The organism is Formosa sp. Hel1_31_208 (genome assembly GCF_900104785.1).
Taxonomy (GTDB): domain Bacteria; phylum Bacteroidota; class Bacteroidia; order Flavobacteriales; family Flavobacteriaceae; genus Psychroserpens.
Window position 1 is genome coordinate 1,185,930 of sequence record NZ_LT629733.1, and the last position, 922,746, is coordinate 2,108,675.

Annotated in this window: 865 protein-coding genes, 14 tRNA genes and 3 other RNA genes (2 of these 882 running past the window's edge); 434 read left to right on the plus strand and 448 right to left on the minus strand. The window is 35.0% G+C overall.

Annotated elements, in window-relative coordinates; all coding sequences use genetic code 11:
- The 11 genes from BLT57_RS05170 to kynU all read right to left on the minus strand — a co-directional run.
- A protein-coding gene (locus BLT57_RS05170) for a hypothetical protein (protein ID WP_157717123.1) crosses the window boundary here: on the minus strand, window positions 1-264 show its 5' end (the start). Its footprint begins 663 nt before the window's first position; the window shows 264 of its 927 coding nt (coding positions 1-264); the start codon lies at window positions 262-264; its stop codon lies beyond the left edge, outside the window.
- 7 nt (window positions 265-271) lie between these two features.
- Window positions 272-1,711 carry an aldehyde dehydrogenase gene (locus BLT57_RS05175; protein ID WP_091423208.1) on the minus strand — a complete coding sequence of 480 codons (1,440 nt, stop codon included), beginning with the start codon at window positions 1,709-1,711 and terminating at the stop codon, window positions 272-274.
- A gap of 116 nt (window positions 1,712-1,827) precedes the next feature.
- Window positions 1,828-2,526: a DUF6090 family protein gene (locus BLT57_RS05180; RefSeq protein WP_091426669.1), complete on the minus strand. Its 699-nt coding sequence runs from the start codon at window positions 2,524-2,526 to the stop codon at window positions 1,828-1,830.
- Between the two features lie 35 nt (window positions 2,527-2,561).
- Entirely contained in the window at window positions 2,562-3,212 is a 651-nt protein-coding gene (locus BLT57_RS05185) for a DUF6090 family protein (RefSeq protein WP_172827413.1), read from the minus strand.
- A 31-nt stretch (window positions 3,213-3,243) separates the two neighbouring features.
- Window positions 3,244-4,002, minus strand: a complete 759-nt coding sequence (locus tag BLT57_RS05190; RefSeq protein WP_172827414.1) for a DUF6090 family protein — start codon at window positions 4,000-4,002, stop codon at window positions 3,244-3,246.
- Window positions 4,003-4,033: 31 nt separating this feature from the next.
- Window positions 4,034-4,765 carry a DUF6090 family protein gene (locus BLT57_RS05195; protein WP_091423215.1) on the minus strand — a complete coding sequence of 244 codons (732 nt, stop codon included), beginning with the start codon at window positions 4,763-4,765 and terminating at the stop codon, window positions 4,034-4,036.
- Window positions 4,766-4,809: 44 nt separating this feature from the next.
- Window positions 4,810-5,541 carry a DUF6090 family protein gene (locus tag BLT57_RS05200; protein ID WP_091423218.1) on the minus strand — a complete coding sequence of 244 codons (732 nt, stop codon included), beginning with the start codon at window positions 5,539-5,541 and terminating at the stop codon, window positions 4,810-4,812.
- Window positions 5,542-5,553: 12 nt separating this feature from the next.
- Window positions 5,554-6,312, minus strand: coding sequence for a DUF6090 family protein (locus BLT57_RS05205; RefSeq protein ID WP_091423221.1), 759 nt, complete (start codon window positions 6,310-6,312; stop codon window positions 5,554-5,556).
- Between the two features lie 119 nt (window positions 6,313-6,431).
- Window positions 6,432-6,836 (minus strand): RidA family protein, encoded by a 405-nt coding sequence (locus BLT57_RS05210; RefSeq protein ID WP_091426672.1) that lies wholly within the window; start codon window positions 6,834-6,836, stop codon window positions 6,432-6,434.
- Between the two features lie 4 nt (window positions 6,837-6,840).
- Entirely contained in the window at window positions 6,841-8,238 is a 1,398-nt protein-coding gene (locus tag BLT57_RS05215; protein WP_091423225.1) for an NAD(P)/FAD-dependent oxidoreductase, read from the minus strand.
- Window positions 8,239-8,301: 63 nt separating this feature from the next.
- Entirely contained in the window at window positions 8,302-9,570 is a 1,269-nt protein-coding gene (gene kynU, locus BLT57_RS05220; RefSeq protein ID WP_091423228.1) for a kynureninase, read from the minus strand.
- A gap of 128 nt (window positions 9,571-9,698) precedes the next feature.
- On the opposite strand from kynU, the gene BLT57_RS05225 reads away from it, so the two are divergent.
- Entirely contained in the window at window positions 9,699-10,118 is a 420-nt protein-coding gene (locus tag BLT57_RS05225; protein ID WP_091423232.1) for a (4Fe-4S)-binding protein, read from the plus strand.
- On the opposite strand, the gene BLT57_RS05230 is transcribed toward BLT57_RS05225, so the two are convergent.
- Complete coding sequence (locus tag BLT57_RS05230; RefSeq protein WP_091423235.1) at window positions 10,115-10,801, minus strand: hypothetical protein; 687 nt, start codon at window positions 10,799-10,801, stop codon at window positions 10,115-10,117. The genes BLT57_RS05225 and BLT57_RS05230 overlap by 4 nt on opposite strands.
- A 76-nt stretch (window positions 10,802-10,877) precedes the next feature.
- Between BLT57_RS05230 and BLT57_RS05235 the strand changes: the two genes are divergently transcribed.
- Complete coding sequence (locus tag BLT57_RS05235; protein WP_091423238.1) at window positions 10,878-11,672, plus strand: class I SAM-dependent methyltransferase; 795 nt, start codon at window positions 10,878-10,880, stop codon at window positions 11,670-11,672.
- On the opposite strand, the gene msrA (BLT57_RS05240) is transcribed toward BLT57_RS05235, so the two are convergent.
- The 3 genes from msrA (BLT57_RS05240) to BLT57_RS05250 form a co-directional block, all read right to left on the minus strand.
- Window positions 11,669-12,325, minus strand: a complete 657-nt coding sequence (gene msrA, locus BLT57_RS05240) for a peptide-methionine (S)-S-oxide reductase MsrA (protein WP_091423241.1) — start codon at window positions 12,323-12,325, stop codon at window positions 11,669-11,671. The two genes, BLT57_RS05235 and msrA (BLT57_RS05240), sit on opposite strands and share 4 nt — an antisense overlap.
- A gap of 136 nt (window positions 12,326-12,461) precedes the next feature.
- On the minus strand, window positions 12,462-13,241 hold the full coding sequence (locus tag BLT57_RS05245) for a zinc ribbon domain-containing protein (protein ID WP_091423243.1): 780 nt from the start codon (window positions 13,239-13,241) through the stop codon (window positions 12,462-12,464).
- 2 nt (window positions 13,242-13,243) lie between these two features.
- On the minus strand, window positions 13,244-14,338 hold the full coding sequence (locus tag BLT57_RS05250; protein ID WP_091423246.1) for a Nif3-like dinuclear metal center hexameric protein: 1,095 nt from the start codon (window positions 14,336-14,338) through the stop codon (window positions 13,244-13,246).
- 74 nt (window positions 14,339-14,412) lie between these two features.
- Between BLT57_RS05250 and lpxK the strand changes: the two genes are divergently transcribed.
- Window positions 14,413-15,423 (plus strand): tetraacyldisaccharide 4'-kinase, encoded by a 1,011-nt coding sequence (gene lpxK / locus BLT57_RS05255; protein ID WP_091426673.1) that lies wholly within the window; start codon window positions 14,413-14,415, stop codon window positions 15,421-15,423.
- Here lpxK and BLT57_RS05260 read toward each other — a convergent pair.
- The 7 genes from BLT57_RS05260 to BLT57_RS05290 form a co-directional block, all read right to left on the minus strand.
- Entirely contained in the window at window positions 15,416-17,608 is a 2,193-nt protein-coding gene (locus tag BLT57_RS05260) for an ATP-binding protein (RefSeq protein WP_231928770.1), read from the minus strand. The genes lpxK and BLT57_RS05260 overlap by 8 nt on opposite strands.
- A 93-nt stretch (window positions 17,609-17,701) precedes the next feature.
- Complete coding sequence (gene gap / locus BLT57_RS05265) at window positions 17,702-18,700, minus strand: type I glyceraldehyde-3-phosphate dehydrogenase (protein ID WP_091423254.1); 999 nt, start codon at window positions 18,698-18,700, stop codon at window positions 17,702-17,704.
- Window positions 18,700-19,578, minus strand: coding sequence for a lipoyl synthase (gene lipA, locus BLT57_RS05270; protein ID WP_091423257.1), 879 nt, complete (start codon window positions 19,576-19,578; stop codon window positions 18,700-18,702). Before lipA ends, gap begins: the two co-directional genes overlap by 1 nt.
- 50 nt (window positions 19,579-19,628) lie before the next feature.
- Window positions 19,629-20,840 (minus strand): Nramp family divalent metal transporter, encoded by a 1,212-nt coding sequence (locus BLT57_RS05275; RefSeq protein WP_091423260.1) that lies wholly within the window; start codon window positions 20,838-20,840, stop codon window positions 19,629-19,631.
- Window positions 20,840-21,388, minus strand: coding sequence for an RNA polymerase sigma factor (locus BLT57_RS05280; protein ID WP_091423263.1), 549 nt, complete (start codon window positions 21,386-21,388; stop codon window positions 20,840-20,842). Before BLT57_RS05280 ends, BLT57_RS05275 begins: the two co-directional genes overlap by 1 nt.
- Window positions 21,379-22,482, minus strand: coding sequence for a glycosyltransferase (locus BLT57_RS05285; RefSeq protein ID WP_369825400.1), 1,104 nt, complete (start codon window positions 22,480-22,482; stop codon window positions 21,379-21,381). Before BLT57_RS05285 ends, BLT57_RS05280 begins: the two co-directional genes overlap by 10 nt.
- Before the next feature lie 15 nt (window positions 22,483-22,497).
- On the minus strand, window positions 22,498-22,701 hold the full coding sequence (locus tag BLT57_RS05290; RefSeq protein ID WP_091423272.1) for a membrane or secreted protein: 204 nt from the start codon (window positions 22,699-22,701) through the stop codon (window positions 22,498-22,500).
- 156 nt (window positions 22,702-22,857) lie between these two features.
- On the opposite strand from BLT57_RS05290, the gene aqpZ reads away from it, so the two are divergent.
- Complete coding sequence (gene aqpZ, locus BLT57_RS05295; protein WP_197675475.1) at window positions 22,858-23,544, plus strand: aquaporin Z; 687 nt, start codon at window positions 22,858-22,860, stop codon at window positions 23,542-23,544.
- 67 nt (window positions 23,545-23,611) lie between these two features.
- On the opposite strand, the gene BLT57_RS05300 is transcribed toward aqpZ, so the two are convergent.
- The 4 genes from BLT57_RS05300 to BLT57_RS05315 form a co-directional block, all read right to left on the minus strand.
- Window positions 23,612-24,409: an anti-sigma factor gene (locus BLT57_RS05300; protein WP_091423279.1), complete on the minus strand. Its 798-nt coding sequence runs from the start codon at window positions 24,407-24,409 to the stop codon at window positions 23,612-23,614.
- 2 nt (window positions 24,410-24,411) lie between these two features.
- Window positions 24,412-24,951, minus strand: a complete 540-nt coding sequence (locus BLT57_RS05305; RefSeq protein ID WP_091426675.1) for an RNA polymerase sigma factor — start codon at window positions 24,949-24,951, stop codon at window positions 24,412-24,414.
- A 234-nt stretch (window positions 24,952-25,185) separates the two neighbouring features.
- A complete protein-coding gene (gene murB, locus BLT57_RS05310; RefSeq protein ID WP_091423282.1) occupies window positions 25,186-26,199 on the minus strand; it encodes a UDP-N-acetylmuramate dehydrogenase in 1,014 nt (337 codons plus the stop codon).
- Window positions 26,199-27,389 (minus strand): pyridoxal phosphate-dependent aminotransferase, encoded by a 1,191-nt coding sequence (locus tag BLT57_RS05315; protein ID WP_091423283.1) that lies wholly within the window; start codon window positions 27,387-27,389, stop codon window positions 26,199-26,201. The genes murB and BLT57_RS05315 overlap by 1 nt, the downstream gene beginning before the upstream one ends.
- Window positions 27,390-27,498: 109 nt before the next feature.
- Here BLT57_RS05315 and BLT57_RS05320 point away from each other — a divergent pair, with 109 nt between their 5' ends.
- A complete protein-coding gene (locus tag BLT57_RS05320) occupies window positions 27,499-28,854 on the plus strand; it encodes an aspartyl protease family protein (RefSeq protein WP_091423286.1) in 1,356 nt (451 codons plus the stop codon).
- Window positions 28,855-28,886: 32 nt separating this feature from the next.
- On the opposite strand, the gene BLT57_RS05325 is transcribed toward BLT57_RS05320, so the two are convergent.
- A complete protein-coding gene (locus BLT57_RS05325) occupies window positions 28,887-29,312 on the minus strand; it encodes a DUF1573 domain-containing protein (protein WP_091426676.1) in 426 nt (141 codons plus the stop codon).
- A gap of 185 nt (window positions 29,313-29,497) precedes the next feature.
- On the opposite strand from BLT57_RS05325, the gene BLT57_RS05330 reads away from it, so the two are divergent.
- Entirely contained in the window at window positions 29,498-32,131 is a 2,634-nt protein-coding gene (locus BLT57_RS05330; RefSeq protein WP_091423292.1) for a valine--tRNA ligase, read from the plus strand.
- A 52-nt stretch (window positions 32,132-32,183) separates the two neighbouring features.
- Here BLT57_RS05330 and rodA read toward each other — a convergent pair whose 3' ends face one another.
- The 6 genes from rodA to purH all read right to left on the minus strand — a co-directional run bounded on the left by rodA (window position 32,184) and on the right by purH (window position 39,398).
- Window positions 32,184-33,467, minus strand: coding sequence for a rod shape-determining protein RodA (gene rodA / locus BLT57_RS05335; RefSeq protein ID WP_091423294.1), 1,284 nt, complete (start codon window positions 33,465-33,467; stop codon window positions 32,184-32,186).
- A 2-nt stretch (window positions 33,468-33,469) separates the two neighbouring features.
- Entirely contained in the window at window positions 33,470-35,431 is a 1,962-nt protein-coding gene (gene mrdA / locus BLT57_RS05340) for a penicillin-binding protein 2 (protein ID WP_091423297.1), read from the minus strand.
- Window positions 35,428-35,934 (minus strand): rod shape-determining protein MreD, encoded by a 507-nt coding sequence (locus BLT57_RS05345; protein ID WP_091423300.1) that lies wholly within the window; start codon window positions 35,932-35,934, stop codon window positions 35,428-35,430. Before BLT57_RS05345 ends, mrdA begins: the two co-directional genes overlap by 4 nt.
- Entirely contained in the window at window positions 35,927-36,751 is an 825-nt protein-coding gene (gene mreC / locus BLT57_RS05350; protein ID WP_091423303.1) for a rod shape-determining protein MreC, read from the minus strand. Before mreC ends, BLT57_RS05345 begins: the two co-directional genes overlap by 8 nt.
- A gap of 19 nt (window positions 36,752-36,770) precedes the next feature.
- Complete coding sequence (locus BLT57_RS05355; RefSeq protein WP_091423306.1) at window positions 36,771-37,799, minus strand: rod shape-determining protein; 1,029 nt, start codon at window positions 37,797-37,799, stop codon at window positions 36,771-36,773.
- A gap of 66 nt (window positions 37,800-37,865) precedes the next feature.
- Entirely contained in the window at window positions 37,866-39,398 is a 1,533-nt protein-coding gene (gene purH / locus BLT57_RS05360) for a bifunctional phosphoribosylaminoimidazolecarboxamide formyltransferase/IMP cyclohydrolase (RefSeq protein ID WP_091423309.1), read from the minus strand.
- Window positions 39,399-39,801: 403 nt separating this feature from the next.
- Between purH and BLT57_RS05365 the strand changes: the two genes are divergently transcribed.
- Window positions 39,802-41,052, plus strand: coding sequence for an ABC transporter permease (locus tag BLT57_RS05365; protein WP_091423313.1), 1,251 nt, complete (start codon window positions 39,802-39,804; stop codon window positions 41,050-41,052).
- Between the two features lie 9 nt (window positions 41,053-41,061).
- Here BLT57_RS05365 and BLT57_RS05370 read toward each other — a convergent pair whose 3' ends face one another.
- Window positions 41,062-41,520 (minus strand): GAF domain-containing protein, encoded by a 459-nt coding sequence (locus BLT57_RS05370; protein ID WP_091423316.1) that lies wholly within the window; start codon window positions 41,518-41,520, stop codon window positions 41,062-41,064.
- A gap of 75 nt (window positions 41,521-41,595) precedes the next feature.
- Between BLT57_RS05370 and xrtF the strand changes: the two genes are divergently transcribed.
- The 6 genes from xrtF (at window position 41,596) to BLT57_RS05400 (ending at window position 46,447) form a co-directional block, all read left to right on the plus strand.
- Window positions 41,596-42,147, plus strand: a complete 552-nt coding sequence (gene xrtF, locus BLT57_RS05375; protein ID WP_091423319.1) for an exosortase family protein XrtF — start codon at window positions 41,596-41,598, stop codon at window positions 42,145-42,147.
- Entirely contained in the window at window positions 42,140-42,568 is a 429-nt protein-coding gene (locus BLT57_RS05380; RefSeq protein ID WP_091423322.1) for an exosortase F system-associated protein, read from the plus strand. The genes xrtF and BLT57_RS05380 overlap by 8 nt, the downstream gene beginning before the upstream one ends.
- A 58-nt stretch (window positions 42,569-42,626) precedes the next feature.
- The gene (locus tag BLT57_RS05385) at window positions 42,627-43,028 is read left to right on the plus strand and encodes a hypothetical protein (protein WP_231928771.1); all 402 of its coding nucleotides are present in this window, start codon (window positions 42,627-42,629) and stop codon (window positions 43,026-43,028) included.
- Between the two features lie 72 nt (window positions 43,029-43,100).
- A complete protein-coding gene (locus BLT57_RS05390) occupies window positions 43,101-43,832 on the plus strand; it encodes a heavy-metal-associated domain-containing protein (protein ID WP_091423324.1) in 732 nt (243 codons plus the stop codon).
- 1 nt (window position 43,833) lies between these two features.
- Window positions 43,834-46,080, plus strand: coding sequence for a TonB-dependent receptor (locus BLT57_RS05395; protein ID WP_091423327.1), 2,247 nt, complete (start codon window positions 43,834-43,836; stop codon window positions 46,078-46,080).
- A gap of 7 nt (window positions 46,081-46,087) precedes the next feature.
- Window positions 46,088-46,447 (plus strand): heavy-metal-associated domain-containing protein, encoded by a 360-nt coding sequence (locus BLT57_RS05400; protein ID WP_091426680.1) that lies wholly within the window; start codon window positions 46,088-46,090, stop codon window positions 46,445-46,447.
- 79 nt (window positions 46,448-46,526) lie between these two features.
- Here BLT57_RS05400 and groL read toward each other — a convergent pair whose 3' ends face one another.
- From groL to miaB, 8 genes are all read right to left on the minus strand, one after another.
- The gene (groL, locus tag BLT57_RS05405; protein ID WP_091423332.1) at window positions 46,527-48,161 is read right to left on the minus strand and encodes a chaperonin GroEL; all 1,635 of its coding nucleotides are present in this window, start codon (window positions 48,159-48,161) and stop codon (window positions 46,527-46,529) included.
- Between the two features lie 96 nt (window positions 48,162-48,257).
- Window positions 48,258-48,533: a co-chaperone GroES gene (gene groES / locus BLT57_RS05410; protein WP_091423334.1), complete on the minus strand. Its 276-nt coding sequence runs from the start codon at window positions 48,531-48,533 to the stop codon at window positions 48,258-48,260.
- A gap of 174 nt (window positions 48,534-48,707) precedes the next feature.
- Window positions 48,708-49,064, minus strand: a complete 357-nt coding sequence (secG, locus tag BLT57_RS05415; protein ID WP_091423336.1) for a preprotein translocase subunit SecG — start codon at window positions 49,062-49,064, stop codon at window positions 48,708-48,710.
- Window positions 49,064-50,020 (minus strand): hypothetical protein, encoded by a 957-nt coding sequence (locus BLT57_RS05420; protein ID WP_091423339.1) that lies wholly within the window; start codon window positions 50,018-50,020, stop codon window positions 49,064-49,066. Before BLT57_RS05420 ends, secG begins: the two co-directional genes overlap by 1 nt.
- Entirely contained in the window at window positions 50,021-50,527 is a 507-nt protein-coding gene (locus BLT57_RS05425) for an LptE family protein (protein ID WP_091423341.1), read from the minus strand. It abuts the gene before it with no gap.
- A 3-nt stretch (window positions 50,528-50,530) separates the two neighbouring features.
- Window positions 50,531-50,722 carry a hypothetical protein gene (locus tag BLT57_RS05430; RefSeq protein ID WP_091423343.1) on the minus strand — a complete coding sequence of 64 codons (192 nt, stop codon included), beginning with the start codon at window positions 50,720-50,722 and terminating at the stop codon, window positions 50,531-50,533.
- A 100-nt stretch (window positions 50,723-50,822) separates the two neighbouring features.
- Window positions 50,823-52,088 (minus strand): sigma-54-dependent Fis family transcriptional regulator, encoded by a 1,266-nt coding sequence (locus BLT57_RS05435; RefSeq protein WP_091423345.1) that lies wholly within the window; start codon window positions 52,086-52,088, stop codon window positions 50,823-50,825.
- A gap of 35 nt (window positions 52,089-52,123) precedes the next feature.
- Window positions 52,124-53,569: a tRNA (N6-isopentenyl adenosine(37)-C2)-methylthiotransferase MiaB gene (gene miaB, locus BLT57_RS05440; RefSeq protein ID WP_091423347.1), complete on the minus strand. Its 1,446-nt coding sequence runs from the start codon at window positions 53,567-53,569 to the stop codon at window positions 52,124-52,126.
- Between the two features lie 143 nt (window positions 53,570-53,712).
- Between miaB and BLT57_RS05445 the strand changes: the two genes are divergently transcribed.
- From BLT57_RS05445 to BLT57_RS05485, 9 genes are all read left to right on the plus strand, one after another.
- Window positions 53,713-54,477: a hypothetical protein gene (locus BLT57_RS05445; protein ID WP_091423350.1), complete on the plus strand. Its 765-nt coding sequence runs from the start codon at window positions 53,713-53,715 to the stop codon at window positions 54,475-54,477.
- A 42-nt stretch (window positions 54,478-54,519) separates the two neighbouring features.
- On the plus strand, window positions 54,520-54,957 hold the full coding sequence (locus tag BLT57_RS05450) for a hypothetical protein (protein WP_157717124.1): 438 nt from the start codon (window positions 54,520-54,522) through the stop codon (window positions 54,955-54,957).
- A gap of 160 nt (window positions 54,958-55,117) precedes the next feature.
- Window positions 55,118-57,622 carry a type I DNA topoisomerase gene (gene topA / locus BLT57_RS05455; RefSeq protein WP_091423355.1) on the plus strand — a complete coding sequence of 835 codons (2,505 nt, stop codon included), beginning with the start codon at window positions 55,118-55,120 and terminating at the stop codon, window positions 57,620-57,622.
- A 5-nt stretch (window positions 57,623-57,627) separates the two neighbouring features.
- Window positions 57,628-58,794: a formimidoylglutamase gene (locus BLT57_RS05460; protein WP_091423356.1), complete on the plus strand. Its 1,167-nt coding sequence runs from the start codon at window positions 57,628-57,630 to the stop codon at window positions 58,792-58,794.
- Window positions 58,795-58,980: 186 nt separating this feature from the next.
- Window positions 58,981-60,351 carry a gliding motility lipoprotein GldK gene (gene gldK / locus BLT57_RS05465; RefSeq protein WP_091423359.1) on the plus strand — a complete coding sequence of 457 codons (1,371 nt, stop codon included), beginning with the start codon at window positions 58,981-58,983 and terminating at the stop codon, window positions 60,349-60,351.
- 75 nt (window positions 60,352-60,426) lie between these two features.
- On the plus strand, window positions 60,427-61,059 hold the full coding sequence (gldL, locus tag BLT57_RS05470; protein WP_091423364.1) for a gliding motility protein GldL: 633 nt from the start codon (window positions 60,427-60,429) through the stop codon (window positions 61,057-61,059).
- 52 nt (window positions 61,060-61,111) lie between these two features.
- On the plus strand, window positions 61,112-62,683 hold the full coding sequence (gene gldM, locus BLT57_RS05475; RefSeq protein WP_091423367.1) for a gliding motility protein GldM: 1,572 nt from the start codon (window positions 61,112-61,114) through the stop codon (window positions 62,681-62,683).
- A 40-nt stretch (window positions 62,684-62,723) separates the two neighbouring features.
- Complete coding sequence (gene gldN, locus BLT57_RS05480) at window positions 62,724-63,623, plus strand: gliding motility protein GldN (protein WP_091423370.1); 900 nt, start codon at window positions 62,724-62,726, stop codon at window positions 63,621-63,623.
- Window positions 63,624-63,699: 76 nt separating this feature from the next.
- Window positions 63,700-64,746, plus strand: a complete 1,047-nt coding sequence (locus BLT57_RS05485; protein WP_091423373.1) for an FAD-binding oxidoreductase — start codon at window positions 63,700-63,702, stop codon at window positions 64,744-64,746.
- On the opposite strand, the gene BLT57_RS05490 is transcribed toward BLT57_RS05485, so the two are convergent.
- On the minus strand, window positions 64,743-65,129 hold the full coding sequence (locus tag BLT57_RS05490; protein WP_091423374.1) for a DUF983 domain-containing protein: 387 nt from the start codon (window positions 65,127-65,129) through the stop codon (window positions 64,743-64,745). The two genes, BLT57_RS05485 and BLT57_RS05490, sit on opposite strands and share 4 nt — an antisense overlap.
- 82 nt (window positions 65,130-65,211) lie before the next feature.
- On the opposite strand from BLT57_RS05490, the gene BLT57_RS05495 reads away from it, so the two are divergent.
- The 7 genes from BLT57_RS05495 (at window position 65,212) to BLT57_RS05525 (ending at window position 74,546) form a co-directional block, all read left to right on the plus strand.
- Window positions 65,212-67,119, plus strand: coding sequence for an ABC-F family ATP-binding cassette domain-containing protein (locus BLT57_RS05495; RefSeq protein WP_091423377.1), 1,908 nt, complete (start codon window positions 65,212-65,214; stop codon window positions 67,117-67,119).
- Between the two features lie 127 nt (window positions 67,120-67,246).
- The gene (locus BLT57_RS05500; RefSeq protein WP_091423380.1) at window positions 67,247-68,437 is read left to right on the plus strand and encodes an efflux RND transporter periplasmic adaptor subunit; all 1,191 of its coding nucleotides are present in this window, start codon (window positions 67,247-67,249) and stop codon (window positions 68,435-68,437) included.
- A 3-nt stretch (window positions 68,438-68,440) separates the two neighbouring features.
- Window positions 68,441-71,716, plus strand: a complete 3,276-nt coding sequence (locus BLT57_RS05505) for an efflux RND transporter permease subunit (RefSeq protein ID WP_091423383.1) — start codon at window positions 68,441-68,443, stop codon at window positions 71,714-71,716.
- A gap of 3 nt (window positions 71,717-71,719) precedes the next feature.
- The gene (locus BLT57_RS05510; protein WP_091423389.1) at window positions 71,720-73,039 is read left to right on the plus strand and encodes a TolC family protein; all 1,320 of its coding nucleotides are present in this window, start codon (window positions 71,720-71,722) and stop codon (window positions 73,037-73,039) included.
- Window positions 73,040-73,059: 20 nt separating this feature from the next.
- Window positions 73,060-73,242: a CPXCG motif-containing cysteine-rich protein gene (locus BLT57_RS05515; RefSeq protein ID WP_091423391.1), complete on the plus strand. Its 183-nt coding sequence runs from the start codon at window positions 73,060-73,062 to the stop codon at window positions 73,240-73,242.
- Window positions 73,243-73,385: 143 nt separating this feature from the next.
- Complete coding sequence (locus BLT57_RS05520) at window positions 73,386-74,300, plus strand: hypothetical protein (RefSeq protein WP_091423394.1); 915 nt, start codon at window positions 73,386-73,388, stop codon at window positions 74,298-74,300.
- A gap of 173 nt (window positions 74,301-74,473) precedes the next feature.
- A tRNA-Met gene (locus tag BLT57_RS05525) sits at window positions 74,474-74,546 on the plus strand.
- Window positions 74,547-74,922: 376 nt separating this feature from the next.
- On the opposite strand, the gene BLT57_RS05530 is transcribed toward BLT57_RS05525, so the two are convergent.
- The 3 genes from BLT57_RS05530 to BLT57_RS05540 all read right to left on the minus strand — a co-directional run bounded on the left by BLT57_RS05530 (window position 74,923) and on the right by BLT57_RS05540 (window position 79,283).
- Window positions 74,923-75,528: a hypothetical protein gene (locus tag BLT57_RS05530; RefSeq protein WP_091423397.1), complete on the minus strand. Its 606-nt coding sequence runs from the start codon at window positions 75,526-75,528 to the stop codon at window positions 74,923-74,925.
- A 302-nt stretch (window positions 75,529-75,830) separates the two neighbouring features.
- Window positions 75,831-77,558: an amidohydrolase gene (locus BLT57_RS05535; protein WP_172827431.1), complete on the minus strand. Its 1,728-nt coding sequence runs from the start codon at window positions 77,556-77,558 to the stop codon at window positions 75,831-75,833.
- A 57-nt stretch (window positions 77,559-77,615) separates the two neighbouring features.
- Window positions 77,616-79,283: a formate--tetrahydrofolate ligase gene (locus BLT57_RS05540; protein ID WP_091423398.1), complete on the minus strand. Its 1,668-nt coding sequence runs from the start codon at window positions 79,281-79,283 to the stop codon at window positions 77,616-77,618.
- Between the two features lie 138 nt (window positions 79,284-79,421).
- Here BLT57_RS05540 and era point away from each other — a divergent pair, with 138 nt between their 5' ends.
- Complete coding sequence (era, locus tag BLT57_RS05545) at window positions 79,422-80,303, plus strand: GTPase Era (protein WP_091423401.1); 882 nt, start codon at window positions 79,422-79,424, stop codon at window positions 80,301-80,303.
- 1 nt (window position 80,304) lies between these two features.
- On the opposite strand, the gene BLT57_RS05550 is transcribed toward era, so the two are convergent.
- Window positions 80,305-80,823: a GTP-binding protein gene (locus BLT57_RS05550; RefSeq protein WP_091423403.1), complete on the minus strand. Its 519-nt coding sequence runs from the start codon at window positions 80,821-80,823 to the stop codon at window positions 80,305-80,307.
- 147 nt (window positions 80,824-80,970) lie between these two features.
- Here BLT57_RS05550 and der point away from each other — a divergent pair, with 147 nt between their 5' ends.
- Entirely contained in the window at window positions 80,971-82,278 is a 1,308-nt protein-coding gene (gene der / locus BLT57_RS05555; RefSeq protein ID WP_091423404.1) for a ribosome biogenesis GTPase Der, read from the plus strand.
- Between the two features lie 74 nt (window positions 82,279-82,352).
- Here the strand turns inward: der and BLT57_RS05560 are convergent, their stop codons facing one another.
- Genes BLT57_RS05560 through BLT57_RS05585 form a run of 6 tightly spaced genes read right to left on the minus strand, consistent with a single transcriptional unit; the run spans window position 82,353 to window position 86,037 of the window.
- Window positions 82,353-82,961 carry a YgcG family protein gene (locus BLT57_RS05560; protein ID WP_091423408.1) on the minus strand — a complete coding sequence of 203 codons (609 nt, stop codon included), beginning with the start codon at window positions 82,959-82,961 and terminating at the stop codon, window positions 82,353-82,355.
- A complete protein-coding gene (locus tag BLT57_RS05565) occupies window positions 82,855-83,667 on the minus strand; it encodes a YgcG family protein (protein WP_091423410.1) in 813 nt (270 codons plus the stop codon). The genes BLT57_RS05560 and BLT57_RS05565 overlap by 107 nt, the downstream gene beginning before the upstream one ends.
- Window positions 83,668-84,105: a TPM domain-containing protein gene (locus BLT57_RS05570; RefSeq protein WP_091423411.1), complete on the minus strand. Its 438-nt coding sequence runs from the start codon at window positions 84,103-84,105 to the stop codon at window positions 83,668-83,670.
- Window positions 84,106-84,107: 2 nt separating this feature from the next.
- Window positions 84,108-84,719: a LemA family protein gene (locus BLT57_RS05575; protein WP_091423412.1), complete on the minus strand. Its 612-nt coding sequence runs from the start codon at window positions 84,717-84,719 to the stop codon at window positions 84,108-84,110.
- A gap of 12 nt (window positions 84,720-84,731) precedes the next feature.
- Window positions 84,732-85,061 carry a MerR family transcriptional regulator gene (locus tag BLT57_RS05580; protein ID WP_091423414.1) on the minus strand — a complete coding sequence of 110 codons (330 nt, stop codon included), beginning with the start codon at window positions 85,059-85,061 and terminating at the stop codon, window positions 84,732-84,734.
- Window positions 85,062-85,065: 4 nt separating this feature from the next.
- A complete protein-coding gene (locus BLT57_RS05585) occupies window positions 85,066-86,037 on the minus strand; it encodes a M23 family metallopeptidase (protein ID WP_091423415.1) in 972 nt (323 codons plus the stop codon).
- Between the two features lie 185 nt (window positions 86,038-86,222).
- On the opposite strand from BLT57_RS05585, the gene alaS reads away from it, so the two are divergent.
- Together alaS and BLT57_RS05595 are read left to right on the plus strand one after the other, a co-directional pair.
- Window positions 86,223-88,838, plus strand: coding sequence for an alanine--tRNA ligase (alaS, locus tag BLT57_RS05590; RefSeq protein WP_091423417.1), 2,616 nt, complete (start codon window positions 86,223-86,225; stop codon window positions 88,836-88,838).
- Window positions 88,839-88,874: 36 nt separating this feature from the next.
- Window positions 88,875-89,825: a GSCFA domain-containing protein gene (locus tag BLT57_RS05595; RefSeq protein WP_091423418.1), complete on the plus strand. Its 951-nt coding sequence runs from the start codon at window positions 88,875-88,877 to the stop codon at window positions 89,823-89,825.
- A 446-nt stretch (window positions 89,826-90,271) separates the two neighbouring features.
- Here the strand turns inward: BLT57_RS05595 and coaD are convergent, their stop codons facing one another.
- Both coaD and BLT57_RS05605 read right to left on the minus strand, forming a co-directional pair.
- Entirely contained in the window at window positions 90,272-90,727 is a 456-nt protein-coding gene (gene coaD / locus BLT57_RS05600; protein ID WP_091423420.1) for a pantetheine-phosphate adenylyltransferase, read from the minus strand.
- Between the two features lie 35 nt (window positions 90,728-90,762).
- A complete protein-coding gene (locus BLT57_RS05605; protein ID WP_091423422.1) occupies window positions 90,763-91,737 on the minus strand; it encodes a D-alanine--D-alanine ligase in 975 nt (324 codons plus the stop codon).
- A 195-nt stretch (window positions 91,738-91,932) separates the two neighbouring features.
- Here BLT57_RS05605 and BLT57_RS05610 point away from each other — a divergent pair, with 195 nt between their 5' ends.
- The 3 genes from BLT57_RS05610 to yaaA all read left to right on the plus strand — a co-directional run bounded on the left by BLT57_RS05610 (window position 91,933) and on the right by yaaA (window position 94,502).
- Entirely contained in the window at window positions 91,933-92,457 is a 525-nt protein-coding gene (locus BLT57_RS05610) for a PASTA domain-containing protein (RefSeq protein ID WP_369825401.1), read from the plus strand.
- Window positions 92,458-92,460: 3 nt separating this feature from the next.
- The gene (locus tag BLT57_RS05615) at window positions 92,461-93,495 is read left to right on the plus strand and encodes an RluA family pseudouridine synthase (protein ID WP_091423425.1); all 1,035 of its coding nucleotides are present in this window, start codon (window positions 92,461-92,463) and stop codon (window positions 93,493-93,495) included.
- Between the two features lie 248 nt (window positions 93,496-93,743).
- Complete coding sequence (yaaA, locus tag BLT57_RS05620; RefSeq protein WP_091423427.1) at window positions 93,744-94,502, plus strand: peroxide stress protein YaaA; 759 nt, start codon at window positions 93,744-93,746, stop codon at window positions 94,500-94,502.
- Here the strand turns inward: yaaA and BLT57_RS05625 are convergent, their stop codons facing one another.
- Window positions 94,503-94,628 (minus strand): 30S ribosomal protein THX, encoded by a 126-nt coding sequence (locus BLT57_RS05625; protein WP_091423428.1) that lies wholly within the window; start codon window positions 94,626-94,628, stop codon window positions 94,503-94,505.
- An 87-nt stretch (window positions 94,629-94,715) separates the two neighbouring features.
- On the opposite strand from BLT57_RS05625, the gene BLT57_RS05630 reads away from it, so the two are divergent.
- Complete coding sequence (locus tag BLT57_RS05630) at window positions 94,716-95,438, plus strand: tetratricopeptide repeat protein (protein ID WP_091423430.1); 723 nt, start codon at window positions 94,716-94,718, stop codon at window positions 95,436-95,438.
- Window positions 95,439-96,092, plus strand: coding sequence for a uracil-DNA glycosylase family protein (locus tag BLT57_RS05635; RefSeq protein ID WP_091423432.1), 654 nt, complete (start codon window positions 95,439-95,441; stop codon window positions 96,090-96,092). It abuts the gene before it with no gap.
- 142 nt (window positions 96,093-96,234) lie between these two features.
- Here BLT57_RS05635 and BLT57_RS05640 read toward each other — a convergent pair whose 3' ends face one another.
- A complete protein-coding gene (locus tag BLT57_RS05640) occupies window positions 96,235-96,708 on the minus strand; it encodes a DUF1572 domain-containing protein (protein ID WP_091423433.1) in 474 nt (157 codons plus the stop codon).
- A gap of 81 nt (window positions 96,709-96,789) precedes the next feature.
- Between BLT57_RS05640 and BLT57_RS05645 the strand changes: the two genes are divergently transcribed.
- From BLT57_RS05645 to BLT57_RS05765, 25 genes are all read left to right on the plus strand, one after another.
- Entirely contained in the window at window positions 96,790-98,061 is a 1,272-nt protein-coding gene (locus BLT57_RS05645) for a DUF2851 family protein (protein ID WP_091423435.1), read from the plus strand.
- Between the two features lie 15 nt (window positions 98,062-98,076).
- Window positions 98,077-98,304, plus strand: a complete 228-nt coding sequence (locus BLT57_RS05650; RefSeq protein ID WP_091423437.1) for a PspC domain-containing protein — start codon at window positions 98,077-98,079, stop codon at window positions 98,302-98,304.
- A 6-nt stretch (window positions 98,305-98,310) separates the two neighbouring features.
- Entirely contained in the window at window positions 98,311-99,330 is a 1,020-nt protein-coding gene (locus BLT57_RS05655) for a TrkA family potassium uptake protein (protein WP_091423439.1), read from the plus strand.
- A gap of 99 nt (window positions 99,331-99,429) precedes the next feature.
- Complete coding sequence (locus BLT57_RS05660; RefSeq protein WP_091423441.1) at window positions 99,430-101,025, plus strand: sodium:alanine symporter family protein; 1,596 nt, start codon at window positions 99,430-99,432, stop codon at window positions 101,023-101,025.
- A 32-nt stretch (window positions 101,026-101,057) separates the two neighbouring features.
- Window positions 101,058-101,909, plus strand: coding sequence for a helix-hairpin-helix domain-containing protein (locus BLT57_RS05665; RefSeq protein ID WP_231928772.1), 852 nt, complete (start codon window positions 101,058-101,060; stop codon window positions 101,907-101,909).
- A 22-nt stretch (window positions 101,910-101,931) separates the two neighbouring features.
- Window positions 101,932-103,098 (plus strand): acyl-CoA dehydrogenase family protein, encoded by a 1,167-nt coding sequence (locus tag BLT57_RS05670; RefSeq protein ID WP_091423444.1) that lies wholly within the window; start codon window positions 101,932-101,934, stop codon window positions 103,096-103,098.
- Between the two features lie 73 nt (window positions 103,099-103,171).
- Window positions 103,172-104,584, plus strand: a complete 1,413-nt coding sequence (locus BLT57_RS05675; protein ID WP_231928773.1) for a carboxypeptidase-like regulatory domain-containing protein — start codon at window positions 103,172-103,174, stop codon at window positions 104,582-104,584.
- Window positions 104,585-104,671: 87 nt separating this feature from the next.
- Entirely contained in the window at window positions 104,672-104,866 is a 195-nt protein-coding gene (gene rpsU, locus BLT57_RS05680) for a 30S ribosomal protein S21 (RefSeq protein WP_091423450.1), read from the plus strand.
- A 121-nt stretch (window positions 104,867-104,987) separates the two neighbouring features.
- On the plus strand, window positions 104,988-105,878 hold the full coding sequence (locus tag BLT57_RS05685; protein WP_091423452.1) for a tyrosine-type recombinase/integrase: 891 nt from the start codon (window positions 104,988-104,990) through the stop codon (window positions 105,876-105,878).
- Window positions 105,879-105,905: 27 nt separating this feature from the next.
- On the plus strand, window positions 105,906-106,208 hold the full coding sequence (gene hpf / locus BLT57_RS05690; protein ID WP_091423454.1) for a ribosome hibernation-promoting factor, HPF/YfiA family: 303 nt from the start codon (window positions 105,906-105,908) through the stop codon (window positions 106,206-106,208).
- A gap of 113 nt (window positions 106,209-106,321) precedes the next feature.
- Window positions 106,322-106,395, plus strand: a tRNA-Thr gene (locus tag BLT57_RS05695).
- A gap of 53 nt (window positions 106,396-106,448) precedes the next feature.
- Window positions 106,449-106,530: transfer RNA gene (locus tag BLT57_RS05700), tRNA-Tyr, on the plus strand.
- Between the two features lie 92 nt (window positions 106,531-106,622).
- Window positions 106,623-106,695: transfer RNA gene (locus BLT57_RS05705), tRNA-Gly, on the plus strand.
- Window positions 106,696-106,762: 67 nt separating this feature from the next.
- Window positions 106,763-106,834: transfer RNA gene (locus BLT57_RS05710), tRNA-Thr, on the plus strand.
- Between the two features lie 61 nt (window positions 106,835-106,895).
- On the plus strand, window positions 106,896-108,083 hold the full coding sequence (gene tuf / locus BLT57_RS05715; protein ID WP_091423457.1) for an elongation factor Tu: 1,188 nt from the start codon (window positions 106,896-106,898) through the stop codon (window positions 108,081-108,083).
- A gap of 63 nt (window positions 108,084-108,146) precedes the next feature.
- Window positions 108,147-108,219 (plus strand) — tRNA-Trp (locus BLT57_RS05720).
- A gap of 15 nt (window positions 108,220-108,234) precedes the next feature.
- On the plus strand, window positions 108,235-108,426 hold the full coding sequence (gene secE / locus BLT57_RS05725) for a preprotein translocase subunit SecE (protein ID WP_091426683.1): 192 nt from the start codon (window positions 108,235-108,237) through the stop codon (window positions 108,424-108,426).
- 19 nt (window positions 108,427-108,445) lie between these two features.
- Entirely contained in the window at window positions 108,446-109,003 is a 558-nt protein-coding gene (gene nusG, locus BLT57_RS05730; protein ID WP_091423459.1) for a transcription termination/antitermination protein NusG, read from the plus strand.
- Window positions 109,004-109,077: 74 nt separating this feature from the next.
- On the plus strand, window positions 109,078-109,518 hold the full coding sequence (gene rplK / locus BLT57_RS05735) for a 50S ribosomal protein L11 (RefSeq protein ID WP_091423460.1): 441 nt from the start codon (window positions 109,078-109,080) through the stop codon (window positions 109,516-109,518).
- 12 nt (window positions 109,519-109,530) lie between these two features.
- On the plus strand, window positions 109,531-110,217 hold the full coding sequence (gene rplA / locus BLT57_RS05740; protein WP_091423462.1) for a 50S ribosomal protein L1: 687 nt from the start codon (window positions 109,531-109,533) through the stop codon (window positions 110,215-110,217).
- Between the two features lie 20 nt (window positions 110,218-110,237).
- Entirely contained in the window at window positions 110,238-110,759 is a 522-nt protein-coding gene (gene rplJ, locus BLT57_RS05745; RefSeq protein WP_091423463.1) for a 50S ribosomal protein L10, read from the plus strand.
- Window positions 110,760-110,818: 59 nt separating this feature from the next.
- Window positions 110,819-111,196 (plus strand): 50S ribosomal protein L7/L12, encoded by a 378-nt coding sequence (gene rplL / locus BLT57_RS05750; protein ID WP_091423465.1) that lies wholly within the window; start codon window positions 110,819-110,821, stop codon window positions 111,194-111,196.
- A 126-nt stretch (window positions 111,197-111,322) separates the two neighbouring features.
- Entirely contained in the window at window positions 111,323-115,135 is a 3,813-nt protein-coding gene (rpoB, locus tag BLT57_RS05755) for a DNA-directed RNA polymerase subunit beta (protein ID WP_091423467.1), read from the plus strand.
- Between the two features lie 76 nt (window positions 115,136-115,211).
- The gene (gene rpoC, locus BLT57_RS05760; RefSeq protein ID WP_091423468.1) at window positions 115,212-119,513 is read left to right on the plus strand and encodes a DNA-directed RNA polymerase subunit beta'; all 4,302 of its coding nucleotides are present in this window, start codon (window positions 115,212-115,214) and stop codon (window positions 119,511-119,513) included.
- Window positions 119,514-119,697: 184 nt separating this feature from the next.
- Window positions 119,698-120,012: a DUF3467 domain-containing protein gene (locus tag BLT57_RS05765; RefSeq protein WP_091423470.1), complete on the plus strand. Its 315-nt coding sequence runs from the start codon at window positions 119,698-119,700 to the stop codon at window positions 120,010-120,012.
- A 404-nt stretch (window positions 120,013-120,416) separates the two neighbouring features.
- Here BLT57_RS05765 and BLT57_RS05770 read toward each other — a convergent pair whose 3' ends face one another.
- Both BLT57_RS05770 and BLT57_RS05775 read right to left on the minus strand, forming a co-directional pair.
- Window positions 120,417-120,644 (minus strand): (4Fe-4S)-binding protein, encoded by a 228-nt coding sequence (locus BLT57_RS05770; RefSeq protein ID WP_091423471.1) that lies wholly within the window; start codon window positions 120,642-120,644, stop codon window positions 120,417-120,419.
- A gap of 141 nt (window positions 120,645-120,785) precedes the next feature.
- Window positions 120,786-122,375: a peptide chain release factor 3 gene (locus BLT57_RS05775; protein ID WP_091423473.1), complete on the minus strand. Its 1,590-nt coding sequence runs from the start codon at window positions 122,373-122,375 to the stop codon at window positions 120,786-120,788.
- Window positions 122,376-122,577: 202 nt separating this feature from the next.
- Here BLT57_RS05775 and idi point away from each other — a divergent pair, with 202 nt between their 5' ends.
- From idi to BLT57_RS05800, 5 genes are all read left to right on the plus strand, one after another.
- A complete protein-coding gene (gene idi, locus BLT57_RS05780; protein WP_091423475.1) occupies window positions 122,578-123,105 on the plus strand; it encodes an isopentenyl-diphosphate Delta-isomerase in 528 nt (175 codons plus the stop codon).
- Window positions 123,102-123,512 carry a 6-carboxytetrahydropterin synthase gene (locus BLT57_RS05785; protein ID WP_091423477.1) on the plus strand — a complete coding sequence of 137 codons (411 nt, stop codon included), beginning with the start codon at window positions 123,102-123,104 and terminating at the stop codon, window positions 123,510-123,512. Before idi ends, BLT57_RS05785 begins: the two co-directional genes overlap by 4 nt.
- A complete protein-coding gene (locus tag BLT57_RS05790) occupies window positions 123,509-124,480 on the plus strand; it encodes a type I phosphomannose isomerase catalytic subunit (RefSeq protein ID WP_091423478.1) in 972 nt (323 codons plus the stop codon). The genes BLT57_RS05785 and BLT57_RS05790 overlap by 4 nt, the downstream gene beginning before the upstream one ends.
- 26 nt (window positions 124,481-124,506) lie before the next feature.
- Window positions 124,507-124,776, plus strand: coding sequence for a hypothetical protein (locus BLT57_RS05795; RefSeq protein WP_091423480.1), 270 nt, complete (start codon window positions 124,507-124,509; stop codon window positions 124,774-124,776).
- Between the two features lie 59 nt (window positions 124,777-124,835).
- Window positions 124,836-124,909: transfer RNA gene (locus BLT57_RS05800), tRNA-Thr, on the plus strand.
- Between the two features lie 60 nt (window positions 124,910-124,969).
- On the opposite strand, the gene BLT57_RS05805 is transcribed toward BLT57_RS05800, so the two are convergent.
- The 9 genes from BLT57_RS05805 to BLT57_RS05840 form a co-directional block, all read right to left on the minus strand.
- A complete protein-coding gene (locus BLT57_RS05805) occupies window positions 124,970-125,659 on the minus strand; it encodes a DUF4369 domain-containing protein (protein ID WP_091423482.1) in 690 nt (229 codons plus the stop codon).
- 48 nt (window positions 125,660-125,707) lie between these two features.
- Entirely contained in the window at window positions 125,708-127,018 is a 1,311-nt protein-coding gene (locus BLT57_RS05810; RefSeq protein WP_091423483.1) for a DUF819 domain-containing protein, read from the minus strand.
- A 63-nt stretch (window positions 127,019-127,081) separates the two neighbouring features.
- Window positions 127,082-127,261, minus strand: a complete 180-nt coding sequence (locus BLT57_RS05815) for an Arc family DNA-binding protein (RefSeq protein WP_091423485.1) — start codon at window positions 127,259-127,261, stop codon at window positions 127,082-127,084.
- Between the two features lie 70 nt (window positions 127,262-127,331).
- Window positions 127,332-127,835 carry a DUF1648 domain-containing protein gene (locus BLT57_RS05820; RefSeq protein ID WP_091423487.1) on the minus strand — a complete coding sequence of 168 codons (504 nt, stop codon included), beginning with the start codon at window positions 127,833-127,835 and terminating at the stop codon, window positions 127,332-127,334.
- A gap of 2 nt (window positions 127,836-127,837) precedes the next feature.
- Window positions 127,838-127,996, minus strand: a complete 159-nt coding sequence (locus tag BLT57_RS14035; protein WP_157717125.1) for a DUF4177 domain-containing protein — start codon at window positions 127,994-127,996, stop codon at window positions 127,838-127,840.
- A gap of 10 nt (window positions 127,997-128,006) precedes the next feature.
- On the minus strand, window positions 128,007-128,168 hold the full coding sequence (locus tag BLT57_RS05825) for a hypothetical protein (protein WP_231928774.1): 162 nt from the start codon (window positions 128,166-128,168) through the stop codon (window positions 128,007-128,009).
- A gap of 19 nt (window positions 128,169-128,187) precedes the next feature.
- The gene (locus BLT57_RS05830) at window positions 128,188-129,048 is read right to left on the minus strand and encodes an SPFH domain-containing protein (protein WP_091423492.1); all 861 of its coding nucleotides are present in this window, start codon (window positions 129,046-129,048) and stop codon (window positions 128,188-128,190) included.
- A 252-nt stretch (window positions 129,049-129,300) separates the two neighbouring features.
- Window positions 129,301-130,227, minus strand: a complete 927-nt coding sequence (locus BLT57_RS05835; RefSeq protein WP_091423494.1) for an alpha/beta hydrolase — start codon at window positions 130,225-130,227, stop codon at window positions 129,301-129,303.
- Between the two features lie 372 nt (window positions 130,228-130,599).
- Window positions 130,600-131,199 (minus strand): alpha-ketoglutarate-dependent dioxygenase AlkB, encoded by a 600-nt coding sequence (locus BLT57_RS05840; RefSeq protein ID WP_091423495.1) that lies wholly within the window; start codon window positions 131,197-131,199, stop codon window positions 130,600-130,602.
- A 30-nt stretch (window positions 131,200-131,229) separates the two neighbouring features.
- Here BLT57_RS05840 and BLT57_RS05845 point away from each other — a divergent pair, with 30 nt between their 5' ends.
- The 5 genes from BLT57_RS05845 to BLT57_RS05865 all read left to right on the plus strand — a co-directional run bounded on the left by BLT57_RS05845 (window position 131,230) and on the right by BLT57_RS05865 (window position 134,542).
- Window positions 131,230-131,913 (plus strand): M15 family metallopeptidase, encoded by a 684-nt coding sequence (locus BLT57_RS05845; protein WP_091423498.1) that lies wholly within the window; start codon window positions 131,230-131,232, stop codon window positions 131,911-131,913.
- 12 nt (window positions 131,914-131,925) lie between these two features.
- A complete protein-coding gene (locus BLT57_RS05850; RefSeq protein ID WP_091423499.1) occupies window positions 131,926-132,723 on the plus strand; it encodes a hypothetical protein in 798 nt (265 codons plus the stop codon).
- 88 nt (window positions 132,724-132,811) lie between these two features.
- On the plus strand, window positions 132,812-134,101 hold the full coding sequence (locus BLT57_RS05855; RefSeq protein WP_091423502.1) for a DEAD/DEAH box helicase: 1,290 nt from the start codon (window positions 132,812-132,814) through the stop codon (window positions 134,099-134,101).
- A gap of 1 nt (window position 134,102) precedes the next feature.
- Window positions 134,103-134,318 carry a DUF6500 family protein gene (locus tag BLT57_RS05860; protein WP_091423503.1) on the plus strand — a complete coding sequence of 72 codons (216 nt, stop codon included), beginning with the start codon at window positions 134,103-134,105 and terminating at the stop codon, window positions 134,316-134,318.
- Window positions 134,318-134,542 carry a VF530 family DNA-binding protein gene (locus BLT57_RS05865; RefSeq protein WP_091423507.1) on the plus strand — a complete coding sequence of 75 codons (225 nt, stop codon included), beginning with the start codon at window positions 134,318-134,320 and terminating at the stop codon, window positions 134,540-134,542. The genes BLT57_RS05860 and BLT57_RS05865 overlap by 1 nt, the downstream gene beginning before the upstream one ends.
- 3 nt (window positions 134,543-134,545) lie before the next feature.
- Here BLT57_RS05865 and BLT57_RS05870 read toward each other — a convergent pair whose 3' ends face one another.
- The 18 genes from BLT57_RS05870 to BLT57_RS05950 all read right to left on the minus strand — a co-directional run bounded on the left by BLT57_RS05870 (window position 134,546) and on the right by BLT57_RS05950 (window position 148,417).
- Entirely contained in the window at window positions 134,546-134,962 is a 417-nt protein-coding gene (locus BLT57_RS05870) for a hypothetical protein (protein WP_091423509.1), read from the minus strand.
- Between the two features lie 81 nt (window positions 134,963-135,043).
- Window positions 135,044-135,712 carry a DNA alkylation repair protein gene (locus BLT57_RS05875; protein WP_091423511.1) on the minus strand — a complete coding sequence of 223 codons (669 nt, stop codon included), beginning with the start codon at window positions 135,710-135,712 and terminating at the stop codon, window positions 135,044-135,046.
- A 6-nt stretch (window positions 135,713-135,718) separates the two neighbouring features.
- Window positions 135,719-136,636 (minus strand): YitT family protein, encoded by a 918-nt coding sequence (locus tag BLT57_RS05880; RefSeq protein ID WP_091423514.1) that lies wholly within the window; start codon window positions 136,634-136,636, stop codon window positions 135,719-135,721.
- A gap of 16 nt (window positions 136,637-136,652) precedes the next feature.
- Window positions 136,653-137,531, minus strand: a complete 879-nt coding sequence (locus BLT57_RS05885) for an esterase family protein (RefSeq protein WP_197675476.1) — start codon at window positions 137,529-137,531, stop codon at window positions 136,653-136,655.
- A gap of 115 nt (window positions 137,532-137,646) precedes the next feature.
- Window positions 137,647-138,099 (minus strand): tRNA (cytidine(34)-2'-O)-methyltransferase, encoded by a 453-nt coding sequence (locus BLT57_RS05890; RefSeq protein ID WP_091423517.1) that lies wholly within the window; start codon window positions 138,097-138,099, stop codon window positions 137,647-137,649.
- On the minus strand, window positions 138,089-138,313 hold the full coding sequence (locus BLT57_RS05895; RefSeq protein WP_091423519.1) for a hypothetical protein: 225 nt from the start codon (window positions 138,311-138,313) through the stop codon (window positions 138,089-138,091). The genes BLT57_RS05890 and BLT57_RS05895 overlap by 11 nt, the downstream gene beginning before the upstream one ends.
- A gap of 56 nt (window positions 138,314-138,369) precedes the next feature.
- On the minus strand, window positions 138,370-138,513 hold the full coding sequence (locus BLT57_RS14115) for a hypothetical protein (RefSeq protein ID WP_172827415.1): 144 nt from the start codon (window positions 138,511-138,513) through the stop codon (window positions 138,370-138,372).
- Window positions 138,514-138,617: 104 nt separating this feature from the next.
- The gene (gene trpA, locus BLT57_RS05900; protein WP_091423522.1) at window positions 138,618-139,379 is read right to left on the minus strand and encodes a tryptophan synthase subunit alpha; all 762 of its coding nucleotides are present in this window, start codon (window positions 139,377-139,379) and stop codon (window positions 138,618-138,620) included.
- Window positions 139,372-140,460, minus strand: coding sequence for a family 10 glycosylhydrolase (locus BLT57_RS05905; protein ID WP_091423525.1), 1,089 nt, complete (start codon window positions 140,458-140,460; stop codon window positions 139,372-139,374). Before BLT57_RS05905 ends, trpA begins: the two co-directional genes overlap by 8 nt.
- Window positions 140,457-141,557 carry a carbohydrate-binding family 9-like protein gene (locus tag BLT57_RS05910; protein ID WP_091423528.1) on the minus strand — a complete coding sequence of 367 codons (1,101 nt, stop codon included), beginning with the start codon at window positions 141,555-141,557 and terminating at the stop codon, window positions 140,457-140,459. Before BLT57_RS05910 ends, BLT57_RS05905 begins: the two co-directional genes overlap by 4 nt.
- Window positions 141,558-142,739: a tryptophan synthase subunit beta gene (gene trpB / locus BLT57_RS05915; protein WP_091423531.1), complete on the minus strand. Its 1,182-nt coding sequence runs from the start codon at window positions 142,737-142,739 to the stop codon at window positions 141,558-141,560.
- On the minus strand, window positions 142,723-143,361 hold the full coding sequence (locus BLT57_RS05920; protein WP_091423534.1) for a phosphoribosylanthranilate isomerase: 639 nt from the start codon (window positions 143,359-143,361) through the stop codon (window positions 142,723-142,725). Before BLT57_RS05920 ends, trpB begins: the two co-directional genes overlap by 17 nt.
- Window positions 143,358-144,143: an indole-3-glycerol phosphate synthase TrpC gene (gene trpC / locus BLT57_RS05925; protein ID WP_091423537.1), complete on the minus strand. Its 786-nt coding sequence runs from the start codon at window positions 144,141-144,143 to the stop codon at window positions 143,358-143,360. The genes BLT57_RS05920 and trpC overlap by 4 nt, the downstream gene beginning before the upstream one ends.
- Complete coding sequence (gene trpD / locus BLT57_RS05930) at window positions 144,143-145,135, minus strand: anthranilate phosphoribosyltransferase (RefSeq protein ID WP_091423540.1); 993 nt, start codon at window positions 145,133-145,135, stop codon at window positions 144,143-144,145. Before trpD ends, trpC begins: the two co-directional genes overlap by 1 nt.
- A gap of 1 nt (window position 145,136) precedes the next feature.
- Window positions 145,137-145,700, minus strand: a complete 564-nt coding sequence (locus tag BLT57_RS05935; protein WP_091423543.1) for an aminodeoxychorismate/anthranilate synthase component II — start codon at window positions 145,698-145,700, stop codon at window positions 145,137-145,139.
- Entirely contained in the window at window positions 145,697-147,097 is a 1,401-nt protein-coding gene (locus tag BLT57_RS05940) for an anthranilate synthase component I family protein (protein WP_091423546.1), read from the minus strand. Before BLT57_RS05940 ends, BLT57_RS05935 begins: the two co-directional genes overlap by 4 nt.
- A 262-nt stretch (window positions 147,098-147,359) precedes the next feature.
- Window positions 147,360-147,932 carry a YceI family protein gene (locus BLT57_RS05945; protein WP_091423550.1) on the minus strand — a complete coding sequence of 191 codons (573 nt, stop codon included), beginning with the start codon at window positions 147,930-147,932 and terminating at the stop codon, window positions 147,360-147,362.
- Window positions 147,933-147,961: 29 nt separating this feature from the next.
- Window positions 147,962-148,417, minus strand: a complete 456-nt coding sequence (locus tag BLT57_RS05950) for a MarR family winged helix-turn-helix transcriptional regulator (RefSeq protein WP_091423555.1) — start codon at window positions 148,415-148,417, stop codon at window positions 147,962-147,964.
- 102 nt (window positions 148,418-148,519) lie between these two features.
- Here BLT57_RS05950 and BLT57_RS05955 point away from each other — a divergent pair, with 102 nt between their 5' ends.
- The 5 genes from BLT57_RS05955 (at window position 148,520) to BLT57_RS05975 (ending at window position 153,104) form a co-directional block, all read left to right on the plus strand.
- The gene (locus tag BLT57_RS05955) at window positions 148,520-149,044 is read left to right on the plus strand and encodes a TlpA disulfide reductase family protein (RefSeq protein ID WP_091423557.1); all 525 of its coding nucleotides are present in this window, start codon (window positions 148,520-148,522) and stop codon (window positions 149,042-149,044) included.
- 6 nt (window positions 149,045-149,050) lie between these two features.
- A complete protein-coding gene (locus BLT57_RS05960; protein ID WP_091423560.1) occupies window positions 149,051-149,659 on the plus strand; it encodes a thioredoxin family protein in 609 nt (202 codons plus the stop codon).
- Window positions 149,660-149,767: 108 nt separating this feature from the next.
- The gene (locus BLT57_RS05965; protein WP_091423564.1) at window positions 149,768-150,082 is read left to right on the plus strand and encodes a rhodanese-like domain-containing protein; all 315 of its coding nucleotides are present in this window, start codon (window positions 149,768-149,770) and stop codon (window positions 150,080-150,082) included.
- 12 nt (window positions 150,083-150,094) lie between these two features.
- Complete coding sequence (locus tag BLT57_RS05970) at window positions 150,095-150,493, plus strand: rhodanese-like domain-containing protein (protein WP_091423611.1); 399 nt, start codon at window positions 150,095-150,097, stop codon at window positions 150,491-150,493.
- A 202-nt stretch (window positions 150,494-150,695) separates the two neighbouring features.
- Window positions 150,696-153,104, plus strand: coding sequence for a protein-disulfide reductase DsbD domain-containing protein (locus BLT57_RS05975; RefSeq protein ID WP_091423613.1), 2,409 nt, complete (start codon window positions 150,696-150,698; stop codon window positions 153,102-153,104).
- Here the strand turns inward: BLT57_RS05975 and BLT57_RS05980 are convergent, their stop codons facing one another.
- The 6 genes from BLT57_RS05980 to BLT57_RS14120 form a co-directional block, all read right to left on the minus strand.
- On the minus strand, window positions 153,105-153,836 hold the full coding sequence (locus BLT57_RS05980) for a nitroreductase family protein (RefSeq protein WP_091423616.1): 732 nt from the start codon (window positions 153,834-153,836) through the stop codon (window positions 153,105-153,107).
- 5 nt (window positions 153,837-153,841) lie between these two features.
- On the minus strand, window positions 153,842-154,120 hold the full coding sequence (locus BLT57_RS05985) for a hypothetical protein (RefSeq protein ID WP_091423617.1): 279 nt from the start codon (window positions 154,118-154,120) through the stop codon (window positions 153,842-153,844).
- Window positions 154,121-154,162: 42 nt separating this feature from the next.
- Window positions 154,163-154,426 carry an NrdH-redoxin gene (locus BLT57_RS05990; RefSeq protein ID WP_091423620.1) on the minus strand — a complete coding sequence of 88 codons (264 nt, stop codon included), beginning with the start codon at window positions 154,424-154,426 and terminating at the stop codon, window positions 154,163-154,165.
- Between the two features lie 18 nt (window positions 154,427-154,444).
- Entirely contained in the window at window positions 154,445-154,996 is a 552-nt protein-coding gene (gene msrA, locus BLT57_RS05995; protein WP_091423622.1) for a peptide-methionine (S)-S-oxide reductase MsrA, read from the minus strand.
- Entirely contained in the window at window positions 154,996-155,457 is a 462-nt protein-coding gene (msrB, locus tag BLT57_RS06000; RefSeq protein WP_091423625.1) for a peptide-methionine (R)-S-oxide reductase MsrB, read from the minus strand. Before msrB (BLT57_RS06000) ends, msrA (BLT57_RS05995) begins: the two co-directional genes overlap by 1 nt.
- 162 nt (window positions 155,458-155,619) lie before the next feature.
- On the minus strand, window positions 155,620-155,769 hold the full coding sequence (locus tag BLT57_RS14120) for a hypothetical protein (protein WP_172827433.1): 150 nt from the start codon (window positions 155,767-155,769) through the stop codon (window positions 155,620-155,622).
- Between the two features lie 222 nt (window positions 155,770-155,991).
- Here BLT57_RS14120 and BLT57_RS06005 point away from each other — a divergent pair, with 222 nt between their 5' ends.
- The 12 genes from BLT57_RS06005 to BLT57_RS06060 all read left to right on the plus strand — a co-directional run bounded on the left by BLT57_RS06005 (window position 155,992) and on the right by BLT57_RS06060 (window position 169,545).
- Entirely contained in the window at window positions 155,992-158,301 is a 2,310-nt protein-coding gene (locus tag BLT57_RS06005; RefSeq protein WP_091423627.1) for a transglycosylase domain-containing protein, read from the plus strand.
- Between the two features lie 166 nt (window positions 158,302-158,467).
- The gene (locus tag BLT57_RS06010; RefSeq protein ID WP_091423630.1) at window positions 158,468-158,953 is read left to right on the plus strand and encodes a hypothetical protein; all 486 of its coding nucleotides are present in this window, start codon (window positions 158,468-158,470) and stop codon (window positions 158,951-158,953) included.
- A 716-nt stretch (window positions 158,954-159,669) separates the two neighbouring features.
- Complete coding sequence (locus tag BLT57_RS06015) at window positions 159,670-160,434, plus strand: hypothetical protein (protein ID WP_091423631.1); 765 nt, start codon at window positions 159,670-159,672, stop codon at window positions 160,432-160,434.
- Window positions 160,435-160,797: 363 nt separating this feature from the next.
- Window positions 160,798-162,018 (plus strand): alpha/beta hydrolase-fold protein, encoded by a 1,221-nt coding sequence (locus BLT57_RS06020; RefSeq protein WP_091423636.1) that lies wholly within the window; start codon window positions 160,798-160,800, stop codon window positions 162,016-162,018.
- A 423-nt stretch (window positions 162,019-162,441) separates the two neighbouring features.
- Complete coding sequence (locus tag BLT57_RS06025) at window positions 162,442-163,125, plus strand: DUF6090 family protein (RefSeq protein WP_091423639.1); 684 nt, start codon at window positions 162,442-162,444, stop codon at window positions 163,123-163,125.
- Window positions 163,126-163,329: 204 nt separating this feature from the next.
- Window positions 163,330-164,169, plus strand: a complete 840-nt coding sequence (locus tag BLT57_RS06030) for an alpha/beta hydrolase (protein WP_091423643.1) — start codon at window positions 163,330-163,332, stop codon at window positions 164,167-164,169.
- 240 nt (window positions 164,170-164,409) lie between these two features.
- A complete protein-coding gene (locus BLT57_RS14155; protein WP_197675477.1) occupies window positions 164,410-165,114 on the plus strand; it encodes a DUF6090 family protein in 705 nt (234 codons plus the stop codon).
- Window positions 165,115-165,149: 35 nt separating this feature from the next.
- Entirely contained in the window at window positions 165,150-165,821 is a 672-nt protein-coding gene (locus tag BLT57_RS06040) for a DUF6090 family protein (RefSeq protein ID WP_157717126.1), read from the plus strand.
- A gap of 148 nt (window positions 165,822-165,969) precedes the next feature.
- On the plus strand, window positions 165,970-166,689 hold the full coding sequence (locus BLT57_RS06045; protein ID WP_157717127.1) for a DUF6090 family protein: 720 nt from the start codon (window positions 165,970-165,972) through the stop codon (window positions 166,687-166,689).
- A gap of 197 nt (window positions 166,690-166,886) precedes the next feature.
- Window positions 166,887-167,618, plus strand: coding sequence for a DUF6090 family protein (locus BLT57_RS06050; RefSeq protein ID WP_091423651.1), 732 nt, complete (start codon window positions 166,887-166,889; stop codon window positions 167,616-167,618).
- Window positions 167,619-167,987: 369 nt separating this feature from the next.
- Window positions 167,988-168,728 carry a DUF6090 family protein gene (locus BLT57_RS14160; protein WP_197675478.1) on the plus strand — a complete coding sequence of 247 codons (741 nt, stop codon included), beginning with the start codon at window positions 167,988-167,990 and terminating at the stop codon, window positions 168,726-168,728.
- Between the two features lie 289 nt (window positions 168,729-169,017).
- Window positions 169,018-169,545, plus strand: coding sequence for a DUF6705 family protein (locus BLT57_RS06060; protein ID WP_157717128.1), 528 nt, complete (start codon window positions 169,018-169,020; stop codon window positions 169,543-169,545).
- A 532-nt stretch (window positions 169,546-170,077) separates the two neighbouring features.
- On the opposite strand, the gene ssrA is transcribed toward BLT57_RS06060, so the two are convergent.
- Window positions 170,078-170,473: a transfer-messenger RNA gene (gene ssrA, locus BLT57_RS06065) on the minus strand.
- 571 nt (window positions 170,474-171,044) lie between these two features.
- Here ssrA and BLT57_RS06070 point away from each other — a divergent pair.
- The 3 genes from BLT57_RS06070 to BLT57_RS06080 all read left to right on the plus strand — a co-directional run bounded on the left by BLT57_RS06070 (window position 171,045) and on the right by BLT57_RS06080 (window position 173,197).
- Window positions 171,045-172,253: an NAD(P)-dependent oxidoreductase gene (locus tag BLT57_RS06070; RefSeq protein WP_091423657.1), complete on the plus strand. Its 1,209-nt coding sequence runs from the start codon at window positions 171,045-171,047 to the stop codon at window positions 172,251-172,253.
- A gap of 218 nt (window positions 172,254-172,471) precedes the next feature.
- Window positions 172,472-172,831, plus strand: coding sequence for a hypothetical protein (locus BLT57_RS06075; protein WP_091423660.1), 360 nt, complete (start codon window positions 172,472-172,474; stop codon window positions 172,829-172,831).
- Window positions 172,832-172,837: 6 nt separating this feature from the next.
- The gene (locus BLT57_RS06080; RefSeq protein WP_091423663.1) at window positions 172,838-173,197 is read left to right on the plus strand and encodes a DUF1801 domain-containing protein; all 360 of its coding nucleotides are present in this window, start codon (window positions 172,838-172,840) and stop codon (window positions 173,195-173,197) included.
- 3 nt (window positions 173,198-173,200) lie between these two features.
- Here the strand turns inward: BLT57_RS06080 and BLT57_RS06085 are convergent, their stop codons facing one another.
- Genes BLT57_RS06085 through BLT57_RS06095 form a run of 3 tightly spaced genes read right to left on the minus strand, consistent with a single transcriptional unit; the run spans window position 173,201 to window position 174,895 of the window.
- The gene (locus BLT57_RS06085) at window positions 173,201-173,674 is read right to left on the minus strand and encodes a GNAT family N-acetyltransferase (protein WP_091423667.1); all 474 of its coding nucleotides are present in this window, start codon (window positions 173,672-173,674) and stop codon (window positions 173,201-173,203) included.
- A gap of 3 nt (window positions 173,675-173,677) precedes the next feature.
- Window positions 173,678-174,496, minus strand: coding sequence for a 3-deoxy-8-phosphooctulonate synthase (gene kdsA, locus BLT57_RS06090; RefSeq protein WP_091423670.1), 819 nt, complete (start codon window positions 174,494-174,496; stop codon window positions 173,678-173,680).
- A 39-nt stretch (window positions 174,497-174,535) separates the two neighbouring features.
- Complete coding sequence (locus BLT57_RS06095; protein WP_091423672.1) at window positions 174,536-174,895, minus strand: hypothetical protein; 360 nt, start codon at window positions 174,893-174,895, stop codon at window positions 174,536-174,538.
- Between the two features lie 321 nt (window positions 174,896-175,216).
- Here BLT57_RS06095 and typA point away from each other — a divergent pair, with 321 nt between their 5' ends.
- From typA to BLT57_RS06140, 9 genes are all read left to right on the plus strand, one after another.
- Entirely contained in the window at window positions 175,217-177,016 is a 1,800-nt protein-coding gene (gene typA / locus BLT57_RS06100; RefSeq protein WP_091423674.1) for a translational GTPase TypA, read from the plus strand.
- 84 nt (window positions 177,017-177,100) lie between these two features.
- Window positions 177,101-177,316: a hypothetical protein gene (locus BLT57_RS06105; RefSeq protein ID WP_231928776.1), complete on the plus strand. Its 216-nt coding sequence runs from the start codon at window positions 177,101-177,103 to the stop codon at window positions 177,314-177,316.
- Window positions 177,300-178,688, plus strand: a complete 1,389-nt coding sequence (locus BLT57_RS06110) for a nodulation protein NoeA (RefSeq protein ID WP_091423677.1) — start codon at window positions 177,300-177,302, stop codon at window positions 178,686-178,688. Before BLT57_RS06105 ends, BLT57_RS06110 begins: the two co-directional genes overlap by 17 nt.
- Window positions 178,678-180,168, plus strand: coding sequence for a hypothetical protein (locus BLT57_RS06115; RefSeq protein WP_091423679.1), 1,491 nt, complete (start codon window positions 178,678-178,680; stop codon window positions 180,166-180,168). Before BLT57_RS06110 ends, BLT57_RS06115 begins: the two co-directional genes overlap by 11 nt.
- A gap of 44 nt (window positions 180,169-180,212) precedes the next feature.
- Complete coding sequence (locus tag BLT57_RS06120) at window positions 180,213-181,676, plus strand: hypothetical protein (protein ID WP_157717129.1); 1,464 nt, start codon at window positions 180,213-180,215, stop codon at window positions 181,674-181,676.
- Between the two features lie 115 nt (window positions 181,677-181,791).
- Window positions 181,792-182,712 (plus strand): GNAT family N-acetyltransferase, encoded by a 921-nt coding sequence (locus tag BLT57_RS06125; RefSeq protein ID WP_157717130.1) that lies wholly within the window; start codon window positions 181,792-181,794, stop codon window positions 182,710-182,712.
- On the plus strand, window positions 182,709-183,812 hold the full coding sequence (locus BLT57_RS06130; RefSeq protein WP_091423685.1) for a DegT/DnrJ/EryC1/StrS aminotransferase family protein: 1,104 nt from the start codon (window positions 182,709-182,711) through the stop codon (window positions 183,810-183,812). The genes BLT57_RS06125 and BLT57_RS06130 overlap by 4 nt, the downstream gene beginning before the upstream one ends.
- On the plus strand, window positions 183,813-185,123 hold the full coding sequence (locus BLT57_RS06135) for an O-antigen translocase (protein WP_091423687.1): 1,311 nt from the start codon (window positions 183,813-183,815) through the stop codon (window positions 185,121-185,123).
- Window positions 185,124-185,214: 91 nt separating this feature from the next.
- Entirely contained in the window at window positions 185,215-186,480 is a 1,266-nt protein-coding gene (locus BLT57_RS06140) for an O-antigen translocase (protein ID WP_091423689.1), read from the plus strand.
- A gap of 18 nt (window positions 186,481-186,498) precedes the next feature.
- Here the strand turns inward: BLT57_RS06140 and BLT57_RS06145 are convergent, their stop codons facing one another.
- Window positions 186,499-187,647: a glycosyltransferase gene (locus tag BLT57_RS06145; RefSeq protein ID WP_091423692.1), complete on the minus strand. Its 1,149-nt coding sequence runs from the start codon at window positions 187,645-187,647 to the stop codon at window positions 186,499-186,501.
- Window positions 187,648-187,683: 36 nt separating this feature from the next.
- On the opposite strand from BLT57_RS06145, the gene BLT57_RS06150 reads away from it, so the two are divergent.
- Window positions 187,684-188,757 carry a glycosyltransferase gene (locus BLT57_RS06150; protein ID WP_091423693.1) on the plus strand — a complete coding sequence of 358 codons (1,074 nt, stop codon included), beginning with the start codon at window positions 187,684-187,686 and terminating at the stop codon, window positions 188,755-188,757.
- Window positions 188,758-188,761: 4 nt separating this feature from the next.
- Window positions 188,762-189,172 carry an FdtA/QdtA family cupin domain-containing protein gene (locus BLT57_RS06155; protein ID WP_369825402.1) on the plus strand — a complete coding sequence of 137 codons (411 nt, stop codon included), beginning with the start codon at window positions 188,762-188,764 and terminating at the stop codon, window positions 189,170-189,172.
- Here BLT57_RS06155 and BLT57_RS06160 read toward each other — a convergent pair.
- Window positions 189,157-190,080: a glycosyltransferase family 2 protein gene (locus BLT57_RS06160; protein ID WP_091423697.1), complete on the minus strand. Its 924-nt coding sequence runs from the start codon at window positions 190,078-190,080 to the stop codon at window positions 189,157-189,159. The genes BLT57_RS06155 and BLT57_RS06160 overlap by 16 nt on opposite strands.
- Window positions 190,077-190,967, minus strand: a complete 891-nt coding sequence (locus BLT57_RS06165; RefSeq protein ID WP_091423699.1) for a glycosyltransferase family 2 protein — start codon at window positions 190,965-190,967, stop codon at window positions 190,077-190,079. Before BLT57_RS06165 ends, BLT57_RS06160 begins: the two co-directional genes overlap by 4 nt.
- Window positions 190,968-191,066: 99 nt before the next feature.
- On the opposite strand from BLT57_RS06165, the gene BLT57_RS06170 reads away from it, so the two are divergent.
- Window positions 191,067-192,692, plus strand: coding sequence for a right-handed parallel beta-helix repeat-containing protein (locus BLT57_RS06170; RefSeq protein ID WP_091423701.1), 1,626 nt, complete (start codon window positions 191,067-191,069; stop codon window positions 192,690-192,692).
- On the opposite strand, the gene BLT57_RS06175 is transcribed toward BLT57_RS06170, so the two are convergent.
- Entirely contained in the window at window positions 192,689-193,372 is a 684-nt protein-coding gene (locus BLT57_RS06175) for a cell division ATP-binding protein FtsE (protein ID WP_091423704.1), read from the minus strand. The two genes, BLT57_RS06170 and BLT57_RS06175, sit on opposite strands and share 4 nt — an antisense overlap.
- A 232-nt stretch (window positions 193,373-193,604) precedes the next feature.
- Between BLT57_RS06175 and BLT57_RS06180 the strand changes: the two genes are divergently transcribed.
- On the plus strand, window positions 193,605-196,628 hold the full coding sequence (locus BLT57_RS06180) for a tetratricopeptide repeat protein (protein ID WP_091423706.1): 3,024 nt from the start codon (window positions 193,605-193,607) through the stop codon (window positions 196,626-196,628).
- 3 nt (window positions 196,629-196,631) lie between these two features.
- Window positions 196,632-198,347 (plus strand): TonB-dependent receptor, encoded by a 1,716-nt coding sequence (locus tag BLT57_RS06185; protein WP_091423711.1) that lies wholly within the window; start codon window positions 196,632-196,634, stop codon window positions 198,345-198,347.
- 47 nt (window positions 198,348-198,394) lie between these two features.
- Here BLT57_RS06185 and BLT57_RS06190 read toward each other — a convergent pair whose 3' ends face one another.
- Window positions 198,395-199,102, minus strand: coding sequence for a bifunctional 2-polyprenyl-6-hydroxyphenol methylase/3-demethylubiquinol 3-O-methyltransferase UbiG (locus BLT57_RS06190; RefSeq protein ID WP_091423713.1), 708 nt, complete (start codon window positions 199,100-199,102; stop codon window positions 198,395-198,397).
- Window positions 199,103-199,122: 20 nt separating this feature from the next.
- Here BLT57_RS06190 and BLT57_RS06195 point away from each other — a divergent pair, with 20 nt between their 5' ends.
- From BLT57_RS06195 to BLT57_RS06220, 6 genes are all read left to right on the plus strand, one after another.
- Entirely contained in the window at window positions 199,123-199,617 is a 495-nt protein-coding gene (locus BLT57_RS06195) for a YkgJ family cysteine cluster protein (RefSeq protein WP_091423717.1), read from the plus strand.
- 5 nt (window positions 199,618-199,622) lie between these two features.
- On the plus strand, window positions 199,623-200,525 hold the full coding sequence (locus BLT57_RS06200) for a hypothetical protein (RefSeq protein ID WP_157717131.1): 903 nt from the start codon (window positions 199,623-199,625) through the stop codon (window positions 200,523-200,525).
- Window positions 200,526-200,567: 42 nt separating this feature from the next.
- Window positions 200,568-201,008, plus strand: coding sequence for a hypothetical protein (locus tag BLT57_RS06205; RefSeq protein WP_091423723.1), 441 nt, complete (start codon window positions 200,568-200,570; stop codon window positions 201,006-201,008).
- Window positions 201,009-201,010: 2 nt separating this feature from the next.
- Entirely contained in the window at window positions 201,011-201,850 is an 840-nt protein-coding gene (locus BLT57_RS06210) for a sterol desaturase family protein (protein WP_091423727.1), read from the plus strand.
- A complete protein-coding gene (locus BLT57_RS06215) occupies window positions 201,850-202,728 on the plus strand; it encodes a glycerophosphodiester phosphodiesterase family protein (RefSeq protein ID WP_091423731.1) in 879 nt (292 codons plus the stop codon). The genes BLT57_RS06210 and BLT57_RS06215 overlap by 1 nt, the downstream gene beginning before the upstream one ends.
- 167 nt (window positions 202,729-202,895) lie before the next feature.
- Window positions 202,896-203,297 carry a hypothetical protein gene (locus tag BLT57_RS06220; protein ID WP_091423734.1) on the plus strand — a complete coding sequence of 134 codons (402 nt, stop codon included), beginning with the start codon at window positions 202,896-202,898 and terminating at the stop codon, window positions 203,295-203,297.
- 1 nt (window position 203,298) lies between these two features.
- On the opposite strand, the gene BLT57_RS06225 is transcribed toward BLT57_RS06220, so the two are convergent.
- Window positions 203,299-204,597: an exo-beta-N-acetylmuramidase NamZ domain-containing protein gene (locus BLT57_RS06225; protein ID WP_091423737.1), complete on the minus strand. Its 1,299-nt coding sequence runs from the start codon at window positions 204,595-204,597 to the stop codon at window positions 203,299-203,301.
- Between the two features lie 9 nt (window positions 204,598-204,606).
- Between BLT57_RS06225 and BLT57_RS06230 the strand changes: the two genes are divergently transcribed.
- The 4 genes from BLT57_RS06230 (at window position 204,607) to BLT57_RS06245 (ending at window position 207,943) form a co-directional block, all read left to right on the plus strand.
- A complete protein-coding gene (locus BLT57_RS06230; protein ID WP_091423740.1) occupies window positions 204,607-205,845 on the plus strand; it encodes an ABC transporter permease in 1,239 nt (412 codons plus the stop codon).
- 179 nt (window positions 205,846-206,024) lie between these two features.
- Window positions 206,025-207,005: a PLP-dependent cysteine synthase family protein gene (locus BLT57_RS06235; protein WP_091423742.1), complete on the plus strand. Its 981-nt coding sequence runs from the start codon at window positions 206,025-206,027 to the stop codon at window positions 207,003-207,005.
- Window positions 207,006-207,079: 74 nt separating this feature from the next.
- Window positions 207,080-207,490 (plus strand): hypothetical protein, encoded by a 411-nt coding sequence (locus BLT57_RS06240; RefSeq protein WP_157717132.1) that lies wholly within the window; start codon window positions 207,080-207,082, stop codon window positions 207,488-207,490.
- A complete protein-coding gene (locus BLT57_RS06245) occupies window positions 207,491-207,943 on the plus strand; it encodes a T9SS type A sorting domain-containing protein (protein ID WP_091423748.1) in 453 nt (150 codons plus the stop codon).
- Between the two features lie 2 nt (window positions 207,944-207,945).
- Here BLT57_RS06245 and BLT57_RS06250 read toward each other — a convergent pair whose 3' ends face one another.
- Entirely contained in the window at window positions 207,946-208,473 is a 528-nt protein-coding gene (locus BLT57_RS06250; RefSeq protein ID WP_231928778.1) for a CIA30 family protein, read from the minus strand.
- A gap of 266 nt (window positions 208,474-208,739) precedes the next feature.
- Between BLT57_RS06250 and BLT57_RS06255 the strand changes: the two genes are divergently transcribed.
- The 3 genes from BLT57_RS06255 to BLT57_RS06265 are packed head-to-tail and all read left to right on the plus strand — an operon-like array spanning window position 208,740 to window position 211,905.
- Window positions 208,740-209,339: a SprT-like domain-containing protein gene (locus tag BLT57_RS06255; protein WP_091423752.1), complete on the plus strand. Its 600-nt coding sequence runs from the start codon at window positions 208,740-208,742 to the stop codon at window positions 209,337-209,339.
- Between the two features lie 17 nt (window positions 209,340-209,356).
- Window positions 209,357-210,439, plus strand: coding sequence for a mannose-1-phosphate guanylyltransferase (locus BLT57_RS06260; protein ID WP_091423755.1), 1,083 nt, complete (start codon window positions 209,357-209,359; stop codon window positions 210,437-210,439).
- 2 nt (window positions 210,440-210,441) lie between these two features.
- On the plus strand, window positions 210,442-211,905 hold the full coding sequence (locus tag BLT57_RS06265) for a DUF389 domain-containing protein (protein WP_091423758.1): 1,464 nt from the start codon (window positions 210,442-210,444) through the stop codon (window positions 211,903-211,905).
- A gap of 4 nt (window positions 211,906-211,909) precedes the next feature.
- On the opposite strand, the gene BLT57_RS06270 is transcribed toward BLT57_RS06265, so the two are convergent.
- Together BLT57_RS06270 and BLT57_RS06275 are read right to left on the minus strand one after the other, a co-directional pair.
- Window positions 211,910-212,677, minus strand: coding sequence for an ABC transporter ATP-binding protein (locus tag BLT57_RS06270; protein ID WP_091423761.1), 768 nt, complete (start codon window positions 212,675-212,677; stop codon window positions 211,910-211,912).
- The gene (locus BLT57_RS06275) at window positions 212,677-213,414 is read right to left on the minus strand and encodes an ABC transporter permease (protein ID WP_091423764.1); all 738 of its coding nucleotides are present in this window, start codon (window positions 213,412-213,414) and stop codon (window positions 212,677-212,679) included. The genes BLT57_RS06270 and BLT57_RS06275 overlap by 1 nt, the downstream gene beginning before the upstream one ends.
- A 108-nt stretch (window positions 213,415-213,522) precedes the next feature.
- On the opposite strand from BLT57_RS06275, the gene pafA reads away from it, so the two are divergent.
- Together pafA and BLT57_RS06285 are read left to right on the plus strand one after the other, a co-directional pair.
- Window positions 213,523-215,214, plus strand: a complete 1,692-nt coding sequence (pafA, locus tag BLT57_RS06280) for an alkaline phosphatase PafA (RefSeq protein WP_091423767.1) — start codon at window positions 213,523-213,525, stop codon at window positions 215,212-215,214.
- Between the two features lies 1 nt (window position 215,215).
- Window positions 215,216-216,025, plus strand: a complete 810-nt coding sequence (locus tag BLT57_RS06285; protein WP_091423769.1) for a DNA/RNA non-specific endonuclease — start codon at window positions 215,216-215,218, stop codon at window positions 216,023-216,025.
- Window positions 216,026-216,027: 2 nt separating this feature from the next.
- Here the strand turns inward: BLT57_RS06285 and BLT57_RS06290 are convergent, their stop codons facing one another.
- The 5 genes from BLT57_RS06290 to gcvP form a co-directional block, all read right to left on the minus strand.
- Window positions 216,028-216,876 carry a glycosyltransferase family 2 protein gene (locus tag BLT57_RS06290; protein WP_091423772.1) on the minus strand — a complete coding sequence of 283 codons (849 nt, stop codon included), beginning with the start codon at window positions 216,874-216,876 and terminating at the stop codon, window positions 216,028-216,030.
- Between the two features lie 58 nt (window positions 216,877-216,934).
- On the minus strand, window positions 216,935-217,462 hold the full coding sequence (locus BLT57_RS06295) for a methyltransferase (protein WP_091423773.1): 528 nt from the start codon (window positions 217,460-217,462) through the stop codon (window positions 216,935-216,937).
- Window positions 217,462-218,250, minus strand: coding sequence for a pyrroline-5-carboxylate reductase (gene proC, locus BLT57_RS06300; RefSeq protein ID WP_091423776.1), 789 nt, complete (start codon window positions 218,248-218,250; stop codon window positions 217,462-217,464). Before proC ends, BLT57_RS06295 begins: the two co-directional genes overlap by 1 nt.
- Window positions 218,251-219,309 carry a 3-oxoacyl-ACP synthase III family protein gene (locus BLT57_RS06305; protein WP_091423778.1) on the minus strand — a complete coding sequence of 353 codons (1,059 nt, stop codon included), beginning with the start codon at window positions 219,307-219,309 and terminating at the stop codon, window positions 218,251-218,253.
- Between the two features lie 178 nt (window positions 219,310-219,487).
- Window positions 219,488-222,337, minus strand: a complete 2,850-nt coding sequence (gene gcvP, locus BLT57_RS06310) for an aminomethyl-transferring glycine dehydrogenase (RefSeq protein WP_091423780.1) — start codon at window positions 222,335-222,337, stop codon at window positions 219,488-219,490.
- A gap of 123 nt (window positions 222,338-222,460) precedes the next feature.
- Between gcvP and BLT57_RS06315 the strand changes: the two genes are divergently transcribed.
- Window positions 222,461-223,294, plus strand: a complete 834-nt coding sequence (locus tag BLT57_RS06315; RefSeq protein WP_091423783.1) for a hypothetical protein — start codon at window positions 222,461-222,463, stop codon at window positions 223,292-223,294.
- Here BLT57_RS06315 and BLT57_RS06320 read toward each other — a convergent pair.
- From BLT57_RS06320 to BLT57_RS06355, 8 genes are all read right to left on the minus strand, one after another.
- Window positions 223,274-223,528 (minus strand): hypothetical protein, encoded by a 255-nt coding sequence (locus BLT57_RS06320; protein ID WP_231928782.1) that lies wholly within the window; start codon window positions 223,526-223,528, stop codon window positions 223,274-223,276. The two genes, BLT57_RS06315 and BLT57_RS06320, sit on opposite strands and share 21 nt — an antisense overlap.
- A gap of 2 nt (window positions 223,529-223,530) precedes the next feature.
- Window positions 223,531-224,082: a sigma-70 family RNA polymerase sigma factor gene (locus tag BLT57_RS06325; RefSeq protein ID WP_091426690.1), complete on the minus strand. Its 552-nt coding sequence runs from the start codon at window positions 224,080-224,082 to the stop codon at window positions 223,531-223,533.
- A gap of 43 nt (window positions 224,083-224,125) precedes the next feature.
- Window positions 224,126-225,028, minus strand: a complete 903-nt coding sequence (locus tag BLT57_RS06330) for a TIGR01777 family oxidoreductase (protein WP_091423791.1) — start codon at window positions 225,026-225,028, stop codon at window positions 224,126-224,128.
- Window positions 225,025-225,852, minus strand: a complete 828-nt coding sequence (locus BLT57_RS06335) for a DCC1-like thiol-disulfide oxidoreductase family protein (protein ID WP_091423794.1) — start codon at window positions 225,850-225,852, stop codon at window positions 225,025-225,027. Before BLT57_RS06335 ends, BLT57_RS06330 begins: the two co-directional genes overlap by 4 nt.
- A gap of 57 nt (window positions 225,853-225,909) precedes the next feature.
- On the minus strand, window positions 225,910-226,413 hold the full coding sequence (locus BLT57_RS06340) for a GbsR/MarR family transcriptional regulator (protein ID WP_091423798.1): 504 nt from the start codon (window positions 226,411-226,413) through the stop codon (window positions 225,910-225,912).
- Window positions 226,414-226,505: 92 nt separating this feature from the next.
- Window positions 226,506-228,542 carry a M3 family metallopeptidase gene (locus tag BLT57_RS06345; RefSeq protein WP_091423801.1) on the minus strand — a complete coding sequence of 679 codons (2,037 nt, stop codon included), beginning with the start codon at window positions 228,540-228,542 and terminating at the stop codon, window positions 226,506-226,508.
- A 265-nt stretch (window positions 228,543-228,807) separates the two neighbouring features.
- On the minus strand, window positions 228,808-229,287 hold the full coding sequence (purE, locus tag BLT57_RS06350) for a 5-(carboxyamino)imidazole ribonucleotide mutase (RefSeq protein WP_091423803.1): 480 nt from the start codon (window positions 229,285-229,287) through the stop codon (window positions 228,808-228,810).
- A gap of 2 nt (window positions 229,288-229,289) precedes the next feature.
- Window positions 229,290-230,450, minus strand: a complete 1,161-nt coding sequence (locus BLT57_RS06355; protein WP_091423807.1) for a 5-(carboxyamino)imidazole ribonucleotide synthase — start codon at window positions 230,448-230,450, stop codon at window positions 229,290-229,292.
- A 137-nt stretch (window positions 230,451-230,587) separates the two neighbouring features.
- Here BLT57_RS06355 and BLT57_RS06360 point away from each other — a divergent pair, with 137 nt between their 5' ends.
- The 4 genes from BLT57_RS06360 (at window position 230,588) to BLT57_RS06370 (ending at window position 233,657) form a co-directional block, all read left to right on the plus strand.
- The gene (locus tag BLT57_RS06360) at window positions 230,588-231,697 is read left to right on the plus strand and encodes an adenylate kinase (protein WP_091423810.1); all 1,110 of its coding nucleotides are present in this window, start codon (window positions 230,588-230,590) and stop codon (window positions 231,695-231,697) included.
- Between the two features lie 83 nt (window positions 231,698-231,780).
- Complete coding sequence (locus tag BLT57_RS14040; protein WP_157717133.1) at window positions 231,781-231,933, plus strand: hypothetical protein; 153 nt, start codon at window positions 231,781-231,783, stop codon at window positions 231,931-231,933.
- 36 nt (window positions 231,934-231,969) lie between these two features.
- Complete coding sequence (gene obgE, locus BLT57_RS06365) at window positions 231,970-232,968, plus strand: GTPase ObgE (RefSeq protein WP_091423813.1); 999 nt, start codon at window positions 231,970-231,972, stop codon at window positions 232,966-232,968.
- A gap of 164 nt (window positions 232,969-233,132) precedes the next feature.
- Window positions 233,133-233,657 carry a DUF4136 domain-containing protein gene (locus tag BLT57_RS06370; protein WP_091423815.1) on the plus strand — a complete coding sequence of 175 codons (525 nt, stop codon included), beginning with the start codon at window positions 233,133-233,135 and terminating at the stop codon, window positions 233,655-233,657.
- Between the two features lie 61 nt (window positions 233,658-233,718).
- Here the strand turns inward: BLT57_RS06370 and BLT57_RS06375 are convergent, their stop codons facing one another.
- Together BLT57_RS06375 and BLT57_RS06380 are read right to left on the minus strand one after the other, a co-directional pair.
- Window positions 233,719-234,093: a DoxX family protein gene (locus tag BLT57_RS06375; protein ID WP_091423818.1), complete on the minus strand. Its 375-nt coding sequence runs from the start codon at window positions 234,091-234,093 to the stop codon at window positions 233,719-233,721.
- A gap of 85 nt (window positions 234,094-234,178) precedes the next feature.
- Window positions 234,179-240,265, minus strand: coding sequence for an alpha-2-macroglobulin (locus BLT57_RS06380; protein WP_091423821.1), 6,087 nt, complete (start codon window positions 240,263-240,265; stop codon window positions 234,179-234,181).
- A 227-nt stretch (window positions 240,266-240,492) separates the two neighbouring features.
- On the opposite strand from BLT57_RS06380, the gene BLT57_RS06385 reads away from it, so the two are divergent.
- Window positions 240,493-241,449: a lipopolysaccharide assembly protein LapB gene (locus BLT57_RS06385; protein ID WP_091423824.1), complete on the plus strand. Its 957-nt coding sequence runs from the start codon at window positions 240,493-240,495 to the stop codon at window positions 241,447-241,449.
- A 67-nt stretch (window positions 241,450-241,516) separates the two neighbouring features.
- Window positions 241,517-242,869 (plus strand): UDP-N-acetylmuramate--L-alanine ligase, encoded by a 1,353-nt coding sequence (gene murC / locus BLT57_RS06390; RefSeq protein ID WP_091423827.1) that lies wholly within the window; start codon window positions 241,517-241,519, stop codon window positions 242,867-242,869.
- A 146-nt stretch (window positions 242,870-243,015) separates the two neighbouring features.
- Here the strand turns inward: murC and BLT57_RS06395 are convergent, their stop codons facing one another.
- From BLT57_RS06395 to BLT57_RS06410, 4 genes are read right to left on the minus strand one after another with little or no spacing between them, the layout of a single operon-like run.
- Window positions 243,016-244,182, minus strand: a complete 1,167-nt coding sequence (locus BLT57_RS06395; protein ID WP_091423830.1) for a nitrate/nitrite transporter — start codon at window positions 244,180-244,182, stop codon at window positions 243,016-243,018.
- Between the two features lie 32 nt (window positions 244,183-244,214).
- Window positions 244,215-245,111, minus strand: coding sequence for a dienelactone hydrolase family protein (locus BLT57_RS06400; RefSeq protein WP_091423833.1), 897 nt, complete (start codon window positions 245,109-245,111; stop codon window positions 244,215-244,217).
- A gap of 41 nt (window positions 245,112-245,152) precedes the next feature.
- Window positions 245,153-245,743 (minus strand): FMN-binding negative transcriptional regulator, encoded by a 591-nt coding sequence (locus BLT57_RS06405; protein WP_091423834.1) that lies wholly within the window; start codon window positions 245,741-245,743, stop codon window positions 245,153-245,155.
- 47 nt (window positions 245,744-245,790) lie between these two features.
- Window positions 245,791-246,234: a DUF1569 domain-containing protein gene (locus BLT57_RS06410; RefSeq protein WP_091423837.1), complete on the minus strand. Its 444-nt coding sequence runs from the start codon at window positions 246,232-246,234 to the stop codon at window positions 245,791-245,793.
- A 72-nt stretch (window positions 246,235-246,306) separates the two neighbouring features.
- On the opposite strand from BLT57_RS06410, the gene radC reads away from it, so the two are divergent.
- From radC to BLT57_RS06430, 4 genes are read left to right on the plus strand one after another with little or no spacing between them, the layout of a single operon-like run.
- Window positions 246,307-247,005: a DNA repair protein RadC gene (radC, locus tag BLT57_RS06415; RefSeq protein ID WP_091423839.1), complete on the plus strand. Its 699-nt coding sequence runs from the start codon at window positions 246,307-246,309 to the stop codon at window positions 247,003-247,005.
- A gap of 19 nt (window positions 247,006-247,024) precedes the next feature.
- On the plus strand, window positions 247,025-248,326 hold the full coding sequence (locus BLT57_RS06420) for a polysaccharide deacetylase family protein (RefSeq protein ID WP_091423840.1): 1,302 nt from the start codon (window positions 247,025-247,027) through the stop codon (window positions 248,324-248,326).
- Window positions 248,316-249,005, plus strand: a complete 690-nt coding sequence (locus BLT57_RS06425; protein ID WP_091423843.1) for a YjjG family noncanonical pyrimidine nucleotidase — start codon at window positions 248,316-248,318, stop codon at window positions 249,003-249,005. The genes BLT57_RS06420 and BLT57_RS06425 overlap by 11 nt, the downstream gene beginning before the upstream one ends.
- A gap of 57 nt (window positions 249,006-249,062) precedes the next feature.
- Window positions 249,063-249,935, plus strand: coding sequence for a hypothetical protein (locus BLT57_RS06430; RefSeq protein WP_157717134.1), 873 nt, complete (start codon window positions 249,063-249,065; stop codon window positions 249,933-249,935).
- On the opposite strand, the gene BLT57_RS06435 is transcribed toward BLT57_RS06430, so the two are convergent.
- Window positions 249,932-251,212 carry a replication-associated recombination protein A gene (locus tag BLT57_RS06435; RefSeq protein WP_091423846.1) on the minus strand — a complete coding sequence of 427 codons (1,281 nt, stop codon included), beginning with the start codon at window positions 251,210-251,212 and terminating at the stop codon, window positions 249,932-249,934. The genes BLT57_RS06430 and BLT57_RS06435 overlap by 4 nt on opposite strands.
- An 88-nt stretch (window positions 251,213-251,300) precedes the next feature.
- Here BLT57_RS06435 and BLT57_RS06440 point away from each other — a divergent pair, with 88 nt between their 5' ends.
- Window positions 251,301-252,050, plus strand: a complete 750-nt coding sequence (locus BLT57_RS06440) for a rhomboid family intramembrane serine protease (protein ID WP_091423849.1) — start codon at window positions 251,301-251,303, stop codon at window positions 252,048-252,050.
- On the opposite strand, the gene rlmB is transcribed toward BLT57_RS06440, so the two are convergent.
- A complete protein-coding gene (rlmB, locus tag BLT57_RS06445; protein ID WP_091423851.1) occupies window positions 252,047-252,781 on the minus strand; it encodes a 23S rRNA (guanosine(2251)-2'-O)-methyltransferase RlmB in 735 nt (244 codons plus the stop codon). The genes BLT57_RS06440 and rlmB overlap by 4 nt on opposite strands.
- 161 nt (window positions 252,782-252,942) lie before the next feature.
- Entirely contained in the window at window positions 252,943-254,574 is a 1,632-nt protein-coding gene (locus BLT57_RS06450) for a POTRA domain-containing protein (RefSeq protein ID WP_091423852.1), read from the minus strand.
- Between the two features lie 229 nt (window positions 254,575-254,803).
- Here BLT57_RS06450 and rpsL point away from each other — a divergent pair, with 229 nt between their 5' ends.
- From rpsL to eno, 34 genes are all read left to right on the plus strand, one after another.
- The gene (rpsL, locus tag BLT57_RS06455; RefSeq protein WP_008269190.1) at window positions 254,804-255,178 is read left to right on the plus strand and encodes a 30S ribosomal protein S12; all 375 of its coding nucleotides are present in this window, start codon (window positions 254,804-254,806) and stop codon (window positions 255,176-255,178) included.
- 22 nt (window positions 255,179-255,200) lie between these two features.
- A complete protein-coding gene (rpsG, locus tag BLT57_RS06460) occupies window positions 255,201-255,677 on the plus strand; it encodes a 30S ribosomal protein S7 (RefSeq protein WP_091423855.1) in 477 nt (158 codons plus the stop codon).
- Window positions 255,678-255,683: 6 nt separating this feature from the next.
- On the plus strand, window positions 255,684-257,810 hold the full coding sequence (fusA, locus tag BLT57_RS06465; protein WP_091423858.1) for an elongation factor G: 2,127 nt from the start codon (window positions 255,684-255,686) through the stop codon (window positions 257,808-257,810).
- 13 nt (window positions 257,811-257,823) lie between these two features.
- Window positions 257,824-258,129: a 30S ribosomal protein S10 gene (gene rpsJ / locus BLT57_RS06470; protein ID WP_007650482.1), complete on the plus strand. Its 306-nt coding sequence runs from the start codon at window positions 257,824-257,826 to the stop codon at window positions 258,127-258,129.
- Window positions 258,130-258,271: 142 nt separating this feature from the next.
- Window positions 258,272-258,889: a 50S ribosomal protein L3 gene (rplC, locus tag BLT57_RS06475; protein WP_091423860.1), complete on the plus strand. Its 618-nt coding sequence runs from the start codon at window positions 258,272-258,274 to the stop codon at window positions 258,887-258,889.
- Entirely contained in the window at window positions 258,889-259,518 is a 630-nt protein-coding gene (gene rplD / locus BLT57_RS06480) for a 50S ribosomal protein L4 (protein ID WP_091423863.1), read from the plus strand. The genes rplC and rplD overlap by 1 nt, the downstream gene beginning before the upstream one ends.
- 7 nt (window positions 259,519-259,525) lie before the next feature.
- A complete protein-coding gene (rplW, locus tag BLT57_RS06485) occupies window positions 259,526-259,813 on the plus strand; it encodes a 50S ribosomal protein L23 (RefSeq protein ID WP_091423866.1) in 288 nt (95 codons plus the stop codon).
- Between the two features lie 10 nt (window positions 259,814-259,823).
- Window positions 259,824-260,651: a 50S ribosomal protein L2 gene (gene rplB, locus BLT57_RS06490; RefSeq protein WP_091423868.1), complete on the plus strand. Its 828-nt coding sequence runs from the start codon at window positions 259,824-259,826 to the stop codon at window positions 260,649-260,651.
- A gap of 10 nt (window positions 260,652-260,661) precedes the next feature.
- Window positions 260,662-260,940, plus strand: coding sequence for a 30S ribosomal protein S19 (gene rpsS, locus BLT57_RS06495; protein WP_091423871.1), 279 nt, complete (start codon window positions 260,662-260,664; stop codon window positions 260,938-260,940).
- 6 nt (window positions 260,941-260,946) lie between these two features.
- A complete protein-coding gene (rplV, locus tag BLT57_RS06500) occupies window positions 260,947-261,354 on the plus strand; it encodes a 50S ribosomal protein L22 (RefSeq protein ID WP_091423874.1) in 408 nt (135 codons plus the stop codon).
- Window positions 261,355-261,362: 8 nt separating this feature from the next.
- Window positions 261,363-262,082: a 30S ribosomal protein S3 gene (gene rpsC, locus BLT57_RS06505; protein WP_091423876.1), complete on the plus strand. Its 720-nt coding sequence runs from the start codon at window positions 261,363-261,365 to the stop codon at window positions 262,080-262,082.
- Window positions 262,083-262,101: 19 nt separating this feature from the next.
- Window positions 262,102-262,521, plus strand: a complete 420-nt coding sequence (gene rplP, locus BLT57_RS06510) for a 50S ribosomal protein L16 (RefSeq protein ID WP_091423878.1) — start codon at window positions 262,102-262,104, stop codon at window positions 262,519-262,521.
- Between the two features lie 13 nt (window positions 262,522-262,534).
- On the plus strand, window positions 262,535-262,726 hold the full coding sequence (rpmC, locus tag BLT57_RS06515; protein WP_091423880.1) for a 50S ribosomal protein L29: 192 nt from the start codon (window positions 262,535-262,537) through the stop codon (window positions 262,724-262,726).
- An 18-nt stretch (window positions 262,727-262,744) separates the two neighbouring features.
- Window positions 262,745-263,002, plus strand: a complete 258-nt coding sequence (gene rpsQ / locus BLT57_RS06520) for a 30S ribosomal protein S17 (RefSeq protein ID WP_028871111.1) — start codon at window positions 262,745-262,747, stop codon at window positions 263,000-263,002.
- 2 nt (window positions 263,003-263,004) lie between these two features.
- Window positions 263,005-263,373, plus strand: a complete 369-nt coding sequence (rplN, locus tag BLT57_RS06525; RefSeq protein WP_028871112.1) for a 50S ribosomal protein L14 — start codon at window positions 263,005-263,007, stop codon at window positions 263,371-263,373.
- 11 nt (window positions 263,374-263,384) lie between these two features.
- Window positions 263,385-263,696 (plus strand): 50S ribosomal protein L24, encoded by a 312-nt coding sequence (rplX, locus tag BLT57_RS06530; protein WP_091426691.1) that lies wholly within the window; start codon window positions 263,385-263,387, stop codon window positions 263,694-263,696.
- A 2-nt stretch (window positions 263,697-263,698) separates the two neighbouring features.
- Window positions 263,699-264,250: a 50S ribosomal protein L5 gene (rplE, locus tag BLT57_RS06535; RefSeq protein WP_091423882.1), complete on the plus strand. Its 552-nt coding sequence runs from the start codon at window positions 263,699-263,701 to the stop codon at window positions 264,248-264,250.
- Window positions 264,251-264,253: 3 nt separating this feature from the next.
- On the plus strand, window positions 264,254-264,523 hold the full coding sequence (gene rpsN, locus BLT57_RS06540) for a 30S ribosomal protein S14 (RefSeq protein ID WP_033960808.1): 270 nt from the start codon (window positions 264,254-264,256) through the stop codon (window positions 264,521-264,523).
- 88 nt (window positions 264,524-264,611) lie between these two features.
- Window positions 264,612-265,010 carry a 30S ribosomal protein S8 gene (gene rpsH / locus BLT57_RS06545; RefSeq protein ID WP_091423885.1) on the plus strand — a complete coding sequence of 133 codons (399 nt, stop codon included), beginning with the start codon at window positions 264,612-264,614 and terminating at the stop codon, window positions 265,008-265,010.
- 17 nt (window positions 265,011-265,027) lie between these two features.
- Window positions 265,028-265,570, plus strand: coding sequence for a 50S ribosomal protein L6 (rplF, locus tag BLT57_RS06550; protein ID WP_091423888.1), 543 nt, complete (start codon window positions 265,028-265,030; stop codon window positions 265,568-265,570).
- Between the two features lie 10 nt (window positions 265,571-265,580).
- Complete coding sequence (gene rplR, locus BLT57_RS06555) at window positions 265,581-265,937, plus strand: 50S ribosomal protein L18 (RefSeq protein ID WP_091423890.1); 357 nt, start codon at window positions 265,581-265,583, stop codon at window positions 265,935-265,937.
- Between the two features lie 6 nt (window positions 265,938-265,943).
- Window positions 265,944-266,468 (plus strand): 30S ribosomal protein S5, encoded by a 525-nt coding sequence (gene rpsE / locus BLT57_RS06560; RefSeq protein WP_091423893.1) that lies wholly within the window; start codon window positions 265,944-265,946, stop codon window positions 266,466-266,468.
- Window positions 266,469-266,479: 11 nt separating this feature from the next.
- Complete coding sequence (gene rpmD, locus BLT57_RS06565) at window positions 266,480-266,662, plus strand: 50S ribosomal protein L30 (protein ID WP_091423896.1); 183 nt, start codon at window positions 266,480-266,482, stop codon at window positions 266,660-266,662.
- A 9-nt stretch (window positions 266,663-266,671) separates the two neighbouring features.
- Window positions 266,672-267,124 (plus strand): 50S ribosomal protein L15, encoded by a 453-nt coding sequence (rplO, locus tag BLT57_RS06570; protein WP_091423899.1) that lies wholly within the window; start codon window positions 266,672-266,674, stop codon window positions 267,122-267,124.
- Between the two features lie 12 nt (window positions 267,125-267,136).
- Entirely contained in the window at window positions 267,137-268,489 is a 1,353-nt protein-coding gene (gene secY, locus BLT57_RS06575; RefSeq protein ID WP_091423901.1) for a preprotein translocase subunit SecY, read from the plus strand.
- A gap of 9 nt (window positions 268,490-268,498) precedes the next feature.
- Complete coding sequence (gene infA / locus BLT57_RS06580) at window positions 268,499-268,714, plus strand: translation initiation factor IF-1 (RefSeq protein WP_026753784.1); 216 nt, start codon at window positions 268,499-268,501, stop codon at window positions 268,712-268,714.
- A gap of 4 nt (window positions 268,715-268,718) precedes the next feature.
- Window positions 268,719-268,835 carry a type B 50S ribosomal protein L36 gene (gene ykgO / locus BLT57_RS06585; RefSeq protein ID WP_091423903.1) on the plus strand — a complete coding sequence of 39 codons (117 nt, stop codon included), beginning with the start codon at window positions 268,719-268,721 and terminating at the stop codon, window positions 268,833-268,835.
- Window positions 268,836-268,837: 2 nt separating this feature from the next.
- Entirely contained in the window at window positions 268,838-269,212 is a 375-nt protein-coding gene (rpsM, locus tag BLT57_RS06590; RefSeq protein WP_091423906.1) for a 30S ribosomal protein S13, read from the plus strand.
- A gap of 105 nt (window positions 269,213-269,317) precedes the next feature.
- The gene (rpsK, locus tag BLT57_RS06595; protein ID WP_091423910.1) at window positions 269,318-269,701 is read left to right on the plus strand and encodes a 30S ribosomal protein S11; all 384 of its coding nucleotides are present in this window, start codon (window positions 269,318-269,320) and stop codon (window positions 269,699-269,701) included.
- A 174-nt stretch (window positions 269,702-269,875) separates the two neighbouring features.
- Window positions 269,876-270,481: a 30S ribosomal protein S4 gene (rpsD, locus tag BLT57_RS06600; RefSeq protein WP_091423914.1), complete on the plus strand. Its 606-nt coding sequence runs from the start codon at window positions 269,876-269,878 to the stop codon at window positions 270,479-270,481.
- A gap of 95 nt (window positions 270,482-270,576) precedes the next feature.
- The gene (locus tag BLT57_RS06605; RefSeq protein WP_091423918.1) at window positions 270,577-271,569 is read left to right on the plus strand and encodes a DNA-directed RNA polymerase subunit alpha; all 993 of its coding nucleotides are present in this window, start codon (window positions 270,577-270,579) and stop codon (window positions 271,567-271,569) included.
- A 61-nt stretch (window positions 271,570-271,630) separates the two neighbouring features.
- Complete coding sequence (rplQ, locus tag BLT57_RS06610; protein WP_091423921.1) at window positions 271,631-272,101, plus strand: 50S ribosomal protein L17; 471 nt, start codon at window positions 271,631-271,633, stop codon at window positions 272,099-272,101.
- A gap of 86 nt (window positions 272,102-272,187) precedes the next feature.
- On the plus strand, window positions 272,188-273,291 hold the full coding sequence (carA, locus tag BLT57_RS06615) for a glutamine-hydrolyzing carbamoyl-phosphate synthase small subunit (RefSeq protein WP_091423923.1): 1,104 nt from the start codon (window positions 272,188-272,190) through the stop codon (window positions 273,289-273,291).
- A gap of 156 nt (window positions 273,292-273,447) precedes the next feature.
- Window positions 273,448-274,740, plus strand: coding sequence for a phosphopyruvate hydratase (eno, locus tag BLT57_RS06620; protein WP_091423926.1), 1,293 nt, complete (start codon window positions 273,448-273,450; stop codon window positions 274,738-274,740).
- Window positions 274,741-274,798: 58 nt separating this feature from the next.
- Here eno and BLT57_RS06625 read toward each other — a convergent pair whose 3' ends face one another.
- A complete protein-coding gene (locus tag BLT57_RS06625; RefSeq protein WP_091423928.1) occupies window positions 274,799-275,551 on the minus strand; it encodes a DUF481 domain-containing protein in 753 nt (250 codons plus the stop codon).
- 217 nt (window positions 275,552-275,768) lie between these two features.
- Here BLT57_RS06625 and BLT57_RS06630 point away from each other — a divergent pair, with 217 nt between their 5' ends.
- Both BLT57_RS06630 and BLT57_RS06635 read left to right on the plus strand, forming a co-directional pair.
- Complete coding sequence (locus tag BLT57_RS06630) at window positions 275,769-277,055, plus strand: citrate synthase (protein ID WP_091423930.1); 1,287 nt, start codon at window positions 275,769-275,771, stop codon at window positions 277,053-277,055.
- Window positions 277,056-277,118: 63 nt separating this feature from the next.
- Window positions 277,119-278,030, plus strand: a complete 912-nt coding sequence (locus BLT57_RS06635; RefSeq protein ID WP_091423933.1) for a dimethylarginine dimethylaminohydrolase family protein — start codon at window positions 277,119-277,121, stop codon at window positions 278,028-278,030.
- A gap of 14 nt (window positions 278,031-278,044) precedes the next feature.
- On the opposite strand, the gene BLT57_RS06640 is transcribed toward BLT57_RS06635, so the two are convergent.
- The 6 genes from BLT57_RS06640 to BLT57_RS06665 form a co-directional block, all read right to left on the minus strand.
- On the minus strand, window positions 278,045-278,920 hold the full coding sequence (locus tag BLT57_RS06640) for a sterol desaturase family protein (protein WP_091423936.1): 876 nt from the start codon (window positions 278,918-278,920) through the stop codon (window positions 278,045-278,047).
- Between the two features lie 7 nt (window positions 278,921-278,927).
- Complete coding sequence (locus tag BLT57_RS06645; RefSeq protein ID WP_091423940.1) at window positions 278,928-279,848, minus strand: sulfurtransferase; 921 nt, start codon at window positions 279,846-279,848, stop codon at window positions 278,928-278,930.
- Window positions 279,832-280,305 (minus strand): monoheme cytochrome C, encoded by a 474-nt coding sequence (locus BLT57_RS06650; RefSeq protein ID WP_172827434.1) that lies wholly within the window; start codon window positions 280,303-280,305, stop codon window positions 279,832-279,834. Before BLT57_RS06650 ends, BLT57_RS06645 begins: the two co-directional genes overlap by 17 nt.
- Window positions 280,305-281,525 (minus strand): sulfite oxidase, encoded by a 1,221-nt coding sequence (locus BLT57_RS06655; RefSeq protein ID WP_091423945.1) that lies wholly within the window; start codon window positions 281,523-281,525, stop codon window positions 280,305-280,307. The genes BLT57_RS06650 and BLT57_RS06655 overlap by 1 nt, the downstream gene beginning before the upstream one ends.
- Before the next feature lie 87 nt (window positions 281,526-281,612).
- On the minus strand, window positions 281,613-282,095 hold the full coding sequence (locus tag BLT57_RS06660; RefSeq protein ID WP_091423948.1) for a nucleoside-triphosphatase: 483 nt from the start codon (window positions 282,093-282,095) through the stop codon (window positions 281,613-281,615).
- Complete coding sequence (locus BLT57_RS06665; RefSeq protein ID WP_091423951.1) at window positions 282,092-283,105, minus strand: hypothetical protein; 1,014 nt, start codon at window positions 283,103-283,105, stop codon at window positions 282,092-282,094. The genes BLT57_RS06660 and BLT57_RS06665 overlap by 4 nt, the downstream gene beginning before the upstream one ends.
- A 145-nt stretch (window positions 283,106-283,250) precedes the next feature.
- Between BLT57_RS06665 and BLT57_RS06670 the strand changes: the two genes are divergently transcribed.
- Window positions 283,251-283,925 carry a hypothetical protein gene (locus BLT57_RS06670; protein WP_091426693.1) on the plus strand — a complete coding sequence of 225 codons (675 nt, stop codon included), beginning with the start codon at window positions 283,251-283,253 and terminating at the stop codon, window positions 283,923-283,925.
- A gap of 154 nt (window positions 283,926-284,079) precedes the next feature.
- Here the strand turns inward: BLT57_RS06670 and BLT57_RS06675 are convergent, their stop codons facing one another.
- The 8 genes from BLT57_RS06675 to rsfS form a co-directional block, all read right to left on the minus strand.
- Window positions 284,080-286,491: an outer membrane beta-barrel family protein gene (locus BLT57_RS06675; protein WP_231928784.1), complete on the minus strand. Its 2,412-nt coding sequence runs from the start codon at window positions 286,489-286,491 to the stop codon at window positions 284,080-284,082.
- 140 nt (window positions 286,492-286,631) lie between these two features.
- A complete protein-coding gene (locus BLT57_RS06680; RefSeq protein ID WP_091423957.1) occupies window positions 286,632-287,714 on the minus strand; it encodes an NADH:flavin oxidoreductase in 1,083 nt (360 codons plus the stop codon).
- A 20-nt stretch (window positions 287,715-287,734) separates the two neighbouring features.
- Window positions 287,735-288,001: an acyl-CoA-binding protein gene (locus tag BLT57_RS06685; protein ID WP_091423959.1), complete on the minus strand. Its 267-nt coding sequence runs from the start codon at window positions 287,999-288,001 to the stop codon at window positions 287,735-287,737.
- Complete coding sequence (locus tag BLT57_RS06690) at window positions 287,998-288,651, minus strand: phosphatidylserine decarboxylase family protein (protein ID WP_091423962.1); 654 nt, start codon at window positions 288,649-288,651, stop codon at window positions 287,998-288,000. The genes BLT57_RS06685 and BLT57_RS06690 overlap by 4 nt, the downstream gene beginning before the upstream one ends.
- Window positions 288,641-289,462 carry a phosphatidate cytidylyltransferase gene (locus BLT57_RS06695; RefSeq protein WP_091423964.1) on the minus strand — a complete coding sequence of 274 codons (822 nt, stop codon included), beginning with the start codon at window positions 289,460-289,462 and terminating at the stop codon, window positions 288,641-288,643. Before BLT57_RS06695 ends, BLT57_RS06690 begins: the two co-directional genes overlap by 11 nt.
- On the minus strand, window positions 289,463-290,068 hold the full coding sequence (locus BLT57_RS06700; RefSeq protein WP_091423967.1) for an LUD domain-containing protein: 606 nt from the start codon (window positions 290,066-290,068) through the stop codon (window positions 289,463-289,465). It abuts the gene before it with no gap.
- Between the two features lie 117 nt (window positions 290,069-290,185).
- Window positions 290,186-292,150, minus strand: coding sequence for an ATP-dependent zinc metalloprotease FtsH (gene ftsH / locus BLT57_RS06705; protein ID WP_091423970.1), 1,965 nt, complete (start codon window positions 292,148-292,150; stop codon window positions 290,186-290,188).
- Between the two features lie 38 nt (window positions 292,151-292,188).
- Window positions 292,189-292,560: a ribosome silencing factor gene (gene rsfS / locus BLT57_RS06710; RefSeq protein WP_091423973.1), complete on the minus strand. Its 372-nt coding sequence runs from the start codon at window positions 292,558-292,560 to the stop codon at window positions 292,189-292,191.
- 96 nt (window positions 292,561-292,656) lie between these two features.
- Between rsfS and BLT57_RS06715 the strand changes: the two genes are divergently transcribed.
- The gene (locus tag BLT57_RS06715; RefSeq protein WP_091423976.1) at window positions 292,657-293,388 is read left to right on the plus strand and encodes a biotin--[acetyl-CoA-carboxylase] ligase; all 732 of its coding nucleotides are present in this window, start codon (window positions 292,657-292,659) and stop codon (window positions 293,386-293,388) included.
- Here the strand turns inward: BLT57_RS06715 and BLT57_RS06720 are convergent.
- On the minus strand, window positions 293,385-293,780 hold the full coding sequence (locus BLT57_RS06720; RefSeq protein WP_091423979.1) for an SRPBCC family protein: 396 nt from the start codon (window positions 293,778-293,780) through the stop codon (window positions 293,385-293,387). The two genes, BLT57_RS06715 and BLT57_RS06720, sit on opposite strands and share 4 nt — an antisense overlap.
- Before the next feature lie 32 nt (window positions 293,781-293,812).
- The gene (gene pyrE / locus BLT57_RS06725) at window positions 293,813-294,457 is read right to left on the minus strand and encodes an orotate phosphoribosyltransferase (protein WP_091423981.1); all 645 of its coding nucleotides are present in this window, start codon (window positions 294,455-294,457) and stop codon (window positions 293,813-293,815) included.
- A gap of 126 nt (window positions 294,458-294,583) precedes the next feature.
- On the opposite strand from pyrE, the gene BLT57_RS06730 reads away from it, so the two are divergent.
- Complete coding sequence (locus tag BLT57_RS06730) at window positions 294,584-295,165, plus strand: NUDIX hydrolase (RefSeq protein WP_091423984.1); 582 nt, start codon at window positions 294,584-294,586, stop codon at window positions 295,163-295,165.
- Window positions 295,166-295,183: 18 nt separating this feature from the next.
- Here BLT57_RS06730 and BLT57_RS06735 read toward each other — a convergent pair whose 3' ends face one another.
- Window positions 295,184-296,917, minus strand: a complete 1,734-nt coding sequence (locus tag BLT57_RS06735; protein ID WP_091423985.1) for a M14 family metallopeptidase — start codon at window positions 296,915-296,917, stop codon at window positions 295,184-295,186.
- 114 nt (window positions 296,918-297,031) lie between these two features.
- Here BLT57_RS06735 and BLT57_RS06740 point away from each other — a divergent pair, with 114 nt between their 5' ends.
- On the plus strand, window positions 297,032-297,421 hold the full coding sequence (locus BLT57_RS06740; protein ID WP_091423988.1) for a hypothetical protein: 390 nt from the start codon (window positions 297,032-297,034) through the stop codon (window positions 297,419-297,421).
- A gap of 48 nt (window positions 297,422-297,469) precedes the next feature.
- Window positions 297,470-298,402: a citrulline utilization hydrolase CtlX gene (gene ctlX / locus BLT57_RS06745; RefSeq protein ID WP_091423990.1), complete on the plus strand. Its 933-nt coding sequence runs from the start codon at window positions 297,470-297,472 to the stop codon at window positions 298,400-298,402.
- Between the two features lie 87 nt (window positions 298,403-298,489).
- On the opposite strand, the gene BLT57_RS06750 is transcribed toward ctlX, so the two are convergent.
- Window positions 298,490-300,544, minus strand: coding sequence for a tetratricopeptide repeat-containing sensor histidine kinase (locus BLT57_RS06750; protein WP_091423993.1), 2,055 nt, complete (start codon window positions 300,542-300,544; stop codon window positions 298,490-298,492).
- Between the two features lie 706 nt (window positions 300,545-301,250).
- On the opposite strand from BLT57_RS06750, the gene argS reads away from it, so the two are divergent.
- Entirely contained in the window at window positions 301,251-303,029 is a 1,779-nt protein-coding gene (gene argS / locus BLT57_RS06755; protein WP_091423996.1) for an arginine--tRNA ligase, read from the plus strand.
- A 1-nt stretch (window position 303,030) separates the two neighbouring features.
- On the opposite strand, the gene BLT57_RS06760 is transcribed toward argS, so the two are convergent.
- Genes BLT57_RS06760 through BLT57_RS06775 form a run of 4 tightly spaced genes read right to left on the minus strand, consistent with a single transcriptional unit; the run spans window position 303,031 to window position 307,354 of the window.
- Window positions 303,031-303,576: a YfiT family bacillithiol transferase gene (locus BLT57_RS06760; RefSeq protein ID WP_091423999.1), complete on the minus strand. Its 546-nt coding sequence runs from the start codon at window positions 303,574-303,576 to the stop codon at window positions 303,031-303,033.
- A gap of 9 nt (window positions 303,577-303,585) precedes the next feature.
- Window positions 303,586-305,901, minus strand: a complete 2,316-nt coding sequence (locus BLT57_RS06765; protein WP_172827436.1) for a TonB-dependent receptor — start codon at window positions 305,899-305,901, stop codon at window positions 303,586-303,588.
- Window positions 305,894-306,790: a FecR family protein gene (locus BLT57_RS06770; RefSeq protein ID WP_091424005.1), complete on the minus strand. Its 897-nt coding sequence runs from the start codon at window positions 306,788-306,790 to the stop codon at window positions 305,894-305,896. Before BLT57_RS06770 ends, BLT57_RS06765 begins: the two co-directional genes overlap by 8 nt.
- Window positions 306,791-306,838: 48 nt before the next feature.
- Complete coding sequence (locus BLT57_RS06775) at window positions 306,839-307,354, minus strand: RNA polymerase sigma factor (RefSeq protein ID WP_091424008.1); 516 nt, start codon at window positions 307,352-307,354, stop codon at window positions 306,839-306,841.
- Between the two features lie 237 nt (window positions 307,355-307,591).
- Between BLT57_RS06775 and ffh the strand changes: the two genes are divergently transcribed.
- From ffh to BLT57_RS06800, 5 genes are all read left to right on the plus strand, one after another.
- On the plus strand, window positions 307,592-308,920 hold the full coding sequence (gene ffh, locus BLT57_RS06780) for a signal recognition particle protein (protein WP_091424011.1): 1,329 nt from the start codon (window positions 307,592-307,594) through the stop codon (window positions 308,918-308,920).
- A gap of 125 nt (window positions 308,921-309,045) precedes the next feature.
- Window positions 309,046-309,921, plus strand: a complete 876-nt coding sequence (locus tag BLT57_RS06785; protein WP_091424014.1) for a bifunctional 5,10-methylenetetrahydrofolate dehydrogenase/5,10-methenyltetrahydrofolate cyclohydrolase — start codon at window positions 309,046-309,048, stop codon at window positions 309,919-309,921.
- A 25-nt stretch (window positions 309,922-309,946) separates the two neighbouring features.
- Window positions 309,947-310,654 carry a TIGR02206 family membrane protein gene (locus BLT57_RS06790; protein ID WP_091424017.1) on the plus strand — a complete coding sequence of 236 codons (708 nt, stop codon included), beginning with the start codon at window positions 309,947-309,949 and terminating at the stop codon, window positions 310,652-310,654.
- A 298-nt stretch (window positions 310,655-310,952) separates the two neighbouring features.
- Window positions 310,953-311,417, plus strand: coding sequence for a hypothetical protein (locus BLT57_RS06795; protein ID WP_157717135.1), 465 nt, complete (start codon window positions 310,953-310,955; stop codon window positions 311,415-311,417).
- Between the two features lie 120 nt (window positions 311,418-311,537).
- A complete protein-coding gene (locus BLT57_RS06800) occupies window positions 311,538-315,251 on the plus strand; it encodes a T9SS type A sorting domain-containing protein (RefSeq protein ID WP_091424022.1) in 3,714 nt (1,237 codons plus the stop codon).
- Between the two features lie 63 nt (window positions 315,252-315,314).
- Here BLT57_RS06800 and BLT57_RS06805 read toward each other — a convergent pair whose 3' ends face one another.
- From BLT57_RS06805 to BLT57_RS06830, 6 genes are read right to left on the minus strand one after another with little or no spacing between them, the layout of a single operon-like run.
- Window positions 315,315-315,737, minus strand: a complete 423-nt coding sequence (locus BLT57_RS06805; RefSeq protein WP_091424025.1) for a VOC family protein — start codon at window positions 315,735-315,737, stop codon at window positions 315,315-315,317.
- Complete coding sequence (locus tag BLT57_RS06810; protein ID WP_091424028.1) at window positions 315,737-316,492, minus strand: pseudouridine synthase; 756 nt, start codon at window positions 316,490-316,492, stop codon at window positions 315,737-315,739. Before BLT57_RS06810 ends, BLT57_RS06805 begins: the two co-directional genes overlap by 1 nt.
- Before the next feature lie 17 nt (window positions 316,493-316,509).
- A complete protein-coding gene (locus tag BLT57_RS06815; RefSeq protein ID WP_091424029.1) occupies window positions 316,510-317,337 on the minus strand; it encodes an alpha/beta hydrolase in 828 nt (275 codons plus the stop codon).
- Complete coding sequence (locus BLT57_RS06820; RefSeq protein ID WP_091424032.1) at window positions 317,338-317,706, minus strand: cupin domain-containing protein; 369 nt, start codon at window positions 317,704-317,706, stop codon at window positions 317,338-317,340.
- An 18-nt stretch (window positions 317,707-317,724) separates the two neighbouring features.
- Window positions 317,725-318,291 carry a hypothetical protein gene (locus BLT57_RS06825; protein ID WP_231928786.1) on the minus strand — a complete coding sequence of 189 codons (567 nt, stop codon included), beginning with the start codon at window positions 318,289-318,291 and terminating at the stop codon, window positions 317,725-317,727.
- Window positions 318,292-318,333: 42 nt separating this feature from the next.
- Window positions 318,334-319,872 (minus strand): helicase HerA-like domain-containing protein, encoded by a 1,539-nt coding sequence (locus BLT57_RS06830; protein WP_091424035.1) that lies wholly within the window; start codon window positions 319,870-319,872, stop codon window positions 318,334-318,336.
- Window positions 319,873-319,928: 56 nt separating this feature from the next.
- On the opposite strand from BLT57_RS06830, the gene BLT57_RS06835 reads away from it, so the two are divergent.
- Entirely contained in the window at window positions 319,929-320,375 is a 447-nt protein-coding gene (locus tag BLT57_RS06835; RefSeq protein WP_091424038.1) for a RidA family protein, read from the plus strand.
- A 40-nt stretch (window positions 320,376-320,415) separates the two neighbouring features.
- Window positions 320,416-321,048, plus strand: a complete 633-nt coding sequence (locus BLT57_RS06840; protein ID WP_091424040.1) for a 7-carboxy-7-deazaguanine synthase QueE — start codon at window positions 320,416-320,418, stop codon at window positions 321,046-321,048.
- A 48-nt stretch (window positions 321,049-321,096) separates the two neighbouring features.
- Here BLT57_RS06840 and BLT57_RS06845 read toward each other — a convergent pair whose 3' ends face one another.
- Window positions 321,097-321,642 carry a DUF2911 domain-containing protein gene (locus BLT57_RS06845; RefSeq protein WP_091424041.1) on the minus strand — a complete coding sequence of 182 codons (546 nt, stop codon included), beginning with the start codon at window positions 321,640-321,642 and terminating at the stop codon, window positions 321,097-321,099.
- Between the two features lie 269 nt (window positions 321,643-321,911).
- On the opposite strand from BLT57_RS06845, the gene asnB reads away from it, so the two are divergent.
- From asnB to secDF, 6 genes are all read left to right on the plus strand, one after another.
- Complete coding sequence (asnB, locus tag BLT57_RS06850) at window positions 321,912-323,585, plus strand: asparagine synthase B (protein ID WP_091424044.1); 1,674 nt, start codon at window positions 321,912-321,914, stop codon at window positions 323,583-323,585.
- A gap of 462 nt (window positions 323,586-324,047) precedes the next feature.
- Window positions 324,048-325,997 (plus strand): DNA topoisomerase (ATP-hydrolyzing) subunit B, encoded by a 1,950-nt coding sequence (gyrB, locus tag BLT57_RS06855; RefSeq protein ID WP_091426695.1) that lies wholly within the window; start codon window positions 324,048-324,050, stop codon window positions 325,995-325,997.
- 219 nt (window positions 325,998-326,216) lie between these two features.
- Window positions 326,217-326,954, plus strand: a complete 738-nt coding sequence (locus BLT57_RS06860; protein WP_091424048.1) for a hypothetical protein — start codon at window positions 326,217-326,219, stop codon at window positions 326,952-326,954.
- Between the two features lie 227 nt (window positions 326,955-327,181).
- Window positions 327,182-328,108 carry a malate dehydrogenase gene (gene mdh, locus BLT57_RS06865; protein WP_091424050.1) on the plus strand — a complete coding sequence of 309 codons (927 nt, stop codon included), beginning with the start codon at window positions 327,182-327,184 and terminating at the stop codon, window positions 328,106-328,108.
- Between the two features lie 243 nt (window positions 328,109-328,351).
- Window positions 328,352-329,011, plus strand: a complete 660-nt coding sequence (locus BLT57_RS06870; protein WP_157717136.1) for a hypothetical protein — start codon at window positions 328,352-328,354, stop codon at window positions 329,009-329,011.
- A 191-nt stretch (window positions 329,012-329,202) separates the two neighbouring features.
- Window positions 329,203-332,181, plus strand: coding sequence for a protein translocase subunit SecDF (secDF, locus tag BLT57_RS06875; protein WP_091424057.1), 2,979 nt, complete (start codon window positions 329,203-329,205; stop codon window positions 332,179-332,181).
- Window positions 332,182-332,393: 212 nt separating this feature from the next.
- On the opposite strand, the gene BLT57_RS06880 is transcribed toward secDF, so the two are convergent.
- The 5 genes from BLT57_RS06880 to folE (BLT57_RS06900) form a co-directional block, all read right to left on the minus strand.
- Complete coding sequence (locus BLT57_RS06880) at window positions 332,394-332,897, minus strand: DUF192 domain-containing protein (protein ID WP_091424060.1); 504 nt, start codon at window positions 332,895-332,897, stop codon at window positions 332,394-332,396.
- Window positions 332,898-333,821 carry a prolipoprotein diacylglyceryl transferase gene (gene lgt, locus BLT57_RS06885; RefSeq protein WP_091424064.1) on the minus strand — a complete coding sequence of 308 codons (924 nt, stop codon included), beginning with the start codon at window positions 333,819-333,821 and terminating at the stop codon, window positions 332,898-332,900. It abuts the gene before it with no gap.
- 307 nt (window positions 333,822-334,128) lie between these two features.
- Window positions 334,129-334,365 carry a membrane protein insertion efficiency factor YidD gene (yidD, locus tag BLT57_RS06890; protein WP_091424066.1) on the minus strand — a complete coding sequence of 79 codons (237 nt, stop codon included), beginning with the start codon at window positions 334,363-334,365 and terminating at the stop codon, window positions 334,129-334,131.
- 2 nt (window positions 334,366-334,367) lie between these two features.
- Window positions 334,368-335,849 carry a cysteine--tRNA ligase gene (cysS, locus tag BLT57_RS06895; protein ID WP_091424069.1) on the minus strand — a complete coding sequence of 494 codons (1,482 nt, stop codon included), beginning with the start codon at window positions 335,847-335,849 and terminating at the stop codon, window positions 334,368-334,370.
- A 91-nt stretch (window positions 335,850-335,940) separates the two neighbouring features.
- Entirely contained in the window at window positions 335,941-336,618 is a 678-nt protein-coding gene (gene folE / locus BLT57_RS06900; protein WP_091424072.1) for a GTP cyclohydrolase I FolE, read from the minus strand.
- Between the two features lie 227 nt (window positions 336,619-336,845).
- Here folE (BLT57_RS06900) and BLT57_RS06905 point away from each other — a divergent pair, with 227 nt between their 5' ends.
- Entirely contained in the window at window positions 336,846-337,319 is a 474-nt protein-coding gene (locus BLT57_RS06905) for a hypothetical protein (protein ID WP_091424075.1), read from the plus strand.
- Between the two features lie 31 nt (window positions 337,320-337,350).
- A complete protein-coding gene (locus BLT57_RS06910) occupies window positions 337,351-344,034 on the plus strand; it encodes a T9SS type B sorting domain-containing protein (RefSeq protein WP_091424078.1) in 6,684 nt (2,227 codons plus the stop codon).
- A gap of 195 nt (window positions 344,035-344,229) precedes the next feature.
- On the opposite strand, the gene BLT57_RS06915 is transcribed toward BLT57_RS06910, so the two are convergent.
- A complete protein-coding gene (locus tag BLT57_RS06915) occupies window positions 344,230-345,747 on the minus strand; it encodes an OmpP1/FadL family transporter (protein WP_091424081.1) in 1,518 nt (505 codons plus the stop codon).
- 36 nt (window positions 345,748-345,783) lie between these two features.
- Window positions 345,784-346,791: a hypothetical protein gene (locus BLT57_RS06920; protein ID WP_157717137.1), complete on the minus strand. Its 1,008-nt coding sequence runs from the start codon at window positions 346,789-346,791 to the stop codon at window positions 345,784-345,786.
- A 100-nt stretch (window positions 346,792-346,891) separates the two neighbouring features.
- On the opposite strand from BLT57_RS06920, the gene proS reads away from it, so the two are divergent.
- The 3 genes from proS (at window position 346,892) to rpsT (ending at window position 348,865) form a co-directional block, all read left to right on the plus strand.
- Window positions 346,892-348,370, plus strand: coding sequence for a proline--tRNA ligase (gene proS, locus BLT57_RS06925; protein ID WP_091424086.1), 1,479 nt, complete (start codon window positions 346,892-346,894; stop codon window positions 348,368-348,370).
- Window positions 348,371-348,514: 144 nt separating this feature from the next.
- Window positions 348,515-348,586, plus strand: a tRNA-Glu gene (locus BLT57_RS06930).
- Window positions 348,587-348,610: 24 nt separating this feature from the next.
- On the plus strand, window positions 348,611-348,865 hold the full coding sequence (gene rpsT / locus BLT57_RS06935; RefSeq protein ID WP_091424089.1) for a 30S ribosomal protein S20: 255 nt from the start codon (window positions 348,611-348,613) through the stop codon (window positions 348,863-348,865).
- A gap of 139 nt (window positions 348,866-349,004) precedes the next feature.
- Here rpsT and rho read toward each other — a convergent pair whose 3' ends face one another.
- Complete coding sequence (rho, locus tag BLT57_RS06940; protein WP_091424093.1) at window positions 349,005-350,696, minus strand: transcription termination factor Rho; 1,692 nt, start codon at window positions 350,694-350,696, stop codon at window positions 349,005-349,007.
- 221 nt (window positions 350,697-350,917) lie between these two features.
- On the opposite strand from rho, the gene BLT57_RS06945 reads away from it, so the two are divergent.
- Entirely contained in the window at window positions 350,918-351,328 is a 411-nt protein-coding gene (locus tag BLT57_RS06945; RefSeq protein ID WP_091424096.1) for a DUF4293 domain-containing protein, read from the plus strand.
- 75 nt (window positions 351,329-351,403) lie between these two features.
- On the opposite strand, the gene BLT57_RS06950 is transcribed toward BLT57_RS06945, so the two are convergent.
- Window positions 351,404-351,901: a metallophosphoesterase gene (locus BLT57_RS06950; protein ID WP_091424099.1), complete on the minus strand. Its 498-nt coding sequence runs from the start codon at window positions 351,899-351,901 to the stop codon at window positions 351,404-351,406.
- Between the two features lie 121 nt (window positions 351,902-352,022).
- Here BLT57_RS06950 and truA point away from each other — a divergent pair, with 121 nt between their 5' ends.
- A complete protein-coding gene (gene truA / locus BLT57_RS06955; RefSeq protein WP_091424102.1) occupies window positions 352,023-352,763 on the plus strand; it encodes a tRNA pseudouridine(38-40) synthase TruA in 741 nt (246 codons plus the stop codon).
- Between the two features lie 7 nt (window positions 352,764-352,770).
- Window positions 352,771-354,537 carry an ABC transporter ATP-binding protein gene (locus tag BLT57_RS06960; RefSeq protein ID WP_091424104.1) on the plus strand — a complete coding sequence of 589 codons (1,767 nt, stop codon included), beginning with the start codon at window positions 352,771-352,773 and terminating at the stop codon, window positions 354,535-354,537.
- Between the two features lies 1 nt (window position 354,538).
- On the opposite strand, the gene BLT57_RS06965 is transcribed toward BLT57_RS06960, so the two are convergent.
- The 4 genes from BLT57_RS06965 to folP are packed head-to-tail and all read right to left on the minus strand — an operon-like array spanning window position 354,539 to window position 357,616.
- The gene (locus tag BLT57_RS06965; protein WP_091424107.1) at window positions 354,539-355,333 is read right to left on the minus strand and encodes a DUF3667 domain-containing protein; all 795 of its coding nucleotides are present in this window, start codon (window positions 355,331-355,333) and stop codon (window positions 354,539-354,541) included.
- On the minus strand, window positions 355,334-356,116 hold the full coding sequence (gene cdaA / locus BLT57_RS06970) for a diadenylate cyclase CdaA (protein ID WP_091424109.1): 783 nt from the start codon (window positions 356,114-356,116) through the stop codon (window positions 355,334-355,336).
- A gap of 37 nt (window positions 356,117-356,153) precedes the next feature.
- The gene (locus BLT57_RS06975) at window positions 356,154-356,843 is read right to left on the minus strand and encodes a hypothetical protein (protein ID WP_157717138.1); all 690 of its coding nucleotides are present in this window, start codon (window positions 356,841-356,843) and stop codon (window positions 356,154-356,156) included.
- Window positions 356,843-357,616 (minus strand): dihydropteroate synthase, encoded by a 774-nt coding sequence (folP, locus tag BLT57_RS06980; protein WP_091424117.1) that lies wholly within the window; start codon window positions 357,614-357,616, stop codon window positions 356,843-356,845. Before folP ends, BLT57_RS06975 begins: the two co-directional genes overlap by 1 nt.
- A gap of 130 nt (window positions 357,617-357,746) precedes the next feature.
- Here folP and BLT57_RS06985 point away from each other — a divergent pair, with 130 nt between their 5' ends.
- The 8 genes from BLT57_RS06985 (at window position 357,747) to BLT57_RS07020 (ending at window position 364,401) form a co-directional block, all read left to right on the plus strand.
- A complete protein-coding gene (locus BLT57_RS06985) occupies window positions 357,747-358,286 on the plus strand; it encodes a DUF1599 domain-containing protein (RefSeq protein ID WP_091424120.1) in 540 nt (179 codons plus the stop codon).
- Window positions 358,287-358,304: 18 nt separating this feature from the next.
- A complete protein-coding gene (locus BLT57_RS06990) occupies window positions 358,305-359,399 on the plus strand; it encodes a BT_3928 family protein (RefSeq protein ID WP_091424122.1) in 1,095 nt (364 codons plus the stop codon).
- Between the two features lie 20 nt (window positions 359,400-359,419).
- Window positions 359,420-360,493, plus strand: a complete 1,074-nt coding sequence (locus tag BLT57_RS06995; RefSeq protein WP_091424125.1) for an ABC transporter permease — start codon at window positions 359,420-359,422, stop codon at window positions 360,491-360,493.
- Window position 360,494: 1 nt separating this feature from the next.
- Window positions 360,495-360,986 carry a TlpA disulfide reductase family protein gene (locus BLT57_RS07000; protein WP_091424127.1) on the plus strand — a complete coding sequence of 164 codons (492 nt, stop codon included), beginning with the start codon at window positions 360,495-360,497 and terminating at the stop codon, window positions 360,984-360,986.
- Window positions 360,987-361,022: 36 nt separating this feature from the next.
- Complete coding sequence (tpiA, locus tag BLT57_RS07005) at window positions 361,023-361,772, plus strand: triose-phosphate isomerase (RefSeq protein WP_091424129.1); 750 nt, start codon at window positions 361,023-361,025, stop codon at window positions 361,770-361,772.
- Between the two features lie 136 nt (window positions 361,773-361,908).
- Window positions 361,909-362,745, plus strand: a complete 837-nt coding sequence (gene prmA, locus BLT57_RS07010; protein WP_091424131.1) for a 50S ribosomal protein L11 methyltransferase — start codon at window positions 361,909-361,911, stop codon at window positions 362,743-362,745.
- A 233-nt stretch (window positions 362,746-362,978) separates the two neighbouring features.
- Window positions 362,979-364,013 (plus strand): M57 family metalloprotease, encoded by a 1,035-nt coding sequence (locus BLT57_RS07015; RefSeq protein ID WP_091424134.1) that lies wholly within the window; start codon window positions 362,979-362,981, stop codon window positions 364,011-364,013.
- A gap of 112 nt (window positions 364,014-364,125) precedes the next feature.
- Window positions 364,126-364,401, plus strand: a complete 276-nt coding sequence (locus BLT57_RS07020) for an ATP-dependent Clp protease adaptor ClpS (protein ID WP_091424136.1) — start codon at window positions 364,126-364,128, stop codon at window positions 364,399-364,401.
- Here BLT57_RS07020 and BLT57_RS07025 read toward each other — a convergent pair.
- The 6 genes from BLT57_RS07025 to BLT57_RS07050 all read right to left on the minus strand — a co-directional run bounded on the left by BLT57_RS07025 (window position 364,398) and on the right by BLT57_RS07050 (window position 367,674).
- A complete protein-coding gene (locus BLT57_RS07025; RefSeq protein WP_091424139.1) occupies window positions 364,398-364,670 on the minus strand; it encodes a heavy-metal-associated domain-containing protein in 273 nt (90 codons plus the stop codon). The two genes, BLT57_RS07020 and BLT57_RS07025, sit on opposite strands and share 4 nt — an antisense overlap.
- Before the next feature lie 3 nt (window positions 364,671-364,673).
- On the minus strand, window positions 364,674-366,080 hold the full coding sequence (locus tag BLT57_RS07030) for a rhodanese-like domain-containing protein (protein ID WP_091424142.1): 1,407 nt from the start codon (window positions 366,078-366,080) through the stop codon (window positions 364,674-364,676).
- Window positions 366,081-366,167: 87 nt separating this feature from the next.
- Window positions 366,168-366,581 (minus strand): DUF6691 family protein, encoded by a 414-nt coding sequence (locus BLT57_RS07035; protein WP_091424144.1) that lies wholly within the window; start codon window positions 366,579-366,581, stop codon window positions 366,168-366,170.
- 1 nt (window position 366,582) lies between these two features.
- The gene (locus tag BLT57_RS07040) at window positions 366,583-367,143 is read right to left on the minus strand and encodes a YeeE/YedE family protein (RefSeq protein ID WP_091424147.1); all 561 of its coding nucleotides are present in this window, start codon (window positions 367,141-367,143) and stop codon (window positions 366,583-366,585) included.
- A 205-nt stretch (window positions 367,144-367,348) separates the two neighbouring features.
- A tRNA-Arg gene (locus BLT57_RS07045) sits at window positions 367,349-367,422 on the minus strand.
- Between the two features lie 99 nt (window positions 367,423-367,521).
- Window positions 367,522-367,674: an SsrA-binding protein gene (locus BLT57_RS07050; RefSeq protein WP_091424151.1), complete on the minus strand. Its 153-nt coding sequence runs from the start codon at window positions 367,672-367,674 to the stop codon at window positions 367,522-367,524.
- Window positions 367,675-368,291: 617 nt separating this feature from the next.
- On the opposite strand from BLT57_RS07050, the gene BLT57_RS07055 reads away from it, so the two are divergent.
- Window positions 368,292-370,286, plus strand: a complete 1,995-nt coding sequence (locus tag BLT57_RS07055) for an endonuclease (protein ID WP_091424154.1) — start codon at window positions 368,292-368,294, stop codon at window positions 370,284-370,286.
- Between the two features lie 58 nt (window positions 370,287-370,344).
- Here BLT57_RS07055 and BLT57_RS07060 read toward each other — a convergent pair whose 3' ends face one another.
- Together BLT57_RS07060 and BLT57_RS07065 are read right to left on the minus strand one after the other, a co-directional pair.
- Window positions 370,345-372,564 carry a M56 family metallopeptidase gene (locus tag BLT57_RS07060; RefSeq protein WP_091424157.1) on the minus strand — a complete coding sequence of 740 codons (2,220 nt, stop codon included), beginning with the start codon at window positions 372,562-372,564 and terminating at the stop codon, window positions 370,345-370,347.
- A 2-nt stretch (window positions 372,565-372,566) separates the two neighbouring features.
- On the minus strand, window positions 372,567-372,926 hold the full coding sequence (locus tag BLT57_RS07065; RefSeq protein ID WP_091424160.1) for a BlaI/MecI/CopY family transcriptional regulator: 360 nt from the start codon (window positions 372,924-372,926) through the stop codon (window positions 372,567-372,569).
- 170 nt (window positions 372,927-373,096) lie between these two features.
- Between BLT57_RS07065 and BLT57_RS07070 the strand changes: the two genes are divergently transcribed.
- The gene (locus tag BLT57_RS07070; protein WP_091426696.1) at window positions 373,097-374,038 is read left to right on the plus strand and encodes a calcium/sodium antiporter; all 942 of its coding nucleotides are present in this window, start codon (window positions 373,097-373,099) and stop codon (window positions 374,036-374,038) included.
- A gap of 63 nt (window positions 374,039-374,101) precedes the next feature.
- Here the strand turns inward: BLT57_RS07070 and BLT57_RS07075 are convergent, their stop codons facing one another.
- The gene (locus tag BLT57_RS07075; RefSeq protein ID WP_091424163.1) at window positions 374,102-375,115 is read right to left on the minus strand and encodes a glutamine synthetase beta-grasp domain-containing protein; all 1,014 of its coding nucleotides are present in this window, start codon (window positions 375,113-375,115) and stop codon (window positions 374,102-374,104) included.
- A gap of 191 nt (window positions 375,116-375,306) precedes the next feature.
- Between BLT57_RS07075 and BLT57_RS07080 the strand changes: the two genes are divergently transcribed.
- The 4 genes from BLT57_RS07080 to BLT57_RS07090 all read left to right on the plus strand — a co-directional run bounded on the left by BLT57_RS07080 (window position 375,307) and on the right by BLT57_RS07090 (window position 379,954).
- Entirely contained in the window at window positions 375,307-377,493 is a 2,187-nt protein-coding gene (locus BLT57_RS07080) for a glutamine synthetase III (RefSeq protein WP_091424167.1), read from the plus strand.
- A gap of 204 nt (window positions 377,494-377,697) precedes the next feature.
- Window positions 377,698-377,838 (plus strand): hypothetical protein, encoded by a 141-nt coding sequence (locus BLT57_RS14045; RefSeq protein ID WP_157717139.1) that lies wholly within the window; start codon window positions 377,698-377,700, stop codon window positions 377,836-377,838.
- A 223-nt stretch (window positions 377,839-378,061) separates the two neighbouring features.
- Entirely contained in the window at window positions 378,062-378,739 is a 678-nt protein-coding gene (locus BLT57_RS07085) for an outer membrane beta-barrel protein (RefSeq protein ID WP_091424170.1), read from the plus strand.
- 36 nt (window positions 378,740-378,775) lie between these two features.
- Window positions 378,776-379,954 carry an AIR synthase related protein gene (locus BLT57_RS07090; RefSeq protein ID WP_091424172.1) on the plus strand — a complete coding sequence of 393 codons (1,179 nt, stop codon included), beginning with the start codon at window positions 378,776-378,778 and terminating at the stop codon, window positions 379,952-379,954.
- Here BLT57_RS07090 and BLT57_RS07095 read toward each other — a convergent pair.
- Window positions 379,951-381,447, minus strand: coding sequence for an amidohydrolase family protein (locus BLT57_RS07095; RefSeq protein ID WP_091424175.1), 1,497 nt, complete (start codon window positions 381,445-381,447; stop codon window positions 379,951-379,953). The two genes, BLT57_RS07090 and BLT57_RS07095, sit on opposite strands and share 4 nt — an antisense overlap.
- Before the next feature lie 151 nt (window positions 381,448-381,598).
- Complete coding sequence (locus BLT57_RS07100; protein ID WP_091424178.1) at window positions 381,599-381,889, minus strand: hypothetical protein; 291 nt, start codon at window positions 381,887-381,889, stop codon at window positions 381,599-381,601.
- A 109-nt stretch (window positions 381,890-381,998) separates the two neighbouring features.
- Here BLT57_RS07100 and prfA point away from each other — a divergent pair, with 109 nt between their 5' ends.
- From prfA to BLT57_RS07115, 3 genes are read left to right on the plus strand one after another with little or no spacing between them, the layout of a single operon-like run.
- Entirely contained in the window at window positions 381,999-383,075 is a 1,077-nt protein-coding gene (gene prfA, locus BLT57_RS07105; RefSeq protein ID WP_091424181.1) for a peptide chain release factor 1, read from the plus strand.
- A gap of 31 nt (window positions 383,076-383,106) precedes the next feature.
- Entirely contained in the window at window positions 383,107-383,973 is an 867-nt protein-coding gene (gene pyrF, locus BLT57_RS07110) for an orotidine-5'-phosphate decarboxylase (protein WP_091424183.1), read from the plus strand.
- Window positions 383,948-384,736 (plus strand): ABC transporter substrate-binding protein, encoded by a 789-nt coding sequence (locus BLT57_RS07115; protein WP_091424186.1) that lies wholly within the window; start codon window positions 383,948-383,950, stop codon window positions 384,734-384,736. Before pyrF ends, BLT57_RS07115 begins: the two co-directional genes overlap by 26 nt.
- Here the strand turns inward: BLT57_RS07115 and BLT57_RS07120 are convergent.
- Window positions 384,733-384,933 (minus strand): Lacal_2735 family protein, encoded by a 201-nt coding sequence (locus tag BLT57_RS07120; RefSeq protein ID WP_091426697.1) that lies wholly within the window; start codon window positions 384,931-384,933, stop codon window positions 384,733-384,735. The two genes, BLT57_RS07115 and BLT57_RS07120, sit on opposite strands and share 4 nt — an antisense overlap.
- 353 nt (window positions 384,934-385,286) lie before the next feature.
- A complete protein-coding gene (locus BLT57_RS07125) occupies window positions 385,287-385,997 on the minus strand; it encodes a DUF4197 domain-containing protein (RefSeq protein ID WP_091424188.1) in 711 nt (236 codons plus the stop codon).
- A 43-nt stretch (window positions 385,998-386,040) separates the two neighbouring features.
- Here BLT57_RS07125 and BLT57_RS07130 point away from each other — a divergent pair, with 43 nt between their 5' ends.
- From BLT57_RS07130 to BLT57_RS07140, 3 genes are all read left to right on the plus strand, one after another.
- A complete protein-coding gene (locus tag BLT57_RS07130) occupies window positions 386,041-386,997 on the plus strand; it encodes an MBL fold metallo-hydrolase (protein ID WP_091424191.1) in 957 nt (318 codons plus the stop codon).
- A gap of 81 nt (window positions 386,998-387,078) precedes the next feature.
- On the plus strand, window positions 387,079-390,489 hold the full coding sequence (locus BLT57_RS07135) for a methylmalonyl-CoA mutase family protein (protein WP_091424194.1): 3,411 nt from the start codon (window positions 387,079-387,081) through the stop codon (window positions 390,487-390,489).
- A gap of 90 nt (window positions 390,490-390,579) precedes the next feature.
- Window positions 390,580-391,047 carry an OsmC family protein gene (locus tag BLT57_RS07140; protein ID WP_091424198.1) on the plus strand — a complete coding sequence of 156 codons (468 nt, stop codon included), beginning with the start codon at window positions 390,580-390,582 and terminating at the stop codon, window positions 391,045-391,047.
- Between the two features lies 1 nt (window position 391,048).
- Here BLT57_RS07140 and BLT57_RS07145 read toward each other — a convergent pair whose 3' ends face one another.
- Window positions 391,049-391,444: a hypothetical protein gene (locus BLT57_RS07145; RefSeq protein WP_091424200.1), complete on the minus strand. Its 396-nt coding sequence runs from the start codon at window positions 391,442-391,444 to the stop codon at window positions 391,049-391,051.
- 116 nt (window positions 391,445-391,560) lie between these two features.
- Here BLT57_RS07145 and BLT57_RS07150 point away from each other — a divergent pair, with 116 nt between their 5' ends.
- Window positions 391,561-392,004 (plus strand): Lrp/AsnC family transcriptional regulator, encoded by a 444-nt coding sequence (locus BLT57_RS07150; RefSeq protein WP_091424201.1) that lies wholly within the window; start codon window positions 391,561-391,563, stop codon window positions 392,002-392,004.
- Here the strand turns inward: BLT57_RS07150 and BLT57_RS07155 are convergent, their stop codons facing one another.
- Genes BLT57_RS07155 through BLT57_RS07165 form a run of 3 tightly spaced genes read right to left on the minus strand, consistent with a single transcriptional unit; the run spans window position 392,005 to window position 394,360 of the window.
- Window positions 392,005-392,766: a DJ-1/PfpI family protein gene (locus BLT57_RS07155; RefSeq protein ID WP_091424204.1), complete on the minus strand. Its 762-nt coding sequence runs from the start codon at window positions 392,764-392,766 to the stop codon at window positions 392,005-392,007.
- 6 nt (window positions 392,767-392,772) lie between these two features.
- Window positions 392,773-393,153 carry a VOC family protein gene (locus tag BLT57_RS07160; protein ID WP_091424206.1) on the minus strand — a complete coding sequence of 127 codons (381 nt, stop codon included), beginning with the start codon at window positions 393,151-393,153 and terminating at the stop codon, window positions 392,773-392,775.
- A 1-nt stretch (window position 393,154) separates the two neighbouring features.
- On the minus strand, window positions 393,155-394,360 hold the full coding sequence (locus BLT57_RS07165; protein WP_091424208.1) for an MFS transporter: 1,206 nt from the start codon (window positions 394,358-394,360) through the stop codon (window positions 393,155-393,157).
- Window positions 394,361-394,613: 253 nt separating this feature from the next.
- Here BLT57_RS07165 and BLT57_RS07170 point away from each other — a divergent pair, with 253 nt between their 5' ends.
- Complete coding sequence (locus BLT57_RS07170) at window positions 394,614-395,216, plus strand: DUF1684 domain-containing protein (protein WP_091424209.1); 603 nt, start codon at window positions 394,614-394,616, stop codon at window positions 395,214-395,216.
- Here BLT57_RS07170 and crcB read toward each other — a convergent pair.
- Both crcB and BLT57_RS07180 read right to left on the minus strand, forming a co-directional pair.
- Window positions 395,213-395,581 carry a fluoride efflux transporter CrcB gene (gene crcB / locus BLT57_RS07175; protein WP_091424212.1) on the minus strand — a complete coding sequence of 123 codons (369 nt, stop codon included), beginning with the start codon at window positions 395,579-395,581 and terminating at the stop codon, window positions 395,213-395,215. The two genes, BLT57_RS07170 and crcB, sit on opposite strands and share 4 nt — an antisense overlap.
- A complete protein-coding gene (locus tag BLT57_RS07180; protein ID WP_091424214.1) occupies window positions 395,581-396,603 on the minus strand; it encodes an SRPBCC family protein in 1,023 nt (340 codons plus the stop codon). The genes crcB and BLT57_RS07180 overlap by 1 nt, the downstream gene beginning before the upstream one ends.
- Window positions 396,604-396,705: 102 nt before the next feature.
- Here BLT57_RS07180 and BLT57_RS07185 point away from each other — a divergent pair, with 102 nt between their 5' ends.
- Window positions 396,706-398,745 carry a dihydrofolate reductase gene (locus BLT57_RS07185; RefSeq protein WP_091424216.1) on the plus strand — a complete coding sequence of 680 codons (2,040 nt, stop codon included), beginning with the start codon at window positions 396,706-396,708 and terminating at the stop codon, window positions 398,743-398,745.
- Between the two features lie 219 nt (window positions 398,746-398,964).
- Here BLT57_RS07185 and BLT57_RS07190 read toward each other — a convergent pair whose 3' ends face one another.
- The 4 genes from BLT57_RS07190 to BLT57_RS07205 all read right to left on the minus strand — a co-directional run bounded on the left by BLT57_RS07190 (window position 398,965) and on the right by BLT57_RS07205 (window position 405,944).
- Window positions 398,965-401,808 (minus strand): T9SS type A sorting domain-containing protein, encoded by a 2,844-nt coding sequence (locus BLT57_RS07190; RefSeq protein ID WP_091424219.1) that lies wholly within the window; start codon window positions 401,806-401,808, stop codon window positions 398,965-398,967.
- 201 nt (window positions 401,809-402,009) lie between these two features.
- Window positions 402,010-403,332 carry a DUF5723 family protein gene (locus BLT57_RS07195; RefSeq protein WP_091424220.1) on the minus strand — a complete coding sequence of 441 codons (1,323 nt, stop codon included), beginning with the start codon at window positions 403,330-403,332 and terminating at the stop codon, window positions 402,010-402,012.
- A 99-nt stretch (window positions 403,333-403,431) separates the two neighbouring features.
- Window positions 403,432-404,055, minus strand: a complete 624-nt coding sequence (locus BLT57_RS07200; protein WP_091424223.1) for a response regulator transcription factor — start codon at window positions 404,053-404,055, stop codon at window positions 403,432-403,434.
- The gene (locus tag BLT57_RS07205) at window positions 404,052-405,944 is read right to left on the minus strand and encodes a sensor histidine kinase (protein WP_091424225.1); all 1,893 of its coding nucleotides are present in this window, start codon (window positions 405,942-405,944) and stop codon (window positions 404,052-404,054) included. The genes BLT57_RS07200 and BLT57_RS07205 overlap by 4 nt, the downstream gene beginning before the upstream one ends.
- A 465-nt stretch (window positions 405,945-406,409) precedes the next feature.
- Between BLT57_RS07205 and BLT57_RS07215 the strand changes: the two genes are divergently transcribed.
- Entirely contained in the window at window positions 406,410-406,796 is a 387-nt protein-coding gene (locus tag BLT57_RS07215) for a nucleoside triphosphate pyrophosphohydrolase family protein (protein ID WP_091424230.1), read from the plus strand.
- A gap of 49 nt (window positions 406,797-406,845) precedes the next feature.
- Here the strand turns inward: BLT57_RS07215 and BLT57_RS07220 are convergent, their stop codons facing one another.
- Window positions 406,846-407,919 (minus strand): branched-chain amino acid aminotransferase, encoded by a 1,074-nt coding sequence (locus tag BLT57_RS07220; RefSeq protein ID WP_091424232.1) that lies wholly within the window; start codon window positions 407,917-407,919, stop codon window positions 406,846-406,848.
- 116 nt (window positions 407,920-408,035) lie between these two features.
- Between BLT57_RS07220 and BLT57_RS07225 the strand changes: the two genes are divergently transcribed.
- The 6 genes from BLT57_RS07225 to BLT57_RS07250 all read left to right on the plus strand — a co-directional run bounded on the left by BLT57_RS07225 (window position 408,036) and on the right by BLT57_RS07250 (window position 411,426).
- Window positions 408,036-408,545: a DUF4920 domain-containing protein gene (locus BLT57_RS07225; RefSeq protein ID WP_091424234.1), complete on the plus strand. Its 510-nt coding sequence runs from the start codon at window positions 408,036-408,038 to the stop codon at window positions 408,543-408,545.
- Complete coding sequence (locus BLT57_RS07230) at window positions 408,545-408,991, plus strand: hypothetical protein (protein ID WP_231928644.1); 447 nt, start codon at window positions 408,545-408,547, stop codon at window positions 408,989-408,991. Before BLT57_RS07225 ends, BLT57_RS07230 begins: the two co-directional genes overlap by 1 nt.
- 5 nt (window positions 408,992-408,996) lie before the next feature.
- Complete coding sequence (gene mnmD / locus BLT57_RS07235) at window positions 408,997-409,674, plus strand: tRNA (5-methylaminomethyl-2-thiouridine)(34)-methyltransferase MnmD (RefSeq protein ID WP_091424238.1); 678 nt, start codon at window positions 408,997-408,999, stop codon at window positions 409,672-409,674.
- Window positions 409,675-409,728: 54 nt separating this feature from the next.
- The gene (locus BLT57_RS07240) at window positions 409,729-410,637 is read left to right on the plus strand and encodes a TIGR01777 family oxidoreductase (protein ID WP_091424239.1); all 909 of its coding nucleotides are present in this window, start codon (window positions 409,729-409,731) and stop codon (window positions 410,635-410,637) included.
- A 139-nt stretch (window positions 410,638-410,776) separates the two neighbouring features.
- A complete protein-coding gene (locus tag BLT57_RS07245; protein WP_091424241.1) occupies window positions 410,777-411,226 on the plus strand; it encodes a hypothetical protein in 450 nt (149 codons plus the stop codon).
- Window positions 411,226-411,426, plus strand: coding sequence for a helix-turn-helix transcriptional regulator (locus BLT57_RS07250; RefSeq protein WP_091424243.1), 201 nt, complete (start codon window positions 411,226-411,228; stop codon window positions 411,424-411,426). Before BLT57_RS07245 ends, BLT57_RS07250 begins: the two co-directional genes overlap by 1 nt.
- 32 nt (window positions 411,427-411,458) lie before the next feature.
- On the opposite strand, the gene BLT57_RS07255 is transcribed toward BLT57_RS07250, so the two are convergent.
- A complete protein-coding gene (locus BLT57_RS07255) occupies window positions 411,459-412,136 on the minus strand; it encodes an NAD-dependent deacylase (protein ID WP_091424246.1) in 678 nt (225 codons plus the stop codon).
- 10 nt (window positions 412,137-412,146) lie between these two features.
- Window positions 412,147-413,352: a M48 family metallopeptidase gene (locus BLT57_RS07260; protein WP_091424249.1), complete on the minus strand. Its 1,206-nt coding sequence runs from the start codon at window positions 413,350-413,352 to the stop codon at window positions 412,147-412,149.
- Window positions 413,353-413,388: 36 nt separating this feature from the next.
- Between BLT57_RS07260 and BLT57_RS07265 the strand changes: the two genes are divergently transcribed.
- Window positions 413,389-414,045, plus strand: a complete 657-nt coding sequence (locus BLT57_RS07265) for an RNA methyltransferase (protein ID WP_091424251.1) — start codon at window positions 413,389-413,391, stop codon at window positions 414,043-414,045.
- Window positions 414,046-414,260: 215 nt separating this feature from the next.
- Complete coding sequence (locus BLT57_RS07270) at window positions 414,261-414,884, plus strand: hypothetical protein (RefSeq protein ID WP_091424254.1); 624 nt, start codon at window positions 414,261-414,263, stop codon at window positions 414,882-414,884.
- Here BLT57_RS07270 and BLT57_RS07275 read toward each other — a convergent pair whose 3' ends face one another.
- A complete protein-coding gene (locus BLT57_RS07275; protein WP_231928646.1) occupies window positions 414,885-415,664 on the minus strand; it encodes a carboxypeptidase-like regulatory domain-containing protein in 780 nt (259 codons plus the stop codon).
- A 137-nt stretch (window positions 415,665-415,801) separates the two neighbouring features.
- A complete protein-coding gene (locus BLT57_RS07280) occupies window positions 415,802-417,721 on the minus strand; it encodes a DEAD/DEAH box helicase (RefSeq protein WP_091424259.1) in 1,920 nt (639 codons plus the stop codon).
- Window positions 417,722-418,091: 370 nt separating this feature from the next.
- Between BLT57_RS07280 and BLT57_RS07285 the strand changes: the two genes are divergently transcribed.
- Entirely contained in the window at window positions 418,092-418,592 is a 501-nt protein-coding gene (locus BLT57_RS07285) for a hypothetical protein (RefSeq protein WP_091424263.1), read from the plus strand.
- 49 nt (window positions 418,593-418,641) lie between these two features.
- Here BLT57_RS07285 and BLT57_RS07290 read toward each other — a convergent pair whose 3' ends face one another.
- A complete protein-coding gene (locus tag BLT57_RS07290; RefSeq protein WP_091424264.1) occupies window positions 418,642-419,217 on the minus strand; it encodes a non-canonical purine NTP diphosphatase in 576 nt (191 codons plus the stop codon).
- Between the two features lie 72 nt (window positions 419,218-419,289).
- Between BLT57_RS07290 and BLT57_RS07295 the strand changes: the two genes are divergently transcribed.
- The 3 genes from BLT57_RS07295 to hpf (BLT57_RS07305) all read left to right on the plus strand — a co-directional run bounded on the left by BLT57_RS07295 (window position 419,290) and on the right by hpf (BLT57_RS07305) (window position 421,597).
- A complete protein-coding gene (locus BLT57_RS07295) occupies window positions 419,290-420,690 on the plus strand; it encodes a short-chain fatty acid transporter (RefSeq protein WP_091426698.1) in 1,401 nt (466 codons plus the stop codon).
- A 43-nt stretch (window positions 420,691-420,733) separates the two neighbouring features.
- Window positions 420,734-421,093 carry a lipocalin family protein gene (locus BLT57_RS07300; protein WP_091424267.1) on the plus strand — a complete coding sequence of 120 codons (360 nt, stop codon included), beginning with the start codon at window positions 420,734-420,736 and terminating at the stop codon, window positions 421,091-421,093.
- A 204-nt stretch (window positions 421,094-421,297) separates the two neighbouring features.
- Window positions 421,298-421,597 (plus strand): ribosome hibernation-promoting factor, HPF/YfiA family, encoded by a 300-nt coding sequence (hpf, locus tag BLT57_RS07305; RefSeq protein WP_091424271.1) that lies wholly within the window; start codon window positions 421,298-421,300, stop codon window positions 421,595-421,597.
- On the opposite strand, the gene rlmH is transcribed toward hpf (BLT57_RS07305), so the two are convergent.
- On the minus strand, window positions 421,594-422,067 hold the full coding sequence (rlmH, locus tag BLT57_RS07310) for a 23S rRNA (pseudouridine(1915)-N(3))-methyltransferase RlmH (protein ID WP_091424275.1): 474 nt from the start codon (window positions 422,065-422,067) through the stop codon (window positions 421,594-421,596). The genes hpf (BLT57_RS07305) and rlmH overlap by 4 nt on opposite strands.
- Before the next feature lie 89 nt (window positions 422,068-422,156).
- On the opposite strand from rlmH, the gene nadC reads away from it, so the two are divergent.
- The 4 genes from nadC to priA are packed head-to-tail and all read left to right on the plus strand — an operon-like array spanning window position 422,157 to window position 426,866.
- A complete protein-coding gene (gene nadC, locus BLT57_RS07315; RefSeq protein WP_091424278.1) occupies window positions 422,157-423,014 on the plus strand; it encodes a carboxylating nicotinate-nucleotide diphosphorylase in 858 nt (285 codons plus the stop codon).
- A 27-nt stretch (window positions 423,015-423,041) separates the two neighbouring features.
- Entirely contained in the window at window positions 423,042-423,995 is a 954-nt protein-coding gene (locus BLT57_RS07320) for a YihY/virulence factor BrkB family protein (protein ID WP_091424280.1), read from the plus strand.
- Window positions 423,988-424,413 (plus strand): DUF2147 domain-containing protein, encoded by a 426-nt coding sequence (locus BLT57_RS07325; protein ID WP_091424283.1) that lies wholly within the window; start codon window positions 423,988-423,990, stop codon window positions 424,411-424,413. The genes BLT57_RS07320 and BLT57_RS07325 overlap by 8 nt, the downstream gene beginning before the upstream one ends.
- Window positions 424,413-426,866 (plus strand): primosomal protein N', encoded by a 2,454-nt coding sequence (gene priA, locus BLT57_RS07330; RefSeq protein WP_091424286.1) that lies wholly within the window; start codon window positions 424,413-424,415, stop codon window positions 426,864-426,866. The genes BLT57_RS07325 and priA overlap by 1 nt, the downstream gene beginning before the upstream one ends.
- 56 nt (window positions 426,867-426,922) lie before the next feature.
- Here priA and BLT57_RS07335 read toward each other — a convergent pair whose 3' ends face one another.
- Window positions 426,923-427,618 (minus strand): LytTR family DNA-binding domain-containing protein, encoded by a 696-nt coding sequence (locus BLT57_RS07335; protein WP_091424288.1) that lies wholly within the window; start codon window positions 427,616-427,618, stop codon window positions 426,923-426,925.
- 201 nt (window positions 427,619-427,819) lie between these two features.
- On the opposite strand from BLT57_RS07335, the gene rpsF reads away from it, so the two are divergent.
- From rpsF to BLT57_RS07355, 4 genes are all read left to right on the plus strand, one after another.
- The gene (gene rpsF / locus BLT57_RS07340; RefSeq protein ID WP_091424291.1) at window positions 427,820-428,158 is read left to right on the plus strand and encodes a 30S ribosomal protein S6; all 339 of its coding nucleotides are present in this window, start codon (window positions 427,820-427,822) and stop codon (window positions 428,156-428,158) included.
- Window positions 428,159-428,160: 2 nt separating this feature from the next.
- Window positions 428,161-428,457: a 30S ribosomal protein S18 gene (gene rpsR / locus BLT57_RS07345; RefSeq protein ID WP_028873640.1), complete on the plus strand. Its 297-nt coding sequence runs from the start codon at window positions 428,161-428,163 to the stop codon at window positions 428,455-428,457.
- 13 nt (window positions 428,458-428,470) lie between these two features.
- Window positions 428,471-428,920 carry a 50S ribosomal protein L9 gene (gene rplI / locus BLT57_RS07350; RefSeq protein WP_091424292.1) on the plus strand — a complete coding sequence of 150 codons (450 nt, stop codon included), beginning with the start codon at window positions 428,471-428,473 and terminating at the stop codon, window positions 428,918-428,920.
- 78 nt (window positions 428,921-428,998) lie between these two features.
- A complete protein-coding gene (locus BLT57_RS07355) occupies window positions 428,999-429,469 on the plus strand; it encodes a DUF6495 family protein (RefSeq protein WP_091424295.1) in 471 nt (156 codons plus the stop codon).
- A gap of 6 nt (window positions 429,470-429,475) precedes the next feature.
- Here BLT57_RS07355 and BLT57_RS07360 read toward each other — a convergent pair whose 3' ends face one another.
- Both BLT57_RS07360 and BLT57_RS07365 read right to left on the minus strand, forming a co-directional pair.
- Window positions 429,476-430,384: a GyrI-like domain-containing protein gene (locus tag BLT57_RS07360; protein ID WP_091424297.1), complete on the minus strand. Its 909-nt coding sequence runs from the start codon at window positions 430,382-430,384 to the stop codon at window positions 429,476-429,478.
- 8 nt (window positions 430,385-430,392) lie between these two features.
- Window positions 430,393-431,631, minus strand: coding sequence for an ABC transporter permease (locus tag BLT57_RS07365; protein WP_091424299.1), 1,239 nt, complete (start codon window positions 431,629-431,631; stop codon window positions 430,393-430,395).
- A 164-nt stretch (window positions 431,632-431,795) separates the two neighbouring features.
- On the opposite strand from BLT57_RS07365, the gene hisS reads away from it, so the two are divergent.
- Entirely contained in the window at window positions 431,796-433,166 is a 1,371-nt protein-coding gene (hisS, locus tag BLT57_RS07370) for a histidine--tRNA ligase (protein WP_091424303.1), read from the plus strand.
- 80 nt (window positions 433,167-433,246) lie between these two features.
- Here the strand turns inward: hisS and BLT57_RS07375 are convergent, their stop codons facing one another.
- From BLT57_RS07375 to BLT57_RS07385, 3 genes are all read right to left on the minus strand, one after another.
- Window positions 433,247-439,540: a choice-of-anchor D domain-containing protein gene (locus tag BLT57_RS07375; RefSeq protein WP_091424305.1), complete on the minus strand. Its 6,294-nt coding sequence runs from the start codon at window positions 439,538-439,540 to the stop codon at window positions 433,247-433,249.
- 250 nt (window positions 439,541-439,790) lie between these two features.
- On the minus strand, window positions 439,791-452,327 hold the full coding sequence (locus tag BLT57_RS07380) for a M14 family zinc carboxypeptidase (protein WP_091424308.1): 12,537 nt from the start codon (window positions 452,325-452,327) through the stop codon (window positions 439,791-439,793).
- 295 nt (window positions 452,328-452,622) lie between these two features.
- A tRNA-Met gene (locus tag BLT57_RS07385) sits at window positions 452,623-452,696 on the minus strand.
- Window positions 452,697-452,825: 129 nt separating this feature from the next.
- Between BLT57_RS07385 and BLT57_RS07390 the strand changes: the two genes are divergently transcribed.
- A complete protein-coding gene (locus BLT57_RS07390) occupies window positions 452,826-453,218 on the plus strand; it encodes an START-like domain-containing protein (RefSeq protein ID WP_091424310.1) in 393 nt (130 codons plus the stop codon).
- Window positions 453,219-453,275: 57 nt separating this feature from the next.
- Window positions 453,276-454,121 carry an aminotransferase class IV gene (locus tag BLT57_RS07395; RefSeq protein WP_091424313.1) on the plus strand — a complete coding sequence of 282 codons (846 nt, stop codon included), beginning with the start codon at window positions 453,276-453,278 and terminating at the stop codon, window positions 454,119-454,121.
- Here the strand turns inward: BLT57_RS07395 and BLT57_RS07400 are convergent.
- The 5 genes from BLT57_RS07400 to BLT57_RS07420 form a co-directional block, all read right to left on the minus strand.
- On the minus strand, window positions 454,118-454,678 hold the full coding sequence (locus tag BLT57_RS07400) for a YqgE/AlgH family protein (RefSeq protein ID WP_091424317.1): 561 nt from the start codon (window positions 454,676-454,678) through the stop codon (window positions 454,118-454,120). The two genes, BLT57_RS07395 and BLT57_RS07400, sit on opposite strands and share 4 nt — an antisense overlap.
- 131 nt (window positions 454,679-454,809) lie before the next feature.
- Window positions 454,810-455,082, minus strand: a complete 273-nt coding sequence (locus tag BLT57_RS07405) for an HU family DNA-binding protein (RefSeq protein WP_091424321.1) — start codon at window positions 455,080-455,082, stop codon at window positions 454,810-454,812.
- A gap of 197 nt (window positions 455,083-455,279) precedes the next feature.
- Window positions 455,280-456,242 (minus strand): methionyl-tRNA formyltransferase, encoded by a 963-nt coding sequence (fmt, locus tag BLT57_RS07410; RefSeq protein WP_091424323.1) that lies wholly within the window; start codon window positions 456,240-456,242, stop codon window positions 455,280-455,282.
- On the minus strand, window positions 456,239-458,137 hold the full coding sequence (locus tag BLT57_RS07415) for an ATP-dependent DNA helicase RecQ (RefSeq protein WP_091424326.1): 1,899 nt from the start codon (window positions 458,135-458,137) through the stop codon (window positions 456,239-456,241). Before BLT57_RS07415 ends, fmt begins: the two co-directional genes overlap by 4 nt.
- The gene (locus BLT57_RS07420; RefSeq protein ID WP_091424329.1) at window positions 458,138-458,677 is read right to left on the minus strand and encodes an AAA family ATPase; all 540 of its coding nucleotides are present in this window, start codon (window positions 458,675-458,677) and stop codon (window positions 458,138-458,140) included.
- Between the two features lie 90 nt (window positions 458,678-458,767).
- Here BLT57_RS07420 and BLT57_RS07425 point away from each other — a divergent pair, with 90 nt between their 5' ends.
- From BLT57_RS07425 to murA, 3 genes are all read left to right on the plus strand, one after another.
- On the plus strand, window positions 458,768-459,061 hold the full coding sequence (locus BLT57_RS07425) for a hypothetical protein (RefSeq protein WP_091424332.1): 294 nt from the start codon (window positions 458,768-458,770) through the stop codon (window positions 459,059-459,061).
- 91 nt (window positions 459,062-459,152) lie between these two features.
- Window positions 459,153-459,800 carry a DUF4290 domain-containing protein gene (locus BLT57_RS07430; RefSeq protein WP_091424335.1) on the plus strand — a complete coding sequence of 216 codons (648 nt, stop codon included), beginning with the start codon at window positions 459,153-459,155 and terminating at the stop codon, window positions 459,798-459,800.
- Window positions 459,801-459,809: 9 nt separating this feature from the next.
- Window positions 459,810-461,126 carry a UDP-N-acetylglucosamine 1-carboxyvinyltransferase gene (gene murA / locus BLT57_RS07435; RefSeq protein ID WP_091424338.1) on the plus strand — a complete coding sequence of 439 codons (1,317 nt, stop codon included), beginning with the start codon at window positions 459,810-459,812 and terminating at the stop codon, window positions 461,124-461,126.
- Between the two features lie 65 nt (window positions 461,127-461,191).
- Here murA and BLT57_RS07440 read toward each other — a convergent pair whose 3' ends face one another.
- The 18 genes from BLT57_RS07440 to BLT57_RS07520 form a co-directional block, all read right to left on the minus strand.
- Window positions 461,192-462,496, minus strand: a complete 1,305-nt coding sequence (locus BLT57_RS07440; RefSeq protein WP_091424341.1) for a deoxyribodipyrimidine photo-lyase — start codon at window positions 462,494-462,496, stop codon at window positions 461,192-461,194.
- 15 nt (window positions 462,497-462,511) lie between these two features.
- A complete protein-coding gene (locus BLT57_RS07445) occupies window positions 462,512-462,979 on the minus strand; it encodes an SRPBCC family protein (RefSeq protein WP_091424344.1) in 468 nt (155 codons plus the stop codon).
- 21 nt (window positions 462,980-463,000) lie between these two features.
- A complete protein-coding gene (locus BLT57_RS07450; protein ID WP_091424346.1) occupies window positions 463,001-463,462 on the minus strand; it encodes a TspO/MBR family protein in 462 nt (153 codons plus the stop codon).
- 6 nt (window positions 463,463-463,468) lie between these two features.
- A complete protein-coding gene (locus BLT57_RS14050) occupies window positions 463,469-463,636 on the minus strand; it encodes a Lacal_2735 family protein (protein WP_157717140.1) in 168 nt (55 codons plus the stop codon).
- Window positions 463,637-463,642: 6 nt separating this feature from the next.
- Window positions 463,643-464,182, minus strand: a complete 540-nt coding sequence (locus tag BLT57_RS07455; RefSeq protein ID WP_091424347.1) for a glutathione peroxidase — start codon at window positions 464,180-464,182, stop codon at window positions 463,643-463,645.
- 2 nt (window positions 464,183-464,184) lie between these two features.
- Window positions 464,185-464,868: an SDR family NAD(P)-dependent oxidoreductase gene (locus BLT57_RS07460; protein ID WP_091424350.1), complete on the minus strand. Its 684-nt coding sequence runs from the start codon at window positions 464,866-464,868 to the stop codon at window positions 464,185-464,187.
- A gap of 85 nt (window positions 464,869-464,953) precedes the next feature.
- Entirely contained in the window at window positions 464,954-465,178 is a 225-nt protein-coding gene (locus BLT57_RS07465) for a hypothetical protein (protein ID WP_091424353.1), read from the minus strand.
- A 4-nt stretch (window positions 465,179-465,182) separates the two neighbouring features.
- Window positions 465,183-465,878: a GTP cyclohydrolase I FolE gene (gene folE / locus BLT57_RS07470; protein ID WP_091424357.1), complete on the minus strand. Its 696-nt coding sequence runs from the start codon at window positions 465,876-465,878 to the stop codon at window positions 465,183-465,185.
- A 54-nt stretch (window positions 465,879-465,932) separates the two neighbouring features.
- Complete coding sequence (locus BLT57_RS07475) at window positions 465,933-466,205, minus strand: TIGR03643 family protein (protein WP_091424359.1); 273 nt, start codon at window positions 466,203-466,205, stop codon at window positions 465,933-465,935.
- Between the two features lie 3 nt (window positions 466,206-466,208).
- On the minus strand, window positions 466,209-466,637 hold the full coding sequence (locus tag BLT57_RS07480; RefSeq protein ID WP_091424361.1) for a hypothetical protein: 429 nt from the start codon (window positions 466,635-466,637) through the stop codon (window positions 466,209-466,211).
- Between the two features lie 132 nt (window positions 466,638-466,769).
- Window positions 466,770-468,248 (minus strand): cryptochrome/deoxyribodipyrimidine photo-lyase family protein, encoded by a 1,479-nt coding sequence (locus tag BLT57_RS07485; protein ID WP_091424364.1) that lies wholly within the window; start codon window positions 468,246-468,248, stop codon window positions 466,770-466,772.
- Window positions 468,238-469,770 (minus strand): cryptochrome/photolyase family protein, encoded by a 1,533-nt coding sequence (locus BLT57_RS07490; protein ID WP_091424368.1) that lies wholly within the window; start codon window positions 469,768-469,770, stop codon window positions 468,238-468,240. Before BLT57_RS07490 ends, BLT57_RS07485 begins: the two co-directional genes overlap by 11 nt.
- Window positions 469,770-471,080, minus strand: a complete 1,311-nt coding sequence (locus BLT57_RS07495; protein WP_091424372.1) for a DASH family cryptochrome — start codon at window positions 471,078-471,080, stop codon at window positions 469,770-469,772. Before BLT57_RS07495 ends, BLT57_RS07490 begins: the two co-directional genes overlap by 1 nt.
- A complete protein-coding gene (locus BLT57_RS07500) occupies window positions 471,056-471,199 on the minus strand; it encodes a DUF2256 domain-containing protein (RefSeq protein ID WP_091424375.1) in 144 nt (47 codons plus the stop codon). The genes BLT57_RS07495 and BLT57_RS07500 overlap by 25 nt, the downstream gene beginning before the upstream one ends.
- Window positions 471,186-472,616, minus strand: a complete 1,431-nt coding sequence (locus BLT57_RS07505; protein WP_091424379.1) for an SDR family oxidoreductase — start codon at window positions 472,614-472,616, stop codon at window positions 471,186-471,188. Before BLT57_RS07505 ends, BLT57_RS07500 begins: the two co-directional genes overlap by 14 nt.
- Before the next feature lie 11 nt (window positions 472,617-472,627).
- A complete protein-coding gene (locus BLT57_RS07510) occupies window positions 472,628-473,242 on the minus strand; it encodes a flavin reductase family protein (RefSeq protein WP_091424381.1) in 615 nt (204 codons plus the stop codon).
- The gene (locus BLT57_RS07515) at window positions 473,242-474,552 is read right to left on the minus strand and encodes an AarF/ABC1/UbiB kinase family protein (protein ID WP_091424385.1); all 1,311 of its coding nucleotides are present in this window, start codon (window positions 474,550-474,552) and stop codon (window positions 473,242-473,244) included. The genes BLT57_RS07510 and BLT57_RS07515 overlap by 1 nt, the downstream gene beginning before the upstream one ends.
- Window positions 474,553-474,562: 10 nt before the next feature.
- Window positions 474,563-475,219: a TetR family transcriptional regulator C-terminal domain-containing protein gene (locus BLT57_RS07520; RefSeq protein WP_091424388.1), complete on the minus strand. Its 657-nt coding sequence runs from the start codon at window positions 475,217-475,219 to the stop codon at window positions 474,563-474,565.
- Window positions 475,220-475,670: 451 nt separating this feature from the next.
- On the opposite strand from BLT57_RS07520, the gene BLT57_RS07525 reads away from it, so the two are divergent.
- Entirely contained in the window at window positions 475,671-476,519 is an 849-nt protein-coding gene (locus BLT57_RS07525; protein ID WP_091424391.1) for a DUF2911 domain-containing protein, read from the plus strand.
- Window positions 476,520-476,598: 79 nt separating this feature from the next.
- Here BLT57_RS07525 and BLT57_RS07530 read toward each other — a convergent pair whose 3' ends face one another.
- From BLT57_RS07530 to BLT57_RS07575, 10 genes are all read right to left on the minus strand, one after another.
- Window positions 476,599-477,585 (minus strand): Gfo/Idh/MocA family protein, encoded by a 987-nt coding sequence (locus BLT57_RS07530; RefSeq protein ID WP_091424393.1) that lies wholly within the window; start codon window positions 477,583-477,585, stop codon window positions 476,599-476,601.
- Complete coding sequence (locus BLT57_RS07535; protein WP_091424396.1) at window positions 477,566-479,269, minus strand: sodium:solute symporter; 1,704 nt, start codon at window positions 479,267-479,269, stop codon at window positions 477,566-477,568. The genes BLT57_RS07530 and BLT57_RS07535 overlap by 20 nt, the downstream gene beginning before the upstream one ends.
- A 96-nt stretch (window positions 479,270-479,365) precedes the next feature.
- Complete coding sequence (locus tag BLT57_RS07540) at window positions 479,366-481,891, minus strand: PIG-L family deacetylase (RefSeq protein ID WP_091424398.1); 2,526 nt, start codon at window positions 481,889-481,891, stop codon at window positions 479,366-479,368.
- Window positions 481,892-481,991: 100 nt separating this feature from the next.
- Window positions 481,992-482,336 carry a VOC family protein gene (locus BLT57_RS07545; protein ID WP_091424401.1) on the minus strand — a complete coding sequence of 115 codons (345 nt, stop codon included), beginning with the start codon at window positions 482,334-482,336 and terminating at the stop codon, window positions 481,992-481,994.
- An 11-nt stretch (window positions 482,337-482,347) separates the two neighbouring features.
- Entirely contained in the window at window positions 482,348-482,893 is a 546-nt protein-coding gene (locus tag BLT57_RS07550; RefSeq protein ID WP_091424403.1) for a mechanosensitive ion channel family protein, read from the minus strand.
- A gap of 49 nt (window positions 482,894-482,942) precedes the next feature.
- Window positions 482,943-483,896, minus strand: a complete 954-nt coding sequence (locus BLT57_RS07555; protein WP_091424406.1) for a septum formation inhibitor Maf — start codon at window positions 483,894-483,896, stop codon at window positions 482,943-482,945.
- A 35-nt stretch (window positions 483,897-483,931) separates the two neighbouring features.
- Complete coding sequence (locus BLT57_RS07560) at window positions 483,932-484,519, minus strand: Maf-like protein (RefSeq protein ID WP_091424408.1); 588 nt, start codon at window positions 484,517-484,519, stop codon at window positions 483,932-483,934.
- A gap of 4 nt (window positions 484,520-484,523) precedes the next feature.
- Entirely contained in the window at window positions 484,524-485,441 is a 918-nt protein-coding gene (locus BLT57_RS07565) for a geranylgeranylglycerol-phosphate geranylgeranyltransferase (RefSeq protein ID WP_091424412.1), read from the minus strand.
- A 25-nt stretch (window positions 485,442-485,466) separates the two neighbouring features.
- Window positions 485,467-485,997, minus strand: coding sequence for an HAD family hydrolase (locus tag BLT57_RS07570; protein ID WP_091424417.1), 531 nt, complete (start codon window positions 485,995-485,997; stop codon window positions 485,467-485,469).
- Window positions 485,987-486,745 (minus strand): Rossmann-like and DUF2520 domain-containing protein, encoded by a 759-nt coding sequence (locus BLT57_RS07575; RefSeq protein ID WP_091424421.1) that lies wholly within the window; start codon window positions 486,743-486,745, stop codon window positions 485,987-485,989. Before BLT57_RS07575 ends, BLT57_RS07570 begins: the two co-directional genes overlap by 11 nt.
- 83 nt (window positions 486,746-486,828) lie before the next feature.
- Here BLT57_RS07575 and BLT57_RS07580 point away from each other — a divergent pair, with 83 nt between their 5' ends.
- The 3 genes from BLT57_RS07580 to mscL all read left to right on the plus strand — a co-directional run bounded on the left by BLT57_RS07580 (window position 486,829) and on the right by mscL (window position 491,245).
- Window positions 486,829-487,230 carry a group III truncated hemoglobin gene (locus tag BLT57_RS07580; RefSeq protein WP_091424423.1) on the plus strand — a complete coding sequence of 134 codons (402 nt, stop codon included), beginning with the start codon at window positions 486,829-486,831 and terminating at the stop codon, window positions 487,228-487,230.
- A 115-nt stretch (window positions 487,231-487,345) separates the two neighbouring features.
- Window positions 487,346-490,606 (plus strand): cytochrome c biogenesis protein CcsA, encoded by a 3,261-nt coding sequence (gene ccsA, locus BLT57_RS07585; RefSeq protein ID WP_091424427.1) that lies wholly within the window; start codon window positions 487,346-487,348, stop codon window positions 490,604-490,606.
- A gap of 198 nt (window positions 490,607-490,804) precedes the next feature.
- On the plus strand, window positions 490,805-491,245 hold the full coding sequence (gene mscL / locus BLT57_RS07590) for a large conductance mechanosensitive channel protein MscL (protein ID WP_091424430.1): 441 nt from the start codon (window positions 490,805-490,807) through the stop codon (window positions 491,243-491,245).
- Between the two features lie 73 nt (window positions 491,246-491,318).
- On the opposite strand, the gene BLT57_RS07595 is transcribed toward mscL, so the two are convergent.
- A complete protein-coding gene (locus tag BLT57_RS07595) occupies window positions 491,319-491,735 on the minus strand; it encodes a hypothetical protein (RefSeq protein ID WP_091424433.1) in 417 nt (138 codons plus the stop codon).
- A gap of 148 nt (window positions 491,736-491,883) precedes the next feature.
- Entirely contained in the window at window positions 491,884-492,291 is a 408-nt protein-coding gene (locus BLT57_RS07600; protein ID WP_091424435.1) for a DUF2452 domain-containing protein, read from the minus strand.
- 417 nt (window positions 492,292-492,708) lie between these two features.
- Between BLT57_RS07600 and BLT57_RS07610 the strand changes: the two genes are divergently transcribed.
- Window positions 492,709-493,200: a Pvc16 family protein gene (locus tag BLT57_RS07610; protein WP_091424439.1), complete on the plus strand. Its 492-nt coding sequence runs from the start codon at window positions 492,709-492,711 to the stop codon at window positions 493,198-493,200.
- Between the two features lie 34 nt (window positions 493,201-493,234).
- On the opposite strand, the gene BLT57_RS14125 is transcribed toward BLT57_RS07610, so the two are convergent.
- The 3 genes from BLT57_RS14125 to BLT57_RS07620 form a co-directional block, all read right to left on the minus strand.
- Entirely contained in the window at window positions 493,235-493,378 is a 144-nt protein-coding gene (locus tag BLT57_RS14125) for a hypothetical protein (RefSeq protein ID WP_172827437.1), read from the minus strand.
- Between the two features lie 162 nt (window positions 493,379-493,540).
- Window positions 493,541-493,831 carry a DUF2188 domain-containing protein gene (locus BLT57_RS07615; protein WP_091424442.1) on the minus strand — a complete coding sequence of 97 codons (291 nt, stop codon included), beginning with the start codon at window positions 493,829-493,831 and terminating at the stop codon, window positions 493,541-493,543.
- A gap of 3 nt (window positions 493,832-493,834) precedes the next feature.
- On the minus strand, window positions 493,835-494,506 hold the full coding sequence (locus BLT57_RS07620) for an HAD family phosphatase (RefSeq protein ID WP_091424443.1): 672 nt from the start codon (window positions 494,504-494,506) through the stop codon (window positions 493,835-493,837).
- Window positions 494,507-494,864: 358 nt separating this feature from the next.
- On the opposite strand from BLT57_RS07620, the gene BLT57_RS07625 reads away from it, so the two are divergent.
- From BLT57_RS07625 to rlmF, 3 genes are read left to right on the plus strand one after another with little or no spacing between them, the layout of a single operon-like run.
- Window positions 494,865-496,271: an MATE family efflux transporter gene (locus BLT57_RS07625; protein ID WP_091424446.1), complete on the plus strand. Its 1,407-nt coding sequence runs from the start codon at window positions 494,865-494,867 to the stop codon at window positions 496,269-496,271.
- 39 nt (window positions 496,272-496,310) lie between these two features.
- On the plus strand, window positions 496,311-497,477 hold the full coding sequence (locus BLT57_RS07630; RefSeq protein WP_091424448.1) for a PLP-dependent aspartate aminotransferase family protein: 1,167 nt from the start codon (window positions 496,311-496,313) through the stop codon (window positions 497,475-497,477).
- Entirely contained in the window at window positions 497,470-498,366 is an 897-nt protein-coding gene (gene rlmF / locus BLT57_RS07635; RefSeq protein WP_231928648.1) for a 23S rRNA (adenine(1618)-N(6))-methyltransferase RlmF, read from the plus strand. The genes BLT57_RS07630 and rlmF overlap by 8 nt, the downstream gene beginning before the upstream one ends.
- 65 nt (window positions 498,367-498,431) lie before the next feature.
- Here rlmF and pckA read toward each other — a convergent pair whose 3' ends face one another.
- Both pckA and BLT57_RS07645 read right to left on the minus strand, forming a co-directional pair.
- Entirely contained in the window at window positions 498,432-500,063 is a 1,632-nt protein-coding gene (pckA, locus tag BLT57_RS07640; protein ID WP_091424453.1) for a phosphoenolpyruvate carboxykinase (ATP), read from the minus strand.
- A gap of 28 nt (window positions 500,064-500,091) precedes the next feature.
- On the minus strand, window positions 500,092-501,921 hold the full coding sequence (locus tag BLT57_RS07645; RefSeq protein ID WP_231928649.1) for an SLC13 family permease: 1,830 nt from the start codon (window positions 501,919-501,921) through the stop codon (window positions 500,092-500,094).
- Window positions 501,922-502,222: 301 nt separating this feature from the next.
- On the opposite strand from BLT57_RS07645, the gene bshB1 reads away from it, so the two are divergent.
- On the plus strand, window positions 502,223-502,939 hold the full coding sequence (gene bshB1, locus BLT57_RS07650) for a bacillithiol biosynthesis deacetylase BshB1 (protein WP_091424458.1): 717 nt from the start codon (window positions 502,223-502,225) through the stop codon (window positions 502,937-502,939).
- 135 nt (window positions 502,940-503,074) lie between these two features.
- A tRNA-His gene (locus tag BLT57_RS07655) sits at window positions 503,075-503,150 on the plus strand.
- 223 nt (window positions 503,151-503,373) lie between these two features.
- Here BLT57_RS07655 and BLT57_RS07660 read toward each other — a convergent pair.
- From BLT57_RS07660 to BLT57_RS14235, 5 genes are all read right to left on the minus strand, one after another.
- Window positions 503,374-504,948 (minus strand): M28 family peptidase, encoded by a 1,575-nt coding sequence (locus tag BLT57_RS07660; protein WP_091426700.1) that lies wholly within the window; start codon window positions 504,946-504,948, stop codon window positions 503,374-503,376.
- Between the two features lie 182 nt (window positions 504,949-505,130).
- Window positions 505,131-506,168 carry a M28 family metallopeptidase gene (locus BLT57_RS07665; protein ID WP_091424459.1) on the minus strand — a complete coding sequence of 346 codons (1,038 nt, stop codon included), beginning with the start codon at window positions 506,166-506,168 and terminating at the stop codon, window positions 505,131-505,133.
- 91 nt (window positions 506,169-506,259) lie between these two features.
- A complete protein-coding gene (locus BLT57_RS07670; protein ID WP_091424462.1) occupies window positions 506,260-506,589 on the minus strand; it encodes an FUSC family protein in 330 nt (109 codons plus the stop codon).
- 6 nt (window positions 506,590-506,595) lie between these two features.
- Window positions 506,596-507,039 carry a DUF3108 domain-containing protein gene (locus tag BLT57_RS14230; RefSeq protein WP_369825404.1) on the minus strand — a complete coding sequence of 148 codons (444 nt, stop codon included), beginning with the start codon at window positions 507,037-507,039 and terminating at the stop codon, window positions 506,596-506,598.
- On the minus strand, window positions 506,975-507,379 hold the full coding sequence (locus tag BLT57_RS14235) for a DUF3108 domain-containing protein (RefSeq protein WP_231928650.1): 405 nt from the start codon (window positions 507,377-507,379) through the stop codon (window positions 506,975-506,977). The genes BLT57_RS14230 and BLT57_RS14235 overlap by 65 nt, the downstream gene beginning before the upstream one ends.
- Window positions 507,380-507,560: 181 nt before the next feature.
- Between BLT57_RS14235 and BLT57_RS07680 the strand changes: the two genes are divergently transcribed.
- Window positions 507,561-508,418 carry a universal stress protein gene (locus BLT57_RS07680; protein WP_091424464.1) on the plus strand — a complete coding sequence of 286 codons (858 nt, stop codon included), beginning with the start codon at window positions 507,561-507,563 and terminating at the stop codon, window positions 508,416-508,418.
- A gap of 7 nt (window positions 508,419-508,425) precedes the next feature.
- Here the strand turns inward: BLT57_RS07680 and BLT57_RS07685 are convergent, their stop codons facing one another.
- The 15 genes from BLT57_RS07685 to BLT57_RS07755 form a co-directional block, all read right to left on the minus strand.
- A complete protein-coding gene (locus BLT57_RS07685; protein WP_091424465.1) occupies window positions 508,426-509,100 on the minus strand; it encodes a hypothetical protein in 675 nt (224 codons plus the stop codon).
- Between the two features lie 15 nt (window positions 509,101-509,115).
- Window positions 509,116-509,565, minus strand: a complete 450-nt coding sequence (locus tag BLT57_RS07690) for a hypothetical protein (protein WP_091426701.1) — start codon at window positions 509,563-509,565, stop codon at window positions 509,116-509,118.
- A 65-nt stretch (window positions 509,566-509,630) separates the two neighbouring features.
- Entirely contained in the window at window positions 509,631-510,083 is a 453-nt protein-coding gene (locus BLT57_RS07695; RefSeq protein WP_091424468.1) for an Hsp20/alpha crystallin family protein, read from the minus strand.
- Between the two features lie 161 nt (window positions 510,084-510,244).
- Complete coding sequence (locus BLT57_RS07700) at window positions 510,245-511,618, minus strand: MBL fold metallo-hydrolase RNA specificity domain-containing protein (protein ID WP_091424469.1); 1,374 nt, start codon at window positions 511,616-511,618, stop codon at window positions 510,245-510,247.
- A 12-nt stretch (window positions 511,619-511,630) separates the two neighbouring features.
- Window positions 511,631-512,470, minus strand: a complete 840-nt coding sequence (locus tag BLT57_RS07705) for an ATP cone domain-containing protein (RefSeq protein ID WP_091424471.1) — start codon at window positions 512,468-512,470, stop codon at window positions 511,631-511,633.
- A gap of 76 nt (window positions 512,471-512,546) precedes the next feature.
- Window positions 512,547-512,954: a hypothetical protein gene (locus tag BLT57_RS07710; RefSeq protein WP_091424474.1), complete on the minus strand. Its 408-nt coding sequence runs from the start codon at window positions 512,952-512,954 to the stop codon at window positions 512,547-512,549.
- A gap of 12 nt (window positions 512,955-512,966) precedes the next feature.
- Window positions 512,967-513,821: a universal stress protein gene (locus BLT57_RS07715; RefSeq protein WP_091424478.1), complete on the minus strand. Its 855-nt coding sequence runs from the start codon at window positions 513,819-513,821 to the stop codon at window positions 512,967-512,969.
- A 73-nt stretch (window positions 513,822-513,894) separates the two neighbouring features.
- Window positions 513,895-514,725, minus strand: coding sequence for a universal stress protein (locus BLT57_RS07720; RefSeq protein WP_091424481.1), 831 nt, complete (start codon window positions 514,723-514,725; stop codon window positions 513,895-513,897).
- Window positions 514,726-514,757: 32 nt separating this feature from the next.
- Complete coding sequence (locus BLT57_RS07725) at window positions 514,758-515,600, minus strand: universal stress protein (protein ID WP_091424483.1); 843 nt, start codon at window positions 515,598-515,600, stop codon at window positions 514,758-514,760.
- Between the two features lie 55 nt (window positions 515,601-515,655).
- Window positions 515,656-516,501, minus strand: a complete 846-nt coding sequence (locus BLT57_RS07730) for a universal stress protein (RefSeq protein WP_091424486.1) — start codon at window positions 516,499-516,501, stop codon at window positions 515,656-515,658.
- A 73-nt stretch (window positions 516,502-516,574) separates the two neighbouring features.
- The gene (locus tag BLT57_RS07735) at window positions 516,575-518,293 is read right to left on the minus strand and encodes an adenosylcobalamin-dependent ribonucleoside-diphosphate reductase (RefSeq protein WP_091424489.1); all 1,719 of its coding nucleotides are present in this window, start codon (window positions 518,291-518,293) and stop codon (window positions 516,575-516,577) included.
- Window positions 518,294-518,518: 225 nt separating this feature from the next.
- Entirely contained in the window at window positions 518,519-518,905 is a 387-nt protein-coding gene (locus tag BLT57_RS07740) for a hypothetical protein (protein ID WP_091424490.1), read from the minus strand.
- A gap of 12 nt (window positions 518,906-518,917) precedes the next feature.
- Window positions 518,918-519,760, minus strand: a complete 843-nt coding sequence (locus BLT57_RS07745) for a universal stress protein (RefSeq protein WP_091424493.1) — start codon at window positions 519,758-519,760, stop codon at window positions 518,918-518,920.
- Between the two features lie 99 nt (window positions 519,761-519,859).
- Complete coding sequence (locus BLT57_RS07750) at window positions 519,860-520,912, minus strand: response regulator (protein ID WP_091424497.1); 1,053 nt, start codon at window positions 520,910-520,912, stop codon at window positions 519,860-519,862.
- Complete coding sequence (locus BLT57_RS07755) at window positions 520,912-522,789, minus strand: PAS domain-containing sensor histidine kinase (RefSeq protein ID WP_091424501.1); 1,878 nt, start codon at window positions 522,787-522,789, stop codon at window positions 520,912-520,914. The genes BLT57_RS07750 and BLT57_RS07755 overlap by 1 nt, the downstream gene beginning before the upstream one ends.
- Window positions 522,790-522,978: 189 nt before the next feature.
- Between BLT57_RS07755 and BLT57_RS07760 the strand changes: the two genes are divergently transcribed.
- The 7 genes from BLT57_RS07760 to BLT57_RS07790 all read left to right on the plus strand — a co-directional run bounded on the left by BLT57_RS07760 (window position 522,979) and on the right by BLT57_RS07790 (window position 528,815).
- Window positions 522,979-523,590 carry a WG repeat-containing protein gene (locus BLT57_RS07760; protein WP_172827438.1) on the plus strand — a complete coding sequence of 204 codons (612 nt, stop codon included), beginning with the start codon at window positions 522,979-522,981 and terminating at the stop codon, window positions 523,588-523,590.
- A 3-nt stretch (window positions 523,591-523,593) separates the two neighbouring features.
- The gene (locus BLT57_RS07765; RefSeq protein ID WP_091424507.1) at window positions 523,594-524,676 is read left to right on the plus strand and encodes an efflux RND transporter periplasmic adaptor subunit; all 1,083 of its coding nucleotides are present in this window, start codon (window positions 523,594-523,596) and stop codon (window positions 524,674-524,676) included.
- Complete coding sequence (locus BLT57_RS07770; protein WP_091424512.1) at window positions 524,676-525,938, plus strand: FtsX-like permease family protein; 1,263 nt, start codon at window positions 524,676-524,678, stop codon at window positions 525,936-525,938. The genes BLT57_RS07765 and BLT57_RS07770 overlap by 1 nt, the downstream gene beginning before the upstream one ends.
- Before the next feature lies 1 nt (window position 525,939).
- Window positions 525,940-526,614, plus strand: coding sequence for an ABC transporter ATP-binding protein (locus BLT57_RS07775; RefSeq protein ID WP_091426702.1), 675 nt, complete (start codon window positions 525,940-525,942; stop codon window positions 526,612-526,614).
- A gap of 78 nt (window positions 526,615-526,692) precedes the next feature.
- Window positions 526,693-527,586, plus strand: coding sequence for a DnaJ C-terminal domain-containing protein (locus tag BLT57_RS07780; RefSeq protein WP_091424515.1), 894 nt, complete (start codon window positions 526,693-526,695; stop codon window positions 527,584-527,586).
- 1 nt (window position 527,587) lies between these two features.
- The gene (locus tag BLT57_RS07785; protein WP_091424518.1) at window positions 527,588-527,884 is read left to right on the plus strand and encodes a chaperone modulator CbpM; all 297 of its coding nucleotides are present in this window, start codon (window positions 527,588-527,590) and stop codon (window positions 527,882-527,884) included.
- 10 nt (window positions 527,885-527,894) lie between these two features.
- Window positions 527,895-528,815: a mechanosensitive ion channel family protein gene (locus BLT57_RS07790; RefSeq protein WP_091426704.1), complete on the plus strand. Its 921-nt coding sequence runs from the start codon at window positions 527,895-527,897 to the stop codon at window positions 528,813-528,815.
- Between the two features lie 2 nt (window positions 528,816-528,817).
- On the opposite strand, the gene BLT57_RS07795 is transcribed toward BLT57_RS07790, so the two are convergent.
- From BLT57_RS07795 to BLT57_RS14055, 3 genes are all read right to left on the minus strand, one after another.
- Window positions 528,818-529,198: a hypothetical protein gene (locus tag BLT57_RS07795; RefSeq protein WP_091424522.1), complete on the minus strand. Its 381-nt coding sequence runs from the start codon at window positions 529,196-529,198 to the stop codon at window positions 528,818-528,820.
- A 3-nt stretch (window positions 529,199-529,201) separates the two neighbouring features.
- Window positions 529,202-529,837 carry a hypothetical protein gene (locus tag BLT57_RS07800; RefSeq protein WP_091424524.1) on the minus strand — a complete coding sequence of 212 codons (636 nt, stop codon included), beginning with the start codon at window positions 529,835-529,837 and terminating at the stop codon, window positions 529,202-529,204.
- A 217-nt stretch (window positions 529,838-530,054) separates the two neighbouring features.
- Window positions 530,055-530,210 (minus strand): hypothetical protein, encoded by a 156-nt coding sequence (locus tag BLT57_RS14055; protein WP_157717142.1) that lies wholly within the window; start codon window positions 530,208-530,210, stop codon window positions 530,055-530,057.
- Window positions 530,211-530,330: 120 nt separating this feature from the next.
- Between BLT57_RS14055 and BLT57_RS07805 the strand changes: the two genes are divergently transcribed.
- From BLT57_RS07805 to BLT57_RS07840, 8 genes are all read left to right on the plus strand, one after another.
- Window positions 530,331-530,696 carry an arsenate reductase family protein gene (locus BLT57_RS07805; protein WP_091424526.1) on the plus strand — a complete coding sequence of 122 codons (366 nt, stop codon included), beginning with the start codon at window positions 530,331-530,333 and terminating at the stop codon, window positions 530,694-530,696.
- Window positions 530,697-530,868: 172 nt separating this feature from the next.
- Window positions 530,869-532,836, plus strand: coding sequence for a heavy metal translocating P-type ATPase (locus BLT57_RS07810; protein WP_091424529.1), 1,968 nt, complete (start codon window positions 530,869-530,871; stop codon window positions 532,834-532,836).
- A gap of 116 nt (window positions 532,837-532,952) precedes the next feature.
- Window positions 532,953-533,546, plus strand: coding sequence for a CDP-alcohol phosphatidyltransferase family protein (locus BLT57_RS07815; RefSeq protein WP_091424532.1), 594 nt, complete (start codon window positions 532,953-532,955; stop codon window positions 533,544-533,546).
- A gap of 116 nt (window positions 533,547-533,662) precedes the next feature.
- The gene (locus tag BLT57_RS07820) at window positions 533,663-534,760 is read left to right on the plus strand and encodes a metallophosphoesterase (protein ID WP_231928651.1); all 1,098 of its coding nucleotides are present in this window, start codon (window positions 533,663-533,665) and stop codon (window positions 534,758-534,760) included.
- Between the two features lie 78 nt (window positions 534,761-534,838).
- The gene (locus tag BLT57_RS07825) at window positions 534,839-535,348 is read left to right on the plus strand and encodes a hypothetical protein (RefSeq protein WP_157717143.1); all 510 of its coding nucleotides are present in this window, start codon (window positions 534,839-534,841) and stop codon (window positions 535,346-535,348) included.
- 19 nt (window positions 535,349-535,367) lie between these two features.
- Window positions 535,368-535,826: a pyridoxamine 5'-phosphate oxidase family protein gene (locus BLT57_RS07830; RefSeq protein WP_091424540.1), complete on the plus strand. Its 459-nt coding sequence runs from the start codon at window positions 535,368-535,370 to the stop codon at window positions 535,824-535,826.
- 17 nt (window positions 535,827-535,843) lie between these two features.
- A complete protein-coding gene (locus BLT57_RS07835; RefSeq protein WP_091424543.1) occupies window positions 535,844-536,113 on the plus strand; it encodes a zinc ribbon domain-containing protein in 270 nt (89 codons plus the stop codon).
- Between the two features lies 1 nt (window position 536,114).
- Window positions 536,115-536,318, plus strand: a complete 204-nt coding sequence (locus BLT57_RS07840; RefSeq protein WP_091424552.1) for a hypothetical protein — start codon at window positions 536,115-536,117, stop codon at window positions 536,316-536,318.
- Window positions 536,319-536,566: 248 nt separating this feature from the next.
- Here BLT57_RS07840 and BLT57_RS07845 read toward each other — a convergent pair whose 3' ends face one another.
- Window positions 536,567-537,220: a hypothetical protein gene (locus tag BLT57_RS07845; protein ID WP_091424553.1), complete on the minus strand. Its 654-nt coding sequence runs from the start codon at window positions 537,218-537,220 to the stop codon at window positions 536,567-536,569.
- A gap of 238 nt (window positions 537,221-537,458) precedes the next feature.
- On the opposite strand from BLT57_RS07845, the gene BLT57_RS07850 reads away from it, so the two are divergent.
- From BLT57_RS07850 to BLT57_RS07860, 3 genes are all read left to right on the plus strand, one after another.
- Complete coding sequence (locus tag BLT57_RS07850) at window positions 537,459-537,983, plus strand: hypothetical protein (protein ID WP_231928652.1); 525 nt, start codon at window positions 537,459-537,461, stop codon at window positions 537,981-537,983.
- A gap of 10 nt (window positions 537,984-537,993) precedes the next feature.
- Window positions 537,994-538,362, plus strand: coding sequence for a GerW family sporulation protein (locus BLT57_RS07855; RefSeq protein WP_091424557.1), 369 nt, complete (start codon window positions 537,994-537,996; stop codon window positions 538,360-538,362).
- Between the two features lie 303 nt (window positions 538,363-538,665).
- Window positions 538,666-539,763 carry a DUF6544 family protein gene (locus tag BLT57_RS07860; RefSeq protein ID WP_091424559.1) on the plus strand — a complete coding sequence of 366 codons (1,098 nt, stop codon included), beginning with the start codon at window positions 538,666-538,668 and terminating at the stop codon, window positions 539,761-539,763.
- On the opposite strand, the gene BLT57_RS07865 is transcribed toward BLT57_RS07860, so the two are convergent.
- Genes BLT57_RS07865 through BLT57_RS07880 form a run of 4 tightly spaced genes read right to left on the minus strand, consistent with a single transcriptional unit; the run spans window position 539,760 to window position 542,777 of the window.
- Window positions 539,760-540,248, minus strand: coding sequence for a hypothetical protein (locus BLT57_RS07865; RefSeq protein ID WP_091424562.1), 489 nt, complete (start codon window positions 540,246-540,248; stop codon window positions 539,760-539,762). The genes BLT57_RS07860 and BLT57_RS07865 overlap by 4 nt on opposite strands.
- Window positions 540,248-541,234: an MlaD family protein gene (locus tag BLT57_RS07870; protein ID WP_091424565.1), complete on the minus strand. Its 987-nt coding sequence runs from the start codon at window positions 541,232-541,234 to the stop codon at window positions 540,248-540,250. The genes BLT57_RS07865 and BLT57_RS07870 overlap by 1 nt, the downstream gene beginning before the upstream one ends.
- A 2-nt stretch (window positions 541,235-541,236) precedes the next feature.
- Window positions 541,237-541,998, minus strand: a complete 762-nt coding sequence (locus BLT57_RS07875; protein ID WP_091424568.1) for an ABC transporter ATP-binding protein — start codon at window positions 541,996-541,998, stop codon at window positions 541,237-541,239.
- A complete protein-coding gene (locus BLT57_RS07880; RefSeq protein ID WP_091424571.1) occupies window positions 541,995-542,777 on the minus strand; it encodes an ABC transporter permease in 783 nt (260 codons plus the stop codon). The genes BLT57_RS07875 and BLT57_RS07880 overlap by 4 nt, the downstream gene beginning before the upstream one ends.
- 226 nt (window positions 542,778-543,003) lie before the next feature.
- Here BLT57_RS07880 and BLT57_RS07885 point away from each other — a divergent pair, with 226 nt between their 5' ends.
- A complete protein-coding gene (locus BLT57_RS07885; RefSeq protein ID WP_091424575.1) occupies window positions 543,004-543,606 on the plus strand; it encodes a hypothetical protein in 603 nt (200 codons plus the stop codon).
- A gap of 75 nt (window positions 543,607-543,681) precedes the next feature.
- Here the strand turns inward: BLT57_RS07885 and BLT57_RS07890 are convergent, their stop codons facing one another.
- Window positions 543,682-545,385, minus strand: a complete 1,704-nt coding sequence (locus BLT57_RS07890) for an AarF/ABC1/UbiB kinase family protein (protein ID WP_091424578.1) — start codon at window positions 545,383-545,385, stop codon at window positions 543,682-543,684.
- Window positions 545,386-545,389: 4 nt separating this feature from the next.
- Entirely contained in the window at window positions 545,390-545,758 is a 369-nt protein-coding gene (locus BLT57_RS07895; protein ID WP_091424582.1) for a hypothetical protein, read from the minus strand.
- Between the two features lie 128 nt (window positions 545,759-545,886).
- On the opposite strand from BLT57_RS07895, the gene BLT57_RS07900 reads away from it, so the two are divergent.
- Both BLT57_RS07900 and BLT57_RS07905 read left to right on the plus strand, forming a co-directional pair.
- Entirely contained in the window at window positions 545,887-546,291 is a 405-nt protein-coding gene (locus tag BLT57_RS07900; RefSeq protein ID WP_157717145.1) for an HPP family protein, read from the plus strand.
- Window positions 546,292-546,388: 97 nt separating this feature from the next.
- Window positions 546,389-547,318, plus strand: coding sequence for a L,D-transpeptidase (locus BLT57_RS07905; RefSeq protein ID WP_091424589.1), 930 nt, complete (start codon window positions 546,389-546,391; stop codon window positions 547,316-547,318).
- 3 nt (window positions 547,319-547,321) lie between these two features.
- Here the strand turns inward: BLT57_RS07905 and BLT57_RS07910 are convergent, their stop codons facing one another.
- The 4 genes from BLT57_RS07910 to BLT57_RS07925 form a co-directional block, all read right to left on the minus strand.
- Window positions 547,322-548,323: a 2-hydroxyacid dehydrogenase gene (locus tag BLT57_RS07910; RefSeq protein WP_091424592.1), complete on the minus strand. Its 1,002-nt coding sequence runs from the start codon at window positions 548,321-548,323 to the stop codon at window positions 547,322-547,324.
- Window positions 548,324-548,542: 219 nt separating this feature from the next.
- Window positions 548,543-551,044: a TonB-dependent receptor gene (locus tag BLT57_RS07915; protein WP_091424595.1), complete on the minus strand. Its 2,502-nt coding sequence runs from the start codon at window positions 551,042-551,044 to the stop codon at window positions 548,543-548,545.
- Window positions 551,031-551,933 (minus strand): FecR family protein, encoded by a 903-nt coding sequence (locus tag BLT57_RS07920; protein WP_091424598.1) that lies wholly within the window; start codon window positions 551,931-551,933, stop codon window positions 551,031-551,033. The genes BLT57_RS07915 and BLT57_RS07920 overlap by 14 nt, the downstream gene beginning before the upstream one ends.
- Window positions 551,934-551,982: 49 nt before the next feature.
- Window positions 551,983-552,507, minus strand: a complete 525-nt coding sequence (locus BLT57_RS07925) for an RNA polymerase sigma factor (RefSeq protein ID WP_091424600.1) — start codon at window positions 552,505-552,507, stop codon at window positions 551,983-551,985.
- A 164-nt stretch (window positions 552,508-552,671) separates the two neighbouring features.
- Here BLT57_RS07925 and BLT57_RS14165 point away from each other — a divergent pair, with 164 nt between their 5' ends.
- The 5 genes from BLT57_RS14165 (at window position 552,672) to BLT57_RS07955 (ending at window position 558,924) form a co-directional block, all read left to right on the plus strand.
- Complete coding sequence (locus tag BLT57_RS14165; protein ID WP_197675466.1) at window positions 552,672-554,456, plus strand: hypothetical protein; 1,785 nt, start codon at window positions 552,672-552,674, stop codon at window positions 554,454-554,456.
- 25 nt (window positions 554,457-554,481) lie between these two features.
- Window positions 554,482-554,964, plus strand: a complete 483-nt coding sequence (locus BLT57_RS07935; RefSeq protein ID WP_231928655.1) for a hypothetical protein — start codon at window positions 554,482-554,484, stop codon at window positions 554,962-554,964.
- 953 nt (window positions 554,965-555,917) lie between these two features.
- Entirely contained in the window at window positions 555,918-556,583 is a 666-nt protein-coding gene (locus tag BLT57_RS07945; protein ID WP_091424603.1) for a DUF6799 domain-containing protein, read from the plus strand.
- A 69-nt stretch (window positions 556,584-556,652) separates the two neighbouring features.
- Window positions 556,653-557,540 (plus strand): TorF family putative porin, encoded by an 888-nt coding sequence (locus BLT57_RS07950; RefSeq protein ID WP_091424606.1) that lies wholly within the window; start codon window positions 556,653-556,655, stop codon window positions 557,538-557,540.
- A 178-nt stretch (window positions 557,541-557,718) separates the two neighbouring features.
- Window positions 557,719-558,924, plus strand: coding sequence for a hypothetical protein (locus BLT57_RS07955; RefSeq protein ID WP_157717146.1), 1,206 nt, complete (start codon window positions 557,719-557,721; stop codon window positions 558,922-558,924).
- Between the two features lie 581 nt (window positions 558,925-559,505).
- Here the strand turns inward: BLT57_RS07955 and BLT57_RS07960 are convergent.
- Window positions 559,506-559,590 (minus strand) — tRNA-Ser (locus BLT57_RS07960).
- Between the two features lie 176 nt (window positions 559,591-559,766).
- Between BLT57_RS07960 and BLT57_RS07965 the strand changes: the two genes are divergently transcribed.
- The 3 genes from BLT57_RS07965 to BLT57_RS07975 all read left to right on the plus strand — a co-directional run bounded on the left by BLT57_RS07965 (window position 559,767) and on the right by BLT57_RS07975 (window position 562,097).
- Window positions 559,767-560,396 carry an NAD(P)H-dependent oxidoreductase gene (locus BLT57_RS07965; RefSeq protein ID WP_091424611.1) on the plus strand — a complete coding sequence of 210 codons (630 nt, stop codon included), beginning with the start codon at window positions 559,767-559,769 and terminating at the stop codon, window positions 560,394-560,396.
- An 83-nt stretch (window positions 560,397-560,479) separates the two neighbouring features.
- Complete coding sequence (locus tag BLT57_RS07970; RefSeq protein ID WP_091424613.1) at window positions 560,480-560,896, plus strand: hypothetical protein; 417 nt, start codon at window positions 560,480-560,482, stop codon at window positions 560,894-560,896.
- A 7-nt stretch (window positions 560,897-560,903) separates the two neighbouring features.
- A complete protein-coding gene (locus tag BLT57_RS07975; protein WP_091424616.1) occupies window positions 560,904-562,097 on the plus strand; it encodes a DegT/DnrJ/EryC1/StrS aminotransferase family protein in 1,194 nt (397 codons plus the stop codon).
- Here BLT57_RS07975 and ribB read toward each other — a convergent pair.
- The 7 genes from ribB to BLT57_RS08010 all read right to left on the minus strand — a co-directional run bounded on the left by ribB (window position 562,094) and on the right by BLT57_RS08010 (window position 570,685).
- Window positions 562,094-563,248 carry a 3,4-dihydroxy-2-butanone-4-phosphate synthase gene (gene ribB / locus BLT57_RS07980; RefSeq protein ID WP_091424618.1) on the minus strand — a complete coding sequence of 385 codons (1,155 nt, stop codon included), beginning with the start codon at window positions 563,246-563,248 and terminating at the stop codon, window positions 562,094-562,096. The two genes, BLT57_RS07975 and ribB, sit on opposite strands and share 4 nt — an antisense overlap.
- 40 nt (window positions 563,249-563,288) lie before the next feature.
- A complete protein-coding gene (locus BLT57_RS07985) occupies window positions 563,289-565,652 on the minus strand; it encodes an LptF/LptG family permease (protein ID WP_091424621.1) in 2,364 nt (787 codons plus the stop codon).
- Window positions 565,653-565,669: 17 nt separating this feature from the next.
- On the minus strand, window positions 565,670-566,311 hold the full coding sequence (locus tag BLT57_RS07990) for an outer membrane lipoprotein carrier protein LolA (protein ID WP_091424623.1): 642 nt from the start codon (window positions 566,309-566,311) through the stop codon (window positions 565,670-565,672).
- A gap of 43 nt (window positions 566,312-566,354) precedes the next feature.
- Window positions 566,355-568,763 (minus strand): DNA translocase FtsK, encoded by a 2,409-nt coding sequence (locus tag BLT57_RS07995; protein ID WP_091424626.1) that lies wholly within the window; start codon window positions 568,761-568,763, stop codon window positions 566,355-566,357.
- A gap of 63 nt (window positions 568,764-568,826) precedes the next feature.
- Window positions 568,827-569,195, minus strand: coding sequence for a diacylglycerol kinase (locus BLT57_RS08000; RefSeq protein ID WP_091424629.1), 369 nt, complete (start codon window positions 569,193-569,195; stop codon window positions 568,827-568,829).
- Between the two features lie 21 nt (window positions 569,196-569,216).
- Window positions 569,217-569,717 carry a thiol peroxidase gene (gene tpx / locus BLT57_RS08005; protein ID WP_091424631.1) on the minus strand — a complete coding sequence of 167 codons (501 nt, stop codon included), beginning with the start codon at window positions 569,715-569,717 and terminating at the stop codon, window positions 569,217-569,219.
- Window positions 569,718-569,833: 116 nt separating this feature from the next.
- The gene (locus tag BLT57_RS08010) at window positions 569,834-570,685 is read right to left on the minus strand and encodes a phosphatase PAP2 family protein (protein ID WP_157717147.1); all 852 of its coding nucleotides are present in this window, start codon (window positions 570,683-570,685) and stop codon (window positions 569,834-569,836) included.
- 241 nt (window positions 570,686-570,926) lie between these two features.
- Here BLT57_RS08010 and BLT57_RS08015 point away from each other — a divergent pair, with 241 nt between their 5' ends.
- The 3 genes from BLT57_RS08015 (at window position 570,927) to BLT57_RS08025 (ending at window position 575,669) form a co-directional block, all read left to right on the plus strand.
- Window positions 570,927-572,210 carry an ammonium transporter gene (locus BLT57_RS08015; protein WP_091424635.1) on the plus strand — a complete coding sequence of 428 codons (1,284 nt, stop codon included), beginning with the start codon at window positions 570,927-570,929 and terminating at the stop codon, window positions 572,208-572,210.
- Between the two features lie 117 nt (window positions 572,211-572,327).
- Window positions 572,328-574,073, plus strand: a complete 1,746-nt coding sequence (locus tag BLT57_RS08020) for a lipocalin family protein (protein WP_091424637.1) — start codon at window positions 572,328-572,330, stop codon at window positions 574,071-574,073.
- 207 nt (window positions 574,074-574,280) lie between these two features.
- Window positions 574,281-575,669, plus strand: coding sequence for a lipocalin family protein (locus BLT57_RS08025; protein WP_091424640.1), 1,389 nt, complete (start codon window positions 574,281-574,283; stop codon window positions 575,667-575,669).
- Between the two features lie 40 nt (window positions 575,670-575,709).
- Here BLT57_RS08025 and pheT read toward each other — a convergent pair whose 3' ends face one another.
- Window positions 575,710-578,136 (minus strand): phenylalanine--tRNA ligase subunit beta, encoded by a 2,427-nt coding sequence (gene pheT, locus BLT57_RS08030; protein WP_091424643.1) that lies wholly within the window; start codon window positions 578,134-578,136, stop codon window positions 575,710-575,712.
- A 200-nt stretch (window positions 578,137-578,336) separates the two neighbouring features.
- Here pheT and BLT57_RS08035 point away from each other — a divergent pair, with 200 nt between their 5' ends.
- A complete protein-coding gene (locus tag BLT57_RS08035; RefSeq protein ID WP_091424646.1) occupies window positions 578,337-579,554 on the plus strand; it encodes a peroxiredoxin in 1,218 nt (405 codons plus the stop codon).
- A gap of 36 nt (window positions 579,555-579,590) precedes the next feature.
- On the opposite strand, the gene BLT57_RS08040 is transcribed toward BLT57_RS08035, so the two are convergent.
- From BLT57_RS08040 to recG, 4 genes are all read right to left on the minus strand, one after another.
- On the minus strand, window positions 579,591-580,643 hold the full coding sequence (locus tag BLT57_RS08040) for a 1,4-beta-xylanase (protein ID WP_231928657.1): 1,053 nt from the start codon (window positions 580,641-580,643) through the stop codon (window positions 579,591-579,593).
- A 3-nt stretch (window positions 580,644-580,646) separates the two neighbouring features.
- A complete protein-coding gene (locus tag BLT57_RS08045; protein WP_091426709.1) occupies window positions 580,647-581,228 on the minus strand; it encodes a tRNA-(ms[2]io[6]A)-hydroxylase in 582 nt (193 codons plus the stop codon).
- 30 nt (window positions 581,229-581,258) lie between these two features.
- Window positions 581,259-582,326 (minus strand): FAD-dependent oxidoreductase, encoded by a 1,068-nt coding sequence (locus BLT57_RS08050; RefSeq protein WP_091424648.1) that lies wholly within the window; start codon window positions 582,324-582,326, stop codon window positions 581,259-581,261.
- Between the two features lie 96 nt (window positions 582,327-582,422).
- Complete coding sequence (recG, locus tag BLT57_RS08055; RefSeq protein WP_091424651.1) at window positions 582,423-584,525, minus strand: ATP-dependent DNA helicase RecG; 2,103 nt, start codon at window positions 584,523-584,525, stop codon at window positions 582,423-582,425.
- Between the two features lie 108 nt (window positions 584,526-584,633).
- On the opposite strand from recG, the gene BLT57_RS08060 reads away from it, so the two are divergent.
- Together BLT57_RS08060 and BLT57_RS08065 are read left to right on the plus strand one after the other, a co-directional pair.
- Window positions 584,634-586,619, plus strand: a complete 1,986-nt coding sequence (locus tag BLT57_RS08060; RefSeq protein WP_091424655.1) for a M1 family metallopeptidase — start codon at window positions 584,634-584,636, stop codon at window positions 586,617-586,619.
- Entirely contained in the window at window positions 586,616-587,533 is a 918-nt protein-coding gene (locus BLT57_RS08065) for a patatin family protein (protein WP_091424659.1), read from the plus strand. The genes BLT57_RS08060 and BLT57_RS08065 overlap by 4 nt, the downstream gene beginning before the upstream one ends.
- Here the strand turns inward: BLT57_RS08065 and BLT57_RS08070 are convergent.
- The 4 genes from BLT57_RS08070 to BLT57_RS08085 all read right to left on the minus strand — a co-directional run bounded on the left by BLT57_RS08070 (window position 587,519) and on the right by BLT57_RS08085 (window position 591,608).
- Window positions 587,519-588,037 carry a hypothetical protein gene (locus tag BLT57_RS08070; protein ID WP_091424661.1) on the minus strand — a complete coding sequence of 173 codons (519 nt, stop codon included), beginning with the start codon at window positions 588,035-588,037 and terminating at the stop codon, window positions 587,519-587,521. The genes BLT57_RS08065 and BLT57_RS08070 overlap by 15 nt on opposite strands.
- 68 nt (window positions 588,038-588,105) lie before the next feature.
- The gene (locus BLT57_RS08075; protein WP_091424663.1) at window positions 588,106-589,659 is read right to left on the minus strand and encodes an FMN-binding glutamate synthase family protein; all 1,554 of its coding nucleotides are present in this window, start codon (window positions 589,657-589,659) and stop codon (window positions 588,106-588,108) included.
- A gap of 24 nt (window positions 589,660-589,683) precedes the next feature.
- A complete protein-coding gene (locus BLT57_RS08080) occupies window positions 589,684-590,952 on the minus strand; it encodes an amidohydrolase (RefSeq protein ID WP_091424666.1) in 1,269 nt (422 codons plus the stop codon).
- 113 nt (window positions 590,953-591,065) lie between these two features.
- Window positions 591,066-591,608, minus strand: a complete 543-nt coding sequence (locus BLT57_RS08085; RefSeq protein WP_157717148.1) for a DsrE family protein — start codon at window positions 591,606-591,608, stop codon at window positions 591,066-591,068.
- A gap of 133 nt (window positions 591,609-591,741) precedes the next feature.
- Here BLT57_RS08085 and BLT57_RS08090 point away from each other — a divergent pair, with 133 nt between their 5' ends.
- Window positions 591,742-594,057, plus strand: coding sequence for an ATP-dependent helicase (locus tag BLT57_RS08090; RefSeq protein WP_091426711.1), 2,316 nt, complete (start codon window positions 591,742-591,744; stop codon window positions 594,055-594,057).
- A gap of 8 nt (window positions 594,058-594,065) precedes the next feature.
- Here the strand turns inward: BLT57_RS08090 and BLT57_RS08095 are convergent, their stop codons facing one another.
- Complete coding sequence (locus BLT57_RS08095) at window positions 594,066-594,947, minus strand: alpha/beta hydrolase (RefSeq protein ID WP_255361782.1); 882 nt, start codon at window positions 594,945-594,947, stop codon at window positions 594,066-594,068.
- A gap of 32 nt (window positions 594,948-594,979) precedes the next feature.
- Between BLT57_RS08095 and BLT57_RS08100 the strand changes: the two genes are divergently transcribed.
- Window positions 594,980-595,600, plus strand: a complete 621-nt coding sequence (locus BLT57_RS08100; protein ID WP_091424674.1) for an L-threonylcarbamoyladenylate synthase — start codon at window positions 594,980-594,982, stop codon at window positions 595,598-595,600.
- 63 nt (window positions 595,601-595,663) lie between these two features.
- On the opposite strand, the gene BLT57_RS08105 is transcribed toward BLT57_RS08100, so the two are convergent.
- From BLT57_RS08105 to BLT57_RS08115, 3 genes are all read right to left on the minus strand, one after another.
- Entirely contained in the window at window positions 595,664-596,521 is an 858-nt protein-coding gene (locus tag BLT57_RS08105; RefSeq protein WP_091424676.1) for an OmpA family protein, read from the minus strand.
- Window positions 596,522-596,623: 102 nt separating this feature from the next.
- The gene (locus BLT57_RS08110) at window positions 596,624-597,604 is read right to left on the minus strand and encodes a glycosyltransferase family 2 protein (RefSeq protein WP_091424680.1); all 981 of its coding nucleotides are present in this window, start codon (window positions 597,602-597,604) and stop codon (window positions 596,624-596,626) included.
- Window positions 597,601-598,044 carry a type I restriction enzyme HsdR N-terminal domain-containing protein gene (locus BLT57_RS08115; RefSeq protein WP_091424683.1) on the minus strand — a complete coding sequence of 148 codons (444 nt, stop codon included), beginning with the start codon at window positions 598,042-598,044 and terminating at the stop codon, window positions 597,601-597,603. Before BLT57_RS08115 ends, BLT57_RS08110 begins: the two co-directional genes overlap by 4 nt.
- Window positions 598,045-598,150: 106 nt before the next feature.
- Between BLT57_RS08115 and holA the strand changes: the two genes are divergently transcribed.
- Window positions 598,151-599,158 (plus strand): DNA polymerase III subunit delta, encoded by a 1,008-nt coding sequence (gene holA / locus BLT57_RS08120; RefSeq protein WP_091424686.1) that lies wholly within the window; start codon window positions 598,151-598,153, stop codon window positions 599,156-599,158.
- A 13-nt stretch (window positions 599,159-599,171) separates the two neighbouring features.
- On the opposite strand, the gene BLT57_RS08125 is transcribed toward holA, so the two are convergent.
- From BLT57_RS08125 to uvrA, 21 genes are all read right to left on the minus strand, one after another.
- Complete coding sequence (locus BLT57_RS08125; RefSeq protein WP_172827439.1) at window positions 599,172-599,567, minus strand: cyclic nucleotide-binding/CBS domain-containing protein; 396 nt, start codon at window positions 599,565-599,567, stop codon at window positions 599,172-599,174.
- A 140-nt stretch (window positions 599,568-599,707) separates the two neighbouring features.
- Window positions 599,708-600,472 (minus strand): SOS response-associated peptidase, encoded by a 765-nt coding sequence (locus BLT57_RS08130; RefSeq protein ID WP_091424691.1) that lies wholly within the window; start codon window positions 600,470-600,472, stop codon window positions 599,708-599,710.
- Between the two features lie 49 nt (window positions 600,473-600,521).
- Window positions 600,522-601,295 carry a hypothetical protein gene (locus tag BLT57_RS08135; protein WP_197675467.1) on the minus strand — a complete coding sequence of 258 codons (774 nt, stop codon included), beginning with the start codon at window positions 601,293-601,295 and terminating at the stop codon, window positions 600,522-600,524.
- 247 nt (window positions 601,296-601,542) lie between these two features.
- Window positions 601,543-602,022, minus strand: coding sequence for a hypothetical protein (locus tag BLT57_RS08140; RefSeq protein WP_091424694.1), 480 nt, complete (start codon window positions 602,020-602,022; stop codon window positions 601,543-601,545).
- 57 nt (window positions 602,023-602,079) lie between these two features.
- Complete coding sequence (locus BLT57_RS08145) at window positions 602,080-602,781, minus strand: LytTR family DNA-binding domain-containing protein (RefSeq protein ID WP_091424697.1); 702 nt, start codon at window positions 602,779-602,781, stop codon at window positions 602,080-602,082.
- Entirely contained in the window at window positions 602,768-603,832 is a 1,065-nt protein-coding gene (locus BLT57_RS08150) for a sensor histidine kinase (RefSeq protein ID WP_091424699.1), read from the minus strand. Before BLT57_RS08150 ends, BLT57_RS08145 begins: the two co-directional genes overlap by 14 nt.
- Entirely contained in the window at window positions 603,819-604,478 is a 660-nt protein-coding gene (locus tag BLT57_RS08155; RefSeq protein WP_091424702.1) for a hypothetical protein, read from the minus strand. The genes BLT57_RS08150 and BLT57_RS08155 overlap by 14 nt, the downstream gene beginning before the upstream one ends.
- A 124-nt stretch (window positions 604,479-604,602) precedes the next feature.
- On the minus strand, window positions 604,603-604,866 hold the full coding sequence (locus BLT57_RS08160) for a DUF202 domain-containing protein (protein ID WP_091424705.1): 264 nt from the start codon (window positions 604,864-604,866) through the stop codon (window positions 604,603-604,605).
- Window positions 604,866-605,243, minus strand: a complete 378-nt coding sequence (locus BLT57_RS08165; protein WP_091424709.1) for a DoxX family protein — start codon at window positions 605,241-605,243, stop codon at window positions 604,866-604,868. Before BLT57_RS08165 ends, BLT57_RS08160 begins: the two co-directional genes overlap by 1 nt.
- Window positions 605,244-605,258: 15 nt before the next feature.
- Window positions 605,259-606,863, minus strand: coding sequence for a class I SAM-dependent methyltransferase (locus BLT57_RS08170; RefSeq protein WP_091424712.1), 1,605 nt, complete (start codon window positions 606,861-606,863; stop codon window positions 605,259-605,261).
- A gap of 225 nt (window positions 606,864-607,088) precedes the next feature.
- Window positions 607,089-607,580: a hypothetical protein gene (locus BLT57_RS08175; protein WP_091424715.1), complete on the minus strand. Its 492-nt coding sequence runs from the start codon at window positions 607,578-607,580 to the stop codon at window positions 607,089-607,091.
- A 7-nt stretch (window positions 607,581-607,587) separates the two neighbouring features.
- On the minus strand, window positions 607,588-608,082 hold the full coding sequence (locus tag BLT57_RS08180) for a DoxX family protein (protein WP_091424718.1): 495 nt from the start codon (window positions 608,080-608,082) through the stop codon (window positions 607,588-607,590).
- Between the two features lie 101 nt (window positions 608,083-608,183).
- Window positions 608,184-609,356, minus strand: a complete 1,173-nt coding sequence (locus BLT57_RS08185) for an AraC family transcriptional regulator (protein ID WP_091424720.1) — start codon at window positions 609,354-609,356, stop codon at window positions 608,184-608,186.
- A 75-nt stretch (window positions 609,357-609,431) separates the two neighbouring features.
- Window positions 609,432-610,613, minus strand: coding sequence for a cytochrome-c peroxidase (locus BLT57_RS08190; RefSeq protein ID WP_091424723.1), 1,182 nt, complete (start codon window positions 610,611-610,613; stop codon window positions 609,432-609,434).
- A gap of 86 nt (window positions 610,614-610,699) precedes the next feature.
- Window positions 610,700-611,512 (minus strand): polyphosphate kinase 2, encoded by an 813-nt coding sequence (gene ppk2 / locus BLT57_RS08195; protein ID WP_091424726.1) that lies wholly within the window; start codon window positions 611,510-611,512, stop codon window positions 610,700-610,702.
- A gap of 14 nt (window positions 611,513-611,526) precedes the next feature.
- Window positions 611,527-612,381, minus strand: a complete 855-nt coding sequence (gene ppk2 / locus BLT57_RS08200) for a polyphosphate kinase 2 (RefSeq protein ID WP_091424727.1) — start codon at window positions 612,379-612,381, stop codon at window positions 611,527-611,529.
- A gap of 140 nt (window positions 612,382-612,521) precedes the next feature.
- Entirely contained in the window at window positions 612,522-614,933 is a 2,412-nt protein-coding gene (locus tag BLT57_RS08205) for a thiamine pyrophosphate-dependent enzyme (RefSeq protein ID WP_091424730.1), read from the minus strand.
- A 152-nt stretch (window positions 614,934-615,085) separates the two neighbouring features.
- On the minus strand, window positions 615,086-617,926 hold the full coding sequence (locus tag BLT57_RS08210) for a metalloprotease (protein ID WP_091424734.1): 2,841 nt from the start codon (window positions 617,924-617,926) through the stop codon (window positions 615,086-615,088).
- On the minus strand, window positions 617,923-619,185 hold the full coding sequence (locus BLT57_RS08215) for a T9SS type A sorting domain-containing protein (protein ID WP_091424738.1): 1,263 nt from the start codon (window positions 619,183-619,185) through the stop codon (window positions 617,923-617,925). Before BLT57_RS08215 ends, BLT57_RS08210 begins: the two co-directional genes overlap by 4 nt.
- 35 nt (window positions 619,186-619,220) lie before the next feature.
- On the minus strand, window positions 619,221-619,910 hold the full coding sequence (locus BLT57_RS08220) for a TIGR00730 family Rossman fold protein (RefSeq protein ID WP_091424742.1): 690 nt from the start codon (window positions 619,908-619,910) through the stop codon (window positions 619,221-619,223).
- A gap of 47 nt (window positions 619,911-619,957) precedes the next feature.
- The gene (gene uvrA / locus BLT57_RS08225; RefSeq protein WP_091424745.1) at window positions 619,958-622,789 is read right to left on the minus strand and encodes an excinuclease ABC subunit UvrA; all 2,832 of its coding nucleotides are present in this window, start codon (window positions 622,787-622,789) and stop codon (window positions 619,958-619,960) included.
- 126 nt (window positions 622,790-622,915) lie between these two features.
- Between uvrA and BLT57_RS08230 the strand changes: the two genes are divergently transcribed.
- The gene (locus BLT57_RS08230; protein ID WP_091424748.1) at window positions 622,916-623,443 is read left to right on the plus strand and encodes a hypothetical protein; all 528 of its coding nucleotides are present in this window, start codon (window positions 622,916-622,918) and stop codon (window positions 623,441-623,443) included.
- A gap of 12 nt (window positions 623,444-623,455) precedes the next feature.
- On the opposite strand, the gene BLT57_RS08235 is transcribed toward BLT57_RS08230, so the two are convergent.
- From BLT57_RS08235 to BLT57_RS08255, 5 genes are all read right to left on the minus strand, one after another.
- Window positions 623,456-624,184, minus strand: a complete 729-nt coding sequence (locus BLT57_RS08235; protein ID WP_231928659.1) for a hypothetical protein — start codon at window positions 624,182-624,184, stop codon at window positions 623,456-623,458.
- Between the two features lie 34 nt (window positions 624,185-624,218).
- Complete coding sequence (locus BLT57_RS08240; protein ID WP_091424752.1) at window positions 624,219-625,121, minus strand: RimK family alpha-L-glutamate ligase; 903 nt, start codon at window positions 625,119-625,121, stop codon at window positions 624,219-624,221.
- 1 nt (window position 625,122) lies between these two features.
- Complete coding sequence (locus BLT57_RS08245; RefSeq protein ID WP_091424755.1) at window positions 625,123-628,377, minus strand: S41 family peptidase; 3,255 nt, start codon at window positions 628,375-628,377, stop codon at window positions 625,123-625,125.
- Window positions 628,378-628,492: 115 nt separating this feature from the next.
- The gene (ggt, locus tag BLT57_RS08250) at window positions 628,493-630,223 is read right to left on the minus strand and encodes a gamma-glutamyltransferase (protein WP_091424758.1); all 1,731 of its coding nucleotides are present in this window, start codon (window positions 630,221-630,223) and stop codon (window positions 628,493-628,495) included.
- Window positions 630,213-630,821, minus strand: a complete 609-nt coding sequence (locus tag BLT57_RS08255) for an ACP phosphodiesterase (protein WP_091424761.1) — start codon at window positions 630,819-630,821, stop codon at window positions 630,213-630,215. Before BLT57_RS08255 ends, ggt begins: the two co-directional genes overlap by 11 nt.
- Before the next feature lie 40 nt (window positions 630,822-630,861).
- Between BLT57_RS08255 and BLT57_RS08260 the strand changes: the two genes are divergently transcribed.
- From BLT57_RS08260 to BLT57_RS08270, 3 genes are read left to right on the plus strand one after another with little or no spacing between them, the layout of a single operon-like run.
- Window positions 630,862-631,929: an acyltransferase gene (locus tag BLT57_RS08260; RefSeq protein ID WP_157717149.1), complete on the plus strand. Its 1,068-nt coding sequence runs from the start codon at window positions 630,862-630,864 to the stop codon at window positions 631,927-631,929.
- Complete coding sequence (gene glmM, locus BLT57_RS08265; RefSeq protein WP_091424765.1) at window positions 631,929-633,317, plus strand: phosphoglucosamine mutase; 1,389 nt, start codon at window positions 631,929-631,931, stop codon at window positions 633,315-633,317. The genes BLT57_RS08260 and glmM overlap by 1 nt, the downstream gene beginning before the upstream one ends.
- A 24-nt stretch (window positions 633,318-633,341) precedes the next feature.
- Window positions 633,342-634,850, plus strand: coding sequence for an aminotransferase class V-fold PLP-dependent enzyme (locus tag BLT57_RS08270; RefSeq protein ID WP_091424768.1), 1,509 nt, complete (start codon window positions 633,342-633,344; stop codon window positions 634,848-634,850).
- Here the strand turns inward: BLT57_RS08270 and BLT57_RS08275 are convergent, their stop codons facing one another.
- Entirely contained in the window at window positions 634,851-635,741 is an 891-nt protein-coding gene (locus BLT57_RS08275) for a lysophospholipid acyltransferase family protein (protein WP_091424771.1), read from the minus strand.
- Window positions 635,742-635,789: 48 nt separating this feature from the next.
- Between BLT57_RS08275 and BLT57_RS08280 the strand changes: the two genes are divergently transcribed.
- A complete protein-coding gene (locus tag BLT57_RS08280) occupies window positions 635,790-636,425 on the plus strand; it encodes a rhomboid family intramembrane serine protease (protein ID WP_091424774.1) in 636 nt (211 codons plus the stop codon).
- A gap of 79 nt (window positions 636,426-636,504) precedes the next feature.
- Here the strand turns inward: BLT57_RS08280 and BLT57_RS08285 are convergent, their stop codons facing one another.
- Complete coding sequence (locus BLT57_RS08285; RefSeq protein ID WP_231928661.1) at window positions 636,505-637,650, minus strand: TlpA disulfide reductase family protein; 1,146 nt, start codon at window positions 637,648-637,650, stop codon at window positions 636,505-636,507.
- Window positions 637,651-637,868: 218 nt separating this feature from the next.
- Here BLT57_RS08285 and mnmE point away from each other — a divergent pair, with 218 nt between their 5' ends.
- From mnmE to BLT57_RS08310, 5 genes are all read left to right on the plus strand, one after another.
- On the plus strand, window positions 637,869-639,260 hold the full coding sequence (mnmE, locus tag BLT57_RS08290) for a tRNA uridine-5-carboxymethylaminomethyl(34) synthesis GTPase MnmE (RefSeq protein WP_091424777.1): 1,392 nt from the start codon (window positions 637,869-637,871) through the stop codon (window positions 639,258-639,260).
- 167 nt (window positions 639,261-639,427) lie between these two features.
- Window positions 639,428-640,546: a site-specific integrase gene (locus BLT57_RS08295; RefSeq protein ID WP_091426715.1), complete on the plus strand. Its 1,119-nt coding sequence runs from the start codon at window positions 639,428-639,430 to the stop codon at window positions 640,544-640,546.
- 3 nt (window positions 640,547-640,549) lie between these two features.
- Entirely contained in the window at window positions 640,550-641,464 is a 915-nt protein-coding gene (locus tag BLT57_RS08300) for a hypothetical protein (protein WP_091424780.1), read from the plus strand.
- 138 nt (window positions 641,465-641,602) lie between these two features.
- Complete coding sequence (locus BLT57_RS08305; protein ID WP_091424782.1) at window positions 641,603-641,944, plus strand: AlpA family transcriptional regulator; 342 nt, start codon at window positions 641,603-641,605, stop codon at window positions 641,942-641,944.
- A gap of 152 nt (window positions 641,945-642,096) precedes the next feature.
- Window positions 642,097-642,468, plus strand: a complete 372-nt coding sequence (locus BLT57_RS08310) for a hypothetical protein (RefSeq protein ID WP_091424784.1) — start codon at window positions 642,097-642,099, stop codon at window positions 642,466-642,468.
- 411 nt (window positions 642,469-642,879) lie between these two features.
- Here the strand turns inward: BLT57_RS08310 and BLT57_RS08320 are convergent, their stop codons facing one another.
- From BLT57_RS08320 to xerA (BLT57_RS08385), 14 genes are all read right to left on the minus strand, one after another.
- Window positions 642,880-644,622: a hypothetical protein gene (locus tag BLT57_RS08320; protein WP_157717150.1), complete on the minus strand. Its 1,743-nt coding sequence runs from the start codon at window positions 644,620-644,622 to the stop codon at window positions 642,880-642,882.
- Window positions 644,623-644,840: 218 nt separating this feature from the next.
- Complete coding sequence (locus tag BLT57_RS08325) at window positions 644,841-645,827, minus strand: PliI family lysozyme inhibitor of I-type lysozyme (protein ID WP_091424791.1); 987 nt, start codon at window positions 645,825-645,827, stop codon at window positions 644,841-644,843.
- A gap of 17 nt (window positions 645,828-645,844) precedes the next feature.
- Window positions 645,845-648,286 carry a mechanosensitive ion channel family protein gene (locus tag BLT57_RS08330; protein ID WP_091424793.1) on the minus strand — a complete coding sequence of 814 codons (2,442 nt, stop codon included), beginning with the start codon at window positions 648,284-648,286 and terminating at the stop codon, window positions 645,845-645,847.
- A gap of 216 nt (window positions 648,287-648,502) precedes the next feature.
- Window positions 648,503-648,976, minus strand: coding sequence for a hypothetical protein (locus BLT57_RS08335; RefSeq protein ID WP_197675468.1), 474 nt, complete (start codon window positions 648,974-648,976; stop codon window positions 648,503-648,505).
- Window positions 648,977-649,353: 377 nt separating this feature from the next.
- Window positions 649,354-650,034, minus strand: a complete 681-nt coding sequence (locus BLT57_RS08340) for a hypothetical protein (protein ID WP_091424796.1) — start codon at window positions 650,032-650,034, stop codon at window positions 649,354-649,356.
- A 197-nt stretch (window positions 650,035-650,231) separates the two neighbouring features.
- Complete coding sequence (locus BLT57_RS08345) at window positions 650,232-650,960, minus strand: DUF6090 family protein (RefSeq protein WP_052107552.1); 729 nt, start codon at window positions 650,958-650,960, stop codon at window positions 650,232-650,234.
- 39 nt (window positions 650,961-650,999) lie between these two features.
- Window positions 651,000-652,250 (minus strand): C45 family peptidase, encoded by a 1,251-nt coding sequence (locus tag BLT57_RS08350; protein WP_036786700.1) that lies wholly within the window; start codon window positions 652,248-652,250, stop codon window positions 651,000-651,002.
- 1 nt (window position 652,251) lies between these two features.
- Window positions 652,252-652,992, minus strand: coding sequence for a DUF6090 family protein (locus tag BLT57_RS08355; protein WP_052107551.1), 741 nt, complete (start codon window positions 652,990-652,992; stop codon window positions 652,252-652,254).
- Between the two features lie 203 nt (window positions 652,993-653,195).
- Window positions 653,196-653,897 (minus strand): DUF6090 family protein, encoded by a 702-nt coding sequence (locus tag BLT57_RS08360; RefSeq protein WP_172827416.1) that lies wholly within the window; start codon window positions 653,895-653,897, stop codon window positions 653,196-653,198.
- Between the two features lie 240 nt (window positions 653,898-654,137).
- On the minus strand, window positions 654,138-654,815 hold the full coding sequence (locus tag BLT57_RS08365) for a DUF6090 family protein (RefSeq protein ID WP_091424805.1): 678 nt from the start codon (window positions 654,813-654,815) through the stop codon (window positions 654,138-654,140).
- A gap of 222 nt (window positions 654,816-655,037) precedes the next feature.
- Window positions 655,038-656,846: a potassium channel family protein gene (locus BLT57_RS08370; protein WP_091424808.1), complete on the minus strand. Its 1,809-nt coding sequence runs from the start codon at window positions 656,844-656,846 to the stop codon at window positions 655,038-655,040.
- A gap of 175 nt (window positions 656,847-657,021) precedes the next feature.
- Window positions 657,022-657,729 carry a DUF6090 family protein gene (locus tag BLT57_RS08375; RefSeq protein WP_172827417.1) on the minus strand — a complete coding sequence of 236 codons (708 nt, stop codon included), beginning with the start codon at window positions 657,727-657,729 and terminating at the stop codon, window positions 657,022-657,024.
- Between the two features lie 325 nt (window positions 657,730-658,054).
- Window positions 658,055-658,774 (minus strand): DUF6090 family protein, encoded by a 720-nt coding sequence (locus BLT57_RS08380; RefSeq protein ID WP_091424814.1) that lies wholly within the window; start codon window positions 658,772-658,774, stop codon window positions 658,055-658,057.
- A 222-nt stretch (window positions 658,775-658,996) separates the two neighbouring features.
- Complete coding sequence (gene xerA / locus BLT57_RS08385) at window positions 658,997-660,124, minus strand: site-specific tyrosine recombinase/integron integrase (RefSeq protein WP_091424817.1); 1,128 nt, start codon at window positions 660,122-660,124, stop codon at window positions 658,997-658,999.
- 91 nt (window positions 660,125-660,215) lie between these two features.
- Here xerA (BLT57_RS08385) and BLT57_RS08390 point away from each other — a divergent pair, with 91 nt between their 5' ends.
- The 39 genes from BLT57_RS08390 to BLT57_RS08575 all read left to right on the plus strand — a co-directional run bounded on the left by BLT57_RS08390 (window position 660,216) and on the right by BLT57_RS08575 (window position 717,076).
- Window positions 660,216-660,596 (plus strand): hypothetical protein, encoded by a 381-nt coding sequence (locus tag BLT57_RS08390; protein WP_091424821.1) that lies wholly within the window; start codon window positions 660,216-660,218, stop codon window positions 660,594-660,596.
- Window positions 660,597-660,744: 148 nt separating this feature from the next.
- The gene (locus BLT57_RS08395) at window positions 660,745-661,599 is read left to right on the plus strand and encodes an AraC family transcriptional regulator (RefSeq protein WP_091424823.1); all 855 of its coding nucleotides are present in this window, start codon (window positions 660,745-660,747) and stop codon (window positions 661,597-661,599) included.
- A gap of 336 nt (window positions 661,600-661,935) precedes the next feature.
- Window positions 661,936-662,820, plus strand: coding sequence for an alpha/beta hydrolase (locus tag BLT57_RS08400; protein WP_157717151.1), 885 nt, complete (start codon window positions 661,936-661,938; stop codon window positions 662,818-662,820).
- 115 nt (window positions 662,821-662,935) lie between these two features.
- Complete coding sequence (locus BLT57_RS08405) at window positions 662,936-665,734, plus strand: triple tyrosine motif-containing protein (protein ID WP_231928664.1); 2,799 nt, start codon at window positions 662,936-662,938, stop codon at window positions 665,732-665,734.
- Between the two features lie 236 nt (window positions 665,735-665,970).
- Complete coding sequence (locus tag BLT57_RS08410; protein ID WP_091424832.1) at window positions 665,971-668,988, plus strand: TonB-dependent receptor; 3,018 nt, start codon at window positions 665,971-665,973, stop codon at window positions 668,986-668,988.
- Between the two features lie 7 nt (window positions 668,989-668,995).
- Window positions 668,996-670,459 (plus strand): RagB/SusD family nutrient uptake outer membrane protein, encoded by a 1,464-nt coding sequence (locus tag BLT57_RS08415; protein WP_091424834.1) that lies wholly within the window; start codon window positions 668,996-668,998, stop codon window positions 670,457-670,459.
- Window positions 670,460-670,472: 13 nt separating this feature from the next.
- The gene (locus BLT57_RS08420; RefSeq protein WP_091424837.1) at window positions 670,473-672,632 is read left to right on the plus strand and encodes a hypothetical protein; all 2,160 of its coding nucleotides are present in this window, start codon (window positions 670,473-670,475) and stop codon (window positions 672,630-672,632) included.
- A 9-nt stretch (window positions 672,633-672,641) separates the two neighbouring features.
- Entirely contained in the window at window positions 672,642-673,634 is a 993-nt protein-coding gene (locus BLT57_RS08425) for a PKD domain-containing protein (protein WP_091424840.1), read from the plus strand.
- A 156-nt stretch (window positions 673,635-673,790) separates the two neighbouring features.
- Entirely contained in the window at window positions 673,791-676,970 is a 3,180-nt protein-coding gene (locus tag BLT57_RS08430; RefSeq protein ID WP_091424844.1) for a glycoside hydrolase family 2 TIM barrel-domain containing protein, read from the plus strand.
- Window positions 676,971-676,982: 12 nt separating this feature from the next.
- Window positions 676,983-678,437 (plus strand): Ig-like domain-containing protein, encoded by a 1,455-nt coding sequence (locus tag BLT57_RS08435; protein ID WP_091424846.1) that lies wholly within the window; start codon window positions 676,983-676,985, stop codon window positions 678,435-678,437.
- A 27-nt stretch (window positions 678,438-678,464) separates the two neighbouring features.
- Window positions 678,465-679,340 (plus strand): family 16 glycosylhydrolase, encoded by an 876-nt coding sequence (locus tag BLT57_RS08440; protein WP_091424848.1) that lies wholly within the window; start codon window positions 678,465-678,467, stop codon window positions 679,338-679,340.
- 16 nt (window positions 679,341-679,356) lie between these two features.
- The gene (locus tag BLT57_RS08445; RefSeq protein WP_157717152.1) at window positions 679,357-680,187 is read left to right on the plus strand and encodes a PKD domain-containing protein; all 831 of its coding nucleotides are present in this window, start codon (window positions 679,357-679,359) and stop codon (window positions 680,185-680,187) included.
- 93 nt (window positions 680,188-680,280) lie between these two features.
- On the plus strand, window positions 680,281-683,724 hold the full coding sequence (locus BLT57_RS08450) for a hypothetical protein (protein WP_091424853.1): 3,444 nt from the start codon (window positions 680,281-680,283) through the stop codon (window positions 683,722-683,724).
- 6 nt (window positions 683,725-683,730) lie between these two features.
- Entirely contained in the window at window positions 683,731-685,014 is a 1,284-nt protein-coding gene (locus tag BLT57_RS08455) for a glycosyl hydrolase family 17 protein (protein ID WP_091424854.1), read from the plus strand.
- Between the two features lie 69 nt (window positions 685,015-685,083).
- Window positions 685,084-686,532, plus strand: coding sequence for a glycoside hydrolase family 30 beta sandwich domain-containing protein (locus tag BLT57_RS08460; RefSeq protein WP_369825405.1), 1,449 nt, complete (start codon window positions 685,084-685,086; stop codon window positions 686,530-686,532).
- A gap of 30 nt (window positions 686,533-686,562) precedes the next feature.
- The gene (locus BLT57_RS08465; RefSeq protein WP_091424859.1) at window positions 686,563-688,203 is read left to right on the plus strand and encodes an MFS transporter; all 1,641 of its coding nucleotides are present in this window, start codon (window positions 686,563-686,565) and stop codon (window positions 688,201-688,203) included.
- A 25-nt stretch (window positions 688,204-688,228) separates the two neighbouring features.
- Window positions 688,229-689,137 carry a glycosyl hydrolase family 17 protein gene (locus tag BLT57_RS08470; RefSeq protein WP_091424862.1) on the plus strand — a complete coding sequence of 303 codons (909 nt, stop codon included), beginning with the start codon at window positions 688,229-688,231 and terminating at the stop codon, window positions 689,135-689,137.
- 84 nt (window positions 689,138-689,221) lie between these two features.
- On the plus strand, window positions 689,222-692,512 hold the full coding sequence (locus BLT57_RS08475; protein ID WP_091424864.1) for a VCBS repeat-containing protein: 3,291 nt from the start codon (window positions 689,222-689,224) through the stop codon (window positions 692,510-692,512).
- Window positions 692,513-692,928: 416 nt separating this feature from the next.
- The gene (locus tag BLT57_RS08480; RefSeq protein ID WP_091424867.1) at window positions 692,929-696,231 is read left to right on the plus strand and encodes a VCBS repeat-containing protein; all 3,303 of its coding nucleotides are present in this window, start codon (window positions 692,929-692,931) and stop codon (window positions 696,229-696,231) included.
- Window positions 696,232-696,444: 213 nt separating this feature from the next.
- Window positions 696,445-698,004: a T9SS type A sorting domain-containing protein gene (locus BLT57_RS08485; protein ID WP_091424870.1), complete on the plus strand. Its 1,560-nt coding sequence runs from the start codon at window positions 696,445-696,447 to the stop codon at window positions 698,002-698,004.
- Between the two features lie 144 nt (window positions 698,005-698,148).
- Window positions 698,149-700,266 carry a thioredoxin domain-containing protein gene (locus BLT57_RS08490; RefSeq protein ID WP_091424872.1) on the plus strand — a complete coding sequence of 706 codons (2,118 nt, stop codon included), beginning with the start codon at window positions 698,149-698,151 and terminating at the stop codon, window positions 700,264-700,266.
- A 67-nt stretch (window positions 700,267-700,333) separates the two neighbouring features.
- Window positions 700,334-701,341, plus strand: a complete 1,008-nt coding sequence (locus BLT57_RS08495) for a LacI family DNA-binding transcriptional regulator (protein WP_091424875.1) — start codon at window positions 700,334-700,336, stop codon at window positions 701,339-701,341.
- 217 nt (window positions 701,342-701,558) lie between these two features.
- The gene (locus BLT57_RS08500; protein ID WP_091424877.1) at window positions 701,559-703,367 is read left to right on the plus strand and encodes a PQQ-dependent sugar dehydrogenase; all 1,809 of its coding nucleotides are present in this window, start codon (window positions 701,559-701,561) and stop codon (window positions 703,365-703,367) included.
- 101 nt (window positions 703,368-703,468) lie between these two features.
- Entirely contained in the window at window positions 703,469-704,101 is a 633-nt protein-coding gene (locus BLT57_RS08505; RefSeq protein WP_091424880.1) for a Crp/Fnr family transcriptional regulator, read from the plus strand.
- A 63-nt stretch (window positions 704,102-704,164) separates the two neighbouring features.
- Window positions 704,165-704,965, plus strand: coding sequence for a sulfite exporter TauE/SafE family protein (locus tag BLT57_RS08510; protein WP_091424881.1), 801 nt, complete (start codon window positions 704,165-704,167; stop codon window positions 704,963-704,965).
- A gap of 89 nt (window positions 704,966-705,054) precedes the next feature.
- The gene (locus tag BLT57_RS08515; protein WP_091424882.1) at window positions 705,055-706,470 is read left to right on the plus strand and encodes a rhodanese-like domain-containing protein; all 1,416 of its coding nucleotides are present in this window, start codon (window positions 705,055-705,057) and stop codon (window positions 706,468-706,470) included.
- 151 nt (window positions 706,471-706,621) lie between these two features.
- A complete protein-coding gene (locus tag BLT57_RS08520; RefSeq protein WP_091424884.1) occupies window positions 706,622-706,960 on the plus strand; it encodes a rhodanese-like domain-containing protein in 339 nt (112 codons plus the stop codon).
- 3 nt (window positions 706,961-706,963) lie between these two features.
- The gene (locus tag BLT57_RS08525; RefSeq protein ID WP_091424886.1) at window positions 706,964-707,971 is read left to right on the plus strand and encodes a DUF3365 domain-containing protein; all 1,008 of its coding nucleotides are present in this window, start codon (window positions 706,964-706,966) and stop codon (window positions 707,969-707,971) included.
- A gap of 12 nt (window positions 707,972-707,983) precedes the next feature.
- Window positions 707,984-708,277, plus strand: a complete 294-nt coding sequence (gene trxA / locus BLT57_RS08530; RefSeq protein WP_091424888.1) for a thioredoxin — start codon at window positions 707,984-707,986, stop codon at window positions 708,275-708,277.
- A gap of 2 nt (window positions 708,278-708,279) precedes the next feature.
- On the plus strand, window positions 708,280-708,867 hold the full coding sequence (locus tag BLT57_RS08535) for a methyltransferase domain-containing protein (protein ID WP_091424890.1): 588 nt from the start codon (window positions 708,280-708,282) through the stop codon (window positions 708,865-708,867).
- A 17-nt stretch (window positions 708,868-708,884) separates the two neighbouring features.
- Window positions 708,885-709,088: a DUF2892 domain-containing protein gene (locus tag BLT57_RS08540; protein ID WP_091424892.1), complete on the plus strand. Its 204-nt coding sequence runs from the start codon at window positions 708,885-708,887 to the stop codon at window positions 709,086-709,088.
- A 102-nt stretch (window positions 709,089-709,190) separates the two neighbouring features.
- Window positions 709,191-709,337 (plus strand): hypothetical protein, encoded by a 147-nt coding sequence (locus tag BLT57_RS14130; protein ID WP_172827441.1) that lies wholly within the window; start codon window positions 709,191-709,193, stop codon window positions 709,335-709,337.
- Between the two features lie 387 nt (window positions 709,338-709,724).
- Window positions 709,725-710,174 carry a DUF4405 domain-containing protein gene (locus tag BLT57_RS08545; RefSeq protein WP_091424895.1) on the plus strand — a complete coding sequence of 150 codons (450 nt, stop codon included), beginning with the start codon at window positions 709,725-709,727 and terminating at the stop codon, window positions 710,172-710,174.
- Window positions 710,175-710,227: 53 nt separating this feature from the next.
- A complete protein-coding gene (locus tag BLT57_RS08550; RefSeq protein ID WP_091424897.1) occupies window positions 710,228-711,538 on the plus strand; it encodes a TolC family protein in 1,311 nt (436 codons plus the stop codon).
- 70 nt (window positions 711,539-711,608) lie between these two features.
- A complete protein-coding gene (locus BLT57_RS08555; protein WP_091424899.1) occupies window positions 711,609-712,688 on the plus strand; it encodes an efflux RND transporter periplasmic adaptor subunit in 1,080 nt (359 codons plus the stop codon).
- A gap of 164 nt (window positions 712,689-712,852) precedes the next feature.
- Window positions 712,853-716,047, plus strand: a complete 3,195-nt coding sequence (locus BLT57_RS08560) for an efflux RND transporter permease subunit (protein ID WP_091424901.1) — start codon at window positions 712,853-712,855, stop codon at window positions 716,045-716,047.
- A gap of 92 nt (window positions 716,048-716,139) precedes the next feature.
- Window positions 716,140-716,445: a hypothetical protein gene (locus BLT57_RS08565; protein WP_091424903.1), complete on the plus strand. Its 306-nt coding sequence runs from the start codon at window positions 716,140-716,142 to the stop codon at window positions 716,443-716,445.
- 17 nt (window positions 716,446-716,462) lie between these two features.
- On the plus strand, window positions 716,463-716,648 hold the full coding sequence (locus BLT57_RS08570) for a DUF2892 domain-containing protein (RefSeq protein ID WP_091426716.1): 186 nt from the start codon (window positions 716,463-716,465) through the stop codon (window positions 716,646-716,648).
- 92 nt (window positions 716,649-716,740) lie between these two features.
- Window positions 716,741-717,076: a DUF4870 domain-containing protein gene (locus BLT57_RS08575; RefSeq protein WP_091426718.1), complete on the plus strand. Its 336-nt coding sequence runs from the start codon at window positions 716,741-716,743 to the stop codon at window positions 717,074-717,076.
- A 79-nt stretch (window positions 717,077-717,155) separates the two neighbouring features.
- On the opposite strand, the gene dnaN is transcribed toward BLT57_RS08575, so the two are convergent.
- Window positions 717,156-718,274 carry a DNA polymerase III subunit beta gene (gene dnaN, locus BLT57_RS08580; protein ID WP_091424905.1) on the minus strand — a complete coding sequence of 373 codons (1,119 nt, stop codon included), beginning with the start codon at window positions 718,272-718,274 and terminating at the stop codon, window positions 717,156-717,158.
- A gap of 203 nt (window positions 718,275-718,477) precedes the next feature.
- Here dnaN and BLT57_RS08585 point away from each other — a divergent pair, with 203 nt between their 5' ends.
- Window positions 718,478-721,414: a S8 family serine peptidase gene (locus BLT57_RS08585; protein ID WP_091424907.1), complete on the plus strand. Its 2,937-nt coding sequence runs from the start codon at window positions 718,478-718,480 to the stop codon at window positions 721,412-721,414.
- A 57-nt stretch (window positions 721,415-721,471) separates the two neighbouring features.
- On the opposite strand, the gene gldG is transcribed toward BLT57_RS08585, so the two are convergent.
- The 5 genes from gldG to BLT57_RS08610 form a co-directional block, all read right to left on the minus strand.
- Complete coding sequence (gldG, locus tag BLT57_RS08590; RefSeq protein ID WP_091424909.1) at window positions 721,472-723,142, minus strand: gliding motility-associated ABC transporter substrate-binding protein GldG; 1,671 nt, start codon at window positions 723,140-723,142, stop codon at window positions 721,472-721,474.
- Window positions 723,129-723,623 carry a hypothetical protein gene (locus BLT57_RS08595; RefSeq protein WP_091424912.1) on the minus strand — a complete coding sequence of 165 codons (495 nt, stop codon included), beginning with the start codon at window positions 723,621-723,623 and terminating at the stop codon, window positions 723,129-723,131. The genes gldG and BLT57_RS08595 overlap by 14 nt, the downstream gene beginning before the upstream one ends.
- Window positions 723,620-724,348 carry a gliding motility-associated ABC transporter permease subunit GldF gene (gene gldF / locus BLT57_RS08600; RefSeq protein ID WP_091424914.1) on the minus strand — a complete coding sequence of 243 codons (729 nt, stop codon included), beginning with the start codon at window positions 724,346-724,348 and terminating at the stop codon, window positions 723,620-723,622. The genes BLT57_RS08595 and gldF overlap by 4 nt, the downstream gene beginning before the upstream one ends.
- A 65-nt stretch (window positions 724,349-724,413) precedes the next feature.
- The gene (locus tag BLT57_RS08605; RefSeq protein WP_091424915.1) at window positions 724,414-724,710 is read right to left on the minus strand and encodes a putative quinol monooxygenase; all 297 of its coding nucleotides are present in this window, start codon (window positions 724,708-724,710) and stop codon (window positions 724,414-724,416) included.
- A gap of 4 nt (window positions 724,711-724,714) precedes the next feature.
- Window positions 724,715-725,551 (minus strand): S-adenosyl-l-methionine hydroxide adenosyltransferase family protein, encoded by an 837-nt coding sequence (locus tag BLT57_RS08610; RefSeq protein ID WP_091424917.1) that lies wholly within the window; start codon window positions 725,549-725,551, stop codon window positions 724,715-724,717.
- Window positions 725,552-725,761: 210 nt separating this feature from the next.
- On the opposite strand from BLT57_RS08610, the gene BLT57_RS08615 reads away from it, so the two are divergent.
- Window positions 725,762-726,715 carry a PhoH family protein gene (locus BLT57_RS08615; RefSeq protein ID WP_091424919.1) on the plus strand — a complete coding sequence of 318 codons (954 nt, stop codon included), beginning with the start codon at window positions 725,762-725,764 and terminating at the stop codon, window positions 726,713-726,715.
- A 109-nt stretch (window positions 726,716-726,824) separates the two neighbouring features.
- A complete protein-coding gene (locus BLT57_RS08620; RefSeq protein WP_091424921.1) occupies window positions 726,825-727,784 on the plus strand; it encodes a phosphoribosylaminoimidazolesuccinocarboxamide synthase in 960 nt (319 codons plus the stop codon).
- Here BLT57_RS08620 and BLT57_RS08625 read toward each other — a convergent pair.
- From BLT57_RS08625 to BLT57_RS08635, 3 genes are all read right to left on the minus strand, one after another.
- Entirely contained in the window at window positions 727,781-729,010 is a 1,230-nt protein-coding gene (locus BLT57_RS08625; RefSeq protein ID WP_091424923.1) for an alpha/beta hydrolase-fold protein, read from the minus strand. The genes BLT57_RS08620 and BLT57_RS08625 overlap by 4 nt on opposite strands.
- A gap of 168 nt (window positions 729,011-729,178) precedes the next feature.
- Entirely contained in the window at window positions 729,179-730,336 is a 1,158-nt protein-coding gene (locus BLT57_RS08630) for a serine hydrolase (protein WP_091424925.1), read from the minus strand.
- A 203-nt stretch (window positions 730,337-730,539) separates the two neighbouring features.
- A complete protein-coding gene (locus tag BLT57_RS08635) occupies window positions 730,540-731,628 on the minus strand; it encodes a heparan-alpha-glucosaminide N-acetyltransferase domain-containing protein (protein WP_091424927.1) in 1,089 nt (362 codons plus the stop codon).
- Between the two features lie 88 nt (window positions 731,629-731,716).
- On the opposite strand from BLT57_RS08635, the gene BLT57_RS08640 reads away from it, so the two are divergent.
- The 4 genes from BLT57_RS08640 (at window position 731,717) to BLT57_RS08655 (ending at window position 739,581) form a co-directional block, all read left to right on the plus strand.
- Window positions 731,717-733,093 carry a sodium:alanine symporter family protein gene (locus tag BLT57_RS08640; protein WP_091424929.1) on the plus strand — a complete coding sequence of 459 codons (1,377 nt, stop codon included), beginning with the start codon at window positions 731,717-731,719 and terminating at the stop codon, window positions 733,091-733,093.
- 50 nt (window positions 733,094-733,143) lie between these two features.
- The gene (gene acs, locus BLT57_RS08645) at window positions 733,144-735,051 is read left to right on the plus strand and encodes an acetate--CoA ligase (RefSeq protein WP_091424930.1); all 1,908 of its coding nucleotides are present in this window, start codon (window positions 733,144-733,146) and stop codon (window positions 735,049-735,051) included.
- A gap of 363 nt (window positions 735,052-735,414) precedes the next feature.
- The gene (locus BLT57_RS08650) at window positions 735,415-737,196 is read left to right on the plus strand and encodes a hypothetical protein (RefSeq protein WP_157717153.1); all 1,782 of its coding nucleotides are present in this window, start codon (window positions 735,415-735,417) and stop codon (window positions 737,194-737,196) included.
- Between the two features lie 18 nt (window positions 737,197-737,214).
- Entirely contained in the window at window positions 737,215-739,581 is a 2,367-nt protein-coding gene (locus BLT57_RS08655; protein WP_157717154.1) for a hypothetical protein, read from the plus strand.
- A gap of 27 nt (window positions 739,582-739,608) precedes the next feature.
- On the opposite strand, the gene BLT57_RS08660 is transcribed toward BLT57_RS08655, so the two are convergent.
- Window positions 739,609-740,820, minus strand: a complete 1,212-nt coding sequence (locus tag BLT57_RS08660) for a multidrug effflux MFS transporter (protein ID WP_091424935.1) — start codon at window positions 740,818-740,820, stop codon at window positions 739,609-739,611.
- A gap of 120 nt (window positions 740,821-740,940) precedes the next feature.
- On the opposite strand from BLT57_RS08660, the gene BLT57_RS08665 reads away from it, so the two are divergent.
- From BLT57_RS08665 to BLT57_RS08680, 4 genes are all read left to right on the plus strand, one after another.
- The gene (locus BLT57_RS08665) at window positions 740,941-742,710 is read left to right on the plus strand and encodes an ABC transporter ATP-binding protein (RefSeq protein WP_091424937.1); all 1,770 of its coding nucleotides are present in this window, start codon (window positions 740,941-740,943) and stop codon (window positions 742,708-742,710) included.
- 40 nt (window positions 742,711-742,750) lie between these two features.
- On the plus strand, window positions 742,751-743,197 hold the full coding sequence (locus BLT57_RS08670) for a DinB family protein (protein WP_091424939.1): 447 nt from the start codon (window positions 742,751-742,753) through the stop codon (window positions 743,195-743,197).
- Between the two features lie 245 nt (window positions 743,198-743,442).
- Complete coding sequence (locus BLT57_RS08675; RefSeq protein WP_157717155.1) at window positions 743,443-743,727, plus strand: GNAT family N-acetyltransferase; 285 nt, start codon at window positions 743,443-743,445, stop codon at window positions 743,725-743,727.
- 77 nt (window positions 743,728-743,804) lie between these two features.
- On the plus strand, window positions 743,805-744,893 hold the full coding sequence (locus tag BLT57_RS08680) for an amidohydrolase family protein (RefSeq protein ID WP_091424943.1): 1,089 nt from the start codon (window positions 743,805-743,807) through the stop codon (window positions 744,891-744,893).
- Here the strand turns inward: BLT57_RS08680 and BLT57_RS08685 are convergent, their stop codons facing one another.
- The 7 genes from BLT57_RS08685 to BLT57_RS08715 form a co-directional block, all read right to left on the minus strand.
- A complete protein-coding gene (locus tag BLT57_RS08685) occupies window positions 744,894-746,435 on the minus strand; it encodes an acyl-CoA carboxylase subunit beta (RefSeq protein ID WP_091424945.1) in 1,542 nt (513 codons plus the stop codon). It abuts the gene before it with no gap.
- 6 nt (window positions 746,436-746,441) lie between these two features.
- Window positions 746,442-747,881: an acetyl-CoA carboxylase biotin carboxylase subunit gene (gene accC / locus BLT57_RS08690; RefSeq protein WP_091424946.1), complete on the minus strand. Its 1,440-nt coding sequence runs from the start codon at window positions 747,879-747,881 to the stop codon at window positions 746,442-746,444.
- Window positions 747,882-747,941: 60 nt separating this feature from the next.
- Window positions 747,942-748,418, minus strand: a complete 477-nt coding sequence (locus BLT57_RS08695; RefSeq protein ID WP_091424948.1) for an acetyl-CoA carboxylase biotin carboxyl carrier protein subunit — start codon at window positions 748,416-748,418, stop codon at window positions 747,942-747,944.
- 86 nt (window positions 748,419-748,504) lie between these two features.
- Window positions 748,505-749,179 carry a PrsW family intramembrane metalloprotease gene (locus tag BLT57_RS08700; protein ID WP_091424949.1) on the minus strand — a complete coding sequence of 225 codons (675 nt, stop codon included), beginning with the start codon at window positions 749,177-749,179 and terminating at the stop codon, window positions 748,505-748,507.
- Between the two features lie 10 nt (window positions 749,180-749,189).
- Entirely contained in the window at window positions 749,190-749,747 is a 558-nt protein-coding gene (locus BLT57_RS08705) for an NUDIX domain-containing protein (protein ID WP_091424951.1), read from the minus strand.
- Between the two features lie 7 nt (window positions 749,748-749,754).
- Window positions 749,755-750,912, minus strand: coding sequence for an aminotransferase class V-fold PLP-dependent enzyme (locus BLT57_RS08710; RefSeq protein ID WP_091424952.1), 1,158 nt, complete (start codon window positions 750,910-750,912; stop codon window positions 749,755-749,757).
- 6 nt (window positions 750,913-750,918) lie between these two features.
- Window positions 750,919-752,007 (minus strand): M42 family metallopeptidase, encoded by a 1,089-nt coding sequence (locus BLT57_RS08715; protein WP_091424954.1) that lies wholly within the window; start codon window positions 752,005-752,007, stop codon window positions 750,919-750,921.
- 134 nt (window positions 752,008-752,141) lie between these two features.
- Between BLT57_RS08715 and BLT57_RS08720 the strand changes: the two genes are divergently transcribed.
- The 4 genes from BLT57_RS08720 to BLT57_RS08735 all read left to right on the plus strand — a co-directional run bounded on the left by BLT57_RS08720 (window position 752,142) and on the right by BLT57_RS08735 (window position 758,194).
- Complete coding sequence (locus tag BLT57_RS08720; RefSeq protein WP_091426720.1) at window positions 752,142-753,029, plus strand: ABC transporter ATP-binding protein; 888 nt, start codon at window positions 752,142-752,144, stop codon at window positions 753,027-753,029.
- 33 nt (window positions 753,030-753,062) lie between these two features.
- Window positions 753,063-756,710 (plus strand): M1 family aminopeptidase, encoded by a 3,648-nt coding sequence (locus tag BLT57_RS08725; RefSeq protein ID WP_091424955.1) that lies wholly within the window; start codon window positions 753,063-753,065, stop codon window positions 756,708-756,710.
- Window positions 756,711-756,878: 168 nt separating this feature from the next.
- Window positions 756,879-757,568 carry a DUF4294 domain-containing protein gene (locus tag BLT57_RS08730; protein ID WP_091424957.1) on the plus strand — a complete coding sequence of 230 codons (690 nt, stop codon included), beginning with the start codon at window positions 756,879-756,881 and terminating at the stop codon, window positions 757,566-757,568.
- Window positions 757,568-758,194 (plus strand): hemolysin III family protein, encoded by a 627-nt coding sequence (locus tag BLT57_RS08735; RefSeq protein WP_091426722.1) that lies wholly within the window; start codon window positions 757,568-757,570, stop codon window positions 758,192-758,194. The genes BLT57_RS08730 and BLT57_RS08735 overlap by 1 nt, the downstream gene beginning before the upstream one ends.
- Here BLT57_RS08735 and BLT57_RS08740 read toward each other — a convergent pair.
- The 4 genes from BLT57_RS08740 to BLT57_RS08755 form a co-directional block, all read right to left on the minus strand.
- Complete coding sequence (locus tag BLT57_RS08740) at window positions 758,191-758,562, minus strand: VOC family protein (RefSeq protein WP_091424958.1); 372 nt, start codon at window positions 758,560-758,562, stop codon at window positions 758,191-758,193. The genes BLT57_RS08735 and BLT57_RS08740 overlap by 4 nt on opposite strands.
- 78 nt (window positions 758,563-758,640) lie before the next feature.
- A complete protein-coding gene (locus BLT57_RS08745; protein WP_091424960.1) occupies window positions 758,641-759,069 on the minus strand; it encodes a DUF4268 domain-containing protein in 429 nt (142 codons plus the stop codon).
- 5 nt (window positions 759,070-759,074) lie between these two features.
- Window positions 759,075-759,749, minus strand: a complete 675-nt coding sequence (locus BLT57_RS08750) for a ZIP family metal transporter (RefSeq protein ID WP_091424962.1) — start codon at window positions 759,747-759,749, stop codon at window positions 759,075-759,077.
- The gene (locus tag BLT57_RS08755) at window positions 759,749-760,480 is read right to left on the minus strand and encodes a bifunctional 2-polyprenyl-6-hydroxyphenol methylase/3-demethylubiquinol 3-O-methyltransferase UbiG (RefSeq protein ID WP_091424963.1); all 732 of its coding nucleotides are present in this window, start codon (window positions 760,478-760,480) and stop codon (window positions 759,749-759,751) included. Before BLT57_RS08755 ends, BLT57_RS08750 begins: the two co-directional genes overlap by 1 nt.
- A gap of 91 nt (window positions 760,481-760,571) precedes the next feature.
- Here BLT57_RS08755 and BLT57_RS08760 point away from each other — a divergent pair, with 91 nt between their 5' ends.
- Complete coding sequence (locus BLT57_RS08760) at window positions 760,572-761,738, plus strand: class I SAM-dependent RNA methyltransferase (RefSeq protein ID WP_091424965.1); 1,167 nt, start codon at window positions 760,572-760,574, stop codon at window positions 761,736-761,738.
- Here BLT57_RS08760 and BLT57_RS08765 read toward each other — a convergent pair.
- Genes BLT57_RS08765 through rlmD form a run of 3 tightly spaced genes read right to left on the minus strand, consistent with a single transcriptional unit; the run spans window position 761,735 to window position 764,430 of the window.
- Window positions 761,735-762,487 carry a DUF6048 family protein gene (locus tag BLT57_RS08765; protein WP_091424967.1) on the minus strand — a complete coding sequence of 251 codons (753 nt, stop codon included), beginning with the start codon at window positions 762,485-762,487 and terminating at the stop codon, window positions 761,735-761,737. The genes BLT57_RS08760 and BLT57_RS08765 overlap by 4 nt on opposite strands.
- Complete coding sequence (locus tag BLT57_RS08770) at window positions 762,453-763,001, minus strand: DUF6452 family protein (protein WP_091424970.1); 549 nt, start codon at window positions 762,999-763,001, stop codon at window positions 762,453-762,455. Before BLT57_RS08770 ends, BLT57_RS08765 begins: the two co-directional genes overlap by 35 nt.
- A 16-nt stretch (window positions 763,002-763,017) precedes the next feature.
- Window positions 763,018-764,430 (minus strand): 23S rRNA (uracil(1939)-C(5))-methyltransferase RlmD, encoded by a 1,413-nt coding sequence (gene rlmD, locus BLT57_RS08775; protein WP_091424972.1) that lies wholly within the window; start codon window positions 764,428-764,430, stop codon window positions 763,018-763,020.
- Between the two features lie 125 nt (window positions 764,431-764,555).
- On the opposite strand from rlmD, the gene BLT57_RS08780 reads away from it, so the two are divergent.
- The 3 genes from BLT57_RS08780 (at window position 764,556) to rocD (ending at window position 767,051) form a co-directional block, all read left to right on the plus strand.
- Complete coding sequence (locus BLT57_RS08780) at window positions 764,556-765,098, plus strand: RNA polymerase sigma factor (RefSeq protein WP_091424974.1); 543 nt, start codon at window positions 764,556-764,558, stop codon at window positions 765,096-765,098.
- Window positions 765,088-765,474, plus strand: coding sequence for a DUF6768 family protein (locus tag BLT57_RS08785; protein ID WP_091424975.1), 387 nt, complete (start codon window positions 765,088-765,090; stop codon window positions 765,472-765,474). The genes BLT57_RS08780 and BLT57_RS08785 overlap by 11 nt, the downstream gene beginning before the upstream one ends.
- Window positions 765,475-765,773: 299 nt before the next feature.
- Window positions 765,774-767,051, plus strand: a complete 1,278-nt coding sequence (gene rocD / locus BLT57_RS08790; RefSeq protein WP_091424976.1) for an ornithine--oxo-acid transaminase — start codon at window positions 765,774-765,776, stop codon at window positions 767,049-767,051.
- 61 nt (window positions 767,052-767,112) lie between these two features.
- Here rocD and BLT57_RS08795 read toward each other — a convergent pair whose 3' ends face one another.
- Together BLT57_RS08795 and BLT57_RS08800 are read right to left on the minus strand one after the other, a co-directional pair.
- A complete protein-coding gene (locus BLT57_RS08795) occupies window positions 767,113-767,448 on the minus strand; it encodes a CCC motif membrane protein (protein WP_091424978.1) in 336 nt (111 codons plus the stop codon).
- Between the two features lie 9 nt (window positions 767,449-767,457).
- Complete coding sequence (locus BLT57_RS08800) at window positions 767,458-767,754, minus strand: DUF2752 domain-containing protein (protein ID WP_231928665.1); 297 nt, start codon at window positions 767,752-767,754, stop codon at window positions 767,458-767,460.
- Window positions 767,755-767,903: 149 nt separating this feature from the next.
- On the opposite strand from BLT57_RS08800, the gene BLT57_RS08805 reads away from it, so the two are divergent.
- Together BLT57_RS08805 and BLT57_RS08810 are read left to right on the plus strand one after the other, a co-directional pair.
- On the plus strand, window positions 767,904-768,098 hold the full coding sequence (locus BLT57_RS08805; RefSeq protein WP_091424982.1) for a hypothetical protein: 195 nt from the start codon (window positions 767,904-767,906) through the stop codon (window positions 768,096-768,098).
- On the plus strand, window positions 768,095-768,646 hold the full coding sequence (locus tag BLT57_RS08810; RefSeq protein ID WP_091424983.1) for a Smr/MutS family protein: 552 nt from the start codon (window positions 768,095-768,097) through the stop codon (window positions 768,644-768,646). The genes BLT57_RS08805 and BLT57_RS08810 overlap by 4 nt, the downstream gene beginning before the upstream one ends.
- Here the strand turns inward: BLT57_RS08810 and BLT57_RS08815 are convergent.
- Window positions 768,639-769,562 (minus strand): hypothetical protein, encoded by a 924-nt coding sequence (locus tag BLT57_RS08815; protein ID WP_091424985.1) that lies wholly within the window; start codon window positions 769,560-769,562, stop codon window positions 768,639-768,641. The two genes, BLT57_RS08810 and BLT57_RS08815, sit on opposite strands and share 8 nt — an antisense overlap.
- A 135-nt stretch (window positions 769,563-769,697) precedes the next feature.
- Here BLT57_RS08815 and BLT57_RS08820 point away from each other — a divergent pair, with 135 nt between their 5' ends.
- The gene (locus BLT57_RS08820) at window positions 769,698-770,840 is read left to right on the plus strand and encodes a cysteine desulfurase family protein (protein WP_091424988.1); all 1,143 of its coding nucleotides are present in this window, start codon (window positions 769,698-769,700) and stop codon (window positions 770,838-770,840) included.
- Between the two features lie 11 nt (window positions 770,841-770,851).
- Here the strand turns inward: BLT57_RS08820 and BLT57_RS08825 are convergent, their stop codons facing one another.
- Together BLT57_RS08825 and BLT57_RS08830 are read right to left on the minus strand one after the other, a co-directional pair.
- Window positions 770,852-773,335, minus strand: coding sequence for a TonB-dependent receptor (locus tag BLT57_RS08825; RefSeq protein WP_091424990.1), 2,484 nt, complete (start codon window positions 773,333-773,335; stop codon window positions 770,852-770,854).
- 12 nt (window positions 773,336-773,347) lie between these two features.
- On the minus strand, window positions 773,348-775,033 hold the full coding sequence (locus BLT57_RS08830; RefSeq protein WP_091424992.1) for a M23 family metallopeptidase: 1,686 nt from the start codon (window positions 775,031-775,033) through the stop codon (window positions 773,348-773,350).
- 279 nt (window positions 775,034-775,312) lie between these two features.
- On the opposite strand from BLT57_RS08830, the gene BLT57_RS08835 reads away from it, so the two are divergent.
- The 4 genes from BLT57_RS08835 to rny all read left to right on the plus strand — a co-directional run bounded on the left by BLT57_RS08835 (window position 775,313) and on the right by rny (window position 777,746).
- Entirely contained in the window at window positions 775,313-775,603 is a 291-nt protein-coding gene (locus BLT57_RS08835; protein WP_091424993.1) for a hypothetical protein, read from the plus strand.
- A gap of 16 nt (window positions 775,604-775,619) precedes the next feature.
- The gene (locus BLT57_RS08840) at window positions 775,620-775,913 is read left to right on the plus strand and encodes a cell division protein ZapA (protein WP_091424995.1); all 294 of its coding nucleotides are present in this window, start codon (window positions 775,620-775,622) and stop codon (window positions 775,911-775,913) included.
- A 55-nt stretch (window positions 775,914-775,968) separates the two neighbouring features.
- A non-coding RNA gene (gene ssrS, locus BLT57_RS08845) (6S RNA) lies at window positions 775,969-776,115 on the plus strand.
- A gap of 53 nt (window positions 776,116-776,168) precedes the next feature.
- Window positions 776,169-777,746, plus strand: a complete 1,578-nt coding sequence (rny, locus tag BLT57_RS08850) for a ribonuclease Y (RefSeq protein ID WP_091424997.1) — start codon at window positions 776,169-776,171, stop codon at window positions 777,744-777,746.
- A 47-nt stretch (window positions 777,747-777,793) separates the two neighbouring features.
- On the opposite strand, the gene xerA (BLT57_RS08855) is transcribed toward rny, so the two are convergent.
- Window positions 777,794-778,702, minus strand: coding sequence for a site-specific tyrosine recombinase/integron integrase (gene xerA / locus BLT57_RS08855; RefSeq protein WP_091424998.1), 909 nt, complete (start codon window positions 778,700-778,702; stop codon window positions 777,794-777,796).
- A 251-nt stretch (window positions 778,703-778,953) separates the two neighbouring features.
- On the opposite strand from xerA (BLT57_RS08855), the gene BLT57_RS08860 reads away from it, so the two are divergent.
- From BLT57_RS08860 to BLT57_RS08880, 5 genes are all read left to right on the plus strand, one after another.
- The gene (locus tag BLT57_RS08860; protein WP_091425000.1) at window positions 778,954-779,457 is read left to right on the plus strand and encodes an outer membrane beta-barrel protein; all 504 of its coding nucleotides are present in this window, start codon (window positions 778,954-778,956) and stop codon (window positions 779,455-779,457) included.
- A gap of 186 nt (window positions 779,458-779,643) precedes the next feature.
- A complete protein-coding gene (locus tag BLT57_RS08865) occupies window positions 779,644-780,240 on the plus strand; it encodes an OmpW family outer membrane protein (RefSeq protein ID WP_091425002.1) in 597 nt (198 codons plus the stop codon).
- A 181-nt stretch (window positions 780,241-780,421) separates the two neighbouring features.
- Window positions 780,422-781,030, plus strand: coding sequence for a porin family protein (locus BLT57_RS08870; protein ID WP_091425003.1), 609 nt, complete (start codon window positions 780,422-780,424; stop codon window positions 781,028-781,030).
- A 77-nt stretch (window positions 781,031-781,107) separates the two neighbouring features.
- The gene (aroQ, locus tag BLT57_RS08875) at window positions 781,108-781,527 is read left to right on the plus strand and encodes a type II 3-dehydroquinate dehydratase (protein ID WP_091425004.1); all 420 of its coding nucleotides are present in this window, start codon (window positions 781,108-781,110) and stop codon (window positions 781,525-781,527) included.
- A gap of 54 nt (window positions 781,528-781,581) precedes the next feature.
- Window positions 781,582-782,064, plus strand: coding sequence for a hypothetical protein (locus tag BLT57_RS08880; RefSeq protein ID WP_157717156.1), 483 nt, complete (start codon window positions 781,582-781,584; stop codon window positions 782,062-782,064).
- A 53-nt stretch (window positions 782,065-782,117) separates the two neighbouring features.
- Here BLT57_RS08880 and lpdA read toward each other — a convergent pair whose 3' ends face one another.
- A complete protein-coding gene (lpdA, locus tag BLT57_RS08885; RefSeq protein WP_091425007.1) occupies window positions 782,118-783,494 on the minus strand; it encodes a dihydrolipoyl dehydrogenase in 1,377 nt (458 codons plus the stop codon).
- Between the two features lie 319 nt (window positions 783,495-783,813).
- On the opposite strand from lpdA, the gene BLT57_RS08890 reads away from it, so the two are divergent.
- Window positions 783,814-784,740, plus strand: coding sequence for a nuclear transport factor 2 family protein (locus tag BLT57_RS08890; protein WP_091425009.1), 927 nt, complete (start codon window positions 783,814-783,816; stop codon window positions 784,738-784,740).
- Between the two features lie 64 nt (window positions 784,741-784,804).
- Here BLT57_RS08890 and msrB (BLT57_RS08895) read toward each other — a convergent pair whose 3' ends face one another.
- Window positions 784,805-785,287: a peptide-methionine (R)-S-oxide reductase MsrB gene (gene msrB / locus BLT57_RS08895; RefSeq protein ID WP_091425011.1), complete on the minus strand. Its 483-nt coding sequence runs from the start codon at window positions 785,285-785,287 to the stop codon at window positions 784,805-784,807.
- A 421-nt stretch (window positions 785,288-785,708) separates the two neighbouring features.
- Between msrB (BLT57_RS08895) and BLT57_RS08900 the strand changes: the two genes are divergently transcribed.
- The 4 genes from BLT57_RS08900 (at window position 785,709) to BLT57_RS08915 (ending at window position 789,423) form a co-directional block, all read left to right on the plus strand.
- Complete coding sequence (locus tag BLT57_RS08900) at window positions 785,709-786,539, plus strand: M48 family metallopeptidase (protein WP_091425013.1); 831 nt, start codon at window positions 785,709-785,711, stop codon at window positions 786,537-786,539.
- Between the two features lie 70 nt (window positions 786,540-786,609).
- Window positions 786,610-787,944, plus strand: a complete 1,335-nt coding sequence (locus BLT57_RS08905) for an MFS transporter (RefSeq protein WP_091425015.1) — start codon at window positions 786,610-786,612, stop codon at window positions 787,942-787,944.
- 36 nt (window positions 787,945-787,980) lie between these two features.
- The gene (locus BLT57_RS08910) at window positions 787,981-788,562 is read left to right on the plus strand and encodes a hypothetical protein (RefSeq protein ID WP_091425017.1); all 582 of its coding nucleotides are present in this window, start codon (window positions 787,981-787,983) and stop codon (window positions 788,560-788,562) included.
- 129 nt (window positions 788,563-788,691) lie between these two features.
- Window positions 788,692-789,423 (plus strand): hypothetical protein, encoded by a 732-nt coding sequence (locus BLT57_RS08915; protein WP_091425018.1) that lies wholly within the window; start codon window positions 788,692-788,694, stop codon window positions 789,421-789,423.
- A gap of 159 nt (window positions 789,424-789,582) precedes the next feature.
- On the opposite strand, the gene BLT57_RS08920 is transcribed toward BLT57_RS08915, so the two are convergent.
- Genes BLT57_RS08920 through BLT57_RS08935 form a run of 4 tightly spaced genes read right to left on the minus strand, consistent with a single transcriptional unit; the run spans window position 789,583 to window position 792,552 of the window.
- Complete coding sequence (locus tag BLT57_RS08920) at window positions 789,583-790,299, minus strand: head GIN domain-containing protein (RefSeq protein ID WP_091425020.1); 717 nt, start codon at window positions 790,297-790,299, stop codon at window positions 789,583-789,585.
- Between the two features lie 25 nt (window positions 790,300-790,324).
- Window positions 790,325-791,413, minus strand: a complete 1,089-nt coding sequence (locus BLT57_RS08925) for a hypothetical protein (protein WP_091425022.1) — start codon at window positions 791,411-791,413, stop codon at window positions 790,325-790,327.
- Window positions 791,397-791,957: a hypothetical protein gene (locus tag BLT57_RS08930; RefSeq protein WP_091425024.1), complete on the minus strand. Its 561-nt coding sequence runs from the start codon at window positions 791,955-791,957 to the stop codon at window positions 791,397-791,399. The genes BLT57_RS08925 and BLT57_RS08930 overlap by 17 nt, the downstream gene beginning before the upstream one ends.
- A gap of 34 nt (window positions 791,958-791,991) precedes the next feature.
- The gene (locus BLT57_RS08935; RefSeq protein ID WP_091425026.1) at window positions 791,992-792,552 is read right to left on the minus strand and encodes an RNA polymerase sigma factor; all 561 of its coding nucleotides are present in this window, start codon (window positions 792,550-792,552) and stop codon (window positions 791,992-791,994) included.
- Between the two features lie 230 nt (window positions 792,553-792,782).
- On the opposite strand from BLT57_RS08935, the gene lon reads away from it, so the two are divergent.
- The 4 genes from lon to cmk all read left to right on the plus strand — a co-directional run bounded on the left by lon (window position 792,783) and on the right by cmk (window position 797,652).
- Window positions 792,783-795,236 carry an endopeptidase La gene (gene lon / locus BLT57_RS08940; protein ID WP_091425029.1) on the plus strand — a complete coding sequence of 818 codons (2,454 nt, stop codon included), beginning with the start codon at window positions 792,783-792,785 and terminating at the stop codon, window positions 795,234-795,236.
- The gene (locus tag BLT57_RS08945) at window positions 795,220-795,864 is read left to right on the plus strand and encodes a LysM peptidoglycan-binding domain-containing protein (RefSeq protein ID WP_091425031.1); all 645 of its coding nucleotides are present in this window, start codon (window positions 795,220-795,222) and stop codon (window positions 795,862-795,864) included. The genes lon and BLT57_RS08945 overlap by 17 nt, the downstream gene beginning before the upstream one ends.
- Before the next feature lie 73 nt (window positions 795,865-795,937).
- The gene (gene porQ, locus BLT57_RS08950) at window positions 795,938-796,957 is read left to right on the plus strand and encodes a type IX secretion system protein PorQ (RefSeq protein ID WP_091425033.1); all 1,020 of its coding nucleotides are present in this window, start codon (window positions 795,938-795,940) and stop codon (window positions 796,955-796,957) included.
- Window positions 796,957-797,652: a (d)CMP kinase gene (cmk, locus tag BLT57_RS08955; protein WP_091425035.1), complete on the plus strand. Its 696-nt coding sequence runs from the start codon at window positions 796,957-796,959 to the stop codon at window positions 797,650-797,652. The genes porQ and cmk overlap by 1 nt, the downstream gene beginning before the upstream one ends.
- A 44-nt stretch (window positions 797,653-797,696) precedes the next feature.
- Here cmk and BLT57_RS08960 read toward each other — a convergent pair whose 3' ends face one another.
- On the minus strand, window positions 797,697-798,074 hold the full coding sequence (locus BLT57_RS08960; RefSeq protein WP_172827442.1) for a LysM peptidoglycan-binding domain-containing protein: 378 nt from the start codon (window positions 798,072-798,074) through the stop codon (window positions 797,697-797,699).
- Between the two features lie 288 nt (window positions 798,075-798,362).
- Here BLT57_RS08960 and rpsA point away from each other — a divergent pair, with 288 nt between their 5' ends.
- From rpsA to BLT57_RS08990, 6 genes are all read left to right on the plus strand, one after another.
- A complete protein-coding gene (gene rpsA, locus BLT57_RS08965) occupies window positions 798,363-800,198 on the plus strand; it encodes a 30S ribosomal protein S1 (protein ID WP_091425037.1) in 1,836 nt (611 codons plus the stop codon).
- A gap of 111 nt (window positions 800,199-800,309) precedes the next feature.
- A complete protein-coding gene (locus BLT57_RS08970; protein WP_157717157.1) occupies window positions 800,310-801,251 on the plus strand; it encodes a T9SS type A sorting domain-containing protein in 942 nt (313 codons plus the stop codon).
- A gap of 217 nt (window positions 801,252-801,468) precedes the next feature.
- Window positions 801,469-802,008, plus strand: a complete 540-nt coding sequence (gene pyrR / locus BLT57_RS08975; RefSeq protein ID WP_091425041.1) for a bifunctional pyr operon transcriptional regulator/uracil phosphoribosyltransferase PyrR — start codon at window positions 801,469-801,471, stop codon at window positions 802,006-802,008.
- 5 nt (window positions 802,009-802,013) lie between these two features.
- Entirely contained in the window at window positions 802,014-802,943 is a 930-nt protein-coding gene (locus tag BLT57_RS08980) for an aspartate carbamoyltransferase catalytic subunit (protein WP_091425043.1), read from the plus strand.
- A 3-nt stretch (window positions 802,944-802,946) separates the two neighbouring features.
- Window positions 802,947-803,279: a ribonuclease Z gene (locus tag BLT57_RS08985; protein WP_091425045.1), complete on the plus strand. Its 333-nt coding sequence runs from the start codon at window positions 802,947-802,949 to the stop codon at window positions 803,277-803,279.
- A 5-nt stretch (window positions 803,280-803,284) separates the two neighbouring features.
- The gene (locus BLT57_RS08990; RefSeq protein ID WP_091425047.1) at window positions 803,285-804,193 is read left to right on the plus strand and encodes a ribonuclease Z; all 909 of its coding nucleotides are present in this window, start codon (window positions 803,285-803,287) and stop codon (window positions 804,191-804,193) included.
- Here BLT57_RS08990 and BLT57_RS08995 read toward each other — a convergent pair.
- Entirely contained in the window at window positions 804,190-804,612 is a 423-nt protein-coding gene (locus BLT57_RS08995; protein WP_091425049.1) for a hypothetical protein, read from the minus strand. The genes BLT57_RS08990 and BLT57_RS08995 overlap by 4 nt on opposite strands.
- 82 nt (window positions 804,613-804,694) lie before the next feature.
- On the opposite strand from BLT57_RS08995, the gene pdxH reads away from it, so the two are divergent.
- Window positions 804,695-805,342: a pyridoxamine 5'-phosphate oxidase gene (gene pdxH / locus BLT57_RS09000; protein WP_091425050.1), complete on the plus strand. Its 648-nt coding sequence runs from the start codon at window positions 804,695-804,697 to the stop codon at window positions 805,340-805,342.
- A 198-nt stretch (window positions 805,343-805,540) separates the two neighbouring features.
- Window positions 805,541-806,035: a CAP domain-containing protein gene (locus BLT57_RS09005; protein ID WP_091425052.1), complete on the plus strand. Its 495-nt coding sequence runs from the start codon at window positions 805,541-805,543 to the stop codon at window positions 806,033-806,035.
- A 475-nt stretch (window positions 806,036-806,510) separates the two neighbouring features.
- Here the strand turns inward: BLT57_RS09005 and BLT57_RS09010 are convergent, their stop codons facing one another.
- From BLT57_RS09010 to BLT57_RS09025, 4 genes are read right to left on the minus strand one after another with little or no spacing between them, the layout of a single operon-like run.
- Complete coding sequence (locus tag BLT57_RS09010; protein WP_231928666.1) at window positions 806,511-808,445, minus strand: OmpA family protein; 1,935 nt, start codon at window positions 808,443-808,445, stop codon at window positions 806,511-806,513.
- 10 nt (window positions 808,446-808,455) lie between these two features.
- Entirely contained in the window at window positions 808,456-809,373 is a 918-nt protein-coding gene (locus BLT57_RS09015) for a type IX secretion system membrane protein PorP/SprF (RefSeq protein WP_091425054.1), read from the minus strand.
- A gap of 12 nt (window positions 809,374-809,385) precedes the next feature.
- The gene (locus BLT57_RS09020; RefSeq protein ID WP_091425056.1) at window positions 809,386-819,882 is read right to left on the minus strand and encodes a gliding motility-associated C-terminal domain-containing protein; all 10,497 of its coding nucleotides are present in this window, start codon (window positions 819,880-819,882) and stop codon (window positions 809,386-809,388) included.
- 34 nt (window positions 819,883-819,916) lie between these two features.
- Window positions 819,917-820,366 carry a hypothetical protein gene (locus tag BLT57_RS09025; protein ID WP_091425058.1) on the minus strand — a complete coding sequence of 150 codons (450 nt, stop codon included), beginning with the start codon at window positions 820,364-820,366 and terminating at the stop codon, window positions 819,917-819,919.
- A 306-nt stretch (window positions 820,367-820,672) separates the two neighbouring features.
- Here BLT57_RS09025 and BLT57_RS09030 point away from each other — a divergent pair, with 306 nt between their 5' ends.
- The 4 genes from BLT57_RS09030 to BLT57_RS09045 all read left to right on the plus strand — a co-directional run bounded on the left by BLT57_RS09030 (window position 820,673) and on the right by BLT57_RS09045 (window position 824,812).
- Window positions 820,673-821,164 carry a histidine phosphatase family protein gene (locus tag BLT57_RS09030; RefSeq protein ID WP_091425060.1) on the plus strand — a complete coding sequence of 164 codons (492 nt, stop codon included), beginning with the start codon at window positions 820,673-820,675 and terminating at the stop codon, window positions 821,162-821,164.
- Window positions 821,157-823,211 (plus strand): polyphosphate kinase 1, encoded by a 2,055-nt coding sequence (gene ppk1 / locus BLT57_RS09035; protein WP_091425062.1) that lies wholly within the window; start codon window positions 821,157-821,159, stop codon window positions 823,209-823,211. Before BLT57_RS09030 ends, ppk1 begins: the two co-directional genes overlap by 8 nt.
- 1 nt (window position 823,212) lies before the next feature.
- Window positions 823,213-824,118, plus strand: a complete 906-nt coding sequence (locus BLT57_RS09040; protein WP_091425064.1) for a Ppx/GppA phosphatase family protein — start codon at window positions 823,213-823,215, stop codon at window positions 824,116-824,118.
- A 160-nt stretch (window positions 824,119-824,278) separates the two neighbouring features.
- A complete protein-coding gene (locus BLT57_RS09045) occupies window positions 824,279-824,812 on the plus strand; it encodes a porin family protein (protein WP_091425066.1) in 534 nt (177 codons plus the stop codon).
- Between the two features lie 53 nt (window positions 824,813-824,865).
- On the opposite strand, the gene BLT57_RS09050 is transcribed toward BLT57_RS09045, so the two are convergent.
- From BLT57_RS09050 to BLT57_RS09065, 4 genes are all read right to left on the minus strand, one after another.
- Window positions 824,866-825,447 (minus strand): tRNA-(ms[2]io[6]A)-hydroxylase, encoded by a 582-nt coding sequence (locus BLT57_RS09050; protein ID WP_091425067.1) that lies wholly within the window; start codon window positions 825,445-825,447, stop codon window positions 824,866-824,868.
- Window position 825,448: 1 nt separating this feature from the next.
- Window positions 825,449-826,012 (minus strand): hypothetical protein, encoded by a 564-nt coding sequence (locus tag BLT57_RS09055; protein WP_091425068.1) that lies wholly within the window; start codon window positions 826,010-826,012, stop codon window positions 825,449-825,451.
- 9 nt (window positions 826,013-826,021) lie between these two features.
- Window positions 826,022-827,737 carry a DNA polymerase III subunit gamma/tau gene (dnaX, locus tag BLT57_RS09060; protein ID WP_091425070.1) on the minus strand — a complete coding sequence of 572 codons (1,716 nt, stop codon included), beginning with the start codon at window positions 827,735-827,737 and terminating at the stop codon, window positions 826,022-826,024.
- A gap of 94 nt (window positions 827,738-827,831) precedes the next feature.
- The gene (locus BLT57_RS09065; protein WP_091425071.1) at window positions 827,832-828,689 is read right to left on the minus strand and encodes a hypothetical protein; all 858 of its coding nucleotides are present in this window, start codon (window positions 828,687-828,689) and stop codon (window positions 827,832-827,834) included.
- Window positions 828,690-828,752: 63 nt separating this feature from the next.
- Between BLT57_RS09065 and rnpB the strand changes: the two genes are divergently transcribed.
- An RNA gene (gene rnpB, locus BLT57_RS09070) (RNase P RNA component class A) lies at window positions 828,753-829,089 on the plus strand.
- Window positions 829,090-829,139: 50 nt separating this feature from the next.
- On the opposite strand, the gene BLT57_RS09075 is transcribed toward rnpB, so the two are convergent.
- The 6 genes from BLT57_RS09075 to BLT57_RS09100 form a co-directional block, all read right to left on the minus strand.
- Entirely contained in the window at window positions 829,140-829,673 is a 534-nt protein-coding gene (locus tag BLT57_RS09075; RefSeq protein WP_091425073.1) for a nuclear transport factor 2 family protein, read from the minus strand.
- A 78-nt stretch (window positions 829,674-829,751) separates the two neighbouring features.
- A complete protein-coding gene (locus BLT57_RS09080) occupies window positions 829,752-830,669 on the minus strand; it encodes an ester cyclase (protein ID WP_091425075.1) in 918 nt (305 codons plus the stop codon).
- 15 nt (window positions 830,670-830,684) lie between these two features.
- On the minus strand, window positions 830,685-831,449 hold the full coding sequence (locus tag BLT57_RS09085; protein ID WP_157717158.1) for a hypothetical protein: 765 nt from the start codon (window positions 831,447-831,449) through the stop codon (window positions 830,685-830,687).
- A 228-nt stretch (window positions 831,450-831,677) separates the two neighbouring features.
- Complete coding sequence (locus tag BLT57_RS09090) at window positions 831,678-832,211, minus strand: RsmD family RNA methyltransferase (protein ID WP_091425078.1); 534 nt, start codon at window positions 832,209-832,211, stop codon at window positions 831,678-831,680.
- A complete protein-coding gene (locus BLT57_RS09095; protein WP_231928667.1) occupies window positions 832,211-833,020 on the minus strand; it encodes a DUF3822 family protein in 810 nt (269 codons plus the stop codon). Before BLT57_RS09095 ends, BLT57_RS09090 begins: the two co-directional genes overlap by 1 nt.
- Before the next feature lie 4 nt (window positions 833,021-833,024).
- The gene (locus BLT57_RS09100; RefSeq protein ID WP_091425082.1) at window positions 833,025-833,756 is read right to left on the minus strand and encodes a hypothetical protein; all 732 of its coding nucleotides are present in this window, start codon (window positions 833,754-833,756) and stop codon (window positions 833,025-833,027) included.
- Window positions 833,757-833,960: 204 nt separating this feature from the next.
- Here BLT57_RS09100 and BLT57_RS09105 point away from each other — a divergent pair, with 204 nt between their 5' ends.
- The 5 genes from BLT57_RS09105 (at window position 833,961) to BLT57_RS09125 (ending at window position 838,657) form a co-directional block, all read left to right on the plus strand.
- Complete coding sequence (locus tag BLT57_RS09105) at window positions 833,961-835,388, plus strand: ATP-dependent RecD-like DNA helicase (RefSeq protein WP_091425084.1); 1,428 nt, start codon at window positions 833,961-833,963, stop codon at window positions 835,386-835,388.
- Window positions 835,389-835,486: 98 nt separating this feature from the next.
- A complete protein-coding gene (kdsB, locus tag BLT57_RS09110; RefSeq protein WP_091425086.1) occupies window positions 835,487-836,215 on the plus strand; it encodes a 3-deoxy-manno-octulosonate cytidylyltransferase in 729 nt (242 codons plus the stop codon).
- A gap of 1 nt (window position 836,216) precedes the next feature.
- Window positions 836,217-836,921 carry an HAD family hydrolase gene (locus tag BLT57_RS09115; protein WP_091425088.1) on the plus strand — a complete coding sequence of 235 codons (705 nt, stop codon included), beginning with the start codon at window positions 836,217-836,219 and terminating at the stop codon, window positions 836,919-836,921.
- 103 nt (window positions 836,922-837,024) lie between these two features.
- Entirely contained in the window at window positions 837,025-838,107 is a 1,083-nt protein-coding gene (locus BLT57_RS09120) for an iron-containing alcohol dehydrogenase family protein (protein ID WP_172827443.1), read from the plus strand.
- 1 nt (window position 838,108) lies between these two features.
- Window positions 838,109-838,657 carry a 1-acyl-sn-glycerol-3-phosphate acyltransferase gene (locus BLT57_RS09125; protein ID WP_091425091.1) on the plus strand — a complete coding sequence of 183 codons (549 nt, stop codon included), beginning with the start codon at window positions 838,109-838,111 and terminating at the stop codon, window positions 838,655-838,657.
- Window positions 838,658-838,837: 180 nt separating this feature from the next.
- On the opposite strand, the gene BLT57_RS09130 is transcribed toward BLT57_RS09125, so the two are convergent.
- The 13 genes from BLT57_RS09130 to BLT57_RS09190 form a co-directional block, all read right to left on the minus strand.
- Complete coding sequence (locus BLT57_RS09130; protein WP_091425093.1) at window positions 838,838-839,302, minus strand: nuclear transport factor 2 family protein; 465 nt, start codon at window positions 839,300-839,302, stop codon at window positions 838,838-838,840.
- Window positions 839,303-839,436: 134 nt separating this feature from the next.
- Entirely contained in the window at window positions 839,437-841,599 is a 2,163-nt protein-coding gene (locus BLT57_RS09135) for a DUF349 domain-containing protein (protein ID WP_091425095.1), read from the minus strand.
- 78 nt (window positions 841,600-841,677) lie between these two features.
- Window positions 841,678-842,418 (minus strand): shikimate dehydrogenase, encoded by a 741-nt coding sequence (locus BLT57_RS09140; RefSeq protein WP_091425096.1) that lies wholly within the window; start codon window positions 842,416-842,418, stop codon window positions 841,678-841,680.
- Entirely contained in the window at window positions 842,415-843,431 is a 1,017-nt protein-coding gene (locus tag BLT57_RS09145) for a DUF368 domain-containing protein (RefSeq protein WP_091425098.1), read from the minus strand. The genes BLT57_RS09140 and BLT57_RS09145 overlap by 4 nt, the downstream gene beginning before the upstream one ends.
- Window positions 843,431-844,399 carry a DUF368 domain-containing protein gene (locus tag BLT57_RS09150; protein ID WP_091425100.1) on the minus strand — a complete coding sequence of 323 codons (969 nt, stop codon included), beginning with the start codon at window positions 844,397-844,399 and terminating at the stop codon, window positions 843,431-843,433. Before BLT57_RS09150 ends, BLT57_RS09145 begins: the two co-directional genes overlap by 1 nt.
- Before the next feature lie 70 nt (window positions 844,400-844,469).
- Complete coding sequence (locus BLT57_RS09155) at window positions 844,470-845,816, minus strand: tetratricopeptide repeat protein (RefSeq protein WP_231928668.1); 1,347 nt, start codon at window positions 845,814-845,816, stop codon at window positions 844,470-844,472.
- 226 nt (window positions 845,817-846,042) lie between these two features.
- Window positions 846,043-847,224 carry an aspartate aminotransferase family protein gene (locus tag BLT57_RS09160; RefSeq protein WP_091425104.1) on the minus strand — a complete coding sequence of 394 codons (1,182 nt, stop codon included), beginning with the start codon at window positions 847,222-847,224 and terminating at the stop codon, window positions 846,043-846,045.
- A complete protein-coding gene (locus tag BLT57_RS09165; protein WP_091425106.1) occupies window positions 847,224-849,023 on the minus strand; it encodes an OstA-like protein in 1,800 nt (599 codons plus the stop codon). The genes BLT57_RS09160 and BLT57_RS09165 overlap by 1 nt, the downstream gene beginning before the upstream one ends.
- 77 nt (window positions 849,024-849,100) lie before the next feature.
- Complete coding sequence (locus BLT57_RS09170) at window positions 849,101-850,375, minus strand: adenylosuccinate synthase (protein WP_091425108.1); 1,275 nt, start codon at window positions 850,373-850,375, stop codon at window positions 849,101-849,103.
- Between the two features lie 7 nt (window positions 850,376-850,382).
- Window positions 850,383-850,838, minus strand: a complete 456-nt coding sequence (locus BLT57_RS09175; protein ID WP_091425110.1) for a Fur family transcriptional regulator — start codon at window positions 850,836-850,838, stop codon at window positions 850,383-850,385.
- Between the two features lie 26 nt (window positions 850,839-850,864).
- Entirely contained in the window at window positions 850,865-853,069 is a 2,205-nt protein-coding gene (locus tag BLT57_RS09180; RefSeq protein WP_091425112.1) for a bifunctional (p)ppGpp synthetase/guanosine-3',5'-bis(diphosphate) 3'-pyrophosphohydrolase, read from the minus strand.
- Window positions 853,070-853,182: 113 nt separating this feature from the next.
- Entirely contained in the window at window positions 853,183-854,415 is a 1,233-nt protein-coding gene (locus tag BLT57_RS09185; protein ID WP_091425114.1) for a M48 family metallopeptidase, read from the minus strand.
- 3 nt (window positions 854,416-854,418) lie between these two features.
- Window positions 854,419-855,219, minus strand: coding sequence for an RNA methyltransferase (locus BLT57_RS09190; protein WP_091425116.1), 801 nt, complete (start codon window positions 855,217-855,219; stop codon window positions 854,419-854,421).
- Window positions 855,220-855,392: 173 nt separating this feature from the next.
- On the opposite strand from BLT57_RS09190, the gene BLT57_RS09195 reads away from it, so the two are divergent.
- Complete coding sequence (locus BLT57_RS09195) at window positions 855,393-856,208, plus strand: DUF6503 family protein (protein ID WP_231928669.1); 816 nt, start codon at window positions 855,393-855,395, stop codon at window positions 856,206-856,208.
- Window positions 856,209-856,258: 50 nt separating this feature from the next.
- Here BLT57_RS09195 and BLT57_RS09200 read toward each other — a convergent pair whose 3' ends face one another.
- From BLT57_RS09200 to BLT57_RS09215, 4 genes are all read right to left on the minus strand, one after another.
- Window positions 856,259-857,275: a metallophosphoesterase gene (locus BLT57_RS09200; protein WP_157717159.1), complete on the minus strand. Its 1,017-nt coding sequence runs from the start codon at window positions 857,273-857,275 to the stop codon at window positions 856,259-856,261.
- 12 nt (window positions 857,276-857,287) lie between these two features.
- On the minus strand, window positions 857,288-858,598 hold the full coding sequence (locus tag BLT57_RS09205; protein ID WP_091426728.1) for an amidohydrolase family protein: 1,311 nt from the start codon (window positions 858,596-858,598) through the stop codon (window positions 857,288-857,290).
- 10 nt (window positions 858,599-858,608) lie between these two features.
- On the minus strand, window positions 858,609-861,584 hold the full coding sequence (locus tag BLT57_RS09210; RefSeq protein WP_091425121.1) for an amidohydrolase family protein: 2,976 nt from the start codon (window positions 861,582-861,584) through the stop codon (window positions 858,609-858,611).
- A gap of 79 nt (window positions 861,585-861,663) precedes the next feature.
- The gene (locus tag BLT57_RS09215) at window positions 861,664-862,734 is read right to left on the minus strand and encodes a DUF3810 domain-containing protein (RefSeq protein ID WP_091425122.1); all 1,071 of its coding nucleotides are present in this window, start codon (window positions 862,732-862,734) and stop codon (window positions 861,664-861,666) included.
- 53 nt (window positions 862,735-862,787) lie between these two features.
- Between BLT57_RS09215 and BLT57_RS09220 the strand changes: the two genes are divergently transcribed.
- Window positions 862,788-864,254 carry an aminoacyl-histidine dipeptidase gene (locus BLT57_RS09220; RefSeq protein ID WP_091425124.1) on the plus strand — a complete coding sequence of 489 codons (1,467 nt, stop codon included), beginning with the start codon at window positions 862,788-862,790 and terminating at the stop codon, window positions 864,252-864,254.
- 63 nt (window positions 864,255-864,317) lie between these two features.
- Here BLT57_RS09220 and BLT57_RS09225 read toward each other — a convergent pair whose 3' ends face one another.
- The 3 genes from BLT57_RS09225 to BLT57_RS09235 are packed head-to-tail and all read right to left on the minus strand — an operon-like array spanning window position 864,318 to window position 867,102.
- The gene (locus BLT57_RS09225; protein WP_091425125.1) at window positions 864,318-865,517 is read right to left on the minus strand and encodes a peptidylprolyl isomerase; all 1,200 of its coding nucleotides are present in this window, start codon (window positions 865,515-865,517) and stop codon (window positions 864,318-864,320) included.
- Between the two features lie 26 nt (window positions 865,518-865,543).
- Window positions 865,544-866,083: a gliding motility-associated peptidyl-prolyl isomerase GldI gene (gene gldI / locus BLT57_RS09230; RefSeq protein WP_091425126.1), complete on the minus strand. Its 540-nt coding sequence runs from the start codon at window positions 866,081-866,083 to the stop codon at window positions 865,544-865,546.
- Window positions 866,084-866,085: 2 nt separating this feature from the next.
- Entirely contained in the window at window positions 866,086-867,102 is a 1,017-nt protein-coding gene (locus BLT57_RS09235) for a bifunctional oligoribonuclease/PAP phosphatase NrnA (protein WP_091425127.1), read from the minus strand.
- Between the two features lie 175 nt (window positions 867,103-867,277).
- On the opposite strand from BLT57_RS09235, the gene BLT57_RS09240 reads away from it, so the two are divergent.
- Entirely contained in the window at window positions 867,278-867,697 is a 420-nt protein-coding gene (locus BLT57_RS09240; protein WP_091426729.1) for a nucleoside-diphosphate kinase, read from the plus strand.
- 63 nt (window positions 867,698-867,760) lie between these two features.
- On the opposite strand, the gene BLT57_RS09245 is transcribed toward BLT57_RS09240, so the two are convergent.
- On the minus strand, window positions 867,761-868,447 hold the full coding sequence (locus BLT57_RS09245) for a DJ-1/PfpI family protein (RefSeq protein WP_091425129.1): 687 nt from the start codon (window positions 868,445-868,447) through the stop codon (window positions 867,761-867,763).
- A 268-nt stretch (window positions 868,448-868,715) separates the two neighbouring features.
- Here BLT57_RS09245 and BLT57_RS09250 point away from each other — a divergent pair, with 268 nt between their 5' ends.
- On the plus strand, window positions 868,716-869,111 hold the full coding sequence (locus BLT57_RS09250) for a hypothetical protein (protein WP_157717160.1): 396 nt from the start codon (window positions 868,716-868,718) through the stop codon (window positions 869,109-869,111).
- Window positions 869,112-869,236: 125 nt separating this feature from the next.
- Here the strand turns inward: BLT57_RS09250 and BLT57_RS09255 are convergent, their stop codons facing one another.
- Window positions 869,237-869,968, minus strand: a complete 732-nt coding sequence (locus BLT57_RS09255; RefSeq protein ID WP_091425134.1) for a T9SS type A sorting domain-containing protein — start codon at window positions 869,966-869,968, stop codon at window positions 869,237-869,239.
- A gap of 182 nt (window positions 869,969-870,150) precedes the next feature.
- Window positions 870,151-870,696, minus strand: a complete 546-nt coding sequence (locus BLT57_RS09260) for a PsbP-related protein (protein WP_157717161.1) — start codon at window positions 870,694-870,696, stop codon at window positions 870,151-870,153.
- 271 nt (window positions 870,697-870,967) lie between these two features.
- On the opposite strand from BLT57_RS09260, the gene BLT57_RS09265 reads away from it, so the two are divergent.
- Window positions 870,968-871,630, plus strand: a complete 663-nt coding sequence (locus tag BLT57_RS09265; RefSeq protein ID WP_091425138.1) for a class I SAM-dependent methyltransferase — start codon at window positions 870,968-870,970, stop codon at window positions 871,628-871,630.
- 82 nt (window positions 871,631-871,712) lie between these two features.
- Here the strand turns inward: BLT57_RS09265 and BLT57_RS09270 are convergent, their stop codons facing one another.
- The 6 genes from BLT57_RS09270 to BLT57_RS09295 form a co-directional block, all read right to left on the minus strand.
- Entirely contained in the window at window positions 871,713-872,084 is a 372-nt protein-coding gene (locus BLT57_RS09270) for a DUF2200 domain-containing protein (RefSeq protein WP_091425139.1), read from the minus strand.
- 62 nt (window positions 872,085-872,146) lie between these two features.
- On the minus strand, window positions 872,147-872,509 hold the full coding sequence (locus tag BLT57_RS09275) for a hypothetical protein (RefSeq protein WP_091425141.1): 363 nt from the start codon (window positions 872,507-872,509) through the stop codon (window positions 872,147-872,149).
- A gap of 1 nt (window position 872,510) precedes the next feature.
- Window positions 872,511-874,925 carry a penicillin acylase family protein gene (locus tag BLT57_RS09280; RefSeq protein WP_091425144.1) on the minus strand — a complete coding sequence of 805 codons (2,415 nt, stop codon included), beginning with the start codon at window positions 874,923-874,925 and terminating at the stop codon, window positions 872,511-872,513.
- 47 nt (window positions 874,926-874,972) lie between these two features.
- Window positions 874,973-875,269: a DUF721 domain-containing protein gene (locus BLT57_RS09285; protein ID WP_091425145.1), complete on the minus strand. Its 297-nt coding sequence runs from the start codon at window positions 875,267-875,269 to the stop codon at window positions 874,973-874,975.
- A 30-nt stretch (window positions 875,270-875,299) separates the two neighbouring features.
- Window positions 875,300-875,716 carry a hypothetical protein gene (locus tag BLT57_RS09290; protein ID WP_091425147.1) on the minus strand — a complete coding sequence of 139 codons (417 nt, stop codon included), beginning with the start codon at window positions 875,714-875,716 and terminating at the stop codon, window positions 875,300-875,302.
- Window positions 875,713-876,792 carry a DNA replication/repair protein RecF gene (locus BLT57_RS09295; protein WP_091425149.1) on the minus strand — a complete coding sequence of 360 codons (1,080 nt, stop codon included), beginning with the start codon at window positions 876,790-876,792 and terminating at the stop codon, window positions 875,713-875,715. Before BLT57_RS09295 ends, BLT57_RS09290 begins: the two co-directional genes overlap by 4 nt.
- 121 nt (window positions 876,793-876,913) lie before the next feature.
- Here BLT57_RS09295 and BLT57_RS09300 point away from each other — a divergent pair, with 121 nt between their 5' ends.
- The 8 genes from BLT57_RS09300 (at window position 876,914) to BLT57_RS09330 (ending at window position 883,318) form a co-directional block, all read left to right on the plus strand.
- Window positions 876,914-877,678 carry a tetratricopeptide repeat protein gene (locus BLT57_RS09300; RefSeq protein ID WP_091425151.1) on the plus strand — a complete coding sequence of 255 codons (765 nt, stop codon included), beginning with the start codon at window positions 876,914-876,916 and terminating at the stop codon, window positions 877,676-877,678.
- Between the two features lies 1 nt (window position 877,679).
- The gene (gene ribH / locus BLT57_RS09305) at window positions 877,680-878,165 is read left to right on the plus strand and encodes a 6,7-dimethyl-8-ribityllumazine synthase (protein WP_091425153.1); all 486 of its coding nucleotides are present in this window, start codon (window positions 877,680-877,682) and stop codon (window positions 878,163-878,165) included.
- A gap of 125 nt (window positions 878,166-878,290) precedes the next feature.
- Window positions 878,291-878,509, plus strand: a complete 219-nt coding sequence (locus tag BLT57_RS14060; protein ID WP_157717162.1) for a hypothetical protein — start codon at window positions 878,291-878,293, stop codon at window positions 878,507-878,509.
- A gap of 4 nt (window positions 878,510-878,513) precedes the next feature.
- Entirely contained in the window at window positions 878,514-878,801 is a 288-nt protein-coding gene (locus tag BLT57_RS09310) for a riboflavin synthase subunit beta (protein WP_091425154.1), read from the plus strand.
- A complete protein-coding gene (gene mutL / locus BLT57_RS09315) occupies window positions 878,801-880,660 on the plus strand; it encodes a DNA mismatch repair endonuclease MutL (RefSeq protein ID WP_091425156.1) in 1,860 nt (619 codons plus the stop codon). The genes BLT57_RS09310 and mutL overlap by 1 nt, the downstream gene beginning before the upstream one ends.
- Window positions 880,661-880,668: 8 nt before the next feature.
- Window positions 880,669-881,418 carry a rhomboid family intramembrane serine protease gene (locus BLT57_RS09320; protein WP_091426731.1) on the plus strand — a complete coding sequence of 250 codons (750 nt, stop codon included), beginning with the start codon at window positions 880,669-880,671 and terminating at the stop codon, window positions 881,416-881,418.
- The gene (locus tag BLT57_RS09325) at window positions 881,415-882,293 is read left to right on the plus strand and encodes a rhomboid family intramembrane serine protease (RefSeq protein ID WP_091425157.1); all 879 of its coding nucleotides are present in this window, start codon (window positions 881,415-881,417) and stop codon (window positions 882,291-882,293) included. Before BLT57_RS09320 ends, BLT57_RS09325 begins: the two co-directional genes overlap by 4 nt.
- Window positions 882,294-882,298: 5 nt before the next feature.
- Window positions 882,299-883,318 carry an endonuclease/exonuclease/phosphatase family protein gene (locus tag BLT57_RS09330; RefSeq protein ID WP_091425159.1) on the plus strand — a complete coding sequence of 340 codons (1,020 nt, stop codon included), beginning with the start codon at window positions 882,299-882,301 and terminating at the stop codon, window positions 883,316-883,318.
- Between the two features lies 1 nt (window position 883,319).
- Here BLT57_RS09330 and BLT57_RS14240 read toward each other — a convergent pair whose 3' ends face one another.
- The 15 genes from BLT57_RS14240 to BLT57_RS09405 all read right to left on the minus strand — a co-directional run bounded on the left by BLT57_RS14240 (window position 883,320) and on the right by BLT57_RS09405 (window position 898,858).
- A complete protein-coding gene (locus BLT57_RS14240) occupies window positions 883,320-883,628 on the minus strand; it encodes a DUF6122 family protein (protein WP_091425160.1) in 309 nt (102 codons plus the stop codon).
- Window positions 883,628-884,248, minus strand: coding sequence for a WbqC family protein (locus tag BLT57_RS09340; RefSeq protein ID WP_091425162.1), 621 nt, complete (start codon window positions 884,246-884,248; stop codon window positions 883,628-883,630). Before BLT57_RS09340 ends, BLT57_RS14240 begins: the two co-directional genes overlap by 1 nt.
- A gap of 15 nt (window positions 884,249-884,263) precedes the next feature.
- Window positions 884,264-885,841 carry a signal peptidase I gene (gene lepB / locus BLT57_RS09345; protein ID WP_091425164.1) on the minus strand — a complete coding sequence of 526 codons (1,578 nt, stop codon included), beginning with the start codon at window positions 885,839-885,841 and terminating at the stop codon, window positions 884,264-884,266.
- Window positions 885,842-885,904: 63 nt separating this feature from the next.
- Window positions 885,905-886,606 (minus strand): 4-hydroxy-tetrahydrodipicolinate reductase, encoded by a 702-nt coding sequence (gene dapB / locus BLT57_RS09350; RefSeq protein ID WP_091425166.1) that lies wholly within the window; start codon window positions 886,604-886,606, stop codon window positions 885,905-885,907.
- Window positions 886,607-886,609: 3 nt separating this feature from the next.
- Entirely contained in the window at window positions 886,610-887,206 is a 597-nt protein-coding gene (locus tag BLT57_RS09355) for a DUF5683 domain-containing protein (protein WP_231928670.1), read from the minus strand.
- Complete coding sequence (locus BLT57_RS09360) at window positions 887,196-888,095, minus strand: ParB/RepB/Spo0J family partition protein (protein WP_091425172.1); 900 nt, start codon at window positions 888,093-888,095, stop codon at window positions 887,196-887,198. The genes BLT57_RS09355 and BLT57_RS09360 overlap by 11 nt, the downstream gene beginning before the upstream one ends.
- The gene (locus BLT57_RS09365) at window positions 888,095-888,859 is read right to left on the minus strand and encodes a ParA family protein (RefSeq protein ID WP_091425176.1); all 765 of its coding nucleotides are present in this window, start codon (window positions 888,857-888,859) and stop codon (window positions 888,095-888,097) included. Before BLT57_RS09365 ends, BLT57_RS09360 begins: the two co-directional genes overlap by 1 nt.
- Window positions 888,860-888,985: 126 nt before the next feature.
- On the minus strand, window positions 888,986-891,817 hold the full coding sequence (locus BLT57_RS09370; RefSeq protein WP_091426732.1) for a pitrilysin family protein: 2,832 nt from the start codon (window positions 891,815-891,817) through the stop codon (window positions 888,986-888,988).
- Window positions 891,818-892,190: 373 nt separating this feature from the next.
- Window positions 892,191-894,311 (minus strand): methylmalonyl-CoA mutase, encoded by a 2,121-nt coding sequence (gene scpA, locus BLT57_RS09375; RefSeq protein WP_091425178.1) that lies wholly within the window; start codon window positions 894,309-894,311, stop codon window positions 892,191-892,193.
- Window positions 894,312-894,316: 5 nt separating this feature from the next.
- A complete protein-coding gene (locus BLT57_RS09380) occupies window positions 894,317-894,967 on the minus strand; it encodes a hypothetical protein (protein WP_091425180.1) in 651 nt (216 codons plus the stop codon).
- Between the two features lie 11 nt (window positions 894,968-894,978).
- A complete protein-coding gene (locus tag BLT57_RS09385) occupies window positions 894,979-896,340 on the minus strand; it encodes a methylmalonyl-CoA mutase subunit beta (protein WP_091425182.1) in 1,362 nt (453 codons plus the stop codon).
- Window positions 896,333-896,638 carry a septum formation initiator family protein gene (locus BLT57_RS09390; protein ID WP_091425184.1) on the minus strand — a complete coding sequence of 102 codons (306 nt, stop codon included), beginning with the start codon at window positions 896,636-896,638 and terminating at the stop codon, window positions 896,333-896,335. Before BLT57_RS09390 ends, BLT57_RS09385 begins: the two co-directional genes overlap by 8 nt.
- Window positions 896,638-897,249, minus strand: coding sequence for a uridine kinase (gene udk, locus BLT57_RS09395; RefSeq protein ID WP_091425186.1), 612 nt, complete (start codon window positions 897,247-897,249; stop codon window positions 896,638-896,640). The genes BLT57_RS09390 and udk overlap by 1 nt, the downstream gene beginning before the upstream one ends.
- 50 nt (window positions 897,250-897,299) lie before the next feature.
- Complete coding sequence (locus BLT57_RS09400) at window positions 897,300-897,599, minus strand: cytochrome c (protein ID WP_091425188.1); 300 nt, start codon at window positions 897,597-897,599, stop codon at window positions 897,300-897,302.
- A gap of 155 nt (window positions 897,600-897,754) precedes the next feature.
- Complete coding sequence (locus tag BLT57_RS09405; RefSeq protein WP_091425190.1) at window positions 897,755-898,858, minus strand: PQQ-dependent sugar dehydrogenase; 1,104 nt, start codon at window positions 898,856-898,858, stop codon at window positions 897,755-897,757.
- Window positions 898,859-898,983: 125 nt separating this feature from the next.
- Between BLT57_RS09405 and BLT57_RS09410 the strand changes: the two genes are divergently transcribed.
- The 4 genes from BLT57_RS09410 (at window position 898,984) to BLT57_RS09425 (ending at window position 899,979) form a co-directional block, all read left to right on the plus strand.
- Window positions 898,984-899,058: transfer RNA gene (locus tag BLT57_RS09410), tRNA-Pro, on the plus strand.
- A 9-nt stretch (window positions 899,059-899,067) separates the two neighbouring features.
- Window positions 899,068-899,141 (plus strand) — tRNA-Arg (locus BLT57_RS09415).
- A gap of 53 nt (window positions 899,142-899,194) precedes the next feature.
- A complete protein-coding gene (locus tag BLT57_RS09420) occupies window positions 899,195-899,434 on the plus strand; it encodes a GIY-YIG nuclease family protein (protein ID WP_091425192.1) in 240 nt (79 codons plus the stop codon).
- 110 nt (window positions 899,435-899,544) lie between these two features.
- Window positions 899,545-899,979: a hypothetical protein gene (locus tag BLT57_RS09425; protein WP_091425194.1), complete on the plus strand. Its 435-nt coding sequence runs from the start codon at window positions 899,545-899,547 to the stop codon at window positions 899,977-899,979.
- Here the strand turns inward: BLT57_RS09425 and BLT57_RS09430 are convergent.
- The 8 genes from BLT57_RS09430 to BLT57_RS09465 form a co-directional block, all read right to left on the minus strand.
- Window positions 899,976-901,157, minus strand: a complete 1,182-nt coding sequence (locus BLT57_RS09430; protein WP_091425197.1) for an SAM-dependent methyltransferase — start codon at window positions 901,155-901,157, stop codon at window positions 899,976-899,978. The two genes, BLT57_RS09425 and BLT57_RS09430, sit on opposite strands and share 4 nt — an antisense overlap.
- A gap of 7 nt (window positions 901,158-901,164) precedes the next feature.
- Window positions 901,165-902,253: an AI-2E family transporter gene (locus tag BLT57_RS09435; protein WP_091425199.1), complete on the minus strand. Its 1,089-nt coding sequence runs from the start codon at window positions 902,251-902,253 to the stop codon at window positions 901,165-901,167.
- Between the two features lie 33 nt (window positions 902,254-902,286).
- Window positions 902,287-902,787: a TrmH family RNA methyltransferase gene (locus tag BLT57_RS09440; protein ID WP_091425201.1), complete on the minus strand. Its 501-nt coding sequence runs from the start codon at window positions 902,785-902,787 to the stop codon at window positions 902,287-902,289.
- Window positions 902,788-902,793: 6 nt separating this feature from the next.
- Window positions 902,794-903,411, minus strand: coding sequence for a DUF4159 domain-containing protein (locus tag BLT57_RS09445; RefSeq protein ID WP_091426734.1), 618 nt, complete (start codon window positions 903,409-903,411; stop codon window positions 902,794-902,796).
- A 126-nt stretch (window positions 903,412-903,537) separates the two neighbouring features.
- Window positions 903,538-904,245 carry a 16S rRNA (uracil(1498)-N(3))-methyltransferase gene (locus BLT57_RS09450; protein WP_091425204.1) on the minus strand — a complete coding sequence of 236 codons (708 nt, stop codon included), beginning with the start codon at window positions 904,243-904,245 and terminating at the stop codon, window positions 903,538-903,540.
- On the minus strand, window positions 904,245-904,952 hold the full coding sequence (locus tag BLT57_RS09455) for a peptidylprolyl isomerase (protein ID WP_091426736.1): 708 nt from the start codon (window positions 904,950-904,952) through the stop codon (window positions 904,245-904,247). Before BLT57_RS09455 ends, BLT57_RS09450 begins: the two co-directional genes overlap by 1 nt.
- A 31-nt stretch (window positions 904,953-904,983) precedes the next feature.
- On the minus strand, window positions 904,984-905,364 hold the full coding sequence (locus tag BLT57_RS09460) for a Rid family detoxifying hydrolase (RefSeq protein WP_091425208.1): 381 nt from the start codon (window positions 905,362-905,364) through the stop codon (window positions 904,984-904,986).
- A 14-nt stretch (window positions 905,365-905,378) separates the two neighbouring features.
- Window positions 905,379-908,156, minus strand: coding sequence for a putative LPS assembly protein LptD (locus BLT57_RS09465; RefSeq protein ID WP_091425210.1), 2,778 nt, complete (start codon window positions 908,154-908,156; stop codon window positions 905,379-905,381).
- A 123-nt stretch (window positions 908,157-908,279) separates the two neighbouring features.
- Here BLT57_RS09465 and BLT57_RS09470 point away from each other — a divergent pair, with 123 nt between their 5' ends.
- The 13 genes from BLT57_RS09470 (at window position 908,280) to bshA (ending at window position 921,566) form a co-directional block, all read left to right on the plus strand.
- Window positions 908,280-909,392, plus strand: coding sequence for an N-acetylmuramoyl-L-alanine amidase (locus tag BLT57_RS09470; protein WP_091425212.1), 1,113 nt, complete (start codon window positions 908,280-908,282; stop codon window positions 909,390-909,392).
- Between the two features lie 54 nt (window positions 909,393-909,446).
- Window positions 909,447-910,391, plus strand: a complete 945-nt coding sequence (locus tag BLT57_RS09475; protein ID WP_091425213.1) for an MlaD family protein — start codon at window positions 909,447-909,449, stop codon at window positions 910,389-910,391.
- A gap of 8 nt (window positions 910,392-910,399) precedes the next feature.
- Entirely contained in the window at window positions 910,400-911,728 is a 1,329-nt protein-coding gene (locus tag BLT57_RS09480) for a 4Fe-4S dicluster domain-containing protein (RefSeq protein WP_091425215.1), read from the plus strand.
- Between the two features lie 2 nt (window positions 911,729-911,730).
- Window positions 911,731-912,069, plus strand: coding sequence for a hypothetical protein (locus BLT57_RS09485; RefSeq protein WP_231928674.1), 339 nt, complete (start codon window positions 911,731-911,733; stop codon window positions 912,067-912,069).
- 39 nt (window positions 912,070-912,108) lie between these two features.
- A complete protein-coding gene (locus BLT57_RS09490; protein WP_091425216.1) occupies window positions 912,109-912,900 on the plus strand; it encodes a (Fe-S)-binding protein in 792 nt (263 codons plus the stop codon).
- 226 nt (window positions 912,901-913,126) lie between these two features.
- Window positions 913,127-913,339, plus strand: a complete 213-nt coding sequence (locus BLT57_RS09495) for a hypothetical protein (protein WP_091425218.1) — start codon at window positions 913,127-913,129, stop codon at window positions 913,337-913,339.
- Between the two features lie 11 nt (window positions 913,340-913,350).
- On the plus strand, window positions 913,351-913,545 hold the full coding sequence (locus BLT57_RS09500; RefSeq protein ID WP_091425219.1) for a hypothetical protein: 195 nt from the start codon (window positions 913,351-913,353) through the stop codon (window positions 913,543-913,545).
- Window positions 913,546-914,061, plus strand: coding sequence for a PH domain-containing protein (locus tag BLT57_RS09505; protein WP_091425221.1), 516 nt, complete (start codon window positions 913,546-913,548; stop codon window positions 914,059-914,061).
- On the plus strand, window positions 914,048-915,544 hold the full coding sequence (locus BLT57_RS09510; protein WP_091425223.1) for a PH domain-containing protein: 1,497 nt from the start codon (window positions 914,048-914,050) through the stop codon (window positions 915,542-915,544). The genes BLT57_RS09505 and BLT57_RS09510 overlap by 14 nt, the downstream gene beginning before the upstream one ends.
- A gap of 33 nt (window positions 915,545-915,577) precedes the next feature.
- A complete protein-coding gene (locus BLT57_RS09515; protein WP_091425224.1) occupies window positions 915,578-916,063 on the plus strand; it encodes an ABC transporter ATPase in 486 nt (161 codons plus the stop codon).
- A gap of 19 nt (window positions 916,064-916,082) precedes the next feature.
- Window positions 916,083-917,306 (plus strand): phosphoserine phosphatase SerB, encoded by a 1,224-nt coding sequence (serB, locus tag BLT57_RS09520; protein ID WP_091425226.1) that lies wholly within the window; start codon window positions 916,083-916,085, stop codon window positions 917,304-917,306.
- A 203-nt stretch (window positions 917,307-917,509) separates the two neighbouring features.
- Window positions 917,510-920,428, plus strand: coding sequence for a glycoside hydrolase family 3 N-terminal domain-containing protein (locus tag BLT57_RS09525; protein ID WP_091425227.1), 2,919 nt, complete (start codon window positions 917,510-917,512; stop codon window positions 920,426-920,428).
- Between the two features lies 1 nt (window position 920,429).
- Window positions 920,430-921,566 (plus strand): N-acetyl-alpha-D-glucosaminyl L-malate synthase BshA, encoded by a 1,137-nt coding sequence (gene bshA / locus BLT57_RS09530; protein WP_091425229.1) that lies wholly within the window; start codon window positions 920,430-920,432, stop codon window positions 921,564-921,566.
- Between the two features lie 20 nt (window positions 921,567-921,586).
- Here the strand turns inward: bshA and BLT57_RS09535 are convergent, their stop codons facing one another.
- Window positions 921,587-922,399, minus strand: a complete 813-nt coding sequence (locus tag BLT57_RS09535; protein WP_091425231.1) for a DUF1853 family protein — start codon at window positions 922,397-922,399, stop codon at window positions 921,587-921,589.
- Window positions 922,400-922,454: 55 nt separating this feature from the next.
- Here BLT57_RS09535 and BLT57_RS09540 point away from each other — a divergent pair, with 55 nt between their 5' ends.
- On the plus strand, window positions 922,455-922,746 hold the 5' portion of the coding sequence (locus BLT57_RS09540; RefSeq protein ID WP_091425232.1) for a DEAD/DEAH box helicase. The gene runs 830 nt beyond the window's last position; 292 of the gene's 1,122 nt are visible here — the first part of the coding sequence; its start codon is at window positions 922,455-922,457; its stop codon lies beyond the right edge, outside the window.

Consider the following 922,746-nt stretch of genomic DNA (forward strand, 5'->3'; position numbering starts at 1 on the left):
CCAGTTTTTATTATCTACAAAGAGTACTGCGAAATTTAAATTTTCATTAAAAATTTTATCATAATAAGCTTTTGCAAATTCAAGGTTTTCAATTGTTGCTTTAATATTTTCTGGGTTAGATTGCGTTGCGTAAATTTCAAAGTTTTGAGAATAATTTAAGTTTATTAAACCTTCATGTTTAGATCTATCAATCCAGTCGTATTCATCATTACCGCATGAATACATAAAAAAAGATAATAGCAATACTATAATAAACTGTTTCATGTGAGTTTTAATATTTTATACAGACGTTCTTAGCTTCCGTGAAAAAGCGTAAGGCTTCAAAGCCACCTTCACGGCCAACACCAGAATCTTTTACGCCACCAAAGGGTGTCCGTAAATCGCGCATCATCCAGGTGTTTACCCAAACAATTCCGGCTTGTAATTGATTGCTCATGCGCATGGTGCGTTTTAAATTGTTAGTCCAAAGCGTAGCTGAAAGTCCGTATTTGACTTTATTCGCCATTTGTAACACCTCGTCTTCAGTATTAAACGGCATGATGGTGACCACAGGGCCAAAAATTTCTTCTTGATTCACACGACAGTCATCCGTTGGAACTTCAATAACTGTTGGTTCTAAATAATACCCATTTTCATAACCTTCAATGGTTACCTCATTTCCGCCACATAAAACGATTCCGTTTTCATCTTTAGCAATTTGGATGTAGGCTTTAACTTTGTCCAAATGAGGTTTAGACACCAGAGCACCGATATTAGTATCGACTTTAGAAGGGTGTCCAACTTTTAGAGCTTTTACTTTAGCGACGAAATCAGCTTTGAATTTGTCATAGATAGATGCTTCCACAAAAATCCGACTTCCGCAGAGGCATATCTGACCTTGATTGGCAAATGACGAGCGGACAGTTGTATTGAGCATATCGTCATAATCGCAATCGGCGAAAATGATATTTGGATTTTTTCCACCTAGCTCCAGAGATAATTTTTTAAACATAGGAGCGGCCACTTTAGCAATATGCGCTCCTGTAGCTGTGCCGCCTGTAAAGGATATGGCTTTAATGTCTGAATGTTCAACAATGGCCTGTCCAGTAGTAGTGCCTAGACCGTGAACGATATTTAAAACCCCTTTAGGTAAGCCTGCTTCGTTACAAATTTCTCCGAGCAAATAGGCTGTCATGGGCGTAACTTCACTAGGTTTTGCAACCACACAATTTCCTGCTGCAATGGCTGGAGCGATTTTCCAGGTAAAGAGGTAGAGTGGAAGGTTCCAGGGTGAAATGCATCCCACAACGCCAATAGGTTGTCGTAAGGTGTAATTAATAGCTTGTTGCCCAATGCTTTCATGACTTTCACTCGCAAATTGCGTAATGGCATTTCCGAAGAAACGAAAGTTGCTCGCTGCCCTTGGGATATCAATGGTTTTAGCTAAGGACACGGGTTTTCCATTGTCTTTGCTTTCGGCTTCTGCAAAACGCTGAAGATTGGTCTCTAAGAGTTCAGAAATTTTAATAAGAATACGACTGCGTTCATCTAAGGGTGTTTGTGACCAAGTTGGAAAAGCAGATTTTGCAGCTATATATGCGTTTTCAACGTCTTCTTTTGATGCGTTTGGAATTTGTCCGTAGACCTCACCATTGGATGGGTTGTAATTGTCTATCCACTCGTTTTGAATCGGATCATGAAAGTTGCCGTTGATGTAGTTTTTAATGGTCATTAGAACACGATTTGATCATTGATTTTCTATTTCTGATTCGATGATTAAAATTAACTCTTTTATTTTGTTTTTCATCAGTTAGTTTTTTCTAATACAACAGACACATTATGTTGTGGCTATATCCTCGAATTGAGTTCAATCGCAATGTCTTCAATTAAATTCTTGATGAATATCATGGTCATTCTGTAAAATTCGAGCCCTTTTAGTCTTTGCCGCACTAGCATGCTTAAGATATTGAGGAATTCATTATTTGTCTTTAATGCTTCAAAATCATTTGGTCTGGCTGTATTTAGAGATATCTCATTAAATTTTCGAATATGTTTTGCAACGAAAGGATTAACTACGTTTGTATTTAATGCCCACTCGGCTTTATCTATGTCTACTGTTAAAGAAGTCATTTTGACATCATACAGGTCTACAATATTATTTTTAAGTGTCTTGTTCTTTATAATGTCCAGACCTTTAGTTTGAATGGTTTTATAGGCTATTGAGGTGGCAAATGGGCTACTCCATAGTGTTAAAGCAGCAAATGCGCTATCAAGCTTTGCGTTATATGGTAAATCTGCTTCGATATGCTTATTTATAGACTTATAAAGTAAAATTGTATTGTAATTATATAATGAATCTAGTTTAAAATTTTCTAATGTCGTTTCAAGATTTGATTTTACTTCTGCTAATAAATTTAACTCTTCATTTTGGAGTTTTCTCTGTTCATTCCATGTATTAATCTGCAAGGCAACCAATATTCCTATCACTACAAGTATAATTTCTCCTATGGCGTATTTGAGATATTTGCCGGATTTGTTTTGTTCCATGAGGTTGTAGCGTATTTTTCGGAAGAGTTTTATCATTATAATTTTTTCAATAATTCATTAACTTCTATTTCTGTTTCATCTAAAATCTTTTGGTACCAATTTAATTGAATATAATGAAAGTGGAAGTCGTCTAACATTTTAGCATATGACGTATTATTTATATCATAAAATGAATTTGTTCTTCTATTATGAATGTATTTTTCACTCAAACTACACCATCTTTCGTCTACAATTTTGCCATTATCAATAAGTCTATCATAATTAGAACCATATAGTTTTATAATATTTTGAATAATTTTTTTTTGACTATAGGTGTTAATTTCATTTCCTGCTACTGCAGATTTAAAAGCACCTGAAACAGGATAAAAGGTCCGTTGTCCAGAGAAAAGATAAATGGACATTAAAGAATCTATTTGTGATTTATTGTTGTCATAATCTTTTGAATACATGCCATTTAAAAGGTTATAAGCTTCAATTTTAGGTTTTGTATAATCTTGCACATATTTTATGAATTCTAGGTCTTGTTTGAAATCATCTTTTATGCTCTTAAAAAATTCTTTTTCTGCTATAGCATGTTTTCTATTTTCATTCCAATTGTTTATCTGAAGCGCTATCAAAATACCGATGACTACCAGAATAATTTCGCCAATAGCATATTTAAAGTATTTACCTGTTTTGTTTTCCATGAGTAAGTTTTGGCGGATGTGTCGAAAGAATTTAATCATTGGTTGAGTTACTTAGTTCTACTAATAATTTTGTAGTATTCTTTTTGCTTTGCTGCATGGATTCCAAATGTGCTAAGCCAATGAGGTGGCGCAAATTAATCACGTTCATGAGCCTTAGTTGGTTGTTGGGTTCTGATAACAAATTTTCTGAAGTTTCAGCCAATTCTTTAACATACAGTTTTCTTAATGCTACAAATTCCATCTTGTCTGAATTCAGTTTATTTAGTTCAGGATCTGGATGAAAATAACCTAGGTTAAAAAAAACGGGACCATATTGCTGGTCGGTTAGTAGCGAATTATTATTCTGAATAACTTTTTCAACACGTTCCAATTCCTGGTAATATTGAATGAGGTGATCCTTAAGATTTTGTGTTTTAATAAGGTTTATGCTTCCTGATGATAATAAATCGGTATAGGTTGGGTCGGTTATGACAAATGTTTTTCTAGAATGAAGGTTTGATAGTTTTGTGAAGAAAATACTATCTAAATTTTTTAACCCATTTTCACTATAATAGGTAATTAGGTAACTGGCGTCTTCAACAAACCGAGTCTCGTAAAGTATTTGTTGGTCTATGGATGCTATTTGGTCGTTTAAATCTCTTTGGAGATTATTAAGATAAACAGATTCCTTCTGTTGTTCTTTAGCAGATTCATTCCAATTATTGATTTGTAATGCGATTAAAATACCGATGACTACCAGAATAATTTCGCCAATAGCATATTTAAGGTATTTTCCTGTTTTGTTTTTCATGAGTAAGTTTTGGCGGATATGTCTGAAAAATTTAATCATCTTGTATGTTAGCTTCTATTAATACAATTGTTTTTTCTAAAAAGTCTAATATGTTTTCTTCGTTTATTGTGACAAATGATTGATTTAAGTAATAATCGAATAAAGCACCATCAGTTTCTAAATTTGTTAGGAACTCAATGTAATTTGATTTAGGAACTTGCCTGGTATTAACTCTAAAGTTTCTCGTATAATCCGTACGATCAATAAATATGTCTGTATTGCGTAAAGGAATATACTTGTTAACTAATGGTGAATAATTATTAATCCAGTACTCTCTCCGTATAATAATGTCTTCTTGGTAATCGCTTAATTCTCCTGTCCATTGATTTAAAGCATAGCGTAATTTCGTATCTCGTATTAATTCTAAATTTCCTGAAGAATTTAAGTCGTTGATAACACCAAGTCTTGGATCGAATGTTGCAAAATTATAGGCTTGCCCTATGAGACTATCTAATGTTCTTGTTTCGAAATCAGATGACGTTTCGAAATTTAGAAGGATTTTTAAAGCGTTAATGCATGCTAGATTTATTTTATGGTCAAATTCAAGTTCATTAATATTTTGTTTGAACTCTTCTCTTAGGCTATTTAATATTTGTTGTTCTCGTGCTTTTTCCTTTTGGATTTCATTCCAATTATTAATCTGTAGGGCAATGAGAATACCAATAACCACAAGAACAATCTCGCCTATGGCGTATTTAAAGTATTTGGACGTTTTATTTTCCATGAGTAGTGATTTTCGAATATGTCTAAAGAATTTAATCATAAGCACTAGTTGCTTTGTGGTGTAGTAAGTTCTATAATTTTTTCTAAAGTCTTTTGTACTTTTTGTAATTCTCCACTAGTATTTAGTATCTGATCTGTAAAATCATATCTACTTTTCACCAAAAATTCGAACTCTAACGTTTGTAGTGCCTTAAACTTATTTCTTTCGTCTTTAAAATTAAAATTCCAATCAAAATGTTTAGACATATAGGGGTCGTATTGGTCCCATGTATGATTACTAGAACGCAATTCCTCTTCTTGGTAATCTGTTATCAAATCATTCCAAGAAATCAACAAATCACGTAAGGTTTCATTTTGAATAATATCAAATGAAGATGTGCTTGCCAGTGCACTAATACTTGTTTGTGACGGATTAAAAGTCACACCTCCATAAGACCACCATAAATGGCCAGCTAATGAGTCTAAAACTGCTGGCTCTGGTTTAGATTTTATGGGGAATAAGCTTATGATTTTGGCACAACTGCTGTGTGCTAATTGATGTTGTCCTATTACCGAATCTAACTGTTTTTTGTTTTGTTTAAACTCTTTATGAATATTGCTCAAAATGGCAGTTTCCTTGTTAGAATTTATTCTATTTTCATTCCAGTTATTAATCTGTAACGCTATCAAAATCCCAATCACCACAAGAATAATTTCACCAATAGCGTATTTAAAATATTTGCCTGTTTTGTTTTCTTCCATGAGATTGTAGCGGATTTTTCGAAAGAATTTAATCATTAACAGTTTGGTTTAATGTATGAGTTCTCGTTCATTATGAATTGTTTTTAAAAGTTGAATGCTGACACTTTTAAGTGCTATTAAGTTATCTGACAAAGACGTATTAATCCAATAATGTCCGGCCGCATTACGTTCTATTAATTCATGATTATCTTGAATGTTTTTTAGAGCCTCTGGTTTGCTTTTATGAGAAAACAACTGTCTTGTATTTGGATCTAATTCAAAGGCTGAGGTTAATTTAGCAACCGCTATGTCTAGAGGTGTAATCCAAGTTTTATTTGTGATATTTGATTTTTCTATATCTGAGATATAACCATAATATTCAATAATATCCTCGGTTAATTCTGGATTCCATAAAATCTTCATGTTACCAGTTTGAGACAAATCAGTGTAGGTAATGGTGCTTGGTGTAAACTCTGAAATTATCCACCCTCTTCTAAAAAAGTTCGTAATTATTGAATCTAATGCGGTATGATCAGATTCTGAGTTTAAGGTTTTAATTAAAGTGTTAATAGAGATTTGGTTTTTCTCTATTTCAGAAACCACATAATTTATGGTCGTCGTATCATTTTTAACATCATTAATTAGCCGCTCCAAATAATTGTCTTTTAAACTAATGAGCTTTCTCGACTCATTCCAATTATTAACTTGAAGTGCTAATAGTATGCCAATCATGACCAAGGCGATTTCACCTATAGCATAAAGTAAGTAATTACTAATCTTATTTTTTGAGAGTAATTTTTCGCGTATGTGTCCAAAGAATTTGATCATCTTAATAGCAATGCTAAAGTGATCAAGTTGAGGTTGGTTTGAGGTTAGTTATGCTAAATATAAGTAATACTAATTAAAGATTCGTTACAACAGATTCTGTGTCTAATACAGATTATGGATTACTTCTTTTTATAGGCTATCACTTTAATCTCAACGACTAAATCGGGATGGGGTAATTGATGCACAGCTACGGTTGTTCTTGTTGGTCCAGTGGCTTTGTCAAAGAATTCTCCATAGGCTTTATTATAACCTGCAAAGTCATTCATATTTACTAAAAATGAAGTAACATCCACCACATCTTTAAGTGAGGCTCCAACTTTGGCAAGATTGCTTTCAATATTTTTTAAGACTTCTCGGGTTTGGGTTTCTATATTAAGGCGTTTGGTTCCCATCTCGTCAATAATATCTACACCAGCAATGGTATTGTTTGGGCGTCTAGAGCTTGTGCCTGAGACGAAAATAAAATCGCCAACTTGTTTGACATGCGGATAGGCTCCTCTTGGTGTTACTGTGTTTTCACTCATAGTTTTAATGTAATCCAGCGACTCTATCATCTTCTAAAATCGCTTCAGTTTCAGTTTTTACTTTTTCTAATATAGCTTTTAAATTATCTGAAGGCGTAATTCTACCTTCGTCTAACATAGTAATTATGGCTTTGTCTTGGGCACGACCTCTTAACATGGCCGCTCTATAGCCTATGTGCTCATTAAAGGTTACTAAACTATATTTTGACGAGTATTCTTTAGGAAATTCCTTTTCTAAAGCCATTTCAATTTTACGTTTTTCTTGAAATATTGGGTTCGCCACATGAGCTTTCATTTCATGGAAATTATCGATGGCTAAATCGGCTATAGCATCGGTGTCTTTTTTTCGTGTTTTTTCATATTCTGAAAAGATACGTTCCCAATTACCTTCGTACTGATCTAAAACCGCATCAAACTCTACGACATCTTCAAAAGACGCGTTCATCCCTTGTCCGTAAAAGGGGACAATGGCATGGGCCGAATCTCCCATAAGCAAGGTGTTGCCCTTATAATGCCATGGTGAACATTTTACCGTGCCTAGAGGTGCGGTTGGGTTTTCGAAGAAATCATCTACTAAATTTGGCATTAACTCTAAAGCATCTGGAAATTCTTTCCGGAAGAATTCTGTGACAATTTCGGGTGTCGTTAAATTATTAAAGTTGTATTCGCCTTCATCATAACTTAAAAATAGTGTTACCGTAAAGCTACCATCTAAGTTAGGTAAAGCAATCACCATAAAGTCTCCTCTTGGCCAAATGTGTAATGCATTTTTATAGGTTTTATAATCGCCTGTGGCCGTTGGAAGAATCGTTAGTTCTTTGTAACCATGAGTGAGGTAATTTTGAGAAAAGCTAAACAAAAATTTACGCTCTAAAAAATAACTTTTTCGTAACGCAGACCCAGCGCCATCAGTTGCAATAATAGCGTCGGCATCTTCAATAAATTCTTTTTTAGTATCGAAATCTTCAAATGTGGCAGTCGTATGTTCAAAGTCTACCGATACACATTTTTTATTAAAATGCAGGGTGACATTGTCATGAGTTTCGGCTTCATCTAAAAGTAATGCATTGAGTCCGCCACGAGAAATGGAATTGATATATTCATGCTCCCGACCACTATAATTTGATAAAAAGGTATTGCGCTCTCTGTCGTGCAGCATCCGGCCATTCATAGGAACGCATAGTTCTTTGACTTTTTCCTCAATACCCACCAGTTTCATAGCTTTATTTCCGCGATTTGAAAACGCTAGGTTGATAGAGCGACCCGCAGAAATATCCGTTTTGCGTAAATCTGGACGCATTTCATATACCGTAACATTATATCCGCGCTGACCTAAGCGAAGTGCTAAAAGACTACCACAGAGTCCTGCGCCAATAATCAGTATGTTTTGTTGTTTTTTCATAATTATTCTTTCTCTGGACGAGACCCAATCGAGACCTCTCTAATGCGCTCGAGGAGACATTTATTAATTCAAAATTTTCTTTAATCGTTCTACTAATTTATACACATCCTCAAATGAATTATATAAGGGAACAGGAGCACAACGTATCACATCTGGTTCTCTCCAATCACTAATCACACCTGCTTCTGTTAGTTTATGATGCAAACTTTTATCTGCATTTTTTACTTGTATAGAGAGTTGACAACCGCGTTCTTCAGGATGATGTGGTGTTATTATTTTGATATCAGAATTATTAAGAGTATTTATTAGGAACTCAAAATAGCTAGTTAGTCGTCGCGATTTTTCACAGAGTTTCTGAAATCCAGCTTGTTTAAACACATCTAGTGATGCCCGAATAGCGGCCATAGATAATATTGGTGGATTACTCAATTGCCAGCCTTCGGCACCGGGAAGTTGATCAAATTCATCCCGCATTTTAAACCGCGTATCTTTATTATGGGACCACCAACCAGTAAATCGGTTTAGATCTTTTCTATGTGCATGACGCTCATGAACAAAAGCACCAGATAAACTCCCAGGTCCAGAATTTAAATATTTATAACTACACCAAACAGCAAAATCGGCACCTGAGTCATGGAGGTTGAGTTGAACATTTCCTGCGCCATGGGCACAATCAAAGCCGACCACACAACCATGGGAATGCCCTAAATTTGTAATGCGTTTTAAATCAAAAAACTGTCCTGTATAATAATTCACACCACCAATCATTATAAGTGCTATCTCGTTTCCATGTACTTTCAAGAGGTTTTCTAAGTCGTCGTAGTTTGCTAATTCTTCACCTTCTCTTGATTTCCATAGTATTAATCCATCGTTATCATCATAACCATGATGACGCAATTGCGATTCTACGGCATATTTATCGCTTGGAAACGCATCTGCTTCTATTAAAATTTTATAGCGTTTAGATGTCGGCTTATAAAAACTTACCATCATCAAATGAAGATTGGTAGTAAGCGAATTCATAACAACAACCTCTATCGGTTTTGCTCCTACGATTTCCGCCATAGTATCGGTTAAATATTCATGATAATTTAACCATGGGTGGCGCCCATCAGTATGTCCTTCAACGCCTAGTTTTGCCCAATCTTCAAGTTCTTGATTGATGTAGTCTTTAGTTAGTTTTGGTTGCAATCCCAAAGAATTCCCAGTCATGTAGATAAGTTCATTACCGTTCTTGTCCTTCGGCATATGAAATTGAGTTCTAAATAATGAAAGTTCGTCATTGCGGTCTTGTTCTTTAGCAAATTCAAGACCTAATTGATAGTTAGACAAGGCACTTTGGTTTTAAGGTGTCTAACAAAAATAAGAATAATTCCCTTAGGAAAGAACAGATGAAAGGGCCAATTTGAGTGAGAGAAAGAATTACTTTTTTTAGTATCTTTAATAGAAATTATAGACCTATGGGAAAGACAAAAGAATACTCTAACGGTGAAGTAACTATTGTTTGGAAGCCTGATGCTTGCATACATTCAGCAATATGTGTGAATGGTTTGGGTGCGGTGTTTCAGCCTAAACAAAAACCATGGATTAAAATTGATGCAGCTTCCACAGATGCGTTGGTAAAACAGGTTAAAGCCTGCCCCTCTGGGGCATTGAGCTACTATATGAATGATGAGGATAACAAAGCGTCAGAAGTTTTAGAAACTAAAGTAGAAGTGTTAGAAGATGGTCCGTTATTAGTATATGGGACCTTGAAAGTCACCCATAAGGATGGTAGCGAAGAAACTAAAAATAGAACGACAGCCTTTTGCAGGTGCGGCGTATCACTTAATAAACCTTATTGTGATGGTTCTCATGTCAATAAGGGATTTAAAGGTTAATGCACCGAAATGTTTGAAAAATAAAGATTAAAATTACCTTCAGTCATTTTATGCTCTTTAGCAATTTTTAAACCATTAAAGTCTTCATAATTTTCAAAGGTGGTGGTCATGGAAGGTGATTCAGAATTGCCTTTCCTGTATACCCATTCTTGAATTATATAATCATCATTAAAGTAGAAATCATAGGCATCACCCGGTGTATAGCCACCTTCATTTCCGTATGTGATAGTGATTTTATTCAATTCAATTTTAGACATAGGAGCCACTTCTTTGATTGCTTCTGAAATGGTAGTCCCATCATCCCATACCAATTGAAAGGGTGCTAAAAACCAAAATTTGTCATTAATGAAGCTTTTATCCGTTTGCACAAAAGCACTATCAACAACCGTTCTGTTGTATTTGATGATATCATTATCCAAAGTAAGTGTTACATCGTCAGTCTTTGGATACCACTCCCATGACCGTTCAAAATGGCTGTCTCCTCTGTCTACATTAAATGTGAATTGGATGTCATTTACGTTTTTCCAGTTATCGAACCCATGAGCTTGAGCTATTTTTTCAGCTATTGTTAGCTCTTTTTTTTCTTCGGAAATGATTTCTGATGTTGATTCTTGGTCTTTTGATTCTGTTCTACAGGCTGCACATAAGGTTAGAATACAAATAAGTGTTATAAATTGTTTCATCTCTTTTTTTTGCAAAGGTATGAAACACTTTACATTTCCGAAGTTATTATTACTTTAGACTTTTAAATTAGAAATTATGAATGATGACCATTTTGAAATCAATAGACAAACCTGGAATGAAAAAGTTAAAATTCATTCTGAAAGTAAGATGTATGATTTAGAGGCGTTCAAAAACGGGAAGTCATCTCTTATGTCATATGAATTAAAGGCACTTGGTGATGTTAAGGGTAAGTCATTATTGCATTTGCAGTGTCATTTTGGCCAGGATACACTAAGCTGGAGTAGACTAGGAGCAAAATGTACTGGTGTCGATTTGAGTGATGAAGGAATTGCATTAGCCAAATCATTGAACAACCAGCTTGGCTTGGAAGCAGAGTTTGTGCGTTGTAATGTGTTAGATACCTCAAAATATATAAAGGACACGTTCGATGTTGTATTCACCTCATATGGTGTGATAGGGTGGTTGCCAGACCTTAAACCCTGGGGGCAAATGATTGCAGAGCGTTTAAAAAGAGGTGGTACGTTTTATATGGTTGAGTTTCATCCTATTGTTTGGATGTTTGATTATTTAGATGGAAATACCGTAATGCGCTATGGCTACATGCAAGACGAGGTTATTTATGAGGAGTATGAAGGCACTTATGCTGACGAGTCTTCAAAAATAACGAGCAAAGAATATGGTTGGAACCATGGTTTGAGTGAAGTCATTAATGCACTTGTTCAAGCCGGACTTCAAATTGATTTCTTAAACGAATATGACGAAAGTCCGTATAATGTATTCCCAGATCTTGTTGAGACTAAATCTGGGAATTATGTCACTAAAGATAAATTATATCCGTTGATTTTTGAATTAAAAGCAACAAAGCTTTAGTGGTTTTTCTTTAAAACTTCAGGCATTTTTTCTTGAAATCTCCTAAGCCTTGGAATCGATACATTTTTGATATATCCATTGTTGGGGTGCAAGCGTTCATAGTTTTGGTGGTAATCTTCTCCCATCCAGAATTTTTGGAAAGGGTATACTTCGGCTGCAATGGCGGTATTTAATTGTTTCGCTAAGGCAGCTTTTTTATCCTCAATGATTTGTTTTTGTTTGTCATTTTGGTAAAAAATAATTGAACGGTATTGTGGTCCTCGATCTGGACCTTGTCCGTTTACTTGTGTCGGATTTTGAGAGGCAAAATAGACATCCACCAAGGTTTCAAAACTTACAATCTTTGGGTCGTAGATCACTTCTACAGCTTCGGCATGACCTGTTTTACGTGTATTACTTAATTCATAGGTTGGGTTTTTTGTGAAACCGCCTGAATAACCGTTATAGACTTCTTCAACACCTTTTACACTTTCATAAACAGCTTCAACGCACCAAAAACAACCGCTTGCGAAGTAGGCGCTTGCTTTTCCATTTTTAAGCGGTACTTCAATGGGATTGGCATTAATTACTGCTTTTTGTTTTTCGCTAATTTGCGCATTGTTTTGACAGCTAAATAAAAGCGCGATGGATAAAGTGAATAGTAATTTCTTCATAGTTTTTTAATAAAATAATTCTTTTTCAATAGTCGAATAAAGATAAGAAACCTTAATTTTAAGAATGTGAAACTTTTATTAAAAGAAAAAGCCTTTATCGAATAAATAAAGGCTTTAGTAATTGGTGTGTTTCGGATTAAAGTTTCGCAAACATTTTCTCCATTTTTTCTTTTTCTTCTTTAGCTAACTCAGCGTCAACTAATATTCTTCCACTATGCTCATCTGTAATTACTTTTTTACGAGAGGCAATTTCCACTTGAATTTGTGGTGGAATGGTGAAGAATGAACCTCCAGAGGCACCTCTTTCGATGGCAACAACTGCTAGGCCGTTCTTTACATTATTTCTAATACGTAAGTAAGCATTGACTAAACGTTCATCTAATTTCTTTTGAAAATCTTCAGACTTTTTAAGTAGCGCTTCTTCTTCTTTTTGTGTTTCAGCTAGGATGGCGTCTAATTCACTACGCTTGTGCTTTAAGTGAGTTTTACGATCTTTAAGACGACCTTTGGTCTCATCGATAACTTCTTTTTTCTGATCTATTTGAACTTTAAATTCTTTAATATGCTTTTCAGCTAATTGAATTTCTAATTCTTGAAATTCAACCTCTTTAGTTAAAGAGTTGTATTCTCTGTTATTTCTAACATTCTTTTGCTGTTCTGTGTACTTTTTGATCAAAGATTTAGCTTCCTCAATTAAGTTCTTTTTAGACTTAATTTGATCGTCGATTAAATCAAGATTAGTTGCCAACTTCTCAATTCTAGTATTTAAACCTTCAACTTCATCTTCTAAATCTTGAACCTCAAGAGGTAACTCGCCTCTAACATTTCTAATTTCATCTACTCTTGAATCGATTAATTGTAAATCATACAGTGCTCTTAATCTTACTTCAACAGATGCTTCAGCTTTTTTTGCCATAATTATAAATACTTTACCGGATTTGTATGCGTCGTTGATAAAACGACTGCAAAATTAGTAATTTTTTTCGAGAGATAGTCTACTAAAAAGGTTTTTGTGAACTGTTCGCTTTCATAATGTCCAATATCTGCTAAAATGATCTCTTGTTCTGCGGAAAAGAAATCGTGGTATTTTAAGTCGGCTGTGAGTAACACATCAGCTCCAGCTTGCTTTGCAGCACTAATAGCAAAGCTTCCTGAGCCTCCTAAAACTGCTACCTTCTTAATTGTGTCGGATATAATTTCTGAATGTCTAATGCAGGTAACATTCATTGTGTTTTTTACAAAATCAAAAAATTCGAGTGAAGATTGAGCTTTATTGAGTTCGCCAATCATTCCAATACCTATATGTTGATCGAAATTATCAAGTGTTGCCACTTCAAAAGCCACCTCCTCATAGGGATGATGTTCAAATAGTACATTTAATAATCTAGACTCGCTATGTTTATTAAAGGTTACTGAGATTTGGATTTCTTGCTCTTCGTGCAAATGACCTTTTTCTCCGAGAGTAGGATTTGATTCTTCATTTCCTCTATAGGTTCCAGTGCCTTCAGCATTGAAACTACAATTGTCATAGTTTCCTATATTTCCTGCGCCTGCTTTAAAAAGCTGAGCTCTTAATGCATTCGCATTTCCAACTGGAACATAGGTTGTGAGTTTTTTTATCGTTCCCTTTTGAGGTATTAAAATACGTTTGTTTTCTAAACCTAATTTATTACAAATAATGTCGTTTACACCTTTATGGGCATTATCTAAAGCTGTATGAATCGCATAAATCGCAATATCGTTTTTTATAGCTTTTTGTACCGTTCGTTCAACATATGTTTTGCCGGTAATAGATTTTAAACCTTTAAATAGGATTGGATGAAAGCTCACAATAAGATTGCAGTTTTTGGTTATGGCTTCCTCAACTACGGACTCTATAGTGTCCAAAGTTACTAAGATACCAGTAACTTTGGTATTTTTATCGCCTACAAGTAATCCGACGTTGTCAAAATCTTCGGCATATGCTAGAGGTGCTAAAGTCTCTAAATGTGAAATGACGTCTTGTATAATCATAATGGCTAATTTGTTTCAAATATAAAATTTTATAGTCATTCGATATGTTTATCTTAGCATTTGATTTCTATATTATGACATTTATCAGAAAATTATTAATTCCATTTGTTCCGATTTATTATGTCGTGACTTGGATGCGCAATAAATGCTACGATCTGGGATGGAAATCTTCAAAGTCGTTCGATTTACCTATCATATGTGTTGGGAATTTGAGTACTGGCGGAACAGGGAAAACACCAACTATTGAGTACTTAATCAGGCTGCTCAAAGCCGATTATAAAGTCGCTACATTAAGTCGTGGCTACAAGAGAGAAACACAAGGGTTTATTTTAGCCGATGATAATGCAAGTGCACGAACCATTGGAGATGAACCGTATCAGTTTTATCGAAAATTTAAGGATATTGTTGTAGGAGTTGATGCCAATAGACAACATGGGATTTCCGAGTTAATTGCACGGCAAAATCCAGATCTGATTTTATTGGATGATGCATTTCAGCACAGAAAGGTGTCGGCAGGCTTTAATATCTTACTTACGTCATATGCTAATTTGTACTGTGACGATATCGTTTTACCTACTGGTAATTTGCGAGAGCCAAGGTCAGGAGCTCAGCGAGCAAATTTGATTGTAGTGACTAAATGTCCAACTTCATTATTAGATAAAGATAAAGAAAGGATCATTAAAAAGTTAAAACCGTTAGCACATCAAACGGTGTTTTTTAGTGTTATTTCATATGCTAGAGAGGTGCGAAATAGTAATAGTTCATTGCAGTTAGGCGCACTTAAGGGAAAGACAATTACTGTAGTTACCGGTATAGCAAATCCTAAGCCTTTTGTGGATTATTTAGATGGTAGCGGATTAACTTTCGAACATATAAATTTTCAGGATCATCACGATTTTTCTAATTCTGAAATTGAAATGCTTAAGAAGAAATCTATTATTTTAACTACGGAAAAAGATTATGTGCGATTAAAAGATAAATTCAAATCAAATTCTTCACAATTATATTATTTGCCAATTACGTTTCAAATAGGGCAACATGAAGTTTTTAATAAGCAAGTGAAGTCGTTTGTCAAAACTAATTAATTGATGAGGCTTTTGTATTATGGTCGTTAGCTAGTACTTCGTATAGTTTCTTCTCAAAGTCTTCCTGTTTGAAAGGTTTTGAGATGATGTCATTGAATCCAGCTTCATCAAACTCATGCATTTTGTCTTCGAGAGTTACTGCCGTTAAGGCAAAAATAGTCAACTCTTTATCGAAAGTTCTGATGATCTTAGTGGCTTCTAATCCACTAATGCCAGGCATGTGGATATCCATTAAAACGACATTATAATCGTTTTCGCGAACTTTCTCAACAGCGTCTTCTCCATTGTCTACAATATCACACTGTAGATTCATTTTACTTAGAATCTTTTTGGTGATCATCTGGTTAATCTTATTGTCCTCAACAATTAAGATTTTAATGTTACTAATGTCCAAATTACTAATGTTTTTAGAATAATCTTCTTTTTTAATTTTAACAGTTTCTGGAGCGTAGGTTAATGGAATTTCGAAGAAGAATGTTGTGCCTTTTCCGAGTTCACTTTTGAGGTAGATTTTTCCTTTTAGAATTTCAATAAGTCCTTTAACAATAGACAATCCAAGGCCTGTGCCACCGTATTTCCTATTAATTTGAATCGAGCCTTGGGAGAAGCTCTCAAACATATTGTCTTGTTTTTCTTTCGAAATACCGATACCATTATCTTCAATTTCAAAACGTAAAGTATGGTCATCTCCATTATTAGAGATGCTATAAACTCTCACCCAAATATCTCCATCTTTTGTAAACTTAATCGCGTTTCCAATTAAGTTAATGAGGATTTGTGAGATTTTTAAATTATCACCAATAAACGTTTCTGGTAAATCCTTTTGGAATTCATAATGCATCTGCACATTATTGTCTAATGCTGAATTATTAAGGGCAGAACAGACATTCTCAACCTTAGTTTTAAGATTAAATAATACAGGATCTAATTCTACTTTATTGGCTTCTATCTTATTAATTTGAAGGATATCATTGATAAAGGTTAACAAGTAGTCCCCCGAAAATTTTAAAGATTTTAAATGTGGTATTTGGTCTGGGTTTGGCTTTTCTTCTAAAAGCATGTTAGTCAATCCTGTAACCGCATAAAGAGGTGTTCTTAACTCATGCGTTACTGTGGATAGGAAGTTGGCTTTGGTTTTAGACGCTAATTCTGCTTTTTTCATGGCTTCAATCAGATCGTCATTTTTTTCTTGAAGCATGTTATTAGACTTTAATCTAATATTATTATTCTTGTAAAGAGAGAGCGTTAGCAAAGATAAAATCGTTATTAAAGCAATACTCAAGATTGTTGTAATTTTTGCGAGGTTGCTATCAGATTCCTGATCTTCAACTTTCTTTTGAAGCTTTTGAAATTCAGCGGCATTATAAGACTCAATAAACTCAGCTCTTTTTTCTGGGGATAAGCTAGCGCGCTCAATATTTAAGATAGAATCTGAAAGTTTAACATGTTTTTGAAGATAGCTGTAGGCTTCCTCAAAGTTGCCATCATTTTGATAGATATCACTCAGTGTGACATAGCCTTTGTTTATGTTCTCTGTTAATTGGTTGGCCAGAGCAATCTCTAGACCTTCATTTGCTAGTGTGATACCTTGCTTATTATTGCCGAGTTTATCTAATGCTTTTCCACTATAAATAAGTGCGTCAGAAAGGATGTTATTTTGATTATTTTTTTTGGCTAATACTATGGTTTTTTCAAGCAGTGATTTGGCAGTTTTATAATCTTTAAGTTGAAGGTGTATTTTTGCTTGGTTTAGTGTAATTTCTGGAATATTAACTTCTAAATTTTGTTCTTCAAAAAGGGTTTTAGCAGAATTTAAATATTCTAAAGCATTTTTGTATTCTTCTTTACCAGCATGCAGAATACCTTTAATACTATAAGTAACGGCTAAGTTTTGTGAATCATTGATATCGCGTTGAATTTCTGCTGCTTTTGTTAACGATACAAGTGCTTTATCAAATTCATTAACTAAAAACTGAAGTTTACCAATTTTAGCGTAGATGATACCTTGATTTTGCTTGTCTTCAGTTTTAATGGCCAGGCTTAATGCTGTTTCCAGATTGGTTTTTGCACTGAAATAATCACCACGTTGCGTGTCAAATTCGGATTGCGTGATGGTATTTTCTATACGTAGTTTCTGTACTTCAATATCTTCAATACCATTGTTTTGGGCGGATACTGAGCACATAAAGACTAATAAAAAAGCAACTATGTAGTGTTTGGTTTGGGACATATTTGACCATCTCTTATTGGACAAATATAAATATTTATTCGATAAAAGTCATGATTTCATCGATAAATTGCAAATTAAATCAATAATTCTACTAGAATATCCAGTCTCATTATCGTACCAGCCAATAATTTTTATCATATTTCCTATTACTGAAGTCATTTGAGAATCGAAGATACAAGAATGTGTATTTCCAACAATATCAATGGATACAATTGGGTCTTCAGTATATTCTAATATATGTTTTAGTGTGGTTTCAGAGGCCTTTTTAAAGGCTTGGTTAATATCTTCAATGGTGACTGTCTTTTTTACATTGAAGGTAATATCAGTTAAAGAGCCATTGGCAACTGGTACTCGAATGCCACAACCACCAATAACATCAGATAAATCTGGAAAAATTTTAGTCAAGGCTTTTGCTGCTCCTGTAGTTGTAGGCACTATAGATTGTCCAGCCGCTCTAGCACGACGTAAATCTTTATGAGGTTGATCATGTAAACTCTGATCTGTAGTATAGGAATGTACCGTTGTAATATAGGCTTGTTTCACGCCACAAAGCTTGTCAATAACTGAAATCATCGGAGCAGCATTGTTGGTCGTACAAGATGCATTAGAAATAATTAACTCGTCACCTGAAATGTCGTTATCATTAACACCTACTACTACGGTTTTGATGTCATCTTCTATGGGAGGTACTGATAAAATAACACGCTTGGCACCATTAATAATGTGGTGATTTAGATCTTTAGTTGTTTTAAACTTGCCTGTTGCTTCAATGACGAAATCAATATCAAATGAAGACCAATCAATTTGTTTAGGATGGTTAAAATTAAGAAGCGGAATGTGTCTTCCATTAATTGAAATAATATTATCCGATGAGGAGATATCATGATTTGAAACGCCATGAATACTGTCATATTTTAGTAAATGACTTAAGGTTTTTGCGTCTGCAAGGTCATTGATGGTAACAACTTGCATGTCATCTCTCTCTTGTATCAGTCGGAAAACACGACGCCCAATACGACCAAAGCCGTTAATTGCAACGCGAATCATTAATTGATATGTTTTTGTGCTTTATAGGAGGATCTTACTAAAGCACTACTTTCTACATGACGGAATCCGAGATCTAGCCCTATTTGTTTGTATTCATCAAATTGATCGGGTTGAATAAATTGTTTTACAGGTAAATGTTTTTTACTAGGTTGTAAATATTGTCCAATAGTAACCACATCAACTTCATTTTCTCTAAGGTCATGAAGCGTTTCAATAACTTCTTCACGTGTTTCACCTAAACCTAACATGATGCCTGATTTTGTTCGACGCTGCCCTTGTTCTTTTAAATATTTCAAAACATGCATACTACGATCATATTTCGCTTGAATACGAACTTCACGTGTTAATCGTCTTACCGTTTCAATATTATGTGATACAACTTCAGGTGCTACATCAATAATTCTATCAATATGAGTTTCAATGCCTTGAAAATCTGGTATTAAAGTTTCAAGGGTTGTCTCTGGATTCATGCGTCTTACGGCTTTTACTGTCTCGCTCCACATGATACTGCCCATATCTTTTAAATCATCCCGATCTACACTTGTCAAAACAGCATGTTTGATACCCATTATCTTTATAGAGCGCCCTACTTTTTCTGGTTCATCCCAATCAACCGTTTCTGGTCGTCCAGTCTTTACGCCACAAAATCCGCATGAACGGGTACATACATTTCCTAAGATCATAAAAGTTGCAGTTCCTTCGCCCCAGCATTCACCCATATTTGGACAGCTTCCAGAGGTGCAAATGGTATTTAATTTGTATTTGTCTACAAGCCCCCTTAATTCCGTGTATTTTTTTCCAGTTGGAAGTTTGACACGAAGCCATTTAGGTTTTGGTTGACGAGCAACTACAGGTTTCGATACGATATCAGTATTCATCTTCACAATTTATAGAATGCAAAGATACAAAGTAAATTCTTAATCATATGTTATAATGTTGTGAGATACCAGATACTAAACCCTATTAAAAACAGGATGCCTAACCAGCTCAAAACATGCATTATTAGACTTGGTCGCCAATCTTTTGGAGTGTGATTACTGCTTATTAAGCGGTAGTTGATTATCGCATAAAATGGAGCTGTTAAAAAGGAAAGAATTGTCGCTATTTGTATGAGTAGTCCCATTTCAGATTTTAAGAAAAAGAAAATTAAAATGGTACCAGAAATGAGAACTAAAATCCAATAGAAATAAGATATTTTTAGACGTTTACCAAAAATTAGTTCTGTAGTTTTTGTCATAGCTCTAGGAGAGGCATCAAGAGTTGTTAGTGTTGTGCTAAACATGGTTGTAAATGCAGCGATACCAATAATGACATAGGACCATTCGCCTAAATTTTTGGTATACATCGCTATGAGTTGATTTGCAAATGAACCAGCCTTCCCACTGAAATTTTCACCACTCTGAAACATGACTAATGCTCCAAGTGCCAGAAAACCAAGTCCCAAGACTATTGTAGCGCCATAACCAACATTAAAATCAAATAATGAAGATTTTATACCAAATGATGCCGTGTCTTTTTGTTTTTCAAGGGCCCAAAGGGAGTGCCAAATAGAAATGTCTAATGGTGCAGGCATCCACCCCATAAATGCGATGAGGAATCCAAATTCCATAGCATTTGGAAATATTTGGGTGATAGCTATAGGCTCAGTTGACTTCTGAAACGCGAAATATACCGCAACAATAGTGCTTAAAGTTAAGGTGATGATGATAAACTTCATCAGTTTGTCCAAAAAGCTATACTTACCAATAATTAAAATGAAAAAGCATATACTTAATATAACTACCGTCCACATTTCTGTAGAAATAAAATCACCAAAAAGTGATGTTGCTAATCCAGCTGTTACAATAGTAACAGCGGTTTGGATAGTAAACATGGTAGCGAATGTCAAGAAGAAATAAGTAATTAAAACACCTTTCCCTAGCTTTTTATAACCATCTAATAAGGATTCACCCGTAGCCAAAGCATATCTCGGGCCGAATTGAAAAAATGGATATTTGAAAATATGTACAAGAAGTAAAGCCCATATCAAACCAAATCCAAAATCGGCTCCTGCTCTGGTAGACTGTACCAAATGTGAAACACCTATTGCAGCACCTGCAAACAGTAATCCTGGACCAATTTTTTTAAGACTAAAAGTCATTATTTTCTTGTGATGATTTCAGCAAGTAGTTTTTTTGCTCTTAAAAGCTTCACTTTCACATTATTAATAGGTTCATTTAAAGATTCGGAAATATCTTTATAACTTAATTCTTGAAAATATCTCAGATTAATAATTTCCTGATAATGTGGTTTTAGTTTTTTGATATCTCTTAGAAGTTTTGCAAGATTTTGTTCTGTAATAAGTTTATCCTCTGCCGAAGGTGATTCGTCTGCGATTGCTAAGTAATCCTTATTGACATGGTTATTAGATTGGCTGGTAATTCTTGATTTTTGCTTCCGTATTAAATCAATATGTATGTTTTTAGAGATAGAAATAAGCCATGTTTTAAATTCATATTTTTCATTATAGGTATGAATTTTATCAAATGCTTTTGAAAATGTCTGTATGGTAATATCCTCAGCATCATTTTCATTTTCAGTGCGTTTTAATTGAAAGCCATAAACACTATTCCAGTATGTATCTAAAAGAAAATTAAAAGCAATTTGATTGTTTTGCTTTGCCAATTCTATCGCGTCCTTTACTTCCAATGCTGTGGTTTTGATGAGATATTTTTTATAAATATAAAGAATTGAAAAGTAATTAGTAAAAACTCTAGAATTGGGAGAAAGGTAATTACACTGGTTTCTTCTAACTTTTTTGAAGATAAATACAAGCTAGTATATTGGACTCCAAACCTTAATATGATTAAAGCAACTACCATTTCCCATTGAAACATTAAAATTAAAAGAGTGATGCCTAATATCCAAAAGCCTATTTGTGATACATAAAAAAGGGCAAGCATTATTTGATGAATTGGCTTGTAATGTTTGGCTGTACTAATGTGACGTCTTTTTTGAAGAATCCACGCTTTAAGAGTTGTTTTGGGAAGAGACGTTGTAAAACTATCTTTTGAAATACACAGAGCCGTATTTTTTTTGGTCGCTACTTGATTGACAAAAAGATCGTCATCACCAGATCGAATATCCATGTGGTTCATAAAACCACGAGCTTCGTAAAAGAGATCTTTCTTGTAGGCTAAATTTCTTCCAACAGCCATGTATGTATGTCCTATACGAGCATATGATAAGTATTGAACTGCTGTCATAAAGGTTTCAAATCGAATGAGTATATTGAGCAAAGATCCTTTTGTTTTTTTGTACGGACTGTAGCCTATAATCAAGTCTTTTTCATTAGTGAATTGGTTGCTCATTCTAGAAATCCAACGATTTGAAGTAGGTTTGCAGTCTGCATCCGTAAATAACAAAAAATCATAAGTTGCAGCTTTTATTCCGAGAGTTAGAGCGTATTTTTTATTGCCCCAAAATTTCTCTATCGGTTTAACATCAACTATTTTAATTCTATGATTGTCATTTTTGAAGGACTTCATCAGTTCTAAGGTCTCATCTGAAGAATGATCATTAATGAGTATTAATTCAAAAGTCGGATAGTCTTGTGCTAAAATATACGGGAGGTTTACTTTTAAATTTTCAGCTTCATTTTTGGCGCAAATAATAACTGAAACTCCAATTTTTTTTGGACTTGCCTCCCGTGGTTCATATGCCGCAAGACTTCCGAAGATAATTCCGTAATAAACGAGCTGAATTACAACGAAAATCACAAAAACGTAGAAGAGTACTTCCAAAAGCAAAATTAATGGTTAGGAGTGTTGCGGGTCATCACAATTTTCGAATTGATCTGGAGTTTTCCCACAGAAACCACAAGCATCGCCATTTTGATTCAGCATAGGGTTTTGACTCGCACATGTTCCAGCAAATTTACCGTCTTTTTTTGCCCAAATTTTAATAGCAATACCAGCGACACCTGCGCCTAGAAGTACTAAAGTGATAAGAAAGAGTTTCATGAGTCAATATTTTGTGCAAAGATATAGAATCTTCCTGTTTTTTGGTAAAAAAAGGATTGTATTATGTGCTATTTCATGCCATTTGTGACTTTAATTGTATATTAAGTGTCTTAAAATAAAGATTTTAAATTTATTACTAACTAATTATTAATCATTATGAAAAAATTATTGGCAGAGTTCTTTGGAACATTTTGGCTAGTCTTTGGTGGTTGTGGTAGCGCTGTGTTTGCTGCTGCTTTTCCGGAACTAGGAATTGGTTTTTCGGGTGTTGCATTAGCTTTTGGTTTAACAGTATTGACTATGGCGTTTGCTGTTGGTCATATTTCAGGAGCACATTTTAATCCAGCAGTATCAATAGGTCTTTGGGCAGGAGGGAAGTTTCCAGCTAAGGAATTATTGGGTTATATCATAGCGCAACTTATTGGAGCATGTGTTGCTGCCGCCGCTTTGTATTTTATTGTAACTGGAAAATCTGATTTTGTTGATATTGGTGGTTTTGCCTCTAATGGCTATGATGACCTTTCACCAGGAGGCTATAGTATGGTGGCAGTGCTTGTTACAGAGTTTTTACTAACGATGTTCTTTTTGCTAATTATTTTAGGCAGTACAAATGCTAGAGCACCCAAAGGATTTGCTCCTATAGCTATTGGTCTTGGATTGACACTAATACATTTAATTAGTATCCCTATTTCTAATACATCTGTAAACCCTGCGCGCTCAACGAGTCAAGCACTTTTTGCGGGTGGAGATTATCCCGCTCAATTGTGGCTGTTTTGGTTGGCACCAATAGCAGGAGCTATTGTAGCTGGATTCATTCATAAAGCCTTTTTCGATAAAGAATAAAAATAGATTTTAAAAAAAGAAGCCACTGAGGATTACTCCTCAGTGGCTTCTTTTTGTTTTAATTTTTCTAGTTATTCTTACTTTTTAAAGAAATCTCTGCAACAGCATTGTCAGATGCAATAGCATTATTGCCCTTAGGTTCAATGGTAATACTCAAGCCTAGTGCATCTTCAATATACGGTAATGACTGAAATTCTCGTTCTGAAGGATCCAAGATACCTAGATTCACCATTCTATCTTGCATTTCTGCCCAGATTTGGTAGGTTTGATTACCTGGTAATTGTGGTAATGACACTACATCAATCATAGATGTTTTATCCACGGCATTAATATATGCGACAGTTTTAAGGTCTTTAGCACGTTCATTTCCTCTCAAGACATACTTTTCTGTTTCAGGATTGTTAAGTCGCATGAAGCGACGCATTAAATCATCAAGTATACTATTATTCTCAGCGATATCACTTCGTAAGTCAAAAATTTCGTCAACAACAACTTGGTTTTCTTGCAGTAGCTTACGATTCTGTTGATACATCATCAGTGTTGATCCTGCAAATACTAAAGCTATAATGCTAGCCGCAATACTATACCAAGGTGTTTTGCGATGGGCACTTACTAATGCCATCACAGGAGCCGTCTCTTTACCTGCCTCTTTTTTGATGTTATCTAGAATAAAATGAGGTGCTTCAATAGCACTAGCTTTGGCTAAAATCTCTAGATTATCTTGTAATCTGAGATATTCGCTTTCCACTTCAGGGTAGGTTTCAATATAATGCTCGACTTGCAGGTTTTCTGAAGCAGAGGTTTCATCTAGGATATACTTCTCAAGTATACCTGATTGAAAAAAGTTATGTAATTTTTTTTCCATATTTAATTAATTTCTGGATCATAGACCTTCTTTAGCTCTCGTAATCCAATTTTTAATCTAGACTTTATGGTACCTAATGGAATATTTAATTCTTCGCTAGCCTCTTGTTGTGTCATGCCTTCAAAAAATAAGGCTTGTAAGACTATTTGATACTTTTTGTCTAATCGCGCCACATGCTCTTTTAAATCTATAACGTCCTGATTCAAACTTGCTGTTGGTAAGATATATACGTTAGATTTGTCAATTTGGACTTCTTTCTCGAATCTATTGCTAAAACTTCTTAGTTTATCAATAGCCGTATTTTTAGCAATACGGTAAAGCCATGTAAATAGTTTTGCTTTTTTTGAATCGTATTTATGTGCGTTTTTCCAGACCTTCACGAAGGTTTCTTGAAGGGCATCTTGTGCCAATTCTTCATTAATTGTAACTTTTAAAATCACACCATAGAGACTATCTGCATAGTTTTCATAGAGCAGATCGAGAGCTTTGTTGTCCCCTTCCGCCAATAATTTAACAATATGTGTTTCAAGAGGTGTGCTCAAAAAAATCAATGTTTTAAAATGAATTCAGAAATATGAACAAAAAAACGTCCAAAGAAGGATTCTGATCGTAAATAAGGTTAAGATGGTAAAATTACTAAAATAAAAATAACGGAATTTAATCCAGTATCATATAATTTCTGTAGAATAGATTTTTTCTTAAAAGAAAATTGATTAATAGCATACTCAAAACTATTCTGTAGTGAACTGAGCCTCATTTATTTGAGGCTTTTTTATTTAGATGATATTAACTTCGGCCTCTAAGTGAATGTTAAAAATCCTAGATACTGTTTCTTGAATGAGTTGTGATAGTTTCAAAATATCATCTCCTTTAGCTCCACCATAATTAACAAGAACTAAAGCTTGTTTTTTGTGAACACCATAATTACCAAATGTTTTACCTTTAAAACCCGCCTGTTCAATAAGCCAACCAGCAGGAACCTTTATCTCTTCATTAGAAATGACGTAATGTGGGATATCTGGAAAATTCACTTGGAGCTCTTCGAGTTGAGCTCTTTTAATGATTGGGTTCTTGAAAAAACTACCAGAGTTTCCAATCTCTTTTGGATTAGGTAATTTACGTTCTCTAATTGCAATAACAGCTTTTGATATATCATGAATGCTTGGTTGACGCACACTCATTTTTTCTAACTCAGTCTTAATGGCACCATAATTAGTGTTTAAATTGTGATTATTTGTAGTTAATTTAAAGACAACACTCACAATGATATATTTTCCTTTAGCATGCTGCTTGAAAATAGAATTACGATAATCAAAGGCACATTCTTTGTTGCTGAAGGTTTCGAGTTCTAAGGTTTCTAAATTTAATGCAGTACAGCTGTGGAAGCTATCCTTTAACTCCACACCATAGGCTCCAATGTTTTGAATTGGACTCGTACCAACATTACCAGGTATTAAGGACAAATTTTCTAATCCGCCAAAGTCTTGATCTAAAGTCCAAAGCACAAATTCATGCCAGTTTTCGCCTGCGAGACATTCAACTAAAACCTGATTATTTAGAAGTGATTTTACCGAAATCCCTTTTAGGTTTAAATGAATGACTAAAGCTTCAATGTCTTTGGTAAGTAGCATATTGCTCCCGCCTCCTAAAATAAATTTATCAGGATAAGTGTCTAATTTATAAATGGATATTAAATCATCTATACTATGAACAGATACAAAGTGTTTGGCTTTAACATCTATTGCAAAAGTGTTAAAGGACTTTAAAGATATGTTTTGTAGAAAATGCACTAATCTTTATATACTTTTAGAGCTTCTTTTAAAATATGAACTGATTTTATAAGACTTTCAGAGTTCAGTACGTATGCAATTCTAATTTGATTTAATCCAACACCTGGTGAACTGTAAAATCCAGCAGCTGGTGCAACCATAACAGTTTCACCGTTTACATCAAAAGATTCGAGTAGCCAACGCGCAAAATTATCAGAATTTTTTATTGGTAATTCAGCAATACAATAAAAAGCTCCTTTGGGGTTAGCCACCTTCACGCCTTCTATTTTGCTCAGTTCTTTCACAAGAATATTGCGACGTTCTACATATTCTTCAATAACATCATCAAAGTAACTCTGAGGGGTTTCTAAAGCGGCTTCACTTGCAATCTGACCCAATGTTGGAGGACTCAATCTTGCCTGAGCAAATTTTAGTGCCGTTTGAATAACCTGTTTGTTTTTTGTCACTAGACACCCAATGCGGGCTCCACACATACTATAACGTTTAGACACAGAATCTATAACGATTGCATGGTCTTCTAGGCTTGGCTCTTGCAATACAGAATAATGCTTAATTCCATCATATGCAAATTCGCGATATACTTCATCCGCAATTAGAAATAAATCGTGCTTTTTAACTATACTTGCTAGTTTTTTAATTTCTTCAGGTGAATACAAATAGCCAGTAGGGTTTCCAGGATTACATATGAGTATGGCTTTAGTTTTTGGAGTGATTAATTTTTCAAACTCTTCTATTGGAGGTAAAGCAAAATTATCTTCAATCTTAGAAATAACAGGTACTACTTTAACCCCTGAAGCTACAGAAAATCCATTATAATTTGCATAAAAAGGTTCTGGTATAATAACTTCATCCCCAATATCAGTAATGCTCCCGAAAGCAAAAAGCAAAGCTTCACTTCCTCCTGTAGTAACGATGATGTCTTCCTGCTTGACATGAATATTATTGTTCTTATAATAATTTGCCAATTTTTCACGAAACGCTTCAGAGCCTTCAGAACGCGTGTATGCTAAAATATCTAAAGAATGTATTTTTACAGCATCCAAGGCTATTTGGGGCGTTTTTATGTCAGGCTGACCAATATTTAAGTGATAAACTGTTTTGCCTTTTTTATAGGCTTCTTCCGCGTATGGAACGAGTTTACGAATTGGTGATTCTGGCATGGAAAGGCCTTTCTTAGAAATTGTTGGCATGTTTGAGAATTTAGATGGTAAAGTTCTGAAAATAATCTTAAATTTTCTTTAAAAAATAACGTTAAAAAAATATAATGAAATAAACATTTGTAACTTCGTGGGTATTCATATGAATTACAGTAGATCCCGTCAAATATCATTTCTATTTATTGTTGCTTGTTTTAGTTTTTCTTTTGGACAAGGAAAGTTTAACTTGCCCAGACAAGATACTGATAAGATTCGATTTCAATTAATAAACAATTTAATTGTAATACCGGTCGAAGTTAATGGTGTCGAGCTATCTTTCATACTCGATACAGGTGTTAGTAAACCTATACTTTTTAATATTACCAATACAGATTCATTGCAAATGAATAATGTAGAATCTATATTCTTAAGAGGTCTTGGTGATGGCCAACCAGTTAAAGCATTGCGATCGAAGAATAACTTTTTTAAAATCGGAAATGCAATTAATATCAACCAAGATATTTATGTAGTTTTTGATCAGAGTATAAATTTTACCCCGAGATTGGGTATTCCTGTTCATGGAATTATCGGTTATAGTTTGTTTAAAGATTTTATAGTTGAGATAAATTATAAATCCAAGCTTATTAAATTACATAAAAGAGATAAGTATAAATATAAATCTTGTAAAAAATGTGAATCATTTGATTTAAGGTTTTATAAGAACAAACCTTATATAGATGCTCAAATCACTATAGGAAATAATAATTTACCTGTATCCTTACTAATAGACACTGGAAGCAGCGATGCTTTGTGGTTATTTGAAGATGAAACATTAGGAATTACATCATCTTACAGTAATTATTTTAATGATTTTTTAGGACGGGGTCTCAGTGGTACTGTCCATGGTAAACGTTCAAAAGTTGCGTCTTTCAAGTTGAAAAAATTTGAACTTAAAGATGTGAATACGGCTTTTCCAGATTCGGCCTCTATTCGTTTTGTAAGACGGAATGAAAATAGAAATGGTAGTTTGTCGTCTGAGATTTTAAAACGGTTTAATATTATTTTTGATTATGAAGGGTCAAAAATAACGCTAAAGAAAAATGCAAACTTTAAATCAGACTTTAATTATAATAGAAGTGGCATTGTTCTAGAACAGCGCGGCTTTAGATTGGTTCAAGAACGTTTTACCAAACGCACATTGGATAACTATGGGCGCTCTAATGATAATAATACAGTGATTAGTACTACACAATCCTATCGAATGGACGTGAAACCTGCCTATACAATCGTTGAAATTAGGGATAATTCTCCGGCCCAGCGGGCAGGTTTATTGGTAGGGGATGTCATACTTTCTATTAATGGTAAAGAAGCCCATCAATTAAAACTTCAGGAGGTTATTGAGTATTTTAGGGAGCGTGTTGGTAGGACCATAAAGTTGAAGATTGAGCGGAACAATCAGAGACTATACTTTATGTTTCAGTTAGAAGATGTGTTTAAAAAAAAAGAACTCCCTAAATAGAGAGTTCTTATCACTTGTATATTTGAAACGTTTTATTGCTCCATTACACTTTTGTTCTTCTTTTCAAGTACACTTGTCTTGCTTGGGTCAATTACCAAGCCTTTGATTTTAAGTGCCACTGTAGGGCGATCGGCATTAGATGTAACAGTAATGGTCTTTCTAATTGGGTTCACTCTATTTGTGTCGTACTTTACCTCAATTTCTCCGGTTTCACCTGGCATAATTGGGCCTTCTGGTTTTTTTGGAACCGTACAACCACAAGTTGATTTTACATTAGTTATAATAAGTGGTGCATTTCCAGTATTGGTAAACTCGAAAACTCTAACACCATTCGCACCTTTTTCAATGGTGCCATAATCAACTACTTCCGACTTAAATTCAATTTTTGCTACTTTTTCTTGAGCAAATGCTCCGAAGCTTAAAAACGCTACACATAAAATTACTACTAAATTTTTCATCATTTTAATTTTAAATTGATACTATCAAAACTACTTACTTTTTAGGTTTCTGCAAAATAAATTAGTTGTATGACCTATAATTAACACTATTATCAATTAAGTTGGTCATTATTTTGACTATTCATTTCGCGAAAAAAGAAATATAAGTACTTTTGTCAGTTATAAAGCAAAAACAATACCAAAGCATGGAAATCCCATCAAAATATTCAGCACAAGACGTAGAAAACAAGTGGTACGACTACTGGATGGTAAATAAGTATTTTCATTCAACACCCGATGAGAGAGAGCCTTATACCATTGTTATTCCACCTCCAAATGTAACTGGAGTCCTTCATATGGGGCATATGCTGAACAATACAATTCAAGATGTATTAATTCGTCGAGCGCGATTAAAAGGGAAAAACGCCTGCTGGGTACCTGGAACAGATCATGCATCTATTGCAACAGAAGCCAAGGTCGTAGCGAAATTGAAAGCTCAAGGTATTGACAAAAATGATTTAACTCGAGAGGAATTCTTAGAGCATGCATGGGAATGGACAGAAGAATATGGAGGGGTTATACTAGAACAGCTTAAAAAATTGGGTTGCTCTTGTGATTGGGATCGCACTAAATTTACCATGGATGATGACATGAGCGAAGCCGTTATAAAGGTATTTGTCGATTTACATAACAAAGGCTTGATTTATAGAGGATATCGCATGGTCAATTGGGATCCGGAGGCTAAGACAACTTTGTCTGATGAAGAAGTAGAATATGTTGAAAAGCAGGGCTTACTTTATTACTTAAAGTATCAAATCGAAGGAAGTGACGAGTTGCTTACCATAGCGACCACACGCCCTGAAACTATTTTTGGGGATACCGCCATATGTATCAATCCAAACGATGAGCGTTTTAATCACCTAAAAGGCAAAAAAGCCATTGTTCCTATCTGCGGAAGGGTAGTGCCAATTATTGAAGATGAATATGTAGATATCGAATTTGGTACGGGTTGTTTAAAAGTGACACCAGCTCATGATGAAAATGATAAAATGTTAGGAGATAAGCACCATCTTGAGGTCGTTGATATTTTTAATGATGATGCCACATTTAATAGCAATGGTATGCATTACAAAGGTCAAGATCGTTTTGTTGTAAGAAAAGCGATTGTCAAAGAATTGGAAGCCTCTGGAATGCTAGAAAAGACAGAGAATTACGTAAATAAAGTTGGAATTTCAGAACGCACAAAAGCAGTGATAGAACCTCGTTTGAGTGATCAATGGTTTCTAAAAATGAAAGACTTAGCTCAGCCTGCAATAGACGCTGTTTTGACTAATGGAGATATTAAACTATTTCCAAAGAAATTTGAAAACACTTACAGGCATTGGATGGAAAACATTCGCGATTGGAACATTTCGCGTCAATTACTTTGGGGACAGCAAATACCTGCTTATTTCTATGGTGATGGTAAAGAGGATTTCGTGGTAGCTGAAAATAGTAACGAGGCTTTAAAGCTAGCACAAGAAAAAACAAAGAATTCATCTTTAACGGCTGATGATATTACTCAAGATTCTGATGCTCTAGACACCTGGTTTAGTTCTTGGCTGTGGCCTATGAGTGTATTTGATGGGATTCGAAATCCCGAAAATGAAGAGATTAAGTACTATTATCCAACAAATGATTTGGTAACAGGTCCAGATATATTGTTTTTCTGGGTAGCACGTATGATTATCGCAGGTTATGAATACAAAGGAGAAAAGCCATTTGAAAATGTTTACCTCACGGGATTAGTGAGAGATAAGCAACGACGTAAGATGTCTAAATCTTTGGGGAATTCTCCTGATGCATTGAAACTTATTGGGGATTATGGCGCCGATGGTGTTCGTGTAGGCTTATTGTTGAGTTCTGCAGCTGGAAATGACTTAATGTTTGATGAAGATTTATGTCAGCAAGGAAAACAGTTCGCTAATAAGATTTGGAATGCCTTTAGATTAATTAATGGCTGGGAGGTTGACCCAAGTATTAGTCAGCCAAATTCTAGTAAAATAGCCTCGGAATGGTTTGAATCTAAGTTTCAAAAAACGATAGTAGAAATAGAAGATCACTTTAGTAAATATCGTTTAAGTGATGCGCTTATGGCGACTTATAAGTTAATTTGGGATGACTTTGCATCTTGGTTATTAGAGATTGTTAAACCTGCTTATCAACAGCCTGTAGATGAACAGACCTTAAAGAGTGTTATTGCACATCTTGAAAACATATTAAAGATTTTACATCCGTTTATGCCTTTCTTAACGGAAGAGATATGGCAATGTATTGCTGAACGTTCACCTGATGAAGCACTAATCATCGCGAAGTGGCCAGAAACTGCAGAAATTAATGAAGAATTGATTGCTGAATTTGATTTTGCCTCTGAAGTTATTTCCGGAATTAGAAATATTAGAAAACAAAAGAATATTGCCTTTAAAGATGCGATTGGCTTTTCAGTAATAAACAGTGAAAATGTTGGAGCAACTTTTGATGAGGTAATTATTAAGTTAGGCCATCTCGATAGCTTCAACTATGTGAGCGACTCGGTAGAAGGTGCATTGACGTTCCGGGTGAAATCAAATGAATATTTTATTCCAATGGAAGGGAGTATTGATGTTGAATCTGAAATAAAGAAATTAACGGATGAACTCAGCTACACTGAAGGGTTTTTGAAATCGGTTCAAAAGAAATTATCTAACGAGCGCTTTGTAGCAGGAGCGCCTGAGCAAGTTGTTGCTTCAGAAAAGAAAAAGGAAGCAGATGCTATGGCTAAAATTGAAACCTTAAAAACAAGTTTAGCTAGTTTAAAGTAAATACTAAAAGTAACTATCTTAATAGAAGGAGTCATAATTGGCTCCTTTTTTATTACCACTCATTAATCTTATTACTATCAAGCTTTACAAAAATAAATAGTAAAATGGTGAAGCCCCAGAGTCCGGAACCACCATAGCTAAAAAAGGGCAGGGGAATCCCGACGGTTGGGATTAAGCCCATTACCATACCTGTGTTAATGGTGAAATGAATAAATAAAATGGAAGCTACACCATAACCATATACCCGACTAAATTGTGATTTCTGTGATTCGGCGAGATAGAGGACTCTAATTATTAGGGCCATAAATAAGAGTACAACTAGAGAACTTCCAATAAATCCCCATTCCTCACCAACCGTACTAAATATATAATCGGTATGTTGTTCAGGCACAAATTTACCTGTTGTTCTAGTGCCCTGTAAGAAGCCTTTTCCTGTGAGTCCTCCAGAACTAATTGCCTGTTCTGATTGAATCAAATTATAAGCCTCTTCTTTTTTCATTTGCTCTAGCTTGATGGGATCTTTTTCCAATCGTAACCATAAACTAATGCGATTTTGTTGATGCGGCTTTAATACATGTTGATAAAAGAGTTTAATGCCAGAGGAAAATACGACACAAATCACAAGAATAACGATAGATTGAATGATGGATAATCGTTTCTTTTTTCTTCGGAAGAAATAGACTCCAAAAATAAAAGCACCTGCAATGATAGCAGTAATTAAAACGCCAAACTTTAAACCTAAGACAGCCAGAATAATTATGGATAAGGCAATTGCCAAATAAATTTGTTGTAAACCTTCTCGGTAAAACACAAAAAAGAAAGACGCATATACGAGCGTACTTCCAGCATCATTTTGTAATAGAATTAAAATTGCCGGCACAATTATAATGGCTACAGCTTTAAGCTGGTCCTTTAGGGTATTCATATTTGTTTGAAGATCACTCATGTATTTTGCGACTGCAAGGGCAGTAGCAAACTTGGCGAACTCGCTAGGTTGTATGGTCATGCTCCCAATACCATACCATGATCTTGCGCCATTAACATCTTTCCCGAAGATAAATAATCCTACCAGAGAAAGCATTGCAATGATATATATGACACTCGCAAATCGTTCATAAAATTTAGCTTCAATAGAGAGTATCAATACAATCAACACGAAAGTTAAACCAAGAAACACGGCATGTTTTCCATAAAGTTGGCTCATGTCAAAATAGCTTTCAATTTCTCCAATATGAGAAGCAGACATAATATTCAACCAACCAAAACCCACGAGTAATAAGAACAGAATGATGATGATCCAATCAAATCTAAAACTTTTATGGCTTTCTCTATTCATTCTTATTGATTGTTCTGATTAGAATTGATGCGAATAGAATTATTTAAGTCGTTATCTATTGGTGCTTGAACTTTATCTACCACTTGCAAGGTCGTTTCGCCATTGATTTTAAAAGGTTTGCCAGAATAAGGTTTAGCATATTCATTTTCGAGGCTATGAGTTAAAATCCAATTCTCCATATCGGTTCTGGTGATCTCGCCATTAATGTATTTTTCAATCATTAAACTTGCCATACGACCAGCAAACCGACTTCCCCAATACCCATTCTCAACAAAAACGGCAATAGCAATTTGTGGATTATCTTTTGGAGCAAATGCCACAAAGATAGAATGGTCAGTCAATTGTGTTTTAACACCGTCGATTTTCATAAAGTTCTCAGCCGTTCCTGTTTTTCCGCAGATATCAATTCCGGGAATTCGCAGTGTAGCTGCGGTTCCTTTATTATACACATCAAACATGCCCTCTATTACTGGCTCAAAATGACGTTTATCTATAGTTGTATAATTTGGTACTAAATATTTACTAGGAATCGTGTCACCTTCAATTGATTTAATAATATGTGGTGTATAATAATACCCGCGATTTCCAATAGCTGCGGCCATATTTGCTAATTGAATTGGCGTTGCTTCAACTTCACCTTGACCAATTGCGTTAGACACATTATAGGTAGATCCCCAACGATTCTTGCCGTAGGCTCTGTCGTAATAATCACCATCTGGAATTCGACCTCGTTGGCCAACAGGCAAGTCATAGCCTAGATAATCCCCAAGACCAAAACTTTTAGCATGTGCCGCCCATGTATTCATTGTTTCACCTGCATCGTCATATTTATCTATGATCCTTCTGTATATATTAACAAAATAGGCATTACAAGATTGTGAGATTCCATTGTTCATGTCAACCGGACTTTTATGATGGTGACAGCCAGTGAGTTTTCTACTTCCGTAATAATAGCCCATTCTACAGGTTACTTTATCGGTAGTTTCAACAACCCCTTCTTGCAATCCAATTAATGCGTTAATGACTTTAAACGGAGACCCTGGAGGATACTGAGCTTGTAAGCCTCTATCCCAAGTAGGACGTGCAATAGTATCTAAAAATAATCTGGAAAAATTTTTGTTTCGTTCTCTACCAACGAGTAAATTGGGATTATAACTAGGACCCGTGACTAAGGCAAGAATCTCACCATTCTTTGGATCAATCGCAACGATGCCTCCTCGTTTATTCGTCATGAGCAACTCACCGTATTGTTGTAATTCCGAATCTATAGTAATTGTAATATCTTTACCAGGTTGCGGTAATGTATCATGGCGTCCTTCATTGAACGGACCAATATTTTTATTAAAGCGATCTTTTTGAATAAACTTAATCCCCTTTACGCCTCGTAATTCTTTTTCATAGGATAGCTCAACACCTTGCTTACCAATAAGGTCTCCCATTTTGTAATAAGGCTCTTTATCTATAATGCGTCTATTAACTTCACCAATATCTCCTAAAACGTTAGCTCCAATGGACGTTTGGTAATCTCTGAGTGACCGTTTTTGAATGTAAAACCCTTCAAATTTTCGCATCTTTTCTTGAAGGACAGCATAGTCTTTTTTTGACAATTGAGGTACAAAAACTGAAGGTAGTCGTGGTGAATAGTTCGTAGCTCGATTAAATTTCTTATGATAATCCTCAATAGAAATTTTCAGTAATGAACAAAATTCTGTTAATGCAGTGTCATCTAAAGGTTTCACTTCTCGTGGGATTACCATGACATCATATGATGGTTGATTCGCTACAAGAAGTTTTCCGTTTCGGTCATAAACATAGCCACGTTTTGGGTAATCATAAACCTTTCTAATTGCATTGTCATCAAATAGACTGTAAGTTTGTTTTTTATAGACCTGCAAATAAAATAAACGGGCAATAAATAAAAGTCCTACGGTAACTACGGTTAATAAAAGTAGTAGTTTTCTCATCGTTGTTTGCTACTGAAAAGAATAGAGATTAGAATACAAAGTATAAGTGTGAAAACACTTGAAAATAACGTTTTCTGAGCTATTAAAATTATATTGGAAATGTTAAATATCTCTAACATAAACATCAAGAGATGATGAATGACAATTAGAATTGAAAAATAAATGACACGGTTACCAAATTCAGTATTATTAAACTTGATGTTTTGATGCTCATAGATCATTCCAAAGGCAAATTTTAAAATGGCAGGTCTAATAAAAGCAATAGTAACACATGAGGCGGCATGAACACCTCCTGAATCTGAAAATATATCAACAAATAATCCCAGCATGAAACTGATAAAAATAAAAAGTGTTCGGTTGTTGTTCGCGGGAAATAATAAAATAAATAGAATGTATGGATATGGATTGATACACCCCATGAAATTGATATTATTAAATATCAATACCTGTGCTAAAATCAACACAAAAAACCTGATGATGTTATTAAAGTTCAGACTATTCATCCCTCGGATTTTCTAATAGTTTGATTTCTTCAGTATCTAAATTTTCAATGATATAGACATGAGATAAATTGGTCATATCATTAAATAGTTTCACATCAATAGTATAGGTGTCACCGCTAATATCTAAAACAAAAGCATCAATTATTCCAATAGGTAATCCTTTTGGAAAAATAGAAGATTCTCCACCAGTAACTATCGTGTCGCCTTGTTTTATTGGAGCAAATTTAGAAATATCTGTAAGCTGCGCTAAAGATGAAGACTTCGCATTCCATTTAAGTGATCCAATATGATTGCTAGCCTTAAGTTGCGCATTTATTCTGCTTTTTGTGTTTAATATTGAAAGCACTCTCGAATAGCTATTGGAGGTGTTATCAATAATACCAACGATTCCTTTTGATGTAATTACAGCCAAATCTTCTTTTACATCATTTTTTTCCCCCTTATTAAGAGTGATATAATTTTTAGAAGCGGCATAGTTATTATTGATGACATTTGCTATTTGAACCTTATATCGTCCACTATATGAAGTGGTATCAATGGATGTTGTGTTAGTCGTAGAATCTATTCCATTTAACAACTGAGAGCGTAATCTATTGTTTTCCTCAATAAGGATATTGTTTTGTTCTTTGAGATCGAAATAGTTAGAGATGCCACTGGCGCTTTCATAGATACGGCCAGTCAAAACATTAGCAGAGTTAATGAATTTACTTTTATGATAAGAATGTGATTGAATTGTAAGCGCTAATGAAATACCAAACAACAGCAGAAACAAAAGGGAAGTCTTGTTTCTAATAACAAAATTTATAATCTGTTGCATGTTAAGTAGGTATTCTCAGTTATTTTATCAATACACTTTTAAATTTTGCTAAGTTTTTAAGTGTGATTCCTGTACCGCGTACAACAGCTCTTAACGGATCTTCAGCAATGTATACTGGAAGATCAGTTTTTTGCGACAAACGCTTGTCTAAACCTCTTAACATCGATCCGCCACCTGCTAAATAGATACCTGTATTATAAATATCTGCTGCCAATTCAGGAGGAGTTTGTGATAAGGTTTCCATCACTGAATCTTCAATTCTTAGAATGGATTTGTCGAGTGCTTTTGCTATTTCGCGATAAGAAATTTGAACTTGCTTTGGCTTTCCTGTTAAAAGATCACGACCTTGAACACTCATTTCTTCTGGCGGAAGATCTAGGTCTTCAGTCGCTGCTCCAATTTGAATTTTTATCTTTTCCGCAGTGCGATCACCTACATAAAGGTTGTGCTGAGTACGCATGTAATAAATAATATCGTTGGTGAATACATCACCAGCGACCTTGACTGATTTGTCACACACAATACCGCCAAGAGCAATAACAGCAATTTCTGTGGTACCGCCTCCAATATCGACAATCATATTTCCTTTTGGTTGCATGATGTCAATACCAATCCCAATAGCAGCTGCCATTGGTTCATGAATTAAATATACTTCTTTACCATTAACGCGTTCACAAGACTCTTTTACTGCGCGCATTTCTACTTCAGTAATACCAGAGGGAATACAAACGACCATACGAAGTGCAGGTGTAAATAATTTCTTCTTAAGTGCTGGAATATTTTTAATAAACATGCTTATCATTTGCTCAGACGCATCAAAGTCGGCAATTACGCCATCTTTTAAAGGTCTAATGGTTTTGATATTTTCATGTGTTTTTCCTTGCATCATGTTGGCTTCTTTACCAACGGCAATTATTTTACCTGAAATTCTATCACGTGCAACAATTGAGGGACTATCAACAACAACTTTGTCATTGTGGATAATAAGTGTGTTTGCCGTTCCTAAATCTATGGCTATTTCTTCGGTTAAGAAATCAAAAAATCCCATGTGCTATTTTAATATTTTGAGGTCGTTATTTTATTCAGTTCTTGATGTGTTGTAAATGTAATAAAATTAATGCTTAAAATGACGTGTTCCTGTCATTACCATTGCTAAATTATTTTCATTACAATAATCGATAGTTAATTGATCTTTAATGGAGCCTCCGGGTTGAATCACAGCAGTGATACCTGCGTTGTCAGCGATTTCTACACAATCAGGGAACGGGAAGAATGCATCACTTGCCATGACAGCACCTTTGAGATCAAAATTAAATGACTGTGCTTTATGTATGGCTTGATTAAGCGCATCTACACGACTTGTTTGTCCTGTTCCGCTGGCACACAATTGTTTGTTTTTAGCTAAAACAATCGTATTAGACTTGGTATGCTTACAGATTTTTGAGGCGAATATTAAATCTTCTAACTCATTTTGAGTTGGTGTATTATTCGTGGCATGCGTTACATCTTTCACGCTGTCGGTTTTGTTATCTTTATCTTGAACTAATACCCCATTAAGACAGGTTCTAACTGTTGTTTGAGAAAATGCCACATCCTTTAGAATTAATAAAATTCTATTCTTTTTACCTTTTAAAATGGTTAAGGCGTCTTCAGAAAATGATGGTGCAATAACGACTTCGCAGAATAAAGTGTGAATGTCTTCAGCGGTAGCTTTATCAATTTCTGTATTGGCAATTAAAACACCTCCAAAGGCTGAAACAGGGTCTCCAGCGAGTGCGTCAACATAAGCTTGATGAATGGTGTCGCGTTGTGAAAAGCCACAGGCATTGTTGTGTTTTAAAATCGCAAAGGTAGGGGCCTCGCCTTTAAACTCGTTCATGAGGTTTACTGCAGCATCCACATCTAACAAATTGTTGTAACTGAGTTCTTTTCCATGGACCTTGGTAAATACATCGTCAAAATTTCCAAAGAAAAATCCACGCTGATGTGGGTTTTCTCCATAGCGTAATACTTTACCATTAGTTTCACTAATCTTGAGCGAGGCGATCTCATGATCGGCATTGAAATAGTTGAATATCGCAGAATCATAATGTGAGGACACGTTAAATGCTTTTGCGGCATATTGTTTTCTGTCGGCTTCGGATGTGTCTCCGTTTTTAGAGTTTAATAATTCTAAAAATTCAGCGTAATCATCTACTGACGATACACAAATAACATCTGCATAATTTTTTGCTGCGGCTCTAATCAACGAAATACCACCAATATCAATTTTTTCAATAATATCTGTATGAGATGCTCCAGATGCAACTGTTTTTTCAAAGGGGTATAAATCTACAATTACTAAATCGATTTGAGGGATATCAAAATCGACCAATTCAGCAACATCACTATCATTATTTTGACGATTTAAAATTCCACCAAATACTTTTGGATGCAATGTTTTTACACGTCCACCAAGAATAGAAGGATATGAAGTAACATCCTCTACTGGTACGACATTAATACCTAAATCTTTGATAAATTTTTCTGTTCCACCTGTTGAATAAATAGTGACATTTTGTTCGTTAAGTTTTTTGACGATAGGTTCTAATCCGTCTTTACTAAATACTGAAATTAATGCCGATGTAATGGTTTTGTTGTTGCTCATTGTTGTGTTGTTGTAATTGCTATTCCGTACCTCGGAATACCGATGAAAAATTAAAGCCCAAAAATACATAATATCAAGGGTTATTGTAAGTTGAAATCGTAGTTTATTTAAGTTTTTTGTAACAAAAAATTGTTGAAAACCTCGTATCTTTCAAATTCAAATAACTAATCTTAGTTTATGCTTGTATATCTGAGGCTGTGTAAAGAAGTTTTTCATTCGCCATTGTCGGTAGAGTAAAAAAACCTTTGTGCCATTTTCATGATTATTGTATCAAGATTAGTAGCTGTTAGAAACCATTTGAATAGAAGTGTAAATGTATTAAGAGGATTTCACTTTCTAATATGTAACAATCTATTGGAGTTTACGTCTTATGTTTAATATCAAAAAAAAATCAATCTAGCTCATGCTCGTTTACCTGAGGTTATTTAAGGAGAGTTTTTCGTTTGCAATCAATGCACTCCGGAATAATAAACTCCGAACATTTTTATCACTGCTGGGAATTACCATTGGTATTTTTTCTATCATAGCTGTTTTAGCGGCCGTCGATTCTTTGGATAGGAGTATAAAAGATCAGTTAAGTGGTTTGGATAAAAACACCATGTATTTAACCAAGTATTCCTTTGGTCCATCGGAAGTGCCAAGATGGCAACGCGATAATTTTCCTCAAGTAGAATACAATGATTTTGAGTTTATAGAAAGAAATATCACAGATATTGATGCTATGGCGTATGTAATTTTTGGAGGTTCTGAAAATTTAAAATATGAAGGAACAACTGTTTCCGGTGTTACCGTAACGCCAGTGTCAAATGGAATCTACGATATAGAAAACTTCAAAGTTGAAAAAGGGCGTTTTTATACTGAAGCTGAATCTAATTCTGGTTCAAATGTGATTGTTTTAGGGAGCGCAACTGCGGTGAATTTATTTGATAACCTTAATCCTGTTGGAAAGACTATACGTGCCTATGGTAGAAAGCTTACAGTGATTGGCGTTTTGAAAAAAGTAGGTAGTGGTCTTGGAGATTCTCCCGATGAACGTGCGTATGTACCAGCAAATTTTGTAAGAAGATTTAAAAATGGAGGCGCAAATGGTTTGCCTGGAGCCGTTATAATTAAGCCTCAAAAAAACATTGATTTTGAAGCTTTTGAATCTGTGTTAAAACAAAAATATCGTGCTTATCGAGGGCTGAAAGCCGACGAGCCTGACAATTTTTTTGTAAATAAACTCTCTGGTTTAACCGATTTTGTTGATGGTATTATTGGGTTTATGAACGGAGCAGGGTGGGTTATTAGTACATTTTCGCTGCTCGTTGGAGGGTTTGGAATTGCCAATATTATGTTTGTGAGTGTGCGTGAACGCACCAATCTCATAGGTATTCAAAAATCCTTAGGTGCTAAAAATAAATTTATCTTATTCCAATTTTTATTTGAAGCTGTCATACTATCGGTTTTAGGTGGGCTCATTGGAATTGTTTTAGTCTGGTTTGTGTCTTTAGCGGCTACAGCTATGGTAGATGATTTTGAGTTTATACTTTCGTTCTATAATATTTTTATCGGATTCTCATTGTCAACCGTTATTGGGTTAATCTCTGGGGTTATTCCTGCGTTTTCGGCATCGCGTTTAGATCCTGTTGAAGCTATTAGAACCGGTATGTAATCTTAAGTATTAGTTTAATATTTCAGCCACTTTTTGGCATACAAATTCTAAAAAGCGCTCATCTTCTGGAGTAAACGGATTAGGTGTATTTGAGTCAATATCGATTTGACCAATATTTTCGTTATTCACAAATATTGGGATTACAATTTCCGCCTTTACGGTAATACTACATGCAATATAATTGTCTTGAGCGGATACATCTGGCACTACAAAATTTTCGTTAGAAACAGCTACTTGTCCGCAAATCCCTTTTCCAAATGGAATAATAATATGATCGGTTGGTTCACCAACATATGGGCCAAGTTTTAACTCGTTTTTGTCTCCATTTTTAAAATAAAATCCAACCCAATTGTAATAATCGATATGCTGTTCAAGTAATTTACAAATAGATAATAAGCGTTCATCTACGGTTGCTGTAGTTTGAGATATAATGGCTTCCACATCTTGTTTAAGGGCTTCGAATGTCATAGGTTTTAAATATTTTGGTAAAAGTATTTAAAAAGTGCCATTTCTAGATTCATTTTATATAATTTTAACTCATCAATGAAAGCACTTCTTATAAAATACAAGTCTGTTATAAAGTTCATCCTGACCTTTCTTTCGGTGTATTTTGCACTCACCTTGGCCTACAAGTATTATTTAGATTATTCAGAAGAATCTAAGTACTACCCAGACTATGTCACCAATTTAGTTGCGAAACAAAGCAAGTTGCTTTTAAACAGTTTAGATTATCGAGTTCAGGTTCTTCCGCATCCTGATGAACCATCTATGAAGCTAATTATCAATGAAAAATATGTAGCGAGAGTAGTAGAAGGTTGTAATTCTGTGAGTGTTATTATTTTGTTTGTCTCTTTTATAATTGCTTTTGCCGGGACCTTTAAATATACCTTTCTGTATGCGTTGGCAGGAAGCATATTAATTTATGCTATTAATCTTTTTCGAATAGCGGTATTGTCTATTGGATTGTATAATTATCCTTGGCGACGTGATATTCTTCATACGGTCATTTTTCCATTAATTATTTACGGTATGGTATTTCTATTGTGGATGTTTTGGGTAAATCGGTTTTCGAAACTAAAGAAGTATCATGCGTAATCCTATTATATATCTCGTCCTGTTGGTATTATTCGGATTTCTTGTTCTAATTCGGGTTTTTGAAAATGAATTGTTCTATGATCCTTATTTGTTGTTTTTTCAGAATGATTACTTGCATATGGATTTTCCACGTCGTGAAATTCTTAAATTGACACTCTATACGAGCTTACGTTACGTCTTAAATACCGTCATTTCATTAGGGATTATTTTCATCTTTTTTAGAGATAAATCCATTATAAAATTTTCTGTATTGGTTTATGTGGTGGCCTTTATTATTTTGTTAGGGTTCTTTCTATATTTCGTGATTCATCCAAGGCAAGAAGATTATTATTTATTCTTTAATTTCAGGAGATTTTTAATTCAACCTTTACTATTATTGTTGTTAGTGCCAGCCTTTTATTACTATAAACTAAGACAGTAATGTGTTAATCAAACGATAATATTTCTGTTGATTGATTCGTTTTTTATAACTTTGACACATGTTTAAACAAGTTTTACATAAATGCTCTTCAATGCTCATGGCAATATTAGTGTTGTTATCGACGGTGTCCTTTGCCGTGGAGAAGCACTATTGTGGTGATGTTTTAATTGATGTAGCGGTGTTTGGCGACGTAAAAAAATGCTCTTCTGAAGCTTTTGAAACGCCAATGAAAAAAGGGTGTTGCAAAGATAAAGTTGAAATTGTCAAAGGTCAAGATGATTTAAAGCAAAACACTTTTGATACGCTCGATACGAATGAGCAGCTTGTTTTAATCTCCTTTGTTTATTCCTATCAAAATCTGTTTGAGGTATTTCCAAAACTAATTATTCCTCATAAAGATTATTCGCCCCCTAACTTGTTTGCAGATATTCAAGTACGCAATCAAGTCTTCATAATTTGATATAATTAATCGCTTAAGATTAGAGCATGCCAACTTTGTTTGGGGTGAATTATTATATCAAAACAAAACATAATGACACATAAATATATAGTTGCAGGTATGACCTGCAGTGGCTGTAAGGCTTCGATTGAAAACCAGCTCAATGCGATGGACGATGTTATTGAGGCATCAGTTAATCTTGAGAAAAGCGAAGCGAGCATAACAACGTCAAAGCATATCTCAATTGAGAGGTTTCAACAGGCTTTACCGGAAAAATATACAATTACTGAACAAAAAGAGAAGACTGTTTTCACATCTTCCCCTTCAGATTTGAAAAAGGTTAGCAGTGATTTAAAACAGCTCTTTCCACTGTTTTTAATTTTTTTATTTATCACAGGAGCTTCTATTTTACTCAATTATAATCCTTCAAACTTTTCAGGATTTATGCTTGACTTTATGGGGTTATTTTACATTGTATTTAGCTTTTTTAAATTCTTAGATTTAAAAGGGTTCCCAAAAAGTTTTAGTATGTATGATCCATTGGCTAAAATAGTTCCTGCCTATGCTTGGATCTATCCGTTTATAGAATTGATTCTAGGGTTAATGTTCTTGATGCGCTATCAAATACCAATAGCCTTAATAGTGACACTTATTGTTTTAGGTATGACAACACTGGGTGTAGTCAAAGCACTTTTAGGGAAGCAAACAATACAATGTGCATGTCTGGGTACGGTTTTAAAACTACCGATGACAAAAGCAACCTTTATTGAAAATAGTATTATGATAATTATGGCAATTATTATGCTTGTAAAAACTAATAATTAAGATGAAACAGTATATTTATTTTATAGTGATAATAGTGTTGCCATTGCTTTCCTTTTCTCAAGGAAAAATTGAAGGAATTATTTTGGAAGCAAACGCAACAAATGAGACCATTCCATTAGCTGGAGCGAATGTATACTGGTTAAATACTTCGGTTGGAGCGGTAACCGATATTGATGGAAAATTTAATTTGACTTATCAATCAAGTTACACCAAGCTTGTGATTAGTTATGTTGGTTATAAAACCGATACTATTACCGTGACCTCACCGAAATATGTGAGACACTACCTTAGTCCAACAGGGGATTTAGATGAAATTACCCTAACGTCTCGAAAACAGGCAACCGCTAAGTCCTATTTAAAAGCTCAAAATATGATTACGGTAAGCAGTGATGAATTGCTCAAAGCAGCCTGCTGTAATTTGTCAGAAAGCTTTGAGACCAACCCGTCCATCGATGTTAATTTCTCTGATGCTGTCACAGGAACGCGACAAATTAAAATGTTAGGTCTGACGAGTCGATATATTCTCATTACCACCGAAAATATTCCATCAATTCGAGGGGCTTCTCAAGCTTACGGTTTAAGTTTTATTCCAGGAACATGGGTTCAAAGTATTCAAATAACGAAAGGTGCAGGAAGTGTTGTCAATGGTTTTGAGAGTATTGCAGGACAAATAAATGCAGAATTACAAAAACCGACAACAGATGACGCTTTGTTTGTCAATCTTTATGCTTCGGCAAACGGCAGACTTGAGCTGAATACCCATGTCAATACTAAAGTTAATGATAAGTGGAGTACTGGTTTATATGTTCATGGAAACATAAGAGATCAAAAATTTGATAAAAATGGGGATTCGTTTTTAGATGTGCCTCTTAAAAAACAAGTCAATGTCATGAACCGATGGCAATATACCAATCTAGAAAAAGGTTTGGTGAGTTTTATAAACGTACGCTATTTAAACGATCAAAACCAAGCAGGACAGATTGATTTCGATCCAGATACAGATAAATTAACGACCAATGCCTGGGGAAGTGAGATTGAAACGGAGCGTTTTGAGCTATCAACCAAATTTGGATATGTTAATCCCGAAATTCCATGGCAAAGTTTAGGGGTTCAATTTGCGTTTAGCTCTCATAATCAAAGCTCGTATTTTGGATTAAATCAATATGATATTAATCATAACAGTGTGTATTCTAATGTTATCTATAATACTATAATAAGTGATTCCAGGCATAAGATTAAAACTGGTTTAGGTTTTACGTATGATCATTATGATGAGATTGCACTTAATACAGATTTTGAACGCAGTGAGCGTTCTGCGGGTGCGTTTTTTGAGTATGCATATGATAATTTAGATAAATTAACGTTAACAGCAGGTCTGCGATTTGATACGCATAATTTGCTTGGTGAATTTATAACACCGCGACTTCATGTGCGTTATACACCTTGGGAGAAATCGGCTCTAAGAGGATCTATTGGCAGGGGAAAGCGAAGTGCTAATATTTTTGCAGAGAATCAAAGCATATTTGCGACATCTCGGGCGATTGGTATTTTGAATACCGACGGAAATATTTATGGTTTAGATCCTGAAATTGCATGGAATTATGGGGTTTCTTTCCTGCAAGGATTTAATCTTTTTGGAAGAAAAGCAGATATTACTTTAGATTTTTATAGAACAGATTTTGAAAACCAGGTGGTTGTCGATTGGGAGAATCCGCAACAAGTCAATTTCTATAATCTAGAAGGGCAAAGTTTTGCAAATAGTTTTCAAATGGAGTTCAATTATAATGTCTTTGAAAATTTCGACTTTAGAACCGCGTATAAGTATTATGACGTGCAAACGGATTACTTGTCAGGAAGACTAACGAAACCGCTAATTCCAAAGCATCGTTTCTTTGCTAATGCATCTTATGAAACGGAACTTTCCGAATCGAAAACCTCGCAGTGGAAATTTGATTTAACCTATAATTGGTTGAGTGAGCAGCGGTTTGCGTCAACAACATCTAACCCAATAGAATTTAGATTAGGAGAAGAATCTCCAACAGTAGGAACGTTAAATGCTCAGGTTACTAAAGTTTTTTCTCCTAAATTTGAAGTATATTTAGGTGGTGAAAATATCACAAATGTTAGGCAAAGCGATCCTATTTTAGGCGCGAATGATCCATTTGGTTCAAATTTTGATACAACATTTGTGTATGGCCCAATTTTTGGAAGTATGTATTACGCAGGATTGCGATTTAAAATTAAATAAAAGTAAAATGAAAAAATTAATAACTGTATTCGTCGTTTTGGTCACAACAATAACCTTTGCACAAAACAAAAATGCCAAGATGTCTATGGAAGTAGATGGTGTGTGTATGATGTGTAAAGAACGCATTGAAAAGGCTGCCATTAGAACCAAAGGCGTAAAATCAGCTATATGGAATGTTGAAACCCATGAACTCAAACTGATTTTTGATGAGCGCAAGACTAATTTAAAAACAATCAGTAAAAATATTGTAGCAGTAGGTCATGATACGAAAGAATTAAAAGCTACAGATGAAGCGTATAACTCGGTCCATCCTTGTTGTAAATATCGAGATGAGGACGTTAAAAAAGACCATGAAGATGGTAATTAAAAAATAAAAAAGCCTGAAGGTTAATTCAGGCTTTTTTTATATGCTCTTGTCAAAGTTTTTTGTTTTAAAGGTTATGCCATTACATCATACCTGGCATGCCGCCACCCATTGGAGGCATTCCGCCAGCTGGTGCGTCTTCTTTAATATCTACTAATGCGCATTCTGTCGTTAAGATCATTCCCGCAACTGATGCCGCATTTTCTAAAGCGATACGCGTTACTTTCTTAGGATCTATAATTCCAGCCTTAAGCATGTCTACATAAGTTTCAGATTTAGCATCAAACCCGAAGTCTTTTTTACCTTCAAGAACTTTATTGATAACTACAGATCCTTCACCGCCAGCATTTTCAACAATAGTTCTTAAAGGCGCTTCAATAGCTCTTGCTACGATTTGAATTCCAGTGGTTTCATCTAAATTATCAGTAGTGATTTTTTCAAGTACAGATATTGCTCTTACTAAAGCAACTCCTCCACCTGCAACAATACCTTCTTCAACAGCTGCTCTTGTTGCGTGTAAGGCATCATCAACACGATCTTTTTTCTCTTTCATTTCAACTTCAGAAGCAGCTCCAACATATAATACAGCAACACCACCAGCAAGTTTTGCTAAGCGCTCTTGAAGTTTTTCTTTATCGTAATCGCTTGTTGTTGTATCAATTTGAGCTTTGATTTGATTAACTCTTGCTTTGATATCACTCGATTTTCCTGCACCATTTACAATAGTTGTGTTGTCTTTGTCGATCATTATAGATTCGGCAGTTCCTAGCATAGATAAGTCTGCATTTTCAAGAGAGAACCCCCGTTCTTCAGAAATTACAGTTCCACCAGTTAGGATAGCGATATCCTCTAACATTGCTTTTCTTCTGTCACCAAATCCTGGAGCTTTTACAGCGGCTATTTTTAATCCACCACGTAATTTGTTAACTACTAAAGTTGCTAAGGCTTGACCTTCGACATCTTCAGCTACAATTACTAAAGGTCTTCCAGATTGTGCCACTGGCTCTAATATTGGAAGGATCTCTTGTAAGTTAGAAATCTTTTTATCAAATAATAAGATATATGGGTTTTCTAAATCGGCGATCATTTTATCAGAATCGGTAACGAAGTAAGGTGACAAATAACCTCTGTCAAACTGCATACCTTCAACCACATCAACGTATGTCTCCATTCCTTTTGCTTCTTCAACAGTAATGACACCTTCTTTTCCTACTTTATCAAAAGCTTTGGCAATTAACTCACCAATAGTATCATCATTATTTGCTGAAATTGCAGCAACCTGCTTAATCATTTCTGACGAGCTCCCAACTTTTTTTGACTGCTTTTCAAGGTTCTCAGTAATAGCTTTAACAGCTTTGTCAATACCACGTTTTAAATCCATTGGGTTTGCACCAGCAGCAACGTTTTTTAAGCCTTCTTTTACGATGGCTTGCGCTAAAACTGTAGCAGTAGTTGTTCCATCACCAGCTAAGTCGTTAGTTTTTGAAGCCACTTCTTTTACCATTTGAGCACCCATATTTTCAAGAGGGTCATTTAGTTCAATTTCTTTTGCAACAGTAACACCATCTTTGGTAACTTGTGGTGCTCCAAAACTTCTGCTAATAATTACGTTACGCCCTTTAGGTCCTAAAGTTACTTTTACTGCATTTGCCAATGCATCTACACCACGCTTTAATCCGTCACGTGCTTCAATATCAAATTTTATATCTTTTGCCATTTTATTAATTTTTTGTCAATCCTGTCAAAGCAGGAATCTATTTGTTTTAACTGATTTTATTTGGATTCCACATCAAGAGTGGAATGACAAGTTCGTTTATACAATTGCTAATATGTCACTTTCACGCATGATGAGGTAATCTTTACCTTCCAACTTTAACTCTGTTCCTGCATACTTACCGTAAAGCACAGTGTCACCAGATTTAACGGTCATAGGCTCATCTTTTGTGCCTTTACCAACAGCGACAACCTTTCCTTTTTGTGGTTTTTCTTTGGCGTTGTCTGGAATAATAATTCCTGACGCAGTTTTAGTTTCAGCTTCTACAGGTTCTATGAGAACTCTGTCTGCTAATGGTTTAATGTTTAAGCTCATTGTTATGTGTATTTTTTATTTATAAGTTATGTTAACGCTATAGCGTTATGCTAAAAATGTGCCAATAGAAAATAACTGACAAAAAGTCAAGCTCTATTTAGTATTGAAACACGCAGTAACAAAAAATGCCAGCTAATGAGCTGGCATTCTGTAAAGAAATATGGTCTTCGTTTACTAATTCAAAGAATCGGCTGGCGTTGCGATATCATCAGCTGATGTATCGGTTGAAGGTACTGCGGGTGTCGTTGTCGACGTGGCATCACCATCAATTACTTTAGATTCTACTGCACCACCTGCTCCAGGGATTGCGAAATTAGAAGCCAATATTAATGCTAACAATAAAGTTGCTAAAGCCCAAGTACTCTTGTCTAAAAAGTCGGTCGTCTTTTTAACACCACCTAATTGTTGAGTGCCTCCACCACCAAACGAGGATGACAATCCACCGCCTTTTGGGTTTTGAACCATAACAACTACTACTAGTAAAAATGATACTAGTACGATTAAGATTAAAAATATAGTAAACGTATTCATTAGTTCTGTGTATTATTTTCTTGTAATTCTTTTACTGCTTTAATTTGGTCTGCAAAGAAACCACTTTTTTCTGGATATTTCAAACTTAATATTTTATAAGATTGAATTGCCTTTTCGTAGTTGTGTTGTTCGAGATAAATCCGAGCTAAAGTCTCAGTCATAAGACCATCATGGCTCACTTTGTTTGCAGTTTCGATATTGATCTTTGGTGTATCTTTTGAAGGAATAATTTTAGGGTTCGTCTCTAAGAATTTATCAATAAGTTTAAATTTTTCACTTACAGAAGCTAATTTAGATTCTGCCGGGAGTTCCTGCGGTTCTTCAGAAATGGTCTGTTGTTCATTTCTATCTATTGGCTTAAAACTGGTGATTTTTAGCCATTCTGCAAAAGAATGAGTTTCTTCTTTATCGAAATCTAAAGGTTTGCCAATTTGAAGTTTTTCCTCAGGGGTTTCCTCGATATGTTTGGCGTCAATATCTAAAATGACTTGTTCTGGTGTCTGATCAGGAAGTGATAAAAAATTTGCGACCTCTACTGATTTTACTTTTTGTTCAAATAGATTTGGATCTAAAACGCCTTCGGTATTTTTAATGTGTTCTTTTAAAGCATCGTCTATGGTCACACTTTTATTCACCGAAATATCATCAGCCTCATTTACTGTGAGATCTTTTAAATGCTCTGAATTTTGCTTAATAACTTCAGAAATCTCATTCTGATTAAAGGCTTCCGAAGTGATATAATCAAATAGGATACTGCGATCGGTCGTATAAGCTGCAGTGGTTTTTAATTCTTGATTGTACTTAAAACTGCCTTTATTCTTTAATCCTTTAAGATATAAGGCTCGTGCAGATTGAAAGTAAGGATAATGGATGGTTAGATCTTGCAACGCATTAGTTTGCTCATCTGTAATGTGCTGGGGGTTCTGAAGTATATATGTAAAATCCTTAGTATTCATTTACCATTTAGCTAATGTGGCATTAAAAATATCCTGTGTTAAACGTTCAAATATTTCGGCATGAGCAGTTTCTTTTTGGGCGCCTTGCAATAATTCTCCTCCCGGATAATCATAAAAAAACGAGAAACGTTGCTCGAATTCTTCATCGGGTTTGTCATTGTCATAAAATCTTACATTCACGCTTACGGTTAATCTGTTTTGCGCTGCTCTATTATTGGCTTGAGCCGTCATTGGAGAAATGCGATATTCTGTAATTTCTCCTTCATAAACCAAATCGCCATTTGTATTTGTTAAGTTTAAATTGGTCTGGTTGACAATTAAATCTTGAAGGGCTAAAGTAAAGTCTCTATCAAAACCAGGTTCAATTAATTTAGCTGTATTTTGAAAGTAATTCACTTGAAACGTTTCAGCTTTTAGATCTCCAACCCCAGTAAAAGAGTAAGTTACACCGCAATTAAGTGTTATTAATGAGATGAAAAATATGATGACGTATTTAATAGTTTTCATTCTTTAATAAGTATTAGGGCGTTTCATAGTAATAAAAGCATAGATATAGGTGCCTTCTATCGTAAAAGACGTTGTGATTAATCGATAACCTTTGTAATGTTTATCGTTGATTAAATCTTCGGCTTCTTTTCTAATAGCCTCTGAGCTATTGGGAGAAAACGATAGTCGCAATCTGAATATTTCTACAGCTTTCATTTGTAGTTTTTTATTTTATGTATTGTCAAAAGTAATCAACCACAGTTAAAATAGAACAAGAAAGATAATTCTTTAGTATGGTTGGTTTCATAAACTTTTCTTAAAGATCGTATTGCTTAATTTTACGGTACAAGGTGCGTTCACTAATTCCTAGTTCTGCAGCTGCTAATTTACGTTTTCCTTGGTGGCGTTCAAGCGATTTTTTTATCAATTCTAACTCCTTGTCATGTAAAGATAAGGTTTCTTCCTCTTCGATTTCCTCTGCAAAATGATATTTATCTTGATTTTTATCATCAACATCAAAGTTATCTTCGGTTTGTTCAGGAATAGCTAGTATCTCTAGATCTTCATAGGTTTCTTGGCTAGATTTCTTTTGTTCTTCACCGTATATTTTTTGAATTAAGCCTTCATTGTCCTTTTCTACTTCGGAAATGTTGCCGCTTTTCATCAATTCCATTGTAAGTTTCTTGAGGTCATTTAAATCCCCTTTCATGTCAAACAACACCTTGTATAAAATCTCACGTTCATTACTGAAATCGCTTTCCGATTTGGAGGTGTTGACTACCGCTGGAAGATTAGAATTTCCGCTAGGCAAATAACTTTGTAATACTGAAGCACTAATCGTGCGGTTTTGCTCTAATACCGAAATTTGTTCAGCCACATTGCGCAACTGGCGGATATTACCATTCCATCTATGTTTTTGTAAATGCGGAATAGCATCATCAGTTAGTTTGATGGTTGGCATTTTATATTTCAATGCAAAGTCACTAGCAAATTTTCGGAATAACAAATGAATATCTTCTCTGCGTTCGCGGAGTGGAGGAAGGTGAATATCTATAGTACTCAAACGATAGTACAAATCTTCACGAAATTTTTCCTTTTTAATAGCTTCAAACATGTCGACGTTAGTCGCTGCTACAATTCTTACATTAGTTTTTTGAACCTTACTAGAACCCACTTTGATGAATTCACCATTCTCGAGTACACGAAGCAGTCTTACTTGGGTGGTCAATGGAAGTTCGCCAACTTCATCTAAAAATATAGTGCCTCCATCGGCTACTTCAAAATACCCATTACGTGTTTGAGAAGCCCCTGTAAAAGCGCCTTTTTCGTGACCAAACAACTCACTGTCAATAGTGCCTTCTGGAATCGCGCCACAGTTTACTGCAATGTATTTCCCATGTTTGCGATGTGATAACTGATGAATGATCTTTGGAATACTTTCTTTACCAACACCACTTTCTCCTGTAACTAATACTGAAATATCTGTAGGAGCAACCTGTATCGCTTTTTCAATAGCGCGATTGAGTTTTGGGTCGTTGCCTATGATTCCGAAACGTTGTTTTATGGCTTGTATTGATTCCATATCTAAGGACCTAATTGAATAGGAATTTTTTAATTTTAATTATTCTTTGAATACCCAATGGCCTTACCAATTAAGGTAGCACTGGTACAATTTATTACGTTTACATACACGAGATCACCAATCTTAAAATGTTCCTTAGGAAATACCGCAACCGTATTTTGTGAGGTGCGTCCAGACCATTCTTGGTTAGATTTTTTTGATTCGCGTTCAATTAAAACCTCTACCGTTGTATTGAGGTATTCTTTGGTTCTAATTTCACTGTGTTCACGCTGTCGTTGAACAATTTCAGCCAATCGCCGTTTTTTTACTGGTTCGGGAACATCATCTTCCATTTTTCGCTCTGCCATAGTGCCTGGCCGTTCTGAATACGTAAACATGTAACCAAAGTGATATTTTACATAATCCATTAAACTTAAGGTGTCTTCATGGTCTTGTTCTGTTTCTGTTGGGAAACCTGAAATAAGATCCTGACTGATAGAGCATTCTGGAAGTATGCGTCTTATATGATCAATAAGTTTAAAATATTCTTCACGCGTATGTAGGCGATTCATTTCTTTGAGTATGCGGTTGCTGCCGCTTTGAACTGGTAAATGAATATGCTTACATATATTATCGTACGTCGCCATCATCTCAATGACATCAAGCGTTAAATCTTGCGGGTTTGAGGTTGAAAAACGAATGCGCATTTTTGGTTGTGCTTTGGCACATAATGCAAGCAACTGGGCAAAATTTACAGCGGTTACTTTTTGCATATCACTGGCTTTTACAAAGTCTTTTTTAAGTCCGCCTCCATACCATAAATAACTGTCTACATTTTGACCTAACAGTGTAATTTCCTTATAGCCTTTACTCCAAAGATCATTGATTTCTTTAATAATACTTTGCGGATCACGGCTGCGTTCGCGACCTCTAGTAAAAGGTACTACGCAAAAGGTGCACATGTTGTCACAACCTCTTGTGATGGATACAAATGCCGTCACACCATTTGTGTTTAATCTGACAGGTGCAATATCTCCATAGGTTTCTTCTTTAGACAGAATTACATTAATGGCATCACGACCGTCATCGACTTCCGCAAGGAGATTAGGTAAATCTTTATAAGCATCTGGACCTACAACTAAATCTACAATTTTCTCTTCTTCTAAAAATTTGGTTTTCAAACGTTCAGCCATACAGCCTAACACGCCAACTTTCATTTTAGGATTAATACGTTTTACAGCGTTATATTTTTCTAAACGCTTTCTTACCGTTTGTTCGGCTTTGTCGCGTATGGAGCAGGTGTTGACCAAAACTAAATCAGCTTCTTCAAGATGTTGTGTGGTATTGAACCCTTGCTTAGATAAAATTGAGGCTACAATTTCACTGTCACTAAAATTCATAGCGCAGCCGTAACTTTCTATAAAAAGTTTTCGAGTATTTCCCTCTTTATGATCTAAAATTAGATTTTGACCTTGCTTCTTTTCGTCTATTGTTTTCTCCATGTATTTTACAAAGTAATCTGTATTCAATAAGCATGCAAAGATAGTATAATTTTAAGTATTATGACAAAGTGTCATAATGGATGTTGATTTGGATATGCTTAAATTTTAATGTATTTTAAAAATTAATTTAAACTTTCCTAGCAATGACTTTTACCGATATTCAACAAAAAATATTACATGCTCCAATGCTTGATTTTGGGCAGATTTTTAACAACAGCATAGAGCTTTTTAAGAAAGTTTGGCTTCAAGGCCTCATCATGTTGTTGCTTACTATTGCTTTTGCCATACCATTTGTTTTTATCGTTTATATGCCGTTAATCCTAATAGGAATAGCTGATACAGTGACCAATGGTAATTTTGAAACTCTAGCTCCTATTGCTATGCTATTTCTTATTGTAGCCTATCTCTTATTTATTTTTGCAAGTATGGTAGTGACCTTTGGATTGAAAGCAGCACTATATCGCATTATGCGTAAAAAAGATAGTAATGATGAAGGGCCTGATGATTACTTTTATTTTCTTCGGAAGCCTTATCTTGGAAAGACTATTAATTTATCACTAGCGTATTTTGGAATAAGTTTGATTGCAGCGCTTTTGTGTTTTTTTCCACTCATCTATGTGATTGTTCCACTAAACTTATTGATTGTTATCTATGCCTTTAATCCCGATATATCAACTTCTGATTTGATTAAAGCGAGTTTCGAATTAGGCAATAAAAAATGGCTTATTACTTTTGGTTTAGTTATCGTTGCGGCCATCCTTGCACAATTAGTTGGTATGTTGATGTGTGGTATAGGAATATTTTTTACCGCGTGCTTTGCATATATACCGCAGTACTTTATTTATAAGGAAGTTATTGGTTTTGATGATAATGAAATGAGATTTTTAGGAGAAGAGCAAGACGTATAACGCAACCTTTTGGAGTTTTATGCATCTTATAAAAAATGCTTTATGAAAATCCCTAAAATTTTGACACTATGTCTTTGCTTCGTCTTGTTGTTTACAAATACGCAATGTGATGAAGACGATGAAGTGTCATCCCCTTGCAATCAAATAGTCGTGATTGATAATAACTTATATGACACGGCCGAATCTGATGACTTCTCCCTAGTAAGTGCCGAAGTTAATGATAATTGTTTATTCATTAATGTTTCGGCAAGTGGTTGTGATGGAAATACATGGAGTATGGTTTTGGTTGATTCAGGAAGTATAGCAGAGTCTTCGCCTGAACAACGTTTTTTAAAGTTTATATTTTCTAATGATGAATCTTGTCTAGCAGTATTTAGCCAAGAGCGCTCATTTGATCTAACACAATTACAAATCAATGACAGTAATGAAATAGTATTAAACATAGACGGTTTTCCAGAACCACTTTTATATGTTTACTAAGTACACTTAAAATTTTTATCACCTGAATCTTATTCAGGTTTTTTTATGGTTATTTGTCAGATAAAGGACCTTGTTTTTAAGACTAAATACAATCGAAATTGACTTAAATTAGGAAGATAACTTTTTTTTCAACTACATTTGTAGCCTTAAAAAATCATATATGCCGAAGAATTTAGTCATTGTAGAGTCGCCTGCAAAAGCCAAAACCATTGAGAAATTTCTTGGGAAAGATTTCAAAGTAGAATCGAGTTTTGGTCATATTGCAGACTTACCATCGAAGGAATTAGGAGTAGATGTTGATGGAGATTTTAAACCCAAATATCAAGTTTCAAAAGATAAAAAAGACGTTGTAAAGAAACTTAAAGCACTCGCCAAAAAAGCTGAAATGGTTTGGTTAGCAAGTGATGAGGATCGAGAAGGAGAAGCCATTGCTTGGCATTTAGCCGAAACTTTAGAATTAGATAAGGCAAAAACCAAACGAATCGTTTTTCATGAGATTACAAAATCAGCAATCAAAAAAGCAATTGAAAACCCTCGAGGAATCGATTATGATCTCGTTGATGCTCAGCAGGCAAGACGCGTTCTAGATCGTATAGTAGGTTATGAGTTGTCTCCTGTATTATGGAGAAAAGTTAAAGGCGGATTGTCGGCAGGGCGTGTGCAATCGGTTTCTGTGAGACTTATTGTGGAAAGAGAAAGAGAAATTACTAATTTTTCTCCGGTAGCATCATATAGAATAGATGCTGAATTTTCTAATGAGGACGGACAAACATTTAAGGCAAAACTTCCGAAGAATTTTTCGACGAAAGCACAAGCTTTAAAGTTTTTAGAGCTTAATGCTTCTGCAACTTTTAAAGTTGCAGATTTAGAGAAAAAACCAGCTAAGAAATCACCAGCAGCACCATTTACTACCTCTACATTACAGCAAGAAGCATCTAGGAAATTGGGCTTCTCAGTGAGCAGAACCATGAGCAATGCACAACGTTTGTATGAAGCGGGTTTAATTACGTATATGAGAACCGATAGTGTCAATCTTTCCGATGAAGCTAGAAAAGGTGCTCAGGCAGAAATTGAAGATGCTTATGGCTCGAAGTTCAGTAAACCAAGAACCTATAAAGGAAAATCTAAAGGGGCTCAAGAGGCTCACGAGGCCATTAGACCGACAGATTTTAAAAGGCACTCAGTCGATATTGAAAGAGATCAAGCACGATTGTATGATTTAATTTGGAAACGTGCTATAGCCTCCCAAATGAGTGATGCCGAATTAGAACGAACCAATGTTAAAATACAAGCATCGACACATAAAGAGACATTTACGGCAAATGGAGAGGTGATTACATTTGAAGGATTTTTAAAAGTTTACCTTGAAGGAACAGATGATGAAGATATAGAGCAAGAAGGTATGTTGCCCGCAATGCGAATTAATGAAACCCTATTAAATAGCTATATTTCCGCAACCGAACGTTTTTCACGTGCACCATATCGGTACACAGAAGCTTCATTGGTAAAGCAATTGGAAGAGCTTGGTATTGGTCGACCATCTACTTATGCGCCAACTATTTCTACAATTCAAAATAGAAATTATGTAGCAAAAGGTAGTAATGAAGGTGTTGAACGTAACTATTCTCAGTTGCGCCTACAAAATGGACAGATAAGTGATAATCAATTAACTGAAAAAGTCAATAGTGATAAAGGGAAGTTGGTACCAACAGATATTGGAATGATCGTTACCGATTTCTTAGTAACACATTTCGGTAGTATTTTAGATTATAACTTTACCGCGAAAGTAGAGGCAGATTTTGATCAAATTGCAGAAGGTAAAGAGGATTGGACGAAAATGATGAGAGATTTCTACAAGAGTTTTCATCCTACAGTAGAAGATGTTGCTGAAAATGCTGATCGCGAATCTGGTGAGCGTATATTAGGTAAAGATCCGAAAACTGGAAAGCAGGTGAGTGTGCGTCTGGGTAAATTTGGACCGATGGTGCAAATTGGAACTGTTGATGATGAAGAAAAACCGCAGTTTGCAAGTTTGTCTCCAGATCAGCAATTGACCACAATTACTTACGAAGAGGCCATGGAGCTCTTTAAATTACCAAAACAACTAGGGACATACGAAGGAGAAACTCTAGAAGTCAATAATGGTCGTTTTGGGCCTTATGTGAAATTTGGAAAGAAATTTGTGTCGCTTCCAGCTGGAACAAATCCAATGGATGTTGAAATGGAATTAGCTATAGAGCTGATTAAAGAAAAGCAAAAAGCTGACGCTCCTATATACACGTATCAAGATTTACCTGTTCAGAAGGGTAAAGGACGTTTTGGACCATTTATTAAATGGAATAATATGTTTATCAATGTTAACAAAAAATACGATTGGGATAATTTATCGGATAGTGATATTGTTACATTGATTGAAGAAAAGATACAGAAAGAAATAGATAAAGTCATTCACAATTGGGAAGACGAAGGGATACGTGTCGAGAAAGCAAGATGGGGACGACATAATATACTAAAGGGTAAGGTGAAAGTTGAACTACCTAAAACTGTTGATGTTTCTAAAATGACCCTTGAAGAGGCGCAAGCATATATAGAAAAGAAAGCACCAAAGAAAAAGGTTGCTACTAAAAAGAAAACTACCAAAAAGAAAACCACTACTAAAAAGTAAAAGCAATGAATTTTAATTTTTTGTCTCCTGTTTCAGATGCAGTCTTAGCTCATAACGAACTATTATCGCAGCAAGCACTGGGCAAAAAAATAAAAATTCACTCCGAACAACAAGGAATTCCAGATCTGGAAGATGTTCAGCTTGTTATTATAGGTGTAAAGGAGAATCGGAATGATGTCAATTATATGGGAGAGGTATTAAACTTCGATATCATTAGGACATCTCTTTATTCATTATTCCCAGGTAACTGGTATATGAATATAGCCGATTTAGGTGATATTCCTGAAGGCTCATCAATAGAAGACACCTATTATGCCTTGCGCACTATTATATCTATTCTCTTAGAAAAAAAAATCATACCTATTATTATTGGAGGAAGTCAAGATCTGACCTATGCTAATTATCGTGCATATGATACCATGGCACCTATGGTTAATATTGTGAACGTTGATAGTAATTTTGATTTAGGGGATGCATCGGTTGAGATGAAGAATAATAGTTTCCTTGGAAAAATCATATTAGACAAGCCATACAATCTTTTTAATTATTCGGCCATAGGGTATCAAACTTATTTTAATTCTCAAGAAGAAATTGATTTGATGGAGAAACTCTATTTTGAGGCCTATCGATTAGGAGAGGTGACGCATAATATCAATTTGGTTGAACCAGTGATGCGGGATGCTCATATAGTAACTATGGATTTAAAATCTGTTAGAGCGGCAGAAGTAGGTGCTAAGCAAAAATACTCTCCAAACGGATTTAATGGAAAAGAGATATGTGCTATTTCAAGATATGCAGGTATCAGTAATAAGGTATCGTCATTTGGTATTTATGAATATAAAATGACCAAAGAATTGGATGCAACGCCTATGCTAATAGCTCAAATAATATGGTACTTTATTGAAGGTGTCAATTGTAGAGTTAATGATGATGATTTTAGCAATGAATCTAACCATCAAAAGTACAATGTATTAATAGAAGACGATGAACTTATCTTCTATAAAAGTGTGAAATCGGGACGATGGTGGATAGAAATTCCTTTTTTGCCAAATGTTAATAATAAATTAAAAAAGCATACGTTATTACCATGCACGCTTGAAGATTATCAGGAGGCAAGCCATGGTAAAATACCTGAAAGATGGTATAAAGCCTATAAAAAGAACGGGTTTTAGTGTGTTTTGTGAGTGTTTTTTAACAGTTTTTTAATCGATGAAATGTTAACTTTTTGGGATTAAGTGTAAAAAAGATTGAAAAAAAGTTGGTTTTTACAAAATATATAAATATGTTTACTGCCTTGAAAAAATTAAGATAACAATTAAGACATAATTACAACTAAAATAATTTAACCTCGAGTTTCTATGAATATTAAGAAGTTTATTTTGTTAACGGCCGTTTTAGCTCTTATGGTCAGTTGTAACTCTGGGGACAGAGGACAACTTGTAGGAGTTAAAGGAAAGAAATGGCATCCCGAAAAGCCCTACGGTATGACACTTGTTCCTGGTGGAGCATTCATTATGGGTAAATCGGATGACGATTTAGCTGGAGTGCAAGACGCTCCAACTAGAACCGTAACTGTAAGAGCATTTTACATGGACGAAACTGAAATCACCAATAGTGAGTATCGTCAATTTGTAGAATGGGTAAGAGATTCTACGCTTAGAATGCAACTAGCAATTCTAGCTGATGACATTGGTGAAACTCCAGGTAATGGAGGTATTGGTGAATTTGCCTTTAGTGATGCTGATCCAGCTAACATGTCAGTGTATGAAAAGTATATGTACGATAATTATAGCGGTCTCGGACCTACAGGTTATGAAGGACGAAAATTAAACAAAGATGTTGATTTAATTTTTGACACAGCAGATTACCCAGATGAATACTATGCAGAGGTCATGGATACCATGTATTTACCAATTGAGGAATCTTATAATGGACAACGTACATGGGATGTAAAGAAATTTAAATTCCAATATACATACATGGACATTCAAAAAGCGGCTAAAAACAGAAACTTAAGCCGTAAAGATGTCATAATTACGGAAGAAGTAGAAATCTATCCAGACACAACGGCTTGGATTAGAGATTTCTCTTACTCTTATAATGAACCAATGCACAATGATTATTTCTGGCATGATGCTTATGGCGATTATCCAGTTGTTGGAGTGTCTTGGAAACAAGCAAAAGCTTTTTGTCAATGGAGAACTCTGTATCATAATTCATACAGGAAATCTAAAGGAAATCACTATGTGAACTCTTACAGATTACCATCTGAGGCAGAATGGGAATATGCGGCAAGAGGAGGTCTTCAAGGAGCAACCTTCCCTTGGGGTGGGCCATATGCGAAAAATGATAGAGGTTGCTTTATGGCAAACTTTAAACCATTGCGTGGAGATTATGCAGCCGATCAGGCATTATATACAGTTGAAGCTGATGCTTACGAGCCAAATGATTTTAACTTATACAATATGGCCGGTAATGTTTCAGAATGGGTACAAGGATCTTACGATGCTGGTTCCTATGAATACATGGCGTCGTTTAATCCTAGTGTGAATAACCCCGAAAACACCCGTAAAGTAGTTCGAGGTGGCTCTTGGAAAGATGTTGCTTACTTCTTACAAGTGAGTTCTAGAGATTATGAATATGCAGATTCTGCTAGAAGTTATATCGGTTTTAGAACTGTACAAGATTATATGGGTACAGAGGTCACTAAAAACGCAGCTACTAACTAAACTAAATAATTAACTCAACGAAATAAATATTAATCTACTTAAGTACAAATCCACTTAAAACTAAAAAACAAAATTATGGCACAGAACGGAAACATCACAATCACAAATATGGTCTACGGACTAGGAGCAGCAATCGTAATTGTTGGAGCTTTATTTAAAATTCAGCACTGGCCTTATGGGTCATTAATCCTAACTATCGGTATGATTGTAGAGGCCTTAGTATTTACATATTCAGCATTTGAAAGACAGCAGTCAGACTTAGACTGGTCGTTAGTATATCCAGAATTATCGGGTGGAATGGGATCTAAAAAAGCAAAAAAAGAAGAACCTAAAGATGCCGAAGGATTATTGTCTAAAAAATTAGATAATTTATTAAAAGAAGCTAAAATTGATGGTGAATTAATGGCAAGCCTTGGAATGGGTATCAAAAACTTTGAAGATGCTGCTAAAGGAATTAGCCCAACTGTTGATGGTATGAATGCTCAAAAGAAATATAGCGAAGAAATGTCTTTAGCTGCTGCTCAAATGGAATCATTGAACAGTCTTTATAAAGTGCAAATGGAAAGCGCTAACCGCCAAGCGGCAATTAATGAAGAAGCAGTTGAAAATGCAACTAAATTAAAAGAACAAATGCAATCCTTAGCATCTAACTTATCATCATTAAATGGTGTATATGGAGGAATGTTATCTGCAATGAATAAAAACTAATTAGTTTTTTGAACTATAATTAATATTAATTAACTACTAAAAACTAATTAACATGGCAGGAGGAAAATTGTCTGCAAGGCAGAAAATGATTAACTTAATGTACTTAGTCTTCATCGCAATGATGGCTATGAACATGTCGAAAGAAGTATTATCTGCTTTCGGTTTAATGGAAGCTAAGTTCTCAGACGCGAACGTGGTAACCACTGATATGAATGAAAAGTTACTAGCTAACTTAGAAACAAAGGCAGAAGAAAAGCCAGCGGAATTCGCAACGGCTGCTAATAAAGCCAAACAAATAAGTGCTGCTTCTGATGAATTTTATAAGTATATAGAAACTTTAAAGGTTGATCTTCTTAAAAAAGGAGATTACAAAATAGATCCAAAGACTGGAAAATTACCATTTGAAGCTATGGACAAGACTGATATTTTAGATGAGTCATGGTTTACAGGTGATAAATTGACCAAAAAAGGACAGGAAGTTATGGCTAAGATTACTAGCTATAAATCTAAAGTAAAAGGAATTATTGGTGATGATGTCAAGTATTTCAAAGCCATTGAAAACTTTGAAAAAAGATTCAATACAAATCAGGTGAAAAATAAAGATGGAAAGCCTATTGATTGGTTGGATTATCATTTTAAAGGTTTCCCTGCAATTGCTTCATTTACAAAGCTAACTGCAATGCAAAATGATGTAAAAGTGACAGAAGCTAATATGTTCAATGTGTTCTTAGGAAATACATTAGATGAAGCAGTGTCTCTTAAAAACTACACAGCTATTGTAATAGCGGATAAATCAGCCTTTTTTGCCGGCGAGAAATTTCAAGGTAAAGTAGTGTTAGGTAAATACGCCAATGTAACCCCAACAGGTTTAAGTGTTGGAGGATCTGCGATAGATTTAGAAAATGCTATTGATTCGACCGGAGCTGCACGTTTAGATTTTAACGTTGGTAGCGTTGGAGAGCATGCAATTGATGGTAGTTTTACGTTCTTAGAAGATGGTAAGCCATTAGAAATCCCAATTAAAGGAAACTATGTGGTAGTGCCACGTCCAAACTCTGCTACAATTTCTGCAGATAAGATGAATGTAGTCTATCGTGGTGTTGATAACCCAATGACTATATCTTTTGCTGGTGTTCCAGATAATAAGGTTGCAGCTAATGCAGCAGGTTTAAAACCAGTTTCTGGAATGGGCAAATATGTAATGAAGCCTACTTCAGGTAGAGAAGTAACAATTAATGTTACTGCTACATTAGATGACGGTTCAAAAGTAAGTGATAAAGCGGTATTTAGAATTAAAGATATTCCAAAACCAGCTGGACGAATGGCTGGACAAATTGGAACCGGAAAATTACCTAGACAAAATGTTGAGATAGGTCGTGTTGAAGCGGTTTTAGAAGATTTTGATTTTGATTTGCCTCTAACCGTAACTGGTTTTAAGATCAAAGTCGAAGGAAAACCATCGGTAACATGCGCTGGAAATAAATTGAGTGCTGCAGCTAAATCTGCATTGAGAAGTGCAAAGCGAGGATCGCAAGTACAGATTTTTGATATTAAGTCTAAAACAACTACTCAAGGCCCAGTGATTAAGCCAGCGTCAGCATTGATTTTAGAGTTAAAAGATTAATCACATTGTTGATGTGTAACCCAAATTAAAAATAAAAAAGATGAATTATAAATTTTTATTATCAATCATTGCCACTGTAGGTTTAACATCTAGTATGTTTTCTCAGGCAAACATTTTAAATGCCAAGACGCCTCAAGAGGTTGGTGTTAAGACTGAAGCACAGTTAGCATTAGATAATGACAAACCCTTAGAATATGGTTATGTTGATGATAGAGACATACTGTTTTCTAAAATGACTTGGGAAAAAGTGGTTTTAGATGAACGTGCCAACTTTCCATTATACTTTCCAGTAGATACTAATAACATCGGAAAGGAAAGACGCTCTTTATATCACACCTTGATTAAGGCGGTTAAAGATGGAAGAATTGAGAATGTTTATAATGATTCTTATTTTCACGAAAAAAGAACTTTAAAAGAGCTTAAGGATATTACTACAAAAGTTGATACGCTAGATATTGGTTATGACCAATTAAATGCAGATGGCTATGTAGATCCTGAATATATCACAACAACTAATATCGAAGCTTTTCATATTAGCGCTTACTTAATCAAAGGACTATGGTACTTTGATAAGCGTCATGGTGAATTAAAGTATAGAATTTTAGGTATTGCACCTGCAGCACCAGATGTTAACTTTTTAGATTCTGAAAATGAAGCAGATAAGGTGCCAAATGCTCTATTTTGGGTATTTTTTCCTGAAGTAAGAGAAGTCTTGCACGAAGGGAAAGCCTTCAATAATAGTAATAGTGCAAAACCAATTACATTTGACCATTTGTTAAACTCGAGACGTTTTAACGGCTATATGTACAAAGAAGAAAATGTATATGGAGATAGAGAAGTTAAAGAGTATGTTGCTGATAATGCCTTGATGCAACTCTTAGAGTCTGATCGTATTAAAGATAAGATTAGAAACTTTGAACAGGATATGTGGTCTTACTAAGAGAAGACTTAAATCATAAAAAAAAACGCTCACTAATTTTTAGTGAGCGTTTTTTATTTGACTTATTTTTACCGTAATGAAAAATGTAGATTATATAATTGTTGGTTGTGGATTGGCAGGAATCGCATTTTGTGAAGAATTGCGTCAAAACAATAAGTCATTTATTGTATTTGATAACAACTCTCAACATTCTTCAAAGGTTGCAGCTGGCCTTTATAATCCCGTCATATTAAAACGCTTTACAAAAGTTTGGAATGCAAAATCTCAATTAGAATTAGCGCTTCCAAAATATGTCATTTTGGAACGACTTCTAAAAACTAAATTAAATTATCAACTTCCGGTATATAGAAAGTTCGCTTCCATTGAAGAACAAAATGAATGGTTTATCGCATCAGATAAACCCATATTAGGGGACTTCTTATCTACAACACTCATACCCAATAAAAATCCACACATAAATGCGCAGTATGGATTTGGAGAAGTTCTGCATTCAGGCAGAATACATACCACTCATTTAGTAACATCCTATATTGATTATCTGAAGTCTCAGGATCAATTTTATAACATAGGATTTGAATACGAGGCACTAGTTATAAAACCGCATCAAAAGACTTATCGTAATGTAACTGCAAATCATATCGTTTTTGCTGAAGGCTATGGACTGTCTAATAATCCATTTTTTAATTATTTGCCATTAAACGGTACTAAAGGCGAAATGCTCACTATCAAAGCACCAGATTTAAAAATAGATTTTATTTTAAAATCTTCGGTATTTGTTGTGCCATTAGAAAATGATTTGTATTGGATTGGTGCTACATACGAACGAGAGGATAAAACACATTCTATATCAGAAAAAGCAAAAATAGACTTACTTCAGAAAGTCAAACAGATAATAAATTGTGATTTTGAAGTCGTAAGTCAAGTTGCAGGTATTAGACCAACAACGAGAGATAGAAGGCCTTTGGTAGGGGAACATCCAATACATAAAAACATGTATGTCTTAAATGGTTTAGGAACACGAGGTGTAATGATTTCACCTTATGTTGCACAACAATTATTCAATCACATAGAAGAAGGAAATCATTTAGATCCCGAAATAAATATCAGTCGATTTAACACCTAATCTTTCTTTACTAAAGATTTGTCATAACTCATAAATAAGTTAATCCAAATATTTCTAGACAGCCTCATGATAATTGGACCAAAAGCAATTAAACTAATTACTATGGCAATAAAAGCGGTTATTAATGAAGTTTCAAGCATCAAAAAACTTATTATAAATGTGCCAATAGCAAAGGCAATCCCCACACCATAACTCACATACATAGAACCATAAAAGAAAGAGGGCTCCATTCGGTAACGTGTGCCGCAATGCGAACAATGGTCGTTGATCTTTAAAACATCACGCAATATATATGGGTTTTTAGTGTCATACATAGATTCTTGATGACATTTCGGACAAGCTCCTGTGAGAATACTATATAGTTTCGTGCCTTTTAGCATGATTTAAATTTGTTTACTTTTGCGCTTCAGTTATAAAATACAAAGTTAAGACTAATTAATAAATTCACTATAACAAAAGTAGCAAATGCTCAATATTCATAATCTTTCTATTTCCTTTCAGGGCGAATATTTATTCGAGGATATCACGTTTAAATTAAGTCCTGGTGATCGCATAGGATTGATTGGTAAAAATGGTGCAGGAAAATCTACGATGCTCAAAATCTTGTCCAAAGAACTTGAACCAGATTCTGGCCAAATTGCGGCTGATAAAAACTTGAGTTTTGGATTTTTAAAACAAGATATCGATTTTGTTTTTGGACGAACAGTTCTAGAAGAAGCCTACCAGGCATTTGAAGCAATTAAAGCATTAGAAACAAAAATGGAGTACGTCAACACGCAATTAGCGGAACGTACCGATTATGAGAGTGAAACCTATCATCAGTTAATGGTTGATCTCAATGATATTCAGCATCAATATGAAATCATTGGAGGTTATAATTATCAAGGAGAAACTGAAAAAATATTACAAGGATTGGGGTTTCAGCGTGATGATTTTAATAAACTAACCGATACCTTTTCTGGTGGATGGAGAATGAGAATTGAATTAGCAAAGTTACTACTTCAAAATAATGATATCTTACTTCTAGATGAACCTACAAATCATCTAGATATAGAATCAATCATCTGGTTAGAGAGTTTTCTGAAAAATTACTCGGGTGCAGTTGTTATTGTCTCTCACGATAAAATGTTTTTAGATAATGTGACTAATCGTACGATAGAAATTTCTCTCGGCAGAATTTACGATTATCCAAAACCTTATTCTAAGTTTCTTGTTTTAAGAAATGAGATTAAAGCCCAACAATTGGCATCACAAAAAAATCAGCAAAAGCAAATAGAACAAACCGAAAAACTAATTGAAAAATTTAGAGCTAAAGCAAGTAAAGCGACCATGGCACAATCGCTCATTAAAAAATTAGATAAAATTGATCGTATAGAGGTTGATCAAGACGATAACAGTGTCATGACTCTTAATTTTCCTGTTTCAGTAACACCAGGAAAAGTTGTTATCGAAGCCGAAAACATTTCTAAAAGTTATGATGATAATCACGTATTAACCAATGTTAATTTGATGATTGAACGCGATAGTAAAACTGCTTTTGTTGGACAAAATGGACAAGGCAAATCTACCTTAGCAAAAATAATTGTTGGCGAACTTAAGCATCAAGGTAATTTAAAGCTAGGTCATAATGTTCAAATTGGATATTTCGCTCAAAATCAAGCTGAATATTTAGATGGTAGTAAAACCGTATTGGATACGATGATTGATGCTGCTAACGAAACTAATAGAAGTAAGGTTCGTGATATTTTGGGATCATTTTTATTTAGAGGAGATGAAGCCGAAAAGTATGTGCGCGTCCTTTCTGGAGGAGAACGTAACCGTTTAGCTTTGGCGAAGCTTATGCTTCAGCCCATTAATGTTTTAATAATGGATGAGCCTACCAACCACTTAGATATTACGTCTAAAAATGTTTTAAAGGAGGCTCTTAAAAAGTATGAAGGTACTTTAGTCTTAGTATCTCACGATAGAGATTTTCTTCAAGGTTTGACTAATAAAGTGTATGAGTTTAAAGACGAGAAGATAAAAGAATATTTAGGGGATATTGATTTTTATTTAGAGCAGCGTAACGTAGAGAACTTAAGAGAAGTAGAGAAGCGGACTGTTATTAAAGACATACCAAAAACAACAAATAAACAGTCGTACGAAGCACAGAAAAAGCTGAAATCTCTAAATAATAAGCTGAGTAATATCGAATCTAAGATTAGTCAGCTCGAAAAAGACATCAAAGAAGATGATGTAGAATTAGCTACAAACTATGATGCTACGGTTGCCAACGATACTTTTTTTGATCATTATCAGGCTAAAAAGGAAAAATTAAAGCAATTAATGGCAGATTGGGAAAACATTCAATACGAATTGGACGATTTGTCTTAAATGAAGGCATATATTGTTTTATGTTTTTTTTAACTGCAATACACTCAGTATTTAAATACTTTTGCACCGAAATTACTTGAATTTCTAATATGGTGACAAATAGAAATTCACAAACCATCACATCTTTATGCGTAATATTATCCTTTCTATTATTGGGTTATTATTAATTATTGGCTCCTTTCTTATAGGTAGCCAGTTAATCGAAAACAAGAAAAAGCCAAAGACAGTTCCTGAAAAAATCGTAAAGACGGTCTTTACAGATACAGTTCAAAATGGGACAATTAAAATTATTATCCCAGCAAACGGAAGCCTTATGGCAAAGCGTCGTGTTGAAATCTATTCTGAAGTTCAAGGTGTGTTCAGAACGAGCAATAAACTCTTTAAAACAGGTCAGGAATATCGGCAAGGTGAAACCTTAATTAAGATAGATGCTTCTGAATACTATGCGAGTGTGCAATCTTCAAAAAGTGATTTATATAATGCTATAGCGGCTATCATGCCTGACTTGCGTTTAGATTTCCCAGAAGTGTTTCCAAAATGGCGAAACTATCTTAATTCATTCGACTTAAACAAAACCACACCCATATTACCCGAAATGACTGCGGAAAAGGAGAATTATTTTATAACTGGTCGAGGTATTGTATCTAGCTATTACAATGTAAAAAATTTAGAGCAACGACTATCCAAGTACACTATTAGAGCACCTTTTTCGGGGATTTTAACAGAAGCATTAGTGACTGAGGGATCGTTGATACGTAACGGACAAAAACTAGGCGAGTTTATAGATCCGTCCATATACGAAATGGAAGTCGCTCTGAGTAAATCTTATGCGAGTCTTTTAAAAGTTGGTGAAAAAGTTGAACTCAACAACTTAGAAAACACACAAAACTATACTGGAATTATCTCGCGTGTTAACGGAAGTATTGATGCAACCACACAAACCATTACAGCATTTATTGAAGTCAAAGATGACGCCCTCAAAGAAGGTTTGTATCTCGAAGCAAAATTAAATGCAAAAAGTGAAGATAATGCGATTGAAATCAATAGAAATTTGATGCTAGATGGTGACCAGATCTATGTGGTGAGAGACAGTTTATTAGATATTATCGATGTGAAATCGGTTTATTTTTCTGATAAAAAAGTAGTATTGAAAAATGTGCCTGATGGCACCATCATGTTGTCTAAACCTGTTCCAGGTGCCTATGCAGGAATGTTGGTTAAACCATTCGAAGCTAAAAAAGCAGAAAAGATTTCTATCAAAGATGAAGACGACACGCTTTCAGCAATGAAAACCAAATCTAACAAAGTTAAGCAATAGGTCATGAGAAAATTATTAGCCTATTTTATCCGTTACCACGTTGCTGTAAATGTGTTTATTTTTGCATTTTTCGTGTTTGGTATTTTAGGATATATGTCGCTAAAGTCGTCATTTTTTCCGCTTGTAGATTCCAAAATCATCAATGTCAATATCACCTATCCAGGAGCATCTCCGCAAGAGATTGAAGAAGGTATTGTACTTCAAATTGAAGATAACCTTAAAGGTTTAAAAGGGATTGATCGTGTGACCTCTACATCCAGAGAAAATAGCGGGACAATAACTGTAGAGATTGAGAAAGGTGAGAATATTGACTTTATGCTACTTGAAGTTAAAAACGCCGTTGATCGTGTGCCTTCATTTCCTACAGGAATGGAACCTCTTGTAGTTGCCAAACGTGAAGAGGTTAGAGAAACAATTTCATTTGCCTTAAGCGGAACAAATGTGCCTCTAGCAACATTAAAGCAAATTGGGCGTCAGGTCGAAAATGATTTACGTGCAATTGATGGTATTTCACAGGTGGAAGTTACGGGTTATCCCGCAGAAGAAATTGAAATAGCAGTCAACGAAATTGATTTACTCGCTTTTAATTTAACTTTCGAAGAAGTTGCTCAAGCTGTAACAACTTCAAATATTTTAGTTACAGGTGGTAATATTAAAACCGACGTTGAAGAATATCTAATTCGGGCGAATAATCGTTCCTACTATGGTGATGAATTATCAAATCTTATCATTCGTGCAACACCTGACGGAAAAACCATAAGATTGAAAGATATCGCTATCGTGCGAGATCGTTTTTCAGAAACACCTAACGCTACCTTTTTTAATCAAGAGCTTTCTGTTAATATCTCAGTAACAAGCACCAATAATGAAGACCTCATTGCTTCGGCCGATAAAGTAAAAGATTATATTGAAGACTATAATCAGAAGTACGAAAATATTAGATTGGATGTGGTTAGAGACCTTTCTATAACACTAAATCAACGCACGGCATTATTAGCTGAAAACGCATTTTTTGGGATTGTATTAGTGCTTTTGTTTCTATCTGTATTTTTAAATACACGTTTGGCATTCTGGGTAGCATTTGGACTGCCAATTTCTTTTCTTGGGATGTTCATTTTTGCGGCACAATTTGATGTTACGATTAACGTATTGTCACTCTTTGGAATGATTATCGTAATTGGAATATTGGTAGATGATGGTATTGTGATTGCCGAAAACATATACCAGCATTATGAAAAAGGAAAATCACCCATTCAAGCTGCTATAGACGGGACCATGGAAGTGATTCCACCAGTAGTTTCTGCAATTATTACAACTGTATTGGCATTTTCGTTATTCTTGTTTTTGGATAGTAGAATTGGTGAATTTTTTAGTGAAGTCTCTGTTGTAGTGATTCTAACCTTAGCGGTATCTTTGGTAGAAGCTTTAATTATTCTTCCTGCGCATTTAGCCCACTCTAAAGCCTTAAGGAAACAGAAAGTTGAAGTTAACTCATCCAAAATGAGAAGATTCTTTGCTAAAATGCGAGGAATTAACGCTTTTGGTGATCGTATAATGAGCTTCTTAAGAGATCGTGTTTACTCGCCTACATTAGCTTTTGTTCTTGAGTTTAAATTTTTAGCACTCGGAATATTTGTCGCATTACTTGTCTTAACTTTTGGTTCTATTGGAGGTGGTGTGATTGGTGTAACCTTATTCCCCTCTATTGCCAGTGACCGTGTTACTATTGAACTAGATATGCCTAATGGGACCAACGTAAAGATTACGGATTCTATCATTTCAATGATTGAGGAAAAATCCTTTATCGTTAATCAAGAGTTTACTAAAAAATACTTAGCTGATACAGAAAAAGAACTTTTTGAAAATACAATTCTAACCTTGAATAGCAGTTCTAGTGCAAGGTTAGTGATTAATATGTTGCCTGGAGAAGAACGACCAGATGAAATCGTGTCTTCTGCTGTGGCGAATCGATTAAGAGAAATTGTTGGACCAGTAATTGGTACAGAGCGTTTAATTTTTGGGTCTGGAGGGAATTTTGGTGGAAGTCCAGTTTCTGTGGCATTATTAGGGAATAATATCTCAGAACTTAAAGCGGCAAAAAGTGAATTGAAACAAGTCCTACAGGAAAATCCGCTACTCAAAGATGTCGAAGATAACGATCCTGCAGGCATCAAAGAAATTCGATTAAAACTTAAAGAAAGCGCCTACTTATTAGGCTTAGATTTAAGAACTGTTATGACGCAAGTACGCTCTGGATTTTTTGGAGCACAGGCACAACGTTTTCAGAGAGGTCAAGACGAAATTAGAGTCTGGGTACGTTACGATAGAAGCAATAGGGCATCTATAAATGATTTAGATGATATGCGAATTCTAACGCCTACTGGAGACCGAGTGACTTTAAAAGATATAGCAGTGTATACTATTGAAAGAGGTGATGTTGCTATTAATCATTTGGAAGGTCAAAGAGAAATTCGTATTTCGGCAGATTTAAAAAACCCAAGTTCTAGTGCTACTGATATTTTAGAAGATATTAGAACTAATACTATACCTGAATTACAATCTAAGTATCCTACAATTTCAGCATCTTTTGAAGGACAAAACAGAGAAGCATCAAAATTAGGAAGTTCGTTGAAAGCTGCAGGAATTCCTATTTTAATACTTATTTATATCACAATTGCATTTACGTTCCGTAGTTACAGTCAGCCAATTTTATTAATTCTTTTGGTGCCTTTTAGTTTGACAGCGGTTGCTTGGGGGCATTGGCTCTTAGGATTTTCTGTAAATATTTTATCACTTCTAGGTATTATTGCACTTATTGGTATTATGGTGAATGATGGCTTGGTTCTTATTGGGAAGTTCAATAGTAATTTACGGGAAGGGATGACATTTGATTTGGCACTAACGGAAGCTGGTAAATCGCGTTTTAGAGCCATTTTTTTAACCTCATTAACGACTATCGCAGGATTGGCTCCTTTGCTTTTAGAGAAGAGTAGGCAAGCACAATTTTTAAAACCTATGGCTATTTCAATTTCATTTGGTATCGCTTATGCAACTATTTTAACCTTGTTAGTGTTGCCATTATTTTTAGCTTTTAGTAACAATATTAAGAGAAATGTAAAATGGTTATGGACAAATACAGAGGTAAGCAAAGAGGAGGTAGAGCGCGCTATTAAAGAACAAAACGAAGAACATATTTTAGAAGATGAAACTGGGAATATGTTGATTAATGATGAAACGGAAGACGGTAGTGAGCCCCTTGAATTGAATGAAAAAATATAGCAAATGAACTTTAGAAAATACATCGCATTTGGCTTAGTTTTCTTCGGAATATATGCAAGTGCACAACAGGTTTTAACGACTGAAAATGCCGTTAAATTAGCTCTAGAACACAATTATGGGATTAAAATCGCCAATAGTTCTGTTGATGTGGCAGAGAATAATTCAGGTATTTTAAATTCAGGATACTTACCAACTTTAACAGGAAATGCTGGAGCTTCTATAGATCAGCAAAATACTGAAGGTGAACTAGCTAATGGAGATACAAGAATTGCAAATGGTGCAGAAACGCGTCGGTATAATGCGTCAATAAATTTGAATTACACCTTATTTGATGGTTTAGGGCGTTTATATAATTACAAACGATTAAAAGAAGAGTATCAATTATCTGAGTTGGAAGCTCGAGAAACCATTGAGACCACAATACTTCAATTATTTTCTATTTATTATAGTGTGGCACAACTTTCTGAAAATTCTTCGGCATTAGAAGAAACTATTACTATTTCAAAAGATAGACTGACACGAGCTGGCTACCAATTTGACTACGGACAAAGTACAAAGCTTGAAGTGTTAAATGCAGAAGTTGATATCAATAACGATAGTATTAATCTCATTAATGCAAAGCAACAATTAAGAAATACCAAACGCGATTTAAATATGGTGCTAGGAAATCAAATAGCTCAAGATTTTGATGTCAGTACAGAAATCAGTTTTATACTTCAGTTAAATAAAGAGGAGCTATTAGAAAAAACAAAAGCCAATAATATCACCTTACTACAAGCAGAAAAAAATATAGCCATTAGTCAGTTAGACATTAAAACGAATAAAGCGCAATTTTTGCCTACAGTAGGTCTTGTTGGATCATATGGCTGGAACGAATCGTCAAACAATAGTCCGTTGGCATTTTTGTTACAAAATACAAATACAGGTGTATCTGCAGGCTTAAATTTATCATGGAATTTGTTTGATGGTGGTAGTACGCTAACTAGAATAAAAAATGCACAAATTAATTTAGAGATTCAAGAACTTCAAAAGCAGCAATTAGCTACAGATGTTGAGCGTAATTTTAATAATGCTTGGGATGATTATCAAAACCGATTAACGATTTATCAAGTTCAGGAAGAAAATATCAAAACAGCTCAAAATAATTTTGAACGTACCCAAGAGAAATTCAAATTAGGTCAGGTAACAAGTATTGAATTCAGACAAGCCCAACTCAATCTATTAAATGCAGAATTAAGCCGAAATCAAGCGAAGTATGATGCCAAATTGGCTGAGCTCACAGTGCTTCAATTAAGTGGAGAATTATTAAATGTTGAACTGTAATCTCATATTGAACTAAGACTATGGAAGAACATTTTTTTCAATGCCCTTACTGTTGGGAATCCATTTCAATGCTCATTGATACGTCCCAATCACATCAATCCTATATTGAAGATTGCGAAGTGTGTTGTCACCCAATCCAACTACAAATATCTACTGAAAATCAAGAAATTACTGGTTTTCAAGCGCAAAACATTGAACAATAGAAAAAATATAAACACCTGTAAAACAGATATTTAGTAATTTATTCGATGAACGGTTGTGCATTTCATCGAAAAAAATTGTCATATAACCGATATTCTTCTACATTCGTAATAGAAATTGTTGTCCCTTTAACAAATCTATTATTATGAAAACCGCTAAAATTACATTGTTAATGTGTCTTGTTACCTTATTGTCCTTTGGTAACGTATCCACGAAAGAAAAGGAAGCTTTAACGGCTTTATTCCACTCAACAAAAGGAGAGCTCTGGAAAACCTCATGGGATTTGAATGCGCCCGTTCAAGATTGGTATGGAGTTGTTGTGAAAGACGATAAGGTTATCGAACTTAATTTAGAGTTCAATAACCTTAGAGGTGAAATACCAACAGCCATAGGAGACTTAGTTTATTTAAAAAAAATTAATTTCTTTAGAAATCAAATTACTGGAGCTATTCCTTCAAGTATAGAACATTTAACGGCTTTAGAAAGTTTAAACTTAGCATTTAATAGGCTAACTGCACCAATTCCGCAAGAAATAGGCGCGTTAAAGTCATTGAGACAGTTAAAATTATTCATGAATACCATAGGTGGTGAGATTCCATCAACGATAGGACAACTAACAAGTTTAAGAACTTTAGAATTATATAATAATCAATTAGCAGGAGAATTGCCAAATTCAATAGGAAACCTATTGAATTTAAAAGAACTAATGTTAAGTAGTAATAAGCTTTCGGGTAAGTTGCCTTCAAGTTTATCTCAAGCTAAAGATTTAAAAATTCTGAGTGTATTTGATAATAAATTTTTTGGAACCTTGCCAAATTCTATTTGTAGTTTGACAAAGCTAGAAGAGTTAATAATTTCGGATAATGCCTTTTATGGAAATTTACCTTCAGACATAGCAAGTTTAACAAATTTGAAAGTTTTGCTTTTAGGGAATAACGATTTTAAAGGAGAGTTGGTTCAGTTAAAAGAACAACTTCCTAGTCTTGAGCAGTTTGATTTTGCTGAAGTAAAAAGCGAAGGTGTCATTGTTACCTTAGATAAAGAAGAAGACGATAATTAATTAGTATAGAGTTTTAAATTAGATCTAGCTCTCAGCATTTATTTGTTGGGAGTTATTTTTTTATTTAATTGGTATTGTAGAAAAAAGCTGTTATATTTGCAGTCCTAAAATGATGGAGTCGGCATTATGAACCGAAAGTTAAAAGCTAAGATTATCATTTTTCGATTATAAATCGCGGGATAGAGCAGTAGGTAGCTCGTCGGGCTCATAACCCGAAGGTCACTGGTTCGAGTCCAGTTCCCGCTACAACGAAAACCTCTTGAGAAATCAAGAGGTTTTTTTATACTTGGAAAAGTGAAATTTATTTCAGCTTTTAGAAGTATAAAATAGTAATAAGCGCATTGCGCTTAGGGTTTTCATTGTACAGCTTCTCCATTGGCCCATTGCGAAATGAAATGGAGCAATGAATCCAGTTCCCGCTACTACAAACCAGATACGAAAGTGTCTGGTTTTTTTGTGGCTGAAATTTTGAAGTGTAAGTCTTAAATTGAAAGATATAAAAAATAGATTTGAGCATCAAATCTGGTTTGTCGTACAAGCTTCACATTATGGTCCAACGAGCAAGGTGAGTTAATCCAGTTCCCGCTACTAAAAAGCCTCTTGAGAAATCGAAATGTTTTTTTTATATGTTTTTATCTACGTCATTTTTTAATAAACGATTTAGGACCAAAGCCGATAGTAAACCAAGAAATAAGCCTCCAAAAATCGTCATAAATCCTCCTCCACGGGGCACAAATTTTATAAGAGCAGTCCATAGCAGTGTGCTAATTCCCCAAATAAGAGAATTAGCGAATATCCATAATCGAAAAAAAGCAGTGTGCTTTTTAAGATAACGAGATAGTAAAAAACCAGAGATAGCTCCTCCAAAAAAATAAATTAATGTCCAAACTTCCATCCCGTAAGAATCTATTAAATCAATATTCCTATCAATATCCATCATCAATAGAACAACAACACCAATAGTTTCGGCAATTGCAAACCCAATTGCATTTCGCCATATCCATCCCGAAGGAATATTAATCGTCTTTAAAAAATACCACTGCGTATACCCTATTATGCAACCCATTATTCCTCCCCAAAGTATATAACCTAATCCAGACGCAATAATTTCAGGAAGCAGATTGCCAATAAAAGAAAATAAATGAATAGCTATAAAGCCTATTAAAAGAGCTAAAGGGAAAGCAAATGTATGTGCTATAATCCAATTATTCCAGGTCTTTCGTTTCATTATAGTTTGAATTTAACGTAGTATTTTAATCGATATAATTAATAATATTAATAAATCGATGCGAACTAACAATGATATATATCATGCGGCTAGCAATTACGGCAGAATTATTTAAAATTCAGTAATTTTCAAAAAGTCTCTTAGAAACTCTTTTTGGTTTTATAATTTGAAGTTATACGCTACAAAGAAGCTCCTTGATTTCTAAAGGAGCTTTTCTTTTAAAATATCTCAAACCTCTTAATATCCCAAAAGGTCTTTATTGAATACTAAATATGTAGTTATTGGTGTATACGTATATTGGTTTAATCTTTCTTTTCATAAACAATTTCTCCATTAAAAACCGTCATTACAATTTCCGTGTTTAGCAATTTATCTTCGTCAACCGTCATCAAGTCTTGGTCGTAAATTGTGAAATCAGCCAGTTTTCCAGCATGTATAGATCCTTTAATATCTTCTTCAAAGGCGCCATAAGCAGCGTCTAGGGTATATGATTTTAATGCTTGTGCTCTTGTCATTTTTTGATCTGGTTCATAACCTCCTTCAGGAGTGCCTTTTAGGGTTTTGCGACTTACGCTGGCATAGAAGCTAGCTATAGGATTAATAGGTTCAACAGGAACATCAGTTCCATTAACAATAGGAACGCCACTTTGCAATAAATCTTGCCACATGTAAGCACCTTCTTTAATTCGTTTTTCTCCTAAACGGTCAATTGCCCATGGTCTATCGGATGACATATGCACAGCTTGCATTGCTGGAATTACATGTAATTCTGCAAATCGAGGAATATCATCTGGATGTAAATGTTGCGCATGCTCTATACGAAATCTGTGATCTGTACTTAATTCTGGTAATTCTTTTAAGGCAGACTCATAGCGATCTAGAATTTCTCTATTTGCACGGTCACCTATGGCATGTGAGCATACTTGAAAACCATTTTTAAGTCCGCTTAATGCTGTTTTTTTTACAAAATCCATTGGAAGTGTTTCATGTCCAAAATGGTCTGGTCTATCTGAGTATGGTTCTAAGAGCCAAGCACCTCGTGATCCTAAAGCACCGTCACAATTTAACTTTACAGAGCGTATCGTAAATAAATGATCTGGATCTACCATAGGTCCATTTTCATACCATTCATTCAGTAATTCTTCATCCCATCCAGTAAGCATGGCATATATTCTAATGTTCATGTCATCTGACGCCTTCATTTTGTTATATAGGGCTATTGTTTCTCTTGAAATTCCAGCATCATGAAAACTCGTAATTCCGTTTTTATAACAGGCGGCCACAGCAAGTTTAAAAGCTTGAGTATCTGTTTCAGGTGTATTTTCAGGAATATGTTTGTATATCAAAGTTTGAGCACGCTCATTAAAAATTCCAGTTGGTCTGCCAAATTCATCTACAATAACTTCACCACCTTCTATGTCATAGGTTTTTACGCCTTCTTGAGATAGTACTTGTAAACCTGCAATTTCCATAGCTTTAGCATTTGCAAAACCTGCATGTCCACTAGCATGACTTAAATACACAGGATTATCAGGTGATACCTCACTTAGCTTGTGGTGAGTTTGAAACCCTTTAACGAGGTCTACTGGCAAACTATCCCATTTGCTTTGGTGCCATCCTCGGCCTACAATCCAATCACCTGGCTTAGCTGTTTTAACTCGTGCTGCCACAGCATCTATAATATCTTGGTAACTGTTTGTATTCATCAAATCGAGTCTTAATTCATTATAACCCAATCCCATAAAATGACCATGACCTTCAATCAATCCAGGTGTCATTGTCCTGCCTTTTAAATCAATGAGCTGTGTTTGTTCATTTTTATATGCTTCAGCTTCTTCTAGGCTTCCGGCAAAAAGAATCATGTTGTTTTTTGTGGCTACGGCTTCTACAGATGTACGAGTTGAGTCTACGGTATAAATAGTTCCACCATGAATAATCATCGTAGCAACGTCCTTTTTAGGATTTGTACAAGAAGTAAAAATAAGTAGCGTAAGAGCTGTTTTAAATAAGAAAGCGTATTGTGATTTCATAGTGATTGTCTTTAGACCATGAAGTTACAATAATTAAACAAATTCAATAAATGCGAATTAAAATAATCCTGAAATTTCACCACTATCACTAATATCAATGCCTTCTGACGCTGGATGTGCTGGTAGCCCAGGCATTCGCATAATTTCTCCAGTAATTGGAATTAAAAACCCTGCACCTGATGCAATTTCTATTTCTCTCACAGTTATAATAAAATCTTTAGGTCGCCCAAGAAGCTTCGGATTATCAGACAAGGATTTTTGAGTCTTTGCCACACAAATAGGTAAATTAGCTAGCCCTAATTCTTTAATCTGTTTTAATTGGCGCTTAGCATTAGAGTTGTAATCGACATGTTCGGCACCATAAATTTTTTGAGCAATAGTTTCAATTTTTGTTTCAATGTCCATATCCCAATCATATAGCGGTTTGAATGGTGTTTTACAGGCTTCAGCTACCTCAATAACATGCTGCGCTAATTCAATAGCTCCTGCACCACCTTTAGCCCAAACATTTGCAACTGCCACTCTTACATTTTTAATTTTTGCAAGATCTTTGATCAGCTGAATTTCTTCTTTGCTATCTGTTTTAAACTTATTGATAGCAATGATGGGTGTGACGTTAAACTGTTTGATATTTTCTAAATGTTTTTCCAAATTAGGTAAACCTTGTCTCAAGGCTTCTACATTTGGAGTGTCTAAAGATTTTAAATCTACACCACCATGATATTTTAGCGCCCTAATGGTTGTAGTTAGTACTACCGCCTTTGGTGAAATTTTCGCACTCTGACATTTAATATCAAAGAATTTTTCAGCACCAAGATCAAAACCAAATCCAGCTTCTGTAACGGTGTAATCTGAATAACTCATTCCCATGAGTGTTCCAATTACAGAGTTCGTTCCTTGGGCAATATTAGCAAATGGTCCGCCGTGAATGATGGCAGGGTTCCCTTCTATAGTTTGAACCAAATTAGGTTTAATAGCATGCTGTAGGAGTGTTGCCATTGCACCCGCAACTTTTAGGTCTTTGGCATAAACCGGTTTCTTCTTAAAGGTATAGCCAATAAATATATTTCCGAGGCGTTTCTTTAAATCACTTAAATCTTTAGTGATACATAAAATGGCCATAATTTCTGAAGCAGCTGTAATATCGAAACCGGTTTCACGCGGAATTCCAGAAGTGGTTCCTCCTAATCCAACAATGATACGTCGCAAAGCACGGTCATTCATATCAATTACACGTTTCCATGTAATCGTTCTTGGATCAAGTCCTAAAGAATTTGTTTTACTTTGAATATTATTATCAATAATGGCTGCCAATAAATTATGTGCTTTTTCAATCGCTGAAAAGTCCCCAGTAAAATGCAAATTGATATCTTCAAGTGGTAGCACTTGAGAATATCCACCACCCGTAGCTCCACCTTTTATGCCAAATACCGGACCTAAAGAAGGCTCTCTTAACACGACTGTAGTTTTTTTGTTGAGATGGTTTAAGGCTTCAGACAAGCCAATCGAAATTGTGGTTTTGCCTTCACCAGCAGGGGTTGGTGAAATAGCAGATACTAAAATCAAATTACTTTGATTTGCCTTTTTTCTATTGATACATGATAACGGTAATTTGGCTTTATCTTTTCCATACATTTCTATGATATCAGGATCAATTCCAAACTTTGATGCGATATCAGTTATAGGTTTTAGTTTGACGCGTTTTGCTATTTGTAAATCAGTCATATATTGAACGTATTATATCTCTATCAAAAGTATTGCATTATTTTTTTAAAAATGCTGATTTTTATCATGTCACATACCTTAATTGAGGACTATTAGAGTTTAACCATTAAAGATTGTAACTTTGCAAAAAGTATAAATATGCATAGAGCTGGTTTTGTAAATATTATAGGAAATCCTAACGTAGGGAAGTCCACCTTGATGAATGCCTTTATTGGTGAGAAATTATCAATAATCACTTCAAAAGCACAAACGACTAGACATCGAATTTTGGGGATTGTTAATGGTGAAGATTTTCAAGTGATTCTCAGTGATACACCGGGAATTATCAAACCTGCTTATGAGTTGCAAGAATCTATGATGGATTTTGTGAAATCTGCTTTTGATGATGCCGATGTTCTTATTTATATGGTTGAAATCGGAGAACAAGAATTGAAGGACGAGGCGTTCTTCAAAAAGATTACAAATTCAAAAATACCAGTACTACTATTATTAAATAAGATTGATAAATCAGATCAAGAACAATTAGAATCTCAAGTGCAATTGTGGTCTGAAAAAGTGCCTAATGCAGAGATTTTTCCTATTTCAGCATTAGAAGGATTTAATGTTAAAGAAGTCTTTAGTCGAATTATAGAGTTATTACCAGAGTCTCCTGCTTATTATCCTAAAGATCAGTTAACCGATAAACCAGAGCGTTTTTTTTGTAACGAAACCATCCGCGAGAAAATCTTAATGCATTACAAAAAGGAAATTCCCTATGCTGTAGAAATAGATACCGAAGAGTTTTTTGAAGAAGAAAAAATCATTAGAATGCGTTCAGTAATCATGGTAGAACGCGAGACGCAAAAAGGAATTATTATTGGTCATAAAGGAAGCGCATTAAAACGTGTAGGTATGGAGGCTAGAAAGGATCTTGAAAAATTCTTCGGTAAGCAAGTGCATCTCGAATTGTATGTGAAAGTGAACAAGAATTGGAGAAGTGATCAGCGTCAATTAAGACGTTTTGGTTACAATCAGAAGTAATTTATCTTTCAGCGTGAATATCATAATCTCTCAAGGTATCACGCATAAAATGATGTAGTTGATGCATTTCGCTCATTCCAGTTTTCTTTCCTAGACGTCCACCAAAATAGAGTGCAAACCAGATAACAATAGTGAATAAGGTGGCAAATAACTGAATGGCATAATCGGAGCCTAAAGACCAATTCACATAGGTCCAAATGCCAAAACCAATAAACAAACCAGCTGTAACAAAGTGAAAGAACATAAACATCGTCCAAACCGTTGGATTAGGGCCAAATAGGCCATAAATTACGCTGTTATTGTCAGTGTCATCCTTATTGATTTCCAAATGCAATTGCGGTGACCAAAAATGCTGTTTGGCTTTTGGGATTTTTATAAATAAGTGATCGTCAACTCTAGACACAACAAAATCTGATTGTGCGCCATTCTTGTCTTCAAAAAGTTTTAAAAGGTGCTCATTATCATATCTTACTTTAAAATTAAAACGAGGCCTTAATACGATTTCATTTGATAATGACATGGCATATTTATTTAATGCTTTAAATTACTATTTTTTATCCAAACTACGGATACACAGAATCTTTAACTTAAAAAACAGTCTGCATCATAGATATTTAGTATCTTTGCAGCCGCTTACAGGAGATGTAATGCAGATAAAAAAAGAATTATGAGTAATATAGTTGCTATTGTAGGAAGACCAAATGTTGGGAAGTCTACTTTGTTTAATCGTTTAATTCAACGTCGAGAAGCTATCGTGGATGCCGTTAGTGGTGTGACGCGTGATAGGCACTACGGAAAAAGTGATTGGAACGGAAAGGAGTTTTCTCTTATTGATACCGGAGGATATGTTAAAGGAAGTGATGATATTTTTGAAGCGGAAATAGATAAGCAAGTAGAATTAGCTATCGATGAAGCAGATGCCATTATTTTTATGGTAGATGTTGAAACTGGTGTGACAGGAATGGATGAAGATGTTGCGCGATTACTTCGTAAAGTGGATAAACCAGTATTTCTTGCTGTCAATAAAGTCGATAATGGAAAACGTTCTGAAGATGCCGTAGAGTTCTATGCTCTTGGTCTTGGTGAATACTTCACTATTGCAAGTATTAATGGAAGTGGTACAGGAGATTTGTTGGATGCTTTAGTGCAAGCACTTCCAGAAAAAGAGGAGGAGGAAGACGTAGATCAATTGCCAAGATTTGCAGTTGTTGGTCGACCTAATGCAGGTAAGTCATCATTTATAAATGCTCTTATTGGGGAAGAGCGTTATATCGTTACTGATATAGCTGGAACTACAAGAGATTCTATCGATACTAAATATAATCGTTTCGGATTTGAATTCAACCTAGTCGATACTGCTGGAATTAGACGTAAATCTAAGGTGAAAGAAGATTTAGAATTCTATTCTGTAATGCGAAGTGTGAGAGCTATTGAACATTGCGATGTATGTTTAGTCGTTTTAGATGCTACAAGAGGTTTTGATGGACAAGTGCAAAATATATTTTGGTTAGCTCAGCGTAATCGAAAAGGCATCGTGATTCTTGTCAATAAATGGGATTTAGTTGAGAAAAACACCATGTCAACTAAAGAGTTTGAAAAGGTCATTCAAAAAGAAATTGCACCATTTACAGATGTGCCAATTGTATTTATTTCAGTATTAAATAAACAACGTATTTATAAAGCGATTGAAACTGCTGTTGAGGTCTATCAAAATAGAACTAAAAAGATAAAAACAAGTAAGCTGAATGAAGTCTTACTCCCAATTATAGAAAACTATCCACCGCCAGCTTATAAAGGTAAATTTGTGAAAATAAAATACATCATGCAGTTGCCAACTCCGCAGCCTCAGTTTGCATTTTTCTGCAATTTACCTCAGTATGTAAGAGAACCTTATAAGCGATTTCTTGAAAATAATTTAAGAGAACACTTCGATTTTAAAGGTGTGCCAGTGAGCGTCTATATGCGTAAAAAATAAATATTTAATAACTGATAGAAATGACTATTCATAATGCCATGAATTGTCATTTCTATTCGTTAACAGGTTTTTCATTAGTGCCAAGCATTGATAATCGCATCCAATCCTTTATCCAAACCTAAATAGTAATTCCCTTCCTTAAAATATGGAATCATACGTTGGTCAATAATTTTCTGACAAATCGAATCAGTCAGGACTTTTGTGGCGCCATCACCTGTAGATAACCATATACGACGCTGGGTTTTTAAGAAAACGATAACCAAACCATTGTTTTTGTCTTTTTTACCAACGCCCCAATAATTTCCTATGGCACTACTGTAGATGTGAAGATCTTCAAAGGGAGCAATTGAATCCACGGTGAGGATAACAATTTCATTTGTAGATTGATTTTCGTATGCAATAATCTTTGCGGAAAGTGAATCTATTTGAGCATCATAAAAGATATGTGACAAATCAAGAAGAACTTGATTGTTTTCATTTTTTGGGAGTGTACTGTAATCAACAGGTATTCCTGTATCTGATTTACAAGAAAAGCATAGAATTACAAAACCAATTAAGATGAGTTTCTTCATAACATTACCAACTGCCTCCAGCACCTCCACCTGAGAAACCACCGCCACCAAAGCCACCTCCAAAACCACCGCTACTTCCGCCAAAGAGACCTCCACTAGAGCTTCCGCCATAGCTGCCTCGTCCCATGTTACTTAATATGATAGCGTCTAAAATACTAGTTCCATTTGTTCTGTAGCCACCATCTCCATCGTGACCACCACCTTTTCTGTTTTTAGTTATAGCGATGACAATAACAATGAATATAATCACCATAAATATAAGAATTAAGACAGGAAAGATATCACCTGAATTATCAGATTGTCGAGAACTTTGATATTTGCCGGTTAAGATGTTAAAAATGCCATCTGTACCTTTATTGAGGCCTTGATAGTAATCTCCACGTTTAAATTCTGGGATGATTATATTTCGTATTAATTGACCTGTAATTCCTGCAGTGAGTCTGTCTTCCACACCATAACCAGGTGAGATCCAAATTTTTCGATCTTCATGAGCCAGTAAAATGAAAACGCCATTGTCTTCTTTGGCTTGACCAACTCCCCATTCATGAGCCCATTTAGGGGCTAATAATCCAATGTTTTCGCCTTTAGTAGTGGCGATAATGGCGATGACAATTTGTGTAGATGTGGTATCAGAATAGCGAACGAGCTTTTCTTCTAAATTGCTTTTTTCAGTTGCCGATAATAGGTCAATATAGTCGTAAATACTTGTTTGTTCCTCTGGTATAGGCGGAATATCATATTGAGCATTTGCAAGTAGGAAAAAGCTACTTATAAGACTTATAAGAAGAGGTAAATAAATATGTTTTTGTTTTAACATTTACCCTTTAGATATTGTGTTTGTTAATTCATTACGATCGTTATGATTCCACGGGAAATGCGTTTCCAATTGTTCGCCAGCTTTTAAAACACCTTCAATAAGTCCGTCTTTAAATCGATTGGTTTTAAAATGGTTTTGCATGACATCTTTAGTACTGTTCCAAAACTCTTTTGGGACAACATCATTAATTCCTTTGTCACCATAAATGACAAACGTTCTATCATCTATGGCAAGATAAATAAGGACGCCATTTTGGAGTTTTGTATTGTCCATTTTAAGAAAGTGAAAGACTTCCATAGCCCGCTCAAAAGCATCGTGTTCGGAATGATGTTCAATATGAATACGAATTTCTCCTGAAGTGTTCATCTCGGCCTTTCGTATGGCTTCGATAATCTCCTGTTCTTCTTGAGCGGTTAAAAAGTCCTCAACTTTTGACATGTTTAGTTACTAAAGTCAAATTCAACGTCTACTGGTTTCTCGGCACCAGCTTCAGCATCAAAATATGGTTTCGAATCAAAACCAAGCACTCCAGCAAGGAAGTTATTTGGAAATTCCTTAACGTGAATATTATAGGGCTTGATAGCTTCGTTGTACCGCGTTCTAGCCGTTTGAATCGTGTTTTCAGTGCTGGTTAATTCATCTTGTAGTTTTAAGAAATTCTGATTGGCTTTTAGATCAGGATATTTTTCAACCACTAATAATAGTCGCGATAAAGCACTACTTAATCCGCTTTGTGCCTTATTGAATTGTTCTAATTTTTCGGGACTTAAGTCTTCAGCATTGTTAATATTGATTTCTGGTTTTGTAGCTTCAGAACGTGCTTTCACAACAGCTTCTAAGGTGCTTTTTTCGAAATCGGCAGCGCCTTTAACCGTATTTACTAAATTACCAATGAGGTCATTTCTGCGTTGGTAAGAGGTTTGCACATTACCCCAAGCTTCACTTACATTTTCATTTAATTGTACGGCAGTATTGTTAAATCCTTTTCCCCATGAAAATAATCCAACTGCTATGATTGCAATAATTATTATAGGAACGAGCCATTTTTTCATAATGATAGAGTTTTAAAGTTGTGATTTTATTTTGATGAGCTGAGCTTTAATGCCTTCCAATTTATTTATGATTTGGAATTTATCTAGCGATTGTTTTTTGTCTTCTTTAAGATGTGTTTTGGCACCTTCTAAGGTAAATCCACGTTCTTTTACTAAATGGTAAATAAACTTCAGGTTTTTGATGTCTTCAGGAGTGAATTTACGATTTCCTTTAGCGTTTTTCTTAGGTTGTAATACATCAAATTCCTTTTCCCAAAAACGGATCAAAGACGTATTTACATTGAAGGCTTTGGCGACTTCGCCAATACCATAATATCGTTTTTCAGGAAGATTAATATGCATATTGTTAATCTAAGGATTGGTTTTCTAATGATGCTTTTTCTAATAATCTTGCGTATTCTTCCGCAGTTAAATTTCCGTAGTAAAAATTAATAGGGTTAATACGTTCTCCGTCTTTAAATACTTCATAATGCAAATGTGGTGCTTCAGATCGACCTGTACTACCAACATAACCAATAAGATCTCCACGTTTTACCTTCTGATTTGCTTTTACATTATATTTATACAAATGGGCATATAATGAGATATAACCATAGCCATGGTCTATTCTTATGTGTTTACCATAACCCGAGGAGTTACTATCTGCTCGTTTTATTACGCCATCACCTGATGCATAAATGGGAGTTCCGCGTGGTGCTGTAAAATCCATTCCCCAATGAAACTTTCTAACCTTGGTAAACGGATCAGTCCTATAGCCATAGCCTGAAGCCATGTGTTTCAAGTCTTTATTTCTTACAGGTTGTATGGCAGGAATAGAAGATAAAAACTTCTCTTTATCTTCTGCTAATATGGTAATTTCATCAAGTGACTTGGATTGCACTACTATTGCTTTTTGTAACCGATCAATACGTTTGTTACTTTCTATAATGAGCTGTGAGTTATCATAGCCTTCATACTTTTTATATCGATTTACGCCCCCAAAACCAGCACGGCGTTGTTCTTCAGGGATGGGATTGGCTTCAAAATAGAGTCTGTAGATATTATTGTCGCGCTCTTCCACACTCTCTAATGCGGCAAAAGCATCTTCAACTCGCTTGTTCAATAAGTCATACTGTAATTGCATGTTGCTTAATTCATGTTTTAATGCACGTTCTCTGGGAGACTCGATAAATTGACTAGCAATAAAAACGAAGAAAAAGCCAAAAAGAGCCGCTGCTAGTAAAAATATGAATCCGAACTTAATAGTTCTTCCTTTCTTACGCTCGATTTTGCGATAAGAAAGCGTTTCCGGATCGTAATAATATTTTACTTTAGACATATCTTAAAAAGTTCTATTTTTGCATGATTAATAGAACGTATCACAAATATATAAATTGTTTCCTATTTAAAGTAATATAATAGAAACTAGGTTTTAAATAAGTGAGAATGAAACATCAAGAAGTCAATGGAGATTTAAAATCTTGATAGTCAAAACTACCTTAAAAACCAATAATAAAAAATCAGATGAAGTCTCAAGACATTCGACATACATTTTTAAGCTTCTTTGAAGGCAAAAAACACAGTATTGTTCCTTCGGCGCCAATGGTTCTAAAAGACGATCCAACCTTGATGTTTGTGAATTCGGGAATGGCTCCTTTTAAAGAGTTTTTCCTCGGAAATGCCCAACCAAAGAACAATCGTATTGCAGATACTCAGAAATGTCTTCGCGTTTCTGGAAAACACAATGACTTAGAAGAAGTGGGTTATGATACGTATCATCATACCTTATTTGAGATGTTAGGGAATTGGAGTTTTGGCGATTATTTTAAAGCCGAAGCCATAGCATGGGCGTGGGAACTATTGACCGATAAATTTGGTATTGATAAGCGCATGCTCTATGTGACAGTCTTTGAAGGGAGTAATGATGCCGATAACTTGCCAATGGATCAAGAGGCCTACGATATTTGGAAACAGTTTATACCAGAAGATCGCATCCTAATGGGTAATAAGAAAGATAATTTCTGGGAAATGGGAGATCAAGGACCTTGTGGACCTTGCAGTGAAATTCATGTAGATATTCGATCAGCGGAAGAGAAGTCCAAAATAGATGGTAAATCATTGGTGAATATGGATCATCCTCATGTGGTTGAAATTTGGAATCTTGTCTTCATGCAATATAACCGCAAAGCAAATGGCTCATTAGACAATCTTCCTGATAAACATATTGATACTGGCATGGGGTTTGAACGTCTTTGTATGGTATTACAAGGCGTACAATCTAACTATGATACCGATGTATTTACACCAATCATTCGTGAAATTGAAACGATTACAGATAAAGCCTACGGTAAAGACGAAAAAGTTGATGTTGCTATTCGCGTCATCTCAGACCATGTACGTGCCGTAGCATTTTCAATTGCTGACGGACAATTACCGAGTAACAATGGAGCGGGTTATGTCATTAGAAGGATTTTGCGTCGGGCAGTTCGTTATGGATTTACCTTCTTAGATAAAACTGAACCATTTATCTATAGATTGGTTGAAGTATTAGTTAAGAAAATGGGCACAGCTTTTCCAGAATTGAAGGAGCAACGTCAACTCGTTGAAAATGTCATTAAAGAAGAAGAGGCTTCATTTTTAAGAACTCTAGACCAAGGATTGATTTTACTGGATCGATTAATTGAAAATTCATCATCTAAAGAAATTTCAGGTGCTAAGGTTTTTGAATTGAAAGATACTTATGGGTTTCCAGAAGATTTGACCGATTTGATACTTCGCGAAAAAGGATTTGCGTATAATGTTGAGGAGTTTAAGCTGAAACTGAAAGAACAACAGGAGAGAGGTAAGCAAGCTTCGGAATTGAAATCTGATGATTGGACAGTTTTAGTCGAAGATGAAGAGCAAGAGTTTGTTGGTTATGATACCTTAGAAACACAAGTAAAAATTACAAAATATCGTAAAGTTACTTCAAAGAAAGATGGTGAATTATATCAGTTGGTATTCAATATCTCACCGTTTTATGCGGAAGGAGGTGGGCAAGTTGGAGACAAAGGGTATTTAAAAGACGAACATGGGGATACTGTGTATATCATTGATACTAAAAAAGAAAATAATATTAGTGTTCACTTTACAAAAAACTTACCAAAACATATTACCGAGACATTTACTGCCTCAGTAGATGAAAAACAACGTTACCGTACAGAATGTAACCATACGGCAACCCATTTACTGCACCAAGCACTTCGAGAGGTATTAGGGACTCATGTGGAGCAAAAAGGATCGGCTGTTCACTCCAAATATTTACGATTCGATTTCTCTCATTTTGCAAAATTAACGGTTGATGAATTGCGAGATGTTGAGAATTTTGTGAACAGGCGTATCGATGGAAAGTTGCCGCTACAAGAGCAACGTAATATACCAATGGAACAAGCGATTGGTGAAGGCGCAATGGCCTTGTTTGGCGAAAAATATGGTGATGCCGTAAGAACAGTTCGATTTGGTCAATCTATTGAATTGTGTGGAGGTACACATGTTAAGAATACAGGCGATCTGTGGCATTTTAAAATTGTGTCTGAAGGCGCAGTGGCAGCAGGTATTCGTAGAATAGAAGCCATAACGAGCGACGCTGTTAAAGACTTCTATTTTGAAAATAATAGAGCGTTTTATGAAATGAAAGATTTGCTCAATAATGTCAAAGAACCTGTGAAAGCTTTGCGTAATTTACAAGAAGAAAATATTGGTCTAAAAAAACAAATTGAAAATTTATTAAAGGAAAAGTCAAAGTCAATTAAAGGGGAGTTGAAGAATGAATTAACTGAAGTTAATGGCATTCAGTTTCTAGCTAAAAAGTTGGATTTGGATGCAGGAGGTATTAAAGATGTGTGCTTTGATATGGGCAGTCAGTATGATAATTTGTTCCTTTTATTTGGTGCCGATAATGATGGTAAAGCTATTTTGTCTTGCTATATCTCGAAAGAATTAGTAGCTAGTAAGAATTTAAATGCAGGCCAAATTGTTAGAGAACTTGGAAAGTACATCCAAGGGGGAGGAGGCGGACAACCATTTTTCGCTACGGCTGGTGGAAAGAATCCGCAAGGCATTGATGAAGCTTTGGTAGCAGTAAAAACATATTTAACCTAGATTTTTGAATTCGCTAGTCTCTACCATAAATTAGAAATGAACTTTCAAACAAAGATACCGCTCCAACAACAGCCGTTTAATCAAATCGATTATCACTCCAAAACCCTGTTGTTAGGTTCTTGTTTTGCCGAGCATATTGGCGACAAGTTTGAGTACTACAAATTTCAGAAGCAACAAAACCCTTTTGGAATTCTATTTCACCCATTAGCGATTGAGACTTTAGTGACCAATGCGATTAATGAAAAAGAATATACGAAAGATGATCTGTTTTTTCAAAATGAACAATGGCACTGTTTTGACGCACATTCGCGATTGAGCAATACTTCGGCCGAGGTGCTTTTGGAGAATTTAAACAATGCTATTAGATTCACCCATCAGTTTTTAAGCGAAGCTAGCCATGTTATTATAACACTTGGTACAGCCTGGGTGTATCGTTTTATTGAAACAGACTTGCATGTAGCCAATTGTCATAAAGTGCCACAAAAACAGTTTTTAAAAGAGTTGCTATCTGTCGATCAAATAAAAACATCTCTAGAGGCTATTGTAAGTTTGGTTAAAAGTATAAATCCTGAGGTTGTCGCAATATGTACGGTCTCTCCAATTCGACATATCAAAGATGGTTTTGTTGAAAACACTCGCAGTAAGTCGCATTTGATTGCTGCAATCCATCAATTGGTGGATGTTAGACAAGGAAATTATTACTTTCCATCTTATGAACTTATGATGGATGAATTACGCGATTACAGATTCTATTCTGAAGATATGTTACACCCAAATACTACTGCCATCAACCACATTTGGAATCGATTTCAAAATGTATGGATTTCAAAAGATGCTCTAGCAATGATGAATGATGTAGATGAGATTCAAAAAGGATTAGCACATCGTCCTTTTAATTCTAAATCGGATGCACATCACGCCTTCCTCGAGCGATTAAAACAAAAGGAAACGCAAGTTCAATTAAGTTTTCCACATATCGTATTTTAAAATTAAAGTATTTATTGTTTTATTTTTCATCTTGTAAAAAATAAGATAGCAAACAGAAACGGGATGGTGCTTGGTGTTAAATCAATGAAAATCAGAGTCATAATTTTATAATACAGAGTCAAAGACTATTGGGATATACTTTTAATATTCCTTTGTCTGCATAGAGTCATAATAGCAATATAGAATAGTTGAGGATGTAGTTATTAGAAAATATTTTCTCTTTTGCGCTTAATCTTTTTTAATTGCTTCTTATCGAAAAAATCCTACAACAGAATCAATTAGTTATATATTGGTCCTGCTATTAATCAATTTTTATAAAAAAGCGTCAGTTAAAATTGTTGTCCCAAAAAGACCTATTTATTCTGATGCTTTTTTTGTGCTTTATAATGAAGTGGCTACATCAATAAAGTCTATACTTTAAGTTAAAAAAACAAGAAAGAATAATCTTATTTAAGCCTTACACTGTTTGGAACTAACTTGGTGTAGTCTCCATTATTTCTAATCACATCTCTCACTATTGATGAAGAAATGTAAGAGGTGTTTGCAGCAGTAAGCAAAAAGACCGTTTCTATTTTAGAAAGTTTTCTGTTCGTATGTGCGATGGCTTTTTCAAATTCAAAATCTGCAGGATTTCTTAGTCCACGGAGTATAAACTGAGCATTTATTTGTTTGCAGAAATCTATGGTTAAACCTTCGTAGGTTACGACGCTCACTTTTGGTTCATCTTTAAATGCCTCTTCAATGAAATGCTTGCGTTCTTCAAGAGAAAACATATACGATTTCTCAGCATTAATGCCAATAGCAACAACAACGTCATCAAATAATGTGATGCTACGTTTAATAATATCGTAGTGACCTAATGTTATGGGATCAAATGATCCTGGAAAAATTGCACGTTTCATATAATACAAGACTTATTGTTCAAAGATAATTATATTTATTTGAGTGCTAACGCTATGGCGTTCTCAAATAAATCACTCATGCTAATACCTGCTTGTGCTGCTTGTTGAGGCAAGATGCTCGCAGCCGTTAATCCTGGAACCGTGTTCACCTCCAATAAATGTGGTTCTCCATCTTTAAAAATATATTCACTTCTACTAAAGCCTTTAAGACGTAACACGTCATAGACTTTCTTAGCCAATGCGCTTACTTTTTCGGCATCGGTAGCACTAATGCGCGCTGGTGTAATCTCTTGTGATTGCCCCATATATTTAGCCTGATAATCAAAGAAATCGTTATCTGAAACGATTTCAGTTAGTGGTAATACGGTTACTGTGCCTTTATAGTTAATGACACCCACTGAAACTTCAGTTCCATCGAGATATGCCTCAATAATAACTTCGTCATCTTCCTTGAAAGCTACGGCTAATGCATTCTGTAAATCTTCTTTTTCATACACTTTAGTAATCCCAAAACTACTTCCTGCTCTATTCGCTTTCACAAAACATGGTAAGCCTACCTTGTTGATAATAGCCGCTTCATCAATAGGGTCTCCTAAATTAATATAATAAGAAGTAGCAGTTTTAATACCATAAGGTTTTAGAACACTTAAACAATCTCGTTTGTTAAAAGTAAGAGCGGCTTGGTACATGTCGCTACTGGTATGAGGAATACCCAGTAATTCAAAATATCCCTGCATAATACCATCCTCCCCTGGAGACCCGTGAATGGCATTAAAGACGCAATCAAATACTATTTTACGCTGAGCGATCACCATAGAAAAATCATTTTTATCTATTGGGAATTCTTCATTGGAATCATTAACGCATACCCATTTGTTTTTAAGAATATGGATACGATAGGCATTGTAGTTTAACTTTGAAAGTATGTCGTAAACCACTTGTCCGCTTTTAAGAGAGATTTCAAACTCGCTAGAATACCCTCCCATAATGATGGCAATATTTTTTTTCATTGATACTGAATTTATAGATGCTGAATCTTGATCAGAACTTCAGAATTGAATTTAAACAATAAAACTCTTTATTATTGAGTTAAGCTAAAATACCAAATAAACCCATAATAAAAACGCTTTCGTTTTTATATATTTGTTGCTAAGTAAATTTATGACATGAGTCTCATTCAGTTTCTAAAGAGTAAAACGTTTTTTATGCAACTAGCACTCGCTGTGGTTGCTCTTATTGTCATTGTGTTTTTGACATCTCTTTGGCTTAAAAGCACAACCAATCATGACGAGTTCATCACCGTTCCAGATTTAAAAGGAAAAACTTTGGGTACTGTTGAAATTGAACTCAATGATAATGATTTGGTGATGGAGATTCAAGATTCAGCAAATTATAATCCTAAATACCCGAAATTTTCTGTGATTGAGCAATATCCAAGGGCTGGCGCTCAAGTGAAAGAACAACGAAAAATATACTTAACTTTAAATCCGTCAGGATATCGCAAAGTAGCAATTCCAAATATTGTAAGACGTACCTTTAGACAAGCCAAACCAACTTTGGAGACCTTAGGGTTTGAAGTTGGAAATGTGACATACGTTAACGACATAGGTAAGGACGAGGTGATCGCCATCAAGTTTAAAGGTAAAACTTTAGAAGCCGGAGAGCTACTTCCATTAACCTCAAAAATAGATGTTGTTTTAGGAAACGGAAAACGAGGTTCATCGAATTAAATCATGACTACAGATACCACTACCACAGACCAGAATGACGATGAGTTGTTCGAGCATCATTCATTTGTTGTGGATAAAGGTCAAACCCCTTTACGTATTGATAAATACTTAATGAATTTCATTGAAAATGCGACACGTAATAAGATTCAAGCAGCTGCAAAAGATGGAAGTATTTATGTGAATGATATTCCAGTAAAACAAAATTATAAGGTTAAACCTTTTGATAAGATTCGCGTATTATTTGAACACCCTCCTTATGAGTATTTGTTGACACCTGAAGATATCCCTTTAGATATTGTGTATGAAGATGAGGAGTTATTAGTTATCAATAAATCGGCAGGTATGGTTGTGCACCCTGGTCATGGTAATTATTCAGGAACATTGATAAATGCCTTAATTTATCATTTTGAGAACTTACCTAATAACTCTAGTGAACGTCCAGGATTAGTGCATCGTATCGATAAAGATACGAGTGGTTTATTAGTGGTGGCAAAGACCGAACATGCGATGACACATTTATCTAAGCAATTTTTTAATAAAACAAGTGAGCGTGAATACGTTGCTATTGTTTGGGGAAATATGACCGAAGATGAAGGTACTGTTGAAGGGCACATCGGGAGGCATCCTAAAAACAGACTGCAAAACACCGTATTTGAGGGCGATGATGAAGATAAAGGTAAACCTGCAATAACACATTACAAAGTAATAGAACGTTTGGGTTATGTGACCTTGGTATCCTGCAAATTAGAAACAGGTCGTACACATCAAATTCGCGTGCATATGAAGCATATTGGTCACACCTTATTTAATGACGAACGTTATGGAGGTGAGCGCATCTTAAAAGGAACTACTTTCACCAAATACAAGCAGTTTGTTGAGAATTGTTTTAAGATCCTACCAAGACAAGCCCTTCACGCCAAAACGCTAGGCTTTGAGCATCCTAAGACTGGAGAATTTATGAGTTTTGATACGCCAATACCCGAGGATATGCAGCAGTGCATTGAAAAGTGGCGACATTATGCGACTCATACAAAATAGGTATTGATGTTATTATTTGTTATCGTCTTCTAGGTATTACAAAGGTTAAGGTTTACTCCCACATTTCTGACTTCTAATTCATTGGTGAATAGCAATCATTCACTAGTATATTTTTGTAAGGAATTCCAATTTTAGCTAAAACCACGACGCCCCATTACTTTTAGTTATGGCGATATAGAAATATTTGAAATCGTTTATTTGACAAGTCCCTATGAGTGTTGTAAATTTGAAATAAAATATTTCGATAGATGAAACTCGTATTATCACCGGCAAAATCTTTAGACTACGATAGCAAAATTCCAACAACTAAAAACAGTGAAGCTTGTTTTTTAAATGAGGCAGATCGTTTAAATAAATTACTAAAAAAGAAATCGGCTAAAAGCTTATCGAAGCTCATGCATATTTCTAATAATTTAGGTCAATTAAACTATGAGCGCAATCAAGAATGGAGTTTGCCTTTTAATCAAGAAAATGCAAGGCCTGCAGTCTATGCCTTTAGCGGCGATGTATATAGAGGTTTAGATGCCTATTCTATCGATACTAAGAAATTGGAGATACTCCAAAATACCGTTCGTATCATTTCTGGATTATATGGAATATTAAAACCTTTAGATTTGATCCAGCCTTACCGATTAGAAATGGGTACGAAATTTCCGGTAGGTAAAAACAAAAACTTGTACGAGTTCTGGAAAAAGCAAGTGACTCAATCTTTAAATGATGAATTAGAAGATGATGAGCTCTTTCTTAATTTAGCGAGTAATGAATATTTTAAGGCCATCGATACTAAAGCCTTGAAAGTACCTGTGATTAATGTGAAGTTTCAAGAACTTAAAAACGGTCAATACAAAACTATAGGCATCTTCTCTAAACTCGCAAGAGGTTTAATGACAAGATATATCATTGATACCAATGCTAAGACTATTGAAGATATTAAAGGGTTTGATGCTGAAAACTACCGATACACAGAAGCGTTATCAACAGATAAAGAATTAGTGTTTACCAGATAATCACTTCTTTAAATTGGGATTGATCTTGTCTTCAGTTTTAGGTCGTTTTTTGATACGTGGTCGTCTTACGCCATAAGACCCTCGATTTATTTTTCCTCGTTTTGATTTTTTATCGCCTTTTCCCATGTCATTGTCATTTCTTGATTATGCTTAATTTAATGAATAATTGAGACTTTACTTTAGTATTTTTAGCCTTTAATCTTAATTTAACACATGGCCTATTATTTTATTATTGCGTTGCAAGTATATTGTATATACCATTTAATTAAAAACGGAAATACCTATTATTGGATCTTTCTTATTATTTTCTTGCCATTGATAGGTTGTATTGTTTACCTCATTACGCAAGTGTATAATAAGCGTGATGTCGTAAAAATACAGGAGGAGCTCACAACAATTATTAATCCGACGAAAAAAGTTAGAGATCTCGAGCAAACTTTAGAATTTTCTCAAACTTTTCAGAACAGAGTCAATTTGGCTGACGCTTTTTATGATATCAAAGACTTTACCAGTGCTATTATGCATTATGAAGCAGCTATTGCCAAAGATTTTCATGATGATTTACATGTCATATTTCAGTTAATAAAGGCATATTACTTTAATGATGATTATAAAAAGGTTATTTCATACGCGGAAAAGGTAAAAACTCGACCCGATTTTAAAGGTTCGAAAGTGCAGTTTTTTTATGGATTGTCTTTAGTTAAATTAGGCAAAACTGAAGAAGCAGAACCACATTTACAGGCGATAGATCAGCGGTATTCTAACTATGATGAACGCTTAGTGTTGGCTCAATTTTTAATAAGTCAGAATAGATTTGAAGCCGCGAAGGACCTTCTCAATGAAATCTACACCGAATCACAGTACATGACACCTGTCAATAGAAAGAAATACAGAGCTACTATAAGAGAGGTTGAAGAGCTATTAAAAACGATGTGATTGTTTTTACATGAACATCCATATCGGCCATTTATTCAAAGTAATACCACCAAACTCATTGTAGGTACTATGCCACCTCCACGATTTAGTACAGGAGATTTACTTGCGAAAGATGTCGATTTTTGCTATGGTAGTTATTATAACTCGTTATGGCTATACATTGACGAGATTCACCAATTGGGTTTACGCTACGATAATTCCAAAGATGCTATATGCCAACGTAAAGATTTTTTAAAACAGCACAAGATTGGAGTTTGTGATATTGTAGAATCTGCAGTGCGCAAAAAGATAGACGCCTCAGATTTAGGGATGACCAATATAATTTTAAGAGATATTATAGGATATTTAAAACGTTTCCCAAACATTGATACCTTATTATTCACAGGGGGGAATAGTAAAAACGGTCCAGAATATTTCTTTAGAAGACATTTAAAAACGTATAAACTTAGTTTAGAATTGGTCTCTAATGAGGTGCCAAGGGTTCATAAGTTTTCTGTGGAAGATCGAATAATCAAAACTGTTTCCTTAACGTCTAGTTCAGGAGCTGCAAATATATCTATCAGCCGACAGCCACTTTACCAGCAACTCAATGCCAAGAACCCCAGTTTCAACACCTTTGATTTTAGAGTGCTTCAGTATCGGGAGTTTTTATAATAGCCATAAAAAGATTTAATTTTTTGTTTGACGTGCTTTAAACTTTAATTGAATTTATATTTAGTCTTTGAGTCGCTCTAATCTCCTTTTCAAAACCTTCTTCAATATATCTTGTATTTCAGCTATTACATCTTTGACTTTTTTAGCTGTTGTTTGTTCTTAGAAGCTTCTTAATGACTGCGATTTGGCCTAAATGATAATGTGTATGCTCAATAATTCCATTGATATTACTAAAATAATTGCCGTATTTGGCATCTACAAAATCCTCCCAGATTTGAGATTCAGGAATCGCTTCAATATGTTGTGCCAAGGTTTCAGCATTTTTATAAATAGTATCCAACATGTGCCGCCAATCCGCACCAGAAGATATGCTTGGATGGTTGTAACTAAACTTATCTCTTATTTCTAATGGTCTGTTTTGAAATACTTCTAAAACACCAGTCACATAATAACTTACATGGTAAGTAAGTGCCAGTATGGTATTTAAGTTTTGCACTTTAGTAGTGGCCTCCTGCCAAGTGACGTCAAACAAGAGGTCTTTTAAGTTGATGCTGGTCCAATTTCCTCCAAAATGGACAGCTCTAATATGTTTAGCTAAATGGGCAGATACACTCATGGTAATATGTTTTTCCAATACCCAAAAATAATACTTTAATTTGCTTTAGAGCTTTATGTAGAAAATTTACTATATTTGTATATGATAGAAGATTTTCTACATTACATTTGGTTATATAAAAAGTTTGATGTTCTCCATATCACAACCACGCAGCAGGAACCATTGGATATACTATCTGCAGGATATCACAATCTGAATAGCGGTCCAGATTTTTTCAATGGCCTGTTGCGTATTGGAGAACAGGTTTGGGCTGGAAATATCGAAATACATATCAGATCTAGTGACTGGTATCATCATAATCATGAAATGGATGCGGCTTATGATAATGTTATTTTACATGTTGTTTATGATCACGATACTGATATTTTTAGAAAAGATAATTCCGTGATTCCTACCTTAGAACTTAAAAACTATATTTGTAAAGATCTACTCGTTGCTTATTATCGATTATTTTCCAAACACGAGCAATGGATTAATTGTGACTATGGAATTGCTGAGGTTCCTGAATTTGCATTGAAACATTGGTTAGAGCGTTTATATTTTGAACGGTTAGAGCAGAAATCGAATACTATAGATGTATTCCTGATTACAACCAAACAAGATTGGGAGGCTGTGTTATTTCGGTTACTGGCGAAAAATTTCGGACTTAAAGTCAATAGTGAAGCATTCTTAAGTATGGCTCAATCTTTTGAGTTTTCTATAGTAAGAAAAGTGCAATCCGATTCCCAATTATTAGAAGCTTTACTTTTAGGTCAATCTGGAGTGTTGGAAAAAGAAAAGATAAATCCCTATTATAAAAAACTTCAAAAGGACTATAGATTCCTAAAGCAAAAATTTCAGTTAAATAATCAAGGTGTCGAAACATCCCGCTTTTTTAGGTTACGACCACCAAACTTCCCTACTATACGCTTATCACAGCTGGCTAATTTGTATTATAAAGAACCTAATTTGTTTTCAAAAGTCATATTGATAGAGGAGCTTTCAGAGTTTTACGAGCTGTTTAAAGTATCTGCTTCAATGTTTTGGAAGACACATTATTCTTTTGATAAAGAATCAAAAGCGTCTCATAAATATTTGACAACTCCGTTTATTGACCTTTTATTAATAAATACGATTTTACCTTTAAAATTTTATTACGCCAAACAAAAAGGAGACGTCAATCATGAAAATCTCATAAAAATTATTAGTGCAATCCATTCAGAAAAGAATAGTATCATAAAAGGATTTGATCGTTTAGGGGTTTATTCAGATTCTGCAATGCATTCACAAGCTTTAATTCAACTCAAAACAAACTATTGTGATAAAAATAAGTGTTTAAAATGTGTGATAGGTAATACGCTTTTAAATAAATAAATTTTAACTTGCAGTATGAAATGGTTTTATGAAATTCTATTGTACTTTCAAAAACGCGGCTATTATGTCTGCCAGCGTGTAGCTGATCGTTTAGGCATACGAGCAAAAGTGGTACGTACATCTTTTATGTACCTTACTTTTGTGACTTTAGGGTTTGGCTTTGCCCTGTATTTATTCATGGCCTTTTGGATTCGAATTAAAGATATTATGTATACTAAACGCTCTTCTGTTTTTGATCTTTAATCCATTATGAATCCACTAATTAAATTATTTCGCGAAAAAATATATATAGCAGTCATATTGTTGATAGTGCTTTTAATGATAGGAGTCTTTGGTTTTCGATTTATGTCTGACTATTCTTGGGTCGATTCCTTGTACATGACTGTAATTACGGTAACTACAGTTGGTTTTGGAGAAGTACATCCTTTAGATGACAAATCAAAAATATTTACAATATTTTTAATTTTAACTAGTGTTGTAATCTTAGGATACGCTATTAAAGTAATTACTGAATACATTTTGAGCAAGAATGATTTTGAAGAATTAAAACAAAGAAAGATGCAAAAGAAAATAGACAGCCTAAAAAATCACATTATTATATGTGGTTATGGAAGAAATGGAAAGCAAGCTGCGCAGAAACTTTTAGCGTATAAGAAGCCCTTTGTGGTTATTGAAAAAAATAAAGAAACCATTGATAAATTTCAAAGTGAATTAGTGCCATTTATTTTAGGTAATGCTAACGAAGATGAAATCCTGTATCAAGCTGGAATTGAAAGAGCCAGTACTTTAATCTCGGCCTTGCCTAATGATGCTGATAATTTGTTCGTTGTCTTGTCTGCGCGACAAATCAATGCGAATATGAACATAATTAGCAGAGCTTCCCAGGAAACTTCATACAAAAAATTAAAACTTGCTGGCGCTAACAATGTTATTTTACCAGATAGAATTGGAGGTGATCATATGGCGTCATTGGTGGTTGTGCCTGATTTAATTGAGTTCATTGATAACCTATCAATTATTGGTAAAGGCAATGTTAATATTGAAGAAGTAGCTATTGAGAAACTATTTACAACTGAAAAAATTGAAACGCTTAGGCATTTAGATCTGAGAAAAAAAACAGGTTGTAATGTTATTGGATACAAAAATGAAATTGGTGAGTATATCGTTAATCCAGGTGCAGATATGCAATTAAAACCCAATTCGAAAATAATTGTATTAGGACGCCCAGAGCAAATTGAGAAATTAAATTCACTTTACGACATCGTATAGCCTTAAGTTCATTTTAACAAGCTGTGCTTTAAAAAGTGATTTTTTTTTAGCATCTTGTGCGCTAATTAAAAAAAACTAACTAATATAAATAATTCACTTATGAAGAAATATCTTCTTTCAATGTTTACGATTATTTTACCATTAATCACCTTTGCTCAAGAGGCCACTGAAGTCGGTCTCGACGAAAAGATTGATAAGGCTTTTGGAGATGCAACAGGTTGGTTTGTCAACTTTATTTTTTATCAAATAGATTTTGGTGGAGATGTGAAAGTATTCTGGGTATTGTTTCCGTTAATTATCGGAGCAACCTATTTTACATTTTACTTTAAGTTTATCACTTTTAGAGGCTTTTTTACCTCAATAAACATTGTTAGAGGAAAATATGATGAAATTGATCATCATGAATCCATGGTGATGGCTGGTGATTCTACTCCTGGAGGAGATGCTATTGAAACCATTGCTATAGAGGGACATGATGGAGAGGTATCACATTTTCAGGCATTAACAGCAGCTTTATCGGCGACTGTAGGTTTGGGAAATATTGCAGGTGTTGCAATAGCCGTATCTATTGGTGGTGCAGGAGCTACCTTCTGGATGATTATTGCTGGTCTTCTTGGTATGGCTTCTAAATTTGTAGAATGCACCCTTGGTGTAAAATATAGAGATATCAATGAAGATGGAACCGTTTATGGAGGCCCGATGTATTACTTAACTAAAGGTTTAAAGTCAAAAGGTCTTGAAGGTCTAGGTAAAGTTCTAGCGGTGCTTTTTGCCATTTTTGTGATCGGTGGATCTTTTGGTGGTGGGAACATGTTCCAAGTTAATCAAGCCTTTCAATTAGTGGAAAATATTACTGGTGGAACAGAATCCTTTCTTCATGGTTATGGATTGGCCTTCGGTTTAGTCATGGCAATTCTAGTTGGTATTGTGATCATTGGAGGAATTAAATCTATCGCGAAAGTAACCGATAAAATCGTGCCCTTTATGGTCGTGATATATGTGACGGCCTCATTATTTGTGATTTTCGCCAACTATGATATGATAGGTGATGCTTTCGCACAAATATTTAATGGAGCTTTTAGTCCTGAAGGTGTTGCAGGTGGAGCTGTTGGTGTATTAGTTCAAGGATTTAGACGTGCTGCTTTCTCAAATGAAGCTGGTATTGGTTCGGCATCGATAGCACATTCAGCTGTGAAAACAAAATATGCGGCAAGTGAAGGTATGGTAGCCTTATTAGAACCGTTCATTGATACAGTTTTAGTATGTACTATGACTGCTTTGGTATTGATTATAACAGGAAATGTTACTGCGGCTAATGCCTCTTTAAATGATGCAGAAGCGATATTGTTAACCTCTGGTGCCTTTGAATCAGCGATCTCATGGTTCCCATACGTATTAACCGTTGCTGTAGTCTTGTTTGCATTTAGTTCTATGATATCTTGGTCTTATTATGGTTTCCAAGGATGGTCTTACCTATTTGGTCGTTCAAAGAAAATGGAATACACTTATAAGGTGATTTTCTGTTTGTTTGTCATCGTTGGTGCCGCTGCAAGTCTTGGTTCAGTCATCGGCTTTTCCGATGCTATGATTTTTGCTATGATGGTACCAAATATGATTGGTCTAGTGATTCTAGCACCAAAAGTAAAAGCAGAACTGAATAGGTATCTCAAAGCAATAAAGACGAAAAAAGAATAAATTTAGTTATGATAAAATTTAAATCCCACTTTATGTTTACAAAACAACAACGAGGTGGGATTTTTTTATTGATTGTCGTCATTATAGTTCTGCAAAGTGTGTATTATTTTGTAGACTTTTCTTCCGAAAATTATAATGTAAATCAAAAGGCATTGGCACAATTTGAAGCAGAGGTCGATTCTTTAAGCGTTCTGAAACGACTGGATAACCTGCCTAAAATATATCCTTTTAATCCAAATTATATAACCGACTATAAAGGGTATACCTTAGGATTGTCAGCTTCGGAAATAGATAGGTTGCATGACTATAGAAAAACTAACAAGTGGGTGAATTCAGCCAAAGAATTTCAGAGTGTAACTCAAATATCTGATTCACTCTTAGAACAAATAGCACCTTATTTTAAGTTTCCTGAATGGGTAACTAATCCTAAGCCAAATTACAGGTCTCAATATGCAACGGAGTCAATACCTAAAAAATATGAGCAGAAAAATGATCTTAATACAGCTACAGCAACTCAATTACAGCGCGTTAACGGTATTGGTGAGACGTTATCAGAACGTATTGTGAATTATCGAGCGCGTTCTGGCGGGTTTGCAGCAGATGTTCAATTACAGGAGGTTTACGGACTTTCGCCTGAGGTAATAACACGTGTGTTGGCCGAATTTACCGTCAAGTCAGGTAAAACTATCACTAAAATTAATATTAATTCGGCAACGATTGACCAGTTGGTGAGTATTAAATATATTGATTACGAGATTGCTCATAATATCATTGAACAACGCACACTTCGAGAAGGGTTTAAATCATTTGAGGAATTAACAAAAGTTAAAGATTTTCCCGTTAAAAAAAGTGAGATAATTGCGTTATATTTGACCTTCGAATAAAGAACAATAAAAAAAGAAGGTTATGACGAGTATGTACTTCACCGAAGAACATGAATTATTCAGACAAAGTTTAAAAGATTTTTTGCAAAAAGAGGTCGTTCCGCATATTGATAAGTGGGAGGAAACAGGTCATATAGAACGTTTCATATGGGAGAAATTTGGAGAAATGGGATTCTTTGGATTAGCGTATCCAGAAGCTTATGGAGGTATGAATCTCGACTTGTTTTATACAGTCATCCTTCTTGAAGAACTTCAGAAAATTGATTCTGGCGGATTTGCAGCTGCAATATGGGCACATGCTTATTTAGCAATGACACATGTTAATAAAGAAGGTGATCATGATCTGAAAGAAAAATATCTAGCACCAAGTATCACAGGTGAGAAAATAGGTTGTCTTTGTATTACCGAACCTTTTGGGGGAAGTGATGTTGCAGGAATGCGAACTACAGCTGTAAAAAAAGGGGATAGCTATATAATTAACGGGTCAAAAACGTTTATTACCAATGGAGTGTTTAGCGATTATTTAGTTGTCGCAGCGAAAACAAATCCAGAACTTGGAAACAAAGGGATTAGCATTTTTATCATGGATCGTGATATACCTGGTGTATCAGCGACCAAATTAGATAAATTAGGATGGCGCGCCTCTGATACTGGAGAAATAGCATTTGATAATGTGACTATTCCAGCCTCCAATTTAATGGGAGAGGAGAATCAAGGATTTCCATATATTATGCAACATTTTGCATTAGAACGATTAATTATGGGAATTAATGCCCACGCAAGAGCAGAATACGCTTTAGACTATGCAAGAAATTACATGAGTGAAAGACAGGCTTTTGGAAAATCAATCAATAAATTTCAAGCCTTACGTCATACGTTTGCCGATTGCTACGCAGATATGCTCATGTGTAAAGAATTTAATTATGCCATCGCTAATCGTTTAGACAAAGGTGAGTATGTTGTTAAAGAAGCCACAATCTCTAAGCTGCGTTCTACTAAAATGGCTGATGAAGTGATTTATCAATGTTTACAATTTTTAGGAGGCTATGGTTACATGGAAGAATATCCTATGGCAAGATTATTGCGTGATAGTAGATTGGGGCCAATAGGCGGAGGAACCTCTGAAATCTTGCGAGAGATTATCGCAAAAATGGTAATTGATAACAAGGATTATAAACCGGCAACATAATAAACTTCGGAAGACCAGCAAGCCAAACTGTTCCGAATTATTAATAAGAACATTTAGTATGGTGATACACAACATGAAGAAATCCCTTGCTTTAGCACTGCTGCTATCCACAATTATTGGATTTTCACAAACTGAAGTAAAAAATAAAATTGTTGATTTTGGAACATTAATTCCAATAGAAAGCGCAAGTATCTATGTCAAGAATACGACAATTGGTACGGTTAGTAATGCAGATGGACGCTTTTTACTTCAAGTCCCATCAGAGTTTTCAAAAGACACCTTAATCATTTCATCTATTGGTTATAAGACCTTTAAAATACCTGTAAGTGAATTTGATAACACATCAGAAGTTTATCTAGAAGAAGATGTGGCCTCGTTAGATGAAATTTTATTAATCGCAGAAACTCGTCCAAAAACAGGTAATGACATTGTGCTTAAAGCGATTGAAAAATTAAGCGTTAATTTACCAGATTCAGCCTATATACAAAAAGGGTTTTTAAGACATAAAGAGCGTAATAAAGTGGAGTTTAAATGGCTCATTGAAAGCGCTATTACCGTATATGATTCTGGTTATACTACCAAAAGTTCAGAACATTTAAAAATTAATGTCGATGAAATGCGAAAGAGTTATGACTTGAGAGATGTGGATAGTATTTTTTCTTATGTGTCTTATAATAACCAAAATTCAAGACGAAACCGATTGAAGCCAAAAGACGTAGATAGAACTAAACTGAAAACATCGCAATTGGTTAAAGCGATTAAATGGAATGATAATCGCGTTAATGGCTTGCAAAATATTTTTCAAGGAAAATTGAATTTACTCCGAAATTCTAAGGATTCAAAAGCATTATTTGGGGATGATATTTTAGATAAACATCATTTTGAATTAGACACAATACTAGTGGATAATGATCGAAAAATTTACAAGATTAAAATAACAGATAGTACCGATTTTGTTGGCCTCGGAACTAAAGGTATATTTAATGAAGGTTATGTTGCCAATGGCTGGTTGTACATCTATTATGATAATTATGCGATTAAAAAAATAGAGTATGAACTTGTGGCTGCTTCGGATGCGCAAAAAGTACGGAGCAAACGATTATTTGATACACAGGTGAATCATAAACTGGTGATGACTTATATCGAGTATGAAGATAAAATGTATCCAAATTACATCTATTACGAAACGCCTAAATTAGTTAATGTTGGATTTAAAGCAGATGAGAAGGTGAGTGATGAAGACAAAGCACGTTACAATAAGGAAGAACGTTACTATTACACCATCCAAGAAATTTTATTTTCTGAAATCATTTTAGATAAAGAAGTGATAAAAACTGCGCTATTACAAGATTGGAATATGGATATCTTTTCTCAAAAACCGTATAACAAAGAGTTTTGGAAAAATTACAATGTACTTTTAGAAAGTGAGGAAGATGAAAAACTTATTGAAGATTTAAGTACACGAGCGTCCTTATATAAGGACTAAATAAAAACAAAATTTATTGTTGGAGATTTTAATTTAGTTTTTATATTTGCAGCCTGAAAAATTCTAAAAGAGAGGAGGTTAAGAACTATGTTAATAATTCCAGTAAAAGAAGGAGAAAATATAGATAGAGCGCTAAAACGTTTCAAGCGAAAGTTTGTAAAGACAACGATTAAGAATCAGTTGCAAGAACGTAAACAGTATACAAAACCTTCAATTGCACGTAGAGCTCAAGTTCAAAAAGCACAATACGTTCAGGGTCTCCGAGATCAAGAAACTGTATAAAACGTTTTTTTATAAGATATAAATCCTGCTATTCTAGCAGGATTTTTTTTTTGAGCATTACCAAAAAAAATCAATAAAAGATTGTATTTTTAAATCGAGACTTGATGACAATAAAATTCCTATGGCTTTTAAAGCATTTTCTGATTATCTGTTGCTAGAAAAAAATTATTCTAAGCTCACTCTTAAAGCCTACCTTAATGATTTAGAAGAGTTTCAAATATTTGCCATTTCAGAATTTAACTCCGATTCAATAAATGAGGTTCATTATAATCAAATTCGAAACTGGATTGTCGCTCTTGTAGAAAGTGGCATTACCAATAGAACTATAAATCGAAAAATTTCTTCATTAAATACGTATTATAGATTTCTATTAAAAATTAAAGCTATTGAAGTTAACCCCTTGAATAAGCATAAGGCACTCAAAGTTAACAAAAAGATTCAAGTCCCATTTTCTGAAGCTGAAATGAAGGCTGTCATGGATGCTGTGCATTCAGCCAATGATTTTGAAGGATTGCGAAACCGATTAATTATAGAGCTTTTTTATGCCACAGGAATACGGCGTATTGAATTGGTGAACTTAAAATGTTCAGATGTTGATTTTGCTAATAAAAGCTTAAAGGTATTAGGTAAACGAAATAAGGAACGGTATATCCCGTTATTGGATTCAGTAATCGATACCATAAAGTCCTATATGAAAGTACGAAATGAACTCGTAATTGTAAGCGATGATACTTACTTGTTTTTAACCAAAAAAGGGGTTAAAGTTTATGAAACTCTTGTGTACAGAATTATAAATGACTACTTTAGTATGGTATCCTCAAAGGTAAAAAGGAGTCCGCATATATTAAGGCATTCATTTGCAACTCATTTGCTAAATCAAGGAGCAAACCTAAATGCTGTAAAAGAGCTTCTTGGTCATTCAAGTTTAGCAGCGACCCAAGTCTATACACATAATAGTATAGCTGAATTAAAGAAAGTGTATACAGATGCACACCCGAGAAGTAAAAAATAATATTGTCTAACCAATAAAAGAACGATTATGAAGGTAAACACGCAATCGGTAAATTTCAATGCAGACAGAAAATTAATTGATTTCATTCAAAAGCGAATGGATAAGTTAGATTTGTTTTATGATAAGATCATTCAGGCTGATGTCTATTTAAAAGTTGAAAATACTAGCGATAAAGAAAATAAAATTTTTGAAGCAACATTAAAAGTACCAGGAGATAGCTTAATAGTTAAAAAGCAGTGTAAATCTTTTGAAGAAGGCACAGATGCGGCAGTTTCGTCATTAGAAAGGCAACTAAAAAAGCGAAAACAAAAATTAAGAACACATATCTAGTAAAATTTTCCAAAAAATGTTTTGAATAAATAAATAAATCTTTACATTTGCAGTCCGTTAGAAATAGCGGGCTTTTTTGTGGTTGAAATTTGACGAGAAAAAAGTAATAAAAAGCCGATGTAGCTCAGCTGGCTAGAGCAGCTGATTTGTAATCAGCAGGTCGTGGGTTCGAGTCCCTCCATCGGCTCTTTTTAAAGCTAATTTAAAGTGGTTTTAAAAAATTGAAATTATGAAATTATTGGGGAGATACTCAAGCGGCCAACGAGGGCAGACTGTAAATCTGCTGACTACGTCTTCGCAGGTTCGAATCCTGCTCTCCCCACGAAATTTGAAGTTGTTTTCAAATGCTTGAATTAAAAAACAACAACATTTTGACATATTGATAACCTTTAACTGGTAAAGCAGTTATAAAATGCGAGAGTAGCTCAGTTGGTAGAGCGTCAGCCTTCCAAGCTGAATGTCGCCGGTTCGAACCCGGTCTCTCGCTCTAATTAAATCAATAAAAATTGATTTAATTATTGGTAAACGTTTCTATTTAGAAAATAACCTTTAAAGCCGGTGTAGCTCAGGGGTAGAGCGTTTCCTTGGTAAGGAAGAGGTCACGAGTTCAAATCTCGTCATTGGCTCTTTTTTAAATTGAAAATTAAATTGAACACTAAATAATAATTAAGATTAAATAAATTAAACATGGCAAAGGCAACTTTCGATCGTTCAAAACCACACCTTAACATAGGTACTATTGGACACGTAGATCACGGTAAAACAACTTTAACTGCTGCTATTACTAAAGTATTAGCTGATGCAGGTTTATCTGAGGCAAGATCATTTGATCAAATTGATAACGCACCAGAAGAAAAAGAAAGAGGTATCACTATTAACACATCACACGTTGAATATGCAACAGCGAATCGTCATTACGCTCACGTTGACTGTCCAGGTCACGCGGATTACGTAAAGAACATGGTTACTGGTGCTGCTCAAATGGATGGTGCAATTTTAGTTGTAGCTGCTACAGATGGTCCAATGCCACAAACTCGTGAGCATATCCTTTTAGGTCGTCAGGTAGGTATTCCACGTATGGTTGTATTCATGAATAAAGTGGATATGGTTGATGACGAGGAATTATTAGAATTAGTAGAAATGGAAATCAGAGATTTATTATCATTCTATGAGTATGATGGAGATAATGGTCCTGTAATTGCTGGTTCTGCCTTAGGAGCACTTAATGGTGAGCAAAAATGGGTAGATACAGTAATGGAGTTAATGGAAGCTGTTGATACCTGGATCGAAGAACCGGTTCGTGATATGGATAAGCCTTTCTTAATGCCAATTGAAGATGTATTCTCAATTACTGGTCGTGGAACTGTTGCTACAGGTCGTATCGAAACTGGTGTTGCTAATACAGGTGATCCAGTTGAGATCATTGGTATGGGTGCTGAGAAATTGACATCTACGATTACTGGTATTGAAATGTTCCGTCAAATCCTTGATAGAGGAGAGGCTGGAGATAATGCAGGTATCTTATTAAGAGGTATTGAGAAATCTCAAATCTCTAGAGGTATGGTAATTACTAAGCCAGGATCTGTTACACCACACGCTAAATTTAAAGCTGAGGTTTATATCCTTAAAAAAGAAGAAGGTGGACGTCACACTCCATTTCATAATAACTATCGTCCACAGTTCTACGTACGTACAACTGATGTAACTGGAAACATTGCGCTTCCTGATGGAGTTGAAATGGTAATGCCTGGAGATAACCTTACAATCACTGTTGATTTAATTCAAACAATTGCAATGAACGTTGGTTTACGTTTCGCAATCCGTGAAGGTGGTAGAACAGTAGGTGCAGGACAGGTTACTGAAATTTTAGACTAAATATTTATTATATAAATATTAATTAAGGTGTTCCGATTTGTCGGAACGCCTTGATTTATATTTACGGGTTTAGCTCAGTTGGTAGAGCACTGGTCTCCAAAACCAGGTGTCGGGAGTTCGAGTCTCTCAACCCGTGCAAATACAAAATCAAATGGCAGGAATAGTTAATTATATAAAAGAATCTTTTGGTGAGTTAAAAAATAACGTCTCATGGCCTGCTTGGGCGGAGGCGCAAAGTTTAACCATATTAGTAGCTGTATTTTCGATCATTTTTTCATTAGCTGTTTGGGGCGTTGATACTGTTTTTAGTAAAGTAATTAAGGCTTACTTTAACTTAATGTAACTAAAACATATTAAAAAGAATGTCTGAGACTAATGTAAATAAAAAGTGGTACGTTGTTAGAGCTGTAAGTGGCCAAGAAAACAAAATCAAAGCTTATATCGAGAATGAAATTTCAAGATTAGGTTTAGAAGATTTTGTGGATCAGGTGCTCGTTCCTACAGAGAAAGTTATCCAGATTCGTAATGGGAAAAAGATAAACAAAGAAAAAGTTTATTTTCCGGGTTATATTATGATTCAGGCAAATTTAAGTGGTGAGATTCCTCATATTATTAAATCTATTACTAATGTAATTGGTTTTTTAGGAGAAACAAAAGGGGGAGATCCCGTGCCGTTGAGACAATCTGAAGTTAATAGAATGTTAGGTAAAGTTGATGAATTAGCTGTTGATGCAGATTCTAACGTTGCAATTCCTTTCACTATTGGAGAAACTGTAAAAGTTATCGATGGGCCTTTCAATGGATTTGATGGAACTGTCGAAAAAATAAATGAAGAAAAGCGTAAGCTTGAAGTAATGGTTAAAATTTTCGGAAGAAAAACACCATTAGAGTTAAGTTATATGCAAGTTGATAAAGTATAATAATTGTTACACATATAGAAAGTATATCTTTTTTGCTTCCACAATAAAAGATACACAAAACTAAAATTTTCAAAATGGCAAAAGAATTAGGTAAAGTAGTTAAATTACAAGTTCGGGGAGGTGCTGCGAATCCGTCGCCACCGGTTGGACCCGCTTTAGGAGCTGCTGGAGTTAATATTATGGAATTTTGTAAACAATTCAACGCTAGAACTCAGGATAAACCTGGTAAAGTTCTTCCAGTTGTGATTTCAGTTTACAAAGACAAGTCGTTCGACTTTGTTATTAAAACTCCTCCAGCTGCGGTACAATTATTGGAAGCGGCCAAAGTAAAAAAAGGATCTGGTGAACCGAACAGAAAGAAAGTAGCAAAAGTAACTTGGGATCAAGTGAAAGCTATCGCAGAAGACAAAATGCAAGATTTGAATGCATTTAATATCGGCTCTGCAATGAAGATGGTTGCAGGAACTGCAAGATCAATGGGAATCACAGTTAAAGGTGGTGAAGCACCTAACTAAAAATTTTTCGAAATGGCAATTACAAAAAAACAAAAAGAGGCGAAAGCTAAAGTAGAGAAGAATAAATTATATTCTCTTGAAGAGGCTTCGGCATTATTAAAAGAAATTACGTATACAAAATTTGATGCCTCAGTTGATTTAGCTGTAAGACTTGGAGTTGATCCTCGTAAAGCAAATCAAATGGTGAGAGGAGTAGTTTCTCTTCCTCACGGAACGGGTAAAGACATGAAAGTTCTTGCATTAGTGACTCCAGATAAAGAAGAGGAAGCTAAAGCGGCAGGAGCAGATTACGTAGGATTAGATGAGTACCTAGAAAAAATCAAAGGTGGTTGGACAGATGTTGACGTTATTGTCACAATGCCGGCTATTATGGGTAAGTTAGGACCATTAGGTAGAGTGTTAGGGCCAAGAGGTCTTATGCCAAACCCAAAGACTGGAACGGTTACTATGGATGTTGCTAAAGCAGTAGCTGAAGTAAAAGCTGGTAAAATCGATTTTAAAGTAGATAAAACAGGAATAGTACATGCTCCTATAGGTAAAGCATCTTTTAGTGCTGATAAATTACAGGATAATGCACTTGAATTGTTAACTACTTTAAACAAGTTGAAACCAACAGCATCTAAAGGTATTTACATGAAGAGTATCTTTATGTCTAGTACAATGAGTCCTAGTATCGCAATTGATCCTAAATTTAGTTAAGTAGTTAAATCTTTAATATTATGACAAGAGAAGAAAAATCACAAGTAATTGAAGAGTTGACTGCTCAGTTAGCAGATAATGCTAATATATATTTAACAGATATTTCTGGATTAAATGCAGGTAGCACTTCAGATTTACGTCGTGCTTGTTACAAGGCAGACGTTCAATTAAATGTAGTTAAAAACACATTATTAACTAAAGCTATGGAAGCTTCTGATAGAGATTTCGGAGACCTTCCGACAGTTTTAAAAGGGAATACCTCTGTAATGTATTCTGAAACTGGTAATGCTCCAGCTAAAGTAATTAAAGCCTTCCGTAAAAAATCTGAAAAGCCTTTGCTTAAAGGTGCTTTTATTGAAGAAGCTGTTTACCTTGGAGACGACCAATTAGATATGCTCGTTGATATCAAGTCTAAAGAAGAGTTGATTGGAGAAATCATTGGATTGTTACAATCACCAGCTAAGAATGTTATTTCAGCGCTTAAATCAGGTGGTGGGACATTAGCAGGTATTATCAAAACATTATCCGAAAAAGAAGGATAATCAAATAAGTACGCACTTAAACAAATTATATTTTATTAAAATTATTAAAACGATAGAAAATGGCAGATTTAAAAGATTTCGCAGAACAATTAGTTAATTTAACAGTAAAAGAAGTTAATGAATTAGCTACAATATTAAAAGACGAATACGGTATCGAACCAGCAGCAGCTGCAGTAGCAGTAGCAGCAGGTGGTGGAGCAGCAGGCGGAGACGCAGCTGAAGAACAAACAGAATTCGACGTAATCCTTAAAGCAGCAGGTGGTTCTAAACTAGCCGTTGTGAAATTAGTTAAAGAGTTAACTGGTTTAGGATTAAAAGAAGCTAAAGGTTTAGTGGATGAAGCACCAAGTGCTATTAAAGAAGGCGTTGCTAAAGACGAAGCTGAAGCTCTAAAATCTCAATTAGAGGAAGCAGGAGCAGAGGTTGAGCTTAAGTAAGCTTAACAAACCTACAAATTATGGTTTAGGTCTTCCGAGATAGTCGGAATGACCTAAACCCTTTTGTGTATAAAAAAGGTGCACAAATAAACTCGTTATTTTTTTTAATCAAAATCTCGTTCATCGATGTTAGCAAATACAGCTGAAAGATTAAATTTCTCTTCCATAATCAACAGAACTGAGTATCCAGATTTCTTGGATATTCAAATTAAATCCTTCCAGGATTTTTTCCAGTTAGAGACAAAATCAGAACAAAGAGGAAATGAAGGACTGTACAACACCTTCATGGAAAACTTTCCAATTACAGATACTCGTAATCAATTTGTTTTAGAGTTCTTGGATTATTTTATTGATCCACCTCGTTATACAATTGAAGAATGTATCGAAAGAGGACTGACATACAGTGTGCCTTTAAAAGCGCGTTTGAAACTGTATTGTACAGATCCAGAACATGAAGACTTTGAAACGATTGTTCAAGACGTATATTTAGGGACGATTCCTTATATGACTCCTAGTGGAACCTTCTGTATCAATGGAGCAGAGCGTGTAGTTGTATCCCAATTGCATAGATCTCCAGGTGTATTCTTTAGTCAATCATTCCACGCGAACGGTACTAAGTTATATTCAGCAAGAGTTATTCCTTTTAAAGGATCTTGGATTGAATTCGCGACAGATATCAACCAAGTGATGTACGCTTACATTGATAGAAAGAAAAAGTTACCAGTTACAACACTTTTCCGTGCTATCGGATTTGAACGTGATAAAGATATTTTAGAGATATTTGATCTTGCTGAAGAAGTTAAAGTGTCAAAATCTGGACTTAAAAAAGTAATCGATCGTAAACTTGCTGCCCGTGTATTGAACACATGGCATGAAGATTTCGTAGATGAGGATACTGGAGAGGTAGTTTCTATCGAACGTAACGAAATTGTATTAGATCGTGATACCGTTATTGATAAAGATAATATTGAAGAAATCCTAGAGGCCGGAGTAAAAACTATTCTTTTACATAAAGAAACGTCACAACAAGGAGATTACGCAATTATTCATAATACATTACAGAAAGATCCAACAAACTCTGAAAAAGAAGCTGTTGAACACATCTACCGTCAATTACGTAATGCTGAGCCGCCAGATGAGGAAACAGCACGTGGTATTATTGACAAATTATTCTTTTCTGACCAACGTTACTCTTTGGGTGAAGTGGGTCGTTACAGAATGAATAAAAAATTACAGTTAGATATTGGAATGGATAAGCAAGTGCTTACTAAAGAAGATATTATAACTATCATTAAATACTTAATTGAGTTAATCAATTCTAAAGCTGAAATCGATGATATCGATCACTTGTCTAACCGTCGTGTGCGTACTGTAGGTGAACAATTATCATCTCAGTTTGGTGTTGGTTTGGCTCGTATGGCTCGTACGATACGTGAACGAATGAATGTTCGCGATAACGAGGTGTTTACTCCAATTGATTTAATTAACGCGAAGACCTTATCTTCTGTGATTAATTCATTTTTTGGTACGAACCAGTTATCTCAGTTTATGGATCAAACTAATCCACTCGCAGAGATAACACACAAACGTCGTCTATCGGCTTTAGGACCTGGAGGTTTATCTAGAGAAAGAGCAGGTTTCGAGGTTCGTGATGTTCATTATACACACTACGGAAGATTATGTCCTATTGAAACGCCAGAAGGACCAAACATTGGATTAATTTCTTCACTATCAGTTTATGCTAAAGTGAATTCAATGGGATTCATTGAAACACCTTATAGAAAAGCAGATAATGGAGTTGTAGATATTAAGAACACTCCTATATATTTAAGTGCAGAAGAAGAGGAAGATATGTTAATCGCGCAAGCGAATATTCGTGTTGATAATAGCGGAAAAATTCTTGAAGACAAAATTATTGCACGTCAAGAAGGAGATTTCCCAGTGATTGATCCGGCTAACGTTCATTATACAGATGTTGCCCCTAACCAGATTGCATCTATTTCGGCATCTTTGATTCCGTTTTTAGAACATGATGATGCTAACCGTGCATTGATGGGATCTAACATGATGCGTCAAGCAGTGCCATTATTGCGTCCACAAGCACCAATTGTTGGAACAGGTCTAGAACGTCAAGTGGCTTCAGATTCGAGAGTATTAATTAATGCAGAAGGGAATGGAACTGTTGAGTATGTTGATGCAAATGAAATCACAATAAAATACGAGCGTTCTGAAGAAGCCGCTATGGTAAGTTTTGAGAGTGATACTAAAACATATCCGTTAGTGAAATTTAGAAAAACCAATCAAGGGACATCTATTAACTTAAAGCCAATCGTTGAGAAAGGTGATAAGGTTAAAAAAGGTCAAGTGCTTTGTGAAGGCTATGCGACTGAAAATGGCGAATTAGCATTAGGTCGTAACATGAAAGTGGCATTTATGCCATGGAAAGGTTACAACTTTGAGGATGCGATTGTAATTTCAGAAAAAGTAGTTCGTGACGATATATTTACATCGATACATATTGATGAGTATTCATTAGAAGTAAGAGATACTAAATTAGGTAACGAAGAATTAACGAATGATATTCCTAACGTTTCTGAAGAGGCTACAAAAGACCTTGATGAAAACGGTATGATTAGAATTGGTGCTGAGATTAAGCCTGGTGATATTCTTATTGGTAAGATTACACCAAAAGGAGAATCTGATCCAACGCCGGAAGAAAAATTATTACGTGCCATCTTTGGTGATAAAGCTGGAGATGTAAAAGATGCATCTTTAAAAGCATCACCTTCATTGCATGGTGTAGTGATTGAGAAAAAATTATTCTCAAGAGCAATCAAAGACAAACGTAAAAGAGCAAAAGATAAAGAGGATATTGAAACTCTAGAAAATATCTACTACCAGAAGTTTGATGATTTACAAGCAGTATTAGTCGAAAAATTATTTGCTCTCGTAAATGGTAAAACAGCTCAAGGTATTTATAATGACTTAGGTGAAGAAATCATTCCTAAAGGAAAGAAATACACACTTAAAATGTTAAATGCTGTAGATGATTATACACATTTAACTTCAGGAACATGGACAACAGACGACCACTTGAATACATTAGTTGCCGATTTAATTCACAACTATAAGATTAAAGAAAATGACCTTCAGGGATCATTGCGTCGTGAGAAATTTACCATTTCTGTGGGTGATGAGTTACCAGCAGGGATTATCAAATTAGCTAAGGTTTATGTTGCTAAAAAACGTAAACTAAAAGTTGGTGATAAAATGGCAGGACGTCACGGTAACAAAGGTATTGTTGCTCGTATCGTTCGTCAAGAAGATATGCCGTTCTTAGAAGATGGAACACCTGTTGATATTGTATTAAACCCATTAGGGGTACCATCTCGTATGAACATCGGACAAATCTATGAAACCGTTCTTGGTTGGGCTGGACAAAAATTAGGGCGTACATATGCTACACCTATTTTTGATGGAGCCACTCTAGATCAAATTAACGAGTTTACAGACGAAGCAGGTGTGCCAAGATTTGGTCATACATACTTATATGATGGTGGTACAGGAGATCGTTTTGATCAACCAGCTACGGTAGGTGTGATTTATATGATTAAACTAGGTCACATGATTGATGACAAGATGCACGCACGTTCAATAGGGCCATACTCATTAATTACGCAACAACCATTAGGTGGTAAAGCACAGTTTGGTGGTCAGCGTTTTGGTGAAATGGAAGTATGGGCACTTGAGGCTTATGGAGCATCAAGTACTTTACGTGAGATCTTAACAGTAAAATCTGATGATGTTATTGGTAGAGCTAAAACTTACGAAGCAATCGTAAAAGGAGAGCCGATGCCAGAACCAGGACTACCTGAATCTTTCAACGTATTAATGCACGAATTGAAAGGATTAGGATTAGATATTAGATTAGAAGAATAAAAAAATAGTAAGAGGTTGTCAGTATGCGGTAAATGTGGCGTGCTGATGATGAACTACTAAAGACTATAAAGTTATTATGGCAAGAAGACAAGATAAGAATACAATACAGAGATTTAGTAAAATCTCAATTGGTCTAGCATCTCCAGAATCTGTTTTAGCAGCTTCTCGTGGTGAAGTTTTAAAACCAGAAACTATTAATTATCGAACACATAAACCTGAACGTGATGGTTTATTCTGTGAGCGTATTTTTGGTCCTGTTAAGGATTTTGAATGTGCTTGTGGTAAATATAAAAGAATACGCTACAAAGGTATCGTTTGTGATCGCTGTGGTGTTGAAGTAACAGAAAAGAAAGTACGTCGTGATCGTGTAGGACACATCAACCTTGTTGTGCCCGTAGCACATATCTGGTACTTCCGTTCGTTACCAAATAAAATTGGTTACTTACTAGGGTTACCGTCGAAACGTTTAGATATGATTATCTACTACGAAAGATATGTAGTAATCCAACCAGGTGAGGCTAAAAATGCTGAAGGAGAACCATTGCAAAAAATGGATTTCTTAACTGAAGAGGAATACCTTAATATTATGGAGGCCCTTCCTCAGGAAAACAGACATTTAGATGATACAGATCCAAATAAGTTTATTGCTAAAATGGGTGCTGAATGTTTAATCGAGTTATTATCAAGAATCGACTTAAACGAGCTGTCATTTGAATTACGTCACAAAGCAAATACAGAAACCTCTAAACAACGTAAAACAGAAGCGTTAAAACGTTTACAAGTCGTTGAAGCATTTAGAGATTCAAACGCGAATAGAGAGAATAGACCAGAATGGATGATCATGAAGGCTGTTCCAATCATTCCGCCAGAATTAAGACCATTAGTACCTTTAGATGGTGGACGTTTTGCAACATCAGATTTAAATGACCTTTATCGTCGTGTTATTATCCGTAACAACCGTTTAAAGCGCTTAGTTGAAATCAAAGCTCCAGAAGTAATTCTTCGAAATGAGAAGCGTATGTTACAGGAATCTGTAGATTCATTATTTGATAACACTCGTAAAGCTTCAGCTGTAAAAACAGATTCTAACAGACCATTAAAATCGTTATCCGATTCATTAAAAGGTAAGCAAGGACGTTTTCGTCAAAACTTACTTGGTAAACGTGTTGATTATTCGGCGCGTTCGGTAATTGTTGTTGGACCAGAATTAAAATTATTTGAATGTGGATTGCCGAAAAACATGGCAGCAGAATTATACAAACCTTTTATCATTAGAAAACTGATTGAAAGAGGTATTGTAAAAACTGTAAAATCTGCAAAGAAAATTATAGATAGAAAAGAGCCAGTTGTTTGGGATATCTTGGAGAATGTCCTTAAAGGACATCCAGTATTACTGAACCGTGCACCTACTTTACACCGTCTTGGTATTCAGGCTTTCCAGCCAAAATTAATTGAAGGGAAAGCGATTCAGTTACACCCATTAGTGTGTACTGCTTTTAATGCCGATTTTGATGGTGACCAGATGGCGGTTCACCTGCCACTTGGGCCTGAAGCTATTTTAGAGTGCCAATTATTAATGTTAGCATCTCATAATATCTTAAACCCAGCAAATGGTTCGCCAGTAACAGTGCCTTCTCAGGATATGGTGCTTGGTCTATACTATATGACCAAACTTAGAAAATCAACTGATGAAGTTAAAGTTGTTGGTGAAGGCTTAACATTCTATTCTCCAGAAGAAGTAACAATTGCTTACAATGAGAAAAAGGTTGAGCTTAACGCAGGTATTAAAGTAAGAACTCAAGATTTTAATGAAGAGGGTGAGCTAACAACACAAATTATCGAAACTACGGTAGGTCGTGTACTATTTAACGAAAAAGTACCAGCTGCAGCAGGATACATAAACGAGGTATTAACTAAGAAGTCTTTAAGAGATATTATTCATGGTATTCTTAAAAAGACGAGTGTGCCGGAAACAGCAGCGTTCTTAGATGAGATTAAAACTCAAGGATATAAATTCGCATTCCAAGGTGGTTTATCATTTAGTTTAGGGGATATTATTATTCCTGCTGAAAAACAAGGTATGATTGACAAAGCTAATGGATTAGTTGATGGTATTATGGGTAACTATAACATGGGATTGATTACCAATAACGAACGTTATAACCAAGTTATTGATATCTGGACGTCTACAAATGCGGAATTAACTGAGTTGTCTATGAAGCGTATTCGCGAAGACCAACAAGGGTTTAACTCGGTATTTATGATGCTTGATTCTGGAGCTCGTGGATCTAAAGAACAGATTCGTCAGTTAACAGGTATGCGTGGATTAATGGCGAAACCGAAGAAATCGAATGCAGGTGGTGGAGAGATTATTGAAAATCCAATTCTGTCTAACTTTAAGGAAGGGCTCTCAATTTTAGAATACTTTATTTCTACTCACGGTGCGCGTAAAGGTCTTGCCGATACAGCACTTAAAACTGCCGATGCAGGTTACTTAACACGTCGTTTAGTAGATGTATCTCAAGATGTAATTATCTACACTGAAGATTGTGGAACATTAAGAGGTATTGAAGTTAAACCATTAAAGAAAAATGAAGAAATAATCGAAACTCTTGAGGCTCGAATTGTTGGTCGTACATCATTAAATGATGTGTTTGATCCAATTACTGAAGAGTTATTAGTTGAAGCAGGTGGACATATTCATGATGACGTTGCAAAACGCATTCAAGCGTCTCCATTAGATTCTGTTGAAGTACGTTCGGCATTAACTTGTGAAGCCAAGAAAGGTATTTGTTCTAAATGTTACGGTCGTAACTTAGCGACAGGTAAGATGGTACAGCGAGGTGAAGCAGTTGGTGTAGTTGCTGCTCAATCAATTGGAGAACCTGGTACACAGTTGACGCTTCGTACATTCCACGTAGGTGGTATTGCAGGTAACATTTCCGAAGAAAATAAATTAACAGTGAAGTTTGACGGTGTTGCTGAAATTGAAGATCTAAAAACTGTAAAGAGTTCTGATAATGAAGGAAAAGCAGTTGATGTTGTTATTTCTCGTACATCAGAATTAAAATTAGTCGATGCTAAAACGGGTATCACATTAAGTACAAATAATATTCCTTACGGTTCATTCATCTACGTAAAACCAGGTGACAAAGTGAAAACCGGAGATGTTATTTGTGCATGGGATCCATATAACGGTGTAATTATTTCAGAATTCGCTGGTAAAGTGAAGTATGAAAACATCGAACAAGGTGTCACATATCAAGTAGAAATTGATGAGCAAACAGGATTCCAGGAAAAAGTAATTTCCGAATCTAGAAACAAGAAATTAATTCCTACACTTCATATTGAAGATTCTAAAGGAGAAACCATACGTTCATATAATTTACCTGTGGGAGCTCACCTTATGATTGACGACGGAGAGAAAATTAAGGTTGGTAAAATCTTAGTGAAGATTCCGCGTAAATCTGCAAAAGCGGGCGATATTACGGGTGGTTTACCTCGTGTAACTGAGTTATTTGAAGCACGTAACCCTTCTAATCCAGCTGTTGTAAGTGCAATTGATGGTGTTGTCTCTTTCGGAAAAATCAAAAGAGGTAACCGTGAAATTATCATTGAGTCTAAACTTGGTGAGGTTAAGAAATACCTAGTGAAATTATCTAATCAAATTCTTGTACAAGAAAATGATTATGTAAAAGCAGGTATGCCTTTATCTGATGGTTCAATAACACCTAATGATATTTTAAATATTAAAGGCCCTGCAGCAGTGCAGCAATACTTAGTAAATGAAGTACAAGAAGTATATCGTTTACAAGGTGTGAAGATTAATGATAAACATTTTGAGGTTGTGGTAAGACAGATGATGCGTAAAGTTAGAATCATTGATTCTGGTGATACGATTTTCTTAGAAGATCAATTAGTTCATAAATCAGATTTCATTGAAGAAAATGATAAAATTTTCGGATTGAAAGTGGTTGAAGACGCTGGAGATTCTGAAAACCTAAAACCAGGTCAAGTCTTAACATCAAGAGAGTTGAGAGACGAGAATTCTATACTACGTAGAGAGGATAAAGCATTGGTGACGGCTCGAGAAGCTCAGCCAGCAACTGCAACGCCTATCTTACAAGGTATTACAAGAGCATCATTACAAACCAAATCGTTTATTTCTGCGGCATCGTTCCAAGAAACAACGAAAGTTCTTAATGAAGCAGCGGTGAATGCTAAGGTCGATTTCCTTGAAGGATTGAAAGAGAATGTAATCGTTGGTCATAGAATTCCAGCTGGAACAGGTGTTAGAAAATTTGATAACATCATTGTAGGTTCTAAGGAAGAATTTAATGAGATGATGAAAGTAAAAGAAGAAATGAACTACAACTAGAGTTGTCATTCCTGCGAAATCGAAGATTCACGAATTCATTAATTTTGAATGGCAAATCAATGAGTAATGCAGGAATTTATAAAAATAAAAGCCTTCACGCATGTATTTGTATGAGGGCTTTTTTAATAAAATAGTTAAAAATCATCAGTCTTTCACAGTGATGGAAGTCTAAAAAAAGTTTACAATGGCAGAAGAAAATAAAAATAAAAAACCAGGAATTAACATCGAGTTAGATGAGAAAATTGCAGAAGGCACCTATTCAAATCTAGCCATTATCAATCATTCAGTTTCAGAATTTGTAATTGATTTTGTAAGTATTATGCCTGGAACCCCAAAAAGTAAAGTAAAGTCGAGAATAATCTTGACACCACAGCACGCCAAACGTTTGTTAAAAGCTTTAGGGGATAATGTTAAGCGCTTCGAAAAATCTCATGGAGAAATCAAAGATTACGAGCAACCACCGATTCCATTAAATTTTGGACCAACTGGTCAGGCTTAAAATAATCAATACATCTGGAATTTGTTTGAGAATGTAAGGTTGCGCTCGAAATATTTTTTTGAGCAACCACCGATTCCATTTAATTTTGGACCAACTGGTCAGGCTTAAAATAATCAATACATCTGGAATTTGTTTGAGAATGTAAGGTTGCGCTCGAAATGTTTTCTTGAGCAACCACCAATTCCATGATCTCTTAAGTCAACAGATTAAGTTATAAATATATAAAACGCCTTTGAATCAAATCAAAGGCGTTTTATGAGTAATAGGTGTAATCATGTAGGACTTAGATGTAGTTTTATATCCAATACCTATGAAGTTCAATAAGCTACTTTAGCAAGCTCTCGGCTGCGCATATATCTATTTCTTAAGAAATTGTATAGCAGTTTCAACAGAATGAAAATCATTTATGCGACTTCTTGATTGACATGAAATTGTAAAGCTCCAGAAGGACATTTTTTAACTTGCTTAATGATTTGCTCAGATGAAGCACCTTCTAGATCTATCCAAGGAATAACAGATTGACGAAAAACATTAGAGAGCTCTTTTGCACAACGCTCGGCATAAATGCACTGGCACGGATTGTAGGTTACAGTAATATCATTATTACTGAAAACATTGGGATTAGTCTTCATAGTAGATCAATTTTGGGGTTTAATCTAATTTAAATGTATATAACTAAATCGTTATAGTAATTTATATACCGATGAAAAGTATAAAAACATCGACAAAATACCAAATAATTCGCAAATATTAGATAAACGGTATTTATTAGCTTAGGCGAATTCTGACGTAAAATGAAAGATAATATTAGGATATTTTTGCTGTGTCATCTGTAGAGAAAATGCTGAATCAGCCAGAAACACTAGTTGTCCACGCTTATCTTTAGCCAGGTAACGTTGTTTTACTCTTAAAAATTCTTTGAATTCTTCACTTTTAACATTATCGGTTTCAATCCAACAAGCTTTGTGTACATTTAGGTTTTCATAAGTACATTTTGCGCCGTATTCATGTTCTAAGCGATATTGGATAACTTCATACTGCAATGCACCAACTGTTCCTATGACTTTTCTGCCATTAAGTTCTAACGTAAATAACTGTGCAACACCTTCATCCATTAATTGATCAATACCTTTGTTTAGTTGTTTAGATTTTAAAGGATCGGCATTATTAATATATCTAAAGTGCTCAGGTGAGAAACTTGGAACGCCTTTATAATTCAATACTTCACCTTCGGTTAAGGTATCACCAATTTTAAAGTTACCAGTGTCTTGAAGCCCTACAATGTCACCAGGATATGAAATGTCTACAATCTCTTTCTTTTCTGCAAAGAACGCATTCGGGCTAGAAAATTTCAACTTTTTATTATGTCTTACATGGAGATATGGTGTATTACGTTTGAATTCTCCAGAAACTATTTTAATAAACGCCAAACGATTCCGGTGATTTGGGTCCATATTGGCATGAATTTTAAACACGAATCCAGTAAACTTGTCTTCATCAGGTTGAACCAAACGTTCCTCACTGTGTTTTGGTCTAGGTTTAGGTGCAATCTCCACAAAACAATCAAGGAGTTCTCGAACTCCGAAATTATTTAAAGCAGAACCAAAAAAGACAGGTTGTAATTGTCCGTTTAAATAGTCGTCTTTGTCAAATTTCGGATAAATTCCATCTACCAATTCAATTTCCTCTCTTAGTGTTTGTGAGGCTTTATCACCTATAAGTTGATCCAATTCTGAAGATGATAAGTCATTGATTTCAATAGTTTCTTCAATGTCTTTACGACTGTCACCACTAAACAAATTAACGTTTTTCTCCCAAATGTTGTAGATACCTTTAAAATCATAGCCCATTCCTATAGGGAAACTGAGTGGAACTACTTTTAATCCGAGCTTTTGTTCAATTTCATCAAGTAAATCAAATGCATCTTTACCTTCTCTATCCATTTTGTTAATGAACACAATCATTGGGATATTTCGCATTCTACAAACTTCTACAAGTTTTTCAGTCTGTTCTTCCACACCTTTAGCAACATCAATTACTACAATCACACTATCCACAGCTGTAAGTGTTCTAAACGTATCTTCCGCAAAATCTTTGTGACCTGGCGTATCAAGAATGTTAATCTTAATCCCATTATATTCAAATGCCAAAACAGAAGTAGCTACTGATATACCTCTTTGGCGCTCAATTTCCATGAAATCACTCGTAGCACCTTTCTTAATTTTATTGCTTTTTACAGCGCCAGCCTCTTGTATGGCGCCTCCAAATAAAAGTAATTTTTCTGTTAGAGTGGTCTTTCCTGCATCGGGATGTGAAATAATTCCGAAGGTCCGTCTCCTGTTGATTTCTGTTTTAAAACTCATAGTCTGTTTTCGTAGATGCAAATATAATTGTTATTGAAATAATGGGAATTAAAAACTGTGATTATAATTCAGATGTTGAATACTCGAACTTATCGACTAAAACTTTAGAAATCTATTAAATAAAAGTTAAAAGCTGTCTTTTTAAGGGCAGCTTTTTTATTTCTGATACAATTGTGAAATTAAGTTGTTATTTTTGTAAGCTATGACAGAAGAACACGTAATTCTTGTAAACGAGAGTGATGAACAAATTGGTACAATGCCAAAACTAGAGGCTCATGAGAAGGCCGTTTTACATCGCGCATTTTCAGTATTTATTTTTAACGATAATAATGAATTAATGCTGCAGCAACGCGCCAAACATAAATACCATTCTCCTTTGTTATGGACAAATACGTGTTGCAGTCATCAACGCGTTGGTGAAACTAATATTGAAGCTGGAAAACGCCGTCTTCAGGAAGAGATGGGATTTGTAGTGGACTTGAAAGAGACGATTTCATTTATTTACAAGGCACCTTTTGATAATGGGTTAACCGAACATGAGTTTGATCATGTCATGATTGGTCATTATAATGATGAGCCTACAATTAATCCAGAAGAAGTCGAAGCCTGGAAATGGATGCCATTAGAAGCCGTTAAGGTCGATATTGAATTGCATCCAGAACATTATACAGAATGGTTTAAGATCATTTTTGATAAGTTTTATGAACACATAAATATCCTAAAGAAATGAGAGTAACAGTGAGTAGAAGAGCACACTTTAACGCAGCACATAGATTGTATCGTAAGGATTGGAGCTTTGAGAAGAATGATGAAATCTTCGGAAAATGTAATAATCCAAATTTTCATGGACATAATTATGAATTAATTGCCAGCGTTACTGGTGAAATTGATAAGGAAACAGGTTATGTGATTGATGTTAAAATCTTAAAGGATATCATCAAGGCTGAAGTTGAAGATGCCTTCGATCACAAAAATCTAAATGTAGAAGTCCCAGAGTTTAAAGACATGAATCCAACGGCTGAAAATATTGTCGTGGTCATCTATAATAAAATAAAAAACAAATTAAATCCAGATTTTGATTTGGAAGTGACTTTATATGAAACTCCGCGCAACTTTGTAAGCTATTCTGGAGAATGAAAACCGAATTGTACCCTTTAAAATTTCAACCCATTTTAAAAGAAAAAATTTGGGGAGGTGAGAAGCTAAAATCTATTTTAAATAAAGCGTCTAATTCGAGTAATATAGGAGAAAGCTGGGAAATTAGTGATGTAGAAGGCGATACCTCCATAGTTGCCAACGGTCCGTTGAAAGGACAATCACTTAAAGTACTGCTACAGAGTTATAAAGCGGATATATTAGGAAAAAAAAATCATGATATTTTTGGTGCTAAATTTCCTTTATTGATAAAGTTTATTGACGCAAAAGAAGACTTGTCCATACAATTACATCCGAATGACGAATTAGCGGCAAAACGACATAATTCCTTTGGAAAAACGGAAATGTGGTATGTGATGCAAGCAGATAAAGACGCTCATTTAATTGTTGGTTTTAATCAGGAGATGACACCCGAAAAGTATCTCAAGCATCTTGAAGAAAAAAAGTTAACCGAAATATTAAATTTTGATAAGGTTAAAACAGGTGACACTTATTTTATAGAAGTAGGCCGTGTTCATGCTATTGGAGCAGGAGTGCTACTAGCTGAAATACAACAAACTAGCGATATTACGTATAGGGTTTATGATTGGGATAGAGTTGACAGCGAAGGAAATGAGCGAGATTTACATAATGATTTAGCGCTAGAAGCAATTAATTTTAATATGCCTGATAATTTTAGAGTGAGTTATCAAAACACTAAAAATATCACAAATGAAATGGTGATATGCCCTTACTTTACCACAAGTATGCTGTATGTGACTGATTCTATTTTGAAGTTAAACACCAAAGATTCGTTCTTTATTTATTTGTGTGTTGAAGGGCAAGCGATAATTGAAACTGAGCACGCCTCAGAATTTATAAAACAAGGAGAAACAGTATTAATACCTGCTGCAATAAAGACCTATAAAATAACGTCAAGTAATGCAAAACTATTAGAAGTTTATGTTTAATTTTGTAGCAAATAAATTTTATAATTATGGCAAATATTAGAGACCTAAAAAAAGACATCAATTTTGTTTTAGGAGATATTATAGAGGCAGTTTATGTTTGGGAATATAATAACACTGACAAAGACCCAAAAAAAAGTGAAGCTATTATTGATGAGGCAATAGAAACATTTGACGAGTTAATTGCAAAGGTTAACGACAAAAGTGTTGAGAATAAAAAAGCCCATTTTAAAATGATTAATAACGAACTTGAAGAAAAGGGAAGAGCTTTAATCGATAAATTAAATAAATTGAGCTAATTCTTTACAAGTGTATTTGTAAATATGGTGAGCCCTATTACAATTGCAACGCTTAAAAAGCCGATGTAGCTCAGCTGGCTAGAGCAGCTGATTTGTAATCAGCAGGTCGTGGGTTCGAGTCCCTCCATCGGCTCATATAAAAAATCCCAAACAATCAGTTTGGGATTTTTTACATTCTAGCAGTATTTCAAGACTATACTTTTCGTTCAGCAATGAGTTCTTTTAATTTAAGACCGTACCTCGAGGTTTTAATCTCTTCGGTTAAGGCGTTATAGATTTCCTCTAAAAACTTGGTGCTTGTATTGGGTATTTCACTAATAGCCAAATAAGGCGATACTTCACTATCAGGATGATTTACCGCAAAATTTATGGTGTATAAATATTTGCGTTTCATAAGCTTGTTATAATTGTCTTCGAACGATACCGTTGTATCGTTAGCTTTACTTGCTTCTAAACTTTGTTGAATTAATTCTAAGTTTTTATCACTAAACTTTGACATCATTAAGAGGTATTCTTCTAATACCTCTTGTTGCTTGGAGCCTTTAATCTTAGCGTCGTAATTGAAATTCTTAAGAGTAGAATTGATTTCTGTAGTGCCTTTATCAGCAAAAAAGACAACGGTGCCTTCGTCATTATCATTTTTGTCAAGTGTCAGGAATAAAACTTCAGCCTCATCTAATGCACTATGTAATTCAAAATTAGGATTGCCTTGAATTTCTAGAGAATCCAGCGTTACCATAATGGTATCTTGTTGTCGTTGTAGATATACCGTGCCTTTTTTAAGACCTTTGACATATCCTTTTAATGTGAAATCATGTTGTGACTGATCTTTTTCACAGGAGATCATTAAAAGGGCTAATACTACAACTAAAAATGGCTTCATAATCATCAAATTTACAAGCGCAAATATCTTATAAAAATTGTTGAAATACTAGCTTACAGCAGCCAATTCTAATAAAATTGTACAACCTATCGCGGCAATAGTTCCTATTGCGTATCCAAAGACGGCTAACAGGACACCAACAGTTGCTAAAGATGGATGAAACGCAGAGGCAACAATGGGAGCAGAAGCTGCACCTCCTACATTAGCCTGACTACCGACCGCCAAAAAGAAATATGGTGCTTTAATAAGTTTTGCCACACCTATGAGTAATAAGGCGTGAATTGTCATCCAAACAACACCAATTGCAATGAGTCCGAAATTTTCAAATATGAGTGTTAAATCCATTTTCATACCAATACTAGCCACCAAGATGTAAATGAACACACTCCCAAATTTACTGGCACCAGCACCTTCATAATTTTTAGCTTTAGTAAAGGATAAGAGTATCGCAATAAGCGTAGCAATACTAATCATCCAAAAGAACTTCGAACCTAAAAAGGTAAAAATGTTTCTCGTGGTTTGTGATTCTATTCCGGCAACGACAGTATCGAAGAAAGGCGCAAGAAAGTTAGATGAAAAGTGAGCAAGACTTACTGTTCCGAATGCAATAGCAGCAATAATCATCATATCTGCTAGTGATGGATTGCGTTTGACTTTCTCTGAAAACGTCGACATTTTTTCTTTGAGATCTTCAATGGAAGACGTATCTGCTTTTAGCCACTTATTAATTTTATTTCGTTTTCCAATACCAATGAGAATAATGGCCATCCATATATTTGCAACAACGATATCGACAAATACCATTCCGCCATATTTGGCCTGATTATAACCATAGATTTCGAGCATAGCAGTTTGATTAGCACCACCGCCAATCCAGCTTCCAGCTAAAGTAGATAACCCTCTCCAAACAGCGTCTGGTCCCACACCACCAACAGTTTCAGGAGAAAAGGATGCTATTAATAATATAGCAATTGGTCCGCCAATTACGATACCAATGGTTCCGGTAAAGAACATAATCAAGGCTTTCCAACCTAAATTAAAAACCCCTTTAAGATCAATACTTAAGGTCATGAGCACTAAAGCCGCGGGTAATAAATAACGACTAGAGACATAATAAAGGTTTGAACTATGTTCAGTGATTTCACCACCTTCTGATACCGAAGTCCATTCAGGAGAGATTAATCCAACTGTTGTTAATACAGCTGGGATCATATATGCCATAAATAAGCCTGGAACAATTTTATAAAATTTTGGCCAAAAGCCTGTTTTTATGGATTCTGTTAAAAAAACAAAACCTAATGAAAGCATTAGGAGTCCAAAAACAATAGTGTCGTCAGTAAAAAAAGGTGTGTTGTCCATAGTGATGATAAAATTTGCATCTGCAAAATACCAAAATTAAAGCGCATAAAAAAAGCGACTCTACTAGGAGTCGCTTTCATTTGTTTTTTTGGGTTTAGGCTGTCGGCTCTTTTCTTTAAGATATTGCATGAGCATCCATTCAATTTGTCCGTTGGTACTTCTAAACTCATCAGCAGCCCATTTCTCAATGGCCTTGAGCATTTCTTCATTAATTCGCAATGCGAAAGCTTTTTTCTTAGACATTAGGCTGTGAATAGTTTTAAGATGAAACTAACTATAAATAAAATAGACACTAAAAAAAGTTTTTGAATCATCACGTATTGATTTTTCGATAATAAAATAAAATTATAATAGGAGTAATAATGCTCAAACCAATAACTGTATAAAGAAACCAGTGTCCGAAAGTAAACGTATGTCCTTTGGCAGATTCAATCATTGCAAAAACAATAAGCGCAAAGGTGAGCATCATAAAGAGGTTTGTGAAGCGCACGATACGTGTGCTCAAACGATAATTTTTAAGTGCATTGTCTTGAGTAATATTGACCATATAATTATGTATTTGCGGGTACTTGTTTAAAATGAATAAACCTATAAATGTCACAATGCCTAAAACTGGTAATAGCCATAACATCTGTTTTTCACTGTGTCCATCTATTTCACCTTTTGCATTAAAATGAGAAGGGATGATTTCTGGTAGGTCATCATATGATAAGATGGTATAAATAATCATCAATAACAATAAAGTTGCAGAAATACTATCTACAATTATATCTATACCATCTACAGGAACCTCTATTTTAGGTCTATTTGTTTTCACGATTATCTGTTTTTATCCCGTTCAAAAACAATACTTGTCCAACCTTGAGAAATATCAATGACTACCCAGCCCTCTCTCGCATGCTGGTTGAGCACATCTTCAAACTGTCTAAATCTATTTCTAAATCCGAGCTTTGGTGATACCACTTTATATTCTTTCATCTGTATTATGTTATTTATCCTCTTTGTTTTTAAAAAAGGTGAGCGCTAAAACAACTCCTATTAGTAATCCAATTATCGAACCATAGACCACTCCCACTGCAACTTGTCCGGTGACTGCGCCAAAAGTAGTGCCTATACTTGTTCCTAATGCACTGCCAAGCGCTATGCTCATGATTTGGTTTTTGTTCATATTAATGATTTAAAGTGCCAGTGTTTAATACTGGAGACGCATCTTTATCTCCGCAGAGAATGACCATTAAATTACTTACCATAGCCGCTTTGCGGTCGTCATCAAGTTCAACAATATTCTTTTTGCCCAGTTCCTCTAAAGCCATTTCCACCATGCTCACAGCACCCTCAACAATTTTATGACGCGCTGCTACAATAGCCGTAGCTTGTTGACGCTTAAGCATTGCATTGGCAATCTCTTGAGCATAAGCGAGGTAACCAATTCGAGCTTCTAATACTTCTATCCCAGCAATGGAAAGACGTTCGTCAATTTCTTTTTCCAAGGCATTACTCACTTCATTAACACTAGATCGTAAAGTAATATCTTCATCATGACCCTCATCGGCGAAATTGTCATAAGGATACATACTTGCTAGTTTACGCACAGCCGCATCAGTTTGGACACGTACAAAATTTTCATAAATATCGACATCGAAAGCTGCCTTGTAGGTGTTTTGAACGCGCCATACTAATATCGTACTAATCATCACAGGATTTCCAAGTTTATCATTAACTTTTAGACGTTCACTATCAAAATTGCGTGCTCTTAATGAAATTTTCTTTTTTGTATAGAATGGATTGACCCAATAGTAGCCGTTCTTTTTTACTGTGCCTATATATTTACCAAAAAGTAATAGAACTCGAGATCCATTTGGTTGGACCATAATGAAACCTGGAGCTATTAATATGGCAATTGGTAGGAATAACAGAAATTCTGGATTCTGTTTAATGATAGCCGTGGCTATGCTACCAAAGAATAGTATCAGAAATACAAGAAGCATGAGGTATCCATTTGCAGGAACTATTATTTTTTCTTCTTTCATTAGATTAGGTTTTAGTTAAATAATTCAATATGATATTATTTTGATATCAAATATACATCAAAATTTATTATCCTCCAAATTGAGTTTGGCACGTGATTTGCAATTTGGTTAATGTAAATGTTTATGAAGATGTTAGTAGAGGAGTGATTACCTCGCATAACGGAGTAACATTTATCATTTGGTTGGTTAGTTAGTAAAAACGCATCTCAGACTTGAGATGCGTTTTTAATTTAATTAGGATGAAATGGTGTATTATTTCTCAATGAATTGGATAACGGCAGCTACCAAATCTCCACTAATTTTTCGATAGGACTCATTATAAGATTTAGAGTTTTCGAGTTCATCACCTTCAATAATAAAAAGAACGTGGTTCATCTTTTCTATCAGTTGTAACTCGGCTCTATTTGAAGCTTTGGTTAAAAGTTCAGCGTCTTCAACTGGAACTTGTAGATCTTTAGTCCCATTAATAATGAGTACTGGTATTTCTAATGATTTGATAATGTCTTGCGGATTATATTGCATCCAGGTCATAATAAATGGCTGTACGTCGGCTCTAAAAACAGATGCCAAAGCTGGCGGATAATTATTAGTGAGTTTCCCTTTTTTTAAACTTTCAAATGCCGTTTTTGTACCTTCCACGAGTGACGGGTCCATATTTGCAATTTGACTTGTAATCACCTCATCAATGGATTGACCTGCACCAGCTAGTGAAATGAATCCATCGGCTCTACCTTTAGCTGCTAACATGCCGACTAGGCTTCCTTGACCATGACCAATAATATAAATGTCTCGATAGGAGCCAATAGTCTTAAAGTATTCAATCACATTAATGGCATCGGCTATAAAGTCGTCGAAAGTAATATTTGGATCTACTTTATTGTTTCGAATTTGTTTGACGATACGTTTATCATATCTAAAAGTTGCGATACCTTCTTTTGAAAGTGACTCAGCTAATTTTTTTAACACACCATTCTTCGCCAAATTCTGATTGCCATTGCGGTCGGTTGGTCCAGAATCTGCTATTATTATGGCGAGTTTTGGCTGCTCATTCGTAACGGGTGACAATAAAGTACCACCAATATGTTTATTGATTGTGATTTCAGTAGCGGTATAGTTTAAATTTTGACTCGCTACATTTGTCAATAAAAACAGAAAAAAAAAAGTCAGTATAGTTTTCATGATGATTTTTATAGAGCAATATTTATATATAAGGTCAAAGTTAATTAAAATAGAGAACGCTATTTCATCTATTTTATGTTATTCTTTCGGAAATTTCTAATAATTTAACTGTGCATTTTATCGATGAAATGCAATATTTCATCCTAAATTGTTAAAATTATATGTATTTCATCGATTAATTAGGTATTTAAACTTGTAAATTGAAATAGAGTTCTATATTTGAAGTGTACTAAAATTTAGTTTTTAGTTCAATGGATTAATTAATTAATATTTGCATATGTGCAGAATTAGAGACCCTAAATCTACCACATATATAAAAAGCAAATTAGGAGAACCAAGGTTGAGGGACCTTGGTTTTTCCGTTTTATAGGTTTATCTAATCGATCGAAACGTTAAGTTTATCCGTTCGCCTATCCGTTTTTTAGTTTTTGCAATTTGATGAAGCCAAAAGTGTTGCATTTTCCCAGTCATAATTAAAAGACTACCGTGATGCAGCTCTAATTTATAACGTTCTGCTTTTAATTCTCGATGTTTAAAGTGAAACGGTCTAGTCGCCCCAAAACTGACAGAGGCTATAACAGGGTTTTGACCTAATTCTTTTTCATTATCTGCATGCCACCCGTTACTATCATTGCCATCACGGTATAAATTTAATAGAACGGTTGTAAACTCATGATCGATTTCTTTTTCAATATCTGATTTTATGCTTAATAATTCTGGAGTAAATGGATGTGGAAACATTTTAATATTAGAGTAAGCGTATGGTTTGTTATTTTCTGCATAAAGGGCAGTGAGTCTTGGTTGTTTATATGTTTTTCCAAAAATTGTAATATCGTCTTGTTGCCAATTTGTTTTAGATTTTAATTGTGCAAAATACGTGTCAGCAGTTTCTGTATCATAAAAGTTTTTGATATAGATAAGCTCTGCATCAGGTAGTTTTAAATGCGTTTTTTCTTTAGAAAATAAATCCATCCCTTAATTTTTCTCTAAATTAGCTATATCATGAAGATTCACAAAATATTTGTACTGCTGTGCATACTTGTCGCTTTTGCTTTTTCAAATCAAGATAAAGAGGTATTACCCGAAGGTTTTGTATTAGTTAAGGATATCATTCCAGATATTGAAGTTAAACTAAGTTATTATTCAACACATAATTTTGTTGGTGACACTATTGATGGCTATCATGCGAATACTCTTATTTTAACTAAGCAGTCGGCTGAAGCTCTTAAAAAAGTACAAGCAGAGCTGCAGGAACAAAACCTGTGCTTGCTTGTTTACGATGGTTATCGACCGCAACGCGCAGTTAATCATTTTATGCGCTGGGCTAAAGACTTAAATGATACGATAAGAAAACATGAGTTCTATCCAGATGTTGAGAAACGTCATTTGTTTCGCGAAGAATACATTGCGACCCGTTCAGGTCATAGTCGGGGAAGTACGTTAGATCTCACCATTATAAATGGCAACACAAATGAACCTCTAGATATGGGAAGCCCGTATGATTTCTTCGGAAAAGAATCTTGGGTAGATTACCAGGGTTTAACAAATAAACAAAAAGCCAACCGACAATTATTACAAGACGTCATGTTGAAATATAATTTTAGAAATTATCCTAAAGAATGGTGGCACTTTACGCTGCGATGGGAACCATTCCCTAAAACCTATTTCGATTTTGAAATCGAATAACTAAACTATAATATGAAGAATCTGTTACAAGTACTTAACGGAGTAGTATTTATAGCTACTATTTTTATGAATTACCTCTCTAATACTGGTCAAATGAATAATACGACTATTGGGGAAATATCTGGTGGTTTACGTACCTTATTCACACCAGCTGGTTATGCGTTTTCCATATGGGGTCTTATCTACCTGTTACTTTTGGGATTTGCGATTTACCAAGGGAGAAGTCTGTTTGTTAAAGTAAGAGATGATAGTTTTGTATTGAAAGTTGGATGGTGGTTTATTATTTCTTGTTTCGCTAATAGTTTTTGGGTAGTTAGTTGGATTTATGGATTTACAGGTTTGTCATGCGTGTTTATATTCCTATTGTTGTTTTCGTTACTTAAAATCGTTTGGAATAACCGCATGGAATTATGGGATGCACCAATGTCAGTAATTGTTTTTCTGTGGTGGCCATTTGTGATTTACAGTGGATGGGTTACTGTAGCAAGTATTGCTAATGTTTCAGCTTATTTGGTAAAAATTGGATGGGACGGTTTTGGGATATCCTCTGTGGTCTGGACTATTATTATGATTGTTATTGCTACCACACTAAATTTGATTATCACATGGAAACGTAATATGCGGGAGTTCGCTCTTGTAGGAGCATGGGCCTTAATCGCAATTGGTGTCGCAAATCAAAATATTGAATTAATAGTTGCCAATACTGCATTTGTAACGGCAGCTATTTTAATAGTAAGTAGCAGTATTCACGGGTTTAAAAACCTTAAAACAAATCCGTTTTGGAAGAAAATAGGCTTTAAAAATAATTAAATCTATACTAACGAATAAATTAACCTTACATTTGCACGAATTAAAGAGATGATCTAAAATAATAGAGTTTATCTCATAATTATTATATATGTCATTTCAATCTTTAGGCTTATCTGATGCCTTGTTAAAAGCGATTAGCAAAAAAGGATATACTACTCCAAGTCCTATACAATTAAAAGCCATTCCTCCAGTTTTAGAGGGACGCGATGTTTTGGCTTCGGCTCAAACGGGAACTGGGAAAACAGCAGGTTTTACCTTGCCATTATTACAATATTTATCTGAAAATCCTAAGGAAAAGTTTAGACCAATTCGCGCCTTGATTTTGACACCAACTCGTGAGCTTGCGGCTCAGGTGTATGAAAGTGTTAAGGATTACAGTGAGTTTCTAAACATTAAAAGTGCAGTAATTTTTGGAGGTGTAAATCAAAAACCTCAAGTGGCTACATTGAGACGCGGTGTTGATGTATTGGTAGCTACACCCGGGCGCTTATTAGATTTACAAAATCAAAATTTACTATCTATAAAACGTGTTGAGGTATTTATACTCGATGAGGCTGACCGTATGCTAGATATGGGTTTTCTAAGGGATATAGAACGCATTATGAATTTAATGCCTGATAAACGTCAAAACTTGATGTTTTCGGCAACGTTTTCAAAAGATATTAGGAAGCTTGCTAATACGATACTGAATAATCCAGTACAAGTTGAAGCGACACCCGAAAATTCAACGGTAGATGCTATATCTCAAAAGGTGTATCGTGTTGCTAAAGGAAAAAAGACCGATTTAATTATTAAGCTCATTTCCGATGGTAATTGGAAACAAGTGTTGGTTTTTAATAGAACAAAACATGGAGCGAACAAGCTCTGTAAAAAGATGGTTTCTGCAGGGATAAGTGCAGCTGCAATTCATGGAAATAAAAGTCAAGGTGCTCGTACAAAAGCCCTGGCCGGATTTAAAAGTGGAAGTGTGCGTGTTCTGGTTGCTACTGATATTGCTGCAAGAGGATTAGATATTCCTTTGTTACCACATGTTGTAAATTTTGAGTTGCCAAATATCTCTGAGGACTATGTACATCGAATTGGCAGGACAGGTCGAGCAGGAGCCGATGGTCAAGCTGTGTCTCTTGTGAGTGCAGATGAGACAACCTTTTTACGTGATATTGAAAAATTAATTGGACAAAAAATAGAAGTGGAGATTGTGGAAGGTTTTGAACCCGATCCAAATGCATCTACCGAACCAATTAGACCAGGGCAAAATAGGCAACCACGTAATTCTAGATCTAGATCTAGAAATTCTAATAATTCTGGAGGTAATAGATCTGGCGGGAATAACGATAAGAGCAGTAATTCAAGACGCCGTAACGACAGGCGACGCTAAAATGACTGCGAGTTTAAAGCATAAAATAGTAGACGTTTGTAATCAAAAAATTACTCAAAAAGGCAATGGTGTTGCTGTTTCGTTTTATGCCTTTTTTAAAAATAGAAATGACACGCCTGAGTTGTTAATGGAAGCCGCGACGTGGTGGATAAAAACACAGCAATTTGATCATTTTGAAAAAGCTGTTAAAATCAAAAAACTAGTTGAACACCTCTAATGGGACTCCAAAAAAATAATCCACTTCATGGTGTTAAGTTAGAGCAAATCGTCACTGATTTACAAGCGCATTATGGTTGGGAGTATATGGGTTACCAAATAAATATTAGGTGTTTTACACATGATCCATCTGTGAAATCGAGTTTGAAGTTTTTAAGGCGCACACCATGGGCAAGAACCAAAGTCGAGCAGATGTATTTGGAAATGCTAAAAAAAAGAGGTTAAATATTAGTGCTCTCTTTCAAAAATTATAGAATTTTCATCATTAAATTCTGTGGGTCTTTCACTCCCGCCAAAACCAATAGCAAACGTCATCTTATCTTCAGTTATAAAATTTAGAATACCTAAAAGTGTCCTTGTGTCTTCAGTTTCAATAAAAGTGATTTCAAAATCAAGCTCTATAGGATTTGTCTCCGTATTTAAACGATACATCATCTTGGCTTTTTCGCCTTCTAACATAAATTCTCTTCCTCCCATTTTTTCGCCATCAGCCTCAAAAAATGCATAGCCGTCTTTTTCAAAAGTCACAAAACCTATATCGCCTTTATCCTCGCCTTTCCACGTTCCAAAGATGGAGATTTCAGAAATTGAGGGGTTGAATGATAAAAGTGGAAGGATGCACAGTAATATTAGGAACTTTTTCATGATTGACAGTTCAAGGATATATAATTAGTTAGAAATTTATAAATCGTGTGTTGCGTCCAGTATTGAAACTGCCTAACTCATTTATTTTGGTATTAAACGCAAAGCTTCTTTATGACTTAGAGGACTTAAATTTGTTTTTGCAACGAATTCGATAACCCAAGATGGATTTGTTCTACTGTATTCGCGCAAAATCCATCCAATAGCTTTATTGATAAAGAACTCTTTTGAGCCCAAAAGCGAATTGATGATATATGCTAACAACACAGTATCTAAGTCATCTTTATATTTTAATTGAAATAAAATAGCACAACGCTGCAACCAGATGTTATCTGATATAAGCCATTTATCGATGTATACTTGTCGTAATTCTGGATGCAATTTGAAGTAGTGCCCCATAAGATTATTAGCAATAAAATCTACAGTATCCCACCATGATTTGTGGGTAACCATATGTTCATAGAGTTCAATGTCTTTTACAGCTATATGCTTGACATATTTGTTAGCGAATTCCTGAGCAGCATATTGACATTCACGCTGGGGTTGTTGCCATAATTGGTATACAATAGCCTCTAGTTCAGACTTAGGGGGCAATGCTTTAGCGCTTAAAAAGGGCTTTTGAATTTCTTTTCTTAGCGTAGATTTAAGACCGAAAAATTCAAACTGATTACGCATGTATGCTTTTTGTTGTTGAGCAATGTCGGGATTAGTATGGTGTTGAAATTGTTCAATAAGCCGTTCGATAATTTTCATTAGTTATTATGTGGTGGCCTGTTCTGCCATTATATGGTCTAGTTTTTTATCTTTTTTCTTACTTAGATAACGACGTAATACACCACCTTTAACGCTGTTTACATCAAATTCTACAATAAAGGCCTCATCATCAATTTTTGAAATGATGCGATAAATCTTCTTGATATCAATACGATTAATGATGGTATGTATGATGTCAAAATTTTCAATTTCTCCGGTACTTCCGAAGCCACGCCCACCTTTATAGACGGTCATACCAGCTCCCAACTCTTTAATAATTGCAATTTTGATGGCATCATATTCTTTTGAAACGATAGTTACACCAATAAAATCTTCAAAGCCCTCTATGATTAAATCGGTAACTTTGGCCGTTACAATATAGGTAAGAATAGAGTACATAGCGATTTCAGTTGAGATTGTAATTGCTACAACGGCGAATAAAATCACGTTAAACACCAGAATAACCTTACCAATACTAATGCCAAAGCGGTCGTTAATAAAGACACCTAAAATTTCCGACCCATCCAATACAGAGCCATTTCTTATGGCAATTCCAATTCCTGCACCTAAAAAAAGTCCTCCAAAAATGGAAATTAAAAACTTGTCATCGGTTATGGTGTCAAAGTTTTCAAAGTGAATAAATAAGGCCAGTCCAATGATACTCACTATAGATTTTAAAATAATACGTTTAGAAACCGTAAAATACCCTAATACGAGAAATGGAATACTGAACGCTACGAGGAGATATGATATATTAAGATCTACAAATCTATTGACTAATAAAGCAATACCAGTTACACCGCCATCCATAAATCCGTTAGGTAAAAGGAAGGCTTTCAAACCGATACTAGCTGAGACGATACCAATGGCGATTTGAAAATATTCTGAAGCTAATTTGATAAACTGTACTCGTTTTGATTGCATTGTTGTTTAGATTAAATTAATCGCGCATGGTATTGCTAATGAATTGTAAGCCGTCAGGAAGTGAATCACGCCAGAAGTTCCAGGTATGCCCTCCATCACGCATTCGGAATTCATGTGAAATACCTTTTTTTGTGAGGTCAATATGTAATTGTGAATTACCAACGGTTAGAAAATCGTCATCTCCGCAATCAAAATAGAGATGTACTGATTTTAAGAGGTCAACATCTTTTGTATTTACAAGGTGCAAGACATCATAATCTTTCATCGTTTCAGTGAGTCTAGCCGTGCCTGTTTTTCCAACAATTGATGGTGATACACGCCCAAAATAACTATCAAAACTATCTGGAGATTCTCTAACAATTTCTTCTTCAGTTGAAATTCCTGCACTAAATGCCGCGCAGGCACCAAATAGATTATGATATTTTAAAGCCCATCGTAAACTACCAGATCCTCCCATCGATAATCCACTAAGTCCTCTATATTTCTTTTCACTTTTAATGCGGTATTTCCCTTCAATAAAAGACATGAATTCTTGCATAAACATATCTTCATAAGGGTAGGTGCCATCATCTTTATTCATGTAGAGGCGGTCATCTCCATCGGGCATAATAATTACCATAGGTATGATTTTTTGGCCTTTTATGAGTTCATCTGCCACATCTTTCACCAAACCAATTTTTAACCAATCCGTTTCGTTACCTGTAAATCCATTAAGAAGGTAAAGCACAGGGTATGTCTGCTTAGAAGTTGTAAATCCGTCTGGTAGATATACTGAATACTTTACGTCGGTATTGAGTAATTCACTTGTCATGGATAAGCTTGACTCGATTTTACTTTGTGCGTTAATAGGCATACAGCAAGTAAGAATGAATACAATTAAAATATATGTTCTCATTTGAATTTATTCAGTTAAAAATAATAACCAGATATTAAAGTTATCCTTTGGTTATTCTCAAAGATATTAAATAAAAGAGGATGTTATTCAGAATTAAATAACGAATAACACGCACTTATTGCAGCTGTCTTAATCCTTCATAAATAACAATACTAACCGCATTAGCAAGGTTTAAACTTCGTATATGCTCACTATACAGTGGGATTTTATATAGATGACTCTTATAGTCTTCTAGTAATAATTTAGGTAAACCAACCGATTCCTTTCCGAAGACAAGAAACAGGTTGTCACTAAATGGGATATCCCAATGCGATTGATGTCCATGACTTGAAAAGAAAGCGAATTCTTGATTTTTGTGCATAGCAAAAAAATCATCTATGGATTCATAGCTATATACATCTAAATGCTGCCAATAATCTAGGCCTGCACGTTTTAATCTGCTATCACTTAGTTCAAAGCCAAACGGCTTCACCAAATGTAATTTAGAACCCGTTGCCAATGCTAGGCGACCTATGTTTCCCGTGTTATTTGGGATTTCGGGTTCGAATAAAACAATATTAAGCGCCATGTTTTCGAAAAGATTTTATCACTATCACGCGTATTAAAAGTATCCAAGGAAATCCGTGGAACAGTACATCAAACCAATCTTGTAGTTCCATGCCGTTTGCTCCACCTGCTATCCATTTCACTTTTCCCCATATATGAGGCTCAGGAAAAAAAGGCGCCAAACCTATGGTCAAGCACAAAAGTAAAATGATTCTGTAATCGTTAAGTAGTTTCATAAAAAAATGCCTATTCAAAAGTAATGAATAGGCACGACATTAAGGTGTTATTTATACTAGCTATGTGTTTTATTTTGTTGTTTTCTGATTGTTTTTTCGTTAACATCAAAATTGTTTGTTTCCGCTTTAGTATATCCAGTTGGATTTGTTGGATTAGTCTGTCTCACTGTAGTTTTGAACTTCTTTCTGTCTTTAATCATTCCCATAGTTTGTAATTGTATTTTTGATTCATTTTAATCTAGCGTAAACACAATACAATAACTCATAAGAACCCGTTAAAACATGGTCAGAAATAGTTAAACTATCATAAAATGGTAGTTACAAATTCCGAAATTTTAGAAGTGCCGTTATTTGATAGGTGTTTTATGAATGCACTCCCAATAATGGCACCTTTTGCATATCGCGTAGCTTGGGTAAAGGTGTCGTTGTCAGAAATTCCAAAACCAACAATTTGCGGATTATGGAGTTGCATATCTGCGATACGTTTAAAATATGAAGTTTGTTCATCTCCAAATCCAGAACTACTTCCCGTAACACTGGCACTGCTCACCATATAAATAAAACCACTTGAAATAGAATCTATAAAATTAATGCGTTCAACTGAGGTTTGAGGGGTAATTAAAAACACATTGATTAAACCATATTTGTCAAAAGTTGCTTTATACTTTTCGTTGTAGACATCTACGGGCAAATCTGGAATGATGAGACCGTCAATTCCAACCTCTTGGCATTTTTTACAGAATGCATCAACACCATACTGTAGCATTGGGTTAAAATACCCCATAATGATTAATGGAATAGAAACGGTTTCTCGAATATCTTTTAATTGATCAAATAGGACTTCAGTGGTCATGCCATTTTTTAAGGCTTGAGTAGAACTCGCTTGTATGGTTGGGCCATCGGCTAAAGGATCACTAAAAGGCAAGCCTATTTCTATCATATCAACACCGTTTTTCTCTAGATTTTGTAATATGGAAACCGTATCATCTATACTAGGATATCCTGCTGTAAAGTAAATGGATAAAAGCTTTTTATCTTCTTTTAGTTTTTGATTAATTCTATTCATTTTGATATTCTTCTTTCAATTTGATAAATATGTCTTTTTGTGCTTTATTCAGGTTGTCTGCTGTAAATATTGAGAAACCTTGAGCGCCTTTTTCTTTTACAAGGCGAATGGCTTTCTCTAAATCTCTTGGGTCTTGCAAGGCAGGACTGTATAATCCTGAAAATATTGGAAAGTCAACATCGTTAACACTTTGTTCTGTAGCGAAACCAATCCAGTTAACATTTTCACGATAAAAATTATTATAAACCATTGGGTAGGCTGCGTCTAAATTCCAATCATTCCATGCTTGCCTTACCATTTGTCTAGACATTTCCGGAAAAGGAAACACGGCTGCGGTCATTTTGTTATTACTATTATGCGCAATTTCGACGAGTTCATTGACTAAAGTTGTAACGGCATTTAAGCGATATTGTCGCCATTCCGTACTTAATTCTGGGTGCTCTATATCTAGTGGGTCTTTGCCAAAAATACTTTTGAAACCTGCTCTAGCTATAGGATGATAACCATAATCATATTCAGGCATCTCTGTAGTTTGTACCAAATTGTATTTTGGTTGTAAATCCTTTCCTAATATCACATCCACATATCGAACGTAATCTAGGTGAATGGAGGCAAGTCCTTTAATAGTGGTCAGTTTTCTGACGTTATTTTTAACATGTTCTCGAGCTTCTGGATGAAATGGGCTTAACCATTGATAGTAATCTACGTATGCTCTATATTCTAGAGAGTTTTTACCCGCTCTATTAACGGCATACCATTCTGGATGCTTGTTAGCGATAGTATCGCCTGGTCTATTAAGCGTCCACATCCAAGCATGGATTTTTATGTTTTTCTTAGTCGCAAGTGGTACCAGTTGTTTTAAAACTTCTGGGCTACCTCCAACTAAGACTTCAGAAATTCCTAATGAATCATAATAGGTCAATTTAGCTTCCCATTTTAATTTATCAAACGTGCTGCCAGCATTAGCCCAAGTAGCAAAAACAAAAGGGGCTTTAGTTGTTGATAATTCTTTCTTGTTTTCTGTTTTTTCTTGACAAGAAAACATGAGAATTACAGCTATAGATATAAATAAATGTTTCATAACGTTTTTAATAGACCTTGTTCATTAATGATGTAGGTGGTTTTTGAAATAGGACTCTTTATTTGGTATTCAAACCCAAAATTAGTTTTGAAAAATGTCGCAACTAATGAGTCACTTTCTGAATATTTTACATTCATTTCTCTTATCGAACCCGTTTCTGTTTTTAATAATTCTTTTAAATCTTGATGTCTGGTTTTTCTGAAAAGCGCATATGCCACTTGCTTTACAAGCATATCAGGATCTTCCTTAAATATCACTTTGTCTGAAGTTTCTTGTTCTGTAAATTGCAGTATACCCCATTTTTCAGGTTCATGCATGTTGATGACTTTCTGATTACTCCAAACCCAGTTGTATTCTTTTAAATAGGTGTCATTTTCTTTTTTGCGCTGGTATTCACCATCAATAATATCAAAATCCCACTCAACTCTTGAAAAATTAAGTTTCCACTGTTCATTTTCTTTGGGAAAGGTTTTTGGTTTGTTTTTTAATCGAACAAAGGGTAGCAACGGGATAGCTATTTCTAGTGACCAAGAGTTATCAATGTCATTGTATTTATTTATCGAGCCGTTGATGAATACGGCAGATTTTAATTGCTTTAGATCCCATTCAAAATTAGCTTTCCCACCAACACGGTAAGGTTTATCTAAATATAAATCCCAAACTGTATTTAAAGCATTAATTTCAATTTCACCATATCCAAAACCAGTTTGAGATGGATCTAAAAAGACTTCAAAGTCATTGTTTAAATAGATGATCGCATCTCTTTCTGTAATATCTCCCCAAATATGAGGTTCCTTCATTAGCGCATAAACATATAAATAATCATTATCCCAAAGCATTTTCACTTTGGTGCTGAATTTTGGAATTTTAACACCTTCAATATCAATGAAATCATGAGTAAATGAAGCATTGTTCCATTCAATTTCATCGGCTTTACCATCTATAGTTAATTCAGTATTCACCTTGGTGACAATGTAGTGTTGCGGATTTACAATATCTTGAGTTACATTAATGGTGTCGATTGGTATGAGCTCTTTTCCTTTTGTTTTACAAGAGGTAATAATGATTAATAATATGTATAACCCGATTTGTTTCATTTACAATTTAAAATAATCAATATAATTCTGTAAATCTTTATCGCCACGACCCGAAAGGTTGATGACGATGATATCTTCTGGTTTAAATGTCTTTTGATTAAAAATAGCTAAAGAGTGACTAGTTTCAATAGCAGGAATTATACCTTCCAACTGACTTAATTCTAATCCAGCTATCATGGCTTCATCATCGGTAATTGACATGAATTCGGCACGACCAGAGGTGTATAAATGTGCATGCATTGGACCAACACCAGGATAGTCTAAACCTGCGGAAATAGAATAGGGCTCGGTTATTTGTCCGTCATCAGTTTGCATTAATAGCGTCTTACTACCATGGATAATGCCTTCACGACCGAGAACGGAAGTAGCAGCACTCTCACCAGAATGGATTCCCTTTCCGGCAGCTTCCACAGCTATTAATTTCACATCTGTATCTTCTAAATAATGATAAAAGGCACCAGCCGCATTGCTACCACCACCAACACAAGCAACGACATAATCAGGTTTGTCTGTTCCTTCATTTTCTTTAAGTTGCCATTGAATTTCTTCGGAAACAATAGCTTGAAAACGAGCTACCATATCTGGATAGGGATGAGGGCCTACAACACTTCCGACAATATAATGCGTATCGACAGGATTGTTTATCCAATCGCGCATGGCTTCATTTGTAGCATCTTTTAAGGTTTTGCTCCCAGAAGTTGCAGGCACAACTCTTGCTCCTAACATTTTCATTCTGGCTACATTTGGTGCTTGACGCGCAATATCAATTTCTCCCATATACACCACACATTCCATGCCCATGAGTGCACACACAGTTGCTGTGGCTACACCATGTTGACCTGCTCCCGTTTCGGCAATTATTCTGGTTTTGCCTAACCGTTGCGCCAATAAAATTTGTCCAACGGTATTGTTGATTTTGTGTGCACCTGTATGATTTAAATCTTCACGTTTTAGGTAGATTTTGGTATTGTATTTTTCACTGAGACGTTTTGCAAAATAGAGTGGAGAAGGTCGACCAACATAATCTTTTAATAATTGATCAAATTCTTCTTTAAATGAAGGCTCATCTGTGATCTTTAAATAATTTTGACGTAACTCTTCAATATTTGGGTAAAGCATCTCTGGGATGTAAGCCCCTCCAAATTCACCGTAGTAACCTTTGTTGTTAATGTTGTAGCTCATGTTTAAATTTTTCTAATTCAATTGTGTTTTTAAGGCCTGCTTCAATCTCAAATTTGCTATTCACATCAATAGCGTAGCAATATTTTGAAGCTTTAGTGTTTTTAAAAGCCCGAAGGCTTTTAATCTCATTTAATCCAATGCCTCCACTTAAAAAGTAGGGTTTAGTTGATGGGTAATCTTGCAATACGTCCCAATTAAAAGCATAGCCATTTCCGCCAGGTAATTTGCCTTTAGTGTCAAATAAATAGTAATCGCACGCCTTCTCAAATGCTTTTAAAACTGAAAAATCAAAATCAGTTTTGATGCTAAATACTTTTATAATTTCGACTGTTCTCGATGTTGAATGACAAAATTCACGAATGGCTTGACAACACTTTGGGGATTCTTGACCATGCAATTGAACTGCCTGTAAATGGTGAGTTTCAATGTTTTCTATAATTGCGTCTACCGAAGCATCGACAAATACACCAACTTTTTTGATAGATTCTGGTACTTCAGGAAGGTTTCTGTCAAAAAACCGACTTGATTTTTCATAGAATATAAAGCCTAAATAATCGGGTAGCAATTGCGCAACCTCGTTTATATTGTCTCTATATTTCATTCCGCAGACTTTCAGTTTCATTTCTGTAAGTTTTTAATAAATTGAGCAGCACTCTCACCTGCGTTAGTTGTTTTCATGAAATTCTCACCAATTAAAAAGCCTTTATAACCAAAGGGTTGTAAAGTCTTAATGGCTTCAATAGTACTAATGCCGCTTTCTGAAACTTTAACGAAGTCATTAGGGATCAATGCACTTAATTGTTTACTAGTTTCTAATCTGACTTCAAAAGTTTTTAAGTTTCTATTATTTACCCCAAGCATATCCAGACTAGGCATCACAGACTTATTAAGTTCCTCTTCATTGTGAACTTCAAGCAGCACATCCAAATCTAGGTGTTTGGCAAATTCAGAAAACTGCTTAATCTCGGCTCTTGTGAGAATAGCTGCGATTAATAAAATGACATCAGCACCATGTGCTTTGGCTTCTAGGATTTGATACTCATCAATGATGAATTCTTTACGCAATAATGGCAAATTGCAACTTGCACGAGCGGTTAGAAGATCATCTAAACTTCCACCAAAATACTTTCCATCGGTTAGTACCGATATTCCACATACACCAGCATTTTCATAACCTTTAGCAACATCAAAGACGTTTAAATCATGATTAATGACTTGTTTTGAAGGCGAACGGCGTTTATGTTCTGCTATTATTCCAGTGTCACTTGAGCGCAGTTTTTTTGCAAGTGAAATGGTTTCTCGTTTAAATAAAACAGACTGTTCAAGTTGACTCACAGGAATAAGTTGTTTGCGAAGCTTAACTTCAACACGTTTATCGTTTACTATTTTAGTGAGTATATCCATTAGTTACTTAATTCTATTAAGGCCTCCAAGCTTGCTTTTGCTCTTCCGCTTTCAAGACTTTCTTTAGCTAGTTGAAAACCCTCTTGATGTGATATTTTTTGAACTGTTGCTATGGCTAAGCCTGCATTTGCGCAAACTACATTATTTTGTGCTGGAGTACCTTTTCCATTGATAATCTTTTTAAAGATTTCTGCGGCTTCTAAAACGGTAGTACCACCAAAAATTTCAGATTGTTCTATTTTTTCAACACCTAAGTCTGATGGGTCTAACATGGTTTCGGTGGCGTTGGAAATGATCTTTGTTTTACCAGTTAAAGAGATTTCGTCATAACCATCTAAAGCATGAATAACACTATAGTTTTTGTCGGTATTTTGGTAGAGATAACCATAAATACGTTGGAGCTCTAAGTTAAACACGCCTACCATTTGATTCTTAGGAAAAGCTGGATTTACCATTGGTCCGAGCATATTAAAAAATGTTTTCACACCTAATTCTCTGCGAATTGGAGCTACATTTTTCATGGCTGGGTGAAATAATGGTGCGTGCATCACACAGATTCCTGCTTTGTCAATACTGTGTTTTAACTGATCAACATTATTAGTGAACTTGACACCCAGAGCTTCCATGACATTTGAAGACCCTGATGCTGAAGACACACCATAATTACCATGTTTAGCTACTTTAACTCCTGCGCCTGCTGTAACAAAAGAGGATAAGGTGGAAATGTTAAAGGTGTCTTTTCCATCACCTCCAGTGCCACAAAGATCGATAGCATTAAAATCAGAGAGATCAACAGGAATGCATAATTCAAGTAAGGCATCACGAAAGCCTTGTAATTCTTCTAGCGTTATACTGCGCATCATATAGATGGTTAAAAAAGACGCAATTTGACTTTGGTTGTATAGTCCTTCGGAAATATTTACCAATACATTTTTTGCTTCTTCACTAGAGATGCTTTCGTGGTTTATTAGTCGGTTTAGGATATGTTTCATATTAGCTATTGATCCAGTTTTCTAAAATTTGTTTTCCGTTTGGAGTTAATACAGATTCAGGATGGTATTGCACACCTTTGACATCATAGATTTTATGACGAAGCGACATAATTTGACCGTTGTCATCAAAAGAGGTAGCTTCTAATTGTTCTGGTAATTTAGAATGTACAACCCATGAATGGTAGCGTCCCACTTCAATAGTTTTATCCATATGATCAAATAGAGACTCGTCATCAACGGTAATCGTGACTTTAGTTGCGACGCCATGATAAACCTCTTCTAAATTTAAAAGTGACCCTCCAAAAACCTCACCAATAGCTTGTTGACCGAGACATACGCCTAAAATACTTTTGGTTGGCGCATAGGTGCCAATAATAGCTTTTAGTAAACCAGCTTCATCTGGAATTCCGGGTCCAGGTGAAAGGACTATTTTATGAAATTGATCCACTTCTTCAAGTGTCAATTTGTCGTTGCGCTTAACCGTTACTTCACAATTTAAATCTTCTAAATAATGGACTAAATTATAGGTGAAACTGTCGTAGTTATCAATAACTAATACTTTCATATCTCTTCTGCTAGTTCTATGGCTTTTGTTAAAGCACCTAATTTGTTATATACTTCTTGTAATTCATGTTCAGGAGTTGATTTAGAGACTAAACCTGCACCTGCTTGCCAATGGAGTTGGTGATTTTGACTTAAAAACGTCCTAATCATAATAGCGTGATTATAATTGCCTTCAAAATCCATAAAGCCAATGGCACCTCCATAAAATGCTCGGCTTGTTTTTTCATATTGCTCAATAAGCTGCATTGCTCTGTGTTTTGGAGCACCACTTAATGTTCCAGCTGGAAATGTATCTGCAACAACTTGCATGGTTGGTGTTTTATCATGTATTTTTCCAGTGACTTTGCTCACTAAGTGAATCACATGAGAAAAGAATTGAGCTTCTCTATAGGTGTCTACCGAGACTTCACTTCCATGTCTGCTCAAGTCGTTTCTGGCGAGGTCAACTAGCATAACGTGTTCTGCGTTTTCCTTATCGTCTTCGGCGAGTTGTTTCGCTAGTTGTTGATCTTCTTCGTCATTACCTGTTCTTTTAAAGGTGCCTGCTATAGGATGAATTTCAGCTTGGGTGTCTTTCACAACGAGTTGTGCTTCTGGGGAACTTCCGAAGATTTTAAAATTTCCGTAGTCAAAATAGAAGAGGTAAGGTGACGGATTAATACTTCTTAAAGCTCTATAGACATTAAATTCATCGCCTTTAAAAGCCTGAGAGAATTTTTTTGAGAGTACCAATTGAAATACATCACCCCGTGCACAGTGTTTTTTGGCGAGTTCAACTTGACTTTTATACTCATCATCTGTAAGATTTGATGTGATGTTAGAATCTGGTTTAAAGTTATAAGAGGCAAAATTCTTAGAACTTATTAATTGAAGAATTTCATCAATATTATTTTCAGTTTTAAAGCAATGCGCGAAAATATAGGCTTCGTTTTTAAAATGATTAATGGCAATGATGTTTTGATACACCGCATAATAGATATCTGGAATGTCTAATGAATCTGGTTTTTTAGAGATCTCGATATCTTCAAAATATTTGACTGCATCGTACGCGGTATAACCAAAAATGCCATTATTAATAAATTTGAAATCTTCGTCAGAATTTACCTTAAAGCGTTTTGTGAACTTGTGTATTTCCGCAGTAACCGATACATTTAAAGCATTGTTAGTTTTCGAACTGCCATCGGGATAGCTTTGATAAATCACATCTTTGTCCACCTCTATAGACGCTATAGGATTAAAGCAGATATAGGAAAAACTGTTATCATTGGCGTGATAGTCACTACTTTCCAACAAAATACTATTAGGAAATTTATCCCTAATCTTTAAATAGATGCTCACCGGAGTTATGGTGTCTGCTAATATTTTCTTGTAATGTGTATATAAACTGAATGTTTTCATTTTTTGTTATTAAAAAAGGCTTGTCGTGAATGACAAGCCTTTTTGATATGTTTACTTTAAATATACCTATAGGATTAGTTCACGACGTTTGAGTTTCGAGAAGACCACCACCAAGTATGATTTAAATTTGTGTTCATTTGAATTATAAAGTTCAAATATAAACATGAAAATTTAGTTTTCAAACTATATCTTAAAAAAAGAAAGAGATTCCCATAATCATGGGAATCTCTAATCACTTAATGTTGCTATTAATCAAAATTTCTTAAAACTTCAACATGACATTTAGATCAAATTCGTCGTAAATAGCTTTGTCTTTTAAACCGTCAAAGAAGCTAGCCGAACCATAACGGATTCCGTATTTAGTTCTATCGATTTTAACTGTGGCAGTTGCAGTATTATCCTTTACCATCATATCGAAAGTTGTTGGATGTGTTTCACCTTTAACTGTTAAGTCTCCGGTTACTTTAAAGTTTCCGTCTTTACCTTCTACCTTAGTAATGGTTAACATAGCATTAGGGTACTTTGCAATGCCGAAGAAATCATCTGATTTTAAATGACCTTCTAATTTTTCTTTACCGCTTCCAGCTTCTAAATCGGTAACATTAATACTTGTCATATCAATTGAAAAGTTTCCACCTGTTAATTGATCGTCTTCAAATACTAGAGAACCGTCTTTTAAAGAAATAGTTCCTTCGTGTGAGCCAGTGACTTTATAACCTTTCCAAGAGATCGTAGATTCTTGAACTTTCACTTCTCTTTTTAAAAGGCTTGTAAAAGATACAAATGATAATGCTAGTACTAAAATAGCTGCTGTTTTTAAAATGTTTGTTTTCATTGTTTTGTAATTTAAATTCTGTTTTTGGTTTATAATTGTAGTTTAGATAATAAGGCGTTGAGTTGCTCTAATTCATCTGCGTTTAGGTTTTTGGTAATCTTTTCTTCCGTTGAATTTACCAGTTGGTCCAAATCTTTCAGTTTGTCTAATCCAGTTTTGGTGATGTAAAGCTCTATTTTACGACGGTTGTTTTTACACTCTGTTCGTTTCACACAATCTTTTAAAATGAGTTTATCTATCAATCTAGTCGTGTTACTCATTTTATTGATCATACGCTCCTGAATATCTTGAAGATTTAAGGGGTTTCCCTTCTGACCTCTTAAGATGCGCAGTACATTAAATTGTTCTAGAGAAAGGTCATGAGGCTTTAAGACTTCTAAAAGCTGATTTTTTACCACAGTATTGGATAGAAACACGTTAATCACCGTTTGTCTTGACAAGGGTAACTGTGATGCTGTTTTTAATATGGTATTCAACTCTTTCATGTACAACAATTGTATATACAAATGTAGTAGTTAAGTTGATGTATTTTTTTAATATTTTGTTAAATTTTCCGAAAGGCGGTATTTCATGTTTAAATTTAGGTCATGAATCAGATGACAATCCTTGTTTTTATGGTGCTTTTTACCTTCGGAAAAACGTCCGAGGAGCGCAATATTCATGACATCAACCAAGCATATATCGTTTCAGATGCCTTAAAGGTTTTTAATTTTGATGAGCTAGAAGCGTATTTAAGTAAAAAAGATCAGAATAAAACTTATGTGATCAATTTTTGGGCAACATGGTGTGCGCCCTGTGTTAAAGAACTGCCTTATTTTGAACAACTAAATACAGCTTACGCAAATCAAAGCGTTGAAGTTATTTTAGTGAGTCTCGACTTTCCAAAACAAATTGATACCAAGCTAAAACCTTTTTTGAAAAAGCATAAATTAGAAAGTGAGGTTGTCGTGTTAGATGATATTGACTCAAATACATGGATACCCAAGGTAAATGAAAATTGGTCGGGTGCTATACCAGCAACTATCATATACAATAAAACTAAAAAGACGTTTTATGAGCGTTCTTTTACCTATCAAGAATTAGAAACTGAATTAAAACAATTTATAAAATAGACTATTATGAAGAATACGTTAAAAACAGTATTAGCTCTTGTTGTCCTCGTTACAATGTCTGCATTTACAACTGTAGGAACTGGCTATGATATTGGAGACATCGCGACAGATTTTGAACTAAAGAACATCGATGGGAACATGGTATCCATGGAAGATTTTAATGAGGCTAAAGGTTTCATTATAGTGTTTACATGTAACACCTGTCCGTATGCAGTTGCCTATGAAGATCGGGTAGAAGCATTGAATAAGAAATACGCCGATCAAGGATACCCAGTTATTGCGATCATGCCAAATAATACTGACGTTAAGCCGGGAGATAGTATGGAAAACATGAAAGCTAGAGCAAAAGCTAAAGGATTTACATTTCCGTATTTGATGGATGAAGGACAACGTATTTATCCGCAATATGGAGCTACTAAAACACCTCATGTATATGTTTTAGAGCGCACTAAAAAGGGCCCTCAGGTAAAGTATATTGGAGCGATTGATGACAACTATAAGGATGCTAGCGCAGTGACGAAACGCTATGTTGAAGATGCTGTAGATGCTCTATTAGCAGGTAAAGAAGTGCCAGAACAAAAGACCCGAGCAATTGGTTGTTCTATTAAAGTATAACATCAATTTTTAATATTTTTTGAATCCGAAGTGTAACACTTCGGATTTTTTTTCGTCTTTTTCATAAGGAAAAGTTAATTTTGCACGATTATTGATGAAAAGATAACTATGGCTGATTTAACACAACAAGATTGGATATCACAATTAACTGCTGACAAAAATGCAGTAATTTTAGATGTCAGAACACCAGAAGAAGTCGCACTTGGTATTATTCCTAATGCACTTCATATTGATATTTATAAAGGTCAAGGATTTATTGATGAGGTTAAGCAACTCGATACGTCCAAGAACTATTATGTGTATTGTAAGGTTGGTGGTCGTAGCGGACAAGCTTGTAGTGTCATGAATCAGTTAGGATTTAAAAACACCTATAACCTTATTGGAGGATTTACCGCATGGCGAGGTGAAGTCGCTTCAATATAAAAGTCAATCAAAATGAAAAATAAAGTATTAATTTATTGTTTTGCGATATTCGCTCTAGCGTATAGTTGCAAAGAAAAAACAGAAAGTGAAATTAAAATTGTATCTCCTGAGGAAATGCAAACACTTTTAGAATTAGAAGACGTTCAACTTGTAGATGTGAGAACACCTGAAGAATATAAAACAGGCTATATTGAGTATTCACAGAATATCGATTTTTTATCTCCTACCTTCGATGATGATATTTCTCAATTGGATAAAAGAAAACCAGTCATTGTCTATTGCAAGTCTGGAATGCGCAGTGCAAAATGCTCTAAAAAGTTACAAGCCGCTGGCTTTGTAAAGATATACGACCTCGATGGTGGTATTACCCAATGGAAGTATGAGGGTAATGAAATAAAGACCATAGACTAACACAAAAAACCGAACAATCTGTTCGGTTTTTTTTTGTGTCTTAAATTGATATTTGTTAATCAAGGTGAAATGCTCTCGTATAATACCTTCGTTTTTGTTAAATTAGCTTTTTCAATTGCTAATTATTTTATGACCCAGTGTAAGTAATACGTAATACATACGTTCTAATGCCACACCATGTCAATAAACCTAATTCATTCTAATGAAGAATTTCATCCTAACGCTTTGTAGTTTTCTAGTCTTTGGAGTTACCTCCCATGCTCAAATCTTTAAACCTGTTACATGGAAAACGTCTGTCGAAAAGATCTCAGATACCGAATTTGATTTAATTTCTACAGCAACAATTGATAGCGGCTGGCATCTGTATTCACAGAATGTCCCTGAAGATGGACCAATTCCAACCACATTCGTTTATAATGCTAATGCAGACTATGAGCTAAATGGAAACACTTTGGAAGACGAAGGTCATACCGTTGATGATCCAGTTTTTCAAATGGTCATTAAATTCTTTAGTGATAAAGCCGAATTTAGACAGCGTATTACAGTTTTAAATCAGGAACTGTCCATTGTAGAAGGTGAAGTTGAATTTATGGTCTGTGATGACGAAAAGTGTCTGCCTCCCAATTATATCGATCTTAAATTTAATTTAAAAGAGGCTAAAAATGCTGTTGTTACTGAGGACGCTGATGGCAGTGTGTTCCAGTCGAATACCACAGACGACTCTTCTAAAATCTTTGAACCTGTAAAATGGAGCTCTTCTGTAGAAAAAATATCAGACACAGAATATTATTTAGTCTCAATAGCTACGGTCGATAATGGTTGGCATTTGTATTCTCAAAACGTACCAGAAGATGGACCAATTCCAACCACTTTTGAGTATGATTTAAAAGAAGGTGTTGAGCTTATAGGAAAAACAAATGAGGAAGATGGCACCACTGTAGATGATCCTGTTTTTAATATGAAGATCAAATATTTTGAAGGTGTAACAGAATTTAGGCAACGCGTAAAACGTTCAAATACAGACATCATTTCTGTTATTGCTGAGGTTGGTTTTATGGCTTGTGATGATAAGCAATGCACGGCACCAACATATATAGATTTAAATTTTGATCTTACAAAAACCACCAAGGTTAAAGCAGATGTAGCCACAGTATCAGATGATGATAAAGGTGTTACTAGAGGCTTGTGGTCTATTTTCTTTGTAGCATTCTTTTCTGGTTTTGTAGCATTATTAACACCCTGCGTTTTTCCGATGATACCAATGACGGTTAGTTTTTTTATTAAACAAAGCCAGTCAAAAGCCAAAGGGATTCGAAATGCTATCATTTATGGCTTATCTATCATTGTTATTTATGTGTTACTAGGTACTATTATTACGGCGGTATTTGGAGCCGATGCTTTAAACGCACTCGCAACTAACGTTTGGTTTAATGTCATATTCTTCATATTGCTCGTGGTATTTGCCATTTCTTTTTTAGGTGCTTTTGAAATTGTATTACCAAATTCTTGGGCGAATAAAGCCGATAGACAGGCAGATAGAGGTGGACTTATTGGTATATTTTTTATGGCACTAGCATTGGCTATTGTCTCTTTTTCGTGTACAGGACCCATTGTGGGAACTATTTTAGTGGAAGCTGCGTCTAAAGGAGGAATTGCTCCTGTCATTGGTATGCTAGGGTTTTCTACGGCAATTGCTTTACCTTTTGCCTTATTTGCAGCATTTCCAGGTTGGTTAAATTCATTGCCAAAATCTGGAGGATGGTTGAATACGGTAAAGGTAGTTCTTGGTTTTTTAGAGTTGGCATTAGCATTTAAATTTTTATCACAAGCCGATTTAGTCTTGCAATTACATTTCTTAGAGCGTGAAGTCTTTATTGCAATTTGGATTGCCATTTTTGGTACTTTATCGTTATATCTCCTCGGAAAAATTCAACTGCCACACGATTCGCCATTGAAGCATATTTCCGTGGGTAGATTATTACTAGGATTACTTACATTGACATTTACTATTTACATGATTCCCGGACTTTGGGGCGCTCCTTTAAATTTGATTAGTGCGTTTCCACCGCCTTTAGATTACAGTGAGTCTCCTTATGGTGTTGGAAATTCTAAGGGTGGAGGTAGTGTCTCAGCAGACCATTCTGAATTGCCAGATGGTTCACATTTGCTGGCGCCACATGATATCTTAGCCTTTAATGATTATGATAAAGGTTTAGCATATGCTAAAGAAGTTGGAAAACCAGTGATGATAGATTTTACAGGTTGGGCTTGTGTCAATTGTCGTAAAATGGAACAAAACGTATGGGTGAAAGATAAAGTCCTTAATCGACTTAAAAATGATATTATTCTGATATCTCTTTACGTAGATGACAAGCGAAAATTGTCGGAAGATGAGGTCACAGATTCTAAGTTAAGACCTGGAAAAAAACTAAAGTATATTGGCCAGAAATGGAGCGAACTGCAGACTCTAAAATATAAAACCAATACACAGCCGTTTTATGTCCTAATGGGTCATAATGAAGAGAACTTGATTGCTCCTATAAGTTATACTCCAGATGCTGACACCTATTACAATTGGTTGTCTGAAGGGATTAAGAATTTTGATAAGTAATTACTTCTCAAAATAGACATCTTCAAATGGCACTCTAAATCGAGGACCATAGATGCCTTTTTCCGCATTCCGGATGCCACAGCTAATCACCATATTGATTTCGGCGCCTCTAGGCAGTTTCAGTATGCGTTTAACCCGTAAGGTATCACTGCCTTCCATTGGGCACGTGTCATAGCCAATGGCTGACATGCTAATCATGAAGTTTTCGGCTGCAAGACCAGCACTTTTATGAGCGACAATGCGCATGTCACTTAAGCGTGTTTGGCGGTAAATAGGGCGGAATAATCCAACCACTTGAAAAGCTAAATATTTTAGAAAACCTAGGATGCCAAAAAAATCAGTATAGATGGTTGGGATGATTTTAGTATAATAATCAGTTGCCATTTTTTTGCGTTTCAACGAGCGCTCGTCTAAATTGGGTTTGCTGTATGCCTTATCTAAAAAAGCCACATTTGCCTTTGCGCGTTTTCGCCATAAATCCTTTCGTGTGACGACCACCACCAGTTGCTGTGCTGTTTTTGCCGCATTTTGATTAAAACAAGCTGTAGCTAACTTGTCAAGTATGGTTTTGTCGGTGACATGATAAAATTCCCATAGCTGTAAATTGCTACTTGTAGGCGCCAGAGAGGCATTATAAAGGCACTGCTTTACTTTTTCAGTATCAATAGGCTCATCTGTATATACGCGTGTTGATCGACGATAATTAATCGCTTCAGTAACTGTTTTTTCCATAGTTATCAGTGTGTGTGGTCATATGTAATATGACAGGTTTGGCAAGTATACGTATCTTTTGATATGACAATACCTTCAATATTACTCTCTACAATTTTATTAATGAAATTATTATAGGTGTCGTCTCGTTGGTCATTTTTACTGCCTTTATTGAATTTATAAAATTCACCTTCCCATTCTTGTTTTCCCCAACAATTAGGGCAGATGCCTTCTGGAGCAGCTCCAGTCATTTCATTGTTGCGTTTTTTATTGAAGTAGTTTTTAAGATGATCAACTATGGACATAACGTCTGTGAATTTTAGGATGGATATCCAAATTTAAAACAATTAATGGTCAGGTATTAATTTATTTAACCATTTTTCAAGTTCGGCTTTGTTTGGATTACGCAATTTCTTAGAGCCTATCAGTATGGTTGGGAAGTTAAGCTTGTTGTTTGCGTAAAGACCACGCAATTCTGCTGCGTGGTCTTTATGTAGTTCTACATCCAAAAACTCATAAGGTAATCTAGTTGTCTCTAAAACGTCTAGATAGAATTGCGTTTTATGACAATGGCCAGTACCAAATAGTTTTATCTTCGGAATAGTATCCATTCGTGTTGATTTTATACCTTAAATAACACTCGGTTTTAACTTATCTGCATGTAATTTTCTAAGTTTCGCTAACTTAGGATTAATAACAAAACTACAATAGCCTTGACTTTGATTATTAGCATAGTAGTTTTGATGTGCAGCTTCGGCTTCAAAGAATTTACCTAGCGGACTTACTTCTGTCACGATAGGGCTTTCATAATAGGGTGACATTTCTTTAACCACAACTTCTGCAATATCCTTTTGTATCTCGTCATGATAAAAAATTACCGAGCGATACTGTGTACCTACATCGGCCTCTTGACGATTTAAGGTTGTTGGGTCGTGACTCGTCATAAAAATTACGAGCAAATCCTCATAAGAAATAACAGCTGGATCAAAGGTAACTTGCACGACTTCGGCATGACCAGTAAGGCCAGAGCATACTTCTCTATATGTTGGAGTTCCTGGAACGGTTCCACCACTATAACCAGACACCACTTTTTCTATGCCTTTAACTTCGTTAAAAATCGCTTCAATACACCAAAAGCAGCCAGCACCAACGGTGAGTTGATCTAAATTTTTACTTGCCATTAGTTTGTCTCCTTTACTTTAGAATCTAATTGCATAGATTCGGAATTAATACAATAGCGCAAACCACTTGGTTCTGGTCCGTCAGGAAAAACATGTCCTAAATGACCATCGCAAGTATTGCACATCACTTCAACGCGCACCATTCCAAAAGAGGCATCTCTTTTATATGTAATGGCATTGGGTTTAATAGGCTGTGTGAAACTAGGCCAACCCGATCCAGATTCAAATTTGATGGTCGAATCAAACAAAGGCGTATCACAACAAATACAGTTGTATTGACCTTCGTCATAAATACTGCACAATGCACCACTATGGGGACGTTCTGTGCCTTTTTGACGGGTGATTCTAAATTGTTCTGGAGTTAATTGCTGACGCCATTCGGCATCTGTTTTTTCTACTCTACGGTCTGGAGTAGGATTTCCTTTTACGGCAAAGTTGATGATTTCTTTCCAAGTTAACATAGCGGTTTGTCCTTTCTGTTTTTAATTAATATGACTATGTGCGTAAGGTTAGTATTTGTCGGAAAAATAACCTTTAACTAACATATATTGACATAAAAAAACTCAATATGAAATTATTGAGCTTTTCATCATAACAAAGATATGACTTATTTCAGTGATAAATTATTTGCTTAATACGAAATAGGATACGGTTACTGCCATTACTAAGATGGCTAGAACACTAGAAATGAAACGTGCTCCAAACAGTGTTTTCTTGTCTTTTTGTAAAATATAATCTCTTCTCTTTTCATGTTTTTCTTTAATAAACTTCATTGTAATATATTTTTAATTCGTAATTCAATTCCCTTTAATATAGCGTATTTGTTGAGGTTTACATAATATTTACTGGGCTTTAACAAAACTATATAGGTATTTATTAATGAATGTTAAAAAAGGAATTTAGCACCTTGGTGCAGAAAATAAAATCTAATCTACAAACGTCGATTTCTTAATTTTGTTCGTATATACCTTGTTACTAAACTCTAATGACCACCTATGAAAATGAAATTCAAGTCTATTTGGCTCAAACGTTTATTAATAGCCATCTTGACTGGTATGACTTTGGTGTTGCTCTTTTGGGTTTCAGTGTATATTGGACTTTGGGGTAAACTGCCTTCTGAAGACGAATTAAAGGATATCAAACAATCGGAGGCCTCTTTGTTATTGGATGCTAATACTAAATTACTCGGGAAATACTTCATTTTTGACAGACAAGCGATTACTTATGAACAGCTTCCGAAGCATGTAGTTGATGCCTTAGTTGCCACGGAAGATGCGAGATTCTTCGAGCATGATGGTGTCGACTACCGCAGTTTATTACGGGTATTCTTCAAATCAATTTTATTACAAGATGACTCGGCAGGCGGAGGAAGTACTATTAGTCAGCAATTGGTTAAGAATATCTATCCAAGAGAAGATCATGGTTGGTTTTCAATGCCTGTAAATAAGGTGAAGGAAATGATAGGAGCGCATCGTTTTGAAAGTATCTATTCAAAGCAAGAGATTATTGTACTTTACTTAAACACGGTTCCTTTTAGTGAGAATGTCTTCGGTATAGAAAGTGCATCTCAACGTTTTTTTAGTTGCAAAACAAAAGCACTGAGTCTTGATCAAGCAGCAACACTCATAGGAACTTTAAAAGCACCTCATGGCTATAATCCACGATTATTTCCAGAACGCAGTCAGTTAAGACGCGATGTGGTCTTACAGCAAATGCATAAGTATGGGTATATTGATGAGGCGACAAAAACAGAAACCAGTCAAATACCATTAAAGGCAGCATATCAAAAATTTACGCATAACGATGGCGTTGCACCTTACTTTAGGGAGAAGGTACGGTTAGAAGTTAAAACCTTGTTAGATAGTCTCAATAAAACCGCAAGCACGAACTACAATCTCTATAAAGACGGTTTACAAATTCATACCACGCTCGATGTTGATATGCAGCGCTATGCTGAAGCTGCTATGACATCACATATGACGACACTGCAATCACAGTATGAAAACGCTTATGGCGCCAACGCACCTTGGTTAAAAAACAAGGACTTGATTAATAAACGGATCAAAGAATTACAGATATATAAGTCTTTAAAACAAAAGACGTACACCCATCAGCAGATTATGGATAGTCTCAAGGTAAAGCGTAATGTGAGTTTGTTTTCTTGGAACGGAGAGCATATAAAACAAGCTTCGGTTATTGACAGTTTACAGCATATGATGAAGTTCTTAAACACAGGGTTTGTGGCGGTAGATCCTTTGTCTGGAGGGATAAAAGCTTATGTGGGCGGTGTTGATTTTCAGCGTTTTAAATTTGATCATGTAGCCAAATCAAAGCGGCAAGTGGGTTCTACCTTTAAGCCCATCGTTTATACGACTGCTTTAGAACAAGGTATTGCACCTTGTACCTATTATCCGGTAAAAGAAATCACCTATACCAATCAAAAGGATTGGACGCCAACTAATGGTGGACAAGAAGAATTGGATAGGCATCTTAACTATTCCTTTGAGAAAGCCATAAGCGAATCGGTAAATACTATTGCCGTAAAAGTTTTAGAAGATGTTGGTATCAAACGGGTGATTGAGCAAGCACAAAAAATGGGAATCACTTCTCAATTGCCAGAAGTACCGTCTTTAGCTTTAGGAACAGCTGAGTTGTCTATGTTAGAGTTAGTAGGAGCCTATACGAGTTTTGTGAATGACGGTCGTGTGTCTCAGCCCTATTATATTACTAAGATCACGGACAAATCAGGAAGCATAATTTATGAGCGTAAAAATGCTAAAGAAATACCCGCAGCATTTTCAGAAGTCACACGCCAGACCATGATTGAAATGATGACCTCTACTATTAATACAGGAACGGCAAGGCGGATGCGATCTACATATGGGATAACTAATGATTTGGCTGGGAAGACCGGAACAACTCAAAACAATAAGGACGGCTGGTTTGCAGGTATAAGTCCGAAATTAGTCATGCTATCCTGGGTTGGAAATGACGATCATCGCATTGGCTTTAGCAACACTTCCATAGGTCAAGGCGCTAATTCGGCGCTACCAATGGTCGCGCTGTTTTTAAAGCAAATGAATCAAGATAAGCAATTTAATACTATCACTCAGGCAAAATTTGAAGCGCCTTCTGATGCCGTAAAACAAGCTTTAGCCTGTGATGAAGAAAAGCGAGATGGCTTCTTAAAACGATTGTTTAAAAAGGACGCTAAGGCACGTGATTTTCAAGTGGATACTGATGAAGAAGAACGGAAAGAAAAGCGAGGTATTTTTGGGTTTTTGAAAAAGAAAGACAAGAGCTAACTGGTTTTTAAAAGTATTTGATTATTAGCTTGCACTAGAGTAATTCTAGACTATATTTGCGCCTTGTAAAATAATACCTACACATCTAAAATCTTTTTAAAATTAATTTTAACTGTTTGACTCTAAGCGTTAGAGGTATTGCGGTTAATAAACAAATGAAACATTTATGAAAACTTTAAAATTTAATGTAGTCGCACTATTAATGGTTATTGGCTTAAGTATCACATCATGTAGCTCTGATGACGACAATCCAGGGATACAACTTCCAGATACCTTTATAAGCTTTACAATTGATGGAACCGATTACAACTTTATAAATATTGCAACAGCACAATCGTTGGTAATTACTTTAAATGGTAACAATGGTGCCGATTTTTTAGATCCGGGAGATACGCAAATTTCGTTATGGCTTCCTATAGGAGTAGAAAACGGGACTTTTGATGTTGAAGACACATTTGATGCCGAATATCAAGTATCATTTACTTCAGATCCTTTAGGATTCGATTTCGATTTTGCCGATAGTGGTAGTATGACTTTAACTCAAACCACTGGTGAGTATATTGAGGGGACATTTACCGCAACAATAACCAATGGTGATAATGACGTTATTACTCTAGAAAATGGCGCTTTTAAGGCACTTACTATAGACTAATACCGCAGGTGTTCAGTAATTGAACACTATTCGAAAGGGCACTATTTAACACGGTTGAATAGTGCCCTTTTTTTATATCATTAATAGAACGAAAGTGGACGTATTTAACTGATGATTTACCAATCTCATCAGGTTTAGGGTCGCTAAAAAAACAAAAATATCGAAACACTTCGGTCGTATTTCGATATGACTACAGATGGTAATCTGTCTTTGGAGTTTTTTGTCTTAATGTTTCTTTTTAGAGATCGGTTTAAGGATTTACTTTATGTTTCATTAATACCGCTAACTCGGCATTTTTAAGGATGTCGTCTTGCTAATGTTTCTTTTTAGAGATCCACATTTAAGGATTTACTTTATGTTTCATTGGTCAAGGGTAACTTGATGTCCTTTACTAATAAGACACCACTTTTTCTGAAAAGTCACAATTTTCTTCGATTTAAGTCCCTAAAACAATACAATGTGCTCAAAATAAGCGGGATGGATTACTATCAATAGCATTCAAAAACAGGAATTGGATTTGTCATTTCAAAGCATTTTTTTTAACAAAATTAGTTAAATGTCTGATTTTTAGCTATATTTAAACATCTTCAAGTCTGATCTTTATCTTAAATGCGAGTGTAACACTTCATTTATTATAGGCTATTAATCAATTTTTACTTTAACAGTGCTTTGATGATCATCAAGGTGCACAATTAACCAACAAAACCAATTAAATTATGTTGAGAAAAACAATGGCATCGTTCCTGATGCTCGCAATGGTATTTACGTATTCATATACGATAAATGCACAAGAATCTGAAGATTATAACATGTGGCAAAACATTCTGTTTACTCCAGACAATACCCAATTAAAAACCTTGGGTGTCAACATGCGAAAACACAATCAAACGTATCATAGCGAAAGCCCTTATGATGCCACAGTTTACAATATTACAACGGGTCCAAATGCCGGTAAAATGATTTGGCAAATGGGGTCTATGATGTTTAAGCATAATGACGGACGTCCTTCAACCAATGGTCATGACGAAGACTGGCGTGATAATGTGATGCCTTACATTAAAAAGATTCATACCATAGAGTATTGGTCGCAAGATGATGAGAAGTCAAACACGAGTATGTTATCGCCAGATAATATATATCCAATAATGTTTGTCCGTTATTTTGAAGTTTCTGAGGACTATGGGTATTTAATGAACAACCACTTTAAACGGGTGAGTGAAACCATTAAAGCCATGGATGGTGTCAACCCTTGGGGATTATACTATAATGATTTCTTACAAGGGGATTTAGGACGACATGTGGCTACCGTAGGCTTTATGAAAACTTGGGCAGAAATGGATGAAGACCGAAATTTTAAAGCGACGTTTGAAAAGTTATTTGGTGCCGATCAATGGCAGATGCATTTAGATGCGCGGGATGATGCATTCACCAACCGTTGGGATGAAATTTGGGTGTATAATAAAAGCCTTAGTGGCAAATAATACGTTCACATCCTTATAATAATAAAACCACTCATAAAGAGTGGTTTTTTTGTGGCTTAGGCTAGCGTGTAACACTGCCGTCTAATGTGGTTAACATCTGATTGCAACATGCTATCAAAAATACGTAGATCTACTTATAAAATGCTTATAAATTTAGTTTAACTTTAGGGCTTAAGCCATAAGACTAAATATGTGTTTATCCGGAGGTATTCAGGTGATACTATCACGAATGAAACAGATATAAGGTGTTAGAGGCAATTAAAAAAAACGATAAGAGATTTCAAAAAAGAGAAGTCAGTAATTGTTTTTGATGTTGTCATTTTGCCAAAATAAATAATCGCAAACTAAAACCTTACCGAACAAATGAGAAAGTCTAAAATTATAATTTCTATAATCACGTTGTTCCTATCCTTCCAAGGAATAGCACAATTTAATGAAAATGACGAAAAGCAAATAGTAATCGGGAAAGTTGATAGCTTGTATTCAAATATACTGCAAGAGCAAAGAGAAATTTGGGTACACATACCCGAAGATTTTGATAATACGAAGCAATATCCTGTTATTTATGTATTAGATGCATCTCAAAATTTCTATGTTGTTACTGGAATGTTAAAACAACTATTACCTTGGCAAATTCCTAACTCTATTATAGTTGGTATTACAAATACAGATAGAACCAGAGATTTCACACCAACCAACGTTCCTTTTCAACGCGGACAACAATCAGAAACTTCAGGAGGTGCCAGTAATTTTATAAAGTTTATAGACGAAGAATTAAAACCATTTATAAACAACAAATACCCAACCGAAAACAACAACACAATTATTGGTCATTCTACAGGAGGTCTGTTTGTACTTTATTCATTCCTGCATCACGAAAATTCTTTTGATAATTATTTGGCAATAGACCCAAGTCTTTGGTGGGACAAAGAAAATCTAGTCAAAGAAACTCAAGAACTACTAAATAAAGGAAACCGAAAGGAAAAATCATTATATATAGCAGTAGCTAATAGTATTGGTAAAGAAATGGATACAGTTAAAGTTAGAAAAGATAAAACAGTTCCTACTGAACAGATTAGAGCAAATTTAAATTTTCACGACCTGTTAATGAAAAATAATAAAGAGCTTAATTTTAAATGGGAATATTTTAAGAACGAAGACCACGGAAGCATAGTGATACCAGCTCAATATAACGGATTGCGGTCTATTTTTTCTTGGTTTCCATTCCCTGAAATGTGGCGTTTTAACACGCCAAAAGAATATTCTGCCAAAGAATTAACAGAACCATTTCAGTCCCATTATAAAAAATTAAGTATTCGTATGAAACGCGAAGTAAAACCTGATTGGGAATTACTAAATCAAATCGGTTCCTTTATGTTGGATGGGCATAATCTTCCTGAAAAAGCTTTAGCATATCTAGAATTGAATGCCGATTTCTACCCTAATGAATCAAAAAGTTTTGTCGCTTTAGGAAATTATTTTTTATCTCAAAAAAACAAATCAGAAGCAATTAAGTATTACAAAAAAGCAATTGGAATAGATGCAAATCAAGAAGCTCAAGCTAAATTAAAGGAATTAGAATAGTAATAAATAACTGCCTCTAACAACGTGTATAACTAATTGCTAGTTATAGCCTACTCGGAAAATCCTACAGATTTTCCTCTGGTTCGTGATCTTTTTGCTAACTTAGTTCCTAGCCTACGCAACTAGCCATAACACGAACACGTTAGCCTTCATTAGGACCAACCACTAACCAATGATATTATCGAGCCAAGATTTACATAGTAAATTAAATGTCCGGTGGACATTTAGGCGAGATATCCGCTTGCGGACAATCTAAATGCTTAAATTAGATTTATGATAAAGTTTTTTAGATTATCGAAACATAATTTTGCAAAGCAAAATCAAATGCCCAGTGGACATTTGGGTGAGATAGCCGCTTGCGGAGAGCTTAAAAAGACAAATTAAACTATGATTAAGTTTTTTAGAAAAATACGCTATGACCTTATGGAAAAAAATAAAACTGGAAAGTATATTAAATATGCCATTGGAGAAATTGTGTTAGTAATGATTGGTATATTATTGGCTCTACAAGTTAATAATTGGAATGAGAACAGAAAAATTAGCAATATTGAACAGCTATTACTACGTGATTTAAGAACAGAAATACAATCAAACATTGTTGCTCTTGATAAGATTATAAAATCTCACAGTGCATCTCTAGATGCGATTATAACCTTGGATTCGGTAATCACCAACTTAAGACAAGTTAATAGACCTCTTGAATTGGGTAGATTATTAGGAGCACACGATTATAATATGACCTATGATCCAAGAACAGGTATTCTCAATTCTATTATCAATTCAGGGAAATTAGATTACATTTCCAATAGAGAATTACGGTATAAGCTTTCTTCCTTAAACGATATTATCCTTGACACAAATGAATCGGCTGATTTATTTAGTGAAATGAGGTCTCAATTCTATTGGCCATTACTAGGTCAGTTATATGAGCGTCAACCAAATGGAAGGTTCAAATTTAATCGGCTAAAAATTATCAATAGTTCAGAATTTAATTGGTGGACAGTACTTGCGAAGTCTAGCAGAATAGAAGGATTAACCGAGGAGAACGGGCTTATGAAAACACTAAAGGAAATCCTCGAATTAATTGAAAGTGAAACAAAAAAATAACGAAAGGCCAACACCGTCTATAGTTGATTGCTTCGGTTGTCGTGGACGGATTTTCTATTTGGTTTGTAATTACTAACTTAGTGCTAGCCAACGCAACACAAGAGACGCAGAAAGCGTTGAACTGGCGTAGCAAACCATACAGAAGACCGTTGGCAACAATTGAAAGAAACTAACATCAACCAAAAAATATATAAATTAACTAATATGATAAAAGCACTATTTATTTCTGTAACACTATTATTTACAATTCAATTAATTGGGCAAAATGAAACTACATTTAAAGAGGTCCTAGATGTATCATATTATGCTAACTCCATAGACACGGATGAGTATGCCAAATCACGTTGTAAATTAGATATACGTTACCCAGAGAACATTAAAGAATTCAATACAGTTGTTTGGTTTCACGGCGGAGGATTAAAGAATGGGAACAAGTATTTTCCTGAGGCATTAATGAATGCTGATTTATGTATTATAAGTGTTAATTATCGTTTATCACCAAAAGTAAAAGCGCCAACTTACATAGAGGATGCAGCAGCAGCCGTCGCTTGGGTGTTTAATAATATTGAATCATATGGCGGAAATTCTGATAAAATATTTATTTCTGGACATTCCGCAGGAGGTTATCTTGCCTTAATGCTTGGATTGGACAAACAATGGTTAAATAATTTTAATGTAGATGCTGATAACATTGCAGGCATGATTTCCTTAAGCGGTCAAACAGCTACTCATTTCACTGTAAGGGAAGAAAGAGGTTTGCCTAAGTTTAAGACGATAGTTGACGAGTTGGCACCATTGTATCGGGTGAGAGAAAATGCGCCCCCTCTAATTTTAATCACAGGAGATAGGAATATTGATTTGGCCGGTAGATATGAAGAAAATCTATATTTAGAAAGGTTAATGAAAACTACAGGACATACCCAAACACAATTATTCGAAATCCAAGGATTTGGACATGGTGGAATGCATAATCCTGGAATTAAACTTTTAATAAAAGAAGTTGACAAGGTTAGTGAAAAGATAGATAATACTTTAAAGAACTAAACTAACTGTTGCCAATAAAGTGTAAAATGCTTTTTGCGGCTAAACACCACTACGCCATTTAAACGAACCGTTAGCCTTCATTATAACCAACCAATAACCAATGATACTATCGAGCCAAGATTTACATAGTAAATTAAATGTCCGGCGGACATTTAGGCGAGATACCCACTCGTGGACAATCTAAATGTTTAAATTAGATTTATGATAAAATTCTTTCGAAAAATTAGACAAAACTTACTTATGGAAAACAAAACTGGGAAGTACTTTAAATATGCCATAGGAGAAATTGTGTTGGTTATGTTGGGTATATTACTAGCGTTGCAAGTAAATAATTGGAACGAGGCTAGAAAAACAAATAAAATTGAAAAACAAATTTTTGAAAATTTGCTTTCTAGTTTAAAGAAAGACTCAACTGAACTGGTACGAATTGTTGATTTTCAAGTTAAAAGTGCTAGGCAACATAATAGAATAATAAATTCAACTGTATCAGAATTTACGAGTGGAATATCTGAAGATAGCATTAGTAATATTTTACATGAATTATGTAATGGAAGGTATAGCTTTTTCCCTAAGTATGGCATATATAATTCAATAGTGTCTAGTAAAGGCTTAGACATATTGCATTCGGAAACAATTAGATCAAAGTTAATTGATTTATACGATTATGAATATAAAAGATATGAATCTATTGATAAAGTTTTAGATGAACGATTTGATGCTATACTCGTACCTTTTTTAAATAAAGAAATTGGATTTTATATAAACTCAAATTTTGAACACAATAAGATAGACATGAAAAACTTTGAAACTAACTTTCATGAGCTTCAGTTACAATGTAAATACATTACAGGTCAATCTACTTCATCTTTAACGCTATTGCAAAGTATACAGAGTAATATAAATGAACTTATCACTGAAATGGGTGTAGAAAAAAGAAAATTATGATAAAATTCTTTCGAAAAATTAGACAAAACTTACTTATGGAAAACAAAACTGGGAAGTACTTTAAATATGCCATTGGAGAAATTGTACTTGTCATGATTGGAATACTTCTAGCATTACAAGTAAGCAACTGGAATCAAGAACGCAAAGACCGAATTAGCGAGCGTAAACTATTAGACAATATCCATAGAGATTTTATCCAAAATAAAGTGAGTTTTGACTCTATTAAGGCTATTAACTATATCGGACTTAACGCCTTGGAAAACATGATTGATTTATTCCCACTAAAGTTAGATACTCTAAAGCATGCAGCTTTTATGAAATACAATGATCAAATACAAGGCATCTCCTATAATCCATATTCTAGCTCTGTAGAATCCGCAGTCAGTTCAAGTTCACTTCAATTAATCCAAGATGAAGATTTACAAAAATATCTGGTCTCTTGGAAAGATGTATTGCTCGACTATCAAGAAGATGAAAATGCTTACTTTCAGTATTTGAATAACTTCCTTTGGCCTTATTTTAGGGAAAAATTTGATTATACAGGAAAAGACACAAAAAGGAATCTGGCCGCCAGAACTACCATAACATATCAAAATATGGTTATCGGCCGAAGAAATCATTTAAGAGGTGTTATTCAGGCCATAGAAGGAGAACCCATAGAAAACCACATCAATGAGATTATTCGATTAACGCAACCTAAAGACTAATGATAAAATTCTTTAGATTATCGAAATACAATTTTGCAAAGTAAAATCGAATGTCCTGTGGACATTTGGTGGAGATAGCCGCTTGCGGAAATATAAAAACGACGTAAAACCAATGATTAAATTTTTTAGAAATATAAGAAAAGACCTTATGGAAAAAAATAAAACTGGAAAGTATTTCAAGTATGCTTTGGGAGAAATAGTCTTGGTAATGATTGGTATATTGCTCGCATTACAAATAAATAATTGGAATGAAAAACGTAAAGAAAACAGTCAAACGATTGGTTTATTGGAGAATATGATAAAGGATCTAAAAACGGATATTCAGATACTTGATCTAGAGATTAATAATTTCAACCAACATATTAATTCTAGTCGGACGCTTTTAATTTCCGAAGATTACCAATTATTCTCCAGCGATTCCATATATAATTTATTACCAACGAACAGCACTAGATATAAGCTTGTCGATCTTACATATGAAAAATTAAAGAATGTTGGTGTTACTAAAATTCTTGATTCGGACGAATTATTAAACTCAATTACTACTTATTACACGACAATATCCAATTATTTAGAAATGGGAGTTTCATGGGATTTTGAATATGCATTAAAAGCAACTGATTATTGGAGGTTAGGTGAACGCTTTGAAGCACCAATACTTAATGATACGCTTTCAATGCCCTTTTTAGAAAATGAATCTGAAAGGAAAACTACTTTTATAAAAGAATTATCTTCCATTAAAAGCAGAAATCAAATTAGGTATGCGATATCCAGAAAATTAGCAGTGCTAGATATTTTTAAAGTGGTCAAATCTAGGGCTGAAGGACTAGTAGAATCTATAGAACAAGAGTTAGTAAAAACAAAATAAAAATGATTCTATTTAACCTGCTTATAACCTTTTGGTTTATTCAGGCCAACCATTAACCAATGATATTATCGAAACAGAATTTTGTTAGGCAAAATCAAAGTTCTGGTAGACCTTTGGTTGAGATAGCCGCTTGCGGAGAGATTAAAAAGACAAATTAAACTATGATAAAGTTCTTTAGACGAATTAGATTTAACCTTATGAGTGAAAACAAAACAGGAAAGCCTGCCGGCCGGACAGGCAGGTATATCAAATATGCTATTGGTGAAATTATCCTTGTTGTTATTGGAATTTTGATGGCTTTAACAATTAACGAATGGAAAAATGAAAAGCGAATCCAATCAGAAGAAAAAGTAACATTACAAAAACTAACACAAGATTTAAAAAGCGATAATGGACGGTATTTAAAAAACATCAAGTTTTACACTAAACGTAATGACTATTTAGTTGATGCCAAGAATATTATTATTAAAAACTCATTATTATCAGATAATGAAATAAAGGAAGTAATGAATTATGGTGGCGCAGTACATAGAGATTTAAACCCACGAAAAACGACCTATAACGAAATGCTGAATTCTGGTAGAATTTATAATCTATCGAACGACAGCTTAGTTAATAGTATTTTAGAATATTATCAATATTTAGATGAGAGCATATATCAGCATAGAGAAGGCAGAAAAGAATTTAGAGCCTTATTTTATGGACCTGATTTTACTGATTTTTGGTTCTGGAAAACTGAAGATGATAGATTACCTTTTGCCAAAAAATTCTTTAGTGATAAAGATTCGCCTGCTTACAAAAAGCTAAAACAGAGTGCTGGGTGGAGTATAGCGATTAATAACTATCTACTTGTAAACAACAAAAATTTATTAGAAATGAACCAGAATTTAATCGAGCAAATTAATTTGGAATTAGAATATAAAAAATAACGAAAGCACAACACCGTGTATAACTCATTGCGGCTGAATTGCTTCGCCAGTTCGCACTTGGTGCTCGTGTCCTAATCGGAATTCATTGCAATTTGCTATCTTTCAATTACGGCAGAAAAGCATAGCTGATTTGCCTCAACTAATCATTCAAGAACACGTTGTGCTTCATTATTCCTACGCTAAAGCTTCGGAAAAGAAACTATGACCAACCGCTGATAAATGATTAAATTTATTAAATGATCGAAACAGAATTTTGTTAGGCAAAATCAAAAGTCTGGTAGACCTTTAGTTGAGATAGCCGCTTGCGGAAATATAAAAAAGACAAATTAAACTATGATAAAGTTCTTTAGACGAATTAGATTTAACCTTATGAGTGAAAACAAAGCAGGAAAGCCTGCCGGTCGGACAGGCAGGTATATCAAATATGCTATTGGTGAAATTATCCTTGTTGTTATTGGAATATTAATAGCCTTGCAAATTAATAACTGGAATGAAAATCGTAAGTCTGCGAGTAAAGAGAATTTGTATTTGAAACGTTTACTCTCAGAAAACAAAGAGGACATCAACACATTCACAAATAATATTTCGGATTTAGAAAAAGGAATTGAATCAATTGAAAAACTTTCCTTGGCGTTAAATTCTGCTGAAATTAATGACAGCGTGCTTGTTACCGCTACGAATGATTTTTTTGGATACGGCAGTATCTATCCAATTTTTTCTTCATCAACATCGACCTTTGACGACCTTTCAAGTACGGGAAATTTAAAGGATATAAAGAACACAGAACTTAGAGAAAAATTGGTTAAACATTATGCACAGTACAAGCAAGTAGCCGAATGGATTAAAATCGGAACGGAATGGGCACTTCCAAATGATGCACCATTTACATACAATAATAGCGTAATGAGATTTGAACCTGTGTCGGCATTCTTGTTTGGAAAACAATCCATTGAAGAACTAGCAAATCATTTAAGAACTAAAAAGATGGAGTATTTAAACAATGCAGCTGTTCATTTTTGGATTAACAAAGACGCGATAGATAAACTTGAGACACTTAGAACTGATACATCTGAAATCGTTACATTGATTAATGAAGAATTAAAAAAATAGCGAAAGCACAAGAAAGGTGATAAGTCATTGCTGGTTCTGTGAGTGCTAGCAAATCCGTTTTAGACGTTAAAGGCAGCTAGGTCTTGACCAATACCAGGAGTTAATACAAATAGAATCTACCGTTCCCTAATTGAAAAGGCTACTTTACGCATTCTATATTCCTTATCAAAAGAGTTTTATGTTATTTTGATTTTTATGTATTCAACATATAATATGTAATGCAGCAGCTCTTATGAAACACGTCTACGCTGAGAATTTTAAAAATATGCAGCATAAAAGCATAGAAAAAATGAAAAAATTTATTTACATATTAACAATTACATTTTTAAGTTTATTTTCATTACAAATTCAAGCTCAAGACATTTTTATTGGAACTTGGGAACACCAAGTAGGGAATGAAATATTCAGAGTTATTCTTTGGGAGAATGGTGAATCCGACGCAAATGGAAATATACAGATTTCAGGACATTACGAAAAAGTACAAGTTACAAGTAATGGTCTTGGTACTTTAGAGCAATATATATACTGTTCTGATAAAGAAAAATTTGAAGGGAATAATTCTGGGTGGCTTCCATTCGTTATTTGGTTAGGTGGCGATAATCAATCTGTTGGAGGTACAATAAATGACAATACAGTTGATGATTCAATATATTATCATCTAAAAAAAGGAGCTCTAACGATGGAAATCATTACAAATTCAGGAGGTACAGTAACTGCTTCTTGGAAAATAGAACGAAAGAGTTATCAAGGTGTAAAAATGAATGAAGCACCTGAATTTAGTGTTCCAACTGATGTTATACTTACAAAAGTGGAATAAAAAACTAACCACAACATTGTATAAACGCAATAGCGGTTTGGGTTTAAACTCTAACCGTTTTTGCTTTTATTTAAGTATATTGCTAAACCCAATAGCGAGAGCGTATAATCCGCTACTGCGCTTATACGAGACCGTTACCAGTGATTTGAAACCAACATCATGAAAATTAACAATCATATTTTTTTAATAATTAATTTTTTTATCATTGTAGGCTATTCTCAATCGGAAAAAGTTGATTTGATATAATTTCAAAAATTACTTGCATTAATATTGAATTAACAATAAGCAAAAAATTAGATATTTTTAAAATGTTGACTAAAAGTTGACTAATAAAAACCTCAACAAAATGATTAACAATAAGTTGAGGTTGAAAAAAGTGGAGTCGGAGCGATTAGTTTCACTGTTCTCAATCACTCCCATAGTGTAAATGTATCTTAAAGTGTTTTGACTTTACATTTTTAAACAACAAAGCGCAATCAAGTAAAACTTGTTGCGCTTTTTAGGCATAAAACTGTTATTAAGCTACCCTTAATTGTGGAGTCGGAGAGAATCGAACTCTCGTCCAAACAAGCTATTAAAGAGCTTTCTACACGTTTATTCTTTCATTAGATTTTCGATGGTAAACTGGCAAAAGACAGCCCACGTACCACTTAGCTTCTTAATCTCGAAAAGGTATCAAAGCACTACCTCATCTAAGTCAATATTTACGATGCCTCTATTAAGAACGCCATTAACCAAGGCTTTCTGGAGACATTTAGCATTCCTACCTAGTAGGACGAGGCTTAATCTTACTGTGATTCAGATTATGCAGCTAAAGCGTAGTTATTCTCGCCGTTTAAAAAGTTGACCTAGCCTTTTACGTGTTTCAATGTCATTACACGACGTGCTTACCATTTAATGAGTCTCGCTGTCAAAACCAGTCGACCCCTTTTTAGTAATTATTATGTTTACCAACCCAAGCATTTGCAGAGGTTGGGCGTTCCCTCACTTGCTCAACGAAGCGTTTCGCGTAATTGAGGTCAGGCTTTCCGCTATATCTTTTGTAAAAACAAAAGGATGTCGCTGCAATCCTTAACGCATGCTCACCTTCGCATAAAGCTTCGGCGAACTAAAGGCAAAGTTATCAAAAAGTTTGTATAAGCCTACATTTACTCCTATTTTCGTGCAAATTTTGTACCAAATATTAGTTGTCAGTAATCCGTTGTCAGTTTGCAGTGTTTATTCTGTTTTAAAGCTAATGAGGTTATAAATTCAAGATTGTCAAATGTTATAGAAATTAGAACTCAATATCCAGTCTTGTAAGTTCCGTCAAAATTCAGAAATAATGAGCGTAGGAATATAGATGCGAAGCATAGCTTCTAGCACAAAATTCCGAAAGCGAAAGCTGCTTTAGCAATTTCCTAATTTTGATATGATGTTTTGATTCGTCCCGATAACTTTCGGGATGAATAGAACAATAACTATTAATTTTATATTACCAGAATAAAAATAAAAATATTATGAAATTCGCCATCATCAAAGAACGTAAGAACCCACCGGATAGACGCGTTGTGTTCTCTCCTGAAAAATTAGCAGAAACAAGAGCGCAATTTCCTCAAGCTGAATTTGTCGTCGAGTCTTCAGATATCCGCGTGTTTTCAGATGATGCCTATAAAGCACAAGGGTTTACCGTTACCCATGATGTGTCTGATTGTGATGTGATGATTGGTGTTAAAGAAGTCCCAGTAGAACATTTAATACCGAATAAAAAATACTTCTTCTTTTCACATACCATCAAAAAACAACCTTACAATAGAAAGTTACTCGTTGATATGCTCAATAAACATATCGAAATGTATGATCATGAAACCATCGTGAAACAGAGTGGCGCACGACTCATTGGTTTTGGGCGTTATGCTGGTTTGGTTGGTGCCTACAACGGATTCCGAGCATTGGGCATACGAGATGGATTATTTGAATTGCCTAAAGTAGAAACACTAGCCGACTTAGATGAAGTTAAAACCGAATTAGATAAAATTACCTTACCAAATATTAAAATTTTACTTTCGGGAACTGGAAAAGTCGCCATGGGAGCCAAAGAAATTCTCGACCACTTGAAGATCAAACAAGTGAGTGATGCTTTATATTTAACCACTCAGTTTAGTGAGCCAGTTTACGTCATGGCAGATGTCATGGAATATGCGAAAAGAATAGATGGAAAAGTAGGAAATAAATGGGAATTCTATAAAGATCCATCAGGTTATGAAAGTAATTTTATGCCCTATGCTAAAGAAACCGATTACTTTATTGCGGGTCATTTTTATGGAAATAATGCACCGTATTTATTTACAAAAGAAGATGCCAAAGATCCAGGGTTTAGAATCAACCTAGTCGCCGATATTTCTTGCGATATTGACGGTCCAGTAGCCAGTACCATAAGACCTTCCACTATTGCAAATCCGTTTTATGGTTATGACCCGCATACTGAAGGAGAGGTTCCTTTTGATGCACCTGAAGCCATAACCGTTATGGCAGTAGATAACTTGCCTTGTGAATTACCAAAAGATGCCAGCGAAGGCTTTGGAGAGATGTTTTTAGAGCATGTGATTCCAGCCTTTTTTAATGATGACCAACGCGGTATTTTAAAGCGTGCAAAAATTACTACTGATGATGGCAAGCTTACCGAACGTTTTAAATATTTGCAAGATTATGTGGATGGCTTTGAGTAGCTTACTCTCATCATCTAGAAAACGCTTTTAATAACCAATAGGAAACCGCTAAAAAAGACCCAAAAGTTATAGTAAAAACCCAAGCTTCTAGATTGGGTTCAAAGAGGAGTTGACACATCTCTGAAGATGACAAGAAAAACAAAATTATTCGGGTTTTACAAATAATTTTTATTGGATATTGGTTACATTTAGAGTTCAACCTTCAATACTCATATATCATGATTGGATTACTTTTAACGATTGCCAACATTTCGGGTGGTGTATTACTCGGACTAGCAACTTTAGATAAATGGGATGGAGAAAGGAACGTCTTCAATAAAATTGCTGGCGTATTGGCTCCTTTTCAAACAGTTATTGGTGGTGCGCTAGTCGTTATTGGTCTTATTCGAATTTTTGGAGGTCATAGTGTCCTTTTAAATATTGTAAGCGTTATGGGTGGATTTTTATTAGTGACACACTCTGTGGGGAAAGTTCCTGCGCTTGGTGATTCATTGAAAAAACTTTCGGATAAGTTGATGCCATTTAAGGCGATCATTGGTATTGCCATTTTAATTATTGGTATCCTGCGTATTTTTTAAAGTGGTTTGAATCCTGCAGAAGTCTACATATTAAAACAGCCTGAGCCTTATAAATCAATCTTGTTGCATGTACAGATTCTTATTGAGCATGTGTTTCCAGACGCTGAACTAAAATATAAATGGCGTATCCCGTGTTATTATATAGGGACAAGACCTATTTGCTATCTCAATCAAAGTAAAAATTATATAGATGTAGGCTTTTGGCATTCGGCTCATATAACAAAACACACCGAGCATCTGGTGACAGAAAACCGAAAGGTCGTGAAATCGCTCCGTTATAACACTTTAGATGATATTAATGATGAGATTTTGATTCGTATTCTTGAAGAAGTTGAGAAACACAAAAACAAGTCTTTTTTGAAATAAGCGTTATAATTCTTTAGAAAAAATAGAAGAAGCAAAGCCCATTCCTTTGTAAGATTTCTTTTGTTTTTTAATTTGGTCAAAGTAGTGAGAATCAAAAAAATCAACCGCAGTTATACTGGCATCAGCATTTATGATTTCGTAGCCTTCTGCCATGATATGTGATTCTACAATACGCAATAATTTAGAACCAATAGTCCGCCTTTGATAGTTTTTATGAACGTAAAGTCCATCTAAATGGCAGCCTTTTTTGACATGAGCAAATCCAACAATTTCATTTTTGTATTCGGCGACAATAAAATAAAGATTAGTAATTCGGTCCTCCCAAACTTCTGTATCATCTGCACCAGATGACCACGCTTCTATTTGTTTTTCAGAGTAATCTCTGCTATTTACAGCACGAATAGTGTCTCTAAATATAGAAGTGATTTCTGGAAGATCTTCTAAAGTGGCTTCCCTTATTTCTAAGTCGTCTAACATGTTTTAAAGACTATTAACTGTTTTTCTAATCGCAACTAGATTGTTGAGCAGATGCTCAAGATTATCTAAATGCAACATATTAGCACCATCACTTTTTGCATTCGCAGGATCGAAGTGTGTTTCAATAAATAAACCATCCACATTATTAACCACACCAGCTCTGGCAATTGTTTCTATCATATCTGGTCGTCCGCCTGTTACACCAACACTTTGATTTGGTTGTTGTAATGAATGCGTAACATCAAGTACTGTAGGAGCAATAGCTCTCATTGTTGGGATACCTCTAAAATCTACAATCATGTCTTGGTATCCAAACATAGTACCGCGATCAGTAATCCAAGCTTTATTACTTCCAGCATCTTTAACTTTTTGAACAGCGTGTTTCATCGCTTCTGGGCTCATAAACTGTCCTTTTTTGAGATTGACAACCTTGCCAGTTTGAGCAGCAGCAACGACTAAATCGGTCTGGCGTACCAAAAAAGCAGGAATTTGAAGCACATCAACATATTCAGCAGCTCTTTCTGCATCAGAGGACTCATGAATATCAGTAACGGTTGGTATGTCAAAAGTTTGCGAGACTTTCTGAAGAATTTTAAGCGCTTTCTCATCACCAATGCCAGTAAAACTATCAATTCTACTTCGGTTGGCTTTTTTGAAACTGCCTTTAAACACATACGGAATGTGTAATTTATCAGTTATGGTGAGCACCTTTTCTGCAATTCGTAACGCCATATCTTCACCCTCAATGGCGCATGGTCCGCATAGGAGAAAAAAGTTATTGGAATCGGTATGTTTCAGTTTTGGTACCTCTGATAAATGCATCTGCTTAAAAATTTCAAATTTGAGCAGCAAAGATACATATTAAAAGCTTCGGTTAAGACTATTTCTTATCATCCATAAGGCCATGATAAAGTTGGCAACTACAAATAAGCCACCGTAAACCATGAAATGCTTCGTTTGACTCGTGACATGAACAATATTAAAGAGGTCTGAGAGGTAAGCCAATATCATATATGAGGATAGGCATACAAAGGAAATTCCTAAGGTAAAATTGAGTTTTTTGTTTGGTTTTACCAATTGCCATAAAAATGGAATCGCAAACAAAAGAATTGGATATGCTGTAATACCTTCGCTTCTGTTGACGTCTGTAAACCAATATACAATGACCGCCAAAAAGTAGAGGTAAGGTATAAATTTTGAGTATTTGTTTATGTTTTGCATCTGTTAAAATATTCAGATGTAAATGGCCTTAAAATGGCTGGTTAAAGTGGCTATTTACTATTAATCAAATTAATAACGAAAGATACGAACAGAAATTATGTTTTGAAATCAGTATAACATTTAATTAACTAAAGTTTCATAAATACGATCGCGCATGAAAAGAAACTTGAATGGGCTTAAGCATCAGTATTTTAGCTAAATTTCACGCTATTAATGCAGCTTCCAGGGTGTGTAAAAAACCGTCAATTTTATTTCTTGGCAAAGAATCAAATTTTAATGGGAATTTAACGTACATTTGCACGCTTAAAATAAGGCATCATTATGGCTAATATCAAAAACATAGCAATTATTGCTCACGTCGATCACGGTAAAACAACTTTGGTAGACAAAATCATGTATCACTGTCAACTGTTTAGAGAGAATCAGAATACTGGTGATCTCATTCTAGATAATAACGATTTAGAGCGTGAAAGAGGAATTACAATAACTTCAAAAAACGTATCTGTAATCTATAAAGACACAAAAATTAATATCATTGATACACCAGGTCACGCCGATTTTGGAGGTGAAGTAGAGCGTGTGTTAAATATGGCAGATGGTGTGTTGTTATTAGTTGATGCTTTTGAAGGCCCAATGCCTCAAACGCGTTTTGTATTGCAAAAAGCGATTGATTTAGGTTTGAAACCTTGTGTGGTTATTAATAAAGTAGATAAAGAAAACTGTACGCCTGATGAAGTTCATGAAAAGGTGTTTGATCTTATGTTTGAACTCGGTGCAGAAGAGTGGCAATTAGATTTCCCGACGGTTTATGGTTCTGCCAAAAATAACTGGATGAGTGATGATTGGCAAGATGAGACTGAAAATATCGAGCCTCTATTGGATATGGTTATCGAACATATTCCAGCTCCAAAAATAGAAGAAGGAACAACTCAAATGTTAATTACATCTTTAGACTTTTCTTCATTTACAGGTCGTATCGCCATAGGGCGTTTGACACGTGGAGAATTAAAGACTGGACAAAATATCTCCCTAGTAAAGAGAGATGGTAGTATCCAAAAATCTAAAATTAAAGAACTTCATGTTTTTGAAGGTCTAGGCCGTTTAAAAGTTGATAGCGTACAAACAGGAGATATTTGTGCAATTGTTGGTTTGGAAGGTTTTGAAATTGGTGATACCGTTGCCGATTGGGAAACCCCTGAAGGTTTAAAAACAATAGCTATTGATGAGCCTACAATGAGTATGCTATTTACGATTAATGATTCGCCTTTCTTTGGTAAAGATGGAAAGTATGTCACATCTCGTCATATTAAAGATCGTTTAGCTAAAGAACTAGAAAAAAACTTAGCCCTTAAAGTAGAGGCCACTGATAGCGCAGATAAGTTCATGGTTTTTGGTCGTGGTGTATTACACTTATCGGTATTAATTGAAACCATGCGTCGTGAAGGTTACGAAATGCAAATTGGACAACCACAAGTCATCATCAAAGAAATTGATGGTGTAAAATGTGAGCCAATTGAAGAAATGACTATTGATTTACCTGAAACTGTTTCTGGTAAAGCCATTGAAATGGTAACGATGCGTAAAGGTGAAATGTTAAGTATGGTCGCTAAAGGCGAGCGTATGGTATGTGAGTTTATGGTACCTTCAAGAGGTATTATTGGTTTGCGTAACCAGTTATTAACTGCAACCGCTGGCGAGGCGATTATGGCACACCGTTTTAAAGAGTACCAACCATTAAAAGGAGGTATTCCAGAACGTCAAAACGGATCTCTAGTATCAATGGAAAAAGGACAAGCTATTCCATATTCAATTGATAAATTACAAGATAGAGGTAAGTTTTTTGTAGATCCAGGAGAAGATATTTATGAAGGTCAAGTGATTGGAGAGAATTCTCGTGGTGATGATATGGCGGTGAATATTACTAAAACCAAAAAAATGAGTAATGTTCGTTCATCTGGAGCAGATGATAAAGCTAAGATTGTACCTGCTATAAAATTCTCATTAGAAGAAGCATTAGAATACATTCAAAAAGATGAATATGTTGAGGTAACACCTAACTTCTTAAGATTGCGTAAAGTACATCTAACTGAAGTAGAACGTAAACGTAATAAGAGTATTTAATTACATAACAGAACAGACTAAAAAAGGAATCCATACTTGGATTCCTTTTTTATGTTTAGTTTTCTATATTTACAAAAATTTAAAATGATACACTTCTTATATTTTGATCCAGGATTAGGGGCTTTGGTTTTGCAAGTCATTGCCGCAGCTATTGCAGGAGTTGTATTATTTTCTAAGAATTTGATGTATAAAATCAAAACGTTTTTTGGTCTTGTTAAACATGACGATGACGTTTTTGACGATATTGATGTCAAAGATTCTGATGTAGAAAGCAAATCAAATAGTGACGACAAACAATAGACATTCTTCTTCCTTTAGAGATCCATCTGGTTTTATTTTTGTTGACCAAGGGGTGATTAAACGTTCTATTTCTCCGCTCTACTTTAAACAATACGAAGCTCTTAAATCAACAAAGTTCTTCAATACATTACATCAGGCAGGCTTGTTAATTCCGCACAAGGAACTTTCAATAAGTGATACAGAAATCATTATACAGCCAGAGCAAATTCCGTTTATAACCTATCCGTATGAATGGAGTTTTAATCAGTATAAGGAAGCTGCGCTACTCACACTTAAGCTTCAAAAATTTGCACTAGAACATGGGTTTTCTTTAAAGGATGCTTCCGCGTTTAATATAACGTTCTATAAAGGTAAAATGATCTTTATAGATACGCTTTCTTTTGATTTTTATCAGGAAGATGCTCCATGGAGAGCTTATAAACAGTTTATGATGCATTTTTTTGCACCACTATTATTAGCAAAATATAATGGTGCAGAAACCTTGAAATTAATGAATAGTTTTATAGATGGTGTGCCCATTAAAATGGCAGCGTCAATGCTTCCTTTTAAAACGAAGCTCAATCCATTTTTATACACGAATATTCATTTATTGGCTAAATTTGAAGATAAATATAGCGAGGATTATAAAGGGGACTCTAAAGTTAGTAAGCTTTCCAAAAACGCACAACTCAACATCGTTAAAGGTCTCTATGATTATATCAAGGAAATGAACCTGAAGGGAACGAGTGAATGGGGAAATTACTACGACAAAACAAATTATAATACAGCAGCTTTTGATCAAAAAGCGACGATTATAAATACTTGGATAAGGCAACTAAATATTGAAACACTTATTGATGTTGGAGGTAATGACGGCACCTTTGTGAGAAAGATAGATCGTCAATTAAAAGAAGCTTTAGTTTGTGATATTGATTACATCGCAGTAGATGCAAATTTCACGAGTTTGAAACGTCAAAAGGAACAGCACATGTTGCCTTTTGTATTTGATGTATTAAACCCGTCTGCCAATACTGGATTCAATAATAAAGAGCGCGATTCTTTCTTGAAGCGAATAGCAGAGTATGCGCCAGATATGACAATGGCTTTAGCAGTCATTCATCATATGACCTTGAGCGGGAATATACCTTTTGAAATGTCTGCAGCCTTCTTTGCATCGTTTTCAAAGCATCTTATTATCGAATTCCCAAAGCGCAATGATTCATGGGTACAACGTTTGTTAAATACCAAAGGTGAATTTAAAGGGCACTTTGATTTTTATACGATTGCTAATTTTGAATTGGCATATTTAAAATATTTTGATATTTCCGAGAAAATCGGAATTGATAATAGCGAACGTGTCATGTATCTATTAAGCGTTAAAGATGTTCAATAAGTTTCGTCTTAAAGTCATTAACTTCTTAGAAAGTCATAAAGAATTGCCGGTCATTGCAGCATTGGCTGCTGGTTTACATCCACTATTTCACTATTACAATACCAATTTCTCACAAGTAAATTCTTGGGGTCACTTGTTATACTTTCTGAGTATTTATATCATCATACCTGTTGCTGGTTTTGTCGTTCTCAAGCGACTCGTCGATACACTTGAATTATTAAAAACACTAAGACCATTTACACTGTCAGTTTTAAATCTGACTAGTTTTATTGTGTTACTCTTATTAAGCACTACAGGTTTAGATGCATTTCATCTTAGTGTCGGATTAATAGTTGGTGTGCTTCTAGGTTTACTATTACGCAAACACATAAATAAAATAATCGTATTTCAATTATTGCTTGCCGCTTTTGTAGCTGTAAAGTTAATTCCAGATGTCTATAAACATTTTACCCATTCAAATGAATGGATGGTTCCAGTCGATGACATCGCTTCCGTTCAATTTAAAAAGAAACCCAACATATATATCATTCAACCTGATGGTTATGCTAATTTTTCAGAATTAAAAAACAGTATTTATAAGTTCGATAATACGGCATTCGAGGAGTTTTTGTCTGAGCGGAATTTTAAAACCTATGGAGATTTCCGAAGTAATTATAATACCACTTTAAGTTCAAATACTTCCATGTTTGGAATGAAACATCATTACTATCATTCACCGAAACCAGGAGCAAATGAACTATATAATGCAAGAAATTTGATTGTTGGTAACAATCCTGTAGTTTCTGCGCTTAAAGCAAATGATTACAACTCTTTTTTAATTCTTGAAACACCGTATTTATTGCTCAATAGACCGAAAATAGCTTACGATTATTGTAATATAAGTTATGATGAAGTTCCCTTTTTGTCAAGAGGTTTTGATTTGTATAAAGATGTTAATGCAGATCTTAAAGAAGCGATTATGAATAACTCAAAGACTCATAATTTTTATTTTATCGAAAAGATAAGTCCTGGACATGTGGCTAATACAGGGCGATCCTCAGAGGGTATGTTGGTAGAGCGAGCACATTATTTGGAGAATCTGAATACAGCTAATACATGGTTGATGGATTTGGTAACGACGATTGAAACCAATGATAAGAATAGTTTAATTGTTATTGTAGCTGATCATGGTGGTTTTGTGGGTTTAGATCATACATTGCAGGCCAGAGCAAAACAAACAGATCGTGATTTGATATATTCGATATATACGTCGGCTTTAGCCATTAAATGGCCTGAGGATGCTTCAGGATATGATACCGAATTGAAAAGTAATGTGAATCTGTTTAGAGTGTTGTTTTCTTATTTAAGTGAGAATTCAACGTATCTTAATAATTTGGAAGCAGATTACAGCTATGCAATTATTGATAAAGGAGCACCTTTTGGGGTTTACAAAGTCATTGATGACAATGATAAGGTCACCTTTGATGTCCATAAAGATTAAAACCTGATTTACAAGGGAATAAGTCCCTTTTACCATTGAAGATTTTGAAAGAGATACTACATAAGTTTTTAAAAAGCAATAAAGATTATCCGTTAGTTTCTGGCTGTATTTGTGGGATCTATGCCTTTTTGTTTTATTATTCGAATAATTTTTCTGCCATATATTCAGTAGCACACTTCTTTTACTTTTTGATGGTATTTGTCCTGTTACCAATGTTAGTGTTTGGAGTACTTTATTATGCTTTTGGGCGCCACCACATTTTAAAAAATTATCGACGACATCTGTTATTAGTGCTTATAATTACTGGAATAGTAATCTTGTTGTCACAAGCTGTGTTTTTATCCTTGAAGATAAAACTGATACTGGTTGCGTTTATTGTGAGCGTATTGATAGCTATTAAATTCTTTAATCATTACAAAAAGATTCTAGTCATGATTATGGTTGTCACGTTGATCCCTTTGGGTAAATGCTTGATTCATGTTTATGAACATCTAGGTGCATTAGCTTGGAAGACCTTACCCGACGATATAGAATCTATTTCCTTAAAACACAAACCCAATATCTATATCATTCAACCAGATGGTTATGTTTCAAAGCCTACTTTAGAACATAGACCATACAATCATCAAAGTGACTTATACGATTGGTTGTCCCAAAATAATTTCAAGGTTTATGACGATTTCAGAAGTAACTATCCTGCAAGTCTAGCTTCTAATGCATCAATGTTTGCAATGAAGCAGCATTACTTCGGACATATGATTGGTCCAACATTTGAATTACCTAAGGCTAGGTCAGTAATTAGTGGAAACAACCCTGTGCTTTCCATTTTAAAACGAAATGAGTACCATACGTCTTTTATCGTTCAGGATGAGTATTTTCAGCAAAATAGGGATGATTTGGTCTACGATTATTATAATATTTCACATACTGAAATTCCATTTTTCAGTAATGATAACAATGTAAAAAAAGTAGTTTTTGATGACTTAAAAACAGCAATGTCAATACAGACAGAGCAACCGAAATTTTATTTTATCGAAAAACTTTTACCACATCACATTCATTTTAAAAAGACGGTTGAAGCCGATAGAGAATCTTATGTAAAACTCATTGATAGTGTTAATGTGTGGCTAAAAAAGACCATCAGCTATATTGAACAAAAGGATGAGAGCGCGCTAATTGTTGTGCTTGCTGATCATGGTGGCTGGTTGGGTGTGAGTAGCTATAATGACATGTTTAGTACCAAAGATGAGGAGGATATGAACTCTATTTATTCAACCATAGCAGCCATTAAATGGAACGGCTATTTGTATAATGATGTCGATGCTCATTTAAAATCTAATGTGAATCTGTTTAGGGTTTTATTTAGTGCTTTATCAGAAAACAAAGCACTACTAAAACATATGGAGGATGATTCAAGTTACAACTTAAGTAACGCATCTCAATTTTATAATTCTGTAAATCAAGTATACGATACCAATGGAAATCTCGTTTTTAATAAGCGCGAATAATTTATAACGCTTCCATTATTTATAGTTAAATTGGGGCATTAAATGAACTAAAACCATTTCTATTTTTTCAGTCAAAACATATTCGTCAGATCAAAAAAAAGCTTGGGATGATTTCGTGAGGCATTCCAAAAATGCCACATTCTTGTTTTTTAGAGATTTTATGGAGTATCATCAAGACCGTTTTGAGGATTATTCGTTAATGCTCTATAAAGAGGACTTGCTAATAGCGCTATTACCTGCTAATAGAGCAAATGATTTGGTTTTTTCTCACCAAGGGTTGTCATACGGCGGATTGTTATTAACGAGTGATTCTAAGTTCTCCGATGTGCTAGAATGTTTTAAGGTACTGCTAGAGCACCTGAAGTCGCATGATGTGACCGTTCTAAAACTAAAACGATTACCTAGAATTTATGAGCAATCGCTATGCGATGACATCGACTACTTGCTATTTAAAACTAAAGCCCAACTTGATCGACGAGATATAGCGATGGTTATTGATGTTAATAACCGTATCAATGGTTTGTCATCCAATAGAAAACGGAACTTAAAAAAAGCCAAATCTCATCCTATTGAAATTAGAGAAGTGGTTCAATTTGATGCGTTTTTTAATGAGCTATTACTGCCTAATTTACAACAGAGATACAATACCTTGCCAACACATACAGTTGAAGAAATAACAGTATTACAATCGAGGTTTCCGAAGCATATCAAGCAGTTTAACGCATACTTTGAAGAACAACTCATTGCAGGTGTTACCGTGTTCTCTAGCCAAACAGTAGCACATGCTCAATATATTTCTACCATAAATACGCATAGCCATTTAGGGGGTCTCGATGCTATTTTTGATTATTTGATTAATGTAGCATTTAAAGATAAACGCTATGTTAGTTTTGGAATATCTAATGAAAATAATGGAGAACAAATTAACCAAGGCTTATTAAGCTGGAAAGAGAGTTTTGGAGCACATGCTGTTGCTCATGATTTTTATAGTATTTCAACTGAAAATTACAAGATGCTTGAAGAGGTAATGATATGATTAAGTTTATAGATTTAAATAAGATTAACCTGCGTTTCGAAGCTGAATTTACAGCACGGTTTAAAAGCTTTTTAAATTCGGGATACTATATTATGGGCTCCGAAGTGACTCAGTTTGAGGAAAATTTCGCTAAGTATTGTGGGACGAAGTATTGTATCGGTGTAGCCAACGGATTAGATGCATTAACACTTATTTTTAAATCTTATATCGATTTAGGAAAACTTGAAGTAGGAGATGAGGTCATTGTACCCGCTAACACCTATATCGCGAGCATTTTATCGGTAATCAACGCAGGATTACGCCCTGTTTTTGTAGAACCAGAGGTGCAGACCTTTAATATTTCACCTTCGGAAATAGAGAAACATATCACCGCAAAAACAAAAGCAATTTTGGTGGTCCATTTGTATGGTCAGTTGGCCGCTATGACAAAAATAAGTAAGATAGCTAAGCACAAAAATCTATTGGTTATTGAAGATGCTGCTCAAGCTCACGGTGCTGTATCGACTTCAGAAAACAAAAAAGCAGGAAACCTCTCGGATGCTGCAGGATTTAGTTTTTATCCTTCGAAAAATTTGGGTGCCTTGGGCGATGCAGGAGCAGTTACCACTAATGATAAAGATTTAGTAGAGACTATCAAGTTGCTTCATAACTACGGGAGTTCTAAGAAATACGAGAACGAAAAAATAGGAATTAACAGCCGCTTGGATGAGTTACAAGCCAGTTTCTTGAACCTAAAACTAAACTATCTCGATGCCGACAATACTGCGCGACGTGCCATAGCAAAACGTTATTTAAGTGACATCAATAATTCAAAAATACAATTACCTTATTATAATGGTTCAGACAATCACGTTTTTCATGTTTTTGTTGTAAGAGTCGACAATAGAGTTAAATTCACCCAATATTTAGAACGCGAGGGCATTGGCTATTTAATTCATTATCCAATAGCGCCTCATCAACAAAAAGCACTATTGCCATATAAATCTTTATCTTTACCACTTACAGAAGGCATACACAACTCTGTAGTAAGTTTACCTATGAGTCCTGTGTTGACTAATACTGAGATTGAAACAATTATTAATGCCCTAAACCTTTATTAATTGAAGAACTTTATAAAGTACATTAATACTAATGTATTGTTCAAAGTTGCCCATCTAAACTCGGCAACTATTGTGACTAAAATCATTGCAGGTATTTTGACCTCAAAGGCCATAGCTATATTTATTGGTGTTGAAGGGATGGCACTAATTGGAAATCTTAGAAATTTTCTTAGTGCAATTCAATCCGTTTCTGTTTTAGGCTTTTATAATGGTGTGGTTAAAACCATTGCAAAGTACAAAGATGATACTGTCAACCTGAGTAAGACCATATCAACGACCTATTATTTAGGTTTTTTTTCAACCATTTTTGTAGCATTCCTTTGTTATTATAACGCTGCTTTTATAAACGACTTACTATTTCCTAATTACAGATTTACATATGTTATAGAGATCATGGCTTTGGCCTTACCTTTTTATGCGCTAAATATGTTCAGTTTTGCCATAATGAATGGGTTTTCAAACTATAAAATGTTACTCATTATAAACATTATCGGTCAAATATTAGGACTCTTAGTGACCTTGCTTTTAATCTATAAGAATCATATTGACGGTGCTTTAGTAGCCGCAGTTTTGGCACCATCGCTCATATTTTTAATTACGTTAGTTGGAATTATAAATAGAAGGAATTTGATGACCTATATCAAGGTAGATCACATTAGTTTTGATATTCTTAAGTCTTTTGGACCCTACGCTGCTATGGCCTTAGTTTCTGCCATAGCCTTACCACTCATTTCCATTTGTATTCGTAATTATATCATTACTGAAATTGGGATTAAAGAAGCTGGGTATTGGGAAGCTATGAATCGAATTTCTGATTATTATTTAATGTTTATTACTTCTATTATCACCTTATATATCGTGCCAAGATTTAGTGAAATAGATACTAAACAAGAGTTTAGAAAAGAAGTTTTTGGTTTCTATAAATCGGTAATGCCAATTTTTGGTATAGGTTTGGTTCTGCTTTATTTTTTAAAATCTTTTGTAGTGCCACTCATTTTTAATAAAGACTTTCAACCTGTCGAAAACCTATTTTTATGGCAACTTTTAGGCGATTTTATAAAAGTGTTGTCTATTGTAATAGCCTATCAATTTTTGGCTAAAAAAATGTTTACTCACTTTATCATTATTGAGGTCTTTTTAGTTATCATGCTATATTTCTCAAGTGTTTATCTCATTGATATTTTTGGTGTTGAAGGCGCGGTAATTGGGCATTTTATAAGCTATTTGATGCACTATGGGATTGTGTTACTTATTTTTGGCTCATCCCTCTTTGGGATCGTTCCTGGAGAACACTCAGATCGTAGTTCTTAAACTAATAGTATATTTAAGGCAACAACCAAATAAATAAAGTACACCTGTGATAGATTTAAAGGGTATAATAAAAAGAAACCTTCTTTTGAGGATGACTTCCTTAAATGCGGTGGTAATTTTTATTCGACTTTTGATATCCTTGTTTATTCAGCGTTTATTGGCTGTTACCCTAGGTGAAGCTGGAATTGCAAAAATCGGACAACTACGAAATCTAGTGCAGATCTTAACGAGTACAGCATCACTTGGAACATTTAATGGAATTGTCAAATATGTGTCTCAATATGAAACCGATAAAAAGACACTCTCCAAATTATTCTCTACTGCATTTATTTTAGGAGCTATTGGATCTATAGTGTCTTCTGCAGTCCTTTTTTTAAACGCCGAATTTATTGCTCTGAAACTGTTTGGAGATGATGCTCTTATTGATGTGATTAAATGCTTAGCCTTAATTCCACCCGTTGTTGGTTTAAATCGTGTTTTTTACGGACTCATTAATGGGCTTTCCGATTATAAGAAATTCGCAAAGATTGAATTGGGAACTTACATATTATCGGCAATTTTAATGTTGGTGTTTTTGCATTTTTACAGCTTAAAAGGGGTGCTATTTGCGATTATTTTAACGCCTATTATTAGTTTTGGAGTTATTTGTGCCATTTTTGTTAGGAAGATTAAAACACATATCAAGTGGAGTGAGTTGTCTTTAGATATGTCATTCGCTAGGCCTTTGTTGGCCTTCACCTTAATGTCATTCATTTCTACTGTATTATTAAATTATATCGAATTAGATATTAGAACCACTATCACAGACAGAATTAATATTAATGAAGCAGGATATTGGACGGCGATGAATTTTATTTCTAAAAATTATATGGTGTTTTCATCCAGTCTGTTTACGCTATATGTGATACCGAAATTTGCTAAAATTTACACAGGCTCTGAATTTAAATCTGAAGTATTACATATTTATAAAACGCTATTACCACTATTTGGAATTGGTATGATTCTAGTATATCTTCTTAGAGATCTTCTGATCAACATTATTTATCCTGATTTCGACGGTTTGGAAGTGTTGTTTAAATGGCAATTATTAGGCGATTTTATACGATTAGCGACCTTAGTTATTTCGCATCAATTTCTTGCTAAAAAAATGGTAGTGACATTTGTAATTACTGAGCTTATATCTTTAGGACTGTTTTACGGATTGTCAAAATACTTTGTTGATATTCACGGTGCTGAAGGAGTTGTTATGGCACATTTTTATAGATATATCATCTATTTGTTTGTTGTGGTTTTTGCGGTATGGCTCTATTTTAGAAATCCTAATAAGAATACTGCTGAACCAAAAATTAATTCTTAACCAAATCTATAGATGTTGTTAGGATGATTTGGCATTTTTCCAAACCTTCAGACTTTCCTCGGCACATGTTACATAATGATGTTCTTGTTCAACAAAGGCTCTAGCATTCGTTGAGATGTTCTGGAGAACTTCAGGATGAAGAATAAGCCACTCTAATTTTTTAACGATGAGATTGGGGTCTGGTAGCGCATTGATAGCTACTGTATCTTCTTTAAGTTGATAATAGTCTAGCCATTCCTGTTCTGCACCAGTAAAAACTACTTTACCTTTTGCCATGGCTTCTAAAGCATTGTAACCTTGATCATAAGAAAATACTTGATCTAGAAGAATATGCGCCTTCTCAAATGTTTTGATATATGCTTTGTATGGTAGAGATTCTACTGTAATGATGTCTATTTTGTCGGCATAAATTTTATGAATTACAGCCAATGCCTTCTCGAAAACATCATTACCTTTCTTGTAATAATTGTTACGGTTAATACCGTGTAAAATCACAATTTTATCTTCAATTTGCAATGGTTGATATGTGATAACATCAGTATTTATAGGGTGGGGAATTAGTCCCAAATGCTTATCATGATCTTTTAACGGCATATAATAATCTAAGTCGCTAGAAATCACACCAGAAATTCTTTTAAAAATATGTTCATGTAGGGCTTTAAACTCGGGTTTAAGATATTTGAGACCTAGAGAATAATTATGCTCAGGCAAACGACCTTCAAAATACGGTGTAAGAATAGAGTATTTAAACTTCTTTTCGAAGGCATATTTGACACTGGTGTAATCTGTTCCGCACGATAAGAGGAATGCTTTACCATTCCAATCCACTAGAAGATCAAAAATCTCACGTTCTATTTTTGGTCGGCAAATAAATGAAGATTCATTAATAAACTGTACAATGTCATAGCCACTAAGGTGTGATTGCAAGTTTAAAATCTGCTTTTTAACATCTAATGAGTACAAGTCGATTTTAAACACTTTTAAAAGCAGCCAACGCCACTTTTTTGAAATGCCTTGCGTATATCGATTTTTAATTTCGATATCTACATCAATTTTTTTAAAGCCATCAGTGAGACCAACAACCAAAGCTTCGTGGCCTAGTTTAATTAAACCTTCTTTTAGATATTTATGAGACTGGTTATATTCACCAACCAATAATATTTTCATTTAAACTATATTTGGCATAAAGATAAATAATTGTTGATGTCTAGAGCTAAAAAGATATGTATTGTCGTCACTTCTTTAGGGAAAGGAGGTGCTGAGCGTTCATCGTCTTTACTGACTCACATGTTATCAGACTTGGGTCATGACATTCATTTAGTGTCCATAATGGACGATATCGATTATGAATTTAAAGGTCAGCTATTAAATTTAGGAACACTTCAATCTACGGGTCCCAAACTATTTTTGAAGTATAAAAAGTTTAAAGCATTCAAATCGTATTTAAAAAGACATCAATTTGATTATGTTATTGATAATCGCACACGACCATCTGTGTTGAGAGAACTCGTGGTGTCTAGGTGGCTATATAATCCTGATCATACTATCTATTGCGTGCGCAGTTATCATTTGAACACTTATTTTGTGAGTTCTAAGATGCTAGCAAAATACCTGTATAAGGATGCCTATAAAATTGTAGGTGTATCAAAAGAAATTGCTGCAAATATTGAGCAAGAATTCGAGTTTAAGAATGTCACTTCTATATATAATCCTATTGAATCTATAGAAGCTGTGGCTCATAAAAATGAAAGACCCTATATTTTGTTTTACGGAAGGATTGTAGATGATGTTAAAAATATAAGTTTGTTAATTGAAGCCTATCAACAATCAGAATTACCAGAACAGCAGATCGATCTTATCATTTTAGGAAGTGGTGAGGATGTTCAGGTGTTAAAACGTAAAGTGAATGTTTTAAATTTAAGCGATAATATTCAATTTGTGCCTTTTCAAGTGTATCCATATGATTATGTGAAAGGTGCTAAATTTACGGTATTGACAAGTCATTATGAAGGTTTTCCGCGTTCGATAATTGAGTCTTTAGCTCTCGGAATTCCTGTAATTTCAGTAGATTGTAAATCGGGACCAAAAGAGATTATTCAACATGAATCTAATGGTTTATTAGTGAAAAATTATAATGCTAAGGCACTAGCCCAAGCAATGAATCGTTTTATGAATAATCAAGAATTATATAGTATCTGTAAAACTAATGCGAAAAGTAGTGTGGAACGATTTTCGATGTCAGCAATAGCAAGACATTGGGATGCACTTTTAAAATAAAAAGATGATGAATACCATAGCACAAGTCCATTTTGTTACCATTCCTAAAGTCCATGATATTCGTGGTAAATTAGCAGTTGTTGAAAAAGAACATATCCCTTTTAAAATGCAACGCATTTATTATTTGTATGATGTTCCTAGTGATGCGTACAGAGGAGGTCATGCCCATAAAAAGCAAGAGTCTATCGTTATCGCTTTAAGTGGTAGTTTTGAGGTGCTTATTAAAGATGGTCATCATGAAAAGCGCATTATGCTCAATAAACCCGATAAAGGATTATATATTCCAACTGGGATTTGGCGAGAAATAGATAATTTTTCTTCAGGATCAGTTTGCCTAGTAATTGCATCTACAGAATTTGATGAAACCGATTACATGAGAGATTATAACGAATTTAAAACTTATAAAGATTCATAGTATAATTTCTTTCCACCAAAAGATTTTAATTTAAGTAATAGTTTGATGAGCCATTTTGGACTATCAACTATTAATCGTCGTTTTAGCGAGAGGTTTTTTGAAGAGAGTGCTTGCCTATAGCGTATGTATCCGTCGTTGTCATCGTTCAATTTACTCATAACGGCCAACGAAAAACGATTTCTGTCTAAAAACTTTTTAAGGAAGTGGTTAGTCTGTTCTTCATCCTTATAATTATCAAATTTAGGTTTCTCATGTATATTGAAGCTAGTATTTGATAAACTATCTTCATTATAGACATAATAGGCTAAAACTTTACTGATAAAAACAATAGGAAAATGCAGCCCTATACGTATCCATAGGTCTGTATCTTCTCCTGAGGTGATTGTCGTATCAAATCCACTAGTGAGATCTAAAACCTCTTTTTTGAATACAATGCTAGATCCAGATAAGGCAGAGTGCCGCTGGCTTGCTTCAAAATAATCCAGAATTAAAATAGCGCTATCCTGCTTAAAACTATAAGGGACAGGCACAATTCTATCCTTGTATTTATGCGCTATGGCAGTTGTAAATACCGATTTGTCAGGATGTTTTTGAATAGCATTATGGATGCTTTCTAAATAATAAGGATCCCATAAATCATCACCATCTAATAAGGCTATATAAGCCGATTTAGCTAAAGAAATGCCCTGATTTCTAGCTTGAGAAGCGCCTTGATTAGTTTGATCAATAATTTGTAACCTATGGTCATTGAAAGACTTCATGATCTCCAAACTTCCATCGGTAGAACCGTCATTTACGATAATTACTTCAAAATCTGAAAAGCTCTGACAAAGCACTGAATTGATAGTTTGCCCGATATAATCCGCTTTATTATAGACCGAAATAATGATGGAAAAATATGGAATCATGAATTTAAATCTTGATAACAAATGTAACTCAATTTATAACACTGCAACACCCAAACTTTGGGTTGATGACCTAACAAGTTTTGTTTGAATCGATTACCAAAAGTCTTAAAACACCAAGAGCCAATCCTTTCTAGTTTGAGACGTTTAATGGTTCTGAAGGTTTGTAATAAGCTGTTTTCACTGTCCGATAGCGCTCCTAGTTTTTCTAATTGTAGCAAGGTTTGAACTGATTGTTCCACTTTGTTTAAGTAGTTTGAACTAGATTCAAGTCCGAGATGATAGACCTCATTATCAATGTGAACGATTTTATTATTCTGAATTTTTAGTAGTGCTCCAAAATAATTATCATAACCATAGCCTTTCTGAGTAATCTGCCCGTTGATGCTCTTAAAAACAGATGTCTTAATTAAGAAATTTGCTGAAATCACAACTTTATAGGGCTTTTTATTTCGCTTTTCAGCAGCAACTTGTTCTTTAGCTTTGCCATAGGTCCAACGCAATAATAATTCATGCGCTGGCGCGTCACTATTATAGCTAAACCCTCCGTAGACAGCATCGTAATCTAAAGTTAGAAACGGGATATAGTTAGTGATGAAGTCATCAGTTTTTGGAAAAACATCGGCATCTAAAAACAATAGCCAGTCATATTTGGCGTATTCGGCAAGTGCTTGTCTGGTTGCGATTCTTCCCGTATTTGTATCTGAAATTTTATAGCTGGTATGTGATAGTTTTTGAATTTCAGCATTGTTATCAGCGAATATTGGTTTAGAACAATCATCTAAACAAATAATTTCAAACAGAATCTTGTTCAGGGTTAACTGCTCATGTAATGTGTTTACGAGCAATCTAATATCGAAATTATATACTGGAATAAGTACGGATAGCATTCTGAACTCTTAGAACTCAAAAATACACTTTTTCTGCTAGCTATGAATCATCTGTATTTAAGTGTTTATTTTTGGTATAGTAATTGACTCTAGTGACCTATGAAGCAGAAATTACTTTTAATCGTATTCAGTATTGTGAGCTTATATCTACAAGCACAGCAAGAATTTCATGTGTTTCCTAATGACCATAAGTTGACGCCTGGCACTGCTCAAGGTAATGGGTCTGTAGATAAGCCATGGGATTTACAATCGGCATTAACACAAAATATAGCAGCCGTCAATGCTGGTGATACCATCTGGTTACATGAAGGTGTCTATAATGGTCGTTACATGAGTACACTTCAAGGAGATGCAACACAAGGGTTTATAACGGTTGCAGCCTATCCTAAGGACAATGTCACGCTCAATGGAAATATCATATCTAAGCGAACTTCGGTTTTAGAGGTAAAAGGAGGATATGTCATATTTAAAGATTTTGAAATTACATGGCTTGGTGAGTTTTCAAGAGATGAAAGCGATGCTAATTTTCAAGTATGTAGCGGTATTAGGCATCTTACAGGTGTGAATTGCAGATTTTATAATCTTAATATTCATGATAACCCTGGATTAGGGATTGGATCCTGGAAACATGGTGCTGGGACCATTATTGAAAACTGTAGGATATATAACAATGGATTTATGTCTAAAGATGGAAAAGGACGTGGTGAAGGCATTTATGTTCAGAATAAAAGTAAAGAGACACGTCTGCTTAAAAATAATATTATTTATAACAACTACTATAAAGGGATAGAGGTCTGGTCTGCAGGAAAAAAAGCGAATATGGAATTTGTGAAGCATATTACTTTAGAGGGTAATATAGTTTTCAATAGCGGATCACCATCGGGCACACATAGAGATAATGTAATCATCGCTTCAGATGATAGAACGGGAATTAACGTGGCAAAACATATTTTAGTCTCAAATAATATTTTATATCACAATACCAGCAAGCCCAATGGTAATTTGTTAGGAGATGCGCCGTCACTCACGATTGGTTATAATAAAAAGGCGCCTGTAGAACAGGTAATCGTTAAAGATAATATCATAGCAGGAGGTTATAATGCATTACGACTTCTATATGCGAAATCACTGCACTTTACGAATAACAAGGTTTATACCGGCATCGTTCAGGTCAATCCAGAAACAATGTCGTATTATCAAGACTGGAACTTTAGGTCAAACACATTTTTTTCAAAACTTAAAACACCTTTTCGTATTCGTGGAATTGGGATTTATTCTATGGGCACCTTGAATGCAAAATATCAATTGGGAGCGGATAGCGAAGTCATACACATTAATGATTTTGAATTGGAGCCAGTGTTACATTTGTCTCAACATTCACAAAAGGAGACTATTTTTCATCTTGCAGTCTTTGATTCAGAAGGGAAAGATGTCAATGTAGATTTTTCAAAATATAATTTCAAATCGAATCTAAGTTATAAATTATATGATGCTGAACGTCCGAATATTATTCTGAAATCAGGAACCCTTTCTATCGATCAAAAGCTAATAGTACCGATGCAGATTGCAGACTTTCAAAAACCATTACACAATACAAAAGCTAAAAAAACTCTGTCAAGCTTTGGCGTATATATTGTAGAATTTGAATCTGCGTTACCAGTAGAGACTTCGGAAATAAAAAAAGGGAATATATTTAAGCGATTTTTTAAGTGGTTAGGATTTTAACCTTTTCGTTGAACGACCTCGAACACTTTATTTTCATCGCATTTCAGCGTCTTACTCGGATATTTTAAGAGTAGGGCATAATCGTGCGTCGCCATTAAAATTGTATTGCCGTTTTTGTTAATGTCTCGCAGTACCTCCATAACTTCAATACTAGTTTGGGGATCTAAATTCCCTGTTGGTTCATCGGCTAAAATCAATTCAGGATCATTTAATAAAGCTCTAGCAATAGCAATGCGTTGTTGTTCACCTCCTGAGAGTTCATGAGGGAATTTGAAGCCTTTAGTCTTCATTGCAACTTTGTCTAGAACAGCTTCAATTCGTTCTTTAATCTTGGTTTTGTCTTTCCAGCCTGTAGCTTTTAAAACAAACTCCAAATTGCCGTTAATAGTACGATCGGGTAGGAGTTTGAAATCTTGAAATACAATGCCTAATTTTCGTCTTAAAAAGGGAATGTCGTTTTCTTTTAAAGTTCTTAAGTCATAATCAACGATGTGACCTTCACCTTCAGTAAGCTCCAAATCACCATAAAGTGTTTTCATAAAACTACTTTTACCAGAACCCGTTTTACCAATGAGATAGACAAAGTCACCTTTTCGCATTTCAAAATTAACATTAGACAAGACCATGCTATCACCTTGATAGATGGAGACATCCTTGAGTTGTAAAACAATTTCAGACATATAATGATGTAGACTTATTTCGGCTGTAAATGTATTATAAAAACTATGAACTACCAATAACGATGAGGAAAATCAGATATTGTTGCGCCAAATTCTTTATATTATCTTTTAGAGATGTATGAGTAAAAAAGGACCAACTATTTTTTAATAAGTTGGTGTATAATTATAATTCAATTTATTCGTTATAGCTAAGAGATCATATATCTTTGACATCAATTAAAAATCGAACTTAATGACTTTAAGAAACCTCAGTTTTTTACTGTGCTTTGTGCTGTTTACATCATATTTACAGGCACAGCAATCGGCTACATATACTAGTGATTTAGTCGACTATCAAAAAGCACTTACTTTATATAACAATAAGCAATATCAAGCGGCTCAGTCTTTATTTGAAGCCATAAAAAACGATGCACCTAACGAAACTCTCGAATCGGATTGTGCTTATTATATTGCTAATTGCGCTGTAAGATTAAATCAACAAAATGCCGACGACCTTATTCAAGATTTTGTAGAGGATTATCCTACCAGTACCAAACGAAATACGGCATTTTTAGATGTGGCAGATTACTATTTTGCCAATGCAAAATTTGCTTATGCTCGAAAATGGTATGAGAAGGTAGATGAAAATAGTATCGCACGTTCTGAACGGGATAAGTTTAATTTTAATTTTGGCTATAGCCTATATTCAACAGGAAATGAAGTTGGCGCCAATAAATATTTGAATCGAGTCGTTACTTCAAAAGACTACGGTTCGCAGGCAAAATATTATATCGGATTTATGGCCTATGAAGGTGATGATTATGCTAAGGCAAATGAATATTTTGATCAGGTAAGTGACGAGGATAAATACAAAGAAAAACTATCATATTATCAAGCCGATTTAAATTTCAAATTAGGAAAATTTGATAAGGCAATTGAACTGGCAAAAACTCAAATGGATAATAGTAGTTTGCAAGAACAATCTGAATTATCAAAAATCATAGGAGAAAGTTATTTTAATCTTGAACAGTATGCTGAAGCGATACCATATTTAACTAATTATAAAGGCCGTCGTGGTAAATGGAATAATGTTGATTATTATCAATTAGGTTATGCGCATTTCAAACAGGACGATTTTGAGAAGGCCATTTCAGAGTTTAATAAAATTATAGATGGTGATAACGCTGTAGCTCAAAATGCCTATTATCATTTAGGAGAAAGTTATATCAATCTAGAAAAAAAGCAAGAAGCCTTAAATGCCTTTCGGAATGCCTCACAAATGGATTATGATCTTAAAATTCAGGAAGATGCTTGGCTTAATTATGCCAAAATAAGTTATGAAATCGGAAATCCATATCAGTCTGTACCACAAGTATTAACAGGCTATTTAGAAAAATATCCAGAGACAAGCTACAACGAGGAAATAGAAACGTTGTTGATTGATTCTTATATTACTTCAAAGAACTATAAAGAGGCGATAAAACTTCTAGAAGGAAAAAAGAGTTTTGAAAACAGAGTCGCTTACCAGAAGGTTGCTTTTTACAGAGGGCTTGAAGTCTATAATGAAGGTGATTATTCCAAAGCAAAAGATCTCTTTAAGGCCTCTATTGATGAAGCAAAAGATGTTGTGTTTACTTCTAAAGCTACTTTTTGGAAAGCAGAAACCGATTATCACTTGAGCAATTTTGATGAGGCACTTATCGGTTTTAAGCAATTCAAACAACAAAATGAATCTGCAACTGTGAGTGAATTTAGTAATATTGATTATCATATCGCTTATACGTATTTCAAACTTAAAAATTACAACCAAGCAACATCTAGTTTTAGAACCTTTATAGCTCATCATAAAAATGATACACTGCGTTCGAATGATGCGTATTTAAGGCTAGGAGATGGGTATTTTGTATCTAGTAAGTACAATGAAGCTATTGAAGCTTATGATAAAGCTATTGGTATTAATGAAATTGAATCTGATTATGCGTTCTTTCAAAAGACTATGAGTTATGGGTACGTCGGGCAAAGCGTTGTAAAGGATAAAGGACTTAATGATTTTATTCAAGAATTCCCTAGGTCGTCACTACGCGATGATGCGATTTATGAGTTGGCTAATTCTTATATAAAATCAAATGACACAGAAAAAGCTATGGCCATGTATAACAGATTGATTGCTGAATACAGCAATAGTGTATTTGTTTCTAAAGCTCTATTGCGTCAAGGATTATCATATTATAATTCCAATGATAATGAACGTGCATTGACTAAATTGAAAAAGGTGGCTAATGTGTATCCTTCAACACCTGAGGCGAGCCAAGCGGTCGCTACCGCACGGTTGATCTATATAGATTTAGGACGTGTAGATGAATATGCGGCATGGGTAAGAACACTTGATTATGTGAATGTCACAGATGCTGAGTTGGACAATACAGCCTATCTGGCAGCAGAAAAACAATATTTAGATAGTAATACTGACGGCGCAATTCGACAATTTAATAAGTATTTGAATGAATTTCCTAATGGATTACACGCTCTCAATTCACATTTTTATTTGGCTGAATTATATTCAAAAAAGGATTTATCTGAAAATGCACGTCCACATTACGAATATGTTGTGCTTAAACAGAAAAGTGAATTCACAGAACAGGCCATAGTAAAACTTTCTGAATTCTATTTAAATACAAATAATTGGGATGATGCTATTCCATTACTTAAGCGATTAGAAAATGAAGCCGATTATCCGCAAAATATCATCTATGCTCAATCTAATTTAATGAATGCGTATTATCAAAAACAAAACTATAACGAAGCCGTTATTTTTGCAGAAAAAGTACTTCAGAATACAAGAATTGATACTAAAGTGAAGAGTGATGCCCAAATTATCATTGCGCGTTCTGCAATTAAAACTGGTGATGAAGCAAAAGCTAAAGACGCCTATGCAAAAGTTGAAAAAATTGCCAGTGGAGCCTTAGCTGCTGAAGCCTTGTTTTATAATGGGTATTTTAAACATAAAGACCAAAAATACGAAGCTTCAAATACCGTCATTCAAAAGTTAGCGAGTGACTATAGCAGTTATAAATACTACGGCGCCAAAGGCTTGGTAGTAATGGCTAAAAATTATGATGCCCTTGGTGATGCCTTTCAAGCGACTTATATCTTGGAGAGTGTGATTACGAAGTTTTCAGAATTTACAGATGTTGTTACTGAAGCTCAGAGCGAACTAGAAAAAATTAAATCTATAGCTGCTAAAACGAACGCTTCGGTAGAATCTAATCAAAACTAAAACATGCAAACGAAATATAAATATATTGTTGTAACCTTCCTAAGTTTAAATGTACTGTACACGTTCGCCCAAGAACGCGAAAAGGATACCATAGATACTGATGTGGTGAATGTGGTAAAACCTTACACACCAACAATTGCAGATGCATTTAAAATCAAAGAAACGGCACAATTAAACGATTCTACCAACACTAAGAAAAAAGTGATTAGGTATAATATTTTTTCAATTCCTGTAGCATCAACTTTTACACCTGCTAAAGGGAAAGCCGCTTCAGTAGATAAAGAAAAACCGGTAAAACTGTATGATAATTATGCCTCACTAGGAGTTGGAACCTATACAACGATTCTAGGAGAAGTGTATCTCAATCATGCCTTGAGTAGAACAGAACGTGTCGGCGGTTATTTTAGTCACCACTCTTCACAGGGTGATATTGAGGGTATACGATTTGATAATAACTTTTCGGAAACTGGATTAAATGCACATTATAGTCAGAAATTACGAGATTATGCATGGAAGGTTGAAGGTGGTTTGCAACTTCAATCATTTAATTGGTATGGTGTTCCAGACCAGAGTATTGATTTATTTGATGTTGATCATTCATTTTATGCCGCAAATTTCGGTGGAAATATCAGCTTTGAAGATGCCGTCATAAATAAAGGGAGCGTTCTTTACAGGCGTTTTGGCGATAATCAAGACTCTGGAGAAAACAGATTTATTCTAACTACAGAATTTGAAGTTCCAATTAGTGGTGAGGCGATTACAACAGAAGTAAACATAGATTATATTGGCGGATCTTTTGATCGCAGTTATTTCTTCGATCAGGAATTAAAATATGGCAATTTCAATATTGGAATCGCACCAAGTTATGAGTTAAAGCAGGATGATTTGACCATCAATTTAGGTGCTAGGTTGGTTTACTTAAACGATACCGAGGCTAGCGAAAGCAAGTTCTTTATCTACCCAAATATTACAGCGAGTTACCGTGTAGTTGACGAACTTATGATTGCTTATGGAGGTATTCAAGGTGGATTAATACAAAACTCATATTTCGATTTTGCTCAAGAAAATCCGTTTGTGTCACCAACGTTATTTGTGTCACCAACAGACCAAGTCTATAATGCCTCTATTGGTTTGAAAGGTAAACTATCTAATAGCATGAGTTACAATATTAGCGGGCACTATATGGCAGATAATAACAGAGCAATATTTAAAGCTAATAGTTTATTAGGTGCACCAGAAACGAATTATCAATATGGGAACTCTTTCGGCATCGTGTATGACGATATTACCACTTTTTCACTAGCGGGAGAGCTTAATGTAGATGTAAATAGAAATTTTAAGCTTGGATTAAAAGCCGAGTATTTTACTTATAATACCGATATCGAAGCTGAAGCTTGGAATCTGCCGGATATTGAAGCATCATTATTTTTAGATTATCAAATCGATGAGCACTGGTTTGCCGGAGCCAACTTGTTTTATGTTGGAGAACGCAAAGATTTATTTAGAGAAGAAGGGATATTAGTATTACCAATGCCTACTACGATGACCTTGGATAGTTATTTTGATGTGAATGCTCATGTAGGTTATAAGATTACCGATCAGTTATCAGCATTTGCTAAAGCCAATAATATAGCTAATCAAGATTACCAAAGATGGATGAATTATCCGGTTCAAGGGATTCAATTCTTAGCTGGTGCCACGTATCAGTTTGATTTTTAAGGAACACGTTTATGCTGATATAATATCATGCGGATAACAAATCGTTGTTAAAGGGAAGGCACAGTAATTCTTGCTAAATAATCAAAATGTTCGCCATCTATTAACTTATCACAGTGTAATCCCAGCGTTTCACAAGCTAATTTTAAACGTTCAAAGTCGAGATACAACCATTTCATTGGATCTTCGTCTTCCCCTTTATAGCTGAGGTAATAGTCTAATTCACCATAGTAATTGGCATTAGTGTCTATCCAGAGTCCACCATCTTCATCCTCATACATGTATTGAATGTCTGATGAGTCTATCAGGATTTGACCATTGGTTTTTAATAATGTTTTGAGATGTTTAAGGTAGGTTGATACTTTTGCTAATTCTTGAAAAATTCCGGTACCATTCATGAGGAGTAAAATGGTGTCAAAGGTTTCGGTTTCATCAAGAATGTCTAGTAGTTTAGTATGTTGAACACCGCGTTGTTTGGAAACTTTTATGGCCCCTTTCGAAATGTCTATGGCTTTTATATTCAGATCTTTTTTTTGCAAGTATAAGCTATGACTTCCAGCGCCACAGCCAACGTCAAGGATTCTGCCTTTAGCTAATTTAAGAGCTTCTTGTTCGAGTTTAGGCATTTCCGTATAACTCCTAAAAAGATAAGGAAGTGGAAGTTCATCTTTACCCGAAATATTAGTTGAAGTGATAAGATCGTCAGTGTAATTTCCATTTTGATAATCTTGTAAAGCTTTCCCGAAAAGGTCTTTCATAAAAGTAGTATTTTTGTCATATGCAAGACTTTATAAATCATCTTCCAAAGCTCGCCAAAGATAAGCATAAGGAAAATAAAACCTTCTTTGCAAAGCTTAAAAAAAAGCCGCCTAAGCAGCTAGATTATCTCATGCAAGAGCTCCATGTCGACGAATTTGAGCGCACAGATTGCTTAGAATGTGCCAACTGTTGCAAAACGACAGGGCCTTTATTTACGGCAAAAGATATTGAACGCATATCTAAACATTTCAAAATGAAGCAGCAGCAATTTATAGACACCTTCTTGCGTTTAGATGAAGAGAATGACTATGTCTTGCAATCGGTGCCTTGTACCTTCTTAGGAAGTGATAATTATTGTTCCATTTATGAAGTGAGACCAAAGGCTTGTAGGGAGTTTCCGCATACCGATAGAAAGAAATTTCAGCAAATTTCCAACTTAACACTTAAAAATGTAGCTGTGTGTCCGGCCGCTTATAATATCGTAGAAGCAATGAAACAACGTATTAAAATGTAGTTATAATGATGAAACGTCTAGTAGTTTTAATAGTAATCATGGCTATGCCTATTTTGGGATATACTCAAGATTGGATGACCGATTTGAATATTGCCAAACGATTAGCATCTATTCAAAATAAAATGTTGTTCATGATGTGGGAAGAATCCACCTATCAGCCATTACCTGTATTTGTTGAAGATCTTAAGGGCAAGAAAATATTCATTGAGAATATGTTTGAAAATGAAGCTGTCAATCAACTCATTTGGGATCATTTTGTTCCTGTAATAGTTAATGAGTCACAATATGCTGAGCTCTATGATCAAATAGACGGAAAGCGCTCTAAAATGTATATGGATAAGTTTAATGATGATAGCATTAAAATTATGGATGTTAATGGTAATATCTTAAATTCAGACTTGAGGTTTGATGCCATTCTGAATTTATCCAGGTTCATTAGAGAGTATTATTTAGATACCTCTTTTTTAAAAGGTGAACTTTCGAATTATACACAACAGAAAGATTTCAATACAGCGTTTAGACTGGCATCGAAATATATTGATACCGCAATTTTTTTCACTTCCAATTTGAAACTTGAGATGATAGACTTATCTACTATTTATATCGATGAAACAGCACGCCTTTTGGATGAAGAAAATCCTGATAACAAAGTAGAGCTGCAACAAAAGTTAGATTTACTTAAGGTTAAGCAAGATCTTGTGCTTTATAAAAGACGAAAAGTATTGCGACAATTAAAGAAAATAGAACAGAACAATATTTATAAAACTAACGAATATTTAGTGGCCTTTTTGTATTTTTCGGTGTATGTCATGCTTGAAGATGAACAAAATGCAAGTCAGTGGAGATCGCAATTATCACCAGCAGATATAAATAAAACCAATGCCATTAAGAAAGGTATGGATGATTGATAAAATTATAAATTTAGTATCTTTCATTCCAAATCAAATCCTATGAAAAATATCTTATTTTTGCTTCTAACGATCTGTTGTCTTAATTGTTCATCAGACGATGATGCAACGACCTTAGACACCAATTTATTATATGGACAATGGTACAGAGTTGGTCTTTGTCAAGAGCAAAACAGCTTATTGCTGAACCCAAATAAAACTTATGTGATCCTTAGTTCGGGTGCTGTAAATTGCGATGATCCTGAACCAGATACATATCAATTTACCGGTGCTTTTACCATTCAAGGAGATGTTATTAGTTATAATCAGCTCACAGCCGATTTGATTATAGATGGTACAGATCTTACCACGTTAGAGTTTCCAAATCCCGATATTGTAAATGAAGTAAACGAACTTAGTGAGACCACATTAATCATTAGAACTTATATTGATAGAGGAAATAATGTTACTGAAGAATTAGGGTTGGCAACTTTTGAACATTAATTATGGAGCAACTATTGAATTATTTTGAAACCATTCCATCCCTCCATAGAAGTTTAATACTGGTGGGAGGAATTACTTTTTTTTGGTTATTAGAAGGCAACTTGCCTTTATTTAATTTTAAATATAAAAAGTGGAAACATGCAGTACCTAATTTCTTTTTTACCCTAACAACAATCATCATTAATTTCGGTTTAGCATTCTTATTGGTAGCTTCGGCCGACTGGGTGAAGGAGATCAATTTCGGCATCATTAATTGGATTCCAAATTTGCCGCTATGGACTTATGCGTTATTAGGAGTTTTATTACTCGATTTTATTGGAGCCTATCTTGCGCACTATGTTGAGCATAAAGTAAAGCCGCTTTGGATGGTGCATTTAGTGCATCATACCGATCATAATGTAGATACGACAACTGCAAACAGGCACCACCCTCTAGAGAGTGTGATTAGATTTGTATTTACCTTAATTGGTGTGTTTGTCGTTGGAACGCCAATCGCAATCGTTATGCTATACCAATCATTGTCATTAGTTGCAACACAGTTTACACATGCCAATATCAAGTTGCCAAAAACTGTAGATAAAGTTTTAAGTTATGTATTGGTATCTCCAGATATGCACAAGATACACCATCATTACATGTTGCCTTATACAGATTCTAACTACGGAAATATCTTTTCAATTTGGGATAGAATCTTCGGGACCTATATGAGTCTGGATAGAGAAGACATTATTTACGGCGTTGATACATTTCCTGATGAAAAAGAAAATTCTAATATTAAAGATCTATTAAAACAACCGTTTCATAAATACCGGAAACCAACAACCGTTAATACTCAAGACTAATGCGTTATTTGTGGATACTTCTTTGTGTCATTTGTTTTAGTTGTAACTCAGAACAATCACTCGATATTCAAGGACATAGAGGTTGTAGAGGTTTGTATCCTGAAAATTCAATACCTGCATTTAAAAAAGCACTAGACCTAGGGGTGACTACTTTAGAATTAGATGTGGTGATTTCAAAAGATAAAAAGGTTGTCGTGTCCCATGAACCCTTTATGAATCACCATATCGTATTAGATCCCAGAGGAAATGAGATTGCAGCAAATGATGAACGATCTTACAACTTGTTTGAAATGACCTATGACAGTATCAAACAATACGATTGCGGAACAAAAGGCCATCAAGATTTTCCTTTTCAAGAAAAAGAATCCGTTTATAAACCATTGCTAAAAGAGGTTATTGAACTCGCTGAAAACAAATCTAATCATGAGATTTACTACAATATTGAAATTAAAAGTAATTTACGATATGACAATGTTTTTACACCAGTGCCTAATGAGTTTGTTAAATTGGTTTTGAAGGTCATTGCTTCACATGATATCCAAGATCGTAGCATCATTCAATCTTTTGATCTTAGAGCCTTGGAAGCTGTAAAGCAACAAAATGATAAGATCCAAATTGCTCTTTTGGTGGATAACAATGAATCTATAGAAATTAAGCTATTAAAACTTTCCTTTACACCAGAGATTATTAGTCCGCATTTCAAATTACTAGATCAACAAACAATTGCCAAATTTCAAGGTGAAGGGTTCAAAATTATTCCTTGGACGGTTAATGACGTTGGTGATATTAATTTGATGATTGACCTCAAGGTAGATGGTATTATTTCCGATTACCCCAATAAAGTGATACAGTTGAAAAAACTGAAGAAAGAACTTTAAACGAACTTACCACGAGTATTACACAGTGTAAGAAAAGTCCATACTTCGGTTTTATTTACCGTTCATAGATTTTTTTGCTCTAGAACTACGAAAGGTACTACATTCGTCGTCCGGGATTACAAAAATGCTATTAATTCAATAAATGTTGACCTAAACGACATTTATACATGAGAATACTAGTTATTGTAATCTTTTTTAGTTTTATCACTTCAATAAACAGCCGTGCTCAGGCGCAATCTGACTTTGCTAAACTTGAAAAAAACGTTAATATCCGTGCTAAAGGCTTAGTTCAAAAGCTTAATAAAACAAAGGATACTTTAATACTTAAAAGCGAATCGCTCATTAATAAAGTGTATTCGGTGAATAAGATCTATGAACGTGAAGTTGATATGATCATCAATGAAAAACTTATTAAAATTCCATTGAGTAATTTGAGCAAAGGCAAGCATGTGTTTGTCGCTGTGCAGTCTCCAATTCGAATTGTATTTGTCGTTAAGGTTCTAAAAGATAAAGACGTATTATTGGCTGTCGATGATAAGACCTTACTGGCTAAGAATGACAAAGAGTAATTTATTTATAGATTAAATACTTAACTCTCGTTTTTTTAAATTCTTTAAGTCCTTTCTCCCACGTTGTTCTAATGTCTTCTTCAGAAATTCCCGATTCAATCTGCTGTCTCAAGTCTGTAGTTCCTGCTAGTTTGGTAAAGAAATCATTAAAAAATTTCGGTTTATCGATGCTGTTCTTATAAGCACGAATGAGGTAACTTAAGTCTAATTGTTTCATTTTAGATCTAGAACTTAAGTCCTCACCGTAACACAACACATTATCATGCTTTGGGTATTTAGCACCATTATTAGGCATTGGGATATATTTAAAATTATAAACGGTTTTGTCCAGATATGGACTTCCATAAATTTGAAATTGCTTCGACGTGCCTCGACCTGCATTTACATTGGTGCCTTCAAAAAAGCACAAGCTAGGATACAGATTTATCGCTAGATCATTAGGTAGGTTCGGTGACGGCTGTATTGGTAAACTGTAAGATTTATTATGGCTATAGTTTCGCATTTCAATAATGGTAATATCGCACGTCATTCTATCTTTTAACCAAGCTTGACCATTAATCATTTTTGCATATTCACCAATTGTCATTCCATGAACCACTGGTATCGGATGCATTCCAACAAAACTTTGGTGCTCCTGCTCTAAAATAGGACCATCTACATAATGACCATTCGGATTTGGTCTATCTAAAATGAGCATAGGAATGTTCGCCTCAGCACAGGCTTCCATGACATAATGCAAACTAGAGATATAGGTGTAAAAGCGAGCGCCAACGTCTTGAATATCGAATATGACTAGGTCTAAATCAGCTAACTGCTCTGGAGAAGGTTTTTTGTTTTTTCCATAAAGCGATACTATTGGTATTCCTGTTTTAGTGTCTATGCCATCTTTTACTACTTCTCCTGCATCTGCAGTCCCACGAAAACCATGCTCTGGCGCAAATACTTTACTTACAGTAATGGCACTGTAATCATGCAAATAATCTACCAAATGATGGGTGACTTTAGCATTTCCCATGGTTGAAGGGCCTATTGCACGACGCTCTATAACTTCTAGTACCGACGTCTGGTTGGCAACAATTCCGATACGCTTATCTTCTAATAATGGCAAATAAAGGTCGGTTCGATTGGCGCCAACTACAATATTTGTATCAACATCTATGGTATTATCTTCTTTTAATAGTTTCTGGTTCTTAAGATTCTGTTCATTATCTGCTGTAGTTTTATTTCCGCAGGAAATCAGAACTAAAACAAGTACATTAATTATTAGGAAAACCCTATTTTTGAACATCGCTAAACGCATATTATAATTTTGAATTACGAGTTTTTTATAGCAAAACGCATTATTGGCAGTAAATCGTATAAAAGTAGTGTTTCAGCACCAATAATAAAAATTGGTATTGCTGCAATTACTATTGGTATTGTTGTGATGCTCATTGCGATTGCTACAGGTCTCGGACTTCAAAAAAAAGTGCGTGAAAAGGTAGTAGCCTTCAATGGTCATATTACCATTAGTAATTATGACAGCAATGTTTCAAATGAATCAATTGTACCCATATCTTTAGATCAGGACTTCTATCCTAATTTTAATTCGGTTGAGGGTATTAAACATATTCAAGGCGTAGCGACTAAATTTGGAATTATTAGAACTGAAACTGATTTTGAAGGGATTGTTCTAAAAGGTGTTGGAACCGATTATAACTGGTCCTATGTTCAAGAGTTTCTCGAAAGTGGTAGTCTGCCGGTATATGAAGGGAATCTTAGCAATGACGTTGTGATTTCAAAATACCTGGCCAATCGCTTAGGGTTTAATATTGGTGATACTTTTCAAACATTATTCGGAAAAGAGAGTGTGGAACAACTGCCATTTCAACGAACTTTTAAAATTGTAGGCATTTTTAATTCTGGATTCAACGATATCGATAAAAACTTCATGATAGGGGACCTAAGTCATATCCAACGGATGAATAAATGGGAAAAATCACAAGTTGGAAATTTTGAAGTTTATCTAGACGATTTCACACAACTTCTTGAAAAAGAAGCTGAAATACGTAGCAATACACCGTCACTATTGAATACACAAACCATTGAAGAAAGGTATAGAACTACTTTTGAATGGATTAAAATATTTGATAATAACACCTATGGTATTATAGCCATTATGATCATTGTGGCAGGTATCAATATGATTACAGCGCTACTCGTGCTTATTTTAGAGCGTACTCAAATGATTGGCATTCTAAAAGCACTAGGAAGTAGTAATTGGAGCATTAGAAAGGTCTTCTTGTATAATGCGACTTATTTGATTTGCTTAGGCTTATTTTGGGGTAATCTTATCGGTATTGGTTTGTTGTTTATTCAGCAACAATTCGAACTTTTGAAATTTCCTGATCCTGAACAATATTATGTTTCGGTGATTCCAGTACATATTGGTTTAGACTATATCATTTTGCTTAATATTGGAACCTTTATCGCATGCCTGCTCATGTTGCTCATCCCTTCAGTAATTATCAGCAAAATATCACCAGTAAAAGCCATTCGATTCGAATAATTTGGGCGTTACCCTTTATCATTAATAAATGATAAAACGTCAGGCTTTTCGCTATATCTTTTTATTCAGAATTCAACCCCAAATAAAAAGGATGCCGCTACAATCCTTAACGCAAAAAAGCGTTAATATGCATTGTAAACGTCAAGTTTTATCTATTTTTGCAACGCAAAACAATTTGAATGGACTACGCAGAAAATATCTTAGAAACTATAGGAAATACACCTTTAGTAAAACTTAATAAACTCACCGCAGAATTACCTTGTTTAGTGCTGTCTAAATACGAAACCTTTAATCCAGGAAACTCGACTAAAGACCGTATGGCTCTTAAAATGATTGAAGATGCTGAGGCTGACGGGCGTTTACAACCTGGCGGAACCATAATAGAAGGAACTTCAGGAAACACGGGAATGGGACTAGCTTTAGCAGCGATTGTAAAAGGTTATAAATGTATTTTTGTGATTAGCGATAAACAGTCGAAAGAAAAAATGGATGTCCTTAGGGCTGTAGGTGCTGAGGTGATTGTATGCCCTACAGATGTTGAACCAGACGACCCACGAAGTTATTATTCCGTGTCAAAACGTTTAGGAGCAGAAACGCCTAACTCATGGTATGTGAATCAATATGACAATCCAAGTAACGCGAGAGCACACTACGAAAGCACTGGTCCAGAAATATGGAAACAAACCGATGGTAAAGTGACTCATTTTATTGTAGGAGTAGGCACTGGAGGAACCATTTCTGGTGTGGGAAAATATTTGAAAGAACAAAACCCTAATATTAAAATTTGGGGAGTGGATACTTACGGAAGTGTGTTTAAAAAATATCACGAGACAGGAGAATTTGACGAGAAAGAAATTTATCCTTATGTGACCGAAGGTATCGGTGAAGATATCTTACCCGAGAATGTTGATTTTTCAATTATTGACGGCTTTACTAAAGTCACTGATAAGGATGCAGCCGTTTACACACAATTGCTAGCAAAAGAAGAAGGTATGTTCTTAGGTAATAGCGCTGGAGCAGCGATAAAAGGTGTTTTGCAATTGAAAGAACATTTCACAAAAGATGACGTTGTTGTTGTGTTATTTCACGATCACGGAAGCCGCTATGTAGGGAAGATGTTTAATAACGATTGGATGCGGAAAATGGGTTATATTGAGTAAAAAATCCTAATAAAAAGATGATAAGAGTGCTAAATGCACTCTTTTTTTTATCTTTAAAGAACCTATGTTATGATATGATGAGGAATATATACTTGATTTTGTGCTTGTTATCGTTAAATGTATTTGGACAGACCTATAATTTTCAAATCGAATTAGTAGACCCAAATGTTGGTGCTCAGGAATACTGGACATTCGAACCTAATTATCAAGCGACTACCAATGATGATGGTTTAAACCAAATTTTCTTAAATAATAATGTCACTTATTACGAAACGGTTTATGGGTTTTTTAACGATGAACTCATAGGTAAAATGGGACTGCTAAGCTGTGCGGATTGCGATCCGAATAGTTTTGTGCAAGATCTTTTGGCTTATAATGCCGTTGTTCAATTTGCAGTTCAAACTGATAATAATACCCAGTTACCTTACTTTTATAATTCATTAAGATTAAATTTAAATAGCGCAACAAATGGCAGTTTCTCTTGAATGACAAATGGAGTGGTAGTCACTAATAATAGTAGTTTAAGTCAGATTTTCACGAACTATAACGTACGCTATTACACCGAGATATTTCCTAGCACCTATTACGAATTGATTTGTGATTGCGATGCAGAACTCTTAAAACAAGAATTAGATAATTTAACGTCGGTTGTTCAATTTACTGAATTCGTTAGTTATGTATTTCTATTATCAACTGATGACCCACAACTCATAAACGCTGAGGTCTATCCGAACCCCTTTAAGAATGTAATTAATCTAAAAGCTTCAGTGCCTTTATCAGCAATTCTGTTATACGACGTTTTGGGTAAACAGGTAGTATCTGCAAAAAACGTCTCAACATTTGAGGCCGATGCGATAAACTTAAAAACAGGTGTTTATATGTTGCGTTTAATAGATATAAATGGAAAAAGTATCACCAAGAAGTTAGTGAAGCAATAAACTTATTGCAATTCGATTTTATCAATCAATAATTCAAATGATTGGGCTTTTTTATTACCTATTAAAAAACCAATTTCTTCCATGACATCCCCTTGAAAATTGGCTTGTCTCAATCGCCTGCCCCTAAATCCGGGATACATGTCTTTAAAAGGGATTTCAACAGTCATCCAGTCTGCAGTAGTATCGAATTCATAAATATAGGAGACATAATCTCTGGACGATTGTTTTACCCTAAATTGATACGATTTCCCATCACCTTTAATATATAAAACAAATTTTGAGAATTCGGTAGCTTGTTTTGTCTCAAAATTATAACGTAAAGAAGAAAAACCACCATTATTTTCTAAGGAGACATAACCACTAAATTTTCCGTGCCCATCTTCGTTGATTTCAAACGAACCATTAGATCGTCCACCCATAACCACATCATCAACAATGCGCCAATTATAAATATTACTGGTGTTGCTAAAATCAAAAAGAATCGTTGCATTCATAATTAGTAGGGTTGAGATAAATATTAAGGTTCTCATAGCAGTACTTTTTGTAAAGATACAAATGGATTATTTTCATAGATATGACATTAACGAAAGTTTTAGACTTTGCAGAGTCATTTTTCAAATCGTGTTTCATCATGACCCTATAATGCGGACTTGAGAATAGGACTTATCCTTAAAATGACAGGGTTTTATGTTTTAAAAAAACCACTGTTCTATGTGTTTTTTAGTCATAAAATTTGAATGTGATTCATTATCTTTATAAAAAATTGTCAGTGTGACCAAAGCACAAATCACGTCTCATGCAAGATAACCTTAAGGCATATATTCCTGAAAACGCATACGATAATGTTATGAGCCTTTTAGATCATGATCATCTTATCGTGAAAGTTAAAACGGAACGTAAAACGAGACACGGGGATTATAAACGGATGCCTAACGGAAAACATCAAATCTCAGTGAATTCTAATTTGAATAGCTATAGGTTTTTAATAACCCTTATTCATGAAGTTGCACATTTTGAAGCATATAAAAACTACGGAAAATTTATTAAACCACACGGCATAGAATGGAAGCATACCTTTCAACATTTAATGTTACCGTTTTTAAATCCTGATATTTTTCCTTCTGAATTATTGCCGCTACTTGCAAAACATTTTAAAAATCCGAAAGCGTCCAGTGATACAGATGTACCACTCGCCTTTGCTTTAAAGCAATTTGACTTGCCAAACGATAAAACATTTATATTTGAAGTACCTTTACACCAAACTTTTAAGTTGTATAACGGACGTACATTTAGAAAAGGTTTAAAACGCCGAACACGTTACGAATGTGTTGAGGTAAAAACAGGTAAGATTTATTTGTTCAACGCCAACGCAGAGGTAGATATGGTGGTACATTAATTAATTGAATACACGAAATGCAGAATAAAAATTATTACGCTATTTTAATGGCTGGTGGAGTAGGGTCAAGATTTTGGCCAGTGAGCACACAAGATTTTCCAAAACAGTTTCATGACATGTTAGGGACAGGTGATACCTTAATTCAAAAAACGTTTAAGCGCCTTTCTAAATTGATTCCTAAAGAAAATATTTTCATATTAACGAACGAACGCTATAATGATTTGGTATTTGAGCAACTTCCAGAAGTCACTCAGCGCCAAGTAGTATTGGAACCTGCAATGCGAAATACTGCACCTTGTATTTTATATGCGGCATTAAAGATTCAGAAGGAAAATGAAGATGCCGTTATGATTGTAGCTCCGAGTGATCACTGGATCGAAGATGAAACAGCATTTTCAAATAATGTTCAACAAGCCTTTGACTTTTGCGCTGAGAATAATGCATTGATGACCTTAGGTATTCAACCAAGCTTTCCAAATACAGGGTATGGCTATATAGAATACGATAAGTCCTCTCAAGACGCGATTAAAAAAGTAAATCAGTTTAGAGAAAAGCCAGATTATAATACTGCTAAAGAGTTTATTGCTCAAGGTAATTTCTTATGGAACGCCGGGATTTTTATGTGGAGCGTTAGAAGTGTTGTTGAAGCCTTTCAAAATAATCAACCAGAACTTTATCGTCTTTTTGAGGCAGGATGTGATGTGTATAATACCGATTTTGAAGATGACTTTATTCGGGATAATTATGGGAAAGCAGAAAATATTTCTGTGGATTACGCCATTATGGAACATTCTAAAAACGTCTTTGTACTGCCCGCAACATTTGATTGGAATGATCTAGGAACTTGGGGAAGTCTTTATGATAAACTTGATAAAGATGACTCTGAAAATGCTGTTGTTAATGCGCAAACACTTACAGAAGACGCCTCGGGTAATATGATTAGAACCAAAGCTAATAAGGTTGTTGTCGTTGATGGGTTGAACGATTACATCATTGTTGATAAAGACGAAGTTTTACTTATCTTTCCAAAGACAAAAGAACAAGATATTAAAAAAGTTCTTCAAAAAGTGAAAGACCAATTTGGAGAATATTACGGATAATTATGAGTGACGAAAGTAAATTTAATTTCTCTGAAGAAGAAGCTCAAGTCAACAAGGACAAAGCAGTAGAGAAATCTAAAGAAGCCATTAGAAAAGATGCTAAGGGGCTCTGGCAGAATACGAAACAGTTTTTAACTGAACTACTTGATTTTAGAGAAGATACCGATCGAGATGCGACCATACAAGCTATAAAAGTTGATATTCCTTTTAAAGGAGCGACAGCATGGATATTGGTTTGTTCAATTTTTGTGGCATCTGTAGGTCTAAATGCTAATTCTACTGCGGTAGTTATTGGTGCCATGTTAATTTCACCCCTTATGGGGCCAATTCTAGGTGTGGGCTTATCTATTGCTATCAACGATATTGATACGTTGAGACGATCCCTAATTAACTTAGCCATAATGATAGTGCTAAGTTTACTGACGGCATTCTTATTTTTTAAATTCTTCCCATTAAGCGAAGATACGTCTGAACTTTTGGGACGTGTAAAACCAGATATTAGGGACGTATTAATCGCCTTTTTTGGTGGTTTAGCATTGATTATAGCGCGTACAAAAAGAGGAACAATCGCCTCAGTAATATTTGGTGTTGCCATTGCAACCGCCTTAATGCCGCCATTGTGTACGGCTGGTTACGGTTTAGCCAAAGGGAACTGGGTGTATTTCGGACAGGCCATGTACTTGTTTACGATTAATACGATATTCATCGCGCTTGCCACGTTTTTAGTACTTAAAATATTGCGCTTTCCAATGCTTAAGTATGCGAATTCAGCAAAGCGCAAACGAATTGCGAGACTAGCATCATTAGTAGCTGTTATTGTTATGGTTCCTGCAGGCTTTACATTTGTAGATGTTTTAAAAGAAAGTCGATTTGAAATAGATGCTAAAGCATTTATCAATGATGAATTAAAAGTATTACCTAATTCCACCTATATTATCAAAAATGCAACTCCAAATTATGATCCTCTTGGAGAATCGTTTATTGAATTAATTCCTTTTGGAAATGACGAAATATCTGAGGAAACCAGACTTTTGTTAGAATCACGATTTGCTAATTACTCAGCACTTAAAAACGCAAAATTATATGTTAATCAAGTAAAAAATAGAGCTATCAATAATCTGGAGTATATGGAGGAGTTGAGAACTCGAGATTCTATTGATTTGTTAACTCAAGGACAAAAAATTGCTTATTTGGAAAATACAGTGTCGCGATTATCTAGATTAGAACGCAACCAAATTCCATTTGAAGATTTGGTGCGAGAGGCTAAAATTAACTATGAAAATTTAAAATCAGTGTCTTATTCTAATCGCATTACATCCGATTTCTCTAAGATAGATACGATTGCTATTTTTTCTTTTAGATGGGTAGATTCTCTGAGCACTGCCGATCAAAAGCAAAAAGATTTAGGTAAGCTAAAGTTGTGGTTTAAAGAAAAACTGAAATTAGATACACTTGTGGTAGAGTAGCTAATTATTCATTTTCATCTAAGTACATTTTACGCACTTTTTTGAATAATTCTGAAGAGTATACAAAACTGGTAACAGCGTCGTTGTCAGTTTTGAATATCGTCTCTTTTGAGCCTTCCCAAGCCTTAAATCCATCTTTTAGAAATACGATTTTTTCGCCTATTTCCATAACAGAATTCATATCATGAGAGTTAATCACCGTGGTGATATTATATTCATCGGTAATCTCTTGAATTAGATTGTCAATCACAATGGCAGTCTTAGGATCTAATCCAGAATTAGGTTCGTCACAAAAGAGATATTTCGGATTGTTTACAATGGCTCGCGCAATAGCAACACGTTTCTGCATACCACCAGAAGCTTCACTCGGCATTTTATGATGCGCACCATCTAGGTTAACTCGTTTCAGGACAAAGTCGGCACGATCCTCCATTTCACTTTTACTCATTTTGGTAAACATCTGTAAAGGGAACATCACATTTTCTTGAATGGTCATAGAATCAAAAAGCGCACTACCTTGAAATACCATGCCCATATCGCCTCTTAAGTCACGTTTTTGGGCATAGGTTAATTCAGAATATATTTTTCCGTCATAAGAAATTGTGCCTTCTTCAGGCTCGAACAATCCTAAAAGACATTTTAAAAATACAGTTTTACCAGAACCACTCTGACCAATGACTAAACTCGTTTTGCCATTTTCAAAAACCGTCGATATGCCTTTTAAAATATGAGCATCTCCGAAGGACTTATGTACATTTTTCACTTCTATCATTAGCTTAGTAAGAGTTGCGTTAATATATAATTTAAAAGAATGATAACCACACTAGTCCAAACAAATGAAGTGGTACTTGCTTTACCCACTTCTAGGGCACCACCTTTCATATAGTAACCATAATAGGACGGTATTGTGGCTAAAATAAAAGCAAATACAAAAGTTTTTATAAAGGCATATATGATATGAAAAGGAATAAAATCAGTTTGAACTCCAGTGACATAGTCTTCAAGCGTGCCAAAACCACCATAGACGGCTGCGGCCATTCCTCCTAAAATCCCTAAAAACATGGCAATGGAGATTACAAAAGGATAAAGCATCAAGGCAATAAACTTGGGAAATACAAGATAGTTCAGTGAGTTAATACCCATCACTTCCAACGCATCAATTTGCTCTGTGACACGCATGGTTCCGATACTTGATGTAATGAATGACCCTACTTTACCCGCCATAATAATGGAGATAAATGTAGGTGCAAATTCTAAAATAACAGATTGCCGTGTAGCAAACCCGATAAGATATTTTGGAATCAATGGGTTACTAATATTTAAAGCCGTTTGAATCGTTACAACACCTCCAACAAAAAATGATATGAAGGCTACAATACCCAAAGACCCTATGATAAGGTCATCGATGTCCTTTAAAATGAGAGTGCGCATCACCGACCATCGGGTGGGCTTTCGAAACATTTCGGCAATCATTAAAAAGTAAGCACCAATATTATGGAGGTATTTCATAGTCAATTTTGTTATGGTAAAAGTAAAAAAATATGCTGAGTTCTTAACCTTAACTTTAAAAGATGATGAATTAAAATCTGTATTTTTGAAGTCCTAAATGCAAATACCATGTGTAAACAAACTATAACGTTATTCCTTTTTCTCTTTTTTGTGACTTTCTCTTATTCCCAAAAGGAGATTGTGACTACAATAAATGAAGTTTTAAATGATGACTATCAAGAAACCAATCCTAAATTAGTCGTTGGGATTGTTATAGATCAAATGCGTTATGACTATCTCACACGATTTTTTAAGAAATATGGGGAGGGCGGATTTAAGCGCATGATGACTGAAGGTTTTAATTGTAAGAACCATCACTTCAATTATATACCAACAAAAACGGGGCCTGGTCACGCATCTATTTTTACAGGTACTACTCCAAAGTATCATGGAATTATAGCTAATAATTGGTTTGATGAAAAATTAAAAAGAAATGTAAATTGTATTGAAGACAATTCAGTAGAACCCTTAGGGACACTGAGTAAAGACGGTATAAAATCTCCTGCTCAAATGCTGGTCTCTACATTTGCTGACGAAAACCGTTTGTTTACTCAAATGAAAGGGAAAACAATAGGCATATCTGTAAAGCATAGAGGTGCAATTTTACCCTCAGGGCATACAGCCAATGCTGCGTATTGGTGGGATTATGATCACAATGGAACAGGTAATTGGATAACAAGCACGTTTTATATGAAGTCATTGCCGCAGTGGGTGAATGAGTTTAATGCATCTGGAAGAGCTGAGAGTTACTTTAAAACATGGGATACTTTACTTGATATGGCATCTTATGAAGAAAGTGGGACCGACTCAAATACCTATGAACGCATTTTTAAAGGAGAAACCCTATCTGAGTTTCCTCATGAATTAGCACAATTAAAAAACGAAAATGAAGGTTTTAAAATTATAGCAAATTCTCCCTTTGGTAATAGCCTGACTACTGATTTCACTTTAAAGGCGATTGAAGCGGAAAACTTAGGACAAGATGCTATTACTGATGTCTTAACTATAAGTTACTCAAGTACCGATAAGGTTGGTCATGATTTCGGACCAAATTCTAAAGAAATTGAAGACACGTATTTGCGCTTAGATCTTGAGCTAGAGCGGTTATTTAATGGCTTGGACCAAATGGTTGGTCGGGGAGAATACACTGTTTTTTTAACTTCCGATCATGGCGCACCTCATGTACCTTCTTATTTAGAAGATCAAAAAATCCCATCTGGATTGTTTGATTTGGATGCTATGTTAAAGGAAGTGAATACCTTATTATTTGCAAAATATCAAGTAACAGATTTGGCATTAAGCAGCACAAATAATCAGATGTATTTGGATCATGAAAAAATTGAAAAAGAAAATATAGATTTACAAGAATTAAAGACAGTGGTGTCTCGTAAATTATTGTCATATCGCCTTATAAATAATGTTGTGATGACCTCAGAAATTAATCGATTACCTGAAGCATCAGGATATCATGAAGTAATGCTTTATAATGGTCATAATCAAAAACGATCTGGAGACATTGTGTTTACATTTAATCCAGAAGTATTTAAAGATGCACAATGGAATAGAACAGGAACCGACCATCATTCAGGATATAATTATGATACACATGTTCCCCTTTTGTTTTTTGGGAAAGGGATAAAACATGGAGAGACTTTAAAGCGAACACATGTTATAGATATTGCTCCAACCATCTCTGCACTTTTAGGAATTAGTTTCCCAAATGCATCCATAGGACAACCCTTAGAGTTTGTAATTGATTAATATGACTAAAAAAACTCTTTATTCTCTAATAGCAATAGTTATTATTATTGGTGTTTTTGGCTATGAATACATCTTGAAAGCACAAGAATCTGCGAATAGTATTGAAAAAGGGGAGACCGCTAAATCTGAGACCAACGCATATTTTCTTCCAACAAGTACCACAGGACAAATTGTACACCACACAGGGTATTCATTATCCTATAGTGAACCTCACGAACAAGCAGAATGGGTGGCTTATGAATTGAAACAATCGCACTTATCAAAGTCTAATTTTAAACGACCATATTTTGAAATAGATCAAACTGTGAAAACAGGGGCTGCACATTGGCGTAACTATAAAAAATCTGGCTATGATCGTGGGCATTTATGTCCTGCAGCTGATCGTAAGTATAGCCAAGAAGCGCATGATGAAACATTTTTAACCAGTAATATAAGTCCGCAACGCTCTGATTTTAATGCGGGTATTTGGAATACTTTAGAGCAGAAAGTGCGCTATTGGGCTAGAAAATATGATGGTGTTTTTGTGGTCACTGGTGGTGTTTTAGAAGGTCATCTAAAATCTATAGGTGAAGAAGAGGTGAGTATTCCAGAACAATTCTATAAAATCCTTATTGATTCTAATACAGGCAAGACAAAAATGATTGCTTTCTTAATGCCCCATCAAAATTCAAGACAACCTTTGTATGAATTCGTTGTGTCAGTAGATGAGATAGAGCAGCTTACAGGTATTGATTTTTTTGCCACATTAGATGATAGTATCGAAAATAAATTAGAGGCTTCTAGTAGCTATAAAGAATGGAGTTTTAATTAAAATTATTTTAATTTTCCTTTAATCCCTTTCCAACGTAGTTGTCTAATATAATGGCCTTGCTCTTTAGTAACTAGTTGTTCTAAATTTTGACGTTTTCCTCTAAAATATCCAGCCATATAGTCAGCAAATAAATTCAAACTTTTCTTTTTATAAGCTAATTTTAATGCTGAAATCAATGTAATAATTAAGCCGTAACGCATTTTATACATGGCTTCACCTTGCATGTATTTAGATGCTTTGTTGTAGCTGATGCCAGTAGGTTTTAGATGTTTTACTTGAAGTGTTTCATCTGTTTTTAGTTCCCAGCCGTAGTATTTTGCTAAGAGTTCATCAACCGTATCCCAACCCATTGATGGTTTGAGTTTCCCAATATCTAAAAAGCATTGTTTTCTATAAGCTTTTAAAGCGCCACGAATATGATCTTTGCGTGTTAAATTCTCTAAGATCCACTGATTATTATTTTTGATATAGCAGAAACCTGCGGCCATTCCTAATTGTGCATTGGTGTTAAAATGAATTGCTAATTGCTCTAAATAATTCTTAGGAAAAATGAGATCAGCATCGAATTTACAGATAATATCGTAATCGTCGTCGAGTTGCTCAAGTCCTTTATAAAATGCATTGATAATTTTTGATCCGGGTAAATGGGCATCTGAACTAATTGTATTCACAAGAGATACATTAGGGTACTTATCAACGAACGTATTGACAATATGCTTTGTATGATCAGAAGAGTTATCATTCACGACCACAATTTGTTTTGCCGGCAAGGTTTGCGTTATCAAAGACGTTAAGGTCTGTGATATCACATCGGCTTCATTATGTGCTGGAATGATGATGTAGAAATTCAAGTGCCTGTGTTTTGAACAAATTTAAACTATAAAATTCAAATTAGAAGTGACGTATTTATTATTCTGAAATACGCTCGGCATAAACAATATAATATCTTGGAGTAAACCAGCGAAGTAGAGGACGTAGACCAATTTTTCGTGTTGGGTTTGTCCATTTTTCTGAAGCTATAATTCGCCAGCCTGATTTTTCTAGTAGCCAATCAAACTGCCAATCTTCAAATTCATGATAGTGTCGATCTCTCATATCTGTTTTGCTTCTATAAGCAGAAGCAAACCAAAGTTTAAGTGGTATACTAGCCACAAGTTTATCAGCTTTAATTGATTTTAAAACTGTAAATGGTGACAGTAAGTGTTCAAAGATTTCAAATGCTGTTACGACATTAGCGTTAGAATTTTCAATTTCCGAAGTATCAAGATCTAAATCAATACCTGTTGTATTCGTTACATCATAGCCCTCTGATTTTAACATGTCAGATAACGGGTTTTTGATACCTAAATCTAAAATAACAGATGTAGTTTCAATATGAGACTTTAAAAACTGTACGGTATGTTTAAACCGTTTATTCGGAAAGGTCTTTTCGTACATTAATCTGAAATATTATCAAAAGAGGTCTTAATGCCTTTGATTAAGGCAGAACTAAATCCTTGGTGTTCCATTTCATTCAGACCAGCAATTGTACAGCCTTTAGGTGTTGTGACTTTGTCAATTTCTGCTTCAGGATGGTTTCCTTTTTGCAACAGAAGTTCACTAGCGCCTTTTACCGTTTGCGTTGCTATTTGAGTGGCTGTTTGAGCATCGAATCCAATTTCAATACCACCTTGTATCATCCCTCTTATAAATCGTAAGACGTAAGCAATACCGCATGCACCTAGCACAGTAGCTGCGTCCATCAGTTGTTCGTTGATTACAACAGTTTCTCCAAGGGCATTAAAAATATCCTTTACCTTATTGGTGTCTTCTTCTGAAGCATTATGAGACGCAATACAGGTCATGGATTCATTTACCGATGATGCTGTGTTTGGCATTGCACGGAAAACAACTGGATGATGTGTGAGTTCTGAATTAATTTGAGCTATTGAAAAGTCACTAACTACAGAGATTAATAACTTATCGTTAGTTAAAACAGAATTCACTTCTTGCAACACGTCGGCAATACGATACGGTTTTACAGCAATAATGACGATTTGTGCATTTGATACCGCTTCGATATTATTGGAATTAATGTAAACGCCTTGGTCTTGAAATGATTGAAGTAGTCCCGTTTTATGTCGCGTTATCGCGATATCAGAAGGATTGAAATTTTCACTGAGTAAACCTGAGGCAATCGCTTGACCAAGATTTCCTCCTCCTAATATGGCAATAGTTGAATTCATTTAATATTGGTAAACAATGGCGTTAATATGCATTCCTGCGCCAACGCTAGCAAAAAGAATAACATCACCTTTCTCAATGGATTGATTTTCAAATTTATTCTTCACAATTAAATCAAAAAGTGTTGGTACGGTAGCTACTGAGCTATTCCCTAGCTTATGAATGCTCATTGGCATAACACCATCTGGAACTGCAGTTTTATATAAACGGTAAAAGCGTTTGATGATTGCTTCGTCCATTTTTTCATTGGCTTGATGAATCAATACTTTTTTAACGTCTTTAATATCCTTTCCACTCTTTTCTAGACATGATTTCATCGCTAAAGGAACATTGTTAAGCGCAAATTCATAAATTTTACGCCCGTGCATTTTAATGTATCTCGTATCGCGATTTAGTTCTTGGTTGTTCGAACTTCCAAAGTATAAATAATACGCTTCGTCATAAGTAAATGACGCTGTTTCGTGTGCTAAGATACCACCTTCTTCATCAGTTAACTCAATGACTGTTGCGCCTGCACCGTCACTATAAATCATAGAATCTCTATCATGCTTATCTACTACACGCGATAAGGTTTCGCTTCCAATGACTAAACACTTTTTTGCCATTCCTGCTTTTATATAAGCTTGAGCTTGGATCACCCCTTCAAGCCAACCTGGGCATCCAAAAAGAATGTCATAAGCCACACATTTTGGGTTTTTAATTCTCAAGCGATGTTTAACCCGTGACGCAAGACAAGGTAAAATATCCGATTGTACCGTATTGGCTTTTACGTCGCCAAAATTATGAGCACAGATGATATAATCAAGCTTTTCGGGATCGATATTCGCATCTTCAATGGCTTTTTGCGCAGCTAAAAATCCGAGATCAGAAGATGTTAATTGTGGGTCAGCATAACGGCGTTCCACAATACCAGTAATAGCCTTAAATTTATCCACTATCACTTCGTTGGGATAGTCGATAGTACTGCCATCAGCATTTAAAAACTCATGCTGATGAAAATCTTCATTTTTTTCAACTTCACTCGGTATATAACTACCAGTTCCTGTTATCTTAATCGACATAGTACGTTATTTTTAAACATTACGATTCACTAAAATAGTAATTAATCCTGTTTTAGATGGAAGTTATCTAAATAAGTTAGAATTTTTACTAAATTCATAAAATTACTACAGTGTCATTACGTTAAACTAAAAAGCGCATCATTTATTGATGCGCCGTTTAAATATTTGATACTCTCGTTTATGCTTCCATATACATTTCAATTGGCGCACAAGTGCAAATTAAATTTCTGTCACCATAAGCATCGTCTACACGACGTACACTAGGCCAAAATTTATTATCTCTCACATAATCTAATGGAAATGCGGCTTGCTGACGAGTATATGGTAGCAACCATTCATCATCAGTAATCATACTAAGCGTATGTGGTGCATTTTTGAGTATGTTATTATCATCTTCTTTTGAAATTCGTTCAATCTCATGTCTGATAGAAATCATGGCATCACAAAAACGATCCATTTCATCTTTACTTTCACTTTCCGTTGGTTCAATCATCATTGTCCCTGCTACTGGGAAAGATACGGTAGGTGCATGAAACCCATAATCCATTAATCGTTTGGCGATATCTACAACTTCAATACCATGAGCTTTAAATGGACGACAATCAATGATCATCTCATGAGCTGCACGTCCACGTTCTCCTGAGTACAGTGTTTCGAAAGCACCTTCTAAACGTTTTTTAATGTAATTGGCATTCAGAATTGCGACTTCCGTGGCGCGTTTTAATCCTGTAGCACCTAACATTTTGATGTAACCATAAGAGATTAAACACGCTAATGAAGATCCGAAAGGAGCAGCAGAAATAGCGGTTATAGCTTGATCTCCTCCAGTTTTAATCAAGGGGTTGCTCGGTAGGAATGGTACTAATTGTTTAGCGACGCAAATTGGTCCTACCCCTGGTCCGCCTCCTCCATGAGGAATTGCAAAGGTTTTGTGTAAGTTCAGGTGACATACATCAGCACCAATATTTCCTGGATGCGTTAAACCAACTTGAGCATTCATATTGGCACCATCCATATACACTTGTCCGCCATTATCATGAATGATTTGTGTGATTTCTTTAATTGCAGATTCATAGACACCATGAGTTGATGGATACGTCACCATTAAGGCAGATAAATTAGCGGCATGTAATTCTGCTTTCTCGCGTAAATCATCAACATCGATATTGCCTTCCTCGGTAGATTTAGTAACAACGACTTTCATTCCGGCCATAACTGCACTTGCAGGATTTGTTCCGTGTGCCGAAGATGGAATTATACAAATATTTCTGTGGTGATCACCACGAGATTCGTGATAAGCTCTAATGACCATTAATCCAGCAAATTCTCCTTGCGCACCAGAATTTGGTTGCAACGAAGTGCCAGCAAACCCGGTAATTTCTGTCAGTTGATCTTCTAACTCTTTAAGGACGATTTGATAGCCTTGAGCTTGCGCAATTGGTACAAAAGGGTGAATATTGCCCCATTTAAACCAACTTAGCGGTAACATTTCAGAAGCAGCATTTAATTTCATGGTACAAGATCCCAAGGATATCATAGAATGGTTTAAGGCTAAATCTTTACGCTCCAATAACTTAATGTAACGCATTAACTCTGTTTCAGAGTGGTGTGAATTAAAAATGGGCTCTTGTAAGAATGTGCTTTGGCGTTTTAAATTAGGGGTAATCACATTAGCTTCAGAAATAGTCTCAATTTCGGAGGTATTAGTGTTTATGCTTTTGGCAAATATGGAAACAATTGCATTTAAATCATCAACAGTCGTAGTCTCATTAAGTGATAATACCACTTCATTTTCGTTTGGATAAAAGAAGTTTATCTTATGGCTTTCGGCATCAATCTTTATGGCTTTAGCATCAGCTTGGATATGCAAGGTGTCGAAGAATGATGTATTACTTTGTTGGAAACCTAATGTTTTAAGTGTGTTGGATAAGCTAACCGTTTTGTTATGTATGTCATTAGCAATCTGCTCTAATCCTTTTGGACCATGATATACAGCATACATTCCAGCCATAACAGCGAGAAGCACTTGAGCAGTGCAGATATTTGAGGTTGCTTTATCTCTTTTAATATGCTGTTCTCGAGTTTGCAATGCCATACGCAATGCTCTATGGCCATTGGTATCTTTAGTAACACCGATAATACGGCCAGGAAGATCTCGTTTATAGGCCTTCTTTGTTGCAAAATATGCAGCGTGTGGTCCGCCATACCCCATTGGGATACCAAAACGTTGAGTAGTTCCCACCACCACATCAGCACCAAATTTTCCTGGAGCCTCGAGTTTAACTAAGCTCATGATATCTGCAGCAACAGCTACTTTGATGTTAGAGGCATTAGCTTTTTCAATAAAGGACTTGATATCGGTCACCTGACCATATTTTCCTGGATATTGTAGAATGGCAGCAAAATACGATTCAGAGAAATCAAAGTCTTCTTCTTTACCGATAACGAGCTCAATACCTATTGGAGTCGCCCTCGTTTGTAATAATGATAAGGTTTGAGGAAGTATATTTTCAGAGACAAAAAATTTATTAATCCCAGCTTTTTTCTGGTCGCGTTCACGAACAGCAAACAACAAGCTCATGGCTTCAGCTGCCGCAGTGCTTTCATCTAAAAGTGAAGCATTAGCGATTTCCATTCCTGTAAGATCAGTGATCATGGTTTGGAAATTTAGTAATGCTTCTAATCGTCCTTGAGCAATTTCAGCTTGATAAGGCGTGTAAGCTGTATACCACCCTGGGTTTTCTAAAATATTACGCTGAATCACCGCAGGTAAAATGGTTGGGTGATAACCTAAGCCGATATAAGTTTTAAAAACTTTATTCTTTTTAGATAACTCATAAATATGTAGCAAATATTCATGTTCGCTCATTGGTGCCTCCAGATCAAGATCTGAATCTAAACGAATTCCATTCGGGATAGTTTCATGGATCAATTGCTCCATTGAATCTACACCAATTGTATCTAACATTTGCTTTTGATCCGCTGCTCTCGGACCAATATGACGTAGTGAAAAATCTGCTGTATTCATTAAAATATTTGAGTTGAAAATTATTTGTGCAAAATTAAGGAATTATTGACCTTAAAATGTTAACGAAAATGAAACTTTTCAACCATTTGAATTGGTTATTAACAGTTTGCCTATTTTTGTATAATGCGTGCGCTTAAAACAGTTTTGGATTTTTATATCAATAGCAGTATTCACGTGGCTTTAGCAGTCTATGCATTGTCATGGATTACCTTGTTACAATTTGATATAGATTACGATAAAAATGTACTTTATTTCAGTTTCTTTGCCTCTATTACAGGTTATAATTTTGTCAAGTTCTTCGGTCTGGCGAAATTTCACCATCGAAAATTGACAAATATGCTGAAAAGTGTCCAGTTGGTATCTTTTATTTCTTTTATAGCAATGGCTTATTATTTGTTGCAATTACAAATGATTACAATCGTATATATTGCGGTGTTTGCCTTGGCAACTTTTTTATATGCAGTTCCGGTGCTGCCAAAACGACTATTTATAGATCAACAGAAAAACTTACGAAGTATTGGCGGATTAAAAATTTATATAATCGCTTTGGTTTGGACAGGTGTGACGGTAGTATTGCCACTCATTGATAATAATCATGACATCACAAAAGACGTATTTATAACCGGCATACAACGATTTTTTATTGTGATTGTTTTAATGCTGCCTTTTGAAATTAGAGACTTAAATTTTGACAGTTTGAAGTTGTCAACTATACCGCAAAAGATAGGCGTTAAAGGTACAAAAGTAAGTGGTGTTGTACTCTTGCTAGCATCTTATATTCTCGAGTTTTTTAGAGTAGAAACCTATCCTTACGCACTTCTAAGTCATACATTAATACTATTATTTTTGTGTGGATTTTTACTCTTATCGTTTAAACGACAGAGTAAATATTATACCGCATTTTGGGTGGAAAGTATACCTATTTGGTGGTTGATTTTATTGCTGGTGCTTCTCTAGTTCTTTTGCGAAAGTAGTCTTGAGATTTTCTTTAGCAGAGGAATCCATAGCTGCCGCTTTGTTGGTCATCAACTTTGTAAGTTTCGTGTTTTTACTAGAGTACTTCCTACAGGCTTTGCAATAAATGAGATGTAAATTTAATTTTATTTTTTCCCAAAAAGAGGCTTCTTCATATTGTGATTTATCACAAACATGACTTGCTTTTTCACAAGAGATAAAAAGTTTCTTACTCATAATTAAAACCAATTTTTTTCTAGACATCTCGCCATTGCTGTTCTAGCTCTATGGATAATTACCCATAAATTAGACGAAGTAATTCCTAATTCATTACAGATTGCTTCAGTCTCATAATTTAAAATGGTTTTCATTTCAAATACTTGGGCTTGTTTTTTTGGGAGTTTATTCAAACACTTATCTATGGCATATCCAAGTTCGGTGTTTTCTAGATGGTCTTCAGCTGTTTTATCAAACGGATCTGCCACGCGTTCTTCTAGCCAATCACCATCATTTTCATCACCGCTGTAGGTCATTCTTACTTCGGCTTTACCTTTATTAGAGTTGATTTTACGATAATGATCGATAATCTTTCGTTTCAAAATCGAAATGAGCCAAGTGCGTTCGCTTGCTTCACCTTTAAAATTTTTCATAGAGTTTAAACCTGCAACGAAAGTATCTTGTATAAGATCTTTAGCAATGTCACTATCACTCACACGAGTGATGGTATAATTAAAAAGATAATCAGAATACAGGTTAATCCACTGATTTGGATCTATGACGTGCTTTGGCATTACTTTTTCTAAACAATTCATTTCAAAAATAAGTAATTATCCATTAATGTCGCAATAAATCTGTAAGCGCATATTCTATTTTAGTAAATCTAAATGTGAACCCATGATCGAGGAGACGTTTCGGAATTACATTTCGGCTTTTTAATACCAATTCAGCTTCCGTGCCTATTAGTTTTGCGCCAAATTTGATAAGCCAATCAGGATGTGCTAATCCGAATGGGATACGCATGACTTGTCTAAAACTTTTCATTAAAGTTGTGTTGTTTGTTGGTTTCGGAACACTCAAATTGAAATGGCCTTCCAGTTGCTTATTTAGAATTAAAAACTCTACAGCTCTCGCAAAATCTAATTGATGAATCCAGCTTACCTTTTGTTGTCCTGAACCATTTTTTCCACCTAAACCAAATCTCACTAAATGTTTTAAAGGTTGGATTGCACCTCCGTTTTTACCCATAACAATTGATGTTCGAAGCACAATTTTTCTGGTTTTAGGGTTTGTGATCGAGTAGAAAGCCCTTTCCCATGATTTTGCAATATTCATAGAGAAGTCATTGCCTATTTCACCGTGTTCTTCTGTCATTTCATTATGCATTGAATGACGGTAAATGGTTGCAGTGGAAGAGTTGATCCAAAGTTGAGGTGGATGTTCACACAAATTAATCGCTAATCCTAAAACGTGAGTAGCATCTATTCTAGAATCAAGAATGAGCTTTCTATTGCGGTCGTTATAACGGCAATCTACAGATTTACCTGTAAGATTAATGAGTACCTCTGTTTCTTCTAATATTTTGGCCCAATCACCTAAGTTCTTGGCGTCCCAATAGATATCATTATCTCGTTTTGGAACTCTTGTTAAAATATAGACCTTGTCACCTCTTTTTGAGAAGTAGGTTTCAAGAATTTGTCCGAGGAAGCCACTGCCTCCTGCTATGGTAATTGTTTTCATAAGTTAATGATTAAAAGGATGGCTAAAATTAATAGTCGGTATAGTACCCAAGTATAAGATAAATAGGTTGGGAGTGCTAGAAGTTTCACTCTTCTAAAATGTTCTAAAAACAGGATCAGAACGGTAATGCCAAACCAACAAAGGTTTAGGGTTTCTGAGATATTAAAAATTTGATTCAAGGCGAGTAATGGCATAAGCAATAAGCTACCTATAAGAGATACAGTCATCAAATTGCCAAGATAATTCAATATGATTTTCGTGTTCAATTGAATCATAATAATACTTTGAAAAAGCAGCTGCCCTATAGCAATAGAACCTTCTCTAATTAATGACGAATGTGATACTGCTGATAAGTTTTTAGAAAATGCGTCTAACGTAAACATTGTAGTTAAGACAGTGATAATAATATATGCGATTCGATAAGGCGTATTAAAGCTCGGGACACACTGAGAATCAGGATTTAGTGAAGATGCGCTTGGCATAATGACTTTTCTATTAAAAGAGATGAAACTGTAAAGCTTTTTTAATAGAAATTTTATAGGTTTTAATTGGCCTATATATTGCACCAATGGAAAGCGGTAACCGATAATTTTGAGCAGGCTATCGATGCCGTAGATGACCGTGTTATTTTGAGTATCTATAAGTGCTATTTCATTTGAAGCGCGGTTTAAATCAATGAATTTATGCGCATCAGTTGAGGTGTGGTTAAAAGTTTTACGACCATTATTATCGAGCATTCCTATTTTGATGAAAGCTGAAGTGTAGACTTGACATAACGGACAGTCTTCATCATATAATAGCGTTTGGTGTTCTAAAGTTTTCATAATTTATTAGTTTTAAACTTTCAGAAATTATTGAAAGTTTTAGATAAAAAAATAAGTCTAGGTAATTAATTTTAATAGTGATTTTGTGATCCAGTTCTGTCTTTGATTCACGAGTTTATTAATCATGGCATCTGCCGTTTCGGTTAAATCATGCAAGGCCTTAGTCTGTTTGATCAATTCTTTCGTTTTTTCAGTACCGTCATCTTTGATAGAAGAGACGTCATTAAGTACTTTAATAACCGGCTGAATCTCTCTACGACTGCGTTCTTTAGCTATGATTCTCGCCAATTCTTGCACCTCTTTTTCAGTAGTGAAGAATTCTCGCCTTTCACCAGGAATAAGTTCTTTGGTAACAATTCCCCAATCTATTAACTGACGCAGGTTCATACTTGTATTACCTCGTGAAATTTGAAGCTCCTTCATAATGGTATCCATTGATAAGGGTTCGGTAGAGATAAATAACAGGGCTTGAATTTGCGCCATAGCCTTATTAATTCCCCAAAGGGTTCCTAGACTTCCCCATGTACTGATAAATTTTATTTTGGCATCTTCGTAATTCATACCATAAATATATAAAATATTTTAAACTTTCAATAATTATTGAAAGTTTAATTATCAAAAAAACCAAAGATGATTCTTTGGTTCTTTTTATTTTAAGTTTTTTCGATCAATCCAGCGCGCCGCAAAAGTGCCTCAGGTTGCGGTTCTTTTCCTCTGAAACGCTTATATAAGGTCATTGGGTCTTCAATACCACCTTGCGACAGTACATGATCTTTAAATTTCTTGGCAACATCTTTATTGAAAACACCTTCCTCTAAGAAGTATTCAAAGGCATCGGCATCTAAAACTTCAGCCCATTTATAGCTATAATATCCAGAACTATAGCCTCCTTGAAATATATGAGAAAAGGATGTGCTCATACAGTTTTCTGCGACATCCGGATATAATCTTGTGTCCTCAAACGCCTTTAATTCGTGTGTTTTTACATTGGTTATTCCGGTTGGATTTTGTCCGTGCCATGACATATCTAGTAAGCCAAAACTAATCTGTCTTAAGGTTTGCATCCCTTCATGAAAGGTCGCAGAGGCTTTAATTTTTTCAATCAAATCCATAGGAATCACTTCTTCCGTCTCATAGTGGGTTGCAAATAATTCTAAAGCTTCTTTTTCGTAACACCAATTCTCTAATACCTGACTTGGCAACTCTACAAAATCCCAGAAAACACTAGTTCCAGACATGCTTGGATAAGTAGTATTGGCTAACATGCCATGCAAGGCATGACCAAATTCATGAAACAAAGTGGTTACTTCATTAAAGGTAAGGAGTGAGGGCTTACTCTTCGTTGGTTTTGTGAAATTACAAACTATAGAAATGTGCGGACGATCATTCACATCATCTTTAATAAATTGAGGTTTGTAAACAGTCATCCACGCACCATTACGCTTGCCTGGTCTTGGAAAGAAGTCGGCATAAAAAATAGATACCAAATTCCCTTTTAGATCTGTGACTTTATAAGTAAGTACATCTTCGTGATATTTGTCGATGTTGTCAATCTCTTCAAACTTTAGGTCGTATAATCTGCCTGCAATAGTGAAAACCCCATCAATCACATTTTCTAATTTAAAATATGGCTTTAGTTGTTCATCATCGAGACTGAATAATTTTTGTTTTAGCTTTTCAGCATAATAGGCACCATCCCATTTTTGAAGGGCATCAATCCCATCCAATTCTTTTGCAAAGTCCTCAAGATTAGAAAATTCTTGTAATGCAGCAGATTTAGCTTTTTCTAAAAGATCATTTAAAAAGGTCTGGACGGTTTCAGGTGTTTTTGCCATACGCTCCTCTAATACGAAATGTGCATGAGTCTTATAACCTAATAAAATGGCACGTTCATGGCGTAACTTTGCAATTTGAAGGACATTTTCTTGGTTGTCAAGATCATCATCTTTAAAGGCCTTAGCACCAGCTGCTATAGCGAGTTTTTGTCGCAATTTACGGTTGTCGGCATAGGTCATAAAAGGAATATAACTTGGGTAATCTAATGTGATTAACCATCCTTTTTTGTCCTTGGATTCAGCTAATTGCTGAGCCGCTTCTTTAGCACCTTCAGGTAAACCAGCAAGGTCGTCTTCATTGGTGAGATGCATTTCAAAATTATTGGTCTCTGCTAAAATATTCTCTCCAAATTTAAGTTTCAACTGACTTAACTGTTTATCAATTGCTCTCAACCTAATTTTTTTAGTTTCAGACAGATTTGCCCCATTTCTTGAGAAACTTTTATATTTTTTATCTAAAAGTGTTTCCTGTTCTGTTGTGAGGTCTATACTTTTTTTGGAATTATAAACTGCTTTTACCCGTTTGAATAGGTCTTCATTTAAGGTAATATCATTGCTAAATTCGGAAAGTAGCGGAGAGACCTCTTGCGCAATCTTTTGAATTTGATCGTTGGTTTCAGCACTATTGAGATTAAAAAATATGCTTGATAGTCGATCCAGTTCTTCACCAGAGAAATCTAAGGTCTCTATTGTATTTTGAAACGTTGGCGCTTCTGGATTAGCAGTTATCATATCAATTTCTGCTCTTGCTTTTTCTATAGCTTTTAAAAATGCTGGAAGATAATCGTCATTTTTAATCTTCGAAAAAGGCGCAGTATGATATGGGGTATTGAATTTTGAATTTAAAATCGTCATCGTCATAAAATCTTAGTTGTAGGTGTTATATGCAATTAAAGCCAAATATTAGCTGGGCAATTATGTTATTCATGTGAAGGTTATTTAGAGTTATCATCACTATTTGTTAATATTTAATGTATGATTAACTAAATGTTAAGAACTAAATGTCATTTTAATTAGTATTTTTGCCACATTATTAAAACTTAAGTTATTAAGTGTTTAGTAAGAATTGATTAATAGCTCTAAAACCTCGTGATTTCACGAGGTTTTTTTATGTCTTGATTTATAGGTCTTTAGAAGATTCGATTACCTTGGCTTTTAAGCCTTCTTTATAGGCAATAATGGTATTTAAGACCTCTTGATTTGACGAGCCTATAATTTGAGCTGCCAATATACCTGCATTTTTTGCACCATTTAATGCTACTGTAGCTACAGGAACACCTCCTGGCATTTGGAGTATAGATAACACTGAATCCCAGCCATCAATTGAATTGCTGCTTTTTACAGGCACACCAATTACAGGTAATGGCGATAATGATGCGACCATTCCCGGTAAATGAGCTGCGCCACCTGCACCAGCAATAATGACACTAATGCCTCTGCCATGAGCGTTTTTACTAAAATCAAAAAGTTTATCTGGAGTTCTATGTGCAGAAACAATATCTACTTCCACATCAATATGAAACTCTTTTAAGATGTCTATTGCATCTTGCATTACAGGAAGATCACTTTTGCTTCCCATAATTACGGCTACTTTACTCATAATTATTTACTGATTACTTTTATTGTCTTTTTTACATTTTCGGCAATACGACGTGCTTCATTGATATCTTCATTCACGATAGTCACGTGACCCATTTTACGAAATGGTCGCGTTTGCTTCTTTCCATAGATATGTGGAGTCACGCCTTCTAATTGCATAATTTCTTCAATATGTTCATATACAACATCTCCTGTATGACCTTCAGCTCCAACAAGATTCACCATAATGCCTCCAACTTTGTTATCGGCTCTTCCAAGAGGTAAATTTAAAATGGCTCTTATATGTTGTTCAAATTGAGAAGTGTAACTAGCTTCAATCGTTTGATGGCCAGAATTGTGTGGTCTTGGAGCTACTTCATTTACCAATATATCATCGTCTTCGGTTTGAAACATTTCAACCGCTAACAAGCCTACATGTTCGAAGGCTTTTGATGTTTTTAAGGCAATATCTTGTGCTTTTTTTGCAACAGCCTCATCAATACGCGCTGGACATATCACATACTCAACTTGATTTGCTTCCGGATGAAATTCCATTTCAACGACAGGATAAGTTTTGATATCACCGTTTTTTGTTCTTGCAACAATGACTGCCAACTCATTTTTAAAAGGAATTAAAGCTTCTGCGATACATTCGCCTTTTGGTAAATCGAAAAGATCAGATAGCTGTCTCACAATCTTTACACCATTACCATCATAGCCAAACTGAGCAGCCTTCCATACAAAAGGAAACTCTAGTGCTTCATTTTCAAGAGCATCTTCAACTTCAGATAGATAAGCAAATCTTGAAAAATCAGAAGTTGGAATCTCATGGTCCCGATAAAAAAGCTTTTGAGTTGCTTTATTTTGAATGGTACGTAAGGTTTTTGATGATGGATAAACAGTAATACCTTCTTTTTCTAGTGCTTCAAGAGCATCCACATTGACATTTTCAATTTCAAAAGTCAAAACGTCTACCTGCTTTCCGAAGTTATAAACCGCATTATAATCCATTAAGTCACCTAAAGTGAAATCATCACTTGCAATTCTACAAGGCGCTTCAGGACTTGCATCCATAACATGGGTTGTAATATCAAACTTTCGTGTTGTATAAAGCATCATCTTGCCTAATTGACCTCCACCGAGAATTCCGAGTTTAAAATCTGAAGAGAAATAGTTCTGAGCCATGAAGAAAATCCAATTTTTAGGTTTACTTTATTACACAAAAATACATTATAATATAGAAAGGGTTGACAAAAATGGAATTCAAAAATCGGTATTCGACAATCTATTGATTATCTTTGCCTTTTTAAAAGCAATATCAAGTGATTAAACTACACGACCTATACTTCAAAACTTTTATTTCTGAACAGGAATTAGATGCCACAGTGCAACGTATGGTTGATGAGATTGCAAATGATCTTCAAGATGAAATCCCTGTATTTGTAGGGATCTTGAACGGATCATTTATGTTTGTGAGTGACTTCGTAAAAAAATACCCAAAACCTTGTGAAGTAACCTTTATTAAACTTGCATCTTATGAAGGTTTGAAATCTACCGAAGATATTCAACGCCTTATTGGTTTAACACAAGATTTGTCTGGAAGGAAAGTAATCATTCTAGAAGATATTATCGATTCTGGGAATACCTTAGAAGAAGTACACCGCATTTTTAAAAATGAACATGTTGATGAACTAAAGATTGCAACATTATTTGCGAAGCCAGAATCGTATAAAAAAGACTTTAAACTTCATTATGTTGGTAAAGAAATCCCGAATAAATTTATCGTTGGATACGGATTGGATTACAACGGATTAGGACGTGACTTACCAGCAGTATATCAATTAAAAACAACTCAACACATGACAAACATTGTGCTATTTGGCCCTCCAGGTGCAGGCAAAGGAACTCAAGCAGAATTTTTAAAAGACAAATACAACCTTGTACATATATCTACAGGAGATGTCTTTAGATATAATATAAAAAACGAAACCGCATTAGGCATGCTAGCAAAGTCTTTCATGGATAAAGGAGAATTGGTGCCTGATCAAGTGACCATAGATATGCTTAATGCTGAAGTTGAAAAGAACGCAGGTGCCAAAGGATTTATCTTTGACGGTTTTCCAAGAACAAATGCACAGGCCAAAGCTTTAGATAATTTAATGGATGCTAAAGACTCTCAAATCGATGCCATGATTGCATTAGAAGTCGATGATGAAGTATTGGTAGGTCGTTTATTAGAACGCGGAAAAACGAGTGGCAGAAAAGATGATGCAGATGAGTCAATTATTCGAAATAGAATTATTGAATACTATAATAAAACCGCAATTTTAAAAGACTATTATGCAGCTCAATATAAATATTATGGTGTGGATGGTGTAGGTAGTATAGATGATATCACTGAACGTTTAAATGCAGTCATAGATAAACTTTAAGCCCAATATTATCTTTTTATGGCATAGTCCTTATTGGAATATTCCTTTTTCTTTTGCCTGTAGCAGTTTTAATTAGAGTGCTCATGAAACGCACAGTTGGTAATAATAAACTTATTTGGATTGCACTCATCAAATGTATGCCCTTTAAAGATGGCCTTGTGTGTTTTCTTAATAGAAGACCTGAATTAGAGGCACATGAAATTAGAAATTCAAATCAAAACGACGTTAAGTATTAACGAGTTTAAAAGAAACCGCTTTTGCGGACGATTAATATGACTGAAGGTAATTTTGTTGACTACGTAAAAATCCACGTTTCTTCTGGAAAAGGAGGACAAGGATCTGCACATTTACATCGCGAGAAGTTCATTGAAAAAGGTGGACCCGATGGCGGTGATGGTGGTCGTGGAGGTCATGTGATTCTGCGAGGTAATACTAACCTTTGGACCTTGTTGCATTTAAAATTTAAACGCCACGCTAAGGCAGGCCACGGTGGGCATGGTAGTAAGAGTAGAAGTACAGGTGCCGATGGTGAAGATATCTATGTAGATGTGCCTTTAGGGACTGTCGTCAAAGATTCTGAAACGGATGAAGTCCTATTCGAAATTACTGAAGACGGCGAAGAAAGGATTGTGGCTCAAGGAGGTCGTGGCGGATTAGGGAATTGGCATTTTAAAAATTCGAGAAACCAAACACCGCGTTATGCACAACCTGGAGAACCCCTCGAAGAAAAAAGTATCACGATTGAATTAAAAATATTAGCAGATGTGGGACTGGTCGGATTTCCAAATGCTGGAAAATCTACCCTACTCTCAGTGATTACCGCAGCAAAACCTAAAATTGCAGATTACGAGTTTACAACTCTAAAACCTAATCTGGGAATTGTTGAATATCGTGATTTTAAGACCTTCGTTATGGCAGATATTCCTGGAATTATTGAAGGCGCTGCCGAAGGTAAAGGACTTGGGCACTACTTTTTACGTCATATCGAACGTAACTCGGTTTTACTATTCTTAATTCCTGCTGATGCCGAAGATATTCGTAAACAGTATGATATTTTATTGGACGAGCTTAGACGCTACAATCCTGAAATGTTAGATAAAGAACGCATTATCGCGATTTCAAAAAGTGACATGCTTGATGAGGAACTTAAAACAGAACTCAAAAGTGAATTGGATGAGACATTACCCATAGACTATATGTTTATTTCTTCCGTGGCACAACAAGGGATTACAGAACTTAAAGATAAACTCTGGAAAATTCTTAACGATTAATTTTTGGGCGTTACCTTACCATGCTAAGGCATTGTAAGGTCAGGCTTTATGTTGCAATCTTTTTTTGGCAAAAAAAGGATTTTCACTGCAATCCTTAGCGCAGGGTCTTACGTTAAAGTTCACGCATGTGATTGATTTTTTCGCTATATTTAAAATAAAAAGCAATGAAACGATTAGCACTCCTTTTAAGTCTTATAATGTTAGCCTCTTGTGCATCTATACGAGTGACTTACGATTATGAAAAGACCACTGATTTTGACACCTATAAGACTTATAATTATTATTCCGATATGAACACAGGGATGAGCGAGTTGGATACCAAACGCTTGTTGGATGCCTTAGATAAGGCCATGGCGGCGGAAGGCTATACCTTATCAGAAACTCCAGATTTCTTTGTAGATATCAAAAGTTCAGAATATCAACAACAACGTGGTAATAATGTTGGCGTAGGTCTTGGCGGTACTGGGCGAAATGTTGGTGGTGGTATTTCGGTGGGCTTACCTATCGGACAAACACAAATGGGACGCCAAATTATATTTGATTTTGTAGATGAGAATAAAAACGGACTCTTTTGGCAAGCGATTTCAGAGTCTAATTACAACCCAAAAGCCTCTCCAGAAAAACGCGAAGCTCAGTTCATGGCGATTGTAGCCAAAGTATTGGAAGGTTTTCCTCCAGAACCTAAATAGGGGTTTTTATTACGTTAATAAAAAAGAGGCTTTAAAAGCCTCTTTTTTTAAAAGTGATTCTTTATTTTAATAGATCCTTGTACTGGTTTTTATAGCCAAACAATACCACAATATTTAATACCAATAAGACTGCAGCTCCAGCGATATTTCCTGGATCTAAAACAGCATGGAATAAAACAGCATTTACCGATACGCTCATTAAAATAAGGGCGAATAATGCTCCGAATTTGTTAAAGATTAACGCTAAACCAGCAACGATTTCTACAATGGCAACTAATACCATAGTTTTAGAATTCACTAGAGCTCCAAAATAGACTCCGGCATCTTCAGACATGCCTTCTGGTGCTGGTAAAAATTCCATGAATTTATTTAGCCCGAAGACTAAAACGAAAAGGCCGAGTAATATTCTCAAGACCATAAATACTTTTGAATTCATAATAGATGGTTTTAGTTAGTATCATAAATATAATCAATTATACTTTATGCTACATTTTTTTGAAACTCTTAGGGATTCCTTACAATTAGTCTTTAACTGATATCCTAACACCTTCACTATGACTGCTAAACTCTGGAGCATACATACTTTGAATAGTGGTTATGCCATTACTCATCTCACCAGTATTAGTAACCCTTAAATCATATTCAAAAACATAAACACCTTTTGGCAAGTAGTCAAAAAAGAAATTAGTAGAGGCGTCTTTAGTGCTTTCATAATAGCCTAAACCATCTTGCCATTTGTATTGTGATAAGACATTGACAGGTTCTAATCCTGCAGCTCGCATATCTTTCATATGAAGAAATTCCATGGCAAGATCGCTTCGTAATTCTATTCGTACTCTCACCAAATCACCTACTTCTAATTTGCTTTCAGATGTGAGCTCTGTAATTTCTTCACCTGTATCTGTATTGGTTTTCTTAAAGAGTGATTTCTGAAGTTTTAAAGGTGTTTCTGCAGCGGTAATCTTATCCAAATCCTCAAAGTATTGCCAGTATAAACTTCCCCATGCAATACCGTCACCTTTCTTAGCCAAACTTACAGTTGCCATTTCTGGTTGGATTTCAGAGCCAGACCAAGAGGTTTTGTAATATCCTGTTCCTGCTTCTACTTTAACATCTTCTAATTGTGATGGCCTGATTGCTTGTCGGCCAATTATCACATCTACCATATCAGTTATACTTAACCAATCACTACCTTGAAGCAATAACGCGTACACCGCCTCGGTGGTGGCTTTGGTGGTTTTCCAACGATTGGTTTGTTTGTTTTTCAATAACCAAATTTTCATATTATCAACCGTTACTGTATCATTTTCTATTTCTGAAAAAGCCTCTATCAGTAGCGCCTGTGTTTCAATAGGCGCTTGGTACCAGTACCACGAATTGGTATTGGCTTTCCAATACATGCCTAATTCTTCTGAAGTAATACTGTTCTCACGAAGCGATTTTAATATCTTTTCAGAAGTGATGTTGTCACCATTTCGATGAACAACTAAGGCCATCAAACCTTTGGCATATAATGATCGACTTAACCAGTAGTTTTGAATCTGTGTGTTATAGTAATGGATGATGTCTTGCACTTGTTTTGAGGCTGCGTTTTCTGGGAAGAAACTACGCATGTACAAATAATGTAATTGTGTATAGCTCAAATGGTCTTTCGATAAATCGGCTTTAGGATTGTGTTTTTTGATGTCTTCATATTCTTGAACAAATTCGGTATCTAAATAGGCAAGTGCTTTACTAATCATGTAAGTCTCAACGTCGCTGGATCTAACATTAAGTTGTTTTAAATGCCCAAACCCAGTGATTATATGTTGTGTGATATATCGGTTTGCACGTCCGCCATTAAACCATGACCAAGCGCCATTATTCATTTGACTATTTTCAAGCTTTCGTTTTGCTGATGACAATTCGTTAGTCATCTTATTAAGATCAAAGAGTAGTGCGATACGCTTTTTCTGTTCGGTTTCACTTTGTGTATCCCGTAACCAAGGAGTTTCCTGAATTAAAATCGATTTTAACTCTTGGTTCTGTTCCAAATTACTGATTAAAGCATCTGTTTGTCGCCACTGATTAAACACCTCTTGAATTCTTGGGTTGCTATTCACTAAATGACTCGCTAAGGCATTCGCATAATAGCGACTAAAGGTCTGCTCGTTACAGTCGTAAGGATACTCCATCAAGTAGGGTAATGCTTGTACGGCATACCAAGCCGGATTAGAGGTCATTTCTAAAGTTAATTTGTGGTTCTTGAGTGTCGTAGAGGTATTGGTTTTTAGTTTATCAAGAGTAAATGTTCGTGTTTCATTGCTCTTAATCCACATTGGTAAGGTTTCAGTAACCAACATACGATTAGACAATACCGGTAAGGCATTTTGTTCCCCATCACTAAAATCGCCAGCTTTTGCTAGAATTTTATACTGCACGGCATCAACGTCAAAAGGAACGCTTAACGACCATGATGCTTGAGTGTTTCCTTTAGCATCAACCGTAAACGGTACGGTTTCTCCCGTAGGTAAAATACCAAGATGCGCTGTAATATCTTTCCCTGAAACCGCATCGGTTAAAATTAGTTTTGCGCCACCTGATAAGGCTTTATCGGTTAAATTCGCAATTTTAGTACTTATAGTAATCTGATCGCCATGACGTAAAAATCGTGGTGCATTAGGCAAAACCATCAACTCTTTTTGGGTGACGGTTTCTAAAGTACTTACAGCACTTTCTAAAGATTTTGTATGGGCTAATAGTTGTAACTTCCATTTGGTTAAGGCTTCTGGAGTAGTGAAGCTAAAACTCACGTTGCCCTCTTTATCCGTTTCTAACTGCGGAAAGAAAAAGGCCATTTCCTGAAGGTTTTTGCGAATTTTTATATCGTCGAAATTTTGTCTGTCAATTTCTTTAGCTGTTCGCATAAGAAAATAATACTCAGGGTCATCAAGATTATCAGAATCTCTAAACTTACCACTTGCAACAAAGTCAGCAACATTCATTACTTCTTTTGAATCGTCTTCCATAACCATTATAGCTTCATCCATTACGGCTTCTGCTTCAATCTCAACTAAAGCAGAGTCACTGCGCATCAAATAGCGATTACCATATCCAAAATCTAATCCGAAGTAATTCAATTGATCATAATTTTGGAGTCTATAGTTTCCATTCCCATAGCGTAGATTTTGGACTGTAAAGCGTTTGCGGCTAAAGCTAGCTCCCGTTTGTAATCTATATTTTGAATAGTAGATTGGTTGTTGAATTGGGTTAAAATCCCAGCCGTGAGGTTTGAACTGGTCCAAAGAGGTATCATACATGCTGGCTAAAAGTTCAGCTGCGACTTTATCACCTTTAGGACCTTTTATTTTAAACGACCAGATTTCATCGGTTCCAGGTTGTAACTTGTCTCTGAAGGTTAACGTTTCTATTTCGAGATCAGTTTTAGGGTAGGGCACAACAACAAAGTTCATACCATGTTTGTAACTATTATGAAATGCGTAACTATAATGCACAATAAAACCACCTTGATCTTCAGAGGTCACAGGAATTTTTATGGTCGTTTTATTAGTACTCAGCTTTATGATTTGTTTGCTTACAATTTGACCAGCCTTTTCTATACTCACAGTAACAAATAGAGTAGAGGTAGCAGAACTAAAAGTAATTTCAGCGGTATCACCTGGAGCATACTCGGATTTGTCCATGTTGATACTAAAGAGTTGATGGTCAGCTAAAATTTCATCGGCATCACTATATATCATTGTTTGTACTTCATCTTTAACCGCTTGTCCAAATCGGTCTTCACTGTCTAACACAATGACATATTTACCAGATCTCCAACGCTTCATATTTCCGAGGTTCACCGTCTTTGATATATCAGTGTTGAATTCTTTTGACACTACCAATTCGCCTTTTTCCCATTGGTTGCTATTATGCTCATTGGTATAGGCGTCATGCGGAAATAAGGCTTTAAAGTCCTCTTTTGAAAATTCTTGATAATCGGGAGCGTTCCATGGTCGCGGTCGCAACACTGTATTCGGAGCTTTCAGTTTATAAACTTTTACACTGCCTTTAGCAGATACAAATTCACCATTCAGGTTTTTAGTCGAAATACTAATGCTATGGTTTATGTTGGTTTTGTCTAATTGATCTGGGACAGCAAGAGTTGCTATTAAGGCGTGATAGCCCACATTCACAATACTTGTGGCACTTCGTGTTTCACCGTTAATATCGGTGATGTCGGCAGTGACTTCATAATTAAAAATTGGAAGTGATGATCTATCTACGGTATTGTCAGGTAGGGCTTTAAAATCAATTTTAAAATTTCCGTCAGCATCTGTGGTAGTTTCTCCATGAGTGATTTCCTGAGGCTCTGTATTAAAAGCTGGTCTGTACCAGTAATACCATCTTGGATATTGCACTTTTCGATGCACACGATAGACAACTTTAGCATCTGTAATGGAACTTCCAGCATAAGCCATTGCATTTCCATTAATTCTTATCGTGTCATTCACTTTAAAAGTTTCGGTAATGGGTTGAAATATCGCTTCAAATTTCGGTCGCTTGTATTCTTCTACTGAAATGCTATGGTAGACATTTAAGTTATTATTTCCTGTGAGTCGTAATGAAAAATTTCCCGTCAATCCGTTATTAGGAATAATAAATTCACCGGCAATTGAACCGTAATCATTGGTTTTGAACTGAAGTCTTTTGATTTGTTCACCGTTTGTGTTATACATTGTAACGGCTACCGATTGGTTTGCTGCAACTTCCGATTTTTCAGGAATGGTAGTCATAACAATACCTTTGAAATAGAGCGTTTGACCAGGTCTGTAGATACTGCGATCAGAAAACATGAAGCCTTGGTGATTAGGTTTGTTTGATTTACTGCTTCGAGAATTATAGTATCGACTGACATTTAAATTTTCAAAACGTGCCGTGTCACCTTTCGTTTCAATCTCTAATTTTAAACGGGAACGGGAGTACGTTTTTTTGGCCACCTGAATGTCTCCATTTAGATTTGTCGTATAAGATTCACTGAAGTAATTGCCATTGTAGTTTTTGTAATACGATAAGGTGACTTTGGCACCAGAAACGGGCTTACCATTATTTCTATCAATGATTTGATAGATGACATTGCTGGAATTATCATTCTGAAAATAGGCAAGATTAGTAACTTGAATGTCTTTGAAGGCGAAGGTGTTCGTCTCATTTTGTACTTGTCCGAAAACCACATAGCGTCCATTTTCAAGTTTAGGTATGGCGATTTCTGTACTGTGCTGTTGATAATCTTTTTCATCACGAAGATGCGTTGACCAACTTTTAATGGCTTTCATTTTTGAAAGAATTTTTAGTTGTTCTGAAGGTTGATTATAGCGATTCAATAGGTCTAGATCACTATTAGAAACGGTGCCTATTTTGAAGTTGATATCACCTATATTTTTATAGCTAATTAGTCCAAGAGCATTGGAGTTGATTGATTGTAGCTCTTCAACTGTGATTTGAAGGGATTGCGATAGAATTTGCGATTTTAAAACTCGGCACTTTTCGGCACCAGTACTTTTTGGATAAGCTGCAATGACAGCATTACAGATGTCTAACGCTTCTTTGTATTTCCAACGATGTGTTTCATTAGTGCGAGGCTGGTAGGTAGCACCTTGTTGCTGATAGAGCTTTGCGATTTCAAAATCATATAAAGCAGCAACATTACTTTTAGCTGTATTCCATCGTGCACTGGCTATTTTTAAAGTTTTGAGTAAGCGCTTGTCTTTATTATTAAAGGTTCCATGTTGATACACATAATTTAGGCGCTCAATATCGGCATGGGCAATAGCATAAGGTGAGTCATCAAACATATGAGTCTTGATGAGGTCTTGATAAATTTTTAAAGCGTGTAACTGTAATGAGGTAGAATCTTTAGATAGAAATCGCATCATACCAAAACGGTCTGTTGGTTCTATGAATTTAGGATCGTTAATTTCAAATTTAAAAGCAGGTTTGGTAATATTATTTTCATCAGTTTTATAGAATTCTAATGCGTTATAGGCCAATAAGTCATAGAGTGATGGTCTGAAGCGTTTGGATTTAGGTTGCTTAATTAAAACAGCTTCAAAATCTTTTAGGTTTGTTTGGCTTAAGATTAAACCGTTCGCCATAGAAGCTTGATAGTTGAGGTGTACTTCGTTGAATAAGGTATTAAGATCCCAAGTTCTAAAATCGATATCATCACCTTTATCACTGGTTTTAGTGCGGTTATAGAACTTCCAACGGTTCTGATTAAAGTATTGCCAATAGAGTGTAGCTAATATGTTTTGTAAGACGTTTTTGGTTGGTGCCTCGCTCTGAGTAATAGCAGCTTTAAAGTCATTCACCACTTTTAATTGCGCGTCCTCTTCTAGAATAAGCGCGTATTTACTTCGGAATAATAAGGTCTTGATCTCTTGTGGAGAATTATGACTTGCTTTCGCATTAATCGCAATGCGCTCAACGATTTCTAATGCCGATTTCGGTAAACCTTCGCTCTCAAAATTAGCAACCTGTTGCCATAATTTTGAAAAATCCTCTGGGGTTTGGGCGTTTGTAAAATTCGCTAAGCATATAATCATTAATAGACTTATAAATGGTTTCATAAAATGGTGTTTTATTAAGGCAATCTAAACCCTTATCCATTTAGATAACACAACAAATGAGTTAATGTTCCGTTTGGTTGAGGGAAGTTAACAATTTAATAAGTAAACTCCTTATCTTTGCTATTTGAAAATCAAAAACAATACCAAGACTAAATCTATTGAAATATATTTTGTATTAGTAAGAACAGCGCACGTTATGATGCTTAAAAATATATGTATTTGAACTTATGAAACATCTACTTTTCCTACTATTGATCCCATTTTTAGGCTTTAGCCAATTGCAGACATTAGAAGATGCTAAGCAACTTATTGAAGATAAACAATTTGTAAAAGCAGAACAGTTACTGACTCAATATGTTAAGTCGAATGAGAATGACACAGAAGGCATAGAGCTTTTAGGTGATGCTTGCGGTAATCAGAAGAAATGGGATGATGCCATTACTTATTATGAGAAATTGACAGAACTCCAACCTAAAAACGCAGATTTTCATTATAAATATGGAGGCGCTTTAGGGATGAAAGCGCTAAGCGTTAGCAAGTTAAGAGCTGTAGGAATTATAGGAGACGTCAAAGAGGCTTTTTTGACAGCGGCCGAATTAGATCCAAGTCACATAGATACACGTTGGGCTTTGGTGGAGTTGTATATGCAGTTGCCTGGAATTATTGGTGGAAGTAAGTCTAAGTCTTTAAAATATGCCAATGAACTTGAAGCTTTGTCTAAAGTAGACGGCTACTTAGCCAAAGGGTACATTTATGAATATGATGACGAGCCAGAATTGGCTGAAACGTATTATAAAAAGGCAATTAATATTGGAGGTTCTTTGACCTGTTATGATAAACTTACCAATTTATATGAAAAAGAAAAGCAACCTAAAAAAGCAATTGCTAATATAGAAGCTTCAGGTAAAACCCATCAGCGTAATGCGATGCATTATCAAATAGGAAAGGTTTGTGCTGAGTATAACCTTGAGTTAGAAAAAGGTGAGAAATGCTTAATGACATATATTGAAAATTACTCGGCTAGAGATGGTGTCCCTAAAGCTTGGGCTTATTATCGATTAGCACAAATAAAAAAGAATAAAAGGCAAAAAACAGAAGCTTTAAATTGGATTAATAAAGCCATTACCAGTTTGCCTGATATTAAAGTCTTCAAGCAAGAAAAGCAGCAGATTGAGAATCTGTAATTAGTTTACTAAAACTTCGTTCTTAGTACTTCAATTAGTATATTTGAAGTACTACAAAATTCAACACATGAATGTACATTTTATTGCTATAGGAGGCAGTGCCATGCACAATCTCGCTCTAGCATTACACAATAAAGGATATCAAGTTACTGGAAGTGATGATACCATTTTTGAACCCTCAAAATCAAGATTAGCACAGAAAGGTTTGTTACCAGAAGCATTTGGGTGGTTTCCTGAAAAAATCTCAGAAAATTTAGATGCCATTGTTTTAGGAATGCATGCCAAAGCAGATAATCCTGAGCTGCTCAAAGCACAAGAGCTAAAATTAACAATTTACAGCTACCCTGAGTTTCTTTATGAACAATCCAAACATAAAACACGAGTTGTAATTGGAGGTAGTCATGGTAAAACTACAATTACTTCAATGATTCTTCACGTGATGCATTATCATGATCGCGATGTAGATTATATGGTAGGTGCCCAGTTGGAGGGTTTTGATGTCATGGTAAAACTAACTGAAGATAATGATTTTATAGTGTTAGAAGGGGACGAGTACTTGAGTTCACCAATTGATAGACGACCAAAGTTTCATTTATATAAACCTAATATTGCCTTGCTGAGCGGCATTGCTTGGGATCATATTAATGTCTTCCCAACCTATGAGAATTATGTCGAGCAGTTCTCTATTTTTGTTGATAGTATTGTTCAAGGCGGAAGTATCAATTACAACGAAGAAGATGCTGAGGTGAAGCGTGTTGTTGAGGCTAGTGAGAATCCTATTCGTAAATTAGCATATCATACTCCAGAATATCGTGTTGAAAACGGACTAACACTTTTGGCCACACCAGAGGGTGATTTACCTATAGAAGTCTTCGGAAAACATAATCTCAATAACCTCGCTGGTGCAAAGTGGATTTGTCAGCATATGGGTATTGATGAAGACGATTTTTATGAAGCTATATCTACATTTAAAGGGGCAAGTAAACGACTAGAGAAAATTGCCGAAAGTTCTAATAGTGTGGCTTACAAAGATTTTGCGCACTCACCAAGTAAAGTAGAAGCGACAACAAAAGCAGTGAAAGAACAATATAGCGATAGAACCTTGGTAGCCTGTTTAGAATTACATACTTACAGTAGTTTAAATGCCGAATTTTTAAAAGAATATAAAGGGGCCTTAGATGCTGCCGATGTTGCAGTGGTGTTTTATTCACCGCATGCTGTAGAGATTAAAAAACTTGAGGAAGTCACTCAAGAACAAATTGCTACTGCCTTTGAGCGTCATGATTTAATTATTTATACCAATCCTGAAGACTTTAAACAGTTTTTATTCTCTCAAAATTTTAACAATAAAGCTCTGTTACTCATGAGCTCTGGAAATTATGGTGGTTTGGATTTTGATGAGGTAACGAAATTGTTTTAGTGGTTTTGATTTATCCCAATTGGTTCGTCCTCTGGTAAGTTCGAAACCATGATATAGAAGATGTCTTTTTACCACCTTTAATTATAAGAAGACTAGATTCATATAATATACAGTGATGCTATAACTAGCGTTATAAACATGCTGTTTTATTTTTTATTGCGTAAAGCTAATAGACCAAAAACAGGTCCGAGAGCAAGCAACATATACATGTAATTAGACCCTGTCATTTCACGTATCGTGGTTAATAAAAGTATACTTACAATAGTTATAGAGAAACCTATACAATTCACTATTGTTAGTGCTGTACCTTTAATCTCAGGTTGTGCATTTTGAGCGACTAATGTTGAAAATAACGGTGAGTCGGCAATAACGACAATACCCCAAAACACAAGGAATCCAATAAAGACGATTTCAGAATTAATCATAAATAAGAACGGACAAATGATACAGCAGATACAAGACAATAATAACGCTGTAAATGCGGTTTGTTTTGTGCCTAGGCGCTGTGAAAGATAACCTCCAACCACACATCCTAATCCGCCAATTCCTATAATGAAAAATGACAGGAGCGGTGTGTTGAAATCTATATCTCCATGCAAATCACTGTATGTATGTAGCATGACAGGAACAAATGCCCAAAAGGCATACAGCTCCCACATATGTCCGAAATATCCAAATGCAGCTGCACGAAAGGCTGAGCGTTTAAATACTTTGGAGAAAGCCGATAAGTCTAAACCTTGAGAGGCGTGTCTGTATGGTCCATTTGGGACTAGGGTTAACATAAGGGTGCCACCTAATATAGCAATGCCTGAGGTGATAAGAATAACCAGTTTCCAAATTGAAATATCCACCAAGCTTTTTAATAAATGAGGAAAAGCCGTACCGATGACTAAGGCACCAACCAAAAACCCTAGCGATTTGCCAAGTCCTTGTTGATAATAATCAGCAGCAATTTTCATGCCTACAGGATAGATGCCAGCAAGACAAAACCCAGTTAGAAATCTAAGCGATAGAAGACTTGATAAGGTGTGACCATCCCAAATAATTGTTACGTTAAATAGGGCGCCAAGTAGCGCGGAAACAAAGAACACTTTTGAAGGTGAAAATCGATCCGCTATGGTTAATATGGCAAAAACTAATGTGCCAATGATAAAACCAAATTGAATAACTGATGTTAAATGACCAATAGCACTATCACTAAGATTAAATGTAGTCACAAGGTTGTTCATAACACCGTTACTAGCAAACCAAAGAGATGTGCAGCAAAATTGAGAGATCACAATTATTGGAAGAATACTACGTTTTTGAATCATATCTTAGTGTTACTAATCAAGTTGATTAATACCTAATTTTGAGATTTTAAATGTGTATTAAAAAAAGCAATGGTTCGTTCCCAAGATAAATCCGCAGCTTCTTTGTCATAACGTGGTGTAGTATTATTGTGAAACCCATGATTTACACCGGGATAAATATGAGCTTCATAAGCGATGCCATTGGCTTTTAATACCGCTTCAAACGCAGGCCATCCTGCGTTAACTCTCGTGTCTAATTCACCATATTGTAATAATAACGGACACTTAATTTTAGCCGCATCCTCGTCTGAGGGTTGTCTGCCATAGTACGGTACCGCCGCACCCAAGTCGGGCAAACGAACTGCCATCATATTAGAAATCCAACCACCAAAACAAAAGCCTACAACACCAACATTACCATTACACTTGTTATGAGATTTTAGATGGTTATAGGCAGCAATAAAATCTTCTAGCATTTCATTTCTGTCTCTTTTTCTTTGAAGAGCGCGACCATCATCATCATTTCCGGGATAGCCTCCTAATGGTGTTAAGGCATCTGGTGCCAAACTGATAAAACCAGATTTGGCTGTGCGACGTCCTACATCTTCTATATAAGGGTTTAGACCTCGATTTTCATGGACAACAATCACTCCAGGTAATTTGGTTTTAGCATCTTTTGGAGTGGATAAAAGACCTTTAATAGAACCACCGCCATTAGGAGAATCATAGGTAATATAATTAGAATCTATGGTAGGGTCATTCGGTTTAACCAATAAGCTATCTACATAATTCGGAGACATAAAACTGAGTAGTGATCCTACAGTGATACCACCAACAGCATATATGGATAATTTTTCGACAAATTGACGGCGATTGAGCTTGTTATGTGCATAATCGTCGTATAAATCAAATACGTCTTGACTGATGTCTTCTTTTTTTAGTTTTTTCATCGTAGCATGTTTAGTGTATTAAAGGAATAAGTTACAATTTTTTAAAATACCTTATCTAAAAACAGTTTGACACTCTCTTGATTTGCTCTAATCAATTCTAATCTTGCATTTTGTATATCCTTAGGTTTTTTATCTTGTGATAACTTGAATTTTCCTTCCCAGTTAGTAATAGTAATCTCAAACATTTCGATATAGTTAAGATTACGATCTAATCTGGGATTATCAGAGTCAAGAACATATTTGTGATCTGGTGCTTCTAAGAACTCAGTCATAGCTATCAGAGACTGCTTTAGAGCAGCTTTGCTTTCTATGGCTTTTACAGTGCCTTTGAGGTGTACTTTGATGTAATTCCAAGTAGGTAACTGTGTTGTTGAATAGATGCTGGGTGAAATATAGCATTCCGGACCAGAAAATAGAATGGTAACATCTTTATTGTCTTTTAGTTGTTTTGCTTGTGGATTATAAATGTCAATATGGCCTATGAGTTTACCATTCTCATAAATTAGCGGTAAATGAGTGATAAGGGGTTCATGGTTGGCTACAGATATAACTGTAGCTAGTGGATACGTCTTAATCACCTCGATCATATGATCTTGATGATTATCCTGATGATGTTTTGGCGGATAGTTCAAACTTAAATAATGCGTTTAGAATTGATAATTTATAATTGGAGATTGATTCAGACACCGAATTGCTTTAAATGGTGGTCTAAATGTTTGAATTGCATTTTACCCCATTGGTCCTTCGTTAAGTCACCAAATGAGGGATGAGGTTGCCAGTTGGTTCGGTCTTTATGTGTATGTAACTCTTTTAATAGGCTTACTAGTTTTGGCTTTTCTTCAACCCATGATTTGGGTGCAGCAGCTTTAAAACGCGGAACTGTTGGTAGGTTTTTTCTCCAAGGTTTGTCGCTATACATCGACTTTTTAAAGAATAAATTGATGAGCCAATTCGGTCTGAGATTATAATCTTCTTTATCGAGAATAATGTGGAGCGGATATTGACAATGATGTGCCATTTGACCAATAGTCATTTTTCCCCATTGAGGTTGCGTATTATCGTCAAGTTGTTCAATTCTGCTCATGATTTCATTATGAGCATCTGGTGTAAATATGGATTTCATATTGATATAGTATTTTTTCTATATAATGCCTTATATTTATAGCAGGAGAAAGTTACAATATATCTTCTTACGATGACAGAAAAACCGATTTCATTTTCTATAAAAAACTGGTCTCAAAATGACCAACCTAGAGAAAAACTTCGCGATAAAGGGAAATCCGCGCTAAGTGATGCTGAATTGGTAGCTATTCTTATTGGATCCGGAAATAGATCTGAAAGTGCTGTAGATTTGAGTAAACGCATTTTATCAAGTGTGGATCATAACCTAAATGCCCTCGGAAAATTGACAATACCTCAATTAATGCAGTTTAAGGGGATAGGTGAGGCGAAAGCTATTTCAATTGTGGCTGCTATGGAATTAGGACGACGCAGACGAGTGGAGGCAGCGCTTGAAAACTATAAAATTAATTCGAGTACCTCTGTTTTTGAAATGATGCAACCAATTATTGGTGAGTTGCCACATGAAGAGTTTTGGATTATTTATTTGAACAACTCAAATAAGGTCATTCAAAAACAGCAACTTAGTAAAGGAGGGATTACAGGAACTTTGGTAGATGTGCGATTAGTGCTCAAAAATGCTTTAGAGGTTGGAGCAGTAGGTTTAATATTGGCACATAATCATCCATCAGGAGCTATTAAACCCAGTGAAGCCGACAAGAATATAACTCAAAAATTAAAAATAGCAGGACAAAATTTAGATATTAAGGTCCTAGATCATCTAATTATCACTGAAAAAGCATATTTTAGTTTCGCAGATGAAAACCTGCTCTAATTAAAATGCATCGTATCTATTGTTACTCGTATATACACACCAAATAACGCCTAGACTTCGATATGCTTTCAAGCATATATGCACTAGAATTCTTGGTGTTCCAGTGTCATTTACTACAATTATTGAAGAGTTTATCGCGCACGACAGCATGAAAATGTCGTACACTAGACAACCCTTAAGTAACGAGGTTTTTATAAGAAATCATGAGTTACTTTTTGAACAAGGTCTGTCAGATGTCGATATCCATGTTCAAAATTGGGAACAGACAAAATGCTTTTTTGCCACAGGTGAAAAAAGCGCCTTACCTTTTGATATTTTTGCTGCATCCTTTTATTTGTTGAGTCGTTATGAAGAATACCTCCCACACGTTAAAGATGATTATGGTCGTTTTACAGCTACCGAGAGTCTTGCTTATAAACATGAGTTTCTTAATCAACCAGTGATAGATATATGGGCTTATAAATTAAAGGTCATACTAGAGCAGAAGTTTGAAGATTTTGTATTTCCTAGACGGTCCTTTAATATTCAACCTGTAATTGATGTTCCTATGGCCTATTACTTCAAGCAAAAAGGTCTTATGAGAACGGCGGGTGGATTAATTACTGATTTGTTTAGTTTTAAATTTCGACGTTTTTATCAAAGATTAATGGTCTTGTCTGGATTCACAAGAGATCCCTATGATTCGTTTAAATGGATCATTAATAAACAAAAACAATACAAATTTAAATTCGTTGTATTTTTTCTTATTGGTGATTATTCTACTTATGATAAGAATATCAGCATCTATAAAAAGAAGTTTGTGTCCTTAATAAAATCGGTGGCCGATTATTGTAAAGTTGGATTAAAAGTCTCTTACTTCGCATTAGATGATATTTCAATTCTTAAAAAAGAAAAAAAGAAAATCGAATCAGTTACAAATTATGAGTTACAGGCATCGCGAAATTCATTTTCTAAATTAAATCTTCCAATATCATATCGAAACTTAATTGAATTAGAGATTAAGGAAGATTTTACCATGGGCTATTTGAACCATATCGGATTTAGAGCAGGAACCTGTACACCATTTTTATTTTATGATTTAGACTATGAAACAGTAACCCCTTTGTTAGTTAATTCCTTTCATTGTATGGATTTCGCCTTCTTAAAGCGTCAATCGCAATTAGATAAAGAACAAGAATTACAACGATTAATAAATAGCGTAAAAGATGTAAATGGTACCTTTACACCTATATTTCACAATTATACCTTCGGAAGCGAGGAGCGCTGGAATGGCTTTAGACAATTATTTACACAAGTATTAGAATCAGTACATGAAAATTAACGGGATTAAACACATATTTTTTGATTTAGATCACACGCTTTGGGATTTTGATAAAAATTCGGCATTAACTTTTGAAAAGATTTTTGAACTGCATAATGTGTGTGTAAATACATCAGATTTTTTAAGAATATATGAACCTATTAATTTGAGCTATTGGAAATTATATCGAGAAGAAAAAATAGATAAAGCAAACTTGAGGTATCGCCGTTTAAAAGATACATTTGAAGCTGTAGATTTCGAAGTTTCAGATGATATGATAGATAAGTTATCTGAAGATTATATAAACTTTTTAGCCACATTTAATCATTTGTTTGAAGGGACGATTGAAATCTTAGAACATCTGCGCACCGATTATCACTTGCATATTATTACCAACGGATTTGAAGAAGCGCAGCAACGAAAGATGGATAACGCTAAAATTTCACAGTATTTTAAAACCGTTACCAACTCTGAAGCTGCAGGTGTAAAGAAACCCAATCCTATTATTTTTAATCATGCACTTGAATTAGCCGAAGCTCAACCGGCGGAAAGTTTAATGATTGGAGATAATTATGAAGCTGATATATTGGGAGCTTTAGACGTGGGATTGGATGCCATATTGTTTAATTATCATAACTACAATGACGTAGACCATATCAAACAGGTGAAAGAGCTTAAAGACTTGAAGCGCTATTTGTAAGGTTTCTATAGCAAAAGAGTATCTTTACCTTTAGTGTTGAATTCAAATTTAAATCACATGAATAAAATATTTTATATACTTATCGTATGTCTATTGACGCAAACCACATTGAGTGCCCAAACCACTGTGAATGATTATAAGTATATCATTATTCCGAAGCAATTCGATTTCCAAAGTTCAGAAGATCAATATCAGATCAATTCGTTGACCAAGTTCTTGTTTAATAAATACGGATTCACCGCTTTTTTCGAAGATGAAAATTTACCTCTTGATGTTAGTCAGAATAGATGCCTAAGTCTTAAAACGAATATTAATAAAGTAAAAGGGTTTTTGATAACCAGACTTCAAATTGAACTTATCGATTGTAATGGTAAGGTGGTATCAATATCTCAAGTTGGAGAAACCAAAGTAAAAGAATATGCCAAGGCTTATAATTTAGCATTAAGAGAAGCGTTTCAAACTTATCAATATATGGGTTATAAATATCAGCCTAAAGCCGGTGTGATTGAAACTAAGCCTTTAGAATCTTTGCCAGTTTCAGAAGCAAATAAAGACGACGCTCAAAAAGAGATAGAACGCCTAAAAAAGCAGGTTGAAGTTTTAAAGGAAGAAAAAGAAGCAACACAAGCAATAAAAGAGGACCTTGTCTCAACTCCAACCGAATCTATTGCGCCTAAAAAGGTAGTTCAAACGGAACTGAAAGAAGTTAAAAAAGCAGACGATGGGTGGTATGCCAATCCAATTGATAATGGCTTTCAGGTAGTAGACGCTCAGGCTAAAAAGATTATGGTTTTATTATATTCTGGTGCTCCAGATGTATATATTGTAAAAGGAAAGGATGCCATAGTATTTAAAAACGATGAAGCCTGGGTTTATGGGATTAATGATGGTTCAAGCTTGAAAGTGAACCGCATTACCCTTAAATTCTAGTAACCGTATTTGTTTTTCCAACGCAACTTTAAAAATTCACGCTGAGCATTTTCACGAGCATTGTTACCAGGTTCATAAAGTGTGGTGTTTTTGACCTCGTCTGGCATAAATTCTTGAGCTACAAAATTATTATCATAGTCATGAGCATATTGGTACTTGTCTCCGTAACCTAGCTCTTTCATGAGTTTTGTTGGAGCATTTCTTATTGGTAATGGTACAGATAAATCACCGGTTTCTTTCACCAATTGTTGTGCCTTTCCAATGGCGATGTATGCAGAATTACTTTTGGCTGACGCAGCAAGATAAGTGACACATTGACTTAAAATAATTCTAGACTCGGGATGACCTATAACTGAAACTGCTTGAAACGTGTTATTAGCTATAACTAAGGCTGTTGGATTAGCATTTCCAATATCTTCACTCGCCAAAATGAGTAATCGACGTGCGATAAATTTAACATCTTCTCCGCCTTCAAGCATTCTTGCCAACCAATACACCGCAGCATTAGGGTCACTACCACGTATCGATTTAATAAAAGCGGAAATGATATCATAATGCTGCTCTCCAGTTTTGTCATATCTAACGGTATTGCTTTGAACACGTTTGGTAACCACTTCATTAGTAATAATGATCTTTTTAGTGTCATCAAAAGAGGTAACAATAAGTTCAAAAATATTCAATAGTTTTCGGGCATCACCTCCTGATAAACGGAGTAATGCATCTGTTTCTTTTAGTGTAATTTGTCGTTTTGATATAATGCTGTCTTCTTTAATAGCACGATGTAACAGGGCTTCTAAATCTTTCTTTTCAAACGAATTCAATGTATAGACCTGACACCTCGATAAAAGTGCAGGAATTACCTCAAAACTTGGGTTTTCTGTCGTTGCACCAATGAGCGTGACCCAACCTTTTTCTACCGCTTGTAATAACGAGTCTTGTTGCGATTTACTAAATCTATGGATTTCATCAATGAATAAAATTGGATTTTTTGTAGTGAATAAACCTCCGCTTTGTTTGGCTTTTTCGATAACCTCCCTAATATCTTTCACGCCAGAATTAATAGCACTTAAGGTATAAAACGGTCGTTTAGATTCATTTGCGATGATATTGGCTAAGGTCGTTTTACCAGTTCCTGGTGGACCCCAAAAAATCATCGATGCAATCACACCTTGTTGCAATTGCAGCGTTAAGACACCAGTTTTACCAACCAAATGTGACTGACTTAAATAATCACTCAAAGATTGCGGACGTAATCGTTCTGCTAAAGGTTCGTTCATATTGTAAAATTACAAAAAACCTATGTGACAATATTTCAGAGTTATCATAAATGGAGAGTAATTTGATACAAATACCATAAATTTGAATATGAGTAAGCATCAACAACAGTTTAGATATTCGACAGGTGTCATAGCATATCCTGTATTTTTTGTCCTGTCTATCTGGATTGTGTTTTGGTTGCAAGTGCGCTTTTTTCCATGGATTAAACGTTTAGGGGTCTATCCGCAAGAGCCTGAAGGCTTGCTAGGAATTTTTACAAGTCCCTTTATTCATGCAGATATTGAACATCTCTATCACAATTCGATACCCTTATTTATTTTATCGGTAGCCTTGTTTTATTTTTATCGGAAAATCTCGTGGCAAGTGATAATCTATGGGATTATTCTTTCTGGCCTGTTTACATGGATTATTGGTAGACCAGCCAATCATATAGGTGCAAGTGGTTTAGTATATGTCTTGGTGAGCTTTATTTTTTTTAAAGGAATTTTCGCAAAGCATTATCGATTAGTCGCGTTATCTTTAATCATTGTTTTTCTCTACGGAAGTATGATATGGTATGCCTTTCCAGTAAAAGAAGGAATGTCATGGGAAGGTCATTTGGGCGGACTGATCTCAGGATTTATTTTTGCTTTAATCTTCAGAAGAGCAATTGCTAAACCTGAACGATATGTGTGGCAAGCACCCGATTATAATGAAGAGGATGATCCTTTTTTGAAACACTTTGATGAAAACGGAAATTTTATTGAAAACCTAGAACCCGAAGTAGAGGTTGAGGAGCCCATTTCTGAAAACATAAAACCAACAATTACCTATACGTTCAAAAAACGTGATGATTAATGACGTTGCCTTACCGCTTCATATAAAAAAACACCACAAGCTACCGAAACATTTAAAGATTCAATTTCTCCTAATAAAGGTATTTTTGCTTTAGCATCTGCAACTTTCAATACAGATGGGTTTATTCCTTTACCCTCAGATCCCATAATTATGGCGCAAGGTTCTTTAAAAGAGACGTCGTAGATCGTATCGTCTGTTTTTTCAGTGGCTGCAATTACTTTAATGCCGCTTGCTTGCATATAAAACACAGCATCTTTAATATGATCTACTTTGCAAATAGGCACTTTAAACAAAGCACCTGCACTAGTTTTGATAGCATCACCATTTACTGGAGCTCCACCTTTCTTTTGAATAATTATACCAGAGACTCCAGTACATTCTGCAGTTCTAACTATGGCTCCAAAATTTCGTACATCACTAAGTTGATCAAGTAATAGAAACAAAGGAGTTTTTCCAGACTCAATCACATTCATAACTAATTCTTCTATGTCATGAAATACGATTGGTGCAATTTGAGCGATAACACCTTGATGGTTCTTTTTTGACAATCGGTTGAGTTTCTCAACAGGTACATAAGAGCTATTTAAACGTTCTTTTTTTAAGAGTTGCTCTAATTCTGTAAATAGTTCACCGCGTAGTCCTTTCTGTAAAAAAATTTTATCAATATTCTCTCCAGATTTAATGGCTTCAATAACCGCGCGTATTCCAAAGATGGTGGTTTCTTTTTCCATGGGTCAAAGGTAAAAAAAAACTACACTAACAAAAGCATGATTTGTTGAAGTATTAGATCATTACATAATAGTTTCTATGTAAAAGATATTAATGTTGATTGCAATTCTCGGTTTTGCAGTGTTTTATGCATTACGGGGAAGTCATCAATACAAACTTAAGTCTAAAACCTTGTTGTTAAACTTAAGTGAATCTTAGAGTCTGAAAGTCTAAATTTTTGATTTTCCGTTTTGCCGCTGGTATAATTAAAACGAAATAGTCCAGCTTTAGTCAATAACCCAAATCCGAAACCAAATCCAAAGAGTTTGCCTTTTTGATCGGCGACCTGATTTTCAAAATAAGCGGCATCAATCACGGTATGCACATAAATGCTATTATTGAGCTTATAGCGATACTCTGTATTCAATACGCCATATAAATTAGCAATTAGACTGTTTTCTTCAAATCCTCGAATTGAGTTTATACCACCAAAACGAGGCAATTCATTTTCTAAATAGGTATCAGAGACCAGGTAGTTAGCGTTTATTCTTCCATAGATACTATTTTTCTCATTGAGATTAAAAATTTTAAAGGTAGTAATGAAAAAGTTCGATTGGTTTTCATCAATAGCTGCGTAAGACCTATTTCCAAAGCCAGAGGTGATATCGAATAAAAAATTGACAGGAAATAGAAAGTCGTAATTCTGGCGCTTAGTGTACGTATAATTTAAAAAGAATTGATTGGACTCATAATCGTTAATAGACGTTGTTGGGATATCCAATAAATCTGTAGAATTTACTGTATTTGCTCCAGCAGAAATGACATGTCTACTGGTTATTTGATAATTGATTTTAGCAGCTTGAGTAACGGTCACAAAAGAAGAGTCTCTTTTAAAAATATTTAGATTGAAATCGACGCCCACAGGAGACTTAAATAAATAAGGAGCATTTAGTTTCAAATCAAAAGTCTGCTGATCATTCTCATCACTTTTGTACAACAGTTTTAAGGATTCACCGTAGTTTAAATTATTGGTTAGGTTAAGATCGAGATAGCCATCAAATTCAATTTTATTTGTGGCTTCATTTGTGCCAAAACCAAGAAAGCCGTCAAAGGTATTGCTTCGAGCTTTTTCTATATACATATATAGTATGGTAGAATCTTGCGTAAACAACACTTCAGGGTCTTTAATTTGATTGGCGAAAATCAAATCATTGAGGTCGGCAGTTTTGGCTTTAATTTTATCTAGACTGAATGCTTGGCCAGTTTTTATTTTAAGATAACGTTTGATAAATGACTTTGGAAATTTCTCGTAGCCTTTTATGATCAGCTTATCAATGGTGCGTGGTTTTAATTTTGAAATCGACAAAGACCCTGATAATTTTTTTCCATTAATCTTTTTAATATTTGTAAGTACCAAAGTATTAAAAGGGTTGCCTCGATTGGCAATTTCTGAATTGATTCCTTGTAACGTATTTTCTACATGAGCCATGGGGATAATTAATTGATTGTCTTTTTCTAAGAACCCAGTCAGTTTTAATATAGATAAATCAACCAGTCCATGGGCATCAATAGTAATGGTCTCATAGCGTGTTTTTAAACTAAAATCTGCTTGGTATAAGGAATCGTTTTTTTTTCTGAGAGCGATGAGCTGGTTTTCAATATACCCTAATTTTGATAGGGCCTTTTTAAAGTTATTGACTTCCGTTTCTAAAGCTGTGTAATTATCGAAGGCAGTTGTGTAGCCTAAAGAGTCAATTGTTTTAGTTTCTTTCTCAGTTACCCCACTAATGGAGAGGTAGAGATTTTGTGCATTCATAAACGGAGCGCACAAAGACAAAAAGCAGAGAAGAAAAAAACTATTTTTTGTTGTCATTAACTAAATTATTGTTCAAATCTAACGCAAATAATGCAGTAAAAATATCTCCTCTTTAAAATAAATTGAGAAACTTTCTAAAATTAATCCAATTACATTTGAAAAATTGATATTTATTTCTACCTTTGCAGCCCTCTAATGAGAGGGTTTAATAAAAATTATATAGTAATATATGCCAACAATTTCACAATTAGTACGAAAAGGAAGAGCCAAAATAACTAAGAAGAGCAAATCGGCTGCTTTAGATTCGTGTCCACAAAGACGTGGTGTATGTACTCGTGTTTACACGACGACACCTAAGAAACCAAACTCAGCAATGCGTAAGGTAGCAAGGGTTCGTTTAACAAACGGAAACGAGGTTAATGCATACATCGGTGGTGAAGGACACAATTTACAGGAGCACTCGATAGTATTAGTTAGAGGTGGAAGGGTAAAAGATTTACCAGGAGTTAGATATCACATCGTTCGTGGTGCTTTAGACACAGCAGGTGTCGCAGGTAGAACACAACGTAGATCTAAGTATGGTGCAAAACGCCCTAAGAAGTAATTTAAAACTTTAAGAAGAAGACATGAGAAAAAGACAAGCGAAAAAGAGACCTCTTTTGCCAGACCCAAGATTTAATGATCAGTTAGTGACACGTTTCGTTAACATGATGATGTGGGATGGTAAGAAGTCTGTGGCGTTTAAAGTATTCTACGATGCAATTGATATTGTAGATTCAAAGAATACTGACGAAGAGAAAACAGCTTTAGAAATTTGGAAAGATGCACTATCTAATGTTATGCCTCACGTAGAAGTACGTAGCCGTAGAGTAGGTGGAGCGACATTCCAAATTCCAATGCAAATTCGTCCAGACCGTAAAGTGTCAACTGCAATGAAGTGGTTGATAAGTTACGCAAGAAAAAGAAATGAAAAATCTATGCCTCAAAAGTTAGCTGCTGAAATCTTAGCCGCAGCCAAAGAAGAAGGTGCAGCTGTTAAAAAGAGAGTAGATACTCACAAAATGGCAGAAGCAAACAAGGCATTCTCTCACTTTAGATTTTAATAAGAAATGGCAAGAGATTTAAAATATACAAGAAATATAGGTATTGCTGCTCACATTGATGCAGGAAAAACCACTACAACAGAACGTGTTCTTTATTATACAGGTGTTTCTCATAAAATTGGTGAAGTACATGATGGTGCTGCAACAATGGACTGGATGGAGCAAGAGCAGGAAAGAGGTATTACAATTACGTCTGCTGCAACAACTTGTACTTGGGTTTTTCCTAAGGAAAATGCTGAGCCTACTCCAGATGCAAAAGATTACCACTTCAATATTATTGACACACCGGGTCACGTTGATTTTACAGTAGAAGTAAATCGGTCATTACGTGTACTTGATGGTTTAGTGTTCTTATTTAGTGCAGTAGATGGTGTTGAGCCACAATCTGAAACTAACTGGAGATTAGCAGATAACTATAAAGTGCCTCGTATTGGTTTCGTTAATAAAATGGACCGTCAAGGATCTGACTTTTTAGGTGTTTGTCAACAAGTAAAAGATATGTTAAAATCTAATGCGGTGCCAATCGTTTTAAATATTGGTGACGAAGAAGATTTTAAAGGGATTATTGATTTAGTAAAGAATAGAGCTATCGTTTGGCATGATGAAACACAAGGGGCGACTTTTGATGTGATTGAAATTCCAGAAGAGCTTAAAGCTGAAGCAAAAAAATACAGAGCATTACTTATTGAAGAAGTAGCTGGTTACGATGAGAACTTACTAGAGAAGTTCATGGAAGATGAAGATTCAATAACAGAAGATGAAGTGCATGCTGCGCTTAGAGCTGCTGTTATGGATATGGCTATTATTCCTATGATTTGTGGTTCTGCATTTAAGAATAAAGGTGTGCAGTTCTTGTTAGATGCTGTATGTCGTTACTTGCCTTCTCCAATGGATAAGGAAGGTATCGTAGGTATGAATCCAGATACAGAGAAAGAAGAATTGCGTAAGCCTGATGTAAAGGAACCTTTTGCTGCATTAGCGTTTAAGATTGCTACAGACCCTTTTGTTGGTCGTTTGGCATTTTTCCGTGCTTATTCTGGTCGTTTAGATGCAGGTTCTTATGTGTTAAACAATCGTTCCGGTAAAAAAGAACGTATTTCACGTATCTATCAAATGCACGCTAATAAGCAAAATGCAATCGATTTTATAGAAGCTGGAGATATTGGAGCTGCTGTTGGATTTAAATCTATCAAAACAGGAGATACACTTTCAGATGAAAAACATCCGATCGTTTTAGAATCGATGGACTTCCCTGATCCAGTTATTGGTATTGCGGTTGAGCCTAAGACTAAGGCAGATGTTGATAAATTGGGTATTGGTTTAGCTAAATTAGCTGAAGAAGATCCAACATTTACAGTGCGTTCAGACGAGGCTTCAGGACAGACTATTATTTCTGGAATGGGTGAGTTGCACTTAGATGTAATTGTAGATCGTTTAAAACGTGAATTCAAAGTTGAGGTTAATCAAGGTCAACCTCAGGTTGAATACAAGGAAGCTATTACAGCTGCGGCAGATCACAGAGAAGTTTATAAGAAACAATCTGGTGGTCGTGGTAAATTTGCTGATATTGTATTTACTGTAGAACCGGCAGATGAAGGAGTTGTAGGATTACAATTCGAGTCTGTAATAAAAGGTGGTAACGTTCCTAAAGAATTTATTCCTTCAATAGAAAAAGGATTCAAAATGGCAATGGTTAATGGACCATTAGCTGGTTATGAAATTGATTCGATGAAGGTGACATTGAAAGATGGGTCTTACCATGATGTGGATTCTGATCAATTGTCTTTCGAGTTAGCAGCTAAGTTAGGATTTAAGAATTCTGCCAAAGCAGCTAAAGCAGTGATCATGGAGCCAATCATGAAACTTGAAGTTATTACTCCAGAAGAAAACATGGGTGATATTGTTGGTGACTTAAACCGTCGTCGTGGTCAAGTAAGTGATATGGGGGATAGAGCTGGTGCAAAAACTGTAAAAGCAACTGTGCCATTATCTGAGATGTTCGGTTATGTAACCACGTTAAGAACATTATCTTCAGGTCGTGCAACATCAACAATGGAATTTTCACATTATGCTGAAACTCCTAAAAATATTTCAGAGGAAGTTATAGCAGCAGCAAAAGGCGTAGAAGCTTAAAACTAAAAAGAAAATGAGTCAGAAAATTAGAATAAAATTAAAGTCTTACGATCACAATTTAGTTGATAAGTCTGCTGATAAGATTGTAAAAACAGTAAAAAGTACGGGTGCTGTAGTAACTGGTCCAATTCCATTACCAACACACAAAAAGATTTTCACTGTATTGCGTTCACCGCACGTAAACAAGAAGTCTAGAGAACAATTTCAATTAAGCTCTTACAAGCGTTTATTAGATATTTACTCTTCATCTTCTAAAACTATTGATGCATTAATGAAACTTGAATTGCCAAGTGGAGTTGAAGTAGAAATTAAAGTGTAAGTGAATCTTATCGCTTAAAAGATAAAAGCGAAACATGTCCAGAGCTGCGTGCGAAGGAAAAACGGTAAAAGTACAATTCAAGGTCGAATGTATTTTCGGCCTTGAATTTTAATGAATAGTAATAATAAATAAATTAATAATTATGTCTGGGTTAATAGGAAGAAAAATCGGTATGACCAGCATTTTCGATGAAAATGGAAAGAACATTCCATGTACAGTAATCGAAGCTGGGCCATGTATCGTTACCCAAGTCAGAACCGAAGAGGTCGACGGGTACAGTGCCCTTCAACTTGGTTTCGATGACAAGACAGAGAAAAGTGCTACAAAAGCTGAAATGGGTCACGCCAAAAAAGCTGGTACTTCTGTTAAATCAAAAGTCGCGGAATTTCAAGGATTTGAAGGAGATTACAAATTAGGAGATGCAATAACAGTGGAGCACTTTATCGAAGGTGAGTACGTTGATGTAGCTGGAACTTCTAAAGGAAAAGGATTCCAGGGTGTTGTAAAACGTCATGGATTTGCTGGTGTTGGTCAAGCAACACATGGACAGCATAACCGTTTAAGAGCTCCAGGTTCTATCGGTGCTGCGTCATATCCTGCGAGAGTTTTCAAAGGAATGAAAATGGCAGGTCGAATGGGTGGCGAGAGAGTATATGTTGAAAATTTAAGAGTCTACAAAGTAGTTGCTGAAAAGAACTTACTTGTGGTTAAAGGATGTGTTCCAGGACACAAAAACTCTTATGTAATTATTCAAAAATAATGAAAGTAGCAGTTTTAGATATAAACGGAAAAGACACAGGTAGAAAGGTAGACCTTTCTAAAGATGTGTTTGCTATTGAGCCTAATAATCATGCTGTTTACTTAGACGTGAAGCAATATCTTGCTAACCAACGTCAAGGAACGCACAAGGCAAAAGAAAGAGCAGAAATTTCAGGAAGTACACGTAAGATTAAAAAACAAAAGGGTACTGGTACAGCGAGAGCAGGTAGTATCAAATCTGGTGTTTTTAGAGGTGGTGGACGTATGTTCGGACCAAGACCAAGAAATTACAGTATTAAACTGAATAAAAACCTGAAACGTTTAGCGCGTAAATCAGCGTTAACTATGAAGGCTAATGATAAAGATATCGTTGTTTTGGAAGATTTCAATTTTGATGCGCCAAAGACGAAAAACTTTACAGCAGTATTGAAAGCACTAGATATACAAGACAAAAAATCTTTGTTTGTGTTGGGTGCGTCAAATAATAATGTATATTTGTCATCACGAAATTTTAAAGGCTCTGATGTGGTAATTAACTCAGAATTAAGTACTTATAAAATTTTAAACGCAAATAAATTAATTCTTTTAGAGAGTTCTTTAGAAGGAATTGAATCGAATTTAAGTAAATAAGAAGACAATGATCTTAATTAAACCTATCATCACTGAAAAAGCAACAACCAATAGTGAGTTGAATAACTGCTTTACATTTCAAGTGAACACCAAGGCGAACAAGGTAGAAATCAAAAAAGCAGTAGAAGCTGCTTATGGAGTCTCTGTTGAAAAAGTTCGTACTATAAATGTCCGTCCAGATCGTAGTACTAAGTTCACAAAAACTGGTATTCAACATGGTAAAACAAATGCTGTTAAAAAAGCAATTGTACAACTGGCGGAAGGTGAAGTAATTGATTTATACACTAACATGTAATTAGACAATAATGTCAGTAAGAAAATTAAAACCAATCACATCAGCTCAGCGATTTAGAGTAGTAAATGGATTCGATGCCATAACTACTGATAAGCCGGAAAAGAGTTTACTCGTTCCGAACAAAAGATCTGGTGGTAGAAACAATCGAGGAAAAATGACCATGCGCCAAATCGGTGGAGGTCATAAGAGAAAGTATCGTATTATTGATTTCAAACGTAATAAAACAGGAGTACCTGGTGAAGTTGCTTCAATCCAATACGATCCAAACAGAACAGCTTTTATCGCATTATTGAATTATCAAGATGGAGAAAAGCGTTACATTATTGCTCAGAATGGTTTACAAGTTGGGCAAAATGTAGTATCTGGAAAAGAAGGAATAGCGCCAGAAATTGGTAACGCTATGCCATTAAGTCAAATTCCATTAGGAACAATCATTTCATGTATTGAATTACGTCCTGGACAAGGAGCAGTAATGGCAAGAAGTGCTGGAGCATTTGCTCAGTTAATGGCAAGAGACGGTAAGTTCGCAACTGTGAAGTTGCCATCTGGAGAGACAAGACTGATACTTTCAGAATGTATGGCTACTATTGGAGTAATTTCTAACTCTGATCATCAATTAACGGTTTCTGGTAAAGCAGGTAGATCAAGGTGGTTAGGTAGAAGACCAAGAGTAAGACCAGTAGTAATGAATCCAGTTGATCACCCAATGGGAGGTGGTGAAGGTAAATCTTCAGGAGGTCACCCAAGATCAAGAAATGGTATTCCAGCGAAAGGTTATAGAACGCGTTCTAAGACTAAAGCGAGTAATAAATATATTGTAGAACGTAGAAAGAAATAATTGAGATAATATGGCACGTTCATTAAAAAAAGGACCTTACATCCATTATAAATTGAGTAAAAAAGTTGCTGAAAATGTAGCATCTAACAAAAAATCGGTAATCAAAACGTGGTCTAGAGCCTCTATGATTTCTCCAGATTTTGTTGGACAAACGATTGCAGTTCACAACGGACGTCAATTTGTACCAGTTTACGTAACAGAAAACATGGTAGGTCATAAGTTAGGAGAATTTTCACCAACACGATCCTTTAGAGGTCATGCAGGTGCGAAAAATAAAGGAAAAAAATAGTAAGCTATGGGAAGTCGTAAAAAACAAATGGCAGACGCTATTAAGGAAGGCAGAAAGAATATTGCATTTGCAAAATTGAATAACTGTCCTACTTCACCAAGAAAAATGCGATTAGTTGCAGACTTGGTAAGAGGTAAAGAGGCTGAAAAAGCATTACAAATCTTAAGATTTAGTTCTAAAGAAGCATCTCGTCGATTAGAGAAATTATTATTATCGGCGATTGCTAATTGGCAAGCTAAAAATGAAGATGCAGCTATTGAAGATGCAGATTTATTTGTTCAAGAGATTAGAGTTGATGGAGGATCGATGTTAAAAAGATTGCGTCCAGCACCTCAAGGTCGTGCTCACAGAATAAGAAAAAGATCTAATCACGTAACAGTTGTGATTGGAGCTAAAAATAACACACAAGCTTAAATAGAGATATGGGACAAAAGACAAATCCAATCGGAAATCGTTTAGGAATTATCAGAGGATGGGAATCTAACTGGTATGGTGGAAATGATTATGGTGATAAACTTGCTGAAGACGATAAAATCAGAAAGTATATCCATGCTCGTTTATCAAAAGCTAGTGTATCTAGGGTTATTATTGAGCGTACACTTAAACTTGTAACCGTTACTATCACTACTGCTAGACCTGGTATTATTATCGGAAAAGGTGGTCAAGAGGTAGACAAGTTAAAAGAAGAGCTTAAGAAAATTACTGGAAAAGAAGTTCAGTTAAATATCTTTGAAATTAAGAGACCTGAACTCGATGCGTTTTTAGTAGGATCAAGTGTTGCTCGTCAAATTGAGAATCGTATCTCTTATAGACGTGCAATCAAAATGGCAATTGCTGCTGCTATGCGTATGAATGCTGAAGGAATAAAAATTCAGATTAGTGGTCGTTTAAATGGTGCTGAAATGGCACGTAGCGAGCATTATAAAGAAGGACGTATTCCTCTGTCTACTTTTAGAGCCGATATTGACTATGCTTTAGTTGAAGCACATACTACTTATGGTAGATTAGGTGTTAAAGTATGGATTATGAAAGGTGAAGTTTACGGAAAAAGAGAACTTTCTCCATTAGTTGGCTTGTCTAAGAAACAAGGTGGTAAGTCTGGAGGACGCGGTCGGGACAACAAATCTCGTCGTAGAAAGTAATTTTTAAAGAAAAGTAATAATGTTACAACCGAAAAGAACAAAATTTCGTAAAGTCCAAAAAGGACGTATGAAAGGAAATACCGGAAGAGGTCACCTACTTTCTAATGGTATGTTTGGAATAAAATCTTTAGATTCTAATTTCTTGACATCTCGTCAAATCGAAGCTGCGCGTATTGCTGCAACTCGTTACATGAAGAGAGAAGGTCAATTGTGGATTAAAGTTTTCCCAGACAAACCAATTACTAAAAAGCCATTAGAAGTACGTATGGGTAAAGGTAAAGGTGCTGTAGAGTATTGGGTAGCCGTAGTAAAACCAGGTAGAATTTTATTTGAAGTTGGTGGAGTGCCAATGGATGTTGCAAAAGAAGCCTTGCGTTTAGCTGCACAGAAACTACCAGTAAAAACTAAGTTTTTAATTGCTCGAGATTACGAAGCATAATTGATTTGATATTATGAAACAATCAGAAATTAAAGAATTATCAGTAACTGAGTTACAGGAGAAACTTGGTGAAACTAAAAAGAGTTATGCAGACCTAAAAATGGCTCATGCAATCTCTCCATTAGATAACCCAATTCAGTTACGAAACGTGAGACGTTCAGTAGCAAGAATTGCAACAGAATTAACTAAAAGAGAAATACAATAATTGTATTCTGGCTGAAAGATGGAAAAAAGACACTTAAGAAAAGAGCGTATAGGAGTTGTTACTAGTAACAAAATGCAGAAATCAATTGTGGTTGCTGAAGTTAAAAAAGTAAAACATCCTATGTACGGAAAATTCGTTTTGAAAACAAAGAAATATGTTGCTCACGACGAAACAAATGACTGTAACATTGGTGATACGGTAAAGATCATGGAAACTAGACCTTTAAGTAAATCTAAATGTTGGAGATTAGTAGAAATAATTGAAAGAGCGAAGTAATTATGGTACAACAAGAATCAAGATTAAAAGTAGCTGATAACACTGGAGCTAAGGAAGTTTTAACTATCCGAGTTCTAGGTGGTACAAAAAGAAGATACGCTTCTATTGGAGATAAAATTGTTGTCTCAGTAAAAGATGCGACTCCTAATGGAAACATTAAAAAGGGAGCAGTATCAACAGCAGTAGTAGTTCGTACTAAAAAAGAAGTGAGACGTCCAGATGGATCTTATATAAGATTTGATGATAACGCTTGTGTGCTTTTAAATCCAACAGGAGAAATGAGAGGAACACGTGTATTTGGACCAGTAGCTAGAGAACTTCGTGATAGACAATTCATGAAAATTGTTTCATTAGCACCAGAAGTGCTTTAATGACTAATAAAATGACAAAGTTTAAAATTAAATCAGGAGATACAGTAAGAGTGATAGCTGGAGACCACAAAGGTACAGAAGGAAACGTTCTTAAGGTATTAAAGGATAAAAACAAAGCCATCGTAGAAGGCGTGAACATGGTTAAGAAACATACGAAACCAAGTGCACAAAGTCCTCAAGGTGGAATTGTAGAAAAAGAAGCACCAATCCATATGTCTAATTTATCATTGTTAACATCGAAAGGTGAAGCAACAAGAATAGGTTACAAAATGGAAGGTGACAAGAAAGTTAGGTTTTCAACAAAATCAAATGAAGTAATATAGTTATGGCTTATATTCCAAGATTAAAACAAGAGTACAAGGACAAAGTTGTTACTGCTCTTACAGAAGAATTCGGATATAAAAACGTAATGCAAGTTCCTAAACTTAAAAAGATAGTTATATCTAAAGGAGTTGGAGCTGCTGTTGCCGATAAGAAATTAATTGATCATGCAATTGATGAATTAACTATGATATCTGGTCAGAAAGCTGTGTCTACATTATCTAAAAAGGATGTTGCATCGTTCAAATTACGTAAAGGAATGCCTATTGGCGTTAGAGTAACGTTGAGAGGAGAGCATATGTATGAGTTTTTAGATCGTTTAGTAACTTCGGCATTACCAAGGGTTAGAGATTTTGGTGGTATCAAGGCGACAGGTTTTGATGGTAGAGGAAATTATAACCTAGGTGTTGTAGAACAAATTATCTTTCCGGAAATCAATATTGACAAGATCAACAAAATTTCTGGTATGGATATTACTTTCGTAACATCTGCTGATACAGATAAAGAAGCAAAATCGTTATTAACTGAATTAGGATTACCTTTTCAAAAGAACTAAGATATGGCTAAAGAATCAATGAAAGCCCGTGAGGTGAAAAGAGCAAAAACAGTAGCAAAGTATGCTGAAAAACGTAAGGCTTTAAAAGAAGCTGGAGATTATGAGGCATTACAAAAGTTACCAAAAAATGCTTCACCTGTTAGAATGCACAACAGATGTAAGTTAACAGGAAGACCAAAGGGATATATGAGAACTTTTGGTGTTTCGCGTGTTACATTTCGTGAAATGGCGAATCAGGGTTTAATCCCGGGTGTTAGAAAGGCATCTTGGTAATATACCTGCGCCTTGCGCGATTAACAAGAATTATAAATTGGTCTCAGGTTCGAGAGTCATCGAAAACCGTTACCGCAAATTAATATAAATGAATACAGATCCAATTGCTGATTACTTAACAAGAATCAGAAATGCAGTAAAAGCCAACCATAGAGTTGTTGAGATTCCTGCATCAAATTTAAAAAAGGAGATAACTAAAATTTTATTCGATCAAGGATATATTTTAAGTTACAAATTCGACGATTCTAGTGTACAAGGAACAATCAAGATTGCTTTGAAGTATAACAAAGAAACTAAAGAATCGGTCATCAAAAAGATACAAAGAATAAGTACACCAGGTTTACGAAAGTATGCCAGCTCTACTGAAATGCCAAGAATTCTTAACGGATTAGGTATTGCGATTGTTTCTACATCTCATGGTGTTATAACAGGAAAGCAAGCGCAAAGAGAAAATGTAGGTGGTGAATTATTGTGTTACGTTTACTAATTTAAAGCAGAAAGAACATGTCAAGAATAGGAAATAACCCAGTAGCCATTCCAGAAGGAGTGACGGTTGATGTTAAAGACAACGTAGTTACTGTAAAAGGTAAATTAGGAGAATTAACACAAAACTATGATACTGTTGAGATTAAAGTTGAAGACGGAAACGTACTTGTAACACGCTCATCAGACAACAAAGATCAAAAAGCTAAACACGGTTTATACAGATCCTTAATGCACAATATGATTGAAGGTGTATCTAAAGGATGGTCTAAAGAATTAGAGCTTGTTGGTGTAGGTTATAGAGCATCAAACCAAGGACAAAAATTAGATTTGGCCTTAGGATTCTCTCATAATATCGTGTTAAACGTAGCACCAGAAGTGAAAATTGAAACCATTTCAGAAAAAGGTAAAAACCCAATAATAAAATTGACGTCTCACGATAAACAATTAGTAGGACAAGTTGCTGCGAAAATTCGCGGTTTCAGAAGACCAGAACCGTACAAAGGAAAAGGTGTGAAGTTTGTTGGTGAAGAATTAAGAAGAAAAGCAGGTAAATCAGCTTAAAAAATTAGTTATGATATTAACAAAAAACGAAAAAAGACTAAGAATAAAAAGCAGAATACGTAAAGTTGTTTCTGGTACAGAAGCAAGACCACGTTTGGCTGTTTTTAGAAGTAATAAAGAAATCTATGCTCAAGTAGTAGATGATGTAACAGGGAAAACCTTGGCAGCAGCGTCTTCAAGAGATAAAGATGTTGCTTCAACTAAAGGATCTAAAACAGAAATAGCAGCCTTAGTTGGCAAAGCTGTAGCTGAGAGAGCAATCAAAGCAGGTATCAATACGATTTCTTTTGATAGAGGAGGATACCAATATCACGGAAGAGTAAAATCATTAGCTGAAGGCGCAAGAGAAGGCGGACTTAAATTCTAAGACACTATGTATCAAAAATATAAAAACGCAGAATTAGTAAAACCAAGTGGAATTGATCTTAAAGATCGTTTGGTTGGTGTGCAAAGAGTTACCAAAGTAACAAAAGGTGGTAGAGCTTTTGGTTTTTCAGCGATCGTAGTGGTTGGTGATGAAGCAGGAGTAGTAGGTCACGGTTTAGGAAAATCTAAAGACGTTGCTACTGCAATTTCAAAAGCAGTTGAAGACGCTAAGAAAAATTTAGTAAGGATTCCTATTATTAAAGGAACGTTACCTCACGAACAAAAAGGCAAATTTGGTGGTGCAAGAGTAAATATTATTCCTGCAGCTCCTGGTACTGGTGTAATTGCTGGTGGAGCTGTGAGAACAGTTTTGGAAGCAGTTGGTGTACATGACGTATTATCAAAATCTCAAGGGTCTTCTAATCCTCACAATGTTGTAAAAGCTACGTTTGATGCTTTACTTCAATTAAGAGATGCAAATGCAATTGCAAAGGATAGAGGGATTTCTCTTGGAAAAGTTTTTAACGGTTAATCAATAGGACGATGGCAAAGATTAAAGTAACAAAAGTAAAAAGCGCAATAAATCGTACGCAAACTCAAAAGAGAACATTAGAGGCTCTTGGGTTAAATAGAATTGGTCAAACCAAAGTGCATGATGCGTCTCCAAGTATACTTGGAATGGTAAGTAAAGTTTCACATTTAGTTTCTGTAGAAGAAACAAAATAATAAGATACAATGAACTTAAGTAATTTAAAACCAGCAAAAGGTTCTGTAAAGAGTCAAGGTAAAAGAGTAGGTCGAGGACAGGGTTCCGGAAAAGGTGGTACTGCAACACGTGGTCACAAAGGAGCAAAATCTCGGTCTGGTTACTCTAAGAAATTAGGTTTCGAAGGTGGTCAAATGCCACTTCAAAGACGAGTTCCTAAATTTGGATTTAAAAATATTAACCGCGTAGAATATCAAGGTGTAAACTTAGATAAGTTACAAGAGTTAGTAGATAACAAGAAAATAAAAGATGCAGTTGATTTTCAAACTTTAGTAGATCTAGGTTTGGCTGGAAAGAATGAATTAGTAAAAATTCTTGGTCGAGGCGAATTAAAATCAAAATTAACAGTAACTGCTCATAAATTTACTGCTTCAGCAAAAGCTGCAATTGAAGCTGCAGGTGGAGAAGCTGTAACTTTATAAGAACACTTTAGTATGAAATTTATAGAGACATTAAAAAATGTTTGGAAAATAACTGAGCTCAAAGACAGAATCATTTTAACACTTGGTCTGCTTTTGGTGTACCGTTTTGGTGCTCAAGTTGTTTTACCGGGTATTGATGCAAGTCAGTTAGGTGGTTTAGCCGATGGTACAAATGAAGGTATATTAGGAATTCTTAATATGTTTACAGGTGGGGCTTTCGCTAATGCGTCGGTATTTGCATTAGGTATTATGCCTTACATTTCAGCTTCAATTGTGGTGCAGTTGATGGGAATTGCGATTCCTTATCTGCAAAAACTACAAAAAGAAGGTGCTAGTGGACAAAAGAAGATTACTCAAATTACACGTTGGCTAACGATAATCATTTGTTTATTCCAAGCACCTGGGTATTTAGCAAGTTTACAACCAGCATTTGGTATTCCTTCTACGGCATTCTTATTAGGTACAGGTCCAACATTTTATATATCTTCAGTGATCATCTTGGTGACTGGGTGTATATTCGCAATGTGGTTAGGTGAAAAGATTACAGATAAAGGTATTGGTAATGGTATTTCATTATTAATTATGGTTGGTATTATTGCAACTTTACCACAGTCATTCATTCAAAATGCTGCATCTCGTTTAGACGGTGGTGGAAATGGTGGATTAATGATGATCTTAATCGAACTCGTTGTTTGGTTTGTAATCATTCTAGCATCAGTCATGTTGGTAATGGCAGTTAGAAAAATAGCCGTTCAATACGCAAGAAGGACAGCGTCAGGTGGTTATGAAAAAAACGTGTTTGGATCGAGACAATTTTTACCTCTAAAGCTAAATGCATCAGGAGTAATGCCAATTATCTTCGCACAAGCAATTATGTTCGTGCCTAGTTTAATTGGGAAGTCTTTTGGTTCATCAAGTGAAGTGGGACAGTGGATGCAAACACAGTTTAATGATCCTTTCGGATTATGGTACAACGTAGTGTTCGCATTATTAATTATCATCTTTACGTATTTCTATACGGCGATTACGGTTCCTACGAACAAAATGGCTGATGATTTAAAACGAAGTGGTGGTTTTATTCCAGGGATTCGTCCAGGAACTGAGACTTCAGAATATTTAGATAAAATAATGTCACAAATAACCTTACCAGGTTCTATTTTTTTAGCATTAATAGCTGTGTTCCCAGCAATTATTGTAAAGCTTATGGACGTGCAAGGTGGATGGGCATTATTCTTTGGTGGCACATCGCTACTAATTATGGTTGGAGTTGCAATAGACACCATGCAACAAGTGAATTCATATCTGTTGAATAAACATTATGATGGCTTGATGAAAACTGGTAAAAATAGAAAAGCGGTAGCTTAATTCAATACTATGGCAAAACAAGCAGCAATAGAACAAGACGGATCAATCATAGAAGCATTATCAAATGCGATGTTCCGAGTTGAACTAGAAAATGGTCATATCGTGACTGCACATATTTCGGGTAAAATGCGTATGCATTACATTAAATTGTTACCTGGAGATAAAGTTAAATTAGAAATGAGTCCTTACGATTTAACGAAGGCTCGCATAACTTATAGATACTAATACGATGAAGGTAAGAGCATCAATTAAAAAGAGAAGTGTTGACTGTAAATTAGTCCGCAGAAAAGGTAGACTTTACGTCATTAACAAAAAGAATCCTAGATTCAAACAAAGACAAGGGTAATTATGGCAAGAATTGCAGGTGTAGACATACCAAAACAGAAAAGAGGTGTAATCTCTTTAACTTATATCTACGGATTAGGTAGAAGTAGAGCACAAGAAATTTTAGCAACAGCTAAAGTAGACGAGAGCATCAAAGTAGAAGATTGGACTGATGAGCAAATTGGAGCAATCCGTGACGCTGTTGGAACTTATACTATTGAAGGTGAATTACGTTCTGAAACACAATTAAACATTAAGCGATTAATGGATATTGGATGTTACAGAGGAATTCGTCATAGAGCTGGACTTCCATTAAGAGGTCAAAGAACTAAAAACAACTCTAGAACGAGAAAAGGTAGAAGAAAAACGGTTGCTAACAAGAAAAAGGCAACTAAATAATAACATAGACATTAGTCATTAGTTTTAAACGTTAGAGGAATCTGTTCGAAATAGAAATGTTTAGGATTCTAACAACTGAAAACTGACAACTAGAAACTTAATAATATGGCAAAGTCAAGTACTAAAAAACGTAAGGTAATAGTAGATGCTGTTGGAGAAGCGCATATTGCAGCCTCTTTTAATAACATCATAATCTCTTTAACAAACAAAAAAGGAGACGTTATTTCATGGTCATCAGCTGGTAAAATGGGATTTAGAGGTTCTAAGAAGAACACACCCTACGCTGCTCAATTAGCTGCAGAAGATGCATCTGGAGTTGCAAAAGAAGCTGGTCTCAAAAAAGTGAAAGTATACGTAAAAGGTCCTGGTAACGGTAGAGAATCTGCAATTAGATCAATTCATAATGCAGGTATCGAAGTAACTGAAATTATCGATGTTACGCCATTACCACATAATGGATGTAGACCTCCAAAAAGAAGAAGAGTTTAATTTATACATAAAATTGAATTAATGTCAACTATATTATATAGTTGATATTGGTTTTTTATGTGTAAATTTGCAAACTGAAAAATAATTATTAACAAGTATCAACGAGAGATCAACGTTTATCGAAGGATAAGATTAAGACCTTAATTCATAAACACTCTCAAAACAAATTTAAAAATGGCAAGATATACTGGTCCTAAAACTAAAATAGCCCGAAAATTCGGTGAAGCTATTTTTGGAGATGATAAGGCTTTTGAAAAAAGAAATTATCCTCCAGGTCAACACGGTGGAAATAAGCGTCGTGGAAAAAAATCTGAATATGCTATCCAGTTAATGGAAAAGCAAAAAGCAAAATATACGTATGGTATATTAGAAAAGCAATTCAGAAACATGTTCAAAAAAGCAACTGCTGCTCAAGGTATTACAGGTGAAGTATTACTTCAACTTTGTGAGTCTCGTTTAGATAATGTCGTTTTTAGAATGGGATTGTCTCCATCTCGTAGTGGAGCAAGACAATTAGTGTCTCACAGACATATCACTGTTAATGGTGGTATTGCTAACATTCCTTCTTACCAATTAAAAGCTGGTGATGTTGTAGCTGTAAGAGAAAAATCAAAATCATTAGAGTCTATCGAAAATTCATTAGCTAATTCTAGCAATGTATACGAATGGATCACTTGGAATAATGACACAAAACAAGGAACTTATGTTTCTGTTCCAGAAAGAATCCAGATTCCAGAAAATATCAACGAACAATATATCGTTGAATTATACTCTAAATAATTAATTAATCATATTGCTATTTGGCCAAAGGATTTATTAGTGTTCTTCAAACTTATAAATCGCGCAACTAAGTAACAATTAAAACGAAGAAAAATATGGCAATATTAAATTTTCAGAAGCCCGACAAAGTAATCATGATTGATTCTACTGAGTTTGAAGGCAAATTTGAATTTAGACCTTTAGAACCAGGTTATGGATTAACGGTAGGTAATGCTTTACGAAGAGTATTATTATCGTCTTTAGAAGGTTTCGCAATTACATCAATTAGAATTGAAGGTGTAGACCACGAATTTTCTACAATTGCTGGTGTAGTTGAGGATGTAACAGAAATGATTTTAAACTTAAAGCAAGTTAACTTTAAGCGCCAAATTGATGAAGTGGACAACGAATCTGTTTCAATTTCTATCTCTGGACAAAATCAAATTACAGCTGGTGACTTCCAAAAGTTTATTTCTGGGTTTCAAGTTTTAAACAAAGACTTAGTGATTTGTAACTTAGATCCTAAAGTAAACATCAATATGGAGATTACTATTGAAAAAGGTAGAGGTTATGTTCCTGCTGAAGAAAATAAAAAGGCTTCTGCACCAATTGGAACTATCTTTACAGATTCAATTTACACGCCAATAAAAAATGTGAAGTATAGCATTGAAAACTTCCGTGTTGAACAAAAAACCGATTTTGAAAAATTAGTTTTTGAAATTATCACAGATGGCTCAATCGCACCTAAAGATGCCTTAACTGAAGCAGCCAAAATATTAATTCACCACTTTATGTTATTCTCTGATGAGCGTATCACTCTAGAGGCTGATGAAATTGCACAAACAGAAACTTATGATGAAGAATCACTTCACATGAGACAACTATTAAAAACTAAGTTAGTAGATATGGATCTTTCTGTACGTGCATTAAACTGTTTAAAAGCTGCGGAAGTAGACACTCTAGGAGACTTAGTATCTTTCAATAAGAATGACTTAATGAAGTTCCGTAACTTTGGTAAGAAGTCTCTAACAGAGCTTGAAGAGCTTGTAAACGTTAAAGGTCTTAACTTCGGAATGGACTTAGCAAAATATAAATTAGATAAAGATTAATACGTCATATTTTGCTCCTCAATAGTGAGTTGTAGCAAGATGATGATTAAAACAAAATGTCATGAGACACGGAAAGAAATTTAACCATTTAGGAAGACAAACTGCTCATAGAAAAGCGATGTTAGCTAATATGGCATGTTCGTTAATCGAGCACAAACGTATCAACACAACGGTTGCTAAAGCAAAAGCTTTAAAACAATTTGTAGAACCAATGCTTACCAAATCAAAGGTAGATACAACACACAATAGACGTATCGTTATGTCAAGATTAAGACAAAAAGATGCGGTTACTGAATTGTTTAGAGATGTTGCAGTGAAAATTGCTGATCGTCCTGGTGGTTATACAAGAATCATCAAATTAGGAAACAGACTTGGTGATAATGCAGATATGGCAATGATAGAGTTAGTAGATTACAATGAAATCTACAATGCTGGTAAGAAAGAGAAGAAAACAACACGTAGAAGCAGAAGAGGTGGTTCTAAAGCTACTACTCCTCCTGTAGAGACAACAGCAACTAACGAAGAAGAATAAATGTTAATAAGCATTTAATATATAAAGGATAATCTATTTTAGATTATCCTTTTTTTTATGCAATTTTGTAAAACTTTTTTTAGCAAATGAAATATAACAAACGTAATAAAGCCTTGATCCTCTTAGCCGATGGTACAATTTTTCATGGAAAATCAATCGGAAAAGAAGGGTCTGCATTTGGTGAAGTTTGTTTCAATACAGGAACAACAGGATACCAAGAAATCTTTACTGATCCTTCGTATTATGGGCAACTCATGGTGGCCACCAATGCACACATTGGAAACTATGGTACGAAATCTGACGAAGTTGAATCTGATTCAATTAAAATCTCAGGATTAATCTGTAAAAACTTTAGCTTTAATTATTCACGTCCAGCAGGTGATAAGTCTTTAGAAGAGTTCTTTGAAGACTATAATCTTTTAGCCATATCAGATGTCGATACTAGAGCACTAGTAAGTCATATTAGAGATCATGGTGCCATGAATGCAGTAATTTCAACCGATGTAGATAATATTGAAGGTCTTAAGAAACAACTCGCTGAAGTGCCAAGTATGGAAGGTCTTGAATTAGCATCTCAGGTGTCTACAAAAGAACCCTACTATTACGGTGATGAAAATGCAAAGTATAAAATCGCAGCTTTAGATATCGGTATCAAAAAGAACATTCTTCGCAATTTTGCGCAACGCGACGCTTATATTAAAGTGTTTCCATACAACTCAACTTTCGAAGATTTAGAAGCATTCAAACCAGATGGTTATTTCTTGTCTAATGGACCAGGAGATCCAGAGCCTTTAGTTGAGGCACAAGCTGTGGCTAAAGAGATTATCAAACGAGATTTACCATTATTCGGAATTTGTTTAGGTCATCAAGTTATTGCATTGGCAAACGGAATTTCAACCTATAAAATGCATAATGGACACCGAGGAATTAACCATCCTGTAAAAAATCTATTGACGACTAAAGGTGAGATTACCTCCCAAAATCATGGTTTTGCTATCAACAGAGAAGAAACGGAAGCACATCCAGATATAGATATTACACACGTGCATTTAAATGACCATACAGTAGCAGGAATCAAAATGAAAAACAAGAATTGCTTTTCGGTACAATATCATCCTGAAGCGAGTCCTGGACCTCATGACTCTGCCTATTTATTTGATGAATTTATCAAGAACATTCAAAAAAACTAATAACAAAAAAGCAATGATTTTTAATTTTCATTGCTTTTTTCCTTTTACGAAAACATTATCGTTGAGATATTATGCAATTCTACTTTGTTGACATAGAAATCGATTAACAATTTCGTAAATTTGAAATGTAAACAACAATAACTTAAACCAAACATAATGAGCATTATAATTAATATTCATGCAAGACAAATTTTAGATTCTAGAGGAAATCCAACCGTAGAGGTAGATGTCATGACTGAAAACGGCATTTTAGGAAGAGCAGCTGTACCTTCAGGAGCATCTACTGGAGAACATGAAGCTGTCGAACTGAGAGACGGTGGAAACGAGTATATGGGAAAAGGTGTTTCTAAAGCGGTGAATAACGTAAATGCAATAATTGCTCAAGAACTTTTAGGGGTTTCTGTATTTGAACAGAATATGATAGATCGATTAATGATCGAGATTGATGGCACTCCAAATAAATCTAGATTAGGTGCTAATGCCATTCTTGGTGTGTCTTTAGCAGTGGCAAAAGCAGCGGCTCATGAATTAAATATGCCATTATATCGATATGTAGGTGGTGTATCTGCAAACACCTTGCCTGTTCCTATGATGAACATCATTAATGGTGGATCGCATAGTGATGCGCCAATCGCATTTCAAGAGTTTATGGTGATGCCCGTAAAGGCCAAAAACTTTTCCCATGCTATGCAAATGGGAACTGAGATTTTCCATAATTTAAAAAAAGTATTGCACGATAGAGGTTTAAGCACTGCTGTAGGTGATGAAGGTGGGTTTGCACCTAATCTTGAGGGAGGAACTGAAGATGCCCTTGATACAATTGCTAAAGCAGTTTCTAATGCAGGTTATACTTTAGGAGATGACGTGATGATTGCTTTAGATTGTGCGGCTGCCGAATTCTATGTTGATGGTAAATATGACTACACCAAATTTGAAGGCGATTCTGGAGTCATTAGAACGAGTACAGAACAAGCAGATTATATTGCTGATTTAGCAAAAAAATACCCTATTATTTCTATTGAAGATGCGATGGATGAAAACGATTGGGAAGGATGGAAATACCTAACTGAGTTAATTGGTGATAAAGTACAATTAGTTGGTGACGATTTATTTGTAACCAATGTAGAGCGTTTATCTCGAGGAATTGAAAATGGGATCGCCAATTCTATTTTAATCAAAGTGAATCAGATAGGAACCTTAACCGAAACGATTTCCGCAGTAAATATGGCACATAATGCTGGATATACTTCTGTAATGTCACACCGTTCGGGCGAAACAGAAGATAATACCATAGCTGATTTAGCGGTGGCCTTAAATACTGGTCAGATTAAAACAGGGTCAGCATCACGTAGTGATCGTATGGCGAAATACAACCAGTTATTGCGTATCGAAGAAGAATTAGGAGATGTAGCTTACTTTCCGCAAATGAAAGCGTTTAAAGTAAAATAAATACTACGCCAAATGATAATACAAAACCTATCCGTTCATATCGGGTAGGTTTTTTTATTTAAAACGAATACAACAAGCCATTTGTCAATTCGAACTGTGTCTTTGGAATTGCAGAACTCACAGGAAAAGCATCATAGAAATAATTGAAGTTCGTTTTGAAAGCCAGATCTTTGTAGATGGTAAAAAGAATTGAAGTATTACTAGATAATCGATAATCACTAAAGGCTTCCAACTTAGGTTGATAATAGCTGGTGCTAATGATACTAATGGTTTCTGTTGGATAGAGACTAAACGATAGATAAGCGCTGGCTCGAACATCTTTTTGTGTTCTTTCCACAACTGCATTAGAGGCACGTTCATATTCGTACATCACCAAAGTGCCTAAATAAAATCTATAATTATCATTCTCACTAAGTTTAAATCGTGGACCAGTACCCAATAAGCCTCTAAAATCAATTTGTGATATGGCGTCATACTGTGCTTGAACAAAGGCTTCCCATTTAATTCGTTTTGAAACTTTCCTGTTGTATCTCAAGTGTTGTGTGCCTCTATTAACTAAGGAGCTGCCATCTATTTTCTGAAAGTTTAAATCATTTACAAAAAGCCACAAATTGGTAGAATCTTTATATTGTACGTGGGCTTTATTGGTTATTCTAAAAATATCATTCGTATTTTTAATTAGTGAGGCATCTAGACTCGCAGAACCTGTCCACTTTGATGAGTCTGATGCTTTACGCAATGATTCGACATTTATAACCTGTGAGAAAGCATTGCAACTCACTAAAATTAAAAGTAATTGGATGTATTTCATTTCTGTTAAAATTTCTACAGTAAAAATACAAGTTAATATCAAAAAGCCATAACATCCGCCTCGAATATATAATTATGATATTCTCGATTTAATTCTGTCTAGAGGAATCGATTTTATGAATATCGTAATTGTTAAAACCATTATAAATTGACTTCATAAATCCTTAGATATTTCGTAAATTTACCAGACTTAAAATAACGCAAAAAACTCAATATATATGTCAGATAAAGCTACACTAGAAATAAACGGGAAGAAGTACGAATTTCCATTAGTAGTAGGTTCAGAAAATGAAGTTGCTATTGATATTAAAACACTTCGTGGCGCTACCGGAGGTGTTACAACTATTGATCCAGGATATAAAAATACAGGATCTTGTGAAAGTGCTATTACCTTTTTAGATGGAGAAAAAGGTATTTTAAGATACCGAGGGTATTCTATTGAAGAACTGGCAGAAAAAGCAGACTTCTTAGAAGTGGCATATTTATTAATTTTTGGTGAATTACCTACGCAAGAAGAACTTGATCAATTCCATGCTGATATTAAATCGCATTCTGTGGTTGATGACGATATAAAGAAAATAATTGACGCCTTTCCAAAATCAGCACATCCAATGGGTGTCCTCTCGTCCCTAACAAGTGCTTTGACTGCTTTTAATCCGTCATCGGTTGATGTAGATTCTGAAGCGGAAATGTATAATGCTATTGTACGTATCTTAGGTAAGTTTCCTGTGCTCGTAGCTTGGACCATGCGTAAGAAACACGGATTGCCTCTAGATTATGGTGATGATAGTCTAGGTTATGTGGAGAATGTTCTAAAAATGATGTTTAAAAGCCCTAATAAGGAATACGAACAGAATCCAATCTTAATTAATGCCTTAGATAAATTACTTATCTTACATGCCGATCATGAGCAAAACTGTTCAACCTCTACAGTAAGAATTACAGGATCATCACACGCTGGGTTATTTGTGTCTTTATCTGCTGGAATTTCTGCACTTTGGGGACCATTGCATGGAGGCGCTAACCAAGCCGTTTTAGAAATGTTGGAAGCTATCAAGGAAGATGGTGGAGACACAAAGAAATACATGGCGAAAGCTAAAGATAAAAATGATCCGTTCCGTTTAATGGGATTTGGGCATCGCGTGTATAAGAATTTTGATCCAAGAGCAAAAATTATTAAAGTAGCTGCAGATGAGGTATTAGCAGATTTAGGGATTGAAGATCCTATTTTAGATATCGCTAAAGGTTTAGAAAAAGAAGCCTTGGAAGATCCGTACTTTGTAGATAGAAAATTATATCCAAATGTAGATTTCTACTCTGGTATTATTTACCGAGCCATGGGGATTCCCGTAGAAATGTTTACTGTAATGTTTGCATTAGGGCGTTTGCCAGGATGGATTGCACAATGGAAAGAAATGCGCATTAATAAAGAACCAATAGGTCGTCCGCGACAATTATATGTTGGTGAAACTTACAGAGCATTTAAACCTGTTGAAAAAAGATAGGCTAGTTTGCTAGTCAGAAAAAGCTTCATAGCGTCCTATGGAGCTTTTTTATATTAAAAACCTATGAAACTAAACATTCAAAACGAAACAGCTCGCCTTCGTGCCGTCATTTTAGGAACAGCCGAAAGTAATGGTCCGACACCTGCATTGGAAGAAGCCTATGATCCAAAATCTATGGAACATATCAAAGCAGGTACTTACCCTAAAGAAGCCGATATGATCGAAGAGATGAAAGCTGTTGCTAATGTTTTGAAAAAATATGATGTTAAGGTTTATCGTCCAGAAGTCATCGAAGACTACAACCAGATTTTTGCTCGTGATATTTCCTTTGTGATTGAAGACAAGATTATTATTGCTAATATATTACCAGATCGAAAGCGAGAAGTAGAAGCAACAGAGTATGTATGGAAAAACGTGGCTAAAGAAAACCGTATCATTTTACCAGACGAGTGTCATGTAGAAGGCGGAGACGTTATGCTATGGAATGACTACATTTTTATAGGTACTTATTCAGGAGAGGACTATTCAGATTATATTACAGCACGAACCAATATGGATGCGGTGATTGCTATTCAAGAATTGTTTCCACACAAAATCGTTAAGGCTTTTGAATTACGTAAATCCAATACAGATCCACGCGAGAATGCCTTGCATTTAGATTGTTGTTTTCAACCCATTGGTAAAGATAAAGCCATTCTTCACAAAAATGGATTTTTAGTAGAAAGCGAATATCAGTGGCTGTTAGATTTCTTTGGAAAGGAAAACGTCTTTGAAATCACTAAAGATGAAATGTATCAAATGTATAGCAACGTGTTTTCAATTTCCGAAGAGGTCATCATTTCTGAGCGCAATTTTAAACGTCTAAACAATTGGTTACGCGAGCAAGGATTCACCGTAGAAGAGGTGCCATATGCCGAAATAGCGAAGCAAGAAGGTTTGCTGCGTTGCTCAACAATGCCACTAATTAGAGACTAAAACATTCTAGAGCATCAACGCTGTCCTTTTTTAAAGCCATAGGTGTTTTGACCTATAAAATCTTTAGGAAACTTATCATCTCCTTTAAATCCAATCTCTATGGTTCCACTGTCTTCAGGAATGTAATTCGTTTTAAAGATATAATCCCAAAGGCTTAAACTTATCCCATAATTCACCCCATGTTTTCCTTCAGGCAATACATAAGCATGGTGGTATAAATGCATTACCGGATTATTGAAAATATACTTTAATGGTCCCCAAGTAATTTTAATATTAGCATGGTTCAAATGACCAATAGCAATGGTTATAAAGTGAACGATAAAGGCTTGTCCTGGCTCAAAACCACCAATTATCATAACGCCAAAAGTCTTAAGAGGTTTATAAAATATGTTCTCCATCCAGTGGTATCTTAAATGCGCAGCAAATCCCATTTCCTTGACACTATGGTGTACTTTATGAAACTTCCAAAGAAAACCATATCTATGCAATAAGACATGCGTAAACCACTGTACAAAATCAAGTATAATAAAGAATACGAACAACTGTAAAGCAGGTGCCCATTGTGAGATGTCAAAAAGTGCTAGACTTTTAGCAGTAACATTAATTTCGCCAAAAAGCAATCCTATAATCTCGTAAACACCACTAATTACGATGGAGAACATGAAGAAATTAAAGAACATATAAAAGGCGTCTAGCCAAAAGTCACGTCTAAATATCGATTGATCCTTTCGCCACGGAAAGGCGATTTCTAAAAGCCATACAAAAAGTGAAATGGCTATAAGTCCCCAAAAATAATTGGTGTACCATGGCACTTCAAAAATGATAGATTTCCATGTCCAATCTAATGTGCCTTGAAAGGCATTAATAAATGCGTCTAAATACTTTTCCATCTTAATTTTAATTTAGTGTTATAGGATCACTCTCAAAAGGTAAATCATTGAAATAACTCCATTCTGTCCATGACCCATCGTAATTCCTTACATTTTTATATCCTAATAACTGAGTAAGTACGAAAGTAGTATGTGCTGATCGCACACCACTATGACAATACAAAATTATAGAATCATTTTTATCTATATTTAATTTACTATAGATTTTTTCTATATCGCTTAAGGACCTCATACGCTTGTCTCCATTATGGTGTATTGCCTCGGCCCAATCCATATGAATACTATTAGGAAGTCGCCCTCCTTTTGTAGCACCTTTTTTTTGGAGATAACCTGAAAACTCATCAATGGTTCTTGTATCTAAAAGAACAACATTAGTGTTCAAAGCTTCATTTACCTGCTCTTTTGAAACATAATATTCCATTTTAGGAGTTTCAGTGAGTCTAAACACACTAGGACTTACCTTGGGTACTTCGGCGGTTACCTGCCCATTAATTGACTTCCATTCTGAAATTCCACCGTGTAATAGTTTTATGTTTTTAAAATCATAATTCTGCAATATCCACCATAATCTTGAGGCTTCGCACAATCCGTTATCATCATAAACTATAATTGTATCACTAGTTTTAATACCAAGTCTCCCAAATAATGTTTCTATTTGTGATGTACTTGCCATCATGCCACTGTAGGGATAGGATGTATCTTCAATATCTGTACGCCACATGTGTAAAGCTCCTGCAATATGCTCTTTATTATAACTATCAATTTTTCTAAAATCTAACACCTTGATATGTTTCTGATTAATTATAGATTTTAATTCTTCTGCTTCGATTAAATAATTGTAATCAACAATATCAAGGGCAATTGCCTTGTCTTTTTGACAAGCCACGGACATTAACACTAAAAATAAAACGTTAATCCTCCAATTCATACCAATCTATATCTGTTAAACTCATGCGCCTACCTTTAGCTATTGGAGGGTAATTTGCAACCAAATAATTAACGATAATCTCTTGATTTCCACCTAAGTCCCAAAGATTTTGAGTCTCTTGCATCCATTTTATTGTGGCATTCCAACGCTCGGCTGTCATTCTGTTTTGCGTTACTAATTTAGCCGAATGACAATTGGTGCAATTATTTACAACAGTCATCAATCCTTCCGCATCTAATAAGCCAGTTCTTAAATGAATCCCATTTTCAATACGATCATAATCATCTTCAATAGGTGCAGTAACTACCATTTCTGATTTCCGACTAAAGTCAAAAGCACTTGGATTATTCGCATAATATATTAATCCCCCTCCAGCCACAAGAAACAATAGAAATAAGACCATCAATAATTGATAGATTTTATTTACTTGTGCTCTGAATGTTGATTCTTTGGTCATTATTTTACTTTTACCGCTATTCTATGGCAGGCATTATTTAGATAGCCTTTTGGATTCCATCCTGGCAAAATCATAGGTTGTGCCGTTCCATTGCTATCTGTCGCTTTTGCCCAAACCTCATAGTAACCCGTTTTTGGAAAATCAACAGTAGCTGAAAAATGTTGCCAAGCCAATCGGTTTGCTGGTTTTTCAATATTACAGTTGCTCCAAGTCGAACCAAAATCTATAGAATATTCCATTTTGGAAACCTCTAATTCGCCGGCCCAAGCATGACCTCTAATTTTTAAAGTTTTTCCTTTTTTAATCATTGCTCCAGATTTAGGATAGGTAATCAATGATTTTACAGGCATAGATTCTATGATGCACATATCTTCATCTTTTACTTTTTCTCCAGGTGCAACGGGCTCGCAAGGAACTCGGTAAGCGGTGCCTGTCATTTTTGTGCCATCGTGCACTTTATTGCGAATACTAATTCTATTCACCCACTTGCCAGAGACTGAAGCTGGCCAACCTCCTGCAACCAAGCGCAGCGGATATCCATGGATTAGTGGAATATCTTCACCATTCATTTGAAAAGCTAATAGTGTTTCATCTTGTAGGGCTTTTGACATTGGACAACCTCTAGAAATTGGTTCTTTTTTAGGATCCATACTGAGATGTTTATCCACAGCGTGATATCCAATATAAACCGCACTACTTTTAATACCTGCATCTTCTAATACATCCCGTAAACGCACACCTGTCCAAGAGGCACAGTGTATAGCACCAATAGTCCATTGATTTCCTTTTGCTGGCGGATCAAATTCAGCACGTCCGTTACCACCACACTCTATGGCTAATTGATAGGTGTGCCGTTCGAACTTTGATTTCAATTCGGCCAGAGTATATGTTTTTTGAGTCTTAACAGACTCACCATCAATGGTGAGGGTCCAAGTTTTAGCATCAATATCTTCTGGTACCAATCCGTTATTTCTAATGAACATACATGAATTTGGAGTGATTTTATCATCCAACAAATGTGCCTGTGCTTCGATATTCCATGGTTTATCATTTAAGATAACCATGTCTTTATGCTTATTAAATAGTTTAAACGGATCAGGATCCTGCAATGCCAAAGGGATATAACCGTCTAGCATTTGAGAACCAAATACAAGCTCGGTGCCAATAAGTACTGCAAATGAACTTAATGTTGCTTTTTTTACGAAATCTCTTCTTTTCAAAATATTTAATTTATTGGTTAAAAAAAACCACTATACAAGTTATTGTTTCTGACTAACTTTTTGTGTAACCAATGTTACATATGTTGTTTAAACGCTCGACAGTTCCTCAATAAGAAGACGTTGACTATTAGTGATATTATAGTGTTTTAAAATGGTCTCAATTAATGGTGTTCGCACCACTAAAATAGTATGCAGTTGAGCTTCATACTTCGTTCTATTAATGGCTGACACTGCTGATTTATGTAAACCCTCTGTTTTCAACTCTAATTTACCCAATTCATCAATAATAATAAAACCTGAGGTTTGCTGTTTTGCAGCTTCCTCAATAATGCTATTGGCTTTTTTAAAGGCCGTTTTCAAAAAATGATAAGGGCCAACAATAATACTATCCTCATCTTTGGAAGTTGTCTCCATTGCAAATGCCTCATGGGTTTTAACATTCAAAAAATAGCGATGGTTCTTGTCATCTCTTGGGCTTAATACGCCAAAGACATCTGGTCTGCCTTTTATCCATTTCATCAACGCTGTACTTTTTCCTGTATTTATGTCGCCTGTTAAGATATAGATCATCGTTTAGAAGGATTAAAGTGAATACTATATACGATGCTTTTTGCTAAAAAGTGCTGCATTCTATTTAGTCCCTTTAATGACTTACTATCTTGCCAAGCATACTTAATAATAAACTTTAAATGGGGTAATAAATCTAAGGTGCTTTGAATTTCGCTTTGATAAGTATTCTGTCGTTTTGAAAGTATTTTGTTTAAACCTTTGAGTAACAAGGGTCCTAAAACAATATACCACAAGCCTATAATTAATAAACTGCGTGCCACGAGATATAGGGCCGTTTCCCAACCACCATATTCAGTTTTAAAAAATAATAAGGGCAGCATAATGACCAATAGAGTTATGGACCAAAACAGCAACACTTTTTTTGAACCTCGTTTTGATGTCTTATGTTTTGAGGTGCTATCGATTGCTATAGGGATGTCATTTATTTGGGAGCTTTCAACGGTTTGCATTAGTCCGATGATTCTTATAATTAAAAATCCGACTAGGATTCCCGCAAACGCATAAAACGTTACAAATGCAATACTTAAAGCTTTAGCAGATAAGTTGAGCTCTAAGATGCTTAATTGATTGCTTATCCAAGTGGTATATACCTCTATCGCATCCCAAAGCGATTCTCCATATATAATAGTTAAAGTTAACAGTTTTTGTAATGCCGATTCTAAAAAGGTAATCATCCCTAAGAGTACAATGGTAAAACGATTCACAGAGAACATGTGATATAAGACCATACCTAAAAATGCTTGGAATGACACTGCAAAATAAGCCGTTACAGGAGAATGTGGACTTACGCTCAACTTTACCAACAACACAATAGTTAAGGCTTTAAGCAAGGTAGATCGTAGGTTTTTAGAATGTTGTGCAATTAAGGTAATTAACAAAATAGAAATACCACCAACCACAATACCTGTAAATGGTGAACTAAAAGCGTGCATGAAACCACCAAGACCACATTCATTAAGAGCCCATAAGGCAGTTAAGCGTTCTATAATTAATTTATTTTCGTTCTTCATTTGCGTATGTAACAACGTCTCTTATAGATAAGGTGTTGTAAGTTAATCAAACCAATTCATTGTGTTGTGTAACAAATGTTACATTGAAAAATTAGAGATAATGCTAAATTGTGCAATTACTTAAAAATACAAAATGTTAAAGATCATGCAAAAAGATTTCGAAACTAAGGTTACGGGTTGGGCATTTATTGTGGCCGCATTATTATTATGGTTAGGTTGGGCCTTATCGCCTCATCATATTGGTGAATACATTGTTGCTTCAGATTTTGAAGCCATTGGTGAAAGTGTTTGGACGTGGATATGGATGTATCGCATTCATATTTTTGGATGGGTGACGATGGGCATTGCTTTATTTGCTTTGGTGTCAGTAACGGCAAGAAAACCGTATCGTGTAATTATCTTGCCAGGAGCAGGTATGGTAATTATAGGGACGTTTACCTTAGCCATTGCTAACGCCTATTTTTACAATTTTGGTGCTTGGGGTGTTGGTGAAACAGCAGGAATGTCTGCAGCAGAAATCCAAGCTTTTATGCACGATATTTTATTTACCAATCAATATGTTACCTGCTTTATACGCTTTGGTCGTGTCTTTTCAGGAGTTGGTTTAGTCTTGCTAGGCTATGGATTTATTAAATGGCAGATCGTTCCCAAATGGTTAGGCTGGTTTACCGCACTTTTAGGTTTGGCAGCAATGGGCATTGTTATGGGTATTCCTGATAATTATGAAATTTACAAACCATTGTTTCATGTGAAGGTACTTTGGTTAGTAGCTATGGGTGCTATTATACTGGGAAAAGGCGTGCATTTGCCTAAAACCTAATATTTAACTATATACGATGTTTACAAGACTACTTAACCATTAAAACAATAAATAGCGATAAGACATTATCGCTATTTTTTGTAAGTATAATAAGCCTTATGAGTACTGAGAAAATTTATCAATAACTCAATACGCAGATCTCGGAATTTTTCGTTTAGTTCTGAATACGGTCGAGCTCTTCGTCGAGACCACTTTTAATGTTTTTACTTTCGGCTTTTGGACCACCAAAGTTGTACGTGAGTCCTAGTCCAAAACGACGGTTATCAGCAATATAGATACCATCGAGGTCAATGCCGCCATAATCGGAGGTATAAGGGTATTCACTCTCGGTGCGAAGAATATCACTTCCTGTGATTCGCAATTGGAGTTTCTTATCAAAGAAGTCTTTTCGAATTCCAAAACTGAGGCCTTGGGTTCCTTGAATAAACACAGAACCTCTCCATATCCATCGACTACGTTGAGTTAACGTCACATCTAATAACAAATCTGAGTTTATTTTTATGTTGTTCTGTATGCGGTAATTCCATAGTGTATTATCAATATCAATAACAGTGCTTTCTACATCACCTTTAAAGGTTTCTCTTGATATGTTTCCTAAGACTTGCAGATCCCAGTACTTGGTTAGGGTCACGGGGAAACTTAATGAAAGCCCTAGAGTAGTGGCTTTTTCCATGTTTCTTGGGATAATCTGTGTCGATTCGTTACCTGTAATCTCAACAATCCTTGAAAAGAAATCGGTGATTTCACTATATGATGCTGTTAAAATGTATTTCTGCTGAAACGCATACGAGACTTGGTAATTCATGATGTAATTTGGGTTTAGAAAGGGGTTTCCTTTCCAAACAACCAACTGGCTCGTAGGACTTTCAAACGGATTTAAATCTTGGTAATTAGGTCGTGTAATACGTCGTCCAATTCCCAAACTAAAACTATGCTTATCTTGATCATCATATGACAGACTAACATTAGGGAAATAATCGGTATAGTTTCGAGAGACATCGTTATTGTCAGTTTCTACTTCAGAAAATAATTGTCCGCGAGAATCGGTGTTTTCTATTCGAAGCCCCGTGTTTAAAGACCATTTTTCGCTTAATTTAAAATTAAGATTGGTGTAAAAGGCGGTAACATTTTCAGTGTAATCGAAGTCATTACTTTTTGTCGGATCAAACACAGGGATTTGATTACTGACATTAAAAAATTTAAAACTATTTTGAGTTTTTACCTGTGCATATTTAAAACCAGTAGTAAGACTCAGGTTATCCCAGTTTTTTTCGTAGTCAACTTTTGCAGACCATAAATTGATTTGCGTATCCGAATCAAATTGCGTATCGTCTATTTCAATAACCGTAGAACCATCAGCTTCAAAATAGGTGTTAGGTTGCATGGTGATTTGCTCACTATCATAAACACCTAAACTTAAATTAGTAGTGATAGAACTATCATCGTTTAAGGTCCACAAATGAAATCCATTAACCAAGTAATTGGTTGATGTCCCATCAACAAGGGATTGTGAGAATAAGATTTCAGACAGTTCTGGAGGTTGCACTGTAAATATATCCGTGAAACTATTTAACCGGTTATCAATAGTATTAAAAATAGCACGTCCATTAAGTCCCACATAATGCTTGTCGTTTAATTGAGATTCTAGTGCTAACCCAACATTATATCCATCTCTAATCTGGTTGTCTCTGGAGTCCAGCAGCAGGGCCACATTGTTTTGTTGTTTGCGATCGTCAAAAAGGACCAGATTGTTATTATGCGATTGGGTAATATCAAAGCTCGTTTGTAGCTTTTCGAGACCGAGGTTTAACGATATGTTATTGCTATAGCGGTATTCTTCTCCTTTAGTAAAACTTGAAGCGGCTGTTCCATTGAATCCAGTAGCTACGGCTTTTTTAAGTCGGATATTAATGATGCCTCCTGTACCCTCAGCTTCATATTGCGTACCAGGATTGGAAATGATTTCAATAGATTCAATGGTATCAGATGTAAGACTCTGTAAGAAGGTGGTTAAATCATTTCCAGATAAGCGTGATTGTACGCCATTAAGATAGACTTGAACATTGCTTTTTCCTAATAGTGAAATGGAATTATCTAAATCTAAAGTAACGCCTGGAGCTGCTTTTAAAAGATCCAAACCATTGGTTCCTGAGGCACTCGGACTGCTAGCTACATTAAAAATGATTTTATCGGCTTTCACTTCAATCATCTGTTTTTTCTTAGTGATGACGACTTCATCCAAAGCGTTATTTTCTTCCTTCAACAGAATAGGAGGTAAATTGACCGTTTGAGATGCTGAAATATTAAAGGCTTCGGAAATGTATGTAGCATAACCCATATGGTCTATTCTAATGGTATAGCTACCTGGCTCTATATTTTTAATACTAAACCGACCTCTAGCATCAGTGATAGCACTTTTTACAAAACTTGTATTATCTTGAAATAACGCCACCGAAGCAAATTCTATAGCAGTAGCTTCGTCGAGTTTTACAACGCCATTGATGGTGTTGGATGTATTTTGTGCGATGAGTGAAAAAGGGAACATTGAGCACCATAATAGTACCATAAGGGAATTCTTAATAAAACGCATATTGGGTTGGTAGTTGTTGGTTATTATTAGTCTTAAAATACGTGCTATTCCGACAATTCATAGCTAAATATAATTAATTAAATGATTGCGTGACCTGTGTTTTCTATTGACTTAGGCTATTCATTGGCCACAAACCCATCCCAGCGTTTCATATAGGTGATAAAGTTATCACCTAAACCTTCATTTCTAAGATACGTTTCTGAAACGGGTAATGTTGTAGGTTCAAAGTTTGCATTTGCCAATACTTGCTTTGGGAAATCATGATGTAAAATAGCCGAACGACCAATAGATACAACATCGACACCAGCGTCCAAGACTTTGTGCACATCTTGTCCGGAATTAATCTTTCCAGCAACGGTCCATTTTACATGTTTAAAGTCTAAATCTGAAAAATGCTGCAATAAGCTTTTATCTTGGAATTCGAGTTCTTCAGGTTGTTTAAACACATCCCATAGTGAAATATCTAAAAAATCAATGTGATAGTTATTGATTAATTGTTGACAAATGGTTTTCGACTCATGTAATTTCATACCAAAACGTTCAGGCGATAATCGCACACCTAACAAGAATTCTGGTCCGCAAGCTTCACGAATCCCATCTACAATTTGAAAAAGAAGACGTGAGCGATTCTCTAAACTGCCACCATAACTATCCGTACGTTTGTTAATATCTGCACTTAAAAACTGGGTAAGTATGTAGCCATGAGCGCCATGAACTTCCACACCATCATAGCCTGCTTTTTGCGAACGTACTGCAGCTGCTATAAAGTCGTCACGAAGTTGTTCAACTTCCTTTAAACTTAAGGCTCGTGCATTGTGTTTTTCTACTGCTGAAGAAGAAACGGGCTGTTCACCAATTAAGTCTTCGGGAGTGCGCATTCCAGCGTGATGTAGTTGAATTACCGCTAAACTATTATGAGCTTTAATGCCAGCGGCTAGACGTTGGTGACCTTCAATATGCATATCGTTATATATACCCAGTTGCCCTGGAAATCCTTTCCCAATAAATTGAACATGAGAGGCACAGGTCATTGTAAGTCCGAAACCACCTTTTGCACGCATCGTTAACCAGTGGTATTCATCAGTAGAGAGTGTGCCATCCTCATGACTTTGGCTATTGGTCATTGGTGCAAGCATGAATCGGTTTGGCATTACAGCGCCACATTGAAATGTTAGAATAGAATTTGGTCTTGTATTCATATAAAAATAGATATTAGGCGCTATTTTCGGTATAAAAAATAATTATCAACGAGATCGATATAAATACGTTTGGCTTCGTCTTCAGTTACATCCTGAACTTGAAATAAGGCATTGGTTTTAAAGGCATTGATAATGGGTTTGCTACTACTTGGTCGTTCGTAATTATTAGTTGCTTTCTTGTAATACGCATAAAGACGCAGTAGGAAATCGGCAGGAAAAGGCTCAGTATGCGCATTGATGCGTGCTACACTTTTTTTAAATTCTATGTCCAATTCTTCAGAAGTCATACACGCTCGGCAATAATACTTTCGCCACCTTTAACTTTTTGGTTCAACTGTACTTTAATATCGGCATCTAAGGGTAAAAAGACATCCACACGAGAGCCAAATTTTATAAATCCGGAATCGCTTCCTTGAGCTGCTTGAGCATCAACCTTTGCGTAATTGACAATACGTTTAGCTAAAGCCCCTGCAATTTGTCGGTAGAGTACTCTTCCGAAGTTTTTATTTTCAACCACTACTGTAGTGCGTTCATTCTCTTCACTTGCTTTTGGATGCCATGCCACAAGGTATTTGCCTGAATGGTATTTACTATAGCTTATGTTTCCGCTAATAGGATAACGTGTTACATGGACATTGAGAGGTGACATAAATACAGATACTTGAATGCGTTTGTCATTAAAAATTTCCTTTTCAAAGACCTCTTCAATTACGACCACTTTACCATCAACGGGAGATACGCATGTATGGTCTTGTAATACGGTATGACGTTTCGGATTTCTGAAGAATTGCAGTATTAGTACTAAAAGTACGAGCATAAATAACATTAAGCTCATACGTAACCATGGGATGCTAACAAACCAATCGATAAGTAAAACCGATGTGATTACTACTGTGAGTGTAATGAATATGATTTTATAGCCTTCTTTATGAAACATAGGTAACGATTCTTAAAAATATAAATATAAAGGGTGCTGCAAAGATAATACTATCTAGACGATCTAAAAGTCCACCATGACCAGGCATAATAATACCGCTGTCTTTGACTTGTGCCATACGCTTAAACTTAGATTCGATGAGGTCGCCAAGTGTTCCAAAAACACTCACAATGATACCTAGAATCAACCAGTTGGTAAAGGTTAAGGTCTCTGTGAAGTGTGCGATAAAAATACTGGCAATACATGAGAAAAAGAGTCCGCCTAGGAAGCCTTCTACCGTTTTTTTAGGAGAAATACTTGGAAACAGTTTCTGCTTTCCGAAGTTTTTACCCACGAGATAGGCAAAGGTATCATTGACCCAAACTAAGATAAATGATCCGAGAAGAAGCAAAGGTGTAAAGGTTTGATTAAAATTAGCAATACATATTAAAAACACAAAGCTACTAGATAAGTAAAAAGTGGTAATTATAAATCGCTTAGATTCAAAGAGCGGAATGGTTTTTTCTGAAAAGAGATCTTTTATAAGTAGAAGTTCTACAAATATGGTAATCACTAAAAGAATTTGTGAGGCTTCATCTATTCCTTTAACAGAATCGGCAATAATTTTCCAATATGCGAAACCTAGGTAGAGCACGGTAAATACGATATATGGAAAAAAGCCTTTTAGCTGAATTAGTTTTTTGAATTCGGCCATACATATAAGTCCGAACAAAAAAAATAGCGCAATAAGTGCATTTTGCCAGTATAGAGATGCTATAAGAAGGGACACGTATAAAAGTCCGGAGAGTGCTCTTGTACCAATTTCTTTCATTTATAAATCTTCTAGGAGCATCAAATATAAGTTTTTTGAGCTGCTTCCGTACGTCAAAAAGTCTTTATCTTCGACGGTTTTAAAATGTTTTATGGTCGTAATATTTGTTGGGATCTTATCTCGGTTTTTACCTTTAATACCTCTCAAGCCTTCTCCAATATTTTGAACAAATTGGCTTGTGGTGGCATAAATGATAAAGTTATCTGGCAATTCTTTAAGTTTCTTTTCTGCGATTTGATTCGATGAAATAAGTAAGGAGCCATCATCTGAAATTAAATACTCACAGGTTGAGAAGAAGAATGTACTTTCTGAAATACGCTTGGTTATATCGAAATTAAAATCCTTAAAAAGTTCGTTCAAGCCATCGTCAAACAATAGAACTTTAGAACCTTTCCAATCATTTTCTTTTAGAATAGCATCAAGACTATCATAAACTTCCTGAATATTTTCGCAGTATAAGAACTTACCGCCATTAGCCTTGAAATTTATTGTGAACTGTTCATCTACGGGCAGCTTTATTTCTGGCATATATTTGCCTCTCTCTTCGTTTTTTATGTTATCCTCAGGCGTGTTTTTTAAACCAAAGATTTTCCGAAATAAACTCATGTATAGGGACTGCTATTAACCTAATTGCATTAATGGATTTCTCAAATATAAAAAAACTTAAACTAATCGTGGATTAATTTAAGTTTTTTATGTGATAATATGCGTTGAAAAAAATGTTTATTCTTCTTCCTCAATTTGACTTTTTGATTTTGTCGCTTGCTCTGGTTTTTTAAATGGTCTTACACCAAAGATTTTCTCTAAATTATCTTTAAATATAACTTCCTTATCTAGAAGTACTTCCGCTAATTGAGTTAGCTTATCTTTATTCTCTTCTAGGAGCGCAATGGCACGTTGGTATTGCTTTTCTATAATATCTGAAATCTCTTTATCTATCAACTCGGCAGTCTGTTCACTGTAGGGTTTAGTAAAGCCGTATTCCGATTGACCTGAAGAATCATAATAGGTTAAATTTCCAACTTTATCACTTAAGCCGTAGATCGTAACCATGGCTCTAGCTTGTTTTGTTACCTTTTCAAGATCACTTAAAGCTCCTGTCGAAATCTGATTAAAAATCACTTTTTCTGCAGCCCTACCGCCTAAGGCAGCACACATTTCGTCTAGCATTTGTTCTGGACGCACAATTAATCGCTCTTCAGGTAAATACCAAGCTGCTCCTAAAGACTGACCTCTAGGTACAATAGTAACTTTTACAAGTGGGGCAGCATGCTCTAACATCCAACTTACAGTGGCATGTCCAGCTTCGTGGTAAGCAATGGCTTTTTTCTCGTCTTTAGTAATGATTTTATTCTTTTTCTCTAATCCACCAACAATACGATCAACAGCATCTAAGAAATCCTGTTTTTCAACAGCTTTCTTACCTCCACGAGCCGCAATAAGTGCTGCTTCATTACACACATTGGCAATATCTGCTCCAGAAAATCCGGGGGTTTGTTTTGCTAAGAAATCAATATCTAATTTTTCGGCTTGTTTGATAGGTCTAAGATGTACTTCAAAAATTTCTTTTCGCTCTCTAACATCTGGAAGATCCACATAGATCTGTCTGTCAAATCGACCAGCACGCATTAGAGCTTTGTCGAGGACATCGGCTCTGTTGGTTGCTGCTAAAACAATCACATTGGTATTGGTTCCAAAACCATCCATTTCAGTCAACAATTGGTTCAGGGTGTTTTCACGTTCATCATTAGAGCCTGAGAAGTTATTTTTTCCACGTGCTCTACCAATGGCGTCAATTTCATCAATGAATATAATTGCAGGTGATTTTTCTTTTGCTTGTTTAAACAAGTCGCGCACACGAGAGGCACCAACTCCAACGAACATTTCTACGAAATCTGAGCCAGAAAGTGAGAAGAATGGTACTTGAGCTTCACCTGCAACTGCTTTGGCTAATAAGGTTTTACCAGTACCAGGTTGTCCAACTAATAAGGCGCCTTTAGGAATTTTACCACCAAGTGAGGTGTATTTTTCAGGGTTTTTTAAGAAGTCTACAATTTCTTGAACTTCTTCTTTAGCCCCTTCTAATCCCGCAACATCTTTGAAAGACGTTTTAACATCGGTTTTCTCATCGAAGAGTTTGGCTTTAGATTTTCCAATATTGAAAATTTGTCCACCAGCACCGCCACCTGATCCACCAGACATACGTCTCATAATGAAGATCCATACACCGATAATAAGAATAAAAGGAAGTAAGGATAATAGTAAGTTGCCAAAGACATTTTCTTCAGTTGTGAAATTCACGTCTACATCCAAGGTAGGATCATTCGCCAAAGCAGATTCTACTTTGTTTTGGAATAATTCTAATTCACCAAACTCAAATTTATAATTTGCAGGAGGCTCTGTAGAAGGAAGTATGTTAGTGTTTCTTGCTTTTTTATGAATCTCTTTTTGAGCCGCCTCTTTAGTAAGATAAACACGAGCTTCGCGTCGATTTACTACATCAAGTTTTTCTACATCACCTTGATTCATGTAATTCAAAAACTCGGAAACTGTAAGTTTTTGAGCATTTGATCCACCAAAACCACCGGAGAACATTTGAATCGCTAAGAATGCAGCGATTACAAAGCCGTAGATCCAGTAGGGACTAAACTTTGGTTTTTTATTTAAATTTTTATTCTCTTTTGCCATCTATAATTACCACTGAGGTGGTTTTTTATTTAATATGTTTAATAACTTGATTCTATTTGAGTCGTTTTTGCATCACCCCAAAGACTTTCAATATCATAATAATCTCTAATATGTTTTTGAAAGACATGAACAACGACATTTACATAATCCATTAATACCCACTCAGCATTATCACTTCCTTCAATATGCCACGGATTGTCTTTATGCTCTTTACTAACCTTTTTTTGTATGGAAGAAACAATGGCGTTTACTTGTGTATTGGAGGTTCCTTCACAAATAACGAAGTAATCGCAAACTGTATTTTCAATCTCTCTTAAATCTAAAATCGTAATTTCTTTTCCTTTTACATCTTCAATACCAGCTATAACCGTCGTTATTAGTTGATCTGCACTCATATTTTTTTTCGCCATTAAATTGATTTAATTTTGTGCAAAGTTATTATTTTTTTGCTTCTTTTGAACGGATATTTATCATAAGAAATTTATAATTTTTTCAAGACCATTCCTATGCGTATAATCAAACTTAGTGCCATCGACTCAACCAACACTTTTTTAAGACAGTTGAGTGCTGCCGAAGTACTTAGTGATTTTACCGTTGTTGTTGCTGAATCACAGCTAAAGGGTCGAGGTCAAATGGGGACTACATGGACTTCTCAACCTTCAAAAAACCTGATTTGCAGTGTCTTCGTTGATGTTTCTTATTTAAATATAGAGCACAGTTTTTATATTAGTATGGCCGTATCATTAGCAATTTCAAGTGCCTTAAAAAGCTTTCAAATAAAAAAGGTAAAAGTGAAATGGCCTAACGACATTTTGGCAGACCAAAAGAAGATTTCGGGTATATTGATTGAAAATGTCATAAAAAACAATCAACTACAAGGTAGCATTATTGGTTTTGGACTCAATGTCAATCAAACTCAATTTAATGACTTGGCTTTGGCAAGTTCAATGCAAATTGTTTCTGGAAAGTCTTTTGATTTAGATGAAGTGCTACAACGTATTTTAAAATATCTCAAAGTAAATATGAGCCTTCTTAGAGATAGAGAACTAGTCGAATTGAAAAAACGCTATGAGCAAGAATTATTTAGAAAAAATAAACCTTCAACATTTAAAAATGCTGAGAGAGGTTTGTTTTCTGGTTTTATAAAAGGAGTTACAGACTCTGGTCACCTTCAGATTTTAGTAGAAGACAACAGAATTATGGTGTTTCAATTGAAAGAGGTGCAGTTGCTCTATTAAACCTTAGCGGGCATATTTCCAACTAGTGTTTCAATAAACTTATTAATTGGTCCTTTAATCATCATAGCCATCATTGCGTTGAATTCACCTTCAAAAACTAAGGCAACTTCACTTTTAGATGTTTCTATTTCAGTAATATTGGCGGTTAGGGAGAAATCAAGTTTTCCACCAGCAGCGCCCAAAACAATTTTATTTGGAGGTATACTGTCCATTTTTTTTAACACGATTTCTGGCATACCTTTTAGAGCAAATAAAAATTTATCCTCTTCTAAGATCTCAAATTTACTAATGTTTTCAGGCATTAGTTTCTCAAAATTTTTAACATCTGATAAGAAGTCGTAGGCCTCTTGAGCTGATTTATTTATAGTTGTTTTTGGTGATTCTAATTTCATTCTTAAGTATTTATCAATTTAGATAACTATGCTCAAATAGCATTCCATTCACTCGGATTAGTATTCCATTGTGCCAAAACTTCTTGTTCTTTAGCATTTATATATTTGGTATCAAGCGCTTGCTCCAGAAGATTTTCATAATTACTTAAGGTGTGTAGGTTGACCTTTGCTTTGTCAAAATTCGTCTTCGCCACTTCAAAACCATAAGTAAATATCGCCACCATGCCCTTTACATTTACATTGGCCGCTTCTAAGGCCTTCACCGCATTTAGACTGCTTTTACCAGTACTAATGAGGTCTTCTACAACGACTACATTTTGACCAGCTTCAACAAAACCTTCAATTTGATTTTGGCGTCCATGAGATTTTGCTTCAGGTCTCACATAAATAAATGGTAAACCTAAATACTCAGCGACTAAAATGCCAATCCCAATAGCTCCAGTAGCAACACCAGCGATTACATCTACTTTTCCATAGTGCGACTCAATATGCTTTGCCATGGTTTCTCTAATGTAATTTCGAATGGGCGGAAATGACAATACAATTCGGTTATCGCAATATATTGGAGAGTTCCAGCCTGAAGCCCAAATAAAGGGGTCGTTTGGCTGAAGTTTTATTGCATTTATCTTTAGTAAAACTTCGGCAGTTTGTTTGGCGGTGTCTTTATCAAAAATCATGTTGCAAAACTACGGATTTTTAATAAAATGTAATTTTAAAACCTTAAAATAAATAATTTCAAAATTGAAGAACATTATTATAAAAATGATATTTTTACTTTTTAAAGATTCCAAGATAAATATTGCATGTATTATATCTATGTAAATAATAAGCCAATCGTTTTAACTACTCAAGTTGAAAAGGAGGAAGGGTTTAAAAATTATCTATTGTCAACAGTTCATATTGGTAAGGTAATTAAAGAATTAAATACAACCTCTTTAAAAGAAGTACGATTAATTGGAGATCATGAGGATAAACTCTTGAAAAAATTCTTAAAATTATTACCTAATGTAATAGCCGGTGGTGGAAAAGTTTATAATGAGCAAGATAAAATATTGTTTATCTATAGAAACAACAAATGGGATTTACCCAAAGGTAAAATAGAAGGTAAAGAAACGATTGAACGCACTGCAATTCGTGAAGTAGAAGAGGAAACTGGTGTGACGGGATTGTCAATAACAAAACCTCTTGCCACAACCTATCATATTTTTAAACGCAACGGTAACCATAGGATAAAAATCACCTATTGGTTTCAAATGAAAACCGCATATGATGGTCAGTTGTATCCACAAGAAAAAGAGGGTATTACAAAAGTAGCATGGTTAGATGAATTGTATAGCCAAAAGGCCTTAGCAAATAGCTATGCTAATATTAAGCTTTTAGTTTAAGCTATTGGCTCTATCATATTATTCTATTCGATACACAGGATATTGCAAATGCGCTTTTTCATAATGCGCACTGTGTTTGTGTAGCCAATCTAATTGCGCATACCAGTTATTAGCAAATTCTATATCTGAAGTTTTTTTGAGATTAAAATCTATTTGCAGTTTTGGGTTTTGAGAGAGGATAGCTTTGGCTTTATCTTCCCAGACATAAGGGGAAAAGCCTTCTTTTTGTTGAAGAATGGTATCAAAAAAATTCCAACTAAAAAACGAATCTGGAGCTTGAGGTTCGAGCGTTTCGAGCAAATATCTCAGTGCTGTTTGGTTGGTTTCTATTAAGAGGTCACCTTTTGAGAAAGTGACTTGATCTTCAAAACGATCTAGGTCCACATTGTAATGCGGATAATGACCTTCATAAGCTTGTTGTCGTGTTTGATAGTTTTTTATTTTGAAAGATGTCACCAATATGGTTGTATCCTTTTCAATTGGGGTCATTTCAACTTTGTTCAGCTCTAATAATTCAATGACGTTCCACCAACCATGAGGAATGATATAGGCTTTTGGAATCTCAACACTTAAGGTGGATGCCATGTAATTACTATAAATGATATCCTTTGTAAAGGGTTTTGTACGATCATATTTTAAACGCTTCGCACCTGTGAGATCACTTTCAATCATTTGGCCTTCATAACCTTTAAATTGTAGTGTTGAAGTTCTTGTGGTATCAACTGTCCATCGGATTGGATAGCTCTTTTGTTTGAGTAATTCAGTCGTAGCATTTTTTCGTAATTCTGAAATTTGCTCACCTTGAGTTTCTGTGATTTCAATCATACTTTTCATGAGTTCATATGTGCCTTCAACACGTTGTTTATAGGGTTTAAGCATATGAGTTTCTACCATTATCCCCAAAGTATTCCAAAGGGTTGTATAACCGGTTGAGTAGCGCGGTGAATCCATAAACTGACTAAAACCTTGCTCAGGAGTTCTGTTAAAAACGTTGACATAAGGTGTAATGTCCCAATCCTGAACCGCTAATTTTTCTTCTAGCTGAGGCATCATCGTCGTATGAAGGAAGTCGCCTAATTTACCTCCTAGTTTGTTGTGCTGGGTAAATAAATGAGTCAATGTATATTGATAATCGGCACCATTACTTACATGATTATCTATGAACACATCAGGTTGAACGCGATGAAAGATACTCGCAAAGGTTCTTGCGTTTTTAGTGTCTGATTTTATGAAATCTCTATTAAGGTCAAAGTTTCTTGCATTTCCTCTAAAACCATAATCTTCAGGGCCATTTTGATTGGTTCTTGTTGTCGCGTTTCGATTTAAACTCCCACCAACATTATAAACAGGAATAGTCACAAGAACTGTTGATTTGGGCATTGTTATTTTGCCTTGAACAATATCGCGATATAAAAGCATAGTCGCATCAATACCATCAGATTCTCCAGGATGAATACCATTATTAATCAAGAGGATACGTTTCGATTTCCTAACTTCTGAAAAATCAAAATTCATATCTGGATTAAGCGTTATAATATGTAGTGGCTTTCCAGAATCTGTTTCTCCAATAGCTTCGATTTGAATAGCATCATAAGCTGCTGCAAGTTGTTTGTAATAGGTAATAGTTCCCTCATAAGTAGCCGTTTGTGTGCCATTTGAGATTTCAAATTGGGTCTTAAAATCGGTGATTATGGGTTTGTTTTCCGAAGTGCAAGAGCATAAGATAAGACAGAAAAGCGCTAGTTTTTTCATATTCAAAAAGTAATGTGCAATTGTTAATATTGTTGTTTATTTCTTTCGTCAACTTTAATTTAAATGATCCAAAGTTAATCTAAATTTGAATTATCCCTTTAAACTAATAGCGAAATGAATGTTTTTATTTTACCCTTTGGAAAAGTTAATATACTTAAATCTAATATTGCCGAAATTATAATTAATGATGGTGTTGTCATAGACGCGTCAATGGTCTCGGCCTATCGCAACTTGTTGCGATCTCATTTAAACCCCCCGTTTTCTTTATTAATTAATAAACAACACGGATACTCTTATACATTTGAAGCTCAAACTGCTATGGGCGATCTCAATGAAGATGTTGATTATCGAGCTGTTATTGTGCGCAGTCAGAGTGGTGAAATGGCCACAGAGATTGTTATGGATATTAATAAACAGAACAATTGGAAAATCAAAATATTTAAGGAACGCGAAGAAGGATTAAACTGGCTTTTATTGCAACAAAATAATAAAAGTGCGATATAGAATCGTATGGCAAATTTGACTAATTTTACTGCACTTTAATTTTATACAATGTTGCAAACTACAAATACCATTTTGATGATTCGTCCGGTCAATTTTCGGATGAACGAGGAAACAGCTGTTAATAATTATTTTCAAGAAGATTTAAGCATCAAAAATGCGGAGATTAACGCTAAAGCGCAACAAGAATTTGATGCTTTTGTTTTGAAGTTAAAAGCAGTTGGAGTTAATGTGATTGTCGAAAATGATGACGAATTAATGGATACGCCAGATTCTGTCTTTCCAAATAATTGGGTGAGTTTTCATGAAAATGGAAATGTAGGTTTATATCCGATGTTTGCTGAAAACAGAAGAAAAGAACGTCGAGATGAAGTGTTTATACGTCTAGAAAATGAGGGTTTCAGAATAGAAAATATTATCGATTATACCAGTGCTGAGGACGAAGGTCTGTTTTTAGAAGGTACAGGTAGTTTGGTCTTAGATCGTATTAATGGCAAAGCTTATTGTGCTTTATCCGCAAGAGCTGATGAAGACTTATTTATTGAGTTTTGTGAAGATTTTGAATATACACCCGTTGTGTTTACTGCAAATCAATCCGTGAATGGAGAACGATTACCAATATATCACACGAATGTGATGATGTGTCTTGCCGAACAGTTTTCAGTCATATGTTTGGATGCTATAGATGATAAAAAGGAGCGTAAGAATGTAATTAAACATCTCAAAACTGATGGAAAAACAATCATAGAAATTTCGGAAAAACAGATGCATCAATTTGCAGGTAATATGTTGCAGGTAAGAGGAGAAAATGATCAACGTTATCTCGTGATGAGTAAAGCCGCTCATGATAGCTTGTCGCCTCAACAAATAGCATCTATTGAGAAGTTCTGCCCGATACTTTCAAGCTCATTAGAAACCATAGAAACCTGTGGTGGTGGCAGCGCACGATGTATGATGGCAGAAGTGTTTTTGCCTAAGATTTAATCTCGTTTTGTAAAGGTGGAATAATCATTTTGTGCACGCTAAATATATTTGGTATTAGTACAAAAGGTTATAATACTATAATAAAAATTATTGAACAGGCTTTATTTTAGGAAGTTCTACGTAAAATTTGGTTCCAACGTTTAATGTGCTTTCAGCCCAAATTCTACCCTTATTAAGTTCTACTAACTCTTTACAAATGGTCAGCCCTAAGCCAGTACCTTTTTCGTTCTCGGTACCTCGAGTTGAAAATGTACCGCTTTGGAAAAGTTTATCAAGATTCTCTCTTGAAATACCAACACCAGTATCTTCAATACAAATGAGGCACTTACCGTCATGATCGCTATTAGATACTGTAATCACATCACCTACGCGCGTGAATTTTACGGCATTAGTAATTAAATTTTGAATCACAATTTCTATCATGCTTTTGTCAGCATATACAAAATCTCGGTGTGATTCATCAATCAATACAATGCGTTTTTGCTCGACCTTTTGTTCGACGAGGCTTATTTTATCTTTAAATACATCTTGGATATTAAATAAATCTGGTTTAGGTTCTAAATTTTGCATTTGCGACTTAGACCAGTTCAATAAATTAAATAATAATTGTGAGGCACTATCTGCATTTTCACTGAGTTCAGGAACGAGTTCATAAAACTCTTCTCGCGATAAACCATCTTCTTTAAGTAAATCGATAAATCCTTTAATAGAAGAAATCGAATCTTTTAGATCATGGGAAACAATTGAAAATAGACGATCTTTCACGTGATTGACTTCCTCCAAATGTGATGCTTGTTTGGCAAGCTCTTTATTTTGATACTCGATTTTTAGATTCTTTTCTCGTAGTTCTTTATTGAATTTCAGTGTATTTTTTCGTTTTAAATAAATCAATAATAGAATCGTAGAAACAATTAAAAAAGCAGCACCTAGAATATATGATATGGCCTTAAGTCGTTTAAACGTGATTTCATTTTCCTTATTTTTTTCTTTAATAGCAATAGAGTTGAAATCATTATTGGTATTTAATGGCTCTACCTTAATGGGTTCTGTAATGACTGGAACAATAGGCTGATTCTCTTTATCAAGTTCCCGTTTCAGATTAAAATATTTTCCTTGCCAAAAGAATGCATTTCGAAACTTACCGTTGATGGAATCAATTTCTTTATGTAGTCTGTAATTTTTTAATAATTCAGGTTTATTGTCAATTTTTAATGCAATCGCATAGGCTTCATTAACTTGTAGTTCGGCTAATTTTGTTTTTTTCTGTTGAAGGTTGAGTTCTCCAATAGCGTTTAGAGCACGTAACACACCATCTTCATTTTTGATGTTTCGGTTGAATTTTAAACCTTCTACTAGATATTCAGCAGCTTTATCGTAATCTTTAAAACGCAAATATTCTGCACCAATGCGTGGCAAAATTTCACCTTTTAATGTTTGATCCGTATTTGGATTGAGAAGTTTTAAGACTTTCTCATAGTATTCAATAGCCTTACGGTGTTCTTTGCGTTCCGAATATAACAAGGCAATGTTGCGAGTAGATCTTTTTATTCCAATACTATCTCTTAACTGTTCTCTAACTTTAAGAGCCTTGATGTTAAATTCAAGTGCTTTATCCACCTGATATGTTTTGTAATAGGCCTCGGCTAGATTATTGTAAGCTGAACTTAATTCGGCTTTTAAATTGCGGGATTCGAAGGTTTTTATAGCCGATAAGGAATTTTCTAAACCAACGCTGTAATTACCGCGTTTGATTTCTATTAAACCAATGCTATTGTTTACTTTAGCAATACCCAGTGTATCGCCTAGTTGACTGTAGTATTTTCGGGATCTATTATAACCATCAATGGCATTGTAATAGTCATCCTTTTGCGCATAGATTAATGCCTTGTAATAGTTTACATCTGCAATGCCCTTGGTGTGGTTTAAAAATTTTGAAAGTCGTTCGGTTTGGTCAATGTACAATAAAGCTTTCTTGTAGTTCTTACTCGTGTACAGAGCTTTAACAAGAAGCAATGATGTATCTACCTTTGCAGAATCTTGTTTTTGATAAGCTAATTGTATAGTAAGACTGTCGATCTCATTTGTTTGTGCAAAACATAAGAGCGAAGAACAGAAAACAGCTAATGTAATTAACCGCTTCATACCTTAATGAGAGTATTAGAAATTGCAGAATTATTTTTACACCAAACAACCTTTTGGTTCAGATAGTTAGAGTGCTGAAATAATAAAGTCAATCTTAATAAGGATTGGTTATTAAGTGTCATCAACGTTTGGGACTTTGATTAATAGCTTACCAAAAATCACTAAAAAGGTTCTTAAACCCTAATTTTTAGGTTTTAATACCTATAAATTAGTTAAAGTGAATCTCGAAAAAGAGAAAAATATCGACGAATAGATAAACGGCAAAAAACATAGAGAAATTACACTTTTGTCGACGAAATGCACATTAGTAGTAATTTGCTCTATAAATAACTGTTAATTAGTTTTTTATGACTGTAAGTGTTAAAAGTTAATGAGTATCAGATACCACATTCGAATAGGTATTAACGCTCCCAGAACTTCAAATAGATGATGTATATTTATGCCTAGCACGAGCTATCTAATTTATGGGTAATTAGCAAAACCCCATACACTGATTTTAAGGGCTATTTTTAAGCCTAGCGACCATCCAATATAAATGGACTTTTAGTACTTCATTTGCAGATGAAAATTAGGATGGCTTTTGATTAATATTACCCATACAATAGGTTGTGGGATCATTCCAGTTTATAATAATCAATTAATAAAAGGCATGAGCGTAAAAAATTAATAAAAAAACTATCTTTGCTGACCTAAAATTACAAGACTAATGAATCTTCAGGATACCCTATCACACAATGTAAAACAGGCCGTAAAATCTGTTTTTAAGGCGGATTTAGAATCGGTAGAATTTCAAGCAACTCGTAAAGAGTTTGCAGGCGATATCACGGTTGTTGTTTTTCCTATGTTGAGAGTTGTGAAAGGAAATCCTGTTCAAATTGGTGAACAAATTGGAAATTATTTGTTAGCTGAAATGGATGAAGTAAAAGCCTTTAATGTCGTTAAAGGATTTTTAAATATTGAAATTCATGATAAAGTTTACATTCAATTTTTTAATGGCATAAAAGATCAAGACAAGTTCGGATTTGTAACCACCAAACCTAGTGATAAAGCGGTAATGGTTGAGTATTCTTCGCCAAACACGAACAAGCCTTTGCACTTAGGACATGTTAGAAATAATTTGTTGGGATATAGTGTTGCTGAAATCTTAAAAGCATCTGGCAAGAAAGTTTATAAAACTCAAATTATCAATGACAGAGGGATTCATATTTGTAAAAGTATGTTGGCTTGGAAACGCTTCGGAAATGGAGAAACACCAGATTCAACAGGTCTGAAAGGAGATAAACTTGTTGGAAATTATTACGTGAAATTTGATCAGGAATATAAAAAGGAAATTCAACAGCTCGTTTCCGAAGGACAAACGGAAGAAGAGGCCAAGAAGCATGCTCCAATTTTATTAGAAGCACAGGAAATGCTCCAAAAATGGGAGGCAGGTGATCAGGAGGTTGTGACACTTTGGAAGACAATGAACACATGGGTATATGATGGTTTTGATATCACTTATAAAAACTTAGGTGTTGATTTTGATACCTTGTATTATGAAAGTGAAACATATTTGCTTGGTAAAGAATTTGTCGCTGAAGGCCTCAAAACAGGTGTGTTTTTAAAAAAAGAAGATGGTTCAGTTTGGTGTGATCTTACCGATGATGGTCTAGATGAAAAGATTGTGTTACGAAGTGATGGTACTGCCGTATATATGACACAAGATATTGGAACAGCTATTCAACGTGTAAAAGATTTTCCAGATGTAGGTGGCATGGTTTATACAGTTGGAAATGAACAGGAGTATCACTTTCAAGTCCTCTTTTTAATCATTAAAAAATTAGGATTTGAATGGGCAGATAACTTGTATCATTTGAGTTACGGTATGGTCGATCTTCCTTCGGGAAAAATGAAGAGTAGAGAGGGGACGGTTGTAGATGCAGATGATTTAATTGTAGAGATGGCGCATACGGCTGAAGAGATTTCTAAAGACCTAGGTAAGCTAGACGGTTATACTGAGGATGAAAAGAAAATACTGTATAAAACCATTGGTTTAGGTGCCTTAAAATATTTCATTTTAAAAGTAGATCCTAGAAAACGCATCTTGTTTGATCCAAAAGAATCTATTGACTTCCAAGGGAATACAGGTCCGTTTATACAATATACTTATGCTAGAATACAATCCATTCTTAGAAAGTCGGAAACGGATAATTCTGAAGACATCCATTCTTTTGCCCTACATATCAAAGAAAAAGAGTTGCTAAAGCAATTAGAATTATTTCCTGAAGTTGTTCAAAATGCAGCCGCACATTACAGTCCAGCATTAATTGCTAACTACACCTATGACCTGGTAAAGGAGTTTAATTCTTTCTACCAAAATGTATCTATTTTAGGAGCTGATAATGCACAAGAAAAAGTCTTTAGAGTGAAGTTATCTGAAACGGTTGCTAAAGTAATTAAAAATGCTTTTGGGTTGTTAGGTATAGACGTTCCAGAACGTATGTAATTTAGAATTGTCCTTTAAATTTCAAGGCTTGTTTCACATGAGCCAAATGGTGATTACTATGCCATGCATAAACGCCTATAGTTTCATCTATTCGAAAGCGTTTCCCATGTTCTGGATGAATAAATTCTCTCGAAAGCTGGACCTTTGAAATATGCCTAAGCAACTTACCTAATTTTGAATGTAATCCTTTAAGCAATATTAAAGTATCCTTTAAATCATCGTCGTTTCCGTCGATGAGTAATGCCCATCGGTCTTCGTAATAGGGTCTTATTGTTGGGGATACTTCAGTGAGCGCCAATTTAAATCGGATGATACTATTCATATGACTGTCAGCACAGTGATGCACCACTTGTTTAATAGTCCAGCCTTCAGGACGATACGTCCAGTTGAGTTGCTCAGTTGTTAGGTCGTGCGTGAGGTTTTTAATAGCCTCTGGAAAGGCTTCAATGTCATCAATCCAAGAATTGATTAACGCCGATGATATCATGGTCGGAGTTTTAAATTCTCCTATTGGGAAACGCAGTTTATAAAGTGCTTCTGTAGTCATATTAGTATTTTAAAATTGAACTCTAAAACTTACGTTGGGCGTAATCCCTAAAGACAAGTTTTCGATGGTAAGGATATCACCATTATTATCTTCAATATAATACGTATTGATGATGTTTTTTCTATCGAAAAGATTCCAAATGGAAACACCAATTGATGCATTTACTTTAGACGTGAATTTCAAGTTATAAGTCGTTGAGATATCCGTTCTAAAGTAGTCACTAATACGTAAGCTATTAGGGGATTCATATTCAACTACGCCATTGCCTGTATTTTGTAATTCAAGCGGTAAGGTTTGTGGTCGGCCTGAATGCCAATTCATACCGAATGCTATTTTTAAATTATTGATAGAGTAAGTGCTTGCGAAGGTTGCGGCATGTCGAATATCAAGATTATTAGGAAAACTGTTCCCTTCATTAAGTTCCTCAAAAGTGTAATCGTTTTTACTGTAAGTGTAACTCAACCATGTACTGAACGAATCAAATTGTTTATTGATTAAGAAATCAATTCCTCGTACTTGGTATTTTCCAATAGCACCAGCAAACTGAAATTGATTTTGAAACCCCTGACTTCTTGAAGTAATACCTTCAACATCTTTAATGTAGGCCTCTGCACTAATTAGAAGTTTGTTTTTGTTATAATGAATGCCCAATGCGCCTTGAACACTTTTAATAATTGGGACATCATCATTGTTCGACAATATCCATCGTCGTTTTTCAATGCCTAAGAAGTCATTTTGAAGATCAATAACCTGTGATGAGGTTTGACTTTTTAATTCGGCTAAAAACTCCAATCTAAAATCATTATTTAGTTTATGACTTACTGAAAGTCGCGGTTCTGTAAAAAACTCAGAAAATTTTTCGATGTAATTCGTCCGTAAACCAATTCTTGCATAGGTATTTTTATTTGCTGAGGTAAATTCGGCCTCACCATATATGGAGTGTGTTCTCACCACTTCTTTAACAAAACTTTCGAAATTCGGATTGTCAAAATCTTCAGAATTACTAATAATCACCTCGCTAAATTGATACCCTCCATGCAGCTTTAAGTTATCATCAATGTGATTAGTGGCATTAATTTTTATACCAAAATCATCTACCTGATTATCTTGATTCAAGCGTTGGTTATTAATGATATCATAGTTAGTAGCATTTAAATCGTAGCTGGTATAATATACCTGTGCCGTTGTAGTGAGTTTGCTATTCCAATATTTTAAATATTCTAAGCCTGTAGCAAAGTTAGATTGTACTAGGGAGTTTTGCAGCGGGCTTTCACTAGCATCATTTGACAGTTGGTCGTAGGTGAGATTATTATTAATGGTTGAAAAATTAAATCGAAATTGATCTTGATTAGTGACATCATAAAGAAATTTAGTCGCAATGTCATAGAAATAAAAGCGTTCATTATTTGAGATGACATCTGGATTGATTTGAGACGCATTTGAAAAATCACTATCCTGAAATACACGCTGTAAATATTGATCATAGGTTGGCGTAAAAATAAAGTCGGTAACAGACCGTCTAGCGCTTAGTTGAATTTCGACTTTTTCATTTAAAGGCACTTTTGCGAACGCATCGGCATGTATCAAATTAAATCCAGCACCAGCTTTAAATTCCTGATCGAGACTATTAGACTGTTGCATGTCGATGACACTGGAAACACCATCACCAAATTTAACACTAGTACCATTTTTAGATACATTTACCTCTTTTGTGAGGTACGGATTAAATGCAGATACCAGTCCGAAGAAATGTCCAGATTGATACATTTTAATACCATCCCACAGAATTAAATTTTGATCATGAGTCCCACCGCGTACATTGATGTTAGAGACACGCTCATCAACACTCAATATGCCAGGTAATGCTTGAATACTTTGCAGTATATCGGGTTCTATCAAACCTGGCAAAATACCAAAATCTTGTGTTTTTAAATTGATTTTTCCATCACTCTTTTTAGATATCCCTTTGGTAAGGTAATTAGTGATGATTACTTCCTCTAATTTTTGAGTAATGAAATAGCTAAACGGATTGATACGCTTAGAGATGACAATATTAGAACTATCCAGAATAATGAAATCCAAATTGGTATTGGTTTTCAATTCACTTAGAGCTTCCTCTAAACTGAGTTCTTTTTCAGGAAGTGTTGATAGTTTATCTGCAATAGTTAGGTCTAAATAGGTGAAATTAATGCGGTATCTAGCCTCTAATACGGTTAGAATTTCAGCAAGTGGACGTCGGTCTTTGAACTTGTTTTGGGCGAAACCAATGCCAGAATTCAAAAAGAATAGGATGATAAAAAGATAGATTACACCTTTTTTACTCACGTTTTAATGTAATGATATTGTCCAATTTACTATACTTTAATTGTAATGGTAAAGTAATGGATTTTAAGGCAATTTCAATATCATTATGCGTAAAACTTCCTGTAAATTTTTGAGAACCATTTAAGTTGTCAAATTCAATAGACACGTTATATTGTCTTTCAAATTCAGCAACAACTTCCCGGTAAGGAATACTTTTAAATATACTGGTGTGATTTAACCATGATGGATTGGCTAGGTTTTCTTTTTCGGTAGCAATATATTTCCCATCAATAATTAAAAAACGTTCTCCAGGAAGGAGTGCGCCTGATTTTGAACTGGTCTCAACACCAACTTTTCCTTCATAGCAAGTGACTTCAAAATAGTCTTTTCGTTGTTTAACGTTAAACTGAGTTCCCATTACGGTTACGGTGCCTAACGTCGTCTGTACATCAAATTTTTGACCTTTGGCAACTTTAAAGAAAGCTTCGCCATCCAATGTCACACTTCGGTCATTATCCCAACGCGATGCATTAAACGTAATGGCAGATAGTGCATTTAATTGTACTTCTGATGTATCAGGCAGTAAAATTGTCTCTTGCTGCGCGGCTAAAGTATTGGCAGTTGTATCTAACGTTGTGGTATAAAAATAAATACCAAAGCAGATTACTAATACCGCAGCGATTTTAGACAGAATAGGTATAAAGCGGTTTGTTGATTTCTTTTTTGAGCGAATTGTATCCCATATCGATTCCATAGTTTGATCCGTTTCGAAGGTGTTGGCCTTGAAGCTTTGAAGCTGTTCATCTAAATCCATAAGATCTTTATAGTCGTCAAGTTGCTTGAAAGCTTCAAGCTCTTGCGGATTTAAATCATGGTTTAACCATTTTTTTATGAGGTCTTCTCGGTTCATAATATACAATTCAATAATATAACAGTTAAGAATTAAAAAATCCTACCCTTATAATTCGTCAATATCTTCTCTTAATTTTTTTAGCGCTCCATATATGCGTTTTTCTACCGCTTTTGTTGAAATGTCTAAAAGTTGTGCGATCTCCTTAAAGCGCTTGCCTTCAGCGCGATTCATTAAGAATGCAACCCGTTGTGCTTCAGTTAAATTAGCAATAGCGGTCTCTAATTTTTCTTTGTATTGTTTTTCCTGAAGTAAAAATTCAGGATCTATATGTGTACTGTGTTTTGGTTTTGTTTGTCGATGCCGTAAAACGACTTTTTGATGCGCAAATTCATTCAACATTAAATTATTAGCTGTAGTGAATAAAAAACTTTTGGCCTTGTCTTGTGGGATTTTTGCACAGTTTTCCCAGAGCTTAACAAATGCTTCTTGCATTTTGTCCTGCGGATTTAGCTGACTGCCAAATTTATAATATAGAAAATTATGAAGATCTTTAGAATACTTTCTAAAAATAGATGAGAACAACCGCTCTTCGCAAATATTAGCCTTTAAAGGTTTTGACATGATAGTTTGATTGCGCCTAAGTTAAAAAAAAATTATGGTAGGGATTTTATAATCTCAGTTGTTATATATAAAATGAATACGATAGTTAAGTAAGCTTAACCGTTAGTTTTAGTTTTTAGTTGGTTAAAAAGGATTGTTGGTCATAGCAATCCTTTTTTTATATTTAGATTTATCTCACTTCGCTTTATAAATACACCACAAATCATTAAATTTGTCGCTTTAAAATTCTAAAAGAATATGTTTAATAATTTAAGTGAAAAGTTAGATAAAGCATTACATGTCTTAAAAGGGCATGGTAGTATTACTGAGGTCAATGTAGCCGAAACTTTAAAAGAAGTTCGTAGAGCCTTATTAGATGCCGATGTTAACTTTAAAATCGCTAAAGATTTCACCAATAAGGTCAAGGAGAAAGCCTTAGGTCAAAACGTATTAACAAGTTTGCAGCCAGGGCAATTAATGGTAAAACTCGTTAAAGACGAGTTAACTGAACTCATGGGAGGTGATGCCGCAGGTATTGATCTGTCAGGTGATCCAAGTGTGATTTTAATGTCAGGTTTACAAGGGTCGGGTAAAACAACCTTCTCAGGAAAATTAGCAAACTATCTTAAAAATAAAAAAACAAAACGTCCTCTTCTTGTAGCCTGTGATGTGTATCGACCAGCAGCGATTGACCAATTGCATATTGTTGGAGATCAAATAAATGTTGAAGTTTACAGTGATAAGGGAAATTCGGATCCTGTAGCTATTGCAGAAGCAGGTATTGCTCATGCTAAGGCTAACGGTTTTAATGTTGTTATTATTGATACTGCAGGTCGTTTGGCAGTGGATGAAGCAATGATGACTGAAATTTCGAACATTCATAAGTCGATTCAACCACAAGAAACATTGTTTGTTGTCGATTCTATGACAGGTCAGGATGCTGTAAATACAGCGAAAGCCTTCAATGATATTTTAAATTTTGATGGTGTTATCTTAACGAAATTAGATGGTGATACGCGAGGTGGAGCTGCAATTTCTATTAAATCGGTTGTTAATAAACCAATTAAATTTATTGGTACTGGTGAAAAAATGGAAGCTATAGATGTCTTCTATCCCTCACGTATGGCAGATCGTATCTTGGGCATGGGAGATGTGGTATCTCTTGTTGAGAGAGCGCAAGAACAATATGACGAAGAGGAAGCGCGAAAAATTCAGAAAAAAATTGCCAAAAACCAATTTGGGTTTGATGATTTCTTGAAGCAAATTCAGCAAATCAAGAAAATGGGTAATATGAAAGATTTAATCGGCATGATTCCTGGTGCCGGAAAAATGATGAAAGATGTCGACATTGATGATGACGCTTTTAAAGGTATTGAAGCCATTATACACTCTATGACACTTGATGAACGATCTAATCCATCAATTATTAATGCGAGTAGAAAAAAACGTATAGGAAAAGGATCGGGTACCTCGGTTCAGGAAGTAAATCAGCTACTCAAACAATTTAATCAAATGAGTAAGATGATGAAGATGATGCAAGGTGGAAAAGGAAAAGCAATGATGCAAGCGATGAAAGGCATGAAATAATTACTCATACTTTTTTATAGAATTAAATTTAGTGAGTCACCTCGAGCGCAGTCGAGAGGCCTTTAAAAATATAGAGATACTAATGAGGTCTCGACTGCGTTCGACCTGACAATAAAATACGATCCATGACACTTCTAGACGGAAAAAAAGTAAGCAACGATATTAAAGACGAAATCAAACAACAAGTTGATAAAATGAAGGCTAAAGGCGAAAAAGTACCACATTTAGCAGCTGTTATTGTTGGAAATGATGGGGCTAGCTTGACCTATGTAGGGAGTAAGGTAAGGGCTTGCGAGCGGGTTGGATTTGAATCAACCATGGTACGTATGTCAAACACGACTAGTGAAATTGAATTGTTGGATCAGATAGAAGAGTTGAACCAAAATGATGATATTGATGGGTTCATAATACAGTTACCGTTACCGCGACAAATTAATACCCAAAAAGTATTAATGGCCGTTGATCCAAGTAAAGATGTCGATGGCTTTCATCCTGAAAACTTCGGAAAAATGGCATTGGATATGAGTACCTTTATTCCAGCAACACCATTTGGAATATTAGAATTACTCGAACGTTATGGCGTAGAGACAGATGGTAAACACACGGTTATTATTGGACGATCTCATATCGTAGGACGACCGATGAGTATTTTAATGGGGCGTAAAGGATTTCCAGGAAATTCAACAGTAACACTAACCCATAGCCATACCAAAAATATTACGCAAATAACATCACAAGCAGACATCATTATCTCGGCGCTAGGTGTGCCTAATTTCTTAAAAGCTGAAATGGTTAAAGATGATGTTGTTATTATTGATGTCGGCATAACAAGAGTAGAAGATGAAAGTTCTCCAAAAGGATATGTGATTACTGGTGATGTTGATTTTGAAAATGTAAGTAAAAAAGCAAGCTTTATTACACCTGTACCTGGAGGTGTTGGTCCAATGACTATCGCCATGCTCCTTAAAAATACACTTTTGGCACGCGAGCAACGCATGTAATTAGTTCATTTGATTATATTGCAGTATGACTTTATTAAGTACTGCACTAGAGCGTGTTTTAATACTAAGTTGGGAACATATATTGCCAATTTGCATAGCGCTTATCATAGCGTTACTATTAATTAGTAATGCCAAACGACACTCTTCGGAAAGTCAGCAGCGCAATATTCATTATGTAGCTCTTTTTATCTCGGTTTTTGTAATAGTGTTTCATGTCTATTACATGTTACTGGGCGACTATAATTTCAAAACCGATTTGCCCTTATATTTATGCAGTCTACTAGGAATACTCATTCCTATTTTCACGCATTTCCGAAAGTATTGGATGTTTGAGATTTTGGTATTTTGGATTATTGCAGGTACTGCGCAAGGGGTTATTACACCAGACATTTCCGAAGGCTTTCCAAGTTTCGATTATTTTAGATATTGGATTGTTCATCTCGGACTTCTCATTGTAATCTTTTACAGTGTTTTTGTGTTTAATTTGAGACCAAAGTTTAAAAGTGTATTTAAATCGTTTTTGGCTTTACAGGTATACGTAGTACTCATGATGATAGTAAATTATCTGCTCGATGCGAACTATTTCTATTTAAATCAAAAACCAGACGCTGCTTCCTTGTTAGATTACTTTGGAGATTGGCCTTATTATATTTTGGTAGCCCAATTGATCATTATACCCTTATTTCTCATAGTTTATCTTCCTTTTTTATTCAAACGAAAAATGGCTCACTAATGTGTTTAATGAAATAGCGTTGTAAAACAGTGCTTTATATCATTAATTTTTTAAAAAAGTAAGAATAAAGCTACGTATTTATGCTTTTGGAATACGTTTATTAGGGAATAATCTAAAAGTTAATTGGACTCGTGGATAATTTTCTATTTTTCCAACCTGATAAGTATGAGCGTTTTATCCCTGCGCCCATTATTAGAATCCCTAAGACATTTTATTGGTTGATTAATAGCCCATCAACCCAAGTTTACATCTTAAATGTAACTGATTATGTTTGGTTTAATTATTAAAACCAATCATTATGAATGTTTTCGCTATTAATTTATCTTACGTTTGTTATAACGTTCTTAACACCTCGATTTCTAAATTCATGGTCAAACGGCAGTTACTGCTTACTTTGACTTTTTTGTTTTTTAGTGTTTTGTTCACTAATGCACAGACCGCAGCAGTTGATACACCTTGTGAAGGAGCACAACGTTGGGTAGATGGAGCCGCTTGGTTACCAGATGGGTCAGTTGATGATAATGTCGCACAGAATACCTTTCCTAAAGGTATTGTGAAATGCGGTAGTTCCGCTGAAACACAACCGTCAGTGGGCCCTTTTAATGGTTCTATCTATGATCCCTCTTCGTTTTTAATTGATGTATCCGGAGATACGTGTATAGATCCTAGTGATGGTTCAATAGTGACCCCACTTAATCCTACCAACGGTCAACCCATAATTTGGTTCAATTTTGATGTTCGACCACAAGCTGGTAGTTTTTAAATTCAAATTAATGATAATTCAGGTGATACAATAGCATGGGCATTATACCTATCAGGAGCCAATCAGGCAGGAACATCTCTCGCAACTAATGGGCAGCAATTAAGTGGTGATTGTGGTGATTTGACTAAAGTTTCATGTGGAGTTGAGAGTTCTAATACTTGGAATACAATTCCAATTAATGGTGCTGATTTCCTACAAGCGACAAACTTTTACCTTGCAGTATGGGATCAGGATGCTGATGGTGATGTAGAAATTAATAATTTCAAAGCTAGATTTGGTTGTGGAGATGCGAGTTTTGAAACATGTTCATTAACGACCAATACATCAGAAACAGTATGTAATGATGACGGTACTTTTACAGTAAACGTTCCAATAGAAGGAATTAATGGTGAATTTGTTGGTTATGATTCAAACTCAATAAATGCAAACGGGTTATCATCAACAGTCTGTCTCACTAATATTTCAGATTCAAATCCTGTGACTACGGGAATTATAACATTAACGTATACTCAAGGTAGTTCATATAATATAGAGATTTTCGAAACTAATAATTCAAATCCGCCTACCACCATCTCCCCCTCAGGAACATGTGATAATCCAGATCCATTTCCAGGTGATCCCAATAATGGTAATTCTGATGATTGTATAGCAAGCGCAAGTGGTAATGCACCTCTATGTTGTGTGCCTGAAGCGACTTGCAATCTTACTAATATAGATCAAGAGGGGTGCGAAATCCCTACAGCATTTACAAGTCCAGAAGATGTGTTTTCGAATATTGAATCTTGTAACGCGATAGTTACCATGACTGTTGAAGATCTTGGAGATACAGATGTTTGTGGCGATGGCGATGGTGCAGACTTTACCAGAACATATACATTATTGTTTGATGGAACTGAATTTGCTACCTGCGAGCAGAACATTATTATTACAAATCCAGAGTTAACCTTAAGTGCTAAACCAACAGATGTTGTAGTAGCAGCTTGTGACGATCCAGCAGATGAATTTGCAACATGGATATCAGATTTAAATGCAATGACAGCCTCAGGAGGATGTAATGCTGAGGTTGAATATTCAGTAGATCCAAATACACTTTCAGTTGATGGCTATTGTAATACTACAGCACAAGTAGTGACTGTAAATATTAACGCCAAAGACGATTGTGGTGAGACCACACCGGTAACAGCAACCTTTACGGTTCCTGCATATACAAATGATTTGGCATTGAGTGCTAAACCAGCAGATGTTACAACAGATGCCTGTGAAGATCCAGCAGTTAAGTTTGGGCAATGGATATCAGATTTAAATGCAATGACAGCCTCAGGAGGATGTAATGCCGAGGTTGAATATGATAAGGTGTTATTAGAATTATCAGTAGATGGCTATTGTAATACTACAGCACAAGTAGTGACTGTAAATATTAACGCCAAAGACGATTGTGGTGAGACCACACCAGTAACAGCAAGCTTTACGGTTCCTGCATATACAAATGATTTGGCCTTAGTAGGTGAGTGTCCGACAGACAATGTGTTAGATGGATGTTCTACAGATGCAGAGATCGGATTAGCCTTTGATGCATGGAAAGCATCAGTGTTAGCCAACTTTAGTGCTACAGGTGGTTGTAATGCAGAAGTAGAATATTCTACAGATGTATCAGCTTTAGAAGCACCAACCCAATGTGGTAGTGTAGATCAAGTGATTTCAGTAGCGATTAATGCGAAAGATGATTGTGCAGAGACCACACCAATTACATGTACATTTACTGTACAAGCTTATGTAGCTACACTAGTAGTTACAGACGTCGCCAATGAGAGTTATGCATCATGTGATTATGCAGATCAGACATTATTAAATACAGCCTTCCAAGACTTCTTAGATAAGTTTGGATTTACAGGCGGTTGTGATGCAACAGGAGAATTAGCAAGTGCTTATAGCGCACCAGACTTATGTTTAGGAGGAACAGTAAATGTAACATACAATGTAACGGACCTATGTGAAAATGGATCAGACACAGCAAGTTTCACAATTACACCATCACCAGTCTTAGAGGTAAGTTGTCCAGCAAATGTAAATTTAGGATCATCCTTAACAGCACAGGAAATTCAGGATGCTTATGATACATGGAAAGCAAGCTTCACCAAGACAGGAGGATGTAATGCAACAGATAACTTAGGGTCTTTCCCTGATTTACCAATTAATGAATGTGATACAGATATATTCTTAGAATTTGAGTATATAGCTATAGATCGTTGCAATCTAGACGGTGTAAGTTGCAGCTCTACTTTTAATATAAAAGGTCGTGAACCCGTTAATGCTGGTGAAAATGGAGAGCTTATAATTTGTGAAGGGGGAACAGTTTCTGAAGAGGAATTATTTGAAGCCTTACAAGGGGATCCTAACCCAGGGGGTACTTGGAGTCCTGAACCTAATGGAGCAGGAACATATTTCTATACTGTCGCTGGAACAGACCCATGTCCGGATGATGTGGCGACCGTAGAGGTTGAAGAATTAATTCTAAGTATTTCAGCAGAGGAACCAATTTGTGACGAAGAATTTGGAGAATATTCAGTTGTTGTTCAAGTTTCAGAAGGAACGGTGACTTCTAATTATGGTGAAGTATTTAATAATGGTAATAATTCATGGACGGTATATGATATTCCATATGATCAAAATGTAGCCATTACAACCACCAGCAGTAATCCGGAATGTGAATCGTCAATCGAGGTTATAGCACCAAATTGTGTCTGTGTAGAATTAGAAGTATCTAGCTTTGATGTGACATGTTTTGGACTCGATGATGGTAAAATTATTATTGATTTTGTTACTGAGGGGGCCACTGTTACAGTAAACGGACAACCTTATGACTTAAATATGATGTATGAGCCTGGCACGTATATAGTATCTGCGTTTTTCGAAGGAAATGATTTTGAGGAATGTGTAATTACTGAAGAGCTCACAATAGTTGAGCCTGAATTAGTTGATATTGAAGTTAGTTCTACAAATATTTCATGCTATGGAGCTAACGATGGTACGATAACTGTTGAAAGCCTTAGTGATGGAGCGTTTTATACAATTAAAAAGAATGGTTATGGAGCCGATCTTAGCGGACAAACAACGTTTGGACCTGGGACTTACGTTATTGTTGCCAGTCTTATTGATAATTCTTTATCTAGATTATCAAATACGGAAGACACTAATATAAAGAACAGAACTTTTGATCCTTGTGTTGATGTTGTTATTGTTGTCATTACTGAACCAGACCCATTAACTGCTCAGATTCAATCGAAGTTTAATGACAGTTTAATTCCTTGTGAAATAAAGGAGGGTGATCATTCTGTTACAGTCGGTGTTCAAGGAGGTACAGCGCCTTATGATTATACGTGGTATATGTCTAGTGCTAATCCGGATTGGTCAATTATTGGTTCTAATACCGGGCCAATATTATCATTTGATCCAGGACCAGGAGTTGTGCTATTCACAGTAATGGTAATTGATGCTAATGGATGCATGACAAAAGCGCAAGTCAAAATGTTTTCTGACTGTCAAGATGAAGGCAATTTTACTTTAAGGAATGAGTCTGTTGATTTTAATTTTGATATTTATCCAAATCCGACGAGTGGATTGGCTAATGTCTTATTATCTGAAAAAGACAATGGAGATACTACGGTTGAAGTGTTCAACCTAGTAGGGACGCTGGTCTTTTCTAAAAACTACAGAGATCTAAAAGAAGATAAACTTTTACTAGAGTTAGGCGACTTACCTAGTCAAGTGTATTATTTAAAAGTAAGTTCAGATAAAGGAACAAAAATTAAGAAGCTTATACTTGATAGGGACTAATAGGTAGTGCCAGAGTAATTAATGAACCCTAAACATCTCCAGTTATTTTTTATTGGAGATGTTTTATTTTGCAAATAATTGATGGATATCCTTAAATGCTTTAAATTCTAATGCATTACCGGCAGGATCTAAAAAAAACATGGTAGCTTGTTCACCAACTTGTCCTTCAAATCTGATATATGGCTCTATAATGAAGCTAACCTCTTTTGCCTTTAATTGGCTTGCAAAAGCATTAAAAGTCTCCCATGGTAGCACAACGCCGTAATGCGGTACGGGAACGTTTTTTCCATCTACAGCATTTGTGTGGAGCGTTTCCTCAGATTTTGGTTTGTAATGAATCACTAATTGATGACCGAATAAATTAAAGTCTACCCAATGGTCACTGCTACGACCTTCTTCGCAATTTAATATGTCCCTATAAAAGCGTCTGCATTCATCTAGATTATGAACTGGAATCGCAATATGAAATGGTGAAACTATTGACATTAGTTTTTAGCTTTAGTATTCTTTTTGTAGGTTTTATTTGAGTCTTCCAACAACTTTGAAAGATCATTAAATTCTTCTTCGGAAAGTTCTCTATACTGTCCAATTGGTATATCTAGAACGATATTCATAATACGAACACGTTTCAAAGTTTCAACTTCATAAGTTAAATATTCACACATACGACGTATTTGCCGATTTAAGCCTTGGGTAAGTACAATACTAAAGGTGTTTGAATTGATTTTATTAACCTTACATTTTTTTGTGGTTTGACCTAGGTCTTCCAAGTAAATACCATCAGACATCCTAATGAGAAAGGTTTGAGAAATAGGTTTGTCAACAGTCACGATATACTCTTTTTCGTGGTTGTTACTTGCTCTTAAGATCTTGTTTACAATATCACCATCATCTGTGAGAAGAATTAACCCTTCACTGGGTTTATCCAATCGGCCAATAGGGAAAATACGTTTGTGATAGTTAATATAGTCAATGATATTATCTTTTTCAACCCTTGTATCGGTGGTGCAAACTATTCCTACTGGTTTGTTAAAAGCTAAGTATACAAAATCTTTTTTTGTGTTTTCTATTAATTTACCATCCACACGGACTTCGTCATTTGGCGCTATTTTAGTACCCATTTCAGGAACCATACCATTTACAGTAACACGTCCAGCATCAATTAGTTTGTCTGCCTCTCTTCTAGAGCAGTAACCTACTTCACTCAGGTGTTTGTTGATTCGTTTAAGATTGTCGCTCATGCTCCAAATGTATAAAACTATGCATTAATGAATTCAATAATATGATTGTTGATAACCTCTGCTCTTAATCCATGCCCATAACCTTCCGTAGTAATAAGTTTTGCAGCCTTATAGAAATTATTAAAGTCTTCAGCATCATTATATGGAATGATTTTGTCGTCTTCATCATGAATTATTAATCCATTGATTATAGTGTCTTTTAAAAAACGAGCGGCATGAAAATATTCGGGTTTTTCATTGAATCGTTCTAAGACAAGAGCATCCATTGCTCTAGCTAATCTCGAATTGTATCCCATCATTTCAACATAACGAGTAAAAACACCAACGAAGTTTGATGGTGCCCCAAGTAGAATAATTTTATTCACAGACGGTAACTGGTATTTGCTTTGAAAAAAAGCGGTTGCCATGCCTCCAACGGAATGACCAATAACAATATTAGCATTAAACTTTTTTGCAACAGCATGAATACATTCAGAATACAAAATTGCATTAAATAATTTGCCATTGGTGTTTCCATGCGCAGGAGCATCCAAAGCCACAATTGAATACTCATGTATTTTTAAATGTTCTATCAAAGCTTTCCATCTAAAAGCATTGCTTTCCCATCCATGAGCTAGAAGAATGGTCTCTTTTTTTCCTATCCAGCGATAGGTTACGATTTTAATATCTTCGTATTTAACATCTTCAATATAAGCGGTTAAGAGAAAGTCTTTTTCTGAATCCTTGAGTTTCGTTCTACGAGGTCTTGAAAAGAGATGGAGTGCTACTTTTGCGCTCGCTCGAGGTGAAAACCAACTAATAAAATTTAGAATTGAACCAATAAATTTTGCTATAAAACTTCCCATTTAATCTTCTCTATTTACAAGTTCCATAGAAAAAGCAGGAAGACATATAGCTATATATTCGCACGCTTCGATAAATGGGTTTGAGTACTGAATTCTCGTGTGTTTATTGATTTTTATGGATTGGCCAGCTTCTAAAACAACTTCTTCATCATTAATAATAAATTGCTTCTTCCCTCTTATGATATAGGTGTATTCATCAAATTCTGGCGTTTGAAAAGGTTCACTCCAACCTGGCGGTGCAATCATGTGAGCGATGCTTATTTGAGAATTACCAGTAGTGGCATTACCAAAATGTTCTTCAATAAGTTTACCGTCTGTTGTGGGAACAACAAATGGCCTTTTTTGTATGATGTATGGTTTTTTACTCACAATAATATCTAAGCGATTCTACCAGTGAATCATAAAATATTTAATTTTCGCATGATCTGGAATTTGAACAGCTTCAATTTTTAAAGCCATGTCAAATCTAAGATTTGCGGGTAATTCTTTTTTGTCAATGGTAAATGAGGCATTGATTTCGTTGACCGAGAGTACAATGGTATTTATCAAATTATTGATGCTAGAAATTTTATAGCTTTCTCTAATATCTTTAAATGTACTTAATGTTGAAATGTTCTTTTTAGTATTATAGTTATCATTTAATACACGAACACTTTTTATCAAAGATGTGGAGTCTAAAGCTTGACTAGGCGTGAGGTATAGTAGCTTTTCGCCTTCAGAATTATAAATAATAATATCGCTATTTTGTCCTGTAAACTCATCTCCTTTTATTGAAGATACAATAGAGTCATTTGGGAATGCGAATTTCAAATCTTTTACTTGGGTTGAATCTGTTAGTAAACCAACATGCTGTTTACTAATTTCAAATGGATCTTGTTTTTTTTCCGAAGTACAACTTGCAAATGCAAGAATTGTCATTGTAACAGCGAATGAATTTTTAAAATAGGTCTTCACAAATAATCTGTTTTAAGGGTAATAATTAATTTTAATAACAATTTATTTTAGCATTTTGGTCAAAATACCAAGAACACTTCTAATGACAGTAGGACTTGTCAAAACTTTAACAATTGGGTTTTGTCGGTTACTACGACTTCTAGATTGAGAGGTTCGTCTTTTAGTTTCCGCTTTTTCAAGAGCTTCCTTTTCTTCTCGAGCCTTTTCTTTTGCTTCTTCTGCTTCGGCTACCTCAATTTTCTTATTGAGGAGTTCATAAGCACTTTCTCTATCAATCTCTTCGTTGTATTTTTTAGCAAGTTTAGAATCAGCTAGAAGCGCACCTAATTCTGACTCGGTAAGAATATCCATTCTACTCATTGGAGCACGCATCATCGTTGCAGCTAAAGGTGTTGGTTTTCCTTTTTCATTCAATGCAGAAACCAATGCCTCTCCAATTCCAAGAGAGGTTAAAACATCTGCAGTATCATAATAATTAGTATCTGGATAATTTTGTGCTGTGAGTTTGATGGCTTTGCGGTCTTTAGCTGTAAATGCTCTAAGTGCATGCTGAACTTTTAAGCCTAACTGGCCTAGCACAGCCTCAGGAACATCGGTCGGATTTTGAGTCACAAAATAAAGACCTACACCTTTACTACGAATCAGTTTTACGATGCTTTCAATTTGATTCAACAAGGCTTTCGATGCTTCGTTAAAAATTAAGTGAGCTTCATCAATAAACATAATCAATTCTGGACGACCACTATCACCTTGCTCAGGAAATGTAGAATAAATTTCGGCCAATAAACTCAACATGAATGTTGAAAATAACTTTGGTCTGTCTTGAATATCAGTTAAACGAATAATATTGATATAACCTCTACCGTCCTTATCAACACGCAAAAGATCATCAACATCAAAAGAGGTCTCCCCAAAGAACAGTTCAGCACCTTGTTGTTCTAATTCTACTACCTTTCTTAGAATAGCACCTGTTGAGGCTGTTGAAATTCGACCATAGGCCTGTGTGAACTCTTCTTTTCCTTCTTGAGTGGCGTAATGAAGAATCTTTTTGAAATCTTTTAAATCAAGTAGGGGTAATTTATTATCATCACAATACTTAAAGATAACTGCAACCACACCAGATTGAGCATCTGAAAGATTTAGTATTCTCGATAATAGAACGGGTCCGAATTCACTCACCGTAGCGCGAAGTCTAACACCATCTTGTTCTGATAAAGAAAGTACTTCAACAGGATAGGATTTGGGTTCAAACGGCAATCCAATTTTTTCGTGACGCTCGTCAATTTTTGGATGTCCCGGACTTGGTTGTGCTAAACCACTTAAATCCCCTTTAATATCCATCAGTAATACAGGTACTCCTTTGTCGCTTAAGCTTTCAGCAAGTACTTGTAAGGTTTTTGTTTTACCAGTTCCTGTAGCTCCAGCAATTAAACCATGTCTATTCATCGTTTTTAATGGAACATTAACATAAGTATTTGTTAGTGTTTCTCCATCAAGTATCGCTGAGCCTAAGGTGATAAATTCACCTTTATTTGTATTTCCGTCTGTGATTTCTTTGATGAAATCGTCCGTTCTACTCATAATTCAAAATTTGCATAAAAATAGTGTAATTTTAGTCAAGTATAAAATCAACTAAAATGAAAAATTCTTCTCTTTTTATTATTGTATGGTTTGGCTTCGGAATGTTTTCTTGCCAACAGCAATCTCAAGACATACTGTTTCATAAATCTCATGAAGCCAAAAAATCAGAGGCACCCTTTAGTGATGCTGTCGAAGCTAATGGTTTTCTGTTTTTATCTGGGCAAGTAGGAATGGATCACACTTCAAGAACGCTCGTAAAAGGAGGCATAACTGCTGAAACTATACAATGTATTGAAAATATCAAAGCAGTTTTAAAGCAACATAACTCCTCATTAGATCGTGTAATAAAGTGTACGGTGATTTTGAAAAATATTGAAGACTTTTCTGCTTTTAATGAGGTTTATAAAACCTATTTTACGAATAAACCTGCCCGAACTACTTTTGCGGCATCAGGTTTGGCTGTCGGTGCTCAAATAGAAATAGAAGTCATAGCCTTTAAATAATTATGTTTCACTTATAACTTTATAAGTATATTTGCATGCTATGACAAGAACGGAACGACAAGAACTTATTGATCAGGGATTGCTTTTGCCTTTAATGGAAGAATTTTATACCATACAAGGTGAAGGTTATCATAAAGGTACGGCAGCTTATTTTGTGAGAATTGGTGGTTGTGATGTAGGTTGTCATTGGTGCGATGTAAAAGAAAGTTGGTTAGCCGAATTACATCCACCAACTGAGACAGAAAAAATTGTAGAAAATGCAGCCAAGTATAGTAACACCATAGTCGTCACAGGTGGCGAGCCATTAACATGGGATATGGGGCCATTAACAGCCCAATTAAAAGCTAAAGGTTTACAAACTCATATTGAAACTTCTGGAGCTTACCCCTTATCAGGAACTTGGGATTGGATTTGTCTCTCGCCAAAAAAAATGAAGTTACCAACAGAAGAGGTTTTTGATAAAGCACATGAATTAAAATGTATAATTTACAATAAAGACGATTTCCGTTTTGCAGAAGAACAAGCTGCAAAAGTAAATAAAGATTGTATTTTGTATCTACAACCAGAATGGAGCAAACGCGACAAGGTTGTGCCTCAAATTGTAGATTATGTCATGGCAAACCCAAAATGGAAAGTGTCATTGCAAACCCACAAATATTTGAATATACCATAAACAAAAAAAGCTCTGAATTTCAGAGCTTTTTTTGTAGTGACTTGCCTTTTACTTGGTAAATGGTATGGCGATTCTTAATGTTCCCCATCCTAAGTGCATATGAACACCATCATTAGACTCTTTAAATGCAATTGAAAATGCCTCTAAAGATTCTTTGCCTTGAGAAACAGGAACTTTAAGACGTGCAACGTCATTTGCTTCCTTATAAAAATAACTACCCCAAACATTTAAATCTTTACTGATGATAGCAGTCCATTCTTTTTCTCCAGGAATCACATAAAATGTATAGGTGCCTGGAGCAATTTTAGTTTTTCCAAGCATCATTGGTGTATAAAGCGTAAGTTCAGCTGCTTCATTAGCTCCAGTTCTCCATACTTTTCCATTAGGGGCTAACTTGTCTAAGCTACGTTCTTTTAGTTGTGGTCTGCTGTAAACGATCTTAATGAGTTTATTAGCCTCTTTATAATCCGAAGGGAAAGATGCTGCGTCCATCGGACTTTTATCCATTGGCGCAAATTCTTGCGCGCTAACGTTTACTGAAATAAGCATTATAAATGCCATTGCAATGGTCGTAATAATTGATTTTGTTTTCATGATGTGTGTGTTAATTTTTTTATGGTTTAAAGATAATAAGTATTGATTTTATTACTCTATCTAATGTCGTAAAGTGATGTTAAAGTTTACAATTTTAGAGTTCTAAATATATAAAAAGCAGATTTTAGTTACATATTTGTATTGTATTTTATATTATTATTTCAATATGTAGTTAAATGTAGTTATTGTGTTTTAAAATTATATACTTAGCATCATATTTGCTTTGTTAATATGAATAAAGTTAATAGAATTACTTAAAACAGAAAGTTATGTGCGGAATTGTATGTGCGTTTGATATAAAACAAAAAACTGATGATTTAAGACCTCAAGTCTTAGAAATGGCAAAAACGATTCGTCATCGTGGTCCAGACTGGAGTGGTATTTACAGCGATGATAAAGTGATCATGGCACATGAGCGTTTGGCTATTGTAGATCCCGCATCAGGGAAGCAACCATTGTTGAGTCCTGATAAAACCTTAATATTAGCAGCAAATGGTGAAATTTATAACCATAGGGCATTGCGCAAGCAGTTTAAAGGTAATTATAAATTCCAGACCGAGAGTGATTGTGAAGTCATCTTAGCTTTATACCAAGAAAAAGGAGTCGATTTTGTAGATGATATGAATGGGATTTTTGGATTCGCTATTTACGATACAGAAAAGGATGAGTATTTTGTTGCTCGTGATCATATGGGAATTATTCCATTGTACATTGGTTGGGATAAAAATGGAACATTCTTTGTCGCTTCTGAATTAAAAGCTTTAGAGGGTATTTGTACCAAAATAGAATTATTCCCGCCAGGACATTATATGTCAAGTAAAGATGGAGAATTTGTAAAATGGTATAAGCGCGACTGGACAGAATACGACGCAGTAAAAGATAATGAAACGAGTATAGCAGAAGTCAAGCAGGCACTTGAAGACGCAGTGCATAGACAGCTAATGAGTGATGTGCCTTATGGTGTATTGTTGTCTGGAGGTTTAGATTCTTCAGTCACCTCTGCAATTGCTAAAAAATATTCTGAAAAACGTATTGAAGCCGATGATAAAGAAAAAGCCTGGTGGCCACAGTTACACTCCTTTTCTGTTGGACTAGAAGGTTCGCCAGATTTAGCAGCAGCAAAAAAAGTAGCCGATCATATTGGAACGGTTCATCACGAAATAAAATTCACAATTCAAGAAGGTTTAGATGCGATTAAAGATGTGATTTATAATATCGAAACCTATGATATCACAACGATACGTTCTTCTACACCAATGTATTTAATGGCAAGAGTTATTAAATCGATGGGTATTAAAATGGTATTATCTGGAGAAGGTGCTGATGAGATTTTCGGAGGATATTTGTACTTTCATAAAGCTCCAAATGCTAGAGAATTTCATGAAGAAACGGTTCGCAAATTAGACAAGTTACACATGTATGATTGTTTAAGAGCTAATAAAAGTTTAGCTGCATGGGGAATTGAAGGCCGTGTGCCATTTTTGGATAAAGAATTTATGGATGTGGCGATGCGTATCAACCCAAAAGATAAAATGATTAACGGTGAACGTATGGAAAAATGGGTGGTGAGAAAAGCCTTTGAAGATATGATTCCAAAAAGTGTAGCTTGGAGACAAAAAGAGCAATTTAGTGATGGAGTTGGCTATAGTTGGATTGATACTTTAAAAGAGCTGGTTGACAAAGAAGTGACTGATGAGCAAATGGCGAATGCTAAATTCCGTTACCCTATTCAAACACCTATAAACAAAGAAGAGTATTATTATAGAACTATTTTTGAAGGACATTTTCCAAGTGATGCAGCCGCTTTCAGCGTGCCACAAGAACCAAGTGTAGCATGCAGCACTAAAATAGCTTTAGAATGGGATGAGGCATTCAAAAATATGAATGATCCTTCTGGCAGAGCCATTGCAAATGTGCATGACAAAGCCTATGTAAAAATTTAAGTCTCATACCCATCTGATATAAATATTTAACAAGACCAATCCCTAGATTGGTCTTGTCATGTTATGAATTAAAAACAACCACTGTATTTAAAAGAAATTGGATGTAATACTGAAATATTTTTTCATTCTTTTTTGTTGAAAAATACAACCGCTTTTTAAACAATTATAAATCCAAAATATCACCTATAAAGCCTTTTGTGTTTTTTACGCTTTTTTGAGGATGTTAAAAAACAGTAAAATCCGTTTTAAGCTATTTTTAATACGATTTAAGAGCGTTTTGAGTAATTAACAAATGTTAATAATTATTAAATTGAATCGTTAAATTGCTTTCAAATCGGCTTCTAATTTCCTATATTTGTTTGTATTCAAAACCCCGGGAAAGAGCGGGTTTTTTTATGTGAAGAATGATTGAAAATCATATTAAAATTTACGGACGAAATATTTCAAAATAAACAAGAATTTATGAGCGATAAAAAAGAAGAGTTTAATAAACATAATTATTCAGCCGATAGTATTCAGGCTTTAGAAGGTATGGAGCATGTTCGTATGCGTCCATCTATGTATATTGGAGATGTAGGTACGCGTGGTTTACATCATTTGGTATACGAAGTAGTTGATAATTCAATTGATGAGGCTTTAGCTGGTCATTGTGATAATATTACAGTCACTATAAATGAGGACAATTCTATCACTACTGAAGATGATGGTCGTGGAATCCCTGTCGATCTTCATAAAAAAGAAGGTGTATCTGCACTTGAAGTCGTTATGACAAAAATTGGAGCGGGTGGTAAGTTTGATAAAGACTCTTATAAAGTATCAGGTGGATTGCATGGTGTTGGTGTTAGTTGTGTTAATGCGCTATCTGAACATTTAAAAGCTACGGTGTTTAGAGAAGGTAAAGTTTATGAGCAAGAATACGAACGTGGTAAGGCGATGTATCCTGTAAAACAAGTTGGTGACACTGATAAACGTGGCACTACTGTAACCTTTAGACCGGATTCTACAATATTTACGCAAACACTCGAGTATAGCTACGATACTTTAGCAAGCCGTTTACGTGAATTAGCTTATCTAAATAAAGGGATTACAATCCATCTAGTTGATAGACGAACAAAAAAAGACGATGGTGAATTTGAAGGTGAGACATTCCATTCTACAGAAGGACTAAAAGAATTTATAAAATTCTTAGATGGCAATCGTGAGCCTTTAATGAAAGAAGTAATCGCTTTTGAAGGTGAAAAAAATGGAGTTCCTGTTGAGGTTGCAATGATTTATAATACCTCATATGCTGAAAATTTACATTCATATGTAAATAATATTAATACCCATGAAGGGGGTACACACCTATCTGGTTTCAGAAGAGGATTAACACATACGCTGAAGAAATATGCTGATGGTTCTGGGATGTTAGACAAATTAAAGTTTGACATTGCTGGTGATGATTTCCGTGAGGGATTGACCGCTATTATATCGGTAAAAGTTCAAGAGCCACAATTTGAAGGGCAAACGAAAACAAAGCTTGGTAATAGAGAGGTGTCAGCTTCTGTAAGTCAGGCCGTTTCAGAAATGTTAACCGATTACCTCGAAGAGCATCCGGATGATGCTAAAATTATTGTTCAAAAAGTTATTTTGGCTGCGCAAGCGCGTCATGCTGCTCAAAAAGCACGTGAAATGGTGCAGCGTAAAACAGTTATGAGCATTGGTGGATTGCCCGGCAAACTAAGTGATTGTTCTGAGCAAGATCCTGCAAAATGTGAAGTGTTCTTAGTAGAGGGTGATTCGGCAGGTGGTACTGCCAAGCAAGGTCGTGATCGAGCGTTCCAAGCAATTCTTCCACTTCGCGGAAAAATCTTAAACGTCGAAAAAGCGATGACTCATCGTGTTTTTGAAAACGAAGAAATAAAAAACATCTTTACAGCACTTGGTGTAACCATAGGAACAGAAGAGGATAGTAAAGCACTTAATTTATCTAAATTAAGATATCATAAAGTCGTTATCATGTGTGATGCCGATATTGATGGTAGTCACATTGAAACACTAATTTTAACCTTCTTTTTTAGGTACATGAAAGAGTTGATTGAAAATGGACATATATATATTGCGACACCACCTTTATTTTTAGTTAAAAAAGGAGCTAAAAAACAATATGCTTGGAGTGATGAAGAGCGTGCTCAAATTATGACCAATTATGGTGATGGTGCTAAAATTCAACGCTATAAAGGTCTTGGTGAAATGAATGCCGAACAACTTTGGGACACAACAATGAACCCTCAGTTTAGAACGCTTAGACAGGTTCAAATAGATAATGGAGCAGAAGCTGATCGTATCTTCTCTATGTTAATGGGAGATGAGGTTCCACCTCGTAGAGAGTTCATTGAGAAAAATGCGATTTATGCAAATATTGATGCGTAATTAAAAGTGTAATTAACACGCAGTAATGCTTAAAAGCAGCTACAAATGTAGTTGCTTTTTTTGTTTCTTAGTGGTGATGATTTTGGCGAAATGTATTGTTTAAACGAATAAAAAGGCTATCAAGAGGTACGATATTTTTCTTTCTGTTTTCTTCTCATAGCGAATTATAATGTTTAATATTACGACATATTAAACTATAATTATTAAATAACAAAACATATGAAATTAAGAGTTTTATTAGCATTATTATTCGCATCAGTTAGTCTTATTAATGCGCAAGACGAAAAGATAGATATGCTCATGTTCGAGCCGGTCTATAATAGTTATTCACCTAACGTAGTCTCTAAAGTGATTTTAGAGGATGGGACTGTTGTAGAAGGTTTTAGAGATGATGTTGATAGAAAAAAAGGTCAGATTTATTATGTAAAACTTAAAGATAGTATCACTGGAGAAAAGAAAGAATTTAATGCGGAACAAATAAAAGAAATGTATTTATTTCCGGGAGGTTTTGAAAAGTTTACAAAATCGGCAAGTTATATGTTTGACGCACGTCGTTGGGGATCTCAAGATTTGCAATCTGATTTAATTGACAAGGGTTTTATCTTTTTTAAAAAGCAAACGGTTTCGTTGAAAAACAAAAAAGATGAGAGAGAGCTACTTATGCAGTTAATTAATCCTAAATTTAGCTCATTAATAGAAGTTTATGGCGATCCAATGGCTAAAAAAACCACAGGACTTGGTATCGGTGGGTTTAATGTTGCTGGAGGTTTGGCTAAATCATATTATTTTAAAAAGGGAGATAATATTTTTTGGTTAGAAAAGAAGAACCTAGACGATTACTATGAAAATTTATTTGGAGATAATACTGAGTTTATGGCAAAATATCCTAAGAAGAATATCAAGTGGAAAATGCTTGGTGAATATGTATTTATGTATACAAAAATGAGTCTAGAATAGATTAAACGTTATTTTAACGGATGAAGAGCTATCATTTTGTGATGGCTCTTTTTATTGGTAAGTATCAGCCCCAATTCAAATAATAAACTTCCCATATTAAAGATAATGAGGTTGAAATACAGATAAAAAACATAATTAATTATCTATTTACTTTCTTCTTAAAGAATAGAATAATTCGTAATTTTGCACTCTCAATTTATCAACACAATTAAACAAAAGATAATCAAATGAAAGTAACAGTAGTTGGAGCAGGAGCTGTAGGTGCAAGTTGTGCCGAGTATATTGCAATAAAAGATTTTGCGAGTGAAGTTGTATTATTAGATATAAAAGAAGGCTATGCTGAAGGGAAAGCCATGGATTTGATGCAGACAGCATCATTAAACGGTTTTGATACTAAAATAACAGGAGTCACAAACGATTATTCCAAAACAGCAAATAGTAATATTTGTGTGATCACTTCAGGTATTCCTCGTAAACCAGGGATGACTCGTGAAGAGTTAATTGGCATCAACGCAGGAATTGTGAAATCGGTATCTGCTAGTTTGATTGAACATTCTCCGAATACAATCATTATTGTTGTGAGTAATCCTATGGATACGATGACATACTTAGTGCATAAAACAACTGATTTACCGAAAAATAGAATTATTGGAATGGGTGGTGCTTTAGATTCTGCTCGTTTCAAATACAGATTAGCGGAAGCATTAAACGCACCAATTAGCGATGTAGATGGAATGGTTATCGGTGGTCATAGTGATAAAGGTATGGTGCCTTTAACTGATCATGCGACAAGAAATAGCGTAAAAGTTTCTGAATTCATAACTGCAGAACGCTTAGAACAAGTAAAAGAAGATACCAAAGTTGGAGGTGCTACTTTAACGAAATTATTAGGTACCTCTGCTTGGTATGCTCCAGGGGCTGCTGTAAGCGGTTTGGTTCAAGCTATTGCATGTGACCAAAAGAAAATGTTTCCATGCTCGACCTTTTTAGAAGGCGAATACGGATTACATGATCTTTGCATTGGAGTACCTGTAATCCTTGGACGCAATGGTATTGAAGAAATCGTTACTATCGATTTAAGCGATGCTGAAATGGTGCATTTAAAGGAAAGTGCTGAAGGTGTTCAAAAAACAAATGCATTATTAGAATTGTAAGAACTAAAGATTTTATACATGAAAAGCTATCTCATACAGATAGCTTTTTTTTGCATTTAATGATATCTAAATTCGACAAGACTTTTGAAAAAAACGATAATGTGATAGAAATAGTATTTATCATCGATGAACGTCCAATCAAGCCTTAATCTTCTTTTTTTTTATATATTTGGCGCTTGAAATATCCTTGAATATATTTAGTATTAAAAATTAAAGTTATGATTGATGTTTTGAGTGACCATTATGAACAATAGATTTGAGAACATGAAATCGAGGTGGTGCATCAGCATTCTTATTATTGCCCTTACTGTTTTGGGCAGTGTTGCTAGTAAGCAGCAAGTCACAATGCCTAATCAGGAAATTGTCTTGCAGTTTGTCAGTACAAATGTTTCCATTAATCATACACAAAATGCCATTACCATTGTTAAAGAACAATTGGAAGCTGCTGGTATTGAGAATATTTATGTACAAGAAAAGAGCAATGGCCACTTAACAATTAGCTATTATAGTGAAACAGATATAGCAAGTATTAAAGCCTTGCTTTCCGAAGACCCAACAACAACTCAACTTGGTTTAGTTCAAGATGACCAAGAGCATAAGATACCTTCCGAAGAAAAATCAATTCACTATAGTCTTGATGTCTATGAAATTCAACAAGGTGATGATCTTTCAAGTAATGATGGAAAGCTCGCACTAGAGACTAAAGTAGAGCATGAAAGATTTTCAAACACAAATGTATTTACTGCAAAAACAAACAGTGACGATGAAAGAGAACTTGATAGGACTCTTAAAGTCGCTTATAAGTTTAATAATGCTATTGCCATCGCAATAGATAATCGATCTCGTAATATTCCAGAAGTCCGAGCTGGACCACGAATTATTGGGATGTATGATCTGAGTTAAGACACTTTAATTTCCCAAATAACCTTCAAAGCATACGTTAGAGGATTTAACGCTCTAACCTATTAGTGTGCGCTTTTCATTTTTAATCGAAATGCCACAAAAACAATACATATAAACACAAAATTTAATTGTCAAATCCGAGGTAAATTCTATATTTGCTCGATTAAAAATTTGACCTAAAAAACAAAATAATGCAAAACAAAGGACTAGTTAAGCTTTTTGCAGTGCTATTTGGATTGGTAAGTATCTACCAATTATCATTTACATTCAAAGCCAACCAAATTGAAGATGCTGCAACAACCTATGCAGAAAGTAAATTTCAAGATCCAGACGCTATTAATGAAGCCGAAATACGCTATGTAGACTCCTTGTCTAATAAAGAAGCGTTTAACATTGGAATCGCGAGTTTCACAGGAAAAGAAGTGAAGGAAAAAGCCATGAATCTTGGTCTTGACCTTAAAGGCGGATTAAACGTTATTCTTCAAATCTCAGTAAGAGATATTCTTGAAGGATTAGCTAATAAGAGTAAAGATCCAGCATTTAATAAAGCGTTAGCTGATGCTGAAGAAATTCAAAAGGATGCTCAGGAATCTTACCTTGAATCTTTCTTTACAGCTTGGGATGCCGTAAAAGGAGATCAAAAATTAGCGTCTCCAGATATTTTTGCAAATAGAGATTTGGATGATGTTATAGATATCTCAATGTCTGATTCAGATGTGAAGAAGAAAATAGAGGAAAAAGTAGATGAGTCTATTGTTTCTGCTTTTGAAGTCTTACGTAAACGTATTGACCAATTTGGTGTAACATCACCAAATATTCAACGTCTAGGAAATTCTGGTCGTGTATTAGTAGAATTACCAGGTGTCAAAGACACGAAACGTGCTACAGAATTAATTACTCAAACAGCACAATTACAATTTTGGGATGTTGAAAAGCCACAAAATTTAGGTAATTTCTTTACCCTAGCTAACGAAGTACTAAAAGATAAGTTAGGCGTAAATGAGAAAGAAGCGGCTACTGAAGCTCAAGATTCAACCGAAACAGATAGCACGATTGATGACTTATTAGGAGAAACATCTACAGATTCTACTGCCACTCAAGTCAATCCTTTATTAGACTTAATCGCACCTGTACAAAGTTTTGGGTTATTCGCTGTTGAATTAGAGAATAAGGAAACTGTAAAGGACTATTTAGAATTGCCTGAAGTTCGTGCAAACCTACCTACAGAATTAAGATATACAAAATTTGCTTTCGGTTTACCAACATTAGATGCAGACACTGGATTAGAAACTGTCGACGTATATGCACTTAAAGGAAATAGAGATGAAGAACCAGAATTAAGTGGTGGAGTTATTACTGATGCACGTCAGTCTTACGGACAAACGAATAAGCCAACTGTAACCATGCAAATGAATGCTAAAGGGGCTAAAATCTGGGAAGAAATAACAGGTAGAGCAAATCAAAATCAAAGTCAGATAGCAATCGTTCTTGATGATATTGTATATTCTGCGCCAACAGCAACTAGAGGAGCAATCTCTGGTGGTAACACAGAAATCTCAGGAAATTTCACAGTAAATGAAGCGGTTGATTTAGCCAACGTTTTAAGAGCAGGTAAATTACCAGCAAGAGCTGAAATTGTGCAGGCTGATCAAGTTGGACCGTCACTAGGACAAGAAGCTATTGAGAGTGGTACAAAGTCATTTTTAATTGCTTTATCATTAGTGTTAATTTGGATGATTCTTTACTACGGAAGAGCTGGTATATTTGCTGATATCGCTTTGTTATTAAATATCTTATTGATATTTGGTGTGTTATCAGGATTAGGTGCTGTATTAACACTGCCTGGATTAGCTGGTATCGTATTAACTATTGGTATGTCGGTAGATGCGAACGTACTTATTTTTGAACGTATTCGAGAAGAAATAGGTAAGGGTAAAACGCAAAAAGAAGCTGTAAAAGATGGTTTCGCGAATGCCTTGTCTTCAATTTTAGATGCCAACATCACAACAGGTTTAACCGCACTAATCTTATTTGTATTTGGTACAGGACCAATTAAAGGTTTCGCAACAACCTTATTAATCGGTATTATGACGTCATTATTTACGGCTATCTTCATTACTCGTTTACTTGTAGATTGGTATGTTAATAGTGGTAGAACACTAGATTTCTCTACATCAATTACTAAGAACTTATTTAAAAACACTAAGATTAATTTCATTAGTAAGCGTAAAGTAGCTTATGTAGTTTCAGGTATCTTAATAGCAATCTCAATTGGATCTTTAGTGACTAATAAACTAGATCAAGGTATTGACTTCATTGGTGGTCGAACTTATCAAGTTCGTTTTGATAAAGCAGTGAGTTCTGAAGAAGTTGCTAAAGATTTAACAGCGGTATTTCAAAGTGTAGAAGTAAAAACAATAGGAAGTGCTAATCAGTTAAAGATCTCTACCAAATATAAGGTAAATGAAAACTCTGTTGAGGTAGACGAAGAAGTGCAAACTATGCTTTTCGAAGGATTAAAACCATATTTGCCTAACGAATTATCATACAAAGATTTTTCAGAAGGGAAAGATAACGTTGGTAAAGTGTTATCTAGTAAGGTAAGTCCAACAATCGCCGATGATATCAAAAGAGAATCGCTATTAGCAGTTCTAGGATCCTTAGTGGTTGTATTTTTATATATCTTATTCCGATTCAAAAGATGGCAATTCTCATTAGGAGCAGTAGCTGCTGTATTCCATGATGTGATTATCGTATTAGGAATCTTCTCTTTATTGTACAAATTCATGCCATTTAGTATGGAAATTGATCAGGCATTCATTGCAGCCATCCTAACCGTGATTGGTTACTCGCTGAATGATACCGTGGTTGTATTTGATAGAATTCGAGAAGTATTACTTGAACGTGCAGGTTTTAAAGGTGGTGTGAATATCAACTCTGCCATAAACAGTACATTAAGTAGAACATTAAATACGTCGTTAACGACCTTAGTGGTATTATTAGCAATGTTCACCTTTGGAGCAGAATCACTGAGAGGCTTATTATTCGCGTTAATTATTGGTGTGATTGTAGGGACTTATTCTTCGGTATTTATTGCAACTCCTTTAATGTATGATACTCTTAAGAATAAAGGTATCGCGCCTCCAAAAGAGGATGAGGATAAAAAATAATTTTCTAAGTATATATTTAAAAAAGCCACTTCATTTGAAGTGGCTTTTTTTGTTTTTAATAGTAATTGTGTTGTCAGTTAACATAGTTGTTTATCCAGGTCTTCCTCTTTAAGAGAACACATAATTCAAATACTATGTTCGTCTTATTTTAAGAGGATGAATAAATTCTTATCTTTTTGATTTTAAATAAATGAGATACTAAGAGGTTGGTATTATAATATACTAAATGCTATTCGATCACCTTTTTCGAGGTTCCATTCATCACTGAGTCCTGCATTCACTTCTAATACATATTTAGCGGGACCTTCTGAAGGCAAAGAAGTTTCATCCATGGGTTGAGCATGTTTTTGAATGCTAACAATAGTTTTAGTTTCTGAAATATATATGATGTCTAATGGAATCTCCGTATTCTTCATATAAAATGACCGATAGTCAACATCTGGAAAAATGAATAACATTCCTTGATGGTGTGCCATGCTTTTACGGTACATCAATCCAGTTTGCGTTTGGTAATCGTCATCGGCAATTTCAATGTCTAAAGACACCACAACGGAATCATTTGCCGCCTTAATTAGTTGAAGTTCCCCTTCTTTTTTAAAGGTGACTATTATTTGTTTAACGGCTTTGGGTTTTTTTTGGTCATTGCATGAGAAATTCAGTAAAGCAAGACTTCCGAAGAACACTAAGGCCAATCGCATATACAAACAACGTTTCATTTAGCTTAATTTGGTTTTTGACTTATAAACAAACATAAAATATAAACCGATTAAAATAAACGGGATGCTTAATAATTGTCCTGTATTCAATAGCCAATCTGCTCGTTCAATATTTTGTGGCTCTTTCACAAATTCTACAAAAAATCTAACAGTCCAAAGTAAGACTAAAAACAATCCAAATAAAAAGCCTTGTTGTTCACTTTTATTGGTTTTCCAATAGACGTATAATAAAATTAAAAAAACAAACACATAGCTGCCAGCTTCATATAATTGAGCAGGATGTCTAAAAGGGACCTGTTCTAATAAATCGGTAAATTTGGGATCATTTCCTACGGCTGAATATGCTTCTTTTACATCTTTAATGCCTGTAACTTTTACAATATCATATTTATTATAATGGTCTTGCACAAATTGTACGCCTAGAGCCGAACTGGTTTTTTCACCTATAATTTCTGAATTAATAAAATTTCCAAGTCTTACAAATACGGCACCTGAGGCAACAGGAATAACCACGCGATCTAATATCCATATCACAGATTTCTTTACAATCTTTTTATTATAGAAGTACATAGAAATAATCATACCAATTGCAGCACCATGACTTGCAAGACCTTGAAAACCAGTAAATTCTATACCATTTTTAAAGCTAAAAGGTAGAAATATGCTGAAAAAATCTTCATTAATTAATTCCGATTGATAAAAAATTACGTGACCTAAACGTGCTCCTAACATAATTCCAAGTACCGAATAGATAAAGAGAGAATCTAATGACTCTTTCGTCTGGTTTTCATTATTGTAGATACGTTTCATAATGTTTAAACCGAGTACAAAGGCGATAATCCACATTAAACTATAGTAGTGAAGTGTAAAAAAACCTAAGTCGAGTCCTTTAGATGGGTTCCAAACAATATCAAGCGCAATCATAATGTCATATTTTATAGGGATAAAGATAGTATTTATGAGTAAACATCCAGTGATGTTAAGATAGTTTTAATCTTCTTTTTCAGGAACAGGATCATAGTCAGAACGTCCCCAAGGCGACGGAGCGCAATACAAAATGTACAGCGTACATTTTTAGCGAACGTGCGGGTATGCGCTATGGGATATTTTTAGTTGTCATCCTTTTCAGGAACAGGATCATAGCCAGAACGTCCCCAAGGCGACGGAGCGCAATACAAAATGTACAGCGTACATTTTTAGCGAACGTGCGGGTATGCGCTATGGGATATTTTTAGTTGTCATCCTTTTCAGGAACAGGATCATAGCCAGAACGTCCCCAAGGATGACAACTAAAAATACGTCTTAATGCCAATTTCCCACCTTTCCAAAACCCGTGTTTTTCGAGTGCTTCCTTAGCATAATGCGAACACGTAGGCTGAAATCTGCAATTTGCTGGAGTTAAAGGTGAAATGATAGTCTGATAAACTTTAATTAAGAATAAAAAAGGAGCAATAAGGACACGTTTCATAGCTAGTTCGTCGTAAAAGTCGTCCCATCCTTGCCATCATTTAATTGAATTCCAATAGCAGCTAACTCATCTCTAATTTTGTCAGATGTTGGAAAGTCTTTATTTGCTCTTGCTTGTTGACGCAGTTCAATAAGCAATTCTACTGCGCCCGATAGTTTATCGGTACCAACATCCAAATTAGACACATCAACCAAACCTAACACATCAAATGTAAAGTCATGCATGGTTTTTTTAAGTAGATTTAAATCCCCAGCGCTTAGTGATGCATTGCCATCTTTAATTTGATTAATCTGTTTTGCAGCTTCAAAAAGATGAGCTATTAAAATAGGTGAATTGAAATCATCATTCATAGCATCATAACATTTTTGTCTCCAGTCCGATACATTAAATGTTGAAGTGTCAGAGGCCTTTAAGTCTTCTAAAAGGTGTATCGCATCCATTAAGCGGTAAAACCCTTTTTCACTTGCTAATAAGCCATCGTCTGTGAGGTCTAATATGCTTTTGTAAGAGGATTGTGCATTAAAAAACCGAATCACACTGGGTGAATACGCCTTGCTAAAAAACGCGTTGTTACCTGATAATAATTCATCAGGATTAACCGTGTTACCAGTAGACTTAGACATGCGTTGTCCATTTAACTGCAACATATTTGCGTGCATCCAGTAGTTTACCGGAGTTTGTCCTTTAGCAGCTTCACTTTGAGCAATTTCACATTCATGATGCGGAAACTTCAAATCCATACCACCACCGTGAATATCAAAATTATCACCGAGATACTTTGTGCTCATAGCAGTACATTCTAGGTGCCAACCCGGAAATCCGTCACTCCAAGGAGAAGGCCAACGCATGATGTGCTGCGGTTCAGCACGTTTCCATAGCGCAAAATCTTGAGGGTTCTTTTTATCGCTTTGTCCGTCAAGCACTCTAGTATTATGTATAAGGTCTTCTAATTTGCGTTTACTCAATTTTCCGTAGTCATGAGTTTCATTAAATTTATGAACGTCAAAATACACCGAACCGTTAATGACATATGCAAAACCATTATCAATAATTTTTTTGATAAGTTCAATTTGTTCTATAATATGACCGGTAGCCGTTGGTTCAATGCTCGGAGGCAGAAAATTAAACGTGTTTAAGATATTGTGAAAATCTACGGTGTAACGTTGCACAACTTCCATGGGTTCAATGGCCTCTAAACGTGCTTTTTTTGTGATTTTATCTTCCCCGGCATCTTGATCATTTTCGAGATGTCCAGCATCGGTAATATTTCTAACATAGCGTACTTTATACCCTAAATGTTTTAAATACCTGAATACCATGTCAAACGACATAAATGTTCTAACGTTTCCTAGATGCACATTGCTGTATACTGTAGGGCCACAAACATACATGCCAACGTGACCCTCGACCAGAGGATTAAAAGTTTCTTTTTTACCGCTAAGTGTATTATAGATTTGAATCTTTTGATCTTCGTACAAATGCATAATGTTAGGTGTTTACATTGCGTTAATTAGACTGACTTTACTTTATAGAAGTCAAAGCTAACATTTTATTTTTTCTTCGGAATAGGGATTCTTAAAAAGTCGTGTCTAATTTAATGTAGTCTAAGAATTCACGTTTGGTTTCTTTGTCTTTGAATTTCCCCCCAAATTCTGATGTTACGGTGCTACTGTCAACATCTCTTATGCCTCTCGAGTTAACACATAAATGCTTGGCATCTATAACACAGGCAACGTCTAAAGTGTTGAGAACTTTTTGAAGTTCTTTTACTATTTGAATAGTAAGTCGCTCTTGTACTTGTGGGCGTTTGGCAAAATAGTCTACGATGCGATTCATTTTTGAAAGTCCAACAACAGTCCCATTTGAAATATAGGCGACATGAGCCTTTCCAACAATTGGTAACAGGTGATGCTCACAAGTGGAGTACACAGTGATGTTTTTTTCAACCAACATTTCACCATACTTATATTTATTATCAAAAGTAGATGCGCTTGGTTTTTTTTCAGGATCTAAGCCGCTAAAAATCTCATTTACAAACATCTTAGCGACACGTTTAGGAGTGCCTTTTAGACTATCGTCAGATAAGTCCAGGCCCAAAGTTTCCATGATATGTCTTACATCATCTTTAATGAGATCAATTTTTTCTGAAGATGTGAGCTCAAATGCATCTGTTCGCATTGGTGTTTCGGAAGACGTTCCTACGTGATTATCACCAACAGCGTCAATGTCTTGAATGTGTTTATCTATTTTCATTCGATGTGTTCCGCAACTGCGGAAATTCATTTTTAATTAAAACTAAAGATCCTCTATTATTAGAGAATGCAAAGATAAGCAATAAAAAAAAATGAACATAGGGTAGGGGTTTTTTAATTTAAACTGTTCTATGCCTATAATCGGTAGCTCAGTACATCATATCTGATTTAACAGTTTATTTATTAAAATTTTCTTAAATTCCACATCTTTAAAACACCTAGATAATCATGAATAAAAAATTACTGTTCCCTCTATTGTTAGTCTGTGCTTTTCTAGCCTCTCCGTCATTATTTTCACAGTCTAATAAACAACAACGACATCAAAAGACAGTCACTTATAAAACTAATGTAAATAATCCTTTGACTAACGTTGAATTAGCTCAGATTAAAGAAGTTTATGGTAGTACTGCAAATTCAAACATCTTGAATAAACCGCAACGGCTTAAGGACATTAAAAACATTTTGCGTAATAGAGTTGAGATAAAAAATATTCCCAACCCGAGCGACCAAAAAAAGTGTACACTTCTATCTGAAGTTCCACTAATGGATTATTATGTTGCTAATTTAGAGCGCGAAACCAATTTTAATCCTCAAAATTTTAATCCGTTAAAATACTTATTCGATTTTTATTCCTACGGATCACACATGTATAGAGTTGATAATACAAACTACTTTATTATTATCAAATCACAACATCAATAAAATATTAATTTTCCATTTATAATTTTTTGTTATGAAAAAAGCATTACTCATAATATTCTCGATAATTTCATTTCACGCTTTTTCACAAGACGTCAACATGCAAAATGGTTCAGTAACCAGTTGCTCAGACGTTTTTTATGATTCAGGTGGTCCCGGAGGCGCTTACGCCAGTAATGAAAATTTAGTCCTTACTATTTGTCCTGATTCAGCTGGTCAATTAGTGCAATTAAATTTTACCGAATTTAGTACACAGCTTGGAGCGGATGTTATGACCATATTTAATGGTGATAGTGTTGCAAGTCCTGCTTTTGGAACATTTGATGGTGCTAATAGTCCGGGATTTGTAACAGCTACTGATGATAATGGATCTGGTTGTTTAACCATTCAATTCGTGTCAGATGGCACAGGAACCACAACAGGTTGGGCTGCAAATATTTCTTGTTTTACACCTTGTCAAACAATTACGTCGCAAATAGACACTGCTACTCCTGCACCAAATGGAGATGGTTACATTAGAGTTTGCCCTGGAGAGGATATTACCCTTACAGGAAGTGGAAACTTTGAGTTTGATGGTACTGGTGCAACCTATGAGTGGGATTTAGGAGATGGGAATTTAATAGCAGGGCAAACAGCTACGTTTTCATATGCTGTTCCTGGAGTATATATTGTAAATTTAAACGTACGAGACGCGAATACAGATTCTGACCCACTAGGATGTCCTAATACAAACCTCATTAATCAAGTGATACAGGTTGCTACTGAACCAGACTTTACTGGTACACAGGCGGCAGACGATACCCTGTGCTTTGGAGAAACGACCACAATAGACGGTGTTGTAAACCCTGTCCCATTTGTAAATGATTGTACGCCTCCGGTGAGTGGAACAACTTTTTTGCCTGATGGTTCAGGTGCAGTTTATACGACATGTATTACAGTAGATTGTTTTGAGTCTGATCAATTATTAGATGACCCAGCTCAACTGATCGAGATATGTGTGAATATGGAGCATTCCTACTCGGGAGATTTAGATATTAAAATCATTTCTCCAAATGGTCAAGAAGCCGATTTGTTTACACAAGCAGGTGGTGGAACCTATTTTGGAGGCGCTAATGATGATGGAAGTAACACACCTGGTATTGGTGCAGATTATTGTTTTTCAATGTCGGCCACAACATTGCTTTCAAATGCCAATACAATAATAGCGGGTTCCAATCCACCTAATAATTCATGGGCACCGGGTACGTATTTACCTGTAGAATCTTTTAATGCTCTTGTGGGAAGTCCATTGAACGGAGATTGGTGTATCGAAATTGTAGATAATTTAACTATTGATAATGGTTATGTCTTTTCTTGGGGATTAAATTTTGATCCTAGTATTCAACCACCAGAATTATCATTTACTCCTGTTATTGTTACTGAATCTTGGGATGCAGATCCAACAATTACTAATGTAACTGGAAGTACGATTACAGTGGCACCACCAACGGCTGGTACATATTGTTATACATATAGAGTTACAGATGATTTTGGATGTGAGTATACAGAGGAGGTTTGTATTACTATGGATGAAGAAGTTGTAGCTGATGTTACTGCGGTCATTAATCCTATATGTAATGGTGACGATGCGGTGTTTTTAATTACGGGTTCACCCAATGCAACAATAAATTATACAATTAATGCTGGAGGAAATCAGACCGTTGTTTTAGACGGAACCGGATCGGCCACAGTTACAGTGACGGCTCCTGCAGTTGATCAGGTTTTTAACTTGGTAGATGCTACGGTTGGGGCTTGTACGGTAGCAATAAATGACACAGAGACGATATTAGTCGGACAAGTTTTTGATACCTCTTTTGCGACAACACCAACTTGTGACGGTGGAACAGCGATTGTGACAGGAGATTTAGGAGGTGTATTTGCTTTTGAAGATCCACAACCAACAGATGGTGCTGTTATTGATCCTGCAACAGGAACAGTAACAGGGGGAACTCCAGGTGCTACTTATATTATTGTTTATGAGTTTGCTAGTTCCTGTACTCCTGGTAATACAGAAACTCTTACCGTCTTGCCAGAGCAGGATGCTAGTTTCAATTTAACAGCTACGTGTGACGGAGCTACAGCAACCATAACAGGTGATTTGGGTGGTACGTTTGTTTTTAATCCAGTTCCAGCTGATGGTGCTGTTTTAGATCTATTAACGGGGACCATTACAAACGGAACTCAAGGTGCTACATATACAGTGGAGTATTCAGTTGCTGGAGCTTGTCCTGCTGTATCTACAGAATCTGTAACAGTATTAGCATTTGAAGATTCAAGCTTTACATTAACACCTACATGTGATGGGGCTACAGCAACAATTTTAGGTGATGCTGGCGGAATATTTGCATTAGTTCCAGATTTAGGTGATGGCGCAGTAATAGATGCAAATACAGGAACAATTACAAATGGTGTTTCTGGAACATTGTACACTGTTGAATATACAACTTCCGGACCTTGCCCTGAGACAACTAGTCAAAGCGTAACCGTATTTTCTGCGGAAGATGCTTCGTTTTCATTGACACCAAGCTGTACGGGTGCTACCGCAACTATTACAGGTGATTTAGGTGGTGTATTTAGTTTTAACCCTGTACCTGGAGATGGTGCTTTAATTGATCCAGCTACTGGAGAAATAACCAATGGAGGTTCAGGTGTAACATATACTGTAGAATATACTACAATCGGAAACTGTCCGGAAACAGTAGCACAAAGCGTTACTGTTTTTCCAGAAGATGATTCAAGTTTTACAATGGCAACAACTTGTGATGGAGCAACTGCGACAATTACAGGTTTACCTGGCGGAACATTTGCATTCAATCCAATTCCTGGAGATGGTGCTATAATAGATCCAGCTACAGGTACTGTAACAGGAGGGGCTTTTGATACGACTTATACTGTAGAATACACATCTAATGGAGTTTGTCCAACAACAAGTTCTCAAACATTTACAGTGTTTTCACAGCCAGTGGTTATCGCTCCAACGCCTTTAGCGGTTTGTGATGATGGTACTCCAGATGGTATTACGATTATAGATTTAACGCTAAAGAATGTAGAGGTTACGGGTAACAATCCTAACTACTCTGTAAGTTATCATATTGATCAGTTTGATGCTGATAATAATTTAAATCCATTAGCGATTCCTTACACGAATTTATTCAACGGTCAGATTGTATTTGTGCGTGTTCAGGATATCAACACGGGCTGTTATGATACGACAACATTAGAGTTGGTAGTAGAGCAGGCACCTATAGCCAATACGCCAACTCCATTATTATATTGTGATCCAGACAGTGATGGATTTGGAGTTTTTGATTTAACGAGTAAAGATATTGAGATAACAGGAGGCGACCCAGCTCTTACGGTAAGTTACCATGAGACGATGGCAGATGCGAATAATAATGTGAACGCACTTACGAGTCCGTATAATAATATTGTAGAGAACCAACAGACGGTTTATGTGCGTGTGGAGAGTTCAACGATAGCTACTGCCTGTGCTACTATAGTAGAGTTGCAGTTAATTGTTAGTCCTACCCCACAATTGGGATCAGCACCAACAGCCTTAGAGGTTTGTGATGATTTATCAGCAGATGGTTTTGCACAGTTTGATTTGACCAGTAAGATTCCAGAGATTTTACAAAACTTAGCAGATCCTACCTTGTATACGGTAACGTTTTATGAGACAGAGATGAATGCAGATATGTCTAATAATCCGATTGCAACTCCAGCGAATTATACCAATACCACAGCGTTTAATCAGATTCTATGGGTTAGAGTAGAGGATATTGATCCAGCTACGGGATGTTATAAACTGACGACCTTAGAGCTTATCGTTAATGCATTACCAGTACTGTTACAGCCAGCACCACTAGAGTTATGTGATGATAATAATCCAGGAGATGAGGTAGAATTCTTTATGTTAGAGGATGCCACTGATGAGATATTAAACGGACAGACAGGGATTAGTTTAACCTATTTTGCGACACAGGTAGATGCAGATAATAATACCAATGCAATAACAAGTCCATATGAGAATACGAGTAACCCACAAACAATATTTGTACGCGCTACAAATGATATTACAGGTTGTTTTGTAAGCACCACAGCTACGATACTTTTAAGGGTTAATCCAATTCCATCACCGACAGTTCCGACAGATTTAGAGGAGTGTGATGAGGATAATGATGGATTTACAGAATTTAACTTAGAGGATAGGACCTTGGAGATTATAGGAGGAGAGCTTGATATAGCCATTACCTACCATGAGACACAGCAAGATGCAGAGACAGGAGATAATGCACTAGCGAGTCCATACACGAATATCGTTATGGATGAGCAGATGATTTATATTAGAGCGACCAATACAGTTACGGGTTGTTATAATGCTTCGGAAGTTTTAATAATCCGAGTACTAGAATCACCAGAAGTTCCAGTAACGATAGTAGACTATGTGATTTGTGATACAAATTCAGATGGGATTACTCAATTTGATTTGACTACCAAGGATGCAGAGATATTAGGAGGACAGACAGATGTAACACTTACTTATCATGTTACAGCGGCCGATGCTCTTACAGGAAACAATGCAATAGCCAATGTTGGGAATTATACCAATACGAGTAATCCTCAGACGATTTATGTACGTTTGGTGAGTAATATTAACGGTTGTGTAGATGTAGGTCAGTTTGACTTACGGGTAGAGCTACCACCAGTAGCGGTACAGCCAACACCCTTAGAGCTATGTGATGATGAGATAGATGATGAGATTACAGTCTTTGACTTAACAGTAAAAGATGTAGAGATTACAGGAGGCGAAGCAAGTTGGAGTGTAAGTTATTATGAGACTGATGTAGATGCACAGGCTCAGACCAATGCAGTAGATGCAGGTGCTTATACCAATACTTCAGTAAATGGATTGCCAGCCAACCCTCAAACCTTATATGTAGTAGTTACCGATACCGATACTGGCTGTGTAGACTTCACTACCTTAACGATTCGCGTATTACCAAACCCAACACCAACAGAGGTATTACCAGAATTAGTATTATGTGATGATATCAATCCAGGCGATATGGAAGAGGTATTTGATCTGACCACTAATGAAGTATTATTACTTAATGGAGAGGTAGGAGTAACACCAAGCTATCATGAGACATTAGAGGATGCAGAAGAAGGGATCAATGCGATAGCAGATCCAACGATGTATACCAACACCAGTACGCCACAGTTGATTTATGTACGTGTGACAAATGATATCACAGGATGTTATACCATAGTTAACTTTACATTGTTGGTTAATCCATTACCAGATGTTGTTGCGGTGACCGACTTTATTGCATGTGAGCTTAATAACGATGGTTTTTATGATTTTGATTTAACGCTAAAAGATGCAGAGGTATTAAACGGTCAGGATGCTACCTTGTTTACGGTGACTTATCACGAGACACAGGCCGATGCTGATGCGCTAATCAATGCGCTAGTGAGTCCATATACGAACCTTACCAATCCACAACAGATTTTTGTAGCAATTACAAATAACGATACGGGCTGTTCTATAAGTACACCGAGTTTTAATATAGAAGTTCAAGAGGCAGCTGAGGCTAATAGTGATATGGAGCCAATTGTATTTGAGATTTGTGATGATGAGATGGATGATGATAATGATCCAACGAATAACAGTGCGCAGTTTGATTTAACACTTCAAAATGATGCAATATTAGACGGTCAAGATCCAGCGAACTATATAGTGAGCTATTATGCAAGTGAGGCCGATGCAGAGCTGGGTGTGAACCCCTTACCATTTTTATATGAGAATGTGGTTAACCCACAAGTGATCTGGGCTCGAGTTGATAATGACACACTAGATGTCGCAGGTATGGACACATCAATCTGTTATGCTGTAGCCCCACTAACACTTCAGGTGAATCCATTACCAGTATTTGATTTGGAAGACAGCTATATTTTATGTGTTGACACAAATGGGAGCGAGGTATTAAATCTTCCAGTATTAGAAACCGGACTTGATACAGGGCAATACACATTTGTATGGTTCTTTAATGGTACAGAGATTGCAGGTGCAACAGACTCTAGTTATATGCCAAGTGAGGGCGGAACCTACAGTGTTACTGTTACAGATGTTACAAGTTCTCCAAACACAATGTGTGAGAGCAGTGATATTACTGAGGTTATAGAGAGCTCACCGCCAACAGTAATGGCATTAGTTGTAAGTCTTGATTTTGCAGATGTTCATGTTATCGAAGTTACTGTTGAGGGGTCTGGAGACTATGAGTATAGTTTAGATGGTGGACCATGGCAGGATGAGAATATATTTACAGATGTATCAATAGGAGATCATACCGTAACGGTGAGAGATAAGATTGGTTGTGGAGAGGCCAGTGATGACGTGACGGTTATGGATTATCCAAAATTCTTTACACCAAATGGAGATGGATATAATGATACGTGGAACATAACAGATATAGATAACCAACCTAATGCAAAAATTTATATATTTGACAGATACGGAAAGTTAATCAAACAACTCAGTCCTTCGGGAATAGGTTGGAACGGGACCTATAATGGTAATCCAATGCCAACGAGTGATTACTGGTTTGTAGTTGAGTATAATGAACGTTCAACAGGTGAACGTAAAGAATTTAAAGCCCATTTTACCTTGAAAAGATAAAGGGTAAAAGATAGACTTAAAAGGCTATGCGGTAAGCATGGCCTTTTTCTATTTAACACTTAGTCATTTAATACTAGTTTAGAATCGAATGATTGGTTATCGAAAGATTACGAACATGTTATGAATAAGAACGGTTAATGCCTAAAAAAAAGCCAGAACATTGTCTGGCTTTTTCTGTATAAATGTTTGTTGTGTTTAAATACTAAACCCTAGAGTTAGTGTAATATTAGAATTCATAGTATCTATAGTTGCAGCATCAGTAAGTCCAACAGAAAACAATTCGTTATTAACGGTTCTTTCAGCTTGGTCATACGTTAAATCTAATCTCGTGTTTCCGAAGTTATAACCAATACCAAGTGAATAACCTGTAAGGTCTCCGTAGAATGTATCATCTTCAAATGGACTTTCTTCAAAACGATATCCGCCTCTAAAACTGAATTGCTTGTACTTATATTCACCTCCAAAACGATAGGTTTGAGCAGTTTTAAAAAGAGTATTCATCGTTTCGTTTTGTGAAGCAAAGAATGGATCCGAAGATGGTCTAAATTCTGTGTTTTGATAGTTTCTTCTAGAGTAATCAAAACTTAATAGACCACGTTCACCAACGTAAGCTAAACTTCCAGTGACTTTACCCGGAGATTGTAACCGATATTCAGGGAATATATTAATGATGTTAGGATTAATAGATGTCGTAAAATCTCCATCGACATCATCCATAACGAACGTAGAAATACTTTGTGATGTTTCTTCAAAAATAGTGAACCAAGTCGGAGAATTATAACTTAGTCCGGCTCTCAATTCATTTGTAACCTTCAAAATAGCCCCTAACTGAAAAGAGAATCCATTTCCAGTTGTAAATAGGCTGTTTTCAAATCGAACATCAGTCACAAGCGATCCAACGTTTGAGTTAGATTCACTAAAACCAGTAAATCGTTCATAATTGATGAAATGTGCGTTAAGATTTAATCCTACGTATAGTTTCTCTTCGTATTGTGCCGCTGCATTAAAGCCTAATTTTCCATTGTAACCTGTAGCTAAATAACGGTAATTCTGACTAAAAGATCCAGGTGCAATATTTGAAGTATAAGCTGTATTACCATCGGTGTTATCAACAGGTTCCAAAATAAAGGATTCATAACCTAAAAAAGCTTGTTGATTACCGAAGCCATAAAAGGCACCAATCTCACCATAAGCTTCATTTAGTGTTTCTCCGGGAAATGCAGAAATTTGATCTAGAGGACGACCTTGGGCATAAGCTAAGAAATAACTGTCTATTGAATTTGTATTTACACCAGATGCAAACCACTGATCATCATAATTAGCAGTCTTGTCATAAGCTACGGATAAAACAAATTTTTTCCATGGGGCGTTTTCATTTCTATTAATAAACACAAATGCCGCTCCAGCTTGATTTAAATCAATTTTTGAATCAGATGATGTACTTCTACCGTTGAAAAATGCAATATCATTATCAACGTTTAGGCTAGAAAGTGAAAGCGATGCATGACTCTCCTTAAAGATAGCTGAACTGGCAGGATTGATACTTATCGCTGACATGTCGCCACCTAAGGCACCAAAGGCGCCACTTAATGCTCTAAAACGAGCAGTTCCTTGAACTTCATCCTGTGAAAATCTTAGGGCATCAGATATGTCCTGAGCCATAATATTAGACATAGATAGTACACCTATGGCGAGTATAGTAAACTTTTTCATATTAAAATATTGTAATTAAAGAACTAATAATTTAGATTATCCTCTGCGTCCAGAACCGCCTCTGCTTGAGCCGCCTGAAGACCTCGTAGATCCACCACTACTTCGACTACCACCGCCACTGCGCACTGCTGGTGAGCTACTTCTTCTAGGTGTTGACATTCTTGTTCTTGAAGAAGAGTTGGAGTTAGTTCTTGTTCTTGGTCGTGCAGAAGAATTATTGCTTCTGGTTCGTGTTGATCTTGGTCTAACCGATGAGTTATTTCCTCTTGGACGCACCGAACGCGTTGATCTCACGCTAGAATTATTTCGCCTTGAGTTAAATGTAGATCTACTTCTAACTGAAGATGAATTCCTTCTTGAAATTGATGCTCTATTTCTACTGTAGGATGCATTTCTATTCAATCCTGAAACATTTGCACCTCGTCGTCCATAATTATACGCATAGCCTGCTCCATTATAATAACTGTTAGCAAAAAAGCCATTGAAACCAGGAGGGCACCAAAAATTATTGTATCCAAATCCGGCGTTCCAGCCCCAATTATTCCAGCCAAATCCAGCATTCCATCCCCAGTTATTCCATCCCCAAGGACGATTCCAGCGATTCCATAAGCCTAAAGGTTGTCCCCAACCAAAACCAGCGTTCCATCCCCAAGCATTCCATCCCCAGTTATTCCAACCGTTGTCATAGAAATTGATAGTTACATTTTCATTAGCTTGTCCCCAACCTGCATAACCAGTTTGTTGGCTTTCCTGGGGGTCTTCTATATAATTACTGCTATAGCTATCTATATCAGTAAAAATAGCACTACCGTCATCAGGAATGCTGTTGTATTGATTGTCTTTTTCAGTAAAATAATCTTTGTAATACCTATTATCGTCAACATTAACCGTTGTTGCTTCCTCATAGACCACTGCATCATTATCGTATATTCCATCACTGTCATAACCAACATATTGGTATGAGCCGCAAGAAGCTAATAATAAGGTCATGCTAAGCGCAACAAAAAACGGAAATTTTGTATGTATGTAATTCTTAAACCGCATATCTCTTTATTTTTATTGTTGAACATTACAAAAATAGTTAGTTTTGCTGAACTATTTTTTTATTTAACATATACACAACTTTTGTGCCAAAACACCTAAAATGAGTAAAAATCTTACAAGTAGAGCGGAAGACTATTCCAAATGGTATAATGAACTGGTCGTCAAAGCCGATTTAGCTGAGAATTCTGCGGTTAGAGGGTGTATGGTTATTAAACCTTATGGCTATGCAATATGGGAAAAAATGCAAGCAGAATTAGATCGAATGTTCAAAGAAACGGGACATCAAAACGCCTATTTTCCATTATTTGTGCCGAAAAGTCTGTTTGAAGCCGAAGAAAAGAATGCAGAAGGTTTTGCAAAGGAATGTGCTGTTGTTACCCATTATCGACTTCAAAATGATCCAGAAAACGAAGGAAAGCTTCGTGTTGATCCTGAAGCTAAGCTAGAAGAAGAACTAATTGTGAGACCGACAAGTGAAGCGATTATTTGGAATACTTTTAAAGGATGGGTTCAAAGTTATAGAGATTTACCGCTTTTAATAAATCAATGGGCAAATGTAGTGCGTTGGGAGATGCGAACGCGCTTATTTCTGCGTACTGCAGAGTTTTTGTGGCAAGAAGGACATACGGCTCATGCTACCGAAGCAGAAGCGCTTATAGAGGCAGAACAGATGAATGATGTTTATGCTGAGTTTGCAGAAAACTTTATGGCAATTCCTGTAATTAAAGGAGTGAAGTCTGAAAGCGAACGATTCGCTGGAGCTGTTGAAACCTATTGTATTGAAGCACTAATGCAAGATGGCAAGTCTTTGCAAGCAGGGACTTCTCATTTTTTAGGACAAAATTTCGCAAAAGCTTTTGATGTTAAGTTTACAAATAACGAAGGTAAACTCGATTATGTTTGGGCTACATCATGGGGTGTTTCAACGCGATTAATTGGTGCATTGATTATGACTCATAGTGATGATAAAGGATTGGTGTTGCCACCAAATTTAGCACCTTTTCAAGTGGTTATCGTTCCTATTTATAAAAATGATGAACAACTAGCTACAATTACAGAGAAGGCTCAAGATATTGTTAAGCAACTTAAAACTCTGGGTATAACCTGTAAGTTCGATGCTAGAACCACGCACAGACCAGGCGCGAAATTTGCGCAACATGAATTGCAGGGAGTTCCATTACGAATAGCTATTGGTCCAAAAGATTTGGAAAATGAAACAGTAGAATTAGCACGACGTGATACTTTAACCAAAGATATTATTCCTATGTCTGAGTTAGTACCTAAGATCGATACACTTTTAAAGACAATTCAAAAGGAGTTATTCATTAAAGCCTCAAATTTTAGAGATTCTCATATCACGGAAGTAGATGATTTTGAAACATTTAAAACGGTACTAGAACATAAAACAGGATTTATTTCAGCACATTGGGATGGTACAATGGAAACTGAGCAAAAAATCAAGGAACTCACTAAAGCTACAATTAGGTGTATTCCTATGGAAGTAAAAAAAGAAGCTGGAACATGCGTTTTTAGTGGTAAACCGTCAACTAATCGTGTGCTATTTGCGAAGGCGTATTAAATTTTTTTTAAAATTTTTTATTTAGGTGTTGCAACATTTAAAAATAGTTGTATTTTTGCATCCGCAATGAGTAATTGCACGTTCATTTGAAAAGTGGTTTAATGGTTAGTAAAATTGTTAGATTACTCATATAATAACTCAAATGGCCCGTTCGTCTATCGGCTAGGACGCCAGGTTTTCATCCTGGTAAGAGGGGTTCGATTCCCCTACGGGCTACAATTTTTTAATAAAAAAGAAAAAATGGCAAATCATAAGTCAGCATTAAAAAGAATTAGAAGTAACGAAGCAAAGCGTTTACGTAACAGATATCAACACAAAACAACTCGTGGTGCTATTAAAAGATTACGTGACATGGAAAAAGCTAAAGAAGCAAAAGAATATTTGCCTTCAGTGATTACTATGATTGATAAACTTGCGAAAAACAACATCATACATGACAATAAAGCTGCTAACTTAAAATCTAAGTTAACTAAACATGTAGCTTCCCTAAGCTAACAAGAATTTAAATTATAATTATTTAAAAAAGCTTCTCTTTTAGAGAAGCTTTTTTTTATTGGTCAATTTATGGCGCCTAAAAAAAGCTCTTAATTTGAATTAAGAGCTTTTTTTAGTTTAGATTTATAAGTCTATTTGATTACCCATTCATAGATATCAAGAATTCTTCATTATTTCTCGTTTGTTTGAACCTCTCATTGATAAACTCCATAGCTTCTACAGGATTCATATCAGCAAGATATTTACGCATTACCCACATCCTTTGAATTGTTGTAGCGTCTAATAAAATATCATCTCGTCGTGTACTAGAAGATGTTAAATCGATAGCTGGGAAAATACGACGATTAGAAATCTTACGATCTAATTGTAACTCCATATTACCAGTGCCTTTAAATTCTTCAAAGATTACTTCATCCATTTTAGACCCTGTTTCGGTTAAGGCTGTAGCAATAATTGTTAATGACCCTCCATTTTCAATGTTTCGCGCAGCTCCAAAGAACCGTTTAGGTTTATGAAGTGCGTTGGCATCAACACCACCACTTAAAATCTTACCAGAAGCAGGTTGAACTGAGTTATAAGCTCTTGCTAAACGTGTTATAGAGTCTAAAAGAATCACCACATCGTGGCCACATTCTACCAGACGTTTTGCTTTTTCCAATACGATATTCGCGATTTTTACGTGCTCATGTGCTTCTTTATCAAATGTAGAGGCAATTACTTCACCACGCACATTACGTTGCATATCTGTAACTTCTTCAGGACGTTCATCGATTAATAAAATCATTTGATAAACTTCAGGATGATTCGCGGCAATTGCATTGGCAACATCCTTCAGTAACATCGTTTTACCTGTTTTCGGTTGTGATACAATCATACCACGTTGTCCTTTTCCTATTGGAGCGAACAAATCCATAATTCGTGTAGAGATAGTTGCTTGTTTCTCCGCTAAATTAAATTTCTCTTCAGGGAATAAAGGCGTTAAGTGTTCAAAAGCAACACGGTCTCTAACAACATTTGGGTTCTGACCGTTAATTTTACTGACCTTAATTAAGGGGAAATATTTTTCACCTTCTTTCGGTGGACGTACATTTCCAAAAACAGTATCGCCAACTTTTAATCCAAATAAACGAATTTGTGATTGGGATACATAGATATCATCTGGAGATGATAAATAGTTATAATCAGATGACCGTAAAAAACCGTAGCCATCTTGCATGATATCTAATACACCTTCACTCTCTATGATAGCATCAAATTCAAAGTCTGGTTCTCTGTAACGGTTACGATTATCTTTGTTGCCGTTATTTTTATGCACATTACCATCCTTGTGACGCGGATTAGGCTTATTGTCATTGCTTTTCTGACGTGGATTAGGTTTGTGATCTTTTGATTGATTTTGTTTATTATCCTTATCCTTATCCTTGTGACGCGGATTAGGCTTATTGTCATTAGGGTTTTTAGAACGATTATCAGTGTTTTGATTCGTGTTTTGTGGATTTCTATTATCCTTCTTTTCATGAGGTTTAGATGGAGTTGGACTATTGTCTTTCTTCTCATCTAACTCCATTTTTTGTTGGGTCGGATTTTGATCTTTTTTGTTCTCAACACGGGCTCGAGGCTTACGTTGGGGTTGTGGTTTTTTTGGAGCTTCTTTTGGAGCATCTTTTAGAACTTCTTTTTTGACAGCATCTGGATTGGCGGCCTGAAAGTCTAAAATTTGATAAACAAGATCTAATTTTTTTAAAGTACGGTATTTAGGTACGTTTAATTTTTGAGCTATTTCCTGAAGTTCAGGAAGCTTTTTTGCTTTTAATTCGGAAATTTCGAACATGTATGTGTGTACTAATTAAGTTTATTCTATGAAATGGATTCGATTCTTACTTTTCTGAAAACTGTACTACTGGGAAAAATTTGAAAAAAATCTGAAGATTTAACATGCTGCTACACTGTAGGTAACACATTGTTGTTGCAATAATACGATTTTATTTTTAAAATTTAATATTACTTTTAAAAAGAAACTAGTAATTTTGTCCCTCATTAGTGCTAATAGTTATGATTCAACGCATACAAACCGTATACTTATTACTTGCTGGCGCAGTGTCTGCAGGTTTAATATTTGTATTTCATCTTTGGACCAATACCGAGGACCTTCCCGTATATGCTAAAGACAACTATTTGTATTTAGGTTTGTTTTTAGGTTCTGCTTTATTATCTTTAATTTCAATTTTTAATTACAAAAACAGAAAGTTTCAATTTGTTTTGGGACGTCTTAATATCATATTAAACTTTATTTTATTAGGATTTTTTGTATATCAATTGCTAATCCCACCTGGAGAAAGTCATATTTCTGAGAAAGGTGTTGCGATTTTCATACCTATCTTATCTATCGTGTTATTGGTATTAGCCAATAAGGCCATCAAGAAGGATGAAGATCTCGTCAAATCTGTTGATCGATTACGATAAACCCTATTATCTTAATTATTTTAGTGCGTAAACCCAAGGTGAAGACCTTGGGTTTTTTTATGTTTGTATAATTGTTCAGTGCCGCTTTGGGAATTCAATGACTTCTAAATTTTCAATCTTTTTACCATCAATTGTGAAACGAAGCATCGTTCTTACTTTATGAAACCCGTGTTTTCCAGCTGCACCAGGATTCATATGTATGAGGTTGTATCGTTTATCGGGAATTACTTTTAAGATGTGCGAATGTCCGCACACAAAAATTCTTGGTGGATTTGCCTTTATCAAATCACGTGTTCTCATATTGTATTTGGGTGGGTAACCACCAATATGCGTCATCCAAACCTCAACATCTTCACATGTAAATCGGTTATTTTCTGGAAACTCCGTACGCGCTTTGGCATCATCAATATTACCATAAACAGCTCTTAATGGTTTTAATGCCTTAATAGCATCAGTCACCTTTAGATCTCCAATATCGCCTGCATGCCAGACTTCGTCAGCTTGTTTTACATACTTGATAATAGCGTCGTCAATATAACTATGGGTATCTGAAAGTAAAAGGATTTTTGTCATGTATTACTGTAATGAATGGGCTTAGCTTCTACTTTGGAGAAAAACATTTAATTATGTTAATCTAAGATATTTCCAACGAAAACTATTTATCTTTGTGTTTTTACAAAAGTATACCTTTCTATTGAGATTTTTTATTCAATTATCATATAACGGAAAAGCCTACCACGGCTGGCAGAATCAGCCAGATGCTATTTCAGTTCAGGAAATTTTGGAGAACGCCTTGTCTACGCTTTTACAACAGAAAATAGCAGTTGTAGGCGCTGGACGAACTGATGCTGGCGTGCACGCGTCTCAAATGTTCGCGCATTTTGATATCGTGGCACAACTTCCAGATAATTTGATATTTAAACTGAATTCATTTTTGCCCAAGGATATCGCAATTTATAATATTACTCCAGTAAATGATAAAGCGCATGCGCGTTTCGACGCTCTAAGTCGCACTTATAATTATCGTATATCTACTCGTAAGAATGTATTTAATTTTGATTATGCATACACGTTACAAAAACAGCTGGATATAGAGGCCTTAAATAAAGCGTGTGAAATACTATTACAGTATAAGGATTTTCAATGCTTTTCTAAGTCACATACTGATGTAAAAACGTATAATTGTAAAGTCATGCAAGCGGAGTGGAACGCAATTGGTGATGAACTCGTGTTTATTATTAAAGCAGACCGTTTTCTAAGAAATATGGTGAGAGCGATAGTAGGTACGCTTATTAATATTGGTTTGGGTAAAATGGAAGTAGAACACTTACATGAGATTATTGAATCAAAAGATAGAAGTAAGGCTGGGTTTTCGGTTCCAGCTCACGGATTATATTTGGAGGGTATAGCCTATCCGAAACACATATATTTATAATTATTAAATGGAAGACAAAAAGACAAAAGCATTTGATCTAACGTTGTTTAAACGATTACTGGATTACATACAGCCCTATAAGCTTGTGTTTTTCGGGTCCCTGTTGTGCGTTATTGGTCTTGCTGTTTTTGGAGCTTTACGACCACTAGTTTTGCAAAAAGCTATTGACGAACACATCGCGTTACAAGAATATGATGGGTTCTTATTTTACATCATTGCGATGCTAGTATTACTCATATTTGAAGTAGTGAGCCAGTTGCTCTTTATTTATTATGCAAGTTGGTTGGGGCAATCGGTGGTCAAGGATATACGTGTGAAACTTTATAATCATGTTCTTCGTTTTAGGATGAAGTATTATGATAAGTCCTCTGTAGGTGTCTTAATCACTAGAACTGTGACGGACATGGAGCGTATTGCCGATATCTTCGGACAAGGTTTGTTCATGATCTTTAGTGATATTCTTAAAATGTTATTTGTAGCTGGAGCAATGATTTTTATCAATTGGAAATTAAGTCTTATTGCTTTTGTAACCATGCCTATCGTAGTTTTTGCAACTAAGATATTTCAGAAATATATGAAACGTGCCTTTGAGGAGGTAAGAAACGAGGTGTCAAATTTGAATTCTTTTGTGCAAGAACGTGTCACTGGCATGAAAATTCTTCAATTATTTACTAGAGAAGATATCGAATACAAGAAATTTAAAGACATTAATGAACGTCATAAAAAAGGGTGGTTAAAAACGGTTTGGTATAACTCGGTGTTTTTTCCAATAGCAGATCTTTTATCGTCTATTACCCTTGGAACAATTATTTGGATAGGAGGATTAATGGTGGTCGCTCAAGGAACAGCATCCAAAGGTGATTTATTTGCATTTATTATGTTTGTACCAATGTTATTTAGACCATTAAACCAAATAGCAAATAAGTTTAATACCCTTCAAATGGGAATGGTTGCCGCTGATCGTGTATTCAAGGTTATCGACACCACTTCTCAAATTGATGATTCTGGAAATGAAGAGGTGCAAGAGTTTAAAGGTGATATCACTTTTAAAAATGTTCATTTTTCTTATGTAGATGATGAAGAAGTATTAAAAGGAATAGATCTGGACGTTAAAGCTGGTGAAACTGTCGCTATTGTGGGTGCAACCGGCGCTGGGAAATCAACCATTATCAATTTATTGAACCGTTTTTATGACATTTCTGAAGGTACGATATGCATTGATGGTATTAACAGTAAAAATTTCTCGCTTAAATCGTTAAGGAAGCAAATAGCTGTTGTCTTACAAGATGTCTTTTTATTTGCTGATACCATATTGAATAATATCACACTTAAAGATTCAAATATCTCCGAAGATGACGTGATTAAGGCGGCTAAAGATATTGGTATTCATGATTTTATTTCTAGTTTACCTAATGGTTACCATTATAATGTGAAGGAACGCGGTGCGATGTTGTCATCTGGACAGCGTCAGCTTATCTCTTTCTTAAGAGCCTATGTAACCAACCCAAGTATTTTAATCCTTGATGAAGCAACTTCTTCGGTCGATTCTTATTCAGAACAACTCATTCAAGATGCAACAGATAAAATCACGAAAGGACGCACATCTATTGTTATTGCGCACCGCTTAGCAACGGTTCAACAAGCCGATCAAATTATTGTTATGGATGCTGGAAAAATTGTTGAAAAAGGAACGCACAATGAATTACTTCAGGTAGAAAATGGATATTATAGAAATCTTTATGAAGTCCAATTTTTAAAAGCCGAAGCGGTTTAGATTATTGCTTCGGAGCAAAGGCGTCTAAGCCTCCTGTAGCCAACATAAAAATTAGTATTATTACGACCATTACAACGTAAAAAACTACGAACACGACTAGGAACAATAGGATTCTAAGGATTAACTGAAATACACTGAGTTTGAATATCCGTTTTAGAACATAGGAATGGTAAACAAACATGACCAGGTACAAAAGCATCGAATAGAGGAAATATTGTTCAGGACTAAAAAAGAGTACTAATTGTCCTGCAAAAACGGAAATAATAATAATGGCAGACATACCATACATGTAGAGTATAATGTGTTCAGTTAGATTGTAACGTTTGTCTATAAAAACAATAAACGAAATAAGCGCCATAATAGGAATCATCGCAGATAAAATCAAGGAACTATATTCAAATGCACTGCCAGAAGTTGAATCTTGCATGATTTGCTGAGACATCGGATTGTCAAATAACTCGGCACTAAATAATTTAGAAAAGTCCAGATATTCTAAATAGTATTTTTTAATGATAAATACCGATAGACCACTCAAAGTTAATGTGATTCCGAAGAAACTTAACGGGTTTACATAGCGCTTTCTTACCCCTTGTACATAACTATCTATAACCGCTTCAGGTTTTTTAAATAAATCAATAAAGGTTCTTAAAAGTTTGTTGTCATAATTAAAAAACGTTTCGCTAATATGTTCAAATAGGCTCTTGAAGCTTAAACGATTTTTAATCACTTTTCCGCCACAGCGATTGCAAAAATCACTATCTGCAGTAAGTTCGGTATTACAATTCTTGCAATTCATTTATCTCAGATCATTATTGAGTAAAGTGGTTAGTTCTTGAATGTCCTCAAACATCACAAATTCACCATATTTAATGTAAGAGATCTGCCCAGTTTCTTCGCTAACAACTAATGCTATAGCATCTGTTTTTTCAGTAATACCTATGGCTGCTCGATGCCGCAATCCGAAGCGTTGCGGAATATTTTTTTCATTATTAACAGGAAGAATAACACGTGTTGCTTTTACAAAATTATTTTCAATGATAATTGCACCATCATGTAACGGACTGTTTTTGAAGAAAATACTTTCTATGATGGGTTGCGTCACTTTAATGTTCATTTCGTCACCTGTATTCATTAAAAAATCCAGGTTGTTGTTGCGCTCTATAACGATGAGTGCACCAGTTTTAGAACTACCCATTTTTTGGCATGCAGATACAATTGCAATGATATCCGTTTCAGAATCACTTTCGGTTTTCAAGAATTTCATCTTCTTGAAAAATTTACCTCTACCACTCAAATTGGTAGAGCCTACCATGAGCAAGAACTTACGTATCTCGGGTTGAAACACGACGATAAGTGCTATAATACCAACTTTTATAAATCCATCAAAAATGCGATGCAACATATACATGTTAAGGAAATCGGTCACACGCCACACCAAGTAAACGACTATGATTCCAATAAATATATTAACTGCTACGGTACCTTTAACAAGCTTATAGATATAGTACAGAAGAATAGCGACTAGAAAAACGTCGATAAAGTCTATAATCCCAAAGTCCCAAAATTTGAATTTATCCAAGTTGAAAGCTGTTTAGCGTAAATGTAATAATTATTAGTTAATATATGAATTCGTTGTTATTGATAGCAACGACATCGCTCAATGCGCTATGTATTTTAAATTTTACCGTTATATAATCTTGAAAACTTGTTTTTGAATGATATAAGATATAAAGTTTGAAGCTATCTTCCTTTTCTTTTGAACTGAGAATGTCATTGATGACATCGTCTAATTTATTATAAACCTTGGTTGTTGAACGGTCATCGTATAACACTTCAAGACTATAGTTGTTTAAAGAAATTACATTCAAGACTGCACTCATTTTTTCAGATCGTTCTCTCGATTCATAGTATTCACTTATTGGTATTATTTGATAAAAAACATCGGTAAACTCCAAAAAACCTAAATTCTTAATTCTTGTATCACTGCAGGTATAGTAATTTTTAGCCGTTTCATTTTTATGCATCTTAGCACTTCGCTTTTTGTCTTGTAAAAATGTAATCTTCGGAATGGCTTGCTCTAAAGTAAGCCGTTTATCTACATTAATTAACCAATTAGTTGTGCCTATTAAGTTCTTGCGATTAAGATCAATGCTGTCTTCTTTGGTCTCATCGTAAAACAAATACGCATGTGATACATCAGTAACTTCCGTGATTTGAGAATTTTGGATTTCTGGTAAATACAAAACACGTTCATTTCCGCAGGACAATAAGACGATAAATAGGAGTAGGACAGAGAGTTGTTTCATTAAGCTTTTAATTGTTGAGTAAGTTGAATACATTCCACAGCTTCCATCACATCATGAACTCTTAAAATACTTGCGCCTTTTTGTAAAGCTATGGTATTGAGTACAGTAGTGCCATTAAGGGCTTCGGCCGAGGAATTCTCCAGTATTTTATATATCATAGATTTGCGAGACACACCAGCTAAAAGGGGTAGACCTGCCATTTGAAGGAGCTCAAGCTTATCAAGTAATTCATAATTCTGTTCTAAAGTTTTGGCAAATCCGAAACCAGGATCGATAATCAGATCAATAATACCCAAATTACGAGCAACTGCAATACGTTCAGAAAAATAAATTAAAATGTCTTTAATTAAATCATCATAACTAGTGAGTTGTTGCATGGTTTGAGGTGTTCCGCGCATGTGCATCATAATATAAGGCACACTCAACTCAGCAACCGTTTTAAGCATGGCTTTATCTAAATGCCCTGCGGAAATATCATTAATCATACTCGCACCTGCCAAAACACACTGTTTGGCGACTTGACTTCTAAAGGTATCAACGGATAAAATAACTTCAGGAAAGTTCTTAACGAGATACTCTACAATTGGAATAATTCGCTGTAATTCTTCGGCTTCACTAACATGATTTGCGTTAGGTTTAGAGCTGTAAGCGCCAATATCTATAAAGGTTGCGCCTTCATTGAGCATGGTTTCAACCTGCTTAAGTATCGCCGACATATTTCTATAGCGTCCACCATCATAAAAAGAATCTGGTGTCACGTTTAAAATACCCATAACTTTGGGAGTGCTGAGGTCTATTAATCGCCCCTTACAATTGATGGTTTTGCTCAAAACTATATAGTGTGGTTAAAGTTTTTAAATCTGATTAATTTATGCGAAATTTACGGAAAATTAAATGTTTTAAATGCAAGATACTTCAAAACAATATGATGATGTCATAGCGCAGTGCAGAAGTCTGTTTATTAATAAAATGAAAGACTACGGAAGTGCATGGCGAATTTTGCGATTACCATCACTGACCGATCAAATATACATTAAAGCGCAACGCATTAGAGGTTTGCAACAAAATGCGGAACGTAAGGTTGATGAAGGTGAAGTAAGTGAGTTTATCGGTATTATTAATTATTGTACGATGGCATTGATACAATTAGAGAAAGGTGTGGTAGAGCAACCAGACCTTACTTTAGATGAATCGGTGGCCTTATATGACGATAAAATAGCACTGACTAAGCAACTGATGATGGATAAAAATCACGACTATGGTGAAGCCTGGCGTGATATGCGAGTGAGTAGCTTGACCGATTTAATCTTGCAAAAATTATTGCGAGTTAAACAAATTGAAGATAACGCAGGAAAAACTATAGTTAGTGAAGGTATTGATGCGAATTATCAGGATATGATCAATTATTCAGTATTTGCATTGATTCATTTAAACGACAATTAAATAGCCAAAATAACAAGCATGAAAGCAATAGTCAATATTAGCCGAACCTTAGTCGGAGCCCTTTTTATTTTTTCAGGATTTATCAAGCTAAATGATCCATTAGGTTTTTCCTATAAGCTCGAAGAATATTTTAGTTATGATGTGTTAGATATACCGTCATTGATTCCGTATGCACTCGGTCTCGCAGTTTTTGTAGTTGTATTTGAAGTAGTGCTTGGTGTATTTCTATTGATTGGCTATAAACCCAAGTTTACAGTGTGGAGTTTGTTGGGAATGATTGTATTCTTCACCTTTTTAACTTTCTATGCAGCTTATTTTGATAAGGTGAAAGATTGTGGCTGTTTTGGAGATTTCTTAAAACTCACACCTTGGCAATCATTTGGTAAAGATATTATTCTATTAGTCTTAATCTTAATTTTATTTATAGGTCAAAAGCACATTAAACCCGTGTTGTCGACCTTCGGCTTGTCAGCAACAGCATTATTGAGTTTTATCGCTTGTTTAAGCTTTGGGTATTATGTGCTTATGCATTTACCAGCGCTTGATTTTAGAGCTTATCAAATTGGTGATAACCTTCAGGAAAATATGAAGTTACCAGCAGACGCTCAAAAAGCCGTGACCGATTATGTTTGGACGTATACACTTAACGGTGAAGAAAAAACCCTAACCGATGCAGGTCGTGGACCAAAAACTTATGATAAGATTATTGGTGTTGATACTAAAGTAATCAAAGAAGGTGACGTCCCTAAAATTCAAGATTTTTCTATCGAATCTGAAGATGAAGATTTAACCCAACAGTTTCTTGAGCAAGAAAAACTGGTTATCGTGGTATCCTATAGTTTAGAAAAAGCGGAATCGAAAGGTATGGAGGAATTAAAAGGTATGGTTGAGCAAGCTCAGAATAAAGGCTATACTGTAATTGGTTTAACAGCCTCTGGGAATCCGAAGAAACAAGAGGTTCGCGACGCTTATGACTTAGATTTCGATTTCTATTTATGTGACGAAAAAGTATTAAAAACTATTGTAAGAGCAAATCCTGGAGTTGTTGTTTTAGAAAAAGGAACTGTGATGCAAAAAGTACATTATAATGATATTGATGAGCTAGAATTCTAACATTTAAAATCAATTTTCGTATCAATTATATTCTAAATAAGACATTTTACGCCTTTCTCACCTTATTTGGTGTAGTCACCGTCATTTTCTTCTTATTTAATGTCCTTCCTGGAGACCCTGCCCAAATGATGTTAGGACAAAATGAAGATAGTGAGCAAGTAGCTATCGTTAAAGCTAAATATGGTTTTGATAAACCAATGTCAACTCAATATCTTTATTATCTCAATGATTTATCGCCATTATCTTTTCATTCTGAAAATTCTAAAGATTACACTTTTTTAAGTGACGGAAAATATAGCGCATCAAAATTGTTCACCATAGGAAATTCGACGACCGTCATTAAATTTCCGTATTTGAGAGAGTCTTTTACAAAACAAGGTAAAAAAGTCTCACAAGTTATTGGTGAGACCTTACCCAATACATTCGTATTGGCTGTTTCAGCCATAGTTATTGCAATTATATTAGGGATTATTTTCGGGATTATTTCGGCATTATTTAAGGATCATTGGATTGATAAGACCATTCAAATTTTTAGTACCTTAGGAATGAGTGTACCTTCATTCTTTAGTGCGATACTGTTTGCTTGGTTTTTCGGATTTGTATTGCACAAATACACTAATTTGGAAATGACAGGTAGTTTGTATGAACTCGACGATTTTGGAGAAAAAGTGAATATTAAATGGAAGAACCTTTTACTGCCTGCCGTAGTTTTAGGGATTCGTCCGCTGGCTGTAGTTATTCAGCTCATGCGTAATTCGTTACTTGAAGTGTTTAATCAAGATTATATAAGAACTGCTAGAGCAAAAGGTCTAAGCGAATTTCAGATTATCAAACGACATGCTGTAAAAAACGCACTGAATCCAGTTGTGACAGCAATTTCAGGATGGTTTGCTTCAATGTTAGCCGGTGCAGTGTTTGTGGAGTATATCTTTGGTTGGAATGGCCTTGGAAAAGAAATAGTAAATGCCTTAAACACACTCGATTTACCAGTCATTATGGGATCCGTTTTAGTCATAGCGCTTTTGTTTATTATCATAAATATCTTCGTTGATATCATCTATGGTTGGTTGGATCCTAAAGTAAAATTAGAATAGTATGAACAAGTTCTTAGCCTTAATTATTGTCATGGTGTGCTTTATCAACTGTGAAGCACAACCCGATCCAACATCCTTTTCTGATGCTGCGCTTAATGGTGTATTTGTAGATAGTAAAGGGGATGCTCATAGTTTACAATCCGTACTGGAAACTCATCAAGGTAAGACTATTTTAATTGATGTTTGGGCAAGTTGGTGTCGTGATTGTATTGTAAGTTTGCCAGATCTTAATGCTGTACAAAACGAATATGCTGATGTAGTTTTCGTGTTTTTGTCGATAGATAAAACCGAAAAGAGCTGGAAAAAAGGAATTAGAAAATATCATATCAAAGGAGAGCATTATTTCATGTCGGATGGCTGGGATAGTGCTTTTAGCGAGTTTGTAGACCTCGATTGGGTACCGCGTTATATGGTTATAGATAAAGAAGGTCATATCGCTTTGTTTAGAGCTGTAAAAATTACAGATCCAAAAATTAAAGAACATTTAAATTAAATATAAGTTTCTACGGAAACACATAACATAATAATCATGAGAAAACATATTGTAGCAGGAAACTGGAAAATGAACAACGATTTATCGCAAACAGCAGCGCTAATTTCAGATTTAAAAGAACAAGAGAAAACCTCCGATGCTGAAGTAATGATTGCACCATCGTTTACAAATCTGTGGCATACTTTTGAATCGACAAGAGAAGATGATATTGAAGTGGTGGCTCAAAACATGCACTTTGCCGAAAATGGAGCCTATACGGGAGAAGTTAGCGCAAGAATGTTAAAGAGTATCGGAATTAGAACCGTTATTTTAGGACATAGTGAGCGTCGCGCTTATTACAATGAAACCGATGAGTCCTTAGCCAAAAAAGTAGACACTGCATTAGCAAATGAAATGCGTGTCATTTTCTGCTTTGGTGAAGAATTAGCAGATCGTAAAGCAGGAAATGAAGAATCAGTAGTGGAAGGCCAAATTAAGAATGCCTTATTTCATTTGCCTGCAGATGCTTTCACAAATATTGTTTTAGCCTATGAGCCAGTTTGGGCTATAGGTACTGGTGAAACTGCAAGTCCTGGGCAAGCACAAGATATGCATGCCTTTATTAGAAAGACCTTGGAGAACAAATATGGTCATCAAGTTGCTGATGATATGACCATTCTTTATGGAGGAAGTGTAAAACCTGGAAATGCAAAAGAGATTTTCGGAAAACCTGACGTCGATGGAGGATTAATAGGAGGTGCTGCATTAAATGCCGATGATTTTTACGCCATTGTGAATGCTTTTTAATCAAATTTTGGCGTTACCAGCCTGCGCCTAAGCGCTGGTCGGTCACGTTTTCACTGCTCGCTTCCAAACGCGTAGATTGGAGAGCTTAAACATACCGTTCAACCGCTAACGCGGTTGATATTAAGACTTAAATATAATGTCAAACACTATTTATATAGGGTATTACTTCAAAGTAAAGCCCTTGCAGCCTGCTGTGGAAATTTTAATAGCAGAACTAGGATACGCAGGATTTGAAAGTTTTGTTGAAACCGAAGAAGGGGTGACAGCTTATATTCAACAGCAGGATTGGCACTCAGGTATCTTAGATGAGATTCATATTTTAAACTCCAAAGAGTTTGATATTACATTTACTTTCGAAAACATAGAGCAAACCAACTGGAATGCAGAATGGGAAAAGAATTTCAACCCTATTGTTGTCGACGATCAATGTTCTGTTCGTGCACCTTTTCACGAGATACCAAATACTATTTATGATATTATTATTGAGCCTAAAATGAGTTTTGGTACAGGGCATCACGAGACAACGCATATGATGATTCAATATATTCTCAATAATGATTTTAAAGAAAAAGCAGTTTTAGATATGGGCTGCGGTACAGGGGTTTTGGCTATACTTGCAGAAATGAAAGGTGCTAAGCCAATAGATGCCATAGATTATGATAATTGGTGCTACATTAATAGTCTCGAGAATATAGAACGAAACAAATGCGAGCATATTACCGTTTTAGAAGGAGATGCTAGTCTTTTGCCAGGACGATTCTATGATATCATTATCGCAAATATTAATAGAAATATTCTTCTCAAAGATCTGGTAACCTATGTAAATGCGCTTAACCTAAACGGTTTGTTGTTTCTCAGTGGATTTTATAATGATGATATTCCGATTATTAAAGCAGAATGTATAAAGCTCAAGCTAAAACATGTGGAAACTATTGAACGAAATAATTGGGTGGCATTAAAGTTTGAGAACTAGGAAAAAGTAACATTTTTCTAAAAGTCCGACGAATTGCTCAAAACTTTAACTATATAACTTAGAATAACCAAGAAATTACGGAAAAACCGTAATTTTTTTATTTAAGAAATATTTAACTTAGCATTGATAATTATCACAGACTAAATAGAAATAGTTTTAAGTAAATAGCAACTGTTTTTATTAAGCTCGTCCCATTTACGTAAATACCATTTATTAACTTAATTTACTCAAAAATGAAAAAAATCAAATTTTTGACCCTAGCTGCTCTATGCCTAATCTTTTCTTTCCAATCTTGCGAAAAAGAAAGCGTCACAGAGGACATGTCTAATCTAGACGAGGACATAATTATTAATATGAACAATTTAGAGAATAGAACTCTAGTAACTGACCCTGATTTATTGAATTCTATTCGAACTTTAGATATTGATGTAGGATTAGTTTCTATAGGAGATTTCCATTTACCAGATGGATCAATTGAAGAACGAATTTATGTTGGTAGTGATATTGTTTTTACTAGAGATGAACTAGATGCGTTAACAGGTATAGGTTCTGGTTTAAATCGTCAATATAGAACATTTAATTTGGTAACAGGAAATAATCAAACTATAAATATCTTAGGATATACGGGAGGAAGTCAAGCATTATCTAGTAAAGCGCGAACTGCTTTAACTAGAGCAGTTGCTAATTATAATAACATTAGTAACATGACACTTGATTTTAATTTAACGTTTGGAACTAATTACCAAGCAGCAGATATGGTGGTATATGATAATTCTATAAATAATTCAGGAAATGGAGGTGTTGCTGGTTTTCCAAACTCAAATGGAGAACCAAATAAGTTTGTTCAGATTTATGGAATAGAGCAATTTTCAACTAACGTCAATGAGCATGTAATTACACATGAGATAGGGCACTCTGTTGGTTTTCGTCATTCAGATTGGTTCGATCGTTTAAGTTGTCCTTCATCTAGCCAAGGAAATGAAGGATCAGGATCAGATGGTGCTGAGCACATATCTGGAACTCCAACAGGAAGAGATTTAACGTCTGTCATGCAAGCTTGTTTTTCTACAAGTGTAAGCGGTAATTTTAATGGGAATGATATTACAGCTTTAGGTTCCATGTATCCAGCAAGTCCATCTGGTCCTTGTGATGGTGTTTCTGAATGGCAAAGTGGCGTAAGTTATAGTATTGGTGAACGTGTTACTTATTTTGGGAACCTTTACGAACGTGTTAGTGGTGGTTGGACTTTAATAGGGCCATGTAACTAAACATAAAATTATAATTTCAAATATTGGATTACAATATTTTTAAAAGACTTCTGTTTTATGAATAGAAGTCTTTTTCTTATCTTTATACTTGGTTTTTCCCATATCAAATCAAATGAGTGCAAAAGAAAAAATACAAGAACAACATCAAGAGGATACCTTGGAACAATCTTTAAACGAGATTGTGTTATATAATGATGACGTGAACACCTTTGATCATGTCATTGATACTCTTATCTATGCCTGTGATCATACAGTAGAACAAGCAGAACAATGCTCAATATTAGTGCATTATAAAGGACAATGTGTTGTAAAAACAGGTGAATATAAAGAATTAGAGCCACGCTGTTCAATGCTTCTTGAAGCAGGATTGAGTGCAGAAATCATTTAGCTCTTTATTCTTCCCACAGCGCAACTTACAAAAGACTTTGCTTTTTTAGTTAAAGGATTTGATGCGCCCTCAACAGGATATCCTAATGTTGATAATAATGCAATGGCAGTTTCAAGTTGATTGTCTGTATTATACTTGAAGCCAACGGTATGCGTGTCATTGTTAACAATGACTTCAGTAACACCTTCTAGTGTTTCCATTCGAGTTATTATTGTATTTGCGCATCCACCGCACTTCAGATTTTGAATATTTAAAATGGTTTGTTTCATAAGTTATAGTGTTGAGGGACAAACGAAATCTGTAGTTGGTAAATCTGTTTTTTTAATCGCACCGAAGCCACCTGCAATATCGATGAGGTTGTGAAAACCTCTTGATTTTAATATAGAAGCGGCGATTACACTTCTGTAACCACCAGCGCAATATATGTAATAGGTATTATCTCTAGAGACCTCATTCATTTTTTCATTTATAAAGTCCAATGCAAAATGTTGAGCGTTATCCAGGTGCATACTTTTATATTCACCATCCTTTCTTACATCAAGAATATTTAGCTCACTAATGTTGGTGTGTTTGGCAAATTCTTCTGCAGATATGGATTCTAATGTGTCAACCTCTTTTCCTGCCTTGAGCCATCCGTCAATTCCACCTTTTAAATATCCTAAGGTATGATCATAACCCACTCTAGATAATCTGGTGACTGCTTCTGCGCTTTTTCCTTCAGGAGTGACTAATAATATAGGTTGCTTGATATCGGTAATTAAAGCACCAACCCAAGGAGCAAATTGCCCGTTAAGTCCGATGAAAATCGAATTTGGAATATGACTTTTAATGAACTCGCTTTGTGGACGAACATCTAAAACTAATGCTTCTTCATGATTAGCTAAAGCTTCAAAATCTTCAGGTGATAAGGCAATATTGCCAGTTTCTAAAACCGATTCAAAAGTATCATATCCTGTTTTATTTAGCATGGCATTTTTAGCAAAATATTGTGGAGGAGGAGCAATACCATCCAAAACTTCTTCAACAAATTCAGCTCTTGTCATGTCCGCTCTAAGCGCATAGTTCGTTCGTTTTTGATCTCCAATCGTTCCTACGGTTTCTTTGCTTAGATTTTTACCACAGGCTGAACCTGCTCCATGTGCAGGATAAACAATCACATCATCTGCTAATGGCATTATTTTATTTCGAAGCGAATCGAATAACATGCTTGCTAAATCTTCTTTGGTCAAATCAGATTTAATAGCGAGATCAGGGCGGCCTACATCTCCAAGAAAAAGGGTGTCTCCTGAAAAGATTGCATGATTTTTTCCGTTCTCGTCAATGAGTAAATATGTCGTCGATTCTAAAGTATGGCCAGGCGTATGAAGTGCTTTTATGCTAATATTTCCTAATTGAAATACTTCATTATCCTTCGCAGAATGAATGTCGTAGCTCGTTTCTGCTCCAGGACCATAAACAATAGTGGCACCTGTTTTCTTTGCCAAATCTACATGACCTGAAACGAAATCGGCATGAAAATGTGTTTCAAAAATGTATTTAATCTTTGCCTTATTTTTATTGGCTTTGTCAATATAAGATTGTGTCTCACGCAGCGGGTCTATGATAGCAACCTCCCCATTAGACTCTATATAATAAGCGCCTTGCGCTAAACAGTTTGTATATATTTGTTCAATTATCATACGTGTAAATAATTTTTTAATCCTTTAATTCGCGACGTTAAAGATACGAAGTATTATGCTCATAGGTGTGAACTCTTATCTCGCTTGTTAATGCGGTAATTTTCCTTTAAGTAATCCATAAATGTAGGTTCCAAAAATGGCTGCAAGAATTACAATGAGCATAGAAACTGCTCCTGTACCAACTAGAATATACATTGGGCCAGGACAAGCACCAGATAAAGCCCAGCCTAAACCAAAAATACTACCACCAAGGATATATCGCGTAAAACCCCTATCTTTTAGTGGTACTCGCATAAGGGAGCCTTCTATGTTATTGAGTTGTATTTGTTTTGAAAGTAACAATAGTAAAACACCGGTAATGACAGCGCTACCAATTATACCATACATATGAAACGACTCAAATTTAAACATTTCATAAATACGATACCACGACACAGCTTCTGATTTTACTAGAACAATTCCAAAGATGATTCCGACGATTAAAAATTTTAAGTTTTTCATATTAACTAAAAATTAAAGGGAATAATAAATGAATCATTATAAGTCCGCCAATAAAGAATCCAATAACGGCAATAAGAGATGGCAATTGTAAACTGCTCAAACCAGTAATCGCATGTCCAGAAGTACACCCACCTGCATAGCGAGTTCCAAAACCTACTAAAAAACCACCAATAACTAATATAGCCATTCCTTTAATACTGAGTACAGCGTCCCAATTAAATAATTCTGGTGGTAACAATGTTTGTCCTGCATTGTCAAATCCTAATGAACTTAAGGTTTTGATTGTATCCGGATTTAAGTCAATATTTGTAGGTGATGACAAATAGAAGTGCGCAATAAAGCCACCTATAACAGCACCTACTACTATCGAGAGGTTCCATAGTTGTGTTCGCCAGTCAAAATCAAAGAATTTTATTTTTTTTCCAGCACCGCCAATGGTACAAAGTGTTCTTAAGTTAGAAGACATCCCAAAGGTTTTTCCGAAATAGACAATGATGAACATTATGAGTGCAATCAAAGGACCGCTAACATACCAAGGCCAAGGCGCTAAAATATATTCCATAGATTTTTTTTGCAAAGATAACTGCCGACGCAAATATCTGATATAATTATCGTACAAATTTAAGAATCAAAAATCAAAGGCAGTTATCTTCTGAAGATTCTTTAGTTTTTCTCGTTAGATTATTTATCCTGATAAAGACTCATTTTGATATAAAAAAAAACGCACAAGTTAACTTGGCGTTTTTTCTAATAGTAATATGTATTCGTGACCTCGACTGGATTCAAACCAGTAACCTCTTGAGCCGTAATCAAGTGCGCTATTCAGTTGCGCCACGAGGCCTTTTTTGTGGGTGCAAATATATTTCTTTTTAGAAGAAACACAAAACAAAATTATTTAAAAGATTGATTGAATAAAAAAATAAGAACTCAACCTTGAAAATTACCCTAAAGCGCGCTTCGTTATATATACTCTCCAGCCAATGATTGCCATTTGGAGTTTACTGGCTTTACTAAGGTCTAACTGTTGTTTGGAATAACTGGGTAAGAGTATTTTATTGAGTTTGGCAAGGCCCTTAAAGAATCGTTGAGTCATATGCTTTGGGTTTGAAAAGATGTAATTCCGAAAGTAAATTTAAGAGTTTTAATAGGGCTGCCAAAGAACTTCTTTTGAAATGATGTAAAACTTATTCTAGACTAAGTTCTACAATCATGGGTTGGGGTTAGTTAATCGAAAAAAGAATATCGATTATTAATTTAGTAATTGTCATCATAACATTTGGTTTTAAGGTTAATATTTATCTCGTTTACTTGATTGAGTTATCAATATATCATTTTGATAATTCATTCACCAAATGATTATAGCAAAATCTATGATTTTGAATATAATATTATAACTATAAAGATGACATGTGTTTCAATAATTAGGTGACTGTCTTCAAAAATGTTAATAATTATTATTAAATATTAGAATTTGATTGTTATTTGTAATAATTCAAGGAGCTTTTTGAGATGATTTTTTGAAACCAAGGGACTTTTCGTTAATAAAATGCCTTAAAATAGCCGTTTCATCTTTTTTTGTTTTAAATATTCTGAATTTTTGATATCCGATTTGACTTATATAAGCGGGTTTATTTTGTTAAAAAAAAAGATTTATTAACCACTGAAACTTGAATAGCTCTATGAGATGTTTACATTTGTAAAAAACATACAATGAAAAAATCGCTATTCTATTTCATTTCCATATGTTTTATGCAACTCGGTTTCGCACAAGTTGTGATCAACGAATTAGATTGTGACACACCCGGAGTTGATACTATGGAATTCATCGAACTCTTAAGTGAAACTCCTAATTATCCATTGGATGGTTTTGTGCTCGTTTTTTTTAATGGCTCCGCCTCTGGAATGAACTCAAGTTACTTCACTGTCGATCTCGACGGTTTTATAACCGATATCAATGGCTTATTTCTCATTGGTAGTAATTCGGTAAGTCCGGTACCACAATTCTTGATTTCAGAAAATGTTTTTCAAAATGGAGCAGATGCTGTTGCAATTTATCAAGCTAATGATATTGATTTTCCTGAAGATACTGTTGCAACTATAGATAATCTTGTTGATGTATTACTTTATGATACTGGAGAACCAAATGATGATGATATGATTGCCATATTTAGTCAAGATCCGCGATTTACAAATATTCAGCAAATTAATGAAGGTCCTAATAATAATACAAATTCCATTCAACGTTTTGTAGATATGGATGATAATGTGACGTATGTTAGCACAGTGCCAACACCAAGACAGCTTAATGATGGTAGTGGGATAGTACTTAATGGTATTACTATGAGTATTGCGCAAACACAATATAATGAGGGCGGTAATTTTGATATTACCTTTACTTCGGAAACTCCTGTCGTTGGGGATCTAAACTTTAATATTTTACTAGATAATAATGGTTTTAATTCGTCAGATTTTACAGGAGACACGGCTCTTACAATTCCCAATAATCAAACTACAACATCCACTACGATAACACTTATTGATGATTCTGATGATGAAGGTGATGAAGTCACCAAGATTCGATTTGAGAATTTACCGATAGAGTACTTGGCTTTAAATAATAATTTGGCAATCCGAATCGTAGATAATGATTTTACCGTAGCTAATTTTGGGACACCTCTTAATCCTACCTTCGGAAATGTGACAAGCACGCAACCTGGGAGCTATTATAATACTTTAGATGGCTTGGCAGATACGGCATTGCGGCAAGCTTTACAAGATATTATTGCTGAAGAAGGTGTGGTAAGAACACAAACTTATGCTGACGTTAATAGTATTTTAGCTGAAGCAGATCAAAATCCGTTGAATAGTAATGAAGTGTGGCTTTTATATACCGAACAAGGACGTCCAAAATTAGATTTGCAAACGGGATCTAATAATGTTGGTAAATGGAATCGTGAGCACACCTATCCAAGATCACGAGGCGGTTTTGATGCTATAGAAGAAGATGAAATTGCAGATGGTATTGACATTTTTTGGAATACGACAGCAGATTCACTTCGACATGGATACTCTGATGCTCATGCGCTTCGTGCTGCCGATGGTCCGGAAAATAGTTCACGAAATAATAAACATTACGGAGATCCAAATATGGGTGCATATAATGGACCAGTAGCTACAGCTGGAAGCTTCTATGGAGATGTTGCCAGAAGCGTATTGTATATGGAAATTAGATATAATGGCTTACAGGTAGTTAATGGTTATCCGGAAAATGGTCCAGGAGAATTGGGTGACCTAGCAACCTTGTTAGATTGGCACAGAAATGATCCACCAGATGATTACGAAATGAATCGTAATAACGTAGTCTATACATGGCAATTCAATCGGAATCCTTTTATTGATCAACCTGATCTTGTAGAGTATATTTGGGGAAATAATGTTGGCCAAACTTGGGATCAACAATTGAGTATTTCAGATTTTGATTTAAATAATATTATTGTCTATCCTAATCCCACTCAAAACAGTATTTCAATTAAAGGATTACAAAGCGAAGCTCTTGTAGCCGTATTTTCTATGGAAGGTAGAGCCATAAAAACCCTAAAAGCTAATCCTAACACCAATTTAGATTTAAACCTTAGTAGCGGACTTTATTTACTGCAGATTACTTCGGGTAACAAAGCAACAATTAAAAAGTTAGCTGTTAAATAAACAGACTTGTTTACAAAAAAAAGCGTCCCGATAATTATTGGGACGCTTTTTTTTTGATTTAGTAACCTATAGCTCTAACAAAGAGTTTGTCGTCTTTAGATTTGCCCATCACAATATCTGGAATGGCTTGGTCTTTTTCTTTCCAGCTGGCACTAGACTTGCGTCCTTGGTTATCATCAAGTGAAATTTTGATACTGGTGATTTCTCCAGCTTTGTTTCTACGTACCTTGCTAAATTTAGCATCGATACCAAATTTTTTGAGTTCCTTTTTTTGTCGGTCTAAAAAGGCGTCAGTAGAATTTTTAGAAATCACGAATTCAGCAGTTGGATGAGTATCGTCTGGATCACCGACAAAATAAACCCCAGTAACTACTGTTTCTGTGTCAATTTTCCATGGACTGTCTTCTTGTACCTCAATGATAATATCTTGATTAGAATTCCCGTTTATGGCTTCTTTAGTATTGATTATGACAACACCATTTTGACCTTTTTCACCATAAGCTTTTATAGCGTTTTTGTCTTTCAGGACATCAATGCTATGAATCTTATCCGGATTTATAGATTCCATTTGGTCTTTATTGATGACTTTACCATCAATAATAAATAAGGGTTCTGTCCCATCCGATTTAATTCTCACATTATTAGAATTTAGAATAATTCCTTTACTCTTATCTTTGTTTATAAATGTATTTTGACCGTCCTTAATACTCATAATAATCACACCATTTTTCCCTTTCTCTCCATATAGTTCCGATGCCGATTTTCCTTTTAATACGTTAATAGATTTAATATTGTCTGAATCTACGTTTTCGAAAATAGACTTGTCAACAGCGCTCCCGTTAATGATAAAAATAGGTTCGTCAGTTTTTGTGATGATAAAATTAGCGCTGCCATTTTCCGAAGCATTGATATTTGTTTTTGTACCATCTTTACTAATCCAAGTAGTTTTACCTTGTATTGTTTTAAAATGAACAGAGTCTAAACTGTGTTTTTTTATAATTTTCAAAGTTCCTGAATCGCTATCATTTGTGTCTTCTTCGTCGACGTCTTCTATTACATAAACATGGCCACCTGAAGATTGTACTTTCATTGTTCCGTCTTCAGTTTTGTATACGAAAGTATTACTGTCCATAGTGCTCACACCAAATGAGGTGCCGTCACTTTTAAATGAAAAAGGTTTAATAGGCTCAACTCCGCTCACCTCGTATGCCGTACTGTTAACTTTTGATTCAAAGGTCACATTGATCGCTGTAATTTCATTTTTACTGTTGCGTATTAAACCTTTGTAATTGAATGTGATGCCTTTTTTCAATAATTGTGTTTTGGTAAGCGCTAAATAATCATCGGTGTTATCTTTATTAAACATGATGTTTAAATTATCTTGAGACTCACTTGTGACTTCTTGCTTCTTTGGAACTTCATCAGGCACTGGAATATAAATAGTTTCGGTATTGAAACTCATCATAAATACTGCTAAGAAAGGCAGTATTAATAAGAGTTTGATTTTGTTGAACTGTTTTGATTTTGATTTGTGTAACATAACGATTCGTTTTTTAATTAATGATGTGTGAAAATTAGTTGTGAACGCTAATTGATGATTTTTCGCACTAGCTTTTAATAAGACGGTCTGATAGCTTTTTTCACATTGCGATACATATTGTGCCTCATGGTCTGCGATGAATTCTAAGTTTTGTTGGAGTGCTTTCTTGTATAGCCATACAACTGGATTAAACCAAAATAGGAGGCATGCAAGTTGCGCAAATATCGTATCAATAGAATGCAATTGCTTGACATGTACTTTCTCATGGGTGAGCACATGTGTTAATTCTTCTTCCTGAAATTGTTTCGGATTAAAAACAATACGATTAAAGAACGAAAAGGGTGCTACCTGCTCTTCAGTTTTTAAAATTTTGTAAGTCCCAGAAGCACTTGCTTCACTGTGAATTAATATCCGCCGTAAAGACAGAAACTCAATAATCAGTTTTCCGAAGAAAAAACAAGCTCCTGTTATATAAAACCAGGGCAATAATTGCACATAATCATATGGTGTCCCTTTTTGTATTGCAAGTTCGTTTGAAGACATCACAAAAGAAGAGGTATCAATTGGGGTGTATTCAATATATTGAGGAATAACAATGAATGGAAGACAGCATGCTAAGATGAGCCCAGATAATAAAAACAAACGATTGCTTTGAAAAAACGTTTCTCGTTGTAAAAATAACTGATAGCAAACATAAAAAATGATCAGTATGGCGGATGCTTTCAATAAATAATCCATGACTAATTCTTTTGTTCGATTATAGCGATAATTTCTTTGAGCTCTTCGATGCTAATTTTTTCTTCTGTAGCAAAGAAAGACACCACATTTTTATAGGAGTTATTGAAATAGTTTTCAATAGCTGTATTCATAAAACGTTTTTTATAAGCTTCTTTACTAACAATAGGGAAGTATTGGTGCGTTTTGCCATAGGCGTTATAGCTCACATAGCCCTTTTCTTCAAGATGTCTGATGATGGTTGAAAGCGTGTTGTAATGGGGTTTGTCCCCTGCGATTTCAGCTAAAACATCTTTTACGAAAGCCTTTTCTAGCTTCCATAAGATGTGCATGATCTCTTCTTCTTTATTTGTAAGCTTTTCCATGGCGATTGTTGTATGAAATGATTGCTTTACAAACGTATAACTATTTTTGTAGTTATACAACTATTAAATTAGTTATTTAACTAAATTTTAAGTTATAGCTTCTGTAAATCGGTTTTATATTAATGGTTTTACACTATACAATTTTTATATCTTCGCAGAAATTAATTGTCATGAGTATAGTTTGGATCATCTTAGGATTAATTTTATTGGTAATAGGAGGTGAGTTCTTAGTGCGGTCTTCGGTTGCACTTTCATTTAAGCTAAAGATTTCAAAAATGGTTATAGGTATGACTGTGGTGAGTTTTGCAACTTCAGCTCCGGAATTACTTGTGAGTTTGAATGCAGCCTTAACAGGTTCTCCAGCTATTGCTTTGAATAATGTAATAGGATCTAATATTGCTAATATTGGATTGGTTTTAGGAATCACGGCATTAGTTGGTACTATTGCTGTAGATCGATCATTTTATCGATTGAATTGGCCAGTGATGATGCTCTTTTCAATCGTTTTGTATTATTTTTTATATAATGATAATCAGTTAGTGCCATTTGAAGGATTAGTGTTATTTTCTTTTCTCGTCGCATTTTTAATTGTTTTGATTAAAGCTGCTAAGAAAGAAGTTATTCCAGAGGAGGTTGACGAAAGTCTAGCGGTAGTCTCAAATTTCAAAATAGCCTTGTGGTTATTAATAGGAGCAGCAGCCTTATACTTTGGGTCAGAATGGTTGGTTGCAGGAGCTAAAGATTTAGCACAAACATTAGGTGTTAGTGACGCTGTTATAGCGGCAACGGTAATCGCTATTGGGACTAGTGTTCCTGAATTGGCGGCTTCTGTAATCGCGGCAGCAAAAAAAGAGAAAGCCTTATCCTTAGGGAATCTAATTGGTTCGAATATCTTTAATATTGGTTCTGTATTAGGTTTAACGTCAATGATAAAGACTATACCAGTCACAGAGGCTTCAATTTTGAGTCGAGATATTTTTTGGATGCTGGCTTTTTCGGCCCTCTTAATTCCATTAATCCTAATACCTGCAAAACATCGAATTTCTAGATATAAAGGTTTTCTGTTAGTAACAGCCTATGCAATATTTATAATTTTAGCGTTTAAGGTGTAAATAAAAAACGCCTTCATTAAAAAAAAATGAAGACGCTTTATTGAACAAAACAATATTGTTGATCTAGCTAATATTAGCTGATTTTACTGTTTTAATAATACGACCTGCAATTTTATATGGATCACCATTCGATGCCGGACGGCGATCTTCTAACCATCCTTTCCAACCTTTCTCAACAGTAATAATAGGAATACGAATTGAAGCGCCTCTATCTGAAATGCCATATGAGAAATCTGATACATGAGCAGTTTCATGTAAACCGGTTAAGCGTTCATCATTAAACTCCCCGTAAACAGCCATATGTTCATCTACAACAGGTCTAAAGGCTTCACATATTTTTTCATAAGTTTCTTGAGAACCACAAGTTCTTAAAACTGTATTTGAGAAGTTGGCGTGCATACCAGAACCGTTCCAATCTCCTTTAACGGGTTTTGGATGGTATTCAATATAATACCCGTATTGCTCAGTTAAACGATCCAATAAATAACGAGAGACCCAAATTTCATCTCCTGCTTTTTTAGCGCCTTTTGCAAATAATTGATATTCCCATTGTCCAGAAGCAACCTCTTGGTTGATGCCTTCAAAGTTCAGTCCTGCTGCGATACACAAATCAGCATGCTCTTCAACAAAACTTCTGCCATGAGTATGTCTTCCTCCAACAGAACAATAGTACATTCCTTGTGGACCTGGATAACCACCAATAGGGAATCCTAAAGGTAATTGCGTGTCTTTATCCATAATGAAATATTCTTGTTCAAATCCGAACCAAAAATCATTATCGTCATCTTCAATGGTTGCTCTACCGTTTGTTTCGTGAGGAGTTCCATCTGCATTTAAGACTTCAGTCATAACTAAATAACCATTTTCTCTTGCAGGATCTGGATAAATCGCCACCGGCTTTAATAAGCAATCAGAAGCACCTCCTGAGGCTTGTTTTGTAGAACTACCATCAAAAGACCAAGTAGGACAGTCTTCTAATTTACCACTAAAATTGTCTTCAACTTTAGTCTTACTTCTCATGTTTTGAGTTGGTTTGTATCCATCTAACCAAATGTACTCTAACTTAGATTTACTCATGCTGATTTAAATTTTTAAAAATTGAAAGCACAAATATTATATTTTTTATAGAGAGGTCAAAAAAAATAGGGGTATTTTAGATAAAATGTTATTAACAATTTTTTATACCCTCTAAATTTTAGGGGTGTACTTCATAATAAAGTATAATTTTGGTTATTTTTGCCCTATTATTTAAATTTAATAACGTAAACATGTCTATATTGAGATTTCATGCCTTAAAACAAGTATATAGTCATCAGCCTTTACCAATTCAAGAACATGTAAAGCGTTCTGAGATTTTTGGCGCAAATGTTTTTAATGAATCAACCATGCGCCAGTATTTAACTACAGACGCATTTGAAAGTGTCGTTGATGCCATTAGTCATGGTAAAAAAATAGATAGAACCATAGCAGATCATATTTCTACTGGTATGAAAGAATGGGCAATTTCAAAAGGTGCTACACATTACACCCATTGGTTTCAACCATTAACGGGTGCAACAGCGGAAAAGCATGACGCATTTTTTGAAACTATTGGAAATGGAATGGCTATTGAAAAGTTTGAAGGCGGGCAGCTTGTGCAACAAGAACCAGATGCCTCTAGTTTTCCTAGTGGTGGGATAAGAAACACCTTTGAAGCACGTGGTTATACGGCATGGGATCCTACATCTCCAGCATTTATATATGGAACAACGTTATGTATTCCAACAGTTTTTGTATCCTATACTGGTGAGGCTTTAGATTATAAAACACCTCTTTTGAGAGCGCTTCAAGCGGTAGATGCCGCAGCCGTGGCAGTTTGCAAATATTTTGACAAAAATGTAAAAAAAGTAAATGCATCTCTAGGATGGGAGCAAGAGTATTTTCTAATAGATAGCGGATTGGCTATGTCGCGACCAGATATTGTGCTCACCGGTCGAACCCTTTTAGGACATGCGCCTGCTAAAGGCCAGCAACTAGACGACCATTATTTTGGAACCATACCAAATCGAGCAATGTCTTATATGCGTGATTTAGAAACTGAATGCATGTTGTTAGGAATTCCTGTCAAAACAAGACATAATGAGGTGGCACCAAATCAATTTGAACTGGCGCCCATTTATGATGAAGCAAATTTAGCAGTTGATCATAATTCGTTATTGATGGATGTCATGGATAAGGTTGCAGAGCGCCATAATTTTAAAGTCTTATTTCATGAAAAACCTTTTGCTGGGGTCAATGGTTCAGGTAAGCATAATAATTGGAGTTTGGGAACCAACACAGGAGTCAATTTACTGAGTCCTGGAAAAACACCAATGAGTAATCTGCAGTTTTTGACCTTTTTTATTAATACCATAAAAGCGGTTCATGATAATGAAGAATTATTAAGAGCTGCAATTGCATCGGCAAGTAACGACCATCGTTTAGGTGCTAATGAAGCACCTCCAGCTATTATATCTGTGTTCATAGGAGAACAGTTGACTAAAGTTTTAGAAGAGTTGGAAAATGTTACTCATGGAAAATTATCACCAAAGGAAAAAACCGACCTTAAATTGAATGTGGTAGGGAAGATCCCAGATGTGCTTTTAGATAATACCGATAGAAACCGAACGTCACCTTTTGCATTTACAGGAAATAAATTTGAGTTTAGAGCTGTAGGGTCAATGGCAAATTGTGCTAGCGCGATGACGGTTCTCAATTCTATTGTAGCCAAACAATTACTAGATTTTAAGCAAGAGGTAGAGCAAATGATCTCTAAAAAAGACATGAAGAAAGATGATGCAATTTTTAATGTTTTAAGAGAGTACATCAAAAAAGCTAAACCGATTCTCTTTGAAGGTAATGGTTATAGTGAGGCTTGGGAAAAAGAAGCTAAAAAAAGAGGACTGAGTAATAACAAAAGCACTCCAGAAGCCTTAAAAGCAAAGGTGTCTGTACAAGCCATTCGCCTTTTTGAAGATCTTGGTGTAATGAATAAGGTAGAATCGGAAGCTCGCTATGAAATCGAAATGGAAGAGTATGTGCTTCGAATTCAAATTGAAGGACGTGTGTTAGGTGATATTGCACGAAACCATATTGTGCCTACAGCAGTAAGATACCAAAATGTACTCATTGAAAATGTCAAAGGATTGAAAGAGATTTATGGTGCATCATTCAAAACGTTGGCAAAAGAACAGCTAAATCTTATTGAAGATATTTCGGCACATATTGAAGGTATAAATTCTAATGTTACTAAAATGACAGAGGAACGTAAAAAAGCGAATGCATTAAATATTATTGAAGAAAAAGCCAACGCTTATTGTTTTATTATAAAACCATTGTTTGACGATATCAGATACCATTGTGATAAATTAGAATTATTGGTTGATGATGAACTTTGGCCTTTAACAAAGTATCGAGAATTATTATTTACAAATTAAATTTGCGTTACTGAACTAAGTACCTTTATTTAACGAATTGTCACTTTTTTGAGAATAACAGGAGTACGTAGTCCTACGTAGTTGCTCATGTGATCATGTATTTCAACGCATAATTTTATCAACTAATCGAATATTTGATTATTCCTACAGCTTCACATAAGTAAATACTTATGTTTGTAATGCTATTAATCAATTTTTTGTAAAATGAAGAAGTTACTACTAAGTGTAGCAGCGCTTATGTTCGCTACCTTGTTGTTTTCTCAGGACGATTCTAACGATGTTAAAGATAATCTTACTCAAGATGATGTCGTTAAAACTGAAGCGAGATTTCACGCAGAATCGTAAATGATTTTTGAAGATTACAAAAGTTATTGACAATATGAGTATTGTCAAACTAAAGACAAATGAATTACAATAATTCATTTGTCTTTTTTTTATTCCATAGAATTAAAATTTAATAAAACATAACTCATTGATAATTAATTTTTTATATTGTCATCCCTTTCTCCAAATCTGTTGAACCTAAAATAACTTTGTTATTGGTTATATATAACCAAAACAAATATTGATGATAGCACAGCAATTTCGTTTTCAATTACTATTTGCGTGTATAGTTCTGATAAGTGTTCAGAGTTTAGCGCAAGACAAAAATGATACTCCAATACCAAAAACTGAGTTTTACGATTTAAGAGGGACTAATGCTATTGATGTGGCACTAGGAACTACGGTAATCAACGGAGATTTCATAGATCCAATGTTCGAAATTTATAGTCATATTGGTTACAAACGTCATCTCACACCTTATTTAGCAATAGATTTTGGTTATCATAAATTCAATCTAGCGTATATAGATACTTTTAATGAAGGGTTTATGTCTTTTGACTTAAATGTTGAATTACTTCTGCTACCACATGAACACTTTTCACCTTATTTATTTGTTGGAGCCGGTTATAATGCAGCAAATCATTTCAAGCAAACCGCACCTAAAGTACAAGGCGGTATTGGTTTGGAGTATATTGTGAGCAGTCAATTTGCACTTAAATTATATTCCGATTATAATTATGTATCTAGTGATACACTTGATGGTTTGGAAGCAGGGGCATCGGATGACACCTATTTTAGATTGGCCTTTGGTTTAAACTTTTATTTCGGTGGAACACAGAAAAAGACAAAACTTTTAAAAGACCATAAAACAGTTATTGAAGCCTATTCTATAACTGATGATGAAAATAGTCCAAAATTGTAACTAACAATTCTTATTTTTGTTGCTTAATATAGATTCATGAGCCAAGATATTAGTAAACGTTATGCGCAAAGAGGCGTTTCAGCGTCCAAAGAAGATGTGCATAACGCCATAAAGCATATAGATAAGGGTTTATTTCCAAAAGCATTTTGCAAAATTGTTCCAGATTATTTGACAAGTGATGATGATTATTGTCTTATCATGCACGCGGATGGGGCCGGAACAAAGAGTTCACTTGCTTATATGTATTGGAAAGAAACAGGCGATGTTTCTGTATGGAAAGGCATAGCTCAAGATGCATTAATCATGAATATAGATGATTTACTGTGTGTTGGTGCAACTGATAATATTATGTTGTCTTCAACAATCGGAAGAAATAAAAATTTAATTCCGGGTGAAGTTATTTCAGCCATTATTAACGGTACTGAGGAACTTATTGAAGATCTAAAAACATTTGGTGTAACCATACATTCTACGGGTGGAGAGACTGCCGATGTTGGCGATTTGGTGCGAACAATTATTGTAGATTCTACGGTAACGGCACGCATGAAACGAAGTGATGTCATCGATAATGCCAATATTCAAGCTGGAGATGTTATTGTAGGTTTGGAAAGTTTCGGGCAAGCAACTTATGAAACTGAGTATAATGGAGGGATGGGTAGTAATGGTCTAACTTCAGCTCGTCATGATGTATTTCATAAATACTTAGCTGAAAAATATCCTGAAAGTTTCGATGCGTCAGTTCCAGAGGATTTGGTGTATTCTGGACAAACTAGATTGACTGATACTATAGAAAATGCTCCTATTAACGCAGGTAAATTAGTCTTGTCGCCTACAAGAACTTATGCACCCATAATAAAAGCGATATTATCAAAGTTTAAATCTGATAACTTACATGGAATGGTACATTGTTCAGGAGGAGCACAAACAAAGATTCTGCACTTTATCGATAATTTGCATATTGTAAAAGATAATATGTTTGAGATTCCACCTTTATTCAATCTCATTCAACAACAATCTCAAACCGATTGGAAAGAAATGTATCAGGTGTTTAACTGTGGACATCGTATGGAATTATATGTGTCTCCTGAAATTGCCAATGAGATCATTGCAATATCAAAGTCTTTTAATGTAGAGGCTAAGATTATTGGCAGAGTTGAAGCTTCAGAAAAAAAGAAGCTGACTATAAAAAGCAAATACGGTACTTTTGAGTATTAATTTGAGTTTTCAAATTCATTCTCTAAAGTTCTAGCATCTTTCTCAGTCTGTTCTAAATATTTATCTAGCAGATCTCTGTTTAAATAATACCCTTTTAAAATGACACCGTCGATTTTAAAAAGATGATTAATATTTTCAAGAGGATTTTCATTTAATATAACCAGATCAGCTGATTTACCAATATCAATAGAGCCAAATTCATCTTCTTTGTCTAAATACTTGGCAGGATTTAATGTAGCAGTTGTTAATGCCTCCATAGGTGTGAGTCCTGCATCTACAAAAATCCCCAATTCTTCTAGTAAAGGAAATCCACCTTGCATGTCCGAGCCCGCCAATATGCCAACACCTGCATCATGTAGTTCCTTAATAGAACAAAATCTATTGTCGTAGGTGGCTTTTAGTTTTCGTTCAGGATCAAATTCTTCGATTAAATAATCAACTAAAGTATCGTATTTAGTCACATACTTATAATTAGGATTGGTTCTTACACTCGGCGTATTAGGATACGAAATTGCACGTTGTATAACCAAAGTTGGTACAACCCAAGTGTTATTATTTTCTAAATGATTATAAAGTGCTTTAGTTTTATTTAGATCTTTCGTTAAAGTCCCTTCCCATTCCGATCTATTCCAAGTTTTAATTTTATCTTTTTGTTTTGTTTCTTTAGTAAGATTGCCTACTTCATTTCTGTAATTAGATCTTAATTCATTTTCTTTACTTGAGGTTGCTACCTCTAGCCCTGTTAAATGTTCAACAGTTTTATGCCCTAAATCTGATGCTTCCCATAAACTTACAGTTATAGGGATTTCACCTGAAACTTCAAAATTTAATTCTTTAGCACTTTTATGTATGGCTTTGTATGTTTCGTCAGATAAATGAGAATAAGTTTTTATAAAATCATAACCATCTTCATGAAATTGTTTAACAAGTTCTTCAGCCTCATTAGGCTTAGTCACAGACACTGTTGAGCCACCAGGAAATAATGGAATAGCACCATCTACTAATGGCGTTCCCACAATAAAATGTGGGCCAATTAGTTCTTTATTATGTATTTGCCTTTTTAAATTTAAAGAGAATTTACTGCCACTCATTTCTCTTGTTCCAGTTATGCCAAATGCAACTAAAAGAGGTGCAAAAGTTTTTCGTTGCTCAATATCTGTAGAATCAGGATTATAAACATCCCAATCATAAAACCTATCATTTACAGCATGGAAATGCATATCCCACAATCCAGGAATTACATATTTGTTACTGCCATCTATAACTTTTGTGTTGTTATCTAATTTTAAATCCAATGATCTTTTTATATCCGAAATTTTATTATCAACAATAACAATGGTCATATTTCTTAACGTTTTTTGATTTACAACATCAATAATATTTATGTTTTTAATAACTATTGTGGCGTTAATTTTAGTTGTTTTATTTTCTGTACAATTAAAAAATGTTGTTAGCGTAATAATTAAAAATATATAGTTAATTGTTTTTTTCATTTTTTAGAAATATATCTATCGATATAGCTTTTGTAATTAAAGATATTTTCGATATTGTATTGAACAACAAGATAATAAATAGAATTATATTGGCGGTTATATAAGTAATAAAGGAAACAAAAAAGATGTGTCGTATTAGAAAAACACAATTTTAGATAAACCCTTTGATCAAGAGTAAAAAGGCCGTAGTAATCAAGCCATCAAAAAGGTAAATTACCGTAAAGAATTTAAGATTAGAAACACCACTAATTCTATAAAAACGTAATCGCTGTCTAACTTTTCGATCACTAATCATAAACCAGAGTACAAACACTAAAAATAGCTTTGTGGTTAAGGCTAGAATCAGTTCAGGATTGATAATCGTAATCCCAAGCGTCACAATAAATGACCATAAGGATAGCGATTTATAGTAGTTTAGTATTGATTTGACTTGCTTTCGCATGAGGATATAACGTCAAAACACATTACAATATTTTTGAGTGGACTAACAAGTTATTCACTATTGGAAATCCATAAATTATCGTATTTTTGAAACACAATTTAGAAGATAGATGTTAGAGAAATTACAAATAATAAAACAACGTTTTGATGAGGTAAGTGATTTGATCATTCAACCAGATATCATTACTGACCAAAAACGTTATGTTCAACTAAATAAAGAATACAAAGATTTACGCTTATTAATGGATAAGCGTGAGATCTATTTAGAACTTACCAATAATTTAAAGGAAGCCGAAGAGATCATCGCAGATGGTAGTGATCCAGAAATGGTTGAAATGGCGAAAATGCAGTATGATGAGGCTAAAGAAGGTATTCCGAAATTAGAGGATGATATTAGATTCTTATTGATTCCTAAAGATCCTGAGGATTCTAAAAATGCAGTTGTTGAACTGCGAGCTGGAACAGGTGGAGATGAGGCCAGTATATTTGCTGGTGATTTATATAGAATGTATACGAAATACTGTGAAAGTAAAGGCTGGAGAGTTGATACTGTAGATTACAGTGAAGGTTCTAATGGAGGTTTTAAAGAAATTCAGTTTGAAGTTTCAGGTGAAGATGTCTATGGAACACTCAAGTTTGAAGCTGGAGTTCATCGTGTGCAACGCGTGCCGCAAACTGAAACACAAGGTCGTGTACATACCAGCGCTGCCACTTGTATGGTGTTTCCAGAAGCCGAAGAGTTTGATGTAGAAATCGATCCTAAAGATGTTCGTATTGACTTCTTCTGTTCGTCAGGCCCAGGAGGTCAGTCGGTAAATACAACCTACTCTGCCGTTCGATTAACGCATGAGCCTACAGGATTAGTTGCACAATGTCAAGATCAAAAATCACAACATAAAAATAAAGAGAAAGCATTTAAAGTTCTGCGCTCTCGTTTATATGAAATGGAGTTGGCAAAAAAGAATGCTGCCGATGCCGAAAAACGTGGTTCTATGGTGAGTTCAGGAGATAGAAGTGCTAAAATTAGAACATATAACTATTCACAGGGTCGCGTGACCGATCATAGAATTGGATTAACATTATACGATTTACAGAATATCATGAATGGTGATATTCAAAAAATAATTGACGAACTTATGCTAGCTGAAAATACTGAGAAGTTAAAAGCTAGTGACGAGCATATATAACCTCAGTCCCACTTTTTTGGCTTTTTTTAATATGACAACACAAGAGTTAGTATACCAAATCAAAAAAAAGAACTCCTTTCTATGTATTGGATTGGATGTTGATCTCAATAAAATCCCAAAACATATATTAGAAGAAGAAGACCCAATCTTTACCTTCAATAAAGCTATTATTGATGCCACACATCACCTCTGTGTTGCGTACAAACCCAATACAGCGTTTTATGAAGCATATGGACTCAAAGGCTGGAAAGCGCTTGAGAAAACCATTAACTATTTAAATATAAAGCATCCTGAAATTTTTACTATAGCAGACGCGAAAAGAGGAGATATAGGAAATACGAGTTCAATGTATGCTAAAGCTTTTTTTGAAGATTTAGCATTTGACAGTGTTACTGTTGCTCCTTATATGGGAAAAGATTCGGTAGAGCCTTTTTTAGCTTTTCAAGACAAACATACGATTATGCTAGCTTTAACTTCAAACCAAGGTGCTTTTGATTTTCAGACGAAAATTGTAGATGACAAAGAATTGTATAAACAAGTTTTGGAAACCTCAAAGACATGGACAAATTCTGAACAGCTCATGTATGTTGTTGGAGCAACTAAAGCTGAGTATCTAGCTGATATACGACAAATTATTCCTGAAGCTTTTTTATTGGTACCTGGAGTAGGAGCACAAGGCGGAAATTTACAAGATGTATGTAAATATGGAATGACAGATTCGGTAGGTTTGTTGATCAACTCATCTAGAGGTATTATCTACGCATCACCTAATGAAGACTTTGCTCAAGCTGCTGCTATTAAAGCACAAGAACTTCAAAAGCAAATGAGTATTATACTTAATTCTTATACTGCACACGTTTCAGAATCTCATCATGAAACACCAAGACCAACTCAATAGAATAATCAAGTTGTCAAAGATTCCACAACGAATTGTGTCTTTGGTGCCTTCTCAAACAGAACTGCTAGTTGACTTAAACCTTGAAGCTTCAATTATTGGTGTCACTAAATTTTGTGTGCATCCAAATCATTTACGTCAAGAAAAAAAAGTTGTAGGAGGTACTAAACAAGTACAGTATGATAAAATCAAAGCCTTGCAGCCTGATATCATTTTATGTAATAAGGAAGAGAACACGCAAGAGATGATTTTAGCATTGGAATCTATCGCACCTGTTCATGTGAGTAGTATTTGCGATTTGGATGGTGCTTTGGAGCTAATTAAAATGTATGGAAGATTGTTTTCTATTAAGGAAAAGGCTGATGATTTGATTACCACGATTCAAAGTGAATATCAAAAGTTTAGTACTTATATAAAGCATCAACCGAAATTAAAAGTGGCCTATTTTATTTGGAAAGACCCTTGGATGGTTGCTGCAAACTCTACCTTTATTGATGCAATGCTTCGGCTTAATAATTACGAAAATTATTTCGCAAAGCAAGAAAGATATCCTGAAATTGATTTATTAAATATTGATGAAAGCATAGATGCAATATTCTTGTCGAGTGAACCTTTTCCCTTTAAAGCATCACATATTGAAGACTTAAAAAAAATACTTCCTCATGTGAAAATTCAAGTCGTTAATGGGGAGTACTTTTCGTGGTATGGCTCGCGACTCATTGAGGCATTTAGCTATTTTAGAACATTGCACAAAATTGAAGGTTAATTCTGTTGAACAATATTTAAATCTCTAATTAAATAGTTTAGTTTATTTATTTTATGGAGGAGTTGAATGGCTTTATATTCAGAAATATCACTTAATGCTGAATCTGTATGACGGATATTATAAGCCTGTTCGATGAGGTTTTTGTAACGCGACACCAATACCATTTGATGGTCTAATATTTTTTTGGTGTTTTTCATGTTATGGCGTTTAACAATTAAATGTAATAAAATATTGTAAATGAACAAAATAAAAGTGATTGAGGCCATATAAAAAAAATCGATCTTGTAATGAGATCGATTTTTATAACTAACTTTTTTAATTCAAAATGAACACGGAAGTGTACGCTTCTAACTAACGGTTACAAAGATGGTATTTATTTTGATTTCTAATGTTATGCTAATATTAGGATAACATTAAAAGTGATAGAACAGCTATAATACATACAGAAAAGACTAAGTTTAACACGTGGTGATACCATAATTTAAACTCTTTAATTTTTTTTCTAATTCATTTAAAAATCTTGGTTAAACTAAAAACACCTGAACAAAACTTAATCTTGAAGCGCAAACACCTTTCTGAGTAGATCAGTTGTTCGTGACGACACTTTGTTTCTTATTTCTTTTTCTTCAACAGCAATCATGGTATAAACGCCTTTTAAAGCCTCGCCAGTGACATAGTCCGTTAGATTAGGATTAACGTTACTGGTGAATGGAATAGCATTGTACTTATTGATGAGATTTTCCCAAATTTGATCAGCTCCTACCTTACTAAAAGAGTCGTAGATTACAGGTTTAAACGAATTGTACAAAGCTGTTTGTGTTTTATTAGTGAGGTATTCTGTTGCTGCTTTGTCACTTCCGAGTAATATGTTTTTAGCATCATCAAAGGTGATATCTTTAACAGCCGCAATGAATATGGGTGTAGCTTCTTTAACAGCGTCCTCGGCGGCTCTATTGAGAACTTTTAGGCCTTCATCTGCTAAATTGCCAAGTCCGATATCACGTAAACCTTTGTCTACTTTCTGCAATTCTTCTGGAAGTAAGATTTTGACTAATTCGTTTTTATAAAATCCATCTTCTTGCGTGAGTTTACTTACTTGTTTGTCTATGCCTAAATCCAGCGCCTGACGAAGGCCAGAGGCAATATCGACATTACTTAAAACACCTCCTCCTTGTTGTGGTAGATTGTTAACGACTTCTTGCAATTCTGCGCAAGAGATTAGATTAAAAATTAAAACTAAAGCTAAAAGTTTACGAATCATGATTTAAGGTTTTTATATATTTAACAAATATAGATATTTAGTTATGAAGCACTTTCAAATATTAGGCCTATTCTGTAGCGTTCTTTTAGTGAATTGTCAAGAAAATAATAACTTAGAGAAACAAGTCAAAAGCTTTAATTCTAAACAGTATTTAACAGTACTTGGGATTGCTCAAGATGCGGGTTACCCTCAAATCGATTGTGATAAAAAATGTTGTCAAGCCATTTATAAGGGAATAGAATCAAAACAATTAGTGTCCTGTTTGGGACTCGTTGATTTAGAATCTAAGCAAAAATGGCTGTTTGATGCAACGCCAGATGTCACCGAGCAAATACAGAAACTAAAGACTGATCATATAGATAATGAGAAGCTGATTGATGGCGTATTTTTAACACATGGGCATATGGGGCATTATACAGGTCTGATGTATTTTGGTTTTGAAGCATTGGGAGGCAATAATATTCCGGTATACGCCATGCCAAGAATGAAGCATTATTTGGAATCAAATGGACCATGGAATCAATTAGTATCGTTTAGAAATATTCAGATAAAAGAACTTCATAATGATTCTACAATACCTATGAGTGATGCCTTAAAAGTCACTCCATTTTTAGTACCACATCGTGATGAATATTCTGAAACAGTGGGCTATAAAATACAAGGTGAATCAAAATCAGCATTATTTATTCCCGATATTGACAAGTGGCATGCTTGGGATCACGATATTATTGCAGAAGTTAAAAAAGTAGATTATGCTTTTGTAGATGCTTCTTTTTTTCGAGATGGTGAATTAGAAAGGGATATGAGTGAAATTCCGCATCCATTTACAACTGAAACTACAACTTTATTTGAAAATGAATCATTAGAAACTAAGAATAAAATATATTTTATTCACTTTAACCATACCAATCCAACAATAAGGGATTCACACCGTTTGAAGGATAGCATTCAAAATCTCGGATTTAATTTCGCGAAAGAAGGTGATCGCTATAGTCTTTAACCCTTATATATTTCTTAAAAAGAGATTGTATTTTTTGAATATTCCGTAAATTTGAGCACTCAAAAATTCAAAAATTTACGAATGAAGCAAGTTGCACCATATAACCCAAAGTATAAAGTTAGAATCGTTACTGCAGCCTCACTATTTGATGGACACGATGCATCAATTAATATAATGCGTAGAATTATTCAAGCTACTGGAGTAGAAGTGATTCATTTAGGTCATGACCGAAGTGTTGATGAAGTTGTTAATACCGCTATTCAGGAAGATGTTAATGCGATTTGTTTGACCTCTTATCAAGGTGGACACAATGAGTACTTCAAATACATGTACGATTTATTAGAAGAAAAAGGTGCTGGACATATTAAAATCTTCGGAGGAGGCGGAGGTGTTATTTTACCTTCGGAAATTAAAGAACTCATGGATTACGGTATTACTCGTATCTATTCTCCAGATGATGGACGTGAAATGGGATTGCAAGGCATGATCAATGATTTAGTAGAACAATCAGACTTTGCTATAGGTGATACATTAAATGGTGAACTTGATATACTACCCAAGAAAAATCCGAAAGCCATTGCTCGTGTGATTTCTTCCGCGGAAAATTTCCCTGAAGTTGCTAAGGAAACACTAAATAAAATACATTTAAAAAATAAAGATTCTAAAACTCCTGTTCTTGGAATTACAGGAACTGGTGGTTCAGGAAAGTCGAGTTTAGTTGATGAACTAGTTCGTCGTTTCTTAATTGATTTTCCAGAAAAAACAATTGGTATCATTTCAGTAGACCCTTCTAAAAGAAAAACAGGAGGTGCCTTATTAGGGGATCGTATTCGTATGAATGCGATTAATTCACCACGAGTCTATATGCGTAGTTTGGCGACACGTCAATCTAACTTGGCCTTATCTAAATATGTGAATGAGGCTGTACAAGTACTAAAAGCTGCAGAATATGATTTGATTATTTTGGAAACATCTGGAATTGGTCAATCTGATACTGAAATTATAGAACATAGCGATGTAGCATTATATGTCATGACCCCAGAATTTGGAGCAGCAACCCAACTTGAAAAAATCGATATGTTGGACTTTGCCGATTTGGTTGCCATCAATAAATTCGATAAACGTGGTTCATTAGACGCCTTACGCGATGTCAAAAAACAATACATGCGTAATAATAATCTTTGGGATATACCTCAGGAAGACTTACCTGTATTTGGTACCATCGCTTCTCAGTTCAATGATCCAGGAATGAATACGCTCTACAAAGCCATTATGGATAAGCTTGTTGAGAAAACAGACACCGATTTAAATTCTACATTTCAAATTTCAAATGAAATGAGTGAAAAGATATTTGTGATTCCTCCTTCAAGAACTCGATATCTTTCCGAAATTGCTGAAACCAATCGTTCTTATGATAAGACGGCTGATGAGCAAGTTGAAGTTGCGCAAAGGTTATATGGGATTTATAAGACGATAGAATCTGTGATAGGGAGCGCACCTCAATTAGATAAATCTGGCATCGATTCTAAATCTATTGAATCCTCTGAAAATAAAGATTTTATAAAATTACTTCTAGGTGAATTTGACCGAGTAAAACTCAATTTAGATAATTATAATTGGGAAGTTATTACAGGTTGGGATGACAAAGTCAACAAGTATAAAAACCCAATTTACGCTTTTAAAGTTCGTGATAAAGAAATCAAGATCGAAACACATACCGAGTCTCTATCACATACACAAATCCCGAAAGTAGCGCTACCGAAATATCAGGCTTGGGGAGATATTCTAAGATGGACGTTGCAAGAAAATGTTCCAGGAGAATTTCCTTTTACCTCTGGTTTATATCCATTTAAGAGAACTGGTGAAGATCCAGCGCGTATGTTTGCAGGTGAAGGAGGACCAGAACGAACCAACCGTCGTTTTCACTACGTCAGCATGGGATTACCAGCAAAACGATTATCAACAGCTTTTGATAGTGTAACACTGTATGGTAATGATCCAGACCACAGGCCAGATATCTACGGAAAAATTGGTAATGCTGGTGTATCTATTTGCTGTTTGGATGATGCTAAAAAGTTGTATTCTGGTTTTAATTTGGCGGATGTAATGACGTCGGTAAGTATGACCATTAATGGTCCAGCCCCAATGCTGTTAGGCTTCTTTATGAATGCAGCCATCGATCAACAATGTGAGATTTATATTAAGGACAACGGATTAGAAAAAGAGGTTGAAGCCAAAATAGCTACCATTTATAAGAATAAAGAACGTCCAAAGTATAATGGTGAATTGCCAAAAGGGAATAATGGATTAGGATTAATGTTACTCGGTGTAACAGGTAATCAAGTGCTGCCCGCTGAAGTTTATACAGATATTAAAACAAAAACCATAGCACAAGTTCGTGGGACTGTTCAAGCCGATATTTTAAAAGAAGATCAAGCACAAAATACATGTATTTTTTCAACAGAGTTCGCTTTGAGACTCATGGGAGACGTTCAAGAGTATTTTATTGAAAATAATGTTCGTAATTTTTATTCAGTATCTATTTCAGGATATCACATTGCCGAAGCTGGAGCAAATCCTATTTCACAATTGGCATTTACATTATCTAACGGATTTACATACGTAGAATATTACTTATCGAGAGGTATGGATATCAATAAATTTGGTCCAAATCTATCCTTCTTTTTCTCTAACGGAATCGATCCAGAATATGCTGTTATTGGTCGTGTCGCCAGAAAAATATGGTCGAAAGCCTTAAAAAATAAATACGGTGCGAATTCTAGAGCGCAAATGTTGAAGTATCACATTCAAACTTCTGGACGTAGTTTACATGCTCAAGAAATTGACTTTAATGATATTCGTACAACACTTCAAGCCTTATATGCGATATATGATAACTGTAACTCGTTGCATACAAATGCCTATGATGAAGCCATAACCACACCGACTGAAGAATCGGTTCGTCGTGCGATGGCAATTCAGTTGATTATCAATAAAGAATTAGGTTTAAATAAAAATGAAAATCCGATTCAAGGGTCATTTATTATTGAGGAACTGACGGATTTAGTAGAAGAAGCTGTGTTGTTAGAATTTGATCGCATTACAGAACGCGGAGGCGTTTTAGGAGCTATGGAGACCATGTATCAGCGTAGTAAAATTCAAGAAGAGAGTTTATATTATGAAACGCTAAAACATAACGGAGAATTTCCAATTATTGGTGTAAATACGTTTTTAAGTAGTACTGGATCACCAACAGTGTTACCTGCGGAAGTGATTAGAGCAACTGAAGAAGAAAAGCAATTTCAAATTAAAACTTTAGAGAACCTTCATAAAGCTAATGATACTAGCGCGTTATTGAGAAACCTTCAGCACAGAGCGATTAATAATGAAAATATTTTTGAAGCCCTAATGGATGTTTGTAAAGTATGCTCATTAGGTGAGATTACTTCTGCTTTATTTGAAGTAGGAGGTCAGTATAGACGAAATATGTAAACAGGATTCCAGGGTCGTAATGCAAAACGTATGAGAGATTTTTAATAGCGCTCATTTCGAACTTGTTTTGGGATTTCATGCTCATCTCTTATGTTTAAAACACAATTCAAAGTTCAAGCAAAATGGTCATCTAAAGATGCTTTAGATGTTTCGGTTAATGGAAAAACGCATCACGTTTTTATTGATGGAAAAACACCGTTGACGATTTCCGCAGCTAAAGCTTTTAAAGGTGATGAGACCAAACATAATCCTGAAGATTTACTCTTATCTGCCTTGTCATCATGTCACATGATGTCTTATTTTTACGTTTGTGCGCAAAACCGAATTGAACTCCTTGATTATACGGATGATGCTATTGGAATTCTAGAATTAAAACCGGATGGGAGTGGTGCCTTTGTCTCTGTGGTTTTAAATCCTGTAGTTACGGTTTTGAAAACTTCAATGATTGATAAGGCATTGCGTCTTCATAAAGAGGCTAATAAACTTTGTTTTATAGCGAATTCATGCAATTTTCCGATAAAGCATCATGCAAAAATAAAAGTAATTGATAGCGATTGAATTATAAGGTCATCATCCAGTTGCGCTGCAAACGCTTAAATTTCTTAAGTTCACTTTGAAGGATCGGTAAATAATCCCTACCGTCACTATTACAATGTTGCAGACGTTTACAATTAAGATACAAGCGATGTGTTAAGCGTTCTAAAGACGCCAAATGTTTGTGTTTTTTGTCTGAAAAACGCTCAGCCTGAGCTTTTTCAATTTCTGGAGCCAAAGATTCAGACTGCTGAACTATATCTCCCGAAAAATAGATATCTGAGTCTTCAGAACCGTCAGATCTTAAATAAGATAAGTCTTGATTGATATATGTTGAAATATTTCTCGAAAGCACGAGAATATCCATAGCCTTTTGATATATAGGCAGTTCATACAAATTCGATGGGATATTATAATTCATTTTTTTAATAGCAAGGGTAACAAAATTAGTGACAACTCAGGAAAATTAGCTTTATAATTTAAAGTAAAATTGTATATTTGATTTAAATATTAACGTATATTTTAAAAATACTTTAAATGATAATTGATCAGTTAAATTGGAAGATTTTGCACTACCTGCAATTAAATGCCCGACAGTCTAATGCTGAAATAGGAAGACAAGTAGGTATCAGCTCTCCAGCCGTCTCCGAACGCATTAAAAAAATGGAAGATGCTGGTATTATCCAGAGTTATAATGCTTTAGTTTCCCCTTTTGAGGTGGGTTATCAATTAAAAGCTATCATCACTTTAAGAGCTTTCATGGGGATGTTAAAACCCTTCTTAGAAAAAGTGAAAACATATCAGGAAGTCGTAAATTGTTATCGTATCACAGGAAATGAAAATATAGTCATGGAAGTAGTTCTTAAGAACCAAAAACATTTAGAATCGTTTATTGACCAATTGATTGTGTATGGTGAATCGAAGACGCAAATTGTATTATCTCATGTGATCAAACACAATGAAATAAAGCCCTTAAAATAATTAATTATCAATGATAAGATGAGGTACGTTGTCTAAATTCCAATCTATCACTAAGCCACCTGCTAAACTTTCAGCAATGGTTTTCCCATAAAGATACTCACAAAGATATAAAGCTGCTTCAAAAGATTTTGCGCCACCAGCGGAGGTAATGTACTTACCATCATGAACAAATAACACCTCTTTTCTAATGTCTAACTCAGGAAATCGCTCACGCATCGTATCAACATCACTAGGGAAGGTTGTCGATACTTTGTTATTTAATAACCCAGCTTTAGCGAGCACAAAGGCACCATCACAATGCGAAGTCATAAACAGCGCCTCTTGATCAACACGTTTTACAAAATTAATCATAATCTCATCTTGGAGATCCGTATCTATATGATGCTCTGCACTGGGTATTACTAGAATATCAATTTTAGGCAAACTGTCATTGGTGTAATTAAAATCTGGTAAAATGCGCATTCCTTCAAAACTGACAATTGGCTTATCCGTATTAGCTACGGTAAAAACATTCATAGGTTTTATACGGTCTCGAAATATCGTGTGTTGAAAAATATCAAAAGGTGCTGTTAATTCGGTATTGTAGACACCATCCATGATGAGAAACGCCACATTATATCTATTTGGTTCTAACTCTGGAAGCACTTTGTTACTGGACATTTCGTCTCTCAGTATCTCATTATTTTTATCTGCTTTTTTCTCTTCAGAAGTATTACAAGTAAATAGGAGACTTAAGATTAATATATAAATTAGGTGCTTCATTTTTAATTATTCATTGATACGCCAAGGTGGGTTTTTTCGGTGTTGTCCTGCCGAATATAAAATAATCTGATTCCCATCTGGATCTTCCAAATGTGCTTCATGCCATAACCACGATTTTGCTGCCAGTTCACTAGTAAAGATAATTCCTTTTTTCTTAAGATATATAGCGAGGTCATCTAGATCTTCATGCTCAAAATATACAATGACACCATTGCCATAGGGTAATTCTTCGACCTTATGAATCGAGAACGTTGCATCTCCGTCGGGACATTCAAATCGAACATAGTCAGGTAGAGCGTCTACAATAAGCTTAAGGCCGAGTGTTTTGTAAAAGGTAGAAGCTTTTTCTACATCAATTGATGGTATGGTAACTTGATTTAAATTCATATTAAGTCGTGTTGCGTTTCAAATACCTTTGCAAGAATATTAATAATACTACACAGAGTACTGCTAAGAAGGTTACAATAAACCACGTATTATTAAAACCAAGATAATTAATTAGCTGCATACCTGCATTGTGACCAAAAATATGCGCTACCGAGAAAGCCATAACATACATCGCCATATATTCGCCCTGATTGCCTCTTTTCGCGCGTTCAATAGCGAATGCATTGGAGAATGGGAATGTAATCATTTCACCTATAGTCATAAATAGCATACCAACGATTAATATGCCTATCCATGAGGTGAACGTCAGTATGACAAAACTAATACCAACTAAAACGGCTCCAAATAGCATGAGCCCTGTTTTGGAATAGCTACTGTTTTCTAACCACTTGATGAGTGGCATTTCCAAAATAAAAATGACTAACCCATTAAGGCCAAGAAGCAAGCCGATCTCAAATTCTGTGAGTCTGTGTACTTCTTTATAGTATAATGGCATGGTAGAAAAATATTGTAGAAATATAATCCCAAATAGTACCATTGCGATAAAGAATATCCAAAACGGTTTGTCTTTATAAACCGACTTCGGATTGTCTACTTTGAACTCATCCAATGGTTTAGAAACTTTAGGATTTAAAACTTTTACTAATAAGATAGTTGCTAAAATACACGTAATGCCATCAATCCAAAATAGACCATCATAACCAATAGTTGTTATAATCAATCCTCCAACTGCTGGACCCGCTGAAAAACCTAGATTAATAGCTAATCGTATAAGTGTTACTGAGCGTGTTTTGTTTTCGGCTTTACTGTAAGCACTCATAGCAACAAACATCGCCGGACGAAACGTGTCTGCTACGGCCATTACCAAGAAGATTCCAATACAAAGGGATGCAAAGGTGTCAAGAAATTGAAGCGTAATAAAAAGCACTCCCGTTGATAGTAAACTTCTCACCATTACTTTATAATACCCTATAATGTCGGTTAATTTACCACCAATCCATGTGCCGACTACAGAGCCTAAACCAAAGGCCGACATAATCCATCCTACATCACTAAACGAAAACTGTAAATTATCTGTTAGATACAATGATAGAAATGGAATGACCATGGTGCCTGCTCGATTTATAAGTGTAATTAAAGCGAGCCACCATACCTCTCTAGATAGGCCTTTAAACGTGTTGAAGTAATTTCTAAATAAAGTTCTCATTGTAATTGATTTGACTCTAAGTTTAGAATCAGCTTGGTTTATTAATGTAAAAAGTCCGACGATATTGTCGGACTTTTTATGATTGGTTGGTTAAATAATTATAACATCATTTTATATAGCGTGTCCGACTCTTAAAAAAAGAGGTTTGTCCTTGCTTATATGTAATGACGCAGTTGTTCATTTTATCTTTAATTATGAATCAAAGCTAAGAAAAAAAACTTTAAGTTGTATTTTTGATTTGAAAACTAGCATTATGAAACACTTTTTATTATTATTTCTATTCATATCTACTTTGAGTTGTGCTCAAAATAAACGTCCAATTTCAGGAGACACTGAGTTTCAACAAGAAATCAATGCAGAGTATAAGGATGCCACAACATCGCCTTTAAAGGATAAGGACAGAAAAAACTTTAAAGGTTTAGAATTCTTTAAGTTTGATTCTACATTTGTTGTAAAGGCAACATTTAAAAGAACACCAAATGAAGAGGTTTTTAAAATGAAAACAACGACGAGTCGCTTACCCGAATATGTTAAGTATGGTGTTATTACTTTTGAACTCAATGGGAGATCACATGAACTAAACATTTATCAAAATCAGGGTTTGATTAAGACAGAAGAATATGTAGATTACTTATTTCTGCCTTTTTTAGATAATACTAATGGTGAAGAGAGTTATGGAGGTGGTCGTTATATTGATATGAGAATTCCTGAAGGCGATGAACTCGTTATTGATTTTAACAAAGCTTATAATCCGTATTGCGCTTATAATGAGCGTTATTCATGTCCGATTGTTCCAAGAGAAAACTATTTAGACCTCGACATTAGAGCTGGTGTAAAAGCATTTGATAAGCATTAAGATTTCACAAGATACATTCCGAAGAATACGGCAAGAAATCCAATAACAAAACTAGCGATTGTATAAAGTGCAAAGGATGTAAAATCTCCAGATTTTAGCAATACATGATTCTCGTAGGCGAAGGTAGAGAATGTGGTAAATCCGCCACAGAATCCTGTTGCCAACAATAAAGTTTGATTCGTGTTGAGGGTGTCATTTTTGGCGGCAAGTCCGAGAATAATTCCAATGAGAAGACTCCCAATGATATTAGCAGCAAATGTTCCATAAGGTATTCCAGAGTCATGACTATTGAAGTGTCTTCCGATAATAAACCGAAGCACACTTCCAAAGCCTCCACCTACAAATACGAGTAAGAGTTGTTTCATTAGTTAACGGCTAAGTAGATTTCTGTAATCCAATTTGCGGGATTTGGTGTAGACATTGGATCGGTAAGATAAACTTCAATCATTGGTCCAGATTCGATAAGTTCTAAATTATTTTGAGCGATATATTTCATGGTTTGATCCCACGATTCTTTAAGATTTTCATAGTCACCCCTAAGTTTTGTTTTTACAGCTTTAAATGGTTCGAGTTGCCCTGTTAAAATATTAGCTTCTGATGAGGTCATCTTTGATGTGGTTGGGATGCAGCATGAGAAAATAACGGCATCATTTTCTTCATCCCATTTATGATAAATAACAAAAGGTTTGCCTGCCATGGTGATATTATTTGTAAGCGCATAACCGCCAATTATTGGCATCATTTCCTGCATTTTTTGTTTAAAGTCTGACATTTTACTCGACGCTGTATTATATAAATAAAAACCGCCGCTATGCTGAGTAATGCCTTCAACGTTAATGCTGAATTTTTTCATATCTGCCTGAACAATACTATCGAGTTTATAAAGCCCTCTTTCAAAATCGGGACCTGTGTTTGTTTCTATTGAACCAGAAAAGGCCACATATAGTTTGGTCATAAAGTCTTGTTCACCAGCCATCGCCCATGTCACCTTTGTGCCGTCTTGGGTAGGTTCAAATGTCCAATGAATTTTGGAAGTCGATTCAAAAGGTTTTAAAAAGTCAATTTGCTGCTCTATAGCTTTATTTGAAACGGTTTTTAGGGTTTGCATACGTCCTTCACCTAAGATTTCACCTTCCCATGCATATCCCGCGTTTATACCAGAGGTTTTATCTTCATAGCTAAGTATGGCATTGGTGTCTTGTTCAATCCAAGGTGAAAATCTAGGCCACTCTTTGTAATCATTGACGATATCATAAACCACAGAAGTTGGTGCTTTGATAGTTCGACTTCGATTGAACGCATAGTCATTAGGTTGCACAGCAACATAAATGGCGAATCCAATAAAAAAAATCAGCAAAAGAAAGATGATATACTTAATAGCTTTCATAGAGATGGATGTCGTAATAATATTTAGGTAATCAAAGATAATCAATTTTAGGAGATGTTATTAAATGTTTACATTTGTGAGACAACTTTTAAATAATTAACAATGAAATTAAAATTTATTCTAGTTCTGTCAATTTTAGCTGGTTTTATGTTCTCATGTGTAGGAGATAAAAAAAGTGATTTGCCAGAAACTGCTATTGTAGAAAAAACTGAAGAATTTAACTACAACGTCGAGCAATTTGCCGATATTAAAATTTTACGCTATCAAATTCCAGGATGGGAAAACCTGACACTTAAAGAACAAAAATTAGTGTATTACCTAACGCAAGCTGGATTAGCTGGTCGTGACATCATCTGGGATCAAAATTACAGACATAACCTTAAAATCAGAAAAGCTTTAGAAAATGTTTATGCGACTTATTCTGGAGATAAAACAACTCCCGAATGGCAAGCTTTTGAAACTTATATGAAACGTGTATGGTTTTCTAATGGTATTCATCATCACTATTCAAATGATAAACTAAAACCTGGGTTTACGGATGATTACCTAAAAGGGGTATTGACTGAAACCAATACCACTTTAGAAGAAGATGCATTTAATGTCATTTTTAATGATAAAGACGCTAAGAAAGTGAATCTCACTAAAGACGTTGATAACGTTTTATTATCTGCAGTAAATTTTTACGGACCAGATGTGACGACAGCTGATGTAGAGAATTTTTACAAAGCTAAGGTGTCTCCAGATCCAAAAAAGCCTTTGTCTTATGGTTTAAACTCGCAATTGGTTAAAGAAAATGGAGTCCTAACAGAACGCATGTATAAATCAGGAGGTTTATATGGTGAAGCAATAGATGAAATTATCAAATGGTTAGAACGAGCCCAAGGTGTAGCCGAAAATGAGGCGCAAGGTGAAGCACTAGGTTTGTTAATTGAATATTATAAAACTGGAGACCTTCAAACATGGGACGATTATAATGTGGCTTGGACAGCTGCAACAGATGGAAATATTGATTACATCAACAGTTTTATTGAAGTGTATAATGATCCAGCGGGTTACAGAGGGTCTTATGAAACAATCGTGCAGATTAAAGATTTTGATATGTCAGAGAAAATGGCTGTACTATCAGAAAACGCACAATGGTTTGAGGACAATTCACCTTTAATGGATGAACACAAAAAAGATACTGTTGTAGGTGTTACCTATAAAGTTGTAAATGTTGCTGGAGAAGCGGGTGATGCATCTCCTAGCACACCAATTGGAGTTAACTTGCCAAATGCAAACTGGATTCGTGCTGCAGTAGGAAGTAAGTCGGTGTCTTTAGGAAACATAATTCACTCGTACAATAATGCAGGAAGCTCAGGGCGTTTAAAAGAGTTTGTGCACGATGATGAAGAGTATGAACTTGAAAAAAAATATGGTCAGATAGGTGATAAGTTGCATACAGCACTTCATGAAGTTATTGGTCATGCTTCGGGACAATTAAATCCAGGTGTTGGAGAAACTAAAGAAACGCTTAAAAAATACGCATCTACTTTAGAAGAAGGTCGTGCAGATTTAGTTGGTCTGTACTATTTATATAACCCGAAATTACAAGAGTTAGGATTAGTTGATGATTGGAAAGCTGTTGGAAAAGCAGCTTATGACGGTTACATTAGAAATGGGTTGATGACACAATTAATTAGATTGAATTTAGGAGATGATGTAGAAGAAGCACACATGGTTAACAGACAATGGGTTTCTGCCTGGGCGTTCGAGCAAGGCAAAGCCGAAAATGTTATTGAGAAAGTCACTAGAGATGGTAAAACCTATTTTAATATTAACGATTATGATAAGCTTCATGAGCTTTTCGGACAATTATTACGCGAAACACAACGTATTAAGTCTGAAGGCGATTATGCAGCAGTGGAAGCTTTGGTTGAAGGTTATGGTGTAAAAGTAGATCAAGCAATACATGCTGAGGTATTAGAACGTAACAAACAATTTACGTCTGCACCTTATAGCGGATTCGTAAATGCGGTCTTAGTTGCTGAAACAGACGATAATGGTGAAATAACGGCTATTAAAGTTACCCAACCGGAATCATTTGATGGACAAATGTTGTCCTATAGTAAGACGTATAGTTTCTTACCTGAAGAAAACTAATTCCCAGAGATTATAATGTAAAGAACAGGATGTAAATACGTTTACATCCTGTTTTTGTATGTGCTTGTTACTAATACTCGTTTTGAATACTTCTTTTAAAGAATGAATAAAATGATGTTATTGTAATTTGATATTGTACAGTTTCCACAATTCTGTTATAATTTGAATTGCAGTCTTATGAAAATAAAAAATCCCCAATTAAGGGGATTTTATAATTTTTTACTGTTTTACAAATCGTTTAGTTGTTTTCATATTATCAGTAGTTACAGAAATTAAATACATACCAGCAGCTAATTGGTCTATGGCAATTGCCGTGATTTCAGCTGATAGTTGTCTTTCAAATAGTAATTTTCCATTGACGTCAAATACTTGTGCAAAGGCATCAGTTCCTGATTGTGTTTGTATCGAAATCCAATCAGTTGCAGGATTTGGGAATATTTTGTATTCTCCATTTTTGAAGTCCTCTGTGCTCAAATTATCTTCAACTGTAACTGTAATATTAGCTCTTACAATGGTCAAGTCAGGCAGCAAAGGATTTGTGATTTCACAATAATAAACACCACTATCGGTTGGTTGGGCATTGACAATGGTATACGTACTTGCATCTGCACCACTTATTGCGGTACCATCTTTAAACCACTGATATTCATTATTCATAGCAGTGTCTTCTCCGTTTCTGTTAATATTTGTATCATCGACATCTAAAACGATATCTACTCCTGGAGGCGACATAATTTCTTCTTCTTGATCTGAAGTACGTTGAGGTGAATAAGTTAATTGACCATAAGAGATACCGTTATTTATTAATGGTTCTAGATCTCCAAAATCAAAAAAGTTATTATCAAGAAAAATAAAAGCTAGTTCAGGATTTGTAAGACCCGTTAAGTCTGGTAACGGACCAGAGAAATCACATTCGAATAAGTTGATTGAACGCAATTCTGTTAAGTTAGAAAAACTTGAAGGTATTTGCCCATCAAAACTACTACGAGCTAACGATAAAATCTTAAGATTTGTTAAGTCCCCAAATGCAGTTGGCATTTGACCTGTAAAGATATTACTAAACCCACTATAATCACCTCCATCAATAGTCAAATCCTCTAGATTTGTTAAAGTTACTAAACTTGAAAGTAGCTCACCTGATAAATTTGTACCAAAAATTCTTATTTCACGCAAATTTATAAGGTTACCAATACTAGTTGGCACTGACCCAGAAATTCCTGTTAATTGAAATCGAAATCTTCTTAATTCACTAAGGTTACCTATACTTGTAGGTATTGGACCGGTTAAATCTGTCTCAATTGCTATATTTAATGTTTCTAAATAAATTAAATCACCAATCTCTGTTGGTAACACACCATTCAAACCGGCATTACCAAAAATATCTATTTGAATTACTTTATTTCCTCTTGTTGTAATAAAATCCCAATTACCAACGGGTTCAGTACTTAACCAATTGGTGCTACTCAACCAGTTAGGTCCATCTGTTGCATTATAAAATGCTATTAAAGCATCTCTCTCTTGCTGGCTTACAGGACCTGTTAAATTTATTAACTTTCGTTCAATAATTAAATCGGGTATTGTACTGCTTGTTATTTCACAGATATATGAATCTAAATCATCCGATTGAATATTAGTTAAATCATATGTTGCACTAGTAGCCCCTGCAATCAATATATCATCTTCAACTCCACGGTCTTTAGACCATTGATAGTTTACATTAGTGCCTGTATCTGGTGTAACAGATAACGTATAATTAGACCCTATTGTTGGTTCAAATTGTATTTCATCATCAACCGTAGTCTGCGAGGTATACCTAAAGTCTGGTATAGTAGAATTATTCGTAAAATGCGTTTCTAAATCACCAAAAGAAAATCTATTACTAGAAATATCGAACTTTTCTAGAGTACTTATTGAACCTAAATCAGGAACTTCTCCAGATAAATTGCAGCTTCTAAAGTCTGCAATTTCTAAAAAAGTAAGGTCTGCAAGTGATGCTGGTAACGTGCCTGTGATACCAAAAGTACCAAGAACTACGGACACAACATGACCATTATCTACTCTAACATTTGTCCAAGTGGACAATGGTGCTGGGGTATTCCAACTAAAACCAAAACCGAAAGGCCAATTAGGACCGTCAGTTGCATTATAGAGATCTATTAGGGCTTGGCGTTCCTCTGGGGTTCCATCTTGATCAATACGTGCATCAATAAGAGATGGTGCTCCAGGCTCATCTCTATTAATAAGCACGTAGTATACTTGGCCTTCAACGATGTTAAATGTAGTTTGTGTGCCAATACTGCATGAGGATGCTAAACTTAATTCAGTATTTAGTGCATTGAGGCTTGGAGCTGTATAGGCGACAAGATAAGCTGTATCTGTAACCGGTGGGGCATTAAAACCTGAATTGCTTAAACGGAAGAACGCGGAACCATTAGTGTTTGCTGTAAATTTATAAAACACAGTTTTAAGACCTGCAAGGTTACAACCACCAGTTTGCCCTCCAGGGTTTACTGCTGCTAAATCAAGACGTAAAGGGTCTTCAATAAAATATTCTGAACCGGTTATTTCAATAGCATTTTCTATTGTATCGTTAGTAGGAGGAGTACCGATAGAAAAAGTAATATTAGACAAAGCATCTGCGTCAGATCGATGCACTTCTATATAATAAGCCTGACCAGAACTCACAGAAACCGATGCGGATTCTGCAATAGCACAATCAGAAGCTAAAACAAGTTGTGATACATCTGTTTGATTTAAATCTGGTGCCGTATAAACAATAATAAAGCTTTGAGTTATTGGTGTACTAATCACATCTGAGATTACACCTGTTAAATTGCCGTCTGCAGTTGCTGTATATTTATAATATACTTTGTTAAAGACCCCTGTCGGACAAGTAGGCGGTTCTTCGTTTGTTGTAGTGGCCAAATCCAAACGTACGTTTGCATCGGTAAAGTTAGGTCCAGTAATTTCAATGGCATTTTCAATCAAATCATTTGCAGGAACTTGTGAAAAAGCAAAAAAGGTTACTAATAGGGCAGTCATACAGAGTAATAATCTCTTCATAATGGGTTGGTTTTAAAGTGTTGAATAATAGCAATTTCCAAAATAGGAAAGTTGGTAATGATAAACAATACTCAAATTGAGTATTTAAATAGGCTGGTTTTTACTGACTTTGCCGATGATTAAAAATATGGTAAACTACAGAATAGATTAAAACGAAAAAATACCCAATACAGGGGATATTTAATATTATGTTTTATTGTGCTATTTCCTGTAAATAGGGATGTTTAATCCAACAAAAATATCAGTAGTTTTTGAACTGTCTGATAATAAATTACTAAAAACAGAGCCAGAACCAACAGTTAGAGGACCGAGTCTCAAGCCCCCTCCAAAAGCAAAATCCCCATATTGTCGTAGACTTAATGGCGCATAAAAACTAAACCATTTAGTCTCAAGTCTTGGTGCTATAGTAAATGAATTAATAATTGAATTATTTAGCTCGTTACCTTTTTTTACCATAGAGAGATTTGCTTGTGCACTAACTAACCATTTTTTTGATAGTCTGTAATCCACTAAAAGGCGTAAGGCCGTTGGTAGTTGTAATTTTGTCTCCTGAGTCACAGTGGTGTTATTATAGTTGTTATCTAAGAACTCCTCGACGTCATCTTCATAGGTGGATGTATCTACCGTATTGTTTAAATCATAACTTTTTATTTCAGTATCCTGATAATTTATGGATCCAATATCGGTTATTGCAAGACCAATTTTTAATTTATACGGGTCACGATATGATGGAATTGAGTCATTTTCTCTGTTGGGATGCCATTGATAGGTAACACCAATGTCTAAACCAATACCACTAGTAAGATTACCAAAATCAAGATCGTCTTCATCAAAATCATTTGTGCTACCATAATTTAGTGTGCCTTTAGTAGTTAAGGATTCAGAAACCGCAGTGTATTGCCCTTCTAATCCAGGACTGTTTATAAATATACCTCCTGCTCCTTGAAGGTATTTTAAGGTTACACCTGCATTTAGAATGTGTTTGGGTTTATTCATTACTTGTCGTCCATAAGCTAACCCTATCTCTGACCAGACATGAATTGTACCACTCAGGTTTGTGGAATTAAAATCAAAATCATCTTCAGATTCGAATTCGTCTTCAATCGTTTCAAATAATTCTCCATTAATATCATTGATATTTACAAAAGCACGACCTCTGGTGATTATTCCTATACTACTTTTTTTATTGATATTAAACATAAATGATGGACCAACAACATCGGCATTCAAGAAAAAGTTATTTGTGTTACTTGGAAATCGTTCTGAATCATTTTCTATATCAAAACCATCGCCACCCAGTATGTCACTAACATTAATTCCGAAGTAGTCACTTCCACCAAAAGTACTCACTGAGAAGAGATTGATATCGGCTCTAAAATTTGAACCTACAACGTTAGCTGGATTACTAGTTACGCCTAGAATGCCCGAATAGTTGTCAACTGTATGACCTATATAGCTTTGACCATTTGAGGTGTTGATAAAGCATAATAAAAGTAACAAAACTAAGAATTGAAAAGATTTCATAGAAATTTTGTAGTTGGTTAATAGCGGGAGAAATTTAAAAAAAATGGATACATGATAAAATACCCATTAAAGGGTATTTTATCATGTATCCTTCTTTATTTAGAATCTGTATTTTTTCTCTAGAGCATAGCGCATCAATTCACCTTTACCTTGAAGCCCTAAGATACGAGCCATGTTTTTTCTATGTGTATCAACGGTATGTATACCAATGAAAAGCTCGTCGGCGATTTCTCTAGACGTTTTACCTAAAGCGATAAGCTCCAAAATTTCAATTTGACGTTTGGTTAAGAGCCCTTTCTTTTTCGAATTGCTCTCTGAATCTAAAACATTGGTGTTAATATTGATGTCAAAATAGGTCTCGCCCGCAGCAACCGTATGAATGGCAATTAAAACTTCTGAAAGTGCAGAATTCTTCAAAATATAACCTGTTGCTCCAGCATCAAACATTTGTTGTATCGCATCGGTTTGATCGAACATGGAGAAGGCCAACACTTTAATATGCGGATTTGATTTTTTAATGTGTTTGGTGGCTTCAATGCCATCCATTTTTGGCATTCTAATATCCGTTAGAACAACCGTTGGCTGTTTTAATTCAACAATTTTTAATAATTCTTCACCATCATTAGCAGTGCCAACAATAGAGATGTTTTCTTCATGTTCTAAGAGTAATTTTATACCATCAATAAGTGATTGATGATCTTCTGCTATGGCCAATCGGATCATAATGGTATATCAATTATTATAGTAGTTCCTTTACTTTTTTCGGATTCTATAGTGAATTTCCCATCCAAATGCGCTATCCGTTTATCAATGCTGCTAATGCCCATGCCAGAGTTTAGTTTTCTAACTCTTTTTGAATCAAAACCTTTGCCGTTATCTTCTACCATAATATTAAAAGTATCATCATGATTTGTTAGATAAATTAAGCCTTTTGTCGCATTGGCATGTTTTATTATATTGGTGATTAACTCTTGTATAATTCTAAAAATTATTATTTCAAGAGGATTGTTTAATCGTTGCTCTAAACCATAATTTTGCACTTCTATTGTTAACCCGTTAATTCCAGATGCGTTATTAGAAAGTTTTTGTACAGCTGGCAATAGACCGTTTTTGGCCATTACACCAGAATTTTTTAAATGTGCCATGGAGCGCACTTCAACATAAGCATCTTCTAATAATGTACTGGTTTTTTTTATAAGATCTTCAGAAGTTTTTAGCTCATTTTGATGCTTAATGAGATATTCAAACTGTAATTTTGCGGCAGAAAGTGTTGCCCCGACACTATCATGTAAATCTGCTGCTAAACGTTCACGTTCTTTTTCTTGTCCAGTGAGCATCGCATCAATTGTTGTAAGCTCCAAATCTTTAAGAATTTTTTCTTTCTCTTCAATTTGTTCTTGACGTTCCTTTTCAGCTTTAAGTTGTTTACGTTTTGTGTTTTTGAAAATTAAAAACGCAAAAAGCGACGTAGCAGCAATACTTCCGGCCCAACCAATAGCAAGATTCACTTTCTCACTGTTCTTCTGTTGAATTTCTTTTTCATGTGCTAACGACAATTTTAGATTTTTTTCTAAATTTAATAAACTGTCTTTAACTCTGTAATTTTCAATTTCCAGTTTCTGGAGCTCTTTTACGGTTCTTACTTCCTGATTGGAATCCCCATATTCTTTAGTTTTTTGATAATGGAATAAACCGCGCTCATAGTCTTTTTTTCCTGTGTACCCCTCAAATAAAAAATAATGACCGGTCATCAGTTCAGATCTGCTAGAAATATTTTCGGCATGAATAAGCGCGTTATGAGCATTTTCTATGAGCTCATCATACTTTTTTCGTTTAAAATAATTAGCTGCTAAGACATTATAACCATTGGCTTGTATATTGTCATTATTAATTGATTTCCCTATCCTTATACCTTCCTTTATGGATTGCATTGCTAAATCATTTTCTTTTTTGATCGTATAACTATGGCCAATATTTAATAGTATTATAGCTTTGGTCTTTTTATTTTTTACCGCTTCTAATAAATTCAAACTTTCATTATAATAGTCAAGAGCGATATCAGCTTTGTACCTGACATTATAGATATTACCTATATTCATTAAACTCGTGGCAATAGCAAGAGTGTCATTAATAGTTGTACTTATTTCTTTGCTTTCTTGATAAAATTTTAGTGCTTCATCTAAATCCCAACTCAATTTGTACATACTGCCAATATTATTTAAAGCAGTGGCTTCCCCTTTTTTGTTTTTAGTTTTTTTGTATATTTTTAAACCTTCTTTATAGTATTCTGCAGCCTTTGGATAGTCTCCTAAGGTTTTTAGAATATTACCTAAAGTTGTTAATGCATCAGCGTGTTGGTGCGGTATGTTTTTATCTTTGGTGAAACGAATTAAGGTATTTACAAGGATATAAGCACTGTCTGTTTTGCTGTCAACATAGTTGTTGGAAATGAATTTATTAAATGCAATTGCTCTGCTCGAATCTTGTGCCTCTGAATTGCGCCATAATTTCAATAAATCGTCATCTTTTGTTTGGCACATTACAGAAGTTGAGATTAGTAGTATAAAAAAGGCTAATAATTTAGAAGTCACATGAGCTGTTTTAAAAACCATCTTTCTTGATTTATGTTATTTATTTAGAAACATCCATAATCATGGTGAGTCCTATGTTTATTTCAAATTCTATAGTTAGTGTACAATTTAAACTAAAAAGCCCAAAAAATACTATGACGTCATTACTGGTTTTATGTGAAAATAGTCTTAATAGCCCCAATAAAAACTATAAAAGCAATAAAAGCAATCAAGACCCAAATACTACCTTTGTAGTATTTCCTGTGCAGTTTAAGATCTCTTTTGTATGCAAAAAAAATAACGATAGCGAAGGCTATAGCGAATAAAATTCCAAAAATCAATTGACCGTTAGTAAACATATCTTTATTTTTAAACAAAATTAATGAAACCTATCATATTTTCTTATAAATAAAAGGTGAATATTAAATTTATAAACTGCACCATTTAAAGGTGCTGTTTTAGTTGAATGTTCTATTTACTTCGAATTTAAGATTTAAAACCAATATTATGAAAGACAAAATTGAAGCTGTAAAAGCATTTCACACTGCATTTAAAATCGGACATAGAGAAACACCAAAAGCCCATTTAGGATTGGAAAAAAATATGCTGCGTTATAAACTCATGAGAGAAGAAAACGAAGAATATCTCGAGGCTGCAAATGATAACGATCTTGTTGAAGTTGCTGATGCTTTAGGTGATATGCTTTATATTCTCTGCGGAACCATTATTGAACATGGTTTACAACACAAAATTGAAGAAGTATTTGATGAGATACAGCGCAGTAATATGAGTAAATTAGGAGAAGACGGTGAGCCAATTTACAGAGAGGACGGTAAAGTTCTTAAGGGACCTAATTACTTTAAACCCCATATCAAAACGATTTTAGATTCATAAAAAAAAAGAGCCATTTGGCTCTTTTTTTTCTATTAGTTTACTGGAAAACTTATTTCACTGGATATCTCCAATTGTGTTTATCTTCACCTAAATTATGCTGAATGTTTAACATATGTTGTTTTAATTTGGCAGCATAAGAGTCTAAACCTAAATCTTCAAGTTCATAAACTTTATCTCTGTATTCAAAGGCAGAAATTTCACTAATTACTGCTGCAGTACCAGTTCCAAATATTTCTCGTAAAGTGCCATTGTTAGAGGCATCCACAATTTCTTGAACTTTAATAGGGCGAACCTCAATTGCAACTCCATTGTCTTTTGCTATTTGAATCACACTCTTCCTTGTGACACCATCTAGAATTCTATCACTAGTAGGAGCGGTAATAAGTGTGTCGTTAATTCTGAAGAAAACATTCATGGTTCCAGCTTCCTCTAAATAGGTGTGTGTGCTTGAGTCTGTCCAAATAATTTGTTGGAAGCCTTTTTCTTGAGCGAGCTTTGTTGGGTAGAATTGTGCAGCATAATTACCAGCAGCTTTTGCATATCCAACACCACCATCAGCTGATCTACTGAAATGCTCTGCAATCACGACTTTTACTTTTCCTTTATAATAAGGCGATACAGGTGAGCAAATAATCATAAAACGATAGTTCTCAGAAGGTGCTGCCGAAATGATAGGTTCTGTAGCTATAGCGAAAGGTCTTACATACAATGAATTTCCAACACCAGGTTGAATCCAATCTTTATCTAAATTGATCAATGCTTTAAGACCTTCAAAGAAATATTCCTTTGGGAATTCAGGCATTGCTAATCGAGCACATGACTTATTGATTCTATTGAAATTCTCTTCTGGTCTAAATAAAAACACATCTCCGTTATCATCTTTATAGGCTTTCATACCTTCAAAAACAGCTTGTCCATAATGAAAAACACGTGCTGAGGGCTCCATAGACATTGGGCCATAAGGCATGATTTTTGGCTGCTGCCACTCGCCGTCTATATAATCACAAACAAACATGTGATCAGTAAAGGTTGCCCCAAATGCTAGGTCGGAAAAGTTGACATCTTTTAGTTTAGATGATTCTGCTTTTTCGACGTGTAAATTACTCGTGTATATATCTGACATTATTGATAGTTTTTGATATTGCAAAATTAGTCATTTATGATGGGTTAAAAAACATAATATTTTCTAAAAAATTCCGTAACTTTATAGCTTAATTTGTTAACATAAATCAAATCAAAATGAAACACATTTTTTCAATTCTATTAGTGACTTTAGTGCTAGTATCTTGCAAAGATACAACCAAACAAAACGAGGAGGTCGCAGAAGAACTGTCACAAGAAATCGCTTATGCATCCTTTGGAGAAGAAATTTCAGATGCCGATGCATTAACTTCAAAAGTTATGGCAGTTCAATATGCAAATATGGCGGTTGGTGATTCTATTGATGCAAAAATGGTGGCTAAAGTAGACGAGGTTTGTCAAGCAAAAGGCTGCTGGATGAAATTAGATCTTCCTGACGGTGAACAAGTCATGGTCAAATTTAAAGATTACGGGTTCTTTATGCCTAAAGATATCGCTGGAAAAGAAGTCATCATTAACGGTAAAGCTTTTGTTAATGAAGTACCAGTTGATGAGCAACGTCACTATGCTGAGGATGGTGGAGCAACACCTGAGGAAATCGCAAAAATAACAGAGCCAAAAAGAACGTATTCGTTCATGGCTGATGGTGTACTTTTAAAAACTGAATAATGAAGCTTTATTTTGGGTATCTTTTGATGCTAGTATTCTTTTGTAATTGTAATTCTTCTGAGAAAGCAGAAAAGAAAGTGACTATAACCGATGGTAAATCGCTATATAAGGTGTATCAACCTTCGGAAATGTCGTCGCTCATGAAAGGTATGTATGCATATAATGAGCAGATTAAAAACGATATTGAAGCAGGTAAGGCGCCCTCTGAATTTCCAAAAGAATTCTTAAACATACATTCTGCGCAATTATCAGAGACAAAATCTAGAACCGATAATTTTAATTTGTATTCTAATCGCTTTATTGAGGCCCAACAATTAGTTTTTATTGAAGACACGACGACGCCAGTGTCGCAACGCTATAATAATGCTATAGGCATGTGTATTTCTTGTCATAAAACAGAATGTACAGGTCCAATACCAAAGATTAAAAAGTTACTTATTAAATAATTACGGTGCGCAGAAAAATTATTACCACTGCCGATGGTTCAAAAACCATTCAGATAGAAGATTGGAATGAGCAATATCATTCTGTTCACGGTGCCATACAAGAAGCAAACCATGTGTATATTAAGCATGGTTTGCTTTTTTATTATTCTGAGAATAAGCGCCTTCCAAACCAACCGATATCTGTTTTAGAAATTGGTTTTGGTACAGGGCTTAATGCTTTACTCACCTTATTAACTGCCCAGAACTTTGGTCATCCGGTTCATTACGTTGGTGTTGAGGCTTTTCCGGTAACGTCTGAAGAACTGCAAGAGCTTAATTATCCGTCAGAATTACATATAGGATCATCGCTATTTGAGGCATTGCATGAAACACCTTGGGAAACAGTTAATCATATTTCCGAAGATTTTCAGCTTATAAAGCAAAAAAAATATTTCAAAGAAATTTCCGAAGTGAATACCTATGATGTGATCTACTTTGATGCATTTGGCGCTCGTGTCCAACCTGAATTATGGACAAAAGAATTATTTCAGATTATGTATAAGGCTTTGCGACAAAATGGTGTTTTAACAACTTATGCCGCTATCGGAAGGGTGCGTCGTAATTTAGAATCTATAGGTTTCCATGTTGAACGTTTACAAGGTCCGCCTGGAAAGCGTCATATGCTAAGGGCTGTGAAACGTTAAACCCTTATTAAAATCTATTTTCTAGGTTTGCTATTTAAGTAAATTTGCACTGTTATGAGAAAGATACTTATTACCGGAGCTACAGGATTAATCGGACGAGAAATTGTTAAGGTTTGTCACGCACATAATCATGTCGTGCATTATCTTACAACATCCAAAAATAAGCTCAGTACTCATGAGAATTATAAAGGATTCTACTGGAATCCAGACAGCAATGATATTGATGAACAGTGCTTTGCAGGTGTCGATACCATCATAAATCTAGTTGGCGCTTCCATTTCTAAACGATGGACAAATAGCTATAAAAACGAAATACTTACTAGTAGAACTAAAACGGCTAAGCTTTTGAAAGACACTATTGCTAAGTACAATTTCCCTGTAAAGCACATGGTTTCTGCAAGTGCTATTGGTGTTTATCCGAGTTCAATGACAAATTATTATGAAGAAGATACGGAAGAAGTTTCCACATCCTTTTTAGGTGAAGTGGTTGAACAATGGGAAGCTGCGGTTGATACATTTTCTAGTTTAAATATTAAAGTTGCTAAAATCAGAATTGGCTTGGTTCTTTCAGAAAAGGGCGGTGCTTTACCAGAAATTGCTAAACCTGTTCGTTTTGGCGCTGGTGCCGCTTTTGGTGACGGTAACCAATGGCAGTCCTGGATTCATATTAGTGATTTAGCGCGTCTTTTTGTTTTTGCGGTTGACAATGAGTTAGAAGGTATATATAACGGTGTAGCACCAAATCCTGTCACCAATAACGAACTCACAAAAGCGGTGGCTAAAGTATTACATAAACCACTCATACTTCCCAATATTCCTAAACTAGCGATGAAGTTAGTGTTGGGAGAAATGCATATGCTTCTATTTGAAAGTCAACGCGTGAGCGCTACTAAAATTGAAGAAACAGGTTTTGATTTTGAATTTCATCATTTGGAAGTCGCTCTTTTAGACATTTTTAGCTAATACTCCTTGGTGAAACAATAGGTATCAATGCGGCTAAGATAGTCTCAGGGTTATTATTATTTGTATAATTCAAAAATGTAAAGTATATTTGTCATATAGTAAAAATAGTTTTACTTAATATAAAATATATTTGTCAATTATGGAACGAAATAGTTTTGCGGAATGTGAGAGAAGAGGTTTAAATAAATTTATCAACTTTAGATTACCACACTCTTTTTATAAATTAGGAATGATTATCGTGGGCGCTTCAATCGTCATGATGTTTGTAAGAGCTTTTGCGTTAGAAGGAGATTACGATATACTTAAAGAGGTTTTAAAAAAAGTGTTGCTAATAGGAATGTTGTTGATGTCTATAGCAAAGGATAAAGTTGAAGACGAACTCATTGTAAAACTGCGTTTGCAATCATATACATATGCGTTTGTTACTGGTGTTATTTATGCTTTAGTCATGCCTTATGTGGATTTTGGAGTATCTAATATTGTGCATGGAGGAGGAGAAGTCTATAAGGATTTAGGTGATTTTCAAGTGTTAATTTTCATGTTGTTAGTGCAATTACTTTGTTTTACCGCCTTAAAAAGAAGCAGATAATGGAAAACACAATAAAAGTAGAGCGTGCTATTTTGAGTTTAACACAGGATGATCTCGCTAAAAAAATTGGAGTTTCCAGACAGACTATAAACTCTATTGAAGCTAATAGATATGTGCCGTCAACGGTTTTAGCACTTAAGCTTTCTGAAGTATTCAATAAACCTGTAAATCACTTTTTTAAGCTTTCAACGGATGATTAAATTGCCATTATTCATTGTGTCTCTTGTGGTATTTATAGTCCTATTAGTTGTTTAAATATGGGTAAACCTTGTGTTGCGCTTTCAGAAATTACAGTGATACGATGGGAGCTGGCAATAGCTGGATTTGGGTCAATAAAGTAAATTGGTGTATCATGAGGGGCGTAATTTAGTAGTCCTGCGGCAGGATAGACCTGCATTGAGGTTCCAATAATAAGTAAAATATCAGCAGTTTGACAAATATCAATAGCGGTTTCAATCATTGGTACTTCTTCACCAAACCACACAATATGTGGTCGTAATTGATGTCCTTGATCACAGGTGTCTCCTTTATTCAAATCAGCTGTCCATGTTTTAACATCCGATTCATTTTTTGTACTACGTACTTTAAACAGTTCACCATGTAAGTGAATAACTTCGCTACTGCCAGCTCGTTCATGTAAGTTGTCAATATTTTGAGTTACAATAGTAACTTTAAAATTGTGTTCAAGTTCGGCTAAGTGGATATGCCCACTATTTGGTTTTACCTCATGCAGTTGTTTTCGTCTCTCATTATAAAACTCTAAGACCAATTCCGGATTTCTAGCAAATCCTTGAGGAGAAGCGACAGCCATCACATCATGCCCTTCCCAAAGTCCGCCAGCATCTCGAAATGTTTTTACGCCACTTTCGGCACTCATCCCAGCGCCTGTCAATACGACGAGGTGTTTCATAATTGGTATTTTATTTGTTTTTCCAGGCTTTAAAATCTTCAGACTTTGCAAATTTATCTAAGATGTTTTCACCGTTTTCATCTTCCTCCTCAACATAATCTATAATTAATGGTTTGTCATAACCATCAGTTATTAATGCGTCTAAATATATTACAGCATCAGTAAAGTTATTCAACATGACTAGGGTATTGAGGTAACCCGCTTGCCCATCAAAGAAGTCTGGATAGTTATCTATGGTATATTTAAATAAATTAAGGGCTAGGTCATAATTTTCATCTTCAAAAGCAACACTCGCTTTCATGTAGTTTAAAAAGTCGTCTTCGGTTTCATTTTGAAGCTGATTAATAACTTGAATGGCTTCATAATATTCGCCTTTATAATAGTGATAGTCAATTTTATTCAGAGCAATGGTTGGATCATCGGGATGGGTTTCTATTAATTCCTCTAAAGCCTTTAAATATTTACTTTCATCAATATTACTTGCGACCAAAACTTTAAAAATCTGTAAGAACTTTTCCTTTGAAAGTTCAGTTTTTAAACCATCTATAGTGTTGTATGCTTGATTATATTTTTCATTATTATTATACATTAAAGCTTTAAAGACTTCCTTAAAGTCTTTGTTTAAATCGGATGTCCGTTTTTTCTTAGACTTTTTTTCAGGTAAAGTATAGGTGATCATTCGACCTAAAGTTTGCGTAAAATGTTCACCCGTTAAATATGTGTACATATCGGTGAACTGAATGTCATCATTTGTTTTGTGCAGTCTAAAATCGTGATAATTCATGCCACTATCAACAGAATACATTCTAAAAAGTGCATAATAGGTTTGCGATGGAACATCATAACGATAACTAATAAAATCATAGTAGGAGCCATTTTCAACTTGTGACATGATTTCCTGAGGGAAGGAGTTTAAGGATTGTTTCATCCCCACTAAGAAGCCTTTGATATAGCTGTCACTTGCATCGATATCAGGATGATGGCTCAAAACTCGTTCGAAAAATAGATCTTCATTCAATTTTAATAAAAAGGAATCTACATCGCTGCTATGAATTGTATTTTCAATAAAGCTTCCAAATTCAATTACTTTTTGAGTGTTTTTATCGCTATAAGCTATGGTGTCTTTTAATATTTTATCTGCGTTTTCTTGCGCATTTGCATTGAAGGAAATAAATAGCAAAGCCAAAATTAAAAAGTAGAGTTGTTTTAATGTCATAGAGTTATTATCTTTTGACTAATATAAACTTTTTTAATGATTGATAATAAGCTACTAGAACATCTTGAAAGCTACCTCACCGAACAACGGAAAAATAGATTTGCTAAAATCTTATCACAACGCACAAAGCATTTTACTGTGGCTACAGAAGATGTATACCAATTGCATAATACAAGTGCTGTGATTCGTAGTTGTGATGTCTTTGGGATTCAGGAAGTCCATATTATTGAAGAGCAAAATACGAAACAAATTGATAGAGAAATCGCCATGGGAGCTCAAAAATGGGTAGATTTAAATCGCTATCACTCTGTTAAAGAAGCTATTAAGGAATTAAAATATAAAGGCTATCAAATTGTTGCAACGACACCACATAAGGATGATAGTGTATTGGACAATTTTGATGTCACAAAAAAATCATGTTTTTTCTTTGGAAGAGAAACTGAAGGCTTGTCGCAAGAGGTTATAGATGCAGCCGATTGTTTCTTGAAAATACCAATGGTTGGTTTTACTGAAAGTTTAAACATTTCAGTCTCAGCCGCAATAATTTTACAAGAGGTAACCACAAAACTAAAACAAACCGACATTAATTGGCATTTGACCGAGAATGAACAGATGGAAAAACGTTTAGATTGGTGTAAGAAAACGATAAAGAGTTATGATGAGATTGTTGAACGCTTTTATCAAAGCCAATAATACATTGCTATTAGAAGCTTTTTGGAGACTATTAAAATATCAGTTTGACGGTTAGATTTTTAAATAAATACTTTATATAGGTAATTGAATTCTAATATATGCGGCGTCTAAATTTGCAAAACCGGTTGATTAGCTATTATTTTTGTCGTTCATGTTAATTCATTTGTGAACTCAATTCGAAATGCTAGATTCGCCTTACAATAATTAGCTTATAAATGATCTCTATTATTATCCATCAGTTGAAATCGTTACGACTGACATTTTTAGTTATTTTTTTTACATCTTTCACGGTGATAGGTGGCGTATTCCTTATCCATGTTTTAGAAGATGTACCACTGGAATTTTTAACAAATGATCTAGCAGTCATTGGAAAGGTGCCGCCTTATACTGGGATACAATCTCAATTAGGAATATTTTTATGGGCCGCTACCGCTGCTATATGTTTTTTTGGAAGTGCTCTAAGCAAGAATGCTCAAAATGGGTCTTTTTTAAAGGTATCGGCTGGGATTTCTCTTTTTTTAGGTTTAGATGACGTATTTATGTTTCACGAAATAGTGTTTCCTGTATTAGGTGTTCATCAAAAGATTGTGTTTTTAGGATATGGTCTACTTATTAGCGTCTATCTTTTAAAATTTTATAAGGTCATCTTAACAACAGATTTTCTGCTATTAGGTTGTGCTTTAGCTTGTTTTGCTATATCCCTTTTGGTAGATAACTTCTTCTATGAAGCATCTTACTATGTTACCAAACTTCTTGAAGATGGCGCTAAATTTGTTGGAATTTTAATTTGGTTGATTTACTTTGTAAGAACCAATAAACAGATGGTTGAAAGAGCGTAATTAAAAGCGACCTGCCTTATCACGATTTAAAACTTTGTATTCTTCGTAGCACTCACTAATGGCATCTAAAATTTGGAGGTCATTAGCGGCTTGTATAAAGTCTTTAGAATAGTTGCATTGATTGACTATTTCATCGAGATCAAATCGGTCTACCTGAAGTAAAACCATTAGCATTTCTCTATCAAAACGAGAAGCCAATTCATTTCTGATGACGTCATCCTCCTTCATTTTTTTTAGCTTACGAAGTTCACGTGGTTTTTTGCCAAAGACATTGTGTAAGAAATCGGCAGGGTTAAAAATAGCACCTAATACCTTGCTGACTGCATTTGGACGTCGGTTTCCAGCTTCATAACCTCGATTTGATAATCCCGAAATACTGTAACGATAATTAGATTTTATGGGAACTTGTTTAACATCAATTTCTAAATAACCAGTGAGTTTTAGTTGTTTTACGACTACCTCTTCAAGGGCTAAGGCTAATTCAGTCATCCCAATTTTAGTCTCTCCAAATTTTAACCAGTCATTGGTCACTCTTACTTTTATGGATTTATAACCCAAATACGATAAATGAAGTGTGTCGTTAAGCTGTGCTTTGATTTCAAAATTACCTTCTTCATCTGTAGAGGTGCCTATCACTTGATTTAGATTGACAATATTTACACGATCGATAGGTTGATCTGTACTAAGATCAATAACGGTTCCTTTGACATAAGTATCCTCCTGAGTATAGCTCGATGTAGAGCATATCACGACTAATAAAAATGTAAATAAGAATTTCATTTGGTGCATATTGGACTTAAAAATAGTAAACAATTGGCATACCATTATAAAGTAGGACGTAAATTTGACTTAATATTAACAAGATGGCTAAAAAAAAGCCTCAAAATGAAATTTTGAGGCTTTTGGTCTTTTTTGTTTTATCGTCTAGAGCGTCTTGGTCTATCAGATGTTGATGTGCTTTCCGAACGTCTTGGTGGTCTTGAATCTCCGCCAGAACTTCTTCTATCACTTCTGTTATTAGAACTTTCACTAGATCTTCTATCGCTTCGTCTTGAAGACCCTCCTTCAGAAGAACGCCTATCACTTCTATTGCCCGAGCCAGAATCACTGTGTCTACCGCTGGAACGTCTTTCGCCTCTTGGGCTATCCTCACGTCTGCGTTTTCCACCTCCGCCATCTCTTCGCCCGCCACGATTTCGTCCACCACGATTTCGTCCACCACCTTTGTCTTCACTAACTTCTACATTAACAAATCGGCCATCGTGTTTAAAATCAGTAAAGAATGCTAAAACCTTCTCTTGGTTCTCTTTTTCCGTATTAAAGAAAGAGAAACTGTCTTTGACGTCTACTTTAAATACATCGTCGCGACCTAAGTCTAACACTTCTTTTAAGAAATCTTTCAACTTCATCCAATCGTAACCATCTTTACGTCCCACATTAATAAAGTAACGTGACTCGTTTCCACTACCACCATAACTGCGACCACTTTCTCCTTCAGAATCTCTTGACGAGCTTGCGACATTGAGATCTTTAGTTTTTTGGTAGTAATTAAAGAAGCGTGTGAATTCTACTGAGAAGAATTTTTTAATTAATTCGTCTTTGTCTGTATCTTCAAATAATTCGTTAATACTTTTGAGGTACTTGTCAATTTCATGGTTGATTTCAGTATTATGAATTTTATTTGCAAGTGACATCAATTGTACTTCACAAATTTCCATACCATCAGGAATTTCTTTTTTTACAAATTCTTTCTTAATGATACGTTCAATGCTTTTAATCTTACGAACTTCACTTTTAGAAACAATTACCATAGAAATACCTGTTTTGCCTGCGCGTCCGGTACGTCCAGAACGGTGGGTATATATTTCAGGTTCGTCAGGTAATTGATAGTTAATCACATGTGTAATATCGTCAACATCAATACCACGAGCAGCAACATCTGTTGCGACTAGCATTTGTATTTGTTTGTTTCTGAAAGACTTCATTACTAAATCACGTTGATTTTGACTCAAATCACCATGTAATGCACCCGCACTGTAACCATCTTCAATTAAGTTTTCGGCTACTTTTTGAGTATCTCGTTTGGTACGACAGAAAATCACAGAGAAAATATCTGGATTAGCATCAGATAAACGTTTTAAAGCTTGGTAGCGATCTCTTGCGTTTACTAAATAGTATTCGTGAGACACTTGACTTGTGCTTTCGTTTTTATTTCCAACTGTAATTTCAATTGGGTTATCCATGAATTTTCTAGCAATGTTTGACACCTCTTTTGGCATGGTTGCAGAAAATAACCAAGTGCTTTTATCATTTGGAGTATGTGATAAAATATCAGTGATATCCTCATAAAACCCCATGTTTAGCATTTCATCAGCTTCATCTAAAACCGCATATTCAATTTTAGAAATATCAACCATGTTTCGGCTAATCATATCTTTCATACGACCTGGAGTTGCAACAATAATTTGTGAGCCGCGCTTTACAGATCTTGCTTGATCCGTAATACTCGCACCGCCGTAAATAGCTGTTACATTTAAACCTTTACAATACTTTCCGTAGAGTTTAAGTTCATTTGTAATTTGTAAACAAAGTTCACGTGTTGGAGATAAAATCAAGCCTTGAGTTGTACGACTATCAATATTAATTTTTTGTAACATTGGAAAACCAAATGCTGCAGTTTTACCTGTTCCTGTTTGCGCTAAGGCAACAAGATCAGCTTCTTTTTCTAATAAAATTGGAATTGCTTTTTGCTGAACATCACTAGGTGTTTCAAATCCTAAATCAGTAATAGCATGCAGTAGGTCTTCATTGAGACCGAGTTCTTGGAATGTGCTCATTCTTTTGTTTTGTATTCGATTATGTCTTTTGGTGTTACAAAAGAAGCGAATCGACATACTAAACACTTAAACTTCTAGGTAACACATCCTCACTCTGAGGAATCTTTAGTTCCGTTTTATCGGAATTCGCTTCACCGTTATGTGATTTTGGTAAACGAAGATGCAAAGATAGTCTTTTATTTGGATATTCAATATAATGGCGTTTTAACACGCTCTCGCACGTCGCTTCCCAACAAAAGGGAGAGCTCCAACAAGTGCTCCATCGTTAACGCATATTTGCTAATCATTGGCAGATGAATAGATAAATATTTATAATCACTCAACTTTATTAATAGTATTTATTACATTAGGCCTTTAAAATTTATGAATTATGAAAAAACTACTATGTGTCTTTGTGTTATTTGCAATGACATTCAATCTGCAAGCTCAAGAACCAAAAACTTCTGAAGCAGATCAAGAGAGAAAGGCTCGTACATTAGAGCTGATGGGACAAAAAATTGAAATAGATATAGATACATCACTCTTTATGGAAGTAACTGTGAATACGTATATTTCTGAAAGCCCTAGAGCTGTAGTTATGGCTATGATGGTACCAGATTCTTACGCGGTTACAAAGCAAAGAATGAATGAAAATACTGACCCACAATTTAAAATTTCAGAAAAGGGAGAAACTGAAATGAATGGTGTTAACGTGCTCTATATGAAAGGTACAAGTATGGCAGAAGGATCAACATTAGACAGTGAAATGTATTGCATGGCTATTGATGACGAGACTTGTTTGATGGTTATTGGCATGGTTGAACAAAATGCAGATGCAAAGTATTCAGAAGCAATTAAAAAGGCAATTAATTCTGTGATTAAAAAGAAATAATTAGAATTAAATTTGATTAATAATCCAGCACAATTGCTGGATTATTTATTTATAAATGGTTTAGAAATGTGACCAACTGAGCCACTGCTTTCCCACGATGGCCAATTCGATTTTTTTCTTCTAGTGCTATTTCTGCAAAGGTTTGATCATAACCTTCTGCTTTAAAAATGGGATCGTAACCAAAACCACCACGTCCATGCTTGGTTTTAGTGATTTCACCTTTACAAATTCCCGTGAAGGTTTCTAAGCTACCATTTAAATGGAGCGCTATTACGGTTTTAAATTGCGCGTTTCTATTGGATTTGTCTGAAAGGTTCTCTAGCAATTTATCCATATTGTTGTGAGCATCGCGTTGCTCCCCAGCATAACGAGCGCTATACACACCAGGTTCACCATTCAGGGTTTCAACTTCTAAGCCAGTGTCATCAGCAAAGCAATCATACCCGTAATGCGTTTTGATATAGTCGGCTTTTTGAATGGCATTACCTTCAATAGTAAGCCGTGTTTCAGGAACGTCTTCAAAACAGCCAATGTCCTTTAAACTTAATAATTGTATGTGCTGTGGTAACATAGACTGTACCTCTTTGAGTTTATGTAAATTATTCGTAGCGAAGACAAGTTGCATGTGTTAATAATTAAAGGTCAAAAGTATATAATTTTACCTAAATTGAGGTTTCAAATTTTTAATGAATCAATCATGCTCACTAAACTTGGCAAAAAATTTACAGATATATTTCGAAAGTATATGCCTAGCGCCTTTGTGTTTGCTTTAGGATTAACATTGCTAACAGGTATATTAGCTTTATTGTGGTTGAATGCAAAACCTATGACTATTATTTCTGGCTGGTATGATGGTTTTTTTAGTTTATTAGAATTTGGGATGCAAATAACACTGTTCATCATTACGGGATATAGTATAGCGTTATCTCCAATTATTGGTAAATGGATGCACAAATTAGCGGCTAAACTAAACAGTCCTAAGCAAGTCTATTTTTTTGTGGTAATTGTTGGCGCCTTATTGAGTTTAGTTAGTTTTGGTTGGATAGTAATCACGTGTGTTTTAGCTAGGGAATTAGCACTAAGAGTAAAAGGAGTGAACTATCCGTTTCTAATAGCTTGCGTTTATTTTTCAGGAGCAAGTTGGGTTTCTGGCTTATCGAGTTCGATACCATTATTATTAAATACACCTGATAATTTCCTTATTAAGACTGGTGTTCTCAATGAAACAATACCAATGAGTTATACCTTAGGCTCAACTCTAAATTTAGTTGTTGTAGGACTTTTTGTAATCATAATGCCGCTTTTAGTCTTGGCTATTATTCCTAAAGCTAAAGGTATAAAAGAACTAAAAGAGCTATTAAAAGAAGGAGGTGAAATTCAACAAAATATCTCAATTAAAGACGAAGCTGAGAGTTATAAACTGCCAATAAAAGCGGTTTCAGATACGCTTAATAATAGTACTGTATTACAATGGAGTGTTGCTGTAATGGGGTTTTGTTATATAGTTTATCATTTTGTGAATAATGGATTTGACTTGAATTTCAATATCATGATCTTTACTTTTATTATTTTAGGTTTGTTTCTTCATAAAACCCCATTACGTTTTAGCATTGCAATGAAACGGTCAAGTAGCAATATTTCTGGGATTTTATTTCAATATCCATTTTACGCAGGAATAATGGGGATCATGTTAGCAACAGGGTTGGGCTCTAAATTAGCTGATGTATTGGCTTCGGTAGCGACCATAGATACGTATCCATTCTATGCATATGTTACCGGTGGATTGGTGAATTTTGCCATTCCCTCAGCAGGAGGAGAGTTTGCGGTTGTTGGGCCGAGTATTATTGAAGCTGTTAAAGATATTGGTACTGGATTACCTCAAGAGCAAGTTACTGCGATGGTATCTAGAGCCTCCTTATCGGTTGCTTATGGTGAAAGTTTAAGTAATTTGATTCAACCCTTCTTTCTGCTATTGGTATTGCCTGTCATGACTGCAGGTGTGAAATTACAAGCCAGAGATATAATGGGTTATTTGGTATTGCCATTTATTGTCTTTTTTATATTTCAGTCGTTAACGGTGCTTTATATCCCATTGTAATTGTCGATATTTAGGCAATTGTAAACCAATTAAATCCAATACCATGAAAAAATTATTGCTATTATTAACGATTTCACTAACGATGTCTTGTAATGATTCTAAATATGCAGAAGCTATTGTTGGAGAATGGGAGTGTGTGAGTTGGATTGACACAGCAAGCTCCAAAGAAAAGTGCAATAATAATGCGTATTTCAGTTTTAAAAAGGATATGACGTATACATCAAAAGTAGGTGCTCAAGAAACCAATGGGATTTATAAAATTGTAGATGGGGTGTTATATTCTACTCCTAAAGATAAACTAGAAATTGCGGTAGAAATTAATACACTTAATGCCGATACATTATCATTCACAATGAGTCGCTCTGGTAATGAAGAGATTTTAACCCTGATCAAAAAGAAGTAATCTCATACCTGTAATCCAAAGTTTAGGATTAAATTTTTATCTGGCTTCATTAAAAAGGATTGGCATTAAGTGCTATAGTAATTGATTTTTCCATAGGCATATTTCTGAAGGAAAAACACAATATTTTATGAGTTTTATCATAAAAATATCTATTAAATTTTTGTAAATTAGAGTAAAGAAATTAATTATAAAACAAGAACGATTATGAATGTGAATTTTCAATATGTAAATGTCGATGTCAGTGAAACTTTAAATAGTTTCACAGAAGAGAAATTAAAAAAACTTTTCGACAGGTATGATTTTTTAATTGGAGCAACAGTCCGATTTAAACAAGACGACAAGAATCATACGAAAGGTAAAATATGTGATATAGAACTCAGTTTACCTGGACCACGAATTTTTGCAGCGTCTGACGAGAAAAATTATGAAGTCGCAGTTAAAGAGACAATTAGTGACTTGGTACGCCAATTAAAGAAACGTAAAGAAGTATTTAAACCATACTAACGATGATGATAAGGCTCATTTTTTAAAATAGTGAAGCCACGATATAATTGCTCTATAACAAACAAGCGAATCATTTGATGGGAAAAAGTCATTTTAGATAATGATAGTTTCCCATTCGCTTTTTGATATACTTCAGGTGAAAAACCATAAGGCCCTCCTATAACGAAAACCAATTGTTTGATACCTGAATTCATGTGTTTTTGTAAATATGTAGAAAAACTTACAGAATCTAATTGTTTACCATTTTCATCTAGTAAAATTAGAACATCTGTAGTATTGAGTTTATTGAGAATAAGCTCACCTTCTTTTTGCTTTTGTTGGTCTTCACTTAAGTTTTTAGTCTTTTTGAGATCTGGAATGATTTCAAATTCAAATTTGATATAATACCCAAGACGCTTTTGATAGTCGTCAATAAGGGCTTGTAAATCTTTGTTATCGGTTTTGCCAATGGCAAGTAGTTTTATGGTCATGTTTCAAAGTTATACTTTTTTAGAATTTGAGATTTACAATTTGTATTTTTTTGATATGCAATCCCTATTTTTACACTAAATATCTAAATATGATTTCACAAGAACAATTTAATCGGGAAATAGAACTCATAATATCTAATGCAATCAGAGAAGATGTTGGTGATGGTGATCACAGCTCACTGGCATGTATTCCAGCTTCTGCGCAAGGAAAAGCAAAACTGTTAGTTAAGGATGACGGAATTATTGCTGGCGTCGAATTCGCAAAACTTGTCTTTAACTACTTAGATAAAGATATGACAGTGGAAACGCTTATAAAAGATGGTAGTCCTGTTAAGTATGGTGATATCGTATTTTATGTGGAAGGTGCGTCTCAGTCTATTTTAAAAGCTGAACGCCTCGTTCTTAACGCCATGCAACGTATGAGTGCCATCGCAACTAAAACAAAGAAATTTGTAGATTTATTAGAGGGTACAGGTACTAAAATATTAGACACTAGAAAAACCACCCCAGGCATTCGTGCACTCGAAAAGTGGGCAGTAAAAATAGGTGGAGGAGAAAACCACAGATTTGCACTTTACGATATGATTATGCTTAAGGATAATCATATTGATTTTGCTGGAGGGATAACCAAGGCTATTCAAAAAACAAAGCACTATTTAAAAGAAACAAATAGAGATTTAAAGATTATTGTGGAGGCTAGAAACCTAGATGAGATAAAAGAGATTTTGCATACCGAAGGTGTATATCGCATTCTAATTGATAATTTTAATTATGAGGACACCCGAACCGCTGTTAAACTTATAGGCAATCAATGTATGTCAGAGTCCTCAGGAGGAATTAACGAATCTACAGTTAGAAACTATGCCGAATGCGGCGTAGATTATATTTCATCTGGCGCATTGACTCACTCAGTTTATAATATGGATTTGAGCTTAAAAGCTGTATAGTGTCATGAACGTTAACCATATCAATACATGTCTAAACTAAAAGATAAACTTTCTAAGATTCCAGTGATAAATATCTTTGTAAGGGTTTTAAAGGGAATTAAACTGCCGATACTCGAAGGTTTATCATTATTTGATTTACTTGAGTTATATGCGATTGGAATATTTAAAGGGGCCTTAACTACCAGAGCAAGTGCTATTGCGTTTAGTTTTTTTACAGCTATTTTCCCATTTTTGTTATTTGTGCTCATATTGATCCCTTATATTCCTATAGCTGATTTTCAGGAAGACTTTTTAATGTTTTTAGAATCGTTTCTACCACCTCAAACGTCAGACTTTTTCTTTGATAGTATCTTTGAAAATTTAGAAAATACCGAACGTGGGGGATTGATATCATCTGTGTTTCTAATTTCGATATTTTTAATGGCTAATGGTGTGAATGCTGTGTTTTCAGGATTTGAAAATTCATACCATCAAGAATTGACACGCAACATTTTTAAACAATTTTTATACGCACTGAGCGTGGCTTTAATTCTAGCATTCTTAGTCATACTTACCGTAGCTGTATTTGGATATTTCCAGATTTATATTATCCAGCCACTATATGAACAGTTTGATAGTGTCGAAATGGCCACAAAAGATTCCAATCTCTTTTGGGTGGTATTCTTTAAATATGTATTTTTTGTAGTGATGCTTTATATTGCTACTGCAACCTTATATTATTATGGTACAAAACAAGGTCGTCACTCCAAGTTTTTTTCAATTGGAGCACTCTTTACAACCTTATTAATCATCTTGACGTCCTATCTCTTCGGAATATACATTGAGAACTTTTCCCAATATAATAAACTGTATGGTTCTATTGGAGCGCTGTTAATTTTATTGTTTTATTTATGGTTAAATGCCAATATCTTGTTGTTAGGTTATGAACTAAATGCAACGATTAGACGTTTAAAAAGTAATAATAATGAAGAAGATGAATAAATCAATAATTGTAATACTGATGTTATTGATGACCGTCTCTGCGTCTGCTCAAAGCATTTTTGGTAAATGGAAAACCATTGATGATGAAACAGGTGAAGAGAAGTCCGTTGTAGAAATCTATGAAGATAACGGAAAAGTCTACGGAAAGATTATTGATATTTTTGATCCTGAAAAACGGGATTTACCTTGTAAGCCGTGTAATGGTGAGGATTATAATAAACCTGTACTAGGTTTAAAGATTATAAAAGATATGGAGCCTTTTGGAGAAACTTATAAAAAAGGCACGATTATGAATCCCGAAGATGGTAAGGTGTATGATTGCCGACTTAAACTTGACGATGATCCAAACAGATTACAAGTACGAGGGTATATTGCCTTTTTTTATCGCACACAGTATTGGGTGAGAATAGATAGTTGATGCAATATTTTATCAATGTCATATTGCCCATTCCTTTAGAAAAAAGTTTCACTTATGCGATAACTAAGGCAGAGGCCGATTTTCTAAAACCTGGAATTCGCGTCTCAGTACCTTTTGGGAAATCTAAGATTTATACTGCCTTAGTTGTTGAAATTCACAATACAGCACCTCAAATTTATGAAGCTAAGGAAATACATCAAATTCTAGATGAAGATCCAATTGTGACTGAGATTCAACTTAAGCATTGGCAATGGATAGCTAACTATTATATGTGCACACTAGGGGAAGTGATGAGAGCAGCATTGCCTAGCGCGTTTATTCTAGAGAGCGAGACCGTGATTAGTAAAAATGATGAGGTCACTATAGATGATGAAGATTTTAGAGATGACGAGTTTATTGTTTATGAAGCATTACATCATCAGTCTTCTTTAAAAATTCAGGACTTGATGTCCATTCTGGATAAAAAAAATGTGCTACCTGTAATTAAGCGATTACTTGAAAAAAATGCCATTTCCGTACAAGAAGAAATCTACGAAAAGTATAAACCAAAGTTAGTTCGTTATGTGAAATTAAGAGCTTTGTTTTCTTCGGAGAACGAACTTCAAAAGTTAATGGAAGGCTTAAGCAGAGCTCCTAAGCAAAGGGATGTGGTGATGGCTTTATTTTCCATTTCGGCTCAAACTAAAAAACCAGTTAAAGTTTCAGAGTTAACAAATGAAAGCGGAGCATCTGCAGCTATTATTAAGACACTAATTGATAAAGGTATACTTGAAGAATACCATATTCAAATGGATCGTGTTCAGTACTTAGGAGATGATAATGAGGATTCAAAACTATTGAATACATATCAAGACAAAGCTTTAAACGAAGTAATTCAATCGTTTAAAAATCATAATATTACGCTATTACATGGTGTAACCTCTTCTGGTAAAACCGAAATTTATGTCAAACTTATTGAAGATCAGCTAAAAGTAAAAAAGCAGGTATTATATTTACTGCCTGAAATTGCTTTAACTACCCAATTGGTTGAACGTCTTCAGAATTATTTTGGAGAGCAAGTTGCTGTTTTTCATAGCAAATATTCATCTCATGAACGTGTTGAAGTATGGAATAATGTTTTAAACAATGCAGCAACAGCTCAAGTCATTTTAGGAGCCCGTTCTTCAGTATTATTACCTTTTCAAAATTTAGGATTAATCATTGTGGATGAGGAGCACGAATCTTCATACAAGCAATTTGATCCAGCACCGAGATACCATGCGCGTGACACAGCGATAGTATTAGCTAATATCTTTAAGTGTAAAACACTATTAGGTTCGGCGACGCCCAGTTTAGAGAGTTATTACAATACGAAGCAAGGAAAGTATGGTTTAGTGGAATTGAATCAGCGGTATAATGATGTCATGATGCCAGATATTGAATTGGTAGATATCAAGGATAAACAAAAGCGAAAACGGATGCAAGGTCATTTTAGTGATCGTTTGATAGAGGAAATGACTGAAACCTTAAAGAATAGTCATCAAATTATCCTATTTCAAAATCGACGAGGTTTTTCGCCAATTGTAGAATGCAATACATGTGGTCATTCACCGCAATGCCCTAACTGTGATGTGAGCTTAACGTTTCATCAATATAAAAACCAGTTGCGTTGTCATTATTGTGGTTACAACACTGTAATGCCTAAAACTTGCGATGCTTGTGGGAGTGTAGAGCTCGATAATAAAGGTTTTGGAACAGAACAAGTAGAGCAGGAGGCCAAGTTGTTGTTTCCAGAGCACAATGTAGCACGGATGGATTTGGATACAACCAGAGGGAAATATGGTTATGAAAAGATTATAACAGCATTAGAACAAGGCGAAATTGATATTTTAGTTGGAACACAAATGTTAACTAAAGGACTTGATTTTAGAAATGTGAAACTTGTTGGTATTATGAATGCAGACAATATGCTCAACTTTCCTGATTTTAGAGCTCACGAACGTAGTTATCAGCTTATGGCTCAAGTGTCTGGTAGAGCAGGTCGAACGGATGAGCGCGGAAAAGTCTTGATCCAAACCTATAACCCATATCACAAAATATTACAGCAAGTTTCAACAAATAATTATCTACAGATGTTCGAGGAACAATTAGACGAGCGTCACATTTATAAGTATCCGCCTGTGTACCGCATGATAAAGATTACGTTGAAGCATAAGGAATATAATCGTGTAAATGTTGGCGCAGATTGGTATGCTAAATCCTTAAGAACCGTTTTTGATAAACATGTTTTAGGTCCAGAGTTTCCGCCAGTAGCTCGAATTAGAAATCAATATCTAAAACATATATTGGTTAAAATCCCACAGAAACAATCGTTGGTAAAAACAAAAGAAGCTATTATTAAAATTAATAACAGCTTCTTGAGTGTGAAAGATTTTAGGGCAATAAGAGTAATTTTAAATGTCGATAATTATTAAGTTAATTAGTTAGTAGTTTTAAGTTATATCTTCAAACTAAATCGTCTTAAAGCTTTTTAAATATTATTTAAAGCATCAACAAGTTGGGTTTTCTTATTTCTACTTAGTGGAATCTCATAAGCACCAACTTCAACGTTTTTACTATTAAATCGGTCTACCTTATCTAGGTTGACAATATATGATTTGTGGATTCTCAAGAATTTACCTTCCGGTAATTCCTGCTCAAAGGCTTTCATTGTAGATAAAACGACTAAGCTGTTTTCTTCGGTTACCAGTTTTACGTAGTCACCAAGTGCTTCAATCCATTTAATATCCTTAATGTAAACTTTTCGTTTCTTTAGATTACTTTTAACGAAAATGTGTTCACCATCAGTTTCATTAAAATCGAGCTTTAATTTATGTTGTTCTAACGCCTTTTCAACAGATTGATTAAATCTTTCCCTAGTGATAGGTTTTTGAAGGTAGTCGGTTGCATCATAATTAAAAGCTTTAAATGCGTATTCAGTTTTACCTGTAACGAAAATAATTTGGGGTTTGTTGTTGAGTACATCAAGCAATTCGAAACCGTTAAGAACGGGCATCTCAATATCTAAGAAGATAAGATCTACTTTATGAGTGTTAAGTCCATTTTTGGTTTCTAATGCGCTGCTGTATTCTGCAATAAGGTTAAGTGAGGAATGATTCTCAATTAACTTTACAATTGATAATCGTTGAATCGCAGAATCATCAACTACTACACAGTTTAAAGTCATAACATTATTATATTTTAGGTTAAGATATCGACAATAGTACAAAAAATTCGGATAAAAACCAAAAAACATCGGTAAAGTGTTTTATTTAACAATATTTTAAGAAAAAATTAACAGATTAATTTTAATCAACAAATATGTTGTTAGAATTAGAAATAATGGTTATTTTTGCACTCATTTTTAACACAAATAAAATAGATTTTTATGAATCATTATGAAACTGTTTTCATCTTAAATCCCGTTTTGTCTGAAGATCAGATAAAGGAAACAGTACAGAAATATGAAGATTTTCTAGTTTCTCGAGGAGCAAAGATGGTATCCAAAGAAGATTGGGGCTTAAAAAAATTAGCGTATCCAATTCAAAACAAAAAAAGTGGTTTTTATCACTTATTCGAGTACACTGTTGACGGAGAGGTCATCAATCCATTAGAAGTAGAGTTTAGACGTGATGAGCGATTTATGCGTTACTTAACTGTGGCATTAGACAAGCATGCAATTGCTTGGGCAGAAAAGAGAAGAAACAGAGATAAACAAAAAGCGTAATTATGTCTTCAATTGAACAACAAGCAAAAGGAAAAAAAGACGGAGAAATTAGATATTTAACTCCCTTAAACATCGATACAAGTAAAACGAAGAAATATTGTCGTTTTAAGAAATCTGGTATTAAGTATGTAGATTACAAAGATGCAGATTGGTTATTAGGTTTCGTAAATGAGCAAGGTAAAATTTTACCAAGACGTTTAACAGGAACATCATTAAAATACCAAAGAAAAGTTTCTGTTGCTGTAAAGAGAGCACGTCACTTAGCGTTAATGCCATACGTAGCAGATTTATTAAAATAAAATACCAATAACTATGGAACTTATATTAAAACAAGACGTTGAAAATTTAGGATTTAAAGACGATATTGTAACAGTAAAGAACGGTTATGGTAGAAATTTTTTAATTCCTCAAGGACAAGCCGTTATGGCAACGTCGTCTGCTAAGAAAGTATTAGCAGAAACAGTAAAGCAAAGAGCTTTTAAGGAAAAATCAATTATTGAGTCTGCACAAAAAATGGCAGATGCACTGAAAGAATTAGAAATTAAAATTTCTTCTAAAGTGGGAACTGGAGACAAATTATTTGGATCTATTAACAATATTGATTTAGCAAACCATTTACAAAAAGCAGGACACGAGATTGATAAAAAATTCATCTCTGTGGCTGGTGGTAGTGTAAAGCGTTTAGGAAAATACGATGCTGTTGTAAGATTACACAGAGAAGTATCGGTAGATTTACCATTTGAAGTTATAGCAGAAGCCTAACATTCAATTAAATCATATAAATAAAGCCTCAACGCATCGTTGAGGCTTTTTCAATAATATTATTTAAAGGATTATAGCATGAAATATTCAAGATTGACAAAAGAACAGTTTGAAGAGTTACATCAGGAATTTATCAATTTTTTAGCAACACAGTCTATCACAGCTGACGAATGGTCAAACATCAAGACTAATAAGCCTGAAGTTGCAGAGCAAGAATTGGATGTGTTTAGTGATTTAATCTGGGAAGGTGTGCTGTCTAACGTAGAATATTTAGAACATCTTTCACCGCAACAAATGCATTTATTTCAGTGTACTGATAAGCATATGAGATTGATAGCTCTTAAAATCAAGAATAGCGATATCGATATCACAACTAAAGAAGGCTTTGAGTGGTTTAGAAAAAATTTGATGTCTGATGATGTAGAATTCTTTACAGCAATAAAAGACTATACTGAAGATAAAGGTCAGGATAAATTCAAACTCATTTTAGAAGGTGCAAACATTACGAAAGGCAAGCTCTATCAGTACTTTGAGAGTCTTGTGAGTTAATCTATTCTATATTACAGGGATGTATAAATCAACAATACATTTCTTCTCCGAATGTTGGTTAAAGTCATTGTGGTATATTTCAAAAGGAGGCTGATTCTTCTTTTTATACCCATTATCATTCATCCATTTAAATAAATTCGTCCAAACAATTGGGAATTCCTCTATCCCAATTTCGTAATGTCCGATTATATAGGAACCACCATTTAGTTTGGTAGCGTTAATTTCACCATTGGATTTTAGTGCTTGTTCAAGTACGATACTCGCAGTCATCCTCACCTTATCAGCAGCAGTGATTTTAAAGCTATCGTAAAAGATGGTAGCCATTTTAAAATCAGGTTGACGCAATAAGCCCTTTTGCCCAGCCCATTCTAAAACGCGATTAAAAGCATGGGGTAGTTGCTGTTTTCCAATGCAGGTGATACCTGCTGTGTGTATACTATTTATAGTTTTTACTTCTATATTTGCTTTCATACCTATGTCATTTTTTTTTGTGGTTTGACAAACATAATCTTCAAATACAGTAATTGGTTGACCATTCTTGCTTTTTACTTGACGTATCTTGCTATATTTTCCTTTAGTATGACTTCTGAAATGAGACGGACTCATACCATAGAATTTCTTAAAAGCTCTTGTAAACGATGAGTTGCTTGTAAATCCATACCGAGTTGATAATTCAGAAATACTCATATCATCGCGATGTAAGAGGTCTGCAGAAGCTTTTTCAACTCGTTTTCTGGCGATATAGTGATTGAGCGTTTCTTTTGTAAACGCTTTAAATATGCGATGAAAATGGTAAGGAGAATAGTGAGCTATATTAGAAATTTCTGTTAAAGACAGCTCGTGTTCAAGATGTTCCTCAATGTAGAGAAGCGCCTTGTTGATACTTTTTATATGATTTTTTTCTGAAAGAGTCATTTAACAGTCTACTCATAACGCAAGGACTCAACAGGATCTAGTCTTGCAGCTTTGTTAGCCGGATAGGACCCAGAAATAACAGCCACAATAAAAGTAATTATACTGGCTGCAATCATTGCTCCCCAAGGTATGACGAATTTAAAATCTACAATGGCAGCAAAGGCATAACCAATAAGAATTCCAAAGATAATACCTAGTAATCCACCTAATTGTCCTATGATAATAGTTTCAATAAAGAATTGAAAAGCAATTGTGCCACGCTTTGCACCTAATGCTTTACGTACACCAATTTCTCTTGTTCGTTCTGTAACAGATACTAACATCATATTTAATAATGCAATCGTAGAACCAAAAATGGTAATAATACTTATGATCCATGCTGCTGTTGATAACACACCAGTTATAGATCCAATTCGGTTAATAAGGTCATCGCTGCGCTCTAAACCAAAGTTGTTCTCTTCAACAGGGTTCAAACCTCTAATATTTCGGAATAATAAAATCGCCTCATCTTGAGCACCTTCTAACATATCCTTTTTATCTGTTTTAACACTGAGATTGTAGTTGATATTTGCATTGGTAAAGATGGTTCTTGCCTTTTGAAGTGGCATGAGAACACGTAAATCTTGGTTATTTCCAAATGTGGAACCTTTTTCTTTTAAAACACCAATGACTTTAAATTTTGAGCCTCTAATACTAATTGTTTTATTTAGGGGATTCACATCATTGAGTAATGCTTTCTTTAAATCACTTCCAATTACACAAACACTATTGCTGTTTTCAACATCAAAATAATTTAATCCGCGACCAACTTCGAGTTCTAAGCCGGAATTAGTAAGAAAATTTTCATTCACACCATAAACTTGAACCTCAGGGTCAGTTTTTTCATTTTCATATTTCACTTCAGCAGTTCGTGTTCCTAAGAAAGAAATTGAAGTTTTGGTAAAAGGAAAGTTATAATCTTCCTCAAAGGCTTTTACTTGTCGGTAATTAATAACTGGATTGATTTTTTTTGCTTCATCACCACGTCGTTGCGTATTAAACTCATAACGTTGAATATTAAAGGTGTTTGCTCCCATAGAGGAGAAGTCACTAGAAATGGTGTTTTCTAAAGCTGAAACAGCACTTAGTATCCCTACTAATGCAGTAATACCAATGGCGATGATTAAAACCGTAAGGATAGTACGCAGTAATTGACTTTTAATAGAGTCAAATGCAATACGGATATTTTCTCTAACTAATGAAAACATAGTGAACTTTAAATGTTGATTGTGTTATATTGTAAGACTACAAAACAACTATAAAGTTACTATAAAATTGAAATAACTTTCGAATGCCTCTAAAAATTATAATATTTTTGTGATTCATAAGATTGTAACACTTAAATGAATTCCCATTATCTTGGGAAAGAAATATGGCACAAAAACCAAGTATACCGAAAGGAACGAGAGATTTTAATCCACAAGAGGTTGCGAAACGCAATTATATTTTTAATACGATTAAACGTGAGTTTGAAATCTTCGGATTTCAACCTATTGAAACTCCTAGTTTTGAAAACTCAAGTACCTTAATGGGTAAATACGGTGAGGAGGGAGATCGATTGATCTTTAAGATTTTAAATTCTGGTGATTATTTGAATAAAGTTAATGATGCCTTATATCAAACCAAAGATTCAAACAAGATAACCACTAGTATTTCAGAAAAAGCCCTTCGCTATGATTTAACCGTTCCATTTGCAAGGTATGTGGTACAACACCAAAATGAGATTGACTTCCCCTTTAAACGCTATCAAATTCAACCAGTTTGGCGTGCAGATCGACCGCAAAAGGGGCGATTTAGAGAATTCTATCAGTGCGATGCAGATGTAGTTGGTAGCAACTCTTTATGGCAAGAAGTAGAGTTTATACAATTATATGATGCGGTATTCACAGCCTTAAAACTTGAGGGTGTTACAATTAAAATTAATAATCGTAAAATTTTATCTGGGATTGCAGAGGTGATTGGTGCTCAAGATAAACTCATCGATTTTACTGTAGCTTTAGATAAATTAGATAAAATAGGAGAGGAAAAGGTTAAAGAAGAAATGCTCTACAAAGGAATTTTACAATCTGGGATTGAGAAGCTACAACCCTTATTTAGTATGAAAGGTGACTTTGGTCATCAGATTTCAGAATTGAAATCTATTTTAAGTGCTTCAGAAGAAGGATTGAAAGGCATAGAAGAGCTCGAGTTTATTAGTAATGGAATTAGTGCTCTAGGATTAAAAACAGCAACACTTAAATTAGATGTGACACTTGCTCGTGGATTAAATTACTATACAGGAGCGATTTTTGAGGTGTCTGCACCTGACGGTGTTCATATAGGTTCCATAGGCGGAGGAGGCCGTTATGATGACCTTACAGGGATTTTCGGACTTAAAGACATGAGTGGTGTAGGGATTAGTTTTGGTTTAGATCGAATTGCTATGGTACTGGAAGAGCTTGATTTATTTCCTGAAACTATTACCAATACCGTAAAAGTGTTATTCGTTAACTTTGGTGAAGCAGAAGCTATGGAAAGCATGAAAGTGATTAAAGCCTTGCGTGATAGCGGTGTTAGTGCCGAATTATTTCCAGATAAAAAGAAAACCATTAAGCAATTTAACTATGCGAATAAAAGAAATATTCCATATGTTGTATTGTTAGGTGAGTCTGAAATGGCTTCAAGCACTTATACCTTAAAAAACATGGTTACTGGTACCCAAGACCGGGTGTCTTTAGAACAACTCATTTCTAAATTACAATAAATTTTTAGTATAAAAAAAGCCTCAATCCGAAAGGAAAGAGGCTATTTTTAAGTTAAGATCACGGTAGATTTGGGTCTATGTTACTTCACTAAAACTTTTTTAGATAACAAACCGCTTAAAGTATCTATCTTAATAATATAAGTTCCAGTGCTAAGGTTCTTAACTTCATATTCAGAATAGTCCAGTTCTGAAATATCTTCAATTGTTGTAATTTTTTGTCCAATGATGTTATAGAGTTCAATAGATTTTACATCTACGAAATTCGGGTTGAATAATACAATACCTTGTACTTCGTTGTCATAATATACATCCACTGATTTTAGAATACTCTCTTCAACATTCAACGCAGCTTCACTACTAAATGTCAATTCAAATCGATCTAAGTATTCACCAGCCGAAAGGTAGAATTGGAAATCACCTTCTCTTAGGTTATGATAGGTATCCTCTAACAAATCGTGAATATAGATCTCAATATCGTTAGGCACATTTTCTAAACTATCAATAGTAATAGTATTTAATCCATCATCACTTGTTTTAATACCAAGAGGATACACACTATCTGATTCAGCTTCGTTACTACCTTGAATCGTATATTTTTCACTATCTATCATCCAGAATAAATCATCCATCTGATCATCATAGGTCTTAGCGTCAAACGCCCAGTCATATCCAGTTGTTGTTGCGTCATCAATCGTTAATAATAGCTGTCTATGAATTGTATTTATAGAATTAAATCCAATTCTAAATTTCATACGATCATCGATGTCATCTTGAGGGTCAGCGCTTGCCGTCGATCCGTCAGATCTCACAAATACAGATGTTCCAGTGGATTCTTTTCTGTAGATACGTTGGCCGTTATTAAAGTTGATATTTCCTGTGCTTTCTCCTACAACGAAGAAACCTTGACTTACAGGAATATATCTTGCTGGCAGCTTAGTAGGTGTTCCACCGGTTCCTACATCAGGATCATTTGTTCCTAATGATGGTGCAGCAACTCCTCCTGAGAAGTTATATGTTGCATAGCCACCTTGGTAGTCTAGTAAAACATGAGATCCTCCGCCCCAGTGTTCCCAGAAATAAAGCGTTCCACTAATTAATGGATCAGCACCTGCACCAGTAATGTTTGGTCCGTTATCTGTAATAAAGGTATTTGCATCTATCGCAGAAGGATAAGGGTTACCAACTAAATAGTCGTTCCCTGCATTAAGGGTTAGGTTAATGTCGCCATTATTTGGTTTTCCTAAGAAAACATAGTTTTGTTGATCAACGATGGTTCCAGAACCAGGCCCCTTCATGGTGAAACCTTCACCAGCTAAAAGTGTTCCGTTCTGTCTAACATGTTGCCATGCAGAATAATCATCATCGGGTTGATTTGCAAATTTCCATATCCAGTAATCAGCTATAGTAATTGGCGAACTTGCCGAACCATCATAATCATTATTAATAAAGTTGATTGGTAAAGCATCATCCAACATGACATCTACAACTGTATATGAATTATTATTTGTTGTGTTGTTAATAACACCCACTGGTGAAGACCAGTAGTTATAAGTGTGAACATCAGCTGTTCCTTGTTGATCTTTTTCTAGAGATCCAGATGAAGTAGGATCTAAGTCACTTCCAACTTCTTGTATCAATTGCGACTGACCCTCTAAATCTATTTTTCCGTCAAGTTTTAGATAGTGAGAAATGGTTAAACCGTTTCCAGCAGTGGCATCAAAATTATTACCATCAACTGTTAATTCACCAGCATCTACATATAAACCTAATACTTGTCTGTCTCTTCCTAATACGATTTCAGTATCGACTCTTACATCATGACCAATCCTAACAATGTTCCAGTCGATAGGAGTTGTTCCGTCTACTATGGATAGTTCATTTGGAATAGATTGCACGGTGTTATTTAACCAAGTAGCATCTGTTGTCCAATCGCCATTTGCTTGAGATTCATATGGTAATGGAGCTGTTTGTCTGTCTACTGTATCTAAATTTCTTAACGCACCTTGATTTGAGTTTCCAGAGGCGTCATCTGTATTGGTATAAGTATAAATTGACATTGGATAATAGCCAGCCAAATCAGACCATGGGATAGTTCCTATATCATTTTTAGTGATAGTAGAAGGTAAAACTCTACCTGCCACAAATGATGTATTATCTTCTATTTCTTGATTCATAATGAATCTTAACTGAGCTATACTAAGTTCTGTATCCCATACTCGTACTTCATCAATATTTCCTCTAAAGTGCTGTGTTGGTGTGTTTTTACCAGCCGCCGCAATGTAGAAGGATTCATTTGTGTCTGAAGGTGCTGAGCGATTGGCTTGATTGTCTACGACTCCATCAATGTATAAAAACAGTCTTGTGCCATTATAAATGGCAGCCACATGATGCCATTCGTCATCTGGAATAGCTGCAGTACTCGTTAATATTTGATCTGAACCGTTTTTCCAGAACATTTGTATTCTATTATCATTTAGTATTCTTAGATCATATCCAATTGTAAACGGATTATCTCTTTTTGAGATAATGGATTTCGTTCCACTATCGGCAGCATCTCTTTTTACCCAAGCAGATACAGTAAATTCTGTTGGGTTAAGATCTAATGCATCTTCCATGTCAACATAGTCGACAGCTCCGTCAAAGTATACTGAACGTTCTACAATGACTTGAGGAGCATATCCAAAAGTTATGAATTTAGTTCCATCAAAATCATAATTCGTTTCAAGGTTACCACTTCCATCTGGTGTCATTATTCTATAGTCTGCTGTAGGATCAAAAACACCAGTATTAGAAATAAACATTAAATAGCTTCCAGGAGGCGTAATATTTCTAATAGCATCTTGTGGAATTCTAACTTTTACAGAAGGTATATCGCCACCTGTTTCAACAACTTTCCAAACGCGTTGCATTCCTGTGAATGTAACGTCAGTGTTAAGGGCAGGAGTAATACCTGCACTCATATTCACAGAGATAGTAGTTGCTGCTAGATTTAGGTCTACACCATTGTTTCCCCAAACCAGATACTCTTTGTCATCAAAAGTTGTAGGGTCAGTAGAAATATGATCTCTATTGGTGTTATAGATGTCGTTTAATCCCATGGTTAGGATACCTTCAATTCTTCCGGTTCCATCGGTTGCATCGTTCACACTTCGAGATTGTTTTTGATTTAATTCTGAAACATCATCTCTTCCAATACCAGCAATATCATAGTTAAATCCAGCATTTGCAGATTGATCCCAAATGACATTTCCATCACTATTTACATAGTCTTGTGAAGTGCCATTGACACCAAGCGTAATACCATATTTTATTCCTAAATAAGATTGAATTCTGTTATGTTCTTGGGTTAAGTTTATATCAGATTTTCTTGAGCTGTAAGTAATCACTTCGGCTATACGACCATCAAAACTACCATTCCAATATTGGCTACGTCCTAACCAATATTTTCCATTATTAATCATTTTATATAAAGGAAGGTCATTAGTTTCTGTTCCAACTTGATTGGCGTTGAAGTATAACTCCATATCAGTGTCAGTAGCGTTTTGTCTAATATTGACAATATGGATTTGGTTATAATCTGTTCCTGTACTTGTGTCTGCTCTACCATAACCGTTTTCAGGAGAAGTAGGTGTTGTTTCGTTTGTAGTTGCTATGCAATACGCAAGTCTTTCATTATTAAATCTTGCGGTGTAAGCACCATATCCAAATCCAGTAACATCTTCAGTATAGGTTTCACCCGCTGGATCCCTGCTTGTAAATGTATCTAAAGGAATCATGGATGTATTAATTGTAGGGTCTGGCATTAGCACAACAAACATGTCATTGGTATTAAAACCACCTGTTCCTTTGAGTGTTTTTCTGCTACCGTCGTTTATGACATAGGTCATGTCACGATTGGCAGTTGTATTATCATTTTCAAATTCTATAACGGGATTGAAGTTAAAGTTTCTTGTCGAGTTGTTTTGATATACTGGCTCTTGTCCAGTCACAACAACTTCTGCATTATTACCTTTACCATTGTCGGCCCATTGACTTACTAATCCACCGTCAGCACCATATGAAATACCATCCAACTGATCAGCTTTTAACCAAAGGTCAAGGTCTGTTGTAATACCTCCAGGTGCTACAGTTGGTGTACAAAATGAGGTTCCTGTTATTCTTATATCATCAATATATACTCTATCATCATCTGCACTGGCATCGCAACGCACTCTAAATCGTCCGTTAAGACCAGCAGGGAAGGTGTAGTCTGTACTAAATATTGTAACGGTTTTACTGTAACCAATTGCAGTTCCTGTCGCTTCGAAATCAGCCGTTTTGTTAGCGACAACGCCACTTAAAAAAGTACCAACAACGGTCCAATTTGTTCCTCCATCACTACTATATTCAATAAAAAAGTCTTCACCTGTCTCCATACTTTGTGGCTTAAAGAAGAATTTAAAATCTACTTTATCATAGCTCGAAATGTCGAACAAAGGAGAAAGAAAAGAAGACGCATTACCAGTAGCGTCATCATCTCTAATTCGCAAACTAAAATTACCGTTATATGCCCATGTTCCATCGTTAAATCTTTCGGCATCCACACCACCTGATGTCCAGCCATCTAGTCCACTTTCAAAAGTAGCACTATGTAAAATATTAGTACCACAAGGGGGTGGTACAAATCCTGTTCCTTGTATATTAAAGTTATAAGGGTTTTCGTCGACATCGCTATTTGCTATTGTCACTGTTGCTGAACGTATACCTAAAGCACTTGGGTCAAAAGTAATACTGAAAGTTGTACTTCCACTAGCAACAATAGGAGAGGTAGGAATGGCTGTTAATGAGAAATCAGCTGCATGGGCACCACCTATGGTTACGTAAGGTGAACCTCCAGTTAATAATAAATCTAAAGAACCATCATTAAATATGGTAAATACATTAACATTAGTTCCACCAGCAATATCTACGTTACCAAAATCAGTATCATCTGAAAAATCAGGAGTAACATCGCCATCTACAATAGTATTGGAATTTCCTTGTACGTTGATTTCAGGGGCAGGAATAAATCCGTTACCTTGAATATCAAAAGTATATGGATTTTCATTACTGTCATTATTTGCAATGGTTACTGAAGCCGAACGCAAACCAGTAGCACTTGGATCAAATGTAATATCAAACGTAGTCGTAGTTCCCGCACCTATAGAATTAGATGGAATAGCCGTGACTGTAAAGTCTGCGGCATGTAATCCCGATATATTAACATAAGGGGACGCACCTCCAAGAGTTAGTGGTGAGGTACCTGTATTTTGAATTGTAAATGTATTCGTTTGTGTTGCAGCGATAAGATTGACATTTCCAAAATCTGTATCATCTGAAATATCAGGTGTAGTATCTCCGTCAACTATATTTACTCCGTTTCCTTGAATATTTATTTCAGGTCCAGAAGCTAAGGTCGCTGTCATTGATACATTGTCAATTGCCATATCACTTCTGTAGTTAGAAGAAGTTTGACCTCTGAATCTCAATTTAACCGTTAGTCCTAAATAGGCACTAAGATTAAGATTTACTTGATTCCATGCTTGTCCGGAACTTGTTTGAACTCGACCTAATTGAGACCAAAGTACTGTTGGCCAAGTGGCTCCGCCATCTGTACTTATATCAACGTATAAATCACCCATTCCGGTGGTAGTACTACTATACATATGATAATAGAAGGTGAATTGAGCAGCGGTCGCTGAAGTTAAATCAAAGCAAGGGCTGTTTAAATTATGAGTTTGGTTGTAATTTGGGTTACTTCCTTCAGTATACATATATCTGGTGCCTTCAAATGGACCAGAAGGTCCTGTGTTTCCAGATGGTGTACCTCCTGCTTGTCTTCTCCAATCATTTTGATCACCAGAATCTTGAGTCCAAAGCCCAAGATCTGTATTGAATCCTTCTGAGTATGGAAATGTTGATACTGTTGCACCACAAGAAGCCGCACAACCTCCTGACACGTTAAAAAATATTGGTCCTGTTCCTACAGCCGTAGCTGCATTACCATTTTGATTTAACACAATTGAACTACCAGAGGTAATAGTAATATTATCTGCGCCATCCCATCCATCATTGCCTATATCATATATAATGATATAGTAATTGCTTCCATCTGGAAGACAACCTAAAGCGACTGTATTATAATAGAAATTGTTAGTACCACCTGTATATCCATTATCTATAGTTGCAATTAGGGTGCCACCTGGATTATAAACCTCAACTCTGTTCTCTGAAGAGAAAGTAGGCCATACAAGTGAGACATCAACGCTAGACGTTTGGGCAAACAAAAAATTAGTGGTAAAAAGTATACAAAAAATTAATGCATACTTTCTAAGTGAAAGTGTAGAAGTTTTCATAAGCGGTTAAATTTTAGTTTGGGACTAATAAATTTATGATACAAATCTACATTTATACTCTATGAAATGCAAATAAAATCGATGAAATGCATTTATAATTTTTAAATTATTGATAATCAATGCTATAAAAAAAGCAAAAAACCGTAAAATTACGAGTTATAAGCTTTAATCATATCCTTAATTTAAGTAAGCTGTAAAAACAGAAAAGCTGAATCGTTAGATTCAGCTTTTCATATAGTTACAATTAGTTCTAGAATTTAATCAACTTTTTGATGACTTCAATTCCGCTTGTTGTATTTGATATTTTAATAAAATACGGAGCTTCTTCTAGTCTGTCAAGATCATTAATGATTATTGAACCTTCAATACTTGATTTTGTCTTTTTATAAACAACACGTCCATTTAAGTCATAGATGTTTATATTAAAAGCACTACCATTCAAGCTTAAGGGCAAGGTGATCTTTATAGACGTATTAAATGGATTAGGTTGAATAGTTATGTCCCTATTAGTTACTTCTCCTATACTTAGTGTTTCTTCTGTCACTGTTACTATAGCTGTGCAATCAGAACTATTTCCATTTGAATCTGTAACCGTTAATGTTACACTGTTAGTCCCTAAATTACTTGTTGTGAAACTTGAAGGAGAAACACTAATACTAGCGATTGAACAATTATCTGAAGATCCATTGTCTATTTGGTCTGGAGTAATAGTAGCGTTTCCAGTGCCATCTAGTTCAATTGAGATATCTTGAGTTGCGCAAATCGGTGCAATCACATCATTAATAATTACATTCTGATTTTGTGTAACTGTATTACCATTTCCATCATCATAGGTCCATATTACTACAGTAGTACTAGTTATAGGTAGTGTAGCATTATTAGTTACAATAACAGTACCACTGCAGTTATCTATAGCTGTTGGAGACGTTAAACTGGTTACTTCACATTCTGCTGAGATATCAGTTAGGTTAATTACATTAGGAGTAGGCGCAGTGGTATCTTCTAAGGTAATGATTTGCACAGAAGAAGCTGTGTTAGTTGCATTATCAGTAGCTGTCCAAGTACGTGTTATTGTGTTACCAGCAGTGACATCAGAGAATGTTACAGCAGGTGCAGCATCACAGTTATCAGTTGCCGTAGCCGCTCCAGTATTTGTAGGATCAGTAGAGGCATCACATTCAATAGTGATATCCGCTACATCTGTAATACTAGGCGCAGTGGTATCTTCTAAGGTAATGATTTGCACAGAAGAAGCTGTGTTAGTTGCATTATCAGTAGCTGTCCAAGTACGTGTTATTGTGTTACCAGCAGTGACATCAGAGAATGTTACAGCAGGTGCAGCATCACAGTTATCAGTTGCCGTAGCCGCTCCAGTATTTGTAGGATCGGTAGAGGCATCACATTCAATAGTGATATCCGCTACATCTGTAATACTAGGCGCAGTGGTATCTTCTAAGGTAATGATTTGCACAGAAGAAGCTGTGTTAGTTGCATTATCAGTAGCTGTCCAAGTACGTGTTATTGTGTTACCAGCAGTGACATCAGAGAATGTTACAGCAGGTGCAGCATCACAGTTATCAGTTGCCGTAGCCGCTCCAGTATTTGTAGGATCAGTAGAGGCATCACATTCAATAGTGATATCCGCTACATCTGTAATACTAGGCGCAGTGGTATCTTCTAAGGTAATGATTTGCACAGAAGAAGCTGTGTTAGTTGCATTATCAGTAGCTGTCCAAGTACGTGTTATTGTGTTACCAGCAGTGACATCAGAGAATGTTACAGCAGGTGCAGCATCACAGTTATCAGTTGCCGTAGCCGCTCCAGTATTTGTAGGATCGGTAGAGGCATCACATTCAATAGTGATATCCGCTACATCTGTAATACTAGGCGCAGTGGTATCTTCTAAGGTAATGATTTGCACAGAAGAAGCTGTGTTAGTTGCATTATCAGTAGCTGTCCAAGTACGTGTTATTGTGTTACCAGCAGTGACATCTGAGAATGTTACAGCAGGTGCAGCATCACAGTTATCAGTTGCCGTAGCCGCTCCAGTATTTGTAGGATCAGTAGAGGCATCACATTCAATAGTGATATCTGCTACATCTGTAATACTAGGCGCAGTGGTATCTTCTAAGGTAATGATTTGCACAGAAGAAGCTGTGTTAGTTGCATTATCAGTAGCTGTCCAAGTACGTGTTATTGTGTTACCAGCAGTGACATCAGAGAATGTTACAGCAGGTGCAGCATCACAGTTATCAGTTGCCGTAGCCGCTCCAGTATTTGTAGGATCAGTAGAGGCATCACATTCAATAGTGATATCTGCTACATCTGTAATACTAGGCGCAGTGGTATCTTCTAAGGTAATGATTTGCACAGAAGAAGCTGTGTTAGTTGCATTATCAGTAGCTGTCCAAGTACGTGTTATTGTGTTACCAGCGGTGACATCAGAGAATGTTACAGCAGGTGCAGCATCACAGTTATCAGTTGCCGTAGCCGCTCCAGTATTTGTAGGATCAGTAGAGGCATCACATTCAATAGTGATATCTGCTACATCTGTAATACTAGGTGCAGTGGTATCTTCTAAGGTAATGATTTGCACAGAAGAAGCTGTGTTAGTTGCATTATCAGTAGCTGTCCAAGTACGTGTTATTGTGTTACCAGCAGTGACATCAGAGAATGTTACAGCAGGTGCAGCATCACAGTTATCAGTTGCCGTAGCCGCTCCAGTATTTGTAGGATCAGTAGAGGCATCACATTCAATAGTGATATCCGCTACATCTGTAATACTAGGCGCAGTGGTATCTTCTAAGGTAATGATTTGCACAGAAGAAGCTGTGTTAGTTGCATTATCAGTAGCTGTCCAAGTACGTGTTATTGTGTTACCAGCGGTGACATCAGAGAATGTTACAGCAGGTGCAGCATCACAGTTATCAGTTGCCGTAGCCGCTCCAGTATTTGTAGGATCAGTAGAGGCATCACATTCAATAGTGATATCTGCTACATCTGTAATACTAGGCGCAGTGGTATCTTCTAAGGTAATGATTTGCACAGAAGAAGCTGTGTTAGTTGCATTATCAGTAGCTGTCCAAGTACGTGTTATTGTGTTACCAGCGGTGACATCAGAGAATGTTACAGCAGGTGCAGCATCACAGTTATCAGTTGCCGTAGCCGCTCCAGTATTTGTAGGATCAGTAGAGGCATCACATTCAATAGTGATATCTGCTACATCTGCAATACTAGGCGCAGTGGTATCTTCTAAGGTAATGATTTGCACAGAAGAAGCTGTGTTAGTTGCATTATCAGTAGCTGTCCAAGTACGTGTTATTGTGTTACCAGCAGTGACATCTGAGAATGTTACAGCAGGTGCAGCATCACAGTTATCAGTTGCCGTAGCCGCTCCAGTATTTGTAGGATCAGTAGAGGCATCACATTCAATAGTGATATCCGCTACATCTGTAATACTAGGCGCAGTGGTATCTTCTAAGGTAATGATTTGCACAGAAGAAGCTGTGTTAGTTGCATTATCAGTAGCTGTCCAAGTACGTGTTATTGTGTTACCAGCGGTGACATCTGAGAATGTTACAGCAGGTGCAGCATCACAGTTATCAGTTGCCGTAGCCGCTCCAGTATTTGTAGGATCAGTAGAGGCATCACATTCAATAGTGATATCTGCTACATCTGTAATACTAGGCGCAGTGGTATCTTCTAAGGTAATGATTTGCACAGAAGAAGCTGTGTTAGTTGCATTATCAGTAGCTGTCCAAGTACGTGTTATTGTGTTACCAGCAGTGACATCTGAGAATGTTACAGCAGGTGCAGCATCACAGTTATCAGTTGCCGTAGCCGCTCCAGTATTTGTAGGATCAGTAGAGGCATCACATTCAATAGTGATATCTGCTACATCTGTAATACTAGGCGCAGTGGTATCTTCTAAGGTAATGATTTGCACAGAAGAAGCTGTGTTAGTTGCATTATCAGTAGCTGTCCAAGTACGTGTTATTGTGTTACCAGCGGTGACATCAGAGAATGTTACAGCAGGTGCAGCATCACAGTTATCAGTTGCCGTAGCCGCTCCAGTATTTGTAGGATCAGTAGAGGCATCACATTCAATAGTGATATCTGCTACATCTGTAATACTAGGCGCAGTGGTATCTTCTAAGGTAATGATTTGCACAGAAGAAGCTGTGTTAGTTGCATTATCAGTAGCTGTCCAAGTACGTGTTATTGTGTTACCAGCGGTGACATCAGAGAATGTTACAGCAGGTGCAGCATCACAGTTATCAGTTGCCGTAGCCGCTCCAGTATTTGTAGGATCAGTAGAGGCATCACATTCAATAGTGATATCTGCTACATCTGTAATACTAGGCGCAGTGGTATCTTCTAAGGTAATGATTTGCACAGAAGAAGCTGTGTTAGTTGCATTATCAGTAGCTGTCCAAGTACGTGTTATTGTGTTACCAGCAGTGACATCAGAGAATGTTACAGCAGGTGCAGCATCACAGTTATCAGTTGCCGTAGCCGCTCCAGTATTTGTAGGATCAGTAGAGGCATCACATTCAATAGTGATATCTGCTACATCTGTAATACTAGGCGCAGTGGTATCTTCTAAGGTAATGATTTGCACAGAAGAAGCTGTGTTAGTTGCATTATCAGTAGCTGTCCAAGTACGTGTTATTGTGTTACCAGCAGTGACATCTGAGAATGTTACAGCAGGTGCAGCATCACAGTTATCAGTTGCCGTAGCCGCTCCAGTATTTGTAGGATCAGTAGAGGCATCACATTCAATAGTGATATCTGCTACATCTGTAATACTAGGCGCAGTGGTATCTTCTAAGGTAATGATTTGCACAGAAGAAGCTGTGTTAGTTGCATTATCAGTAGCTGTCCAAGTACGTGTTATTGTGTTACCAGCAGTGACATCAGAGAATGTTACAGCAGGTGCAGCATCACAGTTATCAGTTGCCGTAGCCGCTCCAGTATTTGTAGGATCAGTAGAGGCATCACATTCAATAGTGATATCTGCTACATCTGTAATACTAGGCGCAGTGGTATCTTCTAAGGTAATGATTTGCACAGAAGAAGCTGTGTTAGTTGCATTATCAGTAGCTGTCCAAGTACGTGTTATTGTGTTACCAGCGGTGACATCAGAGAATGTTACAGCAGGTGCAGCATCACAGTTATCAGTTGCCGTAGCCGCTCCAGTATTTGTAGGATCAGTAGAGGCATCACATTCAATAGTGATATCTGCTACATCTGTAATACTAGGTGCAGTGGTATCTTCTAAGGTAATGATTTGCACAGAAGAAGCTGTGTTAGTTGCATTATCAGTAGCTGTCCAAGTACGTGTTATTGTGTTACCAGCAGTGACATCAGAGAATGTTACAGCAGGTGCAGCATCACAGTTATCAGTTGCCGTAGCCGCTCCAGTATTTGTAGGATCAGTAGAGGCATCACATTCAATAGTGATATCCGCTACATCTGTAATACTAGGCGCAGTGGTATCTTCTAAGGTAATGATTTGCACAGAAGAAGCTGTGTTAGTTGCATTATCAGTAGCTGTCCAAGTACGTGTTATTGTGTTACCAGCGGTGACATCAGAGAATGTTACAGCAGGTGCAGCATCACAGTTATCAGTTGCCGTAGCCGCTCCAGTATTTGTAGGATCAGTAGAGGCATCACATTCAATAGTGATATCTGCTACATCTGTAATACTAGGCGCAGTGGTATCTTCTAAGGTAATGATTTGCACAGAAGAAGCTGTGTTAGTTGCATTATCAGTAGCTGTCCAAGTACGTGTTATTGTGTTACCAGCGGTGACATCAGAGAATGTTACAGCAGGTGCAGCATCACAGTTATCAGTTGCCGTAGCCGCTCCAGTATTTGTAGGATCAGTAGAGGCATCACATTCAATAGTGATATCTGCTACATCTGCAATACTAGGCGCTTGATTATCTAAAACAGTTATAACTATTGGGCAAGGAGTTGCAGGGTTAAAGCCATCATCTGTAGTCCATACAACAGTGGTTTCACCAATCGGAAATGGATCATTTATCCCAAGGCCTATTTCTTCATCGCCATTACTATCAAATCGTGTAGCAGTGAATGTAAAACTTGTTGCGCAATTATCTGTAGCACTAGGCTGAGGAACAGTTACTGTGGCAGAACATAGTCCAGAATCAATATTTACTGTTATGTTATTTCCGCAATTTATAACTGGCGCAGTGGTATCTTCTAAGGTAATGATTTGCACAGAAGAAGCTGTGTTAGTTGCATTATCAGTAGCTGTCCAAGTACGTGTTATTGTGTTACCAGCGGTGACATCTGAGAATGTTACAGCAGGTGCAGCATCACAGTTATCAGTTGCCGTAGCCGCTCCAGTATTTGTAGGATCAGTAGAGGCATCACATTCAATAGTGATATCTGCTACATCTGTAATACTAGGCGCAGTGGTATCTTCTAAGGTAATGATTTGCACAGAAGAAGCTGTGTTAGTTGCATTATCAGTAGCTGTCCAAGTACGTGTTATTGTGTTACCAGCAGTGACATCAGAGAATGTTACAGCAGGTGCAGCATCACAGTTATCAGTTGCCGTAGCCGCTCCAGTATTTGTAGGATCAGTAGAGGCATCACATTCAATAGTGATATCCGCTACATCTGTAATACTAGGCGCAGTGGTATCTTCTAAGGTAATGATTTGCACAGAAGAAGCTGTGTTAGTTGCATTATCAGTAGCTGTCCAAGTACGTGTTATTGTGTTACCAGCAGTGACATCAGAGAATGTTACAGCAGGTGCAGCATCACAGTTATCAGTTGCCGTAGCCGCTCCAGTATTTGTAGGATCAGTAGAGGCATCACATTCAATAGTGATATCTGCTACATCTGTAATACTAGGCGCAGTGGTATCTTCTAAGGTAATGATTTGCACAGAAGAAGCTGTGTTAGTTGCATTATCAGTAGCTGTCCAAGTACGTGTTATTGTGTTACCAGCGGTGACATCAGAGAATGTTACAGCAGGTGCAGCATCACAGTTATCAGTTGCCGTAGCCGCTCCAGTATTTGTAGGATCAGTAGAGGCATCACATTCAATAGTGATATCTGCTACATCTGTAATACTAGGTGCAGTGGTATCTTCTAAGGTAATGATTTGCACAGAAGAAGCTGTGTTAGTTGCATTATCAGTAGCTGTCCAAGTACGTGTTATTGTGTTACCAGCAGTGACATCAGAGAATGTTACAGCAGGTGCAGCATCACAGTTATCAGTTGCCGTAGCCGCTCCAGTATTTGTAGGATCAGTAGAGGCATCACATTCAATAGTGATATCCGCTACATCTGTAATACTAGGCGCAGTGGTATCTTCTAAGGTAATGATTTGCACAGAAGAAGCTGTGTTAGTTGCATTATCAGTAGCTGTCCAAGTACGTGTTATTGTGTTACCAGCGGTGACATCAGAGAATGTTACAGCAGGTGCAGCATCACAGTTATCAGTTGCCGTAGCCGCTCCAGTATTTGTAGGATCAGTAGAGGCATCACATTCAATAGTGATATCTGCTACATCTGTAATACTAGGCGCAGTGGTATCTTCTAAGGTAATGATTTGCACAGAAGAAGCTGTGTTAGTTGCATTATCAGTAGCTGTCCAAGTACGTGTTATTGTGTTACCAGCGGTGACATCAGAGAATGTTACAGCAGGTGCAGCATCACAGTTATCAGTTGCCGTAGCCGCTCCAGTATTTGTAGGATCAGTAGAGGCATCACATTCAATAGTGATATCTGCTACATCTGCAATACTAGGCGCTTGATTATCTAAAACAGTTATAACTATTGGGCAAGGAGTTGCAGGGTTAAAGCCATCATCTGTAGTCCATACAACAGTGGTTTCACCAATCGGAAATGGATCATTTATCCCAAGGCCTATTTCTTCATCGCCATTACTATCAAATCGTGTAGCAGTGAATGTAAAACTTGTTGCGCAATTATCTGTAGCACTAGGCTGAGGAACAGTTACTGTGGCAGAACATAGTCCAGAATCAATATTTACTGTTATGTTATTTCCACAATTTATAACTGGTGCAGTGGTATCTTCTAAGGTAATGATTTGCACAGAAGAAGCCGTGTTAGTTGCATTATCAGTAGCTGTCCAAGTACGTGTTATTGTGTTACCAGCAGTGACATCAGAGAATGTTACAGCAGGTGCAGCATCACAGTTATCAGTTGCCGTAGCCGCTCCAGTATTTGTAGGATCAGTAGAGGCATCACATTCAATAGTGATATCCGCTACATCTGTAATACTAGGTGCTTGATTATCTAAAACAGTTATAACTATTGGGCAAGGAGTTGCAGGGTTAAAGCCATCATCTGTAGTCCATACAACAGTGGTTTCACCAATCGGAAATGGATCATTTATCCCAAGGCCTATTTCTTCATCGCCATTACTATCAAATCGTGTAGCAGTGAATGTAAAACTTGTTGCGCAATTATCTGTAGCACTAGGCTGAGGAACAGTTACTGTGGCAGAACATAGTCCAGAATCAATATTTACTGTTATGTTATTTCCACAATTTATAACTGGTGCAGTGGTATCTTCTAAGGTAATGATTTGCACAGAAGAAGCCGTGTTAGTTGCATTATCAGTAGCTGTCCAAGTACGTGTTATTGTGTTACCAGCAGTGACATCTGAGAATGTAACAGCAGGTGCAGCATCACAGTTATCAGTTGCCGTAGCCGCTCCAGTATTTGTAGGATCAGTAGAGGCATCACATTCAATAGTGATATCCGCTACATCTGTAATACTAGGCGCAGTGGTATCTTCTATAGTGACAACAGCAACACATGTATCAGTGTTTCCACTGGTGTCCGTTACTGTTAAAGTCACGTTGTTTGTTCCAATGTTTAAACATGTAAAACTAGTTTGCGATGCTGATATTGAAGCTACACCACAATTATCGGAGGAGCCATTATTAATTTGCGACGCTGTAATTGAAATATTACCACCATTATCTAATTGTACCGTTATATTTTGGCATACAGCTATAGGATCTTGATTATCAACAACAACATTTACATTAAATGAAGCCGTATTAATATTACCTGAGTCATCGGTTACTGAGTAGCTAATTATGGTCGTTCCATTAGGAAAAATATCGCCACTATTAAGTCCAGTACCATCTGTTCTGGTTACTGTTAGTGTTGTATCACAATTGTCGGTGGCTGTAGGATCTGTCCATGTAGGTTGATTATTTCCACAGGTTAATGAAATGTTACCAGGTACATTTACGAATTCTGGATCGACCTGATCTTGAACTGTAACTGTAGCGATACATATATCTGTTTGATTGTCTATGTCGGTTACTGTTAAAGTCACATCTACTGGTGTGCCGATGTTAGTACAATCAAATGTATTGATATCAATACTGAAATTAGTAATGGCAACATCATCTGTTGATCCACCGTCTACATCAGTTGCAACAATTGTTGCATTTCCAGTATTATCAAGTTGAACAGTAATATTTTGACATACCGCAGTTGGTGGCGCTGAGCCTGTTATTTCATCTGAGGTGATGCTAAAATTGTCAATTGATATATCTCCTTGCCAACCAGTGCCAGCATCTGAGCTAGTAACAGCAGTAAATCTAAGTTTAATGATTGAATTGTCATAAGCGCTTAAATCAACATTTTGTGTTTTCCATGGATCTGTATGACCCGTATTTTGTTGACCAGATAGGGTGTAAGCATTTAATGGACTATAATTTGCGCCATTGTCTAAACTTACCTCGACGAACAAATCACCTGTAAATCCGCCAAACATATGATAGTCAAATGCAAGCGCAGCATTTTCTCTACCGCTAAAATCAAGACACGGACTTAAAAGTCGGGCAGTTTTAGTTGGGAAATTTGGATTTGAGGCTTCAATGAATAGAAAGTAGCTTCCGTCAGCGGCGAGAGAAGGACCTGTGTTAGCTGAAGGTGTTGAGTTTCCGTCACCTTCTTCTATTTTATTGGTCCAATTAAAATCATCACCAGTATCGTTTGTCCATAGACCGAAAGTGTTTTCAAAGCTTTCAGAATAAGGGAATGTACTTATGGCAGTTCCTGTACAAGGAACCGTCGCTAATGTTGTGAAATTTTCAATAGTTGAATAAGATGAAGTTGATGTTGCACATCGTGTTCTTACCTGAACATCGTAATCGGTTAATGGGCTTAATCCTGATATTTGATATGAATTTGTAGGAATATCGGTAATTGTAGTCCATGCTCCAGCACCAGAACCAGTTACTCTATATCTGATATCATAGGTAGCAGAGGGAACTTCATCCCAATCTACTTGTGCTGTGATTGATGTAATATTGGTGATGCCAATATTAGTTGGTGTAGTGGTTAGACATGGGATTTGCACACTAATAATTTTAAAATCATCAATAAAAAATCCATCATTTGTTGTGGTATAATTTTCATTAACATTGAGTGCATCTGTTCTAAATCTGAATCGGATTCTAACATCATTTGAGCTAAGTAAGGATGCGTAGGTATTGTCAATAACAATTTCTTCCATTACCCAATTATCCATGCGGTCTCCATCGTAAATTTGTCCGGAACTATTCGCTTGGAAGTTTGCATAGGTTCCACTTTTGTTATCATGACCTGTTGTAGAACTTGTTGCATTAGGCTTGGTGTAATTACCACATAGTGATATCCAGCTAGAACCTCCGTCTGGAGACCCTAAGATTTCTACAAAGTCATAATTTCTTTCAATATCCCATTTCGAATAAAATTGAATAAGCACTTCATTAGAATTTGAGAAATCATAAGAATTTGTTGTTGTTAATGTTTTTGTTGCATTAGTAGAATAGGTCCCTGTACTCAAGGCATCGGTTCCTGAATAGGCATCAGATGACGTATTGTTCCATCCACCAACTTGCGTCCAACCAGTTAATCCAGTGGCATCAGGATCATGATCAAATAAAAGGGTTGGTTGGTAGTACTTCTCATAATTTGCTTCATAAATGACACCATCATCATTTGATAAGGTCACATTGTATTCTATCTTTTCATTAGCAGTTATTGCCGGATTTAACTGCATTGTAGCTGTTACGGTACGTTGGTTTTGATTTGAAGGAATCGTTGTTGTTTGAATTGGAATTCCTGATTCAGTAGGCGGTGAACTAATACTTACAATATTTGAAGATATTGGTGTTACCGTTACAGTAAAGTCACTAGGAGTTTGTCCGATACGTTCTATACCGAAATCTAAATCCACATTGGATGTTGTTGAGATATTACTTTGTGTCAAGTCGTGCAGTTTCGCATATTTCCCTCCGTAATATGCGGTTCCTAAGGAAATACGCATGGATTGCTTGGCGATAGGAACAATCGTAGAAGGGGTAGGCCAGAATCCTTGTCCGCCATGTTCTGGAGTTGTAGCAATAATACCTTGACCAGAACCTGTGGAACCATTATTGTCTGGGGCACCACCCATCATCCAATCATCAGGCAAACCATTAGATTCATAAAAAATTGTGGCTCCATATAGATAACGATTATATCTTGTCATTTCTTCATGCCATCTGTAGTATTCATCCTCACGATCTGTGGCTTGAGTAGGTATACCTCCATATGGGTGGGGAACGGAGTTGGCATAAGAGTGGTTCCAAACACCTGATTTAATAGACCTGCTTGTAATGAAATCAACCATAATTTGTGTCTCCGGTTCAGACTCAGGAGCTGGTCCTCTATAATTAGATGCAGTTTGGGTTCCTGAAGAACCTATATTATTGAATCCCCAGAAATAATCAAAATTCCTATTTAAATCTACTCCTCTATTTGTTCCTGTTCCTCCTGTATTTGGTCTTAGATTTTTACGTTGTAAACCACCACCACTAGGAGCAATAGTTTCATTCCAACGTAATCCATCAGGATTGACAACAGGAACGAAATACAATTCATTATTATCTACTAATTCTTGAATTGCAGGATCTGTATCATAGTTTTCTATGATGTACCACATGAAGTAGATGTTGTTCATTAATGCACTAACTTCTCTAGAGTGAATCATAGAAGTAAATAGCATTTGTGGTTTTGAACCTTCAGGTGCCGTACTTTGATTACCTGTAATTCTAACATACCAAATAGTCTCAGGATCCCATCGTGTAGAACCTACACCTGAATAGGTAGCAGGACCATTATTTTGTTGGTTTACAAAATTGTTTGTAGGATTACCCCAAGTTTTTTGACCTGTAGACGAAGCATTTGCTTTTTGTGAAACAATATCCAAACCATTGGTTTGAGAATAGGTATACATGTCATCTAACTCCGATTTCATTTCACTGTATCGTAAACAGCCAGCCATGGTACCTAAATTGAAATTTTGTGGCTCCACAAAATCTATTTCGTCGCATCCAGTATATTGTATGATGTTATCCATAAGAACGCTTGAAATAGAAGATCTTTGAGCAGCATTTGCTCGTGCACTTGCTTTAGCAGCTTCAAGTTGTGCATTAGCTATAGGCAGATTTCTTTCGGCCCTTTTAGAATAAAACTGTTGTAAGTCATCAATTTCAATCGTAAAGTTGATGTTGTTTTGTCTTAAACTATTAATTTCGGTTTCAGACAATTCTATGATAAGATCTTCACCTTCATGCTTTGCTCCACATGATAAGTCTATACCTTGTAATGCAATATTTTGAATAGTACGCTCACTAGGATTAGTAATTTTAACTCTAGAGTTTTTGTCTTGGGCAAAGGAAGATTGTACTATTAATAATAATAGCACAATTAAGCAGGTAATTTTTCTCATTAGTTTGGGGTTTAATGATTTTTTATCGATTAATTAGGGTGCTAAGATATTACTTTATTTCAATTTCACTCCATAAAACGCAAAAAAAACCGATGAAATGCACTTTTTTAACATTTGTTAGTCACGAACTATTTGTTAAAGTCTTGTAAATCATATCGCTAATTAAATTTTGAAATTGTCACTTTTAAAAATAAATAATGACTTAGTTATGTCGTTTTTTAATGGCAAGATTTTGAAGTAGTTAAAATTGATCACAAAAAAAAGCCTTATACTTACGTACAAGACTTTTTTGTTGTAGCGAGAACGAGATTTGAACTCGTGACCTCTGGGTTATGAATCCAACGCTCTAACCAACTGAGCTACCTCGCCATTTACAAGGGTGCAAATATAAAAACAAAATCTATCTGAACAAACATAAAATGCGCAAATTATTTTTTTTCATAATTAGTTTTAAACTCAACAATTAATGTATATATTGAGCATCATAATAACAAGACTATGGAAGACAGAGTTAAAATTGAGATGGAGTTCGTTATTCATGCTTCACCACAACTTTTATATCAATATATATCAACACCTTCTGGGTTATCAGAGTGGTTTGCAGATAATGTAAATTCACGAGGAGAGCTATTTACGTTTATATGGGATGGCAGTGAAGAGAAAGCCAAATTATTAAGCAAGAAAAGTGGAGAACGTGTTAAGTTTAGATGGATGACTGATGATGAAGATGGGGCCTCTTATTATTTTGAAATTCGTATTCAAGTAGATGAAATCACCAAAGATGTGTCTATTATTGTAACAGATTATGCAGAGGATGATGAAGTAGATGAATCAAAGATGCTTTGGGATAATCAAATATCATCTTTGAAACAAGTTTTAGGATCGGCTTAAGATTTCTCAATCATATAAGTTTTATATTTGTCTCGATTTTTAATTGAGACTTTTTTTATGATAAATTTTAACGGAGACTTAATCCAAGACTCAAGTTTTATTAGCAGCGAAAACAGAGGTTATAAGTATGGTGATGCCGTGTTTGAAACGATAAAAGTAGTTCATGGCAAATTACTGTTTTGGGAAGACCATTATTTTCGGCTTATGGCCTCTATGCGCATCATGCGGATGGACATCCCAATGAGCTTTACAATGGAATTTCTAGAAGAAGAAATTTTAAAAACGCTCGAAGCAAACTCGCTCTTAAAATCTACAGCTAGAGTGCGTTTTAATATTGATAGAGGTGACGGTGGAAAGTATCTTCCAGTAGGTGAAACGGTAAACTATAATGTTAGGGTAGAGACGTTTAATGAAGATTTTTATTCAATATCTAAAGATAAATCATATGCTGTTGATCTCTATAAAGACTTTTTTGTTTCTCCCGGATTATTATCTACGCTAAAGACTAATAACAAAGCTATTAATGTTCTTGGGAGTATTTATGCCAATGAGAACGGCTGGGAGAACTGTTTGCTTTTAAATACGAATAAAAATGTAGTAGAAGCACTTAATGGCAATTTGTTTCTGGTCAAGGGAGAAATGGTTAAAACCCCACCATTAGAAGACGGCTGTTTAAAAGGTGTCATGAGAAAGCAGATTATGGATGTTATTTTAAATTCTGGGGATTATATTTTGGAAGAAGCGTCTATTTCACCATTTGAATTGCAAAAAGCTGACGAGCTATTTATTACAAACGTGATGGTGGGCATTCAACCTGTATTAAAATATCGTAAAAAGGAATTTTCAACTAAAATTTCGGAAGATCTATTAAAGCGATTAAATACGAAGTTAAGACTGTCTTAATTATAACTTGGGTTTTCTGGTGCATTAGACCAAAGAGAATAGTCACCACCAAGCTCCAGCATTTTTTCTTTCCAGAAGGAATCACAAGATTTGTTGATGAGGTCATTTTTATAGACATTTTCAGAAATGATCCAGGCATTCGATTGCAGTTCACTATCTAATTGTCTTGCATCCCATCCAGAATATCCTAGGAAAAATCGAATATCAGAAGTGGTTAGTTTTTTTTCTTCCAAGAGTTCTAAGACTACTTCAAAATTACCTCCCCAGAATACGCCATTAGAAATTTCAATACTGTCAGGGATTAATTCTGGTACTTGATGAATGAAGTACAAGTTGTCTTGTTCTACTGGTCCTCCATTATGCACCTTAAAAGATGCATCAGTTTCAGGAATTAAATCATTTAAAGTATATTCTAGAGGTTTGTTAAGAATAAAACCTATAGATCCTGTTTCGTTGTAATCTGCCAATAGAATAACAGACCTATTAAAAGATAAGTCGCCGATAATTGATGGTTCAGCAATTAAGAGATGTCCTTTTTTGGGCTTTGAGATAATCATATACTTATGATTTACGATTAAATCTAAAACATATTTTATTAATAACCAACAAATTCATGGATTTCCTTCGGTGTAAAAAAACAAAAAAGCCCACTAATAAGTGAGCTTTTCGTATTGTTTTTAAAGAAATACTAGTTTACAGCATTACTTAAATCAGATCCAGCTTTAAACTTTACTACGTTTTTAGCTTTGATTTGTATTGTTTTACCAGTTTGAGGGTTTCTTCCTTCTCTTGCAGATCTTCTTGAAACTGACCAAGAACCAAATCCTACTAAAGAAACTCTGTTTCCTTTTTGTAAAGATCCTTCGATGTCAATTAATAATGAATCTAATGCTTTCTTAGCAGCTGCTTTTGTAATTCCAGCGTTCTCTGCCATTCCATTGATTAAATCTGTTTTGTTCATAAAATTATATTTTAAATTGTTAAAAAAATAGTTGGGTTAAACGTTATCGTTAAATCCGTCTACAAAATTATACGTAAAATCCAGCTACGCAAGTAATAGCAAGGGAAATACAAATATTTGTTGATAACTTTGAGCATTTGTTAATAAAGGCTTGCATTTCGTCGGATTTTTTTTAAATATCAATGTACATAAGGGTTCTAGAGCATTTTTGCATTTACACTAAAATCATAACCATTTAGTAATGATTTGACATCCATTTTTCGCTTTCCTGGAAGTTGTATTTCTTTGATTTGTATATAACCTCCTGTTACTGCAACTTTTAGTTCGTTTTTTGAAATTATTAATAGACCTTGCTCCAATGTATGAGAATCATATTCTTTGACTACATCAAAGAGTTTAACGCTTAATTTGTCTTCTCCATTTAAAAGATAACACCAAGCTGAAGGAAAAGGATTTAGTCCTCTAATCTTATTATAGATATCCTCTAACTCTAGATGCCAATCGATTTTGCAATTTTCTTTATTGAGCTTATGTGCTGTTTTTAAATCTGACGTATTTTTTGGTTGAAGAGTCGTATTAATAATTCCACTTTGTATTTGTTCTACAGTTTTTAACACTAGGTCACTTCCAACCGTCATCAGTTTGTCATGTAATTTGCCAACTGTATCATTACCTTCAATAGAGACTTCTTCTTGCAAGATCATAGCGCCCGTATCAATTTTTTCGTCAATAAAGAATGTTGTAACACCAGTTTTTGTTTCACCATTTATTATGGCCCAATGTATTGGAGCTGCACCTCTATAATTAGGGAGTAAGGAGGCATGTAAGTTAAAAGTGCCGTATTTTGGCATTTTCCAAACAATTTCTGGAAGCATTCTAAAAGCAACTACAACCTGTAAGTTCGCCTTAAGCGCCTTTAATTCCTGAATAAATTCTTCATTCTTTAAATTTGTGGGCTGTAACACATTTAGACCTTCAGCAATCGCATATTTTTTAACGGCAGATTCATTAAGTTTTCTGCCGCGACCGGCAGGCTTATCGGGAGCGGTTATAACACCAACGATATTGTATTGGTGTTCTACCAATATTTTTAAAGTGGCAACCGCAAAATCTGGAGTTCCCATGAATACTATTCTTAAAGTATCTCTTTTCATGTTCATTTTCTTTTATAGGTATTGGCAGTTGTTGTAGTAATCGCTTCTTGCTCTAGTAGTACTTTAATGGCTTTTAAAATAGCATCTTTATCATGTTTTAAAATTTCCGTTAAGTGCCTAGAACTCATGGCTTCTTTGTTTAATGCATTAAGAATTTGTTGTTGAATAATTTGAGTTGCTTTGTGATCTTCGGAAATTTGAACATTAAGACATACAGAGCACTTACCACATTTTATTGTAGAGGATTCTCCAAAATAATCAAGTAACTGTTGATGTCTGCATATACTATCGTTTTGTATGTAATCTAAAACGGCATTAACTTGTGAACGTTTTAGTTCTTGTTGTTGCTCAACGACATTTGCAATTCTGTTAATAGTTTTATCGTCTTCTCGTGGTTGTAGAAATATGACTTCCGAATCTGTATTAGAAAATAAGAAATCTACAATACCGTCTTTATGTAATTCTTGTAAAATGGCAATAATTTGTTTTTCGTTACTTTCAGACTTGTTAGCTATCAACGTTAGGTTAATCGCTAATTGATGTTCAAAAATCCCGCCATAAGTTCTTAAAATGGTTTTTACTACTATATTGCAGTGTTGATGCGTGTCGAGATATGAAAACATAGCATGATTACTCACCATAAACTGTAGCTTTGTTTTATAATTAAATTCTTGAGACAGTTTAATAATACTATTCCTATCTAAGAGCTGTAATATATTATAGGTTTTCGATCCTTTAAAATCATAAACCTTACAAAAGTCAGAAAAATTAAAGCGATGTGTTGTTAATTCGCCTTCACCGTATGATATTTGAAAGTAGTTGCATAGTTTTCTATATACCAGTTTGATCTCATCTAAACTGGGAAGACTATTAATGAATTGATTTTTTAATACTTGTTCGTCAGATGTGTTTGTTAATACTATTGCAAAAGCATTCGTATCATTTCGACCAACACGTCCAGCTTCCTGATAATAGCTTTCTAGACTCTCGGGTAAATTAATATGAAAAACTGTTTTCACATCTGGTTTATCAATTCCCATACCAAAGGCAGTAGTAGCTACCATAATTCGCTTTTGATTATGCATCCATTGGTCTAATCGTTCTTGTTTGTCTTTTGTAGGGATTCCTCCATGGAAAAATGTGGTGCTAAATCCTTTTTTTTCTAATACCCGATGAATCTCAACGGTCATTTTTCGACTTCTTACATAAATAATTGACGGACCTTCATATTGTTTTAGGAGCTGTTCCAGATCGTAAATTTTATCTTCGCTTTGAATGACCTGATATGATAAATTGGGTCTGTAGAAAGAGGCTTTAAACACTTTAGGAGTTATGAAATCTAATTCTTTCATCGTCTCCAAGATAACTTGAGGTTTTGCGGTAGCTGTTAATGCGATTACATTAACGCTAGGCTGTAATTGCCTTAATATAGTAATATTTTTATAAGCAGGTCTAAAGTCATTTCCCCATTGACTAATGCAATGAGCTTCATCAACGGCTATCAAGTTTACATTCATTTGTTCAATGCGTTGTTTGACAATATCCTGTTGTAACCGTTCTGGGGATAAATATAGAAATTTATAGTTGCCGTAAATACAATTATCTAGCATGGTGTCAAGCTCAGCATATTTAATACCACTCGTGATTGCCATTGCTTTAATACCTTTGTTGTTTAGGCTATTCACCTGATCTTTCATTAAGGCCACTAATGGAGAAACAACAATACAAATTCCTTCTTTGATGAGCGCTGGAATTTGAAAGCATATAGATTTTCCACCACCTGTAGGCAATAAAACAAACGTATCATTTTTTTCTAATACTGAATTTATAATATCTTCCTGTAATGGTCTAAATGAGGTATGGTTCCAATACTGTTCTAATATGTTGATAGGATGGGCCATCTATTCGTTTAATACTTCTAAGATGAAATCTGCTCTACTGTTAATATTTCCGAAGGGAACATCAACCAACTGATAATTAAAACGGTGGTAAGTATCTAACAAGGCATGATGAATTTCTACAGCTTGTCCGAAATTTTCATAGCGCTCACTGTCACTAACAAAGATTTCTTGCCAAGGTGATAAGACAAATACCTTATCGTAAACATGCTGCTTGCAGGCCTCCGTAAAATCGTTTGGATAATCACTTTTAACATAATCCATGTAGGCTAAAACATCAGGTAATCCTCGGTCTAAAAACACAAGATTAGCATCAACAGATGTGGCATCAATAAACTGTTGTGTTCGGGCTTTTAAAAGTAATTTACTAAAAAGCAATGGTTGGGTTAGAAACAGTTGATCGATACCGTCTTTTCTAGCTTCTAAAGTAACCTGTCTTGATACTTCTTCAAAGCATGTGAAATCCCGTTTAGTGAGTTCATTAATTATCGACGATTTTCCAGTTCCTGGTCCGCCAGTGATGACAATTCGCTTGGTATTCAATTTGGCAAGGTTTTGGTTGTAAAATTACTAATAAATAATGCAAAGTAAAATTCAAAGTAAAATGTATCTTTGCATCCGAATAAAAACGTTATGAGTACAGAGAAAAAATCAGAAGAATTCTATAATAAACTTAGAATACAACTATATGAGACGGCTAGTTGGCCATCAGAATATTTATATAAGTTTATCATCCCAACAGATCCTGTAAAAATACATCAGATAGAAGACTTATTTAATAATTTAGGAGCTGTAATAACAACAAAAGAATCTGGTAAAGGTACCTATACAAGTATTTCTGTAAATTTACAGATGAAAGATCCAGATGCTGTGATTACAAAATATAAAGAAGTAGCCATCAAAGTGGAAGGTGTAATTTCTTTATAAAAAGCACTTTCAATAACTATTTTTTTGTATTTTGCAAGCATATGCAGAGGTACTTCATGCATCATTTACAAATACTACACAAATATAAATTTTGATAGACGATATAGAATACAACACAGAGCGTGAACATTTGATTATTCCTGAGTATGGAAGACATCTTCAAAAAATGGTGAATTACGCTAAAAAATTACCAACAAAGGAAGAACGCAATAAAGTGGTTAAATCCATCATTAATGTGATGGGAAATATGCAACCTCATTTACGTGATGTGCCAGATTTTCAGCATAAACTATGGGATCAGCTTTTTATAATCGCTGATTTTGAATTAGATGTAGACTCTCCATATCCAACACCTTCAAGAGAGGAGTTATACGCCCGTCCTGAACCTTTAAAATATCCTCAAAATTTCCCAAAATATCGTTTTTATGGAAACAATATTAAAACGATGATTGATGTAGCTAATACTTGGGAAGAAGGTGAGCTAAAAGAAGCCTTGGTTTATACTATTGCAAATCACATGAAAAAATGTTTTCTTAATTGGAACAAGGATACTGTTGAAGATGAAGTGATTTATAATCATTTATACGAATTATCTGAGGGTAAAATTAATTTAAAAGGAAGTGAAGAGGATCTTTCAGATGCTACGAGCTTGATGCGAAACAAAAAGAAATACACGACCAGCAATACTAAGAAAACGCATCACAAAAAAGGATCTAACCGAAATAGAAAACGCTACTAACAACAGTTCATGTCAACATTTATTATTGAAGGAGGTCACCAATTAAAAGGAAAAATTCAACCTCAAGGTGCAAAAAACGAAGCATTACAAATCTTATGTGCAGTTCTTTTAACTGCCGAAGAAATTAGAATAGATAATATTCCAGATATTATTGATGTCAATAAACTCATTGCTTTACTCAAAAAGCTTGGTGTTAAAGTGAATCATGTTGGTAAGGGCTCATATACCTTTAAAGCTGATGAGGTAAACTTAGAATATCTAGAGTCTGCAGAGTTTAAAGAAGACGGGAAAGGATTAAGAGGATCTATAATGATTGTTGGTCCATTATTGGGTCGCTTTGGAAAGGGTTATATTCCTAAACCAGGGGGAGACAAAATTGGTAGACGTCGACTAGACACCCATTTCGAAGGGTTTATTAACCTTGGAGCTAAATTTAGATACAATAAGGAAGACCATTTTTATGGTGTTGAAGCAGATGAATTGAAAGGTGCTTTCATGCTGCTTGATGAAGCCTCAGTAACAGGAACAGCCAATATTGTAATGGCGGCTGTACTGGCCAAAGGAAAGACTACAATTTACAATGCAGCTTGTGAACCTTATTTACAACAGCTTTGTAGAATGCTCAATAGAATGGGTGCCAAGATAAGGGGTATTGGTTCTAATATGTTGATTATTGAAGGTGTCGCCAAACTTGATGGCACAACCCATAAGATGCTTCCTGATATGATTGAAATTGGAAGTTGGATTGGACTCGCGGCAATGACTAAAAGCGAATTAACAATTACTAATGTAAGTTGGGATGATCTTGGATTAATACCAAATGTATTTAGAAAAATAGGAATTACCGTTGAACGACAAGGTGACGATATTCATATTCCAGCCCATAAAGACGGTTACGAAGTTCAAAGCTATATTGACGGCTCTATTTTAACCGTTTCTGATGCACCTTGGCCTGGATTTACTCCAGATCTATTGAGTATTGTTTTAGTGGTGCTAACGCAGGCGAGAGGAAGTGCATTAGTGCACCAAAAAATGTTTGAAAGCCGTTTATTCTTTGTGGATAAACTAATTGATATGGGCGCTAAGATCATACTTTGTGATCCTCATCGTGCTACTGTGATCGGACATGACTTCAAATCGCAATTAAAAGCAACAACAATGACCTCGCCCGATATTAGAGCTGGTGTCTCATTATTAATTGCTGCTCTTTCAGCCAAAGGCACGTCTACAATTCATAATATTGAGCAAATAGACAGAGGGTACGAAAATATCGATGAGCGTTTAAGAGCTATTGGTGCTAAAATTACTAGAGTTGAAGGGAATTAACCTATTTTCGGAATTATAATACAAAAAGCCTCGAACTATCGAGGCTTTTTTACATTGTAGCAGTTTTAACTTACAGCTTCTTTATATGTTTTGAGACAACGTTCTCTTGCCATTTTATGGTCAACTATAGGTTGAGGGTAGGTGAGTTCTTGATATTCAGGAACCCACTTTTTAATATACTCATGGTCTTTATCAAATTTCTGTATTTGAGATGTTGGATTGAAAATTCTGAAATATGGTGCTGCATCCACTCCCGAACCGGCAATCCATTGCCAATTCCCAACATTACTCGCCATTTCATAATCATGTAATTTTTCAGCAAAATAAGCTTCGCCCCAACGCCAATCTATAAGTAAATGTTTACACAAAAAGCTACCAACTAACATCCGAACTCGATTATGCATAAAACCTGTTGTGTTAAGCTCTCGCATTCCGGCATCTACTAGTGGATATCCAGTATTACCTTCACACCAGTGCTTAAATTCATCTTCATTGTTACGCCATTCTATACGATCGTATTTAGATTTAAAAGACTTGTCTTTGGTATGCGGATAATGCCATAATATTTGCATAAAAAACTCTCTCCATATAAGTTCTTGCCAGAAGATTTCGTTCTCTTCAGCAATTGCCTTTTTTATCATTTTACGCACACTTACGGTTCCGAAACGTAAATGTGGACCAAGTTTAGAAGTGGCATCAAGGGCCGGATAATTGCGTTTAGTCTCATAGTTTTGAATGAGACTAGGTGTTACGGTATACCCAGTAATAGATTGTTGTGATCTCTCAAACCCGATATCTTCCAGACTTAAATTGGGGAGTTTTAAGTCTTTTACTGTTTGGTCTAAGAAGGAGTGGGAATTCAAAATCTTCAGATTGTAAGTTTTAAATTTTTCCTTCCAAGTTCTCATGAAAGGGGTATAGACAACATAAGGATTACCATCTTTTTTAACCACTTCATCTTTTTCAAATATCACCTGATCTTTGAAGGTATTAAATGTAATCCCATGATTTGATAAGAAGGTACTTATTTCGGTGTCACGTTTTATGGCATAAGGTTCATAATCATGATTTGTATAGACGGCTTTAATCTCATAGTCTGTTATGAGCTGCTTATAAATATCTAAGGGCTTTCCGTGATACATGCCAATACTACTGTTGTATTCATTCTGTAGATGAGAACGCATGTGTTGCAGTGTATCGTGAATAAAGGTAACACGTGCATCTGTTTTTGGTAGTTTATTTAGAATTTCAGAATCAAATATAAAAATGGGTAATACCGGATGATCATTAGTTAAAGCTTTATATAATCCTACATTATCATCGAGTCGTAAATCACGTCTGAACCAAAAAATACTAACAGGTTTTTTCATTAAAATGGTATTAATTTAAGAATTGTAGGTTCCAAATAGTTCTTGTAATTTCTGGGTTCGATAATTAAAAATCTCATCCAATTTTGGCTGAACCAAAATAGGGTGAAAAAGTTGTCCAAGAACACCAAAAGGGACTTTGTAATCAATAATGTCTTCCATTTCTACACCGCCATCTATTTCATTAATGAAGTGTTTGTGATGCCATAAGGCATAGGGGCCATAGCGCTGTTCATCAACGAAGTAATGTTTGTGTTCAACATGAGTGATTTCCGTTACCCATTTGGTTTTTATTCCTAAAATTGGAGTTACAATATATTGAATAATCTGTCCTGCATACATGGGTCTGTCGGCACCTGATAAAATATTAAAACTCATATAATCAGGTGTAATGGTCTTTAGGTTTTTTGGATCTGATAAAAACGCCCAAGCCGCATCCATTGTAATTGGTAAATTTTGCTTTTTGTGCAGTCGATATATTTTCATAATGTTGAGATGGAAATAGGATTAATTATACATATAAATATAAAGATTTAAGGAAGTCGCAATACATAACCAAGCCAAATAAGGGAGAATGAGTATTGATTTACCTTTTAAATCTTGTACATAAGTGGTGAAAAAAGCGGTCACTATAATCAGTAAAAGCACTAGATTAATTAGACCTGCTGAGATGAAGTGCTGATTAAAAAACACGAAATTCCAACTGATGTTAAGCACGAATTGAACAATAAATAGTTTCAATACTTTATGTGTGGGTCTCTTTAGGTATAAAAAGCCCATATAAGCTGAAAAACAAAGCATTACAGTTGTCCAAGCTGAGCCAAAGACCCAGCCTTCGGGTGTCCATGGTGCTTTCTCTAGTCCTTGATACCAACTATCCATTGCGCCATCTGCCATAAGCCATGTGCCAATTCCTAGGGCACCAAAGTTGATGATAAGGAATATGATAAATGACTTCAAGAATTTCATTACAAATTACTTTTGTAGCTGCTCTATTTGTTCTAATATTTTTTGAGCTTCAGCATACTTTTTGTCGCTTTCAGCTCTATTTGTTGTAGAAAGACCATGCCAGTCTTTCATGAATTTTTCGTATTTCTTCTGAAGTTTATCAATTTCAGAAGTCTTTTTGAATAGTCCGAACATAATTATTTATTTTAGATGTTTCGTGATTTTTGAACTGGTTGGCGAGGTCATAGAGAAATAATAATCTATAAGTTCACCCTCTGGATTCACTAAGTATTTTTGGAAATTCCATTTCACACTCGAATCTTTCATACCGTTTTTCTGTTTTTTAGTCAACCATGCATACAAGGCGTGTTGATTTGTTCCTTTAACATCAATTTTTTCTGTGATAGGAAATGTCACACCGTAATTAATTTCACAAAATGTTTCGATCGTCTTAGAATCTCCTGGTTCTTGATTTCCAAATTGGTTACAAGGTACACCAACTACCACGAGTTTATCATGATATTTATCAGCCAATGCTTGTAACTCTTTATATTGAGGTGTAAAGCCGCATTTTGACGCCACATTAACAAACAAAATATATTTCCCCTTAAATTTTGAAAGTTCTAAAGGCTTACCGTTAAGTGTATTTATTTTGATATCGTACATATCGGTTTTGTTTATGGGTTGAGACCTTGTGCTTTTCGAAAATAATGTCCCTAGAAATAGTTTAAATGGATTCATAGTTAAATTTTGAAACTTACAATTCCGCAGTCCATTTCAAATACCTGACCTGAAATTGAACTGGACTTCTCAGACAATAAGAATTCGGCCATCCCAGCGACATCCTCAGGTTGTAGAAATTTCTTCATCGGATGACGTTCTGTTATGTTTTCAATCATTTTATCATTTCTCAGAAGTTTTGAAGCTAAATCGGTGTTGGTTACTGTTGGCGCAATGGCATTAATTCTTAGCGTTGTGGCCAACTCAGCACCTAATGATTTCACAAGACCTTCAACTCCCGATTTTGCTGCTGCTATACTTGCGTGAAAAGGCATGCCTAATTTTGCTGCAACAGTACTAAACAAAACAATAGATGGATCATTTCCGTTTTTAATGACACTCAAGTATTTTTGGATCGCTTTTACAGCACCAATAACGTTAATTTCATAATCTAATCTGAAATCCTCTAAGCTAAAACGTCCTATCGGTTTTAAATTGATGCTTCCAGGACAATACACTAATCCGTCTGCTGCGTCAATATCTGGTAATTCATCAACCAGAATGTCACAATCATAATGCGTTAAATTTGCGTGCGCCTGTTTCGGAGGTGTTCGACTTAGGTTAATCACGTTATGATGCTCTAGTAAAGTGCTTAAAATAGCGTTGCCAATACCTTTGCTACCACCAATAATGATATATGTTTTCATGTTATTTGTTTTATATAAAGAGCGCAATAGACACACGTTAATTCACGTTATCTACTACGCTCAATACTATTAAATGTGGTTAAGTTTATGCCGTTAAAGGGGCACCTTTTAAACGTTTTTCAACTTTTCTTTTTATTGCTGTAAGACGTTTCATGATATCCATGATTTGTTGGTCTTTACGCTCTTTATAGATTTGATTTAAATCTAAAATTAATGCTTTGGCTTCACGCGAAATTTTAACGCGATCACTAGTTGATAAAGAACGCATTTTTCTTTGTTCGAATTCTAATGCTTTATTTATTAAATCCATAATTTTAATTATTTATGTAGTTGTGTAATTCCGTAATTTTTTCTGGTCTATTAAATTGTCCACCGTAATATGTAGTCACTGTTGCAGAGGTATCATCTTTAATTCCCCTTGAAGATACACAAAGATGTTTGGCATCAATAATAACAGCAATATCTTCCGTGTTTAAAATAGCTTTCAGCTCTTCAGCAATTTGATTAGTTAAACGTTCTTGCACCTGTGGACGCTTAGCGTAATATTGCACAATTCGATTTAACTTTGATAATCCAATCACCTTTCCTGAAGAAATATAAGCCACATGAGCTTTTCCTATGATTGGAACAAAATGATGTTCACAATTGGAATAAAAGGTGATATTTTTTTCCACAAGCATTTGATTGTATTGATACTTGTTATCAAACAGTGCTACTTTGGGCTTATTTGCTGGATTCAATCCTGAGAAAATCTCGTCAATATACATTTTCGCAACACGTTTTGGTGTGCCTTTAAGGGAATCATCAGTCAAATCTAATCCCATGACATCCATAATCTCTTCAAATAAAATTGCTATGCGCTCTTTCTTTTCTTCATCACTTAGTTTAAAAGCATCTGCCTTCATTGGTGTTTTAAGACCAGTATATAAGTGATCATCTCCAATTTCAGAAACTGAAAAATCGTTTAATTGGTGATTATTAGTTGTGATGTCTAAAGTGTTTGTACTCATTTTTAGTCTTTTTAGTGTGCTGTCTCAGGAACTCATCTCCATGAACAAAGCACGTTATCGTTTTGATATTGAGTTGTGGGTAATTTGTTTTTGTCTTGAACATTTAAATCTACCCTCAGCAAATGTTCGTAATTTCTCGTGTTTTGTTTTTCGTCCTTGAACTCTTTTTCGCCACATTTTGAAACTTTTAGGTTTCATTTCTTTTCGCATGAGTTCAATGACCTCTTGTTCTTTTAATCCAAATTGAAATTTGATGGCGTCAAATGTGGTTCTGTCTTCCCAGGCCATTTCTATTACTCTATCTGTCGCTCTAGTATCTAATTCCATACATTACAAATACTGAAAATTAAACCGTTCATCATAAATTACTTTTGTGTTTAGTAATTTATTGAGGAAACTTTTATTCTCCTTGAACGTCTTATTGTTTTTAAATTGAACATATTTTCCTTGCGCATGAATGCTTGCACCATTGGTTTTGTAAATGACCAACTGATAATTAGGAATGATCCAAGTAAAATTTTTGAGTCCTTTGTTGATATACATAATGATTCCGCCTGGACGCATTTCAATATTCGCATAGTTAATGTCTGCAACACTATTCATGTACTGCTTCAGATTTGGACTTACATCTTCAATAATCATACGTTTTGAACCAATACCGCCCATTTTAAAAGATTCTATGAATGAATATGGCTTACCCACCAAATCATTAATAATGTTTTTGTGTTCTTTATTTGTATACGTTGAATCTAAAATCATGTCTTTTTCTTTCTTGACATTTCAAAGTTACAAAATGTTTAACCTTTATAAATATATCTTAAACAAAAATTAACATAACGCTATAGATTTTCTTAATAATTAATATAAATACTTGTAAATGAATTAGTTGTATTATGTGTTTTTACTTCGAAGCGTGTGTTTTTTGAGAATTCTTTGGTTTTCTTGTTTAACCGTTGTGTTTTTTCGAAGATTCCAGAGTATGTCACTGGCTTTTTTTCTAGTTTTTTCCATGTTGACGATAGGATGCGGATAGTCTTTTCCCAGATGAAAATTATATAGGTGTTGTTCCATCTCAGTCATTAAGTAGGGCTCATGTGCAAAGGGCGTATCTAGCGCTCTTAATTCTGGTACCCACTTTTTTATAAATTTAGCATCAGGATCATGTTCATGGCTGTTTTTAATGGGATTGTAGATTCTGAGCATATTTGTTCCTGTTTCACCTGCTTGCATTTGCAACTGCGGAAAATGTATGCCAGGTTCAAAATCTAAAAACATTTGAGATAAATGTTGAGAGGCAGCTTGCCATGGTTGCCAAAGATTATGTGTAAAGAAAGAGACGACTAAGGCGCGCATTCGGAAATTAAGATATCCAGTTTCATTTAAACAACGCATACTAGCGTCAACTAAAGGGTATCCTGTTTGACCTTTTTTCCATGCTTCCTGATACATTTCAGAAATGTCTTTTTTTAATTTTTGAAAACCTTTATTGATACTTTCTTGCTCCATGGTATGTTCCATTTCAAATTTTTGAATGAAATGTGACTGCCAGCGTAATCGTGACATGAAAGCTTCTAATGGCTTTTTGTTTTCAGATGTTTTCTTAAGCAAATAAGCTTTGCGATATACTTCTCTAACAGAGAGATTTCCCCATGCTAGATATGGAGATATTCTGCTACATCCTGTACGTGCTAAATCAGGTTTTGAAATATGAAACATATAATTCACATATCGTTTCTTCAAAAACGAGTTGAGATATTTTAAACCTGTCGTACGCCCTCCTTTTTGAAAGAAAGTGTTTGCAGGTGTCTCCAGTGAAGGGGTAGCAATCAATGTTTCTAGTTCTTCAATTGCTTTTATTGCTAATAATTGATTGTCTAAAGGTTTAAAATTTAAGGGCTCAATGTCAAAATATAAATTACATTTTTTTATCCATTCATCCCTGTCTTTCAATCCGCGTTGCACACCATTGTTTATATTTTCGTGCCAGGTAATTAAATTATTTTTGCAAAACCGTTTAAAAGATTTGTCTCGATTATAGGTGACGAGTATACCTGTTTCTTGATGGGAATATATATCACGAACCGTATAACGTTCCATTAACTGATTTATAGTGGTAATAATATCAGCTTCTACAGTCAGTACTTTGGTATTGTAAGGCGCTAAACGTTCATTTAAATCTCGAATAGATTCTTTAATAAAGTTTCTATGTCTTTCGCTATAGTGTTTATCTTCATTGAGCACGGACTCAAATGCATAGACGAGCAAAGCGCTTTCACCAGTAGCCAAAGCATTATAAATAGCTTCATTATCTTCTAAACGCAAATCACGTTTAAGCCAAACGACATTTATTTTTGGGACATTAGTAGTCATCTTGATGTTCTATAATATGGGTTGCTTTTTCTTTGATGTTCTGTAAGTCTTGCTTATCCATTTTATCAAGTAGGCTATACATCATACCCATTCTGAAATTATTTCCTAAATGTTCTCGCTTCTCATCTAAGAAATTCCAATATAGGCTGTTAAACGGACACGCATCATCACCAATTTTTTTGTTTTTATTATAATAGCAATCACCACAATAATTACTCATTTTATTCACATACGAACCTGAGGACACATAAGGTTTAGTTGCGATTTTACCGCCATCTGCAAATTGACTCATTCCACGTGTATTGGTTAATTGCACCCATTCAATCGCATCGACGTAAATTCCCAAATACCAGTCATCCACTTCATCGGGATTGGTTTGAGTCAATAATGCGTAATTACCTGTAATCATTAATCGTTGTATGTGATGGGCGTATCCATTATCTAATGAATTTGTGATAGCATGTTTTAAACAATTCATTTTCGTCTTCCCAGTCCAGAAAAATTTTGGTAATGAGTTATAGTTCTCTAATGTGTTTTTGCTTTTGTAATCAGGCATAAATGCCCAATACATACCTCGCAAATATTCGCGCCAGCCAATCACCTGGCGTATAAATCCCTCAACCTGAGATATGGCAATAGTTTGCTCGTGTTTACGATAATAATTCATGACCGTTACAACCACATCTTTAGGTGAAATAAGTTTTAAATTCATGGCGAAGGATAATCTCGAATGAAATAAATAAGTTTCATCGGTGTGCATGGCATCTTGATAGTCTCCAAAGTGAATTAAAAGCGCTTCACAGAAATATTTAAGTTGTTCTAAGCCTTGGGCTCTAGTAATAGGATAGGAGAAGGTCTTGGTGTCAAACCTGCCAATAGTTTCAATGTTAGCTCTATTAATGTCTTCAATTACTTCGGAAACATTATTTTTAAACAATTTGTAATTCGGAATATTTATATCTCCTTTCCATTTATTTCTATTGCTCTTATCATAATTCCACTTTCCACCTTCAGGTTGGTCTCCTACCATCAAGATATCGTATTTTCTTCGCATATCGCGATAGAAATTCTCCATAAGATATTGCTTTTTACCTTTGAAGAAAATCGCTAAGTCGTCTCGATTGGTGTAAAAGTGTTCTGCGGAAACTATATGATATGGGATATTCAAGGTTTCGCTATACGAACGAAGTTGTTTGTCTAATCTGTATTCATCAGGAAACAGATACTCAAAATTAGTGATAGCATGTTTTTCTATAATTTTCGAAAGATTATCAATTAAGTTTTGGTTATTGTTTTGATCATTAATTTTAAAATACACTATGTGATGTCCTAAGCTTTCCAAATCTGAAGCAAACTGTCGCATAGCAGCGAAAAAACCAATCACTTTCTGAATATGATGCTTTACATAATCTGTTTCTTGGCGCATTTCAAACAAACAATAAATTACCTCATCGTTTGGTTCATTAAACCACGAGTGTTTGATATTAAGTTGATCACCGAGTATAAGTCTGAGTGTTTTCATTAAAAAAGTGTTTCTTGTAACCACAAGTTTTGAAAGTTTCCATTGGTATCGTAGCGTTCTGCTTGAAGATCTACATTAAATTTTCGATCTCTAGGATCATTGCCAACACCGGCAACATACATCCAGTTGCCGTAGTTACTGTGAACGTCATAGTCCACAAGTAACGACTCGAAATACGCCGCTCCAATACGCCAATCTAATAGCATGTCTTTAGCAAAAAAAGAAGCGACATTTTGCCGACCTCTATTACTCATCCAGCCTGTTTTTTTTAGTTCTAACATATTTGCGTTAACAAATGATGATCTGGTCTCACCATTGATCCATTTTTGAATTTGACCGTCATTAGATTTCCAGTCATACTCTTTACGTAGAATGCCTCCAATTTTAAAAATTTCGTTTTGATGTTTTAGAGAAATGTATTTAAAATAATCTCTCCAGATCAACTCGAAAATAAGCCAATACGTAGATTCGTTTTTAAAGTGTTCTCGCTCAAATCGTTTGACTTCCCAGTATATGGTTCTCGCCGAAATACTGCCATTAGCCAACCATGCCGAGAATTTTGAGCTAAAATCTTTCCCAACCAAACCATTTCTTGTCTTTTTATAAACACCAAGTTTTTTGGTTTTAAAAAAATAATCATCGAGACGTTCTAAGGCACTTGATTCGCCACCATCGAAGGGAAATGCAGATTTGAGATGAGGTTTAAAGGTTTCAAGTCCTAATGTTTCTAGAGTAGGAATGGTTGTATTATTTTCAATGATTACAAACTTGTCACAAGGGCTATTTTTAATGCTCGGTCTAATTGCACTATATTTTTCTATTTTTTTTCTAAACGCAGTAAATACTTGTGGAATGTCAGAGAAAGACATATTTATATCTTCCGGGTGATATAAAAATTGATCGTAAATCTCATGAATGTTGATATCATTGGAGAGGGTTTCTTTTACTTCTTCTGTAACAAGAGTCTCCTCACTTGTCCATTCTTTCTGTAAATAAATAGAAGTTATTTTGTAGGTATCAACTAGCGATTTAATTGCTTTTTTTGGTTTATTAGAAACTATGAACAGTTCTATATTAAGCGCTTTGAGATTGTGCTTTAGATTGGTTATGGTCTCTATTAAAAATTGGGCTCTAAATTTTTCTGTTTTTTTAAAACCGAATTTTGATACTTCATAATGTCTTGGGTCAAAGCAGTAGCATGCGATTACCATATCATGTTTGACTATAGCCCTATGAAGTACTGCATTATCTTGAACTCTTAAATCATTTCTAAACCAAACTAATCCTATGTTGTTTTGTTTCTCCTGCATTTTTCACTACAATATTTTACTTCTTCCCAATTCTTTTCCCATTTTTTGCGCCAGCTAAAAGGTAAACCACAGGTTGCGCAAATTTTTTCTGGTAAGTGGTGCTTTTTATGTTTCGACATCAACTAATTTATTAATCATACCAGAAAAAATAAATCCGTGAAATGGTAAAACACTATACCAGTATAAGCGACCCCATATCCCTCGCGGTCTGAATGTTGCGGTTTGTTTCAGCAGGCCGTCTTCTATTTTAAATTCTAACCAAGCTTCTCCTGGCAATCGCATTTCCGCATAAAGTAAAAGCTTCTGTTGCGATTTGTCTGCAAATATGACACGCCAGAAATCAAGTGCATCGCCTGCATCTAATTGCGTCTGACTTGTTCTTCCGCGACGTAAACCGATACCTCCAAAAAGTTTGTCAATATAACCACGTATCTTCCATAAGATTGTGCCATAATACCACCCTGTAGTACCGCCAATACTCCATATTTTATCGATAGTTTTTGTGATATCCTTTACAGGGCGTTCTTTATAATCTTTAAAACAGCCAAATGTTGGAACGTTAATATATTTATGAAGGTTGTTTCTAAGTCGGCCACTACTAATCATGGAATCTTTCCAACTTGATACAATACTATTTTGTTCTATTTTTTCGAATGCTAATTGGACTGCTTGTTTATAGGTTAGAGGATTCACCTCAAGTAACTCATTAATATTACTGGCTTTTCCAATAATTTGGACACCCATACTGTCTACAAGAGCAGAGGCTAATTTGTATGAAGTAGAAGTGACAAAATATAACCAGTACGAGGATAACTTAGGTGTCATCACCGGAACGGTCAAAATATAGCGCTTAAGACCTCTTACTTCTGCAAATTGTAAGAGCATTTGTTTATAGGTAAGTATTTCAGGGCCAAAGACGTCATAAGTTTTATTATAAGTTTCTTCATGTCCAACGCTTCTCGAGAGAAAATACAGCACATCTCTAACAGATAAGGGTTGTGTTTTAGTATTTAACCATTTTGGAGCAATCATGAAAGGTAGTTTTTCTACGATGTCTCGAATAATTTCAAATGAAGAACTTCCAGAGCCTACTATAATTCCTGCTTTAAAAATGGTTAATGCGTATTGATGAGATTTTAGGGTGTCCTCAACATTTTTGCGAGATCGTAAATGTTTTGATAGATGGTCTTCGTTGGTAATGCCGCTAAGATAGATCACTTGTTTTACATTGGTCGTCTCTATGTAGTTTCTAAAGTTGACTGCACAGCGTTCTTCAAGCGATTCAAAATCTTGAGAGCCATTTGACATCGAGTGAATGAGGTAAAAGGCGATATCAATATCCTTGGGAATGTTTTGAAGTGTTTCCGGTTTTAGAAAATCGGATTCTACAACCTCAATGAATTCATCGTCTTTGTAGCTTTTATCAGCACGTAATTTATCTCGTACACCACAAACAACATGATGGTTTTCATTAGCGAGTAACGGAATTAACCGCTTGCCAATGTAACCTGTCGCACCTGTTACAAGAATTTTCATTTGATTTATAATTATTTAGGTCTTTGATAGCCAAAACGCGTCTTTAATTCTGGGACTGCATAGCCATCTAAACCGTTGATAGTAGCAATTTTTGCTTTGGATAAGTTAATGAATCCATCGGCTTCTAGCAAATCATCATTAACATATAATCCTACGATTTTCCCAATGACTAAAATCGTATTGTTGGATTTGATTTCGCATTCTTCGACATACTGCATAGCCAGCTGCAATGGTGCATCCTTTACAAATGGAGCATTAAATTCGTTTTTATATTCTGAATGTAAATTTGTTTTATCAAATTCAGAGATATGAGCATCATATTTTGCTGAGGTGTGATGCGCATCTTCCAAGATACTTTCATGTATGTGGTTCACCGTATAGAAACCGGTAGATTTAATATTATCGTAAGTGTTTCTCATGACTGTGGTTGGTCTGAGAAAAAAACCTAGCATTGGAGGATTCGAACCGATATGCGTGATTGAGCTAAATACAGCTACATTTTCTATGCCTTCAGAGGATTTGGTGCCTAATAAATTAGCAGACTTATAACCAGAGCAACTGTTGATTAAGTTGATACGATATAAGTGGTGAAAGTTGTCAAGCTGTTCATTGCTAATGTATGTCATTATAGGGTTTTGAAATTATTGATTTTTATGTCTTTTGCTTTGAGATCAAACATCAGATTATATAAACCAAAGAAGGTGCGATTCATATATATGAAATGTTTCGAACCTCTATTGCCATTCATCTTTCTTAACTCTGCGTTTTTAGAATATTTTTCTCCAAGTTCGGCAATTTTTCCGAAGAAACTAGCATCTGAAAAATCAAAAGTGTCTTCGTGAAATGGTTGTGTAAATAAACTCAGCATCTCATGAAAAAGCTCGGTAAAAAACTCTAGTTCTTTCTCACTATCGTCTTCACGTAAGATTTCAAGTTGGTAGAGTTTGTTGACAAAATAAGCACGATCTGCAATACTTTCTTTTTTGGCTAATTCAAAATAAGGTATGTAGAACTCGTCTGGAATAGTCTTCATACAACCAAAATCGAGAGCGATGAGTTTGGCCTCTTCTGAAATTAAAAAATTTCCAGGATGCGGGTCTGCATGAACCTTTTTTACTTTATGGATCTGAAACATGTAAAAATCCCATAAGGCTTGACCAAGTTTATTGGCACTCTCTTGGTTGGTATTATGAGTAGCGAATTCTGATAAGTGTTCACCTTCCATATAATCCATTGTGATAATACGCTCTGAGGATAGTTCTTCATAATATTGAGGAAACAAAAGATTTGGAATATGAGCGCATTTATGAGCAATTTCTTTACTTTGCTTAATTTCCAATATATAATTTGTTTCCTCAATTAATTTACCTTCAACTTCTTTAAAGTATTTATCAGAATCCTTTCCTTTAATGTTGAACATACTCATTGCAATAGGTTTTACCATAGCAAGGTCTGATGCGATACTCTCAGCAACTCCTGGGTATTGGATTTTCACAGCAAGTTTTCTCCCATTTTTTTCTGCAATATGGACTTGTCCAATGCTTGCAGCGTTTACAGAAGTTGCGTCGAAGGTATCATATATCTCGTTTGGCATTTTCCCGAAATATTTCTTAAACGTCTTTAAAACCAAAGGCGGTGATAAAGGCGGTACGGAAAATTGCGCTAACGAAAATTTTTCTACATAGGCTTGAGGTAAAATACTTTTCTCCATACTAAGCATCTGTGCTACTTTAAGTGCACTGCCTTTGAGTTGTTTCAAACCATCATAAATGTCCTCTGCATTATTTTGGTTTAGGCGTTCTTTAGCTTCAGTTTCAGTTTTAGTCAACTTATCTCCATAATATTTGATATAGTTGACACCTACTTTAGCACCAGTGGATACCAGTTTTGTAGCGCGTTGTATTTTGGAAGTTGGTATTTTATCAATGGTTTTCATTCAGGGTGTATTAATTCATGTGCATTTTTTCTTTGATCAGAAATTTTCCGAGATCGATCAAACTCCTAACAGGTACAATATTTAAAACATCAAAACTTGTATTCACAGATTTCTCAATAAAAATATCTGTCTTTTCGAATCCTGGTGATGTGTCATCCAACCAAAACTTCATGGTTAACAATAGTTGTAACCATGCCGTTTCTTTAAGACCACGTCGTTGAATGCGATCAATTTGCTCCTGTTTTATGTCTAGTAATTCAATACCTAAATGTTCTATATAGTTGGTAAAAGACTGTTTCAATTCTGAAAGAGCACCTAAGCCTTTAAGACTATTTTTATGTTGTTCAAGTGCGTATTTCACATAACTTCTATTCGCTGTTAAGTTTTCAAAAAACGTGAAGTATAAGCTCAATAATTTATTACGAGCATCAAACGAATTGTAGTCATCACTTTGTTCTAGGACCTTCAGACTATTTTGAAAAAAGGCATGAAACACATGCTTTTCCACAGCTTCGAAAGATCCAAAAAACTCATAGAATTTCTGTTCTTCAAAATTATTTGCCTTTGCAAACGCGTAAACGGTTTTAGGCTTATGATTGTGTTCTAAAACATAATCCATGTAAAATGAAATGATGTCGTTGTTTGAAATGTTTTTCTTTTTTGCCATGTTCTTATAATTCTAATGTAAAGATACAAAACGTTTAACCATTTTAAATAATAGTTAAACAAAATTTAACAAGACATTATCCGATGGTTACGTAATACACCTTAAATAGGTATTCATACGTTGTTTTTTTGAAAATAGATCGCTTCATACAGGTTCAATTAGATTTTAAAAATGGTACAATAAAAGCCACTTCAAAGAGGAGATCGTACTCAACCCTGAGTCATGTCAATTTCAGTTCGTGTGTTAGTAATATTGGTAATCACGCTTATCGATATGAAAGCACAACCGCAAAATATCCTGAGAGGAGGTTCAATGATTTCGACTAAATACTAAGTATAACAATAATCTGAATGAGTGTATACGACTTTAATTTAAGGTTTTGTTAACAAACAAAGGGCTGACTAGTTCGTAATTTTACGTGAAATTTAAAACTAATCAAAATATTAATACAATGAAAAAATTATTACTAGTGTTTGCAGTGTTTGCAATGACTTTCACTACTTATGCACAAATTGAAACGCCTCAACCAAGTCCTTTCTCAAAACTGGAGCAAAAGGTTGGTTTAACAGATGTTACTGTTGAATATTCTCGTCCTAGTGTGAAAGGAAGAACAATATTTGGAGATTTAGAGCCTTTTGGAGGTGTTTGGAGAACTGGAGCAAATAAGAATACAATTATCACATTTAGTGATGATGTAACAATTGCTGGTCAGGATGTAAAAGCTGGTTCTTATGCGATGTTTACAAAATTAAATTCTGCTAAGCAATGGGATGTTATGTTTTACAGTGATACAGAAAACTGGGGAGTTCCTGCGAACTGGGATGATAGTAAAGTTGTAGCAACTGCTAAAGTGGATGTGATGGAAATTCCTTTTAGTGTTGAGACAATGTCTATAGATATCAATAATATCACTACTTCTGGTGGAACAATTGATATTATCTGGGAAAAGTCTTATGTTGGCGTACCTTTTACGGTACCAACAGATAAAACGGTTACAGCTTCAATTGATAAAATAATGGCTGGGCCTAGTGCAAATGATTATTATGCTTCTGCAGTATATTTCTTAAATGCAGGTAAAGATATTAGTAAAGCTAAAATGTGGATGGATAAGGCGATGTCTATGATTGAAAAACCAGGGTTCTGGCAACTAAGACAACAATCTTTAATCTATGCTGCTGCTGGTAATAAGAAAGAAGCAATTAGAATTGCTAAAGAATCAATGGCTGCTGCTAAAGAAGCGGGTAACCAAAATTATGTAAAGCAAAACATGGAATCTCTAAAAGAATGGGGTGCAATGTAATATACATTAGAGGATAAAATCAGTTCGCTTTTACAAATCTAAATAACAAAAGACCGTTTGATTTTCAAACGGTCTTTTATTATTCGTAATTGAGTCCAATTTGTGATCTTACTGTATCGAGCAGATGCATGAGTTTTCTGCTAAAATCAAACGTCATGATATCACTTTCAGTTTTTTGTTGTCTGATCAATTCGTTAAAATGTACGATTTCAAAACTAAACCCATTAGTCGTGTTATCAAAATCAAATGTTGTTGTTTTTCCGTCCTCTATAAGGGTCACATTTGAGGGTTCGTTAAAATAAGAGTTAATTTTAATGATTCCCTTGTCGCAGTAGAATATTGCTTCGGTGGGTATTTGTTCCATTAATGTACTCTTTAATTGCGCAGTTGTACCATGTTTATAGGTGAATAGCATTTGGCAAGATGTATCTATGCCGTTTTCTAAGAACGTAGCTGTTGATTCAATTTTAATTGGTTCGCCCAAGGTAGATAAGGCTGCAAAAATAGGGTAGATGCCAATATCGAGTAAACTTCCGCCTCCAAGTGATTTATTGAACAAACGCGAAGCCATATCCATTTCTGGTTTGAAGCCAAAATCTACTTCTAATTTTTGAATTTCACCAAAAGTTTTTTCACGTACTTGCTTCAGTACAAATTGATAATGTGGAAGGAAATAGGTCCATAAAGCTTCCATTAATAATACATTATTAGTTTGAGCAGCTGTGATCATGTCTTCCACCTCGTTGCCATTCATTGCAAAAGGTTTCTCACATAACACGGCTTTTTTCTGATTTAAACATAAGATAGAATTGGCTTTATGAAACACATGTGGTGTCGCTATATAGACCGCATCAATATTAGGATCTAGTGCTAATGAGTTATAATCACCATAGGCCCTTTTAGCGTTGTAACGATTTGCGAAATCAGTGGCTATGTCCTGATTTCTAGAGGCAACCGCATATAATTGTACATTCTCAATAGCGTTCAGGTCTTGGGCAAATTTATGAGCAATTTTACCGAGACCTATAATTCCCCAATTTATTGTTTTAGGCTTTGATGTATCCATTTTTCGGACTCATAGATTGAATGATACTTGCTATAGCGATGACGATGACACAACCTACAAAATTCAACCATAAGAAAGGCAGGTTAATAATTTCATACTCATTCAACAAGAAGAGTCCTATAACGATGACCTGTGTAATTAAAGCTGCTGTAAAAACAGCATTCCCTTTGACAAATTTGAAAAAGAAGGCTAGAAGGAAAATCCCAAGTACATTTCCGTAGAAAATAGAGCCAATGATATTTACAAGTTGAATCAGGTTTTCTGCAAGATTCGCGACACAAGCCACACCAATAGCAATAATCCCCCAGGCTAAAGTAAAAAGTCTCGAGGCTTTTACCATTTCAGAATCTGACTTTTCAGTAGAATTTCTTTTGTACAAATCCATTGCAGTTGTGCTTGCCAAGGCATTTAACTCACTTGATGTACTGGACATAGCTGCACTTAAAATAACAGCTAATAATAAGCCAATTAAACCGCGTGGTAAATTGTTTAAGATAAAATGAATAAATACGTAATCTTTATCGTTGCTTTCTACTTTGAGGTTTCTTGAATCTCCTGCCTTCTCTATTAATTCTCGAGCGTCTGTTCTTAATTTGTCACTCTGTATATTGTAATCAGCAATCAAATCAGCAGATACCTTACCATTGGTATTCATGTACTCATTAATCGTAGCTTTTTTCATTTCAAACACTTCACGTTGTTGCGTTTGAATGGCCATATAATCGTCGGCATATTTCGAGTTGAGAACAACATCTGTTGCTGTTGGATTAAAATTTACGGGTGCTTGATTGAATTGATAGAATACAAACACCATAACACCAACTAGTAAAATAAAGAATTGCATTGGCACTTTTAGGAGCCCGTTGAACATCATCCCAATTTGCATTTCTCTCAATGATTTTCCAGAAAGGTACCGTTGTACTTGACTTTGGTCGGTACCAAAATAGGATAGCATTAAAAATGTACCACCAATAAGTCCGCTCCAAACGGTGTAGCGGTTATTCAGATTAAAAGAGAAATCGAGAACCTCCATTTTACCACTTGCTCCTGCGATATCTAGTGCTTTAGTGAAGGTAATACCTTCGGGTAGCTTATCAATGATTAGGCAAAAGGCGATAATCATTCCTGTAAAGATGACGACCATTTGATGTTTCTGTGTAACATTTACGGCCTTCGTACCTCCAGAAACGGTATATATAATGACCAAGACGCCAATAATGACATTTAAGAGCAGTAAATTCCAACCGAGAACAGCTGATAAGATAATGGCTGGCGCGAATATGGTAATACCCGCTGCCAATCCACGTTGAATTAAAAATAGAATTGCTGTTAGTGTTCTGGTTTTAAGATCAAATCTGTTTTCAAGAAATTCGTAAGCCGTATATACCTTTAATCTATGGTATAATGGTATGAACACCATACAAATAACGACCATGGCTATTGGTAGTCCGAAATAAAACTGAACAAATCCCATTCCGTCATTAAAGGCTTGTCCAGGTGTTGATAAAAAGGTAATGGCACTCGCTTGTGTAGCCATAACCGACAACCCTATTGTCCACCATTTTGAAGTGTTTCCGCCTTTTAAATAGTCTTTAACATTCTTGCTTCCACGTGACTGATAAGTTCCGTAAACTACTATCAGTAATAAGGTTCCAGTAAGTACTATCCAATCTAAATTCTGCATCTTAAAAAGCTTTAGTGATCAAATAAAATGCGATGATGTAAATGATGTTGGCCAGAAGTACTAGGGTGTACATGCGATTCCACTTATACTTTTCCATTAGTTTTTGATTTGATTAGTTGGATTGATGTCATTTTTTCCAAGGGATAACATATTGGCAAATAGGCGATAAGCACCAGAAACGCCAGCAGGAAACTCTCTAAAAAAGCTTAATCCAGTGTAAATATAGTATCCTTTGCCGTATGGCGCTACCAATAAACTTCCTGTTTTTGGCGATTCCCCTTTATCATTCATTGATAAAATAGGTGTGAATTCATCTGCCCAATTGTCAGGGAAATAGAGCCCACGCTCTTGTGTCCAGCCGTTAAAATCTGTTGAAGTGATTTTATTCGGAAAGTTTAAAACTTCATGATCTGTCGCTAATAACTCTACTTCTGCATATTCATCAGTGACACGATCCCGCGAAAGTTTAAGCTCGTATGGAGCAATCTGATCTACTTTCAAACGTCTATTAGTGTTGTACTGTACTATCATATTTCCACCTTGTTCCACATAATCAAATAAGAGTTGCTGCTTAAATTTTAAATTGTCTACTGTATTGTATGCTCTAATTCCGACAACAATAGCATCGAAGCGTTTTAAATTTTCTGCTGAAATATCTTCAGGGTTTATAACCGCTACATTATAGCCAATTTGTCGCAAGCTTTCGGGAACTACATCACCAGCACCTTCTATATAACCAATGTTTTCACCACGTTTCTGTATGTCTAACCTAACGACTTTACTTTCACTCGGCAATAGCACGGTTTGAAATGGAATATGATCATAATCTATTTCTATGAGTTCTCGTGTATATACATTATCATCAATATGAACCATTGGGGTAATTAAACCTTCACTTTGTGCTTTTGGTGGAATTACAGTAAATATGAGACGCTGTTCCTGTCCTTTATCATTAATAGCTATTTTTTGTTGTTTTGGATACACGCTCCATCCGTCCGGATGTGCAATTTGAACAAAGCCTTCAATATTATCACGTCCAGATTTCACGAAAACTTCAATATCACGTTGTGCCTCACTATCGATAATAATTACTTTTTCCGAAATTTTAACAGACGCTTCTGGTATAATTTCAAAAGGTTTATAAACCTCACCTTTTACAGGATCGTTGGTTTTAAATACAATGGGTTTGATATACGATAAAACAACATTCTCAATACTCAAATTAAAGGTCACATTCAGAGCTCTAGGAGTTTCCGGCTTACCAATCAAACTTTGGTCCTCGACATTGTACATTCCTAAGGTGCCTTTTTTAGTGAGCCAATATGGTGTCGAGACCTCTTGACTGCTTTTAATATTTAAAGTTTCTTTAAAATCATAGTCCGTATTGTTTTCTAGAGTTATGTTTTTATCAATTTGAATTCCATTTGGATTAACAATACTTATCAAAGATATATTGGCGTCACTGCGATTAATCACTTCGATATTAAGGTCTATACTAGCTCCCGCACTGGCATGATTTGTATTAGCTGCAGCTTCAAGAAACAAGCCTGCACAAGCTGCAATAATTGATTTAATCTCTTTAGTTTTAATAGATTTCCAATGTTCGTCGTTTAAATTTTGGATGGCTTTATATGCCCGCATTAATTCTGGGATAGATGCTGACGGGTTTCTGAAATCGTAGCGTTCTTGTACGGCATACAAAATATCTCCAACGACCTTTCCGCCTTCAACACGGTTCCAAGAGGTATCTATTCCATCAAAAAGATTGTCTTTATTAGTTGGTAAATCGCCTTTGATTAATTCAATATATTCTGCTTGCGAACCGCGACTTCCTGTGCTACCAAAGCCTTGAGATTTGTGCTGACTTCGACTTAGTGCCGCGATTTCTGGATTACTCAAGCCACTACTTGGGAAATACACACCGGTATCAATTTCGAGTAAATTGGTTTTATCGGCTTTTTCAAAATTTTCACGACTTCCGTAGAACCACCAAGACGTATTAAAAAAGAGTCGTTTAGGTTGCCACGTATTTATAGTTTTGAGTTGGTCTGAATAGGCAGTTTTATCACCAACTACATCGAAAGCTTCGATACTCAACATGGCCGAACTCGTATGATGACCGTGAGTTGTTCCTGGGTTTCTATGATTAAATCGATTAATAATTATATCGGGTTTAAAGCGGCGTATGGCCAAAACTACGTCACCTAAAACGTCTTTTTTATTCCAAATAGCTAATGTTTCATCAGGATGTTTAGAATATCCAAAATCATTGGCTCTGGTAAACATTTGCTCACCTCCATCGGTGCGACGTGCCGCAAGTAATTCTTGTGTACGAATGACACCTAAAAGCTCTCTAATTTCCGGGCCCACTAAGTTTTGTCCGCCATCACCACGCGTAAGAGAAAGATAAGCCGTTCGGGCTTTAATTTCGTTAGACATGTATGAAATGAGACGCGTGTTTTCATCGTCAGGATGCGCAGCAACATATAAAACAGAACCTAAAAAATTTAGCTTTTTTATGGATTCATGAATATCAGAAGCGGTAGGTTTTTTGGGTTGTTGTGCTGAAAGCACTGTAGCTGATAGGAAAAATAAAAACAGTAAGCGTAATTTGGTTTGCATATCATCATGGTTAGTTACGACCAAATATAATGAAGTATGCTAGGGCAGTGATGGGTTTTAGATTTTCTTTAACGTTACAAATAAAGTTGTGTTTTATAGGTTATTCAGACCAAACCGCTAGTTCATTCCCAGAAGGATCGAGAAAATGAAAGCGCTGACCACCAGGAAAGGAAAAAATATCGACTGAAATACTTCCGCCTGCCTTGATAATGGTTTGCTTAATTGTATTAAGGTTATTATGGTATAAGACAACTAAAACACCATTGACAATTGGTTGGGTAGTTTTTTCAAAACCTCCAGCTATTCCGCTATATTCAAATGCACAATAATCAGGCCCATAAGCCGTGAATTTCCATCCAAAAGCTTTTGTGTAGAATTGCTTTATGGCTTCTAAATCATGTGCTTTAAATTCGATGTAATCTATATGGTTGTTTGTTTGTCCCATCTTTAAAAATATTATATTGAATCTCCACCATCATCCATTAAACTTTCAATGGCATCTTTTTCGATTAAGGTCACTGCTTTCTGTAAAAGCAAATTATTTGGGTAGGTCACCAAATCTCCATTATCCAGTCGAAGATGTAAATGAAATGCTCTAATGTCTTCAATGATGCATTCAATGGGGAAATCACTATCGTGAATTTGAATTTTGTCACCTACTTTATAAGGAAATGAGAAGAACATAATTATACCCGAAGTCACATTACTAAGAATGGACCAAATGGCAAATAATCCGGTACCTATCACAGCGAAGACAGAGGATAAAATAAAGGTCATGTCTTTTAATTCAGCGCCTAAAACAACAGATTCTATAGTTAAAGCTAGAATAAATAAAGTCACTGTTATATATCTGCATATCAAATGTATGCGGGCTTCATTTATTCCGCTTTTTCGCCCAATACGTTTCACAAGTGTATGGCTCAAATAGCGTACAATCAATAAAACAAGAATAAGAATTCCAGTCGTAATAAGCTCAGTTTGATAGGTCTTAAGAAAATGCATTTTTAAATTGGTTGTTTAACCAAATATACATCACAAATTTAATAATCAATTATTTTAATTGAAGAGTTTCACGCAAAGTTTCGTCGGCATTAGAATTCTTTCTCCAATAGGCAGATTTGATGGTTTTGAGTTTTGTGGCTTTAGTTGTTAGTATGGCAGCATTAATACCATATCCGTCTTTATACGTTTCTTCCCAGCCTAAAATATCAAAGGGGAAATTCATATTGAAGTTGATATTTAACGTACGACCTAATTCAGGATAGGTTATTGAATAGTTGTTCGATTTTAATACTGCAATTGCCTTATAAGCTCTACATTCAATGTGTTTAAGTCGGATGAATTCCATAGACGGAATAACATTTAATTCTCCTAATGGTAAGCTCTTCGGGTCTAATCGTAACTGTGCCCATAATTCATTTTCCAGAATCGTTTTATCTAGTGTAACGTTTTGATCGGCTTCCCGTTCAAAATAGCTATGCGTCTTAATTTCAAATTGATCTTTATTATTAAGTTGTGTATAGGCGTGGCCACACCATTCTTGTACTGAACAACTTACCTTTATTGCATGTTTTGTATTGCTTACGGGATAAAACGTGGACTGCATAATGGAATATGGATAGATTCCGGTATTAAATTTTTTGGTGGCATTAAGTTTTAATACTGAAATGTTCGACGTATTGAAATTATCGGCTTTCACTTGTTTTTCTGGAAGAAAATCTTCGGTGACATAAACTAAAACGGCAGAACCGTCATGTATCTCACCATAGCGGACTTGTTCTAATTGATATGAAGATATTTCGGCTTCACCTGCATACCAATAGGAGATAAATTCTTCCGATTGTTCAAATGGGGGTTTATTGGAAAAATTGATAACTGTTTCTGTCATTGTTTCGCTGTTCAAGACAAGGTTTTCTGCGTTTGCTTTTTCGTTACAAGATGTGAATATTCCGAAGACGCATAACATGAACACAGTGCCTATAGTTTTAAGTGCAATCTTTGTCATAAAATTTTTTTGACAACAAATTTACGATTGAATTCTTACAGAACCATGCTGTTTAACGTTTTGTAAACGAGATGTGTTGGTAAGCCTACTACATTAGTATAGGAGCCTTCAACCTTGGTAATGCCAATTTGCCCAATCCATTCTTGAATACCATAAGCGCCTGCTTTATCGAAGGGTTTAAAGGTGTCAATATAGTAATTGATTTCTTCGTCGGTCAACGATTTAAAGGTGACTTTAGTAATAGCATTAAGCGTTTTTTGGGACGATTTAGTTGTAAAGCAAACCGATGTGATTACTTCGTGTGTTGCACCACTCATGGAAGCAATCATATCAAAAGCTTCAATATTATCTTTTGGTTTCCCTAATGCTTTGTCGTTATGCCAAACAATGGTGTCACTAGTAATTAGAATGTCATGCGCTTGCAATTCGTCTTTAAAAGGTAAGGATTTTAATTGTGCCAGATAATCACTAATCTCAAAATGCCGGAGTCGTTCTGGGTATTCTTCATTAATGGGTTTTAGTCGAATTTCAAACTGTAAGCCTAATTCCTTGAAGAACTGTTGACGTCGAGGAGATCCTGATGCCAAAATGAGATGATAGTCTTTTAGTTTGTCGTTGAGCATGAGTTTAAGATTTCAAAAATATAGGATACAAAATCAATGATAAAATACCTAAAAACATAACGAATTTATAGGTGTTACTGATCTGTTGGAAATGCTTCGGATGTTCGGCACTAAATATTTTGATGGTTGCATAAATCAATGGTGCGACAATACACACTAAAAAGTATATGGCAATTACTTGTTGCTTGTATAAGTAAGTCACAATAAAATAGATGACAGTACCAATAGGAATCATACTCACAGCAAACGCAATTTTATTGGCACGCTCGCGACCAAGCGCAATGGGCAAAGTATTCATTCCTGCTTTGTGATCACCATCCACATCCTGAATATCTTTGATGATTTCTCTCACTAAATTGATGAGAAATGCAAAAACCGCATAGTCGACAACAATTTCAAAAAAGGTGAGTTGTGCTAATCTGTTTTGAGTAGTGATGACTGGTAACAAATCAAAAATACCCACGATTAATAGACTCATACCTACTAAAAATGAAATGAGCACATTTCCGAAGAGTACGGTCCCTTTCAAATAAGAGGCATACACATACAGGGCTAATGAGATAATAACGAAAATGGCGAAGAACGCTGATTTTCCGACACTATGAGATAAATAAAACCCTATTGCAATCCCTATAATATTGAGAATGAAAAATAAATTATAAGCGACTTTCTCAGATACAGCTTTCCCAATGACCACGTCGTCTGGCTTATTGACGGTATCCGTTTCTACATCATAAATATCGTTAATAATATTACCAGCTGCAGCAATACTCGTTGTGGCAATAACGAGTAATATAAAGCCTAAGGTGTTTAAAGTGACCTGTACATTAAACGATTCAAAAAGCGCATATTTTATAAGGGTTTGCGCTATGATGATCATCAACAGGTTTTTCCAGCGGATCAATTTTAAAATGCTTTGCATTTACAGTAAAAGGTATCGTTAGTTGTTAATCGTATTTGGCATCAAAATTTCCGTCCCATTTGTCTTGTACTTTCATCACCTGCTCAATAATATCTCGTACAGCGCCTTTTCCGCCAAATTTGTGGGAAATGTAATTACTAATCGCTTTGACTTCAACAGCTGCATCTTGCGGACAAGTAGCTAAGCCCACCAATTTCATCACAGGAATGTCTGGAATATCATCACCCATATATAACACCTGATCTGGTGTGATATTGTTGTTACTGAGATAATCATTGTACTGATTTATTTTATGATGTGCACCTAAATAGATGTCGGTAATACCAAGTCCTTCCAAACGTTTTTGAACCCCTAAATTGGTGCCTCCCGAAATAATGCAAATATTAAAACCTGCATCTTTAGCTGTTTTTAAGGCATAACCGTCTTTAATATTCATGCGTCTCAGCATGTCACCATTAGTCATGATGGTTACGGTTCCATCGGTAAGTACCCCGTCTACATCAAAAATGAAGGTGGTGATATGTGATAAATATTCTTTATAACTCTTATCGTCCATGTGTATCTTGTATTAAAGCGGTTAGTAATTTATAAAGGTCTTTATGATGCTCGCTTTTTAGTAATTTCAAATGCTTTTTAATCGTTTTTTTATCATTGCGTTTGGCTGGTCCTGTTTGGGCCTTGAAAGGTGATAAGTCCTGAACCTTATTTGCTGTTTCTATAATTAATGGTTTCAGTAAATCAAATTCAGCACCTTCAGCCTCGGTAATTTCATGTGCTACGCGATACAGCTGATTAGTAAAATTATTCACAAATACAGCTGCCAAATGCAAGGCAGCACGCTGATCACTATTCACGCGTTTGGTGATGGTAGTTATGGCAGTAGCTACCGATTTTAAAAGCGCATAGTCTGTCTTTCTTAAACTTTCTAAGCAAATAGGTACCTGTGAGAAATCAATATCTGCAGCTTTCGAAAATGTCTGTAGCGGATAAAACACACCACGTCGGTTCTTTTTGTCTAAGTCGTATGCAGTCGCACTTCCCGAAGTATGCACGACCAAACGATCTTCAAATGGTAGCCGCTTAGATAAGTCTGTAATTGCATCGTCACTAACGGCGATGATATAGATATCAGCTTTGGTGAGTTCAGAAAGGTTATCGGTAATAGCGACTTCGTTTTTAAAGGTTTCTATAGTTTTAAGATGTCGGTTGTACCATTGTTTGACCTTAACTGCTTTCGAAGCAGAAAACGCTTTGTATAAATGGTGAGCCACATTACCAGCTCCGAGAATAACGACTGAAATCATGCTGCTAAAATACAATAGAAATACGAATTACAAATGATGATTATTAATCAATCATTCACATTATTCGATTATATTAGCATACCATGAAGCAGGATATTCAAAATAGAGCTGATATTTTTCAATTGGTGACTCGGTTTTATGATAAGGTAAGAGCTAACGATGTTCTTGGTCCGTTTTTTAATGAGACTATCACCGATTGGGACACGCATTTAGAACATCTTACCACCTTTTGGGAAAGCAGTTTATTTATGACGCGACAATTAGAGCACAAATATCAGGGAGATCCATTAGCGGCACACGTGAAAGTAGATAAGCGCTATAATCATCGTATTACTGAAATGCACTTCGGAATCTGGCTCAATCTATGGTACGAAACATTAGAAGCCTTATTTGAAGGTGAGATAACGGAAAATGCAAAGCGAAGAGCTCGAAAAATGGGTACCTTCATCTATCTGAAAATTTTTGAAGCACGTCAAAAGAATTGAGAACTCCTATTTAAAAAATAATGTAGGATTTTAACACATTTTTGATGCTATATGTCCCAGTCTAAACAAACTAAATTGGTTATCTTTGCACAACAAAAAAATAAGCTGTCGCGCTATGCAAAAGAAACTTGCTAATATTTTATTTTCTACACGTCTTACAGGTATTTTATTTATTGTTTACGCAGCTGCCATGATTACTGGTACGTTTTTAGACGCAGGACAAGAAACTTCACCAACACCATATACCAGACATTACATATACAACGCATGGTGGTTTGAAGGGATTATGGTGATGTTTGTGATTAATTTCATTGGAAATATCTTCAGATATCGACTCTTTAGAAAAGAAAAATGGGCAACACTCACCTTACATTTAGCCTTTATTTTTATTCTTTTAGGTGCAGGAATTACGCGCTATGTCGGATTTGAAGGATGGATGCCTATTGCTGAAGGCGAAACTGAAAGTTCATTTCTAACAAGAGATATATACATAACAACCTTTATTGATGGTGACCTAGTGATTGATGGTCAGCAACAACGACGTGTGGTACAAGAACGTGTGGATTTTTCCGAGCGCTTAGCTAATGATTATGTACATACAACCAAATACAATGGGACACCTGTCACCATTGAAGTTAAAAAATTTGTAAAAGATGCTGAGTTGGATATTATTCCTGATGATGAAGGTGAATCTTATTTGAAATTAGTAGAAGCAGGAGATGAAGCCTCTCATAGTCATTATATTAAAGATGGTGATGATGAGCTGATACATAATGTGGTCTTCACTTTGAATAATCCGAAACCAGGAGCCATAAACATCACAACGAAAGACGGACAGCTCTTTATGGAATCGCCTTTTGAAGGTGATTATATGACTATGGCAACTCAGGCCACAGGTAAAGTGGTTAAAGACTCTATTCAGCCTTTAGCTTTGCGATCACGTTATCAAATAGGAACTATGGCCATGGTATTTCCAAAGCCTGTCGTTCAAGGAAAATTTGGGGTAGTGAAAAAATCGCAGCTTTTACGTAGCCGTGAAGATGGCCTTGTGGTAGATGTGACAGCCAATGGTGAAACTAAAACTGTAAATTTACTTGGTGGACAATATGTAAACGGACGTTTTGAGCAGGTAAAGGTGGGTGGACTAGATGTCGCTGTGAAGTATGGTTCTATCGTAAAACAATTACCGTTTAGCATTAAACTCAACGATTTTATAGCCGAGCGTTATCCTGGAACAGAGGATAACTTTTCAGCTTTTGCCAGTGAGGTGACCGTTATGAAACCTAATGAAGCGCCTTACGATTATCGCATTTTCATGAATAATATTCTCGATGAAGAGGGATATCGTTTCTTTCAGGCGAGTTTTTTTCCAGATGAAAAAGGAACTAAACTCTCGGTAAATCATGACAAATGGGGAACTTGGGTGACCTATTTTGGGTACTTCTTATTGTACTTCGGACTTATGGCCATTCTCTTTGATCGGAAAACGCGATTTGCCGATTTAAAACGGATGTTGGAAAAAGTTAAAGACAAAAAATCAAAGCTCTTAACGGTTCTGTTATTGAGTTTCAGTTTGGTTGGTTTCTCACAGGAACATTCCGAAGATGATGGGCACAATCATACGCCAATCACCCAAACACAAGACGAACATTTTGAAGGAGATGGTCATGATCATAATACACAAGTAGATTTTGAGAAACCTACCAAAGCCGCAATAGATTCTGTTATACGTGCCAATATTGTTCCTAAAGCACATTCAGATAAGTTTGGGGAATTGGTGATTCAGGATTACAGCGGAAGAATGATGCCAATGAATACGTTTGCTTCGGAAATCTTACGTAAACTCAGTAAAAGAGATCACTACGAAGAGCTTGATGCTAATCAGGTTTTATTGTCCATGCAGGAGAGTCCGTTGTTTTGGTACAACGTTCCAGTTATTTATTTAGCGAAACGCAAAGGCGATTCCATCAGAAATATTATTGGAGTTGATAAGGACCAGAAGTATGTGGCGATTACCGATTTCCTAACCGAAGACGGTAGAAACAAATTAGGGCCATACCTTGAAGAAGCGTATGCAGCTGAGGTACCTAACGGATTTCAAAAAGAATTTAAAGAAGCCTACGACCGTATGAGCCTATTATTTAATACACTTGATGGTCGTTCAATAAAAGTGTTTCCAGTGCCAGATGATGAGAAAGATACATGGATCTCATCTGTAGAATACAAGGAAGATTACCGTACACAAATTAAAGACACACTCTACGGAAAGTTTATCGAAAATAGTTTTGGTTACTACTTAGGAGAACTCTATAAAGCAAGAGAGTCGGGAGATTGGTCTCGGGCAGATCGCTTATTAGACGGATTTAAAAAGAATCAGCAGCAGGAGGGTAGTGAAGTGATGTTATCTGACGATAAGATTAAAACCGAAATCTTGTACAATAAGTACGATATCTTTAAACGTATCTATGCCTATTATATGCTGGCAGGAGCGCTATTATTCATTTTATTAGTAGTGCAAATCTTCAAGTCTAGAAGTAAGGCTTTAGATGTCATTGTGAAGGTATTAGCTGTTTCGATATTTGCGCTATTCCTAGTGCATACAGCAGGATTGATTGTGCGATGGTACATTTCGGGTCACGCACCATGGAGTGACGCTTACGAATCGATGATTTATGTAGCTTGGGCAACGATGTTCTTCGGATTAGCTTTCGGACGAAAAAGTATGTTGACATTAGCTGCGACCGCCTTTGTGACGTCTATGATTTTAATGGTCGCGCATTGGAACTGGATGGATCCCGCTATTGCTAATTTACAACCTGTATTAGATAGTTACTGGCTCATGATTCATGTCGCTGTTATTGTAGCGAGTTACGGACCTTTCGCTCTGGGAATGATTTTAGGAGTGACGGTATTGTTACTCATGATCTTTACAACCAAAGACAATAAAGTCAAAATGGACCTGAACATTAAGGAGCTAACACTCATTAATGAAATGGCTCTAACCGTTGGGTTGGTGATGTTGACCATAGGAAATTTCTTAGGAGGGATGTGGGCTAATGAAAGTTGGGGACGTTATTGGGGTTGGGATCCAAAAGAAACATGGGCACTGATTAGTATAATGATTTATGCCTTTGTGATACATATGCGTTTAATTCCAGGAATGCGAGGTCGCTACGGCTTTAATTTAGGCGCTATATTAGCATTTGCAAGTATTTTATTTACTTATTTCGGTGTGAATTTCTACTTATCAGGATTACACTCATACCAATCTGGACAGCAAATATTAAGTTATCAATATATCGCTATAACTATAGGTATTGTGGCACTTCTGGGGTTCTTGGCCTATCGTAAATACGCGAAGTATTACAGGAAATAAGTGCGTCTCTTCTATTATGGGATGGGATGATGACTATAAAGCTATAGTGTTGTCAGCATTTGAAGCACGAGTTCGTTACCCGAGGGTAGGGAGAGTGTTTACAAAATGGAAGAAAGATCATAGGTCTATATCCAATTCAGTTGTTTTAATTCATAGATTCAAATACCTTTGCCATCGTTCAATTATAAATACAATACCATGAAGTTTTTAAAGGAATTCAAGGAGTTTGCGATCAAAGGCAATATGATGGATATGGCCATTGGCATTATTATAGGCGCCGCTTTCAACAAAGTCATTGATGTGCTCGTAAAAAAAGTGTTCTTACCACCATTGTCATTGATGACCGATGGACTTAATTTTCAGGATCAGAAATATGTGGTTAGGGAGTCAATTATTAATACTCAAGGAGAGGTCATAGTTAAAGAAGTAGCGGTAGAATACGGAGTACTTGTTGAAACCTTTTTAGACTTTTTAATTGTGGGCTTAACCGTGTTTATAGTCGTAAAGGCTATGAACAAACTGCGGAGTAAAGCTCAAGACCCCAAAAACGAAGTGGTAGCAACACCTAAAGATATTGAGCTACTCTCCAAACTCACCGATTTAATGGAAGAGCAAAATGTGTTGTTGAAGGGGAAATAAATTTCAACTTGTCTTCTAAATTTATCGTTCAGAATTCATGCTTCCTGTAAGGAGATTGGAAAAAGCTTTGAGGTTACAGTTGCAATGCTTCAATCAAACTCCAAAGAAATAACGCAGACCATAAAATAGTCCGAATCCAATTTCGCATGATCAATTGTACTAATGTTTTATAGGTATGTTGATTACCGTTAATTTGTTGATGCAAGGGCACAAACTGTACAAATGTGGAGACCCAAAGTAAGATGACGATTGTGAGCCCGAGAATTGAAAACAAATTTTGCGACACAAACACCTGATAGAAATAAATAATGAGCTGCCCAAACATCAAAGGCATTACAATGATAGCAATGTTTTTTGTATACCTACTGTGCCATTGTAACAAACCATCTCTAGAATAGTGTTTAAATGATGGGTATACGGTCAATTGTACCATCCAGATAAGAATTACTAATCCGAAATCAATTATAACTCTAGCAAGGTCTATGATCATTTGTGAAAATATGTTTCTAAATCAAAGGTACTATATAAAAGTATGCCTTCTAATATTTCAAAAACTTCAATGGTTCTCAAAACACATGACAAACGCACTAGAAATATGAAGACCTTTTTTTATCCATGGAAAAAAGATTAATAAAGATTTATAAGTCTATTTTTTTCCACATCTGCTCGCTATTGAGCTGGAAACTTCCTATATAATCAAAGGTGCAATGTTTGGGTGCGATGATAGAGAGAAAAGGTTGCTCGTTTTTATCACGATAGAGGTGATAGGTTTCTCCAACTATAGGTTCAAAATTAAAGCGAGCGCTATACACGAGGTTGTTGAATTCTAGCTCTTCAATCATTTTATCGTATTCGGCTTTAATTTCGAGGTATTTGGCTTTGAGTTGCTTATTGGCTTTGTGGACATTGCGCTTTTTCCAAGCAGAGGTGTCGGTCACTTGTATGGCAGGTGCACCTACATTAGTGGCATAAGGTTTTAATGCCGCATCGTAAGTTTCAGTCTGTTCATTATAAACGACCTGGTCTGGTTTTTTGTCTTTGGACATGTAGCGCTGTTTTTTACAAAGATAAAACAGCTTTTTCGGTTGGATATGTTAAAGCAACGTTATTTTTTTTTAACTTGTGAGACTTAACAAATCAATTATTAATGAATTTTATTAAAAAAATAGGACCCTCCAATCTCTTTATGTTAGCGCTTACGGCGTTAATCATTTTGGTAGCCGAATATTTGTTTCTCAGAGGTGAACAGCTTCACGGGATTTTTATCGGACTCTGGGCACCGACCCTCCTCGGCATAGTCATCTTTATAAAACAAATCAAAAATGGACGCTAACGACATCGTACTCTACTTTTCTGGCTTTGTCTCTTTTTGCGTGGTTATATGGGCTGTGGTGATTATCCGTGTTTATAATCGTATTGATAAGGATAACTAAGACTTTTCGTATTTATTTCAAACTAAACTTATGATTGAAACCACTTTGGGGTATCTCACCTTACGACTAAATGAAGACATCAAAAGGCAACTAAAAACCACTGATGATATACTCAGTTTAGCGCGCGTCTCAGATGCGAGTGTGAGAACACCTTTATTGCTGAGTGTGATACAAGTAAATGAAGATACTAGTATATCTAATGCGGCACTTACCAGAACAATAAGTCAAAACGTTGAACGGATTGCAGCACCACAAGTATTGAAATTACATGTGCTCATCTCAGTAAATACACAAATAAATTATAAAGAAGGATTGCGCTATCTGTCTCAGGCCATGAACAGCATTAATGCCCACCCAGTCATGACCCTTCAAAATACGGTCAACTTACCTCAAGATATTTCCAAAATATATATAGAAACAATGACATTCGATCTCGACCAACAAGCACTGCTTTGGCAAAGCTTGAAAGTCGCCTATCAGCCTTCAATAGTCTATAAGTTGCGTGTGATAGGACGTGAGTAGGGATTTAATTTGGTGAAATGAAAACGGTGAATGCCTAACCTTTCGCTTTTTTAATAATCGCTTTAAGACGCTCTTTTCTTAACACTTCTTCAGCTTTTTTCTTATTCTTTTTTTGAGCCATGAGCTTGGAGTGCTTGGCCTTGTTATTACCGTTTTTTTGTCCTTTAGGTTTTGGCATGTGAGTTTATTTTAGCAGTCCATATGCGAATATATTGTGTTTTTTTATTTTTTGCCATTTAATGGATAGATACCCTTATAAATTAGCATTTAAAGATAAAAAAAGCCCTTGAGCTCGCAAGAGTTTTTCTTTGAAGTATTGGAGTACTACAAATAAATGATATTAGTCATCCTGATAACTTATGCGCTCGCGAATGCCACCATTGCCACGATGAATAATCACGTCTGCCTTGTAACGTTTCGCTAAGGTTTTAGCTTTGCGTATCGCAGTGCTTTGTTTTCTATGTTTAGAGGTGATGCGTTTATTACCCTCTCGACGCACAGCCCAACCGTCTTTATTAGGAACTACATGCTGGTGCCAAGTCCGTTTTCTGCCAGCCTCTTTACCTAATGTTTTGAGAATGGCTTCGATGAGTTGTTGTATGGCGTTGGTTAAGGTGTTTTGCTTGGGCATGGGTTAAACGTTGGTTGCTGTGGAGTACATTTTTAATTTCTCAAAAGTTATATCCCTAAAACTAGACACAACTAAATCTGCTTTCGAATAATCTTGATCTTCGCTGTGCAAGCTGTCATAGCCAATACAAAAAATATTGGCTGCTTTGGCGGCTGCAATGCCATTGGTAGAATCTTCAATCACGAAGCAGTCTTTAGGCTCATGACCAGACAATGCTGCGGCTTTAATAAAAATCTCAGGATGCGGCTTCGACGCTTTTAAGTCGGCACCAGAAATCTTAGCCACAAAGTATTGGTCTAAATCAAAACGGTTAAAAATACGGTTGATGTTTTTCATAGAGGCGGAAGAAGCTAGAACCAAAACTATCCCATGACTGTAATAATCTTTGATGAGGTCTAACACACCATCGAGTAAGTGCAAGTCGGTATCAGTATCAAACAACTGCTTGAAGTGGTGACGCTTGATATCCACTAATGTCTGTGGACCTAAAGGCAGCTTGAACTGACGCACCAGCTCTTGGCAAATCTCTAATGTGGACTTCCCAGTGAAGGAAGCGTAAAGATCATCGGAAACGTGAATGTTTACGTCGTCAAACATTTGGTAATAGGCTTTATTGTGTAATGGCTCCGAGTCTACGATAACGCCATCCATATCGAATAAGGCTGATTTGAACATGTTGAATTGATTTAATAGCGTTACGAATATAAATAAATACCTATTGATTATCAATACTTTTAGAGGACATTTCTGGATTGTGGCAGTTTATTGGTGTTTATGTTCGACTAATGGTATTTTTTCTTTTTTGAATTTTTCTTTTTCGTCAGACCAAAAAAAGAAACAAAAATGACTAGTCACTGGCAGAGCTAATTATCAAAACAAAACCCTAATTTTGAAATTAGAAAAAAATATCGCACTTTTAAGGTCTTATGATTGTTTTAGACTAACCTTTCGAACTAGATCACAAATTTTGTGATATTTCTTATAAGCTAGTAGCTTACGCTGTTGGTTAATGTTATATTTATTCCTAACAATCATGTCAAAATCAACCATATCGTTTAAACAATTCATTACGTATTTCAGACTAGCTATTTCTGGTCGGGAACAAGAATTCACGTCGGGTAGCATTCGAAGGGCTGTATTTATGCTCTCCATTCCTATGATTCTCGAAATGCTTATGGAATCCATTTTTGCAGTGGTCGATATTTTTTACGTCTCCAAAGTAAGTGTCAATGCTGTAGCGACCATCGGGCTTACCGAATCAGTAGTGACGCTCGTATATGCGGTCGCTATCGGACTAAGTATGGCGGCAACAGCCATAGTTGCAAGACGGATAGGAGAAAAGGATCGGGAAGGTGCTTCTAAAGCAGCCGTTCAGGTCATTTTTCTTGGAATTGCTGTGTCAATCATTATTAGTGTTTTTGGTATTTTATTTCCGAAGGAGATATTGGAATTGATGGGTGGAGAACCCGATCTCATTGCTGAAGGATTTGGCTATACTCAAGTGCTGCTCGGTGGCAATGTAACTATCATGCTCCTGTTTCTCATTAATGCTGTATTTCGCGGTGCTGGTGATGCCTCCATCGCGATGTGGACGCTTATTCTTTCCAACGGATTAAATATCATTTTGGATCCTATGTTTATTTTTGGATTCGGACCTATTCCAGGATTTGGTGTTGAAGGTGCTGCCATAGCGACAACCATTGGCAGAGGCTCGGCCGTAGTTTTTCAACTCGTCGTTTTATTTTATGGCTGGTCGAAAATAAAAATCGGATTCAAAGATCTTGTCTTACGAATTGGGGTCATGATTAATTTAATAAAGGTCTCTTTGGGTGGTATCGGACAATTTTTAATAGGTACCTCCTCATGGGTATTTCTCATGCGTCTTATGAGTGAATTTGGAAGTGAAGTGCTAGCTGGATATACCATTGCTATTCGCGTCATGATGTTTACATTTATGCCTGCTTGGGGTATGAGTAATGCAGCAGCCACATTGGTTGGGCAAAATCTCGGTGCTCAACAACCTGAACGGGCTGAGCAATCGGTTTGGAAGACAGGTAAATATTGCGCCATCTTTATGGGCGTAGTTTCTTTGGCTTATTTGTTTTTTGCACCTCAAATTATTGGTTGGTTTACTATTGAGCCCAGCGTGATTGAAAACGGAAGTTTGTGCCTGCGTGTCATTGCTGCAGGGTACGTGTTTTATGCCTATGGTATGGTGGTTATCAACTCTTTTAATGGTGCTGGTGACACTGGAACACCAACCATCATCAACTTTGTTTGTTTCTGGTTGTTCCAATTGCCATTTGCTTATCTTATGGCAATCACCTTCGATTTTGGTCCTACAGGTGTGTTTTTAGCTATTGTATTAGCTGAAGTACTCATCTCCATTCTTGCGATTGTCTGGTTTAAAAAAGGCCGATGGAAATTGAAAGAGGTGTAGGATTTATTTGTAAATTTAGGCTCCTTAAAAGATGAAGAGATGTCAAAGAAAAAACTCGGTTTAAATACCATTTGCACACATGTTGGCGAGATTAAAGATGAGCAGTTTAAAGGCGCCATTTCACCTATCTATTTATCAACCTCTTATGAGTTTGATAATGTTGATGTGAAGCGCTACCCACGTTATTTTAATACGCCTAATCAGGAATATCTCGCTAAGAAAATAGCGGCTTTAGAACATACTGAAACCGCAATGATTTTTGGAAGTGGAATGGCTGCCATTAGCCATATGTTCTTAGCTTTTTTACAGCAAGGTGATCATATCGTTGTTCAGAATACTTTATATGGAGGCACGAGTAATTTTATTAGAGAGGAATTTCCAAAATATGGTATTGAATTTAGCTTTACTGATGGTTATGCGGTGTCCGATTTTGAAGCAGCTATACAACCCAATACGAAACTGATACATATTGAAACGCCTTCCAATCCTTTGCTTACGGTAACCGATATCAAAGGTGTAGCCGATTTGGCAAAATCGAAAAGAATCGTCACGACCATAGACAATACTTTTGCAAGTCCGGTGAACCAAAATCCCATCGACTTTGGTATTGACATCGTCATGCATTCGGCGACGAAGTATTTGGGAGGGCATTCTGATATTCTCGCAGGAGCCGTTGCTAGTACTCAAGAACATATGGATCGTATTTGGAATGTGTCTAAAAATCTGGGAGGAAGCTTGAGTGACTTTACAGTTTGGATGTTAGAGCGCAGTATGAAAACATTGGCCTTGCGCGTAAAAGCTCAGACAAAAAATGCCAAGAAGTTGGCTAAATTCTTAGATAAGCATGATGATGTTGCTAAGGTTTACTATCCAGGTTTAAAATCACATCCTGAACATAAATTAGCAAAAACTCAGATGCATGATTTTGGTGCTATGCTATCCTTTGAACTTAATGAAGGTATTGATGCTATGGCATTTCAGAAGCAACTAGAGTTGATCAAATCATCAATGAGTTTGGCAGGAGTAGAGAGTACTATGTTATTACCTTCGGAAACCTCACATGCTTTATTAACACCAGAACAGCGCGCTGCTGTAGGTATCAGTGATCAATTGATTCGTTTTTCTGTCGGCATAGAAACCTTAAAAGATTTGAAACAAGATATCGAGCAAGCCATTACAAAAACTAAAGTCGCTTCTTTTGCATAAGCGCAACAAACATAGAGACGGTTATGATTTTCCTGCTCTAGCGACCACTTATGCCGAGTTAGAAGATTATATGTTCCATAATAACTTTGGAAATTTGAGCATTGATTTCGCTAATCCGAAGGCCGTAAAAGCCTTAAATACCGCATTACTAAAACATCATTACGGTATTACATACTGGGAATTCCCCGATGCGCATTTATGTCCGCCAATTCCAGGACGTGTTGAATACATTCATTTGATACAAGATTTACTTAGCGACATTGGTATTAGTAAAGCAGTCACTGTTTTAGATATTGGAACAGGAGCCACTTGCATTTATCCCATATTAGGACATGCCGAATATAATTGGCATTTTATAGCCTCGGAAATTGATCAACAAGCGTTTAAGAACGCGCAAAAGATTATTGCTAAAAATAAATTAGAGAAAGGGATAGAACTACGATTTCAGAAGGATGCACAGGATATTCTTACAGGGATATTAAACCCTTCAGAACAGATAACCGTTGCTATATGTAATCCACCATTTTTTAAGAACGAAACCGAAGCCATCGCAGCGACGACTCGAAAACTAAAAGGGCTGCAAAAGGATGTAGATGGTCTGGTGAGAAATTTCAGCGGTACGGCTAAAGAATTATGCTATTTAGGCGGTGAGAAGGCTTTTTTACACAATTACTTGTATCAAAGTTCACTATTAAAAAGCAATTGTATATGGTACACTAGTTTGGTTTCTAAAAAGGAACATATAAATTCTATGCGAACTTCACTTGATAAACTAGGGGCTAAAAAGGTTAAGGTTTTAGAACTTTCATTAGGGAATAAAATAAGTAGAGTAGTAGCTTGGACATTTTTATCTGACCAAGCCCTACAAAACTTTAAAAAAGAAAAATGAGGCTGACAAAAATTTGATGAATTAACCTTTTATTACTATGTGGATGCCAACCTCATTTTTATATGTTATACATGATCGTTTAAATGGTGGTGTTCATCAATTAAGGGGCCACCTTCTATAATTTGCTGAGACGCTTGACTCGCAAATTTTTCAAAATTTAAATGGAATGAATGCGCGAGTTGAATGGACTTGCTAATGTAAGCGCCTTTATCAGACCAGGTATTCATTGGGTCAAGAATTTCTGTTGGTACGCCTTCACATGTTTTTGGCATAAATAATCCAAAAATTGGATGCTGATTAAAGTCGGTGTTATCCAATTTCCCTTCTAAGATAGCCGTAATCATTGCTCTAGTATATTTTAGTTTGATACGAGATCCAACACCATAAGGTCCTGCACTCCAGCCTGTATTTATCAACCATACATTAACACCGGCTTCTGTCATTTTTTTACTGAGCATTTCGGCATATGTTGTTGGGTGCAATGGCATAAAGGGTTCTCCAAAACATGCAGAGAATGATGGTACAGGTTCTGTGATTCCTGCCTCAGTACCAGCTACTTTTGCTGTATATCCTGAAATAAAGTGGTATGCTGCTTGTCCAGGTGTGAGTTTAGACACAGGAGGTAGTACACCAAAAGCATCACAGGTTAGGAAGAAAATATTAGTCGGATTTCCAGCATATGATGGCTCTTGAATATTATCAATATGATAAATAGGATAACTTACACGGGTGTTTTGTGTGATAGAGCTATCCATATAATCAACGTCTCCGTTATCTTTAAAAATAACATTTTCTAAGATCGCACCAGGTTTAATAGCGCGATAGATGTCTGGTTCTTTATCTTCGGTAAGGTCAATTACTTTGGCGTAGCATCCGCCTTCAAAGTTAAAGATGTTATTATTTGCAGTCCAACCATGCTCATCATCACCAATCAATTTACGTTTAGGATCGGCAGATAAAGTAGTTTTACCCGTTCCAGATAAACCGAAGAAAATGGCGGTATCGCCAGCTTCACCAACATTAGCAGAACAGTGCATTGGTAGCACATTTTTTTCAACAGGTAGAATGAAATTTAAGGCAGAGAAAATCCCTTTTTTCATCTCTCCAGTATAGGCAGAACCACCTACTAAAGCAATTTTTTTGGTAAAGTTTAAGATAGAGAAATTACCTTGTCTTAAACCATGTTTTGCAGGCTCCGGACATTCGTATCCAGGTGCACAAAGCACTAACCATTCTTCTTTGAAGTTTTTAAGTTCTTCAGCCTCTGGGCGCAAGAACATATTGTAAATAAACATATTAGACCATGGATATTCGGTAATAGTTCTCACATTCATTTTGTATTCAGGATCGGCACACACATAACCGTCTCTTACGTAGATTTCTTTTCCGCTGAGGTATTTTTCAATTTCAGATTGAAGAAAGTCAAAGTTTTCAGCAGAGATGCCTTTATTGGTTTTTCCCCACCATACTTTATCAGTCGTATAGTTGTCTTTCACTAAAAAGCGATCTTGAGGTGATCTCCCTGTGAATTTACCAGTATTTATGGCTAGTGTGCCATTATTGGTTTCTTTTCCCATGCCTTTTTCAACAGTAATGCGTTGAAGTTCTTCAGGAGAAAGATTCCAATGAGCTGTTACGTCTTTTAGGTTGTAGACACTCAGATCGGAGTTCTTGGGAGTGATTGTTAGATGTTTCATAATATTTGTAATTTAAAAGGTTAACAATTTAAAATGGCCAAATCAATGGCACTAATAGGACAGTTGTGGCTAGAAACAATAAGAGTAACGGAAACCCAACTTTGAAATAATCTGAAAACTTATAGCCTCCTGCAGCTAAGACCATGGCATTTGTTGTTGTACCAATTGGTGTTAGAAAAGCAGTAGAAGCGCTAATAGCGACAGTAATCATTAAAGGTTCTGGTGCAATTTGTAGTGAACTTGCTGCCAATATGACTATTGGAGCCATTAATACAGCAGTTGCTGAATTATTAATAAATTGGCTGAACATGGTCGTCAAGAGAAAGACACCTGCAACGAGATATATTGGACTTGCATTTCCGAGGAAGCTAATGATGCCATCGGCTATAACTTGAGCAGTTCCTGTTTTTTGAAGTGCGATGCCCATTGGGATCATGGCGGCAATCATAATGACACTCATCCAACTGATGCTTTTATATGCCTTACTAATAGGGACACATCCCGTTAAAAGCACTATGCCTGCTGAAATGAGTGCGGCAATTGCACCCGGAACTAGATCAATCACTAAAAGGACGATCATGATGGCTAAAGCCGCCAATGCGATAAACGATTTTGGTGTAATGTTATCGACGTTTTTTGCCATCCCTTCGGGACTCCCAACAATAACAACATTCTCGTGTTGATCTTTAAGTTGCTCAATATCTTGCCATTGTCCGCGAATTATAAACCCATCACCAGCTTCAACGCGCATGATGTCTTTTATGAAAGGTTTTCTATGTCTTGATGTGGCTAATAATTGAATTCCAAAACGTTTGAAATACTCACTAAGTTTGATGTTTTTTCCAACTAAAAAGGATTTAGGAGTCACTAATACTTCTGCCATTCCTACCTCCTGATTGATAAGGTTATTTCTCAATTCGTCTTTGATAGGCTCTACGGGAAGCAGGCCTAAGCGGAATTTAATCATTAATCTGTTAATGGCTTCTGTATCCCCTTTAACCGTTAATATGTCATGGTACCGCATCTCGGTATCTGGACTCGGGAATTCTATAAAAGGTTTATTACCTTTTAAGATATTTGGGTGACGACGTTGCAATCGGATGATATGCACATTAAATGCCGTTTCAAAATCCCAATCGCTAAGCGTAGTATTGATTAATGGAGACACCGAACGTATTCTTAGACGGTAGTAATCATTTTCAATTTTATAAGCTTCGATCCATTGGTGAAGTGTGGTATGTATATCAACAGGTTTGTTATTAGTTTTATGTTTGGGTAAAAGTTTAAATCCGATATATCTGAAATACAGAATAGCAATAATAAGTAATGGAATACCTATGAGTGAGAATTCAAAAAATGAGAAGCCTTGATAACCAGCTTCAATAAGTGCGTTATTTGCAATGATGTTAGGCGGTGTTCCTGTTAAGGTGAGTAAACCTCCAGTATTAGAGCCAAAAGCCATTGGCATTAGGATTTTTGAAGGCATGGTTCCAATACTCCAAGCAGAAGAAATGGTTGCTGGTAATAGGGTAGCCACGGTTCCTGTATTACTTACAAAGCCAGATAAAATTCCAGCACCTAAGGTGATAATGACTAATAGTTTTGGCACACTTTTACCAGCCCATTCAATTAATTTTTTACCCGCTAAAGCGGTCCATCCCGTTTGAGATAACCCTTCACCAATAATAAATAAAGAGGCGATCATGATGACGGTAGGATTACTAAATCCGCTTAGTGTTTCATTAAGATCTAAGATGCCAAATAGAAATAAACTCACCATAGATAATAAGGCTACAATGTCTGGAGTAAATTTTCCCCAGACGAAAAACCCAATGGTAATAATTAATATAGTAAGCATAAGATACATATAGATATCTATTAAGATTTATAATACAATAAAGTTATACTGACAGGTAAGGAATTCATATGACATATATCATAGAATGCGGCTTCCTGTTACTTTTGTGATATTACTTATTTTTGACACCTATTATTGCATAAATTATTTACGAAAACGAGTGAGTAGTATTGAGTTATAAATGCTAGCTTTGTTTTATGATAAAATTATGGGTCGTCTATAATGCTTTGCGACACATTTTTTAAGATGTATTGAATGTAAAACGGCGATTAGAGCTTTAACTCTTAAATATTTTGAACACATGAAATTAGATATATTAGCTTTTGGAGCGCATCCAGATGATGTAGAATTAGGATGTGGAGCAACGATAGCGAAAGAAGTTGCCCGAGGTAAAATGGTCGGAATTATTGATTTGACACGTGGTGAATTAGGCACTCGCGGAACTGCTCAAACACGAGATGAAGAGGCTAGACAAGCCGCTAATATATTGGGTGTTGACGTTAGGGAGAACCTAGGTTTTGCCGATGGGTTTTTTGTAAATGACCAAGAGCATCAATTAGAGATTATTAAAATGGTGCGCAAGTATCAACCAGATATGGTATTATGTAATGCCATTGATGATAGGCATATTGATCATGGCAAAGGGAGCAGGCTAGTGAGTGATGCTTGCTTTTTAAGTGGTTTGTTGAAAATTGAAACCCAACTGGATGGTAAGGTTCAAGACAAATGGCGACCAAAACAGATATATCATTATATACAATGGAAAAATATAGAGCCCGATATAGCGGTCGATGTCACAGGATATATAGATACTAAGATGGCTTCAGTTTTGGCTTATAAAACACAGTTTTATGATCCAGAGAGTAAAGAGCCGCAAACTCCAATATCAAGTAAGAATTTTACAGACAGCATCAAATATAGAGCTAGAGATCTTGGTCGGTTAATTGGCACTGAATACGCAGAAGGCTTTAATGTTGAGCGTTATGCAGCTGTAGATAGTTTGTTTGATTTGATCTAATAATTTTAAAAAAAAGTCTTTGTAGTAACTTCGAAATAATTTACATTTGCAGTCCAATTTAAACGGTGGTTCTTTCTTTAGGGTTAGAGCATTCCTTTTATAAGGTTTTTATAACACTTATAATAAATACTACATGGTGGTTGTAGCTCAGTTGGTTAGAGCGTCGGTTTGTGGTACCGAAAGTCGCCGGTTCGAGCCCGGTCTTCCACCCAGATTACAAAGCTTCTCAGAAATGAGGAGCTTTTTTTGTGGTTGTAATTGCAGTTTATGATATAAAGCATAAAAGCGTTGCTCAATTAAGAGCAACGCTTTTGCGTTAGTGATAGTAGCGGTATCCTTTTTATGTTTTGTAAAAAGATTTAGCGAATAGCACGACCTCAATTTTAAGCAACGTTTTGTTGCGTGAATGAGGTAACGCCCAACTACTTATTAGATTATTTTGTTTCAGCTTTATCGGCAACGATTTTTCCCTCACGATTAGCTACTTCCCAAGCGGTATAGAACACCAAACGCGTTCTGTTCTCTAATAGGTCATACTCAATTTTATCTGGTGTGTCACTAGGTTGGTGGTAATCATCATGTGTTCCGTTAAAGTAAAAAATGATAGGAATATTGTTTTTAGCAAAGTTATAGTGATCACTTCTATAGTAGAAACGATTTGGATCATTCTCATCATTATAGGTATAATCTAAAGTGATGTTCATGTATTTTGCGTTGATTTCTTCAGATAGGTTATGTAACTCTGTACTGAGTTTATCACTACCAATAAGGTATATATAATTTCTTTCGCCTTCACGTTTTGGATCGGTACGACCAATCATATCAATATTTAAATTGGCCACTGTATTTGCTAATGGAAATATTGGATCGTTATCAGTATAATGTCTAGATCCTAAAAGGCCTTTTTCCTCTCCTGTAACATGTAAGAATAGGATAGAACGCTTTGGACCGTAACCTTCATCGGCAGCTTGTTTAAACGCTTCAGCAATTTCAACAAGGGCTACGGTTCCAGAACCGTCATCATCGGCTCCGTTATAAACTTTACCATCTTTAATTCCTTCATGATCTAAGTGTGCAGAAATGACTAAGATTTCATCTGGTTTTTCTGTCCCTCTAATAAAAGCGACTACGTTTTCAGAATCTACTTTATCTGACTGGCTAGCGATACTTCCTGTAATTTCTGTGGAAACGGTTTTTGACGCATCTGATGTCATCATCTCTGCATAAATAGCCTTTCCAATTTTTTCACCTATCATCATAAACAGCATTGGCGATTCGTTACTTTTTAACGAGATACGTCCTGCTCTGCCAGATTCGGCGAGTTGCTTATAGTAAGCTCCATATTGACCAAGCATAGTTTCATTCATAAACATAATTGCTTTAGCACCATGTTCTTTCGCTGCGTCACGCTTAGATGATATAGACTGTCGTCCGGCGCTCCATTTGGTATCTTCGGTTGAACCAGAAGTGACATAATTACCGTCAGCATCTTTTGGTTCGCCAGCTTTCACGAGTACGATTTTACCTTTAACATCTAGATTTTTATAATCTGAATAACTGTCTGCATCAATACCATAACCAGCGTAAACCACTTCTTTGATATTAAGTTGTTGTGAATCGGCACTTCCTAACATTAAAAAATCTGAATAATTCTCCATGGCCATTCCATTAACGGAGAGGGCAACGTTTGGAGCTTTTTGGCGTTCTAATGGCACTTCTTGAAAATAGTCATCACCATTAAGAGGTGAAGGAATACCCATTGCTACATATTGGTCTTTAAGGTAGTTTACGGCTTTCTTTTGTCCAGGCTCTCCCGTTTCACGACCTTCAAACTCATCAGAAGCGTAAGTATACAAAAGTTCTTTAAGTTCATCTGAAGTAATGGTATTACCATATACTGTAGGATCTGCAGGAGGTTTAGGTGCAGTTTGTTTTGTTGCATTTTGATTGGAGCTACCGCAGCCGACTATAAGTAGAGCAGCGGCGAAAATACGTAAAGAATTTTTCATTTGTTTTGTTTGTTGTTTTTTAGTGATCTGCTGAAACATCAATACATTAGTTGCACTATGACTGTAGTGCTTAGGCGATTAAAGTTTCAAAATTAAGTGTTACAATTTTTGCAGGCTAATATTACGAAAATTCTTGTTCATATTAGTTTTAAGGTATCAGTCTTTAAGCAAAGTTTAACAACTTAAGAAGCGTCTTTATCGACGACAATACGGTTTTTAGAGTTTGCCAAATACCAAGCAGTTGCAAAAATAAGTCTGGTACGTTTTTCTAATAAAGGGTAGTTGATCTTATCTGGTGTATCTGTAGGCTCGTGATAATCTTCATGTTCACCATTAAAATAAAAAATTACTGGAACCCCTTTTTGCGCAAAATTGTAGTGGTCTGATCGGTAGTAATAGCGATTAGGGTCATTGTCTTTATTAAGCCTATAGTCTAACTCTAAATTGGTAAATTGTTCGTTAGCCTCTTCAGAGATATAATGTAATTGGGTACTCAAACGATCTGCACCAATTACATACACATAATCTTCATTATCGCTATGCGCATCGTCTACGCGACCTATCATATCGATATTAAGATTAGCCACTGTGTTTTTCATTGAGAACACAGGATACTGTGCGTAATATCGGGAGCCATTAAGTCCAACTTCTTCTCCTGTTAGGTGTAGGAACACGATACTGCGTTTTGGTCGGTAACCCTCTGCGGCTGCTATTTTAAAAGCTTGAGCCATTTCTAAAACAGCTGCGGTTCCAGAACCATTATCGTCAGCACCATTATATATGTCTGTATCTGTAAAACCCTCATGATCAGAGTGTGCTGAGATAATTATGACTTCGTCAGGTTGTTCACTACCTTCAATATAGGCAATGACATTTTGAGAATCTTTAATCCCTTCCGAAAAGTAAGCTTCGGGGATGTATTGATAGTATTTAGAGCCCAGAGGTGATTTTATACCTTCCTGAATGTAAAAATCTTTTATAAATTTTGTCGCTTTATGATGCCCAATTTCACCAGCTCGTCTTCCTTGGAAATCATCAGATGAAAAGGTATAGACGTGAGATTTTAAATCGTCTTCGGTGATGGTGTTTAAATAGGTCTTTACGGTTTGAGAATCTTCAAATACGATACTTGCTTTGAGGTTTTCTATTTTTTTTGTGTGCCTCAGTGTGGCACAAGAACCTACTAAGGTTAGAGATAAAGCAACAAGTTGAACTTTCATTCTGAGATGTAATAGGTATCTGATTTGGATTCAAATAAAATAAAAAAAAAGATAATACCGAAGCATTACCTGATTTAATTTGTGGACTGAGTTACTCGTCGATTTCTAATCCTTCAAGCTCTTGAATGGTTTCTTCCTCAAGCTGCTCTCCAGTTTGTTCTAATTGTTCTGTATCACCTACTTCAACAGTATTGAATATGGCTTTGTATGTAGTCAATACTAATGCAATAATAGTCATTAAAAAAACCAGTTGGATAGATTTCTTTAATTGCGGATGATTTTTTGAGGTCAATAATGCAATAACACCAGAAATTAATGCTAAAACAGCAGGAATATAGGCTATTTTAGATAAGGGTGTTACTGCTAATATTAAAGCGAATATAGAGGTGATAAAACCTAAAATTACAAAAAGTTTTTTCATGATGATCTAGTATTTAAGTCCGCTTGCAGATTTGATTTTCAACTCACCGTTTCCGACAGGTATTTTGAATTTTGCATAGACAGGCACTTTGTTTTGATCGGCAGTTAACCATATCAGATTGTCGTTATTTCCTTTGAGCACGTTACTGTTATTTAAAGTAATAGCGAGTTTATAGCATTCTTTTCTTCCTAGAGCTGTATTGATGGTTTCTTTGCTTAAATAGGTGATTTTCACAACGGTTTCTTCATTGTCGAAAAGGACTGTAAAGTTTTGGCTCTCGCCAATAGCGGCTTTATGGATATCTAAATTTCTGATATGATATAAAGTTGTTACTAAGTCACGAGTGGAATTTCCAATTTTAACTGATTTCTTTTCTTCCCAATATTTACCAGCTCTGTTTTTTTTTACGCTTGAGGCTTGCGACAGTGTTCGTTTTATGGTTGAATTTATATTTCATGAACTTCTCGTAGCCACCTTCATTTATGTCGCGATTGTATAGGTATGGGGTTAAATTACTCGGACTTACATAGCTTTCATAGAGATCTCTTATTTTAAAGAAACTATCCCATTTACTGTAGGTTGCTGCAGTGCATTTTAATTTTAATAAGGTCGTTTTAGAGGTTTTTACCTCGCTCGTTTCCATTGTGACTTGAGCTAGTTCAGTTAATAAACCAGACATATTATAGGAGGCACTAAAGGTTAATTTTTCTCCAGCAGCAATCGTTTTGTTTTGAGCGTTTATCGCCAATGTGAATAATAATAGTAAGGTTGATACTAGTAATTTCATCATGATTCGTTTAGTTTAATAACGATTTAATAAGCATTTATTGTGCCGAAAATACAATGCCAAAGTCTTTCAAACTAATTTTTTTATTGTTTTAATACCTATCAAGTTTGGTAGACCTGACTTTTATCATTATTTTTTTCTTAAGTTGTAAGTACCTTAGAGTATCATCAAAGTTGTATGCATTATGAAAAAGATATTACTACCCACAGATTTTTCTGAAAACTCCATGAATGCTATTCATTACGCTATGGCCTATTTTGAGTCTGAAGCCTGTACGTTTTATATTCTTAATGTACAGAAAGTATCAGCCTTTGTAACTGATGATTTGATGGCGATGCAGCCTTCAGAAACCATTTTTAATTCATTAGTAGATGCAGCTAAACAAAAAGTAGGGCGTTTAATTCGTGAAATACAAGATCAATATCATAATGAGTTACATCAGTTTGAGTCTAAGGTAGATTATGATAATTTTATTGATGCTATCAACCAACTCATCGCATTGGAGGAGATTGATTTGATTGTTATGGGAACTAAAGGTGCATCAAATATTGCTATGACTTTTTTAGGGTCTAATGCGGCAAGAGTCATACAGCGCGCCAATTGTCCAGTTTTGGCAATACCTAACGACTATCAGTTTAAAAGTATAGAACGTATAGCATTTCCGTCTAATTACTTTACCGATTATAATCCTGAAAATTTAAAACCTTTACTTTCTATGGCAGAGCGAGATGCATGCACTATAGACGTTCTGCATGTTAAAGATGGTGAGCACTTGACTCAATTTCAGGAAAATAATAGAGCATTTTTAGACGCGTCATTCTCTAAATTAAATCATTCATTTATTGAATTGGAACAAGGTAATTTGTTCAAGAAGATTACGAATTATATTCTAGAGCATGATATCGATTTGCTTGCCATGATGAGTAGAAAACACTCGTTTTTAGAACGCCTGTTCGTTAGACATCCCGCAGAGAGTTTTGCGTTTGATTTGAAAGTACCGCTTCTTGTTATGGAAAATACTGGAAATTTTTATATTAAATAATTGGTCATTAATTACTTACAGTGTCTTGTAAATTTTCTTGTGTGTCCAAATCTATGCGTTTAACGAGTTGTTCTTCTTCCAAAACAACAATTGTTAATCGGACATAATCCTTTATGGTCTGTTCCACATTTGTTGGATCGGTAATATCGATATAGCCTTTCCAAATGAGTTCTCTGTCTTTTGTAGGACATATACAATACATGGAAGTTTCGGCATGATAAATAGTATATTCTGAGTAATATTCAGGATTATAAAAGACATCCTGATACATTAGGTATTCTTCTGTAAATCGCCTTCTAGTTTCGTCATATCCTCCATAATCTTGGCGGTAAGCGATTTTATCATCTACACCAATAATTTTTGTGAGTAAAATGGTATCGTATTCATCAAGAATGAGTTGGGTTTCGAGAGCATCTAAATCGGCTTCCGTTAGGCGTTCGGTTTTTTGTTTATCTGTCAAGATATTGAGACTCATCGATGCTTGAGTGCCTCTGAGTTCAAATTCTTTTTTTAGTTGTTTTTCAAATTGTGTTCTGGCTTCTATATCTGAGGTTAGACCAACAATGAGCACTTTATAAGGTTCATAAGTGTCAATTTCTGGGTTTTTCCAGCTTTCTACCAATTGTGTAGAAGAGCAGCTGTACAAAAACACGAATATAAGTATGATGCGAATTGTTTTCATTATGTTGGGTATTCGTTACTTTTTATCAATAAGATGTTTCTGTTTTTCTTCTTTTTTTATAGTTTTAATCGTATCAAATAATTTTAATTTGAGTGTCTTATAATCGTTTAAAAAATCATTTATTATCGTAACGAGTTGTAGGTGCTCTTTTGTATATGCATCTTCTTTTTTTAATTCGTTGACACCATCCACCATGATTTGAAGATCATTTTCATGGGTTTGAACAGTTTCGATAAGTAGCTTGTTTCGTTTTTGCGATTTGTTAATGGCTTCAATAAGGGCTTTACTTTCCGTAAATTTCTTGCCTTCTATCAGTTGAAGGGTATACGAGGTGACAAGATCTTCAAAGAATAAGTGCTCATCATTTATAAATTTGAGTTCAGATAACCACTCTTGAGAGGCATTATGCATTTCGTCTGCACTTAACCATTCAATATAACGTGCATGTGTTTGTATCGTTTTCATAGTATTATATTTAACGAAAGAAAGCAGAGAGTTCATCCTCAAAATGCTCTCTGCTCTCTCAATTATTACAGAATTTCAATCACCCTCTTCGATTGATCTTTTGTCTCTTCTTTCTTCTTAAGATTTAGTTTTAAAATACCATCACGATATTTTGCTTTCACATCCTGATCCATATTGATAGATTTTGGAAGTGTTAATGATCGTTTAAAGGAACTATAACTAAATTCACGTCGTTTATAGTCTTCGTCTTTTTCTTCATGTTCTTTTTTCTTTTCACCACGAACATTAAGGACATTGTCATCAATTGTAACTTCAAAATCTTTTTTTGTAAAGCCAGGTGCTGCAAATTCAATTTCAAAATCTTTGTCATGTTCTATGACATTCATTGCTGGCATCATACTATCTTCTTCAAGAAAGAAGTCATTTTTAAAGAAATCATCGTCGCTTAAAAAGCTTTTTAGACCTTCATTAGTCCAAGGGTGAAGTCTGTTACGTTTGTTAAATTTGATAAGTGACATAATTAATATATTTAGAGTTAAACTTTATTACCTTTCAATTTACAATACAAACGGTATTTCTAAAATGATATATATCAGTTTGATATCAAAGAGACTCTGTATTTAATAACCTAAAAAACAGTAGCTTGCAGTGTTATCTACTGGTGTTAGCCTAGATTTTATTAGAGTATAATTTTATCAACATCTGTGAGTTTTGGAATGGTTGCATTCCAATTAAACGTATCTTTTAGTTTCACTCTAAAGGCATCTAATGCCGTTGCTTCCCCGTGAACCAGATAGACTTTTTCCGGATAGTTTTTAATACGACTTAACCATTTTATTAAATCGTTTTGATCAGCATGAGCTGATAAACTTTCGATATTTTGTATGCTGGCTTTTACGGGATAGTATTTACCGAAAAAGCGAATTTCATGCGCACCATCTTGTAGTTGCCTTCCTCGCGTTCCTTCAGCTTGATAACCTACCAATAATACAGTTGTTGAAGGTTCATCAATAAGCTGCTGTAAGTAGGTGAGTACACGACCGCCAGTCACCATTCCACTTCCAGCGATTACAATTTTGGAGCGCTTGTCATCTATGGTTTCCCAAGTTTCTTTGTATGACTGTATAATGTTTATGTGATTGCACATGGCGTTGTAATCTTGCATTGATAATTTATGCCACTCTGGGAAATTTCTAAAAACGTCGAGCACGTTATTACCCATCGGACTGTCAATAAAAATCGGAATATTAGGAATTCGGTGTTGTTTGTATAGTTTCCATAAAATATACATGAGTGTTTGAAGGCGTTCTACTGCAAAACTTGGAATGATGAGGTTCCCTTTTTTATGAATGGTATCTTTAATAAGAGTAGCTAAGCGCTCTTCTACATCTTCAATTGGGTGCAGCTTGTTACCGTAAGTCCCTTCAATAAATAAGAAATCTGCCCATTCAGGGGTTTTAGGATCATTTAACAAATAGTCATTACATCGCCCCACATCTCCAGAAAAAACAAAACGTTTTCCGTTGATATTTATGTCGATAAACGTGGCTCCAATAATATGGCCATTGTATTGAAATCGGTATTTAATATGCTTAGATAAATGAATCCATTTGCCTTCAGTTTCTCCTTTGAATTGTCTTATTGTATGCTCGGCATCCTTAACAGTATAAAACGGTAAAGCAGGCTGATGACTGCTATATTTTTCTTTATTGGCTTTTTCAGCGTCTTCTTCATGAATTTTCGCACTATCCATAAGAATAATTTCAGCGATGGCTAAAGTAGGAGGTGTCCCAATGATTTTACCAGTAAACCCTTGTTGTATTAATCGTGGTAAGTAACCTACGTGATCCAAATGACCATGAGTAAGGAGTACCACATCAATATCGCCCACCTTAATTGGGAGATCGTTCCAATTGAGTTCGCGAAGTTCTTTAAGACCTTGAAACATGCCGCAATCAATCATGATGTTCTGTTCAGAGGTTTCAATCAGAAATTTGGAGCCAGTAACGACTCCGGCTGCTCCTAAAAAGTTGATTTTTGCAAAACTGTCCATTATAATATAAGTTTAAGTGCATAGCTTAGAGATCTCATATAGAATTTTTTCTTTTCTGACATCAGAAATTCCTAAATGATCTAAATAAAATTTATCATGTAATAGTTCTCTGCACAGCACAATATCGCGACTCAGGAGAAATTGTTTTTCTCTATTTGATAATAAAGTGGATACCGTAATTGGGTATAATCCTAAACGATCAATTCGGTCCTTAAGCGCTTCGTCTTTTGGATAATTCCAACTCAGTAAATACAACCCACAGCATTTGCCGTATTGTAAAGCGTCTTGGGTGAATTTTGTATTTGTCACTACCCATCCTTTGGTTAGTGTGCTGCTATATTTTGAATTCGTTTCCCAAGCTGCTTTCACATCGTTGTACCTTGAATTGATGTATAACGGAACCTTAACATTACATTTTAGACCTTGTTCACCATGAAATTTACATTCGATAATTGTGGTATGTGTATTTTTATTTGCAATAATGTCGATTTCATGAGACACACATACGCCTTTTAGAATCTCACCGACTTTGGTTTTATACCCAGAATAGGTTAATACAGCACTGACAAAGCGTTCAAAAGGGAATCCTGTTGGACCTAATTCATAAATAGCCTTTTTAAGCTTGTATTTAGAAGCAAAATAGCTCTTTTTCTTTTTAAGAAGTGCAAAGGCTCTATTATAGATTTCCTTAGTAGAAATCCCTTGGTATAGCTCATCACGAACTTTATCAATGATTTGATCTATAGTGGCTTTGTCGGCTCCTGTGCGTTTTAACGAGGCTCGCAATTTGTCTAATGAAAATTTAACGATTTCACCAGAAGATTTTGTAATATCTATTTTTTGGATTTCCATGTGTTCTATTTAAAAACTGCCAAAACCACTACAGATTTTGGCAGTTTTGATCACCAACTACTTCGAATTCCGAAATTTAATTCAACTTAAAAAAATCTCTAACCCAAGCTATCAGCTGATTATGAGTCATGCTATCTGCTTTTAGAACACCTTTGATTTTACTGCTCAAAAAATTATAGTTTTTGTCGACTTCATTTTTAAATTTTTCGTTTGTTTGAGCAGGTCCAAAAATAACCAAATCATCTATGTCTGTTAGTTTTGATGCAATAGATTTAAAGTAGTCTTTTAGTTGCTGTTTTTCGTGTGCCAAAAAAGTACTATCCTTAATGATATCCTGCGGACCACTTTTAAAACGGTTTCCAGTACCACCGTGTGGTCGATGTTTTTCAACAGCAGAAGCTACCGTTTCTACAGTAGCTGATTCACCATCAATAGTTATAATATGAGCTTTTTCTTTATCGATCCAAATTCCTGTATGTTTCATGATTTTTTTGTTTTAATTTCTTAAATCGTGCATTACTAAAATGGGTACTTTAGAGTGAAATGTAATTCCTTTAACTAGAGGTTTTGTAAAAACACTTCCAAAAAACAAATGCTTCTTATTAATGAAAGCTACCATATCACTATCACGACTTTCCACAAAAATGTTGATAGCAGTCTCTACAGAATTTACCGATAAGAAGTGGTAGTTATAATTCACATCTTCAAAAATTTCTTCTAACAATGTTTTATTTGCTTCTTGTTCACCATCTAAGGTCTTATCCTCGGAAATGTGAAGGATTGCAATGGTTGAATTACATGTTTTCGCAATGTCTGTAAGATATTTTAATTCACGTCTTTTATAATGTGTTTTGAAACTCGTTGGAAAAACGATTTCCTTAGGGAGTGCTGTTTTTGCTTTTGAAGGGACGACAATCACAGGACAATTTCTTACTTTCTCCATGACATATACAGCAGTACTTCCGAAGAAAGAATCATCGGCATCCGTCTCACCTTTGGTGCCCATTACGATCATCTCTATGTCTTTCTTTTCTACAATATTTTTAATGGCTTCAATAGGATTGTTAAATACGGAAATCGTCTCAAAATGATGTTTCGGATTGTCATAATCACTCATTGCTATCATGTCATATACCTTAGCGAGACCATTTTCCGAATGCAACTTAGCCGATTCATATAATTCACTACCTGGTTCAATATTCAATAAACTGTCAAAAATATTACTTGTAGCGGAAAAGACATTTAAAATAAAAAAGTCACATGCATCTTGTTTATAAAGTTCCTGCGCATAGCGAATGGCATGATGTGCATGTTTTGAAAAGTCTGTAGGTAGTAAAATCTTGCGTCGCATTGTACTTACTATTAATTAATTGAACTAAAGTTACATCCTTGACCAGAGGATTAAAATGATATATATCAACTTGTTAATCAGGAATGACATAAAATGGAACTATTGGATGAAATCCTATTTTGTTAATCACAGGTTCTTTGATAATGCCTTCAATAAAACTGTGCTTATAATTCACCATTACTAACATATTAATCTCTAAGAGTTCAATAAAATCATTAATTTCTTCAGTCTTTTTCGCATAATTTGGCATGAAATGAAAACTGTAATCATAATTTTCAATATAGCTTTCGAGCATGGTCATATTATATTCTTGGACACCAGTTAGTTTATCTTTAGACAGGATACAAACCACTCTAAGTTTTGAGTCATAGAGTTCAATAAGCTCTCTTAAATATTTTAATTCTCTATCGGAATAATGCCGAGTAAAGTCTGTTGGAAATGCGATTTGACTTGGTATTTCAAAATTGAAATTATCAGGAACGATTAACAGTGGGCATTGTTTTGTTTTTTTAATAACACGAACGGTATTGCTTCCAAAAAAAATCTCCTTGGCGCCTGTAGCACCTTTAGTTCCCATAACCACCAAATTAATATGATGTTTTGCAATCGCAAGGTCAATAGCAACTTGTATATCTGCGGCACTTAGAATAATTTCAAAAGTATGATTAGCATTTGCATTTGTAGTTTCTGCCATCTCCTTTAATTCGGTCAGGTTATCTAATGCAGTTCTAGACATCGCCTCTAATAATCTATTAGATATATTAGACATAGATGACGCTTTCATTTTAGTAGAATTTAAAAAGTAAAATGTACACTCTTCATCATTAAAAAGTTTTAAAGCATAAACCGTAGCGCTCCAGGCATTATCTGAAAAATCTGTGGGTAAAAGAATATGTTTTTTCATGACTTTAATTATTTTAATTTCTCATTCGATGTCTATAGATTTGATGGGATCACTAAAAAAGGTACATTTAAATGAAAACCAATGTGCTTGATGTTAGATTTGAAAAATAGATTTTCAAAAAATGAATGTTTATTATTGATCATTACAAGCAAATTGATGCGTGATTTTTGTTGAAATTCTGCAATAGCTTCAGGAATATAATTATTTCTGACATTATGAAATAAATGAGTCGTCTCCTTGAAGTGTGTTTTCAGTTGTTCTTGATTGTATTTTTGAATTGATGTTAATTCAGGTCGAGTTGAAATATGTAAGACATTAACACGCGCTTGAAATTGTTTGGCAATACTTATAATAGATCCTAATTGTTTCTTATTAAAACTGATCAAATAATCTGAAGGAAACAGTATTTCATGTGGCGGTTCAAATTCATAATCATTCGGCACTGCCAATACAGGACATTTCGCTTTGTTAATGACATGAATAGTATTAGAACCAAATAGGATTTCTTTAACTCCGGAAGCACCTTGGGTGCCCATGATAATCATATCCATCACATTACCATCATTTAAGGCATTAATCTCTTCGGTTAATGTATTGAATGCTGAACTGTACGCGATGATATGTTTTGGGTTATTAAATTCTTTTTCGATACGATTTTTGAGTTGTTCTAAGCCGTTTTCAGAGACTTCTTTCATGGCATCTTGTAGTCCGAATTGAGCGGCACTCAATTGAGCCGATTCCAGCTGATAGATAATAGGTGTATAGGTGTTTAAAAGGGTAAATGTACAGGTTTGGTCTTTAAATAACTGAAGCGCATAACTAATAGCATTCCAAGAATTTTGCGAGAAATCGGTGGGTAATAGAATTCGTTTCATGGTACTAGAGATTTAATTTGAGTTTTATAATGCGGTCATCGTATTCTTAAATGTCTTAACGTTTAATGTTTTGCAATGCTAAAAATGGGATATCGAGATGAAGCGACATTTCATCAATAGTAGAATGAAACAGCATCTGCTCTAAAAAGGAATGTCGGGAATTGACCATGACTAACATGTCGATATTATTTTCTTTGATATAGGTGAATATTGCATTCACAATACTTTTGCTTTCAATGGTTTTATAGTTGAGACTGTTTTTACAAAGTTCATGAGATAGAAAGTCTTTGTTATCTTCTTGTCGTCTCGATAGTTTTTCGCTTTTAGAAATATAAACCATGTCTATAACAGCTCTGTAAGGGGATGCCATTTCACACAGTAAATTGAGTTCTCTTCGTTTATAAGGAATCATATAATTAGTAGGAAATAGGATATGCTTTGGTTGGGTGTAATCATAATTCGCGGGAATTGATAAAACCGGACAACTTACATATTTAAGTACTTGAAGTGTGTTACTTCCAAAAGTAAGGGACCTGTCATTGGTTTTACCTTTTGTTCCCATCACAATGATATCTATGTTTTTTCCTTCTGAAAGGAGATCAATTTCATCAACTAGCGCATTATAGGCTGAAATCTTGTGATATCGATGCCTTGGGTTTGGCCAAATACCGCTAACGGTCGCTAAAAGTGATTTAAGTTGTTCCTCTGAACGACTGCGACATGATTCAATCAACGGTTCAATAGCATCATTATTTAGCAATTCAATCTCTTTGTATACCTCATCTTGATATGTATGTAGAAAATAGATTTCGGCTTTTTCATATTTAAAAAGCTCTAATGCATATTTTACGGCATTCATAGCATTATCTGAAAAGTCTGTTGGAATTAATATTTGTCGCATCACATTTTATTTTGATATCAATTTACTATCTAATTGGCTTGAAAACAATGACAAATATCAGGCAATACTTTTGTTAACAACCCTTATCATTATTAAGACTACATGTTTGCAGTACTTGATGGTCTCTACTACCGTATCTATATACCGTAATTCCCTTTAAATTATATGTCCAAGCCTGATAAAAAATGTTTGAGACATCTTCTTTAGTCGCAGCTTCAGGAAGGTTTATAGTCTTTGAAACGGCATTGTCTGTGTATTTTTGAAATGCCTCTTGATGACGTAAGTGATATGACCAGTGGATATCTAAACTTGTTTGAAAGATAGCTTTTACCGAATCAGGAATAGTATCACAATTTTGGATACTTCCAGTTGTTAAGACTTCATGTTCGACAGTAGATGACCATAAGTCTAACATTTTCATTTTTTTCAGAAACACACTATTGATTTCTGTTTGAGTTTGATTACCGAGAATTCCTGTTCTGTTATAAGCTAGTGCAAACAAAGGCTCTATAGAGTAGGAGGTGTTAGCGATTACCGAAATTGTTCCTGTTGGCGCAATACTATTACATGTTGCATTTCGCAGTTTTGTTTTTGGATAGTAGACGCTGTTTTTCCATAGGGGAAAACAATCGCGTTCTTGAGCTAATTCATTAGAAGCTTTATAGCTTTCGGTTTTAATAAATTTCATAAGCTGATCTCCTAGTTGAATCGCTTTTTCAGAAGTATAAGGTAGTTCGAGTAGCATTAATAGCTCTGCCCAGCCCATGACACCTAATCCTATTTTACGATGAGCCATAGTTATGCGTTTAATTTCGGGTAGTACATAATGATTCACTGTTATAATATTATCTAAAAACCGAATTGCAAGTTTTACGGATTGCGCAAGTCCCTCCCAATCAATGTCGTAAATATTGTTGTTTAGTATTACCATTTTTGAAACATTAATAGAACCTAAGTTGCAGCTCTCATAATCTAAAAGCGGTACTTCACCACAAGGATTAGTACTTTGAATCTTACCTTGTTGCGGTGTTGGATTGAATGCATTTATCGTATCAAAAAATATTAAACCAGGGTCACCAGTTGACCAGGCCTCATGTACGATAAGATTCCATAATGATTTTGCTGAAACCGTTTTAGAAATTTTTCGCGTTCTAGGATTGATTAAATGCCAATGGTCATCTTGAGAAACGGCTTGCATAAATGTATTCGAGATGCCTACAGAAATATTAAAATTCTGGATGGCATTTTTAGACGATTTTGATGTGATGAATGCTTCAATATCAGGATGGTCAACATTAAGAATGCCCATATTAGCACCTCTGCGTTTTCCGCCTTGTTTGATGTATTCTGTGGCTGCATTATAAACTTTCATAAAGGCTACAGGTCCCGAGGTTGTCCCTTTTGTTGAACTCAACATATCATCTTTGGGGCGTAATTTGGAAAAATTAAAACCAGTACCACCTCCACTTTGATGAATTAGTGCGGCATTTTTTAAGGTGGTAAAGATGCTATCTAAACTGTCTTCAATAGGCAATACAAAACAAGCACTCAGTTGTCCGTTTTTGCATCCTGCATTCATAAGAGTTGGTGAGTTCGGAAGAAATTTTAATGCGCTTAGTAAGCTGTAAAAAGCAGATTCGTAAAACGTGGTTTTATCATTTTCACAGCTCGCTACAAATGCTGCAACGCGCCTTAAAAGCTCATCTGGTGTTTCAATAATCACACCGTATTTGTTTTTTAGGAGATAGCGATCTTCTAAAATTTGAATGGCGTTATCTGAAAAAATGGTCATAGCATTCAGTTTAAAAATGATGTCTATAAGTTTGTTATGAAAAGTAATTTTATTTCAAACGGAGTAAATCCCATGAACCAAGAAAGCCAAACTTAAAACTAAGTTTGGCTTTCTTAAAATAATAGAGAATCCCCACTCTCAATAGACATATTTAAATGACATTTTCAAATGTAGCTAATGGTGATTTATTTAGAAATGATATATATCAGTTTTTGAGTAATTTCATTAAATAATCACGATGCCATAGGCTGTATTAAGCAGAAACAAACCTATAAAAAAGAGAAGCATATAAATAACTTGTACGAGTTTGATGTTTATATATTCTAGCCAATTCACCGTGGGTTTTGGAAAGATAAATAAGGCCAAGCCTATAAATAAAGCCAACCACCCAATAAGTGTAATGATAAGTTTATAGCTCAATTCCCAAAAGTTATGAAATTGGATATTGATTAACCCAATAATAATAGAAATAAAAGCAGCAATGAGCAGAAACTTTTCGTCATTAAGGTCTTTGAATATCTGTTTAATTCGTTTCGGATTAAGACTTAGAATTAAAAAGAATATTAAGAGGTACCAACCCCAGAACTTTGCTAAAAATAATGAAACATCCATAATATTTGATTTCTATTCGTGTAATACTAAAAATGGAATAAGCGTATGATAGCTTATTTTTTCTACTCTTGAGTGAAATAGGATATGCTGAAAATAATTGAGGTTCTTTGCCACCATTACTATGATATCAATATCTCGACTTTCTACAAAACATTGGATGGCATCTTCTACCTTATTATTGGTTAAGTAATGAAAACTAAGATCAATGCCATCAAAAAAGTCTTCTAATATTTCTTTATTGCTTTCTTGTTCCATATTCAATATTGCATTTTTTTTTGTGATATGGAGAACTCGTAAATAAGCATGTTTACTCTGTACTAATTCTGAAATGGGTTGTAAGGTTTGTATATCATAAGACATTGAAAAATCAGTAGGGAAAGCCAACTCTTTTAATTGCTTATATTTTGCGTTTTCAGGAACAATCAAGGTGGTGCATTTGACTTTTGTAATGACATCACCAGCATTGCTTCCAATAATATATTCCTTTAAACCAGAAGCACCTTTAGTACCCATGACGATTATATCTATTCTTTTCTCATCAACATGTTTTCTAATAGATTCTATTATAAAACTATAGTCTGTAAGCGTATAGAATTTATGATTTTTGTTCGTCTTAAACGTATCACTAATACGTTTAAGTATCTTTCTGAGTTTAAGTTTAGAAGGGTTGATATATATATTTTCAATCTCTTGTTGTGTAGGGATATAAGCGGTGTCACCAACAATTAAATTATCAAGTGTATTTACATGTAGTACATAGAAATTGCACGTTTTGTTTTCAAAAAATTTAATAGCGTACTCTATGGCATTCCATGAGTTTTCTGAAAAATCTGTGGGTAGTAAAACATTCTTCATCTTCAATCTATTTTCATCTTGTCTCTCATGCAACAAAACTAAGTAGTAGATTAATTTTATAAAATGATATCTATCATCTTTCGGTATAAATTCTTTGTATTAATACATATGTTGTAACGATTCTAGATCGACAATTTTTATATTTCTACCTTCCATTTCAATAAGTCCCTGTTTTTTAAAATCTGTCATGGTTCTAATTAAGGTTTCTGTAGCTATGCCCGCAACGCTAGCGAGATCGCTACGCGAAATCTTTATTGGGTCTTCAGGTCGTGGATTCATTTTTTGGGCAAATTTCACAATCGTAGCAGCTGTTTTTTTATGAACAGAACTATAAGCCATCTGTAATAATTGGTCTTTAATTCCTGTTAAATCATTGGTTAATAATTGTATCAATTCTAAAGTGACTTTGTGATTTAAGTCTAAAATTTTACGTAATTCACTTTTTGTGATTCCAACAGCTTCTGTGTCTTTTAAGGCTGTGGCAGTTTCTTGATAAGGGATGTTTTGAGTAAAGGAGGTAAATCCAAATAAATCATCTTCTTTATGTAAAGCTGTAGTTAATTCTTTCCCTTTTTCATCAAAAATGTAGCATTTCACCAAACCTTTTAAAATAAGGTATATATAACTTGAACTTTGGCCTTCAGAATAAATAACGTCGCCTTTACTATAACTGAAACTCTCACCATTATCATCAAAATAATTCTTTAAATCGTTTAAGGTTTTGAGTTCATCCTCTTGCTTGATAGGCTGCGTAATTGTTGATTCACGCTGTTCTTTTAATATAGAAACTTTTGCTAACCGACTTTCAATAGCACTTATTAATTCATCTTCAAAGAAAGGTTTTGTGATGTAATCATCGGCGCCTAAATTCATCCCTTTACGAACATCTTGCCGTTCGGTTTTGGCCGAAAGAAAAATAAAAGGAATATGCTTTGTCATTTTATTTGCTGCGAGTTGTTCAAGTACACTATAACCATCTAAAACGGGCATCATGATATCACAAATGATAATATCGGGAATGACTTTGATTGCTTTGTCGACCCCAATTTTACCATTTGAAGCTGTAACAACTTTATAGCTTGCGAGTTCTAAAATTTCGGCTGTATTTTCACGCAATACTTGATCATCTTCAATTAAAAGTACTTTTCTCATTATTTTGCTTTATTGGGTAATTCAATCGTAAATATGGATCCGTTATGTTCTTTGCTCTCAAAATAAATGTTACCGTTTAAATTTTCAATATGATCCTTGATAATATTAAGTCCGATACCAGTACCTTGGGTCAATAGCACATTTTCTGCCCTAAAGTAGCGTTCAAAAATATGTTTTTGATCAGCTATAGGTATACCGATACCATTGTCTTTGACTTTTAAAATAGTAAGCTCATCGTTTTGTTGGATGTCAATGTCTATTATAGTGTGTTCTGATGAGTACTTGATCGCATTGTTAACGAGATTGGTGAGTGCTAGTTCTAGTATTTTTTCGTCTTGATATAAGGATAAATCGTCTATGTTATCTGGGTAATTGATGTGTTGACCATCTTTTAAAAGCATATTGGCATTATAAACCACTTCATTAATTACTTTACTTATTTTAAACGTACTGAATTTATAATTCACTTTCCCTTTTTCTATTTTTTCAAGAGACAGAAAATCATTAATAATATTATTGAGGTAATTAATCTTATCTGAAATTGTTTTGATATGCTTATCTCGTTTAGGTTGTTGCGCTTCTAAAGTATATTTGCTGAGTAAAATCGCAGAGGTTTGTATAGCACTCAACGGAGTTTTAAATTCATGAGACACTAAAGATAAAAATTTAGTTTTTAATTCATTTAGTTCACGCTCTGATGCCAGTGCCACTCTTAATTCTTGTGTGCGTTCTCCAACAGTTTGTTCTAATCGTTTGGTATAGTTTTTCTGTTCTGTAATGTCTAAACATATGGCCACGTAAATATTCTGATCACCTAAAGTTGTGCGCTGCAGATGGATACTTACAGGATATGTGCTCCCAGATTTACGTTGGTGTAAGGTTTCAAATTCTATTTTATCTACATTGTCTTTTTCTAATAGAGAAATTTCTTTCCTAAACTGGACTTCATTATAATGAGGTTTAATATCGATTGGTGTCATATGTACTAGCTCTTCTAAGCTATAGCCAAGGTTTTGCTGTGCACCATTATTAACGTTTAAGAATTTTAAAGTTTCAGCATGTATTACATATATCTCATTGAGTGATTCATGAAATATATTAGCAAAATGATTTCGTTCTGCTTCTGCTACTTTTCGTTTGGTGACATCATTTTGTATACCAATAAAATGGGTGAGTACTCCTTTTTTATTTACAATTGGCATGATGTATAAATCGTTCCAAAATGGGGTGCCGTCTTTTTTATAATTCCGAATAGTAACTTGACAGCTCTCTCCTTTTTTTATAGCTTTTCTCAAGACTTTTAGTGGTTCTTGATCTCTATCATCTCCTTGCAAAAACCGACAATTTTGATTGAGGATGTCTTTACTAGAATAGCCTGTAAGTTTTTGAAATGCCGGATTAAAATAAATAATGGGATTATCCTTTTTAAGGGCGTCAGTGATGATAATTCCATTATTAGCAGATTGTAAAGCACTGCTTTTTAGCATGAGATCTTTTTCAGTTTGTTTTATTTCTGAAATATCTTTAATCAAAGCCAGTACATATTTTTTGTGATATACCTCGAACGGATTTAGTTCGACTTCAATTTCAATGATATCCCCTGTTTTAGTTAGACCATAAATATCACGAGCTTTACCCATGCTGCGCGCTTTACCTTTTTTAATAAAACGTTCAAAATGTGCGTCGTGCTTATCGTGATAGTTTGAAGGGAGGAGCAGATTTAAATTTTTATTGATAATTTCTTTTTTATCATAGCCAAAAATATACTCTGCTGCGCTATTGATTTCTACAATGTTTTGTTGATGATCCACGATAATCACTCCCTCTGAAATAGAGGCCAATAGGATGTTAAATATTTCTTGATCTTGAGGAAACATAATTGGACTTATCTTTAAGTCTAAAGTTACGAATTTTATGTAAGAAAGGCATGTCAATTACTGAAAATAAGTGTCACATGAAATCAGTCTGTATAGCTTGCATAGTCGTGTGTATTAACTATGATGGATATCATTTTATGATTGTGCTAACAACACTATATTTGGTCGTTAACATTAAATAACATGGTCATGAAAACACTTAAAAATTTATTATTATGTGCTTTGTTGATACCTTTTATCACCGCAGCACAGCCTCTCGAGGGATTAGATTTTGTCTCTCCATTTTATGACGGATTGGCAGCAGTAAAAAAAAATAATGAATGGGCATTTATAAATGAGAAAGGTGAGTTAGCTATCAATTTTAGAAGTGATTTGGTGGCGACACCTTTTGGAGATGATAGTTACCCCGTATTTAAGAACCAACGTTGCCTAATTAGTGAAATAGAAAATGGCATCTCTTACTTTGGATATATAGATGTGTTGGGGAATATTATCATTGAACCTCAATATTTAAATGCAACAAATTTTGAAAATGGACGTGCAGTTGTCTTAGAGTTAATGAAGGAATACGTTGGCAAGAATGACGCCTTAGACAAAAACGTAGCTTATGATAAATATCTTGAGGCAGCGATTGATACTAATGGTAGTGTTTTACATTATGTAACGCCTGAACGATATAATGTGCTTTTGGATAAAAAATTCTTAAAATGTCCTCCAACCATACGTGCTAAATATATTTCAAATACCTTGTATGCACATTTGAATGATGATGCTACATGGACTTTAATTTCAATAGAATAGCATATGACAAAATTTGTTTGCATTAGTTTGTTTTGTTTTGTTCTATTTAGTTGTAACAACACACAAGATAAAATTCTTCCAACAGAGCGAGATCTCGTAGAATCGGTGTACGCATCAGTCACGATTCAACCCGATAGTTTATACCAAGTATATGCGATTGTAGCTGGCATATTAGATCAGAATTTAGTAGAAGAAGGAACACGGGTTCATAAAGACCAAGCGCTCATCCAAATCATCAATAACACACCAAAACTCAATAGTGATAATGCTAAATTAACTTTGCAATTAGCGCAACAAAATTATAACGGCAGTTCGGCAATTTTAAAGGGTATAAAAGATCAGATCCATGCAGTCGAACTCAAGTATAAAAATGATTCCCTTAACTATTTCAGGCAAAAAAAACTTTGGGATCAAAATATCGGTTCAAAAGTGACGTATGATACTAAAAAGCTAAATTATGAACTCTCCCAGAATAGTCTAAGACTCCTTCATAATACATACAATAGAACTCAGAATGAATTGCGTACAGCCTTAATTCAGGCGCAAAATAATTATCAATCTACACTTATTAATACGAGAGATTTTACAGTTAAAAGCAAAATTAATGGGAAGGTATATGCCTTATTTAAAGAGCCTGGTGAAATCGTTAATACTATGGAGCCCATTGCAGTTATAGGAAGTGAAACTAACTTTATCATTGAATTACTGATTGATGAGGTAGATATTGTGCGATTACAAAAAGGACAGGAGCTTGTCATCAAATTAGACGCCTATGCGAATCAGGTATTTAAAGGACATATCTCTAAGATATATCCAAAAAAAGACGAACGTAATCAAACATTTAAAGTAGAGGCGACCTTTATACAAGCACCAGACGTGTTGTATCCAGGGCTCTCAGGTGAAGGTAATATCATTATCGCCACAAAAGAAAAAGTGCTTACGATTCCAGTCGCTTATCTTATGGATGGTAATCAGGTAAAAACAGATAACGGATTTATAACTGTTACCACAGGATTACAAAATATGGAATACGTTGAAATCCAATCGGGACTTTCTAAAGGCACCTATATTTATAAACCAGAATAATGGCAAACTGGAACGTTATACTGAACATCTCTAAAACACATTTACTGACGAAAATTAAACAGACGTCTATTGCCGCACTTGGTGTCACTTTTGGTATTGGCTCATATATCACTTTAGTGTGCTTTATGACAGGACTGAATGCGATGTTAGATGATTTAATATTAAATCAAACCCCACATATTCATGTTTATAATGAGATAGAACCGTCTAAACAACAGCCCATTTCTTTGTATGAAGAGGTTGGAGGTAGTTTTAATGTTGTGCATTCTATCAAACCCAAATTAAGTCCGAAAAAAATACACAATGCTCTACCTATTATTAATTATTTAGAAGAGAATGATGACGTTAGAGCAGCCCTTCCACAAGTAAAAACACAAATATTTTATATCGCTGGATCTATAGAATTGGGTGGTAACCTTACAGGAATAAATCCATTAAATGAAGCAAAATACTTCAATATGGGTGACTATATTGTTGAGGGTTCAGCTCAGGCTTTAGAAACTACAGATAACAGTATTCTCTTAGGAATAGGCATCGCAAAGAAAATGTCACTGAAAGTTGGTGATCGTGTTCAAGTTAGCCCAATTAATGGCGGCATCTTTCCATTAAAAATTGTAGGGTTTTATCAAAGTGGTATAGCTGATTTAGATGCCATTCAAAGCTTTACCAACGTAAAAACAGTTCAACGAATACTTGGGGCAGCAAACAATTACATCACAGACATAAATATCAAACTTTATGATATTGAGGAAGCGGTTCCATTAGCTAGGCGAATAGAGCAACAATTTGATTTAAAAGCTATTGATATCAAAACAGCTAATGCACAGTTTGAAACAGGGACAACGATAAGAAATCTTATTACATATGCGGTGTCAATTACACTGCTTATTGTAGCCGGATTTGGCATTTATAATATTCTAAATATGCTAATTTATGAGAAAATGAACGATATCGCTATATTGAAGGCTACGGGTTTCTCAGGCAAGGACGTACAACTCATCTTTATGAGTCAAGCTATGATTATTGGGTTGGTTGGAGGTGTGCTAGGCTTAATTATAGGCTATGTTTTAGCCAAACTTATTGGGACCGTTCCATTTCAAACAGAAGCATTACCAACAGTAGAAACCTATCCTATAAATATGAATCCGTTATTCTTTGTTATAGGCTTTGTGTTTGCATTGTTTTCAACATTTTTGGCGGGTTATTTACCTTCTAAAAAGGCTAAAAAAATTGATCCAGTTAAAATTATTAGAGGACAGTGAAATGAGTATTGTATTAGAAGCAAAACATATCAATAAGTACTTTAAAAAGCCTTTGTTATTTCATGTGCTAAAGGATATTAACTTCCAAGTAAAAGAAGGGGAATTTGCATCTATTATGGGCAAGTCAGGTTGTGGTAAATCAACCTTACTATATATTTTGTCAACTATGGATACAGATTATGAAGGGGAACTGTACTTGAACAATGAGCTGATTACAGGAAAGCCCAATGAATACCTCTCTTTTCTTCGGAATAAACATATTGGATTTGTATTTCAGTTTCATTATTTGCTTTCAGAATTTTCAGTCTTAGAAAATGTCATGTTGCCAGCAAAGAAACTTGCGGAAAAAACAATTCAGGAAATTGAACATGATGCCATGGAAAAACTCAAGATGCTCAACATTGAACATTTAGCAAAGAAAAGAGCCTCACGAGTTTCAGGTGGTGAAAAGCAGCGAGTTGCTATAGCTAGGGCATTAATAAATAATCCTTCTATCATCATGGGAGATGAACCCACAGGTAATCTGGATAGTCATAATGCTGAAAATGTCTTTAATATTTTTAAATCACTTAGTGATGATAAAGGTCTCTCGTTATTAGTGGTAACACACGATGAAGATTTCGCTAATAAAACGGATAGAATTATTCAAATGGGCGATGGCAAAATCATCGTATAATCATCGAAACTTATAGATGAGCAATGTCATTTTATAAGATTGATATTGATAGTATATTGTAAACTAAAATCGTATTTGATGGCAGTTATCGACTATTATGAAATATTAGGAATATCAAAGAAAGCTACTGCAAACGAGATAAAAAAAGCGTATCGGAAACTAGCTCGTAAATATCATCCTGATTTAAATCCCAATAATAAAGAAGCAGAGCAAAAATTCAAGAGGATTAATGAAGCCAATGAAGTATTGAGTAATCCTGAAAATCGTAAAAAGTATGATGAGTACGGTGAGCATTGGCAACATGCTGAAGATTATGAAAAAGCAAAACAGCAACAAAAACAATACACAAAACAACAAGGCTCTCAAGGCAGCTCTAGACGATATACAGATGAAGAGTTTTCCGATTTATTTGGCTCTATGTTTGGAGGAGGTTCTTCGAGAACTCATGGCGGACAGGTAAAATTTAGAGGTCAAGATTTTAATGCGGAGTTACAACTAGACCTTAAAGACGTATATACTGCTCATAAACGGACCTTAACCGTAAATAATAAAAATATACGCATCACGATACCTGCAGGTATAGAAAACGGACAGGTTATCAAAATAAAAGGTCATGGCGGTAAAGGTGTTAATGGAGGGCCTAATGGTGATTTGTATATAGCGTTTTCAATACGTAATACGTCTTCATTCAAAAGGAATGGACAAGACTTGTATGCGGCTGTAGATTTAGATTTGTATACGGCACTTTTAGGTGGTGAAATTACAGTCCATACATTTGACGGAAAAGTAAAACTGACCGTGAAACCAGAAACTAAAAACGGAACGAAAGTAAAACTCAAAGGGAAAGGATTTCCGAAGTATAAAAAAGAAGGACAGTTTGGGGATTTGTATATAACATATAATATAAAAACTCCAACAAAGCTTACTGCAAAAGAAAAAGAACTATTTACCGAACTATCAAAATTGCGATAATATGGATGCTACACATTTCATTTCAATTCAACAGTTTTGCACCCATTATAATGTGCCAATAACCTTTATTAACGCATTGCATGAGTACGATTTAGTTGAGGTTATAATTACTAAAAATGAGAATTACTTAAAAACCAATCAGCTAAATGATGTTGAAAAAATGATACGTCTGCATTATGATTTGGATATTAATTTAGAAGGGATTGATGCTATTTATAATTTATTAAAACAGGTAGAACATCTTCAATCTCAAATTCGAACATTAAAAAATAAGTTAAATGTTTATGAGCATTTTTAACCCGTATTCAATGACAGAACTAGAACATGTAAAAGAATGGATTATAGACAATCCCTTTGTTTGGAGTATTATTAAGTTTATGATGATACTGCTTATTATTCTAGTGGCTAGTAAACTCCTTAGACGCTATTTAAAAAAAAGGATATCAAGCACCGTTATACGTTATAAGGCACAGAAAGGAATCGAAATTTTCGGATACATCCTACTAGTCATATTAGCGATTACCTATTTTTCAGGAACCATAAAAGATTTTACCATTGTTATAGGTTTATTTACGGCAGGAATTGCCTTTACACTTCAAGAATTAATTTTGAGTATCGCGGGCTCTATGTATATTTTTCTTGTTCAGGTATATAAGCCTGGTGATCGAATAGAGATGAATGGAATTAAAGGAGATGTCATAGATGTGGATAGTATTTACACCACTATGATGGAAATTGGAGAATGGGTAAGTAGTGATAATTACAGTGGGCGCATTGTGAAAATAAGTAACGCTTTTGTATTCAAAGGTCCTATTTATAATTATTCTCATGATTTTCCATTTATTTGGGATGAATTTAATTTACCTATTCGCTATGGGTCTGATATAGATTTAGCAAAATCTATCGTTATTAACATAGCTTCAGAGGTGCTTTCAGAATTTACATCCAATTCAAAATCACAATGGAAAAGCGTTGTTAATAAATATTATATTGAAGATGCTCAAATAGATCCAACATTAGCAATTGCTCTTACTGATAATTGGATACAATTTAATTTGAGATATATTGTAGACTATAAGAAACGTCGCTCTATAAAACATAAGTTAAATGACCAAATAAGATTAGCAATAGAAAACACTGAAGGTAAAATCATTTTGGCGTCATCAACGATAGAACTTATTAAAATACCAGACCTAAACGTTAAATTCGATGGACAACGAACGACATAATTTTAATTTCTATTTGTGGTTGTTCGTCTTCCCTTTTCATTTACGATTCTATTCGAGTGATACGTTCTAATGCTATCATCAAAATAATTTTGAACACGAACCTGTCTTGCTCTTCTGAAATCTAGCCCATTATACCTTGGCGGTAATACGTTAACACGAATCCATACATTATTCTCATAATACAAGTAATTTCTTAAGGTTAAATCATAATAAATTGTATACTCTGGAAAATAAACATACCTCACATTAACCACTCTATTCGGGTAGAACCAAGGCGGTGTTGGATGGCTTGGTTGAGATGAAATAATAATAGGACCACAGCTTTCAAGGCTAATGAAAGCCCCTAATAGAAAAACGATATATATAATTTTTATTCTTTTCATGATTTAATTTTTTTCATTTATTAGTTGTTTCTCCTCTAAGGACTTAATAATAGCGGTCACATAATTAGTAACCGTTGAATTAACTTGTTTAGGATCTACAATGTCATACGAAGCAACCCAAACCAATGATTTATCCTTATTTTCTTTTAAGTTGTACAAAGACGCTTCGATATGATAAATTTTATACTTCGAGTAATAGCCTTCGAGATAATAAACATCTTGAGCTAAATAATAATAGCGTCCAAAACGTCTCCAATAATAGTACGTTCTAAAGTTATCTCCACTATAAGACACTTTCTCATCAATGCCTTTTACTGCAGAAATTAAAACAGTATCGAAACCTTCTGACGAGAGTCTTTTAATCTCCTTTTCAATATCATTTTCAGATTGTTTTGAACTTGTGAATTGAGGTTCAAAAACAGTATAACTTTCAATAGCGTGAATGCTTCTTTTGGCGAGTTCATTTTTCAATTGTTCTTCAAAGAGTATTCGTCCGTTCAGGTTGTCAGTTAAGCCTATTATAAGAACCTTCTTTGGTTGATAATTGACATAGTCTTCATTGACCCAGCTATCAGTTACTCGGGCTGTAGAGCAACTTGTAAATAGAACAATTAATAGGAGGTGAATATATACTTTCATCATTATGTGTTTTTATGATTTAAAAGTATTTGATTAACTTCAGTGCTACAATGATAATCATCAATTAAGACTTTGTCAAGACTCCTTAATTTTGAATTTAGAAAGCATCATTTTAAATGATATAATGACGTAATTATGTACAAGACATGTTCAACATAGGTAAAAAAAATGGTCTATTGTGTTTCTGTTTATAGATTTTATTAATCGATGTCTCATATTAGAATTTTACTGATCCAATTTTAATAATGATCCCAATAATAAAGAAGATAATACCTAAGGGCCAAACACCAGAATTTGGATAGATGAAGAGCCCTACAATAAGCCAAATTAAGCCTAGTGTTAAGAAAATAATGGATGTAGAGTTCTTTTGCATGATAGCTCGTGATTTATGAAGTTAAATCTAATCAAAGTTGAGCATACCTAAGCTGACGAAAATCATTTTTAGACGACTATTTTAAGTGTATTTTTAGTAGATTATATAAAGTAAAACCTCATGGGACAGATTGCTACCTCAAACCGTCAAATCACCTTGTATTATAGTTCTAAATCGGTGAGGGCCAAACAAACATTAATCTACGCTAAAGCAGAAGGATTACCCATTCAAGAGATTGATATTTTAAAAACTAAACTTACAGGAACTCAAATAGTAGAACTAGCCAATCGATTGAAAATTGAAGTTAAAGATTTTGTCAATCAGGAGCATCCAGAATATACGCGTCAGTTTGAACATCACGATTTCTCAGAAAATGATTGGATTAAGATGATTCAGAAACATCCTGAAATTATGAAACAACCCATTGCGTTGAGAGGTGATATTGCAATCTTGGTAGAAACTCCAACAGACATTATAAAAATTTAATGTTATCACTAATGATGTTATGCAAAAGTCCATTGCCAATTTTTAACTAAATAATATGTTCACCTTTAAAAACAATGCTATTGCTCATTAAAACTTATTGCTTCTTTTTTTTGAAAATAAAAAGAATAGCAACTCATATAAATTTTTTTAAATTTAACAAAAAGAGGTTTTAATGGCACAGCACAACCTAGAAGAGCACAGCGATAACCAAATCTTTAGACAAGATAAAGAGCTTTCTTTTGCTTTTTTATGCGGTATATTTCTTCTCGTTGGTTTTTTAATTGAAACATTATCTAATTTTTCTCATTGGCTGCCTTTGTCGAGTTATATAATATCCTACGTGTTTGGAGCCTTTTTTATCACTATTGCAGCCTATAAAAAAATTATTAAAGGCGGTTTTGATATTGATTTTTTAATGATTTCGGCAGCGGGAGGAGCTGCATATATTGGTAGTTGGGCAGAAGGTGCTTTATTACTATTCCTTTTTAGTTTAGGTCACGCTTTAGAACATTATGCAATGAATAAAGCCAAGAAGTCAATTGAGGCCTTAGGAGAATTATCACCCAAAACTGCGCTCGTCAAAAAAAAGGACACCCTCGTAGAAATACCGATAGAAGATTTAAGAATCAATAATGTAATTGTTGTAAAACCGAATACAAAAATTGCAGCAGATGGCGTTATCATAAGTGGAAGTAGTAGTGTAGATCAAGCTCCAATTACTGGTGAAAGTATTCCTTTAGACAAAACATGTATAGCCAATACAGAACACTTACCTGAGTTCACAGATATTGATAGAAGACATATTGTATTCGCAGGAACAATCAATGGCGATAATAGCCTTGAGGTTTTAGTTCTTAAACTCACTGAAGATTCTACAGTGTCCAGATTAATTAAACTGGTAAGTGAAGTTGAAACTCAAAAATCGCCCACACAAAGACTAACCAAAAAGTTCGAGAAATGGTACGTTCCAATAGTGATAATTGTTGTGTTCTTGCTGTGCCTAGCTCATTTAGTTATTGATGAAAGTTTTAATACAAGTTTATATAGAGCAATAACAGTGTTAGTAGCGGCTAGTCCTTGTGCCTTAGCAATCTCTACACCAAGTGCCGTACTGAGCGGTATTGCACGAGCAGCTCAAAAAGGTATTCTAATTAAAGGTGGAAAAGCCTTAGAAGATTTGGGGGAAATTACAACAATGGCATTTGATAAAACCGGAACACTTACAGAGGGAAGGCCTCAGCTAACAAACATAATTCCTTTTCATAATTTTGATGACAACACATTTCTTAAGTTAGTACTTGAAGTGGAGAGCTTAAGTAACCATCCACTCGCCAAAGCAATAGCAAATGATATTATAAAAAAGTATGCTATTGAATTTCAACATGAAGCCTCTGAAGTTTATGAGATACAAGGAAAAGGAATACGTGCGATTTATGAGGATAATGAAGTGTTTATAGGAAATGTAAAACTTATGGAAGCCTCAGGCATCATGGTTGACGATTTTGTTCTGACTAAAATGAAAGGTCTCTTAGAAAATGGACACACGGTTATGATTGTGGCCTGTAATAAGGCGGTTATCGGATTAATTAGTGTTATGGATACACCTCGGAAATCGGCAGTAGCAACATTAAAACGCTTAAGAGAAATTGGGATCAAACATATGATTATGCTTACTGGTGATCATCAAAATGTTGGTGATGCTATTGCAAAGCAAATTGGTCTTACCGATGTTAAAGGGAATTTATTACCCGAAGATAAAGTCGCTGCAATACAAACATTAATCAAAAGAGATAAAAAAATAGCTATGGTTGGAGATGGTGTTAATGATGCACCAGCAATGGCATTAAGTACGGTGAGTGTTGCAATGGGAGCTGCAGGCAGTGATGTGGCTTTAGAAACAGCAGATGTCGCATTAATGTCTGATAAAATTGAGAATTTACCATTTGTGATAGGTTTAAGTAGAAAATCAAAGCAAATTATTAAACAAAATATTTGGATAAGTTTAAGTGTTGTAGCACTGCTAGTTCCAGTGACTATTTTTGGTCTCACAAATATTGGTGTAGCTGTCGCTTTTCATGAAGGATCAACTGTAGTGGTTGTTTTAAATGCCTTACGTTTACTTCGTTTTAAAATGGACTAAAACCGAATATTAGAATACGTTGTCAATATGTTTAAGTACATGCATTCTTAATGCTAAACTGATAACCCTCATAGTTCATAAAACGCAGATATTTTACTTTTATAAAAAAGAAGAATATGCTTACCTTTAAAAACTACAATATAGCCGATTGGTTTTCATTTTATCGCATAGCAGCAGCTCCTTTCTTATTAGGATTGATTTGGATGGATCAACAATTGTTATTTGCGTCCTTTTTGTTGGTGAGTTACTCTACAGATGCTATTGATGGATTTCTTGCCAGAAAACTTAAAATTACGAGCCCTCGAGGTTCTCAATTAGACTCTTTTGGTGACCAAATAACACTTATTATTGGATTGGCAGGACTCTTCTATTTTGAAACAGAGTTTATAAAGGAAAATTTGACACTTATCATTATAGCCTTTATTCCTTATATCGTTCAAATGCTCATTGCCTATTTCAAATATGGAAAAGCCACAGCATTTCATACTTATCTTGCAAAAATATCGGCGATTATGCAAAGTGTATTTATTCTTTACGCTTTGTTCTTTGATCCTAACTATACACTTTTCTATATCATGATTGTGATTGGATTATTAGAAACATTTGAAGAGATTACTTTGATTTTTATGTTCCCTAATTGGGCGTCTGATGTTAAAGGTATTTATTGGGCATTAAAAGATAAACGGCGTTTAAAACAAGATAAATTATGAAAAGCTATTCGCTTTTTACTATCATCCTATTATGCATAGCTATCGTTTGTTTGGATACTCTGGCATTTTACTGGTTACAATCTATTACTCAATTTATAAATTCTTCTTCTCTAAAAATGAGCATTCATGTCTTGTTTTGGATATTTACTGCTGGCTTAGTGGCATCTATTATTATTTTAAAAATCAGACTGGATGATATGGATCCCAAGCGAAAGCATATTTTGGTATCGTCACTTTACGGACTTACAGTATCGTCATTTGTACCAAAATTCCTTTTTGTAATTATTATATCGGTTTTATATTTTACCAACAGTGTTTTTTCTGAAACGGAATCTTTGATTATTGTACCTGTAGTTGGTTTGTTATCAGGTTTTATTCCTTTTTTCTTCATTCTCTATGGCATTTTTAAATCGGCTTATCGCTTTAAGGTATATCATCAGAAAGTAAAATTTCAAAATTTACCAAAAGCATTCAACGGATTAAAAATTGTGCAACTATCAGATATCCATTTAGGCAGTTTTAATTATAGATATCACATTTTAGGTCCAGTTATCGAGAAGATTAATCATCTTAAACCTGATTATATCTTAATTACTGGTGACCTTGTCAATAATTATGCATGGGAATTACGGGGTTGGCACAGCGTGTTTAAAAACTTAAAGGCGCAAGAAGGGAAGTTTGCTGTTTTAGGAAATCATGATTATGGGGATTATAGTGAATGGAATAGCGAGGTTGAAAAGAATGAAAATTTTGAAGCTATTAAAGCATTTTACGAAACGATTGATTTTAAACTACTTTTGAATACATCACTAGTCTTATCACGCAAAGATGAACACATTGCCTTAATTGGTGTGGAAAATTGGGGAAAGCCACCGTTTAAACAATATGGAAAACTAGATAAAGCGATGGCAGATACTAGCGATATTCCCTTTAAAATATTATTATCACATGACCCAACACATTGGTCAGAAGAGGTCTTGAACCAAACAAATATTAATCTCACATTATCTGGTCATACACATGGCATGCAAGCAGGATTTCAGCGTAAGAGCTTTCAATGGAGTCCCATACAGTATAACTATAAGCATTGGGCAGGCTTGTACAAAGTGGGCAGGCAATATCTTTATGTTAATAGGGGTTTAGGTTGGTTAGGTTTTCCTGGACGCCTTGGCATGCGCCCTGAGATTACTCTTATAGAACTAAGAAGTGTTTAAATACTTTAACTGATTTTTATCATAGTAAAAAAAAGGGTTATTAACTACCTTGACAGGAGAATATTAAGGTGTTAGACCATGTCAAGAATAAAAAAAATACGTATCGCAGTATTGGCAATCGTTGGGTTACTATTGTTATTTGGTATTTGGTATCAGTATAGATATTCAATGGATAAAGCCGAGACATTTCAAGTGAATTCGTCGGTAGATACTTCCAATACATTTTTAATTGCCACACAAGGCAGTGATTTTAAGAATAGCATAACGCAACATATAGTTAATCATTTCAAAGCAAAAGCCATTTTTATTAATGTCATAGATATTTCCGAATTAGAAATTATAGAACCCACGGATTATAACGCCATGTTAATCATTCATACGTGGGAAAACTGGAAACCACCAATTTCTGTTGAACATTTTATCAATAGATCAAAAGCCTATAAAGATAGGATTGTTGTTATAACAACATCTGGCGAAGGATCTTATAAGATGACCGAAGTAGATGCCATAACGGGCGAATCAAAAACAGAAAACATTATACCTATAACTAAACTGGCAATTAATAAACTTGAATTAATTCTGAATTAACTGTATTAAAGTATATATCATGATTAGAAGTCTAAAACAGAAGGAATGTCTGCATATCCTAACTAATAATTATATTGGTCATTTAGCTTATCTATACAAAGGCGCACCATTTATTGCGCCAATCACATATTATTTTGATGAACGTATTAATGCAATTGTGGGGTATTCTGCCGAAGGTCATAAAACTAAAGCCATGCGAAAACATAGCGCTGTTTGTATGGAAGTTTCAGAGATAGAATCTGTTAATGTTTGGGACTCCATATTAGTGCATGGTCACTACGAAGAATTAGAAGGAAGTGAAGCTAAAGCATATCTTCATGGGTTTTCTTTAGGTGTTAAAGATTTAATCATGAGAAAAGAGCATCGGAAATTGGACTTCATCAACCAGTTTTCAAGCAAAATATACAAGGATATTCCAATTGTATTTGTAATTCGAATAGAAGACATTACTGGAAAAATGCGACGACATGAAGACTGATAATATAATTTAATATTATGACGACTTCTAAAACTTATAAGTTTTGCCAAAGTTGTGGCATGCCAATTAAACAAGACTCATATTTTGGAGAAACAAATCTAGATGGGTCTAAGAACCATATATATTGCAGTTTTTGCTATGAAAATGGTGCCTTTACAATTAACGGGACGGCTAAGGAAATGGATTTATTTTGTAAAGAACAAATGGTCGAGAATGAATCTTTAAAATTTCTTGCTTGGTTATTGACAAGAGGGATTCCAAGACTTGAACGTTGGAAAAACACCTAAAATGAATACTAAAAACCAAAATAAGACGTCGAATCTATTAAAATATATAGCACGTTATGCACTGCTTTTAATTGCGAGCCTATTGTTCGCATTTGCATTATTGTCCGGTTCTGAGGGCTATGGTGGTGGAATAATGGGAATTGTAAAAAACAGCCCTAACGCTTTGCCTTGGGTGGTTTTAATGTTCTTGGTGTTTGTTGCCTAGAAAAGAGAAATGGTTGGAGGCGTATTAATTATTTGTTTTGGTTTGTTCTTTGTGTACTTCTTGAACTTTAGAGGTTCTAATTTCGTATGGTTAGTTTTTATAATAACGCTACTCATACCTATACTTGGGTCATTATTTATATTAAGTTGGTATCTAGTAAAGTACAATAAATAATAGCGAATTAAGTATGATATGAATGAGTGTTATTGGGTTCAGCTTGAATTATTTCTAGACTCGCTTTTCTCATTTCAACTGTCTTTTATAGAATTCGATTTTAAATGTTGATATAATGAAATAGCCAATAATACAAACCATAATATAAAACATGAAAAAGTGATTTTTTGAATCACGGGAAGCAGGTGTATATATGAACCTGTTTCATAAATGAAATAATTAATAAAAAAAATAATAACACAAAATATCCCAAGGTGTTGTAATGTTCTAAAACGAATTTTATGGAGTTCAATAATAAGGCTTATGATGGCAATGACTCCAAAAACTCCTGCAATTCGGACAATACTATCATGGGTTTCCGAAGCAATAAATAACATTACAATGAGCGCCAAGAAACCACTTAGCCTCATAATCCAAAGATTTGTACTTTTTTTGACAAATAGCTTAGGTAGATGATACCAAAGCAATAATAGGCTTGCACACAATATTCCAAGAGCCGCTCTTGCAAATAAACGTGCATCATTGGGTGCACCATTAACAGCATGACTATCTAATAAGTCACATAGATAATTGTTCCAAAAGCTAAATCCGCTTTGTTCAATAGAGTCCCATGAACCCCCTGGATATTTAAATGCAGCTATGATATAAAGTAGCACAAACATTCCTATTCCTATCACTGGAAAAAATGCGATATAATACTTTGGGAAGTTCGACTTAGTTGGTGTCATTTCTGTCTTTTAATTCGTATTAAATGTACTCGATTTTAATACTAAAAGACAATGATTAATATCATTTGAACGCTTTATACTGCGGATATATCTCTTATTCAACCAATTGTAGACGCTGTAAGGTGTTTTGAATCTGAAACAGTAGAATATTAGTTCTCATTCTCGATGTAACCGTCCTTGATAATTTTTTTTGTAAAATGATGAAAATCATTGTTTTAGCCTTGAATTTAAACTTACTTTGAAGCAAAAGCAAAGCATGTTACTCTTTATATTTTCCATCATAGTGTTACTAGTGTTTTTGTACGTGTTGTTTGTACCAATTACTTGTTTTATCGATACATCAACAAATCAATATTATATACGCGTGGGCGGATTAGCCAAAGCAGATATTGAAGCTGACGAGGTTGAAGTTTTTAAAATACATCTTACGGTGCTCTTCTTTGATTTTTCTTTTTATCCGTTAAAATCAAAAGGTGATACAATTAAGAAAAAGAGTAAAACGAGTAAAAAGAGAATTAAAAAAAACAACCCAGTGTCTCTTAAAAAAGTGATTAGAGTATTAAGGTCTTTTACAATCAAACAATTTCAGATGGATATAGATACGGGAGATTGCATAACCAATGCCAAATTATATCCCTGTTTTGCTTTTTTGAATTTCTACTGCGGCAGTCAGCTTGATGTCAATTTTAATGGCAGAAACAGGGTATTGTTGTTTGTAGAAAACAGACCAATACGTCTGATTAGATCATTTATTAACATTTAAAAATTTTATCATGGATTTACATTTTGAAGAATTATTAGAAAAAATTACAGATTTTATTAAGTCTGAAGCCAATACAGAAACTGTTGTTGGTAAACAATTTGAATTAGGAAACTTTAAGTGCGTTCCTGTTATTAAAGTAGGAATGGGGTTTGGTTCTGGTGGAGGAGAAGGTGTTGAAGCAAAAGGAAAACGAGGGGAAGGCATGGGAGCAGGAGCTGGTGTAGGTATTGAGCCTATTGGCTTTTTAGTAAGTAAAGATGATGAAATATCATTTATTGAAGCTGGCAAAGCTCATGGATTATCTGCTGCGTTTGAAAAAGTGCCGGAAATGATTGAAAAAATTGCCATGATCAAATCCAAACAACCTGAGACTGCTTAATTTATAAACGTTTCATTTAAGGCCTGAATACTATTACTTTTGATTGGTATTCAGGCTTTTTAGGTTTAGGTATCTCCTAATTTTTTTATGCTCATTATAATCTTTTTTAAGAATTTACTGGCAAACTGATTAAAATCATTTGGTTTAATTATGTCAATAGATACATTAGAAGAGAATTAATAATGTGCTATTATGAAATTTCAATTAAATTTAAAATTACTTTTCGCCGTCATTATATTAGTCTTATCAACTATTTTATTTGTTTAGGCTTTTGATAACTAAAACCGTAATCTTCAAAAAATAATGAAGTATGCTTTTGCGATACTAATGAGCATTCATGGTCTAATTCATCTCATGGGATTTATTAGAGTGTTTTTTATAACAAGTATTAATCAACAAGTTCTGGGTATTTCTCAACCTATTGGGGCTATATGGCTAGTAGTCTTCATCATGTTTGTGGTAGCAACTATTCAATATTTGACACAGAAGCAGTGGTATTATATAGCTTTTGTAGCAGTTATAATTTCCCAGATTTTAATCGTTTTGACTTGGAGTGACTCAAAATTTGGAACACTTCCAAATAGTCTTATTTTACCCATTAGCATAGTCGCATACGCTACATCAACTTTTAATAATATGGTTGATGAATCTTCTAAAGTCTTATTAAAAAATACTATTACAACAAGTCGCACTACGATTTCTGAAAAAGATATTGAACACTTGCCTAAGCCTGTTCAGCGATGGCTAACTCATTCAGGAGTGATTGGCAATATAATGACGAACTCTGTGAGATTACAACAAAAAGGGAAGATGCGCACTAAGCCTGATAGCAAATGGATGCCCTTTGAAGCTGTACAATACTGCGATATCACAAAAGCTTCTTTTATTTGGAAAACCAATGTAAAAGCCATGCCATTGATTCATTTGTTGGGTCGAGATAAGCTTGTAGACGGTCATGGAGCGATGTTAATTAAAGTATTAGGGCTCATACCCGTTGTTAATGAAGAGCAACACTTAAAAATCAATACAGGAGCTATGATTCGTTATTTAAGTGAGATGTGTTGGTTCCCTTCGATGGCGCTTAGGGATTATATTACATGGGAATCTATTAATCATACAATTGCTAAAGCAACTTTTATTTACAAAGGTCAAACAGTTTCAGGGGTGTTCACATTTAATCTGGAAGGCAAAGTAGAAGGGTTTAAAGCACAGCGTTATTTTGGCGGAACTGAGAAAGCGAAGCTAGAAACATGGTATGTGGTTATGACCTCTCATCAATCCTTTAACGGTATTGAAATTCCAAATAAATGTAACGTCATTTGGCAATTAAAAGAGCATGATTTTCATTGGCTTCATGTTGAAATAACAACCATAGATTATAATAAAACGAAGTTATTTTAATACCCTAATTTTTGTTTTGTCATTGGAACTTCCCATTTAATCATTTCTTTTAAAAAAGTATCTACGTTTTCAATGATGAGTTTTTCACTTATTGCTTTCGGATCATAGGTTTCCAGCTCCATACTACTATTTTCTAATGGAATATGTTCTATAAACGGAAATAAAATAAACGTATTAATATCGCCATTATAGGCTTGAGAAAACATTAAGGCACCACCAGAAACAAATTGATAAGCTGAAATTTGACGGGAACAATCTATAAGTTCTTTTGGTAATGAATCAAACGAAATGTTTACGGCTTCATTAGTGCCAATCCATTTCAGTTCTTGAACGTTCCAACCAATATCATATTGATTACAAATGGCTTTTAAGGTATTGCTAATTAGTGCTTTGGTTTTGGTGTTCCAAAGCGTCTTTTTATTGACTACAGTTTTAATAGAGTCTTTGTAATCATTGATGCGCTCTTGTAAATGTTCTATTTTCATTACTTTTCTTTTTCAGCTTTTTTGGCTTGTCGTTCTAACTTTTTAAAGTAGCCTCTAAATAAGAAGTTATGTTTTAGAGCTTCCATATTCTGATTGAATTTATCGGTGCCTTTATTGATATTATTGAGTGTTGATTTGAGACTATTTACTAATGTGGTATCCTTAACAATATAATTAAATGCACCATCGCTAGAATTAAAGTCATCTACGACATCATTAATATTAACTAATACACTTTCAATTTCATTGCTGGATGTTTCTAGATTGCTTACTACAGTTTTAAGTTTTTCTCCAGAAATAGAATCGTTGAGTATCATCCCTAAAACAGTATTGTCGTTTGTTTTTATTGATGAAATTATAGTATTTAATTCATTGATGGTATTGGTGGCACCTCGGCTTGCCATTCTTAGATTATTGACTGATTGTTTGAGGTCCTGAGCCATGATGGTATCATTTAACAACAGACCTACTGTACCTTGACCTTCTAACATAGCTGTAGTGATTTTTAATAGGTCAGCGGTTAATATAGCGGCATTTTCTGAACCAACGCTCAAGGTACTTAGGATATCATCGGCACCTATTTTACTATACGATGCAATGACATCACCATTACTAATCAATTTTGAAGGACCTTTACCAGGAACAATATTAACAATCATATTACCAACCAATCCGTCAGAACCAATAGTAGCAATCGCATTTTTTTTGATATGATTAAGGATTTTCTCTTGAATGTGCATATCTACTTGGATGGAAGAATCGTTAATCATGGTGATATCTTTCACGGTGCCAATATCAATTCCAGAATAGCGTACATTATTTCCACGTTGTAATCCATTGACATTTTGGAAGTAAGAACTTATGGTAAAGGTTTTATCAAACATATTTCGTCGTTGTCCAATAAAATAAATGGCCGTGACAAATAGTATGGTTCCAATACTAACAAAGAGTCCTAATCTGAGTTTTTGTGAGTTTGTACGTTTCATAATTAATGTTTAAAAAATGCTTTTATTTTCGGGTCTTCTCGTGTTGATAGTTCTGCAAATGTACCAGTCGCATAGTCGATGCCATCAATGAGTAAAATCATCCGATCTGCAATTACTCGTGCACAATCAACATCATGCGTAATGATGAGTGATGAGGTGTTGTATTTCTTTTGAATATCCTTCATTAATAGAATGATTTCTTTAGCTGTGATAGGGTCGAGTCCGCTTGTAGGTTCATCATAGAGAATAATCTTCGGTCTTAGAATTAATGTTCTCGCTAAAGCAATTCGTCGTTTCATACCTCCAGATAATTCTGAAGGCATTAAGTCGATAGCGCTCACTAATCCTACATTCTCTAAGGCCTCATGTACTAATTTTTCAGTATTGATATGTTCACCAAATTTTTTAGTATGTCTTCGTAGCGGAAATTCTAAATTTTCTCTAACGGTCATTGAATCATATAAGGCACTACCTTGAAATAGGAAACCTATATCGGCACGCAGGACATCCATCGCATTCTGATCTAATGCCGTAATATCATTATGCATTACCCTAATATACCCGCTGTCGGCTTCCATTAAACCCACCAAACACTTAATCATCACAGATTTCCCTGAGCCAGATTTCCCCATAATGACGAGGCTTTCGCCTTGAAACAGTTCCATATTAAAACCATTTAAAACGTGGTTGTCTCCAAAACTTTTCCGTAGATCTTTAATTTGAAGTACAATGTCTCTTGTCGATATTTCAGATGGCGTGTTCATAAATCGTAAAAGATATCGGTTACAAAAACGGCTATAAAATCAATGATAAATAGGAGTAAGGATGTAAGTACTACGGCGCTGTTAGCTGCTTTACCAACACCGGCTGTTCCTTTTTTACAATAGAACCCTTTATAGCACCCTACAATTCCTATCGCTAATCCAAAAAAGAAGGATTTGATAGTTGCTGGTAAGATGTCACCAAATTCTAAAGCATCAAAAACTTTATTGAAATAAAGCATGAATGATACATTCCCTTTTATATTTTCTACGAGAAAAGATCCGAACAGTGCAATGGCATCGCCAAAAAGCACGAGCAAAGGTAGCATAAGCGTTACTGCAAGAACTCGGGTTGCAACTAAAAATTTAAAGGGATTAGTCCCAGAAACTTCCATGGCATCAATTTGTTCTGTAACACGCATAGAGCCTAACTCGGCGCCTATACCCGAACCTATTCGTCCTGCACAAACCAAGGCAGTAATAATGGGGCCTACTTCTCTAACAATCGAGATACTCACCATAGATGGCATCCAAGATACGGCTCCAAATTCCATTAGCGTTGGACGTGTTTGTAAGGTGAGTACCAATCCTATTATAAATCCCGTTATTCCTACTAATAGCAATGAGCGATTACCCATATGGTAACATTGACGCAGAAACTCTTTCATCTCAAACGGTCGTTTCACCACTTCAATAAAAAATCGCTTCGTGAAATAGGTCAACTCACCAACTTCAATGAAGAAAGCTTTTAGTTGAGATTTTATTTGATCTAATCCAATCATTATTGTATATAATTCTACTCAAATGTATAGCAATCATCAAGCTTATAAAATGATAATGGTCAATCCTAATGCTTCAATTTTAAAAAATATGTAGTATTTGACTGCTATTGAAGTTTCGTCTTAATCCATATCTAAACTCCTTTCATCATAAAAGCTAACTGATATTTATCATTGTGTTGCTATGAATAATTTATGACATTTAATAACATCATAAAACATATAAATCATGAAAACTAAACAGGATATTCACTTCGTAGACAAGGTAATAGGAGCTCTTAGAAAAACAGCTGTTGAGCTTGAAGAATTTCAAGTTCAGGCCGCATTAGGTAAAGCTGAAGCTCAGGATAAATATGAAGAGGTTAAAAAGAAATTTAATCTATTTCTTCATGACAGCGAGTCTAAAATAAAGGATATTAAACAGAAAATAGAAGATGTTAATACCAAGTTTGATGAGCTTCGTGTTCAATTAGAACTCGGAAAGGCAGAAACGAAAGAAGTTTTTAAGAAACAGAAAAAAGAAATACTCTCGACCATACATGAGATTGAGGTTAAAATTAGAACCAATGATACCTTGAACAGAATGTATGCATTAGCGCTTATTGAAATTGAGCAGTTTAAAATTCAGTTAGAAATTTTAGAACAACGATTTAGTGAAGACAAAGTTAAAAGCAAAGAGACCTTTGAGAAGGGGAAGCAAGACTTTAATGCGTTTATCAATAAGTTTAAAGGAAAGTATGGAAAGAAAAAAGAAGAGACCAAATTCGAACATTTTCAACATGAAATTTCCGAAGCATTTGATCATTTTAAAAAAGCCTTTTCTAAGGTCTAAACTTTTAGTGGTATCATAAAAAAAGTACAATTATCAATATTGTACTTTTTTTATGCGAATTTATAGTCTCAATAGCTACCTGTCGTAGTCTCCTTTTTTGATGTTCATTACCATTCCTAAACCTAAGACTATCGATAGTATGAAACTAGTTATGCCAAGTAATGATAGACCATTCCATAACGGTTTAACTTCAAACACAATAAATAAGGCTGCTCCAATGATTAAGGCAACCATAATAAAAGCTGTAATGAGTTGTTTGGTTATGCGCTGCATGGTATGAATCATAGGATCCATTCCTTTGTGTGTAAGATCAACTTTTACTTTTCCTGAATTAATCTTTCTAATGGCATTCTTTAAATCTCTTGGAAATTCTTCCATATAATCTGTAAGTTCTATGAAGGAATTCGCCACTTTTTTACCAATAAGAATCGGGTTGTATTTTCGTGTAGCACTTTTTCTTAAATAGGGTTTTACAATATCAAATTGTTCTAATTCTGGATGTAATTTACTAATGACGCCCTCTAGAGTCACTAAAGATCTCGCAAAAAGGAAGAAATAGGTTGGAACTTTTAAACCATGAGCTATAATAATATCTTTGAGTTCTAGAAGTATGGTACTCATTTCGTTCTCATGCACATCCCGCACGTAATATTTTTCTACGAATTCATTGATATCAAATTCCAAATCTCTCATGTCTTCAATAGGTGCATTATTTGATAATTGTTGCAAGGCTTGTATGATTCGTTTGACATCCTTTTCAGTAATAGCAATGAACAATTTTCCGAAAATGGAAATGTCTCTCGGTAACATACTTCCCATCATGCCAAAATCTAGATAACAAATATGCCCATTCGGCATGACTAATAAATTTCCTGGATGTGGGTCGGCATGGAAGAAACCATACTCAAATATTTGTTTGAAGTAGCTTGTAGCCAATCGTCTAGCGATAACCTTTATATCATAGTCTTTAAGTTCAAGTGCTTCCACTTGATCAATTTTAATTCCTGAAATGAATTCTAAAGCTAAAACCTTTGATGTTGTAAATTCTGGATATACTATAGGTGCTTTGGCAAACTGATCTAAAGACTCGTCATTTTCAAGATTATTATAAAAACGCTGTACATTGATAGATTCGTTTATAAAATCTATTTCTTTAAGAATTGACTCTTCGAAATTTTTAACCAGTCCTATAGGGTCAAAACTTTTTATGGAAGGCATTCGGTTTTCTAAAACTTCTGCAATTTTATACATCACTTTAATGTCTTCAGTAATGATATCGAATATGCCTGAGCGCTGAACTTTAAGAGCGACGCGTTTTCCAGAATGTAATGTCACTTTATGCACTTGGGCCATTGAAGCAGAGGCAAAAGGCTGTGGGTCAAACCAAGCAAATAGCTCTTCAACTTTACCTTTTAATTCGGTTTCTACGACATGTTTAGCTTCATTTTCCGGCATTGGAGGGACATTGTCCTGAAGTTGTTCTAATTCAAAGGTTAATTCTAGAGGGACTAAATCTGGTCTATTACTCAAGATTTGACCAAATTTCACAAATGTTGGTCCCAGCTCTTCACATACCAAACGCATTTTGGCCCATTTACTAAATTTTCTAGCATGTTTACGTGAAGCTTTCGGAATGAGTTTTTGAATAAAGGTATATTGTTTATTCTCTTCTAAGTAATACACCAAATCTTCAAATCCGTATTTTATTAGGACTTTTAGAATTTGATTGTATCTAGAAATCGATTTAAAATTTTTTCCTATCCCAGAGATGATTCCCATGATATTAAGATTCCAAATGATTGATTCTAGCTTCTAAAAGAGCAACTGTGGCGTCTAGTTTTTCAAGTCTTTCATTCAATGCTTTAATCTCGTCGAGATGTGCCACATTTATTTTTTTGTAAAACGTTACAACTTGCTTTTCAATTTTTTCATTAAGTTCTTCCTTAAGTTCATGTGTTTTCGTAATGATGCGATCGATGAACTCCATTTCATTTCCGTTTTCATCTAATTCTTTATCGCTCATGAGCTTATTAATATTGTCTTTACCTTTTTCTGATAACTCACCAATACGATCCAGAAACTGGGTGTCTCGTGCGATATAATAAAGGCTAGAACTTAATGTAAGTAACTCTAAAATGGTTTTAGTTTTCATAACGATAGTCTTAACTTAATGTACCTTAAATGTAGTATTTAGGTCTCAGGTTTAAAATGATTTAAATCATTTATAAAGAATAATTAATGTGTTACATTTAGTTGTATAAAACTCAAAAACCTAAACTTATGAAAACGCATTCAATCGTTGATGTAATGACAAAAAATGTGGTGTGTATAGCTCCAGATCAAAATCTATTAGACGTCAAACACATTTATGAGAAAAAAGAATTTCATCATCATATTCCAGTAGTCGAAAATGATAAATTAGTTGGAATGGTAAGTCTAATTGATTTTATGTATCATATATCTGGTGCTGGTATTAGCGATGACAATGAAGTCTATAAAACTTTAAAAGTGAAGGATATTATGACACCTCACCCGTTTTATCTTAATTCAGATGCCACAGTTGAAGAGGTTGCTACAATTTTAACCGAAGGAAACTACCACGCGGTGCCAATTTTAGAGAATGAAAAAATTGTAGGTATTGTCTCAACAGCCGATGTTATAAAACATTTATTAAAGGTTGCTTAGAGCACAACTGCGACATGTTAAAGTGGTGTATATGTTACACGTCAAAAATCACACATGATTTTTAGCCATGTGAATAACAGCATATAATTTAGATGCAATGAATAAATTTAATCACCATCTACTACAGATTATACTTATTGTATTAGTGTTCAAGTTCTGGTATTACCAGAAGGCTAGTTCTATAGATAGTGCCACTATCAATTGCGACATCCATGAGAGGGTCAGATTAGATAGTATTAAAGTCAAAAGAACGGTTATAATTAAAGATTATTTTCAGTACCTCGATTCTATCGTTACAGCATATGATTCTTTAACACCATATCCATTATCAGAACACCTTTTGGTAAGAGCTAATCCATGGATTTTAGATACCCTACAAAATACCGATTATTATAGAATGAAGGCGCGCGATTCTTTTATTTATGATCAAAAACAAATGGCTATACTTCCAAAAGAAGCCGTACTCTATATTCCAGATTCACTAGTGGCTGCTAAGATACTTCATGCTTTTAAAAACACGCTTATAGACATTAATATTCCAGAATATAAACTCCGCATTTTTGAAGATTCAATTCTTCTTCATGAGTTTTCTGTGAGAGTAGGAAGACATGAGAAGAAATATCTTGAAATGTCCGGGAAAATTGAGGATCTGCGCACAAAAACAGGTGAGGGTCTAATTGTAAATTATAATAGGAACCCAAGATATGTGAATCCCGCCAATAATAAAGAATATAAGGTGACAAGACGCGATGATGATAAGGTGACCAAATTACCACAAATCCCATTTATTGAGACCGAAATTAATAGCTTGCGTCATGGGCAATTAATTCATCCTACTACAAATCCGAAGTCTTTAGGGAAAGCCTATTCGAATGGATGCATTGGAACCAGTGAGGCGGATGCTTGGGTGATTTACTACTATGCACCAATCAATACTAAAATTAATATTCGATATGACTTGACTGTTGTTAATACTATGGGAGATACTGTTGTATTAAAGGATATTTACAATAAAAACAAGAAGTGATAATCACGTGCTAATATCAGTTAATTCGTTCTCCGTTTCTTCATTGAGAGACCATCGATTCAAGTTGTCAATCGTAGTTTCGGCGATATTAGTTAATGCTTCTTCCGTTAAAAATGCATGGTGACCGGTCAACAGTACATTCGGGAAAGCATTGAGTTGAATTAAAAGGAGATCGTCTGGAATATGTTTTGAACGATTTTTAAAGAAAATACCTTTTTCATTTTCAAAAACATCAGAGCCATAAGCACCAATTTTATCTTTTTTTAGGGCATCAATAAGATGCTCTGTATTAATAATTGCACCTCGAGCAGTATTTATAATAATAACGTCTTTCTTCATATGAAATATTAACTCTTCATCAATTAAGTAATGTGTTTCAGCGTTTAATGGGACATGAATTGAAATAATATCTGATTGTTCGCATAATTCTTGTAGAGCAGTATATTTGAGATTATAGTTTTGGACTAAATTCTTGTCTTCGGAAATATCATAACCGAGTAATTTGCAACCAAAACCATTCATGATTTTAGCCATAACCGAACCTATTTTTCCAGTTCCAATAATGCCTACTGTCTTTTTGTTTAAGTCAAAACCGACAAGGTCATCTAAATTAAAATTATACTGTTTTACACGATGATTAGATTCAATAAGTTTTCTATTAAGAGTTAATAGTAAACTCACACCATGTTCAGCAATAGCATAAGGGGAATATGCGGGTACATTAGCTACTCTAATGTTTAATCTTGTGGCTGCTCTTAGGTTTACATTATCATGACCAACCGATCTTAAAGAGATGTATTTCACACCAAAATCTTTTAATTTTTCAAGTGTAAGAAAACAGGCGTCATCGGCTGAAAAAATAGATATGATCTCATAACCCACAGCTTGCATAGCAGTTTCTGATGATAATGCATTTTCTACAAATGTGAGTTGGTGTTTTTGATGATTCGCTTTCTCTAAATAGGGAATTTCAAATGCTTTAGCACTGTAAACAAGAACTTTCATAACATGGGTTCTATTGGTTTTAGAGTGTAAATGTATTCAGAAATGCTCCGATGTGAAATGATATTCCTCATTTTGAAATGCAGTATCAGTTGTGATAGATAACAGTGATTTATCACAATGAAATATAGATCTAAAAGATATTGATTTGACTACTTTCAGATTAGAGTATTTTGGAGAGAAAGATATTGATTAGGGCTTAAATAGTCTATTATCTTTGATTTAAAAAAAGACCCGAAAAATGACGTTCGTAGTTACACCTAGTGAAAACCTTGAAAACTTAACGGGATGATCATTAATCACTCTGTAGTAATTATTTATCGGATTTTCTTTATTGGAAATGTTCCAAATCGAAGCTCCTACTTCAGAGCGAAATGTATTACTGATTTTGAACTTGTACAAGGCTGAGGCATCAATTCGAAGATAGTCTTGTAGCCTTTGATTATTTACGACATCAAAATTCACGTTATCATTAATCACTTCACTACCCAATAAGGGAATTGTAGTAGGTTTACCAGTTCTGTAATTGAGACCTGCTGAAATATTCCAGTAGTCATTACTGTAAGTGCTGCCAAAAGTAATTGAATGTGTGATATCAAAGTTACTCGGAAATTCTATTTCTTGAAGTGCTTCAAAAGTATAATTGTTTTTAATGTACGAATAACTTAGCCAGCTACTTAAGTGTTTTGTTTTTTTTCTTAATAGAAATTCAAACCCATAAACGTCGTAACTTCCCTTTTCTTTTTGAAATTCATATTTGGTAGTAAAACTTTGACTTTGAGTAGTAATTCCATCAACATTTTTAAAATAAGCTTTAGCGTCTAGTAACCAACCTTTATTTTTATATAGAAGTCCTAAAGAAGCTTGTTTACTTTGAATTATAGGAATACTATCATTATCTGAAAGTTGCCACCGTCTCTTTTCAATTCCTAAAAAGTCATTCTGAAAATTAACAATTTGTGACATGTTTTGATGCTTGAATTCACCTAAAATCTCGACTTCGAAGTTGTTCCCTATTGTTTTACGAATATTAAGGCGAGGTTCTATAATGATTTCATTAAATGTTTCGATATAATTTATTCTTGCTCCTGCTTTAACATAAAGGTCTTCTTTTTCGTTTTGAAATAATGCTTGGCCAAAAAGGGCATGTTCTCGTAATACCTCAGAGTCACGTCGAACAAATCTTGGTAAATCAATATCGTTAAGATTTATAACTTCCGATTCGATAAAATTATACCCAAGTTTGTATTGCCATATATTTTGGGAATATAAAGCTTCAAGTTTTGCACCCGTTTCAGAAACAATGTTTTCTTGTAGGAATCGCTGACCGGCAAAAATATTTGCATTTATAGCCTGTAATTTATAGTCTGTGTTATAAATATTGAGTATTGTTTGAAATGCTTCATTCCATTTTCTTTTATAATTTAAACCAGCTGCTATACTATTTTGAGAGACACTACTTGTTCTCGTTTCTAAGGAACCATTTACAGTAGCCGTTTCGTCGAAGGTTAAATCATTATTTATTAAGATAAAATTCAATCGTAAAAAATCCTTATTCGAAGGATTATATAGCCAACGAAATGAGGTATCGTAAAAACTAAATTCTTGATTTGAATTACTTACGTCTGCAATATTGTTTTGTGCTTCGGTTTCTTGGGTTATTCTATCGAAATAGGTGTCATAGGTTGGGGTTCGCACAATGTCATCAGTTGATTTTCTGGCAGCAATTTGAACAGAAGACACTTCACCTAATGGGACATCAGCAAAGACATCTGCATTTAAGAGATTAATACCAAACGAGCCTTTGAACTTTGATGCTAAATTCTTATCTGATTGCATATGAATAGAGCCAGAAACACCATCAGTATATGAAACATCTGTTCCATTATTTATAATCGTTGCACTTTGTGTTATTTGTGGGTTGAAACTTGAGATAAGTCCGAAAAAATGTCCAGACTGATACATTTTAATATCATCCCAAAGAATTAAATTTTGGTCATGAGAACCCCCTCTAATATTTATGTTAGAAACGGTTTCATCCACACTCATTATGCCTGGTAAAGACTGAACCGTTTGAAGCACATCAGATTCTACAAGACCAGGTAGTAGGGTGAAATTTTTATAATTAATAGTAGTACTACCATCCTGACTTTTATCAATACCTTTTACTAAATATGCACTGAGGATAATAGGGGTAATGAATTCCTGTTGTTCAAACATCGATATGATTTCGCAGTTGTCTGAACTAAAAAACCTTGCCTGTCGTTCTATGTTCTTAAAACCTAAATATCTAATACTTACTAATGTATTTAGCGAAGCTAATTCAATTTCAAAATAACCATTTTCATCGCTAATAACGTAGTTAGTTGCACTATTGATTGTAGCTCCAGCAAGAACTTGTTCTGTTAAAGCATTTCTCAAATACCCACAAACCCGCGCTGATTTTTTAATGGTATAGACAGTTTTACTAACTTTTGAGAAAACTAAATTGGTTTGTTTCTCTAAATTTTTAATTTTTCTATTTATGCTTAGGTTTTTAGAAAGCGGGAATACTTTGATCTCATCAAGAAGACTACTCTCATAATTGAATGTAATTTTATATGTGGCACTTATTTCATTAAGAATACTAATTATTGGTGTTTTCTCTGCATCTATTTGCGCTTGGGCAAAAAAACACCAAAGTAAACCAATAATAAATGTTATGTGTTGCTTACTCTTCAGCATTCTTAATAATGACTTCTTTTGTGTTTTCAATTGTATAAGTCAGATTAAGGGGCTGTGTAATTGATTTCAAAGCATTGTCAAGATCTTGATGTTCGAATGCTCCGGTGAAAAATAAATTAGTTTTAGTATTGAAAGTAATTGAAATTGAATACTGTTTCTCAAGTTCAGCAAACACATCATGTATTGAGGTGTTCTCAAATACGCTCATATTTTTTAACCAAATAGGTTCTGCTAGAGCAATACTCTTCTTTAACCCTTTTCCAGAAATCAAAGTTAATTCTGATCCAGCAGGAAGTTTAACTGCATTGTTGTTATAAGAAACTTGGACTAAGCCTTCATAACAGGATACTTTAAAAATATTGTCTCTTGATAATACATTAAATTCAGTACCTAAAACACTGACTACACCAAATTCCGTGGTAACTTCAAATCGTTCACCTTTTTTAACATCAAAAAAAGCTTCGCCTTCTAAACTTAAATTTCGCTCTTTATTCCAATTAGAAGTGCTGTACACTAGTTGTGATAATTGATTTAATTCAACAATAGAATTATCGGGTAATATTATTGTTTCTTTTTGAGCATAAACTGTATTGATTGTATTTGACTGATCCTTATTCAGTAACACAAATACTGCAATCCCAATAATAAATATGGCCGCAATTCTGCTAGCAATTCTTAACCAATGTAATGAAGCCCTCTTCTTTTGAAATAACAACGTATCTAAAGTATCGAAAGGAACAACTTTTGATTGTTTTTCGCCGTCAAATCGATGCGCTTCATGAACTATTTCCTCAAAATATGCTGCTTCTTCTAAGGCTTTAAAGGATTTAAGTTCATCCGCCGATAAGCTATTATCTAACCATTTTTTTATTAAGTATTCTTTGTCCATAATTTGGTGTTGTACTTATAAAACAACTAATTCTTTCAATGTCCCAGAACTATTTTCGTTTAAATTCTTCTAATTGATCTTTGAGTTTATTGAAAGCCGCATAAATTCTATGCTCAACAACCTTTTTAGTCACACCTAAAAACTCGGCAATTTCTCTATGTGTTTTACCATCAACTTTGCTGAGAAGAAACGCAATGCGCTCTTCTTCCTTTAAATTTGATAAAACACCTTCGTAACGTTTTAAAAATTCTTTTTTACGCAAAATAAACTCAGGGGTCTCATTCGTGTAATCTTTTGGTTTTACTTGCTGGTATTTAAAAACAACCTTTTGATGCTTGACTTCATTAAGCATCATATTGTTTGCTACAGTGTATAAATAGGATTTAGCAGCTTCTGGGGCAACTTTAGCACAATTTTCCCAGAGTTTAATATAGGCATCTTGTACTTTGTCTGATGGATTTAATAAATTACCGTACTTATAAAGTAAAATATTACTTAGGCTCTGTGCATACTTTTCATAGAGCTTTGAAAAGCGCAATTTGTCGCAAATATCTTGATGTAATGATTTAGCCAATGATCAGTTCTCTAATTCCAAAATGGAAAGGTATATAAAAAAAACATAATTTTTTTGGGACATTCAATTATTGAGTTGTTTTAATAATAAAGGCGACAATTAACCATTAATGACTAAAAGGGTTTTATGATTGTCATCACTAGTATAACTTTAAATAATTAATTATGAAAACATTAAAACCATTCTTGTTGGTTGTATTGGGTTTGTTATTGACCATTACTTCTTGTAGAACAGAAGACGACTTAAGTATTGATCCACCAGTGGAAGAAACGATTCAATCAAATACTACTATAGCTGATTTAGTGAGCAGAACAGTACTTAATGACGGTTCTAGTGATAATATCATTGACAATGCTAATTGCTTGAGTGTGCAGTTACCCGTTACTGTAACTGTCAACGGTATTGAAATAATCATTAACGATGATGATGGTTATGAAGATATCGAAGATATTATCGATCTTTTTGATGATGATATAGATTCTGTGATAATATCATATCCTATTAATGTAATTCTTATTGATTTTACCTCAGTAACCGTCAATTCAGATACAGAATTAGCAGTATTAACCGCTAATTGTTTAGGTGACAATGAAAATGATGACGACATCGAATGTATAGATTTTCAATACCCGATTACAGCATCAGTATTTAATGACAATAACGAATTAATAGATAATATCACTATTAGTAATGATAATGATATGTATAATTTTATTGAAGATTTAGATGAATTTGTCGCGGTGACCATTAGCTTTCCAATTACCGTTATTTTGGCAGATGGTTCAACGCAGACTGTAAATAGTATTCAAGACCTAGAAATAGCGATTCAGGCAGCAGATGATAGCTGCGATGAAGATGATGATAACGATTTTGATGATGATGATTGCGATTCATGCACAACGAATGATCTTGAGACTATTTTTGCAGATTGTCTCGAGTGGACAGTTGATAAGCTAGAGCGCAACGATAATGACCTTGAAGACAACTATGTTGGTTATTTGTTCACTTTTAATTCTGATGGAACAATAACAGTTACTCAAGGTAGTAATACATTTAATGGTACTTGGCAGGCATCAGGTTCTGCTAACAGTATTATTGTAACTATCGCTGTGACAGGGCTAACAGATTTTAACGACACATGGAATTTGCATGAAATTGAACAAGATTCTGGTGAAGTAGAAGTAGATTTACGACTAGGTGATGACCGTCTCCGTTTTGAAAGCGATTGCAATAGTAATGGTAATACTGATGATACTGCTTTAGTGAATGCTTTAACAACAGGAGATTGGTACGTAACTTATTTCTTCGATGATACAGATGAAACTACAGATTTTGCAGACTTTGTATTCAATTTTGCTTCTGACAATACAGCTACAGCTACTGACACGAATGGAACTACAAATGGATCTTGGTCAACGTCTGCTGGAGATGATACGGTACTTGGTCTCAATTTAAATTTTGGAACAAGTATACCGCTAGACGAATTAGCCGATGATTGGGATGTACTAGAGGTTAATAATGATATTATTAGATTAAAAGATATAAGTGGTGGCGATGGTTCTGAAGATTTCTTAATATTTGAAAGAACACCATTTGACGGTGGTAATGGAAATGATGATTTGATGTCCATCTTAGCTAATGGATTATGGTTTGTAGCATCTTATACCGAAAACTCGAATGACCAAACAGCAAATTATGTAGGATATGAACTCACCTTTAATATCGATGGAACTGTAACTGCTGATAATGGTAGTAATGCAAATAACGGAACCTGGATGGTAATTAGCAGTGGTAATCAAATGATTATAGATTTTGGCACCGATATTCCATTCGATGAATTCAACGACGACGATTGGGATGTCATTTCAGTTTCTGACACTCAAGTAGTCCTTCAAGATGTGAGTGGCGGTGATGGAGGAACGGATACCTTAACACTTCAAAAACTTTAAACTTTATAACTTAAAAACAAGAATCATGAAAACAAAATTTTATCTCGCATTATCAGTAATGCTAAGTTTTACATTAATGTCATTTAACTGTTCTGGGGATGATGACAGCCCAAACCCTAATGATAATAGTGAGCAAATCGTTCAAATTGAAAACACGGCTGAATCTGGAACTTGGCGTATAGCCAACTTCAATGATTCAGGTCAGGATGAAACTTCCGATTTTACAGGTTACGATTTTACCTTTAATTCTGACGGTTCATTAATCGCTACAAATGGGACAACAACTTTAACTGGTACTTGGTCGGTTACAGATGATAGTAGTAGTGATGATAGTAGTAGTGATGATGATATTGATTTCAATATATTTTTTCCAGTACCAGAAACTAATGATTTTGAAGACCTTAATGATGACTGGGATATTGTGTCTACATCTTCAACTCAAATAGCACTAATTGATATTAGTGGTGGTAATGGCGGAACAGACATACTGACTTTCGAAAAAAATTAACCGCAAATAATAACATAAGACGCAAACAATCATTAATTGCACCGCAATGAAAACATTCAATTAGTGATATTAAACCAACGGTATTAAATCGTTGGTTTTTGTATTTTCTCACAAAACCTGAAACAAGTTTAGCTAATAATATAAAGCAAAAAACCCATAACGAGAGTTATGGGTTTCTTTTGCGGAGAAAGAGGGATTAATTGGATTGATCCCAACACGAAATCCTGGGCAAGCATAAAACCCTAACAAACTGCGTTTGTTCCGTTTGGCCTTTTTATTTGCTTATGAAAGCAAGCTTTCAACGCCTCACAAAAAGCAAAACCCATAACTCTCGTTATGGGTTTCTTTTGCGGAGAAAGAGGCTCCGTAAACCCTTGTTTAAAACCTTTATTATCAAGGTGTTGTGTTTTATAAATTCCAATAGGGCAACCTATAGGGCACCTCAAAATGTTTTTAACTTTTTCTAGTGTAAAGATAAGAAATTGTTTTTTTAAGCGTAAATATCTAAGCTATTTTTGATGTACTACTGGGTGCTGAAAATTTTCTGTGATAAGGAAAATATTTAAAGTAATACTTTAATGTGTCCATTATAAGTATTCGTTGATAATGGTAGAATTGAATTGTTGACCTTAAAATTATAGCAAATTCATACGTATTGAATATGGTTTAAAATGTATTGAAGATATACATTTTAATTAAAGTTCATGTACTAGTGTGAATTATACATGGTGTTGTTTTTTCTTTATAAACCGTTTGTGAACTGTTCCTTTATTTTCGATTATTTTGGTAATTGTTTAAAACGTTGTTCTATGAATTTATTTTTCATTTTTTCACAAGCTGCTAGCTTATACATATCAAAAGGCATAAATAAAACAAGCATTATGACATAGGTCATTGTATGGCATTTTAAAGGATGATAAATTTACGGCATAATAATTTAAATCTATTTAAAAATGAAAAAGATGCTTTTATTAATAGTGTTCGTAGTATTAGCAACTACCACTATTGCAGCCCAAGATCAGAACCAAGATCGCGATCAAGACCGTGATCAAGATCGTGTAATGTTAGTTGATGGGGATGTCCTTCACATTAGAGATCGTGACCAAATACGTTTAAAAGACAAGATTACTTTAAATGACGGCACGGTTGTTAATTCAGATGGGACTTATCAAACTAGAGATAGAGACCGATTACGTTTAAAAGATGGTGAATGCTTGGATATGGATGGTGTGAAATATCGTAATGAATACCAATACAGATATAAAGTACAGCAAGAGAACAAAGGCTTATCTCAGTCACAAGTCCAAGAAAGAAACCAAAATAGAGTTCATTATATGCTTCTAGATGGTGAAATGCTTCAAATTAGAAATCAGTTTCAAAATAGATTACAAGAGAACCTTAGTCTTGGTAATGGTACAATGGTAAACCCAGATGGAACTTACCAAACGAAAGATAGAAAGCAATTACAGCTTAAAGATGGCGAATGTTTCAATATGGATGGAGAAATGTTTAAAAATACTTATCAACATCGTAAAATGAAAGTTAAAAAAGCAACAATGAAGAAAAAGGTTCAAAAAAAGCCTGCCATTAAGAAAACAGCAAAAAAAGGGAATTCATAAATGAGATGTACAAAAGGGATTTGTTTTGATGAATAAATCCCTTTTTATTGAAATTTAAAAATTGGTGTTATGAGAAATGCACGTTTAAAATTAGGCTTTTTGTTGCTCTGTATTTTTCTAGGTAATTCTATAAATGCACAGAATAAAAAAAGTAACAGTCAAATTGAAAATGAAAAAGATTCATCTTACGTTTCAGTAGATGTGAATTTTATTAGTGATGCTGTTTTTATGGGTAGAAAAGATTCTATCAGCGCACCATATGTATATCCTTCAATGACATACCACCATAAGTCTGGTTTTTATACAACAGGTTCATTTTCCTATCTCACAAAATCTAATGAAAGCAGAATCGATTTGTTTATAATTACTGCTGGTTTTGATTTCTCGATTAAAAAGCTCTTCGGAGATATTTCAGTAACAAAATACATGTTTAATGATGATAGCTATACTGTTATTTCTGAGGTTGAAGCAGATGTTACCGCTAGTTTTAAATATGATTTTGACATTATCAATTTAGCAGTAACAGCGAATACCTATTTTAATAGTGGTAGTAACTCCGATTTCTTTTTGTCTTCAGAAATTAGTCACGATTTTATATCAAAAAACGAGAAATTCCAAATATCGCCTACAGCAGGTATTTATTTTGGTTCTCAAAATTTTTATGAAGACTATTACATAAATAATCGCTTAGGTAATGGAAGAGGTCAAGGGGAAGGCAGTGATGATGTGAATCAATCTACTACTAATATAGCTATACAAGAAAGTGAGAAATTTAATATGATGGCTATTGAGTTTAGTATCCCCATGTGGTACGTTCATAAATCATTTACAGTATCATTTTTACCGGCTTATGTAATACCTCAAAATCCAGCGACATTGATTATAGATGAGACGCTATTTGAAGAAAACATCGATAAAACCTTTTATTGGATGTTAGGATTTGGTTATCGGTTTTAAACATTTTTTTTGAGCTAATATTAATTAGCACCAATTAATTTTTAGTAAATGACTTAGGTCATTGCGCTAGATATAATTAAAAGATATATTTAATACTATAAATAACTTAAACATTAAAATAGGAGTTAAAAATTAGATTATTGGAAATAAGTCCAATAATAAATATAAATATAAAATCATGAATTTACTACAGTCAAAAATTAGATTATGGGCAATTCTGCCTTTAGCAATTGTTTTCATGCAATGTGAAAAACAAGAACTTATAGATGATGAACTATCTTTTAAAATAGAAGAATCAAATATGCAAAAAGCTATAGCACTAGATGAGGAATCTGCAGGTAATAACTTGTCATTTCCTGTTATTTGGTCAGATGGCTATGCATTGAACTTAAGAGAAGCACCAACTCCAGGCGAAGTTATGACGAATGGAGATTGGTGGTATGTATGGGGTGTAGACCCAATAGATCCTCAAGCAGATATTTTTAGTTGCTATCCAAGTGAAGTAAAAGAATTTCTATGCATAGATCAAACAGAACCTGGCGACGGTGGAGAAGTTTATAAGGCCTATGTGCAGAAAGATCCACTTAATGTTTGGCAAGCAGATAATTTTATGGTCAATGGACCTGTAAATGTAGATTTGATTGATTGGGGTGATAATTTAGAATCTATTGATTGGGGCATTAAATCACAGGTAAGAACTGAAGTTGTCCTTTATAAAAATTTGAAAGAAACCGTAACTGAATATGCGATGAGACATGCATCTGGCTGGGGAGTTGATGAAATACATGGTTTACAAACGGATCTTAATGATGAGATTGTATATGGACCTGGAAATCAAGCTACTATTTATTCCCACAATGCCCGACTTACGATTCAAAAATTAAATGTTAACCGTGAAGACATTGAAGAATCTGATCTTTATTGGATTCCTAGTAAAGGTTGGTCAGAAACAAATAGATCTGATGATATCATTAACGACCCTATCTTTAATAAGGAAGTTTACAATGCTGGAGATGGTCCTGGATTTTACCAAGCAGAAGTTAATGTTAAAGGGAAAATAATTTATGGTTATACTTGGAATGTGAGACAGTTAAATGATGGAGTAGGAGATTATAGAATTACATTTAGCTTGGACAACCAAGGTGCTGTTCCATTAAACACTTTTTTTAATGAGTGGACCGAAATCCTATTACCAGATGAATTAGAACGTGCTCTAGCTGAAGGTGAAGAAATTAGAGGTGGAGTAGCTGAAATTGACTTAGCAAATAATTTGTCCTACATGGATATACGAATATTACCAAAAACAACTGGTAATGGTGGCGGAAACTCTGGAGGTGGAAACGGAAATGGCGGTGGAAACTCTGGTGGCGGACACGGAAACTAATGAAACTATAGATTAAAAACGTAATTATATTATGGAAATGTTTAATTCAAACAGTTATCATAGGAATTTTGGAATTCTATATAATTACATATGTATAGGTTGATAAAAAAAAGGAGTGGCAAATATGTTGCTCCTTTTTTGTGTGACTAATAGTTTTTTAACACAAGTAAATGAAGTCTTTCAGCAGACATCATATTTTGTGCAGCAAACCTTAGATTAAAAGGTGTTTTTAAAGCGACAGAGGGATGACTCGCATCCACACTTCATCCCAAGAGGAATTCCTTAGTAAATATTGTAACCAAAACTTACCACTTCGCGTGTTTGATATTTTAGTTTTCTTCATTTGGCTTAAACAAGTTTCGGTCACATTATAAAACAATAAACCCATAACTTTCGTTATGGGTTTCCTTTTGCGGAGAAAGAGGGATTAATTGGATTGATCCCAACACGAAATCCTGGGCAAGCATAAAACCCTAACAAACTGCGTTTGTTCCGTTTGGCCATTTTATTTGCTTATGAAAGTAAGCTTTCAACGCCTCACAAAAAGCAAAACCCATAACTCTCGTTATGGGTTTCTTTTGCGGAGAAAGAGGGATTCGAACCCCCGGAGGTGTGACCCTCAACAGTTTTCAAGACTGCCGCATTCGACCACTCTGCCATTTCTCCTGAGTGCCTCATTGGGTATTCCCAAATGCGAGTGCAAATATAGAACCCTTTTTATTTCTTTCAAATAAATAACAACTTTTTTTAAAGTATTTAATGAGACTATAGAATTAATTTATAACAGAATCACCTTTTGATGTCAAATCATACCGTATTTTTGCAGGAAAATTAGGAAAAGTATGTCCACTATAGATAAATTAAAATGGCGTTATGCCACAAAAAAGTTTGATAGCACAAAAAGCCTTCCAGATGAAAAGCTAGAGGTTTTGAAGCAAGCGTTTAATTTGACAGCAACGTCATTCGGTTTGCAAACACTAAATCTAATCATTGTTTCAGATACCACCGTCCGTGAACATTTAGTAGAGCATTCTTATAACCAAAGACAAGTTTTAGAGGCTTCACATTTATTAGTGATTTGTATCCAAGATAATATATCCGATGATGATGTCGATAAACATTTTGATAATGTCAAAGATATTAGAGATACACCAGATTCAATTTTAGAGCCGTTCCGAAATGATCTAAAAAAAATGATGAAAGTGAAGTCTGTTGCAGAACGTCAAGAATGGTCAATTCGACAAGCCTATATTGCACTAGGTAATTTAATGACCGTTTGTGCAATGGAACACATTGATGCTTGTCCGATGGAAGGTTTTAATCCAGAAGCCTATAATGATGTCTTAGGTTTAAAAGAAAAGAATCTGAAGTCTGTACTTTTATTACCTGTAGGTTATCGTGCGCAAGATGATAAGTTTGCTGACTTTAAGAAAGTGAGAAAACAGCTAGAAGAAGCCATAATAGAAATGTAATTAAAAGCTTTCGATGTGCTTTTGAATTAGTTATATTTGTTTTTGTCATAATCGCGATGTCTTCGCACTGATTTATTTTTACAATGAAAAAACTGATTTTCATCTTCCTATTTGCTGTAACATTTCAAGTGTCGGCCCAAGATCAAACGACTTGGATTACAGATTATAAAGAAGCTTTAAAAATGTCTGAAGCACAGGGTAAGCCTATATTGGCTTTTGTGGTTAATAATGAAGGTTCTGAAGCCATGACACTTTTAAAAGACCTATTTTTCTTATCAGATGATTATAAAAAACTAAGTTCAAAAGTTATTCCTTTAAAAGTTGATATTTCAGATCAACAATCTTATAATGTCAGATTAGGAATTCATTATACCAAAAAACGTACGGCTCCTGGATTAGCGCTGGTTGATAAATATAGTAGAACTATCGGTAAGCCTTTGGTTATTATAAACTCTGAAAATATTGCAGCTTTCCTATCTTTTATTAATTCTAAAATTTAAACTATAAATGCCAGGATTCGAATTGTTTGGTGACCTCGAACGCAAAGAAGTTAATGATGTTTTAGATAATGGTGTTTTAATGCGCTATGGTTTTGATGGCATGCGCAAAGGTCATTGGAAGGCCAAAGAGCTTGAAGCCGAATTATCAGATACCTTTAACACTAATCATGTGCAACTCGTTTCGAGTGGTACTGCTGCTGTTTCGGTAGCATTAGCATCGGCAGGCGTAGGAGCAGGTGATGAGGTTATCATGCCAACTTTTACATTTGTGGCTAGTTTTGAAGCCATTTTAATGTTGGGAGCTATTCCTGTATTGGTTGATATTGATGACACATTAACGCTAGATCCCGAAGCTGTTGAAGCTGCTATTACCGTAAAGACCAAGGCCGTCATGATTGTTCAAATGTGCGGTAGTATGGGCGATTTAAATGCGCTACAGGCTATTTGTTCAAAACACAATTTACTTTTCGTTGAAGATGCTTGCCAGGCTATTGGTGGCACATATGAGGGCAAACCATTAGGAAGTATTGGTGATCTTGGTTGTTTTTCATTCGATTTTGTAAAAACCATTACTTGTGGTGAAGGAGGAGCAGTGATTACCAATAACGAGGCGTTTTACCAAAATGCAGATCATTACAGTGACCATGGTCATGACCATGTTGGCAACGATAGAGGCGCTGAAACGCATCCGTTTTTAGGCTATAATTTTAGAATTTCAGAATTGAATGCGGCAGTTGGTTTAGCGCAAGTTAGACGCTTACCCGAATTTATTGCGATTCAGAAGAAGAACTATACCATACTTCGTGAAGCTATTGCCAGAATCCCAGGGGTAACCTTCAGAAGAGTTCCTAAAGGTGGAGAAGAGAGTTATGCGTTTTTGAATTTCTTTTTACCCGATTTGGAAGTAGCTAGATCGGTCTCCGAAGCTTTTAAAACAAATGGTGTCGATACCTGTTTTCACTACTATGATAATAACTGGCATTATATTAGAAAATGGGATCATCTTAAAGAGCAAAAATCTTTATATCCCTTATCTAAAGCCATTAAAACTGCTCTGACAGAGTTGCAAAACAAACGATTTCCTCAATCTGATCACTTTATTGGACGTAACATTTCTTGCTTGGTGAAATTGTCTTGGACAGAAGCTGAGGTTAGAGAAAGGGCATTTAAGATGGCTTCCCTTATTAAAGCGGCAATCTAGTAACTAGCGTAATCTACGATCTCTAAGCCGTAACCAATCATACCAACGCGTTTGGTTTGTTGGCTGTTAGAGATGAGTTTTAGTTTATGAATGTTTAAATCATGAAGAATTTGAGCACCTATTCCAAAATCTTTAGAATCCATCCCGATACTCGGAGCTTTAGTGATTTCGCCTTCAACTTGAGTGTCTTTTAAAATACTTAGACGATTCAATAAATTCATAGATTGCGCCTGTTGATTGATAAAAACAATAGCACCTTTACCTTCGGTATTGATAACTTTGAACATGTCATCTAACTTCTCGTCTGCGTTATTAGTCAATGTTCCCAAGATATCATTATTTACTAAGGTTGCATTTACTCTAGTTAATACATGCTCATTTTTAGACCAGGTCCCTTTCGTTAATGCAATATGAATTTGGTTGTTCGTCGTTTGTTGATAGGCACGCAATCTAAATTTGCCAAAGCGCGTTTCAATATCAAAGTCTTCCTTCTTCTCAATTAAAGAATCATGTTCCATTCTATAAGCCACTAAGTCTTCAATAGAAACAATTTTCAAATCGAACTTTTTAGCAACTTCCATAAGTTGAGGAAGCCTCGCCATAGTGCCATCTGCATTCATGATTTCAACAATAACTCCGGCAGGTTCTAAACCAGCAAGTTTTGCAAAATCAATAGCCGCTTCAGTATGACCTGTTCGTCGTAACACACCGCCTTCTTTTGCGACAAGTGGAAAAATATGTCCAGGGCGTGCTAATTCAAAGGGTTTAGTATTTGGATCAATAAGTGCTTGTACCGTTTTGGCTCTATCACTTGCAGATATTCCTGTAGTTACACCATTGCCTCTTAAATCAACAGATACAGTAAACGCAGTTTCCAATGGATCTGTATTATTGTTAACCATCATATTAAGCTCAAGTTCCTTACACCTCTTTTCCGTTAATGGCGCACAGATAAGTCCGCGACCATGAGTCGCCATAAAATTTATAGTTTCAGGGGTAATCTTACTAGAAGCTGCTAGAAAATCACCTTCATTTTCTCTGTTTTCATCATCAACTACAATAATCACCTTTCCTTGTTTGATATCGGCAATAGCCTCTTCAATAGTATTTAATTGGGTGTTGGTTGCCTGTTGTACGGTATTACTGGTCATGGTGTTGTGTTTAGAATTGCAAAGATATAGCTTATTTTTTCTATGCTGAAACGTCTTTGTTGATTTTATTACGTCTTAAAAAATAGACTACCGGATAAAACACGATACTAAGAACCGTCCACAACATATGTTTCGACATGTTATGTTGTTCGGTCAACTTTTGGAGACTGTTATAATGTATACTTGTGATGACTGTATAAATCATAAATAAAAATCCTGATACGGCTGAAAGCTCAATCGATGCAGATTCTGCGGCCGGAAGCTTATTGTTTTTAAAAACTAAATAAAGCACAAATAGAACAACACCAATGCAATAGAAAATTAAGGCGAATTTAGAATAGGCTTTGTAATCCTTTAATTGGTCTGAATACCCTTTAATATTAGTAATTTGAGATGCATTAGGTACAATCGTCTGCTTTTTAACAGCACTTAATTTTAAATCTTCTTTAATTTTTTTCTTTTGGTAGAAATAGATAAAAGCATAAAGGGGTAAACCGAATAACACAAAAACTAACGCATTAGACACACTGTTCTTCTCTAATTGTTTGTATAAATTAGCGTGATCAATGAACGATTTGATTAATGCAAAGAGATATATAACACCCAAACCAATTCCCGCAAAAAACAGCACACTACCAGTTGTAGGGAAGCCGTTATTTCGTAGAACTGCACCTGGGAGTATTAGCAGTAGTGATAAGGCATATAATACAAAAGCAAGCTTTGAGTTTTCTTCATATAAGTACTTTAATCGAATAGACTCTTCATAACTATGATCTGTGAGGTTGCCCGCAAATTTTAATTGTTGTTCTGTGATACCTCTAGCATTTAATAGTGCTAGTGATGAATTTTTGTATTCAATACTGTAATCGTATTCTCTGTAGTGCTTTAATACATCGATAAGTTTATCATTATCATAACTGTTTAGAGTTTGGTAGGCCTCGGAGTTTACATCTAATAAGCTTCTGTCATAAGAGAGCGTTTTGCTTTTAATACCAAACAGTTTTTTCATGGGCTCTAATAGGCCTTCAGATTCAAATAATGGTCTGTCTTTAGTTGCACGACGTGTGAGATATATGCTCAATGGCAACATGATTATTGTTGATAACCAAGTGGCTGCAATTGGATTAACCGAATCATCTAATGAGCTGTTTTTAGCAAAAATGCCAATAAAATGATAGGTTAAGAATAGAAGAATCGCAATAACAAGAGGTAATCCGATACCGCCCTTTCTAATGAGTGCTCCTAAAGGTGCTCCAACAAAAAACAGGATAATACAGGCCAAGCCTAGAACGTATTTGTCATGCAACGATTGTACGTGCTTATTACGCCATTTGGTTTGTACTGTGAAGTTTTGTTTGTTCGTACTAATAATTTGTTTAGTACTATTAATAGTATTTTGTGCTAGATTCAATAATTGTACCTTGGTACGATTATTAAAAATTGAAATTAAATCGTCACCTTTAAAAATAGAATCTTGTTTGGGTGAAATATTATCGTTTAGTTTGGCTGCACTCGTCCTATTATATAAAGTGTTTGAAAATGTTTTTAAACGTTCTGACTTTTGTTTATATAAGCTGTCTATGGTGAAATTTAAAGCATTTACATCAAGCATATTATAGCGATTATCATAACTTTTATCGTCAATATCAACGTCATTGAGCCCTTCCAGATCTACATTTATGGTGTACTCTTCAAAGTAACTCTTCGCATAAGGCTTCTTCTTGGTCTGACTAGGTTTTCTACTGAAAATTTCTTCGTAATAATGTCCATTATAAAGAACGAGCTGCAAGATATTTGAGTTTTCACTGCTCTTTAATTCACCACTCTCGGAAATGATAACAGTGCGATTTTTCGAATTACTTGCCGCTTTTTTGTGAATAACCACATTCTTTAGAAATTGGCCATTTTCACCAGTTTTGTCCTCTACCTTAATATTATAGGTGCCTATTTCGTTAAACTGTCCTTTAGCAATGGCCAAAGCTGGTTTTACCTGCGCAATATTTTTTCTGAGATTATAAACGTTGTAGTTGGCCCACGGAATAACATTATTTGAAAAAAAGAAGGTGATAATTCCGAGTAAAACGATAAAGACACTCAAGCTTTTCATTGCACGCTGCAATGAAATGCCTGTAGATTTCATAGCGGCAAATTCATAGTTCTCTGCAAATTGACCAAATACCATAATAGATACCACCAATATGGTAAGCGGTAAAATTAACGGAATAAGGGTAGGCGTGAGATACAGCAGTAATTTAACAATGATAAAAGTATCTAAATCTTTACCTGCGAGGTCACCAATATATAACCAGATCGCCTGTAAAACAAAAATGAACATGAGTATAATAAACACGCTCAAAAATGTTTTTAGGTAGGTCGTAAGTATATACCTATCTAGTATTTTCATAAAACGGAAGGCTTAACCTAATCTAGTTTATTGATGTAATAATCTTTGTACTTGTCTGCATCAAAAGTAAATAAGGTTTTCGATATTGGTTCGTTAGTTTTAAAAGAATTAACAGTTAGTGTTGTTTTTGTGCCGTTTTCACCTATTTCAATAAGTCGGTAAATATGTTTAGTTTTTGCATCAATACCTAGAAATACTTCTTTGATTTCAGAATTTGTATCAATTGGATATAATTTCACGAATTGAATCTTACGACCTTTAACATCTTGAATAATATCCATAGCATAGGTATAGCCATCTTTATAAAAAGACATCATTTTACTTGGCGTGATTGTGTTTTCATCTTCAGCATTATCCGAAGAAATTGTGACTTCTTCATCCTCAGGGTTAATTGTATATAATTTTTTACCATCAAATAACCGGGTGTAACCAAGTATATTTAATAGGTATTTTTCACCTTGCATGGTCACATCACCTCGTGTTTCCTGTTTGATATTCTCACTCTGATTTTCAAGCACGTATTTAAAATCTATAGCTATGTTGTCATATGAATTCACTTTATCATAAACCTCATTGAGTAAGGCTTCTGCTTTTTTTGAATTTTGAGAAAATCCTGCACTACTCATTAAAAATACTAATATCACAATTATTTGTTTCATCACTTTTTTTAATTTTTCCGATTTTTCGGAATGTAATAATTAATTAAATTTCGTTTGCTAATAATTCATCTAGAGCCACTAAATCTGGAACTAGTACCTGACGCGCTTTACTGCCTTCAAAACCACCTACTATACCTGCGGCTTCTAATTGATCAATTAAACGACCAGCTCTATTGTAACCAAGTTTTAGTTTTCGTTGTAATAAAGAAGCAGAACCTTGTTGCGCCGTTACAATAATTTCGGCAGCTTCTCTAAACAACTTATCTCTGTCATCTATATTATTATCAAGACTTGTGCCACTTTCTTCACCGACATACTCAGGAAGTAAATAGGCTTCCGGATACGCTTTTTGTCCGCCGATAAATTCTGTAATTTTTTCTACTTCAGGCGTGTCAACAAATGCACATTGAATTCGCGTTATGTCATTGCCTTGGGTGTATAGCATGTCACCTCTACCAATTAATTGGTCTGCACCTGAGCCATCCAAAATAGTACGAGAATCAATTTTTGAAGTTACTCTAAAAGCTATACGTGCAGGGAAATTGGCTTTAATAATACCGGTAATTACATTAACGGAAGGTCGCTGAGTGGCAATAATTAAATGAATACCAATAGCACGAGCTAATTGTGCTAATCTAGCAATAGGTGTTTCTACTTCTTTTCCTGCAGTCATAATCAAGTCGGCAAACTCATCTACCACTAATACAATATAAGGCAAGAAATGATGGCCATCATTAGGATTTAATTTTCTAGCTTTAAACTTAGTGTTGTATTCTTTGATGTTACGACACAGGGCATTTTTTAGCATCTCATAACGATTGTCCATTTCAATACAAAGGGAATTCAATGTATTTATTACTTTGGTATTATCGGTAATAATGGCTTCTTCACTATCAGGAAGCTTAGCTAAATAATGACGTTCTATTTTATTGAATAACGTCAATTCTACTTTTTTAGGATCGACTAAAACAAACTTAACTTCTGCTGGATGTTTTTTATAGAGTAATGAGGTAAGTACCGCATTTAATCCAACCGATTTACCTTGACCAGTTGCACCGGCCATCAACATATGAGGCATTTTAGCAAGATCAACCACGAAAGTTTCATTACTAATGGTTTTACCAAAAGCAATGGGTAGTTCCATTTCAGATTTCTGAAATTTCTGAGATGCGATAACAGAACGCATGGATACAATGGTAGCATTTTTATTAGGCACTTCAATACCAATGGTCCCTTTCCCTGGAATGGGAGCAATTATACGAATACCTAAAGCAGATAAGGATAAAGCAATATCATCTTCTAGGTTTTTGATTTTCGAAATACGAACACCAGCATCAGGAACAATCTCGTAGAGAGTGACTGTCGGACCAATTGTGGCTTTGATACTAGCAATTCCTATCTTGTAGTTATTTAAAGTTTCTACAATTCGATTTTTATTTTCTTCAAGTTCTTCTTGATTGATTGTTATACCTTCTGTATCATATTTTTTCAATAAATCAAGTGGTGGGAACTGAAATTTACTCAATTCCAACGTTGGGTCAAATTGACCAAAGTCTTCCACTAATTTATCAGATAGATTATTCGTTTCTGACACTTCTTCTTCAACAGCCTCTATTTCAATGTCTAAATTAGACTCTTGTTTTGGTTCTTCTGAAACTTCAACTTTTAATTGAGGTTCAAGGGTTGTTTTTTTATCTGATGGTGATGTTGAGATTTTTGTTTCTGCGGGTTTGGTATCTTCAATTTTGAGATCAAAAGCCGATTTAATAGCGTCGGCTTCCGCAGATAAATCATTATCCACGGTAAAATTTTGATCTTTTTCTGTAGTGGATTCCATCTCGCTTTTAAGATCACTTTTAGCGCGATTAAATAATTTCACAAAAGAGTCGCCATTAATTCCAAATCTAATCGCTAAATAGGTAATCAACACGAAAACAAGTAAGAGAATAGTACCTATTTTACCAATATAATCCTGAAAGAAACTGTTCAGTTCAAAACCGATAGTACCGCCTAGGGCATCAAACTTGTGTGAAAAGAAACCGAAGAATACTGAAAGCCAAATAACAATAAGGGTTCCCCAAATCCAATGGCGTCGTAGACGTGCTTTATTAATATCTAAAGTGATATAGATGCCAGATAGAAACAATAAGCCCGAAAAAATAAAGGACGAGACTCCAAAACCTTTGTTAATGAATAAATCACTCACCCAGGCACCCAGTTTATTGAGCCAGTTTTGTGCTTCAATGTCACGAGACGCTAATTCTGAAATTGTACTCTGATCTGCTTTACCAGTAAAGAAAAATGATAAAAAAGCAATAAACATTAAAACCCCGAGAATAATTAATAAACTACCAAAAATCAGTTTTTGCTGACTTGATAATTTAAAACTTGGTTTTTTAAATTTAGGCGTGGTTTTAGCTTTGCTTTTAGATTTCGTTTTTTTCTTCGCCATTAAAGGTTTATTAGTATCAAACAAAAATACAAATTACTAACGTTTATCCTAACCTTATAGTATTTAAAACAGCTTCGGTAAATAAATAATCATCGCGGCCACAAATGCACAAAATGCAGCAATAAAGACAGCGCCAGCGGCAATATCTTTTATACGTCCTATAGTTTCATGTCTTTCTGGATGGATAAAGTCTGAGATATATTCGATAGCCGTATTCATGCCTTCCATACTCATAACTAATCCAATAAATGCAATTTGAATTAACCATTCGGTTTGAGTAATGTCAAAATAGAATCCAGCAATAGTGACCGCTATCGCGCAAAACATCTGTGTTTTTATGCTGGATTCGGTTCTTATTAAAAATAGTGCGCCTTTAAATGCATAACCTATGCTTTTAAGTCTATTAACGACAAATGATTCTTTTTTTGACATTATGGTAGCACCACTTTGATTCTATTGTAAAGCATTTAAAGCCGCCTCGTAGTTAGGCTCATCAGCAATCTCTGAGACCTGTTCTGTATAAATGACTTTTCCGTGAGAGTTTATAACAATGACACATCGAGATAATAAGGCTTGAAAAGCACCATCTGTGAAATCCAGACCATAAGAGCTTCCGAAATTACCATCTCTAAAATCAGATAGACTTTCCACATTATCTAAACCTTCAGCACCACAAAAACGCGCCATAGCAAATGGTAAATCTCTAGAAATACATAGTACTTTGGTATTATCTAAGCTGCTTGCCGCCTTATTAAATGTTCTCATAGATTGAGCACATGTGCCTGTATCAACACTTGGAAATACGTTTAATACTAATTGATGCCCAGCGTAATCGTTTAAAGATTTTGCAGATAAATCTGTTGCTGTTAATTTGAAATCTGGAGCGTCGGTCCCTACTGCAGGTAATGTTCCAGATGTATGCACAGTGTCACCACCTAAAGTTACTATTGCCATGTTTATTTTAATTTAAAATTGAATGTTAAAATTAAGTATTATTTAAATCTTAACAGCAAAGCAGTTCCAATATTTGCAATAGTTTAACAGATAGCATTTACAGTGCTTTAAGCAATTTAAAAAGTGCCAACAATACCAATTTGATTGCTACTGAAACGCAGGTTCCAGGAAATTTGTTTCTTTTTCTTTGTATAGTCATAAGCTTCCTCATCAAAAAGGAAGTTATCAATACAGTCAACTACAATAATACTGAGTGCAGTGCTAAAAGCAACATCGGTAATCCAATGGGCATCATCAATAAGTCGCGAAATAGGCGCAATAGCTCCAACGGTATAAATACCAACTTTAACCCAAGTATTATCAAACTGCTTGGCAATAGAATGTGCCATGGTTATGGATAAAACAGTATGTCCTGATGGAAATGATCTAAAGCCTGGATCATTTGCAAATGAAGAAAATTCCAGATGATCACGGCCAGAATTAGGACGTGCACGACCTATAGCGTTTTTCCCAAGTGTTTGCAATAGTCCTGTTGTAATTGAAGAGGATATAATTAAGACACTTGTTTTTCTTATTTTTTCGTTTTTGGTGAATAACCCAAAACTGTAAAGTCCGGCATTTGCCATAAAATAGTTTTGAGGACTCCCAAAATACCATCCAAAATCTCTAATACCTTTTGGAAAGGAACTGGCGTTGTTTTGAGAAAACGCTCTAATCGGGTTGTCTGCAAAGCTCAAAAGTGCTGTTCCTCCAACAAGAATACCCAATTTCGCAAAATCATCGCCTTTCCAATGAAGAGGTCTGGTTAATGAATGTCCGACACCTTTAATGGTGTAACGCGCATCATATTTAAGCAATTGCCAAATTCCAGCTGAATCAGCAGGTTTAGTCGTGTCTAAAATTTGTGCATCCATTGAGGGTCCACAAAGTGAAAGCGCTATAGCAAAAATGAAAAGTCTAAAACTCAAAAAATTCAACGTGATTTTATTAATTTCAAAAATAGAAAATATTTAGATGTCAAAATTTAAAAAACGATTAAAGTTCTAAAGAGCAAACAGAATTACTAAGACGGTATTTGAATCTCATAAATTATGATTTTAATAAAAAACAAGACCTATAATTATGATAATCACAAAACTTGTCTGGAATTTAATAATCTAAAAACTTTATTCATTTCATTTCATATTTTTGGATGATAATAAGATCATTATGGGTAAAAAATTAAACTTCATCGTCTTAGCAGTACTCGTTTTATTAGTCCTGTTTTGTGGTACAGAATATCAAATTTTAGAAAATGTAGCTAGTATAGATTCAGGAGATACAGCTTGGATGATTGTAGCTACTGCTTTGGTGTTTCTTATGACACCTGGTTTGGCCTTTTTTTACGGAGGGATGGTAAATAAAAAAAGTGTGATATCTACCATGCTTCAAAGTTTTGTAGCGCTCGGTGTCATTAGTATATTATGGGTCATTGTAGGATTTAGTTTAGCCTTTGGAGATAGTCTGTATGGAATCATTGGTAATCCAATGACTTTCTTCTGTTTTAAGGATGTATCTGTATCACCAAACCCAGACTTTGCAGGAACAATACCATTTCTTTTGTTTGCCTTGTTTCAGCTGAAATTTGCAATCATTACACCCGCTCTAATTACAGGTAGTTTTGCAGAGCGTATACGGTTTAGGAGTTATATTTTATTTATGGTTCTATTTTCCATCTTTATTTATTCTCCCTTGGCTCACATGACATGGCATCCAGATGGTTTGTTGCGAAATTGGGATGTTCTTGATTTTGCAGGAGGAACCGTTGTGCATATGTCTGCTGGTATGGCAGCTTTGGCGGCAGCAATGTATCTTGGTAAACGACGACATACTATAGAAAAACCTGCAAATATTCCGTTTGTAATCTTAGGAACAGGTTTGTTGTGGTTTGGTTGGTTCGGATTTAATTCAGGTTCTGCTCTTGGGGCGAATACCGACGCGGTTATTGCCTTTTCTAATACTAATGTGGCGTCGGCAACAAGTATGATTACGTGGTTGTTTTTTGAGCGATTCCATAACCGAAAAATGTCATCATTAGGTGCGTGCATTGGAGCTATTGTTGGATTGGTTGCGATCACTCCTGCTGCAGGTTTTGTGACCATTGGGCAAAGTGTTTTTATCGGGTTTGTAGCTGCTATTGTGAGCAATATCGCCATACAATTGAATAAAAAATCACAAATAGACGATACCTTGGAGGTGTTTCCGAGTCATGGTGTTGGCGGTATTGTTGGGATGATACTTACTGGTGTTTTGGCAAAAGATGTCGGATTGATATATGGAGAGACAACGACATTTACGCATCATATGATTGCGTTGGTAGGTGTCGCTATATTTACCTTCTTCGGGAGTTTACTGCTTCTAAAAATCGTTGATATTGCTATTCCACTGCGCGTAAGAGAAGACCAAGAACTAAGAGGTCTTGATATTTCGCAGCATGGCGAAAATATAGAATAGGAAACTATAGCACTCTAAACGATTAGATTGTAAGATGTTAAATATACCCACTAATGGGTATTTTTTAAGGTTCACCATAACACTACTTTTACAGGTCTATTAACCAACAATTTAATCATGAAGAGTTTTTTCCGTTTCTATTTATTATTTAGTTTAATTACAGTTGCATTTTCCTGTTCTGACGATGATAGTGGCGATTCACAATCCACCGACCCTATTAATATCCAATTTATTAGATTTGGAGATAATCTTGTACCCAGTTCAGTAGTTCCTAGAACAACGTATTTGGATACAGATAGTAACCGTCAGGTTACCTCTTATTTAAATACTGATATCAGTGGAAATATATTTAAGTTATCAAAACTAGTAGGAGATGATGGATCCGGTTTATCTAATGTAATTTCATTTGATCAAAATGGAATAATTAATTCCGTGTATCAACAAGACCCTATAACTGGAGTAATATCCAATAAAGTTTTTGTTTTAGAAGATGAAGCTACTGGCAATGTGTATTTTGGAAATGAAGACGGAGTTCAAGAAATTGCAAGTGGAACATCGTTAAGCGATTTTGGTAATTTTTTGAATTCTGATGATGATTTGTTAGCGTCAGATGCTCTTAATACAAGTAAAAATATCATTGAAAAACTTCTTTTTTATGGCAATGATACCAGCACAAATAGATCAAGTTTAAATTTGGGGGCTCTTTTTATTGGTGCAGTTGCTATAATTGCTATTATGGCGTTAGCAGGATCAGCAACTATAACAACTACTGTTGGAGAGCAGATTAATTCTGGAGGAAATTTTTCTGAATGTCAATGGACTAACTCATGTGAATCTGAAAGACGAGCAAACAACGAAGAAAATTTTTGTTCGATTCCTTATACAGATTTTATTTGTTCTGAAGTAGTCGATGTTACCGAAAGTCCATGCGAAGACTCAGATTTAGAAGTCATCATTGGAGTCGATCCAGGTAATTTATTAGTGGCGATTGTCAATGGTGATTCTTTAGATTATGATTTTTATTGGTCTACAGGAGAGATAGATACGGGCTCATGTTGTGACGATATTACGGTTTCTGAAGATGGAACGTATTACGTTATTGCCGTCGACGATAATGGTTGTGTAGCTTTTGCTTCTGCTACAATTGAAGATGATGTAGAAGTTGACCCAAGTTTGCTTACTGGAAAAACATGGTATCTCACTGGAGAGACAGAAAATTCAGTAAATATATTTAATCCTGAAAATTGTAATATCACTTTAGAATTTAATGAAACACAACTATTTTCTACAGAATTTTTTGGTGATGAATGCGAGTCCTCTGATGAAATACCAAGTAACTATGAAGTTAATGGTAACATCATTACCGAAACAGCAGAAGGAGATACCTCATTCATTACAATTTTAGAATTGACACCTTTTAAATTAGTATTACAAGAAGTTGACGGCCCGTTTACTTACGTTGAGACCTATACTAATATTTTTGGAGGATGGTCTTTTTCTGGAAATTCCAATTGCGTTGTTTCTAATGGTGATACTTTTACAGATAATGGATCTGGTGAACCTTTAACACTAAATAATAATTATACCGTAGTCTTTCCTGATGATTCTAATGGAAATTATTTATCAAATAGTTTTACTTTTGAAAATAGTATTTTAACTATAAATTTAAGTTATCAAGATTTTTTCTCACCGGCATGTGATGGTGTTAATTTTCAAACAGCCATGAACTCCTTGACTCTAACTTATGATAACGCTACAAATACATTTACAGGAACTTCTCAAAGTAGCCGTAATGATGTTATAGGGTCAGATTGTACTCGACTTGGAGAAACTTGTACTGGTACAGTATCGATGACACGATAAAAAAATGAAACTAAAAACCCTTTCAATTTGAAAGGGTTTTTTTTTATCTCAATTCTGCACCAAGCTGTTTCTGTTTGCTTCTATACCATTATTCAAACACTAAAAATAAGAACTATTCGATGAATGTATTAATATACTGGTTATTAGGTATTGTGAAACACTAAATTTATTTTTAGTTTTAGACTTTAATTAACCAACAACTTAATCATGAAGAGTTTTTTCCGTTTCTATTTATTATTTAGTTTAATTACAGTTGCATTTTCTTGTTCTGAGGATGATAGTGGCGATTCACAATCCACCGACCCTATTAATATCCAATTTATTAGATTTGGAGATAATCTTGTGCCAAGTTCAGTGGTTCCTAGAACAACGTATTGGGATACAGATAGTAATCGTCAAGTTACCTCTTATTTAAATACTGATATCAGTGGAAATATATTTAAGTTATCAAAACTAGTAGGAGATGATGGATCCGGTTTATCTAATGTGATTTCATTTGATCAAAATGGAATAATTAATTCCGTGTATCAACAAGACCCTATAACTGGAGTAATATCCAATAAAGTTTTTGTTTTAGAAGATGAAGCTACTGGCAATGTGTATTTTGGAAATGAAGACGGAGTTCAAGAAATTGCAAGTGGAACATCGTTAAGCGATTTTGGTAATTTTTTGAATTCTGATGATGATTTGTTAGCGTCAGATGCTCTTAATACAAGTAAAAATATCATTGAAAAACTTCTTTTTTATGGCAATGATACCAGCACAAATAGATCAAGTTTAAATTTTGGGGCTCTTTTTATTGGTGCAGTTGCTATAATTGCTATCATGGCGTTAGCAGGATCAGCAACTATAACAACTACTGTTGGAGAGCAGATTAATTCTGGAGGAAATTTTTCTGAATGTCAATGGACTAACTCATGTGAATCTGAAAGACGAGCAAACAACGAAGAAAATTTTTGTTCGATTCCTTATACAGATTTTATTTGTTCTGAAGTAGTCGATGTTACCGAAAGCCCATGCGAAGATTCTAACTTAGAAGTCATCATTGGCGTAGATCCAGGTAATTTATTAGTGGCGATTGTGAATGGAGATTCACTTGATTATGATTTTTATTGGTCTACAGGAGAAACAGATACGGGCTCATGTTGTGACGATATTACGGTTACTGAAGATGGGACTTATTACGTCATCGCAATAGATGATAATGGTTGTGTAGCTTTTGCTTCTGCGACTGTATCTAATGATGAAATAGATCCAAGTTTAATTATTGGCACATGGAAGTTAACCGAGCAAACTGAAAATGGAGTTAGTACTTTTGATATAAATCAATGTGATAATCTGGTAACGGAAATTTATAATGGTACACAATTAAGTTCTACAGTATATTATGATTCAACTTCAGAAACAGAAGCGAATGACTGTCTTGCAACAGAAACCATAACCAGTGATTACACAATTGAAGATGGTAATTTCTTATATGATACTTATGAAGGGGATACAGATATTTCAGAAATCTTACTGCTAAATGATACGACTTTAGTATTAGAATCAGTAGATGGTCCTTTTACTTATGTCGAGACTTATGCAAGACAATAATATATGATAAAAAAAACCTTTCAATTTGAAAGGGGTTTTTTTATCTCAATTCTGCACCAAGCTGTTTTTCAAAATTAGCTTGAAGCTTATTCATGATTTTATCAATTTGTTTATCAGTCAGTGTTTTGTGTTCATCTTGAAGCGTAAAACTTACCGCATAACTTTTTTTGCCTTTTGGAAGGTTCTTACCTTGATACACATCAAACAAATCGACGTCTTTCAATAATTGCTTTTCAGTTTGCATGGCAATTTTATCGATATCTTCAAAACGCACTTGATCGTCTATTAATAGGGCGAAATCACGACGTACTTCAGGGTATTTAGGAATGTCTTTAAATTTAATAGCGTTGTGTTTAGCCATTGAAATGACATTGTCCCAATCGAAATCCGCAAAAAGAACTTCATGAGAAATACCGAAGTGCTTTAATACCTTTTTATTAATGATACCAAAGTCTACCAACTTCGTTTTTCCTAGTGACAAGCTTATACCTTCACTAAAGACGTCATTTTTAATAGGCGACACTTTGTGTCTAGAAAGGCCCAAACGTTCTAAAATACTGCTTACGATTCCCTTTAAATAAAAGAAATCACTCTTTTGTAGTGGTGCATTCCAGCGTAAGGTACTTTTGTTTCCCGTTAAGAAAATAGACAGATGCTTGAATTCTTCACGAGCCTCATTATAATTGTGGTAGGTTTTTCCAAATTCAAAGAGTTTTAAATTATCTCGTTTTCTATTGATGTTGTAACTCACAGCTTCCAAACCAGAAAACAATAAACTTTGTCTCATGACGCTTAAATCATTGCTCAAAGGATTAAGCATTTCAACATTATGCTCGTCTTTAAGTTGAGCACTCAATGCAATGTACTTTGGTGTTGTTAACGAATTTGATAAAATTTCATAAAACCCTTGCGCTGCTAATTGATTGCCAATAATATTTCGAAGTTTATAGTCTTCAAATTTCGATGTATTAGAAATAGAGGCATTAAGCTTTTCTGTGGTTTTGATGTTATTATACCCATAGACACGCAATATTTCTTCAATGACATCAGCTTCACGTTGTACATCGTTCCTGTAAGATGGAACGGTAAGACCTAAACCAGTTTCTGTGACATTATTTACTTTGATGTCTAACGACGTTAAGATGCTTTTAATGGTTTCCTTAGGAATCTCCTCTCCAATTAATTTCTTGGCATTATCAAAGCTTAAACGCACTTGAAAATCTTCGATTTTCTTTGGATAGAAATCTAAAACATCACTCGATATTTCTCCGCCAGCAATATCTGCAATTAAAAGTGCTGCACGTTTTAAAGCGTAATCTGCAAGGTTAGGATCGATTCCGCGTTCAAAACGGAATGAAGCATCGGTATTCAAACCATGACGCTTGGCTGTTTTCCTAATGCTTACAGGATTGAAATAAGCACTTTCTAAAAAGATACTAGTGGTATTTTCGGTTACACCAGAATGTGCGCCACCAAAAACTCCAGCAATACACATAGGTTTTTCGGCATCGCAAATCATGAGATCTTCCGAACTTAGTTCGTGTTCAACATCGTCTAAAGTTGTGAATTTTGTGCCTTCTGGAAGTGTTTTTACAACGACTTTATTGCCAGAAATCTTTATTGCATCAAAGGCATGTAGAGGCTGTCCTAGTTCGTGTAAAACATAATTTGTGATATCTACGATATTGTTTTTTGGAGCTAATCCTATGGCTTTTAAACGATTTTGTAACCAGTTTGGAGAGTCTTCAACCTTAATACCTGTAATGGTCAGCCCACAATAACGAGGCGCAAGCGCATAGTCTTTCACATCGATATCAATCTTAAGAGTTCTACTGTCGACATGAAAAGAACTCACCGAAGGTGTTATAAGTTCGGTATTGATTTCTTTTTGTAATAATCCAGCTTTCAAGTCGCGAGCAACGCCAAAGTGACTCATGGCATCAGCGCGATTAGGGGTTAAACCTATTTCGAATACTTGATCGTTTTCTATATTAAAGATGTTAGCGGCAAGGGTTCCAACTTTTAGTTTTTCATCCAAAACCATAATGCCATCATGGGATTTACCAAGACCTAATTCGTCCTCTGCGCAAATCATTCCATGACTTTCTTCGCCGCGAATCTTTCCTTTTTTGATGGTCCAAGCTTCACCAGTTTCGGTGTAAAGCGTAGTGCCAATGGTAGCTACAGGTACTTTTTGCCCCGCAGCAACATTTGGTGCGCCACATACAATTTGCAAAGGTGCTTCGTTACCAATAGCTACAGTGGTTATTTTTAATCGGTCAGCATTAGGGTGCTGTTCACAAGTCAATACTTCTCCCACAATAATACCTTCTAATCCGCCTTTTACAGATTGATATGTATCTATGCCTTCAATTTCTAATCCCAGATCGGTTAATAACTCACCCGTTTCTTCTGCAGACCAATCGGTTTTTAAAAATTGTTTTAACCAGTTATATGATATCTTCATTGTCTTAGTTTATCAGGTGTCAAAGATAATAATACTATCAAATTCAAGCTCTTGATTTGCATAAAAATTAAACTAAATTGTTATTTTTTTGTACATACAATAGATTTATAAAAGTCTTAAGGATTGGTTAATGATTATTAGACAATCTATGTAAGAATCATATATTTGTCGAGACTACACGTTTTTAAACTAAAAAGAAGATGCGAAAAGTACTGTTATTATCACTCATATGCCTGTGTTTAAGTTGTAATATTAACCAGCCTGACCCATTGTTGGAAGGTGTTTGGCGAGCTGAATTACAAGTTACAGATACGGAAATACTCCCATTTAATTTTGAGGTGACCTCTCGTGATGCGTTGAAAATCTTTAATGCAGATGAGGTGATTATGGTGACTGATATTAGTTATTCTAATGATACTGTTGTTTTGAAAACACCTGTTTTTGAAGGATATATTGAAGCTGTGGTGGAAAACGGGAAGCTATCAGGTAATTTTATAAAAGAAAATGAAGATCGTATTTTACCTTTTAAAGCAGAATTTGGAAACGCTAAACGTTTTGAGACTAAAGAAGGGGTGTCGTCTAATGATATTAGTGGTAATTGGGAAGCTGTTTTTAGTCCTAATAGTGAAGCCGATCGATATATTGCTAAAGGTATTTTTGAGCAAGACGGCTTAACTGTGACGGGTACTTTTAGAACTACAACAGGAGATTACAGGTATTTAGAAGGTGTCATGGATGGAGATATAATGAAGTTGTCCACTTTTGATGGTGCACATGCGTTTTTGTTTACAGCTAAAGTGACTGATAGTACCATGAGCGGAATGTTCTACTCTGGAAACCACTGGCAAGAACCTTTTGTTGCCAAACGAAATGAAAGTTATGAATTGCCTGATGCCAACAACTTGACTTTTTTAAAAGAGGGTTATGAGGTATTTGAGTTTTCATTTCCTGATGCAGAAGGAAACGTGGTCTCACTTACTGATAATCGATTTAAGAATAAGGTTGTGGTTGTGCAAATCATGGGGACATGGTGTCCTAATTGCCTAGATGAAAGCAAGTATTATTCTGAATTTTATGATATTAATGCTGAAAAGGACCTAGAATTTGTTGCTCTAGCTTTTGAATATGCTAAATCTGAAGAAAAAGCATTTCAAAGTATCAAGCGCTTGAAGGATGGTATTGGTATTCAATATCCAATATTATTGGCACAATACGGCTCATCTGATAAAGCCGAAGCACAGCAGAAGCTCCCAATGTTAAATCATGTCTTATCATACCCAACCTCAATATTTATTGATAAAAAAGGGAAGGTGCGAAAAATTCATACGGGCTTTAACGGGCCAGCAACAGGTGAAAAGTATATCAGGTTTCAGAATGAATTCGAAAGCTTTATAAACCAGTTGTTAGACGAGAACTAGTCGTTCTAAATCTTATTTTTAAATAGTAATAATCGCCTAATTCTGATCTTTTAAGTCTGATCCTTCAATATATCTTGGTTTTGCTAATTCCGCGTTCCAGCGTTCTGAAATATAATCGCTTTCCTGAATTCTCGAATCTACTTTTTGAAAGGTCGGATTGTTAATCCACATGGGTTGTGAAGACCAATCGCAATTGATATAGGAGAAGGCTTTGATGATGTCTTTATTAGCGGCTATCGTCTCAAAAAACGGAACAAACCATACCTCCCAAATATGTTTCGCAACTTTTGGATTACTTAAATCAGCATTGAAATAAAGATTGTCTTTTTCTTGTACAGGCGTGGCCTCAGCGATAAACACAGGTTTGTTGTGGCGTCGAGCAAACACTAGCATTTCTTCATCAGGATTGCCAAAGTATGAATACGCACACCAATCTACAAGGTCATCACCAGGATACCATGCTTCAAGAGTGTCTTGATCTGAACCATTTCCTTTTGATTGCCAAACAAAGGCAACATTGTCAACATTCATGTCATTAAAAATAGAATGGATGCGCTGCCATGCTTTTAGATAATGTTTTTTGTTATAATGATTCCATGACCAACCATCAAATTCATACCCTATTCTTAAAAAAACAGGGCGTTTGGTGCTTTTAATCCATTGCGCGAGTTCTTTGATGAGGTTATCTCGCTCACCTTTTCCTATTTCCTTTTCATGATTAACCATTGATAGACCTATGGCTATCATACTATTATTATAGTTTGATTCATTGAGGTAATATTGGGCGCAGTTATCACCAGCTCCCCAATTTGCCTTTGTTTTTATGCCATCAAGACCTTTATTATCATACCCGAAAGATTCATCTCCTGGCGACATATTGGTATACACTGTAATACCAGCAGGAATTTTAAAGTGATCGCTATATCCATTAGAATAGTTATCAAGTCCACCAACCGCTGCTAAATCTTGCCCTACAAATACTAAACAGGCATCATCAGCTGGTTCAAATTTCGCTTTGCGCTGTTGTCCAAAACTGAATTGCAATGCAACTGCTGAAAACAGGCTTAGTGTAAGGTGTTTTTTAATCATAATTTAGCCATGGATGGTTTCAGATGTTCCGTAGCTTTTAATGAGTTCACCTTCAAAAGCAATTAGTTCTTCCCATCGTTTGTCTACATCAATGTCTTTTCCGTATTTTCTGGCGTAAGTAATGAATGTTGTATAATGTCCGGCTTCACTCACCATAAGATCATAATAGAACTTAGAGAGTTCTTTGTCTTTAATACGATTGGATAATAGCTTAAAACGTTCGCAGCTTCTGGCTTCGATCATTGCAGAGAATAGGAGTCGATCAACCATGCTTTGTAGACGATTTCCGCCTGTATTCATGAATTTATAGAGTTGATTTACATAATGGTCCTTGCGTTCGCGTCCTAGAGTATAACCACGCTTTTTAATAATCTCATGAACCATTTGAAAATGCTCAAGCTCTTCCTTAGCCAATTCCAGTAAATCGGTGACCAGGTCTTCATATTGAGAATTATGTGTAATTATAGTAATGGCATTTGTGCATGCTTTTTGTTCACACCAAGCATGATCAGATAAGATTTCTTCGATATTCTCTTCTGCGATGGTAGCCCAACGCGGATCAGTTTCTAGTTTTAGGTGGAGCATGCTCATAGGTGTAATTTTTTATAAAGATACTTATAAAATGGATTCTAATTGTCTAAAAATGTGCTGCGCACTTCTCACAGCACCTTCCATTTTTCCTGAGGCATAGACGCTTGTTTCTGTTCCTGCCATAAAAAAGGTTTCATTTAAATAACTCTTTAGGAATAGTGAGTGCCCGTTGTTTTGTTGTGGTATTATAAAGTCATCATAAGCAGCTGTTGTAAAGCATTCGTCTTTCCAAACCAATTCCTCGTATGTTAGAAAATTTCGGACTTGACTTCCGTAGTAATTCTCTAATTGATGAAGTGCTAATTCTTGTCGTTCTAATTTTGAATGGTTCTGAAACTCCTTATTCATGAAACCAACTAAAGCATGTAAAGTTCCATCTGCGTTCGAATGATCATAGAATTCTTGAAGCGGACTAACATTACTATAAATAGTACCACTAGTGTGTTCTCCTTTCCAAAAGGGGTTTTTAAAGGTGAAGCCAACTTTAATAGAGTCATGCATCCAAGTGTGTGTGTTTTTCATAACCCCAACCACCTCTTGAGGTAATTGAGGTGTAAACTGTATCGCTTTTTGTAAGAGATAAGGAGGTAAGGTAGAAACAATTATTTTACAATTAAAATTATACGCCTGAGATTGTGCTGAAATAAAATCAGTATGCTTTTCTATCGAATCAATGTTGCAATTGGTAATGATTTGACTGGGTTCAAGATGTGATGACAAGGTATTAATAATTGTTTGTGTTCCATTGGCAATACGATAACTTGCCGAGCTGCTATTTGGTAAGTTCACTAGTTGCGGTGGGTTTGACTTGTTGGGCTCGTAAATAGCAGTCTTTCCATAGTGTTGCTCAAAAACATCGAGGTCTAATGATTTCAATAATTGTAATAACGCATTATGTTCAGTAACTAGCCATGTTGCGCCAAGTTCTATTGGTGCTTGATTGGTATTTAGTTTGGTATATATTCGTCCGCCAATACGATTTCTAGCCTCCACAAGTGTTACAGAAACATCTAACTGTTTTAAATAATAAGCAAGTGTGATACCGGTGAGGCCTGCTCCAATTATTAGGATGTCCGTAGTATTCTTTTGCATTCGGTTGGATTATATAATTTTTTTGACGAAGATAACTATATAATTCTTTCAGAATGAATGACAACAAGTGTTGAGGTTTTGGCTTGCGTGCTGCCATTATGAAATATAATTCCAGATGTTCTTGTATTTACCCAATTGTCTATAGGTGTATAATATCTCTTTATGTTCTGGAAAACTTAACGACGGATCTGCACTTAGCACACGTTTTGCATAAAATCGAGCACTTTGTAAAATATCTTTGTCCTTGATAATGTTAGCGATCTTTAAATTTAATACCCCACTTTGTTGGGTACCCATGATATCTCCTGGTCCGCGTAATTTGAGGTCAACTTCTGCAATTTCAAAACCGTCACTAGTTCTGGTCATAGTTTCTAATCGCACTTTACTGTCTTGACTTAACTTATGGCTCGTCATAAGTATGCAATAGCTTTGTTCGGCGCCACGACCTACACGACCGCGTAATTGATGTAGTTGTGATAAACCAAATCGTTCGGCGCTTTCGATAATCATAACTGAAGCATTAGGTACATTAACACCAACTTCAATAACAGTAGTGGCTACCATTATTTGTGTTTCGCCCTTTACAAAACGTTGCATTTCGTAGTCTTTGTTGGCTGGTTTCATTTTTCCATGAACAATAGAAATTTGATATTGAGGCTGCGGAAATTCTCTCACTATACTTTCATAGCCATCCATAAGATCTTTGTAGTCTAAAGCTGAGCTTTCTTGTATAAGTGGATAAACGATATAAACCTGTCTGCCTTTTGTGATTTCATCACGCATAAATCGCATCACTTTCAGTCGATTTGAATCGTATCTGTGAACCGTTTTTATAGCTTGTCGCCCAGGTGGTAATTCGTCAATAATTGAGATGTCTAAATCACCATAAACAGACATGGCTAATGTTCTCGGAATTGGTGTGGCTGTCATCACTAAAATGTGAGGAGGAGAGGTGTTTTTTTTCCATAACTTTGAACGTTGCGCGACTCCAAAACGATGTTGCTCATCAATAATTGCCAGACCTAAATTTTTAAATTTCACCTTATCTTCTAGTAGCGCATGTGTGCCAATTAGGAGTTGTAATTCCCCGTTTTCAAGTGATTCGTGAATTTTTCTTCTTTCTAAAGTAGTACTTGAACCTGTAAGTAGTTTTATACTGATATTCAATTTATTAGACCACTCTAACAATCCTTGATAGTGTTGGACTGACAAAATTTCAGTCGGAGCCATTAAGCAAGCTTGGAAGCCATTGTCAAGCGCCATTAACATTGACATGAACGCGACTATGGTCTTTCCTGATCCCACATCACCTTGGAGTAATCGGTTCATCTGGGCATTGCTTCCTAAATCTTGTCTAATTTCTTTCAATACTCGTTTTTGAGCATGGGTTAAATTGAAAGGCAAATGGTCTTTATAAAAAGTGTTAAAATAATTTCCAACAGACACAAAAGGAAATCCTTTTATTTTGGATTTATGGATTAAGTTTTTTAAAATTAATTGCAACTGAATATAGAATAATTCTTCAAATTTAAGTCTAAATTCTGCACGTGATAATAGGTCCTGATTTTTGGGAAAATGAATATTAAATAGGGCGTCTTTTTTTGGTAGTAATTTTAGTTCTGAAATGAGCTCTTTATTTAGGGTTTCATAAAAATGTCCTTTGGTTTCCAAAAACAAACTTTGCATGATTTTAGTCAATACGCGATTGGTAATTCCCTTATTGGATAGTTTTTCGGTTGAGGGGTAAACGGCCTGCATGGATGATCGTAAATTCTCATTGTGATCACTTAATAGTTCCAATTCAGGATGTGGCATATTAAAAACACCATTAAACCAGTTGATTTTTCCGAAAATCACATAAGAGGTATTTAATTTAATACTGTCACGAATCCATTTTTGTCCTCTAAACCAAACCAGTTCTATTTTCCCGGTTTCGTCTTCAAAAGTCCCAATAAGGCGTTTGCCGCGTTTTTGAGCAACTTCTTTAAAACCAATAATTTTTCCAATAACTTGAACTTCAGCACTATGGCGTTGTAATTCATTGATTTTATAATATTTAGTGCGGTCTAAATAGCGATTAGGGAAGAGGTTAATCAAATCCTGATAGGTGTGTATGCCTAGCTCGCTACGCAATAAATCTGCGCGATTAGGACCAACGCCCTTAAGATAATCTATAGGAGTTTGAAGATTAACACTCATGTAGCGAATTTAATTAATTCTGATGTAAATTGTAGCCTTATAACCCTGTTACTTTCGAGTATATCTGTAAAAATTGTATTTTGGTCTTGTCTTTGATTAAACCTGTATATGAAGTCACTAATTCAAATTGTTTTTGTTTTTATTTTCAGCGGAACTATTGCTGCGCAACAAACAGATTATGTAGATTTTAAAAGAGCTGCGGCAGATGTTTATGTAGATTCACAACACAAAGAGGTTAGGGGATTGGTTACTTATACTTTCGATGTGTTAAAGCCTGTGGATTCAATAGTAATTGATATTCAGGCTATTAATTGCGATCGCGTTACATTAAACGATACCGAATTGATTTTGACTGCTGATACTTTTAATGGTGTTATCCGTAAGAGGTTTAGTCCTTCAAAAGATAATGCCTTGGAGATTAGCTATCACGTCAAACCTAAAAAAGCACTCTATTTTGTTGGTGACCAAATATGGACTCAAGGTCAGGGTAAGTACACAAGTAATTGGTTGCCTAGTTTAGATAACGTGAACGATAAAATTGAGTTCGATTTATCTATTACTTACGAAAATGGATATGACGTATTGGCAAACGGTAAGCTCGTTAATAAAGAATTTGAAGACGGCTTTACGACATGGCACTACGATATGAAAGCACCTATGTCTAGTTATCTGGTTGCTTTAGTCGTTGGTAAATACAATAAAAAAATAGCGACTTCAAAAAGTGGTATCCCATTAGAATTTTATTTTTATCCTGAAGATTCTCTTAAAGTTGAGCCTACTTACCGCTATACCAAACGCATGTTTGATTTTATGGAAGAAGAGATTGGATTTCCATTTCCTTGGCAAAACTATAAGCAAGCACCTGTAAAGGATTTTCTGTACTCAGGGATGGAAAACACTAGTCTCACTGTGTTTTCAGATAGCTTTGTAGTTGATTCTACTGGCTATAATGATAGAAGTTATATTACAGTCAATGCGCATGAATTAGCCCATCAGTGGTTTGGTAATCTGGTTACCGCAACATCTGGCGAGCATCATTGGTTGCAAGAGGGTTTCGCAACGTATTATGCGTTGTTAGCAGAACGTGAGATTTTTGGAAGCGATCACTATTATTGGCAGCTTTTTAAAAACGCTCAAGAATTAATTGCTCAAAATTCGGCAGGTCAAAGCACATCGTTATTAAATCCAAAATCTAGCAGTACAACCTTTTATAAGAAAGGTGCCTGGGCCTTGCATATTCTAAGAGAACGGGTGGGAGATAGTGCTTTTAAAACTGCCGTAGTCACTTATTTGGAGAAACATCAATTCGCTAATGTTGACACTTCAGATTTTATAAAAGAAGTTGAAATGGCAAGTGGACATGATCTAACAGATTATGTAAATACTTGGCTTATGGCGTCTAATTTTCCAGAGGACGCAGTGGTTAGATTCTTGAAGCAATCCTCTTTTATGCAAGACTATTTTATGCTAGATTGCGAGGTGTTTACCTCTGAATGCAATGAATATCTGTTGTCAAATATTTCAGATAAGGCTAAGGTGAAAGTCATTAGTCAGATTAAAGATAAAGTTAATGCTAGTGCATTTCAAAATTCTCTAGAAGTGCGTCAGGCTATTGCTAATTATGCGACTCAGATTCCTCTTGAAATAAAATTACAATATGAATCCTTGTTGGAGGATCCTTCCTATATCACTAAAGAACTTGCGTTGTATAATTTATGGGTTAATTTTCCTAAAGAACGGGCTAAGTATTTGCAGCAAACCAAAGATATCATTGGTTTCAACGATTATAATGTGAGATTGCTTTGGTTGGGCTTACATTTAAATACGCCTGAATATCAATCTAAGAAAAAAATCGAGGTGTTAAACGAATTGATAAGCTATAGTTTGCCAAATCAGCATTTTGAATTACGTATGAATGCATTTAAGTATTTAAAACTCATTGGCGGTTTTGAAATCGAATCGGTAAGGAGTTTAATTCAGGCGACTAAGCATCATAACTGGCGTTTTTCAAAGTTTTCAAAAAGCGTATTAGAAGAACTTGAGCAAAATGTAAAATATAAAATATTAATCGGAAAACTTAAAAATCAATTATGAGAGCATTAGTGATTTCAGGGGGCGGCAGTAAAGGTGCTTTTGCAGGAGGTGTTGCTCAATACTTAATGGAGGTTGAGGGTCGTGACTATGATTTGTTTTTAGGGACGTCGACTGGGAGTTTGTTGGTACCTCATTTAGCGGTCAATGATATCGGTAAGCTGTATAATATATTCACTAATGTGCAACAACATGATATTTTTAGTATAAGTCCGTTTGTGCAGCGTAAAAAGGGTGATCGGGAATATGTGTCCATTGATTTCTTTAATTCGTTGTGGCAGTTTATTCGTATGAAACGCACCTTTGGAGAAAGTAAAGCCTTAAAGCGAAATATTAGACAAAATTTCACCAGAGCAGAATACGATAAAATTAAAGCCACGCAAGAAGATGTAGTGGTTACGGTGTCAAATCTGTCTATGAATCGTGTGGAGTATAAATCGATTAGAGATTTTTCGTATGAAGAATTTTGTAACTGGATATGGATTTCTTGTAATTACATCCCTTTTATGTCGTTAGCGACAGTTGATGGTTACGAGTATGCTGATGGTGGCTTAGGATGTGTGATACCGATAAGAGAGGCTATTTTGCGAGGAGCTACTGAAGTTGATGCCGTAGTTTTAGAGGCAGAGCAAATGGAGCGACAGAAGGTGTTGGGTAAGAATCCGTTTTCTTTAATGATGAATTTGTTTGGCCATCTTTTGGATCAGGTTGAAAAGAACGATATTGTCATTGGGAAACTAGCAGCAAAAAACCGAGGTGTTAAACTAAACTTGTATTATACACCAACGAGTCTTACTGAGAACTCCTTGATTTTTAGTAAACCATTAATGGTAAAATGGTGGGAGCAAGGTTATTCTTATGCAAAAGAAAAGCATAAAAAAGATGCTTTGAAAAATGAAATATCACCAAATATTTGAAACTTCCTCCTTGATAAAAGATAATGCTGCATCACTGGGAGATCGTCTGTCTATCATTTCAGTTAATAGTGTTTCACGCAGTTTATCTGCGGAATCTATCTCGTCTGACATGGTCACTTTTCTTATCATTTGAACAGTCGCATTTTTGGCAGTTGACGTAACGCTCCAACATTGGTCAGTTACATAGATTTGTTGTGCTAAATTGTGATCAAATTCTTGTTCAATGTTTGCTATAAGTAAATTTTCGTAATCTTCTTTATTTGAGGACATTGGATTGACTCTAACTAGTAATTTTGACAGCTTGATTCGTTCCAGAAAAAGCGAGAGACGTTCATAGGCTTGAAGACGCAATGGTAAGGCATCTTTTTGAAGATCTTTTTGTATTAAAAAGTCACGACGTCGGCTTTCATTTTCGATGTGTTCTCTAAAAAATAGAAATGCGATAGCTCCGGTTACGAGAGCAGGTATACAATATAATAATAGGCCTAAAATATCCAGTTCCATAGTTCGTTTTAATTGTGTTTATTTTAAGTTGTAAACTTAAGGGTTTTAAAATTATTGTGTTCAGTAATTTATAATTTTCCACCTAAATATTTGCAATCTTTTAAATCTTGCATAGATTTGAAAGGTACAGGTGTTTTGTTGTATTTATAAGTTTTGGAAAGTTCTTTTGATAAATTATGGTCATCAACATTAACATCAATATCATCCATATCAAATTGACATGGATGCTCATAACCTGCGGCATGTGTGATTTCAATAAATTCTTTTCTAAATGTTTTAAAATATTGAGCTAATCGTACAGATTTTAACGTAGGGTCAATTCCGTTTTGCAGCCATTTCTTTTGTGTTGCAATACCACTAGGGCATCTATTTGTATGGCAGATTTGCGCCTGAATACAACCGATACTCATCATGGCCTCGCGAGCGACATTAATAACATCAACACCCATAGCAAATGCCATAGCGGCTTTTGCGGGGAAACCAAGTTTACCACTACCAATAAACACGATTCGGTCACTTAGACCTTTATGTTTAAAAAGTCCGTAGAGATCTCCAAATCCGTAAACCCAGGGTAATGACACATGATCTGCGAAACTAGGTGGTGCAGCACCTGTTCCGCCTTCACCACCATCAACGGTAATAAAATCTGGACCTTTACCCGTTTTCAGCATAATATCTGCTAATTCTTCCCATTGTGCTAGTTTACCAATTGCGGCTTTTATACCCACTGGTAAGCCTGTTTCTTCGGCAATAGCTTCAATTAAATCTACCATTTCAGAAACTGTTGAAAAGGCCTTATGATTTGGAGGTGACAATACTGTTTTTCCTACTTCCACCCCTCTAATATCAGCAATTTCTTGCGTAATTTTTGATCCTGGAAGCACACCACCTTTGCCTGGTTTTGCGCCTTGTGATAATTTGATCTCAATAGCGCGAATAAACGGGTTGTCTTCTACCAGTTGTTTCATTTTTTCCATTGAAAAGTTGCCGTCTGCACTTCTAACTCCAAAATATCCAGTTCCGAAGTGAAACACCACATCGGCACCGTGACTGTGATATGGCGATAGGCCTCCTTCACCGGTATTATGGTAGGCGTCAGCCATTTTAACGCCTTTATTCAAAGACTCGATAGCTCTAGCCGATAAAGAGCCAAAACTCATGGCAGATACATTAATAATTGATGCGGGTCGATAGGGTCTTCGCCGTTTGTTGTGTGCGCCTATGATTTTAGCGCAAGGCAGAAATGTTTTGTCAATAGAATTGGGATGCTCTTCATTTATGCGATATGGAAACATGGCATTATTGACAAATATGTGCTGATGTGCATAGATGTCTTTATCGGTTCCAAACCCTTCATAATTATTCTCATTCTTTGAAGATGCATAAACCCAACTTCGTTCGATGCGATTAAAGGGTAATTCTTCTCTGTTATTGGCTACTAAATATTGACGCAATTCTGGGCCGATACTCTCTAGTAAATACCTTATATGTCCTATGATAGGGAAATTATGACTAATTGTATGTTTTCTCTGAATGATATCTCTAATGGCAATTACCGTTAAAACAATGAGTATCCACATCCACCAAGAGATGCCTGAAATGAAATTAAAAAAGGTATCCATAGTATTCAATTGAAATTCCGTTAATTATTGATTTAAATAATCTAAGGCTAAGTGCGTCATGGTTTTAACCCCAAGCAATAAACCTTTATCATCAATCTTAAAATCTGGTGTGTGATGTGGAAATGATTCAGTGTTTCCGGGTGTCATTCCTCCTAGAAAGAAATAGAAGCCAGGGATAATTTCTTGAAAATAGGAAAAATCTTCGCCTCCGGTTGTGGCTTTACGTAGACGTACATTTTTTGCTCCGGCTACTCGCTCCATCGTTGGTAGCATTTGATCTACTAAATCAAAATCATTGTAGGTAATTGTTGTATTGTTTTGAAACGTTATTGTAGCTTCTCCACCATAAGCTTTGGCGATGTCACGAGACATTTCGGTCATGCGACGTTGAATAAGTGCTTTCATGTCTGGGTCTAAAGTTCTGACAGTTCCTATTAATTCTGCACTTTCCGGAATAATATTAAAACGTGTTCCAGCTGTAATCTTTCCAACGGTAATTACCGCGGCTTCGTCTACCAGTTTAGACTCTCTGCTAATGATAGTTTGTAAGCCATCAATTATTTTGGCTGAAATTAGTATGGGGTCAACACCTTGCCATGGTCTTCCACCATGAGTTTGTTTCCCTTTTACAGTAATCACAAAACGTTCTACAGAAGCCATAATACCTCCTTTTTTATAATAGATAGTGCCAACATCATAATTTGAACGAATGTGCAAACCAAAAATGGCATCAACTTTTGGGTTTTCTAAAACCCCTTCCTTAATCATTAATTTAGCGCCACCCTCTTCACCAGGTGGTGGGCCTTCTTCGGCAGGTTGAAATATAAATTTAACGGTTCCTTTTATCTTGTCTTTGTGTCGAGTTAAAATTTCAGCAACACCCATCAAAATAGCTGTATGTGTATCATGACCACATGCGTGCATTACACCTGTTTTGGTACCTAAAAACTCAGTTTCTACTGTACTCTTAAAGGGTAGGTCGTTACGCTCTGTAACAGGTAGGGCATCAATGTCGGCCCGCAGTGCTACTACTTTTCCGGGTTGATTGCCTTTTAAAACACCTACGACACCAGTTTTTCCTATGCCAGTTTGGACTTCCATGCCTAAAGACTTTAAGTGCGCTGCAATTTTATCTGCCGTCTTAAATTCTCTATTGGAAAGTTCAGGGTTTTGATGAAAATCATGTCGCCATTGGATGACTTTAGATTCAATATCTATGAATTCTTTTTCAATTAAATTTTGAGCGAAAGAAAACGAACAGAGAAATAGGAGTAATGCAGTGAGAGATTTCATGTTTATAAATTTTTACTAAGATATTTAAAAAAAGAAAGGCATCTTATTTAATTTAAAGATGCTTTTTTTGATTTTGAAACGTATACTTTCAGAGTGTTTTGTGACTGATTTTTTTAAAATTTGATAAATCGATAACCATTGTTTTGGTATTGTATTAATGCTGTCATAGCAGAAAGGGCAAATTTAACACTGGTATTACAATCTGATTTTGAAACATCTCTGTATGCCGCTGTTTGACCACACATTATAATATCTACACCAGCAGCATTTAATTGATTTAGTAATTCTGAATTGGGATTTTCACTACCATACTTTTCCATGTATACCTCATCATTAAGCATGTCTTTCCATGCACTTCCGTGCACTGTAATTGCAACATTAAGTTGATCAAGATTCATCCCGGCATTAGCATGCATGTTTAAAAAACGAGCGGCAGTAACTAAATAACTGTTAATTTGAGTATTGTTTTCAGCGCTTTTTGATACATCAAAAATAACTTTAAGCAATGTATTAGTATCCGTTTTTATTTCCGGATTTTCAACTTCGAAGGTTTGACCAAAGTCAGGTATGATTTTTCCCTGAGCTCTTTCAACTTGCCCAATAACCATGAGCGTATTTAAAATAAAGGTAAGTATGAGTAATAGTGACTTATTCAATGTATTGATTTTTTATAAATATATCGATATATAATAGGATATCAAATTTTTGCAGATTGTTTATAATTATTGATAAAATCCTTTACTAAAAACATGAGGTTTGGTTAATTTCACCTTTCAAAATAATTCAGGTTTGGAGAAGTATTTAAGTCAGTTAAACGAAGCACAGTTAGCACCTACATTACAAAAGGATGGCCCAATGATTGTCATTGCTGGTGCAGGATCTGGTAAAACGCGAGTTTTGACGTATCGCATCGCATATTTAATGAGTCAAGGTGTAGATTCATTTAATATTTTGGCGTTAACATTTACGAATAAGGCGGCCAAAGAAATGAAGGGCAGAATTGCTGATATTGTTGGTGATGGTGAAGCTAAAAATCTCTGGATGGGAACATTTCACTCCGTGTTTGCCAAAATACTGCGATTTGAAGGCCATCACTTAGGATTTCCTAGTAATTTTACAATTTATGATACTCAAGATTCACAGAAACTTCTGGGATCAATCATTAAAGAGATGGGCTTGGATAAAGATATCTATAAAACCAAACAAGTTTATAGTCGGATTTCATCCTATAAAAACAACTTAATTACCGTAAAGGCTTATTTTAAAAACCCGGATTTAATAGAGGCAGATACCGCATCCAGACGACCTCGAATGGGTGAAATTTATCAAAATTATGTAGATCGCTGTTTTAAAGCTGGTGCGATGGATTTTGATGATTTACTCCTTCGTACAAATGAGTTGCTAACTCGTTTTCCAAATGTTTTAGCGCAATATCAAAATAAATTTAGATATATATTAGTTGATGAGTATCAAGATACGAATCATTCACAATACCTCATAGTAAGAGCTTTGTCGGATCGTTTTCAAAATATTTGTGTTGTTGGTGATGATGCTCAAAGTATCTATGCGTTTAGAGGGGCAAATATTAATAATATTTTAAACTTTCAGAAAGATTATGATGATGTTGAGGTATATCGACTAGAACAAAATTATCGTTCTACAAAAAATATTGTAGGAGCAGCCAACTCTGTGATAGAACATAATAAAACAAAATTAGATAAGGTTGTTTGGACAGCAAATACAGAAGGGGAAAAAGTAAAAGTACATCGATCGTTAACCGATGGAGATGAAGGGCGGTATGTAGCAAGTACCATATGGGAAAACAAAATGAATGATCATGTAGCCAACAAAGATTTTGCAGTTTTATATCGAACAAATGCGCAATCTAGGGCTATTGAAGATGCACTTCGTAAACGGGATATTCCGTATCGTATTTATGGAGGCTTATCGTTCTACCAGCGCAAGGAGATTAAAGATGTGACCGCATACTTGCGTTTAATTTTGAATCCCGCCGATGAAGAAGCTCTTAAACGGATCATCAATTATCCAGCAAGAGGAATTGGTCAAACGACTATTGATCGTTTGGTTGTAGCGGCCAATGGCTTCAATAAATCGATTTTTGAAGTCATTCAACACATTGATGATATCAATATCAATATTAATAAAGGAACCAAAAACAAACTCAAAGATTTTGTCACACTAATAGAGAGTTATCAGGTGATGAATCAAACTGCGAATGCTTTTGAACTCACTGAACACGTTACTAAGTCAAGCGGATTAATTAGAGAAGTTAATAAAGAAGGAACTCCCGAAGGTCAGGTTCGGCTGGAAAATGTGGAAGAACTTTTAAACGGAATTAAAGATTTTGTTGAAGGACAAATAGAAATTGCAGATGCAGGAGATTCTTTAGCAGAGTTTCTTGAAGATGTGGCTCTGGCAACTGACTTGGATGCAGACAAAGGCGATCCAGATCATGTGGCTTTAATGACGATTCACTTGGCTAAAGGTTTAGAATTTCCGTATGTATTTATTGTAGGCATGGAGGAGGATTTATTTCCTAGTGCTATGAGTATGAATACGCGCAGTGAACTAGAAGAAGAGCGACGGTTATTTTATGTGGCGTTAACAAGGGCAGAGAAACAAGCTTATCTTACATATACGTTATCGCGTTATCGATGGGGAAAACTAATAGATGCTGAACCTAGTCGCTTTATTGAGGAAATTGATAATCAGTATGTCGATATTATTACTCCGCTTCATGAGCCAAGGCAAAACCCAATGTTAAGCGCTGATATCTTTGGGGATGTAGAGCCTAGCCGCATCCGATTTAAGAAACCAATCAAACGAAAATCTGAAACGAAGCCACCAAAATTTGTGGCACCTCAAAACTTAAAACGTGTATCTAAAAGTGATCCATCGGATAATAGTAATTTATTTGATGGTAAACTTACGGTTGGAAATATTGTAGAACATGCTCGTTTTGGAAAAGGAGAAGTTATGAGTATAGAAGGGAAAGGGGCTGATACCAAAGCCGAGATTAATTTTGAGGTTGGTGGTGTAAAAAAGCTATTACTGCGTTTTGCTAAATTGGACGTTTTAGGGTAGTAGCATCATTACAATAAATGCGTTGAAGTAAATGCCTTGAGTTTGGTCCAGGTATCTAAAAGTTCAACACCTACCCAGCCATGACCAGCATTTGGATATAGTATAAATTGATGTGTTACGCCTAAATTTTCCAGTTTGGCTTGCATGTCAATACCTTGACTCGAAGGAATTAATGGGTCTTGTCCGCCATAAAAAAGAATAGTTGGCGGTGCGTCAGCTGTTACTTGATGGTATGGACTAACTAGTTCTAAAAAGGGAATAGAAGCATCAATACCATAGATATTAATTAATTCTTGTAATGCAGGATCTTCATTGTCTAAATATGCGGGATCTGTAAAATTTGTTGGCCCTACAATACTAGCAATCATTTTTACATCGCTGTTTGTGTCGTAAGCATAACTCCATAACATCGATAAATGAGCACCTGCACTTGTTCCTAAAAATCCAATATCATCAGAGATGACATAATCAGTCTGATTAGTTTCAAGAAGATTGATAATGGTTGTGATATCGTCGATTTGCATTGGAAACGGCGTATTATTTTCATCTGCAAGCCTATAGTTGATATTAACAATGGCAATATCTGGAAGGTCTTGAAGCATCAAGTCTTTCAAAATATTCATGTCTTCTTTATCTCCAGACGTCCAGCCTCCACCATGCACCAATAGCATCACTTTAGTATTAAGTGTGCGATTCGCAGGTAGGTAAATATCGAATACTTGATCACTGTCGCTGCCATACGATACATTCAGTTCTTGACGAAAACTAAGCGGTGAGTTCTCGCTAGGATTTATTGTGTTGGCGTCATCTTCAGAACATGATTGGATCCCTACGGATATAAAAAGCAACAGGAAAGTGTATTTAATAGTCTTCATAATGAAATTATTAATTACTTTGTAAACGCATTTATAAGATACATATTATGGCCCGATTGATAAGAATTTATGAAGATAATCCTAATCCGAAAGAAATTAAGAAGGTTATAGATGTGCTCAAGCGAGGAGGATTGATTATTTATCCAACAGATACGGTATACGGCTTAGGATGCGATATCACCAATATAAAAGCTTTAGAAAAGATTGCTAGAATTAAAGGTGTAAAGCTCGAAAAGTCTAACTTTTCTTTTATATGTGAAGATTTGAGCAACTTAAGCGATTATGTGAAACAAATTGACACTACAACATTCAAGATATTGAAACGCGCTTTGCCAGGGCCGTATACGTTTATTCTGCCGGGAGCAAAGTCGCTGCCTAATCCTTTTAAAAAGAAAAAGACGGTGGGTATCCGTATACCAAATAATAATATTGCTTTAGAGATTGTGCGCCAACTTGGAAATCCTATTATTTCAACTTCTATTCGCGACGAAGATGAAATTATTGAGTATACCACAGATCCAGAGCTCATACTAGAGAAATGGGATAACCTTGTGGATTTGGTTATTGATGGTGGTTATGGAGATAATGAGCCGTCAACTGTTGTCGACTTATCGGGTGATGAGCCTTTGATTGTACGAGAGGGAAAAGGCAGTCTGGAGATATTTTAAATAAACTAAAAAAACAAAGCCCAACCTTTCAATTGAGCTTTGTTTAAATTATTTTAATCACTGCTAGTTTTCAGCAGACAAATTTTTCATTTCCTCTTCAATCATTTCATAAAATTGATCGATTTTTGGTAATACAACCACACGAGTACGTCTGTTAATAGCTCTGTTTTCAGCTGTATCATTATCTGCTAAAGGAACATAGCTACTGCGACCTGCAGCAATTAACTGACCAGGATTAACACCTAGTTCTTGTAATACACGTATTATAGAAGTAGAACGTTTTACACTTAAATCCCAGTTGTCTACTAGCTCGCCTTTACTATAAGAACGACTATCTGTATGACCTTCAATCATGGCTTCAAAATCAGGTTTGCTTTGAATTACTTTAGCGACTTTAGCTAAAACATCTTTTGCTTTGGTGGTTACATTATAACTTCCACTTTTAAATAATAATTTATCTGCGATAGAGATAAACACAACTCCTTTTTCGACGTTAATTTCAATATCTGGATCGTCGATACCAACAGCCTTTTTTAAGCTCGTTACCAATGCTAATGTTACACTATCTTTTTTAGACAAGGCATCTTGTAAACGTGAAATTTTAAGATCTTTTTCTTTTAAGCTCTCTAAAGATTTTTCTACATTTTTAGCGCCTTGAGTCGTTAGAACAGTCATGTCTTTAGTGTTCTCAATTAAGGCTTCATTTGCAGATTTCATATCTGCTAGACGTCCTTTTAATTCTTCTAGACGCGCAGCAGAAGCGGCTTCATCAGATAGACATTTATTTAATTTGACCGTTGCAGAATTTAATAAATCCTGAGTCTCTTTTTGTTGTTGTTCTAGTGCCATATATTCCTTCTTCGATACGCATGAAGTCAAAATGAACATCCCAGCAACACTTAATAGCATTAATTTTTTCATAATAAAGTTTAATAATTAGTTGTTATTTAACTTACCAAAATTATAGAAAAGAACATACCTATTGATGATCTTTAACTAAAATTTTAACACATTTATGAACAATTAATAACGATAACGTTTTCTTACAAAATAGGACCATACAATGGAAGTGGTTTGGAAGTATTTTTTACGCTTTGGAAGTTGTTTTCGCATTTTTAATAGTCGAGGTAAGTTGGCGTAAAAGCTGAAGTGTGCTTTCAGGATGGCTATGAAATGCCCGACTTTAAAACTTAGAAGAAACTTTAAACCAGCGATACCATCTAGTACGAGTCTCATAAAAATAATTCCTAAGAGAAAACCTGCAACGTTTTTAGTCAGTGTGAACAAACTATTTCTGAAATTGAGATATGTTTTTTTCGGATTCAAAGCACTTAGAGTAGCACCTCCTACATGATATACGGTAGATGTCCCTACATATTTGACATTGAAACCAGCATTAAACGCTCTCCAGCACAAATCGATTTCTTCAAAGTGTGCAAAATACGACTCATCAAACCCATGAAGCGCCTCAAAGCATGATTTTCTAATAAACATACAAGCACCAGAAGCCCAGAAAATAGGTATACTATCATCATATTGACCTTCATCTTTCTCAATGCTATTGAACATACGTCCTCTACAATATGGATAGCCATATTTATCAATAAATCCACCAGCTGCACCAGCATACTCAAAAAATGTTTTGTTCTTGAAGTCTAATATCTTGGGCTGGATAATGGAAGTTTCTATATTGGAGTCAAATTCAGAAATGATAGGAACGAGCCAATCTTTAGTGACTTCTACATCACTATTGAGCAGGCAGTAAATATCAGCATTTATATGTTGAAGGGCGTCATTGTAGCCTTTGGCATAGCCTCCATTTTCTGTATTTTGAATGATATGGACCTTCGGAAATGTAGCCTTTACAAAAGCGATTGAATCATCTGTAGAGGCGTTATCAGCAACATAAATATTAGCCCCTTCAGAATACTGAATGATTGCGGGCAAAAACTGTTCTAGTAATTGCTTTCCATTCCAATTAAGTATAACGATAGCGAGCTTCATTTGTAATTGGGAATATCTCTTAAAAATTCATAGCGCTGATGCTCTTGGTCCATAACACAATAATAGTGATTAATTCCATTAGTTACCATGAGATAACTCGCATTTAACTCCAGATTGTAACGTGCAATTTGGTCAAATGTACTTTGGTCAATTTTTATTTTGTGCGACTTGCATTCTACAATGAGGTGAATGCTTCCATCGGGATTAAACACAACAATATCATAGCGTTTCGTCAATCCGTTGACTTTGAGTTCCTTTTCAACATTGATGAGGGAATTTGGATATTTTTTGTATTGTATTAAATACTGAACGCAATGCTGGCGCACCCATTCTTCGGGTTGTAATACAATGAATTTTTTACGAATCTCATCGAAAATAGAAACTTTATTTTCGTTACTTTTGAAACGGAATGAAAACTTCGGAAAATTGAGTTCTTGCATCAAGTTGAACAGAGATTTTTATCAAAGTTACTCTACTATAACAGAATACCAAAAGCACTATCTGTTTTTTTGGATTTTACATTATAGAAATTGAAAATTTCACAGTTTGGACGACGTAAAACAAATAGTTAAGGATATTAAAAGTGGTACGATTAAACCCATTTACTTTTTGATGGGAGAGGAGCCCTATTATATTGATGCTATTTCTGATTATATTCAGAACAATGTACTCGCTGAAGAAGAAAAAGGATTTAATCAAATGGTGTTATACGGTCGCGACGTGTCTATTGATGATATCGTCGGTAATGCTAAGCGATATCCAATGATGGCGGAACGTCAGGTGGTGATTGTAAAAGAGGCTCAAGATCTATCGCGTACTATTGAAAAGTTAGCCAGTTATGCTGAAAACCCTCAGCCCACTACAGTATTAGTTGTAAACTACAAGTATAAAAAAATAGACAAACGAAAAGCGCTCTACAAGACCTTAAAGAAATCGGGTGTTGTTTTTGAGTCTAAAAAGCTTTATGAAAATCAAGTAGCAGATTGGATTCGACGTGTGTTGTCAGGGCAAAACTATGCCATTTCACCAAAGGCAGCTCAAATGCTGGTAGAATTTCTAGGAACCGATTTAAGTAAAATTAATAATGAACTTGAAAAGCTAAAAATTATACTTCCAGAAGGCACACAAATTAATGCCGATCATATTGAAGAGAATATTGGTATTAGTAAAGACTTCAATAATTTTGAGTTACGTAAAGCCATTGGTGAACGCAATACAGAAAAAGCATTTAGGATTATTAACTATTTTGCAGATAATCCGAAAGATAATCCTATGGTAGTTACCATATCCTTGCTTTTTAATTTCTTTTCACAATTGCTACACTATCACGGATTACATGATAAAAATCCAAGAAGTGTGGCTTCAGCACTCAGGATCAATCCTTATTTTGTCAATGAATATGTTGCTGCAGCACGCAACTTTCCGATGCGCAAAGTGAGTATAGTCATATCTACATTGCGCGAATTTGATGTCAAAGGCAAAGGCGTAAATAGTAACGCTATTCCACAAGGAGATTTATTAAAAGAGCTTTTAGTAAGGATTTTTAATGCGTGAAAATTATCAAGTCTTATTCGCGCTTACTTTTCTTTTTAGAAGGCGTCGGTTGATTTTTCATCGTAAAGCGATGATCTTCTACAAGTTGCAGCAGGTCATGAGCACTGAGAACACCAACAATTTTCTGTTCATCGGCAACGACGATATGATTGATATGATGATTGCGCATCACTCTAGCCGCAACACTTACATCTGAATAAGGAGGAATCGTATAGACGCTTTTAGTCATCACATGGCTTACGGGAGTATTCTCTGAGGTGTCTTCTAGCATGTCGGTAGAAGTGATAATCCCTTTGATATTCTTTTCACCATCAATAACAGGAATGGACTTTATTTTATTTTTAGTCATGATGGATTGCGCATGTCCAACGGTTTTATGAGACATTGTGGTAATCACTGATTCCACCATCAAGTCTTTGACTTTTATATTCATATGCAGTATGTTAGTATAGGATTTATGAAAGGTTCGTTAAGTATTCGCGCTAAGATAACAAAAAGGAGATAACTCTTGTATTTTGATAAGATATTTCCATAGAGTATTTTAAACTGCTAAAACTCTAAATCATTATAGTTAAAAGGTTCGGCAATTTCCGCGACGTTGCCCATGTAATCTTTGCCTCTTAATTTTCTAACAGTATGCGCTTGTAATTCATCTTCGGGGTAGGCACGAATTAATCCCTGAAGGGTCTTAATATCTGATTGGTTCTCAATGGAATCTAGCCATTTATCTTCTAGATTTTTGTGCAGTATTAATGGCATTCTTGGACCCTTTATTTTAGGATTATTATGAATTTTGCTCATCATCATATTTCCTTCTGTCGTAACAATAGTAAAAGTTTTTATGTGTCCACCTGTTTCGGGGTTAATCCATTTACTCCATAAACCAGCTAAGGCAATTGGTTCATTATCTTTTTTATGAATGTAAAACGGATACGTTTTATTATTAAAATGATGATGTTCATAGAATCCGTCTATATATATAATGCATCTTTGATGTTTCGCTGCATCTCTAAAGGAGGGTTTTTTAAAAATGGTTTCACCTCGAGCATTTAGTGTATTATTCCATAGTTTCTTGAGTTGTTCCTCATCACGAACCCAATGTGGCACTAATCCCCAAGTTGCAACTTCAGGAAATTCAGGCGAACTATCGGTATAGATGAGTAGCTCAGGATGGCTAAATCCAGATGCGTGATGTAGCGGTAGATCTGTATATGGCACTAATTTTTCTTCAATCTCAGCAATAGCCATAAGATCTCCTCGTCGTCTTGCGCGACTTAATTGGGCTTCTAAGCTTGCTTTAATATCGTAACACATCTGTTTATTAGGTCTTTATTTGAATTTATTAAATTAATAATAAAATTATTTATGTCCAGATATGTTCATAAATATCTGCATAATCATCTACTTCTATCACTTCGAAGCCAACGCGTTCTAAAAAGAATTTTTTTCCTTCGTCCAAACCATTATTACTAGGTTTGTGTATGTACCAACCTTTATGTCTGCGATCTGGGTAGATTTTAAAATATTTGATACGTTCAATTAAGAGCCACCTCAAAAATGTTTCGTTTTCTTCAAGTCCAAGGCCAAATATAAATAAGGATTTATTAAAAATGATATGAAGCCAGGTTTTATAACCCGACCAGCGCTCACTGTTTTTTTCTGAAAACAGGCGTTCTTCATTGCCTTTGTGCAGTAGGTTTCTAGCACGTTCTACACTACCCATGTAATGACTAAGACCTAAGCGGATACTTCTATGATAGTGGATCATCCCATTTATATACCAAAGCCCAAAGCCTTGTGTAGGAAGTTCGAATGATGCCTCACCATGATAGGTTGTCCATGGGTAAAAATCGGTGAAACCTTTAGAATCTGTTCGTAGTAATTGATAATCAAAAGTACGCGCAAAAGTTTCTTCAAAATTGGTCGTGAGTATAGGTGCATTAAGTGTCCTTATCTTATCAATAATCAATTGGTGATGTTTAAATGGCGCCCAATGATTCATTATTTTTGTTACTTCTTTTTGCAAATTGAGATCCCGTGTATTTTCAAGTTCTAAGACATCATAAAATTCAGTAGACGAAATGCCATTAGGTTTTTTGGTAAGTGTTTGCAATGATACTTTATCCCAAAGTTGCATGAGTAAATCATCCCAAGATAATGCGTTTGGATTGTTAGGATAGCGGTTGATTCATTACCAATTACAAACGCTATATCGTGTTTGTTTCTAGTAATGATTTGTTTGATCTCGTTAACGGTCATAGCAGCGTAATTGGATAAATGGCTTTTGCATCTAATTTAGCAAAAGAAAACAAGACAGAGAAACATCTAAAGTGCTTTGCGAGTAAACGCGTTTAGTTTTGAAATACGTGAATATATTATGAAGTTTATCCGTTTCTTAAATCCTCAATTTTAACCTGATAATCGTATTGTAAATCTTCATGTAACTTTAATACTTTTTTATCAATAGCCTCCATATTGCGGTCAAACAAATTAGTAAGCGTTGTATTGCGCCTTATGGAAGGTGTCATATGTGCTAGTTTCATGCAAAAGTAGAGGAGGAGTTCAACTTCAGTCTCTTTGTTCAACGAATAGCGAATGTACTTTTTAGTATTTCGTAGGATTTTACGAACACTCTTTTTAATATAAAAAAAACTGTTGGTATTGATGTCTTCAAATTGTTCGTCTATTTCAGATTTCACAGTTTCTATGTAACCATCTTCACTGTCGGCTTCGAATAGTAAATAGGTAAGTAGCTCTTTGTTTTCCTTTTTGAAACGTGATAAACGTAAGCAAAGTTCTGCCAATTCTGCATTGGTTTTATGCTTGAGTTCTTTTCTAATGGTTACAACTGAAACAGCTTTCATAAACAAGTTTTAGTAAGTTTAAATAATGACGCTCAAGATACTAAATAGTAGACGATCTCAGACATTTAGAGCTTTTAAAACGCTTTGCTTATAGGTTTGACCAATAGGCAAGGTATGCTCATCGATACTTATTTGATTTCCAGAAAGATGATTCAAACGCTTTAAGTTAATGCTATATGATTTATGGATTCTTAAAAAGTTGTTAGGTAAACTTTCAATAAGTTTTGAAAATGTACTATGGGTGAGAATGGTTTTATCTTTTAAAATCACTTTGACGTAATCGCCAAAAGCTTCTAGAAACTGAATGTCTTTATAATAGACTTTATGAAGGATTTTGTTTTCTTTTAAAACAATAAAATCATCAAGAGAAGTCTTTTTATCTAGGACTTGCATTACTTTATGAATAGCGGTTAAAAATCTATCATAAGCAAAAGGTTTTAATAAATAATCAATGGCGTTAACTTCAAATCCGTCGACAGCATATTGCGGATATGCTGTTGTAAAAATAACCAAGGGTGGGTGTTTCAGACTCATATAAAAATCAAGTCCAGATTGCTTTGGCATATTGATGTCTAAAAATAAGAGGTCTACTTGCCCATGAAGTTTTAAATATTTAAAGGCATCTGCAGCATTGCTGCATATTGCCTTTAAATCTAAAACTTCAGTATCTCCTACAAAATGTTGTAATACCTTTTGTGATGATAGCTCGTCATCAATAATTATGCAACTAATTAGTGTATTCGCGTTATAAGTCATCATTAATTATCATGGTTACCTTGAAACTTTCTTTGTCATCATTTATTATAAGCTCATGTTGATTTGGATACACTAAATTTAAGTTATTTTTCAGGTTTTCCAATCCAACCCCTGAATGGGCTTCATCAATGGCGTTCTTAGTATGTAGATTAGCATTGTTAATTTGAAACTCAAGGTGATTTGATTTTTGAGTTATTTTGACCTCAATTGGAGCTGGGTTTTCCGTTGGAGATAAACCGTATTTGAAGCTGTTTTCTATGAGTGGTAATATAAGCATGGGATAAATTTTAAATTGTGGGTTGTCAATATTTATATCCAGAGTAATACAATTTTTAGTATCTACTCTATAATTCTGAAAAGCGATATAATTTTGTATTAGAGTGATTTCATTGGCGAGTGTCACACGTTCTTTGTCAGAATCGTAGATGACGTAACGCAAGATATCAGAAAGTTCCACAATGGCTTTAGTGGTTTCCTTCTTTTGTTCGAGTGCCAGAGCATAAATCACATTTAATGAATTGAATAAAAAGTGCGGATTGATTTGAGAACGCAGGGATGACAATTGCGTTTCTACTTGCAATGCTTTTACTTTAAGAAGTTTATTTTGCGACTTATTAAAATAAAACCAATCTTCGGCAAGTTTTAATAAGGTCGTACTAATTAAAAAAATCGTAAATGTTATATAAAGGTTGCCTTTAGATACATAAGAAATAAAAAAATAATCTGGAAATAACCAATCTAAAACGGACTGAAACAGCCATAACGTAATATTAGCAAATACAATGAGGTTTATTACAAAAGCTAAAGCATACCAAGGATATTTTTCATGTTTCAACAACTTAGGCATTAAGAGGTAAAAATTGATACTTACGGGTATGGTCATAAATATCAAGAAACCAACGGTGTAAATATAATCAATGGTTATAGGTGCTTTTCCTTTTGAAAACACAAAGATCAAAATTACAAATGCCAACAACCACAGCAAACTATTAAAAATTAGTGGTCTGTGGTAATTGGACGATTTCAATGTGTAACTTAAACTATGGTTTTGCATCTTTAGGTGTTAATTGAAAGATATCATCTTTATCCCATTTGTTTTCGATATTTGAGCGGACGAATTTTCGCAAAAAATCATGTAACTCTTCACTACTAGCTGTTAAAATGAGATCTTCATCAAGTCCAATTCTTTCATGTTTTAACCGGATTTTATTCTCTGTAAACAATGGTCCCACCGCGTCTTCTGATAACCATGACAACTTTAAAGAACCATCACTATTGATATCAACTTTAGAGACCGAATGTGTTTTTAAAAGATGTTGAGCAACTAATGGATTAAGTCCGTCATCTTCATATTCAAAGGGTGTAAAGTCAAGAAAAATATGGTCATCTACTTTAAATGGCATGGCAATAAAGAGTGCTTCATTATTTTTTTTAATATATTTTACTATGTATCCGTCTTGATATCTTTCAAATGTTTTTAAATCTTCAGGCACTAGTTTTGTTGGATCATTATTTTCCCTTTCCCACGTAGTTTTGAAAGATACAATTTGCCATTCTCCTTTGTCATTATCTGTAAAATCACCTAAAATTTGCTCATTATAAAGTATTGTTGTTTTGGTATAGAATGGTTGAATGGATTTGACAATACAAGAGCTCAACAAAAGCAGCGTTATGAGTAATATTGAAATTTTTGATTTCATAATATTCGTTTTTTAAAGTTTATGCTAAACTCGTGAACAACTGCTTTTAGCGCAACTTATTTCGACAAACACAAGTCAACTCATGCCAAACACTACGACTATTGGTCATAGATTTGTTTTGCTGTTATAAATCATAATGTTTCCTAATGGTCTTTCTTACAGAAATCAATCGATAAAGACCTATAATTAATAGAACAGCCGAAACAATAATAAGAATAATACCGTAGGACTTTAGATCTGAGAAGAATTCCAGTTTTAAAATAGTAACTCCAGTTCCTAAGATCACTAGGAAAGTTCTAAAATAGGCAAGAAAAGTACGTTCATTAGCAAGTTTGGTGCGTTCAATAGCTAACCAATCTCGTGTAATTAAAGGACTGTCTTTTTCCATCATTTTTTCATACCATCAATAGAATATTTACCTGCACCAGCTAAGAACATCACCACAAAAGCAACGAGGTACAATATGGCCTTTTCTTTGGTTCCTAAATCATCTTTAGCATGTACAATAAATGCAGCGACTATCATAGTAATGGCTGCGGGAATGGCCGCTAATTTGGTTTTGTAACCGATAATGAGAAGTAGAGGAGCAATAACTTCTCCCACTAAGCATAAAATTAAAGAAGCTGTAGTTCCCACACCAATCGGATCTCCAAATTGTGAAGGATCTGAAAGCATACTAATCTTTGGGATTCCATGCGTTAACATAAAGCCGCCAAATCCGACTCGTAAGAACAATAAGGCTAAACCTGTATAATTTGTTTTCATTATATAATATATTAGTTAGTTACCCTTTAAAAGATTGACACTAACAGTTGCTAGGTCATTATTTGGAAATTTAGAAAAATAATTCGGATCAGGATGTAAACCTGCTTCTTGTGCTAATTTATTAAAAACATCAACCTCTAAGATGTATTGATCGCTATACCCATGCGTTGCATCATATGCTGTCGCTGCAGTTTTTCCAAGGTTTTGAGCCACAATTTTAGGGTCAACGGTATGTAGCTCTATCATGAGTAAACCGAAACGTTCAACATAAGGTTTCCATTTTTTGAGATGCTCTAATAAGGAGTGCTCAACAGTATTATTGCTTAAGCGTTTGCCAGAACTAGCATAAGCTCCTGTTGAATCACTGATATGATTTGTTGCGGTTTGTGGTGCTTCCCAAATTCGGTTATGATCTAAAAAGGTGCGCACGTTGAGCAAGTCTTTAAGTTCAATATTATAATCTTCTTTAAGGTCTTTGGCTAAAATATCGGGACGACCAATATCACCCCAAATAACTTTGGCCCATATATCAGCTTTTATTAAATTGGCACGTGTGACTTTAAGTGCTGCTTGATTAAAATCGGCTCCTACTAACAGCAAAGGGTGTTCATCTAACATTTTGCCCCGACGTGTTTGATATTCAATGACGTCAAATATATGTTGAATAAAAGCACCATTACCACATCCCATATCTAATATGCCTTTAGGTTGTTGCTCAATAGGCTTATTAAATAATTTAATAATCACTTCATCGATTACTTTGAAATAAGTGGAATGTGCGCCACCGCTTCCCCAAACATTCATTTCACGATGCACATGTTTTTCCGTTTCATCTGCGGACTCAGTTTTTAAAATTTTTGCATTTCCGAAGATCAATTCCTCTAATTGAATAAAGGTTGGTAAATAAGAGACAGTCACACCGTATGCACTAGCACGTTTTGCAAAGAATAAACCATCATCTGTAAATTGATAGGTATTCTTTTTTTTGATGAACCAACCTAAATGAGCAAAGAAATCTAGAATTTTTTTAAAACTTTCTGGGTTTTTGTGATATTCTTCCGCTGTAAATGAGGCTTCCATAAAATATTTATGAAACAAACCATTCATGCCTAATCGCACAATAATAGGAGCGACTACCACACCTTCAATATGTTTGAGTACTTGATAGGCGACTGATGCTTCATTGGAAACATCCATTCCGTAGTGTGATTCATATGATTTAAATATGCGTTCTAAAACAGTAAACGCATCAATACCAATAGGCTCATGAGCCAATTTCACAGAATACTTGAGTAAGTTCACGACTTCTTCATAAAGCGGGACGAGTTCAAAAGCAGTTTTGCTTCTTGAATTTATTTCATATGAAACTGAATTACTTTTATTGTCTAAATGTTGGGTTAGCCAACCTTGCGAGGATAATACTCTTAAGGCAATATTAAGATAACCTTCATTAGCAATAAACTTTGATGATAACACCGTGAGGTCTGCTTTTTTCTGTTCTAACAAATAATCTAAAACACCTTTTTTATATAGTGCATAGGCTGAAGTAGCTGTTGCAATACCATCAAGATGTCTAAATATATTTCCTCTTAATCGTTGTTTGTCTTGTTTTGAATGCATGATGGCGTCAATTTAGTTAAATATAAAAAATCCATCACACCTGTGATGGATTTTGACGATAAAAACAATATTGTTTAGTTGAAGAGATGAATAATTTGATTTTTATTCTCTTTAGTTTTGATAAATTTATTTGGTTTTTGGCACATCAATATAGGTTGCTGTTTGTAATTTTTTTTCATCCTCGGTGCATTGTATCACCACAATTATGGCATAAGTCTAGACAAATTATTTTATAATTTTAGTAAATTCATAAGTATTTCTAATAAAGCGTTCATCATTAGAATCTAATTGTACTTCTTTAATTACCTTATAATTGGTTTCATTGAATTCGTGAATGATAAACATGGTTGCACTCATTCCATTATCACGACCCTTGAAAGTAGTCACAAATCTTCTCAAACCATCGGTGTAACTATTTTCAATAATTTTTTCATTTCCGAAATAGGTGCCATTTTTTTTAATTTTCACAGTAGATTTATTGTTTTTTTGTGGCTCATAGGTATATTGAATGTTTGTCGTAATTCTGTCACCTTTTATTTGAATTTGTAAAGTGGAAGGAATGGTCTTAAGTTCATTAGATTGGTAATCTTTATAAGTCAGTTGCCCCTTCCAACTTGTATTGTTTAACATATCGAAATCTGTAATATGTAGGGAATCTTGAGCAGTTAATGTAAATGCTATCAGTATTGTAATAAGAGTCATAATTGGTGTTTTCATAGTTATATTATTTTAATGTTTTATTGATTAGATAATCTAGTCCGAAGCGACCAGATCCTAAGATTAGACTATATATAGCGACCCACAGAAATCCGATAGCAGGTAACATTGCCCAAAGGCCTTCATTCCATTTTTGCATAAAGATGGCAACCAACATTGTGCATATGATTAAGAATGCTGCCAAACGCGTTTTGAGTCCGAGTAATAAAAATAATCCACCTACAGCTTCGCTAAAAGCACCCATCCACGCAAAGAATACTGGGGCGGAAGAAAAAATACCACCATAGTTAGCAACATCTTCTGGAAACCACGCGGAGACCTCAAATAGATTGAGATTTTGACTGTCTGCTGTCCATGGCATACCAAATTTATCAGCACCAAACACAGCGGTTAACCATAAGCCACAAGAAATCCTTGGAATTGCTAAAAAGGCGTCAGCTAACCACTGCTTTTGTATTACGGGTGTAATTACTGATTTTAAAATAGATTTCAGTCTGGTCATTGTTATCATGTTTTATTTGTTTGTGATTCAAATTTGCGATAACAAGATTGAGTGAACGACTTAAAAGGTATTAGAGTGTCTTAAATACGATTTGAGACGTCTTAATTTAGCTGCGTTTTTAAATACTCAGTAGGAGAAGAGTTTGTCAATTTTTTAAACACACGATTGAAGGTCGCTTTGCTATTAAAGCCACATTCTTGAGCGATACCCAATAAAGAGAGTTGCTGATGTTTGTCTGCTTTAAGCATGGTTTTACATGCTTCAACTCGGTATTCATTAACAAAATCATTAAAATTTTTACCAAAGCCAGAATTGATGACTTCAGAAAGTTGTCCACGTGTTAGTTTTGCCATTTTAGCCAAATCGGAAAGATTGAGTTCTGGGTTTAGATAGGCTTTTTCTATTTCCATTAACTGCGTTACGCTTTCTAACTCTGATTCTGAATAAGGTTTTGAATCAATTTTATCAGTTTCTTCAGGAATTCCGATAGTCTTAGGTGAAAAGCTAAAATCTAGTTTATTAAGTTTTGTAGTATCTGTAAAATAGCCTTTGATACCGGCGTATAAAGTGATTATTGCTGTCAAGAAATTAAGCCACCAACGTTGCTCATAGCCTAAGTCCATATACGTAGAACCTATGATATCCTGAATTGTACCATAAAGAAAGAGTAAGCTAAACAGTATTAAAAAGCTCAATATCCAATTCAACTCGAGTTTGTAGGTATTTGAGAAATATTGAATAATCTTTTTTCGGTAACTATAAAATAATTGAAATGTAAAGGCTAAGTAAACCAGTATGAAAGGTGTTTCAATATAACCCACTATAGATTGTATATAGGCCTCATCTAGCTCAATTTTTAAGACACCATTTTGAATGTTTTCAAATCCAGGCTGTAACGCGTCATAAATATAAATACCCAAATGGTAATTAATAAAGGTAAAAGCAAGGGCAAAATGCCACCAATATGATTTTTTAAACTTAAAATTTGAAGCTGTTACAGATTTGATATACAGATAAATTAAAGGTGCAATAGCAACACCAGTATTAATTAAGAAATAGTTAATTTTTGTAGTTCTAAATTCATCATACCAGCCTGTAAAACCAAAAGTATAGCAGGTTTGACTATAACAAGTCAATAGTAGTATCAGTCCTAAAAATAAGTCTGACAATTGTCGTTTCCTGAAGTATCTTGACAAAAGTAAAACGACAAAAACTAAACCTTGTATAACAAGAATTAATAACGGTAAGCTCCAACGATTAAAATCTGGAAACATTCAAATGAGATTTAAAACCTAAATGTAAGAGATTTTAATGATTTTCAAAAAACCAATAGGTCTCAATTCGTCTTTTTATGGAATAAAAGGACTGCTCCATTTATCATTAGTATAGATTTCGTTTCCAGCTAAAGTAGCAATGAAAGCTATGATAGCGTCTCTCTCCACTTGGGTGAGATTTAATTGCTGGCCAATACCATTTGGACTTAATCTCGGGTCAAGATTGTTATTGCCTGCTAAAATAATACTGTTGTAATGACTTAAAACGGTATTTAAATTTGTGCTAACACCAATATGCATGAATTGTCCATTAGCTGTCCCATCTGTCTTAATGACATCACGAAGACTTGGTGAGCGGGTCACAATTAAATCTGGAATTGTGCTATTAATTGAACCAATAACACCGTTATTTAATGAGTTTGGGTCAATACTGAATTCAGGTGCTTGATGACATCCTGCACAGCCTATTCCTCCAGCGATTCTTGCACCTTGATTATTAAAGACTGGAGGCTGCAAAAACAATTGTTTTCCTAAATTTTCTTCGTTTGTGAAATTCTGAAAGGGTTGTCCGTCATTAATGGCTAGTATTCTTCCCGCATCATATTTGCTATCAAAGGATTGTATGCTTCTTACAAATTGAGCTAGGGCATTTTGTATTCGGGCTTCTGAAATCTCTTCAGAACCAAAAGCAAAATTAAACAAGGCTGGATAGTATTCGATGTTTTCAAGTTTGGAAATAAGGTCATTAAAGTTAGGATCACCATCGTTACCGCTAAATCCCATTTCAATATGATCTTGAATTGGCATAGTAGTTTGTGTTTCGAGGTTGGACGCTCTCTCATCCCAAAAAAAATGATTTTCAGTAGAAAATCTTGCATTCACCAGTCTCATGGAATGTCGCCCTGTGACACCATTTACGCCAGAACTGGCCTGCATATTGTCACCAAAAGCGAAAGTTTGTTTATGGCAACTAGCACATGCGATACTATTATCAACAGATAATTGATTATCATAGAATAAGACACGTCCTAGGGTTGCACCTTCATCTGTAATATCATTTCCGAAGGTTGTATTATCCCTATTGATATAATTTGGGACACTTTGATTACTGTAGTTTGGAAGATTTTCAAAATTAATCGATAGTACATCAGAAAAATTAAGGGTTTCATTTTCAGTAATAGGTATTAAGTCTTCGTTTTCATCGTTTCCACAAGAAAACATAAGACTGCCCATTAGGACTAGAATAATTGATTTCATATTAGGCTTTTTGATTAGACCATCTAATATATGATTGGTTTAATCATAAGTAATAAAAAAATCATGAGTACAAATTAAAGAGGTGTTTAGTCATTAAAAATAGAACGTAAAGACCTATGCCTAATCGCTTCTATGTCTTTCACTTCATAAGGGATGCTTTTTAGAATGTATTCAAAGGCTCTTATGCGAGCATTTGTTTTTCGATTGGCCTTTATGACCTTCCAAGGTGCATTTTCTTGAGTTTTTTCAAACATAGCTTCTTTAAAGGTGGTGTATTCATCCCAAAGTGTTAACGCTCTTTTGTCGACTTCACTATATTTCCATTTTTTAATAGGCGAACTAATAATATCCTTAAATCGTCGTTCCTGTTCTTTTTTAGTTATTGAGAAGTACAGTTTTAATAAATAAATTCCAGAAGACTGAATCATGTTTTCAAATTCATTGACCTGACTCATAAAAATATCATATTCTTTTTTAGTACAAAATCCGTTTACAGGTTCTACAATGGCTCTGTTATACCAGCTCCGGTCAAAGAATACAATTTCACCATTATTAGGTAGGCGATTGATATACCGTTGTAAATACCATTGTCCCATTTCTGTTTCATTAGGTTTAGGTAAGGCAACAACACGTATAGCACGAGGGGGAAGATGTTGAATAATACGTCTAATAGCACCACCTTTTCCTGCAGCATCTCGACCTTCAAAAAGGATAATGACTTTTTTATTATTGGTAGCTACCCACTGCTGGAGAATGAGCATTTCCTCTTGCAGTTTCTCAAGACGTTTTTCATATTTAACGCTTTGAATTGCTCTTTTTGTATCTAAACGGCTTTGGCGCAATAGTGCTACAAGTCCTTTTTTTGAATTGATTATGGAGATGTTTTTATCGGTCATCATGGAGGTGGAAATTATTATAAATCGATTTGAACTGTATTTCTGAAATAACGCTGAACTATATTTGGATCTGGTAATATAGTTTTACAACTTCTCCCTTTGTTGTCATAATCAAACAGACTTAAAACGTATTTGATACTTTCGAGTCTGGCACGTTTTTTATCATTTGATTTAATAATGACCCAAGGTGAAAATGAGTTGTGTGTTCTTGAAAACATTTGATTTTTATAGGTGGTAAAATCATCCCATAATTCTTGCCCTTTTTCATCCACTGGGCTAAATTTCCATTTTTTAAGCGGGTTGTTTAAGCGTTTTTCAAAACGTCGTTGTTGTTCCTCTTTAGATACGGAAAACCAGAATTTAATGATTGTAGTTCCTGATTCATATAACATATTTTCAAATTCAGGAACCTGAATCATAAAACGATTGTATTGTTGTTTGGTACAGAATCCCATTACAGGTTCAACCACGGCTCGGTTATACCAGCTTCTATCAAAAAACACAATCTCACCAGCATTGGGCAGCTCTTTGATATAGCGATTAAAATACCATTGGTTTTTTTCAACTTCAGTAGGTTTATTTAGGGCTACAATACGCATGGCTCTGGGGTTGAGGTGTTCTTTGAAACGTTTTATAGTTCCACCTTTTCCAGAGGCATCTCTGCCTTCAAATATTATAGCTATTTTTTTATTTTCTTTTTGTACCCATCGCTGAAGATCCACGAGTTCTGCTTGAAGCGGTAACAATTCTTGTTCGTATTCATAAGCATCTAAAGCGGATTTATAACTTGGGTCGTCATCTATGTGAGTCCTTAAATAATCAATAAGGTCAGTATTGGTTTTAAGTGAATTTAATACCTCTTCTGTAATCATATAATCAAAGTTTGAATGTAAATATTAAAGTTATACATTACTTAATAAACAATATATGACTTATGTCAGCTAATATCACAATATAACAAAAAAACCTCCCATGTTATTGGAAGGTTTTTATGAATTTGAATAGATTGTATTTATCTTAATTTCGGAAAGTCTGAAGGATTCACTTCATGCATCACCTCGTAAATAGCCTCAAAAATGTCCTCTGCTGAGGGTTTTGAAAAGTAATCACCATCGGTTCCATAGGCAGGGCGATGAGATTGTGCAGCTAAGGTTTTTGGCTGACTGTCTAAATGCTGAAATGCATTTTGTGTATTCACAATTTCATTGAGAATATAAGCAGTTGCACCACCTGAAACATCTTCATCAATGACCATTAAACGATTGGTCTTGGACACACTTTTAACAATATCATGATTGAGATCAAAAGGCAATAAAGACTGCACATCAATGACTTCTGCATCAATACCAACTTCAAGGAGTTCTTTAGCGGTTTGTTCAACAATTCTTAATGTTGAACCATAGGATACTAAGGTAATATCACTTCCTTCTTTAACCGTTTCAACAACACCAAGAGGTGTCTTAAATTCACCTATATTATTAGGCATTTTTTCTTTTAAACGATAGCCATTTAAACATTCTATTATTAATGCAGGTTCATCACTTTCTAAAAGTGTGTTATAGAATCCAGCAGCTTTAGTCATGTTTCTTGGCACTAGAACATGGATACCACGAATCAGATTAATAATCCCACCTAATTGAGAACCCGAATGCCAAATCCCTTCTAAGCGGTGACCACGTGTTCTCACTATTAATGGCGCTTTTTGTTTTCCTTTTGTTCGATACTGTAAGGTTGCTAAATCATCGCTCATGATTTGCAGCGCATATAAGAGATAATCTAAATATTGTATTTCAGCAATCGGACGTAATCCACGCATAGCCATACCAATACCTTGACCTAAAATTGTAGCTTCTCGAATTCCTGCATCAGCAACTCTAAGCTCACCGTATTTTTCTTGTAAACCTTCTAAGCCTTGGTTAACATCTCCAATATTACCTGAGTCTTCACCAAATATCAAGGCTTCTGGGTAGTTGTTAAAAATGGCATCAAAATTATCTCTAAGGACAACTCTGGCATCCACTAATTCAGCATCATGATCGTAGGTTGGTGGTACTTCGGAAATGTTTAAAACCGACTGGTTTGATGCGCTATATAAATGCGAACTATAATTTGGTTGCATCTCAGTTATGTAGTTATTAATCCAGTTTTGAAGCGTTAATTTCTCGTTCGAATCTTCTCCAACCAGATAACGCAAGGTTTTGCGAGCCGCTGAAATCACATCTTTTCGAACGGGTTCTTTTATGGCTTTAAGTTCATTGATAATTTTAACTATAAAAACTTTATTAGCACTTTCTTCTGCAGTTGCAGAGATGAATTCAATGGCTTGAGTCTGTTCTTTTAAAATAGGAGCTAGATAGGCATTCCATGCAGCTTTTTTTCCTTCACGCACTTGTTTTTTAATGTCTTTGTCAACCGCTGTTAATTCCTCTTCTGAGGCTATATTATTGCTAATCATCCAAAGGCGCATCTGAGCTAAGCAGTCATATTCAACTTCCCACTCTAGACGTTCTTTACTTTTATAACGTTCATGAGATCCTGATGTTGAGTGTCCTTGTGGTTGTGTTAATTCATTTACATGTATCATAACAGGAACATGTTCTTCACGCGCTATCTTTTCGGCTTTTTGATAGGTGTCAATAAGCGCCGAATAGTCCCAACCTTTTACTCTGAGGATTTCATACCCCTTATTCTCTTCATCTCTCTGTAAGCCTTTTAAAATCTCAGAGATATTTTCTTTAGTAGTTTGATACTTGGCATGCACTGAAATCCCGTATTCATCATCCCAAATGCTTATGACCATTGGAACTTGCAAAACACCAGCTGCATTTATAGTTTCAAAAAAGAGTCCTTCACTTGTACTCGCATTACCAATGGTTCCCCATGCAATCTCATTTCCTTTAACTGAAAACTTTGTAGTATCTATGTTGTCTACTTGTCGGTAAATTTTTGAGGCTTGAGCTAAACCAAGTAATCTCGGCATTTGACCAGCAGTAGGTGAGATATCGGCACTTGAATTCTTTTGTTCGGTAAGGTTTTTCCATTCGCCATTCTCATCGAGGCTATGAGTTCCAAAATGCCCTCCCATTTGACGACCAGCACTCATGGGATCAGCTTCAATTGAAGTATGTGCATACAATCCTGCAAAAAACTGTTGGATATTTAGTTGGTCTATGGCCATCATGAATGTTTGATCACGATAGTAGCCAGAGCGAAAATCACCATTTTTAAACGCTTTAGCCCAAGCTAATTGTGGGATTTCTTTACCGTCACCAAAGATTCCAAACTTAGCCTTACCCGTCAGGACTTCACGTCGCCCTAGTAGGCTACATTCTCTACTGGTCACAGCAATTTTATAATCGTTCAAAACTTCGTTTTTGAAGTCTTCAAAAGTCATATCTGTAGTGGCTTTGGTTTTTGTTGGCATAGCGATATTTTATAAGCTACAAATTTAACTAATTTTTACTTATGGTACAACGTCGAACTTTGTTATAATATTAGGAATATATCAAAAAAATGCTACTTTTTTAGAGATATTATCAAAATCAACAAAAAATAGACGATCTTGTTAAGAATCTGTTAATACCATTTTCTTCGGAAAAGCCCAAACAAAACTTGTGGGTCAAGGGTGAATTTTATTCTAATTCTTTGGTCGTAATCGCCTTGTCCGAGTTCCCAACCCTGACTTGAATAAAGAGGGAAATACAACTCAAAAAAATCGGTAACTAAATCAATTTTGATTCCAGAATCATAGAGAAAAACAGGATTAATACCTTTGTTTTTAACCAACCCAATGTCACCGTAAACTTCAATGTATTTCCAAATGGTGGTACTTACATTAGCTGTGGTCATCCATTGGTTCGCAAAAGGTGTATCCAGTCTCGATTTAAATCCACCTTCGGCAATGATGATCTGCTGACTAAAAATACCGGAATCTTCAGAACGCCCTAAATAGTTATAATCGAACAGATAATCGGTGGGACGATCTAAAGCAAAACTAAAGTAATCAGAATTAGGGTCAGTTTTGTTATACAGAAACGTACCTGCGAAAAAGCGCAAATTAAACTGACGGTTGTTTTGCGATAACTTGCGGTATTCATAATTGATAGCAACTTTTCCGAAGTTACTGGCAACCTGAACATCATAATACCACTTATAAAAATCAATCAAACCAGGGTTTGTATTGACATATCTCAAATTTATAACACTATAATCGGGTTCATCAAGGTCTTCAATAATTGCATTTTCACCAACGTCTCTAGAAATACTTACATATCTTAAATTCAAAAAACGTGATTTATCAGATCTGAAATCGTCATTTTCTCTAAAGGAAAAATTAAGACTAGGCGTCAATATGGTTACGAATGAATCTTCAGCAAATGAATTGTATTTGGCATTAATACCATACGTGATATTCCATAAATCTATATCATCAAAATAATGAGTGTAATAGACACTACTGCTACCAGTTAATGATCTAGATTTAGTGGCATAAACAGGAGCAAACCTATAATTAAGACGTTTTCTTAATACTGACTTATTATAAAATTTCGCACCAAGTGTTAGTCCGTCATAAATATTCCTAAATTCTACCTGCGGCATTATAAAAATCTGATTATAATAGGGATCTTCAATGTCTTTAAAAATTCTAAATTGAAATGGTTTGTTGGTAATAAAAGAGCCACTTAATGATTTGTAATTATCTCTGAGATTAAATTCAGGAATCACATTATCATGATTTAAAACCAATTTATCAATACCATTTCTCGGTATTGTTATCGTTTTAGTATCCTTGATGTTTTCTATCCAAGTTTGTGATAGTACCGAATCATTTTTTAATTCAAAAAGGGAGACAGGCATACTATTGTAGCGTTTGTTTGTGATGACAAACGTTATAGAATCTTCAGTTTTTTCTAATTTATTTATTTTAAAATCTAGCTTGACTCTAGAGTCAACATATTCTTTAAAAAACCAATCAATGTCTTTTGAAGTTCGTGTATTGAGTAGTGTTTCAAAGTCTTTAGAACTTGTTATTTTAATTTGGTTATTTTTCAAATACTCTGAAATTGTCGATTCGAGAATATCTGCATTAATGAAATCATCTAAGTAACGCAAACCTAGTCCAGCTTTATATTTACCAGAAATATTAGAATTAAACTTTAGCAAAGAATCTTTAGAAGTTGTTAGAGCTTGATCACGATTTGTTCTTGCCATTTGCATGTAGAACAAGGTAAATTGGTCGTTGTATTTTAAATCGGCGGCATGAAATGACCGTATGCCCCAAATTTCTGCAAGTTTTCCTAAGAGTTTAGTGTCTGGATAATGCATTTCGACATATTTCATCAAATAATAAATCTGAATTCCATCTCTAAGCCAGTAGTCTTTTCGTGGATTGATCAACAAGGTGTTTTCTAAATAATTATTTAAAGATGTTTTAAGTAGCTTTAATTCATACTGAAACACATCTGAAAACGGCAATAAAAAATCGGGTAGTTGATTTAAACCGTATAAAGGATCTTTTTTATAATCGTTTTTTGTAATTAAAAGGCGTTCATGCGGATATTCGCCAAGATGTTTCGTAATGAACTTTGTAATCTTGTCTGTTATAATTGCTTTTTCTTCATTAGGAATACCCTCACTTGATAGGTCTGAGTAGATAGTGAAATTATCGGTTTGTACAAACTTAAATTCAGAGAATTTTGTCAATATTAAATTTGTATTCACACGGTTTTCTCCATTCAGAATAAATGTTTGCTTGTTTGTGGTTTGCTTCACATCCAGAGTATTCAATTCTGAAATCAACTGATAATTTAGTGGAAACTCTATTTCAATGTTGAGATTTGCTTTTGGAATGTATAGATCTCCAAGGTTTTTATTGCTATAATACTGCCAATTTCCGTCGTAAACAGCAGGAGTGATATACCAATATTTTAGATTTAAATTTTTATCTGAACTTATACCATAACCTGTAAAACTGTCATCTGGTAAAACGATATCATAGGCTAAAGTCAGATCATAGCTTTCTTTTGGGAGCAGTGCGTTTTGTAGTTCCACTTCAATAATATCTGGATGTAATTGAAGATTTGAAAACGTAAGATTAGAGCCTTTTTGATCTATAATTCTTGTAACAACAGTATAACCACGTTGATCACTTTCTGCCAAATGAAATTTATCGTTGAACTCTTCTGAAAAGCGTTGTGCTAATGGCGTGTTCTTGGTAGAGTATGCATTATTCCAGTCATTAAGGTAAATCGTTGTTAAGGTGTCGTTACTCTCATTTTGATATTTGATACGTTCTGTGATACGTATGGTTTTATTATCTATATCTACTGAGGCATTGACGTCAATTTGATTTTGAGCAGGTGAAGAGAGGTGACTGCACAAATATATAAGCAATAATAAAACGTGTTTTAATTTCAATGTGTAACAATAAATTTTAAAGGATTAAATTTTGATTTCTCACTTGCAATATAATAGATACCATTTGAAAATTGTGAGGTATCTACATCTATTAACGTAGTATTCACATTTATACTTTTTATCACTTGTCCTAAACTATTATAAATAGTTAAAACTAAGGAGTTTTGTAATCGCTCTTCCACGCGTATTGTCAACTGTGTATCGACTGCATTCGTGTCTACAATTGAAATGCCTATGTCTAATGAAACTTCAGTTAAACTCAAAGATTGATTTGTTTGTAACTCGAGAATAACAGGTAGATGGTCACTAAAACTGTGCAAAGCGTCTCTAATAAAAAAGGAATAGTCATCACCTGCACAGTCGGAAGAATTAATTGACTGGTTATAGCATTGACTATTGGCATTATTTCCATAGACGTCATAACTCCCGGCAACAAATGATAATTCTGGGTTAGTTAACAACGATTCGGAAGTCATAATAAAATCAAAACGGTCATCAAAACCACCTGTTGTTCCTCCCAGCCCTGTTTGGGTTCGTGTAGATTGCGTCATCACATCCACAAAACTTGAATTGTTATGCCAACTACCAATACGATCTGCAGGATCAATGAAAGTAATGACATTATTAACATCAATAAGCTCTTGAAATGCAGGTTCTGTATGTGTATACACATTAAAATCCCCAGCTAGTAACACATTGCTTTCTACTGGAAATGTATCAAGGTATGCTACGAGATCGCTAACCATTTGTAATCGTGATGCTTCATTGTCAGTACCGCTGGATGCTTTTAAATGGCACACAATAACGTCTAAAACGACAGGATTAGTAGCTTGATTATTGGTATTTAGTTTTAATTTAAAGTGATTAAAGTCTCTAAAAATAGTGGTTACAATAGTCTGACTTTCGAGAATAAACTTAGAACTATCGTAGTAGATAAGTTGTTGAAGATCATTTTGATCTCCTATGTTATCATCTGAAGTATTAAATTCGAAAGTAGCACTTTGAAAATTGGGATTATAGAATTGTAGCAGACTTAAAATGGTATCGGCTCCTTGTTGGTTATTCAACTCACAAACCATGAATATATCTGGTATGTAATCGTCAATAATAATATCTAAGTACTGTATCCTATTGGGTACAGCATCTTCCAGCGGAAAATTTAATAAGTTGTAAAACATCAATTTAAACGTTTCTTGCGCCGAAAGCGTAGCAATCGTAAACATCCATGCCATTACAAATAAATATAATTTCTTAATCATAGCGGTAATCTTGAAATTGTATGCTAAATGTTGGTTTAGAAATTCGGACTCAAGTCAGACTCATTATAGAATTTATCAAGTATCGTGAGCACTTCTTCAGCCGAGTCAACCATGTGAATCAACTCAAGGTCTTTTTCACTAACATTATTATTAGCTTCTAATAAGGTTTTTTTAACCCAGTCAATTAGACCTTCCCAAAATTCTGTTCCTACTAAAATGATAGGGAATTTTTCAATTTTATTCGTTTGAATAAGTGTAATAGCTTCAAAAAGCTCATCTAGCGTTCCAAAACCTCCAGGCATCACAACAAATCCTTGAGAGTACTTTACAAACATAACTTTTCTTACAAAGAAATAATCAAAATCAAGACTCTTATCACTATCAATATACGGGTTATCATGTTGTTCAAAAGGCAAATCGATATTTAAACCAACCGAAGTTCCTCCTGCAATATGAGCACCTTTGTTACCTGCTTCCATAATTCCGGGTCCACCACCAGTAATCACGCCATAGCCATGATCAACAATTTTAGAGGCTACCTCTTCTGCGAGTTTATAATATTTATGATTAGGCTTTGTCCTGGCAGATCCAAAAATAGACACACAGGGCCCTATTTTGCTCAGTTTTTCGTAACCATTCACAAACTCTCCCATAATTTTAAAGATAGCCCATGAGTCATTTGTCTTTATTTCATTCCAGCGTTTATGGCTTTGTTCTTTTCTCATATATTATAAATATTTTACTTGTCGCTGTTGACTTTTTTAGACAACTTCTAATTTAGTTCTTTTTTAAGAAATTTGGCAGTGTAACTTTTTTTATCTTTAATAAGATGTTCTGGAGTCCCCTTGGCCACCACCTTTCCACCACCTTCGCCGCCTTCATAACCAATATCAATAATATAATCTGCCATTTTAATAACATCCAAATTATGCTCAATAATTAATACCGTATTTCCTTTATCAACTAGTTTGTTTAGAACTAACATTAAAACTCTAATGTCTTCAAAATGCAAACCTGTAGTAGGTTCATCAAGAATATAAAAGGTGTTTCCTGTATCACGTTTACTCAGTTCTGTCGCTAGTTTAATACGCTGAGCTTCACCACCAGATAAGGTTGTACTTTGCTGTCCTAATGTGATATAACCCAAACCTACGTCTTTGATGGTCTTTAATTTTTTATGAATTTTTGGAATATGTTCAAAGAAATCTACTCCTTCGGAAATGGTCATATCTAAAACGTCACTTATCGATTTTCCTTTGTATCTAATCTCTAAAGTTTCCCTATTGAAACGTTTTCCTTGACAGGTCTCACATTCTACATAAACGTCTGGGAGGAAATTCATTTCAATCACTCGCAATCCACCACCTTGGCATGTTTCACAGCGTCCCCCTTTTACATTAAAACTAAAACGACCAGGCTTGTAGCCTCTAATCATTGCCTCAGGAATTTTCGCAAACAAGCTTCTAATTTCACTAAAGGTTCCAGTATAAGTTGCTGGATTACTTCTAGGAGTTCTACCAATAGGCGATTGGTTAATATCAATCACTTTATCTATATGTTCTAGGCCTTTAATGCTTTTGTACGGCATAGGTATTTTTACACCATTAAAATAGTGCGCATTCATAATTGGATAAAGGGTCTCGTTGATCAATGTTGATTTCCCACTACCTGAAACACCTGTAACTCCTATCATTTTTCCTAATGGAAATTCTACAGACACATTTTTTAAGTTATTACCCGTACAGCCCTTAAGTAGAATAGATTTGCCATTACCTTTACGTCGTTGTTTTGGCACAGGAATCGATTTTTTACCATTGAGATAGTCGGCTGTTAGGGTGTCATGTGTTAGAAGTTCTTCAGGACTTCCAATGCTAATTATTTCACCGCCGTATTTTCCTGCTTTCGGACCAATATCAATCACATAATCAGCACGCTCAATCATATCTTTATCGTGTTCTACGACGATTACGGAGTTACCAATATCTCTTAATGAGATTAAGGAATTAATTAGTTTTTCATTGTCACGCTGATGGAGACCAATACTTGGTTCATCTAAAATATAAAGCACACCTACCAATTGCGAACCAATTTGTGTCGCTAATCTAATGCGTTGTGCTTCTCCTCCAGATAAAGATTTGGAGCTACGGTTTAAAGAGAGGTAATCTAATCCAACATCTAATAAAAATTGAATACGCGTTTTAATTTCTTTTAATATTTCCTCTGCAATCTTGAATTGAGTTACCCCTAAATACGGGTTTAAATCTTTAAACCAAGCTGCTAGATGTACAATGTCTTTATTAGCCAATTCGGCAATGTTTAATCCATTGACCTTAAAATATAAAGATTCTTTTCTAAGTCTTGAGCCTTCACAAGTAGGGCAATCAACTTTATCCATATAATTTTTAGCCCAACGTTTTAATGAAGTGGTTTCGGCATTATTATATTGACTCTCAATAAAGTTGGCGACACCTTCAAAATCGATTTTGTATTCTCGTGTTACCCCTAGAGTTTTACTTTCTACTGAAAACTTATCGTTTCCACCATACATAATCATTTGTTTAGCTTCAGCAGGTATTCCCGAAAAGGGGTCACTTAAACTGAAATCAAAGCGCTGTGCAATGGTTTCAAATTGTTTAAAAATCCAGCTGCTCTTTTGTGGTCCATGGGGCGCCAAAGCTCCTGCTTTGATAGATAAGCTGTCATCTGGAACAATCTTATGTTCATTTACTTGATACAAGGTCCCAATGCCATTGCATGTTGGACAGGCACCTTTTGGTGAGTTGAAGGAAAAGTTATTCGGTTCTGGATTAGGATAGGAAATACCAGAAGACGGACACATTAAATTACGACTAAAGTATCGTGCTTTGTTCGTTTCATGATCAAGTACCATTAAGACATCATCACCATGATACATGGCTGTATTAATCGTTTCTGAAAGACGCTTATCATTATCTATTGAATCGTCAATTTTAAGTCTGTCAATGACGATTTCTATATCGTGTATTTTGTAACGGTCTAGCTTCATTCCTTTCACTAGGTCTCGTACTTCACCATCGGCTCTAACTTTAACAAAACCTTGTTTCGCAATTTGTTCAAAAAGTTCACGATAATGTCCTTTACGCGAACGAATGACAGGTGAGAGGATATTAATTTTTTTGCCTTTATAACTATCTTTAATGAGTGCTTTGATTTGCTCATCGCTGTAGCTTACCATTTTTTCTCCCGTGTTATAACTGTAGGCATCGCTCGCTCGTGCGTACAATAAACGCAAGAAATCATATATTTCAGTAATAGTTCCTACGGTAGAACGCGGTGACTTACTCGTTGTTTTTTGCTCAATGGCAATGACTGGAGACAGTCCGTCAATTTTATCAACATCGGGTCGTTCTAATCCGCCTAAAAATTGTCGTGCATAAGCGGAAAAGGTTTCGATGTAGCGACGTTGTCCTTCAGCATAAATAGTATCAAACGCTAAAGAGGATTTACCACTTCCAGATAAGCCTGTAATAACTACAAGTTGTTCTCTTGGAATGCTTACATCAATATTCTTTAGGTTGTGCACCCTGGCACCTTTAACCTCTATAGCGTCATTAAATTTATTCATAAATAGTCCTGGAATTGCGCGGTTTGCTCGCAAAGTTGCAAAGGTACGATTTTAGATGTTAAATTCTTGTGAAGTTTAGTCTCGGATTTGTTATACTTGTAATAGAAATTATAAAATAGGAGACAGATGCAAATACTAGGAATAGGATCAAGAATAGACCATAGTGAATTTGGAAAAGGTGTAGTCACCAACGTGACCTCAAAGCATTATTGGATAACCTTTATAGATAAGGGCTTAGAAACGATAGATATTGATAGCGATTTCGAAGTTATTGAGGCCTGTGACGATGATGTAGATACTGTTAGTTTCGCAGAAGTTGAAAGTAGCTTAGTTCAAATTTTAAAACGATGGAGTGATGTGACTGAGGTTGTGCACATTGCAGACAAATGGAAAGGCGGGAAATTGATTATGGAACCTGGTGACACCGATTTGCAAGGGAAGGAATTACCGATAGATAGTTTCTTTCATAAAATCACTATGGTTCGTGATCGCTTGCGAGTCATGGAACAAAAGATTAATTCGAGTAAGAATCTCGATGAACAAGAAAAGATAGACTTACAGCAATATATAACTAGGAGTTATGGAAGTTTAACAACATTCAATGTATTGTTTAAACTGAAGTCGCAACAATTTGTTGGGCAGAAGGGAGGTTAATATTTGAAAAAATTATTCTATCAAATCTTTAGTTATTAAATCGTCTATCTCCAATCCCAAAAACATCAATTTATGAAAGCTTGGGAGTTGTGCACCGGTATCTGTTATGGTCCAATCGCTCCATGAAGCTTCCAATCCGTTAATTGGCAAAATATCTACCCACATCTGGAAACTTTTGGGCTTACCTTGGTTGTCAAAATGCCATAAGTATGAATCACCAGGCGTGGATCCACCTGAGGTATAAGTGACTAATAAGGCGTCTTTTTCGTCCTCTATCTTTACTAATCTGCGTTCTACACCTTCGTCAAAAACTTTATAAGGCGCTACTAGCCAGAATGTGTCATTGTTAAAGTAGTCTAAAGCTTTTTTAATATAATCCTGAACTTCAATACCATCATAAGGGATGTCTGAAATAAAGACTTTCGATTTGTCGCTATTACTCAGGTTCAATTGCACTTTTACGTTTTTCCAAAACACGTCACAAGTATTTTTAGCCTTATTCCATTTGTAGTGATGTCGCTTTTTGAAAGTAAATTCAATATGGTCTGTCGCCTTGTAGGCGTCATGATTAAGTGCATTTAGCATTTGCATGGCTACTTGATCTGCAGCTACTCCTTGTTCGCCTGTTGGGAGCTCTTCATTGTATTTGAAATACATAAAAGCAAAAAACAGGAGTGACGGGAGCGTAAAAAAGATGATAACGCCTCCAATGAATTTTAGAATTTTTTTCGGTTTAGGCACTGTAATATAATTTTTTATCGATATTCTGAAAATACTAGTTCAATTTTTCTTTTACACCTTGGGCTAAAGATAGCGCTGCCTTCTTATGATGTCTAAACCATAATTCGGGTTCTATGAGTTCTAATTCTAAAAGGGCGATCTCACCATCATTATCTTCAAAAATATCTACTCTTGCATATATGGGTAATTCTGGGCAAGCCTTGACCACAAATTCTGCAAAATCAATTTCGGTTGTTGAAGGATTGTAATTATGAACGCTTCCGCCAAAATCATCTTGGACTCTAAAATCTCCTAGTTTTGCCTTTTTCAGAATGGCATGAGAAAACACACCATTGAAAACCATCATTGACACTTCACCTTTAGCTATTATGTTATTTTGAAAGGGCTGAAGCATCATAGCTTCATTAGCAATCAATTCTTTGAACTTTACTTCATGTGTATCTAGGTTTTCAAGACTAAGTTTGTAGGTGTGTCTTGCGGCTCCTGAAATACAGGGTTTTAAAACAGTTTCACTCCAATTCAGTATATCATGCAATTGTGATAAGCTTACTTTTGCGCCCTGTTCAATGAAATGACTTTCTGCAATGCGAACGCCCTTTTGTTGAAGGTCTTGTAAATAGTGCTTGTCAATATTCCAGCGGATAATTGCTTCAGAATTTAATAGAGTGGTTTGTTTTGAAACGTTTTCAAGCCATTGTGAGAACTCATCAAATCGATCAAAATAATCCCAAGTGGTGCGAAACAATACAGATTTGGTTGTCGACCAATCAAAAAACATATCATCCCAAGCAAGCCGAAGTGTTTTCAGTCCGACTTGCTCTAAGGCGTGATACACTATTCGATCTTCATAATAGACATTATGTTTATACTCGTCTGTTTTTGAATCGTTGAGGTAGCGACTATCGGTTAGGATAACCACATCGAAATCTTTCTTCAAATTAATTATCGTTTTTATAGCCTTTTGGTCGCATAGATCTTATTGGAGCAGCGGGTTCAGGCATTAATTTAAATTCGTTATTTTTCAACTGATTCATTGCTTCTTGGACAGCTCGTTCCAATTGCGGATCATTACCTTGACTCACTAATTTTGGGTGTTGTATCACTTCAATATCAGGAGAAACGCCTTCGCCCTCTACAGCCCAATTTCCATCTACATCGTAAAACCCACCACGAGGAGCGACCATACGACCACCATCAATAAAAAGTGGTGTATCCCAAGTCCCTACAAGTCCTCCCCATGTTCTAGTTCCTACTATGGTTCCAACTTTTGCCATTTTAAACATGTAAGGCAGTAGATCACCACCAGAACCTGCACGCTCATTGATGATCATCACTTTTGGCCCCCAAATACCAGCCATAGGTGTTGTCCACGGACGGTTATCATTAGTTTTACTATTGAAATAACCGAACAGTTTTCGATTCATGATATCAATCATGTAATCGGCAGCAGATCCTCCGCCATTATTACGTTCATCAATAATAGCTCCTTTTTTATCTTGTTGTGAGAAGTAGTAACGGTTAAATGAGGTAAATCCGCCATTACCTGTATTTGGAACATAGACATATGCCAATTTCCCATTTGAAAGCTCATCAACTTTTCGGCGGTTACCTTCTACCCAATCCAAGTAACGTAAATTACGTTCGCTGCGAACAGGTTTAACTATAACCGTTTGCGAGCCATCCATCACTGGTTTATTATTAACAGTAATATTAATTTCGCGTCCAGCGGTTTGTTCTAACAACTGATATGGATTCATATTTGCTGAGACCTCTGTGCCATTGATTGCTAAAATGTAATCTCCCTTATTAATGTTCAAACCTGGTTGTGCTAGCGGCGCATTAGTTCCTGGGTTCCAGCGTTCACCGCTATAAATTTTTGTGATTTGATATTTTCCATCTGCAGCTTTTATATCTGCACCCAATAATCCTACCGGAACAAAATCAACATCGGGAAGATCACCACCACGCACATATGAATGCCCGACAGCAACTTCACCACTCATTATATCTACAACGTAGTTTAGGTCTGTTCTATGACGTACATGGTCAATCCATGGCGAATACCATTTATACACATCATCCCAAGGTGCACCATGCACATTATCGACATACAGGAAATCACGCATATAACGCCAGCCTTCTTTAAAGATTTGATGATATTCTTCTTTTGGGTTTATTTTGATTTTTAGATTCGTATTTATTTTTCCCTTACTAAAATCTGCTTTTCCTGAAGTGCCAACAATGGCCCAAGAGCCATTTTTACTAATAAGTGTCGATTTGCGATCTTCGGAAATCACCATATTCCCAATGCCATCTGCAAAATCACTGGCTTTATCTTTTTCAGCGTCGTAATCATGTACCTTTAAACCATCATCAGTAGCTTCAACAACAAAAACATGTCCTTTAGGTGCTTTTCCAAGGGCAACAAAATTGCCATTTGGTAGACTCATGGCAACAGCTCTGTCCCATAAACCATTGGTGTCAATGGTAACTGTTACGCTTTCCTCTTTTTTATCTTTTGCATCGTCTTTAGAGGCGTCAGTCTCTTTTTTATCTCCTTTTTCTTCGGAAGCTTCCTCGTCGGTTTTAAGATGATTTGGAGCTTTGTCGGTAGAATTTAGTACTACCGTATATAAACTGCGCGTTGTTTCCGGATCATAAGAACTCATATCCAGCCAGCCTGTTGCTAGACCATAATTTGTACTAGCAAGTGTATATAAATATTTCCCTGAAGCGTCCCAAACTGGGCTAATAGCGTCAGCAATTGGATCTGTAAGTTGGACAGTGTTTTTAGTGTCTACGTGATAAGCAAAAATCGATTTATAATGGCTTTCGTTTTGTTTTGCAAATGCAATCCATTTACTATCAGGAGACCAAACAGGATTCATAGCTCTATTTGGATGTGCATATCGATCTGTTGCAGCAATCACTGCTTTTTTAGAAGTTAAGTTAATAATCCAAATGTTGTAATCGGTATCGGTATAGGCAATATGTTTTCCGTCTGGTGACCAGTCTGGCTGAAAGTAAAAGGTGTTATTTGGGAGTTTGATGTATTGTTGATTTTGACCATTTTGATCTGCTAAAACCAATTGATATTCACCACTTTTATCAGAAAACCAAGCAATTTGATCTCCTTTAGGGGACCATATTGGAGCGCGATCAGCAATACCCGATGAATTGGTTAAGTTTCTCCATGTACCATTTTCTTTAGGCGCGGTAAAGATTTCTCCCCGATGTTCAAAAACAGCGCGTTTGCCGTTGGGTGAAATATTAGGATTTGATAATTGTCTGCCGGCAACATCTTCCCAGCGTAAACGAGAAAAATTTAAATCGGCTTTAACTTCTATATTGAGTATTTTAGTTGATTTGTCAGTCGGATTTAAAGTATGTAATAAGCCTCCTTGTTCATAAACAATCATTGAAGCACTAGCATCTAAACTTTTGACATCAAACTTTTTATGAAAAGTCATTTGTTGCTCAGTTTGTGATTTTGGATCAAATGACCAGATATTACTCGTATAATCACGTTCGGATAAATAATACACAACACCATTGAGCCATACAGGGTCAAGGTGACGTTCTTTATCTAGCTGAGGTGTTCTAATTAATTCTTTAGTTTTTAGATCTACTATCCAAATAGGCATGGCTTGTCCGCCACGATAATTACGCCATTCGGGATCCCAGCTGGTAATAGGCGTGTAAGCTATATGTTTTCCATCTGGAGATATTTCACCATAAGCAACACGCGGTATGTCTATGGCTTCGGGTATACCACCTTTGATCGATACCGTAAAGAATTTAGTGGTTTGGGTAGGTCGACCTTCTCGACCAGAGCGAAATAAGACCTTTCCGTCTGGAGTCCAACCTTGCACAAAATCACCTGTTGAATGGTAGGTAAGACGTTGTGGTTCTCCCCCTTCTGAAGCGATGACATATACATCAATATTACCATCGTACTGTGCAGTAAACGCAATCCATTTTCCATCATTTGAAAAGTGCGGATTTGATTCATAACCGTCATCACTGGTTAATCTTATGGCAATACCGCCAGATGTGGAGGCTTTCCAAAGGTCATTAGCATAGACAAAAACCACCTCATTGCCATGAAGTGTTGGTTGTCGTAATAATTTTGTGTTTTGGGCAGATACACCCATAGTAATAAGGCCTAAAAGACCGAGAATTATACGTTTCATAATGTGGTTGGATTATTTTGTACCTAAATATACAAAATTGCAGAAACGATTTTGGAATCAATTGTAAAAAAGAGAAATTTAAACCAGTATGATATGATCAAATGATTACAAACGTTCAGAAACCAACAGCTGTATCGTCACCACGATAATCGGCACCTCCTTCTAAACTCCCATCTTTCAAAACTAAAATAGCATCCACCTTTGCAGTAATTGGAGGTGCTTTCTTGTTGATATAATAACCTTTAGATGTTAACTGGTATAAAAGATCATCCGAAAAGAAATCTACTTCCATTCGTATGGCATCTGGATACCATTGGTGATGAAACCTTGGTGCATTGACCGCCTCTTGCATGGTCATATTAAATTCATGAACATTTAAAATAGTTTGCAGAACAGAAGTTATGATTGTGGACCCTCCAGGCGTTCCCACCACCATAAAAAGCTCGTCATTTTTTTCAACTATAGTTGGTGTCATAGCACTAAGCATCCGTTTTTGTGGAGCAATAGCGTTTGCTTCTCCACCTAGGAGCCCATAAACATTAGGAGTGCCAGGCTTACTACTAAAATCATCCATTTCATTATTTAAGAAAAAGCCCAATTCATCTGCATAGAGTTTAGAGCCATAAGCACCATTAAGTGTTGTGGTAACCGAGACGGCATTACCAAATTGATCTATAATGGAGTAGTGTGTGGTTTCTTCCTGTTCTTGATATTGAAATGGTTCTGAGAATTTCATCGTGTAATTGGGGAGAATTCCAAATGAGATTGAATCGGATGGGATAGCCTTATCGAATGAGAAATGCTGCATACGGTTGTTGAGATAGGTATCGTCAAGTAAATTTTCAATAGGAATTTTAACAAAATCTGGATCACCTAAGTAGTAACTACGATCGGCATAAGCGAGTTTTTCTGCAGCCACCATCACTTGAATCGCTTCTAATGAGTTTGCACCATACTGACTTATATCGTAAGGTTCAATCATTTTCATGATTTGTGCAAGACAGAGTCCGCCACTTGAGGGAGGAGACATTGAAATAATAGTTAAATCATCATATTGAAAACTAATGGGTTCGCGCCATTTTGCTTGATAAAGCGCCAAATCTTCGGTTGTAATAATACCTCCATGTTGATTGATGAATTCTACGATTTTGGCAGCGGTTTGCCCCGTGTAAAATTCGTCACGTCCATATTCAGCAATGCGTTTTAAGGTTTTTGCTAAGGCTAAATTCTTAAAGGTTATATGTGCTTTAACACTCTTGTTATACAGTAGTGTTTTACCATTTACGGCCTCAAAAATGCTATCGTATTGTGCAAACCGTTGTTCTTGTTTTTCGGTCACTATAAACCCTTGTTCTGCAAGCGCAATTACAGGTTGCAATAAGATTTCAATGGGCAGGGTTCCAAATTTATCATGAGCAGCAAAGATACCGGCAATGGTGCCTGGCACACCAACAGCGTAAGCGCCAACTGTGCTTTTATATGGAATCACATTCCCGAGGGAATCCAGATACATGTTTTTAGAAGCTGCTAAAGGGGCTTTTTCACGATAGTCAAGTGCTCCGGTTTCTCCTGTATTTAAACGATATACCATAAATCCGCCGCCTCCTAGGTTTCCCGCATACGGATAAGTCACAGCTAAGGCCATTTCTGTTGCAAACATAGCATCAAAAGCATTGCCGCCTTGTTCGAGAATGGCACTTCCAACCTTTGAAGCTTCCTTACGAGCAGAAACTACCATAGCAGTTTTAGCAGTGAGACCACGTTCAGAGGTCGTTTTTTTTCCTTGTTTACAAGAAAAAAAGCATAATATAACGCAAAGCGCTATGAACAACTGTTTAATGGTCATGGTTAAATTGTGCATGAAGGTCTTGTAAAATATGTTTAGAAAAAGTTGTGAGTTCCTCAAAAAAGGAAGTGAATTCTGTTTCAAACTCTGCATAGAATTGCCGAAGCTCGGCTGTTGCTTTATGCATGCCAGATTTGTAAGAGGTTCTTCTATTCATACCATCTAGTACTTTTTGAATGCCTTCAATTTCGGCATAACTTTTAAGCCAATTTCCAGCAATCATATGTGGCATCATCTTTTGAGTTCTAGCTGGCAGGATTTCAAAATTATCAGTCATCAGATTATAAAAATTTTCAGTATAATCTTCCAATGGAATTTTGGAGTAATGATTCCAGTTTTTAGCCAGAAAATGATCGTATAAAATATCGACAATCACACCACTATAGTGACTGTAGTTTTTATGTAATCGTTTGGTGCTTAAGCGCACTGTAGGGTGTGCGTCTGTATACGTATCAATTTGGCGGTGTAACAATATCCCTTTTTGAATTCCTAAAGGATATTTTTGGTAGCGTTTTCCACGAATACCATCTGCAATAAAATTGCCAATAGTAATCTCGTCATCATCATTTGATAGATAAATATGGGCTAGAAAATTCATTCAATAAATATATGTATTTTTGAGTTCTAAATGTTTAAAATTGGATAGATTACCAAATTTAGATCCCTTACGTTTTTTACTAGCTTCCTTGGTGATGTTATTTCATATCCCTCAGCTATGCCGAAACCAAGGATTGCCCTATAGTATTGATGCTCCAATTTTTAATAGAGGCACAGAAGCGGTTTATATGTTTTTTGTCTTAAGTGGATTTTTGATTATTAGATTGATCTATAGGCAAAAGCAGCGCGATGCATTTTCTATCCGGAAATTTTACATGAGACGTATTCTAAGGATATTTCCTTTGTATTACTTGATTGTGATTTTTGGTTTTTTATTTTACTGGCTTATTCTTCCAGCACTACACATACCTTACGAAAACAATTATAACCTTGGCGAAGGGATAGTATTAACGACTTTCTTTCTGCCTAATATCTTCGGAAAATTATACCAGCCTGGTGGTATTTTGGAGATCTTATGGTCTATTGGTATCGAAGAACAGTTTTATTTGATGATTGCACCGATGTTGTTTTTTATTAGGAAATCGAAAATCTTACCGGTATTATCGTTGTTAACACTTGGGTATTTTATCTTGTTTCATTTGCACGTATTAGATCTGCTTCGCACGTATAAGTTTGTTTATTTCCTATTATTCGCTGGGGGTATCATTGCAATTTTGGAGGAGCAACAGCATTTAGAGTTTTTAAAACGATCTCCAGTAATCCCTATTGTAATCGTAGCATCAGTGATACTTTACTTTACTACAGACCTATTTCGATTCTCACAAGTCTGGATTACTAATGCAATTACGATGCTATTATTTAGCATTTTCATTCATACACTCGCACATAATAATTGGGGTAAGCGAATTAATAATAAGCTGTTAAGTCATTTGGGACATATTTCTTATGGAATATATATGTTTCATGTTATTGCGTTGAATTTTGTTGTATTTGTCATGTTGAAAGTGCAACAATTTGAAATTTTTAGTGATGACATAACACTTCTTTTAATTTATATATTGACTTTTGCACTAACGATACTTATGGCACACTTGTCTTATAAATATTTTGAAACCTTTTTTTTAAAATTGAAAACTAAATTTAGATAATGACACTTATAAAATCAATCTCAGGAATTCGTGGTACTATTGGAGGAACAGTTGGTGATAATCTTACACCAATTGATGCTGTAAAATTCGCATCTGCTTATGGTATGTGGATCAAACAGCAACGCAATAAAGAACACTATCGTGTAGTTGTTGGTAGAGATGCTCGTATTTCGGGTGAAATGATTCAAAATTTAGTCATGAATACGTTAGTTGGACTGGGTATTCACGTTATTGATTTAGGATTATCGACCACACCAACAGTTGAGATTGCAGTGCCTATGGAACATGCTGATGGTGGTATCATACTTACAGCTAGTCACAATCCAAAACAATGGAATGCACTTAAATTATTAGATGCCAAAGGCGAGTTTTTAAATGCGGAAGAAGGAGCTAAGATTTTAGAAATAGCCGAAACAGATGAGATGTCATTTGCTGATGTGGATAGCTTGGGTAAAATAACGATAAACGATGCCTATATCGATATGCATATTGATGAGGTATTAGCGATGAATCTTGTCAATAAAAAAGCAATTGAAAAAGCTAATTTTAAAGTGGTTGTTGATGGTGTGAATTCGACAGGAGGTATTGCAATACCGATGTTGTTAGAACGACTAGGAGTACATCCAGTAAAGCTTTATTGTGAGCCAAACGGACATTTTCCTCATAATCCAGAACCGTTAAAAGAACACTTAACAGATCTCTCAGAGGCTGTTGTTAAGGCGAATGCTGATTTTGGAATAGTTGTAGATCCAGATGTTGATCGTTTAGCCTTTATGGATGAAAACGGAGACATGTTTGGAGAAGAATATACCTTAGTAGCTTGTGCCGATTACGTATTAAGTAAAATACCGGGAAATACCGTTAGTAATATGAGTTCTACTCGAGCATTGCGCGATATCACCGAAAAACATGGAGGGACTTATGAAGCCAGTGCCGTTGGAGAGGTAAATGTTGTCACTCTTATGAAAAAAAACAATGCTGTTATTGGTGGTGAAGGAAATGGAGGTGTTATTTATCCGGAATTGCATTATGGAAGAGATGCGCTTGTTGGTGTGGCTTTGTTTTTAAGTTTATTGGCCGAAGGTCATATGACCGTGAGCGAATTGAGAGCCTCTTACCCGAATTACTTTATGAGTAAGAAAAAAATTCAATTAACACCTGATTTGGATGTCGATGGCATATTAGAAGTTATGGAAAAAAATTATGCACATGAAAAGTTGACAACTATTGATGGAGTTAAAATCGATTTTACCAATTCATGGGTGCATTTGCGAAAAAGTAATACCGAGCCAATTATTCGAATTTATACCGAAGCTCCTAGCCAACATGAGGCTGTTGACCTAGCAGATAGGATTATTTCAGAAATCAAATCGATAGCAAATATTTAGTATCTTCGCATAAAGCTAAGTTATATGATTTCTACGGAAGTTAATAAGACCTCACCATCAGATCTTGAATTGTATTTTAATCAGTTCAGACAGCATATTATTGGAATAGATCAGGAGTTTGAGTCGCCATTTGGAACCCGAAAAATTATTTACACCGATTGGACCGCTTCAGGCAGATTATATAGGCCTATAGAGGAAAAACTTTGTAATGAGTTTGGACCTTTCGTTGCTAATACACATACCGAAACTACAGTATCAGGTACGGCGATGACCAAAGCTTATCACGAAGCCAAACATATCATCAAGGCTCATGTCAACTGTGATGAAGATGATGTTTTAATCGTTTCAGGTAATGGGATGACAGGTGTCGTCAATAAATTTCAAAGAATTCTAGGACTTAAAGTTCCTGAGAACCTAAGAAAATATATTGATGTGCCAGATGAAATACGTCCAGTAGTATTTATTACGCATATGGAACATCATTCTAATCAAACGTCTTGGTTGGAGACCATCGCTAGAGTAGAGGTTATACCGCCAGATGAGAACGGTTTATTTAGTTTAAAAAATCTAGAATTACTGTTAGAAGAATATAAAGACTGTACCTTAAAAATAGCCTCAGTTATTGGAGGTTCTAATGTTACTGGCATTCAAACGCCGCATCATGATATTGCAGAGCTTATGCATAAACACGGCGGAGTGTGTTTCGTTGATTTTGCTTGTTCAGCACCTTATGTTGATATTAATATGCATCCAGAAAATGAACTTCAGTATTTGGACGCCATTTTCTTTTCGCCACATAAATTCTTAGGTGGACCAGGAACGTCTGGTGTATTAATTTTCAACAAGAGATTGTATAAAAATATGATTCCTGATTGTCCAGGTGGCGGAACAGTAAGTTGGACCAATCCATGGGGAGAACATAAATATATAGACAATATCGAGGATCGAGAAGATGGCGGAACGCCAGGGTTTTTACAAACTATAAAGGCGGCCCTAACGATCAAGCTGAAAGAACAAATGGGAGTGGATAATATCCTCAAACGCGAGCATGAATTGACACAAATTGTATTCAATGAATTATCGTCAATTGAGACTATTAAAATTTTGGCAGGACAACATCAGGATCGACTGGGTGTGATTTCTTTTTATATTGACGACTTGCATTATAATTTAGGTGTAAAATTATTGAATGATCGTTTTGGGATTCAAACACGAGGAGGTTGTAGTTGTGCAGGTACCTATGGGCATTTTTTACTGCATGTGGACCAACAAACTAGTCATGAACTCACTAATGAAATTTCTATTGGAGACTTGGTAAGAAAACCGGGTTGGATTCGTATGTCAATACATCCAACAACAACTAATGACGAAATGGTTTATGTGTGTGAAGCAATCAAATCTTTAGCACAGCATCATAGGGAGTGGGCAAAAGACTATGAATACCAAGGAAAAACGAATGAGTTCATTCATAAGTCCTTGCTTTCCAGACCAGACTCCACTGATGACATGGTCAATGCGTGGTTTAAATTGTAACTATTGATAATCTTCAGGGGACTTGTCTTTGTGTTTCCAGCGTTTATGGGTCCATAAGTAATATTCAGGAGCTTCATAGATTTGCTGTTCAACTAAGGTTAAGAATTTATCTGTGATTTCGTAATTGGGAACCTCTTTAGGATATTCAGCTATGGTTTCAAAAGTAGTCTCATAGAAACCACGTTTTATGCGCTTTACTCTAAAAAACACGACAGACATATCCAACTTTTTCGCTAACATTTCTGCACCAGTATGCACTGGGACTCTAATATTCATGAATTCTTTCCAATGAAAGGCTTTCCAAGGTTTTGGAGTTTGATCGGATACAAATCCGTTGACCGAAGTAATTCCTTGTTTTTTTAATTTTACCAATACAGGAATCGTCTCTTTAGTGGTAATCAGATAGGTGTTGTATTTTGCTCTAATACGCTTCACTAATCTATCAAAATATTTATTCTCAATACGTTTATAAACAGCATTACCTCGAGATTTCACATACGTTTGTAAAATAAATATCCACTCCCAACTGCCATAATGAGCACACATTAATACGATACTTCGATTTTGATTTTCTAGGTTCTGAATTAACTCTACGTTGCTAAACTTAAAGCGTTCTTTCATTTCTGCTTCGGAAATAGATAAAGATTTGATAGCTTCAACCATCATATCACAAAAATGGTGATAAAATCGCCGGGTAATGCGATTGATTTCTGCATTATCTTTGTCCGGAAACACTAGCCTTAAGTTGTATTGCACCGTTTTTTTTCGATAACCAAATATGCGATATATAAATAAATAGATGACATCTGAAAAGGCATACAATAATCTAAACGGTAATATGGAGATTAACCATAAAAACGGATAAGCGATAATGTAAATTAGAAGTTGCATTAATATATGTTAGATTTGCAGTCGCAAATATATGTATAATTAAGATTTATGGGCAATATAAGTTTATTCACAATCATCATCATCGCAGCAAACGCTTTGATCTCGTATAAAGGTTTTGGAGATTATGGTTTTTTTGAGCGTTATAAATTCAATGTAGGTAGCGTAAGACGCGGGGAACAATTTAGAATATTTAGTTCTGGTTTTCTTCATGCAGACACCTCACATTTGTTATTTAATATGATCACTTTGTTCTTTTTTGCGGATCGTGTCATTTGGCATTTAGGCGAATTTAATTTTTTGTTAGTTTATGTAGGAAGTTTGCTCCTTGGAAGTTTATTATCCTTATATTTTCATAAAAACGAGTATCAATATAGTGCAGTAGGGGCGAGTGGAGCTGTAATGGGGATTATTTACTCGGCGATTTTACTCGATCCTCATATGCGGATAAATATCATTATTCCGGGTTATGTATTCGGGATAGGTTATTTAATTTATTCCATTTATGGTATGAAAAAGCGAGTTGGGAATATTGGTCATGACGCACATTTTGGTGGAGCAGTTGGAGGTTATATCTTAACATTGATACTCAAGCCATCATTGTTTGAGACGCAATTGCAAATGGTTGGATTATTAGCGGTACCAATTGTTGTGTTATTAGTCATGCATAAACTAGGAAAAATCTAAAATTTCAGATGCAGATTAACAAACTAAAAAGCCTTCAATCTCAAAAAAATTGAAGGCTTTTTATATGGTCTGTATACTATTAATTTAGTAATTCTGCTATTTTGGCTTCTAGCTGAGCACCTCTTAAGTTTTTTGCTATGATCACCCCGTTTTCATCTAAAATGAAAGTCGCAGGAATTGAATTGATGTTGTAGGCACGTGCCACTGGATCATTAAAATAGTTCAGGTTTGACACATGATTCCAGGTTAAATTATCTTGTTCGATAGCTTTTAACCATGCCGATTTAGGATCTTTTTGACGACTCGTTCCATCCAGTGATACACCAATAATCTCGAGACCTTTATCATGATACTTTTCATATACTTTCACAACATTCGGATTTTCACGTCTGCAAGGTCCACACCAAGCAGCCCAAAAATCAATAATAGTCACTTTTCCTAAGACATCTTTTAATGCTAATGTTGATCCGTCTGGAGTTGGAGCGGAGAACTCAGGCGCATTATTGCCAATTTCAGTAGCGCTTAAAGCGGCTCTTTGTCTTTTCAGACTATCAATTCTTCCTCGGACTTCTTGACCGAATGATGACGATTTTAAAGAGGTATCTAAATTATTAAGTGATTCTGTTAATTGGTTGAGATCAGATTCTTTGTTACCTAATAAGTCATTAATTAATATCAATGCAAATACATTATCCTTATTGTTTTGCATATATTCAAATGGTAATTTCGACTGTTGAACATTGATGCTCACTATGTTCTCTGACACCTGAGCTCTTATCGCATCATCTTGAGTTGTTCTATACTGTCCCATAGATTTAGCACGTTTATTAGCAAGTTCTCTTAGGTCATTAAAATAGGCGCGAAGGATGTCGTTAGACTTGGTACCAGTAATTACAGTATTATCAATATTGTCTTTATCAAAAGAGATATTAATAGATGCATTTTCAAGAATTAGTGGCATACTACCATTAACACCATTTGCTGTAATAAACCACATTTTAGGACTGTCAACCTTACCTTCGAATTTGAAGGTTTCATTCATAACAATAGCTGTGTCCATATTGATTTTCTTACCCCGTTCACCTGGTGCTTGAAGATATACTCTTATTCCGTTATAAACGCCTGGAGCAGATCCGGTGACTAAGTATCCTTCTCTTTGTTGGTCTTCAGATTTACACGCATAGAGCATGAAGCCCACAAATAAAACTAAAACTATTTTTCTCATCTGTTATTTTTTTTATCAATCATGTCAAAACCAAATTATCAGTTCTGGACTGAAGGTTATCTGGCAAAAAACATTGCGATATATTATTAATTAGTAGTACAAATATAACAAGTTCAAACGTAGAAAATCAATACCGAATATTAATAAAATTATAAAGAACAGCTATAATTCTCCCAGAAAGCTAAAATTCCAATACTTTTGTAAAAAAACAACGACTCATGACACATCAAGATACAATAGTTGCATTGGCTACTGCTTCGGGCAGTGGTGCCATAGCTGTTATTCGATTATCAGGGGAGGATGCGATAACCATGGTTGATACTTGTTTTAAATCAGTAACACCTCAGAAGTCACTCAAAAATCAAGCAACACATACCATACATCTTGGACATATTGTTGAGAAGAAACGTATCTATGATGAAGTTTTAGTTTCCATATTTAAAAACCCAAATTCTTATACAGGCGAAAATGTTGTTGAAATCTCTTGTCATGGTAGTCTTTATATTCAGCAAGAAATTATGCAATTATTTCTCCAGAAAGGTTGCCGTATGGCGACTGCTGGAGAATTCACACTGAGAGCATTTTTGAATGGAAAATTGGATTTATCACAAGCAGAAGCAGTTGCTGATTTAATTGCTAGTGATAATGAAGCATCCCATCAAGTGGCCATGCAGCAAATGCGTGGCGGTTTTTCTTCTGAAATCGCAAAACTAAGAGAAGAGTTACTCAATTTTGCTAGTTTGATAGAGCTTGAACTTGATTTTGCTGAAGAAGATGTGGAATTTGCAGATCGTTCTCAGTTCAAGGAGTTAATAGAGCGAATTACATACGTGTTAAAACGATTGATAGATTCATTTGCGGTAGGGAATGTTATTAAAAATGGTATTCCAGTTGCCATAGTTGGAGAACCTAATGTAGGTAAATCAACCCTGCTTAATGCGCTCTTAAATGAAGAGCGTGCAATAGTTTCTGAAATAGCCGGTACAACAAGAGATACTATAGAAGATGAAATTGCAATAGGAGGTATAGGGTTTCGATTTATTGATACGGCAGGAATCAGAGACACCGATGATGTTGTTGAGACCATAGGAATTAAAAAAACCTTTGAGAAAATAGATCAAGCTCAGGTCGTCATATATTTATTTGATGCTCATGATTTTAAAGAGCAGAGTTCGGTCTTAAAAGTCGAATTGGAGAAAATTAAGAATAAATATCCGCAAAAACCACTTCTTGTAATTGCTAATAAGATTGATAAGGTAGATGATATCTTAATTTCAAAAATTCAATCTGAAATCCCAGAAATAAAGTTGTTGTCTGCCAAAACAGGCTTTGGAGTAGAACAATTGACCAATTCACTTCTTGAATTAATAAACACTGGAGCACTGAGGAATAATGAAACCATAGTGACCAACTCACGACATTATGATGCCTTATTGAAAGCATTAGAAGAAATCCAGAAAGTTAAATACGGATTAGAAACTGGATTATCAGGAGATTTATTAGCTATAGATATTCGTCAAGCCTTATACCATTTTGGAGAAATCACAGGCGAGATTACTAATGACGACCTGTTGGGTAATATTTTTGCAAACTTCTGTATTGGAAAGTAACTACCACAAAATACATCAAACTATATCAATATAACATACTGTAATACAAGTAAATAAAATAAATATTTATTATTTACTTTTGTAAAGTTTGTCTTTTTTTACTTATTTTTGTCACATATTTGTACCTTTTTTAACTCGCGTGACAAAACGTGACAAAAAATTTCGAAATGACAATAACAATTAGAAAAAGAAAAAGAAAAGACGGAATGCAAAGTTTAATTTTGGATTATTATTTTCCGAAAGCAAGCCGAAAACGAATAAGAGAGACACTTGATCTTTATATCTACTCTTCTCCAAAAACTGCTAAAGAGAAATCACATAATAAAAAGACCTTATTATTAGCTGAAAATATTAAGTCTAAAAAGTTTTTAGAAATTCAACACGAGGAACATGGCTTTTCTCATTTGATTAAGGATAATTTGGATAAAAATTTTATTACATACTTTTCTGAGCAAACTGACAAAAAATATAATGAATCCTCTGGTAACTATGGTAATTGGGACAGTGTTCTAAAACATCTTATTAAATACAATGGTGATGTTGTTCTTTTTAAAAATGTTAATGTCAAATGGTTGGAAGATTTTAAGTATTATTTAAAGCATACGGCTAGAACAAAAAGTAATAAGCCACTGTCGCAAAACTCGTGCTATTCCTATTTCAATAAGGTCAAAGCATGTTTAAGAGAGGCAGTCAGAGAAGGAATTATAACTTATAATCCTGCGGTTGAAGTCAAAGGATTTAAACAAGGAGAAACAGAAAAGGAATTTCTAACACTTGATGAACTAAAGAAGGTTTCAAAAACTGAATGCGAAATCCCAATATTAAAACAAGCGTTCCTTTTTAGTTCATTAACCGGTTTAAGATGGTCTGATATTCACAAACTGGTTTGGAAAGAAGTTCAGTTTTCTGAGGAACAAGGTCATTATATTCGATTTAAGCAGAAGAAAACCAATGGTTATCAAACACATCCAATTCCTGAGCAAGCTTTTAAATTATTAGCCGATAGAGGAGAAGATGAAGAGCGCGTATTCAAGGGCTTAAGATATAGTGCTTGGAGCAATTTAAAATTGCAGCAATGGGTAATGAAAGCTGGAATTAGTAAAACGATTAAGTTTCACTGTGCAAGACACACATATGCAACTTTACAACTTACATTTGGGACTGACATTTACACCGTATCCAAATTACTAGGGCATAAAGAGCTAAAAACAACTCAGGTTTATGCTCAAATTATTAATCAGAAAAAGGTAGATGCAGCAAATGCGATTCCTGATATCAATTTATAAATAATGAAAATTAATTATACGTATTATAAGATCGACATAGCTAATATTAGGGAATATGAACGTACCTGTAATTTATTAGGCAAAACTTCTGAAGTTTTAGGACTAATGATTCTCGAAAAGATTGAAGCGGTTATATTTAATCAAAGCGAACCTGTTTTTGGATTAAATGATTATGATTCTAAGGACAAATATTATAGCGACTATAAAAAACGCCATGAAGCTGTTTCAAATAATGTTGTAGGGAGGTTTAATTTGAACTTTTTTTTCAAAGAGGGAGATTGTTTTGATTATGATGAACCCATTATAATGGACAAATCTTTTCCAGATTTTGACTTTTGGTTTGTCTTAAAGTTAAGACAATACGAGTTTAGACTTTCTGAAATAAGAAATTTCTTGAATTTTCAATTAGAGACTAGTTTTAATAATGATAAGAATCAATTTATTGATTTCTTGGAAGTCAATATGGATAAATATCAAACTCAACTTATAGAAAACGAGGTCATTGATACTGTTAAAGATTTAATAGAAAATAATTTTGATGATAAATTGATTTTGAAAATGAAATATGATAAATCGATTTTATTTAAAGTGTTGGAGGCGTATTTTGATTCAAAAAATCACAGCGAATTAAATCAATTACTAACTGAACATGAAATTCAAAATAAAATCTGCTTCAAAAGTAATGCTAATCAGTTTGTAATGATTTTCAGACAGCTCCATATGCATCAAAAAATAATTGGAACATTAAAAAATACCGAAGATTGGATTTGTAAATACTTTACATATTTAAAACAAAAAAGGGTTACTGATTTTAATGCAGAAAATGTTCATAAGATACTTACTAAACAATCATATGATATTCCTAAATCAAAAAGGATAAACCTTCCCAGTTTAGTATACACTAAAGATAAATCCTAATAGTAAAAAAATCACTCCCTTTTAAGCCCCTTTCTGATTTAGGCACTTGAAAGAGACTACTTTCATCAATTATGTTTGCCATATTAATTGAAAATTCAAATGCATTAGTATGCACGGTTTTCATAAAAGCAAAACAAAATGAAAGATTTATCACAACCACTTTATTCTCTAACAGTAGGTGAGTATATAGACTTAAGCAAGCAAGCTTTTTCCGATGAAGCAAAAAAAATTATCGCAAGCTGTCAAACAGATTCAGCTCGCAGCAGCTTCAATAGCGATATCATTTTTATAGATGAAGTAAAGGCACTTACTAACTATAAGAAATCAACTATCTATTCGAAAGTATGTCGCTTTGAAATGCCAGTAATATCAAAAAGGACACCACTAACATTTTCTAGAAAGGATATTATGAATTGGCTTAAAGACGGCAAGCCTTCAGTCATAGATCAAGAAGCCAATGACTATTTGAGTAAGACTTGAAAAAGGCTAATTTGTGATAAACGGAATCCAAATTAATTTAAAATAACGTGATTGGTCATTAGCTTTATTTACAATATTTTGGATTCATCTAAGTCAATGTAAATCAATAGTAATTAAATATAAATTATGATAATTAAAACACAGCATTTATAATGAAACATAAAGATGAAAGCACATCAATCGATCCATTAACTGGAGAGGTTTTTATAAAAAAAAGAAGTAATCAAATTTTTGCAAATTCTGAAAACCAGATTAGGTATAATAATTTAAAGGCTTATGAGAAGAGAAAGGCCAAAGCGCAATTTGATAGAATATTGGACAGAAGCCGGCAAGTTTTAAAGTTAACCCTAGGTACTTATGAAGAAATCATTAAAACACGGGATTATTTAGAAGGAGCTGGATTGAATTTCGGCTGCAATACACACACCATTATCAGAGATGGAATAAAATGGATATGCATTTATGATTATGCGTATTCACCAATAGGCTCAAATACATTCAAAATAATTAAGCTGAACAAATAAATACACTATGACAGATGAAATTATAAATTGTTATGAGTTAGATATTAGACAAGATATTCCAGTAGAGATGGAATCACTAAAATCATACAATAAAGAATTGAAGAGTTCCAATAGAATTTTAACAATCATATTGCTTTCTATTGGACTTGGTGTTACATTGTTTAGTATGTATCAAAGTTCAAAACCAATGAAAGTTGAGAGGGAAAATAGGTGAATTTTATATTTTATTACATCGACTGGTTGCAATTTGTTTTTCAATAATTTTTTGAAAGAGTTTTTTTGATTGTTTTCGATTATGGTATGTTAAAACTCAAAAAAAATCGCGAAGAAAAACCAGGCTTTTTTTCGCATTAGTGATTTATTAACGGTCTGTATATAACCCGTTTTAATGGCTTATATACATTGTTATGCCTAGTTTTTATTTCCACTTTTAGAAGTTTTTATTACTTCCATAATAATATTCAATGCCTTATCATTCCCTGCAAAATAATCGGTTGATGATAAATTAACAGGGATATGTGGAGCAATCCATTTACGATTGTCTTCTGATTTTGAATCTTGATGAAATTGTGTGGAAATCAGTCCCATTAATCCTGAATATGGTAATTGAAACCATCCTGCATCACCAATATGGTTGGGCTTTGAACCACTAGGTTCGCCTACTAGAATTGGATTTGAATATATAGTGATGCCTGTTAATAAATTTTGTCCTGCAGAAAATGTTCCTCGTCCCATTATAACAAAAATTTTCCCTTTAGGGTTCATAGCTTCAAAATTGCTGAAGGTTTTAAACATTGGAGGTAATAAGGAACCGTCTCCTCCGTGATTATGTCTTAAATCTAAAATTAAATTTTGGGTTTTATTTTGTATAATTTGATTGCGTAATTCGACATTGAAAGCTTCTAAAGACTGCTCTTTTTTCTGTGTGACAGCATTGAACTGAATATATATAGCGCTATATTTTGACAATAATTTAAACCAATATGGATCTTTTCTTTTAGATAAGAATAAAGGCTGTGGTTCAATTTTCAGTTTTGGTATTTCCGGGAATTCAGAAAAATTCCACGCAACAGGATTCAGTATTAATTTATTAAACTTCCCTTTTGCATCACTTAAAGTAATTACTACTTGTTTCGTGTTTTTTATAATTCCTAAACCTTCTAATACATCCGGTAATCCCAAGTAATATGGACCTAACCAAAGTGTTTGCATATCGTTATCCCTGGCATTTACAACATTCGTTTTTTGAAGTGCTTCTTCAATTGGCGTATTTTCAATCATTTCCACTTTACAGCCAATCCATTGTTTCAAGTCATCTTCTGCATCAACAATAAATAGCCCCTCATTAAACTGGTAAAATTGTACAGGGAGCTTTTTTAAAGCACCCATTTTGGGAGATGTGGGGATAATTAAATTATGGCCATTACCCATGCCTCCTAAAATTTTCATGAGTTCCACAACAATTTGTTCATCTGATAAGGATGCAATGCGTGCTCTTAAATCAATAAATGATTGGGCAAAATCAGTTTTGGATATGGCATGATATGGGCTGTAATGCAACTCTATGATACGCTTTTCAAAATAGTCTATATCAATAGCCCATGCTTCGTTTCGTGTTACATTTTCTTGGCCATTGTTACCATATAGCATTTGGAAATCACTATCCTCATTAAAGACTCGAAATGCCGAGTCTCCCTTCACAAACGGTTTTTCATCATAGCGTGAAGCAACCCCTTTTCGTAACCATAACATAGCATTTTCTTTATCACCAGCTTGAGCATATGCTTTTGCAATTTTCACCATAATGTCATTGGATGGGGATGAACCTGTAGGGATGCCACTTAAAACAGTTCCACCACAATCTAAGGTTCTCTTTAATGCTGTAACAGCGGATTGGTATTGTTCTGTTTGATAATAAGAAAGCCCCAATAGATAGAATAAATCCCCATCATTTTGATATTGTTGGGTAAGGCTTTCCAAAATAGGAATCAACGCTTGCCAGTTTTCGCTTTTGGCTAAATCGATAGCTTCAGTTCTTTTATTAAAGTATTCAATGGTGTTTTCTACACTACTCTTTTTCACTTGAGATAAAGCGTTATAGCTATTCATAAAAACCAAGAGGAAGAGTAAACTAACTAATTTCAATTTATTCATAATACGGGGTTATGAGGATAGGTTGTCTCGATAAGACGCAAAAAGATTAAAATGTAACTCATAATATATTTAATTAGGCATAACAACGTGTTTGTGTATGATTTCGTTGCGTGTTTCAGCAACTAATTTAGCAAATACAAACCGAATAGAAAATCCGCGAGGATTTTCGTAAGTAGGCGAGTGCTAGCAATAAATTATACACGGTGTTGGCAATAGTTTTAATATTCGGAAACTTTATTAACTACTAATTTTCTAGAAGCCTCTCCATCAATTAATTTATAAGTAACTTGTCTAGTTCCTCCTGTAGGGTTTGCATTGGTATCTTTTTCTTTATAAATTGGAAAGCGTTGAGCTAAAGAATTCTCTACAATCGAAAATTCATCGTGTCCCATATATCCTTTATTTATTTTGTCGTTTTCCGCTGTTTGTTGAAAATAAACTTGGCTCATAGATTTTTTATTGTTTACTGAAAACGCATAAACATTTCCATAACTTCCACTTCCGATTGTTTGTGTGTAAACAAAAAGTTCTGGTGAACCATCTGAATTAAGGTCTTCCACTTCTGCATCTATAACCTGCTCACCCTCAATTTCGAATATTTCGTTGTATTCGCTTTCTTCTAAACCAAAAGTAAAAATTGACATCGTATTCTTTCCATCTTTTTCTATTGATGAAATATTGAAGCCAACGCCTTGTAGATTTAATACTATACTGAATTTAGTTAAATCAATTTGTTGTTGATCTAATTCTTCGTTGATTCTTTTATAAGTTCCTGCTATGGAGGCTCCACCATTGCAAAAGAAATACAACATGTTTGAATCGTCTGAGTTTACAGTAGAAATAGTGATATTTTCTTCGGAAAACTCGAATTTAATTATTTTACCCTCATATGTGGATTCATACGAGTTCTCATTTTTTTTAAAAGCTTTCGTGTCAAATAAACAAGTTGGTCTTTTTTTATCTGCTCGTGAGCGGACTGAAATATTCAATTGATTATTATCTGCTTTTGTAATTGCAACAGACACCCAATCATAGCCTTCGCTTCTTTTCGCATAGTCTTCAGAAACGTAGTTACCTAATACATTTAACGCCTCGGTAGTTTCTAGTGTTTTAACTTTTTCAGTCTTTTTTGTTTGGTTTTTACATGCGATTGCTGAAAATAGAACCAACAGCATTAGAGAAAATCTATAAAAATTATTTTTCATTTTTTCTGTTTGTAATTTTATTTATCGTTATCTGTTTCAGGTTTAGGAAAATCCTTAATATATACATCTTGTTGCGGAAATGGTATTTCAATATTATGTTCTTTAAACTTGTTATATATTGCTATTGAGATATCACTTTTGGCTTGTAAACTCAGTGAAAAATGTGTCCAAAAGCGCAGTCTAAAATTGAGTGAGTTATCTCCAAAATCACTAAATAAAGCTTTTGGCTCAGGGTCTTTTACTAAATCCGGATAATTGTTTGCACATTCAAGTAATATTTCTAATACCTGATTTGGGTTTGAGTCATAAGATGTGCCAATCAAGATTTCTGTTCGTTTTAAACTACTCGATAGCGTCCAGTTTATTAAGTCATTAGAAACAAGGTTGTTATTAGGCACTACAACATCTGCACCATCAAATGTGCTCACTTTAGATGAACGAACTCCAATCTTATTTACAGTTCCCATAAGGTTGTTTACTTCCACCGTATCTCCTGGTAAAATTGGACGTTCAAAAATCAAAATAAGTCCAGACACAAAATTAGAAATTACGTTTTGTAACCCAAAACCAATACCTAGGCCTAAAGCACCAGCCATAAGGTTAAATTCACTCAAATCTAAACCTAATGACGATAAGGCAAAGACAACACCAAAAGCCAAAATTAAATAACGTAATACAACAGAAATTGCTCTAGGTATTCCTTTTGGTAAATGAAGAAATTTCAAAGTGTTTTCTCCTTCATCTAAGGCGAAAGAAATTAATTTTGTAATGAGGAAAGAGGAAATTAAAATCAATAAAAATCCTGCTATAGAACCTATAGTAAATGTAATACTACCAATGTTGTAAGGCTCACTTAGGATATCACCAAAGAAATTAAGTATTGATTTCAATTGGTCTAAAACCTGTAAAAATAGAAGTAACCAAATCACAAATAAGGTAAGTCTTATATACTTAGTTAACTTTGTTTCAACATTGAGTTTCATACTAGAATCATAGGATTCTTTTGCATTATAATGCCGATGTAAAATCGCATCAGAAATAGTTTCAATAACTATTAAAATCCCATAAAAAATAATGCTTAAAACAATGCCTTGAGTACATATTTTCAAAGTGATATCAGTAAGATTTGTATAACCTATAATATTCGATATAATCGAAATTATTATTAGAAGATAAAAAATAGGTGTTAGTTTAATCAGAAACTGTGAAAGCTTTGTTTTTACAAGTGCTTTGAGTTGTCTATATGGGTGTGTAAAATAATAGAGGCTTATAATAACTAAAAAGGCTTCAATGAGGAGATATATTCGATATTGATAAGATTCAAACCAAATATATGTTTTTGCACTATCTAAGATGAAAAATAAAATTACTATGTAAACAAGTTTTTTAAATTTTGTAGATATCGTAGGATTGACAATTGGGATAGTAAAAATTAATAAAAGAAGTGTAAGAAGATCATTAATTAAATCAGGTAAATTTAGAAACAATACTTTAGAAACAATCAAACTAATGAAAACTATAACAAGCCAAGGTTGTTTATAAATTATAGATTTGGTATCTTTTTTTAAATTGCTCTCTGCTTTCTGGTATAAAACAAATCCTTTTTTTAAATATGTAATGAAATAAATTAAGGCAAGTACAAGAAATCCAAATAAATAAAACAGCTTTTCGAAAGTCTTTAAAAACTCTAAAGAGATATTTCCAAAATATGCATTTTCATTAATAGTAACATCAGATGATTTAGTCTTTTTAAAAGATGTATTCCATAATGCACTATGTCGCTTGTGAAGGATATTGTAAACATTAGTGTTTTTTAAATCTTCTATTTTCTCTATAATATCAGTGGCTGTAAAAATCAAATAATTAATCTTTGATTCAAGGACTAAGTTTTCGTTGTTTTGTGATATAATTATAGTTTTTATGACCTTGAATTCTTCAAGAACTGAACTAATATTAGTTTTGATTTCTATAGGGGTTTTTAGATATACAGAGTCTAAAAGTGTTAATTCCCATGTCTTTTCATTAAAAGTAATATCTTTCAGTATGATACTGTTTTTTTCTAGTTGATTGTTAATTGTGGTTTCCCATGATTTTAAATAATCATGATAACGTTTCCACTCATTAAGTAAATTATTAACCTTTTGTTTGTTAGGCTCTGACGAGATAAATTCTAGTGCTTGTTGTCGCTTATTTAAGATAAATGTTTTGTAAGAAGGATAGATAGAATCAATATCTACAATAAAAGATTTAGGTTGAGTCTTTCTTCTTGCTTCCTTAATTTCTTCTGTAGCTATTTCAATTTCTTCTATAATCTTAACTACAGGAATTGCTTTCGGAATCTCTTTATATATTGAGTCGTTAACAATCGTTGCATTGTTTTGTGCAAAACTATTAATAGAAAAAAACAGAATTAATAAAAAACATGAGGTTTTGGTCTTGGTTAAAAAAGTTACAGTCATAGATAGTTATGTTTTTTATTGGTCTAGATCGCCATCTAGCATAATCCTATTTGATTCGGTAAAACATTTAGGTGAGATATTCGATATTCATTCTAATTAGAAATTTTAGCCTTAACGAATTCCAATCTTTGTTGAGATATTTTTTGACGTAAAATGATATTAAAAATAAAAAAGGAGAAGCAATTTTGCTTCTCCTTTTCATGCTTTGAATATTAATTAGAATTCAAATAAGATTCCTACATTAAGGTTTCCCCAAGTCGCAGCATCTGATATACTTTCAAAAGAAGCATTCAATTCTATGGCATCTGCAATGTCAATACCTACCGTAGGTCTGTAATAAAAACCTCCATCTAAATAATCTGAAATTCCTAACGCATAACCAACGTCAACACCTCCGGATAAAATTCCAAATAATTTTAAACGAGCAGCACCTGCAATTGGCAAGAATTGAGCATCATCAACACCGTCAACAGACATAAAGAAATTTCTAAATCCTATTGTAGGACCAAAATTGATAACAGCATCTACTTTTTCAATCATATAGTAGGCATCAACTCCTAAAGCCCAATCTGCAACATCACCTGCATCAGATACAGCAACGCCTGCGGTGGCTCCAATTTTAAAAACTCCCTGTGCTGTTGCAGTATATCCAAAAAGTGCAAAAGCAAATAATACTAATAATTTTTTCATAATTTAAAGTTTATGTTGGTTAATAATTTAGTTAAAAATAATTATTTTAATTAAAATAAAAAATGATTTTTTTTTAATCAAGGTAATATGAAAGAACTCTTGACAATTTACTAACTATATATTTTGTTTATATCTAAAAATTAAAAGCTTTTTAAGTTCAACTTAAGGTAGATGAGTTGACACTGTAAGTGTTTAATTTTTAGTCAATTTACTTTAGGAAAGTGCAGTTAGTAATTATTGCCAACGTGATTGTGTATGATTAGTTGCGTGGTTAGCAACTAATTTAGTAAACAAATACTTGCCAGAGAAAATTCCGAAGGAATTTTCCAAGTAAGCACTTGCCAAAGCAATTAATTATACACGGTGTTGGCATTTCGTTATTTTTTTTCAGTCATAACTATCACTTTTTCCGTTTCCGTTAATGCGATTCTTTGATTTCTAACCCAATCGCTCTGCATTAACCATTTTAAAGCAATTATATTTTTATATTCAGAATTATCGTATAATTCAATTAAGTTTTGGCCATCGGAATTCTGGGTTCTTGTATAATTAACTAATGATTTAGCGTAATTATTTCTCGATAGAAAATCACTTATTTTAGAATTCCAAAGTTGGTCAAGATATAATTCAGATTCCTTAATTTTATTATAAGACAGTTGTAACTTTCTTAATTCCTTTAATAATTTATCATCACTAATACTTGAAGAGCTATTTGCACTCAAAACATTTGTTATAATTGGATGCGAGACTGAAGATTGGCTGTATATATCTAAAAAAGAAACTATTTTAATTTTTTGTTCGTTGTTTTTCTCGATTTCATCAAGATATTCTTCTACTTGTTTTAAATTTTTATTATTACTCTCGAAATCGATTTTTAGCTCATCACGTATAGAAATCAATTCCTCATTCAGCGATGCTATAAGTTTCAGTTCATTATTATTTGCTATTCGATTATCATTCCAATTATTAATCTGTAATGCGATTAAAATTCCAATTACCACAAGGATAATTTCGCCAAAAGCATATTTCAAGTACTTTCCACTTTTATTATTTTTCATAAGGTCGTAACGTATTTTACGAAAGAATTTTATCATTGATTTAGAGTTTCGTCATAATGAATGCCAACGGTCTCGGCTATGAGTAGTTGCGTGGGTTAGCACTTAATTTAGCAAGTACACACCAAGTTGGAAATTCCGCAGGAATTTCCAAAGTAGGCGAGAACAAGCAATTACTTATAGCCATTGTTGTGCTTTCGTTATTTTTGAATTTCTCTGTTAAGTAAATCCAAAACTAAATAGAGTTTGTTTTTAACATTTCTATTATAAATAAATGATAATTCACTATCAGAGGCTAATACTTTATTAAGTTCATATATTGTGTTTGGGTCTTCCATGAATCCATTATAATCAGCTCCCAATGCTAAAAGTTCTGACAAATCACTCATTTTAGCTTGCCATAATAAGCCATTTATTTCTCCATTAAAGTACCTGTAGACATGATTCATGTAACTTGATTTTTTTGCATGCATATCTACATATAAAGTTGATTCCATCTGTGCATTATGGTTTATAAAATCATTTATTGCTATTTTGATGCTATCATTACTTATAACATTTAGTTTTCCAGAATTGACAAGTTCATTGTAAGTAGGTGAGTAATCATAAAACGGAATTGCTTTACCAATAAAAAATATAGGCTTTAATGGTATAAATCTAATCGAATCCTTATTGTATTCTGTAATCAATTGCAATAAATATTTGGATTCATTCATTTTCCCTGTAGTTAATTTCTCAAGCGTATTTATCTTGATGCTATCAGCTTCAAATTCAACCTTTAATTGATTTAAGATGTATCGTTCTTGGCTATTTTGTTTGCGTTGTTCATTCCAATTATTTATTTGCAATGCAATTAAAATTCCAATAACTACAAGTACAATCTCACCAATAGCATATTTAAAATACTTTCCAGTTTTGTTTTTCTCCATAAGGTCGTAACGTATTTTTCTAAAGAATTTAATCATCGCTTATTCAAATTCAAATTTTTTATATTCAGACTCATCTGGTGGACCAGCTGTGATTAAAAGATGTGGATTATCACCGAACACCATTATTGTTGATGCAAATGTAAATCCACCAGATGCGTTCCATGTTCTGCAAACAGGATTATTAGGGTCGTCTTTAGACCTCAATATATCCATAATTGACTGAACGTTAATCTCAGTATTTGACGTCATACCTGTTTCTAAAGATTTGAATCGAATGTACGAGTTAGAATTGACAGGCAATTCACTAAAAGGTCTAGAAGGATTAAATTGCTCATCCCATGATTTTACATTAGTATTAACCTCTGGATGATTGGTATGGTACACTGCTCCATTTTGATTTTTAGGAATAAATCTAACGACTTCACCTGCAGAGGCTTCAAAATCATAAACTTCGTCATTCACGCTAATAATATAATTTTGTCCAGAAGCATGAGGTACATTTTTTATAAAATCTAAAATAGCATCCTTATCAGTCATACCAACAAGTTTTCTAACTACAAAAGCTACTGGCACACCTTCATTTGATGCTTTAAGCTGCATTATGGTATTTACAACGACACCAACACCTGAGCTATTCATACCATTAAGAGTAATGAGTCCTGGATGTGAAAGAATGAACTGTTGAGGCATGTTTTTTGAACCTTCTATCCTCATTAAAATTTGATATCCATCTGTATAGTCTTCTATGTCCATGTTTTGTGCAACCATTGCTGGATTTCCATTTTTAGCTGCAATACCCACATCGCTGCAATGATGATTCTCGAGAGCGTCAATGTAAACCCAGAATTCATCTAACAGATTTAAAACTAATATCTCTTCAAATTTTTGATTTGAGCCATCCGCAATACCTTTTATTTCTTCATACAATTCTGGGGTCCATTTCTTTATTGCTGGCTCAAAATTTGCATAGCTCATAAATTCTTTCAAAACATCATTTGCATCACGGCCTAAGGCTTTAGAAGTATTTTGTTTCCAATGTTCAACTATCTCTGATATTTCTTTACTGAGAACTCTTCCATGTTTTAAGCCCAAATCATAACCACTACCGCTCAGTCCTACTACTTTTAAATCTCGTTTTTTTGAAATACCATCTTGAGATGATATATCTGTAATGACTTCTGATTTAGTATTAGATGCTTTGTTCTTACAACTATAATTAAATAGTAAGAGTGCCGCAAAAAACACAATTTTAAAAAATAATCGAGAATACAATATTTTAGTGGTTTTCATATTAATTTTTGTTTAATTCAACGGCAATTAAATCTAAAATGGATTGGCAGGTTTCCACAATGGTAAAAGCTTCCGCAACATTATGACGGGCATATATTTTTTTCGCCGAAATATGACTTTGAAATACTGGGTTTTGTAATAAAGTTGTCATATCGTACTCAATTGCATTATCATAAACTTTAAAATTAATATCTGTACGATTATAAAACTCTAAAGTATAATCAAACGGTTCGAGTTTACTTAAAGGGTAATTGAGCGCTAGAAAAGGAATTATGATATTTTGAGAATATTGTATTGCAAGTTGCTCATCATCATCTAACTCATCTTCCACGCCGGACCATAATGTCAGCAATTTTCTTAATTCATGATTTTGTACAAGATTCAGATTACCAGAATTAATCAGATTGTCTGAAGCTCCCGGCCTAGATGTGTAATCAAACCAATCAAAAACAAAATATATTAAACTGTCAAGAGATTTTGAGGTTAATTTGTTATTGTCCAAGTTTTCTTGAATTTTATTAACCGCACTAACAATTTCTAGGTTGCCGTTATAGACGCGTTGGGCATCTTTGAGGTTTTCTTTAAACTCTACGTTTAAGTCGAGTAAGATTTTTTTCTCTGTCTTTCTTTCAAGTCTATTAATATTCCAATTATTAATTTGAAGTGCAATCAAAATCCCAATAACGACAAGTGTAATTTCACCAATAGCGTATTTAAGATACTTTCCAGTTTTATTTTCCATAAGCAAGTTTTGGCGAATTTTTCTAAAGAATTTTATCATTGGTTAGCGGTTTGTCATAATGAAACACAACGGTCTTGTGTATGGTTAGTTGGGTGTTTCAGCAACTAATTTAGTAAACAAAAACGAACGCGAGAAAATTCCGAAGGAATTTTCCAAATAAGCACTTGCCAAAGCAATTGATTATACACGTTGTTGTGCTTTCGTTATTTTTCAAGTTCCGAATTGATTAAGTTTTCTATCGTATCAATTTCTATAAGTACTTCTTTTAACTTTTCACGAGTTCTCATTTCTGTAAAAAATTTAACTCCAAAGGCACTCTCTGCCGAAAGAATTGCTTCAATTGGTTTGATTTCATTAGTTATGGCTTTTTTCAAATCAGGCTGCTCTCTTAATCTTGAAGAAAAACTACCAATTCCTTTTTCGCTATATTTTAATAAACCATTCAGGTAAATATTTAAATTACCATTATTTATAATTGTCCATTCGTCAAGTTTACTTTTATGTGTTATAAGTTTATTTCTTAAATTTTCGGGAATAATCTTAATATCTCCAGTTGATTGTAAGGTTTCCATTGTATTAAAACGAAAAGAGAGATATGGCGAGACAAATTGTACTTTGTTAAGCCCATCTATAACATCATCAACTGTTAAGTTTTTTGTTTCAAAAAGATTTTTATATTTATCATATGTTGCAATACTGGAATCCAATTGAGTAATAACTGCTTTTGAATATTTTTTTTGCTCATCTAAATCTGAAATTATTTGTTTATAGTAGATTTGCAGTTGATTTTGTTCTTTTCTATTTTCATTCCAATTATTTATTGAAAGAGCAATTAAAATTCCAATAACAACTAGAATAATTTCACCGACTGCATATTTAAAATACTTTCCAGTTTTGTTTTCCATAATTAAGTTTTGCCTAATTTTTCTAAATAATTTTATCATTAGTTAGTTATTTCTCTAAAGTTAGAATAATTATTTAATTCCGTTCGAGTGAGTGATAATGAAGTACAACGGTTGGGCTATGGTTTTCGTTGTGGAATTGTCCGCTAGGACATTCCGAGAGAACCAAACCATCATTGCAAGATAAGAATTTCCGAGAAGGAAATTCCGCCGCAATGAATTATAGCCATTGTTGTGCTTTCGTTATTTTAAATTATCAATTTCCTTTTCAATATCTTCTCTCAAATTACCATTCATTTCAAGTGCTCGGTGCATCAAATTAAGAGAGAATCGTTTGACGTTTATTTGATATTTGGCCAATTGCAAAAGATTTGTAGTTGTAATTTTCTCTTTAACAAGCGTTTCATTAACTAATAGGTTTTCACTGTATTCCAAATTAGATAGAACAAATGGTATGACTCTATCGTTAGTGAAGCTTTCGCCATATTCTGAGGTAGTTTTTAATCGTTCATACATTTGTTCGTAGTAGGCTGTCAAATTACTTTTTAGACTATCATTCTTCATAGCTGTAAATAGACCACTCGATTTTAAGCTTGAATAGGAGTTATTACTTTTATAAAAGAAGAAGTAGTTGTCTAAATTATACATTATTGAATCTAATTTAATGTTACTGTAATTGTCATTTGACAGAGCTAATAAGTACTCAACTCTTCTTGTATCACTTCTTACGAAGCTTTTTAAATTGATTTCGTCTTGCTTCAAGTCTTGTTTAACTTGATTAAGAGCTTCTTTAAGCGTTGTGCCTTTTATTCTTTCCTCGTTCCAGTTGTTCACTTGAAGAGCCAATAGAATCCCAATCATTACCAATGCTATTTCCCCAATAGCATATTTTAGATACTTGCCCGTTTTATTTTTTTCCATAAGGTTGTAGCGTATTTTACGAAAGAATTTTATCATTGGTTAGCGGTTTCTAGTAATGAAGCACAACGTGTTTGTGTATGGTTAGTTGCGTGGTTAAGCAACTAAGTTAGCAAACAAATCACAGATAGAAAATTCCAGCGGAATTTTCGTAAGTCGGCAGTGACCTAGCAATTAATTATACACGGTGTTAGCCTTTCGTTATTTTAATTTTTGCTTGTCATCTTAATTGAGCAGTTGTGAGATTAACGAAACAGAAAAAATAGTCAACATAAACCAGCCAATAAACCCTTGTATAATGGCCAAATAACGTGGCAATCCTATGATTGGAATTTCACCAAAACCTAATGTGGTAAACGTATTTATGGAAAGCATTAAAGCATTTAAAACCTTGATGAAAATATCATAAACGATAGCAATAAAAAAAGCGAAAAAAATCAAAACAGATTTCCATTTTTGTTTTGATACACCTGTTTCTGACCATGTGCCTTTTAGAATATCAACCTTCGAAAGCAACCAAGAAAAAGTTTTAGTTCCTGCAATAGACCATCGATAGAGTGGGAGAGCTGTAGTAGTGAAGAATTTAGGAGCTGTTTTCCCTTGTTCCAACAAGTAGGTTTTAAAGTTTTCTGCTTCTAACAATTCAACTTTCTTTTCATCTAAATAGACTTCGTGAATACCAGCATTCTTGTTCATATATTTTAAAAAGAAACGATATCGATCCATAATTCGATTTTTCCCCCGATGATCCCATGTGTTAGGAAAAAAAAGGTATATAAATGCGAAGAAGAAAATCACATAAACAGAGACCACAATAGCCTTAGAAGGTTCTGTACCATAATCAGAAAAGAGTTTTAAAAACTGATTGACTTTCCATTTAAAGTAGGAACGAAAGCCAGGGTTTAAGTCGTATACTACTTTTAAACGTTGCGTTTCTAAATCTTTTAATTCAATGTAGATTTTGTTGGCAATTTGTTTATTGTACCGACCTCTAAAATGGTTATAAAATTGACTTTTAAGAGACATCTCCTCTCTAAAAGCCTTTTCATTATAAACTCTAACAGAATCCATGTATTTAGCTATTAGCTCACTTCTGTTGTCAGTAAGATGAATAGGGTATCTATCGGTTGTATTTAAGCTATAATCCATTAAACCATTATAGGCACTAATCCCATTTTTAAATTGCTCTAAACCTATAATGTCTTTTGAAGAAAATGGACTGGGTACGAGAAAAACAGTACTAGAATATGTATTATCAAACCATTGAAAAGAATTTAAAGAATTAATGTTTTTCTGAATATAACCACTTTCAAATATATTGTTAGTTACATTACTAAATTCTGTTTTAAATAAACCAAAGAAGATATCTTCATAAATCACATGGTTTTCTGCAAAATAAATACTACTAATACCATTATTTGTTAAACGGAATCTATCATTGGACTCTAAAGCCTTAAATTTATTATCTCGATATAGTACACTCACTTTACTCGTTTCATTAGAACAATAGATTTGATGATTAAAATCTTTAAAGTTTGAGTAGGAAATATCAATTCCTGCATCAAACACATCTGATACATATTTGTTTACATTGCAATCTCTAGAGTCTATTTGGAATAGTTTATCAAAGCGACAGTAACGCATGGTTAATGTGCTAGTATTATTTAATAATACGCTCTTTTTAAAACGTATGTCTAATAATACACCTCCAGAAAATCTGCCGTTATCATTTCTAAAATCGGTAGTTAAAAATTGCACATTATCGAGTTCAATAGTTTTATTTATTACAATATCATTTCCATACTCATAGCTTTTATCTCTAGCTTCATAAACGTTCTTTCCTTTGATTACATATCTGGCATCCGTTTTAGAATTGTATTTTATTATGGCATCCTTTAATTTGAAAACAGTATCGGTTTCTTGCTCTATACGATCAAAGAATTCGGTGTAGCTGTATACTTTGTAGTTGGCTTCTTGAGAAAAGCAGTTACAAAACCATAAAAGAAAAAGAAGAATGATAAGTTGTTGTTTCATTTATTAATTATCATTTATAATGAAGGCTAACGGTTTTGTGTATGGTTAGTTGCGTGTTTCAGCAACTAATTTAGTAAACAAAAACGAACGCGAGAAAATTCCCAAGGAATTTTCCAAATAGCCAATGACCAAAGCAATTAATTATACACGTTGTTGTGCTTTCGTTATTTTAATTTCATTTAGTTATTTCAGCGTTGATTTCATCTTTTAACTCTACCATAAGCTCAATACTCTTGTCTATAATATTTATAGAATTGGAAGCTCTACTTTTAAGTCTAGTTAATAAAAGAAGAAATTCTGTTTGTTCTAATAAGTTCTCCGGAAACTTAGAGTATACTTTTATTTCACCATTTACTGATTCAGTATATGGTTTCCCTAAAAAAGATGTTAAAGTGGCAACGTCTTTGTCATAACCTTTATCATAGTAATTAATAAAAGCTATATAAGTGGGAAATCTAAAGTCATAAAAATCTACTAAACTATTTCGTAGATTATTGTTAGAAACTTTATCAATACCTGAAGATTTTAGAGCTTCATAAGGTCCAGGGTTGAATTGAAGATTAATTCCAGTTCTTAAATAATACCATCTCGACCTCCCGTTTTTATATAGTGTATCATTAAAAGTAGCCTTTTCATGCACTAGTCTAATGAATTTGTTTGCAGACGAATCGAGTTTCTGTAAACGAATTTCTAGACGATGAAAATAATCTATATCAGATTCTAACGCACTTTGTATTTCAGTGAGCATTTTCAATTCAAATTCTCGTTGTTTTTTGTTTTCATTCCAGTTATTAATCTGAAGCGCAATTAAAATTCCAATAACCACAAGTATAATCTCTCCAATAGCATATTTAAAATACTTTCCAGTTTTGTTTTCACTCATGAGGTTAAATCTTATTTTTCTGAAGAATTTAATCATAATTGATTTATTTAATTTCTCCGCAAGCGTTTATCTCAACCAAAGGTCTACTAGACCTTTGATTTTGCTTTGCAAAATTGAGTTTCAATAATCTAAAGAATTTTATCATTGGTTAGTTGTTGGCTTTAATGAAGGCTAACGGTCTAGTGTATGATTTCGTTGCGTATTTGAGAACTAAAGTTAGCAAATAAATCACATATAGAAAGTCCGCGAGGATTTTCGTAAGTAGGCGAGTACTAGCAATGAATTATACACGGTGTTGCGCCTGCCTGCGGTAGGCAGGCTTTCGTTATTTATTTTTCAGTGAAGGATATGTGTTTTCCATTAAATTAATTAATTGTAATGCTTCTTCTTTTAGTTCTTTAAAAAAACGGGTATTGTAACGACTAGTTTTTAAAATGGATAATAAGTGCCTATATATAAATTCATTATCTAGAAACTCTTTAATAAATTCAGATGATAATTTGGAATTTCTTCGTTCATATTTAAAGTCTTTCATATTTCCAATCGGAAATAGAATTCTTCTATAATCCATTCTAATTTGCAAAGGATATTCTTTAAAGTTAGAAATACGTACGTCAAAATTTTTATAAAACTTGTCTAATAAGTTAGAAAGTGAATCATTTTTAAGCAAACCGCTTTGACCAGAACTCTTTAATTTATCAAAGGTGTTTAAGTCTCTCTCGATAATAAATAATCTAGAAGGTGCCCAATGATTTTTAGTAAAGAGTATAGTGTCTTTAACTACTTTGTTTTTAGATTCAAAAACGTTTAGCACATATTCTGTTCCATTATATTGGTCACTTAAACTATTAAGTATTTCATCAATATTTGATATCTCAATTTTTAAATCTTTGTATATCTCTTTTATGTACTCTTTTCCACTTTGCTCAATTTTTCTGTTTTCATTCCAATTATTAATTTGAAGCGCAATCAAAATTCCAATAACGACAAGGACAATTTCTCCGATGGCATATTTAAAATACTTTCCAGTTTTGTTTTTCTCCATAAGGTCAAATCTAATTCGTCTAAAAAACTTTATCATGGTCTAATTTAAGCATTTAGTTTGTCCGCAAGCGGCTATCTCAACCAAATGTCCACAGGACATTTGATTTTGTTTCACAAAATTAAGTTTCAATAATCTAAAGAATTTTATCATTGGTTAGCGATTTCTGGTAATGAAGCACAACAATTGGATATACGTATTAACTATATCCACATTATATGTTGCCTAAGATAGTAAATCTTTTATTTCTGAAAATGAATTGTTGGCGACATGTGTGTAAATTTCGGTAGTTTTTGTTGAATTATGACCCATCAATATCTGTATGTGTCTAAGGTCTGTGCCGTTTTCCAAAAGGTGGGTTGCAAAACTGTGTCTAAGCATATGCGGTGTTACTTTTTTATACATACCAGCTCTTCTAGATGCGGACTTTACAATGGTTAATACACTAGACGCGCTATATTTACCTCCTTTCTGACCTTCAAATAGATACTTTTCAGGTCGGTATTCCCGGTAATAAGTTTGTAGATCTTTTAAGAGATTTGGACTTAAAATCGTAACTCTGTCCTTGTTACCCTTTGCATTTTTAATAATCACAACCATTCGCTTACTATCTATGTCATTGACTTCTAGGTTTAATAGTTCGCTACGTCGAAGCCCAGAAGAGTAGAGTAATCCAATAATACATTTGTGCTTTATGTTGTTAGCGCCTTCTATTATCTTTAATATCTCTTCTTTTGACAAAACCTCTGGAAGTGTCTTTTCTTTTCTAGGTCTTTCAATGGAATAGAATCGATTGGGCATGCCAAGAACGGTCTCATAATAGAACTTTATACTATTTATGGAAAGGTTTACTTGGGAGTTTGAAACACCTTTTTGAATCAATAACTGTAAATATTTTCTAATGTCAACTTCATTGATTTCTTTAAGTTCCTTGTCTTTGAAATGGTTTATGAAAGTTTCGAAACTCGAAATATAATTCTTTACCGTATTAGCAGAATACCTTTTTAGTTCCAGTTTTAACAAGTAGGATTCAGGACAAAGTCTACAATCTTTAACTAGCTTTCTTTTTCTGTAGCGATCTAATTTTACTACTGGGTTGTTTTCATTAACAATCTTGTTGGAAAAAAAGTAATTACCATTAACCCATGCTACGCCGTGAAAAGTCTTGAAAATTAATTCAAGGTTAGATTTTTTATTAGGAAGGTAGTGCATAGTAAATTCAGTACTCCATGAAATATTGGGTAATTGTTCAACAAGAGCCTGCAATACCTTGTTTGAATTAAATTGGATACCGATACATTTCTTTTGTTCGATTAACAGATGTTTTAAAGTAACACTTTTATGTAATTCCATGTTTTTTTTGTTCAAATTAGATAATAAAAATAACTTAATCGTACCTTATTCGAATATTTTACGTATAATATTCGTTTAATTCGAAAAAAAAATGAGATTACATAAAAATTGCCTGAATTGTGATAAGGAATTGAAAGGAAGAACGGACAAAAAGTACTGTGACCCACAGTGCAAAAGTTCTCACCAATACAAAAAGGAAAAGGAACAGCCTGAGCGGTTTTACAATAAGGTAGATAACCAATTGAAGCTTAACCGAAAACTCCTCAAGGAGTACAATAAAGCTGGTAAAGCCGTCATAAGATCAGAGGTGTTGTTAAAGGAAGGGTTCAATCCAAAATTCTTTACTCATTACTGGAAGAATAAAAAAGGAGACACCTACTTGTTTGTTTACGAATACGGTTTTTTTAAAAAAACGGAACACGGTGTTGAGAAATACGTATTAATAAAATGGCAGGATTATATGTCTAAATAAAATTGTCCCGTATCTGTACCATTTTTATCGAAACGCCTATAAATAGGAGAGATGTACTTTATGTATCCGTTTCTAATTTTACAGTGTTATAAGGTTAGTCAAATTGAATATGCATCAAATTAAACAGAATATTATTTAAATTTGTGATATGACCAGAGACTTTATAAATATCAATGATTTTACCATACTTGTCGAGGAAGCTTCATCTGATAGTGTCTCTGTAGATTCTTGCCGTTTTGATGAGCCTGTAATAGCTGTAGCGTTTTATGGTTCAGGGAATGTTGATTTATCAGTTAAATACGGTAATAAACAAAAGGAATTTCAGTATACACGAGGACTTACATTATCTTTTTATGGAGATGCTGACGTTGAGTTTATTCATACGGTGTCTCCTGAAAAACCACTTCAGTGCATTCTCATAGCAACCTCATTAAGAAGTTTGGATAAACTTCCCAATGAAGAAGGTGAAATTTTTCTAAGTTTAATGAACGAATTAGTAAACCCATCGGATCATTATGTAGAAGGACCTTCTTTTTTTATGACTCCAGAAATGCAGTCTATTGTAGATTCTTTATTCAATATTAAATATGAGGGAAAAACTAAAATGATGTTTTTTAGAAGTCAGATTACAGCTTTACTTTCTCATTTTTTTGGTCAATTAGCCTCTTTAAAAACGGAAAAAATTAAATTACCAGAACGCGAAAAACTAAATCTGGCAAAAAAAATACTTTTAGAGAATTTAGAAAACCCACCTTCACTAACTGAACTTTCTAAACAAATAGGCTTAAATACTTATAAGCTAAAAAGAGATTTTAAAGAACTCTTTGGTGTACCTGTTTTTAAATATCTGCAGAACGAACGCCTTACATTGGCTCATAAAATGATTAGAAATCAAGAAATGACTGTTCAGGAAGCTGCATGGCACGTGGGTTATGATAGTCTCAGTTCGTTTTCTAATGCCTTTGAAAAAAAGTTTGGCTATCGTCCAAGTCAGATCAAGTAACAACTTTTTGAACAAATCTTACTCCTTTTAAGACAAACCCATCGTTTGTTGTCCGCCTAAATTTGTCTTGTAATTAAAACTTATAAAGACATGAAAACTACACGCGCCATTTTATTCAATTTCCTGTGTCCTAACGCACAACCAGAATTTTTCCATTATATGAGAAATATTGTGTAAATAGTTCTAATTCATAAGCTAAAGTCTCTATTAGCCATTGGTTTAACTCCTAGTTATTGTTTACTTGAATATGATACTACTTGTACCAAATTTGTATCAAATATTGATTAGAGTCTATAAATGTTGATAAATCACTTTCTGTATCGGAAAATAGAATTTATGAAGTCTTACTGCTTATGTCTTGGAATGTTACTTTCGGTTTTGTGCTCAGGACAAACCGTTAACACATTTACATATAGTGTAAAAGGCAGCGATTCACTAAAGCTAGATGTTTATATGCCAAAAACGATAACTTCTGAGCAAAAATTACCTGTTATCATATGGATGCATGGAGGTGGATTTGCAGGTGGTTCAAGACATAGCAAGCGAATAGTTGAGCTAATGAATACTGCCACCGAAAAAGGATACATTGGTGTTTCAATGTCATATCGATTACTGAGAAAAGGTGCAAGGACCGGATTTGGCTGTCAATGCTCAAAGCAAGATAAACTCTATGCTTTCGCTAATGCTGCTACTGAATTTTTAGAAGCCACCAACTTTATTATTTCAAATAGTGAGGCTTTTCAAATTGATATTACAAAAATAATAGCAGGAGGAAGTAGTGCAGGTGCAGAAGCAGTATTAAGTGCTGTTTATATGAAAGACTATTTTATAGAAGATGTATCGCCATATGATCACATAAAATTCGCAGGCTTAATATCTTTTGCAGGTGCTATGGTTGATGAAAATTATATTACAGTAGACAATGCAGTGCCTACAGTGCTGTTTCACGGTACAAAAGACAATTTGGTGCCTTATGAGAGAGCAGCACACCATTTTTGTAATGACGTTGATAAAGGTTATTTAGTATTGAGTGGTTCTGGTAGAGTTTATAAACAACTTGAACTTTTGAATCAGTCCTATTATCTGTATAAAATTGAGGGAGGGACACATGAGGTCGCGACGACCGCATATGACGAATTAGAGGATTTTTTTATGTTTCTAAATAAAACGGTCATTAACTCTAAAGTTATTCAAACCAAGCGCTTAGAAACTCAGCATTAATTGTGGTATTTTATGCTGTTAAGGTTGGTTTTGTAATCTCTAATATTAATGCTATTTTGTACAATGAAATAGCTATGAATTTAAAAAAGACTATTACTCTATGAAAAATAGTAGTATGAGATTACTGACTGTAAGCCTTTTTTTAGTGTTCTGTATTGGCATGCGAGCACAGGAAATTCCTCCAGTTGAGATTTATTCCACGAAGCAATATCATGCAGAGAACCAAAACTGGGCTATTTCTCAATCTTCAGATCAAAATATATTTGTAGCAAATAATAAAGGATTATTAGAATTTAATGGAGAGTCATGGCGACTTTATTCTTCGCCTCAAGAAAGTATCATGAGAGCTGTACTAGCTGTTGATGACGTAGTGTATACAGGGAATTATATGGAGTTTGGATATTGGAAACGAGATAAATTCGGAAAATTAAATTATACATCGTTATCGCAAACTCTCAATTTACCTTTGGTAGAGGATGAGGAAATATGGAATATTCTTAAGTTAGACGATTGGATTCTTTTTCAATCATTAGATAGAATTATTATATATAATACGAGTGATGGTGGATATAAAATAATTAATTCTAAAACAAAACTCACAAAAGCATTTAAAGCAGATGATTCAATATTTTTCCAAAGTATTAATCTAGGACTCTTTAAAATCGAAAACGGGAAAGCTCAATTGTTTATTGATGATGATATCGTGAAAGAGAATACTGTTGTTAATATGTTTATTCATGAAGGTGAGTTTTTAATTCAAACGCAAAATCAAGGCTTTTTTACCTATAAAAATAACAGTCTTGAAGCATGGAATATTTCTACACAAAGTATACTAAATCAGGTGAGTGTTTACAATAGTATTCAGCTTAGCGATAAAAGTTTCGCTCTAGGGACAATTTCAAATGGCATCATTTATTTGCACCCCAATGGCGATATGAACTATCAAATTAATCAATCTAACGGATTAAGTAATAATACCGTATTATCACTTTTTGAAGACGATGATTATAACATCTGGTTAGCACTAGATAATGGGATTAATTGCGTGAATACAAATTCTCCGTTTAGTATCTATAATGATCAAAAAGGAACCATAGGAACGGTATATACCTCTATTGTGCATAATGGTCTCTTGTATTTAGGAACAAATCAAGGGTTGTTTTACAAAAGCTTAAAATCAAAAGATGATTTTAAATTCATTAAAGAAACACGAGGGCAGGTATGGTCATTAGCAGAACTATATGATACCTTGTTCTGTTCTCATAATAACGGCACCTTCATTGTCGAAGAAGATACCGTTAAAACAGTTAATAATAGTGATGGCACGTGGAATGTAAAACCGATAGCCACAAATCAAAATCTATTATTGGAAGGGAGTTATAACGGACTAAATATTCTTGAACTAAAAAATGGTGAGTGGAAATTTAAAAATAAGATTGAAGGATTTGACATTTCATCACGTTACTTCGAATACTATCCATCTAATCAAGTTTTTGTTAGTCATGAATATAAAGGTGTTTTTAAATTAAAAGTTGATGAGCAATTCACAAAAATTTTGAGTGTGGATAAAGATACTTCGGTAGATAAAGGGTTGCATTCAAGTTTATTAAAACACAATGGTAATATTCTATACACATATAAAGATGGTGTGTATAAATATAATAAGGACTTGTCTGCTTTTAAAAAAGATAGTTTGTTAAGCCTATCTTTTAATCCAAACACTTATATCTCTGGTAAACTCGTAAAATCTGACGAAACAAATAAATTGTGGAGTTTTTCAAGTGATGGGCTTAGCTATATTTCTTCAGGGAAACTAAGCGAACAACTAGAAATAGAAAAAATCTCACTTCCAAGTTCTATTAGAAACAATATGGGAGGTTATGAAAACATAAGCCATATGATGGATCAGAAATATTTGTTTGGGTCATCTTCTGGTTATTTATTAATTGATTTAGATAAGCTATCTCATAAGGTGTATACAATTAATGTTAATGCAGTAAGTACTTATGTTAATAATAATGAGAGTGCAGAAGTTGTCATTTCTGAAAAAGGAAATTTCAAAAATAAAGAGAACGATATTGAGTTTAGTTACAGTGTTACGGAGTATGACAAATATATTGAAGCAGAGTATCAATATCAGTTAGAAGGTGCTTACAACCAGTGGAGTGATTGGACTACAAAACCAAGCGAACGTTTTAAGAATTTACCATCAGGTGAATATACATTTAGAGTTAAAGCAAAAGTTGGAGATAACTTAAGTGTGAATGAAGCCACATATGAATTCACAATTGCTAAACCTTGGCACCTCACTAATGCCATGTTAACTATATACTTTCTGAGTTTTATAGTCTTATTATTATTAACACATAATATTTATAAACGATACTATAAAAAACAACGAGAAGGCTTTTTAAAGACTGCACAGCGTGAAATAGAAATGAAAAAACTAGAAAACGAGCAGCAGTTAATGAGTTTTAAAAATGAAAAGTTACGACAAGATATTGAAGGCAAAAATAGAGAGCTAGCTATCTCTACTATGAGCCTTATAAAGAAAAATGAGTTTTTAAATACTATTAAAAATCAATTAAAAAGTGTTGAAAAAGATCAAGATGTTAAGTCGGTTATCGCAGTTATTGATAGAAACATAAACAATACAGACGATTGGAAATTTTTCCAAGAAGCCTTCAATAACGCAGATAAAGATTTCCTAAAAAAAGTAAAAAGTAAACACCCAGATCTTACGCCAAATGATTTAAAATTATGTGCCTATCTGAGGTTAAACCTTACATCAAAAGAAATAGCACCTCTCCTGAATATATCTCCTAGAAGTGTGGAAGTTAAGCGTTATCGCCTTAGAAAAAAAATGGATTTACCACATGAGTTTAGCTTAACAAATTATATACTGGATATATAATAACAATACATTTGCCCAAAGAAACACAACATTGCCTATACATGGGTGGTAATTGTGGTGTTGCAATGTCCTAAGAATACAGTTCCAAAATTGCCAACTAACTGATTTTAACATAGATTAATTGCGTAATTAGTAAAAATACCTTCTTTTTTTTGAGATGTATATTTATTGTATAGTCCTTTTTTAAGGAATTATTAACGTTATGCACTAAGTTGCATGTTATAACTAACACAACTATGTATTCAAAATTATTTACAATTTTAGTAGTCATTTTTTCTGCTTCACTTTATGCACAGAATATAAATGTGACAGGAACAATTACTGAGACATCTACTGGTATACCACTTCCTGGAGTTAATGTCCTCGTGAAAAACACGTCCAAAGGAGCATCTACAGATTTTGATGGAAAATTCGTCCTGAATGATGTATCTATCAATTCGGTTTTAGTAATCTCATATTTAGGTTATAAAACAAAAGAAATTACAGTAACGAATGCGGAGCCTTTGTTCATTACTTTAGATGAAGATTCAGAATCACTTGACGAGGTAGTGGTAATTGGTTATGGTACACAACGAAAGAAGGAGATTACAGGTGCGGTTTCAGTAGTTTCTAGCGAAACTATTGAAAATTTAAAACCAACTCGAATTGAACAAGCACTTCAAGGACAAGTTGCTGGTGTCAATATTGTGTCAAATTCTGGATCACCTGGAGCCTCTGCTACGATAAGTATTAGAGGTGTTTCTACCAATGGAGATTCACGTCCTTTAATTCTGGTTGATGGAACAGTGGTCGAAGACCTTAGTGTTATCAATCCAAATGATATTGAAACAGTTAATGTGTTAAAAGATGCAACAGCCGGTATATACGGTGTGCGTGCTGCCAATGGTGTTATATTAATAACAACAAAATCAGGTCGTAAAAGTATGCCGTTAACAGTGGAATTAAATACTTATGGCGGATTTCAAGAAACTACAAGGACATTACCAGTGTTAAATGCCACCGAGTACGCCCTTTTGTTAAATGAAGCTTATGCGGCTAATGGAGAAAATATACCATTTTCGAACGTCGCAGGTTTAGGGCAAGGTACAAATTGGCAAGATAGAGTCTTTCAAAAGGCGCCTATAGTGAGTACCGCGATTACACTTAAGGGTGGTGGAGAAAAATCAACTTATGCTTATGGTGGGTCATTTTTAACCCAAGATGGTATTGTTGGTGGTGATAAGTCAAACTTTTCAAGGCTAACACAACGCTTAAGTTATAGTTTAGATTTTCTTAAAAACTTCAAGATTAATACGGGTGTCACTTGGACGCACACTTCAAGAAGAGTGCTTCCTGAAAATGGAATTGGTTCCGTTTTATTTAACGCTATTAACATAGCGCCAACCATAAATACGAATCAAGCTGCAAATGACTTAGGATTTGAGATAGTTAATCCGATTAAACAAATTAACAATACATTTAACAGAGGCTTAGTTGATAAAATAAATGGTAATATTAATTTATCATATAATTTTCTGGAACACTTTACAGCTCAGGCAAGTTACCAGTTTAATTATGCAGAAGTAGATAGTAAAGTGTTTTCTCCAGAAATTGACTATGGTATTCAGGGTACAGTAGATAAAGTGTTCGATATTCAAAGAAATCAAGTTGTAGAAACTAAGAGTTTTTTTAGAGACTATACGTTTGATGCCTTTATAAAGTATGAAAATAAATTTAATGATATCCATAATTTAAATGTACTGTTGGGAACCTCAGTTTTTAAAACTACAGGTAATAATACAGGGAATGTAGGATTTGGTATTGTCGATAATTTTGTTGGTAATGCAAATATAGAGAGCGCCACTAATATTCAAAACATCTTTCCTTTCGATTCTGGTTTTGACTCAAGATTATTATCATATTTCGCCAGAGTACAATATGATTATAATGGGAAATATTTAGTTTCCGCAGTGATAAGACGTGATGGGTCAAGTAATTTCGGACCTAAGAATAAGTTTGGTTATTTCCCATCTGCATCTGTTGGATGGATCGCCTCCGAAGAAAACTTCATGGCTACTAATTCGTTTATAGACTTCTTAAAGATAAGAGCCTCCTATGGTGTGTTAGGTAACGACCGAATTGGAGCATTTAGATTCGTTTCAGTTCTTGATGGAGAAGGTGTTTATCCGTTTAATGATTTACTAAATTTCGGTACTACTCCTGGAGCTATCTCTAACCCAGAAATTAAATGGGAAAAACAAAAAACACTTGATATAGGATTGGATATGCGTTTCTGGGAAAATAGAATGGATTTAACACTTGACTATTATAAAAAGCGTACCGAAGATTTACTCGTTTCACCACCCGTATCAGGAATATTAGGAGCCTCGGGTCCAGGCTCACTTTCACCATTTATTAATGCTGGAGTGATAGAAAATAAAGGGTTTGAATTTTCTCTTGGTTATACAGAACAATTGAGTGAAAATTTTAAAATGAATATTAAATACAACGTTTCAACCATTGATAATAATGTCATCTCTGTTAGTAGTTCTGGAGATTTTATTCCTGGAGGACAATTTGGTGTAGGTCAAGCTCAACCCTCTAGAATGGAAGCTGGTCAGCCAATTGGTTATTTCAGAGGATTTAGAACAGCGGGAATATTTCAAAATCAAGCCCAGATAGACACTTCACCTATTCTTAATGGGAATACACAGCCAGGGGATTTAATTTTTGTAGATATTAATGGTGATGGTGTAATCAATGATGATGACCGAACTAATATTGGAGACCCAATTCCAACAGCAACAATGGGTTTAAATCTTTCTTTTGATTATAAGAATTTCGATTTTGGCGCATATGCATTTGCCTCTGTAGGAAATGATATCGTGAGAAATTTTGAACGTAACATACCAAATGCTAACCGATCCGTTTACTTTCTAGATCGCTGGACTGGTGAAGGAACCAGTAACTCATTCCCAAGAGTAACCACAGGAGCAACAAATAATACGCTGTTTTCAGATTTTTATGTTGAAGATGGATCGTTTATCCGACTTCAAAATGTGCAGTTAGGGTATTCATTCTCATCTGACCTTTTAGACAAATGGGGACTAAAAAAATTACGACTATATGTCTCTGCAAGTAATTTAGTAACGTTAACAAAATATAGTGGATACGATCCAACAGCATCAACAGGAGAACCTATTGGTGGTGGTATTGATTATGGATTTTATCCGTCACCAAGAACATATTTATTAGGAATGAACTTAAAATTTTAATAAGACCATGAAAAATTTAAAAATCACTTTTGTTTTTATAGCATTGATTATCATGGCTTCATGCAGTGATGATTTCGTAGATGTTAAATCTAACAATGAAAACTCAGAAGATTTCTTTAACACCGAAGAAGATTATCAAAACGCTTTGATTGCAGCATACGACCTATTACAATCGACATATATCAATGTGATGTTAGGTGATATTGCCTCTGATAATACTTTAGCTGGTGGTGGTGATTCAAATGATGGACCAGGAATACAAGAAATTGATGATATGATTCATACGCCAATTAATGAAGAACTGAGCAACATATGGGAATGGATGTATGCAGGTGTTAATCGTGCCAATTATATTTTAGAATTTCAAAACAATATTAATTTCGACGGCAAAGAAGCTGTTTTAGCTCAAGCTCGATTTTTAAGAGCTTACTACTATTTTGAATTAGTTAAGTTTTTTGGAGATGTCCCTTTTGTTATTGACAGACGAATACAGTTTGGAGATCAATTTGAAATTCCAAAAACATCTAAAGATGTGATATATGATCAAATTGAATTAGATTTAATTTATGCTGCGGAAAACTTACCTTATGTACAGCAACAGACCGGAAGAATTACAAAAGGAGCCGCACAAGCACTTTTAGGTAAAGTCTATTTGTTTCAAGACGAGTTTGCATTATCTGCAGCAGTATTAGAAGATCTAATTAATAATGGACCATATGATTTACTTGTAGATTATAGTACGATGTTTGAGAATGATAATGAGAATAATATTGAATCGGTTTTTGAAGTACAGTATACCGATGTTGAAGGAGCATCCTTTGATTGTTTTCAGTGTAGTGAAGGTAACATTGCTGTTGGGTTTAATGGTATCAGAGGATATAACGGTCCTATTTTTGAATCTGGCTTTAGCTTTAATGTCCCTACACAAGAAGTGGTTGATGAATTTGAAGAAGGAGATTTACGACTCGAAACTGCCATATTAGATATTGAAGCGTGGGCTGCAGAAACAGGCGCTACATATAGTACAGGAAATGAACATACAGGATATTACAATAGAAAATATATTGCTCGTGAGGGCGATTTAAATATTGGAGATGCTAATTTAACTAACCCTAATAATTACAGAGCAATACGTTTTGCCGATGTGTTATTAATGGCAGCTGAAGCATTAAATAGAGGAGGAATTAATGATATGCAAGCACAAAGCTATCTCAATAGAGTTAGAGAACGTGCTTTTGGTAATTCTGATCATAATGTGACTTTAACTGGAGTAGCATTAACTAATGCAATTTATCACGAAAGACGTGTCGAACTTGTTGGAGAAGGTCATCATTTTTTCGATCTTGTAAGAACAGGTCGTGCTGCTGATGAAATTGATGGTTTTCAAGAGCAAAAACACGAACTATTTCCAATACCGTTAATTGAAATACAATTAGCTGGAGGGCAATGGGAACAAAATCAAGGATATTAAACAATTTATGACTATGAAAAGTATAAAATATATTTTAGCAAGCATACTTATTATAGCTTTTATTAGCTGTGAAGATGATGAAAGAGATACGGACTTTATCAATAATACCGAAGCTCCAAGTGAATTGGTTTTACAATTTGGCGTAACTCAAGATAATACTGGTTTGGTAACAATAACTCCAACCGCAGTAGGAGCGACTTCTTTTGAATTGTTTTTCGGAGATGGATCGGGTAACTCTGTACAATTAACATCGGGTGAAAGTGTCGATAAAGTTTATGCTGAAGGCACCTATACGTTGAGCGTTATTGCTACAAGTGTAAGTGGTTTAACCACACAAGCAGAGCAAGAACTAGTCGTTTCGTTTACAGCACCTCAAAATCTAGCTGTAACTATTGAAAATGATGGTACTGTATCTAATACGGTTCGTGTGAATGCTACAGCAGATTTTGGTATCATGTACGAAGTTGATTTTGGAGAAGATGGTGTTGACGATATTAGAACCGCAAATATTGGTGAAGAGATCGTTTACGAATATCAAGCTGCCGGAATATATACAATTACTGTAACAGCATTTAGTGCTGCCATTGAAACAGCACAGTATATAGAAACAGATTTTGAAGTAACTGAAATATTACAACCCTTAACAGCTGCGCCAGTACCACCCAACAGAGCAGAGGCAGATGTCATTTCAATGTTTAGTAATGCTTATGACTTAGATGTAAATGTAAGTTCTTGGCGCTCAGATTGGAGCACCAGCGTTCTAACAGATTTTCAAATTGATGGTGATGATACAAAATCCTATTTTGATGCCGATTTTGTTGGTGTAGAATTTTATGGTGCAGATGCTGTTGATGCTTCTAATATTGAATTCTTTCATATCGATGTATGGACATCAAATGCGACCACTTTCAGAATTAAATTAGTTGATTTAGGTGGAGCTGCAACAGAGGCAGAAATAGTATTTGATAATTTTAATCAAAATGAATGGGTGTCTATAGATATCCCAATGTCCGACTTTATAGACGGTGGAATGACAGCAACGAATTCAATTCAACAACTGATATTCTCAGGTTTACCAACTGGAACATTTGATTTCTTTATAGATAACGTTTACTTCTATAACGCAACACCAAGCGCACCAAGTATGGCAGCACCAACTCCGCCAGCAAGACCGCAAGCGGATGTTATATCTATGTTTAGTAATGCCTATGACTTAGATGTAGTTGTAAGTTCTTGGCGTTCAGATTGGAGTACAAGTACGTTAACCGATATTCAACTTGATGGAGATGATACCAAGCGTTATGAGGATGCCGATTTTGTAGGTGTTGAATTTTACGGAAGTCCTGTAGATGCAACAGATATGGAGTTTTTCCATATTGATATTTGGACACCAGATGCTTCCTTATTTAGAATCAAACTTGTCGATTTAGGATCAGGAAGTCCGATTGAAGGTGAAATTCCATTTCCAGATATACAGCCTGGAGGGTGGATTTCCTTAGACATTCCTCTAGAAGATTTTGCCGATGCGGGTATTGTGACAAATGCATCGAATTTATTAACTGTTAGAAATTCGCTTCAACAATTGATATTTTCTGGTTTACCTGCAGGTACTTTTGATTTTTATATTGACAATGTGTATTTCTGGAGAGAATCCGCGACGTCACCTGGTGAAGCTGCTCCAGCACCAACGGTACCAGAAGCTAACGTCATCTCGATGTATAGTAATACCTATACTGATGATGTTAACGAAAGTTCTTGGCGTTCAGATTGGAGTACAAGTATCTTAACTGATATTGTAATTGATGGCAACGACGTTAAAGAATATATTGATGCAGACTTTGTAGGTGTAGAATTTTATGGAGACCCGGTAGATGCTACGAGCATGACTTTCTTCCATATAGATGTATGGACACCGAATGCCTCAACATTTAGAGTGAAATTAGTCGATTTAGGTTCTGGGAGTCCAGTAGAAGGTGAAATTGCATTTGATAATTTCCCATTAGGAGAATGGGTGTCTTTAGAAATCCCATTAGCAGATTTCGCTGATGCAGATCTCGTAACAAATGCGAGTAATACATTAGATATTCGAAACTCATTGCAGCAATTGATATTCTCAGGGTTACCTACAGGGACATTTGATTTTTACATTGATAACGTATATTTCCACAATTAATATAAATAAATGATGAATAGACTTAAATATATAGGAATCATGTTGTTTAGCTTTTTGTTAATAACAACATGTCAGGATGAAGACAAAGAATTCGGTAATATCACAGCGCCGACAAATTTGTCGCTTAGTTTTGAAATTGTCGGACAATCATTAGATAACCCTAACGGTGATGGGTCTGGATTCGTTGTATTTACAGCAACAGCAGATAATGCTTTAAACTATAGATTTACTTTTAGTGATAATTCTTCAGATGAATCCTCATATACAGGTGTAACAACACACCGCTTTTCTGTACAAGGTATAGTTACATATACGGTAAGTGTTATCGCTACGGGAACCGGAGGAGCTTCTTCAACAACATCTGTAACGCTTGATGTCGTTAGTGCATTTGATGATCAGGAAGCTAAGATCTTTTTAACTGGAGGTCCAGGTCTGTCTAAAACATGGTACCCAAAAGTTGACGAAAATGGTCATTTGGGAGTAGGTCCAACATTAGAGCAGGATGGAAATGATGATGGTAGTCTCAATGGACATTGGTTTCCACAATACGATTCCACAAATGCCTTCGGAAAATGTGATGATGAAGATACAGATTGCTTTTGTGACCAAGACATGACATTTTCTTTAGATGAAAACAATCAATTAACGTATACCCATAATAATAATGGTCAATCATTTTTTAATTGGGCTCACTGTGATGCTACAGGACAGCAGTGTGATGAATTTGTGGATACCTGTTTTGATTTTGATACTACAGGAGTAAGTGATGTTACTATTATACCTTCTTCTACAGATTGGTCACAGATTGCAGATCCAGATTTCCCTGCACCAAGAGGTTCAGTAATGAATTTCTCAGGCAATGCTTTTATGGGCTATTATACTGGAGTATCGTCATATGAAATATTGGAGATTGAGGAAGATTATCTTTATGTGAGGTTTTATGATGCAGTAAACCCGGTATTAGCCTGGTACCAGATGTTTACAACTACTCAGCCAGATTAAATAAATAATTACATGAAAAATGTTAAAACCTTAAATTGGTTTTCGTTTTTGTAACCGATATCTTATTTTCAAAGAAAAATTAATAAGATGAAAAAATAGTGTAAGAATTATTAATAGGAAATAGTAACAGCTACTAGCCAAGTAAAAAACAAAATTATGAGAAACAAAATTCTAGGATTACTTCTTTTATTCATGACGGCTACCGTTTTCGCACAAACTGATAAAGTATCGGTTGTAAAAAGTGCAGATGGTATGAAATTAGTCGTCAATGGACAAGATTTTATGATAAATGGTATGAATTGGGATTACATTCCAATAGGTACCAATACCGTAAATGCTGATTTTTGGAATAAGTCAGACGACATTATTAAAGCAGGTCTAGATTCCGAAATGTCTCTTTTAAAGAATATGGGAGTGAATGTTATCCGCCAGTATACGGGTGTTCCAGCAAAATGGATCCAGTATATCTACGAAAATTATGGGATATACACCATGCTGAATCATTCTTTTGGACGTTATGGATTAACAATTGATGGTGTTTGGACTCCTGTAACGATCTATGATGATCCAAAAACACAAGAATTCTTAATGTCAGAGGTTAACAACTTGGTTAGAGATTATAAAGATACACCTGGACTCTTAATGTACCTTTTAGGGAATGAAAATAATTACGGACTCTTTTGGCAAGGTGCTGAAACTGAAGATTTTCCAGATGATGAAGATGAGAAGAGATTCATAGGAGAGAAAAGAGGCCGTCCAATGTATAAGTTGATGAATGATGCTGCTAAAGCCATGAAAGCCTCAGACACATCGCATCCTGTAGCCATTTGTAATGGTGATGTATTATTCATTGATATCATTGCGGAAGAATGTCCTGATGTTGATATTTATGGAACAAACACCTATAGAGGTTCTTCGTTTACCGACATGTTTGATGTGGTTAAGGAAAAATTGGATATTCCATTAATGTTTACAGAGTTTGGTGCAGATGCCTTTAACGCTAAAGAAAATAAGGAAGATCAAAGAGCACAAGCGTACTACATGGTGAGTAATTGGAAAGAAATCTACCAACATGCTTCTGGTTTAGGTAAAACTGGTATTTCGATAGGAGGTTTTACTTTTCAATTCAGTGATGGATGGTGGAAGTATGGGTTTGATGATAGAAAAAATGCAGATTTGCATGATAATAATGCTTCTTGGACTAATGGAGGTTACGCTATTGATTTAGAACCTGGTCAAAACAACATGAATGAAGAATGGTTTGGTATCTGTGCAAAAGGTCCAACTAATGAAAGAGGGCTTTATGAATTATATCCAAGAGCAGCATATTATGCACTTAAAGAAGCACACAGTCTGAATCCTTATGAAGAGGGTGTAACTGGTGATTTTGTTACCAAATATTTTGACAACATTCAAATTATGGATGCCGTGTTAAGAGCCAGAGGAGACAAAGCAGCACTAGGTGGTAGTGAGACACAAAAAATTAGAATTAGTCATTTAATGGCAAAATTCACCACATTCAATACAGGAGGAAGTTTAATTACAACACCAGATAATCCCGATGAGGATTCTGATACCTATCCAAATCAATTGGGTTTTGATCATATGCAATCCTATTTTGTGGGTATTGAAGGTAATCCGTCTCCTAATATGAGAGCCAGTGTGAATTTAAATGTTATAGGTAAGGTAGCTGAAAATCCTATTGATGAGATTTTTTATGAAAACAGAGGAAGAGCAGTAACTGTTGATTCTGATAACGGTGAAGTTACACTTGGGGATGTCAATAGAGTCAATGTGTATCAAGCAGAGTTTGAATGGAAAGCAAAAGATTTTGATTTAAGAGGGTTTTATCGTACTGGTCATTTTCATTGGCAATATGAAGGTGATTTCTTTGGTTTATATCCAGAGGCAAACTACGGACCTAACCTAGATATCTATGGCGGTGAAATTTTAGGAGCTGAATTGGATGGAAAAGGTACGTTTGATGGTTTAAAAGCAGCTATTGGTCCGCAATTATGGTGGGGTGCAAATCCAACCATGTTGTTTAAATACCAGCGTAAAATCGGAAATTATGAAATAGCTGGAATTTATCACCGTGATCTTGAGACAGAAATACAGTTTGATGAAAACGGCCAACGTATATTAGATGCTAATCAAGTACGTTCAGGTGTAATACCTGCTTTCCCTATGGAAAGAGCAACTATAGCTGTAGAGAGAGACTTTGGAAAAGTTGATGTAACACTTGGAGCTATTTGGGGAGGAAGTCCTTTAAATGGTAGTTCTTTCCAAGATATTGATAATGGACAAGTTGTTGTAGATAAGATTCGAGGAAAAGATAATTGGGGTGGAAAAGCAAAAATCACCTATGAAGGTGGTAAATTTAACTGGTATGCTCAAGGTTCGATAATGGGACTTGTAGCTAATGGAGGAGCTGATGCAACTCGTACATTTACCGGATGGAGATTATTAGACTCCGGTAGTGGAAACATGTCGAACTTCTTAACTGGATTTACATATGGTGTTGGAGATTTTCAAATTGCGCCAAACTTTAGATGGCAAATGCCACTTGTAGACGCTATGCCTAATGGAGGTGAGGCTCCTGGAAGACTAAGAAATGTTATTGATGATCCTTTTGCGGTTAGAAATGGAAATAGAAAATCAACGTCTGGAGAATTACTACTTACTTATGACCCTACACCAGGTACTTGGATGTACGAATGGGATAACGACAGGGCAGAAGACGCAAAATTCGCAATGAATTTAGGATTTGTATATCATAGAATGTCCACAGCAATGGATGCTCATATTGGTTTTCAGGCAGATCGTACATTCTTTGCATTTCCTACTGCTGCACCTCAAGAGAACTTATGGGAAATCCATTCGAGAATGGTGTCTAAGTTAAACCCAGATTTAGGACTCATTGGAAACTTTTACTATGGAAATGCTCAAGCTAATGGTGATAGTGAAAGATTAATAAAACGTTTTGGAGGAGATATAAGAGCCATATACAAAAAAATGAGATTAGAAACGCATGTAAAAGTAAATGACTGGGGACCGTTTGATTACCACAGAGATTTTAACTTGACGTTCCCGTTGCAATTTATGGTAGATATTTCTACATCATTAGGAAAACCAGACTGGTTTGTCTTGCCTAATACAACTATAGGTTTAAGAGGCACTTGGCGTTCACTAGATCAATTTTCACCAAGATTTTCTCCGACCAATACATTCATACCAGATACTTTTCCTCCCGTTCCTGCATTAAGTCCTGCTGGATTTGGAAATGGTTCAGAGTGGGAAATTAGAACCTATGTACATATTAATATTGGAAGATAAAAATAGCGAAAGATGAAAAATATAAGAGTAATTAAATTGAATAAAACATGTATTTTAGGATTACTATTAATTCTAACTTTTGGATGTGAAAGAGATGTAACAGACGACGCTGTGCCAGCAACGTTTAATTCTAATGGCGAAATATTTTTAGATAATCCTGTAGGATTAACAGATGAGTTTTTTGAATCGTTCGATCCAGCAGAGGGTTACAATGTCGAAGATACTTTTGAAGTTGTTGATGACGAGTCTTTCGAAGGATCATCATCTATAAGAATTGACGTTCCTTCTTCCGGAAACCCTAATGGTTTTCTTGCAGGTGGTATTTTTAGAGACCGTGGAGATGGCCGTGATTTAACAGGTTTTGATGCATTAACATTTTGGGCTAAGGCGTCTACTACAGGTACTGTAGCTAGTTTTGGTTTTGGTGTAAATTTTGAGGGAGACGAATTTTCAGTTGTTAAAAGTGATACTGAAATAACAACAAATTGGACTAAATATATAATACCTATCCCAGATCCCTCTAAACTTATACAAGAAAGAGGTTTGTTCTCATATATCGCTGCACCCATCGATGTGATGGGAGATGGTCCTAATGGTAATGAAGTTGGGTGGACGTTTTGGTTAGACGACATACGTTTTGAAAACCTTGGTACAATTGGTCAAGAGCGCCCACAAATATTTGATGGCGAAGATATAGTACAAGAAGCGTTTGTAGGATCTGACATTCCAATTACTGGTCTTGGTTACAAAGTGAATTTAGCTTCTGGTATAAACCAGACTATTTCTCCATCAGAAAATTACTTCACGTTTATGTCATCTGATACTTCAGTAGCAACAGTATCCGAATCTGGAGTAGTATCCGTTATTGGAGATGGTACTGCGACTATAACCGCTAGGATTGGTGATTTTACTGCAGAAGGATCTTTAGAACTTACAGCAGATGGCGCATTTGTTAATGCGGATGATCCAACATTACCTGCATCAGAAGTCTTATCCATATATAGTGACACTTATTCAAACCAAGGCGGTTTAAATGTAGGTGCATTTAATAATTCAGATATTTCCATTTCCACTCAATTATTCGCTGGCAATGAACACATTGTATACGAAAATCTTCAATTTGTTGGTGTAGGCTGGGATACTCCAGTTGATATTTCAAGTTTTACTCATGTACATGTTGATGTTCAATTAACCACACCTGGCTCAACATTTATAGTAGAATTATTAGATTTTGGACCAGATGGTATAGATAATGGATTTGGAGACGGCTCTGCTGGTGGCTTTAATGCTACAAGTCAACTTATTCAGGATCAATGGATTGGTTTAGATATACCAATTAGTTCTTTCACAAATTCTACAGGTGGAGGAGGTACTGGCTTGACAACTTTCAACGATATAGGTTTCATTATTTTTGTATCAAATAATGGTTCTGTTTTAATAGACAACGTATACTTCTATACCAATTAAACTAATTATTAATTTCATTTTAATATTATGAATTTTAAATATAAAAACTTAAAAACAGGAGTTCTACAAATTATGTGTATATGTGCAGTACTAGTGCTTACTAACTGTAATACAGATGAAACTCAAGAAGTAGCTCAACTTACAAATCTTGTTTGGCAAGATGAGTTTAACGTAGATGGTCCCCTTGATCAAACTAGATGGACGTATGACCTTGGAGACGGAACTGCTCAGGGTCTTCCAGCTGGATGGGGAAATAATGAATTACAATACTATACAGACCGGCCAGAAAATGCCAATGTAGAAAATGGAGTCTTGGTGATTACGGCGGACGAAGAATCGTTCATGGGATCAAATTATACATCTGCTCGAATTACTACTCAAGGCTTATTTGAACAGCAATATGGTCGATTTGAAGCACGCATACGTTTGCCAGTTGGAAAGGGTATTTGGCCAGCATTTTGGTTATTAGGAAATGATTGTGATGAAAATCCATGGCCACAATGTGGAGAAATAGATATTATGGAATACCTTGGAAATGCGCCAACAGTTGTACTAGGTAGCGTGCATGGACCAGGATATAATGCAGGTGATTCGATATCCAGAGAGTATACCTTAGAAAATGATCGATTTGATGAAGGGTTTCACATCTTTGGAATAGAATGGGGTCCTAATTACATCAATTATTATGTTGATGGTGATTTGTATCAGACAATTACACCTGAAACAACTGCTGACGAAGCCATAACATTTAATGCACCTGATAATGCAGGTGAATGGGTATTTAACAGACCATTTTACATCATTATCAATATGGCAGTAGGTGGTTCTTTACCAGGTGCACCAAATGCAGAGACAGAATTTCCACAAAGTATGTATGTAGATTATGTTAGAGTTTATAATTAATTTAAAAATAAAGAATATGAGATTTTTAAAAGTTAGAGCAAGTATCTTATTCATAGCCATACTATCTTTTGCATTAATTAGTTGTGAAGAAAATGATGACACCTCGGTAACAATTAATTTAGATGCCAGATTTGTTAGTAATGTTAATTCAAGAACCATTTCTTTTATAAATATTTCTAATGATGCCGAACGTTACGAATGGGATTTTGATAACGGAACAACTTCTACATTAATCAATCCAATTGAAACTTTTGATAATGGAACGTATACTGTAACATTAACAGCATTTGATAGCAATGAGAATTCTGACATATTCCAACAGACATTTGTAATTGATGTCCCAATTTGTGAAGATGAGACGGACGAAAATATCAATCCTGCTAATGGTGATATCAATTGGACCTTTCTGACTGAAACTACTATTGACGCTTTTGGTGATACTGCTGGATTTATCGTTGATAATCCTGTTGTGGATGCTGTAAACTCTAGTTGTAAAGTGCAGAGATATGAAAAAACAACAGGTTGCCAAACGTTCGCTGGATTAGGAGTTGGACTTACCAGTCCTATCGATTTTTCAACTACAACCAATAAAACGTTTAAAATGAAGGTGTTGGCAGAAACACAACTTACCGAAGTTACACTCAGGTTAGAGTTTATGTCATTTCCAAATACAGAACCATCACAAGATAGAGTTGCAAGTATTACGCAATTAGGTGAATGGCAAGAACTTACATTTGATTTTACAAATGTACCTACAGGGACATTTCAAAGTATGATTATTTACTTCGAAAGAAATGCTACTTGTGACGGAGATATTTACTACTTCGATGATATAATTCAAGAATAAATTGATTTTAAATACGGCTTTAGCATTATCGGTTAAAGCCGTATTTATATAAAATAATAATAGGAAATACCAACCCAAAGTACATCATATATAATGAGTCAAAAAAACCCCACTATTGAAAAATCAATGCAACAAGTTAAAATAGATAACGATGTTTATTACAAAATTTCAAATAGTGATGACATGCGTCCGTTTTTTATGAGCATCGTTAGCGACTCTAATCATTGGATGTTTATTTCAAGCAATGGCGGACTTAGTGCAGGTAGAAAGGATAGTGAAAATGCATTTTTCCCATACTACACGGATGATAAAATAACCGAATCTGCAGAAATCACAGGAAGTAAATCTATATTTCTAGTAAGGACCAACCAGCAAACAAAACTTTGGGAGCCGTTTTCAATACGTCAAGAAGGTATTTATCATATCACCCGTAATTTATACAAAAACATCTACGGAAATAAAGTCATATTTGAAGAAGTTAATCATGACCTTGAGTTAACATTTAGATACCAATGGAATTCAAGTAATGAGTTTGGATTTGTAAAAAAATCAACTTTAAGCAATAATTCAAAGGGTGATGTTCATATCGAATTGGTTGATGGCTTTCAAAACATAATGCCTTATGGTGTGCCGTCTGATACACAAGTTAGAGTAAGTAACCTAGTTGATGCTTACAAAAAAAGTGAACTAGAAAAAGAAGCTGGACTAGGTATTTTTGCTTTGAGTGCAATTATTGTAGATAAAGCAGAACCAAGTGAAGCTCTTAAAGCTAATATCGCGTGGTCTTTAGGTTTTCAAAATTCTAAATATTTGTTGTCGTCATTGCAGCTAAAGGCATTTAGACATAGAAAAGAAATTCAAGAAGAAATTGACGTTCGTGCTGAAAAAGGCGCATATTTTATTCATGCAGACATAACACTATCTGGAGAGTCTCAAAAAGATTGGATGCTTGTAGGTAATGTTAATCAGGATCATGTTACAATAGCTCAAATCATTGACCGCATTAAAAATGACGAACAGTTAGAAGAGGCAGTTAATGCCGATATAGAAATTGGAACACACCGATTGATAAAACTTAATGCATCGTCAGATGGATTACAGTTAACAGAGGATAGGCAAAGAGATACGCGACATTTTGCTAATACCTTGTTCAATATCATGCGCGGTGGAATTTTTGATAATAACTACCAAATAGAAAAATGTGATTTTAGTAATTACTTGTCTAAAGCTAATAAAAAAGTGTTTTCAAAAGCAAAGGCGGTTTTAAATGAGCTTCCAGAATTATTTAGTTTAGATCAACTTAAAGACAAAGCCTACCAAAGTGACGATAAAAATTTCCGGAGACTTTGTTTAGAATATATGCCGTTGAAATTCAGTAGACGACATGGTGATCCAAGTCGACCTTGGAATAAATTTTCCATCAATACGCGTGATGAAATTGATGGATCTAAAATATTAGATTACGAGGGAAATTGGCGTGATATATTTCAAAATTGGGAAGCTTTAGCTCATGCATATCCTGAGTATATTGAGAGTATGATTCATAAATTCTTGAATGCAACCACCTTTGATGGATATAATCCGTATCGCGTAACAAAAGACGGATTTGACTGGGAAACAATAGAACCAGATGATCCTTGGTCATATATTGGCTATTGGGGAGATCATCAAATTATTTATTTGTTGAAATTTCTGGAGTTCATTGAAGATCATAAACCTGGAAAACTGAGCAGCTATTTCAATAAAGATCTTTTTGTATACGCAAACGTCCCTTATAAGATAAAGAGCTATCAAGATACACTTAAGAATCCAAAGGATACTATAGATTTTGATGAAGAATTGGATGAAAAGATTCATATCAAACGATCTGAGTTAGGAGCTGATGGAGCATTACTCAGAGATCAGAATTTCTTTATTTGTAAAGTGAACTTTGTAGAAAAGATATTGGCAACAGTCTTAGCTAAAGTTTCAAACTTTATTCCAGAAGGTGGTATCTGGTTGAATACTCAGCGTCCAGAATGGAATGATGCTAATAACGCATTAGTAGGTAATGGTGTTTCTATGGTTACCTTATATTACCTCAGACGTTTTTTGCATTTTTTTGAAAATGTAATCAATCATACAGATATTGAGCATACTGCTATTTCCGAAGAATTATTAACGTTCTTTAATGATGTTGTATCCACTTTAAATGCGAATCAACATATCCTAAACGGGTCAGTTTCTGATGCGGATAGAAAAACAGTATTAGACGGTTTAGGCGAAGCAGGTAGCACATATAGGCATAAGATTTACAATGAAGCTTTTACTGGTGATAAAGGAACTGTTTCAAAAAATGAATTGAAACATTTTGTTACTATTACACAGAAGTATTTAGAGCATACAATTAATGCTAATAAACGAAATGATAATTTGTATCATGCTTATAACTTAATGACAGTAAATGGTCAATCTGAAATTTCTATTTCTTACTTAGATGAAATGTTAGAAGGTCAAGTTGCGGCTTTAAGCTCGGGCTATTTGAGTTCTACTGACAGCTTATGTCTACTAGACGCACTTAAACAGAGCAAATTGTTTAGAGCAGATCAATACAGTTATGTGCTTTACCCAAATAAGAACTTACCTAGATTCATGGTAAAGAATACAATTCCTAATGTTGCTGTAGAGCAATCTCAACTTTTACAGCAATTGATAAAGGAGGGTAATAAACAAATTATAACTAAAGATATCAATGGCGCTTATCATTTTAACGGTAATTTCAATAATGCCAATAGTCTAGATAATGCGCTGACCAAGTTAGAAAACACTAAATATAGTAATCTAGCCAATAAAGAAAGACCCATACTGCTCAACGTATTTGAAGAAGTTTTTAATCACAAAGCTTTTACTGGACGCTCTGGTACGTTTTATGGTTATGAAGGTCTTGGTTCAATTTATTGGCATATGGTTTCTAAACTTCAGCTAGCGGTGCAAGAATGCTGTTTAAAAGCTATCAAGGATAATGAAAGTGATGAAGTAACAGGAAGGTTATTAGAGCATTTTTATGAAATAAACGCAGGCATCGGAGCACATAAATCTCCAAAACTATATGGCGCATTTCCTACAGATCCATATTCACATACACCGGCCGGAAAAGGAGCACAACAGCCTGGAATGACGGGACAGGTAAAAGAAGATATTTTATCTCGTATCGGTGAACTTGGTGTATTTGTTGAAAATGGACAAGTGACATTCAATCCATGCTTGTTGAGAAAAGAGAGGTTTTTATTGAGTCCTAAAATATTTAATTATATTGATTTAGAGCAAAACAGTAAAGAAATTCAAATATTCATACATGAATTAGCATTTACCTATTGTCAAGTCCCAATAATTTATAGTATCGCAGCTGATAATAGTATAGAGGTTGTTTATAAAGATAATTCGTCAGCTTCTTTTAATAGTTTAAATCTTAGTAAAGACATAAGTCAAATGTTATTTAACAGAACTAATGATATCGAATTTGTAAAAGTTTTTATTCAGATAAATCAGTTAAAATAAAAAAAAATGAAATCAAGATTAATCCTATTTGGTGTAGCTGTAATTACATTATTTGCGTTGTCTTGTATTGAAAAATCTAAAAAAGATAAAGAAATGCAACCCCAAAAATATATTACTGCAAAAGATATTTTAGGCAACCCCAAATACCAAGCGATTTCTTATGGTGGTTACCGTGAAAACTCAAGACAAGAACAACCAACTATAGCACAGTTAAAGGAAGATTTGAAAATTCTTTTTGCTATGGATATTAGAGTGTTAAGAACATACAACTTACAATTACCTCATGCCTTTAATTTATTAATAGCTATAAAACAGATGAAGGAGGAGGATGAAAATTTTGAAATGTATGTAATGCTGGGAGCTTGGATCGATTGTAAAAATGCATGGACAGATAAGGAACCAGATCACAATGTTGAGAGTGAGCATAATGAAGGAGAAATTGCAAGAGCGGCTGCACTTGCAAATCAATTCCCAGATATTGTAAAAGTGTTAGCTGTAGGTAACGAAGCTATGGTGAAATGGGCAACAAGTTATTTTGTACAACCCAACGTCATCTTAAAATGGGTAAATCACTTGCAAGATTTAAAGAAAAAGGGAAAACTCCCAAAAGATTTATGGATTACAAGCTCTGATGACTTTGCATCTTGGGGTGGAGGTGAACACCAGTATCATGTTGAAGATTTAGAAAAACTGATAAAGGCAGTTGATTATATTTCCATGCATTCATATCCTTACCATAATACACACTATAATCCTGAATTTTGGGGAGTCCCAGAAAATTCATATCAACTCACAGCTCTTGAAAAAATAGACGCTGCTATGAAACGCGCTATAGATTTCTCAAAACGTCAGTATGACAGTGTCTCTAATTATATGAAGAGTATTGGAGTCAACAAACCTATTCATATTGGAGAGACGGGATGGGCAACTGTATCTAAGGGTTTTTATGGCCCTAACGGTTCTAGAGCTACCGATGAGTATAAGCAAGGGATATATCACAAATTAATGCGTGATTGGACGAATACTGAAGGTATTTCATGTTTCTATTTTGAAGCATTTAATGAACAATGGAAAGATGCGCAACACCCAAATGGGTCTGAAAATCATTTTGGATTATTCACCATGGATGGAAAAGCAAAATACCCTATTTGGGATTTAGTAGATCAAGGTGTTTTTGAAGGACTAACCAGAAATGGAAATGCAATAACCAAAACATATAATGGTGATAAAGAAGCATTAATGAAAGATGTTTTAGTACCGCCATCAATAAACGAAGTCATGGCACATTGATGATGCCATTAAAATTAATATCATATGAAAACAGTAAATTTTATAATCTGTTCTCTTTTTGTAGTTCTCATGATGAGTTGTAATGAAAAACAAGAACAGCTGCAGGTTGAAGTATACGAAACGTCAGCAAGTGGCAATAAATTGACCAGAATCACAGTTTTTCCTATTGAAGATTCTTTGATGATGATAACACTTAATCCCGAAGTGAAATTTCAAAAAATCACTGGCTTTGGTGGCGCATTTACAGAGTCCTCGGCTTATTTATTAAATAAATTGAGTAAAGCAAATCGCGATACAATTATTCAAGCTTATTTCAGTAAGGAAGGTGCAAATTATTCGTTAACCAGAACACATATGAATTCATGTGATTTTTCTTTGGACCAGTACTCATACGCACCTGTTGAAGAGGACATGGAATTAAAGCATTTTACAATCAAGGATGATGTTGATGATTTAATCCCAATGATTCATGATGCTATGGCAGCTTCTGAAGACGGATTTAAAATATTTGCCTCACCATGGACAGCACCACCATGGATGAAAGATAATAAAGAATGGGTTGGAGGTAAGTTATTACCAAAGTATTATGATACTTGGGCTTTGTTTTTTTCCAAATACTTAGATGCTTATAAAGCTGAAGGAATCGATATATGGGGTTTTACCGTTGAAAACGAACCTCATGGCAATGGAAATAACTGGGAAAGTATGCATTTTACACCTGAGGAAATGACTGATTTTGTTCAGAACCATTTAGGTCCGAAATTAGAAGCTGATGGCAAAGGGGACAAAATAATACTAGGATATGATCAAAATAGAGCTGGCGTAAAAGAATGGGTAGACGTCATGTATGCGACAGAAGAATCGTCAAAATATTACGATGGCACGGCGATACATTGGTATGAAAGCACCTACGATTTTTTCCCTGAAGCTTTACAATATGCCCATAATAAAGCACCAGATAAATATTTAATTGAAACAGAAGGCTGCGTAGATTCGGAAGTTCCTAAGTGGAAAGATGATATCTGGTATTGGTCTAAAGAAGCTACAGATTGGGGCTGGGATTGGGCATCAGAAGAAGAAAAACACTTGCATCCAAAATATGCACCCGTAAATCGATATGCCAGAGATATCATTGGTTGCTTAAATAATTGGGTTGACGGTTGGGTTGACTGGAATATGGTACTTGATAGACAAGGCGGTCCAAATTGGTTTAAAAACTGGTGCGTGGCTCCTGTAATAGTTGATCCAGATAATGATGAAGTGTATTTTACACCATTATATTATACCATGGCGCACTTTAGTAAGTATATGAGACCAGGTGCAATGGTGATTGGAGTAGATAATCCCGATAAAGACTTGATGGTTTCGGCAGTTAAGAATCCAGATAACTCTATTGCTGTTGCGATTTTTAATGAAGGAAATACAGCAAAGAGTTTTACCCTAAACTTAAATGAAAAATATGTTAATATTAAAATAAACGCACAAGCCATACAAACGGTTGTGATACCAAAATCATAAAAAATAACTAACTAACTAAAACGATATACAATGTCACATTATAAAACATTAGCGAAAGACAAAGTACCCTTTTTACAAAAAACAGCTTTCGGCTCAGGACATTTAGTGCTAAATTTATTACCTGGAGCTCTAGCGGTATTTATGTTCTTTTTGGTTACGGCATTTGGAATGGATCCGTGGTTAGCGGGTTTATTAGGTGGTTTACCTAGAATATTTGATGCTATTACTGACCCGATAATGGGGTTTATTTCTGATAATACGAAGTCAAAATGGGGAAGACGAAGACCCTATATTTTTGTTGGTGCAATTTTAAGTGGAATACTGTTTGCGCTTTTATTCCAATTGAGTGAAGACAATTCTGTCATGTTCAACTTTTGGTATTTTCTCCTAATGTCTTTATTGTTCCTCATAGGAAACACCATGTATGCTACACCATTAGTAGGATTAGGATATGAAATGACTTCCGATTATAATGAACGCACACGCTTAATGGCATTTGCGAATATTGTTGGACAAATTGCTTGGATGCTAGTCCCTTGGTTTTGGGTAGTGATTGCAGACCCTACCGTATTTTCTTTAAGTGACGAAGTACTTAGATCTATTGGGGAAATGGGGCTTACAGGAGATGAATTACAAAAAATAACAGACGAAAAATTACAGGCAAATGGCGTGCGCCAATTATCATTATCTGTTGGTTTAGTCTGTGCTGTCCTTGGTGTTTTACCAGCCCTATTCTGTAAAGGTATTGATGCTGGGAAAATGGAAAACAGAAAAAAAATAAGCATGAGTACACTTGGGTCTAGCTTTAAAGATTTATTTCAAGGAATCAAAGAAGTATCTAAAAATAAACCTTTCATGAAGTTATGTGGAGCTACATTTTTAGTATTTAATGGATTTCAAATGGTGGCTTCATTTAGTTTTTTCATCATAGTTTTTTATATCTATAATGGTAACTATGGCGATGCTGGTACATGGCCAGCTTGGTTTGCGTCACTTACGGCTGTAGTGACTGCATTTATGGTTATTCCAATCATATCTCGAATTGCTAACAAATGGGGGAAACGAAAAGCTTTTATTATCTCTACAGTCATCTCTATTGTTGGTTATATACTTAAATGGTGGGGCTTTGATAATTCATTAAATGCCGATTTTAATCAGTCAGGTTTTGGCCAAGGGTTAAACAATTTTGTGGGTTCAATCTTTGATACAATCAATCCTTTTCTAGATAGCATTGGAATGTCATGGTTTAGTATGGATGTGAGCCAAGGTGGTCCTTGGTTAATGTTTTTACCTATCCCATTTATGGCTTTTGGTTTAGGAGGTTTATTTACTTTAATGATGAGTATGACGGCAGATGTTTGTGATTTAGATGAACTCGAAAACGGTATGCCGAGAAAAGAAGGTACCTTTGGTGCCATATATTGGTGGATGGTAAAATTGGGACAGGCAATTGCTTTAGTTTTAGGTGGTGCAATTTTAACCTTAGTTGGTTTCGACGAAGGTGCAGTAACTCAAACAGCGGAAACTATGACCAATTTACGAATTGCCGATATTGTTATACCAGCCGTTACGGCCGCTATAGCTATTTGGATCATGATGAAATATAGCTTAAATGAGGATAGGGCTAGAGAAATAAAAGTAGAATTAGTAAAACGAAGAGGAGAACTATAAATTAAATTAAAAAGAATAATAAATAATGTCATATAGAGACGAAGAATATCACGTATACAATGGAATTAATTTTACTGAACATTCAGGAATTGATTTTGGTAAATACTCATTAGAAGAATTAAAAAAACTTTGGGGACAAACATTAAAAAAAGGAATGCATGGCATTTGTTTTAGTATGTATGAAGACGGTCAGGAACCAGGAGATGTTATCACTGAGGAGCAAGTTGAACGTCGAATCAAAATCCTTAAGCCATATTCAAAATGGGTACGCTCTTTCTCCTGTATAGAAGGTAACGAGCATGTGGCTAGAATAGCGCATAAACATGGAATGAAAACCATGGTTGGTGCTTGGCTGAGTGATAACAAAGAGGATAATGAAAAAGAAATTGAAGGCTTAATTCAGCTGGCGAAAGAAGGATGCGTTGATATTGCGGCAGTAGGTAACGAAGTTCTTTATAGAAATGATCTATCTCTTGAAGAATTATTAGGGTATATACAACGCGTAAAAGATGCTATACCTGGCATACCTGTTGGATATGTTGATGCGTATTATGAATTCTCAGTACATCCAGAACTTGTAGAAATTAGTGATGTCATTTTAAGTAATTGCTATCCATATTGGGAAGGGTGTCATATTGATGGATCCTTAAACCATATGCAACAAATGTTTGGTCAAGCAGCAGATGCGGCAAGAGGCAAGAAGGTCATTATCACTGAAACAGGTTGGCCAAGTGAAGGCGGTAGTTTGAGAGGCGCTATGTCTTCCGAAGAAAATGCGATGAAGTATTTTATTAACACGCAGGTCTGGGCAACTAAGGCAGGAATAGAAGTGTTCTATTTCTCTTCTTTTGATGAATCATGGAAGACTGGAGACGAAGGCGACGTAGGTGCTTATTGGGGGCTTTGGGACAAACATGAGAACTTAAAGTTTTAAAACGTAATCAAAAGCACACATGTAATGTGTGCTTTGTTTTTAGCACCCCTTAATATTTACTTAATGGAAATAATTTAATTTAACATGAAGAACAAAACGATTCAACACATCATATTTTGCCTTGTTTTAAGTGCTTTTTTTAGCTGCCAAGATGAAGTACAGAGAGATTTGTACCCTGAAAATTTAACTGGAGGATTTAATCTTTTAGCATCTGAACAAACAGGTATCGAATTTAGTAATACAATAAATGAAACCGCTTACTTCAATCATTACTTCTATAGCCAAATGTATGTTGGTTCAGGAGTAGCTATTGGTGATATTAATAATGATGGATTGCCTGATGTATTCTTTGGGGGAAATCAGGTTGCTGATAGGTTGTATCTTAACAAGGGCGATTTTCAATTTGAAGACATTACGAAAAAATCTAAAGTAGCAAAAAATTCTGGCTGGACTTGGGGTGTAACTATGGCAGATGTAAATGCCGATGGTTATCTTGATATTTATGTGAGTCGAAATGGTAATTCCGAAAATCCTGAAGACCGTAGAAATCAATTATATATTAATAATCAAGATTTAACCTTTACAGAATCTGCTCAAAAATATGGTCTTGGAGATTACGGATTTTCAACACAAGCAGTATTTTTTGACATGGATAATGATGGAGATCTTGATATGTATCAAGTGAATCAAGTAGCCGACAAGAAGTTATTATTAATCAATAAGATTCCTCAAAATCAATTTGAATTCTTTAAAGATAGATTGTACAGAAATGATAATGGGAAATTCAAAGATGTTTCAAATGACGTGGGCATATCGCGTAATCTCGCTTATGGCTTAAGTGTTAATGCAACAGATTTCAACAATGATGGGTGGATGGATCTTTATGTGGCGAATGATTATGCCGAACCAGATTTTATGTACTATAATAATGGCGATGGAACATTTACAAATGTAATTAATGAAGAATTGAAGCATATCACCCAACTGAGTATGGGTTCTGATACAGGGGATATGAATAATGATGGCTTAATTGATCTTATTACCACAGATATGACTCCAGAGGATCATTACCGTTCAAAAACAAATATGGCGTCAATGAGTACTGAAGCATTCCGAACCTTAGTGAATTCTGGAGCGCATTATCAGTACATGACCAATACACTTCAAATTAATACAGGACTTGGTAGTTTTTCTGATGTAGCCAATGTTGCAGGTATTTCTTTTACAGATTGGAGTTGGGCAAGCCTTCTGGTAGATTTAGATAACGACGGATTCAAGGACATCATTATTTCTAATGGAATTAAAAAAGATGTTGATAATAATGATTATAGAAATAAAGTCAAAAATCTCGGTAAAAATGCAACTATAGATTCCTTATTTGAATTAAGTAAAAACACGCCATCGCAGAAGATTTCTAATTATGCATTTCACAATAAAGGCAATTTGAAATTTGAAAAAATCACTAAAGAATGGGGGTTTAATACACCTAGTTTTTCTAATGGCATGGCTTATGGCGATTTAGATAACGACGGAGATCTTGATGTAATTACAAATAATATTGATGATAAAGCATTTGTGTATGAAAATAAGGCTAATGGCAATTTTCTGAAAATCAAATATGAAGGTCCAGAGCAAAATAGATTTAGCATAGGAGCAAAAGCTAAAATCTTCTATAATGGCAATGAACAAATTGAAGAAAACGCAGTCACAAGAGGTTTTTTGTCATCGGTAGAGCACGGTTCGTTTTTCGGCCTAGGAAAGGTGACAGAAGTTGAGAGGGTTGAAGTGATATGGCCTAATGGAACGTCTAATGTCTTTAAGAATGTTAGTGCGAATACAACCTTAATTGCAAAACATTCTAAAGCTAAGGCAATCGATAAAGAAATCAATACATCACCTGCTTTGTTAACGGCATTAAAAGGGGAGTCTTTAGGTTTAAGTTTTAAACATGAAGAAAATGAATTTGATGAGTATATTGAAGAAATATTATTGCCCCATAATGTGTCACAAAACGGACCATTTATAGCTAATGCAGATGTTAATGGAGATGGATTAGAAGATGTTTATATTGGAGGTGCAGTTGGCCAAAGTGGGGTTTTGTACTTACAGAATGAATCTTCAAAATTTAGTAAGAGCTTGTCACAAGTCTGGGAACAAGATGCAAAAGCAGAAGATTTAGGATGCATTTTTATTGATATTGATAATGATAATGATATGGATTTATATGTCGCAAGTGGCGGTAGTGAATATAAAGCTGGAAATGTATTACTACAAGATAGACTATATATAAATGATGGTAAAGGAACATTTACGAAAGATGTTAATGCCCTTCCGTCAATCAAACAGAGCTCACAATGTGTGAAAGCTTCCGATATTGATAAAGATGGAGATATCGATTTATTTGTTGGAACACGTCTAATACCAGGTGCTTATGCATTCCCTGCAACAAGTTATTTCTTACTTAACGATAACGGTAAATTTAAAAGAGCATCTCAAGAGCTAGCGCCTAGTCTTGAAAATATAGGAATGGTCACAGATGCAGTCTTTACGGATATAGATAAGGATAATGACGACGATTTAATCCTTGTTGGTGAATGGATGGAAATTAAAGTTCTTGAAAATACTAAAGGAGAATTCATTGACGCTAATGCATCTTTAGGATTAGATAATACACGAGGAATGTGGTGGTCAATCTCGGCTAGTGATTTGGATAATGATGGTGATGATGATTATATTGTTGGGAATCTGGGAATGAATAATAAATTCAAGGCATCAGAGGAGCATCCATTCAAAGTCTATGCAAATGATTTTGATAGTAATGGGACCAATGATATTGTGTTAGCCAAATTTTATAAAGATGACTATGTCCCTGTAAGAGGAAGAGAATGTACAAGTCAGCAGATGCCATACGTGGCTAAAAAGTTTAAAGATTATCATAGTTTTGCTTCGTCTAAACTAATCGATATACTTCCTGAGGATAAAGTTAATGACGCTGTTGTTTATGAAATCAAAAGTTTTGAAAGTATTATTCTGATTAATGATAATGGACAACTTAAAAAACAAATACTCCCTATTGAAGCTCAAATAGCTCCAATTAAATCATCAATAACAATGGATATAAATAACGACGGTCATCTGGATATTATAACCGTTGGTAATCATTACGGTGTAGAGGTAGAAACTACAAGATACGACGCTGGTTATGGTGGCATATTTTTAGGTGACGGGAAGAATAATTTCAGGTTTATGTCACCAAAAAATAGTGGATTCTATGTTCCTCATGATAGTCGTGATATCAGCAAATTTAAACAAGGGGCTAGCGATCTCATTATTGTGACTAATAACAACAATGAATTGTCAATTTTCAGTAGTTAAAGGATAAAACTAAGCTGTATAGGTGTAAATTTTGTAATAACACATGTGCTTGAATTTTAAATTATTGACAACCAAAATTTTATTGGTCGATGTTAATATATTAAACTTTGTATATTGTAAAAAACACATGATTTATTAGGGGATTTTGAAACAGTCTTACCAGTTGGGAACTATTAATAGTTTGGAAGATTTAGCTGGAGCGTCGTAAATAACTAGGCTATAAAAGTAAATATCGAAGCATTTTAATGTTCTTTAATTGCAAATCGAGAAAAATTGGAGACAAAGGTAAGGTTGGAGTATATTGAGGAATTTGAGATACAAATAAAAATTAAAATTTTAACTTCATATTAGGATCATTCTTATGTCATTAAATCTTGTTTTCCTTATATTTAGTGTTATTTAATAGTTAAGTGAAAATGAAAAAAGTCAAGATTATATCATTAATTCTAAGCATAACTCTTTTTGTAGTATCATCATGCGATAAAAGTCCTCAAAAACCCTTTGCAGATGAAATAGTCGGAGGGTTAGAATTATTATCTTCTGAACAAACAGGAATTGATTTTAGCAATACAATTAAAGAATCTAAACAGTTTCATCATTATTATTTTAGTCAAATGTATCTTGGGTCAGGAGTTGCTATTGGTGACATTAATAATGATGGATTACCTGATATTTTTTTTGGCGGAAATCAAGTAGCAGACAGATTATATCTTAACAAAGGCGATCTAAAATTTGATGATATTACTAAATCATCAAAAGTAGCTAAAAACTCTGGTTGGACTTGGGGTGTAACTATGGTAGATATAAACGCTGACGGTTATTTAGACATATATGTTAGTAGAAATGGTAGCTCTTTCAATCCTGAAGACAGAAGAAATCAATTATATATAAATAATCAAGATCTAACATTTACTGAATCTGCTATTAAATATGGTCTTGCTGATATTGGTTTTTCTACTCAAGCGGTTTTTTTTGACATGGATAATGACGGTGATTTGGATATGTATCAATTAAACCAACCGCCAGATAAGAAATTAATGTTATCAAGAGAAATACCAAAAAGTCAATACAAGTTCTTTTTAGATAGAATGTATCGAAACGATAATGGTAAATTTAAAGATATTTCACTACAAGTGGGAATTGACAGAAGATTAGCTTATGGATTAAGTGTTAATGCATCAGACCTTAATAATGACGGATGGGTTGACTTATATATTGCTAATGATTATGCCATGCCTGACTTTATGTATTATAACAATGGTGATGGGACATTCCGTAATGTTATTAATGAAGAGTTAAAACATATTACGCAATTAAGTATGGGTTCTGATATTGGCGATATAAACAATGATGGCCTTTTAGATTTAATTACTACAGATATGACACCAGAGGATCATTACCGTGCTAAAACAAACATGGCTTCGATGAGCACTGAAGTATTTGAAGCTCTTTTTGACGCTGGAGGTCATAGGCAATACATGACGAATACATTACAACTAAATACAGGTTTAGGGAGTTTTTCTGATATTGCAAATTTAGCAGGAACATCAAGTACTGATTGGAGTTGGTCAAGCCTAATTGCTGACATTGATAATGATGGATGGAAAGATATAATTGTATCTAACGGTATTAAAAAGGATGTTGACAATAATGATTACCGTAATATATTAAGTAATCTTAATCCTGACAGTACGACTGTAGACGAATTATATAGAATGAGTAAAGAAGCCCCTTCTCAACCTATCTCTAACTATGCTTTCAGGAATAAGGGAAACTTAGAGTTTGAAAAAGTTTCAAAGAAATGGGGATTCAATACACCGAGCTTTTCAAATGGTATGTCTTATGGTGATTTAGATAATGATGGTGATTTAGATGTAGTAGTCAATAATATAGATTCCGAAGCTTTTATTTATAAAAACAATGCAACTGGAAACTTCTTAAAAATTAGATTAGAAGGCTCAGAAAAAAACATATTTGGCTATGGAACTAAAGCTATAATAAGTCATAATGGCAAAACTCAAATGTCCGAAAATTTTGTAACTAGAGGTTATTTATCTTCCATAAATCCTGAATTTTTATTTGGACTAGGACTAGAGAAAAATATAGATAAGGTGGAAATCATATGGCCAGACGGTAAAACTAATACCTTTCTGAATGTTCAAGCAAATGAAATGCTCATTGCACATTATTCTGACTCAAAAGCCATTAATAAAAACACCTCTAAAGATGAAACTTTACTATCAAAAATCAATGCCGAAGATTTAGGGCTGGATTTTATTCATGATGAGAATAAATACGATGAATTCACCGAAGAAATACTATTACCTCATAATATTTCTCAAAATGGTCCTTTTATAGCAATAGGTGATGTGAATGGAGATCAAATTGAAGATTTATTCATTGGCGGAGCGTCTGGTCAAGTAGGTGTTTTATACTTACAAAAACAAAACGGTCAATTTGTGAAGAATTTATCCCAGCCATGGGCGATTGATAAACAATCAGAAGATTTAGGAGTTTTGTTTTTAGACGTAGATGGAGATAACGATTTGGATTTATTTATTTCCAGTGGAGGTAGCGAATTTAAACAAGGTGACACTAGACTAAAGGACAGGCTCTATATAAATGATGGTAAAGGTCAATTTTTAAAAGACAAACAAGCACTACCAAACATTTACGAGAGCTCACAATGTGTCAAATCATCTGATATTGATAAAGATGGTGACTTAGACCTATTTGTCGGAACTCGATTAATTTCAGGAAAGTATACATATCCAGCGTCTAGTTACTTTTTAATCAATAACAATGGTACATTCAAAAAAGCTTCGAAAGATAAAGCTGTTGTTTTAGATAATATTGGTATGGTGACAGATGCAGTATTTAGCGATATAGACAATGATAATGATGAAGATTTAATTGTTGTTGGCGAATGGATGGAAATAAAACTATTGCTAAATAATAATGGTGTGTTTGAAGATCAATCAGAAGTTTTTGGTCTAAAAAACACAAGAGGCATTTGGTGGTCTATTACTGCGGAAGACATAGATAAAGATGGCGATGATGATTATATTGTTGGAAATCTCGGAAAAAATAACAAGTTTAAAGCGTCTGAAGAACATCCATTTAAAGTATATGCAAATGACTTTGACAACAATGGAACAAATGATGTGGTTTTAGCAAAATTTTATAAAGATGATTATGTCCCTTTAAGAGGAAGAGAATGCACAAGTCAACAAATGCCTTATGTAGCTAAAAAATTTGAGGACTACAATAGTTTTGCCTCTTCCAAACTTATTGATATTTTACCTAAAGAAAAAGTAGATGATGCTATAGTTTACGAAATAACAAGTTTTGAAAGTATTATATTAGTAAATGAAAATGGTAGTCTAATTAAAAACTCATTGCCAAATGAAGCGCAGATATCACCAATTAAAGCTTCTATTGTATTAGATATTAATGAAGATGGCAATTTAGATATCATTACTGTTGGAAATCATTATGGAGTAGAGGTAGAAACTACACGTTACGATGCAGGTTTTGGAACTGTACTAATTGGAGATGGGCAGAATAATTTTAAATTTTATTCACCTCAAAAAAGCGGGTTATATATACCTGAAGATAGTCGAGATATAAAACAATTAAAAACAAACAATAAAAAATTAATTATTACAACAAACAATGACAAAAGTTTGTCAATTTTTAATAAGAATGATAAAAATTAACCTCGTATAGTTACTACGAGTATTGTTAATTCAAATATTATTTTTGTATTATATTGATTAACAATACATTATATTAATAAATAAGAGATTCTTAAGACTTTTTTATTTTGTCATGTATGGTTTTTGTATAGGTCTTGTTAACAGTTAATATAACAAATAATCATCATATTGTAGAACATAAAAATTATGAATTTAAATTAAACAATAACAATTATGAAAAAAATTACTTTTTTAGCTTTTTTATTTGTCACGCTGATTGGATTTTCACAGGAGTTGATCACAAATGGTGACTTCCAGACAGGTGTTGCTGGCGACTGGTACTCTGGTGGTGACAACAACCCAATAGAGGTCGTAGATCAAGGGGGAAATTTCGTTTTCCAAGCAAACGTCACCAGTACGACAGATGTATGGCGAGTGAATTTGAGTCAAGTAGTTGCTCTTCAGGATAATACTAGTTATGAGTTAGTATTTGATGCTTTTACAGATGCTACTACAGGAACTAGAACAATGTTAGCAAGTTTAGGTCAAGCAGGCGCTGGTTTTAACGGGACAGACCCATTAACTATAGATTTAACAGATACGCCACAAACTTTTACACGTACAATTACAACTAATTTTGACACAGCAAATACAGATACAACTGGACCATTTCCAGGAAGTCGTGTTATTTTTGATATGGGTGGAGATACAGGATTTGTCTTTATTGATAATGTTTCTCTAACAGAAACTACTGTCGATCCAACATTGACTGATGTTACTTTAAGTGATTTACAATTAGATAATAGTCTCATTACTGGGTTTGATCCTAATACAACCACTTATAATATCGCCCTTCCTGATGCGATGTCTATACCGCAGATAACATCGGTATCGACCACAAATCCAAATGCAACGGTTGGCACGCTTAATCAGGCAACAGCAGTTCCAGGAACTGCAACCTTTGATGTCACTTCAGAAGACACTACAGTAACCCAAACATATACCATCAACTTTACAATTCAAGGTGAATTAACTGAATTAGTAGGTAATGGTAGTTTTGAGACCGGTGATTATACTGATTGGCAACAATTTGAGAGTACTGCAGGTAATCAAACAATAACTTCGACTAACCCATCAGAAGGTGCTTTTGCTGCGAATATCAACAATGTTACAACAGGTACTAATAGTCTTATTAAAAGTGCCAATAGAGGTATTGGAATAGTTAATGCTGGAAATGAGGTAACTATAAAATTTGATTTAAGAGGGACTACCGGCCCTGGTGGAGTAGTATTTGTAGAGCTTTTTTCAGAATTAGCTGGTGGTGGAACTTCTGCTGCAGAGATATTAGGTGGTGGTCCAATTGCTCTTAACGGAGACCCTAACGTATGGACGAGTTATGAGTTTACTACCAATGTTGGTCCTAATGTAGATGGTGGTATAACCTTACAGTTTGGTGCTGCTACAGCTGCGTTTGCAGGTTCTTTTACTGATCTTTTTATTGATAATGTATCCATGGTTAATAATGATCAAACGTTGAGTATTAACAACGTTTCAAGTAACTTGAATGTGAAAATTTATCCAAATCCAACAGTTAATAATTGGATAATCGAATCTTCAAACAATCAAAACATAACATCTGTTGAAGTTTATGATATATTAGGAAAAGAGGTGTTATCGTTAAAACCTAATACTACTGATGTAACTTTAGATGCGTCAAGCATGAAAAGTGGTATTTATATAGCTAAATTATCAACTGTAAATGGATCAAAAACAGTGAAGCTTATTAAGCAATAAGTATTTAGTTTATCAAAATAAAAAAAGCGTGTTTATATATAAACACGCTTTTTTTGTCTTTCACATCTATTCATGCATTATTTTTGTGTAGAGGAAATCACCACATGTGATGGTTATGATTAAATAAATATAATAGGCACCTAAATGTTGAAACATATTCTTTTTTACTTTTCAATCCTAGTCACTTTGACTAGCTGTTCTCAAAAAAGCAAGCCCTTAGCTCAAACCGACAGTAATAAAGCTAATGATTTGATTCATGAGACTAGTCCTTATCTACTCCAGCACGCTTATAATCCAGTAGCTTGGAAAGCATGGAATCCGGAAACGCTTCAATTGGCGAAAGATCAGAATAAATTAATGATTATTTCTGTTGGATATTCCGCTTGCCATTGGTGTCATGTTATGGAAGAGGAAAGTTTTGAAAACGATTCAATCGCAAAATTAATGAACGAAAACTTTATAAATATTAAAGTTGATCGAGAAGAACGCCCAGATATCGACCAAATATATATGAATGCAGTGCAGCTTATGACCGGTAGTGGTGGTTGGCCTTTGAATTGTATCGCCTTACCTGATGGAAGACCTGTGTTTGGAGGAACTTATTTTACTAAAGAACAGTGGACTGATGTTTTAGTTGAGATATCCACCTTATATAATAATGATCCTGAAAAGATGATAGCCTATGCCGAAAATTTAACAGAAGGCATAAAAAATTCTAACCTTATAACAGTTAATAAAGAAGAGATTCCATTTAATCAAACAAAAGTGGAATCAATTATTTCAGATTTAAAGAAAGATATTGACTACCGAAATGGTGGACAAAAAAACGCGCCTAAATTTCCAATGCCAGATTATTTGAATTTACTCTTAAGAGCAAGTTATCAATATAAGGATGAGCAATTAAACGACTTTGTAGAAACTACGTTAGTCAAAATGGCTAATGGAGGTATTTATGATCAAATTGGAGGTGGGTTCTCTAGATATTCCGTTGATGAGCGATGGCATATTCCTCATTTTGAAAAAATGTTATATGATAATGCACAATTGGTAAGCCTGTATTCTAAGGCCTATCAATTGACTAAAAATAAATATTTTACGACTATTATTGATGAAACTCTTGAATTTATAGATAGAGACTTAACTGACGAAAACGGTGCGTTTTACTCCTCATTAGATGCCGATAGTAAAACAGCTGAGGGAGAACTAGAAGAAGGCGCCTACTATGTGTGGACAAAGGATGAATTAAAGCAGTTGCTCGGTGAAGATTATACGTTGTTCGAAAACTATTATAATATTAATTCCGTTGGGAAATGGGAAAAAGATAATTACGTCCTTTATAAAACAAAGTCTAATCAAGAATTTAGCGAGAAAAATAATATGTCTATTGAAGCGCTAAAGTTGGAGTTGACTGATTGGAAGACCAAACTAAATGCAGCGCGAAATGAAAGAGATTTGCCACGAAAGGATGATAAGGTGTTATCGTCTTGGAATAGTTTAATGCTAAACGCGTATGTGGACGCTTATCGAGTCTTGGGCGAACCGATGTACTTAAATAGAGCAATAAATAATGCAAACTTTTTAATAGAGCACCAGATTAAAGATGATGGTTCAATGTATCATAATTATAAAAACGGAAAGAGCACTATTGATGCATTTTCAGAAGATTATGCCCATACGATATCTGCACTCATCGCCTTATATCAAGTTACTTTTAATGAAAAATGGCTACATCAAGCAAAACAACTAATGGATTATAGCATACAGCATTTTATAAACGAAGAGAGCGGTATGTTTTATTTCACGTCTGATACTGAAACTAACTTAATTACCAGAAAAACTGAGGTGATTGATAATGTAATCCCTTCTTCGAACTCTGTGTTTGCTGAAAACCTTTTTAAACTCGGACATTACTATGCTAATACGACCTATTCAAATATGGCTAAGCAAATGCTGAGTAATATGAATTCTTCAATTATGGATACACCATCAGGTTATTCAAATTGGTTAGAATTATATATAAATTATGCAAACCCGTACTATGAAGTCGCCCTTGCAGGACCTAATGCTCATGCAAAATTAAAAGAATTAGATAGACATTACTTACCTAATATATTAATAGCTGGTGCAACCAGTAATAGTCAGTTGCCACTATTAGATAGTAAGTATAATGATGATGAAACATATATATATGTATGTGTTAATGGGAGTTGTAAACTCCCAGTAACGGAGACAGATCGAGCTATAAAGCAATTAGAAAAATAAGTACATTTAAGATTCATAATAATCAGACTTTATGATTTTTTATAAACGCAATTAAAAGTAATCTACTATGATCACATTAAAACATTTAGCGGAACAGTTAAACGTCTCAGTATCGACGGTTTCAAAAGCACTGAATAATAGTGATGAAATTAGTAAAGAAACTATTGAACGCGTAAAAACCCTAGCAGACTTTCTAAATTATAAGCCTAATAAATTAGCGGTAAGCCTTAAAAAAAGCAAGACCAACACTATCGGTGTTATTATTCCAAACATTTTGAATCACTTTTTCGCGAAAGCGCTCTATGCTATCGAAATGGAAGCCTCAAAACAAGGTTATAATATTATTACCTGTCTTTCTAATGAATTAGAATCTAAAGAAGCAAATAGTCTTCAGCTACTTTCAAATGGAAGTGTAGACGGGTTTATCATATCTATTGCGGAAGAAACACAAGTTAAAAACAATCTTGACCATTTAAACGCGTTAATTCGCCAAAATATACCATTTGTATTATTTGATAGGGTTTCTGAGGACATTGATTGTGATAAAGTAGTCATTGATGACTTTGGTGCAGCCTATGAAGCAACGTGTCATCTGCTTTCCGAAGGCAGACAGCATATTGTCCTAATTGGCGATATTGAAGACTTAAGTGTTGGTAAACTAAGAACCAATGGCTATTTACAAGCTTTGAAAGATTCTAAGGGTTATAAAAATGAGCCCAAAGTTTTAACCATAAATAAACACAATAGGGTTGAAGATGTTGTTTCAGATTTATTTGTAAAAAACCCTAGCGTTGACGGAATTATTTCTATTGACAATACATCAGGTGTGGTTGCTTTAAACAAGGCACTACAACTTAATTACAAAGTGCCACAGGCGTTATCAATAATTGGGTTTTCAGATGAAAATGTACTCCAATTCACGGAGCCTAAACTGTCTACAGTTTCACAGCACACTTTAGACATTGGTAAAACTTCTGTAAATCTGCTTATAGATCGTCTAAATAATAAAACAGAGAGCAACACCACAACCAAAACCATCAAAACAAAATTAATTTTAAGAGGAACTACAAAATAACCTTCTTAAGGCTTGATATTACTTACTTTCAATTGATGCTTTTTGAAAGGCTAACCTGTGTAATGATAAGTTTAAACACTTAAATCATAGAGTTTTAGAACATTCGCAGGTGTTTTTGTCAATTGCTCGATATATTCATTCAACTTTGTATTTAAAGTATTATATTTAATATTGATTGATAGCCAGTTTTTAATTCCAACTTCTTAAACCCTGTTTTATGAGGCGTTATCAATTTATGTTTAATTCAAAATTTATCCTAATAATAGGCGCGTTCTTGTGTGTCATTTTTAACGGTTTTGCCCAATTACCAGCTGGATATTCTGCAACCGAAGTACAGTCGGGATATAATACAATTATGGGTGTCGTTTTTAATCAGGCTGGAACCAAAATGTTCGTCTGGGAAAAACGCGGACATGTTTATGTGTCTAATTGGAATGGTTCAACTTATGTCAAGCAAGCAACACCTGTATTGGATATATCTGATGAAGTTGGTGATTGGAGAGACTTTGGATTTGCCAGTTTTTGCTTAGATCCAAATTTTGACACGAATGGACTGGTCTATATGTATTATATGGTAGATCGTGAACATTTAATGGACTTCGGAACACCAGATTATGATCCAAACGATAACGATTATTATGAAGCCTCTATTAGCCGATTAACCCGCTATGAGCTAAATATTGGCAGTTCACCCTTAACAGCAAATTATCAATCACGTATGGTCTTATTGGGTGATTCGCCATCAACAGGTGTTCCATTAACCCATGAATCCCATGCAGGAGGAACTGTTCTATTTGCAAATGATGGTACTTTATTAGTTTCTACTGGAGATAATGCTAGTTATAGCTCTTTGGATACGGGAAGTGCCAGTGAAACCTATTTCCAACAAGCCATAAATGATGGCATACTAAGACCTGAAGAAAACGTTGGAGCTTTCAGAAGTCAAATGCCCACGTCCTTATGTGGAAAAGTATTACGTCTAGACCCTACAACAGGCTATGGCGTGCCATCTAATCCGTTTTTTGAGGCTAGTAACTCAAGCTCAGTGAAGTCTAAAGTTTGGGCTATGGGATTAAGACATCCTTTTCGAATGTCTATTCAACCCGGAAGTGGAAGTAATAATCCTAACGATGGAAACCCAGGTATAATTCATGTCGCCGATGTTGGATGGGGAACATGGGAAGACCTTCATATTTTTGATAAAGGCGGCTTGAACGGTGGATGGCCTTTGTATGAAGGGCAAACGATACATGATCAATACTTTAATAGTGGTACAACAAACCCTGATGAAGGAAACGTGCTCTTTGCTGATAATTGTCCGCAACCAAATTCATTTACCGACAATACAGATTCAGCACTTAGACGATTTGTACATGATAGACCAGAGGTAGCGTGGAGACATGGCGGACAAAATGAAGCACGCGTACCAGCCTTTCTTTTTGGGGTGCCTGTGGCACCTCGAGTAGGTGGATTTGGTTCACCAACAACGGGTGTAGAGTTTAGAGGTAATACAGCAATTGCAGGGGTTTATATTCAGGGTAATGCTTTAGGTCACAATATGGCTGGTAAATATCTATTTACAGATTATGTTCGTAATTGGATTAATGTAGCAACTCTAACCGATGGGACTGAGAATTGGATTAGTCATATCTCAGAATTGGCACCTATAGGATTTGGTTCAGGAATTGTTCATATGATGCAAAACCCTTTGGACGGATTTGTATACTACGTCAATATTTTTGATGGTACATTATTTAAAATTTCATTTGATGATACACTTGATATTTCCGAAGTTAATTCACCACAGGATATCCTTATATTTCCAAACCCTACAAATGGTACCATAACAATAAAAGGGCTTGCTGAACACGGAATATTAGAAATATTCAATGTCAGTGGTCAGAAGGTTTTTAATAGTGATGTCCGAGACTCGCAACAGATCACCTTAGATCTAAACTCTGGTTTTTATATGGTTAAAATTTCTGACGGTAAGCGAGAACATATTAGAAAATTGATCATCAAATAGGTGTTATAATTAGCAGAGATAGTCTGTTTCATAAATTGTTGATCTGAATAATTCATATTGTGAATGACAATTCCTACCTTTAGTCTCCGAAAAAACATCTTATGATCGAAGAATTAAAAGCAAACTACGGTTATTTATTTGAAGAGGAATTACTTCAGGAAATCAATAACGTTGGTACCTATAAAGATGTACCTGAAGGCTATACGCTTATTGAAATTGGAGACTATATAAAGTCTATGCCGCTTTTAGTAAGTGGAGCTATTAAAATTCTTCGAGAAGACACTCATGGTGATGAGTTGATTTTATATTTTATCGAACGAGGAGATACCTGTGCAATGACGCTATCTTGTTGCCTCGGACAATCAAAAAGTGAAATTAGAGCTGTGGCAGAGACAGACACAAAACTCATAATGATACCTGTTCAAAAAATGGAAGAATGGTTGGGTAAATATAAAAGTTGGCAACGATTTATTCTACAAAGCTATCATGATCGAATGTCAGAATTACTGCAAGCTATCGATACTATTGCGTTTTTGAAACTGGATGATCGCTTATTTAAATACTTGAAAGATAAGGCCATGGTTAATCATGATGAAGTAATTCATGTGACTCATCAGGAAATTGCGCAAGACCTTCATACCTCTAGAGTTGTGATTTCGAGGTTGTTAAAGAAATTGGCACTCAGTGGTAAAATAGAACTTCACAGAAATAACATTAAAGTTATAGAGCTATAAATGTAACTTTTGTTACGAAACAGCATTCAAATACGTTTTAGTTTTGGGTGAAATATTTTTTTCATGGACATTCAACAGTTGCTTGGTTATTTAGGAGCACTTCTCATAGGTATCGTATTAGGTCTTATTGGAGGTGGAGGGTCAATTCTAACAGTGCCAATATTAGTCTACCTAATGTTTATAAATCCTGTAACAGCGACGGCCTATTCTTTGTTTGTGGTTGGTGTTTCGGCTTTGGTTGGCGCAATTAGAAACATGCAAAAAGGTTTGGTGGATTTTAGAACGGCTATCGTTTTTGCTATCCCAGCATTTATAGCGGTTTACATAACTCGAAGATATTTGGTCCCTGCAATTCCTGAGGAGCTTTTTACTGTAGGTGATTTCGTGATTACCAAAAATATTGGTATTATGTTATTTTTTGCACTAATCATGTTAATAGCCTCTGTTTCAATGATTAAAAGTAAACGAGGGGATTCAGAAGAAGATTCGATAATCATTTATAATTATCCTTTAATAATTATTGAAGGGTTTGTTGTAGGTGTTTTAACTGGTATAGTGGGTGCAGGAGGAGGATTTCTAATTATTCCTGCATTAGTATTATTAGCAAAACTACCCATGAAAAAAGCGGTAGCGACTTCACTTCTTATTATTGCTATTAAATCGTTAATAGGCTTTATTGGCGATGTTGAAAACCTCGATATAGAATGGGCTTTTTTATTAACGTTCTCTGGGGTTTCTATAATTGGAATCTTTTTGGGGATTTACCTCTCAAAATTTATTGAAGGTAAAAAACTTAAAAAAGGTTTCGGTTGGTTTGTGCTTGCTATGGGTTTCTACATTATTTATAAAGAGCTAAAAGGCTGATCATTGTAACTTTTGTTACATCACAAAAAAAATATTAGTACTACTTTTAATTGGTTCATAAATAAACGTTTAATCTATACCCAAAAGCCATGAAAGTAGAACAAATATATACTGGATGTTTAGCTCACGCTGCTTATTATATTGAAAGTAAAGGCGAGGTTGCAATTATAGATCCGTTGCGCGAAGTAGACCCTTATATAAAGAGAGCTAAACTTGATGACGCAAAAATCAAATACATTTTTGAAACACATTTCCATGCCGATTTCGTTTCTGGGCATTTAGATTTGAAAGCTAAAACTGGTGCTCAAATTGTCTTTGGTCCAACAGCAAAACCAGGCTATGATGCCATTGTAGCTGAAGACGGTCAGATTTTTAAAATAGGAGATTACAAAATCAAGGTCATTCATACCCCTGGGCATACTATGGAAAGCACAACCTATTTACTCATTGACGAAAACGGAAAAGAGCATGGTATTGTGACCGGTGATACGCTATTTATTGGAGATGTAGGTCGTCCAGATTTAGCTCAAAAAATTGTGTCAGAACTAACACAAGAAAAGTTAGCAGCATTATTATATGATTCTTTGAGAAACAAAATAATGCCCTTAAGTGATGATCTTATTATTTATCCCAATCATGGTGCTGGTTCGGCTTGTGGTAAAAACATGAGTAAGGAAACTACAGATACTTTAGGGAATCAAAAGCGAGTGAATTATGCATTGCGCGCCGATATGACTAAAGAAGAATTCATTGAGGAACTAATCGATGGTTTAACCGAACCACCTGGTTATTTTCCTCAAAATGTTATGATGAATATCAAAGGCTATGAAAGTTTTGATAAAGTCATGGCGAAATCTCATAAACCGTTAAACGCAAAATCATTTGAAGCGGCTGCGAATGAAACTGAAGCCATCATATTAGATGTGCGTCATCAATCGGAGTTCGTAAAAGGTCATATCCCTAGATCGATTTTTATTGGTATCGAAGGCGATTTTGCACCTTGGGTGGGAGCCATGATAGCCGACGTAAGCCAGCTCATTTTATTAGTCTCTCCAGTAGGTAAGGAGCAGGAGGTAATTACACGATTGTCACGTGTTGGATTCGATAATGTAATTGGATATCTAGATGGTGGTTTTGACGCTTGGAAACATTCAGGAATGGAATACGATACCGTGACGTCTATTGCTGCAGAAGAGTTTGCAAATAGGTATTCTACTATTAAAGAAAAGGTATTTGATGTGAGACGAGAAGGAGAGTATAAAGCCGAGCATATTGAGGGCGCAAAGCACACACCTTTAAATTATCTCAATAATTACCTCAGCGAGTTTCCAGGTAATAATACATTTTATGTGCATTGTGCAGGTGGGTATCGTTCGGTAATAGCTGCGTCCATTTTAAAAAGCAGAGGCATACATAATTTGATTGAGGTTGCCGGTGGTTATGATGAAATAAAGAAAACAGAAGTTCCAAGGACGGCATACGTATGTCCTTCAACTTTAAAGTAACTTACATGGTTTTTTGGTTTTTAAAAGCGTATTCGAATTTCAGTAGGATACGCTTTTTTATGTAACAAAGGTTACCGATATTCAGTTGAAAATCAAGTAATTTTAAGATGTTTTAATTAGAGACAATTTATTAATTAATTTATAAACTAGTATGTCAATATTATCTTCAATTTTTGGAAAAAAAACATCTCAAAATGATGCTTTAATAGTTCTTAAACCCAATGATTTCAGGCAACAAATAGAAGAGAAAAAAGTGCAACTCATCGATGTAAGAACGCCTAAAGAATATATGTCTGGTCATATTAAAGGGGCCAAAAATATTGATTTTTTCTCAAGCAAATTTACTATTGAGTTCAATAAGCTCAATCAAGAATTGCCAGTATATGTATATTGTAGAAGTGGTGTTCGAAGCAGGCAAGCTGGTAAAAAATTAACCAAAATGGGTTTTATAAAGATCTATGATTTAAAAGGAGGAATCTTAAATTATTAAACCATGAAAAATTTCATACTTGGTCTAATGACCATCACATTAGTTTTTAGTTGTAATCAAACAAATAAAAACACGTCCTATAGTGCTGTAGACACGATGAATAATGAAAGTACACATCCAGGAAAAAAATTAATGGAAACACATTGTTATGTTTGCCATAGTCCCTCTGCTAGCCATGACGATAGAATTGCACCGCCAATGATTGCAGTCAAAAAACATTACCTAAAAGATGGGATGAGCAAAGAGGAATTTATAAATGACATGCAGTTCTGGATCAACAATCCTACAGAAGACAATGTAAAAATGTTTGGAGCCGTGAGACGTTTTGGGTTAATGCCTAAGCAAGTATTTCCTGAGGAGACCATTAAGCACATTTCAGATTATATATATGATAATGACATAGAGCAACCAGGATGGTTTAAAGAACATTTTAAATCCGAAAAAGGCAAACACAATGGCAAAGGGCAAGGTCATGGCAAGGCAGAGCGAATGCGCAAAAAACAGGTGCAAAATGACGTTAACAGTATCACAAATGAAGAGAGAGGTTTACATTATGCTTTGACGACCAAGGCTGTTTTAGGTAAGAACCTAATGAGAACACTTCAACTGAAAGGCACCTCTGCTGCCTTAGAATTTTGCAATACAAGAGCTTATCCTTTAACCGATAGTATGGCCTTAGTTCATAATGCGTCTATAAAACGTGTTACAGACAAACCAAGAAATCCAAACAATCTTGCGAGTTCATCTGAACTTAGCCACATTAAACGTTTTAAAAAACAGCTAAATGCTAATTTAGAAATTGAACCTATCGTTACCGAAACAAATGAAAAAGTTCACGTATATTATCCCATCATTACAAATGAAATGTGCTTGCAATGTCATGGTACTCCAAATCAAGGCATAAAAAAAGAAACATTAAATAAACTCGTACAATTATATCCAAACGATAAAGCGACAGGATATACAATCAATGAATTACGAGGTATATGGAGTATTACTTTTGATAAATAAATTAAGTTAGGGATGAGCAAATTTTCAGAATTAATAAATCAACAGAAGCCTGTTTTAATCGACTTTTTTGCAGAGTGGTGTGGTCCATGTAAAATGATGAGTCCAATTTTAAAGGATGTCAAAGACACACTAGGAGATGACGTATCTATTATCAAAATTGATGTTGATAAAAATCAATCATTAGCTTCTAAATATCAAGTGAGAGGTGTACCTACCTTATTGTTATTTAAAAACGGCAAACAAATTTGGAGACAATCAGGAATGGTTCAAAAAGACGATTTAATTCAGGTCATAACCAGCAATTAATAATGGATTTAAATGCAGATTTTTGGGATCAACGTTATCAAGATGAGACCACTGGTTGGGACTTAGGAGAAGTGTCTCCTCCAATTAAAGCGTATATTGATCAGATAGATGATAAGGCCATTTCTATTTTGATTCCAGGTGGAGGAAATGCGTATGAGGCAGAATATTTATTTCGAAAAGGTTTTCATAATGTTTTTGTGATTGACCTTTCGGAAACAGCACTGAGAAATATTAAATCTAGAATCCCTGATTTTCCTGCGGAACAACTATTAAACGGGAATTTTTTTGAATTAGATAGAACCTTCGATTTGATATTGGAACAAACCTTTTTTTGTGCGATTCACCCAGATCTAAGAAACGACTACGTCACCAAAATGAATAGATTACTTGCAGTAAAAGGAAAGTTAGCTGGAGTACTATTTAATGTACCACTTTATACCGATCGTCCTCCGTTTGGGGGTTCTAAATCAGAATATATAAAGCGTTTTAAGCGATTTTTTAATATCTTGTTAATGGAAAAGGCTCATAATTCACATGAGTCTAGAATAGGTAGGGAGTTGTTTTTTATTCTAGAAAAGAAGTCTAATTAACTATAAAATTAAATCATATGAAAGCAAATATGGGAAATGCAGATCGTATCATCAGGATACTAATAGCGGTAGTTGTAGGAGTGTTGTATTGGCAAGGTAGTATTGAAGGTACATTGGCATATATACTTATTGGGTTGTCAATAGTTTTTATACTTACAAGCCTCGTAAATTTTTGTCCGTTATATGCATTGTTTGGTATCAAAACATGCAAAACAAAATAACAAAAGCATCTTAAATGACATACTTATTAATGACATAAGTCATTTTTAAAATGAATATACGGTGTTACTTTTACCCAAGTTATATCACTTAAATTAACTCTTATGATACTGTATAATACATTTCTATACAACTCTAATGCTACTGTAATTTTAGTGGCTGTTTTTGGTTTAGTTTGTCTGGTTTTAATAGGTTTTTTAGTAAAATTTATGACCGGAGGAGACACAAAAACCAAAGATGCTAGCGAGTAGTATTTTTAGTCTTAAAAAAAAGGAGAGCAGTTCAAATGCGCTCCTTTTTTTTGCATTAATTTTTAAATACCTGACGCTGCAATGAAAATAGAGCATTACTATGTCATCATTATAACCTGAAATAACTGAGAGATGATTTAAGTTGCATCTAAAGGATCAGTTTAATGTTGCAACTTCTGCAGATTGTAATCCTGATGATAGTGTGATTATTAGTTTTTTGGTTGGTTAGTGAAAGATATTAATTGATTTTAATATCATAGAAAAGAGAGTTTTTTAAGCTCTCTTTCTTTTTTTTGCACAGCTTATATAGCCTGACGAATATCATTGTGATATCCTTATTTATCAAATACTTTTGATTGTAATTTAAATACCATTTCATGGCATGGCATGGAAAAGTCTGGAAAAGTAATACGAAAATCTATTTTAAATTTTGGCATAAATGCAAGTATGACATTGTGTATGTCGGCGATTATTGGTATCGGATTTCTTATCAAATATACTTTGATTTCAGGACAAGATCGCTGGGAAGTTTATGGTCGTAATGTAGAACTCTATTTGCTTGGAATGGATAGGCATCAATGGGGAATGCTCCACCTTATTTTGGGATTTATATTGTTAGCTTTATTAATAGCTCATATCATTCTTCACTGGAAAGTTATTACTAATGTGTATCGGAAAATTATCACGGTGCCACTAGCAAAAAAAATAGTGGCTTTAGTTTTCATTTTGATATGTGCATCAATGGTTATCGTACCATTTTTTATTCAACCAGAAATCGAAACTAATAAAAAGGAAATGGGAAGAAAGGTAACACTTGTTACAGACCTTAGTGATTAGTGTTACTGACTTCCGCCTTATCAGAATGTACTTTTGTATCACACTTATTAATTATGAAACATATCATTTTTACCTATATTATTTTAGTCGGTTCTTTAGCTTCTCGAGCAATGGCTCAAGAGGTAGTGCCAATAACAAAATTGGAAGTCATTGCAAAGGTTATGACCAACAACACTGCGATAAAAATTTCCGAAGAAACCTATAATGTAGCTAAGGCAGATTATAGGCAGACAAATGCGATATTCTTACCGAGTATCACTGCGAGTCATACAGGTATTGCAACTACAAATCCTTTAATGGCTTTTGGTTCTAAACTCAATCAAGAATTATTAACACCAAATGATTTTAATCCGGCATTACTTAATGATCCATCTCAAATTCAAAATTTTGCTACCAAAATTGAAGTTCAACAACCATTAATCAATATAGATGGTGTTTATCAGCGCAAAGCAGCCAGATCAAAAATGGAAGCTATGTCGTTTCAGAATAAACGAACCACAGAATACCTAGAGTTTGAAGCTGAAAAGGCTTATATGCAATTGCAGTTGGCTCATAAAGGCGTTGACGTTATAGAAAAAGCACTTCAAGTAGCTTTTGAAAACAAACGACTCGCTAATAATCAATATGAACAAGGTTATATCCAGCGATCTGATGTATTAAATGTTGAAGTTCGAGTCACCGAAATTCAAAATCAGCTGCAAACAGCTGAAAGCAATGTCCTAAATGCTTCAAACTACCTTTCATATTTAATGAATGAGGATGACTCTAAAGTCTATATCCCTGTGGATACTTTAGCGACCAATGTTCTAAATACGTTTGCTACAAATGTTCCTGAGAGCCGTTCTGATATTATGGCAATGCAATTAGTGTCAAAGGCTTATGAGGCTGTCAATAAATCGGATAGAATGGCATTTTTACCTCGATTAAATGCCTTTGGTAGTTATGAATTATATGACAATGAGGTATTTCAAGCGAATGCAAATGGTTACTTATTTGGCGCTCAGCTCAGCTGGGATATATTTCAGGGATCAAAACGTTTTGGGAAAGCGCAAAAGAGTAAAGCAGAATATGAAAAATCTAAACTAGAGTACCAACAATATGTCTCCAAGAGTAATCTGGAACTGAATAAAGCAAAACGTATGTTTGTAGACGCACAAAATAAACTCATACTAACCACTTTAGCTATGCAGCAATCTGCAGAAGCGTTGCGCATAAGAACCAATAGATTTAAAGAAGGTTTAGAAAAAACGACAGATTTACTCCTAGTTGAAACCCAATATGCACAAAAACAACTAGAGTATTACCAAACCATTTTTGAGTACAATTTTGCTCAGGCATATGTAACCTTTTTAACCGAAGAATAACCGCTAAACATCCCGCGAGGAGACACAGAAGATAGAATACAATTTAGATCTCAATAAAAATAAATTTAAAATGAAAAAACACATATACCTCTTAATCATAATTATAGTATCTATAATTACAACTAGTTGCGGTAACGAAGACAAAAAAGTAGTTGCAGATGACTCACCTGCGATATCTGTTAAAGTCAGTGAGGTAAGTACTAATGGAAAAAATCCTTTTTTATCAGTAAGCGGAAAAATTCAAGCTTCAAATAGAGCCGATTTAAGCACCAGAATGATGGGTTATGTTAACAAAGTGCACGTTAATGTTGGGGATAAAGTGACTAAAGGTCAATTATTAGTTGCTATCAATAACACCGATTTACAAGCTAAAAAGGCACAGGTTAATGCGAGTATCACTGAAGCAACTGCTGCTTTCAATAATGCGCAAAAAGATTATAACCGCTTCAAAAATTTGTTTGCTGATAATAGTGCGACACAAAAAGAAATGGATGATATGACCGCCAATTTTGAAATGGCAAAAGCACGATTAGAAGCTGCGAACCAAATGAAAAATGAAGTTAATGCACAGTTTGCTTACAGTAATATTACAGCACCTTTTAGTGGAATAGTCACGAGTAAAAATGTTGAGGCTGGCAATATGGCAAATCCTGGAATACCCTTAATAAGTATAGAAACACCTGGAGATTTTGAAGTGATGGCAATGGTTCCAGAAACTGAAATCTCAGAAATTAAAAAAGAAACTTTGGTTGATGTAATAATCAAATCTATAAATACGGTCTTGAAAGGAAAAGTAACTGAAGTGAGTTCATCCGCAACACACACAGGAGGGCAATATTTGGTAAAAATTGATTTGGATAAAACAGATGCTAACATTATGTCTGGTATGTTTACAACGGTTCAATTTCCTATAGAAAGAAAAACACAACCTGAATTAGTATTGCTTCCAATAGAAGCAATTGTAACGAACGGTCAGTTGTCTGGAGTTTATACAGTAAGTCAAAGCAATACTGCCTTATTGCGTTGGTTGCGATTAGGAAGAACTTATGGAGATCAAGTGGAAGTATTATCAGGTTTAAATATGGATGAAACATATATCGTTTCAGCCGAAGGAAAGCTTTATAATGGTGTTAAAGTGAGTATTCAATAAGTGGTTTGAGTTGTTTTAATTCAACCATAGACATAATTAATTAAACATAAAATAGCGTTAAGGATAGCAGCGACATCCTTTTTACAACAGTTAGAGTTATCAAACTCTAACACGTAAAAAGATATAGCGAATAGCCTGTAAAAACGCCCAAAAAGAGATAGGAAATGAAAGAAGGTATCGCAGGTAAAATTGCTAAAATATTTATACAATCAAAACTCACAGTGTTGTTAATGATTGTATTTATGGTGGTTGGTGTGTATAGCTCGTTTTTAATTCCACGTGAGGAAGAGCCTCAGATTGATGTACCCATCGCCGATATTTTTGTGGGTTATCCTGGAGCAAGTCCTACGGAAGTAGAATCACGCGTGATTAAGCCTTTGGAGCAATTAATTTCGAATATTAAAGGAGTAGAGTATGTCTATTCTACTGCCATGAAAGAACAAGGCATGGTGATTGTCCAGTTTTATGTAGGCGAAGATATTGAGCGTTCATTTGTAAAACTATACAATGAAATCAATAAGAATATGGATGTGATGCCTCAAGGCGTTACGTTTCCCTTGGTTAAAACGCGCGCTATTGATGATGTGCCCATGTTAGGTTTAACCCTGTGGAGTGAAACTTATGATGATTACCAATTAAGTCAAATAGCTCAAGAGTTAGAGGCTGAAATCAAAAAGATAAACGATGTGGCTATTACCCATAAAATTGGGGGAAGAAATCGTCAATTACGAGTAGTGTTGGATAAAGAAAAATTGGCTTCAAGCGGACTAGATTTCTTGTCCGTAGCTGAAATGATTAAAGTCAATAATAGTCAGCTCAATTCAGGTCGTTTTGATAAAAACGATACAGAGTTTATCATAAACACTGGTAAATTTTTAGAATCGGTTACTGATGTTGAAAATTTAGTTGTTGGAGTACAACAGCATCAACCTATTTACTTAAAGCAAGTCGCAACGATTATTGATGGACCAGAAGTACCACAAAATTATGTGAGCTTAGGATTTGGTCAAGGCAGTGAGAAAGCATCAAATTACACCTCTGAATATCCTGCTGTTACCATTTCTGTTGCCAAAAGAAAAGGTGCTGATGCTATGAAAATAGCAGAAGTGATATTAGATAAGGTCGATCATTTACGCTTAACGTTAATACCAGATGATGTTCATGTAGAAATTACCAGAAATTATGGGGAAACGGCTTCGCATAAAGTGTCAGAATTACTGTTGCACCTTATAGGTTCTATTATTGCGGTAACCTTTGTAGTCATGCTAGCCATGGGATGGCGCGGTGGGCTAGTGGTGTTTTTATCAGTACCAATAACATTTGCATTAACCTTGTTAAGTTACTACATGCTTGATTACACGCTTAACCGAATTACATTATTTGCTTTGGTGTTTGTCACTGGAATAGTGGTGGACGATTCCATCATTATTGCCGAAAATATGCATAGGCATTTCAAAATGAAGCGCCTTCCTTTTAAACAAGCTGCTTTATATGCAATTAACGAAGTTGGAAACCCGACTATTTTAGCGACGTTTACCGTGATTGCATCTGTATTACCTATGGCTTTTGTATCAGGTTTAATGGGGCCTTATATGGCGCCAATGCCTATAGGGGCATCTATCGCCATGATTTTATCGCTGTTCGTAGCATTAACTATTACACCATATTTAGGGTATATCTTTTTAAGAGAAAAAGATAAAAAAGGAAAGGAGACAACAGTAGAGAAACCACTAGAAGAGACATTAATCTATCGTATTTACAACAAGTATGAACGGCCTTTAATGGAGAGTAAATCGAAACGTTGGTTGTTTTTAGGAGGAACTTTTCTGCTTTTAATTGGCACTATGGTTCTGTTTTTCACGAAATCGGTGGCCGTTAAAATGTTACCTTTTGATAACAAGAATGAATTTCAGGTGGTTATAGATATGCCAGAAGGGACGACACTTGAACGCACTGGTGTTGTAGGCCAAGAGATTGCCCAATATTTATCCACACGACCGGAAGTCGTGAATTACCAAAATTATATAGGCACCTCTGCACCCATAACATTTAATGGTTTAGTGCGTCATTACGATTTACGAGGTGGAAGCAATATGGCAGATATTCAAGTCAATTTAATAGATAAGGGTGAACGATCGGCTCAAAGTCATGACATTGCAAAACTATTACGTCCCGACATTCAGAAAATTGCTTCGAAATACAATGCAAACGTAAAACTCGTTGAGGTGCCACCAGGACCTCCTGTATTGTCTACTATTGTTGCGGAAGTTTATGGTCCTGATTATGAGAAACAGATTAGCATTGCTAATAGCGTACAAGACATCTTAAAAAACACTGAAGATGTTGTTGATGTCGATTGGATGGTAGAAGCAGATCAAATAGAATACCAGTTTGAAATTAATAAAGAGAAAGCCATGTTATATGGTGTTGCACCACAGCAAATTGCTCATACAATGCATATGGCATTGTCTAATGGAGCCATCACAAATTTATATGATGAGGATGCAGTTAATCAGGTGGGTTTAGTTTTATCTCTAGATGAAAAAGAAAAATCTACTATTACTGATATTTCACAATTAAAAATAAAATCCAAACAAGGAATTATGATGCCCATTGCAGATTTGGTAACGATTAAAGAAGCCACAAATGCTAAAAGTATTTATCGAAAAAACCAAAAGCGCGTGGTATATGTGTTGGCAGATATGGCAGGCGAACTAGAAAGTCCGGCTTATGCTATTTTAGGTATGGAGGAGAGACTTAAATCCATACCGCTACCAGAAGGTTATAACATCAATGAAATGTATTTAGGGCAACCAGACTATGAAGATAATTACACGGTTAAATGGGATGGGGAATGGCAAATTACTTTAGAAGTATTTAGAGATTTAGGAATTGCATTTTTGGGAGCAATAATCTTGATTTATATATTAATTGTAGGGTGGTTTCAAAACTTTAAAGCTCCAATCGTTATGATGGTAGCGATACCGTTATCACTGATCGGGATTATTCTTGGACACTGGATTATGGGGGCATTCTTTACGGCAACTTCGTTTATTGGGATGATTGCATTGGCAGGAATTATGGTCCGAAATTCGGTATTGCTAATAGATTTTATAAACCTTAGAACCGCTGAAGGTATTCCATTGAAACAAGCAGCTATTGAAGCTGGTGCCGTAAGAACTACACCAATTTTATTAACCGCTGGAACCGTTGTGATTGGTGCCTTTGTCATATTGTTTGATCCAATTTTCCAAGGCTTAGCCATTTCATTAATGGGCGGAACAATAGTGTCTACAGTATTAACTTTATTGGTAGTACCATTGGTATACTATATGATAGAGAAAAAGAATTATAAATAACCTGTCGGAACACGCACTTTTGAGAACCATAAGCATCTTAGAAATAAAATTGGTTATCAATTGCGCCCGAACTGATAATAACATATAAATTAATGAAATTAGTAATTGTAACAACAGTTGAAGAATTTCAGAAAGACGTTTTGAAACTTTTCAAAAATGCTAATATAGAAAACTTTAGCAGTTCAGATATTGATGGATATAAAAACAGCTCTTCAATATTAAAAGCGTCTAATTGGTTTTCTGGCGAGAAATATGGTAATGAGTCACATTTGTTTTTCTCATTTACTGAAGATGAATACATCAATGTATTGTTCAGTCTTATAAAAGAATTTAATGCTAATATGGAAACACTCAATCCAATTAAAGCGGTTGTGGTTCCAATTGAAAAATGGATATAAATAAAAAAATTGAAAAAATGTTAAATACATATTTTAGAGTAATAGTAGGGGCAATGGTGCTTTTAAGCGTAGTGTTAACGGTTTATGTTAGTCCGTTATGGATGTGGTTTACCGTATTTATTGGTATCAATTTGATCCAGTCTGCTTTTACCAAGTGGTGTTTACTGGAAACTATCCTTCTAAAACTAGGGGTGAAAAAATAAATGCTTTCTTTTAGCAAAAAATTATTGGCTTAGCTGTGTAACATTTTAAAGTGAATTGCGTCCAACAGATGTTCAATCAAAACACAACAACCATGAGACAAGATAATCAACTTATAGTGCTCACCCATTTGAGTCAGTTACTGACTTTTATTACTGGATTTGGCGGACTTATAGTCCCTCTCGTCATTTGGGCAACTCAAAAAGAGAATGTATACAAAATGGACGAGCAAGGTAAGAATATTGTCAATTTTCAACTTAGCATGCTAATCTATAGTTTGATCTGTATCCCACTTGTATTTATTCTCGTTGGTATTGCTGGATTAATTGCATTATGCATTATATCGTTCATTTTCCCTATTATTAATGCGATTAGAGCAAGTCATGGGGAAGCACCAAAATATCCTTTATCTCTTAATTTTATTAGTTAGTTATTTTTAAATAGAGGTAAATTAAAACGCTCACTTTATAAGTGAGCGTTTTTTATAATTTAAAAAAATTGAAGTGTTATTAGTTATTGAGCATCACAGGCATCACTAACATAGTCACGTGTTCGCCTTCATCCAATCCGTCAGTTGGCGTTAAGATTCCTGCTCTATTAGGTAAACTCATTTCAAGTTGTACTTCATCTGAATTTAAGTTATTAAGCATTTCAGTTAAGAATCGTGAATTAAAACCAATTTGCATGTCGTCACCTTGATAATCACATGTCAAACGTTCTTCTGCTTTGTTGGAGTAGTCGATATCTTCTGCGGAAATATTCAATTCAGCACCAGCAATTTTTAAGCGAATTTGATGTGTCGTTTTATTAGAGAAAATACTCACACGACGCACTGAATTAGAGAACTGCGTTCTATCTATAGTTAATTTGTTCGGATTTTCTTTCGGAATAACGGCCTCATAATTTGGATATTTCCCATCAATCAAACGACAAACCAATATAGAATTTTCAAAGGTAAACTTTGCGTTAGAATCATTATACTCAATGGTTACGGCATCATCTAAAGTAGCTAGAATCCCCTTTAAAAGATTAAGAGGTTTCTTTGGCATTATAAATTCAGCAACCTGATTTGCTTGTACATCATTTCGAGTATACTTTACTAATTTATGAGCATCTGTGGCTACAAAAGTGAGCCCTTCTGTAGAAAACTGAAAAAACACTCCACTCATAACAGGGCGTAAATCGTCATTTCCAGCTGCAAAAATAGTTTTGCTTATCGCCGTTGCTAATATGTCTCCAGCTATGGTTGTTGTGCTCGGATTGTCTAACTCTACCGCTTTTGGAAATTCGTTACCGTCGGCGTACGCTAAAGCATATTTACCATGATTAGAGCTAATCTCTACGGTATGGTTATCCTCTACAACAAATGTTAGTGGTTGCTCAGGAAACGTCTTTAATGTATCTAATAATAAACGTGCAGGTAAAGCAATACTGCCATCATTGTCACTTTCAACATCTAAAGTAGATGACATTGTTGTTTCAAGATCACTCGCTGAAACGGTTAATTTTGAATCTTTTAATTCAAATAGGAAATTATCTAAAATAGGTAAGGTATTGGAGTTATTGATAACACCACCTAAAACTTGTAATTGTTTAAGTAAATATGTACTGGATACTATAAATTTCATAAGTGATTTATGTATAAAATTGAACAACAAATATATTTGAATAAACTGATAATCCTTGCTCTTATTTATACAATTTTATTAACAGTGATACATAGTAAATTATAAAAGAATCATTTTACGATTCTAATCATTACAATTTTGAAGTTTTAAAGGGGTAAAGATTAATTTAAAAATCATTAATTTCACAAAAAAAAAGAAATCTTATGAAAAAAAGTACGTTTAAAGTACATTTTGTACTTCCCTTATGTCTTTTGGTAACTGGTTGTTTGTTTGGGCAAACTCCTAGTCAGAAGGCAGAAATTACCCGATTTTACAATCAGGAGCTGTTAGCAGAAATGGCCCAAGACTATACAAGAACGTTTAAGGAAGATTTTGAAGCTGCCAAAGCTTATGCTGCAGCCAATAATATTCCAGTTGTTATAGAAAGGGAAAACGGTGGTATCGCCGTTTTACATAAAGTCTTAGAAGATGGGTCTTTGCTCTATACATCTACAACAAATGAAGGTGCAGGAGTAACTGTGAGGGCTAATAGGTTATATTCTGGCCCAACTGGAACCTTAGACCTTTCAGTAGAAGGGGAAGGTATAGTTATCGGTGTTTGGGATGGTGGTTTTGTTTTACCATCTCATGAATTACTTGAGAATAGAGTTGAACAAATTGATAATGCAACTGGGCTTAGTAGTCATGCTACTCATGTATCTGGTACCATAATAGGCTCAGGCATACCTCAAAATGGAAGCGCCAAAGGAATGGCCCCTAAAGCGACTCTATTGGCTAGTGACTTTGGGAATGACTTAGGAGAGATGACTCCACAGGCAGCATCCGGACTTTTATTATCTAACCATTCATATGGAATTCCAGCGGGTAATGTGTCTACTGCGTTTTTAGGAAGTTACAGTAATGGTGCAGCCGCTCTAGATAACTTATTATATAATACACCTTATTATACGGCAGTTTATTCTGCAGGTAATGATAGAAATTCTGGAGTCAATGTAGCCGATAATGGGTATGACCTTTTAACAGGTGATAAAACGTCAAAAAATAATATTGTTGTTGCCGCTGTAAATACCGTGGCTAATTATACAGGTCCAAATAGTGTGGTAATGTCAGGTTTTAGTAGTTGGGGGCCAACAGATGACGGTAGAATTAAGCCAGATATATCAGCCAAAGGTGTTAATACATTTTCTTCCGTTGCCTCTGGAAATAATTCGTATGCTAATTTTAGCGGTACATCCATGTCAGCTCCAAGTGTGACTGGTGCTTTAGCATTATTACAGGAGCTACATAGTGATATTCATGGTACGTATATGAAATCAGCTACTTTAAAGGCTTTAGCTATTCATACCGCTTTAGAAGCAGGTTCTTCTCCTGGTCCAGACTATCGTTTTGGTTGGGGTTTATTAGATACTGAAGCGGCTGCCAAAGCATTGTTAAAGGAAGGATTTGAATCCTTAGTTGATGAAAATTCATTAATTGACGCAAATACTTTTACTCAAACCGTAACCTCAAATGGAGTTGATCCATTAATTGTAACTATAGTATGGACAGACCCTCCAGGAGTCATTCAGCCTAACGTAGAGGATGATGTTACACCAAGACTCGTGAATGATTTGGACATCGTGCTAGAAGATGGCAGTGGAAATTTATTTTATCCTTGGAGACATTCACCAATGGATTTTCCAGGAGGACTAGGAAATCCAGCTTTTAAAGGTGTTAACGATGTTGATAATGTAGAAAAAGTAGAAATAGATGCACCGTCAGGCACCTATACAATAAGAGTAACACACAAAGGAAGTCTAGTAAATGGTTTGCAGGATTTTTCGCTAATTGCTACCGGAATTTCAGAATCTGATTTCACCTTCACACCTGATAACATATACAAACAATTCTGTTCTAATCAAGTAGCAGATTTTGAGTTTAATTACGAATCTAGCGCTAATTTCAATGGCCCAACTAGTTTATCGGTTTCAGGATTACCTACGGGAGCAGTCGCTACCTTTACGCCATCGGTAATAACGGCAGATGAAGATTTTGTGCTTGAAATAACTGGATTGGATGCCATAAGTGCGGGTACTTATCCGTTTACTGTAACTGCTTCTAGCGCCACATTAACAAAAAACACAGCAATGGATTTGGAGGTTGTAAGTGCCATTCCTTTGAGCTCAACCGTATTAAACTTCCCAAATAACGGTGCTGTAGATGTGTTTATATATCCTACACTAACATGGACAGGAGATTCAGGAGCCTCTGAGTATAGTGTTGAAGTTTCAGAAACCCCTGATTTTTCATCAATTGTGTTTGAATTAACAACCACAACGAATAGCGTTTCGGTTCCTGGTTTGGTGAGTAATTCTCAGTATTATTGGAGAGTAAAAGCGTCGTCATTTTGTGTAGAAGGAGATTTTACTAATGCATCGTTTACAACAGAAATTACAAGTTGCGAAAACTTAGTTTCTGCAGTCGATACGCCGATATCTATCGGATTTACCCCAACAGAAATTGAATCAACAATTAATATACCAGCAAATGAAGATGTTCTTATAGGAGATATAAATATTACCATGGATTTGACCCATTCTTGGTTGGCAGATTTAACGATTAGCTTGACAAGCCCTTCAGGCACCGAAGTCATTTTAATGGATGGTACATGCGGCGATACTAATAATGCAGATGTCATTTTTGATGATAGTGGTGTAACTTTTAGCTGCTCTGATCAAACTCCGTCAGTCAATGGAGTCATGAGAGCTCAAAATTTATTATCACCTTTTATTTCTGAGAATTCGGCTGGAGACTGGACTTTAAAAATCATTGATAGCTTTAATCAAGATGGAGGCTCATTAAACGAATTTACTTTAGAATTTTGTGCAACTGCTGGAGCACTTAGCCTAGCGGAAAATCAGTTAGAAGATTTTGAGCTTTTTCCTAATCCTGCGAAAGAATATTTTGAATTTAGATTGCAAAATCAAAACAGCAAATTAAACCTTAATGTTTATGATGTGAATGGAAGGGTACTAATCTCACAAAGATTTAGTAATCAGGACAGAAACATAGTAAATACCAGTATGCTATCTCGAGGAATTTATTTTGTCGAAATCACTAATGGTGACCAAAAAGGTCTTAAGAAATTAATAATTAAATAGACGAATAACGATCTTAGTTGAATTAAAAAAAGACCACAAATCAATGTGGTCTTTTTTTTATGTGTATTTTCTTCTGCGTAAATAACTAAAGATATATGCAAAAACACCAAGAATTAATAGTGGTAATGCGATGTTAATGAATTGCCATTTAGATTTTTGGGCTTTAATCTTTTCAGTATCTAAAAAGGCCAACTTCACTTCTTTGGTGCGAATGTTTATAAGTCCGTCATCATTAAGTAGATAGTTGACTGCGTTCTCAAGAAATTCTTTATTTCCAAATTTCCGTTTAGTTAAAAATTCAAAGCCGAGTTCCTGCGGTTCATTTTTGATGACCTCATTTTTAATCACATCTCCATCTGCGATGACAATCATCTTTGTAGGAGGACTTTGTGTTTTATCTTCGGAAATTGATAAGGGCTTAACGCGTTTATCATATACCGAAGTAAATGAGCCTTCTAATAATACGGATAGGGTTTGATTTGGCTGTGTATATGTTTCAGGATTAGGCTCTTGTGTCACCACATCTAAACTAATTTCTCGAGGGGTGCCTTCCAGTTTAGTGAGGGTTGAACTACGTAATAGAATGGTTTTATCAATGCCATTTTTTAAGGTGTCTATTTGACTTGCGAAATCAAATTTTACTGGGTTTAAATTAGTCGTTATTGGATGGTTTGGATTACTTGCAGCTAATGGTGAATATGGCCATTGTATGGGTTGAAATTGAGAGTTACTACCTTCACCAATTGCTAATGTAATAGGAGCAGAGTAGAGATCATTTACAATTACGGGATTAATTCTAACTCCATATTTGAAGAAAAAATCATTCATATTGAGATCTTTAATCACAGCGATGGCTTTTCCTGAGGGGTTCATCAAACTATCTCTATCCATGATGATGCTCTCAGTTAACCACAAACTTTTACCACCATGCATTGTATATTGATCAAGCACATATTTTTCTACTTCGGAAAAGGCCTCACTGGGTTTAGCAGAAATTATTAAATCAAAGGATTTTAGGTCTTTTAGAGTGCTTTTCGGACTCGTACTTACACTATCTAATGTGAAGGGCGCCAAGTAATAGTGCTCTCCAAGTTTTCTGAGTAGATCAGCAATGTATATGTCTTGTAATTGGCCATTTCCTCTTAAAATAGCTATTTTCTTTTGCTTTGAAGTCACGAGTTTTTTGAAGGCTTCAGCAAAAGCGAATTCTAAATTTTGAATCGAACTATTCACCAATTCTTGATCTGTTGCACCAATTTTATTTTTTATAAGCGGAATAATGACGGTTTGTTCGTTATAACTTGCCAAAGCCCATGGAATAATAACTTCTTGTGAAGTTTTACCACTTTCTTTAATACTGATTTGAAATGGCCGCAATCCACGTTGGGATAGTTGCTGAAGATTTTGACTTCGAGTATCATCATCTTCTAGGGGATTCATAAAACCAAACTTAACGTTGTTGTTATAGACTGAGAATTCTTCTAATAATTGCTGAGTCTCATTACGAAGACGTCTAAATTCTGAAGGAAATTCACCTTCTAAAAAGACATCAATAATCAATGGAGAATCTACAGTCTCTAGGGTTTGTAAAGCGGCTTCAGACAAGGTGTAACGCTTGTCTTTTGTCAAATCAAAACGTTTATAAAAACTGTTAGATATGAGATTGGCAATCACTATGGCAGCCAGCGTCAGTACAATTGTAATAAAATGTTTTTTACTCTTTAGCATCAAACTTAATTTCTTCTTTATAAAGTGTTACCGTAATTGTCGTATCATTTTGAAATACAATTTCTACACATTCTTTGTCAGTGTTAAAAGCGCCAGGTTCTATACCTAATCCGTAATTCCATCTATTCGCGTCGTGTGCTTTTTTAGAGTCGTCCCAAGATAACCATTCTGGTTTTCCTAAAAGGCTTTCCACTTCAGTTTTGGACTGGCCTATTAATATTTCCGAAGCTATCATATCATCAGATAATTCATAGCGTAAAGCAGGTTTGTCAATCCAAAGATCTGATGAAAAATATTTTTGATGGTGGTAATTACTAAAAATATTAATCATTGGATACACGATATAAAAATAGAGAACTGGCGTGAGTATAATACTCACTAAGAAGGTTAGCCATTTGCGCTTGTCTATGGTTCGTACAAATACATAAACCAGTAAGAATACAATGCACATGATGATGACTAAAGCAACTGTAATAATCATTGATTAGCGCGTTTAAGATTTAACTTAGTTAAAACAATAAAGAAGGCCGTGATACTCAAAAAATAAATAATATCTCTGGTATCTATAACACCACGACTCATACTTTTAAAATGGGATTCCATGCCTAAATTTTCGATATAAAATGTATCACCAAAAAGATTGTAATTAGACAAACCTTCAAATCCGAAATAGAAAAAGAAACTTATAAAAACGGCACTAATAAAAGCGACAATTTGATTATCAGATAGACTTGAGGCGAACACGCCTATTGCTGTGTATGCTGCGACTAGAAATAGGAGTCCAAAATAGGAGCCCATCACACTACCGACGTCTAAATTACCTTCAGGATTGCCTAATTTTGAAATGGTATACACATAAAGTAAGGTTGGAATAAGAGCTATGATGATTAATACCAAGGCCCCAAAATACTTTCCTAGTACAATGCTTAAGTGGCTGATGGGTTTTGTGAGTAACAGTTCTAAAGTTCCTTGTTTTTTTTCATCGGAAAAACTGCGCATAGTTACTGCAGGTACTAAGAAAATAAGAATCCATGGTGCTAATAAAAAGAAAGTCGATAAATCGGCAAAACCATTATCAAGCACATTAAAATCACCCTTAAACAACCAAAGAAAGAGTCCGTTTAGTAATAAAAAAATAGCAATCACCAAATATCCAATAGGTGAGGCGAAGAAGGTGTTGATTTCTTTTTTAAGGATTGCTAGCATTTTATTTAGTTAAGCGTTTAAAATTAAGATTAAAAAATTAGAACACATATTTCACTCTTTACTATTCACTTAAGCGAAGCGACCTTGTCTACACTCCAAGCTTCTGGTTTCGCATTAAACAAAGGTTTGGTTTTAGACCATACGGATTTAAATAATTCAGAATGCCTATAAGCTTCCAAATGCGTTTCTGTTTGCCAATAACTATACGTAAAAAAGATATTAGTATTGTGTTTATCTCTATAAAGTTCCAAAAATTCACAACCTTCAAATCCCCTAATATGAAGTTTATTACGTTCAAAATTAGCGAGAAACTCTTCTATTGCCTTTGGGTCAAAACTCATTTTTACGATGCGTACAAACATGCATTTAAGTTTTTAAAAAGTTAACAGTTACCGTATCCATTACTTTTAAACCCATAAGGGTAGAAGCACTACCAACCGTGTAATTATCACTTTTATATACGGCTATTTCCAAATAACCAGACGAATTAAACACAACCAAGCCTTTACCTTCATCATAGCGTTTCTCCTCTGGAATTTCAAAATTTATAGCATCACTATATTTGTCAAATATGTTTTTAAACTTATAACTACGCGCAGAAATCTCATAGGTTCTGGTCTTTTGTACACTTTCAAAAAACTGACGCTTAATGTTGGTAATTACATTTCCGTAGTTATCAATATAAATCACACTGCCAATAATTTGATTTTTTTCATCATTCACAAACGGATTTAAATTTTTAATGGGTTTAATGGTCTGAATTAGTTTTCCAATCACCTCAAGTGTTCCACCACGGGCAATATGACAAGCCACATTAACAAAAACGTCTAATACAGGAAAACTCGTTGCCACCCGATCATGAATATTAATCTCTACAATTTTTTGTGGTGCAATTTCAGAGCAAATCATACTCATGATACCATTGTTAGCACAAATGAAGTAATGGTCATCTAGTTTAACGGCAATATGTTTATTCTCAGGATTGAGCTCAGAATCGATTCCAATCACATGAATAGTGCCTTTAGGAAAGCTACTGTAAGCATTCTGAATGATGTAAGCAGCTTCTGGCACATTAAAAGGCTGTACCGAATGAGAGATATCAACAATCCGTACATCTGGCAGTTCACTATAAATAGCACCTTTTATAGCCCCAGCAAAGTGATCTTTTTCACCAAAATCAGTTGTTAATGTGATGATTGCCATGAATGACTTACGAGCGTTTTAATGTTGCGTTATTTGATTTAATACTGTATTACAAAACTGTTAAAAACTAATCATATTTTATCCTAAGCAAATCCTTGGGAGTAAAATAGTTTAATTATTTTTGATTGAGATGATGTCAAAACCAACACAATTTTGTCTCATCACAAAACTAATAAAACAAAACAGATTAATTTATAATTCCTATCGCTTTTGAATGAACTTATTTTAGAACTAGAAGAAATAACTCCCAAAGAATTTTTTGGAGCTCAAAATGCCAATATTAAAACCCTCAAAGAATATTTTCCTAAACTCAAGATTGTTGCCAGAGGCAATAAAATAAAAGCCTATGGAGATGAAGATTTACTCGAAGAGTTTGATCGTCGCATGAATATGCTTATGGAGCATTTCGGAAAGTATAATAAGATTGATGAAAATATTATTGAGCGTGTATTGACAAGTCAAAGTAGCGATGATTACAATACTTCAGATCATAGTGGAGAGGTCATAGTTCATGGTGTAAACGGTCGCAGTATAAAGGCACAAACAGTCAATCAACGCAAGTTGGTGGAAAGCATGCGTCAAAACGATATGGTGTTTGCTATTGGTCCGGCTGGAACAGGTAAAACCTACACAGGTGTTGCGTTAGCGGTTAGAGCACTAAAAGCCAAAGAAGTGAAACGCATCATTCTAACGCGTCCTGCGGTTGAAGCAGGTGAAAACTTAGGGTTTCTTCCTGGCGATCTAAAAGAAAAGTTAGATCCGTATATGCAACCCTTGTATGACGCGCTGAGAGACATGATACCTGCTGAAAAATTAGCACATTTTATAGAAAACGGTACCATTCAAATAGCGCCTTTGGCATTTATGCGCGGACGAACACTAGATAATGCCTTTGTGATTTTAGATGAAGGTCAAAACACCACTCATGCACAAATGAAGATGTTCTTAACTCGTATGGGTAAAAATGCAAAATTCTTACTAACAGGAGACCCAGGTCAGGTCGATTTACCGCGTCGTACGATTTCCGGATTAAAAGAAGCCTTGCTGGTACTTAAAAATACAGAAGGTATTGGAATGATCTATCTTGACGATAAAGATGTGATTCGTCATAAGTTGGTGAAGAAAGTGATAGAAGCATACAAGAGTATAGAAAATAGAGATTAATTTTTTTTAGAAGCTATTCCAGCTTTCGGCAGTCGCTCTTTTCAAGGAGCTCCAACAACTGCCTCAATCTGGGCTAGAGTTTATATAACATCAAAACAAGTATTTATTCGTGGCAAATCAGAAGCATACCATAACCGAATCTAATTTCAATTTCCCTAACCAGAAAAGTGTTTATAAAGGGAAAGTAAGAGAAGTCTATACCATTAATGATGAAGAACTCGTCATGATTGCTACCGATCGCTTATCGGCTTTTGATGTCGTTATGCCTAAAGGTATTCCTTATAAAGGTCAGATTTTAAACCAGATTGCAACCAGTATGATGAAGGCAACTGAAGATTTAGTGCCTAATTGGTTGACGGCTACACCAGATCCAAATGTGGCTGTTGGGCATTTATGTGAACCGTTTAAAGTTGAAATGGTAATTCGCGGTTATATGTCTGGTCATGCAGCTCGTGAATATAAAGCTGGAAGACGGTTGTTGTGCGGAGTAGAAATGCCAGATGGTATGAAAGAGAATGATAAATTTCCAGAACCCATTATCACGCCTGCTACTAAGGCCGAAATGGGAGATCACGACGAAGACATCTCTCGAGAAGACATTTTAAAACGCGGTATCGTTTCCGAAGAAGATTATATCATACTCGAAGATTATACGCGAAAGTTGTTTCAACGCGGAACCGAAATCGCTGCATCACGCGGCTTGATACTTGTGGATACCAAATACGAATTTGGAAAAACAAAAGACGGAAAGATTGTTTTAATTGATGAAATTCATACACCAGATTCCTCTCGTTATTTTTATTCTGAAGGGTATCAAGAACGTCAAAATCATAACGAAGCTCAAAAACAACTCTCCAAAGAGTTTGTAAGACAGTGGTTAATAGCGAATGGCTTTCAAGGTCTCGAAGGACAAACAGTTCCTGAAATGAGTGATGACTATATCAAAACAGTGAGCGATCGCTATATTGAGCTTTATGAAAATATCATGGGTGAAGCTTTTGTGAAGGCCGATGTTTCAAATATTCAAAAGCGTATTGAAAAGAATGTCCTTTCCTATTTAGGTAATTAATTGGACTTCAATTCTTCTAATTTTTTTCTTGAATCTGGATTGTCTTTAATAGCTAAGGCTTTTTCGAAACTTTCTATAGCCTTAGCTTTGTTTTTAATATATAAATAGTAGTCGCCAAGTGAATCATAGACATTAAAGCTTTGAGGATAATAGTCCACATTCATTCTAAAAAACTGTCCTGCTAAATCGGCTTTTTCTAGTTCCATAAGTTGATACCCCATTCCATTGACCATACTTTCATCGGGCTTGTTATCATACCCCAGCATCTCGGAAACTTTGGTATAATGTCCTTTCATTTCATTGACAATATTTGTACTGTCGTCCATGATATCAGCAAATTCAATATCGAATTGATAAAAATCGAAAATGAACCTCATTCCATCATAGGTAGAAATTAATGGTGCTGAATTATGGGTGTCGTTTTCATAATATTTAGATCCAAATAAAATTTGACTATTTAATTTACCTTTTAGTAAATCTCTTGTTTCAAAAATTGAATTAATATGATCCACCATGGGCCCTTTTTCTTGTCTCATAGAAATGGTATCCATCCCTTTTTCTAAAGTATTAGCAATGCCTAAATACAGTGACTTGTTTTTATACTTATCAGCTGCCAGATTAGTCTTGTTATATGCATTTAATAATTTTTTATTATCCCACCACATGGATGGATCTATGGAGATATAACTATCAAACAATTCTGGTTTTTCAAGCAGAGCATCCATTACAAATAAACCACCCAAGGAATGTCCTATTAACATTTTATAAGGTTCTGTAGGATATGTTTTATCTATATAAGGCACGAGTTCGTTTTCAATAAAGGACAAGAAATTCTTACCACCTCCAGATGCATTTGCTAACCCTTCTGGAACCATAGGAGGATTGGGTTCAGCTTTTGATGAAGTGAGATCACGTGTTCGATTCGTATTGGGTATCGCAACCACAATCATTTCGGGAGTAATATTATTACCGCTGAATCGTTCAATCAAACCTACAACTGAGGTAAAATGTGCATCGCCATCTAATAGATAGACAACAGGATATTTCTTTTTAGCAAAAATTGGATTAGGCCCTTCATTAGGCACATAAATCATTAATTGTCTACTTTCTCCGAGGATTTGTGATTCTATAGTATCTATTTTTCCAATAACTATTTCATTTTGTCCAGACGTGAAAGCAGGAAAAGACAAAAGGAAGGACACAAGTAATACGGTAAGATTTTTCATATTGTGCTGATTTTGTCGTAAAAAGGTAGCTATTTTCAGTTTAACTTGAAAGAAAACGGTATAAATTCATAAAATTCGCATCATAGATGCTATGGATTATTACTGCACCGAAGTCATAATTAGTGAAAGTAGACTAGAAGGTATTGCTTTAGGCGATTTCGCAAACAGTTAAAGTGATTTTAATATGTAATTCTCAACAATCTTAAAAAGATGAGATTTTGCATTGTAATTGGCACCTGTAAAAACAATAACCATATCGAGATCTGGAAATACCATAATAGATTGTCCACCCCAACCATTAGCACGATACATATTTAAAGGCTCACCTTTAAATGAAAACTCGTTGAGCCACCACGTGTATGAGTAAGCGCTCTTGCCTGTGTCTTCAATTGGAACTGTTATATTTTTATTGTTTTTATATACGGTTGAACTTTTAACAACCCACTCTTTTGAAATAATTTGTTTCTCTTTCCACATCCCATGGTTCAAATAAAGGACTCCTAATTTTAACATGTCTCTTGATGTCATTTTCAGAGAACCATCTGTTGCATATGCACCGTTTTGATATTGAAACCAAATAGGGGCTTCTATATCCAGAGGTTCAAATAAATAGGTGTTAGCAAAGTCCTCAACGTTCAGTCCTGAAGCATTTTTGAGAATTTCACCTAAAATAATCATGCCACCGCCATTGTAAGTAAAAGATTCACCTGGAACAGTCCAAAATTCACGCTCTAAAACACACTTAACGGGATCATTTGAACATTCAAAATAGATGCGATCAATATCGTTTTCAGATGTGCCATGCGCTGTCCATTCATTCCAAGCTAACCCAGATGTCATGGTTAATAAATGCTCAATAGTGATGTGCTTCTTATGATTTGTATTTAGATATTGATGTTGTGGTAAATAGTCAAATATGGACTGGTTTACATCTTTAATAAAACCTTTGTCAATGGCAATACCGATTAATGCTGAGGTAAAACTTTTAGCACAAGACATAACGTCGTGTGGTGAATGAAGATTCCAATCTACTATTTCACCATGATAATTGGATGCATCCCACTTATAATCATGACCTTTAAAATATTCTTCAACAACTAAAGCATTATTTTTATAGATAAGAATGGATTGTATTTCACCATAGTTGCCACAAGCGATTTTATTAATGCCCTTATAAAGTTTTACGGTATCAATTATTGCACTTGTTGCTGTGACAACATTAAATCCATCGTTTAATTTTTGAGGTGTTGTATATTGCCGATTGGAATCACATGTGCATCCACTCATAAAAAAGAGGAAGATGATTATACTGAGTATCTGTTTCATGAACTTAACAGTTTTCAGAAGTTAGAATAGTTAAGCAAATTTAAGAGGTATCAGATTATACGACAATGATATTAGTCATGCTTAAAAAATCCAGATGGTCATCTCCAAATAGGGACTGGACTAAATGTATTCCCCGCTCACCTACAATTTTATACTTTTTTAAGCGCTGTTTCAAAGGTCAATTTAAAGCTTTTGCGTTTTTTTTAACCTTTTAAAGCTCTAATTACTTTACGAACACCTTGATAAATAAATGCATTGGTCTTTACATAATGAAATGAAATTATACAGACTACAACCATAAATATAATAGCACCTATGATAACTTCTGTTGGATTAAGTGATTCTGAAAAGAAATGTTTTAACCCAATACCTGTAAAGCTTCCAAAGATAATAATGAAATGTATCACATAAATTGATAATGTCTTTTGTCCGATTTTAGCTATCAGTGACCCTTTTAAAAAGGGTTCAGCCAAATAGAATACACCAAATAGAACAAGTACATTTCCGAAGCGTGTAAATAGATAATTATAATAAGCTGAGGCCTTAAATAACTCAATGTCTGTCCAATAATACAATTTCATTAAAAGGTGTGAAGAGTACTCCACAAGTAGGCCTCCAAAAATAAAAAAGGATACCACTGTTATCAATCTAAATCTGATTCTGTGCGCATGAGAAAAGAATACCGTGGCCAGATAGCCCCCAAAAGCCGTAAACCCAAACCATGGTAGAATAGTAAAAATGGAGCCGTTACTTTTGCTCATATAGTTTGCAAATACAACAGGAATATGACTTAAATCTACTGATCTATATAATGGCTCGGTTAAGAAACTTAGACATCCAATTGAAAATAAAAAAAAAGACAGGAATCTAATATGTTGTTTGAATAGCACATAGCATCCAATAAGTATAATTAATGACAAACCAATACACTGTAAAACATCTACAACCAAGATATAACCATTAAACTCACCTCTAAACCAGCCAAAAAGATCGATGCGAAGTGCATAGCCAATCCCTAATAATAGTAAGCCACGATATAAGCCCTTTTTTATTCTGGGATAGTCTTCGCCTTTCGACTTCGCACGCAATAGTAAATATAAAAACACCAATCCTGATATAGTGAAGAATGTAGGTGCAGTTATCCCTCGAAAATAAGACCATATTTGATAAATCATGTTTGATTCATCTCTATAAATGGGGTCTAATAGGGTGTCAATGAAGTGACCTTGAAGCATCATTAAAATTGCGAAGGCCCTTACTGCATCAATAAAAAAGAGTCGGTTAGTGTACAAAAGTCTTTCTTTTCTGGAGATAAATATACTTTTAATTTTTATGCTTCTCCAAGTTTAATATCTTAGGAGAGTAAATCATAAATAATTTATGAAAAAACTTGAATTGTTTTCTGAGCAGTTTTCTTCTTTTGCGTGGGGAATCCCTTTGTTGATATTGCTTATTGGAGGTGGACTCTATTTATTATTTATTTCTCGATTTTTACCTTTTAGATTTTTCGGACACGCCATTAAAGTGCTACAAGGAAAATATGATGATCCCAATGATCCGGGTGAAATAAGCCATTTTAAAGCCTTGACTACGGCTTTGTCTTCTACAATTGGTATGGGTAATATTGCAGGTGTCGCTTTAGCCATATCTATGGGTGGTCCAGGAGCTATGTTCTGGATGTGGATGAGTGCAATAGTTGGTATGAGTACGAAGTTTTTTACATCAACTTTGGCAATCATGTATCGAGGGAAAGATTCTAACGGTGAATTGCAAGGTGGTCCCATGTACTTTATAAGAGAAGGACTAGGAAAGAATTGGAAATTTTTGGCGATTATGTTTTCCGTCTTTGGAATGCTAGGAGCGCTTCCCGTTGTGAATGTGAATCAATTAAAACAAGCTATTAATGATATCATTCTAATACCGAATGGAGTAGAAGTAACTTTAACAACAAATCTAATTATTGCGACCGTTTTAGTTGTGGTTACCACAATCGTTATTCTTGGAGGTTTAAAACGGATAAGTAATATCGCGTCAAAAATGGTGCCTGCAATGGTGATCCTATATTTTATTCTCGTTTTAATTATTCTTGGGATTAATTATGGAGAAGTCCCTAAGTATTTATTGCTCATTGTTAGCGATGCCTTTGATGCTAATTATATAAATGAAGATGCCGTTTTTGGTGGTGTTCTCGGTGCGCTTGTTTTATTAGGAGTAAAACGTGGTGCTTTTTCCAATGAAGCTGGTATAGGTACAGCTCCAATGGCACATGGGGCAGCAAAAACAGATGAACCTGTTCGAGAAGGCCTCGTAGCGATGCTTGGCCCAGTGATTGATACTTTAATCGTATGTACCTTAACAGCGTTGGCCATTTTAGTTACAGGTGTTTGGGAAACCACTTCAGATAATGGTGTAAGTTTAACAGCTTCGGCTTTTCAGAAAGCCATGCCCGGATACGGACAATACTTACTCATGATTTGCGTATTTATATTTAGTATATCCTCACTGTTCTCTTATGCTTACTATGGAAAAAAATGCATGGCTTTTCTTGTGGGCGCAAAAAACAAACACTACTATAATTATATCTATGTTTTGAGTATTGTGCTTGCGGCAACGACCGAGTTTGAGGTTATGATCAATTTTATTGATGGCATATTTGCATTTATGGCAATTCCTACCATGCTATCAACTATTATAATGGCTCCAAGAGTTGTAAAAGAAATTAAAGCATATAGAAATCGTTTAAAATTGTCAGAATAGCTAAATTATTTTTTTAATAATTATTAAATTGAGACATTAATCACTTACTTATGAGTAATTATCATATCAAACATTTAGAAGAGTATTATCAGGTCTATCGCAAATCGGTAAGAAATCCGGAAGTATTTTGGGAAGAAATCGCCGAAGAACATTTTATGTGGCGAAAAAAATGGGACAATGTCCTAAGTTGGGATTTTAAAAAACCTGAAATTAAATGGTTTGAAGGCGCTCAATTGAACATCACGGAAAACTGTATTGACAGGCATTTAGCCACTAGAGGAAATAAAACAGCTATCATTTTTGAACCTAATAACCCTGATGAAGCTGCGCAACAGATCACTTATAACCAATTACACGAAAAGGTCTGTCGTTTTTCAAATGTTTTAAAAAGGAAGGGCATTGGTAAAGGTGATCGCGTTTGTATTTATTTACCAATGATTCCAGAATTGGCAGTTTCCGTATTAGCTTGCGCCAGAATAGGAGCCATTCATTCTGTTGTATTTGCAGGATTTTCATCTGCAGCACTCGCTACAAGAATAAATGATTCAGACTGTAAAATGGTGATCACGAGTGACGGTTCCTATAGAGGTGCTAAAACTATTGATTTAAAAGGAATTGTTGACGAGGCTCTTGAAGATTGTCAATGTGTAGAGTCAGTATTGGTTGCCAAACGTATTCATACAGATATTCAAATGAAGGAAGGTCGTGACTTTTGGTTACAACCTATGTTGGATAGAGCGGATATAAATTGTCCTGCCGAAACCATGAATTCAGAAGACCCTTTATTTATATTATATACCTCTGGCTCTACTGGTAAACCTAAAGGAATGGTGCATAGCACAGCGGGTTATATGGTGTATACCGCTTATACCTTTAAAAATGTGTTTCAATATCGTGATGAAGATGTGTATTGGTGTACAGCAGATATAGGATGGATCACAGGGCATAGTTATATTGTTTATGGTCCATTGTGCAATGGAGCAACAACTGTTATGTTTGAAGGTGTGCCTAGTTATCCAGATTTTGGACGTTTTTGGAATATCGTAGAAAAACATAAAGTCAACCAATTTTATACCGCACCTACCGCAATTAGAGCTTTGGCTAAAGAAGGTATAGAACATTTGGAAAAACATGATTTATCATCTCTGAAAGTACTTGGAACCGTTGGGGAACCAATTAACGAGGAAGCTTGGCATTGGTATTATGATAATGTAGGAAAAAAGAAAGCACCAATAGTTGATACTTGGTGGCAAACAGAGACAGGAGGTATTATGATAACACCTATCGCCTTTACAACGCCAACAAAACCAACATATGCGACATTACCGTTCATAGGAATTCAGCCAGCATTAATGGATGAAAACGGACAAGAAATAAGTGGCAACCAAGTTGACGGCCGATTATGTATCAAATTCCCATGGCCAAGCATGGCAAGAACCATTTGGGGAAATCATCAGCGATATAAGGATACGTATTTTTCTGCTTTCGAAAACATGTATTTCACGGGTGACGGAGCACTACGTGATGAGGTTGGTTACTACAGAATTACTGGACGAGTAGATGATGTCATTATTGTTTCTGGACATAATTTGGGTACAGCGCCAATTGAAGATGCCATTAACGAACATCCAGCAGTTGCCGAAAGTGCTATCGTTGGCTTCCCTCATGATATCAAAGGAAATGCATTGTATGGTTATGTGACACTTAAAGAAACAGGTGAAAATAGGAATCAGGATAATTTGAGAAAGGAAATAAATCAAATTATTACTGAGCAGATAGGTCCAATTGCCAAATTGGATAAAATTCAATTTACCCATGGTTTACCGAAAACACGTAGTGGTAAAATTATGAGACGAATCTTACGTAAGATTGCTGGAAAGGAGACAAGTAATCTGGGTGACACAAGTACCCTTTTAAATCCAGAAGTCGTCAAAAACATCATAAATAATGCACTTTAATGATTGAATAGAAGATGATAACATACAAAATACATGCGTTTAGACAGGGTATGAATTTTGTATTAAAAAAACCTATAAAATCTAATTTATTTTATGGGTTCTCAAGGTCGTTAATAACCTGCTAATAACTTTATCACCCATTAGTAGTGATGTTATTTTTTTTTATAACTTTATACAGCTTATCATACGATAGGCATTCTCCCTTATTATTAGTTAATCTTGTTGACACAAGCGTTTTGTATTTAGTTGAGCGAAATACGAAATAGTTAGAAGTGTTGGTATCAAAGTTATACCCTGTTTTTGGTATACCCTAGATTTTGATACTACACTTAAGTTGTTAGATATTAACTAAACCAATTTCATATGAAATCCTTACTTTGTTTTTTTACCTGCCTAATATTAACTATGGCCAGTTTTGCTCAAAAAAATGAATCTAAACAACAATATAAGTTACTAGATAATATTGTAGTTAAAGATTCCGTGTATAGTGTATACGCTAAGTCTGAAAGTTCAATATTTACCCTCAAAATTTGTAATGTAGATTCTTGTGCACTTACTCAAGAGTATGTGAAAACAACATCTCATGAGATCTTAGCGAACAGCGTATTATTGCGAATTAAATCTAAACTCGATCCAAGCGTCATTCCATCAGAGATTGCAGCGACCGATAAGAAGGCCTTAGGGAAACAACTCATGGATAAATTACAAGCTGCAGATTTAGCAGCGTTGAAAGCCAGCAAAAACGAGTTGGAGAATACCTTGTATGCTATTGATAATGAAAAGGATCAATATTCGGCGAAGCTTATTTTAAACGATTCAATTCCTTATGAGATACATTTTGGCAAGACTTCTCAAGCTAAACTAGACAAGGCAATTGAAACTTTAAATGCACGAACTGAAGAAGAAAAAAAGACCGAAATTAAGCATGATTCCATGCTCGAACTAACCTCATATCAAGAACAAAAAACCGAGATTTCAAATGAGAATAAAAGGTTCCAAAATGGTCAACCAAAGGATATTCTCAAAATAATAGATGCTAAAATTCAGTTTTTTAATAATAAGGCCTCATCCATTTATATCAAGGCTATTTTAAATCGAGACGGTAAAGAAGAAAAACTTATTTTCTTAAATAACCAGTTTAGTGTACCAATGCGATTTTTTAACAATTATTCAAGCACAGTGACTGCTGAGACTGAAGACAATGATGTGATTAGAATTGAATATAATGATGTCTTTGATTATGAGTCGGCTCAATTTTTTAATTATTCTATTGCTAATCAACAAGTGACGTTATCTAATGAAAAAGACAGTGACTATACAAATTCAGAAAAAGTTATTCAGCGTCGCTTCTTTGATTTCTTTACTGCTATTGTGTATTCGGATGTGATGGCCTTTAATAGTGAAAATCCAAATTCTCTATTAAATGCACAGGCAAAATTATTAATGCCTTTAAACTTAAGAAATATTAGAAAATGGTCTTTTGGCCGACAGTTTATAACTACTGCTAATATTGCTTTAGACAATAGTTTTCAAGATGAATCTCGATTTATCAATATTAAAGACGATGAAAGTTTTAGCAATTTTGATTTGTTAACGAAAAACAATCTTTATGCCAAAATATCCTTAGACCTCATAACACATGAAGCTAAAGGTTGGTTTACGCATATCTCATTAGGGTATAATGCCGCTTTTTATAGAACAGGATTACGCTATACTGAAACGCAACCGGATGTTACAGATATTGTAACAGAACGTCAATTACTTTCTCTAGGACATGGCCCTTATTTAAACTTTGAAATCCGCCCACAAACAAATTTTGGTGCCGATGTATCGTTTAGTATTGAGGATTTAAATTATTCAGATACTGCTATGCTCGGTGGAAGGTCATTTGATAATGATTTGATACAGTTAACAGGAAAAGATCATTTTGTCATGCCTTTTAATCTGATTAATGTCGAAGCCAATTTCTATTGGTTAACTAATCCGGAAAAATCTAAAGGCGGAATTTATGCCAAAATAGGAAGTTATTTTCATACCGAATCTAATAGTGTCTTTCCGCAAATCATGGTTGGATATGCTACCAATTTAACCTCTTTTGTCAATCGTTTTAAACCAAAAACAGAAACCGCTTCAACCACTAATTAATCTTTAGAATTATATATTATGTTTCATAAAATTTCAAAATTTATAGCGTCCCTTTCAGAATGGATGAAGCTTTTGCTTAATGAAATGAGTAATCACCTTATGTCTATTATTTTCGTGATTGTTTTGTATTTATTACTTTGGATTGTGCCACAAATAAATGATTTAATCATAGTCATTAATCAAGCAGATGACGACTGGATTGCTGTATTTGCCTTTTTTGCGTCATTGAGTGTATTAGCCTTTCTAATTAGTACGGTTAACTCCTATTTTGACCCTCCAATTATTGAACAAAAACAAACAGAACAACAGAGTGAAAAGGAGCAAGATTCAAAAACAAAAACCGCTAAAATATTCTATTTACCAAAAGATAAAAAAGAGCTCTATATTGAATCTAAAAAACAAGATCTTTTAGAAAGTAGTGAGACGTATCAAGAATCACAATCAGATTACATGAAACGAATATTTCCTAAAGCATTAGGAACAATTTTAATCTTAATAGCGGCATATGCTGTAAACAACACCTATTGGGATGTTTATCAACAGGATATTCCATTTTCAGGAGGTAATTTAGGGTTTACGCTGAGTATTATCATACTTCTCATGGGTTTGTATCAGCCTTTAATACAATCCATTACTAAATTTTTGAGTCGTTATAAATGGACGAGATACATACCAATAGTTGTTGCTGCGTTAGCATTGTTTGGAATATTGATATTAGGGCTTTTTAATCAAGGTGGATCGCAAGCTGATGCTCAGAGATTATTTATATCATTGGTATTATTAGCAGTCTTTTTTCTTGTGGTATCGGTATCTTATAATCCTCGGGTATTAAAGCTTAAGAAATACATTGGTGCACCTGTAATAATTCTATTTGTTATAGGGATATTTTCCGCTTATATCGTTTTAGCATTTAACCCACAAGCCCTTAAGATTATTACACCGTTATCTATTGTTATGATATGTATTATTGGGATTTATACCCTCTGTAATTTGATTAAATTAGTTGGTTATAAAAATCAAATCCCTTTATTAACAATCGTGGTAATTGTTGCTATGGCATTAGCCATAAATACCGCAAGTAAGGCAGATTTTAATCACTATGATGCGAGTACTGTAAAAACAACAATACAACCTTCAGAACGACTGCCTCTAGATACCTATATTGATCAGTGGATTGTCGATAGGAAAGTAGATATTCAAAATTCCCCGAAGAATCAAAAGTTTCCTATTGTTTTGGTGTCCTCAGAAGGTGGAGGATCGAGAGCAGGCTTATGGACATTTCTTGTACAAAGTTATTTGTACGAGCGTAATCCCGACTATTTTGAAAAATATTTGTTTTCTATGACAGGGGCTTCTGGTGGAGGAGTAGGAAATAACATGTTCTACACGCAGGCTTTTAATTTGCAAAATGGCACTAGTAATGTTCGATTAAAGTTCACTGAGCCTCAAAAGAATTTATTGAAGTATCGCGCAAGCACAATTTATAATAAAGACTATTTATCCACCTCTGTAGCCAGTTTGATGGGGCGAGATTTATTTAAAAGCATAACCAATTTATTTACCTTCCCAGACAGAGGCGCTTTGTTAGAAGATGAATGGGAAGAGAGTTTCAAATACACGTTCGATTATCCAGGAGGAAGTCCCATAGGAGAGGCCTATTTGCAAATGATGCCAAAATTAGGAGCCTATGATTATATCAGACCTATAGTAATAACAAATACCACCCATTTGCAGTCTGGAGAATATGCTGTCATTTCTCCGGTTAGCGTTGCCAAAGATAGTTTAAATATGGATGTGTTTCTGGATTTATTAGCCGCATATCCAAGTGACTCAATAATGATTAAACGGTCTACAGCAATGTCTATGAATGCACGTTTCCCTTATCTAAGTCCAGCTGTAAGAATCAAAGATGTTGGTCAATTTGGTGATGCTGGATATTATGATAATGTTGGAGGAACCGTTACACGTAGATTAAGTGATGCGCTTCTTAATGCATTAGAAAAAGACTCTACATTAACTGGAAAATACGAGATCAAACACTTACTCATTACAAATTACGTCCCACCTTCTAAATTGACTTATTCTAGTCAGTTAACTGCTCCAGCATCAATAATTGGAAATGCCACTTTTGCGCATCCTAAAGAAATGGAAAAGAGTTTAACTAATGTAATTAATATTCAGTCAAAACGCACTGAAATTGATCAAGACAGTGTGGCTTTTGCATTTATTGAAAAGTTCCAAGACACTAATGAGATCAAACCGTTTATTCCATTAGGCCGCTACCTATCCCAATCTGCAGTGCATTCTCTTGAAGCACGACTGGAAGAAGTAGAAGTTATACAGCAACTTCAGGATTTAATTCCGGCAAAAAACGACAATGAATAAAATAAATATGATGCAATAGTAGATGCGCTACGCTTTATTAAGAATAAGGCGTCGGCGTCTCTTTAGAATAAGAAATACGATTAATGATAAAATTCCGAAGAGCGAAAATCCTATAAATAAAGGTAAGACCGAGGTTTTAACAAAACTACCAATATAATTAGCAATAGGCACTGCCATAACGGTTGACACAAATCCATTAATAGCGGCACCAATTCCAGCAATATGTCCTAGAGGCTCCATAGCTAATGAACGCAGATTTCCGAAAAGAAAACCCACAGAAAAGAATTGAATGAGAAAAAATGAGATGAGAACACCAATGCTAGGATTCTGACCTGTGTGATATATTAAAACATAAAGAACAGAAATCGCTGCATAACCAATCGTTGCGGCATATGCAATATTAAAGGATCCAAAACGAATAACTAATCTGCTATTGGTAAATGTCGCGAAACCAACTGAAAAGGCTGTACTCGCGAAAATATAAGGGAATAGTTCCCCGAGCTGGTATTGCTCTTGAAAAATTTGTTGTGATGTACTTAAGTACACCATGAACGACCCAGTAATGAATCCAGAAACTAAGGTAAATCCTATCGCATCTTTATGTTTTAAAAATTCTCGAGTCCCAGTGATAAAAATAGAAGGTGAAAATTTAATACGGTTTTTAAGTTCTAAAGTTTCTGGTTGCCGCTTCCAAAACCATAATACAATTAATAAACCAATTATCAGATTGGCATTAAAAATGGCTTTCCAATTAAAAATATCAAGTAGTAATTGCCCAAATGTAGGCGCAATGATTGGTACTAGTATAAAGAACATCACTATGACCGATAAGATTTTAGCCATAAAGTCACCACTATAAGTATCTCGTGTCATAGCAATGGCAATGGTTCGCGGTGAGGAGAGTCCGATACCTTGGAGTATCCTACCAAAAATCATCATTTCTAAACTATTGGCGGTAACACATATTATACTTGCGATTACAAATACTGTAAATCCAAAATAGACCATAGGTTTTCGTCCGAAACTATCTGAAAGAGGACCAAATATCAATTGCCCAAACCCTAGTCCAAGAAAAATCATTGTAATCAATAATTGATTATCGCTAGGGTCGGAAACGTTTAACGCATTACCAATTTCCGGAAGAGCAGGTAATAAAGCATCAATTGATAGTGCAACAATCGACATTAATGATGCCATAAGTGCAATAAATTCAATCTTAAAAGCAGGTTTATTTTGCATGGTGCAAAAGTACGAGAAAACATAGAGTATCAATCGTTGATACCTTAATTAACAAAAGATTGACTTTTGAAAAAATAAGGTATGAATTACAAGTTTATCTTTGCAGTATAAAATTGGACTATGCAGCATTATAAAACATCAGATAAAAAAAATAAGACGAAGTCAAAAGTCACCTTAAAACAAGCCTTTAAGACTATTATTTGGCCGCGAAGACAATTAGTCTTTATCGGCTTACTGCTTATTGTTATTAGAAGTTTGTCCGGTCTGGTGTTACCGTGGCAAAGTAAAGTATTACTTGATGATGTTGTGCCCAATGGAAACGCTAGCGATTTGTGGTTGCTTATTACCATTGTTATCGCTGCCATTACGGTGCAAGCTGTAACATCATTTTTACTTACAAAAATATTAAGTGTGCAGGCTCAATATTTAATTAGTGAGTTACGAGCTCAAGTGCAAAAGAAAGTCTTGTCTTTACCGATTAGTTTTTTTGACAACACGAAATCTGGCGCCTTAGTATCTCGAATCATGAGTGATGTAGAAGGTGTGCGTAATCTTATTGGTACAGGATTAGTGCAATTGGTGGGCGGTAGCTTTACGGCTATTGTTTCGTTGGTAATTTTAATAAAACTCAATGCATGGATGACACTTTTTGTGTTTGTGCCTCTATCTATCTTCGGTTTTATAGCCTTAAAAGCATTCAAATATATTCGTCCTATTTTTAGAACCAGAGGAAAAATTAATGCTGAGGTCACTGGTCGCTTGACCGAAACCCTTGCAGGTGTTCGTGTGATAAAAGCATTTAACGCTGAAGACCAAGAAAATAAAATCTTTGAAAAAGGTGTAAATAGATTATTTCAAAACGTAAAGAAAAGTTTAACAGCAACTGCCTTAATGACAAGTTCATCTACATTCTTAATTGGTATTGCTACGACTGGGATTATGGGTATTGGCGGCTATTATATGATTCAAAGCCAAATGACGACAGGAGAGTTTTTGTTTTTCACTCTGATTCTTGGGTTTATGATTGCCCCAATTGTACAGATGAGTAATATAGGAAGTCAATTGACAGAGGCCTTAGCTGGTTTAGATAGAACCGAAGAATTGATGAATATGGCTTCTGAAGAAGAGGATACAAATCGAACTATAGAACTAAACGATTTTAAAGGAGAAATAGAATTCAAGGATGTCTCTTTTGCTTATGAAGAAGGAAAACCGGTACTGCATGATATTAATTTTAAAGCCGAATCTGGTTCTGTGATCGCCTTAGTTGGAAGTTCGGGTTCTGGGAAATCTACCATTGCAGGATTATCAGCCACGTTTTTAAATCCGAAAGCTGGGCAAATCACAATTGATGGTGAAGATTTATCTAAAGTAAAGTTAAAGAGTTTCAGAAAGCACTTAGGAGTGGTTTTGCAAGATGAGTTTTTATTTGAAGGAACCATTCGTGAGAATATAATGTTTCCTAGGCCTAAAGCTAGAGAAGCAGAATTACAGGCAGCCGTAAAAGCCGCTTATGTTAATGAATTTACAGACCGTTTTGAAGATGGTTTAGAAACCTTAATAGGTGAGCGAGGTGTGAAATTATCTGGAGGGCAACGACAGCGTTTAGCCATCGCTAGGGCTATTTTGGCAGATCCTAAAATTATTATTTTAGACGAAGCGACGTCTAATTTAGATACTGAAAGTGAAGCACTCATTCAAAAGAGTTTAGGAGAACTCACAAAAAACAGAACCACGATTGTTATTGCTCACCGTTTAAGTACAATTCGCAAAGCAGATCAAATTTTGGTCATAGAAAAGGGGAAAATAGCCGAACGTGGAAATCATGATGAACTTATAGCGTCTGAAGGACGGTATTTTGACTTGTATACTTATCAAGCTAAAATTTAATATATTTTAAATATTTTAGAAGGGATTTAAAAGTAAGTCTATGATTATTGAGACATTAGTTAAATTGTTTAAAAGAGATTTAAACAAATTAAAGGAAGAAATAAACAGTTATCACAAGGAAGAAAACCTTTGGAAGGTAAGCGAGGGGATTTCAAATTCTGCAGGAAACTTATGCTTACACCTCAACGGAAATCTTAATCATTTTATAGGAGAGACTATAGGTAAGTCAGGATATGTGAGACAAAGAGACTTAGAGTTTTCTTTGAAAGACGTCCCTCGAACAGAATTATTGAAACAGATTGATGAAACCATAGGTGTCGTAGAACGTACATTAAAGACATTAACAGAAAACGATATACATAAAGAATATAAGCGGCATGTTTTTGAAGACACAATGACCATTCAATACTTTTTAGTTCACTTGGCGATGCATTTGGCCTATCATCTCGGACAAATAAATTATCACCGACGCTCACTAGATAAATAGCTAATGACGTTTGGCGATTATAACATAAACCTTCTACAACCTCACGAAAGTGAAACCTTTTTCAATTTAATGGATACCAATCGAGCACATCTTGAAGATTTTTTTGCTCGAACAGTGTCAAAGACAATAATGTTAAAGGATACGATTGTTTATTGAATTCATATTCAGCAACGAATTAAAGTCAAAAGCTATTTGCCTTATATGATTACTGATACAACAACACAGTGATTTGTAGGTCTGGTGATGTGAAAAATATCGATTGGAATGTCCCAAAAGCTGAGCTAGGCTCTTTTATTGAATCTAAATATGAAGATTACGGACTTACGACACAAGCCACAAGTTTAGTTGTAGATCACATCATATCAACCTATAATTTTATAAAATTACTATGTTGTGCAAATAGCAGAAATAAAGGAAGTATTGCAGTGATTTTGAAAAACGGATTTCAACTAAAAGGAACTATCAGAAAAGATTACCGAACAACTCAGGAAGAAATCGTAGATTTAAACTATTATGGTCGTGTCTTTTAATAGTTAGTGTTAAACCCTTACTAAATATGTTGTACACTTACATGCGTTGTATAACTTTATATCATAAAACTGAATTCATGAAATCTAAATTTTACATCATTTGTGCTTTAGCATGCAGTTTAAACTATTTCGCGTTTGCTCAAGAAATGTCTTTTGAAGCGTATAATCCGACATCAACGTTGGTCGTGCCTGGGAAAAGTATTATAAAGGCTAAATTTCCGTTTATTGATGTTCATGGACACCAATACCAAATGCCAACTCAAGATTTAACACCTGTAGTTGCTGCTATGGATACGTTGAATATGGGAATCATGGTAAATTTAAGTGGTAGAACAGGGGACGACCTTATAAAGTCTGTTGCTAATATTGATAAGAACTTTCCAAACCGCTTTGTTGTATTTTGTAATATTAATTTTGAAGGAGCTGGAGCAAAGGGTTGGATACAGGAAAAAGTCACACAACTAAAAGAAGATGTTAAAAATGGTGCTCGCGGACTAAAAGTGTATAAAAGCCTTGGGTTGCGCAATACAGATATCGATGGTAAACGTTTAGCTATTGACGACTCTCGATTAAATCCGATATGGAGAACCTGCGGCGAATTGGGTATCCCGGTATTGATTCATGCAGCCGATCCAAAATCATTTTGGGATGAATTTGATGGTGATAATGAACGTTGGTTAGAATTAAAAACACACCCGCGTCGTAAACGTGATGCTAATAACCCTGTGCCTTGGGAACAAATTATACAAGAGCAACACAATATGTTTAAATCACATCCAAATACCATATTTATAAATGCACACATGGGATGGTTCGCTAATGATTTAGGTCAACTAGGAAAACTCCTCGATGAGATGCCAAACATGAATGTAGGTATTGGAGCCATTATTGCAGAATTAGGACGACAGCCTCGTTTTGCGAAAGCATTTTTTATCAAATACCAAGATCGTATTCTCTTCGGAAAAGATAGTTGGAAACCAAAAGAGTTTCCTACATATTTTAGAGTCTTAGAAAGTGCTGATGAATACTTTCCGTACCATAAAAAATATCATGCTTTTTGGCCAATGTATGGATTAGACTTACCAGACGAGGTACTTAAAAAAGTATATTATAAAAATGCATTACGCATTGTTCCAGGTTTAGACAAAAGTAAATTCCCAGATTAATTATAAAGGAATATTACCATGCTTACGCTTTGGTCTGGCGACTTCTTTATTCTCTAACATTGAAAAGGCTTTTATTAGTTTTCTACGAGTGTTCTTCGGAAGAATCACCTCATCAATAAAACCACGCTCTGACGCACTATAAGGATTAGCAAATAGTTCAGCATACTCGGCTTCCTTTTCTTTCCATTTAGCTTCAGGATCCTCTGCTGATGAAATTTCACGTTTAAAAATGATTTCCGCAGCACCTTTAGCACCCATAACAGCAATTTCTGCATTTGGCCAAGCAAAATTCATATCGGCACCAATATGTTTAGAATTCATAACGTCATAAGCACCACCATATGCTTTTCTAGTAATTACAGTTACTCTGGGTACTGTAGCTTCACTAAATGCATAAAGTAATTTGGCTCCATGAACAATAATACCATTCCATTCTTGATCTGTTCCCGGTAAAAAGCCTGGAACATCTTCAAGGACTAGTAACGGAATATTAAAACAATCACAAAAACGCACAAAACGAGCTGCTTTCTTAGAACTATTTACATCCAATACACCTGCTAAAAACATTGGTTGATTGGCCACAATCCCAATAGATTTACCTCCTAAACGAGCAAAACCAACGATGATGTTTTCAGCGTGATCTTTATGAATCTCATAAAACGAATCTTCGTCAATAATTCCTTCAATAACCTGATGCATGTCATAAGGCTTATTTGGATTCTCAGGAACAATTTCAGAAAGCTTATCTCTTACTTCATCTTGTAAGTTAAACTCTATATCTTTAGGGGTTTCGCGGTTGCTTTGTGGCAAATAACTTAAAAGGTTTTTAACGTCTTCTAGGCATTCAATATCATTTGGTGACGTTTTATGAGCCACGCCAGACTTTGTAGAATGTACGCTAGCACCTCCAAGTTCCTCGCTGGTAACTTCTTCATTAGTTACCGTTTTCACGACGTTCGGACCAGTAACAAACATATAGCTGGTGTCTTGAACCATTATGGTAAAATCAGTCATGGCTGGAGAATATACGGCTCCACCTGCACAGGGGCCCATGATAGCTGAAATTTGCGGAATCACTCCAGAAGCCTGAACATTTCTATAAAATATATCGGCATATCCGCCTAAAGAGCGCACACCTTCTTGAATACGAGCACCACCAGAATCATTTAATCCTAAAATTGGTGCACCAACGTTTACGGCCATATCCATAATTTTACAAATCTTTTCAGCATGAGTTTCGGATAATGAACCGCCAAAGACGGTAAAGTCTTGAGCAAAAATATAAACTAACCTACCGTCTACTGTACCGTATCCTGTAACCACACCATCACCATAAAATTTTTGGTTTTCCATACCAAAATCTTTTGTTCGGTGGGTTACTAAAGCACCAATCTCTTCAAATGAGCCTTCATCTAAAAGATATAAAACGCGTTCGCGTGCTGTCAGTTTTTTCTTTTGATGTTGTTTGTCAATTCGCGCTTGTCCACCGCCTAGTTTGGCAAGATCTAGCTTTTCGTTGAGCGTTTTTATTTTAGAGTCCATAGTGTCTTAGTTTGGTAATCTTAATAGTTTTTGATCTTCTAGATAGTGTTTTAGAGCAATTTTAGCTGCCACTTCCGCTTCCTTATGGTGTCGTTCTTCCAAAAGGCTAGGTGAATAGTAGTTTTTCACAAAATGCGTATCAAAGTTTCCACTTTTAAAAGCCTCATGTTCGCAAACAAATCTCCCAAAAGGTAAGGTGGTTTGTACGCCTTTTATATGGTAATTATCAATAGCTTTTATCATTAATTGAATAGCTTCATCACGAGTAGTACCATAGGTAATTAACTTAGAAAGCATAGGGTCATAGTAAATAGGGATATCCATGCCTTCTTCAAATCCATTGTCTACTCGAATGTTTTTACCCACGGGTAATTGATATACTTCTAAATTACCAACACTTGGCAAGAAGTCGTTCATAGGATCTTCGGCATAAACACGTAATTCAAGTGCATGACCATTAATTTTTAAATCCTCTTGTTTAATTTGAAGGGCTTCACCACGTGCTACTCTAATTTGTAATTCTACGAGATCTACACCAGAAATTAATTCTGAAACGGGATGTTCTACTTGAAGTCTAGTATTCATTTCTAAAAAATAGAAATTATGGTCAGCATCTAATAAGAATTCTACGGTCCCTGCGCCTAGATAATCACAAGAACGTGCTACATTAATAGCGGCTTGTCCCATGCGTTCTCTTAATTCAGGAGATAAAATCGCTGAAGGAGCCTCTTCAACCACTTTTTGGTGGCGGCGTTGTATAGAGCATTCACGCTCAAAGAAATGCAATATATTTCCATGACTATCTGCCATCACTTGAATTTCAATATGTCTTGGTGACGTGACGTATTTTTCTACAAAAACAGAACCATCTCCAAAAGCAGAAGTAGCCTCACTAATGGCACGTTTCATTTGTTCTTCAACATCTTTTTCCTTTTCAACAACACGCATTCCCTTTCCACCACCACCAGCAGCAGCTTTAATTAGAATTGGAAAACCAATTTCTTTGGCAATTTCGATGGCCTCTTTGGGGTCTGTAATGGCATGATCTACACCAGGAACCATAGGAATATCATAATCTTTAACGGCATCTTTAGCAGCTAATTTATCTCCCATCATATGAATGGCCTTAGAGCGCGGTCCAATGAAAGTGATCTTGTTTTTTTCAGCAAGCTCTGCAAATTCAGCATTTTCGCTTAAGAAGCCATAACCCGGATGAATACCATCTACTTGTAAAGATTTTGCGACTTCAATAATTTTGTCACCTCTAAGGTAAGATTGATTAGAAGGGGGTGGACCAATACAAACAGCTTCGTCTGCATATTTTACATGAGGCGCATTTCTATCTGCTTCAGAGAAGACAGCCACTGTCTTTATTCCCATTCTTTTTGCCGTACGCATTACACGAATGGCAATTTCTCCACGATTGGCAACCAATATTTTTTTCATATCTAAATATTAATGACCTGTTTGCTAACAAACAGCTATTACAATAAGTATTTACTAAGCTTATTCAAATTCGATTAAAAGTGTGTTTTTGTCTACTGTTTCTCCTTGACTTACACTAACAGATTTAATAACGCCTTGTCTGGGAGACGTAATGACATTTTCCATTTTCATAGCTTCCAATATAAGAAGAGCATCATCTTCTTGCACGTCTTGACCAACTTCAATATTGATTTCCAAAATAAGTCCTGGCATTGGAGCTTTAATACTATTAACTTGTTTGGAAGCACCAACTTCAAATCCCAAAGCTGCAATTTGTTGATCTAAGGCATCATTGATAACAACGTCATAGGTGTTATTATTAACTTTAACTTGATAGGTTTTTTTATTAAAATCTATCTTTAAAATAGAGGCTTTGATTGAGTTGTTGTTTTGTAAAATGTGAAAATGATCGGAGGTAGTTTCAACGGCATCAAGTTTATCTACATCGTCTTTTGAAATATCAAAACTATGTGCATTGTTGACTTTTATTTTATACATAAAACAGTGTTTATTAGATCCAACAAAATTAATAAAAAGTAGGCTGATAAAACATGAATTAAATCATGTTCTATCACAATTCTTTATTAATGTTTGAAGTGAGAATCTTCTTGATGTCTTATCATAGCTTTGCGCGATAAATAGACACCAATAATTAAAGATATAAATGCGCCTATCCAAATCCCAGGAATAAAGTCAATAAATAGAAAAAAGTCATAGAACCCATGAAAAATAACCGCCAGAAGTAAACCAGTCAGATTCAGTTTGACTTTATTATTTGAAAATTTAGCCTTACCCATAAAATAGCCCATCAAGATGCCAAAAGTAGCATGCGCAGGGACTGCCGTAAACGCTCTTAAAATTCCAGTAGTATATCCACCTTCTAAAACGTAAATAACGTTTTCCGTAGCGGCAAATCCCATAGAAACCATTAAGGCATACATTATACCATCATAGGGCTCATTAAAGTTTTTCTTTGGTTGTGCGAAATATCTAACCATGATATATTTACTGAATTCTTCGGTAAAAGCCACAATTACAAATGCCTTGATAAATTGTTGTAGTACACTAAATTCGTTACTAATAGGGAGCATGACATTAAACCCATAATATATTATGGTAGTTACAATAATACTTACAACTGCACCTAGCAGAAAACTAGCAAATAATAAGCCTTTTGGTTCTTTCTCATACTTATCTTTAAAATAAACATAAAGGATAATGATAAAAATAGGAGCGACAGCAAGAAGGAGTAAGTCCATAAATTAACAATTATAATAATAGTAGTTGTTGTTTAATGGCTTTGACAACAGTCTCATAATACCTTCGATTGGTAGCGATAAAATGATGGTTGGTATTACTGTGATCTAACTTTTGAATGAACTCAGGGATCGATACAAACTTCAAAGATTCAACTTCTCCTGCCTGAGGTGTAAGTTCCTGAATGGCTGAATTAATTTTTATAATAAAAGTATTATGAAACTCATAGTCTTTAATCCCATTAGAATAGTTTTTAAAACATTTAAAAACACCAATTTTTTGAAGTGCTGCTTCTGAAATATCTAAACCAATTTCCTCTTTAGCTTCTCTTATAGCGGCGTCTTCAATACGTTCTCCAGTTTCAACATGACCAGCAACCGATACATCCCAAAGTAAGGGGTAAATGGCCTTAGATGCGGCGCGTTGTTGCAATAGAATTTGACCCTCTGAAGTATAACACCACACATGGGCAGTATGATGGTAAAGACCTTTTTTATGGATTTCAGATTTTAGCCCTGAAACTCCAGTTGGTTCACCATTTTCATCTACAATGTCGATATATTCTTCCAATACTGTTTTATAATAAAGATTGAATACCTTTAACTAAGGTGTTTAGATCATTAGCTGTATTGTATAGGTGACAAGACACACGAATATATGCTCCTCTAAATGAAACATAAATTTGTTTTTCGTATAAGACCTGTTTTAGTTTTTGAACATCTAAAATCTGTGGAGGTTTTACACCAAAAAGGTGATGAGCTCTATCATCAGGGTTTTCGATTTCACAACCCAAATCTATTAGTTGTTGCGCGGCTTCGATACTCACGGATTTACAATAATTCTGTATCGCTCCTGGTGTCCATGAAATGACCTGCTTGAGCGCTTCAATTTGCATTTTCACATATATAAAATTTCCACTTTCTCCCATAGCATAGCGATTGGCTAAAGGTTTATATTGGGACTGATAATTGGTTAAGCCTGACAAGTTTTCACTATCTAAGCGATTGGCCCAATTATCTTCAATGGGTTCTCCTTGATCGAAATAACTTCCATAATAAGCATAGGCACAACCATAAGGTCCAAACAACCATTTGTAACCAGCACATATCAAAGCATCGGGTTGAATTTCTTTTATTGAGAATGGAAATGCACCAACTGTTTGACTACCATCAACAATTAATAATGCGCCGTTTTCTCTTGTCTTTTGACGTATGGATTTGAGATTAAAAATAATCCCATTAGACCAGTGGATTTGTCCGAGTGCAACCACAGCTGTTCGTTCGTTAATGGCGTCAAGAATATCTTGATTCCATTGTTGAGCGTTTCCAACACTAAGGTTTGGATTTTTAACAGTAATTATCTTAGCATTAAATTTACTTGCCAGTTTTTTCCATGCGTAAATATTACTCGGAAACTGCTCTTCAATAACTAGGATTTCGTCGTTAGTTTTAAGTGTAATATTATTTGCAACCGTAGCAATTCCATAGGAAACAGAAGGAATAGTGACTATCCGTTCAGGTTCATCTGAATCTATTAACTGAGCAAAAAGCGTTTTAAGTTCTGTAACAGGGTTAAAAAAATCTGATACTGGAATTGTATAAGGTTTGCTTTTTTGTAAAACGGCATCAATTCCGGCTTTTTCTACAGTCTTAAATGAAGGAGATAAGCTAGCAATGTTCAGATAAGTGACTTGCTCGGGTATATTAAATACATGTTTTTGATGCTGTAAATTCATTTTAATTTATTCAAAATAACTGAAAGTTTCGCCGTCTTTAATCTTAAGTAATGTTTCGTAAATCATTTTAATTACGTTTTCAACATCATTGCGGTGAACCATTTCTACAGTGGTATGCATATAACGTAAAGGTAAAGATATTAATGCAGAAGCAACGCCTCCATTGCTGTAAGCGAAAGCATCTGTGTCTGTTCCTGTAGCTCTTGAAAGCGCAGAGCGTTGAAAGGGTATTTTCATTTCTTCAGCGGTATCTGTAATAAGATCACGCAGTTTTTGTTGTACTGCAGGAGCATAAGCAACTACAGGTCCTTTTCCTAATTCTAAATGACCTTCCTTCTTTTTATCAATCATTGGAGTAGTGGTGTCATGCGTAACATCGGTTACAATGGCCACATTAGGTTGGATGGTTTCAGTAATCATTTGAGCGCCGCGAAGTCCAATTTCCTCTTGAACAGAATTAGTCACATAGAGACCAAAGGGTAAGGTTTTTTTATTTTCTTTAAGAAGACGAGCTACTTCGGCAATCATGAAGCCACCCATTCGATTGTCTAGGGCTCGACACACAAATTTGTCCTTGTTTAAAATGTGGAAAGTATCTGGATACGTAATGACACATCCAACATGAACACCAAGCTTTTCAACTTCTTCCTTGGTAGCGCAACCACAATCAATAAAAATATTTTCTGGCTTAGGCGCTTCTTCTTTAGCGCGGTTTCTTGTATGTATAGCAGGCCAACCAAATACACCTTTTACAATTCCTTTTTTCGTATGAATATCGACGATTTTACTCGGCGCAATTTGATGATCACTCCCCCCATTTCGGATGACATAGATAAGTCCATCATCAGAAATGTAATTTACATACCAAGAAATTTCATCGGCATGTCCTTCTATCACAACTTTATATTTTGCTTTAGGATTAATGACACCAACTGCCGTTCCATAGGTATCCGTAATAAATTCATCTACATATGGTTTTAAATAATCCATCCAAACTTTTTGCCCTTCCCATTCGTAACCAGTAGGTGCAGCGTTGTTTAGATATTTTTCTAGAAAATCAAGTGATTTTTTATTGAGTATGCTTTTTTTAGCCATGAGTGTTTTATTTGTGTTTTCGTAAAAATAAAGGGTTTTATTTTGTTTTTGATGTCTTCGGAAAAGTTTTTGTCACAAAATGGATTATTTTTACACTATTAGTACGTTATAAATTTAATTTTAAACTTCAACAAATGCAGCTAGTCATTAAAGACCTCACAAAAACATATAAGAATGGCGTCAAAGCCATTGACAATCTTAACCTCGAAATTGGAGCAGGAATGTTTGGTCTTTTGGGTCCAAATGGTGCTGGAAAATCGTCATTAATGCGCACAATTGCAACCTTACAGAGTCCAGATTCTGGGTCAATCATGTTTGGAGAGATTAATGTTTTAGAAGATAAAATGGCGTTGAGGAAAATACTTGGATACTTACCACAATCGTTTGGTGTTTACCCAAAGATGTCTGCGGAAGTATTGTTAGATTATTTTGCAACTTTAAAAGGTGTTAGTTCAAAACCTGATCGCAAAGCCTTAGTAAAAGAAGTTTTGGAAATCACCAATTTATATGATGTGCGTAAAAAGAATGTTGCAGGATACTCAGGTGGTATGAAGCAACGTTTCGGGATTGCTCAATTATTATTGAACAGCCCAAAACTTATTATTGTTGATGAACCTACTGCAGGCCTAGATCCTGCTGAAAGACATCGCTTTTTAAATGTACTTCGTGAAGTAGGAACCAATTGTACCGTCATTTTTTCTACGCATATTGTTGAAGATGTTAAGGAGCTTTGTAATGAAATGGCGATTTTAAATGGCGGACGAATATTAAAGCATTCAACACCAACTCTCGCGCGAGAAGAATTAGTTGGAAAGATATGGACCAAAGTAATCCAAAGAGATGATCTTGAGGCTAATGAATTGAAATATAATGTGCTATCATCAAACTATAACGAAGATAATTCATTAAACATAAGAGTGTTTGAAGATGCCTTACCAGATACTGATTTTAAACCCGAAGAACCACAGTTAGACGATGTGTATTTTATTGCCTTAAAGCAAGACGAACCTGTTTTAAGCTAATTTAATTTTATCTAAGATTTAAAAAGATACACTATGTTTTCAACTATATTTTTTCATGAATTAAAGCATTGGTTAAAAAAACCAGCATTTTATATCTATATGGCAATTTTCTTTGCTTTATCTTTATTTATGGCGGCGACAACTGCTGGTATTTTTGATAGTATTACAGCCACAACCGGGTCATCAAGAATTGTGAATGCACCCTTAGGTGTAAGCAATTTATTTAACGGACTGTCAATTTTAATTTTCTTCTTATTTCCTTCAATAATTGGTGTGTCAATATATCGTGATTACAAAAGCGAAATGCACACTATTTTATATTCGTATCCGTTTTCGAAAGCCAATTATTTATTTGCGAAATTTTTTAGTTCAATACTTATTGTGACTTGCATTGTGCTGACTATTGGTATCGGAATGTTTATAGGTTTTAGAATGCCTGGAACAAATTCTGATATTGTAGGTGCATTTGATATTACATCGTATTTTAATGCCTATTGGTTGTTTATTTTGCCAAATGTGTTATTATTTGGAGCTATTGTATTTGCTGTTGTCACATTTACAAGAAACATCGCGGCAGGTTTTATTACCGTTATTCTTTTGTTATTTGTCCAAGGCGTAACAGAAAGCTTTTTGTCAGATCCCGAACACAGATATATGGCGGCTTTAGTTGATCCTTATGGTTCAGCGGCCGTGCAATATTACACAAGATATTGGACAGTTTCTGAACAAAATGAACTCCATATCCCTATTAAAGAATTGATTCTATACAACCGTTTGATTTGGTTGGGCGTTGCGAGCGTGATTTTCGCATTAGTTTATAAGTTCTTTACGTTTAGTCAGAATGCGATGTCGTTTTCACTTTTCAAAAAAGTAAAAGGTGAACGTTCAACAAAACGTAATTTTGGAGGTATTACTCGAATCAATCTTCCAAAGGTTAATTTTGATTATTCGGTTTTACAAAATTTAAAAACCACATGGAAAATCTCTAATATAGAATTTAAATATATAGTCAAAAACTGGCCTTTTATTAGCATTGTTTTGGTTGGGTTAATTATTGTTTTAATCACTCTGTCAGATTTCAGTAATCCATTTGGAACACCTACATATCCTAGAACTTGGCGAATGTTAATGGGAGGATCCGCTTTTACATTGGCAATTAATATTTGTACATTTTTATATGCGGGAATGTTAGTAAACCGGAGCAAAATATTTCGAATGAATGGTTTGGAAGATGTGTCTCCAATTCCAAATTGGTCATTATTTTTATCAAAATTTGTAGCCATAGTAAAGATGCAAATCTTGCTGTTATCTATCGTTATGATTGCTGGAATTTTATTTCAGTTATTTAAAGGTTATTACGATATTGAAATTGGATTATATATCAAAGAATTATTCGGACTACGACTTGTAAACTATGTCATATGGGCATTTTTGGCATTAATGATTCAAACCTTAATTAGAAATCCGTATTTGGGATTATTTGTTCTTATTGTATTGTCTATTGGGATTCCGTTATTGAGTTTAGCCGGAGTTGAGCAATCAATTTTTAAGTACAACGAAGGTCCAGGGTTTCGATTTAATGATATGAACGGTTATGGGGATTCTTTATTACGATATATGCTCTATAAAAGCTATTGGGTTTTAGCCGGCTTAATCTTGATGATTATTGCGGGTTTATTTTGGGTAAGAGGTCTACCACATTCATTTAATGAGCGACTAAAAATAGCCAAATCTAGATTTAAAGCCCCTATAGCAATTACTTTAATGGTATTACTTATTGGATTTCTGACTTTAGGATTTAGAATTTTTCACGAGACCAATATTGAAAATGAGAGTTTTTCTTCAAAAGAAAGAGAAGAACAAGCTGTAGATTGGGAAAAAACATATAAAAAATATGAGAAAGCCGTGCAACCAAGAATTGTATCGGTGAAAACGGAGATGAATTTATTTCCGAAGACAAGAGATTTTGATGCTTCTGGAACATACGTCATGGTCAATAAAACAGATCAGGTTATAGATAGTATTTTCTTAAACCATAATAATTACCCAAGTACCTTTGAGTTTGATAGAGCCAATAAATTGGTTGTCGAGGATACTTTGTATAATTTTGATATTTATACATTAAAACGACCAATGATACCTGGTGATACAATGCAATTGCATTTTACAATTAAAAACAAACCCAATACACTGTTGAGACGAAATTCACCTATTATAGCCAATGGGACCTTTATTAGTAATATGCAGTTATTTCCAAGTTTAGGGTATCAAGGAGGCGAACTTACAGATGATAAAACACGGGAAAAATATGATTTACCGCCTAACGCTTTAAAACCACATCCAAGTGATTCAACAGCTTTAGCAAATACCTATATTAGAAAAGATAGCGATTGGATAGATTTTGAAACAACTGTTAGTACTAGTGAAGACCAAATCGCAATTGCTCCAGGTTATCTTCAGAAAGAATGGACAGAAGATGGTCGTCGGTATTTCCACTATAAAATGGATAGCAAAATCTTGAATTTCTTTGCCTATAATTCAGCGGCATATAAAGTGAAACGCGATACGTGGAAAGACGTAAATCTTGAAATTTATTATCACGAAGGCCATGAGTATAATTTGGAACGTATGATGCGAGGTATGAAAGCCTCCCTCGAATATAATAGCGAGAATTTTAGTCCGTATCAACATAAACAATTACGAATTGTCGAATTCCCAAGCGGAAGTTTTGCACAATCATTTCCAAATACCATTCCGTTTGCAGGAGATGCAGGATTTATTGCCGATGTTGATGATAGTGAAGAAGGGGGTGTAGATTATACGTATGCTATAACAGTGCACGAAGTAGCGCATCAATGGTGGGCTCATCAAGTTATTGGAGCAGACGTTTTAGGCGCAACAATGATGTCTGAAAGTTTATCAGAATATGTGTCACTTAAAGTGCTTGAAAAAGAAATTGGAAAAACCCAAATGCGCAAATTTTTAAAGAAATCCTTGGATGATTATTTAACACGAAGAACCTTTGAGAGTAAACGAGAAAAACCTTTAATGTATAATGACGGACAAGGTTATATACGATATCAAAAAGGCTCGTTGATATTTTATGCATTAAGTGATTATATTGGTGAAGATGTACTTAATAATGCACTTAAAACATATGTAGAAAAGGTCAAATTTCAAGAGCCACCTTATACAACATCTATTGACATGGTTAATCATATTAAAGCAGTTACTCCAGACAGTTTGCAATATGTAATCAAAGATATGTTTGAAACCATTACCGTATACGACAACCGAATTGTAGATGTTTCTGCTACGGAAATGGATAATGGTCAGCACAAAGTCGATATCGAATTCAATGTAAGTAAGTATCGCAATAATGAAAAAGGAAGGCGTTATTACTCTGAAAAAGGAAGAGATTCTATTTCCTACATGGCGGAAGGTAAAAAGAGACCATTACTATCGGTAAAACTTGAAGATTATATTGACATTGGAATTTTTACGGAAGATGATGTTGACGGTAAAAAGAAAGAACGCTTATTGTATTTAGAAAAACATAAGATCACAAAAATCAATAATATAATATCAATTATTGTAGATGAAAAACCAACAGAGGTTGGTGTTGATCCGTTCAATAAATTAATAGATACACGCTCTGATGATAACCGACAGAAGATGTGATTGCCATATAAGTACTAAGATAAAAACCCATAAATACAGTCTATTTATGGGTTTTCCATTTAAAAGCTTAATCAAGACTTGATTATAATATTAACACGAAAAAAGGCTTATAAATGCAACAAATATTTAATTTTGAATTGTGGAATGATTTTAGCACACCATAAGCGTATGAAATTAATTTTAAGTGTCATATTATGCTTGCCCATTGCTCTTTTTGCTCAGGTAGAACCTGTTGAAAGAGATTCAACTGTTATTCAATACATTTATGTAGAAGGCGACTCTATCGCAACGAATACCATTGATTTAGATGAAGTATTGGTTTTAAATAAGCTTAGCTTTGCCGATCGAGAAGCACGTATTAAATATCTTATATTGAGACGTAAAACCTTAAAAGTGTATCCATATGCTAAGTTGGCAGCAGAACGTTTATTGTCTTTGAAAGAACGACTTGAAACATTAAAGAGTAAACGAAAAAAGAAACGATATGCTAAACTCATACAAAAGTTTATAGAGGAAGAGTTTTCCGCAGAATTAAAAAAACTAACTAAAACCGAAGGTCAGATTTTAGTTAAACTGATTCATCGACAAACAGGAAAAACCACATTTCAATTAATAAAAGAATTAAGAAGTGGCTGGCGAGCATTTTGGTTTAATAGTACCGCTAACTTGTTTAATATTTCATTAAAACGCGAATTTAACCCTATGGAGGTTAAGGAGGATTTCTATATAGAAGATATTCTGGAACGTGCGTTTCAAAACAGGCAACTAAAACGTCAAAAACCAGCTATTGAATTTGATTATTATGATTTATCAGATAAGTGGTTAAACACGAAATCTACCTTGGAAATAAAGAATTAATGCAAAAACAAACACCTTTTGAAGAGCATTTGAATGCGTGGAGTCATGGGATTGGCGCTGCTTTAGGAGTAGTGGGTTTAGTATTGCTCATTGTGTATCTGCAAAAAGATGTAGCATATGCTTTATTTAGTGTCATAGTATATGGGATATCAATTATTATTTTGTTTTTAGCTTCCACATGCTATCACGCTGTAAATAACGATAAAAGAAAACATTACTTTCGAATTATAGATCATATTAGTATTTACTTTTTGATTGCAGGTACATATACACCAGTATTACTTATCATGTTACCCGATAGTCATGGTTGGATTTTGTTTTGGGTAGTTTGGGGAATTGCAGCGTTTGGTGTGATTTTAAAACTCTTTTTTACAGGTCGTTTTGAAACCTTTTCGACCTTATTATATCTGGTCATGGGTTGGTTGATTGTATTTGATTTTTCAAAACTTGCAGATAGAATGGACACTAACGGACTATATCTGTTATTTGCAGGAGGCGCATTCTATACCTTGGGGATTCTATTTTATGCTATTGAAAAAATCCCCTTTAATCATGTGATTTGGCATGCATTCGTTTTGGGAGGTGCCATTTGTCATTTTTTAATGATCTATTACTATGTGATTTAAACATGTTGATCAATTAAAATAGCATTTCCATCAGGATCAAGAACGACACAACTCGCTGGTCCAGAAGTAAGTTCATCTGCTTCACTTTCTAAAGAAATTCCTTTTGACTTTAAATGCTTCTGAATAACTCGAACATCATCAAATTCTTTAAGAGTATTTGCACTTTCATCCCAGCCAGGATTGAAGGTTAAGATGTTATTTTCAAACATACCTTGAAATAATCCAACTAAGGAGTTGCCATTTTTCATAATAAGGTAATTCCGTTCTATATCTCCTGCAAAGATTGAAAACCCAAGGGTTTCATAAAATGCTTTGGAAGATTGAATGTCTTTAACAGCTAAGCTAATTGAGAATGCACCAAGTTTCATACGATGTGATTTACAGTTGTTACATTAAAGATAAGAAAATAGTCAGTTTGAACAATGTCAGTTGTAAAATAGTGATTCTTAGTCAGATAATATATCACGATAGTCTTCAAAAAAAGCCTCAAATTGGCTCATTGTAGAATTAAAAAATACCATTACATCTTGCCACGAATTTTTATTATGTATGGATACTTTCTGCTCTAATGGCAAGTATATTCGAGAAATTTCTTTTCCGTTCTCTAAATAGAATTCTTCTTCAAAAATGATATCTTTGAGATATTCAGATTTTAGTATCGCTTCTAAAGATTGAAGTTTTTCCCAATTCTTGATGCGGTTTTCTAGATCATCCTCAAGGTCAAGAACAACCAATGCTTTTTTGGTGTCGAAATGAAATTTAAATGAAAAACCCTTTATTTTGGTGTCGTAAAGAATCCATTTCCTCGGAAAAGATTTACCAAAACTTATCCAGAATTCTTCGCGCAACTGCCGTGATTCTTCTTTAGAGAACATATAAACTAGATTAAAAAGGCAATACTCACCCCCAAAATAATGGCAACTAATTTTGATAGATTAAATTTATGGCCTTCACTACTTTCAAATAAAATGGTGGTTGAAATATGGAAGAAAATACCGATAACTACAGCATTAATCATGTTAAGATAATCAGACGATATAGTTGTGGCATTAGATATGTAAGTACCTAATGGAGTCATAAGTGCAAATACCGTTAAAAACCCAATAATTTTAAGTTTACTGAAATGTGATTGAATTAAAAAGGCTGAGATTAATGTAGCAATGGGGATTTTATGCACTAGTACACCAAAAACCATATCATTATCCTCATGAATGGGAAACCCTTCTAAAAAGCTGTGTATACATAAGCTAATAAAAAGTAACCATGGGAAGTTCTTGGATGTATTATGTAAATGTACATGGCCGTGCTCAGCACCTTTAGAGAAAAATTCTAAAATGATTTGTAAAAGGATACCACACATAATATAGAGCCCTGTGGTTTTTGCTTCTAAATGATGATAAACTTCTGGCAGCAAGTCAAAAAGTGTTAGAGCTAATAAAAACGCACCACTAAAAGAGAGGAGGAGTTTGGTATAAAGATTTTTATTTTGCTTTGTCAAGAATGCCAAAACAATACCAATAACTACAGCTAATATGGGAAGTACGTACGACTGCATTATTTAAATATCATAACTAAACGTTCTGAAGTTTTAGAATCATACTTTTTTAAATTATAATCACCAAAAACATCTAATAAGTGAACACCTGCCTTTTCAAAAAGGGTTTCAAAATCTTTTAATGTAAAAGCTCTTACGCGTTCCTGAAAATTAAAAATTTCTCCCTCTGCTGAAAAAGAAATATCTTTTACAATATACCCATTTGACACCTTTCTTTTTTGATGAAAATCAATACCATCAACTGTTTTTGTGTTTTCAATGATCAATTGGTCAATTACAAAATTACTATTCATAAAATCGATAACGCCAAAACCGACATCATTGAGATTTGCCTTAATCGCTTTGATAGTTTTTAAATTATCGTCTTCATTTTCAAAGTACCCAAAACTAGTAAACATATTAAACACGGCGTCAAATTGTTTATGATAAGGTATACACATGTCGTGTACGTCAAAATGAAGCGTATCATTTTCAAATTGTTTTGCAAATTCGATGCTGTTTTCTGAGAGATCTAAACCCGTAACGTTATATCCTAAACTATTGAGATAAATAGAGTGCCTTCCTTTTCCGCAGGCAAGGTCTAGGATTGATCCTCCTTCGGGCAAGTTGAGATATTCTGTCAGGTTATCCATAAAGACTTGTGCTTCTTTATAATCTCTATCTTTATATAAGATATGATAGAATGGTGTATCAAACCATGAAGCATACCATTGTTGTGTGTCTTTTGTCATATCTATTTCCTGAATGCACAGGAATCTAGTTTTTAATTCTTCTTCTAAGCCACAAAAATACTTTATTTTTGCAATCTATCAGTCGTACAGTATGGAGAATAATTATAAAATGGTGGCAAAAACCTTATATGGTTTTGAAGAACTATTAGAGCGTGAATTAATTCAATTAGGCGCAATGAACGTTAAAAAAGGCGTTCGTAATGTAAGCTTTGAAGGGGATAAGGGCTTTATGTATAAGGCCAATTTAGGGCTGCGTACTGCTATAAAAATCTTAAAACCAATTAAAACATTTCGTGTTGGAAATGAGCAAGATTTATATGATCAAGTCTATAAAATGTCTTGGGATAAATACTTAAAACCAAGCGGAACTCTTGCCATTGATGCCACAGTGCATTCCAAAGCTTTTACGCATTCCCAGTATGTTGCACTTAAGACAAAGGATGCGATTGTTGACAAATTCAGAAATACGGTAGGAGAGCGGCCGAATATTGACTTGCGCTTTCCAGATTTAAAAATCAATGTACATATTGACCGACAGGTTTGCACGATCTCATTAGATGCTTCTGGTGAATCACTGCACAAACGCGGCTATAAGACAGCTACAAATATCGCACCTATCAATGAAGTACTTGCAGCAGGTCTAGTGATGTTATCAGGCTGGGATGGTCAATCAGATTTCATGGACCCTATGTGTGGGAGTGGAACTATTTTAATTGAAGCGGCAATGATAGCTTGCAATATTCCACCAAATCTCATGCGAAAGGAGTTTGCTTTCGAACGCTGGCAAGATTGGGATGTAGATCTTTTCGAAAAAATTGAAGAGTCCTTACTTTCAAAGACTCGAGATTTTCATCACAAAATGGTAGGATATGACAAATCACCAAGTGTAATTTCAAAAGCTAAAGACAACGTCAAAAACGCACATCTAGAAGATTTTATAAGCGTACAACATGAAGACTTTTTTAAAACTCAGAAATCTGGTGAAAACAAACTTCATATCTTGTTTAACCCTCCTTATGGCGAAAGACTTGATATTGATATGGAATCCTTTTACAAGGATATTGGCGATACCTTAAAGCAAGGTTATCCCGGAACTGAAGCGTGGTTTATAACTTCAAATTTAGAGGCTTTAAAACATGTTGGTTTACGACCTTCACGTAAAATTCATCTCGTTAACGCTAAATTAGAAGCGCGATTAGTCAAGTACGTCATGTATGAAGGAAGTAAAAAAGGGAAGTATATGAATTCTGATGATTAATTGTCATCAGTTTCAACAACCACAGTCTTATCTTTTTTGTAAATAGGAATTAAATACGAGATGGTGTAACCAAAACCTAATCCAAATCGACCGCTGTCATAGGTCCTATTAAAACCAGGAACGTATAAATTTTCAAAATCTTCAGGCTGTTCTTGTGACAACATACTCTTGATTTGAATGTTTAGTCCGCCATATAGATTTGTAAACAATTCTGCTTTTATACCTATTATTAATTCTGCCCAAATGGCTGAGAGTCCGTCATATTCTTCACTCGAATTTTCAGAGAAAGGAGCATTCCAATATTGATTGGTATTGTAAACCGTAAATTCATTAAGTTGCTGGCTAAAACTGCTTACGCCAACTCTAAAACCCGTATAAATCATGTTTTGCATGTCCAACCAATTGGTATAAGTGTTATAATCAATTCCAGCCTTAAAATAACTTCCCGTTGATGTCACATCTAAAAACTCTGTAATGACGTTGCGTTCTTCGGTCCCGAGTTCGCCAGCGATATATAGATTCTTAGTTAGACGATAATCACCATTGATTTCAAACCCAGTATAATCCTTATCTATAAGGGACCGTGCAATTTTACCAATATCACCACCCAGTCGAATACCATAATTTTGCTTGTAGACTAGCGTGTCGACAGTTGATTTTTTGTCGTCGTTCTGCGCGTGTGATGTGAATGGCAACAACATCACAACAATCATGCTAATGATAAATAATGACGTGTGCTGCGTTTTCATTGTCTATTGTTTCGTTAATTATTTCTGTATTAATGATCCAGTTATCGTCATCGTTATCTCTAGAAACACCACCAGTAGTTCCAAAATTAAAGATACTCTTTAAGCCACAAGCTCTAGATACATATATAAATTCTGGAGTGTATCTAACTTCAATGATATCTATGTTAGAGTCGTTATCTGGATTATCATTATCTGCTAAATCAGAATCTTTTTCAAGCTGAAAACGCGTTATCGTTTCTGTACCTTCATTGGCGAAACGCAGCGGCAATACAATCGAGTCTGGGCTCGCTCTATTTACAGGTATTTCATTTAAAGGTTCGTCGTTGTCATTCAATCCTTTTACTCTTAATAGCCTGACACTCTTCAATTCATCTTGATCATTTATATTATAAAATCGAATGATAAGACTTGGTGTGGTCGCCGTATCTTCTGGGCAAATATCGTCACGTTCACAGGCTAAGAGTATAACTGCAATTGATGAAATGATGATTAATAAGGGTACAACTTTTTTCAATATCAATATTCTAATGTTATCGTTTTTCTAAAAGCACCACGTTTTCTACATGATGGGTTTGTGGAAACATATCCACAGCTTGTGTTTTTGTAATTTGATAGTCCGCTTTCATGAGGGCTAAATCTCTCGCTTGAGTTGCGCTGTTACAACTTACATAAACTATTTTTTTTGGCGCAATATTTAATATTTGATTAACAACATCTTTGTGCATACCATCACGAGGCGGATCGGTAATGATGACATCTGGATGTCCGTGTTCGGTAATAAATTGAGTATTGAATACAGTTTTCATATCACCAACAAAGAAGTCAACGTTTTCAATCCTATTTAATTGTGCATTCTCTTTTGCAGCTTTAATAGCATCTGGTACTGCTTCAACACCAATGACGTGTTTGGCTTGTTTTGCAATAAATTGTGCAATTGTTCCTGTTCCAGTATAGAGATCATAGACAAGTTCATCACCATTCAATTCTGCAAAATTGCGAGTGATTTTATACAGCTCATAGGCTTGAGCCGAATTGGTCTGGTAGAACGATTTCGCATTGATTTTAAAGCGTAAACCTTCCATCTCTTCAAAAATGTGATCATTTCCTTTGTGACAAATTACATCTTGATCGTAGATGGTATCATTCGCTTTTCCGTTAATTACATATTGTAACGAGCTTATCTCTGGAAACGTATCTGCAAGGTGATTTAGCAGTAACTCACGCTTTTCTTTATCTTCTTTAAAAAATTGAATGAGCACCATGAGATCTCCTGTTGTAGCAGTTCTGATCATTAAGGTACGGAGAAAACCCGTTTGATGTCGTGTATTGAAAAACTCTAATCCGTTGGATACCGCAAATGCTTTTACTTCGTTTCTAATAGCGTTTGAAGGGTCTGCTTGTAGCCAGCACTTATTGATATCTAAAATCTTATCCCACATTCCTGGAATATGAAAACCTAATGCATTACGGTCTCCTAAATCCTCGTCAGATTGAACTTCTTCAATAGTTAACCAACGACTATCACTAAATGAAAACTCCATTTTATTTCTATAGAAGTATTGCTCTGTAGACCCTAGGATAGGAGTAACCTCTGGAAGTTCTAAATGCCCAAGACGCACGAGATTATTTGTGACTTCTTTCTGCTTGTATTCTAATTGGAAACGGTAGTCCATATCCTGCCATTTGCAACCACCACAAACACCAAAATGTTCACATTTTGCATCCGTACGTTTTTCAGATAATTTATGAAATTTTATGGCTTTGCCTTCAAAATAGGCTTTTCGTTTTTTGAAGGTTTGCACATCAACAACATCACCTGGCACTGCATTAGGCAAAAATATAACGCGGCCATCTGGAGCTTTTGCAACTGTTTTCCCTTTTGCACCAGCATCAATAACTTCGATGTTTTCAAAAATCTGTCTTTTGTTGTTTCGTCTAGCCATGATGCAAAAATAATAATCGCCATAGATAAACTATAGCGAAATAGAATTATCTTTAAAAAACTTCAGTTTAAAATGAACCTTTTAGTTTGATTAGCGTCTTGTAATTATAAAACAACCCATAGGTGATGCGTATCGAAGATGAAATCTTAGTGAAAGAGTATCGATCAGGAAACAAAGAAGCCTTGACTATTTTAGTAAAAAAATGGCATATTATCTTTTGTAAAAAAGCCCTTTGGATTTTGAAAGACCCTCATTTATCGAAAGATGTTGCTCAAGAGACTTGGCAAGTTGTTATTGCTAAAATAGAAGACCTAAAAGATCCGGCCAGTTTTGGAAGTTGGGCTTTGCGTATCGTATATTCAAAATCTTTAGATATGTTAAGAGTAAAAGCGAGAGCAAAAATATTAGAACGGCAAAAACAAACAGCAGAATTGCCTCAAGAAGAAGACCGTAATGAAGACTCACAACTTAAAGCAGTACTATTAAAAGCCATCTTAAACCTGCCATTGCAACAGCAAAATGTGATAACACTATTTTATAATCAAGAGTATTCATTAAAAGAGATTAGCGAGTTATTAGATATATCAGTAGGAACTGTGAAATCTCGATTATTTCATGCAAGAGAAAAACTGAAAAAATTATTAAAACATAAACATTATGAAAACTAAATTTGAAGATATCGATCAATTAATTAAAGACACCTTAACAGAAGAAGAAGCTAAATTCTATGACTCCTTAGAAGAACAGACTGTTCTGGGAATGGTATTTGGATTGTTTAAAGGTAAGAATAAATGGATCCTCATCTTGATGAATGTAATGACCATAGTATTCTTTGGTTTATTCATTTATTGTGTTGTTAATTTTTTTGACACAAATGAAACGAGAGAATTATTAAAATGGGGGCTAGGTAGCTTAGTGTTTTTATTTGGTGTGAGTATGTTGAAGATTTTTGCATGGATGCAAATGGATAAAAATGCCATTCTAAGAGAAATGAAGCGTTTAGAATTGCAAGTTTCATCTTTGTCTGGAAAAATTTCAGAATAAGATATTAAATCAGTATTAAAATTATTAATTTGCACTCCTTAGGGATGATTTCTTTCCCACGCTGAATTTTCGGACTCTTCGAAAGGATAAAGGTAGATAAGGAATGGTTATTTTAAATGCGCAATGAAATTGAGTTTAAGAAGAATGTAGTGAATTTATTTTAGTTTGTAACGAGTAAGGGTTTTTCAGGATAGCTTGGACTATCGTTAAAAATCATAACGCTGTTAGAAGCTTTAAGAAAACGATAAAAATTTAAAAACTCATTGGCATCGCGGATAAACAATTAAAAACAAATTAAAATGGCTGTTTTAGACCACATTTCATCGCAAGAAGCGATGGCATTAGAAAACAAGTATGGAGCGCAAAATTATCACCCATTACCAGTTGTGCTGACAAAAGGTGAAGGTGTTTTTGTATGGGATGTAGAAGGCAATAAGTATTACGATTTTTTATCGGCTTATTCGTCATTAAATCAAGGGCATTGTCATCCCAAGATTGTTAATGCAATGACAGAACAAGCTCAGCGCCTGTCTTTAACATCCAGAGCATTTTATAATGATATGCTAGGGAAGTACGAGAAATATGCAACCCAATATTTCAAATTCGATAAAATGCTACCCATGAATTCTGGGGCGGAAGCTGTTGAAACGGCTTTGAAACTTTGTCGAAAATGGGCCTATGAAGTTAAAGGGGTTGACTTAAATAAAGCCGAGATTGTTGTTTGTAACAATAATTTTCATGGAAGAACAACTACAATTATTTCATTCTCTAATGATCCTGTAGCAAGAAAACATTTTGGTCCTTATACAGAAGGTTTTATTAAAGTGGAATATGATAATCTTGAAGCTCTAGAAGCTGTTTTAAGTACAAATCCAAATGTTGCAGGATTTATGGTTGAACCAATTCAAGGTGAGGCTGGTGTATTTGTGCCTGGTGAAAACTACTTGAGAGAAGCGAAGGCCCTATGTGAGAAATATAATGTGTTATTTATAGCAGACGAAGTACAAACAGGAATAGCACGTACAGGACGTTTATTAGCTAGCTGTGGAAACTGTAGTTGTCCAAACAAAGATTGTTCGGGCACTCCAGATGTAAAACCAGATATCTTGGTATTAGGTAAAGCATTGAGTGGTGGTATGTATCCAGTATCGGCAGTCATGGCAAATAATGACATAATGAATGTGATTCAACCTGGTAACCACGGTAGCACCTTTGGAGGGAATCCTATCGCTGCTGCTGTAGCTATTGCTGCTTTAGAAGTTGTTAAAGATGAAAGTTTGGCAGAAAATGCAGATCAAATGGGTGAGCTATTTCGAAGTGAAATGAATCGCTATATTGAAAACAGCAACATTGTAAATTTAGTAAGAGGAAAAGGACTTTTGAATGCGATAGTCATCAATGATGACGAGGATAGTGATAAAGCTTGGAACATTTGCCTTGCACTTCGTGATAATGGCTTATTGGCAAAACCAACGCATGGAAATATTATCCGTTTTGCACCACCATTAGTGATGACGAGAGAGCAATTATTGGATTGTGTATCTATTATCACTAAGACCCTAAAAGATTTTGAATAATATCAAACATATAAGTTAAAAAAGCGACCTATATGGTCGCTTTTTTATTGTATTGTAATTATTATTGATTCTGTTGTTGCATTTCTTCAACCATCTTCATGTAATTATCCATGATTTCATCATATTGACCAGTTGCCATGAGATACAACCATATAGCGAAAATGATCACACTTAATACCAAGCCAATGATTGCAATTATTTTTGCAGTTTTCACTTGATTGAAGTTGTCATAAAGCTCTGGTTCTTCGGCATAGGTTTTTTCGTCTTTTTTAACCAGAAATAATGCGATTCCTGATAAAATTAATCCACCAATTCCGCTTGTGCAACAGCAAGCAATGAATGATAAGATAGCGAGTACGATACTGATTGTGGCATTAGGTAATTTTTGCTTTTCCATGTGATAATGTTAAGAGATTAGTTTAATGATATAATTAGTTAATATGAAAACTATGGATGTGATTGCCAATATACTAATGATTTTACTTCCATTTTTAAATTTAAAGAAAATATTTAAACTGATATATCCAAACAGCATTATCAATGGGTAAATTGCCGGATACATCTTAAAAGCTTCTATGAATTCTCCATGGAATAAATGTACTAATGCACGTTGTCCGCCACAACCAAAGCATTCGAAACCAAATAGCTTTTTATTTAAACATGTGAACATATAATCTTCTGGAGACATCATAGTAAAGTACATTGGTCTCACAAAAGTAATAAAATTGAAACATACGGCTTTATAAAATTAGTAGGCATTAAAAGATCTAAATAATGGCACCTCATTTCTTTAATGCTTTTAAAAAAGCGTATTTTCGATAAATAATTATAACATTGATATTTTCATACTATATGTCTAGAATAATCAGCTATTTTTTAATTGTAATTGGCGGACTTGTAGCAATTTACGCACAAGCTAAAGAAGATCAGAATCAATATGTCCTTATTGCTGGAATCGTTATTTTAATGATGGGAATCTATCGCGTATCGAGAAATATTCCTAGTAAAAGAGATCAAGATAATGACAATCAAAATACGTCGTTATGAGTTTTAGTATTGGAGACATAGTGTCTGTTTTAGATGAAGCCATTAACGGGAGAGTAACCAATATTGCAGGGCACACCATAACCATTGAAACTGACGAGGGTTTTGAAATGGAGTTTAAATCTTCTGAAATTATAAAAACCAATTCCTTATCACCAAAACTCTTTTCGAATATAGATGTAACGACTGTGATAAAAGAAAAAGAGCAATCTCAAAAACGAAAATCAGTTAAGGTGAAACCTAAAGAAAGGAACTTGCCAATGATGGAAGTCGATTTGCACATCCATCACCTCACATCGTCTTATAAACGCATGAGTAATTTTGATATGCTTAATCTTCAAATGGATACCGCGAAACGGAAGTTGGATTTTGCAATTAAAAAACGTATCTCAAAGATTGTTTTTATTCACGGTGTTGGAGAAGGGGTTCTTAAAACCGAATTAGAATATTTGTTTGGTCGTTATGAGAATATCAAACATTCTCCAGCAGACTATCAAAAATACGGATTAGGAGCTACTGAGGTTTATATTCTACAGAATAAACCTAGTTAAAAATAGGTTCCCCAGATCGCGTATCACTAGTAATGCTTGTATCATCTAAAGTGCCAAAGTCGAAATTGTCTTGTGTTAGATTTGGTAATTGAATGTTTTCAACGAGAATACTAATAGTATACACTTGGTTTATAGGATGTGCTATAAATGCCGTTGCAGGAACTGTAATACTGATATTGTCATTTAAATAATCAGCACCTATATCAGGCTCTGTTACATCATTAAGCGGATTGTTATCTGCGTTAATACTTTCTTCATCTCTCGTGGCAACACCATCATTGTCGTCATCAGTGTCTAGATAGTCAGGAGTGCCATCATTATCAGTGTCTTGAGCATCAATAAGTCCGAAATCTTCCGTATAATTGGGGTTTTCAGCGGTGGTTAAGACGTTGTCTCCATCATCATCTACATCTAAATAGTTTGGAATACCATCGTTATCTGTATCAATGGCATCTGGGTAAGTCCCATCTTCAGCCTGTTCACCTCGACCTTCAAATTCAGCAGGAATACCATCATTGTCATCTTCAACTAAAACCGTAGTAATGGTTGCTGTACCTGAGGTGCTTTCGGCGTCGCTTAAAATATCGATACTTGCCGAAGGTATATCATTACAGAATACTAATAGCGGATCAGGAGCTGCAGAATAGGTTCGGTAGTTGAAGGCGTTGTTAGTGCTTGAGAACTCAAATGCTTCTACATATATATTATTATCCTCTACTTCTAAAAATTCATCTATTGTGCGCCCTATCAATTGTATCGATAAGGTTTCTGGAGGTGTATCTTTTGTTTTATAAAATACGAGATCACCACAGGTTTCAAAAGTATCATCAAATTCAAGCGTTACTTCAAATATATCACCATCATCACAGGAGCTAAATGATAATCCAAATAAAAAGATATAAAGTAGTTGTCGCATCACTATAGATTTTGAAACAAAAATAAAAGATTTGGGTATTTAACCCGTGGCTTTAACAAATTATTTTGTTGTTCGCTTTTTACAGTTTTGAAAACCCTAAGAATGTTGCATCTTTGTAGGACGATATTAAAAACTATGAATACTGTTTATTTTGATAATGCTGCAACGACACAAATTCGTGATGAAGTCATTAATTGCATGAGCGATGTAATGAAAATTAATTACGGAAATGCTTCATCAACACATAGTTATGGTCGTCAATCTAAAGCATTAATAGAGTCATCTAGAAAGCGTATTGCCAGCCATTTTAATGTGTCTGCCGCAGAAATTGTTTTTACGTCTGGAGGTACTGAAGCTGATAATTTAGTATTGAGAAGTGCAGTTAGAGATTTGGGTGTTACCGAAATTATTACCTCTAAAATTGAGCACCATGCCATATTGCATACGGTAGATGAATTAAAAAAAGAATTTAATATTTCAATCCAATATGTGAATGTTGATACGTACGGTGATATTGATCTCACTCATCTTGCAGAAGTATTGCAGTCCACTCATAAGCAATTAGTCACCTTAATGCATGTCAACAATGAAATAGGGAATAAACTGGATATTATTAAGGTAGCTCACTTATGTAAAGCTAATAACGCATTATTCCATAGTGATACCGTACAATCTGTAGGTCATTATCGTTTAGATCTCGAGACTATTCCTATTGATTATTTGGCTGCCAGTGCCCATAAGTTTCACGGACCAAAAGGCGTTGGGTTTGCATTTCTTCGGAAAAATAGTGGACTTCGAGCGTCGATTTTTGGTGGAGAGCAGGAGCGTGGGTTGCGAGCTGGAACAGAATCTATTCATAATATCGTAGGAATGGATGAGGCATTGCAAATGGCTTATGATAACTTGCAAAAGGAAAGTGCATACATATTAGATATCAAATCCTATTTTATCAATCAGATCAAAGCAACGTTTCCTCAGGTACGTTTTAACGGACAATCGGGAAATCTCGAAAACAGTACCTATACACTAGTGAACGTGTGTTTACCAATAGCTTCGGAGAAAGCAGGATTATTACAGTTTCAATTAGATCTAAAAGGCATTGCATGTTCTAAAGGAAGCGCATGTCAAAGTGGAAGTGCGCAAAGTTCTCACGTACTTACTGAAATATTAGATGAAGACCATTTGCAACGTCCTTCAGTGCGGTTTTCGTTTAGTCGATACAACACAAAGGCCGACGTAGATTATGTAATCGAAGTCTTAAAGGAGTTTATTGAATAATTGATATTCAATTAAAATCGCGTACTCAGTCTCACATTAAATACACGAGGAGTCAAAAAGTTAGGAATGGCAAATTGTCGTTTGCTGTAGACATCTCTTACCCACGTATTGGTAATTGTGTTTTGGGCATTAAACATATTGAAGATTTCAACACCAATAGTTAATTCTTTGAATTTTCGTTTCCAACTTGAATTATAGGTTTTGTTTGGGTCAACCAAAACATATGACACACCTAGATCTGCACGTCTATAATCTCGTAAACGCGTCTGAAAATCGTAAGGGTCTGCATAACTTGGAGAGCCCCCTGGCACGCCAGTATTGTATACTAAATTGAGATACATTTTAAGTTCTGGAATATTTGGCACGTAATCTTGAAACAAGATTCCAAATTTTAAGCGTTGATCTGTAGGACGTGCGATGAAGCCTCTATCCTCGATATTTTCTTCTGTTTTTAAATAACCAAAACTAAACCAGCTTTCAGTTCCAGGTACAAATTCACCATTGAGTCTGAAGTCTAATCCGTAGGCATAAGCAGTTGCATTGTTTCCCGCTCTATAACGTATTCTTACATTTTCTAATGTATATGGATTCACATCTGTTAACCCTTTGTAGTACGCTTCGGAAACAAGCTTAAATGGACGATCCCACAGTTTGAAACTATATTCGTTTCCTATCACGATATGAAATGATTTTTGAGCTTTCACATTTGGTTGTACAATACCAGAAGAATCTCTTAATTCTCTATAAAATGGTGGCTGGTAATACAAGCCCCCTGCGACACGGAACAACATATCCTTTTCCCAATCTGGTTTTATTGCAAACTGTCCTCTCGGACTAAAAACTATCTGATTAGAACTAGACACACCATCTTGGTTAGGCACATCGCTATTCACATTCCAGCTGTGCACGCGAACGCCTGCGTTATAAAAAACGTCGTTGTTACCAATAGTTGTGCGCTTACTCCATTGAGCATAAGCTTGAAGTCTGTCGATTTGAACGCCATTAGTTGCTCTCACATTTTGAAAAGCGACCAATGGTCCTTCAAAAGGTTCATAAGGTTGGTTATTTGGAATATCAAAAATAGGAGGTCGTACCGAAAAACCAGCACTATCAATAACTTCCCATTCTACCAAACGATCCCTTATGTCTTCATGGGTGTATTTTAGCGACCATTCTAAGGTACTCTCGTCATCAATTTTATAATCTCCTTTATGTTCAACGTTTACAATAAGGGCATCTAAGTCATTTCGACCATGCGTTAGCTGTGAGCCAATGCCTTCAGAAAACTCCACCTCTCCTAAATTTTCGTCACCAATATTACTATTAACTTCTCCTAGTCGGTACTGTGCTAAAATATCAAAATACTCTTCTTCAGTTGTATGATAGGCAGATCCAATAAGTTTCAAGGTAAGGTCCTCATTGGCGAAGTAGTTAGCTTTAAATGCTCCAAATGCTGTTAAGTATTGATCTCTTTCTTGTCCATCATAAAAGACTAGTAAAGCAACTGGGTCATCCAGTGTTCCAAAATTTGTTTGTCTGTTTTTAGGTCGGAACGTATATTTATTCAGGGAAAGGTTTCCGAGGAAATTTAAATGAAACTTATCAGTAAATCGATAAGTTAAATAGGTTTGAGCATCAGCAAATACAGGCCTGACGTTGGTTTCAGTTTCTAAAGAATTAATCAATAAACTATTATCTCTATAACGCAGTCCGACAATCCCCGAAAACTTAGAATCTTTACTCACAGTTTCTACGGCAACAGAGCCTCCTAATAAACTAGCTTCTGCTCGAACTCCAAATCGAATAGGGGTTCTGTAGGTAATGTCTAAAACCGAAGACAATTTATCACCATACTTTGCCTGAAAACCACCAGCAGAAAAGTCTACGTTTTGAACCAAATCGGTATTCACAAAACTTAATCCTTCTTGTTGTCCAGAACGAATAAGAAACGGACGATACACTTCTATTTCATTAACATAAACCAGATTCTCATCAAAGTTACCACCTCGAACCGAGTACTGTGTACTTAACTCATTTGAAATGTTAACACTTGGCAATGTTTTTAAGATATTTTCAACACCAGGTTGAGCTCCTTTAATGGTTCGTAAAACTTCTGGTGTGATGGTGGTGATACCATCGACAGTTTGTCGCGTATTGCTATTAATTACGACCACGCCAATTTGTTCAATATCTATTTTCATCACAGGATTGAATTCCAGTTCCTGACCGTTTTTTAGGTTAAAAACTTGTTCAACACGCTCATGTGATAAATGAGTGAAAACGACAATTACATCTTGGTTTACTGGGATTTTTAAAACATAAAAACCATTAGTATTAGTTGTAGTCCCTCTCTCTGATCCAGCGATTTTAATATTTACGCCTTCTATGGGATTGTTAGTGTCATCGAGAATGACTCCTTTAATGGTTGCGGTTTGTGCCGTTCCAAAAAACGCAAAACCTAACAAGGCGATAAGTAGTGTAATGTTTAGCTTCAAAAGGTTGTTTTTTTACTTTCTAAAAAATGTTGCTTCAAATGTAGTATTATTTCCAACATTATCAGTAACAATTATTTTTAGATTGTTTTCGGTTTCTACACTAACGTTATCTTCAAAATTATAAGTTAGTGTGTCCTTCTTATAATCATATTCCATCAAAATCCATTTTCCATTAATGGTTGCTCTGTAGTTACTAATGCCAGAAAGGACGTCTTCTATTTTCACTTTTAAATAGTTAAGTTTACTCAGCCATTTCCCATCTTGGAAATTAACTGGCGTAATCGTTGGGGCTTCAATATCACTTGCTAGTGTGAAAGTCCCGAGTACTTTAGTTCGAGCAGATAATGAATTTCCGATACGTTTTGTACTGATATAACTTGGTTTTTGGTAATAACCATATAATTTAGCAATAAATAATTTGTCCTTATCAACCTCGGAGTAGTTGCTAATATCAAATTTAATAGTATAACTTTTTTTCAATGGCACTATATCTTTGTGAAGTTTGAGCGTATCATTAGTTACACTAAAATCCATATGAAAATCTTCATAAAAGGTTTGCTTTGGAAAATAGACAGAAATATTATCTTTTTCTAATGCATTATCTTGATCGGCATATATATATGTAACTGGTTTTAAGTCTGGTGCTTCAAGAATTTCCTTGGCTGTTTTTCCTTTGATAGGGATAGTTAACCAGGTTTCGTTGCCTTTAAAGTCTCGTATACGTACTTTGTAAATATTGTTGGTGCTATCTTCAATTCTCAGGTATCCATTAAAATCTACATCTTTTAACATGCTAAGTGTATTCCCAGTTTGAACAAAAAGCTTCTGAATTCTCGATTTCTTTTCTTTGTAGATTTCAAAATCAATATACCTGTTGATATGTTTTGATTCATCAAACGAGAATCGTTTAAAATCCATTTCAAAGTTTTTGTTTCCATTATAGAACGCCTGAATATTACTCACTCCATTTTTATTAGTTGCAAGGTCTTGTTGATCATAACTCACAATACCAAATCCGATTTCACCTAGTGCATTTATGGGTTCTGTAGTATAATCACCATCTTTTTGAGGTATCAGGCGCAATTCTTTTCTCTTTTTGTTATTGTCAATATGTGACGATCTGTTTTTTGGATAGGCGTATACAGCCGATAAAAACGGAGGCTTGGTGTCTTTAATATCTATTCCAAATAACATTGGATTGATGGGGCGTTCTTGGTTATCTCGGATTTCAAAATGCAAATGTGGACCACCAGAACTTCCTGTATTTCCTGAAAAAGCTACTATTTCATCGGTTGTTATGACCAACTCCTCTGGAGATGGAAATACTTCAACTTCGTAACTCTCCTTATCATATTGACACGCTTTTATGTACTTTTCAATACGCGGTGAAAATTTACTCAAATGCGCATATACACTTACGTAACCATTTGGATGAGTGATGTAAAGTGCCTTTCCATAACCATAATGTGAAATCTTTATTCTACTGACATAGCCTTGTGCTACAGAATAAACATTTAAACCAGTACGCTGTTGTGTTTTTATGTCAAGTCCTGAGTGAAAGTGGTTAGACCGTAACTCAGCAAACGTCCCGGAAAGTACTAAAGTGACATCTAATGGATGTCTAAAATAATCTTGAGGATATGGCGATTGACTAAAGCCAAACTGAGAGAAAAAGACAACTACAATTAAATATTTCATACGATATATACTACGTTAAAGAGTTTAACGTAAAAATATTGATTTTAATTCAATATAGAAAATAATCTATACATAATAATTCCATATCATTCAGCGACAGAATGAATGAGTAAAAATAATAAAGAAAAGGAGAATAAAAAGCTCTGCTCTCATAATTTAAATAAGCTATTTATGAGGCTATTGCTGAGATTACTTCATTATTTTTAAAATTAACATCAAAACAATTGTGATTTTTCAGTTAGTATGTTAACTTTGTTTCATCAGTATTGAAATTTGTAAATGAGTAAAATTGAAGATATTGTTGATTCTCTTGAGAATAAAATAAGTAAGGTTTTACATAAACTTGAAGTTCTTAAGCAAACGAACACGAAATTGTCTCAAGAATTAGCAATACAACAACAGAAAAACATTCAGCAACAAGAAGAAATGAGTTCTTGGGTTGAAAAACACGAAGCGCTCAAAATGGCAAACTCTTTACTGGGCAGTGACGAGAATAACAGAGAAACAAAGCTCAAAATAAACACATTAATTAGAGATATTGATTATTGTATAGCTCAATTGTCTGAATAGTGTAAACGTATTGTAAATGGCCGAACAGCTAAAAATAAAGCTTTCTATAGCTAATCGAGTGTACCCTTTAACAATTGCTCCTAGTCAGGAAGAAGGATTGCGCAAGGCTGCTAAAAAGATAGAAGCCATGATAAATCAGTTTGAGCAAAATTATTCTGTGAGAGATAAGCAAGATGTTTTAGCAATGTGTGCTTTGCAATTTGCCTCTCAAGTAGAGCAAAAAACAATAGATAAAGCCAATGTTAGTGAAGAAGTTGAAGAAAAGCTTGTAGCTTTAAATCAATTACTTCATGAACATATAAGTGCATAACGTTCTTTAAAATAAACAATAGGTTACTGCCTACATTAGTTATTATTTTTGATAAACTCAACGTTAATTCTTTAAAAAGGGTGAGTTGAAGTTGTAAAACCGTGCTGCTAGTGCTGTTCATGCTAAACTTGTTTTAGTATTCCAGTATTTTAGGCAGATTTTTGATCAGCTTGTTAGCCCTAAACTTGTTTTTAAGGAGTTTATACAAAATCCACAACTGATGTAGGCTTTTTTTATATATAAATTTAAATAAACATGGATACGAACACAATTTTAATGATTGTTGGTGGCGTAGTACTAGGTATAGTACTCGGATATATTATTGCAAAAGGATTAGAAAAGAATAACGCATCTAAACTTGTCAAGAATGCACAAAGCGAGGCCAATTCGATTTTAAAAGATGCAAAAAGCGAAGGTGAATCGATTAAAAAGGATAAAATCCTTCAGGCTAAAGAAAAGTTTATTGAACTAAAATCAGAACACGAGAAAGTCATTTTGTCTCGTGATAAGAAAATGGCAGAAGCCGAGAAACGCACTCGCGATAAAGAATCTCAAATTTCTGGCGAATTAGCAAAACAGAAAAAAGCAAATCAATCTTTAGAAGCTAAAATTAAAGATTATGACTTCCGTTTGGAATTTCTTGAGAAAAAGAAAGACGAAGTGGAAAAAGCACATAAGAGTCAGATCAAACAACTGGAAGTTATTTCGGGTCTGTCTGCTGAAGATGCTAAGGCACAGTTGGTTGAATCACTTAAGGGTGAGGCTAAAACTGATGCTATGAGTTATATTCAAGATAGGTTAGAAGAAGCGAAGTTAACGGCCCAACAAGATGCCAAGAAAATTATTATAAATACGATACAGCGTATTGGTACAGAAGAAGCTATTGATAATTGTGTCTCTGTATTCAATATTGAATCTGATGATGTTAAAGGTAGAATTATAGGTCGAGAAGGACGAAATATCCGTGCCATTGAAGCGGCGACAGGCGTAGAGATTATTGTTGACGATACACCAGAGGCGATTATTTTATCGTGCTTTGATTCTGTAAGACGTGAAATTGCACGTTTATCATTACATAAATTAGTGACGGACGGTCGAATTCACCCAGCTCGTATAGAAGAGATTGTTAAAAAAACACAGAAACAAATTGAGCAAGAGATTGTTGAGGTTGGTAAACGAACTGTAATCGATTTGGGGATTCATGGTTTACACCCTGAATTAATAAAATTAGTCGGACGAATGAAATACCGTTCGTCATACGGACAAAATTTATTGCAGCATTCTAGAGAAGTTGCTAAACTATGTGGCGTTATGGCAGCCGAATTAGGCCTAAATCCGAAATTAGCAAAACGCGCAGGCTTATTGCACGATATTGGAAAAGTACCATCTTCAGAAGCCGATATGGAGACCCCTCACGCTATTCTTGGTATGCAATGGGCAGAGAAACATGGAGAAAAAGCAGAAGTGTGCAACGCGATTGGAGCCCATCATGATGAAATTGAAATGACAACATTGTTAGCTCCAATTGTGCAAGTTTGTGATGCAATATCAGGAGCAAGACCTGGAGCAAGACGACAAGTGTTGGATTCATACATACAACGTTTAAAAGATTTAGAAGATGTCGCATTCGGATTCACAGGTGTTAATAAGGCCTATGCGATTCAAGCCGGGCGTGAATTACGTGTTATGGTCGAAAGTGAAAAGGTTTCAGATGAACAAGCTGCAAATCTATCCTTTGAAATCTCTCAAAAAATTCAAACTGATATGACCTATCCAGGACAAGTGAAGGTCACTGTGATACGAGAAACAAGAGCAGTGAATATTGCTAAATAAGTAATTGACAAAATTTTATTAAAAAGTACTCTACACGGGTACTTTTTTTATTTTCTAGGATGATAGCTCATCAATACCTCTTTTAAATGCGACCGATCTACATGCATATATATTTCCGTAGTTGTAATGCTTTCATGACCAAGCATGAGTTGAATTGCTCTCAAATCTGCGCCATTCTCGAGTAGATGTGTTGCAAACGAATGTCGGAAGGTATGAGGAGAGATCACTTTATTGAGGCGGATCGCTTTTGCGAGATCTTTTATAATGGTGAATATCATAGCTCGAGTTAATTGCTTCCCTCTATTATTAAGGAATAAAGTGTCCTTATGTTCAGGATGAATGATGATGTGAGCTCTTATGTCTCTCCAAATATTGATATACTTTTGAGTATTTGGTCCTATAGGTACAAAACGCTGTTTGTCGCCTTTTCCGGTCACTTTTATAAAGCCTTCATCGAAAAATAAATCAGAAATTTTAAGATTTATAAGTTCACTCACGCGAAGGCCGCAGCTGTATAGGGTTTCTAGAATCACTCTATTGCGTTCTCCTATTCTAACACCATTATATGATTTGCTAAGGTCTATAGCGCCAATTAAGGCATCTATTTCCTCTAATGCTAAGGTGTCGGGAAGCTTTCTTCCAATTTTAGGAGATTCAATATGATCTAATGGGTTTGTTTTTCTGTAATCTTCAAAAACCAAATACGTAAAAAAACTTCGTAAACCTGATATTAAACGAGATTGTGATCTCGTGTTGAGCTCTTTTGATGTCTGATAAATGAATTGCTGAATGGTGTCATATTCTATATGAATAGGTGACAGATTGATATGATGATTGTCTAAGTAACGTATTAATTTATCAATATCTAGGGCATAGTTTGTTATTGAATTAGAAGAAAGTCCCCGTTCAATTCTGAGGTAATATTTGTAATCATTAAGAGCATCTTGCCACTTCATAGTCTTGTTTACGTGCTTATTAAACAAAAATAGGTTAAATATAACGTAAATAATAAGCTAAATAGGGCTATTAGGTATACGTTATATGATGCATTTTTAATAAATTGTTAATAACTTAACATTTTAAATTACTGATATAGAGTGCTTTAAGATATTTTGTTTATAAAATTGTTAATAAGATGTAAAAAAATGTTTACAAAATGAAAAAAAAGCACTTAGTTTGTATTTATCAATTTTAAAACTTTTTAATTATGAAAAAATTAATGTTATTAGCTGCGTTTGCAGTATTTGGATTAACTAGTGTAACTGCTCAAAATTTTTCTGCGGGAATAACTGCAGGTCTTCCAGTTGGAGATTTTGGAGATTTCTACACATTTAATGTAGGTTTAGACCTTAACTACATGTGGGAAGTATCTGATTCTTTTGAAGCAGGTGTTGCTTCTGGATTTAATCAATCTTTTGGTGATGAGCAATCATTTACATTTTTAGGAACTACTGTTACTTCTGATGTTGAAGATTTTCAGTACATTCCTTTAGCTGCAGCAGGTCGTTTCAATGCGTCTGACGATTTCCAAGTAGGAGCAGACTTAGGTTATGCAATAGCTGTTGGTGATGGTGATGGAGGATTCTATTACAGACCAATGGTAGGTTATAACGTAGCCGAAAACACTCAAATCACGGTATCTTACAGAGGTATTAGTGTAGATGGTGGAAGCTTCTCAACTGTAAATGCAGGGGTGAACTTCGGATTCTAATCTATGTAATTATTAAAAAAAAGGAAGTCTTCGGGCTTCCTTTTTCATGTCGTAAACACGTTGAAATATCATTTTTTATCGATGAAATGCATAAAAATATGTTATTTTTCTTGTGAATTATAAAAAATACGATTATGTTTGCCGACTAATTTAAAATTATAAACCAAATTTTTAAACTTAATTATTATGAAAAAAGTATTACTTATTGCTGCAGTTGCAGTATTCGGATTTACAAATGTAAATGCACAAGATGAAAACACTACTGGTGGATTCGCAAATGGAGATCTTTATGTTTCAGGTACTGTTGGATTCAATAGTGCGTCTCAAGGAGATGCAAAAGCAAATGATTTAACTTTTTCTCCTACTGTAGGATACTTCATTAGTGAAAACATCGCTTTAGAATTTAACTTGTTAGTGGGTTCAGCTAAAGAAGAGTTTGGAAGTGCTGAAGATAAGTCGACTTCATTCGGAGGTGGTTTAGGAGCTACTTACTTCTTTACACCATCTAGTCAATTTTCTTTTACTTTAGGAGCAGGAGTTTCTTATGTAAATAGCAAATTTGAACCAGCAGGTGGAGGAGAACTTAAAAACAATACATTTGCTATTGCTGTTGCGCCAGGTGTAAACTATTTTGTTTCTGATTGTTTCGCACTTAGAGCATCTATTGGAGCATTATCTTATGCAAGTTCTAAAGATGATTTTGATGGCGCTGAAGCTGTCAATTCTTTTGGATTAAATTTAGATTTATCTGACATCAACTTTGGTGTGACTTACAAATTCTAATTTTAGACATCATAAAATTATAAGAACCGAAGCTTACGAGCTTCGGTTTTTTTGTGCTTAATAGTTGCCTTATAAATACTAAAGCGCTAGAAAACTGATGATTATCATTTTGTAAACTAATTATGAGATTTACATTTACCAGTGTTATTTTATTTGTAAATAATTAATTAAACTATAAATCATGAAAAAATTACTAGTATGTTTGTTTGTAACAGTATTTGCATTGGCATTTGTAAATGCCCAAAATACTAATGAGTCCGTAAAGTTTGGCGCTAAAGCAGGCGTGAATTTTTCAGATATTACTGGAGATGACGCTGATAGCTTTAAAGGAAGAACATCGTTTCACGTTGGCGGAGCTGTGGAAATCCCGATATCTGAGTCATTCTCTATACAACCTGAAATTCTCTATTCTTCTCAAGGATCAGACTGGGAAGAGATGTTTGAAGGAATGACATTTAGCGGTACTGTAAAAGCTGATTTTCTTAATGTTCCGATTATGGCTAAATATTATGTCGTCGAAGGTTTAAGTATTGAAGCTGGACCGCAAGTTGGAATTCTTTTATCTGCTAAGGAAGAGACTGAAGGCGAAGAAGTAGATATAAAGGATGATCTTAAAGGCATTGATTTCGGTGTTAATTTTGGTTTAGGTTATCAACTAGATAATGGTATAAATTTCGCAGCACGATATAATTTAGGTCTAAGCGACCTTAATGATAATCCAGACTTTTTAGGAGAATCCTCTTATAAGAATAGTGTGATTCAACTATCCGTTGGTTACTTCTTTCAATAAACTAAAGGTATAGTTTATAAAAAACCGAAGCATGTAGCTTCGGTTTTTTTTGTGCTAAAATTTAATATCTTTACTTTATGAAAAAACTCATTATTATTAATGGCCCAAATATCAATTTATTGGGTAAACGAGAAACTAATATCTACGGCAATCAATCGTTTACAGACTTTTTTCAAACCTTAGTCAATAAGTATCCCAATATCACGTTAGAACACTATCAATCCAATATTGAAGGAGAGCTCATTGATAAACTACAAGATGTAGGTTATACATATGATGGTATCATTTTAAATGCGGCAGCTTATACGCATACGTCGGTTGGAATAGGAGATGCTGTTAAAGCTATAAATACACCTGTAGTTGAAGTTCATATCTCAAATACATTTGCGCGAGAAGAATTTAGACACCAGTCCTTTATATCGCCAAATGCACATGGTGTAATTTTAGGCTTCGGTCTTCAGAGTTATGCGTTAGCACTTCAAAGTTTCTTGGATTGATTTAAGATTATATAGCAAAAATGCTAAGATCATTTCATTTAATTGATGTACCCTATGAAACAGTTCGTATTTTTTTTAATTTGTATTCCATTTCTAAGTCTAAATATAGAGGCTCAAAATCAAACAACATTTGGCTTGAAAGGCGGTTTGAACCTCACATTCTTTCAAGTTGTTGAAAGTAATTTTGGACCGAGTACAGAAACAGAAGTTGGTTATTATGGCGGTTTTTTTGTAAATGTTGAAATTGATGAAGGGTTTTCTATTCAGCCAGAATTTCTATATATAGGTTTGAGTGATTTTAAGTTTTTAAACGCACCAATCTATGTAAGCTATGAAGTTGTAAATAATCTTAACATTTTAGTTGGTCCAAGTATGAATTATTTCTTTGACTTTTTTGTTAATAAGTTTAAAGTAAGAGGTGATATAAGCGTAGCTTTTCAACTTAGCGATATACTAGATGCTCATGTCAAATACACCTTAGGTTTCGAGGAACTTTCGCCTAACGGTTTGTTTTTTGGAGTAGGAATTCGTTTATAAAAAAAGACGATTCAAAATTGAATCGCCTTTTTTTTATTTATATTAGGTGTGTACTATAAATGAATCACTTCATCATAAGCATCGGCAACGGCTTCCATTACGGCTTCACTCATAGTAGGATGTGGATGTATCGCTTTTAATACTTCATGACCCGTAGTTTCCAGTTTACGTCCCAAAACAGCTTCAGCAATCATATCAGTCACACCAGCTCCAATCATATGGCATCCTAGCCATTCACCATACTTGGCATCAAATATGACTTTAACAAAGCCTTCTTTGTTACCACCAGCACTGGCTTTTCCAGAAGCTGAGAATGGGAATTTACCCACTTTAATCTCGATCCCTTGCTCTTTAGCCTGTTTTTCAGTAAGACCTACACTTGCAATTTCTGGAGAGCAATAGGTGCACCCTGGCACATTTCCGTAGTCTAGAGCTTCTACATGCTGACCAGCAATTTTTTCAACACATAAAATTCCTTCGGCAGACGCAACGTGCGCCAAAGCTTGACCAGGAGTGACATCACCAATAGCATAATATCCAGGAATATTAGTTTGATAATAATCATTAACTAATATTTTATCTCTATCAACTGCAATACCTACATCTTCTAACCCTATGTTCTCAATGTTTGATTTGATTCCTACAGCAGATAATACTATATCGGCTTCTAATACTTCTTCACCTTTTTTAGTTTTTACCGTGGCTTTTACACCTTTTCCAGTAGTATCTACTTTTGTCACTTCGGAAGAGGTCATAACTTTAATGCCACTCTTCTTGAATGAACGTTCTAGTTGTTTAGAAACGTCTTCATCTTCAACAGGAACAATATTAGGTAAGTACTCTACTACAGTCACCTCGGTGCCCATGGAATTATAGAAATAAGCAAACTCAACACCAATTGCTCCAGAGCCAACTACAATCATCTTCTTAGGTTGCTTCTCCAGAGTCATCGCTTGTCTGTAGCCTATTACTTTCTTACCGTCTTGAGGTAAACTAGGTAATTCGCGAGTGCGAGCTCCAGTGGCAATAATGATATGATCTGCACTATAGTCTTTGCCGTCTACTTCAACTTTTTTTCCCATTTTAAGCTTTCCAAAGCCTTCAATGACATCAATTTTATTCTTCTTCATTAAGAATTTTACGCCATTACTCATACCATCAGCGACTCCACGACTTCGTTTTACTACTGCGTCAAAATCATGTTCAGCATCTTTTACTTTTAAACCATAATCTTCGGCATGCTTTAAATATTCAAAAACCTGAGCAGATTTAAGCAATGCTTTAGTTGGTATACAGCCCCAATTAAGGCAAACGCCACCTAAACTTTCCTTTTCAACGACAGCCGTTTTAAAGCCTAATTGTGATGCTCTAATTGCAGTAACGTAGCCTCCAGGACCACTACCAAGTACTATAATATCGTATTTACTCATGAGTCTATTTTTGTCTGTTTTTTGAGGTTACGAAGTTACAAAACCAAATTGTAATATTAAAGGTCATCTGAAAAATGTCTACAGCCTTTTTATTCCAGACTTGGTTTATTAAAAACAGGCATAACAAAATGGAGATTTAAAAGCACATTTATCAATCTATGCAGACGGGCTAATCATGTTATAAGATTGTATGAATTTTAGGACAATTTGGTGATTAATGTAAGAAAATTCAGTTATAAATGCCTGATAATCAATAAAAAACACGAAGAATTAACATTTATTTTTTAAATTATAGTATTAACTAATCAATTTAAGTATTATGAAAAATTATTTAATCCTAACGATGATGATGTTCACTATCATCATGTTCCCCCAAAAGAAAAAAAATGGCACCATCTATGTTGATCATCCTTCTATAAAAATGGTAGAGGAAATGCAACAGGCTTATGTTAAAGGCGACACGATTAAAGTAGCAAGTTATCTTGCGGAAGACTTTAAAGCTTTTGATGGAATGGATACGGATCCCGATGATGAAGGTATGAACAAGAGTCAATTTGTAAGATCATCCATGGGTTGGCAGAATAACGTGGATTACTTAAGTATTTCAAGGTCTGGAGGTTATCCGGACGCGTTAGAATATAAAGATTCTGGGCTTTGGATTCAAACTTGGGATATGCTCAAAGGGGTGCATAAAGGTACCGGTGTAAAATTAAGTATGCCAATTCACAGAATGTTTAGAATAAATAAAGAAAACAAAATAGACATGGTCATCACCTATGATGATAGAGGCGTTTGGGCTAAGATGAGAGACGCATTTAGTACAAGAAAAAACGGAACATTATATAATGAGCATGAAAATATCAATACCGTTCGTAAAATGGTACGTGCTATGGAACATGGCGATCTAGAAAAGAGCTTCAGCTTTTTTACAGAAAAAGCGCGGTTTCGTAATCTTGACATGAAAGAGGATGAATTCAATACCGTAGCTCAAGAAAAGGAAAATTTTCAAAAAATGTCAGAAGTTTGGGACATTGAGAGTATTGATGTGGTAGGGTATCCAGATTATTTAGAATACGAAGTGAATGATACTAGGGTTGTACAATCATGGTGGAATTTAAGACTTAAGCGGAAATCTGATGATAAACGCGTGAAAATACCTGTATTATTAATGCATCGATTTGATGAAGACGGGAAAATATTTAATGAAATGGGATATTACACCGCCAGCACATTAATGGAAGACTAATTAAAGTTTAAAATATGTTTTAAAACCTTCAAGTTAAACTTGAAGGTTTTTTTATTTAAGGTAGTTAGTCTTCGGGTACAAATTTCAATGCGACACCATTAATGCAATGACGCTTCCCAGTTGTAGCACGCGGACCGTCACCAAAAACATGCCCTAAATGTCCACCACAAGTAGCGCAATGCTCTTCAGTTCTAGCATAACCAAGGTTGTAATCTGTAGAAAATGCTACATTACCCTTGATTTCTCTATCAAAACTTGGCCATCCTGTACCTGAATCAAATTTATGCTCGCTTTTAAATAAAGGTGTGTTGCATGCAGCACATTGAAATGTACCTTTGCGGTATTCTTTGTTTAATGGACTTGAAAATGCGCGTTCTGTACCTTCCTGTCTCATGACATAATACTGTTCGCTTGTCAGTTCCTTTTTCCACTCCGCTTCAGTTTTTGATATTGGGAATATTATGGTCTCGTTTGTTTCTTTTTTTTGTGCTGTAGAATTACAACTAAAAAGTAAATTAATGGTAAGTAATAATAGTATCTTTTTCATCGTATAAATATAATTGTTTTCACTTTTTTTTTGTCGAAGAAAAACTTTTTCATTACAACATCGTGTTAGTTTTAGTATTAGTTTAACATAATGTAATTGTGTATTGTCTTTCACTAATAATTAGTAAATTTAGACATTAATATTGAAAATTTTGAAATGAGAATAATGTAGGCTCATTTCAAAACTTTGAATTGCAAATTTATGGACTTCCATTTGAAATCAAAGAATTGCAATTAGATAATTTAACTTGGCCTGTGCAACACATAACATAACAAAATAACCATAGATAATAAGTTTGCAGAGTTGCATTATATTTGCAACTAAGACATGATATTTAAATGTGACAAAATTCTAAATATTGTGTCCAAGTAAAAAGAATCATTTTGTAAATTTAACTCACACTGAAAAAAATCAATAACATATGAGTATTAAAAATAAAGTAGTAGTAATAGGAGTGTTAGCGTTATTTCTATCCTGCGCTACGAATCCTTTTACAGGAAAAAAAACCTTAGCGCTTGTTCCGAATTCAGAGTTATTTCCAACAGCATTTGCACAATATGATCAGTTTTTAACTGAGAATAATGTGGTTACAGGAACGGCCGATGCAGAGATGATTAAACGTGTTGGTCAACGAATAGCTGTCGCTGCTGAACGCTGGTTGGATGCAAATGGACATCAAGGGTATTTAAAAGATTATAAATGGGAGTATAACTTGGTAAATGATAAAACCGTAAATGCATGGTGTATGCCAGGCGGTAAAATTGTTTTCTATACTGGAATTTTACCAATTGCTCAAAATGAAACAGGTATAGCAGCCATAATGGGTCACGAAGTAGCACACGCACTTGCGAATCATGGACAACAACGCATGAGTGCTGGGATGCTCCAACAACTAGGCGCTGTAGCCGGTAATGTGGCGATTAAAGATCAGCAAACTAGAGACATTTTCAATCAGGCTTATGGCGTTGGAAGTCAGGTTGGCGTTATGCTACCTTTTAGTCGAAGTCATGAAACGCAATCTGACGAAATAGGAATTGTTTTAATGGCTATAGCTGGATATAATCCAGATGAAGCATCGGAGTTATGGAAACGGATGAAAGCTAATAGTGGGGGACAAGCACCACCTGAATTTTTAAGTACGCATCCATCTAATGATTCAAGAATAAACAATTTGCAACAATTAGCAGCTAAAGCAAAAGTTGAAGCCAAAAAGTATGGAGTAACAACATTTAGACCTTTAGGCAATTTTTAATTGCCATCCATAAAAATTATAGTATTTTAGAAGCTGTCCAATTATGGGCAGCTTTTTTTAAATACACACTATGGCTAACCTAGAAAAAGGAAGTAAAAAACTGCTCAATGCCTGGGCATTTTATGATTGGGCAAATTCAGTTTACACTCTAACTATTGCTTCTTCTATATTTCCAATATTTTATTCTGCACTATTTATTTCTCAAACAGAGAAAACGGTCCCTGCTTTTGGCATGGTCTTTAAAAGTACTGCACTAATTACTTATATGACAGCGTTTACCTTTTTGGTAGTCTCGTTTACCTCTCCAATACTTTCAGGAATAGCAGATTATGTAGGGAATAAAAAGAATTTCATGAAGTTCTTTTGTTATGTTGGTGGTATCGGTTGTATTGGCTTGTATTGGTTTAGTTTAGAAAATATTCATTTAAGTCTGTTATTCTATTTCATGGGTTTAATTGGATACTGGGGAAGTCTCGTATTTTATAATTCGTATCTCCCAGATATTGCTTTCCCAGAACAACAAGATCGTATAAGTGCCAAAGGGTTTAGTATGGGATATCTGGGGAGTGTGTTTTTACTATTGGTAAATCTAGCGATGGTAATGAAACCTCACTGGTTTGGCTTCGATATCGGAAACACAGAAGAAAGTAAAGATCTAGCTTCATTTGAGGCCATGAAAGTATCCTTTATTACAGTTGGCTTATGGTGGATATTATTTAGTCAGTATACCTTTTATGTGCTACCAAAAGGAGTGTCCAATGGGCATAAAGTCACGAAAACCGTCGTGTTTAATGGTCTCAAAGAATTAAAACTTGTTTGGCTTCAGTTACAGCAAAATTTAAGATTAAAGCGCTTTCTATTAGCTTTTTTTGTTTTTAGTATGGCTGTTCAAACCATTATGTTAGTTGCTGTTTATTTTGGAGAAGAAGAGATTGCATGGGGAAGTTCAGATGCTAAAACACAAGGTTTGATTGTCAGTATTTTAGTCATTCAATTAGTGGCGATTCTAGGAGCTGTTTTAACCTCACGAGCTTCGGCTAAATTCGGAAATATTAATACATTGATTTTTGTTAATGTTATTTGGATGTTATTGTGCGTGTATGCCTATTTTATGGAGACTCCAATTCAGTTTTATCTCGCAGCGTCATTAGTAGGACTCGTGATGGGTGGTATTCAATCATTGGCCAGATCTACATATTCGAAATTTTTACCAGATACAGAGGATACAACCTCATATTTTAGTTTTTATGATGTGGCCGAAAAAATCGGGATTGTTATTGGTATGGTTATTTTTGCGACCATCGACCAAATAACAGGTAGCATGCGAAACGCGATATTGTTCTTATTTATATTTTTCCTGATAGGAATTATTTTATTATCCAGAGTTCCGAAGGAAAACAAATAAAGTATTATGTTTGTAATCTAACAAATCAATTTTATTATGAAAAAACTTGCTTATTTATTCTGCTTATTTATGTTGTTATCGGCTTTCACTTGTGAAGATGAACCTTTAGAAGATGGCATCACTAATGAAGTAGCGTCAGATACCTCATCACTTATAGGGACATGGACATTAGTAAGTATGGAGGCAGATATTAATATCGATACGAATTTTGCAGGGATTGACTTCTCGTCAGAATTCAATGCCGAAGTAACCAATTCAGATTATAATTTGGTCTTTACTGCTGCTAACTATACAGTTTCTGGAGATTATGAAATGACAATAACATCAACCTTTGAAGGTGAAACCACTAGCTATACAGATTCTTATACTGATGTTAGTGGCTCTGGTACCTATTCCACAAATGGAAATGTTATGACGATTGATGGATCATTTATTGAATTTGATTTTGAAGGAATGCCTATGGATGTAGCTCAAGGTGAACAAACGGCGCAGTTTGAACTCAGTTCTGACGGACAAACACTGACCTTTCTTCAAGATGAGATACAAACACAAAATGAAGCTGGTTTAGTAGCTACAATAGCAACCGTATCTGAATCTGTTTGGCAAAAGGTTGAATAATAGAAATTAAGTACGTTTATAATATTAAAAGACCAGAATTTATTCTGGTCTTTTTGTTTTTAATAATCAGTTTATCATAAAAAGCTGTGATTATTTTATATGTTTGTAGCACCTAAATATCAATGAATTATGAAAAAAATATGCTTATATTTTTTATGTTTAGTAGGCGTTTTAGTTATATCATGTGAAGATGAACCTTTTGAAGATGATATCCAAAACACAGTGACAACATGTGAAATCGCAATAGCAAATACAGCTCAAGCAGCTCTAAATTTCTTAGGAGTTAATGTAGATAATTACACACAATTATGTACGGCATACCGAAATGCTTTACAAGCGCAAATTGATACCTGTGGTGATGCTGACGGATCGTTACAAGCTTCAGTAGATGGGCTAGGAGATTGCTCAAATAATAATCAGCAGGCTGCAGAACTTGAAGGGACATGGTTATTAACGGCCTGGATAGGAGAGGAAGCTATCGACTTAAATAATGATGGCACTCCGAGTTTGAACTTTTTAGATGAATTAGATTGTTATGAAAATGAAACTATAGTTTTTGATAATGATGGGACAGCTGTGATTATGAGTACTTCATTTGCAGATATTTCTTTTGAAATCATTGTAGGAACAGAGGATGAATACAGTTACACTATAGCATGTATTGAGGAGCTTTTTAATTCAGATGTGACTTGGGCTCAAATTGAGAATACAGTTACGATATCCGATGAAGGAATGGTGTCTGATTGGACTTTAAATGGAAATGAATTATCTACTTTGATTCCAGCTGGATTCTTTTCGTCTAATGAGGATGGTAGCGTTATTATAACTCAGGATCTCATTTTAGTTTACACTAAGCAATAACTCACATACACCAACGATGTTTATATTTGACATATAAGTATTGTCATTTTTTGAAGCTTTTAACAGCCTCAAGAAGTGTCTTTAGGAATTATAAATAGTAATTACGAGATATAAAAAAAGCCACTCAAATCGAGTGGCTTTTTTATTGTTTTCATATCCTTAGTTTTCAATACTTCCAGATCCTGAAACTTTCGTATCCTCAGTTTTTGGATTTCCCCTGTACTCAATATCACCGGAGCCTGTAACTCTAGCTTTAAAAACACCATTACAAACTACTTCAGCATCACCAGAACCTTTCACATAAACATCTGTATTAGTAGATTGAAGATTAAATCCGTGGAAATCTCCAGATCCTGTTACACCGGCTTTTAAATCGGTAGTACTGCCTTTTAGAGTTAAATCCCCAGACCCTGTAACCTTTCCTGTAACACGCTGAGTTTGAATATCAAGAACAATATCACCTGAACCAGATAAAGACACGTCAAGAGTGCTGGTTGAAATACGATCTTTATTCCATAAATCTCCTGAACCTGACAACGAGACATTGTCAATATCTTGGAAGGGTATCGTGATTGTAATGGTTTTATTCCAGCTCGTACTCAAGTTTTTACCCTTTTGTGTTTTCACGTGTAAGGTGCCATCTTTAACTTCTGTAACAATATGTTCTAATAAGTTGGATTCGCCTTCAATAGTGATGTTACCTTCTGTTCCAGAGACTAGTATATAATCAAAGCTTCCAGCACATTTAATAGCATCATAATCTCCCGTCGATCTCTTTTGCTTCGTCATTTCACCGTTTCCTTTTACTTTTTTCCATTGGGCTTGTGATATTGAGAAGCATAACAAGGCTATTACTAATACAAGTGATTTTTTCATAATATTTGGTTTTTATTTATTGCTTTTAGTTTTGTTTAAAGGTGACACTCCCGTAGTCAGATTTTATTCTAATCATATTACCACTACTCGAATTTCCGCGGTACCCTTGATAATACTTATCTGATGATTCAATACGCTTCTTAGTGAATTCAAAATCGTCTGCATTTCTCAAAGAGGCGTATTCAAGATCAATGTCAAAATTAAAATTATAACCACTATCGTAGCCTATGGTAATACCATTATAATCAGATTCTATGTCAATATTCTCCGCATTTGCAGCCATGTTTTCAATTTTAATAGACCCATAATCAGCTTTGATATTAACGTTTTTGTAAATGGTGCCTAAGCGAAGTGTTAAGTAATCTCCATTCCCTTCCACATTGTTAGCATTATTAATCTTCATTGAGCCATAATCACAATTGTAAGCAATACCTTCAGCTATTTCGATTTCAGATTTAGTATAGTCGGCATTAATATCTAATGATTTTGTTTTTCCAACCGTATAGCTGCTGTAGTCGGCATTTATTTTCCCACTATTAATATATTCAAAGTAGCAGTTGTTCGTATAATCAAATGTGATTGAATTATTGGTAGCCATAAGTTCTTTAGTTGTAATCTTTCCGTAGTCGCAATTAATATTTGCGCGTCCCTCAAGCTTGTCAAGGTCAATACTCCCATAATCATTGTTCAAATCCACATTATTAGTGATCGGCATTTTAATCACATAATTGATTTCCATATTGACATTGTTGTTTTTCCCCCAATTCCACCAAGATTTAGATTTGCTTTTACTGAACAAGGTTTTAGCCGATACCATGGCGTTAGACGCATTAAACTCTACAGTAATATCATCTAATTTTTCTTTGACTTTGTCTAAGTCATTGCCATTAGTTTTAATGTGTACTTCAAATGAAATTGTAGAACCTTCATAGGTAGTAATATTAATGTTTCCGTAGCTATTATCTACTTTTAAAGTTGCATTAGAATTAACGTTAAATTCTTTTTTAATCGTTTTTTCTTTAGTGTGTTGCCCTTTCCATCCTTCAGATGTGTTTGCCAATACTAGTGATGGTAATAAGGCAATTGTGAATACTAATTTATATAGTGTTTTCATGTTGGTATTGTTTTAAATTTTTTACTTCTTCGATATGTTCTAATAGGGTTTTTAAAATGTCTATTCTATTTTGAAAGTTGTTGATCATCGCATAAATAACGCGTTTGTCATTACCGCTTTCTGTTAAATCCACTTTCAATGTTTGATATTCTGTTTCTAAAACTTTAAGTGATTTCAGAGCATCTTCAATCATGTCCTTTGTTTCCGGAGAACGCTGTGCTTCTATGGCTGTAATTTCTTGTTCAATAGCACTTACGAAAAAGGATTGTGTCTGTGATAATTCAGGTGATACATTTGCCAAGTCTCTTAATTCTGGTTCTTGCTGTTGTATTACAGTAAATACACTGAAGCATAATATAATGGTAGCCGCTACAGCTAAAAATGGTCTCCAATAATTAAAAGCGTTGAACTTACCAACAATAACAGGATTTTGCTGAGTCTTTAATTTATCTAAAAACCGATGCTCATGACCGGCACTTGGCATTTCTATATCGAAATCATCTTGCATATGCCGAAATAAATCATTCATAGTATTTTTTTTCATCCGTTGTATCTTATTGCTCATTTTGAGCTTTACGTTAATACTGAACCAAGGGCTCTAATTTTTTTCTTAGACTGTCTTTTGCTCTCGACATCATTGTTCTACAATTGGCAGGCGAGATCTCCATGATATCGCAGATTTCATCATAATCATAGCCTTCAATTAAATGAAGCGTTAAGCACATTCTATAATTACCTTTGAGTGACTGCATTGTTTTCAAAACCTGCCGCGCCTTAAGATTTGTAAAGTCTGAATCTTCAGGTACTCCAGAATGATCTTCAACTTTATATAACACATCATCTAAAGGAACGTCTTGATATTTATTGTTTTTTTTATAGTGATAGATACTGTTATTTACGACTATCCGCTTTAACCAAGCTCCAAAAGTTTTAAGTTCTTTCAAACTATGTAACTTCATGAATGCTGTTAAAAAAGAATCTTGCATGATATCCTCAGCTTCAAAACTGTCTTTTACAATTCTCAAGGCTGTATTATACATGGCTTTGTAATATCTATTATAGACTTCCATTTGCGCGTGCTGGTTGCCTGATTTACAAAGCTGTAATAACTGCTCTATATTTTGATTGGTTAGTGTCAAAAAACAAATGCTTTATTATAGAGATGACTTGAGGAATGTAATGTTACACTTTTAATAAAAAAAGTTTTTATAGGAATCATAGGTAATGGCATAACTATTGAAATTATATAAAGGTATGTAATAACTTTTAGACTGTATAGTATTGATATACAGTAATATGAGTTGTTTTTCAAAGAATTATAAATCTATAAGTCTGTTCATTTTAATGACAGATTGACTAAAAAAATAATATGGCGAAGTCTAATTTTTTAAAGCTTGACAGTTTGTCATTTCAGGATTTTGATGAAAATTCAGAATTAATTCCTTTAATGACACCCGAAGATGAGGCAGAAATAAATAATGAGCTCCTTCCTGAATCACTGCCTATTCTTCCTTTGCGAAACACGGTTTTATTTCCAGGAGTAGTGATTCCAATTACTGCAGGTCGAGATAAATCAATAAAGCTCATCAATGATGCTAATAATGGAAGCAAGGTAATTGGTGTGGTCTCTCAAAAAGACGAAGTAGTTGAAGATCCTTCAGCAAAGGATGTTTTTAAGAAAGGAACTGTTGCAAGAATCTTAAAAGTTCTTAAAATGCCTGATGGTAATACGACCATTATCATTCAAGGAAAGAAACGATTTGAAATACAAGATATTATATCCGAAGACCCTTATTTAACAGCTTCGGTTAAGGATGTTCCTGAAGCTAAACCAGCGGTTAATAATGAAGAGTTTTCTGCAATTATTGAGTCTATAAAAGATCTTTCACTACAAATTATAAAGGATAGTCCTAATATCCCAACCGAAGCTTCTTTCGCAATTAAAAATATTGAAAGTGACTCATTCTTGGTAAATTTTGTCTCTTCTAACATGAATCTTTCTGTTAAAGAAAAGCAAGAATTACTTGAGATTAATGATTTGAAAGAACGTGCTCTTGCAACCTTAAAATTTATGAATGTTGAACTTCAGAAATTGGAGCTTAAAAATGATATTCAATCTAAGGTTCAAAGCGACATGAACCAACAGCAGCGCGAATATTTCTTGCACCAACAGATGAAAACTATTCAAGAAGAACTTGGTGGAGGAGTCTCATCTGGTGAAGAAATTGAGGAGATGCGTCAAAGAGCCAAGAAGAAAAAATGGGATAAGAATGTTTCAGATCATTTTGATAAAGAATTATCTAAAATGCAACGCATGAACCCACAAGTGGCTGAGTATTCGATACAGCGTAATTATTTGGATCTATTTTTGGATTTACCCTGGAACGAGTTCAGTGACGATAAATTTGATCTCAAACGTGCGATGCGAATTCTAGATCGTGATCATTATGGCTTAGATGATGTCAAAAAGCGTATCATCGAATATCTTGCGGTTTTAAAATTGCGCAATGATATGAAATCACCAATTTTATGTTTATATGGTCCTCCTGGCGTAGGTAAAACATCATTAGGTAAGTCTATTGCCGAGGCTTTAGGTAGAGAGTATGTTCGTATGTCATTAGGAGGATTGCGTGATGAGGCCGAAATTAGAGGGCATCGAAAAACGTATATAGGAGCGATGCCAGGACGAATCATTCAGAGTCTGAAAAAAGCAGGAACATCAAATCCAGTATTTGTACTTGATGAAATTGATAAATTATCTAACTCACATCAAGGCGATCCATCTTCAGCCTTATTAGAAGTTTTAGATCCAGAGCAGAATAGTGACTTTCATGATAACTTTCTTGAAATGGGATTTGATTTATCAAAGGTCATGTTTATTGCGACATCAAATAGTTTAAATACTATTCAACCAGCATTAATTGATCGTATGGAAATCATTAATGTTACTGGGTATACGATTGAAGAAAAAGTAGAAATAGCAAAACGTCATTTGTTACCAAAGCAACTTAAAGAACACGGCTTAACCGATGTACATCTTAAAATTGGAAAGCCACAACTCGAAAAGATTGTAGAAGGCTATACAAGAGAGTCTGGAGTACGTGGATTAGAAAAACAAATTGCTAAAATGGTACGTCATGCCGCCAAGAACATAGCAATGGAGGAAGATTACAATCTGAAGGTCACCAATCAGGATGTGTTGGATGTTTTAGGCTCACCTCGATTAGAACGTGATAAATATGAAAATAATAATGTGGCGGGTGTCGTTACTGGTCTAGCGTGGACTAGAGTAGGTGGTGATATTTTGTTTATTGAATCTATTTTATCTAAAGGAAAAGGGAATTTAACAATTACTGGTAACCTCGGGAAAGTGATGAAAGAGTCGGCGACTATCGCTATGGAATACATTAAGGCGAATGCTGATGATTTTGGAATAGAACCAAAAGTTTTTGAAAATTATAATGTCCATATTCACGTTCCAGAAGGTGCAACTCCAAAAGACGGCCCAAGTGCAGGTGTAACAATGTTAACTTCTTTAGTATCTTTGTTTACACAACGTAAGGTCAAAAAGAGTTTAGCAATGACTGGTGAGATTACTCTAAGAGGAAAAGTGTTGCCTGTTGGAGGAATTAAAGAAAAGATTCTCGCAGCAAAACGCGCGAAAATTAAAGAGATTTTACTTTGCGAAGATAATAGACGCGATATTGATGAAATTAAAGCAGAGTATTTGAAAGGACTCAAATTTCATTATGTCAAAGATATGAGTGATGTTCTAAACATAGCACTCACCAATCAAAAAGTTAAGAATGCTAAAAAACTTTAAAGTATTTATATCCGTGATAATGGTAGTAACTTCTGTTTATGGAGTTACTGCCCAAACGGATACTTATAAAGAGGTACTATTAGATGGTAAACCAGCTAGACTTAATCTGGTAACTGGTGAAGTCACTTTAATTCATGCTAAAAAAGTAAATGCAATAAGTACAGCACAAAGTAAAGTTGCAAAGGATTCTGTTTTAATGTCTAAAGAGAAACAGATTCCTGTAGTTGATATGAAATCTGAGCGGGAAAAACATAAAGTTGCGGGCTCTACAATAAAAAATACAGCTATGGTCTATGACATAGGGCAACCCACGACTGCAAATAATATTACTGATTTCCATACCGTTCAAAAAGGCGAAACACTTTACGGCTTATCCAGACGATACCAAACTACATTAGGGGCATTAAAAACTGCGAACAATTTAGAAACAACGCTCATCAAAGTTGGTCAGATTTTACGAGTTAGTAATTTTGACGCTCTGTATAATAATGAAACGTGGACCGTTTCAAAAGGAGACACCTTATATAGTATTGCTAAAAAAGCAAATACTACTGTTGAAGCTATAAAAGCGCGAAATAGATTAACAAGTAATCTTATTAAGGTTGGGCAAATCCTTCGACTAAAATAGAAAACATTCTTTTCAAAAAATAAAATACACATACATTCGTTTTAAGATAGATTTAGTTACTTTGCAAACTTATATGCTAAAGAAAATTGCTACGATTTTTTGTCTGTTATTGACAACAACTTTGATTGCCCAAGTTGGTGGTGAATCTACATATCAATTTCTAAATCTTATAGCCTCACCAAGACAAGCAGCCTTAGGAGGAAAAGTAATCACTAATTATGATTATGATGTTACTGGCGGATTATTTAATCCGGCAACTATCAATTCAGAAATGGATAATCAATTAGCTGTAAACTATTCCAGTTATTTGGGTGGAATTAGTTATGGTACAGCTGCCTATGCTTATACATGGGATAGGCATGTACAGACCTTGCATATTGGAATGACTTACATCAACTACGGAAGTTTTGATGGCTATGATTTGAATGGTGTTTCTACAGGAACATTTACAGGAAATGAAGCTGCCTTATCAGCTGGATATGCTTATCAAATTCCATTTAGTGATTTTTATATAGGTGCCAATTTGAAACTCATTACATCAAAGCTTGAAATTTATAATTCTATAGGTGTTGCAGCCGATTTTGGAGCGATGTATATTAATGAACGCCTAGATTTTCATGCGGCATTGACTGTTAGGAATCTTGGAACTCAAATTGTCACTTATGCAGGCTTAAATGAAAAGTTGCCGCTCGAAATAAACTTAGGCTTATCACAAACCTTAGAAAATATGCCACTGCGTTGGCACTTGACATTTGAAAACTTACAGACTTGGCCAGTAGGCTTTTCTAATCCGGCAAGAGCAACAACAGATCTAGACGGTAATCAAGCTCAAGAAGAAGCTAGTTTCTTTAATGAATTATTAAGACATACGATTATTGGAGCTGAGTTATTTCCGGACCGTGGATTTAACATTAGAATGGGCTATAACTTTAGAAGAGCAGAAGAATTACGTATCTTAGAACAACGAAATTTTTCAGGATTGTCATTTGGAGTGGGTATAAAGTTAAATAAACTACGCTTTAGTTATACCCATGCCAGATATTCGGGAGCCTCTAATGCTAGTTTCTTCGGATTACAAATTGACTTGAGATAATGAATACAATTACTATAGCCATTGACGGATTTTCATCTACGGGCAAAAGCACAGTAGCTAAACAGCTCGCGAAAGCTTTAGGTTACGTGTATGTCGATTCAGGCGCAATGTATCGCGCAGTAACGTATTTCGCTATGCAGAAGGGATTTATTAAGACCGATTGCTTTGATGAAGAGGGCCTAATCTCCCAATTAGATCAAATAAAGATTAGTTTTAAATTTAATCATGAACTAGGATTTGCAGAAGTGTTTCTTAACGGTGAAAATGTTGAAAAAGCCATAAGAACGCTTGAAGTTTCTCAATTTGTTAGCCAAATTGCAACCGTTTCAGAAGTAAGAGAACAACTGGTGAAACAGCAACAAAATTTCGGAAAAGACAAGGGTGTAGTTATGGACGGTCGAGATATTGGCACTGTGGTATTTCCCGATGCCGAATTGAAATTATTTATGACAGCTTCCGCAGAACAAAGAGCACAACGCCGTTACGATGAGCTGATAGAACGTGGTGAAGACGTGAGCTATGAGGATGTATTACTTAATGTGCAAACACGTGATTATATCGATTCTAACCGAGAAGATTCACCGTTAACCATCGCAAAAGATGCTATTGAAATTGACAATTCTAATATGACGCTGCAAGAACAATTTGAACTGGTACTTAAACTTTCAGAAGATAAAATAAACTTAGAAGCATAAAAAAAAGCGACCCTAAAGTCGCTTTCATAAGTTTATCCACCAATTTATAAATTTGGTATGATTAATTCTTGATCTGGATGAATTAGGTCTGGATTTTTTAAGATATCCGTATTTGCCGCAAATATGTCTTTATATTTCATTGCATCACCATAATACTGTTTTGCAATTTTACCTAAAGTTTCACCGCTTTTAACAGTATGCCTGTGAAATACAGACTCATCAGCAACTTTAATATCTGCCATGATGTCTGATGGACTATCACCCCCAACTGCTTTAATTTCATCCCAGATCAGGTTCTTTTCATATTGTGTTTTTGCAGTTCCTGTAACCTTTAAAACACCATTCTCTTCTTTAACATCACCATTTTCGATGTTTAATTTTTGTCCTAGGTCTAATACGCTTTGGTATTTTGATTTTACCATAATAATATTCGTTTTTAATTTAGTGTTAATACTATTGTAAATATACCAATTAATGTGCCAAAAACTCAAACGAGGTGACATCATTTTTTTAGTTTTTTAATTTCTGAAAGTCAATAAGTTATACAATTAGGTAATAATTTTGTTTTAATGCAAATAATATGTATTTTTGCGCTCCTTTTGGCGGAATATAGAGAGATAAAAGGACGATATAAACAACAATAACACTTCTGTGTGTGAGCGCTTAAATCTTTCTAAATATCACACAGAATACAAATTTTAATTCAGCACATGTCTGAAAAAGAAACAAAACAAGCTGAAGTAGCAACTACTGAAGCTCCTAAAACTGAAGCTCCTCAAGTATCTGAGGCTCAGGCAAACCCAGAAAAATTCTTAGAAGATTTCAATTGGCACAATTACGAAGAAGGAATTGACCCTGTCGATGACAAACAATTAGAAGAATTTGAAAAATTAGTATCTGAAAATTTTGTGGATACCTTAGATGATGAAGTCGTAGAAGGTGAAGTAATCCATCTTACTGATCGTGATGCTATCATTGATATCAATGCAAAGTCTGAAGGTGTAATCTCTCTTAATGAGTTCCGTTACAATCCAGATTTAAAAGTTGGTGATAAAGTAGAGGTATTAATCGATGTGCGTGAAGACGCTACAGGTCAGTTGGTATTATCGCACAGAAAAGCACGTGTAATTAAAGCATGGGATCGTGTAAACAATGCTCATGAAACTGGTGAAATCGTTAATGGTTTTGTTAAATGCAGAACCAAAGGTGGTATGATCGTTGACGTATTTGGTATTGAAGCATTCTTGCCAGGTTCTCAAATTGATGTTAAACCTATTAGAGATTACGACCAGTACGTAAATAAAACAATGGAATTCAAAGTGGTTAAAATTAATCACGAATTCAAAAACATTGTGGTCTCTCATAAAGCACTTATCGAAGCTGATATTGAAGAGCAGAAAAAAGAGATCATTAGTCAATTAGAAAAAGGTCAAGTATTAGAAGGTATCGTTAAGAATATTACATCTTACGGTGTGTTTATTGATCTTGGTGGAGTTGACGGATTAGTTCATATCACAGATTTATCTTGGTCTAGAATTAATCATCCAAATGAAATCGTAGAATTAGACCAGAAATTAAACGTAGTGATCTTAGACTTTGATGAAGATAAGTCTAGAATCCAGTTAGGTCTGAAGCAATTAAGTAAACATCCTTGGGAAGCTTTAGGTGATACTGTAAAAGTTGGTGATAAAGTAAAAGGTAAAGTAGTTGTAATTGCAGATTACGGTGCATTTGTTGAAGTAGAAGAAGGTGTAGAAGGATTAGTTCACGTGAGTGAAATGTCTTGGTCAACACATTTACGTTCTGCTCAAGATTTTGTATCTGTCGGAGATGAAATTGAAGCAGTTATTTTAACTTTAGATAGAGAAGATCGTAAGATGTCTCTTGGGATTAAGCAATTAACGCCAGATCCATGGACAGATATTACATCTAAATACCCAGTAGCTTCAAAGCACTCTGGTATCGTACGTAACTTTACTAATTTTGGAGTATTTGTAGAATTAGAAGAAGGTATTGATGGATTGATTTATATCTCTGATTTATCTTGGACTAAGAAAATAAAACACCCAAGTGAATTCTGTAACGTAGGTGATACGCTTGACGTGGTAGTATTAGAATTAGATGTTGAAGGACGTAAATTATCTTTAGGTCATAAACAAACTACTGATAATCCATGGGATAAGTATGAGACTGAGTTCGCCTTAGGAACTACGCATAATGCTGAAATCGCAGAAATCGTAGATAAGGGTGCGACTATCAATTTTAATGAAGATATCGTTGCTTTTGTACCGTCTCGTCACTTAGAAAAAGAAGATGGTAGCAAGCTTAAGAAAGGTGAAGCTGCAGAGTTTAAAATCATTGAATTTAACAAAGAATTTAAACGTGTAGTAGCGTCACATACAGCAATCTTCAAAGAAGAAGAAATGGCAAATGTAAAAGCAGCTGTTAAAAAGCAAGAAGCTCAGGCAGCAGAAGCAAAACCTACTTTAGGCGATGCTAATGTAGCTTTACAAGCGCTTAAAGATAAATTAGACGGGAAGAAATAATTCCTTGAAATTTTTTAATATTTAAAGCCTCTCAGAAATGAGAGGCTTTTTTTGTTAATGAATTCAAATATTTGCTGTAACTTGAAATACGATAATTTAAAAACCAACCACATGAAAAAAATTACTATTTTAATTGTTTTACTGTGCAACTTCACTTTTGCGCAAAACCCTACAAGCTATTTAGACGTCTCTACTGAAAATTCAGTTGTAATTTCAAACACAGACAATCCCGAAGCTCCTATGGAAATAAGTGAAAATAGCCAACTGCAGATTATAGGAACCTATACCACATTAGGTGATTTTAATGCAGCCGTTATTGCAAACTGCTCGGATACGACCTTAAGTTCTGAAGATTTCACAAATGGTCCAGTTGGAATAACAGATTGTGGTGTTTCCGTAAGTAGTGCAGGTGATGGATGTTTTGTGGCTGGAGAATTAGCTGCTGGTTTTAGTGTTGAAGCTTCCAATAGCACTACCATTATTAATATACCTCCTGGGGTGATAGGTAATATTGATTCATTAATAGGAGCCACTACATTTGCAGAATATACAATTATTAATTTTTCTCCAGATGTGTATTCAGTAGCAATGGACATATGGGAAAATAACGATCCAACAACGGTTGTTAGAGTATTTGGTGTTGCTGGAGTATTGATCGATACTTTTAATGTGAATACACCTGTTAATTCTCAAACATTTTTTGGAGTGATTTCTGATGAACCCATTACTGCAATTGAGCTAGAGGGTTTAAATGGAAGCGGTGAGTTATTTGGAAATTTTTTGTTTGGTGCCGATTGTATGTTGTTGTCAGTTGAAGATAATTTACAAGAGCTAATTAGTATTTATCCTAATCCGATAGAAGACACCCTTTTTCTTAATGTTCCTTCATTCATAACCATTAGTGATGTGAAAATTTATGATGCCTTAGGGAAGTCAATATCTGTAAATATACGCAACAATCAAATTGATGTAAGTGCTTTAAACAGTGGTTTATATTTTATGAAAATTAATGCGCTTCAAGGGACATTAACTAAGAAGTTTGTAAAAAAGTAAAATTTTATTATTTATACATCGAGCCTTTCAGAAATGAGAGGCTTTTTTTGTGATCGGGATAAGCAGGTTTTTACATTGTAAATATTGAAATAGAAGGTGCGTCAATTATTTAAAAAAGTATTTTGATTTAGTCACTTTAGCAATATGTGATTTTATAGAATTGCAAACCCTAATTATTTAACTTAACTTTGTCCACCAAATCCGTTTGGAACATCCTATGAGTCAAAAAGTGTTACTTAATGCTAAAGAGTTAAACATCATTCTTCATCGATTGGCTTGTCAACTTATTGAAAATCATAACGACTTTACAAATACCGTTCTCATCGGGTTGCAACCTAGAGGAAAGTTTTTAGCTAATCGATTAGCGGAAATGCTAAAAACCGAGTATAAGATCAAGAATATTCAATTGGGGCATTTAGACATTACGTTCTATAGAGATGATTTCCGAAGAGGAGAAAAGATTTTAGAGGCAAACACAACTGAAATAGATTTTATTGTGGAAAACAAAAACATTGTGTTCATTGATGATGTGCTATATACTGGTCGCAGTATTAGAGCAGCACTCACGGCAATACAGTCTTTTGGAAGACCAAACGAAATTGAATTATTAACTTTAATTGATCGCCGTTTTAGCAGACATTTACCCATTCAGCCAAATTATAGAGGGAGACAAGTAGATGCTATCAACGAAGAAAAGGTAAAAGTGAATTGGGTCGAAAATGAAGGTGAAGACTCAGTATATTTGATAAATAGTTAACAATTATGAGCGAATTAAGTGTTAAGCACTTGCTGGGAATTAAATATCTAAATAAGAAAGATATTCAATTGATTTTTGAAACTGCCGATCATTTCAAAGAGGTGATTAATAGACCAATTAAAAAAGTGCCCTCACTTAGAGATATTACCATCGCTAACTTATTCTTTGAAAACTCCACGCGCACTAAATTATCCTTTGAACTCGCAGAAAAACGATTGTCAGCTGATGTGATAAATTTTTCAGCATCGCAATCATCTGTGAAAAAAGGGGAAACATTAATAGATACAGTTAATAATATTTTATCCATGAAAGTGGATATGGTGGTAATGCGTCATCCAAACCCTGGAGCCTGTGTGTTTTTGTCAAGACATGTTGATGCCAGTATCATTAATGCTGGAGATGGAGCGCATGAACACCCTACACAGGCATTACTAGATAGTTATTCAATACGCGAGAGGCTTGGTGAAGTAAAAGGAAAAAACGTGGTTATTGTTGGCGATATTTTACATAGTAGAGTAGCGCTCTCTAATATCTATGCCTTGCAATTACAAGGCGCTAATGTCATGGTGTGTGGACCAAAAACTTTATTGCCAAAATATATTAAAGACTTGGGGGTGCTGGTGGAAACAGATTTGCGAAAAGCTTTAAATTGGTGTGATGTGGCAAATATGTTACGAGTACAAAATGAACGCATGGATATTAGTTATTTCCCCACTACTAGAGAGTATACGCAACAATACGGCGTAAATAAGGCCTTATTGAATTCTTTAGATAAAGAGATTACTATTATGCATCCTGGGCCTATAAATCGTGGCGTTGAGATTACTAGCGATGTAGCAGATTCAGATCAGGCGATAATATTAGATCAAGTTCAAAATGGTGTAGCCATAAGAATGGCAGTCATTTATTTGTTGGCATCCAAAATTAAACATTAGCATATGATTTTTGATAAAGACGGAAATACAACGATTATTACTCAAGAAAATGAGTCAATTATAGAATTGATAAAAAAAGTAGAGGTGTTATATAAACGCTATAAAAATAATAACATTATCATCAGTTTGACCACTTTAAATCGAGTGACTTTACTTGAAATCGTTGAGTTCTTGCAATTATCTAATACACATAGAAAAGCAAAGCATTCATTTGTTATAGTTACAGATAAAGCAAATCTGGAGGAAACTCCAGATGAAATTATTGTCGTTCCAACACTTCAGGAAGCCTATGATATCATTGAAATGGAAGACATTGAGCGCGACTTAGGATTTTAGCATCTATGAAACTTACCATTTTAGGCTGTTATAGTGCCACACCAAGAACGACTACGAATCCTACTTCCCAGGTATTAGAGATAAAAAATAACATGTTTCTTATTGATTGTGGTGAAGGAACTCAGGTTGAATTGCGACGCAATAAAATTAAGTTTAGCCGTATAAAACATATTTTTATTTCACATTTGCATGGTGATCATTGCTTTGGGTTAGTCGGTTTGATCTCGACTTTTAGACTTCTAACTCGCGAAACCGATTTACACGTTTATGCGCCTCAAGGATTAAAAGAAGTGATAACACTTCAAATGAAATTATCAGACTCATGGACGAATTATAAACTTATCTTTCATGAATTAACATCAAAAACCTCAGATTTGATCTATGAAGATGATAAAGTTGAAGTGCATACCATTCCATTAGATCATCGTATTTATACCAATGGTTTTCTATTCAAAGAAAAGATAGGCGATCGTAAATTAGACATGAATGCTGTTCTTAACGCCGATATCGATGTGGCTTATTATAGGAAATTAAAGCAAGGTGGTGATGTGCCTGATAAAGCGGGTCATATTATAAAAAATGAATCTGTGACTACAGATCCTAAACCCCCAAAAAGTTATGCCTTTTGCAGTGATACGGCTTATAATGAGGATATGATTCCTCTCATTAAGGACGTAGATGTTTTATATCATGAGTCTACATTTCTAGAAAAAAATGAAGCATTAGCAGCACCAACAAAACATTCAACGGCCAAACAAGCCGCAACAATTGCAAAAAAAGCGAATGTAGGTCAACTTATATTGGGTCACTATTCTACCAGATATGACAATTTAAGTTTGTTTAAAACTGAAGCGGAGACTGTTTTTAAACCCGTGTCACTGGCACAAGACGGTAAAGCTTTCAATTTCGATTAGACTTGTGATTTAAATTCTTCTAGTTTTAACATCCACTCAATGGCTTCTTCAAGACTATGGCAGCGTTTTAAACTTTTTTGAAAAAAATGCTTTTCTATACTCGAGTTTATGTAGCTAAAATTGGTGTATGATACAATGGCTGTAGCAATTAAAAAGTCATATTCATTATTGAAATCTAACCATAATTGAGGGTCAAAAGAGTAGGAGTTGATTCTATTAGCGATATAACCTATTTTAACCCCATTTCTTATTTCTTCTGTAAATCTGCCAATAAGCTCACCTGCAACATCGTAATCTACATGAATGCCTTCATTTAATTCAGAAATAATAAATTGCTTAGTGGTATAAATTGTACCGAATGAAAACTCTATGGTTTTATACTCTAGTAGTTGGGAATATTTGCTGTCTGTGAATTTCATTAGTAGGGATTATTCCTTAAATTTATAGGAAATATTCGAAGCTAAAAAAGAATAGGAGCATAAAATCATTTAATTAAGACTAATGAATACAGACTTAGGAGATTACAGGAAATCATACGAGAAACAAGAACTACTTGAAAGCAATGTAAGTGATAATCCTATGGAATTATTTCAAAAATGGTTTCATGAGGTCGATGAAAACTTTAATGTAGGAGAAACGAATGCCATGACGATAAGTACATTGGGATTGGATGGGTTTCCAAAAAGCAGAGTAGTTTTACTTAAAAAGTATACCTATGAAGGCTTTATTTTTTATACTAATTATAATAGCGAAAAAGGTAAGGCCATCCTTAATAATCCAAATGTTTGTCTTTCCTTTTTTTGGCCTGCTGCAGAGCGACAAATTATCATAAAAGGCTGCGCAGAAAAAATAGCTGAAAATCTTAGTGATGGCTATTTTGAATCCAGACCGAGAGGAAGTCAGCTCGGTGCAATCGTATCTAATCAAAGTAAGGTGATTGAGAACAGAGAGGTACTAGAGCAGCGCCTTAAAGACTTAGAAGTAAAATATGAAGGTAAGGAAATTCCAAGGCCTGATTTTTGGGGCGGATTAATTGTTAAGCCGATAGAAATTGAGTTTTGGCAAGGAAGGCCTAATAGACTTCATGATAGATTACGCTTTCATTTGGACGACGATTACAATTGGATTCTCGATCGTTTGTCACCTTAATCAAAGTTTCGTATTATCGATGAAGCGCTAAAAAACTTCGCTCAAATACTAATAATTGAATTCTGAAACCGCATTTCATCGATGATTTACATAAAAAATCGACAAAATACATGCGTTTTGTCGAATTTAACATATCGTTAACAGTTTTTACATAAAGAGGACTCTATTTTAGTAATCCCAAATCTAAATAACCCTCTTATGAAACCAATTAAATTATTGCCTATCATGGTATTAGTGGCTCTGCTAACGTTCTCATGTTCAACGGAAAAATTTCCAGATGAGACCATAAATAGTATGTCTTTGCCTTCGGCACCATCAGCTAAGGCCATTGAAATTGAAATTTTAGAATTAATTAATGCCCATAGAATTACTGAAGGTCTAACACCATTAAATAACCACGATGTTATAAAGTCGGTTGCGTTCACACATACAGATTATATGGTAGAAGTTGATAATGTTTCTCACGATAATTTTTTCCAACGTAAAAACAGTTTAATTGAGAATACATCAGCGATAAATGTTTCTGAAAATGTAGCTTATGCTTTTAGTTCAGCAGAATCTGTGGTTAATGCTTGGTTAAACAGCGATGGTCATCGAGAAAACATTGAAGGTGACTATACAGATTTTGATGTTTCAGCAGAACAGAACGCAGAAGGAAAGTGGTATTTTACCAATATATTTATTAAAAAGTAAATGTAAAAATTGATTAATAGCAAATCAATAATTTTTAGCCACAGTTTTACTGTGGCTTTTTTGATTCCTTTTTTTATACTTAGATTGAATAATTTAGGTTTGAGATAGATTTTGTATAAATGTTCATGTTTAATAGGATGACACCTCTAAGTTCATTTAAAACACATTCTATATAAAAGCCTCACTTATATGATTTCTCCTTTTAATAGTATTAAAGAGTGGCTTACGCGTTTACTGTTTATTTATACCAACCTACACAGTTAACTTATTCACGAAGCTACCATATCGTTTCTTTTTCATGTAACTCTCAATACTTTTTAAATATTTTCAGCAAGTGGTTTCAAATTAACGTTTTATTCAAGTGTCTTAGATGTAATGGCAATAATAATTTTTACTGTATGAAGAACGCTAAATATAAAAAAAGCAGACCTGTTAAAAGTCTGCTTTTCAAATTTAGTTTAGTAGAGAGTAATAATTATTCTTTTAAAATATAGAAGTAAGAGCGTCTGTTCAACTGATGCTCTTCTTTGGAGCATTTTACACCATTAGAACATTTGTTAAGTAACTGTGACTCTCCATACCCTATAGCGCTTTCTATGCGTTCTGGAGCAATACCTCTGGATAGAATATAATCTTTGGTTGATTTTGCTCTTCTATCTGATAATTTCATATTGTAACTGTCACGTCCACGGCTATCTGTATGCGCTTCAATTTTAATTACCATACTTGGGTGAGCTCTCATCACATCAACAATGTTCTCTAATTCGTATTGTGCATCTGTTCTGATGTTCCATTTGTCAAAATCAAAGAAAATAGGATTAATAACTATTTGATTGTCTTTAATTAAGGGTTCTAAATTAAGATCTACTTCAGTAGTTTTCTCATTTTCATTATCGGTGACCACTTTCTGCTGATCATCTTTATAGTCTTTTTTACTACCAATTACAGTGTAATTTGTATTACAATCTGCCGAAAATTCATAATTTCCGTTGTCATCGGTTTCAACTTCTGCAATTACTTTTCCAACCTCATTGATAAGTTGTACGGTCGAACCAGATAATACTTGACTCGTATTTAAGTCTCTTACAACACCTTCAATTTTTTGAAGGCAAATAGAAGCGTCAAAGCTGTAGATGTCATCACTACCTTGACCATCAGGGCGATTAGAAGAGAAATAACCTGAATTATCATGCTCCGAGTCTGAAGTATTTCGGAAATAAGCAAAATCATCAAAGCCACTATTATAGGGCGCACCTAGGTTTTCAGGCATTGCATTTTCATCCTTTAAAATATCAGATTTAAAAATATCTAAAAAGCCTAAGTTTAAATGTCCGTCAGAAGAGAAGTAAAATACACCATCTGCTGCAACAAAAGGGAACATTTCTCTTCCTTCAGTGTTGATTTTGTCTCCAAGATTTCTGGGTTCTGAGTAGTTGTCTCCGTCTATATCAACGACATAAATATCTGTATTTCCAATACCTCCTTCGCGATCTGAAACAAAATATAATTGTTTATTGTCGGGACTTAATGCAGGGTGACCTGTTGAAAAGATATCATCGTTGAAAGGTAACTCAACAACATTAGTCCATTGTTCACCTACAAATGTTGCTTTATACAATTTGAGGTGTGTGGTACCTTTTTTATCGTACTTTAATTTTTTATTATTCTTACTCACATTATCTCTTGTGAAGTACATGGTTTTACCATCTTTAGTGATCGCAACCGAAGCTTCATGAAAGTCTGTGTTTACTTTTTCAGCAGAAATAAAACCAACTGAACCATAAGCCGTGTCGTTTGTTGCATCATCAGTAACTTCAACTTGATAGATGTCTAGAAATGGTTCTTGGTTCCAATTGTATAATTTTTTTTCATCAGTATTTCTTGACGATGCAAAGTATAATTGTCCGTCATGAATGTAAGTTCCAAAATCTGAATACTTTGAATTAAAAGGCAAATTTTTAAGCTTTACAACTTGATTCTTTTCACTACTTGATAATTCGTCATATTTTGCTATGTTTTCAGGGTTATAACTCTTATTTCTAGAGTCATTGTTCTGAATCGCAGTGAATTTTTTCATCCATAAATGAGCATCTTCAAATTTGCTTTGACTTCTTAAGGACTGAATATGCTTGTAGATATATTCTGGGTGAAGCTCTTGCTCACCATACTTATCTAAAGCTAAATCATACCAATATGCCGCTTTCTCAGATTTAGAATTATTGTAATAACAATCTCCTAATCGTGTTAGAACATGTAGGCTTGTGTCTCCTTTTTTAAGAACTTCTTCGTAAAGTTCTGTGGCTTTAATATACCCAAAATTGCTAAAAAACTTATCAGCAAGCTTTTCTTGAGCAACCATAAATGTGCTACTAAACACAAATAATAAGATTAAAAACTTTGATTTCATCATGATTTGTTTTTTAGAAGTATCTAGGGGATTTAATACGTTTACTTTTAAATATTTCAAACATTAGTAAGACTTCATGAGTACCACTCGTATATGGTCTTAAATCGGAAATAGGATATTCATAGGCATAGCCTATTCGTAACTGTTTTGAAACTTGAAAGTCTGCTATGCCACTGAAGGCAGCTGCTCGTTCGTTAATTCGGTATCCAGCACCAACCCAAAATTTCTCATAGAATAAAAAGTTTGCAGTCATATCAAATGACAATGGTGCGCCATTAGTGGCTTTTAATAAAGCTGCTGGTTTGAACATTGTATTCTCACTGAGTTTAAAAACATAACCTCCAGTGAAATAATAGCTTATTCGTTCTAAAGATTGAAATTCTGCATCACCTGTATAATCGGTGTTTAGAAGTCTTGGAGCAGAAAGACCTATATACCATTTATTACTATGCCAGTATATACCAGTTCCAATATTAGGCTTCCATCGATCTTCAAAGCCGAAAATCACGGGGTCATTGGCTTGTGATTGTTGGAAATCAGCATCTAAACTATAACTTGTGAATCCTGCTTTTAAACCGAAAGCAAGCTTGCTATTCTCACCAGTAGGTATGGTGTATGAAAAATCACCATACAAATAAGAGAAGTTCTGATAACCGAGTTCATCATTTACAAAAGATAACCCTAGACCAACTCTCTCATTTCTCATTGGGGCATGTATAGATAACGTTTGGGTTTGTGGACCTCCTTCAAGACCAACCCATTGGCTTCTATGTAAACCAACAACACTTAGCGTCTCTCTACTTCCTGCATAAGCGGGATTTATAGAAATAGTATTGTACATATACTGCGTAAACTGCGGAAGTTGCTGTGCTACTCCCATCCAGCTACTGAACAGTATAAATGCTATTATATTAAACTTGACTAATTTCATATAGGTTAAGATTTATTTTGTTGAAACGTAGATTGGTCCTGTAATAGGCTTTAGTCCACTATTCTTAATATTTATAACGTAATAATATGTTCCTGTTGGCACATAATCTGAACGTCCAATAGAGGCATTCGAAGCTGTACCATTCCAATCATTTTGATAATTGAAGTTTTCATATATTTTAGCACCCCAACGGTTAAAGATTTGTACTTCAAATACGAATCCACACTCTTCAACACCCGTGATGGTAAAGAATTCATTAATACCATCAAAGTTCACTGTGACAGCTTTAGAGATAATTAGATCATCTTCTCCGCAAGGTAAAACGACACAATCATCATTAATGTTAATTATGACAGTTACACTTCCTGGGCATTCACCACCGTAAGTATAAGTAAACTCATAATCACCTAATTGATCTTCTGTAAAATTATCATCTGTATCTAATAATGATGACGGGTTAAAGAAGCTTCCATTAATAGTAGCATCACCAGAGGTTACTGTCCAAATACCATCTACATCGTAATCTCCAAGCAATAGATCGAATAGATCAAAATCAAAATCTTCAGTAATACAAAGTGTAGCGTCATCAGTTGGTATATCACTTTCTACGGAAACGATAATGGTTTGAGTAAAAACGGATTCATTTCCACATTCATCTGAAACAAACCAATCTCTAATAATTTCATAGTCTGTAGCTGTTCCATCTGCAGTTGACGTTTCATTGAAAACAACAGTGATATTAGAAGAACAAGCATCTTCAAATACTAATTCTGGAACCTCAGGAATCTCGCTACATACAACATTGATTACATCTTCTAAATCACCTACAAGAGCAGGTGGTGTATTGTCTTCAATAGTAATAGTTTGAACAAATGAAGTTGCGTTATCACAATCGTCAGTTAAGGTCCATACTCGCGTAATTAAAGCTTCACCTGGACAATCACCATCAGTAACTGTATCCACAAAAGTAGCTTCAAGACCAGTTGAGCAGTTATCCGCTTCATCAGTAACATCACCAGTTAAGGTAAGGTCAGAAGGATCTTGATCACACTCAATAGTGATATCAGCAGGTACCGTAAAGGTAGGTGGTGTTGTATCTTCAACAGTAATGGTTTGAACAAGTGTTGTTGTATTATCACAATCGTCAGTTAAAGACCAAGTTCTAGTAATTACAGATTCATTAGCACAAGCGCCATCAGCCACTGTATCTACAAAAGTAGCTTCAAGACCAGTTGAGCAGTTATCTGCTTCATCAGTAACATCACCAGTTAAGGTAAGGTCAGAAGGATCTTGATCACACTCAATAGTGATATCAGCAGGTACCGTAAAGGTAGGTGGTGTTGTATCTTCAACAGTAATGGTTTGAACAAGTGTTGTTGTATTATCACAATCGTCAGTTAAAGACCAAGTTCTAGTAATTACAGATTCATTAGCACAAGCACCATCAGCCACTGTATCTACAAAAGTAGCTTCAAGACCAGTTGAGCAGTTATCTGCTTCATCAGTAACATCACCAGTTAAGGTAAGGTCAGAAGGATCTTGATCACACTCAATAGTTACATCAGCAGGTACCGTAAAGGTAGGTGGTGTTGTATCTTCAACAGTAATGGTTTGAACAAGTGTTGTTGTATTATCACAATCGTCAGTTAAAGACCAAGTTCTAGTAATTACAGATTCATTAGCACAAGCGCCATCAGCCACTGTATCTACAAAAGTAGCTTCAAGACCAGTTGAGCAGTTATCTACTTCATCAGTAACATCACCAGTTAAGGTAAGGTCAGAAGGATCTTGATCACACTCAATAGTGATATCAGCAGGTACCGTAAAGGTAGGCGGTGTTGTATCTTCAACAGTAATGGTTTGAACAAGTGTTGTTGTATTATCACAATCGTCAGTTAAAGACCAAGTTCTAGTAATTACAGATTCATTAGCACAAGCGCCATCAGCCACTGTGTCTACAAAAGTAGCTTCAAGACCAGTTGAGCAGTTATCTGCTTCATCAGTAACATCACCAGTTAAGGTAAGGTCAGAAGGATCTTGATCACACTCAATAGTGATATCAGCAGGAACCGTAAAGGTAGGTGGTGTTGTATCTTCAACAGTAATGGTTTGAACAAGTGTTGTTGTATTATCACAATCGTCAGTTAAAGACCAAGTTCTAGTAATTACAGATTCATTAGCACAAGCGCCATCAGCCACTGTATCTACAAAAGTAGCTTCAAGACCAGTTGAGCAGTTATCTGCTTCATCAGTAACATCACCAGTTAAGGTAAGGTCAGAAGGATCTTGATCACACTCAATAGTGATATCAGCAGGTACCGTAAAGGTAGGTGGTGTTGTATCTTCAACAGTAATGGTTTGAACAAGTGTTGTTGTATTATCACAATCGTCAGTTAAAGACCAAGTTCTAGTAATTACAGATTCATTAGCACAAGCGCCATCAGCCACTGTATCTACAAAAGTAGCTTCAAGACCAGTTGAGCAGTTATCTGCTTCATCAGTAACATCACCAGTTAAGGTAAGGTCAGAAGGATCTTGATCACACTCAATAGTGATATCAGCAGGTACCGTAAAGGTAGGCGGTGTTGTATCTTCAACAGTAATGGTTTGAACAAGTGTTGTTGTATTATCACAATCGTCAGTTAAAGACCAAGTTCTAGTAATTACAGATTCATTAGCACAAGCACCATCAGCCACTGTATCTACAAAAGTAGCTTCAAGACCAGTTGAGCAGTTATCTGCTTCATCAGTAACATCACCAGTTAAGGTAAGGTCAGAAGGATCTTGATCACACTCAATAGTGATATCAGCAGGTACCGTAAAGGTAGGCGGTGTTGTATCTTCAATAGTAATGGTTTGAACAAGTGTTGTTGTATTATCACAATCGTCAGTTAAAGACCAAGTTCTAGTAATTACAGATTCATTAGCACAAGCGCCATCAGCCACTGTATCTACAAAAGTAGCTTCAAGACCAGTTGAGCAGTTATCTGCTTCATCAGTAACATCACCAGTTAAGGTAAGGTCAGAAGGATCTTGATCACACTCAATAGTGATATCAGCAGGAACCGTAAAGGTAGGTGGTGTTGTATCTTCAACAGTAATGGTTTGAACAAGTGTTGTTGTATTATCACAATCGTCAGTTAAAGACCAAGTTCTAGTAATTACAGATTCATTAGCACAAGCACCATCAGCCACTGTATCTACAAAAGTAGCTTCAAGTGTACTAACAGAACAGTTATCTGCTTCATCAGTAACATCACCAGTTAAGGTAAGGTCAGAAGGATCTTGATCACACTCAATAGTTACATCAGCAGGTACCGTAAAGGTAGGCGGTGTTGTATCTTCTATAATAAGCGTTGTACTAAGTGTAGCAAAGTTACCACAGTCATCAGTAATTGTGTAAACCACAGCAATTGAACCAGCTTGTCCACAAGAAGGCACTAGATTTCCAAAGTTATAATTAGAGGTTACGGTAATACTTATGTCGTCAGAACAATTTTCAAGAGAAGTGATATTAGCTGTATTCCAAATATTAGCTAATTGTTCGTTATTGTCACCTTCACATTCAATTGTTTCATCAGTTAAAGTACAGTTTGATAAATCAGGAGTTGTACCATCGTCGAATGTTAGAGTGGCGGATATAGTTGAACTATTACCGCAATCGTCAGTAACGGTATACGTAACAGTTATATTTCCACAAGGTCCACATATCGTATTCAGATTATTAAAATCGTAATCAGAAGTTACTTGACCTGTTAAATCAGTATCACAATTATCAGTAGCGCAAGCTTCTAATGTAGCAATGTTAGCAGCATTCCAAGCATCCGCCAATGATTCATTATCAGTATCAGAACATTCTAGAACTGTATTTTCTAATGTACAGTTTGAAAGGTCTGGCGGTGTTGTATCTTCAACAGTAATGGTTTGAACAAGTGTTGTTGTATTATCACAATCGTCAGTTAAAGACCAAGTTCTAGTAATTACAGATTCATTAGCACAAGCGCCATCAGCCACTGTGTCTACAAAAGTAGCTTCAAGACCAGTTGAGCAGTTATCTACTTCATCAGTAACATCACCAGTTAAGGTAAGGTCAGAAGGATCTTGATCACACTCAATAGTGATATCAGCAGGAACCGTAAAGGTAGGCGGTGTTGTGTCTTCAATAGTAATGGTTTGAACAAGTGTTGTTGTATTATCACAATCGTCAGTTAAAGTCCAAGTTCTAGTAATTACAGATTCATTAGCACAAGCACCATCAGCCACTGTATCTACAAAAGTAGCTTCAATACCAGTTGAGCAGTTATCTGCTTCATCAGTAACATCACCAGTTAAGGTAAGGTCAGAAGGATCTTGATCACACTCAATAGTGATATCAGCAGGTACCGTAAAGGTAGGCGGTGTTGTATCTTCAACAGTAATGGTTTGAACAAGTGTTGTTGTATTATCACAATCGTCAGTTAAAGACCAAGTTCTAGTAATTACAGATTCATTAGCACAAGCGCCATCAGCCACTGTATCTACAAAAGTAGCTTCAAGACCAGTTGAGCAGTTATCTGCTTCATCAGTAACATCACCAGTTAAGGTAAGGTCAGAAGGATCTTGATCACACTCAATAGTGATATCAGCAGGTACCGTAAAGGTAGGCGGTGTTGTATCTTCAACAGTAATGGTTTGAACAAGTGTTGTTGTATTATCACAATCGTCAGTTAAAGACCAAGTTCTAGTAATTACAGATTCATTAGCACAAGCACCATCAGCCACTGTATCTACAAAAGTAGCTTCAAGTGTACTAACAGAACAGTTATCTGCTTCATCAGTAACATCACCAGTTAAGGTAAGGTCAGAAGGATCTTGATCACACTCAATAGTTACATCAGCAGGTACCGTAAAGGTAGGCGGTGTTGTATCTTCTATAATAAGCGTTGTACTAAGTGTAGCAAAGTTACCACAGTCATCAGTAATTGTGTAAACCACAGCAATTGAACCAGCTTGTCCACAAGAAGGCACTAGATTTCCAAAGTTATAATTAGAGGTTACGGTAATACTTATGTCGTCAGAACAATTTTCAAGAGAAGTGATATTAGCTGTATTCCAAATATTAGCTAATTGTTCGTTATTGTCACCTTCACATTCAATTGTTTCATCAGTTAAAGTACAGTTTGATAAATCAGGAGTTGTACCATCGTCGAATGTTAGAGTGGCGGATATAGTTGAACTATTACCGCAATCGTCAGTAACGGTATACGTAACAGTTATATTTCCACAAGGTCCACATATCGTATTCAGATTATTAAAATCGTAATCAGAAGTTACTTGACCTGTTAAATCAGTATCACAATTATCAGTAGCGCAAGCTTCTAATGTAGCAATGTTAGCAGCATTCCAAGCATCCGCCAATGATTCATTATCAGTATCAGAACATTCTAGAACTGTATTTTCTAATGTACAGTTTGAAAGGTCTGGCGGTGTTGTATCTTCAACAGTAATGGTTTGAACAAGTGTTGTTGTATTATCACAATCGTCAGTTAAAGACCAAGTTCTAGTAATTACAGATTCATTAGCACAAGCGCCATCAGCCACTGTGTCTACAAAAGTAGCTTCAAGACCAGTTGAGCAGTTATCTACTTCATCAGTAACATCACCAGTTAAGGTAAGGTCAGAAGGATCTTGATCACACTCAATAGTGATATCAGCAGGAACCGTAAAGGTAGGCGGTGTTGTGTCTTCAATAGTAATGGTTTGAACAAGTGTTGTTGTATTATCACAATCGTCAGTTAAAGTCCAAGTTCTAGTAATTACAGATTCATTAGCACAAGCACCATCAGCCACTGTATCTACAAAAGTAGCTTCAATACCAGTTGAGCAGTTATCTGCTTCATCAGTAACATCACCAGTTAAGGTAAGGTCAGAAGGATCTTGATCACACTCAATAGTGATATCAGCAGGTACCGTAAAGGTAGGCGGTGTTGTATCTTCAACAGTAATGGTTTGAACAAGTGTTGTTGTATTATCACAATCGTCAGTTAAAGACCAAGTTCTAGTAATTACAGATTCATTAGCACAAGCGCCATCAGCCACTGTGTCTACAAAAGTAGCTTCAAGACCAGTTGAGCAGTTATCTGCTTCATCAGTAACATCACCAGTTAAGGTAAGGTCAGAAGGATCTTGATCACACTCAATAGTGATATCAGCAGGAACCGTAAAGGTAGGTGGTGTTGTATCTTCAACAGTAATGGTTTGAACAAGTGTTGTTGTATTATCACAATCGTCAGTTAAAGACCAAGTTCTAGTAATTACAGATTCATTAGCACAAGCACCATCAGCCACTGTATCTACAAAAGTAGCTTCAAGACCAGTTGAGCAGTTATCTGCTTCATCAGTAACATCACCAGTTAAGGTAAGGTCAGAAGGATCTTGATCACACTCAATAGTGATATCAGCAGGTACCGTAAAGGTAGGTGGTGTTGTATCTTCAACAGTAATGGTTTGAACAAGTGTTGTTGTATTATCACAATCGTCAGTTAAAGACCAAGTTCTAGTAATTACAGATTCATTAGCACAAGCGCCATCAGCCACTGTATCTACAAAAGTAGCTTCAAGACCAGTTGAGCAGTTATCTGCTTCATCAGTAACATCACCAGTTAAGGTAAGGTCAGAAGGATCTTGATCACACTCAATAGTGATATCAGCAGGTACCGTAAAGGTAGGCGGTGTTGTATCTTCAACAGTAATGGTTTGAACAAGTGTTGTTGTATTATCACAATCGTCAGTTAAAGACCAAGTTCTAGTAATTACAGATTCATTAGCACAAGCACCATCAGCCACTGTATCTACAAAAGTAGCTTCAAGACCAGTTGAGCAGTTATCTGCTTCATCAGTAACATCACCAGTTAAGGTAAGGTCAGAAGGATCTTGATCACACTCAATAGTGATATCAGCAGGTACCGTAAAGGTAGGCGGTGTTGTATCTTCAATAGTAATGGTTTGAACAAGTGTTGTTGTATTATCACAATCATCAGTTAAAGTCCAAGTTCTAGTAATTACAGATTCATTAGCACAAGCACCATCAGCCACTGTATCTACAAAAGTAGCTTCAAGACCAGTTGAGCAGTTATCTGCTTCATCAGTAACATCACCAGTTAAGGTAAGGTCAGAAGGATCTTGATCACACTCAATAGTGATATCAGCAGGAACCGTAAAGGTAGGCGGTGTTGTATCTTCAACAGTAATGGTTTGAACAAGTGTTGTTGTATTATCACAATCGTCAGTTAAAGACCAAGTTCTAGTAATTACAGATTCATTAGCACAAGCGCCATCAGCCACTGTATCTACAAAAGTAGCTTCAAGACCAGTTGAGCAGTTATCTGCTTCATCAGTAACATCACCAGTTAAGGTAAGGTCAGAAGGATCTTGATCACACTCTATAGTGATATCAGCAGGTACCGTAAAGGTAGGTGGTGTTGCATCAACGACTGTTATGATTTGATCTATAGAGACAGAATTACCACACTCGTCAGTAGCTGTCCAAGTTCTTGTAATTGTTTGAGTATTTCCACAACCAGGCACTGAAGTATCTGCATAAGTTACTGTAGCATTACCACAAGTGTCTGAAGCAGTAGCACTTCCTGTTTCAGCTGGATCAGCACTCTCTGTGCATTCTATAGTGGTATCTGCAGGAACACTAAGGGTTGGTTCAGTGGTATCAACCACAGTTATGATTTGATTTTCAGAGACAGAATTACCACACTCGTCAGTAGCTGTCCAAGTTCTGGTATATATATGTGTAAAACCGCATTCATCTGTCAATGAATCTGTATATTTAATATCGACAACACCACAATTGTCACTTCCAGTCGCATTACCAGTAGCTGTAGGATTAATTGGGTCAGTACATTCTACAGTAACATCTGCAGGTATGGTTAAAGAAGGAGGAGTGGTGTCAACTACAGTTATGATTTGATCTTCTGAAACCGAATTGTCACAATCGTCAGTCGCCGTCCACGTTCTAGTAATAATTTGAGTATTTCCACAACCAGGAACTGAAGCATCTGCATAAGTTACTGTAACATTACCACAGGTATCAGCAGCAGTAGCACTTCCAGTATCAGCTGGATCAGTACTCTCTGCACATTCTATAGTGACATCTGCAGGAACGACAAGTGTTGGATTTACAGTATCTACTACTGTGATAGTTTGATCATCAGATTCAAAGTTACCGCAGTCATCAGTAGCTGTCCATGTTCTAATTATAATTACGGCATTACCGCAAACAACCGTTGTATTATCGGTGTACGTTATTGTGACATTACCACACGCTTCTGTTGCCGTTGCTTGACCAGTATTTGATGGATCTGTACTTTCAGTACATTCGATATCAATCTTTGAAGGAATCGTCAATTTTGGATCAGTGGTATCAACTACTGTTATAATTTGATCTTCAGAGACAGTATTACCACAATCATCAGTGGCTGTCCATGTTCTAGTAATAGTTTCTGTATTTCCACAACCAGGAACCGAAGTATCAGCATAAGTCACTCTAGTATTACCACAGTTGTCAGTAGCAGTAGCACTGCCAGTATCAGCTGGATCGGTACTTTCCGTGCATTCTACTGTCGTATCAGCAGGAATAGAAATAGTTGGTGGTGTATTATCAACAACCGTAATCACCTGAATATATGCATCAATAGTGGTATTACAGGCATCAGTAAACGACCAAGTATTCGTATAAGTCCCGTTAGTAGGACAACTAGGATCTGGCACAAATGGACCGGATGTTTTAGTTAAAGTGAAATCACATTTATCGGTATCCGGTTCTAAATTCTGGGCGTTTTCTAGTGCGATAGAATCTGAACAATCTACAGTTGTATCTAATTCTCCTGGAGCATTACTCCATGAAACTATAGGTTGATTAACTTCAACTATTAATGGAAGTTTGTTACCTATATTACAATTGTCAAGAGCAGCTGAGCTTAATGAATTTTGATTATTTGGATTTTGTATTCCATTATAGTTTGCGGTAAACTGCAGGTCAAAATTTAAGTCACAATCGTCTTCTAAGAAATAACATTCATCTTGAATAACAACATCAAAATCTACATTTAATGCTGGATCACCCACATCGGTGTAACCGTCTTCAATAAAAAATTCCAGCAAATTGGTTGTAGGATTAAAATTATAAGTGACACCCGTAGGCGTGTTAACCATATTAACTGCAGCTATTTGAGGCGGTAATGTTGCCGAAATAGATAAATTTACAGCACTATCATTTCCTTTATTAACAATATTAAAGTTAAATCCTAATGAACTACCAGCATTTGTAGGTGTTGAACCAGTATCCATTATAATTTCAATTGGATCTAAATCTGGGGCCCACACGTCAACACAAAGACCGACAAGAAACAAGCCGTATGTCTCCTGATTTGATGTCAGTCTTAGGGTTGCAGATGTTTGATTATTAGCGATAATATTGTTTCCAGTATTGTCTAAATTAAATACAGCTGCATCAAAACCAAGTGTATTTTGACTGGCTGGATTCCGATCTAAAAAATCAGAATTCCCTATAGTTATTCTACTATTAAAGAAATTGTTGCTTGTTCGTTGTGGAGCCGTGATACTAACAAAGTTGTTATTTGTGTCTCTGATTTGTAATTGATCACCACTTAAGTCTCTATCACCTTCAAGAGACCCGATAATAACATTTGTATTAACATCTCCTGTAGGAACTGTTTGAAATCCTCCAAACGTAATATCAAAATTATTGATAGCACTTGTCACATTGGCATAACCATCAAAAAGACTAATGTTTTTAGCTGGTAATTTCGGACTTTCGTATACAAATACAATTTGCCATCCTCCTGAGGTTCCAATATTTCCACCACCATGCCCTATAACGCTTCCAAGTTTTGCTTCAACATTTGCAACTTGGTAAGTTCCATAAGGATCAACGAGTCCAGTGACTTGGTCTGTAATATCTTTAAAACAGATATAAGGATCATTATTGATATGAAAATTTCTACCTCTATAAATAACATCATCCGCTGTAAGTGTTGTATACTGGGTTTGTCCAGGTAACATCAACATAATATCATTATAATTCCAATTCGGTTGATTCTCAGAAGTTGGATCCGTAGTGGGTTCTCTATCTGCTGCAGCCCAATATAAGTAGGCTTTATACATCGAAAGACAGGTAAGTTGTGGTTCAGGATTTGAAAAATTAGCACTACTCGAGTTAAAAGTGTCGTCAATATTGTCATTATTAATATCAACGAGACCGTCAATGTCAACATAGACATTATTATTAAATGAGTGGTTACCTGATCCTCCGTTATAGTTATCGGTAGCGGTTCTTGATAACATATTGTTAGCGACCATAGTAACATCACCATTAACAGTCTCATTAAATCGAGGCGTAAAGGCGTCTAATACTTGAGCATTAACAAAACTTCCTACCAAGATCATTGTAATCAGGCAGGCGTTTCTAAGTGTTTTATGATTAATAGCAGTTTTCATAAGTAACGGTTTGTAAAGAAATTAGTCTAAACGACTAATTAAAATTTTGTGGGTCAGGGACTAAAGATTTTATTATAAGTGAATTGCTGATGTTATTATTGTTTCCAGATAGGACTTTAACTTCAGTACAATTCCATTTACCTAATGGGGTAGTTGCGTCACGAGATATTTTAACAAAAAAATCTAATGAACTATTCGCTCCAACAGTACCAGATTCTATGGTTTGTGTTTTTTGTGAATTAAGAACTTGTCTTTTTAGATGTATTTGCTTGTTTTGAGCAATACCATTACAGACTTGATCACTAGTAACAATAGTAAAGTCTTTGGGGCTATTAGATATATTTGTGATTTCAATCAAATACAAGTGCTCCTGAGCTGTAATTGGCAAATCTGACGATTTTTTAATTTTGAGCTCTAGTGACTGTTGTCCGTAAGAACATAGTGTTGCTAGACAAACTAGCATTACCAAAGTAATTCTTTTCATAGTACTATATTTAACTATAATCTCGCTAAGCGATGTGTTTTAAAAAATTAATTCCTCTGAATATTGCTTGTTGGGGCGCCTTCAGAGATTTAATATGTTGTGAGGGAAGAACATTGGTAACCAATGTTTGATATATGGATATATTAATATATTTTTGATTTGGGGTCATTAAACATTAATTTAACACAACAAATGAACTCATAACACTTATGTTAGACAAATTTAAATGTTGAATAGGCTAAAATAATCGTTAAAACGGAATTATGCAACATATTATCGATAAAATATGCGTTTAATCGAAGACTTATGAAAAATATTACAGTAATTAGACATGCTAAATCTTCTTGGGAATTTGACGTTAGCGACAAAGAACGTCCTCTTAAAAAACGTGGTTTGAATGATGCTGAACTTGTTTCGAAAGCATTCAAGAATAAAATGATAAATCCAGATGCTGTTTTTTCAAGTCCGGCTAATCGAGCGCTATCTACCTGTCATTTATTTTTAAAAAATTTAGAAGTTTCATTGGGTAAATTAAAAATTGAGGAGGATTTATATGATTTTGGTGGTCAACAGGTGATAAGCTTTTTAAAAAATTTAGATGACAATTATAAAAATGTTATGATTTTTGGTCATAATCATGCATTCACATCTATTTGCAATATATTTGGTGACAAATTTATTGATAACCTTCCAACTAGTGGTTTAGTAGTGATTGCTTTTGAAACAAATACTTGGAAGAATATCGAATTCGGTACTACTAAAATGACACTCTTTCCAAGAGATTTAAAATATGACTAAAGACAAAAACAGCTATATAAATAGGGAGTTAAGTTGGCTCCAATTTAATGAACGCGTATTACAGGAAGCCGCAGATGAAAGTGTTCCGTTGATTGAGCGCTTTCGATTTTTAGGGATTTTCTCAAATAATTTAGATGAATTTTTCAAGGTACGTTATGCTACTATTAAACGTATTGATGAGGCGGGAAAAGGCGGTAAAAGTGAGCTAGGTATTAAAGCCTCAGAACTTTTAGATTTGATTACGCAAGTAGTTATCAAACAGCAAAGTCAAAGTCTAGATATCTTAAGTAATATTCAAAAAAAATTAGAACTGGAAAACATTTTCATTATCGATGAAACACAAGTAGATAATGACCAACATGACTTTATAAAGAATTACTACTTACAACAGGTCAGTCCTGCACTTGTAACTATTATATTAAATGATGCTGTAGATTTACCTTTACTGAAGGATAGTGCTGCTTACCTTGCAGTTAAAATGGAATTAACTAATAATTATAAACAATTCGCTTTAATTGAAATCCCCAAATTTATTGATCGTTTTGTTGTACTTCCTGAAAAGGATGGGAGGAATTTTATTATGATTTTAGATGATGTCATAAGATACTGTTTAAATGATATTTTTAATATTTTTAGTTATACCCATATCACAGCTAATATGATAAAAATCACTAGAGATGGTGAATTAGATTTTGATAGTGACTTAAGCAAGAGCTTTATTGAAAAAATATCTGACAGTGTCAAAGATAGGCAAATAGGTGACCCAGTGCGTTTTGTGTATGACAAAACCATTGATAGTGAAACCCTAGAATATTTGATGTCTAAGATGGGCATTAATTCAAAAGATAGTGTGATTCCAGGCGGTAGATACCACAATAGAAGAGATTATATGGACTTTCCTAGTTTAGGTCGAACCGATTTATTATATGAAAAAATTAAACCTTTAGAAATTAAAGGATTAAGCCTTAAATCTAGTATTTTTAACACAATTTCAAATAAAGATTATCTGCTTCATACACCTTATCAAACGTTTTCATATGTTGTTAAATTTTTGAGAGAAGCGGCACTTGACCCTCAAGTTAAATCCATTAAGATTACCATATATAGACTCGCTCAAATTTCTCATATCGCGAGTTCCTTGATTAATGCAGCAAAAAACGGAAAAAAAGTAGTTGTAGTGATTGAATTGAGAGCCCGTTTTGATGAACAAGCAAATATTGATTATGCAGAGCAAATGCAGGATGAAGGTGTTCAAATGCTCTTTGGGGTTACGGGTCTAAAAGTGCATAGCAAAATATGCCTTATTGAACGAGAAGAAGAGAACTCTATAAAACGATATGGATTTATAAGCACAGGGAATTTTAATGAATCAACAGCAAAAATATACACCGATTTTACTTTATTTACGGCAAATCAAAAAATTCTAAAAGACGTAAATAAGGTATTTAGTTTCTTTGATACAAACTATCGTATTCACCGATATAAGCATATTATTACATCACCACACTATTCAAGGTCAAAATTATTTGCCTTGATAGACACTGAAATAGAAAATGTAAAACTAGGCCAACCAGCATTTATTAAACTTAAATTAAATAGTATATCAAGTTATAAAATGATAGATAAGCTGTACGAAGCAAGCAGAGCTGGCGTAAAAATTCAAATGATTGTTAGAGGCATTTGTTGCTTAGTTCCAGGTGTTAAAGGTATGAGTGAAAATATTGAAGTTATTAGCATTATTGACAAATTTTTAGAGCATACCCGACTATTTATGTTTTGTAATAATGATGATACGATAATGTATATTTCTTCAGCCGATTGGATGACGCGTAATATTGAGAATAGAGTAGAGGTAAGCTGTCCGATATATCAAGAAGACATTAAACAAGAACTCATGGATGTATTTGATATTTGTTGGCGTGATAATGTTAAAGCTAGGCAAATTGATGCATCTCAAAATAATACCTATCGAACTAATAACAACCCTAAAGTAAGAGCGCAATTCGCTCTGTATGATTATTATAAAGAAAAACTAAACGCATCATAGTATGTTAAGTATAAAAAAATACGCAGCCATAGATATTGGATCAAACGCGGTAAGACTTTTAATTTCTAATATTATTGAACAAAAGGGGCAACCTGTAAAGTTTAAGAAAAGTTCTCTAGTTCGTGTTCCTATTCGTCTTGGATCAGATGTGTTTTTACATGGCAAGATTTCCGAAGAAAATAAACAACGCATGTTAGATACCATGACAGCTTTTAATCTTTTGATGAAATCTCATAAAGTAGTAACCTATAAAGCTTGTGCTACCTCTGCGATGCGAGAAGCTGAAAACGGACACGCTATAGCAAACCTGATTGCTAAAAAAGCCAAAATCGAAATTGATATCATTGATGGTGAAGAGGAAGCAGCAATAATTGCGGCTACAGATTTACATTCATACATACATGAAGATAAGACCTATTTATATGTTGATGTAGGAGGTGGGAGTACAGAGTTTTCAGTAATACATCATGGTAAAACGGTTGTATCAAAGTCTTTTAAATTAGGAACCGTAAGATTGCTTAATGACATTGTGAAAAAAGAAACTTGGATAGAGCTCGAAAACTGGATCAAAACCCATACGAATGAGTATGATAAAGTAGACCTTATAGGATCTGGTGGAAACATTAACAAGATTTTTAAAATCTCAGGAAAAGCACTCGGTAAGCCACTAACATACTTCTATTTAACTACTTATTATAATAAATTGCAGACTTATTCATACGAAGAACGTATTACGGAATTAGAACTTAATCAAGATCGTGCAGATGTTATTATTCCGGCTACTAGAATATATTTGTCGGCTATGAAATGGAGTGGGGCTAAAGACATCTATGTTCCAAAAATTGGTTTGTCTGATGGGATTATTAAAAGCGTCTATTACAACACAGTTTCTAGCGTAAACATTTAGACACGAGTTAATTTGGCGGGTTTTTGAGCGTAACATCCAATTTTTATGTTGTTTTTTTAATTTTCATCCTATATTAGCCACCTCAAATCTTTGCTACTAATTAGTCTAGTTTTGATAGGCATCACCTGTGTGATGTTAACCCAATAAACTATTTATAATTATGAAATCAACTATACTTACACTTTTATTTGTAGCCTTTACATTCTTATCGTTTTCTCAAGAAACTAGTTATGGTGTAAGAGGCGGACTCAATATTTCTAATTTAGATTTTGAACCTGATGCGACCTTCAATAATCAACATAGAAATGGTTTTGCCTTCGGAGGCTTTGTAGATCTCGGTATTACTGAAACGTTTTCAACTATGATTGAATTTCAGTATTCTGCTGAAGGTGGTAAAGCAGATGATCTGAGAGCAGACTATATTCAAATGCCTATCATGGCGCGTTTTACTTTAGCTGATAAATTCACAGTGGGTGTTGGACCAATGGTAAGTCTAAAAACATGGAAAGATCAAGATGCGTTTTCAACGTTTACGTTTTCTGGCATAGGCGGTATTGAGTATATGATTAATGACGAATTATTCGTCGATGCTCGCATCCACTATGGTTTAAGTAATATTCTTAATGAAGATATAAGTGGAGATTTGGAAGCGCAAAATACGACCTTTCAATTTGGGTTTGGAATAAAGATTTAAGTCACAATCAACATAAGATATATGATGAGCTTCAGTAACTACTGAAGCTTTTTTTAGCCATGAATCGTCTCGGTTTTACTCAAATCTTTCATGATTTGAGCCTCAAACTGTAATAGTGATTGCCATTTTTGATCGACTTCGTTTCGTTCTCCATATTGTCTGGCAAAAGCAAGAAACATGGTGTAGTGATTGGCTTCACTGACCATCAATTTTCTATAAAATTCAGCAAGCTCTCTATCTTTTAATTCTTCTGAAAGTAATCTGAAACGCTCACAACTTCTAGCCTCAATTAGCGCTGCATATAATAGGCGATGCACGAGTTGGGTGGTTCTGCTACCTCCTTTTGGAAAGAATTTTATAAGCTGAAGCACATAGTCATCCTTGCGGTCACGTCCTAAAACCCAGCCATTCGCAATAATCTTGTCATGTACCATTTTAAAATGGCTTATTTCTTCTTTCACTAAAGCTGTCATTTCAGTCACTAACTCAGTGTACTCCGGAAAGCTCACAATAAGAGAAATTGCCGTACTCGCGGCTTTCTGCTCGCAATAAGCATGATCTGTTAGAATATCCTCAATATTTTTTTCAACAATATTCACCCATCTTGGGTCTGTTGGTAGTTTTAAACCTAGCATTTTAACTGTGATCTTGAATTAGTATAATTTGTTCATTTCCATTGGTGTCAATCAAAAGTTCATATAACTTAAAGGTATCATCTTTCGGATTGATAAACGAAACACCTAAGGATAATTGAGAGTTGTTTGACATGTTTTGGTTAACCCATACGTGTTCTAAGGTTGCATTTGTCCAGAATGTAGATTTTGTAAATTCGCCAAAACCTTTTGCGGAAATGTGCTTTTCAAAAATAATATGGTCTGAAACAGCCACAATAACATCTGACGCGAATAGGCGATGATATTCTGTTGTTTTTTTATCATTAATCACAGATTGATTTAACAGAATGCCGTGGTCGCTAGTGGCATAATTCTTTATGCTCACTTTAAAAGTATGCCCTACAATAGAATCAGTTTTAATCTCGGTGTAACTTTCTGGATAGTAAAGGGTTGAGTTGATTGATCTCTGGTCATTATTGAACTGAATTATAGCGTTTTTAAGTCGTTCTTTTTTGGTTTCACCATGAGAACAAGCTAATACTGTGAGTATTAGAATACACGAAATTATTGCAAGAATTCTTTTCATAAGAGTAGCTTATAAATCTAGTCCAAAAGTCTTTTTTAAGAGTGCGATAGTTGGGTTTTTCTCTTTTAGTTTTTCATATTTTTCTTGAGCCGTAAACGCATATTTTCTAGAAATTTCTTCATTTACATTTATTTCTAATTTTAATTTATAGTTTTTTAATGTTTTACGCAAATATTCCATCAATGGATGCTGGGCGCGTTCCAATTCTATTTTTAAGGTATCATTTGGGAATTCAAGGAGAATATCAGTTCCACGTATACTAGGATCACTCATTTCGAGTATAGAAGCCATTATTTTTTCACCTTTTTTATGCAGTTGTTTGATATAACTGTCCCAAGTTTCTTTAAAGGCTTCAATAGTAAAGTCGTCTTCAGGTAAGTCTTCCAGATCTATAACAACCTCCATTTGTTTAATTTGGTGTTCTTTTTTTGCTCGAATACTTTTGAGTGATAAACCTGAAGTGCGTTCATCTTTCTTTAAATCTAAAATAGGTCTTGGAAGTTTAGAAGTTATGGGATTATCCATAGCGGTTTTTTGTGCTATAGTTTTTTCTTCAGAATCTTGAACAATCACTTTTGGATTTGGAATTTCAACAGGAATTGGTGTGATTCCTTTTGCCTTGAAATACGAGGGAGGGATTATGTAATGTTTGCTATTTTTTTTTTCTCCATCAAAAGTGATAGAGGCAAGTTGCATAAGACAAAGTTCAACCAAGAGTCGTTGGTTTTTACTGCTTTTATATTTTAGGTCACAATCATTAGCGAGTTCAATACCTTTTATTAAAAATGCATGTGGCGCTTTTTTGGATTGTTCGAGATACTTTGTTTTAGTATCATCACCAACTTCAAGCAGTTCGATGGTTTTTTCATTTTGACAAACCAATAAATCTCTAAAGTGAGATGCTAACCCAGCAATAAAATGATGACCATCAAAACCTTTTGAGAGCGTTTTATTAAACTGAATCAGTAATTCGGGTATCTTATTCTCTAAAATAAAGTCTGTGCTTTTAAAATAGGTTTCGTAGTCTAATACGTTTAAGTTTTCGGTAACGGCTTCTCTCGTAAGTTCTTTTCCTGAAAAACTAACAACACGATCAAAGATGGATAACGCATCACGCATCGCACCATCAGCTTTTTGTGCTATAATATGAAGGGCATCATCTTCGGCATTAATGCCTTGTTCCTCGGCAATATATTTCAGATAATTCTTAGCATCTTTAACTGTAATGCGTTTAAAATCAAAAATCTGACAACGTGATAAGATGGTTGGTATAATCTTATGTTTTTCAGTAGTTGCTAAGATAAAAATGCAGTGTTTTGGAGGCTCTTCAAGCGTTTTTAAAAACGCATTAAAGGCTGCCTGTGAGAGCATGTGTACCTCATCAATGATATACACCTTGTATTTGCCAACTTGAGGTGGAATACGCACTTGATCGGTTAAACTTCTAATATCATCCACAGAATTATTTGAAGCTGCATCTAATTCAAAAATATTAAATGCGAAATCTTCATCTTCAGTTTCTGTACCATCACTATTGATCATTTTAGCTAAAATACGAGCGCAGGTGGTTTTACCTACACCACGCGGACCAGTAAACAAAAGTGCTTGTGCTAAATGATTATTTTCAATGGCATTAAGTAAGGTATTCGTAATAGCTTGCTGACCCACAACATCCTTAAAGGATTGGGGTCTGTATTTACGAGCCGATACTACGAAATGTTCCATTTAGAATTAACTGAATTACAAATTTAAAAAAACAAGGCTCAAATTAGTTTCTAATTTGAGCCTTGTTTTATTTAGTTATTAACAAGATAAGGAACTACATTTTCATTACTTGAAGTAACATTTCTAAATCTCTTACATCAACTTTATCACCTGGTCCAGTGCCTCCTATCAGTTTTAAATCCGCTGCTCTATAAATCATTTTTAATCTAAAATGCATACTTGCGGTTTCGCTATTACCAGTATTAAATTTTGTTTTTGTTGTTGGTCTTTGCGCTTTAACAAATTCTCTAATAAATAAAACATCCGGATCCTTATTTAAAATTGCTTCATTTATGTCTTCATGACTAACCAATTTAAAAGGATAAGAATATACGTCATCTATTTTTTTTAAAAGCTTTTTAGTGGCGAGATTTTTGTTAATATATAATGTCTTATGAGGTAACGAATCTTTTATGTATTGCATATATTCAACACGTTGTTCATTAACCACTTTTTTATAGTTATTACCAATCGCTAAATCTAATTGTAAGTTTTTTAGGCTTAACATAAGGTCTGCAGCGCCTGTATTTGGAGTAAAGACAAAATGTATTGAAACTTTATTTTCTAATAAACCTATCACTAAACTATGATTTGGAGCATTAGCATTAAGCATCTTTACTGTATAATATAAATGGGCATATTTAGAAGACTCTTCTTTGTCTTTAGATAATTTTCGCCATTCATCTTTGGTGACATATACAATTTCTGACGAAAATGTCCATACTTCATCAATAGCTTTTTTGATATTTTCGTTGTAGCCATCTAATTCACCTTCTTCCCATAACACTACTAGAAGAGGTCTTTCTTTTAGTATTTCTATCTGTTTAGCGGCTTTTTTACCTAAAACTCCCATTTGTGCATTTATACCAAGGGAAAACAAAATGATGAAAGCATTTAAAATTATCTTTTTCATTAATAAGATTTTATATTTATAACTAATATATAAAAATATTTCAGGAATGCTGTACTTTTACCATTAGTAAATTGCCTTATCGCTGTCCTGATTTGTCGGGATGGAGGAAAGTCCGAACACCATAGTGCAATCATAGTGGTTAACAGCCATCCACCGCGAGGTGAGGAAAAGTGCAACAGAAAGAATGTACAGGTTATGCTGTAGTGAAATCAGGTAAACTCTCTGAGGTGCAATGCCATGTAAACTAGTGCTTGAGCGTACACGCGCGATGCTAGAGGGTAGGCAGCTAAAGTTTGCTGGCAACAGTAAACGCAGATAAATGATAAGGGCTTTTCTTTTTTAAAATTTAGTTTTTTGAAAAGAAAACGCACAGAATTCGGCTTATAGATTTACTTTAACATAAAAACCCTTTACAATATTGTAAAGGGTTTTTTAATACTTAACAGCATGTTACTGTTTGGGAGGTGTCAATGTAAAGCCTTGACTCTCCATTATATTTAGCATGTCATAAAAGTAGCGCATCCAGACAATTTTATCTCCTTCAATCATGGACACTGAATGATAAGGAATTTCGATTGTTTTCCCCGTTTTTTTGTCGGTTACAGTATTTGTTCCCCATGACAATAACCATTCTCCTTCATTCCAGTTGTCTTCAACTTTAACAGGCAGATACAAATCACCAGATATTGAATGTTTATATTGATTAGTACTGTTGGTAAAGTACGCTTTGTGCTGTTCAACGTTTAAAGAGTCTAAACCGCCTCCTAGGCCGTAAATCATAGCTTTCTCATGAAGCTGGGCATTCATTTTATCAACATCACCTTCTTGCAACGCAGCCGTGTAATTACGTATGAGTTCATTTGCTTTTGCTGCATTCTCGAATTCTAATGATGTTTTTGGTTTGGCATCTTGAGCTATTAAAAGCATTGGTAATAAAATTAGTGCAGCAACACATGCTAACGAGGTGTTTTTAAAAAATTTCATAAATATTGATTTTGGTTAGTATTACTATAAAAAGACCTCAAAAGATTGCTCTAAAGAGGTCAGATAAATTAAATTGATTTATTTCATGTTGGGCGGTGTTAACGTATAACCTAATTGAATATTCATACCATTTTGATCAAAATATGCCTCTTCATGAGTCGCTTTTCCTTCGCTATCAAACGACCAGATAGCATAACCATCAATACTGATGTCATTGTTAGATGCTGGAAGTCCTTCGGTGTCTTTAGTATGTTTTCCTGAGAAGGTCCATTTAATATGAACTTTATTGCCTACTAAAGACATATCATTCATAACAATATTGATATTAGACAACATATCATGATTGGACTGCACCATATCAATATATTCTTGACAATTATTGACTTCTTGTACCCCGTTGGTACTTCTAGTTAAGTTTTCATTCGAATAACTTCTGAATAGTTCAGCATCATTATCAAGCCAAGCTTGATGAAGGTTATTCATACTGTTTTGAATGGCCTTGTCCATGCCAGACATATTGGCAATGGCAGACATTTCATTAGACATTTCCGTGGCATCAAAATAAATATGTTCTTCTACGATTTTGCCATCAATAAATTGTACGGCTAAATGCACAGGGAAAGACAATTGCTTATTATTTTCAGCAAAAGTTCCATTATGTTGTGCCCAATAATACACCCACGTTTCTTTTTCTTTATCTATTACCATTTCTACGTATTCGTCTTCTCTATCGAAACCGTAAGATGAAAACGCTGAAGTCGTACTCTTTAAATTTGCCAATCTGTCGGCAACAGACATACCATCCTTAGAGTTTACATAAATTTTAGCGGTATCGGCAAAATGGCTTTGCCATTTTTCCCAATCTCCAGATTCATAGGCGTCAATGCCAGCCTTTAGTGTTGCTGTTTCGGCTGAATCTGCAAAATAACGTTGTTCCTGCTGCCCACATGATGTTAATAATACTATGGCTAGACTGTAATATATTAGAGTTTTCATTGTTTTTAGTGTTTATTAGTTAGAAGCTGGTAAATAACTTAAATCAGGTCTCATATTTCCTTCCACCTGATCATATTTACTGGCAAGTTTTATAACTTCGTAAAGCGCCGCTTGACCTTCATCTCCCATAAGCTCGTTGTTTGATTTACCGCCTTGTGCAATTGCCATAGCGTCGGTTCCTGAGATAGCAACCATAAAATAGCTCTCGTCGTCACCAAAACCACTATGATATACTTCATAACCGTTTTTAATATTCTTTGATTTGAACATTTCTTTCACACCCGCCATTGCCTTATTCATCGCAGCACTGTTACGAGGTGCATAATATAAGAAGTGGTATTCACGATAGTTTTTACCTTCTGTAGAGTAACCTTCAGGCATATAAGATAAATCATCTAAACGATGTACGATGTTGTCATGATGGTTATCATAGCAATCATCCATTTTAGAGAACATGGCTGCAAATTTCTCTTCACCTACTTTTTCATATAGGTCAGCCATCGGATTTTTGTCAAGGTCAGCCATGCTTGAAATTGGAGACACATAAACATACCTTCCGTCTTCAATGCTGAGTGTTGTGTAATAGCCATCTTTGATCTGATGTTTTTCCATAAGATCTCTCATTTCTTTTGCAACTTCTTCATACTGTTGCATTTTATCAAATTTTACATGATCAGTATGAACAACAAACATAGTTGGTGCTTTGTCTTGCGCCATAGCGAAGTTCATAAATAGTAGTAGGGTAAGAAAGGGCAAAAATTGAAATTTCAACGTTTTCATAATGATTGGTTTTAAGTTAATATGTTGATTGCTAAATAGCCAAACTCAAACCATAATCATTTCATAGGTTGTCAAAATGAGGTATAATTCTTAAAAAAAGTAGATATAAAGATTCTAGGTAATAAACTGTGGAGTTAGTGAAAGATAAAAAAAAAATGTTAACAAACCAATTCTTACAATTAGAAATGGAAATATAATGTATTGAATTTATGGTAATTATGCCTCCCTTTAGTTAAAGAAACTGAAGACATTTCCACGATAAATTTTAGAATGCGAATACCTGCTAATCTCAGATAAGTTCGTGTGTTTTGAATGTTCAATAATTAATAATCCTTCTGGTAAAAGTATATCGTTATTAAAAACAAGTTCCGGCAGTTTAGAGAATAATTCTACAGAGAAATCATAAGGCGGATCAGCAAAAATGATATCATATTTATGTTGAGTATTTTCCAGAAATTTGAATACATCACTCTTTATGGTAATAATATTCATATCAAATTGTTTTGATGTTTCAGAAATAAACTTAATACAAGCATAATGGCTGTCAACTGCCGTAATATCTTCTGTGCCTCTCGAGGCGAATTCATAACTAATATTTCCTGTACCGGAAAAAAGATCTAGAACATCAATCTCATCAAAGAAATAGCTATTATTAAGAATGTTAAATAAGGATTCCTTAGCCATATCAGTGGTTGGTCTGACCGGTAATTTTTTAGGAGCTGTGATTCGTCGTCCTTTATATTGTCCTGAGATAATTCGCATTAGTTAAAACTGTTCAGTAAGATGAAATTATTATGTGCATTATGCTTTTTAATTGAATCAACAAAACCGTAATTATATGTTGGTTCTAGAATTGCGACATTTCTAATATATTTATAAACGATTTGATAGAGTTCATAGTCTTCCTCAATTAGACCGCTTAGCTCAGTTACTATAGTTTCAGGATTAAGTTTTAATTGCTCAATAGTAAATAAAATATAATAGATAAAATCTTCTTTGGTTGAATACTCAAATGTATTATAACAGATGAGTTGTCCATTCTTGACGCATATAATTTCAAAACTTGAGGTATTGACGTTGATGTGCATGCGCTCTTGAGTACTTTCATTGACGGATTGCAACAATGTTTCAATAAGTATAGTAGACGCATGCTTGTATTCAAAACTACCGTAAGTTTCGAAAAGATAATTATTGATATTCACAAGTGGGACATATACATTAGCACTGTCGTTGAGGACTAAAGTGTCGTAACTGATGTAATCTGTTTTTAGAATTTTCGCATTAAATTTTAGATAATCAGCTAAATTATTTTCATTAAACAAAGCATTTGGCACTAAACAAGAAAGCTCATTTTGATAGATGCAAGTGACTGAATCAAAGGTTTCATTGAGTTCAGATTGTGATGTAATGAAAGCCGTTAGTTTATTCAGCAATTCATAAGGCGTAGCCTTCTTTTCAAGACGGATATGCTTTAAAAATTCTATAGTGTGCTTAGAGCGATTAAGAATACAAAAAGAAAGTCCACTCAATTGAATTTGAATGGACAGTGCTTTTATACTATTTTGTTTCAAAAGTTTAGTCTTTACTAAGGTTTTTAGGCCAGTTACCTTTTGTGTAAGGTTCATCCATTGATCCTACTTTTAACGTTGGACCATTAACTTCATCTACAGAAACAACTTCCTTTTCTTTAGCAACCAAATTTTCATCTTGATCAAAAAGAATAATGGCTTTATCTACAGATGCTTCAAAAACAGGGATATTATTATCTGCAAGTCTTCCAGCTTTAAGAATGAATTTAGCCCCTGGTTGTCCAACAGGTAAATTCATCATCGTTTTGTAGCGCGTATCTGCACCAAAAAGAGAATCTCTTACAGGAACAAACCCTAATGTATCTATAACCACAATATCTCTTGTAGTTTCTACACCGCCAAAGCGACGTGTTAATTCTTCGTCAATAATTGTTGAATCCTTACGCTGTGTAATTGTAAATTCGGCAGTATCAATAAATTTAATAAGGTCGTCGAAGTTTCCATTAAATTCTCCAGTAACTGTTCTATGTGCCAACTCCGCATCTCTAATGTCTTTTAATTTTGAAATAACACTGTCATACCTCTCATTTTTTAGCTTATTGAACTTTATCTCTCCATACACAGACATAAAAGTAATGTAACCTAGAAACACAATTAAAGCCCACAATACTAGATTTAGTATCGGTTTTAATTTCTTAGGGACGAATTTGTCGATTAACCAAACAATACCTACAGTAAGTAAAATAAGGCCTACAACTACAAGAATCACATTTAACATAGTTAGTTTTTTTATTTTTTATTAAGGAGTTACGCAAATCTACAATTTTTTTTTGTTCGTTAAAACATTGTAGATAAAAAACAATCAAAGGTGAAAGATATAAAATTACTTTTAAATTCAACAACTAATTTTGTAAGCAAATCCCTTTATTTGCTAGAGCATTAAATCTTATCTTGCGTTATTAATTGTATTTCAATTATATAAATGATAGTATCAGAATTTTATAAATTACTCATTAGTAAATTTCCATTCGAACCTACAAACAAGCAGCTTGTCGCTTTAGAGCAATTGGCTCAATTCGTATATGATGATACACCTAATGCATTGTATCTGTTAAAAGGATTTGCAGGGACTGGAAAAACGAGCATTATAGGGACTTTAGTTTCTAACTTATGGGAAACAAAAAAAAGTGCAGTATTAATGGCGCCAACGGGAAGAGCAGCAAAGGTTATTTCAAATTATTCTAAAAAAGAGGCGTTTACTATTCATAAAAAAATATACTTTCCTAAAAAAGATAAAGGAGGTGGAATCAAATTTGTATTGCAACCAAATAAACATCGAAATACCATCTTTATTGTCGATGAAGCTTCAATGATTCCAGATATCCCTTCAGATTCAAAAAACTTTGAAAGCACATCCCTATTGGATGACTTAATACAATATGTTTATTCTGGACATAAATGTAAGCTATTGCTTATTGGTGATAAAGCACAATTACCACCTATAAAATCTGAACTGTCACCTGCGTTAGATGCAGAACAATTGGATCTTATTTATAATAAACGTGTAACTGCAATAGAACTTGATGAAGTTGTGAGGCAAGGTCAAGAATCGGGCATATTAAGTAATGCCACACGCATTAGAGAAGTTCTAGATAATGAGTTTTATGAGTCATTTCAATTCAATTTAAATGGTTTTAAAGACATAATTAGACTTATTGATGGACAAGAAGTTATGGATGCTATCAATGATTCTTATAGTGAGCATGGTCATGAAGAAACCGCTATAATAGTAAGAAGTAATAAAAGAGCAAATCTTTATAATCAACAAATAAGAAACCGAATCCTCTTCAATGAAAACGAACTTACTGTTGGTGACTTTTTGATGGTGGTAAAAAACAATTACTTCTGGATTAAACCTACCACTGAAGCTGGTTTTATCGCTAATGGTGATATCATACAAGTTTTAGAGATATTTTCGATTACATCACTATATGGTTTCCGCTTTGCGGAAGTTAAGGTTCAAATGGTAGATTACCCTAAAATGCGACCTTTTGAAACTGTATTATTGTTAGATACGATTACTGCAGAAACCCCGTCATTAACTTACGACGACAGCAATAGACTTTATCAGGAAGTGCAAAAAGATTACGAAGACGAAACATCCAACTATAGAAAATTTTTAAAAATAAAAGGCAATAAACATTTTAACGCACTTCAGGTCAAATTCTCCTATGCGATAACTTGTCATAAGTCGCAAGGAGGTCAATGGAACACTATTTTTGTTGAACAGCCTTACCTGCCAAATGGAGTAGATAAGGATTATATGAGGTGGTTATACACAGCGGTTACAAGAGCTCAAGATAAATTGTATCTTATTGGATTTAAAGACGAATTCTTTGAAGAATACTAATACATCAATAGCTTTTAGTGCGCCTGAAATTCTCGTCACAATTACCACGATATTCCTTTAAAAAGTTTTATTTTTGAGATTCAAGTTATTTTGATCAAATGAAGATAATTTCAATGATTCCTGCACGTTATAGTGCATCCCGTTTTCCGGGCAAACTCATGCAAAATCTCGCGGGTAAATCGGTGATTCTTAGGACTTATGAAGCCACCGTAGCCACTAAACTCTTTGATGAGGTCTACGTAGTTACTGATAGTGACATCATTTTTAATGAGATTACTTCAAATGGCGGAAAAGCTATAATGAGTAAAAAAGAACATGAATCTGGAAGTGACCGTATTGCCGAAGCAGTTGAAAATCTTGATGTCGATATCGTTGTTAATGTGCAAGGTGATGAGCCTTTTACCGAACGCGAAAGTTTAGAAAAAGTTTTGCATGTGTTTAAAGACGATTCTAAAAAGGAAATTGATCTAGCTTCATTAATGGTAGAGATCCATGACTGGGATGAAATAAGTAACCCAAATACAGTAAAAGTAATTGTTGATCAAGATAATTTTGCTTTATATTTTTCTAGAAGCCCCATACCATATCCTAGAGATAAAGAGGCTGGAGCTCGGTATTTCAAACATAAAGGCATTTATGCGTTTAGAAAAGAGGCACTGCTAGATTTTTATAAGTTGCCAATGCAATTTATTGAAGCGACAGAAAAGATTGAATGCATACGTTACTTAGAATATGGGAAACGTATCAAAATGGTTGAAACCCATATAGAAGGTGTTGAAATTGATACGCCTGAAGATCTAGAACGGGCAAAAAAACTCTGGAAATAAATTGAAGAAAGATTACGAACATATTAAAGTTATAGGTTTTGATGCAGATGATACATTGTGGGTCAATGAGACCTATTTTCGAGATGCCGAATTAGAGTTTGCAAAATTATTGTCGTCTTATGAAACCGCTAATAAAATTGATCAAGAATTATTTAAAATGGAAATGAAAAACCTTTCGTTGTATGGCTATGGGATTAAAGGTTTTGTATTATCTATGGTTGAGATGGCTATTGAATTATCTGACCATACGATTTCTGTAGACACCGTGAGTAGAATTCTTGATTTAGGTAAAAATATGCTCAACAAACCTGTGGAACTTTTAGACGGCGTAGAAGACATTTTAAAAACACTTTCAAAGACACATCGCTTGATTTTAGTGACCAAAGGAGATTTGTTAGATCAGGAACGAAAATTAGAAAAGTCAGATTTGACCTCATATTTTCATCACATTGAAGTATTGAGTGATAAGCAACCTGCAAATTATTCTAAATTATTAGATCATTTAGATATCAAACCTGCAGAGTTTTTGATGGTTGGGAATTCATTAAAATCAGATATTTTACCAATTGTTCAAATTGGTGCAAAAGCTATACATGTGCCTTTTCATACAACGTGGTTGCATGAACAGGTTCATGAAAATCAGACAAAACGATCAGATTATAAGACAATATCAAGCTTAACAGAACTAAAAGACGTATTAGGCTAACAGTGGTGCATTAAAATACTAGTTTCTAAAAAGCGCTAACATAATTTAAATAAGCAAAGATAAATCCAACTATGTTTTTATTTTTGTATATGAAGACAAGTAAATGAGTTATAAAAATTATCCAATGGTGTCCAGAGTTGTTTTTGGACGAGGCAGTTTTAATCAGTTAGGAGATATCCTAGCACCAAAACGGTTAAACATTAAAGCACCATTTATTTTTTTAGTCGATGATGTATTTAAGGGAGATCCAATTATAAGTTCAAGATTACCGTTGGCTTATGACGATCAATTGCTTTATATATCTGCCAATAATGAGCCTAAAACGTCTCAAGTAGATGCGTTAGTGGAAAAAATAATTTTGTCTCATAAAGATAGGCCTTCAGGTGTTATTGGTATTGGCGGTGGCACTATATTAGATCTCGCTAAGGCGGTTTCAATTATGCTTACCAATGAAGGTGAAGCTAAAGATTATCAAGGTTGGGATTTGGTAAAAACACCAGCCATTTATCATGTAGGTATTCCTACAATTTCTGGAACAGGCGCAGAAGTTTCACGAACTACCGTGCTTACAGGGCCTGATAAAAAATTAGGAATTAATTCAGACTTCACGCCATTTGATCAGGTGATTTTAGATCCTGAGCTAACCGTTGGTGTTCCAAAAGATCAATGGTTTTATACGGGAATGGATTGCTATATCCATTGTGTTGAATCACTCGACGGCACTTATCTCAACGCATTTAGTCAGAGTTATGGCGAAAAAGCCTTAGAGTTATGTAAAGAAATTTTTACTCAAGACATACTTTCAGAAAAAGAAGCACAAGATAAATTGATGATGGCCTCTTGGCATGGTGGGATGAGTATAGCGTATTCACAGGTTGGAGTAGCTCACGCCATGAGCTATGGGTTGTCTTATCTTCTTGGAACTAAACATGGAATCGGAAATTGTATTGTTTTTGATCATCTTGAAGAATTTTACCCAGAAGGAGTCAAACTTTTCAAATCGATGAAAGAAAAACATAAAATTGAACTACCACAAGGGGTTTGTGCGAATCTCCATGATGACGAATTTGATATTATGATTGACGTAGCTCTGGGGTTAGCACCTCTTTGGGAGAATGCCATAGGTAAAAATTGGCAACAAGTTATTACTAGAGAAAAGCTTAAAAACTTATATCAAAAGATGTAATATGCGCTGGCTGGCTAAATTTATCTACTATACACTTTTAGGTTGGAAAATTACTGGAAACACTAATTTCTCAAAGGACGAACTCAAGAAGGCGGTTATCATTGCCGTACCTCATACAAGTTGGTATGATTTCTTAATCGGTATTTTACTTCGGAAAATTGTAAATGTAAAAACTAATTTTGTTGGAAAAAAAGAATTGTTTCGTTGGCCTTTTGGTTGGTACTTTAGAGCGGTAGGGGGAGCGCCATTGGATAGAACTTCCGGGCAGAACAAAGTTGAGGCAATAGCTAAATTATTTGAGGGAAAAGATGAGTTTCGTTTAACTCTGGCTCCAGAGGGCACTAGGAAAAAGGTAAAAGAATGGCGAACAGGATTCTATTATATTGCCAAAGCTGCACAAGTTCCTATTATTATGTTTACTCTGGATTTTAAAAATAAACAAAATCACATTTCTGAACCCTTTTATCCAACTGATGATGTTGAAGCCGACTTCAGGTATATGAAATCATTTTACAAAGATGTCGTTGGTAAAAAACCAGAATATTCATAACCTACTTCTGACATATACTATTTATATGTTTTCGATATGGAATTAATTTGGCATACATTTTGACTATATAATAATGTGATCAAGTACTGAAACATAAAGTAAACAGTCAGTCCCTAAAAAGAAACAGTACAAGATGATACAAAAGCTACTTGAGCCCTAAATAAGTAGCTTTTTTTTATGTTATAATGAATCTTCGAAAGCCTTCAAAAGAATATTGGTCTGTCTTTGTAATTTGTTTCTAAAAAACGAGGTTCCTCCTAATAAAAACCCTTTAAAACCTAAGGCTTGTTTGGCCCATTTATGGAGATTAAATTGGTCGGTGTGCTTGATAATACTACCATCTTTGAACTCAAACTGAGCCACAATTGAATTATGTACCTCACTGCCGGTTTTACTAAATGTATAGAAAGCTTGCCATGAAGCACTTCCAGAGTGTTTATTGGTTTGGATATCTGAATACGTAACTCTAAAGTCTTTGCCTTTTTGAGATGCACATAACATGCGCCACATATTACCAGCATGCTCACCTTTTAATTTACCAAAGGCTGGATCTTCAAAAACGACTTCAGCATGATAACATGATGCCATTGTTTCTGCATCAAGTTCAGTAAAAGCTTTATAAAACTTATGAATAAGTTCATTCATGATTTAAAGTTAAGGAATAAAATACAGCCACTTTAAAAAGGGTAAGAAAAATAAGTTATATCAGAGTAATGGCCATTGTTATATAAAAAAAGACCACTACTATTAATGGTCTTTTTTTAGTTGTATTGTTGCAATTAATACATAGATTTAATTTTCTTCAATTTCTCTTGCCATACCGACAATCCTTGCTTGTGTTTATCGATATTTTTTATGACATCTTTCACTAAAGGGTTAGTTTCGTCTACATTCGAGAAAAACTGCATATTGTTTTCTAATTGATTAATTTCTCCCTTAATTTCAGTGATTTTCTTCCTAATAAAGTTTTGTTCGTTATCCAATAATCTCGTGTCATTAGGCTGTGCTAAATTTTCTAGTTTGTTTTCAAACCTAATCATCTCTAATTTAGCTTTGTCCATATCAAGCTTCCCAAATAAGGCATCCAATGCTTTATTGAACTTACCATCAATATATCGTTTGTTAGAGGGTACATGACCAATGGCTTTCCACATCGAAATTTTTTCTTTAATCGTTGCGATATCTTGTTCTGGTTTGCCCGACAATTCTAAGCCTTTAACTTCAGTTAATAGAGCGTTTTTTTGTTCATACGCTACCATTAGTTCTTTATTGGCTTCATTGCGTTCGGCATGCAACCTGTCGAAATAAGCATTGCATGCGCCTTTGAATTCTTTCCAGACTTTATCACTGTCTTTTCGTGGGACATGACCAATTTTCTTCCAATCATTCTGAATCTTTTTCATTAAAGGCGTCGTGGCTGCAAAATCCTCGTTATTTTTATTATCTAATGCAATTTGAATAAGCGCCTTCTTTTTCTCAAGATTTTCGTATTGGTCTTTTTTCAAATGCTTGTAGTATGCATTCTTATTTCTATTGAATGTTCTAACCGCAGATTTGAATTTAGACCAAGTAGCTTCATTAACTTTTTGAGGGACTTTACCCGCATTAAAAAAGTCTTCTCTTAAAGCTTCAATAGATTTGATTTTCTTTTGCCATGATTGATGAGAGCTTACGTCCTCTGCTGCAATCTCCTCAATTTTTAAAATTATTTCTTCTTTCTTTACAAGGTTAGTTTCTCTAGCCTTGTCTAAATCTTCGTAATAAGCCTGGCGTTTGTCATGAATCGTTTTTGTAGCGCGGCTAAAACGTTCCCAGATTTCTTCTCTGTGGGCTTTAGCCACCGGTCCAAGATCTTCCTTCCATAGTTTATGTAGCACTTGTAACTCTCTAAACGAACGATTTATATTGTCATCTTGAGCTAATTCTTCTGCACGCTCAATAATCTTGGTTTTTTGCTCAAGATTATGTTTGAAATCCATATCGCGTAAGTCGCGATTTAAATGTAGAAAGTCATAAAAGATTTCGACATGATGGTGATATGAATTCCAGGCATTGTTATAACGATCTCTTGGAATTGGTCCAGCATTACGCCACTGTTCTTGTAAGTCTTTAAAATGCTTGTAGGTGTTGTTTATATTTTCCTCAACGTTTATTAAGCTTTTAATTTCTTCTATAATCTGTAAACGATTTTCAAGATTCCCCTTTAAATTATTTTCACGCTCTTTATAATAAGCGTTTAAATTATTTCTATAGGTCTTGAAAACTGCATTGAATTTTTTCTTAATAGGAGAGGAGTAATAGAAATCAATTTCATTACCACCTTCGCTCAGAAACTCTTCTTTTTTCTCATCTAGTAAGGCGTCGAATTTAGAATTAAACTCCGATTTCACCTCTTCTACTTGAGCTTTGATATTCTGTATTTTATGATTCTCAACGAGCAGCTCTAATTCTGTAGTTAGTTGCTCCATAGTCATTGCATGATAGTCTTTAGACTCTAATTCATGGCGTTCAGCATTGGTTTCATCTTCAGCGTCTTCTGCATTAGATTCTTCAATCTCCTCAACATGTGCATCTGCCATTTTAGTCTCTTTCACCGTATCTGTAGTGGTAGTCTCAACTGTCTCAAGATTTTTTGCATGAACTTCAGCAGTATCTTCAACAGTTTCAGTATGAGCTTCTTCAGTCCTTTCGATAGGCTTATCACTTTTTTCGCTTTCAGGCGTATCTTCTTGGGTTTCGGGTTTAACCGCTTCTGTTTTCTCTAAATTAGTTTCCGTGACATCGTCTACTGCGTCTGCAGTTTGGTCGACTTCTGTAGATTTTTTAGAATCTTCAGGAATTAATTCCTCAGATGGGTTTGCCTCATTTGAAGTTTGAGGCGTTTCAGTAGTATTTGTTTCAATCGTTCCGTCTGCATCTTGCAGGTTTTCCTTCTCAGACATTTTTCAATGTTTTTTATGTTAGAAGGCTAATATACTAACAAGCGGCTTATTTACAAAAAAGAACGGCTATTTAAAGTTTTAATTGGAAGCATTCCAAATTTGCCATGCTTTTTCTGCCTGTAACACGAGCATTTCGTATCCGTTAGTAGTTTGCGCTTTTTGAGCTTTTCCTAATCTCATAAATTTTGTCTCTTCCGGATTATAGATTAAATCATACAAAAGGTGTGCTTCAGTAATACCGTCATATGGGATATCTGGACAAGCATTAACGTTTGGAAATGTGCCTATTGGAGTACAATTTATGATGATGTTAAAGGATTTTATGTCATCAACAGTTAAGGAGTCATAAGTAAATTTTATACCTTTTTTAGTTGTTCTTGACACAAATTCAAATTTAATTTTTAGTTCTTTAAGAGCGTAAACAATGGCTTTAGATGCACCACCAGTTCCCAGGATAAGTGCTTTTTCATGGTGTTTCTTCAATAAGGGCTCAATTGATTTTTTAAACCCATAGCAATCGGTATTGTACCCTTTTATTTTTCCGTTTTTAGCTATAGTAATGGTATTAACCGCACCAATTCTCTTAGCTTTTTTATCGAGTACATCTAGATACGGGATAATACTTTCTTTGTAAGGAATTGTGACATTAAAACCAATAACATCAGAGTTATTCTCTATAAGCTTCGGAAACTGAGATATATTTTCAATATCAAAGTTCTCATAGCTAAAAGGCAGCTCAAGGTCTTCAAATTTCTTTTTGAAATAAGATTTAGAAAAGGAGTATGATATGTTTTTTCCAACAAGACCTAATCGATTCATAATTTCCGTTTTGTACGTTGACCATACCATTCCAAGGCCAATACTATTAGGATGCCGAATATAATATAAGCAATTGCAATATAAGTTTCACTGTTTAATTCTGGAAGAAAACGCTCATAATTTGAAATGATCTTTTCGCCTCTTGAATCTAGTATTAAGTCACCGTTAAGGTTAAGTTTATAAACGGTTTCTTTCCACGGCCATACCACACCTAATGACCCAATTATAAAACCAATGATTGAAGCTATAGTAATGCTTTTATAGTGATGAAGCACGTAATTTAAAACATGAGAAAACGTTACTAAACCTGCCACTGATCCTAAAGTGAACATTGTAAGCACCTTTAATAAGCGTATTCTAATTTCATTTTCAATAAAACTAAAATCACCAGTAAGCATTTCGGCGAAAGTGTCAAATAAAGCATTAACTGAATCTACTAAAAGCAACACATAATTTCCAAATAAAATTAATATAAATGATCCAGAAAAGCCCGGAAGCGTCATTCCAGAGACACTAATTATTCCGCAGAAAAAGACAAATAACAGATTGTCATTTTCGGTTGCCGGATCTAAGAAACTGATTCCAATACCAAGTGTTATTCCTATCAATAAAGAGATGATGCTTTTATAATTCCAATCTTTGAAGTCTTTATTGATGTAGTAAATAGAGCCGATAATCATTCCGAAGAACATACTCCAAACATATAATTGATAATACTGAAGAAAATAATCTAAGACTTTAGACACGCTAAAATAACTAATAATCATCCCTAAGAAGAGTAGTCCGAGAAATCTACCATTGATATAGCGATAGAAACTCTTAAAGCGGCCATTCAACAAGAATTTAAGAGCCGTTTTATTCACCCGTTGTAAGGAGTAAATAAATTCTTCATAGAATCCAGCAACAAAGGCAACAACACCACCAGATACTCCAGGCACCTTATTGGCAGCTCCCATTCCGAGTCCCTTGATAACTAAGAATACGCGATCTTTAAGTGTTCTTACACTTTCCATTAGGTGTTTGGCTTTTTGTTACCGAAACTTTCAAGAATAAGAATGGTCGCAAATCCGATGACCACTATTAGTACTGCAAATAACATTTGACTATCACCTGCATAGGAGGATGGTAAAATACTTTCATCTAATACGGTAACTTCCATACCTTCGGAATTAATCCTAGTTTTAAGAATTTTTTTCCATGGCCATATTTTATTTAAAGACCCAATCATAAATCCTGTAAGAATGGCTAATGTTAGATTCTTTTTATGCTTAAACATCCAGTTTAAAAGCTTTGAAAAGACTTTTAAACCAATGATAGCGCCAACACCTAATAGGAAAAACTTTAATAAGGCGTCTTTTAAGAGTTCCCAGTTTCCAGAAGAAACACCTTCTATAAGATTGTTTACTGTGTTAATTGCGGTTTCATAAGCACCCAGTATCAATAATATAAAGGCGCCTGAAACACCAGGCAATATCATAGCAATGATTGCAATAAATCCACAAAACAATAAGTACATTGAACTGTCGGGAGATGCAAAAGGTTCGGCCAAGGTAATATAGTAGGATAGAATAGACGTTACCATTATAGCTACTATGGTCGAGGTTGACCAGTTTTCAATTTGCTTACCGATAAATAAAATACTCGCTAAAACAAGCCCGAAAAAGAAAGACCATAATAAAATTGGTTCATTGTGCAACAACCACTTAATCAATTTGGCAAGGGATAAAATACTAATGGCAATTCCTGAGAATAATGCAAGAAGAAAGCTACCGTTGAAAGAATTCCATGCCGATTTAAATCCGTGTGCTTTCCAAGTTTTAAAAACACTCATATCAATCTTATCTATGCTTTCGATAAGCTCTTCGTAAATCCCAGAAATGAAGGCAATTGTTCCACCGGAAACACCAGGGACAACATCTGCTGCTCCCATGGCAATTCCTTTAAGTGTAATGAAAATATAGTCCTTAAGTTGTCTTCGCATTGTAGTCTTTAAAATATGCAGTGTAAAGGTATGAAATAGCAATGAGTATTTTTACACGAAAGCAATGCTCCTAATTTTTAGATTCTGAAATGACCTGAAGTACCGTAGGTTTTAGCATGACATTTGGAAATAGCTCTTCTAATATAAAATCATACTCATGATTGAGTACTAATGCATTTTTTAGGTGGTAATGCCCTTTACTGCTCTCATGCAGTGTGAAATGCAGTCCTGCCAAACGGAATTCAATTTCGGCTGTTTCCGGGTAAAATTCGGCCGCCTGTATTAAATTTATGACTGATGCCTCAAACTCACCTAAAGCAATTAAAATATCAGCTCTGGATAACCAGGTTTGTAATTCATAATTACCTAAGTCTAATGTTTTCTTATACCCGCGTTCTGCCTCTTCAAGAAAATTAAGGCGATGGTTAATTTGCGCATAAAGTTTCCAATAAATGACATTTTCAGCATCAATATTGATAGCTTTATTAATATAGAATAAGGCTTTTTGGTAATTTTGTTTCCTATTGTAGAATTTCGTGATTGCTATCCATCCTTTATCTAATAACGGATCTTCATGAACGGTTTTATAAAAATACTGAACAGCCAGATCATCTTTCCCGAGTTTATCATAACAGTGACCTATGCGCAATAGCGCAAAAGACGTTGGCTCATCTAGAGCTAATGTGATTTTGTAATTCTCTATAGCCTCGAGATGCATTTTTTTCTTTTCTAGAACTTTTCCTTTTTCAAGGTAAGCTCCTACAAAATTGTCATCAGATATTATTGCGAAATCAAAAGCAGCCAATGCCTTGTCGTATTCTTTAATCGTAAAATACTGACGTCCTAATTGATGCCATGCCACTTCACAATACGGATTTTTATCTACATAGCCATTTAAAAACATAATAGCGTCTTGATTTTCATCCAAGAAGTCATAACAATAAATCACATTGTATAAGGCAGAATAGTCTTCCATATCGATGTCAAGACATTTTTTGAAATAAGTTCTAGCATTATCAAATTGATCAAGAAAGAGGTATTCCATTCCTATGAGGGCGTACAAGTCACTAATACCCTCGTCATCACTGGAAAGCTCCAATGCAATCAATAAGGTGTTTACGGCTTTCTCATGCATATCTTGCTTAGATAATACATTGGCTTTCTGAATGAATATTTCTTCATTCCTTGGGTCAAGAGAATGCAACTCATCTAATAATTTATTCGCATCGTCAAATTTGTTTTCAAGTACAAATAGTTCTGTTTGAAACAACTTTAAATTAATCGATGTTGGATGTTGCTCGAGTCCTAGTTTAACAGCTTTTTTAGCTATTGCTATTTTACCCATTTCAAGGTAATGATGAATGATGTTTTCAAATTCAGAAGAATCAAAGAACAAAACATTGTTGGTTTTGAGCATTGATTCGAATCTTGTAAGCGAAATATTATTGTTGTCTTCGGGTAGACCAAACTCCATAAGCAAATAGCGTTGTTCGTTTAAATAAAAGTAGTCTTAAAGGCTAAAAATATCGATTTTTAGGGTTAATGTTTTCAACAAAGTAATTAACACGTAGAGTTATTATTTAAGTAAGGCAGGCTAATTATCTGTAAAATAGATTTATATATATGTAATATAATTTCAATTTCTAACTTGATATAGATTCTAAAACCTGAGTTATTATCTTACATCCTTTGATGATTTCGGCTTTGGAAATGGTTAAAGGAGGTGTAATTCTAATTGCTTTTGGTTCAAAAAGCAACCAAAACAAGATTAATCCTTGTTCCTGACATCGTAAAATGACTTCATTAGTGATATCTGGAGAATGAGTTATTGCAGCTAACATTAATCCGCGTCCACGAATTTCACTAATTAGAGGGTGTTGCAAATGCTGCCGTATTAGTTGCTCTTTTACCAAGACGTCATTCATTAAATTTGATGTTGTTATCTCTTTTAAAGTTGCTAAAGCAGCAGCAGCAATTACTGGATGTCCGCCAAATGTCGTGATGTGGCCTAATTTAGGATTGTCTTGAAGTAAATTCATATATTTAGCTGAAGCAGTAAAAGCACCTATAGGCATTCCGCCACCCAAACCCTTGCCAGTTACTAGTATATCAGGTATGCAGTTGAAATGTTCAAAACCGAATAATTTTCCAGTGCGACCAATTCCGGGCTGAATCTCATCAAGAATTAATAAGGCGCCCACAGCATCACACTTCGCTTTAACTTTTGCAAGATAACCATCTTTAGGTTCTATAAAACCAGCGCCACCTTGAATTGTTTCTAATAGTACAGCAGCGGTTTTTGATGTAATCTGTGAAATATCCGCGATACGATTGAAATGGATAAACCTGACATCAGGAATTAAAGGTCTAAACGCACGCTTACGTTCTTCATAACCCATAACACTTAAAGCACCCATAGTATTGCCATGATAGGCATGATGAGCAGCAATAATTTCACTTCTTCCTGTAGCACGTCTGGCCAGTTTCATAGCGCCATCTATAGCTTCGGTCCCTGAGTTTGTCAGGTATGTTTTTTCTAAATTTTCGGGAAGGTGAGAGGCTAATAGCTTAGTGAGTTCAACCGCAGGCTCTTGAATGTATTCGCCATATACCATCACATGAAGATATTTATCCAATTGCTGTTTTATGGCATCAATTACTTTAGGATGTTTATGACCCAGACTGCAGGCAGAAACACCAGCTACAAAATCTAAATAGGCTTTATTATTAGTATCGTAAATATAAGAACCTTCCGCATGAGATACGGTCATGGCTAAAGGGTGTGGTGTTGTTTGCGCTTGATATTTGAAAAAATCTTCTTTCATCAATTACCCTTTTTATTCACCAATGGTTTGTTAAGCGTTTTAGTTTTTGATTTTTTAGACGGTTTTTTTACTGGAATCTTATCTTTTTTAGGTATTTGCCTTCCGGCTTTACTGCTATCATTCTTGGTTTTTTGTTGTGCAGTATCAACGCGTTTCATTAAAGCATCATCAAAGAATTCTTCATCAGGTACAAGGGGTGCTAAACCTCTAATTTTTGGAAGATTTAAAGGAGGATCTTCACTAAACAAGTCTTCAACACTTTCTGGTTTTTCTTCACCTCGCCAGTCGAAACCTCTGAATTGCCTGGCATTTTTTGGAAACTGTGATTCTGGATAGATATCTCCATCTACCTGATTTATTAGTGTTATGAGTTTATAAGGCCCATCAAACTGCATATTAATACTTCCAGATTTAGATTTATTAATACCAATTAAGCTGTCATTGTCATCTCTTGTGTAGAAAATTATTTCTGCATTTTTGATGATGTCCACATTGTACAATTCATTATCTGTGAACAATCCTATAAGTTTCTGACCTTTAATTTGATTAAAACCGTCACCTAATGTGTCTTTGCTAATGAGAAAGGCATTGTCGAAGACTTTCAGTGAATCTAGTTCCTCTTTCTCTACGTTGGAAATGAGGTGTATAGAGTCTCCAGTCATTTGATTGCCTATATTCCATATGACAGGTCGTCGCTTTACCGAAAACTCATCACCTTCAGAAAAGCGCTGTAGATTAATCAATTGAGTCAAGCCTGTTTTGTGGTCGGCATGAATGGAATCTGCCTTTCCACTCATATCAGTTTTATACATTTTGGCATTGTAATAAGCTCTTGTAATGCGATGCTCTGGTTTACCTGTAACCATTAAGGTATCGGCATGAATGTAAAGCGAATCGTTTTCTTGAACCGTTATCGCTAATGCGCGTTTGGTAATGAATACCGAATCTTTAGCACGAAAAACCTCTGCATAATGACCTTTAATTACACTCTTGTTAATGGTGTCGGTTACTATAATGTTATTTGTAGCAGAAGCGAAGTTACGTGTGCGATCAAAGAAGAGACTGTCTCCTTTAACTTCGCGATTATTATAATTTATTTTTGAGTTCTTTATAAAATAACCCGTGTCATTTTGAGTGTCATAAAAGCCGCGTTCACAATAGATCTTGCTAGAATCACCAACAATCGTTGATGGACCATACATGTATGCATGGCTCGTATCTGAATAAAAATCAAGTTGTTTAGTCTTTAAGGTGTAATCTGGATTGACAAGCACTACGTTTTTGAGAAAACGGTATTTGCTACTATCCATATAATAGCGACCTATCTGGCTCGTAATAGTTCCAGATGAATCTCTAACCACTTTTCCTCTACTTATATAATAGGCCTGCTGCTTCGTGCGGTCAAAATATAATGTATCTGTGGTTAATATCGATTGCGGTTCTGTCAAGACCACGTCTCCAGCGGCAAAAGCGAGTTGTGTTATGCCACTATATTCGACGTAGTTGGACGTCATATTAATAGTGTCGCCTTGCTTCATACGCACATTGCTATAGGCTTCAATAAAATCTTCGTCTTGATAATATAAGGCTTTATCACACCACATATCAATGCCTTCATGAACAATATGAATTTGTCCTTGGTCACTTCTAACAAAAGTGGTTATGTTTTCGCTTATTAAAGTATCCTTAACGGTAAAACCAGAGTATTCAATAAAGATACGTTTCGGTTCTTGACAATAGGACAGCAATGCTGAAAGACAACAGGCTGATATGATGATGTATTTGAATACTAGATTCAAGGTGAAATGTTTTGTTCCAAAAATAACTAATATCTCTTCGGAATAGTATGCGTTAACAGATTTTTAATAGATGTGGTTTACACTCTATTAATGGTCTGTGTTCTATCTGGTCCTACAGAAACAATCGTAATTGGAATTTCCAATTCTTTTTCTAGAAAATTGATATAGTCATTTAGTTCTTTAGGAAATTCTGACACCGCTCTCATTGTTGTAAGATCTTCTTTCCAACCTTTGAAATCTGTATAAATTGGTGTTACATTTTCCGCTTCGATATTAAAGGGTAGGTGAGTGATGGTCTCTCCTTTGTATTTATAGGCTGTACATACTTTTAAGGTTTTAAACCCTGAAAGCACATCGCCTTTCATCATACTTAGTTGTGTGACACCATTAACCTGACAAGCGTATTTAAGAGCCACAAGGTCTAACCAACCACATCGTCTAGGTCTTCCTGTTACAGCGCCAAACTCATGACCAATACGTGCCATTTCTGCTCCAGTCTTATCAAATAATTCCGTCGGAAATGGTCCTGAACCCACACGAGTGGTATATGCTTTAAATATTCCAAAAACTTCACCTATTTTATTAGGCGCTACGCCTAATCCCGTACAAGCACCAGAGGCTGTTGTATTAGAAGAAGTTACAAATGGATAAGTTCCAAAGTCAATATCTAAAAGTGAGCCTTGTGCACCTTCTGCTAAAATTGGTTTCCCGTTTTTTAGAGCTTGATTAAGATATTCTTCGCTGTCTATAAATTGCAATTCTTTTAAGCGCTCAACAGCTGAAAAGAATTCATCTTCCATTTCTTTTAAATTATATTGAATATCTACATTGTAGAAACCAATCATTGCTTCGTGCTTATTGGCTAGTGCTCTATATTTTTCTTTCCAATTGTCTAATTCTAAATCGCCAATTCTAATTCCATTGCGACCTGTTTTATCCATGTAAGTCGGACCAATACCTTTTAAGGTTGATCCAATTTTAGCTTTGCCTTTAGAGGCTTCAGAAGCCGCATCAAGTAAGCGATGTGTTGGTAAAATGACATGTGCTTTTCTCGAGATAATAAGATTTGACTTATAGTCGAGATTAAATTGATCTAAGCCATCTAATTCCTGTACAAAAACGACAGGGTCAATAACTACACCATTTCCTATAACATTTATAGAAGTGTCATGAAAAATTCCTGAAGGAATCGTTCTTAAAACATGTTTGATACCATCAAATTCAAGAGTGTGTCCTGCATTAGGTCCACCTTGAAAACGTGCAATAATATTGTAATTAGAGGTAAGAACATCAACAATTTTTCCTTTGCCTTCGTCGCCCCATTGTAGTCCTAGTAGTAAATCTACTGCCATTGTGTAATTAGTTAGTTGGTTTGTTTTTTATTCCGTAAAAGTAGAGTGAGTGATTTGATATAGAAATGTCAAATACCTCTTCAATTGTTTGTTTAATAGATTGAATTCGTGGGTCACAAAACTCAATCACTTCTCCTGTATCTGTTAAAATAACATGATCATGTTGTTTGTCGAAATAGGATTTTTCATAGTGAGCCTGATTTTGTCCAAACTGATGTTTTCTCACCAAACCACATTCCATTAAGATTTCAATGGTATTGTATAGGGTTGCACGACTTACACGATAGTTTTTATTCTTCATTTTGATATATAAAGATTCAATATCAAAATGTTCTTCACTATCATAGATTTCCTGCAGAATAGCGTAACGCTCTGGAGTTTTTCTGTGGCCCTTTTCACCGAGAAATGTTGTAAATACATTTTTTACAATTTCTTGATGACTCTGTTCTGTTTTATCACTCATAATTAAGGTGCAAATTTACACAATTTTTACACTCTAGTGACCTTATCAATCCCATTAATTTTTTTGAGATTATCCATCAGCTTTTTGAGCATATTGTTATTGGTTACGACGACATTAATTTTTCCAGTGAAAACGCCATCGTCAGATTCAAAGCTAATGCTTTTCATGTTCACATGCATGTTTGAAGAGATAACTTCAGTAATGTTATTTACTAATCCCAAATTATCAATACCAGAGAGTTTTATTTGTGTTGCAAATTCCTGTTGTGTCGAATCAATCCATTTTGCCTGCATGATCCGATATGCATAATTGGATCGTAAACTCAAGGCGTTCGGACAATTTTTTTTATGAACTTTTATACCGTCATTAATAGTCAAGAACCCAAAAACAGGGTCTCCTGGGATAGGGTTGCAGCATTCTGATAATTTATAATCTAGCTTTTGCTCTTCTTTGCCGAAGACTAGTTGATCGTATTTTGAGGTAATCTCATCTTTATCAATATCTGCTATCACCGTCGGTTTACGGATTTTATTTTTTATATAGCTCATAAACATATTGCTTCTAGAAGAAGCATACTCTTTGAGCATTTTATTATCTATAGTTCCAATTCCAACACGATAAAATAAATCCAAACTTGTTTTTAATTTGAAGTAATTAACCATTTCATTCACTGATTTTTCATCCAGTGAAATTTTTAGTTGTTTCAGCTTTCGTCTTAAGATTTCTTTACCGTCTTCAGCAACATCTTTTTTGTCTGCTTTTAGAGATGATTTAATTTTACTTCGGGCTCTTGCCGTAGTTGCGTAATCTAGCCAGTTGCGATTAGGTTTGACATTATCGGAGGTCAAGATTTCAATTTGATCACCACTATTTAATTCATGACTTAGCGGTACAAGTTTACCATTGACTTTAGCCCCTCTGGTTTTCATTCCCACTTCGGTATGAACACTAAATGCAAAATCTAGAGGTGTCGCACCTTTTGGCAAAGATTTCAAGTCGCCTTTCGGTGAGAACACAAATATTTCTTTAGAATAGAGATTGAGTTTAAATTGTTCTACAAAATCAACCGCATTGGTTTCATTACTTTCGAGAGCTTCCTGTAATTTATCAATCCAAGTATCTAATGCATCTTCACTATCACCTTGCTTATACTTATAATGAGCTGCATATCCCTTCTCGGCAATTTCATTCATCCGCTCACTTCTAATTTGAACTTCTACCCATTTACTTTTTGGTCCCATTACTGTGATATGTAATGCCTCATATCCTGTTGATTTAGGTGAGGAAATCCAGTCTCTCAGACGTGTTGGATTCGGAATAAAATTATCAGTGACAATAGAGTAGATTTTCCAAGCTAAGAATTTTTCATTTTTCAGATCCGATTTATAAATAATACGAACAGCAAACTTGTCGTAGATTTCTTCGAAGTCAACACCTTGCTTCAAAATCTTCTTTCTTATGGAATAAATGGATTTTGGCCGACCTTTAATTTCGTAGTTAAGCCCTTCTTTATCTAAAGAATCTTTAATTTCTTTAGAGAAAGTTTTAATATAGTCATCTTGTTCTTCTTTACTCTCTTGTATTTTTTCTGCAAGATCATTGTAAACTTCAGGTTCGGTATATTTTAGTCCTAAATCTTCAAGCTCCGTTTTGATATTATAGAGTCCAATACGATGTGCTAGAGGCGCATATATGTATAAAGTTTCAGAAGCTATTTTTTCCTGTTTGTCAGGACGCATAGAGTCCATAGTTTGCATATTATGGAGTCGGTCAGCAATTTTGATAATAATCACTCGAACATCATCGTGGAGTGTGAGCAGCATCTTGCGGAAATTCTCTGCTTGCGTAGACACATCAGCATCTTTACTCAATGATGAAATTTTTGTTAAGCCATCAACGATTCGTGCGACGGTTTCACCAAATAAACGCTCAATATCATCTTTGGTATAGTCTTCATTATCTTCTACAACATCATGAAGTAATGCTGCGGCAATACACGTAGCATCCAAACCGATTTCACTTGCGACAATTTTAGCCACGGCAATCGGATGGAAAATATATGCTTCTCCAGATTTTCTACGTTGACCATTATGCGCATCTACAGCCACTTCAAAGGCATGGCGAATGAGCTTTTTATCTTCTTTTGTTAGCGTTTGATAACTGACTTTTAGAAGCTCTTTGTAGGCTTTTGTAATCTCAGCATTTTCTTTTTCTATCTCTACCTCAGTCATAGAACTAAAGTAACAATAAGAAATTTAATGTGCAATGGGTTTTTAGGTTAGTTTTTGAATTTTATTACGGAGAATTATAATCGGTATTCTCAGTTATTTTTATAATTATTGATTTAACTTCTCAAGTTTCTAACCCGCTCCAATAAGGTAGGATGTGAATAATGCACAAAGACATAAGACGAATGTGGTGTTAAATTACTCAAACTGCTTTTTGAAAGTTTTTTAAGCGATGTAATTAATGGGGCAGACGCATAGGTGCTTTTGGCGTAATCATCGGCTTGATATTCAAACTGACGCGAGACATAATTCATTATGAGTCCTGTGACTTCTGAAATAGGAGAGTAGAGGAGTCCGAATGCAATCAATCCCACATGAAAGCTTGGAATATCAACACCTAAAGCATTTGACAACAAAGGATTTGAAATGAATATGGATAAAATATACAGCGTTAATCCTGTAAGTAAGATAGAAGCGACTAAGTTAAATACAATATGTTTCTTTTTATAATGACCAACTTCATGAGCTAATACAGCGACGATTTCTTCTTCGTCAAGATCCTTTATTAAAGTATCGTAAAGCGTGACTCGTTTTTCATTACCAAAACCAGAAAAATAAGCATTAGCTTTTGTGCTTCGCTTGGAGCCATCAATCACAAAGATTTTATTGAGGCTAAATCCAACAGACGTCGCATACTCTGAAATTTTCTCACGCAAACTACCTTCTTCTAAAGGAGTTTGTTTATTAAATAAGGGCACAATGAGTTTGGAATAAAACATATTCATAAATACAGTAAAAACTGTGACAATAGCCCATGCATATAACCAAAAGGATTCTTGTGTCTGTTGATAGAACCAAATGATTGAAGCTAAGATTCCACCTCCGATAACAGCCATCATAAACAAGCCTTTAAACTTATCGAGAATAAAGGTCTTTTTTGTAGTTTTATTAAAACCGAATTGTTCTTCAATCACAAAGGTTTTGTAATAACTAAATGGAGTGGAGATGATATCGCTGCCTAGCATGATAATTCCGAAGAACACTAAAGGAACAATAATCGGGTCTTCCGTATAACTTCTAGCTATGGTATCTACGTATTCAAAGCCGTCAAATATTAAAAATCCTAAGGTTAAAGCTAATGAAAACAGGGAGCTCCAAATTCCAAATTTGTAATTGGTCTTTTTATAGGCTTGAGATTTTTTATATTCGACTTCATCGTATACGTCTTGTAATTCCTGCGGAACTGCATCATTATAATGTTTGGCATTAAGTGCATCTATAATTTTATCGATAATAAAATCGACTGTAATAATTCCTATGATGATAAAAAATAATGTAGTTGCGGTCATTTATTATTTAAAATTTCGTTGTCGTTTGGCTTCAAAAATAAGAATTCCTGCGGCCACTGAAACATTCATGCTATCAATTTCACCCTGCATAGGAATAATAATGTTTTGTGTAGCACTCATTATCCAAGCATCGCTTAAACCTGTAGCTTCTGTACCCACAATAATTGCTGTAGGTGATGTGTAATCTTGAGTATGATAAGCAACAGAGGCTTGCAATGCAGCACAATACATAGAGATGTTATGCTCTTTTAAAAAGCTAATGATGTCATTAGTGCTGCCAAGACCTATCTGATTGGTGAACACACAACCAACACTAGATCGAATAATGTTTGGATTATATAAGTCTCCTTTCGGATTGGCGATAATGACGGCATCCACATGCGCTGCGTCTGCAGTGCGTAAAATGGCGCCTATATTGCCTGGTTTCTCAGGAGCTTCTGCGACCAAGATTAACGGATTCTCACTGCTAAAACGTATCGTGTTGATATCATGTGATTTACTATTCGCAATAGCAATAACACCTTCGGTAGTATCACGATGTGCAAGCTTTTGAAAAACATCTTTTGAAATTTCGATGAGTTCTGTATCAGCTGGAATAATTGAACTAACCTGTTCTTCGGAAATTAATTCAGAATAAAACAATACACTTTTGATTTGGTAGTTAGCTTTAATGGCTAATGACAATTCTCGTTGTCCCTCAATAACAAAACATCCTGTTTTTTTGCGCTCACGAGACTTTTCCTTTAAAACAACGATTTGTTTTATAAGTGCATTTTGAGTACTGGTTATGGCCTTGTGTTGCATTCTAAGTTAAATTCTAGATCATTGATCGTCGCAAATTTACACTTTTATCTCACATGATAATGCTTAAGGTAGTCATTGGTGTTTGCTAAGATCTTGTTGAATAACAACTCTGTTTCAATTTTAATATATTTTTGTAAACTATTCCATCTACCTTCGTCTAAATCCAAAATCAAATGAATTATCTTATGAAACTTAAAGGTTTAGTTGTATTTGTACTTATGATGTTGACATCATGTAAATCGGATAAATCTGTAGACGCAGTAACTTCTATAGATTACGCTAATGAAGAATTAGATGTAACGACCAGTACATATCCAGAGACCATGACGAAAGTATTCGATGCGCACGGTGGTATTGATGCATGGAACCAAATGAAGTCTTTGTCTTTTTCTATGGAAAAGCCTGACGGTGTGGAAGTAACGACAACAAATTTAAAAACACGAGCCGAACGTATTGATTCACCATCCTATTCTATGGGATTTGATGGTGAGACGCTTTGGGTAAATGAGAAAACGGGTAAAGCTTATAACGGTAATGCTAGGTTTTATAAAGGTTTGTATATGTATTTCTACGCAATGCCATTTATTTTTGGTGATGATGGCATTATATACGAAGAGGCTAAACCACTTGTGTTTGAAGGAAAATCATACCCAGGAATTTTAATTTCCTACGAGACTGGAATAGGGGAGTCTTCTCACGATCAATACATCGTATATTATGATGCTGAGAGCGGACAAATGGCATGGTTAGGTTATACAGTTACTTTTGGTAAAGAAGAGAAAAGTAAAGACTTTCATTTTATTAAATACAGTCAATGGCAAACTGTTAATGGGGTAGTATTGCCAAAACGTTTGGATTGGTATAATTATGAAAATAATCTACCAACAGAAAAACGAAATAGTGTCGAATTTATAAATGTTGTTGTTTCTGAAACTGCTCCAGATTCTTCACTATTTACAATGATTGAAGGTGCTAGAGTTATAGAATAAAGGGTATTTCAATAAAAAAGCGTCGTTAGACAATAACAACGCTTTTAATATTAATTAAACTCTATTTTAGTCCCGTCTTTTGTGGCACGATAGTGTTTACCATTCTCAATAAATAAGAGCTCCCCGTATCTTCCTTTTTTGATACTTGAGTCTACACCAAATATTTTATTGTCATAAGCGCTAATGATTTCATCAAAGGAACAATGTCCCACTACAATGTGCTCTGAATGCGTTTGAGATAATACCGTATCAATGTCATCATCTTTCAAATCGTCATTGAAGTAACCTCTATACCAAATCAAACCCGATGTACCGTAGTAGGTATTATAAAAACCAGTAGCTTTTAACTCAGATTTGCTTTTATCAATAGAAACTCTCATCGCTTCATTAATAGCTACGATATCGAAAGCCGTTTTTGATAAAAATTCTTGAGAGATTCCACCATGAACAAAAACGGTATCATTTATTTTCAATACTGTTGATTTAGATCGCAACCATCGTCCTAAAATAGTATTGTTATCGTATAATTCATCATAACCTTTATTTAGTATATCGGAAACAGAAATATACTTTTCGTTGAGGTAACGCAGGTCTTTGTGCAGTATCATATACTCATGATTCCCTAAAAGAAAATGCAATTGGCCACCATTTTGTTTAGCTTGTTGTTCCAGTTTATAAATAAGCCAAAGCATTTCATTTACTTTTGGGCCTCTATCAAAAACATCTCCAACAATCACGAAATGACCACTGCCAAAACTCCAATTTAAGTCCTCATCAATGATATGATTATTCTTTAAAATAGCTATTGCAAGGTCATATTGACCGTGAATATCACTTAAAACCGCTACCTTTTCAACATTAGTAAAAACAGATGTCTCTGGCGGATAAATGGTGTCATAAGATGACAGCTCTAATTCTTTAGAAATAACCTTGCCATTTATGATCGTTTTCTGAATTAAATGATTTGACTCTATAAAAATATAGGGACCATCATTTAAGTCTTGACCAAAGCTAGGGTAACAGGCAAAAGCAATAAGTAATGAAATTATGAGTTTGTGAATCTTCAAGGCGAAAATTATTTATTTCTGATTTTTATACTTTTTAGAGTAACGCTGCCATAGTTCGGTTTGATGTGTATTTAAACTAATAAGTCTACCATCAATAAAGGCATGTGTTAATATATTCGTTCTCATATCTAATGCATCACCTTCACTAATGAAAAGTGTAGCGCTTTTTCCATTTTCTAAGCTACCGTATGCATCATCAATTCCTAATATTTTAGCAGTATTCAATGTAATTAACTGAAGTGCTTGTTCTTTAGTTAACCCATGTGCTACCGTAGTTCCTGCATAAAAAGGAAGGTTACGAGAATTCATACGTTCCATTTGACCGCTCGACTCCAATGCCACAGTCACACCTCTATCAGTAAGTAGTTTGGCTAGTTTGAATGGCATATCATAATCGTCGTCTGTTTGACCTGGTCTAGAATGTACACGTTTTAATAATACAGGTACATTATTCTTTCTTAGCATATCAGCTACTTTATGAGCTTCATAACCACCAACAATAACCATAGATTTCACATTTTGACCTTTACAAAGGTTTATTGCATCAATGATTCCTTTTTCATCATCTACATGAATGTATAAGGTTTTGGAGCCATCAAACATGCCATTTGCCGCTTCATACGGTAAATTTTTAATGCTTTTACTTCCTCGCATATAAGCTTTTGTGGCATTAAAATAATCTATAATTTCAGTAACCTGACTATCATAATCTTTATTAGGAGTCAAGCCGCGATCTTCTCCAAGCCACCAACGGCCTCTTCTAAAACTATTTGGCCAATTCATATGGATTCCGTCGTCTGCTTTAATCACAGCATCCTCCCAGTTCCAAGCATCAAATTGTACAATGGATGAGGTTCCAGAAATACGTCCACCACGAGGAGCTATTTGACCAATTAATACACCATTAGGACGCATCGATTCTACAATTTTAGATTCTGCATTATATGCAATCAAACTTCTAATATGCGGATTCCAAGTTCCTAATTCAGATTCGTCATCTGAAGCTCTTACGGCTCCAATTTCCACTAAACCAAGTGTAGAGTTAGGGACAATGAATCCTGGGTACACATGCTTGCCTGTGGCGTCAATGACTTCCATATTACCAAGGTCCATTTTAACCATAGACATGTCGGCAACGTTAGTGAGTTTACCATCTTCAATGACTATTAAGCTTTTCTCGATAACGTTTCCATTACCAATATGTGCTGTCGCTCCAGTAATAGCAATAGTTTTACTTTGCTTAGGCGCTGGTGTCTGTTGTGCAAATGCTAAAGAAAAATTAAGCAATGCTAGCACCATAAATTTTATATGTATGTTTTTCATCTTCGTTAGTTTAGTGTTGTTCATGATCTAAATAATCACAATGCATGTCATCTTTCTCTGTCTTCTTAATCGGTTGTGTTTTCAAACCTTTATTTTTGGCTTTCATCATTTGATTAATCAATGCACTCTTTTCATTCTTTAGTTGTGTACGCAACATTTTATCACGCTCTAAATCAAAATAAGTAACTCCTTCAATAATGGTTTTTTCTGCTTTAGCATAAATTGACATTGGATGATCACTCCATAATACTACGTCACCATCTTTACCCACTTTAATACTTCCAACACGATCATCGATATGCAATAATTTTGCAGGATTAAGTGTTACAAATTTCCAAGCATCTTCTTCGTTGATACCACCGTATTTCACCGATTTTGCAGCTTCTTGATTTAAGCGACGAGACATTTCACTGTCATCACTATTAATAGCCACAACAACACCCGCATTATGCATGATTGCTGCATTATAAGGAATGGCATCATTGACTTCGTATTTGTAGGCCCACCAGTCACTAAATGTTGATCCTCCAACACCATGAGCGGCCATTTTATCGGCGACTTTATAACCTTCTAATATATGTGTGAAAGTATTAATATTGAAATCGAAACGTTCGGCAACTTTCATCAGCATATTGATTTCACTTTGCACATAAGAGTGACAGGAAATAAAACGTTCTTTATTGATAATTTCGGCAAGGACTTCCATCTCTATATCTTTGCGATAAGGTTTGCCGCTTTTCTTTAACTCATCGTATGCTTTAGCGCGATTGAAGTAATCCATATAAAGTTGTTCAACACCCATTCGCGACTGTGGAAATCTCGAAAAACTAGACCAATTAGATTGTTTAACGTTTTCACCTAAGGCAAACTTTATAAATTTCGGACTATTATCGTAGATTAGATTATCAGCAGATTCACCCCATTTTAATTTGATAATAGCTGATCGTCCACCAATTGGATTTGCCGATCCATGTAAAATCTGAATGGACGTTACTCCTCCAGCAAGATTGCGATAAATGCCTATGTCTTCGTCATCTACCACATCTTCAATACTCACTTCTGCTGAAGAGTTATGTCCGCCTTCATTAATAGAAGCCGCTGCAATATGAGAGTGTTCATCAATTACACCTGAGGTTAAATGTTTTCCTGTGGCATCAATCACATTCGCATTGCTATCAGAAAGATTTGTACCAATTTTAGCAATCTTACCGTTTTTGATCAATACATCCGTATTTTCTAAGATGCCTTCCTTTTCATTGGTCCAAACGGTTGCGTTCTTAAAGAGTAGTGTTTCTTGTGTTGGTAATTCTTTAAAGCCATAGGCCATATTAGGATAGGTCACTGCAACCGTTTCTTTAGTTACTTTAGCTTCATCCTTTTTCTTTTTAGCATCTGCCGCATCTTCTTTTTGCTTTATAGACGCATAGAACGTCATTTCATTGCCATCAGGAAAAATAGCTTTTCCGTTAAGCGCATTAGTTCCTGATACATTAGCAACCAATCTGATAAACTCCTGTTTCGTAGAATCTTTAGACGTCATTGAGATATTTATCCAATCATCGGTATAAGAAATTTTAGAACCGCGTGTTTTATCGTTGCTTGTAATTTCAGATTTTAATTTTTTGAGGGTTCCTTTTAAAGACATCTTGTAAGCTTCACCTGCAAGATTAAACTCATAATCGCCTCGAATGTCTTTAATATTCATATTTTCAAGAATGGTCTTTTGTCCCTGAACCCAGTTTTCGTAGAGGGTAGTGCCGCTTTCAAATAGATCACCTGATGTAATCAAGAAGTTAGCATAGGCTCCATTTTTAAGTGAGCCTATTTCCGAAGATTTCCCTAATACCATTGCTGGCACTGTAGTTAATGCTTCTAGTGCTTTTTCTTTTGATAAGCCATATTCTATGGCTTTCATCACATTAGCCATAAATGTTTTTGCTGATTTTAGTTCATGTGTTGTAAATGCAAATTTAACACCGTTATCAGCCAATACTTTGGGGTTTGAAGGCGCTTGATTCCATGTACGCATATCACTTAAGGATAAGGAGCGACTGAGGTAGGCATTCTCTACATCGTAAGCCTTCGGAAAGTCTACAGGAATGATAAATGTGGCATTGGTAGCTTTTACATCGTTAATACGTTCATATTCATCTCCACCTCCAAGTATAACGTATTGCACGCCGAAGAGATCACCAACTTTGTCGGCTCGTAAAGCGTTAGCTCTACTACCCGCATTAAATATTTGAACGAGATTTTTGTTAGTATTTAAAGCTTCTAAAGAGAAGTCTCTAGTTTCGCTATTGCCTTTAGCATACCACTCGGCATCATAATACATTTGACGCAATAAAGCCATACTCCCCATAATAGAATTAGGATAGGACTGTCTAGATGTTACACTTTTGCTAAAAGAAAAGTACTGTCCAGAATTCGGGTCTAAAACAAGTGTCGCATTATCGTCTTGAGGGTTTAAAGCCACTAATGTTCCAGTACCTCGTATGATACCATCATCAATATGGGTGTTTACAACACCAAAACCAGCACTTATTAAGTCTTTAGCTGCTTTTGAATCAAATTTAAATTTTTCAATTGCCTTATTTTCTGGCATTACGTGGTCATTCCAGTAAAAGCCTGATCGACTTGGGCCATATTGCGGACCGTTACCGCCTGAAGACCTTTCAGGTTTTTTTACACCAAACGTTGAATAGGCATCAATAAATGACGGGTAAATACTTTTTCCATCTAGGTCAACAACCGTTGAGTTTTTGGGAATACTCACCGCTTGTCCAGAAGCTACAACTTTACCGTCCTTAATTAAAAGAGTACCTTTCTCAATAATCTGAGTAGGCGTGACGAAAATTTTAGCGTTGGTGAAAGCGTGATAATTGGTGTTTGTAGTTTTTACACCATCGTTTTTCGGGAAATAGTCTTGCGCAAATAAGGCAAAACTGCAAAAGCAGAATGCAATTGCAAACTTGAGTTTATTCATAAATAAAAGGTTGATTAATAATTCCTTCTAAAGATAAAAATTAAGAGATGAAGATAAAGCTATTGCGACACTTTTAACTTTATTTTAAAGGATGGTCTTTATGGTAGTTGACCAGTAATGCCACTACATAGCTGTAACTTTCCATACCTTTAGACTGATTATTTGCTTTTAAAAAGTTGTTGTAAGTGGATTTAAACAGAGGTTCAGCAGGGTTTTTATAGCTGTTCCAAAAATCACTAACTTCTTGGTAATTCTTAAAAATGCCCTTATTTACCGTAGTTGCAAGTTCTCGGTAACGCTTATTATCACGGCGATAAACTTCGTAAAGGCAATGTCGTAACGCAAAAGTATAACCCGAGTATCTAAAGAATCTGTCGGGATGATGCATAGCTGCCATACTGCCAATAAAATTAGCTTCATTTTCTGCGGCATATCCTAATTGATGTGCCACCTCATGACTGCCAGTTGTGGGAAATTTAAAAGACGGAATCAAACCATCTACCTGCGCTTCATTGGTAAACGGATTCAAATATCCTGAAAAACCCATATAGGTTAGTTGTAAACTATAAATGGATCGTTTGATACTGCGAGGCTCATACGCCAAATACGGAAACTCTTTTGATAGCTCATCATATCCTTCCGGAACCAATTTTAAAATTTGAGTCTTAGAATAGGGCATGATTACCTGGGTTGAATCGGTATCGGCTATTTGTAAGTGTATGTCATTTGCTTTAAGGATAAGTCGCTCAGTAAGATTCACCAATTCTTCAGTCGTATAATCACTCTTGAGATTTAGCGATTGGTGTAAAGGCAAACGATAGTAATTGAAAGCCCAAAGCACATGAAAGGCAAAATAACCAATAGAAATAGCAGCTGCGATGTCGATAATCCAATGTTTAGTATCTTTTAAAGTACGTCTTCTATTTACATAAAACCAACGCAATACATACAAACCAAGCAGTGTATATAAGACATCCCCAACCGAAAACGGTAACCAGCCGAAGGCATAACGCATGGCTTTAGAAATCCAGATATAAACACTGTGACTATAAACCTTTTCTACAAATTCTGGAAAATACGACAAGATTTTTAATCCAATAATTTGCGGAATAATGAATAAAGCGATGATGAGTTTTTTACGTTTCAGCATGATTCAAAAATACTAAAAAGAATGTACCTTTGCAGCACTAAATATTTTAAAATATGAGCTCAGAAATAAGACAACTAGAACCCAAAGCCCTATGGAATAAATTTGCCGATTTAAACGCTGTTCCGAGACCTTCAAAAAAGGAAGAACGTGTGATTAAATTCATGAAAGATTTTGGAGAGCGTTTAGGGTTAGAAACTATAGAAGATGAAGTGGGTAACGTGATTATTAAAAAACCTGCGACATCAGGAATGGAAGAACGTAAAGCCATAGTCATGCAATCGCATTTGGATATGGTGCATCAAAAAAATAACGATACTGTTTTCGATTTTGATACGCAAGGGATTGAAATGTATGTAGATGGTGATTGGGTAAGAGCTAATGGTACAACTTTAGGTGCAGACAACGGTTTAGGTGTTGCGACTATTATGGCTGTTTTAGAGAGTGATACTATTGCACATCCAGCTTTGGAAGCCTTATTTACAATTGATGAGGAAACAGGAATGACAGGAGCTAAAGGGCTTCAAGGCGGTTTGTTAAGTGGTGAGATCTTATTAAACTTGGATACCGAAGAAGATGATGAAATTGGTGTGGGTTGTGCTGGTGGAATTGATGTCACCGCTACAAGATCCTATGAGCAGGAGGAAACCCCTGAATTTAAGATAGGTTATAAAGTTACGGTTAAAGGTTTGCAAGGAGGCCACTCTGGTATGCAAATCCATGAAGGGCTAGGGAATGCCAATAAAATCATGAACCGTTTATTATTTGATGGCTTTGAAAACTTTGGTTTACGTATTTCAGAAATTGACGGTGGAAGTTTACGTAACGCTATTCCTAGAGAAAGCAATGCTACGGTGGTTATTGATGCCATTCACGAGGAAGCTTTTGAGTCTGAAATGAAAGATATGGGTAATGAGATCAAGACCGAATTAAAAACGATGGAGCCTGATTTGATTATTGAAGTTTCAAGAATTGAATCACCTGCTCAAATTATGGATTTAGGTGTGCAGGAAGGGTTAACGAGAGCGATTTATGCTGCATTGAATGGTGTCTATCGTATGAGTGCTGATATTCCAGATTTGGTAGAAACTTCTAATAATATTGCTCGTGTGATTGTCAAAGATGGCAAGATAAAAATAGGCTGTTTAACACGTAGTTCGGTGGAAAGTTCTAAATGGGATCTTGCTAATAGTCTCCGTGCTACTTTCGAACTCACGGGTTGTGAAGTAGAATTAAGCGGTGATTATCCTGGTTGGAAGCCTAATGTGAATTCTGAAATTTTAAAGGTCATGGTACCTTTATATAAGAAATTAAATGATGGTAACGAACCACATGTAGCGGCCTGTCATGCAGGATTGGAATGTGGAATTCTAGGCACTAACTATCCAGATATGGATATGATTAGTTTTGGGCCAAATATAAAGGGAGCGCATTCACCCGATGAGCGCGCGCAGATTTCTTCAGCACAGAAATATTGGAATTTTGTTTTAGAAATTCTCCAACATATTCCGAAGCGATCATAAGATGTAAACAAATAAAAAAAGCCTTTCGTTATGAAAGGCTTTTTTTATAATTGATTTCAATACTTACTGAATCGATTTCATTTCTAAAATAAATGTCAAGTCTGTATTTGGTGGAATACCTCCACGACCACCTTCTCCGTAAGCGAGGTGAGAAGGTATAAAGAAAAAGGCTTTTTCTCCAACTTTCATAGTAGCTAAAGCATCTTTAAAACCAGCTATAAGACTAGCATCTGGACTTACCTTCATAGGTGTAACGCCATAACCTCCTCCGGCTTTACGTCTCGGATTGACAACACCGTATTTTTCGGCAACCTCCAAAACATTGCTATCAAATAAACGTCCATCGGTGAAATAGCCTTCATAAGCAATCATAGCCATTTGTCCGGTATTTGGCTTTTCGCCAGTACTTTCTGTAATAATGTGTTTTTTTAGGCCAGAAGGATAGTCGGTAGTTTTAGACATGTAATCTTCTAACAATGGTTTTGTTTCAGCAATGGCTTTCTCTACTTTGGCTTTGGCAATACGTTTTGATTCACTCAGCAATCCTGCAATATCTTCTTCAGCTTGTGTTAACTGAGATTCGAATACTTTAGGGGCATTAAATGATTTTGCAGCCGATCCTTTTCTAATGATATTTACTTTAGTGATGTACACATTCTCAACAGGTTTGCTCCCTGGTCCGACTTGGACATTTGAAATGGCATCTTGAACGTCAATACCTTTTACTAATTGTCCGAAAATTGAATGACAGCTCACTCTGGGCTGATCACAAGGTTTTAATGTACCATCTTCATTAAAGGCATCTAAACTAGGGTAAGGCACTTCAGTGATAAAAAACTGACTTCCATTGGTGTTTGTACCGCCAGAGTTTGCCATTGATAAAACACCCGCTTTATCATGTCTAAATTCTGAACTGAAATCGGCCGTAAATCGGTAACCAGGTGTCCCAGTGCCTGTAGCTGTAGGATCACCACCTTGAATCATGAATTTGTCCATGACACGATGAAATGTCAAACTGTCAAAAAATGGCTTAGATTTGTATTCTTCACTTACCATTGGGTGATTCCCTTCGGCTAAAGCCACAAAATTAGCAACAGTAACAGGTACTTCTTTAAAATATAGTTGCGCTACCATTGTGTCTTTTGAGGTAATGATCTCGGCATAGAGTCCGTCGTCCAAATCAGGATAACGTTCTTCGCAGGCCGTTGTGCTTACTAATAGACATAGTATTAAGAGTTGTAGGGTTCGCTTAATCAATTTCATTGGTTTGTGTTTAATAATTTATAATGTTATTGGTTTTGAGTAATACTATTGACGGTCACTTTGCACTGTAATGGAATGTTAGTTCCTATGCGGTCATTATCACCGTAGTATCCGAAAGCTTTTTGCGACGGAAATAGGAAAGTCACAGATTCTCTTGGTTTCATTAATTTTAAACCTTCTCGCAGTCCGCTAAATAATTCTTCCTGATCCATAGCATAGTTTTGTGTACCGAGTTCCTCTTGTGAATAAATCACATTTCCATTGAGATCTTTAAGGTCATAATTGAAATTAACCAGATCACCAAAGTTGGGAGTAATGCTGTCATTTTCTACTTTCGTGTTGTAATAATACCAAAACCCGTTTTGTGAGGCGATATAATCGCGCTGCGGATTCTCACTTATAATGGTTTCAATACGTGTGCGCTCTTGCTCATTTAGTTTACGGTTACGCTCAGCAGATTCTTTAATAAAAGAACCCGATTGTACCGAAATAGGCTGACGCGCTTCAGGTGATTTACAACTGGAAATGAGTAAGAGTAGGATGAGTAGTCGATATATAAATTTCATACTTATGCTTTGAGGTCTTCTATATATTGAGGCAATATACTAATAAATTTATCAATGGTGTCTTGTAGGTTCAAATCACTTTTACCTCCAGCAGCATTGGTGTGACCACCACCACTAAAGTGTGCTCTTGAGAATTCATTCACCGAGAATTCACCCTTACTCCGCAAAGAAATCTTAATAATATCTTCTTGATGGTTCTCAATAAAAATAGCAGCGAAAATTACACCATGCAGTGATAAGGCATAATTGACCACGCCTTCAGTATCTCCTTTTTTAAAGTTAAAGGTATTGAGTTCCTCTTGAGATAGTGTGATGTATGCGGTACGGTATTCTGGAATCACTTTAAGATTACTTAAAGCGCGTCCTAATAATTGTAATCGTTGATAGCTATTGGTATCGTATATATTGTTATGAATTTCCGAATTGTTTGCCCCTTTATCAATGAGATGTCCAATGATGTTATGTGTGGCACTAGTCGTTGATGGAAATCGAAAGGACCCTGTATCGGTCATGATTCCTACATAGAGGCAGGTAGCGATATTCGCATCTATTTTATCAGAATCACCAAGCATATCAATAAAGTTATACACCATTTCACAGGTAGAAGACATACTCACATCCGAATACATATAGGTGGCATAATTATCGGGTTGCTGGTGATGATCAATCATGATTTTAATACCATGAGCTTCAGTCACGGCAGTTTCCATCTGACCAATACGATTGAGCGCATTAAAATCTAAGGTAAAAAAGATATCAGCATCACGAATAAGCGCATCGCTTTCTACTTTTTTTGAATCGTATTTTAAAATACTAGATTCTTCAGGCATCCATTTAAGGAAATCGGGATAATCATTAGGCGCAATAACCGTGGCCGTATGATTCATAGATTTAAGATAGTGGTACAAACCTAGTGTAGAGCCAATAGCGTCTCCATCTGGATTTTTATGAGGAATAATCACAATGGTCTTAGGAGAACTTAAAAGCCCTTTTATGCTATTAATATCGTCTTTGTTCATAGGTGACGAAGATACGGTTTTTTAATATTCGATTCTATTGTTTTTATTAAGAAATGCATTACTTTTGCAGCTTAAAATTGCGACTATAAAATTTTATACATCATCATTTTGTTGATTGCAATTTTATGAGGTCCCACTTAATAACATTAAAAGAACGAATAAAATAAAAAAACAAATGGCAACAAATAGAACGTTTACCATGTTAAAGCCCGATTCTGTTGAAAAAGGGAATATTGGTGCAATATTAGAAAAGATTACAGCTTCAGGTTTTAGAATCGTAGCTATGAAATTAACACAAATGACAACTACTGATGCTCAAGCATTTTACGCAGTTCACAATGAAAGACCGTTCTTTGGTGAGTTAGTAGAATACATGACTCGCGGACCAATTGTAGCGGCGATTTTGGAAAAAGACAATGCTGTTGAAGATTTCAGAACTTTGATTGGAGCAACGAATCCAGCAGAAGCAGCAGAAGGAACGATTAGAAAATTGTATGCAGCGTCTATAGGAGAAAATGCAGTGCACGGAAGTGATAGTGATGAGAATGCAGCTATTGAAGGTGCTTTTCATTTCTCAGGAAGAGAGATGTTTTAAGGCACTTAAGACAATATAAATTTAAAGCGTAACCCTAGGTTGCGCTTTTTTTATGCCGTTATATCAGTCCAGAAACTTTACAGCAGCTGCTTCAGGAATAGAACTCTTCACAGGAGGATCAGGATAATATTGCATGGTTTGCTGAATGGCAACAGCACTGGAGGTTCCTGCAATTAACTCAACTAAATATAAGGCTTCATCCAATCCAGACGAAATACCACCTCCAGTGATGCGATTGCCACTTTTTACATATCTCGGATGTCCCGCAACGACGGTCACTTTTGGAAACTTCTTAAAACAATTCACAAAAGCCCAATGGGTTGTGATGTTGTGTCCATCTAACAAACCTGTATTTGCAAGCAGGATAGCACCTTCGCAGACTGAACACACCCAGTCGGCATTCGCACCTGTGCGTTTAACATAAGCTGTAAAAAGGGAGTATTCATCATTTAGAATAATAGCCAGAGCCTCTGGTCGTCCACCAGGCACCCATATCAAATTAGGATGTTGAACGTCTTTATCTTGAAAGCCTGCATCCATAGCTATTTCAACACCATTATTGGTTACAAAGGTCTTTTTTTGGTCATCACCAATATAGAGTACTCGTACACACCTATTAAACGATGTGTCTGATTCGAGCCAACCAAATATTTCACGAGGTGCGGCTATATCCATGAGATCTACACCATCATATACAGGAATGACAATGAGATAGGGTTCTAAATTTGTTTGGGTTGTACGTGTATCCATATGGACAATGTACAGGTTTTAAGCACGATAGACATGCGTATAAATACGGGTATTTGAAGATGCGTATAGAATATTCCCAGTAGAATAGACCCTATACACTAATGATAGGCGTTGTTGTGCTGTTTGTGATACAAATTTTTACTTATGCTTAAGTTTTTAACTTAATCACTATTGAATTATATCTGTTTTGAATAATATTATAAATTTTTCGTAACTTTTATTCCGTTAACAATCCAATAATACAATGACATCAATAAAAACAATTGTAATGATCCTAATCTTTTGTTTAGGGTTTTTACATAATGCTATCGGACAAACACTAACTCAGGAAAAACCTCAAACAGCTCAAGAGCTTTATGATTTTCATATCAGTAAAAAGAAAGCAAATAAGACAGCAGGATGGATTGTTTTAGGCGGAGGTGTTGCTATGATTGTAGGAGGATTAGGAATTAATATGAGTGGAGGTCTATTGGACAATGATGGTAATCAAGATAAAGGCATTTGGTTATCCTATTTGGGAGCTGCGACGACTGCTGTAAGTATTCCATTATTTATTGCAAGTGGTAAACACAATAGAAAGGCCAAAATAGAATTGCAAAATGGAGCTATTGGATTTAATAAGCCCATTAATTATTCTGGTATTTCTATAATATTTTCGTTTTAAGCGATAAATAGCCTATTCGATACTTCCTACAATTATTTAAATGTAAACGAAAATAGAAGTTAAGAATTAAAAGTAGCCTTTGGGCCTTAACTGCTATGTTTTATAGCATTTATCTTATATATCCTTTATTCTTTTATAAACTTAACGGTCTGAGTATTTGCTAATTTTAAGAAATAAAGTCCGTTTGAAAAATTTCTAATATCAATATTTTCATTATTCGAGATGCTTCCAGCATTTACCACTGACCCTAAAACATTGTAGATGGTATAATTTGTAGTTTGTATTAATCCAGAAATCATAATAAAGTCTTTTGTTGGATTAGGATATACGGTAATAGCATCAAAATCAAACTCTTCAACACCCAAAGCACTTGTGGTTACAGTAACGTCAGCACCATAAAAACATTGAGCTCCAGCAGCAGAATTACTTGTTGTTACAGATAGTGTATTGTTACCACCAATGACGTATGCAGCAATGATAGCTGGTGTTATGGTCACCGTAAGGTTTATTGTAATATTTGCATTTGCACTAATAGCTTCGCAAGAACATCCAGTTCCAGTGGAGTTACCAGTAATTACAGAAACACCATTCAGAAAGATTTCGAAATCCCCGTCACAGGCATCATAGATGACTAAAGACATCGTTGAAAGTTCCATTCCAGCAGTATTGGTATCCATAAAGGTTCCAAAGTCCATTGCGGGATCACCATCAAAAGAACAATTAAATGTAGCATCAATTCCTGGATTCGGACAGGTATTAAATCCAGATGTATCGAGATTATACGTTTGTGCTTGAGACAGCATTGATGAAAGGATCAAAAACGTAAACATTGATTTTAAAACGTAAATTTGTTTCATAGCTTTAAAGATTTAATGATTTATATCTGGTTTTAATAGTTGTTTTCTAGGTATTAGTCTTTTCTAAAGTAATGAAAAAAAACGAAACAGAAGCTCATATCCAACATGAAATCAATGCTTTATGTTCTTATTTAGAGTTTTATGAGAAGGAGAGGCCCTAATAAAAATGATATGAGATACGATTATTTTATGCTAAAGCTGTTTTCAATCGTATCAAAACCTTCTGCATTTTTAGTAGTGTCTTCTAGTGCGCCTTGTCTTATAATAACAAAGGATTGGTTTTTAGCTTCAAAGGCATAAATAGTGCCTTTATGCTTGATGCCCATCGTACTCAATTTAAAACCTATAGAGCGTGCATCAAGATTGCCAAATTGACTGTCTACAATAGACTCAAAAGTAAGGGTTTCAACGAAGCTATTATTTTGCAGTTCTTCCATATTGACTTTAATCACATCATCTAATTCCACAAGGTATTCAAATACAACCAAAGTAAATAAGCCACTTGAATCGAAGCCGTTTTTTTCAACCGACACAAAGTGTACACCTTCATCAATAGGTTCGTCATCGGTAATGTTCCAGTCTTTTGGATAATCGAAGGTATAACCCTTACCTTCAAAACGGTTCTCAAGGGTTTCACTAGTTGTACTTTCAGACTTTGACTTGCTGTTGTTTTTACAAGCGGTGAGTGCACAAATAATAAAGGATGCTATGACAATGTGTTTTTTCATGGTTAGATGCTGTTTAAGCTTGGAGTAAGCCATAGTTTATATTTTTTTTATTCTCGAAACTCTATTTAATCTTTTTATAATAATCACAGGAGAGTTTACACCATGTGTAAAGCGAAAGTATAAAAAAAATGAAATAAATTCCTATCTGGATACTTTTATTGGCTTGGTCTGAATTAGTAAAAAAAATGATTCGGGCTACAAATTGAAGATAGGAAGTTCTCATTGAGTTGTTATAAGACTTAATTATATCTTTGTCATTTCAAATGAAACTATGAAAAGCAAGCAACAAAAAACACCGTGGCCTACCAAAGCGGCGATGACTCAGGTCTATGAGCAAGCGTTATGGGGCAGTCATATTTCTGGTTTTTATTCAGGAGACGGCTCACATCATCCCGAACTTGTAGATCCGTATGTAGGGACTGTTTCTTCATTTTTAACCTCATTTGACACACCCTTAACAGTTTGCGATTTGGGCTGTGGTGATTTTAATGTCGGACAGCAATTGGTAAAGTATGCAAAGTGCTATGTTGCGGTAGATATTGTATCAGAGCTCATAGCGTATAATAGCAACCACTTTAAAGCTGATCATTTAGAATTCCATTGTTTGGATCTTGTCGCAGACGACTTGCCTTCTGGTAATTGTGCGCTTTTACGACAGGTCTTGCAACACCTCTCGAATGCTGAAATACACCGCATTCTACCCAAATTAAGTCAGTATAACTATGTGATTTTAACCGAGCACGTTCCTTATGGTGATTTCGAACCTAATACAGACCTGATTTCTGGGCAAGGCACAAGACTAAAGCAGGGTAGTGGCTTAGAGCTCATGGCGGCTCCATTTCATTTGAAAGTTAGATATACCAAACAGCTTTTATCTGTAAAATCAACCGATGGTAAAGGTATTATTGTGACGACACTTTATAAGTTTGTATAGCCATTCCATTGACAACGTGTGCTGTGGTGCTTGGTGTTGTTAGTTTTTTTACTCTGAGGACTTCTACAGAGCATTACTTTTTTTATCCCTTTCTCAATATTTTCTCCATTTTACGACCTTTCGCTAATTCATCAACCAACTTATCTAAATATCTACATTGTCTGTACAATTCAAATTCATCCGCAATGTCTTCAATGCGATACCCACAAATAACGCCTTTAATCAAGTGCGCATTGGGATGTATTTTTGCTTTTTGATAAAATGTTTTAAAGGTGACTTTCTCTTCAATAAGTGCTTGTAATGTATCTTCATCAAAACTAGTTAGCCATTCTATGACTTGGTGAAGTTCTTCTTTTGTTCTTCCATTCTTCACCAGTCTATTGACATAATGTGGATAAACAGAAGCAAAAATCATATTCGCAATTTTTTCATTTTTTTCAGATGTAACTTTCATCTCTTGGTTTTTTATGTGTTACTCACGTCGTCGTGATTACTAATTCGTATTCCTACTATTTTTCAACTCTTATTAACAAGCAAACTACATTGTTTCCCTAAAAGAGCTGCCACACCTGCGGCTAAACCACCAATAAGGCCAGTAACGGTAATGAGCGTGTATTCGCTGCCGCCTAATGGTAAGAGATTAGCAATTTTACGGGATAGGGTGAAATCGTTTTGTGAGGCACCTATATAAGCATAGAGCGTCCAAAAGACAAAGATAGCTGAGAAAGGCACTAAGAAAACAGCAAAATTCTTTAAACTAAAAAATAAGCTGGATACAAAACCAGCCACCATGACGGACCACCATGGTAAAAACTGTGATAAGATTAAAGCTATACAAATGGTTACCGCGAAATTTATAATTTGATCTTTACGTTTCATTTTACTTATTTGATGTTAAGATTTGTGTCGCCATGATTTGGTCATTAGGGGTTACCGTTGGCATAAAATTTAATTCGTGGTACTGCCCAATAGCCCAATCGTCTATAAAATTGTCATAATACTTACTCCCTGGATTCCCAGATTGACCGCCTGGATAAATCCCTAGAGCTTTAGGTGGTGAACTCAGTTCGACAATCATACGCCATGAGGGGCCGTGATTAGAGGTCATAGCATTTACCGTATTGCCATCGCCTCCAATTGGTAAATCAAAGCGGGAAAAAGCGGGTAAGCCTTGAAGCAGGTGACCTGCAAAGGCATTTTTATAAGTACGATAAATATAATCTCCTTTATCGGCTTTAAGCTCCAGCAAGTCTTTAACCGTTTCTTTAAAGGTCAACAAAAACAAATCTTGAGCTGTTTCGGTTTTGGGTGTCTCTAAAATATCCATAAAGGGATCTGCAGGTTTCTCAGTGAGCATGGCTATGGTTTGAAAGGTAAATGGCGCATCTAATGCCACATCGTCTACCTCAAACTCATCCCAAACGCTTCGATAAAGTTTTCCCCACCATTTGATCCATATACTTGGTGCGACTTCGTCAATGGCAGAGTAAAAATCCCATGACTTAATTTGTACATATAATTCTTGCTCTTCAGCAGTTAAACTTGAGGTATCCATGGTCTCAAAGATATAAGGCAAGAGTTCTGAAGCTCTTAAATTAAAGGTGTTGTTCTGCAAGGCTTTAAAATCGTCTACCGTGAATTGAGCTTTAGATCTGAAGAAGTTATTGATAATGCGACTTCGGTAAGTATCATAACCATCATTAAACACATAAAACGGATAGAGGCTATCAACAGGATGCTGATTGGCAGAACTCACAAAACCACGTTCTGGATTCTTGATGTGCGGATTGAATTTCTGCGGAATAAAACTTTGCCAGTCGTGACCTGGATTACTGCCATCCATTAAGAATTTACCTTGACCTTGCCATTTATTTGGAATCAAACCTTGAATCCATAAGGCTATATCACCTTCATTAGACGCAAATACAAAATTTTGGGCAGGCGCTGTATAATGAGTTAAGGCTTTTCGATAGTCCTCATAGGTTTTACTGCGATTCAATTCTATAAAAGTACGTGCGTTATTACCGGCAATATGACCTATCCATTTCATGGCATAACCCGAAATTTCAGAATCACCTTTATAATTATGATCGTAGGTTACTGGTCCGTGATGGGTATATAAAACCGTGTCGATGAGTGTTTGCGCACCTCTAATCTTAATTTCTTCAAGTCGTAATGTCGTGTTTTTCCATTTGTTATCGTGCTTGTATTGTGTGCGGCTTTGGTCTTTAAATTCAATTTTATACCAATCGAGCAAATCTCGGGTGGCATTGGTTTCACCCCATGCGATATGTGTATTGAATCCGGAAATAACACCAATGGTTCCTGGAAGTGTGGCTCCCATTGCTGAATGCTCGGGCGTACTGAGTTGCATGACATACCATATGGAAGGTAGGTTTAAACTCAAATGCGGATCGTTAGCCAGAATAGGGTTTCCTGTTACTGATTTCGTCCCAGACACGGCCCAGTTATTAGAGCCGTTATTAGGATGTGGTTTGTCTAGAGTTTCAGTAATGGTATCAGGTGGCATTTCTCCTTCGGGAATAGCGGTTTGTTGCGCGGTAATAAAACTCCAATCGGTGTCCTTCGGAATGATAGGATCAATTGTATCATAAAAATCAGGAAAGAGCATATCAAAACGGTCTTGACCAAAGATGCGAAGGGCATTGGTAAATTCTAAATCGTGCTCTTTACTCGCCAGCATTTTGGTCATGTACATAAGAAGCAAGGATGTTTTTTTAGTGGTCCATGCTTCGGGTTTGTAATCTAGTAACTTGTATTCTACAGGAATGTTTTTAGGCTCTAAACTATTAATATAGCTATTCACACCATCGCTAAAGGCTTCGATATAGGCAGCAGTTTCAGGATCTTCTTGCATTTTTTTCATCGACTCCTCTGCGCCATACCCCATGCCTCGCCTGCGTTGCTCACGATCGTAATTTACAGCTACATCACCTAAAATTTCAGATAAGCGTCCTGCCGCTGCATGGGTTTGAAATTCCATTTGCCACAAACGATGTTGTGCAGTGACATACCCTTGGGCTTTATATAAATCGGTTTCATTTTTAGCAAAAATATGTGGTATCAATTCCTCATCATAATGAATGGTTACTGGTGCAGAAAGTCCGTCAATTGGAACAGTTCCTGTAATGGCTTCAACCGTATCATTTTGCCAGACGCCATTGACAGGGTCCAAAAATTTTCCGATAGGAGGAACCGATCCAATTTTAGTGTTTAGACCATAAAAGACCACTAATGTGAGTACCAAAGTTAAAACGAGTTTAATGTATTTCATGAGGTGGGAATTAATGCTTTGATAATAATTTTTTTAAAGACTAAAAACTAGCGCAATACTAATGTCTTAACTACATCTTTACCTACGGCTTCATTAAGCATATCGATGATTTTTTGCTTACCATAGCTCAGTTCCTCACGAAGTACACTAGAAGACAAGGAGACATATAAGGTGTTTTTATCTAATTTGACATCTGTGGTGTAATTATTAACGCCATTACCCATCATCTTTGCCCAAGCATCGCGCACATCTACTTTATCTAAGCCAGATTGCAGTCTATTGGTTTCTACGAATTCTTTCAGAATATCGCTTATTGGTAAATGGTCGTTGTTTCTTTTTTTCATACAAATACAAATGACACTTAGGTGAGTGGTTTAGTCTAAATCTAAAGGTTCATAGCGTTTATAAAGATACACATCTTTATTGGTATTAACGACTAATAAATGGGTTTGGCTGGCGTCTAATATGGTTTCTTTCCAATCGGCATATGGTGTGGTGTAATAGACATTTAGACTGTCATTTTCTATTTTTATGCGGAAAGATTCTACACTTTGAGAACTTTCAAACTTACCCATAAGGTTAGGTTTTAGTTTTCTTCGCACGCCGGATAAGCTATCGGTCAATTGAATGTAATCGATAGTATCGTTATAGTTGTATTCTTTTTTAAGTCCGTTACTCATAGTCACTTCTTCAATTTCCCAATAGCCATCTACAAATTCCACAAAGGTTTGCGGATCTTTAGAACAACTCAATACCGTACCTAGTAATAATGTGATTAGTAGTCGTTTCATAATTTAAATATTTTATAGGATTGGTGAATTTGTTTTACTACGTTCTCGGTACGTTCGGCATGGGTATCACTAATGAATAGTTGTCCGAAATGTTCATCATCGACCAAATGGATGATTTGCGCGACACGACTTTCGTCTAGTTTATCAAAAATATCATCTAAAAGGAGCAGTGGTGTGACGCCACTTTGCTGTTTTATAAAATCGAATTGCGCCAACTTTAAGGCTATTAAAAAAGATTTCTGTTGCCCTTGGCTCCCAAATTTTTTAATGGGATAAGATTCAATTTCAAAACTAAGATCATCTTTATGAATCCCAACACTGGTGTATTGTAAAGCTTTATCTTTATTTACACTATGTACGAGTAACGTACTGAGGTCATCTTGAAACAAATCACTTTTATATTGGATATTTACTTCTTCTTTATTGTTACTGATGGCTTCATAACGTTCCTTAAAAATTGGAATAAAGGTTTGTAGAAATTTATCTCTCGTTTTAAAGATGCTGCTCCCGTAATTTTGTAATTGGTCATTATAGACCTCTAGCTGTGCCTGATTAAAGGTGTTGTTCAGGGCAAAGTATTTGAGTAATGCATTCCGTTGTGTTAATACCTTATTGTAATTGATCAGGTTATTGAGATAGGCTTTATCACTTTGTGAAATCACGCTATCGACAAACTTTCGGCGCACCTCACTACCTTCAATTATTAAATCTCTATCGGCTGGAGAAATGATGACCAGAGGCACAAAACCGATATGATCACTAAACTTGTCGTAGGCTTTGCTGTTGCGTTTGATAACTTTTTTTTGTCCGCGCTTTAAGGACACCACAATTTTCTCGGTTTTCTCGTGTTTGGTAAAAATACCGTCTACCACAAAAAACTCTTCATTGTGTTTTATATTTTGTGTAGCGACAGGATTAAAGTAGCTTTTTCCGAAGGATAAATGATAAATAGCATCAAGAGCGTTGGTTTTACCTACACCATTGGCACCTACGAAGCAGTTAATTTTAGTGTCAAATTCAAAATCTTGACTTTCAAAATTCTTATAATTAACTAAGCTTAGCGCGTTTAAAATCATAAATCTATTGGGAATATTCGTGTTCTAATTACCTTTATTCTAAGAGGAAGTAAAAATAACAAATAATTTACCTTTTAAATCCCAATAAAAATTTTATTTTTGCGGGCACAAATAGAGAATTATGGCAACATATAAGAAAAGAGGATACAAACCAAAGACTGAAAAGGAAAAGGTTGAAAAAATAGAGGAAAACTCAACAACAGCTGAAGTTTTTAACACGCTAGATGAAAGTGCTAATAAAGCTGAAGACTGGGTTGGAAAAAATCAAAAAGGTATATTCGTCATTGTTGGTTTAGCTGCAGTGATTGCTCTTGGTTATTTAGGATACAATAAATTTATTGCAGAGCCAAAAGCTCAAGAGGCCATGAATGAGATGTATACGGCTCAAAAGTATTTTGATGAAGCGGTTGTTGGATCAAATAAAGATTCTTTATACACATTGGCAATTAATGGTGGTGAAGGAAAGTATGGAATGGTAGACATCGTTAATGAATACGGAAGTACACCAGCAGGAAACCTTGCAAACTACTATGCAGGTATGGCATACTTAAACATAAAAGACTATACCAATGCTGTGAAGTATTTAAGCGATTTTAGTACTGATGATTCAGTGTTAGGACCAATTGCTAAAGGTGGTATAGGAGATGCATTTGTGCAGTTAAATCAGTTAGAAGATGCGTTAGGATACTACGAACAAGCGATTAGCGCCTCAGCAAATGATTATACAACTCCAATGTATTTGTTAAAGGCAGCTAATGTGGCTCAATCATTAGATATGACAGATAAAGCATTACAGTACTATAAAAGAATTAAATCTGAATTTTCAAGTTCAGACCAAGCAAAAAATATAGATACCTTTATTGGTAGAGCAGAAGCAAGCAACTAATATGGCCACTGCAAATCACAATTTATCACAATACGATAAAAACACAATCCCAAACGCGAAGTTATTTCGGTTTGGGATTGTTGTTTCTGAATGGAATGCTACCATTACTGATGGCTTATATCAAGGTGCCTATGAGGCGTTAATAGATTGCGGTGCGCTACCAGAGAACATTGTGAAATGGGAGGTGCCAGGAAGTTTCGAATTGATCTATGGATGTAAGCGTATGATTAAACATCAAGTTGATGCTGTAATCGCTATAGGATCGGTAATACAAGGAGAAACTAAACATTTTGATTTTGTTTGTGAAGGGGTTACTCAAGGCATTAAAGATTTAAATGTGACCACTGAAACTCCAGTAATTTTTTGTGTCTTGACTGATAACAATCTGCAGCAGTCAATAGATCGCTCAGGTGGCAAACACGGCAATAAAGGTACTGAAGCGGCAATAGCTGCGATTAAAATGGCCGATTTACGACGCAATAAGTAAAGTCCTTTTCGATAAACGATAGATTTTCCATCAGACCTAGATTTGTTAACAATTTTTAGGACTTCATAGGTCAATTTTCCTAGTAAATTCTGTACTTTTGAAATATAACATAGACTAGTGTAGTAGTGAGTTTATTTCAACAACGAAAGAACAAACGTTTTAATTACATTCCGAGACATCTTAAAGACGCCAAAGGTGAGGACAATTTGAAATCAAAATGGGATACTGTAAGACGTCACGGAAAACATAAAAGCAAGCGAACCTTATCACTTCCTGTATTACTGGTGATTTTAGGTATGATAATTGTGCTATGGTATATATTAATACACTACGAAATATCTTAGCATTATGGGAATTTTAAACACACGTCCGAACAAAAGATACAGTTATCAACCACGCTATTACAAAGGTGAAGGTAGCCCTTATGAGATCAAACGTAAGTTTGATGATTACCGCGTTACTGCAGGTGATAATAAAGGGTTAAAAACAAAACTGAACAATGCACTCGACGATTACAAACACAATCAGGATAAGAGTGGTGCCAACAAACGCATCCTCATTATTATTGGTGTTCTTATTCTAGTCTTTTTGGTTATCATAGATTTCGATTTATCCATATTCTCTTTGAAGCGCTAATGGCAGACATCATTCAATTGTTACCAGATCATGTTGCAAATCAAATCGCAGCAGGAGAAGTTGTACAGCGACCAGCATCAGTAGTGAAAGAATTATTAGAAAACGCTATTGACGCAGGTGCAAAGGTTATCAAACTTATTGTAAAAGACGCTGGCAAAACTTTAATTCAGGTTATTGATGATGGGAAAGGGATGAGTGAAACCGACGCGAGATTAAGCTTTGAGCGCCATGCGACGTCTAAAATACGCACTGCGGAAGATCTTTTCAGCTTGCACACCAAAGGCTTTAGGGGTGAAGCATTAGCCAGTATTGCTGCGATTGCACACGTAGAATTAAGAACAAAGCAAGAGCAAGAAGAACTAGGAACGCTTATCGAAATTGAGGGCAGTAGTATCAAGAACCAAGAACTTACCGTAACACCTAAAGGTACTTCGATTGCCGTAAAACATTTATTTTTTAATATTCCAGCACGACGTAATTTTCTAAAATCAAATACTGTTGAACTTAGACATATTATAGACGAATTTCATCGTGTGGCTTTAGCACATCCAGATATTGCCTTTGTCAAGTTTCATAATGGCAGTGAGAATTTTAATTTACCGGTTAGTAATTACCGACAACGGATAGTTAATATATTTGGAGGGAAGACAAATGAAAAATTAGTGCCAGTAGAAGAAGCGACTGAAGTTTTAAAAATTTCGGGTTTTGTAGGGAAACCAGAATTTGCCAAACGTACAAAGAATGAACAGTTTTTCTTTGTCAATAATCGTTTTATTAAAAGCCCGTACCTCAATCACGCTATTAATGCTGCATATGAAGGATTGGTTAAAGAGGGGAGCCATCCCAGTTATTTTTTGAATCTAACGGTAGACCCTAAAACCATTGACATCAATATTCATCCGACAAAAACGGAGATTAAATTTGATGATGAGCATACCTTATATGCCATTATACGTTCGTCTGTAAAACACAGTTTAGGGCAGTTTAATATTACACCAGTTTTGGACTTTGATCGCGATAACAATCTAGACACGCCTTACAATTACAAAAATAAAGGCATTTCGACACCAAGAGTAGATGTTGATCGTTCATTCAATCCATTTCAAGAAGAGCGCTCTGCTCCGAAATCAGGAGGTTTTTCTAATGGTTATTCAAAACCACCTGCGGTCCCATGGGAAAGTTTATATGTAGGTTTAGAATCTAAAGGCACAAAAACAGAACATGATTTTAGTGAGTTGCAGTTTGAAAGCAATCCTGAGAATGTTGCTTTGTTTTCTGAAGACAGCTCTTTGAATACGTCTCAAACCACATATCAGCTGCATAATAAATATATCATCAGCACAATTAAATCTGGGATGATGATTTTAGATCAGCATCGCGCACATCAGCGCGTTTTATACGAGGGCTTTTTAAAGCATTTAACAGTAAAAGAAGCGGTTAGTCAGCAGTTGTTATTTCCATTGGTCATAGAATTTAGTTCCACTGAAATGGATCTATTATTACGATTAAAAGAAGACCTAGAACATACTGGATTTGTGTTTTCCTCATTTGAGGATCATAAGATTAACATTACTGGTGTTCCGGTAAATGTTCCAGAAAGTGAAGTGTCTATTATTTTAGAACAATTAATTAGTGATGTCGAGCAAGAAGTTCCAGATAGTAATTTTAGTGCTACAGACTTATTAGCAAAATCGATGTCGAAGAGTTTAGCTATAAAAACAGGACAATCCTTATCGAAGGTAGAGCAAGAACACTTAGTAAATAGTTTGTTTGCCTGCAAAGAACCTTCGGTATCACCAACAAATAAAGTTACGTTTATCACGATGAGTGTAGATGACTTTGATAAAAAATTCGTTTAAGATTTATGATGAGAGGAATTACAGATACCGTAAAGCATTTATTAATCATTAATGTCATCATGTTTATTGGGACGTTAACGATCGGAGGAGGACAATCCTTTTACCAGTGGTTTGCCTTGTATTTGCCAGAGAATGCACTTTTTCAGCCCTGGCAAATAATCACACATATGTTCATGCACGGCGGTTATGCCCATATTATATTTAACATGTTTGCCTTGTGGATGTTTGGAACGGCTGTTGAAAGTCAGATTGGTTCTAAAAAATTCATTTTCATATATATATCAGCAGGATTAGGAGCTGTATTATTTCAATTGGCCTTTTACTATTTTAATTATTTGCCCTTAAAATCTGAGCTTTTAGCTTCTGGATTTAATATGCAGCAGCTGGTTGAAATTTTTGAATCTAATAAAGTAGCAGGTGTATCCGATACTCAATTGGCCCTTTTAAAGGAAGCATATCCTATATATAACGCTTCTATGGTTGGCGCATCAGGTTGTATTATGGGGGTTTTAGCGGCTTTTGGGATGATGAATCCTGAAGCTAAACTAGTGATGATTTTCCTTCCTATTCCTATCAAAGCGAAGTATTTTATACCTGGTATCATTATTCTTGACGTGGTATCGGCATTAACCGGTCAGTCGTTCTTTAGTCCTAGTAACACAGCTTATATGGCTCACGTTGGTGGAGCACTTACAGGATTTCTTATTATGTGGTATTGGAAAAAGAATCAGTTCAATAAAAACCGTTGGGATTTATGACATCGTTAACACACGACATTAAAGACAAACTCAAAAATTTAAACGTTTTTGAAAAAATCATGGCAGTCAATGTTTTGATTTTTTTTATCGGCTGGTTGCTACGTGTTATTCTAGGTATCCCAAGACAGTCGACTTTAGACTGGCTTGCTTTACCAAGTGGCTTTAGTGATTTCATACTAAAACCATGGGCGCTATTTACCTATGGTTTTACACATTATGATCTATTTCACCTTGTATTTAATATGCTCATCTTATACTTTGTGTCTCGAACGATGGTGAATTTATTTCCGAGCCGTCAATCCTTAAATATTTATTTTTTAGGAATTATTATTGGAGGATTTACCTATCTGTTCATATACAATGTTTTTCCATCTATTTTAGTTGATCAAGTATCGGTACTTGTAGGAGCTTCAGCCGGTGTAAATGCCTTGTTGATTTTTATTTGTGCTTATATGCCATATCGTGAAGCACGTTTCTTTTCTATTAAAATAAAACTATGGTACATTGGCGTAGCTATAGTGGTATTTGATATTCTCGGCTTCTTTACTGGAGTTAATCAAGGAGGTAGACTAGCGCACTTGGGAGGTAGTTTATTAGGCTATGTATATGCGTCACAACTGTTAAAAGGAAAAGACATAGGAGTAGGGTTTGGTAAGTTTCTTGATGGTATTGCTAATCTATTTAAAACTAAATCGGTATTAAAAACGGTACATAAAAGTAAAAAGAAGCCATTTGCTGGTCATAATAAAGACGAGTTTAATGAGTTTAATAATCAGAAGAAAATCGACTTGATCTTAGATAAAATAAGTAAAAGCGGTTATGAAAGCCTGACCAAAGATGAGAAGGCGTTTTTATTTAAAGCAGGCAAGGACTAATACCTATGCGTAATCTTAAAGGGTTTGAGAAACTTATATTCGTTATCAATTCATTGATGGCATTTGCCTTGCTTTTATCTTACATTTTACCGTACATGGAACCTGAAAAATTCGCTGTTCTTTCTGTATTAAGTTTAGCGGTTCCTGCTTTAATTATAATCAATATTCTATTTCTTGTATACTGGTTATTGAAAGTTAAACGTCAATTATTACTATCCTTAGGGGTATTAGCTCTTGGATATAGTCATGTCTTTTCATTGTATAAGTTTTCATCTTCTAAACATGTAGAGGATAGCGAGAACCTTTCTGTAATGAATTACAATGTGCGTTTATTTAATGTGTTTGATTGGATAGACGATCCAAAACTTAAGGACAATATAACGCGTTTTATTACTGAAAAAAATCCCGATGTGCTTTGTATGCAGGAGTACAGGCCAGATGAACAGGTTAAATTGACTAATTATTATAAATACGAAGAACTCTCAGGAAAGCAAGTTAAAAGCGGTCAAGCCATATTCACCAAGTACCCTATTGTTAATTCTGGTTCGATCCAATTTCCGAATTCCTCAAACAATGCAATTTTTGCTGATATCGTGAAGCAAGGTGATACGATTCGCATTTATAACGTGCATTTACAATCTTCTGGAATAGATCCCACAGTTGAAAAATTATCAAAGGAAGACTCTGAAAATTTATTTAATCGTGTGGGCAACACATTTAAAATGCAACAGTCGCAAGCTGAAAAGTTTTTAAAACACAAAAATCAGTGCAGCTATCCTATGGTCATTTGTGGTGATTTTAATAATACAGCCTACTCTTATGTTTACAAAGAGATTAAAGGCGATTTAACAGATACTTTTGTGCGTGCAGGAAATGGTTTTGGACGGACTTATGATTATAGATTCTTCCCAGTTCGGATTGATTTTATTCTAGCTGATGAGCGATTTGATATAAATGCGTTTAAGACGTTCGATGCTAAATATTCTGATCACTATCCAATTATGGCGAAAGTCAAACTGAATTAGATCACATCATCCAACAGTCTGCTTGATCTGCGATAATATGTATTACGAGTCCTAGACCAATCCATCTTGTTTTTTTGAAAACTGATAACACAAGATAAACACCAATCGCATAATAGGAGTGAAGTGGATGAAAATTAATACTACATCTATTTGAGTCAAAAATGGGATTTGCCAAAAGGTGGTCTAGATCGATTAGTATTCCGCTTAGCATTACTAAAAAAGCCAATTTCCAGTGCTTTTTAAAACATAGCAATGCTACCACTAAAGGGAGAAAGAAATGAATGCCATAATGAACAATAGGTTGTGCCATTATAAGATCAAGGTTTGTGATTCAAGATATAATTCGGTATTTGGACCTTCATTAAACAGTAGATCTAAGATGCTGAGATTGGTTAAGAATCCGTATTTCTCATCAAATACCTGCGCATAATTGCTAAAGTGCTGTTGGATTTCTTTTCTACTATTTGCTAAACCTCTTGCATCTTTAATTGTTTTTGGCTCTAATTCAAATTTTGTCGTTTTTGAATAGGTAAAGGGCAATTGCAAGCAATCAAAAATAAGTGCTATACATTTTAGATTGAACTCCATAATTGAATGTGTTTTAATTTCGAATAGAGGCATTAAGTCGTCGATATAAAATTCAAAGAAAGGCGAGGTACGATAGGCAGATTCTAGAGATTTCAAATGTTGTAATTGCCAATTATCAGTATTAAAAATGGCGACTTCTGAGGAGTTTTGCCTATTTTTTTGTGAATATACAACAGGAACATTAAGATCGAGTTTTCCATTAGCAGCATAAATAGAGCAACGATTTCTATAAGTTTGCTTTTGGTAATTATCACAGACCTCAAAAACGATATGGTCTGCCTGTAGCATGGCAACAAAATGAGCAATGCTAGGAAAATATGTAGGATGTAATAATACGTCCATTAAGATTATTAACGATTATTCAGCTTTTTTTCGCTTTCTCCATTTATTGAATCCATATCCAACAGCCAAGAGGACTAAAAATGGAATTAAATAAGACACAGGTTTCCCAGATCCACCAACAGTAGTGAACCATCTTGACCAACGCGGATTTTTAAGTCCGTCCCAACTCATCCAAATGAGCACAGGTTTTCCAACAACATGGTCAAAAGGAACATAACCCCAAGCACGAGAATCGACAGAGTTATTTCTATTATCACCCATCATCCAAAAGTAATCTTGTTTGAAGGTATAAGATGTTGCGGGTTCACCATTGATGAGCACTTGATTGCCACGTGTGACCACTGTATTTCTTTCATATTCTGAAATAAGACGCTTATAAAAGGGTAGTACTTCGGTATTCAGTTCAATAGTTGCTCCTTCTTTCGGAATGTAAATAGGTCCGAAGTTGTCATAGTTCCATGGATACTGAGCCACTCTTGGAAACAAATTGCCATTGTCTTCCTTTGGTGTCAATCGCCTTGTCACACTCGCGATATTCGGATGATTTTTAGCTTTAGCAGCGGCCGCTTCTGTGGCTTGAACAACAATAGTTGATGTGCCAACTTGATACGGAGAGTCTGTAATGTCATAACGCTTTAAGGCATTAACAATTTGTTCACCACTAAAACTTCCCTGAAGCTCTACATTATAAGCAAATTGCAATGCTGCGCGATCTGGTAATTCGTTTTTAACACCATTGATATAAACGTAACCATTTCTTACTTCTAAGGAATCTCCAGGAATGCCAACACAGCGCTTTACAAGATTCGTTTTCTTGTCAATAGGTTTATAATAGTTGCGGTCTGGACTGAAATCATTCATATCCAATAAGGTATCTGCAGGTTGATTAAACACAACAATATCGTTGCGTTCTATAGATTCAAATCCAGGCAACCTCATGTATGGTAATTGTAGTTTATTTTTTAAGGACGTTTTGTTTTCTTCTAACTTGTCATTGTATACATACGATTTTATTTTCAAAAACGGAATGGTATCATGTACCATTGGAGCAGCAACAGTCGACATTGGCACTCTGGCTCCATAATGAAATTTACTAACAAATAAGAAATCACCAACCAACAACGATTTTTCTAGAGACGAACTTGGAATGGTAAAAGGTTGAATAAAGTATGTATGCACTATTGTTGCAGCCACAATGGCAAACAAAACAGAGCTTACCCAGTCTCCGGAACTTGTTTTCGGATGTAATTCTCGATTTTCAACATAATTCACATCGGCGACATAGTTCAAGTAAAAATTGTAAAACCCTAATGACACGACGGCTAAGAATGTGTCTAAATACTGGTTCTTACCAAAACTTCTAGCGGTTTCCACCCAAACTACGGGTAGCATGATTAAATTTACAATAGGGACAAATAATAAGATGGTCCACCACCATGGGCGATTGATGATTTTCATTAAAATCACCGCATTGTATACAGGAACAAAGGCTTCCCATGCTTGTCGTCCAGCTTTAGTGTATAGTTTCCATGTCCCTAGTCCATGAATTACTTGTATGATGAGAACAAAAATTAACCACTGTGTAATTGTCATATCTATATGTTGATTTCTTTGTGAGTTGAAATGTATTTAAAAACGTTACATCTAATTAGGATATTAACTAATATTTAGGACATCTTTCATTGTAAATACACCTTTTTTATCATGAACAAATTCTGCTGCAATCACAGCACCTAACGCAAACCCTTTTCGGCTATGAGCCGTATGTTTTATTTGGATGCTATCCACATTAGAATCGTAATTAATTTCATGCGTACCTGGAACATTTTCAATTCGCTTTGCTAAAATACCAATCTCTTTTTGTTTTGGAGACTCTAACGTCCAGTTTTTATAATCGGTTTGTTCGATGATTCCTTCTGCTAATGTTATGGCTGTACCGCTAGGAGCATCTAGTTTTTGCATGTGATGAATTTCTTCAATACTTGGTTTATACTGGGGAAATTCTTTTAAAAGTTTGGCTAAATTCTTATTCAATTCGAAGAAGATATTTACACCTAAACTGAAATTAGAGGCATATAAAAATGTGCCGTTATTTGCTTGACATAATTGGACCATATCATCATAATGGTCTAACCATCCCGTAGTGCCTGAGATCACAGGAACTTGAGCATTTAAACACTTTGATATATTATCAACGGCAGAAGATGGAATACTAAAGTCAATGGCGACGTCTGTCTCATTTAAATGAAAAGCATCGGTATTTGCAGATACTTTCAAAATGATATTATGGCCGCGTTCATGGGCAATTGTTTCTATTGCTTTACCCATTTTTCCGTAGCCAAGAAGCGCGATATTCATAGCTTAGAATTTAAAATCGAGGGTAAGCCCTAGATTGGTGTTATTTTCCATTTCATTATACCTAAAATGTGGACGAATAGACAAATCTTCATCAACATTAAATTGCAATAAATGTGCATCTACATTAGCATCGACGATATTTAGCGCATACATCCCAATAGCGATTAATAAAGCTAATTCTTTGTTTCGTCGCAACTGTTGTTGTGCGCGTATCAATCCGTCATCTGTGACATTAGGAAAAGGGTCACCAACAGAACCTTGAGGAAAACCAGATAAACGTCTTCTATATGCGTCTCGATAGAGATCATAGTCCTTGTCATTCTTAATGTAAAGATAGGTGGGAATACCAATGGCCACATAGACCAGAGGTATTTTCCAATATTTTTTATTGTAAGCTTGACCGAGTCCCGGAAGAAGCGTTGAATAAAATGCCGCTTTTGAAGGTGCTAATACATTGATAGGATCTCTTTTTGTTTTAGTAGAATCTTTCACCACCATGATACTGGTGTCTACCTCGTCAGTTGTTTTATTGTTTTGCGCCAAAGTCATAAAACAGAAACCAAGAGCAAATAGAATGCTGTATCCTAATTTATTTAGCACTTTGAACTAATTTTTTTATTCGGTTAAAATCTTCTTCTGAATGAAATGGGATTGTAATTTGACCCTTGCCATTCTTTGACACTTTAACGCCAATTTTATGTCCAAAGTATTCCGAAAATTCTTTTATACCTTTTTTAACAAATTTAGGCAGTTCTTGAGGTTTAGGCGTTTTTTTAGTTGTAGGATTATGATAATTCTTTACCAAAGCTTCAGTAGCTCTTACCGATAATTTATCAGTTATGATTTTTTCATAAATCTCTAACTGATCATTTTGATTTTCAATATTAATGATTGCTCGGCCATGCCCCATAGAGATGAAACCGTCACGCATTCCAGTTTGTATGATTGGATCTAGTTTGAGTAATCTTAGATAATTAGCTATAGTAGAACGTTTTTTTCCGACACGCTCACTCATTTGCTCTTGAGTTAATTTGATTTCATCGATAAGTCGTTGATAGGACAGTGCAATTTCAATAGGGTCTAAATCTTGACGTTGAATGTTTTCAACTAAAGCCATTTCTAGAGATTCCTGATCGTTTGCGATTCTAATAAAAGCTGGAATCGTTTCTAAACCGATAAGTTTTGAAGCCCTAAAACGACGTTCACCTGATACCAATTGAAATTTATTAAACTCTAACTTTCTTACAGTAATAGGTTGAATAACACCTAGTTCTTTTATAGAGGAAGCGAGTTCTCGCAATGTTTCTTCATTGAAATTGGTACGTGGTTGAAAAGGGTTGATTTCAATTGCATTAATATCCAATTCAACGATGCTACCAATGATGGTATCGGCATTTTTATCATTAGCCGATTTGATATCGTTAGAAGGGTCTTTCAACAATGCAGACAAACCTCTACCTAACGCTTGTTTTTTTGTTGCTTTCGCCATTATATATTTTTATTAATCATTTCTTTTGCCAAACTTAAATAATTCGTTGCACCTTTACTACTCACATCATATTTAATGATGCTTTCACCATAACTAGGTGCTTCTCCTAATCTCACATTACGTTGAATGATGGTGTCAAATACCATATCGCTAAAATGCTTTTGTACTTCTTCAACAACTTGATTCGACAAGCGCAAACGTTGATCAAACATAGTGAGTAACATCCCTTCAATATCTAATTCAGGATTGTGTATTTTTTGAACACTCTTTACGGTGTTTAATAATTTACCCAAACCTTCTAAAGCGAAGTATTCACATTGAATAGGAATGATAACAGAATCTGCAGCGGTCAAAGCGTTTAAGGTTAACAAACCTAAGGAAGGAGCACAGTCAATTAAAATATAATCATAAGATGATTTTAAATGTGTAATGGCCTTTTTAAGCATGTATTCACGCTCATCTTTGTCAACAAGCTCAATTTCAATAGCGACCAGATCGATATGAGCTGGTATGATATCAACATTGGGTGAGTTGGTTTTGATAATACATTCTTCTGCCGAAGCAGTATGTTCTAGTAACTGGTAGGTCCCAATCTCAACTTGATCAACATCTATTCCCAGTCCTGAAGAGGCATTAGCTTGCGGATCGGCGTCTATAAGCAATACTTTCTTTTCGAGAACCCCTAAGGACGCTGCTAAGTTAACAGAAGTAGTTGTTTTACCAACACCTCCTTTTTGATTGGCAATTGCAATGATTTTACCCATTAAATGATTTGGTTTTAATACGTTCAAAAATACGATTTATTATGACTTTATAAAACGTAAGTTGTTAACAGTAGTGTATAAAAAAAGCAGCCATCGCAGGCTGCTTTTTAATATCTAAACCCAAGCTTAGTTTTCTTCTGGTAATAAAATGGCTTTTAAGTACCCATCTTGCATATATTTCTTAGCGACATTATGAATATCTTGAGTTGTAAGAGCATTCACATTGGCTTCATAATTAATGATATTGTCTAAATCTGATTTGTTATAATCTGCATTTTTAATAACAGATAACCAAAAACGATTTTGTTCTAATTGTTCTTTTCTTGTTAGTAATAAGGCTTGCTTCACTTTATCTAAATCTTTTGCTTCAGGACCATTATCAATGATTTTTTGAAGTTCAGCGATTGAAGCAGCGGCTAATTTTTCGGCATTTTCAGGTCCACAAGGAAAGGAGATACTAAAGTTAAAATTACCATACGGCATTTTTCTAATAGACCCTCTTGCGCCTGCGCCATAAACGCCTCCTTCTTCTTCTCTTAGCTTTTCAATAAGTTTTATACTAAGGATTTCACCTAATGCGCTCATTGCTCGAGCTTCCTTGACATCATATTCAACTTCGCCACCAAAAAGAATATTCACTTGACTTTTTGGTTCTGTGCCTTTGTTAAAAGTGAATTCTCGCGCACTCATATTAGGTCTAAATGTAGGCACATTATACATTTCTCGGGTTGAATTCCCAGGAAGTGATGCGATATAGGTTCCGGCATAATCAGCAATTTGGTTAGCATCGATATTACCTACAAAGTAAAAATTGAAATCACCTGCATTGGCAAAACGTTCTTTATATTTTTCATAAGCTAAATCGTAATTTGCATTGTCTAAATCTTCAGAAGTAGGGAAGCCAGTATATCTTGGATTTCCTTCATTTATAAACTTTCCTAATGCAATTGAAAACGACACATTTGGATTAGATAGAATATTTCCTAAAAACGCTTTTTGCTTACTAATATAAGATTGGAAAGCCTCTGGGTCTTTATCTAATTTAGTAAAGTACAAGTGAATCATTTGAAACATTGTTTCTAAATCTTGTGGTGTAGCCGAGCCTCTCATGCCTTCATCTAAACCACCTATATAAGGTCGTACAGAAGCAATTTTACCAGACATGACCTTAGTCATATCATTTTTCTTTAAACCATCAATACCCGCTTCAAATAATCCGCCGTTAGCGCTAGATGTTTCTTTTAAAACAGCATCAGAATATAAAGATGTTCCACCATAACTAAAAGCTTCAAATAGAATTTCATCATTCTTAAACTCTGTCTTTTTATAAGTTACTTTAGCGCCATTACTTAAAGTGATTGTTGTGGTTTCATTCAATTTTCCTTCGTTATTCACTGATGTGCTAGCAATACTTCCCTTAGTTGGTTTGTTTAGCATTAACGCTGAACGAACTGCTTTATCTTCATAGCCTTTGATGTCACTTTTCTTAACGCTATCGAGTAAATCAATGACTTCCTTTTCGGTTACTTTTGTAAGCCCGTCTTTCTTAGGTCCAGTAAGGACTACTAAGCGGTTGTCATCGTGTAAGAAGTCTTTAATTAATCCGTTAACTTCTTCTAACTTTATCGTTGGTAATTGTGATTGTACAAAATCATAAGACCATTCAATACCTGGCATTGGACTTTCTCTTAAAAAGTTTTGAATATAACCATTTACCATACGTCCAGACTCTTGTTTATCTCTGTCCTTGTATGCACGCTCTATTCTTGCAAAATAATCCTTTTTAGCACGCGCTAATTCTGAGTCGTTAAAACCGAAACGCTTTACGCGCTCGTTTTCTTCTAATAATGTTTTTAATGCTTCTAATTGACCTGTTTCATTAGTTTGCGCCACCGATTGGTATGCATCTTTATTACCAATAATTCCACCATGAAATGAAAACCCATAGATGAAAGGCGGATTTGGTTTGTTACTATATTCTTGTAGTCTATTATTAATCATACCTGTAAATAGACTTTCAACCATATTATCTCTGTAATCCTTTAAGGTTATGGTTTTTTCAGATTTCCCCTTATCCTTATAATAAATTTGAACCTGACTTCCAGTTGCTTCTTCATCCCATTCAATAGCCACGAATGTGCCTTCATGATTTTCTGAACCAAATTCCTCTCTTGGTTTTGGGTTTTCAGGATTTGTTAAACCACTGAAATTGTCTTTTATCTTCTTTTCAAGAGTTTCAACATCTAAATCTCCAACAGCTATTACAGCCATTAAATTAGGACGATACCAATCTTTTTGAAAATTCCTCAAACTTTCATAGTTAAAGGTTTCTAAGTTTTCTTTAGTACCAATTGGCAATCGATCGGCATACTTGGAGTTATGAGCAATCTTATCTAAATATTTTGATTGCATTCTTGTCGCTGCCCCAAGACGTGTTCTATATTCTTCGATAACAACACCACGCTCATCATCGATATCTTGTTCTGTTAATAATGCACCACCAGCCCAATCTTGTAGTATTTGAAACCCTTTATTTAATTTTTCGGGATCATCACTTGGAATTGGAAGGATGTACACAGTTTGATCAAATCCGGTATAAGCATTTAAATCTGCTCCAAATTCAACACCAATACCTTGTAAATAGTCAACTAATTCGTTTTTCTTAAAGTTAGTTGTTCCATTGAAATTCATATGTTCCATGAAATGTGCTAATCCTTTTTGATCTTCAGTTTCCAAAATAGAACCTGCTTTTATAGCTAAACGCAGTTCTACTTTATCTTCTGGTTTTCCATTATTCTGGATGTAATAGGTAAGGCCATTGCTTAGGACTCCTGTTTTTACGTTTGGGTTTTTTGGTATTTCTTTTGAAGGTGAAATTGCTGTGGTAACCGTAGCAGTTTCCTGAGCGTAAGCCGTTAAAGAAATAAAGAATACCATAAGCATGCTTAGTAGCTTCATTGTTGATGGTTTTTGATTCATGTGTTTAAAGTTTTAATGATTTTATTTGTTCTTGTAAATATAACTAAGTATTTAGTTGAATATTTTAATTTGTACTAAAATTCCTATATATCTTCCGAAGATAAAAAACAAGTACTTGATTTAAAGAAGTTTAACAAGTTTTAACGCTTTAGAAAAAATCCTGATATTCAGCAATTATATCCTCTAAACCATAATAAATAGTAAAGAACAAGGTGAGGGGTTGCATAGTTATAGTGTATAAATGATCCATAGTTTACAGATTATAACTGCCTATGATTTAAGGTCGATACCTTGTGGTGTTCACTTGTCAAAACAAAATACCTGATGGTTTCTATTAAATTTAATGAGAACTTTAGTCGATGAGTATGTTTAATATTTTTATTGCAGCGTCACTGATTTTGGTGCCTGGTCCAAAAACAGCTACTGCACCAGCATCAAATAAATATTGATAATCCTGTTTCGGAATAACGCCTCCAACGATTACCATAATGTCTTCGCGACCGTATTTTTTTAATTCATCTATCACTTGAGGAACAAGTGTCTTATGTCCTGCAGCTAAGGAAGATACGCCTAATATATGAACATCATTTTCTACTGCTTGTTTAGCAGCTTCATAAGGTGTTTGGAAAAGCGGACCAATATCGACATCAAAGCCTACGTCGGCATAACCAGTAGCCACTACTTTAGCGCCACGATCATGGCCATCCTGGCCCATTTTAGCAATCATAATTCTTGGTCTACGACCATCTTGTTCGGCAAATTGATCTGCCAGTTCTCGAGCTTTTTTAAAGCTCTCGTCGTCTTTTATCTCTTTACTATACACACCTGAAAATGATTTAATTTGTGCTTTATATCGTCCGAATACTAGTTCTAGTGCATCACTAATTTCTCCTAAGGTAGCGCGTTCTCTCGCTGCACTAACGGCAAGCTCCAATAAGTTGTCTTCACCAGTACGAGCTGCCTCTGTTAAATCTGAAAGTGCTTTATTAACGGCTTTAGTATTTCGTGAGGATTTCACCTGCTCTAACCTTTTAATTTGTCCGGTTCTCACCGTTTGATTATCCACTTCAAGCGTGGTGATTGGATCTTCTTCATCAAGGCGATATTTATTAACACCTACAATGATATCCTGAGCAGAGTCTATACGCGCTTGTTTGCGAGCTGCGGCTTCTTCAATACGAAGTTTTGGAATACCAGCTTCTATAGCTTTAGTCATACCACCAAGTTCTTCAACTTCCTCAATCAATGACCAAGCTTTTTGTGCGATATCATCTGTAAGTTTTTCTACATAAAAACTCCCAGCCCACGGATCTACGGTTTTAGTGATATGTGTTTCTTCTTGCAGATAAATCTGTGTATTTCTGGCAATGCGTGCTGAAAAATCTGTAGGTAATGCAATGGCCTCGTCTAAGGCATTGGTATGCAAACTTTGTGTGCCTCCAAAGGCAGCGGCAGCGGCTTCGATAGTTGTGCGCGCCACATTATTAAAAGGGTCTTGTTCTGTTAAACTCCAACCAGAGGTTTGGCAATGTGTTCTTAAAGCGAGAGATTTTTGATTCTTCGGATTAAACTGGCTGACTAATTTTGCCCAAAGCATGCGAGCTGCCCGCATTTTAGCTATTTCCATAAAGTGATTCATACCTATGGCCCAGAAGAAAGATAGGCGAGGAGCGAAGGTATCAATATCCATTCCAGCTTCGAGTCCTTTTCGGATGTATTCTAATCCGTCAGCTAAGGTATAGGCAAGCTCAATATCACATGTAGCACCAGCTTCTTGCATATGATATCCAGAGATACTAATGCTGTTAAATTTCGGCATCTTCTGACTTGAAAATTCAAAAATATCAGAAATGATTCTCATTGATGGCGTTGGAGGATAGATGTAAGTATTACGTACCATAAACTCCTTTAAGATATCGTTTTGTATCGTTCCTGCCAACTGTTCTGGCGAAACACCTTGTTCTTCCGCAGCAACAATATAAAAAGCCATAATAGGTAAAACGGCACCATTCATGGTCATGGAAACCGACATTTTGTCTAATGGGATTTGATCGAAAAGAATCTTCATGTCTTCAACCGAATCAATAGCAACACCGGCTTTACCGACATCACCAACTACTCGTTCATGATCGGAATCATAACCTCTATGGGTTGCTAGATCAAATGCTACAGATAATCCTTTTTGGCCAGCGGCTAAATTTCTTCTATAAAAGGCATTACTATCTTCTGCGGTAGAGAAACCGGCATATTGACGAATCGTCCAAGGCCGCCTTACATACATAGTAGAATAAGGTCCGCGCAGATTAGGTGCAATTCCAGCGACAAAATTTAGATGTTTTAATGACTCAATATCTTTTTCTGAATATGAGTATTGCAGATCGATATCTTCGGCAGTTTTAAAACTAGGTTTTGAATGATTGTTATCAGACTTTGATGCTAAAGAAATTGTTATATGTTCGAGATTTTTTCTCATATCGTTTAATGGTTATGACCATCATGTGAGGTATGTTCTTTTTCTTCTTGGGTGTTTTGAACTGGTAGTTCAGGATTACTCTGACTTAAGTCAACGTCGTAAATTTTTCCGTAGAACAATTCTAGAGCTACATAAGTAGCCAGATACTTATCGTCTTTCATTCCAAATGTTTTACGTTTTAATTCATCACCAAACATGCGTAAACTCATGCTATTGGTTTGAACCAACGCATTAAACGTATCTTTTAAAGGTTTGTCTTGAATATTGGCGCCAATGCATTTAAATACAGGATGGCTAAAATTCACCTTACTACCGTCAGGATTTGTTGTCCAAAGTTCTGTGTTCTGTTTTAAGACTTCGAGTAGGTTTTTAGAATGCTCTGAAACCATCTTAGAATAATCAACTTTATTAGCAATAGCCTGACTCACAAATAAACTATATGCCCGAGAGTAAATGGGCTTTTCAGGGGTGTAAAAATTAGTTAAGTCGTTTTCAAATGAATAAAATGCCTCTTGGATTAAAGCCGTATCTACACCTTCACAATTTAAAATGTCTTTTGAGTTTTGGTATTTATAATCTACGGTTATAGGTGCTGTTCCCTCTTTACAATTAAAGAGACAAAGGCAGGTTACTAGTATTAATAATTTTAATTTCATGTGGATTGATTTTATTCAGTTTTGAGTCGTTCTTGTTCTAATGCTTCAGCGAGTCGTTTTTCGATGATAGGTTCGATAAGCGTTTTCACGGGATTGTGCTTGATAAAGGGGTATAACTCCAATTCATCTTTCATTTTATCTTGTGGATTCGGATATGTATTAGTTCCTAAGAGCACATGATCACCTGTGTTGAATTGTGTTTGTTCTTTGAGGGCATTTTCTTTAATTTTCTTTTGAATCGCACCGTCTTTTAGCTGTGATAAAAACCCTCCATTTGCCTCTATGGTTTTAAAAAGTTCCAAAGCCTTTTCACTTAATTGTGTTGTAAGACTTTCAATATAATAGGCACCATCGGCTGGATTATCGACTTTGTCAAAGTAACTTTCATTTTTCAGGATGAGTAATTGATTACGTGAGATGCGTTCACCAAATTCATTGTCTTTATGATAAACGGCATCATATGCTAAGTTGGTAACCCAATTCGCTCCACCTAAAACAGCACTCATACACTCAGTTGTAGTGCGTAACATATTAGTGTTGTAATCATAAATCGTTTTATTACGCCTTGACGGAGTCACATTGATATGGCACTTGTTATTAAAGTTATATGCATTTGCAAGTGTAGTGTAAAGTATCCGTAGCGCCTTTAGTTTTGCGATTTCAAAAAAGTAATTTGTTCCTACTGAAACGTTAAAAATAATTTGTGTTGTTTGTTTTTGAGTATCACTTAAAATCATCTCAAAATGATTAAAATATTCATTAAGATGCGCTAAGCTATAAGCCAGTTGCTGCACCATATTAGCGCCAGCATTTTGATATAAACTTGAGTGAACTGTAAATGTATTAGTTTGATTTACAATACTTTCAAATAGCTTGTGATCTTCATTAAGGTTATGATACCAATTTCCTGTTTTAGCTAAATGTCCAATAATATCAATATCTAGCATTAGGTTGTTATGAGAAGGAATTGTTTTTAAAAATTCTAAGGATAGGAATTTTAAGGTGAAACTAACGGGAGTAGAAGTAAGGTCAATTCCTTTTAATAATTCAGTTACTGAAACATCTGCGGAGGGTATAATAAAATTAATCGCTTCTGCACCTCTATTAATTGCATCGAGCGACTTTACATTAGATTTTTCAGTATTTGCTACAAAGATAGACTGACAGATTTTAAACGCGGTGGCTTTAGATCTTGATGTTCTCAAAGGTTGATCAAATTCATCTTTATGGTAAAAAGGCTTTACATCAATTCCTTCATTCGTATGCCATATGAGAGTAGCGTTATAATCGGCACCTTTGAGGTCCGCTTGTATTTTTTGTTTCCATTGTTTTGATGAAACTTCTGAAAAATCGCTAAATAGTTGTTTACTCATCTTTATTTCTAAGTTTTAAGCTGTCTTCGTATTCAATTATGTAAATGTCCTCATTATCTTTCTTCATATAGTATTTTTCACGCGCAAGTTTTTCGACTCCCTCATCAGTACTTAACTCTTTAATAGCCTTCTTGTCTTTTTCGATTTCATTTTTATAATAGGCTTTCTCATTTTCCAAATCTTTAATATCATCATTTAATTCTTTATGAATAATTAATGAATTAGAATCAATGAATATCATCCATACAGCAAAAACTATAAAGATGATTACATATATGTTTTTGAAATACTTTAGCATTAGTTTATAAGTTTTTCGTTGATAATGGTTTTCACTATATCAACTGCAACCGTATTGTATTTGTTGTTAGGTATGATAATATCTGCATATTCTTTCATTGGCTCAATGAACTGTTGATGCATAGGTTTTAGCGTATTTTGATAGCGATTCAAAACTTCGTCAATATTGCGACCGCGTTCTGAAATATCACGTTTTAAACGCCTAATTAAGCGTTCATCGCTATCGGCATGCACAAAAATATTGATATCAAACATCTCTCTTAATTCAGGATGTGTTAAAATCAAAATGCCTTCAACAATCATCACTTTCCTCGGGTTTGTTTTGATGGTATCTCCTGTTCGATTGTGTTTTACAAAAGAATAGATAGGTTGTTCTATAGGATTTCCTTTTCGCAATTCTCTTAGATGTGCTTCTAGCAACTCAAAATCTATGGATCTTGGATGATCAAAGTTAATTTTAATGCGCTCTTCAAAGCTCAAATGAGATGTGTCTTTATAATAAGAATCTTGAGAAATCACACCAACTTCACCTTCTGGTAATTCATTAAGTATTTGATTGACAACAGTTGTTTTACCACAACCTGTTCCTCCGGCGATTCCAATAATAAGCATAAATAATGATTGATTTTAAGTCTTACAAAGTTAATAATTATGGAGCGAATTTAGGGCTCAATTCCCGAAACTTCTTCTTCAGTTATTAACTTATCATGAGAATTCCCCCAACTATGCAATATGTAATTCATAACATCTGTAATTTCATCATTGGAAAGACCTTGAACCGTCATTACATTGTTGTAGACTTCATGATTAACCGAAATCTCTCCAGATATTCCAAATTTAAGCCCTTTAATGCTTTCTTCAATATTATTCATCAAATAGTCTGACATTGCAAGAGGTGGAGAAGTTTTAGGCACGCCTTTTCCATTAAGAAGGTGACAATTGACACAAAAATTAGTGTAGATATCTTATCATAGTTTTATACTTTATACAAGTTTCGGGTTTTGATTTATGTTATGAACTTCCGAAATAGCTAGCGGCAGGGGTATTTTGCTTTTTTCATTTGAATTACAAGATACAAACACAAGTGATATTAGAACTGGGGCAACTATTTTTCTCATTAATTTTTAATCAATTTTATAATTCCTAAGTTTTCAATACCCACATAGATATATCCATCGGGATTTTGGTTTACAGATCTAACGCGCCCAAGTCCGTCTAATAAACGCTCTTCTTTTACGATTTTCCCATCTTGCAAATAGCAATTGTCTAAATATTGAAATTTTAAGGATCCAATTAACAAATTACCTTTCCAATCGCCATACTTATCACTAGAAATAAATGCCATACCACTTGGAGCAATAGATGGATCCCAATAATGGATAGGCTGCTCCATTCCTGGGCGTGAAGTTTCATCTGTTATTTGAGTACCTATGTAATTAACACCATAGGTAATGACAGGCCAGCCATAATTTTTTCCAGATTTAATAATATTAATTTCATCACCACCTTTGGGGCCATGTTCATGTGTCCATAGCTCTCTAGTGTCCGGGTGAATGGTCATGCCTTGCGGATTTCTATGGCCATAAGAAAATATAGCAGTTTTCGCGTTTTTGGTGTTCACAAAGGGATTATCGGAGGGAATAGTGCCGTCATCATTGAGACGATATACTTTCCCGCCGTCTCTTGTAATATCTTGTGGATTCACATCACGGTTACCGCGTTCGCCAATAGTAAAAAAAAGATACCCCTTATCATCAAATTCAATTCTAGAACCAAAATGCTGACCTCTAGTTGTATTTGGTGTCGCTTTATAAAGCAGTTCTTTATTTACAAGCACGTTATTTTTTAGCTTAGCTCGCATGAGAGCTGTATGACCTCCTTTTTCTTCTCCTTCGGAAGAAGCATAAGTAAAATATATCCAACCGTTTGTGTTGTAGTTAGGGTGTAATTTTATGTCTAATAAACCGCCTTGCCCACGAATATATACCTCTGGAAGGCCATCAATTTGTGATTTTTTTCCGTTTTTAAAATGTATCATATTGCCTGCTTTTTCATTAATAAGCATAGATCCATCAGGTAAAAAAGCAAATCCCCAGGGATTAGATAATTCTGGCACAATAATTTCGTATGAGTGTTTATTATTGACTGGATTTTTATCTTGAGCACATGCGAAAAGACTAAATAAACCAATAAGAAAAAGAGATTGAGGTGTAAATTTCATAAAAATTAATATTATGATTAAATTTAATAATAAAAGTTGTTAATTTTTAAAGAAAAGATATATATTTGCACCTCGAAATTTGAGACAAATTATTAAATGTTTTTCTCAAATGAGATAACCGTTTTCGGGGTGTAGCGTAGCCCGGTTATCGCGCCGCGTTTGGGACGCGGAGGTCGCAGGTTCGAATCCTGCCACCCCGACTTTATTTAGGGCTCTTAGCTCAGCTGGATAGAGCACCTCCCTTCTAAGGAGGCGGTCGAAGGTTCGAATCCTTCAGGGCTCACAGAATCCCTTCCATTTAATTGGAAGGGATTTCTTGTTTAAACGAATTAATTAATGAACTGTGACGTTTACATCCTTTTTTCGAAACTGATTAATAGTAATTATGTGGGTTACATATGTGCAGACTTAAAAGAGCGTTTACGCAAACACAATACGAATCACAAATTATATACAGGAAGAGTTAATGATTGGCAACTCATGTATACTGAAAGTTATATAAACCAAAGAATGAAAGACAGTACTTTAGTTTTTGATAATAAGTATTTCTTTACTGTGACTCAGCGTTTAAATTGACATTATTAGGTATTTTACCGAGATTATCATACATTTTATCGATATTTTAGTTGGAAGTTGATTTTATTTGAGTTAACTTTGTCCCATAATTTTCATTAAACCCCAAAACGATGAAAAACCTACTTAAAAGCACAATCGCGTTTGCGATAGTTATGACAACATGTTTTAATTGCTCAGTTGAGCCAATTGAAAGTACTGTATTGGAAGACTCTTTATTACTTGAAGACGCTACCACACCAGAGACACAAGATCCGTGTTCAAATCAAGATCCACAAGCTAGAATAACTAATAACGGAACCATAGCGATAACGCTGCAGATTGCAACAATCGATGGTACTATATTGCATACAGTTCAAGATTTAGCTCCTGGTAACGTTTCAGGATATTTAACGTTTGCACCTGGCGATATCGTATTTAATGTTTCTAAGAACACAACTGGTATTAGTGACGAGAAAGTGATGTACACCATGGATCAATGTATGAGTTACGATATTGAAGTAGCTCCAGACAACAACTTAACGTCCAGTTTACCAGTAAACCTTTAAGACACTTTAGAACAAACTATAACAATGCGTTCATTCATATTGTTAGTTGTGAAGAAGATATAGGTATTACCTCCATCTTTAATGCGATGTTTTTTTCGAAGCTGTGCAACGGTTTCAGGAAAATTCCTTGTGCTTAGATTGGCTTTTGGAAGACCTAAGGCCTTGATGTGTTTTTTATTGTAAGGTATTATAGTTTCTATTTTGAACGATCTTCCTGGAAAATCTATCAACTTTGCACTCGTATATAAGTGTGTGTGCTGATGTAGTTTAGGGATTTTTAAATGCTGAGTGATACTTTTGAATCCGCCCGATTTCATTATTGCCGAGTTAGGCTCGTAAAGAAAGTCTAAGGGCTCACTTATGAGTAATGGGAAGTTGTTTTCTTCTTTTAATAGGAATGAGAATCCAATAGTTGCATCATCCTTAATATCTGCGGTTATAACTGTGATATCATTATCAAAATCCTTTTCTAATAGCCATAATAATTCCTTTACTTCATTTTTTATTGCCAGGATATGAATTTCTTTCACGTGCTTTAAGTCCGCTATTCCTAAAGATATATCTAAAAGGGGAGATGTCTTAACAAGTATGCTATTACTATAAGAGAAGAGCCTTGATAAATGTTCTGGCACATTAGGCAAACAATCCTTAAGAAAAAAAACTTTTCCTTTGTTATCATGTCTCCTAGATGGGTCAATATAAATCCAGTCGTAGGTTTTAGGTTCAGACATCAGATATTCAATCCCATTTTGTGCCATAATTTCAATAGTTATTGCGCCTAATTGTTTAAAATTATGTTGGGCTATAATGGATAAGTTTTCATTGATTTCGCAATGTGTCACATGCTGAAATTTCTTTGAAAAATAAAAGGCATCAACTCCAAATCCACCAGTAATATCAATAATGGAGTTTCCAGAAAGCAATTTAGTTTTGTATTCCGCTGCAATTTCCGAAGAGGTCTGCTCTATATTCAGTTTGTTAGGGTAGTAGATATGTTCACCTTTAAACCAAGTAGGTAGCTTTGTTTTACACTTTAGCTTAGCCTCTATTTGCTCAATTACCTCTAAAGTACTTACGGTTCCAAAATCTGTTCCTTTTAGAAGTAACTTTGATAGATCAGAATCCAAATTTGCATTAATAAATCGTTGGATTTCAGTATTTAATAGTGCAGTGTTCAAATGATAATTATAGACCTTGAGTTAGTTTTTTTACTACCATATTTTCTGATAAAAACTCCTTTAAAATGACTTTTATAGCCGTGTAACAAGGGATGGCTACAATCATTCCTACCACACCAAAGAGTATCCCAGCAATAATGATAATTAAAAAGATTTCCAAAGGATGGGATTTGACACTTTTGGAAAAAATAAATGGTTGACTAAAGAAATTATCGATTAATTGTGCAATTACAATGATGATTACGGTGTAAATAATATTAGGAAGAATGACATCGTTTAAACTATCACTTAGATTATTAGTCATCACGAGTAGCAACATTAAAACACCTCCAATTAAGGGACCTAAATAGGGGATAAGGTTAATAAGTGCGCATAAAAATGCGATGACTACAGCATTTTTTATTCCAATGATTAGTAATCCAATGGTGTAGATTACAAAAAGGATAAGTATTTGAAAGAACAAGCCTACGAAATAACGCGATAATAAATCCGAAATCTTAGTAAATGAACGTTTCGTTCTAGACTCTTTATCGTTTGGAACAAAAGTTAATACCCCTTGCTGGAATAGATTACTATCCTTTAAAAAGAAAAACGCTATAAACAAAACAGACATCAATCCGATACCGAAACTACCTAAGCCTGAGGCAATATTATTAAGGAAATTAGGTATGATAGAGTAGTCTAAGCTCGATAATATTTTAGATTCTTTAATGGCTTTTTCAGCATCAATATGATTAAGTTCGAGGTAAGAAATACTTGCTCGGTATAACTCTTCAATATTAGTTTTGAGTTGATCAATATCTAATAGTGATAAGTTTTGACCTTGTTCTACGAGCAATGGGATTAACAAACTAATGATTCCTACAAAAATTCCAATCAGAAATAGCATGGTAGAAATTACAGCTATTATATTTTTGAATTTAAGTCGTTTTCTTAGAAACAGTACGATGGGTCTTCCTATGAGTGAAATTACTGCTGCAATAAGAACATATACAATCACCGATCGTATTTGGTATAAAAAATACAATACGAGTGCAATCGCGACAATAATGCCTAGAGCTCGTAGTATACCATTAGCGATAGTTCTAGAATTCATTTTTTTAATTTATGCTATAAATATATAAAGACTTTAGCTAAGTTGTTTGGTAATTTCATATAAAGCTACCGTTGTAGCTTGTACGACATTCATGCTGCTATTTTGACCATGCATGTTAATATGTATAATAGCATCACAATGGTTGAGTAAATCATCTGAAATCCCGAAGTTTTCATCACCAATAATTAGTGCGATAGGTTGATGCTTCGGAAATGTATAATTGGATATTGATGTACTGTTTGATGTAATTTCTAATGCCAATATGGAATAGCCTTTGGTTTTTAATTCCAAAACCTTCTCAGGTGCGCTTTCTATGATTTCATAAGGCACTGAATTTTCAGTCGCCCGAGATGTTTTGGTCATTTTTCGGCCTAAAGGAATAGCTGTCCCACAAAAGATTAATCGCTCAACTCCAAACGCATCTGTGGTTCTAAATAGGCTTCCAATATTTGGTGCATTCGTAACATTTTCGCAAATTACAGTAATTGGAAAAGTGCGTTTATTAAAAGGTGTAGAGTAGTGGTTGAGCTGCATTATAAATCAATTCTCAAATGCGTATTTCACGATATTGGCACCCATTTTCAAAGCTTTTTGTCTGACATCTTCTGGGTCGTTATGAACTTCTGGATCTTCCCATCCATCTCCCAAATCACTTTCAAACGTGAATAAAAGGACTAATCGTGTTTTATGAAAAATACCCATGGCTTGTGGGCGTTTCCCATCGTGTTCATGAATTTTAGGCAACCCCTCAGGAAACTCAAATGCTGAATTAAAAATTGGATGATTCTTTGGTAATTCTATCAATTCTAAATTAGGAAAGACTTTCTTTAATTCTGCTTTGATATAAGGTTCCATTCCATAATTATCGTCGATATGTAAAAATCCACCTGAAATTAAATAGCTTCTTAAATTTTCAGCATCTTCATCAGAAAAAAAGACATTTCCATGGCCTGTCATATGCAGCATTGGATATTGAAAAATGTCAATACTTCCCACTTCTACTACTGGTGGGTTCGAATTCATCTTCGTATTAATTGTGGCATTACAGTAATTGATCAAATTAGGTAAGGCCGTTGGATTGCTATACCAATCACCACCTCCATTATACTTTAGAATGGCTAAATCTTGGGCATGTGATTCTCCAGACATCACAAACATTCCAAATGCGAGCACTCCTATTTTAAGTGTAATATATTTTGAAAATAAGCTCATATATCAAAAATAGAAAATATGTGTTATCAAACATATGCTTTTAACGTTATTTATGAACTTTGACTACTTTAATTATACATTGTTTGTATATGCCACTGAATGACAAGCAACAATCGCAGCTGTTTCTGTACGGAGCCGTGTATCACCAAGTGTCACAGGTTTAAATTGATGTTGTAATGCGAGACTAATTTCTTGCGTGCTAAAGTCACCTTCTGGACCAATGAGAATGGTCACAGATTCTTTAGGTTTGAGTAGGCTTTTTAGTGATGATCTATCCATATCCTCACAATGTGCAATAAATGTTTGTCCGTGAAATTCTTGTTCAACGAACGCTTTAAATGGCACGGCTTCATTAAGTTTCGGTAAAAACGTATTAAGAGACTGTTTCATTGCTGACTGCAATATTTTCTCATAGCGTTCTGCCTTAATAGTGCGGCGTTCGCTGTTGTCACAAAATACTGGTGTAATTTCATCAATACCGATTTCAGTAGCCTTCTCAAGAAACCATTCATAACGATCGTTCATTTTTGTAGGCGCTACAGCAAGATGAAGGTGGTATTTCTTTTGTTCCTGAAATTCTGAAGTTTTAATAACAGCACTACAATTTTTTATATCAGCCAAAGTTATTTCTGCAGAAAACAGTTCACCCTTACCATTTGTAATGTGTAAGATATCTCCAACAGATTTACGTAAGACTTTGACAATATGACGACTTTCCTCTTTAGTAAATCGGATTTCAGAATCTTCAGATGTTAAATCTTGATTATAGAAAAGTTGCATTAGTTAATAGGTTCTGTCACTTTTAAAACTTTAACCTCTTCAATGAGTCGTCTTTCGTAGGTCATAAGTATAACGTAATACGCCTTAATTTCTGGAATATCAATGGTAAAGATATCATCTGGGTTGTAATTGCCTTCTATGATTGCCTTTTCGAATTCTGGATGCAAGTCCCCTTCAGTAAACCAGCCTGTATCACCTCCTTGTTTTGCAGATATATCCATAGAATACTGTTTGGCTAAATCTGCAAACATATAGCCTTCATTATATCTCGCAATTACCGTTTGTCTAATCGTGTTGATATCTTCTATAGATTTTTTATTTCCATCTAGAAATACCACACTAGCTCTGTAGTATGGAATTTGATATTTTTCAATAACCTTATAATAGGTTTTTTGAGGACTATCTTCAAAATACCGTTTTGAGCCAACACCCATCTTAAAAATAGTTTCAGCCATTCGAGTATTGTGTTTCTCTCTATTAAATACAATCACTTTACCTTTAACAGTTTTATTCTTTTTTAAATAAATAGTGACATCATCAAGTGTTTGGATAGAATCTAAAGATTTTTCAAAATCCTTTTGAGCATATCCAAAGGAAACACAAAAGAATATTGTAGTCGCAAATAAATATTTTAGCATAGTGATAGGTTGTTTTAATATGTGCATCAAAATTAAACCTCTGAAACGTCCATCAAACAGTCCCGCCATGAAGTTTTTAAGAATTGATTGTTTATAACTCTTATTTAACAGCAATCATGCTAATCTCTACATTGACAAACTTGGGTAAATTAGCCACTTCAACGGTTTCTCTAGCAGGAGCAGTTTCGGCATTAAAATAGTCTGCATAGACCTCGTTGATTTGAGAAAAATTATGCATGTCACTTATAAAAATAGAGGTTTTAATCACATGTTCGAAGGTCATGCCTGCAGCTTCAATAACGGCTTTTAGGTTTTCCATAACCTGTTTGGTTTCTGCAGTGATAGAATCTAAAACCAATTCGCCTGAAGTCACATCGATAGCGATTTGTCCTGATGTATATAATGTATTACCCGATAAAATGGCTTGGTTATATGGACCAATAGGAGCCGGAGCATTAGGAGTATTGATGATGGTTTTCATAAGATGATATATTATTATAATTGCTGATCTCTTTGTCTACGTTTATCGTATTTTAGATCTTTAAGTAAGCTAGATTTAATTCCGATGAAGAAATTCCATGAATTAAAGGGGCCAAAAGGTACCCAAGAGAAATTCATTCGCCAACTCAGTAGATCACGTTCAAATCTAAACTGAGTTTGTGTAAACCCTTTATTGACAAAATCATAACCCGAAGACACACCAACAGACCATCGTGGTGATAATTCAACATCTCCAGAAAACATTAATGAATTATTTGAAATGGCGTTTTGGCGCGCAGCGTTACTATAATTAACCGCATAAGCTAATCTGAGGTTCCACGGAATTTTGTAGTTATATAATTCTGCTTTCTCTTCTTCCTTTTTGCCCTTATCATCATCAGTTAGCCGTTTGTCAGCAAAATCTTGAGGCTTACCAAAGAGATCATCGGCACGACCACCACTGCGCAGAGATTCTTCTATGGCAGCTTCATCATCTCCACCGCCACTACCATCAAATTCTTTACTTGAAATAGAATAACTAATATTTAAGTTAGCGGATGTTAATCTAAACAGACTTCCGCCATTATCAACATTGAATGTATTAACTTTCCTATTGTTATTATCTAAGGCATAAGGATCTAGAACCATCCCAAAATTGACATTCATTTTGTCTTTTAATAAGGTCGTACCTCCAGAAACTCGCAATGGACTCCATTGTAACGAATCGCCAGCAAAATTATAAGAGGTCGATAAATTTAAGTTGTTTAAAAGCATCACTTTCTTAGGTTCTGTCGCAGTACTATCTTTATCTCTAACTTTGGCTTCAAAATTATTGCTTAAAGAGATACCCATAGAACTTGAGAAGGTACGATTAGGGATTCCAAAAATGGAGCCTTCAAAACGTGTATACTGCTCTCGTCTTACTTCATCTGCAGTCGTTCCATCAGCATCGACGATTTCAAAAGTGTCGTAATATTCATCAAAAGCCGGATTTATATTATAGCTAATTGACGGACGCATGACATGTCTAATTTTTTTAATTTTTGGATCTTTTCCTTCTTTCTCAAAATCAAACATTCCGTACACAGTTGTCCCAATACTTGTGCTAAAATTATAGGTAAAAAAACGATCAAACTGTTTTAAATCCTGCGTCACTATTTCTTCATTCGTTTCATCATAAAATCGTCTAATTGTATTAAAGGTCCAGTTCTCCTCAAAACTAGCATTAGCACTCATACTGAAATAATTAAAGACTTTGAAGTTTGTAGAGACAGGAATCGAATGTACGGCGCCTAGCTTTGCGTCATCAAACATTTCAGATTTAAAAAATAAAGAATCAGTAGTTTGTATTCTGTTTTCTGCTCTGACGTTATATTGAAAGTTGATATTTTGAATGATTCCTTTTTTTGTACCACTTTTTGGTGCAAATGGAAACATTCTACCTACACTACCTTGAAAGGTAGGTAAGGTCATATTAATTTGTTCTGTATTGGTGTTTTGCGAATGTGTTGCTGTCACATTCATATTCACTTGAGGCTCACCTTGAAATGTTTTCGAATAGGAGACAGACGAAGCTAATGTGTTGTTTTGCGTGTTAGATAAATTGAGTTGATTGATAGACTGCTGAAAGAATCGACTACTACCTAAGTTAACCGATGCTGAAAATCTAGAATTTGGGTTGGACTTACCATCTTGACTGTGAGACCAACGAATATTATAAATGGTTGATTTTCTAAAGTCGGGAAAACCACGCTCGCTATTAATTAAATTTTCATATCGAAAGCTTACATTTCCTCTGAATCTATATCGCATCGCATAATTACTTTCCAATCGCAAACCATAACTTCCATTGGTATAGTAATCTCCTAATACGGCCAAATCCAAATAATCACTTATCGCAAAATAATACCCTCCATTTTGTAAAAAGTACCCTCTGTCATTACCTAAATCTTGCCCTGGTGTTGGCATAATCACACCAGAAGTTTGCTTTTTTGTCATTGGGAAATAGGCAAAAGGTAGACCTATTGGTGTCGGTACATCATAGATAAATAAATTAGTAAGCCCAGTAACAACTTTAACTCCAGGAACTACTTTTGCAGTTCGCATTAAAAAATAATACTCAGGATCATCTAAATTTTCAGAAGTAGTAAAACGACCATTTTTAATAAAAAGGGTAGAGTCATTTTCCATTTTCGTGGTTTCAGCGATAATGGTTCCTCCGCTTTGTTCAGTTTTCGAATTAAATACTAAAGCTTTTTTGGTAACGGTATTAAAGATTATTGAATCTGGTTCAATAACACTTGGACCCTGTGTAAATACTGGTGCTTGTGAATAAATCCCTAACGAATCCTTTAAGCGACCAGCATAAACTAAATTTTTCCCGTGATCAATAACGATAACACCGGCTTTAATATTCATATCTGTATAATCAACAGCAGCCTCGTTATATAGGGTTGTACGATTTTTTCGTTGATTTAAGCGCACATAGTCTTTCGCTTTATAATTGACGATACCAGCGAGTGTTTCTTTTTTTTTAGGAAGCGTGTCATTCTTGATACTATCAACTTCTTTTATATTTTGTGGTTTCGTTAATAGCGAATCTACATTTATAACGGTACTATCAGTTACAGTTTCTGGCTTGATTGGCTTTTTCGGTTTGGGTAATTCTTGAGCGAAGCAAAACATGTTAATAAACATGGTAAAACTTAGAGAGAAAAGTATGTGTAAGCTTTTTGTATGCAATGCTTTTAAATGTATTTTTGCTAAAGTATGGCTCGGTTTTTGAATTGCCAAACTTACATATATTTTTTATGATTAATTTAAAATTAAACTAAATTATATAAAGTAGAAATTGCCCTTTATATCCAGCAATTTCGGCGCTTAAAATAAACTTAGTCCATAAAACGTTAAACTCCTATGAAAACGACTTCTTATTATATATTCGTATTGGTAACCTTCTTATTTACCAGTATTTTAACATCTGCTCATGCTTTTCAAAAAGATAGCGACAAGTTTGTTGTGGTTTTAGACGCTGGTCATGGTGGAAAAGACCCAGGTAGACCCACTAAATTTGGTTATAAAGAAAAATATATAGCGCTGCAACTTGTTTTAGCCGTTGGATCTGAATTAGAGAAGCAAAAAGACATAAAAATTATATACACAAGAAAAACAGATAAGTTTTTAGAGTTGCATGAACGTGCAGCAATAGCGAATAAAGCAGATGCAGATTTATTTATCTCGATTCATTGCAATGCGCATGATTCACAAGCATATGGTACAGAAACTTATGTGCTAGCTACGAGGGCTAATAATATGAATATTGAAATTGCCAAAAGAGAGAATGAAGTTATTTTCTTAGAGGCTAATTATGAACAGCATTATGAAGGTTTTGATCCAAATTCACCCGAATCACTTATTTCATTGAGTTTATTACAGGAAGAGTACCTTGATCAAAGTATTAGGTTAGCACGTAGTATTGAGGATAATTTCAAGGATAAAATTAAACGCAAAAGTAGAGGTGTAAAGCAAGCAGGTTTTTGGGTGCTGCACAATACGTATATGCCTAGTGTATTGATAGAAACAGGTTTTATAACGAATAGAAAAGAAGGTGACTATTTGAATTCAAAAAAAGGTCAAAAAGATATTACAACCGCTATTATTAATGCTGTAAAGGACTATAAAAAAGAATTAGAATTAAATATTGGTATGGATGTTTATCATACAGATGAAATTTTAGAAACCACAGATAGTCCACAGATAATAAAAGATGTAATTTTTAAAGTCCAAATTGCCGCTAGTTCAAAGGAACTGGCTCCAAAATCATACAACTTTAAAGGGCTTAATGATATTTCAAGAGAAAAATCTGGTGCTATTTATAAGTATTTTTATGGCTTTACTTCAGATTATAGTAAGATTAAAGAACTACAAGTACTAGCAAAATCTAAAGGCTACAAAGACTGTTTTGTCGTCGCTTATAAAGATGGTAATAAAATAGATGTTTCCGATGCATTGAAATCCGTATCTAATTAGAAACATTCTTTATATATTTATGACTAATTTTGTTGTAACCCAAAATTGTAAAATTTGAAAATCTCAAGAGAAGTAAAGACAGCAGTACTCGTACTCTCGGGTATTATATTATTGATATTTTTATTCAATTACCTCAAGGGTGAAAGTCTTTTCGATTCGCCAAATACGTACTATACTGAATTTGATTATAATGCACTAAGTCAGTCGTCTCCAGTAACCATAAAAGGGAATGCTGTTGGCAAGATCAAAGACATCGTTTATGATTATGAAACTGGTAAAACAAGGATAGCATTTACGGTAAATGAGCAATTAAAATTCTCGAAACAAAGTAGAATTAGACTGTATGAGACCGGATTAATGGGAGGTAATGCTTTAGCAATAATTTTAAGTGATGAAGGTGAGCAAGCAAAATCTGGAGATTTCTTAATGTCTGAAGTCGAAGAGGGGTTGGTATCCAGTTTAAGTAAAAATTTCTCAGGAGTTGGCGATGATTTAGGATCGACTTTAAAAACAGCCGACACACTTTTAGTCAATTTAAACAACCTTGTTACTGACCAATCTGAAGATGGATTAAAGAATGCCATCAAAGAACTTAATTCAACAATGAAAACTTTTAAATCAGTTGCAATTTCTATAAGTGCATTTGTAAAAAATAATGACGACAAATTGGCATCAGTATTAAATAATGTCGATTCTATCACCAAAGATTTATCAGGTATCACCAAGGATCTTAAAGACGTTAAACTTTCGGAAACCATAGCCGAACTTGATAAAACACTGGCTTCGGTGAATGCTGTAATGACAAGCGTAAACAATGGAGAAGGGTCAATTGGTAAACTTTTAAAAGACGAAGGTTTATATGATAATTTAGAAGCAGCATCCAAGGAAATGGAAGAATTAATTAGAGATATTAAGTTACATCCTGCACGTTACAGACGTATTCTGTCTAAAAAGGAAATACCGTATACACCACCAAAAGAAGAAGACCGAAATAATTAAACATTGATATGGAATATGTACCACAAATAGCATTTGCAATAGCTTTAATTATTGGTATTGGTTACTTTGCTAGGAATGTTAAAAAACTAATGCGAAATATCAACTTAGGTCACGATGTGGATGTAAGTGATAATAAATCGCAACGTTGGAAGAATATGACTATGATTGCTTTGGGTCAAAGTAAAATGGTGAAACGTCCTATAGCAGGATTTCTACACGTTATTGTCTATATAGGTTTTGTTATTATTAATATTGAAGTGCTTGAAATCATTATTGACGGACTCACAGGAAAGCATCGGATTTTTTCATCAATAGGACCTATTTATAATGTGCTCATTGGGTCTTTCGAAATCTTAGCTTTTTTAGTTTTAGTCGCTGTAGTTATTTTTTGGTTACGCCGAAATGTGATTAAACTAAAACGCTTTTTAAGCGCAGAAATGAAAGGCTGGCCAAAAAACGATGGTAATATCATACTCTATTTTGAGGTCGTATTAATGTCGCTCTTTTTGACTATGAATGCAACAGATCTTCAATTACAACTCAATGGTGCAGAAGGTTATACCCTCGCTGGTTCATTTCCAATAAGTCAGTATTTATTACCGTTATTTGACGGACTCTCAAATGCAACCCTCATTATTATTGAGCGCACTGCTTGGTGGTTGCACATTTTAGGAATATTAACCTTCTTAAACTACTTATATTTCTCAAAACATCTGCATATATTATTAGCCTTTCCAAACACATACTTCGGTAATTTAAAGTTAAAAGGTCAATTTAATAATCTTGAAGCCGTTACCAATGAGGTGAAAATGATGATGGATCCTAATGTTGATCCTTTCGCTGCTCCTCCTGAAGGCACAGAAAATGCTGTGCCAGCTAAATTCGGAGCGAGTGATGTACAAGACCTGAATTGGGTGAATTTAATGAATGCTTATTCCTGTACTGAGTGTGGTAGATGCACGAGCGAATGTCCGGCAAATCAAACAGGAAAAAAATTGTCGCCAAGAAAAATCATGATGGACACACGAGACCGTTTGGAGGAAGTTGGCAAAAACATGGATGCCAATAACGGTGAGTTTAAAGAGGATGGCAAACAGTTATTAGGGGATTATATCTCTAATGAAGAACTTTGGGCATGCACCAGCTGTAATGCCTGTGTAGAGGCTTGTCCTATAAGTATTGATCCTTTGAATATTATCATGCAAATGCGACAGTATTTGGTAATGGAGCAAAGTGCTGCGCCAATGGAACTCAATACTATGATGACCAATATAGAAAATAATGGAGCACCTTGGCCGTACAATCAAATGGATCGTTTAAACTGGAAAAACGAGTAATTATGAGTGTTTTTCTTCGGAAATATGAACTTCTTTTAATAACTATATTCCTGCTGAGTACTGCGTTTATGAGGGCACAATCTTATAGGAAAGATTCATTGCAAATTAAGTCTTATACCCTCATTGAGTACCAAAATAATGAGGTGAAAGATATTCAGCTGTTGAAAGTGATATGCGATTATTGTACAGATTTTCAAAAGAAAGCGATAGGAGAAGAAGCTAAGCGGAGAGCATTTCAAGAACGCTTAGATCCTAAAAACAGAGTAAAAGACGGCAAAAAGAAATTAGCCATCTATATAAGAATAGCAAAAACAGATTTTGCAGAAATTAAAGAGAATTAAGTTTGTGACTTAATTTATTGAAAACACAAGAATAAACATATGAGCGAATTACTCAAAGTGCCAACTATGGCAGAATTTATGGCAGCAGGAAAACAACCCGAAGTATTGTTTTGGGTAGGGTGTGCTGGAAGCTTTGACGATAGGGCAAAAAAAATAACAAAGGCATTTGTGAAACTTTTGAATAAAGCCAATGTAGAGTTTGCTGTTTTAGGAACTGAAGAAAGCTGTACTGGTGACCCAGCAAAACGCGCTGGAAATGAGTTTTTATTTCAAATGCAGGCTGTGACCAATATCGAAGTGATGAATGCTTATGAAATTAAGAAAATCGTTACTGCATGTCCGCACTGCTTTAATACCATTAAAAATGAATATCCAGGATTAGGTGGCAATTACGAAGTGATGCACCATACACAATTCTTAAAATCATTGCTTAACGAAGGCCGTTTAACTATTGAGGGCGGACAGTATAAAGGTAAACGTATTACGTTTCATGACCCGTGCTATTTAGGCCGTGCTAATAACGTCTATGAAGCACCAAGAGAGCTTATTAGAAAATTGGATGCAGAACTTGTAGAAATGAAAAGCTGCAAGTCTCGCGGACTCTGTTGTGGTGCCGGAGGTGCTCAAATGTTTAAAGATGCCGAACCTGGTAATAAAGAAGTAAATATCGAACGTACAGAGCAAGCTCTAGAGACAAAACCAGAAATTATTGCGGCTGGTTGTCCGTTTTGCAATACCATGATGACCGATGGTGTCAAGAATAAAGAAAAGGAAGGTGATATTGCTGTCATGGATATTGCTGAGTTGATTGCCAACGCCCAAGATCTATAAGTTGTGGATAGAGAGAGGCTCCCTATAAAAACTATACTAATAACAGGTGTCAATAATGGTTTGTTCTTCGCTATATTTATGGCTGGATTTGATTATTTTAACGATGATCCTCTCTCAATATTTAAGTTTATATTTCATTGTGTCTTTTTTGGTTTTTTTATGGCCATTTCCTTTAGATATAAATACACTCAAAAAAAGTAAACACGATAATTCGTAAATTCGAAATATGGCAGAAATAAATAAAAAACGAATTTTAACAGCAGGACTTATTGGTGGTGTGATTTTTTGCCTTGTTGTCTTATTTATAGATTATCTTTTTGGAAGAGGTTTTTCTTGGCTCAGACTTACATTTTACTTTGTTTTTGGAGTGATTATGTATAGTTTTCTAACCTATAGAAATTTTAAAAAACATAATAAAAATAACAACCCGAAAGAGTAAACCGTCGCTACATGTCTTCGTCTACCAAACTCATATTAAGTGCTGCTATTCGCAACGGATTACTTTGGTCAGCAATTCTCATAGTGTTAACCTATTTGAAAAACGGTATTATTTACACTAATTACTTGCCGTTATGGTTTTTGTTTTTCGCTGGAACAGGAGCTTTGCGTAAATACTATTTTTTAACTAAAGAAAATAAAAACTAAATGTTCTTAAATACCCAAGTAGATATTGATAATTTGCCAGGAATTGAAGAGATACGGCTTAAATCCATATCTAAAAAGTATCTCAAAATTATCATCATAAATAGAATCTCATTGTTTTTAGTTCTTTTTGTAGTGCTTTTGATCATGACATGGTTTATGGATGATAAAACCCCTCAAAATTTACTTCTTTATGGCTTTGTCATCTTAACAGTTTTTTTAATTCTCAACCTAACTATTGGACTTTTAGCATTTAAGAAGCGTAAATACGCTATTAGAGATCACGACGTGGTTTATGCTAAAGGCTTAATTATTAATTCGCTCACGACTGTGCCGATCTCACGTATTCAGCATATTGAAGAAAATCGAAGTTGGTTAGCACGACAATTTGGTTTGGCAACGCTTAAGATCTTTACGGCTGGAGAATCTGGCAGTGATTTGAGCATCCACGGACTACCAAAAGATGATGCTAAAAAAATTCATGATTACATAAGCACAAAGGTGAATGGAAGTATCTGATTTTTCTCAGCCTATGCGTCAATCCTCAAAAGGGATTATTATTATTTTCGGATTTAATGCCTTTAAGTTTTTTAAGCGCTTTTTTGTCATTTTTATTGCCTTTGGTTTGTCGTTAACCAAAAAGAAATCTTTTGCAAACCTCAGCCCGAACACCATTCTTTTAATTATTGTTGGTATCATTATTATCTTGTTTGTGGTTGCAGTATTAAAATATCTCAATTTCAAGTTCTATTTAAATGATGACGATTTTCATCTGTCTAGAGGGATAATGAATAAAGACAAAACCGTAATCCCAAAATCAAAGATTCAAAACGTTTATATCAAGCAAAATCTACTGCAGCAAATCATCAATGTTGTTTCTGTCAATATTGAAACTGCTGGTGATGATAAGTCAGAAATCGAAATTAGCGCCCTAGATAAACCAACAGCACTGCGGCTTAAAAAACAACTTTTTAATAAAGTGGATACGACGAGTAGTAATCAGATAGAATATATTGAGCAAACAACAGTATTTTTTAAAGCTTCTATGAAACGTTTGTTATTAGAAGGTTTATCTCAAAATCATCTCAAGAGTTTTGCTATAATTATGTCTTTTGTATTCGGTTTATATTACGAGTTCAAGGATTATCTCAAAGATTTAAACCTGCAAGAACGTATTGAGAATTCTGTTCATTTTGATAGCGACACATTACTGAGTATCCTCATAGCTAATCTTATTATTATTGTTATCGTCATTTTTATCTCATCGCTGTTTTCGGTAGTAAAAACCTTAATAGTTAATTTTGGGTTAGAAGTTATTGAACATCAAAAAACCATAGAGATTAATAAAGGGCTTCTTAACAAAGTATCTTTAAGTTTAACACCTAGCCGTATCCAAAACCTTGTGATTACTACTAATAGATTAAAACAATATCTCGGTTTACATACGGTTTCTGTAAAACAGGCTATGGTAAATAACAAACAAAAAAAGAGTTTTGTTATTGTGGCTTTAGAGAAGATCCAGTTATACCATTTATTAGACAAGCTTCTAAAACAATATAACCACGCATTGCAGAAAAATAAGCCAGAACCTTACTATAATCGTATTTCTGCTATTGAAATGTTCCTATTTATTTTAGTCATTAATATTCCAGCTTATGTCATCTTCGGAAATGAGAAATGGTGGATTAATCTTATTCTTTTTCCAATAGCTGCGTTATACATTTATATTAGCTTTAAAAAGGCCTATTTTACCTTAGATGATCACTTTGTGACGATAGGAAGTGGTGTTATCGATACAACGACAAATATTTTAGAAATTCATAAAATACAATCAGTTGAAATAAAACAATCTATTTTTCAGAAACGTCGAAACATCGCTTCAGTCATTATTTCGACGGCATCCAAGGATGTAAAGATTCCTTACATCAAGGAAGAACTGGCAATTCAGATTCATAATTTCTTGCTATTTAAGGTAGAATCTCAGCAGAAAGATTGGATGTAATATTGTATTTTTGAACAAAGTAAAAACCCTTATATGTTAGTTGATTTTAATACTCTTCCTGAAGAATCTCGCGTTTGGATTTACCAAGCTAATCGCTCGTTCACCGATCAGGAAATTTCAGAAATAAAAGAAAAACTCAATATATTTATTGAGAACTGGACTGCTCATGGAAGTGATTTGCAATCTGGATATACTATTGAATATAAGAGATTTATAGTGATTGCTTTAAATCAAAACTTAAATACAGCTACAGGGTGTAGTATTGATGCTTCTGTTCATTTTATTCAAGAATTAGAGAAAGATTATAATGTAGATCTCATGGATAAAATGAATGTTTCATACAAGCAAGGTGAATTCATTGCCCATAAGACACTGCTTGATTTTAAGAAAATGGCAAAAGACAAAGCTGTTTCAAAAAACACCATCGTTTTTAATAACTTAGTCACCAATATAGCAGAATTCAAAGAAAACTGGGAAGTACCAGCAAGTGAGAGCTGGCATAGTAGATTTTTAAAATAAATACAAGTGACCTTTTATTATGACCAACGAAATTTTTTTACTAAACATCTCTGGACAAGATAAACCAGGATTAACTTCTAGTTTAACGGCTGTTTTATCACATTATGGCGCCAAAGTATTAGATATGGGTCAGGCGAATATACATGACACACTATCTCTAGGTTTTCTGTTCGAAATTGAATCCAAAAAGAAATCGGCTGCTGTATTAAAAGATTTGCTTTTTAAAGCCTACGAACTCGGTGTTACTGCTAAGTTTACACCAATCTCACTTGAAGATTATGAACGTTGGGTAACGATGCAAGGGAAAGATCGGTATATCATTACCATTTTAGGAGAACGATTATCGGCGGAACAAATATCTAAAGTAACCGAGGTGATTTCAGAAAAGAATTTAAATATAGATGCTATAAAACGACTTACAGGACGTACATCACTAGTGAGAGAAGAAGAATATCCTCGAGCTTCCATACAGTTATCGATAAGAGGTAAAATTGATTGCAAGTTAGATTTTACCGAAAAATTCATGCAAATCTCAAGAGATTTAGATGTCGATATCGCATTTCAGGAAGATAATATTTTTAGAAGAAATAGACGCCTTGTGTGCTTTGATATGGATTCTACACTTATTCAAGCCGAAGTTATTGATGAACTAGCAGAATTGGCTGGTGTGGGAGCTGAAGTAAAAGCAATTACAGAGTCGGCTATGCAAGGTGAAATAGATTTTAATGAGAGTTTTAAAAAACGCATGAAACTGCTAAAAGGATTGCGCGAAGAGGTGCTCCATGATGTTGCCGTTAATTTACCTATAACAAAAGGGGCTAAACGACTTATTGATACGCTCAAAAGTTACGGATTTAAAACCGCTATTTTATCAGGTGGTTTTACCTATTTTGGTCACTATTTGCAAAAAGAATTAGGCATTGATTATGTTTATGCCAACGAATTAGAAATTGACGACGGTGTGCTCACTGGTGGTTATCTAGGTGAAATTGTTGATGGGGAAAAAAAAGCAGAATATCTTAAAGATATTGCAAAACTAGAGGGTATAGACATTAGTCAAACCATAGCAGTTGGTGATGGAGCCAATGATTTACCTATGCTTAATTTAGCAGGATTGGGCATCGCATTTCATGCGAAACCAACTGTAAAAGATAATGCTCAAAGTTCTATTTCAAGTATTGGATTAGATGGTGTTCTTTACCTGTTAGGATATCATGATAGGCATATCGATTTACTCGATTAGGGATTTAAGTTTCTTGACTTTTCACCGCGCTAAGATTTTCTTAGTAGTTAAGGATTCATTGTAAGTATAGCTTCTCGTCATTTATTTGTTTACAACCTTCTTTATAAATCTATCTTAAAGTCTTTTTTTTCTTAAGTCTAAAGCACTATTTTGGCATAGTTTTTAGTTCTATTTAAGAACAACTTAAAAAGACCTTTTTTTCTATGCGATATCTATTGTCCCTCATTTGTATTCTTTTTATAATATCACCTACATATTCTCAAGATGAGAATCACCCTTTAGCTCACAAGAATCTTGAGTTACAGCAAAAATGGGTGGATAGTGTATATAACAACCTAAGTATTGAAGAGAAGGTAGGACAACTATTTATGGTTAGGGCTTTTTCAGACAAAAAAAAATCTAATGAAAAGGAGGTCTCCAACCTTATTAATAAGTATCATATTGGTGGATTAATCTTTTCTACTGGAGGTCCTGTAAGTCAGGCCAAGCAAAACAACCTATATCAAGCCATTTCTAAGACACCATTGCTGATTGGAATGGATGCAGAATGGGGATTAAGTATGCGTTTGGATTCTACATATGCATTTCCTTGGAATATGACTTTGGGAGCGATTAGTGATAACAATTTAGTAGAACGTACTGGCTATCATATTGGAGAGCATTGCAAACGTATAGGTGTTCATTTTAACTTTGCACCAGTGGTCGATATCAATACAAACCCAAAAAATCCAATTATTGGAAATCGTTCGTTTGGTGAAGATCGAGATAATGTTACGGCAAAAGCTTCTGCTTTTATGAAAGGCATGCAAGAAGCAGGTGTTCTTGCGAATGCTAAGCACTTTCCTGGTCATGGCGATACCGATAGCGATTCTCATAAAACACTTCCAACTATTTCTTTTAATGAAAAACGTATCGACTCGATAGAATTATATCCATACCGTCAACTCATCAAAGAAGGCTTATCTAGTGTTATGGTAGCACATTTAAATGTTCCTAGTTTAGAACCGCGTGACGGCTTTCCATCATCGTTGTCAAAACATATCGTTACAGATATCTTAAAAGATTCTTTAGGATTTAAAGGGCTTATTTTTACAGATGCTTTAGAAATGAAAGGCGTGTCAAATTTTAGTACACCAGGTGAAATTGATCTTGCAGCTTTTCAGGCAGGAAATGATGTGTTATTAATTTCTGAGGATGTTCCTATTGCAATTTCTAAAATTATTGATGCGTATAAGAATAAGGAAATTTCCGAAGAACGACTCGCACATTCTGTAAAGAAAATTCTAATGGCCAAATACAAAGTTGGACTTGATCATTATGAGCCCATTGGTACAGCGGCATTAGTGAATGACTTAAATCGCTTACAAGATGATTTACTCTATGAGGAATTATTAGAAAATGCGGTTACAGTGTTGAAGAATACATCTAGTTTGTTACCACTTAGAAATTTAGAAACAAAGAAAATAGCCTATGTAGAGCTTGGAGATGACAGTGGTTCCGTATTTTATGATGAGCTTAAAAAATATACCAAAGTACATCGTGTTCAGGCAGAAAAACTTGACGAGCTTATATCCAAGCTCCAAAATTATAATACAGTAGTTATTGGTTTTCATAAGAAAAATGATAACCCGTGGCAAGGCTATAAATTCACCGACAAGGAGTTGGTTTGGCTCTATGAGATTGCCAGAACCAATACTGTAGTTTTAGATGTCTTTGCTCGTCCTTATGCGCTTTTAGACTTAGCGAGTCATGAGAATATTGAAAGTATTGTCATGAGTTATCAAAATAGCGCTATTGCTCAAGAAAAATCGGCTCAAGCCATATTTGGCGCAATACCAGTAAAAGGGGCTATTCCAGTATCGATAGGTGCTAATTTTAAAGCTGGCGATGGCATTTCATACAATGCCCTTTTTAATTTAACTTATGGTTTACCAGAGCGTGTTGGTATGAGTTCTGAGAAGTTAGCGCGAGTAGATTCTTTGGCACAATATGCTGTGGATCAAAAAATGACACCCGGTATCCAATTGCTTATCGCGAGAAAAGGGAAAGTGATTTACAATAAAAACTTTGGAACACATACTTATGAGACTAATGAAAAGGTGAAATTTGAAGACCTGTATGATGTGGCTTCACTCACTAAGATTTTAGCTACATTACCCTTATTAATGGAGTTAGAAGAAAAGAAAGTCATTTCGTTAAACACGAAGTTATCTAGAATCCTTCCGGAATACTTAGACTCTAACAAAAAGAATGTGACGATAAAACAAATGTTATCGCATTATGCGAAGCTTAAACCTTGGATTCCGTTTTACGTAGCGACTCTAGATTCTGTTACAAAAAAACCAGATCCAAAATATTACCGTCGTGTTGGGACACCGCGCTTTAGTGTAAAAGTAGCAGAGCAGATGTATTTGCGTCATGATTATCCGGATTCTATTCAAAAAATCATCAAAGATTCTGAGCTGTTATCAAGTTTACGCTACCGATACAGTGATATGCCGTATTACATTCTCAAAAAATATATTGAAGGTTATTATAAGAAACCATTGGATGAGTTGGTACAACAGCACTTTTATCAATCTTTAGGCGCAAATTACACGACTTATAACCCGTCTACTAAATTCACTGATAAAAATATTATCCCTACAGAAATTGATGATTATTACCGATTTCAAAAGGTGCATGGGTATGTTCATGATATGGGAGCCGCAATGCAAAATGGAGTAGGCGGACATGCAGGTATTTTTAGTAATGCTAATGATGTCGCCAAAATCATGCAGATGTATCTTCAGAAAGGTTATTATGGTGGGAAACGTTATTTGCGACCAGAAACTTTAGAAAAATTCAACACCTGTTATTATTGTGAGAAAGATGTTAGGCGAGGGATTGGTTTCGACAAACCACAACTTGGAGACGAAGGTCCAACCTGTGGTTGTGTTTCAATGACCAGCTTTGGGCATTCTGGGTTTACTGGCACATATGCATGGGCAGATCCTGAAGAAGATCTTGTTTATATATTTTTAGCCAATAGAACATACCCCAAAGCAGGAAAGAACCTTTTGTTAAGAGAAAATATTAGAACAGATATACAACGTTTAATTTACGAAGCAATCATAGAATAAAATGCGAATAGGAATAGTATGTTACCCAACATTTGGCGGAAGCGGAGTAGTAGCCACGGAATTAGGTTTAGAATTATCTAAACGTGGTCATGAAATTCATTTTATTACTTACAATCAACCTGTGCGTCTTGAATTATTAAGTCATAATGTGCATTATCATGAGGTGAATGTACCAGAATACCCGCTATTTCATTACCAGCCCTACGAATTAGCCTTGTCGAGTAAATTAGTAGATATGGTGAAGTTACATCAAATTGAAATCTTACATGTGCATTATGCGATCCCACACGCTTATGCGGCATATATGGCTAAAAAGATGTTACAAGAAGAGGGTATTTATATTCCTTTTGTTACCACCTTGCATGGTACAGATATTACGCTAGTAGGGAGTCATCCCTTTTATAAAACAGCAGTAACATTTAGTATTAATAAATCAGATGCGGTAACTTCTGTGTCACAGAGCTTGAAAGACGATACCTTACGATTATTCGATATTAAAAATGATATCCATGTGGTTCCAAATTTCATTGATTTAGAACGTCACGAACCTCATTTTACAGATTGTCAACGTGCCATGATGGCAACTGATGATGAACGCATCATTACACATATTAGTAACTTTAGAGAAGTCAAACAAATTCCTGATGTCATTCGGGTATTTTATAATATTCAGAAACAAATTCCAGCCAAATTAATGATGGTTGGAGAAGGTCCGGAGCGAGAACCTGCAGAATTGTTATGTGAAGAATTAGGAATTACAGATAAAGTCATTTTCTTCGGAAACAGTAATGAAATCGATAAGATTCTCTGCTTCAGTGATTTATTTTTATTGCCTTCATTAACTGAAAGTTTCGGATTATCAGCCTTAGAAGCTATGGCATCTGGGGTGCCTGTAATTTCTAGTAATACCGGTGGAATACCAGAAGTGAATGTTCATGGCGTATCAGGGTTTTTGAGTGAAATCAATGATATTGATGATATGACTAAAAACGCCTTATATATTTTAACTGATTCTAATCGATTGTCAGAATTTAAAGCAAATGCAAAAGGTGTGTCAAAGCGTTTTGATATTCATCAGATTGTTCCAAAATATGAGAAAATTTATGAAGATACTTTGAAAAAGTGTATGATTTTGTGAGCGTTGAGATCTGTATGATTTTACCACCAAATCAAAAAACATTTCTGCAGTCTCCCTTCCTTATGCTTCATCCAAAATAATGGAGACTGACCTTGATTTAAAAATGAGTCTGCTTTTTCTACAAAATCATTAAAGTTTAACCAATCAACATCATTGAAAGGGTTTAAGAACCAATCTAATTTTGTAGGTATATAAAATTTATTGGTACTAAAGGTTTTTATTTGATTTCGTCGTAGATAATACCCACAAATACAATCTGAATTCAAAATTTCGAAATCCACATCGATTTGATAAGGCACAAAGAGTTGCGCTTTAAATAACACGTGTTGTATAACTGACGAATCATGAATATTCAAGTGTTCTAAGGTTGATTGACAGGCTTCAGAATACAGTAACGGCAATTGCTTGTCTTTCAATTTTGTTAACTTTTCTATCAAGCTATCTTTACGGTTAGGTCCAATCCATCGTTCTAATTCTGTATCGCCCAATGTTTCATCATACACATAAAACTTATAGATAATTTCTAAATGAATTTGCTGTTTGTCAATTTGTAATATGGCATCTAATTCACCTAAGGTTTGTTTGTCTTTTTTAATCTGAATATTTTCAGCGATCAGAGTAACGTCTTTACTTGTTTCTAGTTGATTAAAGACAAACTGTTCGGCCAATTGTCCTAAACGCAATCGCTTTTCCTGTTTTCGATGAAAAACTGAAGACGCACTCAAAGGCAGATTGAATTGTGTCATATCAAATACGGTGTTATTCTGCCAGAGGTTATGTGTTTTACAGAATCCTTGATATAGGTCTTGAAAATGTTGTGGAGATAAGTGCATATCGGTCCGAAATTACGAATAATAACAATACCTTTGTGGTCAATTAATATTGATTATGGAACGCACATTTTTTGATTTAGGTATTTCAAAACCTTTAATAAAGGGTTTAAAGGAATTACAGATAAAAACACCAACTGAAATTCAGGCAGAAGCCATTCCCGTATTATTAAATAATGATACTGATTTTATTGGATTAGCACAGACCGGAACGGGAAAAACAGCAGCTTACGGTTTACCAATTCTTCAAAATATCAATCCAAAAAAAGATCATGTGCAGGCATTAATTTTAGCGCCAACAAGAGAATTAGTACAACAAATACAAAAGCAGCTTTTTAAATTCACAAAGT

Coding starts and splice junctions, on each gene's coding strand:
- BLT57_RS08535 (WP_091424890.1), top strand. CDS start 708,280: ATGGATTTAAATGCAGATTTTTGGGATCAACGTTATCAAGATGAGACC.
- BLT57_RS05785 (WP_091423477.1), top strand. CDS start 123,102: ATGAGAGTAACAGTGAGTAGAAGAGCACACTTTAACGCAGCACATAGA.
- BLT57_RS06315 (WP_091423783.1), top strand. CDS start 222,461: ATGCGTGCGCTTAAAACAGTTTTGGATTTTTATATCAATAGCAGTATT.
- BLT57_RS08300 (WP_091424780.1), top strand. CDS start 640,550: ATGAAAATTAATTATACGTATTATAAGATCGACATAGCTAATATTAGG.
- BLT57_RS07985 (WP_091424621.1), bottom strand. CDS start 565,652: ATGAAAATACTAGATAGGTATATACTTACGACCTACCTAAAAACATTT.
- BLT57_RS08190 (WP_091424723.1), bottom strand. CDS start 610,613: ATGAAATCAATTATTCTAGTCCTAATGGGCAGTCTTATGTTTTCTTGT.
- BLT57_RS07015 (WP_091424134.1), top strand. CDS start 362,979: ATGAAAAAAATCAAATTTTTGACCCTAGCTGCTCTATGCCTAATCTTT.
- BLT57_RS08740 (WP_091424958.1), bottom strand. CDS start 758,562: ATGAAACTTGGTGCATTCTCAATTAGCTTAGCTGTTAAAGACATTCAA.
- BLT57_RS09275 (WP_091425141.1), bottom strand. CDS start 872,509: ATGAAACGTAAAGATCAAATTATAAATTTCGCGGTAACCATTTGTATA.
- rplF (WP_091423888.1), top strand. CDS start 265,028: ATGTCAAGAATAGGAAATAACCCAGTAGCCATTCCAGAAGGAGTGACG.
- rplJ (WP_091423463.1), top strand. CDS start 110,238: ATGACAAGAGAAGAAAAATCACAAGTAATTGAAGAGTTGACTGCTCAG.
- BLT57_RS08170 (WP_091424712.1), bottom strand. CDS start 606,863: ATGCATTCAAAACAAGACAAACAACGATTAAGAGGAAATATATTTAGA.
- BLT57_RS07610 (WP_091424439.1), top strand. CDS start 492,709: ATGATTGAAACCACTTTGGGGTATCTCACCTTACGACTAAATGAAGAC.
- BLT57_RS06050 (WP_091423651.1), top strand. CDS start 166,887: ATGAGTGAAAACAAAACAGGAAAGCCTGCCGGCCGGACAGGCAGGTAT.
- rplA (WP_091423462.1), top strand. CDS start 109,531: ATGGCAATTACAAAAAAACAAAAAGAGGCGAAAGCTAAAGTAGAGAAG.
- BLT57_RS06020 (WP_091423636.1), top strand. CDS start 160,798: ATGAGAAAGTCTAAAATTATAATTTCTATAATCACGTTGTTCCTATCC.
- BLT57_RS05615 (WP_091423425.1), top strand. CDS start 92,461: ATGACTACAGATACCACTACCACAGACCAGAATGACGATGAGTTGTTC.
- ggt (WP_091424758.1), bottom strand. CDS start 630,223: ATGACCATTAAACAGTTGTTCATAGCGCTTTGCGTTATATTATGCTTT.
- BLT57_RS06750 (WP_091423993.1), bottom strand. CDS start 300,544: ATGAAGCGGTTAATTACATTAGCTGTTTTCTGTTCTTCGCTCTTATGT.
- BLT57_RS06270 (WP_091423761.1), bottom strand. CDS start 212,677: ATGATAGAAGTGAAAAATGTACATAAGTCCTTCGGAGATGCTCATATT.
- BLT57_RS09255 (WP_091425134.1), bottom strand. CDS start 869,968: ATGAAACAAATTTACGTTTTAAAATCAATGTTTACGTTTTTGATCCTT.
- BLT57_RS09175 (WP_091425110.1), bottom strand. CDS start 850,838: ATGAGTGATAAAACAGAACAGAGTCATCAAGAAATTGTAAAAAATGTA.
- lipA (WP_091423257.1), bottom strand. CDS start 19,578: ATGAATACTGATATCGTATCGAAACCTGTAGTTGCTCGTCAACCAAAA.
- bshA (WP_091425229.1), top strand. CDS start 920,430: ATGCGAATAGGAATAGTATGTTACCCAACATTTGGCGGAAGCGGAGTA.
- BLT57_RS05980 (WP_091423616.1), bottom strand. CDS start 153,836: ATGGAAAAAACAGTTACTGAAGCGATTAATTATCGTCGATCAACACGC.
- BLT57_RS08500 (WP_091424877.1), top strand. CDS start 701,559: ATGAGGCGTTATCAATTTATGTTTAATTCAAAATTTATCCTAATAATA.
- BLT57_RS07265 (WP_091424251.1), top strand. CDS start 413,389: ATGATTGATAATAAGCTACTAGAACATCTTGAAAGCTACCTCACCGAA.
- BLT57_RS09450 (WP_091425204.1), bottom strand. CDS start 904,245: ATGCAACTTTTCTATAATCAAGATTTAACATCTGAAGATTCTGAAATC.
- BLT57_RS07755 (WP_091424501.1), bottom strand. CDS start 522,789: ATGTTTCCTCAAGATCAAGAAATATTTAACATCCTATTGGCCTCTATT.
- BLT57_RS14240 (WP_091425160.1), bottom strand. CDS start 883,628: ATGGCACAACCTATTGTTCATTATGGCATTCATTTCTTTCTCCCTTTA.
- BLT57_RS14115 (WP_172827415.1), bottom strand. CDS start 138,513: ATGATTAAAGACAGAAAGAAGTTCAAAACTACAGTGAGACAGACTAAT.
- BLT57_RS07120 (WP_091426697.1), bottom strand. CDS start 384,933: ATGAAAAACACCAAAAAAATATTAGACCATCAAATGGTATTGGTGTCG.
- BLT57_RS08430 (WP_091424844.1), top strand. CDS start 673,791: ATGAGAAACAAAATTCTAGGATTACTTCTTTTATTCATGACGGCTACC.
- rplC (WP_091423860.1), top strand. CDS start 258,272: ATGTCTGGGTTAATAGGAAGAAAAATCGGTATGACCAGCATTTTCGAT.
- BLT57_RS06960 (WP_091424104.1), top strand. CDS start 352,771: ATGGAAGACAAAAAGACAAAAGCATTTGATCTAACGTTGTTTAAACGA.
- eno (WP_091423926.1), top strand. CDS start 273,448: ATGAGCATTATAATTAATATTCATGCAAGACAAATTTTAGATTCTAGA.
- BLT57_RS05365 (WP_091423313.1), top strand. CDS start 39,802: ATGCTCGTTTACCTGAGGTTATTTAAGGAGAGTTTTTCGTTTGCAATC.
- BLT57_RS07735 (WP_091424489.1), bottom strand. CDS start 518,293: ATGACCATTTTTTCAGATAACGCCATTCAAATTTTAGAAGATCGCTAT.
- BLT57_RS09495 (WP_091425218.1), top strand. CDS start 913,127: ATGGCAGAAATAAATAAAAAACGAATTTTAACAGCAGGACTTATTGGT.
- BLT57_RS09300 (WP_091425151.1), top strand. CDS start 876,914: ATGGCAACATATAAGAAAAGAGGATACAAACCAAAGACTGAAAAGGAA.
- BLT57_RS06325 (WP_091426690.1), bottom strand. CDS start 224,082: ATGCCAAAGCACGTCATAGATCCAAATCAGTGGATTAACCTGTATTCT.
- BLT57_RS07805 (WP_091424526.1), top strand. CDS start 530,331: ATGGGACAGATTGCTACCTCAAACCGTCAAATCACCTTGTATTATAGT.
- BLT57_RS07495 (WP_091424372.1), bottom strand. CDS start 471,080: ATGCAGGAGAAACAAAACAACATAGGATTAGTTTGGTTTAGAAATGAT.
- BLT57_RS05920 (WP_091423534.1), bottom strand. CDS start 143,361: ATGAAACTGAAAGTCTGCGGAATGAAATATAGAGACAATATAAACGAG.
- BLT57_RS07570 (WP_091424417.1), bottom strand. CDS start 485,997: ATGGACGATAAGAGTTATAAAGAATATTTATCACATATCACCACCTTC.
- BLT57_RS06245 (WP_091423748.1), top strand. CDS start 207,491: ATGACAAATGGAGTGGTAGTCACTAATAATAGTAGTTTAAGTCAGATT.
- BLT57_RS07290 (WP_091424264.1), bottom strand. CDS start 419,217: ATGCAACTTGTCTTCGCTACGAATAATTTACATAAACTCAAAGAGGTA.
- BLT57_RS06200 (WP_157717131.1), top strand. CDS start 199,623: ATGATGAAACGTCTAGTAGTTTTAATAGTAATCATGGCTATGCCTATT.
- BLT57_RS07165 (WP_091424208.1), bottom strand. CDS start 394,360: ATGAGAACTTTATTTAGAAATTACTTCAACACGTTTAAAGGCCTATCT.
- prmA (WP_091424131.1), top strand. CDS start 361,909: ATGTCAAACACTATTTATATAGGGTATTACTTCAAAGTAAAGCCCTTG.
- BLT57_RS06105 (WP_231928776.1), top strand. CDS start 177,101: ATGATACACTTCTTATATTTTGATCCAGGATTAGGGGCTTTGGTTTTG.
- BLT57_RS07080 (WP_091424167.1), top strand. CDS start 375,307: ATGTCTATATTGAGATTTCATGCCTTAAAACAAGTATATAGTCATCAG.
- BLT57_RS07445 (WP_091424344.1), bottom strand. CDS start 462,979: ATGAAAATATATCGACTGCACAAAAAGCAAAATTTACCAATTACAATG.
- BLT57_RS08995 (WP_091425049.1), bottom strand. CDS start 804,612: ATGAAATTCACAGACAGCAAATATTCCCAACTACTAGAGTATAAAACC.
- proS (WP_091424086.1), top strand. CDS start 346,892: ATGAGTAAAAATCTTACAAGTAGAGCGGAAGACTATTCCAAATGGTAT.
- BLT57_RS07785 (WP_091424518.1), top strand. CDS start 527,588: ATGGATGCTACACATTTCATTTCAATTCAACAGTTTTGCACCCATTAT.
- BLT57_RS06905 (WP_091424075.1), top strand. CDS start 336,846: ATGAATAAAAAATTACTGTTCCCTCTATTGTTAGTCTGTGCTTTTCTA.
- BLT57_RS08365 (WP_091424805.1), bottom strand. CDS start 654,815: ATGGAAAAAAATAAAACGGGCAAGTATCTAAAATATGCTATTGGGGAA.
- msrB (WP_091423625.1), bottom strand. CDS start 155,457: ATGTTAACTTGGAAAGAAATCATCAACTTTGCCGTAAAAGGAAATCCT.
- scpA (WP_091425178.1), bottom strand. CDS start 894,311: ATGAGAAAAAATCTCGAACATATAACAATTTCTTTAGCATCAAAGTCT.
- priA (WP_091424286.1), top strand. CDS start 424,413: ATGCAATATTTTATCAATGTCATATTGCCCATTCCTTTAGAAAAAAGT.
- BLT57_RS09005 (WP_091425052.1), top strand. CDS start 805,541: ATGAAACCAATTAAATTATTGCCTATCATGGTATTAGTGGCTCTGCTA.
- BLT57_RS09055 (WP_091425068.1), bottom strand. CDS start 826,012: ATGAAAAGAATTCTTGCAATAATTTCGTGTATTCTAATACTCACAGTA.
- BLT57_RS08310 (WP_091424784.1), top strand. CDS start 642,097: ATGAAACATAAAGATGAAAGCACATCAATCGATCCATTAACTGGAGAG.
- mreC (WP_091423303.1), bottom strand. CDS start 36,751: ATGCAACAGATTATAAATTTTGTTATTAGAAACAAGACTTCCCTTTTG.
- BLT57_RS05660 (WP_091423441.1), top strand. CDS start 99,430: ATGAAGAAATATCTTCTTTCAATGTTTACGATTATTTTACCATTAATC.
- BLT57_RS05205 (WP_091423221.1), bottom strand. CDS start 6,312: ATGATCAAATTCTTTGGACACATACGCGAAAAATTACTCTCAAAAAAT.
- BLT57_RS09260 (WP_157717161.1), bottom strand. CDS start 870,696: ATGAAAAAACACATTGTCATAGCATCCTTTATTATTTGTGCACTCACC.
- BLT57_RS06340 (WP_091423798.1), bottom strand. CDS start 226,413: ATGAATTACGAAGATGCCAAAATAAAATTTATCAGTACATGGGGAAGT.
- hpf (WP_091424271.1), top strand. CDS start 421,298: ATGAATGTGAATTTTCAATATGTAAATGTCGATGTCAGTGAAACTTTA.
- BLT57_RS07190 (WP_091424219.1), bottom strand. CDS start 401,808: ATGAAGAGATTATTACTCTGTATGACTGCCCTATTAGTAACCTTTTTT.
- BLT57_RS09180 (WP_091425112.1), bottom strand. CDS start 853,069: ATGACTGAGGTAGAGATAGAAAAAGAAAATGCTGAGATTACAAAAGCC.
- BLT57_RS05260 (WP_231928770.1), bottom strand. CDS start 17,608: ATGTGCTCAGTATCCGCCCAAAACAATGGTATTGAAGATATTGAAGTA.
- BLT57_RS09365 (WP_091425176.1), bottom strand. CDS start 888,859: ATGGGTAAAATCATTGCAATTGCCAATCAAAAAGGAGGTGTTGGTAAA.
- crcB (WP_091424212.1), bottom strand. CDS start 395,581: ATGAAACAACTCTTACTCGTATTTGTAGGTGGAGGCTTTGGAAGTGTG.
- BLT57_RS05290 (WP_091423272.1), bottom strand. CDS start 22,701: ATGAAACTCTTTCTTATCACTTTAGTACTTCTAGGCGCAGGTGTCGCT.
- BLT57_RS08150 (WP_091424699.1), bottom strand. CDS start 603,832: ATGCAAAACCATAGTTTAAGTTACACATTGAAATCGTCCAATTACCAC.
- rlmH (WP_091424275.1), bottom strand. CDS start 422,067: ATGACCATAAAACTACTTGCCATTGGCAAAACCGATAACAAAGATTTA.
- BLT57_RS07555 (WP_091424406.1), bottom strand. CDS start 483,896: ATGACAAAGATTGCACTTAAAACTATAGGCACTGTGTTCATGTTATGC.
- BLT57_RS08175 (WP_091424715.1), bottom strand. CDS start 607,580: ATGAAAACACCAATTATGACTCTTATTACAATACTGATAGCATTTACA.
- pyrR (WP_091425041.1), top strand. CDS start 801,469: ATGAGTCAAAAAGTGTTACTTAATGCTAAAGAGTTAAACATCATTCTT.
- BLT57_RS07115 (WP_091424186.1), top strand. CDS start 383,948: ATGAAACACCAAGACCAACTCAATAGAATAATCAAGTTGTCAAAGATT.
- BLT57_RS06670 (WP_091426693.1), top strand. CDS start 283,251: ATGCAAAAAGATTTCGAAACTAAGGTTACGGGTTGGGCATTTATTGTG.
- BLT57_RS05685 (WP_091423452.1), top strand. CDS start 104,988: ATGGCTTTTAAAGCATTTTCTGATTATCTGTTGCTAGAAAAAAATTAT.
- BLT57_RS08375 (WP_172827417.1), bottom strand. CDS start 657,729: ATGAGTGAAAACAAAACTGGAAAGTATTTTAAATATGCTATTGGAGAG.
- BLT57_RS08970 (WP_157717157.1), top strand. CDS start 800,310: ATGAAAAAAATTACTATTTTAATTGTTTTACTGTGCAACTTCACTTTT.
- BLT57_RS08685 (WP_091424945.1), bottom strand. CDS start 746,435: ATGGACTCTAAAATAAAAACGCTCAACGAAAAGCTAGATCTTGCCAAA.
- BLT57_RS09290 (WP_091425147.1), bottom strand. CDS start 875,716: ATGAAACGACTACTAATCACATTATTACTAGGTACGGTATTGAGTTGT.
- BLT57_RS14165 (WP_197675466.1), top strand. CDS start 552,672: ATGAAAACATTAAAACCATTCTTGTTGGTTGTATTGGGTTTGTTATTG.
- BLT57_RS05955 (WP_091423557.1), top strand. CDS start 148,520: ATGAATCAGATGACAATCCTTGTTTTTATGGTGCTTTTTACCTTCGGA.
- BLT57_RS08485 (WP_091424870.1), top strand. CDS start 696,445: ATGAAAAAAATTACTTTTTTAGCTTTTTTATTTGTCACGCTGATTGGA.
- BLT57_RS07600 (WP_091424435.1), bottom strand. CDS start 492,291: ATGTCCAAAGACAAAAAACCAGACCAGGTCGTTTATAATGAACAGACT.
- BLT57_RS14050 (WP_157717140.1), bottom strand. CDS start 463,636: ATGTTCGGACTATTCAAAAAGACTTCTGAAATTGATAAACTTCAGAAG.
- BLT57_RS05435 (WP_091423345.1), bottom strand. CDS start 52,088: ATGGAATCAATACAAGCCATAAAACAACGTTTCGGAATCATAGGCAAC.
- hpf (WP_091423454.1), top strand. CDS start 105,906: ATGAAGGTAAACACGCAATCGGTAAATTTCAATGCAGACAGAAAATTA.
- BLT57_RS08350 (WP_036786700.1), bottom strand. CDS start 652,250: ATGAAAACCACTAAAATATTGTATTCTCGATTATTTTTTAAAATTGTG.
- rplL (WP_091423465.1), top strand. CDS start 110,819: ATGGCAGATTTAAAAGATTTCGCAGAACAATTAGTTAATTTAACAGTA.
- BLT57_RS07835 (WP_091424543.1), top strand. CDS start 535,844: ATGACGACTTCTAAAACTTATAAGTTTTGCCAAAGTTGTGGCATGCCA.
- BLT57_RS05880 (WP_091423514.1), bottom strand. CDS start 136,636: ATGCAATCAAAACGAGTACAGTTTATCAAATTAGCTTCAGAATATTTT.
- pafA (WP_091423767.1), top strand. CDS start 213,523: ATGTGTAAACAAACTATAACGTTATTCCTTTTTCTCTTTTTTGTGACT.
- rpmD (WP_091423896.1), top strand. CDS start 266,480: ATGGCAAAGATTAAAGTAACAAAAGTAAAAAGCGCAATAAATCGTACG.
- BLT57_RS07285 (WP_091424263.1), top strand. CDS start 418,092: ATGAAAAAACTACTATGTGTCTTTGTGTTATTTGCAATGACATTCAAT.
- BLT57_RS09420 (WP_091425192.1), top strand. CDS start 899,195: ATGAACTGTGACGTTTACATCCTTTTTTCGAAACTGATTAATAGTAAT.
- BLT57_RS09425 (WP_091425194.1), top strand. CDS start 899,545: ATGAAAAACCTACTTAAAAGCACAATCGCGTTTGCGATAGTTATGACA.
- BLT57_RS07220 (WP_091424232.1), bottom strand. CDS start 407,919: ATGTCAGATATATACACGAGTAATTTACACGTCGAAAAAGCAGAATCA.
- BLT57_RS08025 (WP_091424640.1), top strand. CDS start 574,281: ATGAAGAGTTTTTTCCGTTTCTATTTATTATTTAGTTTAATTACAGTT.
- BLT57_RS08410 (WP_091424832.1), top strand. CDS start 665,971: ATGTATTCAAAATTATTTACAATTTTAGTAGTCATTTTTTCTGCTTCA.
- BLT57_RS07580 (WP_091424423.1), top strand. CDS start 486,829: ATGAAGCAGGATATTCAAAATAGAGCTGATATTTTTCAATTGGTGACT.
- BLT57_RS05385 (WP_231928771.1), top strand. CDS start 42,627: ATGTTTAAACAAGTTTTACATAAATGCTCTTCAATGCTCATGGCAATA.
- BLT57_RS09525 (WP_091425227.1), top strand. CDS start 917,510: ATGCGATATCTATTGTCCCTCATTTGTATTCTTTTTATAATATCACCT.
- BLT57_RS07270 (WP_091424254.1), top strand. CDS start 414,261: ATGATCTCTATTATTATCCATCAGTTGAAATCGTTACGACTGACATTT.
- BLT57_RS07840 (WP_091424552.1), top strand. CDS start 536,115: ATGAATACTAAAAACCAAAATAAGACGTCGAATCTATTAAAATATATA.
- BLT57_RS14040 (WP_157717133.1), top strand. CDS start 231,781: ATGAAACGCACAGTTGGTAATAATAAACTTATTTGGATTGCACTCATC.
- BLT57_RS09480 (WP_091425215.1), top strand. CDS start 910,400: ATGGAATATGTACCACAAATAGCATTTGCAATAGCTTTAATTATTGGT.
- BLT57_RS05535 (WP_172827431.1), bottom strand. CDS start 77,558: ATGAAATCACAATACGCTTTCTTATTTAAAACAGCTCTTACGCTACTT.
- BLT57_RS09030 (WP_091425060.1), top strand. CDS start 820,673: ATGAAAAATATTACAGTAATTAGACATGCTAAATCTTCTTGGGAATTT.
- BLT57_RS05460 (WP_091423356.1), top strand. CDS start 57,628: ATGAATTTTAATTTTTTGTCTCCTGTTTCAGATGCAGTCTTAGCTCAT.
- BLT57_RS08565 (WP_091424903.1), top strand. CDS start 716,140: ATGAAATTAGTAATTGTAACAACAGTTGAAGAATTTCAGAAAGACGTT.
- dnaX (WP_091425070.1), bottom strand. CDS start 827,737: ATGGAACATTTCGTAGTATCGGCTCGTAAATACAGACCCCAATCCTTT.
- dnaN (WP_091424905.1), bottom strand. CDS start 718,274: ATGAAATTTATAGTATCCAGTACATATTTACTTAAACAATTACAAGTT.
- ccsA (WP_091424427.1), top strand. CDS start 487,346: ATGCAAAAGAAACTTGCTAATATTTTATTTTCTACACGTCTTACAGGT.
- BLT57_RS05905 (WP_091423525.1), bottom strand. CDS start 140,460: ATGAAACATTTATTTATATCTATAGCTGTAATTCTCATGTTTTCTTGT.
- BLT57_RS07790 (WP_091426704.1), top strand. CDS start 527,895: ATGACAGAACTAGAACATGTAAAAGAATGGATTATAGACAATCCCTTT.
- BLT57_RS08575 (WP_091426718.1), top strand. CDS start 716,741: ATGAGACAAGATAATCAACTTATAGTGCTCACCCATTTGAGTCAGTTA.
- BLT57_RS08585 (WP_091424907.1), top strand. CDS start 718,478: ATGAAAAAAAGTACGTTTAAAGTACATTTTGTACTTCCCTTATGTCTT.
- BLT57_RS05950 (WP_091423555.1), bottom strand. CDS start 148,417: ATGAAAGAGTTGAATACCATATTAAAAACAGCATCACAGTTACCCTTG.
- BLT57_RS05515 (WP_091423391.1), top strand. CDS start 73,060: ATGGAAGAACATTTTTTTCAATGCCCTTACTGTTGGGAATCCATTTCA.
- BLT57_RS07415 (WP_091424326.1), bottom strand. CDS start 458,137: ATGGCCCATCCTATCAACATATTAGAACAGTATTGGAACCATACCTCA.
- BLT57_RS07920 (WP_091424598.1), bottom strand. CDS start 551,933: ATGGACAAAGAATACTTAATAAAAAAATGGTTAGATAATAGCTTATCG.
- BLT57_RS09190 (WP_091425116.1), bottom strand. CDS start 855,219: ATGCAACACAAGGCCATAACCAGTACTCAAAATGCACTTATAAAACAA.
- BLT57_RS08285 (WP_231928661.1), bottom strand. CDS start 637,650: ATGAGAAAAATAGTTTTAGTTTTATTTGTGGGCTTCATGCTCTATGCG.
- BLT57_RS06665 (WP_091423951.1), bottom strand. CDS start 283,105: ATGAAGAACGAAAATAAATTAATTATAGAACGCTTAACTGCCTTATGG.
- BLT57_RS07335 (WP_091424288.1), bottom strand. CDS start 427,618: ATGACTTTAAACTGTGTAGTAGTTGATGATTCTGCGATTCAACGATTA.
- BLT57_RS06380 (WP_091423821.1), bottom strand. CDS start 240,265: ATGAAACCATTTATAAGTCTATTAATGATTATATGCTTAGCGAATTTT.
- BLT57_RS05670 (WP_091423444.1), top strand. CDS start 101,932: ATGACGAGTATGTACTTCACCGAAGAACATGAATTATTCAGACAAAGT.
- BLT57_RS08015 (WP_091424635.1), top strand. CDS start 570,927: ATGGGTAAAAAATTAAACTTCATCGTCTTAGCAGTACTCGTTTTATTA.
- asnB (WP_091424044.1), top strand. CDS start 321,912: ATGTGCGGAATTGTATGTGCGTTTGATATAAAACAAAAAACTGATGAT.
- BLT57_RS05425 (WP_091423341.1), bottom strand. CDS start 50,527: ATGAAAACTATTAAATACGTCATCATATTTTTCATCTCATTAATAACA.
- BLT57_RS08460 (WP_369825405.1), top strand. CDS start 685,084: ATGATGAGTTGTAATGAAAAACAAGAACAGCTGCAGGTTGAAGTATAC.
- BLT57_RS06915 (WP_091424081.1), bottom strand. CDS start 345,747: ATGAAAAAGTTTACTATACTCGCCATAGGTGTACTATCTATGTCTAAT.
- BLT57_RS06770 (WP_091424005.1), bottom strand. CDS start 306,790: ATGAACCGAGAAGACCTCATAAAAAAATGGTTAAACCATGATTTAAAT.
- BLT57_RS08445 (WP_157717152.1), top strand. CDS start 679,357: ATGAGATTTTTAAAAGTTAGAGCAAGTATCTTATTCATAGCCATACTA.
- msrB (WP_091425011.1), bottom strand. CDS start 785,287: ATGAAAAAGATACTATTATTACTTACCATTAATTTACTTTTTAGTTGT.
- BLT57_RS05645 (WP_091423435.1), top strand. CDS start 96,790: ATGATAGAAGATTTTCTACATTACATTTGGTTATATAAAAAGTTTGAT.
- BLT57_RS07560 (WP_091424408.1), bottom strand. CDS start 484,519: ATGCTCAACGACAAACTAAAAGACTATCATCTCATTTTGGCATCAGGA.
- BLT57_RS05530 (WP_091423397.1), bottom strand. CDS start 75,528: ATGAAACGAAAGACCTGGAATAATTGGATTATAGCACATACATTTGCT.
- BLT57_RS05960 (WP_091423560.1), top strand. CDS start 149,051: ATGAAGAATACGTTAAAAACAGTATTAGCTCTTGTTGTCCTCGTTACA.
- gldN (WP_091423370.1), top strand. CDS start 62,724: ATGAATTATAAATTTTTATTATCAATCATTGCCACTGTAGGTTTAACA.
- BLT57_RS09370 (WP_091426732.1), bottom strand. CDS start 891,817: ATGAAGCTACTAAGCATGCTTATGGTATTCTTTATTTCTTTAACGGCT.
- ffh (WP_091424011.1), top strand. CDS start 307,592: ATGTTTAATAATTTAAGTGAAAAGTTAGATAAAGCATTACATGTCTTA.
- pckA (WP_091424453.1), bottom strand. CDS start 500,063: ATGAAACATCTAACAATCACTCCCAAGAACTCCGATCTGAGTGTCTAC.
- BLT57_RS05815 (WP_091423485.1), bottom strand. CDS start 127,261: ATGTCTAAGAAAAAAGCTTTCGCATTGCGAATTAATGAAGAAATGCTC.
- BLT57_RS09455 (WP_091426736.1), bottom strand. CDS start 904,952: ATGGCGGGACTGTTTGATGGACGTTTCAGAGGTTTAATTTTGATGCAC.
- gap (WP_091423254.1), bottom strand. CDS start 18,700: ATGATTCGCGTTGCAATTAACGGCTTTGGTCGTATTGGGCGTCGTGTT.
- rpsM (WP_091423906.1), top strand. CDS start 268,838: ATGGCAAGAATTGCAGGTGTAGACATACCAAAACAGAAAAGAGGTGTA.
- BLT57_RS06640 (WP_091423936.1), bottom strand. CDS start 278,920: ATGGAAAAGTATTTAGACGCATTTATTAATGCCTTTCAAGGCACATTA.
- BLT57_RS07865 (WP_091424562.1), bottom strand. CDS start 540,248: ATGAAAATAGAACATTTACAAGAGCGCATCAATGATTACAAAGACTCT.
- BLT57_RS08760 (WP_091424965.1), top strand. CDS start 760,572: ATGGAGAATAATTATAAAATGGTGGCAAAAACCTTATATGGTTTTGAA.
- BLT57_RS05795 (WP_091423480.1), top strand. CDS start 124,507: ATGGCAAATATTAGAGACCTAAAAAAAGACATCAATTTTGTTTTAGGA.
- BLT57_RS14130 (WP_172827441.1), top strand. CDS start 709,191: ATGATACTGTATAATACATTTCTATACAACTCTAATGCTACTGTAATT.
- BLT57_RS08140 (WP_091424694.1), bottom strand. CDS start 602,022: ATGAAAGCTGTTTCAGTTGTAACCATTAGAAAAGAACTCAAGCATAAA.
- purH (WP_091423309.1), bottom strand. CDS start 39,398: ATGAGCAACAACAAAACCATTACATCGGCATTAATTTCAGTATTTAGT.
- BLT57_RS06715 (WP_091423976.1), top strand. CDS start 292,657: ATGCGTATAATCAAACTTAGTGCCATCGACTCAACCAACACTTTTTTA.
- rpsJ (WP_007650482.1), top strand. CDS start 257,824: ATGAGTCAGAAAATTAGAATAAAATTAAAGTCTTACGATCACAATTTA.
- BLT57_RS05245 (WP_091423243.1), bottom strand. CDS start 13,241: ATGGCAAAAAAAGCTGAAGCATCTGTTGAAGTAAGATTAAGAGCACTG.
- trxA (WP_091424888.1), top strand. CDS start 707,984: ATGAGCAAATTTTCAGAATTAATAAATCAACAGAAGCCTGTTTTAATC.
- BLT57_RS07505 (WP_091424379.1), bottom strand. CDS start 472,616: ATGAAAATTCTTGTAACAGGTGCGACAGGTTACATTGGCAAGCGGTTA.
- rpsL (WP_008269190.1), top strand. CDS start 254,804: ATGCCAACAATTTCACAATTAGTACGAAAAGGAAGAGCCAAAATAACT.
- BLT57_RS07875 (WP_091424568.1), bottom strand. CDS start 541,998: ATGAACACGCCATCTGAAATATCGACAAGAGACATTGTACTTCAAATT.
- kdsB (WP_091425086.1), top strand. CDS start 835,487: ATGAAGATAATTTCAATGATTCCTGCACGTTATAGTGCATCCCGTTTT.
- BLT57_RS05445 (WP_091423350.1), top strand. CDS start 53,713: ATGACTTTTACCGATATTCAACAAAAAATATTACATGCTCCAATGCTT.
- BLT57_RS09185 (WP_091425114.1), bottom strand. CDS start 854,415: ATGACCGCAACTACATTATTTTTTATCATCATAGGAATTATTACAGTC.
- BLT57_RS08520 (WP_091424884.1), top strand. CDS start 706,622: ATGTCAATATTATCTTCAATTTTTGGAAAAAAAACATCTCAAAATGAT.
- der (WP_091423404.1), top strand. CDS start 80,971: ATGAGTAATATAGTTGCTATTGTAGGAAGACCAAATGTTGGGAAGTCT.
- BLT57_RS05655 (WP_091423439.1), top strand. CDS start 98,311: ATGAATCCACTAATTAAATTATTTCGCGAAAAAATATATATAGCAGTC.
- BLT57_RS08890 (WP_091425009.1), top strand. CDS start 783,814: ATGAAAAATTATTTAATCCTAACGATGATGATGTTCACTATCATCATG.
- BLT57_RS06440 (WP_091423849.1), top strand. CDS start 251,301: ATGAGTAAGCATCAACAACAGTTTAGATATTCGACAGGTGTCATAGCA.
- topA (WP_091423355.1), top strand. CDS start 55,118: ATGCCGAAGAATTTAGTCATTGTAGAGTCGCCTGCAAAAGCCAAAACC.
- BLT57_RS08270 (WP_091424768.1), top strand. CDS start 633,342: ATGATTTCTACGGAAGTTAATAAGACCTCACCATCAGATCTTGAATTG.
- BLT57_RS07550 (WP_091424403.1), bottom strand. CDS start 482,893: ATGCATTTTCTTAAGACCTATCAAACTGAGCTTATTACGACTGGAATT.
- BLT57_RS06410 (WP_091423837.1), bottom strand. CDS start 246,234: ATGAAATCCATATTTACACCAGATGCTCATAATGAAATCATGAGCAGA.
- BLT57_RS07140 (WP_091424198.1), top strand. CDS start 390,580: ATGTTTAAAACACAATTCAAAGTTCAAGCAAAATGGTCATCTAAAGAT.
- BLT57_RS05390 (WP_091423324.1), top strand. CDS start 43,101: ATGACACATAAATATATAGTTGCAGGTATGACCTGCAGTGGCTGTAAG.
- BLT57_RS08680 (WP_091424943.1), top strand. CDS start 743,805: ATGAAATCTAAATTTTACATCATTTGTGCTTTAGCATGCAGTTTAAAC.
- BLT57_RS05485 (WP_091423373.1), top strand. CDS start 63,700: ATGAAAAATGTAGATTATATAATTGTTGGTTGTGGATTGGCAGGAATC.
- BLT57_RS07575 (WP_091424421.1), bottom strand. CDS start 486,745: ATGATTTCAGTCGTTATTCTCGGAGCTGGTAATGTGGCTCACCATTTA.
- BLT57_RS06030 (WP_091423643.1), top strand. CDS start 163,330: ATGATAAAAGCACTATTTATTTCTGTAACACTATTATTTACAATTCAA.
- BLT57_RS09510 (WP_091425223.1), top strand. CDS start 914,048: ATGGAAGTATCTGATTTTTCTCAGCCTATGCGTCAATCCTCAAAAGGG.
- BLT57_RS08510 (WP_091424881.1), top strand. CDS start 704,165: ATGGACATTCAACAGTTGCTTGGTTATTTAGGAGCACTTCTCATAGGT.
- BLT57_RS08395 (WP_091424823.1), top strand. CDS start 660,745: ATGACCAGAGACTTTATAAATATCAATGATTTTACCATACTTGTCGAG.
- BLT57_RS05210 (WP_091426672.1), bottom strand. CDS start 6,836: ATGAGTGAAAACACAGTAACACCAAGAGGAGCCTATCCGCATGTCAAA.
- BLT57_RS05315 (WP_091423283.1), bottom strand. CDS start 27,389: ATGCCAACAATTTCTAAGAAAGGCCTTTCCATGCCAGAATCACCAATT.
- lon (WP_091425029.1), top strand. CDS start 792,783: ATGGCGAAGTCTAATTTTTTAAAGCTTGACAGTTTGTCATTTCAGGAT.
- msrA (WP_091423622.1), bottom strand. CDS start 154,996: ATGGCAAGTAAAAATTTAGATCAACTCACCGTTGGTGCTGGCTGCTTT.
- BLT57_RS08660 (WP_091424935.1), bottom strand. CDS start 740,820: ATGCAAAATAAACCTGCTTTTAAGATTGAATTTATTGCACTTATGGCA.
- BLT57_RS08050 (WP_091424648.1), bottom strand. CDS start 582,326: ATGCAAAAGAATACTACGGACATCCTAATAATTGGAGCAGGCCTCACC.
- BLT57_RS07170 (WP_091424209.1), top strand. CDS start 394,614: ATGAAACACTTTTTATTATTATTTCTATTCATATCTACTTTGAGTTGT.
- BLT57_RS08475 (WP_091424864.1), top strand. CDS start 689,222: ATGAAGAACAAAACGATTCAACACATCATATTTTGCCTTGTTTTAAGT.
- rplK (WP_091423460.1), top strand. CDS start 109,078: ATGGCAAAAGAATTAGGTAAAGTAGTTAAATTACAAGTTCGGGGAGGT.
- BLT57_RS05420 (WP_091423339.1), bottom strand. CDS start 50,020: ATGAATACTAAGGATTTTACATATATACTTCAGAACCCCCAGCACATT.
- BLT57_RS06430 (WP_157717134.1), top strand. CDS start 249,063: ATGAATAAAATATTTTATATACTTATCGTATGTCTATTGACGCAAACC.
- pdxH (WP_091425050.1), top strand. CDS start 804,695: ATGAATACAGACTTAGGAGATTACAGGAAATCATACGAGAAACAAGAA.
- BLT57_RS05430 (WP_091423343.1), bottom strand. CDS start 50,722: ATGAAAGCTGTAGAAATATTCAGATTGCGACTATCGTTTTCTCCCAAT.
- BLT57_RS09295 (WP_091425149.1), bottom strand. CDS start 876,792: ATGATTTTAAACGCGCTAAGCTTAGTTAATTATAAGAATTTTGAAAGT.
- BLT57_RS05175 (WP_091423208.1), bottom strand. CDS start 1,711: ATGACCATTAAAAACTACATCAACGGCAACTTTCATGATCCGATTCAA.
- BLT57_RS07075 (WP_091424163.1), bottom strand. CDS start 375,115: ATGAGTAAATCTAAGTTAGAGTACATTTGGTTAGATGGATACAAACCA.
- BLT57_RS08180 (WP_091424718.1), bottom strand. CDS start 608,082: ATGACCAGACTGAAATCTATTTTAAAATCAGTAATTACACCCGTAATA.
- BLT57_RS09235 (WP_091425127.1), bottom strand. CDS start 867,102: ATGAACAAAGACGATATTAATAGCATAAAAGGGCTTTTAAGTTCTCCT.
- BLT57_RS06950 (WP_091424099.1), bottom strand. CDS start 351,901: ATGACAAAAATCCTTTTACTTTCAGATACCCATAGTTATATTGACGAC.
- xrtF (WP_091423319.1), top strand. CDS start 41,596: ATGAAAGCACTTCTTATAAAATACAAGTCTGTTATAAAGTTCATCCTG.
- BLT57_RS07440 (WP_091424341.1), bottom strand. CDS start 462,496: ATGAAAAAACCTGTTAGTATTTTTTGGTTCAGACGTGATTTACGACTC.
- BLT57_RS06400 (WP_091423833.1), bottom strand. CDS start 245,111: ATGAAAAAACTAAAAAAAGAAGACATCAGTCAAGACGTATTTGATTTA.
- BLT57_RS05190 (WP_172827414.1), bottom strand. CDS start 4,002: ATGAAAAACAAAACAGGAAAATACCTTAAATATGCTATTGGCGAAATT.
- BLT57_RS07630 (WP_091424448.1), top strand. CDS start 496,311: ATGTCAAAGAAAAAACTCGGTTTAAATACCATTTGCACACATGTTGGC.
- BLT57_RS07400 (WP_091424317.1), bottom strand. CDS start 454,678: ATGATTATCTCAAAGCCCAAAAAAGGACATCTCTTAATTGCTGAACCA.
- tpiA (WP_091424129.1), top strand. CDS start 361,023: ATGAGAAAACATATTGTAGCAGGAAACTGGAAAATGAACAACGATTTA.
- BLT57_RS05380 (WP_091423322.1), top strand. CDS start 42,140: ATGCGTAATCCTATTATATATCTCGTCCTGTTGGTATTATTCGGATTT.
- BLT57_RS05180 (WP_091426669.1), bottom strand. CDS start 2,526: ATGGAACAAAACAAATCCGGCAAATATCTCAAATACGCCATAGGAGAA.
- BLT57_RS09220 (WP_091425124.1), top strand. CDS start 862,788: ATGAGCTCAGAAATAAGACAACTAGAACCCAAAGCCCTATGGAATAAA.
- BLT57_RS08610 (WP_091424917.1), bottom strand. CDS start 725,551: ATGGCAATCATCACATTAACAACTGATTTTGGTGAAAAAGATCACTTT.
- BLT57_RS06685 (WP_091423959.1), bottom strand. CDS start 288,001: ATGACTTCTGAAGAATTGGACATAGAATTTAAAAAAAGTGTAGCACGC.
- BLT57_RS07750 (WP_091424497.1), bottom strand. CDS start 520,912: ATGAGAAAAGTACTTTTAATTGAAGATGATCAAGTATTGCGTGAAAAT.
- BLT57_RS06025 (WP_091423639.1), top strand. CDS start 162,442: ATGGAAAAAAATAAAACTGGAAAGTATATTAAATATGCCATTGGAGAA.
- BLT57_RS14125 (WP_172827437.1), bottom strand. CDS start 493,378: ATGCCAAAACCTAAAGGACAAAAAAACGGTAATAACAAGGCCAAGCAC.
- BLT57_RS06860 (WP_091424048.1), top strand. CDS start 326,217: ATGAAATTAAGAGTTTTATTAGCATTATTATTCGCATCAGTTAGTCTT.
- BLT57_RS09490 (WP_091425216.1), top strand. CDS start 912,109: ATGAGCGAATTACTCAAAGTGCCAACTATGGCAGAATTTATGGCAGCA.
- BLT57_RS06130 (WP_091423685.1), top strand. CDS start 182,709: ATGATTAAGTTTATAGATTTAAATAAGATTAACCTGCGTTTCGAAGCT.
- BLT57_RS07125 (WP_091424188.1), bottom strand. CDS start 385,997: ATGATTCGTAAACTTTTAGCTTTAGTTTTAATTTTTAATCTAATCTCT.
- BLT57_RS07320 (WP_091424280.1), top strand. CDS start 423,042: ATGTCTAAACTAAAAGATAAACTTTCTAAGATTCCAGTGATAAATATC.
- BLT57_RS05560 (WP_091423408.1), bottom strand. CDS start 82,961: ATGGCGGAAGCTCTAGTGGAGGTCTCTTTGGCGGAAGTAGCGGTGGTT.
- BLT57_RS05845 (WP_091423498.1), top strand. CDS start 131,230: ATGAAGATTCACAAAATATTTGTACTGCTGTGCATACTTGTCGCTTTT.
- BLT57_RS06760 (WP_091423999.1), bottom strand. CDS start 303,576: ATGACTACAGAAGCACTTTATAAACTGCGTTTCCCAATAGGAGAATTT.
- BLT57_RS08360 (WP_172827416.1), bottom strand. CDS start 653,897: ATGGAAAACAAAACTGGAAAGTATTTTAAATATGCAGTCGGTGAAATT.
- rlmB (WP_091423851.1), bottom strand. CDS start 252,781: ATGGAAAAAGAAACCACCATCTTTGGAATACGCGCGGTTATTGAAGCC.
- gldG (WP_091424909.1), bottom strand. CDS start 723,142: ATGCTAAAGAGTAAAAAACATTTTATTACAATTGTACTGACGCTGGCT.
- BLT57_RS07025 (WP_091424139.1), bottom strand. CDS start 364,670: ATGAAACAAACCATTTTAAATATTCAAAATCTGAAGTGCGGTGGATGC.
- BLT57_RS06730 (WP_091423984.1), top strand. CDS start 294,584: ATGTATTATATCTATGTAAATAATAAGCCAATCGTTTTAACTACTCAA.
- BLT57_RS07820 (WP_231928651.1), top strand. CDS start 533,663: ATGAGCATTCATGTCTTGTTTTGGATATTTACTGCTGGCTTAGTGGCA.
- BLT57_RS06690 (WP_091423962.1), bottom strand. CDS start 288,651: ATGTTTCATAAAGAAGGCTATAAAATCATATTCATTACACTCACAGTA.
- BLT57_RS07205 (WP_091424225.1), bottom strand. CDS start 405,944: ATGGTTTTTAAAACAGCTCATGTGACTTCTAAATTATTAGCCTTTTTT.
- BLT57_RS07990 (WP_091424623.1), bottom strand. CDS start 566,311: ATGAAACAAATAATTGTGATATTAGTATTTTTAATGAGTAGTGCAGGA.
- BLT57_RS06635 (WP_091423933.1), top strand. CDS start 277,119: ATGAAACTAAACATTCAAAACGAAACAGCTCGCCTTCGTGCCGTCATT.
- BLT57_RS08115 (WP_091424683.1), bottom strand. CDS start 598,044: ATGCAAGAACTCAATTTTCCGAAGTTTTCATTCCGTTTCAAAAGTAAC.
- nadC (WP_091424278.1), top strand. CDS start 422,157: ATGATTTCACAAGAACAATTTAATCGGGAAATAGAACTCATAATATCT.
- BLT57_RS07945 (WP_091424603.1), top strand. CDS start 555,918: ATGAAAAAGATGCTTTTATTAATAGTGTTCGTAGTATTAGCAACTACC.
- ppk2 (WP_091424726.1), bottom strand. CDS start 611,512: ATGATGACCGATAAAAACATCTCCATAATCAATTCAAAAAAAGGACTT.
- secY (WP_091423901.1), top strand. CDS start 267,137: ATGAAATTTATAGAGACATTAAAAAATGTTTGGAAAATAACTGAGCTC.
- BLT57_RS09225 (WP_091425125.1), bottom strand. CDS start 865,517: ATGAAATTGATTAAGCGAACCCTACAACTCTTAATACTATGTCTATTA.
- rplB (WP_091423868.1), top strand. CDS start 259,824: ATGTCAGTAAGAAAATTAAAACCAATCACATCAGCTCAGCGATTTAGA.
- BLT57_RS06335 (WP_091423794.1), bottom strand. CDS start 225,852: ATGAAAACTTTAGAACACCAAACGCTATTATATGATGAAGACTGTCCG.
- BLT57_RS05790 (WP_091423478.1), top strand. CDS start 123,509: ATGAAAACCGAATTGTACCCTTTAAAATTTCAACCCATTTTAAAAGAA.
- murC (WP_091423827.1), top strand. CDS start 241,517: ATGAATGTACATTTTATTGCTATAGGAGGCAGTGCCATGCACAATCTC.
- miaB (WP_091423347.1), bottom strand. CDS start 53,569: ATGGAGAAAACAATAGACGAAAAGAAGCAAGGTCAAAATCTAATTTTA.
- era (WP_091423401.1), top strand. CDS start 79,422: ATGCATAGAGCTGGTTTTGTAAATATTATAGGAAATCCTAACGTAGGG.
- BLT57_RS08545 (WP_091424895.1), top strand. CDS start 709,725: ATGGAAAAGTCTGGAAAAGTAATACGAAAATCTATTTTAAATTTTGGC.
- BLT57_RS08550 (WP_091424897.1), top strand. CDS start 710,228: ATGAAACATATCATTTTTACCTATATTATTTTAGTCGGTTCTTTAGCT.
- rpoC (WP_091423468.1), top strand. CDS start 115,212: ATGGCAAGAAGACAAGATAAGAATACAATACAGAGATTTAGTAAAATC.
- BLT57_RS08670 (WP_091424939.1), top strand. CDS start 742,751: ATGATTATTGAGACATTAGTTAAATTGTTTAAAAGAGATTTAAACAAA.
- ctlX (WP_091423990.1), top strand. CDS start 297,470: ATGTTGCAAACTACAAATACCATTTTGATGATTCGTCCGGTCAATTTT.
- BLT57_RS06235 (WP_091423742.1), top strand. CDS start 206,025: ATGGACTACGCAGAAAATATCTTAGAAACTATAGGAAATACACCTTTA.
- BLT57_RS06740 (WP_091423988.1), top strand. CDS start 297,032: ATGAATGTTTTTATTTTACCCTTTGGAAAAGTTAATATACTTAAATCT.
- BLT57_RS07720 (WP_091424481.1), bottom strand. CDS start 514,725: ATGAAAAAACATATTCTTTTACCCACAGATTTTTCAGATAATGCCTGG.
- rplE (WP_091423882.1), top strand. CDS start 263,699: ATGGCTTATATTCCAAGATTAAAACAAGAGTACAAGGACAAAGTTGTT.
- BLT57_RS06990 (WP_091424122.1), top strand. CDS start 358,305: ATGAAAGCAATAGTCAATATTAGCCGAACCTTAGTCGGAGCCCTTTTT.
- BLT57_RS07845 (WP_091424553.1), bottom strand. CDS start 537,220: ATGACACCAACTAAGTCGAACTTCCCAAAGTATTATATCGCATTTTTT.
- BLT57_RS09320 (WP_091426731.1), top strand. CDS start 880,669: ATGAGAGGAATTACAGATACCGTAAAGCATTTATTAATCATTAATGTC.
- BLT57_RS06650 (WP_172827434.1), bottom strand. CDS start 280,305: ATGACCAAAGAATCAACATTCAGAGCACAAGTAAATAAAATCTATCAA.
- BLT57_RS06205 (WP_091423723.1), top strand. CDS start 200,568: ATGAAAAATATCTTATTTTTGCTTCTAACGATCTGTTGTCTTAATTGT.
- BLT57_RS07830 (WP_091424540.1), top strand. CDS start 535,368: ATGATTAGAAGTCTAAAACAGAAGGAATGTCTGCATATCCTAACTAAT.
- BLT57_RS08470 (WP_091424862.1), top strand. CDS start 688,229: ATGTCATATAGAGACGAAGAATATCACGTATACAATGGAATTAATTTT.
- BLT57_RS05195 (WP_091423215.1), bottom strand. CDS start 4,765: ATGGAAAATAAAACGTCCAAATACTTTAAATACGCCATAGGCGAGATT.
- BLT57_RS05585 (WP_091423415.1), bottom strand. CDS start 86,037: ATGTCTAAAGTAAAATATTATTACGATCCGGAAACGCTTTCTTATCGC.
- BLT57_RS07030 (WP_091424142.1), bottom strand. CDS start 366,080: ATGATAATTGAACAAATATATACAAACTGTTTAGCGCAAGGCGCTTAT.
- BLT57_RS08450 (WP_091424853.1), top strand. CDS start 680,281: ATGAGTCAAAAAAACCCCACTATTGAAAAATCAATGCAACAAGTTAAA.
- BLT57_RS08990 (WP_091425047.1), top strand. CDS start 803,285: ATGAAACTTACCATTTTAGGCTGTTATAGTGCCACACCAAGAACGACT.
- BLT57_RS07135 (WP_091424194.1), top strand. CDS start 387,079: ATGAAGCAAGTTGCACCATATAACCCAAAGTATAAAGTTAGAATCGTT.
- BLT57_RS08355 (WP_052107551.1), bottom strand. CDS start 652,992: ATGGAAAATAAAACTGGAAAGTATCTTAAATACGCTATTGGTGAAATT.
- BLT57_RS06140 (WP_091423689.1), top strand. CDS start 185,215: ATGACTTCCTTAAATGCGGTGGTAATTTTTATTCGACTTTTGATATCC.
- BLT57_RS09325 (WP_091425157.1), top strand. CDS start 881,415: ATGACATCGTTAACACACGACATTAAAGACAAACTCAAAAATTTAAAC.
- BLT57_RS06255 (WP_091423752.1), top strand. CDS start 208,740: ATGCAAGATAACCTTAAGGCATATATTCCTGAAAACGCATACGATAAT.
- BLT57_RS09385 (WP_091425182.1), bottom strand. CDS start 896,340: ATGAGTAAACAACTATTTAGCGATTTTTCAGAAGTTTCATCAAAACAA.
- BLT57_RS07055 (WP_091424154.1), top strand. CDS start 368,292: ATGAAAAAATCGCTATTCTATTTCATTTCCATATGTTTTATGCAACTC.
- BLT57_RS07690 (WP_091426701.1), bottom strand. CDS start 509,565: ATGAAAACGATACAAACACATGCACGTTATATTGAATGGTTAAGTGCA.
- BLT57_RS07910 (WP_091424592.1), bottom strand. CDS start 548,323: ATGAAAGTTCTTGTTTACAGTGCTAAAGCATTTGAAATTCCCTATTTA.
- BLT57_RS08630 (WP_091424925.1), bottom strand. CDS start 730,336: ATGAAACAGATACTCAGTATAATCATCTTCCTCTTTTTTATGAGTGGA.
- BLT57_RS08710 (WP_091424952.1), bottom strand. CDS start 750,912: ATGAATTTACAGCATCAAAAACATGTATTTAATATACCCGAGCAAGTC.
- BLT57_RS07130 (WP_091424191.1), top strand. CDS start 386,041: ATGAAGCACTTTCAAATATTAGGCCTATTCTGTAGCGTTCTTTTAGTG.
- BLT57_RS06375 (WP_091423818.1), bottom strand. CDS start 234,093: ATGAATTCAAAAGTATTTATGGTCTTGAGAATATTACTCGGCCTTTTC.
- BLT57_RS08420 (WP_091424837.1), top strand. CDS start 670,473: ATGAAAAGTATAAAATATATTTTAGCAAGCATACTTATTATAGCTTTT.
- BLT57_RS08040 (WP_231928657.1), bottom strand. CDS start 580,643: ATGATTAAAAAACACCTTACACTAAGCCTGTTTTCAGCAGTTGCATTG.
- BLT57_RS08595 (WP_091424912.1), bottom strand. CDS start 723,623: ATGATTATTACAGTTGCTTTAGTCATCATCATGTGCATTGTATTCTTA.
- BLT57_RS07395 (WP_091424313.1), top strand. CDS start 453,276: ATGATAAATTTTAACGGAGACTTAATCCAAGACTCAAGTTTTATTAGC.
- BLT57_RS06395 (WP_091423830.1), bottom strand. CDS start 244,182: ATGATTCAAAAACGTAGTATTCTTCCAATAATTGTGATCTCTCAATTT.
- BLT57_RS05945 (WP_091423550.1), bottom strand. CDS start 147,932: ATGAAAACAAACATTTTAAAAACAGCAGCTATTTTAGTACTAGCATTA.
- BLT57_RS05595 (WP_091423418.1), top strand. CDS start 88,875: ATGAACTTTCAAACAAAGATACCGCTCCAACAACAGCCGTTTAATCAA.
- BLT57_RS09340 (WP_091425162.1), bottom strand. CDS start 884,248: ATGGACGTATTATTACATCCTACATATTTTCCTAGCATTGCTCATTTT.
- BLT57_RS09015 (WP_091425054.1), bottom strand. CDS start 809,373: ATGAAATTAGTCAAGTTTAATATAATAGCATTTATACTGTTCAGTAGC.
- BLT57_RS06830 (WP_091424035.1), bottom strand. CDS start 319,872: ATGAGTAGAACGGACGATTTCATCAAAGAAATCACAGACGGAAATACA.
- BLT57_RS08980 (WP_091425043.1), top strand. CDS start 802,014: ATGAGCGAATTAAGTGTTAAGCACTTGCTGGGAATTAAATATCTAAAT.
- rplQ (WP_091423921.1), top strand. CDS start 271,631: ATGAGACACGGAAAGAAATTTAACCATTTAGGAAGACAAACTGCTCAT.
- rpsA (WP_091425037.1), top strand. CDS start 798,363: ATGTCTGAAAAAGAAACAAAACAAGCTGAAGTAGCAACTACTGAAGCT.
- BLT57_RS06645 (WP_091423940.1), bottom strand. CDS start 279,848: ATGAATTGGAGGATTAACGTTTTATTTTTAGTGTTAATGTCCGTGGCT.
- BLT57_RS06920 (WP_157717137.1), bottom strand. CDS start 346,791: ATGCGGTTTAAGAATTACATACATACAAAATTTCCGTTTTTTGTTGCG.
- BLT57_RS08380 (WP_091424814.1), bottom strand. CDS start 658,774: ATGGAGAAAAACAAAACTGGAAAGTATTTTAAATATGCCATCGGAGAA.
- rsfS (WP_091423973.1), bottom strand. CDS start 292,560: ATGGCGAAAAAAAATATGAGTGCAGATCAACTAATAACGACGGTTATA.
- BLT57_RS08020 (WP_091424637.1), top strand. CDS start 572,328: ATGAAGAGTTTTTTCCGTTTCTATTTATTATTTAGTTTAATTACAGTT.
- BLT57_RS07200 (WP_091424223.1), bottom strand. CDS start 404,055: ATGATCCGATTGGCCATAGCAGAAGATCATCAATCACTTATTGATGGT.
- gldL (WP_091423364.1), top strand. CDS start 60,427: ATGGCACAGAACGGAAACATCACAATCACAAATATGGTCTACGGACTA.
- BLT57_RS06945 (WP_091424096.1), top strand. CDS start 350,918: ATGATTCAACGCATACAAACCGTATACTTATTACTTGCTGGCGCAGTG.
- BLT57_RS07625 (WP_091424446.1), top strand. CDS start 494,865: ATGTCAAAATCAACCATATCGTTTAAACAATTCATTACGTATTTCAGA.
- ftsH (WP_091423970.1), bottom strand. CDS start 292,150: ATGGCAAAAGAGAATAAAAATTTAAATAAAAAACCAAAGTTTAGTCCC.
- BLT57_RS09120 (WP_172827443.1), top strand. CDS start 837,025: ATGAGTTATAAAAATTATCCAATGGTGTCCAGAGTTGTTTTTGGACGA.
- BLT57_RS09100 (WP_091425082.1), bottom strand. CDS start 833,756: ATGTTAAATGTGATTCTTGTAGTTGTAGGCCTTATTTTACTTACTGTA.
- BLT57_RS05225 (WP_091423232.1), top strand. CDS start 9,699: ATGGGAAAGACAAAAGAATACTCTAACGGTGAAGTAACTATTGTTTGG.
- BLT57_RS07885 (WP_091424575.1), top strand. CDS start 543,004: ATGAAAACTAAACAGGATATTCACTTCGTAGACAAGGTAATAGGAGCT.
- BLT57_RS06320 (WP_231928782.1), bottom strand. CDS start 223,528: ATGAGTAAGAAACTTTTTATCTCTTGTGAAAAAGCAAGTCATGTTTGT.
- BLT57_RS09195 (WP_231928669.1), top strand. CDS start 855,393: ATGAATTATCTTATGAAACTTAAAGGTTTAGTTGTATTTGTACTTATG.
- BLT57_RS06790 (WP_091424017.1), top strand. CDS start 309,947: ATGACTTTATTAAGTACTGCACTAGAGCGTGTTTTAATACTAAGTTGG.
- BLT57_RS08305 (WP_091424782.1), top strand. CDS start 641,603: ATGAAAGATTTATCACAACCACTTTATTCTCTAACAGTAGGTGAGTAT.
- BLT57_RS07145 (WP_091424200.1), bottom strand. CDS start 391,444: ATGAATTATAATATCCCATCGAATTTGTATGAACTGCCTATATATCAA.
- gcvP (WP_091423780.1), bottom strand. CDS start 222,337: ATGAATACAGCAGATTTTTCACTACGTCATATTGGTCCGAGAGCAGCG.
- rpsE (WP_091423893.1), top strand. CDS start 265,944: ATGTATCAAAAATATAAAAACGCAGAATTAGTAAAACCAAGTGGAATT.
- BLT57_RS05855 (WP_091423502.1), top strand. CDS start 132,812: ATGTCATTTCAATCTTTAGGCTTATCTGATGCCTTGTTAAAAGCGATT.
- BLT57_RS07900 (WP_157717145.1), top strand. CDS start 545,887: ATGAAAACGCATTCAATCGTTGATGTAATGACAAAAAATGTGGTGTGT.
- BLT57_RS05990 (WP_091423620.1), bottom strand. CDS start 154,426: ATGGATACTATTCCGAAGATAAAACTATTTGGTACTGGCCATTGTCAT.
- BLT57_RS07295 (WP_091426698.1), top strand. CDS start 419,290: ATGCTCACTAAACTTGGCAAAAAATTTACAGATATATTTCGAAAGTAT.
- rpsH (WP_091423885.1), top strand. CDS start 264,612: ATGAATACAGATCCAATTGCTGATTACTTAACAAGAATCAGAAATGCA.
- BLT57_RS08465 (WP_091424859.1), top strand. CDS start 686,563: ATGTCACATTATAAAACATTAGCGAAAGACAAAGTACCCTTTTTACAA.
- rpsU (WP_091423450.1), top strand. CDS start 104,672: ATGTTAATAATTCCAGTAAAAGAAGGAGAAAATATAGATAGAGCGCTA.
- BLT57_RS06145 (WP_091423692.1), bottom strand. CDS start 187,647: ATGAAAATATTATTGGTTGGTGAATATAACCAGTCTCATAAATATCTA.
- ykgO (WP_091423903.1), top strand. CDS start 268,719: ATGAAGGTAAGAGCATCAATTAAAAAGAGAAGTGTTGACTGTAAATTA.
- pheT (WP_091424643.1), bottom strand. CDS start 578,136: ATGAAGATATCATATAACTGGTTAAAACAATTTTTAAAAACCGATTGG.
- BLT57_RS06815 (WP_091424029.1), bottom strand. CDS start 317,337: ATGGGAAGTTTTATAGCAAAATTTATTGGTTCAATTCTAAATTTTATT.
- BLT57_RS08730 (WP_091424957.1), top strand. CDS start 756,879: ATGAAATTAATTTTAAGTGTCATATTATGCTTGCCCATTGCTCTTTTT.
- BLT57_RS08795 (WP_091424978.1), bottom strand. CDS start 767,448: ATGGAAAAGCAAAAATTACCTAATGCCACAATCAGTATCGTACTCGCT.
- BLT57_RS08075 (WP_091424663.1), bottom strand. CDS start 589,659: ATGGATACCTTTTTTAATTTCATTTCAGGCATCTCTTGGTGGATGTGG.
- bshB1 (WP_091424458.1), top strand. CDS start 502,223: ATGAAATTAGATATATTAGCTTTTGGAGCGCATCCAGATGATGTAGAA.
- BLT57_RS06160 (WP_091423697.1), bottom strand. CDS start 190,080: ATGATTCCATATTTTTCCATCATTATTTCGGTCTATAATAAAGCGGAT.
- ribB (WP_091424618.1), bottom strand. CDS start 563,248: ATGACCAGTAATACCGTACAACAGGCAACCAACACCCAATTAAATACT.
- lgt (WP_091424064.1), bottom strand. CDS start 333,821: ATGATTGCGCTTGATATTGTTTGGAACCCATCTAAAGGACTCGACTTA.
- BLT57_RS14035 (WP_157717125.1), bottom strand. CDS start 127,996: ATGAAAGAATATAAAGTGGTATCACCAAAGCTCGGATTTAGAAATAGA.
- BLT57_RS07670 (WP_091424462.1), bottom strand. CDS start 506,589: ATGAAAAAACTTTTTGTAATTTTAGGTTTTATCACCTCTATATTCGCT.
- BLT57_RS07040 (WP_091424147.1), bottom strand. CDS start 367,143: ATGGAATATATTTTAGCGCCTTGGCCTTGGTATGTTAGCGGTCCTTTG.
- gldM (WP_091423367.1), top strand. CDS start 61,112: ATGGCAGGAGGAAAATTGTCTGCAAGGCAGAAAATGATTAACTTAATG.
- BLT57_RS06190 (WP_091423713.1), bottom strand. CDS start 199,102: ATGAAAGACCTTTTCGGGAAAGCTTTACAAGATTATCAAAATGGAAAT.
- BLT57_RS07480 (WP_091424361.1), bottom strand. CDS start 466,637: ATGATTTTAGATTCAACGTATACAAATAAAGAACACAAAAACATTATT.
- BLT57_RS07880 (WP_091424571.1), bottom strand. CDS start 542,777: ATGATTGGATTAGATCAAATAAAATCTCAACTAAAAGCTTTCTTCATT.
- rpoB (WP_091423467.1), top strand. CDS start 111,323: ATGTTAGCAAATACAGCTGAAAGATTAAATTTCTCTTCCATAATCAAC.
- BLT57_RS07685 (WP_091424465.1), bottom strand. CDS start 509,100: ATGAAAACAATTCGCATCATACTTATATTCGTGTTTTTGTACAGCTGC.
- BLT57_RS05355 (WP_091423306.1), bottom strand. CDS start 37,799: ATGGGATTTTTTGATTTCTTAACCGAAGAAATAGCCATAGATTTAGGA.
- BLT57_RS05235 (WP_091423238.1), top strand. CDS start 10,878: ATGAATGATGACCATTTTGAAATCAATAGACAAACCTGGAATGAAAAA.
- BLT57_RS05500 (WP_091423380.1), top strand. CDS start 67,247: ATGCGTAATATTATCCTTTCTATTATTGGGTTATTATTAATTATTGGC.
- BLT57_RS06625 (WP_091423928.1), bottom strand. CDS start 275,551: ATGAAATACATCCAATTACTTTTAATTTTAGTGAGTTGCAATGCTTTC.
- BLT57_RS07665 (WP_091424459.1), bottom strand. CDS start 506,168: ATGAAAGTTCAACTTGTTGCTTTATCTCTAACCTTAGTAGGTTCTTGT.
- rplD (WP_091423863.1), top strand. CDS start 258,889: ATGAAAGTAGCAGTTTTAGATATAAACGGAAAAGACACAGGTAGAAAG.
- yidD (WP_091424066.1), bottom strand. CDS start 334,365: ATGAAACGTGTCCTTATTGCTCCTTTTTTATTCTTAATTAAAGTTTAT.
- BLT57_RS06810 (WP_091424028.1), bottom strand. CDS start 316,492: ATGAGCGACAATCTTAAACGAATCAACAAACACCTGAGTGAAGTAGGT.
- BLT57_RS08165 (WP_091424709.1), bottom strand. CDS start 605,243: ATGAAAACAAATTATACAGGTTTAGCCTTATTGTTCTTACGAGTCGGA.
- BLT57_RS09405 (WP_091425190.1), bottom strand. CDS start 898,858: ATGAAATTTACACCTCAATCTCTTTTTCTTATTGGTTTATTTAGTCTT.
- BLT57_RS05230 (WP_091423235.1), bottom strand. CDS start 10,801: ATGAAACAATTTATAACACTTATTTGTATTCTAACCTTATGTGCAGCC.
- BLT57_RS08665 (WP_091424937.1), top strand. CDS start 740,941: ATGCAGCATTATAAAACATCAGATAAAAAAAATAAGACGAAGTCAAAA.
- infA (WP_026753784.1), top strand. CDS start 268,499: ATGGCAAAACAAGCAGCAATAGAACAAGACGGATCAATCATAGAAGCA.
- rho (WP_091424093.1), bottom strand. CDS start 350,696: ATGTTCGAAATTTCCGAATTAAAAGCAAAAAAGCTTCCTGAACTTCAG.
- BLT57_RS07765 (WP_091424507.1), top strand. CDS start 523,594: ATGACAAAATTTGTTTGCATTAGTTTGTTTTGTTTTGTTCTATTTAGT.
- BLT57_RS07180 (WP_091424214.1), bottom strand. CDS start 396,603: ATGAAAGCTATTAAGTATATCATCTTTCTTTTGCTGATTTTTTTTATT.
- BLT57_RS07855 (WP_091424557.1), top strand. CDS start 537,994: ATGGATTTACATTTTGAAGAATTATTAGAAAAAATTACAGATTTTATT.
- BLT57_RS07275 (WP_231928646.1), bottom strand. CDS start 415,664: ATGAAATTCTTATTTACATTTTTATTAGTCGTGATATGCTCTACATCG.
- BLT57_RS09020 (WP_091425056.1), bottom strand. CDS start 819,882: ATGAAAACTGCTATTAATCATAAAACACTTAGAAACGCCTGCCTGATT.
- BLT57_RS05665 (WP_231928772.1), top strand. CDS start 101,058: ATGTTTACAAAACAACAACGAGGTGGGATTTTTTTATTGATTGTCGTC.
- BLT57_RS05870 (WP_091423509.1), bottom strand. CDS start 134,962: ATGAAAAAGTTCCTAATATTACTGTGCATCCTTCCACTTTTATCATTC.
- BLT57_RS07380 (WP_091424308.1), bottom strand. CDS start 452,327: ATGAGAAAAATTACCTGCTTAATTGTGCTATTATTATTAATAGTACAA.
- BLT57_RS09140 (WP_091425096.1), bottom strand. CDS start 842,418: ATGAATCGATTAGGTCTTGTTGGAAAAAACATATCATACTCCTTTTCT.
- BLT57_RS05840 (WP_091423495.1), bottom strand. CDS start 131,199: ATGGATTTATTTTCTAAAGAAAAAACGCATTTAAAACTACCTGATGCA.
- BLT57_RS09360 (WP_091425172.1), bottom strand. CDS start 888,095: ATGGCGAAAGCAACAAAAAAACAAGCGTTAGGTAGAGGTTTGTCTGCA.
- BLT57_RS06720 (WP_091423979.1), bottom strand. CDS start 293,780: ATGAAATTAGAATCACCAAAAACAACTATAAATAAATCAGCTCAAGAG.
- msrA (WP_091423241.1), bottom strand. CDS start 12,325: ATGAAGAAATTACTATTCACTTTATCCATCGCGCTTTTATTTAGCTGT.
- BLT57_RS07615 (WP_091424442.1), bottom strand. CDS start 493,831: ATGCCCAAGCAAAACACCTTAACCAACGCCATACAACAACTCATCGAA.
- BLT57_RS05570 (WP_091423411.1), bottom strand. CDS start 84,105: ATGTCAAAAGTTGAGGACTTTTTAACCGCTCAAGAAGAACAGGAGATT.
- BLT57_RS06210 (WP_091423727.1), top strand. CDS start 201,011: ATGGAGCAACTATTGAATTATTTTGAAACCATTCCATCCCTCCATAGA.
- BLT57_RS05540 (WP_091423398.1), bottom strand. CDS start 79,283: ATGACTGATTTACAAATAGCAAAACGCGTCAAACTAAAACCTATAACT.
- BLT57_RS06975 (WP_157717138.1), bottom strand. CDS start 356,843: ATGAAACAACTCTCTGTCCTACTCCTATTTATCGTCTTATTGTCCTGC.
- purE (WP_091423803.1), bottom strand. CDS start 229,287: ATGAGTAAAGTAGCCGTAATTATGGGAAGCAAAAGTGATCTTCCTGTA.
- udk (WP_091425186.1), bottom strand. CDS start 897,249: ATGCTTATTATTGGAATCGCCGGAGGAACAGGTTGTGGTAAAACAACT.
- BLT57_RS08135 (WP_197675467.1), bottom strand. CDS start 601,295: ATGCAACTTTGGGATAAAGTATCATTGCAAACACTTACCAAAAAACCT.
- BLT57_RS14160 (WP_197675478.1), top strand. CDS start 167,988: ATGAGTGAAAACAAAGCAGGAAAGCCTGCCGGTCGGACAGGCAGGTAT.
- BLT57_RS08525 (WP_091424886.1), top strand. CDS start 706,964: ATGAAAAATTTCATACTTGGTCTAATGACCATCACATTAGTTTTTAGT.
- BLT57_RS08910 (WP_091425017.1), top strand. CDS start 787,981: ATGAAAAAACTTGCTTATTTATTCTGCTTATTTATGTTGTTATCGGCT.
- BLT57_RS07065 (WP_091424160.1), bottom strand. CDS start 372,926: ATGGAAAAGCTTACAAATAAAGAAGAAGAGATCATGCACATCTTATGG.
- BLT57_RS07715 (WP_091424478.1), bottom strand. CDS start 513,821: ATGCGACGCAAGATTTTACTACCTACAGACTTTTCAAAACATGCACAT.
- BLT57_RS09485 (WP_231928674.1), top strand. CDS start 911,731: ATGAGTGTTTTTCTTCGGAAATATGAACTTCTTTTAATAACTATATTC.
- BLT57_RS07035 (WP_091424144.1), bottom strand. CDS start 366,581: ATGAAAAACTTAAAATTTTTAATCGTCGGAATCATCTTTGGAATTGTT.
- BLT57_RS06910 (WP_091424078.1), top strand. CDS start 337,351: ATGAAAAAAGCATTACTCATAATATTCTCGATAATTTCATTTCACGCT.
- BLT57_RS06285 (WP_091423769.1), top strand. CDS start 215,216: ATGACTAAAAAAACTCTTTATTCTCTAATAGCAATAGTTATTATTATT.
- BLT57_RS07995 (WP_091424626.1), bottom strand. CDS start 568,763: ATGGCGAAGAAAAAAACGAAATCTAAAAGCAAAGCTAAAACCACGCCT.
- rplI (WP_091424292.1), top strand. CDS start 428,471: ATGGAACTTATATTAAAACAAGACGTTGAAAATTTAGGATTTAAAGAC.
- BLT57_RS07680 (WP_091424464.1), top strand. CDS start 507,561: ATGAAAAAGATATTACTACCCACAGATTTTTCTGAAAACTCCATGAAT.
- BLT57_RS06695 (WP_091423964.1), bottom strand. CDS start 289,462: ATGAAAGAAATTGGTACAAGAGCACTCTCCGGACTTTTATACGTGTCC.
- BLT57_RS09240 (WP_091426729.1), top strand. CDS start 867,278: ATGGCAACAAATAGAACGTTTACCATGTTAAAGCCCGATTCTGTTGAA.
- BLT57_RS09470 (WP_091425212.1), top strand. CDS start 908,280: ATGAAAACGACTTCTTATTATATATTCGTATTGGTAACCTTCTTATTT.
- BLT57_RS08255 (WP_091424761.1), bottom strand. CDS start 630,821: ATGAATTTTCTAGCCCATATTTATCTATCAAATGATGATGACGAGATT.
- BLT57_RS07280 (WP_091424259.1), bottom strand. CDS start 417,721: ATGAGCACATTCCAAGAACTCGGTCTCAATGAAGACCTACTGCATGCT.
- BLT57_RS05395 (WP_091423327.1), top strand. CDS start 43,834: ATGAAACAGTATATTTATTTTATAGTGATAATAGTGTTGCCATTGCTT.
- BLT57_RS09265 (WP_091425138.1), top strand. CDS start 870,968: ATGAAAAGCAAGCAACAAAAAACACCGTGGCCTACCAAAGCGGCGATG.
- BLT57_RS09075 (WP_091425073.1), bottom strand. CDS start 829,673: ATGAAATTTTTTAAAAACACCTCGTTAGCATGTGTTGCTGCACTAATT.
- BLT57_RS09050 (WP_091425067.1), bottom strand. CDS start 825,447: ATGCTAGGTTTAAAACTACCAACAGACCCAAGATGGGTGAATATTGTT.
- BLT57_RS06305 (WP_091423778.1), bottom strand. CDS start 219,309: ATGTCGATTAAGATAACAGGAACTGGTAGTTATATACCGAGTGAAGTT.
- BLT57_RS08880 (WP_157717156.1), top strand. CDS start 781,582: ATGAAACAGTTCGTATTTTTTTTAATTTGTATTCCATTTCTAAGTCTA.
- BLT57_RS05495 (WP_091423377.1), top strand. CDS start 65,212: ATGCTCAATATTCATAATCTTTCTATTTCCTTTCAGGGCGAATATTTA.
- BLT57_RS05370 (WP_091423316.1), bottom strand. CDS start 41,520: ATGACATTCGAAGCCCTTAAACAAGATGTGGAAGCCATTATATCTCAA.
- trpB (WP_091423531.1), bottom strand. CDS start 142,739: ATGAGCTACAACATTAACAACAAAGGTTACTACGGTGAATTTGGAGGG.
- BLT57_RS06840 (WP_091424040.1), top strand. CDS start 320,416: ATGACAAGAACGGAACGACAAGAACTTATTGATCAGGGATTGCTTTTG.
- BLT57_RS06700 (WP_091423967.1), bottom strand. CDS start 290,068: ATGAGTTTATTTCGGAAAATCTTTGGTTTAAAAAACACGCCTGAGGAT.
- BLT57_RS07870 (WP_091424565.1), bottom strand. CDS start 541,234: ATGAAACGTACAAACTCACAAAAACTCAGATTAGGACTCTTTGTTAGT.
- BLT57_RS06775 (WP_091424008.1), bottom strand. CDS start 307,354: ATGTCAAAACCTTTAAAGGCTAATATTTGCGAAGAGCGGTTGTTCTCA.
- BLT57_RS06195 (WP_091423717.1), top strand. CDS start 199,123: ATGCAAGACTTTATAAATCATCTTCCAAAGCTCGCCAAAGATAAGCAT.
- BLT57_RS07540 (WP_091424398.1), bottom strand. CDS start 481,891: ATGCAAACCAAATTACGCTTACTGTTTTTATTTTTCCTATCAGCTACA.
- BLT57_RS06005 (WP_091423627.1), top strand. CDS start 155,992: ATGAAAATGAAATTCAAGTCTATTTGGCTCAAACGTTTATTAATAGCC.
- BLT57_RS05895 (WP_091423519.1), bottom strand. CDS start 138,313: ATGAAACTACTTAACGATTACAGAATCATTTTACTTTTGTGCTTGACC.
- BLT57_RS05965 (WP_091423564.1), top strand. CDS start 149,768: ATGGCTGATTTAACACAACAAGATTGGATATCACAATTAACTGCTGAC.
- BLT57_RS07770 (WP_091424512.1), top strand. CDS start 524,676: ATGGCAAACTGGAACGTTATACTGAACATCTCTAAAACACATTTACTG.
- BLT57_RS07070 (WP_091426696.1), top strand. CDS start 373,097: ATGAGTATAGTTTGGATCATCTTAGGATTAATTTTATTGGTAATAGGA.
- BLT57_RS09010 (WP_231928666.1), bottom strand. CDS start 808,445: ATGATGAAATCAAAGTTTTTAATCTTATTATTTGTGTTTAGTAGCACA.
- BLT57_RS08105 (WP_091424676.1), bottom strand. CDS start 596,521: ATGAAAAAATTAATGCTATTAAGTGTTGCTGGGATGTTCATTTTGACT.
- dapB (WP_091425166.1), bottom strand. CDS start 886,606: ATGAATATCGCGCTTCTTGGCTACGGAAAAATGGGTAAAGCAATAGAA.
- BLT57_RS06175 (WP_091423704.1), bottom strand. CDS start 193,372: ATGTCTGAAATTGTTTTACAACTCAAGGATGTCTCCATCTATCAAGGT.
- BLT57_RS07965 (WP_091424611.1), top strand. CDS start 559,767: ATGTCCACTATAGATAAATTAAAATGGCGTTATGCCACAAAAAAGTTT.
- BLT57_RS08000 (WP_091424629.1), bottom strand. CDS start 569,195: ATGTCAAAAAAAGAATCATTTGTCGTTAATAGACTTAAAAGCATAGGT.
- BLT57_RS08325 (WP_091424791.1), bottom strand. CDS start 645,827: ATGAAAAATAATTTTTATAGATTTTCTCTAATGCTGTTGGTTCTATTT.
- BLT57_RS09210 (WP_091425121.1), bottom strand. CDS start 861,584: ATGAATAAACTCAAGTTTGCAATTGCATTCTGCTTTTGCAGTTTTGCC.
- BLT57_RS08400 (WP_157717151.1), top strand. CDS start 661,936: ATGAAGTCTTACTGCTTATGTCTTGGAATGTTACTTTCGGTTTTGTGC.
- gldF (WP_091424914.1), bottom strand. CDS start 724,348: ATGCTAGCAATCCTTAAAAAAGAAATCAACACCTTCTTCGCCTCACCT.
- BLT57_RS06660 (WP_091423948.1), bottom strand. CDS start 282,095: ATGATCTATATCTTAACAGGCGACATAAATACAGGAAAAAGTACAGCG.
- BLT57_RS05565 (WP_091423410.1), bottom strand. CDS start 83,667: ATGTTAAAACAAAAACATATTTATTTACCTCTTCTTATAAGTCTTATA.
- BLT57_RS07490 (WP_091424368.1), bottom strand. CDS start 469,770: ATGAAAACACTCAGACTTATACTCGGTGATCAACTTAATATCAAACAC.
- alaS (WP_091423417.1), top strand. CDS start 86,223: ATGAAGTCTCAAGACATTCGACATACATTTTTAAGCTTCTTTGAAGGC.
- BLT57_RS06180 (WP_091423706.1), top strand. CDS start 193,605: ATGACTTTAAGAAACCTCAGTTTTTTACTGTGCTTTGTGCTGTTTACA.
- BLT57_RS08045 (WP_091426709.1), bottom strand. CDS start 581,228: ATGCTCCACCTAAAACTAGAAACTGATCCGCGTTGGGCTACCATCGCA.
- BLT57_RS09390 (WP_091425184.1), bottom strand. CDS start 896,638: ATGCTAAAGTATTTCAAAAACATATATGTAATCATCTTTATAGTTTTT.
- BLT57_RS09085 (WP_157717158.1), bottom strand. CDS start 831,449: ATGAAAACGTTGAAATTTCAATTTTTGCCCTTTCTTACCCTACTACTA.
- cmk (WP_091425035.1), top strand. CDS start 796,957: ATGAATACAATTACTATAGCCATTGACGGATTTTCATCTACGGGCAAA.
- BLT57_RS07405 (WP_091424321.1), bottom strand. CDS start 455,082: ATGAACAAAACAGATTTAATCAATGGAATGGCAGAGAACGCTGGAATT.
- BLT57_RS07300 (WP_091424267.1), top strand. CDS start 420,734: ATGAAAAAATTATTGCTATTATTAACGATTTCACTAACGATGTCTTGT.
- BLT57_RS14155 (WP_197675477.1), top strand. CDS start 164,410: ATGGAAAACAAAACTGGGAAGTACTTTAAATATGCCATAGGAGAAATT.
- folE (WP_091424357.1), bottom strand. CDS start 465,878: ATGAGTACAAACACTTTAGACATCACAACTAATAATCACCAATTAAAC.
- BLT57_RS06870 (WP_157717136.1), top strand. CDS start 328,352: ATGAACAATAGATTTGAGAACATGAAATCGAGGTGGTGCATCAGCATT.
- BLT57_RS06355 (WP_091423807.1), bottom strand. CDS start 230,450: ATGGCTCAGAACTATTTCTCTTCAGATTTTAAACTCGGAATTCTCGGT.
- BLT57_RS06220 (WP_091423734.1), top strand. CDS start 202,896: ATGAGAATACTAGTTATTGTAATCTTTTTTAGTTTTATCACTTCAATA.
- BLT57_RS07905 (WP_091424589.1), top strand. CDS start 546,389: ATGAATAAATTTAATCACCATCTACTACAGATTATACTTATTGTATTA.
- kdsA (WP_091423670.1), bottom strand. CDS start 174,496: ATGCATTTATCAGAGGTACCAAAACTGAAACATACCGATTCCAATAAC.
- BLT57_RS09155 (WP_231928668.1), bottom strand. CDS start 845,816: ATGCTCAAAACCAACAATGTTTTGTTCTTTGATTCTTCTGAATTTGAA.
- BLT57_RS06015 (WP_091423631.1), top strand. CDS start 159,670: ATGTTGAGAAAAACAATGGCATCGTTCCTGATGCTCGCAATGGTATTT.
- BLT57_RS07915 (WP_091424595.1), bottom strand. CDS start 551,044: ATGCTGAAGAGTAAGCAACACATAACATTTATTATTGGTTTACTTTGG.
- BLT57_RS08245 (WP_091424755.1), bottom strand. CDS start 628,377: ATGAAACGTATAATTCTCGGTCTTTTAGGCCTTATTACTATGGGTGTA.
- BLT57_RS08220 (WP_091424742.1), bottom strand. CDS start 619,910: ATGAGAAAAGAACAAAGCCATAAACGCTGGAATGAAATAAAGACAAAT.
- fusA (WP_091423858.1), top strand. CDS start 255,684: ATGGCAAGAGATTTAAAATATACAAGAAATATAGGTATTGCTGCTCAC.
- BLT57_RS05675 (WP_231928773.1), top strand. CDS start 103,172: ATGAAGAAATCCCTTGCTTTAGCACTGCTGCTATCCACAATTATTGGA.
- BLT57_RS08800 (WP_231928665.1), bottom strand. CDS start 767,754: ATGTACTTTACTATGATGTCTCCAGAAGATTATATGTTCACATGTTTA.
- BLT57_RS08505 (WP_091424880.1), top strand. CDS start 703,469: ATGATCGAAGAATTAAAAGCAAACTACGGTTATTTATTTGAAGAGGAA.
- BLT57_RS07745 (WP_091424493.1), bottom strand. CDS start 519,760: ATGAAGAATGTTTTACTACCCACAGATTTTTCAGAAAACTCATGGAAT.
- BLT57_RS08065 (WP_091424659.1), top strand. CDS start 586,616: ATGAGAGCATTAGTGATTTCAGGGGGCGGCAGTAAAGGTGCTTTTGCA.
- BLT57_RS07535 (WP_091424396.1), bottom strand. CDS start 479,269: ATGCAGAATTTAGATTGGATAGTACTTACTGGAACCTTATTACTGATA.
- BLT57_RS08100 (WP_091424674.1), top strand. CDS start 594,980: ATGGCCCGATTGATAAGAATTTATGAAGATAATCCTAATCCGAAAGAA.
- lpxK (WP_091426673.1), top strand. CDS start 14,413: ATGACATTTATCAGAAAATTATTAATTCCATTTGTTCCGATTTATTAT.
- BLT57_RS09330 (WP_091425159.1), top strand. CDS start 882,299: ATGCGTAATCTTAAAGGGTTTGAGAAACTTATATTCGTTATCAATTCA.
- BLT57_RS07795 (WP_091424522.1), bottom strand. CDS start 529,198: ATGAAAAGAATAAAAATTATATATATCGTTTTTCTATTAGGGGCTTTC.
- BLT57_RS05345 (WP_091423300.1), bottom strand. CDS start 35,934: ATGAATAGTCTGAACTTTAATAACATCATCAGGTTTTTTGTGTTGATT.
- BLT57_RS08750 (WP_091424962.1), bottom strand. CDS start 759,749: ATGCAGTCGTACGTACTTCCCATATTAGCTGTAGTTATTGGTATTGTT.
- BLT57_RS06250 (WP_231928778.1), bottom strand. CDS start 208,473: ATGAGAACCTTAATATTTATCTCAACCCTACTAATTATGAATGCAACG.
- BLT57_RS05630 (WP_091423430.1), top strand. CDS start 94,716: ATGGCCTATTATTTTATTATTGCGTTGCAAGTATATTGTATATACCAT.
- radC (WP_091423839.1), top strand. CDS start 246,307: ATGACAGAAAAACCGATTTCATTTTCTATAAAAAACTGGTCTCAAAAT.
- BLT57_RS08405 (WP_231928664.1), top strand. CDS start 662,936: ATGAGATTACTGACTGTAAGCCTTTTTTTAGTGTTCTGTATTGGCATG.
- BLT57_RS07245 (WP_091424241.1), top strand. CDS start 410,777: ATGGAACGAAATAGTTTTGCGGAATGTGAGAGAAGAGGTTTAAATAAA.
- trpC (WP_091423537.1), bottom strand. CDS start 144,143: ATGGATATACTCACTAAAATAGTAAACGATAAACGTGTTGAAGTTAAG.
- rpsD (WP_091423914.1), top strand. CDS start 269,876: ATGGCAAGATATACTGGTCCTAAAACTAAAATAGCCCGAAAATTCGGT.
- BLT57_RS06630 (WP_091423930.1), top strand. CDS start 275,769: ATGTCAGATAAAGCTACACTAGAAATAAACGGGAAGAAGTACGAATTT.
- acs (WP_091424930.1), top strand. CDS start 733,144: ATGAGTAATTATCATATCAAACATTTAGAAGAGTATTATCAGGTCTAT.
- BLT57_RS06795 (WP_157717135.1), top strand. CDS start 310,953: ATGAATGTTTTCGCTATTAATTTATCTTACGTTTGTTATAACGTTCTT.
- BLT57_RS08185 (WP_091424720.1), bottom strand. CDS start 609,356: ATGTTTCCAGATTTTAATCGTTGGAGCTTACCGTTATTAATTCTTGTT.
- pyrF (WP_091424183.1), top strand. CDS start 383,107: ATGACAACACAAGAGTTAGTATACCAAATCAAAAAAAAGAACTCCTTT.
- BLT57_RS05510 (WP_091423389.1), top strand. CDS start 71,720: ATGAACTTTAGAAAATACATCGCATTTGGCTTAGTTTTCTTCGGAATA.
- BLT57_RS07935 (WP_231928655.1), top strand. CDS start 554,482: ATGAAAACAAAATTTTATCTCGCATTATCAGTAATGCTAAGTTTTACA.
- BLT57_RS08230 (WP_091424748.1), top strand. CDS start 622,916: ATGCAAATACTAGGAATAGGATCAAGAATAGACCATAGTGAATTTGGA.
- mscL (WP_091424430.1), top strand. CDS start 490,805: ATGAAGTTTTTAAAGGAATTCAAGGAGTTTGCGATCAAAGGCAATATG.
- BLT57_RS14055 (WP_157717142.1), bottom strand. CDS start 530,210: ATGCAAAAGAACTCTACATCCATTATTTTCTTAACACTAGGCTTAATT.
- BLT57_RS08440 (WP_091424848.1), top strand. CDS start 678,465: ATGAATTTTAAATATAAAAACTTAAAAACAGGAGTTCTACAAATTATG.
- rpsG (WP_091423855.1), top strand. CDS start 255,201: ATGAGAAAAAGACAAGCGAAAAAGAGACCTCTTTTGCCAGACCCAAGA.
- proC (WP_091423776.1), bottom strand. CDS start 218,250: ATGAATTCAACTATTGCCATATTAGGAGGAGGAAATCTTGGTCAAGCG.
- BLT57_RS08060 (WP_091424655.1), top strand. CDS start 584,634: ATGAAGTCACTAATTCAAATTGTTTTTGTTTTTATTTTCAGCGGAACT.
- BLT57_RS07455 (WP_091424347.1), bottom strand. CDS start 464,182: ATGAATCCATTTAAACTATTTCTAGGGACATTATTTTCGAAAAGCACA.
- BLT57_RS05875 (WP_091423511.1), bottom strand. CDS start 135,712: ATGAAAATTATCGAACGGCTTATTGAACAATTTCAACACCATACTAAT.
- gldK (WP_091423359.1), top strand. CDS start 58,981: ATGAATATTAAGAAGTTTATTTTGTTAACGGCCGTTTTAGCTCTTATG.
- BLT57_RS07525 (WP_091424391.1), top strand. CDS start 475,671: ATGAAAAAATTATTACTAGTGTTTGCAGTGTTTGCAATGACTTTCACT.
- BLT57_RS06260 (WP_091423755.1), top strand. CDS start 209,357: ATGCAGAATAAAAATTATTACGCTATTTTAATGGCTGGTGGAGTAGGG.
- gldI (WP_091425126.1), bottom strand. CDS start 866,083: ATGAAATTTATATATCGACTACTCATCCTACTCTTACTCATTTCCAGT.
- BLT57_RS07950 (WP_091424606.1), top strand. CDS start 556,653: ATGAGAAATGCACGTTTAAAATTAGGCTTTTTGTTGCTCTGTATTTTT.
- xerA (WP_091424998.1), bottom strand. CDS start 778,702: ATGAAGTGGCAAGATGCTCTTAATGATTACAAATATTACCTCAGAATT.
- BLT57_RS09285 (WP_091425145.1), bottom strand. CDS start 875,269: ATGAAAAAAAGAAACAACGACCATTTACCAATAAGCGATATTCTGAAA.
- BLT57_RS08560 (WP_091424901.1), top strand. CDS start 712,853: ATGAAAGAAGGTATCGCAGGTAAAATTGCTAAAATATTTATACAATCA.
- BLT57_RS07085 (WP_091424170.1), top strand. CDS start 378,062: ATGATAGCACAGCAATTTCGTTTTCAATTACTATTTGCGTGTATAGTT.
- accC (WP_091424946.1), bottom strand. CDS start 747,881: ATGAAAAAAATATTGGTTGCCAATCGTGGAGAAATTGCCATTCGTGTA.
- BLT57_RS07705 (WP_091424471.1), bottom strand. CDS start 512,470: ATGGAAATCCAAAAAATAGATATTACAAAATCTTCTGGTGAAATCGTT.
- prfA (WP_091424181.1), top strand. CDS start 381,999: ATGTTAGAGAAATTACAAATAATAAAACAACGTTTTGATGAGGTAAGT.
- BLT57_RS07695 (WP_091424468.1), bottom strand. CDS start 510,083: ATGTCACTTATCAAATTTAACAAACGTAACAGACTTCACCCTTGGACT.
- BLT57_RS08335 (WP_197675468.1), bottom strand. CDS start 648,976: ATGAAAAAATTATTAGTATTATTTGCTTTTGCACTTTTTGGATATACT.
- BLT57_RS06370 (WP_091423815.1), top strand. CDS start 233,133: ATGAAACGATTAGCACTCCTTTTAAGTCTTATAATGTTAGCCTCTTGT.
- BLT57_RS09040 (WP_091425064.1), top strand. CDS start 823,213: ATGTTAAGTATAAAAAAATACGCAGCCATAGATATTGGATCAAACGCG.
- BLT57_RS08650 (WP_157717153.1), top strand. CDS start 735,415: ATGAAATCCTTACTTTGTTTTTTTACCTGCCTAATATTAACTATGGCC.
- BLT57_RS08755 (WP_091424963.1), bottom strand. CDS start 760,480: ATGACAAAAGACACACAACAATGGTATGCTTCATGGTTTGATACACCA.
- ppk2 (WP_091424727.1), bottom strand. CDS start 612,381: ATGATTACAGAAGAGGTATTAAATTCACTTAAAACCAATACTGACCTT.
- trpD (WP_091423540.1), bottom strand. CDS start 145,135: ATGAAACATATCCTAAACCGACTAATAAACCACGAAAGCATCTCTAGT.
- BLT57_RS06165 (WP_091423699.1), bottom strand. CDS start 190,967: ATGCTATCCGTACTTATTCCAGTATATAATTTCGATATTAGATTGCTC.
- BLT57_RS05640 (WP_091423433.1), bottom strand. CDS start 96,708: ATGAGTGTATCTGCCCATTTAGCTAAACATATTAGAGCTGTCCATTTT.
- BLT57_RS06095 (WP_091423672.1), bottom strand. CDS start 174,895: ATGCAAAACATAAACAAATACTCAAAATTTATACCTTACCTCTACTTT.
- rpsT (WP_091424089.1), top strand. CDS start 348,611: ATGGCAAATCATAAGTCAGCATTAAAAAGAATTAGAAGTAACGAAGCA.
- BLT57_RS05935 (WP_091423543.1), bottom strand. CDS start 145,700: ATGAAAGTATTAGTTATTGATAACTACGACAGTTTCACCTATAATTTA.
- BLT57_RS08745 (WP_091424960.1), bottom strand. CDS start 759,069: ATGTTCTCTAAAGAAGAATCACGGCAGTTGCGCGAAGAATTCTGGATA.
- glmM (WP_091424765.1), top strand. CDS start 631,929: ATGACACTTATAAAATCAATCTCAGGAATTCGTGGTACTATTGGAGGA.
- BLT57_RS09535 (WP_091425231.1), bottom strand. CDS start 922,399: ATGCACTTATCTCCACAACATTTTCAAGACCTATATCAAGGATTCTGT.
- BLT57_RS07730 (WP_091424486.1), bottom strand. CDS start 516,501: ATGCGACAAATATTAATTCCAACAGACTTTTCAGATAATGCTATGAAT.
- BLT57_RS07520 (WP_091424388.1), bottom strand. CDS start 475,219: ATGGCAAAAAAGAAAAACATTTCAAACAACGACATCATTTCATTTTAC.
- mdh (WP_091424050.1), top strand. CDS start 327,182: ATGAAAGTAACAGTAGTTGGAGCAGGAGCTGTAGGTGCAAGTTGTGCC.
- BLT57_RS07195 (WP_091424220.1), bottom strand. CDS start 403,332: ATGAAATCTTTTCAATTCTTAGTTTTGTTACTTTTATTATGCTTTATC.
- BLT57_RS14120 (WP_172827433.1), bottom strand. CDS start 155,769: ATGAAGTTTATTAAAGAAAAACATGAAAAGAGAAGAGATTATATTTTA.
- BLT57_RS08835 (WP_091424993.1), top strand. CDS start 775,313: ATGAGTAAAATTGAAGATATTGTTGATTCTCTTGAGAATAAAATAAGT.
- recG (WP_091424651.1), bottom strand. CDS start 584,525: ATGAGTGTTAATCTTCAAACTCCTATAGATTATCTTAAGGGCGTTGGT.
- BLT57_RS08390 (WP_091424821.1), top strand. CDS start 660,216: ATGAGATTACATAAAAATTGCCTGAATTGTGATAAGGAATTGAAAGGA.
- BLT57_RS09145 (WP_091425098.1), bottom strand. CDS start 843,431: ATGGAAAGTGTAAGAACACTTAAAGATCGCGTATTCTTAGTTATCAAG.
- BLT57_RS07500 (WP_091424375.1), bottom strand. CDS start 471,199: ATGTCGAAACATAAAAAGCACCACTTACCAGAAAAAATTTGCGCAACC.
- BLT57_RS06010 (WP_091423630.1), top strand. CDS start 158,468: ATGAAAACTTTAAAATTTAATGTAGTCGCACTATTAATGGTTATTGGC.
- BLT57_RS08820 (WP_091424988.1), top strand. CDS start 769,698: ATGAATACTGTTTATTTTGATAATGCTGCAACGACACAAATTCGTGAT.
- BLT57_RS06265 (WP_091423758.1), top strand. CDS start 210,442: ATGAGTGACGAAAGTAAATTTAATTTCTCTGAAGAAGAAGCTCAAGTC.
- BLT57_RS05300 (WP_091423279.1), bottom strand. CDS start 24,409: ATGGAAAAAAAATTACATAACTTTTTTCAATCAGGTATACTTGAGAAG.
- rpsF (WP_091424291.1), top strand. CDS start 427,820: ATGAATCATTATGAAACTGTTTTCATCTTAAATCCCGTTTTGTCTGAA.
- BLT57_RS07660 (WP_091426700.1), bottom strand. CDS start 504,948: ATGAAAAATTCTTTACGTATTTTCGCCGCTGCTCTACTTATAGTCGGC.
- BLT57_RS05275 (WP_091423260.1), bottom strand. CDS start 20,840: ATGACTTTTAGTCTTAAAAAAATTGGTCCAGGATTACTGTTTGCAGGT.
- BLT57_RS05975 (WP_091423613.1), top strand. CDS start 150,696: ATGAAGAATTTCATCCTAACGCTTTGTAGTTTTCTAGTCTTTGGAGTT.
- BLT57_RS06985 (WP_091424120.1), top strand. CDS start 357,747: ATGCAAGATACTTCAAAACAATATGATGATGTCATAGCGCAGTGCAGA.
- BLT57_RS07225 (WP_091424234.1), top strand. CDS start 408,036: ATGAAACACATTTTTTCAATTCTATTAGTGACTTTAGTGCTAGTATCT.
- lpdA (WP_091425007.1), bottom strand. CDS start 783,494: ATGAGTAAATACGATATTATAGTACTTGGTAGTGGTCCTGGAGGCTAC.
- BLT57_RS05910 (WP_091423528.1), bottom strand. CDS start 141,557: ATGAAACAAATCGGGTTATACATATTATTAATCATTATTACCTCTTGT.
- BLT57_RS05325 (WP_091426676.1), bottom strand. CDS start 29,312: ATGAAAAATTTAGTAGTAATTTTATGTGTAGCGTTTTTAAGCTTCGGA.
- BLT57_RS07095 (WP_091424175.1), bottom strand. CDS start 381,447: ATGAAAAAAACAATTAACTATATATTTTTAATTATTACGCTAACAACA.
- BLT57_RS09215 (WP_091425122.1), bottom strand. CDS start 862,734: ATGCTGAAACGTAAAAAACTCATCATCGCTTTATTCATTATTCCGCAA.
- BLT57_RS06845 (WP_091424041.1), bottom strand. CDS start 321,642: ATGAAAACAAAATCAATTATTACGACCATTGCAATGGCATTTATAATG.
- BLT57_RS05550 (WP_091423403.1), bottom strand. CDS start 80,823: ATGTCATTATCAAATGAAATCGTATTAAGGCCTCGTTTTAATTTTAAA.
- BLT57_RS07150 (WP_091424201.1), top strand. CDS start 391,561: ATGATAATTGATCAGTTAAATTGGAAGATTTTGCACTACCTGCAATTA.
- BLT57_RS07100 (WP_091424178.1), bottom strand. CDS start 381,889: ATGCGAAAGCAAGTCAAATCAATACTAAACTACTATAAATCGCTATCC.
- BLT57_RS07565 (WP_091424412.1), bottom strand. CDS start 485,441: ATGCAAAGCATTTTAAAATTGATCCGCTGGAAAAACCTGTTGATGATC.
- BLT57_RS06040 (WP_157717126.1), top strand. CDS start 165,150: ATGGAAAACAAAACTGGGAAGTACTTTAAATATGCCATTGGAGAAATT.
- BLT57_RS09130 (WP_091425093.1), bottom strand. CDS start 839,302: ATGAATGAACTTATTCATAAGTTTTATAAAGCTTTTACTGAACTTGAT.
- BLT57_RS14045 (WP_157717139.1), top strand. CDS start 377,698: ATGAAGAAGTTACTACTAAGTGTAGCAGCGCTTATGTTCGCTACCTTG.
- BLT57_RS09310 (WP_091425154.1), top strand. CDS start 878,514: ATGGGAATTTTAAACACACGTCCGAACAAAAGATACAGTTATCAACCA.
- BLT57_RS07155 (WP_091424204.1), bottom strand. CDS start 392,766: ATGAAGCACCTAATTTATATATTAATCTTAAGTCTCCTATTTACTTGT.
- secE (WP_091426683.1), top strand. CDS start 108,235: ATGGCAGGAATAGTTAATTATATAAAAGAATCTTTTGGTGAGTTAAAA.
- BLT57_RS07230 (WP_231928644.1), top strand. CDS start 408,545: ATGAAGCTTTATTTTGGGTATCTTTTGATGCTAGTATTCTTTTGTAAT.
- tuf (WP_091423457.1), top strand. CDS start 106,896: ATGGCAAAGGCAACTTTCGATCGTTCAAAACCACACCTTAACATAGGT.
- tpx (WP_091424631.1), bottom strand. CDS start 569,717: ATGGCAATAGTAACTTTAGGTGGTGACACTGTGCATACATCTGGAACA.
- BLT57_RS05835 (WP_091423494.1), bottom strand. CDS start 130,227: ATGAAAACTATACTGACTTTTTTTTTTCTGTTTTTATTGACAAATGTA.
- BLT57_RS07595 (WP_091424433.1), bottom strand. CDS start 491,735: ATGATCATAGACCTTGCTAGAGTTATAATTGATTTCGGATTAGTAATT.
- BLT57_RS06965 (WP_091424107.1), bottom strand. CDS start 355,333: ATGAATTGCAAGAATTGTAATACCGAACTTACTGCAGATAGTGATTTT.
- BLT57_RS08780 (WP_091424974.1), top strand. CDS start 764,556: ATGCGTATCGAAGATGAAATCTTAGTGAAAGAGTATCGATCAGGAAAC.
- rny (WP_091424997.1), top strand. CDS start 776,169: ATGGATACGAACACAATTTTAATGATTGTTGGTGGCGTAGTACTAGGT.
- BLT57_RS07970 (WP_091424613.1), top strand. CDS start 560,480: ATGAAAAAACTGATTTTCATCTTCCTATTTGCTGTAACATTTCAAGTG.
- BLT57_RS07860 (WP_091424559.1), top strand. CDS start 538,666: ATGAAGTATGCTTTTGCGATACTAATGAGCATTCATGGTCTAATTCAT.
- BLT57_RS05770 (WP_091423471.1), bottom strand. CDS start 120,644: ATGAAGACTAATCCCAATGTTTTCAGTAATAATGATATTACTGTAACC.
- BLT57_RS06275 (WP_091423764.1), bottom strand. CDS start 213,414: ATGAAATACCTCCATAATATTGGTGCTTACTTTTTAATGATTGCCGAA.
- rplR (WP_091423890.1), top strand. CDS start 265,581: ATGATATTAACAAAAAACGAAAAAAGACTAAGAATAAAAAGCAGAATA.
- BLT57_RS07760 (WP_172827438.1), top strand. CDS start 522,979: ATGAAAACACTTAAAAATTTATTATTATGTGCTTTGTTGATACCTTTT.
- BLT57_RS09065 (WP_091425071.1), bottom strand. CDS start 828,689: ATGAAAAAGATAATTTTAAATGCTTTCATCATTTTGTTTTCCCTTGGT.
- BLT57_RS08915 (WP_091425018.1), top strand. CDS start 788,692: ATGAAAAAAATATGCTTATATTTTTTATGTTTAGTAGGCGTTTTAGTT.
- BLT57_RS08930 (WP_091425024.1), bottom strand. CDS start 791,957: ATGAAAAAAAATACTATGAATGATTTATTTCGGCATATGCAAGATGAT.
- secDF (WP_091424057.1), top strand. CDS start 329,203: ATGCAAAACAAAGGACTAGTTAAGCTTTTTGCAGTGCTATTTGGATTG.
- BLT57_RS08455 (WP_091424854.1), top strand. CDS start 683,731: ATGAAATCAAGATTAATCCTATTTGGTGTAGCTGTAATTACATTATTT.
- yaaA (WP_091423427.1), top strand. CDS start 93,744: ATGAAACTCGTATTATCACCGGCAAAATCTTTAGACTACGATAGCAAA.
- BLT57_RS06880 (WP_091424060.1), bottom strand. CDS start 332,897: ATGAAACGTTGTTTGTATATGCGATTGGCCTTAGTGTTCTTCGGAAGT.
- BLT57_RS09090 (WP_091425078.1), bottom strand. CDS start 832,211: ATGCGAATTATCTCAGGACAATATAAAGGACGACGAATCACAGCTCCT.
- BLT57_RS08960 (WP_172827442.1), bottom strand. CDS start 798,074: ATGGTAAAATCAAAATACCAAAGCGTATTAGACCTAGGACAAAAATTA.
- BLT57_RS09170 (WP_091425108.1), bottom strand. CDS start 850,375: ATGGCAGTAGATTTACTACTAGGACTACAATGGGGCGACGAAGGCAAA.
- BLT57_RS07810 (WP_091424529.1), top strand. CDS start 530,869: ATGGCACAGCACAACCTAGAAGAGCACAGCGATAACCAAATCTTTAGA.
- BLT57_RS05330 (WP_091423292.1), top strand. CDS start 29,498: ATGGAAATCCCATCAAAATATTCAGCACAAGACGTAGAAAACAAGTGG.
- BLT57_RS09045 (WP_091425066.1), top strand. CDS start 824,279: ATGAAATCAACTATACTTACACTTTTATTTGTAGCCTTTACATTCTTA.
- BLT57_RS07390 (WP_091424310.1), top strand. CDS start 452,826: ATGGAAGACAGAGTTAAAATTGAGATGGAGTTCGTTATTCATGCTTCA.
- BLT57_RS08865 (WP_091425002.1), top strand. CDS start 779,644: ATGAAAAAAGTATTACTTATTGCTGCAGTTGCAGTATTCGGATTTACA.
- BLT57_RS08640 (WP_091424929.1), top strand. CDS start 731,717: ATGAAAAAACTTGAATTGTTTTCTGAGCAGTTTTCTTCTTTTGCGTGG.
- BLT57_RS09080 (WP_091425075.1), bottom strand. CDS start 830,669: ATGAAAACTCTAATATATTACAGTCTAGCCATAGTATTATTAACATCA.
- BLT57_RS06680 (WP_091423957.1), bottom strand. CDS start 287,714: ATGAATACAAGACCAAATTCTATTCTAACATTTCAATGTGGCGCTGTA.
- mrdA (WP_091423297.1), bottom strand. CDS start 35,431: ATGAGAAAACTACTACTTTTATTAACCGTAGTTACCGTAGGACTTTTA.
- rodA (WP_091423294.1), bottom strand. CDS start 33,467: ATGAATAGAGAAAGCCATAAAAGTTTTAGATTTGATTGGATCATCATC.
- BLT57_RS08145 (WP_091424697.1), bottom strand. CDS start 602,781: ATGATGACTTATAACGCGAATACACTAATTAGTTGCATAATTATTGAT.
- BLT57_RS09435 (WP_091425199.1), bottom strand. CDS start 902,253: ATGAATTCTAGAACTATCGCTAATGGTATACTACGAGCTCTAGGCATT.
- BLT57_RS09135 (WP_091425095.1), bottom strand. CDS start 841,599: ATGTCTGAGAAGGAAAACCTGCAAGATGCAGACGGAACGATTGAAACA.
- BLT57_RS08155 (WP_091424702.1), bottom strand. CDS start 604,478: ATGAAATCAAAAATTTCAATATTACTCATAACGCTGCTTTTGTTGAGC.
- pyrE (WP_091423981.1), bottom strand. CDS start 294,457: ATGATTTTTGATAAAGACACCGCCAAACAAACTGCCGAAGTTTTACTA.
- BLT57_RS09150 (WP_091425100.1), bottom strand. CDS start 844,399: ATGCGAAGACAACTTAAGGACTATATTTTCATTACACTTAAAGGAATT.
- gyrB (WP_091426695.1), top strand. CDS start 324,048: ATGAGCGATAAAAAAGAAGAGTTTAATAAACATAATTATTCAGCCGAT.
- BLT57_RS05985 (WP_091423617.1), bottom strand. CDS start 154,120: ATGTCCATAGTTGATCATCTTAAAAACTACTTCAATAAAAAACGCAAC.
- BLT57_RS05970 (WP_091423611.1), top strand. CDS start 150,095: ATGAAAAATAAAGTATTAATTTATTGTTTTGCGATATTCGCTCTAGCG.
- BLT57_RS07365 (WP_091424299.1), bottom strand. CDS start 431,631: ATGTTTTCATTAGTTAGAGAAAATATCCGTATTGCATTTGACTCTATT.
- BLT57_RS09125 (WP_091425091.1), top strand. CDS start 838,109: ATGCGCTGGCTGGCTAAATTTATCTACTATACACTTTTAGGTTGGAAA.
- BLT57_RS07895 (WP_091424582.1), bottom strand. CDS start 545,758: ATGAAAACTAAAACCATTTTAGAGTTACTTACATTAAGTTCTAGCCTT.
- BLT57_RS08435 (WP_091424846.1), top strand. CDS start 676,983: ATGAAAAATATAAGAGTAATTAAATTGAATAAAACATGTATTTTAGGA.
- BLT57_RS07725 (WP_091424483.1), bottom strand. CDS start 515,600: ATGAAACGAATTCTATTACCCACCGATTTCTCGCAAAATTCTTGGAAT.
- BLT57_RS05650 (WP_091423437.1), top strand. CDS start 98,077: ATGAAATGGTTTTATGAAATTCTATTGTACTTTCAAAAACGCGGCTAT.
- BLT57_RS05775 (WP_091423473.1), bottom strand. CDS start 122,375: ATGAGTTTTAAAACAGAAATCAACAGGAGACGGACCTTCGGAATTATT.
- BLT57_RS08720 (WP_091426720.1), top strand. CDS start 752,142: ATGCAGCTAGTCATTAAAGACCTCACAAAAACATATAAGAATGGCGTC.
- BLT57_RS08840 (WP_091424995.1), top strand. CDS start 775,620: ATGGCCGAACAGCTAAAAATAAAGCTTTCTATAGCTAATCGAGTGTAC.
- BLT57_RS05885 (WP_197675476.1), bottom strand. CDS start 137,531: ATGAGAACATATATTTTAATTGTATTCATTCTTACTTGCTGTATGCCT.
- BLT57_RS08480 (WP_091424867.1), top strand. CDS start 692,929: ATGAAAAAAGTCAAGATTATATCATTAATTCTAAGCATAACTCTTTTT.
- BLT57_RS09505 (WP_091425221.1), top strand. CDS start 913,546: ATGTTCTTAAATACCCAAGTAGATATTGATAATTTGCCAGGAATTGAA.
- trpA (WP_091423522.1), bottom strand. CDS start 139,379: ATGAATAGAATTAATCAAAAACTAAAAGAAGATAAAAAGCTTTTATCC.
- BLT57_RS09500 (WP_091425219.1), top strand. CDS start 913,351: ATGTCTTCGTCTACCAAACTCATATTAAGTGCTGCTATTCGCAACGGA.
- BLT57_RS07050 (WP_091424151.1), bottom strand. CDS start 367,674: ATGACTCAACGATTCTTTAAGGGCCTTGCCAAACTCAATAAAATACTC.
- BLT57_RS08625 (WP_091424923.1), bottom strand. CDS start 729,010: ATGAAAAATCTTACCGTATTACTTGTGTCCTTCCTTTTGTCTTTTCCT.
- BLT57_RS08370 (WP_091424808.1), bottom strand. CDS start 656,846: ATGAAACAACAACTTATCATTCTTCTTTTTCTTTTATGGTTTTGTAAC.
- BLT57_RS08715 (WP_091424954.1), bottom strand. CDS start 752,007: ATGGCTAAAAAAAGCATACTCAATAAAAAATCACTTGATTTTCTAGAA.
- BLT57_RS06155 (WP_369825402.1), top strand. CDS start 188,762: ATGATGAATACCATAGCACAAGTCCATTTTGTTACCATTCCTAAAGTC.
- BLT57_RS05810 (WP_091423483.1), bottom strand. CDS start 127,018: ATGGACAACACACCTTTTTTTACTGACGACACTATTGTTTTTGGACTC.
- BLT57_RS08870 (WP_091425003.1), top strand. CDS start 780,422: ATGAAAAAATTACTAGTATGTTTGTTTGTAACAGTATTTGCATTGGCA.
- BLT57_RS07710 (WP_091424474.1), bottom strand. CDS start 512,954: ATGAAACATACAGGAATTTGGATCGATAAAGAAAAAGCTCATATTATA.
- BLT57_RS06345 (WP_091423801.1), bottom strand. CDS start 228,542: ATGACGATTTTAAATTCAAAATTCAATACCCCATATCATACTGCGCCT.
- BLT57_RS07740 (WP_091424490.1), bottom strand. CDS start 518,905: ATGGATGTTTCATTATTTTTAGCAAAGTTCTGGGGTTGGTACCTCTTA.
- typA (WP_091423674.1), top strand. CDS start 175,217: ATGGCTAATATCAAAAACATAGCAATTATTGCTCACGTCGATCACGGT.
- rplV (WP_091423874.1), top strand. CDS start 260,947: ATGGGAAGTCGTAAAAAACAAATGGCAGACGCTATTAAGGAAGGCAGA.
- BLT57_RS06085 (WP_091423667.1), bottom strand. CDS start 173,674: ATGTTAGACGACTTAGAAATAAGGGAAGCCACTTTAGAAGATCTTCCA.
- BLT57_RS09245 (WP_091425129.1), bottom strand. CDS start 868,447: ATGGATACACGTACAACCCAAACAAATTTAGAACCCTATCTCATTGTC.
- BLT57_RS06435 (WP_091423846.1), bottom strand. CDS start 251,212: ATGAACGAACCTTTAGCAGAACGATTACGTCCGCAATCTTTGAGTGAT.
- BLT57_RS05505 (WP_091423383.1), top strand. CDS start 68,441: ATGAGAAAATTATTAGCCTATTTTATCCGTTACCACGTTGCTGTAAAT.
- BLT57_RS08125 (WP_172827439.1), bottom strand. CDS start 599,567: ATGGTGGAATCAGTGATTACCACAATGTCTCATAAAACCGTTGGACAT.
- BLT57_RS08035 (WP_091424646.1), top strand. CDS start 578,337: ATGCGAAAAGTACTGTTATTATCACTCATATGCCTGTGTTTAAGTTGT.
- BLT57_RS09250 (WP_157717160.1), top strand. CDS start 868,716: ATGATCCTAATCTTTTGTTTAGGGTTTTTACATAATGCTATCGGACAA.
- serB (WP_091425226.1), top strand. CDS start 916,083: ATGACCAACGAAATTTTTTTACTAAACATCTCTGGACAAGATAAACCA.
- BLT57_RS07240 (WP_091424239.1), top strand. CDS start 409,729: ATGAGAAAGATACTTATTACCGGAGCTACAGGATTAATCGGACGAGAA.
- BLT57_RS08725 (WP_091424955.1), top strand. CDS start 753,063: ATGTTTTCAACTATATTTTTTCATGAATTAAAGCATTGGTTAAAAAAA.
- BLT57_RS07355 (WP_091424295.1), top strand. CDS start 428,999: ATGAAATATTCAAGATTGACAAAAGAACAGTTTGAAGAGTTACATCAG.
- BLT57_RS08985 (WP_091425045.1), top strand. CDS start 802,947: ATGATTTTTGATAAAGACGGAAATACAACGATTATTACTCAAGAAAAT.
- ppk1 (WP_091425062.1), top strand. CDS start 821,157: ATGACTAAAGACAAAAACAGCTATATAAATAGGGAGTTAAGTTGGCTC.
- BLT57_RS05890 (WP_091423517.1), bottom strand. CDS start 138,099: ATGGCGCTTAATATTGTTTTATTCGAACCCGAAATCCCAAATAACACG.
- groL (WP_091423332.1), bottom strand. CDS start 48,161: ATGGCAAAAGATATAAAATTTGATATTGAAGCACGTGACGGATTAAAG.
- cysS (WP_091424069.1), bottom strand. CDS start 335,849: ATGCATTTGTACGAAGATCAAAAGATTCAAATCTATAATACACTTAGC.
- BLT57_RS08320 (WP_157717150.1), bottom strand. CDS start 644,622: ATGAATAAATTGAAATTAGTTAGTTTACTCTTCCTCTTGGTTTTTATG.
- fmt (WP_091424323.1), bottom strand. CDS start 456,242: ATGAACATGAAAAGAGATACTTTAAGAATAGTATTCATGGGAACTCCA.
- folP (WP_091424117.1), bottom strand. CDS start 357,616: ATGGGTATTTTAAACGTGACACCAGATTCTTTTTATGATGGTGGACGC.
- rpsR (WP_028873640.1), top strand. CDS start 428,161: ATGTCTTCAATTGAACAACAAGCAAAAGGAAAAAAAGACGGAGAAATT.
- BLT57_RS09105 (WP_091425084.1), top strand. CDS start 833,961: ATGATAGTATCAGAATTTTATAAATTACTCATTAGTAAATTTCCATTC.
- aroQ (WP_091425004.1), top strand. CDS start 781,108: ATGAAAAAACTCATTATTATTAATGGCCCAAATATCAATTTATTGGGT.
- BLT57_RS06805 (WP_091424025.1), bottom strand. CDS start 315,737: ATGTCAATAGTTTCACCATTTCATATTGCGATTCCAGTTCATAATCTA.
- BLT57_RS06070 (WP_091423657.1), top strand. CDS start 171,045: ATGAAATTCGCCATCATCAAAGAACGTAAGAACCCACCGGATAGACGC.
- BLT57_RS09160 (WP_091425104.1), bottom strand. CDS start 847,224: ATGAAAGAAGATTTTTTCAAATATCAAGCGCAAACAACACCACACCCT.
- rocD (WP_091424976.1), top strand. CDS start 765,774: ATGGCTGTTTTAGACCACATTTCATCGCAAGAAGCGATGGCATTAGAA.
- BLT57_RS05625 (WP_091423428.1), bottom strand. CDS start 94,628: ATGGGAAAAGGCGATAAAAAATCAAAACGAGGAAAAATAAATCGAGGG.
- rpsQ (WP_028871111.1), top strand. CDS start 262,745: ATGGAAAAAAGACACTTAAGAAAAGAGCGTATAGGAGTTGTTACTAGT.
- argS (WP_091423996.1), top strand. CDS start 301,251: ATGAATCTTCAGGATACCCTATCACACAATGTAAAACAGGCCGTAAAA.
- BLT57_RS07800 (WP_091424524.1), bottom strand. CDS start 529,837: ATGAAAGTATATATTCACCTCCTATTAATTGTTCTATTTACAAGTTGC.
- BLT57_RS08905 (WP_091425015.1), top strand. CDS start 786,610: ATGGCTAACCTAGAAAAAGGAAGTAAAAAACTGCTCAATGCCTGGGCA.
- BLT57_RS14235 (WP_231928650.1), bottom strand. CDS start 507,379: ATGATGAAATTACTAGTATCAACCTTACTATTATTATTCACATTGGCG.
- rlmD (WP_091424972.1), bottom strand. CDS start 764,430: ATGGCTAGACGAAACAACAAAAGACAGATTTTTGAAAACATCGAAGTT.
- BLT57_RS07475 (WP_091424359.1), bottom strand. CDS start 466,205: ATGGAATTAGATACTAGAGCGACAGATAGAGTAATAGAAATGGCCTGG.
- BLT57_RS05250 (WP_091423246.1), bottom strand. CDS start 14,338: ATGATTATACAAGACGTCATTTCACATTTAGAGACTTTAGCACCTCTA.
- secG (WP_091423336.1), bottom strand. CDS start 49,064: ATGAATACGTTTACTATATTTTTAATCTTAATCGTACTAGTATCATTT.
- BLT57_RS08425 (WP_091424840.1), top strand. CDS start 672,642: ATGATGAATAGACTTAAATATATAGGAATCATGTTGTTTAGCTTTTTG.
- BLT57_RS08655 (WP_157717154.1), top strand. CDS start 737,215: ATGTTTCATAAAATTTCAAAATTTATAGCGTCCCTTTCAGAATGGATG.
- BLT57_RS08925 (WP_091425022.1), bottom strand. CDS start 791,413: ATGAAAACACTATATAAATTAGTATTCACAATTGCCTTATTACCATCA.
- BLT57_RS08415 (WP_091424834.1), top strand. CDS start 668,996: ATGAAAAATTTAAAAATCACTTTTGTTTTTATAGCATTGATTATCATG.
- BLT57_RS09515 (WP_091425224.1), top strand. CDS start 915,578: ATGTTAGTTGATTTTAATACTCTTCCTGAAGAATCTCGCGTTTGGATT.
- BLT57_RS08205 (WP_091424730.1), bottom strand. CDS start 614,933: ATGCCAACAAAAACCAAAGCCACTACAGATATGACTTTTGAAGACTTC.
- BLT57_RS07260 (WP_091424249.1), bottom strand. CDS start 413,352: ATGACATTAAAACAACTCTACTTTTTAATTTTGGCTTTGCTATTTATT.
- BLT57_RS07510 (WP_091424381.1), bottom strand. CDS start 473,242: ATGACATACATTAGCAATGAACAGCTTGACAACTTTCACCACTTATAT.
- BLT57_RS07000 (WP_091424127.1), top strand. CDS start 360,495: ATGAACAAGTTCTTAGCCTTAATTATTGTCATGGTGTGCTTTATCAAC.
- BLT57_RS07020 (WP_091424136.1), top strand. CDS start 364,126: ATGAGTGCAAAAGAAAAAATACAAGAACAACATCAAGAGGATACCTTG.
- BLT57_RS07545 (WP_091424401.1), bottom strand. CDS start 482,336: ATGGGACAAACAAACAACCATATAGATTACATCGAATTTAAAGCACAT.
- BLT57_RS05520 (WP_091423394.1), top strand. CDS start 73,386: ATGAAAACCGCTAAAATTACATTGTTAATGTGTCTTGTTACCTTATTG.
- BLT57_RS07090 (WP_091424172.1), top strand. CDS start 378,776: ATGAGCCAAGATATTAGTAAACGTTATGCGCAAAGAGGCGTTTCAGCG.
- BLT57_RS07815 (WP_091424532.1), top strand. CDS start 532,953: ATGCTTACCTTTAAAAACTACAATATAGCCGATTGGTTTTCATTTTAT.
- BLT57_RS07460 (WP_091424350.1), bottom strand. CDS start 464,868: ATGAAAACATATATCATTATTGGTGGTAGCAAAGGTATTGGCAACGCT.
- BLT57_RS06060 (WP_157717128.1), top strand. CDS start 169,018: ATGAAAAAATTTATTTACATATTAACAATTACATTTTTAAGTTTATTT.
- BLT57_RS05805 (WP_091423482.1), bottom strand. CDS start 125,659: ATGAAGCCATTTTTAGTTGTAGTATTAGCCCTTTTAATGATCTCCTGT.
- BLT57_RS05450 (WP_157717124.1), top strand. CDS start 54,520: ATGAAAATCCCTAAAATTTTGACACTATGTCTTTGCTTCGTCTTGTTG.
- BLT57_RS07250 (WP_091424243.1), top strand. CDS start 411,226: ATGGAAAACACAATAAAAGTAGAGCGTGCTATTTTGAGTTTAACACAG.
- BLT57_RS08555 (WP_091424899.1), top strand. CDS start 711,609: ATGAAAAAACACATATACCTCTTAATCATAATTATAGTATCTATAATT.
- nusG (WP_091423459.1), top strand. CDS start 108,446: ATGTCTGAGACTAATGTAAATAAAAAGTGGTACGTTGTTAGAGCTGTA.
- BLT57_RS07780 (WP_091424515.1), top strand. CDS start 526,693: ATGGCAGTTATCGACTATTATGAAATATTAGGAATATCAAAGAAAGCT.
- BLT57_RS08735 (WP_091426722.1), top strand. CDS start 757,568: ATGCAAAAACAAACACCTTTTGAAGAGCATTTGAATGCGTGGAGTCAT.
- BLT57_RS09440 (WP_091425201.1), bottom strand. CDS start 902,787: ATGCAGCTCAACCACTACTCTACACCTTTTAATAAACGCACTTTTCCA.
- BLT57_RS08540 (WP_091424892.1), top strand. CDS start 708,885: ATGAAAGCAAATATGGGAAATGCAGATCGTATCATCAGGATACTAATA.
- BLT57_RS08495 (WP_091424875.1), top strand. CDS start 700,334: ATGATCACATTAAAACATTTAGCGGAACAGTTAAACGTCTCAGTATCG.
- BLT57_RS05850 (WP_091423499.1), top strand. CDS start 131,926: ATGAAGAATCTGTTACAAGTACTTAACGGAGTAGTATTTATAGCTACT.
- BLT57_RS08605 (WP_091424915.1), bottom strand. CDS start 724,710: ATGTTTGTACGCATCGTAAAAATGAGTTTTGACCCAAAGGCAATAGAA.
- BLT57_RS06215 (WP_091423731.1), top strand. CDS start 201,850: ATGCGTTATTTGTGGATACTTCTTTGTGTCATTTGTTTTAGTTGTAAC.
- BLT57_RS08945 (WP_091425031.1), top strand. CDS start 795,220: ATGCTAAAAAACTTTAAAGTATTTATATCCGTGATAATGGTAGTAACT.
- BLT57_RS06605 (WP_091423918.1), top strand. CDS start 270,577: ATGGCAATATTAAATTTTCAGAAGCCCGACAAAGTAATCATGATTGAT.
- BLT57_RS07975 (WP_091424616.1), top strand. CDS start 560,904: ATGCCAGGATTCGAATTGTTTGGTGACCTCGAACGCAAAGAAGTTAAT.
- BLT57_RS05940 (WP_091423546.1), bottom strand. CDS start 147,097: ATGAAAACATTCAGTTTATATACACATTACAAGAAAATATTAGCAGAC.
- BLT57_RS08295 (WP_091426715.1), top strand. CDS start 639,428: ATGACAATAACAATTAGAAAAAGAAAAAGAAAAGACGGAATGCAAAGT.
- groES (WP_091423334.1), bottom strand. CDS start 48,533: ATGAGCTTAAACATTAAACCATTAGCAGACAGAGTTCTCATAGAACCT.
- BLT57_RS06425 (WP_091423843.1), top strand. CDS start 248,316: ATGAAAATTAACGGGATTAAACACATATTTTTTGATTTAGATCACACG.
- BLT57_RS08110 (WP_091424680.1), bottom strand. CDS start 597,604: ATGAAGCTCGCTATCGTTATACTTAATTGGAATGGAAAGCAATTACTA.
- BLT57_RS05825 (WP_231928774.1), bottom strand. CDS start 128,168: ATGAGCATAGCGCTTGGCAGTGCATTAGGAACAAGTATAGGCACTACT.
- BLT57_RS06835 (WP_091424038.1), top strand. CDS start 319,929: ATGAAAAATTCTTCTCTTTTTATTATTGTATGGTTTGGCTTCGGAATG.
- idi (WP_091423475.1), top strand. CDS start 122,578: ATGACAGAAGAACACGTAATTCTTGTAAACGAGAGTGATGAACAAATT.
- BLT57_RS06150 (WP_091423693.1), top strand. CDS start 187,684: ATGTCTAGAGCTAAAAAGATATGTATTGTCGTCACTTCTTTAGGGAAA.
- BLT57_RS07450 (WP_091424346.1), bottom strand. CDS start 463,462: ATGAAATTCTTGAAGTCATTTATCATATTCCTTATCATCAACTTTGGT.
- BLT57_RS07160 (WP_091424206.1), bottom strand. CDS start 393,153: ATGAATTTAAATCAAGTTACCATACCATCAATTGATGTAGAAAAAGCT.
- rplW (WP_091423866.1), top strand. CDS start 259,526: ATGATCTTAATTAAACCTATCATCACTGAAAAAGCAACAACCAATAGT.
- BLT57_RS06240 (WP_157717132.1), top strand. CDS start 207,080: ATGATGAGGAATATATACTTGATTTTGTGCTTGTTATCGTTAAATGTA.
- hisS (WP_091424303.1), top strand. CDS start 431,796: ATGGCACAAAAACCAAGTATACCGAAAGGAACGAGAGATTTTAATCCA.
- BLT57_RS06115 (WP_091423679.1), top strand. CDS start 178,678: ATGTTCAATAAGTTTCGTCTTAAAGTCATTAACTTCTTAGAAAGTCAT.
- BLT57_RS09445 (WP_091426734.1), bottom strand. CDS start 903,411: ATGTTTGTGATGTCTGGAGAATCACATGCCCAAGATTTAGCCATTCTA.
- BLT57_RS08695 (WP_091424948.1), bottom strand. CDS start 748,418: ATGTATAAAATAAAAGTCAACAATGCACATAGTTTTGATATTTCAAAA.
- BLT57_RS06045 (WP_157717127.1), top strand. CDS start 165,970: ATGGAAAAAAATAAAACTGGAAAGTATTTCAAGTATGCTTTGGGAGAA.
- BLT57_RS08765 (WP_091424967.1), bottom strand. CDS start 762,487: ATGAAAACGCAGCACACGTCATTATTTATCATTAGCATGATTGTTGTG.
- rpsN (WP_033960808.1), top strand. CDS start 264,254: ATGGCTAAAGAATCAATGAAAGCCCGTGAGGTGAAAAGAGCAAAAACA.
- BLT57_RS05215 (WP_091423225.1), bottom strand. CDS start 8,238: ATGAAAAAACAACAAAACATACTGATTATTGGCGCAGGACTCTGTGGT.
- BLT57_RS05860 (WP_091423503.1), top strand. CDS start 134,103: ATGACTGCGAGTTTAAAGCATAAAATAGTAGACGTTTGTAATCAAAAA.
- BLT57_RS07465 (WP_091424353.1), bottom strand. CDS start 465,178: ATGGATTTAATAAATAAAGCATTAGAATTCGAACAAAGAAAAATGCGT.
- rplP (WP_091423878.1), top strand. CDS start 262,102: ATGTTACAACCGAAAAGAACAAAATTTCGTAAAGTCCAAAAAGGACGT.
- BLT57_RS08215 (WP_091424738.1), bottom strand. CDS start 619,185: ATGATTAAGAAATTATATTTATTTGTAATGGCATGGATGTTTACGATT.
- BLT57_RS08515 (WP_091424882.1), top strand. CDS start 705,055: ATGAAAGTAGAACAAATATATACTGGATGTTTAGCTCACGCTGCTTAT.
- BLT57_RS07700 (WP_091424469.1), bottom strand. CDS start 511,618: ATGGACAGTTTTGCAAAAATCAACTTTTTAGGAGCAGCCGGAGTCGTT.
- BLT57_RS07530 (WP_091424393.1), bottom strand. CDS start 477,585: ATGGATACATCAAAGCCTAAAACAATAAATTGGGGAATTATAGGTCTC.
- BLT57_RS06675 (WP_231928784.1), bottom strand. CDS start 286,491: ATGGTACTATTATGGTGCTCAATGTTCCCTTTTTCACTCATCGCACAA.
- BLT57_RS07955 (WP_157717146.1), top strand. CDS start 557,719: ATGAATTTACTACAGTCAAAAATTAGATTATGGGCAATTCTGCCTTTA.
- BLT57_RS08160 (WP_091424705.1), bottom strand. CDS start 604,866: ATGGAAAAAGACAGTCCTTTAATTACACGAGATTGGTTAGCTATTGAA.
- BLT57_RS07645 (WP_231928649.1), bottom strand. CDS start 501,921: ATGCTTACTATATTAATTATTACCATTGGGTTTTTCGTCTGGGGAAAA.
- BLT57_RS08700 (WP_091424949.1), bottom strand. CDS start 749,179: ATGGACTTACTCCTTCTTGCTGTCGCTCCTATTTTTATCATTATCCTT.
- BLT57_RS08275 (WP_091424771.1), bottom strand. CDS start 635,741: ATGCAACTTCTAATTTACATTATCGCTTATCCGTTTTTATGGTTAATC.
- BLT57_RS05580 (WP_091423414.1), bottom strand. CDS start 85,061: ATGCATATTAATCTTCCTGAAAAACGATATTATGGTATTGGCGAAGTC.
- BLT57_RS08345 (WP_052107552.1), bottom strand. CDS start 650,960: ATGGAGAAAAACAAAACTGGAAAGTATTTTAAATATGCTATTGGTGAG.
- uvrA (WP_091424745.1), bottom strand. CDS start 622,789: ATGAATAAATTTAATGACGCTATAGAGGTTAAAGGTGCCAGGGTGCAC.
- BLT57_RS08070 (WP_091424661.1), bottom strand. CDS start 588,037: ATGGAACTGGATATTTTAGGCCTATTATTATATTGTATACCTGCTCTC.
- BLT57_RS07515 (WP_091424385.1), bottom strand. CDS start 474,552: ATGAAAACCATTGATAAAATACCAACTTCCAAAATACAACGCGCTACA.
- rplX (WP_091426691.1), top strand. CDS start 263,385: ATGACAAAGTTTAAAATTAAATCAGGAGATACAGTAAGAGTGATAGCT.
- BLT57_RS05400 (WP_091426680.1), top strand. CDS start 46,088: ATGAAAAAATTAATAACTGTATTCGTCGTTTTGGTCACAACAATAACC.
- lepB (WP_091425164.1), bottom strand. CDS start 885,841: ATGACAATTACACAGTGGTTAATTTTTGTTCTCATCATACAAGTAATT.
- BLT57_RS08900 (WP_091425013.1), top strand. CDS start 785,709: ATGAGTATTAAAAATAAAGTAGTAGTAATAGGAGTGTTAGCGTTATTT.
- BLT57_RS07775 (WP_091426702.1), top strand. CDS start 525,940: ATGAGTATTGTATTAGAAGCAAAACATATCAATAAGTACTTTAAAAAG.
- BLT57_RS07215 (WP_091424230.1), top strand. CDS start 406,410: ATGAAAGACAAAATTGAAGCTGTAAAAGCATTTCACACTGCATTTAAA.
- mnmE (WP_091424777.1), top strand. CDS start 637,869: ATGACACATCAAGATACAATAGTTGCATTGGCTACTGCTTCGGGCAGT.
- murA (WP_091424338.1), top strand. CDS start 459,810: ATGTCAACATTTATTATTGAAGGAGGTCACCAATTAAAAGGAAAAATT.
- BLT57_RS05605 (WP_091423422.1), bottom strand. CDS start 91,737: ATGAAAAAAAATATTGCCATCATTATGGGAGGGTATTCTAGCGAGTTT.
- BLT57_RS08570 (WP_091426716.1), top strand. CDS start 716,463: ATGTTAAATACATATTTTAGAGTAATAGTAGGGGCAATGGTGCTTTTA.
- BLT57_RS09460 (WP_091425208.1), bottom strand. CDS start 905,364: ATGAAAACCATCATCAATACTCCTAATGCTCCGGCTCCTATTGGTCCA.
- BLT57_RS05610 (WP_369825401.1), top strand. CDS start 91,933: ATGCAACTAGCACTCGCTGTGGTTGCTCTTATTGTCATTGTGTTTTTG.
- BLT57_RS08490 (WP_091424872.1), top strand. CDS start 698,149: ATGTTGAAACATATTCTTTTTTACTTTTCAATCCTAGTCACTTTGACT.
- BLT57_RS06450 (WP_091423852.1), bottom strand. CDS start 254,574: ATGAATGCACAAAATCTCTACCTCTCCATTAGTGGGGTAACTGAGAAA.
- BLT57_RS07325 (WP_091424283.1), top strand. CDS start 423,988: ATGAATAAATCAATAATTGTAATACTGATGTTATTGATGACCGTCTCT.
- BLT57_RS05865 (WP_091423507.1), top strand. CDS start 134,318: ATGGGACTCCAAAAAAATAATCCACTTCATGGTGTTAAGTTAGAGCAA.
- BLT57_RS08830 (WP_091424992.1), bottom strand. CDS start 775,033: ATGAAATATTTAATTGTAGTTGTCTTTTTCTCTCAGTTTGGCTTTAGT.
- BLT57_RS06735 (WP_091423985.1), bottom strand. CDS start 296,917: ATGAAAAAACTAGCGCTTTTCTGTCTTATCTTATGCTCTTGCACTTCG.
- BLT57_RS08805 (WP_091424982.1), top strand. CDS start 767,904: ATGTCTAGAATAATCAGCTATTTTTTAATTGTAATTGGCGGACTTGTA.
- BLT57_RS08080 (WP_091424666.1), bottom strand. CDS start 590,952: ATGAAATCTCTCACTGCATTACTCCTATTTCTCTGTTCGTTTTCTTTC.
- BLT57_RS07360 (WP_091424297.1), bottom strand. CDS start 430,384: ATGACTCTTTCAGAAAAAAATCATATAAAAAGTATCAACAAGGCGCTT.
- BLT57_RS08280 (WP_091424774.1), top strand. CDS start 635,790: ATGGGCAATATAAGTTTATTCACAATCATCATCATCGCAGCAAACGCT.
- BLT57_RS06330 (WP_091423791.1), bottom strand. CDS start 225,028: ATGAAAACAATTACCATAGCAGGAGGCAGTGGCTTCCTCGGACAAATT.
- carA (WP_091423923.1), top strand. CDS start 272,188: ATGAAATATAACAAACGTAATAAAGCCTTGATCCTCTTAGCCGATGGT.
- ribH (WP_091425153.1), top strand. CDS start 877,680: ATGGCCACTGCAAATCACAATTTATCACAATACGATAAAAACACAATC.
- rplO (WP_091423899.1), top strand. CDS start 266,672: ATGAACTTAAGTAATTTAAAACCAGCAAAAGGTTCTGTAAAGAGTCAA.
- BLT57_RS06225 (WP_091423737.1), bottom strand. CDS start 204,597: ATGCGTTTAGCGATGTTCAAAAATAGGGTTTTCCTAATAATTAATGTA.
- BLT57_RS05320 (WP_091423286.1), top strand. CDS start 27,499: ATGAATTACAGTAGATCCCGTCAAATATCATTTCTATTTATTGTTGCT.
- aqpZ (WP_197675475.1), top strand. CDS start 22,858: ATGAAAAAATTATTGGCAGAGTTCTTTGGAACATTTTGGCTAGTCTTT.
- BLT57_RS06170 (WP_091423701.1), top strand. CDS start 191,067: ATGAAGCAGAAATTACTTTTAATCGTATTCAGTATTGTGAGCTTATAT.
- BLT57_RS08860 (WP_091425000.1), top strand. CDS start 778,954: ATGAAAAAATTAATGTTATTAGCTGCGTTTGCAGTATTTGGATTAACT.
- BLT57_RS09380 (WP_091425180.1), bottom strand. CDS start 894,967: ATGAAATTAAAATTATTAATACTAGTAACCTGCCTTTGTCTCTTTAAT.
- mutL (WP_091425156.1), top strand. CDS start 878,801: ATGGCAGACATCATTCAATTGTTACCAGATCATGTTGCAAATCAAATC.
- coaD (WP_091423420.1), bottom strand. CDS start 90,727: ATGAAACGTGCAATTTTTCCAGGATCATTTGATCCCATAACATTAGGT.
- BLT57_RS06785 (WP_091424014.1), top strand. CDS start 309,046: ATGACACTTCTAGACGGAAAAAAAGTAAGCAACGATATTAAAGACGAA.
- BLT57_RS06385 (WP_091423824.1), top strand. CDS start 240,493: ATGAAACATCTACTTTTCCTACTATTGATCCCATTTTTAGGCTTTAGC.
- BLT57_RS08810 (WP_091424983.1), top strand. CDS start 768,095: ATGAGTTTTAGTATTGGAGACATAGTGTCTGTTTTAGATGAAGCCATT.
- BLT57_RS06295 (WP_091423773.1), bottom strand. CDS start 217,462: ATGTACGAAAAGACCTTTCCGAATAAACGGTTTAAACATACCGTACAG.
- BLT57_RS09025 (WP_091425058.1), bottom strand. CDS start 820,366: ATGAAAAGAATTACTTTGGTAATGCTAGTTTGTCTAGCAACACTATGT.
- BLT57_RS08130 (WP_091424691.1), bottom strand. CDS start 600,472: ATGTGTTACGATATTAAAGCAAGCTTAGAAGCCCAATTAAGTCGCGCA.
- BLT57_RS08330 (WP_091424793.1), bottom strand. CDS start 648,286: ATGACTGTAACTTTTTTAACCAAGACCAAAACCTCATGTTTTTTATTA.
- BLT57_RS07425 (WP_091424332.1), top strand. CDS start 458,768: ATGAGTACAGAGAAAAAATCAGAAGAATTCTATAATAAACTTAGAATA.
- rpsC (WP_091423876.1), top strand. CDS start 261,363: ATGGGACAAAAGACAAATCCAATCGGAAATCGTTTAGGAATTATCAGA.
- BLT57_RS09280 (WP_091425144.1), bottom strand. CDS start 874,925: ATGAAATACATTAAACTCGTTTTAACTTTGGTACTCACATTAGTGGTC.
- BLT57_RS07485 (WP_091424364.1), bottom strand. CDS start 468,248: ATGACTACTAATGTCCCAAAAATAAATGTCGTTTGGCTTAAACGTGAT.
- rpmC (WP_091423880.1), top strand. CDS start 262,535: ATGAAACAATCAGAAATTAAAGAATTATCAGTAACTGAGTTACAGGAG.
- BLT57_RS07620 (WP_091424443.1), bottom strand. CDS start 494,506: ATGTTCAAATCAGCCTTATTCGATATGGATGGCGTTATCGTAGACTCG.
- BLT57_RS08340 (WP_091424796.1), bottom strand. CDS start 650,034: ATGAAAAATAATAAAAGTGGAAAGTACTTGAAATATGCTTTTGGCGAA.
- BLT57_RS07060 (WP_091424157.1), bottom strand. CDS start 372,564: ATGGATTATTTATTGAAAGCATCCGCCATACTGATCATTTTTTATGTT.
- BLT57_RS07825 (WP_157717143.1), top strand. CDS start 534,839: ATGTCAAGAATAAAAAAAATACGTATCGCAGTATTGGCAATCGTTGGG.
- BLT57_RS07890 (WP_091424578.1), bottom strand. CDS start 545,385: ATGGGAATCATCTCTGGGATAGGAAAAAATTTTAAATCGATTTCTAGA.
- BLT57_RS06185 (WP_091423711.1), top strand. CDS start 196,632: ATGCAAACGAAATATAAATATATTGTTGTAACCTTCCTAAGTTTAAAT.
- porQ (WP_091425033.1), top strand. CDS start 795,938: ATGCTAAAGAAAATTGCTACGATTTTTTGTCTGTTATTGACAACAACT.
- BLT57_RS05765 (WP_091423470.1), top strand. CDS start 119,698: ATGGCAGAAGAAAATAAAAATAAAAAACCAGGAATTAACATCGAGTTA.
- rpsK (WP_091423910.1), top strand. CDS start 269,318: ATGGCAAAGTCAAGTACTAAAAAACGTAAGGTAATAGTAGATGCTGTT.
- BLT57_RS05200 (WP_091423218.1), bottom strand. CDS start 5,541: ATGATTAAATTCTTTCGAAAAATCCGCTACAATCTCATGGAAGAAAAC.
- BLT57_RS07375 (WP_091424305.1), bottom strand. CDS start 439,540: ATGAAAACTTCTACACTTTCACTTAGAAAGTATGCATTAATTTTTTGT.
- BLT57_RS07185 (WP_091424216.1), top strand. CDS start 396,706: ATGAAATTAAAATTTATTCTAGTTCTGTCAATTTTAGCTGGTTTTATG.
- BLT57_RS08920 (WP_091425020.1), bottom strand. CDS start 790,299: ATGAAAAAATCACTTGTATTAGTAATAGCCTTGTTATGCTTCTCAATA.
- BLT57_RS05830 (WP_091423492.1), bottom strand. CDS start 129,048: ATGAAAGAAGAAAAAATAATAGTTCCTGCAAATGGATACCTCATGCTT.
- BLT57_RS08785 (WP_091424975.1), top strand. CDS start 765,088: ATGAAAACTAAATTTGAAGATATCGATCAATTAATTAAAGACACCTTA.
- BLT57_RS07255 (WP_091424246.1), bottom strand. CDS start 412,136: ATGAAACACCTCGTCGTATTGACAGGCGCTGGGATGAGTGCCGAAAGT.
- obgE (WP_091423813.1), top strand. CDS start 231,970: ATGACTGAAGGTAATTTTGTTGACTACGTAAAAATCCACGTTTCTTCT.
- BLT57_RS09270 (WP_091425139.1), bottom strand. CDS start 872,084: ATGAAAGTTACATCTGAAAAAAATGAAAAAATTGCGAATATGATTTTT.
- rpsS (WP_091423871.1), top strand. CDS start 260,662: ATGGCACGTTCATTAAAAAAAGGACCTTACATCCATTATAAATTGAGT.
- BLT57_RS06075 (WP_091423660.1), top strand. CDS start 172,472: ATGATTGGATTACTTTTAACGATTGCCAACATTTCGGGTGGTGTATTA.
- BLT57_RS08815 (WP_091424985.1), bottom strand. CDS start 769,562: ATGCGACAACTACTTTATATCTTTTTATTTGGATTATCATTTAGCTCC.
- folE (WP_091424072.1), bottom strand. CDS start 336,618: ATGAAAATAGATAAACACATTCAAGACATTGACGCTGTTGGTGATAAT.
- BLT57_RS05575 (WP_091423412.1), bottom strand. CDS start 84,719: ATGAAAAAATGGCTCGTTCCTATAATAATTATTGCAATCATAGCAGTT.
- BLT57_RS09205 (WP_091426728.1), bottom strand. CDS start 858,598: ATGAAAAACATACATATAAAATTTATGGTGCTAGCATTGCTTAATTTT.
- rplN (WP_028871112.1), top strand. CDS start 263,005: ATGGTACAACAAGAATCAAGATTAAAAGTAGCTGATAACACTGGAGCT.
- xerA (WP_091424817.1), bottom strand. CDS start 660,124: ATGGAATTACATAAAAGTGTTACTTTAAAACATCTGTTAATCGAACAA.
- BLT57_RS05185 (WP_172827413.1), bottom strand. CDS start 3,212: ATGGAAAACAAAACAGGTAAATACTTTAAATATGCTATTGGCGAAATT.